The organism is Borrelia coriaceae (assembly GCF_023035295.1).
GTDB lineage: Bacteria > Spirochaetota > Spirochaetia > Borreliales > Borreliaceae > Borrelia > Borrelia coriaceae.
Genome location: NZ_CP075076.1, coordinates 115344 through 920509, shown reverse-complemented (window position 1 = coordinate 920509; position 805166 = coordinate 115344). Strand labels below are relative to the sequence as shown.

General features: G+C 29.4%; 701 protein-coding genes, 31 tRNA genes, 3 rRNA genes, 2 other RNA genes and 10 pseudogenes. 348 read left to right on the top strand and 399 right to left on the bottom strand.

What is annotated here, in order from left to right; all coding sequences use genetic code 11:
* Nucleotides 1–284 precede the first annotated feature (284 nt).
* The 7 genes from bcCo53_RS04300 to arcA all read right to left on the bottom strand — a co-directional run bounded on the left by bcCo53_RS04300 (nt 285) and on the right by arcA (nt 10172).
* Nucleotides 285–1583: a coiled-coil domain-containing protein gene (locus bcCo53_RS04300; RefSeq protein WP_025408833.1), complete on the bottom strand. Its 1299-nt coding sequence runs from the start codon at nt 1581–1583 to the stop codon at nt 285–287.
* A gap of 180 nt (nt 1584–1763) precedes the next feature.
* Complete coding sequence (locus tag bcCo53_RS04295; protein ID WP_281507452.1) at nt 1764–2873, bottom strand: type ISP restriction/modification enzyme; 1110 nt, start codon at nt 2871–2873, stop codon at nt 1764–1766.
* A gap of 251 nt (nt 2874–3124) precedes the next feature.
* Complete coding sequence (locus bcCo53_RS04290) at nt 3125–3922, bottom strand: P12 family lipoprotein (RefSeq protein ID WP_155806841.1); 798 nt, start codon at nt 3920–3922, stop codon at nt 3125–3127.
* A 1559-nt stretch (nt 3923–5481) separates the two neighbouring features.
* Entirely contained in the window at nt 5482–6423 is a 942-nt protein-coding gene (gene arcC / locus bcCo53_RS04285) for a carbamate kinase (RefSeq protein WP_025408408.1), read from the bottom strand.
* Nucleotides 6424–6458: 35 nt separating this feature from the next.
* Nucleotides 6459–7874: a YfcC family protein gene (locus tag bcCo53_RS04280; RefSeq protein ID WP_025408407.1), complete on the bottom strand. Its 1416-nt coding sequence runs from the start codon at nt 7872–7874 to the stop codon at nt 6459–6461.
* A gap of 53 nt (nt 7875–7927) precedes the next feature.
* Entirely contained in the window at nt 7928–8923 is a 996-nt protein-coding gene (argF, locus tag bcCo53_RS04275) for an ornithine carbamoyltransferase (RefSeq protein ID WP_025408406.1), read from the bottom strand.
* A 19-nt stretch (nt 8924–8942) separates the two neighbouring features.
* Nucleotides 8943–10172, bottom strand: coding sequence for an arginine deiminase (gene arcA, locus bcCo53_RS04270; RefSeq protein WP_025408405.1), 1230 nt, complete (start codon nt 10170–10172; stop codon nt 8943–8945).
* Between the two features lie 154 nt (nt 10173–10326).
* Between arcA and bcCo53_RS04265 the strand changes: the two genes are divergently transcribed.
* Both bcCo53_RS04265 and bcCo53_RS04260 read left to right on the top strand, forming a co-directional pair.
* Entirely contained in the window at nt 10327–11913 is a 1587-nt protein-coding gene (locus bcCo53_RS04265; protein ID WP_025408404.1) for a transcriptional regulator, read from the top strand.
* 6 nt (nt 11914–11919) lie between these two features.
* Entirely contained in the window at nt 11920–12507 is a 588-nt protein-coding gene (locus bcCo53_RS04260; protein ID WP_025408403.1) for a ribonuclease H family protein, read from the top strand.
* A gap of 262 nt (nt 12508–12769) precedes the next feature.
* Here the strand turns inward: bcCo53_RS04260 and bcCo53_RS04255 are convergent, their stop codons facing one another.
* The 3 genes from bcCo53_RS04255 to uvrB are packed head-to-tail and all read right to left on the bottom strand — an operon-like array spanning nt 12770 to nt 20994.
* Nucleotides 12770–16207 carry an LPS-assembly protein LptD gene (locus tag bcCo53_RS04255; RefSeq protein ID WP_028328142.1) on the bottom strand — a complete coding sequence of 1146 codons (3438 nt, stop codon included), beginning with the start codon at nt 16205–16207 and terminating at the stop codon, nt 12770–12772.
* Nucleotides 16162–19002 (bottom strand): excinuclease ABC subunit UvrA, encoded by a 2841-nt coding sequence (gene uvrA / locus bcCo53_RS04250; RefSeq protein WP_246938347.1) that lies wholly within the window; start codon nt 19000–19002, stop codon nt 16162–16164. Before uvrA ends, bcCo53_RS04255 begins: the two co-directional genes overlap by 46 nt.
* 33 nt (nt 19003–19035) lie before the next feature.
* Nucleotides 19036–20994 carry an excinuclease ABC subunit UvrB gene (gene uvrB / locus bcCo53_RS04245; RefSeq protein ID WP_025408401.1) on the bottom strand — a complete coding sequence of 653 codons (1959 nt, stop codon included), beginning with the start codon at nt 20992–20994 and terminating at the stop codon, nt 19036–19038.
* A gap of 120 nt (nt 20995–21114) precedes the next feature.
* Between uvrB and bcCo53_RS04240 the strand changes: the two genes are divergently transcribed.
* From bcCo53_RS04240 to bcCo53_RS04225, 4 genes are all read left to right on the top strand, one after another.
* On the top strand, nt 21115–22824 hold the full coding sequence (locus bcCo53_RS04240; protein WP_025408400.1) for a phospho-sugar mutase: 1710 nt from the start codon (nt 21115–21117) through the stop codon (nt 22822–22824).
* 94 nt (nt 22825–22918) lie between these two features.
* On the top strand, nt 22919–25078 hold the full coding sequence (locus tag bcCo53_RS04235) for an AAA family ATPase (protein ID WP_025408399.1): 2160 nt from the start codon (nt 22919–22921) through the stop codon (nt 25076–25078).
* Nucleotides 25063–28197: an isoleucine--tRNA ligase gene (ileS, locus tag bcCo53_RS04230; protein ID WP_025408398.1), complete on the top strand. Its 3135-nt coding sequence runs from the start codon at nt 25063–25065 to the stop codon at nt 28195–28197. The genes bcCo53_RS04235 and ileS overlap by 16 nt, the downstream gene beginning before the upstream one ends.
* Nucleotides 28185–28997: a hypothetical protein gene (locus bcCo53_RS04225; RefSeq protein WP_025408397.1), complete on the top strand. Its 813-nt coding sequence runs from the start codon at nt 28185–28187 to the stop codon at nt 28995–28997. Before ileS ends, bcCo53_RS04225 begins: the two co-directional genes overlap by 13 nt.
* A gap of 260 nt (nt 28998–29257) precedes the next feature.
* On the opposite strand, the gene bcCo53_RS04220 is transcribed toward bcCo53_RS04225, so the two are convergent.
* From bcCo53_RS04220 to sbcD, 4 genes are read right to left on the bottom strand one after another with little or no spacing between them, the layout of a single operon-like run.
* On the bottom strand, nt 29258–29878 hold the full coding sequence (locus tag bcCo53_RS04220; protein ID WP_025408396.1) for a copper homeostasis protein CutC: 621 nt from the start codon (nt 29876–29878) through the stop codon (nt 29258–29260).
* A complete protein-coding gene (locus bcCo53_RS04215; protein ID WP_025408395.1) occupies nt 29879–30817 on the bottom strand; it encodes an ROK family protein in 939 nt (312 codons plus the stop codon).
* A gap of 47 nt (nt 30818–30864) precedes the next feature.
* The gene (locus tag bcCo53_RS04210; protein WP_025408394.1) at nt 30865–33714 is read right to left on the bottom strand and encodes an AAA family ATPase; all 2850 of its coding nucleotides are present in this window, start codon (nt 33712–33714) and stop codon (nt 30865–30867) included.
* On the bottom strand, nt 33701–34933 hold the full coding sequence (gene sbcD, locus bcCo53_RS04205) for an exonuclease subunit SbcD (RefSeq protein WP_025408393.1): 1233 nt from the start codon (nt 34931–34933) through the stop codon (nt 33701–33703). Before sbcD ends, bcCo53_RS04210 begins: the two co-directional genes overlap by 14 nt.
* Nucleotides 34934–35008: 75 nt before the next feature.
* Between sbcD and topA the strand changes: the two genes are divergently transcribed.
* The 5 genes from topA to bcCo53_RS04180 all read left to right on the top strand — a co-directional run bounded on the left by topA (nt 35009) and on the right by bcCo53_RS04180 (nt 43002).
* Entirely contained in the window at nt 35009–37546 is a 2538-nt protein-coding gene (gene topA / locus bcCo53_RS04200) for a type I DNA topoisomerase (RefSeq protein WP_025408392.1), read from the top strand.
* 3 nt (nt 37547–37549) lie between these two features.
* Nucleotides 37550–40036 carry an ATP-dependent RNA helicase gene (locus tag bcCo53_RS04195; protein ID WP_028328139.1) on the top strand — a complete coding sequence of 829 codons (2487 nt, stop codon included), beginning with the start codon at nt 37550–37552 and terminating at the stop codon, nt 40034–40036.
* Between the two features lie 148 nt (nt 40037–40184).
* Nucleotides 40185–41621 carry a PTS transporter subunit EIIC gene (locus bcCo53_RS04190; protein WP_025408391.1) on the top strand — a complete coding sequence of 479 codons (1437 nt, stop codon included), beginning with the start codon at nt 40185–40187 and terminating at the stop codon, nt 41619–41621.
* Between the two features lie 87 nt (nt 41622–41708).
* Nucleotides 41709–42221 carry a hypothetical protein gene (locus bcCo53_RS04185; protein WP_025408390.1) on the top strand — a complete coding sequence of 171 codons (513 nt, stop codon included), beginning with the start codon at nt 41709–41711 and terminating at the stop codon, nt 42219–42221.
* A complete protein-coding gene (locus bcCo53_RS04180; protein ID WP_025408389.1) occupies nt 42214–43002 on the top strand; it encodes a phosphodiester glycosidase family protein in 789 nt (262 codons plus the stop codon). Before bcCo53_RS04185 ends, bcCo53_RS04180 begins: the two co-directional genes overlap by 8 nt.
* Here the strand turns inward: bcCo53_RS04180 and bcCo53_RS04175 are convergent.
* Nucleotides 42995–43546 (bottom strand): hypothetical protein, encoded by a 552-nt coding sequence (locus bcCo53_RS04175; RefSeq protein WP_025408388.1) that lies wholly within the window; start codon nt 43544–43546, stop codon nt 42995–42997. The two genes, bcCo53_RS04180 and bcCo53_RS04175, sit on opposite strands and share 8 nt — an antisense overlap.
* Before the next feature lie 78 nt (nt 43547–43624).
* Between bcCo53_RS04175 and bcCo53_RS04170 the strand changes: the two genes are divergently transcribed.
* Complete coding sequence (locus bcCo53_RS04170; RefSeq protein WP_025408387.1) at nt 43625–43984, top strand: hypothetical protein; 360 nt, start codon at nt 43625–43627, stop codon at nt 43982–43984.
* 166 nt (nt 43985–44150) lie between these two features.
* Here bcCo53_RS04170 and miaA read toward each other — a convergent pair whose 3' ends face one another.
* From miaA to panF, 8 genes are read right to left on the bottom strand one after another with little or no spacing between them, the layout of a single operon-like run.
* A complete protein-coding gene (gene miaA / locus bcCo53_RS04165) occupies nt 44151–45053 on the bottom strand; it encodes a tRNA (adenosine(37)-N6)-dimethylallyltransferase MiaA (protein WP_025408386.1) in 903 nt (300 codons plus the stop codon).
* Nucleotides 45040–45237, bottom strand: coding sequence for a DNA-directed RNA polymerase subunit omega (locus bcCo53_RS04160; protein WP_025408385.1), 198 nt, complete (start codon nt 45235–45237; stop codon nt 45040–45042). The genes miaA and bcCo53_RS04160 overlap by 14 nt, the downstream gene beginning before the upstream one ends.
* A 31-nt stretch (nt 45238–45268) precedes the next feature.
* Nucleotides 45269–45802, bottom strand: coding sequence for a (d)CMP kinase (gene cmk / locus bcCo53_RS04155; protein ID WP_025408384.1), 534 nt, complete (start codon nt 45800–45802; stop codon nt 45269–45271).
* On the bottom strand, nt 45799–46665 hold the full coding sequence (locus tag bcCo53_RS04150; RefSeq protein WP_025408383.1) for a YicC/YloC family endoribonuclease: 867 nt from the start codon (nt 46663–46665) through the stop codon (nt 45799–45801). Before bcCo53_RS04150 ends, cmk (bcCo53_RS04155) begins: the two co-directional genes overlap by 4 nt.
* An 11-nt stretch (nt 46666–46676) precedes the next feature.
* Nucleotides 46677–48083, bottom strand: a complete 1407-nt coding sequence (gene murC / locus bcCo53_RS04145; RefSeq protein ID WP_025408382.1) for a UDP-N-acetylmuramate--L-alanine ligase — start codon at nt 48081–48083, stop codon at nt 46677–46679.
* On the bottom strand, nt 48073–49017 hold the full coding sequence (locus tag bcCo53_RS04140) for a hypothetical protein (protein ID WP_028328138.1): 945 nt from the start codon (nt 49015–49017) through the stop codon (nt 48073–48075). Before bcCo53_RS04140 ends, murC begins: the two co-directional genes overlap by 11 nt.
* Nucleotides 48995–49957: an RluA family pseudouridine synthase gene (locus bcCo53_RS04135; RefSeq protein WP_025408380.1), complete on the bottom strand. Its 963-nt coding sequence runs from the start codon at nt 49955–49957 to the stop codon at nt 48995–48997. The genes bcCo53_RS04140 and bcCo53_RS04135 overlap by 23 nt, the downstream gene beginning before the upstream one ends.
* Nucleotides 49958–49961: 4 nt before the next feature.
* Nucleotides 49962–51383, bottom strand: coding sequence for a sodium/pantothenate symporter (panF, locus tag bcCo53_RS04130; RefSeq protein WP_028328137.1), 1422 nt, complete (start codon nt 51381–51383; stop codon nt 49962–49964).
* Nucleotides 51384–51625: 242 nt separating this feature from the next.
* On the opposite strand from panF, the gene coaBC reads away from it, so the two are divergent.
* The gene (gene coaBC, locus bcCo53_RS04120) at nt 51626–52801 is read left to right on the top strand and encodes a bifunctional phosphopantothenoylcysteine decarboxylase/phosphopantothenate--cysteine ligase CoaBC (RefSeq protein WP_028328136.1); all 1176 of its coding nucleotides are present in this window, start codon (nt 51626–51628) and stop codon (nt 52799–52801) included.
* Here the strand turns inward: coaBC and bcCo53_RS04115 are convergent.
* The 15 genes from bcCo53_RS04115 to mutS all read right to left on the bottom strand — a co-directional run bounded on the left by bcCo53_RS04115 (nt 52795) and on the right by mutS (nt 72435).
* Complete coding sequence (locus tag bcCo53_RS04115; RefSeq protein WP_425387112.1) at nt 52795–54150, bottom strand: HEAT repeat domain-containing protein; 1356 nt, start codon at nt 54148–54150, stop codon at nt 52795–52797. The two genes, coaBC and bcCo53_RS04115, sit on opposite strands and share 7 nt — an antisense overlap.
* A 62-nt stretch (nt 54151–54212) precedes the next feature.
* A complete protein-coding gene (gene murJ, locus bcCo53_RS04110) occupies nt 54213–55736 on the bottom strand; it encodes a murein biosynthesis integral membrane protein MurJ (RefSeq protein ID WP_025408377.1) in 1524 nt (507 codons plus the stop codon).
* On the bottom strand, nt 55729–56856 hold the full coding sequence (gene tgt, locus bcCo53_RS04105; protein WP_025408376.1) for a tRNA guanosine(34) transglycosylase Tgt: 1128 nt from the start codon (nt 56854–56856) through the stop codon (nt 55729–55731). Before tgt ends, murJ begins: the two co-directional genes overlap by 8 nt.
* An 18-nt stretch (nt 56857–56874) precedes the next feature.
* Nucleotides 56875–57945: an LptF/LptG family permease gene (locus tag bcCo53_RS04100; RefSeq protein ID WP_025408375.1), complete on the bottom strand. Its 1071-nt coding sequence runs from the start codon at nt 57943–57945 to the stop codon at nt 56875–56877.
* On the bottom strand, nt 57942–59231 hold the full coding sequence (locus bcCo53_RS04095) for an LptF/LptG family permease (RefSeq protein WP_028328134.1): 1290 nt from the start codon (nt 59229–59231) through the stop codon (nt 57942–57944). The genes bcCo53_RS04100 and bcCo53_RS04095 overlap by 4 nt, the downstream gene beginning before the upstream one ends.
* A complete protein-coding gene (locus tag bcCo53_RS04090; RefSeq protein WP_025408373.1) occupies nt 59206–60714 on the bottom strand; it encodes a hypothetical protein in 1509 nt (502 codons plus the stop codon). Before bcCo53_RS04090 ends, bcCo53_RS04095 begins: the two co-directional genes overlap by 26 nt.
* A gap of 9 nt (nt 60715–60723) precedes the next feature.
* Nucleotides 60724–62877 (bottom strand): polyribonucleotide nucleotidyltransferase, encoded by a 2154-nt coding sequence (pnp, locus tag bcCo53_RS04085; RefSeq protein ID WP_025408372.1) that lies wholly within the window; start codon nt 62875–62877, stop codon nt 60724–60726.
* A 13-nt stretch (nt 62878–62890) separates the two neighbouring features.
* The gene (gene rpsO / locus bcCo53_RS04080) at nt 62891–63157 is read right to left on the bottom strand and encodes a 30S ribosomal protein S15 (protein ID WP_025408371.1); all 267 of its coding nucleotides are present in this window, start codon (nt 63155–63157) and stop codon (nt 62891–62893) included.
* A gap of 268 nt (nt 63158–63425) precedes the next feature.
* The gene (gene truB / locus bcCo53_RS04075) at nt 63426–64274 is read right to left on the bottom strand and encodes a tRNA pseudouridine(55) synthase TruB (RefSeq protein WP_025408370.1); all 849 of its coding nucleotides are present in this window, start codon (nt 64272–64274) and stop codon (nt 63426–63428) included.
* 6 nt (nt 64275–64280) lie between these two features.
* Entirely contained in the window at nt 64281–64643 is a 363-nt protein-coding gene (gene rbfA / locus bcCo53_RS04070) for a 30S ribosome-binding factor RbfA (RefSeq protein ID WP_025408369.1), read from the bottom strand.
* A gap of 23 nt (nt 64644–64666) precedes the next feature.
* Complete coding sequence (gene infB, locus bcCo53_RS04065) at nt 64667–67231, bottom strand: translation initiation factor IF-2 (RefSeq protein ID WP_025408368.1); 2565 nt, start codon at nt 67229–67231, stop codon at nt 64667–64669.
* Nucleotides 67232–67235: 4 nt separating this feature from the next.
* Complete coding sequence (nusA, locus tag bcCo53_RS04060) at nt 67236–68681, bottom strand: transcription termination factor NusA (RefSeq protein WP_025408367.1); 1446 nt, start codon at nt 68679–68681, stop codon at nt 67236–67238.
* Between the two features lie 13 nt (nt 68682–68694).
* The gene (rimP, locus tag bcCo53_RS04055; protein WP_025408366.1) at nt 68695–69126 is read right to left on the bottom strand and encodes a ribosome maturation factor RimP; all 432 of its coding nucleotides are present in this window, start codon (nt 69124–69126) and stop codon (nt 68695–68697) included.
* Nucleotides 69127–69238: 112 nt separating this feature from the next.
* Nucleotides 69239–69844, bottom strand: coding sequence for a type I phosphoribosyltransferase (locus tag bcCo53_RS04050; RefSeq protein WP_025408365.1), 606 nt, complete (start codon nt 69842–69844; stop codon nt 69239–69241).
* Nucleotides 69845–69852: 8 nt separating this feature from the next.
* A complete protein-coding gene (gene mutS / locus bcCo53_RS04045) occupies nt 69853–72435 on the bottom strand; it encodes a DNA mismatch repair protein MutS (protein ID WP_025408364.1) in 2583 nt (860 codons plus the stop codon).
* A 76-nt stretch (nt 72436–72511) separates the two neighbouring features.
* Between mutS and bcCo53_RS04040 the strand changes: the two genes are divergently transcribed.
* The gene (locus bcCo53_RS04040) at nt 72512–73021 is read left to right on the top strand and encodes an STAS domain-containing protein (RefSeq protein WP_025408363.1); all 510 of its coding nucleotides are present in this window, start codon (nt 72512–72514) and stop codon (nt 73019–73021) included.
* A gap of 20 nt (nt 73022–73041) precedes the next feature.
* Here the strand turns inward: bcCo53_RS04040 and bcCo53_RS04035 are convergent, their stop codons facing one another.
* From bcCo53_RS04035 to bcCo53_RS04025, 3 genes are read right to left on the bottom strand one after another with little or no spacing between them, the layout of a single operon-like run.
* Nucleotides 73042–73560 carry an OmpH/Skp family outer membrane protein gene (locus tag bcCo53_RS04035; RefSeq protein WP_025408362.1) on the bottom strand — a complete coding sequence of 173 codons (519 nt, stop codon included), beginning with the start codon at nt 73558–73560 and terminating at the stop codon, nt 73042–73044.
* Between the two features lie 35 nt (nt 73561–73595).
* Nucleotides 73596–76034, bottom strand: a complete 2439-nt coding sequence (gene bamA / locus bcCo53_RS04030) for an outer membrane protein assembly factor BamA (RefSeq protein ID WP_425387111.1) — start codon at nt 76032–76034, stop codon at nt 73596–73598.
* A gap of 40 nt (nt 76035–76074) precedes the next feature.
* Entirely contained in the window at nt 76075–80463 is a 4389-nt protein-coding gene (locus bcCo53_RS04025; protein ID WP_028328133.1) for a translocation/assembly module TamB domain-containing protein, read from the bottom strand.
* A gap of 75 nt (nt 80464–80538) precedes the next feature.
* Here bcCo53_RS04025 and tmk point away from each other — a divergent pair, with 75 nt between their 5' ends.
* Entirely contained in the window at nt 80539–81147 is a 609-nt protein-coding gene (tmk, locus tag bcCo53_RS04020; protein WP_025408360.1) for a dTMP kinase, read from the top strand.
* 31 nt (nt 81148–81178) lie between these two features.
* Entirely contained in the window at nt 81179–81796 is a 618-nt protein-coding gene (locus tag bcCo53_RS04015) for a hypothetical protein (RefSeq protein ID WP_028328132.1), read from the top strand.
* Nucleotides 81797–81802: 6 nt separating this feature from the next.
* Here the strand turns inward: bcCo53_RS04015 and bcCo53_RS04010 are convergent, their stop codons facing one another.
* The 18 genes from bcCo53_RS04010 to bcCo53_RS03925 form a co-directional block, all read right to left on the bottom strand.
* Nucleotides 81803–82909, bottom strand: a complete 1107-nt coding sequence (locus bcCo53_RS04010; RefSeq protein ID WP_025408358.1) for a thymidine kinase — start codon at nt 82907–82909, stop codon at nt 81803–81805.
* 33 nt (nt 82910–82942) lie between these two features.
* A complete protein-coding gene (locus tag bcCo53_RS04005) occupies nt 82943–84553 on the bottom strand; it encodes a S1C family serine protease (protein WP_241766554.1) in 1611 nt (536 codons plus the stop codon).
* Nucleotides 84554–84596: 43 nt separating this feature from the next.
* Nucleotides 84597–86087, bottom strand: a complete 1491-nt coding sequence (locus bcCo53_RS04000) for a hypothetical protein (RefSeq protein ID WP_028328131.1) — start codon at nt 86085–86087, stop codon at nt 84597–84599.
* Between the two features lie 30 nt (nt 86088–86117).
* Nucleotides 86118–88025, bottom strand: a complete 1908-nt coding sequence (ftsH, locus tag bcCo53_RS03995) for an ATP-dependent zinc metalloprotease FtsH (RefSeq protein ID WP_025408356.1) — start codon at nt 88023–88025, stop codon at nt 86118–86120.
* The gene (tilS, locus tag bcCo53_RS03990) at nt 88022–89338 is read right to left on the bottom strand and encodes a tRNA lysidine(34) synthetase TilS (RefSeq protein ID WP_038364685.1); all 1317 of its coding nucleotides are present in this window, start codon (nt 89336–89338) and stop codon (nt 88022–88024) included. The genes ftsH and tilS overlap by 4 nt, the downstream gene beginning before the upstream one ends.
* Entirely contained in the window at nt 89338–89904 is a 567-nt protein-coding gene (pth, locus tag bcCo53_RS03985) for an aminoacyl-tRNA hydrolase (protein WP_025408355.1), read from the bottom strand. The genes tilS and pth overlap by 1 nt, the downstream gene beginning before the upstream one ends.
* A gap of 6 nt (nt 89905–89910) precedes the next feature.
* Entirely contained in the window at nt 89911–90459 is a 549-nt protein-coding gene (locus tag bcCo53_RS03980; protein WP_025408354.1) for a 50S ribosomal protein L25/general stress protein Ctc, read from the bottom strand.
* A 23-nt stretch (nt 90460–90482) separates the two neighbouring features.
* Nucleotides 90483–90554, bottom strand: a tRNA-Gln gene (locus tag bcCo53_RS03975).
* 63 nt (nt 90555–90617) lie between these two features.
* A complete protein-coding gene (gene spoVG, locus bcCo53_RS03970; RefSeq protein ID WP_025408353.1) occupies nt 90618–90908 on the bottom strand; it encodes a septation regulator SpoVG in 291 nt (96 codons plus the stop codon).
* Nucleotides 90909–91007: 99 nt separating this feature from the next.
* The gene (rsfS, locus tag bcCo53_RS03965; RefSeq protein ID WP_025408352.1) at nt 91008–91358 is read right to left on the bottom strand and encodes a ribosome silencing factor; all 351 of its coding nucleotides are present in this window, start codon (nt 91356–91358) and stop codon (nt 91008–91010) included.
* Nucleotides 91333–92517, bottom strand: a complete 1185-nt coding sequence (locus bcCo53_RS03960; protein WP_025408351.1) for an LCP family protein — start codon at nt 92515–92517, stop codon at nt 91333–91335. The genes rsfS and bcCo53_RS03960 overlap by 26 nt, the downstream gene beginning before the upstream one ends.
* Complete coding sequence (gene nadD / locus bcCo53_RS03955; RefSeq protein ID WP_025408350.1) at nt 92518–93090, bottom strand: nicotinate (nicotinamide) nucleotide adenylyltransferase; 573 nt, start codon at nt 93088–93090, stop codon at nt 92518–92520.
* An 86-nt stretch (nt 93091–93176) separates the two neighbouring features.
* Nucleotides 93177–94160, bottom strand: coding sequence for a GTPase ObgE (obgE, locus tag bcCo53_RS03950; RefSeq protein ID WP_025408349.1), 984 nt, complete (start codon nt 94158–94160; stop codon nt 93177–93179).
* A gap of 22 nt (nt 94161–94182) precedes the next feature.
* On the bottom strand, nt 94183–94428 hold the full coding sequence (gene rpmA, locus bcCo53_RS03945) for a 50S ribosomal protein L27 (protein ID WP_025408348.1): 246 nt from the start codon (nt 94426–94428) through the stop codon (nt 94183–94185).
* A complete protein-coding gene (locus bcCo53_RS03940) occupies nt 94415–94747 on the bottom strand; it encodes a ribosomal-processing cysteine protease Prp (RefSeq protein WP_025408347.1) in 333 nt (110 codons plus the stop codon). Before bcCo53_RS03940 ends, rpmA begins: the two co-directional genes overlap by 14 nt.
* Nucleotides 94747–95061 carry a 50S ribosomal protein L21 gene (gene rplU, locus bcCo53_RS03935; protein WP_025408346.1) on the bottom strand — a complete coding sequence of 105 codons (315 nt, stop codon included), beginning with the start codon at nt 95059–95061 and terminating at the stop codon, nt 94747–94749. The genes bcCo53_RS03940 and rplU overlap by 1 nt, the downstream gene beginning before the upstream one ends.
* Nucleotides 95062–95185: 124 nt before the next feature.
* Nucleotides 95186–95716 (bottom strand): adenine phosphoribosyltransferase, encoded by a 531-nt coding sequence (locus bcCo53_RS03930; RefSeq protein WP_025408345.1) that lies wholly within the window; start codon nt 95714–95716, stop codon nt 95186–95188.
* Between the two features lie 37 nt (nt 95717–95753).
* On the bottom strand, nt 95754–96290 hold the full coding sequence (locus tag bcCo53_RS03925; protein WP_025408344.1) for a DUF2147 domain-containing protein: 537 nt from the start codon (nt 96288–96290) through the stop codon (nt 95754–95756).
* A gap of 250 nt (nt 96291–96540) precedes the next feature.
* On the opposite strand from bcCo53_RS03925, the gene flgF reads away from it, so the two are divergent.
* From flgF to bcCo53_RS03855, 14 genes and pseudogenes are all read left to right on the top strand, one after another.
* Nucleotides 96541–97389, top strand: a complete 849-nt coding sequence (gene flgF, locus bcCo53_RS03920; protein WP_025408343.1) for a flagellar basal-body rod protein FlgF — start codon at nt 96541–96543, stop codon at nt 97387–97389.
* Between the two features lie 12 nt (nt 97390–97401).
* Nucleotides 97402–98196 carry a flagellar basal-body rod protein FlgG gene (flgG, locus tag bcCo53_RS03915; protein WP_025408342.1) on the top strand — a complete coding sequence of 265 codons (795 nt, stop codon included), beginning with the start codon at nt 97402–97404 and terminating at the stop codon, nt 98194–98196.
* 200 nt (nt 98197–98396) lie between these two features.
* Nucleotides 98397–98834 (top strand): hypothetical protein, encoded by a 438-nt coding sequence (locus tag bcCo53_RS03910; protein ID WP_025408341.1) that lies wholly within the window; start codon nt 98397–98399, stop codon nt 98832–98834.
* A 207-nt stretch (nt 98835–99041) separates the two neighbouring features.
* Nucleotides 99042–99953, top strand: coding sequence for a flagellar basal body P-ring protein FlgI (locus bcCo53_RS03905; protein WP_241766552.1), 912 nt, complete (start codon nt 99042–99044; stop codon nt 99951–99953).
* 16 nt (nt 99954–99969) lie between these two features.
* Nucleotides 99970–100302 carry a rod-binding protein gene (locus bcCo53_RS03900; protein WP_028328129.1) on the top strand — a complete coding sequence of 111 codons (333 nt, stop codon included), beginning with the start codon at nt 99970–99972 and terminating at the stop codon, nt 100300–100302.
* Between the two features lie 102 nt (nt 100303–100404).
* On the top strand, nt 100405–101208 hold the full coding sequence (locus tag bcCo53_RS03895; RefSeq protein WP_025408340.1) for a sigma-70 family RNA polymerase sigma factor: 804 nt from the start codon (nt 100405–100407) through the stop codon (nt 101206–101208).
* A 45-nt stretch (nt 101209–101253) separates the two neighbouring features.
* On the top strand, nt 101254–102180 hold the full coding sequence (locus bcCo53_RS03890; RefSeq protein WP_025408339.1) for a divergent polysaccharide deacetylase family protein: 927 nt from the start codon (nt 101254–101256) through the stop codon (nt 102178–102180).
* Nucleotides 102146–103184, top strand: a pseudogene (tsaD, locus tag bcCo53_RS03885) (tRNA (adenosine(37)-N6)-threonylcarbamoyltransferase complex transferase subunit TsaD). The gene bcCo53_RS03890 and the pseudogene tsaD overlap by 35 nt, the downstream one beginning before the upstream one ends.
* Nucleotides 103159–103953 carry a PfkB family carbohydrate kinase gene (locus tag bcCo53_RS03880; RefSeq protein WP_028328128.1) on the top strand — a complete coding sequence of 265 codons (795 nt, stop codon included), beginning with the start codon at nt 103159–103161 and terminating at the stop codon, nt 103951–103953. The pseudogene tsaD and the gene bcCo53_RS03880 overlap by 26 nt, the downstream one beginning before the upstream one ends.
* Nucleotides 103954–104189: 236 nt before the next feature.
* Complete coding sequence (murG, locus tag bcCo53_RS03875) at nt 104190–105278, top strand: undecaprenyldiphospho-muramoylpentapeptide beta-N-acetylglucosaminyltransferase (RefSeq protein WP_025408337.1); 1089 nt, start codon at nt 104190–104192, stop codon at nt 105276–105278.
* Nucleotides 105268–105756, top strand: a complete 489-nt coding sequence (locus bcCo53_RS03870; protein ID WP_025408336.1) for a CvpA family protein — start codon at nt 105268–105270, stop codon at nt 105754–105756. The genes murG and bcCo53_RS03870 overlap by 11 nt, the downstream gene beginning before the upstream one ends.
* A 10-nt stretch (nt 105757–105766) precedes the next feature.
* Complete coding sequence (locus bcCo53_RS03865) at nt 105767–106810, top strand: DNA polymerase III subunit gamma/tau (RefSeq protein ID WP_028328127.1); 1044 nt, start codon at nt 105767–105769, stop codon at nt 106808–106810.
* On the top strand, nt 106810–107970 hold the full coding sequence (locus bcCo53_RS03860; protein ID WP_025408335.1) for a two-component system sensor histidine kinase NtrB: 1161 nt from the start codon (nt 106810–106812) through the stop codon (nt 107968–107970). Before bcCo53_RS03865 ends, bcCo53_RS03860 begins: the two co-directional genes overlap by 1 nt.
* On the top strand, nt 107963–109318 hold the full coding sequence (locus bcCo53_RS03855; RefSeq protein WP_025408334.1) for a sigma-54-dependent transcriptional regulator: 1356 nt from the start codon (nt 107963–107965) through the stop codon (nt 109316–109318). The genes bcCo53_RS03860 and bcCo53_RS03855 overlap by 8 nt, the downstream gene beginning before the upstream one ends.
* Before the next feature lie 101 nt (nt 109319–109419).
* On the opposite strand, the gene bcCo53_RS03850 is transcribed toward bcCo53_RS03855, so the two are convergent.
* The gene (locus bcCo53_RS03850; protein WP_025408333.1) at nt 109420–110307 is read right to left on the bottom strand and encodes a M23 family metallopeptidase; all 888 of its coding nucleotides are present in this window, start codon (nt 110305–110307) and stop codon (nt 109420–109422) included.
* 108 nt (nt 110308–110415) lie between these two features.
* On the opposite strand from bcCo53_RS03850, the gene bcCo53_RS03845 reads away from it, so the two are divergent.
* On the top strand, nt 110416–110745 hold the full coding sequence (locus bcCo53_RS03845) for a nucleoside triphosphate pyrophosphohydrolase family protein (protein ID WP_028328126.1): 330 nt from the start codon (nt 110416–110418) through the stop codon (nt 110743–110745).
* A 42-nt stretch (nt 110746–110787) separates the two neighbouring features.
* Entirely contained in the window at nt 110788–111645 is an 858-nt protein-coding gene (locus tag bcCo53_RS03840; protein ID WP_028328125.1) for an undecaprenyl phosphate translocase family protein, read from the top strand.
* A 19-nt stretch (nt 111646–111664) separates the two neighbouring features.
* Here the strand turns inward: bcCo53_RS03840 and bcCo53_RS03835 are convergent.
* From bcCo53_RS03835 to bcCo53_RS03825, 3 genes are all read right to left on the bottom strand, one after another.
* Nucleotides 111665–111748, bottom strand: a tRNA-Leu gene (locus tag bcCo53_RS03835).
* A gap of 59 nt (nt 111749–111807) precedes the next feature.
* A complete protein-coding gene (locus tag bcCo53_RS03830) occupies nt 111808–112539 on the bottom strand; it encodes a hypothetical protein (RefSeq protein WP_246938345.1) in 732 nt (243 codons plus the stop codon).
* Complete coding sequence (locus bcCo53_RS03825; protein WP_025408331.1) at nt 112514–113104, bottom strand: ATP-dependent Clp protease proteolytic subunit; 591 nt, start codon at nt 113102–113104, stop codon at nt 112514–112516. The genes bcCo53_RS03830 and bcCo53_RS03825 overlap by 26 nt, the downstream gene beginning before the upstream one ends.
* A 241-nt stretch (nt 113105–113345) precedes the next feature.
* Here bcCo53_RS03825 and bcCo53_RS03820 point away from each other — a divergent pair, with 241 nt between their 5' ends.
* The 6 genes from bcCo53_RS03820 to bcCo53_RS03795 all read left to right on the top strand — a co-directional run bounded on the left by bcCo53_RS03820 (nt 113346) and on the right by bcCo53_RS03795 (nt 119897).
* Entirely contained in the window at nt 113346–114407 is a 1062-nt protein-coding gene (locus tag bcCo53_RS03820) for an NAD(P)/FAD-dependent oxidoreductase (protein WP_028328123.1), read from the top strand.
* Nucleotides 114408–114727: 320 nt separating this feature from the next.
* Complete coding sequence (locus tag bcCo53_RS03815; RefSeq protein WP_025408330.1) at nt 114728–115687, top strand: ribonuclease Z; 960 nt, start codon at nt 114728–114730, stop codon at nt 115685–115687.
* A 21-nt stretch (nt 115688–115708) separates the two neighbouring features.
* Nucleotides 115709–116635 carry an ABC transporter ATP-binding protein gene (locus bcCo53_RS03810; RefSeq protein WP_025408329.1) on the top strand — a complete coding sequence of 309 codons (927 nt, stop codon included), beginning with the start codon at nt 115709–115711 and terminating at the stop codon, nt 116633–116635.
* Entirely contained in the window at nt 116632–117366 is a 735-nt protein-coding gene (locus tag bcCo53_RS03805) for an ABC transporter permease (RefSeq protein WP_025408328.1), read from the top strand. Before bcCo53_RS03810 ends, bcCo53_RS03805 begins: the two co-directional genes overlap by 4 nt.
* A 7-nt stretch (nt 117367–117373) precedes the next feature.
* Entirely contained in the window at nt 117374–118876 is a 1503-nt protein-coding gene (locus bcCo53_RS03800) for a GldG family protein (RefSeq protein ID WP_025408327.1), read from the top strand.
* 13 nt (nt 118877–118889) lie between these two features.
* Entirely contained in the window at nt 118890–119897 is a 1008-nt protein-coding gene (locus bcCo53_RS03795; protein ID WP_025408326.1) for a DUF4340 domain-containing protein, read from the top strand.
* Here the strand turns inward: bcCo53_RS03795 and bcCo53_RS03790 are convergent.
* Both bcCo53_RS03790 and bcCo53_RS03785 read right to left on the bottom strand, forming a co-directional pair.
* Nucleotides 119848–120345, bottom strand: a complete 498-nt coding sequence (locus tag bcCo53_RS03790) for a hypothetical protein (protein ID WP_028328122.1) — start codon at nt 120343–120345, stop codon at nt 119848–119850. The two genes, bcCo53_RS03795 and bcCo53_RS03790, sit on opposite strands and share 50 nt — an antisense overlap.
* A gap of 61 nt (nt 120346–120406) precedes the next feature.
* Nucleotides 120407–122005, bottom strand: a complete 1599-nt coding sequence (locus bcCo53_RS03785) for a hypothetical protein (RefSeq protein WP_025408324.1) — start codon at nt 122003–122005, stop codon at nt 120407–120409.
* A gap of 107 nt (nt 122006–122112) precedes the next feature.
* On the opposite strand from bcCo53_RS03785, the gene bcCo53_RS03780 reads away from it, so the two are divergent.
* The 3 genes from bcCo53_RS03780 to bcCo53_RS03770 all read left to right on the top strand — a co-directional run bounded on the left by bcCo53_RS03780 (nt 122113) and on the right by bcCo53_RS03770 (nt 124399).
* Nucleotides 122113–122565: a septum formation initiator family protein gene (locus bcCo53_RS03780; RefSeq protein WP_025408323.1), complete on the top strand. Its 453-nt coding sequence runs from the start codon at nt 122113–122115 to the stop codon at nt 122563–122565.
* A gap of 83 nt (nt 122566–122648) precedes the next feature.
* Entirely contained in the window at nt 122649–123545 is an 897-nt protein-coding gene (locus bcCo53_RS03775) for an ABC transporter permease subunit (protein WP_081725065.1), read from the top strand.
* Nucleotides 123545–124399 carry an ABC transporter permease subunit gene (locus bcCo53_RS03770; protein WP_025408321.1) on the top strand — a complete coding sequence of 285 codons (855 nt, stop codon included), beginning with the start codon at nt 123545–123547 and terminating at the stop codon, nt 124397–124399. Before bcCo53_RS03775 ends, bcCo53_RS03770 begins: the two co-directional genes overlap by 1 nt.
* 8 nt (nt 124400–124407) lie before the next feature.
* Here bcCo53_RS03770 and bcCo53_RS03765 read toward each other — a convergent pair whose 3' ends face one another.
* Nucleotides 124408–125043: an endonuclease III domain-containing protein gene (locus bcCo53_RS03765; RefSeq protein ID WP_025408320.1), complete on the bottom strand. Its 636-nt coding sequence runs from the start codon at nt 125041–125043 to the stop codon at nt 124408–124410.
* Between the two features lie 84 nt (nt 125044–125127).
* On the opposite strand from bcCo53_RS03765, the gene bcCo53_RS03760 reads away from it, so the two are divergent.
* Nucleotides 125128–125201 (top strand) — tRNA-Arg (locus bcCo53_RS03760).
* A 9-nt stretch (nt 125202–125210) separates the two neighbouring features.
* Nucleotides 125211–125283 (top strand) — tRNA-Pro (locus tag bcCo53_RS03755).
* Between the two features lie 78 nt (nt 125284–125361).
* Here the strand turns inward: bcCo53_RS03755 and bcCo53_RS03750 are convergent.
* From bcCo53_RS03750 to bcCo53_RS03740, 3 genes are all read right to left on the bottom strand, one after another.
* Nucleotides 125362–127470, bottom strand: coding sequence for a P83/100 family protein (locus bcCo53_RS03750; protein WP_028328120.1), 2109 nt, complete (start codon nt 127468–127470; stop codon nt 125362–125364).
* A 136-nt stretch (nt 127471–127606) separates the two neighbouring features.
* Nucleotides 127607–129280: a PQQ-binding-like beta-propeller repeat protein gene (locus bcCo53_RS03745; RefSeq protein ID WP_025408318.1), complete on the bottom strand. Its 1674-nt coding sequence runs from the start codon at nt 129278–129280 to the stop codon at nt 127607–127609.
* A 34-nt stretch (nt 129281–129314) separates the two neighbouring features.
* A complete protein-coding gene (locus bcCo53_RS03740; protein ID WP_025408317.1) occupies nt 129315–130946 on the bottom strand; it encodes an ABC-F family ATP-binding cassette domain-containing protein in 1632 nt (543 codons plus the stop codon).
* Between the two features lie 143 nt (nt 130947–131089).
* On the opposite strand from bcCo53_RS03740, the gene groES reads away from it, so the two are divergent.
* Both groES and mnmC2 read left to right on the top strand, forming a co-directional pair.
* Complete coding sequence (groES, locus tag bcCo53_RS03735; RefSeq protein WP_025408316.1) at nt 131090–131362, top strand: co-chaperone GroES; 273 nt, start codon at nt 131090–131092, stop codon at nt 131360–131362.
* Nucleotides 131363–131513: 151 nt separating this feature from the next.
* Nucleotides 131514–132188, top strand: a complete 675-nt coding sequence (mnmC2, locus tag bcCo53_RS03730) for a tRNA (5-methylaminomethyl-2-thiouridine)(34)-methyltransferase MnmC2 (protein WP_038364676.1) — start codon at nt 131514–131516, stop codon at nt 132186–132188.
* 157 nt (nt 132189–132345) lie between these two features.
* On the opposite strand, the gene valS is transcribed toward mnmC2, so the two are convergent.
* The 3 genes from valS to bcCo53_RS03715 form a co-directional block, all read right to left on the bottom strand.
* Nucleotides 132346–134970 (bottom strand): valine--tRNA ligase, encoded by a 2625-nt coding sequence (valS, locus tag bcCo53_RS03725; protein WP_025408314.1) that lies wholly within the window; start codon nt 134968–134970, stop codon nt 132346–132348.
* Nucleotides 134970–135965 carry a tRNA dihydrouridine synthase gene (locus bcCo53_RS03720; RefSeq protein WP_025408313.1) on the bottom strand — a complete coding sequence of 332 codons (996 nt, stop codon included), beginning with the start codon at nt 135963–135965 and terminating at the stop codon, nt 134970–134972. The genes valS and bcCo53_RS03720 overlap by 1 nt, the downstream gene beginning before the upstream one ends.
* A 1176-nt stretch (nt 135966–137141) precedes the next feature.
* A complete protein-coding gene (locus bcCo53_RS03715; protein ID WP_051428587.1) occupies nt 137142–137927 on the bottom strand; it encodes a septal ring lytic transglycosylase RlpA family protein in 786 nt (261 codons plus the stop codon).
* Nucleotides 137928–138064: 137 nt separating this feature from the next.
* On the opposite strand from bcCo53_RS03715, the gene bcCo53_RS03710 reads away from it, so the two are divergent.
* Nucleotides 138065–139087 (top strand): L-threonylcarbamoyladenylate synthase, encoded by a 1023-nt coding sequence (locus bcCo53_RS03710; protein WP_025408311.1) that lies wholly within the window; start codon nt 138065–138067, stop codon nt 139085–139087.
* A 2-nt stretch (nt 139088–139089) separates the two neighbouring features.
* Here the strand turns inward: bcCo53_RS03710 and bcCo53_RS03705 are convergent, their stop codons facing one another.
* Nucleotides 139090–140178, bottom strand: coding sequence for a tetratricopeptide repeat protein (locus tag bcCo53_RS03705; RefSeq protein ID WP_241766549.1), 1089 nt, complete (start codon nt 140176–140178; stop codon nt 139090–139092).
* A gap of 7 nt (nt 140179–140185) precedes the next feature.
* Nucleotides 140186–140971 (bottom strand): c-di-GMP-binding receptor PlzA, encoded by a 786-nt coding sequence (gene plzA / locus bcCo53_RS03700; RefSeq protein WP_025408309.1) that lies wholly within the window; start codon nt 140969–140971, stop codon nt 140186–140188.
* 397 nt (nt 140972–141368) lie between these two features.
* On the opposite strand from plzA, the gene bcCo53_RS03695 reads away from it, so the two are divergent.
* From bcCo53_RS03695 to bcCo53_RS03675, 5 genes are all read left to right on the top strand, one after another.
* The gene (locus bcCo53_RS03695; protein WP_025408308.1) at nt 141369–144191 is read left to right on the top strand and encodes a penicillin-binding protein 1A; all 2823 of its coding nucleotides are present in this window, start codon (nt 141369–141371) and stop codon (nt 144189–144191) included.
* A 5-nt stretch (nt 144192–144196) separates the two neighbouring features.
* Complete coding sequence (locus bcCo53_RS03690) at nt 144197–144595, top strand: ParB N-terminal domain-containing protein (protein WP_025408307.1); 399 nt, start codon at nt 144197–144199, stop codon at nt 144593–144595.
* A 35-nt stretch (nt 144596–144630) separates the two neighbouring features.
* Nucleotides 144631–146208, top strand: coding sequence for a glucose-6-phosphate isomerase (locus bcCo53_RS03685; RefSeq protein ID WP_025408306.1), 1578 nt, complete (start codon nt 144631–144633; stop codon nt 146206–146208).
* A gap of 88 nt (nt 146209–146296) precedes the next feature.
* Entirely contained in the window at nt 146297–147685 is a 1389-nt protein-coding gene (locus bcCo53_RS03680) for an L-cystine transporter (protein ID WP_025408305.1), read from the top strand.
* A 9-nt stretch (nt 147686–147694) separates the two neighbouring features.
* Nucleotides 147695–149026, top strand: a complete 1332-nt coding sequence (locus tag bcCo53_RS03675) for a CoA-disulfide reductase (RefSeq protein ID WP_025408304.1) — start codon at nt 147695–147697, stop codon at nt 149024–149026.
* Between the two features lie 28 nt (nt 149027–149054).
* On the opposite strand, the gene bcCo53_RS03670 is transcribed toward bcCo53_RS03675, so the two are convergent.
* The 4 genes from bcCo53_RS03670 to bcCo53_RS03655 are packed head-to-tail and all read right to left on the bottom strand — an operon-like array spanning nt 149055 to nt 153529.
* Nucleotides 149055–150398, bottom strand: a complete 1344-nt coding sequence (locus bcCo53_RS03670) for an ATP-dependent 6-phosphofructokinase (RefSeq protein WP_025408303.1) — start codon at nt 150396–150398, stop codon at nt 149055–149057.
* A 38-nt stretch (nt 150399–150436) separates the two neighbouring features.
* Nucleotides 150437–151408 (bottom strand): nucleotide-binding protein, encoded by a 972-nt coding sequence (locus bcCo53_RS03665; RefSeq protein WP_025408302.1) that lies wholly within the window; start codon nt 151406–151408, stop codon nt 150437–150439.
* Between the two features lie 12 nt (nt 151409–151420).
* Nucleotides 151421–152203, bottom strand: coding sequence for a potassium channel family protein (locus bcCo53_RS03660; RefSeq protein WP_025408301.1), 783 nt, complete (start codon nt 152201–152203; stop codon nt 151421–151423).
* A gap of 6 nt (nt 152204–152209) precedes the next feature.
* Nucleotides 152210–153529 (bottom strand): TrkH family potassium uptake protein, encoded by a 1320-nt coding sequence (locus bcCo53_RS03655; RefSeq protein WP_025408300.1) that lies wholly within the window; start codon nt 153527–153529, stop codon nt 152210–152212.
* A gap of 81 nt (nt 153530–153610) precedes the next feature.
* Here bcCo53_RS03655 and cyaB point away from each other — a divergent pair, with 81 nt between their 5' ends.
* Complete coding sequence (gene cyaB / locus bcCo53_RS03650) at nt 153611–154135, top strand: class IV adenylate cyclase (RefSeq protein ID WP_025408299.1); 525 nt, start codon at nt 153611–153613, stop codon at nt 154133–154135.
* On the opposite strand, the gene bcCo53_RS03645 is transcribed toward cyaB, so the two are convergent.
* The 18 genes from bcCo53_RS03645 to bcCo53_RS03560 all read right to left on the bottom strand — a co-directional run bounded on the left by bcCo53_RS03645 (nt 154112) and on the right by bcCo53_RS03560 (nt 172971).
* Entirely contained in the window at nt 154112–155551 is a 1440-nt protein-coding gene (locus bcCo53_RS03645) for a hypothetical protein (protein ID WP_028328117.1), read from the bottom strand. The genes cyaB and bcCo53_RS03645 overlap by 24 nt on opposite strands.
* Nucleotides 155541–156146: a CDP-diacylglycerol--glycerol-3-phosphate 3-phosphatidyltransferase gene (gene pgsA, locus bcCo53_RS03640; RefSeq protein WP_038364696.1), complete on the bottom strand. Its 606-nt coding sequence runs from the start codon at nt 156144–156146 to the stop codon at nt 155541–155543. The genes bcCo53_RS03645 and pgsA overlap by 11 nt, the downstream gene beginning before the upstream one ends.
* Before the next feature lie 19 nt (nt 156147–156165).
* Nucleotides 156166–157917 carry a threonine--tRNA ligase gene (gene thrS, locus bcCo53_RS03635; protein WP_025408297.1) on the bottom strand — a complete coding sequence of 584 codons (1752 nt, stop codon included), beginning with the start codon at nt 157915–157917 and terminating at the stop codon, nt 156166–156168.
* A gap of 155 nt (nt 157918–158072) precedes the next feature.
* On the bottom strand, nt 158073–159392 hold the full coding sequence (gene rodA / locus bcCo53_RS03630; RefSeq protein ID WP_025408296.1) for a rod shape-determining protein RodA: 1320 nt from the start codon (nt 159390–159392) through the stop codon (nt 158073–158075).
* A 5-nt stretch (nt 159393–159397) separates the two neighbouring features.
* Complete coding sequence (gene mrdA, locus bcCo53_RS03625; RefSeq protein ID WP_028328116.1) at nt 159398–161200, bottom strand: penicillin-binding protein 2; 1803 nt, start codon at nt 161198–161200, stop codon at nt 159398–159400.
* Between the two features lies 1 nt (nt 161201).
* Nucleotides 161202–161684 (bottom strand): hypothetical protein, encoded by a 483-nt coding sequence (locus bcCo53_RS03620; RefSeq protein ID WP_025408295.1) that lies wholly within the window; start codon nt 161682–161684, stop codon nt 161202–161204.
* Nucleotides 161681–162526: a rod shape-determining protein MreC gene (mreC, locus tag bcCo53_RS03615; RefSeq protein WP_025408294.1), complete on the bottom strand. Its 846-nt coding sequence runs from the start codon at nt 162524–162526 to the stop codon at nt 161681–161683. Before mreC ends, bcCo53_RS03620 begins: the two co-directional genes overlap by 4 nt.
* A gap of 2 nt (nt 162527–162528) precedes the next feature.
* On the bottom strand, nt 162529–163578 hold the full coding sequence (locus bcCo53_RS03610) for a rod shape-determining protein (RefSeq protein ID WP_025408293.1): 1050 nt from the start codon (nt 163576–163578) through the stop codon (nt 162529–162531).
* 12 nt (nt 163579–163590) lie between these two features.
* The gene (locus tag bcCo53_RS03605; RefSeq protein ID WP_025408292.1) at nt 163591–164544 is read right to left on the bottom strand and encodes a tetratricopeptide repeat protein; all 954 of its coding nucleotides are present in this window, start codon (nt 164542–164544) and stop codon (nt 163591–163593) included.
* Between the two features lie 19 nt (nt 164545–164563).
* Nucleotides 164564–164911, bottom strand: an RNA gene (gene rnpB / locus bcCo53_RS03600) — RNase P RNA component class A.
* A 39-nt stretch (nt 164912–164950) separates the two neighbouring features.
* Nucleotides 164951–165706 (bottom strand): zinc ribbon domain-containing protein, encoded by a 756-nt coding sequence (locus tag bcCo53_RS03595; RefSeq protein WP_025408291.1) that lies wholly within the window; start codon nt 165704–165706, stop codon nt 164951–164953.
* Between the two features lie 12 nt (nt 165707–165718).
* The gene (rpoD, locus tag bcCo53_RS03590; RefSeq protein ID WP_038364671.1) at nt 165719–167611 is read right to left on the bottom strand and encodes an RNA polymerase sigma factor RpoD; all 1893 of its coding nucleotides are present in this window, start codon (nt 167609–167611) and stop codon (nt 165719–165721) included.
* Nucleotides 167604–169379 (bottom strand): DNA primase, encoded by a 1776-nt coding sequence (gene dnaG / locus bcCo53_RS03585; protein WP_028328114.1) that lies wholly within the window; start codon nt 169377–169379, stop codon nt 167604–167606. The genes rpoD and dnaG overlap by 8 nt, the downstream gene beginning before the upstream one ends.
* Nucleotides 169380–169385: 6 nt before the next feature.
* Entirely contained in the window at nt 169386–170420 is a 1035-nt protein-coding gene (mltG, locus tag bcCo53_RS03580) for an endolytic transglycosylase MltG (protein WP_025408290.1), read from the bottom strand.
* A gap of 229 nt (nt 170421–170649) precedes the next feature.
* Nucleotides 170650–170731: transfer RNA gene (locus tag bcCo53_RS03575), tRNA-Tyr, on the bottom strand.
* Between the two features lie 4 nt (nt 170732–170735).
* A tRNA-Thr gene (locus bcCo53_RS03570) sits at nt 170736–170809 on the bottom strand.
* Between the two features lie 65 nt (nt 170810–170874).
* The gene (locus tag bcCo53_RS03565; RefSeq protein ID WP_028328113.1) at nt 170875–171198 is read right to left on the bottom strand and encodes a hypothetical protein; all 324 of its coding nucleotides are present in this window, start codon (nt 171196–171198) and stop codon (nt 170875–170877) included.
* 6 nt (nt 171199–171204) lie between these two features.
* Complete coding sequence (locus bcCo53_RS03560) at nt 171205–172971, bottom strand: hypothetical protein (protein WP_025408289.1); 1767 nt, start codon at nt 172969–172971, stop codon at nt 171205–171207.
* Nucleotides 172972–173100: 129 nt separating this feature from the next.
* Between bcCo53_RS03560 and bcCo53_RS03555 the strand changes: the two genes are divergently transcribed.
* The gene (locus bcCo53_RS03555; RefSeq protein ID WP_025408288.1) at nt 173101–174324 is read left to right on the top strand and encodes a CCA tRNA nucleotidyltransferase; all 1224 of its coding nucleotides are present in this window, start codon (nt 173101–173103) and stop codon (nt 174322–174324) included.
* On the opposite strand, the gene rnc is transcribed toward bcCo53_RS03555, so the two are convergent.
* The 16 genes from rnc to bcCo53_RS03475 all read right to left on the bottom strand — a co-directional run bounded on the left by rnc (nt 174296) and on the right by bcCo53_RS03475 (nt 185537).
* Nucleotides 174296–175027 (bottom strand): ribonuclease III, encoded by a 732-nt coding sequence (gene rnc / locus bcCo53_RS03550; RefSeq protein WP_025408287.1) that lies wholly within the window; start codon nt 175025–175027, stop codon nt 174296–174298. The two genes, bcCo53_RS03555 and rnc, sit on opposite strands and share 29 nt — an antisense overlap.
* A 5-nt stretch (nt 175028–175032) precedes the next feature.
* Nucleotides 175033–175275 (bottom strand): acyl carrier protein, encoded by a 243-nt coding sequence (gene acpP / locus bcCo53_RS03545; protein WP_025408286.1) that lies wholly within the window; start codon nt 175273–175275, stop codon nt 175033–175035.
* A 22-nt stretch (nt 175276–175297) separates the two neighbouring features.
* Nucleotides 175298–175480, bottom strand: coding sequence for a 50S ribosomal protein L32 (gene rpmF, locus bcCo53_RS03540; RefSeq protein WP_025408285.1), 183 nt, complete (start codon nt 175478–175480; stop codon nt 175298–175300).
* Between the two features lie 51 nt (nt 175481–175531).
* Nucleotides 175532–176029, bottom strand: coding sequence for a pantetheine-phosphate adenylyltransferase (gene coaD, locus bcCo53_RS03535; RefSeq protein ID WP_028328112.1), 498 nt, complete (start codon nt 176027–176029; stop codon nt 175532–175534).
* Between the two features lie 2 nt (nt 176030–176031).
* Complete coding sequence (locus tag bcCo53_RS03530) at nt 176032–176583, bottom strand: hypothetical protein (protein ID WP_025408284.1); 552 nt, start codon at nt 176581–176583, stop codon at nt 176032–176034.
* A 226-nt stretch (nt 176584–176809) separates the two neighbouring features.
* Entirely contained in the window at nt 176810–177070 is a 261-nt protein-coding gene (locus tag bcCo53_RS03525) for an EscU/YscU/HrcU family type III secretion system export apparatus switch protein (protein ID WP_025408283.1), read from the bottom strand.
* The gene (locus bcCo53_RS03520) at nt 177067–177897 is read right to left on the bottom strand and encodes a hypothetical protein (RefSeq protein ID WP_025408282.1); all 831 of its coding nucleotides are present in this window, start codon (nt 177895–177897) and stop codon (nt 177067–177069) included. Before bcCo53_RS03520 ends, bcCo53_RS03525 begins: the two co-directional genes overlap by 4 nt.
* Complete coding sequence (gene rplS, locus bcCo53_RS03515; protein WP_025408281.1) at nt 177875–178237, bottom strand: 50S ribosomal protein L19; 363 nt, start codon at nt 178235–178237, stop codon at nt 177875–177877. Before rplS ends, bcCo53_RS03520 begins: the two co-directional genes overlap by 23 nt.
* Entirely contained in the window at nt 178215–178934 is a 720-nt protein-coding gene (trmD, locus tag bcCo53_RS03510; protein ID WP_025408280.1) for a tRNA (guanosine(37)-N1)-methyltransferase TrmD, read from the bottom strand. The genes rplS and trmD overlap by 23 nt, the downstream gene beginning before the upstream one ends.
* Nucleotides 178931–179431 carry a ribosome maturation factor RimM gene (gene rimM / locus bcCo53_RS03505; protein ID WP_025408279.1) on the bottom strand — a complete coding sequence of 167 codons (501 nt, stop codon included), beginning with the start codon at nt 179429–179431 and terminating at the stop codon, nt 178931–178933. Before rimM ends, trmD begins: the two co-directional genes overlap by 4 nt.
* Nucleotides 179432–179434: 3 nt before the next feature.
* A complete protein-coding gene (locus tag bcCo53_RS03500; RefSeq protein WP_011772630.1) occupies nt 179435–179683 on the bottom strand; it encodes a KH domain-containing protein in 249 nt (82 codons plus the stop codon).
* A gap of 9 nt (nt 179684–179692) precedes the next feature.
* The gene (gene rpsP / locus bcCo53_RS03495) at nt 179693–179944 is read right to left on the bottom strand and encodes a 30S ribosomal protein S16 (protein WP_025408278.1); all 252 of its coding nucleotides are present in this window, start codon (nt 179942–179944) and stop codon (nt 179693–179695) included.
* Nucleotides 179941–181290: a signal recognition particle protein gene (gene ffh / locus bcCo53_RS03490; RefSeq protein ID WP_025408277.1), complete on the bottom strand. Its 1350-nt coding sequence runs from the start codon at nt 181288–181290 to the stop codon at nt 179941–179943. Before ffh ends, rpsP begins: the two co-directional genes overlap by 4 nt.
* 60 nt (nt 181291–181350) lie before the next feature.
* The gene (badR, locus tag bcCo53_RS03485) at nt 181351–182559 is read right to left on the bottom strand and encodes a host adaptation transcriptional regulator BadR (protein WP_246938344.1); all 1209 of its coding nucleotides are present in this window, start codon (nt 182557–182559) and stop codon (nt 181351–181353) included.
* 316 nt (nt 182560–182875) lie between these two features.
* Nucleotides 182876–184885, bottom strand: a complete 2010-nt coding sequence (gene fusA / locus bcCo53_RS03480; RefSeq protein ID WP_025408275.1) for an elongation factor G — start codon at nt 184883–184885, stop codon at nt 182876–182878.
* Between the two features lie 127 nt (nt 184886–185012).
* Complete coding sequence (locus bcCo53_RS03475) at nt 185013–185537, bottom strand: Dps family protein (RefSeq protein WP_025408274.1); 525 nt, start codon at nt 185535–185537, stop codon at nt 185013–185015.
* Between the two features lie 70 nt (nt 185538–185607).
* On the opposite strand from bcCo53_RS03475, the gene bcCo53_RS03470 reads away from it, so the two are divergent.
* Both bcCo53_RS03470 and bcCo53_RS03465 read left to right on the top strand, forming a co-directional pair.
* Nucleotides 185608–186051, top strand: coding sequence for a CAP domain-containing protein (locus tag bcCo53_RS03470; protein ID WP_025408273.1), 444 nt, complete (start codon nt 185608–185610; stop codon nt 186049–186051).
* Between the two features lie 52 nt (nt 186052–186103).
* Nucleotides 186104–186177, top strand: a tRNA-Val gene (locus bcCo53_RS03465).
* A gap of 197 nt (nt 186178–186374) precedes the next feature.
* Here the strand turns inward: bcCo53_RS03465 and mvk are convergent.
* The 6 genes from mvk to bcCo53_RS03435 are packed head-to-tail and all read right to left on the bottom strand — an operon-like array spanning nt 186375 to nt 192649.
* Nucleotides 186375–187268, bottom strand: coding sequence for a mevalonate kinase (gene mvk, locus bcCo53_RS03460; RefSeq protein ID WP_025408272.1), 894 nt, complete (start codon nt 187266–187268; stop codon nt 186375–186377).
* Nucleotides 187269–188207 (bottom strand): GHMP family kinase ATP-binding protein, encoded by a 939-nt coding sequence (locus bcCo53_RS03455; RefSeq protein ID WP_025408271.1) that lies wholly within the window; start codon nt 188205–188207, stop codon nt 187269–187271.
* Nucleotides 188198–189136, bottom strand: coding sequence for a diphosphomevalonate decarboxylase (gene mvaD / locus bcCo53_RS03450; protein ID WP_025408270.1), 939 nt, complete (start codon nt 189134–189136; stop codon nt 188198–188200). The genes bcCo53_RS03455 and mvaD overlap by 10 nt, the downstream gene beginning before the upstream one ends.
* A gap of 1 nt (nt 189137) precedes the next feature.
* Nucleotides 189138–190388, bottom strand: a complete 1251-nt coding sequence (locus bcCo53_RS03445) for a hydroxymethylglutaryl-CoA reductase, degradative (protein ID WP_025408269.1) — start codon at nt 190386–190388, stop codon at nt 189138–189140.
* Complete coding sequence (gene fni, locus bcCo53_RS03440; protein ID WP_025408268.1) at nt 190378–191442, bottom strand: type 2 isopentenyl-diphosphate Delta-isomerase; 1065 nt, start codon at nt 191440–191442, stop codon at nt 190378–190380. Before fni ends, bcCo53_RS03445 begins: the two co-directional genes overlap by 11 nt.
* The gene (locus bcCo53_RS03435; RefSeq protein WP_025408267.1) at nt 191426–192649 is read right to left on the bottom strand and encodes a hydroxymethylglutaryl-CoA synthase; all 1224 of its coding nucleotides are present in this window, start codon (nt 192647–192649) and stop codon (nt 191426–191428) included. The genes fni and bcCo53_RS03435 overlap by 17 nt, the downstream gene beginning before the upstream one ends.
* Before the next feature lie 98 nt (nt 192650–192747).
* On the opposite strand from bcCo53_RS03435, the gene mnmA reads away from it, so the two are divergent.
* Entirely contained in the window at nt 192748–193812 is a 1065-nt protein-coding gene (mnmA, locus tag bcCo53_RS03430) for a tRNA 2-thiouridine(34) synthase MnmA (RefSeq protein WP_025408266.1), read from the top strand.
* Between the two features lie 56 nt (nt 193813–193868).
* On the opposite strand, the gene bcCo53_RS03425 is transcribed toward mnmA, so the two are convergent.
* From bcCo53_RS03425 to bcCo53_RS03405, 5 genes are all read right to left on the bottom strand, one after another.
* Nucleotides 193869–195770 (bottom strand): methyl-accepting chemotaxis protein, encoded by a 1902-nt coding sequence (locus bcCo53_RS03425; protein WP_025408265.1) that lies wholly within the window; start codon nt 195768–195770, stop codon nt 193869–193871.
* Between the two features lie 35 nt (nt 195771–195805).
* Nucleotides 195806–198043: a methyl-accepting chemotaxis protein gene (locus bcCo53_RS03420; RefSeq protein ID WP_025408264.1), complete on the bottom strand. Its 2238-nt coding sequence runs from the start codon at nt 198041–198043 to the stop codon at nt 195806–195808.
* 152 nt (nt 198044–198195) lie between these two features.
* Nucleotides 198196–199122, bottom strand: coding sequence for an ABC transporter permease (locus bcCo53_RS03415; RefSeq protein WP_025408263.1), 927 nt, complete (start codon nt 199120–199122; stop codon nt 198196–198198).
* Nucleotides 199094–200245: an ABC transporter permease gene (locus bcCo53_RS03410; protein WP_025408262.1), complete on the bottom strand. Its 1152-nt coding sequence runs from the start codon at nt 200243–200245 to the stop codon at nt 199094–199096. The genes bcCo53_RS03415 and bcCo53_RS03410 overlap by 29 nt, the downstream gene beginning before the upstream one ends.
* On the bottom strand, nt 200246–201823 hold the full coding sequence (locus bcCo53_RS03405) for an ABC transporter ATP-binding protein (protein WP_025408261.1): 1578 nt from the start codon (nt 201821–201823) through the stop codon (nt 200246–200248).
* A gap of 198 nt (nt 201824–202021) precedes the next feature.
* Between bcCo53_RS03405 and bcCo53_RS03400 the strand changes: the two genes are divergently transcribed.
* From bcCo53_RS03400 to bcCo53_RS03385, 4 genes are read left to right on the top strand one after another with little or no spacing between them, the layout of a single operon-like run.
* Complete coding sequence (locus bcCo53_RS03400; protein ID WP_025408260.1) at nt 202022–202684, top strand: HAD family hydrolase; 663 nt, start codon at nt 202022–202024, stop codon at nt 202682–202684.
* The gene (locus bcCo53_RS03395; protein WP_025408259.1) at nt 202681–203544 is read left to right on the top strand and encodes a hypothetical protein; all 864 of its coding nucleotides are present in this window, start codon (nt 202681–202683) and stop codon (nt 203542–203544) included. Before bcCo53_RS03400 ends, bcCo53_RS03395 begins: the two co-directional genes overlap by 4 nt.
* A complete protein-coding gene (locus bcCo53_RS03390) occupies nt 203538–204584 on the top strand; it encodes a hypothetical protein (protein ID WP_025408258.1) in 1047 nt (348 codons plus the stop codon). The genes bcCo53_RS03395 and bcCo53_RS03390 overlap by 7 nt, the downstream gene beginning before the upstream one ends.
* Nucleotides 204581–205090, top strand: a complete 510-nt coding sequence (locus tag bcCo53_RS03385) for a hypothetical protein (protein ID WP_025408257.1) — start codon at nt 204581–204583, stop codon at nt 205088–205090. The genes bcCo53_RS03390 and bcCo53_RS03385 overlap by 4 nt, the downstream gene beginning before the upstream one ends.
* A 23-nt stretch (nt 205091–205113) precedes the next feature.
* Here the strand turns inward: bcCo53_RS03385 and bcCo53_RS03380 are convergent, their stop codons facing one another.
* The 8 genes from bcCo53_RS03380 to bcCo53_RS03345 all read right to left on the bottom strand — a co-directional run bounded on the left by bcCo53_RS03380 (nt 205114) and on the right by bcCo53_RS03345 (nt 213708).
* Nucleotides 205114–205554 (bottom strand): response regulator, encoded by a 441-nt coding sequence (locus tag bcCo53_RS03380; protein ID WP_025408256.1) that lies wholly within the window; start codon nt 205552–205554, stop codon nt 205114–205116.
* A gap of 48 nt (nt 205555–205602) precedes the next feature.
* Nucleotides 205603–206088, bottom strand: a complete 486-nt coding sequence (locus tag bcCo53_RS03375; protein WP_025408255.1) for a chemotaxis protein CheX — start codon at nt 206086–206088, stop codon at nt 205603–205605.
* 11 nt (nt 206089–206099) lie between these two features.
* Entirely contained in the window at nt 206100–207476 is a 1377-nt protein-coding gene (locus bcCo53_RS03370) for a CheR family methyltransferase (RefSeq protein WP_025408254.1), read from the bottom strand.
* A gap of 7 nt (nt 207477–207483) precedes the next feature.
* Nucleotides 207484–210057: a chemotaxis protein CheA gene (locus bcCo53_RS03365; RefSeq protein WP_025408253.1), complete on the bottom strand. Its 2574-nt coding sequence runs from the start codon at nt 210055–210057 to the stop codon at nt 207484–207486.
* Between the two features lie 75 nt (nt 210058–210132).
* Nucleotides 210133–211170: a flagellar filament outer layer protein FlaA gene (locus bcCo53_RS03360; RefSeq protein WP_025408252.1), complete on the bottom strand. Its 1038-nt coding sequence runs from the start codon at nt 211168–211170 to the stop codon at nt 210133–210135.
* Between the two features lie 88 nt (nt 211171–211258).
* Nucleotides 211259–211771, bottom strand: a complete 513-nt coding sequence (locus bcCo53_RS03355; RefSeq protein WP_038364660.1) for a flagellar filament outsheath protein — start codon at nt 211769–211771, stop codon at nt 211259–211261.
* Nucleotides 211761–212756: an N-acetylmuramoyl-L-alanine amidase gene (locus bcCo53_RS03350; RefSeq protein WP_025408250.1), complete on the bottom strand. Its 996-nt coding sequence runs from the start codon at nt 212754–212756 to the stop codon at nt 211761–211763. The genes bcCo53_RS03355 and bcCo53_RS03350 overlap by 11 nt, the downstream gene beginning before the upstream one ends.
* Nucleotides 212749–213708: a hypothetical protein gene (locus tag bcCo53_RS03345; protein WP_025408249.1), complete on the bottom strand. Its 960-nt coding sequence runs from the start codon at nt 213706–213708 to the stop codon at nt 212749–212751. Before bcCo53_RS03345 ends, bcCo53_RS03350 begins: the two co-directional genes overlap by 8 nt.
* Nucleotides 213709–213751: 43 nt before the next feature.
* Between bcCo53_RS03345 and bcCo53_RS03340 the strand changes: the two genes are divergently transcribed.
* Nucleotides 213752–214399 (top strand): hypothetical protein, encoded by a 648-nt coding sequence (locus bcCo53_RS03340; RefSeq protein WP_038364656.1) that lies wholly within the window; start codon nt 213752–213754, stop codon nt 214397–214399.
* On the opposite strand, the gene bcCo53_RS03335 is transcribed toward bcCo53_RS03340, so the two are convergent.
* From bcCo53_RS03335 to bcCo53_RS03325, 3 genes are read right to left on the bottom strand one after another with little or no spacing between them, the layout of a single operon-like run.
* Nucleotides 214400–214834 carry a DUF192 domain-containing protein gene (locus tag bcCo53_RS03335; protein WP_025408247.1) on the bottom strand — a complete coding sequence of 145 codons (435 nt, stop codon included), beginning with the start codon at nt 214832–214834 and terminating at the stop codon, nt 214400–214402. It lies immediately after the preceding gene.
* Complete coding sequence (locus bcCo53_RS03330; RefSeq protein WP_025408246.1) at nt 214831–215238, bottom strand: hypothetical protein; 408 nt, start codon at nt 215236–215238, stop codon at nt 214831–214833. Before bcCo53_RS03330 ends, bcCo53_RS03335 begins: the two co-directional genes overlap by 4 nt.
* 12 nt (nt 215239–215250) lie before the next feature.
* Nucleotides 215251–215607 carry a zinc ribbon domain-containing protein gene (locus bcCo53_RS03325; protein ID WP_025408245.1) on the bottom strand — a complete coding sequence of 119 codons (357 nt, stop codon included), beginning with the start codon at nt 215605–215607 and terminating at the stop codon, nt 215251–215253.
* Nucleotides 215608–215695: 88 nt separating this feature from the next.
* On the opposite strand from bcCo53_RS03325, the gene era reads away from it, so the two are divergent.
* Both era and lysS read left to right on the top strand, forming a co-directional pair.
* Complete coding sequence (era, locus tag bcCo53_RS03320) at nt 215696–216568, top strand: GTPase Era (protein ID WP_025408244.1); 873 nt, start codon at nt 215696–215698, stop codon at nt 216566–216568.
* 87 nt (nt 216569–216655) lie between these two features.
* A complete protein-coding gene (gene lysS / locus bcCo53_RS03315) occupies nt 216656–218221 on the top strand; it encodes a lysine--tRNA ligase (RefSeq protein WP_025408243.1) in 1566 nt (521 codons plus the stop codon).
* A gap of 79 nt (nt 218222–218300) precedes the next feature.
* Here lysS and gpmA read toward each other — a convergent pair whose 3' ends face one another.
* On the bottom strand, nt 218301–219047 hold the full coding sequence (gene gpmA / locus bcCo53_RS03310; protein ID WP_025408242.1) for a 2,3-diphosphoglycerate-dependent phosphoglycerate mutase: 747 nt from the start codon (nt 219045–219047) through the stop codon (nt 218301–218303).
* Nucleotides 219048–219277: 230 nt separating this feature from the next.
* Between gpmA and rpiA the strand changes: the two genes are divergently transcribed.
* Complete coding sequence (gene rpiA, locus bcCo53_RS03305; protein WP_025408241.1) at nt 219278–219964, top strand: ribose 5-phosphate isomerase A; 687 nt, start codon at nt 219278–219280, stop codon at nt 219962–219964.
* On the opposite strand, the gene psgB is transcribed toward rpiA, so the two are convergent.
* Nucleotides 219951–221036 carry a HemN-related non-iron pseudo-SAM protein PsgB gene (gene psgB / locus bcCo53_RS03300; RefSeq protein ID WP_246938343.1) on the bottom strand — a complete coding sequence of 362 codons (1086 nt, stop codon included), beginning with the start codon at nt 221034–221036 and terminating at the stop codon, nt 219951–219953. The two genes, rpiA and psgB, sit on opposite strands and share 14 nt — an antisense overlap.
* Before the next feature lie 173 nt (nt 221037–221209).
* Here psgB and bcCo53_RS03295 point away from each other — a divergent pair, with 173 nt between their 5' ends.
* The gene (locus bcCo53_RS03295) at nt 221210–222052 is read left to right on the top strand and encodes a DnaJ C-terminal domain-containing protein (protein ID WP_025408239.1); all 843 of its coding nucleotides are present in this window, start codon (nt 221210–221212) and stop codon (nt 222050–222052) included.
* Here bcCo53_RS03295 and bcCo53_RS03290 read toward each other — a convergent pair.
* The 6 genes from bcCo53_RS03290 to groL form a co-directional block, all read right to left on the bottom strand.
* The gene (locus bcCo53_RS03290) at nt 222049–223212 is read right to left on the bottom strand and encodes a hypothetical protein (RefSeq protein WP_028328109.1); all 1164 of its coding nucleotides are present in this window, start codon (nt 223210–223212) and stop codon (nt 222049–222051) included. The two genes, bcCo53_RS03295 and bcCo53_RS03290, sit on opposite strands and share 4 nt — an antisense overlap.
* 23 nt (nt 223213–223235) lie before the next feature.
* The gene (secF, locus tag bcCo53_RS03285) at nt 223236–224135 is read right to left on the bottom strand and encodes a protein translocase subunit SecF (RefSeq protein WP_028328108.1); all 900 of its coding nucleotides are present in this window, start codon (nt 224133–224135) and stop codon (nt 223236–223238) included.
* Nucleotides 224119–225882 carry a protein translocase subunit SecD gene (secD, locus tag bcCo53_RS03280; protein WP_025408238.1) on the bottom strand — a complete coding sequence of 588 codons (1764 nt, stop codon included), beginning with the start codon at nt 225880–225882 and terminating at the stop codon, nt 224119–224121. The genes secF and secD overlap by 17 nt, the downstream gene beginning before the upstream one ends.
* A 90-nt stretch (nt 225883–225972) precedes the next feature.
* Entirely contained in the window at nt 225973–226281 is a 309-nt protein-coding gene (gene yajC / locus bcCo53_RS03275; protein WP_025408237.1) for a preprotein translocase subunit YajC, read from the bottom strand.
* A 15-nt stretch (nt 226282–226296) separates the two neighbouring features.
* On the bottom strand, nt 226297–226593 hold the full coding sequence (locus bcCo53_RS03270) for a hypothetical protein (RefSeq protein ID WP_025408236.1): 297 nt from the start codon (nt 226591–226593) through the stop codon (nt 226297–226299).
* A gap of 58 nt (nt 226594–226651) precedes the next feature.
* The gene (groL, locus tag bcCo53_RS03265; protein WP_025408235.1) at nt 226652–228286 is read right to left on the bottom strand and encodes a chaperonin GroEL; all 1635 of its coding nucleotides are present in this window, start codon (nt 228284–228286) and stop codon (nt 226652–226654) included.
* 224 nt (nt 228287–228510) lie between these two features.
* Between groL and bcCo53_RS03260 the strand changes: the two genes are divergently transcribed.
* The 3 genes from bcCo53_RS03260 to bcCo53_RS03250 all read left to right on the top strand — a co-directional run bounded on the left by bcCo53_RS03260 (nt 228511) and on the right by bcCo53_RS03250 (nt 231805).
* Complete coding sequence (locus bcCo53_RS03260) at nt 228511–230199, top strand: hypothetical protein (protein WP_028328107.1); 1689 nt, start codon at nt 228511–228513, stop codon at nt 230197–230199.
* Between the two features lie 91 nt (nt 230200–230290).
* Complete coding sequence (locus tag bcCo53_RS03255) at nt 230291–230809, top strand: ferric uptake regulation protein (RefSeq protein ID WP_025408234.1); 519 nt, start codon at nt 230291–230293, stop codon at nt 230807–230809.
* A gap of 12 nt (nt 230810–230821) precedes the next feature.
* Nucleotides 230822–231805 (top strand): alpha/beta hydrolase, encoded by a 984-nt coding sequence (locus bcCo53_RS03250; RefSeq protein ID WP_025408233.1) that lies wholly within the window; start codon nt 230822–230824, stop codon nt 231803–231805.
* A gap of 41 nt (nt 231806–231846) precedes the next feature.
* On the opposite strand, the gene bcCo53_RS03245 is transcribed toward bcCo53_RS03250, so the two are convergent.
* The gene (locus bcCo53_RS03245) at nt 231847–233391 is read right to left on the bottom strand and encodes a PTS transporter subunit EIIC (protein ID WP_025408232.1); all 1545 of its coding nucleotides are present in this window, start codon (nt 233389–233391) and stop codon (nt 231847–231849) included.
* A gap of 51 nt (nt 233392–233442) precedes the next feature.
* Nucleotides 233443–234126 carry an N-acetylmannosamine-6-phosphate 2-epimerase gene (locus bcCo53_RS03240; RefSeq protein WP_025408231.1) on the bottom strand — a complete coding sequence of 228 codons (684 nt, stop codon included), beginning with the start codon at nt 234124–234126 and terminating at the stop codon, nt 233443–233445.
* Between the two features lie 156 nt (nt 234127–234282).
* Here bcCo53_RS03240 and ylqF point away from each other — a divergent pair, with 156 nt between their 5' ends.
* The 5 genes from ylqF to bcCo53_RS03215 all read left to right on the top strand — a co-directional run bounded on the left by ylqF (nt 234283) and on the right by bcCo53_RS03215 (nt 238997).
* Entirely contained in the window at nt 234283–235134 is an 852-nt protein-coding gene (gene ylqF / locus bcCo53_RS03235; RefSeq protein WP_025408230.1) for a ribosome biogenesis GTPase YlqF, read from the top strand.
* A gap of 83 nt (nt 235135–235217) precedes the next feature.
* Nucleotides 235218–236264 carry an ABC transporter ATP-binding protein gene (locus bcCo53_RS03230; protein ID WP_028328105.1) on the top strand — a complete coding sequence of 349 codons (1047 nt, stop codon included), beginning with the start codon at nt 235218–235220 and terminating at the stop codon, nt 236262–236264.
* A 2-nt stretch (nt 236265–236266) separates the two neighbouring features.
* Nucleotides 236267–237070, top strand: a complete 804-nt coding sequence (locus bcCo53_RS03225; protein ID WP_025408229.1) for an ABC transporter permease — start codon at nt 236267–236269, stop codon at nt 237068–237070.
* A 10-nt stretch (nt 237071–237080) separates the two neighbouring features.
* On the top strand, nt 237081–237872 hold the full coding sequence (locus bcCo53_RS03220; protein WP_028328104.1) for an ABC transporter permease: 792 nt from the start codon (nt 237081–237083) through the stop codon (nt 237870–237872).
* Nucleotides 237873–237947: 75 nt separating this feature from the next.
* A complete protein-coding gene (locus bcCo53_RS03215) occupies nt 237948–238997 on the top strand; it encodes an ABC transporter substrate-binding protein (protein WP_025408228.1) in 1050 nt (349 codons plus the stop codon).
* A 38-nt stretch (nt 238998–239035) separates the two neighbouring features.
* Here the strand turns inward: bcCo53_RS03215 and bcCo53_RS03210 are convergent, their stop codons facing one another.
* Nucleotides 239036–240379 carry a Na+/H+ antiporter NhaC family protein gene (locus bcCo53_RS03210; RefSeq protein WP_246938342.1) on the bottom strand — a complete coding sequence of 448 codons (1344 nt, stop codon included), beginning with the start codon at nt 240377–240379 and terminating at the stop codon, nt 239036–239038.
* 1094 nt (nt 240380–241473) lie between these two features.
* Nucleotides 241474–242907: a glucose-6-phosphate dehydrogenase gene (zwf, locus tag bcCo53_RS03205; RefSeq protein WP_025408226.1), complete on the bottom strand. Its 1434-nt coding sequence runs from the start codon at nt 242905–242907 to the stop codon at nt 241474–241476.
* 192 nt (nt 242908–243099) lie between these two features.
* Here zwf and bcCo53_RS03200 point away from each other — a divergent pair, with 192 nt between their 5' ends.
* From bcCo53_RS03200 to bcCo53_RS03180, 5 genes are all read left to right on the top strand, one after another.
* Nucleotides 243100–244545, top strand: coding sequence for a nicotinate phosphoribosyltransferase (locus tag bcCo53_RS03200; RefSeq protein ID WP_028328103.1), 1446 nt, complete (start codon nt 243100–243102; stop codon nt 244543–244545).
* Nucleotides 244546–244549: 4 nt separating this feature from the next.
* Nucleotides 244550–247771, top strand: coding sequence for an exodeoxyribonuclease V subunit gamma (locus bcCo53_RS03195; protein ID WP_028328102.1), 3222 nt, complete (start codon nt 244550–244552; stop codon nt 247769–247771).
* 4 nt (nt 247772–247775) lie between these two features.
* Nucleotides 247776–251216 carry an exodeoxyribonuclease V subunit beta gene (recB, locus tag bcCo53_RS03190; protein WP_028328101.1) on the top strand — a complete coding sequence of 1147 codons (3441 nt, stop codon included), beginning with the start codon at nt 247776–247778 and terminating at the stop codon, nt 251214–251216.
* A gap of 9 nt (nt 251217–251225) precedes the next feature.
* Nucleotides 251226–253052 (top strand): exodeoxyribonuclease V subunit alpha, encoded by a 1827-nt coding sequence (recD, locus tag bcCo53_RS03185; RefSeq protein WP_025408225.1) that lies wholly within the window; start codon nt 251226–251228, stop codon nt 253050–253052.
* Between the two features lie 47 nt (nt 253053–253099).
* Nucleotides 253100–253173: transfer RNA gene (locus bcCo53_RS03180), tRNA-Asp, on the top strand.
* Between the two features lie 204 nt (nt 253174–253377).
* On the opposite strand, the gene pfkB is transcribed toward bcCo53_RS03180, so the two are convergent.
* Complete coding sequence (gene pfkB, locus bcCo53_RS03175; protein ID WP_025408224.1) at nt 253378–254295, bottom strand: 1-phosphofructokinase; 918 nt, start codon at nt 254293–254295, stop codon at nt 253378–253380.
* Between the two features lie 192 nt (nt 254296–254487).
* Here pfkB and bcCo53_RS03170 point away from each other — a divergent pair, with 192 nt between their 5' ends.
* On the top strand, nt 254488–256335 hold the full coding sequence (locus bcCo53_RS03170) for a fructose-specific PTS transporter subunit EIIC (RefSeq protein WP_028328100.1): 1848 nt from the start codon (nt 254488–254490) through the stop codon (nt 256333–256335).
* Nucleotides 256336–256373: 38 nt separating this feature from the next.
* Here bcCo53_RS03170 and bcCo53_RS03165 read toward each other — a convergent pair whose 3' ends face one another.
* On the bottom strand, nt 256374–257099 hold the full coding sequence (locus tag bcCo53_RS03165; RefSeq protein WP_025408223.1) for a hypothetical protein: 726 nt from the start codon (nt 257097–257099) through the stop codon (nt 256374–256376).
* 100 nt (nt 257100–257199) lie between these two features.
* Here bcCo53_RS03165 and bcCo53_RS03160 point away from each other — a divergent pair, with 100 nt between their 5' ends.
* Together bcCo53_RS03160 and rnmV are read left to right on the top strand one after the other, a co-directional pair.
* Nucleotides 257200–258468 carry a M18 family aminopeptidase gene (locus bcCo53_RS03160; RefSeq protein ID WP_025408222.1) on the top strand — a complete coding sequence of 423 codons (1269 nt, stop codon included), beginning with the start codon at nt 257200–257202 and terminating at the stop codon, nt 258466–258468.
* A 3-nt stretch (nt 258469–258471) separates the two neighbouring features.
* Entirely contained in the window at nt 258472–259050 is a 579-nt protein-coding gene (rnmV, locus tag bcCo53_RS03155; RefSeq protein ID WP_081725069.1) for a ribonuclease M5, read from the top strand.
* Here the strand turns inward: rnmV and bcCo53_RS03150 are convergent.
* The 3 genes from bcCo53_RS03150 to bcCo53_RS03140 form a co-directional block, all read right to left on the bottom strand.
* A tRNA-Asn gene (locus bcCo53_RS03150) sits at nt 259012–259083 on the bottom strand. The two genes, rnmV and bcCo53_RS03150, sit on opposite strands and share 39 nt — an antisense overlap.
* A 76-nt stretch (nt 259084–259159) precedes the next feature.
* Nucleotides 259160–261220 (bottom strand): LysM peptidoglycan-binding domain-containing protein, encoded by a 2061-nt coding sequence (locus tag bcCo53_RS03145; RefSeq protein ID WP_028328099.1) that lies wholly within the window; start codon nt 261218–261220, stop codon nt 259160–259162.
* Nucleotides 261177–262142, bottom strand: a complete 966-nt coding sequence (locus tag bcCo53_RS03140; RefSeq protein ID WP_025408220.1) for a hypothetical protein — start codon at nt 262140–262142, stop codon at nt 261177–261179. Before bcCo53_RS03140 ends, bcCo53_RS03145 begins: the two co-directional genes overlap by 44 nt.
* A gap of 97 nt (nt 262143–262239) precedes the next feature.
* Between bcCo53_RS03140 and mfd the strand changes: the two genes are divergently transcribed.
* Both mfd and bcCo53_RS03130 read left to right on the top strand, forming a co-directional pair.
* On the top strand, nt 262240–265608 hold the full coding sequence (mfd, locus tag bcCo53_RS03135; protein WP_028328098.1) for a transcription-repair coupling factor: 3369 nt from the start codon (nt 262240–262242) through the stop codon (nt 265606–265608).
* A gap of 13 nt (nt 265609–265621) precedes the next feature.
* Complete coding sequence (locus bcCo53_RS03130) at nt 265622–266836, top strand: acetate kinase (RefSeq protein ID WP_025408219.1); 1215 nt, start codon at nt 265622–265624, stop codon at nt 266834–266836.
* A 151-nt stretch (nt 266837–266987) separates the two neighbouring features.
* On the opposite strand, the gene bcCo53_RS03125 is transcribed toward bcCo53_RS03130, so the two are convergent.
* Nucleotides 266988–267533 carry a DJ-1 family glyoxalase III gene (locus tag bcCo53_RS03125; protein ID WP_025408218.1) on the bottom strand — a complete coding sequence of 182 codons (546 nt, stop codon included), beginning with the start codon at nt 267531–267533 and terminating at the stop codon, nt 266988–266990.
* A 16-nt stretch (nt 267534–267549) separates the two neighbouring features.
* Nucleotides 267550–267623, bottom strand: a tRNA-Met gene (locus tag bcCo53_RS03120).
* 449 nt (nt 267624–268072) lie between these two features.
* On the opposite strand from bcCo53_RS03120, the gene bcCo53_RS03115 reads away from it, so the two are divergent.
* Nucleotides 268073–269617 carry a glycoside hydrolase family 3 N-terminal domain-containing protein gene (locus bcCo53_RS03115; RefSeq protein WP_051428591.1) on the top strand — a complete coding sequence of 515 codons (1545 nt, stop codon included), beginning with the start codon at nt 268073–268075 and terminating at the stop codon, nt 269615–269617.
* Here the strand turns inward: bcCo53_RS03115 and bcCo53_RS03110 are convergent.
* Entirely contained in the window at nt 269607–270566 is a 960-nt protein-coding gene (locus bcCo53_RS03110) for a DHH family phosphoesterase (RefSeq protein WP_025408216.1), read from the bottom strand. The two genes, bcCo53_RS03115 and bcCo53_RS03110, sit on opposite strands and share 11 nt — an antisense overlap.
* A gap of 127 nt (nt 270567–270693) precedes the next feature.
* On the opposite strand from bcCo53_RS03110, the gene cdd reads away from it, so the two are divergent.
* Complete coding sequence (gene cdd / locus bcCo53_RS03105) at nt 270694–271149, top strand: cytidine deaminase (protein WP_025408215.1); 456 nt, start codon at nt 270694–270696, stop codon at nt 271147–271149.
* 32 nt (nt 271150–271181) lie between these two features.
* Here the strand turns inward: cdd and bcCo53_RS03100 are convergent, their stop codons facing one another.
* Nucleotides 271182–271550: a hypothetical protein gene (locus bcCo53_RS03100; protein ID WP_025408214.1), complete on the bottom strand. Its 369-nt coding sequence runs from the start codon at nt 271548–271550 to the stop codon at nt 271182–271184.
* A 114-nt stretch (nt 271551–271664) separates the two neighbouring features.
* On the opposite strand from bcCo53_RS03100, the gene bcCo53_RS03095 reads away from it, so the two are divergent.
* The 3 genes from bcCo53_RS03095 (at nt 271665) to rpsD (ending at nt 273714) form a co-directional block, all read left to right on the top strand.
* Nucleotides 271665–272942: a cation diffusion facilitator family transporter gene (locus tag bcCo53_RS03095; RefSeq protein ID WP_028328096.1), complete on the top strand. Its 1278-nt coding sequence runs from the start codon at nt 271665–271667 to the stop codon at nt 272940–272942.
* A 51-nt stretch (nt 272943–272993) separates the two neighbouring features.
* Nucleotides 272994–273067: transfer RNA gene (locus tag bcCo53_RS03090), tRNA-Met, on the top strand.
* Between the two features lie 20 nt (nt 273068–273087).
* Nucleotides 273088–273714: a 30S ribosomal protein S4 gene (rpsD, locus tag bcCo53_RS03085; RefSeq protein WP_025408212.1), complete on the top strand. Its 627-nt coding sequence runs from the start codon at nt 273088–273090 to the stop codon at nt 273712–273714.
* A gap of 33 nt (nt 273715–273747) precedes the next feature.
* Here the strand turns inward: rpsD and bcCo53_RS03080 are convergent, their stop codons facing one another.
* From bcCo53_RS03080 to bcCo53_RS03025, 12 genes and pseudogenes are all read right to left on the bottom strand, one after another.
* Nucleotides 273748–273897, bottom strand: a complete 150-nt coding sequence (locus tag bcCo53_RS03080; RefSeq protein ID WP_169728185.1) for a hypothetical protein — start codon at nt 273895–273897, stop codon at nt 273748–273750.
* 34 nt (nt 273898–273931) lie between these two features.
* A complete protein-coding gene (lon, locus tag bcCo53_RS03075) occupies nt 273932–276337 on the bottom strand; it encodes an endopeptidase La (RefSeq protein ID WP_025408211.1) in 2406 nt (801 codons plus the stop codon).
* Nucleotides 276312–277601: an ATP-dependent protease ATP-binding subunit ClpX gene (gene clpX, locus bcCo53_RS03070; protein ID WP_028328095.1), complete on the bottom strand. Its 1290-nt coding sequence runs from the start codon at nt 277599–277601 to the stop codon at nt 276312–276314. The genes lon (bcCo53_RS03075) and clpX overlap by 26 nt, the downstream gene beginning before the upstream one ends.
* Nucleotides 277602–277624: 23 nt before the next feature.
* Complete coding sequence (gene clpP, locus bcCo53_RS03065; RefSeq protein WP_025408210.1) at nt 277625–278209, bottom strand: ATP-dependent Clp endopeptidase proteolytic subunit ClpP; 585 nt, start codon at nt 278207–278209, stop codon at nt 277625–277627.
* 14 nt (nt 278210–278223) lie between these two features.
* On the bottom strand, nt 278224–279570 hold the full coding sequence (gene tig, locus bcCo53_RS03060) for a trigger factor (RefSeq protein WP_025408209.1): 1347 nt from the start codon (nt 279568–279570) through the stop codon (nt 278224–278226).
* A gap of 48 nt (nt 279571–279618) precedes the next feature.
* Nucleotides 279619–279690 (bottom strand) — tRNA-Gly (locus bcCo53_RS03055).
* Between the two features lie 6 nt (nt 279691–279696).
* Nucleotides 279697–279777 (bottom strand) — tRNA-Leu (locus bcCo53_RS03050).
* A 57-nt stretch (nt 279778–279834) separates the two neighbouring features.
* Nucleotides 279835–279908: transfer RNA gene (locus bcCo53_RS03045), tRNA-Arg, on the bottom strand.
* Nucleotides 279909–279925: 17 nt separating this feature from the next.
* Nucleotides 279926–279999 (bottom strand) — tRNA-His (locus bcCo53_RS03040).
* A gap of 101 nt (nt 280000–280100) precedes the next feature.
* The gene (gene pepD, locus bcCo53_RS03035; RefSeq protein ID WP_025408208.1) at nt 280101–281522 is read right to left on the bottom strand and encodes a beta-Ala-His dipeptidase; all 1422 of its coding nucleotides are present in this window, start codon (nt 281520–281522) and stop codon (nt 280101–280103) included.
* Nucleotides 281523–281779: 257 nt separating this feature from the next.
* Nucleotides 281780–282271 (bottom strand): chemotaxis protein CheD, encoded by a 492-nt coding sequence (locus bcCo53_RS03030; RefSeq protein ID WP_028328094.1) that lies wholly within the window; start codon nt 282269–282271, stop codon nt 281780–281782.
* A 275-nt stretch (nt 282272–282546) separates the two neighbouring features.
* Nucleotides 282547–283476: pseudogene (locus bcCo53_RS03025) on the bottom strand (D-alanyl-D-alanine carboxypeptidase family protein); the annotation flags it as partial.
* Nucleotides 283477–283560: 84 nt separating this feature from the next.
* Here bcCo53_RS03025 and bcCo53_RS03020 point away from each other — a divergent pair.
* Both bcCo53_RS03020 and bcCo53_RS03015 read left to right on the top strand, forming a co-directional pair.
* Complete coding sequence (locus bcCo53_RS03020) at nt 283561–285063, top strand: lactate permease LctP family transporter (RefSeq protein WP_025408207.1); 1503 nt, start codon at nt 283561–283563, stop codon at nt 285061–285063.
* Nucleotides 285064–285307: 244 nt separating this feature from the next.
* Nucleotides 285308–287050 carry an integrin-binding adhesin P66 family protein gene (locus bcCo53_RS03015; RefSeq protein ID WP_038364694.1) on the top strand — a complete coding sequence of 581 codons (1743 nt, stop codon included), beginning with the start codon at nt 285308–285310 and terminating at the stop codon, nt 287048–287050.
* Nucleotides 287051–287167: 117 nt separating this feature from the next.
* Here the strand turns inward: bcCo53_RS03015 and bcCo53_RS03010 are convergent, their stop codons facing one another.
* From bcCo53_RS03010 to bcCo53_RS02995, 4 genes are read right to left on the bottom strand one after another with little or no spacing between them, the layout of a single operon-like run.
* On the bottom strand, nt 287168–287917 hold the full coding sequence (locus bcCo53_RS03010; RefSeq protein WP_028328092.1) for a J domain-containing protein: 750 nt from the start codon (nt 287915–287917) through the stop codon (nt 287168–287170).
* A 25-nt stretch (nt 287918–287942) separates the two neighbouring features.
* A complete protein-coding gene (gene glyA, locus bcCo53_RS03005) occupies nt 287943–289196 on the bottom strand; it encodes a serine hydroxymethyltransferase (protein ID WP_025408205.1) in 1254 nt (417 codons plus the stop codon).
* Entirely contained in the window at nt 289186–290736 is a 1551-nt protein-coding gene (locus bcCo53_RS03000) for an IPT/TIG domain-containing protein (RefSeq protein ID WP_025408204.1), read from the bottom strand. Before bcCo53_RS03000 ends, glyA begins: the two co-directional genes overlap by 11 nt.
* Before the next feature lie 3 nt (nt 290737–290739).
* Nucleotides 290740–292185 (bottom strand): cysteine--tRNA ligase, encoded by a 1446-nt coding sequence (locus tag bcCo53_RS02995; protein ID WP_025408203.1) that lies wholly within the window; start codon nt 292183–292185, stop codon nt 290740–290742.
* A 203-nt stretch (nt 292186–292388) separates the two neighbouring features.
* On the opposite strand from bcCo53_RS02995, the gene murB reads away from it, so the two are divergent.
* Entirely contained in the window at nt 292389–293306 is a 918-nt protein-coding gene (gene murB / locus bcCo53_RS02990) for a UDP-N-acetylmuramate dehydrogenase (protein WP_025408202.1), read from the top strand.
* Nucleotide 293307: 1 nt separating this feature from the next.
* Here murB and bcCo53_RS02985 read toward each other — a convergent pair whose 3' ends face one another.
* A complete protein-coding gene (locus bcCo53_RS02985; protein WP_028328091.1) occupies nt 293308–295506 on the bottom strand; it encodes a methyl-accepting chemotaxis protein in 2199 nt (732 codons plus the stop codon).
* 195 nt (nt 295507–295701) lie between these two features.
* Between bcCo53_RS02985 and bcCo53_RS02980 the strand changes: the two genes are divergently transcribed.
* From bcCo53_RS02980 to argS, 3 genes are read left to right on the top strand one after another with little or no spacing between them, the layout of a single operon-like run.
* The gene (locus tag bcCo53_RS02980; RefSeq protein WP_025408201.1) at nt 295702–297918 is read left to right on the top strand and encodes a methyl-accepting chemotaxis protein; all 2217 of its coding nucleotides are present in this window, start codon (nt 295702–295704) and stop codon (nt 297916–297918) included.
* A gap of 15 nt (nt 297919–297933) precedes the next feature.
* Nucleotides 297934–298518 carry a hypothetical protein gene (locus bcCo53_RS02975; RefSeq protein WP_025408200.1) on the top strand — a complete coding sequence of 195 codons (585 nt, stop codon included), beginning with the start codon at nt 297934–297936 and terminating at the stop codon, nt 298516–298518.
* The gene (gene argS / locus bcCo53_RS02970; protein ID WP_025408199.1) at nt 298508–300262 is read left to right on the top strand and encodes an arginine--tRNA ligase; all 1755 of its coding nucleotides are present in this window, start codon (nt 298508–298510) and stop codon (nt 300260–300262) included. The genes bcCo53_RS02975 and argS overlap by 11 nt, the downstream gene beginning before the upstream one ends.
* A 30-nt stretch (nt 300263–300292) precedes the next feature.
* On the opposite strand, the gene bcCo53_RS02965 is transcribed toward argS, so the two are convergent.
* Both bcCo53_RS02965 and bcCo53_RS02960 read right to left on the bottom strand, forming a co-directional pair.
* Nucleotides 300293–302224 carry an AMP-binding protein gene (locus tag bcCo53_RS02965; protein ID WP_025408198.1) on the bottom strand — a complete coding sequence of 644 codons (1932 nt, stop codon included), beginning with the start codon at nt 302222–302224 and terminating at the stop codon, nt 300293–300295.
* A 13-nt stretch (nt 302225–302237) separates the two neighbouring features.
* Complete coding sequence (locus bcCo53_RS02960; protein WP_025408197.1) at nt 302238–302945, bottom strand: CPBP family intramembrane glutamic endopeptidase; 708 nt, start codon at nt 302943–302945, stop codon at nt 302238–302240.
* A gap of 114 nt (nt 302946–303059) precedes the next feature.
* On the opposite strand from bcCo53_RS02960, the gene bcCo53_RS02955 reads away from it, so the two are divergent.
* Complete coding sequence (locus bcCo53_RS02955; RefSeq protein WP_025408196.1) at nt 303060–304325, top strand: ComEC/Rec2 family competence protein; 1266 nt, start codon at nt 303060–303062, stop codon at nt 304323–304325.
* Nucleotides 304326–304343: 18 nt separating this feature from the next.
* Nucleotides 304344–305204 carry a 16S rRNA (adenine(1518)-N(6)/adenine(1519)-N(6))-dimethyltransferase RsmA gene (gene rsmA / locus bcCo53_RS02950; RefSeq protein ID WP_025408195.1) on the top strand — a complete coding sequence of 287 codons (861 nt, stop codon included), beginning with the start codon at nt 304344–304346 and terminating at the stop codon, nt 305202–305204.
* Here rsmA and pta read toward each other — a convergent pair.
* Nucleotides 305172–306221: a phosphate acetyltransferase gene (pta, locus tag bcCo53_RS02945; RefSeq protein WP_081725055.1), complete on the bottom strand. Its 1050-nt coding sequence runs from the start codon at nt 306219–306221 to the stop codon at nt 305172–305174. The genes rsmA and pta overlap by 33 nt on opposite strands.
* A gap of 130 nt (nt 306222–306351) precedes the next feature.
* On the opposite strand from pta, the gene metG reads away from it, so the two are divergent.
* Together metG and bcCo53_RS02935 are read left to right on the top strand one after the other, a co-directional pair.
* Entirely contained in the window at nt 306352–308532 is a 2181-nt protein-coding gene (gene metG, locus bcCo53_RS02940; protein ID WP_028328090.1) for a methionine--tRNA ligase, read from the top strand.
* Between the two features lie 21 nt (nt 308533–308553).
* The gene (locus bcCo53_RS02935; protein ID WP_025408193.1) at nt 308554–309603 is read left to right on the top strand and encodes a lipid II:glycine glycyltransferase FemX; all 1050 of its coding nucleotides are present in this window, start codon (nt 308554–308556) and stop codon (nt 309601–309603) included.
* On the opposite strand, the gene murD is transcribed toward bcCo53_RS02935, so the two are convergent.
* Together murD and bcCo53_RS02925 are read right to left on the bottom strand one after the other, a co-directional pair.
* Nucleotides 309600–310955 carry a UDP-N-acetylmuramoyl-L-alanine--D-glutamate ligase gene (murD, locus tag bcCo53_RS02930; protein ID WP_025408192.1) on the bottom strand — a complete coding sequence of 452 codons (1356 nt, stop codon included), beginning with the start codon at nt 310953–310955 and terminating at the stop codon, nt 309600–309602. The genes bcCo53_RS02935 and murD overlap by 4 nt on opposite strands.
* A 24-nt stretch (nt 310956–310979) precedes the next feature.
* Nucleotides 310980–312323, bottom strand: coding sequence for an MATE family efflux transporter (locus bcCo53_RS02925; protein ID WP_028328089.1), 1344 nt, complete (start codon nt 312321–312323; stop codon nt 310980–310982).
* 1048 nt (nt 312324–313371) lie between these two features.
* Between bcCo53_RS02925 and bcCo53_RS02920 the strand changes: the two genes are divergently transcribed.
* Entirely contained in the window at nt 313372–314166 is a 795-nt protein-coding gene (locus tag bcCo53_RS02920; protein ID WP_025408190.1) for a M15 family metallopeptidase, read from the top strand.
* Between the two features lie 12 nt (nt 314167–314178).
* On the opposite strand, the gene recG is transcribed toward bcCo53_RS02920, so the two are convergent.
* The 7 genes from recG to bcCo53_RS02885 form a co-directional block, all read right to left on the bottom strand.
* Nucleotides 314179–316236, bottom strand: a complete 2058-nt coding sequence (gene recG / locus bcCo53_RS02915; RefSeq protein WP_025408189.1) for an ATP-dependent DNA helicase RecG — start codon at nt 316234–316236, stop codon at nt 314179–314181.
* Nucleotides 316237–316244: 8 nt separating this feature from the next.
* Nucleotides 316245–316817 (bottom strand): YggT family protein, encoded by a 573-nt coding sequence (locus bcCo53_RS02910; protein WP_025408188.1) that lies wholly within the window; start codon nt 316815–316817, stop codon nt 316245–316247.
* Between the two features lie 11 nt (nt 316818–316828).
* The gene (gene dnaE, locus bcCo53_RS02905; RefSeq protein WP_025408187.1) at nt 316829–320263 is read right to left on the bottom strand and encodes a DNA polymerase III subunit alpha; all 3435 of its coding nucleotides are present in this window, start codon (nt 320261–320263) and stop codon (nt 316829–316831) included.
* A gap of 136 nt (nt 320264–320399) precedes the next feature.
* A complete protein-coding gene (locus tag bcCo53_RS02900) occupies nt 320400–321578 on the bottom strand; it encodes a methyl-accepting chemotaxis protein (protein ID WP_025408186.1) in 1179 nt (392 codons plus the stop codon).
* 202 nt (nt 321579–321780) lie between these two features.
* On the bottom strand, nt 321781–322368 hold the full coding sequence (locus bcCo53_RS02895) for a hypothetical protein (protein ID WP_025408185.1): 588 nt from the start codon (nt 322366–322368) through the stop codon (nt 321781–321783).
* A gap of 89 nt (nt 322369–322457) precedes the next feature.
* Complete coding sequence (gene pyrG, locus bcCo53_RS02890; RefSeq protein ID WP_025408184.1) at nt 322458–324068, bottom strand: glutamine hydrolyzing CTP synthase; 1611 nt, start codon at nt 324066–324068, stop codon at nt 322458–322460.
* A gap of 1753 nt (nt 324069–325821) precedes the next feature.
* Nucleotides 325822–326886 carry a glycosyltransferase family 2 protein gene (locus tag bcCo53_RS02885; RefSeq protein ID WP_038364640.1) on the bottom strand — a complete coding sequence of 355 codons (1065 nt, stop codon included), beginning with the start codon at nt 326884–326886 and terminating at the stop codon, nt 325822–325824.
* Nucleotides 326887–327096: 210 nt separating this feature from the next.
* On the opposite strand from bcCo53_RS02885, the gene pyrH reads away from it, so the two are divergent.
* Both pyrH and bcCo53_RS02875 read left to right on the top strand, forming a co-directional pair.
* Nucleotides 327097–327786 carry a UMP kinase gene (gene pyrH, locus bcCo53_RS02880; protein WP_025408182.1) on the top strand — a complete coding sequence of 230 codons (690 nt, stop codon included), beginning with the start codon at nt 327097–327099 and terminating at the stop codon, nt 327784–327786.
* A gap of 8 nt (nt 327787–327794) precedes the next feature.
* Nucleotides 327795–327878 (top strand) — tRNA-Leu (locus tag bcCo53_RS02875).
* Between the two features lie 128 nt (nt 327879–328006).
* Here the strand turns inward: bcCo53_RS02875 and bcCo53_RS02870 are convergent.
* The 8 genes and pseudogenes from bcCo53_RS02870 to bcCo53_RS02840 all read right to left on the bottom strand — a co-directional run bounded on the left by bcCo53_RS02870 (nt 328007) and on the right by bcCo53_RS02840 (nt 335827).
* Entirely contained in the window at nt 328007–329350 is a 1344-nt protein-coding gene (locus bcCo53_RS02870) for a Sapep family Mn(2+)-dependent dipeptidase (RefSeq protein ID WP_025408181.1), read from the bottom strand.
* Between the two features lie 45 nt (nt 329351–329395).
* Nucleotides 329396–329770 (bottom strand): response regulator, encoded by a 375-nt coding sequence (locus tag bcCo53_RS02865; protein ID WP_025408180.1) that lies wholly within the window; start codon nt 329768–329770, stop codon nt 329396–329398.
* A gap of 37 nt (nt 329771–329807) precedes the next feature.
* On the bottom strand, nt 329808–331580 hold the full coding sequence (locus tag bcCo53_RS02860) for a BB0569 family chemotaxis protein (protein ID WP_025408179.1): 1773 nt from the start codon (nt 331578–331580) through the stop codon (nt 329808–329810).
* A complete protein-coding gene (locus bcCo53_RS02855; protein WP_025408178.1) occupies nt 331580–332731 on the bottom strand; it encodes a chemotaxis protein CheB in 1152 nt (383 codons plus the stop codon). Before bcCo53_RS02855 ends, bcCo53_RS02860 begins: the two co-directional genes overlap by 1 nt.
* Nucleotides 332732–332790: 59 nt before the next feature.
* Nucleotides 332791–333978 (bottom strand): annotated as a pseudogene (locus bcCo53_RS08890) (chemotaxis protein CheA); the annotation flags it as partial.
* A 176-nt stretch (nt 333979–334154) separates the two neighbouring features.
* Nucleotides 334155–334941 (bottom strand): annotated as a pseudogene (locus bcCo53_RS08885) (Hpt domain-containing protein); the annotation flags it as partial.
* Nucleotides 334942–334964: 23 nt separating this feature from the next.
* On the bottom strand, nt 334965–335276 hold the full coding sequence (locus bcCo53_RS02845) for an STAS domain-containing protein (protein ID WP_025408176.1): 312 nt from the start codon (nt 335274–335276) through the stop codon (nt 334965–334967).
* A gap of 14 nt (nt 335277–335290) precedes the next feature.
* The gene (locus tag bcCo53_RS02840; protein ID WP_025408175.1) at nt 335291–335827 is read right to left on the bottom strand and encodes a chemotaxis protein CheW; all 537 of its coding nucleotides are present in this window, start codon (nt 335825–335827) and stop codon (nt 335291–335293) included.
* Between the two features lie 493 nt (nt 335828–336320).
* Here bcCo53_RS02840 and bcCo53_RS02835 point away from each other — a divergent pair, with 493 nt between their 5' ends.
* The 3 genes from bcCo53_RS02835 to bcCo53_RS02825 all read left to right on the top strand — a co-directional run bounded on the left by bcCo53_RS02835 (nt 336321) and on the right by bcCo53_RS02825 (nt 338408).
* Entirely contained in the window at nt 336321–336836 is a 516-nt protein-coding gene (locus tag bcCo53_RS02835) for a BAPKO_0422 family outer member beta-barrel protein (protein WP_025408174.1), read from the top strand.
* 390 nt (nt 336837–337226) lie between these two features.
* Nucleotides 337227–337742 carry a BAPKO_0422 family outer member beta-barrel protein gene (locus bcCo53_RS02830; RefSeq protein WP_025408173.1) on the top strand — a complete coding sequence of 172 codons (516 nt, stop codon included), beginning with the start codon at nt 337227–337229 and terminating at the stop codon, nt 337740–337742.
* Between the two features lie 126 nt (nt 337743–337868).
* Entirely contained in the window at nt 337869–338408 is a 540-nt protein-coding gene (locus tag bcCo53_RS02825) for a BAPKO_0422 family outer member beta-barrel protein (RefSeq protein WP_025408172.1), read from the top strand.
* Nucleotides 338409–338422: 14 nt separating this feature from the next.
* On the opposite strand, the gene gnd is transcribed toward bcCo53_RS02825, so the two are convergent.
* Complete coding sequence (gene gnd, locus bcCo53_RS02820) at nt 338423–339817, bottom strand: decarboxylating NADP(+)-dependent phosphogluconate dehydrogenase (RefSeq protein ID WP_025408171.1); 1395 nt, start codon at nt 339815–339817, stop codon at nt 338423–338425.
* Nucleotides 339818–339936: 119 nt separating this feature from the next.
* On the opposite strand from gnd, the gene htpG reads away from it, so the two are divergent.
* Complete coding sequence (gene htpG / locus bcCo53_RS02815) at nt 339937–341784, top strand: molecular chaperone HtpG (RefSeq protein ID WP_025408170.1); 1848 nt, start codon at nt 339937–339939, stop codon at nt 341782–341784.
* 31 nt (nt 341785–341815) lie between these two features.
* Here htpG and crr read toward each other — a convergent pair whose 3' ends face one another.
* From crr to bcCo53_RS02785, 6 genes are all read right to left on the bottom strand, one after another.
* Nucleotides 341816–342385, bottom strand: a complete 570-nt coding sequence (gene crr / locus bcCo53_RS02810) for a PTS glucose transporter subunit IIA (RefSeq protein WP_025408169.1) — start codon at nt 342383–342385, stop codon at nt 341816–341818.
* Nucleotides 342386–342388: 3 nt separating this feature from the next.
* Nucleotides 342389–344110, bottom strand: a complete 1722-nt coding sequence (ptsP, locus tag bcCo53_RS02805; protein ID WP_025408168.1) for a phosphoenolpyruvate--protein phosphotransferase — start codon at nt 344108–344110, stop codon at nt 342389–342391.
* Nucleotides 344111–344125: 15 nt separating this feature from the next.
* Nucleotides 344126–344386, bottom strand: coding sequence for an HPr family phosphocarrier protein (locus bcCo53_RS02800; RefSeq protein WP_028328086.1), 261 nt, complete (start codon nt 344384–344386; stop codon nt 344126–344128).
* 158 nt (nt 344387–344544) lie between these two features.
* Nucleotides 344545–345414: a consevred protein gene (locus bcCo53_RS02795; protein WP_025408167.1), complete on the bottom strand. Its 870-nt coding sequence runs from the start codon at nt 345412–345414 to the stop codon at nt 344545–344547.
* On the bottom strand, nt 345411–345872 hold the full coding sequence (locus bcCo53_RS02790) for a hypothetical protein (protein WP_025408166.1): 462 nt from the start codon (nt 345870–345872) through the stop codon (nt 345411–345413). The genes bcCo53_RS02795 and bcCo53_RS02790 overlap by 4 nt, the downstream gene beginning before the upstream one ends.
* A complete protein-coding gene (locus bcCo53_RS02785; protein WP_025408165.1) occupies nt 345859–347724 on the bottom strand; it encodes a hypothetical protein in 1866 nt (621 codons plus the stop codon). Before bcCo53_RS02785 ends, bcCo53_RS02790 begins: the two co-directional genes overlap by 14 nt.
* 327 nt (nt 347725–348051) lie before the next feature.
* Here bcCo53_RS02785 and bcCo53_RS02780 point away from each other — a divergent pair, with 327 nt between their 5' ends.
* Entirely contained in the window at nt 348052–350529 is a 2478-nt protein-coding gene (locus bcCo53_RS02780) for a coiled-coil domain-containing protein (RefSeq protein ID WP_246938341.1), read from the top strand.
* Between the two features lie 2 nt (nt 350530–350531).
* Here the strand turns inward: bcCo53_RS02780 and ligA are convergent, their stop codons facing one another.
* On the bottom strand, nt 350532–352541 hold the full coding sequence (ligA, locus tag bcCo53_RS02775; protein ID WP_025408163.1) for an NAD-dependent DNA ligase LigA: 2010 nt from the start codon (nt 352539–352541) through the stop codon (nt 350532–350534).
* Nucleotides 352542–352768: 227 nt separating this feature from the next.
* Here ligA and bcCo53_RS02770 point away from each other — a divergent pair, with 227 nt between their 5' ends.
* Genes bcCo53_RS02770 through bcCo53_RS02745 form a run of 6 tightly spaced genes read left to right on the top strand, consistent with a single transcriptional unit; the run spans nt 352769 to nt 357985 of the window.
* On the top strand, nt 352769–353149 hold the full coding sequence (locus bcCo53_RS02770; RefSeq protein WP_025408162.1) for a response regulator: 381 nt from the start codon (nt 352769–352771) through the stop codon (nt 353147–353149).
* A gap of 10 nt (nt 353150–353159) precedes the next feature.
* Nucleotides 353160–353579, top strand: coding sequence for a flagellar export chaperone FliS (gene fliS, locus bcCo53_RS02765; RefSeq protein WP_025408161.1), 420 nt, complete (start codon nt 353160–353162; stop codon nt 353577–353579).
* On the top strand, nt 353569–353967 hold the full coding sequence (locus bcCo53_RS02760; RefSeq protein ID WP_025408160.1) for a hypothetical protein: 399 nt from the start codon (nt 353569–353571) through the stop codon (nt 353965–353967). Before fliS ends, bcCo53_RS02760 begins: the two co-directional genes overlap by 11 nt.
* Nucleotides 353964–356729, top strand: a complete 2766-nt coding sequence (polA, locus tag bcCo53_RS02755; RefSeq protein ID WP_025408159.1) for a DNA polymerase I — start codon at nt 353964–353966, stop codon at nt 356727–356729. Before bcCo53_RS02760 ends, polA begins: the two co-directional genes overlap by 4 nt.
* A complete protein-coding gene (coaE, locus tag bcCo53_RS02750) occupies nt 356708–357304 on the top strand; it encodes a dephospho-CoA kinase (protein WP_025408158.1) in 597 nt (198 codons plus the stop codon). Before polA ends, coaE begins: the two co-directional genes overlap by 22 nt.
* The gene (locus bcCo53_RS02745) at nt 357305–357985 is read left to right on the top strand and encodes an SPOR domain-containing protein (protein ID WP_025408157.1); all 681 of its coding nucleotides are present in this window, start codon (nt 357305–357307) and stop codon (nt 357983–357985) included.
* Here bcCo53_RS02745 and bcCo53_RS02740 read toward each other — a convergent pair.
* From bcCo53_RS02740 to bcCo53_RS02715, 6 genes are all read right to left on the bottom strand, one after another.
* Nucleotides 357968–359332 (bottom strand): FGGY-family carbohydrate kinase, encoded by a 1365-nt coding sequence (locus tag bcCo53_RS02740; protein WP_025408156.1) that lies wholly within the window; start codon nt 359330–359332, stop codon nt 357968–357970. The genes bcCo53_RS02745 and bcCo53_RS02740 overlap by 18 nt on opposite strands.
* A gap of 4 nt (nt 359333–359336) precedes the next feature.
* On the bottom strand, nt 359337–360557 hold the full coding sequence (locus bcCo53_RS02735; protein WP_028328321.1) for a ribose-phosphate pyrophosphokinase: 1221 nt from the start codon (nt 360555–360557) through the stop codon (nt 359337–359339).
* 181 nt (nt 360558–360738) lie between these two features.
* Entirely contained in the window at nt 360739–361371 is a 633-nt protein-coding gene (locus bcCo53_RS02730) for a hypothetical protein (RefSeq protein ID WP_025408155.1), read from the bottom strand.
* Nucleotides 361372–361464: 93 nt separating this feature from the next.
* On the bottom strand, nt 361465–361995 hold the full coding sequence (locus bcCo53_RS02725) for a tetratricopeptide repeat protein (RefSeq protein ID WP_025408154.1): 531 nt from the start codon (nt 361993–361995) through the stop codon (nt 361465–361467).
* An 88-nt stretch (nt 361996–362083) separates the two neighbouring features.
* Nucleotides 362084–363166 carry a hypothetical protein gene (locus bcCo53_RS02720; RefSeq protein ID WP_025408153.1) on the bottom strand — a complete coding sequence of 361 codons (1083 nt, stop codon included), beginning with the start codon at nt 363164–363166 and terminating at the stop codon, nt 362084–362086.
* A 181-nt stretch (nt 363167–363347) separates the two neighbouring features.
* Complete coding sequence (locus bcCo53_RS02715) at nt 363348–363575, bottom strand: KTSC domain-containing protein (RefSeq protein WP_025408152.1); 228 nt, start codon at nt 363573–363575, stop codon at nt 363348–363350.
* A 418-nt stretch (nt 363576–363993) separates the two neighbouring features.
* Here bcCo53_RS02715 and fusA (bcCo53_RS02710) point away from each other — a divergent pair, with 418 nt between their 5' ends.
* From fusA (bcCo53_RS02710) to bcCo53_RS02675, 8 genes are all read left to right on the top strand, one after another.
* A complete protein-coding gene (gene fusA / locus bcCo53_RS02710) occupies nt 363994–366069 on the top strand; it encodes an elongation factor G (RefSeq protein WP_025408151.1) in 2076 nt (691 codons plus the stop codon).
* A 12-nt stretch (nt 366070–366081) separates the two neighbouring features.
* Nucleotides 366082–366777: a Bax inhibitor-1/YccA family protein gene (locus bcCo53_RS02705; protein WP_025408150.1), complete on the top strand. Its 696-nt coding sequence runs from the start codon at nt 366082–366084 to the stop codon at nt 366775–366777.
* A gap of 73 nt (nt 366778–366850) precedes the next feature.
* Nucleotides 366851–367201 carry a bactofilin family protein gene (locus bcCo53_RS02700; protein ID WP_025408149.1) on the top strand — a complete coding sequence of 117 codons (351 nt, stop codon included), beginning with the start codon at nt 366851–366853 and terminating at the stop codon, nt 367199–367201.
* Nucleotides 367198–367821: a tetratricopeptide repeat protein gene (locus bcCo53_RS02695; protein WP_025408148.1), complete on the top strand. Its 624-nt coding sequence runs from the start codon at nt 367198–367200 to the stop codon at nt 367819–367821. The genes bcCo53_RS02700 and bcCo53_RS02695 overlap by 4 nt, the downstream gene beginning before the upstream one ends.
* 66 nt (nt 367822–367887) lie before the next feature.
* A tRNA-Lys gene (locus bcCo53_RS02690) sits at nt 367888–367961 on the top strand.
* A gap of 99 nt (nt 367962–368060) precedes the next feature.
* Nucleotides 368061–368133: transfer RNA gene (locus bcCo53_RS02685), tRNA-Lys, on the top strand.
* A 7-nt stretch (nt 368134–368140) separates the two neighbouring features.
* Nucleotides 368141–368213, top strand: a tRNA-Glu gene (locus bcCo53_RS02680).
* A 60-nt stretch (nt 368214–368273) separates the two neighbouring features.
* On the top strand, nt 368274–369731 hold the full coding sequence (locus bcCo53_RS02675) for a hypothetical protein (RefSeq protein ID WP_028328322.1): 1458 nt from the start codon (nt 368274–368276) through the stop codon (nt 369729–369731).
* Between the two features lie 12 nt (nt 369732–369743).
* Here the strand turns inward: bcCo53_RS02675 and bcCo53_RS02670 are convergent, their stop codons facing one another.
* The 4 genes from bcCo53_RS02670 to bcCo53_RS02655 are packed head-to-tail and all read right to left on the bottom strand — an operon-like array spanning nt 369744 to nt 374875.
* Nucleotides 369744–372566 carry a M16 family metallopeptidase gene (locus bcCo53_RS02670; protein WP_025408147.1) on the bottom strand — a complete coding sequence of 941 codons (2823 nt, stop codon included), beginning with the start codon at nt 372564–372566 and terminating at the stop codon, nt 369744–369746.
* Nucleotides 372563–373312: a hypothetical protein gene (locus bcCo53_RS02665; protein ID WP_025408146.1), complete on the bottom strand. Its 750-nt coding sequence runs from the start codon at nt 373310–373312 to the stop codon at nt 372563–372565. The genes bcCo53_RS02670 and bcCo53_RS02665 overlap by 4 nt, the downstream gene beginning before the upstream one ends.
* 23 nt (nt 373313–373335) lie before the next feature.
* Nucleotides 373336–374097, bottom strand: coding sequence for an exodeoxyribonuclease III (gene xth, locus bcCo53_RS02660; RefSeq protein WP_025408145.1), 762 nt, complete (start codon nt 374095–374097; stop codon nt 373336–373338).
* A gap of 19 nt (nt 374098–374116) precedes the next feature.
* Nucleotides 374117–374875: an MBL fold metallo-hydrolase gene (locus tag bcCo53_RS02655; RefSeq protein ID WP_025408144.1), complete on the bottom strand. Its 759-nt coding sequence runs from the start codon at nt 374873–374875 to the stop codon at nt 374117–374119.
* A 404-nt stretch (nt 374876–375279) separates the two neighbouring features.
* On the opposite strand from bcCo53_RS02655, the gene bcCo53_RS02650 reads away from it, so the two are divergent.
* Genes bcCo53_RS02650 through bcCo53_RS02640 form a run of 3 tightly spaced genes read left to right on the top strand, consistent with a single transcriptional unit; the run spans nt 375280 to nt 377973 of the window.
* Complete coding sequence (locus tag bcCo53_RS02650) at nt 375280–376566, top strand: hypothetical protein (protein WP_028328323.1); 1287 nt, start codon at nt 375280–375282, stop codon at nt 376564–376566.
* Nucleotides 376567–376568: 2 nt separating this feature from the next.
* A complete protein-coding gene (locus bcCo53_RS02645) occupies nt 376569–377180 on the top strand; it encodes a glucosaminidase domain-containing protein (protein WP_025408143.1) in 612 nt (203 codons plus the stop codon).
* The gene (locus tag bcCo53_RS02640) at nt 377167–377973 is read left to right on the top strand and encodes a TIGR02757 family protein (protein WP_025408142.1); all 807 of its coding nucleotides are present in this window, start codon (nt 377167–377169) and stop codon (nt 377971–377973) included. The genes bcCo53_RS02645 and bcCo53_RS02640 overlap by 14 nt, the downstream gene beginning before the upstream one ends.
* Before the next feature lie 131 nt (nt 377974–378104).
* Here bcCo53_RS02640 and bcCo53_RS02635 read toward each other — a convergent pair whose 3' ends face one another.
* Both bcCo53_RS02635 and bcCo53_RS02630 read right to left on the bottom strand, forming a co-directional pair.
* Entirely contained in the window at nt 378105–378893 is a 789-nt protein-coding gene (locus bcCo53_RS02635; protein WP_025408141.1) for a type III pantothenate kinase, read from the bottom strand.
* Nucleotides 378883–380703, bottom strand: coding sequence for a hypothetical protein (locus tag bcCo53_RS02630; RefSeq protein ID WP_028328324.1), 1821 nt, complete (start codon nt 380701–380703; stop codon nt 378883–378885). The genes bcCo53_RS02635 and bcCo53_RS02630 overlap by 11 nt, the downstream gene beginning before the upstream one ends.
* Nucleotides 380704–380811: 108 nt before the next feature.
* Between bcCo53_RS02630 and bcCo53_RS02625 the strand changes: the two genes are divergently transcribed.
* Complete coding sequence (locus tag bcCo53_RS02625) at nt 380812–381240, top strand: hypothetical protein (RefSeq protein ID WP_028328325.1); 429 nt, start codon at nt 380812–380814, stop codon at nt 381238–381240.
* Nucleotides 381241–381356: 116 nt separating this feature from the next.
* Here the strand turns inward: bcCo53_RS02625 and bcCo53_RS02620 are convergent, their stop codons facing one another.
* The 5 genes from bcCo53_RS02620 to bcCo53_RS08880 form a co-directional block, all read right to left on the bottom strand.
* Nucleotides 381357–382019, bottom strand: a complete 663-nt coding sequence (locus tag bcCo53_RS02620; protein ID WP_245580763.1) for a PP2C family protein-serine/threonine phosphatase — start codon at nt 382017–382019, stop codon at nt 381357–381359.
* Between the two features lie 104 nt (nt 382020–382123).
* Entirely contained in the window at nt 382124–382711 is a 588-nt protein-coding gene (locus bcCo53_RS02615; protein WP_241766542.1) for a hypothetical protein, read from the bottom strand.
* 75 nt (nt 382712–382786) lie between these two features.
* Nucleotides 382787–382942, bottom strand: a complete 156-nt coding sequence (locus bcCo53_RS02610) for a hypothetical protein (protein WP_241766541.1) — start codon at nt 382940–382942, stop codon at nt 382787–382789.
* A 2-nt stretch (nt 382943–382944) separates the two neighbouring features.
* The gene (gene nadE, locus bcCo53_RS02605) at nt 382945–384486 is read right to left on the bottom strand and encodes an NAD(+) synthase (RefSeq protein ID WP_025408139.1); all 1542 of its coding nucleotides are present in this window, start codon (nt 384484–384486) and stop codon (nt 382945–382947) included.
* A 146-nt stretch (nt 384487–384632) separates the two neighbouring features.
* Entirely contained in the window at nt 384633–384821 is a 189-nt protein-coding gene (locus tag bcCo53_RS08880) for a thioredoxin domain-containing protein (RefSeq protein ID WP_051428650.1), read from the bottom strand.
* A gap of 506 nt (nt 384822–385327) precedes the next feature.
* Here bcCo53_RS08880 and bcCo53_RS02600 point away from each other — a divergent pair.
* The 4 genes from bcCo53_RS02600 to rlmB are packed head-to-tail and all read left to right on the top strand — an operon-like array spanning nt 385328 to nt 389614.
* A complete protein-coding gene (locus bcCo53_RS02600) occupies nt 385328–385840 on the top strand; it encodes a nucleotide exchange factor GrpE (RefSeq protein ID WP_241766562.1) in 513 nt (170 codons plus the stop codon).
* 31 nt (nt 385841–385871) lie between these two features.
* On the top strand, nt 385872–387770 hold the full coding sequence (dnaK, locus tag bcCo53_RS02595) for a molecular chaperone DnaK (RefSeq protein WP_025408137.1): 1899 nt from the start codon (nt 385872–385874) through the stop codon (nt 387768–387770).
* On the top strand, nt 387770–388873 hold the full coding sequence (dnaJ, locus tag bcCo53_RS02590) for a molecular chaperone DnaJ (RefSeq protein WP_025408136.1): 1104 nt from the start codon (nt 387770–387772) through the stop codon (nt 388871–388873). The genes dnaK and dnaJ overlap by 1 nt, the downstream gene beginning before the upstream one ends.
* Nucleotides 388874–388879: 6 nt before the next feature.
* Entirely contained in the window at nt 388880–389614 is a 735-nt protein-coding gene (gene rlmB / locus bcCo53_RS02585; protein WP_025408135.1) for a 23S rRNA (guanosine(2251)-2'-O)-methyltransferase RlmB, read from the top strand.
* Between the two features lie 35 nt (nt 389615–389649).
* Here the strand turns inward: rlmB and trxB are convergent, their stop codons facing one another.
* The 7 genes from trxB to der form a co-directional block, all read right to left on the bottom strand.
* Entirely contained in the window at nt 389650–390627 is a 978-nt protein-coding gene (gene trxB / locus bcCo53_RS02580) for a thioredoxin-disulfide reductase (protein WP_028328326.1), read from the bottom strand.
* Nucleotides 390628–390722: 95 nt separating this feature from the next.
* Nucleotides 390723–392417, bottom strand: a complete 1695-nt coding sequence (pheT, locus tag bcCo53_RS02575) for a phenylalanine--tRNA ligase subunit beta (protein WP_025408134.1) — start codon at nt 392415–392417, stop codon at nt 390723–390725.
* On the bottom strand, nt 392410–393957 hold the full coding sequence (gene pheS / locus bcCo53_RS02570) for a phenylalanine--tRNA ligase subunit alpha (RefSeq protein ID WP_025408133.1): 1548 nt from the start codon (nt 393955–393957) through the stop codon (nt 392410–392412). Before pheS ends, pheT begins: the two co-directional genes overlap by 8 nt.
* Nucleotides 393958–393969: 12 nt before the next feature.
* Nucleotides 393970–400758, bottom strand: a complete 6789-nt coding sequence (locus tag bcCo53_RS02565; RefSeq protein WP_025408132.1) for a SpiroCoCo family coiled-coil protein — start codon at nt 400756–400758, stop codon at nt 393970–393972.
* Nucleotides 400759–400776: 18 nt separating this feature from the next.
* Complete coding sequence (locus tag bcCo53_RS02560) at nt 400777–401463, bottom strand: HAD family hydrolase (RefSeq protein WP_025408131.1); 687 nt, start codon at nt 401461–401463, stop codon at nt 400777–400779.
* A gap of 5 nt (nt 401464–401468) precedes the next feature.
* Nucleotides 401469–402719 (bottom strand): hypothetical protein, encoded by a 1251-nt coding sequence (locus bcCo53_RS02555; RefSeq protein WP_025408130.1) that lies wholly within the window; start codon nt 402717–402719, stop codon nt 401469–401471.
* Nucleotides 402716–404020: a ribosome biogenesis GTPase Der gene (der, locus tag bcCo53_RS02550; protein WP_051428654.1), complete on the bottom strand. Its 1305-nt coding sequence runs from the start codon at nt 404018–404020 to the stop codon at nt 402716–402718. Before der ends, bcCo53_RS02555 begins: the two co-directional genes overlap by 4 nt.
* 101 nt (nt 404021–404121) lie before the next feature.
* Here der and bcCo53_RS02545 point away from each other — a divergent pair, with 101 nt between their 5' ends.
* A complete protein-coding gene (locus bcCo53_RS02545; RefSeq protein WP_025408128.1) occupies nt 404122–404880 on the top strand; it encodes a GerMN domain-containing protein in 759 nt (252 codons plus the stop codon).
* Here bcCo53_RS02545 and bcCo53_RS02540 read toward each other — a convergent pair.
* The 31 genes from bcCo53_RS02540 to tuf all read right to left on the bottom strand — a co-directional run bounded on the left by bcCo53_RS02540 (nt 404877) and on the right by tuf (nt 422187).
* Complete coding sequence (locus tag bcCo53_RS02540; RefSeq protein WP_025408127.1) at nt 404877–405668, bottom strand: TlyA family RNA methyltransferase; 792 nt, start codon at nt 405666–405668, stop codon at nt 404877–404879. The genes bcCo53_RS02545 and bcCo53_RS02540 overlap by 4 nt on opposite strands.
* On the bottom strand, nt 405649–406440 hold the full coding sequence (locus bcCo53_RS02535; protein WP_025408126.1) for a TIGR00282 family metallophosphoesterase: 792 nt from the start codon (nt 406438–406440) through the stop codon (nt 405649–405651). The genes bcCo53_RS02540 and bcCo53_RS02535 overlap by 20 nt, the downstream gene beginning before the upstream one ends.
* Nucleotides 406430–407971: a ribonuclease Y gene (gene rny, locus bcCo53_RS02530; protein ID WP_025408125.1), complete on the bottom strand. Its 1542-nt coding sequence runs from the start codon at nt 407969–407971 to the stop codon at nt 406430–406432. Before rny ends, bcCo53_RS02535 begins: the two co-directional genes overlap by 11 nt.
* 71 nt (nt 407972–408042) lie before the next feature.
* Complete coding sequence (gene rplQ, locus bcCo53_RS02525; protein WP_025408124.1) at nt 408043–408414, bottom strand: 50S ribosomal protein L17; 372 nt, start codon at nt 408412–408414, stop codon at nt 408043–408045.
* Between the two features lie 18 nt (nt 408415–408432).
* Nucleotides 408433–409464, bottom strand: a complete 1032-nt coding sequence (locus bcCo53_RS02520; protein WP_025408123.1) for a DNA-directed RNA polymerase subunit alpha — start codon at nt 409462–409464, stop codon at nt 408433–408435.
* A gap of 15 nt (nt 409465–409479) precedes the next feature.
* Complete coding sequence (gene rpsK / locus bcCo53_RS02515; protein WP_025408122.1) at nt 409480–409869, bottom strand: 30S ribosomal protein S11; 390 nt, start codon at nt 409867–409869, stop codon at nt 409480–409482.
* 30 nt (nt 409870–409899) lie between these two features.
* Nucleotides 409900–410277 carry a 30S ribosomal protein S13 gene (gene rpsM, locus bcCo53_RS02510; protein WP_025408121.1) on the bottom strand — a complete coding sequence of 126 codons (378 nt, stop codon included), beginning with the start codon at nt 410275–410277 and terminating at the stop codon, nt 409900–409902.
* A gap of 9 nt (nt 410278–410286) precedes the next feature.
* Nucleotides 410287–410400, bottom strand: a complete 114-nt coding sequence (gene rpmJ, locus bcCo53_RS02505) for a 50S ribosomal protein L36 (protein ID WP_002557090.1) — start codon at nt 410398–410400, stop codon at nt 410287–410289.
* A 9-nt stretch (nt 410401–410409) separates the two neighbouring features.
* Nucleotides 410410–411714, bottom strand: coding sequence for a preprotein translocase subunit SecY (secY, locus tag bcCo53_RS02500; protein WP_025408120.1), 1305 nt, complete (start codon nt 411712–411714; stop codon nt 410410–410412).
* Between the two features lie 12 nt (nt 411715–411726).
* Complete coding sequence (rplO, locus tag bcCo53_RS02495) at nt 411727–412164, bottom strand: 50S ribosomal protein L15 (protein WP_025408119.1); 438 nt, start codon at nt 412162–412164, stop codon at nt 411727–411729.
* The gene (rpmD, locus tag bcCo53_RS02490; RefSeq protein ID WP_025408118.1) at nt 412157–412468 is read right to left on the bottom strand and encodes a 50S ribosomal protein L30; all 312 of its coding nucleotides are present in this window, start codon (nt 412466–412468) and stop codon (nt 412157–412159) included. The genes rplO and rpmD overlap by 8 nt, the downstream gene beginning before the upstream one ends.
* Before the next feature lie 3 nt (nt 412469–412471).
* Entirely contained in the window at nt 412472–412966 is a 495-nt protein-coding gene (gene rpsE / locus bcCo53_RS02485) for a 30S ribosomal protein S5 (protein ID WP_155806464.1), read from the bottom strand.
* 11 nt (nt 412967–412977) lie between these two features.
* Nucleotides 412978–413337: a 50S ribosomal protein L18 gene (gene rplR, locus bcCo53_RS02480; RefSeq protein ID WP_025408116.1), complete on the bottom strand. Its 360-nt coding sequence runs from the start codon at nt 413335–413337 to the stop codon at nt 412978–412980.
* Between the two features lie 17 nt (nt 413338–413354).
* Nucleotides 413355–413897, bottom strand: a complete 543-nt coding sequence (rplF, locus tag bcCo53_RS02475; RefSeq protein ID WP_025408115.1) for a 50S ribosomal protein L6 — start codon at nt 413895–413897, stop codon at nt 413355–413357.
* A gap of 19 nt (nt 413898–413916) precedes the next feature.
* Nucleotides 413917–414315 carry a 30S ribosomal protein S8 gene (gene rpsH / locus bcCo53_RS02470; protein ID WP_025408114.1) on the bottom strand — a complete coding sequence of 133 codons (399 nt, stop codon included), beginning with the start codon at nt 414313–414315 and terminating at the stop codon, nt 413917–413919.
* 9 nt (nt 414316–414324) lie between these two features.
* Nucleotides 414325–414510: a type Z 30S ribosomal protein S14 gene (locus bcCo53_RS02465; RefSeq protein ID WP_025408113.1), complete on the bottom strand. Its 186-nt coding sequence runs from the start codon at nt 414508–414510 to the stop codon at nt 414325–414327.
* Between the two features lie 14 nt (nt 414511–414524).
* A complete protein-coding gene (gene rplE, locus bcCo53_RS02460; protein ID WP_025408112.1) occupies nt 414525–415073 on the bottom strand; it encodes a 50S ribosomal protein L5 in 549 nt (182 codons plus the stop codon).
* A gap of 3 nt (nt 415074–415076) precedes the next feature.
* Nucleotides 415077–415382, bottom strand: a complete 306-nt coding sequence (gene rplX / locus bcCo53_RS02455; RefSeq protein WP_025408111.1) for a 50S ribosomal protein L24 — start codon at nt 415380–415382, stop codon at nt 415077–415079.
* A 10-nt stretch (nt 415383–415392) separates the two neighbouring features.
* Nucleotides 415393–415761, bottom strand: coding sequence for a 50S ribosomal protein L14 (gene rplN / locus bcCo53_RS02450; RefSeq protein ID WP_025408110.1), 369 nt, complete (start codon nt 415759–415761; stop codon nt 415393–415395).
* 30 nt (nt 415762–415791) lie between these two features.
* Nucleotides 415792–416046: a 30S ribosomal protein S17 gene (rpsQ, locus tag bcCo53_RS02445; protein WP_025408109.1), complete on the bottom strand. Its 255-nt coding sequence runs from the start codon at nt 416044–416046 to the stop codon at nt 415792–415794.
* Nucleotides 416047–416051: 5 nt separating this feature from the next.
* Nucleotides 416052–416252, bottom strand: a complete 201-nt coding sequence (gene rpmC / locus bcCo53_RS02440) for a 50S ribosomal protein L29 (protein ID WP_025408108.1) — start codon at nt 416250–416252, stop codon at nt 416052–416054.
* A gap of 4 nt (nt 416253–416256) precedes the next feature.
* Nucleotides 416257–416673, bottom strand: coding sequence for a 50S ribosomal protein L16 (rplP, locus tag bcCo53_RS02435; RefSeq protein WP_025408107.1), 417 nt, complete (start codon nt 416671–416673; stop codon nt 416257–416259).
* A gap of 19 nt (nt 416674–416692) precedes the next feature.
* On the bottom strand, nt 416693–417523 hold the full coding sequence (gene rpsC / locus bcCo53_RS02430) for a 30S ribosomal protein S3 (protein WP_025408106.1): 831 nt from the start codon (nt 417521–417523) through the stop codon (nt 416693–416695).
* Between the two features lie 3 nt (nt 417524–417526).
* Entirely contained in the window at nt 417527–417889 is a 363-nt protein-coding gene (rplV, locus tag bcCo53_RS02425) for a 50S ribosomal protein L22 (RefSeq protein ID WP_025408105.1), read from the bottom strand.
* Nucleotides 417890–417894: 5 nt separating this feature from the next.
* Nucleotides 417895–418173, bottom strand: coding sequence for a 30S ribosomal protein S19 (rpsS, locus tag bcCo53_RS02420; protein ID WP_025408104.1), 279 nt, complete (start codon nt 418171–418173; stop codon nt 417895–417897).
* Between the two features lie 9 nt (nt 418174–418182).
* Nucleotides 418183–419016 (bottom strand): 50S ribosomal protein L2, encoded by an 834-nt coding sequence (gene rplB / locus bcCo53_RS02415; RefSeq protein WP_025408103.1) that lies wholly within the window; start codon nt 419014–419016, stop codon nt 418183–418185.
* An 18-nt stretch (nt 419017–419034) separates the two neighbouring features.
* Entirely contained in the window at nt 419035–419331 is a 297-nt protein-coding gene (rplW, locus tag bcCo53_RS02410) for a 50S ribosomal protein L23 (protein ID WP_025408102.1), read from the bottom strand.
* Between the two features lie 17 nt (nt 419332–419348).
* Nucleotides 419349–419978 (bottom strand): 50S ribosomal protein L4, encoded by a 630-nt coding sequence (gene rplD / locus bcCo53_RS02405; RefSeq protein WP_025408101.1) that lies wholly within the window; start codon nt 419976–419978, stop codon nt 419349–419351.
* Nucleotide 419979: 1 nt separating this feature from the next.
* Nucleotides 419980–420609 carry a 50S ribosomal protein L3 gene (gene rplC, locus bcCo53_RS02400; protein WP_025408100.1) on the bottom strand — a complete coding sequence of 210 codons (630 nt, stop codon included), beginning with the start codon at nt 420607–420609 and terminating at the stop codon, nt 419980–419982.
* Between the two features lie 35 nt (nt 420610–420644).
* Nucleotides 420645–420956 (bottom strand): 30S ribosomal protein S10, encoded by a 312-nt coding sequence (rpsJ, locus tag bcCo53_RS02395; protein ID WP_011772424.1) that lies wholly within the window; start codon nt 420954–420956, stop codon nt 420645–420647.
* 46 nt (nt 420957–421002) lie between these two features.
* The gene (gene tuf, locus bcCo53_RS02390; protein ID WP_025408099.1) at nt 421003–422187 is read right to left on the bottom strand and encodes an elongation factor Tu; all 1185 of its coding nucleotides are present in this window, start codon (nt 422185–422187) and stop codon (nt 421003–421005) included.
* 496 nt (nt 422188–422683) lie between these two features.
* On the opposite strand from tuf, the gene bcCo53_RS02385 reads away from it, so the two are divergent.
* Nucleotides 422684–422944, top strand: a complete 261-nt coding sequence (locus bcCo53_RS02385) for a hypothetical protein (RefSeq protein ID WP_425387130.1) — start codon at nt 422684–422686, stop codon at nt 422942–422944.
* Between the two features lie 67 nt (nt 422945–423011).
* Here bcCo53_RS02385 and bcCo53_RS02380 read toward each other — a convergent pair whose 3' ends face one another.
* The 17 genes from bcCo53_RS02380 to bcCo53_RS02295 form a co-directional block, all read right to left on the bottom strand.
* Nucleotides 423012–424358, bottom strand: a complete 1347-nt coding sequence (locus tag bcCo53_RS02380) for an MATE family efflux transporter (protein ID WP_025408097.1) — start codon at nt 424356–424358, stop codon at nt 423012–423014.
* Nucleotides 424359–424639: 281 nt separating this feature from the next.
* The gene (murA, locus tag bcCo53_RS02375; protein ID WP_025408096.1) at nt 424640–425920 is read right to left on the bottom strand and encodes a UDP-N-acetylglucosamine 1-carboxyvinyltransferase; all 1281 of its coding nucleotides are present in this window, start codon (nt 425918–425920) and stop codon (nt 424640–424642) included.
* Between the two features lie 68 nt (nt 425921–425988).
* Nucleotides 425989–426807: a TIGR00282 family metallophosphoesterase gene (locus tag bcCo53_RS02370; RefSeq protein ID WP_025408095.1), complete on the bottom strand. Its 819-nt coding sequence runs from the start codon at nt 426805–426807 to the stop codon at nt 425989–425991.
* Between the two features lie 238 nt (nt 426808–427045).
* A complete protein-coding gene (gene lspA, locus bcCo53_RS02360) occupies nt 427046–427558 on the bottom strand; it encodes a signal peptidase II (RefSeq protein ID WP_025408094.1) in 513 nt (170 codons plus the stop codon).
* Nucleotides 427559–427567: 9 nt separating this feature from the next.
* Nucleotides 427568–428314, bottom strand: a complete 747-nt coding sequence (locus bcCo53_RS02355; RefSeq protein ID WP_025408093.1) for a Nif3-like dinuclear metal center hexameric protein — start codon at nt 428312–428314, stop codon at nt 427568–427570.
* 1 nt (nt 428315) lies between these two features.
* The gene (gene pgeF / locus bcCo53_RS02350) at nt 428316–429005 is read right to left on the bottom strand and encodes a peptidoglycan editing factor PgeF (RefSeq protein ID WP_028328328.1); all 690 of its coding nucleotides are present in this window, start codon (nt 429003–429005) and stop codon (nt 428316–428318) included.
* The gene (gene lptB / locus bcCo53_RS02345) at nt 429002–429793 is read right to left on the bottom strand and encodes an LPS export ABC transporter ATP-binding protein (RefSeq protein ID WP_025408092.1); all 792 of its coding nucleotides are present in this window, start codon (nt 429791–429793) and stop codon (nt 429002–429004) included. Before lptB ends, pgeF begins: the two co-directional genes overlap by 4 nt.
* Entirely contained in the window at nt 429771–430469 is a 699-nt protein-coding gene (locus bcCo53_RS02340; protein WP_028328329.1) for an LptA/OstA family protein, read from the bottom strand. Before bcCo53_RS02340 ends, lptB begins: the two co-directional genes overlap by 23 nt.
* Nucleotides 430466–431002, bottom strand: coding sequence for a hypothetical protein (locus bcCo53_RS02335; protein WP_038365347.1), 537 nt, complete (start codon nt 431000–431002; stop codon nt 430466–430468). The genes bcCo53_RS02340 and bcCo53_RS02335 overlap by 4 nt, the downstream gene beginning before the upstream one ends.
* Before the next feature lie 235 nt (nt 431003–431237).
* The gene (locus bcCo53_RS02330; RefSeq protein ID WP_241766538.1) at nt 431238–432089 is read right to left on the bottom strand and encodes a DNA adenine methylase; all 852 of its coding nucleotides are present in this window, start codon (nt 432087–432089) and stop codon (nt 431238–431240) included.
* Complete coding sequence (locus bcCo53_RS02325; protein ID WP_025408090.1) at nt 432064–432573, bottom strand: nucleoside-diphosphate kinase; 510 nt, start codon at nt 432571–432573, stop codon at nt 432064–432066. Before bcCo53_RS02325 ends, bcCo53_RS02330 begins: the two co-directional genes overlap by 26 nt.
* A 250-nt stretch (nt 432574–432823) precedes the next feature.
* Nucleotides 432824–433408 carry a recombination mediator RecR gene (recR, locus tag bcCo53_RS02320; protein ID WP_025408089.1) on the bottom strand — a complete coding sequence of 195 codons (585 nt, stop codon included), beginning with the start codon at nt 433406–433408 and terminating at the stop codon, nt 432824–432826.
* 3 nt (nt 433409–433411) lie between these two features.
* Nucleotides 433412–433711, bottom strand: coding sequence for a YbaB/EbfC family nucleoid-associated protein (locus bcCo53_RS02315; RefSeq protein ID WP_025408088.1), 300 nt, complete (start codon nt 433709–433711; stop codon nt 433412–433414).
* Between the two features lie 3 nt (nt 433712–433714).
* A complete protein-coding gene (gene dnaX, locus bcCo53_RS02310) occupies nt 433715–435364 on the bottom strand; it encodes a DNA polymerase III subunit gamma/tau (RefSeq protein WP_025408087.1) in 1650 nt (549 codons plus the stop codon).
* Nucleotides 435365–435427: 63 nt separating this feature from the next.
* Nucleotides 435428–435523: signal recognition particle sRNA small type (gene ffs, locus bcCo53_RS02305), an RNA gene on the bottom strand.
* Nucleotides 435524–435526: 3 nt separating this feature from the next.
* A tRNA-Ser gene (locus bcCo53_RS02300) sits at nt 435527–435613 on the bottom strand.
* A 15-nt stretch (nt 435614–435628) separates the two neighbouring features.
* A tRNA-Arg gene (locus tag bcCo53_RS02295) sits at nt 435629–435702 on the bottom strand.
* A 127-nt stretch (nt 435703–435829) separates the two neighbouring features.
* On the opposite strand from bcCo53_RS02295, the gene bcCo53_RS02290 reads away from it, so the two are divergent.
* A complete protein-coding gene (locus bcCo53_RS02290) occupies nt 435830–436537 on the top strand; it encodes a DUF3298 domain-containing protein (protein WP_025408086.1) in 708 nt (235 codons plus the stop codon).
* 8 nt (nt 436538–436545) lie between these two features.
* On the opposite strand, the gene bcCo53_RS02285 is transcribed toward bcCo53_RS02290, so the two are convergent.
* The 4 genes from bcCo53_RS02285 to bcCo53_RS02270 all read right to left on the bottom strand — a co-directional run bounded on the left by bcCo53_RS02285 (nt 436546) and on the right by bcCo53_RS02270 (nt 439675).
* Nucleotides 436546–436631: transfer RNA gene (locus tag bcCo53_RS02285), tRNA-Ser, on the bottom strand.
* Nucleotides 436632–436698: 67 nt separating this feature from the next.
* Nucleotides 436699–436788: transfer RNA gene (locus tag bcCo53_RS02280), tRNA-Ser, on the bottom strand.
* 66 nt (nt 436789–436854) lie between these two features.
* The gene (locus bcCo53_RS02275) at nt 436855–438162 is read right to left on the bottom strand and encodes a tetratricopeptide repeat protein (RefSeq protein ID WP_025408085.1); all 1308 of its coding nucleotides are present in this window, start codon (nt 438160–438162) and stop codon (nt 436855–436857) included.
* Nucleotides 438155–439675: a fibronectin type III domain-containing protein gene (locus bcCo53_RS02270; protein WP_025408084.1), complete on the bottom strand. Its 1521-nt coding sequence runs from the start codon at nt 439673–439675 to the stop codon at nt 438155–438157. Before bcCo53_RS02270 ends, bcCo53_RS02275 begins: the two co-directional genes overlap by 8 nt.
* A gap of 118 nt (nt 439676–439793) precedes the next feature.
* Here bcCo53_RS02270 and uvrC point away from each other — a divergent pair, with 118 nt between their 5' ends.
* Nucleotides 439794–441602, top strand: a complete 1809-nt coding sequence (gene uvrC, locus bcCo53_RS02265) for an excinuclease ABC subunit UvrC (RefSeq protein ID WP_025408083.1) — start codon at nt 439794–439796, stop codon at nt 441600–441602.
* Between the two features lie 193 nt (nt 441603–441795).
* Here uvrC and holA read toward each other — a convergent pair whose 3' ends face one another.
* Nucleotides 441796–442779: a DNA polymerase III subunit delta gene (holA, locus tag bcCo53_RS02260; RefSeq protein WP_028328331.1), complete on the bottom strand. Its 984-nt coding sequence runs from the start codon at nt 442777–442779 to the stop codon at nt 441796–441798.
* A gap of 59 nt (nt 442780–442838) precedes the next feature.
* On the opposite strand from holA, the gene bcCo53_RS02255 reads away from it, so the two are divergent.
* Complete coding sequence (locus tag bcCo53_RS02255) at nt 442839–443990, top strand: glycosyltransferase (RefSeq protein ID WP_028328332.1); 1152 nt, start codon at nt 442839–442841, stop codon at nt 443988–443990.
* On the opposite strand, the gene bcCo53_RS02250 is transcribed toward bcCo53_RS02255, so the two are convergent.
* Nucleotides 443987–444844 (bottom strand): mechanosensitive ion channel family protein, encoded by an 858-nt coding sequence (locus bcCo53_RS02250; protein WP_025408082.1) that lies wholly within the window; start codon nt 444842–444844, stop codon nt 443987–443989. The two genes, bcCo53_RS02255 and bcCo53_RS02250, sit on opposite strands and share 4 nt — an antisense overlap.
* Before the next feature lie 171 nt (nt 444845–445015).
* On the opposite strand from bcCo53_RS02250, the gene bcCo53_RS02245 reads away from it, so the two are divergent.
* The 7 genes from bcCo53_RS02245 to aspS are packed head-to-tail and all read left to right on the top strand — an operon-like array spanning nt 445016 to nt 451852.
* Complete coding sequence (locus bcCo53_RS02245; RefSeq protein WP_028328333.1) at nt 445016–445600, top strand: chromate transporter; 585 nt, start codon at nt 445016–445018, stop codon at nt 445598–445600.
* Complete coding sequence (locus tag bcCo53_RS02240; RefSeq protein ID WP_025408081.1) at nt 445597–446127, top strand: chromate transporter; 531 nt, start codon at nt 445597–445599, stop codon at nt 446125–446127. The genes bcCo53_RS02245 and bcCo53_RS02240 overlap by 4 nt, the downstream gene beginning before the upstream one ends.
* 2 nt (nt 446128–446129) lie before the next feature.
* Nucleotides 446130–447386 (top strand): RNA polymerase factor sigma-54, encoded by a 1257-nt coding sequence (rpoN, locus tag bcCo53_RS02235; protein WP_025408080.1) that lies wholly within the window; start codon nt 446130–446132, stop codon nt 447384–447386.
* Entirely contained in the window at nt 447376–447672 is a 297-nt protein-coding gene (locus bcCo53_RS02230) for an HPF/RaiA family ribosome-associated protein (protein ID WP_025408079.1), read from the top strand. Before rpoN ends, bcCo53_RS02230 begins: the two co-directional genes overlap by 11 nt.
* Nucleotides 447673–447686: 14 nt before the next feature.
* Nucleotides 447687–447968 (top strand): HPr family phosphocarrier protein, encoded by a 282-nt coding sequence (locus bcCo53_RS02225; protein WP_025408078.1) that lies wholly within the window; start codon nt 447687–447689, stop codon nt 447966–447968.
* 41 nt (nt 447969–448009) lie between these two features.
* A complete protein-coding gene (locus tag bcCo53_RS02220; RefSeq protein WP_241766560.1) occupies nt 448010–450085 on the top strand; it encodes a cation:proton antiporter domain-containing protein in 2076 nt (691 codons plus the stop codon).
* Between the two features lie 3 nt (nt 450086–450088).
* Nucleotides 450089–451852: an aspartate--tRNA ligase gene (gene aspS / locus bcCo53_RS02215; protein ID WP_025408076.1), complete on the top strand. Its 1764-nt coding sequence runs from the start codon at nt 450089–450091 to the stop codon at nt 451850–451852.
* Between the two features lie 36 nt (nt 451853–451888).
* Here the strand turns inward: aspS and bcCo53_RS02210 are convergent, their stop codons facing one another.
* From bcCo53_RS02210 to dnaA, 11 genes are all read right to left on the bottom strand, one after another.
* Nucleotides 451889–452299 carry an Hsp20/alpha crystallin family protein gene (locus bcCo53_RS02210; RefSeq protein WP_025408075.1) on the bottom strand — a complete coding sequence of 137 codons (411 nt, stop codon included), beginning with the start codon at nt 452297–452299 and terminating at the stop codon, nt 451889–451891.
* Between the two features lie 229 nt (nt 452300–452528).
* Nucleotides 452529–453608, bottom strand: coding sequence for a class II fructose-bisphosphate aldolase (gene fbaA, locus bcCo53_RS02205; RefSeq protein WP_025408074.1), 1080 nt, complete (start codon nt 453606–453608; stop codon nt 452529–452531).
* 140 nt (nt 453609–453748) lie between these two features.
* Nucleotides 453749–454807, bottom strand: coding sequence for an NAD-dependent epimerase/dehydratase family protein (locus bcCo53_RS02200; protein ID WP_025408073.1), 1059 nt, complete (start codon nt 454805–454807; stop codon nt 453749–453751).
* A 164-nt stretch (nt 454808–454971) separates the two neighbouring features.
* Entirely contained in the window at nt 454972–455682 is a 711-nt protein-coding gene (gene jag, locus bcCo53_RS02195) for an RNA-binding cell elongation regulator Jag/EloR (RefSeq protein ID WP_025408072.1), read from the bottom strand.
* Nucleotides 455679–457316 carry a membrane protein insertase YidC gene (gene yidC, locus bcCo53_RS02190; protein ID WP_028328334.1) on the bottom strand — a complete coding sequence of 546 codons (1638 nt, stop codon included), beginning with the start codon at nt 457314–457316 and terminating at the stop codon, nt 455679–455681. Before yidC ends, jag begins: the two co-directional genes overlap by 4 nt.
* The gene (gene rnpA, locus bcCo53_RS02185; RefSeq protein ID WP_025408071.1) at nt 457313–457657 is read right to left on the bottom strand and encodes a ribonuclease P protein component; all 345 of its coding nucleotides are present in this window, start codon (nt 457655–457657) and stop codon (nt 457313–457315) included. The genes yidC and rnpA overlap by 4 nt, the downstream gene beginning before the upstream one ends.
* Nucleotides 457638–457793 (bottom strand): 50S ribosomal protein L34, encoded by a 156-nt coding sequence (rpmH, locus tag bcCo53_RS02180; protein ID WP_025408070.1) that lies wholly within the window; start codon nt 457791–457793, stop codon nt 457638–457640. The genes rnpA and rpmH overlap by 20 nt, the downstream gene beginning before the upstream one ends.
* A 90-nt stretch (nt 457794–457883) precedes the next feature.
* Nucleotides 457884–458183, bottom strand: a complete 300-nt coding sequence (locus bcCo53_RS02175; RefSeq protein ID WP_025408069.1) for a DciA family protein — start codon at nt 458181–458183, stop codon at nt 457884–457886.
* Nucleotides 458164–459231 (bottom strand): DNA replication/repair protein RecF, encoded by a 1068-nt coding sequence (gene recF, locus bcCo53_RS02170; RefSeq protein ID WP_025408068.1) that lies wholly within the window; start codon nt 459229–459231, stop codon nt 458164–458166. The genes bcCo53_RS02175 and recF overlap by 20 nt, the downstream gene beginning before the upstream one ends.
* Before the next feature lie 19 nt (nt 459232–459250).
* A complete protein-coding gene (gene dnaN / locus bcCo53_RS02165) occupies nt 459251–460405 on the bottom strand; it encodes a DNA polymerase III subunit beta (protein ID WP_025408067.1) in 1155 nt (384 codons plus the stop codon).
* Between the two features lie 238 nt (nt 460406–460643).
* On the bottom strand, nt 460644–462098 hold the full coding sequence (dnaA, locus tag bcCo53_RS02160; RefSeq protein WP_028328335.1) for a chromosomal replication initiator protein DnaA: 1455 nt from the start codon (nt 462096–462098) through the stop codon (nt 460644–460646).
* Nucleotides 462099–462343: 245 nt separating this feature from the next.
* Here dnaA and gyrB point away from each other — a divergent pair, with 245 nt between their 5' ends.
* The 3 genes from gyrB to bcCo53_RS02145 all read left to right on the top strand — a co-directional run bounded on the left by gyrB (nt 462344) and on the right by bcCo53_RS02145 (nt 467608).
* Entirely contained in the window at nt 462344–464248 is a 1905-nt protein-coding gene (gene gyrB / locus bcCo53_RS02155) for a DNA topoisomerase (ATP-hydrolyzing) subunit B (protein ID WP_025408066.1), read from the top strand.
* Nucleotides 464249–464259: 11 nt separating this feature from the next.
* A complete protein-coding gene (gene gyrA / locus bcCo53_RS02150; RefSeq protein ID WP_025408065.1) occupies nt 464260–466692 on the top strand; it encodes a DNA topoisomerase (ATP-hydrolyzing) subunit A in 2433 nt (810 codons plus the stop codon).
* 133 nt (nt 466693–466825) lie between these two features.
* A complete protein-coding gene (locus tag bcCo53_RS02145; protein ID WP_025408064.1) occupies nt 466826–467608 on the top strand; it encodes a ParB/RepB/Spo0J family partition protein in 783 nt (260 codons plus the stop codon).
* Here bcCo53_RS02145 and bcCo53_RS02140 read toward each other — a convergent pair.
* The 3 genes from bcCo53_RS02140 to bcCo53_RS02130 all read right to left on the bottom strand — a co-directional run bounded on the left by bcCo53_RS02140 (nt 467601) and on the right by bcCo53_RS02130 (nt 469831).
* A complete protein-coding gene (locus bcCo53_RS02140) occupies nt 467601–468305 on the bottom strand; it encodes a hypothetical protein (protein WP_028328336.1) in 705 nt (234 codons plus the stop codon). The genes bcCo53_RS02145 and bcCo53_RS02140 overlap by 8 nt on opposite strands.
* Before the next feature lie 2 nt (nt 468306–468307).
* Nucleotides 468308–469060, bottom strand: a complete 753-nt coding sequence (locus tag bcCo53_RS02135; RefSeq protein ID WP_028328337.1) for a ParA family protein — start codon at nt 469058–469060, stop codon at nt 468308–468310.
* 192 nt (nt 469061–469252) lie between these two features.
* Nucleotides 469253–469831 carry a YigZ family protein gene (locus tag bcCo53_RS02130; protein WP_025408063.1) on the bottom strand — a complete coding sequence of 193 codons (579 nt, stop codon included), beginning with the start codon at nt 469829–469831 and terminating at the stop codon, nt 469253–469255.
* Between the two features lie 115 nt (nt 469832–469946).
* Between bcCo53_RS02130 and bcCo53_RS02125 the strand changes: the two genes are divergently transcribed.
* Complete coding sequence (locus bcCo53_RS02125; RefSeq protein WP_025408062.1) at nt 469947–470336, top strand: DUF1893 domain-containing protein; 390 nt, start codon at nt 469947–469949, stop codon at nt 470334–470336.
* A gap of 9 nt (nt 470337–470345) precedes the next feature.
* On the opposite strand, the gene bcCo53_RS02120 is transcribed toward bcCo53_RS02125, so the two are convergent.
* Complete coding sequence (locus bcCo53_RS02120) at nt 470346–470666, bottom strand: hypothetical protein (RefSeq protein ID WP_025408061.1); 321 nt, start codon at nt 470664–470666, stop codon at nt 470346–470348.
* A 267-nt stretch (nt 470667–470933) separates the two neighbouring features.
* On the opposite strand from bcCo53_RS02120, the gene rsmI reads away from it, so the two are divergent.
* The 4 genes from rsmI to bcCo53_RS02100 all read left to right on the top strand — a co-directional run bounded on the left by rsmI (nt 470934) and on the right by bcCo53_RS02100 (nt 475213).
* A complete protein-coding gene (gene rsmI, locus bcCo53_RS02115) occupies nt 470934–471608 on the top strand; it encodes a 16S rRNA (cytidine(1402)-2'-O)-methyltransferase (protein WP_025408060.1) in 675 nt (224 codons plus the stop codon).
* 366 nt (nt 471609–471974) lie between these two features.
* Nucleotides 471975–473342: a DNA repair protein RadA gene (radA, locus tag bcCo53_RS02110; protein ID WP_028328338.1), complete on the top strand. Its 1368-nt coding sequence runs from the start codon at nt 471975–471977 to the stop codon at nt 473340–473342.
* A gap of 181 nt (nt 473343–473523) precedes the next feature.
* Nucleotides 473524–475060, top strand: a 16S ribosomal RNA gene (locus bcCo53_RS02105).
* 78 nt (nt 475061–475138) lie between these two features.
* Nucleotides 475139–475213: transfer RNA gene (locus bcCo53_RS02100), tRNA-Ala, on the top strand.
* 484 nt (nt 475214–475697) lie between these two features.
* Here bcCo53_RS02100 and bcCo53_RS02095 read toward each other — a convergent pair.
* A tRNA-Ile gene (locus bcCo53_RS02095) sits at nt 475698–475771 on the bottom strand.
* Nucleotides 475772–475938: 167 nt separating this feature from the next.
* Here bcCo53_RS02095 and bcCo53_RS02090 point away from each other — a divergent pair.
* Nucleotides 475939–476490 (top strand): DNA-3-methyladenine glycosylase, encoded by a 552-nt coding sequence (locus bcCo53_RS02090; RefSeq protein WP_025408059.1) that lies wholly within the window; start codon nt 475939–475941, stop codon nt 476488–476490.
* 7 nt (nt 476491–476497) lie between these two features.
* Here bcCo53_RS02090 and purB read toward each other — a convergent pair whose 3' ends face one another.
* The 3 genes from purB to hpt are packed head-to-tail and all read right to left on the bottom strand — an operon-like array spanning nt 476498 to nt 479694.
* Nucleotides 476498–477892: an adenylosuccinate lyase gene (gene purB, locus bcCo53_RS02085; protein WP_025408058.1), complete on the bottom strand. Its 1395-nt coding sequence runs from the start codon at nt 477890–477892 to the stop codon at nt 476498–476500.
* The gene (locus tag bcCo53_RS02080) at nt 477877–479160 is read right to left on the bottom strand and encodes an adenylosuccinate synthase (RefSeq protein ID WP_028328339.1); all 1284 of its coding nucleotides are present in this window, start codon (nt 479158–479160) and stop codon (nt 477877–477879) included. The genes purB and bcCo53_RS02080 overlap by 16 nt, the downstream gene beginning before the upstream one ends.
* A gap of 9 nt (nt 479161–479169) precedes the next feature.
* The gene (hpt, locus tag bcCo53_RS02075; RefSeq protein WP_028328340.1) at nt 479170–479694 is read right to left on the bottom strand and encodes a hypoxanthine phosphoribosyltransferase; all 525 of its coding nucleotides are present in this window, start codon (nt 479692–479694) and stop codon (nt 479170–479172) included.
* A gap of 131 nt (nt 479695–479825) precedes the next feature.
* On the opposite strand from hpt, the gene bcCo53_RS02070 reads away from it, so the two are divergent.
* The 5 genes from bcCo53_RS02070 to bcCo53_RS02050 all read left to right on the top strand — a co-directional run bounded on the left by bcCo53_RS02070 (nt 479826) and on the right by bcCo53_RS02050 (nt 489494).
* Nucleotides 479826–480665, top strand: a complete 840-nt coding sequence (locus bcCo53_RS02070) for a Cof-type HAD-IIB family hydrolase (protein ID WP_025408057.1) — start codon at nt 479826–479828, stop codon at nt 480663–480665.
* A 309-nt stretch (nt 480666–480974) separates the two neighbouring features.
* Nucleotides 480975–483909, top strand: a 23S ribosomal RNA gene (locus bcCo53_RS02065).
* 22 nt (nt 483910–483931) lie between these two features.
* Nucleotides 483932–484042: ribosomal RNA gene (gene rrf, locus bcCo53_RS02060) — 5S ribosomal RNA — on the top strand.
* 66 nt (nt 484043–484108) lie between these two features.
* On the top strand, nt 484109–488545 hold the full coding sequence (locus bcCo53_RS02055; protein ID WP_025408056.1) for an ATP-binding protein: 4437 nt from the start codon (nt 484109–484111) through the stop codon (nt 488543–488545).
* Between the two features lie 16 nt (nt 488546–488561).
* Nucleotides 488562–489494 (top strand): GGDEF domain-containing response regulator, encoded by a 933-nt coding sequence (locus bcCo53_RS02050; protein WP_025408055.1) that lies wholly within the window; start codon nt 488562–488564, stop codon nt 489492–489494.
* Between the two features lie 2 nt (nt 489495–489496).
* Here bcCo53_RS02050 and bcCo53_RS02045 read toward each other — a convergent pair whose 3' ends face one another.
* The 5 genes from bcCo53_RS02045 to bcCo53_RS02025 form a co-directional block, all read right to left on the bottom strand.
* A complete protein-coding gene (locus bcCo53_RS02045) occupies nt 489497–490513 on the bottom strand; it encodes a hypothetical protein (protein ID WP_025408054.1) in 1017 nt (338 codons plus the stop codon).
* Nucleotides 490514–490603: 90 nt separating this feature from the next.
* Nucleotides 490604–491236 (bottom strand): adenylate kinase, encoded by a 633-nt coding sequence (locus bcCo53_RS02040; RefSeq protein ID WP_025408053.1) that lies wholly within the window; start codon nt 491234–491236, stop codon nt 490604–490606.
* A gap of 34 nt (nt 491237–491270) precedes the next feature.
* Nucleotides 491271–492479 (bottom strand): TraB/GumN family protein, encoded by a 1209-nt coding sequence (locus bcCo53_RS02035; protein WP_025408052.1) that lies wholly within the window; start codon nt 492477–492479, stop codon nt 491271–491273.
* A 21-nt stretch (nt 492480–492500) separates the two neighbouring features.
* Nucleotides 492501–493637, bottom strand: coding sequence for a chemotaxis-specific protein-glutamate methyltransferase CheB (cheB, locus tag bcCo53_RS02030; protein ID WP_025408051.1), 1137 nt, complete (start codon nt 493635–493637; stop codon nt 492501–492503).
* A gap of 35 nt (nt 493638–493672) precedes the next feature.
* Nucleotides 493673–494533: a CheR family methyltransferase gene (locus tag bcCo53_RS02025; RefSeq protein ID WP_025408050.1), complete on the bottom strand. Its 861-nt coding sequence runs from the start codon at nt 494531–494533 to the stop codon at nt 493673–493675.
* 214 nt (nt 494534–494747) lie between these two features.
* Here bcCo53_RS02025 and bcCo53_RS02020 point away from each other — a divergent pair, with 214 nt between their 5' ends.
* Nucleotides 494748–495695 carry a peptidylprolyl isomerase gene (locus bcCo53_RS02020; RefSeq protein WP_241766533.1) on the top strand — a complete coding sequence of 316 codons (948 nt, stop codon included), beginning with the start codon at nt 494748–494750 and terminating at the stop codon, nt 495693–495695.
* Nucleotides 495695–496308, top strand: a pseudogene (locus tag bcCo53_RS02015) (diacylglycerol/polyprenol kinase family protein). The gene bcCo53_RS02020 and the pseudogene bcCo53_RS02015 overlap by 1 nt, the downstream one beginning before the upstream one ends.
* Here bcCo53_RS02015 and bcCo53_RS08845 read toward each other — a convergent pair.
* The 3 genes from bcCo53_RS08845 to bcCo53_RS02005 are packed head-to-tail and all read right to left on the bottom strand — an operon-like array spanning nt 496296 to nt 498582.
* Nucleotides 496296–497060, bottom strand: coding sequence for a hypothetical protein (locus tag bcCo53_RS08845; RefSeq protein WP_081725112.1), 765 nt, complete (start codon nt 497058–497060; stop codon nt 496296–496298). The pseudogene bcCo53_RS02015 and the gene bcCo53_RS08845 sit on opposite strands and share 13 nt — an antisense overlap.
* Entirely contained in the window at nt 497057–497938 is an 882-nt protein-coding gene (locus bcCo53_RS02010; RefSeq protein WP_028328342.1) for a DNA/RNA non-specific endonuclease, read from the bottom strand. Before bcCo53_RS02010 ends, bcCo53_RS08845 begins: the two co-directional genes overlap by 4 nt.
* The gene (locus tag bcCo53_RS02005) at nt 497935–498582 is read right to left on the bottom strand and encodes a hypothetical protein (RefSeq protein WP_025408047.1); all 648 of its coding nucleotides are present in this window, start codon (nt 498580–498582) and stop codon (nt 497935–497937) included. Before bcCo53_RS02005 ends, bcCo53_RS02010 begins: the two co-directional genes overlap by 4 nt.
* A gap of 114 nt (nt 498583–498696) precedes the next feature.
* Between bcCo53_RS02005 and bcCo53_RS02000 the strand changes: the two genes are divergently transcribed.
* The gene (locus bcCo53_RS02000) at nt 498697–500577 is read left to right on the top strand and encodes a fructose-specific PTS transporter subunit EIIC (RefSeq protein WP_025408046.1); all 1881 of its coding nucleotides are present in this window, start codon (nt 498697–498699) and stop codon (nt 500575–500577) included.
* Complete coding sequence (gene manA / locus bcCo53_RS01995; protein ID WP_025408045.1) at nt 500567–501682, top strand: mannose-6-phosphate isomerase, class I; 1116 nt, start codon at nt 500567–500569, stop codon at nt 501680–501682. Before bcCo53_RS02000 ends, manA begins: the two co-directional genes overlap by 11 nt.
* 39 nt (nt 501683–501721) lie before the next feature.
* Here manA and bcCo53_RS01990 read toward each other — a convergent pair whose 3' ends face one another.
* Nucleotides 501722–502465 (bottom strand): DUF3996 domain-containing protein, encoded by a 744-nt coding sequence (locus bcCo53_RS01990; RefSeq protein WP_025408044.1) that lies wholly within the window; start codon nt 502463–502465, stop codon nt 501722–501724.
* A gap of 10 nt (nt 502466–502475) precedes the next feature.
* Complete coding sequence (locus bcCo53_RS01985; RefSeq protein ID WP_025408043.1) at nt 502476–503075, bottom strand: DUF3996 domain-containing protein; 600 nt, start codon at nt 503073–503075, stop codon at nt 502476–502478.
* A 701-nt stretch (nt 503076–503776) separates the two neighbouring features.
* Between bcCo53_RS01985 and proS the strand changes: the two genes are divergently transcribed.
* Nucleotides 503777–505243: a proline--tRNA ligase gene (gene proS / locus bcCo53_RS01980; RefSeq protein ID WP_025408042.1), complete on the top strand. Its 1467-nt coding sequence runs from the start codon at nt 503777–503779 to the stop codon at nt 505241–505243.
* Nucleotides 505244–505264: 21 nt separating this feature from the next.
* Here the strand turns inward: proS and bcCo53_RS01975 are convergent, their stop codons facing one another.
* The 3 genes from bcCo53_RS01975 to bcCo53_RS01965 form a co-directional block, all read right to left on the bottom strand.
* The gene (locus bcCo53_RS01975; protein WP_025408041.1) at nt 505265–506455 is read right to left on the bottom strand and encodes a cation:dicarboxylate symporter family transporter; all 1191 of its coding nucleotides are present in this window, start codon (nt 506453–506455) and stop codon (nt 505265–505267) included.
* 304 nt (nt 506456–506759) lie between these two features.
* A complete protein-coding gene (locus tag bcCo53_RS01970) occupies nt 506760–507413 on the bottom strand; it encodes an ankyrin repeat domain-containing protein (RefSeq protein WP_028328344.1) in 654 nt (217 codons plus the stop codon).
* Between the two features lie 12 nt (nt 507414–507425).
* A complete protein-coding gene (locus bcCo53_RS01965) occupies nt 507426–508733 on the bottom strand; it encodes an SH3 domain-containing protein (protein ID WP_241766532.1) in 1308 nt (435 codons plus the stop codon).
* Nucleotides 508734–508808: 75 nt separating this feature from the next.
* On the opposite strand from bcCo53_RS01965, the gene bcCo53_RS01960 reads away from it, so the two are divergent.
* The 22 genes from bcCo53_RS01960 (at nt 508809) to bcCo53_RS01855 (ending at nt 530644) form a co-directional block, all read left to right on the top strand.
* The gene (locus bcCo53_RS01960) at nt 508809–509831 is read left to right on the top strand and encodes a tetratricopeptide repeat protein (protein WP_025408039.1); all 1023 of its coding nucleotides are present in this window, start codon (nt 508809–508811) and stop codon (nt 509829–509831) included.
* Nucleotides 509832–509842: 11 nt separating this feature from the next.
* On the top strand, nt 509843–510694 hold the full coding sequence (locus bcCo53_RS01955) for a hypothetical protein (protein WP_025408038.1): 852 nt from the start codon (nt 509843–509845) through the stop codon (nt 510692–510694).
* An 86-nt stretch (nt 510695–510780) separates the two neighbouring features.
* A tRNA-Thr gene (locus tag bcCo53_RS01950) sits at nt 510781–510853 on the top strand.
* A gap of 21 nt (nt 510854–510874) precedes the next feature.
* Nucleotides 510875–511054 carry a 50S ribosomal protein L33 gene (gene rpmG / locus bcCo53_RS01945; protein WP_025408037.1) on the top strand — a complete coding sequence of 60 codons (180 nt, stop codon included), beginning with the start codon at nt 510875–510877 and terminating at the stop codon, nt 511052–511054.
* A gap of 10 nt (nt 511055–511064) precedes the next feature.
* Nucleotides 511065–511136: transfer RNA gene (locus bcCo53_RS01940), tRNA-Trp, on the top strand.
* Nucleotides 511137–511165: 29 nt separating this feature from the next.
* Nucleotides 511166–511336 (top strand): preprotein translocase subunit SecE, encoded by a 171-nt coding sequence (secE, locus tag bcCo53_RS01935; RefSeq protein WP_025408036.1) that lies wholly within the window; start codon nt 511166–511168, stop codon nt 511334–511336.
* 9 nt (nt 511337–511345) lie between these two features.
* Nucleotides 511346–511900, top strand: a complete 555-nt coding sequence (nusG, locus tag bcCo53_RS01930; RefSeq protein WP_025408035.1) for a transcription termination/antitermination protein NusG — start codon at nt 511346–511348, stop codon at nt 511898–511900.
* A gap of 53 nt (nt 511901–511953) precedes the next feature.
* Complete coding sequence (rplK, locus tag bcCo53_RS01925; RefSeq protein WP_025408034.1) at nt 511954–512388, top strand: 50S ribosomal protein L11; 435 nt, start codon at nt 511954–511956, stop codon at nt 512386–512388.
* The gene (rplA, locus tag bcCo53_RS01920; RefSeq protein ID WP_025408033.1) at nt 512388–513062 is read left to right on the top strand and encodes a 50S ribosomal protein L1; all 675 of its coding nucleotides are present in this window, start codon (nt 512388–512390) and stop codon (nt 513060–513062) included. The genes rplK and rplA overlap by 1 nt, the downstream gene beginning before the upstream one ends.
* A 10-nt stretch (nt 513063–513072) precedes the next feature.
* Nucleotides 513073–513561, top strand: coding sequence for a 50S ribosomal protein L10 (rplJ, locus tag bcCo53_RS01915; RefSeq protein WP_025408032.1), 489 nt, complete (start codon nt 513073–513075; stop codon nt 513559–513561).
* A 73-nt stretch (nt 513562–513634) separates the two neighbouring features.
* A complete protein-coding gene (gene rplL, locus bcCo53_RS01910) occupies nt 513635–514006 on the top strand; it encodes a 50S ribosomal protein L7/L12 (RefSeq protein WP_025408031.1) in 372 nt (123 codons plus the stop codon).
* An 85-nt stretch (nt 514007–514091) separates the two neighbouring features.
* Nucleotides 514092–517559, top strand: a complete 3468-nt coding sequence (rpoB, locus tag bcCo53_RS01905) for a DNA-directed RNA polymerase subunit beta (protein ID WP_025408030.1) — start codon at nt 514092–514094, stop codon at nt 517557–517559.
* Between the two features lie 14 nt (nt 517560–517573).
* Nucleotides 517574–521707 carry a DNA-directed RNA polymerase subunit beta' gene (gene rpoC / locus bcCo53_RS01900; RefSeq protein WP_025408029.1) on the top strand — a complete coding sequence of 1378 codons (4134 nt, stop codon included), beginning with the start codon at nt 517574–517576 and terminating at the stop codon, nt 521705–521707.
* Between the two features lie 62 nt (nt 521708–521769).
* Entirely contained in the window at nt 521770–522144 is a 375-nt protein-coding gene (rpsL, locus tag bcCo53_RS01895; protein ID WP_025408028.1) for a 30S ribosomal protein S12, read from the top strand.
* A 14-nt stretch (nt 522145–522158) separates the two neighbouring features.
* Nucleotides 522159–522632 (top strand): 30S ribosomal protein S7, encoded by a 474-nt coding sequence (gene rpsG / locus bcCo53_RS01890; protein ID WP_025408027.1) that lies wholly within the window; start codon nt 522159–522161, stop codon nt 522630–522632.
* A gap of 75 nt (nt 522633–522707) precedes the next feature.
* Nucleotides 522708–523730, top strand: coding sequence for a BMP family lipoprotein (locus bcCo53_RS01885; RefSeq protein WP_028328345.1), 1023 nt, complete (start codon nt 522708–522710; stop codon nt 523728–523730).
* Nucleotides 523731–523756: 26 nt separating this feature from the next.
* Nucleotides 523757–524779: a BMP family ABC transporter substrate-binding protein gene (locus bcCo53_RS01880; protein WP_025408025.1), complete on the top strand. Its 1023-nt coding sequence runs from the start codon at nt 523757–523759 to the stop codon at nt 524777–524779.
* Between the two features lie 167 nt (nt 524780–524946).
* Nucleotides 524947–526014 carry a BMP family ABC transporter substrate-binding protein gene (locus tag bcCo53_RS01875; protein WP_025408024.1) on the top strand — a complete coding sequence of 356 codons (1068 nt, stop codon included), beginning with the start codon at nt 524947–524949 and terminating at the stop codon, nt 526012–526014.
* Between the two features lie 35 nt (nt 526015–526049).
* Nucleotides 526050–527060 (top strand): BMP family ABC transporter substrate-binding protein, encoded by a 1011-nt coding sequence (locus bcCo53_RS01870; protein ID WP_025408023.1) that lies wholly within the window; start codon nt 526050–526052, stop codon nt 527058–527060.
* Between the two features lie 271 nt (nt 527061–527331).
* Nucleotides 527332–528756 carry an MGH1-like glycoside hydrolase domain-containing protein gene (locus bcCo53_RS01865; protein WP_025408022.1) on the top strand — a complete coding sequence of 475 codons (1425 nt, stop codon included), beginning with the start codon at nt 527332–527334 and terminating at the stop codon, nt 528754–528756.
* A 56-nt stretch (nt 528757–528812) separates the two neighbouring features.
* Nucleotides 528813–530174: a magnesium transporter gene (mgtE, locus tag bcCo53_RS01860; RefSeq protein WP_025408021.1), complete on the top strand. Its 1362-nt coding sequence runs from the start codon at nt 528813–528815 to the stop codon at nt 530172–530174.
* Between the two features lie 50 nt (nt 530175–530224).
* Nucleotides 530225–530644, top strand: coding sequence for an HIT family protein (locus bcCo53_RS01855; RefSeq protein ID WP_025408020.1), 420 nt, complete (start codon nt 530225–530227; stop codon nt 530642–530644).
* A gap of 152 nt (nt 530645–530796) precedes the next feature.
* On the opposite strand, the gene bcCo53_RS01850 is transcribed toward bcCo53_RS01855, so the two are convergent.
* The 4 genes from bcCo53_RS01850 to bcCo53_RS01835 are packed head-to-tail and all read right to left on the bottom strand — an operon-like array spanning nt 530797 to nt 534323.
* Nucleotides 530797–531270, bottom strand: a complete 474-nt coding sequence (locus tag bcCo53_RS01850; protein WP_025408019.1) for an S-ribosylhomocysteine lyase — start codon at nt 531268–531270, stop codon at nt 530797–530799.
* Entirely contained in the window at nt 531267–532436 is a 1170-nt protein-coding gene (gene metK, locus bcCo53_RS01845) for a methionine adenosyltransferase (RefSeq protein ID WP_025408018.1), read from the bottom strand. The genes bcCo53_RS01850 and metK overlap by 4 nt, the downstream gene beginning before the upstream one ends.
* A gap of 18 nt (nt 532437–532454) precedes the next feature.
* Nucleotides 532455–533171: a 5'-methylthioadenosine/adenosylhomocysteine nucleosidase gene (locus bcCo53_RS01840; RefSeq protein ID WP_025408017.1), complete on the bottom strand. Its 717-nt coding sequence runs from the start codon at nt 533169–533171 to the stop codon at nt 532455–532457.
* 12 nt (nt 533172–533183) lie between these two features.
* Nucleotides 533184–534323, bottom strand: a complete 1140-nt coding sequence (locus bcCo53_RS01835; protein WP_025408016.1) for an HD-GYP domain-containing protein — start codon at nt 534321–534323, stop codon at nt 533184–533186.
* Between the two features lie 130 nt (nt 534324–534453).
* On the opposite strand from bcCo53_RS01835, the gene bcCo53_RS01830 reads away from it, so the two are divergent.
* The 6 genes from bcCo53_RS01830 to bcCo53_RS01805 are packed head-to-tail and all read left to right on the top strand — an operon-like array spanning nt 534454 to nt 542679.
* The gene (locus tag bcCo53_RS01830) at nt 534454–535233 is read left to right on the top strand and encodes a hypothetical protein (protein ID WP_028328346.1); all 780 of its coding nucleotides are present in this window, start codon (nt 534454–534456) and stop codon (nt 535231–535233) included.
* 14 nt (nt 535234–535247) lie between these two features.
* Entirely contained in the window at nt 535248–536729 is a 1482-nt protein-coding gene (gltX, locus tag bcCo53_RS01825; protein ID WP_025408015.1) for a glutamate--tRNA ligase, read from the top strand.
* Between the two features lie 19 nt (nt 536730–536748).
* Nucleotides 536749–538086 carry a glycine--tRNA ligase gene (locus bcCo53_RS01820; protein ID WP_025408014.1) on the top strand — a complete coding sequence of 446 codons (1338 nt, stop codon included), beginning with the start codon at nt 536749–536751 and terminating at the stop codon, nt 538084–538086.
* Nucleotides 538083–539303: a tyrosine--tRNA ligase gene (tyrS, locus tag bcCo53_RS01815; protein WP_025408013.1), complete on the top strand. Its 1221-nt coding sequence runs from the start codon at nt 538083–538085 to the stop codon at nt 539301–539303. The genes bcCo53_RS01820 and tyrS overlap by 4 nt, the downstream gene beginning before the upstream one ends.
* Nucleotides 539304–539313: 10 nt before the next feature.
* Nucleotides 539314–541602 carry an AAA family ATPase gene (locus bcCo53_RS01810; RefSeq protein WP_028328347.1) on the top strand — a complete coding sequence of 763 codons (2289 nt, stop codon included), beginning with the start codon at nt 539314–539316 and terminating at the stop codon, nt 541600–541602.
* Nucleotides 541603–541626: 24 nt separating this feature from the next.
* Nucleotides 541627–542679, top strand: coding sequence for an NAD(P)H-dependent glycerol-3-phosphate dehydrogenase (locus bcCo53_RS01805; protein WP_025408012.1), 1053 nt, complete (start codon nt 541627–541629; stop codon nt 542677–542679).
* 17 nt (nt 542680–542696) lie between these two features.
* Here bcCo53_RS01805 and bcCo53_RS01800 read toward each other — a convergent pair whose 3' ends face one another.
* The 5 genes from bcCo53_RS01800 to bcCo53_RS01780 all read right to left on the bottom strand — a co-directional run bounded on the left by bcCo53_RS01800 (nt 542697) and on the right by bcCo53_RS01780 (nt 548711).
* Nucleotides 542697–542969, bottom strand: a complete 273-nt coding sequence (locus bcCo53_RS01800) for a PTS sugar transporter subunit IIB (protein ID WP_025408011.1) — start codon at nt 542967–542969, stop codon at nt 542697–542699.
* Nucleotides 542966–544342, bottom strand: a complete 1377-nt coding sequence (locus bcCo53_RS01795; RefSeq protein ID WP_025408010.1) for an aminopeptidase — start codon at nt 544340–544342, stop codon at nt 542966–542968. Before bcCo53_RS01795 ends, bcCo53_RS01800 begins: the two co-directional genes overlap by 4 nt.
* A gap of 222 nt (nt 544343–544564) precedes the next feature.
* Nucleotides 544565–546556 carry an EAL domain-containing protein gene (locus bcCo53_RS01790; RefSeq protein ID WP_025408009.1) on the bottom strand — a complete coding sequence of 664 codons (1992 nt, stop codon included), beginning with the start codon at nt 546554–546556 and terminating at the stop codon, nt 544565–544567.
* Between the two features lie 52 nt (nt 546557–546608).
* Complete coding sequence (gene lgt, locus bcCo53_RS01785; RefSeq protein WP_025408008.1) at nt 546609–547568, bottom strand: prolipoprotein diacylglyceryl transferase; 960 nt, start codon at nt 547566–547568, stop codon at nt 546609–546611.
* Between the two features lie 9 nt (nt 547569–547577).
* The gene (locus bcCo53_RS01780; RefSeq protein ID WP_025408007.1) at nt 547578–548711 is read right to left on the bottom strand and encodes a MinD/ParA family protein; all 1134 of its coding nucleotides are present in this window, start codon (nt 548709–548711) and stop codon (nt 547578–547580) included.
* A gap of 499 nt (nt 548712–549210) precedes the next feature.
* Here bcCo53_RS01780 and bcCo53_RS01775 point away from each other — a divergent pair, with 499 nt between their 5' ends.
* From bcCo53_RS01775 to bcCo53_RS01750, 6 genes are read left to right on the top strand one after another with little or no spacing between them, the layout of a single operon-like run.
* Entirely contained in the window at nt 549211–550635 is a 1425-nt protein-coding gene (locus bcCo53_RS01775) for a S41 family peptidase (RefSeq protein ID WP_025408005.1), read from the top strand.
* Nucleotides 550636–550645: 10 nt separating this feature from the next.
* Nucleotides 550646–551374 (top strand): 16S rRNA (uracil(1498)-N(3))-methyltransferase, encoded by a 729-nt coding sequence (locus tag bcCo53_RS01770; RefSeq protein WP_025408004.1) that lies wholly within the window; start codon nt 550646–550648, stop codon nt 551372–551374.
* Complete coding sequence (locus tag bcCo53_RS01765) at nt 551367–551960, top strand: hypothetical protein (RefSeq protein WP_025408003.1); 594 nt, start codon at nt 551367–551369, stop codon at nt 551958–551960. The genes bcCo53_RS01770 and bcCo53_RS01765 overlap by 8 nt, the downstream gene beginning before the upstream one ends.
* 47 nt (nt 551961–552007) lie before the next feature.
* Nucleotides 552008–552493, top strand: coding sequence for a CarD family transcriptional regulator (locus bcCo53_RS01760; protein WP_025408002.1), 486 nt, complete (start codon nt 552008–552010; stop codon nt 552491–552493).
* A gap of 27 nt (nt 552494–552520) precedes the next feature.
* Nucleotides 552521–553462 carry a hypothetical protein gene (locus bcCo53_RS01755; protein ID WP_028328348.1) on the top strand — a complete coding sequence of 314 codons (942 nt, stop codon included), beginning with the start codon at nt 552521–552523 and terminating at the stop codon, nt 553460–553462.
* A gap of 15 nt (nt 553463–553477) precedes the next feature.
* Nucleotides 553478–555265 (top strand): hypothetical protein, encoded by a 1788-nt coding sequence (locus bcCo53_RS01750; protein ID WP_028328349.1) that lies wholly within the window; start codon nt 553478–553480, stop codon nt 555263–555265.
* Here the strand turns inward: bcCo53_RS01750 and bcCo53_RS01745 are convergent.
* Nucleotides 555253–556389: a hypothetical protein gene (locus bcCo53_RS01745; protein ID WP_028328350.1), complete on the bottom strand. Its 1137-nt coding sequence runs from the start codon at nt 556387–556389 to the stop codon at nt 555253–555255. The two genes, bcCo53_RS01750 and bcCo53_RS01745, sit on opposite strands and share 13 nt — an antisense overlap.
* Nucleotides 556390–556513: 124 nt before the next feature.
* Between bcCo53_RS01745 and bcCo53_RS01740 the strand changes: the two genes are divergently transcribed.
* Together bcCo53_RS01740 and rpmB are read left to right on the top strand one after the other, a co-directional pair.
* Nucleotides 556514–558067 carry a hypothetical protein gene (locus bcCo53_RS01740; RefSeq protein ID WP_028328351.1) on the top strand — a complete coding sequence of 518 codons (1554 nt, stop codon included), beginning with the start codon at nt 556514–556516 and terminating at the stop codon, nt 558065–558067.
* Between the two features lie 17 nt (nt 558068–558084).
* A complete protein-coding gene (rpmB, locus tag bcCo53_RS01735; protein WP_025407998.1) occupies nt 558085–558363 on the top strand; it encodes a 50S ribosomal protein L28 in 279 nt (92 codons plus the stop codon).
* A 20-nt stretch (nt 558364–558383) separates the two neighbouring features.
* Here rpmB and amrB read toward each other — a convergent pair whose 3' ends face one another.
* The 3 genes from amrB to bcCo53_RS01720 all read right to left on the bottom strand — a co-directional run bounded on the left by amrB (nt 558384) and on the right by bcCo53_RS01720 (nt 562090).
* Nucleotides 558384–559136 (bottom strand): AmmeMemoRadiSam system protein B, encoded by a 753-nt coding sequence (amrB, locus tag bcCo53_RS01730; protein WP_038365368.1) that lies wholly within the window; start codon nt 559134–559136, stop codon nt 558384–558386.
* A gap of 5 nt (nt 559137–559141) precedes the next feature.
* Entirely contained in the window at nt 559142–560575 is a 1434-nt protein-coding gene (gene pyk, locus bcCo53_RS01725) for a pyruvate kinase (protein WP_025407996.1), read from the bottom strand.
* 93 nt (nt 560576–560668) lie between these two features.
* Entirely contained in the window at nt 560669–562090 is a 1422-nt protein-coding gene (locus bcCo53_RS01720; RefSeq protein WP_025407995.1) for an NFACT RNA binding domain-containing protein, read from the bottom strand.
* 166 nt (nt 562091–562256) lie between these two features.
* On the opposite strand from bcCo53_RS01720, the gene bcCo53_RS01715 reads away from it, so the two are divergent.
* From bcCo53_RS01715 to rpsI, 9 genes are all read left to right on the top strand, one after another.
* Nucleotides 562257–562913, top strand: coding sequence for a LolA family protein (locus tag bcCo53_RS01715; protein WP_025407994.1), 657 nt, complete (start codon nt 562257–562259; stop codon nt 562911–562913).
* Between the two features lie 11 nt (nt 562914–562924).
* Entirely contained in the window at nt 562925–564109 is a 1185-nt protein-coding gene (locus bcCo53_RS01710) for a helix-turn-helix domain-containing protein (RefSeq protein WP_025407993.1), read from the top strand.
* A complete protein-coding gene (locus bcCo53_RS01705; protein WP_025407992.1) occupies nt 564109–566202 on the top strand; it encodes an ATP-dependent helicase in 2094 nt (697 codons plus the stop codon). The genes bcCo53_RS01710 and bcCo53_RS01705 overlap by 1 nt, the downstream gene beginning before the upstream one ends.
* Before the next feature lie 9 nt (nt 566203–566211).
* On the top strand, nt 566212–566487 hold the full coding sequence (gene gatC, locus bcCo53_RS01700) for an Asp-tRNA(Asn)/Glu-tRNA(Gln) amidotransferase subunit GatC (protein WP_025407991.1): 276 nt from the start codon (nt 566212–566214) through the stop codon (nt 566485–566487).
* Nucleotides 566488–566498: 11 nt separating this feature from the next.
* Nucleotides 566499–567944 (top strand): Asp-tRNA(Asn)/Glu-tRNA(Gln) amidotransferase subunit GatA, encoded by a 1446-nt coding sequence (gene gatA, locus bcCo53_RS01695; protein WP_025407990.1) that lies wholly within the window; start codon nt 566499–566501, stop codon nt 567942–567944.
* A complete protein-coding gene (gene gatB, locus bcCo53_RS01690) occupies nt 567934–569391 on the top strand; it encodes an Asp-tRNA(Asn)/Glu-tRNA(Gln) amidotransferase subunit GatB (RefSeq protein ID WP_025407989.1) in 1458 nt (485 codons plus the stop codon). The genes gatA and gatB overlap by 11 nt, the downstream gene beginning before the upstream one ends.
* Nucleotides 569384–570169, top strand: a complete 786-nt coding sequence (locus bcCo53_RS01685) for a hypothetical protein (protein WP_028328353.1) — start codon at nt 569384–569386, stop codon at nt 570167–570169. Before gatB ends, bcCo53_RS01685 begins: the two co-directional genes overlap by 8 nt.
* 79 nt (nt 570170–570248) lie before the next feature.
* The gene (gene rplM / locus bcCo53_RS01680) at nt 570249–570698 is read left to right on the top strand and encodes a 50S ribosomal protein L13 (RefSeq protein WP_025407988.1); all 450 of its coding nucleotides are present in this window, start codon (nt 570249–570251) and stop codon (nt 570696–570698) included.
* Nucleotides 570699–570708: 10 nt separating this feature from the next.
* Nucleotides 570709–571119, top strand: coding sequence for a 30S ribosomal protein S9 (rpsI, locus tag bcCo53_RS01675; RefSeq protein ID WP_025407987.1), 411 nt, complete (start codon nt 570709–570711; stop codon nt 571117–571119).
* Nucleotides 571120–571196: 77 nt separating this feature from the next.
* On the opposite strand, the gene eno is transcribed toward rpsI, so the two are convergent.
* Nucleotides 571197–572495, bottom strand: coding sequence for a phosphopyruvate hydratase (gene eno, locus bcCo53_RS01670; RefSeq protein ID WP_025407986.1), 1299 nt, complete (start codon nt 572493–572495; stop codon nt 571197–571199).
* Nucleotides 572496–572619: 124 nt separating this feature from the next.
* Between eno and bcCo53_RS01665 the strand changes: the two genes are divergently transcribed.
* Entirely contained in the window at nt 572620–573375 is a 756-nt protein-coding gene (locus bcCo53_RS01665) for an early set domain-containing protein (RefSeq protein ID WP_025407985.1), read from the top strand.
* A 170-nt stretch (nt 573376–573545) separates the two neighbouring features.
* Here bcCo53_RS01665 and bcCo53_RS01660 read toward each other — a convergent pair whose 3' ends face one another.
* The 6 genes and pseudogenes from bcCo53_RS01660 to bcCo53_RS01635 all read right to left on the bottom strand — a co-directional run bounded on the left by bcCo53_RS01660 (nt 573546) and on the right by bcCo53_RS01635 (nt 581565).
* A complete protein-coding gene (locus bcCo53_RS01660; RefSeq protein ID WP_025407984.1) occupies nt 573546–574526 on the bottom strand; it encodes an ABC transporter ATP-binding protein in 981 nt (326 codons plus the stop codon).
* A complete protein-coding gene (locus bcCo53_RS01655; protein WP_025407983.1) occupies nt 574527–575399 on the bottom strand; it encodes an ABC transporter ATP-binding protein in 873 nt (290 codons plus the stop codon). It abuts the gene before it with no gap.
* 10 nt (nt 575400–575409) lie between these two features.
* On the bottom strand, nt 575410–576465 hold the full coding sequence (locus bcCo53_RS01650; protein WP_025407982.1) for an ABC transporter permease: 1056 nt from the start codon (nt 576463–576465) through the stop codon (nt 575410–575412).
* A gap of 9 nt (nt 576466–576474) precedes the next feature.
* Complete coding sequence (locus tag bcCo53_RS01645; RefSeq protein WP_025407981.1) at nt 576475–577395, bottom strand: ABC transporter permease; 921 nt, start codon at nt 577393–577395, stop codon at nt 576475–576477.
* A gap of 568 nt (nt 577396–577963) precedes the next feature.
* On the bottom strand, nt 577964–579544 hold the full coding sequence (locus tag bcCo53_RS01640; protein WP_025407980.1) for a peptide ABC transporter substrate-binding protein: 1581 nt from the start codon (nt 579542–579544) through the stop codon (nt 577964–577966).
* 419 nt (nt 579545–579963) lie between these two features.
* A pseudogene (locus bcCo53_RS01635) lies at nt 579964–581565 on the bottom strand (peptide ABC transporter substrate-binding protein).
* Between the two features lie 198 nt (nt 581566–581763).
* On the opposite strand from bcCo53_RS01635, the gene bcCo53_RS01630 reads away from it, so the two are divergent.
* From bcCo53_RS01630 to bcCo53_RS01620, 3 genes are all read left to right on the top strand, one after another.
* Entirely contained in the window at nt 581764–582657 is an 894-nt protein-coding gene (locus tag bcCo53_RS01630) for a 1-acyl-sn-glycerol-3-phosphate acyltransferase (protein WP_025407979.1), read from the top strand.
* A gap of 15 nt (nt 582658–582672) precedes the next feature.
* Complete coding sequence (gene flcA / locus bcCo53_RS01625; protein ID WP_025407978.1) at nt 582673–585522, top strand: periplasmic flagellar collar protein FlcA; 2850 nt, start codon at nt 582673–582675, stop codon at nt 585520–585522.
* 62 nt (nt 585523–585584) lie between these two features.
* Nucleotides 585585–586700, top strand: a complete 1116-nt coding sequence (locus bcCo53_RS01620; protein WP_025407977.1) for a VWA domain-containing protein — start codon at nt 585585–585587, stop codon at nt 586698–586700.
* A 20-nt stretch (nt 586701–586720) separates the two neighbouring features.
* On the opposite strand, the gene bcCo53_RS01615 is transcribed toward bcCo53_RS01620, so the two are convergent.
* Nucleotides 586721–587095, bottom strand: a complete 375-nt coding sequence (locus bcCo53_RS01615) for a tetratricopeptide repeat protein (RefSeq protein WP_025407976.1) — start codon at nt 587093–587095, stop codon at nt 586721–586723.
* 95 nt (nt 587096–587190) lie between these two features.
* Nucleotides 587191–588321 carry a LysM peptidoglycan-binding domain-containing protein gene (locus bcCo53_RS01610; RefSeq protein WP_025407975.1) on the bottom strand — a complete coding sequence of 377 codons (1131 nt, stop codon included), beginning with the start codon at nt 588319–588321 and terminating at the stop codon, nt 587191–587193.
* A 487-nt stretch (nt 588322–588808) separates the two neighbouring features.
* Here bcCo53_RS01610 and bcCo53_RS01605 point away from each other — a divergent pair, with 487 nt between their 5' ends.
* From bcCo53_RS01605 to bcCo53_RS01585, 5 genes are all read left to right on the top strand, one after another.
* Complete coding sequence (locus bcCo53_RS01605; protein WP_028328357.1) at nt 588809–589879, top strand: hypothetical protein; 1071 nt, start codon at nt 588809–588811, stop codon at nt 589877–589879.
* A gap of 312 nt (nt 589880–590191) precedes the next feature.
* Entirely contained in the window at nt 590192–591232 is a 1041-nt protein-coding gene (locus bcCo53_RS01600) for a BMP family ABC transporter substrate-binding protein (protein WP_025407973.1), read from the top strand.
* Between the two features lie 3 nt (nt 591233–591235).
* Nucleotides 591236–592693, top strand: coding sequence for an ATP-binding cassette domain-containing protein (locus bcCo53_RS01595; RefSeq protein ID WP_025407972.1), 1458 nt, complete (start codon nt 591236–591238; stop codon nt 592691–592693).
* Nucleotides 592690–593622, top strand: a complete 933-nt coding sequence (locus tag bcCo53_RS01590) for an ABC transporter permease (protein ID WP_028328358.1) — start codon at nt 592690–592692, stop codon at nt 593620–593622. Before bcCo53_RS01595 ends, bcCo53_RS01590 begins: the two co-directional genes overlap by 4 nt.
* Nucleotides 593623–594429 carry a membrane protein gene (locus bcCo53_RS01585; protein WP_025407971.1) on the top strand — a complete coding sequence of 269 codons (807 nt, stop codon included), beginning with the start codon at nt 593623–593625 and terminating at the stop codon, nt 594427–594429.
* On the opposite strand, the gene bcCo53_RS01580 is transcribed toward bcCo53_RS01585, so the two are convergent.
* Together bcCo53_RS01580 and bcCo53_RS01575 are read right to left on the bottom strand one after the other, a co-directional pair.
* Nucleotides 594416–595096 carry a tetratricopeptide repeat protein gene (locus bcCo53_RS01580; RefSeq protein ID WP_028328359.1) on the bottom strand — a complete coding sequence of 227 codons (681 nt, stop codon included), beginning with the start codon at nt 595094–595096 and terminating at the stop codon, nt 594416–594418. The genes bcCo53_RS01585 and bcCo53_RS01580 overlap by 14 nt on opposite strands.
* Nucleotides 595093–596139: a polyprenyl synthetase family protein gene (locus bcCo53_RS01575; RefSeq protein ID WP_025407970.1), complete on the bottom strand. Its 1047-nt coding sequence runs from the start codon at nt 596137–596139 to the stop codon at nt 595093–595095. The genes bcCo53_RS01580 and bcCo53_RS01575 overlap by 4 nt, the downstream gene beginning before the upstream one ends.
* A gap of 53 nt (nt 596140–596192) precedes the next feature.
* On the opposite strand from bcCo53_RS01575, the gene bcCo53_RS01570 reads away from it, so the two are divergent.
* The 50 genes and pseudogenes from bcCo53_RS01570 to bcCo53_RS01325 all read left to right on the top strand — a co-directional run bounded on the left by bcCo53_RS01570 (nt 596193) and on the right by bcCo53_RS01325 (nt 640646).
* Entirely contained in the window at nt 596193–596786 is a 594-nt protein-coding gene (locus tag bcCo53_RS01570) for an SAM-dependent methyltransferase (protein ID WP_025407969.1), read from the top strand.
* Nucleotides 596787–596807: 21 nt separating this feature from the next.
* Nucleotides 596808–597338, top strand: a complete 531-nt coding sequence (locus bcCo53_RS01565) for a chemotaxis protein CheW (RefSeq protein ID WP_025407968.1) — start codon at nt 596808–596810, stop codon at nt 597336–597338.
* Nucleotides 597328–598164: an NAD(+)/NADH kinase gene (locus bcCo53_RS01560; protein WP_025407967.1), complete on the top strand. Its 837-nt coding sequence runs from the start codon at nt 597328–597330 to the stop codon at nt 598162–598164. Before bcCo53_RS01565 ends, bcCo53_RS01560 begins: the two co-directional genes overlap by 11 nt.
* Before the next feature lie 158 nt (nt 598165–598322).
* Nucleotides 598323–599342: a DNA repair protein RecN gene (locus bcCo53_RS01555; RefSeq protein ID WP_071193240.1), complete on the top strand. Its 1020-nt coding sequence runs from the start codon at nt 598323–598325 to the stop codon at nt 599340–599342.
* Nucleotides 599343–599788: 446 nt separating this feature from the next.
* Nucleotides 599789–600547, top strand: a complete 759-nt coding sequence (locus bcCo53_RS01550; protein WP_025407966.1) for a hypothetical protein — start codon at nt 599789–599791, stop codon at nt 600545–600547.
* Nucleotides 600548–600667: 120 nt separating this feature from the next.
* Nucleotides 600668–601636, top strand: coding sequence for a hypothetical protein (locus tag bcCo53_RS01545; RefSeq protein WP_241766530.1), 969 nt, complete (start codon nt 600668–600670; stop codon nt 601634–601636).
* A 5-nt stretch (nt 601637–601641) separates the two neighbouring features.
* Nucleotides 601642–602475, top strand: coding sequence for a hypothetical protein (locus tag bcCo53_RS01540; RefSeq protein ID WP_081725118.1), 834 nt, complete (start codon nt 601642–601644; stop codon nt 602473–602475).
* Nucleotides 602468–603376 carry a 16S rRNA (cytosine(1402)-N(4))-methyltransferase RsmH gene (gene rsmH / locus bcCo53_RS01535; RefSeq protein ID WP_025407963.1) on the top strand — a complete coding sequence of 303 codons (909 nt, stop codon included), beginning with the start codon at nt 602468–602470 and terminating at the stop codon, nt 603374–603376. The genes bcCo53_RS01540 and rsmH overlap by 8 nt, the downstream gene beginning before the upstream one ends.
* Nucleotides 603354–603632 carry a hypothetical protein gene (locus bcCo53_RS01530; protein WP_025407962.1) on the top strand — a complete coding sequence of 93 codons (279 nt, stop codon included), beginning with the start codon at nt 603354–603356 and terminating at the stop codon, nt 603630–603632. The genes rsmH and bcCo53_RS01530 overlap by 23 nt, the downstream gene beginning before the upstream one ends.
* A 21-nt stretch (nt 603633–603653) precedes the next feature.
* Entirely contained in the window at nt 603654–605045 is a 1392-nt protein-coding gene (murF, locus tag bcCo53_RS01525) for a UDP-N-acetylmuramoyl-tripeptide--D-alanyl-D-alanine ligase (protein ID WP_025407961.1), read from the top strand.
* Between the two features lie 35 nt (nt 605046–605080).
* Complete coding sequence (gene mraY / locus bcCo53_RS01520) at nt 605081–606136, top strand: phospho-N-acetylmuramoyl-pentapeptide-transferase (protein ID WP_028328360.1); 1056 nt, start codon at nt 605081–605083, stop codon at nt 606134–606136.
* A gap of 17 nt (nt 606137–606153) precedes the next feature.
* Entirely contained in the window at nt 606154–607248 is a 1095-nt protein-coding gene (gene ftsW, locus bcCo53_RS01515; protein ID WP_038365371.1) for a putative lipid II flippase FtsW, read from the top strand.
* Between the two features lie 39 nt (nt 607249–607287).
* The gene (locus bcCo53_RS01510; RefSeq protein WP_025407959.1) at nt 607288–608031 is read left to right on the top strand and encodes a cell division protein FtsQ/DivIB; all 744 of its coding nucleotides are present in this window, start codon (nt 607288–607290) and stop codon (nt 608029–608031) included.
* Nucleotides 608031–609272: a cell division protein FtsA gene (ftsA, locus tag bcCo53_RS01505; protein ID WP_025407958.1), complete on the top strand. Its 1242-nt coding sequence runs from the start codon at nt 608031–608033 to the stop codon at nt 609270–609272. The genes bcCo53_RS01510 and ftsA overlap by 1 nt, the downstream gene beginning before the upstream one ends.
* 20 nt (nt 609273–609292) lie before the next feature.
* The gene (gene ftsZ / locus bcCo53_RS01500; RefSeq protein ID WP_025407957.1) at nt 609293–610489 is read left to right on the top strand and encodes a cell division protein FtsZ; all 1197 of its coding nucleotides are present in this window, start codon (nt 609293–609295) and stop codon (nt 610487–610489) included.
* On the top strand, nt 610490–611179 hold the full coding sequence (locus tag bcCo53_RS01495; protein ID WP_025407956.1) for a tetratricopeptide repeat protein: 690 nt from the start codon (nt 610490–610492) through the stop codon (nt 611177–611179). It begins immediately after the preceding gene.
* A 5-nt stretch (nt 611180–611184) separates the two neighbouring features.
* Nucleotides 611185–612129: a DNA-processing protein DprA gene (gene dprA / locus bcCo53_RS01490; protein WP_025407955.1), complete on the top strand. Its 945-nt coding sequence runs from the start codon at nt 611185–611187 to the stop codon at nt 612127–612129.
* Between the two features lie 10 nt (nt 612130–612139).
* Nucleotides 612140–612682, top strand: a complete 543-nt coding sequence (hslV, locus tag bcCo53_RS01485; protein WP_025407954.1) for an ATP-dependent protease subunit HslV — start codon at nt 612140–612142, stop codon at nt 612680–612682.
* Complete coding sequence (gene hslU, locus bcCo53_RS01480) at nt 612682–614034, top strand: ATP-dependent protease ATPase subunit HslU (protein ID WP_025407953.1); 1353 nt, start codon at nt 612682–612684, stop codon at nt 614032–614034. The genes hslV and hslU overlap by 1 nt, the downstream gene beginning before the upstream one ends.
* A gap of 34 nt (nt 614035–614068) precedes the next feature.
* Entirely contained in the window at nt 614069–614476 is a 408-nt protein-coding gene (gene flgB / locus bcCo53_RS01475) for a flagellar basal body rod protein FlgB (RefSeq protein WP_025407952.1), read from the top strand.
* A gap of 25 nt (nt 614477–614501) precedes the next feature.
* The gene (flgC, locus tag bcCo53_RS01470) at nt 614502–614960 is read left to right on the top strand and encodes a flagellar basal body rod protein FlgC (protein WP_025407951.1); all 459 of its coding nucleotides are present in this window, start codon (nt 614502–614504) and stop codon (nt 614958–614960) included.
* Nucleotides 614961–614976: 16 nt separating this feature from the next.
* A complete protein-coding gene (fliE, locus tag bcCo53_RS01465; protein WP_025407950.1) occupies nt 614977–615306 on the top strand; it encodes a flagellar hook-basal body complex protein FliE in 330 nt (109 codons plus the stop codon).
* A gap of 13 nt (nt 615307–615319) precedes the next feature.
* The gene (fliF, locus tag bcCo53_RS01460) at nt 615320–617026 is read left to right on the top strand and encodes a flagellar basal-body MS-ring/collar protein FliF (protein WP_025407949.1); all 1707 of its coding nucleotides are present in this window, start codon (nt 615320–615322) and stop codon (nt 617024–617026) included.
* A 15-nt stretch (nt 617027–617041) separates the two neighbouring features.
* Nucleotides 617042–618076 (top strand): flagellar motor switch protein FliG, encoded by a 1035-nt coding sequence (fliG, locus tag bcCo53_RS01455; RefSeq protein WP_025407948.1) that lies wholly within the window; start codon nt 617042–617044, stop codon nt 618074–618076.
* Between the two features lie 14 nt (nt 618077–618090).
* Complete coding sequence (gene fliH, locus bcCo53_RS01450) at nt 618091–619011, top strand: flagellar assembly protein FliH (protein ID WP_025407947.1); 921 nt, start codon at nt 618091–618093, stop codon at nt 619009–619011.
* Nucleotides 619012–619027: 16 nt separating this feature from the next.
* The gene (locus bcCo53_RS01445) at nt 619028–620335 is read left to right on the top strand and encodes a FliI/YscN family ATPase (protein ID WP_025407946.1); all 1308 of its coding nucleotides are present in this window, start codon (nt 619028–619030) and stop codon (nt 620333–620335) included.
* Nucleotides 620332–620760, top strand: coding sequence for a hypothetical protein (locus bcCo53_RS01440; protein WP_028328362.1), 429 nt, complete (start codon nt 620332–620334; stop codon nt 620758–620760). Before bcCo53_RS01445 ends, bcCo53_RS01440 begins: the two co-directional genes overlap by 4 nt.
* On the top strand, nt 620757–621371 hold the full coding sequence (locus tag bcCo53_RS01435; protein WP_025407944.1) for a periplasmic-type flagellar collar protein FlbB: 615 nt from the start codon (nt 620757–620759) through the stop codon (nt 621369–621371). The genes bcCo53_RS01440 and bcCo53_RS01435 overlap by 4 nt, the downstream gene beginning before the upstream one ends.
* Nucleotides 621372–621374: 3 nt before the next feature.
* Nucleotides 621375–622544 carry a flagellar hook-length control protein FliK gene (locus tag bcCo53_RS01430; protein ID WP_028328363.1) on the top strand — a complete coding sequence of 390 codons (1170 nt, stop codon included), beginning with the start codon at nt 621375–621377 and terminating at the stop codon, nt 622542–622544.
* A 12-nt stretch (nt 622545–622556) separates the two neighbouring features.
* Nucleotides 622557–622991, top strand: a complete 435-nt coding sequence (flgD, locus tag bcCo53_RS01425) for a flagellar hook assembly protein FlgD (protein WP_025407943.1) — start codon at nt 622557–622559, stop codon at nt 622989–622991.
* Between the two features lie 4 nt (nt 622992–622995).
* Nucleotides 622996–624324, top strand: coding sequence for a flagellar hook protein FlgE (flgE, locus tag bcCo53_RS01420; protein ID WP_025407942.1), 1329 nt, complete (start codon nt 622996–622998; stop codon nt 624322–624324).
* Between the two features lie 15 nt (nt 624325–624339).
* Nucleotides 624340–624561, top strand: a complete 222-nt coding sequence (locus bcCo53_RS01415) for a flagellar FlbD family protein (RefSeq protein ID WP_025407941.1) — start codon at nt 624340–624342, stop codon at nt 624559–624561.
* A complete protein-coding gene (locus bcCo53_RS01410) occupies nt 624558–625343 on the top strand; it encodes a motility protein A (RefSeq protein ID WP_025407940.1) in 786 nt (261 codons plus the stop codon). Before bcCo53_RS01415 ends, bcCo53_RS01410 begins: the two co-directional genes overlap by 4 nt.
* Nucleotides 625343–626128 (top strand): flagellar motor protein MotB, encoded by a 786-nt coding sequence (gene motB, locus bcCo53_RS01405; protein ID WP_025407939.1) that lies wholly within the window; start codon nt 625343–625345, stop codon nt 626126–626128. The genes bcCo53_RS01410 and motB overlap by 1 nt, the downstream gene beginning before the upstream one ends.
* A gap of 41 nt (nt 626129–626169) precedes the next feature.
* Nucleotides 626170–626703, top strand: a complete 534-nt coding sequence (fliL, locus tag bcCo53_RS01400) for a flagellar basal body-associated protein FliL (protein WP_025407938.1) — start codon at nt 626170–626172, stop codon at nt 626701–626703.
* A 19-nt stretch (nt 626704–626722) separates the two neighbouring features.
* Nucleotides 626723–627781 carry a flagellar motor switch protein FliM gene (fliM, locus tag bcCo53_RS01395; RefSeq protein ID WP_025407937.1) on the top strand — a complete coding sequence of 353 codons (1059 nt, stop codon included), beginning with the start codon at nt 626723–626725 and terminating at the stop codon, nt 627779–627781.
* Between the two features lie 47 nt (nt 627782–627828).
* Entirely contained in the window at nt 627829–628173 is a 345-nt protein-coding gene (gene fliN / locus bcCo53_RS01390; protein ID WP_025407936.1) for a flagellar motor switch protein FliN, read from the top strand.
* Nucleotides 628166–628810, top strand: coding sequence for a flagellar biosynthesis protein FliZ (locus bcCo53_RS01385; RefSeq protein ID WP_025407935.1), 645 nt, complete (start codon nt 628166–628168; stop codon nt 628808–628810). The genes fliN and bcCo53_RS01385 overlap by 8 nt, the downstream gene beginning before the upstream one ends.
* A gap of 9 nt (nt 628811–628819) precedes the next feature.
* Complete coding sequence (gene fliP, locus bcCo53_RS01380) at nt 628820–629584, top strand: flagellar type III secretion system pore protein FliP (protein ID WP_025407934.1); 765 nt, start codon at nt 628820–628822, stop codon at nt 629582–629584.
* An 8-nt stretch (nt 629585–629592) separates the two neighbouring features.
* Nucleotides 629593–629856 carry a flagellar biosynthesis protein FliQ gene (gene fliQ, locus bcCo53_RS01375; RefSeq protein ID WP_025407933.1) on the top strand — a complete coding sequence of 88 codons (264 nt, stop codon included), beginning with the start codon at nt 629593–629595 and terminating at the stop codon, nt 629854–629856.
* A 16-nt stretch (nt 629857–629872) separates the two neighbouring features.
* Nucleotides 629873–630661, top strand: a complete 789-nt coding sequence (fliR, locus tag bcCo53_RS01370) for a flagellar biosynthetic protein FliR (protein WP_025407932.1) — start codon at nt 629873–629875, stop codon at nt 630659–630661.
* Entirely contained in the window at nt 630658–631779 is a 1122-nt protein-coding gene (gene flhB, locus bcCo53_RS01365; protein WP_025407931.1) for a flagellar biosynthesis protein FlhB, read from the top strand. Before fliR ends, flhB begins: the two co-directional genes overlap by 4 nt.
* Nucleotides 631780–631787: 8 nt before the next feature.
* Nucleotides 631788–633878, top strand: a complete 2091-nt coding sequence (flhA, locus tag bcCo53_RS01360) for a flagellar biosynthesis protein FlhA (protein WP_155806470.1) — start codon at nt 631788–631790, stop codon at nt 633876–633878.
* A 4-nt stretch (nt 633879–633882) separates the two neighbouring features.
* On the top strand, nt 633883–635049 hold the full coding sequence (gene flhF / locus bcCo53_RS01355; protein ID WP_025407929.1) for a flagellar biosynthesis GTPase FlhF: 1167 nt from the start codon (nt 633883–633885) through the stop codon (nt 635047–635049).
* Between the two features lie 12 nt (nt 635050–635061).
* Nucleotides 635062–635949, top strand: coding sequence for a MinD/ParA family protein (locus bcCo53_RS01350; RefSeq protein WP_025407928.1), 888 nt, complete (start codon nt 635062–635064; stop codon nt 635947–635949).
* Between the two features lie 5 nt (nt 635950–635954).
* Nucleotides 635955–636416 (top strand): hypothetical protein, encoded by a 462-nt coding sequence (locus bcCo53_RS01345; protein WP_025407927.1) that lies wholly within the window; start codon nt 635955–635957, stop codon nt 636414–636416.
* A gap of 2 nt (nt 636417–636418) precedes the next feature.
* Nucleotides 636419–638305, top strand: a complete 1887-nt coding sequence (locus bcCo53_RS01340; RefSeq protein WP_025407926.1) for a FapA family protein — start codon at nt 636419–636421, stop codon at nt 638303–638305.
* Between the two features lie 21 nt (nt 638306–638326).
* Complete coding sequence (locus tag bcCo53_RS01335; RefSeq protein ID WP_025407925.1) at nt 638327–638638, top strand: hypothetical protein; 312 nt, start codon at nt 638327–638329, stop codon at nt 638636–638638.
* A gap of 23 nt (nt 638639–638661) precedes the next feature.
* Nucleotides 638662–639217, top strand: a pseudogene (locus bcCo53_RS01330) (hypothetical protein).
* Nucleotides 639159–640646, top strand: coding sequence for an Hsp70 family protein (locus bcCo53_RS01325; protein ID WP_025407924.1), 1488 nt, complete (start codon nt 639159–639161; stop codon nt 640644–640646). The pseudogene bcCo53_RS01330 and the gene bcCo53_RS01325 overlap by 59 nt, the downstream one beginning before the upstream one ends.
* 69 nt (nt 640647–640715) lie before the next feature.
* On the opposite strand, the gene lepB is transcribed toward bcCo53_RS01325, so the two are convergent.
* Entirely contained in the window at nt 640716–641219 is a 504-nt protein-coding gene (lepB, locus tag bcCo53_RS01320) for a signal peptidase I (RefSeq protein ID WP_028328365.1), read from the bottom strand.
* A gap of 74 nt (nt 641220–641293) precedes the next feature.
* Between lepB and bcCo53_RS01315 the strand changes: the two genes are divergently transcribed.
* Complete coding sequence (locus bcCo53_RS01315) at nt 641294–642550, top strand: peptidoglycan DD-metalloendopeptidase family protein (RefSeq protein ID WP_025407922.1); 1257 nt, start codon at nt 641294–641296, stop codon at nt 642548–642550.
* 3 nt (nt 642551–642553) lie between these two features.
* Here the strand turns inward: bcCo53_RS01315 and bcCo53_RS01310 are convergent, their stop codons facing one another.
* On the bottom strand, nt 642554–643936 hold the full coding sequence (locus tag bcCo53_RS01310) for a tetratricopeptide repeat protein (protein WP_028328366.1): 1383 nt from the start codon (nt 643934–643936) through the stop codon (nt 642554–642556).
* Between the two features lie 186 nt (nt 643937–644122).
* Here bcCo53_RS01310 and bcCo53_RS01305 point away from each other — a divergent pair, with 186 nt between their 5' ends.
* The 4 genes from bcCo53_RS01305 to bcCo53_RS01290 are packed head-to-tail and all read left to right on the top strand — an operon-like array spanning nt 644123 to nt 650555.
* On the top strand, nt 644123–645271 hold the full coding sequence (locus tag bcCo53_RS01305; protein WP_025407921.1) for a hypothetical protein: 1149 nt from the start codon (nt 644123–644125) through the stop codon (nt 645269–645271).
* Complete coding sequence (locus bcCo53_RS01300; protein WP_038365376.1) at nt 645225–647393, top strand: flagellar assembly lytic transglycosylase; 2169 nt, start codon at nt 645225–645227, stop codon at nt 647391–647393. Before bcCo53_RS01305 ends, bcCo53_RS01300 begins: the two co-directional genes overlap by 47 nt.
* Before the next feature lie 15 nt (nt 647394–647408).
* Nucleotides 647409–648203: an undecaprenyl-diphosphate phosphatase gene (locus bcCo53_RS01295; protein ID WP_025407919.1), complete on the top strand. Its 795-nt coding sequence runs from the start codon at nt 647409–647411 to the stop codon at nt 648201–648203.
* A gap of 12 nt (nt 648204–648215) precedes the next feature.
* On the top strand, nt 648216–650555 hold the full coding sequence (locus bcCo53_RS01290) for a DNA translocase FtsK (RefSeq protein WP_025407918.1): 2340 nt from the start codon (nt 648216–648218) through the stop codon (nt 650553–650555).
* A 39-nt stretch (nt 650556–650594) separates the two neighbouring features.
* On the opposite strand, the gene rpsU is transcribed toward bcCo53_RS01290, so the two are convergent.
* From rpsU to bcCo53_RS01270, 4 genes are read right to left on the bottom strand one after another with little or no spacing between them, the layout of a single operon-like run.
* Nucleotides 650595–650804, bottom strand: coding sequence for a 30S ribosomal protein S21 (gene rpsU, locus bcCo53_RS01285; protein ID WP_012422030.1), 210 nt, complete (start codon nt 650802–650804; stop codon nt 650595–650597).
* Nucleotides 650805–650822: 18 nt separating this feature from the next.
* Nucleotides 650823–651752, bottom strand: coding sequence for a M23 family metallopeptidase (locus bcCo53_RS01280; protein WP_425387133.1), 930 nt, complete (start codon nt 651750–651752; stop codon nt 650823–650825).
* A gap of 21 nt (nt 651753–651773) precedes the next feature.
* Nucleotides 651774–653882: a single-stranded-DNA-specific exonuclease RecJ gene (recJ, locus tag bcCo53_RS01275; RefSeq protein ID WP_028328367.1), complete on the bottom strand. Its 2109-nt coding sequence runs from the start codon at nt 653880–653882 to the stop codon at nt 651774–651776.
* A gap of 22 nt (nt 653883–653904) precedes the next feature.
* The gene (locus bcCo53_RS01270; protein ID WP_025407915.1) at nt 653905–654591 is read right to left on the bottom strand and encodes a hypothetical protein; all 687 of its coding nucleotides are present in this window, start codon (nt 654589–654591) and stop codon (nt 653905–653907) included.
* 95 nt (nt 654592–654686) lie between these two features.
* Between bcCo53_RS01270 and lon (bcCo53_RS01265) the strand changes: the two genes are divergently transcribed.
* Nucleotides 654687–657101 (top strand): endopeptidase La, encoded by a 2415-nt coding sequence (lon, locus tag bcCo53_RS01265; protein WP_028328368.1) that lies wholly within the window; start codon nt 654687–654689, stop codon nt 657099–657101.
* 62 nt (nt 657102–657163) lie between these two features.
* On the opposite strand, the gene bcCo53_RS01260 is transcribed toward lon (bcCo53_RS01265), so the two are convergent.
* The 7 genes from bcCo53_RS01260 to rdgB form a co-directional block, all read right to left on the bottom strand.
* Nucleotides 657164–659440, bottom strand: a complete 2277-nt coding sequence (locus bcCo53_RS01260; RefSeq protein ID WP_028328369.1) for an efflux RND transporter permease subunit — start codon at nt 659438–659440, stop codon at nt 657164–657166.
* A gap of 10 nt (nt 659441–659450) precedes the next feature.
* Nucleotides 659451–661979, bottom strand: a complete 2529-nt coding sequence (gene leuS / locus bcCo53_RS01255) for a leucine--tRNA ligase (RefSeq protein WP_028328370.1) — start codon at nt 661977–661979, stop codon at nt 659451–659453.
* A 140-nt stretch (nt 661980–662119) separates the two neighbouring features.
* Nucleotides 662120–662203, bottom strand: a tRNA-Leu gene (locus bcCo53_RS01250).
* Nucleotides 662204–662221: 18 nt separating this feature from the next.
* Entirely contained in the window at nt 662222–662830 is a 609-nt protein-coding gene (locus bcCo53_RS01245; RefSeq protein ID WP_025407913.1) for a DedA family protein, read from the bottom strand.
* 13 nt (nt 662831–662843) lie between these two features.
* Entirely contained in the window at nt 662844–663548 is a 705-nt protein-coding gene (gene pcsA, locus bcCo53_RS01240; protein WP_025407912.1) for a phosphatidylcholine synthase, read from the bottom strand.
* Nucleotides 663549–663562: 14 nt separating this feature from the next.
* Entirely contained in the window at nt 663563–665332 is a 1770-nt protein-coding gene (pepF, locus tag bcCo53_RS01235; RefSeq protein WP_025407911.1) for an oligoendopeptidase F, read from the bottom strand.
* Between the two features lie 137 nt (nt 665333–665469).
* The gene (gene rdgB / locus bcCo53_RS01230) at nt 665470–666069 is read right to left on the bottom strand and encodes an RdgB/HAM1 family non-canonical purine NTP pyrophosphatase (protein ID WP_025407910.1); all 600 of its coding nucleotides are present in this window, start codon (nt 666067–666069) and stop codon (nt 665470–665472) included.
* Between the two features lie 210 nt (nt 666070–666279).
* Between rdgB and bcCo53_RS01225 the strand changes: the two genes are divergently transcribed.
* Genes bcCo53_RS01225 through bcCo53_RS01215 form a run of 3 tightly spaced genes read left to right on the top strand, consistent with a single transcriptional unit; the run spans nt 666280 to nt 668341 of the window.
* A complete protein-coding gene (locus tag bcCo53_RS01225; RefSeq protein WP_028328371.1) occupies nt 666280–667305 on the top strand; it encodes a M23 family metallopeptidase in 1026 nt (341 codons plus the stop codon).
* Nucleotides 667306–667857 (top strand): bactofilin family protein, encoded by a 552-nt coding sequence (locus bcCo53_RS01220; RefSeq protein ID WP_025407909.1) that lies wholly within the window; start codon nt 667306–667308, stop codon nt 667855–667857.
* The gene (locus bcCo53_RS01215) at nt 667847–668341 is read left to right on the top strand and encodes a YaaR family protein (protein ID WP_025407908.1); all 495 of its coding nucleotides are present in this window, start codon (nt 667847–667849) and stop codon (nt 668339–668341) included. The genes bcCo53_RS01220 and bcCo53_RS01215 overlap by 11 nt, the downstream gene beginning before the upstream one ends.
* 202 nt (nt 668342–668543) lie before the next feature.
* On the opposite strand, the gene bcCo53_RS01210 is transcribed toward bcCo53_RS01215, so the two are convergent.
* The 6 genes from bcCo53_RS01210 to bcCo53_RS01185 all read right to left on the bottom strand — a co-directional run bounded on the left by bcCo53_RS01210 (nt 668544) and on the right by bcCo53_RS01185 (nt 675637).
* Entirely contained in the window at nt 668544–670106 is a 1563-nt protein-coding gene (locus tag bcCo53_RS01210; RefSeq protein WP_028328372.1) for a glycerol-3-phosphate dehydrogenase/oxidase, read from the bottom strand.
* A gap of 35 nt (nt 670107–670141) precedes the next feature.
* Nucleotides 670142–671155, bottom strand: a complete 1014-nt coding sequence (glpQ, locus tag bcCo53_RS01205; RefSeq protein ID WP_241766524.1) for a glycerophosphodiester phosphodiesterase — start codon at nt 671153–671155, stop codon at nt 670142–670144.
* Between the two features lie 79 nt (nt 671156–671234).
* The gene (glpT, locus tag bcCo53_RS01200; RefSeq protein ID WP_025407905.1) at nt 671235–672599 is read right to left on the bottom strand and encodes a glycerol-3-phosphate transporter; all 1365 of its coding nucleotides are present in this window, start codon (nt 672597–672599) and stop codon (nt 671235–671237) included.
* 112 nt (nt 672600–672711) lie between these two features.
* On the bottom strand, nt 672712–674199 hold the full coding sequence (gene glpK / locus bcCo53_RS01195; RefSeq protein ID WP_025407904.1) for a glycerol kinase GlpK: 1488 nt from the start codon (nt 674197–674199) through the stop codon (nt 672712–672714).
* A 34-nt stretch (nt 674200–674233) separates the two neighbouring features.
* Nucleotides 674234–675028, bottom strand: coding sequence for an MIP/aquaporin family protein (locus tag bcCo53_RS01190; RefSeq protein WP_025407903.1), 795 nt, complete (start codon nt 675026–675028; stop codon nt 674234–674236).
* Nucleotides 675029–675253: 225 nt separating this feature from the next.
* Nucleotides 675254–675637: a hypothetical protein gene (locus bcCo53_RS01185; RefSeq protein ID WP_025407902.1), complete on the bottom strand. Its 384-nt coding sequence runs from the start codon at nt 675635–675637 to the stop codon at nt 675254–675256.
* 238 nt (nt 675638–675875) lie between these two features.
* Between bcCo53_RS01185 and bcCo53_RS01180 the strand changes: the two are divergent.
* Both bcCo53_RS01180 and bcCo53_RS01175 read left to right on the top strand, forming a co-directional pair.
* Nucleotides 675876–676479: pseudogene (locus bcCo53_RS01180) on the top strand (deoxynucleoside kinase).
* Nucleotides 676480–676548: 69 nt separating this feature from the next.
* A complete protein-coding gene (locus bcCo53_RS01175) occupies nt 676549–677313 on the top strand; it encodes a hypothetical protein (RefSeq protein ID WP_025407901.1) in 765 nt (254 codons plus the stop codon).
* Here bcCo53_RS01175 and lnt read toward each other — a convergent pair.
* Complete coding sequence (lnt, locus tag bcCo53_RS01170; protein ID WP_025407900.1) at nt 677277–678827, bottom strand: apolipoprotein N-acyltransferase; 1551 nt, start codon at nt 678825–678827, stop codon at nt 677277–677279. The genes bcCo53_RS01175 and lnt overlap by 37 nt on opposite strands.
* A 147-nt stretch (nt 678828–678974) precedes the next feature.
* On the opposite strand from lnt, the gene bcCo53_RS01165 reads away from it, so the two are divergent.
* The 8 genes from bcCo53_RS01165 (at nt 678975) to bcCo53_RS01130 (ending at nt 685984) form a co-directional block, all read left to right on the top strand.
* Nucleotides 678975–680978: a hypothetical protein gene (locus bcCo53_RS01165; protein WP_425387132.1), complete on the top strand. Its 2004-nt coding sequence runs from the start codon at nt 678975–678977 to the stop codon at nt 680976–680978.
* A 24-nt stretch (nt 680979–681002) separates the two neighbouring features.
* The gene (gene ychF, locus bcCo53_RS01160; RefSeq protein WP_025407898.1) at nt 681003–682109 is read left to right on the top strand and encodes a redox-regulated ATPase YchF; all 1107 of its coding nucleotides are present in this window, start codon (nt 681003–681005) and stop codon (nt 682107–682109) included.
* Between the two features lie 294 nt (nt 682110–682403).
* The gene (locus bcCo53_RS01155; protein ID WP_241766523.1) at nt 682404–682952 is read left to right on the top strand and encodes a hypothetical protein; all 549 of its coding nucleotides are present in this window, start codon (nt 682404–682406) and stop codon (nt 682950–682952) included.
* A gap of 73 nt (nt 682953–683025) precedes the next feature.
* A complete protein-coding gene (gene rpsT / locus bcCo53_RS01150) occupies nt 683026–683283 on the top strand; it encodes a 30S ribosomal protein S20 (protein WP_025407896.1) in 258 nt (85 codons plus the stop codon).
* An 11-nt stretch (nt 683284–683294) separates the two neighbouring features.
* Nucleotides 683295–683627 (top strand): HU family DNA-binding protein, encoded by a 333-nt coding sequence (locus bcCo53_RS01145; RefSeq protein WP_025407895.1) that lies wholly within the window; start codon nt 683295–683297, stop codon nt 683625–683627.
* Nucleotides 683627–684034 carry a bactofilin family protein gene (locus bcCo53_RS01140; protein WP_025407894.1) on the top strand — a complete coding sequence of 136 codons (408 nt, stop codon included), beginning with the start codon at nt 683627–683629 and terminating at the stop codon, nt 684032–684034. The genes bcCo53_RS01145 and bcCo53_RS01140 overlap by 1 nt, the downstream gene beginning before the upstream one ends.
* Before the next feature lie 93 nt (nt 684035–684127).
* Nucleotides 684128–685675 (top strand): transcription termination factor Rho, encoded by a 1548-nt coding sequence (gene rho / locus bcCo53_RS01135; RefSeq protein ID WP_025407893.1) that lies wholly within the window; start codon nt 684128–684130, stop codon nt 685673–685675.
* 60 nt (nt 685676–685735) lie between these two features.
* Entirely contained in the window at nt 685736–685984 is a 249-nt protein-coding gene (locus tag bcCo53_RS01130) for a type B 50S ribosomal protein L31 (RefSeq protein WP_025407892.1), read from the top strand.
* Nucleotides 685985–686003: 19 nt separating this feature from the next.
* On the opposite strand, the gene bcCo53_RS01125 is transcribed toward bcCo53_RS01130, so the two are convergent.
* Both bcCo53_RS01125 and bcCo53_RS01120 read right to left on the bottom strand, forming a co-directional pair.
* Complete coding sequence (locus bcCo53_RS01125; protein ID WP_025407891.1) at nt 686004–688922, bottom strand: insulinase family protein; 2919 nt, start codon at nt 688920–688922, stop codon at nt 686004–686006.
* 7 nt (nt 688923–688929) lie between these two features.
* Nucleotides 688930–689649, bottom strand: coding sequence for a hypothetical protein (locus tag bcCo53_RS01120; protein ID WP_025407890.1), 720 nt, complete (start codon nt 689647–689649; stop codon nt 688930–688932).
* 144 nt (nt 689650–689793) lie between these two features.
* Between bcCo53_RS01120 and serS the strand changes: the two genes are divergently transcribed.
* The gene (gene serS / locus bcCo53_RS01115; protein WP_025407889.1) at nt 689794–691068 is read left to right on the top strand and encodes a serine--tRNA ligase; all 1275 of its coding nucleotides are present in this window, start codon (nt 689794–689796) and stop codon (nt 691066–691068) included.
* On the opposite strand, the gene dusA is transcribed toward serS, so the two are convergent.
* Nucleotides 691058–692065 (bottom strand): tRNA dihydrouridine(20/20a) synthase DusA, encoded by a 1008-nt coding sequence (dusA, locus tag bcCo53_RS01110; RefSeq protein WP_025407888.1) that lies wholly within the window; start codon nt 692063–692065, stop codon nt 691058–691060. The two genes, serS and dusA, sit on opposite strands and share 11 nt — an antisense overlap.
* An 86-nt stretch (nt 692066–692151) precedes the next feature.
* Here dusA and bcCo53_RS01105 point away from each other — a divergent pair, with 86 nt between their 5' ends.
* From bcCo53_RS01105 to bcCo53_RS01080, 6 genes are all read left to right on the top strand, one after another.
* A complete protein-coding gene (locus bcCo53_RS01105) occupies nt 692152–692307 on the top strand; it encodes a hypothetical protein (protein ID WP_241766522.1) in 156 nt (51 codons plus the stop codon).
* Nucleotides 692308–692420: 113 nt separating this feature from the next.
* Nucleotides 692421–692708, top strand: a complete 288-nt coding sequence (locus tag bcCo53_RS01100) for a hypothetical protein (protein WP_051428653.1) — start codon at nt 692421–692423, stop codon at nt 692706–692708.
* Nucleotides 692709–692728: 20 nt separating this feature from the next.
* Entirely contained in the window at nt 692729–693430 is a 702-nt protein-coding gene (locus tag bcCo53_RS01095; protein ID WP_028328373.1) for a 6-phosphogluconolactonase, read from the top strand.
* A complete protein-coding gene (locus bcCo53_RS01090; protein ID WP_025407887.1) occupies nt 693417–694634 on the top strand; it encodes a flagellar motor switch protein FliG in 1218 nt (405 codons plus the stop codon). The genes bcCo53_RS01095 and bcCo53_RS01090 overlap by 14 nt, the downstream gene beginning before the upstream one ends.
* Nucleotides 694634–696415 carry an alanine--tRNA ligase gene (locus tag bcCo53_RS01085; RefSeq protein WP_025407886.1) on the top strand — a complete coding sequence of 594 codons (1782 nt, stop codon included), beginning with the start codon at nt 694634–694636 and terminating at the stop codon, nt 696413–696415. The genes bcCo53_RS01090 and bcCo53_RS01085 overlap by 1 nt, the downstream gene beginning before the upstream one ends.
* Before the next feature lie 17 nt (nt 696416–696432).
* Nucleotides 696433–697254, top strand: a complete 822-nt coding sequence (locus bcCo53_RS01080; protein ID WP_025407885.1) for a ZIP family metal transporter — start codon at nt 696433–696435, stop codon at nt 697252–697254.
* A gap of 1 nt (nt 697255) precedes the next feature.
* On the opposite strand, the gene pstB is transcribed toward bcCo53_RS01080, so the two are convergent.
* From pstB to bcCo53_RS01060, 4 genes are all read right to left on the bottom strand, one after another.
* Nucleotides 697256–698020, bottom strand: a complete 765-nt coding sequence (gene pstB, locus bcCo53_RS01075) for a phosphate ABC transporter ATP-binding protein PstB (RefSeq protein WP_028328374.1) — start codon at nt 698018–698020, stop codon at nt 697256–697258.
* Nucleotides 698021–698024: 4 nt separating this feature from the next.
* The gene (pstA, locus tag bcCo53_RS01070; RefSeq protein WP_038365387.1) at nt 698025–699563 is read right to left on the bottom strand and encodes a phosphate ABC transporter permease PstA; all 1539 of its coding nucleotides are present in this window, start codon (nt 699561–699563) and stop codon (nt 698025–698027) included.
* Complete coding sequence (gene pstC, locus bcCo53_RS01065; protein ID WP_025407883.1) at nt 699560–700468, bottom strand: phosphate ABC transporter permease subunit PstC; 909 nt, start codon at nt 700466–700468, stop codon at nt 699560–699562. The genes pstA and pstC overlap by 4 nt, the downstream gene beginning before the upstream one ends.
* A gap of 82 nt (nt 700469–700550) precedes the next feature.
* A complete protein-coding gene (locus bcCo53_RS01060; protein ID WP_025407882.1) occupies nt 700551–701402 on the bottom strand; it encodes a substrate-binding domain-containing protein in 852 nt (283 codons plus the stop codon).
* Nucleotides 701403–701521: 119 nt separating this feature from the next.
* Here bcCo53_RS01060 and efp point away from each other — a divergent pair, with 119 nt between their 5' ends.
* A complete protein-coding gene (gene efp / locus bcCo53_RS01055; RefSeq protein ID WP_025407881.1) occupies nt 701522–702100 on the top strand; it encodes an elongation factor P in 579 nt (192 codons plus the stop codon).
* Complete coding sequence (locus bcCo53_RS01050; protein WP_028328375.1) at nt 702078–702734, top strand: hypothetical protein; 657 nt, start codon at nt 702078–702080, stop codon at nt 702732–702734. The genes efp and bcCo53_RS01050 overlap by 23 nt, the downstream gene beginning before the upstream one ends.
* 12 nt (nt 702735–702746) lie before the next feature.
* Here bcCo53_RS01050 and bcCo53_RS01045 read toward each other — a convergent pair.
* The 9 genes and pseudogenes from bcCo53_RS01045 to bcCo53_RS01010 form a co-directional block, all read right to left on the bottom strand.
* Nucleotides 702747–702820 (bottom strand) — tRNA-Ile (locus tag bcCo53_RS01045).
* Nucleotides 702821–702917: 97 nt separating this feature from the next.
* Complete coding sequence (locus tag bcCo53_RS01040) at nt 702918–703958, bottom strand: coiled-coil domain-containing protein (protein WP_025407879.1); 1041 nt, start codon at nt 703956–703958, stop codon at nt 702918–702920.
* Nucleotides 703959–703978: 20 nt separating this feature from the next.
* Entirely contained in the window at nt 703979–705805 is a 1827-nt protein-coding gene (gene mutL / locus bcCo53_RS01035; protein WP_025407878.1) for a DNA mismatch repair endonuclease MutL, read from the bottom strand.
* Nucleotides 705802–708159, bottom strand: a complete 2358-nt coding sequence (locus bcCo53_RS01030) for a tetratricopeptide repeat protein (RefSeq protein WP_025407877.1) — start codon at nt 708157–708159, stop codon at nt 705802–705804. The genes mutL and bcCo53_RS01030 overlap by 4 nt, the downstream gene beginning before the upstream one ends.
* Nucleotides 708152–708259: pseudogene (locus bcCo53_RS08875) on the bottom strand (tetratricopeptide repeat protein); the annotation flags it as partial. The gene bcCo53_RS01030 and the pseudogene bcCo53_RS08875, both read right to left, overlap by 8 nt.
* Nucleotides 708217–709935 carry a DUF3106 domain-containing protein gene (locus bcCo53_RS01025; protein WP_246938350.1) on the bottom strand — a complete coding sequence of 573 codons (1719 nt, stop codon included), beginning with the start codon at nt 709933–709935 and terminating at the stop codon, nt 708217–708219. The pseudogene bcCo53_RS08875 and the gene bcCo53_RS01025, both read right to left, overlap by 43 nt.
* Nucleotides 709871–710560 (bottom strand): annotated as a pseudogene (locus tag bcCo53_RS08840) (tetratricopeptide repeat protein); the annotation flags it as partial. The pseudogene bcCo53_RS08840 and the gene bcCo53_RS01025, both read right to left, overlap by 65 nt.
* A gap of 62 nt (nt 710561–710622) precedes the next feature.
* Nucleotides 710623–712335 carry a BB_0208 family protein gene (locus bcCo53_RS01015; protein WP_028328168.1) on the bottom strand — a complete coding sequence of 571 codons (1713 nt, stop codon included), beginning with the start codon at nt 712333–712335 and terminating at the stop codon, nt 710623–710625.
* Entirely contained in the window at nt 712336–713166 is an 831-nt protein-coding gene (locus tag bcCo53_RS01010; RefSeq protein ID WP_025407875.1) for a sugar phosphate nucleotidyltransferase, read from the bottom strand.
* A gap of 86 nt (nt 713167–713252) precedes the next feature.
* Here bcCo53_RS01010 and rsmD point away from each other — a divergent pair, with 86 nt between their 5' ends.
* Entirely contained in the window at nt 713253–713807 is a 555-nt protein-coding gene (gene rsmD / locus bcCo53_RS01005; RefSeq protein WP_025407874.1) for a 16S rRNA (guanine(966)-N(2))-methyltransferase RsmD, read from the top strand.
* Here the strand turns inward: rsmD and bcCo53_RS01000 are convergent.
* The 6 genes from bcCo53_RS01000 to bcCo53_RS00975 form a co-directional block, all read right to left on the bottom strand.
* Complete coding sequence (locus tag bcCo53_RS01000) at nt 713804–715348, bottom strand: HD-GYP domain-containing protein (RefSeq protein ID WP_025407873.1); 1545 nt, start codon at nt 715346–715348, stop codon at nt 713804–713806. The two genes, rsmD and bcCo53_RS01000, sit on opposite strands and share 4 nt — an antisense overlap.
* 203 nt (nt 715349–715551) lie before the next feature.
* Nucleotides 715552–715624 (bottom strand) — tRNA-Phe (locus bcCo53_RS00995).
* 496 nt (nt 715625–716120) lie between these two features.
* On the bottom strand, nt 716121–717095 hold the full coding sequence (gene hflC / locus bcCo53_RS00990; protein ID WP_025407872.1) for a protease modulator HflC: 975 nt from the start codon (nt 717093–717095) through the stop codon (nt 716121–716123).
* A gap of 1 nt (nt 717096) precedes the next feature.
* Nucleotides 717097–718029: an FtsH protease activity modulator HflK gene (gene hflK / locus bcCo53_RS00985; protein ID WP_025407871.1), complete on the bottom strand. Its 933-nt coding sequence runs from the start codon at nt 718027–718029 to the stop codon at nt 717097–717099.
* A 145-nt stretch (nt 718030–718174) separates the two neighbouring features.
* Entirely contained in the window at nt 718175–719416 is a 1242-nt protein-coding gene (locus bcCo53_RS00980; protein ID WP_028328167.1) for a hemolysin family protein, read from the bottom strand.
* 89 nt (nt 719417–719505) lie between these two features.
* Nucleotides 719506–719578: transfer RNA gene (locus bcCo53_RS00975), tRNA-Cys, on the bottom strand.
* A 146-nt stretch (nt 719579–719724) separates the two neighbouring features.
* On the opposite strand from bcCo53_RS00975, the gene bcCo53_RS00970 reads away from it, so the two are divergent.
* Entirely contained in the window at nt 719725–721245 is a 1521-nt protein-coding gene (locus tag bcCo53_RS00970; RefSeq protein WP_028328166.1) for a UDP-N-acetylmuramoyl-L-alanyl-D-glutamate--2,6-diaminopimelate ligase, read from the top strand.
* A gap of 4 nt (nt 721246–721249) precedes the next feature.
* The gene (locus bcCo53_RS00965; protein ID WP_025407869.1) at nt 721250–722344 is read left to right on the top strand and encodes a D-alanine--D-alanine ligase; all 1095 of its coding nucleotides are present in this window, start codon (nt 721250–721252) and stop codon (nt 722342–722344) included.
* Here bcCo53_RS00965 and bcCo53_RS00960 read toward each other — a convergent pair.
* Genes bcCo53_RS00960 through prfA form a run of 4 tightly spaced genes read right to left on the bottom strand, consistent with a single transcriptional unit; the run spans nt 722341 to nt 728475 of the window.
* On the bottom strand, nt 722341–724581 hold the full coding sequence (locus bcCo53_RS00960; RefSeq protein ID WP_028328165.1) for a hypothetical protein: 2241 nt from the start codon (nt 724579–724581) through the stop codon (nt 722341–722343). The genes bcCo53_RS00965 and bcCo53_RS00960 overlap by 4 nt on opposite strands.
* Nucleotides 724571–726574: a RelA/SpoT family protein gene (locus tag bcCo53_RS00955; RefSeq protein ID WP_025407868.1), complete on the bottom strand. Its 2004-nt coding sequence runs from the start codon at nt 726572–726574 to the stop codon at nt 724571–724573. Before bcCo53_RS00955 ends, bcCo53_RS00960 begins: the two co-directional genes overlap by 11 nt.
* Entirely contained in the window at nt 726558–727391 is an 834-nt protein-coding gene (gene prmC / locus bcCo53_RS00950) for a peptide chain release factor N(5)-glutamine methyltransferase (RefSeq protein ID WP_025407867.1), read from the bottom strand. Before prmC ends, bcCo53_RS00955 begins: the two co-directional genes overlap by 17 nt.
* A 10-nt stretch (nt 727392–727401) precedes the next feature.
* Nucleotides 727402–728475 (bottom strand): peptide chain release factor 1, encoded by a 1074-nt coding sequence (gene prfA / locus bcCo53_RS00945; RefSeq protein WP_028328164.1) that lies wholly within the window; start codon nt 728473–728475, stop codon nt 727402–727404.
* A 294-nt stretch (nt 728476–728769) separates the two neighbouring features.
* On the opposite strand from prfA, the gene bcCo53_RS00940 reads away from it, so the two are divergent.
* Both bcCo53_RS00940 and bcCo53_RS00935 read left to right on the top strand, forming a co-directional pair.
* Nucleotides 728770–729912 (top strand): tetratricopeptide repeat protein, encoded by a 1143-nt coding sequence (locus tag bcCo53_RS00940; RefSeq protein WP_028328163.1) that lies wholly within the window; start codon nt 728770–728772, stop codon nt 729910–729912.
* Nucleotides 729909–730706, top strand: a complete 798-nt coding sequence (locus bcCo53_RS00935; protein WP_025407866.1) for a TatD family hydrolase — start codon at nt 729909–729911, stop codon at nt 730704–730706. Before bcCo53_RS00940 ends, bcCo53_RS00935 begins: the two co-directional genes overlap by 4 nt.
* Before the next feature lie 52 nt (nt 730707–730758).
* Here bcCo53_RS00935 and bcCo53_RS00930 read toward each other — a convergent pair whose 3' ends face one another.
* Nucleotides 730759–731508 carry a hypothetical protein gene (locus bcCo53_RS00930; protein ID WP_028328162.1) on the bottom strand — a complete coding sequence of 250 codons (750 nt, stop codon included), beginning with the start codon at nt 731506–731508 and terminating at the stop codon, nt 730759–730761.
* Nucleotides 731508–732170 (bottom strand): hypothetical protein, encoded by a 663-nt coding sequence (locus bcCo53_RS00925; protein ID WP_025407865.1) that lies wholly within the window; start codon nt 732168–732170, stop codon nt 731508–731510. Before bcCo53_RS00925 ends, bcCo53_RS00930 begins: the two co-directional genes overlap by 1 nt.
* A gap of 177 nt (nt 732171–732347) precedes the next feature.
* Between bcCo53_RS00925 and infC the strand changes: the two genes are divergently transcribed.
* The 6 genes from infC (at nt 732348) to tsaB (ending at nt 735024) form a co-directional block, all read left to right on the top strand.
* The gene (infC, locus tag bcCo53_RS00920; RefSeq protein ID WP_025407864.1) at nt 732348–732908 is read left to right on the top strand and encodes a translation initiation factor IF-3; all 561 of its coding nucleotides are present in this window, start codon (nt 732348–732350) and stop codon (nt 732906–732908) included.
* Nucleotides 732909–732925: 17 nt separating this feature from the next.
* On the top strand, nt 732926–733123 hold the full coding sequence (rpmI, locus tag bcCo53_RS00915) for a 50S ribosomal protein L35 (protein WP_025407863.1): 198 nt from the start codon (nt 732926–732928) through the stop codon (nt 733121–733123).
* A gap of 22 nt (nt 733124–733145) precedes the next feature.
* Entirely contained in the window at nt 733146–733493 is a 348-nt protein-coding gene (gene rplT / locus bcCo53_RS00910) for a 50S ribosomal protein L20 (protein WP_025407862.1), read from the top strand.
* A gap of 202 nt (nt 733494–733695) precedes the next feature.
* Nucleotides 733696–733956, top strand: a complete 261-nt coding sequence (locus tag bcCo53_RS00905; protein ID WP_025407861.1) for a hypothetical protein — start codon at nt 733696–733698, stop codon at nt 733954–733956.
* Nucleotides 733953–734381, top strand: a complete 429-nt coding sequence (gene tsaE / locus bcCo53_RS00900) for a tRNA (adenosine(37)-N6)-threonylcarbamoyltransferase complex ATPase subunit type 1 TsaE (protein ID WP_025407860.1) — start codon at nt 733953–733955, stop codon at nt 734379–734381. Before bcCo53_RS00905 ends, tsaE begins: the two co-directional genes overlap by 4 nt.
* On the top strand, nt 734362–735024 hold the full coding sequence (tsaB, locus tag bcCo53_RS00895) for a tRNA (adenosine(37)-N6)-threonylcarbamoyltransferase complex dimerization subunit type 1 TsaB (RefSeq protein ID WP_025407859.1): 663 nt from the start codon (nt 734362–734364) through the stop codon (nt 735022–735024). Before tsaE ends, tsaB begins: the two co-directional genes overlap by 20 nt.
* Here the strand turns inward: tsaB and csrA are convergent.
* From csrA to bcCo53_RS00870, 5 genes are read right to left on the bottom strand one after another with little or no spacing between them, the layout of a single operon-like run.
* A complete protein-coding gene (gene csrA / locus bcCo53_RS00890) occupies nt 735009–735245 on the bottom strand; it encodes a carbon storage regulator CsrA (protein ID WP_025407858.1) in 237 nt (78 codons plus the stop codon). The two genes, tsaB and csrA, sit on opposite strands and share 16 nt — an antisense overlap.
* A gap of 2 nt (nt 735246–735247) precedes the next feature.
* On the bottom strand, nt 735248–735640 hold the full coding sequence (fliW, locus tag bcCo53_RS00885) for a flagellar assembly protein FliW (protein ID WP_028328161.1): 393 nt from the start codon (nt 735638–735640) through the stop codon (nt 735248–735250).
* Between the two features lies 1 nt (nt 735641).
* A complete protein-coding gene (locus bcCo53_RS00880; RefSeq protein WP_025407857.1) occupies nt 735642–736916 on the bottom strand; it encodes a flagellar hook-associated protein 3 in 1275 nt (424 codons plus the stop codon).
* A 3-nt stretch (nt 736917–736919) separates the two neighbouring features.
* Entirely contained in the window at nt 736920–738803 is a 1884-nt protein-coding gene (gene flgK, locus bcCo53_RS00875; protein WP_025407856.1) for a flagellar hook-associated protein FlgK, read from the bottom strand.
* A gap of 18 nt (nt 738804–738821) precedes the next feature.
* Nucleotides 738822–739316 (bottom strand): hypothetical protein, encoded by a 495-nt coding sequence (locus bcCo53_RS00870; protein WP_025407855.1) that lies wholly within the window; start codon nt 739314–739316, stop codon nt 738822–738824.
* A 135-nt stretch (nt 739317–739451) separates the two neighbouring features.
* Here bcCo53_RS00870 and mnmE point away from each other — a divergent pair, with 135 nt between their 5' ends.
* The 10 genes from mnmE to bcCo53_RS00820 are packed head-to-tail and all read left to right on the top strand — an operon-like array spanning nt 739452 to nt 750699.
* Nucleotides 739452–740846, top strand: coding sequence for a tRNA uridine-5-carboxymethylaminomethyl(34) synthesis GTPase MnmE (gene mnmE, locus bcCo53_RS00865; protein WP_025407854.1), 1395 nt, complete (start codon nt 739452–739454; stop codon nt 740844–740846).
* 2 nt (nt 740847–740848) lie between these two features.
* On the top strand, nt 740849–742711 hold the full coding sequence (gene mnmG, locus bcCo53_RS00860; protein ID WP_025407853.1) for a tRNA uridine-5-carboxymethylaminomethyl(34) synthesis enzyme MnmG: 1863 nt from the start codon (nt 740849–740851) through the stop codon (nt 742709–742711).
* Nucleotides 742708–743331, top strand: a complete 624-nt coding sequence (gene rsmG, locus bcCo53_RS00855; protein WP_025407852.1) for a 16S rRNA (guanine(527)-N(7))-methyltransferase RsmG — start codon at nt 742708–742710, stop codon at nt 743329–743331. The genes mnmG and rsmG overlap by 4 nt, the downstream gene beginning before the upstream one ends.
* Before the next feature lie 43 nt (nt 743332–743374).
* Nucleotides 743375–744367 (top strand): AAA family ATPase, encoded by a 993-nt coding sequence (locus bcCo53_RS00850; protein WP_025407851.1) that lies wholly within the window; start codon nt 743375–743377, stop codon nt 744365–744367.
* Between the two features lie 14 nt (nt 744368–744381).
* Nucleotides 744382–745266, top strand: coding sequence for a DUF58 domain-containing protein (locus tag bcCo53_RS00845; protein WP_025407850.1), 885 nt, complete (start codon nt 744382–744384; stop codon nt 745264–745266).
* Nucleotides 745263–746165 (top strand): hypothetical protein, encoded by a 903-nt coding sequence (locus tag bcCo53_RS00840; RefSeq protein ID WP_025407849.1) that lies wholly within the window; start codon nt 745263–745265, stop codon nt 746163–746165. The genes bcCo53_RS00845 and bcCo53_RS00840 overlap by 4 nt, the downstream gene beginning before the upstream one ends.
* Complete coding sequence (locus bcCo53_RS00835) at nt 746149–747150, top strand: vWA domain-containing protein (RefSeq protein ID WP_025407848.1); 1002 nt, start codon at nt 746149–746151, stop codon at nt 747148–747150. The genes bcCo53_RS00840 and bcCo53_RS00835 overlap by 17 nt, the downstream gene beginning before the upstream one ends.
* A complete protein-coding gene (locus tag bcCo53_RS00830; protein WP_025407847.1) occupies nt 747147–748136 on the top strand; it encodes a VWA domain-containing protein in 990 nt (329 codons plus the stop codon). Before bcCo53_RS00835 ends, bcCo53_RS00830 begins: the two co-directional genes overlap by 4 nt.
* Nucleotides 748118–748705, top strand: coding sequence for a tetratricopeptide repeat protein (locus bcCo53_RS00825; protein ID WP_025407846.1), 588 nt, complete (start codon nt 748118–748120; stop codon nt 748703–748705). Before bcCo53_RS00830 ends, bcCo53_RS00825 begins: the two co-directional genes overlap by 19 nt.
* Entirely contained in the window at nt 748654–750699 is a 2046-nt protein-coding gene (locus bcCo53_RS00820; RefSeq protein WP_081725078.1) for an SH3 domain-containing protein, read from the top strand. The genes bcCo53_RS00825 and bcCo53_RS00820 overlap by 52 nt, the downstream gene beginning before the upstream one ends.
* A gap of 30 nt (nt 750700–750729) precedes the next feature.
* Here bcCo53_RS00820 and infA read toward each other — a convergent pair whose 3' ends face one another.
* Nucleotides 750730–750951, bottom strand: coding sequence for a translation initiation factor IF-1 (gene infA / locus bcCo53_RS00815; RefSeq protein ID WP_025407844.1), 222 nt, complete (start codon nt 750949–750951; stop codon nt 750730–750732).
* A gap of 167 nt (nt 750952–751118) precedes the next feature.
* On the opposite strand from infA, the gene bcCo53_RS00810 reads away from it, so the two are divergent.
* Complete coding sequence (locus bcCo53_RS00810; protein ID WP_025407843.1) at nt 751119–751502, top strand: TraR/DksA family transcriptional regulator; 384 nt, start codon at nt 751119–751121, stop codon at nt 751500–751502.
* Nucleotides 751503–751505: 3 nt separating this feature from the next.
* Here bcCo53_RS00810 and bcCo53_RS00805 read toward each other — a convergent pair whose 3' ends face one another.
* Complete coding sequence (locus bcCo53_RS00805) at nt 751506–752663, bottom strand: OmpA family protein (protein WP_025407842.1); 1158 nt, start codon at nt 752661–752663, stop codon at nt 751506–751508.
* 163 nt (nt 752664–752826) lie between these two features.
* On the opposite strand from bcCo53_RS00805, the gene malQ reads away from it, so the two are divergent.
* From malQ to bcCo53_RS00785, 4 genes are all read left to right on the top strand, one after another.
* Nucleotides 752827–754308 (top strand): 4-alpha-glucanotransferase, encoded by a 1482-nt coding sequence (gene malQ, locus bcCo53_RS00800; RefSeq protein ID WP_025407841.1) that lies wholly within the window; start codon nt 752827–752829, stop codon nt 754306–754308.
* A 76-nt stretch (nt 754309–754384) separates the two neighbouring features.
* Nucleotides 754385–756235 carry a putative glycoside hydrolase gene (locus tag bcCo53_RS00795; protein ID WP_028328160.1) on the top strand — a complete coding sequence of 617 codons (1851 nt, stop codon included), beginning with the start codon at nt 754385–754387 and terminating at the stop codon, nt 756233–756235.
* 22 nt (nt 756236–756257) lie between these two features.
* Entirely contained in the window at nt 756258–757235 is a 978-nt protein-coding gene (locus tag bcCo53_RS00790) for a calcium/sodium antiporter (RefSeq protein WP_025407839.1), read from the top strand.
* 75 nt (nt 757236–757310) lie between these two features.
* Complete coding sequence (locus bcCo53_RS00785; RefSeq protein WP_025407838.1) at nt 757311–759065, top strand: hypothetical protein; 1755 nt, start codon at nt 757311–757313, stop codon at nt 759063–759065.
* A 3-nt stretch (nt 759066–759068) separates the two neighbouring features.
* Here bcCo53_RS00785 and bcCo53_RS00780 read toward each other — a convergent pair whose 3' ends face one another.
* On the bottom strand, nt 759069–759236 hold the full coding sequence (locus bcCo53_RS00780; protein ID WP_155806396.1) for a hypothetical protein: 168 nt from the start codon (nt 759234–759236) through the stop codon (nt 759069–759071).
* Between the two features lie 75 nt (nt 759237–759311).
* On the opposite strand from bcCo53_RS00780, the gene bcCo53_RS00775 reads away from it, so the two are divergent.
* Nucleotides 759312–760907 carry a hypothetical protein gene (locus bcCo53_RS00775; RefSeq protein WP_025407836.1) on the top strand — a complete coding sequence of 532 codons (1596 nt, stop codon included), beginning with the start codon at nt 759312–759314 and terminating at the stop codon, nt 760905–760907.
* Here the strand turns inward: bcCo53_RS00775 and alr are convergent.
* The 4 genes from alr to bcCo53_RS00755 form a co-directional block, all read right to left on the bottom strand.
* The gene (alr, locus tag bcCo53_RS00770) at nt 760899–761999 is read right to left on the bottom strand and encodes an alanine racemase (protein WP_028328159.1); all 1101 of its coding nucleotides are present in this window, start codon (nt 761997–761999) and stop codon (nt 760899–760901) included. The genes bcCo53_RS00775 and alr overlap by 9 nt on opposite strands.
* Nucleotides 762000–762228: 229 nt before the next feature.
* A complete protein-coding gene (locus tag bcCo53_RS00765) occupies nt 762229–762645 on the bottom strand; it encodes a hypothetical protein (protein ID WP_025407835.1) in 417 nt (138 codons plus the stop codon).
* 3 nt (nt 762646–762648) lie between these two features.
* Nucleotides 762649–763074: a hypothetical protein gene (locus bcCo53_RS00760; RefSeq protein WP_025407834.1), complete on the bottom strand. Its 426-nt coding sequence runs from the start codon at nt 763072–763074 to the stop codon at nt 762649–762651.
* Between the two features lie 20 nt (nt 763075–763094).
* Nucleotides 763095–764228, bottom strand: a complete 1134-nt coding sequence (locus bcCo53_RS00755; protein ID WP_025407833.1) for an LIC_12708 family protein — start codon at nt 764226–764228, stop codon at nt 763095–763097.
* Nucleotides 764229–764291: 63 nt separating this feature from the next.
* Between bcCo53_RS00755 and secA the strand changes: the two genes are divergently transcribed.
* Together secA and bcCo53_RS00745 are read left to right on the top strand one after the other, a co-directional pair.
* Nucleotides 764292–766991 carry a preprotein translocase subunit SecA gene (gene secA, locus bcCo53_RS00750; protein WP_025407832.1) on the top strand — a complete coding sequence of 900 codons (2700 nt, stop codon included), beginning with the start codon at nt 764292–764294 and terminating at the stop codon, nt 766989–766991.
* A gap of 13 nt (nt 766992–767004) precedes the next feature.
* Complete coding sequence (locus bcCo53_RS00745; RefSeq protein WP_025407831.1) at nt 767005–767616, top strand: superoxide dismutase; 612 nt, start codon at nt 767005–767007, stop codon at nt 767614–767616.
* A gap of 104 nt (nt 767617–767720) precedes the next feature.
* Here the strand turns inward: bcCo53_RS00745 and nagB are convergent, their stop codons facing one another.
* Nucleotides 767721–768524 carry a glucosamine-6-phosphate deaminase gene (nagB, locus tag bcCo53_RS00740; RefSeq protein WP_025407830.1) on the bottom strand — a complete coding sequence of 268 codons (804 nt, stop codon included), beginning with the start codon at nt 768522–768524 and terminating at the stop codon, nt 767721–767723.
* 32 nt (nt 768525–768556) lie between these two features.
* Nucleotides 768557–769762 carry an N-acetylglucosamine-6-phosphate deacetylase gene (gene nagA, locus bcCo53_RS00735; RefSeq protein ID WP_025407829.1) on the bottom strand — a complete coding sequence of 402 codons (1206 nt, stop codon included), beginning with the start codon at nt 769760–769762 and terminating at the stop codon, nt 768557–768559.
* 174 nt (nt 769763–769936) lie between these two features.
* On the opposite strand from nagA, the gene fliD reads away from it, so the two are divergent.
* The 5 genes from fliD to bcCo53_RS00710 all read left to right on the top strand — a co-directional run bounded on the left by fliD (nt 769937) and on the right by bcCo53_RS00710 (nt 776146).
* Complete coding sequence (gene fliD / locus bcCo53_RS00730; RefSeq protein ID WP_025407828.1) at nt 769937–771934, top strand: flagellar filament capping protein FliD; 1998 nt, start codon at nt 769937–769939, stop codon at nt 771932–771934.
* 122 nt (nt 771935–772056) lie between these two features.
* Nucleotides 772057–773058, top strand: a complete 1002-nt coding sequence (locus tag bcCo53_RS00725; protein WP_025407827.1) for a flagellin N-terminal helical domain-containing protein — start codon at nt 772057–772059, stop codon at nt 773056–773058.
* 130 nt (nt 773059–773188) lie between these two features.
* Complete coding sequence (locus tag bcCo53_RS00720; protein ID WP_025407826.1) at nt 773189–774307, top strand: ATP-binding cassette domain-containing protein; 1119 nt, start codon at nt 773189–773191, stop codon at nt 774305–774307.
* A gap of 6 nt (nt 774308–774313) precedes the next feature.
* Nucleotides 774314–775213, top strand: coding sequence for an ABC transporter permease (locus tag bcCo53_RS00715; RefSeq protein ID WP_028328158.1), 900 nt, complete (start codon nt 774314–774316; stop codon nt 775211–775213).
* Nucleotides 775214–775249: 36 nt separating this feature from the next.
* Nucleotides 775250–776146 carry a glycine betaine ABC transporter substrate-binding protein gene (locus bcCo53_RS00710; RefSeq protein ID WP_025407825.1) on the top strand — a complete coding sequence of 299 codons (897 nt, stop codon included), beginning with the start codon at nt 775250–775252 and terminating at the stop codon, nt 776144–776146.
* Here the strand turns inward: bcCo53_RS00710 and yidD are convergent.
* Entirely contained in the window at nt 776135–776428 is a 294-nt protein-coding gene (gene yidD / locus bcCo53_RS00705; protein ID WP_155806395.1) for a membrane protein insertion efficiency factor YidD, read from the bottom strand. The genes bcCo53_RS00710 and yidD overlap by 12 nt on opposite strands.
* Nucleotides 776429–776602: 174 nt before the next feature.
* On the opposite strand from yidD, the gene bcCo53_RS00700 reads away from it, so the two are divergent.
* From bcCo53_RS00700 to bcCo53_RS00680, 5 genes are all read left to right on the top strand, one after another.
* Nucleotides 776603–777787, top strand: coding sequence for a TolC family protein (locus bcCo53_RS00700; RefSeq protein ID WP_081725080.1), 1185 nt, complete (start codon nt 776603–776605; stop codon nt 777785–777787).
* Nucleotides 777788–777799: 12 nt separating this feature from the next.
* A complete protein-coding gene (locus bcCo53_RS00695; protein WP_025407823.1) occupies nt 777800–778762 on the top strand; it encodes an efflux RND transporter periplasmic adaptor subunit in 963 nt (320 codons plus the stop codon).
* Nucleotides 778763–778778: 16 nt separating this feature from the next.
* Complete coding sequence (locus tag bcCo53_RS00690; RefSeq protein WP_025407822.1) at nt 778779–782051, top strand: efflux RND transporter permease subunit; 3273 nt, start codon at nt 778779–778781, stop codon at nt 782049–782051.
* A 17-nt stretch (nt 782052–782068) separates the two neighbouring features.
* Complete coding sequence (locus tag bcCo53_RS00685; RefSeq protein ID WP_025407821.1) at nt 782069–782362, top strand: PG0541 family transporter-associated protein; 294 nt, start codon at nt 782069–782071, stop codon at nt 782360–782362.
* 152 nt (nt 782363–782514) lie between these two features.
* A complete protein-coding gene (locus tag bcCo53_RS00680) occupies nt 782515–784407 on the top strand; it encodes an AMP-binding protein (RefSeq protein ID WP_025407820.1) in 1893 nt (630 codons plus the stop codon).
* Nucleotide 784408: 1 nt separating this feature from the next.
* Here the strand turns inward: bcCo53_RS00680 and bcCo53_RS00675 are convergent, their stop codons facing one another.
* The gene (locus bcCo53_RS00675; protein WP_025407819.1) at nt 784409–786286 is read right to left on the bottom strand and encodes a penicillin-binding protein; all 1878 of its coding nucleotides are present in this window, start codon (nt 786284–786286) and stop codon (nt 784409–784411) included.
* A 142-nt stretch (nt 786287–786428) separates the two neighbouring features.
* Here bcCo53_RS00675 and hisS point away from each other — a divergent pair, with 142 nt between their 5' ends.
* Complete coding sequence (gene hisS / locus bcCo53_RS00670) at nt 786429–787799, top strand: histidine--tRNA ligase (RefSeq protein WP_025407818.1); 1371 nt, start codon at nt 786429–786431, stop codon at nt 787797–787799.
* Between the two features lie 46 nt (nt 787800–787845).
* Here the strand turns inward: hisS and bcCo53_RS00665 are convergent, their stop codons facing one another.
* Nucleotides 787846–788985: a tetratricopeptide repeat protein gene (locus tag bcCo53_RS00665; RefSeq protein ID WP_025407817.1), complete on the bottom strand. Its 1140-nt coding sequence runs from the start codon at nt 788983–788985 to the stop codon at nt 787846–787848.
* A 184-nt stretch (nt 788986–789169) separates the two neighbouring features.
* On the opposite strand from bcCo53_RS00665, the gene bcCo53_RS00660 reads away from it, so the two are divergent.
* From bcCo53_RS00660 to rseP, 17 genes are read left to right on the top strand one after another with little or no spacing between them, the layout of a single operon-like run.
* Nucleotides 789170–790114 (top strand): tetratricopeptide repeat protein, encoded by a 945-nt coding sequence (locus bcCo53_RS00660; RefSeq protein WP_025407816.1) that lies wholly within the window; start codon nt 789170–789172, stop codon nt 790112–790114.
* Between the two features lie 35 nt (nt 790115–790149).
* Nucleotides 790150–792852 carry a transcription elongation factor GreA gene (gene greA, locus bcCo53_RS00655; protein WP_025407815.1) on the top strand — a complete coding sequence of 901 codons (2703 nt, stop codon included), beginning with the start codon at nt 790150–790152 and terminating at the stop codon, nt 792850–792852.
* An 8-nt stretch (nt 792853–792860) separates the two neighbouring features.
* A complete protein-coding gene (recA, locus tag bcCo53_RS00650) occupies nt 792861–793955 on the top strand; it encodes a recombinase RecA (protein ID WP_025407814.1) in 1095 nt (364 codons plus the stop codon).
* A 1-nt stretch (nt 793956) separates the two neighbouring features.
* A complete protein-coding gene (locus bcCo53_RS00645) occupies nt 793957–794730 on the top strand; it encodes a hypothetical protein (protein WP_038364793.1) in 774 nt (257 codons plus the stop codon).
* Nucleotides 794702–795445 (top strand): pseudouridine synthase, encoded by a 744-nt coding sequence (locus bcCo53_RS00640; protein WP_025407813.1) that lies wholly within the window; start codon nt 794702–794704, stop codon nt 795443–795445. The genes bcCo53_RS00645 and bcCo53_RS00640 overlap by 29 nt, the downstream gene beginning before the upstream one ends.
* On the top strand, nt 795445–796101 hold the full coding sequence (gene cmk, locus bcCo53_RS00635) for a (d)CMP kinase (RefSeq protein WP_025407812.1): 657 nt from the start codon (nt 795445–795447) through the stop codon (nt 796099–796101). The genes bcCo53_RS00640 and cmk (bcCo53_RS00635) overlap by 1 nt, the downstream gene beginning before the upstream one ends.
* 13 nt (nt 796102–796114) lie before the next feature.
* Complete coding sequence (locus bcCo53_RS00630; protein ID WP_025407811.1) at nt 796115–797776, top strand: 30S ribosomal protein S1; 1662 nt, start codon at nt 796115–796117, stop codon at nt 797774–797776.
* Nucleotides 797769–798371 (top strand): tetratricopeptide repeat protein, encoded by a 603-nt coding sequence (locus bcCo53_RS00625; protein ID WP_025407810.1) that lies wholly within the window; start codon nt 797769–797771, stop codon nt 798369–798371. The genes bcCo53_RS00630 and bcCo53_RS00625 overlap by 8 nt, the downstream gene beginning before the upstream one ends.
* A 20-nt stretch (nt 798372–798391) precedes the next feature.
* The gene (locus bcCo53_RS00620; protein WP_051428594.1) at nt 798392–799156 is read left to right on the top strand and encodes a hypothetical protein; all 765 of its coding nucleotides are present in this window, start codon (nt 798392–798394) and stop codon (nt 799154–799156) included.
* 13 nt (nt 799157–799169) lie between these two features.
* Nucleotides 799170–799448 (top strand): hypothetical protein, encoded by a 279-nt coding sequence (locus bcCo53_RS00615; protein WP_025407808.1) that lies wholly within the window; start codon nt 799170–799172, stop codon nt 799446–799448.
* Nucleotides 799438–800037: a Maf family protein gene (locus bcCo53_RS00610; RefSeq protein WP_025407807.1), complete on the top strand. Its 600-nt coding sequence runs from the start codon at nt 799438–799440 to the stop codon at nt 800035–800037. Before bcCo53_RS00615 ends, bcCo53_RS00610 begins: the two co-directional genes overlap by 11 nt.
* Before the next feature lie 35 nt (nt 800038–800072).
* Complete coding sequence (gene rpsB / locus bcCo53_RS00605; protein ID WP_028328154.1) at nt 800073–800846, top strand: 30S ribosomal protein S2; 774 nt, start codon at nt 800073–800075, stop codon at nt 800844–800846.
* Between the two features lie 10 nt (nt 800847–800856).
* Nucleotides 800857–801693 (top strand): translation elongation factor Ts, encoded by an 837-nt coding sequence (gene tsf / locus bcCo53_RS00600; protein ID WP_025407805.1) that lies wholly within the window; start codon nt 800857–800859, stop codon nt 801691–801693.
* Nucleotides 801694–801730: 37 nt separating this feature from the next.
* Nucleotides 801731–802285 (top strand): ribosome recycling factor, encoded by a 555-nt coding sequence (frr, locus tag bcCo53_RS00595; RefSeq protein WP_025407804.1) that lies wholly within the window; start codon nt 801731–801733, stop codon nt 802283–802285.
* Nucleotides 802286–802289: 4 nt separating this feature from the next.
* Nucleotides 802290–802982, top strand: a complete 693-nt coding sequence (gene uppS / locus bcCo53_RS00590; RefSeq protein ID WP_025407803.1) for a polyprenyl diphosphate synthase — start codon at nt 802290–802292, stop codon at nt 802980–802982.
* Complete coding sequence (locus bcCo53_RS00585; protein WP_241766556.1) at nt 802930–803835, top strand: phosphatidate cytidylyltransferase; 906 nt, start codon at nt 802930–802932, stop codon at nt 803833–803835. The genes uppS and bcCo53_RS00585 overlap by 53 nt, the downstream gene beginning before the upstream one ends.
* Nucleotides 803836–803851: 16 nt before the next feature.
* The gene (gene rseP, locus bcCo53_RS00580) at nt 803852–805132 is read left to right on the top strand and encodes an RIP metalloprotease RseP (RefSeq protein ID WP_025407801.1); all 1281 of its coding nucleotides are present in this window, start codon (nt 803852–803854) and stop codon (nt 805130–805132) included.
* Nucleotides 805133–805166: the final 34 nt, after the last annotated feature.

Sequence of the window (805166 nt, the reverse complement as noted above, 5' to 3'; positions counted from 1 at the left end):
TATATAATTTGTTTTTAGTACATAAGTGTTTGGCTAATAATATTGAACAAAGTTTCCTCAAATAAAATTCCCTCATATATACCAAGCAAAATCATATTTCCCTCAACTAACTAACAGAAATAAAATTAAAACAAAACTGATTTTCCTAATATAAATAATCCCGATATTTGTAACTTACAAATTACATAACCTAATTTAAATAAAACTTAAAAGAGACATTCTTAATAGAATGTCTCCCCCCTTCATCAATAATATAGAATAAATACTTACATAAACATCTTTCTTTAATTACCTAGAAAATAGTCAAAATTGTTATCTACAAATCTCTCCATCTCTCGCTCAGTATCTTCCTTTAGCTTATCATAAGTAATACCTTTCTGAGCAAATTTCTCCAAGTATAGAGCACCATATTTCCATTGAGTAGCTAGATTAGTATATGAACCAGCTCTAACAATACTATCAATTTTTTTTACACGCCAAATGAACTCTTCGAAAACACCATACGCTTTCACTACCTTTTGACGAGCAGACCTTGCACTCGCACTTTTGTTGCCAGATATTATTTCTTCAATCGCACTGTCCAATCTATCTTTTGCCTTTGACATAATATCAGAAGAAGAATCAATGGAATTTTGCTTTGCACTCTCAGCTTCCGACTTTGCCTTTACTAATCTATCAAGTTGTTCCTTATATAAAGCACTTGCAACACTTATATTCTTCATAATATTCTCACTTAATCGCTCTACAAATTGCTCTAAATTCACTATCCCATCCTTCTTAAATCTTTGAACCACAATTTCATCTAAAACTGTCTTTGCTTCCTGATGATGATTCAAAGTTTTCACCCTAGACTTTGCATCAGAAATCTTAGATTTATACCCCTCAAGTTCTGACAACTTTTTGTTAAAACTATCACTAAATGAACCAATCTGTGTTAAAGCAGAATCTATTTCATTCTTAATTTTTTCTGACTCAGTCTCTTTAGCAGAATATTCCACCTCTTGCACCAATTCAACAGATTGAGGCTCAGCAACTTGTTGAGGTTGATCAGACTGTGGTGCTCCATCTATCACTCTTTTATCAGATCGCTTCTCTTCTTCACCTTTATTGAAAATATTTTTACTACTATCTTCAGTTTGTTGCGCCAAAAGTTGCTTCTCCAAAGATGACTGACTAACCGTTGTTGTAGAAATATTATTTTCAGATAAATTTTTTACACTTTCCAAAGCAGCCTCTGCTGGATTTGAAATATCAGATCCCATAACCTTAGTCACAACAGATTCTACCTTTTGTTGTTTTTGATTTAATGCTTCACCAACTTGAGATACAGACTGTAATGGCTGTGTCATACCTTTTTTGGGAATACCTACAACACCTAGTACTTTAAACTTTTTTCCAGCATTTATAATAACATCCGATTGATCTTCTTCGCCCTCTTTACTTTCTTTTAATAAACCTAAATAATATTCTTCTTCTGAAAATCTTTCACTTACTACTCCGATCAATCTATCAAGTAAAGCCATATGACATGATAGAAAACATAATAGTGTCAAAACACATACTGCCAAAACATTTTTATTCATGATCCCCTCAACTAGAACATCAAAAAAAATTATTTCATTATTAAGTATCTATATTGAAATACAAGAATTACTGATAAGTATACACCTCTTTTTTAAATTTCAAATAAATTCATTCAATTAATATAAAATTTCACTATGACATCATAATATTTTTACTTTAGCCTGTCCTTAGATAAGTTTCTAACTTACCAATGACAAACTTGATAAGTCATCATTACTACTAAATTCTTGTAAATTACAAATTATCAAGTCAATCTGTTCTTGAATATCAAACGTATAATTAATTACCCTAATCACATTCTCAAGGTGTGCAATTTCATCATTACTTAATTCTCTTCCCTTTCTAAATCTAAGATAATTTTTAAGCACTCTATAAGTACCAATACTAAATTCATATACCTTAAAAGGCACATTTATAAATTTACAATTATCACTATAAATAAGTTCTTTTTTGTCTTTCAAGTATTCAACTTTTTCTACAATACGTTTTTCATTGACTTTTGATATATGAACACCAACACTCTTATCTAAATCAATTAAATTTCTAAATAATTGTGCATTAATTAGATTCATTCCTAATTTACTAAGTTTTTCAAATAGTTTCACTGAATCTACAAAAATGATTTTTGCAAAGTCAATTCTTAAAAACTCATTGAATTTTGTTCTATAGATATTTGAACTTAATATTGCACAAATATATCCCAATATCTCTTGTGGTTGAAATTGTTTATGGTACTTTTCATTAATAAAACTTATAAAACTTTCTTTAAAATTTGATTTCATTGAACTTTCTAATAAAGACTTTTGTTCCTCTATAATAAATAATGGGAATATATAACAAGTCTCTCCACTTACTTGATTCTCCTTCAAACATCGTCCCGTTGCAGTAAAACCACCTGAAATAACAAAATTATGTTTAAATACTTCTGTTGCTAGACATCTTGTTGATAACAATGCTACATTATCATCAATGCTTAACATATGTTTATTAATTGAATAACCCGACCTTTCTACAATACCTTTTTTTCTATCAGTATAGTAAGTATATCTAACATCAAACGGCTTATAAACTATGCTTTTAACATACTTTGCATTGATATTTACAGATTTTAAAAATTGTTGAACAATTGGTAACTTCCAATTTCTAGAATCTTGAGTTAGCTTATACTTATCTCTAGCAGTTTGTTCATCAAGATAAGCAAAGTCATGCAGTTTAGCTAAAAGCGCATCTTTAGTAAAATCAAGTGTCACATTTTCTCTTACAAGTTTCAATCCGCTGTTATAAGTGATAAAAATATCTTCAAGTGAAATCCCCTTATTATAAATATCTTTATTCTCTACATTTCTTTTTACAAAAAAATAATAAGGAGGTGTAGTCTTAAGCTGTTCAAAATCAATACTAAAAATATCATTTGTGTTTAAGAATTCATATTTTTGAAGTCTATTTTTTATAGATAAATAACCTATTTACTTTAAATAACAAATAGGAATATAGGTCATATAATATAACCTATATTCCTATATTTTAATACAATTTAAAATTACCTAATTTTATCTATTAAAGATAAAATCTTATCAGACACTCCTTTCATTCCTGGTATCTTAACTGTAATAAGATTTTTATATCCTTCACTAATATGATTTATCAATTTTTCACTGTCAGAATCAATACTTTCTTTCTTTGCTTTATAAGCTGCTATAATAGCATCTACACTTTTTCTCCAAGTTAATCTTTGTAATTGAATCTCTTCAAGTTTTGATTTAATTTCTCTTAAATCATCAAGACTTAATTTCTCTAGGTTGCCCTGATTCTCTTCCAACTTATTAATTACTTTCTCAAAGTTAAATTGAAGAGGTCCTATTACAGCATTCATTATATCTATAATCCATGTTCCCTTATTTTTAATATCCGATTCTATTTTCTTTAGAATTTCTACAAAATCTTTTATTTTTTCTTTATTATAGAACAAAGATGAATAGAATAATCTTCTTAACTCCCTATTAGAATCATCATATAATGGCTTCTGATTAGATTCATTTATTACTTCTTTAAACACTTCATCATTCATACCATACTGACTTTCATCCTCAACTTCTGCCTTATCTGCACTTACTATTGCACCAGTTAGCTTTAAAACAGCAGATTCTAATTGATTTAAAGCACTTCCCCCTTCAAGTTGTGAATACCTAGCTAATAAATCACTATCTACTTTTTTTGCCCAATAACTTCTATGTTTATTCCTTAATCTTTCAGTCATAGATTCTTTTAAAGTCTTTTGTAACTTCTCAAACAATGATTTTGCTGCTCCTAACCCGCTAAGTCCTACCTCAACTTCAATTCATAAGCCTTCCAAGATTAGACCTTTCTACATTTAACTCATTGCGCAACTTAACTAACCGATTGGGGAACAACTGAATTCCTTAGAATAAAACTAGACCCTAATTACAAATAATTTAAATGCACCATCATTTCCAGAAGAACTACGTTCAGGAGTAGTATCCTCTACCTTTTTAGGATCTACTGGTAATAAAGTTAATGAACTAGTAGAAGGAATAAAGAGTATAGTAAGAAGCGTGGTACTTGGGAAATTTGGGTGTAAACTTGATGCTGGGGATATCCCACCAATATTAGAACCTTTAATAGCAACATTACCAATTAGATCTTTAGCATGTTTATCTCTCTATTCCTTTCTTTTAACAATTTAGGGGAGAAAGTAGAAGAACTTGAGAAAAAAAATTCTTATTCTCAATGGCTAATTTAGGTAATGGCTTTTTAGGTGTTTTTACTTCTTTTCCTGATATGCTTACTGGATTTTAGGTCATTAAATTTTGTACTAAGAAATAATATTATAGGAGATTGTTGAATTGCTAAAGCTTTTTCTACCTTAGAGATAAGTGATTTTTAAGATTAACTTTAATTAGTAAGTGAGTAACTAGGTATAGTTTTGAGCATTTATTTAATATTAAAGTAAATGGTATATATTTGATATTGAAACTCAATATTTAATTAATGCAGGTAATCTAAGAGAGGAAACATATAATTCAATAACCAAATTTAAAGGTGTTTTTAAACTGTAAGGATATATTCTTTTTAATTGCGGATGAGTGTTTGGAAAAAACTTTTTATAACATAGGGTTTATATTCTATACGTTCTTATTATAAGCTCTTATGTTTAAAAGTAATGTATAATAAGCATTTAGTTGTCTAATTGGAAAGTCATAATTCTTAGTGTACCAATAATAGGAATAAGAGCTGCAATATTAACTTCTTTATTTAAAGTTTTAGCAGCGGTAGCAAAATTGTAAGCAGCAGAGATAAAAGTATTAGAATCAAATTTAGATACGATGTTAACAAAATCATCAGTATAAACTGTTAATGAACTATTTATAGCAATAATGAAAACATCAGCTGCATGTTTAACGGTTTTAAATGGTCTTACTCCATAAAGTATCTTAGTAAATGCCTTTTAAACTTTAAGTCAAAATTAATCTTAATTTGTAATAGTAATCTCAACAACTGCTTGTTGATGACAATGAATAACTCATGCTGCCCCCATTGAAGCATGAATATAATCACCATCAGGCACACGGACCTGCAAATCTTTTTTAAAAGATTTCGGAAATCATTGGCACAAACATTACTTCAGGCTTGTTCTTATGGACGAACTTTTAAAAGGCTATATATAGTAAATAACTTCAGTGTTTAAAGATCTTGAACATCCAATTCTTTATGAGCCAAATCCTGAAATTTACCTTAACCTCATAATCACTCATAGAAACATGCATCAAACCCTTAATTGAAATTCTATGCACTGTAACCTGAAACAAAATTAAAAATAAATGTAAGCACGGTCCCACACTATCATCAAAAAGCTTATCAACGATATAATAATAGCTCCTACATTCCCTCACTAGTTATTATTGTGCCTCCTACACCATGTATTCCTTCAATAACTTTATTCAGTGATGTAATAATTGCTGCCCTATTTTCTCTGGACTTTACAAATGCAGCACTTGCCTCTACTTTAGGCAACATGGACCCTGATGCAAAATGTCCTTCTCCCATATATCTCTCTAAATCAACAATACTTACCTTATGAAGTAAAATTTCATCTACCTTTCTAAAATTTAATGCGACCTGATCAACAGCAGTAATGATCAATAACTTATCTGCTCCTATATCCTGTCCTAATTTAGATGATGCAAAATCTTTATCAATTACTCCACTTACTCCCTTAATGATTCCTTCCTCATCTCTTATAACAGGTATACCACCCCCTCCACATGCAATAACTATACAGCCTTTGTCTATCAACTCACCTATCTCTTCAATTTCTATAATCTCAATTGGTCTGGGTGATGCCACAACTCGCCTATACCCTCTTCCACTATCTTCTATTAAAACATATCCCTTACTCTCAAGCTCCTCCGCTCTAATCTTACTATAAAATGGTCCAATAGGTTTGCTAGGACTTTTAAAACCTTCATCTTCCTTATCTACCAAGACTTGAGTAAGTACTACTACTACTCTGCGTCTAATCCCTCGTTTACACATCTCATTCCTAAGTGACTGTTCAATATAATACCCTATCATCCCTTGACTCATACCAACACACACATCAAGCGGTGCCAATGGTGTTTCCTTACACATCTCATTCTCTAATAAAATCCTTCCTACTTGCGGACCATTACCATGGCTGATCACTACTTCATATCCATATTCTATCAAATCTACTATTCCACAGACACTACTCTCTATTTTTGCTAATTGCTCACAAAATGTTCCACCTCCATCTTCTAATGCATTACCTCCAAGACTTACCACAATTCTTTTACTCATAAATATTCCCCTAATTTATATCTAATTTATATATATTATAAATACACATTTGCCATTATCACTAAAATACATATTACAAATTCAATCAAAAATATTGGCATCACAAATTTAAACCAACTACCATAACTGATCCTTGCAATACCCAATACCGCCATTATAACCCCACTTGTTGGAGTTAATAAATTAACTAGACCTGATGCTGTTTGCATACTCAAAACAACTGATGATCTTGGCATATCTAAAAAATCGGCTAATGGAGCCATCATTGACATCGTTAGACTTGCATGACCTGATGATGAAGGAACAATAAAACCTATACACATCTGTACAAGCTCATTTAATATTATAAACATACCTTTAGGTACCCCATACAAAAATTCTGATGCTGCATTTAATATCGTTCCCGTAATCATTCCCTCGTCAGCTATTATCATCACTCCTCGAGCCATACCTATAATAAGCGCGGCTGTCATCATATCTTTAGCTCCCTCTACAAATGTTTCCCACATCTGTAATTCGCTCATCTTACATATAAACGCTGATAAAATTGCTGTACCAAGATATAACATTGTCATCTCTTGCATCCACCAACTAAGCTCTAAAATACTATATATTAAAAATACAATCATCACTCCATATAAAACCAATACAATCTTTCGTCTATTTGTAAACTCCGGCATACTATTACCCTTATCTCCCATCTTACTTTTAACAAACACATTATAATGGTCCTCTCTTTGTTCATACACTATAGATCTCTTAGGATCCTCCTTTACCCTAATCGCATATATCAATACATAAACTATAGCTGTAAACACAGAAACTATATATAAAATAATACGGAAATAAAAACCATCCTTTATTTCAATACCAGCTATTGCTGCTGCTATTCCTGTAGCAAATGGATTAATAGTAGATGCCATAGTTCCAACACCAGCACCCAATCCAATAATTGCAACAGCTACAATACTATCATAGCCTAAGGCTATTACTAATGGGATCATAATAAGATAAAATGGAAGAGTCTCCTCATACATACCTGTTATGGTCCCTCCTATGGAGAAAACAAACATCATTAATGGTATCAAAAGTTTATCCTTATTTCCCATTTTCTTAATTGCTGCAGCTATTCCCGCATCAACAGCACCAGTTCCTAAAATAACTCCATAAGCCCCACCAACAATCAAAACAAATACAATAACTTCAACAGCATGCTCCATACCTTTAGCCATTGCTGTTAAAATAGTAAAAATACCATCTAAAAATCCTCTAGAAGCCCTTTCTACTGTACGATAAGTTCCAGCCACAACAACTTCTTGTAAATTTCCATTAACTTCTTTCATTTCCTTAGAAAATTCACCAGCAGGAACCACATAAGTCAATATAGTCATAAATACTATTAAAGCAAATATTATTGTAAAACTACTTGGCATTTTACTCTTCTTAACCATCTTATCTCTCCTAATAAACTTTAAATTAGCATAATCTAAAATTTATACACTAATTATCCCAAAGTTCCAACCATTACAGCCTTAATAGTATGTAATCTATTCTCAGCCTCATCAAAAACAACAGATTGGCCGCTTTCAAAGACATCATGAGTAACTTCAATACCTTCAAGACCATACTTATCAAATATTTCATTACCAAGCACCGTATTTAAATCATGAAAAGCAGGCAAACAATGCATAAATACCGCATCCTCCTTTGCCAATTTCATAAGTTTACTATTCACTTGATATGGTTTTAACAATTTAATTCTCTCATTCCAATTAGTTTCACCCATAGACACCCAAACATCAGTATAAACAATATCAGCATCCCCAACTGTTTCTTCCATACAACTAGAAATAGTAATATTGCCACCACTCTTATCAGTTATCAATCTTACCTTAGCTACCAATTCTGGATCTGGGTAAAGTTCTCTTGGTGCAAATATCCTAAAATCCATTCCCATAATAGCACATCCCTCCATTAAAGAACTAGCAACATTATTTCTACCATCGCCACAAAATACCATCTTCAAATTTTTCAAACATCCTTTATGCTCTTCAATAGTCATAAAATCAGCAAGTACTTGGGTTGGGTGGGCAACATCTGTTAAGCCATTATAAACTGGAACATTAGAATACTTAGCTAAATCTTCAACAGATTTTTGATCAAACCCTCTAAATTCAATAGCATCATACATTCTCCCCAATACTCTTGCAGTATCTGCTATCGACTCCTTTTTACCTATCTGACTACCTGATGGCCCTAAATAAGTAACATGGGCGCCCTGATCATAAGCAGCAACTTCAAATGCACACCTTGTCCTTGTTGAATCTTTCTCAAAAATTATAGCTATATTTTTTCTCTTAAGCTTTTGTTCTTCAAGTCCTGAATACTTAGCTTTCTTTAAACTATGAGATAAATCAAGTAAATATCTAATATCTTCTTGAGTAAAGTCCAAAAGCCTTAAAAAACTTTTGTTTCGTAAATTGTCTTGTAAATTATACATAAATATATCCCCCATTAAACTAAATATCTTCCCTTATCAAAGGCATAGACATACATCTAGGTCCTCCCCTTCCTCGTGAAAGCTCACTAGAGGGAATTATATAAACCTTAATCCCAAATTCTTCTAGCAACCTATTAGTTACATGATTTCTAGAATAAACTACTACTTCCCCAGGTGCTATTGCCAAAGTGTTAGCACCATCATTCCACTGTTCCCTTGCCCCATGAATCAAATCTCCTCCAGCACACTTTATTATATTAGCCTTACATCCAAGATAGAATCCTAAAATATCTTCCAATTTAGCCTTTTCACTTTTAACCTTAATACTGCCAGAACCAAAATCATAAGTCAAAGCATAAATTGTAAATTTCATATCATCACTAGTAAAACTTGTAAAAGTATTATGATCTATTTGGGTAAAAACCGTATCTAAATGCATATAAGCCCTACTTTGAGGAATTTGAAAAGCTAAAATAGTATTAAAAGATGTTTTTTGTTCAAAAAGGTTGCGGGCTACTTTTTCAACAGATTCAGATTCTGTTCTCTCAGAAACACCAATGGCTAAAACTTCCCGACTTAAAACTAACTCATCCCCCCCCTCCAGCGCAGTATCTTCATCCCTAGTATACCATATAGGAACATTGTCTCTATAAATAGGATGATATTTAAAAATATATTCTGCAAATATTGTTTCCCTACGTCTAGTCCTAGTTTGCATCCTATTTATTGTTATACCATGACCAACACTCGCAAAAGGATCTCTTGTAAAAAGCATATTGGGCATAGGATCAACAATTAAAGGATATTCACTGTTTACTAAAGAATTCAGAGAATTAGATTTATAATGCGTAAGATCATCCCTTGTAATCCCAGCTATCATCTTTAAAATCATATCTTCAACAGACATATTATAAAAATAATCTTTCAAAGCTTTAGTCTTATTTTCAGTCCTAATCCCTGCTTCAAGAATAAATTGAGATATAAACTGTTCTTTAATACCATCACACTTAGAAATAGTCTCACTCATTAAATCCTCAATATAAACAACCTCAACTCCATTATTCCTTAAAATATCCGCAAAAGCATCATGTTCTTGCCTCGCCACTTCAAGATAAGGAATATCATCAAACAATAACCGCTTCATTATTGAAGGAGTTAGGTTTTCTAATTCCCCCCCTGGCCTATGTAGCAAAACCCTCTTTAAACGACCTATTTCTGAAAATACATTTATTGGTTTTGAATATTGCATAACAAAAACCTCTGTTTTAAAAAATTTTAAAAATTTTTAATTTAATTAAAATTAATTAATATATTAAAACTTAAAGAATAAAAAATCAACATAATTAAAACCTATAAAAAAAACAAAGGGTATAATAATTAATTCAATATGATAAAATATTGACATGCAATATGTTACATATATATTTATCAATTTAATAAACCTATACCTAATAAGCTCATGTTCTTTATTTAGCAACAGTGCACAGCAAAATAAAAGTTCAAATAATATACTATTAACACACCACTATCCACCTAACCATGCCCTCGTAACTAATATGACATACACTACCTATCACATACCAACACATCTAATAGACACAATACTAGAACACACAGAATCTCCCAATTTATTAAAAACACTAGCAGTAGATTTAAAAATAAGCCCCCAAAAAATAGAAGAAATAAAAAATTACCTACTAGCTTACCAAAGACACCTAAATAATTCACAAGAATGGAAAAAATTTCTTGAACAAAGTAATGTAAATGGATATTTAATCATTAAAGTTGATACAAGTTTTAGAAAAAAATTTGATGAAATCCAACCAAACTCACTTGATAAAAACTTTACAGAGTTAACAGAATCACAAATACATTTAGAAAGAGAAATTCTAGCATCACTAGAAGAAATATTCTATGAAAAAAATATGGGATATATACCCATTGAAAATATTAATTCTTTTTTCCCTAAAGCAATCAAAAATAATTATACTGTCAACAAAGATATAATCAATGGAATAGAATACATATCGCCCCACATAATAGCAAATCAATTATTAAAAATTAAAGACAAACAATACTTTACAAAATTTATGCTTCACTTACAAATTGAAAACAATAAAATAAAAGAAATATTACAAAAACAAAAAATTGCTGACGAATATAATAACTCATATTATCCAAAAGAATCACAACACTCAAATAACAATCACAGCTTAATCCCTAATATCATAGATCCAGAAACAGGAATGGAAATAACACCTCAAAAACTAAGATCCATACTATCAAATGGAGACATACTGCTAATAAAACCAAAAATAGATTGGACTGACTTCTTCTATTTTTGGCAACACACAGGAATATTCGATGCTGATAAGTATGATAATACAAAAAAAATTGCCTTTAAAGGAGAAAACAGCTTTGACATAAAATCAGTAATCACAAGCAATCAAATCAAATTCGACACAGCATCTGTTCAGGGTTCAGGTTATGAAAAACTTACAACTTATGTACAATCAAGGATATTAAAAATATTTTCACCCATAACAGATAAAAGAACTATTCAAAAAGCAATAAATTTTGCCAGAAACAGATATGTTGACAATAATTTTGGGTATATGGTACCCCTGCTATCTTCTAACATGTGGACTGACTCAATGAATCTTGAAGAGATTCACCATAAAACTTATTGTTCACTAGTAGTTGACACAACATACAGAATGGCTGGTCTTAATGTCTCAAGAAATTATGAAGTATCTGGGGTAGTGACTCCTGGAGAAATAAACGCGGCTGCTTACGATTTTTATATGTCATATACAATATCAGGAATATTTCCCAGTATGCTACCAAAAAGAATCATTAAACCAACTCTTAGAGAAAAATTTATTGGGTATAATAAAGAAATCAAAGATTCAATAGAAATGAAAAGTGCAAATTCAAAAAGATTTGGCAGCCCTTGCAATATAATTAATGCTTGGTGTCTAGGAAGTTAATTCAACATGAAAAAATATTATGCATGCATATTAAACGACAAGGAAAAAATGATCTTTACATCTTGGGAAGAATGCAAAAAAACAATTACAGGACAAAAAAATAAAATAAAAAGCTTCAAAACAAAAGAAGAGGCAAAAAATTGGCTCTCAAGAGATGGAAAAAGAGACGTTTACCCAACAGGAATATACTTTGACTCTGGCACTGGAAGAGGCAAAGGAGTCGAAATTAAAGTTGTTAATGAAAAAGGAATATCCATAATAAATAAGGTAATCGATCAAAATCTAATTAATGAGCATAACAATTATTATGTCAAAAATTTTGATGGGATTAGCAACAATTATGGCGAACTCTTAGGATTATATATAGCGCTCAAGATAGCACTACAAGAAGAGCAAAAAAAAATATTTGGAGACAGTAAACTTGTAATTGACTATTGGTCTAAAGGATTTTTCAACAAAAACTTAAACACAAATACTATCAAATTAATTCAAAATGTGACTAAATTAAGACATATTTTCGAGGAAAAAGGGGGAGAAGTATTATTGATATCAGGAGATAACAATATCGCAGATCTTGGTTTTCACAAAAAGTAAAACAATACTTATATAAAACTAAACACATACTGAAAAAAATACTTTTCAACATGCACAAAAATGCTGCTCCATAAGTTCCTATAAATAAATTAACTGATAAAATAAAAATTTAAATTCTAAGAACATCGCATAATAGAAATTAATATTAACCCACACCATTGACATCCTAATATCAAAAATTATGCAAATATAACAAAGTCCAAATTTATAAAAAAACACTTACAATAGACATTATCAGGTATTATTCGCTAAAAACTTCCTATTATTTCTTAGACTTACGGTTAACTAAAAGTTCATAATTAGTACTTGAATTATTTTCAAATGACGACTTAATAGGCTCAAAGAAATTCCAAGAAATATAAATTGAAAAATTATTTCTCCAAATAGCAGAATACCTACCGCTATTATCCTTTAAAATATCTGGACTTAAACTATACTCTCCAACAAATTTCCAATCATAAAAATTAAATTTAAAGCTCGTACTAATTTTCTTAATTTTAAATAATGAATCCTTTCTATCCTGAACATTAAAGAAATTAAATGACTTAAACAGATCTGCAAAAAGATTAACAGATTCAAGATCAAGCTGTCTCATGTAGCCCCCAAAGTATCTAAAAGTTTTTGTATTAATAGAACGAGTGGAAAAATTCAACTCAAAAAATTTAGTATACTTAAACTTCAAAGTAAATTCAGCCCAAAGTTCATTATCGACAAATTTTTGCAAATTCATCTTCCACCCAATATCTGTTCCTAGTCCAATTTTAAATTTCTCATCAAAAAATTTAAAATCATATAAATCTTTTTTGTACTGCAACATCAAAGAATACGGAATAATCTTAGTTGTAGAACTCACCTTCTCAAAATCTCCAAGCAGTTTATCATATATATACTCAAAATCATTTTTCATCTCAAATTCAAATCTAAAATCATAAGCATTAATCTTAAATAAAAGTTCAGATATTCCATTGATTAAAGGATCATAAGCAGCCAGAAAAACAAGTTTTAAATAATCTAAATATCTTGGCTCTATCCTATAATATAAAGCAGGATTCATCTTCAAATCTTTATAAGGAGACAAGGGACTTAAAGATCTTTGAACAGATGTCTTTTTAAGAGAAGACTTATTATTGTCATCATTAAATTTTTTATCATATTTAATGCCAACACCTACTTCTTGTAATAAATAAGGAAATTCCAATGTAAACTTAAGCTTAGAAGCAGCATGCATATGTTCAAAAGTATTTTTCAGTACACTTGAAAGACTAGTAGTAAAAAATCTATAGTCATAAATTAAACCAATATTAAATTCTTGATGAAAAGTTTCAGGACTTTTCCAAAAAACGGTATTACTTTTACCACTCAATATTTTAGAATCTCTATCATACTTTTTGTCAAATGAATAAATAGTAACTTTGTTTTCAAGCTTAACACTACTTCGAGAAAAAGCAGGATACATCATGAAAGGAAATAAATTTAAATTTATTTTATTAATAACTGAATGCTCGCTCTTTTTATCCTTATCAACTAAATTATAATCTTTGCCTAAGGGATTATACTCAATAGTATTAAGATACAAAACATCTTCAAAAGTAATAAAGCGATTATAAAAATCAGCATAAAATTTTAAATCTATTTTATTTTTAACATCAAACAAATAGGTCTTAACATCATATTTAAACTCCTGGGGAGACTTAATATTAGAAGCATCAAAAAATATATTATTTTTCAAATAAGGATTAATGCCAAGTCTTATATAAAAAGAATCTTGCTTATTAAGCTCATTCAAGACAATTGGCTTAGGAGACAAATATAAATCTTTGGTCAAATCTTTCTTTCCCTCAGATTTTTTGGCACCATCATCCTTCCCATCCTCAACATCATCCCCAATATCTTTGACTTTGGGCAACATAATTATTTCCTTATCCTTAGAAACAGAAGACAAAGCCCAATTCCTATTATAAAGATCTCTCTGAAAATTTAACTCAATATAAGGTAGGTAAATTCTCTCTAAATAAAACCATTTTCTAGTTGGATCCCGAATATCTTTAGGTTCCCTACCATTTTTTCCGTAGATATTATCATAATCTGCTAGTTTAAAAGTAAATCCAAGATTATTTAATCTATAATCAATAAGAGAATTATTATCAAAAGTTCGATTATAAAAAGAAGACAATTTCCAATCAAATGTCCTTATTATATTTGAAGTTTCTGATGAATCTTTTAGAGGACTCAAAATGGAAAAAAATGTTGCACTCTCTAATCTATCCTTAAAGTCAAGCATCACATAAGGATCTGAATAATGCTCAAAAATCACTGAAAAAAGTGCATCACTGATTAAAAATTCGGATTTAGATTTAAACAAATACCTAAATGGAACCTCAAACCCAAATATGTCACCCCTATTTATATTATCAAAACTAAAAAGTGAATAATTGATACTATCCCTTGCAAAAGGACGATAGACACCTGAGAAATTATGCTTATGTATAGTCCTTGTCAAACCTATGCCAAAACTACCCTCAAAAGTTTTAAAAAAATCTAAAGTACTACTTAAATTAAAATCAACACCTGAATAAAATCCCAAATTAGAATAAATATCAAAAAGCAATTTAACATAGTCTTTATTAACTTTAAAAACAACATCCTCTGCAAAGAAATAAGTTAAATAACCATTTCTAATATAAGCTTTTTTATCTGAATTTTGTGCGAAATGAAAATCAAAATCTAAAAAAGAAGACTTGTCAGGATCAACAGATTTTTGACCAAGTAAATATACAGTATTAAAAAGCGCAAGACCTTTCCTTGCAAAGTATCCTAAAGACGGATTAAAAAACAAACTATCACCTGGTTTAAAAAAAAATGGAAGATAAAATATAGGCACTCTCCCTATATAAAACAAAGCATTTAGAATACCAAAATCCCCAGATGGCAAAATCCATATCTTAGAAGCCCTAATAGAATAATAAGGTTCTGGAATCTTACTAGTTGTAATAAAAGCATTCTCTAATATATTTGTATCATTATCTAATTTCCTTAAAACTTTTCCTCCAAATGAAACAATATGATCAACTAAATTTTTATGAATTTTTTTTTGAATAACTCCATTCTTGAGTAAAAAATTCTGAGAATCAAAATCAATAAATAATTCACTACCATAAAAATATAAATTCTCACCAGTACTTAAATCAAACTTATACTTAACATTCCCAGTAGAGAAAAGCTTCTTGGTATTTTTATTAAAAATAATTTTATCACCCTTAATGTTATGTTTTTTATTATTTTTAATATCTTCAATAATAAGATTAACTTTGCCTTTAAAGACGATATTTTCATCTTCAGTCATCTCATAAGTAAAATTTTCAAGGTTATCAGTACTCTCGATGACTATTTTATATCTGCCCCCATCTTTACCGTCTTTTGAAAAAAGATCAGGAGATATACCAAATTTTTCCAAGAGTAATGACTTTATCTTAGATACATCTTTTTCCTCAATACCTTCTTTTAATGCCCATTTCCTCAACTCTTCATCACTAGACAGTTCAAGTTCTTTCAAATTAGCTTTTTGCATTAAAGTGAGATTTTTCAAACTTTTCTTATCATTAACATCTTGAGAAAATAAAATAAAACAATCAAAAATACTTAATAAAAACAGAATTACAAAAGATTTTTTAAAAACATTCCCGTATAGGAACTCTTGCATTTTGAAACCTCTTCAGGAGTTCCAGACACAACAATACTTCCTCCAGATACTCCACCCTCAGGACCTAAGTCTATTATATAATCTGCCTGTTTAATCACATCTAAATTATGTTCTATCAGAACTACAGTGTTCCCATTTTGAACAAGCAATTGTAATACCTCTAACAATTTCCTTATATCATCAAAATGCAAACCTGTTGTTGGTTCATCAATAATATAAAAAGTCTTTCCTGTACTTTTTTTGCCAAGCTCAAAAGCTAATTTAATCCGCTGAGCCTCTCCTCCTGAAAGGGTTGTTGACGCTTGACCCAATTTAATATATTCAAGACCTACTTCCTTCAAGATATTTAAATAATGATTAATTTTTGGAATATTTTCAAAAAAATTTTTAGCTTCAAGAACACTCATTTCTAAAATATCGTAAATATTTTTTCCCTTATACCTAATCTCTAAAGTCTCTTCATTAAATTTCTTACCCTTGCACAGATCACAAGGAACAAAAACATCAGGCAAAAAATGCATCTGAATATTTAAATACCCATCACCCTGACATTTTTCACACCGTCCACCCTTAACATTAAAAGAAAAGCGACCGGCCTTAAACCCCCTCGCCTTAGAATCTGGAAGTTTTGCAAAAAGTTCCCTAATCTCTGTAAAAAACCCAACATAAGTCGCAGGATTTGATCTTGGAGTCTTACCTATTGGTTTTTGATTTATCTGAATCACCTTATCAATTTGTTCATACCCAATGATATCTTCAAAACCATCAAAATAAATTGTATTCGATTTTAACCTACTCTCAAGAGCAGGATATAATACTTCATTAAGAAGGGTACTCTTTCCACTACCAGAAACCCCTGTTATTACAGTAAAAACTCCCAAAGGAATATGCACATTAATATTTTTTAAATTGTTTTTATTAGCATTCAATAGTACAATTTCAGCTTTTCCTGCCTTACGTCTTGTTTTTGGAACTTCTATTTTAAGTTGACCGCTTAAATACTTACCAGTAAGACTACGCTCATTATTTAAAACATCAGATAAAGTGCCCTTAGCAACTATTTCCCCACCATAAATCCCAGCTCCAGGACCAACATCAATAATATAGTCAGCAGTACGCAAGGTCTGCTCATCATGCTCTACAACAATCACCGTATTTCCAAGTTCTTTCAAATTAACAAGAGTACCTATTAACTTTTCATTATCTCTCTGATGCAACCCAATACTAGGCTCATCAAGTACATAAATAACTCCAGCAAGAGCTGAACCTATTTGAGTGGCAAGTCGAATGCGTTGAGCCTCACCCCCTGATAAAGTTCCAGACATCCTATCTAAATACAAATACGAAAGTCCAACATCAATTAAAAACTTAAGTCTATTCTTAATTTCTTTTAAAATTTCTTTAGAGATTTTAACATCAAGTTCATCAAGCTCAATCTTTTCAAAAAATGAATAAGAATCTATAACAGAAAGATTACTAAGTTCCTGAATATTCTTTTCACACAACTTAACAGACAAAGCTCCAAGACTTAATCGCTTACCTTTGCAAAAATTGCAAATTTTGCGAGACATTAAACCTTCATAAAATAACCTAGCGCTCTCAGATTCAGTTGCAAGATACCGTCTCTTTAAAAGAGGAATAAGACCTTCAAATTCCTTAGAATAATGAAAACCACCTTTTATTTCCTTACTCTCCATCTCTCTAGACTTATATACAAAATCTATCTTTTCATTGGAACCATACAAAATCTTTCTAAGAATATCTTCAGGAATACCTTTTACAGGAGTATCTAAACTAAAACCATAATACTTAGCAAGTCCCTTAAAAATCGATAAAGCCCAAGAAGAACTAGGCTTAAAGGTAATAAATGCATCATCATTAAAAGAAAGGTTAACATTAGGACAAATTTTTTCAAAATCAAAATCAAATGTAATGCCAAGACCAGAACACTCTCTACAAGCTCCAAATGGACTATTAAACGAAAAAAGCCTTGGCTCTATTATAGGAAGCGAAAACCCGCATAAAGGACAACTATTATGTTCTGTAAAAATTTTATCTATTTTTTCTAAATCATTTTCAATTTCCACACGTAAATATCCATTAGAAACCGATAAAGCAGTCTCAATAGATTCTGCAAGCCTAATTCTTGCATCACTGCTCAACTTTATCCTGTCTACTATAATTTCAATATTATGCTTTTTATTTTTATTTAAACTTAAATTAATAGCATCTTCTATTAAATAATCCTGAGAATTTACTCTTACCCTACTAAACCCTTGATTTAATATTTTTTCAAGCTCTTTTTTATGAGTACCCTTTGCACCCATAACAACAGGAGCAAACAATACAACCTTAGATCCCTCAGCATAACTTAAAACAGTATTAATCATATTATCTAAAGATTGTTCCTCAATTAAACTCCCATCATTTGGACAATATGGCTTACCAATTTTTGCAAATAACAATCTATAATAATCATAAATTTCAGTAATTGTACCAACAGTTGACCTTGGATTATTGCTTATCGTTCTCTGCTCAATTGAAATCGCAGGTGACAATCCTCCTATATACTCAACTTTGGGCTTTTTCATTACCCCTAAAAATTGTCTTGCATAAGATGAAACAGACTCCATATATCTTCTCTGACCTTCTGCAAAGATTGTATCAAAAGCCAAGGATGATTTACCAGAACCACTTTTTCCTGATATAACTACTAAACTATTCCTCGGAATATCAACATTAATATTCTTTAAATTATGCTCCCTTGCACCCCTGACAGTAATTTTTTCCCTCAAAATACAAACTCCTCATTTTCAAAATCTCACCCCTTAAACAAGTTCTTTTATTTTATCCCGCAAAAAGATAGCATCCTCAAATCTTTCATCACTAACTGCTTTTTCAAGTTTCAACCTAAGCTTAATGATAAGATTCTTTTTAGATAATTTGTCATCGGAAATAAGCTTTTCAATATTATAATTAACAGATTCATTTTTTAATTCTTTTTCTAAAATATTCTGAACTTTCTTAATAATAGTTTTTGGAACAATATTATTTTTTTTATTATATTCAATTTGAATATTCCGTCTTCTAGTAGTTTCCTCAATGGCCTTTTGCATTGCACAACTTACTTGATCATAATACATTATAACACAACCATTTGAGTTCCTAGCAGCCCTACCAATTATTTGAATCAGAGAAGTAGTAGATCTTAAAAATCCTACTTTATCAGCATCCAATATGATAACAAGAGAAACTTCAGGAATATCTAAACCTTCTCTTAACAAATTAATTCCCACGATAACATCAATTTCTGATTTTCTAAGAGATATAATAATATCTACTCTCTCAATAGCATTAAACTCTGAATGCAAATATCTAGCTTTTACATCAAGACTCAATAAATAATCTGTTAAATCCTCAGCCATTTTCTTAGTCAAAGTTGTAATTAAAACCTTCTCATTTAAAGCCACCCTTTTTTGAATTTCATTATAAATATCTTCCATCTGTCCGTCTGCAACTCTAAGAATAATTTCTGGATCAACAAGACCTGTAGGACGTATTATTTGTTCGACAATAACACTACTCTTTTTACACTCTTCAATACCAGGAGTTGCCGAAACAAAAACAGCCTGATTAATCAAAGATTCAAATTCATGATATTTAAGAGGTCTATTTGCAAGTGCTGATGGAAGTCTAAATCCAAAATTTACAAGATTTAGTTTTCTTGAATAATCCCCATTATACATTCCCCTAAACTGAGGCAAAGTAACATGAGATTCATCAATAAAAAGTAAATAATCTTTTGGAAAAAAATCAAAAAGACAATAAGGTCTATCCATTTCACTCTCACCAAAGTATTTAGAGTAATTTTCTATACCCTGACAAGATCCAGTTTCCCTTAACATTTCAATATCATATTCCACTCTCTGTTTAAGTCTTTCAGCTTCAACAAGCTTACCATTTTTCTTAAAATAATTATATTGCATTTCTAAATCAACTTGTATCTTAGGAAGAGCTTCAATTATATTATCATAAGGAATAACAAAATAAGACTTAGCAAAAAGAGTAAATTCATCAGTAGTGCCCAAAATCTTTTTTGTAAGTGGACTAATCCTGTTTATTCTAACAATTTCATCAAAATCCAAATAAATCTTATATGCAAAATCACCATGTTCATTACTAGGCCATACCTCAATGATATCACCTTTAATAGAAAACTTATCATGTTCAAGATTCATAAGAGTTCTTTCATACTGAAGCTTAACAAAAATATCCGCTATTTTCTTAATAGAAATCTTTTGCCCTACAAAAAAAGCATGGGCAGCACTCTTAAAAAATTCTGGGGACCCTAACGCATAAATTGAAGAAACTGTAGCAACAACAATAACATCCCGCCTTCTAGAAAGAGATGTTACTGTTCTTATCCTCTTTATTTCAATATCTTCATTAATGGTAGCTTCCTTTTCTATATACAAATCTTTTGATGGAACATAAGATTCAGGCTGATAATAATCATAATAAGAAACAAAATACTCAACTGCATTATCTGGAAAAAAACCCTTAAATTCTCTATAAAGTTGGGCAGCTAAAGTCTTATTATGACTAATTATCAAAGACGGTCTCTCTAAATCCTTAATAATATTAGCTATTGTAAAAGTTTTACCACTACCTGTAACACCCTTTAAAGTCTGATATTTATTACCAAGTAGAATAGACTCCTCAATTTCTTTCATTGCTTTTGGTTGATCACCAGCAGGAAAATAATCAGACTTTAAACAAAATCGCATTAAGACCTCAAGTAAAAAGATTATAAATCAAAATATAATAAATAACTAATTCTATACTTATATTTTATTATTTTATAATCTAATCATAAATTCTCAAATAATAATATAAAGGAACATAGTATGAAAAATAACAAGCTTAAAAACAAATTAGAAAAATATATTCAACTTGAACAAAACAAATATTTTAAAAATGAAGCAATAAACTTACTCAATGCAAATAATGAAACAGAACTTTACAATAGATTTTATAAAGAACTAGAATTTGGCACTGCTGGAATGAGGGGCATAATCGGAGCTGGAACATGCTATATCAACACATACAATATTACAAAAGCAAGTCAAGGAATTGCTAATTATATCCTTAAAATCACACAAAATCCTAAAGTTGTAATAAGTTATGATTCAAGATACTTTTCCAAAGAATTCGCAGAAGTATCTGCAGAAATTTTTGCATCAAATGGCCTTAAGGTTTACATATATAAATATCCAAGGTCAACACCCCAGTTATCTTATACAGTTAGAAAATTAGATTGTCACCTTGGAATAATGATAACAGCAAGTCATAATACAAAAGAATATAATGGATATAAAGTATATTGGAAAGGAGGTGCACAAGTAATACCTCCTCACGATACACAAATAATATCGGAAATTCAAAAAGTATCTAATATTAAAAATACACTTAAAAAGGAAGAAGGCATAAATAGAAAAGCAATAATTGAACTTAATGATGAAATTGATATAGCATACATAGAAAAGATAAATGAAGAATTTCCCGATTTCAATAAAAAAAGTAAAAACACAAATTTAAAAATAGCATATACCCCTTTGCATGGAACAGGTGGAACAATAATAAAAGAATTATTCAAAGGTAGTAAAGTTGAACTTTTCACTGAACCAAGTCAAATAAACCCCGATCCAGAATTTCCTACAGTTAATTATCCTAATCCGGAAGAACATACTGCCATGTATAGAGTAATAGAACTTGCAAAGAAAGAAAACTGTGATATTGCATTTGCAACTGACCCAGATGCCGATAGAGTGGGAATAGCTTTTAATGAAGACAAAGAATGGACTATTTTAAACGGTAATCAAATTGCATGTATTTTAATGAATCACTTATTATCTAAAGAAAAGGATCCCAAAAACGTATTTACAATAGCGTCTTTCGTCACAACGCCAATGTTAGATAAGATAGCTCAAAAATATAAATCAACACTATTTAGAACATATACAGGATTTAAATGGATAGGACACTTAATAGATGAAATAACAATAAAAGAACCAAACAAAAAATTTATTTTTGGATGTGAAGAAAGCCATGGTTACTTAATAGGAACTGGCACTAGAGACAAAGACGCATTTTCAGCCATAAAAGGATTTTGTGACTTAATGTTTACACTCAAAAAGAATCAAATAACAATAGGAAAATATCTGCAAAAGATATATAAAGAACTTGGATATTATGAAGATTTTATAATTAACAAAAGTTTACAAGGAAGTAATGAAAACTTTCTAAGAGAAAAATTAATATCAAAATTTAGAAACGAAGTTAAAAAAGAATTTGCAGGGATTAAGATAATCAAAAAGTTAGACTACAAAACATTAAAAGAAACCGATATCAATGGCAATGTATACGAAATAACAGAATACAAACACACTACAAATGCAATCAAATTTTTACTAGAAAACGCAATAGAAATAACAATCCGACCGTCTGGAACAGAGGCAAAAATTAAATTTTATGTATCCATATATTCAAAATATGAAGACAAAAACAATATTTTTGATATAATAAATAACATAAAGATGGAGATAGAAAAATATTAATATAGCAGAAAATTTAATAAATTTAGTCGAAGTATCCGCAAAAGAAGTTGCTAGAAAAAATAAGAATATAGAAGTCTCAATCTGGCATTTGTTAATGTCTATATTAATTTGTCCTAAAAAATCTGAAATAAGGAATATAGACACTAAAACTTTAAAAAATATCAGACAAGACACATTATGTGAAATAGAAAAATTAGAAAAAGTTTTAATCGGTACTAATGAAATTATAATTCCAAAAATAAACAGAGAAATTTTTATTCTTATTGAACAAACTAAAAAAGAATTTAAATCCAAAACTTCAATAGGCATAAAAGAGATTTTTTATCAAATCTTAAAAACGAAAAAGCTTCTAAAGAAATATAAACTTAATAAATCAAGCTTCAACTTTAATGAAGAAAATATGATAACAAGCATAGATAAAATAAGATTAATCGAAACATATAAAGAATTTGAAGATGAAATAAGACTTACAAATGATTATTTTGAAATTGATAAATATGTTAAAAACCTAACAACACTTGCAAAAGAAAAAAAACTCAATCCTTTAATCGGTCGTGAAAAAGAAATTCAATCACTAATAAACGTACTCGAACGACGAAATAAAAATAGCACAATGTTAATAGGAGAACCTGGTGTTGGTAAAACGGCAATTGTTGAAGGACTTGCAATTAAAATTGCAAATAAAGAGATAAAAAGCCAATTACAAAACAAAGTAATACTACAAATTGACACTTCTGATTTAGTCTCAGGAACAAAATATAGAGGCGAATTCGAAGAAAGATTAAATAATATAATTAAATCTATCAAAAACGATAAAAACATAATAATATTTATTGATGAAATACACACTCTAATAGGAGCTGGAAATTCTGAAGGATCTATCGATGCAGCAAATATTTTAAAACCTGTTTTGTCTCGTTCGGCAATACAAATTATAGGTGCAACGACTTATGATGAATATAGAAAGCATATTGCTAAAGACAAAGCATTTACTAGAAGATTTCAAACATTATCAATCAAAGAACCTGATGCAAAAGAAACACTCAATATAATCAATAGCATAATAAAAAACTTTGAGGATTATCACGGTGTCACTTATGAAAAAGAAGCCATAGAAAATGTTATAAAACTATCATCACAATATTTAATTAACAAAAGATTTCCCGACAAAGCAATTGATCTAATTGACCTTGCTGGAGCTCAAAAAAAACAAAAAGAAATAAATCAAAAAATAATCAATGTAGAAGATATTAAAAGCGCAACAGATGAACTATTAGATATTAATATTAAGTCTAATATCAAAGAAGAAATTGATACACTTAAAAAAGAAGCAATACATATCAAAGAAAAAATCATTGGACAAGATTATGCTATAAATGAAATCATTATAGAGATAGTCAAAACAAAACTTGAAATCAACAGCAATACGCAACCTCTAGCATCAATATTACTAATAGGTGCAAACGGAACTGGAAAAACGATGATAGCAAACACAATATCAAACATCATTATTGAAGACCAAAACTCAATAATAAAGCTAGACATGTCAGACTACAGAGAAGAAAATTCCATATCAAAACTAATAGGAACAAATCCAGGATATATAGGCTATAATGACGGTGGTATTTTAACAAACAAATTAAAACATAACCCTCGAGCATTTATTATACTTGAAAACATTGAACATGCTCATAACTCTGTACTTACCACAATAGAACAAATACTTGAATACGGTGAACTTATCAATAATAAAGAAGATAGAATATCATTTAAAAATGCTATTATTGTTTTAAGTACATCCATAGGTACCAAAACACTACTTGGGAAAGGAAATATTGGATTTAATAACAATATGAACAATAATATAAACATCAAAAGCGAAATTAACAATGAGCTTAAAACAAGATTTAAATCATCATTACTAGACAAAATACAAAAAAAGATAATTCTAAACACCTTAAAAGAAGAAGATCTAAGTCTAATTTACAATAACTATTGCAAAGAACTTACTAAAAAATTTAGTCTCAAAAACATTAAAATAGAAATTGATGAAACTCTTAAAAATCATATAATAAAAAAATATTACGATAAAGATTCTGGTGCAAGAAGTATTTTAAATGCCATAAAAGAACAAATAGAAGATAAAATTATCAATCAAATATTTAAAAATCCCAATATTGATCGAATAAAAATATCTTTAAACCAAGATAACATAAAAATCAAGCAAAAGGAAATCTTATGTTCAAACAAGTAGAAAACAAAGCAAATTTTCCTAAAATAGAAGAAAAAATACTAAAATTTTGGAATGATAATAAAATTTTCGAAAAATCAATACAACAAAGAGAAGGTTGTGAAGAATTTACATTTTATGATGGTCCACCATTTGCAACAGGACTTCCTCATTTTGGACATTTTGTACCAAATACAATTAAAGACATAATCCCAAGATATCAAACAATGAAAGGTAAATATGTTAAAAGATATTTTGGATGGGATACTCATGGTTTACCTGTAGAATACGAAGTAGAAAAATCTTTAAAAATCTCTGGAAGATACGAAATAGAAAAATATGGCATTGATAAATTTAATGAAGAATGCAAGAAAATAGTTCTTAGATACACAAAAGAATGGCAAAAAACAATTTCAAGATTAGGAAGATGGGTCGATTTTGAGAATAATTACAAAACAATGGACATAACCTTTATGGAATCCGTATGGTGGATATTTAAAACGCTTTATAACAAGGGATTAATCTATGAAAGTTACTATGTGCTACCATATTCTCCGAAACTTGCAACTCCACTCTCAAATTTTGAGGTTAATCTTGGCGAATATAAAGAAGTTAATGACCCATCACTAACTATAAAATTTAAAATCAAAGATAAAAATGAATACTTACTCGCATGGACAACAACGCCTTGGACTTTACCTACAAACCTTGGAATTGCCGTTGGAAAAGACATAGATTACTCTAAAATATTTGATAAAGAAAAAAATGCAACATTCATCATTGGCACAAAAAGGTTAAATCACTATTACAAAGATGAAACAAAATATAAAGTAATAGAACAATTTAAAGGTGAACATATTAAAGGAATAGAATATGAACCTATATTTAACTATTTTTTAAACCAAAAGGATAAAGGAGCTTTCAAGGTTCATACAGCAGAATATGTCACAACTGATGATGGAACAGGAATAGTACATATAGCACCCTTTGGAGAAGAAGACTATAACATACTTAAAAACAATACAAAAACCGACATGATAACACCCATAGATGCCGAATGCAGATTTACAAACGAAGTAAAAGATTTTGAAGGACTATTTGTCAAAGATGCAGATAATAAAATAATAGAAAAATTAAAATCAACAAACCTTTTATTCAAACGAGAAAATTTCTTACACAGATATCCATTTTGTTACAGAACAAACTCCCCTCTAATTTATAGACCCATAAGCTCATGGTTTGTAAATATTGAAGCAATAAAGGAAAAACTCATAAAATCAAATGAAAAAATAAACTGGATGCCTTCACACTTAAAAAAAGGACGATTTGGCAAATGGTTAGAGAATGCAAGAGATTGGGCAATAAGTAGAAACCGATTTTGGGGAAACCCGATACCAGTTTGGATATGTTCAAAAACAGGAAACAAAATATGTATAGGGTCCAAAGAAGAACTTGAAAGACTTTCAGGACAAAAAATCAATGACTTACATAAAGATAAAGTTGATCAAATTACTTGGCCGAGTGAATACGGCGGTGTATATGTTAGAACAAGTGAAGTCTTAGACTGCTGGTTTGAATCTGGTTCTATGCCTTACGCAAGTAAGCATTATCCATTTAAAGATAAAGATAATTTCCATAATATTTTCCCTGCCGACTTTATTGCAGAAGGTCTAGATCAAACAAGAGGATGGTTCTACACATTAACAATACTAGGAACTGCTCTCTTTGAAAATACAGCATTTAAAAATGTAATAGTTAATGGGCTAGTATTATCTAGTGATGGAAAAAAAATGTCAAAATCACTTAGAAATTATACAGATCCAATGGAGGTAATCAATACATTTGGAGCCGATGCTTTAAGGCTTTATCTCATAATGAGTCCAGTAATAAAAGCAGATGACTTAAAATACAGCGATGACGGAGTTAAAGATGTTTTAAAAAACATAATAATCCCAATCTGGAATGCTTACTCATTTTTTATAACTTATGCAATAATTGATAAGTTTAGCCCTCAAAATAACATAAGTTTATATAAAACTAACATGCTTGATAAATGGATAATCAGTGAAATCGAAAGTCTAAAAAAGACATTAAATGAAGAGATAGATAAATATAATTTAACAAAATCAATAGAAGCACTTCTGACATTTATCGACAAGCTAAATAATTGGTATATCAGAAGATCAAGAAGAAGGTTCTGGAAATCTGAAAATGATAATGATAAAATCGATGCTCACGAAACGCTATACTACATACTCAAAAACTTAATGTTGATGCTTGCACCAATTACCCCATTCTTAACAGAGGAAATTTACCAAAATCTAAAGTTCAAAGATGAGAAAGAATCAATCCATCTAAACGAATATCCACAAGCAATTGAAAAACTTATAAACATAGAACTTGAAGAAAAAATGAATTTTATAAGAAAAGTAGTTTCAATTGCAAGAGCTCTCAGAGCATCACATAACATTAAAATACGACAACCTATCAAAACAATTTATGTTATAACCAAGAATCAAAAAGAACAACAAATACTAGGTGAACTGCAAGCCATAATACTCGAAGAGATTAATGCAAAAGAAATACAGATAAAATCTAATGAAGAAGATCTTGTAACTTACAAAGCAAAAGCAAACTTTAGAGAACTTGGAAGTAAACTTGGCATACATATGAAAACAGGAGCATTAGAAATCACAAACCTAAACAATGAAGATCTATTAAAAATAATCAATGGTAATAAACATACAATTAAAATCAAAGAAAATGCATATGACATTACAATAAAAGATATAATCTTAGAAAGACAGGAACGAGAAAATTTAAAAGTCATAAATGAAGATTCTGTTACAATTGGATTAGATTCTCTAATAACAGAAGAACTATATTTAGAAGGACTCTTAAGAGAATTTATAAGAAAAGTACAAAATTTAAGAAAAGAGAATAACTTTAATGTCAGTGACAGGATAATACTATACATAGATAACAGTGATATATTAAAGAAAATAATAAATCAATTTGAAAGCTACATCCAAACTGAAACCTTAACACTAAAAATAGAGATTAATAAAGACAAGGCAATAGAAACAATAAAACTTGATGATGAAACACTAATCAAGATAGGTATCGAAAAATGGTCAAACTAATTATCACAATTTTCATGGCTATTTTTTTTATAGGATGTGAAACTTTAACTTATTGCCCACCTAAAAAGCATATATCTTCAATTATGTTGTTAGACTCATCATCAGACGTATACGCTTACATCAATCTATCTAAAAACAGATTCATCTACAATGAACTTAACACAAAATACAAAATCGGACTTAGTACCATTGGTAACTTATACTTAAGTTACACAAAAAATACAGAAGCTTTTTCGTCAATAATAACAGGGAATTTTCCCAAAAATATCTTTTGGGCAATACAAAACAACCCAAATTTTGAATCCCACGGCAACATATTCACAAATCCAAAATGGAAAATAAAAAATTCAGATATATACGTCACCCCTATTAAAGGCAAAAAAGGAATTCTAATCAATCAAAAAAAAACAACTCATAAAAACGAAAATGTACTAACAACAAAATATATTAATATCCTTGATCAAAATGAAATATTCATTTGGATCAAGGATATTAATATACTACTGCCAGATAGAATAAATAAAACAAATCTTATTCCCTTTGACAAGGGAATATTCATTGCAAACAGTGAAAACGAAGATGATTATCATTTAAAAGCCTACTTAAACACTGATAACCCAACAATACTATCCATTTTATCAAAAAAATTAATACCAACCCTCCTAGCTAACATTACAAAAATAATAATCTCAAGTCCTATAAAATCTAAAATACAAGATCAAGATACTGTAGAACTCCAATTTAATGTTAACAAAATAAGCATTAAAGAATTTATAACAAGTCTAATGTCTGAGATTTAATTTATATCAAAGACAATTCCAAATTTTTATTAATAATACAATTATCTTATTCAACTAATTAAAATCTCTCATTTTTGGTTTAATGTCATTAATATTTACATAATCAACTGCTTTTCTCTAATCACATACAACCTCATATTTGTATATGTAACATCATAATGTACAAATAGTTATGAATAAAATATTTTAAAATTCCCTTATAATAAAAATAAATATTTACCTTAATCTAATTCAACTAAAATAATAACGCACACTTGAGATCAATTTAAATTACCAACAATAAGCCTCCCATGATAAGCTTTAGCACCCAAAATAGCATCAATACTATCAATATTGTCCTGATTAACCTTACCTGCAACAACAATTTCTAATTTTTCTCCAGCCATTAATATTAAATCTTGAAGTATCATAAGAGAATCCTGAGCCCTAAGTCCTCCTCCTGAAGTCAATATTCTATGAATACCAATATCTAAAAGATCAGCCACAGACGCTCTAATATCACAAGTCTCATCAACTGCTTTATGAAAAGTAACTTTTAAAGGGCAAGATAAACTTAACAAATCTTTAGTTCTCTCTATATCAATTTCATGATTATCCCTTAAAATTCCAAAAACCACACCTTCCACCCCAAGACTCTTACAAAGCTCAATATCTGCTTTCATAGCTTGAAATTCTAAATTAGAATACACAAAATTCCCACACCTTGGTCTAATCATTACAACCATAGGAACACCCAAAACTTCCCTCAAAACTTTTATGGTCCCATAAGAAGGCGTGGTGCCTCCACAGGTCATATTTTCACAAAGCTCAATTCTATTAGCTCCAAGATCAACAGCATTTAAAGCCTCCAATATATTAAAAACACATGCTTCTCTTATCATCTAAACACCTAAATTACATAACAACTTATTCTGAATAAAATAATGATATAATGCTCCAAGTTTACCAGAATCGTTATTAAATTTAGTTGTCTCAAGTTTAACAAGTTTCTTGATGTCATTAGTATAAATATGTGCTAATTCTAAGGACCACAAATTCTCTAATTTATCATATATCCTATTTATTAAATCCGGTCTCGAACTTATTCCACCACCAATCAAAATCTTTTCAGGATTTAAAATGAAAGTTAAATTAAAAATACCAAATGATAAAGTTTCAAAAAAATGCTCGACTTCATTCTTAGCGTGGATATTACCACTATCAGCAAGCTCAAAAACATATTCTCCAGACACTTCATCAAATTCCATATCCAAACGCTTAGCAACCCTTTTCCTTAAAGCAGCAACAGAAGCTATAGATTCCCATCTACAATTAAAAGGAATATTATTGCCAAGTCCCCTAGTAATCATAAATCCAATCTCACCAGACATAAAAGAATATCCCCTTACAAGTCTCCCATTCATAAATATTCCAGCACCAATGCCTGTTCCAAGAGTCAAAGCAACAAAATCATTAGCATCAATAGCATGACCCTTAAATTTTTCTGCTAAAGCCACACAATTAGCATCATTTTCAATCTCAACGTTTATCCCTGTTAAAGTCTCAAGCTTTTCCTTTAAAGGAAAATTCACAAATCCTTTAATAGCATTCACTCTAATTACAATTCCCTTAGGATCAACAAATCCAGGCATTGAAATTGCAACACCTTTGATATCGCCTTCTTTTTTATAAGAATCAATTATATCTACTAAAATACTAACTTGCTCATCAACAGTAACCCCTGATTTAACTTCATGTTTATCAAGCAAATTCCCACCACTATCTGCAAAAGAATATTTAGTATTAGTACCTCCAACATCAATTGAAACATAATGCCCCACACAAATCTCCATATTATAAAATATCCAGCTAATTATACAACAAAAAATTAAAAACTCTCTATAGTAATATTAGAAATTGATGAAATTTTACTTACAACTATCTGAGTCTTAATCTCTTCCTTTAAATAAGAAACATGCGATATTATACCAATTTGACGTCCATCAACACGCTGCAAATCAGAAATTTTTGGAATAACCATCTTTAAAGTCTCTTCATCAAGATTACCAAATCCCTCATCAAGAAAAAACGCTTCCATTTTAAGCTCACTATCTCTTATCATGTCCGAGAGAGCTAGAGAGAGTGACAACGATACAAGAAATTTCTCACCACCAGATAAAGTCTTAACACTACGAGTCATATTGCCATCTTTTTTGCTTCTAATTAAAAAATTAAAATCCTTACTATCTGTATTAAGTTCAAGCTCAAAATCAGGAAGAATAATGTTTAAATACTTTTTATTTGATATGATTAAAATCTCATCAATCAAAAAACTCTGAACATAATACTTTAAACTAGGAGAAACAGTAACAACTTTCTTTAAAATGTCCAATTTATCATTACGTTCACTTACATTGCTTAACTCATGCTTAATATTTTCTAAATTAAGCTCCTGTACATCAAGTTCCGCTTTAAGAGCCTGTAAACTTGAAAAAGTTGCCTCATACCTACTAATACTCTTAGACAAAATCTCAATTTGAGACATAAAATCCGATTTCAAATCTACAAAATGTTTTAAGCTATTTTTACTAGGGTTTAAAAAATTAACTAAAAAAATAGAATCTTTAATACAATGATCATTTATCATTAAACTTTTAAAATCTAAAAAACTAGAATTAAAATTAGCTAGCTCATCTTTAAGTTCAATCTCAAAACCTAAAATAGTTTGCCTCATAATCTCAATTTGACTTTCAAGTTTCAGTTTTGCATTACTTATACTATCAAGAGACAACTTCAATTTAACATGGTCATTTTCTATATCCCTTTTAGAACTTAAAATTTTTTTAAACTCACTCTCAAGTAAATCAGGATCACTTAGACTTATTTTTAAATTAGTACTAGATAATAAATTTTTTATCTTATCTAAATTTTCTTTAATTTCTGTTTTCTTTAAAGAAATTTTGGAATTTAAATCATTAAGCATCAATCTTAAATTTGCAACTTCCTTAAGTTTACTTTCAAAAATCAGAACACTATCTTTATCAGAATAATCTATATACTTATGAAATAAATTTTTACCAATTCTCTTCAAAATCTCTGCATTATTTTTCTTAAAATTTAAGATGCAACCTTCCCATCTGATTTTATTTTCTTTATTATGCAATATATCTAGCTTAAGCGCATCTAACTTAGATTGCAAAATTTGAATCTTTGAGTTTATCTCTAAGAGAGCATTTAAATTATTAATTTTTAATTTTTCTTTGCCTTGGTATACTTTATATGCACTCTGATGATGTTTAAGATTCTCTATATCTCTTTGAACAGACTGCTTATTACTATTAAGATATTCTAAAAACTCTTCATACAAACCAATTTTAATATTTATGTCTGTAACTTTAGATGAAGAACTATCATTTGACTTTAATAACAACTCTAATCTATTTTTATATCTTAATATTAATTCTTCATAAAACCCCTTTAGTAGCTTTAATGCCTCATAATAAATATACTTATCAAAGTCAAATTTCGTTTTTTCTGTAGTAATACTTTTAATCTCGACGTTTTTTTTTCTCTGTTCTACTAATAATTTATTTTTCTGCTCTTCCAATTGCTTCTCTTTTACAAGCAATCTATCATAAGCCTCCTCATCAAAATCCATCTCATATAAAACAACATTCTCATAATACAATTTCTTTACATAATCAAAATTAAAACTATCTAAGTCCAGATATTTCAATTCCTCTAAATTCCTTTGAATACTTAAAAACTCTAACAAAAACCGATTTTTATCATTTAAAAGTTCACTTTGCTTTTTAACGAAATGTTTTAAATCCAAAAAATTATCAGAATTATAAAATTCCATTTTTTTATCTAATTCTGATTGAAGCTCTTTTTGCAAAGTATATTCATGATCTAATCTCTTCTTACCTCCAATCTTCAAAGATAATTCCAACTCTAAATTATCTATTCTATGTCGAATATCCAAATAGTTTTGATTAGACTTAATGATTTTTTCACAAATAATTATTAACTTATAAACATTGTCAAGATTCTCTCTCACATCTTCTACATCAATTGAGCTTAAAAAATCAGTCAACTCATTTAATCTTTTTTTATTAATACTAAACCTGTTTTTTTCCTCTGTATCTAAAAATTTTAATTTTTCTATATTGAATTTTGTAAGTTCTAGCTCCTTTTTCAAAAAAATTTCTATATCATCATACTTTTTTAAATTAAAAATATTGTCAATTATTGCTGTCTTATTTTTAGGCTTTGAAGTCAAAAATTCCTGAAAATTACCCTGGGGTAAAATAACCGTTTGACAAAACTGCTCAAAATCTAACCTACAAAGACTCTTAATATAAGCCAAAACATTCTCTTTAGTTTCAATTAAATTCCCATCACTAATACAACTCAGTACCATACTTTTTGGCGTTTCCTTTTGTCTTATAGTAAGTTCAATAAATGACTCATAAACCTTCTCAGAAACAGTAAAAGTCAGTTTAACATAAGCACTATCAAAACCCTTAGAAATTGAATCTGCAATATTTTTATCAAGTCTATAAACTCTGGCATAAAGAGCAAGAGTAATACAGTCTAATATCGTACTCTTTCCAGCTCCAGTACTTCCAGAAATCAAAAAAATGCCAGACCTCTTTAAAACAGAAATATCAAAGTTTATCTCATATTCACCTTTATAGGAAGCAATATTTTTAAATACTAATTTATTTATCCTCATATTTTCCTGCTCTTCCCTTCAGCAATACTTCTTCAAAAAGAGCAATTAGTTCTTCTTCGCTAAATTTATTCCCCTTCCTAAAACCATTTATAATATCTCGTCTTAATTTTTCCTGGAAAAAATACTTTTCATCTCTACTTAGTACTTCATCCCTACTAAGCAATTTTCGTTCTCTTTTTAAGGACGCTTTTTCTGAATCTAATAAATAATAATAAATATCAAATATATGGATTAAACTTGACTTTGCCAAATCATAAATCTGCTCTTCAAATCCCACATTCAATTTCTCATTAAGTTCAATTTTTAAATAACAAAGATAAGAAATCTCTCGCTTAAGCTTATGCAAATCATTTATAATTTCAATAAAAGAACCTTGTAAAAAATGCAATTTACCAAATATAGGAAGTAAAACTTTATTTTGCTCAACCAATTTACCTTCACTGAAAAACAAAACATTCACATATTTTTTAAGATCTTCATCAAATGAATATTGAATTGGTGAACCTGAATAAACTATATTATCTTTCAACTTTTTAAAATTATGAATATGTCCAAGCGCAACATAAGAAAAATTATTCCCAAAAACACTAACAGGCAAAATAGGACTACTTCCAATACTACTAACCACACTACTAGCAGAAAAAAAAGAATGTGCAATCAATATTCTAGGAATACTAAGGTACTGCTCATCAAGATTTCCAATAACACTTGATATTTGCTCTCTATAAGCCTTTTCCAAATTTTTAAGAAAGACATCATCATTAAGTTCAATACTTTTACAATATTGATCTACAATAAGTCTTTCATTAATATAAGGCATACAAACAATGATAAATTTAACATCACCACTATCTTCCAAAAACACTACTTGATTGTTAAGTTCATCCCCAGTAACCAAAAAAAAATTAAACTTTGAGAGTATCTTTTTATTAATATTAAAATAATCTCTCTTATCATGATTTCCAGTAATGACCACACACCATTTGCAAGCAGTAAAAGATAATTCATAAAAAAAATCATTTATTAACTTTTGCTCTTCAAGGCTAGGTTTCTTTGAATCATAAACATCACCAGCAATAAGCAAAAGATCAATTTTCTCACTTTTAATAAATTCCAATAAAAAACTTACAAACCTTTGTTGTTCACCAATTCTAGAAAAATGGCCAATTTTTTTACCAATATGCCAATCAGATGTATGCAAAACTCTATAAATACTCAATTAATACCGCACTATTTTTATTAAAAATTACAATAATTTACACATTATGTTATATTATATATATATAAGGGTTTTATGCAACAAAGAAAATTAATAATAGTAGAATCACCAACAAAAGCAACAACAATAAAGAAATATCTTGATAATTCATTTTCAGTAGAAGCTTGCATAGGACATATAAGAGATTTGCCAAACAGTGCTAAAGAAATACCTGAAGAGTATAAAAAATTTGAATGGTCACACATCTCTATAGATCATCAAAATGACTTTAAACCACTTTATATTATCCCAAATAATAAAAAAAAAGTAATTGAAAAACTCAAAAATATCATAAAAGATAAAGATGAAATCTACCTTGCAACTGACCAAGATAGGGAAGGAGAGACAATAGCATTTCACCTAAAAGAAGTATTGCAAATTAAAAACTATAAAAGAATGGTATTTCATGAAATTACAAAAAGCGCAATAATCGATTCACTCAATAATACAAGAGAAATCAACATGCATCTAGTTAATGCCGGGGAGACAAGAAGAATACTAGACAGACTTTACGGATACACTATCTCCCCTTTACTGTGGAAAAAAATTGCCTACGGACTCTCTGCTGGCAGAGTACAATCCGTTGGCCTACAATTAATCATAGAAAAAGAAATGACAAGAATAAACTTTAAAAAAGCCAATTATTATTCCATTACACTTGAATGCAAACACAACAAAAACGACATAGAAATTAAAACAATACTAGAAAAAATCGACAATAAAAATGTAGCTGAGAGCAAAGATTTTATAAACGATACAGGAAATCTACACGATCCTGACAAAACAATTGTAATAGATAAAAAATTAATGGATATTCTTACAAAAGAGCTAAATAGGATAAAAGAAATCGAAATAATTTCCATTGAAACAAAAAAAATTAAACAATCTCCTCCTAAACCATTCATTACATCTTCTCTTCAACAAGAAGTAAACAGAAAATTGAAAATAGGCACTAAACAAATTATGAATTACGCACAAAAACTATATGAAAATGGCTACATAACTTATATAAGGACAGATTCTTATGACATTGCCGAAACCGCAAAAGAAAAAATCAAAACTATTATAAAACAAAAATATGGCGAAGAATACATAGAAACAGATGAAAGAGTATACACTAAAGCAAAAATGGCTCAGGATGCACATGAAGCGATAAGACCTTCTGAACTATTTACACCTCCTGAACAAATACAAATAGAAAGCGAAACTGCTAAAGAAATATATAAAATGATATGGGATAGAACTATTGAATCTGGAATGAAAAATGCAATTAAAAAAGTTATTAAAATAACATTGAAACATGAAAATTTAACTTTTAAAACGAATTTCACAAAAATCGTTTTTGATGGCTTTATGAAAAATAGTAAAGAGTTTGATGAAAACAGTACCATAGATTTTTCCCTCATAAAAGAAGGTGATAAGTTTGCAATATTGAATATCAAGCCAGAAGAGCATGAAACGAAACCCCCACTTAGATATACAGAAGCATCACTTGTACAAAAACTTGAAAAAGAAGGCATAGGACGACCCTCAACTTATGCGACCATTATCTCCACTCTCTTTGAGAGAGAATATATATTTAAACAAAATAACACACTAATACCAACAATAAAAGGAGCAGCAGTAATAAATCTATTAAAAAAATATTTTCCAGTACTAATTGAACTAAAATTTACATCCAATATGGAAGAAAATTTAGACAAGATTGCAATAGGAGCACTAGACAAAATAAAATATTTAAATAAATTTTATAATGGGGAAGCAGGTCTAAGGAATACAATAAATAAAATAGAACCTATTATTAGCCCTGAAGAATTTAGAATAGTCTATGAATACAATAATAACAAAAAATTTAGTTATAAAATCAACATTGGTAAATTTGGGCCTTACTTAATCTCTAACGGAAATAACTACGCTATTAATGTAACAACACCATTAGAAAACTTATACAAAGAAGATGAAATAAAAAAGATAATATCAGAAAAAGAAATACAACCTCATATATTAGGAATTGATCCTGAAACAGGGCTTAATGTAATATACAAAAATTCAAAATATGGGGGCATCGTCCAACTTGGAGAGGATGTTTATGCTCCACAAGAATTCACAAAAACAGGTAAACCCAAAAAACCTAAAATAATAAAAGCCAAAAAAGTTTCAACAAAAAATATTGAACATGAAAATATAACCCTAGAACTTGCACTCAAATTACTTTCACTTCCAAAAATTATTGGAGAGTATCCAAAAACCAATGAAAAAATAATTGCTACAACAGGGATTTTTGGAGACTATATTAAAACTGAAAATAACAGCATCACATGCCCACTAAAAAAAGACATAAAAGCATATGAAATCACACTAGAAAAATCAATTAAACTGCTAGATGCTAAATTAGAAAAAAATGGCATTGTTATAAAAATAATCTCACTATCAAAAAACAAAGTCGGAAATAAAATTTACATTTACAAGCAAAATGATAAATTTTATGCTAAAATTAAGAGGAAAAAGGTAAATTTGCCTACTAATATTGATATTAATCAAATAGATGCAACTTATGTTTTTGGACTAATGTAGGATATGAATGATTTTGAACTGCCCATTTACAAATATAAAGATGAATTAATTAAAAATTTAAAATCAAACAATGTTTTAATAGTCGAAAGTCCAACAGGTAGTGGAAAAACTACACAAATACCAAGGATAATATATGAATCAGGATTAACAAAATTTGGTAAAATTGGTGTTACACAACCAAGAAGAATAGCCACAATATCAATAGCAGAATACATAGCAAAACACATTGGAGTAAAACTCGGAGAAGAAGTTGGTTATAAAATAAGATTTCAAGAAATTACAAGCTCTAAGACCAAAATCAAATTAATGACCGATGGGGTTCTACTACAAGAACTCAAAAAAGATACGCTACTGTATGAATATGACGTAATAATAATAGATGAAGCACATGAGAGAAGTCTAAATATAGATTTTATATTAGGACTTATTAAAGATATACTAACAAAAAGAAATGATTTTAAAGTTATCATCTCATCTGCAACAATAAATACACAAGTATTTTCAAAATACTTTAACAACGCTCCAATACTTAGCATAGAAACAATTACTTATCCCGTACAAATAATTTACAATCCACCCCCACTTAATACATCAAAATCAATGATATTAAAAATAAAAGAAATAATTAGTGGCATAATCAAAGAAAAAAAAGAAGGTGATGTCCTTATATTCTTATCTGGAGAGAAGGAAATAAAAGAAACAATAAAAGAACTCTATGAATTAAATTCCAAACAAGAATTAATAATATTACCTTTATATGGTCGGATGGCAAAAGAAGCACAAGAACAAATATTTATGCCTACACCAAAGAATAAAAGGAAAATTATAGTATCAACAAATATTGCAGAAACTTCAATCACAATTGAAAATATAAAGATAGTAATTGATAGCGGAAAAGTCAAAACAAATAGGTTCCAAATGAAAACACACACTTATTCACTTCAAGAAGTACCAATTTCAAAATCAGCTGCAACACAAAGAGCAGGAAGAGCAGGAAGACTTGCAAAAGGCACATGTTACAGATTATATAAAAGAGATGAATATCAATTAAGAGATGAATATCAAAAGGAAGAAATATATAGAACTGATCTCTCTGAAGTAATCCTAAGAATGGCAGATATAGGAATTAAAAATTTTACAAAATTTGACTTTATTTCAAAACCATCAATGAAATCCATTAAAACAGCAAGTGACATATTAAAATCCTTAGATGCAATCAATGAAAAAAATGAACTTACAGAAATCGGAAAATATATGATCATATTTCCGCTAATACCAATTCACTCAAGGGCCTTAGTCGAAGCAATGATAAACTATCAAGAAGCAATATACCCAACTACAATTGGATTATCATTTCTATCTACAAGCGGAATTTTTTTACTACCTCAAAACGAAGAAATAGAAGCAAGACAAGCTCATCTAAAATATAAAAATCCACTAGGAGATTTAATAGGATTTATTAACATATTTGAAGATTATAAAAAAGCTATAGATAAAGAAACCTTTGCTAAAGAAAATTATTTAGATTTACAAGGTCTTGAAGAAATTACTAATGTACAAAGACAACTTGAAAACATTGTAAGTAGCTTCAATATACCAATAGTACACAAACATGAAATTGATCACGAAGGCTACTTAAAATCCATAATGAAAGGTATGAAAGATTATATTTGCTTTAAAACCTCAAAAAATAAATATAAAACAATCAAAGCCCAAAATATAGTAACACATCCTGGCTCACTTATTAACACAGACTCTGTCCAATATTTCGTAGCAGGAGAAATTATAGAGACAAGTAAAAGATATGCAAGATCAATTGGAGTACTCAGAAAAGAATGGATCAAAGATATTCAATTTGAGGATGATGAGCAAAAAAACACTCCAAAAGAAGCTCCAAAATTAACCAAAGATTACAAATCTACAGCCAAAAAACAGCAAAAACCTCTATTAAACAATGAAATAAGTATTGGGGGTAAAAAATTTAATACTCACAATGAACATAAAAATCAATTAACACTAAGCTTAAAGGAAGTTAAGGAGTTAGTATCAAAAAAATTAAAACACTCAGAAAAAAAAGCAATAAAAAATATCCTTGCAAAATTAACACATGAAAATTTAATCATATTTAAAAATAAAAAATTAATAGAAATAATGCGCATAGTAAATGGCATGGAATCAGACTGGAAGCTTATTAAAACATATGAAAATACAAACATCAATATTAATGAAATTGATAAAATGAAAAATATTTTAGAATGCACTATGCATTTCATTAAAAATCCCAATAAACAATCAGTCCTTTTCCTATCACTTAGAAGTGACTACTCTGACAATTTTTGGCTAAAACCTCAAAAAAGCTTTATTGTAGCAATCGAAGAATCAATGGATACCATCAAAAGCCTGATCGACAATCAAGACAATATTAAAAAACTTACCCCTATTAAAAATACAGTAAATAAAATTTACAAAAAATTAAACTTCTTCTTTTAAAAATCCAAAATCTATAAGTCATACTTAAGATTATAAAAATAAATATTAATAAATAAAAAAATTAAATAAATGAATATTATTTAAACTAGAATCATATTAAAAGTTAATATACACTGTAACTAACAAAAATATAATTAATGGAGGCAATATGAATAATTTAATGAAAAATATACAAAACCTCGGCAAAGCCTTACAAACTCCTGCAGCAGTCTTACCAATTGCTGGGCTTTTACTTGGCTTTGGATATCTAATAATAGAACTTACAGAACCTTCTAACATGATTAGACACGTTGGTAAACTAATGGAACAATCAGGAAGCGCCATTCTTGGAAACTTACCCATACTATTTGCAATAGGAACTGGAATGGGACTAGCTAAAAACCATAAAGCAGCTGCAGCACTTGGGGGAGCAGTAGGATACCTAATTTTAAATGCAGGGTTATCTACATTTACAATAATAATTAACGGAAGAGCAGAACCTGTTAACATGTCTGTCTTGGGGGGCATTATTACAGGCATAAATTCAGCTATGCTTAGCGACAAAGTAGTAAACTATAAAATACCACAATTTTTAGGGTTTTTTTCAGGACAAAGACTAGTACCAATAACAAATGGTATACTCTCTGCAATACTTGCCACAATATTAGGATTTTTATGGGCCCCACTACAAATCACTATTAATCAAATCGGAATTTGGATGATAGAAGCTGGTAATCTAGGTGTATTTATATTTGGATTCCTAAACAGACTACTCATAATAACAGGCCTACATCAACTTCTAAACACTTTAGTATATTTTGTATTCGGAGAATATACTACAAACGAAGGAAACATAATTCAAGGAGAAATCACAAGATATTTAAATGGAGACCCAACCGCTGGAGCATTTACATCGGGCATGTATCCAATGATGCTATTTGGATTACCAGGTGCAGCTCTTGCAATGTACTTAACATCTAGAAAAGAAAGAAGAAAAGAAGTAGGAGGTATCTTACTCTCAGCGGCACTAACCTCATTCCTAACAGGAATTACAGAACCAATAGAATATACATTCATGTTAATAGCACCTCTGCTCTATCTCATACATGCTATCTTAACTGGAATATCATTAGTCATTACTAATATATTTGGAATACGTATAGCATTTTCACTCTCAGCAGGAGTCATAGATTACTTCTTAATGTTTCCAAAATCAACAAACGCACTGCTAATAATCCCAATAGGACTTGCAACCGGAATTATCTACTTCACAATTTTCATAACACTAATTAAAACATTTAACATTAAAACACCTGGTCGTGAAGATGACACTAAACAGCAAACACTTAATAATACTTCCAAAGCATCCCAAAACGAAGTTTTTGAGGCCATCATTCAAGCACTTGGAGGAATTGATAACATAACAAATATTGATTCATGTTTTACGAGACTCAGAGTAGACGTAAAATCTTCCTCATTAGTAAATAAAGATGCAATGACCCAACTTGGAGCTTCTGGAACAATAATTACATCAGGCAATCAAGTTCAAATAATATTTGGAGCAAAATCCGAACAAATTTCAAATTACATCAAATCTAAAACTTAAATAATAACAAAGAATAAGAAGAAAAAAATCTTATTCATTTCTTCTTATTCTAACTAAAAAAGTGTAAAATATTTTATATAAAATTACATGAATCTAATATTACCTAAAATATTATTATTTTTATTATTAATAACACCTCTTACTCTAACATACGGTACATACAAAGAAAATTTTGAAAAATTAAATAAACTATACATGCTATATGACCTAAACAACAACTTACCAAAAGAACTTGAAACAATAAATGCAATCAAAAACATAAATTTAGAATACCATTATTTACTCATGGCCAGATATCTACTTAAAATAAAGAAATATGAAGAAGCTAATAATTTTTTAAAAAAAATGCAAACACCTAAAGATAAAAAAACAAAAAATGAAATTTTATCACTACAACTTAGAATCAATGAAGATAACATAAGCGAAGAGGAAATCAATGACATCTTACAAAAGGATAAAGAGTTAGATATAAAAATAATCTACCAGTTATATAATATTGCAAAAATCAAAAATAAAAAAATATCTTTAAAGATAAAAAACATAATCTTAACCAACTATCCTAAAAGTATTTATTCTTATAAAATCAAGAGAAATGAATAAACAAATTTATTGCGCAATGATATTAATTTTGACATTAAGTACATCATCAGCACAAAAATTACTCGGTCCAAAAGATGTAGTAATGAAATATGAAATCATTAAAGGTTCTTTTAAAGAAAGCAATTACATTATCGTCAAAATTAAAAACAAAAATTTAAAGTTCATAATATCAAAACCTATTTATAACAAAGAAACGAACAATTATTACTTTAAAGGCCAAACAACAAGTCAATTTCTACTTTCCAACACAGTGGACATTGCCATTAACACAAGTCCATACAAAATTAAAGAAAATATATTCTACCCTAATGGTTTATACATATATGATAAAAAAATCATTTCCAATGCAAAAAAAGATCAAGGAATAATCATAATCAAAAACAATCAAATAATATTAAATCCTAGACAAGACGAGATCAATAATTCTGATTATGGTTTTAGTGGCTTCTTTCCCTTAATTAAAAATGGACAATACACTAAAAACTTTAAAGACAATAAACATCCAAGAACAATCATAGGTACTGATAACGAAAACAAACACCTATATCTAATAACTGTGGAAGGAAGAGGTGCTAATAATAGCAAAGGAATTTCATTAAATGAAGCAATAGATCTATCACTAAGCTATAGTATTACCAACTCCATTAATCTAGATGGAGGTGGCTCAAGTACACTTGTAACAAAATACAACAACGCCCCTTATAAACTTAATGCTACATCTAATCTTTTTGGACAAGAGAGAATAGTCCCTTTTCACTTAGGAATAAAACTACCTAACTGAAAAAATCCCAACCAATATTAACTCCAAAAGTAATTTCGGTTGTTAAAGAAGAAGAAAAACTATTTACAGAAAGAGAAGTAGGCGAAATTGATAGGATAAATAAAGGTCTAATATAAAGCCCCTTAACTTCAGGAATGAAAAAATCTGTAGCAAATCCTAAACATAAAAACACTAGATTTCGGCTATTAGTACTTAAGTCAAATGTATATTTAAGCCCCAAAAGGGGAAATAATGTTCTAACATACTCTCTAAAAACAATAGGATAAATTCCATAAAGCCCAAAAGCAAAATATCTGCTATGATGACTAGATGAAAAAGCATCCTTATAAGCAATATCCAAAATAACATAATTAACATCAAAGAACAAATTTAAATTTATTCCATTATCTACTCTACTGTAATTTTTTACAGACCTCTTTACATCGCTTTTGTTAGTATAATTAGTAAACTGATAAGAAAATCCCCCTCCAAAAGATAATGGATACGCAAATATCAAAGCACTCGAAGGAAAAAATAAAAATAATAACAAAACATATTTTTTCATTGATAATCCTTACACTTTCTAAAAAAACATTATATTATTATATGTAACTGTATAGCAAGTAACATATATAATAAAATTATGAAAATAAAAGCACTATTCTTAGTCTCTATAATGTTTTCAACATGTAACAAGAAATCAGAAATTCCCTTAACACACAAATTCAAATTACCCAAAAGTAGTATCTTAGGATTCTCAAAAAAAGTAGGAATTGTAACAAAAAATTATGCGATTTTAAATAATGCAACTAAAACGGACAATACTAATTACAATTATTTAACAATAATTAGAAAAGACGAAGTAATAAAAATTGAAAAAATAATGCAAAATACAGAAAGATATGGTATCAAAGGAAAATGGATACTAGCAACCTATAAAGGAAAAAAAGGATACATCTTTAGCAAAGACATAAACATAATAGATAATATCATTATTGAATAAATTAATTATAATATTATGAATGTTAGTTAGTAAACGAACCAACTAACATTCTAATTACTTGTTTTTCTTCTTATGTCTATTTTTCCTTCTCTTTTTCTTTCGCTTATGTGTAGATATTTTTTTTAATTTCCTCTTTCTTCCACAAGGCACCTTTTATATCTCCTTATCAAACAAAAATTAAATCCAAAATGTTCTCCAAATCATCATCCGGGTGAAACCACAAAACACCAGGAATTTTATCAAAAAAAGTCATTTGTCTTTTTACATACAAAAAAGAATTCTTTATTATTAGACTTATTATATCATTTAACATATGATAAGGTCTACTTTTCCACAACAAAAATTCACGATACCCTATTCCCTTAAAAGCCGGTGTTGTCTCATCATATCCCTTTCTTAATAACCTCCTAATCTCTTCAAGCAATCCACAATCAATCATATTCTTCACCCTAAATATTATCCTAGATCGCATCTCTTCCATAGGTCTTCTCAAACCAATAGCCAAAACATTTTCAAGCATATGCCCTTTTTTTAAAAATTGACTAATTGGAATACCTGTTTGATAATAAACTTCAAGCGACCTTTTAAGCCTATAAATATCATTTTTATTGATTGACTTATATCTTTCAAAGTCTACCCTCTTAAGTTCATCCAAGAGATAATCTTTCCCCTTTGTATCAAAAAGACTATTTACATAAAGTCTTATTTCAGAAGAAACAGCAGGTGTGTTAGGTAATCCATATTGTAAATGCTTAAAATAAAAAGCCGAACCACCTACAAATATAGGAAGTTTCTTTTTTTCTCTTAACTTTTCTATTATTTTGCATGCTTCCTTATAAAATATCCCAAGATTATATTCTTCAATCGGTTCTAAAAAATCCACCAAATGATGTCTTATATGAGACCTTAATTCAACACCAGGCTTACAAGAAGCAATATCAAACTCTTTATAAACTTGAATAGAATCAACATTAATAATTTCAGCTATACCTTTTGGCAAACTGAATAAAAGCTCACTCTTACCTACAGCTGTAGGACCAAATAAAAAAATTACTCTATCGCTCTTCAATTGAATACGTAAATCGACCTGTCATAATATCATTAAAAGCCCGGGTTACTACTCTCTCATCAGAAATAGTATGCTCTGCTAAAGAAATTTGATCAATAATTTGATTTGTACGCACTATAACTGCCATAACAAGTTCATAATAATTGCCATCAAAATCTTGTATCTCTTTCAAAGGTATCTTCATTTTTCTAAAACCTCCTTAATATATTTACTTATTATATAAGTTCTTTCTTTTCTATCTCATCCTTTATCAACTCAAAAACTTTATTTGCAGATTTATCAGTTGTATCAACTATAAAATCAGCTACATCTAAGTAATTATCAACATCTATATTATATACAGATAAATACCTTTTTGAATCATTAGAATCCCTATTAAAAGTGTTCTTCAAGACATTAGAATACATACCACCTTCCCTACTTATTATTCTTTCTGTCCGAATTTCTATCTTAGCATAAAGATATATCTTTAAATCAGCATTCTTTGAAAGCCAAATTGCAAGACGCGATGCAAGAACAGTATTATCCTCTTTTGAAAGCTCCAATAATTTGCTATCAAGATACTCATCCCAATAATAATCATTTCTACCAATAATTTCTTTCTCATAAAACGTATCAAAAGGCATATTCTTCTCCTTAGCAATATCATGAAAAGTGTAATTAATAAGCTTTAGACCATAGTGTTTTGCAAGCATTCCACTAATAGTTGTATTACCACAACCACTCTTGCTAGAAATAGCTATTCTCATTCAATATTCCTCAAATGTTCTTTTATTTTTTCTAAATTTAATTTCATGTTTAAAACTAAATTCCTAATATCCAAATCGATTGCTTTATTACTCATTGTTGTAACCTCTCTATGCATTTCCTGAGCAATAAACTCTAAAATTTTACCACATACCTCATTTTCAAGATTTTTATAAAAATTATCTATATGTGAATACAATCTTACTATTTCCTCATTAATATCTAACCGAATTGACATCTTAGCTGCCTCTTCTGCAATATTAATACCACTAAAATCATCCATTAACTTTAATAAATTTTCCTTAAGACTTAAGAAAAGTTTATCATTTATATCGCTCTGAGATTCCTTTAATAATCCTAAATCCTTCTTTATTGACACAAGAATCGAAATTATATCTTGCTTAATATTTTCACCCTCAAAGATTCTACTCTTATTATAATTTAATAAGGTTTCTTCCAAAACTTCTTTAAAAGCATGATAAATCATTTCTTGATTAATATCATCCTCATCTACAATTAAAGCCCCTCTTAAAGACAAAAAATCACCAAGACTCAATTCATCCTTAATATTTAAATTACTATGCAATAGACTATCCCTAATACGAGTAATAGCTTCAATATAGTGGGGATTTAAATTAAAATTAACACTTGGAATCATTTCCTTATACCCTACGTTCAAGAAAACATTTCCCCTTTTAACATAATTTGCAATCAAATTTCTTATCTCAAGCTCATAAGCATATAAAACTTCGGGCAATTTAAATTTAAATTCTAAAAATCTACCATTATAAGACTTTAAGTTAACACTAAACATATAATTTGAAATAACTTTTTCTAAGTGAAAAAATCCAGTCATACTTTTCATTCAAAATACCTTTACAAAAAATCATGTAAAATAAAATTATTACCAGCTCCCATTGTAACAAATAAATCATTTCCTTTTAATAAAGCCTTTATAAAATCAATAGAATCAACTACTTCCTTAAAAAAATAAACATTCTGATTTAAATCCTTAAGCGCTAAAAACAGTTCTCTAGAAAGTATATTAGAATCAAAATTTTCTCTAACTGAAAGATATATATCATGTAAAATCAACACATCAACATTGCTCAAAGCTTTAACAAAATCCCCAAAAAGAACTTTTGTCCTCGTAAATGTATGCGGCATAAAATCTAAAATAATACGCCTACCCTTATAAAAACTCTTTAATCCCAAGAGGGTACTTTCAATTTCCTTAGGATGATGGGCATAATCATCAAAATATATAACCCCATCTTTTTCCATGATAAATTCCATCCTTCTTTTTATGCCCATATACTCTCTAGCTACCCTTTTTATTCTCTCATCAAAATTCCAAACTAATTTTTTATATTTCTCTAAAAATAGCTTTAAAGCCAAAATTGATAATGCAAAATTTAAAACATTATGCAGCAAAGGGCTCCTTAATCTAATATCAATACTGCCCAAAAAATCAAACTTTAAAAACTCTTCTACTATCTCAAAATGTTCAATTTTAAAATCAGCCAGAGAATTAAATCCAACACTAAATACTTTAATATCTTTTCTTAAAATTTTATTTTTAATTTTAAGAAAATTAACTTCATCAGCATTGATTATTAATATCCCATTTCTTTTTAAATTATTAATATACTTCAAGAAAACATTCTCAACCTCTTCATAATTTTTAAAAAAATCAACATGCTCATAATCAATATTAGTTAAAACAATCATATCAGGCATAAAATGCAAAAAATGATTCCTATACTCACAAGTCTCTGCAATAAATACATCACCTTGACCTACAAGGCTAGATTTATCGCCAAAATCCTTAACACCAGCACCTAATATTACATTAGGCTGCAATCCTAACTTACTAAACAAAATCCCCAAAAACGCTGTTGTGGTAGTTTTCCCATGGGAACCTGCAACTCCAATACTATAATACTTTTTAGAAATCTCTCCAAGAATCTCAGGATAAGACAAAATAGGAATACCAAGTTCACGAGCTTCCAACAAAACAGATAAATTATTCTTATCATAAGCTGGTGAATATATTAAAATATCATAAGATCTACTATGAGACTTTAATGAAAATTCATAAATATTTTCATAATAAGTTATATTATTGCTATCTAACATAGATTCCGTATGAAATTTTAAAGGAACATCGACCCCCGATACAAAATAACCCTTAGAATTAAAAAAACAAGCAAGTGAACAAAGTCCAGAACCCTTAATGCCTACTAAAAAGATATTGCTTAAACTATCCAAATCAATATTCATCTTTCCTTTCCAGCTCAGCCTTTTGATCATAAAATTTATGTATGATAATATCAATAACAGATATATTGATGACTGTATATTTTAATACGTTGTCGATAATATAATTTCTAAGCATTTCCGCGTCATCAAGCAAATTATTCTCAAGTGGGATATCTAAAAAGAGCTTAAAAGAATAACTATCCTGATTTTTTTTAATCTTCAAATTATAGACTATATAATTTGCATTATATTCAGAAACACAATGTTCAATAATTTGTCTTACAGCATTCTTGGATATAGACAAAATACCTCCCTCTTCATGAAAATGGGGTTTTACAATAGAACGAATATAGTTTCTTTTTTTTGATAAAAATCCTTTACTTTTAAAAAAAACTCGTATTGAATCTAACAATAAATTAGGCTTAATAGCTGTTATCTCAAAGGCTGCTGCTGGAACAACATGTTCTCCCATTTGTCTTGAAATTTTTGCTTTTTCTATTTCCCTTTTGGTAGAAATATCTGTTATATAAATAATTTTAGAAGCACATGGCAAAAAAAGCCTAGACGTTATTTTATCTATCATGCGAATACTTGTTCCCAAAATTAAAATTTTATTGAAATTTTCTCTGCTCAGAGCTTCAACAATTTCATTTCTATGAGCATCATCTTCAAAAATAGAACGCCTTATTGCATCAAACATATTATTCTCAAATTTAGCAGAACTCCCCGCAATAATTTTCATATTTCTTATTAAAACACCATCATCAATGATCAAAGGAATAGAATATTTATCTGCTATTAAATGAGATCTAAAACTTTTTCCAGTGCCAGCAACACCCACTAAAGCATAAACCTTAATCTTTATAAGCTTATGCTTAATAGCAACTGAAATACTCTTAACTGTACCTAAGACATTTTTAAATGTGCACTTATTAAATAAATTCTTTAAAGTCATATACACCAAAAATATTATTTATCTGTTTTAAAAAATCTGAACCAGGTTCAACAAAAAATTCATTTCTTAAAAATAACGACTGGTTAAATTTTATCAAAAAAGAATGCAAAAAGTAATTGGTTTTTCTAAATTTAGAATCATATTTCCTATCATTAATCAAAGCATGTTTATTAAAAGCACACTGAGCTCTTATCTGATGTGTAAAGCCTGTCTTAATAGACACCTCTGCAAGTGTTGAAGATTTAGAAACTAAAATTGGTTTAACATCAGTTATAGCATTATATTTATCTACATCGTTAATAATAAAAGTTTTTTTTCCAATTTTATCACGATATAAAAAGTTCTTATAAGTTAAAGGTTTTTTAATCACACCATCAAGTAAAGCTAAATATTTTTTAGTAACAATACCAATGCTAAATGCTTTACTTAAAATCCTCGCAGAATTTACATTTTTTGCAAAGATAACAAGTCCTGAAGTATTTCTATCTAACCTATGAACAGCTGAGGGTTTAAAACTAAGAGAACCAAGATGTTCATCTAAAAGATAAGCATTAATCAAAGTATCAAGGGAATATTGATCACCATAAACCAAAATTCCCTTGCGCTTATTAATTACAAGCAAATCTGAATCCTCATATACTATCCTTCTCTCCACATCTCTTAATATAGCCGACTCATTTTTAACGGTTACCTTGTTTAAACTTAAACCTTGCAACAAAGGTTTATACAAATAAATTTTATCATCCTGAAAAATTCTATGAGAAAAAGAAACTTTCAAATTATTTAAAAGGATATCTCCATTCCTAATATGTCTGATTATTTTAGATTTAGGAAATTTTAAAAACTTTATCAACACTGAATCAAGTCTTTTACCATCGTCATTTTGCAAAACATTAATAACAATATATTTACCATCATCACTAGCATTCAAAAATAACATACGACTAAATTTTACTACATTTTCTACAAACAAAATTAACTATTAAAAATGAACATACAGCAACAAAAAGTGAAGGAACAACAGGATGAAAATAATAATTACCCAATGCACCATAAGAAATCATGATCAAATAACTTAAAAGTCCCAAAACCTGAGAAACAAAAGCTGAGATCTTGCTGACAAAAGAAAAATAAAGTCCAAAAACAATAATAGAAAAAAATGAGACTTCCAAAGCCCCAATTGCAAAAATATTTAAGAAAAGCAAAAAGTCAGGTGGTTTTAAAGATAAAAAAACTATCAGCAACATAAAAAAAACATTGGAAATAATAGTAATTTTATTAATTCCAATCTTAACACCAATATTCTTATTTAATAACAATATTGCCTTTACCCAAATGGAAGACAATAAAAGAAAACTTGAATCTATTGTAGACATTATCGCTGACAAAAGTCCTACAAAAAATAATATAAATATATTAGGACTTAATACCTTTAATGCTACATTTAAAATAACTTTATCATTTGGTTCAAATTCAGGAAAAATAACAAGAGATAAAAACCCTATAAAATGCATAATAACAACTAAAAATCCTATTACAAAAGTAACAACGGGAAGAGACAATCTAATAGCTTTTATATCTTTAAATGCTATAAAATTATTAACAAATTGTGGAAGTCCCAATATTCCAATTCCTATTAATATCCAAAAAGAAATTATATATTCAATTTTCAAATCCAAGTTTGATGGCAAAAATAAATCATCTTTAAGATTCAGCTGAGCCATTTTAAAAAGATTACTAATTCCATCTCCCAAATCAACTAATCTTAAAAATAACAATATAGATGATATGAGCATCAAAATTCCTTGTACTAAATCCATATATGCTATCATCTTAAATCCCCCCAAACACACATATAAAAAAATAAATAAAGAGAAAAAAATAAGAGCATCTGTATAATCAATTTGAAAAAAAACCTCTAAAAGCTTAGCACCCCCCATAAGTTGAGCTGAAATTAAAAATAAAGAGAAAAAAATTAATATAACACTACTAACTAAAACTAAAGAACGACTCAGATATCTATATCCAATATAATCAATAACATTGATTGCATTGATTTTTTTAGCTTCTAAGTTCAATTTTTCACCAATAATGACAAATGAAATTAAACTTGTAGGAATTTGAATAACTGCCAAAAATATAAAAGATAATCCATATCTATAAACAGCCGAAGGACCTGAAATAAAACTACTAGCACTAACATAGCTAGAAGCAACAACCAATGCCATCACCAAAAAATTCAAACCATTATTTGCAAGAAAATAATTACGTAAAAATAATGTACCTTCTTTTTTCCTTCTAGAAAAGACTCCAAAAGCACAATACAAAATCAAAAAGACAAAAAATAAAAAAAATCCTTTAGTCACTCTTAAAAAAGATTACAAAAATAAAAACCAATAAAAAACTAAAAATAGGAAAAAAAATACACGCTGAAAAAAACCAAAGAGGAATATTAAATATGAAAATAGAAAAATAAGATAAATAAACTGAAAAAAGCCACCAAATAAAAAGAAATAAATACATTATACTTGCAAAAAAAATCTTATTTCTCAATTAAAAATCCTTTTAAAATATTTTATACAATATTATATAATTGTATAAAATAAATATGAAAAAACACAAAAATATATTGATCGGGGTATGCGGAGGAATTGCAGCCTATAAGTCAGCCTATATCATCTCAAGTTTAATAAAGATGGGATACAATATAAAAGTTATAATGACAGAAAATGCAACTAAATTTATTACTCCCTTAACCTTAGAGATTATCTCTAAGAACAAAGTGATCACAAACATGTGGGATACAACCCATGAAGAAGTAAAACACATAAATTTAGCAAGATGGGCAAATTTAATATTAATTATTCCAGCAACATACAATATCATTTCTAAAATTGCATCAGGCATTGCTGATGATACTCTAACTACAGTTATATCTGCAAGTACCGTTCCAACTTATTTTGCAATAGCAATGAACAATATAATGTACCAAAACCCTATCCTAAAAGAAAATATCAGAAAATTAAAAAAATATAATTATAAATTCATTGAACCTGATGAAGGATTTTTAGCATGTTCTTTACATGCTATTGGACGTCTTAAAAATGAAAACAATATTTTAAACATAATATTAAAATCATTAGAGCCAAAATTACCTTTAAAAAATAAAAAAATACTAATAACCGCTTCCCGTACTGAAGAAGCATTAGATCCAGTTCGTTACTTCTCCAATAAATCAACAGGACAAATGGGTTTCAATTTAGGCATTGAAGCACAAAACCTTGGAGCAGACGTAACAATAATTACAGGCCCCAGCAATGAAAAAATACCTTATGGAATAAACGTTATTAAAATAAAAACAGCATTAGAGATGTATAAAGAAACAATAAACATATACGAAAAATTCGATATAATAATTGGCACTGCCGCTGTTGCAGACTTTAGGCCCGCCAAAACTTACAAGACTAAAATCAACAAAAATAATATACAAAACCTCCTTATTAAATTCATCAAAAATCCAGACATAATGAAACATATAGGCCAAAATAAAAATAAAAACCAAGTCGTTATTGGATTTTGTGCTCAAAAAAATGCGATCCTAATAGAACAAGCTAAAAAAAAATTGGAGACAAAAAATCTAGACTACATTATTGCAAATGACCTAAAATACTTTGGCTCAAACTTAAACAAAATTTATATAATAAACAAAAATAGTGTTAAAGAACTTCCTGAAATGTCTAAAAAAGAAACAGCAACTGAAATTTTAAAAATTTTATATCAATAATTTGTTAAAAGTTTCTTTAAATAACCTGAATGAGTTGTCCTCTTTATCTCTTTAAGTCTATCTGAGAGTAATGAGGATTTATTATAAACAGCCCCCTTAATTGCAAGATTCATCAAAGCAATATTTGTACTCTCAATGAGCTTAGAATAAAAATTATCAAAATTACCCTTCCTAACTGCAAGCAACATAGCAATATTTGTAAGCAACTTTGAAGGCTTATTAATATTTTCCTTTTCTAAAAGATTTAAAGCAATTAAATGTGCCGAATTTAAATCTTTATCTAAAATATAACTAAACATAATAAGTTTAAAGTTATGCTCAACACTAGAATCAAGCATGATAGTTTGTAAATCTTCATAATCAATCCCCATATCTACTAAAGCTTTACCGGATGCTTCTCTGACTTTTAAAGAAGGGTCACTTTTTGTCTTATAAATTAATACCTCTTTTGAAGCAGTATCACCATGACCTTTAATAGCTTCAACAGCACTCTTCCTAATGTTAGGATCAGAATCTCTTAAAAAATCATATAGAATCTCTTTTGATTTCAAAGAAACATCCCTTGAGAGTGCCTCCACAATGGCAATCTTAATATTATGATTGTTATTATTAGTTTGAAGATATAAATCGGCACTCGCTGCTATTTTTGAAGGCATAAGATATGATAATGCCTTAATTGCCGAAGCCTTAATTGCTGGATTTTCATAACTATCAACAGAAATTTCATAAAGTCTATCCGCATAATCAAAAGCATTAGATTTTCCAATAGCAATTAATATTGCCGATTTAACTCCATCATTACTAGAATATTTATCATAAACATCCATCATATTTTTTGAATATTCAGGAGAAGAAAGCTCACCAAGATAATAAGCAGCAGTAGCTACAATATTCCCTTCTTTATTCTCAATAATATCAATAAGAGTTTTTTTTAAGGCATCCTTATTACCAAATTCCTTAAGATATAAAATTGCCAAATTAATCAAACTATGAGGATATCGATTGATCTCATAATTATCAAGAATATAATTAGCACTATCAACACTACCCGAATATTTAAGTGATAAAAACAAATCAATAATTGCTAATTTAAGATCAACATTAAAAGTTTTCTGCAATCTCTTTTCAAGCAAAGCATTATACTCACTATCACCTGATTTCTTAAGACTATTAATAATTTCAATAACTTGAGTATCAATCCCATAAGAGATAATATCTTTTACCCGCTTCACATCCAAGTTAATATTATTAAGATCAGGATTTTTAATAGTATCCCTATCAAGATAACTTTCCTTTATACCTTCACTACTCCTAGGTTCCTGAGATGCCAAAGATTTAATTGGTGATATTTGTTCTCTAACAGCAAAAACATCAAGGACAATACAAACTAAAAGAATAATCTCTAAAGTTTTCACGCAACTTCCTTACTAATAAATTTAAAAAACTTACTAACACCAAGTAAATAATAACATAGTATTAAAATAATAATACTAAGTGCACCCGCAACACTTAATAAGTAAAAATTATAAAAACTAAATCCTACATCCCACTTAAAATTCTTAAAAAGAGTATAAAACAAATATAAAGGAATAATAGAAATAAATGCCTTTATAAGAGCTATTGAAGAGCTAATAAATTCAAGTTTTATCCCACTCTTAAGTCCAAAGAAATAAAAAATAATAACACATAAAATGAAAGAAATTGATTGCGCAAGAGGCAAAATATCTACTACTTTATAAAAGTAAACACCAAAAACTGAGATCGCAATATCAATGACAGCAAAAAAAAGATTAAAATAAAGTGGAATTCTTGAATCACGTACAGAAAAATAATATTTCTGAAACAATCCAAAAACTGAAGAGAATGGCAATCCAATTAAAAAATATTGAAGTACCTTAACTGTTCTTTGAGTGTCATATACAGAAAATTTACCCCCTGTAAGCAACAAATTTAAAATAGGATCAGCCCAAATATACATTAAAAACGATATTGGAACTAAAAGAAAAATCAGAATATCAATTCCCCGATTTAAAATCAAATTTAACTCTTTAGTATTACCTAAAGAAGCATATTCAACCATCTTAGGAAAAATAACTGTAGAAATAGAGACATAAAAAAGTCCAACAGGAAGCTGATAATAAACAATTGCATTACTTAAAACAGAAACGCTTCCAATATCCAAAGTTGATGCTAAACCAAATGAAACCTGCTGAGTAACAATTGCCAAAAAAGCTGATAAAATTATATGTGCCCATCTATTTAAAAACCTCAAAAATGAAGGATCATTAAAATTCAATGTTGGCTTATATGTAATACCAATATAGATACAATTTATCATCTGAACTAAAAACTGCAAAATCCCACCAACAATAACCCCAATAACAGCACTATATATGCCATATTGCCTGTAAAACAAAGATATACTTAATATAATGCTAAAAGAGAGCATAACAGACGAAAAAGATGGAATAAAAAAAAACTTATAAGAATTTAAAACTGCTGCAAATACTGATGCCAAACTTATAAGTAACACATAAAGTATTAAGTAATTAAATATATAACTGGCTAATTCCAAATTACTATCTCTATAAGAAGATACAAAATAAATAATTTGTCGAGAAAAAAAAATCATAATACAGACAATAAAACTAATACTTATAATATTAAACGTGATAACTCGTCTGAAAAAATCAATAGCATGATTATTAGATTTATTTCTCTCATGAGCAAATTCAGGCATAAAAGCTGAAGTCATTGCACCTTCTGAAATAAGTTTTCTTAAATTATTCGGAATATTAAAAACATAATTAAAAATATCTGCTTCAAGATTTGCACCAAAATAATATGAAAATACTTTTATCTTAACAAAACCCATTATACGTGAAAAAAAAATTGAAATCATAACAATCACTGTTGAAAGAATATCTCTATTCATAAAAATTACCTTCATCATATTTGCGCAAATAAAGCTTCCTAAATTTTATAAAATCATCATTCATAATTGCATCTCGAGACTTTTGAATAAGTCTAAACATATAATGAATATTATGCTCACTGGCCAACATAACTCCAAGAGTCTCTCCTGATTTAATTAAATGTCTTAAATACCCCCTTGTATACCTTGTACATAAGGTACAAGAACAATTTCTCTCAACAGGACAAGTATCAACATTAAATTCAGCTCTCTTAATACGCAATACTCCATTATCGGTCAATAACGAACCATGCCTAGCAATTCTCATAGGATTAACACAATCAAAAATATCAATACCATAATATATTGCATCCAATATATAGTGAGGTGTACCAATTCCCATTACATATTTTGGTTTAGACTTAGGTATTAACGAAGAATTATATTCAAGAATTTCTAAGTATTTATCTTTTGGTTCTCCAACAGAAATTCCGCCAATTGCAATACCAGGACTATTGAATTCTAAAATCGCTTCAGTACTTCTTTTTCTCAAATCCTTAAAAAAATTCCCTTGCGTTATTAAAAATAAAAGACCATCATATCCTTCTTTCCTATTTTCATAAGCACGTAATGTCCTACGAGCCCAAGAAGTCGTAATATTTGTATACAAACTTGCTTCACTGTAATCAATCCCATAAGAACTACATATATCAAGAGCCATAATAATATCACTCTCAAAAATTTCTTGCAGCTTGAATACACTCTCAGGTGTAAAATAGTGTCTAGAACCATCAATATGCGATTTAAAATCTACTCCCTCAGTTTCAATCTTTCTAAAATTAGATAAAGAAAATACTTGAAATCCCCCAGAATCTGTCAAAAAATTTTTATTCCAAGTTGTAAAATTATGCAAACCTCCATACTTTTTTATAACATCAATACCAGGTCTTAAATAAAGATGGTAAGTATTCGCAAGCATTAAATTACATCCCAACTTCTCAAGTACATCATGATTTAAAGCCTTCATTGCACCCAAAGTACCAACTGGCATAAAACACGGGGTTTCCACCTTCCCATGAGGAAGTTCAAGAATACCAAGTCTTGCATTCGAATCTTTATCATCTTTAATAATACTAAACATAAAACTTTTAATAACCTATTACTTACATACAAAATTATAAACAATAAAATTAATAATAATAAAAAAAATCGTGGGCAATGCACTTGCAACTGCTATAGGCAAATAGTCAAGATCTGCTAAAAAACTAAAAACCATAATCGACATAACATATACAACGGCAAATGCAATGCTATTTAACAAACTCCATATAAAAATATTTTTTTTCAAAGCAAGACTTACAAAACCCACAGTAAAACTAAGAAGTATCAATCTAAATGAAAAAAATATTCTGCTTAAAAAATCAAATAAAGCTTCAGAATAATCCAAATTTTCTCTCTTAAGAGCACCAATCCAACTAATAAGCCTTGAAAAATTCAAAGTTTTCGATGAAAGCATAACTATTTTAATATATTCAGGCTCTAAATTAACAATCCCTCTACCATCAAGAACTTCATGAAATGTCTCTAATACATCTCGTTCTACTCTAGAAAATTCTCTTACACCATAAAGACGCCAACCAGAGTCAATCCATTCAGCCTTACTTATATCATACCTCTTTTTAAAATTATCATTCTGATCTTTTAAAATAATCATCAAATTAGCAATGATATCATTCTCAATATCATAATGCTTAATATTGTAAATTTCTCTTGCAAAATCTCTAATGATTACATTTCTATCACCTACACCTTGCTGCTTGCCAATACTATTTTTAAGAAAAGCATCCCTTTTAGCAACAGTATCGATAACCAAATAATTATCAAAAAAAAAGAGCATTACAGAAATAACAATACTAAGCATAATTATTGACCTTAATATTCTAGCAATAGAAATACCACAACTAAAAAGTCCTATTATTTCATTCCTCATAGAAAGATTGCCAATAAGATTAGAAACAGCAAAAAGAAAAGACAAAGCCAAACCATCTGAAAAACACTTTGGCAAATAAAGATAATAGATATAAACAATATCATTAATACTAAGATTATGATCAAGATAATTAAAAAGATTTGTAAATAAATCGAAAAGCACAATTAAAATCACAAAAAGAAAATTCATAAATAGAAAAGTCAACGATATATTATTTACAAAAAGTTTATCTACTTTCACTTTTTCAACACTCTCACAAAAAGTATTAAACCTGCAAAAATTAACATCATGTTTGGTAAAATAGTAATAAGAAAAGGATTTGGAGAATATTGCACAGTATAAACTTTTCCACCAATGAACATGACCCAATAGAAAACACAAATAAGAATTGAAAGTACAAGCTCCAAAACAATAGAATATTTTTTATTTGAATACATACCCATACCAAAAGCTAAGAAGATAAAAAATAGAACAGATAATGGCAAACTAATTTTTTGATAAAATTCCAAACAAAAAAGAGCATAACTTCTCTTAACAATCAGATCTTCATAAGGAGCATAATTTAAACTTAAGTTATACATATAATTTATGTTTTCAAGAACATATTCTTCATCTAAAATATTATTCTCAGAATATAAGTAATTCAAATAAGCATTTGAAAAATTCAAATACAAAAGATCTTCTTCTAAATTATTTTTCATATTTAACTCTTTAACTAACTTACTTTGCTTCACAACAAGTTTCATAACATCTCTAATACTCATTTGAGATGGTGCTACATAACTTAACAACCAACTATCACTGAACGTAACTTGATCAATTGAATATTTCATCCGATCAGCATAAAAATAGTCATAAAACCCACTCTCGTCCTCTGTTAAGGCAATAGATAAAACATCATTTAAAATAAAATATACCTGATGGTTTTCTTTTTGAATGTTAAGTTCCCTTGCCATCAATATCCTGTCATGACCTTTAAGTTTAGTATTATCGAAAAAAGTAACATTTCTATACCCCCGCTCAGATTTTTCTCCTGATACAAATATTAAATCTCCATACTGTTTGCTTGAATAAGGTTTCAATATCAAATGAGGTATTTCTTCCTTAATTTCATTAAAAATTTTTAACCTACCAATAGAACCAAGGGGCAACAAAAAATCATTTGCAATAAAAGAAATTAATGCAATAATTACTCCCAATTTAAAAAATGGAACTAACAAATCAAAAATAGAAATTCCAATTGATCTAAAAGCCAATATTTCATTATTAAGTTTGAATCTATAAATGGTAAGTATTACTGATAGCAAAGCCGCAAATGGGGGCGAAAGAGCAATTATCATAGGAAGTGAATATACAACAAAAATAAAAGCCTTTAAAAACGGAACATAGTTTTGAAGGAGTATTCTCATAAAAAAAAGTATTTGGTTTATGAAAAATACAAAGAAAAAAAATAAAAAAGTAATTAAAAAATACTTAACAAATTCAATAATTATGTAAGATTCATAATTGTCTTTTAATACTCTCATTTACAAAAACCAAACCATTATTTAAAGTCCCAAGCACAATATAATCATCAAAATTTAAAACTTTTACTAAATTCAAACTAATAAGTCCATCACCAGGGCCTAAATAATCCCAATTATCACTCACTGTATCGTAAATTAATAAACCATGTTCAAAAGTTGCAAATAATAATTTATCATCTCTAATCTCCATATCAAGAAAATATCCAATACTAGAATCATTATTAACATTATATTTTACATATGTAAGACTATCTAAATTGAACCTAAAAAGACCTCCTCCATAAGTTCCAACGTAATAATCACCTTCATGCTTCTTTATAAAATTAATATTTTTTTCACTATCTACCTTTCCCCAATTTAAATGTTTAACGTTACTTAAATTGGATAAGTCAATAGTATAAACAGACTTATCCATTGTTCCTACCAATAATAAATCTTTATCCTCATCTAAATACAATGATGAGATCCTATTAGAACCAAGCTTGATATAAGTCCACTCACCTAAATCGGAGTAAAACCATAACCCAGAATTTAGAGTACCAACAAAAACTCCATCTTTAGCGCCCAGCAAAACTTGTATACTATTTAAGTTAACATTTAAAGGTATTTTCACTTGCTTAATAGGAGTTTCTAAATCATCAATATAATAAAGAGCATTATTCCCACCAACGTATACAACTCCTTTATGTTCTGCAAATCCTTTAAGTCCATTTAAAACAATACTCTTTTTATCTTTAATATAAACCTGATATTCATTATTTCTAATATCATATCTTAAAAGACCACCAAATATGTTTGAAACAAAAACATTACTTCCTACAATAAACATGTCAAAAATACTATTATCTAAAAACCCTAAAGATTCTAAATTTAAATAATTTATTCTAAATTTATTATTCAGAAAATTATAAATTCCTTGATCATAGCCTGACTTAATAGAAATTTTATCAATATCTCTTAATGCAGAGATTGCACCCATTCTATCCTTAACAAAATACTTAAGTTCAGCAACTCTAAGACTAGCATGAGAATATTGATAATCTTTTAAAAAATTATCAAAATGATATTCTGAAAGATCATAAACTCCCATATCATAATTTAAATAACCAAAAAATAAATTGGATTTAGCAATTAATTCTTTACCATAATTTTTTTCATCAGTTACTATTTTATTCAAATAGTAAATTGCCATGCCAAAATTCTTTTGTGCATAACTCTCTCTAGCACTTTTAAAATAAAAATTATCTTCTTTTAAAAAAGCATCACTTAAAAAAAAAGGTTCATCATCTTTAAGACCAAACAAATGACCTCTTGTACCAAGACCTGACTCATCAATATCCAATGCATCAACATTTGGCTCTTGAATATTATCTGCAACATAAAAAGATAAATTAGCATCTTCACTAGTAAGACATGACAAAAATAAGCTCAAAAAGATAAGCTTATTTTTTAAAATACTATTTATATGATCTATAAAGCACATAACTATTTACTAATCTCTAACTAACTCAAGCTCAATCTTACCAAACTTATCGATATCAGATATTCTCACCTTAACCATTTGCCCTTCCTCTAATCTTACAGGCCGCATAGCAAATGTATTTCTACTATCTTTACCATACCTAGAATATCTACTACTACCATATCTAGAATGTCTAATATCACCATATCTATCGTCCCTTGATCTTGCTCGGTTACTTAAAAATCCTTCCTTGGTAGGAGTAAGTTCAATGAAAGCTCCAAAACTATTAACCTTTTTAACAATCCCTTCATAAACCTCACCAATTTTAGGTTCTCTGACAATACTCTCTATCCTTGCTTTAGCTTTTTGCATCTTTAAGTCATCAGTTCCAAAAAGAGTAATCCTACCATCTTGCTCAATTTGCACCCTAACCTCAAACTCATCTGTAATTGCTTTAACTGTCTTACCAGTAGATCCAATAACAAGAGAAATTTTATCAATATCAATTTGAAGCTGCACAATCTTAGGCGCATTAACAGATATATCATCTCTTGATCTTGAAATTACAGAATCCATAATAGATAAAATATGCATTCTTCCAATTCGTGCCTGCTCAAGAGCATCCTTCATCAATTGCTTTGTAACATTTGAAATCTTAATGTCCATCTGAAAGCCAGTAATTCCATTCTTAGTTCCTGCCACCTTAAAGTCCATATCACCCAAATGATCTTCTTCTCCAAGAATATCACTCAAAATAACATACTTATCACCCTCACTAACAAGTCCCATAGCTATCCCTGCAACTTGCTCTTTAACAGGAACTCCCGCAGCCATTAAAGACATACTTCCAGAACATACTGTAGCCATTGATGATGATCCATTTGATTCTAATACCTCAGATACTACTCTAATAGTATAAGGAAAATCATCCTTTTTAGGTAACATTGCCTCTAAAGACCTTTGAGCTAAATGTCCATGCCCAATCTCACGCCTACCAGTCATAAGCCTGCCAGTCTCACCAACAGAAAATGGAGGAAAATTATAATGAAGCATAAAATTAAGACGCTTATCACCATCAATATCATCCATTATTTGCTCATCAATACTTGTACCTAAAGTCGTTACTGCCAAGGCCTGGGTCTCACCTCTTGTAAAAAGAGCAGAACCATGGGTTCTCTTTAAAAGATCAACCTCAACAATAATATCTCTTATTTGTGTAGGAGTACGTCCATCAGTTCTAAGATTATCTTCTAGAATTGACCTTCTAACAATTTCTTGTTCAAAATCATCACAAGCTTTATAAAAAAGACTCTCATTCTCTTCAGTTATCTGACCTATAGAAGAAAAATGTTCATAGGCTTTCTCCTTAACTAATTTTATAGCCTTATCTCTATTAAGCTTGCCTCTCACAAAACAAGCAACTTGAAGTTCAGAATAAATTAAATCTTTAAGCTCACCTTTAAATTCAAATGCCCTCTCTTCATAAGCAAGTGGCAACTTTTCTCTCTCACCTACTATTAACACAAGTTCTTTTTGAAGATTACAAATTTGTTTAATGTACTCATAAGCTTCATCTATTGCAGAAAGCAAAATTTCCTCGCTAACCTCATTAGCACCACCTTCAACCATTGTAATACCATCCAAACTCCCCGCAACAACAATGTCTAAAATAGAATCTTGTACCTCATCAAAAGAAGGATTTATTATAAACTCATTATTTAAGTAAGCTATCCGAACAGCTGCAATTGGACCATTAAATGGAATATTTGACAAAAAAACTGCCGCAAAAGCAGCATTCATCCCAACAATATCAGGAGGATTCATCTGATCTGTAGACAAAGTCGTTGGAATAACCTGAATTTCTCTACCAAACCTCTTATCAAAAAGCGGCCTCATAGGTCTATCTATTAATCTTGAAACAAGTACTTCCTTATCTTTTGGCTTACCTTCTCTTTTAATAAATCCTCCAGGAATCTTACCAGCAGCATAATATTTTTCATTATATTCAACAGATAAAGGAACAAAATCCAAATTTTCACGGGCTGAATCTGAACAACAGACCGTAGCAAGAACAGTAGAACCACCATAAGTAGCAAGAACTGCACCATTTGCTTGCTTAGCTAATAATCCTGTTTCCAAAATTAAGTCTTCTCTTCCTACTTTTAACTTCAAAATTTTTCTCAAAATTAACCCCTTATTACTTTCTAAGTCCAAGTTTAGCTATTAAGGTTCTGTAAGCTTCCAAATTCTTTTTCTGATAATATCTTAATAAATTCCTTCTATGCCCAACTAACTTTAATAAACCTCTCTTAGAGCTATGATCTTTTTTATTGATCTTCAAATGCTCTGTCAAATATCTTATTCTATCCGTAATTAACGCTATTTGCACTTCAACTGAGCCTGTATCACTTGCATTCTTACCAAACTCTGCAATTATTTTTTGCTTTTGTTCTTTACTAATCATAAAAATGACTCCTATACCATCATAGCAAAGGCTAAAATAGACCCACCCTTGCTATAATTAAAATCTTCAAAGTAAATTATAATATTTTTTTATTCAAATAACAAAAATAAAACCAAGACTTTTTAGCAAGTTATACAAAATACCAATCAATTCAATTAAGCTGATTATCAAACATGATCGTAGAATACCCTTAGCTATCTCTTAAAAATTTTTATTTTGCCTAATATTAAAACATGTATATTACTAATTATGTTCCAGAAATCCATTATCAAAAAATGATCACATATTTATATTTATTCAAACCAATTCCACGAATTAGTGCTAATATCTCTTCCGTTTCAGATTGCAAAACCTTAAACTCACCAACATTAATAACAACACTAATATAAATACCATTTTGAATAAACTTAATCATACTATTAGCAACATAAATTTTTTCAAAAAGCCCTAAAGACTCTAAACTCATCAAAGAACTACTAGTAGTAATATCTTCAGAAAAACAAGCACTGTCTAATCTAAAATCTCCAATCTTAATTCTCTCAAGACTCTTAACGTAAGCAAATGACCCTAAAGACAATGCCAAATCCCTTGCTATACTTCTAACATAAGTACCCTTAGAACATTTTATTTGTAGCTTCAAAATACGAGAATCAACATTATAACTTAAGACTCGAATGTCATATATATTGACTTTTCTAGACTGAAGACTAAAAGAATCCCCATTAAGAGCTAACTTATAGGCTCTTTTACCTTTAACATGTATTGAAGAAAACTTAGGTGGAATTTGATAAATCTCACCTATAAAAGATCTAATACCACAATTTAATTCCTTAAGACTTGGAATACAATCCGTAGTATTTACTACTCTACCGTTAGGATCAAGAGTATCAGTTTCAATTCCAAACTCAAACTCTGATATATACTCTTTATCTAAAGATGTAATATAACCTGAAAGCTTAGTGTACTTGCCAACTAAAACAACCAAAAGACCACTTGCAAATTTATCAAGAGTACCCGTGTGCCCAACTCTACTTGTAGAAAAGTACTTTTTTAAAGGAAAAAGGGCATCACAAGAAGTTATGCCAATTCTCTTATTTAATAAAATAATTCCATTCATTAAATTTTATTGCTCTTGACCAATATCCAAATTTTCAATTATTTTATTCACATAAAAAGCCTTAGAAATAGTATCATCTCTTAAAAAATTTAATTTCGGAGTATTTCTAACTCTAATACGTTTAACAATCTCGCTTTGAATAAAACCCTTAGCATTATTTAATGCCTTAACAGCATTGTCAAGAGATGCGCCTTCTTTGATAGACCCAATAAATACTTTGGCATTTATTAAATCATTTGAAATTTCAACTCTAACAACAGTCAAGAACTCATGCACTCTAGGATCTTTAACAACCCTAGTTACTATCAAATTACCAATCTCTTGAACTAATAAACTCTCAAGTTTTGATTTTCTTATCTCTTTTTCCATATAAAAAATAATAAAGCAAATGTTTAAGACTCGAATCGTCTCTTTACCTTCTTAATTTCAAATGCCTCAATAATATCTCCTTCCCTAACATCAAAATAATTATCAATAATAATCCCACATTCATATTGCGCATTAACTTCCTTAACATCCTCTTTAGCTCGTTTTAATGAAGAAATCTTACCAGAATGCACCTGAAATCCTTCTCGCATAATATTAGTTACTGCATCCCGTTTTATACAACCTTGAGACACATAACATCCAGCTACTATCCCAACCTTAGAAATATTAAAAACAGCACGAACTTCTGCAAATCCAATAAATTTCTGTTCAATATCTGGCTCTAACATACCCTCAAGAACTGATTTAATATCATTGATTGCATCATAAATTATATTATATTTTCTGATTTCAACTTTTTCTTGATCAGCTAATAATTGCGCTTTTGTTGTAGGTCTTACATGAAAACCAATAATAATGGCTTCACTAGCTGAGGCAAAACTAATATCCGTTTCTGTTATTGCCCCTACTGATGAATGAATAACTTTTACTCTAATCTCATTATTAGTTAACCTTTCAAGAGAATGTCTCAAAGCTTCAACAGAGCCCTGAACATCAGCTTTTAAAATTATCTTAAGTTCTCTTAAAGCCCCATCTTTAATTGAATCATAAAGATTTGACACAGTAACTTTTTTTACATTCTTAGCATCCTCATACCTCTTAAGATCTTGTCTTTTAGAACTAATTAACTTGGCTTCTTTTTCTGTTTTTGTAACCTGGAATGGATCACCGGCCTGAGGAATTGATGAAAAACCCAAAACACTAATAGCTTTTGCAGGACCAACACTATTAACAGATACTCCACGCTCATTAATTAACGCCCTTACCTTACCATGATAAACTCCCCCAACAAAAGAATCTCCTATAGAAAGAGTCCCATCCTCAACTATAACAGAACAAACTATCCCCCTACCTAAGTCAATTTTAGCATCAAGAACTCTACCAATAGCCCTTTTAGTTGGGTTTGCCTTTAATGACATTACTTCAGCTTGAAGAATAATCATATCAAGAAGTTCCGTAATACCAATATTTTTAAGAGCCGAAATTGCAACAAAAATAGTATTCCCACCCCAATCTTCAGGAACTAAATCATACTCTGAAAGCTGATGTTTAACTCTATCCTGATTTGAATCTGGCAAATCAATCTTATTAATTGCAACAATAATAGGTACATCTGCATCTTTTGCATGATTAATAGCCTCAACAGTCTGTGGCATTACCCCATCCACAGCAGAAACAACAAGCACTACAATGTCTGTAACTTGCGCTCCTCGACTCCGCATCATAGTAAAAGCTTCATGTCCTGGAGTATCTAAAAACGTTATCTCATGATCATTATAATTAATAGTATAAGCACCAATATGTTGTGTAATCCCTCCAAACTCTTTTTGATTTATATCAATATTTTGCAACACTGATAAAAGTTTAGTTTTTCCATGATCAACATGTCCCATTATTGTAATAATAGGAGGTTTTGCAACCCTCTTACTCTCATCATCTTCCTCTGACTCTATAACTGTTTCATCATAGATTGAAACAACATTGACTCTAGAACCATATTCTTCAACCAAAATCGTAGCAGTATCAGAATCAATTTTCTCATTAATAGTTGCCATTACACCCAAAGTCATTAATTTAGCAATTAAATCTGAGGATTTTAAATTCATTTTTCTTGCAAGTTCTGCAACAGTAATAGTTCCCATAATATCAATTGACTTAGGAATTGGATTTGCTAGATTTTCTTTCTTCTTTTTTTGAAGTTGGTCAAACACTTTCTGTTCTATTGTTTGGCTCTCAAGTTCCTCCTTCTTCCTCTTGTAACCTTTTTGATTCTCTTGTTGCTGCTTCTTCTTCTCACCAAGTTTCCTATTAAGACCCTTGCTATCAGAATCAGAAGGTGAGATTGCAACAGTAGAGATAACCTTAGTTCTTATTACTCGTCTAAATGTCTGAGAACCACTACTATTAGAATTATTTCTATTAAAATATCCCCTATTACCTTGTTGTTGAACACCAGTATTATCCTTCTCACCACTTAAAGAAGAAGGCCTTAACCCCCTATCTTTATTTCCATAAGAATATCCCCTATTATCTCTATTATAAGCATAATTCCTATTAAAATGCCCCCCCCTATTACTTTGTTGCTGGGAACCAGTATTATTCTTCTCACCGCTTAAAGAAAAAGGTCTAACGCTCCTATCTTTATTTCCATAAGAATATCCACCTCCCCTATTATCTCTATTATGAACATAATTCCTATTAAAATACCCTCTATTACCTTGTTGTTGACTAGTATTATCTCTCTCACTACTTAAAGAAGAAGGTCTAGCTCCCCTATCTTTATTTCCATAAGAATATCCCCTATTAACATCTTGATTAGCCAATGAATTTGGAGACTCAACAAAATTATCCTTAGATTTATTTAAATTTTTATCAGTATGAGCTACAACCTTTACTACTTTCTTTCGTAATTTAACAACTTTAATTTTTTTTTCATCTTCACTGCAATCATCATCAATATTTTCTGACAAATTATTACTCCTCTTCAAATTCAAAGCTAAGACCTATCTTACAACCTGGACAAAAAGCCATATTTTCATTAATGACAGCCCCACATTCAGGACAAAGCAATTCTTCCTCATCTTTAATCCCTTCAATAGAACCATCATCATTAGAAATTATTACCATCCCTTCCTTCAATATTTTATTTATTTCATCTTGCTTTTCATAACTTATTCCTAACTCAAAAAGTGTTTCCTCGCTAGCATCTAAAAAATTATCAATATCATCAAGACCTGATGCAACCAATTTATCAATGATATTATCATCAAGGATTTTAAGCTCACTAATTTTGTTTACTTCTTCAAATTCATCTTCCTGAACATTATCCTGAATAATTTTCTCAAACATTTCAAAAGTATCTTGTTTAAACTCTCCACTTGCTTTCATCTCTGCAAACTGACTACTGGTCTTAACATCAATTGCCCAATCAAGCAACCTATTCGCAAGTCTAACATTCTGACCCATTTTACCTATTGCAAGTGAAAGCTGTTCATCACTAACAACTACCAAAGCTTTATGCAAATCTTCATCAATAATATATACATTATCTATTTTAGCAGGAGTTAAGGCATCTTTAATAAATTCTTTAATATCCTTAGAATAAGGAATAATATCTATTTTCTCACCTTCAAGTTCCTTAATTATTGATTGAATCCTAACACCCTTTTGCCCAATACAAGGCCCTATAGGATCAATCTCTTCTTTCTCAGAATAAACAGCGACTTTAGTCCTATAACCCGGATCTCTTACTATTTTATGAATTTTAATAATTCCTTCCTCAATTTCAGGAATCTCAAGCGTAAGCAATTCTTCAATAAACTTAGGATGAGTTCTTGATAAGACCACCTCTATCCCATTCTTCCCCTTCTTTACATTGTAAACAAGAATTCTAACTTTATCATTAAGCCCATAAACTTCTCTTGGAGATTGATATTTTTTAGGAATAACACCATCTGTAGTCCCAAGATTGACATAAAGATCTCCATTCCTATTCTGTTGAACATAACCAATAACAATTTTATGCAATTTATGTTTAAATTCCAAATAAAGTTCATTATCCTCAATACCCTGCAAGTCGCTCTTGGTTCTCTGTTTAGCAACTTGAATCGAAAGTCTATCAAAAATTTTGGGATCAATCTCAATATACGCATACCCATCTTCCAAGAGCTCAAATTCTTTAGCATCTTCTTTTAATATCTCAAGTATATCATCTTGCACTTCCTCGACGATCCTTTTTTTAGAATAAACTATTAAATCCCCAGTATCCTCATCGAATTTAACTAAAGCATTCTCATTTGTTCCAAAATACTTCTTATAAGCTATCATCACTGATTCCCTAACCGTTTTACGAATAGCATCTATGCTCATTCCTCGCTCACCAGCAATATTGGCAATCATTTGACCAGTACCCTTTATCATATCCAAGACTCCTTCATGATAATTTAGCCTTCTTAACATCACTATAAAGAATTTTTACCTCTTTATTATTCGTTTTAAAAATAAAACTATCTGTCTCTGCTTTTAAGATAAGCCCTTCTTCAAAATCATTATCTAACATCAATTTAATTTTTTTACCTTCAAAAATTTTAAACTCTCTATCACTCTTAATTTTCCTATTGATCCCAGGAGTAGAAAGTTCTAAACTAAAATTATATTTAAGAACCGACTCCAAGCTCAATAAAATCATTCTGTGTAAATCACAAAGCGCATCCACTCCAAAACCATCATCTTTATAAACAACTACTTGAATCCGACCCTCATTTCTTTTCCTGAAGATATTAGTCTCTATAATTTTAATTCCCAATCGATCTGTTAAATTCTTTATTAAATTATAAACTTCGCTATTATCAATAATTTTAACCAATCATATTCCTAAAAAGAACAAGGCTCTTTTTAAAAGAACCTTTTAAATAAAAAACTCAATCCAAAATTAAGATAACATCAATCAAAATAAATGTCAAGGAAACAATAATCGACTAAGCTCTCGCAATTGATAGCTTTATCACACTCCAAGCTCCATGTCTTACAAGGATATCTTTACAAACAGTCATAGATGCTCCTGTTGTTACAATATCATCAATAAGCACAACCCTATTAAACTTAAAATTCCTATACTTCAACTTTAATTTGACCTTATTACGCAAATTACTATGCCTTAAATCCCCTCGCAATAATTTTTGACTTTTACCCAATCCCCGTCTAAAAATATTGACATAATTGATCCCATTATTACTTAATAAATCCCCAATATACTCCATGTGATCAAAACCATAAAAAACTTTTCTTTTAAAACTACAAGGAATACTAACAACCAAATCAAAATCAATGCTCATCAAAAATTGTAAAATCCCATTTGCAAAAAATTGACCAAGTAATCTTTGCCCCTCTCTCTTATAAGAAAGAACCAATTTCTTATATTCATTTTCATAGTCAAAAAAATACCAAATATCATCTCTAAATTTAACATCAAAATGAAAAAGCCCAATGCAATCCTTGCAAAGAGCATTCAAGTAAATATAATTCTTATTACAACAAGAACAAAAGGGAAGCAATATTCTTTTTAAAATACTCCAATTCCACATTTATATGCCTATGTATTAATTTTTACAATTATTTCACTTAGTAAATTCATTGCTTGAAAAGGGGTAATATTGTTGATATCTATTTTAGAAACAAAATCTTTAAGCTCTAAATAAGTATTAAGCTCTAATTCACAACTCCAACCTTCTTCCATTATATCTTCATCGCCATTAACAGGAGAAGCAACCGAAGTAAAAAATTCTGACGTATACAAGTGCTCTCGACTAGTTAAGCTTTTAAGAATAACATTTGCCCTTTTAATAACCTGTAAAGGTATTCCTGCTATACTTGCAACATAAATCCCATAAGAATTAAGAGAAGGTTTTTCCTCAACCTCTCTTAAAAAAAGAAGTTCATTACCTTGTTTTTCAATTTTCATTGAAAGATTAACAAAAGAATCATGACTAATAGCTGAAAGTTCATGAAAATGAGTTGCAAATAAACTTCTAGCTTTGATATATTCTAAAATATATTCAACAATTGAATATGCAATAGCAAGTCCATCATTAGTACTAGTACCTCTTCCAACTTCGTCCATAATTATTAAGCTATTCTGCGTTGCGTTCCTTAAAATATTAGCCGTCTCATTCATCTCTACTAAAAACGTAGACTCACCTTTGGAAATATTATCACTTGCCCCAATCCTACAAAAAATCTTATCTGTAATTCCTATTATGGCCTTATCGGCGGGAACAAAAGAACCAATATGTCCCATTAAAACAACTAAAGCGGTCTGACGCAAATAAGTTGATTTACCTGCCATATTAGGACCAGTAATCAAACAAAAATATTTCCCGCTATCAATTTTTACAGAATTTTTAGTAAAAGTTTCCCCACTTTTCATATAATGTTCAACAACAGGATGTCTGGCACACTCAAGAACAATTTCTTTATTATTAGTCAAAATAGGTCTTACATATTCATTTTTTTTGGCCACATATGCAAAATTAGAAATCACATCAACATATGCAAAAAACTTAGCAATTTTCTTAATCACGACACTGTGCTTAACAAGCTTTAAAGCTACTTCATTAAATATTTCTTGTTCAAGAGCTGATAAATTATCCTCAGAATCATTGATATCCCTTTCAAGTTCGATAAGTTTGTTAGTTTTATATCTTTTAACAGAATTTAAAGTCTGACTTTCTATAAAATGAGAAGGAATTTGTCCATAATAACTCTTTGTAACCTCAAAAAACAAACCTCTAACATTAATTCTCTTAATTTTAAGGCTATTAATTTTACTAAAATTTTTCTCAAAATCTAGATAATCATCAACATACTTACTAGCATTATTTTTAATCTCTCTTAAACGATCAATCTTAGAATTATAACCATGTTTAATAAATTCATCCTGCTCTTTTGAAATAGAACAATCAATTAAAGAATAAATTTCTTTTATATTATTTTCTTCATTAATATCGAATATCCAATAATTAAAAGAATGCTCATTAAGCAGATTCTTTGCTAAAAAAAATGATGCTAAAGTCTCATTAATCAATAAAAAATCTTTTTTAACATATCTTCTCATTTGAAGTCTTGAAATTATTCTTTCAATATCCCAAACATTACTAAGAATATCTCTTAATCTAATGCTTAAATTAACATTATTGTTTAAAAATTCTACATGATCTAATCTATTGTTAATATCAGCAATATCTAAAAGCGGATTTAATATATATTCCCTTAAAAGTCTCTTTCCCATTGGTGTTTTACAATCATTTAAAACTGAATAAAGAGAATAACAAACTGTAAGATCATTATTGTTTTTAACAAGCTCAAGATTTATCTGAGTAACATCATCAAGAAACATACATTCAGAATCATTATTAATGCAAATCGTGTCAATATTAACCAACAAATTCTTCAAGTTATTCTTTATATAATTTATTATTAAAAAAGACGAAATATAATAAGGTTCGTCCTCTTTAAATCCAAGAGAACTTAAACTAATAACATTGAAATGCTCTTTCAGTAATTTGATAGCAATTTCTTTATCTAAATGCCAATAAGGAATTTTATTGACTAAAAATCGATCAAGGATAAGTTTGTCTGAATATTCGTAATAAAAATTATCTGACACTATTATTTCTTTTGGAGAATACTTTTCAATATCCCGTCTCAATTTTTCTAAAAAACTTCCCTCATAAAAAATTATTCCAAGTCTAGATGTCGACAAGTCTATATAAGAAAATGAATAATAGTCCTTATAATCACTAATAGCTACCAAATAATTATTAACATCATCTTGCAAAAAATCTTCATCAATTACAACCCCAGGACTTATAACCTCAACAACTTCTCTTTCTAAAGGTCCTTTAGGATCCGTTTGTAATCCTTGCTCACAAATTGCAACCTTTTTATCAAGCAAAATTAACTTTTTTATATACTCTTTACTTGTATGACAAGGCACTCCACACATAGGAACATCTTCTCTTTTGGTCAAAGTTAATCCCAAAAGCTTACTTCCCTCAAGAGCATCATCAAAAAACATTTCATAAAAACTACCTACTCTAAAAAATAGAATAGCGTCCTCATATTTACTTTTAATACTTAAATATTGCCTCATCATCGGCGTAAAATCTTTTTTCATATGTATAATACTAAAATTATAATTGATATTATTAAAACTTTACAATATACTTAAAAGTATCAAAAAAGAATATACAATGGAAAAAGATACTCTTAAAAGCAATATCTTTTATATATGTAAAGACGATTCTGTTTTCATAAAATTGATAAATAGACTTACTGCATTATATTCTGTAAGTTTCAAAATATTTATTAAAAATATATTCATAAATAACAACAATAAAATCAATAAATTATACATAGATTTATCGGAAACAAAATATTTAGATTCAACTTTTATGGGAGTGCTCATATACATTGATAATAAAAGCAACGAATACAACAAAAGCTTTAAAATAATAAATTCAAGCAAGGAAGCACTTCAAAATTTACAATCTCTTGGCCTTGAAAAAATATTAAAAATAGAATACAGAGAAGAAAAATTACAAAAAAGTGACATGAAAGAATACTTTTGCTTAAATGCACACAAAAATACAATATTTAACTCAATACTAAAATCACATATCTTACTCTCAAGTCTTAATAGAAATAACAAAAAAGAATTTTGCACTCTAATTAAAAGAATTAAGAAAGAAAATAACAATTAAAGAGCAATTTTAATCATATATTAATGTTCATTTAAATACTTAATGATATCATCTGTTATATCAACTGTACTATTATAATAAAGAATATATGGATTATCCTTCTTCATAACTAAAGAAATACCATTTATCTCCGCAATATATTGAATACCATTAAGTATTTTGCCCCAAAGTACTCCATCACTATTTAGGCTGTTTATATTAATCTGCTTTTGTTGTTCAAGATTACTTTTAGCCAAGCTTTTAAGCTTTTTAAGCTCATCAATCTTTAAATTATATTGATTACCAAATAATTTAGCACTCTCTAAATCATTTGTACCAACAGCTTCATCGTACATTTTTCTCAAATCTTTAATCTCAGAATTCAAGGCATCTACTCTTTCTTGATAATGACTTTTTAACTGTTCAAGACTAGACTTTAATTGTGGACTTAAAAATCCAATCACAATTTTTTCAAAATCTACAATACCCACTTTTGTAACATTAACTGAAAAAAGATTTAATGGAAAGAAACATGCAAATAAAAACACTATGAAAGACATAAGAATCCTCCTTACAAAAAGCTAACTCAATTATATCAGTATCTCATATCAATAGCTAAGAAAAATTTAAACCCTCCAAAGTAATTATAATACCTATTAACACCTTCATTATTAAAATGAAATGGATAAGCTATTACAAAAGACAAAGGCATTTGAGGTAATATACTTCTAATGCCAAAACCCCAACTAAAAATAAAATTACTAAAAGGAACGAACAAAGAATTTTCCTGCCCTTCTAGAGAATATGAAGCCATATCTAAAAACAAAATATCCCAAACCAAAATATTTTTAATTAAAGGCATTGATAACTGAACAGTATTTATAAACGAACTATAAATATTACTCAAAGTCCCCCATCCTCTTGCAATCATAAAGTTTTCACTAATAACTATCAAGTGATGTGGTTGCACTTCTATCTCAAAACCATTTCCAAGTGGTGGCAAAATATTTGAATAAACACTTCTTAAAGTTAAGATTAAATCAAAAAACGGGGTAAAAACATCCTGATAACCTAAAAGAGAAAAATATCGCTCAAAAGTAGTTGTAGATTTGGAGAAATGACTTTGTCCAAGTAAAAATCCACCAAAAATATCAAATTGTTGCTTAAGTAAAAAACCATCATTAGGTAATGACTGAGAATTTCTTGTATCCCATGCAACACTAACACCAAAAGAATTTTCAAATCTAATAGTATTATAATTATCCCTTAAATAATAATTTGAAGGTCTATTAACATTATCATCATAATACACATATTTCAAAGCAGTTTGCACACTCCCAACAAATGATTGCTTGCCGAGATAATTAGAGAAAGTATAGCCAGTAAACCCACTAATACTAAACTTAGCTAAAGAATAGTTCATAGTATTAAAATCTGAAAAATTCTTAGCATTATTATATGCTTCCCAACTTACAAAAGGATCTGGAACTTCCTTTTTGCCTACAAATATAGGCCCATTAATATCCTGATACGCTGTATTTATAGAATGTGAGAAATCAAAAAACCCTCCAATAGTCCATCTGGTCTGCATAAACCAATTATCTTCAAACATTAGCCTAAAACTTTGTTCTGAAAAGGCAAGATTAAGTCTTGCAGAAAGAGAATATCCTTCACCTAAAAAATTAGATTGCTCCCACTGTCCAAAAACTGAAAATGGAAGCCAAGAATTACTCACCCCACCAAAATTCATACCAAATCTAAAACTTGCCGTTTCTCGCTCTTCAACAGTAAAATTTATTTTCATTAAACCTTCAACATTACTTGGCATAACATCAGGTATAACATTGCCAAAATAACCAAGTCTTTGCAAATTAAGCATTCCCATCCTAAGCTTTTCCAAACTAAAAATATCACCTTCAATTAGAGGAATTTCTCTAAGTATTACATGAGAAGCTGTTTTTTTATTACCTGAAACAGTAATAGATTCAATATGTGCTTTTTCTTTTTCTAATATCTCAATAGAATAATCTACAAATTCATCTCTTATAGTTTGAGAAGGTACAATTTCTGTAAAGATATAACCATCGGAATAATATTTATCCCTAATCTTTGCAAAATCTTGTTCAAATCTTGAATTATCGAAAATATCTCCCTCTTTAAAAGTAATTAAAGATTGTAATTCTTCTAATTTAAAAACCAAATTACCAGTAATTTCAAATTTACCAAATTTAAAAACACTACCCTCTGAAATAAAATATTTTAAGTAAACTTCTCGCTCCAATTTTTTATCATCACTTGGAATGCGTATATCTACAGTACTATTTACCACTTTTGCATTAATATACCCATTATTCTTATAATAAGCCTCAAGTTGCATCTTATCTTTATCAATATTTGATTTTAAATACCTACCATCAAAAAATAAAGATGCTGATTTTGATACTAAATATTTTCTAAGAATACGACTCTTAAAATTTAAATTTCCCTCAAAAGAAACCTCTTTAACAATATACTTGGGACCAGCATTAATTTTAAACACAATATCTACTAAACTATTCGCTTCTTTAATATCAAATTCAACAACAACATCACGATATCCAGCATCTCTATACATCTCTTCAAATTTAACAACACTTTTTTTAACTTTTGCAAGATTTAAAGCCTCTTTTGCCTTAACACTTGCTCTGTCACGCAGTTCACTATTCCAAAAAACTCCACTATCATCAATGAAAGTAACAGTCTTTACTAAAGATTTTTCTTTTACAAAAAATGTAATTACAAGTTTATTATCTTCTAATCTAAACTCAGGGCGAATAAGTCCTTCAAAATAATCAAGAGCATAAAGATCAATTTGTAACTTATCAAAGAGTTCATCAGAATAAGCTTGTCCTAAATAAGCATTTAAAGTAGAAGCAAGATCATTTTCTTTGATATTTTTAAGACCATTAAAATCAATACCTTTTATTATCTTACCCTTATAATTCTCTTGAGAATAGACTAAGTTAAATACAAATAAGAAACAAATCGTAAAAATGAAGGCTCTAAATAACTGCAATAAAAACCCCTTACATAACTCAGTATTTAAACTTCCAAAAAATAGATATTTGATTTCCTATTCCATGACCATGTTTCATAAAATTATAATCAAAAATATAATCAACAAAGAAAAACGGTGAATCAAGTTCAAGACCAAAATTAATACTAAAGTTTAAATTCTGAGAAAATGGTGTTAAATCTTCTTTTAAAAACCCAAATCCTGCCTTAGCAAAAACACCATCAATAATATATTTCCCCACTTTAACACTCGTTTTATCAAGAACACCTGCAAAAGTTGTTGGACTTCCCAAAATACCAATAGCATTCCTTAATATATCCGTTTTGATACTCAATAGGTCTAATTTTAATACAGAACGTATATAATCTTCAATAGGTTGTATTATCAGATCAACTAGGATATCACTAGCTAATCCAAGTGCCATTTCAGCTGTATTTGTACCTGCCGATTGTAATCCATGATCACCTCCAATTATTGAACTTGTTAAGAGATATTTGATTTCTTGCTCTGTTCGCACAGGATAAGATGAAAAACTAAGATTCCACAAACTCAAAGGCCCATCTATGCTCATTGTTACCAACAAATTTTCATTACCATCTTTAATCACATTTGTAGCTTCAGCCTTTACCCATGGATCAAATTTACTCTTATTTTCATTAAAAGATATATATGAAACACCCCTGAAGACAAATTGCTTGTTATGATAATTGAAAGAACCACCTGCAATATTTAAATCTCCTTTAAGAATAAAATCATCCGTTTTAGTATCAGACTTAACCTCAAGTTCATTCCCTCTTGCAATAATAGCATTCAAAAAAGAAATTTTATTATCCGGCCAATGAAAAGCAACATTACTATCAAAATTAATTTTAATATCTGTAACAATATCTAAACTCTTAGAACTAGCATCAGATGTTCCAACTCCTTTGCTTCTCCTATAAGGATCTATTAAAAAATCAACAATCGAATTTTCAAGTAAATAAACCCAAGCATTTGAAACATTTAAGTCTCCTCTAAACATAATCTCTTCAGCATTACCTTCAACAAAAAAATCACCTGAAACATGTCCAACAAAATTTATAGTTACTTTATCAAATTTAATAGGTACTCCGGAACTCCCAGACACACCAATATCTATCTTATAATAATCAACAATACTATCACTTAAAAAGTTTAAATTAAGACGTGCAGCAACATTGACATCAGAATAATAGTCTAAGTTAAATTTGTTCTCAATAATCACGCTATTATTTTTAATAATTACCGGCACATCAATTAACTCTAAAATTCTACTCTTTCCATACTGTCTGGATAATTTTAAATATTCAGTGCTTATTAAACCGTGTACTATTCTAAACGTCCCATTAAGATCTGGATTATATAAATCACCATCAATATCCAATACACCAATCATATTAAGCTCATAGAGAACAAAATGTTCTTTAATATTAAAAAAAGTTTTTGAACCTAATAGATCTTCTGAAATTAATTTTGAATCAAATTTAATGTCTTGAATATTACTTGTAATTTTATTCTTAGAAATTTTACCTGATGCAACAAAACTAAGAGACAAATAATCATTTAACCTGATATTAAAATCACCATCATTATACTCATACAAACAATGAATAAGGTCATATTCAACTGATGACATGATAAACCTTTCAAAATTATTTTTAAATTCAATTGTAAGAACAGACAGATCCTTGTCTTTATATTTTAAATCTCTTAAAACAATTTCACCATCAGTTTCACTCTTTAAAATACCAAATTCTTCCTTAGTCTTATCGTCAAATTTTTGAAAACTTGCATTAATCCTTGAAGAGAAAAGCTTACTATTAACATTCAGATTAGAAATTCCAATAGCATTTTTAATATCATATCTGAAATTACCTGTTAAAATTTCTTCCTTATTCTGAGTTGCCTTTATATTATAGATATTAAGACTATTATCGACCAATCCTAAATTTAAAGAACAATATGTAGGAATACCTACCAAAGACAGATTATCTGTTTCAAGAAAAGCATTAAGAGAATAATTAAATAAATCACTATCTTTAAAATTTAGTATAAAATTACCATTAATCGTACCATTTAAGAAGGGAAAAAATTTTAAATTATTAAAACTAAATCCCTGAAATTTACCAACAAAATAACTGCCATCCTCATTAGAATCAACTCCTAAAAAATAACGCTCCGAATTTACATGCGAAAACAAGTTTAAATTACCACTAAGTTTACCATTTAAATCAAAATGTCCTTGACCTTGTAAATTTGAAATCTCATTTATAAGTTTAATATTTGAAAGACTAACCTTTTTATCCTTATACAAACCTTCAAGGCTAAAATTAAAATTATAAGCAGGAACAGAAGAAATCTTGTCTAATTTAAACTTAGTAATTGTTACATTCAAATCATCATTAATTCTTTGATAATCTCCAAAAGCATTAAAATTAAGCAAAACTTCAGAACTTTCATTATAAAAATGAAAATCATTAATATCGAAAAAATAAACTATAGATGAATCAGAATAGGTTAAACTAATTTGTGCCTTAGGTGAAAATGTCAAATTAGCATATCTATCTTTAAAATTTAACTCAAAATATGAAGGATAATTCCTACCCAAATAATTAAACTCAGTATTGATCTTAAAACTATCATCAAACAACTGTATCAAAAAATTAGAATTTACATTATAATCACCATCAATGTAATTAAAATGTTTTACCCTATAAATATTTCCTTCTCCACTTGCATCAAACATTAAATTAAAATTATCTAATTTAGATAAGACAACAAATTTGAGACTATTTAACTTGCTCTTAGTATAATCAACTATATTCAAATCAAAATCCGAAGTCAAAGTTAAATACTTTCCCGACAAAAAATATTCAGGAATAACTTTAGTCATAAAAGTTTCTGGAAGAATATCCTTCAAAAAAAGCATAGGAAACTCTTTAATTCCCAGATTAACGTTAAAATTTTTCTTATTAAAATCACCCTTTAATGAAACTTTAGAATTATTATTAGCAAAATTTAATAAATAATTAACATGGATATTATCCTTGTCAAAATTTGTCTTCATATTCAAATCTCGAATTTTAAGCCTACCAACTTTAAAATTATCGGATTTTACACAAAAAAATTGATTTTCCTTACTAAAATCTAAATGTCCATTAATATCCTTAAAATTAAAAATTTTGGCAGAGCTAAAATCAAGTCTTCCTATTGGCACTAAATCTTCTAAAGAATAATAACCCTTATAACCAATAAACCCTCTTTTAAGTTTTACAAAAGCATTTTGTACATCGGCAACTACTTCATTACCTTTAATCTGTACCCTTATTCCCTGAATCTCTTTATCTAGCATATTAGCCTTTGAAGACGAATTTAATAAAAATGCATACCGCAAATCTTTATCTTTTAAATCATAAGAAAATGCCAATTGACCATCTAAACTTGTATCAAGGTAATTTTTATAATCACTTAATTTCTCATTAAGACTTATCCAATTTAAAGGATTAACATCAAAGAACAGAACATCCAATCTTAAAAAATTTTTATTAAAATCATATCTTAAATTAAAATCTAAATTTTCTCTGATAATATTAAAAACTTCAATATTGCCTTTAGAATAATTTATTTGAAATCCTTGCTCAAGCAAATCAAAATAACCAGTACGCAACTCTAAAAAACTAAAATTGATATACCCATCTTCAAGATCTTTTTTAAACTTACCTTCAAAATAAAAAATTGAATCAAGAATTTTTTCATGACTAACATCAAAATTTAAAGCTGAAAGAGTACTAAAATCAACAATAAAACTAAACAAAAAATCATCATCAATAGTCTTTAATGCAAAACTATTAATCTGACATTTTAAAACTTTACTATCATTTAGTCTAAAATTCACATTAATGTCTTCTAAATGAATATGAAGACTATCAAAATGGCTAAGTATTCTACCAAGCATTGCACGATTAGTACTATCATCATTTAACTGCAATGTATGAGAATGTGTATTTTGAGATTTAAGGAACTTGAAATCATTGAAATCAAAATTTAAAGTACTACCTCTTATAAAAACATCTAAAATAATGTTTTTATCTCCAAATAGCAGTCTAAATAAATCGAAATTAACTTTAACAGTGTTCATCAATATTGTATTTTTATCATTTAAGCTCAACTCCAGATTATCTATTTTTATTGAAGACAAAAAATAAGGATCAATCTTATCGTATTTAATTTTAAAGCCCGATTTAGATTCAAGATAACTCATAATAAAAAATCTAGCGGCATGAACTTCGGCTTGAATAGATAAAATAAAGACAGTAAGAATTGATATAAAAACTACAACTGCAAAGATAAAAGATGGGACAATCTTATTTTTTATAAAAAACAAATTCATATATCTATGTATATCTATTATATAATACTTAAAGTAAGTATCTAATTAATCAAAATACTTAAGGAAACAATTTTTATGAATAAAATCTTAAAAAATTTTTATTGCATAGAAGGAATCGATGGAAGTGGAAAAACAAGTATAATCCAAAGACTACAAAAACTTTGTAATAACAAACTGAAATACTATTTTACAAAAGAACCATCACAAGGAATAATTGGAGAATTCATAAGAAAACAACTGACTAATTTTAAAAATCCCTTAAGACAGAACTCACTAGCATATCTATATGTAGCAGATAGATATGAACATTTATATAATACAAGAAATGGGATAATAAAAATATTAAACGAAGGTAAAGCAAAAGTAATAACCGACAGATATCTATTCTCATCTATAGCATATCAAGGAGAATTGGGATACAGACTAAATAAAGATTTTCCACTTCCTGAAAAACTTTTCTTCATTAAAACAGATCCCAACATTGCATATAAACGGATTAAAGAAAACAGAACACAAACCGATCTCTTTGAATTTGAAGCAGCAAAATTCAACGAAATTAACTCTAAATATATAGAAATGCTCAAAATTTTTGAAGGTTTAATTGACATTGTACACATTGAAAACTCAAATGAAGAAGACCTAGAAATAAATACAAAAAAAATTTTTGATTTAATAAAATTTTAATATAATTAAAATAAAGAAAAGGATAAAGAATATGTTCCATAAAAATTTTTTTGTATTGTGTCTAATAATACCTTCTATATTCTTAACAATCAATATCCATGCATCATCAAAATTTTTTTATGCTGAACAATGGTATGTCATTTTCAATGAACAAATGAAAAAAACTCCCAATCATTACAAGAAAAACATATTTTTCCTACAAAATGCATTAAAATTCCCATTTGGAAATCCAAACTATTCTTTATCAAAGATAGAAACAAGAGAAGAATGGGACAAATACAAACTTCTTTTCAAAATGCATGTAAATTTACTTTTAGTCAAACAACATCTATATCTGGGCGATTTATTTGACACAAGACACATATATTTTTATAAAACTCCAAAAAAGAAGGGGATTCTTGAAAACTTAAACCAAGCTACAAATTTTTACAAAATAGCTACTAATTACTATAAAGAAGCTTTAAAGTATCACAAACAATTACAAAAGTATAAATTTAACAAAATGCAAAGCGATGGAATAACAAATTGGGAAGATGAATATCATAGAATTGAAATGAAAGAACTTAATTACTACAACATAATCGAAAAAGAATTAATACGTATTGAAAAAACAAAGCAATTCTTTCAAAAAATGCCAAATTACTATTAATACCTGCTAAAAAATCCATTGGTGCTCTTTTGACACAATTACCTTTTGAACATAGTCCTTACTGAGAGAAAACTTCTCAATAAGATCTCTAAAATCTCCCTTACTAAGAATATTACATTCTAATGAAAGTGTAATTAAAGCTCTCTCTGCTAAAAAAGGCAATCCCAACAAATTTTCCAAAACCACAATATCACATTTTCCTCTAGATTCAATCAAAAGAGAATTTTCAAAATTTGAACCCCTTACACCCCTGCTCAAATCCAAGATCTCTTGTTCTAGCAACCCCTTATCCCCTTTTGCATAAAGCAACGCAAAAGGCTTAAGAATGGTAAAAAAATACTCCCTACCCACAAGATAATGGTGCTTAGAACACCTTGTGGCATAATTTGGATAAATCGCAGACTCAACAATCTCATCACCACCAACAATTAACAAAGGATCAAAATAGGGGGCAGCGATTTCTTTTCCTTCGTAAAAATAATATCTATATGTCAAAAAAGATTCATCCATACAATTAACATGCTCACAATAAGCACCAAGACTACAAATTTTATCTGAATATTCTACTAAGAGCTGAGCAGTATTATTAAATATTTCTTTTCTAAAATTATAAAGTAAAGTAGGAAGTATAAATAACGCATTAGAATCTAATGCAAATTTATTTAACATAAAAACTAAACGTTCATCATAAAAACAAGTTTCATCAATAATAAAAGTTCCATACTCAGGATTATCATCTATTAACTGACCCACATCACAAGAATTACTGGCAAAATCAACTCCATCAATTCTATCGCTTCCACCACCTCTATAAGGAATAACATTTTCAGGATAATCTTTAAACCTTTTCTTATCAAGAATATTTCTAATAAAAAATACATCAGCTCTATTTCTGCAACCCTTGGTAATGGAATTTAAAACTTTAGAAGATTTATTCTTAATAATAAGAGAATCTTTATAAATCTTAGCAGCATATTCTGTCTTACCACTACCCATAGGGCCAATTATAAGCATCAAATTTAAATTATCTTTAAAATTAAAATGACTAATAGAAACAATATTATCAAGTTTGGATTTAGTATCTCCACTAAATAAATTCAAATAAAAGCTCATAAAACTCAACTCCAAACATACTAATAAAATTTTTCATACAAACACAAGAGAATCAAAAGGAATCACAAGCTGCAAAGGAGCACCTAAATACCCTGAAAACAGTCTTTTAACATAAAGCAATAAGACAAATACTCTTTTATCCTTAATATAATTAAAAGAATAAACAAAAATTTCATCATTATCCCTAAAATTAAGTTCATCACCAAGACCATTTGAAAACACCTTGGCAACTCTATATTCTTTACCAGAAAGAGCACTCAAATGTAACCCTAAAAAAGCTCCCATCAAATTTCTCAAAGAATCACTCTCTACAATATTCTCAATAATATCCTCTGGTCGGTCTTGAGGGTACAAATAACTCTCATACTCTTTATCATCCCTTCTATACCTAATTTTAACCATAGACTTTCTTTGCAAAATATAATATTGCAGCTCTCTTAAGCTATCAAACCTCAAAGAATTAACACTAATAATAGCATCCCCACTTCTAAGTCCACCAATATCTGCAGGAGAATTAGGAGCTACATATGATATTTTCAAACTTTTCAAACTTTCAGAAAAAGTCAAACCCAACCACTTATTCCTTAAAGATCCACCTCCATACATAAATGGCAATACCTTTAAAACCCATTTGGACGGTATAACAAAATTAAGACCTTGAGAATGTAAAATTCCAGCAAATGTAAGGCCAACTAACTCGCCAATTTCATTGACAACAGGTCCACCGGAATTACCCTGATTAATGGCAGCATCAATCTGATAAGAATCACCCACAGACAATAAATTTCTATTTTGTCCTGAAATTATTCCTGAAGTAATAGTCTTCTCAAATCCCATAGGAGAACCCATAGCATAAATTCTATCTCCAATACTAATATTCGAAGAACAATTGAAATTAAATTGATGCTCTAATTTGAAAGAGACCTTAATTAAAGCAAGATCCATTTCCTTTGAATAAGAAATGACTTCTGCAGGCAATTTTTCACCTTTACCCCTTGGAAGTCTAACATAAAGATTCGAAATTCCATGATAATCATTATCAACTTGGGAACTAATTACATGATAATTGGTTAAAGCATACCCCTTAAGATTATCAATAACAAAAGCAGAGCCTAAGGCAATATTTGGCAACCTACGCCCGTTTAAAATTTTAGTACCCATATCAACCCAAACTGTTAAAACAGCCGTATCAAGCAAAACATTCCTTGAAGGGGATTTCTCACTTGTAACAAAAGTTTTCAAAAAATCAAAAGTATTATCAAATAAATAATATTTTGCAAAAAAATTCGCAAGCATTGGGTCCGTGCGTTTTATACTCTCAAGATGCTTTAAAATTAACTGTTCTTTGCTCTCATTAAGCATGATACCAAACAAATTTAAAGTTTCAAGCTTAAAGAGTGCTTTTTCATAATCTTTTTCATTACAAAACTTAAGGTATTCATCTTTAATTCCGGACAAAGCTCTATCTCTTAAATTTAGAAAACCTTGTTCCATTTCAAAACCACTATTCTTCAGATTGTAATAACTTGAAAGCGCAATCTCAAAATCATTATCTTCAATATGCTTATTTATACTTTCAGATGGAATATAATAAATTTGCTTGTCATCTATGTCTTTTATAGTGCTGCATGAAAAAATCAACATAAAAATAATAAAAATTTTTCTATGCATCAATAATTCTCAAAAGCTAATTAATGTTACGATAGATATCAAAACTATCATCTAGATTAACTCTCTTAACTTTCAAAACTCCTTTATCATAAACTTCAATATAATTGAACTTTCTAGATCCATTAATTTTTCTATAAACTGAAACCAAATCCCCAAAAGAATAATTCTGAACTTCAATAACATCAAAATTATTAAAAGTTTTTTTCTCTATTAAATTTTTTTGAATATTTAAAACAGAAACCTGTTTTGGCTTTAAACTTAACATATTAGGAAGCAAAATTGCGGGAATATTAGCCATTAAAAATTCATTAATACCTACATAATCAAAACTGTAATTAAAATTATCAAAAATCTCATACCGAAAAGCATCTAAAGCAAAAGTATATATATCTTTTTTCTCTGGATAACGAACCTCAATCATACTTACATAAGGATAAACAGAATAATTAACCTTATAATTAAGTAATGCATTCTCATAAAGGACAGGTACTTTATTTTTGAAATAAACCTTATTAAAATATTTTTTATCTAAATCCAAATCTGTATCCAAATTTATAGAATAATCCACTATTTGTGAAAAAAAACTTACCAAAACTCCATCCTCAAATACCACTACATTATTTTTATCACTCACAAAATAAATACCAGACAAATTTTTATAATGATTCAAAAAATCATCCTGTATATCAGGATCGCTTAACAAATCATAAAATATTTTATATGTACTTATTGTTTTAGGAGGATCGTTTTTAAACGACATATAAGCTTCATCAAGTGTTAAGAGCTTATATTTAAGTAAATACATACTCTGAAGACCGTTTAGTTTTTTACTCTTATTTTTTAAAAAAGTAAATAAAGCAATGGAATTAGACTCATTTAATTCTGTACCTTTAAAAATAAAATCAATATTATCACTACTAAAAAAAGAATCTTCTTTTAACTTAAGTTTGTTAAAAATACTTGAAAAAAACTTATCTTCCCTCAAAAACCATTTCAAGAATCTAAGATCATCACTATACCTAGAAAAAGAATTGGCTAAAACTTTACTAAAACTTCCATTAAAATCCCCAAGTTTACCAGAAGCCTCAAGTCTCATGTAAATCAAATCTTTATCATTTTGTAAATCTCCATCCAATTTATCATAAATAGCAATAATCTCCCTGTTTGCATCAACATTTTCATTCTGAGCTAAAATCAACGAAAAATATTTATAATACAAATCTCTAGGATTTACAAACGTAAAATTATTAATATCTATTGCAGCTCTCAACAAATAAATTTTATCTAACAATGAAATATCATCTCTCAATGAAAGTTCATAAAGAGAATCTGAGTTTCTTAAATTAAACTCAAGCGAGCCATAAAGCATATCAAGCCCTCTTTGAGTACCATCAAAATTTTTAGCATTAACAAGAAGAATTTCTGATATATCTTTGTGTATTCCTTTTAAACTAGCATTTAAATTTACTAAAAATAAAAAAAGAAATATAATTTTCAAGACAACCATAAAACCCCTTAAATCTCTCTTAAATTTTACCTACCCAGTAACGGTCTCTGGTTTAGACTCTCTTAAACTGCTCTCATAATCACTCTCAATGATTTCAAATCCCAAAAGCTCTCTTACTTCATTATCTGTCAACGTTTCCCTTGCAACTAAAGCTTCTGCAAGTTTCACTAACTGATCTTTATGTTTCATCAAAATATCAGAGGCTTCCCTTAAACATCCTTCAAGGATCCTCTTAACTTCCCTATCTACTCTATCAGCAGTATTCTCAGAATATGCTTTTGATTTAGAAAATTCTTTTGGAAGGAAAATCGGTGCTTCATCATCCACTAAAAATATTGGACCTACATCTTCCCCCATACCCCATTCTGTAACCATTTTCTTTGCCAAATTAGTAGCCTGCATTAAATCATTCTGCACACCGGCTGTAGTAAAGCCTAAATTAATCTGTTCACTAGCATATCCACCATAACATATCTTAATCTTATCAAGAATCTGATTTTTATTTATTGAAAGCCTATCTTCCTTAGGAAGAGAAAAAGCAACTCCAAGAGCCCTACCTCTAGGAATAATAGTAACCTTATGTAAAGGATCAGCATATTCAAGATAATAATGAAGCAATGCATGTCCGGCCTCATGATAAGCTGTTTCAAGTTTTTGCTTATCAGTAATAGTCATAGATTTCTTAGCAACCCCCATCAATATTTTATCTCTAGCTTCTTCCAAATCATGCATAAGGATCTCAGACTGATCATTCCTTGCAGCAATTAAAGCGCCCTCATTAATCAAATTCGCAAGATCAGCACCACTAACACCAGGAGTAGCTCGTGCTATTACCCGCAAATCAATTTCTTTTGAAAGTTTAGTCTTCCTGGCATGTATATTAAGTATTGCTTCTCTCTCTTTAATATCAGGAAGAGTCACTGTTACTTGCCTGTCAAACCTTCCGGGCCTAAGTAAAGCGGAATCAAGAACATCAGGTCTATTTGTTGCTGCCATCACAATTACATTAGTATATGTCCCAAAACCATCCATTTCAACTAACAACTGATTAAGAGTTTGCTCCCTCTCATCATGACCGCCACCAAGACCAGCTCCACGACTTCTTCCAACAGCATCAAGCTCATCAATAAAAATTATGCAAGGAGCATTTTTTCTGGCATTATCAAATAAATCTCTAACACGACTTGCTCCAACCCCTACAAACATCTCAACAAAATCAGAACCTGACATATGAAAAAAATTTACACCTGCTTCTCCAGCAACAGCTTTAGCAAGCAAAGTTTTTCCAGTCCCAGGAGATCCAACTAAGAGCACACCTTTTGGAATTCTTGCACCTATCTTTTCGAATTTTTTAGGATGTTTAAGAAACTCAACTACTTCACTAAGTTCTTGCTTAGCTTCTTCTTGCCCAGCAACATCTTTAAAAGTAACCTTATTTTTTCCTGCCTCATACTTCTGAGCATTGCTTTTTCCAAATGAAAAAACCTTGCCTCCCCCACCCTGAGTCTGACGAAATATAAAAAAGAAGAAAATAAAAAATAAGATCCATGGCAAAGTTTGGATAACAACACCTATTAAAGAAGCTTGACTCTTACCAGAACTTACCTCAACTCTCTTGGCTTTAAGCTCAGAGAGTAAATTAATATCAAAATAAGGAATATTAGTAAAGAAATAAGATTTTCCTAAATTTGAATTTTTGACAATAAACTGAATTTGACTCTTATCAATTATTACAGCCGATTCAACTAAACCACTATCTAAATAAGTTTGAAATGTACTATAAGGCACGTTCTTATAACTCTCTCCGCCCCGCATAAAATAAGACATGAATATTGCTAAAACCAAGAAAACTATAACAAGTACCAAAATCCAATTCTTATTTTTCTTTTTGTTACTAGATTTACCATTATTATTCAAATTATTATTGTTAATATTCATTCCTTTAAAAATCCTCCGAACAAAGATATATTAATTTTTTTAAGAATGCTCTTATCACTCCACATTAAGTTTAAAGTATTTAAATCAATAATTCCAATGATCTTACCATTTAACACTAACAACATCAAATAAAGTGGATTATATCTTACAAACTTAGAAAAGAACTTCTTTGATTGTAACTTATTTTTAAAAAATTTATGCCTAAACTCATAAGAACAACATCTCAATGTTAGTATAGAATTATCATTGCACTCCAAACATTTTAACAAAATCTTACCTAAAGATAAACTATGATATTCATTAACTCTCAAAAAAAAATCAAAAGGTTCACGCATCTCTTCAGCCTGTCTCAATATAAGGTTAACCTTATATTGACGTTTTTCTAAAACAAAATCATTAGTTCTAAGCAAAATTTTACTCTTTTTATTATCAAGATTTACCCTAAAAATCTCACCTAAAGCACCATACGATAAATTTGACACAATGCCTTCCAAATTTAAAAGCTTAAAAATACTCCTAAAAACCAAATATTTTGGCAAAATAAAAAAAGTTATAGCATCAAAGGAATAATAATAATTACCCTTACTGAAGGGAAGTAAATCCTTTTCATCAAAATAATTTACAAGCTCACTTGAAAAATCAGCTATTCTCCTCAAGCCCTTCTCATACCCCTTAAAAATTTTTCCAATAACGGGCATAAGATTATTTCTAATTCTATTTCTTAAATACAAATCTTCATTGTTAGTACTATCAACAGAACAAACAATATTATTTAAAGAAAGAAATTTTTCAATATCTGCTCTTGATACCTCAAGTAAAGGTCGGATAATCTTGCCATTGATAATTGGAATACCAGAAAATCCATCCAAAAATGAACCTTGAAAGAATCTCATCACCAAAGTTTCAAATTGATCATTTTGATTATGAGCAAGGGCAATATAACTAGCCCCATTTTCTTTAAGAGATTTTAATAAAGCATCATAGCGATATTTCCTAGCTAATTCCTCAATTGACATACCAAACTGCCTGGATACTCTCTTTATATCAATGCTACACCTCTTTATTTGAAAATTAATATTATGAAAACCACAAAACTTTTTTATATGTTCTATTTCCAGGTTTTGTTCGAACTCTGGTCTTAGACAATGTGCAAAATAAAATGCAACAATATTATTATTTAAATATTCTTTTAACCCCAATAATAAGGCAGTAGAATCTGCACCTCCAGAAAAAGCAACAATTACCTTTTCTTTGGTCAAAGAATTTTGAAAATAAAAATTTTCTATTTTTGTTAATATATTATTCCAAAACATCAAAAACTACTAGAATTAATAGTTGCAACTTTATGATCAAAATTAAACTCATCAATACTTATTATCTCTTCACTTAAAAAGTTAAACACATTTTCAATACGCTCAAGCTCACTACCCTCAAATTTTGAAAGAACAAAATCTTTAAGACTAAATTCATAATTATTTCCAACCCCGATATAAAGTCTACTATACTTAGTGCTTCCAAGATTCCCAGAAATAGAGCGAAGCCCATTATGAGTAGAAGTACCCCCTACCTTTCTAAGTTTACACTTTCCCAAAGGTAAATCAATATTATCAACCACAACCAATAAATTAGCTATTTTCATATAAAACTTAGCAAAAACAGAAGGCAAAATATTGCCACTCAAGTTCATATAAGTTAAAGGCTTAATTAAAACTATCCGCTTGTTTTCAAAATTAAAATCAGCGTATTCATAATTTTTGGTCTTTTGCAAAGAAAGAGCATTTTTTAAAACCAATTTATCTATAAACCCAAAACCAACATTATGTCTAGTATGCAAAAAATTAGACCCGGGATTGCCCAGGCCAACTATTAACAAATTCATAATTGTCTATTTTACAAATAAAATTGCCAAATTTTCATCCTCTTCAGAAAGTCTCACACCATCAGGAAGCACAATATCCTTAAAAATTACTTGATCTCCTTGCTTAACAGGAGTTAAGTCAACTTCAACAGATTCTGGCAAATCCAAAGGCAAAGACTTAACTTTAATTTTATTCCGAAGCACACTTAAAGTACCACCTTCCTTAACACCAACAGAAGCGCCTACAAATTTAATTGCAATATCTCTTTCAATATCCTTAGTCCTATCAACCTCATAAAAATCAACATGATAAATAAATCCTTTAGTAAGATTTTCACTCACATCTTTAATAAAAACACATTTTTCAACTGTTCCGTTACTTAAAATTAAAACAGTATTATCTGTAAATTTCGCAAACTTTTTATTAAACTCACCACTTTTAATTTTTATATGTAGAACATCACTTTCTTTGCCATATACAACAGCTGGTATCTCAGATTGTGAGCGTATTCTACGAGCACACAACGAACCAAAATCTAATCGATCTTCATATCTTAAAATCTTACTACTATCCACAATGAAACTCCTAATATAAAATACTGGGACGGAAGGATTCGAACCCTCGAATGCCTGGACCAAAACCAGGTGACTTACCACTTGTCCACGTCCCAAATACTTAATTATCCATAAGTCAAAAGAATACAAAATACAATACACTTTGTCAACAATATTTTTTAACCTAATTCGAGTTCAAGACTTGAAGGATTTTCTTTCACATATTCTTTAAAAATAGCACTCTGCAAAATTTCCCTAAAATTTTGATTAATAGGATGCACAATGTCCTTATACTCTCCGACCTTAGTTCTTCTATTAGGCATAACAATAAAAACACCTTTTTGCCCCCTAATAACCCTGATATTATGCAAAACTAAACAATCATCAAAAGTAACTGTCACATATGCTAATAACTTCGAACTGGGATTTTTATTATCAACTCTCCTAATTCTTACATCTGTAATATTCACTCCTAGGCCTCCATAAAATACATGTTTTAAATCTAGAATATTTTTAATTTTTTGTAAATAATTCTTGCGATATTTTTATTTTTTTTAATTAAATAACTCTCAAGGATAAATAACTTTTCCATTATCCCATATTTTTTCAAGTTCATAGTATTCTCTGGCCTTTTCACTCATTAAATGTATAATTAAATCTTCGCATAAAATAATAGTCCAATCATGAACAAAACCTTTATTTTCAGTATAATAATTAAAATCCTCTTCTTTAAAAAAAGTAACTAATTTGTCATAATATAAAGCCTCCATTTGTTTCAATGACGAACATGACACAATAACAAAAAAATCAGCCCAATTACAAACAGAACTAACATTAACACCTAAAACATTAATTCCACCAAAATCAGATATAATCTTGCATAACTTCTTAATATCACCTATTTTTAACATATCTCCCATCAAAATCATCTCCCAAAATGATTACTACATCAGGACTCATATCAGGCAAATCAAGTCCTAAAGCATCTATACGAAACTCAGAAATTGGTTTAATATTTCTTGTTTTAATTACATCCCCAACCTTAATAGCTATCTCTAAATTATCCGAATTATTAATTATCAAAGTACTAGAATAATCATGCCTATCTGCATTACCAAATCTTATAACCTTAAATTTGAAAGATTTAAAAATATCTGCTGCATTTTTTGCAAGTCCAGGAGTTTTAGTCCCATTTAAAACAACAACTTTGATTACTTCTTCATTTTTAGCTTTATCCATTAAATCTCTATTTAAATTTTCTATAGATTCCTTAAGCACTGCTCCCCCATAATAAGGAAAAACAACTTTGATTAAATTATCATCATTATCCTTAAATGTCTCTTCTTGCCCCTTAATATTAATGAAAATAAATTTTTCATTATTTATTTTATAATTAGCAAGAATATACTTAAATACGGTTTCAGAAAGATCAGTATTTAACATAAAATACATTTTAGCAAAATAATCATAATCCTCTTTAAAATCAGAAAATTGTGTCAAAATCTTTTTGAAAAATTCCTTAAAAAATTCAAATCTCTCATCGTAAGAAGCAACATCTCTGAAATAACTTAAATAATCATAAGACTTATCTCCATCAAAAACAGAATTTCCAGAGGGTATTAAGACAGGGCGCAGCAAGTTATATACTTTAACAGGATTTTTAACAAGAAGTCTCACCCCACCAATATAGTCAACAAATTTCACAAAATTACTCTTTTTAAAACGAATATAATAATCAGGTTCATGGTTTAACTGCCTAGATACTTTAGATAAAAATTCATTAAAGCTATTTTTTCTATACAAATCTTCAAACCAAGACACATTTCCCTTTAAATCCTCATAACCTGTATAAACAGGAATATCCACAAATCCAACATTCCCTGTTTTTATATTAATAAAAATTTCTTGCATACTTAAAAGATTTTTATTATCATCTTCTATAATAAACAAAAAACTAATATTACTTTTAGTATTCAATTCAAAATATATTTGTTCTCTTTTAGAACTATCTACAAAAAAAATTACAATACCAAGAACTATTAAAATAATTAAAACTAAAAAAAATAACTCTTTCCTCAATTATTTACCTTTAACATATAAATTATTACTTTTAATATATTTCAAAACATCAAGAGGAAGCAAATAATCAACAGGCAATCCCTGTTCAATCCTACTTCTAATCTCTGAAGAAGAAATAGGAAATATTCTATTATCAATGTAAACATGTTTAAACCTACTAACTAATCTTTCAGTATACATCCTATGAACCACTACAAGATTCACTGATTTTACTATTTTCTCTGGATTTTTCCATGAATCAAAACTTTGAAAAAGATCATCCCCAATTACCAAATAGATATCATCATAAACATACTTCTTCTTAATACAATCAATAGTATCAACGGTATAAGTTATACCGCCATTTACCACATCGCATTCATCAATAAAGATATTATTCTCAGATTGTACTGCCAATTCAAGCATTGCAATTCTATCTTTAACACTAATATTCTCAACACTCTTATGAACAGGTTTATGCGTGGGAATTAATAATACTTTATCAACATTTAAAAAATACTCTATCTCTTTTGCTAAAAACATATGACCAATATGAACAGGATTATAAGTACCACCTAATATTGCTATTCTCATAAATCTTCCATACTCATATTTAATTTAATATACTAATTCAAGCCTGAATAATATTTTAAGTTTCTAAAAAAGAAAAAGCAATGCCTTTAAGCTCCCGATAAAGCAAAAAGCTGACTAACAAGCTCATCTATTCCTCGATTATCATAAATAGAAATTCCTAAAACTATCTCATTATCTAAAGCTCTTTTTAACTGATTAAAATTTTCAATAGCACCCTCTAAATCAAGTTTATTAGCAACAATTATTCGCTTCTTACTTGCAAGTCTAACATTATATGCACTAAGCTCATTAACAAGAATGTTATAAGCATCCATAAAGTCACTAGTAGCAACATCTATTAAGAAAACCAAAATCTTGGTCTTTGAAATGTGTTTTAAAAAATCAAAGCCAAGTCCGATTCCTAGACTTGCACCCTTAATGATCCCAGGCACATCAGCAATCACTAAATCATTACAATAAGCTCTAAGAACACCAAGATGCGGAATTTTAGTAGTAAAAGGATAATCTGAGACTTTTGATCTTGAAGCAGTTATAGTAGAAATAAGAGAAGATTTACCCGAATTAGGAAGACCAACAAGTCCAATATCCGCTATTAATGCTAATTCAAGACGCAAATTCAAAATAGCGCCAGATTCACCAGGCTGTGCAAACCTTGGCGTCCGTTTTATAGAACTTTTAAAATTTACATTTCCAAGTCCACCTCTCCCGCCTTTTAAAGCAACAACTTCATCATCAAAGCCCTGAAGCTCAAACAACAAAGAATTGGTAACAGTATCATAAACACAAGTATTTGGAGGAACAAATATAACTAAATCTTTACCAGAAGCTCCGTTCCTTCTAGAACCCATTCCAGGCTTGCCATTATTAGCAAAAAGCTTCTGACCATTTTTATAAAGAGATAAGGTTCTAAGGTTTGCATTCACCTTAAAGATTACACTTCCACCTCTTCCGCCATCACCACCATCAGGACCTCCCTTGGCCTTAAATCTTTCACGCAAAAAAGAAACACATCCTGGACCCCCAGCACCTGAAGAGACAGTTATGTTTAAAGAATCCTTGAATGTATGCAAATCAACCTCAACTATAACAATATCAAATAATATTTATATATTTTCGACCCTTAGAAGTTTTAAACTCTACTATACCATCCTTTAATGCAAATATTGTATAATCCCTACCAAGCCCAGAATTTTTACCTTTATGAAATTTTGTACCTCTCTGGCGTACAATTATTTCTCCAGCTCTCACAAATTGCCCACCACTTCTCTTAACACCAAGCCTCTTAGATATAGAATCTCTTCCATTCTTAGAACTACCACCACTTTTACTTGTTGCCACTAGTCTCCTCCAAAATCAATTTAATATCACAAGGATACTCAAAGCATAAATCCTTTATACCTTGTATTAAAAATCTACTATAATAAAAAAGATTTTGCCTATCCAAATCTCCAAAAGAAGCCTCAAATTGTAAATAACCTCTTAGAGAATTATTTACAATAAAATTTTCCTTATCACAATCAAGAATACTTAAAAAAGTCCTCAAAATAAAGGAAAAAGAAGCACAAACTACATTAACATAATTATTTCCTCTAGCATGTCCATTAGCCAAAATATAAACAATTATATCATTCTGCGTCTTTATTAAAACATTAATCACTAACTAATAACTATATCATCAACCAAAACATAAGAATAAGACTGACGATGTCCAACCTTTCTCTCACTTGATTTTCGTCTCCTATACCTATAAGAAATAACTTTTTTATCTCTCTTATCTTCTATATAAGTACATTTTATACGAGAACCTAAAACATAAGGTTTCCCTATCTTTACATCTCCATCCTTCTCTACAAGCATTACACTACTAAATTCTAATTTATCACCTTCACTAGCTTTAATCTTATCTATCTTTAACATCTCCCCCATAACAGCTTTGTATTGCTTTCCCTTTATTTCCAATAACGCATACATAACAAACACCTCTCAATTCCAGATAAACATTATAAATTTAATAAAATTTAAAGTCAATTATTGAACCTCAATTAACTTATTTCATGTCACCCAATAGTAAATCGAAATATTTTATAAATAAATATTACAAATACTTAACAAGAGAACTTAAACTGTATTCCTGCAAAACATCCCTACCATTCATATTCACAAGTTCAATAAAACAAAATATATCTGATACTATCCCACCCGTCTTTTTAAGCAACATAGCAGCTGCCTTTAAAGTACCTCCGGTAGCTAAAATATCATCAACTAACAAAATATTTGAACGTTGCTTAACATCATCTTTATGTATCTCAAGACTGCTCACCCCATATTCAAGTTCGTATTCCTCTCTTAAGACTTGCCTTGGCAGTTTACCTTCTTTACGAATGAGCAAAAGAGGTAAGCCCATTTTTAAAGCCAAAGGCGCACCAATAAGATATCCTCTTGACTCAATAGCAGCAATGCAATCAATGTTTTTTGATAAATAAAAAGCATGTGTATCCTCAATTAAAGACTTATATGCTTCTGCTTCAAGTAAAACATTAGTAATATCATAAAAAAGTATACCTTCCTTTGGAAAGTTAGGAACTTTCATAATAAACTTATCATAATATCCCGTTTTATCTTTCATTAAGACTTCTCACAAAATTAAATATTTTTTATTTGATTTATTCTTCTGGAACAGGAGGATTTGGAACTATGCCTTCTAAATCTAATTTTGGAATCTCATCTTCTCTAGCTCTTATCCAAACTTTGCTCCTACCAAAAATCCATACCTTACCCTTAGTAATAAGATTACCTGTTTTTGGATCCACCCTCATTTCAGAGTTATAAATCTTGCCATTCTTAGGATCAATAATTTTACCCTTATCCCATTTGCCAGAAGCCTTAACATATTTAAGTCCCCACATAAAATCAAGACCTTCGGTACTTAAATGCTCAAAACCTACAACCTTATTACCAGAAGGATTATTAATATCATGCACCTTCCCATCCTTTATTACATTCAAAATTCTGCCATAAACTTTATCATTATACTTATAAACGTAAATTACAGAATTTTTAACATTCGTCGTCCCATCATATCCAACCCAATATCCCAAAACCTCACTACCGTCATTTTTATTATCTGTTTTGTCAGATTCTGCAAATGCAAAAAATGAGCAATAAAATAAAAGAATAATTTTAAACACATTCCTACTCATACAAACTCCTAAACTAGTCTCTAAGGCAATAATTTAAATAGATCGTGACAAAAAGTAATTATACATTTATTTTATAATTTTTGCAAAAAGCAGAATTTACTTAATTTACTTTCATAATTTAAATTATGAAATATAAGCTGATGTTTGGATCTCATTAAAACAAAATACACAGAACAATAAAGAAATTAGAATTGATATATAATAACTTTAGTGATAAAATTGTTGATATCAATAAATAATGGAGCTTTATGTGGTAAGAGGCATTTATACTGCTGCAAGTGGAATGATGGCACAAAGACACAAGCTAGATGTTATCGCAAATAATTTAGCAAATATTGACCTTACAGGATACAAAAAAGACTTATCTGTACATAAAGCCTTCCCTGAAATGTTAATAAGACGTATAAATGACGATGGTCTTTACAAATTTCCTAAAGGATACCTCGAAACAGCACCCGTGATTGGAAAACTTGGTACAGGCATTGAAGAGAATGAAATATATACCTCATTTGAACAAGGTCCATTAAAAATAACTGGAAATCCTCTTGACTTAGCATTAACTGGTGAAGGTTTTTTTGTTGTCCAAACACCAGAAGGTGAGAGATATACAAGAAACGGTTCTTTTACACTAGGACCAGAAGGAATGCTTGTTACAAAAGATGGATATCCTGTAATTGGAGAGAAGGGGTATATATATTTAAAAGATAATAATTTTAAAATAACAGATCAAGGACAAATATTTCACAACTCAACATTTGAAGGAAATTCCAAAAGGCTTGTAAGTGAATATGAAAATTCATGGGAAAACTATGAACTCCTTGATAACTTAAAGATTGTCAGTTTTGAAAAAACAAGATTTTTAAAAAAACAAGGAAGTTCACTTTGGAACAATACAGAAATATCTGGACAAGCTCAAAATATTGCAATAAATTCAAGGCCAAAAATTGAAACCGGTGCTTTAGAGGGAGCAAATGTAAACGCTATTAACGAAATGGTATCAATGATTACAGTTAACAGAGCCTATGAAGCAAATCAAAAAACAATACAAACCGAGGACTCACTTCTTGGTAAATTAATTAACGAAATTGGAAAATTTTAAGAGGGTTAGTTTATGATGAGAGCACTATGGACATCAGCCAGTGGAATGAAAGCGCAACAATATAATGTAGATACAATTGCTAATAATCTTTCAAATGTAAACACTACAGGATTTAAAAAGATAAGGGCCGAATTTGAAGATCTAATATACCAAACACAAAAAAGAGCAGGCACTCCCGCAACTGAAAACACAGTACGCCCTCTTGGCAATCAAGTTGGGCACGGAACAAAAATATCAGCAACACACAGAATTTTTGAACAAGGTAAATTGCAAGCCACCAATTTGAAAACCGATGTTGCAATTGAAGGTGACGGATTTTACAAAATTCTCCTACCAGATGGCACTTATGGATATACCAGAGATGGTTCATTCAAAATCGATGCAAATGGAGCACTTGTAACAAATCAAGGGTACAAATTATTACCGGAAATATCCTTTCCTGAAGAATACATACAAGATTCTATTAAAATATCTCAAGAAGGAATAATATCTGTAAGAGTTGATGGAACCCCTGATCCAATTGAACTTGGTCAGATGGAAATTGCACGATTTGTAAACCCAGCAGGTTTAAATGCGCTTGGAAACAATATATTCAAAGAAACCATTGGTTCTGGAGAAGAAATATCAGGAACTCCAGGAATTGATGGAATGGGCAGGCTAAGACAAGGTATCCTTGAAATGTCTAATGTATCAATCGCAGAAGAAATGGTAACGATGATCATTGCACAAAGGGCTTACGAGATAAATTCAAAAACAATTCAAACTTCAGATAATATGCTAGGAATTGCCAATAACTTAAAAAGATAGTGCACAAACTCACAAATAAGCTTATATTTTATCTATTTACAATAAATTTATCACAAATAATGCCTTATGACACCTGTTTTACAATGCCTGCTAACAAGATATACTTTTTCTCCAAAGAATACTCAAAAATGTGTAATGACAATAACTTATCACAAGTTTACATAAGCCCAGATTTTAAGCAAAAACAAATAATATTTGAAATGATTAGTTATATTACAAAACATCTAACAAATAAAAATATTTATATACTACAATTCAGTTTTGATGAATCAGAAATCAAGATAGAAGAGAAATTCTCCACCAATATAAAATTCAAAACAATAAAAAACATATCTTACAAAAATATACCAATACAAAAAACTCTGATATATTATGCAAAAAACTTTGAAGACTACAAAAAACATCACAAAATAAACATGTATATTGACATAATAGAACCAATTGTATTCGCAAAAACAAATCTAAAAACAGGTCAAAGCTTAAACGAATATAACGTTTATTTTAAATATCAAATAAATACAACTAGAAACAATGAAGTTTTAAACTTAAATGAATTAAACCAAAGCAACTACACAGTACTACAAGATATAATGAAAGATGACGAAATCAAACTAAATAAAATACAAAAACAACAATAATTGATTATTAAAAATACAATTTTTAACTTCATTACTAATCTTATTTATCCACTATAATATCACAAAATTATAAAAATTCTATTTTAATTTTATAATTAAACTTTAAATTGACGAACAAATCCAAAGAAAACAACGAACAAACTAAAAGCAATTGCAATAATATTAAAATAAAGGTAAACTATATTGCCATACAAAAGGAATAAAATCATGCAAATACTGATAACTCTAGCCATATTAAACTTAACGATAGCCTTAAGCTCATTAGCACAAAAAAATCAATCTGAAAAAAGCTTTTTTAATAAAAATAATATTACTAATCAAACAAATGCATGGATCAAGTTAAACAATAACAAAGAAATGAGATCTACAGACTCATATATCTTAACAAAAATTAGAATAATAGCAGAACTTGCCAATAAAAAAAATTATACTAAGGGAAAAGAAATATCAAATAAGGATTTAAACAAGCTTTACATAAATGAAATAGTTTTAACAAACATAAAAAACAATAACATTTCACTAGTAAGCGCAACAAGCAAAATAAATGAAAATATAATTAAAAGTTCAAAGCAAAATGCTTACATAGAATCCATGTTCGATTCAAAAAACTTAAAAAATGGTATACCTCTAAGGACCAAATTACAAAACAAAACAAACAAAGTATTAGCAATCAAATCAAGCCCAAAAGTAACTAACAGAAAATCGAAAGATAAAAAATATATACTAAACGAAACAACAACCCATAAAAATAAGAATAATAAAAATTACAATACAATTCCTAATAAAAAAGACTATTTTTCATCAGATTCAATAATGAAAAAACCAAAAATCAATAATGAAAAAAATAATATAAAATCAAAAAAGACCATAGAAATTAAAATCAATGGAATTGACTTGTTAAGCGAAATTGAAACAATAAAACTAAATCCACTCATACTCTCAATTAGAAGAAAGGAAAAAAACTTACTGAACAATAAAAACGATGAAAAGACAAAAATAGAGACACAAAATATGAAACTAAATAAATTTATATCAAAAAATCCAGATACGTTTAGCAATAAAAAATTAATACAAATAACTCAGGCAGCTAAAAAATTAATAAACTATATGGAAAATTAATTTTGGAGGAATAGATATGATAAACAAAATTAATTTACAAAATCTAGAAACAAAAAATCAAATAAAACAAGGAAAAATCCTAACAAACAAAACAGAAAAAATAAGTCAACATAAAAAAGACAATAAACTCTATGAAGCTACACTAGAATTTGAAGCAATATTTGTAAATCAAATGCTTAAAAGCATGAAAAATTCTCTAAAAAAAGAAAATAATTTAATTCATGGGGGTCAAACGGAAGAAATTTTTGAAGATATGCTTTATTTAGAAAGAGCAAAACAAGTAGCTAAGTCTCAAAGTTTTAGACTTGCTGATTTAATCTACAATCAAATAACTGTAAAAAATAATTAAATAAAAATATTAATTATTTTTTACAGTTGACATAATTGTTGTAATAACATCAACAAGGAATGAGGATGTTGATATGCAAATTTAAAAGATGGGAGAAGTATTGTGAATATATTTAGCAATGAAGACTTAAACATATACTTAAAATCCGTAAGAGAACATAGATTAATAACTCACGAAGAAGAAATTGAACTTGCAAAACAAATTAAACTTGGAGACCTGAAAGCCAAAAATAAAATGATAAATGCCAATTTACGGCTCGTCTTAAAAATCATTAAAAGATATGCTGGGAAGGGATTAAAAGTTGAAGACTTAATACAAGAAGGAAATTTAGGTTTAATTAGAGCTGCTGAAAAATATGACCCAAGTAAGAACACCAAATTTTCAACTTATGCTTCATTTTGGATCAAACAATCGCTTCAAAGAGCATTAAATACAAAAACAAGACTTGTAAAAGTCCCATATAGAAAAGAAAATCTTATACTCCAAATAAACAAATATCTTATGGAAGAAGAAAAATCACCCAAAAAAGAAGACATAATGGAAAGATTTAACCTAACAACTTCTCAATATATAAAAATCATACCCTATCTTGAAAAAGAATATTCCCTTGATAAAAAAATCGAAGGCTCAGAAAATTCCACACTACTAAATCTTTATGAAGACAATTCTTTCAATCCCGAGAGCACTCTTGAACAAAATTCAACATTAAAACATCTTAACTATATATTAGAGACTAAATTAAATGACAAAGAAAGGTACATTATAAGGAAAAGATATAATTTAGACAATAGTGATAAAAAAAGTACCTTAAAAGACATCTCTAATGAACTTGGGATCTCCTCAGAAACTGTAAGACAAATTGAAAAAAGAGTACTTAAAAAACTCAGAGAAGAACTCTATCAATAGCAATTGACTTAATGCCCGATTTTGATATAATGATAAGCTGATGGCATGAATATTCAGAATGCTTCTAATTTTTTAAAGAAATACAAATTAAAAATCACAATATCATTTATTGTTATCACTTCTCTTGTCTCAATAATTGTCCTATGCTCCAGCTTTGTATATATAAAATCAAATATAAAAAAAATTAATCTAAACTTCAAGGACAAATTAGCCAACATAAAAAAAGAAAATTTAACTAAAGTACAAAAAAAATTACAATTTAATAACTCAAAACCAAAATTTTATCTTATCATTGATGATGTTGGCTATGATGAATTCATGTTAGATGAATTCATAAAAATTGATTTAAACATCAATTTTTCAATCATCCCCTTTTTACCAAAATCAATGGATTTTTATAATAAATTAGCAAGCAAAAATAAAATTATAATGATTCATTTTCCAATGCAATCAAAATATAAAACTTCAATAGAAAAATTTAACATAAATATCAACGACAACGTCTTTTCAATACGAACAAAAATTGAAAAGACGTTTAAAACATATCCCAACGCAAAGATAATGAATAATCATATGGGAAGTCTTATTACTGCAAATGAAAACATAATGCAAATTATTTTAATAAAACTTAAAGAAGAAAACAGATATTTTTTTGATAGCTTAACTACCAAAGAAAGTATATCCGAACAGACTGGTAAAAAATTTGGAATTATAGTAGAAAAAAGAGATATCTTCCTCGATAACAAAGATAATGAAAAAGCAGTTGCTAAAGCACTAGAACAAGCAAAACAAGTAGCTAGAACAAAAGGAATTGTCAAAGTAATAGGACATATTTGGTCAAAAAATACTCTTAAAATACTCAAAAAAGAATCTGAAAACTTAAACAAAGAATTTGAGTTTCAAAATTTAATAAACCTATATCAAAAAGAGGGCAAAAATGAAAGTGCTTGGAATAGAAAGTTCATGCGATGATTGCTGTGCAGCCATAGTAGAAGATGGAATTAAAATTTTAAGTAATATCAAACTCAGTCAAGAAGAACACAAAAAATATTATGGTGTAGTTCCAGAGATCGCATCAAGACTACACACAGAATTCATCATGTATGTATGTCAACAAGCAATAACAAAGGCTCAAATACATGTATCAGAAATTGATTTAATAGCAGTCACATCTAAACCAGGTCTTATTGGATCCTTAATCGTTGGGGTAAATTTTGCCAAAGGTTTATCAATTGCCCTTAAAAAGCCCTTAATTTGCACTGACCATATCTTGGGACATCTTTATGCACCCCTAATGACAAAAAAAATAGAATATCCATTTCTATCTCTAATATTAAGTGGAGGACACACAATACTTGCAAAACAGAATAACTTCGACGACATTGAAATACTTGGAAGAACACTTGACGATGCTTGCGGAGAAGCATTTGACAAGGTAGCAAAACACTACAAAATGGGATTTCCAGGCGGGCCAAACATAGAAAAATTGGCCAAAAGTGGTAATCAATATGCATTTAACTTCCCCACTACGATTTTTGACAAAAAAGAAAATAAGTATGATTTTTCATATTCAGGCCTTAAAACAGCATGCATACATCAGCTTGAAAAATTTAAAGACAAAAATGTAAGCATTACAAACAATAATATTGCTGCAAGCTTCCAAAGAGTAGCTTTTGAAAATTTAATTATTCCAATTAAAAGAGCAATAAAAGACACTAATATAAAAAAATTAATAATATCTGGAGGAGTTGCAAGCAATCTTTATTTAAGAGAAAAGATCAAAACCCTTCAAATAGAAACATACTATCCACCAATTGACCTTTGTACAGACAATGGTGTCATGATTGCAGGAATTGGCTATCTTATGTATTTAAAATACGGAGCAAGTCCAATTGAAACTGATGCAAATTCAAGAATATACAATTATAAATATACAAAAGGCAAAAAAACATGAAACGAATATTAACGATGCATGACATTTCAACTATAGGTCGAGCATCACTTACAATATGCATACCGGTAATATCATCATTTAATATGCAAGTTTGTCCATTTGTAACTGCTGTTCTATCAGCAACAACAGATTACAAAGGATTTGAAATAATAGATTTAACAAATAAATTAGAAAAATTTATTTTATCTTGGAAAAATCAAAATGAATACTTTGATATATTCTATAGTGGATTTCTTGGAAGCAACATCCAACAAAAAATAATAGAAAAGATGTTTAAGCTATTCAAATTTGATAAAATAATAATTGATCCTGTATTTGCAGATAATGACATGCTCTACCCTACTTTTGATGACAAAATAGTAAATGGATTTAGAAGTCTAATCAAATATGCAGATATTATAACACCTAACATCACAGAACTGAAAATGCTAGCTAAAACTAAAAAAATAAAAAATAAAGATGAAATAATAAAAGCAATATTAAGTCTTGAAATAAATGGAATAATTGTAGTCACAAGTGTAGAAAAAAACAATCTTATAGGAAACATTGCTTATAATACAAAAACAAAAGAATATTCAGAAATCTTTTTAGAAAAATTAGAACAAAACTTTGGAGGAACAGGAGATTTATTTACAAGTCTACTAATAGGATATCTGGAAAAATTTGAAATAGAATATGCACTAGAAAAGGCAACCAAAGTAATTCATTCAATCATAAAATATTCTATCGAAAACAATACTTCCAAAAAAGAAGGCATTCAAATTGAACAATTTTTAACAAATATTTTTTAATCATCTAATCTATTTACAGATAAATATCTTATCCTTTAAAGGTTAAAATAATTGATTTAAAGAAAATATAATTTTACACATAAATAAATTTCGACATTTTTACAAGTCCAATAAAGCTTAAAAAAGCTACATTAAAAAGTAAAAATATATAACATTTGCATTAGAATGCATTGTTAAATTACAATATAACAATAGATCAATTAATAATAAATATAAGAAATGTATGCAAGAGATATATGAACACTAAAAGAAGACTATTTTTTACAGGAGGGGGAACGGGAGGACATGTCTTTCCAGGAATAGCAATAATTTCAAAATTAAGAGAACTCGATACAAATATTGAATTTTTCTGGTTAGGACAAAAAAACTCAATGGAGGACAGAATTATAAAAGAATATCCATACATCAAATTTATTGCAATTCCATCAGGAAAACTTAGAAGATATTTTTCCCTAAAAAACTTCACTGACTTTTTTAAGGTCATATTTGGAATAATCAAAAGCTTCCTCATAATAAAAAAGTATAAACCCCAAATCATATACGCAACTGGCGGTTTTGTATCAAGTCCACCAATTATTGCAGCAAGTCTACTTAAAATAAAAAGTGTAACCCACGAAATGGATCTTGATCCTGGACTTGCAACAAAAATCAATTCAAAATTCGCAAACAAAATACATATAAGCTTTAAAGAAAGCACAAAATACTTTAAAAACAAAAATGTTTTATATACAGGCTCACCAATAAGAAAAGAATTCTCAAGTCCAAATCCCAATATTATAAAAAACTTAACTCAAGACACAAAAAAGCCTATAATTAGCATACTTGGGGGTTCTCTTGGAGCAGAAGTTTTAAATAAATTAATACTTAATATCAAAAATGAAATTGATGCATATTTTATACATCAATGCGGCAGAAATCTAGATGCAATTAGAGAGAATAATTATCTAAGAAGTCAATTTTTTAATGCAGAACAAATGGCAAGTATAATACAATTTTCAAATATAATAATAAGCAGGGCAGGCGCAGGAGCTATTAAGGAATTTGCCAATGCTGGCGCATGTGTAATATTTATTCCATTTACAAAAGGCTCAAGGGGAGATCAAATCAGAAACGCAAAATTATTAGAAGAACAAAATGCATGCCTCAAAATAGACGAAGAAAACTTAAGTGAAACTAAAATTATAAATATGATAAAAGAAATTATAGGAAATAAAGAAAAGTCTAATATATTAAGAAATAATATAAAAAAATTTCATAATAAAAATTCATCAAATCTAATAGCCAATCTATTATTAAAAGAATTTGAGGAAATAAATGCTCGTTAATGATCCTTTTAAAATAACTGGTATAGTAGACATACTAATAATAATAATTTTTATATCGCTAGGACTTAGAGGATTTTTAAGAGGATTTATTAAAGAAATTGCCGGATTTGTTGAGATTTTTACCTTAATATTTTTGCTTTACAACAAAACCAATGATTTTAAAATATTAATATCACCTATTCTTGAACTATCATATGTGCAAGCAATATTAGTATTTTTCCTCATAATACACATAGGATTCTTAATCTTACAATCACTAATCGAATCAATAATAAGTCATCTTAAATTACTCTTCTTCAACAGAATGCTTGGACTCATACTTGGTTTATTTGAAGCCTTTGGCATAATTGCAATTTCAGTGTATATAATTTACTCTCAACAAATCTTTAATCCCAACTATTTTTTAGAAGGAAGCAAATTTCTCAAATATCTAAATCCTGGCATAAACTATTTTTTTAAAATAGCAAAAACACAATAAAGAAAATTATATGGAAAGATTACCCGAAATAGCTTACGAAATAATAAAAGAATATGAAAAAGGAAGCCTACCAAATGCAATACTTTTTTGGGGAGACAGATTTTCTTCTAAAAAAACAACTGCAATTGCACTTGCAAAAAAAATTCTAAATACAAAAACTTTAACAAATCCAAACCTAATAATTTTCTCAAGCCTTAACATAATAGAGGCAAAGGCATATCTTAATGCAAACTCAAATGAAGTTATAAATAAATATCTAGAATATGTTAAGAATATTATGTTTACCAAATACAATTTCAGCAGTGACAAAAACCTAAAAAAAGTAGAAATAAATATCAATTTCATCAATGATGTCTATTACAAAAATAAATATAATGAAACGCTCATAAAAGAATTAATCAAAAGAATTGAAGAAATAATTAAAGAAATAAAATTTAATATTACCATTAATGATATTAGGAACATTAAATCTTGGGCACTATCAGAAAAACACAAGATGAAGGTAATTTATATCAATGAAATCGAAAACCTAAATTTTAATGTCTATAATGCACTACTGAAAATGCTTGAAGAACCACCTCTAAACATTCACTTTATTCTAGCTACAAGAAATAAAAATAAGATTCCAAAAACAATACTTTCAAGACTAAGAGTATACAGATTCAGACAAGAAAATAGAAATCTCGAGATCACAAAATTCAAAGCGATTTTTAACACAAATGAAGAATTAACAACAGAAGAATATTTCAACTCATTTTATAGTGAAGAATACACAAAATTAAAAGAAGAAATCAAAAAAATTCTCAATATAATAAAAGAAAAACAAGGAATATTTAATCTTGATACATTTAATTTTCTAAAAGATGACAATATATTTAAATTATTCTTACAAGAGCTCATAAGTCAACTTAGAGATGAATTTTTAAGCAAAAATTTAGACACTAATACATATATGAAAAGATTAGAACACATAAAACACATCTTGAAATACAGTTCATACAACCAAAATAGAAAATTAATAATCGAAAATTTAATGCTAAATTATGAGGATTAATGATCAAATTCTTAAAGAAAACTCTAACCAAATTAAATAAATTATCAAGCGAGCAAAAACTCAAATTTATCCAAGATATCTATAAAAAAATAGAAATATATGATGGTATTTTTGCATCCATTAATGAAGGAATCCTTGTACTTGATAAATTAAATAACATAATTTACCTAAACAAAATGTTATTTCAAATTCTAGTTATAAGCCCTAAATACAAACTAGAAACCCTTAAAGATATTCAAATTCCAACCCTAACACACTTAATAGAAGAATTAGCTAAAAATGAAGATAAAATAATAGGCTTTGAGGTGCAAGTCTCAACAAATATATATATAAAAATATCATTTATGCCATATGTAAGGGATCAAAAGCTTGAAGGAAATATCATTTTAATTGAAGATATTAAAGACAAAAAACATAAAGAAGAACTTTTCAGAAGAGCTGAAGCTTTAGCTGCTTTTACAAGACATGCAAGAAATATCGCTCATGAGATTAAAAATCCACTAGGAGCAATTGATATAAACTTACAACTACTCAAAAAAGAAATAGATAGACAAAAAATTGAAAGTACGAAAGCAAATCATTACTTCAAAATAATAAAAGAAGAAATAAATAGAATGGATAAAACTATAACAGATTTTTTATTAACAGTTAGACCAATAAAAATAATACCAGAAAAGAAAAATATTACTGACGTTATAAAAAGTGTTTATAACCTGTTAAATCCAGAACTGAAAAATAAAGATATTAAACTCCTACTCAATCTAAAAAAAGTAAGCCTTGCATTAATCGATGAAAAACTAATAAGGCAAGTAATAATTAACATAGTAAAAAATGCAGAAGAAGCACTTCTTGAATCAAATAAAAAAATAAAAAAAATAGAAATTTCTACCCATGAAAGCGAAGAGAAAATACATATTAGTATTAAAGATAATGGAAATGGAATAAAGAATGAAACCAAAGATGATATATTCAAGCCTCAATTTAGCACAAAAGAAAATGGAAGTGGCATAGGGCTCACCATTTCTTATAAAATAATTAAAGAACATGGGGGTGAAATTTTTGTAGAAAGTAAAGAGACTAAAGAAACATCTTTTACAATCACACTTCCAAAATTCAACACAGGCAAAATTTTAATTGAAGGATGTTTAGAAAATGAGTAAACTACTTGTAGCAGATGATGAAAAAAATATACGAGAAGGAATAGCAACTTATCTTGAAGAAGAAGGTTATTTTGTATTTACTGCTAGTGATGGAGAAGAGGCTCTTGAAACAATTGAAAATGAAAAAATTGATGCTATAGTATCTGATCTTAGAATGCCTCAAATATCAGGCGAAGAACTACTCAAAATTGTAAAAGACAAAAACCCAAATATACCCTTTATTATTCTAACAGCTCATGGAACTGTCGATTCAGCAGTTGATGCTATGAGAGAAGGTGCTTATGATTTTCTAACAAAACCCGTTGATCTTGAAAGACTGTTACTAATAATCAAACGAGCTTTAAATAGCAAAAATGACAAAAGACATGAGAATATATCCCAAAATAATGTCATAATCCGAAAAGATTTAAACTATTATGAAAGCACACTTGGAAAATCTCTTATAATGCAAAAAGTTCTAGAACTTGTAAAAAAAATTGCAAAATCAAAAGCATCTGTACTAATAACTGGAGAGAGCGGAGTCGGCAAAGAAGTAATAGCAGATGCTATATTTGACTTATCCAATAGAAATGACAAACCCTTCATTAAAGTCAATTGTGCTGCGCTCTCTGAAAGCATACTTGAGAGCGAACTATTTGGACATGAAAAAGGAGCATTTACAGGTGCAATATCTCAAAAAAAAGGTAGATTTGAATTAGCAGACAAAGGAACAATATTCTTAGACGAAATAGTAGAAATATCACCTGAGGTTCAAGTAAAATTACTAAGAGTGCTTCAAAATAAAACATTTGAACGAGTAGGTGGAGAGACTACTATTCAAGTTGATATTAGACTATTAACAGCAACAAATAAAAATATTGAAGAAGAAATTAAAAAAGGAAGATTTAGAGAGGACTTATTTTACAGGCTTAACATAATAAACATCAATATTCCACCTTTAAGGGAAAGAAAAGATGACATACCAAATTTAATAAAAATACTAATTAAAAGTGTAGCAAATGAAAATAATAAAGAAGAGAAAAGTCTTTCCAATGATGCACTAAAAGCCCTCTATGCATATGATTGGCCAGGAAATATTAGAGAACTAAAAAATGTCCTCGAGAGTGCCTTGATATTATCTAAAGGAAAACAAATTGTAAAAGACGATCTACCTCCTAAAATCAGAAATAACACAAATCAAATAGTTAAAATAACATTACCAATAGGTATAAGCTTAAAAGAAGCGGAAAAAGAAATTATTAAGCAAACACTACTACATTCTAAGAATAATAAAAGTAAATGTGCCCAAATACTTAAGATAGGAAGAAAAACCTTGCACAACAAAATAACAGAATATGATATAGAATAAAGGAAGTCTTTAAGATAGGTCAAAATCAAATAATCTCAAGCAATACCCTCAAGTAAAGTGAGAAAAAATTTGATTGCTATATCTAAATTATTTCAATTGACCTACTTTAAAATCTTAACAGGATTAACAGGTGAACCTTTTCTCAATATTTCAAAATGCAGATGCGGACCTGTTGAACGACCAGTTTGACCTACCCTACCAACAATATCACCTGTTCTTAGAACATCCCCCTTCTTGACAATATAAGAACTAAGATGACCATAAAGAGATTTAACATTGTTCTTATGTTCAACCACAACAAAATTGCCATAAATATCATTATAATCAACTACAACTACAACACCATAAGATGAGCAAAAAACTAAAGAATTCATTGGCGCTGCAAGATCTATGCCTGTATGAAAATTTTTCATACCAGTAAAAGGATCTGGCCTAAATCCAAAATCAGAGCTAATAATAAATTTTTTTAAAGGAAAAATAAAATCAGAATTTAAAAAGAAAAGCATTTCTGTATCTGAAAAAAAACTTAACTCTGGCTGCTTTAACGAATCAAAAAAATAAAACTCACTAATCTTATTATTCTTTCTAATTTTTATCTTTTCTGACTTTGTTAAATCTCTTGTAGCTACAAGTAAACTATTAAATCTATGTTCCTTGCTATTAATAAGGAAAAGACCCTTTTTACTAGGAATTAAGATCTCTTGTCCCACCCTTAAAAAAGGCGAATCTAATAAATTAATTGTGGCAATACTACCTTGCCAACCATTTACCTTATTTGCAATCTTAAAAAAAGTATCACCTTCTTTAACTTTATATGCATAAATAAACAAAGGGACATTGACTCTTTTATTATATTTAATAATTTTCGCCCTAAGATCATAAAAAATAGGATCTTTATTTGAAAAATTTTTTATAAAAGGATAAGAATAAACACAATAAAACTGTAAAAACAAAAAAATAAATAGTAATAAAAAAGCAAACTTACTCACATACAAACTCTAATTATTATATAGAGTTAATATAATAAAAATAAAAAAAAAAAGAAATAATAAATAAACTTGTAAATAAACAAAAACTATATTAAACTAGTCTTAATTATGGAACTAAATGAATACCAAATAAAGGCTAAACAAACTGCTAAATATAAGAATAAGAAGGAAGAGCTAATTTTAACCACTCTTGGACTTGCTGGGGAGACAGGTGAAGTTGTAGAGAAAATAAAAAAATTAGGTCGCGACAAGGAATATGTTCTTGACAATGAATATCTATTGGGCATTAAAAAAGAACTTGGTGATGTATTATGGTACATTTCAAATTTAAGTAATAATCTTGGAATAACACTTGAAGACGTTGCTATTACAAATCTAGAAAAATTAAAAAAAAGACATGAAAACGGTACAATTAATGGAGAGGGTGATGAACGATAAAAGAAAGATACAATAGACTATGCGTTAAACATATGAAAAACCATGATTAGCATCTATATAAAGGGTTTATTAATTGGTATTGCAAGCATAATACCAGGAATCTCAGGGGGCACACTAGCCTTAATATTAGGCATTTACTACAATATAATAGATGCAGCTGCAAATCTAATAAAATTAAAAAAAATAAGAGAAAACACAATTTTTCTTGGAATGTTATCACTGGGCATATTAACTTCAGCAGTTATGCTTGCAAAAATATTCAAAAACTATATTTTAGATGGAGCAATTAAAGAGACATATTTGCATGTGTTTTTTATAGGATTAATCACAGGTAGCATAATTACATTAAAAAAAGAAATAAACAAAAACATACAAATTAATAAGCATAAAGACATCACAAACTATTTATTATCATTAATGGGATTCTTAATTATGCTATTTTTACTAATATTAAGAAATTACAATATTTCACTAGACATATCAAAATATTCAGATAAAAGCTCATTTAAATATTACCTACTCATTACTAGTTCAGGAATAATAAGCGGTGGCTCAATGATTCTACCAGGCATCTCAGGTTCACTCATATTATTAAGCCTTGGGATCTATAAAGAAATTATTAACATCGTTTCACAACTTAATATACCAGTATGCACAATATTTGGCATATCCACAGTAATAGGCATAGGAATTACAATAATAATAATCAAAAAAATAATAAACAAATATCTTGTCAAATTTCTTTATTTATCTATAGGTTTAATCTTGGGATCAATTCTACAAATGCTATTTGTTATAACACAACTAAACATACAATCTACGCTAATGATTAATCTATCCTTAAGCAGCTTATTCATTACAGGAATTTACATAAATAAACTATTTAAGGATAGATGTTAAGTAAATTTAAAACTTCAAATACCGAAAACCGGACTTGAACCGGTACGGAGCTTCCTCCTCAGGATTTTAAGTCCTGTGTGTCTACCATTTCCACCATTTCGGCATTGCTAGTAATAATATAATAATGAAATAATGATGTCAAGAACTCAATATTTGCAAAACTTATTCAATTAAAATACTTTTTGGAAAGTTATTTATATAAAGATTATCATATAAATAACTTAGAACAACATAAATCAATGAATGAAGAGATACTTGAGCTGAAAAATTAGAATAAACCCTATCATCAATGGCATTAATTATATGCATAGGATTAATTGCATTATAAATCAAACTAAAATAACCATTTTTAATAACCATATCTAAAATAGATAGCTCACTCTTATCTAAAATAAAAAGCAAATTTTTATATCTAAAACTTAAATACGTTATCTGTTCACCTACAATAGCAATATCTAAATTATCAACTATTTCTTCATCAAAATTAAAAACAACAATCCCATAATGAAAATTATTAAATACAAAATCAACAACCATCCCTAGCCTATACTCATAAAGTCCTTTGATAAAATCTAAAATTTTAATTTCAATCTTTTCTTTAGCAAGAATACTAATAGAAGAATTATTATTTTGCCTAATAAAATAGGCATTTTCAAAACTCCCAAATGCAACTTTGTTATTAACTAGATCTAATTCCTCTTTATTCCTTAAATTTTTAATAATAACTAAATCAAAATCTGACAAAAAAATATTATAAGCAACATCTACTAATGTATTTAAAGAAGTAGAATTTTTAGATAAACTGGTAACACCAAACTCCAAAATACTAAAATTTCTCTTAGGAATACTACAAGACAATGCCAAAAGACTAAGAAATAAATTCTTCAAGTTCAAGTCTAGTTGCAATAATTTTAAAGACAAGACCATATCTCATTGCAGATTCACTATCTAACCAAAAATCCCTATCAGTGTCCTTTTCAACCTTATCAAGTTTTTGCCCCGTTTCTTTTGCAATAATACCATTAAGTTCACTCTTAACTTTATTAAGCTCATTCGTGTAAATTTCAATATCCGTAGCAACTCCTTTAAAACCACTCAAAGGCTGGTGCAACAAATATCTAGCATGAGGCAAAGAAAATCTACTTTTTGAATCTGCGGCCAAAAAAATTAAAGCACCAGCACTTGCCACAAGCCCAACTCCAATTGTAAAAACCTTAGGTTTTACAAAGCGTATCATGTTAAAAATAGCAAAACCAGCATCAATATCACCTCCCTCTGAATCAATATAAACAAATATCGGTTTATCGCAATCTGATGCTTCTAAAAATAATATCTTCTCCTGAAATAACTTAGAAATATCCTTATTAATTTCACCTGTAATAACTATTGCCCTACTCTTTAGTGCAAATTCCAATGACTGCTGTACTTCTGTTTGTATCTTAATATCTTTAAAATCCATAAACTTACCTTTTCAACAAATATAATGTAATATATATTATAATTAAAAATAAAAGGTTTTTAAATCTCCAAATGAACACAATAGGAACATACCAATAAAATTAACCAAACTTAAAAAACAAACCAAAATTGTAACAATTAAAATACCTCAAATAAGTTACAAATAAATTGCTTCCCAAAAGATAATCCCCTAAAATTACAAAGAAAACAAATATCAAAAACATAAAAAAAGGAATGTATAAATGGAATATGAATTTGCAGTTATTGGTGGTGGCATTGCCGGAAGTACTTTAACTTACGAAATAATTCAAAGACAAAAAAGTGTAATTCTCTTTGACAATGGATCTGAAAATGCAACAACCGTAGCAGGAGGGCTTATTAATCCTATTATGGGAAGAAAAATGAACATTGCTTGGAGAGAGCCTGAAATTTTCACATTTGCAATTCAATATTACAAAGAAATGGAAAAAAATATTGACTGCAATTTCTTAAAAGAAAATTCTATTTTTAGACCATTTACCACAAAAACACAAAGAGACGAACTGATTTCAAAAATCAAAAATGATGAACATATAAAAGATTTCATCTTATCAATAAAAAATGGAAAAGTACACGATTTTTCCAATGACAATGGTGGAGGGATACTAATAAAAGGAGCAACAATTAACACAAATTTATATATACAAGCCCTTAAAAAGCACTTTATAAAGTATAATGCATATATAGAATCAGAAATCAATGAAAATAAAATTAAAATAAATGAAAAATTCTTTACAATCAATGAATTAAAATTCAAAAAATTAATACTGGCAAGAGGATACAAAGAAAAAATTGCAAAACTCTTTTCATACCTTCCATTTAAACTAGCAAAAGGAGAAGCATTAACAGTAGAAATTCCAAAATTACACCTTAAAGAAATTTATAATAGACATGTGTCTTTAATACCTTTACAAGATAACAAGTTTTACCTTGGTGGAACTTATGAATGGAAAACCTTAGATACAAGCACAAATGAATGGGCAAAAAAAGAATTACTAAATAAACTTAAAAAAATCACAAACTTAAATTGCACAATCATACAACACCAAGCACACATTAGACCTTCTACACTCGACCGAGAACCATTTCTGGGTGAACATCCAAAATATAAAAATATATTCATACTAAATGGATTTGGAACAAGAGGAATATCAATGGCCGCATATTTATCTAAAATCATTCTAGACTATATCGAAAATAAATCTCATATTCCAACCTATTATGATATCAAAAGATACGAAAATTTATATAATCCTTTAAAATAAACAAAATATCTTATATATTTAATCTTACTTAAAGATTTATTTCAAAAAATAATTTTGACTTGAAATATTTCTAAATTTATAAAAAAATAATATAATGTCTAAATGCACGAAAAATTAAAATCTAGTAATCAAAATAATATTTATTTAACCCTTATCAAGAACAGCTTTCGACATAAAATATCAAGGAGCACTTACTATCCAGTTTAAAAACTATTTCCCAACAATACAAGATAGAAATGTAAATTTTATGATAGCTCTCAAAACCAATTTTGAAATGCATTGTCACATATTTATAAAAATGAAAAATTGGGGGATAATTTTTGAACTTTAATATTAATATTCTCGGTACGGGAGGAACAAGACCACTGCACAATAGATATTTAACCTCTGTTTTAATAGAATACCATGGAGAAAGTTTTCTCTTTGATTGTGGTGAAGCTACCCAAATGTCTCTTAGAAAACAAAAAATATCATGGCAAAAAATTAAAATAATTTGTATTACGCATTTACACGCTGATCACATTACAGGCCTCCTTGGAATAGTAATGCTGATGTCACAAAGCGGTGATACAAGAAGAGAACCTTTAACCATAATTGGACCTGTAGGCATCAAAAAATACTTAGAAACAAACATAGAACTTTTACGAGTACATAAAAATTATGAAATAATATACAAGGAAATAATAATCAATAAAACAGAAACAATCTTATACGAAGATAAGAAAAAAAAAATAGAGTACATAAAACTCAAACATTCAATAGACTGTATCGGATATCTCTTTATAGAAAAAAATAAACCTGGTAAATTTAATATCCAAAAGGCAGAAAGTTTAAATATACCAAAAGGGCCTATTAGAAAAAGATTACAGGAAGGGCATGAAGTAATACTTAATGGAAAAAAAATATTACCTTCGGAAATACTAGGTGATCCTCAAAAAGGACTAAAAGTTGCATATATAACAGACACAGCTTACTTTGAAGAACTAAGCACACATATCAAAGATTTTAATCTAGTAATTATTGAGACTACATTCAAAAATGACTTAAAAGAAGAAGCTAAAAAAAAATTACACTTAACAGCAAAATTAGCAGCAAAAATTACAAAAAAAGCCAAAGTACATCAAACAGGACTAATTCATTTTAGTGAAAGATATACGTTAAATAAAGATTTATGTGAATTACTAGAGGAAGCACAACAAGAATATCCAAATGGAAAAATATTTTTAACAAAAGATGGAATGAGACTTAATGCAAATCAAGATAAATTTATTATAAAATAATAGTATCTAAGGAGATAGCATATGATCAATGTAAATAATATCACTAAAACATATGGCTCATTTACAGCTCTTTTTAATGTTAGCTTCAAAGTTAATGAAGGAGAAGTGCTTGGAATACTTGGACCAAATGGAGCAGGAAAATCAACACTAATCAAAATTTTAACATCATTCCACTACCCAAATAAGGGCAATGTAAAAATCTTTGGAAAAGATATCACAGAAAGTCCAAAAGAAATATTACAAAATATAGGATATGTTCCTGAGAAACTAGCTCTTTATCCTGAACTATCTGTCAAAGAATATTTAAATTTTATATCAGAAATTAAAAGTGTTAAAAATCCAAACAAAGAAATAGATAAGGCAATCAGTATTTTTAAGCTTAAAGATGTAAAAAACAAACTAATATCTGAACTATCAAAAGGATTTAAACAAAGAGTAGGAATAGCTGGCGCATTAATCAATAATCCAAAACTTGTAATACTTGATGAACCTACAAACGGACTTGATCCAAATCAAATTATAGAATTCAAAGAATTCTTAAAAGAACTTGCAAAAACTAGTACAATACTATTTTCTTCTCATATTCTAAGTGAAGTTGAATCAATTTGCAAAAGAATAATCATTATTAATAATGGCAAGATTATTGCTGATGATACCAAAGAAAATATAGCCAAAAACAGACTCAAAGAAACTGAACTAGACCTTATTATTTACAAAGATCCTGGAACAACGAAAGAATATTTTAATAAAAATGACATATTTACCCCAACTAAAATAGAAGAACAAGAGAGAGAAATCAATGTTTCATTAAAGCTTGAACATGATAAAACTGAAAAAGAACTTTTCAACTATATTGTAAGTAAAGGCATGATACTAAAAGCAATGATTCCAAAACATGAGAGTTTAGAAAAAATATTTAGCAAATTAACAAAGGAGAGAAAACAATGAAAATAGATCTAAGACAATCCTTAGCCTTGTCAAAAAAAGAATTAAAAGTTTTATTTGGTACATTAACTGCATATGTTGTAATGTTATTTTTCCTAATATTTGTAAATTTTTCTTTTATCTTCTTATCAGGATTTTTTATCAAAGATAATGCCTCATTAATGTCTTATTTTTCATCAATGCCTATCATTTTAATGTTAGTACTTCCAGCTCTTAGTATGGGAGTATTCTCAGAAGAACACAAAACAGGAAGTATTGAATTACTCTATGCACTACCAATAAGTCCACAAGAAATAGTACTGGGAAAATTCATTACACTTATAATATTTACATTAATACTTTTTGCTCTAACACTACCACTTACAATAATGACAATTTTCATGGGTGAATTTGACCTTGGTATAATATTCCTTCAATATTTAGGAATAGTCCTTTATTCTTACTCCGTACTTAGCATGGGAGTATTTATATCATCTATTACCAGAAGTCAAATAGTATCTTACATACTAAGTGTGTTTATCTTAATTATAATAGTATTTTCTGGAAAATTAGTAATGATATTTGGAAAAGACAATATATTTGGTCAAATACTCAACTTTATATCAATTACTAATCATTTTAGTTACTTTAATATGGGAATATTAAATATATCTGATCTTATCTACTTCATTACATTTGCAGTTACATTTTTAATGTTAAGTTCATATAGCATAAGATTAAAAAAATGGAGATAATGATTTTATGAAAAACAAACATAAAGAGATTCTAAATTTAACTTTAAATATTGCAATAATATTTCTGATCTTTTGTAACATATCTATTCTAATTTTTAAAATAGACTTTACTAAAAATAAAGCTTTTACAATTTCTAAGGTTACAAAAGACTTATTTTCAAATGCAAATGAAAAGATATATATCACCTATTACAATTCTGCAAGTCTTGGCAATTATTTTGCATTCCCAGAACAAATAAAAAACTTTTTAACAAGTTTTGCCGATTCGTCAAGTGGAAAAGTAATTTACAGAGACATAGATGCTGACAAATTAACCACTCCTTTAGAACAAATTGGAATTCCAGCTCAACAAATCGATCTAAGAGAGATCAATCAACTTTCAATACTCAAAATATACTCAGGCATTGAAATAAATTACGAAGGCAAACGTGAAGTACTTCCAATAGTAACAGAAATTAGCAACTTAGAATATGATCTTGCAAGCACACTCGATAAATTAATAAATAATACAAAAAAAGTATTAGGACTTGTGTTTGGAGATACAAAATTAAAAGCAACACATAAAAACTTCACAGAGATAATGCAGAAAGCTTTCAAAACAGAAATCAAAGAAATCAACATTAGCAATGAACAATTAAAAGATATAAATGGATTATTTATCATTGGATCTAAAGAAATAAATGAAGGGGTCTTAAAAAAAATTGATGAATTTATTGTTAATAATGGACGAGTTCTGATTGCTACAAGCAAAATTGATTATAATCCTCAAAACCCATACAACACGAACCCAATTAAATCTGAAATTTTCAATTTAATTGAAAGCTACGGTATTAAATATAATGACAATATTATACTTGATAAAAGAGCACCAAGCCTTTTCTTAGGAGGCAATTTTCAAACTTATTACCCATGGATTTTAATTGACAAGAGTAATATTATAGATCCCAATAATCCCTTACTTAAAAATTTTTACGATGCCATCATTCCTTGGAGTAATTCAATAGAGCTAATAGAAACTAAAAACAATGGTGAAATAAAATATTTACCCCTATTTGCAAGCTCTAAAGAATCTTGGCAAGTTAGCGACGAAGAAGTTGCAAGCATAGCTATGCATTCATTTAGCGTTCCAAAAACCTTTAACAAAGAAGATAAACAAAATATTCTTGGATATTCAATTGAAGGACAAATGAAAAGTTTATATAAAGATAAAAAATCTGAAAACTCAAAAATAATTTTATTAGGATCAAGCATGATATTTAGTGATTATATGTATAATGGTTCGCCTTCTAATTTTGAACTTGCAGGAAGAATCTCAGATTATTTAATGCAAAAAGAAGCATTCTTTAGCATTAAATCAAGAGAATTACGTTCAAAACTAAAATTTATAAATTCATCAAAAGAAATGTTAAATGCAAAATTCTCATTAATAATCATAAATTTAATCATATTGCCTATAGCAATAATAATATTTGGACTTATCAGATTTACCAAAAAAAGAAAAATTAACTAACTAAGGAGGGTTTATGGACAATAAAAAAATGTTGCTAGGAATGAGAGAAAATATCAAAATCATAATCATTGTAATACTAACATCTACGTTTCTGTTAGGAATAATATTTTCTTATCAAAATAGAGTTGCAAAACTTTTAGAAGAAAAACTGTTTGCAATAGATTTCAATCAAACTGCAAAAATTGAAACAGAACTTGAAGGGATCATTACAAAATCAGGAAAAGGATGGGAACTTCAATATAACGACATAAAGCTTCCAATTGACAACAAAAAAGTCAATGCCATGATTCAAGATCTAGAAAAACTTCAAAAAAATCAACTCGTAAGTAAAGACCCAAAAAAACATAAAGAACTAGGGATAAAAGAAAAGCCAGATTTCAAATTCTTTGACTATAAAAACCAATTGCTAACAGAAATATTTATTGGCAACTCAGGAGAAGGGGATTCAAGACTATCTTATATAAAAAGCAACGATGAAAATGTCTATTTAACAAATAACATTTTCCTATCCTACAAAGGCAACTCTTACAATACATTCGCAAATACTAAACTATTTGATGAACAAAACACAAAAGTAGAAACTTTATCTCTCAAAGTAATAAATAAACCAAAAAAAAATGAAGAAAATACAATACAAAATGATTATAATATATCTATCAAAGATGGTCTTTACTTCTTCAATCAAGAAGTATTACGCAAGGAAAGACTTTTACAAATGATTCAAGAGTTCACAACAGATGGACTTGAAACAGATAAAACTAAAATCAACGACTATGACCTCCAATATAATATCGAAATACAATGGAATAATAAAAGTGTTAACAATATTGATGTTTATTTCAACAAAGATGAAAAAAACAAAAACATACTAATTAAAAGAGATAATGACTTATATTACTATACTACTAGCAAGTGGGCTTTTTTTGATGTATTCAACATAGAAAGCAAACTAAAAACAAAAGATAATGCTCCTAATGAAGATCATCTAAAAGAAAATAATCATCACGATCACGACAAATGATATCTCGATATATGCGATATAAAATAAAGATAGAAAAACAAAAGTAGGCAAGAGATATTAAAAAAAGATAAGAATGTATAATGTACAATATCCTGCTCTTTGGCAGGATATTGTAATATATAACTAAACTAACAAAATCATTTCTTAATTCAAAATTAACTTTAACCATTTTTATAAAAATACTGTTTGCCAAAGAAGCCGGTTCCAATTTATCAGTCAACTTATAAATTGAATCATCTCTTGATTTATAAACTAATATTCCATTAACTGATGAGAGTAAATAATAAGAATTAACCAAATCATTATCAAATAAAGTCTTACTGAAATAATTTTCCAAATCTAAATCATTAAAAAAATTTATATTATACGATTTTACATCATTTATTAAATCTTCAAGATCAAAATCAATCTTATTTAAAAATGCATTAATGAAATAAAAAAAAGTCAAAAATAAAAATAAAATTGAAGTAATAAAAAATATAAAATAATATCTAATTAAATCAATAGCCTTACTCTCTTCCTAGTAAACGCTTAATTTTTTGCAAAATCTCATACTCTCTTTTAATTTTAAAACTACCACATTTAGGATTAGAATCAAGATCACTTTCTAATTGACTAATAAATTTAACTAATACATCACGTTCTTCATCACTTAACTGAATCTCACTTAAATAATCATTGTCATTAAATTTATTTATTATAGTTTCAACCCCAGCAAAACTAAAATCAGAAGCCTTATTATAATCTTGAATCCCCTGCTCCTTCAAAGGATATGAACCCACCTCTTTATCTTGCTCTAATTTTTCATCCAAATCACTTACCTCAGAATCATAAAGATTTTCCTCTTCTAAATCCTTAATACAACCTTGCAAATCTACACAATTCAAATCTGCCTTCAACACATCTTCAAAATTATCAAGCCTTTTTAAACCAGAAGTAATATTATCAATTTCCTGACTTTCTTTAAAATCACTATCATTAACAACATTACTGCTCCCGAGTAAAGACTCAGAATCACTCAAATTTACATCTACACTATCAATTTTATGAATATTAGTATCATGAAGCTCTCTTAATTCTTCATTTCCTTCCTTAAACTTTTCGATATTTAAATTTTCTAAGTTTTGACCTGAATATTCAATTTGCTCTAACCCATTATCTAAAGTAGAATTATGATCGCTTAAATTATCTTGTTCATGAGATAAAACATTTTTTGAATCTATACTTTTTGAATTGGAGATACCCTCATTGAGAACCAAATTATCTAAATTAATATCATTGGGTCCGCCTGAATCACTATTAACAGCCGAATTCTCATCAATGTTAGAAGCTCTTAAAAATTTATCATCATATAAGCTTGTCATCAATTCCTGAGCCTTACTACTATCACAATTACCAACATTATTAACTACACTAAGAGAAGAAGGCTCAATTAATGGATTATTACACTCTGATGTAGCAAAATTAACACCTAAAGGCGCCTCATCCCCTTTGCTAGGTAACAAACCAGGAATATCATAAGTATTACTCTCTGAAGTTGCAGATAAATCATGATTGATATCCACACCACTAGATTCATTACCAGAAACCTTTTCAAAAGATCTATTACCTACATCATTCACCAAATTATTGCTACTACTAAGACTCTTTTTGTTATCCCTAGAAATTTCATTAAGCCCTTCAAGCAAAGCATCTAACTCTTCTTGATCAAGTGAAATATTTGGCAAATTAGCTACTTCTTTTCTTATTGAATCACCAGACTCATCATCTCTAACATTAGTTTGACTCTTAATACCTAGAAGATTCATTGATTTCGAACCAAAATTGCCAATCTCCTCAAGAGAATTTACGCCATGCCCAAGTATTTCATCTTCAACCCTTGAAATACGACCCTCTACTTTTCTTAAATAATCAACTAACTCAACATGTCTTTGTTTCAAAGAATAATCAAGCTTCAATAATTTTTCATCTAAAAGATCTTTAATCTCCTCAGAACGTAGAGAAATAACTTGACCATTACCTGAATTATGCAAAAATACTTTATCTATATCGAATTCAACTTCTCTAGGCCCCTCCTTGATAAAAAAAGAATTTGTATGATTTTTCATGTTAAAAGCTCTTCTCCAAATCTATTTAAACAAAGATTATAAATACCCATAGTCAATACCTATACACTTGTAAATATAATATATTAAAGATATAATTACAAGGTAATATGTTGCTAACAAAAAAAATTATGTTATCTATTTATACAGGAGTGATAAGTTATTTCATAATTACACCTCTATTTGGAGAAACAGGCATTGTTAACTACAAAAAATTAAACAGTAATCTAAATTTAATGAAAAATTATATTGAAAAATTAAAAAAAATACAAAAAACATTAACAACAAAGTATATTAACTTACAAATATCTAAACCAGCAATTTTAAAAGAAGCAAGTAAACTAGGATATTATCCTAAAAACTCCATAATAATCAAAAGTCTTGATGAAGATGAAAACCACTATCAGGGCAATGTATTAAATATAAAACACACATCTGAAAATAAAAACATAGATCAAAATTTTTACTTAATATCAATAGTTATGTCACTAATCTTCTATTTTTTAATAAGTTATTTTGACAAAATAAAATCCGTACAAAAAAAGCTAAAGGAGAGAGAGTAACAACCGCATTTATTATAAAAAATATATCATATACATTACTTAATGCTATCATATCAACATTCTTTTGCATATCATTACTCAATATGTTTGCAGATAACAAACCAAATATCCCACTTATAAAAAAAAATATATTAAGAGAGTATTTGGAATATGTTGGAATACTTAAAAGTATTAAAAGCTATAAATTAATATATGATCTTGACACAAATATACCCTTAAGCAAAGACCATTTTGCTAAACATATTGCAGGTAGCATATACATAGTCTACAAAACAGAGTATAGAGGATTAATATGGGGAACATCTTACAATTCCCCACTTACAAAAGGAAAATACTCAATAAAAGTAATTTTTAACAAAATGAAAAACACATTAAAAATCTCAATTCCAGGCATTGTGCTATCTTATATAATGGCTATTTTACTTATTATCATCTGGACTTTATTTGTCAGAAATACAACTTTAAATAATATTTTAGACTACATAATGTTATTTCTGCATTCAATACCAAGAAATTTAACTGTAATATTAATGGTTGCTCTACTTTCCTACCTAAAAATAAATCCAAAAAATTTAATCATAGGTGGATTTGCATGGTTCTTTGCATTTTTCGTATTCAATGCTGTCATTTTTAAACAATCACTAGATCAAAATTTGTCCGAGTTTTACATAATAACTGCAAAATCAAGAGGAATAAAAAATTTCAAAATAATCACACTTCATGCACTAATTCCCTCTCTCTCTCCATTAATTACGAATCTCAGACCTGTTCTTATAACAGCTTTATTTGGCTCGTCTTTTATTGAGACAATGTTTGGAATTGACGGAGTTGGCGCTCTAACAATTAACGCCATCAAAAATAATGATTATATTATATATAGAGACCTGCTCTTTGTTGGTGTATTTGTTATGCTCATACCCAATTTAATAACAGACATTCTCACATATAAAATTAACCCTTATAAAGGAATATTAGAGTAATGCTTAAATTACAAAAATTATACATTATGTCATTGTTAGGAATAGCCATTTTATTTTTAATAATAATTCCTAAACTAATTAATGAAAATTCAAAATTCACAATATACAAAAAAGATCCAAATAAAATATACATCCAAACAACAAACAAACTACCTCAAGCACCAACAAGAACAAATCCACTAGGAACGGATAAAATAGGCAGAGATATACTGGCAAGACTAATACTTGCCACCAGAAATTCTCTTTTACTTGCATTTAGTTACTCAACAATTTCTGCAATACTTGGAATCTTTATAGGCATAACAATAGGAAACTTAAAATTTAAGACTTGCTTGATAATATCAAAATCAATAGAATCAATACAGACCATACCATTTTCTTATATATTAATGCTAATTTTTTATTACTCTTCAAAACAAAAAAACTATAACATATTGGAAGTTGCCATTACCTTAGCATTAATACACGGTTGGATCAAACTTTCATTCATAACAAGAAATATCACATTATTAACTAAAAACCTTGATTATGTTAATGCAAGCAAGACTATGGGTGCAAGTAAATTTAGAATAATCATATATCATATATTTCCAGAAGTTTTCTCATCAATATCATCAATAATTCCTCTACAAATCTCAAAAAGTTTAACTACTTTCGAAGTAGTAAATTTCTTACAAAGAACAGAAAGAAGTTCATATCCAAGCCTTGGAGAACTTTTAGGGTACATTGAAATGGGACAAGAATACTTTTGGATATGGGCAAATCCACTCATTATATTACTAATCATTAATATTATATTAGCAACAATAAGTCTCAAACTTAAAAAAAATATGAAAGCTTATATTTCATCATGAAATTACAATCAAATCAGTCTCGGTGCAAATTTTTCCAAAAAACAATTTGCACAATTCTTACTACGTGACGTACAAATATCTCTTCCATGTTTATTAATAGACATGGAAAATTTATATTGCTTAGCATCAGGTATTTTACTCTTTAAATCTAATTCAATTTTCAAAGGCGTTCTCTCAAGGGTAATCCCATGTCTAATAACAACTCTACTAAAATGAGTATCTACAATTATAGCAGGCTTATCATAAACAACTCCAAGAATAACATTGGCAGTTTTTCTACCTACTCCTGGCAAAGATACAAGATCGAAAATATTATTTGGAATAGTACCTTTAAATTTTTCTAAAATCATTCGCGCACAATTTATAATATTCTTAGATTTATTTGAATAAAATCCTAGTTTATAAATCAAATTCTCAACATCTATCAAATCAGCATACGCCAAACTTTCAAAATCCTTATATTTCTTAAAAAGTTCAGGTGCAATTTTATTGACCATATTATCAGTTGTCCTCGCACTCAAAATTACCATTATCAAAAGCTCATAATTATTTCTAAAATTTAAAAAAGGTTTAACATCTGGATACCTAGACAAAGCTTCATCTACAATTAAATTAATGTTAAGCATAGAATCATTATAAAACATCCATAATTCTAATAAAACATAAGTAATAAATATTTTGATTGACAAGGGTTTTTCAACATGATATACTCAATTTTAAGCTCAAAAGCGCTAATAGCTCAACTGGATAGAGCAACAGACTTCTAATCTGTAGGTTTTAGGTTCGAGTCCTAATTGGCGCGTAATTTTTTCGGGACATGGCCTAGTGGCTAAGGCACCTGCTTTGGGAGCAGGGGATCGTGAGTTCGAATCTCACTGTCCCGATTTTCTTTATAATAAAAGGAAGAACAAAATCTTGTTCTTCCTTTTCCAATTACTCAAACACTTTATAATAAAAATAATTTAAGGTATCTTTTTCAAGGTGTTTAAATCTAAAGTAATAATCTTTTTAGAAGCATCTTGCAAATAAATATGTCCTTTATTAACAGTAAAACTTGTAAATGGTAAAACTTCATCTTCTGATAAAATAAACTTACTCAAGTCTCTTGAAGAAAATTTTGCTAATTTCCAAATATTATTATCCTTAACAACAACCAAAATCATTTCTGAATCAACAAAAAGAGAAGAATCTCTACTTAACTCAAAGCTTGCCTCAGATTTAACTTTTAAATTCTCTGATTTACTAAGCAACTGAAGCTTTGCAATACCTGAACAAAATTTTATAGCTACAAAATCATCTTTTCTCTCATAAATCCCATACCTTCTAATACCATGCTGATAACCCTTATCCAATTGCTTTTCATCCGAACCAATAACCCTAAGAACGCCTAAATTCGTCTTGGGATTTAAAATCTCTAAAAATACAGGCTTATGACTTTCCTTTTCAAGAGATAATTTACCTGTACTTTCAGGTTGACCCGATTTTTCTTTGGCCTTTAAGGGCTTATTGGATAAACGATTAAATTTCTTGTTTGCAACACTAGAAATGTTATTAGAAGCATTAGCAGTAGCTTTTTTAAGCTCTTTTTTCAACTTCTCAGCTGATTTAAATTTTTCATTTTTCTTTACTGGACTTACTGCTACAGGCTTGGGCAAATTTTTATCTTTACTTTTTTTATCAAGGCTTTCCTGTACCTTAACCTTACCTTGAAGTTTATTCCTTTTACCTCGTGTTACCGGATTTATTGCTACAGGTTTAGATAAATTTTTATCTTTATTTTTCTTATCAAGGCTTTCCTGTCTCCTATCCTTAACTGCATCTCTTTTGTCTAATTTTTTCTGGGAATTATCTAATTCGTTCTTCGACTCTTTAAGCCCACCTATTTTATCCTTTAAAGAATCTCTTTTGAGCATCTTATCATCAATTTGCTTCTTAATCGCTTCCCTTTCAGAATCATCAGTAGACCTCTCAAGTTGCTCTTCCAAATCCTCAATAGCTTCATTTAATTTCAATTTTTCATCTACTTTCGGTGAACTTATGTCCCCAGGTTTTGGTAAATTTTTACCTTGATTCTCCTTATCAATACCTTCTTGTATCTTATCTCTAACAACATCCCTTTGCCTATCTAATCTCTCTTGAGAACTGTCTAATTTTTTCTGTGACTTCTTAAGCACATCTGTCTTATCATTTAAAATATCCCTCTCGGTTATCTTATCGTCAATTTGCTTATTAATATCTTCCTTTTCAGAATCATCAGTAGCCTTCTCAAGCTGTTTTCTTAAGTTATCAATAGTCTCTGTTAATTCATCATCAATGTTTTTCAAAGTAACAGATTCAATATCAATTTTTTCCTGATCAACATCACGTATCTCATCCTGAATATCGGTTAAGTCTCTTGCAAAGTCTGTACCAACTCCTTCATTTTCACTTAAAAGCGATATAACTACCTTTTCTGTAACTATTTTGTCAAGATCAACATCAGATTCGATGTTGCCAGATAAAATATTTCTCTTAAGAGGAATAAAAATATGAGTTTTCCCAGCCCACTGACTATAGACTCTTGAAAGTCCTACATTATTTTTACTTAAGTCTTTAAGAGCAGGTTGAATATAAGCATCATTATAATAATCCAAATCACCTCGATAAGTAGCATTATATATTGTAATAGCTTTAGCAAGTAATTCAGCACTCTCTTTACTGTAATCAAAACCTGCCATTAAATACCCTGTAAGTATTTTTCTAAGATTTAAAATGCTATCAAGAGAAGACTTATCAGCAATAACAAAAACATCTGCACTACTCTTTTCATCCTTACCATCAATATACCTATTAACGTAATATTTATTATAATAATTAGATTTATTATTGATTAAATTCTTAGCTAAAAATTCACCAATACCTACTATTTGCTGGTATGTATCTTGAGAATCATAAGGACCTTGATAATTAACAAATTCAAGATCCATATTAACAAAATCTTTTAACTTCTTCTTATCAACTTCTCTAGCATGAAAAGTAAAAACATTGAAAAAGATGCATAAAAAAATAAAAAGTACCCGTATTCTTTCCATAATAAAATTCTCCCATAGTTAATCATAAATGCTATTATTAATTAACTAAATCGGTATAAATTTAACCATTAACTCTAACACATTTTAATAATTATGTATTTAGTAAATGATAACATAAAATTAGCAACAAAATGAATCAAAGAGACATAATAATTTCATTAACACACTGATTAATTCTGTCGGAAAAATTTTGTCTTTTTATAAATTTCAAAAGAGTTAAATATTTACTTTTATATCTTTTAAGATTATCTTCTGTAGAATTTAAAATTATCTTACGCAAGCTTAAAACAACAGCATAAGCTATATCTAAATTACCCTGATAATTCAATATTATGTACTGAATATAATTATATACAAGTTCATCTTGTTCATAATAATAATCGAACTTAGCAATACCTTTAACTAATTGAATCACATTGCTAATATCCTTTTCTTCAATTGCCATATTAATAAAACTCTTAACCGAAGCTGAATCATCAACATACATAAAATACTTATAAAGCTGCCCTCTTTGAACAATTCTATCAACTCCATTTTTTGGAGCAAGCCAATTATTAATAACTTTTTCATATAAATTTAAATATTTTTTAGGAAAACTACCATATTTCATCACCAGAGAATCTAGAGTACTTAAAAAATTATTATAAGTCTTCATGCTATATGTAGAATCCAACATTTCATCAAGAGCTAAATAAACATCCTCATGATCTACTAAAGATCTTTCTCTAAAATCTATCCTATTTTGATGATATCTATTACCTAATGTATGATTCCAAACAATAACATCAAGCTCATCTTTATATTCATAATAATAAGCAGTCAGTATCCAATTAAGTCCTCCAGTAATAATTATTCCAACATTAGCTACAAGTCCCGATATTTCTTTCATATCATCATACATATCAACCGGCTGAAAATATTCATCAATAGCTAAAACACCATTTGACTTTACGACAACAAAAAGACTCTTGTTATTATAAAGCATAGCTTCCTTAAGCTTTAAAGGTAAATCTTTAGAAAACATAAGTTCAAGGTTTCTACTTAAATTAAAAAAAATCCCATCATTAGAAACGGCTATATATTCTCCATTAAACTTTTCAAATAAAAAATTAATAGGATAATTTAAACTAATGGAACTTAATATATCACCAAAATCACTATCATAAACAACAACATCTCCGGATTGATAACCAACAATTATTTCATGATTAGTACTGAGCATTAATACATTGGGCAAAGACATAAGACTAGTAATCCATATTTGTTCTCCTTGAGAATTAAAAGCAAACATTTTACAATTGTCATTTGCAATATAAAAATTACCATTTTCAAGTACAACAGAAGAAGTAACTGCTTGACCTTCAATGTTGACCTCAAAAACCTTTTGACCATCACCAAGTCTTAAAGCAACAACTCTCCCATCAACCTGCGGGATTAAAATATAACCATTCCCAATTGAAGGAGCTTTTATAGGAGCAACATCTAATCTATATCTCCATATAAGCTTTCCTCTCCTAATCTTTTGAACTTCATTACGCCCCGTAATAACATAATATCCACTACCAAAATCCTTTAAAAGAAAAGGATAAGGAATGCGATCTAACCTATAAGAATATTTTTTATCTAAAGACATGGTATAAGTTATCAACCACCTATCTTTTGTCAATACCGTAATAGTATCACGTCTCTCATCAAGAATAGGACTTCCTAAAACTTGACCTGTTAAAGCTTTCTGAAAATAAAGATTAACATCTGCTGAAAGATAAACATAAGAACCTAAAAATACAAAAATGAAAATATTAAACTTCAAAAACACAAATATCCTGTAATGGTTAAATATCTAGCTATAGTTTCAAGCTCGCATGGCCTTCATAAAGCTTATCTCTTAGCTCCTTAACTTTAGGATCATCAATATACTCTGAAAAAGTCATAAAACGATCAATTATTCCATTAGGTGTAAATTCAATAATTCTATTAGCAATGGTATCAATAAATTGATGATCATGAGAAGTGAATAAAACAACTCCTTTAAAATCTTGAAGACCAGTATTTAAAGACGTAATTGCCTCAAGATCTAAATGATTAGTTGGTTGATCCAACAATAATACATTAGCACCGCTAAGCATTATTTTTGAAAGCAGACATCTTACCTTTTCACCCCCTGAAAGAACATTAACTCTTTTTAAAGCCTCGTCTTGACTAAAAAGCATTCGCCCCAAAAATCCCCGAATGTAAGTTTCATCCTGCTCTTTTGAATATTGTCTTAGCCAATCTACTAAGCTCAAATCTACAGTAAAATACTGTTCATTATCTTTCTTAAAGTATGCAAAATTAACGGTGGCCCCCCATTCATAATGCCCTTTATAATCTCTATCTTCATTGGTCACTATATCAAAAAGAGAACTTGCTGAGATTGGACTGCCCAAAAAAACAATTTTTTGCCCAGGTTCTACAACAATGCTAAACTTGTTTAAAATATGTTGCCCTTCAAATTCTTTAGTCAAATTTTTAATTGTAATAACATTTTTCCCAAGATCTCTCTCACTCTTAAAATTAACATAAGGAAACTTTCGCAAAGAAGGTTTTAGATCTTCAACCTTAATCTTATCAATTAATTTCTTTCTTGATGTTGCTTGTCTAGACTTAGATGCATTACTTGAAAATCTTTGAATAAAAGTCTTAAGTTCTGCTATTTTTTCTTCAGATCTTTTTTTAGCATCTTTTAGTTGCTTATTAAGAATTTGACTAGTTTCATACCAAAAATCATAGTTACCAATATAAACTTGAATTTTTCCATAATCAATATCAACAATATGAGTACAAACTTGATTTAAAAAATGCCTATCATGTGACACAACAATAACTGTATTTTCAAAATTAATCAAAAATTCTTCCAGCCACTTAATCGATTGAATATCAAGATTATTAGTAGGTTCATCAAGAAGTAATATATCAGGCTCTCCAAAAAGAGCCTGTGCTAAGAGCACTCTTACTCTTAAAGCCGCTTCAATATCTCTCATTAAGCTAGAATGAACAGACTCATCTATGCCCAACCCTTTAAGAAGTACTGCTGCATTAGACTCAGCCTCATAACCTCCAAGCTCGGCAAATTCCGCCTCAAGTTCTCCCGCTCTAATTCCATCTTCATCACTAAAATCAAGCTTTTCATAAATTTCATCTTTTTCCCTTTGCACAGCATAAAGGTTCTTGTGCCCCATAATCACAGTATCAATAACCCTGAAATCATCATAAGCAAATTGATTTTGCTCAAGTACAGCCATTCTTTGATTCTTAGCAATCAACACTTCACCCTTGCTAGGCTCAATTGTTCCACCTAAAACTTTCAAAAACGTACTTTTACCTGCACCATTAGCTCCAATTATACCATAACAATTTCCAGAAGAAAATTTAATATTAACATCTTTAAATAAAATTCTCTCTCCAAATGCAACTTCTAAATTATTTACTGCTATCAAACTATTTTTCCACCTAAAATTGATATTTTATTAAAAGAATTATCTTTAAAATTAAATGAAGTTTCAAGTATTATCTAAATATATTGACTTAATACTCAACTTTTTCGTATATTTATATTATCAAATTAAGGAGATGTTTGAAAATGAAAAATATTAAACCTTTAGCTGATAGAGTTTTAATAAGAATAAAAGAAGCCGAAAGTAAAACAACTTCAGGACTATATATACCAGAGAATGCAAAAGAAAAAACAAACATTGGGACAGTCATAGCTATTGGCTCTAACAAAGAAGATATTACTGTTAAAGTTGGCGACACAGTACTTTATGAAAAGTATGCTGGAGCTGCTGTAAAGATTGAAGATAAAGAACACTTAATTTTAAAAGCAAAAGAGATAATAGCTATTATAGAAGAATAAAAAACACAGAGAAACTAAACTTAAACTTTAGTTTCTCTTAAAAGGGCAAAAACCTTTAAATCAAGAGGTCATACCCTATTATCCTAATCAAACAAATTAAAATTCAGGCTTAACATATGATAATAGCAATATTATTTTTAGGAACAGTGCTCTGTTATTCATTTTCAAAGATAAAACCATATATTCAAGTAAATTTAAGGATGTTTATTATAACCCACAATATGGACTAGAAGAGAGTACCTATACATTCATCGAAGGTTGTGACTTGGATAAGGATCTTGTGCATCTACAAAGTGCAACAATTGCAGAACTAGGATTTGGAACGGGTCTTAATTTTATAGCACTTTTAAAACATTTACGAAAATTTAACCTCAGTACAAAAATTAATTATTACTCAATTGAAAAATTTCCACTAAAAAAAGAGCAAATCAAAAAAATATCACAATTCTTCATCAAAGATATACACTATTTTAAGATATTGCTTAAAAAATACCCTAAAACGCCAACAAAAAACATAAAGTACAAAATAACAAACAACATTAATTTAAAAATCTTAATTGGAGACGCTAAGGTAAAACTTAAAGAACTACCAAAATACATAGATTACTGGTTTTTAGATGGATTTAATCCAAGAACAAACCCCCAAATGTGGAATAAGGAAGTATTTACCACAATTTCACAAAAGAGCAAAATTGGAACAAAACTTTCAACATTCTCTGCAGCAAGAACTGTAAAAGATGGACTAAAACTCGCCCATTTTAATTACTCTAAAATAAAAGGATTTAACAACAAAAGACATATGATAAAAGCAAAAAAAGAACAATAAATTCATTTAAAAATTGAGCAAAAGGCAAAAACATAAATTTTCAAAACAGATCTTAATTTATTATAAAAAAAAGGCGTTTCAATAAAATCAACACCAAAAATATTGAATGTAAACACAATATAACTACAAATAATATCATAACTTAAGGATATTAACACTATCTCTTTAAACTATGAATATAACTGTTAATTTTTAAAATGAAAAAATCAAATTCTTTTAACTTTGACTTCTCAAGCTCAATAATCTCGCCAGGAGCATTCGATAGAAAATCTTGATTTTGAAGTTTTGCCAAAACTGAATGTTTAAGTCGCTCATATTTCTCTAGTTGTTTACCAAGTTTTGCAAGTTCCTTATCAGGATCTATTAGACTTTTAATATCTGCAAAACTCTCAAAATAAACATTAGGAACACCTATCATATCGTCATAATTTTCATTGTAAAAGATGGAATCAAAATTAATAAGCCTCTTAGCAATATATTCATACTTCTTAAAATATTTTTCGTATTTAAAAGTATCACCAAATCTCAAAGCAATATTAATTTTAATATTAGGAACTATATTAAATTCACTTCTAAGAGTCCTAATAGATATAATAAACTCTTTAAATAAATTAAATCTTTGATACTCTTCATTAAAATCTCTTTGACTAATACACTCAGGATACTTCTCTAAAGCTAATACATCATTCCAAGACATAATCTTAGAATAAATCTCTTCGGTAATAAAAGGTATAAAAGGATGCATAATAAGCAAAGATTCTTTCAAGAAAAAAATTAGCTTAGAAATAGTAATATTCTGAAGACTAATATCATCGCTATTTAAGTTAATTTTACTAATTTCAATATACCAATCACAAAAATCATTCCAAAAAAATTCATATACTGCTTTAGTAGCCTCATTATACTTATAATTTTTAAAAGCCCAATCTATAACAGAAACAGTTAAATTTAAACTCGTAAGTAACCATTTATCGACATCATCTAATTCAAAACTCTCTAATACTACCCTACCCGCTAAATTTGACAAAATGAATTTAGAGGCATTAAACACTTTGTTTAAAAACTTAGCTCCAAACATAAAATCTTTAATGTCAATATTCAAATCCTGACCTTGAACAGATAAAAACACAAGAGTAAAACGCAATGCATCACCTCCATATTGATCAATAATATCAAGGGGATCGATGCCATTACCTAAAGATTTTGACATTTTTCTACCCTTTTTGTCTCTTAAAAGAGGTGTTATATATATATCTTTAAAAGGAACTTGCCCTGTAAATTCAAGCCCCGCCATTACCATTCTTGCTACCCAGAAAAATATTATGTCATAAGCGGTAATTAAAGTATTTGTAGGATAATGATTCTTAAAATCAATAGTAACTTCTGGCCAACCAAGAGATGAAAATGGCCATAACCAAGAAGAAAACCAAGTATCAAGCACATCTGGATCTCTAACAAAACTCCTACCCTTATTCTCTTCACTTAATGAGGGATCAGATTCACTAACAATCATCTCTCCTGTAATAACATCATACCAGGCAGGTATTCTATGCCCCCAAACTAACTGCCTAGATATACACCAATCCCTAATATTTAACAACCAATGCTTATATGTATTTTCCCATTTTTTAGGATAAAACCTAATCTTATCGTCCATCAAAGCTTGTAAAGCAGCAGCTGCTAATGGTTTCATTCTCACAAACCACTGATTTGACAAATAAGGTTCAATAATCTCTCCAGATCTATGACAATGTCCAACCTGATGTTTATGAGCTTTAACATCTACTAAAAGCCCTTTATCTTTTAAATCTCTCTCTATCTTACTCCTTGCAGCAATAACACTTAAACCTTGATACTCAATTGGAACACTTTCATTCAATTTTGCATCCTTAGTTAAAATATTTATCTTAGCAAGATCATGTCTTTTCGCAATCTCAAAGTCATTAGGATCATGAGCAGGTGTTATCTTTAAAGCACCACTACCAAATTTCATATCAACATAACTATCTGCTATTACCTTAACCTTTCTATTTGCAATAGGAATTATAACCTCTCTACCAATCAAAGATTTATACCGAATATCATTAGGATTAACAGCAACAGCCACATCTCCAAACATTGTCTCAGGCCTAGTGGTTGCAACTTCAATAAAATTATCATCATCCAATAAATATTTAATAAAATAAATTTTTCCAACAACCTCCCTGTACTCAACCTCTTCATCACTAACAACACTTCCAGAACCCGGATCAAGGTTTACAAGATACTCTCCCTTATAAATTAATCCCTTATTATATAAATCAATAAAAACCTTATTAACAGCTTTACAAAGCCCAGCATCAAGAGTAAATCTTTCCTTAGAATGATCATAAGAAGCTCCCAGTTTCTCTATTTGTTTAACAATTATTTCTCTATGTTTATCCTTTAATTTAAAAAGTTTTTCAACAAATTCTTCACGACTAAAATCATCCTTACTTTTTCCAAGCTCTTTAAGCTGCTTTTCAAAAACCGCTTGAGTTGCAATTCCAGCATGATCTGTCCCAAAAAGCCAAAGAGTATTAGAACCTTTCATTCTCTTATAACGAACAAGAATATCTTGCAAAGTAAAATTAAGAGCATGTCCCATATGAAGAATTCCTGTCACATTTGGAGGAGGTGCTACCATGCTAAATTTAGGCTCAATCCTATTATCAGAACTAAACACACCATTATCTAGCCATTTTTTATAAACTTTATCTTCAAAAACTTTAGGATTATAATTTTTTGAAAGTTCATTATTCATTACTTAAGATTATCTCCTATAATATCAATTCGATTTAAATTTTTAAAAAGCTCATCGTAATTATTTGAATTCATAATATTATGAAAATATTCGCTACACCTCTCTTCTTCATTAAAATAAATTTTAAAGTACTTCTTAAGTCTATCAAAATCTTTAGTAAGACTCCACGTAGAATAAAAATCTATCACATGCAATTTTAGTATATTTAATCTAAAATTTAAATTATTACTCAAAAAGTTAGGTAAACCTTTTCTAAATAAGTTTAAATTCCTAAAAATCCCACGACCAAACATTACCCCATCAATAGAATGATTCATTATAATTTGATGAGCTTGTTCCAAATTTAAGATATCTCCATTACCAATAATTAAAGCAGAAGGATTGATTTGATTCCTGAGATCAACAAGTTTATCAAAAACAGTGACATCTATAGGCCCTTCACTTTGATGAATAGCAAGCCTGGGATGCACAGTCAACATATCAATACCTAATTTCAACAAAAATCCCAACCAATCCTCAACCTCAGGATAAAAAAATCCGTGTCTTGTTTTAACACTAAGAGGCAATTCAAATTTCAAACACGCCTCTTTACTTGCAATAATGATCTCACAAGCCAAGGATTTATTATTAATCAAAGCAGAACAAACACCTTTCTTGACTATCTTTTTCTTAGGACAGCCCATATTAAGATCAATACCCCAAAATCCTAAATCAGCCAAGATCTTTATTGCCTTAAAAAATTCATCAGGATCACTACCCCAAATTTGAGCAATCAAGGGCCGATTAAGTTCATCATTTTTTGTCAAAATATGTTGAATTGACTGTCTTGATTTATTTAAAAGTCCTTTTACAGAAATAAATTCGGTAAAATAAATATCGGGTTCACCCCTTCCATTCCCTATCAAATGAACCAAATTTCTAAAAACAGTATCTGTAACATCTTCCATTGGAGCCAAAATCATAATCGGACGACTAATATTGCTTAAAAAATTCATAAAATAAATAATATAATAAGACAACAGTATGGTAAAGAAACATACAAAATGAATATGCAATCAATAAACATACCTTTACAGGAGATAAAAATTTTAGTATTAACTTCAGATGACATTAAAATATTATTAAAAAGCAATAAACTATAATAACTTTCTCCAAAAACTTTCATTATCATGCAAACACCCATATTGCAATAAACAATCATATAAATTTAATATAGAAAAATTTCTCAACCAAAAATAATACTCAAACAATGAACTCAATTCACAACAATTCAAAATTACAAAAATTCAGAAAAAATATCTATAAAAATAATTTTAAAAAAGCATCAAAAATCACTACTTAAATTTTCCTTTATAAGGCAAAATATGGCAATTTCTCCATTTCGATGTCTTGAATACTCAAGTTACATCCCGTTTGATTAAAAAACCATAAGAATGATTGATTTATCATGCGAATATCTGAGACCAAAATTATTCTTTTTGTTTGTACATAATTTTGTTTAGTCCAGAACATAAATAAATCTCTGATGTTTTCAATATAAGCATATTTGCTTTGTTTTATATCTAAAAAGCAAAATTTAATATTGATTTTCGGAACTACAATTTAATTGATGATTTTCTATAGTCTATGTTTTTCATCAGTCTGTTTATTTTAATTTTTTTGTTTCATTTTCCATGTTTCGTATTATTGATTTTATAGTTATTTTACAATTTTATAGATCTATACATGATATCTCGTGAATGTGTTTTGATTTGCACATAAAGATTTGTTTTGTATGTATTATTAGTAATAATATAAATTGATTGCAAATTAAAAATCTTCTTGTCTTTTATTATATATATTCAATCTTTTTAAAGATTGATACATTTTTGAGGAGGAGCTTCTAAATAGAATTATTGCTTATTCTTTTCAACAATGGAGCCCATCGATTATTATGTTTTTTATGTCAGGCAAGATTAAATTGCTCTATTCTTAATTTTATTTTTTTGTTAATATCATGCTTTTTATGTGAAGATCATTTATAAACAAATGAAATTAACTATGTACTTATAGAAATAAAAAATTTTTGAGAAAACTCATGACAAAGTATAACAACAAAATTTATCAATCGAACTTTAAACATACCAAATAAATGACAAGTAAATTCTTTAAAAAAAAGAAAAATCAAAACGCTAATCTACAGCAATACTATCTCCTGGAATCTTAGTCTTTCGTACCAAAATATCTTTATATCCTGTGGATTTAATAAGTTCAACATTTTTATGAACATCATCAGCATAAGTAGGAATAAACACCGTAAAAAAAGGACCATGAGCATTTACTAAAACATTAAGTCCAACTTTTTGAAGTATTCTATAAGCTCTCTGAGCATAATCTTTAGTCTTATAAGAACCAACTTGTATATAAAAATCTGGTTCTTTAATCGAACTATCCAAAACCTTTTCTGCAACCTCAGAATGATCTTTACCTAAATCAGCATCTCTGTTTAATTTTGAAGTAGCAACAACAAGATCACCCCTAGAAGGAGCCTCCGTATTAACAGATTCCTTGAATTCTTGTGTTATAACATTCTTTTCATCTAATCCTTCCAATACTTCAATTTTTACAGGCGCTACACCTATCCCTAAAAAATCCAGCTTCTCAGCAGCAAATTTCGATAAATCAATTATCCTATCCTTTCTAAAAGGACCCCTATCATTAATTCTTACAACAACTGTCCTATTATTAAGTAAATTAGTAACTCTTACAACAGTATTAAATGGAAGTTCTTTGTGGGCAGCTGTAAGAGCTGTCATATCAAATTTTTCACCATTAGCAGTAAGTTTACCATGAAAAGCCTCTCCATACCATGAAGCAAGCCCCACAGTAGCACTATTTAATTGAGTAACAGCAAAAAACAAAAATAAAAATCCAAATCGAATATCCATAAGATTAAATAAATTTATCATAAAATACATTGTACCATATAGCATATTATAATATAAAGCTTAAGACTTATAACACAAAACCAATCGAACAAGTTAAACTAAATTGTTTATTTTCAATTTTTTTGCTTTAATAAATAAATAAGTAAAATCAATAGGAAATGATATTAATGAAAACAGAAATTATAGAACAATCTGAGATAAAAAAAGCAGCAAAATTTATAAAGGCAGGAGAATTAGTAGTATTTCCTACAGAAACAGTATATGGCATTGGGGCTGATGCATATAATGACGACGCCATACGAATGATTTTTTTAGTCAAGAAACGTCCTATCACAAATCCCTTAATAGTACATGTTGACTCAATAAAAAAAATAAATGAAATTGTAGAATATATACCAAAAAGTGCAATGATCTTAATGCGAAAATTCACCCCAGGGCCTTTAACATTTATACTAAAAAATTCAGGTAAAATATCTAATTTCATAAGCGGGGGACTTGACAGCATAGCAGTAAGAATACCATCAGAACCTGTAGCCCTAAAATTAATAAAGATGAGCGGAGTCCCAATTGCAGCACCATCAGCAAATCTATCAAGACGTCCCAGCGCCACTAATTTTGCAATGGCCATAGGTGAACTTGATGGTCTAGTTAAAGGAATCATCAAAAAAAATGGGGAAACAAAAATTGGAATAGAATCAACAGTTATAGGATTTGATCCTAAGGGCAATATATCAATACTAAGACCAGGTGCAATTACAAAAGAAATGATAGAAAAAGAGCTTAAGGGAAAATTTAGAGTCGAATATTCAATAGGCAAAAACGTGCTATCTCAATCACCTGGAAACCTATTAGAACATTACAGACCAAGCATACCCGTTTATCTATTTAAGCAAACAGATAATATAAGGTGGTATGTAGCAAGAAAAGATACAAAAGTGCTTATCACAAGAGATACTCTTAAGTCATATTGGTTTAATAAACTTTGGAATATGAATAATATATGTGTATTTAACACATTAGAAGAATATGCACAAAATATTTACAAAGTCTTTGTAGAAGCTGAGACAGTATACAAACAAATACTTGCCGAATTTGTAGATAACAATAAGCTTGGATATTCAATTAACAATAGACTTGAAAAAGCCAGTCTAAATAAATTTATTTTTTCAAAGCAAGATAATATAAATTAAAATTAACTACCCAATAATTTCAAATATTTAAGGGCAATAGGATCGCTTGAATCATATTCAAGAACTATTTTAAAATATTCCTCGGCCTCTTTTTTGTATCCCATCTTTAGATAAAGAATCCCAAGATTTGAAATAATTTTGATATTATCGGGTTCAATATTTAAAGCATTATGTAAAAATTTAAGACTATCATCAAACTCAAGAAGTTCCATCAAACAGATTGCAAGCTCATTCATAGCATCTACATTTTTAGCATCAAGAGATAATACTTTAAGAAAAGCATCTTTTGCCTCAGAATAAAAACCCTTTCTTCTATATCCCCACCCAAGCAAAAACCAAGCATTCCAAGAATCTTCATGACATTCTAAAAGTTTAACAAGTTCAGAAATCGCTTTATCTTCCTTTGATAAAATTATCAGCTCATATATTCTCTCAAGCTTTAAAGACAAACTTTTATGAACTCCTATAACATTCAAAATCTCACTCACCTTCTTTTTCAATCTTAAATTATTAGAAATTTTTAAATAATGCGCAAACAACTCCTGAGCTCTGTCTAATTTACGCTGCTTAACAAAAAAAAATCCAGCATTTGCAAATACATTTTCATTTGGACTTTTAAATTTTAAAAGTTTCTCATAAATCTCTAAAGCATTTTGATTACTAGTAAAGGCATTCATACTTTGATCAACCCTTAAAAAATTTTCAGCCATCCTTTCATATAATAATGCCAAATTAAAAAGCAAAATCTCATTATCATTATCAATGCCTTTTAATGCTAAAAAAATCTCAAGAGCCAAATTATAATCTCCTTCATCAATCTTAGTAAGTCCAACATGAATGAGCATATTTACAACATTAGGGTTTAAAGCTAAGAGAAGCTTTTTATAATAAGGTAAATTAACATTACCTTGATCATACGCCGAAATCTTAAGAATCGCAGACATAACAGCCTCAAAATTAAGCTCATCTTGAGAAAAATACTGAACATCACCAACCTCAACAGGTAAAAGTATCTTAGGATCAAATGTAAAATCTCGAATTTGATTTGTAAAATCCTCTGGAAGAGAAATATAAACAATATTCTTAAGCATAAATATCCTAATTAAAATAATCATGAATTAACATAGTATAATCAAGAGGGATTTTTTCTTCACAAAATGCCATACCTAAAGCTAAAACCTTACCATTAGGAGTCTGAATAACACTCAAATTTCTTGCCTTACCAACAATAGATACTTTCTTGCCTGCAATATCAAAACTTAAAGTTAACCCAGTATTATTTTCATCTATTCCCTCATAATCAAAATAAGATATTAAAAGAGCACCGCCATAAGACATGTCTTTAATTAAGCATTTATGCTTAACACCATTAACTTCAATAAAAGCTCTATCAGAACTAAGATTAAGTTTTCTAAGCGAATCCTTATCAATAATAATACGCTCATGAATTCTTTGATTCTGCCCAAGCTTTAGATCAAGTAACTTGCCAATCTTAACTGCAACCTCTCCTGGAAGAGGAGATAAAAAATCTAGAGTTAACAAATTATACTCCTTATCTTGAACAGAACAAGAAGATGCATTTAACAACTTCACAACCAAAGAAGGAATAAAAAAAGACTCATCTCCAACATTATCAAAGCTCTTAAAATGAATAGTACCTGAATTGCCATTTTGTGCCAAAATAGGCAAGACTTTATCTTCTTGTAAAATAAGCTTGATAGCATTCATAGAAATAGAATAAATTACACCATATGCCACGTAATTACCAACTCTAACTTCAACAGAATTTTTAATATTAAGAAAACTGTTAATCTCTGTACTCATCTTAATTTCCTTACCCCTATATTTAGCTTCATAAGACTTTATTTTCCTAGACAAAAACATAAACCTCTCCTTGAAATCTAACAAACATGCTGAAATTGACATTCAGGAACTTCAAATCAATAAAATTCAAAAATTTTAAGTTATGCATACGCTTAAAAATAATTCTATCCCAAAATATTAGATACAACCAATAGTCAATAACTTATTCGACCATATATCAGAAAATCTGATTTATACCCCAAATAAAACCAAAGTCATTAGTTATTCGTAATTCTAACTTATCAACAAAAAAAACAATAGTTTAAAGTATAGACTTACTCTAAACTATACTTTCATCCTTTGCCAATGTAAATGCATATTTAAAATCCAAATAGCATACATAAGAAGGGATTATAACAATAATTCAACATTAACCACAACTCATAAAAAATTTCAATTCCAACATTTTTATAGTATAATGATATTGAAAGGACATAACTTGCAAAATCTTAACTTTAGTACAAAAGCTAAAACACTAATTTACCTAACATATCTTACTATTAGTTTTTCTATTATTTTATTATCAATTGCGATAGTGGAGACTATAAACATTCAAAAAGACAAGAAATTTGGGGATGTAAACCCTGCTATACCTTCAAAACTCTTTGACACCAATGGCAAGATAATAACACAATTTATATCGGATGAGAATAGAGAACTACTATCTTTAAGAGAAATGCCCAACAACTTAATAAGAACACTTTTAATACGAGAAGATCTCAGTTTTTTCTTTCACAGAGGTTTTTCAATAATGGGAATTCTCAGAGCTGCTTTTAATATTGCGATTGGAAGATATTTTTCAGGAGGCAGTACTTTAACACAACAATTATCAAAACTTCTATATACTAATCAAGCAAGACGATCAATCTTAAGGAAACTCAATGAAATTTGGTGGGCTATACAACTTGAAAAAAAACTATCAAAATATGAAATACTTGAAAAATATTTAAATAAAGTCTACTTTGGAAACGGAAATTACGGAGTAGTAGCAGCATCGAAATTTTTCTTCAACAAAAACGTAAAAGATATTAACACAGCAGAAGCAGTTTTAATGATTATACAACTACCAAACGCAAAACTTTATTCACCATTTTATAACCCAGAATTCGCTAAAAAAATACAAAAAGCAGTATTAAATCAAGTCATATCTAATGGTATCATTAGTCCTGAACTAGCTGAAAATGAATTTAATGAGTATTGGAAAAATTACGATTGGACTCGCACGGCAGACATATCGGCTGTCTCTGATAAAGAGGATCATGCCCCTTACTTCTCAGAATACATACGACAGAGAATAATGAAACATCTTCCAGCAGGAGCAAATATATATAAAGATGGATATTCAATATACACAACGCTTGACCTTGACGCACAGAAATATGCAGATGAAGTTACACAAGAAATGATTACAAAAACAAGAAAAATGTATAATTCTACAAAATTATCTGAAACACTGATCATTAACTCAGAAATAGTACCTGTCATTGACACAATATCTGATTTGTTTGGAATAAGAAGCACTAGAATAAATGGAAGACAATACAAAAAATTAAAAATGAGAAAATTTTATGAAGACAACATTGACTTAATTGCAAGCTTTGCAGCAATATTAGGAATTGATAAAATAGACAAAGCAACAAAAGAATATACAATAAACAATAAAACAAAGCCAAACTTAATTGTACAACCAGAAGGTGCATTAATAGCTCTAGATACCACAACAGGTGCAATAAAAGCAATGGTTGGAGGAAGCGGATATAGAAAGGGAAGCGAATTTAATAGAGCAACCCAAGCAAAAATACAACCTGGAAGTGCATTTAAAGTCCTATACTTCTCAGCTGCTATTGAACTGAAAAAGATCACAGCTGCAACAATGTTTTCAGACTCGCCAGTTGCATTTTTCAACCAAGAAGGCGAGCTTTATGCCCCTGAAAATTACGGAGGAAAATGGAGAGGCAACGTATTAACACGCACAGTACTAGCTTTATCCTTAAATATTCCCGCCCTTAGAATACTAGATACATTAGGATTTGAAAATGCCATTAAATATTCAGCCAAATTACTAGGCATCAAAGATCAAAATGAAATAAAAAAAACTTTTCCTAGGGTATATCCCCTTGCACTCGGTGTCATCTCAACCTCTCCAATACAAATGGCAAGAGCATTCGCAATTTTAGGCAACAATGGCAAAGAAGTAGAACCATATGGCATCAGATATATTGAAGATAGAAATGGAAAACTAATAGCAAATGTAGAATCTGAAACACTAACAACAATTAAAAATAAAGGAACTAATGCACAAATAGTATCTCCTCAAACTGCCTATATTATGACAGACATGTTGAAATCAACAATTCAATATGGAACCTTATCGAATCAAAGATATACAAACCTTAAAGATTTCAAATCTGACATTGCAGGAAAATCAGGAACCACGCAAAACTGGTCTGATGGCTGGACAATAGGATATTCGCCTTACATAACCACAGCTCTATGGGTTGGATTTGATAAAAAGGGATATTCATTAGGAATTGCTGGAACAGGAACAGGACTTGCTGGTCCTAGTTGGGGCAAATTTATGGCAAAATACCATAAAAACTTGCCTAAAAAGGTTTTCATAAGACCTAAAGGAATCGTTAATGTGCAAGTACAATCAGCAACAGGATTATTACCAGAAGGAATACCTAATGAAACAACAATAAATGAAATATTTATTGCAGGGACTCAACCATTTGAAAAGTCAAAATATTATGAAAATAAATCTGAATTTTTAAACAAAATGGAATTTAATGTTTATGGAATAGATAAGATAGATGACAATGATGAATTAGACATTAATACCAACGAATTTGAATATCTTATGAATGATTTTAACCAATTAAATGCAATAGAAAACAAAACAGAAACTAACAACGATATCAATCAAACTAATAATAGTCATTTGAATAGTGATTTAGAACATGAATACAATCAAGAAAATATAAATCATGATATGCCAGATATAAAAACAGAAAATAATATTAATAACACAAGAAGAGATGATAATATTAATGTAGACGATACTAATATAGATAATAATACTCACACAGATAAGATAGACACAGAAAAAAATGTAGAAATTAAAGCAAATGAGACTGAGGATAATACAAAAATTAAGTCAAATTCTCTTCAAGATGAAAATAAACAAATTGATGAAAATATACATAAAGATGTAAATGGAGAAAATATTCAATTGGATTAATAAAAATGTTAATAGATTTAGAGCAAATAAAAATTAAAAGAAGGGTCAGACAAAATATAGGGGATACCACAACCCTTAAAGAAAGTATCAAAAAACATGGTTTGATTTACCCAATCATAATAGATAAAAACAAAAACCTAGTAGCAGGTTTTAGAAGATACCAGGTATTAAAAGAACTTGGATATAAAGAAGTCAATGTCAAGGTAATTCCCATAGAAGATAAAAAAACTTTACTTGAAATCGAACTTGATGAAAATAATATAAGAAAATCATTTACAAAAAGCGAAGCAGAGGTAGGAGAAGAGCAATTAAAATATTATTCAGAAAAAAACATAATAATAAGATTTTTTAAACTTATTATACTTAAAATTAAAAAAATATTTAAAATTAAAAAAATAAAATAAAACTCAAATATACAAAAACCATTGGAGGATGCTTTATGCTTAAATATATCAACCTTAATAAACTTAAAAGTTTCCAAGAATTAAGACAAACCAATCCTGAAGCAATAAAAAAGAATCTAAATGAAGACAGAATAAAAAAGTACGACATCAAAATAGAAGGATATCAAGTACATTATAACTACGCTACAAAACAAATTAACGAAAATCACCTAAAAATATTTCAAAATTTAAGCGACGAAGTAAATCTCATAGAAAAATATAAAGAAATTATTGACGGAAAACACATCAATATCAGCGAAAACAGAAAGGTTCTGCACCATTTGACAAGGGGACAACTTGGCATAGACGTCATAGAAAATAATGAAAATATGAGAGAATTTTTTGAAAGCGAGCTTAAAAAAATTTTTAAATTTGCAAAACAAATTCAAAACGGAGCAATTAAGAGCATTCATGGAAAAATCTTTAAAAATATAGTCCAAATCGGAATTGGGGGCTCAAGTCTTGGTCCAAAAGCACTATACACTGCAATCAAAAATTATGCCAAACAAAAAAATTTACATCTAATGAAAGCCTATTTTATTTCAAATGTTGACCCAGATGAAGCAGCAGAAGTCTTAAATGAAATAGATCTGCAAGAAACACTATTTATCATAGTATCAAAAAGCGGAACCACACTAGAAACAGCATCTAATATGCAATTTTTAATTAAAAAGTTAGAAGATAATGGAATCAAAGAATACCAAAAACAAATTATAATCATTACATCAAAGGGAAGTATGTTAGCGCTTGAACAAGGATATCTTGAATATTTCTTTATGCACGATTCAATCGGTGGAAGATTTTCACCAACATCAGCTGTTGGGCTCACCCTAATTACTCTTTGCTTCACAGAAAACATTACAAAAGAAATATTGAAAGGAGCTTTTGAAGCTGATAAACAAGCATTAAACAAAAATGTAAGAGAAAATGCGCCTCTCCTAGCAGCATTAATTAGTATATACGAAAGTAATATTCTAAACTATAGCAGTAACTGTATTATTGCATATTCAAAAGCAATGGAAAACTTTTATCTTCATCTGCAGCAACTTGAAATGGAAAGTAATGGAAAAAGTGTAAACAGATTTGGAGACAAAATTGATTATAAAACAGTAAGAATAATTTGGGGGGGAATTGGAACAGACGCTCAACATTCATTTTTCCAAATGCTTCATCAAGGAACAGAAATAGTGCCAATGGATTTAATAGGTTTCAGTGAATCTCAACTAAAACAAGACATCATTGTAGAGGAAACATCAAACAATAATAAACTAAAAGCAAATTTAATAGCTCAAATAATTGCATTCTCCTACGGAAAAGAAGATAAAAACAAAAATAAAAACTTTGAAGGTGAAAGACCTTCTGCATTAATATATGCAAAAGAGCTTACACCTTATACATTAGGTGCAATACTATCTCACTATGAGAACAAGGTAATGTTTGAAGGATTCTTACTAAATATAAACTCATTCGACCAAGAAGGAGTTCAACTTGGCAAAGTCATTGCCACTAAAATTTTAAAAAATGATGACTTAAAAGATGAAATAATCAAATCTTATGATAATCTACTCCAATAACAAAAAATAATACAATTAAATTATAAGGACTTAATATGATTAAAACCACGTATATTATATCAAAATTCACCAATAAGAGGTAAAAACGATGAATGCAATAATAATATATACACTACTCAACATCACAATCATGCTTATATTAATAGGATTTTTATATTTTTTACACAAAAAACACATATCATTTACAAAAAGAATACTGATAGCCTTAGGATTAGGAATAGTATCTGGCATAACTATGAAATATTGCTATGAAGCAGAATCAGCAATATTAAAAGAAAGTATTAAGTGGATTAACGTCTTAGGCATAGGATATATAAGACTAATTAAAATGATGGTAATACCACTCATAATTGTTTCAATAATATCTGCAATAGTAAAATTAACCAATAGCACAGACATTTGGAAAATGAGCCTATCTGTAATATTCATACTTATATTTACAGCAGGACTTGCTGCAATAATTGGAGTTTGTACATCTTTGTTCTTTCAGTTAACAGCAGAAGGACTCCAATCTGGAGTAAATGAAATTACACAAGGCCAAAAACTAAATCAAGGTCTTGAACGACTAAAAGAAACTCCAATTACACAAAAACTATCAGAACTTATCCCTGAAAATATATTTGCAGATATGGCAGGAACAAGGCCAAACTCAACAATTGGAATAGTAATATTTGCTGGCTTGGTAGGCATTGTTGCTCTTAGAGTTGCAAAAAAAAAACCAGAATCAATAGAATTCTTCAAACAAATAATGTCTACAGCACAAGATTTGACCTCAGGAATGATAGTTCTAATTTTAAAGTCAACACCCTATGCTATATTAGCGATGATTACAAAAATAATGGCAACAAGTGATATTTCAAGCATCATAAAACTTGGAAAATTCGCACTCGCGTCTTATATTGCTATTGGAATTATACTTTTAATGCACATGACATTAATTGGAATTAACAGACTAAATCCTATTATTTTCCTTAAAAAAGCATGGCCAGTTCTAACATTTGCATTTATATCTCGTTCTAGCGCAGCAACAATACCTGTTAATGTAGAAGTACAAACTAAACAATTAGGAGTCAGCGAAGGTATTGCAAATCTTGCAAGTGCATTTGGAACATCTATTGGACAAAATGGTTGTGCAGCACTACACCCTGCCATGCTGGCAATAATGATTGCCCCTACCCAAGGAATAAACCCAACAGATCCCTTATTCTTACTACAACTAATAGGAATAATAATAATAACTTCATTCGGAGTAGCTGGAGCTGGAGGGGGGGCAACAATAGCTTCCTTAATGGTTCTCTCAGCAATGAATTTACCCGTTGGACTTGTTGGACTCATAATATCCATTGAACCTCTAATTGATATGGGTAGAACATCTATTAATGTAAGCGGTTCAATGGTAGCAGGAATAATAACAGCCAAAAACCTTAATCAATTAGACAGTGATACTTATAATAATCAAAATGAAATAAAACAATAAGGAATTTGTATGAAAATAATAATTATTGGGGGAACTGCCGCAGGAACTAGCGCTGCTGCAAAAGCTAAACGAACAAATCAAGAATTAAAAATCACCATATACGAAAAAACAAATACTACATCTTTTGGTGCTTGCGGACTACCATACTTCATTGGAGGCTTTTTTGATGAACCAAACAAAATGATAGCCAGAACACCTGATGAATTTGAACAAAATGGAATATCAGTATTCACTGAACATGAGGTTATAAAAGTAGACATAAAAAATAATACCATTAAAGTAAAAAACCTTAAAACAAACCAAATATTTAATGATACTTATGATAAATTAATGATTGCAACAGGAGGCAACCCTATAATACCCCCAATCAGCAATATCCAAATAAATAACTTTTATACTCTAAGAAACATCAAAAATGGACAGGAAATAAAAGAACGTTTCAAGAGGAAAGAAATAAAAGACATAGTAATAATCGGAGCTGGATATATTGGAATTGAAATGGTAGAAGCTGCTAAAGCTTTAAACAAAAATGTAAGAATAATTCAACTAGATAAAAGAATATTAACTGAATCGTTTGATAAAGAAATCACCAATATAATGGAAGAAGAACTAATCAAAAACAATATTCTACTCCACACAGATGAATTTGCAAAAAGTTTAATAGGAAAAGAAAAAGTTGAAGGCATTATTACAAATAAATCAGAATATAAGGCAGATCTTGTAATTCTTTCGACCGGCATCAAACCTGCTACTGAATTTTTAGAAGGTCAACTTGAAACATTACCAAATGGTGCAATAATTGTCAACGAATATGGCGAAACTAGTTCAAAAAATATTTTCTCTGCAGGAGATTGCGCCACAATTTATAATATTGTAAGTAAGAAAAATGATTATATTCCCCTTGCAACAACAGCCAACAAATTAGGCAAGGTCATTGGTGAAAATTTAGCAGGCAAGCATGTTCCTTTTAAAGGCACACTAGGGTCTGCATCCATTAAAGTCCTATCTCTTGAAGCAGCCAGAGCTGGTCTTACAGAAGAAAATGCCTTAAGACTCGGCATTAAATATAAAACAGTATTTATCAAAGATAAAAATCACACAAATTATTATCCAAATCAAGAAGATTTGTATATTAAACTAATATATAATGAACCAACAAAAGAAATCATTGGCGCACAAATAATTGGCAAAAATGGAGCCGCACTAAGAATGCATGCTCTATCCTTAGCGATTTACTCAAAGCTTACAACAAATGAAATTGGAATGATGGATTTTGCATACTCACCACCATTCTCAAAAACTTGGGACGCACTAAATGTTGTAGGCAATGCAGCAAAATAAATAAAATAAACTTTCAATTATTCTCATTTTAGTTTTTCATACTAAATGGTTGGCCAGTACTTGTAAGAACATCACGCCAGAAAGAACCATTTATATTGACTTTATTTCTGGCAATTACTGCCATTTTTATTGGAATATGTACAAATTTTGTACTCCACAAGCTAATTAATAATTTTGTCTTACCTGCCATAGCAGCATGAACAGCATTTGAACCAAGACGAGCGCAATAAAGAGAATCACTAGCATTAGCTGGTGAGCTTCTAATAATATAACTAGGATCAATATACTTAAGATTAACTGGAATATTTTTGGACTTAAAATACGTATTAATCTTATCTTTAATATAAAGTCCAATATCTTCATGAAGTAAATTACCAGAGTCGTCTTTTTTACGATTACTAAGATCAAAATACTTTTGACCTGCTCCCTCTGCTATTAATATCACTGCATGAGGCATTTCATCCAAATTTTCTTTTGCCGAAAGTCGTCTTTCAAGATGTGCAAGAAGTCCATTAGGACCCTCAATATCAAAGTCTAATTCTGGAATTAGACAAAAATTAACATCATTAGAAGATAAAGCAGTATAAGCAGCAATAAATCCAGAATCCCTACCCATAACCTTAACAAGACCAATACCATTATAAGCACTGTTTGCCTCAAAGTGTGCACCAGCAACAGCAGCAACTGATTGCTCTACAGCTGTTTCAAATCCAAAAGATTTTTGAACAAACATAAAATCATTATCTATTGTCTTTGGAATACCTACAACGGCTATCTTCAAATTTCTCCTCTCTATTTCCTCAGCAATTAAAACAGAACCCTTCTGGGTTCCATCTCCACCGATATTAAAGAGCATATTAATTCCCATTCTCTCCAAAGTATCAACTATTTCAACAGGTTTAATTCCCCCCCTTGATGAACCAAGTATTGTACCACCAAGCTGATTAATATCATCTACTACATCAGGATTTAACTCAATAAAACCTAAATTAGAATCTGATAAAAGACCTTGATATCCAAATTTAACTCCATAAATATTATAAACCCCATATACTTTCCATAAAGTTCTAACAATTGAACGAATAACATCATTAAAACCTGGACAAAGGCCTCCACAAGTAGTAATTGCCGCCTTAACATGCTTTGGAACAAAATAAATCTTATATCTAGGCCCAGCTTTTTCTAAAACAATATCCTCATACCGATCCCAACTATTGTCATTTGTATAAACATTAAATCTAATCTTATTAGTCTCATCAGTAAAATGAATATGACTCTCATTGGCATAAAAATTAATTAAAGGATTATCCTGTTTACATTCTCCTAAATTTTCTATCTTAAAATCTAAATTCTTATTCTTAAGTGTATGCATTAAGTAGCTCCTCCATGACAAGTATCATTATAATTCAATTAGTTCCTAATAAATTGACTTTGGTCCTTAATCATATCGTATATATCATCATAAATATAAGGCGAACCCTCCACAGGAGACTTAATTAAATTACCTGCTATAAACTCAAAATACTTATTTAGCTTTGAATTTTTATCAAAATCAATAAATGGTATTCTACTATTAACAGCTTCTCTAAAACTCTTTGCAAATGGAACAAAACCAATAAATTCTACCGGTATATTAATATTATTTTTAACAACATTTATCAAATTTTCACACATAGCTATTTCTTCACTAGATTCTATCCTATTTAATACAACTCTAGGATAAAAACTATTCATCATCTTCCTTATCTTAAGTGATGCACTTAACGATATAACCTCAATTCCCACAATTAAATCTTTAAACTTAACGTTTGTACCTTCTATTTTATTTTTAAAAAAATTACTAATATATTCACGCTCAGCACTCTTTGGAGGGAAACCCAGATATAAAAGCCGATACAATGCATTTTTTAAAAAAGAATAAGCATTAAGTATTGAAGGAGTTTCAGGAACAGTAACGATTATACCACTATAAGCTGACAAATAAAAATCCACTGTATTATAGGATGTACCTGAACCTAAATCTATAAAAACAAAATCAGCAACAAGATCTCTTTGAATCGCGTCTATTATCCTCTTTTTAATAGAAAAAGGAATATTAGCTGTCCCTGTATAAAGTGCATCTCCTGGAACCAGATAAAGTTTTTGATAAGGCGTTTTAACAACTAAACTTGCAAAATCCTTACCACGCTTATTAATAAAAGAACCTATGCCAACACCAGTATTCTTAACCCCTAAACATGTATGCAGGTTAGAACCACCAAGGTCAAGATCAACAAGTATTACAGTTTTACCTAAACAAGCAAGTTTATAACCAATATTAGCAACAAAAGAAGTTTTTCCAACACCGCCCTTTCCACTTGCAACAGGAATAATCTTAGTCATCCTTAAATCCTATCAATCATTTTTATTATCTTTATTAAACATTTTCATAAAATCAAAAATTCTAAAAAATCTTAATTTCTTAGAATTTTCCTTGTAAGAAGTATCCTCTGCTTTAGAAACTGATATTAAATCTTTAATCAAATCCTTATTATTAGTAAAATCCTCAATTTTATCAGGTTTACCACAAATTACAATTTTATCATCCTTTAAGAAAAAATAATCTCCATCTACAAATTCATACTTAGAATTACTCAAATTTCTAACAGCAATAACAGTAATGCCCTTTTGTCTTCTCAAGTCAGCTTCAAGAAGCGTTTTGCCTACATACTCTTTAGGAATCACAGTTTCAGCAACAATGATGTCATGACCAACAATGCTGTATGTTGAAAGATTAGGCGATACTAATAGTGGGGTTAACCTTCTTGCAGCATCCTTACTTGGAAATATAATTTTTGTAGCACCAAGAGTTTTTAATATCTCAGCATCATCCCTATCTTCAGTTTTAACACATATCTCTTTAAAACCTAAAAGATTACAATAATGAGTAACAAGAGCACTCTTTCCAAGATCATTATCAAAATCAATAATAACAGCATCAGTATCTACAGGAATAACTTTTTTTAAAGCATTTTTAGTAAATTGGTCTAAAATAAAGCTTTCTGTTGCAATAACATCATATTCCTCAACCAATTCCTTTGAAGTATCAACAATAATAATTTGACAATCAAGTTTACTTAAACTCTCAAGGACATGAATCCCTAAATTACTAAGACCAATAATAACAAACGTTTTCATTTTTTACTAACCCACCAAAATATCCTGTCTTGGCCTTGTGAATTCTTCAAAACGAGACCTTCGTGAAACAAAAATTGCCATAGAAAAGAGTCCTATGCGTCCTGCAAACATAGTAAAAATTATAATTACTTTACCTAGAAATGACAAATCTGGTGTAACACCAACCGATAAACCAACAGTCCCAAAAGCAGAAAAAACCTCATATCCCAAATCAATAACCCTCCACTTCCCACCACTCTCAGCAGCAAGAAGAACAAAAAATGAAAAACACAAAATAAGAACAGCCCTTACAAAAAATAAAAGTGCAAATCTTATGCTATCAATCGAAACTTTATAAGAACCAATAATATAACCATTACCATCTTGAGATTTTATTACCGCAAGAATAATTAAAAAAAAGGTAGTAATCTTAATTCCTCCAGCAGTTGAACCTGGAGCACCACCAATGAACATAAATGGCAATGAAAGCATTTGGGTTCTACTCGTAATAAGAGAATTATCAAGATAATTAAAACCAGCAGTTCTTGTACTTATTGAATAAAATATCGCATTAAATATGAGTGTTCCAAGTGAATAACCTTCCTTAAGTTTATGCATTTCTGAGAAAAAAAATACAATTGTACCAAAAATAACCAAAAAGAAACTCAATAAAAAAACAATTTTAACATGAAGAGATAACTTCTTACGATATCTAATAGTATTAGTAACATCACGATACACCATAAATCCAAGCCCTCCACAAATGACTAAAACAGCGATAATCACTATTGCTTCAGGAACATCACGCCACGCATAAATACTCTCAGAATGCATAGAAAATCCTGCATTACAAAATGCTGAAATCGTCGTAAATAAAACCTCGAGTAACGAAATATTAATACCTCTAAGTTTAAAACATACCGATATTAATATCAGTCCAATCAATTCAATTAAAAAAGTTACAAAAAGTATACTTTTCAAAATCTTAAAAGGATTATATTCAATATTTGAAAGAGAATATTGCTTGATTATTCGAGCATCAACTAATTTCAACTTACGCTTAGGAATAAGTAAATAAAAGGTAGTAATAGTTATAAAGCCAAGACCCCCAAACTGAATCAACAACATTATAATAATAAACCCAAAAGTAGAAAAACTCTCTATATTAACGGTAATAAGCCCTGTAATACTAACAGCAGATACAGATGTAAACAAAACATCTATATACTCTAATTTTTTATCACCATTCCAAGCAATAGGCAATGACAATAATAGAGATCCTAGGAACATAATCAAGATAAAATAACTGAAAAGAAAAAACCTATCACTAAATTCAAATTTCAACATAAAAACATAAAATATATACAAGACATCATATCAAAATTACAGGTCATTGAAATATTACCATAATTTTATTATTTTTAATACATGTTCGAAATTGAATTGAAAGCTTTTATTCCTAAAAATAAACTCAAAGAAATTTTAGAATTGGCTAATCAAAAATTCAAATTTATAAAAGAAGAAACCAAAAATGATACTTACTATTGCAACAAAGAAAAAATAATTAGAATAAGAAAATTTAATACTTCAAAAGAGATTGTAACATTTAAAATCAAATCTTTAGAAGATAATATAGAAATAAACAAAGAAATCGAATTTCAAGTAGACCGAATAGATAATTTTATATCTTTTCTAGAAGAAATGGATTTCAAAATCTTATGCAAAAAAATCAAAAAAAGTATGATTTATAAAAAAAACACTTTAAATATAGAAATTAATGAAATTGAAAATTTAGGCTTTTTTCTAGAAATCGAAAAAATAATCTATGATCAAAATGAATTAAATCTCGCTAAGAAAGAAATTCACGAAACAATAAAAGAATTTAACCTGCAAAATAATATTGAAAAAAAATCCTATTTTGAACTAATACTAGCTAATCAATCTAAAGTATAAAATTTTACAATCTAAACTCAAATATGACAATATAAATCCTTCAGATTGATATCTTGCAAATTGGGGCTTACAAACAGATTCCTGAAAAACCTCAAATCTATTAAAAAAATACCAAGTATTATCATTATCATCAAAATAAATAAATCTGATATTATCACCATCTTCAAAAGTTAAAAATAACCTACTCCCATAACCAAAAATATCACTAGTTAGTCCCTTAATCTTAATATTTGGACTTATATTTCGCCATTTATCATATTGAAATATACTTACAACAGGTCTATTCTTTGTTATATAACTTAAAATAACCTGATCAGACTTGAAATCAGAAATAATATTTACAGAATTTGCTGTATTTGCAGACTGAGTATTTGTATTTGCCCAAGTTTTACCTCTATAAACAATAAATTCAGAATTAACATAACCATTTAATTTATAATTATAAAAAATCCCTAAAAAAGGCCTAGAAATAATACCAACATTTGAAACATCAACATCAGCATTGCCCCTAGAGACGTAAGAATCAATAATACCATCCCAAATAGAACCGTACCCTCTATTTGCAATAAAATTGACTTTATATTCGCTGCCAATTTTCCTCAAGTAAGCTACATACAAATTATCTCTCTTATCAATACTAATATTTACCAAAGACCCAACATTATCCCTAAATTTAGGACTAATATCAATCCACTTACGACTATTAAATTTCTTAACTACAAGTTCTCTAGGAAAATTATCGGTATTATTAGTAGTAAATACAACATATAATTCTCCTTTAGCATTAATTGCAAAATCAAAATATGCAATATTAGTAATGTTATCATTAACAGCAGTACTTATATCAAACCAACCAATATTCTCCATAAATGAAGACACTTTAATACTATCACTATCTTCCATCTGATAAGCAAGATAAATATTGCGGTCATAAGTTTTTAAAATATATCTCTTAAGCTTTGAATCTAGTTGAAAGTTTGGTAAATTTCTTAATAAAAAAGTATTATCTTGTTTTTTTATATTAGCTATCTTAGCTCTTAAAACAGAGCCACTTATTATTGACATATCTAAATCAGTAAGAACAAAATTAATGTTTACATTCCCAGATGTGACATAAATTACAGCATAAAGAACATCTTTATTCAATTTAAGCTTAACATCTTTTTGTCTTATCTTATCTGTTATATATTGCTTATTAAAGACATCATATACCATATAGACAAAATCCGAACTTAGAGAAATATCAAAAGTCAAAATATAGTCAGAAGACTTATTAACTTTCAGATAAACACTCCCCTTTCCACTTTCACTGAAAATACTTAAAGACTTAACTTCCGTTAATATTTGATTTAACTGAGCATGAGAAGAAAAACCAACTAATAGCCAAATCAATATTAATAATACATTACTTCTCATATTTGCTAAGATACAAAAATATCATAACATAATCAACTAATGATATAACACTTAAAAAGGCAGACACAGCATATATTATTCCAACAATAAAAGAAAAACTAAAATCTAACTTTAAAATTAAACTAACAAAATTTTCAATAAATATAGTAACATTTAACTTATCTAAAGTATAAATAAAAAGACTTGAAAATGTGGCAATAGCATAAAATAACGATTTTATCTTGCCCAAAAATCTGGCTTGCTGCACTATATCAAACTGAATAATTAAATTCCTAACAACACCAACGGAAAGCTCACGATATATAAATATCACAAAAAAATAATAGGGGGTAATACCCTTATAAAAGAAAAAGACAAAATATGTTAAATGTTGCAAAACATCTGCATAAGGATCTAAAATTATGCCTATATCACTAACTAAATTATATTTCCTAGCAACATATCCATCAATCACATCTGTTAATTCATTAAAAATGATTAAAACCCAAATCAAGATTAAAAATAAATAAATATTCCAAAAGTATTCAAGCAACAATAGCAATAAGATAACAAAAGATAATATAATTCTAAAAAAAGTTATTTTATTTGGACTCATTATATTTTTGCTATCCAAGCTATAAAATCTCCTTGTTATTTATCTTTAATTTCACAAATTCAAGTGCCTCTTTAAGTTCAAGTCCATTAATTTGATCATTTGTCCTGGTCCTAATTGAAATCTTTTCTTCTACTACCTCTCTCTCTCCTATAATAAACATATAAGGAACTTTTTTAAATTGATATTGTCTAATCTTCGCATTCATCCTCATATTACCGTTATTATCAAGTTTTATTCTAATCCCTTCATTTTTAAAACGAGACAAGACCTCTAATGCATATCCTTCCACAATACTATTTACAGGAATAATTACAACTTGAAGAGGTGCCAACCATACAGGAAAAGCTCCACCATAATGTTCTATTAAAATTCCAAAAAATCTTTCAATCGAACCAAGAAGAGCTCTATGAATCATAAAAGGCCGCTTTTCCTTACCATCTTCTGCTGTATAAGTCATCTTAAACCTTTCAGGAAGATTAAAATCAAACTGAACAGTGCTCATCTGCCATTCTCTCCCAAGAGAATCAATTATTTTAAGATCAATCTTAGGGCCATAAAAAGCCCCCCCACCCTCATCAATATCATAATCAATATTAAAATCAATCAAAGCTTGCTCTAAAACTCTTTCAGACATCTTCCAAGCATCATCATCCCCCACAGCTTTAACAGGCTTTGTCGAAAGATATGCTTTTAAAGAGGTAAATCCAAATTTATTCCACATATAAAGAGCAAACCTTAAAACCTCAGCAACTTCAAATTTAACTTGATCATAAGTACATATGATGTGTGCATCATCCTGAGTAAATCCTCTAACGCGCATAGTCCCATGAAGAGCACCAATCTTTTCATAACGATATACCGTGCCAAGTTCAGCCCACCTAAAAGGCAAATCTCTATAAGAATGCTTACCCGTATTATAAATAGCAATATGAAATGGACAATTCATAGGCTTAACATAATAATCACTCTTATCCATCTCAATTTTCTCAAACATGCTCTCTTTATAAAAATCTAAATGTCCAGAAGTGTCCCAAAGATAAGATTTACCAACATGAGGAGTAAAAAGTATATCATAACCATTTTTAAAATGCTCGTCTCTCCAAAAATCTTCTATTAAAGCTCTTATCCTAGCACCAGCTGGATGAAAAAATATAAGACCGGGTCCTATTTCTTCATGAACAGAAAATAAATCAAGTTCTCGTCCAAGTTTCCTATGATCTCGTTTTTTTATCTCTTCTCTCAATTTAAGATATGATTTCAAATCTTTTTCATTGTTCCATAAAGTTCCATAAATACGAGTAAGCATCCTATTTTTTTCATCACCACGCCAATAAGCACCGGCAATACTAATTAACTTAAATGCCTTGGGATCAATTTTTCCCATATTATCAACATGGGGCCCTTTACAAAGGTCAGTAAAATTATGACTTCTATATATTGAAATCTCATCTGTAACATCAAGTTCCTGAATTAAATCAACCTTATAAGGCTCATTTTTGAAAAGCATTAAAGCTTGTTCTTTCGTTATCACTTCCTTTACAAAAGAACTCCCTGTCTTTAGAATCTCTCTCATCTTTTGTTCTATTAACTCAAGATCATTTTCTGTAATATGTTTTTCAAAATCAAAATCGTAATAAAACCCGTCTTTAATCGGGGGACCTATAGCAATCTTAGTATTTGGAAATAACTCAAGAACAGCTTCTGCCATAACATGCGCAATCGAATGTCTTTTTTTATAAAGAATACTCTCTTTATCTAATTTTTCACTCATAATAACACCTTGCAAACTCTAAGATTTATATAAATCTTATAACAAATTTAAGCCCTAACCACAGTCATAAATACAAAACAAATCTTATAAATACAATATACAAAAAAATTTAGTAAAAAAATAGACGAAACAAAAGATACAACAAATAAAATTTTCTAATCCATAGTCACTATAGACTCAATATTAAAATAAAAAGCCATAGCTAAAAAGAAAGTAATAGTAGAAGAACCACCATAAGACAAAAAAGGCAAAGGTATACCCGTAATTGGCAAAAGCCCTAAAGACATACCAATATTAAAAGAGGTATGAAAAAACAAAAGACCAAATATACCAGCAAGTACCAAAGACATATACCTATCTTTGCTTTTATTCATTATAATTAAAATCTTGAAAAAGATCAGGAAAAATAATATTAAAACCATACTAACTCCCAAAAAGCCAAATTCTTCAGCAAGAATTGAAAAAATGAAATCTGTACTCTGAGATGGAACATAATTTGCATGAGTATAAGGACCTTTTAAAAATCCCTTACCAAACATCCCCCCAGAACCAATAGCAATCTTTACTTGATTTAAATTCCATCCAGCCCCTTTAAGATCAATATTTGGATCCAAGAAAACCAAAAATCTCTTAATCTGATAAGGTTTCATGAACTTTGATAGAAATTTAGAAAAAAATGCTGCAATGAGTAAAATTGAACTTACAAATAATATATAAAAGTAAATAAGTCTAATACTGAAATTATATTTGGAAATAAAAAAACCTACAGCAGCAGACAAAAACACTAAAATTAAAACCAAACAAGATAATTGAAAATAAAAATTATTAGAAAAAATTAAATAAAAAATATTTCCCATATCCGCCTTATATTCATACCAAACTGGCAACACTACAAAAAGAAAAGACAAAAATCCTATTAAAGTAAAATACAAAATATAGTGTATATCTATACCTGCAAAAAATGAAATAAATATAAACATATTTAAATAAACTATAGCGGTACCAAAATCAGGCTGCAACAATACAAACAAAATAATAGGAAAAACTAAAATAAAAGCAAAAACAAAAACAAGAAAATTATGATAATCCTTCTTACTACTGTAAAATTTAGCAAGAGTCAAAATAGTAACAATCTTACCAAACTCTGAAGGCTGCCCACCTAATTTCCAAATTCCAATCCAAGATCTAGCACCATTAACAGTAACACCAAAAAGCGCAGTAAAAACCAAAGATATAATCAACAAAAAATATAAGGGGTAAATCATACCATGTATAATCTTAAGATCATATCTTCCTATTACAAAAATTACAAAAAACCCACCAAGAACCCACACAACTTGTTTAATATATTCAATTTTCATCAAAGAACCATTAGAAGTATAATCACTAGAATATATAAGCAATATACCAATAAAAGATATCATTACCAAGCTAAATAATGTCAAGCTATCGTAACTTTTTCTAAAAACAGCCATTTACCTTACCTAATATACCATGGTCTATACTCTTTAAGAATATCTTCATAACTTTGATTAGCAAAAATACCTTGCATCATTAAATCTACGGATTTAGCAGACCACATATTATCTATATTGCTACTTCCTTCAACAAGACTAAAAATAACAATCTGTTCATTAGGTGAAGCATTATAAGGAGCAAGACCAACAAAAGAACTATTCTCAAGTCCAATAACACCAGTTTGCCCTGTCCCCGTTTTTCCTAAAACCATAACAGCTTTTGTAAGAACTGAATTTCTAGCAGTACCATAAGTTATGACATTCCTCATATATTTTTTCAAAAACTTAAAAGTATTACGACTAATAATATCTGTCTTCCTAAGAACTTCAGGAACATTTTCAATGATAATTTCATTAGTATTCCCGTTTAAAATCCTATTAACAATTCTTGGTTTATAAATAACACCTTCATTTGCAATCATAGCTACCATATTGGCAATCTGGATAGGCGTAGCACTTAAAAATCCTTGGCCTATTGAAAAATTAACAGTATCCCCACCTACCCAAGGTTGATTAAAAGTTTTTTCCTTCCATTCAGGGCTTGGAAGCAACCCTGAGACCTCATTTGGCAAATCAATGCCAGTTTTCTCACCAAATCCATACTCTTTAGCATACTTAAAAATTTTTTCAACACCAAGGTACTTAAGTCCCATTATATAAAAATAAACATTACATGAATAAGCAACAGCCTGTTCCAAATTTACATAACCATGGCCACCACGTTGCCAACAATGAAATACTCTATTGCCTACTCTAAAATATCCCGGACAATGAATTTTTTTACCCTTATCAAGGACTTTTTCTTCTAATAACGCTGTAGTCATCACTAATTTAAAAATAGACGCTGGGGGATAAACTGATTGTATCGCCCTATTTAGAAACGAATAATCCTCTATAGAATACTTGTTATACACATCATTCATTGAATAGTAGGGATAATTATGAAGTGCTAATACACCCCCAGTTGCAGGTTTTAAAACTATTACAGTTCCATACCTCTTACCCAAAGCATTCTTAGCAAGCAATTGAATATCTTTATTAATATTTAAAACAATATTATTACCAGGAATCATATGCTCTATAATAGAACCACTATCTATTTTTCTCTCTCTAGAATCTACCTTATATTGAATTAAACCTTCCTTACCTCTAATATAACTATCATAAATTTGTTCAATTCCTAATTTTCCTATTGTAGAATTATTATCATACCCTTTAACATTATAAAAAGCACGAAGCTCTCTTTGACTAATCCTACCAACATAACCAATAGGATGCGAACAAGAATCATCTACCAAATAATTTCTCTTAAAAGAATATGTCCATAAAAATGCAGGATAATAAATTCTCTTCTCAGCAATTCTAAACAACATTTCTGGACTAAGTTCAACTATTTCTACATCCTTTAAATAACCTCTAGTAGCCTCAATTTTAGATATAATAAGTTCTCTCTCAATGCCCAAAATTCTTGATAAAAATTTTAACATATCCTCTCTATCCTCAAGAGACATGCTATAGTATTGTTCTAAACTAATCTTCAAAACAAATGCTGTAAGATTATTTGCAAGAACATTCAAATTTGAATCTAGAATTTCACCTCTTGAAGCCTTGATTTTTTCAACTCTAGATAAAAGAACTGTTGCTTCCCTATCATAAAATAAATGTCCTCCAATCTGCATTTTAAATAAAGTAAAAAGATAAGAAAAAAAAACAAAAAATAAAAGTAACAGCCCAAATCTATATCTACCCTTTAAAATAACTTTCATTCTAATATTCCTCTTTAATAGTGTCAAAACCTTTAGTAAAATAATTTAAAATTGGGTATAGAAAATTTAAAAACACTATGTTTATAACAATATTAAAATCAAAAATAGCATAATTGAATCCTTTAAGATCAATAAAATCCGCACAACTCATCGCCACAAACCAAATAATAAATTTTGCAAAGAGAAAAAATAATGTTATACTAAACATACTCTTTGGAATAACCATCTTAATCTTTTCAAGAAGATAAAATATTAAAACATAACTAAAGACAAAAAAACCAAGTGGCAAACCATTGAAATACTCCATAATAAAACCATGTAAAATACTTGAAAGCAAACCTACATTAAAAACGAAATTTAGAGAATTAAAAATTAAAATAATTAAAAATATATCGATTGAAAAAGAAAAATTAATATCACAATAGTATTGAAAAATTTGCCCAAAAAATATACTAACGATATAATAGAATATAAAAGATATCACTTTTCCATCCTCTGATTACTCTTAATGAGAAAAACATATTCTAACTTATCTAAAACTATTATGGGTTCTATCTTAATACTTAAAAGCGAATTATATTCAAGAACATCAAAATGAACAATTTTTCCTATGTAAATTCCACTAGGATAATCACTAAATCCAGCAGTAACAACGGAATCTCCAATCTTTAAAGAATTCTCAGCTAACTTATTAACATAATTCATCTCAAGAACTTCGCCATATCCCTTGCCTTCAACTAGACCAATGAATTTGCTATTTTGAATTCTTGCAGAGACGAAATTCTCATAACTAGTTAAAGGCAAAACTCTTGCAGTATCTGCATAAACTTTAACTACTTTGCCAACAAGACCACTAAATCCATCCTGATAAGCAACAGCTATCATATCTTTCTGAACGCCATCATTATAACCTTTATTAATTGCCATCAGAGATGAAACATTTGCATAATTTAAGTAAATTATTTCAGCTGAGATAAAATCATTAGGGTGTGCCGAATAAAATCCAAGCTGTTCTTTAAGCCTGGCATTCTCTTGTCTTAACACTTGCACATTCTGAATTACTATCTCAAGCTGTTGTATTCTCTTCTTATAAGCTTCTATTGTCTCCCCATAATCCTTATACTCATTTATTGCCTTAAAAATACTAGAAATAAAACTAAAAAATTCGTACATATTACGTTGAACATATGAATTGAAAGTAAATACAAAAAAATCATCTCTCTTATTTATCCTAGAACCACTCGAATCATAGATCATAAGAATGATAGCAAATATTAATACGCTCAATACCTTAATAAAATTCTTGAAATTCACAAGAAACTTCATATTTATTCATTAATAAAGCTATAAATATTTTTACTAATATCTATTCTATTAGCATAATCATAAAATAAACCAGCTCCAACAGCTACAGATAATAGAGGATTATCTGCAACATAAACTGGAACTCCCGTCTCTTTAGACAAAAGCCTACTAAGTCCTCTAAGAAGAGCTCCACCTCCTGTTAATATAATCCCACGCTCAACAATATCTGTTGCAAGCTCTGGGGGAGTTGCTCCAAGTGTGCGCTTAACCTCATCAACAACAACACTAATAGGTTCCTGCAAAGACTCTCGTACTTCCATAGAATCAATAATTTGCTTCCTAGGAAGACCCGTAACAGCATCTGTGCCCTTAATATCTATTGTCTCTACTTTTAAATTATGAGTTTCTGGATAGACATTACCTATCTTAATTTTCAATTTTTCTGCTGTTTGCTGTCCAATAATAATGTTATGCGCATTTCTCATATACTTGATGATGCTCTCATCAAACTCATCTCCACCTGTTCTAATAGCTCTACTTACTACCATACCACCAAGAGAAATAACTGATATTTCAGTAGTTCCACCCCCAATATCACACACCATATGACCTGTTGGTTCAAAGATGGGAATATCAGATCCAATAGCAGCTGCAAGAGATTCTTCAATAACCTTAACTTCACGAGCACCAGCATTCATTGCGCTCTCTTTTACAGCTCTCCTCTCAACTTCCGTAATGCAAGTTGGTACTCCTATTACCATTCTAGGTTTAAAAAACAATTTTTTTCGAGAAAAAATTTGGCTTATAAAATATTTAATCATTTTTTCTGTATTTTCAATGTCAGCAATAACTCCATCACGAAGCGGTCTTACTGCCTTAATATTCTCAGGTGTTTTCCAAAGCATCTTCTTTGCATTGCGCCCAACAGCTACTACTCTATTACCCTTATTAACATCAATAGCAACAACCGAAGGTTCACTCATCACTACACCATAATCCTTAATGTAAACTAAAGTGTTGCATGTACCAAGATCAATACCAATATCTATCAAAAAAGATTTAAAAAAATTCAAGTCAAATTCCCCCTAAAAATCCTCTAGGCTAATTTTAAGCCTCTCCCTTGCTTCTTCTAAATAAGGATTAATGCTTAACGCTTCTCTCCAATATTTTCTTGCCTTAGGATAATCTTTATCTCTTCTTCTATATATGTCTCCTATTTTAACATAAACATTAGGATTTAAACTATTAATTTTCAAGACTTTATCATAACAATTAAAAGCATCCTCATAAGCATTCTTTTCCAAATAAATGTCTCCGTACAATAAATACACCTTTTGCATTAAATTATCATCTCTTAATGATTCATTCTGTTCATGTAAAAATTTATTTATATACTCAACACTCCTATCAATATTGCCCGTCTTATAATTAACATACGCCAAACTCCAAAGCACAAGATCAGATTTATTCTCTTTATAAGCCTTCTCAAAAAACTTTAAGCTAAGATTATAATCTCTTAAAAGTTGATAAGAATATCCTAGATACTCAAAAATATCATCCTTTACACTTATAAAGTCAAAGCTACCTGCATATAAAGCTTTACTTAAATATCTAACAGAAAGATCACTATAATACTCACCCTTATGCGCATAAGCCTTGCCCAAAATATAATAAAGAGAACTCATAGGAACATCATCATTAATTGACATTAAAAACCGTAATCTTTCTATTGCATTGTCCAAAAATTGATTTTTCAAGTAACTATCATTTAACATTAAGGAATAATAAAAATATGAAAATCCAAGAAGCAAATGAAGATTAAAATCAAACTTGTTTTCTTTAAGGCCATTCTCAGCATAATCTATTATTTCTTTATATTCTCTATTATCCCAAAGAACAAGTAAATTTACCTCAGTCGGACCTGCTTTTAAATAAGAGTTGGAAAAAGTCTTAAAATAAGATAAAAAATAAAAAATAAAAAATAAAAGTGATAAACTTATAATCAAATAAAAAGTACATTTTAGATAATTGATTCTCATCAAGCTTCACCATAAAAAAATAAGTTGATATCCATAAGCCGAGTTCTGTATTATGTCATCATCTATCTTGTTTTTTCATCACTGAAAAAATCATGCAATCCACCCACAAGCATACCCTCAAGAGCTAAGGAAGCTTGCTTACTTGATTTTGCTCCTAATGAGGTTTATCTTGACCTTATTTATCACTAAATAAGCGGTAAGCTCTTACCCCACCTTTTCACCCTTACCCTAAGGCGGTAATTTTCTGTGACACTCTCTTAAGTCTTAAACTCCTAGGAGTTACCTAGCATTATGCTCTTATTGGAGCTCGGACTTTCCTCTTAACATACTTCAATCTAGCATAATTAAGCGATGACTGGAAATCAACTTAAATAAAATACAAAAAAATATAAAACTAAAAACATTATTATATAAGATCTGCCAAACCACCAGGAACCATTTCTAAACCAACTTCAAATTTATCTTGATAATAAAGTATTCTACTGCAATAAGGACAAAACTTAATATCATCCGGTTCACGCCTTACCTTATTAGCAAACTCAACAGGAAGTATCATATGACAACCTTTGCAAACATTTTCAACCAAAGGCACAACCCCATTGGATTTATTCCTAATAATCCTTTGAAATTTAAACAAAAAGTCCTCATCCATTCGAGAAGCATATTTTTCCTCTTCATATCTTATAGAATCAAGCTTTCTTACAATCTCTAAAAGCTCATTCTCAAGTTCATTGCTCTCGGCAGAATAAATATCTTGCTCAACTTCAAGCTTATTTTTAACATCTGCTATTTCCCTATCCAATTTCGTCTTAAGCCCAGTAATATGTGTCATTTTCTTCCTAATAGCAACTTCATCATCAATAATAGTCTGCAACTCTTTCTCAAGAGCTTCATATTCCCTTTGAGTTTTAATGCTATCAATTTTCTCTTCTGCTTTACCTTTTCTCACATTAATATCTTGAATATCTAATTTTAAAAATGCATCTTCTTTTTGATATTCTTTAAATTTGAATTGTAATTCAGCAAGAGCTTCAATAAGTCCATCAATTTGGGCCTTCTTGGTTTGCAAATATTTAGGAATATTTTTTTGCCTTTCCTCAAGCTCGAACTTATCTTTATATATACCTTCAAGATTTTTCAATACATCAATATTACTTTCCATGCAGCCTCCTATTCAATTTAAATCTTCTAAATAATCTTTAAGTTTTTGAGTTTTTTTAGGATTTTTAAGTCGCCTTAAAGCCTTAGACTCAATCTGCCTAATTCTTTCTCTTGTAACGTTAAAATGCAATCCAACTTCTTCAAGAGTTAAAGAATATCCATCTTCAAGACCAAATCTCATCTTCACAACTTCCTGTTCTCTTTCTGGAAGAGTCCCAAGAACTGATCTTATTTGATCTTGTAAGACCACAAAAGATGTATGTTTTGCCGGATTTTTTATAGCCTTATCTTCAATAAAATCACTAAGCACAGAATCTTCTTCTTCCCCAATCGGAGTTTCAAGCGAAACGGGTTCTCTTGAAACATTTTTTACAGTTTTTACCTTTTTAAGATCCCACCCAAGTCTAGCTGATAATTCTTCATCTGTTGGATCTTTACCTAATACTTGAACCAAATATCTTGTCTCTCTATTCAATCTATTTATCTGTTCAATCATGTGAACAGGCACACGAATGGTACGAGCCTGATCTGAAATTGACCTCGTTATTGCTTGACGAATCCACCATGTAGCATAAGTAGAAAACTTAAAGCCTCGCTTATACTCAAATTTTTCAACCGCCTTAATTAAACCAATATTACCCTCTTGAACAAGATCAAAAAAATGCAATCCTCTATTAGCATACTTTTTAGCAATACTTACCACAAGTCTCAAGTTAGCCTTAATTAACTGATCTTTTGCATGTTGCATCATCTGCTTACCCTTAAGGATTTCTTCGGACATACTTATTATCTTATCCATTGGATATTCATAATACATCTCAATCCTCTCAAGCTCCTTTTGAGCAAGTTGAGCTTCTGTAATTTGTTCTTTAATAAGATCTTCTCGCATATTTAAAGCTTTCTCTATTCTCTCCCGTCTCTCAGGAATAGCTAAATCTCTCCCCAAAATTCTAAGATTACGTACTTTATCTATCTTTAATCTGTCCAATATAGACTTTTGCTGCCTTTTTAAATCTCTTATTTTGCTAGCAGAATCAATGTAATCATCTGCAAAAATTCGTAACTCTTCTTGATATAAAGGAACAGACTTAAGCATTTCTTTTATACAAAGCCTCTCATTATTAATACTCTCCTCGAAAATATCTTCTCCAAGTTCATACAATCTACGTTTATTTTCAATATACTTTATCAAACGATCCTGAAATGGTTTTAATGAAGCTTTATAAAAAGAAGTGATCCTTTTTTTTTTGTTATAATAATCAAAACTATTATCTTTTTCCCTTTCCTTATCTTTCTTAAAAAATTCTTCTTTGTCTACCCTTGAATAAATAGCATCAACCAAATTATAATAATTTTCTATAACCAGTCCTTCATTTTTAAGAATATTCTCAATTATGCTCTCACCAGAATCCATTTGCTTTGCAAGCTCAACTTCTTGATTTCCAGTTAACAAAAATTCTTTTCCTATTTCCTTTAAATAAAGTCTTATCGGATCTTCAGAATTACTATCTTTTAATAAACCACTCTTAATATACCCTGAACTAAAATCTTCCTTATCTAAAATCTCATCATCAAATTCATCTAATTTATCATCAACATCATCATCACTGTGAACAGAATCATCTATCATCATACACTGACTATCAAGTTTACTTGCTTCATCAAATTCATCAATATCACATATATCAGTCTCCATTTTTTCATTAATCAAACTTATCCCCTCATGTTCAAGAACTCCATAAATATAATCAATATTTTCAGATTCCAACATATCACCTGATAAAAAGATGGACAAATCCTCAAAAGTAATTGCCTTTTTGTCTCCCAAATGACTTAAAATGTCCTTTATTATTTTTGAATTCTTTTTCTTAAAAGCCTGTAAATCTTTATTTTCTACACTATTCATTAAAATATATCCTCAAATTTTCTCTTTGCATATTTAAAAACATCAATTCTCTTATTTGGTCCTTAGCATTTATTAAAACATCATTTCTACTCATCTCTTTAAATTCTAGGATTCTATTTTCTACCTTTCTCTTTTTTATTGCAAACAAAATTTGCTTAACCATCTCATAATCCACTTCAAACTCTACTCGTAGCATATTTTCAAAAAAAACTTCACTAACACTATATTTACTATTTTTTAATGATTCTTTTAAATTAAGCAATGAAAAATCTTCATTATTTTCAAATAGGTACTCAAAACACATAAAAATTTTTTTTACATCAATGTCATACAAGTCACTATCATTAATATTACGCCTTATTATAGTAAAATAATTAAAGTCTTTCAATAAGGCAACTAATAAATATCTCTCATAGGTATTGATCTCATAAGAATATGCGTTTCTCTTATAACTTTCAACTGCACTCCTTTCTCTCATATTATAATAATCTTCTCTTAAGGTTTCTAACCTAATACCTACCCTACTCTCAAGTTTTGCTAAAAGAAGATCTCTTTGTGTATTAGTGCTTGACAAACTTATCAAAGTTATAAACATTCTAATCATACTATTTAAATCTGTTGTTTTACTAAAATCATATTTACCTGAATATTTCTCCAAAAGATATTCAAAAGCCTCACAACTATCATTAATCATATCTTTTAAGACACAAACACCTTTATTCTTCAAAACATCTGCAGGATCAACTCCGTGCTTCATCTTAATAACACTTACATCAATTTCAAACGGCAAACAAATACGATAAGCATTAAAAGTAGCCAAAAGTCCAGCATCATCATCATCAAAACATATCACTATTTTATCCGCATATCTCTTAATTAAAGCAAAATGTTCCCTTGAAAAAGAAGTACCAAGTGTAGAAACTGCAATCTTTACACCAGCTGTAAAAAAAGAGAGCACATCTATATATCCTTCTGTTAAAATTACAGATTTACTCTCCTTAATTACAGAAAAACCTTCATAAAATCCATAAAGCAACTCTCTCTTTTTAAAAACCTCTGTCGCACTTAAATTAATATACTTAGGCCCCTTATTATCAGCTAAACCTCTACCTCCAAATCCTACCACATTGCCTTTAAAATCTCTGATTGGGAAAATTAATCTTCCAGATAAAATTGAAAATCTCTGTTTTTTTTTTGAAAACAAACCACTTTTATTCAAAATTTCATCAGAATATCCTTTAGAAACTAAAAAATCATAAAAATTAAACTTACCTGGGACATCGCAGTGCAAATATCCAATATTAAATAAATCGATAACCCCTTTAGATATACCCCTACCTTGCAAAATATAATCCAAAACCTCTGGACTATGATTTAAAAAAAATGAAAAAGTCTTAATCAATTTAAAGTTCAAATTATATATCTTTGAAACTATTGTTTTAGCATGAATCTCCTTCTTAGAACCAATGGTTTTCTTCAACCCATCATATATAATACCTATCCTACTACACAAAGACTTAACAGCAGCATTATAATCAAGCTTTTCAATATCCATCAAAAATTTGATGACATCTCCTCCCTTCTTACATCCAAAACAATAAAAAAGTCCCTGAGCAGGGGTTATAGAAAAAGAAGGTGTTTTTTCTGCATGAAAAGGACAAAGTCCCTTATAAGACGATCCTGATTTAACTAATATAACACGCTCGCCTATTAAATCTACAATATCCACCCTTTGTTTAATCAAATCTATAACCTTAGCATACTCCATACTTATTTAATCCTTGGTAATAAAATTACGAATATAACTCTTTACAGCCAAGAGATGGTCATTATAAACTGAAGAGAATTTATGAGTTCCAATCTTAGGATCCTCTACGACAAAAAATAAATAATTTGTGTTATCTGGGAAAAAGGCTGCCTTTAGAGATACAATCCCAGCGTTAGAAATTGGACCGGGAGGATAACCTTTATTAATATAAGTATTATATGCAGAATTAATCTCTAAATCAGAAAAATAAATTCTTGTAGGATGAGTTTTCCTTAGTTCTTCGGTAATAATATACTCAATTGTAGCACAAGACTGTAATGCCATATTAGACTTTATCCTATTGTAAAAAACGGATGCCATTATTGGTGCTTCACTCTTAACTCGATATTCACGCTCAACAATAGAAGCAACAATCACTTTATTGTAAAGTTCTTCACTAGAATAAGATTTATGTTCTATGCCAATAGAATCAAGTTTACTAAAAAAATTATTAACAAAAATTCGAATTATTTCCTTAATATCCATACCCTTATAAAATTTATAAGTATCTGGAAATAAAAACCCTTCAAGAGAATCATAACTAAGTCCAAGTTCACTAATAAATCTGACATCACTTATTAAATCAAGAAAACTCTGTACATCACTAATAATGCCTAATTCATTAAGCTTTAAAGCTATTCTTCTGCCAGTATATCCCTCGGGTATGGTAATATTAATAGAAAGTATAGGCCTACCTTTCAAAAATTCTCTATACACATCAAAAGTAGAACAACCACCATTGATTAAATATTTGCCTTCTTTAAAATTTTTATCACTACCAAAAAAATAGGCAATGGCAATTAACAATTTGTCAGACCTAATTAATCCCCTTTTCTTAAGTTCCCCAGCAATTTTTTTTACTCCCCACCCCTTTTGAACTTCAAACTCATATATCAAATCAGATTTAAAAGGAGAAGAATTTAAAAAATATAAAAAAAATACTAAAAGAAATGAAATAATAAATAATATAAAAAGGGAAATGAGAATTCTTTTTATTGCCATAAAAACTTAAAATCTCTTTTAAAAAAAAGAAAATCACACTTTTATGTTCTCAATCAAACAAGAAACAACAAAACACATTGCCCCTGAAAAACATAAATACAAAGATTAATTAAAATCCTATTATAAAGGATATGAAAAATACTCAAAATTCTAACAAGCTCAACACCAAGACCATACTCCAAAAAACCAAACCTCACAAAAGATATCTAGCTAAATCCTAACTTCAAACTGGGGAGGGTGGGATTCGAACCCACGTAGGCAACGCCAACAGATTTACAGTCTGCCCCGGTTAACCACTTCGGTACCGCCCCTTAAAGCCGACTGTCGGATTCGAACCGACGACCTGCGGTTTACAAGACCGCTGCTCTAGCCAGCTGAGCTAAGTCGGCATAATAAAGCTAAGGGTTAGTTTATAAAAATAAAATATATTAGTCAAGAGTAAGATCAAAATAAATTATATTTCCAAAAAAAGAAAAATTTTGATAAAAAAAGCACAAAAACAAACAATAAAACTAAAAAACAAAATGATATAATGCTTAACCTTCTTTTTTCTAAACAAATAAAAAAATATTAACCTAGTAGCCTCAAGTCCAAATGAAACAGCACTCAATACAATTGTAAACTCAAGTGAAAATCTTTGAAAAGAATACATAAAAACATTATAAGCACCTGCTAAAAACATAAACAAACTAAATACAGAATTAAGAAATAAAATTATTACTAAAACTCTAATAAAAACTGACAATAATTTCAAATCATTTACATTAAAATTTTTCATAATAGCTTACAAATTCTCAAGTATAAAAAGAGCTTGTTTAATTATAAACAACACATTATCAATAACACAACTTAAACTGAGCTTTGAATTAGTCTCCGTAGACAATTTATGGGAAATATTAAGAGCACTTTGTATAAAAGCATTATTATTCTCTAAAAGAGCAATGTACTTTTCCTTAAGATCAACAAAATAATTCATAAAATCAAAAACTAACTCTTTAACAGCATCGGCCTCTTTCAAACACCATTCTAAAATTTTATCTCTATAAGAATCATCACTACTATAATCTTTGCTATATTTCTCATATTCCTCATTTTTATAATTAAGCTCAAAATATAAATCGTAAACTTTTTTTCTAAGTATACCAATATTTTTCTCAAGCTTAATATACAAACTTCTCAAATCAGTACTATTTACAAGTACTACATTGTTTACAGTTTTTAATATTTCTGCAATTTTCACATCATAAATATCTTTAAAGAATTCATTTAAAAAGTAAAGTTTCTTTAAATTTGAATATTCAAGTTCCATTCCTTTGAAAAGGACATTATCTAAATTCATAATAACATCATAATTTTCAATTAAGTCTTTAAGTTCTCTATTCATAAGTCCTTTTAAAGATTTCTCATGATTCTTGACAATCTGAGCAGTAACATTTAGAAATAAAACATTTTCATGAAAACTTTTTATATCAAAACAAGGAATATGCTTCTTTGGCTCTAAAACTGGATTTTCATAATAAATTTTAAAAACATCCAAATAAGGCAAAGTCTTTGATAAACCAATGATTTTTATCATAATACCCAAAATGTCTTTAAACATAGCATCAACCCCTAAAAGACTTTCTTCACTTAAAAGGCCATCTTCATTTGATCTTATTATTAAAAAATAATTTTTAACAATAATTTTTAAAACTTCTTCATTTATTTCAACCTTTCTTAAGGTATGCAAAAGCTCAAAGAAGCACTTAAAATATTTATTAACGCTCTCAAAACTAGCACTCGCTGTCCTATCCAGATCGGCAACATCGAAATTGTCCACATCATCTAAAAGCTCAATATTAAAGAAAGAAAAAAAAGACTTGTAAGGAAAAAATGCAATCCCATCTAGAACATAAAAAAATTCAAACATTTCCTCTACAACTGCATAAGTTTGTAAAGGAATTGACCCAATATAATCACTAATTTTTATTTTAATAGCATCTTCTATCCCATTTTGACTTTTCTCTTTTTTTAAAAATCGTTCATACTCTCCAAACTCTAAAAAATCTTCCATCTCACACTTAGCATTGGGAATCTTACTCTGAATAATTTCAAACATTGCTTGTTCAACAATATTCCCTGTATCTAACATCTTAAAATATCTTTTAAGCTTAACAAAATAACAATAAAGTTCAAAAAACATTTCTACAAAACCTACGCGCAGATACCCTTTTTTAAAGTCCACGACAGGGTTTTTATATATATTATTAACACGATCTTCTAATTTTTTTAGAAGATGCAACTTATAAATATCCTCCTTGGTCTTATCTCTTTGAAAAAAGCTTAAGATATATACCCATATCTTTATCCAAAAAGACTCCTCCATAAATTTTTTAGACAAAAAATCATCAATCTGAATATCCGAATCCGAATCTAAGTAATTAGAATTATTTACAGACAATACTGAAGAATTTAGACTTAGATTTTTTTTAATCTCTCTTATTAATTTAGCCCTTGCATCCTTTGAAAGCTTCTCAATAGAATCATATATACTAACACTACTCTTGTTCATAAAACCCCATTTATATATAAATGTTTAAAAATATGTTAAACAAATATTATTTTATGATATTTTAAGAATAAACTAAAATTATATTTTAACCTTAGAAAAAATAGTATTTCAACTATAATATATTTCTATATGAATTTAGGCACTAATACCAAAGAGATAATGAAAATTAGTAAAATCTTTAATAATAATAATTATGAATTTTTCCTAGTTGGAGGTGCTTTAAGAGACTTGCTTCTTAAAAAAATACCTGATGATTTTGACTTCACAACAAATGCAACTCCAGAAGAAATAATGCGACTATTTCCAAATAATATACAAACAGGAATAAAACATGGAACAATAAGCATTATTTTTAATAAAAAAATTTTTGAAGTTACAACTTATAGAATAGACATAGACTACGAAAATAAAAGAGCTCCTAAAACAATAAAATTCACAAACAACTTAAATGAAGATCTTAAAAGAAGAGATTTTACAATAAACTCAATTGCAATGGATATACTGAACTGTAAAATAATAGATTGCTATAATGGCAAACAAGACCTTAATAAAAAAATAATAAAATGTATAGGAGAACCAAACAAAAGATTCGAAGAAGACGCTCTTAGAATACTTAGAGCCGCAAGGTTCGCATCCACACTTGATTTCACAATTGATCAAAATACACTAATCTCTATGCAATATAAGAAAGCAAATATCCTATTTCTATCAAAAGAAAGAATAAATAATGAATTTATTAAACTTCTAGAAGGAAAAAATCCAATAAAGGGAATCAATTATTTACAAAAAATACATTTTTTCAAAAATTTTTTCAATATAGAAATAAATAAAAAATTAAAAAAGAAAATCACTAGTTTAAACAAAAACAAATTTTATTTAAAAGCAATAGTTATTTTTACAATCAAAAAAGATATACCTTCTTTAAGAGAAAATTTAAAATTGCTCAGATTTTCAAATAAAGACATCAAATTAATATTATTCTATAAGACAGTTATTAATGAAATTAAAGATTTAAGAGTTAAGAAATTACATGATATCAGGATCCTATTAAACAAAGCCACTAAAGAAAACTATAAAGAAATACTTGACATATATAAAGCTCTTAAAGGAAAAGATAATAAACTTAGGTTTATACTTAATAAAATAAAAAGAAAAAAATTGCTAAAAGATCCCTTATCTTTAAAAGACCTAAAAATAAATGGCAATGATATCAAAGACCTTCAATTAACAGACAATAAAAATATCGGAGAAATACTCAAACATCTATTAAGAGAAGTACTAACTAATCCCAAATTAAACAAAAAAAAGACTCTAATTAAAAAAATTAAAGAGCAATATTTGAAATATTCTTAAGCGCCATTTCAGCTGCTATCATTTCAGCTTCTTTTTTAGATTTTCCTTTCCCATTAGATATAAATTTATCATTAACATAAAGTTCAACACAAAAAACTTTATTATGATCAGGCCCTAACTCTTTAGCTAATTTATAACTTGGGGAAACTTTATATTTTTTTTGTACATATTCTTGCAAAAGACTTTTATAGTCTTTAAAATCGCCACGATTAAACATTAACCTTATATGAACTTCAAATAGCTCTATTACAAAATCTAAGACTTTTAAAAACCCACCATCAAGATATAATGCTCCAACAAAAGCCTCAATAGTATCTGCAAGAATACCCTTCTTATTGCGTCCATCATTATTTTCCTCACCCCTACCAAGTAAAATATAATTACCAAGGTTAAGTTCACGAGCAATACTAGAGAGAGATTCTTCACTAACAATATAAGATCTAGCCTTACTAAGTTCACCTTCACTCTTTTCAGGATAAAATCTATACAAATAATCTGTAATAATAAGATTAAGAACAGAATCTCCTAAAAATTCTAATCTCTCATTATTAGCATATTTTTGATCAAATTCATTTGCATATGATGAATGACTTAAAGACATATTTAGCAAATCAATATCATTAAAATCAATATGCAAACCCATTAAGAACTCATCTAATTTCCTTCTTCGAGCTACATCCAACTTCACTACAGCAGAACCCATGAGCTCTAACCCTTTTTTTTCTCAATAAAAGCAACAACATCACCTATAGTTTCAAATTCACTAGCCTCATTTTCTGGGATCTTATCATCAAATGCTTCTTCAAGTAAGTATAAAAGCTCATAAATATCAAGACTATCTGCACCAAGATCCTCAACAAACCTTGATTCCATGGTAATTTCGTCTTCCTTTTTATCAAGCTGCTCGGATATAATAGCCCTAACTTTTTTAAAAATCTCACTTTGATCCATAAACAAATATTCCTCGTTCAAACTATAATCCTAATTCTAAATATTGATTATTTCTATAATAACCACACTTTACACATACTCTGTGCCTTACTGTAAGATTACCACAATTTGAACACTCTTGAAGTTGAGGGATTTTTTTCCTCATATTTACACTGCGCCTCGTCCTACTTCTAGACTTTGAAGGCTTAAATTTTGGAACAGCCATCTATTTGCCTCCTTAAACATAAACAAACGTATCTTAATAATATATATATTATTAAGATAATTTGTCAATAAATTTAGATTTCAACTTTTTTTGCACTAACTCCGGAATAAAATTTGAAAGATCAAAATTTTTATTCTTTATCAATTCTTTAACAAGATCTGACCTTACAAATAGATATTTATCACGACTTGGTAGAAATACTATGTCTATTGAAGGACTAAGCTTGTTATTAACAACATACCTTTCAAATTCAAATTCAAAATCATGAAAAGCTCTAACACCTCTAACAATAAAACCAATATCATTCTTTAAAGCATAATCCAAAATAATTCCATCATACCTATCTACAAAAACTCTTGACCACCCTAAAGATGCAATAACCTCACAAGCAAGTTCATATCTCTCAACATCACTAAACAAATAATTCTTAGAACTATTATTAGCAACAAGAACAATAACTTTATCAAAAATTGATGATGCTCTCTTAACTAAATCAATATGCCCCCACGTAATAGGATCAAATGAACCAGGAAATAATGCTACTCTCATAATTAGTAAAATTTAAATCCCTTATTCATATCTTGAAGAATTTTCTTTCGCCAACTAGGACAATTCTCTAAATTTTCAAACTCAATCTCTCTAACTATCTTAAAAGCCAAGTTATCTCCTCTAACAGACTTATCAACAATAAAAAATTTACCAACACCTCTATATACCAAACTCTCATTCTTAAAAAGCTCATTCTCAGACCTTAATTTATCAATAGCACAATCAAAATGTATAGGCTTATCTTCACCATCAAACTTCATAGACATACAAGAAATAATATCTCTAATAGGCTTCTCACAAATAGGACATACTTCTTTACACCCTCCTATACGCAATCTTCGGTCTTTACTAGAACTTTTTTGTTTATTACCCTTACAATTATTTTTACCATTAAAATTAGTACTTACAGATTTATTACCATTTGAATTCAAAACCGTAGCATTTTGAGCATTTTGTTTTTTAAAATCAGATTTTATCCTCTTCATTTTCCAATAAGGCACTCTATTACTCTTACACAAATCATTGCCACGAGTTTTAATTTGATCAGACTTCAATAACATCCCCCTCAATTATATCAGGTAAATAAGTAATTCCCTAAAATCAAATACAAGATCAAAAGATACTACAAATGATTCAAAACCTTAGACATAATAATATATTTTAATGCTATATTAACCTTTATTGGTGAAGAATAATAATTACTATTTATCACCCTATAATCAGGTTAAAACAAATATTCCAAAGAAAAATACAAGTCCTAACTTCCAATTTGCCTACTATTCATAACTTATTACTCTTCAATTTATACACAGCAGATAAAATATGCGCAACTACTTTAAAATATTTAGAATCAATAAAATCACCCTCATTAATCAAAAATAAGCTTTCGGATAAATACTTATCTTCCACAACAGGAATATTCTCCCTCTTAGCAAGCTCCTTTATAAGTAAAGCTTTCTCCCCTCTAGCCTTAGCTAAAATAAAAGGAGCTGGAAATTTAGTATCATATTTAATCAATAAAGCTAATTTTTCTTCACTCATATCTTATAATTAACACTCTTAACCACTATCACTTCATAATCAAAATCTTTAAAATCTTGCATTGAATCTAATATCTTTATATCAGTTATATTATAACAAACAAGAAAGCTTCTCAGCTCACTAACAATACCATCTAAATTAAAATCTGCATATATTCTTAATTTAAGATTTGATCCCGACCTAGTAATCTCACAAATAATTTTTTCTTGTTTAGTAAAAAAATAAACAAAACTCCACTTATAAACCCTTTTTAAATCTTTATAAGAAAATAAAAATAATAAACCTGTCCCTTCCATAAATCTGAAAGGAATGGAAATCACAAAGTCATCCTTGTTTTCAATAAAAATTGGTAGTTTACTACCCTGTTCTCTTACCCTTATTCTACTGCCAAAATAATCATAAATTTGCAAAAAATCATGTTCTGTTATATTTTGATCATTTAACGCCAAAAGAAATTTTAAAATAAACTCATCTTTTATATTCTCACAAATACTCTTAAATAATTTTTTAGTGTTTTGCTCTAAAGAATTGCCTCTCCGTTTAAGTATCAACTTATCATTAGTTTCAAACAAATCTAAATCTCTAAATATAGACCTATAATTAACATAGATCAAAAAATTACCCGAAGTATGAACAATCTTAGCAAAATATTTAAACCCAACTTTTAAAGGTAAACCACTCTTTATTTCAAAATAAGCACCCACAAAGGATACAAGCCATTTATTAACACCAAGAGATTTAACAACTTCCAAATGACCATTTAAAGGAAAAGTCTTATTTAAAGAAATTTTAGATACTTGAACATTATTTAAGTTTCTTAATATCAAGACGCTCTTTCACCTTCATAGCAGCCTTACCAATTCTATCTCTCATATAGTAAAGTTTAGCTCGTCTTACCTTTCCTCGCCTTAAAACCTGTACCTTCTCGATAATAGGCGAATGCATTGGAAAAATTTTCTCAACTCCAATACCTGAAGAAATTTTTCTAACTAAAAAAGTTTGTCCAATACCTTTATTTTGAATAGATATAACAAGACCTTCAAAATTTTGAATTCTCTCATTAGTGCCTTCAATTATCTTATAACTAACACGTATAGTATCGCCCACTCTAAAGTTAAAACTTTCTGCTCTCTTTCCTTTAGCCTCAATTTTTCTTATCAAATCCATCATTTTCTCCTTTCATATCTAAATATTTAAGGTACAAATCATATCTATTTTTCTTTGTTTTTTCAACAGACCTCATAAATCGCCATTTTCTTATTTGCTCGTGATGACCTGAGAGAAGTATATCAGGAACCTCTATCCCCTTAAATTCATAAGGTCTAGTATAATGAGGATACTCAAGCAAGCCACACTCACAGCTAAAAGATTCCTCACGCAAGGAACATGGATTTATTACTCCATCTAACAACCTATATACGCTATCTATTATAACAAGGGCAGCAACTTCACCTGAAGACAATACATAATCTCCAACCGAAATCTCAAAATCAACATATAAATCAACTATACGTTGATCGATCCCTTCATATCTTCCACAGATTATAACAAGTTCATTCTTTTTTGACAAGTCATAAGCCAACTTTTGAGTATATTTTAAACCAGATGGACTTACAAATATCGTGGTTTTTGACTTTGCATTTACATAATCAAGAGCAGCAGAAATGGGCTGGGCTTTTAAAACCATACCTGCACCCCCACCATAAGGAATATCATCACATCTTTTGTGTTTATCATCAGAAAAGTCACGAATAGATATAACTTCATAACTTATGATGCCTTTATCTATAACTTTTTTCATTATTGAATTTTCAAAAAAGGGAGTAATGATTGTAGGAAATAAAGAGAGAATAGTAATTTTCATTTTAAAAGATCTAATACCTTAAGCTCAATGGTTTTCAATTCCCTATCAATATACCCAAGATAAATATCTAAAAAAGGGATAAAAAATAACTTACTTCCAACTTTAACTTCAAGAAGAATTGATTTCACACTTTCAAAAAAAGATACAACAACTCCTAACTCTATTCCATTATTAATAAGCTTATAACCAATAAGTTCTCCAAAATAATACTCATCTGATTCCAACTTAGATGCAAATTCATCATCTACCCATAACTCAAAGCCTATTAAATCCTTAATAGTTTCAGGGGAATTGAATTCTTCAAACTTCAATAACAATGAATTATTTACTAAAGATATATCTTCAACTTTAACTTCAATTGAAGAGCAAGATTCCTTTTTTAAAACTAATTTATTACCCTTTAAATCAAAAAAATCACTAGAACTATTGGATATGCTCTTAACTTTAGCATATCCATTAACTCCATAAGATGACAATATTATGCCCTTTACAAACATAAATTAGTCCAAGATTTCTAGTTGAACTCTCCTATTTGTTTTTGCAGCACAAGCACTAAGAAGCGTCCTAATAGCCCTTGCAATGCGTCCTCTTCTTCCAATTATTTTTCCAACATCATTTGCAGAAACTCTTAATTCTAAAATAGTAGATTTCTCACCTTCAACTACATTCAACTTAACCTCATCTCTTTTATCTACAAGAGATTTAACTACAAATTCTATAAGCTCAATTTCATTACCGTACTCTTTCATTAAGTCCTCCTAACTCTCAACTTTAAAATTATTTTTATTTAAAATTTTCTTAACCGTATCACTTGGAATAGCTCCTTTGCTTATCCAATCTCTAAACTTATCCCCATTGATTTTGACTTGATTTTGCCTCTCAACAGGATGGTAATATCCAAGCTCTTCAATAGCTCGTCCATCCCTAGACGAAGCAGAATCCATTACTACGATTCGATAATAAGGCCTCTTTTTTGCGCCCATCCTTTTTAATCTTATTCTAACACTCAATCTACAATTCCTCCTTTACCTCCCAAAAGAGATGCTATCTTATTTTGAAAGCTCTTATTTTTCATTTTTTTCATCATTAAAACCATCTGACTAAATTTCTTAATAAGCTTATTTACCTCAAAAATCGTCGTTCCACTTCCCAAAGCCACTCTTTTCTTCCTTGAAGGGCTATTTAAAATGACAGGATTTAGCCTCTCTCTCTTAGTCATAGAAAGAATGATTGCCTCCTCTCTTTTAAGCTCTTTCTCATTAAGACCACGTCCTAACATCTCTGATGATATGCCTGGAAGCATCCCCATCAAACTAGAAATCCCACCCATATTACGCATATACTTAAATTGATTTAAATAATCTTCAAAATTAAAGTTAGCTTTTCTAAATTTTTCCTCAAATCTTAAAGCCTCTTCTTTATCTATAACACTTTGGGCTTTTTCAACAAGACTAACAACATCTCCCATACCAAGAATTCGTGAAGCAACTCTATCTGGATAAAAAACATCAAGATCCTCAGGCTTCTCTCCAACGCCAACAAATTTAATAGGCGCACCGCAAATAGTCTTAAGTGATAGTACAGCACCACTCCTAGCATCAGAATCAAATTTTGTAAAAATTACACCCGTAATTCCAACACTATCATTAAATTCTTTAGCAATATTTACAGCAACTTGGCCCGTCATTGCATCGGCAACTAATATTGTTTCTGTAGGAGTTATAATATCTTTAATCTTTACTATTTCTCTTAGCAACAAATCTTCAATCTCAAGGCGTCCTCTAGTATCTACTATTACAGTATCAAAAAGATCTGCTTTAGCATATTCGATAGACTTTTTCACAACTTTAATAGGATCACTCTCACCTTCAAGAGAAAAAACAGAAACACCTATTTGCAGCCCCAAAACCTTTATCTGCTCAATCGCTGCTGCTCTAAAAGTATCCGCAGCAACAAGAAGAACTTTTCGATTTTCTGATTTAAGTCGCATAGCAAGCTTTGCACATGTTGTAGTTTTTCCAGAACCCTGAAGTCCAAGCATTAAAATACATGACAATTTATTAATAGGGTTTAAAATAAGCTCAGAATGCTTATCACCTAAAAAATTTATAAGTTTATCATTAACAATCTTAATAAATTGAGACTTAGGATCAATACCCCTTAAAACTTTAATCCCTTTTGCCTCTTCGACAACAGAGTTTACAAAACGTCTTACTACCCTTAAATTAACATCAGCTTCAATTAAGGCATTTTTAATGGTGTCAACAGCTGCTTCAATATTTTTCTCATTTATCACAGATTTCCCAGAGATATACTTTACAAAATCTCTAAAACCTGCACCTAAATTCTCAAACACTAAAAATCACCTTCATTTGTCAAAAATCCTATAAAGTATACAATACAAAAAAAGAAAATATTAATCAATATCTCCACCAGTCAAATAAAATTTATTAAATATAACACTAGAAGCAGGCCCAACAACAGATACTTCAGTATCTAGAGAACTAAGCTTTAATATTATGCTCTCCTTATTCAATCTTTTTATTTCTTTTTTTAATAGATCAAAAAAACTCTTAAGTTTAAAACTTTGCCCATAAAGGACTAAATAATTAAAATCAAGAACCCTTTGAATATTAATAATAACTATCGCTAAATATTTTACTGTATCTTCCATTATTTTATGTATAAAATCATACTTATCATGAAGAGCAAAAATATCATATATAGTAACTTTTTTAAGTCTACTCTCATATTTGTCATAAAGTTCAGGAATCTCTCCATTCATAAATTCCTTTGAAATCAAACGCTGAAGTGCAAAATTAGATATCAACATATTAACACAACCTTTATTCCCACATGTAGGGCAATTTTTCTCTCCCCCATAATCAATTACCATATGACTAACCATACCAGATTTATTATTAAATCCAGCATAAACATTACCACCAGCCCAAATAGAAAGTTCTGCTGTATCTGTATAATCGAAAAACATAATGTTATCCACATTTTTACCCATGAATTCAGCAAGAGACAAGTTCTTAACATAACTCTCAAGATACACTGTAAGTGAAAAATACTCCTCTAATATAGCCTTCACAGGAACATCTTTTTCAACCCACGCACCATGACTATCATTAACAATACCAGATTCCTTATCCTTAATAACACCAGTAATACTAAATCCTAAACCAATAAATTTATCCCTTGAAAAATTATGTTTCCAAATAATCTCAATCATATGATCTTTAATTTTTTCCAAAATCTCATAAGCACTAACTGGTGGTTCAAAAGAATAAGTCTCACTTATTAAAACCTCACATTTAAGGTTTGCAATTCCTATTTGAAAATAATTACTTGAAATAATTACTCCCATTGAATATGCAAAATCTTTATTAATATCAAGAAGTATTTCTTTTCGCCCATGCTTTTTAATGCCTGATTCCTTTGAACCAACTTCAACTAAAATATTCTCCTTGATCATATGATTAGTAAGAATAGTCATAGCCGCATTTGTCAATGATAATTTACGAGCTAAATCTGTCCTTGAATATTGCATATTCTTTAAGCTAAGGAGTATCTTTTTTCTATTACCACCTCTAATTGAAACCATGTTCTCACCCTGCATAACATAACCTCCTTTATTTTTAAAATAAAAAAATATTAATATTAAGACATAATATCAAAAAATCACCTTAATATTCTAGTAGCACTTATAAGACAAAAAAAATCTTTTTTAATAACAAAAAAAATCTTATATTTATTAACTACGGAAATCATCCAACAAATCATTAAAATATAAACTTCAATAGCTAACAATTAAAGAAAATCATTAGCAAAACTTTAAAACAATAAGAAGAAATAAAACGTCAAACAAATATAAATCATATAGCTTAAATGCATGGAATTACGCACAAATTAATTTACAAACATTTTAAAAATGATCACTCACACTTTTCTTTAAAATATGAAAATTCCATAGTAACCACCCCCCGCCCCTTAGTAGCGCTTCTTAAAATAGAAGTATATCCGAAAAGTTTTTCAAAAGCCGCTTCAGCTCTTATTATTTCATAGTCCTCAATATTACTAATGGAATGAACAATGCCACCAACAAAATTCAATGTAGAAATAACCTCCCCTGTATACTCAATAGGCGTTCTAATTTCTAACATCATTATTGGCTCGAGCTTAATAGGATTTGCCTTTTTAAAAAATTCATTAAAAGCAAAACCTGTTATTGATTCAATAATAGACTCATTAACCTTAGCTCTATCATAATCTAATGAAATAATCTTAACTCCCGTATCAATAATAGGATACCCAATAATGCCACTCGAAAAGGAAGAAGTAATACCCTTTAATATTGCAGATTTAAACAAAGGCTCAACATTGCACTCAAACTCAATCTTATTGCCCTCACCTCTTACTAAAGGACTAACAATCATACCAATTTTTAAACTAAGTTCCTTACCCGCAAACACATTAACAAATTCAAATACATCATTAACTGTCAAACTCAAACTTTCTCTATAGCTCACTTGGGGCTTACCTGTATAAACATTAAGCTTAAAATCATCTCTAATTCTCATAATAATAATTTCAAGATGTAGTTCGCCCATTCCAGACACCAATAATTGCCCCGTCTCTTTACTTTCCTTATAACTAAACGTAGGATCCTCTTTAGCAATGATTTCAAGAACTTCTTTAAGTCTAGCATCATCAGATGCTCTCTCTGGCTCAATAGATATTAAGACAACTGGCTCTGGAAATACTAAAGACTCAAGCATAATCTCATTGCCCTCTTCAACAAGAGTATCTCCCGTTATAGAATGTTTAAGTCCGATAACTGCTCCAATATCACCTGCTTTAAGTTCATCAATTGGCTCATTTTTATTTGAAAAAATACGAAAAATCCTTGTGAATTTTTCACGCTTATTCTTTGCAATACTCACAACTTTTTTAGATGAATTAAGTGTTCCTGAATATACTCTAATAAAATAAAGATGCGCTGCAATTGCACTACAATATTGAACCTTAAACACAAGCGCGGATAACTTTTGTTCATTTGCAAGATCAATTGAAACACTTCTATCTGTTTTTAAAGAATAAGCATTGATTTTTTTCTCAAAAGGATCTGGAAGATAATCCACAATCGCATCTATTAAAGGTTCTATACCAATATTTTTAAGACTAGTGCCCATTAAAACAGGTATAACAAAACCACCAATAGTACATCGCCTAATCTCTGAAATTATAAAAAAATCATCGATAACAGAATTTTCAAGAAAAAGCTTAGTAAGCTGTTCACTAAAATTACTAAGAGAATCTATTAAATTTTCACTAAAAATTTTAACATTTTCAACAAATTCATCACGAACCACATCTTCAATCACAATAGGCTTGCCATCCCTAAATTCAAAATGCAACTCTTTATTGCGAATAATATCTATAACGCCTTCAAAGCTATTTTCACTTCCAATTGGAATTTGTAAAATTATTGGAACTATACCAAATTTATTTTTTATATCCTCAACGACCTTAAAAAAATTGGCTCCTACACGGTCCATTTTATTAACATAAGCAAGTCGTGGAATACCATACTTTGATGCCTGTCTCCAAACCGTCTCAGTTTGCGCCTGAATTCCATCAACAGCACTAAAAACCACAATACCTCCATCAAGAACACGAAGAGACCTCTCAACTTCAGCTGTAAAATCTACATGTCCAGGAGTATCAATAATATTTATTTGATGATTTTTCCAATAGCAAGTAATAGCAGCGGAACTAATTGTAATACCCCTATCTTGTTCTTGTACCATCCAATCAGTAATAGTATTTCCAGAATCAACATCTCCTATCTTATGAGTTCTACCAGTATAATATATAATTCTCTCTGTAGTTGTAGTTTTTCCAGCATCAATATGTGCCATAATTCCAATATTTCTAATTTCCATAAAAGCCCTCAAATATCATAAAAGCTATAGATTATGCTATAGCCTTCTTCAATTAAATCATAATTATATGATTAATTAAGATATATAAAATAAATATTCAAAAATATCATTATATCATATCACAAGATCAATGCTTTTCAGTACAACATTCTCTCTTATGACATGAACACACAGAATTACTTAACAAAGATCTATACATCCATAAATATTTTTCAAAAGAAACAATCATATCATCTAAAACATTGGCTGTACCATAATCAGAAGTACTATCAATAAAACATCTTGCTTCAGACATATGTTTAAGAATCTCATTAAGATTATCAACAACACTGCTAATTGAAGGCACAAAACTTGAAGTGATATCTAAACTAATCTCATCAATAAATGATTTCTTAATAAATTCAGAACATCTAAACTCAGAATCATATCCCAGTGCTCTAGATCTCTCAGCCAAAATATCGATAACTTCTGCAACATAATCATAAAGTTTTTCAATTTTTTTATGAATCACAAAAAAATTAACATCCTTTATATTCCAATGAATACCTCTCAGATTAGCATAAAACACATGAAGGCCTGCTAACAATTCTTGAAGCTTCAAATTTATTTTATCTAAATCATCCAATTTCAAATAACTTAAATAAGTTGACATATCATTCTCCTAATAAAAATAATTAAATATATGCTATAATGATATTATTTTAATATAAGCAGGGCTTATTATGCAAAAGAAATTTATTCCTATTATTTTAATTTTTATAAGTCAAATTACACTCTTAGGTATAAATGAAGACCTAGAATTTCTTTATTCATCAATTCATAAATTAAGAAATGAACTAAACTTAAAAAAGCTAGAAATAGACAAAACCCTTGAAAGAGTGGCAAAAGAATATGCAATCAATCTTAACGAAAACAAAGTATTAACCCACACACTTTTTGGCACAACTCCTATGCAAAGAGTAAAAAAATATGATCAACATTTTTGTAGGATAAGAGAAATTTTAGCATCAGGATTCGAGGTTAAAGACGTAACGGGAGCCTGGCTTAAAAGTAAAACACACAAAGCAGCTCTCTTAAATAAAGACACAAGTAAAATGGGAGGGTATGTACTACCCACACAGGACAAAAAAAACATATTTGTAGTAATTTTTGGAGAAAAATTCTAAATAAATTGACATAAATTAAACTTATTTTATATAATGTTCCTCAGTATTAAAAGGGTTCATAGTTCAGACGGTCAGAGCGCTTGCCTTACAAGCAAGATGTCGGGGGTTCGAATCCCTCTGAACCCAACATTGTTTTATCCAGTCTAATCTAAGGCACAGTTTTAGCCTTTTTTACTGGTAGGGAAACGATAATTAAAGCTAAACCTTAAAATCAACTTAAGAAGTTTATATCAACTTCTCTTTAAATGACTATAAAGGTACTACGTAATTGCAATTCCTTAACTTTAAGCAAACGTATTTAACTAGTATATCCTCAACATAAGTTAACAATTACATATTCTAAGGGGAACAACCAAGTTAATATTACTTTTATCTAAATCTTTACTTAATTCTTCTAGGCATAAACTAGCCTCATTTTTATCCTGAAAAAGCAAAATAAAAGCACCACCCCTACCAGCACCACTCAATTTGCCAGCAAGAGCATTAAATTCTCTACCTTTATTTATTATATAATCAAGGATCTTTGAAGATAAACCTAAAAAATTTAAATAATCATTTGCAATACTCATATTATTAGCCAGTAAAACAATATCTTGTTTATCAAAAGCAAAATAAGAATCTTTAACAATACAACCAAGCTCCTTAATAATTTCAAATCGATTATTATCACGAGAAATCATGTAATTCAAATCAGATATGATCTTATCTGTTGTACACTCCCTTTTGACTGCTCCAATCAAAAAGTAAAAATTACAAAAGGCTATTTTTTGATAACTTAAAGCACCATTTTTATTCTCTAAATAAAAAGTTCCATCTAATTCAACAAGCAAAATATCCATACCGGAAGACTTGCCATGAAAAATATTTTCAATTTCCCTTGCCAACAAAATTTTATCATAAGTACAATATTCATCATGCCCTACAATATATTCGGCAAAACATAAACTAAGACTAGCAGAAGAACCAAATCCCAATCCAACTGGAATCTGAGAAAATATTAAAAATTCAATGGGTCTAACTTTATTAAAATTCTTATCAATAAAACGTATTACTTCATCTATTTTTAAAGAAGGCGCCCCCAAGTATCTCCAAGAATCAGAAAAGGCATAAACCAAGTACATATAAAGAGGTAGCGTAGCACCAATCACTGGAAAACCATATACAGCACTATGTTCGCCCAAGAATAGTATTTTAGCAGGCTTTTTTATTATAAACATTTACTGAAATTTAACACCATCTAAATCTAGACTTATTGGTTCAATATTAAATTGCTCAAAAATTTCAAGATTTGGCTCATAGACTAAAAAAGTTTCATTCCCAGCACCTAAAGCCTTAATTAAGGTACATTCATCCTCAAGATAAGAAAGATTTAAAGGCAAACTAGCAGAAATACCTATCCGCTTCCCAATGTCCAAACCTATATTTTTTGCCAACTTCAAACCAGAGAGTAAAGAACCAGAAGAATTACTAATATCAAGAATAATATCTTTAATTATCATATTAACGTCTTTGATAAAACTCATTAAAGAAGCCCTACATTCATTATACTTAATAATAGCACTAGTAGTCTTAACTGGATTGGAACCTCTCATTAAATAAAAATTATTAAAGCATATCTTCTCTAAAATCTCATATGCAGGAGAATTGCCCCCTTTAAAGCGAACAACACCACCAAAAAGACTAGTAGCAATATCATATCCACTACCCATACCTCCTTGGGCATATCTGTAAGCTTCTAAACAATACACAAAAACTTTATCTTTATCAAAATAATTATTATTCAAAATCAACAAAATTCCACATACAATCCCAACAGCAACAACAGCACTTGAACCAAATCCTTTTTTTATCCCATTATTTAAAAAAAAATTACTTGTATCAACATAAACATCAAAAAATAAAGTTTCCAAATTAGCAAAATATTTTTGACTCAAATATCTAAACATCTTAAAAATAAAATCATCATTATTTTCTATTAAAGTAAAATCATCAATTTTAGTTTTTTTAGAAAAGAAACGCCAAGTATCACTTTTCCTAAAAGAAAAATAAGCTCTCTCCTTGATTGCAATTGCAAGCCCAAAACCATCTTCTTCCAAAATAGAATATTCACCCATTAAAAGCAAATTGCCAGGCACTGAAAAATTAACTACATCCATTCCAAACCACTTCCAATCCTTGAAACAACAAAATTAACATCTTTAAAATTACTAGTAAGTTCAGTCAAAACCAACTCCAAATCTTTCTTTAAACACAATACCTTAACTTGTGGCCCAGCATCCATCGTTTCAAAAACAGAAATACCTCTACGCCTAAGAGTGGCTATATAATTTATTAATTTTATAGTATTACTTTTAAAGTAAATAATGGAAGATGATAGCATTAAAGCAAACATACACTGATAACTTTTTACAATTTTAAGACCAAATCCGTTAAAATCTCCTTTTAAAAAAAAATATAAAGCTTCCTTCAATATATTACGACTAGATTTAATCCAAGCATCCCAATAAAACTTCTCTTGCTTGCAAATTTCCATGGCAACCCTTGAAGAAATCTCTTTTGCTCTGCTATCAACTATAGCAAATATTATACACAGATCACTAAAATGATCGAAACTATTTAGCCGAAATGCATTCATAGCCCCTTCTTTTAACAATGTAAATCCACCGTAAATAGCTCTTGATGCTGAAGCTGAACCTATTCTTGCAAGCTGTGAAGCTTTTTGATGAGAATATTGATTAAAATATTTTAAAATACAAGCAGCAATAGATGCAAAACCAGAACTTGAACTTGCAAGACCTGCAGCTGTTGGAAAATTATTTTCACTAATCACCCTAAACCCAACATTTGGTTCATTGATAATTTTCCTTGCATAATTAAAAAAATTGATTTCTCTCTCTTTCAATACAACAGTCCTTGAATTTAAAATTATTTCATCCTTACATGACAATTCAAGTTCGCTTATTGAATAAAACTCATCAATACTTACAGCAATACTTGAAGTAGCTGGAATATTTAAAAATTTATCTTTCTTTCCCCAATACTTAATTAAAGCTAAACTAGGGTTTACCTTACATCTAATCTTCATACTAAGCTCTCAGGTCCTTTAAAAGTTTAAAAGCAAAATCAAAAGAATAAATCCCACTCTCATTCATTTTTAATAATATTTCTGCTCTCTCTGAACTTGAAACATCATAATCCCTATTAAGAAGATATAAAACTTTATTAACATGCAGTTTCATATGTCCTCTTTGAATTCCATCAAGAGCCAGTGCTCTTAAAGCTGCAAAATTACTTGCAAGACCAACACAAGAAAGAATCCCCATAAATTCTTCTTTGCAATCAATCCCCATAATTTTAAAACTTAATATAGCTGCTTCATGAGAACCAGCTGAACCGCCTTTAAATCCAACCTGCAATGGTAGTTCAATTTCTCCAACCAAGTTTTTATCAGAAATATAAAATTTACTAAGAGGTAAATACCTGCCACTTCTTGAGGCAAATTTATGTATGCATGCTTCAAGTGCCCTTGTATCATTAAGTGTAGCAACACATAAACCCGTTATACCATTCATAATGCCTTTATTATTAGTAATAGCGCGCTCTTCTTCAAAAAATCCTATTTTAGAAATAAGTGAAATATTTTGAGCCAAAGCCCAAGATCCCTCATTATCCTTAAGCAAATTATTAATATCCAATTCAAAAGTAGCTCTTACAACAAAATCATTAGAATCATTACTTAAAATTTTTAAGACACACTCATACCCAAGCTCTAAAGTAATATGATGGGCCACTCTTTCAGCTACTGAATTTAACAAATTTGAACCCATAGCATCACAAACATCTATATAAATATTTAATTTTTGAATACCAATTTCATTAATAAACTTCGTTGACAATCTTCTAAATCCCCCACCCCTAAGCTCCATATTATGCAAAAGAGGCTTCGACCAAAGATCAACTTTTTCAAAAAGCCCAAGTAGAATATCACTTAAGTCTTTATCTGTTTTTACATAAACTTGAGCAATGCCCAGCACTTCACCCACAGAATAACTTAAATTAGCATTCTCAAGAATTTTAGCTGCAAAATTTAATGCCGCAATAACTGACGGTTCTTCAGTAGCAATAGGAACAACATAATATTTTCCATTTATCTTTAAATTTTTTACAATGCCAACAGGTAAGGCTAAATAACCAACATAATTCTCTATCATATGAGCAAGAAAATCTTCATCAACAGAATTATAAAAAAAATCACAAGGACTTAATTCCAAAAGGCTTTTGATCTCTTGTCTTTTATCTAAAATACTTTTGTTTCTAAAATTTTCACTAAGTTTCATAACAATCTTTAAAGCTCTTAACATTAAACAGTAAAGGATAACTTAAAAAATATTTATTTAACCTAAACTGTGCCAAATCTTTACTATTAGTCAATAACATCGACATCTTTAAAACATATTCATAATCTTTTAAAAGCTTATATATAGCATCTTCACCCCCTGAATAGAAAACCCTAAGAATGACTGCTGCAAGACCTACCAACTTAGCTCCAAGAGCAATGCCTTTAGCAATATCCATCCCAGTCTCATATCCCCCTGATGCAAAAACTTTATTTTTCAAAGAATCTTTAATACTAAGTAATGTCAACACTGAAGATATGCCCCAATTAGCAAAACAAGATGCAACATCCAAGTTTTCTTCTTTAATTCCCTCAACCAAAATCCAGTTAGTGCCACCACTACCAGCAAGATCAACATAAGAAACACCAAGCTCTAATAAGCTCATTACAGAATCGGGAGCAATTCCAAAACCCGTTTCCTTAACAATAACTGGAATACCAGAAACAGAACAAAGTCTAGCAATTGAGTCCTTAATTCCTTTAAAGTCTCTCTCACCACTTGAATTCATTAATTCTTGACCCGAATTTAAATGTACAATTACGGCATCAACTTCAAGCATCTTATTCATTTCAATTATTTCAAAAATACCAAATTCTCTTAACTGAACAGCACCAATATTGGAAAATAAAGGAATATTATGTGCATAATTTCTTAAAGAAAAATCTTTAATACATTCAGGATACTTAAATACAAGCTTAAAGGATCCAAGACTCATTGGAATTCTTAAATCATTTGCAATCTTGGCAAGAGACTTATTTAGTTTATTTCCCTCTTTAACACCACCTGTCATCGATGAGATAAAAATAGGCATAGCAATATCATAACCAAATATGCTATCTTTAGTATCTATATCACAAAAATTAAGCTCACTAAGTGCATCATGCTTTAAATTAACAAAATTTAAAAGATTATCACTCTTACTCACATCCCCTTTATTTAAACAAATTTCAATTTGTCGTTTCTTATTATTTAATATATTAGGCTCGATACCCATAAACCCGGTATCCATCCTCTCTAATTTCTTTTAAATAAAAGCCAAAAGATTCACCTGGAATTATCTTATTTTCAAAAAAATCTCTATACTCATCAAAATTTGCATCATGCCTTACTGAAAGTATCCTATCAATATCCCAAGTCTTAACAACACAATGAGCATTATCTTCAACTGTAAGCTCATAAATAACCATAATATTACCAGATCCATAAGAACAAAAAAGTATTTTCTCACCAGTAATATCCTTTTTGGCAAATACTCTCTTTAAATAAGACATTAAAGATAAAAATATTGATCCTGTATATAAATTTCCCACTTCCTTAGAAGCCTCAATAGAATCATAAAAATCTATTGATTCTAAATAAGCATTTCGCTCAGATTCATCCTCACTATAATATTTCTTTAAAACATAATGCATTGAATCTATAGGCATTTGTGCAAAAGGTACATGCAAAATAAATCTATATTTAGAAAATAAATCCTTAATACTCATATTCTTTTTATATGCAAAATTTGCTAAAGCCTCTTCATTTGCCTTATTATAACATTCAATAGAATAACGCCCCTTTACCTTAGCCTCAAGACTTCCAAATGGCCTAAAGAAATCATCAACATCATCAGTATAAACCCCAAATTCAGACAAATTAATAGACAAAACCTTTGGATCCTGTTCAATAAGCACTGCTGTTGCTCCAGCCCCTTGAGTAATCTCTGCTGTAGTAAGGTTACTATAATGTGCAATATCACTAGAAAATACTATGCCATATTCAGATTTATCTGAATGACTTAAAATACTTGCAGTACTGTGCAAAGAAAGTGCAGAACCTGCACACGCATGTTGCACTTGAAAAGTTAAAAAATTATTTGTCAAATCAATGCCAGCCAATTTCAAAGCCCCATAGACATAAGAAGAAATCGACTTTGAATAATCCACCCCTGTCTCAGTTCCACCTAAAAATACTCTCATCTTAGAGAGCTCAAGATTATTATTATCAAAAATAAGTTTAACAGCAGAACTAGCCATTGTAACACTATCTTCATTAGGCCTTGTAAACCTAAACGCTTTTTGAAGAGTTGCATCAATTGCTCTAGTAAATTTCTTAAAAAAAAGTTCATCAGAATTATATAAAGGATTGTCCAACAGCACCTGTAAACTTAGACAATTTAAAGGCAAAAAAACTCTAATATCACTAATACCTACTTTCACCAAATTTCCCCCAATTAAAAAAATAATTACCAATTATTATAATATAGATCATAAAAACACCAAAATTCAATATGATAGAACGAAAGGAGAAACAAATAATGAAAATAGCAGTACTTCTATCTGGTGGAGTAGACAGCTCTGTAGCCCTTTACACAATGATACAAAAGGGATATAAAAACATAAAATGTTATTATCTAAAAATTTGGCTTGAAGATGAACTTTCCTACATCGGGGATTGTCCTTGGAAAGAAGATATTAATTATGTTGAGACTGTATGTAAAAAATTCAATATACCATATGAAATCATCAGCTTACAAGACGAATATTATGACAGAGTAGTAACCTATGCTATTGAAGAATTAAAAATCGGAAATACTCCAAGTCCAGATATATTTTGCAATCAAAGAATAAAATTTGGAGCATTCTTCGACAAAATCAACGAAAATTATGATTTAATTGTCACAGGACACTATGCCAAAATAGAAAACATAAATAACTATCACAGACTTAAACAAGCCAAAGATAAGATAAAAGATCAAAGTTATTTCTTATCCCATCTCTCTAGAGAACAAATATCAAAATTGCATTTTCCATTAGGCGACCTATTAAAAACTGCAATAAGACAAATAGCACATAAAATAGATCTACCTAATAAAAATAGAAAAGACAGTCAGGGGATTTGTTTTCTTGGAAAAATTAAATATGATGAATTTATAAAATACCACTTAGGAGAACTTAAAGGTAATATAATTGAACAAGAAACGGGTAAAATACTTGGAACACATAATGGATATTGGTTTTTTACAATTGGACAAAGAAAAGGTATCAAACTCAGCCATGGCCCGTGGTTTGTTATAGAAAAAGATATTCAAAATAATGTCATTTATGTCTCAAACAGCACAAATTATTTAAAACAAGGGAAGAAACAATTTTTAGTGCATCAAACAAACTGGATAAACAAACCATTAAATAATCACGACTTAAGTGCCAAAATAAGACATGGAGAGAAAAAAATAAAATGCAAAATAGAAATGTTAAACAACGATATCATAAAAGTTGATCTAGAAGAAGAAGATTATGGAATCTCACCAGGACAATTTTGCATATTTTATCAAGAAGACGAATGCCTAGGAGGAGCTAAAATCCTTAAAACACTAATATAACAAGATAAATTACTAAAATCACAATTTATAGGGAATAATTTTAATATCCCTATAAATTATTTATCAATCTTAAAGTAATCTACTGATTCCTTTAAATGTTTAACACTCTCCAACATTCTCTCAGACATTGCTGAGAGCTCCTCACTACTGGATGCTGTTGTTTGAACTAACTGACTAACTTGTTCTATTGCATTCTTAAATTGTCCAATTTGATTACTCTGATTATAACTCTCACGGGTAATATTTTTAACAAGCCCAGCTGTTTTCTCCATTCCAGGAACAATTTGCTCAAAACTATTACCTGCTTTACTTGCAACAGTAAAACTTTTATGTGCAATATCAATAATTTCCCTAGCAGACTCCTTGCTTTGATCAGCAAGCTTTCTAACCTCAGCAGCAACAACTTCAAATCCTTTACCCTTATCCCCTACTCTAGCAGCTTCAATAGAAGCATTTAAAGCAAGCAAATTAGTTTGCCTTGTTATCTCATCAATAATTCCTATTTTATCTGTAATAACCTCCATAGCCTCGATAGCTTTAGCAACAGACTGATGTCCCTCTTTAGTTTTTTCATTAGTATTAACAGCAATACTCTCAGTAGTAGAAGCATTATCAGTATTCTCAGTAACCCCTTGAGATATTTGTTCAATGTTTGCTGTCATCTCTTCTAATGTAGATGCTTGTTCAACTGCTCCAGAACTTAAATTTTGACTAGCATTTGCTATATGAATTGCATTCTCATAAAGATAATCAAGATTTTCAATAATCCCTCTGGCAACAGATGAAAAATTAGACCTTAAAAGCTCCAAATTTTCATGTAAACCATAAAGCTCTAAGGTTTCCCAATCTAAAGAATAATTTGAAACAGTAAAATCACCAGAAGCAAGTCTTTCAGAATAACTTAAAATTCCATTTATAACAGAACTAAGTTTACCTACAAGATACATAGTCACTAAACCAAGAATCACCAAAGTCACAAAAAAACTTATTACTAAAATTAAAGTAGTAAGTCTAGTCATATAATGAAAGTCATTAGCATTAGCTCTAAGATATACTATAAACGACAAATTAGACAACTTACATTTTACCTTCTGAGCAAGAGAAACAAATTCTTGTCCATTAGCATCAAAATAACGTCTAAAGCTAAGTTCTTTATTTTTCTGAATTAAATCTTCAACGGAATTCTTAACTACATTAGTATAATAAGGTCTAACATTAACTAAATTATCACCAGGAAACCAAGTATGATGGATAAGAAATGAACCCTTTTCGTCAAATACTATAGCCCTACCAGTATCTAACGCTCCAAAACTAATATCCTTAAATGAATTATAAAGATAATCGACAGCATAAAATATCATAAAATATCCAAAAACATCATTAGTATCATGATCTCTTAAAGGCATTCCCATTAATAAATAAGGAATTTGACCTGCTTTATTCCTAATCTTAGAAACATCTTTCATTAAGACCTCTTCAACAGATCCAGAATCTGCTAAAAGAACAGAAGAGTTATAAATAGAACTAGTTCTCATTAAATTAAGAAAATATTCTTTATTTGCTACAGAAATACCATAATCACTATTATCTTTAACAGCAGTAGTAAATACTATTTCACCTTTCTTATTAGTTATCATCAAATTATTACCTCTGCCTGTTTTAACCAAAATCTCAATTTGATCTAAGATAGCTTCTATTCTCTTAGGCTTACTGTTAGCAATGGATTCAAATCTCTCTGAAGAATCTAAATACATGGAATTAATTTTTACCCTTTCTTCCATTGAAGAAAGATAAATGTTTAAAGAACTTGTAACATTTTTAATAAGATTTTGCATAAGATCTAACTGTTCAGATACTAAATTAGAGCTAATTGCCATCCCAAACACAAAAAACAACACAGAAATAAAGATTGATATAAGAATACTAACAAGAAGTAATATCCTAACCTTAAGCTTCAGTCTCATACGCTAATCACCTCTTACAAAAATAAATTCTAAAAATCTGAAAAATCTTCATCAAACTCTATATCTTTATCAACAACATCAATAGCTTTCTTAGGATCGACCCTCTTATTAATAGAGTTATAACTTACATTTGAATTAACTGAATTAACATGTATATTACTTTGCCCATCTCCTAACAATGCATTACCCTCTACATCTAAAGAAGTAGTATTTTCATTCCCAAAAAGATCATCACCAGCATTAAATTGATTAAAATCATCATTTCCAATATTTTTAACTTTGAAAAAAGATATCACTTGTCTAAGCTCTTTAGCCTTCTCAAGCATTCTATCAGCCATACTTGAGAGCTCTTCACTGCTTGATGCTGAAGCTTGAACAACTTCCCCAACCTGATCAAGAGCAACTTTAAACTGTGCGATTTGATCATTTTGTTTGTAACTTCCCTCAGAAATTTTCTTTACAAGTGTTGTGGTCTTTTCTATATCAGGCAACATGTCCTTAAATATTAATCCAGCTTCTGTTGCCAATCTAGAATTTTCTTCGACCAATTCACCAATTTCAAGAGCAGACTCCTTGCTAAGATCAGCAAGCTTTCTAATTTCACTTGCTACAACAGCAAATCCCTTTCCTTCTTCTCCAGCCCTTGCAGCTTCAATAGCTGCATTTAAAGCAAGCAAATTAGTCTTTCTAGCTATCTCTTCAATAACACTAACTTTCTCAACAATTGCATGCATAGCCACAACAGATTCCTCAACAGCCGTACCTCCTATGTGAGCATTCTCATCAGTAATCAAGGCAATTTGTTCTGTTTCTCGGGAATTATTCGCACTCATATTAACCCCAGATGATATCTGTTCAATATTAGCTAACATTTCTTCAAGTGTTGACGCTTGTTGCAATGCGCTAGAACTTAAACTTTGACTTGAATTAGCAACCTCAACACTTGCCTTATTAACATAACTAATATTTTGCAAAACACTTGTAATAGCATCCGCAATAGCATCTCTCATTTTAATAATTTGTAAGCTCAATGAACTCAATTCATCAGAATATTTGTCATTACCAATAGCATAATCTTTATCTAAATTTCCTTGAACTATTTCTTTTACTAAATTTCTAACCACATTCAATCTAGAGCTAATAACAATCTCTATCCTCATTGCAAGAATAACAACCAATATAATAATACCTAAAATAGAACATACCACAAATTTAAAAGCTAAACTATTAATAACCCCATAAATATCTTCATAAGGAATTCTAGCTGCAAGAAGACCACTATTATCCCCAAGCTCACTTTTAATAGGCAACACAGCATAATAATTATATAATTTCAGCTCTGGGAAATACGCTCTCTCAATTTGATAAACTGGAACCTCAGTTAACACAGTAGGCTTTTTAGGAGGCTTAGACAATGCATCGTTTAAAAGCCCAATAAATCCAGCACTAACTTTAGAAGTTTCACCATACTCCTCTAAAGGATTAACAAGATTATTATATGGATCTAAATACAATAAATTCCCTCTATCATAAAAACCAAATCTAGTTCTATCTAATTTATCTCTTATAACATCATCAAGTAAATAACCTACCAAATAACCAAGGAATACTTTATCTTCTGCTGAATATACAGGAAGGACTATGGCAGAAGCTTTTTTATCCTTATATAGAGATCTAACAGCAACTTCTCCTGCTATCCCTTCAGTCAGATTAGGATACCACCCAACAAAATCTAACCCTTTCTCTTTATACCCTTCTACAGAATCTTTAAAATATCCAGTATTTGACTCAGAATGACCAAAATCTATATTATTAGCATGTCTTGTCGTCACAATTACTTTACCGTCAAAATCAAAAAACGCAAATTCTTCATAAAAAGTATCAAGCTTTAAATTCCACAATATCTCATATACCCGATTTCGATACTTTTTATTTTTTTTCACCGTATCAAGAATAACTTTAGAATTCTCTCTAAATCTTTCCAATTCTAACTCTGAAAAAATATGTCCGGACTTTTTAATAATCGAATATTCATCCATAGTCTCAAGGGCTAAATTAGTACTTGCACCATCAATTACAATATAAAATGTATCTAATAAACTCTGTATAGCAAAAGCAGCTCGCCTTACTTGAGATCTTGTAAGTTGTTTATAGTAATTTTCTAAATAACTACCCAAAATAAATTTAAAAATCAAAGAAAAAAACAATATAGTTATCAACAAATATAAGAATAAAAACCCAACAAACCTGTGCTTAATTTTCAACATAAAAATACCTCGTCAATTAATCACCCACCTAATTAATTTAAAAAACATAAGAATTAAATAAGATATCTCTTACAACTGTATATCAAAAAATATAATTCCCAAATAAACCCTAAAGAATTCCACCTGTATCTTAAAAGAAATAAACATAAAAATCAATCTTTTTTATAAGGTAAACCTAAAGCTCTAGGAGCATAATTCTTTTTTGCAAAAAACATAAGGCTTACAATCACAACAACATAAGGCAAAATTATTAATACCTTAAGAGGAATTATGAAAGACAAAAAAGAAACTTGAGACATCGTCACAACTAAAGTTCTTATAAAGGAAAATAAAACGCTACCCATCAAAATCCCAAAAGGTTGCCAATTTCCAAAAATTACCATAACGATGGCAATAAAACCTTGACCACCAACAATTCCTTGCATATAACTTGAAGCAATTACAGTAGAGAGCACTGCCCCAGCAATTCCTGCAAATAAACCACTTAGAAGAACACAAAAAAACCTAATCATAATCACATTAACACCGAGAGACTCTAACACTTCTGGATCTTCACCACTAGCTTTAATCCTAAGTCCAATTTTAGTATATTTAAATATAATATGAAAAAGAACAACACATATTATTGCAATATAGAGTGAATATCTCTTACCAAAAATCTGAAATATAAGGGACTTCTTATCCAAAATTCCATCAAAAAATATGGGCAACTTAATATTTATTGGAGGAGTTGAAGCAGAACCGAAAATAAAAGTTCCAAACAACATCGCAATAGATGGTCCTAAAAAATTAATAGCTATTCCCGTTATTATATGATCTGATTTAAGAAAAACAGTAAAAATGGCATGAAGCACTGATAGAATCAGTCCTGAGAGTCCTCCAACAAAAATTGCAAATAATGGACTACCATAATAATATGCAACTGTAGCTCCAACAAATGCCCCAAGCGCCATCATACCTTCAATACCAATATTAATAATTCCACTTCTCTCACTTATAAGTCCCCCAAGACCAGCTAAAATTAAGATCTGAGAATTTACAAGCGTTTCACTAATCAGGAATATTAATGTGTTTAACACTCTTGATACCTCTCAAAAATACCCTATTAAAAAAATGACCGGCGGAAATCACAATCACTACTATCCCTATCATCAAAGACACAATTGCAGAAGAGAGTCCCATTAAACTTTGCACTCTACTACTACCATAAATCAAAACTGAGAATAAAATACTTGAAAATATTATTCCTATTGGAGAACTATTGCCTATTAATGCAACAGCTACACCATTAAAACCTGTCCCTTCCATATAAGCAAGCTTAAATATTGCCTTATTAACACCCATAACCTGTATGGCACCTGCAATTCCCGCAAGTGCACCTGAAAGAAACATAGTAAACATCAAAATTTTTTTAATATTAATTCCCACACGATAGGAAGCAACAATATTATGTCCAACAGAACTGATTTTAAACCCAAGCATCGTCTTATTCAATAAAACCCATATCAAAATAGCAATAATAATCCCAATAACTATCCCAAAATTAAGAGGAGCTTTTAACAAATCATTAATAAATGGATGCTCAGCTCTATAAGCAAGTCCCTCAGATGAAAGTTTCCAAGAACCAAAAAAATCAATAAAAGCACTTTCTCGAATAGCCTTAGACAAATCACTATTATCTTTTTTAATAGCAGGCAAATCTATTATTAGATTATTTACGTGAAATAAAATCCAATTAAACATTATTCCTGAAATTATTTCATTTATATTAAATCTAATTTTTAAATATCCAATTAAAATACCTAAAATCCCTGATGCTAGAAAAACAGACAAAAAAATACAAATTACATGTAATAAAGGTGGAAAATCCAAAAAAATTCCAGTCATTAAAGCTACAATTGAACCAAGCATAAATTGACTCTCAACCCCAATATTAAAAAGTCCCACTTTTAAAGCAATGCCAATTGAAAGGCCCGTAAAAATCAATGGAGTAGCATAGCTTATAATATAGCCAAAATGCTTAGGTGAAGAAAATATAACTTCTACCATTAAATAATACATCTTAAAAGGAGAATACCCAAGCAACAATACTATTAAACCAAGAATTAAAACACCTAAAAAAAATGCAAAAAAGTTAATAAATATTGACGAATTTAAAAATGTCTCAATTATCTTTTTACATTTACAATTATTAATTGTCATTTAAATTACACCCATCATCATTTTGCCAATAACACCAGCATCAAAATTGTTCTCTAAAACACCAACAATTCCACCATCATACATGACAGCTATCCTATCACAAACACTCATAAGTTCATCAATATCAAGAGATACAAGAAGAACTGTCATGCCCGCATCCCTTTGCGCTATCATTTTTTTATAAATATTCTCAATAGCACCCACATCCAGCCCCCTTGTAGGCTGAACTGCTAAAAGAACCTCAGGCCTCAAATTAATCTCACGTGCAACAACGACCTTTTGCTGATTACCCCCAGATAGATTCTTAACTTTGCTTAAAATATCTCTTGGTCTAACATCAAATGATACTGCAAGTTGTTCACTTATTTCCTTAAGAACAGTTAAATTAAAATCAACAAACTGTTTCTTAACAGTACTTAAAAAGTTAAGTTTACCACCATTCATATCACTATTCTTCATTTTTAAATAACTTACATCATCAAAACTTTTAATTCCAATGTTTTGAAAAATGTTAAAGTCCAAAATAAGACCGTGTTTTTGTCTATCAGACGGAATATGGCCAATTTTTTTATCTATTATTTGTTTAACACTAAGCCCCTTGATTGACTCAAATTTGCCATCAACTCTCTTAATTATATCCCCGCTAAAGATAGCTCTAATTCCAAGAATTGCTTCTACTAATTCTTCTTGACCACTTCCTTCAATGCCAGCTATTCCAAAAATCTCACCTTCTCTAAGATTAAAACTAATATCTTTAACTTTTAAAACACCCCTCTCATCTCTAACTTTTAAATCTCTAACCTCAAGAACATTTATGCCATCAACAATATGTTTCTTAGACATATCAAGAGAAGTTTCTTTGCCTATCATCAATTTAGTAAGCATCTTTTCATCAGTTTCATTAATATTAAAAGTTCCAACCACTTTGCCAAGGCGCATAATTGTACACCTTTGTGCTACAGCTTGTATCTCTTTTATTTTATGTGTAATAAGTATCACAGTATGTCCCTCTACAGCCAATGCTTTTAAAACATTCATGAATTCATCAATCTCATTAGGTGTAAGCACCGCTGTAGGTTCATCAAAAATAATAACATCTGCATTTCTATAAAGAACCTTAAGTATTTCTACCTTTTGCACCATCCCAACACTTAAATTCTCAATCGGAATATCAGTATCTATTTTTAAACCATATTTTTCAGAAAGCTTAATTATTTTCTTCTTTGCACAATTATAATTAATAAAGCCAAATTTTGAATCTTCATACCCCAAAATAATATTTTGCACAGCCGTAAATTTTGAAATTAACATAAAATGCTGAAAAACCATTCCAACACCACTGCGAACAGATTCGCTTGAATATTTAAATTTTATTTCACTTCCTCTTAAAAAAATTTGCCCGCTATCGGGCTTGTGAATTCCATAAATAGTTTTCATTAAAGTGGTTTTGCCAGCACCATTTTCACCAATAATTGCATGTATCTCTCCTTTTTTAAATCTTATACAAATATTATCATTAGCAACAAAGTCACCATACCGTTTAGTAACTTTATCTAAAATTAATATATCTTCTTGCATCAAAGATAGCCTGAAATGTAACAAAAATAAATAACATTTACTTATACCCTAATCATACATGCTAAAACTAAACATAAATATTTGCAAGAGATCTTAAGAAAAAGATTAAAAATCATGCAATAAAATTAATAAAAAACAAAAAATAATGATAAAATGAATGCACACTAAAAGAATGATTACTTTCAAGAGGATTAAAACATGAAAATTAAAGCTTGCATTTTCGACATGGATGGCACTCTAATAAACAGCATCATGGATATTGCATGCTCAATGAACTTTGCCCTAAAAAAATTTGGATACAGAGAAATTAAACCAGATGAATTTAAAACTCTTGTTGGAAGAGGGTATTCTAAATTAGTAGAAAACACTCTAGACTATCTCAGCATAAACTTAAATGACAAGTATCTTAAAGATAATCTTTATCAAGAATTCGTAAAAGCATATAATCACAATCTTGCCTCACAAACAATAGCATATGATGGAATACCAGAACTTTTAAAAAATCTAAACACACTTAATATTCCAATAGGAATATTAAGCAACAAAAACCATGAAGAACTATTAATAATAGCAAAAGATATATTTAAAGACATAAATTTTTTTGAAGTGAGAGGCTACTCATCAAAATTTGAGGCTAAACCAGATCCTGAAAATGCACTTGACATGATAATAGAATTAAATCTCATGCCAAAAGAAATAGCATATATCGGAGACAGTGATATTGACATGTTCACTGCTCAGAATGCCGGATTCCTACCTATAGGAGTTTCATGGGGCTTTAGAACAGTAGAAGAACTAAAAAAAAGCGGAGCAAAATATATCTTAAATAGTCCATCGGAACTTTTGGACATAATCAAATGAATTTAAAAGTATATTTTCCACATTTATATCATTATTTATTTAATCATGAAAGCATAAAGGGATTATCAGTTTTTGAAAAAGAAATTGAAATAATCAAATATCTAGAAGAAAATAAAAAAACTATTTCAACATTCATAAACGAAAACTTTAAATCTGATACTGATCTACTTATTCAATACGTTAAAGAAAAAACAGACATAATAATTACCCCTATTATCTCGTCAAACCTTGAATCCATTGATCTAAATATTGTAAAAGACATCTTTAACAAAGAACTTAATAAAAATAATCTAGAATTAATATTTCATTCCATTAAATCAAATCCTTACCTAAGGAAAGAATTTTTATATGATTTTAATGCTATAAGTAATGGATATATGACATTCTACATAAATAAACTCTTTGAAGACAAAAATTCTTACACAACATATTTAATCAAAAAAGAAAATGATATGCTCGATTCCTCAAAAATTGTAAAAAATTATATAAAAATTTTACTATTATTAAGAGTTTTAATAATCAAGTTTTATTTAGAAAAAGGGATAAAATTAATTCCAAAGAATATTGAAAACACAGCAAAATTAGTTAACGGAGAAATTAAATTTTTAGATGACAATACAGTTAATCTAATAACTCAAAGTCTCTTTAAATATGAAACCCTAAATAACATGTCACCAATTGCGACATTAATATCCATTTTTTCAAATAGAACCAAAATGCCAAACATTAAAAATAACAAAACAAAAGGATTTATAGGATATGATGAAAGTTGGTTTTCAATAAAACAATCAAGCTCCAAGGACTATGATCCTAGAATAGTTAAAGAACTTCTAGAAATAGCTAGGAAAAATAAATGGTAAAAATACTTTCAAATTTTTTTAAAGCCACTTTAATAGCCTCTATACTTGCATTCTTAATAGAAGAACTATCAATAATACTCTTCTTGCCATACAAGATTCGATTTGCACTAATATTCATTGGATTTTTATTCGATTTAGTCTTGATCATAATCTTTTTATATAAAATTTTAAAAGCCTATATATCACGAACATTACAAATATATATAAGAAATAATCTATTTTTCGATTTAATTCATTGCCTAATACCCTTAATATTTTATAGTGCTCATCAAATTCAAAATATAATTAATCCTCACGAAACAATTTTAAGCCCTATCATACTTTCGCTTTTCAAATTAAGATTCTTAAGACTACTTAGATTTAACGACTTAATGATTGAAATTTATTATAACCCAAAAGAAAAAAATCTAATCTTAGTCGCATTTGCTAGAACATTTTCAATAAGTTTACTAATTCCATTCATATTTTTCATAATATTTTCAAGTTCAAGTTTTGCAAATACAATTCCAGAAAAACAAGAATTTAATATTATAAAAAATATTTCAATAACAACTGAAAAAAATTATATTAAAGAAAAATACCCCTTTATACTAATAATTAAAGATATAGATGAAACAATATATTCTAAATCTGATGATATATTTTTCTACTACAGTCCTAGCGAATACAAAATCATTGAAATAGATCAAACAAAATTTTATATAGATAAATATCTGCAGAGAAAAAATGATTCTGTAATTGGAATATTTTTCTTTACACTTTTCATATCATTTACACTGTTTTTAACAAACTTTTATAAATTCTTCAAAGCAAGTTTTCTAAATCCAATTATACTAATGCAAGAAGTATTACAAAATCCAATTGAATATAGAAAAATTCAAATTCCATTTCATTTCAGCGAAGAAAAAGTATATGAAATGGCAAAAACATTTAACAATGTCTTATTAAAAGATAAACTTAATGCAAAACGAAGAAGCAAAATTCCCTTAGAAATTGAAAAAGTGAAACGAATAATAAACAACAATAAGGAACATATATGACAAAAAAAATATTTCTAATTTTCGTTATTACCACATCGATCTATTCAAGATTAATAACAACTTCAATCGAAAAACGATCAGCAGAAGCAACAAAAAAATATTCTGCTTTTAATTTAATAATAGAGGAAGAATATTATACCAAATATCCAAAAAGCACACATGAAATAGAGATATATAAATTAACAGAAAATTTTATAAAAAGCATTCTAAAAGATAAGATTGATTACAGCACAATCACTCCAGCCTACAAAGAAGCAAATCAATATCTAATCCAAAGTGAAATTATCGACAAAGATTTTTCTAAGTATAAAATATTCAAAATAAAAACTATAGACTCAATTTTTAAAAGTTTAGCATTAATATACACCAAAAAAGGATTCTACAAATTAGAACTATATATAGGAAACAACAGTAAAAACAAATTAGAAATTTTCAATCTTAACATGTCATATTTTACAAAGAACTTAAACGAAATAAGTAATTCAATGCTTTTTTACAAAGAATAATAATCAATTAAGCATATACTACTTTATTTAATAAATACAGACATAACTCTTTGAAGGACCTTAGCTCTATCAAGAGGCTTTACAATAAATGTCTTTGCACCTTTAATCAAGCAATCCTTCACCAACTGCTCTTTACCTAAAGCAGAAATCATTATTACTTTAGCATTTTGATCAAACTCCATAATATTAGAAAGACAAGTTATTCCATCCATCTTGGGCATAGTAATATCAAGAGTAACAACATCAACATTAGGATAATGATTCTTATATTTGATTACAGCCTCTTCACCATCAGCAGCAGTATCAATAATATTAAAGCCCTCAGACGTAAAAATTTGTGTAAGCTGCTTTACAGTAAAAACCGAATCATCCACAATCAAAACATTAAAAGGAACACCTGTTTCATAATTAATACCCTTTGGTTTATTTGAAGAATCCATAGCAATCGTAGTTTTCTGGATCATATCAAACCCTCTTTTTCCATAATAAGTACTTTCAACTTCATAATCATATCAAACCCTCTCTCTTATTGCAATATTAACTTCTATAATTTTACCATCTGGCAAAGTAAAAGGTACTATTAATGCTTCAGAACCCTTATTACTTATTTTCATATTTTCTCCATAAATAAAAGCCGGTGGAGTTATATCAAACACAAAACCTTTAGCATGCAAAGTAGTAACAAAATTACCAGCAATAATATTGCCAACTTCTGTAAGAGTTGCTGCTACCATCTCCTTAGTCTCTTCATCATCAAAATCAACATATTCCTCAAAATTCAACTTGGAAGCAACAAAAAGCGCAGTATCAATATCCATATCAATAATAATGCTACCTTCAACAGAACCTGCAAGTCCTACAATTACAGAAACACCCTTTATTTTTTGATTTATCGATTTAAGTCCAGGGCTGCCCATATGAATATCTTCAACAAGTAACATATCTCTTAAAACTGAAGACGCAGCATCTAAAAATGGTTCTATATAATCTATTCTCATTAATTTCTCCTTTAGATCCTTTTATATAAGTTAAAATGTTCAACAGAAATATCTTTTACAAAAAGATTACTGTTCTTAAGTTCTTCATTATCTCCCAAAATTAAAAGAGCTCCTCTAACAGACTTTTCTGCAATAGCATCCAGAATTAAAATTTGCTTATCATCATTTAAGAAACATAAAATATCCCTTAAAAAAATAACTGCCAAATTGTCTGGGAATTCTGATAAAATAGCATCTGAATATTCAAATAAAATATTATTCATAATCTCTGGCTTAAATTTATAAACCCCCGGACTTTGCTCAAAGGAATTTTTTACATAAATTTCGCTCAAATTAATCTCAGCCTCTGAGAAAACTAAATTAGAAGTGCTAATTGCTTTAACTAAATTATTATCAATAGCTTTTACCTTAAAGGGATTTTTATAAGTATCATATAAAACATTCACAAACGAGACTGTTTCCTTTCCATCGCCACATCCAATCTCAAAAACATTCAAAATTGTGCCAACATCATTCATATCATTAATATATCGCCTAACAATCTCTTCCTGAAATTCTTTTAAATACTTATCATCCCACAAGCATCCTGATGATTTTGAATAAAACTCACCTAGAAAATTATCATAAGACAAATCATTAATATTTGCAATATCTAATTTCATACCAACTTTCTTTAAAAACTCGTCACTCACTAAAGATGCATTGAAAGAATATTTAAAAAGATTTTCCTTAATAATCTTTAAATCATCATCCTTAGAAGACGTTGAAAACTCAGTAATAGATGCTTCTGACAATTCTACAGCATTATTGTTATAAGGAAATGATTTGTCTTCATTTTCAGAGACATTTACCTCACCATCATTCCTGCCATCTTCCAATAAAATTTCTTCTTCTCCATCATAATTAAAAATTTTATCAACATCAAGCAGAATATATAATTTGTCACCATACTCTACTACTCCCTTTATGTAATGCATAAGGGATTCCTGAGATAAAACAGGATGGGGCGTTTGAATCAAAGAAGAATCAATTGAAAAAACATTATTAACCTTATCAACAATAACCCCTATTAATAAATCACCATTCTTAAGAACCATAATGTCTTCAAGCTCTCTCTTCATTACTTCCAAATTAAACATTATCCTCAAATCAATAATAGAAATAATCTCACCTCTTAAATTATCAAGACCAATCACGTATTTCTTAGCATTTGGAACATATGTAAAATTACTAGATTTCCTAATCTCCTTAACTTGCATAATATCTACCAGATAATTATCATTCCCAATATTAAAAGATACCACTTTAAAATCTAAGTTAACAGAATTATAGCCTCCACCCTGATTCCTTAAACTATCCTCACCAAAACATATCTCTTTTATTTTAATCATAAGACTATCCTTTCATATCCTTTAGGTCAAAAAGCCTAAACACATCAATAATTAAGACAACCTTACCATTACCAAGTGTAGTAGCTCCCACTATTCCAGGACTTGAAGCATACTTATCTTTAATAGGCTTTACAACAAAATCCTCTTCTCCAAGAATAGAATCCACAACTATCCCTGCCTTCTTATCATTAATGCTAATGACTATCAAAAATTTTTCACATAGGGTTTGAGTGTCCTTTATATTAAAAAGCTCATCAAGCCTAAGCACAGATATAACTTCTTCTCTTAAATTATAAACTTCATGGTCATTTTCAAGAAGCTTTATATTCTCTTCACTAATTCTATGTGTTTCAAGAACGCTATTTAAAGGAACAACATAAACCTCAGCACCTGACTTTACAAGAAGGCCCTGCACAATAACCAACGTCAAAGGAAGCTTTATTTTAAAAGTAGTACCAACATCAACTTTCGAATCTATGATAATATTTCCATTTAATTTTTTAATATTATTTTTAACGACATCAAGTCCTACGCCTCTACCAGAAACATCTGTAATTTGACTAGCTGTTGAAAACCCAGGTTCAAAAATTAGATTAAAAATCTCACTCTCAGATAGCACCGCATCTTCTTTTATTAAGCCTTTCTCAATTGATTTTTGCCTAATAATATTTGGATCTATACCTTTCCCATCATCTTCAATCTCAATTGATATCACATTACCTTCATTTTTAGCGCGCAAAACTATATGACCAACCTTATCTTTGCCCTTTTTAAGTCTCTCATCAGCAGTTTCAAGGCCATGATCCATAGAATTCCTAACACAATGCATTAAAGGATCTACAAGATCATCTATAACAGATTTATCAATCTCCGTATCTTCACCCTCGGTAGAAAGCTCTACAACTTTTCCTAACTTCTTTGAAAGGTCTCTTACCACTCTTGTAAATCTTGAAAAAATACTAGACACTGGAAGCATTCTTGTCTTTAAAACACTTTCATGCAAATCAGTAATTATCCTAGAAAACCTATTAGAAGCAAATTTAGAATCTTGAAGAATTTTTAATAGTAAATCTCTTAAACCTGCCATGTCACGTAAAGTTTTATCAAGCTTATGTTCCACCAAATTGGCTATTTGGTTTTCAAGAGAACTTTCCAATTCTAAACCCACATCCTTACAAACCACCTTTAAATCCACCAAGAAACTATTTCTCAAATTTTCTTGATAATCATAAAAATAATTAAAACCATAAAGGAAAGACGTCATATCAGCATTGATTTGATTATAAGTTGACTTACTGATAACAGCCTCACTTACAAGGTTTAATATGGAATCTATTCTTTTACTATCAATTCTAATTAAATTGACACTTACAGCTGCCTTCTTAGGTTCCTTAACAGAAGGATAACTCCCAACTTCACTACTTAAATCTATATCCTTAATATTTTTTAAATCAATTTCGTTAATATCAAAATTAATAACAACATCTGACAAATCTACCTTTTTAGAAATACTATCTACTGAGGCATCTGATATTAAATAATATACAATAAACTCAAAAAATTTATCGGATAATAAATCTTCACTATCAGGAATAGTTTTATAAATTTCTCCCAAACTTTTTAACGCCTGCAACATCTGAAATCCAGAAATTGTTGACATAGGATTATCTTTATTGAAATTTAACTTTACCTCAAACAATTTAGAATCACCAATACGCTCTCTTAAACTTATAAGCTCATCATTAGAAAGCTGTAATTTTACCTTAAAGAGAGTGTCATGAACAACTGTTCCCTTCTCTCTTAACTCTGCCTTGGCTAACTCACTATCAACATCAAGTTCATCAATTACACAACTCAAAGCAACATCAGACAAATTGATCTTTTCTTCAACATTAGAACTATTTAAATATAGCAAATAATAATCTACTCTTCTTAAAAATTTATCTGCAATAAGTTGTTCATAATTAGGAACAGTATAAAGAATTGGACCTAAGTCTTTTAAAGCTTGAAATATCTGTATACCAGAAATTGTAGCCATAGGATTATCTTTATCAAAATAAATACTCACTCTTAAAACTTTTTGCCCAACTCCCACAACTTCTCTCATATCACCAAGTTCATGGGAAGAAAGTAAAAATTCATCATCATTTGCATCATCCAAAGATACAACAGGAGCAACTGTCTGATGCTCATCTTTTAAAAACCCTCTTAATTTATTTTTAAGCTCGCTTACATCTTGTAAATAAACATCCCCATTAAGACGCGCTTCTAGCATACCTTTTATTACATCAAGCGCACTTAAAAGTAAATCAACAAGGTCATTACATATCTTTAATTTATTATCTCTAATAGCATCAAATACATCCTCAACGACATGAGTGAAACCTGAAAGTTCCATCATATCAACAGAAGCTGAACCACCCTTAAGAGTATGAGCCGCTCTAAATATCTCATCAATAGTATCTGCATTATGAGGGTCATCCTCTAATGACATAATGTTCTCTTCAAGAGTATCTACAAGGTTCTGAGCTTCCTCAAAAAAAATCTCTAAAAGTTCTTCGTTTTCTGGATCTATCATCAGCTTATTTTTCCTACTTTAAGCTATAATAGGGCTAAATCTCAAAGATTTTCCCTATTAATACAATTAAATTTATTATTCTAGAGATCGTGTTCCAGGACCATTCTTATTGCCTTTCTCTAGGAAATTTTGAAAGGACTCATCTGGCATTGACACATTCTCCCTAATCTTTAAAACTCTCTTAAGCGCTTCCCGTGTTTTTAATCTTTGAAGTGATTTAGCACCACGTGTCTCATAAATCTTAAATACAGCTTCATTATCAATGTCAGAATCTAAAGAAACACTTAATTTATCATAAATAACTCTGACATCTTTGACATAAAAAATCAAATTCTGATCCTTGGAACTATGCGATTTTGAAACTCTAAATGCCTTAAATCTCATCTTACTTGAAGGAACAGGGTAATTAGGAACATTATCTTTAACTATTTTAGCACTTATGCTTGGAAGATAATTAGGATTTGACCACACTAAATCTGCCCAACCCTTAAATTTTAAACTACCTAAAGGATAAACATATTCCATACCACTCATATCTTCAAATAAAACTTCAAGATCAATCTCATGACCCAAGCTGTAAACGGTCACCTTAACTTCTCTCATAGTCTTAACATTGTCAATCAGACCTTTACCTAAAAACTGATTACCATCTTCTCCAGCATAAAAAGGAATCTTAAATGGAGGCAAAACCATTGCAGAAGATTGAGAATGACTTGGAAATAACACTCTCACTCCTAATACTGTATCACCTGCATATCTTTTAGATTCACTCTTAACAACAGCTGGAGCAATAACAGAATTTTTAACATAAGTCTGCATCCTAGCTGAAGGAGTTAAAAGGACAGTCCAATTACTTATTCCAAGATCTAAAACCATATCTTCTGCCTTCACAATACCTGAAGCTCCAGAATATACACGCTCAACATAATCTGTAAGATCAAGCTTTGTTGGACTTGGATCCCTTGCAAGTTCTGCAAAATCAAGAACTAATTCTCCAGGTTCGTTTTGCACAAAATTATCACCTGATGATTCACTAGATACCCTTTGTCCAAAAATAGGACTTAAGATAATAAGAAAAAATAAAACAAAAACAATGTCTTTTACTTTAGCCATAAAAATCAACTCCTTTTACAAAGTAATTTAAGATTTTCATTTTTAACTTTTAACTTTTACAGTACATTTAAAGATGTTTAAAAATGCCTTACACATTTAAAACATACCCTTCAATAAAAATAACAACTTTTCTAACATGTCTAGGATAGTTAAAATTAATTGTTTCTTTTAAAGATTTAACAAATGAACTTACTCTCAATTTATCAGAATCACTATAACCCCCACTTGCAAAAGAATTATAAAACTCCTTTGAGAGATTTATAAAATATACATCATCAATCATAAAAGAATACAAAAATCTAACGTCTCTTGTATCAAATTGCAAAGAAAAACCATTACTATTACCCAATAGAAAATCTTTAACTAAAAAATCCAAATTATCTTTAAGAGTCTTTTTCTCTTTCAAATATCTTAAATCAGAAATCAATTCATTATCACAATAAAAATAGAATACTTTCCTAAAGAAAATATTCTCACAATTTATAAAAACCATATATGAAGAAAATAGGAAACTTAAAAATAAAAGTGCAACTAATATCTCAAGAGAATATTTTGTTCCATTACGAATAAAAAAATTACAATAGATAAAATTATTTTTCATAAAATTCAATAAACTTAATTAAAGCTTTAAGTACTAATACATTTATCTTGCTCATATAATTGTAATCCAAAATCAACATCGCATCATCAATGTTAGATAAAAATCCAATTTCAATTAACACAGCAGGCATACTACTATTTTTAATTACAAACCACTGCTCTTCCCTAATTGATCGAATTTTGGTCTCACATAAAACATTAATAAAAGTCTCATATAAAATTTCAGCTAATTTCTTTGATTCATATTTATACTTAATATCTAGTATATCATTAAGCTCCCTTAAGTATCTATTACCTCTAATATCATACCCTTTAAAATTTCTCACAACTTCTCTTTTTGAATCCTGGGGAAGATACCAAAATTCAATTCCCCTAGCTTCAGGATTTAGCGCATTATTCACATGTATGGATAAAAATATGACATTATGTGGAAAATCTGGTTTAATTGCATTTGCAAGCTCAGATCTATCTTGTAACGACACAAAAACATCATCTACACGAGTTAATAGAATATTCCTGTCTAGAAAATAATTACTCAAGATTTTATATAAATGCATAGAATAAGTTAGAGCAAAATCTTTCTCTACGAGAGTAATATCATGTTCATTGATCTTATGAGTCACAATAGCCCCTCCATCATGTCCACCATGACCAGGATCAATTACTATCGATGTTATTCGAGGTTTACTATAACTCTGCAAAGCTCTAAAATGATTTTCAATCCGCATCACAGCCTTCTCGGTTATCAAGATCTCTCCATCCTTTAAAATAATAGGATCAACGTAAATATAATAACCAATAGATGAAAGACCATACTCAAAGCCAACTTTAAGCTTAAGATGTCCTTTCTCATGTTCAATTGTAAGAATATCACTTTCAATATTAAAGTTGAACTTAAAAACGTTACTATCAAATGAATCCAGAATATTAACATAATCAACTTCCTGGGCATTTAAAAATAGAGAAACAAAAATTAAATTAATCAATAATATTATTTTCCCAAAGTTCAATCGCACTCTTTAAGTCACCTTTAAACCTTAAGCTATTTTTAGTAATTTCATTTTTGATCTCTCCAAATTCTCTGCCAAATTTAAAAGGGCTAATACCATATTTTAAGCATAGTTTTAAAAATCTAAAGAACGAAAATTTTATTCCATTCCCAACAAAAATAGGAACATAATTTTTAAGCAAAAATATTAAAAAACTTTTATTTCTCGTCAAGTCTTCTGGAACATTTAAAGCAGTATATTGTATTCTAAGCTTCCTATAGATATGAATACTCTCTCCAAAATAGATAGCCCTAAGCCCAAAATCCAGTCTTTGAAAATATTCATTTTTAATCCTTCTATCAAAACCTCCTAACTGAATAAACTTCTCTTTAGAGTAAAGCCCACAATAATCCATAGTAATTAAAGTTTTCTCATAATCTTTCTCAGAATTTATTAAAATTACATTCAATTTTTGATGCTTATCAATAGTGGGAATAAAAACTGATGGAACAACTTCCTCTTCTTTGTCAAAAAATTCTCCACCAACAAGAAGTATATTCTTCTTAACTATTTCATCAAATATATTAGGAATCCAAAAAGGATTTAACAAGTACATATCACTTTGCAACACAAACACAAAACTACAAATGGATTCTTTCATAGCTAAGTTAACCTTCTCACCAGAATTCAAGTCATCAGACAGCAAAATGAATTTTAATTTATCATAGCTCTCTGAAATAAACTGAAGAGAAGTTCTATTACTTTGCCTTTCAATAGAAATAATTTCCCTGATAAAATCAAAATTAGAAAGGAACTCAAATAAATCTTCTCTAAAAATTTTTGTACCTCTATTTAAAATTACAAAAGAGATGCCAAAAGTTGATCTTTGGACATAATTATTTTTAGACTGAACAACTGTATAAGAATAGTCATTACTCTTAAAATACATAAGTTACTTCAAAAATCCTCATAATTAAACTATAATAACAACTATGGTAAGCACTAAAATGCCAAAAATAAGTATTTTACACATTAATCAATTAAAATATAACATAGTTATTGCTATTTTAATACTCATAACCTTGATAAGTTGCAAAGATAAAAATATAACCTACGACAAGAGAATAAAAAAAATACTAGATAATAACAATATTGAATATAAAATAGACAAAGAAAATGACTTTATTGTATCAAAAATCATAAATGACACAAAAATGGAAATAATAATTAGATCAAAGCTAAATTCGTATCAAAATTCAAAAATAAGAGAAATATTTGGAATCGTAGAGATATTCGACGCCAATTCAGAGAAAATTCAAGAAATATCAGAATCCCTAATGAGTGATAGCTACAATAATCGTGTTTTAGGATCATGGGAAATCATTCATGATCCTGAAAGAGGTAATAATTCTTTAGTATACATCATCAAAGCTGAAGAGAATGCAAAAGCACCTTTTGTACTCGATGCCCTTGAAGAAGTTGCAGCAACAATATCCATCTTCAAAAAGGTACTCAAGGGCAATGATACAGAAGTCAATATTAAATACACACCCACTGAAGCTGATGATGAAACTTTACAAAATGAAGATAAAATAAAAGACCATGCGGAAGAAGAACTCCAAAAAATAAAAGCTGAGTAACTATTCTACATTCAAAGAATCAATATCAAAGTTAAATTTTACTCTATCACCTACTTTAATTTTAAATTTAGCAAAAGAACCTTTTAGAACCTCAAGAGCATACTTAACCTTATACCTAGAATTCACAACCTTTTCTGAGAAAGGAACCAAACTATAAATTTCCTTAATAATACCTACAGAATTAATATAAGCAATTTCAAGCGGCACTGGAGTATCTTTCATCCAAAAAGATAAATTTTTCTCCGATCTAAAAACAAAAAGCATACCATTATTCTCATTTATCCTCTTAGTACCCATATAGCCCTTAGCTCTAGTAGGTTCATCAATTGCAAGCTTAACAAAAAATTTAGTATTATTGATAATAATTTCTTTATCATATATATGATTAACACACGATATGCAAAAGACTAATGTAAAAAAAATTCTCAGGATCAACTCTCCTTATTAATATAAGACTTTAATGTCATCCTTAAAATATTATTGTTTAAAGCAATAATAGAATCACCAACATCCCAAACATAATTAAAAGGAGTCACAACAGTAGCATCACCAAATTTTTCTTTAACACTAAGAACAATAGAGTATTGAGTAATCAATTTCTTATCAAACACAAAAGTATACGAATAAAGCTTATCCTTATCAAAATTAAAATAAGCATACCTTACAGAAGGCCTACCTTCAAACCTTAAAATCTCTGTTTTAGCATGGGGAAACTCAACTTCTTCAATATCATAATATAGAACAGAGGTTTTACGAACAGTATCCTCAACAGACTTAACACTATCTCCAATCTTAAAAGATAAAAAAACAGATAATAAATAAAAAACAGTAATTCCCATATGACCTTATCCTTAGAAGAAAAGAATATAAACAAAAAGCAAAACTATCAAAAAACTAGCAAATAAATAAAGCATTACACTAACATTAAATCCAAAATAAAACCTCGATTTTAAAAAATTACTATTCCAGGTTCTTCTAAATTCTACTCTTCGTCTTCTTTTAAAAGAGCGTTCTTTAACCTGTTCTTCAAAAGGACTATAACCACATTTTGGACAACCATTCTCAAATGCAGAAACAGTACCTACATATCCACAATTTGGACACTCAAGATCCCCTAGCCTAGAGTGACAATTTGAACACATAGCTTTATCAAGCTCAACTGCCGCCCCACATTGCTCACAAAAAACTTCAAAATTAACTTTTTTCAAAAAAAAATCCTTTAAATACAATTCCTAAACACAATATACATTAACTATCATATAAAATATACTAATATATTTAAATAGGAAAATTAAAATGAAATCAGGATTTGTATCAATAATAGGTAGACCTTCAACGGGGAAATCTACACTCTTAAATGCAATATGTGAACGTCAAATATCAATCATTTCATCTACACCACAAACAACTAGAAATAAAATAAAAGGAATATTCACAGATAAAAGGGGTCAAATTATTTTTATAGACACACCTGGATTTCATATAAGTAAGAAAAAATTCAACATAGCATTAATGAATAACGTGCATTCGGCAATTACAGAAGCAGAATTGATTCTCTACGTAATTGACATTCAAGACGAACCTGGAATTGAAGAAAATGAAATATTAACAATCATTAGTAACTCCAAGATTAATTTTTTAGTAGTCATCAACAAAATTGATATCCAAGAAACAAAAGAAAAAGAAATAATGATATTTTTAGAAAAAAAAGGAATAAAAAAAAACAATATTATCAAAATTTCTGCTTCTAAAAAAACCAATATCGAAGAAATTAAAGATAAAATTTATGAAAACCTACAAGAAGGACCTCTTTACTATCCAGAAAAATATTATACAGATCAAGAAATGAACTTAAGAACTAGTGAAATAATTAGAGGCGTAGCAATTAAAAAACTAAAAGAAGAACTACCATATTCTTTATATACAGAAATAGAGATTTTAGAAAACAGGCAAAACAAACTATTTATTAAAGCAAATATTATTGTAGCTGGAGAGAGTCAAAAAGGCATCATAGTAGGTAAAGGGGGCAAAGGAATAAAAGCAATTGGAAAAGAAGCAAGAGAGATAATATCAGAAATATTTGAAAAAAAATGTGATTTATTTCTACAAGTAAAATTAAAAAAAAATTGGAACAAAAACCCTAAATTAATCAAAAAGTTAATCAATTAGCACAATAACACATTAAAATATCTCTTTCAAGCCTTGAAATAAAAAACATCAAATGTTAGAATTAAGGTTTAAACAGGAGTAATACTTATGAAAACAGCACACTGGGCGGATTTTTATGCGAAAAAAATAATAGAAGAAAAAGGTGATAAGAGGCAATATACAGTTGCATCAGGCATTACTCCATCAGGAACCGTACACATTGGAAACTTCAGAGAAGTAATTTCAGTTGACCTTGTAGCAAGATCACTAAAAGATGCAGGAAAAAATGTAAGATTTATATACTCATGGGATAACTATGACGTATTTAGAAAAGTACCTAAGAACATGCCTGACCAAGAATTACTGACAGCCCATTTAAGACAAGCAATCACAAGGGTTCCTGATACCAAAACCAATAAATCAAGCTATGCAAGAGCAAACGAAGTGGAATTCGAACAATATCTACCCATTGTAGGTATTGAGCCAGAATTTATAAATCAAAGTCTAAAATACATGTCAAGTGACTATTCAAATCAAATTAAGTTTGCACTAGATCATAAGGATAAAATAGCAGAAGTCCTCAATCAATACAGAACGACAAAACTTGCTGATAACTGGTATCCTATTAGCATTTTCTGCACCAAATGCAACAAAGATACTACAACAGTAAAAAATTATAATCATTGCTATTCCGTTGAATACTGTTGCGAATGTGGTAATAAGGAATCACTCGATTTAAGAAAAACTTGGGCTGTAAAACTCCCATGGAGAATCGATTGGCCAATGAGATGGAAATACGAAAACGTTGATTTCGAACCTGCTGGAAAAGATCATCATAGTAGTGGAGGGAGCTTTGATACCTCAATAGAAATTGTAAAAATTTTTGGAGGAACTCCTCCCGTAACATTCCAGTATGATTTCATATCAATCAAGGGACATGGCGGAAAAATATCTTCATCATCTGGAGATGTCGTATCACTCAAAGATGTCCTTGAAATATATACTCCTGAAGTTACAAGATTCCTATTCGCATCAACAAAACCCAATACGGAGTTTTCAATATCATTCGATCTTGACGTAATAAAAATTTACGAGGATTATGATAAATTTGAAAGAGTATACTATGGAATTGATGACATCAAAGAAAACAAAAAAGAAGCTTTTAAAAGAATTTACGAACTATCTCAACCAAAAGCACCAGACAAAGAAATTCCCTATCAAATTGGGTTTAGACATTTAAGTGTGATTTGTCAAATCGTTGAAGGTGACAAAGATAAAATTTTTAAGCTTTTAAATGATGTAAAAGAAAGTCAAAAAGCAAAACTTATAAATAAAATTGAGTGTGCAATTAACTGGATCAAAAAATTTGCACCTGAAGACTTTAAATTTTCACTAAGGTCTACATTTGATAAAATTGAAACCTTAAAGGATAACAATAAACAAGGTGTGACACAATTACTAAACTTTTTGAAAAAAAATTTCAACAATGTCACTGAAAAAGAAATACAGGATGAAATTTATAATATTGCAAGAAACAATAACATCGAACCCCCATTATTCTTTAAACAATTATATAATATACTAATTAACAAAGACAAAGGACCAAAATTAGCAGGATTTATTAAAACAATTGGTATTAAAAAATTTGAAGAAATTATAACGCACTACATTTAAACATAGCCAATTATTCAATACAATAAAAGGAAATCATTAACTTAATGCTCTCCTTTTATTAGCAATATTCATAATCCCTTTATTTTTTCTTTCCTTGATTAGCAACAGATTCCATAGCTGCCTTAATCTTATCTTCGTCACCCAAATAGTAGTGTTTAATAGGCCTTAAATCCTTATCAAGTTCATACACTAAAGGAATACCAGTGGGAATATTAAGCTTCAAAATATCCTCATCACTCATATTATCAAGATATTTAACTAGAGCTCTTAAAGAATTACCATGAGCAGCAATAATCACTCTTTTACCTTCAATAATAGCTCTAGCAATTTTATCTGTCCAATACGGTATAACTCTTGCAACAGTATCTTTTAAACACTCTGTTGAAGGAAGCTCACTTTTAGGAATGCTTTTATATCTTAAGTCATGAATTGGATGACGTTTATCGGACTCTTCTAAAGGCATAGGAGGAACATCATAGCTACGTCTCCACATTAAAACCTTATCTTCTCCATACTTCTCAGCTGTTTCAGCCTTATTTAACCCTTGCAAAGCTCCATAATGCCTCTCATTAAGCCTCCAAGATTTCTCCACATCAATATAAGACTGACCCAATTCACGCAAAATAATATTCAAAGTATCATTAGCCCTTACCAAAACTGAGCTAAAGGCAATATCAAAAGAATAGCCTTCCTGTTTCAGAACCCTACCACCCTCTAAAGCTTCAGAAATACCCTTATCAGAAAGCTTAACATCAGTCCAGCCTGTAAAAAGATTTTCTTTATTCCATTCACTCTCACCATGACGCACTAAAACTAATTTATACATAAAATCTCCTAATGAAATGTTTTTATTACTTTAATAATACTTTATCAAGTATAAATTAACACAAAATATAATCAATGTTAATACTCAAAAATTCTATAATAATCATAAATACAATTAAGTTATTAAACAATTTGAGCTCAAAATTTAATACTATTGATCATCTCATCCTTAATGATATAATTTACCCTGAAAATTTATAAATAAACCTAAATGATTAAGGACAATATATAATGGAAGAACAAAAAAAGTTAGTTGCAAAATATGCAATTGATCATTATGTAAAAAGCGACATGCGTCTTGGTATTGGAACAGGAACAACCGTTTTTCATGCAATTAAGTATTTAAGCAAAAAAATAAAATCTGAAGATTTAAAAAACCTAAAACTTTATCCAACAAGTAGTGACACAAAATATCTCCTTGCAAGAGAAGATATTATATATGAATCTAAATTTACAAAACTTAGCAAAAATATAGACATCACAATCGATGGAGCTGATGAAATTTTATTAGATACAAAAGCACTAATAAAAGGTGGTGGAGCAGCTCACTTAATGGAAAAGATAGTAGCATACAATTCTCATCAATTATTGATTATTGCAGATGAAACAAAAATTGTACAAGCTTTAGGCTCAAAAGTATCTGTACCAATCGAAATTGTTCCAGAGGCTCTTGCATTCATCACAGCCAATCTAAAAAACATGGGCTTTAACCCTATTTTAAGAACCTGTAAATCTAAAGCAGGACCAATCATAACCGATAATAATAACTATATCTTAGATGTAAAAATGAATATTGAAAATACTAAAGGAATTGAAAAATACTTTAAATTAATGCCAGGAATACTTGAAATTGGTATCTTCAACCATCAAAACACTAAAATCATATACTATCAAGATGGACAAATTAAAGAAACTTAAAATTTACTTTAAAAGAATTGTCAACTAAGTATTTCTTAATTAAACGAAGATAAAAATCCACTTTAAATCTCTCATGTCCATCTAAATAAAGAATATCATTTCTAAAAATAATTGATTTACTTAAACTCAAAAGATAATTAATAAATTTACAAAAATCTTCCTTATTATACATAAATCTACACCTTAAAATAGAGACATCAAGACCATTCTTAGTGCCAAGACTTGTAATAAAATGAAAAATAAAAAAATCTAAATCGCTTAAACTCTCAAAAGTTGCAGAAGGCCCACTACTACCTAAAAAATTGTCATCCCGCCTAATTACAGCCTTAAGCCCATCACTTTCAGAAGTAATAAGCAAACTAACAGCATTAACTCCAAGACCTAAATATGGTTTAAGGTTCCAATATCGCAAATTATGTTTACTCTCATGCCCCTTTAATGCAAAATTTGAAATCTCATAATTTATGTAGCCATGAGATTCTAAAAAATCAAAAGCATAAAACCAACAATCCTCAGCCTGCTCTTCATTATAATTAAAAGAACTATCTCTTAAAAGATCAGTCTTATAATTATCCTCATCAATTAGAACTTCTGAAAGACAAATATGTCTAGGATAACATTCAACTACCTTTAATAAATCATTCCTAAGATGCATTTTTTCTTGAGAAGGAATATTAATATTCAAATCAATATTTAACTCAAAACCAAATTTATGAATATTATCAATTGCACAGTTTATTTTACCCAAAAAAACCTCAGAAATACCCATAATCTTTAACAATTTTAAAGAAAAACTTTTTACATTAAGACTAATTCTAGTAATAGAAAAACTATTTAAAATTGTTAAAAGCGAAGGTGTAATCTCTTCGGGATGCAACTCAAAAGTAACTTCATCCAATATCGCAAAATCAAACTTTTCAGATAAAGAAGTTAAAAAAATTTCTAAATAAGAACTATTATTAAGGCCCAAAGCTTCATACTTAATATAAAGAGTTTTGACTTTTGGAAATCCCAAAGCAGCTAAATAATAAGACAATTCTTGCAATATTTTATCAAAAAAAACGATACTCAAACACTTGGTAAGATCAATATAAATACTTAAATCCGTTAAATGCAAAAAATTCACTTCTCTATAAACAGCCTTTAAAAAATTTAAGTTTAATTATAATATATATAATGATAGCATCAATTATATTGAATCTAGATAAGTCAATATAAAATAGTAAATAAAAACAAGGGGTTTGAATGTCTAAAGACTATTACAACATACTTGGAATACACAAAAATGCTACGACAGAAGAAATCAAAAAAGCCTATAAAAAATTAGCCATAAAATATCACCCTGACAAAAATAAAGACAATAAACTTGCTGAAGAAAAATTTAAAGAAATCAATGAGGCTTATGAAATTCTCTCATCTCCTCAAAAAAAAGCCAACTATGATAATTTTGGAAATACAAATTTTAATAATAATTTTAACACAGAAACCTTTAGTAAAGGCTTTAAGAGCACCGGGTTTAATCATTTTGAAAGCTTCGATTTATTCTCTGAAATTTTTGGAGGCTCAACAAAAAGTACACTTCAAGATCAAGAAATAACTATTAAAATTTCATTATATGAAGCTTATATGGGGAGTAAAAAATTTATATTAATAAACAATGAAAAAATCGAAATTAATATTCCAAAGGGAACAATTGAAACTACAAAATTAAAGTTTAACGGCAAGGGAAATATAAACCCAATTTCGGGGAAAAGAAGTAACTTAATTATTAGATTTGAAATCTCAAGTTACAAGAATTTTACTTTAAAGGAAAAAAATTTAGAAACAAAAATCAATGTATATCCATGGGACATAGCTTTGGGTAGTGAAAAAATATTTGAAACTATTGAAGGTAAAAAAATAAAGATAAAAATTCCAAAAGATACAAAAAATGGAGAAATACTCATTTTAAAGGGTCTTGGAATGCCTGCACTCGGAAATGCCATCAAAGGGGATCTTAGCGTCAAAATAATAGTACACGTACCCAAAATTATTAATGATGAAGTCAAAAAAATATATGAACGATTAAAAGAAATATATAAAAATTAAATAAATAAATGTTCAAAATTTTTCAAGCCTTTCTCCCAATCAAACCTGAGATCATTAAGCTTATTTATTTTAAGTGCATATTCCTTAATTCCATCCTCGATAGAATTAAAACTTTTATTCATATCTATTGCAAATTGAATAATTTCACCTTGACGGGGTGAAAGACTAAAAAAAGTAAACTTCCAACCCCCAGAATTTATGGTAGATATTATTCTTTTCTGAAAAACATAATCTGATACTAAAACAAGTTTCTGAAACTCTTTCCTACGCAAATAAACAAATTCATTCCACTCATTAAAAATAGCATCGGGCAATTCATCTAAACCAATCTCAATAATATTACTTATTGATAAAAGAATATTAAGAGTCTCTAATAAATTCAAATAATAACTTTCAAAACATTGAATAGTAATATCTAATAAAGAAATTTTAATAATCAACTTAGACACATCAAGACTATGTTCTTTCATAATTTTTGATATTCTTTCTTTTGCATATTCTATAACAAATTTTTTATGTGTATCTTTAATAGATTCGCTTACCTTAACTTGCTCCACCTTTTCACAATACTCATCAATTTCTTTATTAATCAAATCCAGACTATTATTATTAGCTTCATTAGAAAAAAAATTAATTGTATTCACCAGTCTTTCCAAAAATTCTTCTTTAATAAAAAAAGTGGCAACTTTTATGCAATCGTAAGGGGTTTTATTTTTTCTGTCAAATTCTTCAATCTTTTTCTTAAGATCGACCCTAAAATTCAAATACCTAAGTTGCTCTAAAAATTTATTAAAAACTTCTTCACCATTTAAAAGCACATCACATTCTAAATTTAAAAATTCTAATTCTGAACGATCTGGATAATATTTTTTTATCAAATTTTTAACAGTGCTCAAGGCCTCACAAAAGATTTTCTTATTGATATTCTCCAAACTATCATCTGATTTCGAAGAAGTACTAACAATATCAATAAGGTCCTTATGGGTTTTATCTAAAAAGACAATCTTACTTTTAAGAAAATTGGCATCATTAATAAGATTTGACTGTTCCTTATAAGAATAATAATTGATTAAACTATATCTAAAAATACTAAAATTTAAATGTTTTTGAAAATCAAAAAACCTATAAAACCCTAATGATCCAAAATCAAAAAACTTCATATCATAATATCATAACAAAATATCTATTTAATTTTTTTATAACAACCTAAAAGAATAGGAGAAGCTACAAAAATTGAAGAATAGGTACCAACAACAACACCTACCATAAAGATTAAAGAGAAATCTTTAATGGCTCCTTCAGTAAACAAATAAATAGAAAACACAGTAAAAAATGTCGTAATAGAGGTTAAAATAGTCCTTGATAAAGTTTGATTAATACTTACATTTAAAACATTTAAAAATAAAGTATCTGTCATATTCTTAGAATTTTCTCTAATTCTATCAAAAATAATTATAGTGTCATTTAATGAATATCCAATAATTGTTAATATAGAAACAACTATTGAACTATTGATTTCTATTCTAAATACCCCTAAAAAAGCAACTACAAAAAGTATATCATGTACTGTTGCACATATTGATGAAACAGCATAACTTAACCTAAATCTTAACGCAACATAAATTAAAATAAGGACAAATGTTAGACAAACCAATAATATTGATTTTGTCCTCAAAATAGAGGAAAAATTTGAATCAATAAAATAAGAATCAAGAATTTCAACATCAGCACCAAATGCGGTATTTAACTTATCGCTCAATGTACTGTGAATCTCTTTTTTTAAAGCATAATCAGTAACATCCGATTTAACTATAATAGAAAAATGACTCTTAGAAGCATCACTTGAAATAATTTCTTTAACATCAAATGTATTATAAACTGAAGAGAGTACCCTTTTTACATCATAATCTTTAATGCCTGTTTTATCTATTATAAAATTAATACTAACCCCTGAAGAAAAATCTATGCCCCAATTATAACCACCATGATACATAAAAGTATAAATAAAGCCTAAAAAAATCACACAAATACTAAACATAATAACTTTAGTTCCATATTTTAGAAAATTAAACACCTTTTGCATAATTTGAACTCCAAGAGATACTTACACATTTACTTTTACTAAAAGACATAATTAACTCCAAAATAAATCTTGAAAAGACTAAGCTACTAAAGAGTGACGCTACAATTCCTATAGACAAAGTCCACGCAAAACCTTGAATAGTCCCTGTTCCAAGAAGAGTTAAAAAAAGAACAGCAATAAATGTTGTTACATTTGAATCCATTATTGCCCAAAAAGCTTTTTTAAATCCATCATCAAATGCTCTCTCAAATTTTCGACCACTCATAATCTCCTCTTTAATACGCTCATAAATAACTATATTAATATCAACAGCCATACCCATAGTTAATACAAGACCTGCAATACTTGTAAGAGTTAAAGTAAAATTAAACGCCGAAAGCATTGCCAATATTAAAAATAGATTATAAATCACCAATGAAAACCCTGCTACAAAACCACTAATTCTGTAATATACCAACATAAATAAAAACACCAAAACAAGTGCAAGAAGAGCTGCTTTGATGCCAAGTTTAACTGTCTTCTCTCCAATAGTAGGACCAATAACTCTTAAGTCATCTATCTTGATTTCAACTGGGAAAGCTGCTGTTTTAAAAATAAATGCAAGCTCATTAGCTTCTCTTTTATCAAAAGAATCACCCTGAATTGATACATTGCCACCAGCAATAGCATGACTAATATTAGCCACTGACTTAATTTTGCCTTCCATAACTACAGCTAAAGCCTTGCCAATATTCTTTTGAGTAAATCCAAAAAACTTTTCACTACCTTCATTATCTAGATTAAATGTAACCATACCCCTACCTGTTTTGTGATCGTCTAAAACCCCAGCATCTTTAATATAGGAACCATCAAAAGAATTTTCAATACTAGAATCAACAACATAGTAACGAACAGCACTCTCATCATCAATACCATAAGCATCTTTAACATACCACGGAAAAATTTTTTTATTATCTCCAAGTCCCATGCTAGTCTTAATATCAGAAATCGAATAAAGAGGTCCTGATTCTAATATTTTAGCATTAAGCACAGAGGTAGCCTCATTATCAACCACATAAAAGGTCAAATTTCCTCTACCACTTAAAAGAGAATCAACACGCTTCTCATCTTTTTCCCCTGGCACATCTAAGAAAATCTTATTCCCACCCGCTTCCCTTGTAATCTTAGGCTCTGTAAGTCCAAAAGTATCTACTCTCTCTTTAAGTATCTGCATTGTACGCTCAAAGGCCTCTTCTTTTTCTAGAGAACTTAAAGCCCTACCTAACTTTTCCTCAAGCCTTGAGTAATCAAGAGAAATAGTAACACTCATTCCTCCAGACAAATCAAGCCCAAGTTGTATTATCCTATTTTTATTCTTCTTGATCTCTTCATAATACTTATAAATCTCAAGACTAAGCTCTTCAATATCAACATCTCTTAAAAAACCATTTCTTAAAACTTTGACATTATCAAAAGATTTGGGAAGCTCTTTTCCATAAATCTTATAATTATTTTTAGCAATTGGAATTAAATACTTCAAATTATCTGGAATTTGAGCATTGGGATCGCTTTGATACAACTTCTTAAGTTCAACAAGAGAACTTAAGGCCTTATTTTTAGAATAATCCCTTAAAGCCTCTTTTGAATATGCACTAATTTTCTTATCCTCATCATTAATAAAAAAATACCACTTAAGAGTAGGAAATATTAAAAGATAAGCAAATAACGTCACACATAGTATTAATATAAAATTAGAGACTCTGTTCATAAATAGCACCCTTATTATGTTAATTTAATCTAAATATCATGATCAATCAACATTTAAATTAATATAGTATCTTAAATTGCTTCTAATTCATTAATTTTTATCTTTAATTTCGTCAAGAATAATTCTTTCAACTGAATTTTTCACAAATTTTACATCTGAAGTTGGACTAAGCTCAAGCACAACTTCAGAATCACTAACTTTCTTAACAATCCCAAAAATTCCACCTATAGTTAAAACCTTATCACCCTTTTTAAGATTCTTGATCATATCCTTTTTTTTCTTCTCTTCTTTACGCTGAGGAGATATTACTAAAAACCAAAATATAGCAATTACGGGAATAAAAACTAACAAACTCCTAAAAAAACTACTGCTATGGTTAAACTCTTGCAATAAAAACATAAAATTTCCTAATTTTTAAACATAAATAACTTTTATACCAGCAATATCATTTGGATAAACTACCCCAAAGAGGAGCTCAAGCTCCTCTTTTTTACTATAACTAGACTTGCTAAGCTTATTATAACTATCAATTAAATACCCAATAAGAGTATCATCCTTCCTATAAAGAGCTTTACTAAAAGCACTTCTATAAAAGCCAAGCTCAAAAAGTTCTTCCACACTCTTATCTTTATGTTGCCTTAAAAGCTCTTTATCTACTATTGCCCTAGAGCCATCATAACCTATACAAAAGACAAATTCATTTTCACTCAAACTTAGCTCCTTACCGCAATATAAATCTTAATAAAGGAATAATATGTGCAAGACTAACTTACATCATTCCCATTCCAGGATCCATAGGGTAACCTCCAGCAGCATTACTCTTTTCTTCCTTAACTTCAGTAATAGCACATTCTGTTGTTAATAGCAATCCTGCAATTGAAGCTGCATTTTGAAGAGCACTTCTTGTAACCTTTGCAGGGTCAATTATACCACTCTCGATCATATTTACCCACTTAAAACTAGCTGCATCAAAACCAAGTCCTTTCTTATCAGTTTTAATCTGATGAATATAAATAGAACTCTCAAATCCAGCATTAGCAATTATTTGTCTCATTGGCTCTTCAAGACTTCTCTTCACAATCTCAAAACCTTGTTTCTCCTCGTAGCTAAGTTTACTTGTATCAACAGTATCAAGATACATGGCCACTTCAATAAGAGTCGAGCCACCACCAGGAACAACACCTTCCTCAACAGCAGCTCGAGTTGCAGACAAAGCATCCTCAACTCTATGTTTTTTCTCTTTCAGTTCTAACTCAGTAACAGCACCAACATTAATAACAGCAACTCCGCCAACAAGTTTTGCAAGACGTTCTTGAAGTTTTTCTTTATCATATTCAGAACTTGTCTCTTCAATTTGTTTTTTAATAAGCTCTGCACGCTCTTTTATTTGTTCTTTATTTCCAGTATTAATAATAGTAGTATTATCTTTATCAACTTTTACTGATTTAGCCTGACCAAGCTGCTCAAGCTCAACATTCTCAAGAGTAAGTCCCAATTCTTCACTAACAAACACTCCTCCAGTAAGTATCGCTATGTCCTCAAGCATCGCCTTACGTCTATCGCCAAATCCAGGAGCTTTAATTGCACAAACCTTTAAAGCTCCACGAACACTATTTAGAACAAGTGCCGCAAGAGCATCTCCTTCAATATCTTCAGCAATAATTAACAAAGGTTTATTTGTATTTAAAACTTTTTCAAGCACTGGCAAAAGTTCTTTAATTGTGCTAATCTTTTTTTCACATATCAATATATAAGCATCATCAAAACTTACACTCATATTTTCTTTATTTGTAGAAAAATAAGGAGATAAATATCCTCTATCAAACTGCATTCCCTCAACATAAGAGATTGTAGTATCAAAAGTTTTTGACTCTTCAACAGTAATAACCCCATCTTTTCCAACTCTATCCATTGCCTCAGCAATTTTTTCACCTATTGAAGTATCATTATTTGCAGAAATAGATGCTACCTGTGCAATTTCTTCTTTAGTAGTAATTTTCTTAGCAGATTTACGAATTTTTTCAGCAGCTAAAGCCACAGCATGCTCTATCCCTTTTTTTATTCCAATTGGATTAATCCCAGAAGAAACATTTTTAAGACCCTCTCTTGCAATCGCATAAGCAAGTACAGTAGCAGTAGTGGTTCCATCCCCAGCTAGATCATTTGTTTTAATTGCAACCTCTTTTAAAAGTTGTGCGCCCATATTTTCAAACGCATTTTCAAGCTCAATTTCACGAGCAACACTCACTCCATCTTTCGTAACAGTAGGAGAACCAAATTTTTTATCAATTAAAACATTTCTCCCCTTAGGACCAAGGGTTACCTTTACAGCACTTGATAATTTTTCAATACCACTGAGCAGACTCTTTCTAGCATCTTCATTAAAATATATGTCCTTAGCCATAAATTTGACTCCTTTTAAGTATAAAATTTAAAGTTAAACATAAATGCCACATTATAAAATTAGTATGAACTTCATACATATCACTATAAAAATATAGTTTTTTTTTATTCATTAATCAAGCCAAAATAATATAAAAATCAAGAAACCTCTTTGTGCAGCAATTTACTGTAAAATCAATACCAGTTACACTGATTTAATATATAATTATATAAAGATTTTTTATGATGTTTAGAAAATTTAGAAATTCAAAAACTTATATTGTCATTATTTCGATAACTGCATTTGCTGAGAGCAAACTATATTCAATTTTATCAAATACTAAATATTTAATTGAAAACAAAAATCTAAGCTATAAAATACATTGGACATTCCCAACATACTTTTTTGAAATTTTAAAATTAAATATAGAATTAAATGAATGGTTTCTTAAAAGACTTAAAAATAATGAAGATATTTATATTCCAAGCACATATAGCGGAAGTCCCCATGAATACATGCTACATGATGAAATACATGTAGATTTATACTGGGCTTTAAAAAATCCATTTCAAAGTGGATATAAAGACTTATTTAAAGATAATCCAGAAACATTTTACATATACAACATGGAAAAACTAAGGAAGAGAGTACTTGAACTATATAGAAAGCTTAACTTTAATTACATAGAAGGAATAAGAATTGCAAAAAATAATAAAAAATATTTGGTTTTCTATAAAAATAATTGTCAATTTTTATCAGAAATCCAAGAACCTGAAACAAAAAAACAAAAAATAGAAACGCTTCTTTACTTTCACGAAATTAAAGACGTCTATAACAATCAAGAATTAAAAAACTTTTTACTGCCTTTAAAAGAACTAGATGCAAACTTTTACAGTATTAAAATACAAAATTTAGAAGGTAAAAAAATAAACACAGAGCTTCTAGAAATCCCAGAGTTTAATTCATTAAAAGAACAAGCATTAATACTACAATTTCAAAATAAAAGACTAAAAGAATATCAAATCAACGAAAATTCTTTAAAAGAATTTTTAGTGAATAAAAACTCTCAAGAGCTCCCGTCCAATTTAGAACCTATCACAAGCAAAAATCTAGAATACAATATGGAAGGCAATTTTACGCTATCTCATGAAAAATACCATGTAAAATTTAAAGAAGGAAAGCTAAATAAAATCAAGTATAAAGATAGAAAAGTTGAATTTTTAGATTCTTGCAAAACTTATATTAAGATTCTATCAAAAAAAAACATAATCATAGAACCCACTATTGAAAGTTCATTTTCATTCTCAAGTGAAAAAATTGTAGGAATTAGACAATACTTAAATTTCAACACGAAAGAAAAATCAATAATTGATTTTTTTCTAGACGAAAACCTTGCAAGCTTTTTTATATCCATTAAAATAGTATGGCCTTCGAATATAATTTGCAATAATAAAAATCTAAAGACAAATAACAGAAATTATTTACTTGAATATTCAAGCCTAGAGATACCAATTTTCGAAGTAGAAAAAGGAGTAAATTTAAAAATTACTGCCAAATATAATGACTTTGACACTTATGAAAAAATTATTGAGACAAAAAAAGACATAAAAGGATATATTAATGGCACAGAATTCCTAATATCTAAAGGAAACGATCAAAACAATAATTTCTTCATAAGTTTTTTAAATATCGAAAAACATATTATATATACAGTTAATTATAAAATTGAAAAAAGGGGTTTTAAGAAATGGTTTATTTTAAATATAGGAGGATCTTACAATATAGTAAAAGCTGATGATTTAAAAAATTATTCTTTGAGTTTAAATTTACTATTGCTCCCAATTAATAATAATTTCGATAATAAAATAAAGCTAAACTCAAAAATAAAAAGCCTACTTTTTTATCCAAATATAAAAAAAAATGAAAATAAATAGCTATCAGTAGCAAAATATTAACAAACCGTTATAAAATTATTTCTATAAGGACATTAAAGTACTTAATCTTAAATAATAAAGGGTATTATATATGAACAACAATACAATAGAGGTACATTCTACTTTAGAAAAAGTCGGAATTACTAATGACCCTATCTTGCTAAAATCATTAACAACAGAGTTGGGCATGAAAGCCTCACATTCAAGAAATAGAATAATTCTACATATTGCCTCAAATCCAAAAGAATATTTTACAGCAAAAGAAATTTACAATAAATTAATAAAAGAAATACCAAGTTTATCAAAAGCTACAGTGTACAATACATTAAACATCTTAAAAGAACGTAATATTCTTAAAGATATAAAAACAACTGACCAAAAAGAAACAAGATTTTATCTAAGTTTGACTTCTACAATAGCTCACTTTAAATGCAACAAATGCAATCAAGTATATCCAATCCAACTTGATGACATTAAAGATATTCTGAAAGACAAACTTGGAGAAGAATGGAAAACTAAATCTATTGAAATTATTTACTCAGGCTCATGTAATAATTGCTATCAAGAATCTAAAAACGAAAAATCTAATATTGATTATGAAAATAATTAAAGGAAAAAATATATGAACATAAAAAACACCATTTTTATATTTATATTCTTACTTCTCTTAGCAGTAGTAGGACCAAGAATGAAATTTAGAAATGAATTTGAACAAAATACAATTCCCAATAATCTTGAAGACCTTGATCAATACTTACTCATTGCAGAATCCAAATTCAATCTAGAAGCAAATACACAAAAAGAAATCATATGGAACGACACTCCAAAAAGAACAGAATATTCAGTAGTATATATTCATGGATTTGGTGCATCTAAAAATGAGATTTATCCCACTCCAAATAATATAGCCAAAGCATTAAATGCAAACATCTTCTTTACAAGACTCAAAGGACACGGTATTGATAACAAAGATGCATTTAAAGACGTCAATACCAAAGATTGGTTAAAAGATATCGATGAAGCAATTCAAATCGGGCAATCAATAGGAGAAAAACTAATACTCATTGGAACCTCAAATGGTGGGGCTTGTGCTATTTGGGCATTAAAAAATTACCCTGATAAAATACACTCTGCTGTTTTAGTATCACCCAATATCTATCCTAAAGATAAAAGAACGAGTTTAGTTTACTATCCTTGGGGGCGTCAAATTGCTTACTTAATAACAGGTGGATATAATAAACTCGAAATTAGACAAAATAAAAGAATAGAACACGAAGAGGTCACACCATTCTATTCACAAATACAACAAATCGATTCAATAATTGCAATGATGGGCCTTGTTAAATTAATTAATGATAATGGCTTTAACGAAATAAAAACCCCGTTAACAATCGCTTACTCCCCAAATGATCCTACAGTAGACTCCATGCAAATAAGCAAATTCATAAACGAATATGGGGGTCATAAAAAAACAATACCAATAACTCTTATCGAAAGCTTACACTCTCATCTTCCTGTAGGAAATCACAGCTACAGAAGTGCCCAAAATACATCTTATTTAACAAAATATGCAGTTGATTTTATTAAAAACATAAAAAGCAAGTGATAGACACAAGCATACACTTGCCAAAAAAATCTACACTGGTATTAATTACCAAGGATCTCTTCAATTTCATTTTTAAGAACACTAACACCAGGTCCGTAAACCACCTGCACTCCATTATTCTTAATAATGACACCTTTTGCTCCAGTACTCTCCAAAATATTTTTTAAAACCTTAAGAGAATCTTTTACAGTAACTCTAAGCCTTGTGGCACAACAATCAAGTTCAATAATATTATCAAGCCCTCCAAGACCCGTAATTACTTGAGAAGCAACACTATCTCCCTTTGCATTTAAATCAGAAATAGATAAACTATTAGAATCTACAACATCTTCTCTACCAGGGGTTTTATAGTTAAATTTAGATATTAAAAAAGCAAAGCTAAAGTAATATAAAACAAACCAAAAAACACCTACTATTGGAACTAAAACCCAATTTGTCCTTGCATTTCCCTGCAAAATCCCAAAAAGAATAAAATCAATAAATCCTCCAGAAAAAGTCTGTCCTATTGTAATTTCTAAAATATGAGCAAGCATAAATGCAAAACCATCAAACACCGCATGCATCACATAAAGAACTGGTGCAACAAAGAGAAAAGAAAATTCAAGGGGTTCTGTAATCCCCGTTAAAAAGGAAGTTAAAGCTGCTGAGAATAAAAGACCTACAACCTTTGCCTTTTGACTAGGTTTTGCAAGGTGATAAAGCGCAAGAGCTGCACCTGGCAATCCAAACATCATAGTAATAAATCTTCCACTCATAAAACGACTAGTCCCAATAAAAAATCTATCAGTACTATGAGATGCAAGTTCAGCAAAAAAAATGTTCTGAGTGCCTTCAACCAACCTACCATCAATAATCTCAGAACCACCAAGACCAGTTGTCCAAAAAGGCAAATAAAATATATGATGTAATCCAAAAGGCCCAAGCATTCGTAAAAAGATACCATAAATAAGAGTACCAACATATCCTGTTGCCTCCACTAATACACCTACTTTGCTAATTCCAAATTGAATGAATGGCCAAAATATAAACATAAACACAGCAAGAATAATACTTGAAAAAGAAACTATTATTGGTATAAACCTAGACCCTGAAAAAAATCCAAGAACTCTTGGAAAATCAATTTTATTAAACTTATCGTGAAGATAATAAGTTAAAATTCCAATAATAATCCCTCCAAAAACACCAGTCTCCAAAGTTTTAATTCCAAGCATAAATCCAACAGCTCCACTTGAAAGATTATCAGCTGTTCCAAACATATCAACTAAAATGCCAATAGTAGAATTTAAAACAAGGTATCCAATAAAAGCAGCAAGTCCTGCTGTTCCCTTATCTGATTTTGCAAGCCCAACAGCAACTCCTATTGCAAATATCGGAGGTAGATTAACAAAAACAATAGCACCTGCAGTACGCATTATATTAAATACTGATTGAAGAAAAAAGACGTTCAAAAAAGGATACACATTCATAGTTGCCGGATTAGAAAAAGCTCCTCCAATACCTAAAAATAATCCTGCCGCAGGAAGAATAGCAATAGGCAACATAAAAGAACGTCCAAATTTTTGCGCACTCTCAAAAAATTTCCCCATAAAACCCTCCTATGTGATTATGAAAAAACACATTAGATATCATCTATACTCTCAAATTTCCTTAACCTCATTTATTTTATCAACAAAACTTTTTGTAATTTCCATAGGACGTGTAATAGCTCCACCTACAACAACCAAAGAAATTCCCAATTCAAAGCTTCTCTTAGCCTTAAGAGGGGTATCAATTTTGCCCTCAACTATTAACTTTGATTTAAAATTACATCTAAGCAACCTTTTTAAAAAGGCAAAATCATTATCTGCAATATTACACCCCTCAGTATCCCTTGTATATCCATGTAAAGTAGTACCAATAAAATCAAATCCAAGCTCGTCCGCATTCACAGCTTCTTCTAAAGACGCAATATCCGCCATTAAAAGCTGATTGGGATATTTTTCCTTAATCTTATTAAAAAACTCAGCTAACAAAAGACCATCGGGACGCCTTCTAAATGTAGCATCAAGAGCAATAACATCAACACCTTCTCTACAAAGTTCATCGACTTCCTTAATAGTAGGTGTAATAAAAACAGGAGAATCATTATAAACCCTCTTAATAATACCTATTATGGGCAAATTAACTTCTGATTTTATTTGATGAATATCACTAACGCTATTGGCTCTAATTCCAACCGCCCCGCCCATCTTTGCTGCTAAGGCCATCTTGGACATAATAAAACTACTATGTAGTGGCTCTCCTTCAAGTGCTTGGCAAGATACAATTAGACCTCTTTTCATCTTTCCATTAATATCAAAACCCTCCTATAACTTAATCATTAATAAAAATCTAAAACTTACAAAATATACCATTTTTGCAAAAGATACAATTTAACATTAATTTAACCATACAAAATACAAATTTCATATCTGATTAAATTAAAGTATAATTTAATAATGCTAAGTAAAATCAACTGGTTCCCTGGCCATATGAAAAGAGCCTTGGAACTCATTCAGGCAAATCTTAAGAGAACAAATATTGTATTAGAAATACTTGACGCTAGAGCTCCACTTAGCAGCAAAAATCCACTAACTGAAAAACTAATTAAAAACTCAAATAGGAACAAAATAATACTTTTAAACAAATCCGATCTTGTACAAAAAGGAGAAATTCTAAAATGGAGAGAACATTTTGAAACACTTGGAAATAACGTACTAATCACAAACATATACAAAAAAGGAATGAGGAAACAAATAATAGACAACATAAAAAAAATAGCTAACGTTAAAAAAGTTAGAACTTACAAAGAAAAAATAAAAGTATTAGTAATTGGGGTGCCAAATGTTGGAAAATCTTCAATAATTAACTTACTGGTAGGAAAAAAAAGCACAAGTGTTGCAAACAAACCTGGACATACAAAAAATATACAAATATTAAAAATAAATGAAGAAATTAATATCTTCGACATGCCGGGAATTTTATGGCACAATTTAGAAGATCAAAGTATTGCAAAAAAACTTGCAATACTAGACATGATAAAAAATGAAATAATAGATAACACAGAACTTGCACTTTACCTACTTAAAGAAATGCACATAAATAATAAAAACAAATTACTAGGTAAATATGATATAATATCAGCAAGTCCACTTGAAATTTTAGAAGAATTTGCAAGAAAAAGGGGATTTATAAATAGAAAACATACACTAAACATTGAACGGGCATCAAAAATACTAATAAAAGAATATAGAGAAGGAAAATTTGGTAAAATTATACTTGATGTAAAACTTTCTAATAACAATAAATAAAATCATTTACATAAGCATTAATATAAAGTATAATCTAGTTTCATGTGATTCAATCGACACATGCAAAAGGAGGGTCCCATTAGTTGAATAATTACATCCTAGAGCTTAAAGACTTAAGTCATTATTACACTGATTGTAATAATAAAACTCTAGATACAATTAATTTAAAAATTAAAAAAAATGAATTTATTACCCTACTTGGCCCATCAGGATGCGGCAAAACAACACTCATAAAAATAATAGGAGGTTTTTTAAATCAAAATGAAGGAAAAATTTATTTCCTCTCAAAAGAGATTTCAAAAACTACCCCTAATAAAAGAGAAATTAATACTGTATTTCAAAACTATGCACTCTTTCCGCACATGAATGTTTTTGACAATATCTCATTCGGACTTAGGATAAAAAAAATAAACAAAAGTTTAATTAAAGAAAAAGTAAAATCCGTACTTTCCTTAATTGACATGCAAAAATACGCTTACAGAAATATTAATGAACTATCAGGTGGACAAAAACAAAGAGTAGCAATTGCAAGAGCAATAATTATGGAACCCAAACTCTTACTACTAGATGAACCACTCTCAGCTCTTGATTTAAAGATGAGACAAGAAATGCAAAAAGAACTTAAAAAAATACAAAGAAAGCTTGGAATAACATTCATCTATGTCACACACGATCAAGAAGAAGCATTAACAATGAGCGACAGAATAGTAGTAATGAATAAAGGAATAATTCTTCAAATTGGAACACCTGAAGAAATCTACAATGAACCCAAAACCAAATTTGTAGCCAGTTTCATCGGAGAAAGCAATATTTTTGAAGGAACTTATGAAGAAGAATTTGTAGTTAACATGTTTGGTAAAGATTTTAAGTGTCTTGACAAGGGATTTAAGCACAAAGAACTCGTTGACCTAGTAATACGACCAGAAGATGTAAAAATACTGCCAAAAGGCCAGGGACATTTAAGTGGAATAATTACTTCAGCAGTATTCCAAGGTGTACATTACGAAATGACATTAGAAATTCAAAAATCTAATTGGTTAGTTCAAAGTACAAAACTAACAAAAGTAGGTGAAGAAGTTGATATCTCATTGGGTCCTGATGATATTCATGTAATGTGCAAGGAACAATAAAGATGAATAGAATAATTTTAACACTATATACCTTATTTTTATTAATCTTTACTATCTTTCCACTACTGATAATAATAACTCTAGGATTTATCAATGAGCAAAATGAATTCTCATTTGCAAATTTTGCAAGACTGTTAGAACCAAATTATCTAAAAATTTTTTCAAGAAGCATAAATTTTGCCTTAATTACAACCATTGTTTGTATACTAATTGGATATCCTACCGCATGGTTCATATCCATGTCAAAAAAAAGTGTTCAAAATATGCTCATAATAATGATAATACTTCCTATGTGGATCAATACTCTACTTAGAACTTATGCTTGGATTAGAATATTAGGAAAAAATGGAATTATTAACAACTTGCTTAAGGCAATGGGATTTGAGACTATAGAACTGCTCTACAATGAAAAAGCTGTAATAATAGGTATGGTATATAATTTTTTACCATTTATGGTCTTACCAATATATACAGGACTATCAAAAATAAAATATGAATATATTGAAGCCGCAAAAGATCTTGGCGCAAGAATATGGCAAATATTATTATATATAAAGTTTCCATTAACATTATCATATCTTGCAACAGGAATAATAATGGTATTCATTCCCTCAATCACAGTGTTTATTATCTCAGATCTGCTAGGTGGTGCCAAACAAATTTTAATCGGAAATTTAATTGAAAAACAATTCTTATTTGTAGAGGACTGGAACACTGGAGCTGCAATTTCATTTATTGTAATGATAGTAATATTAATATTTAATCTAACAATACTTAAACTAATGAATAAACACAACGCAAAATAAGGATATCAACATGCTTAAAACACTAAAAAATACTTTTTTATGTCTGACATTTGGATTTGTTTATGCTCCTATATTAATTTTAGTAGTTTATTCTTTTAATGCAGGAGATAATGGATTTTTTTTTCAAGGATTCAGCCTAAAATGGTACAAAGAAGTCTTTGAATCACAACAAATAAAACAAGTTATATATAATACTCTACTAGTAGCAATAATATCATCCTTAATTTCTGTTATTATTGGTATTTTAGGAGCCTATAGTATTTATAAAACAAAAAACGAAAAAATAAAAACCATACTGTTATCAATCAATAAAATACCAATAATTAATCCTGATATTGTAACAGGTATTAGTCTAATGACATTTTATTCTTTGATAAAGATACAGTTAGGTTTTTCTACAATGCTAATGTCACATATAATTTTCTCAACACCTTACATCACGATAATAATTTTGCCTAAATTATATTCTCTCTCAGAAAACACCATTGACGCGGCTCGTGACCTTGGAGCATCAGAGATACAAATTTTTAAAAACATCATATATCCAGAAATAATAGGAACTGTTGCAACAGGAGGTCTTATTGCATTTACATTATCAGTTGATGACTTTTTAATATCATTTTTCACAACAGGACAAGGGTTTAATAATTTATCAATACTCATAACTTCCCTAGCTAGAAGAGGAATAAAACCAATAATCAATGCCATTTCTTCTATACTGTTTTTTGTAATACTTAGTCTATTATTTATTATCAATAAATGTGTAGGAATAAAAAAACTAACAGCAGATACAGAAATTTAATAACAAGGAGTTAAATGTGTAGAAATTAAAAAAATTAACAATAGATACAGAAATTTAATAACAAGGAGTTAAATTTTGAAAAAAATTTTAGTAGCAATGATAATTTTAATAATCAGCTCTTGTTCTTCCCAAAAGACACAAAATACTCTTAGCATCCTTAACTGGGCAGAATATATTGATGAGAAATTACTAGAGCAATTTGAAAGAGAAAATAATGTAAAAATAAATTATGAATGTTTCAACAACAATGAAGAAATGATGGCAAAATTTAATAATACAAAAGGTTATTATGACATTATAGTTCCATCTGAATACTTGGTTGGTGAATTAGCAAGTGAAAACAAAATTGAAATGTTAGATTACTCAAAACTGCCAAATGTAAAAAACAATATATTAGACGAGCTTAAAAATCCAGAACACGATCTTGGGAATCTTTATTCTGTACCTCTATTTTGGGGAGTTATGGGTATACTTTATAACAAAACCAAAGTCGATATAGAAGACATGAATGAATTTGACATACTATTTAACGAAAAATATAAAAAAGAAATTGCCATGTTAGATTCTCCAAAAGAAAATATTGGAGTTGCACTTAAAAAACTTGGCTATTCTTTCAACGAACACAGTATACCTATAATAAGAGAAGCTGAAGAAGTATTAAAAAAACAAGCTCCCTTGGTACTAGGTTATTTTTCAGATATTGCTGCAAAATCACTAATACTCAATGGAGAAGCATCTATCCAACTAACATGGAGCGGAGAAGCTATAAATGCAATGCTCAAAGACCCAAATTTAGACTTTTATGTACCTAAAAGCACAAATCTTTGGATTGATGTTATAGTAATTCCATCAGATGCACCTAACAAAGAACTTGCCCATAAATTCATAAACTTCCTTTATGAAAATGAAGCATCTTATGCAAACTTTCAAGAGACAAAATATAATTCACCAAATAAAAATGTAATTAGTCGATTAAAAGAAGAGGCAAAGAATAATCCCAAACTCAATATGTATTTAGAAGAAAAATTCTTTCCAACAAACTTTTCACAACACGAAATATTCAAAAAAGTACCACAAAAAGTGAAAGAAGAACAAATGAGAATATATATCGAACTATCATCCTAACAAAATTAAGGCACCTTTCATTTCAAAGGTGCCTTATCTTAATCAAGTTTAGCAGAATTTAAAAACTGATTTTTCAATCCCAAAAAAGCTATAGATACAATAATAATGATACTTAAGAACACTTGATAAAATAAAAACGGAAAAATATCAAGTGGAGATATAACCCCTTTTGAAATATTTATCACACTGATCATATGCATACCATATGGTAAAGCACCAATTAATGCACAAGAAGAAATTGAAAGCAATGCTGCACAACGCTTAGGACATACAGAATTAGCCTCAGATATACCCCTAGTCACAGTCCCATTCACTAAAATTGCAAGACCACTATTTGAAAGAAAACCTGTTACCATAACTATTAAAAAAGTAATTGTAAACTCGGCACTCTTTCTACACTTAGCCCAGTACTTCAACTTAGTTAAAATCCACTCAAACCCCCCATGCCTAATAGTCATATAAGAGACTCCTCCTGTAAAAATAACAAGAATAAGCATCTCACTTAAATCCACAAGCCCCGCATTAATCTTTTTAAACATCAAAATTAAAGTTAAATCACCACTAATAATACCAATGCCACCAGCAATCAATATTCCAAAAAACAAAACTAAAAATACATCTACGCCTAAAAATGCAAAAATTATAACAAAGAGGTAAGGTAACACTTTCAAATAATTTATATCACCAAGCTCAACATTAACTCCAATACCACCAATATAAGAACCTAAAATAGCAAATGCTATAGTTGATAAAATAGATGCAGGAAACGTAAAAAAAGCAACATTCCTAAAAACATCTATAATTTTAACTCCTTGAGTACGACTTGCAATAATAGTTGTATCTGATATTAAAGACATACTGTCACCAAAAGCACCACCTCCAAGCACAGCTCCTGCAACCATTGGCAATGGAATACCACTTTTATTTGCTATCTCAAACCCAATTGGAGTAACAGCCACAACAGTTCCAAGAAAACTGCCAGTTGCAGTGGACAAAAAAAGACATATTAAAAATATTCCTGCTACCAATAAATTAGCTGGTATATACTTAAGTCCAATATTGGCTACGGTCTCAATGCTACCTATTTCCTTACAAACAGCGGAAAAAGCACCTGAAATTAGAAAAATGAAAGATATAAATATAATATCAGTCTGTGAACATCCTTCAATAAACTCATTAAGCTTATCTATAAATGAACCCTTAAATATAAGGAATGCCGTAACAACAGCTAATAGCATAGCAATTATTGGTGGCATCTGATAAAAAGCCATTTCTACACCTTGAATCTCTAAAGCAACCCCTGTGCCTACGTAAACAATGATAAAAACAAGGAAAGGAACAAGACCTAAAAAACTTGGCTTTACGTGACTATCTTTATTCATTTTAAACCCCCTTATAATCCATGCACTTATGAATTATTACTTAGATCCCTTACTCAAAACTAAGAAATCTACAAAAAATTTAATTTTTAGCAAAAACCTAAAAAATCCCTCTATACCAAGGCCAATCACAGACAAATTACACACACAATAAAAAAACTATATGGCAAATTAAAACTATAACTACCTATGAAAGTAACAATACTCTTATACCCCACAGGTTCCATATGAAATCTTCCGCTCTGAAAAAACACAAATAAACATATCTAAAAAAGAAATGTCATCATGGACAGATATTTCTTTGACACTCTTATCACAAATAAGCATAGTTGTTGTATCATTAGTAAAAAATACCACCAACCATAATAAGAAGAGATATAACTATAAAACCTATAGAACTCCCACTTAACATTATATTTTTAATCTTAACAAACAATCCTAACCATTCGTTTTCATTACATTTTTCATGATAAATACATTTCAACCAAAAAATTTGTGCCATCTCAGTATCAAAAACCCTTACCTATCTTACTACTAAATCTTTCACATAACACATAAATAATTACAAATTTGCATAAAACTCCAATAAGTCTACATTACCTTTGATAGAAAACTTTTTTGAGAAAAAAACTCACAATACTTATAAAAATAATCCATGCAAAATAACATATCTTAAGAATAATACTTGAAATGGTTTCAAGACGATATATCTTCTTACAAATCACAGAAAACACTCTTACCAATAAAAAAATAATAAGGAATAAAAGTCCAAAAAAAATCGGACCTACTCTCACTATCCCTCACCTCAAACTCCAAAGACAAAAACAACAGGATAAATTGCCCTAATCAATTACAAGTATAAACACAAATATATTTTAATATTATACCACAGAATATAATATTAAAAGACTTTATTAACAAAATAAATTCATACTGAATAACAATTGAACACAAAAAGAAAATTATAAATTCAGTCGATACCAAGATTATTCTTTGTAAAAGAATTACAAAATTTCCATACAATAGTTATTTTGTAATCAAAATTTAAAACGACACATCCTACTTAACCCAGGCAAGAGATAAAAATCATTTCAAATCTACATCTTACGCCAAAAATGATCCTTTTCTAAAATCATATTTGCTTCAACTGGACCTTCTGATCCATAAAAATAACTCCAATTCTTAATGTCTTCCCACTTATCAAGAATATCTGATACAAACTCCCAAGAACTATCGATCTCATCATTACGAGCATACAAAGTTTTATCACCCAAAAAAGCATCAAAAAGTAATCGCTCATAAGATTCACCAAAAAACTTGTTAAATGAAGCATGATAAGAAAATTCCATATTGGCTTCCTGAATATCATAATTATAACCCGGACGTTTAGTATTAAACCTAATTTCAATACCATCCCTTGGTTGAATTCTAAAAATCAAAGCATTTGAAAGATTACTCAATCCAACATTAAAAATAGTGAAATTAGGCTTTTTAAACTGAATATATATTTCTGAAAATTTTCTAACAAGTGCTTTCCCTGTCCTAATATAAAAAGGGACCCCAGCCCAACGCCAATTATCAATAAACAATTTCATAGCCAAATAAGTCTCAGTATTTGAAGTACTTAAAAACTCAGCTTCCTCTCTATATCCTTTCTTGAAAACCCCTTGTACCTTAGAACACATATATTGTCCTTTAACAATATGATCTTGCATAGTCTGTTTATTTAATTTTCTCAAACTTCTTAAAAGTTTAACTTTCTCATCATGAATAAAGTCAGCATTAAATCCAATAGGAGATTCCATTGCAATCAAACTTAAAAGCTGCAAAATATGATTCTGCACCATATCCCTCAAGGCACCAACAGAATCATAATACTCAGCCCTACCATCAATGCCCATCTCCTCTGCTACAGTAATCTGAACAAAATCCACATAACGATTGTTCCAAATATTTTCAAAAATAAAATTCCCAAACCTAAATGTAAGAATATTCTGAACGGTTTCTTTACCCAAATAATGATCTATCCTGTAGATTTGTTCTTCTTTAAACACAGAGTAAAGAAGAGAGTTTAAACACCTAGCTGTCTCAAGACTACTCCCAAAAGGCTTTTCTAGAATAATTTTAGATAAATAAGAAGTATTATCAAACGAATATGGCTTTAAATTTTCAATTATTGCCTCATAAAATTCAGGAGATGTTGAGAGATAATATATTCTATCTTTATGCGCTAAAAGAAAGGACAATTTTAAATAAGCATCCTTTTCTCTGAAATCTCCTGATAAATAAACAAAAAATTTCAAAAAATCATCAACTAAAGCATTAGACCTTTCTTGCCATAAAGAATCTTTAATATAAATTTTCAGTTCCTCATCAGTAAAATTTCTTCTTGAAAATCCAATAATCCTAAAATTACTAATATGACCATCTTTATACAGATTAAAAAGAGAAGGAATGAGTTTTCTTCTAGACAAATTGCCAGTAACACCAAATATTACAACATCAAAATCAGATACATTCTTTTCTCTCATACAAGATCTCCAAAAGATAATTATACTATTATTATTGCACCAAAAACTATGACATAATCCCCGTTTCTAAAGAATAGTTACACTTACCTTAAACTCAATCAAAACAAACCTTATTTAAGACAAATGCTACAAAATTTTAAAAATTAAATACCAATATAGCGTTATAATCGGTATAGTATATAATGTAAAGAAATGAAAAATTTATCACTCTTTACAGACTTTTATGAACTTTCAATGATGAATGCTTACTTCATAAAAAGTATGAATCCCAAAGCTAAATTTGAAATGTTTTTCAGAAAAACACCATTTAAAAATGGATATATAATTTTAGCAGGAATACACACATTAATTAACATTTTACAAAAATTACATTTCAGAGATGAAGAGATTAAATATCTAGACAGTTTACAATACTTTGACAAAAAATTTCTAGAATATTTAAAAACATTTAAACTAAACATAAAAATAAGCTCAATAGAAGAAGGCAGAATTGTTTTCCCCTATGAACCTATATTAATCATTGAAGGCAATTTAATTGAACTCTTACTCATAGAAGGACTGACATTAAATATAATAAATTTTGAAAGCCTAATTGCAACTAAAACATCAAGAATTAAAAAAGCGGGGGCTAACAACTTAGCAGAATTTGGGCTTAGAAGGGCCCAAGGAATTAATGGTGCACTCTCAGCAAGTAAAGCAGCTTATATAGGAGGTGCTAATTTTACAAGCAATGTGCTTGCAGGATATAAGTACAATATTCCTGTAATTGGTACAATGGCTCATAGCTGGGTAATGAGTTTCACAAGCGAAGAAGAAGCCTTTTGGGAATATGCCAAAATATATCCAGACAACGTAAGTTTATTAATTGATACTTATGATACTCTTAACAGTGGCATTAAGAATGCAATAAAAGTTTTTAAAGCACTAAAAAACAAAGGAAGCAAAAATTTTTCTGTTAGAATTGACAGTGGAGATCTTGAATACCTAAGCAAAGAAGTTAGAAGAATACTTAATGAGAATGGACTATTTGAGGTAAAAATTATAATATCAAATGAACTTGATGAAGAGATAATTATGTATTTAAACTCAATTAATGCTCCCATCGACTTCTGGGGCGTAGGAACTAATCTAGTTACTGCCAAAGGAGATTCCAATCTCTCAGGAGTGTACAAAATGATATCAATTCAACAAAACGACAAATTTATTCCTAAAATGAAAATAACAAATAACATTGAAAAAGCAACACTTCCTTCTCAAAAAGGGATCGTAAGAATATACTCAAATTCACAAATGATTTTTGATTTGATTTTTTTAAAAGAAGAAGAAGAAGAAATAAAGGAAATGCTAAGCTTAAAAAAGAAATTTAAAATTTTTCATCCCTTACAAGACAATATATTCAAAGAAATAAAAACATATGAAAGCTTCGAATTTCTAATAAAAACAGTTTTTGAAAACACTAAAACTTGTCAAAACTATGATTCAAGCCTAGAAAATATAAAAAAAAGAGTTCAAAACGATCTTAATAAAATTGATCATACATATAAAAGACTCATAAATCCACATATATATAAAGTAAGCATTACGGAAAAATTAAAAAACTTAAGAAATAATCTCTCCCAAAAAAACAAAGTATTCTAACATTATGTATAAAACATATAAAACAAACAAAATAAACAAGATTTATAATAAAATTAATGAACTGATTAGAAATGATGATATCTTTAAAAAAGAAACTATCATAATATTAAAAAGTCACACTCTAGGTGAAGAAATTAAAAAACATTTAGCAACCCTCAACAAAGTCTCATATAACCTCAATATCAAACAAAATATAATGAAAATAATATATAACCTTGCAATGGAAAACCATAATATAAAAAATTTCTTAGAAAAGAATAATTTAATTCTTTACTCAGAAACAGAAAAATTTATTCTGTATCACATATTAAAAGACAATAAAATAAAAAATATCAAACAATTTAAATCAACACAAAACAGATATATCTTTGCATCAAAGATAATCAATTTATTTCATAAATACTACTCTGAATTTTCAAATTTGATTGATCATTGGAGGCAAAATAAACTTTTATTTGAAGATAACAATAAAATTCAGTATGAATCCATGCAAAAAGAAATGTTTGAAAAATTATTTGAAAATCAAATCAACATTTTTGACTTGCAAGAAAAAATTAAACAAGAAATCACAAATACCAAGCAAAGCATTGAAACAAAAAGAATAATAATAATTGGAAAAATTAGAGAAATTGACAGAACACTTTTATACCATTTGCAAAAAGTTTTTGACATTACAATACATGAATTAACACTTGAAGATACAACTCAAATCAAATCTATACTAATAGACAAATTAGTACCAATAAAAATTAAAAAATACAATTCAAGCATACAAATAGAACAAGAAAGTGATATCCAACTATTTGAAGAAAAAAATTTTTTAGCAAGTCTCAAAAACAATATCATAAAAAATACTCCTCTATTAAACTTAGATAATAGTTTCAAAATAATAGAGGCAAAAACAAAAAAACGAGAGGTAGAAATTTTAGTAAATAATATTTTACATTCAACTCAAAACAATCATCTAAGAATAAATGATATTGTAATAACTTACCTACCAAAAGATACGGATATATACTTACCATACATAGAAAAATTTTTAAACAAATACGAACTTGAATTTAATGTTTTAGATTCTAAAGACATCTCAAAAAGTAAAAGCGTAATAGCACTAAAGCAATTAATGAAACTCTTCATTTCACACAAAGGAACGATTAACAATTTTAATAGAAAAGAAATAATCGAATTTTTAAGTAACATAAAAGTAATGGACAAATTCGAAATCTCAACCAATGAACTAGAATATCTAATAAAATTTAGCGACACAGTGAATATCAATTTTGGAATGAACGATATTCACAAAGAAAGCTTATCTTATGATACGAACTTCTTAAATTCATGGGAAGATGGTTTTAACAGGTTTCTCATATCTACAATTTTTAATGAAAAATATGAATGCAAAAATTGTCAAGAAAGTATAAGCTTTCAAGACTCAAGTTCAATAATAAAATTGATTAGCATAATAAAAAGTCTTTATGAAGATATAATGTACTTTAAAGAAAAAGAACACACCATATGCGAATGGGCAGAAATAATAGGTATCTTCATAGACAAATATATAAAACTTGAAGATAACAATAAAATTGATGAATATATAAGAACAATAATACAATACCTTAAAAATTTTTCGCAGGATTTCAATGCAAACTTTCACAAAGATTATATGACTAAAGTTAAAGACATAAAAGTTGATTTTACTCTTTTCAAAACAATGCTTGAGGAAAGCATAGAACAAAAAACATATCAGTCAAACAATCAAAATGCAGGCATACTTGTTGCAAGCTTTGATAAAATCGAATATTTAAAAAAATCTGAAATCCACTTTTTAGGAAGCCATAAATTAAATTCAAGCATCCATTTTGATAACATGAACCTATTAAATGAATATTATGACTATGTCAATCTGGAACAAGATAACATTTCAAACTTAATTAATATAATCTTTGCAGCATCTAACAAATTTTATCTATATTACTCCCTAAGTGAATCTTTAAACCCAGATATCAACAAACCCAAAATAATAAATAAGATAGTAAATTACATAAACGACATGGGTCAAGAACTAAAAATTGAAATACACCCAAGTGAAAATTACGACTTTCAATATTTCAAACAAGAAAAAGCCAATTACTTAATCAACTATGACATAGAAGCTTTTAATATTGCAAAATCACTACAAATAGGTAAATATCCAACCTTTAAACAGCAAAGACTCAAATTAAAAAAGCAAATAACACTAGAAATAGCAGATATCAATAAAGCAATAACTAACCCATACAAATACTTTTACAAGGAAATACTAAATGTACACATTAAAGACATAAGCCAAATTAATGACATTAAGGCAAAACAAGAAGAGCAAATAATTGATATTGACAATATCAATTATAAAATAATGAATAATCTCATACCAATATATGAATGCACAAAAAATGAAACTAATGAACAAATATTAAAAAAAATAGATAAAATCATTGAAAATCAGATTCAAACAGGAATAATGCCCACTAACATCAAAAAAGAAATTATAAAAGAATCATTCATAGGAAAGTTAAATGAAATTAAAAATAATATTACTATCAATTTTCAAAATTTTTTCAAGATGCAAGAGACTAACATTATATTAAATAAAAATATACCAATTAACTTTAAAGGAGAAAAATTAGAATTTAAGTTGAATGGAAAACTTAAAAACATATATAAAATAGACAATAAATATTATTACCTCAATTTAGAAAAAAAAGATTACAATCAAGATAAAATTAGCAACAAAATAAATCTATATATAATAGGACTAATGTTAAAAAGTACAATTCAAAATATAGACTCAATTCAAGAAATCAGAATAACTTATGAGACTTCTAAATTATCACTTGAAAATCAATATACAAACGAGGAAATACACTCTCTAGACCTTACAAACTTACTAAAACAAATAGCCTATATTTCAAGCTACCCCACCCCCATTTATAAGGATTTAATACAAAAAAGCCTAACCAAAATAAAAGACATAAACGAATTTCCAAAGGCATTAAAAACACAAATACAATACCCAACAAAAAGCATTAATCTTAACAAAGCAATGGAATTTATGCTTCAACAAAAAGATATAACATGGTGTCCATATTACAATAGATTTAAAGACACTCACGATTTAAACATAGATAACAACTTAGAAAAATTACTTCAAAATTTTTACGCCAAATTCATTAAGGTACAAAGTTAATCACGTGAGAAAAATAATAAATAAAATCAAATACAACGAAAAAATACTAATTGAAGCTTCAGCAGGCACTGGAAAGACTCATACACTTAAACATATCATTATAAACTTACTCATAAGTAACATATATTCTCCAAGTGAGATCTTAGTACTAACATTCACAAAAAAAGCAACAGAAGAGATGCATATTAGAATATTGAAAGCAATTGAAAATGCATATCAAAATTCAAAAACAGATAAATCCTTAAAAGCTATTTATGAACAATCAAATAAAATTTTTATCTCAACTATAAATAAATTTGCACTACATTCTCTTAACAATTTTCAAATAGAAACAGAAAATTTCGCCAGATACAGTGTAAAAGAAAATTTAACATCAGAAATAAACGAAATAGTTTATGAATTTTTGAGAAAATCAGAATTATTAAAAAAAGAATTTGCAATCAAAGACGATGAATTTGAAATCTTTAAGTCTAAATTTAAAAATACAAAAGATATGGTCCAACATATAATACAAGGCTATAAAAGAGACAAGACACAAGAACTTGAAAATTGGATAGAAAAGCAAACGACTTTTAAAAAAATACTTACAAATCAAGATAGATTAATTCATGAATACAACTCAATAGTCGACTTATTAAATGAAATGACTATTGAGGAAAAACGAAATTTTCTCAATAAACATAACCAAGGCACTAAAATATCAGAAATAAAATATAGTCATGAAGATGACATAGTCAAAATAACAGACACACTTACAAACAACAAATTTTTTTATAAAATAATAGAATCTAACCTTAAAAAAAATACCACCCTATTACCTAAAGAGATAAAAATACAAAACGCTTTAAAAAAACTTAGCCATGAAACAAATACAGACAAAGAAGATAAAAACACACTTAGAAGATTTATTCAACTAAAAGTCGAATACAAAATACTTAAATATATAGAAAGAGAACTTACCAATACCATTAACACAACAAACAAAATAGACCAAAAACATATAATATTAAACTTTAAAAGACATCTAAAATCCCATGATAACAAACTATTAAATTCAATAAAAAATAGATATAAAATAATATTAATAGACGAAGCACAAGATTTAGATCTAACACAAATAGAAATATTTGCACTGCTCAATTCCTGTGGCATAAAGCTAGTATTTATAGCCGATCCTAAGCAAATAATCTATACATTTAGAAATGCTGACATATCATTTTACAACCAAGGGATAAAAGACAAAATCAAGGACGAGGCAAAAATAACATTAACAACAAATTACAGATCAAATAAAAAATTAATTGAACCTTTAAATACTATGTTTGATAATATCTATAATAAAACATTAACGTCTGAAATTGAACACATAGAATTTACGAAAGCAAAAACGGACCCTAAAAATGATGAAAATAAAATTTTTATAAATGATCAAGAGATAGAAGTAATCAATATAATAGAAACTGAGGGGGATTCAAATATCTTCCAAAAGACAGCACTAACAATAAAATATCTGCTAACAAACGGCAAAATTTATGATCATAATACACTTAGACAAATTAAAGAATCAGATATAAAAGTGCTCTGCAGAACAAGCAAAGAAATAAATTTAATAGATAAGGAACTTAAAAATCACAACATAAAAACGAATAAGATCGAAGAATCATTCTTTAAGACTAAAGAATTTAGCGAAATATTTTACCTCATAAAATGTCTAGACAGAAAACAAAACTTTCAAACTCTAAACTATATCTTAACCAGCAAAATAATAAACCTTCCATGGACGTTACATCTAAGTTTGATTGAACAAAATGAAATAAAACACATAGAAGAAGCTATCAGTAATATAATATATTTACTTGAAAATCAAGAAATAACATTAATAAAGGCAATAGATGAAATCATATCAAATAAAAATTTATGGCTCAAGCTAGCAAAAGATTTGCAAAATACTACCTTTACTGAATTTGCACAATCAAAAAAAAGCTACAAGGAAACCCTAATCAATGAGAAAAAATTTGAAGAACTTAAAAACCACGAAACAAGCCTGGATTTCATTTCTAAAATTTACTATGAAGAGAAAAACATAGAATCATTAATAGGCACTCTAGAAGATCTAATACTAAATCAGGATATTGAACAATATGAAGGTAAAACCACTACTCAAGATTGTCAATCAATAGAAATACTGACAATTCACAAATCAAAAGGACTCAGTTTTAATATAGTATTCCTAATAAGTGATGCTCAACAAAATGATAGCCTAGTTAAAAAATCAGACACATTTTATAAATTTTACCTAAACAATAAGATAGAATATGATTTTTTAAAATTAAAAGAAAATCAACAATTTGCTAAAAATAAAATTTTCAATGAAGAAAAAAACATTTTTTACGTAGGAACAACACGATCTAGGTTTGCACTATTTATTATCAATAAAGGCATAATAATAAATAAAATGTTAGAATTAGCAAAAATAAAAACAATTGACAAAATAAATTTAAACTTTAATGTGTACAATTTGATTAAAGCTAACCCATTCAATAAACTCTACATCAATGATAACAAAAAAATAAAATTAATATCTCCACCACCAATTAATAAACATTTATTTAGAAAAGAATACACCCATAGCTATACAAGTCTTGCATCAAGCTATAACCCCAATTACCATACAAATCAAGAAACAAGAGATGATGAGATTTATGATAATAACGCTATTTGCACTGAAGGAGTACTACCAAGAGGCAAAGATATTGGTAATATTTTACATGACATAATGAAAGACATTAATTTTAGTGATGCAAAAAATAATTTTAACAATTTCCAAAAAATTAATATTACTCTCATACAGCAAAAAATCGAACATTTTAATTCAAAACTAAATACAACCAAAATACAAGAAATGCTAACAACAATGATTTACAACATATTAAATACAAAAATTAAATTCATTGACGCAAGATTATGTGATATTCAAAAATTACAAAAAGAAATGGAATTCTTAATTAAAATAAATACAAAAACTTATGAACGAAAATCTCTTTTTAAAGTTCATAATAAACTGGATTTAACATTACACGGTGGATACATAAAGGGAATTATTGATCTTATTTTTAAGATAAATCATAAAGTATACATTTTAGACTATAAAACAAATTATCTTGGAGAAAATTTAGAAGATTATAATTTAACAAATTTAACAAATAAGATGCAACAAGAAAAATATGATTTACAATACAAAATCTACACGCTAGGAATAAAAGAAATACTCTTTAAAAATGAAGAAGAATATAAAAAACACTTTGGAGGCGTAATATACCTCTTTACAAGAGCATTTCAAAAAAATATCAAAGAACAATCTAAAACACAAAATGGAATCTACTCAACTATACCAAACTTTAAAGAATTAGATTTAGAACAAATATATTTGCAATCAAAATATTAAAAGGAAAATATGAGAAATTATCTAGTATTAAGAGAATTTTTAAAAGATCATGAAAGAAACTACTTAAACCCAGAACTCAAAATTTATGAAATAATTGAAATTTTGGACATAAACATAGAAAATTACTACAAATCACACCTACTCACAAAAAATATCAAAAATGAAAATAATAAAGAACTTACTATTTTTTTAATATTTTTATTTAATTATCTCTCCAAAGGACATTTAAGAGCTAATATTAATTTGTTAATAAAAGATATTCAAAACACAATTGCCTGTTCTATCCTAGAACTAGAAGAAGAAAATCAATTCTATCAAAAATCAAGAAACATATTAGAAGAACTTACAAAACTCACAAAAGTAACAAAAATACAAGAAATTATCTTTCACTTAAAAGCAAATAATATAATAAAGAATTATAATCAAAATGAAAAAATTACAACACCTTTAATATTAGAAAATAATATTCACATATACACTCAAAAAAACTTCAGAGAAGAAGAAGAACTCATAAAAAAAATAAATCAAAGACTTAAAGATCACAAAAATGAAATAAGCTATCAAAAAATACAAAATATTATGACAAACCTAAACACCAAGGATCTAAGTAAAGAACAAATCAATTCAATCAAAAAATCGCTTCAAAGTAACTTCTTTATACTAAGCGGTGGTCCAGGCACAGGCAAAACAACAACTATCAATTATATTTTAAAGGCAATTGACCTTAACTTAAAAATCAAGCAAAAGGTAGCTCTTATAGCACCAACTGGAAAAGCAAGTCAAAAACTAAAATCAAGTCTAAAAGAATCATTTAACAATCTTGAAATAGAATATAGCACAATACAAAAACTATTAAAAATATCATTCATCAATAAAAACAACAAATATAATGAAACTAATCCTCTAGAATTTGAAATAATAATAATTGATGAAGCATCTATGATAGATGCAAGTACTTTTTTAAAATTGTTAAAGGCAATCAAAACAAGCACAAAACTCATAATAACAGGAGACAAAAACCAACTCCCATCAATAGATGGAGGCAACGTATATTCAAGTCTTATGAAAATCAAAGAAACAAACAATGAAAATGTAGAAATACTTAAAAAAAATTTCAGAAGCAATAATGAGATCAATTTATTAGCCGAAGCAATATATAAAGAAGAGATAAATCTAATCGATACTCAACTTAATGCCAACAAAAATATAATTTTAAAGGACATAAATAAAATCAATATTGAAAATGAATTATTAAATCACACAAAAAATTTATACAATAAAATCTCTAACTTCAATCTCAATTCACTAAATGACGAAGAAATTGAATCAATAATTAACACTCTGCTTAACAACGTCATTTTATGTTCAAGAAATCTTGGAAAATTCGGAACAAAAAAAATAAATGAAATAATAAAATTGTATTTGAACAAAATATATGGCAATTTAATTGGACAAATAATCCTAATCACTCAAAACGATTATAAAAATGATCTATTTAACGGAGAAAGAGGAATTCTCTTTAGAGAAAATTCTAAAATTTACGCTCTATTTAAAAGGGAAGATAAGAAATACAAAAGAATAAATTTTAATTTAATCAACAAATATGAACTCAGTTTCGCAACAACAATACATAAAAGCCAAGGCTCTGAATATCAACATGTACAAATAATTATAGAGGATCACCCATTTTTAACCAAAGAACTACTCTACACTGCAATAACAAGAGCCAAAGAAAGCATAAAAATAATATCAAATAAAAATATTATTAAAAATGTTAGTCTAAAAACAATAAAAAGAGATTCAAAAATCTTAGAGCATATAGATACATTAAAATAAATTGACAAACAAAAAGAAAAACAATATAATTTTAAGGTGTTGCATTTGGGGGCGTAGTTCAGCTGGTTAGAACGCCTGCCTGTCACGCAGGAGGTCGCGGGTTCGAGTCCCGTTGCTCCCGATTATATTTTTTCAAACCAAAAATTCTTATCTACATTTTCTTCATCTTAATTTATTTCAATATTAGTTATTAAAGTATAAATTAACCTGTAGCAAAAAATATTAACTGCAAAACTATTATTGAAGTTAGTTAGAAAATTTTAAAAAAATTCTATTAAAACAGAAAACTCATTTTCACATTTATAAATATATAAACAATTCAAAATTACCCTAAATAAAGTTGCTCAAGTTCTATTTTATCAAGAATATATTTAACATCATCAAGACTACAAAGCTGTCCCCTAAGGGCTGTTGCAGTACCTGATGCAACTCCAAACTTAAAAGCATCAAGCAAAGAATTCCCAATTTGATATGCATACACAAATCCAGCAACAACAGAATCTCCTGCACCAATAGTACTTAAAGAATCAATTTGAGGAACGCTAGCTAAAAAAACATCTTTACTATTTATAAACACAGCCCCACTCCTTCCCATTGAAATTATAATATTTTGCACTCCCCTTCCTATAATCTCACATCCAGCACTCACTAAATCCTTATTAGAATTTAACTCTATACCCAAAAGCTCCTTAAGTTCATTAATATTTGGCTTTATTAAAAAAGGTCTAAGTCCTATAATCTCTTGCAAAGCAGGACCACTAGTATCAATAATGAACTTAACATTGCTAGAAAGATTTTTAGCTATTTCATTATAAGCCCGACACCCAAGCGAGCTTGGAATGCTTCCAGACATGATTAATATATCATTATCTAATTTTTTTAATTTTAAAATCAAAGACTGAAAATCACCCTCAAGAATTACTGGTGCATGCCCATTAATTTCTGTTTCTTTTCCATCTGACATCATTTTAATATTAATTCTAGTATTGTCATTGATACTTATAAAATTATGCTTTATTCCAATTAAATCAAGATGTGTCTTTATATAATCACCTGTAAATCCACCCAAAAATCCAAGAACAACACTTTCCATTCCAAAATTTTTAAGTACATTACTCACATTTACTCCCTTCCCTCCAACAAAAAAACCATTCTTAATAACATGATTAAGACATCCTGTCTGAAAATCATCTACAACTATCTTATAATCAATAGCAGGATTAAGAGTAAGAGTGTATATCAAACCAATCTCCTTTATAATTAAGTAAAATCTTTAAATAATAATAAAACACAATAATTATATGTTATAATGATTAATTATATATATATATATATATATATATATATATATATATATATATATATATATATATATATATATATATATATATAACATATTATAATACGGTTATTAAAGTATAGCAAGGAGCTTCCTATGCAAGATTTATTTTCTAAAAAATTAATATTATTGAATTATGAGGCCAAAAGTAAAGACGATGTAATCGAAAAGATGGCTGACATGCTCAATGAAAATGGATATCTAAACAACAAAGAAGATTTCATAAAAGAAATTAAAACCCGAGAAGAAATAAACGGCACTGGTCTTGAAGAATACATTGCAATGCCACATGCAAAAGGCAATTTTGTTGAAAAACACGGTATAGCTATATTGCGAGTTAAAGGGGAAGGTTTCAATTTTGATGCTTCCGACTCTAAACCCTCAAAATTATTTTTCATGATAGCTGTTCCTGAAAAAACCACAGGCAATACTCATATTAAAACAATATCTTATCTTAATAATATATTTAATAATGAAATTATAAGACAAGAAATTATGAGTACAAATGATACAAACAGATTTTTAGAAATTCTTTTAAATAGCAACACAGACTCAGTAATTAATAAAAGTAGCTCTAAGGATTTCATTCTCGCAGTAACTGCCTGCCCTACAGGAATTGCCCACACATATATGGCAGCTGACAGTCTAAAACGAGCAGCAGCTGAACTAAACATAGAGATCAAAGTAGAAACTAATGGCTCTAGTGGCGTTGATAATCTAATAGAAGAAGAAGAAATAAAAAGGGCAAAAGGAATAATTATTGCAGCCGGCAGAAACGTTGATAAAGCAAGGTTTAATGGTAAACCACTAATCGAAACTGGCGTAAAAGAAGGCATATACAAAGCAAAAGAACTCATTCAAAATATTCTTGATAACAAGGCAAAAATTTATACAAGCAACACAGTACAAGGTGAAAGTAAAACAACCCGTAAAACAAGTGGTGCATATAAGCACTTAATGAACGGTGTATCCTTTATGCTTCCGTTCGTAGTATCTGGGGGAATAATCATTGCAATATCATTCATGTTTGGCATTAAAGCTTTTGATCCAAACGATCCAAGCTATAATCAAATAGCAGATATTTTAATGCAAATCGGAGGTGGTAATGCTTTTTTCCTAATGCTCCCAATACTTGCTGGGTACATTTCATTCAGCATAGCAGAACGTCCCGGACTTGCACCTGGAATGATTACAGGATTAATGATGAGTAAGGGTAATGCAGGATTTTTAGGGGGAATCTTAGCAGGATTTATTGCAGGACATGTAACCTTAGCAATAAAATCAATAAGTAAAAAAATAATACCACCCAAGATAAGTGGTATTAATCCTGTCCTAACCTATCCACTCTTCTCAGTTTTAATATCAGGATTCTTAACATACTTATCACTAACACCAATTGCACATATTAATACGTCCATAACAAATATGTTAAACTCACTAAGCGGAACAAATATGGCACTACTGGGTGCACTGCTTGGTGGAATGATGTCAATAGACATGGGTGGTCCCGTAAACAAAGCGGCTTATGCATTTGGAATTGCAATGATAACTGCTGGAAATTATATTCCTCATGCAAGCGTAATGGCAGGAGGAATGATTCCTCCACTCGGAGTTGCACTTGCAACGAGCATCTTCAATAAGAAGTTCTCACAAGAAGAACACGAAGCTGGTAAAGTTTGTTACTTTTTAGGTGCATGTTTCATAACAGAAGGAGTGATTCCTTTAGTAGCTGCCGACCCTCTAAAAATAATACCTGCTTGCATAATAGGATCATCCATTGGAGGCTTTCTGTCTGCATTCTTCCAAGTAAAACTTATGGCTCCACACGGCGGGATCTTCATTCTTCCAATAGTAACTAATCCATTAATGTGGATACTGTCTATTTTAATAGGAACTTTGATAACAGGCCTATTAATAGGACTTATGAAAAGAGATAGGAAGTAACTCTTATCTCTTAAATAACTTGAATAAGATTATAAAAATTAATAAACCAATTTCAATTTTATTGGTTTTTCAAGACTTAAAGTTCTAATCATACCTAATTTAAGTTCTAAAGTATTCGAGTTGAGCTGATTAAATCCAAACTGCTCTTGAATTTTTCTTGATGTCTTAACTTTAACTGTAACATTAGAATTATCAATAAGCTCATTTGCATGCGAAGTAAAGTCTGATAAAAAATAAACTAACACATCCTTATATTCTTGCTCAGAAATTGGCATTTCTTCTGAAGGCAAGAGTGCCGCAAGAGCATCATTAACATATTCTTTATTTTCATTAATGACCTTAGTAACACTTTTTAAATTAAAATCAATTTCAAGAACATTTTTCCCATTTTTCTTTTCTATTTTAAATATAGGCATTTTCTCTTTTGCAAAATAATCTTTTACAACCTTAAACAAATTATCAAATTTAACAATCAAATTAAGGGAATCACCATTAGCCTTAATACTTAAGAGTTTTAGGCCTAATTTTTTCCCTTCATCACCAAAATATTGCTCTATCTTATCGATGGGGAAAAGAGGCATTCGAGCAGCCTCTTTCCCTACAAGAGTTGCTACAAGTTCTTTTCTGATCTTTTCAAATTCTTTATTAACATTAAATATTAATGAAACTGTTCCGCTTGCATCATCCTGTAAATTAACCTCTGAAACTGTCGTACAAGCAATAAATATTAAAGATACGAACATTAACTTATAAAATTTATACATTTAATAATCTCCTTAGTATATACACAAACATATATACATGCACTAGCTATTATAATAAAATATTAAGTATCAAAACAATAAAACTACAGGGGAAAAAAGAATGTATGACCGAACATTCGATATATCACATTTTCAAAACCTATTAGACAAAAGTTTAACACCATACCATTTAGTAAACTACATTGAACAAAAACTAGTATATTATCTTAATGCAAAAGAATTAAAACTTGATGATAAATGGTTATTAGAAACAGGATATTATTACGTAAAAAAAGAAGGGACAAGTCTTATTGCATTCAACATTAACACCAACAAAACACATGAACCATTCCTAATAGCAGCAGCACACTCTGATAGTCCTGGCTTAAAGCTCAAAATAGAATCTATAAAACACAAAGGCAATGTATTTTCTAATCACATTGAGGTTTACGGTAGTCCAATAATCTCAACTTGGACTGACAGAGATTTAAGCTTGGCAGGAATTGTATACTTCAATAAAGATGGAATAATTAAATCAGAATTAATAACAATTGAAAATATCGGCATCATACCAAATGTTGCCATTCACTTAAACCACAAGGTAAATGAAGGATTTACATATGACACCCATGAAAATATTGTAATTATCACAAGTCTTACAAAAAGCATTAAAGAAAAAATTCTAGCAGAAATGCAAATATCCGAAAAAGATTTTTTATCATGCGATTTAATATTTACAGCATCTGAACCTTCCAAAATTGTAGGTAGCGAAGGTGAATTTTTAACATCCAAGAACCTAGATAACAAATCGGGATGTCATGCCATAATGAATGCATTTGTTCATACAAATAATAATAACAATAAAGTAGCTGTATTTTTTGACAATGAAGAAATTGGATCTTCAACTTCAAGAGGGGCTGACTCAACACTATTAACAGAAATCTTAGAAAGAATAGATCTTGTTTTAAACCTAAAGAAAGAAGAACACCTAATCAAACTAAACAAATCATTTAACATCTCAATGGATGGCGCACATGGAACTCATCCAGGCTACATATACAAACATGACCCAAACTATCAAATAAGTTTAGGAAAAGGAGTAACTATTAAAAGCAATGCCAATTTTAAATATGCAACAACAGCAAATGGATGCGCAAAAATTAAAGCTTTGGCTATGAAAAATAATATTAAAATTCAAGAAATACTAATGAAAGCAAATACCCGCTCTGGCTCTACAATTGGCCCAATCTCAAATTGCCAAACAGGAATTGAAACTATAGACATTGGGGTCCCAATGTGGGGAATGCACTCTTTAAGAGAAACTATTGCAATATCAGATCATATAGAATCAATAAAGCTGCTTAGAACATTTTTTGAAAATTGGAATTAACATCTGGAACAAATAAAAGAAATAATTGTAGTTGAGGGCAAAGACGATGCTAAGAGAATAAAAGAACTATTTAAATGTACTATAGTTGAGACTGGTGGGCTATACCTTAAGTACGAAACCATTAATGTTTTAAAAAAAGCAATAGAAACAAATGGCATCATTATTTTTACTGATAGCGACAAAGCAGGAAATATTATTAGGAAACAAATACTTCAAAGAGTAGGCAACTTAAACCAAAATAAAATTAAGCATGCCCACCTTAAAAATAAGAATCAAGAAGTAGAAATAGCTTCTAAACTTGAAATAAAAACAATTTTAAAAAAAATAGGTACTTTTTATAAAGAAAAACAAAAACAGAGTTTAAATTTAAATGACTTATTAGAGCTTGGTATCACAGGAGCCCAATCTAAGAAGAAAAGAGAACAAATACAAAAACACTTCAATCTAGGCAATGGAAATAACAAAAAACTACTTGAAAGACTCAATTACTTTAAAATAGCACGAAAAGACATAGAAGCAATACTTTTAATAAAAGAAGAAAAGCTCCCCCAGAAGGAATCGAACCTCCGACCAAGTGGTTAACAGCCACCTGCTCTACCGCTGAGCTATAGGGGAATGAACACCTAGATATTATGCTAAATTGAAAATCTTTTGTCAAGCTATACAAATAGATAAATAAGAATTTATTCATTTATAAGACTCTCAAAATAGCATCAGCAAGTATCTTCGCATCCCGATCCCTAAGCTTAGATGATCGAATTGCCCAGGCTTCTTCATCAAATGCCAAATTCCTAATTTCAACTAATAACTTAGTCTTAACGACGTTATTTTTTAACACATAAAGGTTTTGTCCTTTAACATAAGGAGTTCTCTTAAAATCTTTTGTCATTTTTTCAATTATACTCTTAGAATGAGCATCAAATCCCTTCCCTTCCTCGGACTGATAATAAAAGCCCATACACCGAGGTGCCCCAACACTATTATCAGAATGTAAACTAATATAAAGAATATCGTCTTCCTTAACATTTTTATACTTTTTTATAAACTTATTAACAACAGTCAATCTTTTCCTTAAACCTTCCTGAGCACCATTTATCCAAGAGTCAACCGTATCAGTTTTATTTAAATCATAATCATTATAAACCTCATTCTTAACATTAACAAACGTATTATTAGCAGATAAACTATCTCTAATTAAATGCTCAGGAGATAAAATAGTAAGTTCAACATTGCCCCCATATTCTTTAAGATACACATAAAGTCTTAAAGCAATATCATAAACATATTCATCCTCGACAACAAAAATTTCATTATTAAGTCCATCTCTAGCTTTAACAATAGCACCAGGATCAAGTCCCCCATGACCAGGATCAATAATTATTAATTTATTCTTTAAATTATTATTTTTAACCGGGCGAGATTTTACAAGCTTTTCAAAGCTTTTAAAAAGTTGACTTGCTTTCTTATAGGCATTAAGAGGCGAATACCAATCTTCTGAATAAAACTCACTTGGCTGACTTACTTTCTTAGGCTTATACCAATAATAAAAAACCCCATTAGATTCAAATATAGGTATTTTAGGTTCCAATACAACTAAAGCACTAATATCAAAAACAACTCTATTATCCAAAACATTAGAAAAATTTAAATTTAACTTCTTATTCTTAGCAGAAACAATATTTGCAATAGCTTTAATTTTGGTCTTAGAATTACTAGCTTTATCTACAAATTCATTTAGATCGCTATTTGCAACAACTTGTTCTTTATTTTTATCATAAATTTTAAGCTCCTGATTATGAAAAATACTATTTCCAGTTAAATTATTCCAACCCTTAAGATCTTCAAGCAAAACCCCGTATTTACGAGCAATACTATATAATGTCTCACCAACAGATACCCTATGGGATATAAATGTCTCACTACTTCGTTTTCCTGTCTTTAATTGTAAAGACTTAGCAATGGACAAATCTTCTTCAATAATTTTTGAAACATTTAAAATTGAATCTGCTTTCAAATTTATTGCCTTATCTCCATTAAGACGGACAAGATGCTTTGCAGTAACACCATAAATATATGCAATTTTCCCAAGGGTTTCACCTCGCTTTACATAATGAAAATTAACATCTCCAGAAGTCTTTTTCAAATATAATTTTTGACCAATTATCAATTCCTTATTTTCTAAGGAATTAAATCTCATAATATCTCCAATACTAATATCAAAATCCACAGAAAGCTTTGAGAGAGAATCACCCTTTTTAACTACATATGGCTTTAAAAAATCAGGTTCATCCAAATTCAACTTAGAACCAACCTTAATAATTTTCGAACTCAAATTATTCCAAGCAATTAACTCTTTTTCCTTAATTCCATATCTTTTAGATATATCTTCAATAGTATCGCCGACATTAACAACATGTACTCTAGGCTCAGTACTAAGTTTGCTTAACTTAGGCTTTATCTCTCTTTTTTTAGTAGGCAATCTGTTGACCTTAGAAACACTTGGAATAATTAAGACACTTCCAACTTTAATACTCTCAGAGTGCAGATTATTTACTCTCTTAAGTTTTTTTATCGAAATTTTATACTTACGAGAGAGCGAATATAAAGTATCACCTTTAACAACTTTATGTTTAAAATCGGCATATAAACTAAAAGAGCTTATTATCCATAAAGTAATACTAATGCCCTTAATCTTAAAAATAAAAGACCTAATACTTCTCCTTAATCCCAGTATTTTGGACAGTATAATCATAAATGATCCAATAATAATCATACTTTTTTAAAAAAAAGGTATATCGTTTGGCTATATAAAAATGACCATCCTCAAAATACACATCAGACACAACTTTCCCTATAGAATCTGTATAAGTTGTTTCAACAATAGAAAATTTGCTTGGAATTCTTGTAATATTAGAATTATTATTATTCCATAAATAATCCTTATATTCTTCAAGCATACTATTAGAACCTGATTTAAGTTCTTGCTTATAAAGATATGATTTATTTTGATCATTTAAAATAAGACTCTCAATATCAATATACAAAAAGAATTTTTCTCTCTCCCCAAGACGCAATGCTGAAAATAAATATTCAACAACTTTATCAGGAGATAAACCCTCTCTTTTCAAAACACTTTGAATCTCACGATTGGAAGCTAAATTAGAAAAGTCAAATTTCTCTGCAGCAACATCATCCATTTTAGGTTTTAAAAATAATGTAATAACATTAGATTCTACATACTTTTGTGGATCTGAAATATTTGGAAAAAATAAACCCTTAACAAAATAAACCCCATCTTTATCAAACTGTACAAATTGTTTTAAGCTCATCACTACAGAAAATTTTTCATTAGGTCTCAAACTCAAAGTCCTTACAGGAATTGCAACATTTTTTGCTCTATCCTTAACATATTCAAGGGAACGTTTAACTTTTATATTAGTAGTATCTGTAACATCAAAATCAAAGCCGAAAGTATTAACATCGCCTATTTCAAGAGTAAGTAAATCATCAGATAAATTGCTAAGTGAAACTTCAATAGAAACATTACTATTGACACGATAGATTGATTGATTAAAGCACTTTATTTTAAAATCAAGACCCTTATAATCTTTAGAAAAAAGCATACAAGGAATAAGCATAAGAGATACAACAAACAATAACTTACTAAATTCCATAAACTCCTCAACATTTAATTATATTATACATAACGAAACAGAACATATCCATTAATATATAATATTATACTAAACTACATAAACAAAAAGGTAAAAAATGAATATAGAAAAAGAATTAACTACTAGGTTAAACAACAATAAAAATTTAAAAAAGATACAAGAACTTATTGCAAAAAATTTATCCTTTTCAATAGTAGGACAAGAAGGATTTTTTAAAGCTTTTTTAATCAACAAAATAAAAGAATACAGTAGTAATAATAAAATTATATTAATAGTTAAAAATGAAAATATTTCAGATATACTCAAAAATGATTTAATGCAAATTACAGACAAAATATATGAGCTTAACTACTTCAGCCCCCTTATATATAAAGACATAAGCTCAAAAGGTAAAATATTTATTGAAAGAGTAAAATTCTTAATCAATTTTTATAAAAATAATCCTGGAATATACATTGCTTCGCTAAAATCTCTACTTAGTAAAATCCCCTCAAAAGAAAATTTATTTAAAAACATATATAAAATTCAAACAAAAACAGAAATAAAAATAAAAAATTTTGAAAGCAAACTCATAAGACTAGGATATGAACAAACAACTAGAGTCACATTACCTGGGGAATTCACAATAAAGAGTGACATAATAGACATATATTCATTTAACAAACCAGAACCAATAAGAATTTCACTGTATGGTGATACAATAAAAGAAATCAAATATTTCAATCCTCTAACTCAATTAAATAAAGGCAATTCCATTGAAGAATTTAACATAATTCCCAAAAAGGAAATCATTTGGAATAACGAAAACATAAACAAATTAAAAAATCACATCAAAGAAAATGAATATAAAAAATTATTTGAACAAATTGAAACAAAATATCATGCAAGAGCAGAAGAGATATTTTATCCATTAATAGGAGACACATACCTAAGTCAACAGATACATGAAGATACACCTACTATCAATTTCGAAATACCAAATTTACAAGAAGAGATAAAAAAAATATATAAAGAGTATGAAAAACTTTATAACCAAGCAATAGAGTCTGGGAAAAAAACAATTGCACCAAAAGAAATTTTCATAAACTCTAATGATCTAAAACTCAAAACTAATGTTTTCATGGTTAAAAATCCTGAAAACATAAACACAGAAAAAGTTGTAGAATTCAAAATTGAAAGTGAACGTAATTTTTTTTCAAATATTACACTTGCAAAGGAAGAAATACAAAACTGGTTAAATAATGGATTTAAAGTAATCATTGCAGCAGAATCTAATTCACAAAAAGAAAAATTAAAATATATTTTTAAAGATCTTACAAAAATTAAAATTGAAATTTTAAAAATATCAAGCTCACTTATAATAACAAAAGAAAAAATAGCCATTATCCTTGAATCAGATATCTTTAATAGAAGACAAAAAACAAATAAAAATTTTGAATCATCAAAAACAAAAACTATTGATTCATTTATTGAAGTTGAAAAAAATAGTCATGTCGTTCACATAAACCATGGAATTGGAATATTCCGAGAGATCAAAAGAATTAAAACAAGTCTTCTTGAAAAAGACTATATTGAAATTGAATACGCAAATAACGAGAGATTATTTATACCAATTGAACAAACACACCTTATTCAAAGATATATCGGAAATGGAACTCAAAACATAAAATTAGATAAAATCAGCTCAAAGACCTGGGAAAAGAAAAAAGCTTATGCAAAGAAAAAAATTGATGCAATTGCCGATAAACTTGTTGCACTTTATTCAGAAAGAGAAAACACTAAAGGATTTCAATATCCTCAAGATAATGAATGGCAATTAGTATTTGAATCAGAATTTCCATACGATGAAACCCCTGATCAATTAACAGCAATATCAGAAATTAAACAAGACATGATGAGTCTAAAAGTAATGGATAGACTTTTATGTGGAGATGTTGGATTTGGTAAGACTGAAGTTGCAATGAGGGTAGCATTCAAAGCTGTCATGGGCAAAAAACAAGTAGCAATACTCTCTCCAACAACAATCCTTACAGAACAACACTTCAATACATTTAAACAAAGATTTAAAAACTTTCCAATCAACATTGAAATGATAAGCAGGTTTATACAAAAATCAAAAGAAAAAGAAATTATTCAAAAATTAGAAACAGGTGAAATCGATATAATCATTGGCACACACAAAATACTCTCAAAAAAAATCATATATAAAAACTTAGGACTAATTATAATCGATGAAGAACAAAGATTTGGAGTAAGAGAAAAAGAGAAACTAAAGGAAATAAAAATCTCTGTTGACTGCCTTGCCTTATCAGCAACCCCAATTCCTAGATCCCTTCATATGTCATTGATCAAATTAAGAGACATTTCTGTACTAAAAACGCCTCCTAAAAATAGAATCAAAATAGAAACTTATGTAGAAGAATTTAGCGAAATAATAATTAAACATGCAATAGAAAATGAGCTTTCACGAGATGGGCAAGTATTCTTTGTACATCATAATATTCAAGAATTAGATTCAATAAAAGTAATGATAGAAAAAGTAATCCCTTATGCAAGAATTGCAACAATCCATGCAAAGCTTAAAGATGACCAAATTGAAAACATTATGCATGATTTTATAAATAAATCATATCAAGTATTGCTATCAACAACAATAATTGAAAATGGAATAGATATTGAAAATGCAAATACAATAATCATTAACAATGCAAACAGATTTGGACTTGCACAACTATACCAACTAAGAGGCAGAGTTGGCAGAGGCTCTCAGAAAGCCTTCGCTTATTTCTTATATAAAGAAAACTCAAGCTTAAAAGAAAATGCCATTGAAAGATTAAAGGCAATATCTGAATTTTCAGAGCTTGGAGCAGGATTTCAAATTGCAATGAAAGACATGGAAATAAGAGGCGTTGGAAACTTACTTGGAAGAGAACAACATGGGGAGATTGAATCTATTGGACTAGATTATTACTTAACAATGTTAAACAACGCAATTGAAAAACGCATGGGAAAGAATTTTAAGGAAGATGAAATCAATATTGAAATTAACTACAATGGATTCATCCCAGATAGCTATATAAACAATGAACAAGACAAAATATCAATTTATAAAAAAATATCAGTAATCCAAAGTGAGGAAGAAAATAACAAAATAAGAGCAGAAATTCATGATCGATTTGGAACAATTCCAAAAGAGCTTAACACTTTACTTATATTATCAGAATTAAAAATACTTGCAAAAAAACTAAATATTGCCAGCCTTAAAGAAAAAAATGACTTACTTGAAATCGAATATTTCAATATAAAGAGTATTCCTGTGAAAAAAATAATGCAAATTATAAAAGACAATCCTACTATACTAAAAATAAATCCAGAACACAAAAATTCAGTTTTTTTAAACCTAAAACACATTGAAGAATCAGAAAAAATAAACTACATATATAGAAATCTAAATCTATTATTATAATAATATAAAAGATATGAAAATATTAACACTTAATACAGGAAGTTCTTCATTAAAATTTACACTCTATGATCACAAAGACACACAAATAATAATATCTGGAACAATTGAAAAAATAAAAACAAAAAAATCAATCATCCAAATTAAAACCAAAAATGGCTTACTAGAAATAACAGATAAACACATTAAATCACATAAGGAAGCACTCAAACAACTAATTAAAATACTAACAGATAAGAAATCAAAAATTATAGACAATTTAGATGAAATTCAAGGCATAGGACACAGAATTGTACATGGGGGTTCAAATTTCAAAAATTCAACAATACTGAACGAAAATATTTTAAGTGAACTAAAAAAAATATCCGAACTTGCCCCTCTTCATAATCCAACTGCAATAAAAGTTATAGAAGCAACACTTAAAGTATTTCCAAATGCAAAACAAGTTTTATGTTTTGACACATCGTGGCACCAAACCATGAATGAGCATGCATTTTTATATGCCATACCATATTCTTGGTATAAAGATTATAATATCAGAAAATATGGATTCCATGGTTTATCATATTCATATATAACAAAAAGAGCTGCAAAAATACTTAACAAACACAAAAAAGATCTAAACTTAATAATACTACACCTAGGTAATGGTTCAAGCATAAATGCAGTCAAAAAAGGAATATCTTACGATACAAGCATGGGTCTTACCCCTCTTGAAGGACTTGTAATGGGTACAAGAAGTGGAGATATAGATCCTGCAATCATTCCTTTAATGAGCAAACTACTAAAGAAAACCCCAAAAAAGATTGAAGAAATCCTTAACAAAGAAAGTGGTATGCTTGGGATATCCCTTAAGTCAAACGATCTAAGAGATATTTGGAAAGGAGTAGAAAATAATGAGTATAATTCTAAGCTTGCAGTTGAAATAATGGCTTACAGAATAAGAAAATATATTGGCTCTTACCTTGCAGTACTTGACTTCAATATTGATGCAATAATTTTCACAGCTGGAATTGGTGTTACCAATTATGGAATAAGAGAATTATCACTAAAAGGATTTGAAAAACTTGGAATAGAAATCGATCTTCAAAAGAATAACTTGGCAAGAGACAAAAATACAGAATCTGAAATCTCAAGTGAAAAAAGTAAAACAAAAATACTGGTAATACCAACAAACGAAGAATTAACCATACTTGAAGACACCTACAATTTAATTACAGGTCATTCATAATGCATGCTTAAAACAGAAACACAATATACAACTCTCAAAACACTTAGCAAATAAATCATAAAACAAGGTCAAAAACTAATCATAAGGGATCTTCTCTTGAAAAACTAACTTAATAAATCAACAAAATCATTCTTATATGGGATAAATCACATTAAAGTAAAACTTGCCTTTTAACATCCTCAAGGACTCTCTCTCCCTTAACAATATTAAGCAAAGTAAAAGCAAATTCAAAAGCCGTGCCAACACCCTTAGAAGTAATAAAATTATTACTAATAACAACATCCTCATCCACAAATTCACCATCAATAATATCATTTTCAAAGCCGGGATAGCAAGTAAACTTATTTACACCTAAGAGTCTCTTTGCAGAAAGAACAACTGCTGGTGATGCACAAATGGCTGCAATCAATTTGCCTTGTAAGTTCATATCTCTTAAAATTATATCTAAATCTTTTGACTCAAAAAGATTTGTAGCACCAGGCATTCCTCCAGGAAGTATTATTAAATCCAAATGCTCCGCACTACAATCCGATATTTTATTATCAGCCAAAACAGTAACTCCCTTAGAACTTGCAACAATCTTATCGTCATTTAAACTAACAACCTGTAGATCAACACCACCACGTCTTAAAATATCCATAGGAATTATAGCCTCAATCTCTTCAAAGCCATTTGCAAGAACAATTGCCACTCTCATAATAAAAACCCCTTAATGCTGATGGAGGGACTTGAACCCACGACCCCCCGGATATGAGCCGAGTGCTCTAACCAACTGAGCTACACCAGCTTGTAGCCATTAAAGTGTATAAATTCAAAGATATTTTGTCAATATAAAACACCATACTCTTAAGACAAAAATCCATTTTATTAAAAAGACTACAATCAATATACTAAGAAAAGTAACTTACAAAATAAATACTTGTCATTTTTTTTAAAAGAATAATAAAATTATTATTAATAATAAATTAAATCTCTTAATATAAATTGGGAGTCAGAAAAAAATTTATAACTTTAAGTATGCTTATAGATTGCAATAGTTTTTTTTTTTAAACAGAGCTACTAAAATGAGTAAATTTATAACGATATGATATACTTATGAATCAAAAAAAGATTGGTATGGCTTAAATGAAAAAAATTGTTTATATAGTTATCTTTTTTATTCATAATCATTGTTTCCCATACAATTTTTGGACTACAAAAAACAAAGAAAAATTAATAGACAATATAGTAAATCAAATGGAAGACAAAGAGTTACTGGGCCAAATGTTTATGATAAGTTATCCAGGAGAACAGATCACAAAATTCACACTAAACTTTATAAAAGAAAAAAACTTAGGGGGAATCAAAATTTTTGGATGGAATGCAAAAAATTTGCAAATGCTAATAGAAAGCATAAATAAAGCACAATCAATGTCTCAAAAAAATAAATTTAAAATACCCTTATTTATAGCAACAGATCAAGAAGGAGGATGGACACAACATATAAAACTCACAACATCAAAGACAATAGGAAACCTTGGAATTACAGCGACCCTATCACCAAACGATTCTTACCTTACAGGATATCACATAGCAAATGAATTAAAACAACTCGGAATTAACTTGAATTTTGCACCCATAACAGACATTTACAGTAATGAACAAAATTTTACAATAGGACCAAGGACGTACTCAAACAATCCACAAATCGTTTCTCTTTTTGCTCTGGCTTTTTATAAAGGACAAAAACAAGCAGGCATAATTTCAACAGCAAAACACTTCCCCGGACATGGCAACACTGTTGTTGATTCCCATATCAAAATGCCAATAATAGACTTAAGTTTAAAAGAAATGTTATCAAATGAACTAATACCATACAAAATATTAATACAAGAAAATATTCCAATTATTATGAGCGGGCACTTAGCATACCCAATGCTTACAAATGGCAAAGAAATACCTGCATCATCATCAATAAAAATCATCAAGGAACTACTTAGAAAAGATCTGAAATACGATAATTTAATCATAACAGATGACTTATTAATGAATGCAGTAAAATATAATAATGAAAGCATCTATGACACAATTGAAAGAATTATTAGAACTGAAACTGATATTCTATTAATATCACTAAACGAAAACATACAAAACAATGCTTATAATAAGCTATTCACTCTCATGCAAAAAGATAAGGAGATAAGAGAAAATATTATTAAATCCAATAAGAGAATACTTAGAATAAAGTTAGAATACTTAAAAGAAAGAAAAAATGAAACGGAAATTTATCCAAACCATAAAAAAGCTCAATCAATACCCACTAAAGAAGCTAAAAAATTTTTTGAACAAAGCACATTAAGAGGAATAACTAAAATAAAGTTATTTAAAACAATATCAAAGCATAAAAAAACACTATTAATATCACCTTACAGCACAATGATTACAGAAGGGAAAAAAATATTTCAAAAAAATTTTGGCTATTACTATGACTATTACCCCTTAAACAGCATGAATTCCACAACACTCCAAGAGATAAAAAAACTCATCGAAGAACATGAACAAGTGATTTTTAATCTTTCAACACCCGCCAGCCTAAAATATGTAGAAAACTTAAAAGAATATAAAGATAAATTAAGTATAATTGTCTCGCTTACACCTCAACACATTAAACAATTAGACTGGATACAAAATATAGTAATAGTATACGGAACAACATCACTGTCATTTAAATCTGGCTTCTTAACTTTGACACAAGATTTTAATCCAAAAGGACAAATTCCCTTAATAAACTTTAAGCCCTAATAGAGTCCCTAATGTATGAAATTATTTGACTCTCTAAAAGATTTAAAGAACTATTTTTAACTTTAAACCCACTGGCATGCTTATGTCCCCCACCCCCAAAATATTTTGCAAGCTCACCCACATCGAAATATTCTCTAGAACGAAGCCCCACCAGAATAGAACCATCTTCCATCTCTTTTAAAATAATTAATATTTCATTATTCTCAACATTATTAAGAAATGCATAAAACAGTTCATTAACGCCACTAACATTAGTATCCTTCTTAGAATGAAAAGGCAAAACAGTCAGCAATACTTTCCCATCAAAATAAGTTTTAAGGTTATTTAACATCACACTAAGTATACTTATTGACGCTAAGCTCTTAACAGATTCAACATAATTATAAATATCTTTAAGACTTAAACCTTTAGATACAAGTCTGGCTACCATTTCAAAAGGTTCAGGATCACTGCTTGAAATAAATCTAAAAAAGCCTGTGTCTGTGCAAAATCCGACCAAAATATACCATGCTTCTTCCTTAGTAACTTCATACCCAAATTTTCTAATTAATTTCTCAATCAAAAAAGTCGTTGAAGGAGCAAAGGGATCAATATATCCAGGAACATCCAATTTATCACCTGATGCATGATGATCAATAACAAGAATAGGCATATCTTTTACATAAAAAACAAATTCATCTCCAATTCGATCAAATATGGAACAATCCAAAATAATAACAACGTAATCTGCAGAGTCAATATCTGGCCATCTAGATAAAAATTTATCTTTAAAAGGAATTATTTCCTTGCGCACAAAAGGACCTTCATTTAACATGACAACCCTCTTGCCTATTCTAGACAAAAAAGAAGCTAAAGCCAAAGATGAACCAATACAATCAAAATCAGGATCTTTGTGCCCAATAACAATAAAATTATTGTATTTCTTAATAAATTCAATAACATCTACCATAAAATATCAAAAAACCTTTCACATAAATTAACAACTACATCTTATAATTAAACATTTTACAATACTTTAATAAAAAATTATAAGCATTGTGCTATAATTAACAACGTCACAGACTAAGAGGTGTTAAGTGGGAAATAAGGATCAAGATGCAATTGCAAAAGCATTTCAATTGGCTGAAGCTGCAAGAAATAATTCATATTCACCCTATTCAAAATTCAAAGTGGGAGCTTGTATTAAAACTAAAAATAATGCATTTTTTCAAGGTTCAAATGTTGAAAATGCAAGTTTTGGAGCAACTCGTTGTGCAGAACAAACTGCAATAATGAATATGATATCATCTGTTGGCACACAAAAAATAGATTTTATATTGATAACAACAACTCCAGCAAGTGTTCCATGTGCAATATGTCGCCAAGTGATGTCAGAATTTTTTGAAGAAGATACTAAAATATTAATGACAGATCCCAATCAATTTAATGCCACTAACACAGTCTCACAAATTTACACCCTTAAAGATTTACTTCAAATTCCATTCAACAAACAAGAACTATCAAGAATATTTAAGGAAAATCAAGAAACATAAATTCAAAATTTGGGTCAAACAAAATCTTGATATTAATTTAAAATATCAAGAGACACAATAGCCTTAGCAAGCTCATTCAATGTATCAGCCTTAAGGATACATGCTGAGGAATCAAAAATTTCTAATATGAATTTTTTTTCATCAATGCTAAACTCATAATCCAAAATCTCTAATGACAGAAAGTTAATAATTGGAATAAATTTATCAATAAAAGCGTATATTCCCTCATCAAAGTCAAAATTTTTATAATAATAATTAAATACAGACTTTAAAGCATGCTCATCAAAAGTCTTTAAAAAATCATAAAAAATATGCTCAATATTTTTTACAGTATTTATCAAAACTTCATCTTTAGAAATGCATTTTTTACATTTTTTAACAAAAAATTGAGACTGTAACATAAATCCCCCTCCTATCTCATTTAACATATTAACAAAATTAATTGAACATCAAAAAAAATAATGTTATCTTTAAAATAATAGGATTATGCAATAAAAAAAAGGAAGAGTGCAAATATGGTTAAAATAATCAACAATAAAAATATTAATAAGTGCACTCACCTAGAACTTGCAAGCTTAAAAAAAGATGAAATTTACATAGTTTACATAGAAAATAATGTTGAAATAGTTTCATACCTGAAAGCTAAAATACAAAATAAAGAGATTAAAATTAATAACTTTTATATTAATCCAAATTTTAAAGCAGAAGGAATAGAGAGAATTCTTATTCATAACTTAATTCATTATGGCAAAAAAAATAAAATGCAAAAAATATTATGTCAAATTAACGATATCGAGGAAGAACTTAAAAATCTCGGATTTGGAAATAACAATAATATATATGAAAAAGAATTAACTTATGAAATAAAAAAAAACACACTTATAATGAGAATAGGATTGATCTCAGTATTAGCAGAAGTAGCATCAATAGCATCCAAACTTACTGTGGGAATTCTTTTTAATTCATTCGCACTCATCGCAGATGCACTTCACGTTACATCAGATTTCATCCTATCTACAATTACTTATTTTAGTTTAAAAATTACGAATCGACCTGAAACAATTTATTATCCTTATGGATATAAAAGAATGGAAAACCTAATAGCACTTATTATAGGATTAGTCATCATAATATCAGGATTTACAATATTTTTAAGCACAACAGGATTAAATAAATTGGTAGATCTTAGCAGTAAATTTGAATTGCATAGTCACCACCACGACCATAGTCACGATGATAAAAAAAATATATTAGAAATATTTTCAAATAATTCATTTAAAAAAAGCATTTGGATACCATTAATACCCTTTATATTTTTCTTAGTCAAGATAATCGAACATTTGGTAAAATTCCAAATTGGCAATAGATATAACAATCATTTACTATTAGCATTATCATCATTTGACAAAAACTGCATATTTTCTCATGGAGGAACCACACTAAGCTTATTACTTGCAAATTATGTATGGACAGGATTTGATAAAATCATATCTATATGCATTAGCTTTATAATGATCAAAGAAGGACTACACGTAATAATCAATAATGCTAATAATCTCCTCTCAAAACAAGACCTAAACTTAAAGAGAGAAATAAAAAACACATTAAAAAATATAAATGTAAATTTCAAAGAACTTAACTTTTCCTATCAAGGAAATGAACTAAATCTATATATCAAATTAGATCTAAGCCATGAAAATGACTTAAAAAGTTTAATACAAAAAACAGAAACAATAAAAGACACAATAAAAAAATATCATAAAGAAATATGTAAAATATACATTTTAATGTAACAAATAATTAATTGACAATAAAAAAAAATTATGTTAGACTATGTTACAAGGCGCAGGGTAGAGCAGTTTGGTAGCTCGTCGGGCTCATAACCCGAAGGTCGTAGGTTCAAGTCCTACCTCTGCTATTTCAAGATGTGAGGAATTAATGAACAGGAAAAATATAGCTAAAGGTAAGTTAGTAAGACGATTTAGTGTAAATATTTTCGAACAACCTAAATACGATAAATTGCTCAAAAAAAAGCCTAATCCACCTGGAATGCATGGGCGTTCTAGAAGAGCTAAAATTACAGAATATGGAAAACAATTAATAGAAAAGCAAAAAGTAAAATTTACCTATGGTGTCAACGAAAGGCAGCTTACTAATATTTTTAAAGAAGCTAGGAAACATCATGGTGTTACAGGAGATAATCTCTTAGCACTACTTGAGAGAAGAATCGATAATGTTGTATATAGGGCTGGATTTGCCATTTCAAGAGCACACGCAAGGCAAATAGTTGCACATGGCATTATAATGCTTAATGGTAGAAGGGTTACAATTCCATCTATTACCCTAAGAGCAAACGATATAATACAAGTAAAAGAAAAAGATAGCTTAAAAAAACTAGTCAGGTCAAATATAGAAAAAACATCAACACTTAGAAAATTACCAACTTGGATAGAAGTAAATGCTGATGATTTAAATGCAAAAGTAACCCGACCCCCAGCAAGAGATGAAATACCTACTCTTGCAAATGAACAAATGATTGTTGAGTACTATTCTAAGAGAGCGTAAAAATCAGTAAAGCTAGCATGTTAATGGATCATGCTACTTACTTTTCTTTTTTTTCTTAGTAAAATTTTTTCCAAAATCACTATTTATAAAAGGCCAAAAATTATTATTGGTTTTATTTTTAGTATAACTTGGCAAATTAAATGCTACCCTATTACCTGAAGGTTTTCTAACTCCATCTTTCATATTTCCTCCTTAATAAATTTTAACATATAAAACCCTAAATAATATTCAAATAGTCAAACACTTCGCCTAAATGAGACACATACTTAACATAAATATTATCTCTAATATCTTCGGGAAGCTTAACATAATCTTTTTCATTATCCTTTGGGATAATAATTTTATTTATACCATTTCTATAAGCTGCAAGCACCTTTTCTTTAATACCTCCCACAGGAAGAATTGAACCTTTAAGAGTAACCTCTCCCGTCATAGCAAGGTCTAAAGGAACTCTCTTGCCAGATAACACAGAGGCTATGGCTGTTGCAATAGTAATTCCAGCAGAAGGCCCATCTTTTGGTGTAGCTCCCGCTGGAAAGTGAAGATGAATTTCGGGAATTTCATTTATATCAAAATTAAGCTCCAAAGAATAAGTTTTCACAACAGAATAAGCAAGTTGTGCACTTTCTTTCATAACAGTCCCAAGACTACCCGTTAAAATAATATCGCCTTTCTTATTAAACTTAACAGCCTCAACAGGAAGCACAGCACCACCATAACTTGTCCAGGCAAGACCATAAACAAATCCAGAAGACTCAATCCTAATCAAATTAAATTTATACTCACAATGCACATAAAAACGAAAATTATTCATGTTAATTATTTTATAAATACCAGGAATATCAGGATCATGAGTAAAGAGCAAGTTATTGCCATGCATTAAGGAACTTGGAAAATAAAAATTTCCTCTAATTATATCTTCCTTTGAGTAAACATAAAGCAACTCTCTTACAACCATTCTAAACAAATTTGTCAAAAGTCTCTTTAAATTCCTAACTCCAGACTCCATAGTATAATTTCTAATTATATGCAAGACAACATCATCTTCTATTTTTATATAGACATTGTTTAAAAAACTCTCTTTAATAATACTTGGTATTAAAAATTTTTTAGCAATCTCTAATTTTTCAATACAAGAATACCCTTCTATTTTAATGATCTCCATTCTATCAAGAAGCGGTCTAGAAACCTCATGCAAAGAATTAGCGGTTGCTACAAATAAAACATTAGAAAGGTCATAAGGAATTTCTAAATAATGATCAACAAATCTGGAATTTTGCTCAGAATCTAAAACTTCTAAAAGAGCTGCTTCCGGATTTCCCTTATAAGTACTGTTAATCTTATCTATTTCATCAAGAAGAATAACAGGATTAGATTTTCCGGTCACTTTAATTGCATTAATAAAAACTCCTGGAAGAGCTCCGACATAAGATCTCCTATGTCCTCTAATTTCTGTTTCATCTCTTAATCCACCAAGAGAAATTTTTGAAAATTTCCTAGAAAGAGACTTAGCAATAGATAAAGCAACAGATGTCTTCCCAGTACCTGGTGGTCCCACAAGACACAAGATAGGTGCCTGAACTTTAGAATTAATATGATAAACGGCTAAAAAATTCATTATTTTTTCTTTAGTTTCATCCATACCATAATGAGAATTCTTTAAAATAAGTTCAACCTCTCTTAAAGAATTTTCCATCACAGTATTTTCATTCCAAGGCAACTCAAGTAATAACTCAATATAATTCCTAACAACATTGGCATCTGGTGAATTTGTACTCATACGAGTCAATCTAGATATTTCCTTTTCAATTCTAGATTTAATATCCTCAGGAATATCTTTCAAGTTTAATCTCTCAAGATAATCGGTCTCATCTCTACCTAATCTTTTCTGAATCTCTTTAATTTGCTCATTCAAGAAATATTCTTTTTGTCCTTTATCAAGCTTGGTCTTAACCTTAGTCTTAATATCTTTTTTAATCATTAAAAGTTCAGTCTCAATACTTAAATTGATGATCAATTTTTCTATTCTAACCTTAACATCTAACTCTTGTAAAAGTTCTATCTTGGCTTTATATCCCAAATCAACATTAGAAGCTACAAAATCAACAAACTTAGCCGGACTATCCAAAAATTTGCTACTCTCATCATCTTCTAATGTCTTAACTGGTAAATAAGCTCTATATACATCATAAGATTCTTTTAAAAATTTAGAATAAGTAAAAAGTTCGTTATTAAATTCAAATTTATCAGAGATAAAGTCAACCTTTGCTCTAAAATAATTCTTTTTCTTCAAAAGACTTTTAATAATAACCCTATCCTGAAAGTCGACTAAAATTTTTATCAAAGTTTCAGTAACCTTTACAACCTGAATAATCTTTGCATAAGTACCAATAGAATATAAATTTTTTAAACTAATTTTGTTACCATTATCAGAGTTAAGCTCCTTAATGCAAAAAAACACAACCAATCTGCCCTCTAACATAGACTGATATATTGCATTAATAGAAAAAGTATCTTCAAAATTGATCCACAAAGTTACATTAGGAAAAAAAACATTTTGCCTTAAAAAAATAACTGGAAGATCGTCACTCTTAGAACTAAGTAGATTGAGAATTGATTTCATAAAGCTCTTTTGACCAAGGCTTATTAGCATGTCTCCCTGTCAAAATCAAAGGTTCAACATCACTATTTAAAACAGATTCTTTAGTAACAATAACTTTTTTAACTTGCTTAGTTGAAGGTATTTCAAACATAACATCTTTAAGCAATTCTTCCAAAATAGAACGCAAACCTCTAGCACCTGTATCCTTAAGCATAGCTTCTTCTGCAATTGCATCAAGTGCATCTCTTTCAAATAAAAGATCAACATTATCCATCTTAAACATATGACAATATTGTTTAACGATAGAATTATCAGGTTCAACTAATATTCTAATTAAATCTTCCTTTTCTAATTTATCAAGATAAGAATGTACAGGAAGCCTACCTACAAATTCTGGAATAAGTCCAAATTTAACTAAATCTTCCATCTCTAAACATTTTAAAGAATTATCCTTTCTTAAATCTTGTTTACCAGCAGATGAAAATCCAATAAAACTTTTATTAATTCTTTTTCTAATAATATTTTCAAGTCCTACAAAAGCTCCGCCACATATAAATAATATATCTTGCGTATTAATTTCAATAGTCTCTTCATAAGGATGCTTCCTCCCACCCTTTGGTGGTATATTTGCAATAGTTCCTTCAATTATTTTTAATAAAGATTGTTGAACCCCTTCTCCAGACACATCTCTTGTAATTGAAATATTTTCACCCTTTTTTGCAATCTTATCTATTTCATCTATGTAAATGATACCCCTTTCTGCAAAACTTACATCACCATCAGCAGCATGAATCAGCTTAAGCAATATATTTTCAACATCTTCTCCCACATAACCGGCTTCAGTAAGTGTCGTAGCATCCGCAATTGCAAATGGAACATTCATCTCAGCTGCCAACTTTTTTGCAAGCAAAGTTTTACCACTCCCAGTAGGACCTACAAGCAATACATTAGATTTTTCAAGTTCAATTCCGCTTTCTCTTTTATTGCCTTTAAATATCCTCTTATAGTGATTATAAACTGCAACAGATAAGACTTTCTTTGCATCTTCTTGACCAATAATATATCTATCTAAATGACTTTTAAGTTGTTTAGGAGTTGGAAGCTTCTTTGAAGATCTGCCTCCCTCAGGCTTTTCTGATTCTTCTTTAAAAAGATTATGACATATTTTAGAACACTCAAAACAAATAGCAACAGACTTAGCAGCGATAATTTTCCCTTCAGCCTCAGCTTTAGTACGCCCACAAAAAGAACACCCTTCAATTTTCTGACTTTTGCTTCTTGCCATATAAAATCTCACCCACAATAAAACTAATTTCTTACCAAGATACCATCAATAACGCCATAATCAAGAGCATCATTTGGTGTCATAAAATAATCTCGCTCAATATCAAGAGACAATTTTTCCCTAGACACCCCTATTTTGTCAGACATAATATCTATTATTAATTTCTTAAGCCTCAAAATTTCATTCGCTTGTATGCTAATGTCACTGGCTTGACCACCTATTCCACCCCAAGGCTGATGAAGCATTATTCTTGAATATGATAATGATTCTCGTTTGCCTATAGCACCTCCTGCAAGCAAGAATGCAGCCATTGAGGCTGCCTGACCAATACAAATCGTTCTTACATCCGGTTTAATATACTGCATAGTATCATAGATTGCAAGTCCTGAGGTAATACTCCCCCCAGGAGAATTTATATAAAGATATATATCTTTCTTAGAATCTTCAGACTCTAAAAAAAGCAATTGAGCAATAACTGTGTCTGCTCTTATATCATTAATCTCTCCACTTAAAAAAATTATCCTATCCCTTAGCAATCTTGAATATATATCAAACACACGTTCATAATTGCCAGTATGCTCCACAACAGTAGGAACTAAATTATGCATATATTCCCTTATCATTATTCACCTATTTTATAATCAATAAACTCTCTAAAGGCAACTTTTTTAAGTTTAATTTCCTTCACATTTTTTAAAATTTTATCTTTAACTTTCTGTCTTTTAATTTCATCTTTTAAAACTCCAATCAAATTCTTCTCTTGATAAAATTTCTTAATCTCTGCAAGTTCCATCCTTGCATGCTCAGCCTGCCTAACAAACTCATTATCTAAATCAATATCTGTAACTTCTGTCAAATCACTATCCACCATCTTTTGAAAAATTAATTTAGACTTTAATTTTTTAAGTACATTTTCCTTAAAAATATCATTCATACCTTCTAAACCTGAAGAAGGATTATTTAATTGTTCAAGACTAACGTTATTTTGATGTGAAGATTCTCTTAAAACATTTTTAAATTCAGCTTCAAACATAGAAGATGGAATATCTATACTTAGATTCTCCGCAATATCAGACAACAGTTTTGAAAGTTTAAGAGACCTACTCTTTTCCTCAATAAGCCTCAACATATTATCTTTTATATGCTCTTTAAGCTCCTTTAATGTATTAAAGCTATCCTTAATATCCTTTGCAAACTCATCATCAAGCTTAGGAATATCACGTCTTTTTATATCCTTAACAGCAACCTTTAATCTCTTAAAAGAATTAGCAAGTTCACTAAATTTATAATCCATACCATACTTTTTCTCGAATATCCTCTCTTCATCCTTCTTCATTCCAAGAATATCATCATCAAACCCATAATAATTATTAGACTCACCAACAGTAAAAACAAAATCTTGCCTTTTAGTCGCTAAAATTTCACTTAACGAATCATCAAGTTCCACAAAATCTACTCTAACAATACTGCCTACTTTAACATCACCACTATCTTCAACAACCATTGCATTTTCAAGTTGCAATAACTTAAGTTCATCTTCTACATCAGCATCAGAAATAGTAACTTCTGGTATTCCTACCTCAATATCAGATATATCAGGTACTTCAAATTCAGGATAAGCCTCATAAAGCACAGTAAATTCAAAATCATTATTAAAATCTATTTCTAACTTATCATCTAATATTTTAGGAACAGCATAATTTAATGGCTTATAAGTTGCACTTTTAAAAAATTCTTCTAAAGATTTATGAACAATTTTTTCTATAGTAAGAGCTCTTATATTATCAGAATATTTGCCTTCAATAATGCTCAAAGGTACTTTCCCTGTCCGAAAACCTTTAACTTTAAGACGAGAAGAATAATCCTGTAAAATTTCGTCATATTTACCCTTAATAAATTCCTTTGAAATTCTAATAACAACTTCAACCTTAGACCCGGAAACTAACTTTACATCACTACTTAATATCACATTATTCCTCTAATTTAAATGCATTAATGTTTAATAATTGTAAATTCAAGCGAAAGACGGGATTTGAACCCGCGACTTTCACCTTGGCAAGGTGACACTCTACCCCTGAGTTACTTTCGCATTTCTTGCAGAAGGTGGGACTCGAACCCACATGCCTAAGGCACTAGATCCTAAGTCTAGCGTGTCTGCCAGTTCCACCACTCCTGCATACCTTAGGTAGTATACAAAACTTACAAAGCTTTTTCAAGTATAAAACTAACGTTTCACACCCAGCAGGGCTCGAACCTGCAACCTTCGGATTCGAAGTCCAACGCTCTATCCAATTGAGCTATAGGTGCAATCTAACAAAAATAAAGGTGGTTGACGGGACTTGAACCCGCGCTACCCGGAACCACAATCCGGTGCTCTAACCAACTGAGCTACAACCACCACTTATACTCAATTGTATGTAAACCTATTTTATATATATTCAAATAGTAAGTCAACTGAAATATATATATTCAAAAATAAGTAAAATACAATATAAAATTTTATAAAGTTTCTAAACTCTTCTTCAAAAAATTATAAACTCTAATAGTTGACGCAATATCAACCTTCTCTCTTGGTGTATGAGGAGCATTGATCCAAGGGCCGATTGTAACTGAATCTATCCCTCCAAATTTTTCTGATATTATTCCAGTCTCAAGGCCAGCATGAATCACTGAAGTCTTAGCCTCTTTACAACACATATCTTTATATACATTTTTAAGATGATTTAAAAGTTTACTATTCTCAGCAGGCCTCCATGAAGAATAATCATAAACTATTTCAAAATTAGCACCTGCAAGATTACTAATAGCCTTTAAATGATTAAAAACATATTCCTTTTCAATATCTAATAAAGACCTTATTGTAAATACAAACTGATACGCCTTACCAACCTTTAAAAGACTAGCAAAATTTAAAGACGTCCTAATAAGTTTTTCACTATAGTTCTCAACCTTTTGAATACCATTTAAAAATGCCATGCCCATATTTAAAAGTTTATCTTGATCGATATTATCTAAAACATTACCAGAAAAATCCATTCGTCTCAAAATAATTTCAAAATCAGCATCAAGAGTATACATTTCTTGCACACTACGCTTAAATGATTCTAATTCTTGCTCTAAGCAAATATAACGATTAGAATCAATTAATATTAATGCTTTTGCCTCTCTAGGAATTGCATTACTCTTATCACCACCAGATATATACCCAACCTCAAATTCCATACTTGCCCTAAGTTGACTTAAAGCAAAAAACATCAACTTCAAAGAATTTGCCAAGTCAAAATGAATATCTGCACCAGAATGCCCTCCCTTAAGACCTGTAAATAAAATTTCAACACCTACACTTTTTCTGCTTTGTCTATATTGGGGCTCAAAATTAATATTAACAAGTCTAGAACCAGCACAACCAACTAAAAAATAACCCTCCTCTTCTCCATCAAGGTTAATTAACATTTTCCCACTACATAAATTAGGATCAAGTCCAATAGCACCTATTAGTCCTATTTCTTCATCAACAGTAAAGAGAAGTTCCAAATCAGGATGTTTAAAAAACGAAGCCTCACTCATGATGGCAAGCATCATAGCAACCCCAATACCATCATCAGCACCAAGAGTAGTCCCTGATGCAACAAAATATCCATTATCTTCAATGATATTAATAGGATCTTTCTCAAAGTCATGCACAACAGATTCATTTTTTTCACATACCATGTCTGTATGAGCTTGTAAGATAACAGGCAACACATTGTTACATCCATTAGCCTTAATCCCAACTACAATATTGCCGATACTATCTTCCTTAAAAGAATACCCAAATTTTTTAGCTTCTTCCTTAATAAAATTACTAATACCTCTTAAATTTTTTGAACATCTAGGAATTTGAGATATTTTCCTAAAATAATGAATTACAATATTTTCCATCTTTATCCCCTAATAAAACCAAACTTAAAATTGAATATATTAACTATATGCTATCATAGAATATTTAAAAAAGTAATCTCTAATAAACTAAGAATTAATTTAAAAACACACACTTATTTGAAATTCTAATTTGTATAGAAACACTACTTAAAAGCTCTGGTTTTCCTACAGTCAATACTTAAAAACAATTAAAATTGTAATAACACTCTTAAACTAAAGCTTACAAAATATATCCTAAAGACTAATCTAAGGTAAGATTAAAAAACTTTAGCACCATCTGGATATTCCACAATAACCTTAAAATCCTCAGGAAAAGCAAAAATCTTTCTGGATTTAGACTGATCAAAATCTTTAGCTACAACTGGAATACCATATTTGGATAAAGACTTGATAGCAAACTCTGCATTCTCAACACCTACCCTTATTGTACTTTTACCCATAAAATTAGCCCCTCCAAAAAGTTTGGCCTTAAGATTACCCTTTGATGAACCATTCTCTATCATAGCATCAATTAACATAGGAATAGCATAAACTCCATATCTACCTTTCTGTGCAAGCTCCACTAATGAATCAGATCTCACTAACACATAATGATTAACTCCTATAAGCTTACATACTTCATCATAAAGTACAACAGAAACACAAGAACCAAGTATTGTAGAAATAACCCTATTATTTGACACAAAAGCCTCACCTGGCACTATTATCGTAACATCTCTTTTTAATTTGAAATTAAAATGATTTAACATAAAACTAATTACTCTCTTAAAAGATTTTTATAAAATACCTACAAATACCATTAAAACTTTTAATTTTTTAACATAACTAAGCAAGTTCAGCGACTTTAACTTAAAACTATACAAACCCAACCTTCCCACTACATAATCATTCTTAAAGTAGAGCACTTAATGCTTTTTATACTAAATTTATATTGCCTAGGCTGTACTTCCTTCAAAAAACCTTCTTTCAAAAGACATATTCAAAAGCCCTTTAGAAAAACATTAAATTTACCACATTATAACTCTTTTCCCTTAATTTTTCCAACAAAAGAACATTGATAATAATTACTAAATCCATATTCAAACAACTTTTGTGCAATCAAAGCACGCTTCTTCTCTCCCACATTATCCACTCCCTTATTAACTCCCAAGACAACCGCTATTAATCTTATAGCATCTTTTTTAGCTGTAGCAACTATATTTAAACCAGATTTTTTAATATAACCAGTTTTTAATCCATCAGCATAAGGATAATTAAATATCAAAATATTTTTATTCTTCTGTTTTAAATTTAACATTTTTAATGAATAATTATTACCCAAATTTTCAGACCTTGGATAAACAAACTCTTTAAGAGAATGTATATAAAGCATAAATTCAAATTCTTTTATATATGTTCTTGCAAATAATGCCATTTCTAATGCAGTGATCTTATTATCACTACTATAACCCGATGTATCAACAAAATTCATATTTGCAAGTCCTAAGTTTAAAACGTTAATATTCATTAAATTAACAAAACTGCTTAAATTTTTCCCAACTATAAATTCAGCAATTGCAATAGCAGCATCATTACCTGAAGAAATTACAAGACCTTTAAGCAATTCCTCAAGATTGACCTTGTGCCCTTCTTCTAAAAACATTAATGAAGAATCTAAAGGCAAATTATAATACGACGCAGCACTGCTAATAGGAACAATAGTCTTCAAACCTATATTTTTTTTCCTTGCCTCAATTAAAGCAGTATAAATAGTAACAAGCTTAGTAAGTGATGCTGGTGGAAACACTAAATTTGGCTCTTTTGCATAAAGAATGCATTTAGTATCATAATCAAGTAAAACAACTGACTTAGCATCTTCAGTTATCTCTTCAATCTGCAATAAATCAATTGCAAAAAGCTCACCAAATACACCAGATAAAATTAAAATGCTTAGAATAGTAAAGATAATTTTCATCAAGTAACATTATATTATATATAATTGAATAAAAATTTGTTATAAAATTAAATGGTAAATCTAAAAAGGAGCACACATCTTATTATGAATTTTTACGATTTCATTAAAGCCTTAGTACCAATCATACTAATAATCATTGGACTTGGAATAATAAAAAAACCAGCATATTATGTGATACCAATATGCCTAATAGCCACCATCGCATTAGCCCTATTTCATAAGAATCTAGGAATAGTCAATACAAGTCTTGCAATATTTGAAGGAACAGTAATGGGAATATGGCCAATAGTTATTGTTATTATAGCTGCTATTTTCACATATAAAATGGCTGAAAGTCAAAATGACATGAACATTATAAAAGCCATGCTATCAAATGTATCTTCTGATAAACGCATTATAGTTTTGCTTGTAGTATGGGGTTTTGGTAATTTCTTAGAAGGAGTTGCAGGATACGGTACTGCTGTTGCAATTCCTGTATCAATACTAATAGCAATGGGGTTTGACCCATTCTTTGCCTGTCTTATATGTTTAATCATGGATACATCCTCAACTGCCTATGGTTCAGTAGGAATCCCTATAATATCTCTAGCCCAAGCAACAGAATTAGATGTTAAAATGTTATCATATGATATCTCTTTACAACTAATCCTGCCAACTCTTATTATACCATTCATACTAGTTATGCTTGTAGGAGGTGGAATTAAAGCTCTTAAAGGGGGAATGTTTTTTCTTACACTTCTCTCAGGAGCATCAATAGCCATATCTCAAGTTTACATTTCAAAAACCTTAGGTCCAGAACTTCCAGCAATACTTGGAAGTATTCCTGCAATGGCAATAACAATAATATACGCAAAACTGTATAAAAAAGAAAATTTAACGAACAACAATATAAAAATATCAGCAATGCAATGCTTCCTTGCCTGTTTGCCCTATATCTTAATAGTCTCACTTATAATAAGTGTTTCACCACTTTTTCATGGAATAAACAAATATCTATCAAACTTTAAAACTACTCTTTCAATTTATCCAGGGGCAAATCCAATACAATTTAAATGGCTAACTTCACCAGGACCTTTAATTATTCTTGCAACAGTCATATCTTATTCAATCAGAAGGGTTTCTATAGCTACACAACTAAAAATATTCATACTTACAATACAAAAAATGGCACTATCATCTTTCGTAATTATTTGCATAGTATCAATATCAAGATTGATGGCACATAGTGGCATGATAAGAGACCTTGCAGATGGCATATCAATACTGACAAGCACATTATACCCATTATTTAGCCCATTAATCGGAGCTTTAGGAACTTTTTTAACAGGAAGCGATACCGTTTCAAATGTTCTATTTGGCCCCTTGCAAACACAAATTGCAGCAAATATTGATGCTAATCCCTACTGGCTTGCAGCTGCAAATACAACAGGAGCAACAGGGGGAAAAATGATCTCGCCTCAAAATATTACAATAGCAACAACAACTGCAGGTCTAATTGGCCAAGAAGGAAAATTACTATCAAAAACCATTGTATACGCTCTTGGCTATATTTTTATATCAGGAATCCTAGTTTACTTCTTATCATAAGTTTTTTATCATAAGTAAACAACAAATCCAAATTACTCAATAAATAAGGCTAACATAATTACTTTGCTAGTCTTATTTATCGTTAATATAAACAATCAAAATACTTGAATTTTTACCTAAGAATTAATATCATTGATATCCAAGGACAAAAAGATCCATTTTATTTAAAAAATATCTAACAAAAAACCAAATCTATAACAAAGGAGAAATATAAGTGAATAAATCAAAATTATTATATATCTTTATGTTATTATTAACCACTACTACAGTCTTTAGTGATGATTTAAGCACAAACTTACCCAAAACAAACTCATGGAGCCCTAAATTAACATTTTCAAATAGCAGTGAATTTAGATTTGACATGGACGAGCTCGTTCCTGGTTTGGAAAATAAAAGCGAAATAGAAATTAAATTTACACCATATGAAACAAAAAAAGAAATAGGAACAAATGATCCTTTCTCAGCTCAAATTACAATAGAAAATTTATCTTTAAAAGCTAACAACAAAGAAGATACCATGCTCAAATTCAATGTAGAAAACATTATAGCAAAAATAAACATGTACGACTTTTATCTTAAAATGGAATCAATGACCAATTTTGATTTTAACGAAGAATCATTATTTAGTTTCGCACCAATGACTAGCATTGAAAGCGAATATTATGGTTTCCCAAGCAATAACAGTGTTACAAGCAGAACAATTCTTGCAAGAAGTACAGCAAAAAAAATAGGCACACTTCAGCTTGGATACACTCTTCCACAACTAGAACTTATACTTTCAATTGGAGCAACAGGAACAGGCAATAGAAACCATGCTGCAAACGAAGATACTGAAAATACTCCTTACAACAATACCTACACAGGTATACTTTACGGAACTCAAGTGAAATGGACGCCAATAAAAAATGAAATTGAACAATACAATCCAAATGTCATTGTAGAAACTCCATTTGAATTAAACTTTGGACTCTCAGGGGCAATCGGAAACTCAACATTTAACCACTCATCAATAACATATGGGCTTAACGACAAATCTGTTGTTGATTCTGCTCTTGTAAGTCCAACTTTATCAAATGCATCTATTATGACATCTATAGGATTTACTTATAAAATTGGACTTACAAAAATAAATAACAGAAATACTTATCTCTTACTACAAGCAGGTTCTGATTTGGGAATAGATCCATTTGCCAGCGATTTTTCTATACTTGGACACATTTCCAAAAAGGCAAACACAAATAAAGATAATAAATTCAGTCCAACAGATAACAGACTTAAATTTGACACAAAAAGAAATTTTAATTTTGCATTTTCAATAGGCACTGGTATTGGCTTAGCTTGGAACACAGATGAAGGAGAAAAAGAATCATGGTCAATTAATGGAGATGATTCTTACAGTACAAAAATATTTGGAACAACAAGCAAAAAATCTGGCATTGGATTTGGCATTAACTATGGACAAAACTTATACAAGCCTACATCTTCAAACGAACTAATACAGCAAATCGCAGCAAAATCATTTAAAACCTTAAATGCAGAGATTTCAACTTATGAAGATAACAAAAAAGGCATTATTCCTGGCCTTGGATGGATAGCCTCAATTGGAGTTTATGAACTATTAAAAGAACGCCCTCAATCAGATAATATAATAACTGCTCTCACACCAAGTACTAACAGTAATGGTAATAATACACAAACAGTTTCTTTTGCTCAGGCTGCTAAGATTGGAGGTGCTTTATACATAGATTATGCAATACCTTTAGAATCCATATCAGAAGACACACATATAATCCCATATGTAGGTACTCATATTTTAGGTTCACTTAAAGGTTCAGATAAAAGTGTATACATAAAGACTGGATTAGAACTAGACAACTTAATTAAATTGACAAAAATATCACTTGGATGGGACTCAAACAACATTCTTGCAAACAAAGACAAAACAGGAAGTGTCTTCTTACAATTTCAAATTAATCTTGAAGAATAATTAAAAAATGTATTGTTTAAAGAGTAGATTCCTTTTCTTTAAACAATACACTCTAATTTATAGAGATTGATTTCAAATAATAAATTTTATAAACTAAATGAAATCAGCAACCTTAAATTATTTTAAATTTCGCTCTTTACAAATTTTTTCATAAGCATCTTGAATCTTAATAAATTTTTCATTTGCTTCTCTTTGTTTAATAGGTTCATTTGCAAATCTATCCGGATGATATTGTATAACCAATCTTTTATAGGCCTTCTTTACATCATCATCACTAGCATTATACTTTAGGCCCAATACTTCATAAGGATTAATAATTTCTATATTAACATTTTTGTAAGTATCATAATTTTCAAAATCAAGCTCAAGAAACGAACTAACATAATGAATAAATTTATCCCCTTCTAAGTTTTTATATCTAGCTAAATTATTAATCTCTTTAAGAGTAGAAACAAGCCATACAAAAAGATCTTTATGCTGAAAATACCCAAGCTTCAATGTATACAATATTTTGTCTGCATTTCTATTTTGAGTAACAGAAAAATGAAATATATTATAAAGTTCTGTCTTATCTCTCTCGGACAAATTCAAAGAATTAATTATAAAATTAATATAACTTAACTGTTCTCCAGTCATTGCTCCCAAAATAGAAATCAACTTGGCCATTAACAAACAAGATAACTTATAAAATTCAAATTCCCTTGACTTAGAATAAAAATAATCTCTTGTTGTGTATATTTTAAATCCACCTAAAATGCTGGAAATTATAAAAAAAATAAAAAATATAAACAACATACTTAAAAGAAAGGGACTAAAAATCAAAATGAATGGTAATAACAAAAAGAAAATTTGAAACAAATTAGACACCCAAATAAAAAAATTGTAATCAAAATTAAGGCATATCAAAACTACTAATAAATTCTACGACTTCTCGTTTTATTATTTTAAGCTCATCGGCAGATTTAGTCTTTAAAGTTCTAATAATAAAATCAGCAACTTTAATAGAATTATCTTTATTTAAACCTCTTGAAGTAATAGCCGCAGCACCAATTCGAATACCAGAAGCTACAGAAGCACTTTTCGATTCAAAAGGAATTGTATTTTTATTAAGAGTAATGTTTACACCTTCAAGAATCCTCTCAGCATCAGCTCCTGTAATACCCAAAACACTAAGATCAACTAAAAACAAATGATTATCTGTTCCACCACTAACTATTCTAAAGCCTTCTGCAATAAAATATTCAGCCATAGCTTTAGTATTTTCTATAACTTTAGAAATATAATCCTTAAAATTTTCCTTTAAAGCTTCTCCAAAAGCTACTGCTTTACCTGCAATAACATGCATTAAAGGCCCACCCTGAGTTCCTGGAAAGACACAAGAATTAACAGCATCCTGCAATACTCTCTCTTTATTATTATAATTAACAATCATGCTAGATTCTCTACCTCCAAGAATTAATCCTCCCCTAGGGCCCCTTAAGGTCTTATGAGTAGTACTTGTGGTTAAATGTGCAACATCAACAGGAGAGTTATGAAAACCTGTAGCAATAAGACCTGCCGTATGAGCAATATCGCACAAAAGATAAGCCGAAACTTCATCCGCTATCTCACGAAATTTTTTAAAATCAATTTCTCGTGAATAAGAAGAAGCACCAGCAATTATCAAATTAGGTCTACATTCTTTAGCTATTCTCATCACATCATCATAATCAATCATCTCAGATTCCCTTGAAACTCCATAAGAATATGCATCAAAGAGCATTCCAGAAAAACTGACTTTACTACCATGAGTTAAATGGCCACCATGAGACAATTCCATCCCAAGGATTCTATCCCCAGGCTTAATAAGCGCCATTATAGCCGCCATGTTAGCTTGAGAACCACTATGTGGTTGAACATTGGCATAACTTGCGCCAAAAAGCTCTATTGCTCGTGATATAGCTAAATTTTCAATATCATCAACAACAAAACATCCTCCATAATATCTCTTTGAAGGATAACCTTCGGCATATTTATTAGTTAAAATACTCCCAACAGCCTGTCTTACAGCCAATGAGACAAAATTTTCTGACGCAATTAATTCAATATGTTCTCTCTCTCTTTTAGTCTCCATTTCAATCAAATCAAATAGAATTTTATCTTCCATTAATATGGTCCTCCAAAATAATCTTAAAATTCAAAGCATAATTACTATTAGTTAAACTTTTATACCTAAACAATACTAAATCACAATATTCATCAAACGGTAAAACATCATAATCTTCCTTATACCCATAATGAATATAATTCTCTGACATATTCAAAAAATAATTAGAACTATCTCTAGATAATACTGCATTTACTATATCAAAATAAATAAACCCAATATGTTCTAAAAAAAATTCACACCAAGTATGTTCTTTAAGACTAGAAGATTTAGCATCAAAATAAAGTCCAACCGCATTTCTTAACGGTATATTGTTTCTTAAAAACAACAAATTTGTAAGTAAGATTAAATTATCAGCCGAAATCTCTCTTTTTTTAATAGACTCATCCAAATTTAAATCATTATCTATAACTGTAAAATGAAAAACTAAAGCATCAATAATAGATTTTGCCAATTCATAAGCTGAATCTTTGTTGTCTATATTCAAATTAATTGAACTTAAATCAAGGGAATTATAAGATAAATAACGCTCTCTCTTATTTAAAACATAAGTTTTAAACTCATGTATATCACTATCTATATTAACCTTAATACGTTCCAAAACTTTTTTATCAAAAATATCCAAATCTAATTTATAAGTTTCAACTTCAAACATTAAATGACAAGTATTTGATTTTAAACTCTTAAAAAACAAATTATCTAAATCCATTAAAGTGCCATTATTATCTGAAAACCTAATTTTTTGTCTCTCATTTTCAATTGGAGTTAAATAAAAAATATTAAAATTAATGTTATCTTTTACCGAGCCAGGATCCTTACTATAAGACTTAACAAAATAAACCTCATGAGATATTTTAAAATTCCTAGATCCCTTTAAATTCCACATAAAAAATCCTGTATTAAAATTAAAAGGAATTTTATTGCTTTCAACTCCGTCAACCATTAAAAAAATCTCACCATCAACATTCAAAGTCCTTGGTGGAATAAATTTTATTTCCTCTTCACTCAAACTCAATACATCTCTAGCAATAACTTTATAAAGATCTTGTTTTGTTTTAATAAAGATGTCAACAACGTCCAACCCTGATGCTAAGTTTCTACCCTTTAATACAACAGGAACATTTGTCATTAAAACCAAATTCTGAACATCAAAAAGAAAAGGCCCACTATCTTCCCTAAGTTTAATTGGAACTTGTTTACCAATTACAAGAAAGAGTTCATTACTAATTCCTTTCTCTCCCTTTACAAAAACAAGACCCGAATGGATTTCATCTGTAATCTTAAAAACTATCTTCTCATTGTTCCAACTAATAATACTACTTTTCATTAAATAATGATCGTTAACATTAATCTCTCCAATATTATCACCCAAATTACGCCCCTTAATAACAATTACATTTTCATGTGAAGCAGGCATTGGAGATATTTCATAAATTACAGGTTTTAAATAAAATAAAAATCCAGAAAAAATAAATAAAATTAATAAAACAAAAAAAATTAAGCTTAAAACAAAATATTGACGCTTAAAAAACACTGCCAAAAATTACCCTCTTTTAACCTTAGTCCCATTTTCAGTATCAATTAACACAAAACCTTTAGAACGAAAATAGTCTCTAATCTCATCGGCACGCTTAAAATCTTTGCTCAACTTGGCAAACCGTCTCTCTTCCAGTAAAAAATTCATAGAATCATCAATATCTACCCTATCTTTTTCAATCTCTCTAAGGACACCTTCTTTTAAGCCAAGAGATAAAACCTCATCAAACTTAAATGCAAGTTTAAGTTTTGAGAGAGCATGCAAATTATCATCTTTAATGATATCCCATAGCAAGGCTAATACCTGAGGAATATTTAAATCAAAAGCTATTTTTTCCAAAAAATTATCATAATATCTATTCTCTAAAACAGATTCAATGTTATCAGAATTTTCACTGAGTAATGCAAGATCAAGTTGAGTTAATGAAGAATAGATAAACGTCAATTTATTAAGCATGTTTTCCCTAGCCACCTTGCAAGCTTTCAGATTATTAAACGTAAACTTAAGTTGAGTTCTATAATGTGCAGTTAAACAAAAATATCTAAAATCTAAAGGCAAAAATCCAGCAGTTTCTAAGTCTTTAATGGTAATAAAATTATTATTTGATTTTGACATTTTCTCATCTTCCATAATTAAAAACTCACCATGAACAAACATATCACACCACATTTTACCTAAGTAACATTCTACTATGGCTATTTCATTTATGTGATGCACCCCAATATGATCAACTCCTCCTAAATGAATATCAAGAGTATGTTTAAAATAATCTAAATTCATTGCTGCACATTCTAAATGCCAACTTGGATAACCAAATCCCCAAGGTGAATCCCATTTCATTTCCTGATCTTTAAATTTTGAATTTGTAAACCACAAAACAAAATCCGACTTATTCTTCTTTGACGGATCTACATCAACTCTAGATACAGAAGAATCCCCAAAATTATTTAGACTAATGCCAGCCATCTGACCATAACATTTAAAACGAGAAATATCAAAATAAACATTACCATTAACAAAATAAGTAAACCCATTTTGCTCAAGGACTTTGACCACCTCTATCATGATCGCAATATATTCACTTGCAATAAGTACTTTATCAGGACGGACTATATTCAATTTTGCACAGTCACAAAAAAAAGCCTCTGTAAAAAACCTGCTAATTTCATAAACCGTAAGTCCTCTCTCTTTTGCAGCCTTAACTACTTTATCTTCTCCCTCATCAAAGTCACCCGTTAAATGACCAATATCGGTAATATTCATTGCATAGTTAACATTATATTTTAACAACCTTAAAGACTTAATAAGCAGATCTTCAAAAATATACGTTCTAAGATTGCCTATATGGGCATAATTATAAACAGTAGGCCCACAGGCATAGACTTTAGTATCACTAAAATTCTTTACTTCAGATAAACTCTTTGTTTTCGTATTATATAACCTAAGAAGCATACATCCCATGAAAAAACATAATTCTAGAAATTAAAAATATCCAAATAAATTACAATTAACATAATCTCTTATACAGCTTATTATAAAAGTTTATTATATTTCAAACAATTTGACAAATTTCATAATAATTAAATCTATGTAATACTTAAAAAAGTTAATTCAAATTTGAAAAAAATACTAATCCAATATAAAATGGAGAAAATATGTCTAAAAACATAAATAATTTCCTTAAAAAGATTAATATTAAACCTAAAACAGAAGATCTTACAAACTACACAACCTATAAAATAGGAGGAATTTCCAAATTATTCTTAGCACCTAAGACAATCAAAGATACAGAATATATCTTTAAAGCAGCAATAGAAGAAAAAACTAAAATATTTATTTTGGGCGGAGGCTCCAATCTGCTAATAAACGATGAAGAAGAAATTGATTTTCCCATAATATACACTGGTCACTTAAACAAAATTGAACTTCAAGACAACCAAATTATTGCTGAATGTGGAACCAATTTTGAAGACTTATGTAATTTTGCAATGCAAAATGAATTAAGTGGCTTAGAATTTATATACGGACTTCCTGGAACACTTGGAGGCGCAATTTGGATGAATGCCAGATGTTTTGGAAACGAAATCTCTGAAATATTAGATCAGATAATGTTTATAAATGAAGATGGCAAAACTATCTGCAAAAAATTCGAAAAAAGTGAATTTGCATACAAAACTTCCCCATTCCAAAACAAAAATACTTTAATATTAAAGGCAACCCTAAACTTAACAAAAAGCAATAAAAAACATATTGAAGAGGTCATGAAAAAAAATAAACAAAATAGAATAGACAAAGGGCACTATCTCTTTCCAAGTAGCGGGAGCACATTTAAAAATAATAAAAAATTCTTAAAACCTACCGGCAAAATAATTGAAGAATGTAACTTAAAAGGACTAAAAATTGGAGGAGCGTTGGTCTCAAACTATCACGGAAATTTCATTATAAATAGTAACAATGCCAGCTCAAAAGATATTAAAGCCCTTATTGCAAGAGTAAAGACTGAAGTCAAAAGAAAAACGGGATTTTTACTTGAAGAAGAAGTGCTATACATTGGATTTGACGACAAAAATTAGGTTATATACCCCAAAATTCATTATTAATATCTTCAACAATACCCTTCATTTTAGCAACTTTTTCTTTATATTCGTTAACCAATGACACATGCTCCCGCAAAGGTTCTAATGCATCTAAACTCATCTTAGACACCTCAAATTCATTTAAATCATTACTTAAATTATTAAACTTCCCACTAATAATAAAGTAACTATTAAATATCTCCTTACACATATTCTTAGCATCTTTAATCTTAATATCATGAGACAAATATTTACCTTTAAATTCTTCAATTTCTTTTACATGCTTAGTAAGAGTAACATTAATTCTCTCATGTTGCACTGAGTTATTATCAATATTTTCTTGAATATCAATAAAATCCTTGTAAATAGAATCAATGCCCGAACTTATAACTGAAATAATATTATTAACCATTTTAAGCTCATCCTTAATAGTTGTCGAATACTTTCCAGAATTAATAGCAAGTTTTCTAATCTCTTCGGCAACAACAGCAAAGCTCTTACCAGCATCTCCAGCTTTGGCAGCCTCAATAGCTGCATTCATTGCAAGCATATTAGTTTGTGCCGATATTAATACTAAAAGCTTATTTGCACTCTGAAGATTATTAGTTTGAGATAAGAGCTCAGAAAAATTCTTGTTCATATTTTCAAAAATAGAATTCAATTCAAAAACCTTATTCTTTACACTATCAATACTTGTAGAATTTGATGCAACAACTTTACTAAAAACCTCTAAGTTCTTATCTATCCCATAAAAAGCATTGGCATTTTCTTCAAATTTAGTAGCAATATCCAATATATTCTTATTATGCTCACTAATTGGGTTAGCTATTGATTCAAAATCTTTTAAGATATTGATAACTGATTTCTCAAATTTAGAGAAAGCATCCCCTATCCTATCATAAGTAGCAAGACTATTATGAACCTTATTTATATTCTCTTCAGGTATTTCTATTTCAGTCAAACATTTTCTCAAATTCTGCACATAACCCTTAATGTTATCGACAATATTAAAGGTTTTCGCAAAAAAAATGTCAAATTCATCACTAATGTAAGCAAAAATAAAAGACCTATATTGAACCTCTAAAGTAGGCTCAATATTTAAAATATCTTCTCTTTCCTTTTTATAACTAATAAGAGTTTTAAAATCCCCAATAAAGGAAAAAATAAATTTATTATAAAGATAAAATATAGTGAGATACGCAAAAAATACAAACCCTAAAAAAAATATCGCATTTGATTGAAATCCAAGAGGAAGATAATCCATATTAAAAATCATACCTTGAATACCGCTTCCATCAATCTGAGCAGTACTTAAAACATAAAAAGAAGCCTTATGTTTTAAAATATCCCTAGAAATATTAGGATTACCCTTAATATGCCCTATAACACTGTGTAACACACTATCAGCATAATTTTCTGTAAAATTTTTAGTATTTAAATCATTAAGACTTAACAATAAAGGCTTAAACTCCCTATCAACTACAAAAAATTCATAATTTTTATTACTAAACTTAAGATAAGAATCAAATTGATTTGAAATATCAATAAATAAATTGTCAAAACAAACTAAAAAACAGATTACACCTAGCATGATAGAACTATCACTCATAACTGGAATACTTACAACAGAATAGAGACGATTTTTTATTTTCTTATAACTTGAATAATATGCAACATGCTTCTTTGCAGGAATCAAATAAATTGGATTGTCAATAATATTATCTATCTCTAAGAACGAAAAATTTTTATTTGAAATCAAAACATTTTGCCCAACAGGAACATAGAAAATTCCTTCCAAAGAATTTTCCTCAAGAGGTATATGTTGAAACACTTTACTTACTTCATTAAATCCTTTAGAACTTAAAAACAGGGCAATACTTGTATTTAAATCTATGACACTTAAATCAACACTTGCAACAAAACTATTTGAGACATTACTTAAAACATTCAAAACTTCCTCATTTTTAATAAGATTTCTTAAAACACCAACAGCAGCATCATATTTATTTTTAATCTGAAAAGACACATTTTTTGAAAAAAGTTTAAAATCAGACTCAACACGCTCTAAATATCTATTTTTATAGTTTAAATAAGCTTGACCTAAAAACAATAAACCAAAACAAATAAAAATAACAAATATGAGATAGAGAAGAAACCTCATATTTTTTAATTTAACATTTATCAAATCTTCATGCATAAAAAAATGTCTCCAAAATTAAACCCACAAAAACAAAGTTTCAAGCTATGTTATAATATTACGTAAATAAACAAATTAAATACACATTTTTATTTTAAAATTATGTATATTTAATGTATGTATATTATTATATAATAAAACATATATAATACTCATTAATGACGATATTTTATAAAAAGTTTTGTGAGGCCCCAAGTGAAAAAAAGTCATTCTAGTTCCACTCTTTTTTATAAGTTTAATATTCTTATTGTAATTTATACAATAATTATTGCCATGACCATTTTCCTACTATTAGATCAAGGATATAGAAGAATACTAACAAAAGAACTGCAAAACTTTACAAAATTTGTCAATAATATAATGATAAGAAGCTTTTCTAGAGATACACGAAACATGTTAATAGCTATTGATAATTTCGTTAAAAATTATAACCAGCAATTAAACACACACAAAAGTGAACACTTAAACAATATAATATCTATCGACCATTTAAGCTTATTTCCAACCTATATTAAAATAATAGAATATACAAACAAAAATGGAAAAATTTTGTATTCAAGTGACGAGAGAAGACTAAATACATACATGGACTTACAAAAGATGAAAACAGATAACGATACACATAATTATCATACTCTTACACCAAACCAAGAATTAACAATAATAAATAATAAATCATATATACCAATGCTTTATAAGATTCCGCAACAAGATCAACACAACTTATATAATTCTGAGCATGAAAACATAAAGTCCAAAAAAAACATGATCATAAATCACGAGGGGTATATCGTTTTATATGCAGACATACTAGAACAGATAAAACAAATGAGAAAAAATATATTTATACTCTTAGAAAGATCGTTATTAGAAAAAGAAAACCGACAAAAAAGCTCCCATTACTTCAAAATATATGCAATCAATAGTCAAGGAGATATTTTTGGTGAACAAGACGAAGAAACACTTAAGCCTATAAAGTTATCCATAAATAGCTTATTTGAAAATAATACAAAAATAACAACTCCATTACTCGATGCAATATCTCAAAGAAAAAGTAACTATAGCACTAGCTACAACAATAATATAATCTCTATAACAAGACTTACATCTTCACCTTGGTATTTAGCAATACAAATGAACCATAACAATATATTTTCAAATGAACTCAACAATATCAAATTGATGTCAATATCAACAATAATATTACTAGTAATAATATTTATATTAATCATGATAATAACAATCAGAAAATTAATCATATCAAAAATAGACAAGCTTAATAAAATTATTCCAAAAGTCAAAGAGGGAGATCTCACGATTAAGATTGAATCAAAAGGAAAAGATTCAATAAGTGCCACAATAAATCATTTCGGATATTTCATTGAAAATTTAAAAAACGTCATAAACTCACTACAAGGCAGAGTAAAATCATTAAAAGACAATGGTGATTTACTCTTTAATGAAATTAATAAAGCTTATGATACAATAACGAACTCAAATACGTATATAGAAAGAACACAAGGAGAAATAGAAAAACAAGTTGAGTTTATTTCAATTACAACAAACACAATAGAAAATTTATCTAAAAATATAGCATCACTGGATAATTCAATTGAAACTCAAGCTGCAAGCGTTGAAGAATCATCCTCAGCTATTGAAGAGATGATAGGAAGCATACAATCAGTCACAGAAATAACACAAAAAGCTGCAAAAAGCACAGAAGAACTTAAAATATTTTCCGATGATGGTAGAAAAAAGCAAGAAGAAATTATAATGCAAATTAAAGATATTTACAAAAATTCTACAAGACTGCAAGAAGCTAATGCATTAATATCATCTATTGCTAGCCAAACCAATTTATTATCAATGAATGCCGCTATCGAAGCGTCTCATGCTGGAGAAGCTGGAAAAGGTTTTGCAATCGTTGCAGAAGAGATTAAAGACTTAGCAGAACAAGTTACTTCACAATCAGAATCCGTTGCAACATCAATAAATGAAATAATGGACTCAATCAATCAAACAGTAAAAACATCAGAATTAACAAATAAAGCTTTCAACCAAATATTTAATTCAATAAACCTAGTAGTTCAAGTCATAGAAGAAATAAACCACACCATGCAAGAACAATCAATTGGCAGCCAAGAAATTTTAAAGGCTTTAAACACAATGCGAGAAATAACATATGAAGTAAAAATTGGTTCGAATGAAATGTTTAGAGGAAATAAAGAGATAATCAACACAGTTTCCCTTTTAGAAGAGATTAACCTCACAGTTTCAAATTCAATGAAAGGACTAAAAGAAGAAATTAAAAAACTAATAGAAGCAGTTGAGAGCATTAAAACTTTTGGAACAACAAACTCAAATCATATAGCAGAAATTAACACAGATACGAATCAATTTAAAACAAAATAGCTAAGGGTAAATTTCATGAATAACAAGACATTTTATATCACAGATCAATATTTAAAAACACCCCTAATGCTATTTCCAATTTTTGCCTATACAAAAAATTTCTTAGAAGGAATCTTAATATCAATTTGGATTTCATTTTGTATTTTAATTCCAGCGATAATTATTAAACAAATAAAATTAAAAAATCAAATATTAGGAATCTATCTATTAATAATAGGAATTGTTGTAAGTTTAACTTACCTATTTATGTACTATATAACCCCTATTCTTTATGAAAATTTAAGATTTTCAATCCCTATTTTAACAGTTATCATAATCTCATTTCACAAAAATGAACCTTTTAAAGACTCATTAAGCATATGGCAATACTCTAAATTACCAATAATAATATTCATATCACTAAGCTCAACAATTTCACTCTGTAGAGAAATACTAAATACCGGCAGCTTAAAGTTTGTCAATATTAAATTATCGATAATTAAAGAGAGTAACATAACCCAAACACCAGCTTATAGTTCAAATGTTTTTTTAATAGCATCATTAATCTTCCTCTTGATTAACATATTAATAAACATTAAAGGCAAAAAACATGATCAGTAAAATCAAAAAAGACTTAGAAGATAAGATTAGCGCAATAATAAAAGAACTTGCATTAAAACAAAACATCACATTAGACAAAATAAATATAATCATGCAAAAACCTCCAAAAAGCGAACTGGGAGATTTATCAATATTAATATTCGAATTTAGCAAAATCTTAAAACTCAGTATATCAATGATTACTGAAGAGATAATCAAAAAAATTGGAAATAAATATGAAACTAAATCAATGGGACCTTATTTAAACATAAAATTCAAAAGAAAAGAATACATTAAAGATACAATTGAAAAAATCAATGAACAAAAAGAAAAATATGGAAGCAATAATATACTCAAAAATAAAAGGATAATAATAGAATTTTCATCACCAAATACAAATAAACCATTGCATGTAGGACATCTTAGAAATGATATTATTGGGGAAAGTTTATCAAGAATACTAAAAGCTTCTGGTGCTCAGGTAACAAAAATAAACCTAATAAATGATAGGGGAACACATATCTGCAAATCAATGCTTGCTTACAAAAAATTTGGAAATAATACAACACCTGAACTTTCTCTAAAAAAAGGAGATCACTTAATCGGTGACTTTTACGTAAAATACAACGAATATGCTAAAGATAATGAAATGGCCGAAGACGAAATACAACAATTGTTATGTAAATGGGAGGAAGGAGATAAAGAGACTGTACAACTTTGGAAAAAATTAAATAAATGGGCAATTGAAGGCATCAAAGAAACTTACAAACTTACAAACATTACATTTGATAAAATTTATCTTGAAAGTGAAGTATTTAAAATCGGAAGAGAAATTGTACTTAAAGGATTAAAAAAGGGATTATGCTATAAAAGAGAAGACGGGGCAACATGTATCGATATACCTACAGACAAAAATGAAACGTCTGAGCAAAAATTTAAGCAGAAAGTACTCTTAAGAGCTAATGGAACATCTATCTATTTAACACAAGATCTAGGAAATATAGTAACTAGAAAAAATGAATTTGATTTTGATGAAATGATATATGTAGTTGGAAGTGAACAAATTCACCATTTTAAAACTTTATTTTACATTGCAGACAAATTAGGAATTACAAAAGAAAATAATTTAGTACATTTATCATATGGCATGGTAAACCTACCTGAGGGTAAAATGAAATCAAGAGAAGGCAATGTAATTGACGCTGACAATTTAATTCACGCTCTAAGCAAATCAACAATGCTAGAATTAAAAAAAAGAAAATCAGATGCAAAAGACCTCAAAACAATTGCATTAAATATATCATTAGGAGCTATTCACTACTACTTACTAAAAACAGCCATACACAAAGATATACTATTCAATAAAGAAGAAAGTTTATCATTTACTGGCAACTCAGGTCCATATATTCAATATGTAGGTGCACGAATCAATAGCATACTTGAAAAATATGATGAACTAAACTTATATAATACAAACATTAATTTTGACCTTCTAGTAAATGAAAACGAATGGGAAATAATCAAGATTATCTCTGAATTTGAAGAATATATAATTAAAGCCTCAAAAGATCGCAATCCCTCAATAATATCTAACTATTCTTATTTACTTGCAAAAAGCTTCAGCACATACTACCAAGACACAAAAATAATAGACAAAGCTAACCTTGAACTTACAAATGCAAGAATTAATCTATCAAAAGCAGTCCTACAAACTATAAAAAACTGCATGCATTTACTCAATATTCCATATATGAAAAAAATGTGAATCTGAAAAATTTAAATTTCAAATCCTACATCATAATAATTCACAGTCATCTCTATTAAAGATTGACATTATTTTTTTATGATATTTCTCAAATATGTAATATCTCTTAAGCTTAAGAGTATTAGTAAGTTCCTCACCCACAACAAAAGGCTCTCTTAATAAAATGAATCCAACTATTCTCTCAAAGCTTTTAAACCCAGATTTAGTATTCACTATGTCTGCAATGCATTTAGAATAAAGCTTGTTAACAGATTCATTAGACAATAAATCATCATTAGAAGAAAATATTATATTATTAGAATCAGCCCACTTTTTAAGAATTTCAAAATTAGGTACAATAACAGCTCCTAAAAATTTTTGATCTTGACCGACAACCACAACATTCTCAATAAACAAAGACTTTAACAAAGCTCTCTCTATAGGTTCAGGTTCAATATTCTCTCCTCCCCTTAATACAATCGTATCTTTACTTCTGCCAACAATTGAAATTTCATTATTAATTGTTGCACAAACTAAATCGCCTGTCTTAAACCAACCATCCCGTGTTAAAACCTCTCTTGTTGTCGTATCATCTTTAAAATAACCACTCATAACCTGAGGAGATTTTACCCAAAGCTCACCCTTCTCCCCGGAGGGTAGTAAATTACCATCATGATCAACTACTCTATATTCAACATCTGGCAACAAAGGTCCAACAGTATTTGCAACAGGAGACTTAAGACGTCTCACACTTAAAACGGGACCTGTTTCTGTAAGGCCATAACCTTCAAGCACTACAATACCTACAGCTTTGAAAAAATAATCAACATAATCTACCAAAGCTCCCCCACCAGAAACACCAAATTCAAATCTTTTCCCAAGTGCCCTCTTTATTTTCCTAAAAACTAGAACATGCCCTAAAAATTTAAAAGGCCAAACTAAAATTAATCCAGTAAGACAAATTATCTTCATAAAAAATGAAACTAAGAAATTTGATTTTTTATAAACAGGAACAAGGCCCAAAAATTTTTCCTTAAGCTTTACATAAATAATTCCTACTTTTAAAAAGACATTAAATAAAACCCTCTTAAAAAATGACTCCGATACTCTTTTCATAATACCAATCCTTATTCCTTCCCAAATTCTTGGAACAGAAATAATTGCATGGGGATTTAAAGACGCAAAATCTTTAAGTAAAATGGGCCCAATGGGCTTTGAATAAGCAATTGCCATACCACTAAGAGCAACTATATATTCACAAGTTCTCTCAAATGAATGCCAAAGAGGAAGAATAGATATCATAATTTTTCCAGGTGCAAGCATTGGCAAGTAATCATAAATCCTATCTAATTGAAAAATAAAAGATTCATGACGAAGTACAACACCCTTTGGCAAGCCTGTTGTTCCTGAAGTATATATTATAGTAGCAATATCCTTTCCAAAAACCTTTTCAAGCTCAGAATCAAACATCTTAGGATTATCTTTCAAATAATCATGACCCAAACTCAATAATTTTTTATAAGAGATTATTGTAATATTTCCCAATTTATCTTCATAAATTTTATCATCATCAATAACAATAACATGTTTAACAAATTTAAGTTCGTGTTTTTTAGCAATGATTTTTTGAAGTTGTTTAGCATTCTCTACAAAAATAAAACTAGACTCAGAATGATTAATAATATAAACTAACTCATCCTCAGACGAATCATTACCCCGTGGAACATCAATACATCCCAAACTCATAACAGCAATATCAATAATTATCCACTCTCTCCTTGAATCAGAAACAAGAGCTACTCTCTCACCCTTCTTAATGCCACAATGCAAAAGACCAGAACCAATACTCTTAACTTCATTCCAAAAATCAGAGTATACCTGTCTTTTAAAATCTTTTGACTCATTCTCCTTATAAATAAAAATATCAAGATCACCATAAAACCCCACAACTTCCTTGAAACGCTTAGGTATAGTATCCAGCATAAATCCTCCTTAACTAATTTAACAAAAAGAGCAAAACACTAACAAAAATATTATAAAAACTATGAACAAAAATCGAATAATATATATTCTTATGTATTAAATATATATAAGACAAAATTACCCCAAAAATTAATGCAACGAAAAAACCAACAAATCCATAATAAAAATGCCCATAAGCAAAAATAAGACTACTAATCAAGACTGTAATCAACGAAGCAATTCCAACCTGTTTAAGTTTGGTAATAATAAAAGCCCTATAAAACAATTCTTCAATTCCACCTGTAAAAAGAGAAGTAATCACCATTAAAAAAAGCGATTGCTTACTGCCTATATTCCAAACAAAATCAGAACCACCAACTTCAACCCACAATCGCACTGATTCTGGAAGACAATACAAAATACACAAATACAAAATAATCAAAGTAAAAAAAAGACAAATAAGCAACTTAACAAAAATTAAAAATGCCCGCCAAATAAAAATGGGCTTAAAGCTGGGTATAGAGAATTCCTCTCTAAAATCATAAGAACTTGTTAATTTAGAAAAATACACAATAAAAAGAATTAAAAAAGCACTATATATCCAATAATAATAATGATTTTTATCAAAATTCCAAAGATTAACATCAATATTGTCAAAAGGAGAAATACGAGTAACTATAAAATAGGATAACAAAATCTCCAAAAAAACATACCGTAAAGGGTACTTATTTAACAATGTCATAGTAAATTATAAATATATAAATATAAGATTGTCAAACTTTATAATAATTACTCTAAAAATGATCTGGTATATTTTTGATATATTTAAAATATACCTCTTAAAAAGAGACTTTCAATGATTTTATTGTTTATAATAAGCGCATTAAATTTATTAACACGATATTACTTAAGACTAAACCCAATATATTTAAATTTAATCTTAATGTTAATTTTACTAATTATAAGAAATGCTCCTTTATCACTCACCTTCATGATTAGTACAAGCTTGCTAATCATTTTTGAAATTAGCTTAAATTTTAAAAGACTTGAAAATAATTTTTATCAAATAACAAATATTGTCTATCTCGGAAAAAATTCGGATACCCAAATTGAATCAACAGATGGAGTTGGTAAAAAACATAAATTTATATTCAAAAACATTAAAAATAAATATAAAATCGGAGATATCGTCAAAATACAAAATAATAAAATGCAATTTATTAAAAAACCCTTACTAGTAAAGCTTAGAGAAACATATAACAAACCAATAAATCGATTTTTAAACTCAATAAGTACGAAATATGCTCATTTTTCAAAAACAGTCTTAACAAACAATAAATCAGACATAACAAAATATGAGACTAATTTATTTCAAAAAGCAGGTATAGCGCATACTTTAGTAGTATCTGGACTACATTTCTACCTAATTTATATTATTTTTTATTATTTACTTTATATAATTAAAAATGAAACACTAAGATATTTAATTCTAAGCACAATATTAGTCAATTATCTAATCTTAACAGGTTGCTCACCACCCACACTAAGGGCATTCATAATGCTAGAAACTCTTATAATCTATAAGTTGACATATGGAAAAATAAACTTGCTTAGTACCTTATCAATTAGTTTTATAATACATGCCATCATCTTACCACACACACTAAATTCAATAGGATTCAAGTTATCTTATCTTGCAGTACTTGGAATATCAATCTCCCTTGATCTTAAACAAAGATATAAGTTAAATAACCTCATATATCCAATTTTTACAACTTTTCTGATTCAAGTCTCAACAGCTCCTATTCTTTATATTAATAATCTCAATCTTCAGCCAATCTCAATATTATCAAACCTAATAGTCATACCCTTAATGCTAGCATTTTTAATAATAACAATACTAAGTTTAGTAACATACACACTCAACAAGCACCTATTCTTATTTTTTGATCTAATAAATACTTATATCTTCAAGGCAATAAAACACACAGCAATTATATTTAGCAAATTTCCAATAGTACAAAATCATAATATAAAAATATTTTTAGTTTTAAGTATTTTAATGATATTTTATATAATCTATAAATTAGAACAAAAAAAAGCTACCGCAACAAAAACTTAAAATACTAACAATAGTAATATGTTATATTGTTTACTATCTATGAAAATAAATTATAACAGCATAAATAGTATAAGATGTGCACTTAAAAGCAAAAATATATCTCCACGCAAAATATGGGGACAAAATTATTTAATTAATGAACACATAAGAGAAAAAATAGCAGATGCGCTTGAAATCAAAGAAAATGAAAGAGTTTGGGAAATAGGGCCAGGACTTGGAGCAATGACAACGATCTTACTTAAGAAAACAAATTTTCTTACAGTTTTTGAAATCGATCCTAAGTATTCAGAAATTTTAAATGAACAATTTGGACAATTCACAAACTTGAAGATAATAAAAGGTGACTTTGTAAAGACATACAAACAAGAAAGACAAAATATTAATAAAATATTTTCAAATTTACCTTACAACATTGCATCGAAAATAATATCAACACTTATCGAAGATGAAATCTTAACTCATATGGTATTGACAGTACAAAAAGAACTAGCAGACAGAATGCTTGCAAAAAAGGGAAATAAAAATTATTCATCATTCACCGTGTTAGTTCAATCACACTTTAATGTAATTAAAATAATGGATATTGATAAAAAAAATTTTTATCCAATTCCTAAAGTAACATCAACAACACTCAAACTCATTCCTTGTAAAAGAACAATTAAGAACTTTAAAGCATTCAACAAATTGGTTAGAACAGTATTTACAAGTCGAAGGAAAAAACTTAAAAATACAATTGTTAATTTCATCAAAGATGCAAGCATTCTAGAAGAAGACTTCTTAAAAAGATTTTTAGATAAAAGACCTGAAGAAATTTCTGTTGAAGAATTTATTACGATTTCAAACACACTAACAACTACCGATCATCAAGGCACTTGCTAAGACTATATCATCTACAGAACAACCTCTTGAGAGATCACTAACAGGATGTTTAAGTCCCTGCAAAAAAGGCCCATAGGCTTTAGCAAAAGCCAACCTTTCAACAAGCTTATATCCAATATTACCAGAATCCAAATTAGGAAAAATAAGTACATTTGCAGCACCGGCAACCAGTGAACCACTACACTTTTTTTCTGCAACATCTTTAACTAAAGCTGCATCAATCTGCAATTCTCCATCAATAAGTAAGTTAGAACATTTTTCCTTAACAATTTCTAAGGCACTCCTAACCTTTGTAACTTCAACAGAATGAGCAGACCCTTTTGTAGAAAAGCTTAAAAGAGCTATTTTGGGCTCTACACTAAAAATATTCTTAAATGAATTTGCACTTTGTATTGCAATTTCTGCAAGTTGCATAGAATCAGGATTAACTATTACAGCACAATCAGCAAACATTAAAATTCCCTCATATCCAAAACAAGTTTCAAATCTCCTAAACGTAACACCAGTATCCATAATCATAAAAGAAGATATAAACTTAGTTTCTTGAAGCCTAGGAAGTATTCCAAAGACACTCCTTAAAACTTTAGCAGACGAAGCTAAGGCACCACAAACACAGGTCTTAACCTCACCAAGTCTCACCATCATCATAGAAAAGACAATTTCATCTAAAAGCTCTTCTCTAGCTTGATTTAAAGTTAATCCCCTATTGTGTTGTAAACTACAATATTCATCTAAATATCTATTAAAATCATTAAAGGAGCCTGGATCTATAACCGTTACCATCTCCAAGATATCATCTCTAAAGCCTACAAGTCTTTTTAATTTTTCACAAATCTCATCTTGACATCCAATAAGAACTACACACCCTGCAAGCTTTTCTTTTAAAACATCAACAGTCGCTTTCAAAATCCTAATATCAGTACTTTCAGGAAAAACTATACTAGCCTTATCTCCTCTCTCCCTTACAATTTTTTTTGCTCTATCATACACATAGGTTTTAAAATTAAAATCTCCCATATATCTCAAACACATACCAAATTCATAATTAATGAAATTATAAATTATTTAACAAATAAAATGCAGAAAATAACCTATATTAGTATTAAAATATGAATATAATGCATCAAAGAAGGACAAAATAAATCAAGTGAAAAAAAAGAACTTAATCACAGCTGCATTACCATATGTAAACAACATACCTCACCTTGGAAACTTAGTACAAATACTCTCAGCAGATGCTTTTGCAAGATATTCAAGACTAATGAACATAGACACACTTTACGTTTGCGGAACAGATGAATATGGTACAGCCACAGAAACTAAAGCCTTAATTGAAAAAACTACCCCTGAAGAACTTTGCAACAGATACTATGAAATACACAAATCAATCTATGAATGGTTCAATATTAAATTTGACATTTTTGGACGCACAACCAACAAACACCACAAAGAAACTGTACAAGATTTATTCTTAAAACTAGAAAAAAATGGTTATATCACAGATAAAGAGAGTGAACAATTTTTTTGCCAACACGATCAAATGTTTTTAGCAGACAGATATGTAACAGGAGAATGCCCAAATTGTGAAAATAATGCAAAAGGAGATCAATGTGAGCATTGCTCTAAGTTATTAAATCCAACCGACTTAATCAACCCAAAATGTATAATTTGTAAAAATACTCCCATTATAAAAACAACTAAACATCTCTACATTGACCTACCAAAAATAAAAAACGAACTTACGAATTGGATGCAAACAATTGAACAAAAAACAAACTGGAATACCAATGCCATTAAAATAACAAATGCATTCTTAAGAGATGGTCTTAAAGAAAGAGCTATAACAAGAGATTTAAAATGGGGCATACCAGTACCAAAAAAGGAATATGAAAACAAAGTGTTTTATGTGTGGTTTGATGCACCAATAGGATATATCTCCATTACAAAAGAAATTTTAAAAGATTGGGAATCTTGGTGGAAAAATGATGAAGAAACGAATTTAGTGCAATTTATTGGAAAAGACAACATCCTATTTCACACAATCATATTTCCCGCTATAAAGCTTGGGAGCAAGGAAAACTGGACAATGTTAAACAAAATGGCTTCAAGTGAATATTTAAACTATGAAAACCTAAAATTCTCAAAATCTGCAGGCATAGGAATATTTGGAAATGATATCATTACCACTGATATACCTTCTGACATTTGGCGATTTTACATATATTACAACAGGCCTGAAAAATCTGATTTTCAATTTATGTGGGACGACTTCATGGAACGGATAAATAGTGAACTTATTGGAAATTTTTCAAACCTTGTTAACAGAGTATTAACATTTTATAAAAAATTTTTTGGAGATAAAATAGATAAAATAGAAATAAAAGAGGATTTTTGGCAAAAAATTAGTATCAGATATGATAAAACTCTAAACTTTTTTAAACAAATAGAACTAAAATCAGCTCTAAAAGAGATCCTCGATATCTCAAGGACAGGTAATAAAATATTTCAAGACAATGAACCATGGAAAACAAAAGACAACATGCCTCAAAAAACAAAAGAACTCTTATTAAACTTAATATACCTAATAAGAGACTTATCTATCTTAATTTCACCATTTATACCTCATACAAGTGAAAAAATAAGGAAATTTTTTGGAGAGAGTTATGAAATTTCCAACAAATTTTTAGGAACAAATTTGGGTCTCAGTACAATTCAATTTACAGAAGTACTATTTACAAAGCTAGAAAAGAAACTAATTGATGATTTAAAATCAAAATATTCAGGGAGCAAAAACATGCAAGATGCACAAACAAACAATCCAATAAATTTATTTAGCGAACAAGTATTCTTAAAAGTTGTAAAAATAAAAACAATAGAAAGAAATCCAGAAGCAGAAAAGTTGTTCATTTTAAAACTTGATGACGGAACTTCTGATGGTAAACAGATTGTAAGCAGTCTTGCAGATTATTACAAGGAAGAAGAACTCATTGGAAAACATATCATAATAGTTGATAACTTAAAGCCTGCCAAATTTAGAGGAATAAGATCTGAAGGAATGCTTATTGCAACTGAAGATGAGAATAAAAATTTTAAAGTAATCATTATCGAAGATTTCAAAGACAATCCCACCCCTGGAGAACGAATAATACTTGAAAGTGATAGTGGTAAAAAATTAAAATCACCATCAAAAATTAGCATAGACAAATTTTTCAAAACTCAAATTGTAGCAGAAAATGGAGAACTTAAAATCAACGGTATTAACCTAATACTAGAACATTCTAAAGAAAAAATACTATCTAAAGAAATTCCAAATGGAAAAATATACTAAAGTTTAAACAAATAAAAATTAATGAATGTTAAAAAAATAGAAATAGAAAATTTAAATGAAAATTACCTTCAAAGCAAGCTATGGACAATTGTAAAAAAAGTCTCAAGTGAAACAAGTCCATGGAAAGCCATTCCATTAAGTAGTAATCATCTCAATAAAGTTCTTGTGATGCAAAGAAAGATCTTTGGCAATCTTTACTTAAGCTACATCGCTCACCCAGAATTTTCAAATAAAAAAATTGAAAATATTAATGCAGACGAAATCAATACCCAAATCAAAAAATTCAGCGAAAGCATAAAGCAATATTTACATAAAAACACCTTATTTGTACGATACGACTTAATGTTTTATACCTCAAGAAGCTTAAAAGAAGACTATGTTCCAATAAAATTGGAATTTAAAAATCTCCAAAAATCATTCGATGACATACAGCCATCAAATACAACAATACTAAATTTGAATGATTCATTAGATAATATTAAAGCCAAGATGAAAAAAAAAACAAGATATAACATAAATCTTAGCATAAAAAAAAACATTAAAGTCATAATAGATGATGACTTTAAATATTTTGAAGAATTTTACAACCTTCACAAAGAAACAGCTCAAAGAGACAAATTTACTATTCATTCAAAAGACTATATAAAAAATCTAATAAAAGCATTCAGAGAAGACAAGAATGCTAAAATAAAACTCATAATCGCATTATATAATGAACAACTAATATCTGGCATCATTATTGGTATATACAAAGATAAGGCTACATACCTCTACGGAGCTTCAAGTAAAAAAAATAGGCACCTAATGCCAAATTATGCTGTACAATTTAAAGCGATACAAATGCTTCAAGCTCTCTCAATAAAAGAATACGATCTCCTAGGAATTCCTCCAAACGCTGATGCAAGACACCCTTTATTTGGTCTTTTCCAATTCAAAACTGGATTTGGAGGCAGCATTATCCACAGAATTGGATGTTATGACTTTGTATACAAAAAATTTTTATATAAAATTTATAGAATCCTTGAAATATTAAGATATATCTACTATAAAATCATAAAAAAAAGACTTTAAGCCATACTATTCACTAAATTCTTAAATTGAATACCTCTATCAAACTCATTCTTAAAAAGCTCAAAAGAAGCACTAGCGGGAGAAAATAAAACTATATCATTTTGAACAGAAATTTTTCTAGCACAAAAAATACATTCTTCTAAAGAAGAAAATATAAAATAATTAACATTATTGTCTTCTAAAAATTTAACAATCTTTAAAGTGGCATTTCCTCTTAACAAAATCCAAGTCTTAACCATACCTAAAATTTCACCAAAAATTGCAAAATTAAGCTCTTTATCAGTCCCACCAGTAATAAGATGAATTACTTCTCCGTCAACCCTTAAACTTTTAACAGACAAAACCGTAGAATCAGGAATTGTTGACGTCGTATCATTATAATATTTAACACCCTCAAATTCCCTTACAAATTCTAACCGATGCTCAATCCCATCAAAACCAGTAATAATCTCAGATACAACACTTAAATCCAAGTTTAAATAACTTGCAACAAAAAAGGCGATCATTTTAGAGATCAATAGCATAAGTCTTGATTCATTAAACCTACTCAACACATCATTATTTAAATATACTTTTCCGCCTTTAAAATAAAAAATATCATTTTCAAAGTTTAAAGGCATAGTTTCTGAGAATAAAACAATCTTTAAGTTAGATTTAAAGCTGGAAAAATAATTATAATAAGCTTGATCTTGAGCAATCAAAATGCCAGAATTCTGATTTACAAAAATCTTTGACTTATCTTCTATATAACTATCAAAATTTGGATAATAATTTTGATGATCACAATAAACATTTGTAATAATGCTAATTATAGGATATAAACTCTTAAGATCATGCAATTGCCAAGAAGAAAGCTCTAAAACAATAGGCGATATCCCGTCAAGCTTATCTAAAAAACTTAAAGGAGATACGCCAATATTACCCCCAAGCTTAGCATTCGGATATTTAGAAACCAAAACTTTATGCAAAAGAGATGCAAGTGTCGATTTGCCCTTAGTTCCTGTAATAGCAATTATTGGGTTTTGATTAAACATCAAAAACAAACTAATATCAGTTTCAATTCTCTTTGCAATCTTTAAATACTTATTTTCAAAGCTTACACCAGGATTTTTAATAACAATATCTGCGCTCTTAAAATCATCCTCATCATGATATCCCAAAACATATCGAATCCTATTTCCAAATTGTTGCAAGGACTTAATGCTTGGTGCTAATTCCAACTCATTCCTTAAATCTGTAATTACCAAATTACCACCATGCTTTAACAAAAACTTTGCAACAGCCAAACCTCCCCCATGAAGTCCCAAGCCCATAAGCAAAAAATTTTTACCCTTAATATCATTTAAACACACAGCACCAGTATTATAACAAAATAACTAACCTGTTTTAATAGATTTAATCCACTTAGTACTATAAAAATAAGGCAGAGAAATACCAAACTTAATTACATCTTCAAGAGTCGGAATAAAAACAATAAGTTCAAATGGAGTTTGAGTATAATTTGCTAAAAAATATGCAATAGGAATTGTATAAATAAAAGTTACCAAACCCTCCATAATTGCCCCAAAATTGGGAGCTGCACCTGCACGGAAAAACCCAAATAAATACTGAAATGCAAGTGATGTAAAAAAAGCTGAAATAGCATAATATCTAAGCATAACTCCCATAAGATCTGCATATTCCAATTTATAAAAAACATAGGGAGCTATAAATGACAAGGAAAAAATCATAAAAGAGGTTATAACAGCCAAAAAAAAGCCTATCTTACCCAAATATATTGCAACAGCCATTATCTCTCTCTTATCATTATTCATTTCATGCCCCATCACAATATTGACAGCAAAGCAAAAAGCATAAATTATATTAAATCCTATAAAATAGGTAGAAAAAGTTATACTATAAGCTGCATACTTAGCCGTATCAATTCTTGAAAAGATTGCTATTAAGCCAAAATATCCTAAACACCAAATAAAATCATTTAAGAAAATCGGAATAAAAACTTTAATCAACTCAGAAAATATCACAGGATTGACTTTTAAATTTTGAAGCTTAAGACAAAAATATGAATGTGTATTAAAAACAGTATAAAGCAGATAAAAAATAAGCTCAATTAAGCGAACCAAGGTAGTTGCAATAGCAGCACCAATGACTCCCATATTAAACACAAAAATAAATAAATAATTAAAAACCACATTCACAATAACTGCAATAATAGAAGTAACAATTTGAATTTTAGTTATTTTAACGACTTTTAATGAATTAGCAATAATTCCCTTAACAACCGCAAATAGAAAAGAATAAACAGCAATATTAAGATAAGATACTCCATAAGAAACAGATACCGGATCATCAGACAATAGTCCAAGAAAATAATATGAATAAAATAATGAAACTACTATAAATAAAAAGGAAAAAAATAGAAGAATTAAAATACTAATAAAAAACGTATTTTTAAAATTATCAATATCACCTTGAGCATATTGCCTTGTTGCCAATATATTGTAAGCTCCCATTACCGCAAAGGCAATAGTACTAAAAAGCTCAAACAATTTATTTGCAAGAGAAACTCCAACAACAGGATAATCACCAAGATAAGACACCATAATATTATCTGTAAATGCAACAATATTAAATAAAAAAAATTCAATAGCCGTTGGAATTGCAATATTTAAAATATCTCGATATACACTGCTTTTCTTGGATTTGCTTAATGAATACACAACCTGCTCCTAAACATAAAAACAGCAAATTTCCAAATTATCAAAAAAACGTACTATAGAAAAGTAGTGGGACTTCTTTTATGAAATAAAATTAAAATGGGCTTAAAATTCACTTTACTCATACAACATCCTAACTTAATTGTAACATATTTTAAAAATTAAGCCAGTCCTTCATAATAAACTTCCCTTACATAATTATCTTTAAAAAAATCTATTACAATAGATACATTTTTAAAGATCTCTTAAAATTGACAATAAAGACTAGTAACAATAATTAAATTTATAAAAAACCAAAAATCAAGCACATGGCAATGTATAAAAAAATAATTACTTCTACCATAATATACAAAACAAATACTATGAACTCTAATATCCCTAAAGACCAACAAATGTCTAAGCTTTAAAACACTTAAAAACAACAATACTTGCAAAAACAAAGACAATAGTTCTAATAAATTCAGGGAAATCCAAATTAATAAAGATAATAGAAATAATCTTAGATACTAAACAAAGAACAAACATTAGAAACAATCCTAAAATAGCTCCAATAACTGATAAACCCAAGGGCCCTATAATATGTTCCTTATCATTTATCATCAAATACTCAATAATAATACCAGTCGAAATTCTTATCCTATGGATTTATAACAAAAAATCAATCTTAAAGATTAGATGATCTTATATGTCACTTCAAAAAAATAATTCCAATGATTGAAAAAAAATTTGATCAAAACATATAAATTCATAAATTAACAATCAAGCAAATAAAAATTATGATGGTGTCAATCAACACCCCTGTAATTTGTAAAGATCATAAATAAACAATTATACAACTGCCCAAAATACTACCAATTGAAATAAAAAAGACTAAAAAGCTTTAGTAATGACTGATATCAATAGCTATCTTAAAATTGAATAATAATGATCAAATTTTTTTAGTATATCTTATTTAAATAATTGCCTTGATCAATTAAACTTAAATTAATATCAAAAAAAGCTTAAAAATTACTACCACAAACAAAACAAACTATAATATAATTGCATTTCCATGAGATCACTAAATATTTTTTCACTAATACTATTATTTAATAACTTAGCTTTACAAGAAAACCCAATATCAAAAGAAGACTTAAAAATCTTATTTACAATAATAAAGACTTTAGATAAATCTCATCAAAAACAAATAAAAGACAAACCTATTCAATTTATCAAAGATCTCAAACCACTACTTGAAGCAGAAAAAAATGATCTCTTAATCCTTGTAAATAAAAACATTCCAATTCCTAAAAAATACAGTCCAATTGACTTAGTTTATTTAGAAGATTTCAAAGAGTTAAAGCATATTGGAAAAAAAGGTTTAAGATTAAGAAAAATATTAATAGATGACTTAATTAATCTTGTAAAAGAAGGACAAAAGAATGACTTACATATAAAAATAGTATCAGCATACAGAACAAGACAATACCAAAAATTTTTATTCGAACATAATGTAAAAAACTATGGACTTAAGATAGCAAAAATACAATCAGCACTTCCTGATCATTCACAACACCAATTAGGAATAACCATAGATTTTATAAAAATAGATGATAATTTACTAAATACAAAAATGGGTAAATGGCTTTATGAAAACTCATTAAAACATGGATTCTCATTATCGTATCCAAAAAATCATGAAGACAAAACTGGTTATAAAGCAGAACCTTGGCATTACATGTATATTGGTAAGCAAGCATGCATTTTGCAAAAAAAATATTTCAACAATTTGCAGTATAAACTTCTCGAATTTTGGTATGAACACAAAAAAGAACTTTCAAAGTTAATTCAAAAATATACAAACTAATGTTAATTCTCTTTACCAAAAAAAAGATCTTAAATATGAGACTAAAAGACTATCGAGTAATTCAATATCTGATTTATCATATAAATTTTTATTAGAGAAAAACATATTAAGTTCTTCTCTAATCACACTTATGATTTTCCTATCTTCAACAAAATCAGCTATCTTAAGTTTTAAATAACCACTTTGTGCAAGACCAAATAGATTGCCAGGACCTCTTAATTTAAGATCCTCTTCTGCTATTTTAAATCCATCTATATTTTCTTTTATAGTCTTAAGTCTAAATTTTCCCGCGTTTGTTAAAGGTTCTTTATAAAGCAAAAATAAAAAAGACTTTAAACTACCTCTACCAACACGCCCTCTAATTTGATGCAAAGTAGAAAGTCCAAAACGCTCAGCATGCTCTACTACCATGCAAGTTGCATTTGGACAATCAATGCCAACTTCAATAACACTTGTTGCAACTAAAATATCTATCTTTTTCAAGTAAAAATCACGCATAATTTTTTCTTTAATATGAGATCCAAGTTTAGAATGGACCATTTCAACAGAATATTCAACAAAAATATTCTTAAGATTTAAACACATACTAGTAACATCTTTTAAATTAAACTTCTCCGATGACGATATTAAAGGATAAACAAAATAAACTTGATGCCCTTTTACAAGCTCATTCCTCAAAAAATCATATACCTTATCTTCATTGCCATGTTTTGCTAAATATGTAGTAACAGGCATTCGACCCTCAGGACCCTTTTTAATTAAAGATACCTCAAGATCACCAAAGAGAGTCAATGCTAAGCTTCTAGGAATAGGAGTAGCTGACATTAAAAGCATATCAATTTCTTCTCCCTTATTTTTAAGCTCCTCTCTTTGCTCAACACCAAATTTATGTTGTTCATCAACAATGACATAAGCTAATTTTTTAAATTTTGTTCCTTGAGAAAAAATGGAATGAGTTCCAATTATTAATCTATAAGCACCACTTTGAATTTTTTCCAAAACATCACTTCTATCCCTCTTCTTTAAACTACCAGTCAAAATAGCTATAGCAATATTAAAATCCTTTAACATATTCGCTAAATTATTATAATGTTGCTGTGCCAAAAGATCAGTAGGAGCCATTAACGCAACTTGATAGCCAGCTTCAATTAGAGGAAGGCTAGAAAGAAAAGCAACAAGAGTCTTTCCACTGCCAACGTCACCTTGCAATAATCTATTCATTGGCTTATTGCTTTGAAGATCATTAATTATTTCATTAAGTGCCAATTCTTGATCTTTTGTAAGTTTAAATGGCAGCTTCAAAATAATTTGATCAAGCAAATTCTTAGGCAAACACCTTTCTTGCCTTAATAAAACTAAAGAATTTCTCCCTCTTGAAAAAAACTGAAGCAAAAAAATTTCCCTATAAATTAAAGTTTTTCTTGCTCTCTTAAGCATTTCAAAGGAACTTGGAAAATGAATCTCATTTAAAGCTTCATGAAGACCTAACAATGAATACTTATCTATCAAAAATTTAGGAATATCTGATGTCCCAAACTTAAAGAAATAAAGAAGAGCTTCTTTTATATAAGAAGACATCTTTTTAGAAGTAATTCTTTCACCAAGAGAATAAACTGGCACAATTTTTTTAAATTTTTCAGGATTATAACTAAATACTTCACTATCAAAATTAGAACAGCTCCACATCTGAGTATAATCGTTGTAATTGAATTTAGAATAAATATAGAATTTTTGACCTATCTTAAAAACCCCTTCTAAAAATCCTCTATTAAAAAGCAAAATTTCAAATATCTCGTCATTTTCACTCTGAGCTATAAGTTTTAAATTTCTCTTAACAGTACTCCCAAAATTTCTATGTTCTAAAATAGTACAAACTGTCATAAGCTCACAATATCTTACCTCCAGCGGATCTGGAAAAGCTTTTATATTTTGACGATCTTCATATTTTTTAGGAAAAAATTCTATAAGTTCCTTGATATTTGTAACATGCAGGCTATTTAACTTATCAATTCCCTTCTTACCAAGACCACTTATACCTTGTAAATCATATTGAAATTCATGCAAAAACATGAAAATCCCTAAAAGGGTAAATAAAAACCTAGAATACTAATAGCCCATATAGCTTGCTCACAAATGATTATAAATGCCAATAACAATGCGCCTGCAACAATTAAATTAATAACATAAGACATATTTTTATCAGTAACTATACTTTTTATCTTAAAAGACAAGGGCATTAAAAATAAATCAACACTTCTCATAAAATCAGTATCATCAAATAGATGTAAAAACAAAAATACTAATCTCAAAACAAAGAAAAAAATAAGAGCAAAAAACACACTTCTCAATATCCCCCAAATCTCAATAATAAACAATATAACAAAGGTAGAGAGCTTATAATCACCATAAGATAACATTTTCTCAATTATTGTAAGAGTAATTAATGCTGCAATTGGTGAAAAATCATATATGCCAAGTCTAAAAAATCGGACCTTTCTAAAAATAGATAAAAATGGCTCTGTTGAATTATATATAAATCTAAAAAATGCACTAGTATTAATTCCTGAAGATACAAGCCAGCTAAGAAAAATTCTAATCAAAATTAAAATTCTATAAATGTTTAACAGTACAATTAAAGTCTCTATTATCACAATTAATCCTCCTAATCAAACCAAATATCCTCTACTATTTTATGAGATCTCAATGCATTAAGTTTAACCTCATCAGGCTTAAAATTTAAGGGAAAATCCATCTTAAGTTTTAAACTTTTATCAGCATTTTTCAAATAAAAATAAACATGTGAAAAACCAGTATTATCTTCAAGAGTAAAAATTTTATCCTTTAAGGAATAAAGAAGCTGAGGATCAGTTAATCCTTCATTAGAAAACTTAATATGAAGATTATTAAAAGAAATGTCTTCAATATTTAAAACTTTTTCAACCATTATTGCAAACTTATCTTTATTTAATGTAAGCTTACCTATCACACCAATAACATAACCAGCAAACAATAAATGCTTATATTTTTCATAACTTGCAGTAAAAACTACAATGTCCATAGCACCTTTAAAATCTTCAATTACTCCAAAGGCCATCTTAGCATTATTTTTCTTAGTATTAATAACTCTTATTGAAGTTAAACTACCAGCAAATTTAACAATAGTATTCTTCTTAACAGCAAGATCCTCTAAAATATTAAAGTTTGTAAAGCGTTCCAATTTGGTTTTATAAGGATCAAGAGGATGCCCAGATACATAAAAACCTAAAAGGTCCTTCTCAAATTTTAAAAGTTCAGAATAAGAATATTCCTCAAATATATGATAACTAAAACTTTGATGAACAGTATCTTGAGACTCAAGATAACCAAACAAACTATTCTGACCAAGTTTTTTATCATTCTTATCTTTGATTACAAAATCTATTAACTTATCAAGATTTTCAAAAAGTGTTTTTCTATTTTGACCAAGGCTGTCAAAAAGTCCAGACTTAATTGCAGCCTCCAAAAATTTTTTGTTAACAACTTTGTCATCTACTCTTCTAATAAAGTCTTCAAAGGATCTATATTTTCCATTTTTCTGTCTCTCATTAATTATAAGATCAACTATTAAACCTCCAATATTCTTAATACCATTAAGACCATAAGAAATATTAAAGCCCACTACACTAAACTCTTTAAAAGATTGATTTATATCAGGTTTTAAAATACTGATTCCCATCGATTTTGCTTCTTCAATATAATAAGATAACTTTTCCGTATTACTAATCTCATTCGTTAAATTGGCGGCCATAAAATTCTCAGGATAATTGGCCTTAAGATACGCTGTTTGATAAGCTATTAAAGAATACGCAGCTGCATGCGATTTATTAAATCCATAACCAGCAAAGGGCTTTAAAAGCTCAAATATATCATTTGCAAGCGCTTCACCATAACCTTTACTAATAGCACCTTTTATAAAGTCGACTTTCATTTTATTCATTTCGTCTTCTTTTTTCTTACCCATAGCACGTCTTAATATATCTGCTTTCCCAAGAGAAAAACCACCAATAATCCTTGCAACTTCCATCACCTGTTCTTGATAAACAATAACGCCATAAGTTGGCTTTAAAACTTCTTTTAAATCTGGATGAGGATATCTAATACGCTTAGTTCCTGTCTTAGCTGCAATAAATTGGGGTATAAATTGCATAGGACCTGGACGATAGAGTGCATTTAAAGCAATCAAATCTTCAATACTGTCAGGTTTTGCCTCCCTTAAAACTTGTTGCATACCTTCAGATTCAAATTGAAAAACAGAAGCACTACGTCCTTCAGAAAGCATCTTAAAAGTCTTAGCATCACTATCAGAAATATTAGAAATACTAAAATCAGGATTTGTACTTCTAATCAAATTTTCTGCATTCTTTATTAAAGTCAATGTCTTAAGACCAAGGAAATCCATTTTTACAAGACCACAATCTTCCAATAAGTCCATGGTATACTGTGTAGAAACCGTGTTTTGCTTATAATCCTTATAAAGTGGAACATAATCTGTCAAAGCAGTTCTAGCAATCACAATACCTGCCGCATGAGTTGAGACATGTCTATTCATGCCTTCAAGAACAAGAGCCGCTTCCATCAATTCATTATAAATAGGTCCCTTATTTAAATAAGCCTTTAAAGACTTATCCTTAAAAACTTCTTTTAAAGAAACCTTTGGACCATCGGGAATAAGCTTAGTCAGTTCATTAGATTCTGAAAAAGGAATATCTAAAACTCTACCCACATCTTTAAAGACAGCCTTGGGCTTTAAAGTCCCAAAAGTAATTATCTGTGCAACCTTATCCTCACCATATTTCTTTGTAACATACTTGATAACTTCATCTCTACCCTCAAAACAAAAATCAATGTCAAAATCAGGCATAGACACACGCTCAGGATTTAAAAATCTCTCAAAAAGCAAATTATATTTCAAAGGATCAATATCAGTAATTCTAAGAGCATATGCAACAATAGAACCAGCGCCAGAACCACGCCCAGGACCAACGGGAATACCGTTATCATGTGCAAATTTAATAAAATCCCAAACAATTAAAAAATACGCCTCAAATCCCATCTTAATGATTGTTGAGAGCTCATAAAAAGCACGCTCCTTAATACGATCAGTTAAATCCGAATACCTAAACTTTAAACCCTCAAGAGTTAAATGCTCTAAATATTGACCAAGAGTAATAAACTCACTAGGCGCCTGATATTCAGGGAAAATAGGACCTGGAAATTTAATTTCAAATTCATCACATTTCTCAGCAATTTTTAGAGTATTTGCTAAAGCCTCTGGCAAATCCTTAAAAAGTTCATACATTTCCTCTTGAGATTTAAGATAAAACTCATCTGTCTCCATTTTAAGTCTATTAGGATCGCTTCTCTTAGCACCCGTTCCAATGCAAACAATAATATCTTGAGCCATTGCATCTCCTTTATTCACATAGTGAGAATCATTAGATACAGTCAGTGGAACATTAAACTCTCTAGAATAAGCTATTAACTTCTCATTAACTATGTCTTGTTGTTTAATCCCATGACGTTGAAGTTCAAGATAAAAATCATCACCAAAAACACTCTTAAACCAAAGAATCTCATTCTTTGCTTCATCAAATCTACTTGCAAGAATTAACTGAGCAATAATCCCACCAATACATGCCGAAGTACAAATAAGCCCCTCAGAATATCTTTCAAGATCCTCCTTATCTATTCTTGGACGATAATAAAATCCCTCAAGATAAGAAACACTTGTTAGTTTCAATAAATTCTTATAGCCTAATTCATTCTTTGCAAGAAGAATCAAATGATAATAAGGTTTTCCAAAGGCATCATTTTTCTTTATATGCTTTGAAGTACTTGACATATAAGCTTCAATACCAATTATGGGTTTTATCCCTGCCCCTTTTGCTTCCCTATAAAATTTAATAGCACCAAAAAGATTACCATGATCTGTTAATGCAATATGAGACATATTGCATCTTTTTGCCTTTGCCACAATATCTGTAATCTTAGCAGCTCCATCTAAAAGAGAATAATCTGAATGTACATGCAAATGAACAAACTTAACTTTTAAATCCATACTTACACTTATCTTACCAAAATAAAGCTTGACTCTTAATAGATATCCCTTAACCTAAACCAAATATATTAAATAATAAACCTTTTAAGCACTAAATTAGTTAAAATTATATTAAGAAAACTAAAAAATTATAGAATTACGCAAAAACATTAATACCCTGATTTTCACATTCAACTACCATTTTTTTTACCGATTCAAGTTTGCTGATAACTTCATCCGACAAACCCTCAGCTTGTACAAACAAATTCTTTGCTTCTCTTAAACCGACATCACCAGAACCATCTTTGGCAATGCCTTTTATTATCTCAACAACAAGTTTATGAACATTTAAATAACACGAATAAACGTCTTCCCAAACTTCTCTAACCTCAGACACCTTTGGAGTAAATCCCTTATAAAACAATCCAAACCCATGTTTCATAGGATCAACTTGAATTGCCATGCTCTTTTGATTTTCAACAATTGATCTTACAATACTCATCCAAGACATCTGTTCTGAAATGCTAAATTCCAATTCTTTTAAAAATTCATCATTAGAATACATAAAAGCTTCACCATTAGACAAAGCATCACAATTCCGTGCTAAATAAGAAAAGTTAGCTTCAACATTTTCAAGTTCACCAATTAATGTTGAAAATTCATTTTGCTGCCCAACAAAATGTTTGAACAAATTTTCAAGAGAAGTAAGCTCTTCAACCAAGTTTGAAAAAAATTTATCAATATCCAATTGAAGTTCTTTAATATTTTTAGAAACTAAATCCTGAGAAACCTTTTCAATTTCCTTAACAGAAATCATACTCATAACACTTTTGGCCTGATCTGAGAGTCGCTTAATCTCATCAGCAACAACAGAAAACCCTTTTCCATACTCTTTTGCTCTTGCTGCTTCAAGCTTAGCATTAAGAGAAATCATATTGGTTGCACCTAGAAAACTATTGATAGTCTCTAAACTTCCTTGAACACTAACAATAACAGTGCTAACCCTTTTCAATTTTTCTTCATTACTTTTCTCAATATCTTCAAAAATAACATTAACTTGACTACGTGCATCATTTGCTCCCTCAAGAAGCGACCCAAAAAGCTTGTCCATATTCTCAAAACTAGCAAATAAATTGTTATATAAAAATTCAATACGAACCAACACATTACTAATAGAAGACTTAGCGTGATAAAATCCCTTTATCACTTCTTTAACAGGATTTAAATATTCACAAATATTTAAATCTTTATTATTTTCAATCTTGTTACAAGACTCATCCTTAGAAGAGTCAGACACATCGGATTTTTTCTTACCAAAAAATGAAAATTTATACATGAAAAAATTTTACCATAAAAAATAATTTTCTAACAATATCAAAATAACTGAATCTAATGACTCTCTAAAATGCAATAGAGTAATAAAAAACTCTTCAAAACGATATTTTAACAAGAACTTATAAAACTAAACTTAATATAAAATATCTAAATTAAATTCCAAATATCCCTAATAAAATTAAATATATTAAAATAACAATTTTTTACCTATCTTTTACTAATAAATATTTACCTTGTACTTTATTATACTCAAATAAAATATCTTCATAAGAGAAAAATTTCATAAAAATATTAATAAAATCCTCTAATTTCTCTTTAATCTCTGGCAAATAAAAATCATTATCAAGTTTAAAAATATCATCTGCATCTAATATCGTTAAGTTTTCATCTTGCTTTAAAATAGCTCTCTTAGGCTGCCAAAAAAGAACATTAACCTTACCACTTCGAATCAAAAACCTCTTAAGTTCATACTCAAGATCAATATGATCTGATTTTGCCTCAACAATACCAGTAACAACACATTTCTCATAATCTAACCTCTTAATAAGCACTGCATCTGTAAGCATGCCTTTTCCTGAAACGTCAAGAGGAAATTGTTCTTCAATTTCATATTGTTGGTTAAACGGAAGATTAGCTATTTTTCTTAAAAGATTAAGAAGTATATACTTTTTACTCATATGCCTATTATTTGGTCTAAGACAAGGTATTTTCATTCTATATTTAAGCTCATCAAAAAAATATTTAACCAATCTCTTCATCGCAATTGTCTTTTTAACATCACTCTCCTGCATCTTACCCCCTAACAAATATCTTCAAAAATGCATATACTAACTATATTAAATCTATTAAACACATTAAATAAATATATAAAACTTAATAATCAAAGACATGCTTTTATCAATCCTAAAAAAAGCTTAGAAGGGCTTTCTAATCTTGTAATAAGCTCAGGATGAAATTGACACGCCACAAAAAATTTATTCTTTGGTATCTCTATTATCTTGACTATTTGAAAATCTTCAGAAAATCCAGACATAACAAGCCCATGCTTACTGAATAAATCAAGATAATCATTATTAACTTCATATCTATGTCTAAATCTCTCAACTATTATCTCACTCCCATAAAGTTTAAAAGCAAGCGTATCCTTCTTTAAGAGCACAGGATAACCTCCAAGTCGCATTGTAGCACCTTTATCTTTAAGTTCCTTTTGCTCAGGCAATAAATGAATAACAGGACTTATAGAACTGCATGCAGGATCCCCTTCAGACAAAATTTCTTCAGTATCAGCATTAAGTATCCCACAAACATTACGCGCAAACTCAACTACTGCAAGTTGCATACCAAGACAAATACCAAGAAAAGGAATATCCTTCTCACGAGCATATTTAATCGCACGTATTTTACCTGCATATCCATTACCCCCAAATCCACCAGGTACTATTATACCATCTATACCCTTTAACATCCTTTCATCAAAATTAAGGCTATCAATTACAGTTACCTTAACTAAAATATCTAAATTAGCAGAAACATGAGTTAAAGACTCAAAGATTGAGGCATAAGAATCACCAAGCTCAGTATATTTACCACAAATAGCAATATTAATAATCTTCTGAGGAGAGATAAGATTTTTCTTTATTATACCTACTAATCGCTCAAGCCCATCCACCTTAGGCTTAACATTAATTTTTAATTTTGAACCCAAAATTTCGTGTAAGCCTTGTTTATAGAAAGATATGGGTATTTCATAAATAGTTGCAACATCAGTATTATCAATAATAGAAGAAGCATCAACATTACAAAACATCGCTATTTTTTGTCTTATCTGCTTTGTTAAGAGTTGAGAACTTCGCGCAATAATTAAATCTGGAAAAATCCCAGCTTCATTTAAAGTCTTTACACTTTGTTGAGTAGGCTTAGATTTTTGCTCATTTATCCCAGCAGGATTTGGAATATAAGTCAAGTGCACAAAAGCAATATTATCGTTCCCAATCACATATCTAATCTGTCTCATTGTTTCAATAAACAAAATATTTTCCATATCCCCTACAGTACCACCAATCTCAATTACTAAAAGTTCACTGCACTCTTCTTTGGCAATATTAAAAATTGTCTCCCTAATCTCATCAGTAACATGAGGAATAAGTTGCACAGTTCTCCCCAAATATTTACCATGTCTCTCATTCTCAAGAATATTTTTATATATTTTACCCATCGTAATGTTCCAATTAGACTTAGAATTTAGATTTAAAAATCTCTCATAATGACCAAAATCCATGTCAACTTCTCCACCATCTTCAAGAACAAAAACTTCTCCATGCTCAACAGGATTAATCGTCCCAGGATCAGTATTTAAATATCCATCACATTTAATTGGCGTGATCCTTAAATTATCCTTAAATAAACGCGCGATACTTGCAGATGTAACTCCTTTACCTATTCCCGAAATCACACCACCTGTTACTACTAAAATTTTTAAATTATTCATCATTAACATCCTCCCAAATATAAGTTCACACAACCAATAACAATGTGTATAAATTTATTAAATCAAAACCTTTGACACTACAATTTTTTAAAATAACATATCATTATAAAAAGATTTATAAATTTAAAAATAATATTCTACTTATCCTAATAAAAATAAATTATCTATAAAACACAATTATATATATAAACAAAAACTGCTTTTAAAGAATCATTTTAATAAAAAAATACTAACTATGAAAATCAACATTTAATTCATACAAATAAACAATAGCTATTAAATTTTAAGAATGAAATACATATACAAAAACAAATAACCCCTGCAAAAAATGCACAAATAAACTTAATGAAACATATCCCCCAACAACCAAAGTCATACACAAATTTAAACAAATAGCTATTAACAAAGAATATAACAAAATAAAAAAAGATAACCAATAATATAAAAGATAAACTCCCAATGAAAACAGCTTTTAAAACAGTATAATTCTTAAAAAAAATCCTAGATAACAAAAAAATTGGAAATACTACCAAATAAATAACACAAGTATCTTTAAAAAACAAAAGAAAACAATATAAAGAAAGCTCACTTATTTTTATTTCCCGTAAAAAGATTTCTATCTAATAATACAGTTAAACTCAAACTTGAATAACAACAAACACATAACAAGAAAGGAAAAATAAATAAAAATTCAACTAAAACGAACAAATATCTCTCCAAAGCAAAAACAGGCAAAGATAAATAAAACACAGATCTAAGTGAATCATGAATCGACTTATAATGATTAAACATATTATATATTGACACAATATACAATAAAACGAAAAAAAAATAATCTATTATTAGAATTAAAGCAAAAGTAAATTAAATCAGCAAACCAATAAACTTTTAAAAAGACATGAATTAAAGGAAAGATTAAAAAAATTGAAATAACAAAATACAAATATAATTTTTTATTATAGGCAAAATTAAATAGCAAAAAAAATCTTTTTAAATCAAACATTCTCTACATCCTTTCATTTATTGCTACTAATATATAAAAAGAAGAATTCAGGCTAAAAACTATAATCGCAAAACCCACGATCAAAATAAAGGAACTATTATTACCAATTCTAGTTAAATGAACTACAACATCTACTAAATCTTTAATATTATGACCTGTAACAAAAATTATTTTATTTTCGAAACCATTTATAATATCTATAAAAACATTCTTGAAACCAACATCAAGACTATTTGTTGATTCATCAAATATTAAAATAGCAACATCTATAGTAAAAGCACTAATGCTCTTTTTTATCTGGCCGTAAAAATAAGAATCGAACTTTAAACTAATATCTATTTCGAATCTTAATAAATACTCTCTAAAACCTTTTTCTCCTAAAATTTGGATAGAACTTATATAAAGACTTATAATAATCCCTTAAAGAAACATTGGACAAGTTAAAATCTCCAGGCAAAAAAACCAATTCACTAAATTCAAAGGATTCCACAGAAAAACTTTTAAAGAATAAAATAAAACCTCTCTTGTTAATGAACTTAAAAGCCCACTAACAAGCTCAAGTAAAGTGGTTTTTCTTACTTCATCATTAACAAGAATCAAATAAATCTATGACCTTAAACAACTTAAATTGAAGTTTGAATAAACTTTAGCTCTACGATAAAAAAATGAGACATCTATAAATTCTATCTTCAATCAAAATTCTCCTCTATGTTAATTCTAAAAAGAGCCTATAATAAATACAAGAATAAAATACTAATTTTTTAAAAAAGCCCTATAAATAAATATAGAAAAATTCACATAAAGGCTCGCACTAAAATTCCAAACTTTAAGCATAACTCTTGGCAAAATTTGAAGCTGACTAAACCTGGAGCCTTTAAGACTTGCATAATAATTTTGAAACTCCTTGGAATTTTTAACTTCATTAAGAACAGAAATAAGTTTAGCTTTATGAGCCTTATAAATAAGCCGATCCTTAATGTGCCAACTTATAATATAAATCTGTTTAAAAGAAACATAATAATAAAGTTGCAAATAAAACTTTTTATAATATTCAAAATATTTTTCAAAAACTCCTTCTTCTTTTAAAAAATTCTCTAAAGTCTTAAGGGATAAATTAAGCCTACTAATTACACTAATTGATGAACTGGCGCTTCCTACCCATTGGAAATTAGTATAAAAATAATTATTTACAAAAGAAACTTTATCTGCTTTCAAAAAGACATTAAGCATGAAGATTATATCTTCTAATATCACATTAGCTACTCTAATATTATTTTTTACAATTAAATCTCTCCGAATTAGCTTATCCCATAATGTACCCACAACAAAATTTTTTTTGCAAAAGCTAGCAAAAACAGTTAATAATAAATTCTTAAAAGCCTCTTCTCCAGTTATTGGAGTATTTGGAAAAGGAAGCGCGGATTTTCTTTTAACATTTCTTGCAAGAAAGTAAACATAAAATTGAGAACAAACAACATCTGAATTATCAGCTTTTGCCCTATTATATAACACCTCAAGCATAGTACTCTCAACAGAATCATCACTATCCCAATAAATTATATATTCTCCTTCAGACTCTTCAAGTCCATTATTTCTAGAAGCAGCTATTCCTAGATTTTTTTGATTAATAATTTTCACAAAATCATATTGATCAGCATATTTTTGCACTATCTTTAGACTATTATCGTAAGAACCATCATTCACAAATATGATTTCTTTGTCTCTTAATGTCTGATTAAGAGCACTTTTTATCATAACTTCAAGGGTACTATCAGAATTAAAAAAACAAATAATCACAGAGACCTTGTACTTATACATAAAACCCTCCACATAAATACCAACCTAACAAAAAGCATATATTAACAATTAAATATTCGTAACTATAAGACATAAGGAAATATTACACAGTATAGTTAATAAGCTTACATGATTTTAAATATATTTTCCAACAAATTAAATACAAATACTATATAATACAAAATACAAATTAAAGAAACAGATAACTTACTCAAAGAATAAGGGGTTCAAATGCTAAAAATAATTAGCCTTGGAGGCGGAATAATAAATCCTGATAAAATCAACATAGAATACATAAAAAATTTCAAAAATCTTATTTTCAAATGGATACAAGAAGATGATAGAAGAAAAATTATCTTAATTACAGGAGGAGGAAAAATAGCACGGGAATATCAAGATGCTTATAAACAAATTAATCCTAGGTTTAAAAACTATGAACTTGATGAAATTGGAATAATGGCAACCAAACTAAATGCCAAACTCATAAGCAAAACAATGCAACCACTCTGCATTGACAATATTGTAAGCAATCCAACTGAAGATTTCCATTTTAAAGGACAAATATTAGTTGCATCAGGATGGAAATCAGGATTTTCAACAGATTATATCACTATAAAATTTGCCGAAAAGTTTAAATCAGATGAAATAATTAATTTAACCAATGTAAATCAAATTTACAATAAAGATCCAAAAAAATTTGACGATGCAAAAGGATTCAAGCACATTACTTGGCATGAATTACAAGATATTGTTGGAAAAAACTGGGAACCTGGTTCAAATTTGCCGTTTGACCCAATAGCAACAAAACTAGCACTAAAGCTTGGTCTTAAGGCTTACGTATTAAATGGAAATGATCTTCAAAATTTAAAGAAAGTTTTTGATAAAAATGATGACTTTTTAGGAACTATTATAGTAAAATAAAACCCATTGCCGGTATGGCGGAATTGGTAGACGCGTCAGACTCAAAATCTGGTGAGGGCAACCTCATGTCGGTTCGACTCCGACTACCGGTATTCATTTACTCAAATCGAAAAAAATACTTATGCTAATAAAAAATCTTAAATAAACATCGCGTGCTAAAAACATTAATAAATATAGAATGAATTAAAATTATCGATATGAAATTTTTAAAGATGAAATTTTAAGTATTAAGTTTCTTAATAGCATCCTTATAAATTAAAACAAGCTTCTTAAGTTCAACCTCATCAATATATTCATCGGTTTTATGAGCTGTATTATCCGACCCTTTAAATAATGGCCCAAAAGCAACACAATTTTTTAAAGCTCTTGAATAAGTTGCACCGCCAATGGCAATAGGACGAACATCAATCTCACCTGTAAAATTTTTATAAACTTCAAGCAAAGATTGAATAAACTTTGAATCAGAATCGACATAAAGAGGCTCAAGAAAAGAAACTTCATGATAATTTAAAGAATATACATTTAAAGTTTGCTTTATCAAATCCACTAATTCTTCTCGTCTATAACTTACAGGATACCTCATATCAAAAGATAAGATTTGATTAGAAGTCTTAGATAACTTAACTTTTGTTAAGCAAAGAGTAAGCTGTCCAGACTTTGCATCCTCTAAGATTTTACCAAATAATTTCTCGCCATTAATAGTAAAACCAATTTTGTCTTCAAAAAAGTTAATAAAATCAGCTTTTACACCTAAAGACTTAATAATACTTAGTGCATAAGGAGCAACATTAATACCAAGTTCAGGTAATGAAGCATGAGCAGAAGTTCCATGAATTAAGACATTGTTATCAAAAAACTTATACCTAACCTTACCATCAAAACTATCAAGCAGAATTCTAAAATCATCTTTATTAAAATCTCCAAGCTGAAAAGAACATTCGCCAGGAATCACATTATATCCAGTACCAAGCTCAAAATTCATAAAAAATCTCTCATCACTAATAACATCAAATTGTAATAACCCTTTCTCAGCATTAACAATAGGAAAATCACCATCAGGTGTAAAAGCAAAATCAGGAATCTCTTCCCTAATCTTATAGTGTTCAATACAACGCCATGCCACCTCTTCATCTGTTCCAAAAATTACTCTAAATCTTTTCTTAAAAAAAATTTCCTCTAAAATTAATAATTTAAAGGCATAAAGAACGGCCATCAAAGGGCCCTTATCATCTAGAACACCTCTTGCATATACTTTACCATCTCTAAAACTAAGCTCAAAAGGATTTGAATGCCAATTAGACACATTCCCAGCGTCAACAATATCAATGTGGGTCAAAATACCTATAAGTTCATCACCCTGTCCTATATCAGAAAAACCATAATATCCATCCCGATCTCTATAAACTTTAAAACCAATATCTTTAGCTATTTCTAAAACCTTATCTAAACATAAATCAATCTGTTCTCCAAAAGGTCTATTTTTTGAAGCAGAAGCGTTAACGCTATTAAACTTTATTAATTCTCCTAAATGACAATAAAATTGCCTTTCTAACTTAAAATCCATAAAACTAAACCTTGGGATAATATTAAGATAAGGTAAAAATAAAGATTAAAATATTTTTGATATTGTTTGCATAAGAGTATCGGGATTGAAAGGTTTAACAAGCCAACCAGTAGCCCCTGCTTTACGTCCCTCATCAACTTTTGATTGTTCAGACTCAGTAGTTAAAACAAGTATTGGAACAAAACTTCCAAACTCCCTTATCTGTTTAATAACCCCTATTCCATCTAAATTAGGCATATTGATATCTGTAATAATTAGATCAAAATCTTTATCACTCTGTCCAACAGCTTCTTTAAACTTAGATACACCCTCTAGTCCATCCTGAGCTTCAGCCACCCCAAAACCATTCTGCTCTAAAATGTAAGCAACACTCTGCCTAATAGCTCTATTGTCATCTATAACCAAAATCCTCTTTTGCATGTAACGCTCCTAAACTCACATAAAAAGTATACAAAAGTTAGAATAAAATTACACTACCCTCATCAAATGAATGAACATCCTTTTCATCTTCGATAAGAGACAATAAATATTTCTTATGAACAAATAAAGTAAATCTATTAGCAATTCTACGAATAAATTCCTTATCTTCAATTTCAACACATTCAAGACCATTTTTCAATAACTCTAAATTAAGGGAAGCATTAATATCCTTTTCCATTGTAATTAAAGTCTTTTCAAGATTTACAAGCTCCTTTTTTAAGTTCTTAATATTATGAATATCTAACTTTGCCTCTTCAAATATCTCTAAGAAATCAACTGGAAATATTTCATAAGATAATATATGATCAAGAGTAATCTTTTTTATCTCAAAAATGTTATTTTTTATCTCCATAAATAATTTTTTAAACTTGTTAAAATAATTTTTTTCAAGGTAAAATCTATTATCACAATTTTTAACAACTTTTTCAAAGAAAAATATTATTTGAGATAAAAATTCTCGTCCTTTAGTAATATTGAAATCAATATCACTAATAATTTTTGACATCTCAGAAATATTACCTTCCATATCCTCAAGTTCAACTCTCTTTACAACCTCTATTTTAGAAGCTATATTGATATTTTGGAATCTAGAAGATATAGCAGAAATATTTGAAAACATTAATTCTAAAGACTTAACAAGTTTAATCTGTTCATAATAAAGATTTAAAAAATTAGAATTATTTTTTTCAACATCATCAATCCTTTTAAGCAAATTCGATAAAATAACGGAAAAAGATTCCACTGAGTTTGAAATATCAATATATGAAGAATTATCTGACTTTAAATCATTAATATCCTGAATAGAAGAAATAGAGGTATCAATAAATTCTTCAAAAACCATTAAATTTTCATCCAATTTAGTCATAACATCCTCAACTATCATCTTGGATGAACTTGTAAAAACAGATAAAACTTTTAACTTCTGAATTTCACTTGTATCTCTAAACTTAAAAACATCAACACTTGAATACATAATATTTAAATGATACAAAGATTGAGTGAGTCTATCTTGAAATTGCAGATAAGACATAGCATTCACGAACTTAAATTTAAACTCACTAAGTATACCTAATATATTGTCATAAAAGGCAATAACTTCTCCAATACCTCCTGAAAAATCATCTATATTTTTCATTAAATTATCTTTAAATTCTTCAAGAATCTTATTCTCAGCAGTATTATTTTCAAGTACCTGCTCCTTAGCACGATCGAGTCCAATTTTAATATCTCTGCCCCTATTAGTAAGCTGATCTGCTTGCTTAATCATAGATTGAGTCAAAGTTTTAATCTCATTTGTAATATAAGAAAAAGCACTTCCTGCTCTTCCAGCTCTCATAGCAACAGTCAATGTATTAATTGACATTATTTCCATATCAATAGAACTTTTTTTCATCTTTTCAATCACATCTTCAAGTATTTCTATATCCTTGACCTTATCCCTTATCACGCTAAACTGAGATTCCAGCATTTCAGTTGAAGAATTAAAATAAGATACAAAATCATTCAATACGCTTATTACTTTAGAGATAAAATTATTTAAAGAATAATCATTATCAATATCAAGATCGGAAATAAACCCAATATTAAAAGATAAATCTTTAATATCTTTAGAAAGTTTTTCTATTAATTTAGGAATTGATTTACTTAAATTGGCATAAACTTGTCTTGAACGACTATCAAAAGACTCAAGTTCAGTAAATAATGTATTAATATGAGGCTCAATATCCAAAAAATTACCATCATCTCCCATTAAGATCTCCTTAGAATATATTCCGATATTTCATTTAAAGGAAGAACTTTATCTACAGCACCTACTTTAATTGCCTCCATAGGCATACCAAATACCACAGACGTTGCCTGATCTTGTGCAATATTATATGCACCACTTCTCTTCATCTCAAGCATACAACATGCACCATCATCCCCCATACCTGTAAGCATTACTCCAATAGCATTTTCTCCAGCATACATAGCCGCAGAACGAAATAAAACATTAACAGAAGGCTTATGTCTACTAACTAAAGGACCATCTAACAAATTAACAAAATAATTCCCATTAGCATACTTCACAATTAAATGATAATTACCATTGGCAATTATTACAAGACCAGGTCTTAAAATATCTCCATCTTCAGCCTCTTTTACATCAACTGCAAGTTCATTATTCAAACTCTTCGCAAAAGAGGTTGTAAATCCTCCTGGCATATGTTGAACAATAACAATTGGAGGAGAGTCTCTCTTAAAAAATTTTAAAAAAACTCTTAAAGCCTCAGTACCACCGGTTGAAGAACCAACAAAAATAACCTTTCCGGTTTTATTTTTATTAATAACACCTTGATACTTAAGGACAACGTCTGGATCATTTTTTGGAGCAACATTAATAACATCTGCAACCTTATAACTCTTCGTTATACCAGCCACATTACTCTCAAATTTTTTGACCTCAGATTTAACAAACACATCAGGAGCTTTTATTCTTTTAGTCTCAAAAGAAGCAACAAATTTATTACAAGCCAGTTTTTTGATCTCAGACTTTATTAACTCCAAATAATTACTTCTAAATAAATTAACTGTAAGCTTAAAATTAAGCTTATTTATTATTAATTTAATCTTATCTCTCTTAGATTCAAGAAACCCATACTTTGGATAAATTTCATCTTCTGCTATAAAGATAACAGGAAGTGAAATATTATTAAGAACATTATTAAGAGCAGTTCCAAAATGAGACTTAGCCGTATTTTCATCAATAATAACCAAATCAGGAAATTTTTGCAAAAAAACATTAATAAGGTTTAAAGAATTAGAACCTGTACTTAATATCTCAACACTTGCATCCTTAGAAAAAGCCCTAACAAAAACCTGCCTTACAAGACCTTGAATGTCAATTATCAATATCTTCATTATTATTTTTAATATAAACCTACCTTATAAAAGACCAAAATATTTTATCTTAAAGTATACTACCTTATAAGCTTAGTTATTGTATCGATATCAATTACTAACGCTAAACTACCATCTCCAAGTATTGTAGCGCCAGAAACTCCTTCTACTTTAGAATAAATCTTACCCAAAGTCTTTATAACGGTCTGATGTTGTCCTAATACCTCATCTACCACAAGCCCCATTTTACCACTATTTGTATTGACAACAACAACATGTTCACTATCACTTTTCTCATCAGATAATTCAAAAAACTCGCGCAAACGTACAAAGCTAATCATGCTCCCTCTATAATTCATAACATTACTATTATTTTCAAATCCATATACTTTAGACATTAATTTATCAGCTTCAAGACAAGACTCCACACTGGAGAGCGGAACAATAAAGTGCTCATTTTTTACTTTAACAAGCCACCCCTCAATAATTGCCAAGGTCAAAGGGAATATCAACTTTATGCAAGTATATTTACCAAATTCACTCTCAAGAATCACACTTCCTCTAAGAGACTCTACTTGTTTTCTAACAACATCCATCCCAACACCACGCCCAGATACATTTGTAACAACATCAGCTGTTGAAAATCCTGGCTCAAAAATTAAATTATAAATCTCCACATCTGGTAAAGCTTTTGAAACAGCCTCAGATATTATATTTCTCTCTACAGCCCTCTTAATTATCTTGTCCTTATTAAGTCCTCTACCATCATCTTCAATCATAACAACCACAGAATTACCTGATTGATGAGCAGAAAGCTTAATAATACCCTGTGAAGGCTTCCCTACCTTTACTCTCTCTTCGACCGATTCAATCCCATGATCAATTGAATTTCTGATTAAATGCACCAAAGGTTCATTTAACTTTTCAATAATACTCTTATCTAAAACAGTATCCCCACCTTGTGAATAATAACGAATTGATTTGCCAAGCTGAGCAGATAAATCCTTAACTATTCTTTGAAATTTTACAAATAAAATTTCAATAGGAACTGTCCTAAGTCCTGTAGTATAATCTCTAAGCTCATTAATCAGCAAAGAAAATTCAGCTGAAATTGAATTTAAAACATTATTATTGTTATTCTCAGCTTCCTTTGCAAGCTTAGATTGAATAGTAACAAGCTCACCAACAAGATTTACTAAATGATCTAATTTTTTTGAATCAACCTTAATACTTGCAATATTTACTTTACTCTTAGCAGTATCATCATTAAAACTAATATTAGCCCCACCCTTAAAATTAGTCTTATTATGTATCTCTTTGGAATTTGATGAACTCTGATTTTCTTTAGAAAAGACTTCATCAACAACACCTTTATCTAAATGATCTATTAAGGAATCAAGCTCAAAAGCATCGGGTATGTCATAAGATAAATCAACTTCTTCAACAATAACTTTTGACTGACCATCTAAAAACATAAAAATATCTTCTAGGGAACTTTTACTCTCTTCTGTCTCCAGTTTAACTTCCCACTCAACATAAACATTATCAGGAGATATTAATTCTAAATCAGGGATATTTCTTACCCTAGCCTTAACTTGTCCATTGCCTAAATTTAATAATTTTCTTAAAAAATTGATTGGTTTATGCCCATGGAATAAAATTCCCCTTGAAGGAGAAAAAAGAATTCGATAAATTTTAGTCTCATTATTTAAAGCCTCATCCTCAAACCTATCTTGATGTGAAGATGAATTTAACATAGATTCTTGAGAACCTAAATCATTAGATAAACTTATCTGCTCTTCCTTAGCAATATGAATATCATCACTAGAACCAACACTAAGTTGAAAACCTTTCTTGATGGTATCTATTAAGACTTTTTCACGATTCTTATACGCACTCTCATCAATAGCCTCATCCCCTTCAATTAGTTCACGGATGAAATCAACTGCCATTAAAGTAGCATCAACAGTATCCTGATTAAACTTATCAAAACCTTCCTTTATAGGATCAAGAACCGTTTCTATTTCATGCACAAGAGAAGCTGTTAGATTAAAACCAAACATCCCAGCACTACCCTTTATTGTATGAAAATTTCTAAAAATAGCATTAATAACCTCTTGCCCCGATTCAACCTCAATATTAAGAAGTGCGTGCTCAATATCCGAAATATTCTCTATAGATTCTTCTTTAAAAGAATCTTTAAATTTATCGATCATATCACTACTATTCATAAATTGCCCTTAAATACATAAAATTAAAATTCAATTAAACTAAGGCCTAAATCCAAGTGATCAATATCTTCAATATCATTTAAAAATCCACCATATATCAATGAACTTAAAACCTCATCAGATGGATATTCTATCTTTATAAATAAGTTCTTATCTTTAGCATATTTGTTAGAAGCATATAAAATTTGTATAAAAGTAACATCTATTTTCTCTACATTTGAAAGATTAATGACCAATGTTTCTTTTTTTCTCATATCTCTTAGAATACTTAAAAGATCTTCTTTAACCTTGAAAATGTTGTTTACTACAAGTTCTCCTTCTGGATTATAAATCATAACACATAAAACTCCTATTGCTCACAATCAGGATCATCTATTGTAGTATTCTTAAAACTAGAGAGTTCTTTAATATCAAACAGATTTTCTACATTAAGAATAATAATAAATTTGTCATCAAATTTACCAATGCCAGATATAAATCTAGCATTAAATCCCGTACCAATCCTTGGAGCATCATCAATATCAGAAGAACTGAGCTCAAGAACCTCATTAACATGATCTACTAAAATGCCAATATTTAATTCATCACCTTCATATATCAAAGTCAATATGATAATATTTGAAATATTATCATCCTTTTTCTTGATCCCATCGTCACTAACTTTACGCTCTTTCATACCAAATTGCTTTCTAATATCAATTATTGGAACTATTTTTCCTCTATTATTTATTATCCCTGCCATATAATCAGGAGTTCTAGGTATTTTTGAAATTTTAGTATACTCTAACACTTCAACAACATATTTAATTTCAATAGCATAAAGCTCATCCAAACTGAACAAAAGATACTGGTTTAATGTATCCTGTAAATCGGTCTCTAATTCCATAACTGCCTCTTAATATATTATTAATAGTAAATATAAACAAAACATCCAACAATATTTTATGTAAATTGAACATATCTCACATAATGTCATACATCAATTATAAATCAAAAATTTTAATACTAAAAAAATATAAAGCAATGTTCAAATATCATAACATAATACAAAATGAAATTTGAGATAATTGTCTTGCCTAACAAGATCAAAAGATAAATATTTAAAACTTAAGTTATTATAAATAATAATACCTATTAACTTAAATAATTAACACAAATAATATTACAAACTAGTATTTAAAACAATACAAGCAAAAATATAATCAAATTTACATAAAATATAGACGCTCACTATAGGCACAAAATTGGACAAACAACAAATGCTAAGAAACACTACCTCTATTATCAACCTATTGCATTATGCAAATCCAAAATTAAATTTTTATATTACATTCAATAATTAAACTATATAATACTATATAAATAAAGGAAAGAAGCTTATGAAAAAAAAGAGAATGTTTGTTTTAATTTTTATACTATTATCAATATCTGCTTTTGCAAATTCAACATCACCTGCAAGAAACAAATTCGGCATGGGCATCTTACTGCCACTTCCAATTGCATTAGAATTCAATATCGAAAACTTTGATATAGACTTGGGTGTCTACAATGGAACAAATAACTTATTTAAGGATTGGCAAACTTTATTCCTTGCAATAGATTATATCTTCTACACACACACTTTTGCAAAGATAAATAATATTCTAGACTTTGCTGTTGGAGGCGGAGGCTATGGAACAATATGGTTCTCAAGATGGGGTAACGGTCAAACAAATAGTGGACCAATGAGCTTGGGAGCAAGATTATCAATGATTTTAAACCTTGCAATAGCTAGAAAAAAATTTGACATATTTTTAAAAGTAGCACCTGGTCTTGGGTTAAATATTTGGAGTAGCGGAGCTGGATTTAGATGGGAAATATTTGCTGGACTTGGTATGAGACTTTGGTTTACATAAGTATAAGTGCCAACCATACCACAAGAGAAGTATTCAATGCTTCTCTTTATAAATCGATTAAAACTAGCAAAACAAAATTTGCACATATCCACAAGATATCAAAGTGACTTATCTACTTCAAAAAACTGATATTATCCCAAAACTATGCAAGACAAAATGGCATGCATAGTGAAAGTCATTAACAAGAAATTACATTACACACCCTAAAAACAAGTCAATATTATAAAAATAATTGATATTACTATAATATGATGTAAAAAAGCCTCAAAAACATAAAAATTTAAATTACTAAAATATTAAACATAAATTATATTTACAACATATCGATGATAGTACTTCACTTTAAAAGCAATCAAGTATATACTTAAACACGAGAGGATTTATCAATAAATGAAAAAAATAATCTTAACCTTATTACTAATAAATTATTTTAATATTTGGGCAAAAGATTTACCCACCAATAAAAGCTATTTCGGCATTGGAATTCTAGGACCATTGTCAAACTCATTACAATTAGTATTAGGCAAAAACATCGAAATGGAAATTGGAATTTACAATGGATTAAGAAATCTATTTACAAATTTTAATACATTGTTTGCTTCTCTAGAGTTTATCGCACTATCATCAAATTCGCTAGAAAAACCTAGCATAATAAATGCTTCACTGGGAGTTGGAATTTATGGATTATGGTGGATATCCAAATGGCAAAATACCCAAGAAGCGTATAATTCAACAAATATAGGACTTAGAATATCTCTCACTCTAAATGTACCAATTATCACAAATAATTTTGACATATTTTTAAAAACAGGACCTGGTATCAACATTTGGGGAATCGGAAGTGACGATCCACAACAAAAATGGGAAGTATTTGCGGGATTTGGCATGAGACTTTGGCTTGCTTAAAAATAAATAGCATTATAAACATTCCAAATTTTAAAGAACACTGAAATTAGCCAGATTTTTCTTATAAAATTTATTAATCATCAAAAATAAAATATAATAATAAAAATATTAACTACTGGAGATTTAATGCAACAATTAGTGCTAAGAGTAATACTAATACTAAGTATATGGATTAGTGCATTTAGCAAAAGTTCATACTTAGATAGAAAAATAGGATTTGGGGGAAGTATTGGAAATCCGATATTGAATTACATTATGTCATTCCCATTAATTGATCTTGAAATAGGCTATGGGGGAACTAATGGTATTAATTTGTCTGGGAACACACTCAAATCCAAACAATATGACTTTAATATACTCGTACTCTCAGCTTTAGATCTAATATTTACAACACCCTTAATGGAAAATTTATCTATAGGCACAGGAATTGGGGGCAATATACACATATCATCTCACAAATCAAACTTAATAAATATGGAGATAGGATTTGGACTTAGAATCCCAATAGCTATTTTGTATGATTTAACAAAACAAGTGGAAATAGGAATTAAAATAGCACCTTCAATAGAATTTGTATCAAATGTAAAATCCACTGCATATCACTACTTCTATGCAGGAGTTAAAACAAATATAATGGGTGGAATATTCGTGAAATACTATGTTTAAACACTCAACTTAAATTATTCCCAAATATTATGAAAAAATTCACCTCTTTTTGAATCAATTCTCTCAAAACTATGTGCACCAAAAAAATCTCTTTGAGCCTGAATTAAGTTGGCTGGCAAATAACTAGTAGAATAAGAATCTAGAAAAGAAAGACTTGCATAAAATGCTGGCAAAGGTATCCCAATCTCACTTGCCTTTGATACTATGCGCCTTAAAGACTTATGATGATTTTTTATTATATCCAAAAAGTAATCATCAAAAAGCAAATTAATAAGATGTGGATTTTTATCATAGGCTAATTTAATCTTAGCTAAAAAAACACTTTTAATTATACAGCCCTCTCTCCAAATCAAAGCAATTTTTCCCAAATTCAAATCCCAAGCATAATTAACAGACGCACTCTTAAGCATCATAAAACCCTGAGTATAAGCTAGTATTTTAGCAACCAAAAGGGCATAATAAAGATCTAAAATCCAATCACTCAGATCAAATTTAACAGCATCCATGTCCATTCTTAAAATGTCACTAGCAATTACACGCTCATGCTTTAATCCTGACAAAAATCTTGCAAATAAAGATTCAAAAATCAAATTTGCTGGCACATTTAACTGTAAAGCCTCAATTGCAACCCACTTTCCAGTACCTTTTTGATTTGCAACATCTAAAATCTTATCAAGCAAATATTCATTATTTTCTTTATATTTTAAAATTTTAGATGTTATCTCTATTAAATAACTAGAAAGATCACTTTCTCCCCATTTGTCAAATACTTCAGAAATTTTTAAATTATCTAAATTAAAAGCTCTCTTCATAAAAAAATATGCTTCAACAATAAGTTGCATATCCGCATACTCAATTCCATTGTGAATCATCTTTACATAATGCCCAGCTCCATTCTCACCAATATAAGCAGAACAAATATCTCCCTCATTTGTCTTGGCAGCTATCTTATTCAAAATAGGTTCAATTAATCCATAAACCTTTTTGCTTCCACCATACATCAAAGAAGGTCCAAATCTCGCACCCTTCTCACCACCTGAAATTCCAAGTCCAACAAAATAGATATCCTTAGAAGATAATTTTTGCTCTCTTCTTATCGTATCCTTATAATGAGAATTTCCACCATCAATAACAATATCGAATTTCTCAACTAAAGGTAAAATTTCTTCAATTACTTCATCCACAGCTGAGCTTAATATCATTAAAATAATTTTTCTAGGTTTCTTTAAGCTTCCAATAAAAGTCTCAATATCTTTAAACCCACTAATTTTCTTATGCGTATTGTTTACAAGGAAAGCCTCTGTCCTATCATTATCTCTATTATAAACAGAAACATTTAAACCACTATCAGCAATATTTAATGCTAAATTACTGCCCATAATTCCTAATCCATAAATACCGACATCCATTGTATTATCCTCTATCCTAATTTTTTATTATAGACAAATTTGATTTATTCATTATTTTTAGATTATGTTATATTATAAAAAAAGTAAAGATTAAAGCGAATGCAAGATAGGAGAATTCTATGAAAAAACAATTTGATACAGAAGTTAATGATTTACTTTATTTAATCATACATTCTCTTTATTCTCATAAAGAAATATTTTTACGAGAATTAATATCAAATGCTTCTGATGCCATTGACAAACTTAAATTTTTAAACCTAACAAACGAAAAATTTAAGGATATCAAACTAGATCCAAAAATAGAAATAAGCTTTGATGAGAAAGTGATTAAAATAAAAGACAATGGAATTGGAATGAACAAAGAAGACCTGATTAATCATCTTGGTACAATTGCAAAATCAGGGACTAAAGAATTTATAAACAACTTAAAAAAAGATGAAAAGAATGCTGCAAGCTTAATTGGACAATTTGGAGTTGGATTTTATAGTGCTTTTATTGTATCAGACAAAGTTGAACTTATAACGAAAAAAGCTTTAGAAGATGTTGCCTATGTCTGGTCTAGTGACGGCAAAACAGGCTATGAAATAGACAAAGCAAAAAAAGATGAACATGGAACTGAAATAACCCTTTACCTTAATGAAGAAGGAATTGAATACACTAACAAATGGAAAATCCAAGAGATTATCAAAAAATATTCAAATCACATAAGTTACCCTATCTTCATTAAATATAAAGAACCCCTAATAAAGGATGGCAAGCAAGAAGGATTTGAGGAAAAAGAAGAAAAACTGAATGACACAACAGCAATTTGGATAAAAAATAAAAATGAAATAACAGATGAAGAATACAATGAATTTTATAAAAATTTAACCTTTGATTATGAGAACCCATTAATTCATATACATACAAAAGCCGAGGGAAGTATCGAGTATACAAACCTTTTCTACATCCCAAGCAAAGCTCCCTATGATCTCTATTATCCAAATACTAAACCTGGTGTAAAATTATTCATAAATAGAATCTTCATAACAGATTCTTCAGACAGTTTACTTCCAAATTATTTAAGATTCATAAAAGGAATCATAGATTGCCAAGATTTACCACTAAATGTAAGTAGAGAAATTTTACAGCAAAACAAAATATTGGCCAAAATAAAGGCATCTTCTGTAAAGAAAATCCTCAGTGAACTTGAAAAGTTAAGTACAGCCGATCATTCCAAGTTCAATGAATTTTCCAAAGAATTTGGAAGATGTTTAAAAGAAGGAGTTTATTCTGACTTTGATAATAGAAACAAGCTCATATCCTTAATTAGATTTAAATCCTCTCACGTAGATGGACTTGTATCCTTAAAAGAATACAAAGAAAGAATGCCTGAAGGACAAAAAAGCATATACTATATAACCGGAGGAAAAGAAAATATACTAAAAATCAATCCAATAGTAAATGCTTACAAGGAAAGAGGATATGAAACTCTTATCATGGATGATGAACTTGATGAAGCTATTTTAAACTTCATTACAGAATATGATGGGATAAAGTTAAAAGCAATAAACAAAAATGAAACAAGTGATGAACTAAAAGATGAAAATTTCAAGCACATGGAAGAAGAATTCAAAGACATCTTGCTAAAAGTAAAAGAAATACTTAAAAATGATGTCAAAGATGTATTACTATCAGCAACCCTAACACAAGAACCATCAGCAATAATAATTGACAGTGCTGATCCTACTTATCAAATGCAAAGAATTATGATATCAATGGGACAAGAAATTAAAGAAATCAAGCCTATTCTTGAACTCAATCCAAACAATAAAATAATTCAAAATTTAAAAAATCTAGATGATGTAAATTTGGAAAAAATAAGTATTATTCTTCTTGAAGAAGCAATGATAACTTCAGGCCTACAAAGTAAAAATCCAAGTCAATTTATAAACATCATAAATGAAATGTTAGAAAAAAACATATAATTAGAGTAAGTTCGCAGCTTATGTTGCGAACTTACTTCTTAACTCTAAGAATCAAATCTTTGCCTGCCTCAACAGGTTTAGTTTGAGATATCTTAGCTTTAACATCTTCAGTTAAAGTAGTAGTAGAAGATAAAACATACTCAGAACCATCATCAAACTTTCCAAACACATAATCAATACTTGAAACTTCATCAGAATTTGCAATAACAACAGGTGTAACTACTGATTCTGCATGGGACTTTAAATATTCAAGATCAAGTCTAATAATAACATCCCCCTGTTTTACGCTCATGCCCTCCTCAGCAACCCTTGTAAATCCCTTACCATTCAAATTAAGAGTATTAATACCAAAATGCACAAAAATTTCCACACCTTCTTTAGTTTCAAGACTAAAGGCATGGTTAGTTTTGAAAATTTTGCCAATATTTCCATCACAAGGCGCAACCAACTCACTCCCAGTAGGCATAATTGCAACTCCATCACCAACTATTTTCTCAGCAAAAGCTTCATCTGGCACCTTATCAATTGAAATAACCTTTCCACTAACAGGTGCTATCAAATCCAAAGTAGCGGACTTCTTAAAAAATCCCAAAAACCCCATAAACTAATCTCCTATATATTTATCTAAAAATTCTAAAGTCTCTGACTCTGATTTACTATTTAAAACTTTAATTGCTAATTCACTTAAGTCAGATATTGTATATTTGCTTAACAAATACTTAATTCGAAGTGAGGCACTAGGCACCATACTCAAAGATCTAAATCCAAGCCCAATCAAAATCAAAGCCCCAGCCTCATCTCCCCCAAGCTCACCACAAACAGAAACATCAATTCCAGAACCATTACCAGCATCAAGAACATTCTTAATAAGTCTTAACACAGCAGGATTATATTTATCATATAAATTTGATATTTTATGATTACCCCGATCTACAGCCAAAGTATATTGGGTTAAATCGTTAGTACCAATACTAAAGAAATCCAATTTGCTAGCAAATTCAGAAGCCATTAAAGCTGCTGAAGGGACTTCTATCATGCATCCAATTTCCAAATTTTCATCAAAAGGTAAATTTCTAGACTTCAAATTTGTCTTAGCTTTATCTACAAAATAATTAATTATGTCAATTTCTTCATACCTAGTAAGCATAGGAACCATGATTCTTATCTTCCCATAATGACTAGCCCTAAAAATTGCATTAAATTGACTTTGTATTAAATCCTCATGATCCATATACATTCTAAGAGCACGATACCCTAGGAAAGGATTATCTTCTTTTGGAAAATTAAAATATGGAATCTCCTTATCTCCTCCAATATCAAGAGTACGAATAGTAACAACACCTTTTTTCTCTATAGAGTTTACAACTTTTTTATAAGCTTCAAACTGTTCATCCTCTGTGGGTGGCTTTAAAGACTCCATATATAAAAACTCTGTCCTAAAAAGACCTATACTATCAATCCCATACTTATTAACATATACAATATCCGTAGTAGTTCCAATATTAGCCTTAAGAGATATTTGAATACCATCTTTCGTCTTGGCATCCTGATTTCTTAATGCAAAAAGCTCTCTCTCATGCTCATGATACTCTAATATCTTATGCTCATATTTATTTAGCTCATTAGACGAAGGATTACTAATAACTATTGAAGACAATCCATCAATTATTAATTGCTCACCTTCTTTAATTTTAGCAATATCTAAAGATGTCATAACAAGCGCAGGAAGTCCCATTGTCCTTGCTAAAATAGCAGCATGAGAAGTCTCACCACCAACTGTAGTAATAAATCCCTTAACATAACTTAAATCAACCTGCATTGTATCAGACGGTGTCAATTCTTCAGTAATTAAAACAACATCTTTTTTAATCTCAGAAAGATCAGTAACTTGATCTAAAATATTTGAAATAAGCCTATTCCTAATATCTTTAAAATCAGAAGCTCTCTCCTTTAAATAAGCATCTGTATATTCTTCTACACTTTCAATCAATTCTTTAAAAGATAGATAAACAGCATAAGCAGCACCATAATTTTCATTCTTAATAAAGCCCATAACAGACTCAGAAAGTTCGTTATCCTCAATAACTAATATCTGCCCTTCAAAAATACCTTCCTTATCAGAACCAAATTGGGATACAGCTTTCTTTGTAAGCTCTTTAAGTGCAGATATAGATTTTGACTTAGCATCATTAAATTTTTTTATCTCACCATCAATTTGTGAAGCAGTAATTTTTGATTTATCAATTAACTTATCAAAATCCTTCTTAATAAAAATCGCCTCTCCTATACCTATCCCTTTAGATATTCTTTTCCCCGATAAAGTCATATCAACCTTCCACACCTATTCTTTAAAAGATTCAATGAGCTCAACAAGTTCATTAACAGCCTTCTCCTCATCATCACCCTCAGCACACACCACAAGCTTCTTTCCAGAAGATAATTCCAGAGTTTGTAAGCGAAATAAACTTTTGCCACTCACAGATTTCCCATCAGCCTCAATTGTTATATCACTAACATACTCCTTAGCTTTTTTGACAAACGTTGATGCCGGTCTAACATGCAAACCATTAATGGCTTTAATTGTAGCCTCTTTTTTTACCATAAGCTTAAGCCCCTTATTTGAATAATTATTTTTTGATTAACTTATTAACAAATATATTATAATGCATAAAAACAAATTGATAAATTAATTCTATTGCTTTTATATTAAAACCATGCCTAAAAACCAGCAATTATTTAATAATACTAACTTTTATAATACTATAAATTACACAATACATTGAAATAAAAGTTTTTAATAAGTCTTAAACTCATCTCCCCTAAACTAAAGTTTTTAACATCACAGATATTCTTATCTAGCACCCTAATAGAATCTTCAATTTCAACTAAAGATAAAGGCAAAGATTTATTAAGAAGTAAAACTTGAAAATCTCTTAAAGTAATAACTTTGTCATTATAAAATATCTTCATCAAAAAATCACTTATAATATTTCTCCTAACATTTAAAAGAACGCAAATAAAAATAATGTTTGTCTCTTCTAAGATATTAAATGAAAAAGTATCAACAAATATCCTACTGCAAAAACTTTTATTCCACAAATTTGTAATTGGAAATTTTAATTTACTTAAAAATAAAATATGTCGACTTTCTATATAATCATCTCTGTTAATACTGTAAGCATTACAAGTATAAGTTCTCTTATTTAAAATATTCTTAAACTCAAGCTGAGCATCGAGACTTAACAACAAAGGATATAAGTCAAACACTGTGTTCTTATAATAAAATCCATTAGCAATATTAATACTATTTAGATATATCCTATCATTTAGTCTTGAAATAAATTCATAAAACAACCTTGGGATATTTTTCTCTCCAAATTGTAATATCGTATCATAAGTCACACAGGGTCCCATTTCCAAAAAATTACTCTTAAGAGAAACCTTATTGAATCTTTCAAAATTATTAATTATAAAAAAATTGTCAGAATCTTCCTTGTTCTTGTTCATAAAAATTTCAGCATTTTTATGAAAATCAATCTCATTATAAATTATATAATTGTTTGCATCCTCATTAAACAAACTAACAAGCGCATTAAAATTTTCTGGATAATATACCTTAACACCACTCATTTTCTCTCTAACTCTTCCAATTGCAAATAAAGCTCTAAGAACGTATTAACATCAAGACAATGACATTTTAATGTATTATAATATCCTAAAATATCAGTCCTAATTATAACTTTACGTTTTAAAAGATAGTAAAATAATAATACATTAGATGAAAAACAATTTGTACAAAAACCAAAGTCATTTTCTAACAAAACCTTAATTAAAGTTTCATAAAAGGTTGTATTTTTTAAACCTTCAACAGTAATGATATTACGCCCATTTAACATAAAGGCTGGAACTAACGATGAATATATAGGTTTTAAATCTAAGAGCACCAACGAAAACTTTTTGTTCATGTTTTCAATAAAATTTTGCTCACCCGAATAAAAAATATCTATCAAAAGGTCTCTAGTACTTAAAGAGAGATCAATACTTTTTGAAAGACGCTCTTCATTCAAATTAAAGCTAATTAGTATCAATACGTACGCTCCAACTATTTAGAATCTCCTTAACATCAATAGGGGTTTTACATATATTGAGGTCAAAAGCCTGAATTAAAGCTGTCTTAATTGCAGAAACAGAGACAATAAACAATATTCTAAAGGAAAAAACAAATTCTCCATCTTCAATAAACTCAAGTTCTACAGAATTAACAATATCATAAGTAATATTCCCAAGAATATAGTCAACTGCTAAGCTAAAAATTGAAAATACACGTTTATTATTTATCCTAAGTTTATCAAACTTACCATTTTCAACAAAAAAATTCACATTACTAAATGTAACATCAAAAGAATTTATTTCTATATCAATCTCAAGAGAACAAGCAACATTAAATTTCTTATCTATATCAACAACAAAGTCTTGACCAATTACAACAGGATATTCTCCATTAAAATCTTCACCAAGCATCATTAAAAGACCATCCTTAATAGCTAAAACTTCTCTTTCAATAACATAAGATTCTTTAACTAACGTACTATGCAATTCAACATTATCTCTAAAGGCATCACTAACAATAAAATTGACATTATCATAAGATAAGCTAAAAGTCCTAGCCAAACTATTCCTTAAATAGTTTTTTAAATTAACATCTATTAATTTATAAGGAACAAATATGTCTAATTTATCCTTATGCAAACTCATAGAAACAGTTTGATTGCGGCTTAAGGAAACAAAATCCAGATTAGGGTCTAAATTTAAAAAGGCAAATCCTACACCCTTTCTTCTCACGTCAAAAACATTATATTTATTATTTAAGCTTATAGAAGATGACTTGCGCATAATAAAATTTTTCAAATCTATTTCCTTAAAAAGCCTTAAAAAAACATTACATTCACTCTTAACATAGCTTAGTAAATAACTAAGAGGTTCAATTGACAAATTAACTGCAAGATTATAAAAGTTTGAATAAACAACATTATAAATGGCCATCTCAAATAAAAAATGATTGTCGAAAAAAAATATAGCATTACTTTTAGCCGATATAAAATTAATATGTATATACACATCAAAAAACAAATTACTAAAAACATTCCTGAGATAGTCAAAATAAAACTTATACAAAAAGTTTAATGGCCTGTTGATTTCAATTTCTAAAATAATCTTATCAATTCTATTTGCTTCTGATAAGTAATTAGCAACTGAAAACTTTAAGCTTAAAGACTCTGCCATTAAAAAATGTCTTTTATAATAAATAATATTAACCTTGCGACCAAGCTTTTTAGCAATTATTATTCCTTGTAAGACAGCATTAAAACACACTGGAAATAAAAAATTAACACAATCATTATTAATAGGATTGATAATGATCCTATCTTTAGCAATGCAAAAATTATCACTAATAATTTGCTTTATAAATGGAATATTATCAAGATCCGCATCGATGATTAAACTATCATCTTTAAAGTAAACTCTAACTAAAAGAACATCACTGGAATAATTTAAATAGCTTGAAAACTCATAATAAGACTTATAACTTTTACACTCCCCTAATTCTTTAAATCTCGAATCAAAATAAACATCACTTTGCTCAATGGCTTTTAATTCAAAAACAATGCTTGATTCTGCTTCCAACAAAAAGTCTAAGTTATCAGAATATAAAACTAAAGGAATTTGTCCTTCAAAATCTATTTTATTATCAAAAAGCTTTAAATTAAATTCATTAGAATCAACAATATCACTGAACTTTAAGGTAATATCATCTTTATAACTTATATTAAAAATTCTGTCTTTATACTTATCTGAAAGCTTAAAACTTTCAATGATAGAATTTTTGATATTACAACAAACTGGCAAAGCCCAAACTTCATCTATATCTTCTTGATTCATAAACAATTAAGTAAAATTAAGCAGTCAAAATTCATAAATTTATCTTGCTAGCTTATATTTGTATCATTATGGCACAATACAAATAAAATTACTATTACAAATAAAAAATATGATGAACAACTAAATCCTCTAAACCAATAATACTTAAAAGATCAAAGTATAGGGATTTTCAATAATGAAATTATTCTCATAATTATTATGAATTTTATTTTGATAAATTCCAAAAAGTATGCTAATATCAAAATTAAAATGGGTATCAAATAATATCAAGTAGGTATATGTATGGATAAAGGTAAAAAGATACTTTCAATGCTCTTTAAAACTTTTATGTTCCTCTTATATACATCGCTTTTTGGAGAGCCAAAAAAAAATACAAACGATTATATAATAAATTACTCAAATGTTTATATTCCCAGAGAAGATTTAAACGAAGATTTTAACAATGAAGAAGGAATAATTTACCATAAAAAAAATGAAATTTTAAAAGCAAACAACTCAAATGCATCAAACAAAAACACAAATAAACTTAAATTCAAAATTCCTAAACAATCTCCAATATCAGATAACAAACAAGTAAAAAATACAATCTTAACAAACGAAGAATTACAATATCTAAAAAGTTTAAACACAAAAAATTTTGATTCAGAACAAGAAAATATAGATGACTGGTTCATAAAAAATATAAATAACTTAAAGCTTAGAATTGAAAACTATGAGAGAAAAATAGAAAACCTAGAAAACCTTTTAAGTCAATCCAATATAAACTCAATGCAAAAAAGAAATGAAGAATATGAAATATTAACAAAAAGTCTAAAAGAAGTAATTGAAAAGATTAAAATTTTAATTAATACAAAAGAAAATTTATTTAATCACATTTGGCAAACAAAAAACAATAATTATAAAGCATATGAAGAAAACCCAAACGAATATATATCAAATGAAGAGTACAATTATCCATCTGAAGAGAACACATATGATATGCATTCCCAAGAACAAGAATATTTTAATTTACCAGACCAAATACTAAGTGAGCTTGATGATAAAATCAATAATAACAAAGACGCTCTTAACAATAATTCTCATAGATTAAGTGAGCTTAATAATAAAATTAATAATAACAAAGACGCTCTTAACAATAATTCTCATAGATTAAGTGAGCTTGATGATAAAATTAATAATAACAAAGACGCTCTTAACAATAATTCTCATAGATTAAGTGAGCTTGATGATAAAATTAATAATAACAAAGACGATCTTAACAATAATTCTCATAGATTAAGTGAGCTTGATGATAAAATCAATAATAACAAAGACGCTCTTAACAATAATTCTCATAGATTAAGTGAGCTTGATGATAAAATTAATAATAACAAAGACGCTCTTAACAATAACTCTCATAGATTAAGTGAGCTTAATAATAAAATTAATAATAACAAAGACGCTCTTAACAATAATTCTCATAGATTAAGTGAGCTTGATGATAAAATTAATAATAACAAAGACGATCTTAACAATAATTCTCATAGATTAAGTGAGCTTGATGATAAAATTAATAATAACAAAGACGATCTTAACAATAATTCTCATAGATTAAGTGAGCTTGATGATAAAATCAATAATAACAAAGACGCTCTTAACAATAATTCTCATAGATTAAGTGAGCTTGATGATAAAATTAATAATAACAAAGACGCTCTTAACAATAACTCTCATAGATTAAGTGAGCTTGATGATAAAATCAATAATAACAAAGACGCTCTTAACAATAACTCTCATAGATTAAGTGAGCTTGATGATAAAATTAATAATAACAAAGACGCTCTTAACAATAACTCTCATAGATTAAGTGAGCTTGATGATAAAATTAATAATAACAAAGACGCTCTTAACAATAACTCTCATAGATTAAGTGAGCTTGATGATAAAATTAATAATAACAAAGACGATCTTAACAATAACTCTCATAGATTAAGTGAGCTTGATGATAAAATCAATAATAATAAAGACACTCTTAACAATAATTCTCATAAATTAAGTGAGCTTGATGATAAAATCAATAATAATAAAGACGCTCTTAACAATAACTCTCATAGATTAAGTGAGCTTGATGATAAAATTAATAATAACAAAGACACCTTACTAGCATTTCAAAAAGAATTAACAGATTTAAAGAATGATCATGACACTAGCTTAAAAAATATCGCAAACAACTTATCTTCAATAGAGGAAGTAATAAATGGCCTAAAAGAAAAGATTGAAAAAAATGAAGAAGTATACAAAAAGAATCAAGATATAATTCAACAAAAGCAAGACAAAATAAATAATATATTAGATAAAAAACTAACAGATAATGAAAATACTATTTTAAAAATTAAAGAAGAATTTGACAAATATAAAAACCTCTTAGCAGGTCAAAACAAAGAATCACAATACACACAAAAGAAATTTTATCCTAACAATGGAAAAAAAATGCATAACAATCCTCTAATAAAACCCGCTGAATTCAAAATATATCCAGATACACATTCAAACAACTACAATTTTAAAGATCAAAGTAGTGAATTTGATTTTAAAAAATCTAACGGATATTATATTGAAATAGAACCAACAAAAAACTTATATAGAGCAAAAGCAATTTACAAATCAATACCAAAATATAATGTTAAAACTCATTTCATCAACCCATCATTAAAACATAAAGAAAAATTTTTCAGAAACCTAATAAAGGTGGAAAACACAAATGAGATAGGTACTCTATATAAAAATTTAGCCTCAGAATTTAAAAAAATAAGAATAATAAAATAAACTTAATCACCTAAATCCAAAAAACCTTTAATATCAACAATACTAAGTATTTTGATGCCCAAATCATTGGCTTTTTCAACTTTTGAGCCAGGATTTGCTCCAACAAGCAAAAAATCTAAATGTTTAGTAACTGCCCCTCTGTAAATAGCACCTTTATTAGTAATTTTTTCAATAAGAACATTTCTAGAATATTTTTCAAAAGAACCTGTAATACAAAATTTTTTGCCAAATAAAAAGGAATCATCTACAGTATAATCAATATTATCTTCCTTCATCTTAAACCCTAATTTTTTAAAAAAATTGAATTTATCAAGAACAGTTTTATCATTAAATGCTTCAACAATAATTAAAGCTATCTTTTCACCTATTCCTTTAATCTTTAAAAGTTTGTCAAAAGCAGCCTCTTTATCTTTGCAGAGGTTGCTAATTATGTCAAACGAGTTTAAATTGTTATTAATTAGCACTAATATTGTATTCATTCCAAGCTCCCTAATTCCCATACTAATAAACAATTTTCTAAACGGTTTACTCTTACTATCTTCTATTGAACGCTTTAAATTATTTATCCTTTTAAGATCAAAACCCCGTAGGTTAATAAGCCTATCAAAATTAAAAGTATAAAGATCGAGCTCTGAAAATATAAACTTCTTTTCAAAAAGAAACTCTATTGTTTTCCCCGAAAGCCCTACAATATTCATGCATCTTTTACTACAAAAATATTTGATCTGCTCAATTATTCGGCAAGGGCAATGTTCATTGAAACAAAAAAGATGTGCACCTTCTTTAACTAAAATCATCTTACATGAAGGACAATTAATAGGAATTTTAAAACTACCAAACGAAAGTTTTTCTACCACCAACTCAACAGCAGGAATTACATCCCCACGTCTTGAAATTGAAATCACATCCCCAATATTCAAACCAATAGAGTCTATATAATCTTGATTATGCAAACTCGCATTAGTAATAAAAGACCCAGCAACCAACACTTTTTCTACGTGTGCAACAGGAGTAATTTTGCCACTACGACCAACTTGAACAACTATGTCAACCACTTTGCTAATACCCGTACAAGATTCAAATTTATAAGCTATTGACCACTTCGGATGGTGGGAAGTATATCCTAAAATTTCCCTTAAAACAAAACTATCGGCCTTTAGCACAACGCCATCAATTTCATATTCCAAAAGAGCCCTTTGCGCCTCTATCTCTTTAAGATGATTAATAATATCGTCTTCCAAATTTTTACCATCAAAAAATTTACAAAAAGGATTAAGCTTAAATCCAAATTGCTTAAGTTGCTTAAAAGCATCACGACTACTATTCAAATTCAAACTAGAATATAGAACATCATAAACAAAAATATCTAAAGGGAAATTAGCAACCTCTCGACTATTTATTCTCCTCAGTATACCTGAAGCTAAATTTCTAGAACTAAGATAAGGATTTTCTAATGTATGATTTATTTTCACAAAATTTTTCTTAGTAATATAAATCTCACCTCTCAAAATTAACTCAACTTTTTCATCAATACATAAAGGCACACTTTTAATCGTTCTTACATTGCCAGTAACATCATTGCCAACTTTTCCATCTCCCCTGGTCAAAGCTCTCTGAAGTATCCCATCTTTATAATAAAGAACAATTGAACATCCATCAATTTTTGGTTCAACTGAGATGCCGGTATGATATCCTAAAGTAGAACTCTCTGCCACAATTCTTTCAATCCATAACAATAATCCCTTAATATCATAAGCCTTATCCAAGCTCAATATAGGAACAGAATGTTCAACTTCTTCAAAATCATTTAAAAGATCACTACCAAATTTAAGAGTCGGAGAATCCAAAGTTTTATATTCAGGATACTTAGTTTCTAAATCTTGAAGCCTTAAAAGGGCTTTATCATAAATTAAATCACTCACACTGGGCGAAGAATCAACATAGTACTCTTTATCCCATCTTTTGATACTATCTCTTAAAGATAAAATTTCATCTTCTATACTTTTAATCATAAATGCGAAATCAATCCTACCCAAAAGTTCACAATATATTCTAACAAAATAATTCAAATAAAAATATAAATTTTTTAGGGATAAGTTCTTGAGTAATAAACTCATTCATCTTAAAATTTAAAGTAAAAGACAGAGTAAGTAATGATATATGATTATACATGATGTCTTAATGATGTTTAAATGATTTTTAATAAGTTATCATGTTAAAATTAAGTAAGGAGCGAAATTTGGAAGAAAATAGAAAGGCCTTGATAGTTGATGATTCTATTTTTATGAGAAAAAATTTAATCAAGATATTGAAAAAATTGGGATTTAACGAATTTTATGAAGCAGAAGATGGAATCCAAGCCGTTAAAGAATTTGAAAAACATGCAAAAATTGACCTAATAACTCTTGACATAACAATGATAGGAATGGATGGCATCACCGCCCTTGAGAAAATAAATGAAGTCAACAAAAACCTTGCACGAAAAATAAATGTATTAATGGTTACAGCACTGGGAAAACACGATCTCATTGCAAAAGCTTTAGAACTTGGAGCAAAAGGGTATATTACAAAACCTTTCAGTGAAGAACAAATAGCAGAACAAATAAAAAGATTACATTAGGAGAAAATCCTTGATAAAAAAAGAAGACATTTATAAAAACATACAAGTCAATACATCCAGTCCTATATCAATATTAGTAATGCTTTACGAGAAAGCAATACAAGATTTAGAAATTGCCAAAGAATTTTATAAGAGTCAAGATCCAATAAGTACAGTCAAAGCCGATGAAAAAGTTTACCATGCACAAGATATCATTATTGAATTAATGTCTACACTAAATTTTGAAGATGGTGGAGACATTTCAAAGAACTTATTCTCAATATATTCTTTTTTAAACAAAGCCCTAGAAAACGTCACATTAGCAAAAAACAGAGATAATATTCAAGAAGTTTTAAAACATCTTAAAAATCTGCACACAGCTTGGAAAGCTTTACTTAAAAAAGATAATAATCTTACTAACAAAAGACTAGGAATCAACATTGTCAACTAATAAAATATTAAAAACATACTTAAAAGATCTAATACTTGAACTTAAAAAGCTAAAAGCTATTCTAGAATTTGAAAATAAAGAAATCAATAAAGGAATGCTAAATATATTAAACACCACAAATCCTGCAAAGGACTTAATCTTAAATTCAATTAACAATTATTATGTAACCATAAATTCATGGCTAGAAGGAGAACAGAAGATACAAGAAGAAATTAAAAAATTAATAAATGATACTCGCATATTAAACGAACAAGTATGCATTCAATATAACAATATATGTAAAACTTTAAAAGGACTATTGGATAAAAAATCAACAATACCAAAGGTACAATTCTCTAAAAGTTTCTTTAATTACAACAATCCAATTTTAATAGATGTAAAGATATGAGAGAAATTTACCTAATCGATGCTTTAAATATAATATTTAGAAGCTATCATGTAATGAAAAACAATCCTTTAACCAACAATAAAGGAGAAAATGTTAATGCATTTATCGGTTTTTTTAAAACTCTTTTTTTTATAATAAAAGAGAAAAATCCAAAAAATCTAATTGTCACTTTTGATTCAGAGACAGAAACATTCAGAAAACAAAAATATCCAAGTTACAAAGCAACAAGAGAGGCCCCTCCGGATAATTTAATCCCACAAATTCATTGGATAAAAGAAGGTCTAATAAAAGCAAATATTCCAATATTTGAAATACAAGGATACGAAGCTGATGATCTGATAGCAAGCTTTTCAAAACAAGCAGAAAGCAATAATTATTTAACTTATATCATTTCTCCTGACAAAGATTTATTGCAGCTGATGTCAGATCAAACCAAAATACTTAAAATAGAAAACAGTAACTTTGTGGAAATGGATAATAATTACGTGATGAAAAAATTTGGAGTAAATAAATCTCAAATTAAAGATTATTTATCCATTGTTGGAGACAAATCAGATAATATACCAGGTATCAAAGGCATTGGAGAAAAAGGAGCTGTCAAGCTACTAAGGGAATTTCAAACATTAAATGGAATATACGAAAATTTAGATTCTATCAATAATAAATATAAAGAAATTTTACTAAAAGAAAAAGAAAATGCTTTTTTAAGTTACGAACTTGTAAGTCTTGTAGAAGATCTAGAACTACCAACACTTGAAAAATTTAAACTAGAAAACTTAAAAGAAGATTTACTTACATTATTTGAAGAATACTCTGCAACTACGCTAATTAAATCTTATAAGGCTATATTGGAAAAAGGCTCCATTACAAATCAAACCCAAAAATCAATCTTTGAAATAAATACAACAAACATAACTCACACATACACAAGGATTTCACAAACACAACCACATTCAAATGCTCTTAAAACAATACAAGAAGAAAATATTAAATATGCAACAATATTACAAAAAGAACAACTTGACTCATTAATAGACAAACTAAAACAAGCAAGTTATGTAGCAATAGATACAGAAACGACTTCTCTTAATGTCTACGAAGCGCAAATAATCGGAATTTCAGTTTCATTTAAAGAATTTGAAAGTTACTATATTCCCATCAAAACTAAAGACAAAAGCTTTATTGAAAAAGAATACATAACACAAAAATTTAATGAATTTTTTCAAACAAAACCCAAATTAATTGGTCAAAACTATAAATTTGATTATAAAATACTTAAAAAACATGGATTTAATGCAATTCCTCCCTACTTTGATACAATGATAGCAGCATATATAGTCGACCCAAATACAAAAATATCTCTTGACTTTTTAGCAGAAAAATATTTAATGCATAAAAATATCAAATATGAAGAAATAACTACACAAAATGATACCCTGCAAGATATACCACTTAAGATAGTCTCTGATTACGCTGCTGAGGATGCTGATATTACTTTTAGGTTATTTAAAGTATTTACAAAAAAACTCAAACAAGACAATCTTGCAAATCTAATGACAGACATAGAAATGCCATTTAGCAATGTCATTACAGAAATGGAAGAAAATGGAATTTACCTTGATAAAGACTACCTAAAACAATATAGTCAAGAACTTGATAAAGAATTAAAATCAATTGAAAATGAAATAACAAAAAGCATAGGAATCAAATTTAATCTAAATTCAACCAAACAATTACATGCAATCTTATTTGAAAAACTTAATCTCGTACTACCCCCAAATGTCAAGCAAGATTCAACAGATATTAAAACACTAGAAACAATAAAAGATCAACATGAATCTATAACAAAACTTATACAATATAGACAACTAGCAAAGTTAAAAAATACATACACAGACAATTTAATAGAATTTGTCAATGAAAAAACAAATAAAATACATACAAACTTTATACAAACAAGAACAGCAACAGGACGAATTTCAAGTACTGCACCTAACTTACAAAGTATACCAATTAAAGATGAAAAAGGACGTAAAATAAGAGCAGCATTTAAACCCGAAAAAGGCAATGTTTTTATCTCTGCTGACTACTCTCAAATTGAACTTGTAATATTAGCTCACCTCTCAGAAGACGAATCACTAATTGAGGCATTCAAAAATAAAAAAGACATTCACACAAAAACAGCATCTCAACTTTTTAAAGTAGATGAGAGCAAAGTAACATCTTCTATGAGAAGAATAGCAAAATCAATTAATTTTGGAATAATTTATAGAATGTCAGCCTTTAGGCTTTCAAAAGAACTATCTATTAAAAAAAACGAAGCAGAAAAATTCATCAATTCATACTTTAACCTCTATTCAAAAATAAAAAATTTCATACAAAACCAAATAAATTTTGTTAGAAAAAATGGATACAGTGAAACTCTTCTTAAAAGAAGGCGATATATAAAAGAGATTAATAGCCAAAATTACTCGGAACGCTCAGCAGCTGAACGAATCGCAATAAATAGTACAATCCAAGGAAGTGCATCTGATATAATGAAAATCGCCATGATCAAAGTATATAATGAATTCAAAAATAAAAACTTCAAGTCCAAAATACTATTGCAAGTACATGATGAAATGCTAATCGAATCACCCGAGCACGAATGTGAAGAAGCAAACAAAATAATCAAAGAAATGATGGAAAATGCTTATCCTTTAAAGATTCCTTTGAAAGTAAATATTGAGACTGGAAAATCATGGGGAGAGTTTCATCTATAATTGGCATCACTGGTAGAATATCAACTGGCAAAGATACCGTTTCAAAAATCATTAGCAATGAATATGGTTTTCATGAAATAAATGTAGATAAAATTGGACACACAATCTTAAAAACAAAACAAGATACAATAGTGAAGATATTTGGCAAAAGAATATTAAATAATCAAAATGAAATAGAAAGAATAAAACTCCGCAATATTGTATTTAATGACAAAACAGAACTAAAAAAACTAGAGACAATAACACATCCCCTGATATATAAAGAAGTAAAACAAATAATATTAAAGAAAAAATTTGATAAAATTATAATTAATGCCGCGCTACTTTTTAAATTAAATCTCGCAAAGTTTTGCAAATATATATTCATAACAAAAGCCAATGATAACATCATAAAAAAACGACTAAGATCAAACCGTAACTTTGATGAGAACTTAATTCTCAATATCCTTAAGTGGCAAGAAAATATTTTTTTTAAAAAAAGTGTCCTAAATTCAAAAATAATAAATATAATTAACAATGGAAGCTATGAGTATCTAGAAAAAAAGATTAGAACAAAGATGAAAGAGGTAACATAGATGAAAGATTTTAACGAAAATAATAATAACAAAGGATTTTTAGTAGCATTAGCTTCAATTGTAACCGTTTGCACAATGATATTTCTTGGGATAATTATTTTTTTCCCAAACAAAAACTTAGCTTCTGACATTGCAAGTAAAAATATTATTTTGCAAGAAACAAAAGATGAAAAAGTGATAGAAAACGAAAATCATGAAGAAACTTTAGCAATAACTGACAAGCCAAATGAGATCATAATCGACCTAACCCAAGATAAAAGTTTCAACGATAACATCAATCAAAATAACAAAAAACAACCACAAATCATAAATCAACAAAAATCTACAACAATACATAAAAAAGAAAAGACATCTCATAAAATACAAACCATTGCACAGAAAAAACTTAATACCCCAAAAGAACAAAACTATAATAAATCTGAAAACAAATATGATCCTCGAAAAGAATACTACATACAATTTGCATCACTCTCAGACCCAATCTCCGCTGATAACAATATTCAAGAATTAATGAAATACAAAATAAATGCAAAAATCTATTCAGCAACAATAAATAATAAAGACACCTACAGAGTCAGATCTGGACCTTACAAAACCATATCAGAAGCAAAACTTGAACTTAAAAAAATATCAGGCTCAAATGAATTCAAGGATGCTTATATATTAACTATTAACAAATAAATTAAAATTAGAAACATATTTGTGATATTTCTCTAAATAAAGATCATGCATTCTAGCACTAAAAGATATAACCTGTTTCAATTTAACAAGCCTCTTAAATGCCTTTTCCAAACTGTCAAATTCCCCTACACAATAAAAAGCCAAGATTGCATTACCTATAATTTCAGCATGTTTAAATTCAAAAACCTTCAAATCTCTACCAATAATATTGGCCTTTAGTTTATTTAAAAACAAATTATCAGAATTAGAACCACTTACAAAAATATCTAAGACATCCCTTTTAAGAGATTGAATCTTAAGTATTTTATTGTAAAATGAAAAATAAGCAGCTTCAAGAACTGCAAATCCTATTTGTAAAGGATTATCTAATTTGCCAAAAATACCTTTACTCAAATTATCTCTTACTTGCAAATCTATTAGAATATGATCAGAAAAAAGCTCTTTTTTGTTTAGATAAAAATAAACATTACCTAAATCATATACTTTAGCAATCTCTTCAATAAATTCTTCAAACGACTTTTCCTTGCCAAAGGCTCTATCCTTAAGTAATTGCAACAAATATCCAGAAGGAAATACTCTTCCAACAATAAATAAATTATCTAAAAAATAAGGATATACCAAAGAAAAATCTGACAAATAAGTATCTGAAACGAAATTAAAACCCTCACTTGTACCTGTTCTATTCGATACAATTCCTGAAAAGAATGCACCACTTCCAATAAGCACACTTAAATAATCCATTCCAGCATTAACTACCTTTATCCCAATATCAATACCAAATTCAATACTAGCACCACTAGTAACCTGACCAACAACCTCTCCCATTCGTAAAAAAGGAGGAAACTTATTTGGATCAAGATTATACTCTCTTATTTCAATATCATTCCAAATAAAAGGGATATAAGATAAGCTTGGATAACTTGTAACCAGGTTACCTGTAAGCAAATAAATAAAATATTCAAAACAAGACACAAAATATCTAATTTTACCATAAATTCCTCTCTCAAGCGTGCTAAGCACAAGGGGTAAAAAAGATGATTTTCCTTTAAAATTACTAACCACCTTAGAAGAATTCCAATGTAAAACTTCCAAAGGAACCAAATTTGAATCAAGAGCTATTAGACATGGTGAGAGCCCACTAATAGAAATACAATCTATTTTTTTATACCTAAAATTAGAAATTACTTTCTTTAAAGAAAAAAACCATATTTTATAATCAAAATTCTCAAAATCAACATTAAAATAATTAAAATAACCTACATCAAAACTCTCTAAAATCCCATGATGAGAATTAATCAAAGCAGATTTTAAAGTACTAGTACCAATATCAATACTGAGTACATTCATAAAACTAACTCTTAGAAATTAAATTTTGAATATCATGACTTCTATCAAGAATTTTTTGCAAACTAATTCTATTATAAATTGCAAAAATTGCACCTGCAAAAAGATGAGCAACATTAGCCTCATAATACCAAGGTTTACTTATAAGTTTATCATCATGATAGACAGCATTTGTTCCAATGATTTTATAAAAATAACCTTCCTCATAAGCTTTATCAAAATATTTAATTGCATCCCCATTAAAAAATGGAAGACTTACTGCACATATAATCTTTTTAGCACCCATACTCTTTAGCAGTTTCACAGCCTTAATAAAGGTTCCACCAGTAGCCAAAATATCATCACTCATAAAAACATTCTTACCCTCAACATCCCCTAAAAGCTTAGTAACAGAAATATTAGAATCATTAACATTATGCGTCACCTTTGAATAATCTCTCTCCTTATAAAGCAAAGCTAAGGGTCTTTTAAGATTGGATGCAAAAAACTTATTCCTATTAACAGCTCCTGTATCAGGCGAAACAACTACTAAATTTGAATCCCTAATATCTATTAACTCCGCCAAAGCATCAAAAATTTCATAAGATGCATTTAAATTTTCAAAATAAGTCTTTCTAAAAACATTTTCAATCGCTTTTGAATGAATGTCCAGTGTTAAAATATGTTTAACTCTTAATTCCTCCAAAAATCTCCCAAAAAGGCTTGCTGTTAAACCTTCTCTTGAATGTTTTTTATCTTGCCTTGAATAAGGATAAGACGGAACAATAACACTCACAGAATTAGCCTTAGCCTGCATGCATGCATCTATTGTAGTCATCAAATTCATTAAATGATCATTAATTGTCATTAATACTTTTTCATTATTATTCACATTAACTGGATAAGTATTAGAAACATCTTGCACGATAAAAATATCTTTATCTCTTATGGTCCTTAAAATTTCTGCTTTAAACTCACCATTAGCAAACTTAACAAAGTTCACAGGAATATCCATAGTCTCATCAAATTTTAAATTAGAAAACCCAAGCACTTCTAACAAAGGCAACAGGCTTCCTTCAAGCTTCAAAATATCTTCTTTTAAAGAATTAGAAGTTTGTGAAATTTTTTCAATAATTTGACGTTCAGTATCTACAAATATTTTCTTAAGGTCCTCCATTATTTTATCTGCAAATACCCTCCCACCAGGACAGGCAATAATTCCTATTGATTTCTTAATAAGCACACTCAATTTTAAACTCCCTACTTCTTTACAGAAACCTTTTATTTCATTGTAACTCAACACAAATAAATTCACACAAAGATTAAAAGATAACACTCAAGTTCAAACAATAATCCTTACCATAAGCAAATTAAAAACTAGATAATGCAATAATCTTAAAAACGCAAAAATTTACTTGTCCTCTACACACTTAAACAACTCCAAATTCAAAACCTATACCAAGTTTAAAATCTGAAAATTTATTATTTTGAATATTCCAACAATAACATCCCTCAAGTGCCAAAAAAGCAAATGTTGCTCTTGCACCAAGATCCCAACCCCAAATACCATATTCAGCTAAGACAGAATCCTTAACAGCTGTAGCTATATTAGCTCTAGGCCCAGTAAATAATGCAACAGCACCAATAAAAAAATCTAACCTCGTATAAAATCTAGATTCAATAGCCAAGATGAATGACAGGATATCATTCAATCGTCCCTTACGATTAACAGATCTAAAAATATTAAAATCAAGCCCAAATTCAAAACCAAGTGAAACAAAATCATCAAATTTTGCTCCCATCTGAGCATCTCCCCCATAAGTCAAACCGGTCTTAGCAATAGTAATCATATCTGCAAAATCCTTAACAATTTTTTCTCTCTCCAAATCAGACACACCACTCTCAAGTCTTTCACCAATATCTAAAGCCGTATTATAAAAATTTGAAATAGTACTAACCGGAAAATCCAGGCCAAAACCCAAATTAAGCTCAAAAGTTACATCCGCGAAAACATTGCTTACAAGCAATACAAAAAAACTTACAAATAAAATCTTTATTCGCATAACACTTAAGTCCCCCAAAATGTTTAAATAAATTTACACATTAAGATCGTGGAACAAAAAAATACTAAAATTTGTACAAAATAATCTTCAACCTTAACCCTCTAAAACAGATGAAACTATCTCACTTGCATTAGAAGGAACAGAATATTTTAATTCCTTATATTTTAAGATATACTTCTTAGCACTTTCCATGTCCTTCTTTAAATAATAAATATAAAAAATATTAAATAATGCTTCTTGATTAGCAGGGGCTAATTCTAAAGTTCTTAAATAAAATTTCAACGCCTCTTCTAAATTATCCTTTCTAAAATATAAATAAGCTTTTAAATTAATTAATAAAATATTGTCTGGATCATTTTTCAATAAAGACTCAAGCTTTGACTCAGCATCATCATATTTCTTCAAATTGATATAAGCCAAAACAAAATTATAAGTAGACGCATCACTCACATCAGAATTAAATTTAATAGCTTGCTCATAAAGTGCAACAGATGCCTTATTATTGCCAAGTTCTTCATTTAACTTGGCAAGCTTATAATATTCATTTGAAATAGCTGAATAATCCTTAGCAAGAGTTTTACAAGATAACACAAAATAAAAAAGAAATAACAATCCTTTATACATCAAAATAAAACCCAAATATTAGCTTAAGATAAAAATTATAAAATCAAATTAGACATCAATTCAATATTGATGTCTACATAATTAATGTCTAAATAATTATTGGAATCTCAAATCCAAGTCCAGCCCTTAAGTCTCTATATTTGAAATCATTAATAGAAAATAATACTGATGATTCCAAATTAAGGAATGCTAATCTCAATCTAAGACCTGTTTCAATCACACGAAACGGATTAGTTACTACGCCATTACCAATTAAATTCCCTACATAAATAGGATCTACAACTAAAGACCTATCACCAAAACCTGAGAATATAGTAGCTGCCAAATAATAAATATCATATTTAACGAATAATCTTGGCATTATTCCCAAACCTAACTTAACAGGATAGTAAGCCCTTAAAAGGTTTAAATTAGGCATAATCATCCTTCCAAGGTTTACACCAAATCCAAGTTCGAATCCATAATAAAAATTACTGGTCGCAATAGGAAGACCAAGTTGAAAATAACCTTGAAAACCGGTGCTAAACAAAGGTGACAGTTTTTGCCTTAAAGCATCATTTAAAACAGTCCCCGGTGTAATAATTTCATCACGTAATGTAAAAAAATCATCTTGACTACTAATGCCAAATTCACCTAATTGCTCAAATAACGCCCCTTTTAGCTCAAGACCACGTTTAGCTGTCTCCCCTAAATGAGCCAAAAGTTTCTTAACATTCATTCCCGCCTCATCTAAATTCTCAAGAGATAAATTTTGATTTAACTTACCCAATTCCAACAAAAATTGTTTTAAATCATGAGTACTATTCAAAAGTGGGCCTAAACCATCTAAAACAGATTTAGCCTGACTACCTTCTGGTGAAGTTGACTCGTTTCGCCCATTATAAAGCTTAACAAGAAGATTTAAATTCTTTTGAAAAGACTCATACAAATTAGCTGCACTATCTTCAAACGCACTCAAGCGAGTAAGAAAATTATTTTGAAAATTTCTTAAAATAGGAAATACTTCAAAACTTAACAATTTATCCAAAACTGTACCTGTCATTTTCTTAAATAAAGAAAATGACTCAAGACTCATTTGTGTACTAAAACCTGCTGAAAAATATAAAACTTTAGCATAAGAAGTGTTAAAAAACAATAACAATAACAAAATAATAAATAAAAACCTTTTCATATCCTAAGCCTTCATCAAATTAATATATGAACTATAATCCTTTTTTCTTTGTACATTAATTATAATTCTAACTATCAAATAATACAACGCAATTTTATAATTTCAAGCATAAATCAAACAAATTAAGAAGAATCCCTATACACTAAGAATCCTTCTTAAATAACTAAGTTAACAACTAAAATTAAAGCTTCTCTTGGTCATACTTGTTAAATATATGCTCAGTTAAATACTTGCCAACTGACCTTTTCTCTTGCACAAGCTTAGATATTATATTAAAATGCCTTGGCTCGATCTTGAAATATTTATAGGCTCTTCCGTCTTTAAAAAATACAGAAAGTTCAGACATAGCAGAATCATAATCAACCTGACATATTTTACTCAATTCATGAGATATTGTTAAAGTATTCAAACTTATACCCTCCAATGATTATTCTTAGGAGTATAAAATATAAAGTAAAGAAAGAGTAAATTCATTAAATGTTAAAATTTTTTAATCAATAAAATCAAAATTTACTAAATGATATATTCCTTATAACTAATTGTACATGCTTAATAAAATTTAGTCAAGCAAGTCTATAAATAACTGAATCTTCTAATATAATTTAATTAAAAAATATAAAAAAAGTTTATGTTAAAATACAAATTCTCATACCAATAAAAGGCAATGATAATACATTACTTAACCTCTTAAACAATAAAACTCTCTTAAGTCAAATTAAAGTCAAAATCTACTAAAACAGTTTAAAATAGACTTTTTTTAAAAAATCATGTAAAATATCAAAGGAATTAGTGGTTGAAGTATACATGCTCAGGAGGGAAAATATTCCATGGACTATAAAAAATTACGCAACATAGGCATTAGTGCCCACATTGATTCAGGGAAAACAACTCTCACAGAACGTATTCTTTTCTATTGTAACAAAATTCATGCAATTCATGAAGTTAAGGGAAAAGATGGGGTCGGTGCAACAATGGATTCAATGGAACTTGAAAGAGAACGAGGCATTACAATTGCATCGGCTGCAACTCACGTTGAATGGAAAAATCATCCAATCAATATTATTGATACTCCGGGTCACGTTGATTTCACAATTGAGGTTGAACGTTCACTGAGAGTTTTAGACGGAGCAATACTTGTTCTTGACTCTGTTGCAGGAGTTCAATCTCAATCAATTACAGTTGATAGACAACTAAAGAGATATAATGTACCACGACTTGCTTTCGTAAATAAATGTGACAAAACAGGAGCAAATCCTAATAACGTAAGAGAGCAGCTTAGAGATAAGCTTGGTTTAAACTCAGTTCTAATGCAAATCCCAATAGGACTTGAAGATAAACATGTAGGAATTGTAGATCTTGTTTTGATGAAAGCCTATTACTTTGAAGGTAAAGATGGAACAGAAATTATAGAAAAGGAAATTCCTGATGAGCTAATCAATGAAGCTGAAGAAAAGCGAAAAATAATGCTTGATGCCTTGTCTGATTTTAATGATGAACTTATGGAACTTCATATGGAAGGGCAAGATGTAGCTGTAAAGACAATATACGATGCCATCAGAACAGGCACTTTAGCTTTAAAACTTTGTCCCGTATTCATGGGTTCTGCTTACAAAAATAAAGGTGTTCAACTCTTACTTGATGCTGTAACTAGATTCTTGCCTTCTCCCCATGACATCAAAAATGTGGCACTTGATTTAAACGACAAAGAAAAAGAAATTGAACTCAAAACCGATGACACTTTACCAACTGTAGCACTGGCTTTTAAACTAGAAGATGGACAATACGGGCAATTAACTTATGTCAGAATATATCAAGGAATTTTAAAAAAAGGACAAGAACTAATAAATTCAAGAAATTCTAAAAAGTTCAAAGTCGGTAGACTTATTAGAATGCATGCAAATAACACCGAAGACATTGAATCTGGAGGCAGTGGAGATATTGTCGCACTATTTGGAATAGAATGCGCATCAGGCGATACATTTTGTGATCCTTCGATTAACTATTCAATGACATCAATGTACATTCCAGAACCAGTAATATCTTTATCAATAAAACCTAAAGATAAAAAATCAGCTGACAATATGGCAAAAGCTCTTGGAAGGTTTACTAAAGAAGATCCTACATTTAAAACTTACATAGATACCGAATCGAAAGAAACAATCATACAAGGAATGGGTGAGCTACACTTAGAAGTTTACATTGAAAGAATGAAAAGAGAATTTAAAGCAGAAGTTGAAACAGGAATGCCTCAAGTAGCATACAGAGAAACCATTACAAGCAAAGCAGAATTTAATTATACTCATAAAAAGCAATCAGGGGGTGCAGGTCAATTTGGAAGAGTTGCAGGATTTATAGAACCACTTGATACAGAAGAACAAACTTATGAATTTGTAAATCTCATCAAAGGTGGAGTCATTCCAACAGAATACATTCCATCATGTGACAAAGGGTTCCAAAAGGCCATGGAAAAAGGCACTTTGATCGGTTTCCCAATTGTCGGAATTAAGGTTACAATCAATGACGGTCAATATCATATTGTTGATTCATCAGACATTGCATTCCAACTTGCAGCAATTGGAGCATTTAGAGAAGCTTATAATAAGGCTAACCCCACAATACTCGAACCAATAATGAAAGTAACTCTCGAAGGCCCAACTGAATTCCAAGGCAATATGTTTGGTCTTTTAAATCAAAGAAGAGGAATCATTCTGGGCTCCGTTGAAGAGGGCACTTTCTCAAAAGTTGAAGCTGAAGTACCTTTAAGCGAAATGTTTGGTTTTTCAACCGTTTTACGATCTGCCACCCAAGGAAAAGCTGAATTTTCAATGGAATTCTTAAGATATGGTAAAGTGCCAAGCGTAACATTTAATGAATTATGTAAAAAATTTAACGAACAAAAATAAGGAGGAATCATTATGTTTGAATTAACGCAAGATAAACAAGAAATAAAGATAAAAAATAAATTTTTGGCTCAAGTGTTTGGATTAATGGCAATTGGCCTTTTAATATCTGCAATATTTGCATACACAACATCTGAAAATCCGATAATGCGAGCCATGGTATTCTCAAATCCAATGTCATACATAGCAATGCTACTTGTACAGTTTGGACTTGTTTATGCAATAAGTGGAGCAATCGAGAAAATATCAAGCGGTACAGCAACAGCACTTTTTTTAGGATACTCAGCCTTAACAGGAATAACATTATCTTCCATATTTATGATATATACCCAAGGTTCAATATTCTATACGTTTGGAATCACCTCTCTAACTTTTCTTGCAATGTCCTTTTACGGATACACAACAAGCACAGATCTTACAAAAATGGGAAGCTACTTTATCATGGGATTATGGGGAATCATCATTGCATCTATTTTTAATATATTTTTTAGAAGTTCAGGGCTCAATTTCTTAATCTCAATTTTAGGCGTCATATTATTTACAGGTTTAACAGCTTATGACGTTCAAAATATTTCTAAAATGAATAGAATACTAGAAGATAGTACTGAAATTAAAAGTAGAATAGCCGTTGTAGCATCTTTAAAGCTTTACCTAGATTTCATAAATTTATTCCTGTATTTACTAAGGTTTTTAGGAGAAAGAAGAGATTAGAATCCAAAATACTTAAGCTAACATTAAAATAAAAATGAATGCTTAAATTAAGCATTCATTTTTAGGAGTCAAATTGAGTATAGATACCCTAGAACTTGAAGAAAGCAACACACATAATGTTATAAAAGATAATTTTGAATTTGAAGGATACATAGAAAGTAGTAAGCCCATAATTATTGAAGGAGCGCTTAAAGGAATCATAAATTCCACAAGTTCAATATACCTAAGAGAAAAGGCTAATGTAGAAGCAGAAATTAAATGTAACAATTTCCTAAATTACGGAACAATAAAAGGCAATATAGAAGCTCTAGAGACAATAAAAATTTACAAAACCGGAAAATTAATCGGTAATATCAAAACAAAAGAACTCTTCATAGACTCAGGAGCACTATTTAAAGGAAATTGTGAAATGGAAGAAAAATGATAAATAAAAGATTTTGTTTGAAAATAATCTTCATATTACTTTCATCATCAAGTCTACTAAAAGCACAGGAAAAAGAAGACTCACTATTACTTTACAAACAAGGCAAATTCCAAGAAGCTATTATCAATACCAAAAATGAAATAAAACATAACCCAAAAAATTTAGATGCAAGAGCAATACTTATATGGAGTCTAATAGCAACAGGCGAGTACAAAAGAGCCGAACTTGAATCTATTAAAGGACTTGAGATAAAAAAGCATGACGCAAGAATAATTCAAGCATTAGGGGAATCTTATTTTTTTCAAGGACAATATAAAAACGCTATTAAACATTTTCAAAAATATATTAATCTTGAGCCTAATGGCGCAAGAATACCTAAGGTATACATTTTAATTGCAGACTCTTTTTACAAACTTGAAAGATATAATGAAGCCGACTTTGCATATGAAAACGCTTTGAGATTTTTACCAAATAGTCAAAACATATTATTAAAACTTGCAAAAGCAAGACTTAATGCACAAAATAAAACATTAGCAAAAGAAACCTTAACAAAATTGCTAACCTTAAATCCCAATCATTTAGAAGCAAAAAATCTATTAAAAAAGATAGAAAAAAAATAATAATAATTCTTGACATTATATTTGTAAGCATTTATCCTATTTATTAGTTTATTAATAAACAATAGAGGGCTGCTAGCTCAGGTGGTCAGAGCATCGGATTCTTAACCCGCAGGTCACAGGTTCGAGTCCTGTGCAGCTCACTTACATGATTTAAGCTAGCAATTATGATTGTTTCAAGGTATTGCAATATTCCGAAACAAATGATATAATTAACTTTGGTAGATTTTACTACTATTCACGGGCTCATAGCTCAGCTGGTAGAGCATCGCCCTTTTAAGGCGAGGGTCGTAGGTTCGAGCCCTACTGAGCTCAATCTTTTGTCCTCTTCGTCTAGTGGCCTAGGACTCCAGGTTTTCATCCTGGCAACAGGGGTTCAATTCCCCTAGAGGATGTGTATAGAGAATCCAATAGGGTTCTCTATTTTTCATTGTCATATATGATAATATATAATAATGAAAAATATCCTAGCGGTATTCATTCTCTTAATAAGTTTCTATGCGATACACGTAAGTAAAAAAGAAAAAAAATCTCTAAGGAATAATAACACTCAACAAAAAATATACTATGATGAAGACAAAATCAATCACATTATATTAAGCCTCAAGATCAATAATAATGCAAGCATAGAAATAAACACGCAAGACAAAAATTATGCATATGATATTCCAAAAATAATTAATCAAGATAACAAATTAACACTAGAAATCAAAATGAATAATATTAAATCCATCAATCTCAATAACATTGAAATAGCAAACTCGGGAACTAAACCAGCAAGATCGAATCTCCATCAATTCAAAATCTTAATTAGTCAAAATGAATACTATATCAAATTTAATCTTAACAATAACATGTTTCCTATAATAGGCTTTAAAGCAAAAGAAATAATACCCGGACCTATAATCACAAACTTATATTCAGAAAAAGAATCTCAAAAAATAGTATTGTCTAATCTCATAAAATACACATCACTCGAACATAAAGATGATGAAATAAAGTCCACTCAAAACAATAATATGATTCAAATAAATGAAATTGGATATATTGATATGAATGCTTATGATAATATAAACAATCCCATAAATTCTGATTTAAAATTTATCCTCAACTATAAAAAAGAAAATTACAGAAGAGATTCATTTGAGTTTTTCAATCTGATAGCAAAACCTAACATATATGTACTAAAATTCAAAAACTTAAACGATCAGTCTTTAATGTTAAAAAGATTAGCATTTTTCATTGAAAAAAAAGGATTTAGAAAAATGTTACTATCAAACAACGAACTAAAAAATAAAGTGGGATGGAAAGGTCACAATTACAGACTTAAAGACATAATTAAATTTTTCAATGCAGTACAAAAATCACACATCAAATTAAATCAAGAAGAAAAAACTTTAAAAAACTTAATTATAATTAACAAACTAGCATACATTGAAAACAACATAATGAAAATCAAAGACAAATCAAGCAATGTTGCGTTTGCGACTTATTCAGAAGATGAGATCATATCCAAGATAACTCAAATGACGATATTTATGCATGAAATATTACACATGCATTTCTTTATAAACGAAAATTTCAATAAAGCAATCACTAATTTTTGGAATAAAAATATCTTATCAAAAGATAAAAAATCCTGGTTAAAATTTTTAGACAATAAAGGTTATGATATCAAGTTCAAATATTTAGTAATAAACGAATTTTATACCTACACTACTCAAATTCCAAAAGAAGATATTGCAAGTTATTTAACCAATACCAAATATTTCTCCGAACTTGGACTAAAGAGATATGAAAAATGGGCCATAAAATTAGAAGAATTATTATGGAAAACAACAGGATTAATAGCTGGAGAACTATTAATCCTATTTAAAGACAAAATAATAAAAAGTCAAAACAACATATATTAACAGAATTACAAATTAATTACCCTTTTCTGGGATTAATACAATCTCTACCCCATGTTTAAAATCAATTTTCTTAGACAATCTATTTATTACATCCTTACTTAAACTAGCTTCAATAAATTTATCACTGAAAGTATCTCTTAAGTCCCCATACCAAAGCACCGAATATAATATATTTGAAAGCCAATACCCATTAGATTCCGCAAGAATATTATTATTTTTAATAATATTCTTCTTAACATAATCAAAATCTTTATCTAGAAAATCTGACTTTTGCTTTTCTAGAATATATTTATTAACAGCCTTCAATACATCATCTAACACCTTAGGTTCAACAGTAAAATAAATATTCATCAAACCATCTGAATTAGAATATTTTCTAAATAAAGAATCAAAAGATGCTCCTATTGAATAAACACTAGACATCTCTCTTCTAACAGTTTTAATAAGATCGTCAGTCAATAATGATGCTAAAGCCTCATAATTCAAAACATCCTCAGGTGTATAACTAAACTTAAAAGGATACAAAATAGACACAGTACTACTTGAAGCTTCCCCTTTTCTTATAACTACTCTATCTGTACTCTTGCTATAAGAATAATCCAAATCTCTAAACTCATCTAATCTTTTGGACTTTAAATTACCTAAATACTTACTTGAAAGATTTTTTATAGTCTCTAAATCAACATCTCCTACAAATACAAATTTGAAGTTATCTGCATAAGTAAATCTCTTTTTATAAAAATCCAAAAGAACATCTTTTGAAATATTTTTCAAATCAGATTCTTCGATTTCTCTTAAACGATAATCATCATTATTACAAAATCGATCAATAGCACTATAAAAAAGATGTTTAGCATTATTTTCTCTACTCTTAATTCCTGCTTTTACATCATCAATAATATTTTGTAAAACAACATCATCTACTTTTGGATCATTGAATGTAAAATATATAAGCTTAAAAAGAGTTTCAAGATCCTTAGTCTCAGAACTACCATTAATACTGGACATTTGATCTCCAACTGTTGGGATTAAACTTACAACCTTGTCTGACAAATATTTTTCAACTTGAAGCTTAGAATAAGCTCCATACCCTGAATTAGAAATTATTCTTGGTGCCAAAGATAAAACGGGTATAAGTTCAGCATTCTCACTTAACAAACCACCCCAAGAAGATGCACTAAAACTGACTAAATTTTGCTTATGTTCATTATGCTTAAAGTAAACTTCAACCCCATTCTCTAACATAAAGCATGAAATTCCATTAAATAATTCTTTCTCATCAATAATAGCTTTACTTTCCAAAGACTCTTTAAAAAACTCATCTTGAATTAATACACCTTCATAAGGTTTCATTTCTCTCTTTAAAGCAAGATCACGTAATTCTATCATCTTTTCAAAAGTTAAATTCGGATGAGACTTTTCAGAATAAAGATAAATAACAGACATATCATCTATGGATGCTTCTTTTTTGGAAAGCTCTGATATTTTGTTTAAACTAATTTTATTTATATGATCAAGAATAATATCAAAATACTCATTCATATCGAACATCCAAGCACCCTTAGATACAACATCTACTAAATTATCTACAATACTAGATGAAGATCGCTTACCAATATTATCCTTACCTATCTTAGCAGAACTTATAATCTTAGACTTGACTTTATCGATTTCCCCCTTTGTAAAACCAAATCTCTTTATTCTCTCAATTTCATAAAAAAAACCTTCAATAGTTTCTCTGAAATGTTCTGGATTAATCTTGAAAGAAATCTCATTCATCAAAACATAACTATCATCTGATTTAAATTGTGCATCAAATTTATTAAATGATATAAAATCATTTGTCCCAGCGGTCTTTAACTCATAAAATCTATTTACAAAAAGCTCATCTAATAAGGTTTGCTCAACTAATCTTTTAATATCATCAACAGTGCCAAATACAGTCTCAAGCTTCTTTTTAACAACAAAATTCATACTAGGCAATGGTGTCTCAATATCTTCTATACTTACAAATTTTTCATCAATGGTGGTATCTAAATTTATTTTGACCTTTTCAGGCCCAGTTACCGGTTTCTCTAAAGACGAAAACCGTTCTCTTACTTTTTTCTCAACTTCATCAGGAGCAATATCTCCCACAATAATGATGCTAATCAGATCCGGTCTATACCATTTCTTGTAAAATTTTTTAAAGTCTTCTGACTTAAAGGACATAATTCTTTCTTCAAGTCCAATAGGAAATCTAACTGCATATTTACTATTTTTAAAAAGAACCCCAAACATTTTTTCATTTAATCTACCAGCATAATTCTCTCTACGCTTTTTCTCTTCAAGAATAACATTACGCTCTTTATTTATTTCTACTTCGTCAAATTCAATTTGAAAAGCCCAGTTCCTTAAGACATTCAAGGCTTCATCAATCTCTGATTCATTACCACCATCCGTCAAATCAAGATGATAATAAGTTTGATCAAAACTAGTATAAGCATTAATATCAGCTCCAAATTTTATCCCAAATTTTTTAAAAACTTCTATAATACTCTCACTACCAGGATAATCCTTAGTACCCTTAAAAGCCATATGTTCGAGATAATGTGCTAAACCTCTCTCATTTTCATCTTCGTTTAAAGATCCAACATTAAACAAAATTCCCATATGAACAGCTTTACTTGGAATTTGATTACCATAAATATAATATTTAAGTCCATTTTCAAGATGACCACTTACCAAATTTTTATCAACTTTTAACTTAGAAGATGAACAAGATAAAAAAAGAAAGACTAAAGATAAAAAAACAAACTTTAATACAACAATATTATCAACACATTTATATTTCACTTTATTTTCCTTGAATTAATTTTCATGTTATAAATTTTTTTAATTTCTCTAAGAATAGATGAAAATCCAAAATCATACCAATCCTTTATGCCCTTTAACCTAGCAATGGGAAACAATTCATAAAATACGAATAAAAGTTCTCCTTTAGATAACTTTGAGATATCATCAAGGTAAACTCTCTTATTCAATTCTTCAATATAAATAAAAGGTTTTTGCAATTTATCTAAAATAAACTTGCTAAAATCAGGATTTAAAACACTCGCCTCATAAACTTCGATAGTAGAATGCTCACGTGACACATTATCATAACCTTTAAAAGATAGTGACTCTAAAATTACAAAATTACCATCTTGAATACCTACATTGCGCCCATCTAAAGTCTTTAAGAACCCATCATTAACATCAAAATAAACAAAAATATTTAAAGCTTGCGAGGCCTTTAAGACAAACTTTGCTCCATTATAATTCTTTGGACGTTGTGGACTATTACCATGTTGTATATCACCCGATCCATCACTACCATTTAAAACTTGAACATGTTTCTCAATTAAAACCTCCTTGATCAAATCGATATATGTCAAAAGTTCATCATTTTGGGTTAAATACCTTTCTCGCTCCAATAAGTGGAGCATAAATAATAACTCTTTTTTCTCAAGACTGCGATAAAAATTAATACTCTCTAAATTAATTCCAAAAACAAAACTATGAATAAAAAAAATCAGAATAGTTACAAAATACCTGATCATATACATCTCTCACACATAATAATTTATTGCTTTAACTCTAAAAAAACAGGACAATGATCACTGCCCATTACCTCTTTTAAAATTAAAGCATTTTTCACACTAGATTTAAAACGTTCATTTACAACAAAATAATCAATTCTCCAACCTATATTACGCTCTCTTGCTCTTGTTTTATAATCCCACCAAGTATAGTGCCCCGGCTCCTTATTAAACATCCTAAAAGTATCCACATAACCTTCATTTAAAAAGTTATCCATCCAAGTAGTCTCTTCAATATAAAAACCAGCAGATTCTCTGCTAGTCTTAGGATTAGCTAAATCAATTTCAGTATGAGCAATATTAAAATCACCACAAATGATAAGATTTTTACCAGAAGTTACAAATGAATTCACAATAGACTCAAAACTCTTTAAAAATTCAAGCTTATAGGCAAGTCTTTTTCTTAAAGCTTGAGAATTAGGAAAATACGCATTAATGAGAATAAAATCATTATAATGAACAATAAGGCATCTCCCCTCCCTATCAAATATTTCAATATTCATATTCTCTAATTTAATAGGTTCAACCTTTGAATAAAGACCAACTCCACTATAACCCTTTATTATGGATTTTGAAAAATACGAATAATATCCTTTAATATTAATCAGACCTTTTGGTAACTGTTCTTGGTAAGCCTTAGTTTCCTGAAGGGATAAGATATCCGGACTATATTTCTCAATAAATTCAAGCAAACCTTTATCAAAAATAGCTCTTATTCCATTAACATTCCAGGAAATTAAATTCATAAATCTCTACCAATTTAAGTTAAACATGTATCTGCAGGCCATCATAAGCCAAATAAATATTATCTCTCTTTAAATAATCAAATTCTTCATGCATTATATCATGTGAAATATGTGTAAAGTATGTAATCTTAGGATTTATTTTCTTAACCTCAATAATAGCATCTTCAAAATTTAGATGCCCAGGATGAGGTTTAATTCTTAAGGCATCTATTACTAATACATCCAATCCCTTCAAATAATTGTAAGAAATCTCAGGAATAGACTTAACATCAGTAAGATATGCTAGATTATTTATTCTATATCCTAAACTAATTATATCTCCATGTAATAAAGGAATTGGCATAATTTCTATTCCTCTAAAAAAAATTTGTTGTAAATCAACTACTAAACTAGGCTTAATATTTGCCTTCCCGCTTACAGATAACTTTGATGAAAAGTTATGTGGAAAAGCATTTTTAATATGTTGCATTGTAGTCTCTCGTGCATAAATAGATAAAGGAGCAGCCCTTGTATAAAATTTAAGATCATCAAGACCCATTATATGATCATAATGCTCATGCGTATATAATACCAAATCTAATGTAACAACATTTTCCCTCAAAAGCTGTGCTCTGATATCAGGCCCTGTATCAATTAATACATTAAGCCCATATACATTAAGTAAAAATGCACTTCTAAGTCTTTTATTCTTTCCAAAGTTTAAAATGCATACTCTACAATCACAACCCAACATAGGAACACCACTTGATGAACCAGTTCCTAAAAAGATTCCCAACATCTATTACCATCGCCTCTTAAGGAGAATCCAATTATACCATAATAAAACTAAACGATAAAAGAATAAAAATAAATAAGATATTAAATAATAAAGAAGTAAACTAAAGAGCTATAAACTCAAATGAATTTAGTTCAAATCCAAAATATCATACCACAATCCATTCAGAAAAAGAAATCATAAACCATATCAATTATAATTAATTATAACTCTATTTTTAGATTTTCAAACAAAAACTTAAAAAGTTATAACTAATACTTAAAATAAAAATAAATACCAACTTTATTGAATTATCAATTACACACTATCACTTATAGTATATCATTATAATCAACTTTACAAATCAATAAACTATTTTGTAAATAGCATTTTTATGCTTATAATTATTTAAGGAAAAGTTATTTTTTATGCATGAACAAGCTTATGAAACAATATTTTTACTAAGTTTTAGTATATTTTTAGTAATAAATTTCTTCAATTTTAAAAGAGAATTTTCTTATGAAGATTATTTCATAGTCTTTCCAGGAATCTTTTTTATAATTACTCTATATCTCATAGAACCCCGACCATTAATGTTATATACCGGTGCAATATTTTTATTCTTTTTAATAACAACTACCATCAAAACATTAAAAACAATAATTCTTAGAAGGCAAAAGAAAAGTAAAGATAATAAACTTAAAAGAATTATTTTTACTATACCATTTAAAATAATGATCGTACTACCATCAATAATAATAGTACTAATTGCAACGATATTTTCATATCTTAGCTTCTTTACAAATTATCCAAAAGATATAAATCCTAACTACAAAGTAGGGTTTACAAAAATCAAAGATCACAAAAATAATTTAAATTTATCAGTCTGGTATCCAATCAGTTTCACCTTAGGATTTAAACATCAAAATCCTTTTTTTTATTACGATTTTAATCCATTCTTCATAAATGAAATGAATTATCTGCCCAAATATGCAAATGTATATAAAGATGCGCCAATTAGCAACAACCAAAAAATATATGATAGTATATTAATTATACTGCCATTTTATTCTCATGATTCAATGTTTAAATCATTTGTGAACAGATTAGTTAAAAAAGGAAATATTGTGTATCTATACACTCCACAATACAAACATATAAATACTCATAATTTCATTAAAAATAAAAATATAGGATTATTAACTTATATTGCAAACACAATTATTAAGTATCTAATAGAACCTATCAAAATTTTCAGCGACAGAAAAGACAAAACTTCTGATATTGCAGAAATTCAAAATGTTATTGAATTCATTAAATCAACTCAAAAATTAAAATTCTTAGACCTAAGAACAGATCTAGATCAATTAATTCTAATTACAATGGGTAATCAAACAAATATTGCAAATGAAATCATTAGCCAAAATAAACAAATAAAAAAATACATAAACATCGGTGGAAAACCTCAAAGCTTCAAAATAAAAACATTGCAACTATTAATAAAACAAGATGAAAATGAATGGCAAAAAAAGAACACAGACTCATCTTCTATAAAAGTAACAAATATGAACAACATTGGTGAAATTTCTGATTTCATATTCAGTAGAAGATATTTAACAAGCTTTAATCTCTTTAACGACAAGGAATCAATGTTACCAAGATTTGATTTGATAATCAACGAAATCAATAAATTTATTGAAAACAAAGGACCTTAAAAATGCAAAAAAAATTTATACTGTTAACAATATTTTTAATATTACTGACAGTAAAGAGTTACTGCATTGAAGAAATAATCGAAATAAACACTGAGATACAAACAGAAAAATATATTCCCTTTTTACTAAGTAAAGGAATAAGTCAAGTAGAAGATCTTGTAAAATATACATTAAAAATGAATCCCTACCTTGAAGCTGAATATGTTAAAACAATTGCACAAACCTATATAGATGAAGCAATAATTGAAGGAATAAATTACGACATTGCCTATGCTCAAATGCTACTTGAAACGGGTATTCTAAAATTTAATGGTATTGTCTCTAAAGAACAACATAATTTCTCAGGCATTGGTGCTACTGACAATTTTACAAAGGGAAATTCCTTCTCTAACATTAAAGAAGGAATAAGAGCACATATTCAACATTTGAAAGCTTATGCTTCAAGACAAAAAATAAACTCCAATATGGTCGATCCCAGATTTTACCTCGTGCAAAGAGGATCTGCTCCAACAATATATGATCTAACTGGCAAATGGGCAAAAGATCAGTTCTATGATAAAAAGCTAAAGAAAATATTACTTGGATTATTAGAATTTGACAATGCAAAACAATAAGGATACTATATTAAATATATTAGAATCGATATACAATAAATACAATAAACGCAAATTTGTTCATCCAGATCCACTAGAATTTTTATACAAATACATAGAAAAAGAAGACATTGAACTTGTAGGACTTATTAGCTCTTCACTTGCACTAGGAAGAGTTGAGATAATATTAACCGCAATTGAACGTGTTTTAGCCCCACTTGGAAGCAAGCCTTCAGAAATGCTTAAAATGCTTAAAAAGGAAGACTTAGATACAATATACAAAGACTTTACCTATAGATTTTTCAAAACAAAAGATATTGTAAAACTATTAATGTCTTTTAAGAAAATACAAGAAAAATACTTAACAATTGAGAACTTACTCTATAAAATTTACAAAAGAAATAAAAACTTCATATCGAGTCTAGACGAATTAATAACACAAATGGAAAATATCAATGGACAATCATTTGGCATACTACTTCCAAAACCTTCAAAGGGAAGCGCATGCAAGAGACTATTTCTATTCTTAAGATGGATGATCAGAAAAGATGAGGTTGACTTAGGAATTTGGGATAAATTCAGCCCATCAAATTTAATAGTTCCAATGGATACTCATATGAAAGGTATCTCATCCAAACTATTTAACCTCCAAAACAAAAACAATGTAAGTCTTAAAAGAGCAATAGAAGTCACAAAACATTTTGCAAAAAAGAATAAAGATGATCCTGTAAAATATGATTTTTCTTTAACACGGTTTGGAATAAACAAAAAATTTAATAAAGCAGAATTATTTACAAACATTTTCACACTTTAAATACTAAACATTCAAATACACAAAAAAATTCTCAAATCTGTTCAAATATATTTTTAAAAAACTTAAACTTATCTCACAGTATATAAAATAACGTCATAAAAACCTTTATCAATAAAAAAATATACAAAATACTAATAATCTCCTTTAAAAGCATTTCCTAAAATCCTAATGCCTTCAAGAGTCAAGTGAATATTAGATACAAAATCCACACTTATTAAAGGTAAAACCAAATAAGAATTTCCACCTGTAATTACCAATTTAAATTCCTTATCATAATTACCTATAAGTTCACGATACACGCCTTCTATTAAATACTTATACTGATAAATCACACCACTATTTACACTATCAATAGTTGATAAACCTAGCAATTTTTTTGGTACTAAAAGATCAAAATCCTTTAAAAGATAGGCATTCTGAACCAACGAATTCAAAATTGTGAAAGGTCCCCCATTAATAAGGCCACCAAGTATACCTTCTTTCCTGCCAATCGCAAAAATGGTACAAGCTGTTCCAAGATCCGCTACTAAAGCATTATCAATATTATAATACTCAATAGCGCCAACAAGATTTGCAAAAACATCTGACCCTAATACAAATCGATCACTATTATAAAGATTAAAACTTAAGTTATAACTTAAATCAAATCTAATAAACAAAGGCTTGACCTTGTAAAAGAAAGCAATCACATTCACAATTACTTCATCAATAACGGGAACAACACTACTTATAAACACCTGTTCAACCTTGTAGTCAAATTTAGCTTTAAGAAACTCATAAAGTTCTTTAAAACTCAAATCATGTCTTGTCCTAAGCTTGCAAAATACCTGAATTTTATCCAACCTATACAATGCAAAAGATAGACTTGTGTTCCCGATATCAATAATTAACTGAACTTCACTAACAAGTTTACTCACCAACATTCCTAAGTACCTTTACACCATCAAATCTTAAGAGAATATTTGTATCATCAGGTTTCTTAGGTGTGATTTTTAAAACCAACATCTTACTATCAGAATAATATCTCCATCCATCAGAATAGATGTAAAATTGAGGATCTGTAAACCAATCAATATTCCTAAACTTCACCAAGGTAGGATTTGAAACACCTTTAAAAAAGAAATACCCAGGAAAATTGAAATTAAGATTAAAATCAATAGAATAAAAAGAATTAGAAACATTAGAACTTACAATTTTGGAAGCAGCATACATCCAATGTCCAATTCCAAGTTTTGGTAACAAACTAAATTTTGGAATATAATCATTATCAACAATATCAGCATAATAGTTTTCATAAGGAATCTTTGCGATCTCAGCCCTAAGTAAAGAATAATAAATAGCATTAAAAGCAAATTCCAAAATTAAATCATCACCTAATCGAGAAGCAAGTCTTTTAAGCAAGCCAGCAATCTTAAGTGTATATTCATAATCACCAGATAAGTCACTCTTATTACTAAGAACATACGCTTCTCCATTACTAGTTACAGAAAATAAAGTAGATACAAATTTAGTTAACTCTTCTTTCAGATTCCCAAGTACAAAATTATCGTTATCAAATTGCAAGAATATGATATAATTAGAAAGCACATTATAAGCTTGGGTTAAATTAAATCCAGAAGTCAATATTAACTCTGGTTTCCTTAAAATTTCTAATGCACCATTTAAAATAGAAGCATTTTCAGATAAAAAAATTTTCTCCAAAAGGTATGCATCTTCTTTTAAATATCTTAAAAGTTTATCTGACTCAAGCGAACTAATAAAAGTTTGATTTACAGATAAATACTTAAAAAACTTATCGAGTTTGTCTGCATCAACATAATAACTTGCACTTAAATATGTTAAACGATCTTCATTAAGCTTTATTAAAGATTTAAGCTTTGACAAAGTGGCCTCATAATTAGGCCTTGTCAAAGACTCTGCTAAAAGATAAATAAAAATATCTTCATAAAAAAAATATACATTATCTCTAAGCCATCCACCCTTCTCAACACTAAAGCTTGACTTGCTACTCCATGCATCATAGGCTTTATCTCTAAATTTAGCCAATTCTGAGTTAAAAGTCTTTTTATCTATCTTCTTAATTAATGAATACACAACCTGAGAATCTATATTTAAAGAAATATCCTCAGATAGATCTTTATAGGATTCATGAGAAATCAATTCATCTGAAATTTTAGGTTCTTCAATCAAACTTCCAATCTGGAAAACTTCTTGGGGACTAACTAAAATTTCTCTCTCATTCATCTGACTATGGTTTCCTAAAACGACCTCAAAACGACCACCCACACCCTTAATAACAATATTTTCATCAAACAAAACTTTATAATCACTCTCAACTTCATAATTCATCAGCAGTTTTTTAGAAAGATTCGAACTAACATTAAAATTATTATTTGAATCAAATGAAAATAACAAGAAAATATTATTTTCAAAATAAACATGCACTTCATTGCCCTGAACTTTATAAGAAATGGGATAAAGATGTAGTCCATTCGAAGGGATAATAAGAGGTTTGAGTTTAGATAAATTTATCTTAATGCCTCTTATACTAAGGATAAGACTATCTAAAACATATTGACTATCTTCAACCTTATTGTTAACTAATAATTTTAAATCCTTTAATAAAAGGACATTTACACTTAAATCTCTAAACTGAATAAAAACAATCAAAAATAAAAACAGAATACCAATTAATAAGTAAAAAAAACTTAAACTGAAATATTTTTTCATATCTTTCAATATTAATAATAAAGAATTAAAATATCAACATCGGTTGTATAAAAGCAAAAAACTTAATAAAATTAATAAAATGAACACAAATAGGAGTGAAAAAAATAAATGAAGATTCCAAAAAATTACATCCCAGGAACAAATCCATATAAGTCTCTTCCTAAAAAACCTATTATGGAATCAAAAAAACAAGAAAAAATAAATGCAGAAATCATGAATTCACAAGAAAAAATACTGAAATTATACATGAGAAGATTACAAAAAAAAGATCAAATAATACTTCAAAACTTCATCATGGAAGGACACAAAGTAGGTTCTAAAATCTTTAACAACTTGTCAAGAAATTTAAAAGAAATAATAACTATAATGAATATAGAATCTCTAAAAGTGCTGCTTAAAAATACAAGAAATCCCATTAAAAAACTTTATATCAAATTTTCAGCTTGGACACTAAATAAATTATTAAAATCTATTAACACACAAAACATCACACAAGAAAAAAGACATCTAAAAAAATTTAAAGAAAAAAGAAAATAAATAATTCTCACTCCCCAAATAACTAAAAAGAATATTTCAAGCCCATCTTTTAACCTACAAAAAATTTAACTGTTAAATTCAAAAGTTACAAAACATGTATAGCCTAACCATTAATATTAATTAAGAATAAATTCCAAAATAGAAAAATCATCTCTAAACACATTATATCTTGACAAATTTAACATCTTTTCATAAAGACGCACTAAAACGAAATCATCTAAATCACATGAACTTTCTTTCAAAATATTATAAAAATCATCAATAGACATTATTATATTTTGCTTATTTTCAATTTCATACACACCATCACTAAAGAGTAGAAGATGTGAAAACTTACTCAATAAACATTCATTCTCCTCACAAGAATATATCTCTTCAATCCCAAGAACCGATCCTCTTGTTTTAAGATAAATATTCCCTTGAGAACTTAAAACAACAGCAGGTGGTGCCCCTGCTGTTGCAAACTTTAAACGTCTTGTCTTTACATTTAAGACAACATACCACAATGTAATAAACAGATCTCTTTTAAACTTAAAAAAATAACTATTAACATATCTTAACACTTCAGAAGGACTTATATTATTATTACAAATAACATAAGAATTAATAACATTTGAAACACTAAGAGATAAAAGTGCAGAAGTTACTCCATGCCCTGCAACATCTATTAAATAGATTATTAGATTATCATCATTAACAAAATGATAACTAAAAAAATCGCCCCCAAACCTTTTTGATGGGATAAAAATCCAATTAGATTTAAAAAATTCGTTCTCCATCTTCTTGGGCAATAAATTTTCAATGTAATTCCCAGCTTCAATTAACTCCCTTTCAAAATACTCTTTAGAACGAAGTACAAGATCTAAATATTTTTGTCCCTGTCCTACAACCTTTTTTTTTCAAGAAAATCACTTATTTTAATATCTAGTAATAATAAATCTAAATTTCTTAAAAAATAATCATCAACTTGCTCTTCAATAAAAGTTTGAATAATCTCTCTCTTATTGATATTAGAAATAACAATAACAGGAACAAGCTCATAAATACTATTATTTTTAATACTTTTAAGTAAATTTAAAATCAACTGTAGATCGTTATCCGAACTTAAATCAAGAATAATTAAATTATAAAAATTATTACAGAACAATATATTAAATAAGCTAACAGTATCTGCAGATACAACAATATAATCTCTTAAAATCAAATGATCTGTAAGTTTTTTACTATAAACACTATCACATGAAAAAATCAATATCTTATGTCTATCTTTATTTAAATCTTGTTTAAGCTTACAAACAGAAGAGAGATCAACATTTTCAAGCCCAATCTCTACATAAGATATTATAGATGAGATCTTACAAGCAAGTGCCTTAAAAAAGACAATACTAGAATCTTTAAGATCACTACAATGCATAGAATTGTCTATTAATTCCAAAGATAAATATAAATAAGAAATCAAATCACATTTCATACTTTTAATTAGAAATTTGCCTAAAGTTAAGTCTTTAGAACCTTCGAACTCTCTTTGAAACTTACTAGCAATCTCTCAAGTTAATTCAAAACAACTTGTAATATCATCATAAAAATATATAGGAATTTCTTTGTAAAGCTCATAAGAAAGAGTATTATTGATAAGTAAAAAAACTTCCTCTAATTTTAAACTCAATTCATCTAATATGCCAACAACATTATTACTATTCATCCTCAGTTAACACAACTTTTGCAATAGGGAAGTAAAATATCATTACCAAAAGCTTTTCTAGAAACTTTAACTACCATAGCTCCTTGTCTTCTTTTATACTCACTACTAGAATAGAGATTTAGTACCTTCATGACCACTTCTCTTCCAAAATATTCATAAAGTAACTCCAAAGGTTCATTTTCAAACAAATATTGACTTAATATCTCATCCAGAACTTCATACCTAGGCAGAAAATCACTGTCTTTTTGATCAGGTCTCAACTCAGCAGAAGGCTCTTTTGTAAGAATATTAACAGGGATAACTGCTCTACCTTCTTTTAAGTTAATATATTTTGCAAGATTATAAATATCTCGTTTAAATAAATCGCCAATCAAAGCAATTCCACCACAAGAATCACCATAAAGAGTACAATAACCAACAGCAATTTCACTTTTATTGCCTGTATTTAAAAGCAAAGACTTATTTGCATTACTATAAGACATTAAACAAAGTCCCCTAAGTCTGGCTTGAAGATTCTCTTCAGTAACTCCCTTTGTGTTAAAATACCCATCAAAAAATTTCAAAGCAAATTGAAAGAATGTTTCAATGGGCATATCAATTAACTTAAATCCCAATTGCTTAGCAAGTTCCCTTGCATCAAAAACAGATTCTTTTGATGAAAACCTACTAGGCATAGAAATACCAACAACCCTATGAGCCCCTAAAGCAATACATGCAATATACGCAACAAGCGCAGAATCAATTCCTCCAGAAACACCTAAATGAACTTTATCAAACCCAGAAAGATCAACATACTCTCTTAAACCACTCACCAATGCCCCAATAAGTCTATCAAAAATCCTAGATTCAGAGTCAAATTCTAAATCATGAAATCCTTCATTACATAAAATATCCTCTTCAAATCCCTTGGCCTGTTTTATCTGTCCATACTTATTAATAAAAAAGCTCAGACCATCAAATACAGTTGAATCACAAACACCACATAAATTGGCATAAGCAACTTGCACATTATGCGTTAAAGTCACTTCTTTAAAAAATTCAAGCCTTAAATTATTCTTATCACCAGTAAAATAAGACTTTGATGGCACTAAAAGATAATCGACTTTATTGCAAAACTCATCAAATTTTTCCTCAAGTCCCTGAAATAAAAGATCATCGTTCAAATTTAAGACAGCAATACTTTGACCCTTATAATCAAATAAAACTGGCACGTTGATTGATCTAGTTGTCAAGACAAATCGATGATCACTTACAACAGATATGCAATCTAATAATTTACCCTCATAAAAACCATAATGCCCAAATACAACACAAAGTCTATCATCAACTTGATCTTTTATAAAATCAAGGCAATCAAGAATTTTTTGCAAATATTCTGGTCTATGAAACAAATTTTCGTATTCAACACCCCCAACAAAAACAAAAGGAAAAACTAAAATATCAACTTTATTTCGAAGAGCATACTCACAATTTTTCTCAAACTCGCCCAAAATATGTTTAAAATTAAAAAGCTTACATTTCATCTGTACTATACATATTTTCACAAAATAAATAATAAGCAATAACATAAAAAATTACAAGAAAACACTAAGCCACACTTAACAATTTCTCAATCTCATACTTAATGTACATTGGAACCATCTTAGGTCTAATACCTACTTAACACCCTACCTGATCCGTCTATTAAATATTAAAATTTAGTAAACTTCCAATCAATATCTCCCTTAAACTTCTCTGGGGAATATCTTTTTAGATACTTATATAGAGGGTGAGCATACTCACCATTGACATTAACTCTAGCAAAAATAAGAAATGAAATATCATAAGCTGTATGACAAAACTTTAATATATCATTATTTGTCCCAGTCTCCTCCTGCAAGCCAAACTGATTACAAAGAAATCCTAATATTAAAACCCTCTCCTCTACGCTTATATATCCTGTAAAGCAATTCTAAATCACGATATTGCTCTGTATAACTTACAGTTACTTGCCACATAACTATAAGCAATACATTGAAAAGGTAGTCTAAAAAGAAATCTCAAGACCTGATGCAAAACTTACTCTAAAACCATACACAAACATCAAAACCCCTTAAACACACTTAGGCAAATCTCTAAAGAAAATAATTAAAGAAGAAAACATGCATTTTTTTTATTTTGACAAAAAAATACACATAAGAATTTATCAAGTTTGAAATATGTGTCAATATTATACTATTATTTATCAATAGTCAAAATATAATCTTTTAAAAATAATTAAAATGAATCAAATTCAAAAAAAATACCTTAAAGAAAAAATTTGTAAAATATTTTTTTAAAAGATAAAATGCTTTATAAGAGGAGGCTAACGTGGAAGAAAAGGAAAAATGTGAGGAACCTGAAAAAATTAAAGAACAAAGACATGATACACTACCAAATCAAGACAGTCCCAACATGGAAAAAAAAGTTGCTGAACTAGAAAATGAAATCTCAAATCTAAAAGATTTATATCTAAGAAAACAAGCAGAATTTGAAAACTTTAGAAAAAGACTTGAAAAAGATAAAGAAAATTTTGTTAAATTTGCAAATGAAAACATAATGAAAGACATAATTAATTTTCTAGACAATTTAGAAAGAGCAATAGATTCATCAAAACAATCAAAAGACTTTGACACCTTATTATCAGGAATCAGCATAATTGAAAATGAAATACTCTCAAGTTTTGATAAAAAATATAATCTAAAAAAGTTTGGCAAGCCGGGAGAAGACTTTGATCCAAGTCAACATGAGGCAATAAGCATAGAAGAAAAAAAAGGGGTTAAGACCCCTGAAATCGTAGAAGTATACCAAAAAGGATACTGCTACAATAATCGAGTATTAAGAACTGCAAAAGTTAAAGTTGCACAAAGTAAAAATTAATATTAGCAATCAAAAATAAAGGAGGCTTTATATGGGAAAGATAATAGGAATTGATCTGGGAACAACAAATTCATGTGTAGCCATAATGGAACATGGAAAACCTGTTGTAATACAAAACTCAGAAGGAGGCAGAACTACCCCGTCAATTGTAGCTTATACAAACAAGGGTGAACGACTTGTAGGACAAGTAGCAAAAAACCAAATGGTTACAAATCCTGAGAACACCATATATTCAATTAAAAGATTCATGGGTAGAAGATTTGAGGAAGTTGCAAGTGAAATTAAAATGGTTCCTTATAAAGTAGAGAAAGGACAAAACGGAGATGCTCGTGTAAACATTTCCAATATAAAAAAACAAATGTCACCACCTGAAATATCAGCTGCAACTCTTACCAAAATGAAAGAAACAGCTGAGGCCTATTTAGGAGAAAGGGTTACCGAAGCCGTAATTACTGTTCCAGCATATTTCAATGACGCACAAAGACAAGCAACAAAAGATGCTGGAAAGATTGCAGGTCTTGACGTTAAAAGAATTGTTAACGAACCAACAGCTGCAGCTCTTGCTTATGGAATTGAGAAAAAAAATGAAGAAATAGTTGCTGTTTACGATTTAGGTGGTGGAACATTCGATATCTCAATACTCGAACTTGGAGATGGTGTTTTTGAAGTTAAATCAACAAATGGAGACACCCATCTTGGAGGGGATAATTTTGATGATGAAATCATCAAATACTTAATCACTGAATTTAAAAAAGATAATGCTATTGATTTATCAAACGATAAAATGGCACTCCAAAGACTTAAAGAAGCAGCAGAAAAAGCAAAGATAGAACTATCAGGTGCTCAAGAAGCATCAATTAATCTTCCATTCATCACAGCCGATGCAAATGGACCTAAGCATCTACAGTACACTCTCACAAGGGCAAAATTTGAACAAATGGTAGATCATCTAGTGCAAAAAACAAAAGAACCATGCCTCAAAGCTATTAAAGACGCTGGACTTAAAGATTCTGATATCAACGAAGTAATACTTGTTGGAGGCTCCACAAGAATACCAGCAATTCAAAAAATTGTAAAAGAAATATTTGGACAAGAACCAAATAAGGGTGTAAACCCTGATGAAGCTGTTGCAATAGGAGCCGCAATTCAAGGTGGAATCTTGACAGGAGAAACTAAAGACATGGTACTCCTTGATGTTACACCTCTCTCCCTAGGTATTGAAACACTTGGTGGAGTTATGACAAAACTAATTGAAAGAAACACCACAATTCCTACCAAAAAGAGTCAAGTATTCTCAACAGCAGCAGATAACCAAACTTCTGTAGACATTAAAGTCTTACAAGGTGAACGCGAAATGGCATCACAAAATAGAGTACTGGGTAATTTCATTCTTGATGGAATACCAGCAGCACCAAGAGGAGTTCCACAAATAGAAGTGAGCTTTGATATTGATGCTAATGGAATAGTTCACGTCTCTGCTAAAGATATGGGAACTGGAAAAGAACAAAAAATTCGAATTGAATCATCATCAGGACTATCTGAAGAAGAAATTGAAAGAATGGTGAAAGACGCTGAAGCTCATGCTGAGGAAGATAAAAAACTAAAAGAAAATATAGAAGCAAAAAACATAGCTAATTCCTTAATATACCAAACAGAAAAATCTCTAAAAGAACATGGAGATAAAATAACAAATGAAGATAAGGAAAACATTGAAAATAAAATAAAGGAACTTAAAAATGCACTAGAAGGGGCAGATGTGTCTTCAATTAAATCCAAAACAGAAGAACTTCAACAAGCTTCTTATAAAATATCCGAAATGCTGTATAAAGACTCTCAAGCCAGTTCATCATCTCAAGGCAATGCTCAAAACAATCCAGGTAATGAAAGCAAAGAAGCTGATTACGAAGTTGTTGATGAGGATAAGAAATAGTGAAAAGAGATTACTATGAGGTTTTGGGGCTCTCAAAAGGAGCCTCAAAAGAGGAAATAAAAAAAGCATATAGAAAAATAGCTATCAAATATCATCCTGACAAAAATAAAGATAACAAAAATGCTGAATCTATCTTCAAAGAAGCAACAGAAGCTTATGAGGTCTTAGGAGATGACAACAAGCGTGCTCAATACGATCGATTTGGGCACACAGCTTTTGAAGGCGGAGGAACCTCAGGATTTAGTGGATTTTCTAGCGGATTTAGTGGGTTCTCAGACATTTTTGAAGATTTTGGAGATATCTTTGATTCATTTTTTACTGGAAAACGAGGACAAGACAGAAGTCAACATCATGAAAAAGGTCAAGATATAACATACCAAATAGAAATATCACTTGAAGAAGCTTATTTAGGTTATAAAAATAACATTAATATTACAAGAAATATACTATGTGAATCTTGTTTTGGAAAAAGATCTGAAAAAGGAACCAGTCCTTCAATATGCAACATGTGCAATGGGGGTGGTCGAGTAATACAAGGAGGAGGTTTTTTTAGAGTAACAACTACATGTCCAAAATGCTATGGAAATGGAAAAATAATATCAAATCCTTGCAGATCATGCAAAGGCACTGGAAGTCTAAAATATAAAGAAACGACCGAACTAAAAATCCCAGCAGGCATTGATGACTCTCAGCAAATAAAAATTAGAGGCAAAGGTAGCGTCAACCCCGACAACCAACAATACGGTGATCTCTATATAAGAGTATCAATAAAACCACATAAAATTTTCAAACGAAATGGAAAAGACCTATACGCAACTCTCCCAATAAGCTTCACTCAAGCAGCACTTGGAAAAGAGATAAAAATAAAAACAATAGCAGAAAAAAAGATTGCAATAAAAATTCCAAAGGGTATAGAAAATGACGAACAAATTATCATCAAGAACGAAGGTATGCCAATACTACACACAGAAAAATTTGGAAATCTCATTTTAATTATCAAAACCAAAATTCCTAAAAATTTAAGTTACCATGCCATTCGTTTATTGGAAGATTTAAGCAAGGAAATTAATGATATTGATGAAGTCACCTTAAACAAGGTTTAGTTAAATATGTATATTACACACGCCAATTCAATAATTGAAAGCATAAAAAATAAAAAAGGATTTGAATTATACATTGCAAAGGCAAGTCCAAAAAGTACAAACATTGAAAAACTCGCCAAAGAATATAATATTCAAATAACCAAGGTGGATGATCTTGCTAAAATAATTGGCAACAACAATCATAGGGGTTTTGCATTAAAATTAAAAATTTCTAAATCTAATAACACAAACAAACAAGACAAAAACTTAAAAGAATTCTTAGAAGAATTCCAATATAAAAATCATGTATTTATCTTAATACTTGATGGAATAGAAGATCCGCAAAATTTTGGCGCAATTCTTAGAACATCAGAACAGTTCAACATTGATCTTGTAATTACTAGCCAGAGACGAAGTGCAAAAGATAACATAACTATCTTACGCACGAGCTCTGGAGCAAGTCAATATGTCAATAAATTGACAGTTCCAAATATAAATAATGTAATAAAATACTTAAAAAAAAATGGATTTTGGATATATGCTAGCGACATCAAAGGAAAATCAATAAACACGTTGCAAATACAGGATAACAAAATCGCACTTATTATGGGAAACGAGGGAAAAGGAATACACAAATTAATAAAAGACAATTCTGACTTCTTAGTCAAAATTCCAACTAAAGGCAAAATAGACTCATTAAATGTATCGGTTTCAACAGGAATCTTAATATTTGAAATCAAAAGACAACTTAATTTGCTTTAGCACATTGTTTGTAAAAACAATAAACTAAAAACTAATTACCCCAAAAAATTTCTCAGCTCAACAGAAGCTAAAAATCCTTCAGCAGCAGCTGTGATAGCCTGTGCATAAAGTTTATTACTAACATCACCACACGAAAATACCCCTTCAACACTAGTCTTAACAAGATCTGTAGTAGAAATATACCCATCTCCATCTAATTCTAAAAACCCTTTTAAAAACTCTGTATTTGGCTTATAACCAATAGCTACAAATATCCCATCTACACTTAACTTAAAAGTAGAATTATCTTTATTGTTCATAATTATAACGCTAGATACAACATTATCTCCATTAACCTCTATAACATCACAATTATATAAGATCTCAACATTAGATAACTTTTCAATATCCCGTCTTAACATATCAATAGCTTTCAAATAATCCTTTCTCACAATAACATACACCTTTGCTGATAACTTACTTAAATAAATAGCTTCTGAGATTGCTGTATTACCCCCACCAATTACTAAAACAGTTTTACCCTTAAAAAGATGTCCATCACAAATTGCACACACAGAAATACCTTTATTCCAAAACAAATCTGAATTTTTAAGAGTATCTAATTTTTTAGGTGCTGAGCCTGATGCAATAATCACAGCTTTGCTCTTATAAATATAATTACCAGTAAAGAGATAAAAAATATCACCCCTCTTTTCTATAGAGCTTACAGTCTCAAGATAAGTAGTAGCACCCAAATTGATAACCTGCTCTTTCATATTTGACATCAATTCTCGTCCATCTATACCATTTTTAAATCCCGGATAATTATACACTTCTGTAGTAGTTGTAAGCTGCCCTCCAGGCTCAGGTCCTTCTAAAATAACTGTCTTATACCCACTCATAACGGTATAAATTCCAGCTGTAAGCCCAGCAGGACCTGAACCAACAATGATCACATCCTCAAGGGAATCCATCTCAGTCCTTAAAATCTTTTTATTACCCGTTTTTATAACCAGTGTCTCAAACTTTAACATAAATATTCCTTCACTATCATGCTACACTAAATACACTATATAAAATATACAAACATAACTTAATCCAAATGTTATATCAATCAAAAATATTTGTATTAATGTAAAAGCTTATTAAGATTAATCTCTAAAACGCAACATGGAACCATAATGCCAAAGTTGCTCAATATGTAAGGTGATACCTCACCAAAGCTACCTAAGACAGTGCCATTGACTATAATATCAGCACTTCTACCATCTATATAAAGAGTTCTATTTGATTCCATTAACTTAAATTCAATATTTAAATAATAAAAAAGAGATGCAACTAAAGAATTAATTTCATTAAATGAAAATTCCTTATCAGCCATCAGAAAAGCCAAATTATCATAAGTAATAGTGCCATCAACACTATTTAAATCCTTTAAAGCCACTTTGCCAATCTCAAAAATTTTATGGGGATAAGAAAAATTTGAACTAACGCTCTCAGATTTAAGCAAATCAGGTACTATTGAGCCTCTAACATACTCATAACCCTCTGTAATTGGATTAGCAATAATTAAGAGCTCATCACCCTCAATATTCATTTTCTCAATAAAATCCGTACTGGAACCTAAATAATTATAAATCATCTCCTGAAATCCCATCCCAACCATTAAATTTTTAATCTTTCTTGAAAACTCTTCTATCTGAGTCAGTTTTCCCAGAGTAAAATCTTTGGGAAGTTCTGGCTTAAAACTATCTAATCCTCTGCCTATCATTATTTCTTCAATAACATCCACTTCATGAAGAAAATCGTTCCTATAAACAGGAGGAATAATGTAAAATTTGCTTAAATCCTTCATGTAAGATGATATCCCTAATTTTTTTAACTCAACACACATATCATTTGCCGTCAAATCGCTACCAAGTATTCTATTAACACTCTCAATATCAACCTCTAAAGTATCTTGAAAATAATAAGGACAAACTATTTCCTTTCCAAATAAAGTCTCCTTAGGAAAAACGGTCTTGACTGGTAAAATTTCAAACCCCATATCATGCAAATCACAAGCAACAACTGATAAAGATAACAAAGTAGCCTCTAAATTAATTCCCGTAACCTCAATAAATAAATCGGCATCGCCTACTCTTAAAGCTCCAATATCATTAGAATTGATTACCGGAGGATAAGAGAGAACATTATCCTTAAAATCCAACAATAAAGGATATTTATTAAAACTTGCAAGAATCGAGGCATATTCTATTCCTTTAGGATGATACTTATTGATCTCTTCAATAGACATTTCAGTATCCATACCTAAAGGAATAAATCGATAATCAGAATCACATGCAACATAACTTATTGGAAACTCAATCAAAGCGGATGAATACATTCCCATTGCTACCCTTTTACGCCTTTGCCCATAATTATGACAAAGCTTCTCCTGCAACTGAACTAAAGTTTCAAGCATTCGCTCATTGCAAATCATTCCTTTTGCCAAAAATCCAAAAATAAAAGGCCTAATACTAAATACTTCAGGGCTAACTAAAATTTCACCATAAAACTTTTGCAAATTATCAGGCATTGAAAAAAACTTAAACGAAGGTAAATGACCAAAAAGATACGTCCTAATTTGACGCACAAGTCCCGTATAAGACCACAAATCGGGTCTATTTGTATCATTAAATTCAATTTTGATCTTATCGTAAACCGTATCAAACTCACAAATTTCAGCCTTGGCCATTTCAAGAACGGACACAAGCTCATCTTTCGTCAAATTTTTACCTATCTTTTCTAATAAAAGACTCTTATAAAATTCTACCTTAGGCATTTATTTTTCCTCGCCTCAATACAACAGCACCAATATCATGAGTAAAAAGCTCTCTTAAATCACTTAAACCTAAATGCATCAAAGCCATTCTATCAATGCCAATACCCCAAGCAATAACGGGCACATCAATTCCAAAAGGTTTTGTAACCTCTGGCCTAAAAATGCCACTTCCTCCTAACTCAAACCAACCAAGCACAGGATGTTTCACATGAACTTCTATTGAAGGTTCTGTAAATGGAAAATAGGCAGGAACATATTTCACTTCAGTAGCACCTGCCAATTCTTTAGCAAAAATTTCAAGAAGACCCAATAAAGTTTTAATATTAGCATCTCCAATAACAATTCCTTCTGTTTGATAAAAATCAGCTCCATGAGTAGCATCAACTTGATCATATCGAAAACATCTAACAATGCCAAAATATTTACCAGGGTTTTTCGCATCAATTAATTGCCTTGCTGAAAGCACCGTACCTTGAGTTCTAAGTACCAATCTTTTTGAAATATTTTCGTTAAAATCATACCTCCAGCCTCTTGAACCTGTAGTATAACCATTTTCATGAACAGCCTTAACATTAGAAAAATAAGGCTCGGGTAAAAATGACAATGAACTTGGATTTTTGATATAATAAACATCTCGTACATCACGTGCAGGATGAAATTGAGGCATAAAAAGAGCGTCATTATTGAAAAATTCACTTTCAACTAAAGGACCATCAAATTCTTCAAAACCCAAACTTACAAGCTTATCCTTAACTTTAACAATATATTCTGAATAAGGATTAGCACGTCCAATGAAAGTTTTATGCGATGGAACATTAATATTATAAGCCCTAAAATTCTTACCTTCATAAGCTTTACTTCTTAAAATCTCAGGGGTCAACTTTACAATCTCATCACCTGTTAGATTATTAGCTTTAAGTTTAGATTTTACTTCTAACCCAAACTTGGAAAATTCAAATCTTAAGTCCAATTTTTCTATTATTTTAAATAACACATCACTAGCACCTTTTTTCCTAGAATAATTAGAAATAAGTAATAATTCATTTTGGGATAAATCATCTTCTAAAAGATCGTGGGATTGAGCTTTTAGAAGTAAGTCTTTAACGACTTTGTAACTAGCACGCTTTAAATCTTTAACAATAACTTTCTTGCCCAATCCTAAAGATAAAACTCCCTCTTTAGATAAATTACCAAATGCCCTACCAACATCTCTAGGATCAGTTTCTAACTCTAACGCCAGATTGGGCATTAAAACTGTTTTCTTAGACACAAGATTGATTATTCTCTCTTCAATTAAACCATTATTTAAAGCATCAATACCTTTTTCAGTTATACGATAAAACACATTAAACTTTCTAAAAGTTTCTCTCAAAATACCCTTAGAAACAAGCCATTCAATTGTTTTATTTGATTGCCCTTCATTATAAAGTAAGTCTTCAGCAAGTCTTAAGGCATAAATTTTATCTCCCTCTTTATAATTTAAAATTACTTTTATCTCAAGAGGGTGTAATGTCTTTACTACCTCAAATCTATTCTCCACAAAATCATCCTTTTAATCGTCATTTTTACTAATAATTCCAAGTTCCAAAATAAGCTCAACCTCTCCAAGAGATAACTTGGTAGCTCTTGAAATTTCCAAAGCACTCCAACCTTGTTTCATAAGCTTAATGACAGAATCTCTAACTGTCTCATTAGCAAGACCAATATTATCTTTATACTTAGATTCTGTTTTTACAAGAATTCCAAGGGTTTTTATTCTCTCTTCAGCAGCAATATTTAAGTTTTCTAGACGAGTCTCAGATTTTGCAACCTTTTCTCTTATACTTCTAGTATGTTCCAATTTACTCTCAATCTCTACTAGCATATCCTTAAGAGTTTGAGCATTATTTAGGACTTCTTGTGATAAATCTTTACTTACCAGTAGTTCTGACATAATCCCTTTTAACTCACCAAGACTCTGTTCAAAACCAGAGCTTTCTTTAAATAAGACATGCATTCTACTTTCTATTTCATTTATCAAATCAAAATTTCTATCAACAGATTCTAATGTAGACTTTAATATGCTATCTTTATTACTAATCCTATCATAACTATCAAGGATATCATTCTGAGTTTCCCTTATTTCCTTAAGTTTAGTCTTATAAACCTGTATTTCATCATAAGATTCTATAAATTTCTTATATCTCTCTTTAAAGGAAGCATAAAAATCAAGAAATTGAGCAAGATCCTTTTTAATCCCCTCAATATCTATTTGATGCTTCTTTAAATCATTAAATACCTCAATAACGTCTGATGCTCTAATTTTAATATCTCCAATTTCTCTAGCGATACTTTCAAAATCACCTTTATACCCTTTAACAAGATTTATTTCATTTGCTAAAGTTTCCCTCAACTCCTCTAATTTATCTTTAAAATAATAAACTTCTTTAAGAAGCTCACTATTTTTATCTAGCTCAACTTCAAGTCTCTTAAAATTTTCAAGCTTAGAGCTCATGACAGTATAGCTACTATCAAACTCTTCTCTCAAATCAGCCTTATATACAATGAAATCATTCTTAATCTCATCTATAAAATTATTAAGTTCACCATCATAGCTTAATACTTTCATCTTAAGTTGTGATACATTATCATCAATACCTTTAATCATGAGTTCATATTTATCCCTAAATTCAGATTCTATACCACTAACTTGGAGCTCTAAGTTATCTCTTAAAATTTTTATCCCTTCTTCTGAATAATTCAAATTATTCTTAATCTCATTTTCAAACGCAACATATTCTTCTCTCATGGAACTAGAAAAAGAATCATAATTTTCTCTAATTGTTTTCTCAATATCAATTCTATATGTATTCACCTTCTCAGAAAGATTTAAAATATCATCTTGAATCAATTTTACTTGGGCATCAAAACCACCCTTATCATTTGCAAATTTATTTACAATATCTTGCTTTTCTTTTTCAAGTCTAGAAAACACTAAATTGAATTCATACTCCAATTTTTCATTAGCTTCAATGATCTTATCTTCAATATCCTTTTGTTGACTTAAAAACTTAATTTCCACTTGTGTCGCAAGATCTTCAACATGAGAACTTATTTTTTCATTGATAGATTTAATCTTAAAGTCCATGAAATTTTCAACATCTAAAACTTTACCCTGAACATCATCTGAAATATTTTTCAAATTAAGATAAGATCTATTTTCAAATTCCTTAATATCCGCATTCAAATGATCAGAAATTTCTTTTGCTCTCTGATTAACACTATCTTTAATGCCTTCAAAATTACTCTCAATAGCAGAAACATCCCTTTTAATTTCATGTAAACTTCTTTTTGTAATACTAGCTTGTTCTTCAAGCTCTTTGTAAGCACTTTTTTGCCAATTTGTAATATCATCTTTAACTTTTAAAAACCAAGAATTAACATTATTTGTACGATCATCTACAAGTTTAATAAACTCATCTATCCGGCCGGTAAGATTAGTTTCCAGAAAAACTATCTTACTCTCCACATCTCTTCTTTTAATCTCAAACTCTTTATCAAACTCTGAATATAAACTTTCTTTATTAAGTACAAGTTCCCTCTCAATTTCAACCTTAAAATTCTTCATAATGCTTGCCTTATCTTCTAAGTTCTTAATTAACTCTCTCTCTAAATTTTCAATTCTCTGATCTGAATATGCCACAAAACTTTCCAAAGAACCTTTTAAACTATCACTTCTTTCCTTTAAATCTTTAAAAAAATCTTCCTCAAGAAGTTTAAGATGAGATGATACATTGTAGTAAGAATCCTCTTTAAGTTTTAATACACCCCCTTCAATATTTTCCAAACTTAACTTAAGTTCACTAAGATTTTTCCATTGTTCTTTAATCTCCCCATCCATCTTTTCACTTGAACGGGAAAGTTGGCTACCTAACGCAGAAATACATGTATTTAATCTATTTTCCATCTCAAGATGCATATTAGAATACTTGTTATCAAGTTCAGCATACTTACTTGCAATAAGCCCATCAACCAAATTAGCTTGATCATCTATTCTCTTCTCTATAATCAACTGCCTCTCATCATATTTACCTTCAAGTTCAGCATATTTATCTGCAATAAGCCCATCAACCAAATTAGCTTGATCATCTATTCTCTTCTCTATAATCAACTGCCTCTCATCATATTTACCTTCAAGCTCCGCATATTTATCTGCAATAAGCCCATCAACTAAATTAGTCTTATCATCTATCTTCTTCTCTATAAGCAAATATCTCTCATCATATTTACCTTCAAGTTCAGCATATTTATCTGCAATAAGCCCATCAACTAAATTAGTCTTATCATCTATCTTCTTCTCTATAAGTAAATGCCGCTCATCATATTTACTTTCAAGCTCCATATATCTTACATCAAGGACTTTGTCTATTTCATTATGATACTCGCCAATTTTATACTTTAAATCTCTCTCTATTATCTCAAAATTATCTTCAATTAACTTAATAGCAGATATTTTCTCATTAATACCATTTTCATATTTTTCCATCTCTTCATTAATTGCAGCAGTAGCTTTTTTCATATAAAGATCAAATTGCTCTTTCATTTCCTTCTCAACATCAGATTTAATGACACCAAATTGATGATATATGGTATCACTATCCTCTTCGATTCTCTTTCTTAAATCTTCTTCAAATTTTGAAATTTCTTTTGACATTCCCTCAATTATTTCAAAATTATGATCCATTTCAGAAATTTTTGCCCTTAAATGTTCATCATTATCTGTAAGTATCTTATATATTTCATCTCTAATCTTTGAAATAGCCCCTTCACTCTCAATAAAAAACGTTGAATATCTCTCTTCAAAATTATTCTCAATAATCTTAAATCTTTCTTTATAAAGATCATTTAAAAACTCGGATTTATCCTCAATATTATTCTTAAGTTCATTAATTACGCTTCTAAACTGTTCTTTTAGCTGAATAATATCATTATTTATGCTTCTCTTATAATCAATTGCTTCTTCTCGTCTAACTCTATACTGTTGTTCAATTTCTTTAAGAACTTCGCTAAATCTTAGCTCTTCTTTTTCTATTATGTCCTTAATTTTAATTTCAAAATTTTCAACTTGATACTTTGAAATCTCAAAAGATGATTTAAATTGATCTAAATTATCATCCATATTCTTACTAAGAATATCCATTTTATCTGTTAGTCTTCTATTTACATTTTCAATCTCATATCCTATTTCATTCTCCAATTTATTTGCAAGGGTTTCTGAATACTCTCTAGAATCAGATATTACTTTACTATATTTTTCATTAATTTCCCTATTCACATCATTGAATCTTGAATTAAGAGAATCAATGATAATATCAATACTTGCCTGAAACGAAGCAATATCTGTTCTTTTATCCTTAAGTAAACTATCAACTTCCTTAACAAACTCTTCTGACCGTTCTAAAACCGTAGCAAATTTTTTAGATAAACTTTCCTCAAGCTCCTTAGTATCTGAATCAAAATGACTCATAAGGTTCTTTAAAAGCTCATCGGCATATACATTACCTTGATTTCTAAACTCATCTATCTTTTCAAGATAATAACTCTCAAGCCCTTCAAAAGTACTCTTAAGATCTTTAATCTTTAAATTCATATCAGAATCAATCAAATCTATATCAATCTTTCCTGAAGATAATACGTTCTCAATATTAACCGATATTTCACTTAACTTACCTTGCCAATCATTAAGCTTACTATCTACCTCATTATTAAGCATATCTCTTTTACTTAAGATATCTTCTGATATTTTATTTAAAAAAGCATCTATCTGTTTCTGATTATCTATCTTAATCTCAGAAACCTTGTTCATCCTAGATTCAATAAACCCATCAAGTTCTGATCTAAGCTTATTTAAAAGCTCTTCACACTCAAGCTTAAAATCTTTAAGTCTATAATCAAGTTCACTTATATTGTCTTTAATTAAATTTTCTTTATTCGAAAAGTCTTCATTAAGCCCATTAAGCATCATAATAATTTTATCATGAATTATTTCAGCTTGATTATCAATAAATTCTTTAATCCCTGATAAGGTTTCTTCACTCTTATCATAAGATATATCTCTTAATTCTTTATACTTATCTAATATTGAACTCTCAAAGTCTTCTGTCTTTGATGTAACATATTCAAGTCTCACATTAAAATCTTTTTCAAGAGAATCGATCTTTGAAGAAGCTGATAAGAGTAAGTCTTCACTTGAAATCTTAATATCAAGTAAAGACTTGTTTAAAACAACAATCTCATTTTTCCAATTAGTATGCATATCCATTGCTTTTTTTTGAATATGTTCTGAGAGTTCATTGAAAATATTTTCACTAAGTTCTTTGCCCTTAATCCTTTGCGTTTCAACCAAATTCAAAAATTCTTCATTGGTATTATTTAACTGGGATTTAATGTCTTCTAAATTTAAACTCGCTTCCTTTTGCCAACTTTCACGCTGTAATTTGTCAGCTTCCATCTGCTTAACAAATTTACCTATATCCTCTCCATAATGACTCTTCAAATTAAACACTTCTGCATTAATATCAGCACTTATACTACTCAACTTGGATTCGAAATCCCTCCTTAAACTCTCAAAGTCTTGAACTAATAAATCATTTAAAGAATTTATTTCTTCATTTAGTTTGTTACTAGTAATTTCAAAATTTTGGTAATCATAATCTGATTTTTCAGCAATTTTAGTAAATCTTTCATTATATCTAATAGTAAAATCATCAATATCACGCTCAAACTTATCTGCAATATTTTTATACTTGCCCTCTATTTGAACTTCTAATTCACTACTCTTTAAATTCAGAGTTTCTAAGAGAGTCTGATACTTTAAATTAATACTATTATCTAAAGATGAATAATCATTAACAAATCTTTCATTCATTTCTTTAAGCTCTGAACTTAAGTTACTATCCAACTTGGAAAACCTATCTTGAATATCTATACTGATATTTGAAAGTTTAAATTCGAATTCGTTTCCAATATCATTCATTCTTGAGAATATATCATTGCTAAAACTACCAATATCCTCTTTAACTTTTTCCTTAAATTCAACATATATTCTATTAGAATCATCTTCAAGATCATCAAGCAACATCCTAACACCACCTTGAACACTCTCTATCCTAGAATTAGCATCCTTCAAACTACCATCTATCCTATCTCTTATTTCCTTATCAAATTGATTAATCTTACTATCATACTCTCTATAAATATCACCAACATTAGATTCAAGTTGCACTCTAAACTGCTCTAAAATATCTGAAAATTGCTCTTCATATTGCCGCATCTCTTGTCTTATAGTCTCTTCAAGAGAATTCAATCTAGAATAGACACTGTCCTTAAAAACAGAACTTAGAGAAGAAATCTCATTGTCTACTAACACCAACTTGCCTTCAAGTGTGTCTTTTATTTGCTTAGAACGATCATCAACATACATAAAGACTTCATCAAATTTTATCTGTAGTTCCTCATTCAATTTAGCAAAAATAAAGTCTTCTTTATCATGAATTTTAGTCTTAGCTTGTTCTACAATAAGATCAAGAGAATTTTCTATTGATTTATATTTAGTTTCATATATATTAAAAGAATCTTCCATTGACTTATTATAATTATCTATGCTGGTTTCAATTTTAAATAAAAACTCCTTAAAGTCATTCTCAAGCTTTTCATTCCCTTTATCCAAAATCTCTCTCTTTTTCTCTTCAATCATTACCAAAGATTCTTGATAAGACATAAGCTCTCTGTCCAACTTATCCATTCTTACACTAAAATCTTTAATAGTGTTATCAAACTTATCCCAACTCTCAATCTTGATACTCTCAAGACTCTCCCTATTCGTCTTATCAAATTTATCAAACACTGTACCTAATCTAGAATCAATAGAATCAATCTGAGAATTAAAATTCTTTAAGGTTTTTGAAAGTTTATCTACTATTTTCCCATCCACTTGAAGTCGTTGTATATTATCTTGCACCTTAAGGGCCATGTCATCCAAATCTTTAAGCATAGAATCATGATAAGCAATCTTTTTTTCAACTTCTGCAAAATCATTGCTCTTATTTTTAATTTTATGCTGGACTTCATCTATCCTTTTTATAATCTCTATACTAGAACGTTGATACGCTTCCATATCAACAGCAAGATTATTAATCTCTTTTGTCTTCTCATCAATAAAATCCTCAAGGTTATCCTTAGCAATATCAATAAATTTCTTAATCTTATCTAAAGCCCTTGAACGTCTATCATAATGCCTATAAATTAATAAAATCACAAAAACCAATACAAGATTAACCAAAACGGTTACAAAATCTATCATAAATATTTTATCCACACTCTATATATTTAAAAGTATATATCTTTGCAAGTCTTTATAATTACTAAAGATAAAATCACACTTAATATCTTTAAACAACTTTTTTTTAGCAAGATAAGCTGTTCTCATAAATACACCACTAGCACCCAAAATATCATATTCATAAGAATTGCCAACATATAAAATATGATTACTACCTATACCTAATTCATCTATAATCCTTAAGAAAGCCATCTTATTCGGTTTTAAGTAACCGGTATCTTCTGATGAATAAAGAATATCCCAAAAATCATCTTTAATGCCTAACAAATTACTCATACGATTTGCAATAGGAAAATCTGACATTACTCCTAATTTTATTCCCTTAGATTTAAGAGAATAAATCAAATCATGCACACCAACATACGGCTTAAACTTTTTAAACTTATTACTAAAAGATTTACCGTAATATATTTTATCTAATAAAAATTCACACCTAGTCTTATCAACACCTAGATAATTAGAAAGCATTTCAAGCTGCATAGACATCAACTCATCTCTATTAGAAGGAGCACTTTTCCCACTTTGTAAAACCCTGATTTCCTTTCTTACCTTTTTGAAAGCTAAAAAAAATTTAATATTCTTTAAAAACTCAGGTAACATCGCTAAATTCATACTAATTTCAGGATAAAGAGTTCCATCAAGATCAAACACTACAGCCTTTATCATAATATTTAATTACTTATCCTTTTTAGTAGTGGCACTATAGATACATTCTTTGGAACCTTGGCCCTAACTAAATGAATATATGAATTTGGATACCGACTCTTAAGTGATTTAATTGAAGTTTCATCGTTAACTTCCATTACAGATACCCTAAAAATAGATTCCTTATCAATAAATGGAAACAACACGACAATATGTTTATGAAAAACCTTACCTGGAAACCCATCAATTGTTGTATTAATAGAGCCAAAATACATATGACCAGGCTCCTTTAAGGCTAAATAATATAAAATAAACTCTAAATTATCAATCGAATATCCACGACTTTCAATATATTTAAGAAAACCAATATTATTGACATCCAACTCCTTAACCTTAGATAAATCCAGATCAGCATTAATATTTTTAAGCTTATAGGCAATATTACGAGTCCAATCAAGTCCAAAAAATGGATCCCTACTAAATTCATAGTACTTAGTAAAACTATTACCTCTAATACCAATATGCTTAACCTTAAGATCCCTTATTTTCAAAAGCTTTCCTGTCATTGCCTTATAAATTGAATCTGCTACCCATTTACCAAATCCAGAACAATTAAATCCTAAAGGTTGCCTTTGAGGCTCGCCCGTCCTAATATACACCATTTCACCCAATTCATTCATTGCCCCATCATTAACCTCAGATAATGAAAAGAACTTCAAAAATGATCTCAAACTGTCAACAATATTAGAAATATTATCATAAGCCTCAAGATACCTGGGTCTAAAAAGCTCAAAATCAACAAAATTACTAATATATCTAGCTACTTCTAGAAAAGAACCAGTAGCAATATCAATGATTTTAAAGGGCAATTTAATATCTTTATAAATGAAAGTATTGATTAAATAAAAATCAGCACTGGAATAAACATCGCCTGCTTTAATCCTAATAAAAGTATCTGCTCTATTTAAGAAAAATATCTTTACCTGTTCAATACCATATTTCCCAACCTTAATTACATAAGAGCCTGGAAAAATGTAAGACACACCATCTTTGCGATTAAAAAAGGAATAGTAAGCATAATCTCCCAATATTGAATTTGATACTTCAACATAATAATCATCTGAAATATAATATTTTTGAGGTTCTATCTTAAAAGCAGTATTCCTTGAATTAAAATATTGTGCATAGTTTGCCCTTACACTAAAATCATAAAAAAAATTCTCAAAGGCAAAGAGATTTAGATTGGCAATTATAAAAAATAAAAATATATATCTCACTTTAAGTCTCTTGTTTTTTTTCTCAGTTCTATTAAAACTGGAATGTTATAATAACCAATTTTACGAATATTATTTACTAAATAATTATAATAAGAATTTGGAAAATTAGTTATTCTATTCGCAAATAAAATAAACTTAACAGGATTAATACCAATCTGAGTTATATATCTAACTTTATGTGAAGCATTCAAATGATAATCCTTAATCCATAAACTTAACATCTTATTCAAATCAGATGTACTTATTTTAAGTTCAAGCTGTTTTTTTAATTTAATTGCTTCTTTAAAAAGATTATCTAATCCCTCTTTGTTATGAACAGATATCTTTAATATGGGAGAAAAACTCAAAATTGGAAAAGAAAACCTAACACGCTCCTTTAAAGCCTCAAAACAACCGCTCTTTGACTTTACAAGATCCCACTTAGTAAAAACAATAATAATCCCTTTTCCTCGTTTAGTTGCATAATGAGCAATTTTTTTATCTTGCATCGTCAAATCTTCTTTAACATCAACTAATAAAAAGACAATATCCACCATATCAATTACTCTTAAAGCTCTACTCACAGAATAATGTTCAATAAGTTCACTTACTCTTGATCTCCGCCTTATTCCAGCCGTATCAATAAGTTCAAATGTCTTACCATTCCTTTTAAATCTTGATTTAATAAAATCCCTTGTAGTACCCGCCATAGAAGACACAATTGAAACTTCACATCCTGCTAAAGAATTAATAAGAGTAGACTTTCCTGAATTTGGCTTGCCGATAATCCCAATTTTAATATCAATAAAATCATCATCACTTTCCAATGTGCCTACTGAGTTTTTCAAAAAAATTCTTAAACTATTAATTCCTTTTCCATGAGTCGCACTAATTAAAAAGATCTTCTTAAAACCCAATTTGTGAAATTCATAACCCAAGACTTCCCTGTGATGACTATCGATTTTATTTAAAACCAAAATTATCTTATCACTATATTCTCTTAACCGATCAATAAGCTCATAATCCTCTGATAACATTTCATTTACATCCAAAACAAGTAATATTAAATCAACACTATCAAGTAAACTTATAAACTTATTAACCACAAGCTTGCTAAGTTCATCCTTTGCAAGGGTAAATCCACCAACATCAATCAAATAAAACTTATAAAAATCTACTGTGCAAATCTCCTTTATCACATCCCTAGTAACTCCATAAATTTCATCAGTAATACTTCTATTTGAACCTAAAAGCTTATTAAACAAAGTAGATTTTCCAACATTTGGCCTGCCAGCAATAAGAACACTTTTATAATCTTTCAATTTAGAATCAATCAAAGCTAACCTGCCTCTTTTTTTATGTAGGTATTTTTATTATAATATCAAATATTACAGCTTTATGCCAATTATAACTGGATATCCAATTGAAAAGGAAAAAAAAGAATAGTAGAAGAAAAAAAAGTAACTTTAATCATATAGATACATTTTTAATATTATTTGCAGTATCCTTAACAGGATTGTGCTTGTTACTGATCGTCAAAAATTCACTCATTAAAAATATATTCAATGAAAAAGTTGGAAATAATGACAATTTTGAATTTAGTCAATCAAAACCAAATAAGATAGAAGCAATGCTCGATAATGCAAAAAGCGAAACTATTCAAATACTTAACAATGAAAAATTTTTAATCAAACCACCCGAAATACAAAAAATAGAAGAAGAATTTAAATATCAAGAACAAAAACACTTAAAAAATAAAAAGGAAATTAAGCTATATTTTATAAAAGTTACAGCTGAGGGACATTTCCTAAAACAAGGGATTAAAAGAACTATTCAATACGATAAAAATATTCTAAACGAAACATTAAAATCTCTAATTAACGGGCCTAATGAATATGAACTCAAAAATAATTTCTTAAGTCTAATTCCTATCAATACCAAAATATTAAACTTAAGTATAAATGATGGAATTGCTCATATCAATTTATCTAAAGAGTTTTATGAAAATAGTTTTGGAGTAGAAGGAACAATCAATCAGATCAAGCAAATTGTTTTAACATGTCTTGAAATTCAAGGCATAAATGGAATAACGTTAAAAATTGAAAACAATCCAATAATACTTGAGGATTTAAATTTAGATTTTTCAGGGACCTTAGATAACCACAAACTCGCAAAATATTAAAACTTAATATCGCCAAGAAGTCCAAGAGATTTCTCAAGATTTATTGAACTATCTTTAACAACCAGAAACATAAATTCTTGATTGCCCTTCCGTCCTTTAGTTGTAAGCTTTAATATATTTTTAATTTGTAAGTTATTATAATAAAACTTTTTAATTACCTTATCTAATATCTTACTTAAATACCTATTTTCAACTATACCATTAAAATTTTTTATATATAAATCTAATCCTTTAAGCTCAAATTGAGGTTTAACAAGAACAACAATAAGATTATCAGAAAGTCTATCAATTAAATTTGCACATATACTTATTACAGAACGAAAAGAAACATCGATAACAGCTAAATTAGGTTGTACATCAAATTGTTTAATATCAAAAATATTAGTCTTTTCACAAACTCTAACCCTAGGATCAGTTCTTAGTTTATAAGAAAGTTGATTAAATCCAACATCAACTGCATAGACTAACTTTGCACCACCTTGTAAAAGACAATCTGTAAAACCACCCGTCGAAGCACCAACATCAATACAAATTTTATCTTTAACTGTAATATTAAATGATTCTAAAGATTCAAAAAGTTTATTTCCTCCTCTTGAAACAAATTGCCTAGATTTACCCTCTACTAAGTCTATTTTACTATTTTTAAACAATAAAACCTTAGGATTTCTTTCTTTGTGAGAATTGACATAAACCCTACCAGTTAAAATTAAAATCCTCAATTCTTCTCTTGTTAAACTTGGATAATTTTTACAAAGAATATTTAACAAACTATTTCTGTATTCTTTCAATTTTCAGAGCACGTCCTGTCTTTAAATGAGAAGTAATAACAACCCCCTGTATAATAACATCCTCTTCAACAGTTTCTGTTCTTAAAACTACATATTCAAGCAATCCTTTAAGAGAAATCTCAGGATTAAATCCTATCACAGAGTTCAAACTACCAGTCATCCCAAGATCGCTAATATAAGCAGTACCTTTATCTAGGATTCGCTCATCTTGTGTCATTATATGAGTATGCGTACCAACAACCCCCGTTACCAACCCATTTAAAAAATATCCAAAGCTCTCTTTCTCATAATTACTCTCAGCATGAAAATCAACAAAAATAGTTTTAACTTTACTTCTAATCATATTCACAATTTTTTTTATATTTTCAAAAGGGTTTTTAACAATAAAAGTCATTCCTAAAAATCCCTGAATGTTTATAACAGCAACCTTTTCTTTTTTAATATTTAAAATACAATAACCATGCCCCTCAAGTAAATCGGAAAAATTATTTGGTCTTAAAATATATTCCTGCTTATCTAAATATTCCCTTATACTATGATCTGCATAAACATGATTACCAGTCGTAATAACATTTACACCTGCTTTAAAAAGATTCTCTGCTATCTCAGGAGAAATTCCAAAACCACCTGAAGAATTTTCTCCATTAACGATTGTCAAATCTATATTATACTTCTCCTTAAGATTTTTAAGATTAAAAAAAACCTTTTTAAGTCCCCCATTACCTATAATATCTCCAATGATCAAGGCTCTAATCACATCATTATCTTGCATACTCAATAACTCTAGTTTCACGAATAATAGTAACTTTGATTTTACCAGGATATCTCATTTCAATTTCTATTTTTTTGGCAATGTCTCTTGCAAGAATAGTAGCTTTTTCATCATTAACTAATAAATTATCAACAATGATTCTAACCTCACGACCCGCTTGAATTGCATAACATTTCTGAACACCCTCAAATCCATATGCAATCTCTTCAAGTCTCTTAAGTCTACTTATATAATTGTTCAAACTCTCACGTCTTGCACCAGGACGAGATGCAGAAATAGCATCAGCTATTTGCACAACGATAGCCTCAAAACTCTCAGGCTTTATTTCATTATGGTGAGCAGCAATAGCATTGACCACAATATCGCTTTCTCCACAACTTTGAGCAAGCTCAGCACCAGTAATAGCATGCCCTTCACTATTCTCAGAAATACTCTCCATCCCCTTTCCAATATCATGCAAAAGACATGCTCTTTTAACAACAACAGGATCTAATTTCATCTCCTTAGCTAAAATTTCTCCAATTATTGCTGTTTCTTTTGAATGGCTTAAAACATTCTGACCATAACTGCTTCTAAAGTAAAGCCTTCCAAGACCTCTAATAAGCCTTTTATCAAATCCATGTATATTTAAATCAAATACTGCCTTCTCGCCTTCTTCAAGAATAATATTGTTGACCTCATTAGTAACACTATAGACAATTTCTTCAATTCTTGCAGGATGAATCCTCCCGTCTGAAACGAGTCTCTCAAGAGTTCTTTTAGCTATTTCTTTTCTTACTGGATCAAAACAAGATATAACAACAGCCTCAGGAGTATCATCAATAATAATATCTGCACCTATTAATGTTTCAAGAACCCTAATATTACGGCCCTCTTTACCGATGATTCTACCTTTCATCTCATCATTAGGCAGCTCAACGGAAGTAACTGTAAACTCAGAACTGACCTCTGTTACTATGCGTTGCATAGTAGAGACCAATATATCTTTAGCTACCTTATCCGCTAAAAGTTGAGCTTCTTGTTCACTCTTATTAATAATGATTTGAGCATCTCTTTTAGATTCATTTTCAATCTTTTCAATTACAATTTTTTTTGCTTCTTCTTTTGTAAGGCCAGCAATATCTTCTAACTTTTTAACAAGAGATAATTCCTTATCTCGTATTATTTTTTCCTTTTGCTCAAATTCCTTAAGCTTAAAATCAATCCTACTTTGCTGCTTATCAAGAGCTGATATTCTCTTATCTAAAGTCTCTTCTCTTTGTAATAATCTTCTCTCCAAATTAAAAACTTCATTTTTTCGTTCTCTTATCTCCCTATCCTGCTGGTTCTTCTCTTTAAGCATTTGAGCTTTTGCATGTGAAATAACTCGTTTTTTTTCATTTTCTATCTCTAAGATTGCCTCTTCTTGTACTTTTCTTAGCTTTTTCTCTAAATTTAATAAAGAAAATTTACCTAAAATAATTCTTATTATAAAACCTAATACAATACCTAAAATACCAGCAAGAATAGAAGAAAAAGTAATATATGACATACAACTTACCCCCTATTCCACCAAACCAATTAAACATAAATCCTTTGGATATAATTTAATATGTAAGACTATTACTTTTCTTCTAAGGTTTTATCAACTAGTTCAAGAATTGCCATCTCAGCTGCATCCCCATACCTTTGTCCTAGCTTAATAACCCTAGTATAACCACCCTTTCTCTCTTTAAAGATAGGGGAAATTTTTGTAAATAATTTATTAAGAATATATTTATCATGTATAAATTTTGACACCTCTCTTCTATTATGCACGCTGTCACTCTTAGCCCTAGTAATTAATTTTTCAGCAAATCTCTTAACTTCATCCAATTTTGCCTTAGTAGAAGTTATTTTTTCATGCCTAAAAAGAGAAATTACCATATTTCTTAAAAGTGCCTTCCTATGACTTGATTTCCTATCTAACCTATTAAATCCTACCTTAGTCTTCATATAAAAATGGTCTCCCTTCTAATGAGATATTTTATCGTTTTTATTCAATATTTTGAGAGCTTCTGATTTAGACATCCCCAAAAATAATCCATAAGCACTAAGTTTTTCAACTATTTCTTCTAAACTTTTTTTCCCAAAATTCCTTGCTTTTGAAAGTTCTTCTGCACTTTTACTAATCAGTTCTCCTAAAGTTTTAACATTTTCCTTAGTTAAACAATTAAGGGACCTTACAGACAAATTTAATTTTTCAATATTTATACTAAGTACATCAGAATCCTTAAACTCAGAACCCTCAACAGAACACACAACCTTATCTTCAAAATTAACCAATGGAAGTAAAAAGTCCCTCACTATAGAAGCCGCCTTTTTAATTGCATCCTTAGCACTAATTACACCTGTTGTCCAAATTTCCATAACAAGCTTATCATAATCGGATCTCTGTCCAACCCGAGTATCCTCAACAGAATATGTTACCTTTTCTATTGGGGAAAATATAGAATCAAGTGCAATGGTATTAACTTCTTCTAAATACCTAGCATTCTGTTCAGAAGAAACATACCCTCTTCCATAATTAATTTGAAATTCAAAATCCAAATCTGCCTCACTTGAAAGTGTAGCAATGACTAAATCTTTATTAAAAACCTCAATACCCTCTCTTTCAAAATGCGATGCTTTTAAAACACTAGTATCTTTCCCATTAACAGAAAGACTTATTGTTGTACTATCAACTCCCTCATCTAACTTTAAATGAATATTCTTAATATTAGCAATTACCTCAAGAGTATCCTCTACAACACCAGGTATTAAATCAAATTCACTTGAAACGATCTTTAAAGATCCACCTTGATTAGACTGAATTCTCATAGCAGAAACAGCATACCCTTCAATAGAAGACAGTAAAACCCGCCTTAAAGTGTTTCCAATAGTAACACCAAAACCTTTTTCAAAAGGATACATGACAAATTTTCCATAAGAGCTATCATCCTCTTCTCTTAAAAATTCAATCCTATCAGGTATAGTAAAATCTTTCAAAAGCTTTCCTAAAGACATCAATAGCTCCTCTGACTAAACTCGTCTAGTTTTTTTAGGCCTACACCCATTATGTGGTATTGGGGTAACATCTGAAATTGACTTAACAACTATGCCGGTTGCTCCAACAGTTCGTATAGCAGACTCTCTACCAATCCCTGGACCTTTAACAAAAACATTAATATAATTAATGCCAAAATCTTTAACTTTACCTAAAGCCGCTTCTGCAGTCATCTGAGCAGCATAAGGAGTTGATTTTTTAGCACCTTTAAATCCCATTCCACCTGCACTTGCCCAAGCTAAAGTATTCCCTCGCATGTCTGATACAGTTACGATTGTATTATTAAAAGTAGCCTGTATATAAACATTACCTTCACCAATACTTCTTTTGACCTTTTTTTTATTAGTTGATACTTTTGCACTCAAACCTTTCTCTCCTATTAAGCAATAACACCTTTATTTAGTAGCCATCTTCTTATTAGCCACAGTTTTTCTTTTTCCCTTCCTAGTTCTTGCATTAGTTTTGGTCCTCTGCCCTCTTAAAGGCAAACCTTTCCTATGTCTAAGTCCTCTATAACATGCAATATCCATAAGCCTTTTAATAGACATAGCTAACTCACTTCTAAGCTTCCCCTCAACAATATAATCACTCTCAATTACTTTTCTAAGTTTATTAACCTCATCATTATCTAAATCTTTAGCCCTTTTATCTGGCAAAATACCTGTTTTTTTACAAATTTCTAAAGCACTAGCTCTTCCTATGCCATAAATAGACGTAAGAGCGATCTGAAGTTGTTTGTTATTTGGCAAATCTATTCCTGCTATTCTAGCCATTTTTTCCCCTTATTTTTGTCTTTGCTTATGTTTAAGATTATCACAAATAATTCTTAAAACACCTTTTCTCTTTATAACTTTACATTTTTCACAAATTGGCTTCACACTTACTCTAACTTTCATAAATTACTCCTAAATTTTCTGTAAAAAAGCATACTTTTTGCTAGTTCCACGAGACAATCCTTGAGTCTTTAAATATGCATCAATCTGAATTAATGTATCAAGAGCCACTCCTACCATGATAAGCAATGAAGAACTACCCATAATCTTTGAGACATCATAAGGAAATCTAAAAATATTCTGCACTAAAAACGGAATAATTGCAATAATGGATAAAAAAATGGAACCTGAAAATAATGTTCTATTCATAATTTTATCTAAATAACCTTCCATTTCATCCGCCTTAATACCTGGAATAGTCCCCCCATGTTTTCTAATATTATTACTTATATCTTTAGGACTCAATTGTATTTTTGAATAAAAATATGTAAATCCTATTATTAAGACTACATTCAATAATGTATAATAAATCCCATTCGGTCTTAAATAAGATAAAATTTGTCTTGAGAGAACAGAAGTTCCGGCAAATCCACTCAAAATTTGCAAAGGCAAAGTAATAAGAACAGACGCAAAAATAACAGGCAAAACACCTGATGGATTAAGTTTAATTGGTAAATATGAACTAACTGTATTCTTTGAATTGGATCTAGCATAATGAATAGCAATCCGTCTTTGAGCCTTATACTCATATATGATTGATATCACAACCACAATAAAAATACTTAAAACTAATATCACAAAGACAGGATTAATACTTTGAGATGGATCTCTCATACTTTGAAAAAGATCAAATAACGCCGCCTGAAGTCTAACAACTATCCCTGAAAAGATTATTAAAGATACACCATTACCAATGCCTCTCTGATTAACTTGTTCACCAAGCCACAAAAGAACAAAAGTACCCGTTGTAACTGTTAAAATAGCAATAAAAATGTACCTATAAAAAGGCATATTAACTGCACCTGGAATACTTTTGGCATAAAGACTAGTAGCATATCCTTGGGCTACTGCCGCAACAATTGTTAGATATTTTGTATATTTTTTTATTTTTTTCCTTCCATTATCTCCTTCTTGCATCTTTTTAAAAGAAGGAAAAGAATAAACAAGCAGCTGAATAATAATTGATGCTGAAATATAAGGACCTATGCTAAGCATAAATATGGAAAAATTACTAAAAGCACCACCTGAAAAAAAATCAAAATAATTAGTAATTGAAAAATCTGACTGGGACTTAAAATAACTTCTAAGAGCTACAGGATCTATTCCTGGTATTGGCAAATAAGAGCCAACTCTAAAAATAAAAAGAATAAACAGAGTAAATAAAAATTTGCTCCTTAAATCCTTAATTGTAAATAAATTAAAAAACAAACCCTTCATTTCACTACCATTTTAAACCAATTTAATACCGCAACCAATTTTTGTTGCCAATTCTTCAGCAGACTTTGAAATACGCGAAACTTCAAAATTCACCCTTTTAGTAAGCTCGCCATTAGCCAAAATCTTGATATTTTTTTTATTTTTACCTATAAGACCCTTTTGAAATAGGGTACTATAATTTACTAAATCTCCGGCTTCAAATTTTTTATCTATATCTCCAAGTCCAACAATTTCATACTTCACTTTATAATCATGATTGGAAAAACCCCTCACTGGAAGTCTTCTATAAAGAGGAGTTTGCCCCCCTTCAAAACCAATTCTTGGCGAAGTATTTCTAGCTTTTTGACCCTTTTGACCTCTACCAGAGGTTTTCCCAAGCCCAGAACCTGGACCCCTACCAACAATTTTGTGAGACTTATTAGCTCCTAAAGGCCTCTTTAGCTTAATCATTCTTTACCTCACTTAATAAAACCATGTTAATCACACTATTAAGCATCCCTCGAATAGACTTATTTAAAACATGAATCCTTTTATCCCCTATTCTCTTAAGACCTAAAGCTTTCAATGTTTTAACCTTCTTTTCTAATTTTCCAATAAGACTTCTCTTAAGTTCAACTTCTATCTTGATGTCGCTCTTAATAAGAATTTCTCTATTCTTCTCCATCTTGTGAATAAAAGCCCTATTCTTAAATCTAGATCTTGATGCTTTAAATCTAATTTTTTTAAGCTGAAGTCGTAATTTTCTCTTAATCATACACTAACTCCACAAAGTCCTTAAAGTTTTGCCTCTTATTTGTGCTACTTTTCTAGCATCCAAAACCAAGTCAAATGCTCTAAAAGTTGCCTTTACCACATTCATAGAATTATTTGAACCAAGAGATTTACTTAAAATATCATGGACTCCTAATGCTTCCATTACAGCACGAACAGGCCCACCTGCAATAATGCCAGTACCTTGGGTTGCCGGCTTAATTAAAACTTTAGCTTTTTTAAAATCTCCAATGACCATATGAGGAAGAGTACCCTTTCTAATAGGGACAAACCTTAAATTCTTCCTAGCATTCGTTAAACTCTTCTTTATTGCATCACTAGCATCATTGGCTTTACCAAAGCCCCAACCAACTTGACCTTCACCATCACCAACAACCATAAAAGCAGAAAAAGAAAACCTTCTCCCACCTTTTACAACTTTAGTTACCCTATTTAATGATATCAATTTCTCTATTTGCTTCTTATGAACTTGAGCTTCCACTATAATTCCCCCTAAACATCAATACCGGATTCACGCAAAGAAGTTGCAAAACTTGCAATAAGACCGTGATATTTATAACCATTTCTATCAAAAATAAGTTTACTTATATTTTTATCTCTAAGTCTTTTAGCAAGAATTTCACCAAGTTTCTTTGCATCATCAATATTTTTGTTCAATTTAAGATCCTTTTCAATAGTAGAAACACTTGCAAGTGTATGACCTGCCACATCATCAATAACTTGAACATAAAAATATTTATTAGACTTAAAAACTGTAACCCTAGGCCTATCTGCAACACCAAATCCAATTTTATTCCTTATTCTCTTTTTACGCTTTATATTCCTTTTTTCAGCTTCTTTTACTTTTTTCATAACTACTCACCTAAAACCTATTTTTTTACCCCTGATTTTCCTACTTTTCGTCTGATTATTTCACTATCATATTTAATTCCTTTACCCTTATATGGTTCTGGAACCCTTAAACTCCTAATCTCAGCAGCAACTTGGCCAACTCTACACTTATCTATTCCCTCAACAGCAATCTTGGTATTACCATCAAGACGAATATTAATTCCTTCAGGGATTACATACTCAAATTGAGTTGAATATCCCAAGTTAAAAAAAAGACTTGTTCCTTGTTGCTCAACCCTATACCCTATACCACTAATAGTCAGAGATTTAGAAAACCCATCAGATACTCCCTTAACCATATTAAAAATTAAACTTCTATAAAGCCCATGAAAAGACCTTGTTTGTTTATCATTAAAAGAACGCTCAACAACAATATTGTTATCCTCAATTTTAACCTTAATGTTATTCTTTATCTCTTGGCTTAATTTGCCTCTCTTTCCCTCAACTGTTACTATGTTGTCTTTAATATCAACTTTCACAGAGTCAACTATATTTATAGGAAGTTTACCAATACGTGACATATTTACCTACCTCTTAGCCTTACCAAACTGAGCAAATTAGCTCACCACCCACTTTATTATCTTTGGCTTGCTTGCCAGTAATAACACCTCTTGAAGAAGACACTATTAATATGCCATACCCATTTTTTATTCTTGGCATATTTTTGTATGAAGAATAAACTTTTCTACCAGGAGTTGAAATAGCATCTATTCTATTTATAGCCGGATTTCTATTATTATCATAATTTAACATTGCCTTAATAAAAGGAATACCCTTTTTATCAAAAATATTATAATTTTTAATATAACCCTCTTCCTTTAGAATGTCTAAGATAGACTTATTTATTTTAGACATCTTTAAGTCTACATATTCATGCTTAACCCTACTTGCATTTCTTATCTTAGTTAACATATCTCCTACTGAATGCGTAACAGCCATAAATTCTCCTTACCAGCTTGATTTTGAAACACCAGGAATTAATCCTGCAGATGCATGATTCCTAAAGCATATACGACACATACCAAAATCTCTCATATACCCCTTTGGACGCCCACATAATTTACATCTGTTTTTCTGCCTCGTTTTATATTTTGGATTTCGTAAGGCCTTAACTATCATTGACTTTTTAGCCATAAATAAAAACTCCTTTAATTACTAAATGGCATACCAAACTTAGAAAGCAAAGCTTTACCCTCTTTATCGTTTAAAGCTGTAGTTACTATTGTAACATTCAAGCCAGAGATCCTCTCTATTTTATCATAATCTATTTCAGAAAATATTATTTGCTCAGCTATTCCAAAAGAGTAATTACCATTACCATCAAAAGCATTGCCATTTAAACCTCTAAAATCCTTAACACGAGGCAATGCCAAGTTAATAAGTTTATATAAAAATTCATACATAATATTACCACGAAGGGTAACCTTAGCACCTATCTCTTGACCTTGCCTAATCTTAAATCCAGCAATGGCTTTCTTCGCCTTTGTCTTAACAGAACGCTGTCCAGTAATTTGTCCAAGCTCAAAAATAGCTGAATCTAAAAGCTTTTTATTTTTAACAGCATCACCCACTCCCATAGAAACAACAATTTTCTCTATTTTTGGAGCCTGCATAATAGATTTATATTGGAACTCACTAACAAGCTCTTTTATAATATTATCTTTATAATGCCTCTTTAACTCAGGAACATAACTCATAAGCTAAACATTCTCCCCATTCTTTTTAAGGTATCTCTTTTTCTCATTATTTTCAAATTTAAACCCTATTCTTGAAGCTATACCATTTGAAAATAACATCACATTTGAAATATCTATAGGTGCTTCCTTATCAATTATTTTGCTTTTCTCTTGAGGAGTTCTTGCCTTGATAACTTTTTTAACCATATTACAAGATTTAACAATAACTTTAAGATTCTTTCTATCAATACTAACAACCTCGCCCGTCTTACCTCTATCCTTACCACAAAGGATCTTTACATTGTCTCCCACTTTCAATTTTGTTTTCATAAATAGCCCCTTATATCACCTCTGAAGCCAATGAGACAACTTTCATAAAATTAGCATCTCTTAGCTCCCTTGCAACAGGTCCAAAAACTCTCTTACCTCTCGGATTCAAATTAGCATCAAGTATAACACATGCATTATCATCAAATCTAACATAAGTCCCATTCTTACGTCTTATCTCTTTTGATGTCCTAACAATTACTGCTTTATGCACCTCTCCTTTCTTAATAGGTGAATTAGGAATTGCTTGCTTTACAGCAACAACTATTATATCTCCAACCTTAGCAAATCGTTTTTTACTTCCACCAAGAACTTTTATGCATTGTGCTATCTTACCGCCAGTATTGTCAGCAACCGTTAAATATGTCTGCATCTGTACCATAATTAATCTCCTCTATAAAAATGACTGAAATTACTTTGATCTCTCCAAAATTTCAACAAGCATCCATCTTTTCTCTTTACTAATAGGTCTAGACTCAATAATTTTTACCTTATCTCCAAGTTTTGATTCTTCTCGCTCATCATGAGCCTTAACTCTCCTACTAACTTTTAAATATTTATGATAAATAGGATGCATCTTCCTTTGCACAATCTCAACAATTATTGTTTTACTCATTTTATCACTAACAACCTTGCCAATTAGCTCTTTCTTATTTTCCCTTGCCATAACACCTAAACCTTTCTAATACCTATTTCATACTCACGAACTATTGTATTAAGCCTTGCAATGTCTCGCCTTAACTCTCTTTTTTTTAAAGGATTTTCAACATGACCAACTACAGCCTTAAATCTTAATTCCATATATTCTTTTTTCAAAGCCAATCTCTTAGTCTTAGCATCTTCAATAGTAAGATCCCTAAACTTTTTCAACATAATTTCACCTCAAATCTCGTCTTACTACAAATGTAGTTTTAACCGGTAGCTTAGAACTAGCAAGCATCATAGCGTCCTCAGCAAGTTCTCTAGAAACTCCAGACATTTCAAACATAACAGTCCCGAGCTTAACAGGGGCATTCCAATGATCAACTCCTCCCTTACCCTTACCCATTCTCGTTTCAGCTGGCTTCCTAGTATAAGGAATGTCTGGAAATATTCTAATCCAAACCTTACCACCCCTTTTAACTCTACGAGTCATAGCAACACGAGCTGCCTCAATTTGCCTTGAAGTAATAAAATATGTCTCAAGAGAGACAAGTCCATATTCCCCAAAAGATATTTTGTTACCCTTCTGAGCCTCTCCAGAAAGTCTCCCTCTTTGCTTCTTTCTATATTTAACCTTTTTAGGACTTAACATTTAACGCTCCTTAAAGATTCTAGACATCAGAACCATTTTTCTTCTTAAAACTATTATTGGATTTAGCTCCAAACTCTAATTTTTTCCTAGAAAATTTATCGTCATTTAAAATTTTCCTACTCTTATCATCTACCCTACTCTTTTCAAAATACTCACTATTTTCCCTTGAGGATTTCTTGTTAATCACTTGACCAGCATCTGAATTAATCTGTTTTCCTAAAACTTCTCCCTTAAACAACCAAACTTTAACACCAATAACACCATAAGTTGTCTGCGCCTCAGCAAAACCATAGTCTATATCAGCTCTAAGAGTATGTAAAGGTACTCGCCCTTCTTTAACTTCAAAACTTCTGGCAATCTCAGCTCCACCAAGTCTGCCTGAGACTTTAATTTTCACACCTTGAACACCTTTAGAAATAGAAGATAAAAGAGAAGACTTCAAAAGTTTTCTATAAGAAGCTCTATTTTCTAACTGCTTTGCTATTCCATTAGCAACAATTTGCGCATCAAACTCTGGCTTCTTAATCTCCTTAATTTTAATATTAATTTTTTTAGATATTTTCCTAGTTAATAATTGTCCAATTTTTTCAAGATTGGCACCCTTAACTCCAATAACAGAACCAGGTCTTGGAGTTGAAATTACTACTGTTACTCTTTGAAGATTATTCCTAATAATCTCTATATCAGAAATATCAAACTTAATGCCTTTAAGAAACTTCATAGTTTCATGTCTTATTAAGAAATCTTCGTGAAGAATTTCAGAATATAATTTTTTATCAAAATACCATTTTGATTTCCAATCTCTATTTATCTTAATTCTTAAACTGTAAGGATGTACTTTTTGACCCATATCTTATTCTCCACCATACATCTTTTCATAAACTTCAACAAAAATATGACAACTTCTATTAATAAGCCTATCTGCTCTGCCTCTAGCTCTAGGCCAAATGCTTTTACGCCTTCGTCCATCATCCACCATGACTGTTTTTATAAATATCATATCTTCAGAAAGATTCCTATTATGATACATAGCATTCGATGCTGCTGATTTAACCACTTTACCTAAAAGTTTAGCACATTTATTGGGCATAGAATAAAGTATTGCAACAGCTTCATTATAAGGTTTTCCCCGTATGTTATCAGCTATAGGCCTTACTTTTTTTGGAGAAGATGGCAAATTCTTGCCTCTTGCAGTATATCTTCTATTTACAAACATAAACTCTACTTCCTTCCCTTCTTATCTGATTTAGCATGCCCCCTAAAAATTCTTGTAGGAGAAAATTCCCCAAGCTTATGCCCAACAAGGTCTTCAGTAATATACACAGGAATAAAAGACTTCCCATTGTAAACAGATATAGTAAGACTTACCATTTCAGGAATTATTGTTGAGGACCTAGAATAGGTTTTAATAACCACTCTTTTTTCTCTGCCAGAAGAGGCTAAAACTTTTTGATAAAGACTTTTTTCTATAAAAGGTCCTTTTTTAATAGATCTTGCCACTACACGCTCCTAATTATTTCTTCTTTTAATGATAAATTTATCTGAATACTTATTTTTCTTCCGTGTCTTATATCCCTTAGCTGGTTGTCCCCAAGGAGATACAGGATGACGACCACCAGAAGTCTTACCTTCACCACCCCCATGTGGGTGATCGATAGGATTCATCGCAACACCTCTTACCTTAGGTCTTTTACCAAGCCACCTACTCTTACCAGCCTTACCAATAGAAATATTCACATAATCTTCATTACCAACTTCTCCAAGAGTTGCCATGCATTTCTTAAAAATCATGCGCATCTCACCTGATGGGAGCTTAACAGTTACATAATTCCCTTCAGAAGCAAGCACCATCGCATAGCCCCCAGCACCTCTTACAAGCTGCCCACCTTTTCCAACATTAAGTTCAATGTTATGCACTGTCCTACCAATAGGAATATTTTCAAGTGGCAAAGAATTGCCAATCCTTATTGGAGAATTTGGACCACTCTCCAATATATCACCAACTTTAATTCCTTTAGGAGCAATAATATATCTTTTTTCTCCATCTTTGTAAACAAGCAAAGCTATATTAGAACTTCTATTTGGATCATATTCAATAGACACAACTCGAGCAGGTATACCAAACTTATCCCTTCTTCCAAAGTCAATCTCTCTATACCGTCTTTTATGTCCCCCACCTCTTCTTCTAACACTAATTCTTCCAGAAGAATCTCTTCCAGCCCTAGATATCTTCCCCTTAGTTAAAGACTTCAAAGGATTATTACCCTTACTTAACTCATCAAAAGATAAAGTTGTCTTATAACGTAAAGATGAAGTTTTTGGCCTATAAGTCTTAATACCCATATACTTTCTCCAAAACCACTAAAAAATATCTATCTTATCTTCTTTTTTAAGATAAACATACGCCTTTTTCCATGAAGAAGTTCTCCCTTTACCAATAGGATAACCTTTTCTTGATACAACCCTTTTAACCTTGCTCTTAACATTAAGCAAATTACATGATATTGGAGTAACATTAAAAAGCTCTTTAATCGCAGCGCCAATCTCTTTTTTATTTGCTTGCTTCCTAACCTTAAAAGCATAAACATTCATATTCTCTCTTTGAACATTAGTTTTCTCAGTAAGCATAGGCGAAATTATTATATCATAAGCTTTCATAACTAATCCTTAACATCTTATTTCATATAAAGCCCATTAAGCCCATTAACAGCAGACTCAAGGGCTATTAAATTTTTAGCATAAAATAAATCAACAACTCTAAGTCTATTAAAAGATAAAATCTTTAAATCTCTTATATTTCTTCCTGCTCTCTTTATCATCTGATCATCATCACCTAATAAAATTACTGTTTTACCATTAACCTTTATAAAATTTTTAATTATCAAAGCAAGTTCTCTTGTCTTTCCTGACTCAATAGTAAAATTCTCAACAACTTTCAATCTATCTTCTACAGATGCACATAGACTTAAAACCGATCTAAAAGCAAGTCGTTTAACTTTTTTTGGAAGCTTATAACCATAGTCTCTTGGTTTTGGACCTAAAGCTATACCCCCACCAACCCAAACTGGATTTCTCTTAGTACCAACTCTTGCACGTCCTGTGCCCTTTTGTTTCCAAGGCTTCTTAGAACTACCTCTAACCTCAGACCTAGTCTTAGTTGAAGCTGTTCCAACTCTAAGATTGGCTAATTCATTATTAATAGCATTATATATAGAACCATAACTAATATCTATATTAAAAACTCCATCCTCTAAATTTATCGTTCGAAGTTCTTGTCCATCCTTAGAAAAAACTTTTCTTTCCATATTAAACACCCACTTTTTTTGCCTTTTTAACAATAACAAAAGAACCCTTTACTCCTGGCACAGCTCCTTTTACCAAAATGGCTCTTTTCTCTTCATCAATAAAAACAACTTCAAGATTTTGAATAGTCTGTCGCTCTCCACCCATTCTGCCAGCCATTTTAGTCCCCTTAAAGGTTCTAGCAGGTGTAGTAGCTTGACCCGTACCACCAAGATGTCTATGAAATTTAGAACCATGTGAAGAGGGACCACCTCTAAAATTATGCCTCTTCATAGCTCCTTGAAAACCTTTACCCTTAGTAGTACCAGTAATATCTACATACTTAATCTCTCTAAAAGCATCAAGCCCCACTTCATCTCCAGCATCGTAACCCTTAAGTCCCTTAAATTCTGTAACATATTTCTTAGGCTCAACATTCTCCAAGTTTTTATACTGACCTTTGATAGGTTTTGAAATTTTAGAACTCTTGAGATCAACAGAACCCATTATAAGAGCATCATATCCATCTCTTTCTACTGTTTTTTTTCCTATAACATAATTGGGTTCAAATTCTATCACCGTCACAGGCACCACAACCCCATTGCCTTGAAAGACCTGCGTCATGCCAACTTTTTTTCCAATCAATCCCAACATTAAAACACCTCAAATTCATAACTTAAAAAATCTATTTACTGCTTAATATCAACTTCCACTCCCGCAGGAAGCTCTAACTTCATTAAAGAGTCCATTAAAGCAGAAGTAGGCTCTAAAATATCAATAAGCCTCTTATGAGTTCTCATTTCAAATTGTTCTCTTGATTTTTTATTAACATGAGGAGAACGCAAAACAGTATATTTTTTTATCTTTGTCGGCAAAGGAATAGGACCTTTAATTTGTGCCTTAGATTTCTGAACAGCTCTAACAATAGATTCAGCACTTTGATCTAATATTTTAACATCAAAACTAAAAAGTCTTACCCGTATCTTATCTTTAGTAATCAATTTATTCTCCTAAAGTTTAGAGATATAAATCTCTCTAAACCCTACACTATTCTAATATTTCAAGAATCCTTCCTGAAGCAACCGTTCTACCGCCTTCTCTAACAGCAAACTCAACATTCTTATCCATAGCTATTGAAGATATAAGTTCAACAATAATATCAACATTATCTCCAGGCATAACCATTTCTTTACCCTCTAAGCTAACCATACCTGTAACATCTGTTGTTCTAAAGAAAAACTGTGGTCTATATCCTGAAAAGAATGGCTTATGTCTTCCACCTTCTTCTTTAGTTAAACAATATATAGAGGCTTTGAACTTTTTATGAGGAGTAATTGTCCCAACAGCAGCGATAACTTGACCTCTCTCAATATCTTTTTTATCAACACCTCTTAACAAAAGACCAACATTATCTCCTGCCTCACCCTGTTCAAGAATTTTTTGAAACATTTCAACACCAGTAACAGTTGTTTTTCTGGTTTCTTTAATTCCAACGATTTCAACTTCTTGTCCAACTTTAATAATACCTCTTTCAATACGCCCAGTAGCAACAGTACCACGTCCAGAAATAGAAAACACATCTTCAACAGCAAGCAAAAATGGCTTATCAATATCTCTCTCAGGAAGATCAAAATAATTATCCATAGTTTCAAGAAGTTCCTTTATGCATTTTGTAGCTTCAGGATCATCAGGATTTGACATAGCCCCAAAAGCTGAACCCTTTACTATTGGTGTATCACCAGGAAAACCATATTTTTCAACAAGTTCTAAAACCTCAACTTCAACAAGTTCAACAAGTTCAGGATCTGCTAAATCTAGCTTATTTAAAAATACTATTATTTTCTTTATCCCCATTCGCTGAGCAAGAAGTAAATGTTCCTTTGTTTGAGGCTCTGCTCCACTATCAGCAGCAACCAATAATATTGCCGCATCCATTTGAGCTGCACCTGTAATCATATTTTTAATATAATCAGCGTGTCCAGGACAATCGACGTGAGCATAATGCCTACCTTCAGTTTCATACTCAATATGTCTGGCATTAATTGTTATTCCTCTTGCTTTCTCTTCAGGCGCATTATCAATATCTTCATACTTAAGCGCCTTAGCATCTTTATTTACTTTTGAACAATAAATACTAATAGCTGCGGTTAATGTTGTTTTACCGTGGTCAACATGCCCTATTGTACCCACATTCATATGTGGCTTTGTTCTCTGAAAAACTTCCTTAGCCATGAATCACCTCCCAAAATTTGTACTCTAAATCTTTACCTATCTTTCAAAACTCTTATTTTTTAAGAATTCTAATTTGCTCTCTTATCAAGATACATCAATTATACAATAAATAAAGCTACTATATTAAAAATATAATTTCTTAGAAATTGACCCGATTTTTCGTGTTTTTCTAAAAGAATTCTTAACAACTACATTAGTTTACATGCTATTTAGGATATAGTCAATACATTTAATATAAAAACATATTTAAAACAAGCAATATCTCATAAATACACAATGAACAATTATAAAAATAATTTAAAAAAATTAATGATACTAAATTTACTGATTATTTTAAGCTTACCACTAAAAAGATTACAATAAACTTATGTCACAGTATAATTTAAAATATAAATTATTAAACATGATTACAATATTCATTATATCCATAACTATATCATGCATAAAAAATAACTCTATAAAGTCCAAAGAAATCAGCAGGGAAATTACTCATATTGTGAGTATAAAACACACTACAAAAAAAATTGAAATTGTAAGATTTTATATCAACAATAAAAATAAATTAATTATCACTCTTAAAAACAATAAAAAAAGAGATATCAAGAAAAATTCATTAGCTATTTTTAAAAAAGGAAATAAAATAGGTCATATGATTAAAGAAGGCCTGCAAGCAGGCGAAGAAAAAACTTTTAAAGTAAATATCAATATCAATAAAAAACACAAAAACATATTCTATATATTTCTAAAGCAAGATTAATTTATTTATTAATAATTTTTAATTAAACCTAACGGCAAATGAACTAGCCCAAATCTAAACATTGCTCCTATTGTGCCTTCAACCAATATTTAGTAAGAGTCACACCCAACAAAATAATCAAAGCTATATAATTTGCAATCATCAAAGCATATCCCAACGAATCTTCTATAATTCCAAAATACTGAAATATGAAAACAGATGGTAAGCGAATAACCCAAAGACGCATAAAGATAACAATCATAGCAAGCCTAGTAAAACCCGACCCTATTAATCCTCCAAAAAAAACTTGTTGCAAACCAAAGCCAATCGATCCAATGGATGCCAATAACAAATAATTATTAGCATAACTCAAAACTTCTAAATCATCTGTAAAAGCACCTATTATAACCTCCCTTAAAGAGATTATAAATATTGCTACTGTGAGCATTACTACAAAAGTAATAAAAAATCCTTTTTTTAAAGTATCGCCTACTCTATTAACATTTTTTGCACCAAGATTTTGTCCAACAATTGAAACAATCCCAGTACCAATGCTAATTCCAGGAAGAATCAGAAGAGAAACGATACTATTAGCCATCCCATAAGCAGCTAAAAATTTCGCACTGATCTGAATTACAACATAATTAAAAATCAAAAACGACAGAGAAGCCATCACTTGGCCAAAAATTGCTGGAAGTCCCAATCTAATAATATCTTGTATTAAAACAATATCTGGCTTAAGGCCCTTTAAGGTCACTCTAAGTCCACAATTTAGTCTATAAGTAAAAAAAAGATAAGACACAACTATAATTAATTTTGAGAAAAGAGTAGACCAAGCGGCACCAGCAATACCTAAATCAAAGGTAAAAATTAAGATTGGATCAAGAATAAAATTCATAATATTTGCAATTAAAATGAGCATCATCGCAATCAAAGTCTCTCCCTGAGAATTTAATATATATATAATAGAAATACTCATAAACATTACAGGTATCGCATAAGTCACAACATAAAAATAAGATTTTGTAAGTTCTCTAAGTTCACCACTTACATCCATAACATTCAAAACAAGATCCATAAATATTAGAACTAAAACTGTAATAATCAAGGACATTACAACATTTAAAAATATTAATTGTCCTGCATATTTTGAAAACTTAGTAAAAACCTCCTCTCCTATACATCTGGACATTAATGATACACTACCTATGGACATTCCCATAGCAAAGCCCATAATAAGAAAATTAATAGGGCCAATAAAAGATAATGCAGCAAGTGGCATAGATCCAAGCTTCCCAACATAAAAAATATCTGCAAGTTCATAAAGAGACTGCAAAACATTAGTTATTACAATAGGCAGACTGATCACTAAAATTACTCGATATAAATTACCTTTCAAAATTAATTCTCTAGTTTTAGTTCTACTTACGAACATAAAAAACACACCTTAAAGTCTATTATACTAATAAAACTGTCAACTTTTATAAAAAACACGCTTTTATTTAATTATCTAAAATAAATAAAGTAGCTCATGAAGCTTATAAAAAATCATTTACTTGAATAATAACTAAAAATAAATTAATTAAACACAATGTCGATATGTTTTATACAAAACATATCGACTGAACCATCACTATAGACAATACTAATAATAATTTTTCTTACATTGTTCTGTTTTAAAAAGACAAACGTACTTTTAATAACACAAAAAAGTTTCTACTTATCTTCTACCCTCTTAATTTTTGCTCCTAAAAAACTTAACTTGGCAACAACGTCCTCATATCCCCTCTCAATCTGATAAACATTTTGAATACAACTCTCACCCTCAGCACAAAGAGCTGCAATAAGCAAAGACATACCAGCCCTAACATCAGGAGAAGAAACATTACTTCCTTTAAGAACAGCCTTACCTGTAACTACCACACGATGGGGATCACAAAGAACAATCTGAGCACCCATTTTTATAAGCTTATCTACAAAAAACATTCTTGATTCAAACATTTTCTCAAAGATAAGAACAGTTCCATTAACCTGAGTAGCAGTTACTATCATTATACTCATAAGATCCGTTGGGAAAGCCGGCCATGGTCCATCATCAATCTTGGGAATATGTCCTCCAAAATCTAATTTTACCTTTAAAGTCTGTTTTTCCTTAACATATATATTCTCGTTATCATACTCAAAATTAATGCCAAGCCTTGAATATACATGCCTTATTAAAACAAAATTTTGGGGATCAGCCTGGCTAATCTCAAGCTCACCACCTGTTAATGCAGCAAGACTAATCAAAGAACCTATTTGCATAAAATCAGCGCCGATACGAAATCTAGTTCCACTCAATCTTTTCACACCTCTTATTCTAAGCATATTAGAACCAATACCAGAAATATCAGCACCCATAGAATTTAACATCTTACACAAATCTTGAACATGCGGTTCACATGCAGCATTCATTACCACAGTTTCACCAAAAGCAAGAACAGACGCCATAATAATGTTTTCAGTAGCGGTAACTGAGGCCTCATCTAAAAACATCTCAGCACCAATTAACTTATCTACTTCTAAAACAATTCGTTCACTCTCTATTAATTTAGCACCAAGCTTACCAAGTCCATAAAAATGAGTATCAAGACGCCTTTTACCAATAACATCTCCACCAGGTGGGGCAATATCGATTTTACCACACCTAGCAAGCATAGGCCCCACAAATAAAATTGAAGCTCTAATTAAATCCGTCAAAGACGAATCCATATCAGTTTTTACAACATTTAAAGCTTTAATTTTAAGAGTATTACCTTGAATTAAAATGTCAACCCCTAGATCCTTTAAAATGCTCAAAATAACTTCTACATCTTTAATATCTGGAATATTTTCTAAAATAACTTCTTCATCTGTAAGTAATGCTGCTGTAATGCAAGGCAAAGCTGCATTCTTATTTCCACTAGCTGTTATTTTCCCACCTATTTTAAAACCACCCTCTACAAGATAGCTATACATTATTACCTCCAAACCAAACAAAGGAGTTGCATAAACAAAACACATTTTGTCAAAAAAAAGGTATCTTTTTAAATTGTACTATTATTCTCAACACCACCATCAAAATCAATATATTCTCTTACAACCTCAACCGCTACAGCCTTGCCATCATCAATTTCAACTATAACACCATTAAAGCCAAGTCCATCCCAAGATTCAGTAAACCTATTATTCAAAAAACCTCTTAAAAACTTATCTATTTCAAATTTAGGAGAATACCCAATAACACTATCCAAACTGCCAACTCTACCAAGATCAGTAATAACTGCAGTATCATCAAAAATCCTAAGATCTGCTGTTAATATTCTCTTACCAATACCCAAACAAGCACTGGCTCTAGATTTTAGATAAAAAAACATAGCATTAACCTCAGCAGTGGTACTTGAATCAAAAAGAACAATTATATTATTAGTATATAACTTAATTTTTTCGTAAACATAATCGAAAGCAAAAAAAGGATTATTAAAATTATATTTAGTAATTCCTGTTTGACCAACAAGTCTAATTACAGCAACCTTACAGCCATTAACATTGTAAACAAAATAAGAGTGACCTCTTAATCTGGTAGGATAATTTAAAGGTTTTAAAATAAAACTATATTTATCAAGTTCATCACTCAATTCAGCTCTTACAAACGCATTCTCTCCTAAAGTTAAAACATCAATACCATATTTTTTGAGCAAAAATGCATGTCTCTTACAAAGACCTCGAAAACCTGTAGTAAAATTATTACCAGATACCACAAAATCAATTCTCTTTCGTTGTCTAAAAGAAGACACAAAATTCTTTACAACAACAATGCCAGGCTTACCTACAACTTCTCCAGCAATCAAAATCCGCAAACTCACCAAGCCCTCTCTCTTTACCTATCCAGATTAAAAAACTTAGAAATAACATTTTTTAAAATAAAATTTGATACAAAAAAGCTCACCACAATTGAAATAACAATCATAAAAAAAACTAAAATAAACTGAAAAATAGAAGCAACGATAATATTTAATTTAGCAACAAAAATAAATTCAAGAAAAAATACAAAGAACATCAAAGATAAATTAATCAATGAACATAAAATAAAGTATAAAATTTTCATAATTTGGTAATTTGATTTTTGGCAAATAAATCGTAAATTATAAATAGAGTTATCCCTATAACAACATAAGTGTCTGCAAAATTAAAGGTTGGCCATCTTTGAAGCCCAAAAATGCCAAAGAATTTTACATCCAAGAAATCTACAACTCCTAAAGGTCTAAAGAGTCTATCAATAATATTTCCAATGCCACCAGATAAAATCAATACAAGAGCAATCTTAGGCATGGTATTAGTTTCTTTTAAAGCAAAATAAAAAACAAAAATCAAAATAATAATAGGAATTATAAGGAAAAACAAGTTTTTCAAGCTAGAATCAATATTAGAACCTATTGAAAATAAAACACCAGTATTTCTAACATGTATTATTTTAAAAAAATCTCCAAAAAAAGATACAAATTCAGTCCCAATCTTAATATACTTAACAACTAAATACTTAGACCATTGATCAAAAAAAACCAAAATGGAGATAAATATAAAATTGGTAATTAATCTGTTTTTGTTTACATTCATATAAAATCCTTATAAATTAGTATCTTTTAAAATAAAATCAACCTCTAATTTTTTTTGACTCTTAAAATATTCCATTAATTTTTTTAAACCAAATGTCTCGGTAAAATAATGACCAGCGAATATCAAATTCACACCATATTCTTCAGCTAAAGGATATATCTGATGAGAAGTATCTCCTGTAATGAATAAATCAACACTATTTTCTAATGCTTCTTCAAAAAAAGAATATCCAGCGCCACTAACAATAGCCACCTTCTCAACATATTCCTTAAATTTTTTGTAATAAAGAAGATGTTTATTATGAGTTTCAATTCTTTTTAAAATTTCAGAAAAATTTAAACCAGCAACAGAAATAACACCTAAATTGCTCCCCTCATAATTTGCAAAGGGAATAGGACTATGGAAGCCAAAAAAATCAGACAACACTTTACTATGTGAATAAATAGGATGAGCATCCATCGGCAAATGAACACAGTAAAGCGACAAATCATTCTCAATAAGCCATTTAATTTTTTCATATATTCCAGAAACAATTCTTTCTGATTTTGACCAAAAAATACCATGATGAGTTATTAAAAAATCATAATCTTTTGCTTCTCTTAAAGTCGCCATACTTGCATCAACAGCAAAAGCAACTCTCTTAACCTCACAGTCCAAATTACCTACTTGAAGTCCATTAATACTCTTATCAATGTTCTCATAGTCTTTTACCTTAAATATTTCATCCAAATTAAATGATAATTCTTTAACAGTCAAATTAAGTTCTCCAAATTAAAGCATAACTTCTTTTATATCTATACCTTCTATGAGAATAAAGATTGCTATTACAATAAGTACACAAACCTGAATCCTCAACGTCTAAATTAAAATTAGAAATCAACCCCAAATTAAAATTAGCATTGTCAAAATATATTTTATCATTCTTTTTATAAAAAGACATATCTAATAACTTCTTACTAAACTTTAAATTCACTTCTGACAAAAACTCTGATGCAACCTCATAACAACATGCCCTGTTATAAGGCCCAAATACAACTTTCAAGTCTTCAAAATTTGAACCCATATCCTCAAACATAAATAACATTTTCAAAATGATGAGCTTAAAACTACCCTTATATCCACTATGAGCAAGACCAATATACTTCTTTGATTTGTCAAACATATATATCGGAAGACAATCTGCATAGTAAGCAAGAAGAGCAACATTGCTAAGAGAAGACACAAGCCCATCTCCTTCTTGAAAATTAACAAAATCATCAGAAACTTCATAAACAATATTTGTATGTAATTGCTTTAAATACTTTATTTTTTTAGTTTTAGGAATAAAACTAAAATTATCACTACTAATATCTCTTACATCTAAATCAAAAGGTTTTTTAGTATAGATCAATTTAACACTAGGATCTAATTCAAACTCATAATAAAGTTCTCTCTCCACTATTCTCATAATCTGAACTCTTCACCAAGATAAAGCTTTTTGGCTTTCTCGCTATTTATAATATAATCAACATTTCCCTCATCAAGAACTTGCCCTTGATAGATAATATACGCTCTATCTATTATATCAAAAGCATCCCTTACATTATGATCAGTAATTAAAACTCCAATATTTTTACTCTTCAAAATTTTTATTATATCTTTTATATCCCCAATAGCAATGGGATCAATACCTGCAAAAGGCTCATCAAGTAATAAAAAATATGGACTTACAGCCAAAGCCCTGGCTATTTCAGTTCGCCTTCTCTCTCCACCAGAAAGAGTATAAGCCTTTTGATGTTGTATTCTCTTGATTTCAAAGTCTTTAAGTAAATTGACAAGTTCCATCTTACGCTCACTTTTAGACAAATCTTCCCGCCTCTCTAGAGCAATCAAAATATTATCTTCAACTGTAAGTTCTCTAAAAATAGATGGTTCTTGTGGCAGATACACAATCCCTAGCCGCGCTCGCTCATACATGTTAAGACCAGAAATATCATGACTATTTATCAAGACTCGCCCACTATTAGCTTTAATAAAACCTACTATGGTATAAAATGTCGTGGTTTTCCCAGCACCATTAGGACCAAGCAGTCCTACAACTTCACCTCGATGAACATCAATGGTCACACCATTAACGGCTAATTTTTTTCCATATTTCTTAACAATATTATCTGCTTTCAGGACAATATCAGTAACAGTATCAGGACTAAGCCTCTCTTTAATTGACCTTATATTATTCTTCCTGTTGAGGAATATCTTCCTCCACTTGAGTAAATTTACCTTCAACATCACCCTCAAGATTATATTTTTTTGTTTCTGTATTAAAAATTATCCTTGAAGCAGAATAATAATTATCATCTTGATAAATTACAGGAATCCCCTCAAGAACAATCTCCTTATCTTCTTTATTATAAATTCCATTTTCAGCTCGTGCAAAAATATCACCTTTATATATCTTAACAGAATACTGCATAATATAAACACTTGTCTTACGACTACCTTCAATTCTTTCAGCCTTAACAACAAGTTCATTTTCCAAATCTTCAAGCTCAACACCTTTTTGAAGATAAAAATTATCTGATTTTCTATTAACAAATAAAAATTGTGACTTAACATTCATTTTATTCACATGATCTTCATAATAAACATTGCCACGAGCCTCAATGTAAGAACTTCCTTCTCCATAAATTTCAATTTCATCAGCTCTAAGCTTAAAATCAGAAGAAATTACCTCAGGATTTCCCTTCAAAATAATTCTCCTATAAACAGAAGAAAAAATACCATGTGAAAAATCCGCTTTAAAAGTAAATTCCTTCTTTTTCTGTGTATCATCTTCGCTTTTCAACTGCGCAGATTTATCAAAACTCTTTTTATCTTGTGCATAACTATTGAAAAAAAAAACAAAAACTAAACAGATAATCAAATTTTTCATTTTACAAATCCTTCAATACCAGAATAAAAATAAAAATTATTATTTTTAAAAAAATATGCAAATCCCTTTCCAGTTATATTACTCTCATTAAATCTAATAAATACTAACTCATTTGCAGGAGATAATAACTTTTTTTCACTATCTTTCCATAAAAGCTTATTGGTATTAATCAGATAATAGTTATTCTCATCTTCTATTTTTAACTCCACAGAATCTTTCATATCTAAATCTTTATCAACATGCGAACCTTCCAAACTATTAAATTTACCCGAAATCCGATTTTCTAAAGCATGAGACAAAAATCTTCCATTAGCCACTTTATAAATCTTATAATGATTAAAATAACTAAAGCTTAAAGCTTCCAATATGGTCTGCTTCTTTCCAGCAACAACATTATGATAACTAATTCCCAATATTTGTATTGAAGGGGTTTCCTTGGCAACTCCTTTCCTATTAGAATACTCATCATAATCGAAAGTACAACTTAAGAAAAACAAAAGAGGCACAAAATAAAACAAAGCAAATCTTATCATACAAGTCCTTACACAAGCTTATAAAAAAATACCTTGAAACTTTCCAATTGCAAAATAAATACCAAAATACCTCAATACAGCTCCCATCAATCAGATCCAAAGAATTATTACGCACACCTGCCAAATCTCAAACTTTTAAAATATAAGTTACTTATAACATATAAAAGCCCTGATTTTATTAAAAAAACTCATCTTTACGGGTCTCCACACAAAGTATAACAATTATGCAATACTACTAAAAATTTTTCACTAAAATTTCTTTTATACTACTACGCTTCATTGGATTTGAGTTAATAAATCTTTTAGAATCAACAAAAATAACATGATAATTTTTATATAGCTCAAGACTAGAATCGGTATTAGAATTTGAAAGCAAAAACTTAGCTCCTTTTGTATCTATTTTATTGCAAAAATGTAGTAATTTTTTATGCATTTCAAAATCAAATCCATATTTACTATAATTTGTAAAATTACTTGTTTTTGAACGAGGTATATAAGGCGGATCAAGATATACAAAATCATCTTTCTTTATAAAATCAAGTAAACAAAAAAAATCTAGATTTAAAACCTTAACCTCCCTTAAAAGCTTAGACGCCAATTGTAAATTCTTCACTTCGTAAAGACTAATCTTTTTATATTTACCAAAAGGAGTATTAAATATCCCATTACTATTTTCCCTATAAAGACCGTTATAACAAGTTTTATTCAAATAAAGAAAAATACATGCCTTTTGTAAATTAGTCAAATCCTCGTTATTAAAACTATTCCTAATATAAACATAATACTCCTTAGTTAAAGGAGTATTATTATATTTTTCAATTTCTAATAAAAAATTATCTAAATTATGAGCAATTTCCCTATAAAAATTAATCAAATGAAAATTTATATCATTAATAATGGAATTTCTTAAGTTCAAAGCAAAAAATAATGCTCCTCCTCCTACAAAAGGCTCGATATAATTATTAAAAGCATGAGGAATATTACTTAAAATAGACTTCAATAAATTTTTCTTACCACCAGCCCATTTCAAAATAGGACGTATTGCAATGTTCATACTAATATTAAGCATAATAATGTTCAAACTCATCGTCCCTTTTATAAGTTAAAATTTCATCTTCTTTAAACCAAAGGGGTATTTCACGAAGAGCATCAACAACACTAGCAGAGGCATGAATTACATTATAAACTGGAAACTCCTTCTCATTTGCATATTTAAAACTATGATAAGCAAAATCACCTCTTATTGTCCCAGGCAAAGCCATCTTTGGTTCTGTAGAACCACAAAATTTTCTAACAACCTCAACAACTTCAACACCTTCAACAACAAAAACAAAAATTGGAGAACTTATTATAAAATTAATCAAAGATTTCCAAACACACTCACTATGCCTTACAGCAATATCATCATATAAATAATGTGCCTCGGCCATTTCTCTATTAATTAACATCATCTTAGCAGCTACAATTTTTAATCCCGTTCTCTCAAATCTAGAAATTACATTGCCAATCAAACCCCTTCTAACCCCATCAGGTTTAATAATACATAACGTTCTTTGTATTAAAGTAGACATAAAAAACCTCCCAATGTTTTCAATACAATTCAAGTTAATTATAAGACATAACTTATTGACTTTATAAACATCAATTTCAAAAAACAAAGAATTTTAAAAAAACATAGCAATAAATACATTAAATATCTTAATATGTAATTAATTAAGCTTTAAATCCACCAAAACTAAAAATTAAAACTAATAATTGAATAATAAAAAAATCACTTGAAACAATTTTTTTAAAAAATAAAAAAATAAATACTTCTACAGCTCACATCTTAAGTCTTAAACGCAAAGCTCTAAGAGTAGTAATTTTATCTGCATTACTAATGCTACTTCCAGCAGGAAGTCCAGAGGCTATTCTTGTAACATTAATATCTAAGTTCTTTAAAATATCACTAATATAATTTGCAGTCACATCGCCTTCAATGCTAAATTCTGTAGCGATAATCACTTCCTGAGCCCCAAGCGACCTAACAAAACCTTCTAATTTATCAAGATTTAACCTATCTGGACCAATGTTTTTTAAAGGATCAAGATGGCCATGCAGCATAAAATAAAATCCATCATACTCTCCAGTAGACTCAATAACCTCTAAATCTTGAGGCATTTCAACAACACAAATTATATCTTTATTTCTATTTAAATCTATACAAATATCACAAAATTCTCCCTCAGAAAGGCTATAACAATTTTTACATTTTCTTACACTAGAATGGAGAATGCTTAAAATTCGCCCCAAATTTCTTGCATAAGCCTCACCATTATATAGAATATCATAAACCATCCTTGTTGCTGTCTTTTTCCCTATACCTGGCAATTTAGAAACTAAAACAATTAAATCTTGTATAATCAAATCTCAAATCCCAAATGGAAGAGAACCCATTGTTTTTGATTTTATTTCTTCTTTAACCTTAGAAATAGCATCATTAAAAGCTGCTTTTAACATGTGCTCAAGAGCATCATTATCTAAATCACTAAAAAATTCTTCCTTAATTGTAACGCTCTTAACAATAAACTCCCCATTCATCTCAACAACAACAACATCACTTCCAACTTTGCCACAAACAACAATTTGCGATACTTCTTTTTTAATATTATCAATATTATCTTTAAAACCTGACATATTTTTTAAAAAATCTAATGGATTTACTGCCATATCTTATTCCTTCACCTCACTTGCTCCAAAAATGTTTTTGACATTTAGTACCTCTCTATTAAACTCATCATCATTATCCTTAAACTGTTTCTGAAATATAACATTTAAATTGGGAAATTCCTTACAAAATTCAGCCCTTATTTCATTCTGATAAGCTTGTAACTGATTATACTCAAACCCACTAAAAATTTTATAATAAAGAACACCATTCTCAATTAAAACTTCTCCTGAATAAACTAAAGTCTGAACATACTTAGATACTAAATAAATAAAACTTTCTTTAATTTTATCATTATCATCGAGCTTATCAAAATTATCTTTTGTCTCTATAAAAATCTCATCAATATCCCCGCCACCATCAAAGCCAAGATGTGTAGAGTCAGCCCTACTATTTAATGCAGTCTCAATTTTATTTACACCTAGTTGTACTGGTTCTGCTGAAGAAATACTGTCTGATCCTGGTTTTAAATCAATACCTAAATCAACTTCATGCACATTAAAACTAATCTCATCAAATATCTTAGTCTCAATATCTTGAATCTGCTTAACTAAAATATTATTAGGTACGTAATCTTTAAGTCTAAGTATCTTAATAAAATTAATCTCAAGTTCATATTTAGGATTCACTGAAAACTGCAAATCTCTATAAGCTTCAAGTAGTATACTAATACTTCTCTCAACATGCTTTAAGTCAAAACTTAATAATTTTTCTCGTAGAGCATCGGATTTAATACCAATAAACATAGGATTCTTAATATCTAATTTTAGAAATAATATCTCTCTAAAAAATTCAATTGCATCAAGAATAAATTGCTCACATGAGATCCCGGTTAAAAAAACAGCTTCTAAAACACAAAGTAATTCCTTTAAATCATCATTAAGAATGTTTAGTGCCAATTTTTCTAAAAATTCATCACTAGTCAATCCCATCTTAGATCTGATTTGATCAAATTGTATATTAGAATTACTTAATGACACAACTTGATCAAAAAGAGTATAAGCATCCCTTACACTCCCACCACTCTTATAGGCAATCCATTTTAAAGCCTCATCCTCATATTTAATATCGTCTTCAAGACAAACATGCTTTAACATCGCATAAATTTTATCCAAAGGTAAAAGTCTAAAATTAAAATGTTGGCATCTGCTTTTTATTGTATCTGGAAGCTTATGTACCTCTGTTGTAGCAAAAATAAAAACAATATAACTGGGAGGTTCTTCAATAGTTTTTAAAAGAGCATTGAAAGCAGAATTTGAAAGCATATGTACTTCATCAACAATATAAATCCTGTACCTAGAACTGGCGGGAGGAAACATTATCTCTTCTTTAATTTGTCTAATATCTTGAACAGAGGTATTTGAAGCACCATCAATTTCAATAATATCAAGTTTATTATCATTATCAATAGATTTACAACTGAAACATATACCACAAGGCATAATTGTTGGCCCTATCTTACAGTTTAAACAGCGTGCAAAAGCCCTTGCGGAAGAAGTTTTTCCAACTCCTCGTGGTCCTGAAAATATATAAGCATTTGCTATCTTATTACTTTCTATTGAATGTTTTAAGGTTTCAACAACAAAATCTTGTCCCTCAAGAGAATTAAAATCTCTAGGACGCCTCTTAATGGCAGTACCTCTTACAGATATCATCCCATCTCCCCATGCACCAACAAAAATATCAATTAAACCTTAAATTGTTATAAAATCAAAAATTATCCTAAGACGTACGCACTCACTGAGTAATCACTTACCGCTGCTACTTTCCAGTCCTGGCGGGATTAGGCAACACCCAATAGTGCGGGTCCTAGGAATCGGAGAAAATGGGATTCGAACCCATGATACACTTTCATGTATACACGCTTTCCAAGCGTGCGCCTTAAGCCACTCGGCCATCTCTCCAAGACCAACGACTTCCGTGCCCAAGAGGATTTGAACCTCTGACCTTCAGAACCGCAATCTAATGCTCTATCCAGCTGAGCTATGGGCACAAACAAACATGTACCTTTTATTGTAATAAAAATTATTATTTATTACAATAAAATCAGATTTATAATAAATAATCAAAAATACTTTTACAAATTAAAGCACTAATTCATATCTAAAAAGGAGCAATAAATGAAGATTAAACTTACAATCATGATAACAATATTATTTTTAATAATATCATGTACAAAAAATTCAAATAAAACAGAAAGTCCTGAAATTAATATTGAAACAAAAATTATCAAAGAAACAACCACTAATAAAGATAATGATATTTTCCATATAGATGCCAAAATTCCTACCATAGAAGGCCTAGAGCTTGACTTTGAAAAGCTTATACAATACTGGAAAACTGATAAAATTGAATTACCGAAAACAAAACAATCAAAACAAGACAATTATGAATTCTTTTATTATTCTGACTTTGAAGTATTCAAAAGCCCAGAACTTAAAATAACATCAATTCTATACAGTCAATACACAACAGACAAACATGATGCAAATGGACTGACAATATACTACCCAATCAATCTAAGAGGGAAAGAAAAAATCAAAATCTCAGACATAATTTCAAAAGATCAATTGGAATCTTTAACGCAAGTATTAAGATCACAAGTAGAGACAGAATTTAGGAAATTCAGTATTTATGCCGACGATAAATCTAAATTTGAAAAAGAATTTGAAGAAGCTTTCAAGCAATATAAATACTACTTTAAAAACAATAACGTGGTAATCTTTTATGACCCACTAGTAATACGTGAACGAGCCAGTGGAAAAGTTGAATTTACATTCCCAATTGATAATAACACTGAAACCGATTGCCCAAGTTGCTCTCAATAAACAGGGTACGGAGAGGGTGAGATTCGAACTCACGGTAGGATACACCTACGACGGTTTTCAAGACCGTAGCATTAAACCACTCTGCCACCTCTCCCAAACTATTATTATACTAATAAACTAAAGAAATCTTTGTCAAGACAACCTCTTAACAAAAACTCTTACGGAGAGAATGGGATTCGAACCCATGGTCCCCTTTTTAAAAGGACAACTTCTTAGCAGGAAGCCCCATTCGGCCACTCTGGCATCTCTCCTTGCAGTCATACTAATAAATAGTATATTAGAGTCACTACATTGTCAACAAAAAATAACCTTCAATCCTAATAATTGATCCTAAAATCCCTATAAGCTTCAATTAACTCCTTGATTTCTTTAATTGCAACATCTAGTTTAATTTGCGTAAGCTCATCTGAAAAAATTTTTTTAGTAATTTCCACCTCATTGTTGCTAGCTCTAAGTTCAATATGCTCATCTTTAATTTTCCAAATATATGGGCAAAGTCTAGTATCATAATCAAATACAAAAACAGGCTCTTTTAAATCCAAGGAATTGTCAATAAAGAAAAAATATTCCAATACCCACTTACCCTTTAACACAACTGCAAACTCGTCTAACAACTCTTCAATCAAAATATCTTCCCTGGATTCAAGCAGCATTAAAAACTCAGAATAAGTATCTGGTCTAATTTCACAAAGTTTTTTCATATAAAAATGAGCATTTTCAAGCTCACGATTCCTTAAAAAAAATAAAAACGCATAAAAATAAACTAAATCCATATTAGGATAATCTAGCAACATTCTATCAATAGAGCCTTTAGGAGAAAAATTTAAAAGCTCTATTGTAGCAATATGCATATTATATATTGTATAAATATTAGGAAAACTTAAAATAGCTTTTACATAAGATTTAGTAGCTTGCGTCATATTACCTATTTTATGCAAAATAGTTGCTCTATTATGCCAAATATATTTAGAATAATTCGAATCTGTTAAAAAATTTTCAGACAGTTTAATTGCATTACTTATCTCTCCAATAGAATAAAGGTAATATATTAAATAATTAACAACAAGAGAAAGATTGGCCTCTGAAAAGCTATCATCTAATTTCAATAGTTTCGCACTCTTAAATACACAATTATTTTCTAAAAACCAAGCATTCAATTTAACAAGGGCATTATTTTTATCTATCTCAATAGCTTTATTAATCATTTGGCTAGCTTCATCTCTTCTATCCAATATCTCAAGCAAAATAGCAGAATTATTAATAGCTTGAATCAGGCTGGGCCGTTGTCTGCTAGACTCTAAAAAATAACTCAAAGATTTTTCATAATTCTTAAGTCCAAAAGCAAAAACACCAAGATTATAGTTTTGAAAATAACTCAACTCACCTTCCTGATTCTCAAACTTACCATAATGCAAAAGTTTAATTAAAAAACTATACTCACTTAAAATCGGATAAGTATCTAATACATATAGAAGGGCCTTATAATCTTTTAGTTTAAAATAAATTAAAGACTTAAGAGATAGAGCATCAAAACTATCATCAAAAACATCTAAATTTAAAAGCGCATTATTATAATCACCCTTCTTATAAAGATCTAAAGCTTTTTCAAAATTAATATCATTCATATTGCTTAAAAAACTCCATAGGTCTTACAGAAATCTCTTTTGAAAAAGATGCTTCATTCACACTCTTGTCTAAATTATAAGAGGCAACACTAATATAATAAAGTCTTCCATTCTCAAGCCCTGTAATTCTAAAAAAAGTTTGATTACCAACATCAATAGGAGAGATCAAATTATCGCCAGACCTACCATGATAATTACCAGGACTAACACCAATATAAATATAATAACCACCAACATTACTACTAATAACTGGAAACCATTCAAGCAATATCTCACCAGAACCTGGCATGGCTTTTGTCACTAGAGGGGGAAAAGGGGCAGCCTCAGGTATGTAAGTAATAGTCATACCATAAAGAGTTGGCGCGTCTAAAGGATCACCGCTTGGATAAAATTCAACTTTAATTTGAATATATTTTGATACATCAAATTTAGGAAATGCATTTTTAGGATCAAAATGAATCCACTCTCCTTTTAAATTCCTCTTTATCTCTCCATTTTTATCTGCTCCATAAAACACTTTATTATCCAATCTATAATAATAAAAAATATCTGTATCTTTTGGTTTCAGAGCATCAAATTCAATAGACAAAATTTGAGAATAATCTTTAGATAGTTTAACCGGCTCTGTAATAATATATCCATTATCTCTTGAAAAAAAAGCATTGTGCACTTCTTCAAAACTTTTATGAATTTCAAAATTTTCAATAGCCCCTGTAAAATACTGTCCCAATGTAAAATCAATAAAATTGCCAATATTTAACAAATAGCCAGCACCTTCTCTCTTATCAAAAGTAACATACTCTATAGCTTGGGGTTTAGAATCTATTAAATATTCCAGTAATCCATCTCTTTGCCTATACCTCACAGTATGTAAATGCCACTCTTTTGGAATAAAATCATCATCACTCTTAAGCTTAACCTTAACAGGTTTGCCATCACCATTTAAAAACACATTATTGAAATTCCAAACGAAATTTCCACCCTCACTTTCCAACTTAATGGCCTGATCTAGCCACGCACCCTTAATATTCTTATAGCCCTTCCAACTTACAATAACTTCCCCTGTAATAGAAGTAGAACGATACGCCCAAAACTGAATAGTAAAATCAGAAATTACATTTCCTGAATAAAAGAAAGCCTTTTTTGTTAATGGTTTAAGCTTAATAGTATTTCTACCTGAATAAAAAATTAAAGAATTACCCGCAATATTATGAAAAGAATTTGCAATCTTTGCATTATTTGAATCAACAAAATAATTTAAAGCAGCATCCTTAACAACATTGTCTTTTTCTTCTATTTCTAATCTAAAATCAATATTATTAGAATCCAAAACGCCTTTATATCTATCCAAACAAATCCCAAGAATACCTCTATCACCTCTTTTAAAACGAATATTATGAGATTCCTGAATAAATTTAAACCCATCTTTAGCATCAAGAATCAACTTAAGTTCCTGAGAACAAATATTAGAAATACATAAACAAACTAGAGCAAATATAAAAACCAATCTCATCACAGACCTTTATCTTTTTCAACATACAAAGAATCAAAAATATACAACGATTTAAATATGATATAATATTATATCATAAAAATAAAAATGATTACTTAAAAACTATAATAGACGCAACATGAGAGAATATTTAAACAGCCTATACCAAAAAGCACAAGAATTCCCAACAACAAGTGGTTGTTACAAGATGTACTCACAAGACGACAAGATACTATACATTGGAAAAGCAAAAAATTTAAGAGCAAGGGTAAAAAACTACTTCCTAGAAAGAAATAGTCGCAAAACAAAAATATTAATGAAAAATGTAGCAAATATAGAAGTAATTACCACAAATAGTGAATATGAAGCTTTACTCTTAGAATGCAACCTAATTAAAGAACACAAACCGGACTATAATATCAAGTTAAAAGATGATAAAGGGTATCCTATGATAAGAATAACTTGTGAAAAATACCCAAGAATCTTTAAAACTAGGAAAATAATAAATGACGGAAGTGAATATTTCGGTCCATATGTTAACGCAAAAAACTTAGATTTAGTACTAGAACTTATTAACAGAACATTTAAAAATAGAAAATGCAAAAAAAAATCCAAAACCCCCTGTCTTTATTTTCACATGGGTCAATGTCTTGGAGTATGTTATAGAGACGATCTAGAAAGACAATACAAAAAAGAAGTAAACAAAATAAGACATATATTAAATGGCAATATATCTAACCTTTTAAATGACATTGAAATAAAAATGAAAGAAGCAATTAAAAAGGAAAATTTTGAAGCAGCAATAAAGTTAAAAGAAACTAGAAAATCATTAATTGAGATAAGTCAAACACAAATAATTACAAAAATAAATAAACTTAGTACAGACTATGTATACATTCATAAAACCGACAGCATCAATGTAATTGTAATACTTAAATACAAAGACGGGAAATTAGTAGAAAAAGACATAAATTTTGATGAAAGCATATATGAAGAGGATGAACTAATATCAGAATTTATAACACAATACTATACATCTCTGAATATGATAGTACCTGATAAAATATATACTTTTAAAAAAATTGAAACTGAAAATATCACGAAACTAATAAATGAACTTAAGAATACAAAAACCGAAATAATCTGCGAAACAACTAAAGATACTATAAAGATAATAGAAATGGCGATTTCTAATGCAAAAATCGCATTAATGACATATGATAACGAAAAAAAGAGAGCGATAGAAGACTTAAAAACCATTCTTGAAATGACAGAACTACCAAAAATAATTGAGGGATTTGACATTGCCCATCTTAATGGATATAAAACAGTAGCATCGCTCGTTACTTTTAAAATGGGCAAACCTTTTAAAGATGGATATAGAGTTTATAAAATTAACTCATTAAGTAATGGTGAGATTGATGACTTTAAGGCAATAAAAGAAGTTATATCAAGGCGATATACATCGCTCATTAATGAACAATTAGAATTGCCCAATTTAATCTTAATAGATGGGGGAAAAGGTCAGTTAAGTAGTGCTTATTCCATTTTAAAAGGATTGAAACTGGAAGATAAAATTACTATTTGTGCATTGGCAAAAAAAGAAGAAATAATATTTTTGCCAAATAAAACTCAAGGCATTAAACTTGCAAAAGGCAATTCTGCTCTCAAGGTATTACAAAATGTTCGAGATGAAGCTCACAGACGAGCCAATAGCTTTAATAGAAAATTACGAGAAAAGATAGAATTGAATTACAGCAAAATAGAAGGAATTGGAAAACAAAGGGCCAAAAATATTTTAAAAACCCTTGGAACATACAAAGACACATTGCCCTTAAACGAAAATGAAATCGCTACAAAGATGAAAACAAATATTAAAATGGCTAGAAAAATAAAAAAGTTCTCAGAAGAACAGAATTTAAAAAATGTACATTCTATAGAGCATTGATCCAGCATTACATATACACTACGTACAACGAAAAACAAATTATAAAATTAAGCAATCTTTATTCCAAATCCAAAAATTTTGTAAAAAAATGATTTAACACATAAATCATCATAACACATTAATAATGTTGCATTTAAATGCATTTCATATAAAACTATTATTACATTCTTTAACTTAAAAGAATGTAAATATTCTAAAAACTACACTTAAATTTAAAAGAAAAACTATTAAGAATCGTATCATCCTGAGTGAATAAACTGAATATCATAAAATATGATAAATTCAAATACATACTCTTACCATAAAGTCTTGCATATAAATCAAACTTATGTAAAATCATTAAAATAAATCTGATATCAAAAATCGAGTAATTTTTAAGTCCTATCTTATAAGTATTTTCAAGTGAAACAAATATTTTATGCTTTTTAAAGACAGATGAAATGTCGTGTGAATTTTCACAATCCATTTTTACCTTTAAAAATTTTTTGAATTGCCAAATAAGACTCATTAAAATATTAATCAAATCTTCTCCTTGTTCCAGAATGGATTTGGCTTTAACTAAAGCACACTCCATATTTTTTTTTAAAATTGAATCAAACAAGGAAAAAGAATTCTCAAGACGCATAAAACTAATCCAAGAATTTACATCATGCTCATTAATGGCTTTATTTTTGCTCACCAGAGCAAAAGAGTTTATATAAAACTGCAAAATTTTAGTATCTGAACCCAACATAAAAAGCATTAAATTTATGGCTTTATCTGTAATTTTAATACCAAGTTTGAAAAAGTTTTTTTTTACAAACAAAAACTTATCAGCATCAGATAGCTCATAAAAAGTTTTCTTAACTAAATTCACAGAACCTTTAGGATCAAAACTAATCGAGTTTTCATTAGAAATAAAAATAATAATTTTATTTAAAGACTTTAATAGTGTACTGTAAATTAACTCTAAATCCTTTTTGTTTTTTAAATTTTCAGCCTCATAAATAATAAAAACTTCCCCTTTAGCAAAAAAAGAATTGGTCAAAAGCCTCTCAGAAAGCTCTATTGATGATAATTCTGACATAAAAAACTTAGTAACACATATACCATCAACATTTAACTTGCTAAGAATATCATTTAAATATGACTCTTTTAATCCCTGTTCCTTGCCTAGGAGTAAATAAATTTCTTGCATTTAAATAATATTATAATTCAAATAACAAATATGTTATACTTCAATCATTAGGATAAAATATGAAAATTGCAATATTTACAGATACATACCTTCCAGACAAAAATGGAGTAGCGACATCCATAAAACAAATCAAAGAAGAATTTATAAGAAAAGGTCATAACGTTTATATCTTCTGCCCACAATCTCAAAGATCAGATCCAAAAGAAGACAATATCTACAGATGCTTCTCAATACAATTGAACCACAGATTAGATGCAAAAATAGCATTCCCAAATAAGGCCAAAATAAAAAAGATAATACAAGAATATAAACCTGAAATAATTCATACGCATTCAGAATTTACTATGGGAAAAATCGGTAAAAAGTTAGCCCTACAATACAACATTCCAATTGTTCATACAAACCATACAATGTGGGATTATTACCTGCATTACTTAGGAATTCTTAAATACTTCACTAACCCAGATAAAATAATGAAAAAATTTTATGACCAAATCCATCATTTCATTTATCCATCAGTTAAGTCACGTGACAAATATTTTCATCTTGCAAACAACGCTGACTACAAAATAATCCCAAATGGAGTGGATAGAAAACTTTTCATAAAAGAACTAAGTCAAGAAAAAAGACAAGAAATTTTAAACAAACATGGAATAAGCAAAAATGATAAAATCATAATATTTGTTGGAAGAATAAATAAAGAAAAAAATATATGCTTACTAATAGAACATTTAAAACAACTCCTCATTGAAAACAAAAATTATAAACTCATTCTCATAGGAAAGGGCAAAGAAGAAGCTAAGGTCAAACACTTTAGAAAGAAACATGGACTTGAAAAACAAATAATACTCATTGGAACAATCCCATGGGAAGAGATGTATTACTATTATAAAATATCTGATGTATTTACAAGTCTATCAAAAAGCGAAGTATATCCAATGACAACAATTGAAGCATTAACTGCCGGAATACCTGCTGTACTTACTAACGACATAATATATAAAGATGTAATCCAGCAAGGAAAAAATGGATTCTTAATAGACAATTATGAGAGTATATACAAATACATGATAGAAACAATAAAAAACGATGAAAAATTACAAACTTTAAAAAAAAATACAGAAAAGATATCTAAGATATTTTCAAGCTCATTTTTTGTAGAAAAAATTGAACAGTATTATTCTGAAATCATTAAAAACCAAAAATATTAATGCAATTTACTAAAACTCATAATATGAATGGGAAATTTTATTCCCATATCATTTAAAATGTCTTTAATATTTTCTGATATGAAATATTGAAAATCCCAAAAAAACTCAGTCTTTACAAAACATCTCACCTGCATTACTACATAATAAGGAGTATATTCCTTTACAATAACATTAGGTTCATTAACACCATACCTTTCCTTATTAAATGAAAATGCCAAATTTTCTATCTTACTCTTAAGAAGACTAATGTCTGTCTCATAAGGAACTTGAAAACTAAATTCAATTCTTCTCTCAGGATTTGCAGAAAAATTAGTAACCGATACATTTGTAAACTTACTATTTGGAATCTTAATGATCTTACCATCTACAGTCTTAAGAGTAGTAAAAAATATATGAATATCAATTACTCCTCCCTCAACATCATCACAACTAATGTAATCACCAATTTTAAAAAAATTGGAATTTAACACAACAAACCCACTCACAAAGTTAGATAAAATCCCTTGAGCAGCAAGACCAACTGCAAGACCTAAAGATCCAAATACAGCAAAGATAGAAGCTGTAGGCACACCAAGATAAGGCAATACCATCAGGATTAATACCATATCTGTCATCACCTTAAAAAATGATTTAAAAAAATTAAGCACAGTAGAATCTAATTTGGTTTCCAATCTAGATTTTTCAAAAGCTTTAAAGAAAAGATTACCCGCTTTTTTTACAAAAAACCTTAAAATGGACCATACTGCCAACGCTACTAAAAGTTTTAATCCATAAGCCACTATCGTTTCAAAAATCTTATTAAGATAATTCTGAAAAACAAATATTTCTTTAAATACATTTAATTGGTCATTCATAGAGCACCACGGTTATAGTATAAAAAATAATAGAAAAATACAATCTTTACAAGACCCATCAATAAAGCAAAAAATTAATATACAAAAAACCTATACTAATAAACATTACACAATCACTATGATACAATGTAACTCAAACCTTACACTATTTAAAATTAGGATAAGGAATGCATGAATAAAACAAAAGAAACATCATATGAATTATTAAAATTATTCTATCTTATGTTAAAGACAACCACAATTACAATTGGTGGGGGATTATTAATAATATCTGAACTTAGAAAAACAATAGTCAATAAAAAAAAGTTAATATCTGATAAAGATTTCAATGAGATCTTTGCAAAATCAAATGTGGTTCCCGGCGTAACAGCAATCAACTTTGCATTTTTAATGGGCAAAGAACTTAAAGGATTTAAAGGTGCAATTATATTAACTATAGCTGGAATCTTACCATCCATAGTGGTAATCACAATAATAGCCCTTTATGCAAACCTAAATCCAAATAACATTTATGCTCAAAAATTTTTTGAAGGTGCAAAAATATCATCAACAATAATAATGTCAACGATCATATTTGAATTCTCAAAAAAAATGTTAAAAAAATCAATAACAAAATGGACAATATGCTTACTAACAACATACACACTATATAAATTTCATATAGACATATCATATATATTACTAACATTTTTACCAATATGTTTTGTAACATATAAAGTAAAGAAAAATTTTTTAAAAAAAAAGGTACAGATTTGAATTTAATAAATTTATTCATTACATTTTTCAAAATAGGAATTCTAAATTTCGGTGGAGGAAACGGAATTACAACGATAATCAATAAAGAAATTATCGCTAATAAGGGATGGTTAACAAAAGAAGAATTTGTTAATGTTATTACAATATCTAGAATTACTCCTGGACCTATTGCTACCAATATAGCAACATATGTTGGAACCAAAGTAGCTGGAATTAGCGGCGCAATAATTGCCACAATAGCTTTAATAACTGCACCAATATTAATTATTACCCTTATAACAACACTACATAAAATAAACTTCTTAAATTACTACCTTCAAAACCTAAGACCCATAATTATAGCACTATGGATAATGACTACAGTGGTTCTATTTGAAAGCATATTCTTAAAAATAAGCTATAACAATATAGAACTTTCAAAAAGTTTAGCGCTTGCAGGATTAAACTTAATTGTTCTATTACTCTATAAAAACATCACTCCTGCAATACTAATCATATCTAGCGGAATACTATATATTGTTGTGTAAAAATGCTTAAACAAAACTTAAAACTAACACAAAAATTACAAATAATGCAAATTAATGCAATCAAAATGCTAAGTCTTGATAAACAAGAATTAACAAAAATTATATTAGATGAAATTGAAAATAATGAATACCTGCAAATAGACTCAAATAAAATATTTTTTGAAACAATAAAAACTTATAAATTTAGAAAATTTTTTTACAACGAAAATGATAGTAATACAACCCAATACGAGATTGCACTATCTGAAACATCACCCAAACTTTCTCTTAAAGAACATCTATTACTACAGCTACGAATTCAAAGACTTAGCAACGCTGAGATCAACATAGGAGAAATCATAATCAATAATCTAAATAGCAAAGGATTTTATATACTCAACCCTTATGACTTCTTCAAAAAAGAAGATTGGCCTCAGGTAACTAAAATGATCAAACTAATTCAACAATTTGATCCAATAGGAATTTGTACACCTAACATCATAGAATCATTAATACTACAAGCAAAATATTATAAATTAGATACCAATATAATTAAAATCCTTGAAAGAGCAGACTTGCTTGAAAAAACTCAAGACAAACTAAAAAAAGAACTTAACCTAAGCACCCAAGAATTAAATGACGCTCTTGACACAATTAAACTAAGGCTTAACCCTAATCCCACATCTGAATTTAAAGACAAAGATAATATAAATGACTATATTGAACCAGACATCATTGTTATAAGTAAAGATAACAAACTAAAGTTAAAAATCAAAGAAGTCAATATTTTCAAAAAAGAAGTTAAAAAACAAAAGGTTAAAGACACAAAAAAATATAAACAAGCAAAATGGCTAATTGAATCTTTAAGATACAGAGACGAAACACTAGCTAAAATAGGAATCGCAATATATACATTGCAAAAAGAATTTTTACGAAGAGGCTTTAAGAGCTTAAGACCAATGAAATTAGCTGATATAGCTGAAAGAATTAATCTATCAAAATCAAGTATATCAAGAACAATAAAAAATAAATATTTAAAATTCAACTGGGGCATAATCTCAATTAGAAAACTATTTAATTCAGTTGGTGGTGCTAAGACAAATGAATTTTCAAAATTAAGCATTAAGTTAGTAATAAAGGGAATACTAGAACAAAATAAAAATATAGTAGATAACCAAATTTCTGCTATACTAAAATCTAAAGGAATCACTATTTCAAGAAGAACGGTAAATAAATATAGAAATGAATTAAAATCTAAAGGAGAAATTTATGGACCCTAAAATACAAGCCATTAACTATCATTTAAGCAATAGTACAAAGGATTTTATTGCAAAAAAATTAGAAAAACTTGGGACACATATTACACAAAATTCAGAAAGTCTCAAAATTACGATAAAGAAAGAAAATGATATTTTCGATATAGATGCTCATCTTCACTTTAACTGGGGAAAAATAATACACATCACAGAAAAGGGCAAAGAATTATATGCTTTAATAGAACGTTTAATAGAAAGACTGCAAAATACAGCAAACAAGGAAAAAAATAAAAAAGATACAATAAAATAAACAAGTACAATTAAATGCAAACAATAACAATTGAGATCAATAACAAAGAAGGATTCCATTCAAGACCCTCCATCATGATTGCAGACATTGCAAGCAAATATCCTACTTGTAATGTAAAATTAATGACAGAAGATGGAAAAGAAGCTGATGCTAAATATACAGTTGAAATTATGATACTTGGGATTATATACAAAGAAAAAATAAAAATTATCACACAGGGCAAAAAAGAAACTGAAATAATTGATAAACTATCAAAACTATTAAAGTCAAACTTTAAAAAAGAGATTAGAGAATGAACAACAAAATTGTATACACAATATTATTTATTATAAACCCTATGCTTTCATTCGGAACGGTAGACTATATGAAAGACACAGGTCATAATATCGATGCCAAAATTTCTTCATTCATAATGAGTCTAGCAATTATTGTAATATCAGCCAATCTACTTGGTAACTTAGCAGGCAAATTCGGAATCCCAAAAGTAATAGGACAAATAACAGCGGGCATACTACTAAGTCCAACATTTCTTGGTAAGATCAAAATGCCTTTATTATTTCCATCAGGAATCATTAGTGCTGGTGAGAATTACCTAATCAATGAAGAAATATTTGCAATATCAACAATAGCCTCCATAATCCTACTTTTTATGGCAGGACTTGAAACAGATTTAAAATTATTCCTTAAATTTTTACCACGTGGAGGATTAATAGGGATAACAGAAGTCATTGGTACTTTCACAAGTTTCGCACTAATATCTACCATTCTGTTTGATGTACAATTCATTAGTCCTACAGCTCTTTTTATAGGAATTATTGCAACACCTTCTTCTGCAGGAATTGCCGCAAGCATACTCTCAGCTAAGAAAAAAATGAGTACATCAGAAGGGGTGACAATAATATCAACTTCAATAATTGATGATGTCCTCTCAATGATTATGCTTACAAGTGTCATAACTATATCAAGATCACTCTCAGATCTTGATATTACAATCTCAATTACTGAAACACTTAAGAACATATTAATTTGGTTTTTCCTAACATTTATATTAATCTTATTATCAGAACCAATTTCAAAATTACTAAAAAGCTTTAATAGTGTCACATTAGCAACCGTCATAACCATTACTCTCACCTTTATTGTTGCAAGTTTTTTCCAAAACCTAGGAATGTCCTTTGTAATTGGAGCTTATATATTTGGACTTGCCATGTCAAAAACAGATATTGTATGTGTAATTCAAGACAAACTAACAATATTTGAAAGGTTTTTTATACCAATATTTTTTACATCAATAGGACTTATGGCAGACATTAATGTAATACTATCAAAAGAAGTCTTAACACTTGGAACTATGCTTAGCTTCATAGCCATAGCAACAAAACTCGTATATTGTTTCATTCCATCATGTTTTTTAGGCTTTAATAAACTAGGTGCACTAAGAATAGCTTTTGGAATGATTCCAAGAGGCGAGATATCATTAATTATTGCAAATGTAGCACTATCTTCTGACTTTATAAGTCAAAAAATATTTGGAATAACAATAATTATAGTTTTCCTGCCAACAATTATTGCAACACCCATAATAAATATGTTATTTCAAATAAATAAAAATGGCTTAAAAAAAGAAATTAAAACAGAACAAAACACTCAAATTACAGCATCATTTAAATATGACAACTTAACAAAAATACTTGTATGGGATTTAAAAAATGAACTAAGAAACGAGGGATTTTTCACTCAACAAATAAAAAATGACTTTTCACAATACATAAACGCAAGATGCAATGATATTTCATTATCAATAAAACGAGAAGGAAGCAAAATTACATTTGAATGTCCAAACAAACATCTAATCGTCATACAAGATTTGTTTAGAGAAACTATTTTAAACTTAGAGAAAATAACTGAAGAAGTGAAACATGTCTCTGTAAAAGCACAAAAATTAGACTATTCAATAAATTATGATAAAATACGCAGCAACATCGCCTTAAATAAGAGGATTAAAAAGGAAAATATTATTTTTGAATTGAAAGCAAAAAATAAAATTGAAGTCTTAAGAGAATTACTAAGTGTAATAAAAGTTGAAATCAATAAAGAGGTAATATTACAAGACTTAATGGAAAGAGAAAAACTCATAACTACAGCCCTTAAAGAAGGATTTGCAATCCCTCATTTAAAGACCAATTTAATTCAGAAAATGCACATTGCCATTGGCATCAGTCATAACGGAATTGACTTTAATGCTATTGATAAAAACTTAAGTCATATATTTATATTAATACTATACCCAGCAAAAGAGTATGTTAATTATCCACGTATTTTAGCATCTATTGTGGGGAAAGTTGATTCTAATAAAAAGGCAATGCTTAAAGCTAAAACTGATAAAGAAATTTATAATATAATAGTAGGATAAACTATGTTTAAAACCATCAGATGCAATCAAATAAACGATAAACTTGTAAACCAAAGGATAGAAATAAATGCCTGGGTCAAAAAAATAAGACATCATGGAAAAATGACCTTTATTAATCTTAGAGACAGATACGATGAAACACAGGTGCTTATAAGTGATGATAAACTTTTAAAGATAACTTCTCAAATAAAGATGGAATACTGCATTAAAGTCCAAGGAACATTAGAACGAAGACCTTCAAAGCTTGAAAACAAAGAAATGAGAACAGGAGCATTTGAAATAGTTGCAGAGAATATAGATATAATCTCAAAATGCAATGAATTGCCCTTTATGATTGAAGATAATAATAATGCAAATGAAAATGCAAAACTTGAATATAGATATTTAGATTTAAGACGTGAAGAACAAAAACAAAAAATAATACTAAGAAGCAAGGTAATACACATAATTAGAAATTATTTAATAAAAAAAGATTTCTTAGAATTAGAAACCCCAACATTTGTCAAATCAACTCCAGAAGGTGCAAGAGATTTTCTTGTTCCATCAAGAATACATAAAGGACACTTTTACGCACTACCACAATCACCACAAATATATAAGCAACTTACAATGATAGCTGGACTTGATAAATACTTTCAAATAGCTAGATGCTACAGAGATGAAGACTCAAGAGGTGACAGACAACCGGAATTCACACAACTTGACCTTGAAATGAGCTTCATAAAGAAAGAAAACATATTTAAATTAATAGAAAATCTCATTTACACCATTTTCAAAAATGCACTAAATATTAGTTTACCAAAAAAATTCAAAAGAATGACTTATCACTATGCAATGAATACATATGGAAGCGATAAACCAGATACTAGATATGAATTATTAATACAAGATATGAGCAAACATCTCAAGCAATCCTCATTTAATGCGTTTAAAGATACATTACAAAATAAAGGAACAATAAAAGCACTTATCATAAAAAATCAAGCTCATAACTTTTCAAGAAGCAAGATTAACAATATAGAAGAACATGCCAAAATTTACAAGAAGTGTAATCTTTATTTTTCAAAATTAGAAAATAATGAATTTTCAGGAGGCATTGCTAAATTTTTAAATGAAATAAAACAAACTTTAATTAACACTTACTCACTTACAAACAACGATATAATATTTTTTATAGCTGATTCATGGGAAAATGCTTGCAAAATCATGGGACAAGTTAGAATTAAGATTGCAACTGAACTTAATCTAATAAACAAGAATATATTTGAATTCTTATGGATCTATGATTTTCCTTTGTTTGAGTACGATGAAGATACAAAAAACTATAAAGCAGCACATCATATGTTTTCACTTCCCAAACAAATATATATCGATACTTTAGAGAGCAATCCAAATAAAGTTCTAGGCGAAGTTTATGATCTTGTATTAAATGGCATGGAACTTGGTTCAGGCTCAATCAGAGTACACACAAAAGAACTTCAACAAAGAATTTTTAATATAGTAGGATTTAAAGACACAATAGTAGAAGAGAGATTTGGTTTCTTTTTAAAAGCATTAGAATATGGAGCCCCTATTCACGGTGGAATAGCCATTGGCATTGATAGGCTCTTAATGCTAATGACACACTCAAATTCAATAAAAGATGTAATACTTTTCCCCAAAAACTCATTCGCAGCAAGCCCACTTGACAAATCTCCTTCTAAAATTTCAAATGAACAACTAAGAGAACTAAATTTAAAAATCGAAGATGAAGATTATAAAAATTAAGGATGCCATGGCATCCTTAATGATAAATTATAAAAATTATTCAATTGCAATCTTTTTCTCTTGAGTTTTTTCAATAACTTCCGGTTTTTTAGGAAGTTTAACAAACAAAACACCATCTTTAAGTTCTGACTTGATTTTACTTTGATCAATATTCCCAGATAATCTAAAACTTCTTGAAAAAGAGATATCTTTTCTCTCTACCCTTAAATACTTATCATTTTGCTCTTCCGTTTCATCCTTACTCTCATAACTTATTGTCAAATAATCATTTTTAACTGAAATTGATATATCTTCCTTTTTTATGCCTGGCAAATAAGCTTCAAGAGTGAATGACTTGCCCTCATCTTTAATATTCACAGGAACATCTTGAATACCTCTAGGGGTCATAAGGTCAAAGTCATCATTTAAAAAATCTAGAAAACTTCTCTTATAGTTGGTTAACAACATATAAACCTCCTTTTTTTTACTTCATATAAAGTATCATGCAAAAACTATACCAAACTTGCAATTTCAATAAATTTAAGTCTTAAGACAAACAAATCGAAAAAATCATTATAATGAGAAGAAATGGAACATTGGACTTAATAAGTAATATATTTATGTATAATAAATACACAAAAATAAAAAAAAGTCGTCTTTATAGACGACAAAATCAAATTTACAATCTACACTTATCTCAATTTCTATTAATATTATTAAGGTTTTTGCAAGCAAGTTTTACACGTTCCTTCATGCTAATCTCAGATTCTCTAAGCCACACCCTTGGATCATAAAACTTTTTATTTGGAACATCAGCATCACTACCATCTCCAAGCTGCCCTTGTAATCTATTCTCATTTTTTTTATAATAATTCAATATACCTTCCCAAGCAGCCCACTGAGTATCTGTATCAATGTTCATCTTAACAACACCATAAGAGAGCGCTTCATGAATTTCTTCTAGAGTAGATCCAGAACCTCCATGAAACACATATGAAACTGGCTTTGGATTACTTGAATTAGTCTTTGAAACAATATAACTCTGCCCATCTCTTAACACTTTAGGAGTAAGTTGCACATTACCTGGTTTATAGACCCCATGAACATTTCCAAAAGCTGCTGCAATTTGGAAATTAGGACTAACTTTCATAAGTTCAGAATAACCATAGTAAATATCTTCAGGAGTTGAAAATAACTCATGATGTGCCCTATCTGAATTATCAACACCGTCTTCCTCTCCACCAGTAATTCCAAGTTCAATTTCTAAAAACATTTCAATCTTGGACATTCTCTCTAAGAATTTTTTTGATATCTCAATATTCTCTTTAATTGGTTCTTCAGATAAATCTAACATATGTGAGGAAAACAAAGGTCGTTTATGCTCCTGATAATACTTCTCCCCATACTCTAAAAGTCCCTCAACCCAAGGAATTAATTTTTTTGCACAGTGGTCTGTATGAAGGACAACAGGCACTCCATAATATTCTGCTAGTAAATGAACATGCATAGCACCAGAAATGGCCCCAAGTATAGAAGTTCCTTGAGGTTTTTCAACCTTAAGCCCCTTACCACAAACAAAAGCAGAACCACTATTTGAAAACTGTATCATAATAGGAGAATTGATTTCTTTTGCTGCTTCCAAAACAGCATTAATTGAATTTGTACCCACACAATTAATCGCAGGAATTGCAAATCCTTCACTCTTACATATTTCATATAAAGTATGTAGTTCCTTACCATAAACCACTCCAGGCTTAATCTTATCTAACACACCCACCTATAATACCTCCTTCCTCATAAATTGACATATATTTCATTATATACCTTAAACCTTTAAACTTACGCTAATTTTAAGAAACAAAATCTCAAAAAACAAATAATTACAATAACCCCATGCCGATGGGCATACACTATTAATCATTTAACTATCTTAGACTTATACCAATTTGAAAATTTTTTAATCCCATCCTTAATAGATGTTAAAGCCTCATAAGCAAAATCATTTTTAATCTTTGAAATATCACAACAACTCTGTACAACATCTGCTTTTTGCATAGGTAAAAAATTCTTACAAGCTTTATTTCCCAAATTTATTTCAAGCTCATTAATAAAATCCATAAGTTTAATAGCACGCCCTGTACCTATATTATATATTTTATAAGGAGCAAGAGAACTTGAAGAATTAGGATTGTTCACATCAAAATTACTATCGCCCTTAGCTGGTTTTCCAAGCACACTATAAATACCATCTGCAACATCGTCCACATACGTAAAGTCTCTAGCCATATTCCCATCATTAAAAACATTAATGGAGGTTTGTTTTGTAATCCCATCAGCAAATAAATATAATGCCATATCAGGTCGTCCATAAGGTCCATAAACTGTAAAAAATCTTAACCCTGTTGTTGGAATATTAAAAGACGAACTGTAAGCATGTGCTATTACCTCATTAGACTTTTTGCTAGCCGCATATAAATTTAAAGGATGATCTGTAATACTATCCTCACCTGAGGGCATCTTTTCATTTATTCCATACACTGCGGACGTTGAGGCATAAACAAAATGCTTAATATAATTTTTATATATTCTGCATGAATCTAAAACATTAAAGAACCCAACAATATTAACTGAAATATAACTATCGGGATTTTCAATACTATCTCTAATCCCGGCCTGCGCAGCCAAATGACAAACATGTGTAAATTTATAATTAGCAAAAATAGATAAGATTTTATCTTTATCTAAAATATCAAGATACATAAAACTTAAATTACTATATTTATTACTCTGAATGACTTCTCTACTAACTATATCTTCACAGTTAAATCCTAAAACTTTTAATCTCTCATATTTAAGATCAGGAGAATAGTAATCATTTAAAACATCAACACCTAAAACCTCATGTCCATTATCAACGAGCTTCTTAGCAACATGAAATCCAATAAATCCAGCAATACCTGTTAAAAACACTCTCATATAATAATCCCCATAAATTAATATATAAATAAAAATTTACTATCCTCATACCCACAACCACAAAGCATAAACCAACCAAATACCAACCGACTAAACAGAACCTAAATATTAAGTATTTATCATCGAGTTATAAATCTTGGAAGTAAAAAATTTACTTCCTGACATTAGCCATCCCTTTTTTGATAACCACGAAAATTATTATTATATTTACTATTCCTAACATAAGAAATTCTAACTCTCTTTAAATTTCCATCACCCTCGCTCTCTGTCTTAATATCACTATAACGATTCAAAGTAGTATGAATAATTCTCCTCTCAAAAGGATTCATTGTTGGCAAAAGAATAGAACGTCTACTCCTTTTAACCTTATTTAAAGAATTTATTGCCAAATTAATAAACCTCGATTTAAATCTTTCTCTATAATCCTCAATATCTAATATTATCTTATTAAAATTGCCATTATCTCCAATAAGTCTAGATACATAAACATTTGCTAAAAGCTGAAGAGCATCTAAATTTCTCCCCTCTCTTCCAATTAAAATATTTGGATTTTCCGTATCAATAGAAATTTTGATATAATCACCTTCTCTAGATTCAATTTTTAAATCAACACTATAACCCATTTTATTTATCATTTCTTTAATAAAATCCAAAACTTTATCACACACATCTTCATTAACCGGAATCTCAGATCTTGGTGCATCCTCTTTTACATGAGGAGACACTTTTATTTTAATCATCTCTTTTTTAAATAAAAATCCAACTTTCTCTTTATCCAAAATCTCTACATCAAACTCGCCTTCTTTTAAATCAAGATCTCTCATTGCTTTTTTAATTGCTTCTTGTTCTGTTTTCCCATAAAATTCATAACTCATCTGTTCCTCCTTTCAGATACATTCATCTTTATATAGTATTGTTGTAAAATAGTAAAAATATTGGTTGTAATCCAATAGATCAAAAGTCCTGATGGCATATCATAAAGTATGAAAAAAAACATAATAGGCATACCAAAATATAAAAATTTTTGTTGTGATCCAAGATTCTTAAAACTAATATTAGAACTAATTATTGTAGATAATAACTGAGTAATCATCATAATAAAAGGTAAAATCCTAATATCAGTCCATACAAAAACTTTATACCCAAAATAATATATGCTATCACCAATTGACAAATCATCAATCCAGCCTGGAATAAAACTAGCCCCCCTTAGTAAAAAGAAATTATTTACAAGCCCATAAAGAGCAAAAAACACAGGTAGTTGTAAAAGAATAGGAAAACACCCTCCAAGGGGATTAACACCTTCTTCCCTATAAAGTTTCCCCATCTCTTCATTTAATTTTTTGGGATCATTTTTAAATTTTACTTGTATCTCTTTCATTTTTGGCTGTAACTTAGAAAGTTCTGCTGTAGCCCTAAAACTCTTAAAAGTCAAAGGAAATATAAGTATTCTTACAACAATTGTCAAAAACATTATTGAAAGTCCCCAATTAGGAATAACATCATAAAAAATTTGCATTATCAACTGCATAGGAACCTGAATAAAATACAACAAACTTCTCTCTACAGACATTCCAAATTCAACATTAGACAAACCAAAACTATTAAGACTTTCTTTATTAAAAATATCTAAATATCCATTATCTCTAGGTCCTGCATAAACATAAAAGGTATCACTAATATTAGTACCACCTACTTTATTTACAATAAAAGCCTTTAAAATTCCATTTTCCTCTCTAAATTCAACATTCATACTTTCTTTTGAAACTAAAACTTCAAAATATTTAGTACCTGAGCCAATCCACTTAGGATTAATAACACTTAAACCATTCTTTCCATATCTAAGCTTAGTATCATAATAAATAGCCTGGGATAAATAATTGTTATATTGCAAATTACCTCTAGCACTTAAGTTTTCAATATCAGAACTTAATACAAACTTATAAAAATCAATATCAAAATTATCATTAGCATCAATAGTATCTAAAAAAATTTCTAACTTGATCAAATATTCATTTTCACTAGAAAATGTGTATCTCTTTGTGTATTTATAATACTTGCCATTATACTCAAAAGTAGTATTAAAATCATGCGTATAATCATCTATTTTATTGTATACAAATAAACTTTTAGTTAAGTTATCAAAGGAAATATAAAATAAACTCTCCCTATTCATACTAAACTTAACTAACTCTGTCGGCTCTTTCTCTAAATTTAAATGGTTTTTAAGCTTTAGAGAAACTAAATTTCCCCCAAATGTCGAAAAGGTAGAATAATATATATCAGTCTCAACATTAATGTCTTTAGAATTAGCATTTAAGCTTAAAACATAATCTACATCAATTAAAGAATCATCAACATCAAAATTCCTATCTAAATTAAAACCAATCTCATTATCCGCAACAGAAGGAGATTTTTGAGAGAAAAAAATATCATCAATAATCATAAAAATACCAATAAAAAATAAAGACAAATAAACAGCCCTTAAAATTCTTTTATTCTGACTCACACTTTCCTCTTCATGACATATGCACTTACATTGTCTAAAATCATCTCAACTTCACAATAATTAACATCTACTTTTTGAGGATAAACTACGAAAATAAGGTCAACATACATACCTTTAAGTAAAGAAAACTGTTTTCTAAAACATTCCTTAAAAATTCTCCGCACACGATTCCGCTTAACAGCACCTTTAAAAATTTTAGGAAAGGTAACAATCATCCTAGAAATTGCTAAACTTGTAAACTTATAAAATATATTAATTCCTTCTAGTCTAATAAATTTACCTTTTTTAAAAAGCTCTTGAATTTCTCGCTTCGATTTTATACTAATATTTCTTTTTCTCATCAGAAACAGTTAATTTTGATCTTCCCTTAGCTCTTCTTCTGGCAAGAACAAGTCTTCCACCCCTAGTCTTCATCCTAGCTCTAAATCCAAATTTTCTGTTCCTCTTAACCCGACTTGGCTGATAAGTCCTCTTCAAAAAAGCCCTCCAATTAAAAACATTCTTTACTAATAAGACATAAGTTAAACACTACAATAGTATATTATACAATTACAATTGTCAATAAAATTATCTTATCAAAACCTTTATATCCAATATTTCAAGGCCCGTAAACTCCTTTATTAATTTTATTATTTTTGATTTATTAAGAGAAATATTATATAAAACACTTGAATTTTTAACGGCAACAAATAATATTTTATTATCTTTCAAATTCAATAACCTAACTTTATCTGACAAATCTTTAAATATAATTTGCCAATTTTTAGAAAGTATGAAACTGGCATTTAATTTGTTATCAACACATATATCCGAATCTAAATATTCTTTAAGTACATCAGCAACTTTTTTAAAGCTCAAATCTTCCATTCTTAACCCTATACACTATAAAATCACTCTTTCCTTTAATATCACAATAGTCATCCAAAAACGTAAAGAAACACTGAGAATCCTTTGGCAAGATATCAAACACTCTCTTTCTTTTAATACTATCCAATTCCAAAAACACATCATCAAAAAGCAAAATAGGTGATATACCAAATCGCTTATTAAAGATAATAACCTGCACAAGTCTATAAATCAAAGCAAGGACCCTTGTTTGTCCTGTTGAAGCATGATGAGTAAACACCCTCTCACCAATTAATATCTCATATAAATCTCTATGAGGACCTATTAAAGTACTCTCATTGCTAAGTTCATCTTGTTCTCTTAAAATTAAAGTTTGCAAAAATTCATTTCTTTCAAAACATTTAACAGAATGCAAATATTTAATCTCTAAACTACAAGAAACATCAAAAATAAACGAATAATAATATTTAAAAAACTCATGAAAATGCTTAACAAAAGTTTGCCTCATCTTTGTTATCTCAAGAGCACAATCAACAAAAGTTTCATTATAAACTTTAAGCAAATCCCTATTACCTTGCCTTAAAATCAAATTTCTTTGTTGCAAAATTTTTCGGTATTTCCTAAGAGAATCCAAATAATTTAAAGAAACAAAACTTATTGCCTGATCAAAAAACCATCTCTTCTTAACGGGAGCCCCAATTATAAAGTCAGTATCATAATTTGAAAAAATAATTACCGGAATATTCAATATCAAATCTTTTCTATCCTTTACAAGACTATTATTAACCCTTAACTCTTTCCTTCCATCCTTAAATGATAGACTAATCTCCCCCTCCTTTTCTTTAGTCTTATAGAGGCACTTTAAATAAAATTCCGTTTTGCCATATGTAATCAGTTCTTTATCAGTACCAACTAAAAAAGAAGACGCAAAAGCAAGACAGTAAATAGCATCAAGAGCATTAGTCTTACCTGAACCATTCTCTCCATAAAAATAGATATTATTAAAATCAAAATTAATAACCTGATTTTCTATATTCTTAAAATTAAAGAACTCAATTTTCTTTATCATTTTGCCACAAAAAAGAATCTTAGTTGAGTATCATGGGCATTATTAAATGAATGAAATCAAAATTTTCAGGTTCATTTAATTTCAATATACCTCCGCCACTGAATTTTATCTCTAATTTCGAAGTATCAAAAACACTTATTGCCTCAATAAGATAAGCACTATTAACAGCTAAGACTTCTTCGCTTCCCTCATAATCATAATTAGGCTCTTGTACAAAAAATTCTCCTCTTCTTCCTGTAATTGGATCTTCTGCCATAAGTCTTAATTGCTTATTAGAAAAATTCAAAATAACCTTTTTAGATCGCTTGTCTATATAAGAATTAACCCTTGCAATCCTATCTTTTAAAATGCTAATCTCAATTAATGCTCTGTTTTGTTGCTCATTTGGTATGATACTCTCATAATCAGGATAATTTCCGTTTATCAAACTACAAGCTATTTTATAATTATTGAACTCAACATAAAATTTTTTATCAGAGACTTTAATCTTTACAATACCCTCTCCTACCATCATTTGCTTTAGGAGATTAAACATTTTAACAGGAACAATAAAATTAATATCTTCTTCTAATATTAACTCTGTCTTATATAAAGATAGTCTATGTGAATTGCTAGATACAAGAGTTAATGCAGAATTTTTATCTTTTGTGAAATAAATTCCATTAAGAACATTTTTGGACTCATCGTGTGATGCCGAAAATGCAACTTTGTTTATAATTTTTTTAAACTCTTTTTGTTTTAATTCAAGTGTTAAATTGTAAGCTTCTCCATTTATATCATAATTGTAAACTTCAATTTCTTCATTAGAAAAAGTTGGCTCGCTTAAGTGATCATTTATACAATTTTCATTTTCTGATTCCCCAATAATGCTTAGCTTGTTTTCATCTTCTATAAACTTTATTTTTAATTCATTATACAAATTTAGTGCTTTTACAGCATCTGATAAATTTGAAGCATTAATTAATACCCTAAAATTTTCCGTTGAAACGATTGGGATCGTGCTTTCAAAAAAGATATTTCTATCTGTTGATTTTATCGTAAGGTTAGAATTTTTTACTTCAAGTAATGTTGCACTCCAAATGTCATTTATGTTCCTATTTAGGATTATGCTTTTAGCTTTGTCAATCTCATTCGAAATTTGTTCTGTATCACACAGTATAAATTTTTCGTTCAATGTTTTACCTCCTTTTATTATATTATCATTTCTTGGCTTTTATGAATGCAGGTTTTGTTTTGATTATTGTATGTTTTCTTATTATATTTTAATAGTTGTATTAGTAAGGGTCTGTCTAATTGTTTAATTTTGTTTATCTGATTATATTGTAAGGAATAATGTATGTCTAATTATGTGTATTTTTTGATGAATTATTTGTTTAATTTGTTCAAGGATATTTTAAATTTTATGAATTTTGTTAATTTTTGTTAATCTTGTTCATAAGTTCTATGATTAAATTGTTAATTTCTAAGTCATTGTTTCTCTCTTTATCTATTTTATTTATCGAATAAAGGACTGTTGAATGGGTTTTCCCTCCAATGATTTTGCCTATTTCAATTGTTGAAAGCTCTGTAAAATTCCTCAAAAGATAAGCATAAATGTGTCTTGCTTTGGTGATTTCAGGTTTTTTGCTGTTGCCTTCGATATCCTTGTTTGTAAGTTTTAATTCTCTTAAGATGACTTTTTTTATGCTTTCAATATTTATTGTATTATTTATGTTTGTATTATCGTTTTCATAAGCTATTATCTCTGTAATTATTTTGTCTACTATGCTAGTATCAATTTCTATATCTTCAAGGTCTATATGTGCTTTTAATTTTGTTACAGCCGCTTCAAGATCTCTTATGTTCGTTGTAACTTTTTTAGCAACTAAGTTGAGAATACTTTTTGGAACTTTAATTCCATCTTCCTCTGCTTTTTTTTCTATAATTGCCACTCTTAATTCAAAGTTTGGTTTTGATATGTCGACATTTAATCCCCTTGTAAATCTGCTTTTTAATCTATCTGTAAAATTTATAAGTTCTGAAGGTTGTCTATCACATGTAAATACCATTTGTTTATTATCTTCATAAAGAGCATTGAAAGTGTGAAAAAGCTCTTCTTGTATACCTTCTTTTTTTTGTAAATCATGAATATCATCTAGTAATAACATGTCTAGATATCGGTATTTTTTCTTAAATCTTTTTGTTTCGTTTGTTTTTATGCTTTCTACAAATTCATTTAGAAAATTTTCAGCGGTTACGTAAAGTATTTTAAATTCTTTATGTAATTCTCCTGTTTTATTTCCTATACTTTGGAGTAGATGTGTTTTGCCAAGACCAACTCCACCGTAAATTAGGCACGGATTATATTTTTTACCAGGATTTTTTGCAATTGATAAACTTGCATTATATGCAAGTTTATTATTTGGCCCTGTAATGAAATTTTCAAATGTGTATTTTTTTTTAAGAAAAGGATTTCTATATTTTGTGTGTATTTCTTCTTTTATAGTGTATTGTTTTGTACTCTTCATTATGTTATTGGTGTGAGTTTGAATTTCCATTCTTTTGTCCATTGAATCTTGTTGTATCGAAATGTCTTTTAAAGAGGTGTTTGTTAAGTTCATGTTATGAGTTTTAGATTCATTTTGTGAATTTATAAATTCAACATTAATCGCATCATGACCTTTTTCAATTAGAATTTCTTTTATTCTTTTTGAAAATCTTTTTTCCACTTGATTTTTATGAAAAGAATTTGGAGTAGCTATTTTTATGATCTCACTATTTGCGTCTATGAAGTATAAATTTTCAAACCATATGTAAAATTCTTCTTCAGAAAGCTCTTTTCTTATTGCTGCTAAAATTAAACTCCATATATTTTTTCCCTCTTGCATATCTTATCCTTATTGATTTTGGATCTTTATTACTATATCTTTTTGATTATTAGTATATGTACGTATAAGTATATAGTATAATAATGAACTGAAACATTATCTTAACTATTTATGAGTCTTGAAATTTTATTGGTTTTAATTCAAATTGAATATGTCTTGTAATTTATGTTATTTAATGGATCTTATATTATTTTTAATGTAGAATTTGCTTATATCTATATTATGATTAATTGTGTGGAAGGTTTATGAGTTATGTTGCTAATAATATCCAGGTTTTAAAGGGCCTTGAAGCTGTTAGAAAAAGGCCTGGTATGTATATTGGATCCGTTTCAATTAATGGATTGCATCACTTGGTTTATGAAGTGGTTGATAATAGTGTTGACGAGGCTTTAGCAGGGTTTTGTGATAAAATAGAGGTAGTTATAAATCCAGATAATTCGATAACAGTAAATGATAATGGTAGAGGAATTCCTACAGATATTCATGAAGAAGAAGGAATTAGCGCTCTTGAACTTGTTTTAACTAAGTTACATTCTGGAGGCAAATTTAATAAAGGTACTTATAAGGTTTCTGGTGGACTTCATGGGGTTGGAATTTCGGTTGTTAATGCTTTATCATCCTTTTTAGAGGTAATTATTAGCAGGGATGGAAATCTTTTTAAGCAAACTTATTCAAGGGGTATTCCAACATCTGAGGTTGAGGTTGTTGGAGTAAGTGCTGCCAGAGGTACTAAAGTTACTTTTTTAGCTGATTCTGAGATTTTTGAAACCTTGGAATATGATTTTGAAACTTTATCAAAGAGATTAAGAGAGCTTGCATTTTTAAATGATAAGATACGGATTTCAATTGAAGATAGGAGATTAGGCAAGGAAAAGTTTTTAGAGTTTTATTTTGAAGGTGGAATAAAAGCTTTTGTAGATTATATAACAAATAATAGCACAAATATTCAAAGTGAGCCTTATTTTATTGAAGGAACTTGTGATGATGTTATTGTTAGTGTTGGACTTAAATGGACTGAAGGGTATTCTGAGAATATTTTATCGTTTGTAAACAATATTAATACCAGAGAGGGCGGCACCCATGTTGCTGGTTTTAAGAGTGGTTTTTTAAAGGCAATGAGTGAAGCTTTTAAAGAGTCAAAGATAAGTAAGAAAGATGTTCCAAATCTTACATTAGATGATTTTAAGGAAGGTTTAACAGCGGTAATTTCTATTAAGGTTCCAGAACCTCAATTTGAGGGTCAAACTAAGGGAAAATTAGGAAATTCTTATGTAAAAAAAATTGTTGAAGCTATTGTGCATGATGAGCTTTTGAAAGTTATTGATGCTAATCCTTTAGAAATAGATATTATTCTTAATAAAGCGATAAAAGCTGCTCGTGCTCGTGAAGCTGCAAGAAAAGCAAGAGAGTCTGAGAGAAAAAAAAGTGCCTTTGAAAGCTTAGCATTGCCTGGCAAATTGGCAGATTGTGCATCTAAAAACCCGCTTGAGAGAGAGATTTATATTGTGGAAGGTGATTCTGCAGGAGGAAGTGCTAAAATGGGAAGAGATAGATTTTATCAAGCTATCTTGCCATTGTGGGGGAAAATGCTGAATGTTGAAAAAACACGAGAAGATAAGGTTATTACAAACGACAAGCTTATTCCGATAATTGCCTCTCTTGGTGCTGGTGTTGGGAAGACTTTTTATATTGAAAAACTTCGTTATCATAAAATTATTATTATGGCCGATGCTGATGTTGATGGTTCTCATATTCGAACATTACTTCTGACATTTTTCTTTCGTTACATGAGACAGTTAATTGATAATGGGCATGTATATATAGCTATGCCACCTCTTTATAAAGTTAAATATGAGAATAGGGCGCATTACTTTTATGATGATTTGGAAAAGGAAGCTTTTTTAAGCTCGATTGAGACTGGCAGGAGAGATAAAGTTAGTCTTCAAAGGTATAAGGGGCTTGGGGAGATGAATCCTACACAACTTTGGGAAACTACTATGAATCCTGCTACTAGAAAAATGAAATTAGTGAAAATAGATGATGCTATACAGGCTGAGAAAATTTTTATTACTCTTATGGGAGACGATGTTGAACCTAGAAGAGAATTTATTGAGCAAAATGCGCTTGATGTCGTAAATCTTGATGTGTGATTGGAGCATTAATGGCAATTGAAGAAGATAAAGAGAAAATATTAAATATAAAAATAGAAGATGAAGTTAGAACATCTTATTTAAATTATGCAATGTCTGTTATTGTTTCAAGAGCTCTTCCTGATGTGAGGGATGGTCTTAAACCTGTTCACAGAAGGATCCTATATTCAATGCATGAAATGGGACTTAGGGCTGATAAATCATTTAAAAAAGCTGGAAGAATTGTTGGAGATGTTCTTGGTAAATATCATCCTCATGGTGATCAGTCAATTTATGAAGCACTTGTAAGGCTTGCACAGGATTTTTCATTAAGATATCCGATAGTAACTGGACAGGGCAATTTTGGTTCTATTGATGGCGATCCTCCTGCTGCTATGAGATATACTGAAGCTCGAATGGCCAAAATAGCTGAGGAGCTTGTTAGGGATATAGATAGACAAACTGTTGATTTTAGAGCCAATTATGATGATTCTTTATTTGAGCCTGAAGTTTTGCCAGCTGCTTTTCCATTTCTTTTAGTTAATGGTTCTAGTGGAATTGCTGTTGGAATGGCAACAAATATGGCTCCACATAATTTAAGGGAAATTTGTGAAGCCATAGTGTATATGCTGGATCACGATGATGCTTCTGTTGATGATTTAATTAAAATAGTTAAAGGCCCAGATTTTCCTACTTATGCTGAAATCATATATAATGATAGCTTAGTTAAGGCTTATACGACTGGAAAGGGTAGTGTTGTTATTAGAGCTCGATATCATATTGAGGAAAAGACGGAAGATCATGTTGCTGTTATAATTACACAAATACCTTATGCTGTGAACAAATCTTCTTTGCTTATAAAAATTGCATTTTTAATAAAGGAAGAAAAGCTTGAAGGTATATCTGATATAAGGGATGAATCGGATCGTGAGGGTATTAGAATTGTCCTTGAAATTAAAAAAGGTTTTGACCCTTATGTCGTTATGAATTTACTTTATGAATATACTGAGTTGAGGAAAAATTTTAGCATAAATAATTTGGCTCTTGTTGATGGAATTCCAAAACAATTAAATTTAAAAGAGCTTGTTTTTGAATTTATTAAACATAGAAAGGAAATTGTTAGAAGGCGGGTGGAGTTTGACTTAAAAAAAGCAAGAGAAAAGGCTCATATTCTTGAAGGATTAAATATTGCTTTAAGTAATATTGGTAGAGTTATCGAAATAATACGATCTTCTAGGCTCATAAAAGATGCTAAGGAAGATCTTATTAAAGAATTTAATTTGTCAGAGATTCAATCTAATTCTATACTGGATATGAAGTTACAGAGGTTAACATCTCTTGAAATAGAGAAACTTGAAGAAGAGTTGAAAATTCTCCTAGCTTTAATAAAAGATTATGAAGACATTCTTATTCGTCCAGAAAGAATTGTTAATATTGTAAGGGAAGAGATTATTAATTTAAGTGTAAAATTTGGCGATGAGCGCCGAACAAAAATAATTTATGATGAGGAGGTTTTAAAAACTAGTATGTCAGATTTAATGCAGAGGGAAAATGTTATTGTTATTCTTACAAAGCAGGGTTTCATTAAAAGAATCTTACAAGATGAGTATAAACTTCAAGGTATAGGTGGTAAGGGCCTTGGTTCTTTTGAGTTACAAGACAAAGATCAAGTTAATATTGCTTTGTGTGTCAATACTCATGACTTTTTACTTATGATTTCAAATGAAGGGAAGCTTTATGTAATTAATGCTTATGGGATTAAGGATACTTCTAGGACTTCAAGAGGACAAAATATACGTGAGCTTATTAATTTGGGAGAAAAAGAAGAAATATTAGCTGTTAAAAATTGCAATGAATTATCGTCAGACAATTATTTATTAATAACAACTGCAAATGGAAAAATAGCTCGTATTGAAACAGAAGGATTTAAGACGCTTAAATCAAGGGGCGTTATTGTCATTAAGCTCGATGATAAAGATTTTGTTACAAGTGCTGAGATTGTTTCTAAGAATGAAAAAATTATTTGTATTTCTAAGAAGGGTAATGCTTTTGCATTTAATTCAAATGATATTAGGCTTACACATAGAGGAACTCAGGGTGTTTCTGGTATGAGAGTAAGAGAAGGTGATATGCTTATTAAGGCATTAGCAGTAAGACAAGGATCCCATATTTTAATTGTGTCTGAGAATGGCTATGGCAAGAGATTAGAAATATCTAAGGTGACTGAGCTTAAAAGAGGAGCTACTGGTTATACTTGCTATAAAAAATCCGATGAAAAGGCCGGTACCGTTGTTGATGCTGTTTCAGTTGCGCAAGATGATGAAATATTACTTGTAAGTAAGACTTCAAAGGTCTTGAGAACATTAGTTGACAAAATATCTGAGCAAGGTAAGGATGCTAGGGGAATGCAAGTATTATCTCTTGATGAGGATAAGTTGATATCTGTTTCAAAATTTGTCAAATAATAAATTAATGTTAGTTGTATTGTTGGAATGTTCCACGTGGAACATTCTTTTTTTTTGTGTTATTTCTTTATTTGGAATTGACATAGAACAACTTTATAAAATTTTGTATTATTACAAGGAGGAATTTGATAAAATGAACGAGACTTTTAAAATGGTAGATATTAATCTTTTAGATATCGATAAATCACAACCTAGAAAGTCTATTAATCTTGCTGAGCTTGAGGAATTAAGTATTTCTATAAAAGAAAATGGAATATTGCAACCTATTATTGTTTTTAATAATAATGGTAGGTATAACATAGTAATAGGTGAGAGAAGATTTAGAGCTGCTAAATTAGCTGGTATGAGTCAAATTCCTATTATAGAGATAGAAACAACTAGAAAAGATAAAGATTTTATGTCTTTAGTTGAGAACATTCAGAGGGAAAACTTAACTCCTGTTGAAGAGGCATATGCTTATAAAAATCTTATGGATAAACATTCTTTGACTCAAAAAGCCTTATCTGAAAAAATAGGTAAAAATAGGTCACATGTTGCTAATTTAGTTCGAATTTTAGAGCTTGAACAGGAGATATTAAATTCGTTACATAAAAAGGAAATATCACTGGGGCATGCTAAGGTTTTATTGTCGTTAAAGGATAATCAGGATAGATATGGGCTTTATCTTTTAATAATTAAAAAAAAATTGTCAGTTAGAGATGCAGAAAATTATGTGAAAAATTTTTATAAACCTATCAATGATAAATCAGAAATTTTAAGAGATCCTTTTTTAAATAGTATTAAAGAATTTTTAATAAGTAGAATACAAACTAAAATAAGTATTAAGGGAAGCAAGGAAAAAGGAAAGATCGAAATAAGTTATTTTACATCTTCTGATTTAAAGAGAATTATTTCTATCTTTGAGAGTATTAAGTAATATTTTTTATATGATTTATTCTGTATTGTATTTCTTTTAAAATAATCAAAAGTTCTTTTTTATTTTTTATCTTGTCTAATTTAATATTTTTAATTTCTTCTAATTCTTGTAAGAGTAATTCTATTATTTTGATAATGTTTCCTCTTTTTAATTGCATTTTATTAAAACGGATTTCTAGTTTTTTTTTGTTATGTTCATATTTTTGGTACTGTGATTTAAATTCTTTTAAGGATTTTATTTTTCCATTAAGGACTTCTGTTTTTAAATGACTGGGGCAAGATCTTTTAGAAATTTCATATGATAGTGATAGTGGCAAATTTTTTATTATGAGTTGCTTGTCGGAATTTTCGATGAGCAACTCATACCTTGAGATTAATGAGTAAACTTTATCCTTTTTAAATCCCATACTAGTAAACCATTTATAAAAAAGACCATCATATTGGTTATTTCCACGTAGTTTATCTTGTGCTTCTTTTAGTATTCTTCCAATTTCTGTGTATGCGTTATTGAATATGTTAAAAATCTCGTATTGTTTGGTTTTTAAAAAATCTGCTATCTCTTTGTCCACTTTTTCATATTTAAAGCTTTTGTTTTCAATTGTAATTAATTCTTGTTTGGCCAAAAGCTTTTCATCTTTTTCATTTTTGTTTAACTTTTTGCCCATTAAAGCCATAAGAGTTTCTAGATTGTCTGACATTTTTATCCTTTAGTTTTTTCTATTATTTCTTTTGTAAGCTCTAAAAAGTCCTTTGCTGCATTACTTTCTTTGTTATATATATAGACTGGTATGTTTTCTTCTTGAGATTTTGAAATGCTTATATTTTTTCTTATTTTGGTATTTAGGAATTTTTCTTTAAATACTTTTCTTAAATAATCAATGTATTTTTCTTTGCTTTTGTTTCTAATATCATATTTATTGATAAATACACCAATAATCTCTAAATCTTTATTTATCTGTTTAACAGCAGTTATTGTATCTAATAGTTGATTGATTCCTTCAAATGCAAAAAATTCTGTTTCTATTGGTATTAAAATATATTTGCTTGCAACAAGGGCATTTATTGTAAGTATTGAGAGAGTCGGAGGGCAGTCAAGGATGATAAAATCGTAATCATCTTGTTTATATTGTTCTAGAGCATTTTTTAAAAAATTTTCTCTTGAAAGTTCATGTATTAATTCTTTCTCTAGTAGTGTTAGCTTAATACTTGACGGGATTATATCTATGTTAAAATTTTTAATAGGTGTAATTTTTTGTTTTTTATAGATAAGTTCATAACTTGAATTTGTATCTTCTTTTTTTGAAACATTAATCCCGATACTGGTATTACCTTGTGAGTCAATGTCTATGAGGAGCGCTTTTTTGTTCAGCAGTGTAATTGAATATGCAATATTTATAGCACTAGTTGTTTTACCAACACCACCTTTTTGATTAATAATGGATATTATTTTCATACAAGTTTTCTCTTAATCAGTGTATATAATAATATTCTATTGTAGAACATAAATAGAAAAATAGTAATATTTTATATGAAATTATTGTCTAAATTGGTGAGGTAATATGCACATATAGACATCTAATTAAATCAAATGTCTATATGTGCATACAATTTAATTAATCTATAGAAATACTTTTGTTCTATCAAATTAGATTAGAGAATTTTCTTGTAAAAACTTTATGATATGTTTTTTATCTTTTATGTTAAATTGTATTGTGGTATTTATTTTATCTAGAAAATTTGCATCTGTAATTTTAATGCCCATCTTGTTTTTAGTTCGTGTAAGTAAATTGTATTGATTGTAGTTGAGATTAAGGCATAATATTTCCATTTCTTCTTTTTCTGTTAGATTTGATTTATTGATTACTTCTTGTGCTGATTTGGAATATGCTTTGATTAAGCCCTGTTTTCCAAGCAAAGTTCCTCCGAAATAACGTACTGTAATAATTAGGGTATCTGTTAAATTTTTGTTTAATATAGCATCTAGCGTAGGTTTTCCAGCTGTTGAACGTGGTTCTTTGTCATCGTTCATTCCATTTATAAATGAAGTTGAATTGCCAATTCTAAATCCATAAACGACATGAGTTGCATTTTTAAATTTTAATTTATATTCTTTTAATATTTTATTTATTTCCTCTTTTTGCTCTACATGAAAAATATATGATAAGAAGATGGATTTTTTTACTTCAATTTTTGAATACGTATTTTCTTTAGGAGTTAACATCATTCAATTTAATAATATATCATCTTTTTTGTGTTGAAGTATTTTTAATTTATGTATATTATTAATAATAATTATTTTTTTATAAATTATGAGTGCAAGTGTTTAAGAGGGGTTAGAAATGATATCAGGATTAAATCCTACATTAAAATTGTTTAAGGAGCATAGGATACTTTACTCCAATATGGAAAGAGGTTTAAAACCCCTCTTAGAAGTTGATAATTTTATTAATAAATACATTCAAAATAAAGAAGGTTTAGAAATTTATGATAAGGTTGTAGGCAAAGCTTCTGCTATTATCATTTATAATATTGGGCTTCAAAATGTCCAGGCAGGTGTTATTTCTCAGCCCGCAAAGGACTTCTTGGAAAGTAGAGGAATAAGGGTTAGTTTTAGAAAGCTAGTAGAAAAGATAAATGATAAGACTGAAAACTTGATTGAAAGTTTAGAAAATCCAGAGGAAGTTTATAAATATATGATTAAAAGAGGAATTATTGTAAGTAATTTCTAGGATTTAAATTTATTTGTTTTTTGCTTTGGAATATATAGAAAGGATTAGTCCTATGTTATACACTAATATTATTAGACTGCCCCAGGTTAAGTAGAAATTGTCTTTTCCATAATCAAAAAGCCATATTCCTGAATAAGTTCCTAAAAATCCTCCAATTGCAGAGGTAAACATAATTAAATTTGGATCAATTGTATGTTTTATGATTTGACTTTGACCGTTTTGGGTGGTTTGTTTTTCTGAAAATTTACTGTTAATGAAAACCATAGCAAATCCAGTAAGTGTGATGCATAGAAAATAAATTGTAAATATTTTTTTAATAAGTTTAAACATAAAATTTACCGCCTTTTAATTTGCAGTTGCTAAAGCTAAAATTAAATAACAATATAAATATATCATAAAAATAAATATTTTTTATATGGATATATAAAAACTCATTACTTTTATTAAGGTATAAGATATTTTGAGGCTAATTAATTTATGTGAATTTTTTTTAATTGAATTCACGTAAATTAGATTATTAAATATTATTTATTATTTTTATGCAGTAGTAAGTTAATGCAGTTCCAATAGGCTGTATCTTAAATTTAAGGAGATTATGTGTTATACATTGTAGGAACACCCATAGGTAATTTAGGTGATATTACATATCGCGCAATTGATACTTTGAGATTTGTTGATGTTGTATTTGCAGAAGATACAAGAGTTGCCAAGGGGCTTTTATCTCATTATGGTATTGTTAAAAAATTAATTTCTTGTAATGCAGTAATAGAGCATAAAAGAATTGATTTGTTATTAGAATACTTATCTAGTGGAAAAAACGTAGCTTTTGTTAGTGATGCAGGCACTCCTTGTCTTAGTGATCCTGGTGCTTTACTTGTTGATGCGGCATTTAAACATGGGTATGAAGTTTCTCCTATTCCAGGTGTTAGTTCTTTTAATTCAGTTATCAGTGTAAATCCTTTTAGGGATAAAGTTGTAGTTTTTGAAGGATTTTTGCCAAATAAAGGAGTTAAAAGGGTCAAAAGGATTGAAGAACTGTATAATAGAGGCGATGCATTTATTCTTCTTGAATCCAGTCACAGGATTTTGAAATTATTATTAGAAATTTCTTTAGTAAATTTGAATGCTAATGTTCTTGTTGGGCGTGAGATGACAAAATTATATGAGGAATATAAAATTGGTAAGCCTTTAGAACTGAAAAAATATTTTGAAGAAAATAACAAAGATAAAGGAGAATTTACAATTTTGGTTAGCAGAAAGTCTAAAAATTAAAATTTTTAAAATGTTATTGGAAAATTATTTATATATTATTGATTGTTTGTAAATTGAATGTCCTTTGAGTAATTTATAATCTAGATTATGGTTGTGAAAAGAGAAAAACATTTCAAGAATCGATTTTAAAGACAAACAAAATTTTGACTTGTATAATTTTTGATTTTATGTATTTGCAAATTATGATGAATTTAGAGAAAATATTTTAACTTTTAAAGAATTTAGGTTTAGGATTTTATATTGAATTTAAGGAGCATAATGAAAGGTTTTAAAGATTTTGAATGCTGAAGGTTCAAGTTGATAAATAAGTTTTAAAGAAAAATTATTGCTTGTCCAAGTTAAGAGAAGTCTACCTATTAATGTTTTATGAAAAAAAATAAAGATAAAGAAATTTATAAATGTTTAAATTGTGGATATAAAACTTTAAAGTGGTTAGGAAAATGTCCTGAATGTTTTAGTTGGGAAAGTTTAGAACATTTTTCCGAAATTGAATCCGGTTATGCGGAAGATTTAAGCAAGTTAAAAAATGAGATTTTTTCTTTAAACGATTTTAAGCAAGTTGATAATATTAGATATTTAACAGGTATTGAAGAGTTTGATAGAGTTCTTGGTGCTGGTATTGTAGTTGGTAGTGCAATTGTGATATCAGGAGAGCCTGGTATTGGGAAATCGACTTTTTTACTTCAAATTTCCAGTATTCTTTCACTTGCTGGCAAGAATGTGCTTTATCTTGCAGGTGAAGAATCAATTCCACAAATTAAATTGAGGGCAAATAGACTTAAGATTTTTTCGGATATATTGATAACTAATGAGATAGATATTGAGTCTTTAATCAAAATGCTTGCAAATATTGAACCTGACTTTATTGTTGTTGATTCTATTCAGACTTTGCATTCAAACGAGGTTCAAGGCAGTCTTGGAGGAGTTGCCCAATTAAAGCATTGTGTTTACAAGCTTGTGGAATGGGCAAGGGGGAAGAATATAACTTTATGTTTAGTGGGGCATATTACAAAAGATGGTATTTTAGCAGGTCCAAAGATAATAGAGCATATGGTAGATGCTGTTTTTTATTTTGAGGAGGCAGAAAAATCTTTGCGTATGCTTAGAGCTACTAAAAATAGGTTTGGCTCTATTAATGAAGTAGGTATTTTTGAAATGACAAGTTTGGGGCTTATTGATGTTAAAGATCCCTCTTCTATTTTTTTAGAGAAAAAGGAGGAAGTATCCTCAGGAATTGCTATTGGAATTATTAATGAAGGCAGTAGAGTTTTATTTATTGAAATACAAGCTTTAATTACAAGGACTGGTATGAATATTCCTAGAATTTTCTCTGAAAAAATAGATTCTAAGAAAATATCAAGAATCTTAGCCGTTATTAGTAAGTATTTGAATCTTAATTTTAATAATGATGATGTGTATGTTAATGTTGCTGGGGGACTTAGAATTGATGATATAGAAATTGAGCTTGCTATTTTGGTTGCATTATTTTCTGCCAAAACTAATGTCGTTGTGGATCAAGAATTGATCTTTACAGGTGAAATTTCTCTTTCGGGGAAAATTAAATCATCCTCTAATATTGAGGGTAAAGTTATTGCAGCTAGAAAATCTGGATTTCAAAGCGTCTTGGGTGCTAAGCTAAGGGGTAATCATTATAAGGGATATGAAGGCATAGATAATGTTTTGGGTGTTGTTAGGCGATTGGTTAAAGATAAAAAAATAAGAGAGCATGCATAGATTTTAAAAAATGGATACTATAAAAAAATGCATCTTAACTATTGACAAAGCGTAGTGTATGTTATAAAGTAATAAGAGTTGATATTAATAATTGGAAGAAAAGAGAAGGGAAGAGTTAAGTAAGGTTTAATAAGCCAAATAAAATAAATAACCTGTTAATTTTAAAATTGAGAAAATAAAAATAACGAAGAGTTTGATCCTGGCTTAGAACTAACGCTGGCAGTGCGTCTTAAGCATGCAAGTCAGACGGGATGTAGCAATACATTCAGTGGCGAACGGGTGAGTAACGCGTGGATAATCTACCTACGAGATGGGGATAACTATTAGAAATAGTAGCTAATACCGAATAAAGTCAATTGAGATGTCAATTGATGAAAGGAAGCCTTTAAAGCTTCGCTTGTAGATGAGTCTGCGTCTTATTAGCTAGTTGGTAGGGTAAGAGCCTACCAAGGCTATGATAAGTAACCGGCCTGAGAGGGTGATCGGTCACACTGGAACTGAGATACGGTCCAGACTCCTACGGGAGGCAGCAGCTAAGAATCTTCCGCAATGGGCGAAAGCCTGACGGAGCGACACTGCGTGAACGAAGAAGGTCGAAAGATTGTAAAGTTCTTTTATAAATGAGGAATAAGCTTTGTAGGAAATGACAAGGTGATGACGTTAGTTTATGAATAAGCCCCGGCTAATTACGTGCCAGCAGCCGCGGTAATACGTAAGGGGCGAGCGTTGTTCGGGATTATTGGGCGTAAAGGGTGAGTAGGCGGATATGCAAGTCTATGCGTAAAATACCACAGCTCAACTGTGGAACTATGCTGGAAACTGCATGACTAGAGTCTGATGGGGGAAGTTAGAATTCCTGGTGTAAGGGTGGAATCTGTTGATATCAGGAAGAATACCAGAGGCGAAAGCGAACTTCTAGGTCAAGACTGACGCTGAGTCACGAAAGCGTAGGGAGCAAACAGGATTAGATACCCTGGTAGTCTACGCTGTAAACGATGCACACTTGGTGTTAATCGAAAGGTTAGTACCGAAGCTAACGTGTTAAGTGTGCCGCCTGGGGAGTATGCTCGCAAGAGTGAAACTCAAAGGAATTGACGGGGGCCCGCACAAGCGGTGGAGCATGTGGTTTAATTCGATGATACGCGAGAAACCTTACCAGGGCTTGACATATACAGGATGTAGTTAGAGATAACTATTCCCCGTTTGGGGTCTGTATACAGGTGCTGCATGGTTGTCGTCAGCTCGTGCTGTGAGGTGTTGGGTTAAGTCCCGCAACGAGCGCAACCCTTATTGTCTGTTACCAGCATGTAAAGATGGGGACTCAGATGAGACTGCCGGTGATAAGCCGGAGGAAGGTGAGGATGACGTCAAATCATCATGGCCCTTATGTCCTGGGCTACACACGTGCTACAATGGCCTGTACAAAGCGACGCGAAACAGTGATGTGAAGCAAAACGCATAAAGCAGGTCTCAGTCCAGATTGAAGTCTGAAACTCGACTTCATGAAGTTGGAATCGCTAGTAATCGTATATCAGAATGATACGGTGAATACGTTCTCGGGCCTTGTACACACCGCCCGTCACACCACCCGAGTTGAGGATACCCGAAGTTATTATTCTAACCCGCAAGGGAGGAAGGTACCTAAGGTATGTTTAGTGAGGGGGGTGAAGTCGTAACAAGGTAGCCGTACTGGAAAGTGTGGCTGGATCACCTCCTTTCTAAGAGAAAGAATTATTTAAGGTAAAATGTTATTTTAACTCTTCCTTTGTCTTTTCAAAGATTTAGAGACTTTTTTTGGGGGTTTAGCTCAGTTGGTTTAGAGCATCGGCTTTGCAAGCCGGGGGTCAAGGGTTCGAGTCCCTTAACCTCCATTTGTTTATTGTAAAAATGAATGGAGGTTATAATTTTTAAAATTAGTTTATGTCCTATCAATTGAAATTTAATGTTTTAATTTAGAAAAGTCCAAAATTTAGGTTCCTAGATAAGATAATTTTTTAGTCATGAATATCTTATTTATGAGTTAGCTAGTATATCAAGTAAAGGTGTTATTCATTTTAACTGATTTATTTTTGAATTATTTTAAGTTCTCGTTACTTTATAAAAGATAATTTTTACTTCATATAAATTTAAGATGTTTGATATTCTTATCTGTTTTGACTGACTGAATATAATTTATAGTTTAATATTTCAGGCTATAGTTTTATATTATTTATTTTTTAATGGCCTGAGTAGTATTTATCATCAATTTAAATAAATCTTATATTGTATACGTGAGTTTGACTCATTATAGAAGACTTGATTTTTATTTTTTTGATTAAGATTATTAGATACTTAAGAGTATTAAGTTTTATCAATTGGGACCAGGAGGAGTTGAACCTCCGACCTCAGGTTTATCAGACCTGCGCTCTAACCACCTGAGCTATGATCCCTAAAATATTCTTACCCTTTAAGATTCTATTTAACTTTATTATATTTGTCAATATACAATTTGTTTTTATATAGATAGTTGTTTGTTATTTTCAGTTGTTATTTAAGGGCCTCTTTTAGTTATAATAAATTTTGAATTTGGTTTTTATTTTAGTTTAAAATTATATTGATGGATAGAGAATTTTTTATGCAAGATGCTGTTATTGTAGCTAAATCTTTGCTTGGACACCTACTTGTTAGAAAAATAGATGGTAAAGAGATTATTGCAAAAATTGTTGAAACCGAAGCTTATATGGGTGTAATGGACAAAGCTTGTCATGCTTATGGAGGGAGGAAAACAAATCGTACAATTGCAATGTATAATATCGGGGGATATGCCTATGTTTATATGATTTATGGTATGTATTATATGTTAAATGTTGTTGCATCTGATAAAAATAATCCCCATGCTGTTTTAATAAGAGGCGTTGAGCCTATTTATCCAAAAGTTGACGGAATATTGACTAATGGACCTGGAAAACTTACTAAGTTTTTAAATATAGATTTAAGGTTTAACAAAGTAGATCTTATTAATAATTGTAAACTTTTTTTGAGAAGAGGTCTATCTTTTGACTTTGAAGTGTCATGTTCAAAGAGAATAAACGTTGATTATGCAGCAGAGTATGCAAATAAACTTTGGAGGTTCTACATAAGGGGTAATAAATTTGTTTCTAAATGTTAAATATTCCTTATTTATTTTCAAGCATAGGGTCGACTATTGCTTTAATAAAATCTTCAACTTGGCATGATGCAAAACCTATGTTTTCATTTGGATTTAGGATTTCATCTATGTCTTTGGATGTTAATTTGAAACTTGCATCATTAAGGATGAGTTTAATTAAGTCATTTTCAGTTGTTCCTGAATAAAGGTTTTCCTTTACTTGCATTGAATAAACTCTTATTTTTTCATGTAATATTTGTCTATCTCCGCCATTTTTTGTTGCTTTCATCAATATATCTTCTGTTAAGATAAATGGCATTTCTGTTTTAACATGTTTTTCAATTATTTTTTTATTCACTCTGATATTATCAAATAGTTTATTTAGTAGTATCAAAATAGCATCAGTAGCCAAAAATGCTTGGGGAATATTTAACCTTTTGCAAGCTGAATCATCTAGTGTTCTCTCAAGCCATTGAGTTGCTGCTATAAATCCACTACTTGATTGTAAGCTCATTGTAAACTTAGCAAGTGAAGCTATTCGTTCACTATAAATAGGGTTTCTTTTATAAGGCATTGCCGATGAACCTATTTGGTGTTTTTCAAAATTTTCTTCAATTTCTTTAAGGTGTTGCATGAATCTGATGTCATTAGTAATTTTATGTGCACTTTGAGCTAAATTACTTAAAAAATTTAGTATTGATGAATCGAATTTGCGATCGTAAGTTTGGCTAGTGATTTTATAAACCTTGTCAAATCCCATTTTTTTTGCTAGATTGCTGTCTAGATTTTTTACTTTTTCAAAGTTAGATGAAAACAATTCTTTAAAGCTACTTTGATTGCCAACAGTTCCCTTGACTCCTCTAAAGCACATATTAGACGTAATGAACTTAAGTTCTTTAAAATCAAAAACTAGACTTTGAAGCCATAAGCTACTTCGTTTTCCAAGAGTCGTTAATTGTGCTTCTTGTAAGTGTGTATATGCAAGTATTGCCAGTTCTTTATATGTGATTGAGAATTTTTTTAATGTTTTAATAAGTTTTATCATTTTATTTTCAATTAGCAATAGAGCTTCTTTGATTTGGATTAAGTCTGTATTATCCATTAAATATGCACTTGTAGCGCCCATGTGTAAAATTTTTTTAGCATTATTACCAGCTAAGTCGGCATATGCATAAAGATGTGCCATGACTTCGTGTTGGAATTTAGATTCATATTTTTCTACAACTTTGAAATCAATGTCTTCAATATATTTGGATAGTTTATTTAGTTGTTTATTGCTAATATCTATTCCTAATTCTTTTTGCATTAAGGCTAAGTTGTACCACAACTTTCTCCATGTGGTGTATTTAAATTTTGGTGAAAAAATGTAGAGCATTTCTTTGCTTGCGTATCTTGATTTTAATGGGTTTACATATTTATCCATTTTTGATTCCTAAAAATGGTTTTTTCTCTTTCTGCTCCAAGAGATAAAATTGAAATTTGAATTCCTATTTCTCTTTCTATAAATTCAATATATTCTTTAGCCTCAACCGGCAAATCATCGTAATTGCTAATATTTTGAATATTTTGTTTAAAGCCTTTAAAGACTTTGTATACAGGTTTGGCTTTTTCAAGTATTTCACAAGACGTGGGGATATAGTCATATATTTTACCTTGAAATTCATAAGCTGTACAAATTTTAAGCTCTTCAATGTCATTTAGTATGTCTAATTTGGTCAAGGCTAAATGGTTTAATTCGTTAAGCTTTATTGATTTTTTTATTGTTAAGAGATCAAGCCAACCAATTCTCCTAGGTCTTTTTGTTGTTGATCCATATTCTTGTCCTTTTTCCCTAATCTTATCTCCGATAGGATTTAAAATTTCAGTTACAAAAGGTCCTGAACCAACTCTTGATGAGAATGCTTTTACTATACCAATTTTTTGCGTGATTTTTGAAATGGGAATACCACATCCCGTTGCAGCTGTAATTAATGTATTGCTTGATGTTACGAATGGAAATGTTCCATGTTCGATATCAAGCATTGTGCCTTGGGCCCCTTCTATTAAGATAGTTTGTCCTGCATTTATGGCATGATTTAATATTTCTTCTGTATTTGTGATTGTAGATTGCAGTGTTGATATATATTTTTTGTATTTACTTAAAATATCATCGTAATTGAAAGGTTTATCATTGTATATCTTTTCTATAATTTCATTTTTTTCATCTAAATTTATTTTTAGTTTTTTTTCAAAAGTTTTTATGTCAAGTAAGTCAGTAGCTCTTATGCCCATTCTGTTAATTTTATCAGCATAACAGGGTCCAATTCCTCTTTTTGTAGTTCCGATTTTATAATTTTGTTTTTTTTGTTCGCTAAGTTCATCAATTTTAATATGATAAGGCATTATTATGTGTGCTTTATCACTTATGAATATTTCTGCTTTTATATTATTGTGGTTAAGCGTTTCAATTTCTTTAATTAAAATTGAGGGATCAATTACTACACCAGGTCCAAGTATACATTTTGCCCCCTGCAAAACACCTGATGGAAGTAAATTAAAAATGAATTTTTTATTATTGGCAACTATTGTATGTCCGGCGTTATTGCCTCCATTGAACCTTACAACATAATCTACCTTTGATGAGATAAAATCTATAATTTTTCCCTTACCCTCATCACCCCATTGAGTTCCAATAACAGCATAAATTGACATTCATCTCTCCTATTTATTTATTTTTGCTACATCTTTTAAAGTTCTGTGGTTTTCATTAAAATCAATGCCGTATCCAACTATGAAATCATTTTCAATGTCAAATCCCTTATAGTCTATCTTTAATTCTGTTAATCTTCTAGATGGTTTGTTAAAAAGAGTACAAATTTTAATTTCTTTAGGATTCTTTGTTTTTAAATGTGAAATGATTTTTTTGTATGTCAATCCAGTATCTATGATGTCATCAAAGATTATTACGTAACTATTTTGTATATTAATATCAATATCTTTTTTGATTAGCACATTTAATGAAGAATGAGTTTTATCTCCATAACTTGAAGCTTGCAAAAAATCTATTTTTACGTTTAATCCAATTTCTCTTGTAATATCTGCAAAAAACATAAAAGAGCCTTTAAGAAGTGATATGAAAACCACATTATTTTTATCTTTATAATAGTTTCTAATTTTTTGTGCTAATTCTTTAATTTTGCTTTTTATTTTTTTTTCTGTGAATAAAGTTGAAATTTTATCATTCATTCAGCTTTACATTTAACTCTTTCTCTCTTTATCCTTTATCAATATTATATTTTTTTTATGGATTTAATTCAAGTCAGAATTAGGACTCATAAATCCAATATGATATCATTTATTTAAAAGAGGGTATTATAATGAATGCCAATTATAAAAAATATAAGATGTTAGTGTTTGATCTTGATGGAACCTTGCTTAATAACAATCATGAAATTTCATCATTGACTCTTAAAGTTCTTTTAAGATTAAAAGAAGATTTTCATATGATTATTGCTACTGGTAGAAGGTTATATGAGATTAAGGATGTTTTAGTGCAACTTAAAGAGTTACAACTTGATGAGGGTTATGTTGTGACTGCCAATGGGGCTGAGGTGTTTTTTAAAAATAATCTTATTCTGAGATATAAGATTAATTATGATGTAGTAAGAGAGATTCTTAAATTAAAGAGAGGGGATATTGATATTAATCTTTATATACTTAATGATTGGTATTCTGATAGAGAGATTAGAAGTCCAATTATGAATTATTTTGTTGCAAATTTAGGAGTAAAACCCATTATTACTGATTTATCTGAGCTTGAGATAGATTCTTGTTCTAAGATAGTTTATTATTCTAACGATTGTTCTAAGCTTGCAGAGTTTGCAAATGAAATTAGAGAGAAAAATTTTAAAGATATAAGTGTGTTTTATTCTGCCAATGATCTTTTAGAAATTACAAGTATTGATGCTAGTAAGTATAATGCTATTAAAAGCATTGCTTTATTTGAGTGTATTTCTATTGATGATGTTTTAGCCTTTGGAGATAATGGAAATGATTATGAAATGTTGAAAAATGTTGGAAAGGGCATTCTCATGAAAAATGCAAATGAGTGTGTTAAGAATAATTTACCAAACAACGAGTTTACAAAATTCAGTAATGAGGAAGATGGAGTTGCAAAATTTTTGATTGAATTTTTTGATCTTGATATTCAATTTTAATCAATCTTTTCTTTACATTTTATTTGAACCATTTGGATTGTAAATACTTACTTGATTGTATTTAAGGTAAATATTTTATTTATTATTCTATGTATTTTATGCATTATGTGTTTGTTTTTCATAAATTATTTTGTTTTTAATTTTGTAGAAATATTTTTATAGCAATAGTTACGATACTGTATTTTTGAATTATTAAAGAAATTATTTAATAAAAAGTATGATAATGGTATTGACATAGTAAAGTGAAAAGTATATATTATTTTATGTTGTATAAACGATTGGCAAAATAGAGATGGAAGATAAAAATATGGTCAAAGTAATAAAGAGTCTATGGTGGATGCCTAGGAGCTTTAAGGCGAAGAAGGTCGTGGTAAGCTGCGAAAATCTTGGGGGAGAAGCAAACATTTTATGATCCCAAGGTCACCGAATGGAGTAATCCAATTAGCTAGATGCTAATTATCTGCTATGTATGTAGTAGAGGCTATACCAGGGGAAGTGAACCATCTAAGTACCCTGAGGAAAAGAAATCGAAGAGATTCCCTAAGTAGTGGCGAACGAAAAGGGATTAGCCTAAACTTTAAATGTGTCAAGCTGCAGAGCGTTGCATTTAGAGGGTTGTAGGACGCTTGAAGCTTAGTCTGCAATAAGCTGAGAAGTTACAAAATATTTATATAGAAGAATAACTTGGAAAGGTTAGCCAAAGAAGGTGATAGCCCTGTAATTTAAATGTAAATATCTTCTTAAAGATGTTCCTAAGTAGGACGGGACACGAGAAACCTTGTCTGAATCTGGGGAGACCACTCTCCAAGGCTAAATACTATAAAGCTACCGATAGTGAAGAGTACCGTGAGGGAAAGGTGAAAAGAACCCCGGGAGGGGAGTGAAATAGAACTGAAACCGTAGACTTACAAGCAGTCAAAGCCATGATTATTCATGGTGATGGCGTGCCTTTTGCATAATGAACCTGCGAGTTATCATGTCTAGCAAGGTTAAGGCATAGTAGTGCTGGAGCCCTAGCGAAAGCGAGTCTTAAACGGGCGATTTAGTTAGATGTGGTAGACCCGAAGCCGAGTGATCTATTTATGGCCAGGCTGAAGCTTGGGTAAGACCAAGTGGAGGGCCGAACTCTAGTCTGTTTAAAAAGGCAGGGATGAGCTGTGAATAGGAGTGAAAGGCTAAACAAACTCGGATATAGCTGGTTCTCCTCGAAATGGATTTAAGTTCAGCCTTATTTTAGTGCAATAGAGGTAGAGCACTAATTGAGCTAGGGCCTGTCAAAGGGTACCAAACTCAGCTAAACTCCGAATGCTATTGCATGATGAATAGGAGTGAGACTATGGGCGCTAAGGTCCATGGTCGAGAGGGAAACAACCCAGACCAACAGCTAAGGTCTCCAAAATGTATTAAGTGGAAAAGGAAGTTTAGGTACGTAAACAGCCAGGAGGTTGGCTTAGAAGCAGCCATACCTTTAAAGAGTGCGTAATAGCTCACTGGTCGAGTACTTAAGCGCCGACAATGTAACGGGGCTAAATACATTACCGAAGCTTTGGATTCTAATTTAGGTTAGAATGGTAGAGGAGCGTTCTGTAAGCCTGAGAAGTCAAACTGGAAAGTTTGATGGAGGTATCAGAAGTGAGAATGCAGGTATGAGTAACGAAAAAATGGGTGAGATCCCCATTCGCCGAAAACCTAAGGTTTCCTGGGTGAAGGTCGTCTTCCCAGGGTTAGTCGGCCCCTAAGGCAAAACTGAAAAGTGAAGTCGATGGGAAACGGGTTAATATTCCCGTACCTCTTATAGTTTCGATTGGAGTGACGCATGAGGTTAACTACTGCTAGGCGATGGTAGTCCTAGTTTAAGCATTAAGGTGTTGATCTTAGTAGGAAAATCCGCTAAGAGAGCTGAGATGTGATGATGAGTGTTGTCTCGGCAACATGAAATGTAGGTAGTCAAGGTGCCAAGAAATAACTTCTAAGGTTAGGCTATAAGAGACCGTACCGCAAACCGACACAGGTAGGTGGGATGAAAATTCTAAGGCGCGCGAGAGAATCCACGTTAAGGAACTCTGCAAAATACATACGTAACTTCGGGATAAGTATGACCTAAGCGATTAGGTAGCATAAAAATGGTCCAAACGACTGTTTACCAAAAACACAGGTCTCTGCAAATCTGTAAAGAGAGGTATAGGGACTGACACCTGCCCGGTGCTGGAAGGTTAAGAGGAGATGTTAGTGTCAAAACGAAGCATTGAATTTAAGCCCCAGTAAACGGCGGCCGTAACTATAACGGTCCTAAGGTAGCGAAATTCCTTGTCGGGTAAGTTCCGACCCGCACGAATGGTGTAACGATTTGGACGCTGTCTCAACGTGGAGCTCGGTGAAATTGAAGTATCGGTGAAGATGCCGATTACTTGTGGTTAGACGGAAAGACCCCGTGAACCTTTACTATAGCTTGGTATTGAGATTTGGTTAAATATGTGTAGGATAGGTGGGAGACTTTGAAGCTATCTCGTTAGGGATAGTGGAGTCGCACTTGAAATACCACCCTTGTTTAATTAAGTTTCTAACTCATATTAATATGAGGAAAGTGCCAGGTGGGTAGTTTGACTGGGGCGGTCGCCTCCTAAAGAGTAACGGAGGTGCGCAAAGGTTACCTTAGAGTGGTTGGAAATCACTCTGTAAGTGTAAAGGCATAAGGTAGCTTAACTGTGAGACTGACAAGTCGAGCAGATACGAAAGTAGGTCTTAGTGATCTGGCGGTAGCGAGTGGAAGCGCCGTCACTTAACGAATAAAAGGTACTCCGGGGATAACAGGCTTATCCTTCCCAAGAGTTCACATCGACGGAAGGGTTTGGCACCTCGATGTCGGCTCATCGCATCCTAGGGCTGGAGCAGGTCCTAAGGGTATGGCTGTTCGCCATTTAAAGCGGTACGCGAGCTGGGTTCAGAACGTCGTGAGACAGTTTGGTCCCTATCTGCCACAAGCGTTGGATATTTGAGAGGAGCTATCTCTAGTACGAGAGGACCGAGATGGACGAACCTCTAGTGTGCCAGTTATCCTGCCAAGGGTAAGTGCTGGGTAGCTACGTTCGGAAGGGATAACCGCTGAAAGCATCTAAGTGGGAAGCCTTCCTCAAGATGAGATATCCTATTAGGGTCCTGGAAGAATACCAGGTTGATAGGTTAGAAGTGTAAGTATAGTAATGTATTAAGCTGACTAATACTAATTACCCGAATCTTTGACCATATTTTTGTCTTCCTTAAAACACCCTGGTGATTCAAGAAAAGAGGAAACACCTGTCATCATTCCGAACACAGAAGTTAAGCTCTTTTTCGCTGATGGTACTGCGAGTTCGCGGGAGAGTAGGTCATTGCCAGGGTTTTTTATTTTCATTTTGGTTATTCATTGAATATTTATAAGCATCTTGAAACATATAGTATGAATTATGCGCGGGTTGAGTATTTTTTTATTTGTATTTTTTTTCTCTAATATCAGTTTACCCGCTAAACAAACTCTTAAATTTAAACTTGTCGATCAATATTATCCACTTTATTATAAAAATCAAGAGAATAAGATAGTTGGAATAATTTTTGATCTCCTCCATAAGTGGGCACAAGATCATGATTATGACATTGGTATCGAAACTGTTGATTATCTTGATAAAAATGGCATTGAAGATGATGTGATTTATTTAGGCTTAACTTATAGTTCAAGTTTAAATGAATACCTTTATTTTAAGAATGAGATTGGCAAATGTGTAACCGCATTGGTTTATGATTCAAGAACAGGAGATAAACCTTTCAATTTATTTCTTTCAAATGAATTACGCATAGGCGTTGTAAAGAATACTATATATGAAGATATTTTAAAATTTCATGGTCATATTGATAATGTTTTCTTTTTTACAGATACCGAAAAATTACTCTTGGCATTAAGAGATAATAAGGTTGATTTGGTATATGGGAGTTATAAATCATTGTCTCGTATATGGCATAGTTCTTTTGAGTCATCTTTTATCAAAGTTTTTGATTTTGAGTATTTTTATAGTTTTGGTATAAGAACTGCTATTAGTAAAAATGCCGTCAGTCAATTAAGGGCTTTAGATGTTGATCTTTTAAGTTATATGCAGTCTTTGTCTTTAGGGGAGCATGCTTCTTTTAAAGAATTAAAATCTTTATTTACACTTGATGTTGGCATATATGATGATTATCCCCCTTTGAGTTTTATTAATTCTAATGGTCAATTTTCAGGAATTTTAGTTGACTTATGGAATAGCCTTGCTAGAGAATATGGGTTTTTAGTTAAATTTATAGGATTTCCAAAGGAGAGCATTAAAAAAAGCATAGATGATAAGGATGTGTCTGTTTGGGGTGGAATTATTGAAGATGAGAATGTTTTAACTTCTAAAAAGTATAAATCAACTGCTCCAATATGCTCACTTAATTTTAATTTATATTTTACAAATGCTAAAAATAGCAATAAGATCATAAATTCACAAATTATTGATTTCAATTTAAATAATATTCAAATAGATAAGAATACAGACATAGTAAGTAATTTTACAGATATAGTTAAGCATTCATATGGATTTGTAGAGAACTCGATCACTACAAGATATTTAGTAAATTTGTATGGATATAATAATATATTGAAATTCCAAGATATGAGTTTAACTAAAAGGAAATTTTTGGTATTAGCTGTTAATAGTAAAAGATTGCAGTTGTTTGCATATATGCTTAATGCTTTAACCACAAACATTTTGTTTGATACTTTGTTACACATAGATAAAAATTGGCTTGAGCAAGATGAGATTGAAGATTATCATAAAAATTTTTATGGTGACGTAAATAGCTGCAACTTTAATATTGAGGAAAAAATTTGGTTAGAAAGCAATAAAAGACTAAATCTTGCTGTTAAAGATTGGTATCCTATTGATTATTCTGATTCTGGTCGTTATAAAGGGGTAAATGAGTGGTTAATTAATAAGATAAAAAGATTAACAAATTTAGATTTTAATGTTGTAAGTGTATATGAGAAAGATATTAGGGAATTAATTAAATTAGGTAAAATAGATGTATTATCTGTTAATTTAGATGATTCAAATTCAGGTTATGTTTTTAACATTAAAACAGTTTCAGGAATTCCATTATATCTTTTTTCAAATAAGCCCAGACTATTTACTTCTAAATCATCTGATCGCATTGCAGTACTTAAGTTTTTATATACAAAAAAATTAGATACTCAAATAGGAGCGCAACTTGTCCAAGTAGATAGTTTTAAAGAAGCTTTGGACCTTATTTACAGGGGTAAGGTTAGTGGAATTATTAGTGATGAGTATACTGCTACCATTAATTTTGAAGACTTAAATATTAGGGATATTAAAAAAGTTTTTACTGCTCCGGATTTAACCTTTGATTTAAATATTGCAGTCCATAACCAAGATTATATTCTAAGAAGAATTATACAAAAGACTTTATTTCGTGAGAAAGTTAATAATAACTTGTATTTTGATGACTGGGTTTTTAATGTTCATGAAAGTTTTAAAGATATAAGAATTAAAAAGTCTGGCATAGCAGTATTAAGCATTAGCGTGTTTGTTTTTACTATTTTTATATTTGTCCTATTTAATTTGCTTAAGGAGATAGGATTTAGGAAAAAAATGTATTCTTCTGCACTCAGTGAGAAAAAGGTTATTGAAGATGCTATTGCTGCTAAAACTGTTTTTCTGGCAAGTATGAGCCATGATATTCGTACTCCTATTAATGGCATAATAGCAGCTACTGAGCTTTTGGAAAATACTGATCTTTTAGGGGTGCAAAAAGAGTATGTTCAAATGATCAATTATTCATCTGTCTCATTACTGTCTTTGATTGATGAGATATTATATATCTCTAAAATAGATATGAATGAGGTATATATTGAAAATAATGAAATAGATTTGCTGCGTGAAATTGAAGGTGTTTTGAAAGGTTTTCAGTCTCAGAGTGCGAAACAAAATCTTGATTTAATTTTTTATTCAAAGTCGGATTTAGAAAATTATTTAATAGGTGATAGGTCTAGACTTAAGAGAATACTTATTAATTTAATAGGAAATTCTTTTAAATTTACTACAGATGGAATCATAGTGTTAAACTATGAAATGGTATGTATTAAAGAAGATAATGATAGTAATAAAATAGTTACGATTGAGTTTAAAGTGACTGATACTGGTAAAGGGATTAAAAAGAGTGATATACCTATAATATTTGAATTATTTAAACAAGGAGATGATTCTGAGTCAAAGAAGTATGAGGGAACTGGTCTTGGCCTTGCAATATCTAGAAAGCTTGTTAGTTTAATGGGAGGGCCTGGTATTACAGTTGAGAGTGAAGTAGGCAAGAGAACAACTTTTTCATTTATGTTGCCTTTTGTTTTAGGTAACAAGATTAAAGATCAAGAATTAAATAAATTGGAATTGGTAAATGATAAAAAGATTTTGAGCTTATTTTTAAATAAAAAGACTGTTGAAGTATTAAGGGAAATAACTGAAATATTTGATTATAAGGATAATATACATTATTTTTGTTCCTACGAAGATGCTTATAAGGCATTTTATAGGAATCCTTATTATGATTTTGTTTTTATAAATGTTGACGATTTTAGTTTACAGGAAGGTCTTAAGTTTGCTTTTAGAGTTGAAAGTTTAAATGCTAATGTAAGAATAGTATTTGTATTCTATTATTTAAAGAGTGATGAGCTTGTCGATTTTAAATATGAATACATGCAAAAACCTTTTAAAAGGTGGGATTTTTATTCTGATTGGATTAGAAACGGTTCAAATTTAGATGTTTCAATAATAAGTGAACCTAGTACTCTTAAGCTTAAAAATAATCTTAACATCTTAATAGCTGAGGATAATGAAATTAATCAGAAAATTTTAAAAAATATTTTGCTTGTTATAGGTGTTAGAGAAAGTTCTATTGATATTGTGGATGATGGTATAAAGGCTATTGAGTTTTTGAAAACCAATAGATATGATATGGCTTTTATTGATATAAGAATGCCAAGTTGTGACGGATTTAGAGTGTCTAAAGAAATACGCAAGTTTGAAAGTCAGAATCACTTAACTCCATGTGTTTTAGTAGCTGTTACCGCACATGCATTAAAAGAATATAAAGATAGGTGTTTAGCAAATGGAATGAATGATTATCTTGCAAAACCAATACATATTAGTTCAATTAGGTATATATTAAAAAAATATTTGCATGTTGAGATTGAAGATAATAAGCTTATGGAAGATAAGGAGTTAAGTAAGTTTTCAGATTTGCCTAATTTAAATATTAATAATGCTTTAATAGATTTGAATATATCATATTATATGTATGTTGATTTGTGTAGAGGATTTGTTGATATGAGTAATGAGCTGATACGTAATTTGGATGAGGCTTTTAATTTGAATGATTTAGAATTAGTAAAAAGATTGGCGCATTCAATTGCTGGAGCACTTGGTAATATGCGTAGTAATTTATTTAAAAATTTTAGACAGATTGAGAGCAATACAGGTTCAATACGTGAATTAAAAATTTTATATTTTGAGGCACGTAAGGATTTGATTATACTCATTAAGAACATAAAGGAACAGATCTTGGATGTTGTTGAGGCTGGCTATCAGAAAAAATTAGAATTTAAAAATAATGATGAATTTTTGGGTCTTCTGAAAGAGCTTTTAAATGGTATAGAGGATAGAAATCCAAAAAAATATAAGGAAGTGCTTAAAGTCATTAAAGGGTATAGTTTAGATGATAATAATGCTATATTATTTGATTCTCTTGAGAAATATTTAAGGGTATATAATTTCGAGGAGAGTGTTAATATTGTTAAACGTATGATGAATGTTAGGTAATAATATAGAAAAAGTCATGACTAAAGGTGTGATTTTGGATAATGTTGAGGGAATTTCAGTTGAACCTCAAAAATTGCTACTTGTAGATGATACGCCTACAAATTTAGATGTCTTGATAGACATATTGCAAGATAACTATGAGATTAGAGTGGCAGTGAATGGGTTTGATGCTTTAAAACAGGTTGAGATCAATAATCCTGATTTGATCCTTCTTGACGTTTTACTTCCAGATGTTGATGGTTATGAAGTTTGCAAAAGGCTTAAGATTGATCCTGAGACAAGAGATATTCCTGTCATCTTTATTAGTGCAAGTGATTCGACCGATGCTCAACTTGAAGGATTTAATGTTGGTGGAGTTGATTATATTCTTAAACCTTTTAATGGTAAAATCATTGATGCAAGAGTTAAAACTCATCTTGAACTTAAGAGGCTTAGGGATTATTTTAAAAATCTTTCAAGAATTGATGGTTTAACTCAAATTCCTAATAGAAGATTTTTTACAGATAAGTTTGCTAAGTCTTGGCTGCAGGCCTTGGAACATAAAATGAACGTCATTGTGGGAATGTTAGATATTGATTATTTTAAGAAATATAATGATAATTATGGGCATATCAATGGTGATGAATGTCTTAGGTTGATTGCAAAGACTTTAAATAAGATTACCATTAAATATAAGATAGATATTGCTCGTTATGGTGGTGAAGAGTTTATTTTATTTTCTGTGAACAAGAGCTTGGATGAAATGATTAAGATTGTTAGCATTTTAATTGAAGATATTAGGAATTTGGGAATAGTGCATGAGTATAGCGACATTTCTAATTTTGTGACAGCCTCAATTGGTCTTGCTGAACAAATTCCCAATGATTCCAATTTCACCAATATTATCAAACTTGCTGATGATAAATTGTATGAAGCCAAGGTTTCTGGTCGTAATCAGTTTAAGTATTAAAGTTAAATCTTATAAGTTAGAGAAAATCCAATAGAATCGTAGTAAATATATGAATTGTTTGTGCTTATTCTTTTTGTAATATCTGCCATACCCATTGTGTTTTCTGTGTAAATAGGTGCTGTTGAGAATTTGAATTGGATATCTAATGTGAGATTTTCTATGATTTCAACTTTTGAAATAAGGGAGAGATTGTGGGAAAAGAAGTCACTTCCCCATCCTTTATTTTGTGTTGTACTTACATTCCTTGCATGTCCAATGTATGTTTGTCCTTCATATAAAAGCCCAATTATGCTAAGATGTAATGGCATTTTGTAAGCTAGGAGTGCATAAGGTCTTATTGTAAATCCATTTATATTTTTACCTTCATCAGCTTTGTACTTCCAAAGTTGATTATTATCAGCATGTGGATTATTTATATGTAAAATATTATTTCCAACTACTGCAATAACATGTGTCCAATCTCCATCGATCACAGCATTCATGTCGAATTGTAGTCTACCTCCCATTGTTATCTCAGAATAAAATTCGGTGTTGCTTGAATATTGTCCATTTCCTATATGTACTCCAATACCCTTAAATCCAAATCCTTGCCAACCTATTCCAAGTTCAATTCCTGTGTATAGATTGATAAATGCAATGGGAGTGACGCTGATTTGTCCTTTCAATAGTGCAACAACAGGTGAGAGTCCAATGTTAAGATCAACATCCATTCCATTATTTTGAAGTAGAGGTGAATCAGGATTGTTTAATAATTTAAAAAATTTATAGTAACCCAAATATGATATTAGTTTGACACTTCCCCAAGAACTAGGAGAAATTTGCTCGTTTGGTGCTACTGATTTGAACTGAGGGGTTATGAAACTTGGAGAAAACTTGCTTTCTGAAGATCCAAGTGCATGTGGTGGGTAATAAGCCATTTGAAAATTAGTATAAAAATATTCTCCCTTATCTTGATTTTCGTTTGAAAAGATTGAAATAGTCTGTAAAAATATAAGTACCGTGAATAACTTTTTCATCATATAAATTCTTGCTTTCATAAAATTGTTTAACACTTATTATATTATATCTTTTTTTTAAAGAAAGTAAATTATTATCATTCTTATTTTAAATTAATATTTTGATATTGTTTCTATCAGGCTTTTTGCAACCCCATCAATATCTTTTTCTGCATTTATGTTATTAAGTCTGTTGCTTTTTGAATAAAAATCTATTAGAGGTTCTGTTTGTAAATGATATTCTTGAAGTCTGACTTTTAAAGACTCTTCTAGGTCATCTTTTCGTTGATAAAGGGTTCCTTTACAAATATCACAGATATTTTTTTCTTTTGTAGGGAGCGTGTATATGTTAAATATACCGCCACAGAAGTGACATATTCTTCTTCCAGATAGTCTTTTTATTAGTGTCTCTTCATCAAGTAAAAAATTTATTATTTGAATATTTTGTAAAAAATTATCTAGAGCTTTTGCTTGGTTAATGTTCCTAGGAAAGCCATCAAGAATAAAATTGTCCTTATTGTCAAGGGTATTGATTTTATCTTCAACAATTTTGATTGTAATTGAGTCGGGTACTAATTGTCCTTTTTCGACTATTTGTTTTATTTTTTTACCAAGGGGTGTAGCATTTGATATATTTGCTCTGAATAAATCCCCTGTTGAAATGTGATAGTAATTTAATTTATTTGATAGAATCTTGGCAATTGTACCTTTTCCAGAGCCTGGGGGCCCTAAAAAAACAAGCTTCATAATATAACTCCTGTATATTGTATTTTTTTGGTATTTAGCTAAAGATATTTAGCAAAAATTTAAATCCAACAATTGTACCAATTGCAGATCCGATATTTACAAAAAATACTATTAATAAAATTTTTGTGACTTTATTCTTAAAATATCCTTTTATATTATTTAAATCTTCTTGTAGATTTTCAAAATCTTTTATTTTTGGTTTATTTATGTAAGCTTCAACGAGTCCTGCAACCATACCTGTTCCAATAAATGGAATTAAGGAGAATATTGGAGCACCGATTGCTGCTGTTATTATCGTTATAATATGGGCTTTGAGTAAGAGCGCTGCAATACCTGCAAATAAGGAGTTAGATATGATCCAAAACTCTAAATTTTTGTAAGCGAAATCAAAACCTTTAAAGTAGAATGAACTTGCTATTAGTATGATAATTAAGATTGCTATGAAGTAGGATATTAATTTGCTCATCGAGAAAGTATTTTTTGGTATGTTATTGAGCTCATCAATGTTGACAACTTTTTTATTTTCTTTAAATTCTTTTAAATTTTTTATTATTCCCTTGACATGACCAGCTCCAACAACTGCAAGAATTGTTCCTGAGCCTTCAAGTATTTTACTTGCTATAAATTCATCTCTCTCATCAATTAAAACTTTTTTTAAATTAGGGATTTCTTTTGCAATTTCTTCCATCATATTTGATAGAACATCCTGTTCTTTGAGTTTTTCAATTTCTTCTTGTGTGACTTTTGTATCTGAGAATGAAAATAGGTTTGATATTATTTTGAATTTTTCAAACATTGGAACACAATTCCATGCTCTTTTTAGAGTTGTCTCAACTTTTCTGTCTGCAAGTATTAGCTGTATGTTATGTTCTTGAGCTTTTAAAATAGCTGTTTTCATTTCTTCACCAGGCTTAATTCCTTGTTCTTTAGCCAGCCTTTTTTGGAAATTACTTAAAATAATTTGTGCTATTAATAAAAATGCTTTTCCTTGTTTTATTACTTTATATATGTCTAAATTACGCCATTTTTCATTTTCATCTGTTTCTAGGATTGCATGGTAACGAGCCTCATCAAGTTCAACAGCAATAAAGTCTGGCTTTAATGTTTCGATTAAAATAGCTGTATCTTGTGAACTTTTTTTTGATACATGAGCTGTTCCTAGTACATATATTTTATAGTTGTCTATGTTAAAGGTGCTAACATGCGAAAAGTGAGCCTCAGTATTCTCTTTTTTGATATCCAAAACTGATCCTTATTTTAAAATTTAGCCATCAAGAAGGATGGCTTTTAATAATTTTACCACATGACTTATTGAAACTATATAGTCTATATTATTTTCTTCTATTGCTATTTTTGGCATTCCAAAAACCACTGAACTCTCCTCATCTTGTGCAATAGTCAGTCCACCAGCTTTTTTAATTTCTCCAATTTCTCTAGAGCCGTCACTTCCCATTCCGGTCATTATTAAAGCTATTGCTTTGTCTTTCACATTTTCTGATATTGACTTAAAGAGTACGCCTATAGAAGGTTTGTGTCCGTTTACATTCTCAGCATCAAAGACTTCTGCTTGGTATTTTTCGTTTATTTTATTAATTCTTGTATGGTAGCCTCCAGAGCTTATGTATATAAATCCTTTTTGAAGTATTTCTTTATTACTTGTTTCTTTGACATCTAGGTTACAAATATTGTTAAGATTTTTTGCAAATTCTGTAGTAAAGCCTTTTGGCATATGTTGAACGATTATTATTGGCACAGGAAAATTTTTAGGAATTTCTGGTAGTATTGTTTTTAATGCTGCAGGGCCCCCTGTAGATATTCCAATAACAACTATTTCAAATTTTCTGTTTTTAAGTTTTTTTAAGTCTTTTTCATCTATTATTTTTTCTTGATCAAGATTTGTGATTTCATTTTTATCTATTGCTTCTGTTATATTTAAACTGTCTTTTGTAATGTTATTAGCTGTAAAGGGTTGATTTGTTTTGAATTTTGAGTTAATAGTGGTAATAATTTTATTTGTTACAGTTTTTTTACCGTAAACTGAGAGTAAATTAATAATTTTATCTTTTATATCCGATAATTTGTTGTCAGTCTTTATTATAAAGTCATCAGCACCTTTTAATAGAGCATTTTTTACTATTTCTTTTTTTGATGAAAGGATAATAACAGGGATTTTATTGTTGATATTTTCCTTTTTCTTTATGAAAGCAATTTCTTTGATTGTTTCTGTTTCTACACTTAATAATATTACATCTGGTTGTTTTTTAAGTTTTTTTAATGCAAAATCTGAGTTGGCAGCAGTTGCAATAACTTCAAGCTTTGGGGATGAGTTTATGATGTCTGATATAGTTTTTCTATTAGTAGAAGAAGCTTCAATAACGAGCACATAAATTTTTATTTGCATTTTTGTTTTGCTCCTATGGATCTGGTTTTATCAGATTATAATTTGTATTTATTTTCGAATCGAAGCTTTCTTTTTGAAACACTGTTATCATCTTTTTCATATATTATTGCCCAAGGTGTTCTTAAGAATTTAAAAGGAAGATTGAGACCAAAAAGTGATTCTGAATGACCGATAAATAAGTAACTTTTTATGGCCATGGAAGAATAAAATTTTCTTAAGACCCTTATTTTAGACTTTTCGTCAAAATATATGAGTACATTGCGGCAAAAAATAACGTCCATATTTGAAAAGCCACTTTCAAAGTTTAAGTTATGATAGTCAAATCGTATGTGTTTTTTAATGTCATCTATTACCCTGTAACCGTACATGTGAGGTTTGATATAATGTTTATATTGTATTGGAATATGTTCACATTTTTGTGCGGAATAATATCCTTCTTTTGCTATCATTAAAGATTTTAAACTTAAATCGGAGGCAATAATAATAAAGTCGAAATATTTTGGAAGATGATGTTTAAGAACAAATGCCAATGAATATGGTTCTTCTCCTGTTGAGCATCCAGCAGACCACATAACAATTTTATTTTTGCCTTCTTGAGTTTTAATTTTAATTAAGTTTGGGATTATAAATTTTTCAAAGGTTGCAAAATGAGCTTCATTTCTAAAGAATCGTGTTAGATTAGTAGTAACTAAATCTAAAAAGTATTCTTTTTTAAGTTTATTTGAATTTATTAAGTCATATAATTGTTCTGGAGTATTAATATTTTCAAGTTCATGCATTGCATCATTAATGCGGCCTTTTAGTACGACTTTATTTTTTTCATCAAATCGAATTCCGCTATTTTCATATATAAAATTGCAGAATTTCAAAAGAAGTTCATTGTTAATATTTAACATTTATAAGATCCAACTTTTTGTAAATTTCCTTATTTAATAGTATTACTTAATAATTATAAATTACTAAGTAGTTGCATAATTTTTGAAAAAAAATTGTACAATTAAAGTTAACAATTTAAATATTGATTTAAGGAATGCACTTGTGAAAAGATATTTATTATATTTTTTATTGAGCTTAATGTTATTAGCTTGTGATAGCAAAAGGAAAGGTTTAGTGGAAAGAGATGGACTATTTGCATTAATTGATACAAATAAAGGAACTATAGAGGTTGAACTTTACTATAAAATTGCGCCTTTAACAGTTATGAATTTTGTTGGTCTTAGTGAAGGTACTATTAAAAATTCTGTTACAGATAGACCTTATTTTGAAAATATTATTTTTCATAGGGTAGTTGATGGATTTGTTATTCAAACAGGAGATCCTACTGGAACGGGTACAGGAGGGCCTGGTTATGTTTTTCCCGATGAGTTAAGCAAAGATTTGAGTCACAATGAGCCAGGAGTTGTTTCTATGGCTAATGCAGGTCCTGATACCAATGGGAGTCAATTTTTTATTACTCTTGCAGATAATTTGACTTATCTTGATCGTAAGCATTCAATTTTTGGTAAGGTAGTTTCTGGAATGGATACGGTTCGTAGTATCAGTCAAGGAGATAAAATAGAGAGAGTAAAGATTATTCGTGTTGGTGAAGATGCAAATGCTTTTAAAGTTGACAATGAAGAATTTTTAAAATTAAAAAAGGATTATGAGACAAAAAAAGTTGAAGAGGCTGAAAAATATATGACGTCTCAACTTGAAATAATTGACCAAGATTACAAAGATTTTCAGAAAGATAAAAGTGGTATCTTGTACAAGATAACTAAAAAAGGAAAAGGAAAAAATGTTAAAAAAGGCAATGTTGTAAAAGTCGACTATGAGGGATTTTTACTAAATGGAGTTAAGTTTGACAGTTCAATTGATAGGGGTGAACCAATAGAGTTTGTTGTTGGTAGTGGTCAGGTGATTGAAGGTTGGGACTTAATGTTGTTAGATATGTGTGAAGGGGAGGAGCGGATGCTAGTAATTCCGCCAAGTTTAGCTTATGGAAAGAGAAGCGTTGGTGATGTTATAAAGGCAAATTCCTTTTTAAAGTTTAATGTCATTTTAAATAAAGTTAATTAATGTTTAATCAAGTTTTTTGTAACGAAAAAATTAAATATGAAGTTTATAGAAAATTCTTTCATATTTCTACTTTAATATTTTTATTGTTTTATAAAGTAAGTTTTTGGATAGGTTTTGCATCGAGTTTATTTTTTGTGTTTGCATACTTACTTTTGGAAATATTTAGGATTATGGAAATAAAATTGTTCCTTCTTCAAAATATATCAGAAATAATAATAAGATCTAGAGAGGTATCTTCATGCAAAATATCTCTCTCTCCAATATTTTTGGTATTGGGCATGTTTTGTACTTATTTTCTTTTAGCTGAACCTTTTAGCTATATTGGAATCTTTTCTTCATGTCTTGGGGATGGCTTAGCAAGTCTTTTTGGAAAACTAATACCATCTTTTAGACTTGTAAATAATAAAACTTTTGCAGGCAGTGTTGTTGTTTTTTTGGTTTCTTTTATTGTTTTTTATTACTTTTTTCCAAACTTCATACTAGCATCGGTTGTTGGCATGGGAGCTGTGCTTGTAGAGCTTTTTGATTTTGAAAAATACGATAATTTATTTTTGCCTTTAGGTGTATCGACTTTATCTTTCATATTGATTGCTTAATGTTTTATAGCCAATAGAAGAAAACTTTTCCTGCTTCTTTTAAGTACATTGGTATTCCTATTAATATTGGTATGAATGTGTAGGGTATTTCTATAGAATTGAGATATATTCCTAATATAATTAGCAATATTGATACAAAGAGTAAAAAGTAGCTTAGGTTTTTCTTTCTCAAACATGCTACTAAAAAGTTTATGGGTATTAATAGTAAGAATAAATGAACATAAAACCTATTATTTCCTGTTGACGAGAGTAAGTATTGAGTGTATTCATAAGCATTAATAGGGACTAGGGAATTATAGATCATTGAAAAGGTGAAGATTAAGTAAATAGTGTAGGTTATTGATTTTATTTGAAAATCACATATGTATAAGCTTAAAAAGAATAAATTTAATAATGAAAATGCTGTTATTAAGTAATAAAATTTCATGAAATAATAAAATTCTAGACTTAATATATTACTTAGAAAATAATATTTGAAAATAGAAATGGGTTCAATTATATATGAACAGACAAAGCAATAAAAAAATACGAATTGTATGTTGTTTGTTCTTTTGTAGTTGATGTATGACCAAATAGATCCTATGATGCCAATGCTGAAAATAAAAAATTTATTGACCAAAATCAATAAGTTTTTGTTATATATTTTGGTAATATAGGTATAGAATTTTATGTTAAAGTTGATATGGTACATGAATATTGATATAACAATTATTCCTAAGATCAAGGTTGTTAACAGGAAAATATTTAATCTTACAAAGAGTGTTTTCATCTAAATACCCAAGAATGTGTTTCTTTTTTCATTTTAATTATTTTTTTAATTCCAGCATCGAGTTTTGCAAAGAAATCTATTTTGGTTTTTTTTTCAATTGAATTGACATTCACAACATAATTTCTTAATTCTACGTCTTTGGCCTTTTCATTTGGAATAATGAAAGCTAATACATCATAAGAATTGTTATTATTGAGTGATAGCACTATTTTATAAAAGTTTTTTGGCACTAAAATTTTATTTTTTCCAATAAATCCTTTGTTTTCTGTTAAAATTCCTGCACTAACAATATAAATCTTGTCTTTTAAGATAGCCCATTTTCTAACTAGTTGTTCAAGTTTAAGCCAAATTCCTGAGTTGAATTCTTTTTGTTGAGGTGATATGTTTGAGAGAAAATAGGTGTCAAGCATTGCCTCTTTAGAAAAAGACATATCAGCAGAACTGACAATATGCCCTCTATCATATCCACTTTTTAGGTAATCGCTTAGTTTGGGAGCAATTCCTTTAATATCTTTATCTTCAAAGAATTTCTTACTTCTAGTGATCTTTTTTTCTTTAAGTAAAGTTAAAGCTAGTTCAACCATTTCTCTTTTTAATTTATAAGCTACCCATTCTGATTGTCTTGCACTCTCTGCATATCCTAAAGAGTAGTATTTTTTATGTAACACTTGGGTAGTAAGATATCCCTTTGGTAAGAGATATTCGTCCTTTAGTTCGGTTGGGATTTCAGGTCCATAAATTTTATCTTTGAGTTTTTCTAAATAATTAGAGGTTATTTCTTTTATGTTATCTAAGACTTTAGGATTTTTATATAAAAATAAAAATATCAATAAGATTGATATGTACAAACAGAATAAAATTTTGAATCTTTTCTTCATGAGTTTACCTCTTTGCTATTTTTAAGATTATATCTGATTCCAAAATCAAAGGAAATATTAAATGTATCAAGAATTAAACATTCAATTTTTGAATATATGTTGAAATAAGGTGTGGCTTTTTTTGTAGAGAATTCAAAGAATATATATGGTTCTATTACATAAGGTAATTTGCCATAAAATTTGAAATCTCCTATTAAATTAGTTGAAAGGTAAAATCTTCCCCCAATGCCCATGGTAGAAGATAAATATTTTGTTTTTTTAGACAAATTTATGATATGCCAATTGATTCCTATGCCAATATGAGAGCTTGAATATTTAATTTTTTTGGATATGTTGTAGTCTTTAGTCATTAATATCATACAAACAGCCAGAAGATCAAAATTATTAATGGCAAATATATAGTAAGGCCTAAATATTATATGATTGATTTTTGAATTTAAAAAAAATCCTGTTCCCATTCCCATTCCTGTTGAACAGATAAACCCCCTATTTACTGAGACAAGCTCATTTTCATTATTAATTATTTTTTTTTTAGATGTCATACTTGCTTTGTTATTTTTTTCGTTTTCTTTTTGTCCTTTATTATTTGCTGGATATAAGCTTGGACATAGTAATAAAAAACAGAATAGGATTATTTTTTTCATAATTAAATTAGTTTAATGATATACAGTAATTTGCAAATAAAGAAGAGGGCAGAGTCGATATTTAATGTTTGTACTATGATAGAATTAATTTAGGTATTTAGGAGGTTAAAGGTTATGTTTTTAGAGTTTTTTAAAAAAGAACTTATTTTTATATCTACTAAAATAAATTCCAAAGAAGAGGCAATTAATTTTTTAGTTGATCAAGTAACTAAAAGAGGTTATACGGATGATAAATCAGGATTGCTTCAGGGGTTACTTGCTCGCGAAAACATTGGTGATACATCTTGGGAGAATGGGGTTGCTATCCCACATTTTATAGGAGATGAGGTTAAGTCAGGTTTTGTTTCATTGCTTTACATAAAGGGTGATGGAATAAAATGGTCTGATGAGCATCCTCCTGTTAATTTAATATTTTTAATTTGTATGTCAAAAACACAACAAGGTGATAATCATATTAAGTCAATAGCTTTTATAGCAAAATTATTTGAGAGTGATAATTTCAAAAATGTGTTAAGAGTTATGAATAGCCCTGATGAAATTTATTCTTATGTAGAGAGTGTTGAGGGAAATTCTAGAGAAGATACTGTAAATATTTCTAAATCAGAAAAAATAGTAGCTGTGTGTGCTTGTCCTGTGGGAATTGCTCATACATATATTGCAGCTAAGAAGCTTGAAGCTGAGGCTAAAAAACAAGGGTATAGCATTAAAGTTGAGACCCAGGGTTCTATTGGTATTGATAATCCTTTAACAGAGGCAGATATTAAATCTGCTGATGTTGTAATACTTGCTGTGGATAAGGATGTTGATGAAAAGAAGTTTGATGGAAAGAGAGTTTATAAAGTTTCAACTGTAAAAACTATTAATAATGCACAAAATGTTATTAAGGACGCATTTAGTGCTCCAATATTGAATTATAAAAATGTTCATGCTATTAAAGGTAAGTTTGGTCATCATAAGTCTGGATTTTATAAGTATTTAATGAGTGGTGTATCGCCTATGATTCCCATTGTTGCAAGTGGTGGTATTTTAATAGCCCTTGGAATATCCTTTGCAGGCATTGGTTCTGATGGTCCAAATTTTGATGAGTACCCTTTTTATAAGACAATTACAGATATTGGTGTTGTATCTTTTAGTATGATGTTACCAATCCTTTCAGGATTTATTGCTATGGCAATTGCTGATAAGCCAGGTCTTGCACCAGGTCTTGTAGGAGGCGTGCTTGCCAGAGATGTTAAGGCAGGATTTTTAGGGGCAATACTTGTGGGGTTTATGGCAGGTTTTGTTGCTAAATGGATAGCAAAGAGAAAAATTCCTGAATGGCTTAGGCCTGTGATGCCCATATTTGTGATTCCTTTAATAAGTACTGTTATTGTTGGACTTTTTATGATGTATGGGGGTGTTTATATCGGCCAATTTATGGAATTGCTTGAAAATGGTCTTAAATCGCTTCAGAATAATTCAGAAACTTATGGTATTTTAGGAAAATTATTACTTGGATTGGTACTTGGCTCTATGGTATCAATTGATATGGGAGGGCCTTTTAATAAGGTTGCATTCCTTTTTGGTGTTGGTATGATTCCTCAAGTTCCACAAATAATGGGTATGGTTGCATCAGCTATTCCTGTGGCTCCTATGGCTATGGGACTTGCTACTTTACTTATGCCTAAATTGTTTGAAAATGAAGAGAGAGAGTCTGGAAAAATATCTTTCTTGATGTCGTTTATTGGCATTAGTGAGGGTGCTATTCCTTTTGCTGCTAGTGATCCTGCCAGGGTGTTGCCTTCAATAGTGCTTGGAGGTGCTGTTGCAAGTATAATTGCAGCATTTTTTGGTGTTACAGATCATGCACCTCATGGAGGGCCAATAGTGCTTCCTGTGGTTGATAACAAATTGGGATTTGTTATTGCAATAGCTGTGGGTGTTGCTGTGGCAACAAGTTTGGTTATTTTTTTGAAATCTCTAAAATTTAAGGAATCTAAAGAAAATGAGAACTGATAATATATTTTTGATGAAAAATGAAATTAAGGAATATGATTGGGGTGGGACTAGTTTCATCCCTTTTCTTTTAGGACAAAGAGCTGATGGCTTGCCTAAAGCTGAGATGTGGCTTGGAGCACATAAGACATTTTCTAGTAAGATATTAGTTGATGGTCAGTATGTTCCTCTTTGTGATTTTTTAGAAAATCATCAAGATCTGTTGGGATGTGAGGGTGAATTACCGTTTTTATTTAAGGTTCTTTCAGCCCAAAGACCTTTATCAATTCAAATACATCCTTCAAAAGATATTGCTTTAAAAGGTTTTGAGCTTGAGAATGATAAGGGAGTAGATATTAATGATCCTAAGCGAATTTACAAGGATTTAAATCCAAAGATAGAACTTGTTTATGCATTAAGTGATTTTTATGCTCTTAAAGGATTTCTTCCTCTTTCTGAAATCAAGAGCATATATAAAAAATTGAAATTAGATTTTCGTTTTACAACTCATAAAGAGTTGATGGAAATTATACTTAGTTTGCAGGAGTTTGAAATTGAAAATGTTATTGATCAAGTTCAAATAAACTTGGTTTCCATAGATGTTCTTAGAGCTTATTGGTTTAATGAAATTTATAAGATTTATGGAACAGATATTGGGCTTTTGGTCTTTTTAGGGATGCATATTTTTAAATTAAATCCAGGTGAAGTGATCTATACAGAGGCTCAAGAAGTTCATGCTTATCTTAAGGGTGAGTGTCTTGAACTTATGACTAATTCTGACAATGTAATTAGGGCAGGTCTTACTACTAAATATATTAACAAAGACGAGATGCTTAAGGTTGGTAATTTTAAAGAGGGAGTATTTGAATTATTATTGGGCGAGGATATTGATGGTTTTAATGTATTTAAGCTTCCAGGCACTAACTTAAGTTTATTGCAAAGAAATATAAATGAAAAAATTTGCTTTAAAAGAGATGGTGTAATAATATTATTAGTCATGAATGGAGAAATTCAAATTAATAATAAGTTTGATCTTAAAATGGGCGAAAGCGTATTTATAGGAAACAGTGGTGAAGAATTATTAATTTGTGGAAATGGAGAAATTTTTGTTGCACTATCCCTGTAGTAGGATATTGGTCTTTTGACTTTAGTATAAATTTATTATTTATGTGGAAACTTTAATAAACCCAACTGCGAAGAACCTAAATCTCATTCCTTCAAACACTATTTTTGGTTCTGTTAAAAATATTGTTGGACCAAGTGTGGGGTAAATTTTAAAGCCTAATGAGAGGTTTTTTATGATTTTATATTCTATTGATATAGGTAGTCTGGTTACTATTGCTATCCTGTCATAAGGAGAAGGTTTTGTATTGCTATAAGAAGTTAGATTTGCTTGAGACCAATCTGCCCCAATGCCAACTCCTCCTCCAATGATTAAAAATTTTCCTACTTGTTGTCTAAAAATTAGATCGATTGCAATCAAATTATAAGGTTTAAAATTTGTGTGATTGAAGTATAAAAAACTACCATGTCCAAGATCTATGTCTACGTATGGGACTGAGATTAAAAGATTGATAAGAGGATTTCCAGTTCCTATGCCCGCTGCGAATGAGTAAGGATGTTTGTCCTTTTTCTTTATGTTAGGATTTGTATTGATATGTGGCTTGGCTTCTTTGGGAGTGGGTTTGGGCTCTTTGGGAATGGGCTTGGGCTCTTTGGGAATGGGCTTGGGCTCTTTGGGAATGGGCTTGGGCTCTTTAATAATAGGTTTATCGTTTGTGATACAAATGGTTCCATCATTTTCTTGTTGACATTGGATGAAATAAGCATTATTGGATTGAGAAAATGCAAAATGGTTTGAATTAGATATTAAGAGTAATATAAATACTGACAGAGCATTTTTTTTCATTGATTTTTCCTTATATGTATATTTTTATGAATCCAAAAGCAAAAAATCCAAATCTAATTCCTTCCATTGATGTGGGATTGAATATCATTGTTCCACCAATTGTAGTCACAGCTTTGAATCCTATTACAACATTTGTCAAAAAACTATATTCTAAGATAATAGGAAACCTAAGAACAATTCCCAACCTATTGTTAGGCGAAGTGAGTGAAAATTCTTCTTGTTTGTTTGTACTATCATCTGTTTGTATGCTTGATGCATCTTTTTCGTTTGGTTTTATTGGAGATAAATCTAAGCCTATGCCAAGCCCGCTAGTGATCATTGTATTCTGATAAATTTCTTTTTGTAATAAGATATCAGTTCCAAAAACAATATAAGGTACGAAATTGTTAGGGTGTAGTCCGTTGAACCCCCCATATCCAATATCTATATCTACGTATGGGAAATTAATTATGATATTAGTTATAGGGTTTCCAATTCCAAACCCTATTCCAAATGATTTATGTTGGATTTCTTGCTCATTTAATATTTTATTAAGAGCAGATGTATCAATTTTTGTAGCAAAAGATAGACTTGCTACAAAAATCATAATCAGTTGCAATAATATTTTCATAAATTCTCCTTCACCTTATGTTTGATTAGGTGTATATAATTTTTAAAATTATATTTCATAAAATATAAGATATTAAGGGATTTTTTATGAGCAAATTTTTCTGTGTTTTTTTTTGTTTTGTATATTTTTGATATTAAGTTTTTTTTCATATCAACATAGCTTTAACAGTTTTAAGCTGTAGAAATGAGGTTTATTTTTTTTGATTTTATTGGAGAAAAAGTTATTAATGGTATTCTTTAAGCTATTTTTTAGTTTAATTTTTTGACATGATATTCTAGTTAAACCTATAAGTTTTTTTGTGTGTATTTTTTTGAGAAATTTATTGTGAAATACGAACATATTTTTTCAACTTATAAAAATAAATATTAGAGCAAAGATTTATATTAAAAATATGTTTGACATATTTTTAATATAAATATAAATTTAATTATGAATTTGAGTTACAGGTTGGTAAGTTTGTTTTTATTCTTTTTTATGTTTTTTAAATATATATTTTAATGTATGATTTTTATTTGACGTTTTTACTGTTTTTCTATTGGTAAAGATTAGGGTGTGCAGATTGAAGATTTAAATAACATTTAGTTGAATAATTATTATAAATAGAATGTCATTGATTATAAACCAAAAGAAATTTTTTGCTTTTTAAGGTAAGTTGCATCATTGTTTTTGATGCCTAAAATTTTTTAAAAAGGGTGAGGTTTATGGGTAATTTTATTTCTTCAAAGGAAGAGGAATTTTCTAAGTGGTATTTAGACATAGTACAAAAGGCAAAACTTGTTGATTACAGTCCTGTTAAAGGTTGTATGGTTATTATGCCTTATGGGTATGCTATTTGGGAGAGAATTAAGAGTATACTTGATTATAAGCTTAAAGAGACAGGACATGAGAATGCATATTTTCCTTTACTGATTCCTTATGAATTTTTAGAGAGAGAAAAAGAACATGTTAACGGATTTTCACCAGAACTTGCCGTTATTACAACTGCTGGTGGTGAAGCATTAGTCGAGCCTTTAGTTTTAAGACCTACTTCTGAGACCATTATTTGGAATATGTATAGCAAATGGATAAAGTCTTATAGAGATTTGCCTGTTAAAATAAATCAATGGGCAAATATTATTCGTTGGGAAAAAAGGACAAGACCATTTATTCGTACCACTGAGTTTTTGTGGCAAGAAGGTCATACTGCTCATGAGACTGCTGAGGAAGCTTTAGAAGAGACTTTATTTATTTTAAACCTTTATAAAAGGTTTGTTGAAGATTACTTAGCTATTCCTGTATTTTGTGGCAAAAAAACAGAGAGGGAAAAATTTGCAGGTGCTATATCTACTTACACGCTTGAAGCATTAATGCAAGATAAGAAAGCTTTGCAAGCAGGAACATCTCATTATTTGGGATTGAATTTTGCTAAGGCTTTTGATGTTAAGTTCCAAAATAAGAAAGGTGAGATGGATTATGTTTTTGCTACTAGTTGGGGAGTTTCAACCAGGTTAATTGGGGCATTGATTATGGTTCATTCTGATAACAAAGGTTTGATATTACCACCCAAAATAGCACCAATTGAGGTTATTATTGTTCCTATTTTTAAAAGAGATGATGAAGCTAATAAAAAGATTCTTGAATATTCTACTGCTATTTTTAATATTTTAAAAGAAGCAAAGTTGAGAGTGGAGATTGATAGAGATACCAAGAATTCACCAGGATTTAGATTTGCTGCTGCTGAACTTAAAGGAATTCCAATACGAATTGAGATAGGTTTTAATGATATTTTGATGGATTGTGTTACTGTTGCAAGAAGGGATAAAGATAAAAATTCTAAGTATCAAGTATTAGTTAAAGAATTATTATCTAAAATAAGACATGAGCTTGAAACTATGCAGTGTGAATTATTTAATAGAGCATTGGAGTTTAGAAATTTGCATACCAAGGAAATTATTGGGTTTAAAGAAAATGATTATGCTACTTTTAAAACTTATATTAATGAAGATTTAGGATTTGTTCTCTCTTCTTGGTGTGGAAATGAAGTCTGTGAAGAGAGTATTAAAAACGATACAAAGGCTACAATACGATGCATTCCTGAAGAGTTTAAAAATAGATCTTTAAATGACTTGACCTGTATTTATTGCAGTACAGCAGCCAAGTATCTTGTTTTATTTGCAAGAGCATATTAATATTTATTTAAAGATTAAACATTATGTATCTTGTAATTCATTGAAATCGATTATTTGTATTATTGCAATATTGGATGTGAAATCGATCATTAAAGCTAGAGATGCTAAAATTGGAAGTATTGGCATTATGTTAGAGTAGCTAAGTTCAATTCCTTTTGTGTAAGTTGAACATAGCATTGTAATTATGTAAATTAAACTGTTTGGTATGTGTGGAAATGCGAAAATAAAGAGAAATGCCAATATGCTCATGTAGCTTATTTCATAAATTGATATGGGTAAGCTTGAATAAGATTTTAAAATAATAAAAAATGAAATTGTAGAAATGAAAATTGTTCCGGTTTTAGAAATAAAGTTGATTATAGGTATGTTTGTAATTATCGATTTTTTTATGTTTATTTTTTCATTTTTTATGTCTTCTATTAAAAATGCATAGGGCGTATAAGCATCCATTGTCAAACCTGCAAATATTATATTTTGGATAGATATTAATATGTTCTTATATGATAATTTAAAATTTTTAGTTAATCGATAACTAATCATTGGAATTATTATTAGGATAATAATAATTGTCCATGAGGATAAAAGCATTATGCTATCTATGTAGTATTGATAATTTTTAAAATTTTTTAAGTTTGTAGTATATGCTGCTGTGATAAAAATAATGCCGAAATTTAATATTTTAACAACTATTCCGTTAGCATTATAAAAAAGGTTTGAAAGGCTTAAGATAAGCTCTCTAGCAATTCGCCCCTTTTGCTTTGCGTAGTAAAAACTAGTGCCAATAATGATTGAGATAATATAAATACTTAAAAGATTTGGATTATTGTTTGTAAGTATTGTAAAGATATTTTTTGGAAAAAATGTTTCAAGAAATGCTGTTTGATCAAACATATATATATTTTGAATATTTTTATCTAGTATTGGAATTCTTTGTGGTAGATATATGATTGCAACTGTAATTGAGATAATTATTCCTATAATGTTAATTAAAATGCCATAATAAATTGTTTTTCCAAACAATTTGCTGAATTTTTTATTTTCAATAATGTTTTCTATGCCAAGTGGAATTGAAAATATTAAAAATGGAATTAAGGATATATAGGTTAATCTTATAAAGATATGTGAAAGCGTGTTGTAAGCTTCAGAGGGAAAAAATAATCCAAGCAATATTCCAATAGGTATGTTTAGGGAGAACTTTACTTTTGTATTCATAAATTTTTCCTTTGCGAGTTTGAAAAATATTATCTATATCATAATAAATCTTACTAGATTTTTTATTAAATATAAACTTTGGTAATAATATTTATTATTAGTACAAAAAAGTAAGTCTGGTTTTGGAGAGAGGATTGATTGTATGAATATTCTAAATTAATCAATACAGATTGAAGTTTGAAATTGCTTGAAATTAATGCATTAGAAGAACATGACAAAAATTTTTTGCCGATGATTATCATGAAAATCTTATTTCGAGTGATAAAAATATTGAAATGTCTTGTGAGTACTGAGTTGTTTAATGTTAGATTATATTATATCTTTTTAGAATATTTATGATGTTTTTATTTTTTAAGTTTTGAATTTCTTTTTTGTATTCATCTTTAATATAAGCATTTTTTTTAAGTAATATCTCAATTAAGCTAGTATTTTCTACCTCTATTGTAGCTTGTATAGGTGTTTTCCCATTTGTAAGCGTAAGGCTTAAATCAGCTCCTTTTTCTTTTAAAAGATTAAATATTTTTTCATTGTTTAAGTATATTGCCCAAAATATTGATGGATATTTTGTTTCATCTATTCTATTAATTTGGATACCATAGTCTATTAGTGCTTTTGTGGTTTTAAAATCATTATTTATTATAGAGATTGATAGTGGTGATATTTTGTATTGAAAATTTATTTCTGCTGAGAGAGTTAGGGCTATTAAAGTACCCTTTGTATTTTGAAAGTACACAGATGTCATTAAAAAATCATTTTTTATTTTTTGTAATTCTTTTACGATTTTGATGTTATTTAGGTCTATTGATTCTATAAATCTATCTAACTTTTCTTTGTTTATTTCATACTCTTTATTGCTAAAATTATAAATTGTTTTTGATAATTCTTTTATTATTTTTGTATCTTCATTTGCATGTAATAAGGTAATAAATTGTGTTAGTAATATGAGTATTATTTTCATTAATTCTAACCTTTAAAGTCTTCCTTGAGATTGTTTTGTAAGTGTATCTTGATGAGCCTGAGCATTATTAAACAGTATAACTGCGATTTTATCTTTGTCATCAATGATTATTAAATCATCTTTTACATTTTTAGGGGATATGAATATAAGTTGTAAAGCATTTTCTGTATAGTCTAATAGACAGAAATATTTTTTCCCCTCTTTATTTATTAATTTAATAGCTTGTTTATATGATATTTGTAAATTTGGGCTTAGTCCTATTATTTCGAATGTTCCGGCATTTGGGAAATTATAAATTTCTTTGTCTATTTTCCAAATGAAAGTTTTATCGCTTTTAAATTCAATATTTCCGTATTGTTTGTTAATTAAGGTTCCGTACGATGTTAGTCTATTTATGAGATTTTGATTTTGTTTTTCTGCTTCAAGGATAATTTTTGTAATATTTTGTTCAATGATGGCTAGTCTTGATTCGAGGTTATTCTCTTTAACTTTTATGATTAATTTATAGTAATTTTGATCTTCTTTTGATAAAAAGATAAAATCTTTCTCTGCAGTTTTAGATCTAAATAAAAATCCATTAGGTTTAACCTCTTCAACAATGTCAAACTTGAAATTTACACTTAGTTCAGGTATATTAATTTTTATTTCATTTTTTGGAGTAAAGAATAATCCATGATCTTCTCTTAGTAGGTTAGTGTCATAAGTATTGTTGGCGATCATTGTTTCATAGTAAAGTGGTCTTAGGTATTTAATGTTTTTAAATTTGTTAATTATGTCAGTTTGTAATGCTTGATCTAGTGGATTAGTGAGCATTATACCTGTAATATTATCGAAAACTTCGAGTGCGTAGTCAAAGACGTAACCTTTATACCCGTCTTTTGTTAAAACATGTAGCCATCTTCCTTTAAGCGAACCTGCTTCTGTTTCTTCTCCGATATGTATTATTTTTAATATAGCATCTTTTGGGATCCTATAGATTATATTTTCTTGATAGCTGTCTGGAGACCTTCTTAAGGGCAATAAATCTCTTTTGCTTGTAGCATATTTGCTTAAGTATGGTTGAATACTTAATTGAAAGTTTTTTGCTTCTTCTTTTGTTTGAAATTCTTCTATTGTAAACTTGTGTACAATAAACTTTATCCCATTGTAGTTTATTATTATTGTTTTTTTCTCTTGATTTATATTTTCTATTTTGACAAGTGATCCGTTTGGTAATTTTTCTCTATCCTTTGAATCTAGAACGATACCGTATTTATTGTTGTTATCAAAACAAGATAGCAGTAATATGAGTAGTAAAATATAAATTAATTTTATATTCATGTTAAAATCCTGATAGTTTGTATTGGCTTTAAGATGTGTTTTGTTATGCATGACCTTTATTATATAATAAAAACAATGAAGTTATTAATTCAAGTATTTGGGTTAGTGCTGGTTTTTAGCTGTTATAAGATTAAGCAAAGCGAAATTCAAAGTCTTGTAGATCTTTTAGAAGAGTCAAATAAAAAGGGTTTAGATAAATTTCTTATTGTTGATAGAATAGTGGATATTCATATGCGCAATAAAGATTATAATGAGGCTTTAAAGTCTGTAAATCAAGGAATTGCTAATGATGAGAATAGAGAATATTATCCTTTGTATTTTTATTTGATGGGTAATATATATTCTGCAATTAAAGAAGACTCAGTGGCTTTTACTTGTTATAGATATGTTGTTGATAATTTTGATGATTACATTTATGAAAGTAGTTCTGTAAAATTAGATATTGCCAAAAGGATTATCAATTTAAATATTGAAGCTGGGCATAAAATACGTTATTACAAATTTTTGCTTAATAATAATGCTGAGAATCTTACCAATTCAGATAGAGGCAATTATTATTATAATCTTGCTTTGAGCTTAGAGAGCATTCAAAGTTATGATGAAGCATATTTTTATTATAAACAATTGCTTTCAATACCAAGGTCAGATTTAAGAATAGATTCAATAGACTATTCTGGAGTTATTACTAAAATTAATTATTATAATAATCCAGATTTTGTAATTTATAGAAATTTAAATGATTTAATTCAAGATATTAAGAGATATATTTTTGCTGGAAATACTGCAAAATTGTTGAGTATAAGGGATAAACATAATTTTTTTATTCAGAGTTGGGATCAAAGAGGGGGTAGAAGCAATGCAATTAATACGGATAGTTTTTTGACAACGATGATTAAGCTTGGAAGTAGACGAAAAAATGGAATACAGTTTGCAAGTAGTTTTGAGGCTGATTCTAGTGATGATACATCTTATCTTGGTTCAAGTGGGTGGGAGCACATTTGGGAATGGTATTTTGTTTTTAAGAAAATTTCTTATCCAAAAGATCCAGAAATTAATAATGGTTGGGCTTGGATAGGTGTTTATTTGGGGAAAAAATAGGGAGATTTAATATGAACTTATTAAATAATCTTTTAAATTTTTTATTTTTATTTTATTCTAATGTCTCTATTATAAATGATTCTTTATCTAAGTCTAGCATAAAGAGAACAATTGATTGGGATACAAAGGTTATTTATTTTGATATTATTAAACCAGTAGATGAAGACAAATTTGGTAGAGTTGGATTTGATTCTACATCTAGATTAGTATTTAGTGTTCATGATTTAAAAGATACTTTAATAAGACAGTCTCTTTTTGAAATGATCATTGATTCTGATAATACTTTTAAAGATTATTTTGATTATGATCCTCACTTAATACTTTATTTTTCAGGCCTTGATAGTATTTTAAAAAGAGGATATACTAAGTATTCAGAGGACTTGAGAAGCATAACTGTTAGATATGAGCTTTCTTTTTTTCCTGATTTTATGAATTTATTTTTATCTCACAATAAGCCTTATAAAGCTTTTTATCCATTGATTAGTACAAATGTTGATGGGTTCGTTTATACTGGCATTATTATTTATGCGGGTGATGATTACAAATCATCTTTAGGTAGTTTTGTAAAATTAACAGATGCTTTTTTTATTAAGATTTATGATGAGAATTTGAGGCTTTATTTTGATATGAAAATGGTTGAGCCGGATGCTCTTAGAGAATGGGGAATGCTTGAATATACTAATGACATTGCTTATAAAAATAAGGATAGAGTTGGAGATTATCCTTTAAGGTTGATTGTTAAAGGCGTTTATGGTAAAAATCATTCAGATATCATACTTGATGAGTATTCTATTAATAGGATATTTTCAAATAAGAATAATATTGATCTTTTAAGAAAAGGTAGGCTTGTTATTATTAAATAAAGAGTTTATAAATATAATTTAGGGGCTTGTCTTTTTTCAGATAATAAATTAACATGATATAAGAGTTTATTATAAAGGGAAGTAATGCCCTTATAGCTCAGGTGGTAGAGCATCACCATGGTAAGGTGGCGGTCGTCGGTTCAAATCCGATTGAGGGCTTTTTGTAGGCAGGAGTGTTTTATGGGCAAAAAAAAAGGTAAAGGTGCTGTTGAACTTATAGCTTTAGTATGTGAGGAAACAGGAATTAGAAATTATACGACTACTAAAAATAGGCGTAATAAACAAGAGAAGTTAGAATTGAGGAAGTATTGTCCAAGTCTCAGGAAGCATACTCTTCATAAAGAAGGCAAAATAAAATAATTAAAGTGATAGGTCAGTAGTTCAAAGGTAGAATGGCGGTCTCCAAAACCGCATGTTGGGGGTTCGAGTCCCTCCTGACCTGTTGTCTGTATTGTTAAGAGGGGCTTTTTAATGTTTAAATTTGTTAAAGATAGTATTTTAGAACTTAAGAAAATAACATGGCCTAAATATAGTGAAGTAATAGGTAGTGGAAAACAAGTTTTTTGGTTGGTTGTTTTTATTTCTGTTTTTTTAGGTATAGTAGATTATATTATGTATCTTGCTATAACTTATATATTTTAAGGAAAGATTATGTCCAGGGCCTGGTATGTATTGCAAACTTTCTCTCAGTATGAGAAAAAGATAGAACAAGAGGTAAAGCTTTTGATCAGCGAGGGTGTTTTTGGTGGTAATGTTTTAGATGTTAAGGCTCCTATTGAAAGGGTAGAAGAGATAAAAAATGGGAAAAAGCGTATACGAGAGAGAAAAATTTGGCCGGGTTATATTCTAATTGAGTTGGATCTTCCTGAACAGGAATGGAAAAGCACTGTAGCTAATATTATTAAGATACCAGGTGTTGTGAATTTTGTTGGCACAGGTAAGGAGCAAAAACCACTTCCAATTAGTGATGAAGAAGTTAAGAGTGTTTTTATGCTTGCTGGAGAGATTAAGGCAGATAAATCTATTTTTATGCTTTATGATTTTGAAGAGGGTGAGAGAGTTAAAATTAAAGGGGGTCCTTTTGATTCTTTTGAAGGAGTTATTGGGTCTATCGATTATGAAAAAAAGAAATTGAAAGTTGCAGTTCAAATTTTTGGAAGATCAACTCCTGTTGAAGTTGATTTTCAGCATATAGAAAAAATTTAATAATTCATGTATTAATGGGAGCTTAAAGGCGTTATTACCATAAGGAGTTATTTATGTCTAAGAAAAAGAAAGAAGTTGCTTGGATTAAGCTTCAAGTTCCAGCTGCTCAAGCTGCTCCGGGAGCTAAGATAGGTCAAGCTCTTGGACCTCATGGTGTTAGTGGTCCTCAGTTTGTTAAAGAATTTAATGAAAAAACAGCTAAAATGGAGCCAGGTATTATTGTTCCTGTCATTATTACTGTGTACAGTGATAAGAGTTTTTCATTTATTGTAAAAACTCCACCGGCTTCAGTTTTAATTAAGAAGGCTGTTGGAATAGAGGCAGGTTCTAAGAGATCGAATACAGATAAGGTTGGAACTATATCGAAAGAGAAATTAATGGAGATTGCAAGGATTAAAATGCCTGATTTAAATGCAAAAACTGAGTCGGCTGCATTTAAGATAATTGCAGGTAGTGCCCGTTCTATAGGTGTTGAGGTGGAGAAATAATGGCTAAGAGTGGAAAAAAATATATACAAGCTCTATCTAAAGTAGATAAGCTTAAATCTTACAGTATAGATGATGCAATATCCTTATTAAAAGCAATCAAATTTGTTAAATTTGATGAGACTATCGATGTATCTGTTAATCTTAATTTAAAGAAAAATCATACAGTTAGAGATACAGTTGTTTTGCCAAATCAGTTTATGAAAGAGAAACGCATACTTGTTTTTGCAAAGGGTGATAAAGCTGAAGAGGCAAAAGAAGCTGGTGCTGCTTATGTTGGAGATGAGGATCTTATTAATAAGGTTAAGGGTGGATTTAGTGATTTTGATATTGTTGTTGCAACACCTGATATGATGAAGGATGTGGGGAGGCTTGGTCCCATTTTAGGTAAGAGGGGCTTGATGCCAAATCCTAAGACACAAACTATTACGAATGATTTAAAAGGTACAATAGCTAGTCTTAAGAAGGGTCGTACAGAGTTTAGGGCAAATAAGAATGGTGTTATCAATTTTTCTGTTGGTAAGTCTTCTATGGATAATGAAAAAGTAAAGGAAAATTATAATGAATTTATTAAGGCATTACTTAAAAGACGACCAAGTGATTTAAAGGGTATTTTTGTGGATAGTGTTTATATTTCATCTACCATGGGACCTTCTGTGAAGATTGATTTTGTTTAGGAGTTAAGTTATGCGTACAAAGATAAATCCTAAAAAGGTTGAAATGTTTAATTCATTTAAAGAATTTTTAGAGGATAAGGATAATATTTTTTTTCTAGATTATAGAGGATTAACGGTAACAAAGCTTACTGAGTTGAGAAATAGAGTTGAAAGTGAGCAAGGGGAATTAAGGGTTGTAAAAAATAGTATAATGAAGCGAGTTTTAAAAGACAAGCAAATAGAAGGCCTTGATCCTTATCTTTTAGGTCCAACAGCTGTTGTTACTGCTGTTGATGAGGCTAATGTGATTGCAAAAATTTTTTATGAGTTTGTTAAAACTAGCACTTTAAAAGTTAAGGGAGGTTTTGTTTTAGGAGAAGTTTATGATGAGGCTAAGCTTAATGCGTATAGTAAACTTCCTACTAAGAAAGAGGCTATTTCTTTATTTATGAGTGTGCTTAAAGCCCCAATTTCAAAACTTGCGAGAACTCTAAAAGCTTTGTCTGATATTAAAGTGTAATCAAAATAGTGTTAGTCTTAATATAGTGCATGCTATCACTATTGAAAATAATATGGAAAGGAGTTAAGTTAATATGGCACTAAGTAAAGAAGATATTTTAACGTGGCTTGAGGGAGCTAAAACATCTGAAGTTGTTGAGCTTATAACAGCTATTGAGGAAAAATTTGGAGTTACTGCTGCTGCAGTTGCTGTTGCTGCTGCACCTGGTGCTGATGTTGGTGGTGCTGAGGAGCAAACAGAATTTGATGTAATGCTTATGTCTTTTGGAGATAGTAAGATAAACGTTATTAAAGAGGTAAGAGCTGTTACTGGGCTTGGACTTGGAGAGGCTAAAGCTTTAGTTGAAGCTGCTCCTAAGGCAGTTAAGGAAGGTGTTTCAAAAGCAGATGCTGAGGATATAAAGAAGAAACTGGAAGCAGTTGGTGCAAAAGTTGAAATTAAATAAAACATTAAGAATGTGTCAAATTTGTTATCCCACATGTCGTTTTAGTGACATGTGGTTTATTGTGTCTTAAAAAAGGAGTCTTTTAATGATAAAAAGGGTTCATCTAGGACAAGGAAAAGCCAAAGAAATCTTAGACTTACCTAACCTAATAGAAATACAATTGAATTCTTATGAAAAATTTTTGCAGCTTGATAGATTAAAAAATAATAAACCTTTGCTTAATGAAGGCCTTGAATCTGTTTTTAGGGACACTTTTCCTATGAAAAGTAGCAATGGTGAAGTTTCGCTTGAATATGAAAAATATTATATTGAATATGATTCTCTTAGTTTTACTGAAAAAGAATGCAAAAGGAAGGGGCAGAGTTATGAGGCTGTTTTAAAGATAAGATTAAATTTGCAGTTTCTAACAACAGGAGAGATAAGGCAAAAAGATGTCTATATGGGGACTATTCCTTTGATGACTGATAGAGGAACTTTTATTGTTAATGGTGCTGAAAGAGTAATTGTATCGCAAATTCACAGATCCCCTGGAGTTGTTTTTTACAAGGAAAAAGACTTATATTATGCTCGTATTATTCCTTATCGGGGTTCTTGGTTAGAATTTGAGATCGATTCAAAGAAAGATTACCTTTATGTTAAGATAGACAGAAAAAAAAGAATACTTGTTACTCTTTTCTTAAGAGCTTTGGGTCTTGATACTAGAGAAAAAATAATTGAAACGTTTTATAAGATTAGAAAAATTGAGGTAAATGAAGGGACTAAGAGAGAAATTACAGGGCAATATTTAGCGGTAAACATTGTTATAAAAGAAAATATGACTTATCGGGCAGGTGACAAGATAACTTTGCAAGATATTGAAGATTTCTTGCAGAATGGGGTAAAGGAGATAGACCTTATTGATTTTGATGGTTATGATAGTGTTCCTGGGAAATATTTTATCAGTTCTGATGTTATTTTGAATTGTTTCGAAAAAGAAGATGCTTATTTCTCTTTAAAGGATGGCTTTAAAGAGCTTTCAAGGGAATCTGTAATGCTTGCGGTTTATAGTGTGCTTTTACCTGGAGAGCCCATATCCATTGATAATGCTGAGAATGATTTAAGAACAGTATTTTTTTCAGAGAAGAGATATGATCTTGGTCATGTAGGACGATACAAACTTTCTAAAAAGTTTGGTCTTGATGATTTGACGACCTCAGTTCTTACTATGACAGATATAGTAAATACGATATCTCATCTTTTAAGAATATATGATGGGCATGATGTTCTTGACGATATTGATCATCTTGGAAATAGAAGAGTTCGTTCTGTTGGTGAGTTGCTTACAAATATATATAAAGGTGCAATGTCAAGGGTAGAGAAAATTGCAAAGGATAGAATGTCTAATAAAGAGGTGTTTAACCTTAAGCCGCAAGAATTGATAAGTGTTAAGCCTATTGTTTCTGCTGTTAAAGAATTTTTTGCAACTAGTCAGCTTTCACAATTTATGGATCAGGTTAATCCTTTAGCTGAATTGACCCATAAAAGGCGTCTTAATGCTTTAGGTCCTGGAGGACTATCAAGAGATCGTGCAGGTTTTGAAGTAAGAGATGTTCATTATACTCATTATGGTAGGATGTGTCCTATTGAAACTCCTGAGGGACCAAATATTGGTCTTATTGTGTCTTTAGCTACTTATGCAAAGGTCAATGATTATGGTTTTTTAGAGACTCCTTATAGAAAAGTGATTGATGGCAAGGTTACTGATGAGATTGAGTATTTGTCTGCAATTGATGAAGAGAAAAAATGTATTGCTCAAGCAAATGCTGCTGTTAATGATGCGAATAACTATATTGATGATTTAATTTCTGTTAGGGTTTCTGGTGATTATACCACAATGATTCCTAAAAATATCGATTTTATGGATGTTTCACCTAGACAGTTAATTTCTGTTTCGTCAGCATTAATACCTTTTCTTGAACATAATGATGCAAACCGTGCTCTTATGGGTTCAAATATGCAACGACAGGCAGTTCCTTTATTATTTCCACAACCTCCTATTGTTGGCACTGGTATGGAAAGAATAGTAGCAAAGGATTCTGGTGTTGTAATTAAGGCCAAGAGAGCAGGCACAGTTGTATTAGCAACGAGTCAAAAGGTGATTATCAAGCCTGAGGATGCTACTGATGAAAATGATTTAGATGAATATGAACTTGCTAAATATGAAAGGACAAATCAGGATACTTCTTTTAATCATTCAGTTTTAGTTAGGGAGGGCCTGGTAGTTCAAAAGGGTGAGATCATAGCTGATGGTCCTGCTACTAGGTATGGCGAGTTGGCACTTGGAAATAATTTGTTGGTTGGTTTTATTCCTTGGAATGGATTTAATTATGAAGATGCTATATTAATTTCTGAGCGGATTGTAAAAGAAGATCTTTACACATCAATTCATATTAAAGAATTTAGTATTGAGGTGAGGGAAACTAAGCTTGGTCCTGAGAAAGTTACAGCAGACATTCCTAATGTTAGTGGAAAAATATTAAATAAGCTTGATGAGAATGGAATTGTACGAATAGGAACTTATGTAAAGCCAGGTGATATTTTGGTCGGTAAAGTTACACCAAAATCAGAAGGGGATATTAGCCCTGAATTTAAGCTTTTGACATCTATTTTTGGGGAGAAAGCTAAAGATGTTAAGAATAATTCACTCAAAGTTCCACATGGTACTGAAGGGACCGTAATTGATGTTCAGAGGATCACTAAGGATGATGTTGGCAATCTTCCACCTGGTGTTGATGAAATATTAAAAGTTTATGTTGCCAAGAAAAGGAGACTTAAAGAGGGTGATAAGATGGCAGGAAGACATGGAAATAAGGGTGTAGTTGCCAAGATTCTTCCTGTTGAAGATATGCCATATCTTGCAGATGGGACTCCTCTTGATATATGTTTAAATCCCTTAGGAGTGCCTTCTCGTATGAATATTGGACAATTAATGGAGTCTCAGCTCGGTCTTGCTGGTAAATATCTTAATGAATATTATGATGTTCCTGTGTTTGAATCTGCTACAAATGAGTGCATTCAAGAAAAGTTAAAAAAAGCCAGATTTAATGAAACATCAAAAGCAATTTTATATGATGGATATACAGGGGAACCATTCGAAAATGAGGTAATGGTTGGAATTATATATATGCTTAAGTTACATCACCTTGTTGATGATAAGATGCATGCAAGATCTACAGGTCCTTATTCACTTGTATCGCAACAACCTCTTGGAGGAAAGGCGCAGTTTGGTGGTCAAAGGCTTGGAGAGATGGAAGTTTGGGCACTTGAAGCTTATGGAGCTGCTCATACTTTGCAAGAGCTTTTAACAGTAAAATCAGATGATATGTCAGGTAGAGTTAAAATATATGAAAATATTGTTAAAGGTATTCCTACCAATGTGTCTGGCATTCCTGAATCTTTTAATGTTTTGATGCAGGAGCTAAGAGGGCTTGGGTTTGATTTATCAATTTATGATGATAAGGGCAATCAAATTCCTTTAACAGAAAAGGAAGAGGAATTAATTAATAAGACTTAGGTTTTGAGGGTTTTATGAAAGAGATAAAAGATTTTGAAAAGATAAGAATAAAGATAGCATCTCCTGATCAGATTAGGAGTTGGTCTTATGGAGAAGTTAAAAAATCTGAAACTATTAATTATAGAACTTTGCGGCCTGAGAAGGATGGTCTTTTCTGTGAGAGAATTTTTGGGACTACTAAAGAATGGGAATGTTATTGTGGAAAATTCAAGTCAATAAGGTACAAAGGTATTATTTGTGATCGTTGTAATGTTGAAGTGACTCATTTTAAAGTTAGGCGTGAGAGAATGGGGCATATTGAGCTTTCAGCTCCTGTTGCTCATATCTGGTATTATAAATATATTCCATCCAGAATTGGACTTTTACTTGACATTACTGCTTCTAATTTAAACTCTATTCTTTATTATGAGAAATATATCGTAATTGAACCAGGTGATACTGATCTTAAGAAGATGCAACTTTTAAATGAGGATGAATACTCTGAAGCAAAAGAGAGATATGGAATGTCTTTTAGTGCCTCAATGGGTGCTGAGGCAATTAAAACTTTACTTGAGAATCTTGATCTTGATGAATTGTCATCTAAGCTTAGACTTCAAATGATTGATAAAGATGATAAGACTGATAAAAAGCTTTTAAGACGTCTTGAAATTATTGAGAATTTTAAAATTTCCGGGAATAAGCCAGAATGGATGATCATGGATGTTCTTCCTGTTATTCCGCCAGAGATTAGACCTATGGTTCAGCTTGATGGTGGCAGATTTGCAACCTCTGATCTTAATGATCTTTATAGAAGAGTAATAAATAGAAATAATAGGTTAAGAAAACTTTTGCTTCTTAATGCACCTGAAATTATTGTTAGAAATGAAAAAAGAATGTTACAAGAGTCGGTTGATTCTCTTTTTGATAATTCACATAAGAGAAAAGTTGTTAAAGGTACATCCAATAGACCACTTAAATCTCTCTCTGATGCATTAAAAGGTAAGCAAGGTAGATTTAGGCAAAACCTTCTTGGTAAGAGAGTTGATTATTCAGGACGTTCTGTAATTGTTGTTGGGCCTGAACTTAAGTTGCATCAGTGTGGTATTCCTGCTAAGATGGCGCTTGAGCTTTTTAAACCGTTTGTAATTAGAAAATTGATTGAGAGTGAATCCGTATTTAATATAAAGAGGGCAAAGAGTTTAATTGAACAAGAAGTAGATGAGGTTTGGCAGATTTTAGACAATGTTATTAAAGAACATCCTGTGCTTTTAAACCGAGCTCCAACACTGCATAGATTGGGAATACAAGCTTTTGAACCAGTTTTAGTTGAAGGAAAGGCAATTAAATTACATCCTCTTGTTTGTCATGCATATAATGCTGATTTTGATGGCGATCAGATGGCTGTACATGTTCCTTTAACGCCTGCAGCACAGGCTGAAAGTTGGGCTTTGATGTTGTCAACTAATAATTTGTTAAATCCTGCAAATGGACATCCGATTGTATTCCCATCTCAAGATATTGTATTAGGTCTTTATTATTTAACTATGGAGAGAAAAAATGTAGAGGGAGAAGGACGTAAATTTTCCAATTTTAATCATGTTCTTCTTGCAATAAATAATAAAAGTTTAGACTATAATGCACGGATTTATGTAAAGGTTAATGGTGAGTATATAGAGACTACTGCAGGCTGTGTTGTATTTAACGAGGCTTTACCAGGGGAGATTGCATTTGTAAATAAAACTCTTAGTGATTATGAGTTGCAAAATTTGATTTCTGAGGTTTATGTTGTGTATGGTTCTTCTGTTGTAATTGAGATGCTAGATATTATTAAAGAGCTTGGATTTAAATATGCTACCAAATTTGGATGTACAATAAGTATGAGTGATATTATTGTACCTGCAGAGAAAAAAGTATATGTAGATAAAGCTAATAGAGAGATTGCAAAAATTCAGAATGATTATACCAAAGGCGTTATTACTGGAGAAGAGAGATATAATAACGTTATTTCTGTTTGGTCAAAAACAAATGAAGAACTTACCAATAAGATGATGGAAATTCTTAAGAGAGATAAAGATGGATTTAATGTAATCTATATGATGGCTGACTCTGGTGCTCGTGGAAGTAGAAATCAGATAAGACAGCTTGCAGGGATGAGAGGATTAATGGCTAAGACCTCTGGCGATATTATTGAGCTTCCGATTATTTCTAATTTTAAAGAAGGTCTTTCTGTTATAGAGTTTTTCATTTCTACAAATGGCGCAAGGAAAGGACTTGCAGATACAGCTCTTAAGACTGCAGATGCTGGGTATTTAACACGAAGATTAGTAGATATTGCTCAAGATGTTGTTGTTCGAATAGAAGATTGTGGGACTATTAATGGCATAAAAGTTGGAGCTTTAAAAAATGGTGAAGAAATAGTTGAGCCTTTAAGAGAAAAAGCGGTTGGTAGTTATTCAATTGAGAGAATAAAAAGTCCTATTACAGGTGAGATTATTTTAGATGTAAATGAAGAGATTACAGAAGACAAGATAAAGTTATTGGAAACTGTTGGTATTGACAATCTTGTTATTAGATCTGTTTTGACTTGTGAAGCTGAGCATGGTGTTTGTCAAAAATGTTATGGTAGGGATTTCTCAAATAATAAGCCTGTTAATATTGGAGAGGCTGTTGGAATAATAGCTGCTCAGTCAATAGGTCAGCCAGGAACACAGCTTACCATGAGAACTTTTCATATTGGGGGTGTTGCACAAGCTGGTAGTGAAGATGATAAGATTACAAGTAAAAATCCTTTCATTCTTAATGGCTTAGAGGGATTTAATGTAGAAGTTGCTGGTGGCTTGCTTTTTACAAGAAAGGGCACTTTAAGAGTAATCAATGTTATTTATGAGGAAGATATTAAGGAAGTTAAAGATCTTAAGGTATTAGATTCTCAGAAAGTAATTAAAGGAATGCCTTTATTTACGGGTAAGGACGGTATTGATGTATTATCATCTCATATTGGTTATGTTAGAATTAAAGATGATAAATTAATGATTGTCTCTGAAGAGCAGGAAATATCTTTAAAGACTGGTACGAAACTTGAAATAAATGTTGGTGATTATGTTGAGGCTGGACGTGTAATTGGAACATTTGATCCATTTGCAGAGCCAATTATTGCTGAGGTTAAGGGGAAAGTTAGATTTAAAGATATTATTTTAGGAACAACTCTTAAAGAGGAGATAAATCTTGAAACGGGAAATATTGAAAAAAGAATTACAGATCAGGTTTTTGAGTCTCTTGATCCTAGGATTTTAATTATTGATGACAGAGGAATTGAGATTTCTTCTTATGTTCTTCCTGGAGATGCTTATCTTCAAGTTGAAGATGGGCAAGGTATTAACATAGGTGACATTATTGCTAAGCTTTCTAAAGGTTCTGAGAAAACACAAGATATTACTGGTGGTCTTCCTAGGGTTAATGATTTATTTGAGACAAGAATTCCAAAAAATTTAACCGAAATGGCTAAGGTAAGTGGCATTGTTCAGTTTAGAGCAATTCAGAAAGGAAAAAGACTTATTAATGTTTTAGATGAGTATGGGGTTGAACATAAACATTATATTCCTGCTGGAAAACATCTTCTAGTTAGAGATGGAGATGTTGTTAAAGCTGGAGATATGCTTTGTGATGGAAGAATTAATCCCCATGATGTTCTTGAAATTCTTGGTGGAATTAGTTTGCAGGAGTTTTTGTTGGCGGAAATTCAAGATGTTTATCGAAAGCAAGGTGTAAGTATTAATGACAAACATATTGGTGTAATCATTAAACAGATGATGAAAAAAGTTAAGATTGTGTCTGTAGGTGATACTAATTTTGTTTATAATCAAAAGGTAGACAAACATGCTTTTTATGAGCAAAATAGAAGGGTAATTGAACAAGGTGGTGAGCCTGCAGTAGCTAGTCCAATTCTTATTGGTATAACAAAGGCATCCCTTAATATCGATTCATTTATTTCAGCCGCTTCTTTCCAAGAAACAACTAAAGTTTTAACAGATGCTTCAATTGCAGGTAGTATTAATGATCTTAAAGGTCTTAAAGAGAATGTTGTTATTGGACATTTAATTCCTACAGGAACAGGTATGAGTTTATATAAAAGAGTTAAGGTGAGGGAAAATACAAGTTCTGAAGTGTAACTTGAAAATAAAACATATATTTGTTACCATTTATTGGTAAAATTAGGAAAAGGAGAGCATAGATGCCTACAATTAATCAACTAATTAGGAAGCCAAGAAAGAGTCAAAGAGAAAAGACAGCATCTCCTGCGCTTCAAAATTGTCCTCAAAGGAGAGGAATTTGTACTCGTGTAATGACGGTTACACCTAAGAAACCTAATTCAGCTTTAAGGAAGGTAGCTCGTGTTAGGCTTTCAAATGGCTTTGAAGTGACAGCTTATATTCCAGGCATTGGTCATAATCTACAAGAACACTCTGTTGTTCTAATTAGAGGTGGACGTGTTAAAGACTTGCCAGGTGTTAGGTACCACATAATCAGAGGTGCTAAAGATACTCTTGGTGTTAATAATCGGAAGCAGGGTCGTTCTAAGTATGGAACTAAGAAGCCAAAAACTTAAGAGGTATAAATTATATGTCAAGAAAGAGTAGAAAAATTAAGAAAAAGGTCTTTAAAGATTTTAAATATGATTCTCAAGTTATTGCTAAATTTGTGAATAGGTTGATGTATGATGGAAAAAAATCTATCAGTGAATCTATAGTTTATAATTCAATTGATATGCTTGCAGAAAAAATTGAGGAAGTTGATAAGGTTGCTGCTTTTAATAAGGCATTAGATAATGTGAAACCATTAGTAGAGGTTAGAAGTAGACGGGTTGGTGGTGCTACTTATCAAGTTCCAGTTGAAGTTAGAGAAGAAAGGCGAGAAGCTTTGGCGATGAAGTGGGTTATTGCAGCTGCCAGAAAAGCTAGTGGAAAGTCCATGCAAGATAAGTTGGCAAATGAACTTGTTAATTCTTACAATTCAACAGGTGCTGCTTTTAAAAAGAAAGAGGATACTCACAGAATGGCAGAGGCAAATAGGGCTTTTACACATTACAGGTGGTAAAGATAAAACAGCTTTTGATATTTATGTGTTGTAGTGTTAGTTGGTCTTAGATATAATTGATAAGGGGTAATATTTATGTTAAGAAAAGTTGTTTTGTTTTTTTTTATTCTAGGGTGTTCAGGGCCACAAGATAAAGCTTCATTATCTGGTACTGTTTCTGTAATTGTTGATGGGACTTTTGATGATAGAGGTTTTAATGAGCTTTCTTCCAAGGCAATGACTCAAATTAAAGAAGAGTTAAAAGTTAATGTGATTCAGAAAGAATCCAAGGTTGCTGATTATTTAGCAGATATTGGGGGATTGGAAGAAGGTGGTTCTGGTTTAATTTGGGGAGTTGGTTTTAAGTTTACAGATACATTTTTGCAAAAAGCCCTTGAAAATCCTAATGTACATTATGGCATTATTGAAGGTGCTTACGCAGAAAGTGTTGAGTTACCCAAAAATTTAGTGAATGTAAATTTTAGATCTGAAGAAGGGGCGTTTTTAGTTGGATATTTAGCAGCTAAGACATCTAAGACCGGTAAGATTGGATTTTTAGGTGGTATGGAAGGTATTGTCTTTGATGCATTTAGATATGGATATGAAGCTGGTGCTAAATATGCAAATAAAGATATTGAATTGAATTCTCAGTATGTCGGGACATTTTCTGATTTATCACTTGGGTATTTAATGGCAAGTAAGATGTATGCTTCTGGGGTTGATATTATATTTGCAGCAGCAGGTCTTTCAGGTCTTGGTGCTATTGAGATTGCAAAAGAGCTTGGGGCTGGATATTATATTATTGGGGTTGATCAGGATCAGTCGTATCTTGCGCCTGATAACATGCTTTTATCGTATATTAAGAGGGTTGATCTAGTTATGTTGGATTTGACCAGATCTTATTTAAGCCTTGGCAAGTGGAATGCGCATAATTTAGAATTTGGACTTAAAGATGGAGCGCTTGATTTGATTTTTAATAGATCAATAAATTTAGATTTAATCAAGGGTTATGATTTTATTTCAGAAATTAAAAACAAAATAATCGGTAATGAAATTAAAGTTCCTAAAGATGAAAAGTCTTATAATGATTTTGTTGTTAACCTATCAGGTAAGAGCTAATATAAGGACTATTAGAGGGGTTTTATATGAACAATAGGTTCATAGTATTTATTTGTGTTGTGTTAGCTTTTTTAGGGTGTGATAAAAAGTCATTGACTTCTAAATCTTTGCAAAGACCCATAATTTCTCTAATATTTGATGGGACATTTGGTAATGATGCTTCTAATGGTACTAAAATGTTAGAAGAAGATTTTGAAGTTGAAATTGTTGAAAAATTATCAACAAGTGTTGCTTATGCTAGTGATTTAGAAGCTCTTAAGGATAAGGGTTCTAGCATTGTTTGGGGAATTGGTTTTAGCCTTCAAGAGGCTATTGAGCAAGCCGCTACACTTAATAAGGATATTAATTATGGGGCTATTGATATTGCTTATAAAGATCATGTAAATTTTCCTGATAATTTGCTTGGTATCTCATTTAAAGTTGAAGAGGCTGCATTTCTAGCTGGATATTTAGCAGCTAAGACATCTAAGACCGGTAAGATTGGATTTTTAGGTGGTATAGAAGGTATTGTCTTTGATGCATTCAGATATGGGTATGAAGCTGGTGCTAAATATGCAAATAAAGATATTGAATTGAATTCTCAGTATGTCGGCACATTTTCTGATTTATCTTTAGCTAGGACTGTTGCTTTGAGGATGTACAAAGATGGTAGCGATGTCATATTTGTAGCAGCGGGGCTGGCATGTCTTGGTGCTATTGAGGTTGCAAAAGAGCTTGGGGCGGGACATTATATTATTGGAGTTGATCAAGATCAGTCATATCTTGCACCTGATAATGTTTTAACCTCAGTTATTAATAGTGTTGGGAATTCTATTTATGAGATAACGAAGCATTATTTAAAGACAAATTCTTTTGATGGTGGGAAAGTATTAAAGTTAGGAATTAAAGATGGTTCTGTAAGCATTATTAAGCATGACTCTAAAATAAAGGATGACATTAGAGTTGAGCTTGAAGATATAGAAGATAAAATAAGGGGTGGCGTTATTACCGTTCCAAGAAATCTTGACGAATATAATAGGTTTTTAGATATTTATAGTCTGTTGAATTAATACCCTTCTGTTTATATAGATAATTCCATTAATATTTTTTAGTTTACCCTTTACTACAAGGTAAATTTTAATAATTATAATTTAGTGTTATTTTTATTGATAGTTTGTTTATATTTTTGATTTTAAAATTGGAAAATTTTAAATTTGTTTTTAGGAGAGGATTGATTGTGTCAAAAAATTTATGTTTTATGCTTTTATTTTCTTTATTTTTTATGTCTTGTTTTTCTGCAAAAAAATCTTCGACTGTTATTAATAATCAATTTGTTATGGGAATGCTGTTTCCAAGTAGTTTTGATGATAATGGCTATCTCCAAAATGCCTTTGAGGGTGCACTTAATATAAGTAATGAGTTTGAAGTTAAACTTATTCCAAAGGTTTTAACAGCTTATTCTGTTGAAGGTAAAAGATTGATGACATCTGATGAAGTATTAGCACAAGATGTTTTTGCATTACAGAAGTATGGTTCCAATTTTATTTGGTTTATTAGTGCTTATTTTTCAGATCCTGCTATAAGATTTGCTTATGAGAATCCAGATATTTTATATGGCATTATAGATGATTTTGGTCATGAGAAGGCTATATTGCCTAAAAATTTGATATCTATTGTTTTTAGGTCAGAAGAAGGGGCGTTTTTAGCTGGTTATCTTGCCTCTAAGATAAGTAAAAGTAATAGGATTGGATTTGTTACTAGTATTTATGTTGAGTATGTTGAGAGATTTTTAGTTGGTTTTAGAGCAGGTGCTTTTTATGCAAATCCTAAGACAAGAGTAATTTTAAAGAGAGTTTTAAACCATAATGATGGAGCTACTGGTAAGGCTGTTGCCAAGTATATGTATATTGAAAATGGTGTTGATATTATTTTCCCTGTAATGGGTCCTGCTTCGCTTGGCATATTTCATGCTGCAAGAGAGCTTGGACCTGGGCATTACGTCATTGGGGTAAATAAAGATCAGTCACACCTTGCACCAGGTTATGTTATTGCTTCTGTGATTAAGGATGTTGGAAGGGCAATATACGAGTTTTCATCAAATGTTATAAAAAGTCACGATTTTAATGCCGGTAGGATTATTGAAAAAGGAATGAAGGAAGGAATTATAGATTTTATTAAAGATCCTAATATTATTGGTAAAGATTTATTTGATGACCTTACAAAGATTCAAGCTGAGATAGTAAATGGGAAACTAGTTATACCGTCTACTGATTATGAATTTGATTTATTTAAAGCAAAATTATAAACTCTTTAATTAGATTGGTTTAAAGGGGGATGTATGTGAAAAGTTTATTTTTGATTTTATGTGTTTTTTGTTATTCATGTTCTGATTCTAATGTTAATGGTGGTCTTGCCAAAATATCTGTTTTAGTTGATGGAGTTTTTGATGATGAGTCTTTTAATGAGGGTGCTTGGAAAGCTGTTAAAAAAATAGAGAAAGAATTCGGATTAGAAATAAGTATGAAAGAGTCTAATGCAAATTCTTATTTATCTGATCTTAAGTTATTAAAGGATAATGGGTCAAATCTTATCTGTTTGATTGGATATAAGCTTAGTGATTCTGCTATTACTGTTGCTTTAGAAAATCCAGGGATCAAATATGTAATTGTTGATCCTGTTTATGATAGTGATTTGGTCATTCCTGAGAATTTGTCAGCCATAACTTTTAGATCCGAAGAAGGAGCATTTTTAGTAGGATATATTGCAGCTAAAATATCTAAGACTGGGAAAATTGGGTTTTTAGGGGGAGTCGATGATGTCATTATTAATACGTTTAGGTATGGATATGAAGCTGGTGCTATGTATGCAAACAGTGATATTAATATTGATAATAAATATATTGGCAGTTTTGTTAATACTGATGCTGGAGAGAGTATGGCAAATGAGATGTATTTAGATGGAGTAGATATTATTTATCATGTTGCAGGTTTATCTGGGGTTGGGGTTATCGAGGCTGCCCGAAATCTTGGGGATAAGTATTATGTTATTGGAGTTGATCAGGATCAGTCATACCTTGCACCTGATAATGTGATTACATCTTCAATCAAAGATATTGGACAAATTTTGAATATTGTGATTTCTGATTACTTAAAAGCGAATACTTTTGAAGGAGGTGAGGTCTTGAATTATGGATTAAGAGAGGGATTTTTAGGTTTTGTTAAAAATCCTAAGAAAATTTCTTTCGCGCTTGAAAAGGAATTAGATGATATTTCTGAAAAGATAATTAATGGAAAGATTGTTGTTCCAAATAATTGGAGCTCTTATAATAAATTCCTTAGTACGATTCGTTAATTTGAATTTTAAGTAGTTATTAAATAAATATATTTACATGTTTTTGTTCATGTTAGTTAGGCTTGGGCATTGATGTCTAGGCTTTTTTATGTTTTGAATTTGTTAATTTGTTTTTGCAATTTATAGTTTTAATTCACTTATTTTTTAGATATTGCTTAACTGTAACATTGTGTTTAATATTAAAATTTTTGGTTTTCAGTCTCGTTTTGTTATTATAATAATGTATAATAAATAGCAGTCGATTGATATTTGTTTTTCAGAGGTTCGAGCGTTGAATAAGAATGTGTTTCCCAAAATTTACTATTACGATCAGGATTTTATTGATATTTATAATAAGAGTCTTTCTTGGATTAGAGATAAAATTGTTTTTCCTCAATCTTTAGAGAAAGGTAAGAAGGATAAAAACTATTATTCTGAAAATCTTGAGTTTATAGATCAACTTCAAGCTTGTCTTTCAAGCTTTTTTCTTGTGTATAGTAATGGTGAATATTCTCCCACATCTACTATTGATAAATTTTATGAACTTCAAGAGGCATCTGGTGCAATTAGGGCTCGTTATGACCAAAATAATAATATTGTTCACATAGAGGGCAATGATGATGGTATTAGTTTTCCAATTTTTGCTTGGGTTGAATATAATCTATATCATAAAACAGGCAATAAAAGGCGTATTTGTGATGTTTTGCCAGTTATTGATAAGTATTATAAGTGGATAGAAAAAAATTTTTTAAAAGAAAATGGACTTTATTCAATTGATATGAATAAAATTTTTTATAAAAATTCTCCTAGGAAGGATGCTTATTATCCTATAGATTTTAATTCATTCCAAGTACATAGTGCATATTGTATTGCAAAATTGGCAGACATATTGAATGATAAAAGTTTATCTCTTGAATATAAGAAAAGATTTTTTTCTCTTAAAGCTAAAATTAATTCATTAATGTGGGATGAAAAAGATGGTTTTTATTATGATCTTGATATTAACGAAAAGATTGTTAGGCGTAAGACAATAGTAGGATTTTTGCCACTTCTCTCTGAAATTCCAAGTGAGGATAGAATAGATAGGATGATTTTTTATTTGAAAAGTCATGAACATTTTGGAACCCCAAATCCTTTTCCTACCCTTGCAGTTAATGATCCTAGCTTTAATTCAGATGGAAATGGGTATTATGGTTCTGTTTATACTTATATGAATTTTTTTGTTATTAAAGGACTTGAATATTGTAGACGTGCAAATATTGCAAGGGAATTTACTATAAGGCATTTGTATTATATATTAGATACTCTCTTGCCAGATAGTAAAGTTAAGGGGCATGTTTGGGAGGCTTATAAGCCTATGAAAGAGGGACCTGCATATTTGGATGCTGAGAGAAAAATTCTTCCAGAAAAGGATATTATTTGTTACCTTGCGCTTTTTAGTATTAGCCTTATGATAGAAAATATTATTGGGCTTACAATTAGTTTGCCTGATAAAACGGTCTATTGGAATATTCCTGCTCTTGAAGTTATGGGAATAGAGAGTTTATCACTTAAGAAAAATCAAACTACAATTATATGCAATAAGGGAAAAAGGGGCTGGGAGATCAAAATGGAGTCAGAAAAACTTTACTATTTTACAATAAATATACTTAATAAGAAGGAAAAAACTTTACCTATACCTTCAGGTAGATGTTCAATGCTTTTAGATAAGCTTTAATTAATAGTTTGGCTATAAAACATTTATTTAAAATTAAAACTCTTGGAGATATTGATATGATAGATGTTGCATTTTTAAGAACCTTGCTTGAAGAGAAAAAATATTCTGATATAAAGGAAGAGCTTTTAAAATACGATGCTTTTGATATTAGTGAAGCTTTAAAAAAACTGAGTGGTTCTGATTTGATTTTGCTTTATAGATTTCTTCCCAAGAAGGTTGCTGTTGAAGCTTTTTCTAATTTTGATCAAGGCACAAAAAATAAGTTGGCTAATTCTTTTACAAATAAAGAAATAAGAGAGATGATAGATGAATTAAATCTTGATGATGTTATTGATCTCTTAGAAGAAGTCCCAGCAAATGTTGTACAGAGATTTTTAGCAAGTTCTACTGAAGAGAATAGAGAAATTATTAATAAATTCTTATCTTATAGCGATGATTCTGCTGGTTCAATTGTGACAATAGAATATATCGAACTTAAAGATTATTTTCGTGTTGGGGAGGCTCTTGATTATATTAGAAAGGTTGCAAAGACAAAGGAAGACATTTATACCTACTATATTACAGATGAAGAGAAACGTTTAAAGGGTGTTGTTAAGATTGAGGATTTGATGTTATCGAGTGATAATGTTATTATTTCTGAAATAATGAAGGATAGCGGATTTTATATTGTAAAGGTTAGTGATGGGAAGGAGGATGTTGCTCTTCTTTTTCAGAATCATGATATCTCAAGTGTTCCTGTTGTTGATAATGAAGGTCGAATGATAGGGGTTATTATTATCGATGATATTCTTGAAGTTATCCAAAGTTTAAATACCGAAGATTTCCAGATAATGGCGGCTGTTACTCCTTTAGGTAAGTCTTATCTTGATACTTCTATTTTTGACATGACAAAAAATAGGATAGTTTGGCTTTTGATACTTATGATATCTTCTACTTTAACTGCCACCATAATTACTAATTATCAGAATTTAGTTTTGTCTTTGGTGATTTTAACTAGTTTTATTCCACTTTTAATGGATACTTCGGGCAATGCTGGTTCTCAGGCATCTGCCTTGATAATTCGTGAACTTGCTCTTGGGACTCTTAAAGTAAGTGATTTTTTTAAAGTGTTACTTAAGGAAGTAAGTGTTAGTATTTTAGTTGGTTCGATTCTCGCTAGTATTAACTTTATAAGAGTTGTATTTTTTGTAATTCCTGCGCATGATGAGAGATTTAAAATAGCTTTTGTTGTGTCTGCATGTTTAATGATAGGTTTGATGGTCGCAAAAATATTAGGGGGTCTTTTGCCTATTTTAGCTAAGTTTATGAAAATAGATCCAGCTTTAATGGCTGGGCCTTTAATCACTACTATTGCCGATGTTGTTACCCTAATTGCTTATTTTAATATAGCAAAATTAGTTTTAACCAATTATTTTTAAGTGTGCTTTGTTTCTAGTAGGATTAAAATAGAATTAGATTGGAGGAAATTTTGAGTGATTGTATTTTCTGCAAAATAGTAAGAAATGAAATATCTTGTTATAAGGTTTATGATGATGAGTTGGTGCTTGCTTTTCTTGATATTAATCCTTTAAATGTTGGACATACTCTTGTTATTCCAAGGCAACATAGTAGTGATGTTTTGGATATGAGCGATGAACTTAATGGGCGAATATTGAAGGTTTGTAAAAAAGTAGCTATTTCTTTAAAGAAGTTAGGTTCAAATATTTGTAGTGGAGTTAATATTTATAGTGCAATTGGAGCTGATGCAGGACAAGTTATTTTTCATACGCACTTTCATGTGGTGCCAAGATTTAAGGGAGATGATTTTGGTTTTAAAAGAGGCAGTAATATTGAACCTTTAGGAGATGAGCTTTTAGATTTATCTGAGAAAATAAGTCAAAATATTTAAAATTCTTAAAAGAAGATTTTGGTTTTATAAAAATTTATTGCATCATTTTAATTAGTATGTCTGTTAAGTTTAAATTTCATGTTATGTAGATCTAACTTTAATTTTTACATTGTGTATATGGTGTTTTGGGCTTATAAATTAATTTTGATCTCTTAGGGGTATATTAAATTTTCTTCTTTTATGTTAGCTAGTGTTTCTAAATATCGATTAGATTCATGTTTTGCCATGTTGAGATTGTGATCTTGGTAATTGCCGCATTCCTTTTCAGTTGCTCCTGTAACATTACCTTGAAAATTTACAATCTCATGAAAAAGCCAAGATATTAGGTCAACTAGATCTTTACTTTCATAGTTGCCCAAAAGAATTAGGTAAAATCCAGTTCTGCAGCCCATTGGTCCAAAGTATAATATTTTGTCTCCCCAGACTTTATTGTTTCTTAGCAATGTTGCTCCTATATGCTCAATTGTGTGCATTTCCGCGTTGTTAATTACAGGTTCTCTGTTAGGGGCTTTCATCCTGATGTCTACAGTAGTGAATGTTAAATTTTGAAACATATCTTTTCTTGAAATATATACGCCAGGTTTTAGTTTTGTATGATCAATTGTAAAACTCGTTATTGTATTCATATTTTGAACTCCTTTTTTATTGTATCTACGAAATCTAGCTTTTCCCATTCTAGTTCATTTTTTCCAAAATGTCCGTATGTGCATGTCTTAGAGTAAACAGGCTCTCTTAATTTTAATTTTTTAATTATGCCGTTGGGAGTTAGATCAAAGTTATTGATGATAAAATTTAGTATTTTTTTTTCATATTCGTTGTCATTTATGCCTGTAGTTATTTTAATAGATACTGGGTTGGGGATTCCAATAGCATAAGCAAGTTGCATTTCAAATTCTTTAGAAATTTCTGCTGCCACCATATTTTTAGCAATGTATCTTGCCATGTAAGCGGCTGATCTATCAACTTTAGTAGCATCTTTACCGCTATAAGCACCACCACCATGTCTTGCAAATCCACCATAACTGTCAGCGATAATTTTTCTTCCTGTAAGACCTGTGTCTCCAGTAGGACCCCCTATTACGAAATTGCCTGAAGGATTAATATAATATTTGATATTCTCATCAAGCATTGATTTATTTTTAAGAGTGGGTTTTATAATTTTTTCAATAATTGTTTGTCTTAAGAGTTCTTGGGAAATATCAGGATCGTGTTGATGAGATACAACAATATTACTGATTCTGATAGGCTTTTTATTAGAATCATATTCAATAGTAACTTGGGATTTTGCATCAGGACGTAGCCATTTAATTTGGCCTGATTTTCTAAGTTTGCTGGCTTTCTGTAAGATTAAGTTAGATAATTCGTATGCTATAGGTAGGAAATTTTCAGTCTCATTGCATGCATAACCAAAGATTATACCTTGATCCCCAGCTCCTATATCTTTTGTATTTTTCTTTTCAACTGCATTTGTAATGTCAATTGATTGAGAGCCAATAGCGTCGATGATTGTAGCAGATTTGTAGTCAAGTCCATATTCTATATTTGTGTATCCAATGTTTTTTATTGTTTGTTTTGCAATTTCTTTTATGTCTATATCTTTTTTTGCTTTACTGTTGATCTCTCCTGCTATGATTACCAAATTCTGTGAAACTAAAGTTTCACATGCGACTTTTGCCATTTTGTCTCTTTTAAGCATCTCATCAAGTATAGCGTCAGAAATTTGATCTGCAATTTTATCGGGATGTCCTTCAGATACAGCTTCGGATGTTGCTGTTAAATTGTTATTGAGCATGTTTTCACCTTATGTAAGTTATATTAATTTAACTAGTTCCTTTACCATCTGAGCTGCATTCATTGATGCCTCTTTTAGAAACTTATTGAAGTTTATGTGATTATCTTTTATATTTGGTAAATCAGATACAGCACGAGTGATAATAAAAGGAATTTTAAATGTATATGCTATTTGGGCAATTGCGGCGCCTTCCATTTCTACAGCCAAAGCGTCTACAAAGTTATTTTTAATTTCTTCTAATTGTTTTTCATCTCCAATAAATTGATCACCTGTAAGTATGAGACCAATATGAACATTAGTGTTTTTAAATTTGTCTTTAATAATATTAACAACTTTGCTTAATAAATTTTCATCTGCTTTAAATTTTTGTGGAAATCCTGGTACTTGTCCTATCTTATGTCCAAACTTAGTTAAATCAAAGTCATGAAATGCTGTCTCTGATGATACGATGATATCTTTTATTTTAAGATTTGCAGATTCTCTAAGCCCACCAGCAGTCCCTGAGTTGATTATGTGAGTAATTTTGTACTTTGATATAATGTAGCTATTCCACATAGTGGTGTTTACTTTTCCAATGCCAGTAGTTAAGGAGAGCACTTTGTGCCCTGCAATTTCTCCCTTATAAACTTTTTTCTCACCTGCATAATAGTCATCTAATATAATTTCTTCTTTGTTCTCGATAATTTTATTTATTTCTGCCGATTCTTCATCCATTGCAGATGTTATTAAAATCATATTTTGCTCCTTTTAGATTTCCTTTAACCCATATTTTTTTGAAATAAATTCTATTTCATCTTGTCTTAGTATTTTTTTTATACCAGTTTCTGTCTTAGGTATGGATTTGACATAATTTTGATTTTCGCTAGGGGGTATGATTTTATTATCCTTTATTATGTATTTTATATATGGGACGTTTATATTAGCATCGTTAATTTTTATTATTTTGGCAATTGAGTTGTCATTGAGTTCAACAATAAAGTCTAAAGGACATTGAGAGAGGACCTTAATTATTAGTTTTAAAACCCTTTTGTCAAATTTTTTGTCAGCATCTTGTATAAGTTCGATAAGAGATGCACCAGAATTTAATGCCCCTTTATATGTTCTATCTAAAAGAATTGCACTATATGCACTAGCAGCACCTATCATATTAGACTCAATATTTATTTTTATGCTTTTAAGTTTGTTAGGGTATCCTGAACCATCTAAGTTTTCTTTATGATTTAGTATTGCTAAACAAATAGAATGTGAAAAATTAGTGCTTGAGAGTATTTTATGTCCAAGTACGGGATATTTTTTTATTATTTCAAATTCTTCATCATTTAATTTTTCTTTTTTTTCACTTATATGTAAAGGGATAAATAGGAAACCTATTTTATGCAGAAGAGCTATTGTGCAGAGTTCAACCATTTTATGATTGTTTAAATTCATCTCTTTTCCAAGTGCCACGGTTAGTATTGCAGTGTTTATTGAGTGAACAATATGATAGTCAGATAAGAGCTTAGGTACTTTCATATATTTGATGAATGTGTCTTGATTTTTTTTATAAAATTCCATTACCTTTTTGACGGTTGGAAGAACGTCTTGATAGTAAATTTTTTTGTTCCTCTTGCAGGTTTCATATATTTCTTCTAAATTGCTTACTAGTATGTGATAGTTGGCAATAGATTCTTCATCATATTCTACATTAATAAGCTTTCTTGTTTCTGTTATTAATGATTCGTTAAAGAATGCTCTTTGTAATTTAATTTCGCTCTTTAAGTCCCATTTTTCAATAAGTTCGGTATTTATAGGTTTTAGAAGCGAGTTTTGAGGCCATACTAGAAAATTTTTGTCTATTACGTACGAAAAATTTTTTATATCTTTTGCTAGGTTATCAAAATTTTGCATTTTCCCCCTTAAGCTGCAAACTTAGTAATAAGCATATATTGCATATTATTTATTAATTATCTATCTATTTAGTATAATACTACATGTGTACATTAATTTTAACATGGAACTTTATTATAAGAGATTTTTAATGGTTGACAGAATACTTTTTGTTTTTAATATCATTTTCTTTTGTACTTTTCTATGTTTTGTTTATTTATTAGGAATTTTAAGATTTTCGAATTTTGTAGACTTTATTTTATTGAATTTGCATGTTATTTTAACTTTTATTTTATTTGTATTTGTCTTTAATGTTATTTATTCTAAATTTCTATATTCAAGATTGTATTTTATATTAAATGGTGTAGATCACGCGTATACTTTTTTAAAGCTTAAGGTAATGCGCAAAACACTTAAGAGTGTATTTGATATTTCTCTTCTTTTAAAAATAATATTAATTAAGCAAGATAAAAAAAGTCTTGATGAGATTTATTTTTATTTAAAAGACACTAAGATGAGTGATAAAACAATAGTAGAACTTTATTCTATATGTATTAGTTTTAGGGAGAAAGAGAAGGCCTCTAGCTTAATTGTAAATTATACAGGAAGTAAAAATAAATGGATCAGGTATTGTGTAGTACTTAATATTATTGCTGATGAAGATTATGAGAAATTGAACAATGAAATAAACTTTTTAAAAACCTTCTTTTTAAGAAGGGATCCTATTTTTACCATTTACTTTTATTATATTTTAAAAAGATCAAATTTAGAATATCAGTTGATTGAAAAAAATAGACTTGGGATTAGGAATAAATATTTGAGGTATAAAGATAGATTGAATTTTAAGCATACAAGATTACTGAATTCAAATTTATTTTTTGTGGTGTTCTATTATATTTATGATATTTCAAAAAAAGATATCTTTTATTAAAAGAGGTTATAATTGTGGATATAAGAGTTAGATATGCACCTTCTCCAACTGGTTTGCAACATATTGGGGGAATTAGAACAGCTTTATTTAACTATTTTTTTGCTAAATCTTGTGGTGGAAAATTTTTGCTTCGAATAGAGGATACAGATCAAACTAGGTATTTTAAAGAAGCAGAGGAGGATCTGTATCAGAGTTTAGAGTGGCTTGGCATTGATTTTGATGAGGGACCTACTTGTGGTGGTCCTTATGAACCTTATGTTCAGTCAAAGAGAACAGAAATATATCAAAAGTATGCTAAACAATTGGTTGAGATGGGAAATGCTTATTATTGTTATTGTACATCTGAGAGATTAGAGAGAATCAGAAAAATTCAGACTGTTAATAAGATGGCACCAGGATATGATAGACATTGTAGGAATTTAAGTGAAAATGAAATTCAAGATGCTGTAAATTTAGGCATAACTCCTGTTATTAGATTTAAAATCCCCCTTGAGGGAGAGACTTATTTTGATGACATCTTACTTGGTAAAGTTACATGGGCAAATAGGGATATTAGTCCTGATCCTGTGATTCTTAAGTCAGATGGACTACCAACTTATCATCTTGCCAATGTTGTTGATGATCATTTGATGAAAATTTCTCATGTCTTAAGAGCTCAGGAATGGGTTTCTTCAGGATCTTTGCATGTGCTTCTTTATAGTGCTTTTGGATGGAAGCCGCCTATTTATTGCCATCTTCCAATGGTCATGGGAAGTGATGGGCAAAAATTAAGTAAGAGACATGGTGCTACATCTTTAAAACAATTTATTGATGATGGGTATCTTCCGGAAGCTATTATTAATTACATTACTTTACTTGGTTGGTCTTATGATGATAAGAGTGAGTTTTTTACAAAAGATGAGCTTCAAAAATTATTTTCTATTGAGCGAGTCAATAAATCTCCTGCTATTTTTGACTATAATAAATTAGATTTTTTTAATAGCTATTATATTAGGGGAAAAGAGGGTGATGAGTTAGTCGATCTTTTAATTCCATTCTTGCAAAAAGCAGGCTACATTAAGGAAGAGATTAGTTCTTTTGATAAGCAAAACTTGATGCTTTTAGTCCCTTTAATAAAGCCAAGAATTAGAAAACTTAGTGAGTCTATTGCTATGCTTAAATTTTTTTATGAAGATATTGAAACTTGGAATTTAGATGAATTTTTAGGTAAGAAAAAAACGGCAGGTGATATTTATTTACTCTTAGAAAAGATTAAGCCATTATTAGAGGGATTTGAAACTAGAATACTTTCTGAGAATGAAAAAATTTTTTATGATTTTGCTAAAGAAAATAATTTAAAAATAGGAGACGTGCTCTTACCAATTAGAATTGCGGTTCTTGGAAGTAAGGTATCCCCTCCTCTTTTTGATTCTTTGCAATTACTTGGTAAAGTTAAGGTTTTTGATAGAATAAATCAAGCGCAGCAATTTCTGAAAAGACACATGAATTATAAATAAGTTTGTTAGGATGTTTAATATGATAAAAATAGAAGATATTATTTCGCTTGCTAAGAGAAAAGGTTTTGTATTTCAATCCTCAGAAGTTTATGGGGGTCTTGCAGGTGTATGGGATTATGGTCCTTTGGGTATTGAACTTAAGAAAAACATACAAGAAGAATGGTGGAAGACTATGGTTTACTCACATGAAAATGTAGTAGGATTAGATAGTTCGATTTTAATGAGATCTGAAATTTGGAAAGCTTCAGGACATGTTGATAGTTTTTTAGATTTACTAGTAGACTGTAAAAATTGTAAGAACAGATTTAAAATAGATGCTATTGATCTATCCAAGGGTTGTTCTAATTGTAATTCTATAGGTACTTTTACAGTTCCTAGAAGTTTTAACTTAATGTTTAAAACTGATATTGGTGCTGTTGAAGATAGTTCTAGTGAAATTTATTTAAGACCAGAAACTGCTCAAGGTATTTTTGTGAATTTTCGCAATGTTTTAGATTCTACAAGACTCAAGGTTCCTTTTGGAATAGCTCAAGTTGGTAAGGCATTTAGGAATGAGATAGTAGCTAAGAATTTTATATTTAGAACTTGTGAATTTGAACAGATGGAAATGCAATTTTTTGTACATCCTAATCAGATGGATGAGTGGTATTATTATTGGCAGCAAAAGAGGATGAATTTTTTTATTGAAACTCTTGGAATAAAAACAGACAATCTTAGGTTTAAAGAACATACAAGGAATGAGCTTGCTCATTATGCTAAAGCTGCAGTTGATATTGAATATAAATTTCCATTTGGTTTTCAGGAAATTGAGGGTATTCATAATAGAGGTAATTATGATTTGTCTCAGCACGCAAAATTTTGTGGTAAGGCTAACTTGTTTGAATATCATGACTTAGAAAGCGGTAATAAATATATTCCTTATGTTATTGAGACATCTCTTGGACTTACAAGAAGTGTTTTAATGACCCTTTGTGATGCTTATGCTCATGAAGAACTTGATGAAGGGGGTAAGCGTGTAGTACTACGTTTGCATCCTAAACTTGCTCCTTATAAGGTTGCAATACTTCCTCTTGTAAAGAAAGATGGACTGCCTGAGCTTGCTAGAAAAGTGTTTATGCAGTTTAGCGATGATTTTTACATGTTTTATGATGAGAATGGTACAATAGGCAAGCGTTATAGACGTCAAGATGAAATAGGCACACCTTATTGTGTAACAATAGATTATGATACTATTGATACTAAAACGGTTACTTTAAGAGATAGGGATAGTATGTCTCAAATAAGGATTGCTATTGATGACTTATATTCATATATTAGAACTGAAATTCTAAATTATAAGGGAGTTCCAAATAAATGAATCTTGCCTTAGGGATTTTAGAGAGGAGAGGATTCTTAAAGCAGTGTACTAATTTGGAAGCTTTAAGTACATTAATGAATGATGAAAAAATAGTATTTTATGTTGGTGTTGATGCTACTTCTACTTCTTTGCACATTGGACATCTAATTCCTTTTATGGCAATGGCGCACCTTCAAAGACAAGGTCATATTCCAATTGCTTTGGTTGGTGGTGGGACTACAAAAATAGGGGATCCTTCAGGTAAGGATGCAATGCGAAAGATTTTATCAGAAGAAGATATAAAAGATAATGTTGAGGCAATAAAATCACAATTGCTTAGAATAATAGATTTCAGTCACGGCTATATTCTCGATAATTCAGAATGGCTTAATAATATTAATTATATTGAGTTTTTAAGAGATATTGGGGTTTATTTTTCTGTTAATCGTATGCTTGGGTTTGAGACTTATAAAAGAAGATTGAAAGATGGTCTTTCTTTTATTGAGTTTAATTATCAGCTTCTGCAATCGTATGATTTTTATATGTTAAATAGGATTAGGAATTGTAAACTCCAAATTGGAGGCGATGATCAATGGGGGAATATTGTCTCAGGCGTTGATTTGGTTAGGAAAAAGTCTGGAGTAGAAGTATTTGGACTCACTTTACCACTTATTACAAGAAGTGATGGGAAAAAGATGGGCAAGTCAGAAAAGGGGGCAGTTTATCTTGATTCAAATCTTTATAGTGTTTATGATTTTTATCAATATTTTAGAAATGTCCCAGACTTGGATGTTAAGAAATTTTTATATTTATTTACTTTTTTGGAAAATGATGATATCGAGTGTATTTCAAATGTTGAAGGCCATTTGTTCAATAAGGCAAAAGAAACTTTGGCGTTTGAGATAACAAAAATTGTGCATGGAGAAAATGCGGCTTTAAAGGCATGCTCAGCAGCTCAAGCAGCTTTTAAGGGAGATAAAGGTGATAGAGAAGATATTCCTTTCTTTAAATTAGTGTTAACTAATTTAGAAGGAGGCATTTCATTAATTGATCTAATGGTTCTGTCAAAAGTTGTATCCAGTAAGTCAGAGGCAAGACGACTTATTAATTCTGGTGGGGTTTATATAGATAAAGTAAGGATAGGGGATCAAGATTATTGCCTTAATAAGGATAATTTTACCAATGGTGAGATTGAACTTAAGATTGGCAAGAAAAAGATTTTAAGAATTATTTTATAGTTGGTGTTTCATGTATAACAGAAGAGCTTTAAATAATTTATTTTTTAAGTCATTTCTGTTTTTTATGAAGCGTAAGCATCTTGTTTTTACTGAGGAACATGTTTTTTACAGTTTAATTAATGATGAAAAAATTAAAGAGTTGCTTAGTTTATGTACACTTGATTTTTATAGTTTTAATAAAATTTTAGAAAAATTTTTCAACCAGCTTCCTTTAAGAGATTCTGATATTTCAAATTATCTGTTTGAGATGAATGATTTATATCAAGAAATAATAGATACAATTTTCTATTATAAAAAGCCTTATAGATTACAAGAGAAAGATTTATTGTGGGTATTAATTAGGAAGAGAAAAAATACAATTTTAGATGCTTTATTAAAGTCGGGATTTAGTTTAACTATCTTTGACAAGATAATTGAAGTTTATGATTATTTAGGTTCAGACTTAGATTTAAGCTCTATTGAAAATGAGAGATTGATAGTAGATGATCTTTTTAGTCAAGAGATTAATAGAGGTAGAGGTTTGAGTATTTTTGAAGAAGATGATTTGAAGTTAGAGCAAAGTAATGATTTACCTGATGATGACAATTTGGTCGGGGATTTCTTATTGAATGTTATTGATAATTTAGATCCAGATTTGGAAACAAACCCTTTGGTTGGTCGAAAAAAAGAGTTATGTAAGTTGATACAAGTAATGCTTCGCAAACATAAAAGTAATCCAATTATATTTGGAGAGCCTGGGGTTGGCAAGACAATATTATTTCAAGGACTTGCTTATATGATAAAGGCAGGTCAAGTTCCTCAGGATTTGGTAGGTTATGAGGTTTATTCCCTTGATATTGGAAGACTTATATCTGGGACTCGGTATAGGGGAGATCTGGAAGATAGAGTAAATAAACTTTTAGATTTTTTATATTTTAAAAAAAAAGTAATTCTTTTTATTGATGAAATTCATATGATAGTTGGAGCTGGTGCAACATCTTTTAGTAATATAGATGTTTCAAATTTGTTAAAGCCTGTATTGACTTTGGGACAAGTAAAATTAATCGGTGCTACTACTAAATGTGAATACCAAAAATTTTTTTTGAAAGATAAAGCTTTAATAAGAAGATTTCATACCATAGAACTTGAAGAACCAAGTTTTGAAGATGCTTATCTTATTTTAAAAGGGGCTAAGGAACAATATGAGAAGTATCATAATGTGGAGTATACAGATGGGGCTATATGGGCTTCAATTACTATGTCTAAGTATATTAAGGACAGATTTCTTCCCGATAAAGCTTTTGATTTATTAGATGGACTTGGGGCTAAATTTAAACTTGAGGGTAACAGGAAAGTTATAACGGGCGATGATGTAAAAAATTTTGTTAAATCTATGATCGGAACTAATATTTTTAATTTTGATGGTTATGATCAAGATTTGGTAATTAATCTCGAGCGTAAAATAAGAGAAAATATGATAATTGATGAGGATATCTTATCTGATTTGATATTAAACATCAAACTTTTAAGGATTAAAGTTTGCTTAAACAATAACACTCTTGGCATCTTCATTTTTATGGGTTCTTCTGATTCAGATAAAAATAAGCTTGCATGTATTTTGTCAGAACAGCTTAAGATACCTAAGTTGACTTTGAGGATGAGCGAGTATGGTGATTTTGATGGGATTAATCGATTAATAGGACCTGTATATGGAGCTGAATCTTATGATGAACCTACTAAATTTTTTAAATTTTTAAGTGAATCTTCAAGTTCAATTATTTTTTTATCCGATTTTGATAAATCTTCCAAGAGGGTAGTGGATTTTTTTTTTGAAGGGTTTAATACTGGTAAACTTTTTGATAGTATTGGTAGAAGTGTAAGTTTATCAGATAGTATAATAATCATAGATATTGATATAGAATATAGAGAACTTGATAGTATTGGATTTAAAAATGAAACAGTCAATAGCAAGAGTTTGCTAGGGAAACGTTTTTCTTCTCAGTTTTTAGACCTTGTAGATCATATTTTTTTCTTCAGATCTGTAAGTGAGTGTGATTTTAAAAAAGTTATTATCGAAGAGATTAATAATTTTGTTAAGATATTCAAAAATGATAAAATTGATGTTTTTTTTGAAGAGAGTATTGTTGATTATTTTCAAAATAAGACTTATAAGAGTGGGCTTAGCATTAGGAGTGTGCGCAAGATTGTGCTTAATGAGATTGGTAGTTTATTAATAAATGACATAATTTCAAATAAATTCAGAAAAAATGATAAGATTAGGGTTTACCTAGATAAGACGATTAAATATGATTTGTTATAAATTCATGGTTATAAGGAGGTATATATGCAAATATCTGTAGTGGGAGCAGGAGCTTGGGGAACAGCTATTGCTAAGGTTTTGGCGGATAAATTTAAAAATAATATTTTAATATGGTCTTTTGAAGAAGGTGTTAAAGATAGCATTAATAATGCTCATGAAAATATTAAATATTTAAAGGACATTAAGTTGCCAGATAATTTGGTTGCGAGTTCTGATTTGCTTGATGTTGTGAGTCAGTCGGATTATGTTTTTGTTGTGACGCCTTCTCTTTATACTTTGGATATTTTAAATAAATTGAAAAGTGTGTGTGATACTAAAAAGTTCAATTTGGCAATACTTACAAAAGGTTTTATAACAGTTGATGGGAAGCCTCGTACAATTGTAGAAGTTGCAGAGAGTATTTTAACTGAATATAAGGATGAAATTACTTATATTGCAGGGCCAAGTCATGCTGAAGAAGTTGGACTTGGAATTATTACAGGACTTGTGGCTGCTAGTAAAAATAGGGGCAATGCTTTTGAATTTATTAATTTATTTAGTGAGACTTCTATTTCTATGTTTTATAGTGATGATGTTCTTGGTGTTCAGATAGCATCAGCTTTGAAAAATATATTTGCGATTGCATTTGGGATTTTAGATGAGTATAAAATTGAAAATCCAAATTTAATAGGAAATAATACAGAGTCTTTTTTATTTTCAGTTGCTTTAAGTGATATGAGAAATATTGCCTTTAAACTTGGTTCTTGCAATGCGGAGACATTCTTATTTTTAGCTGGTTCTGGGGATTTAGATGTTACTTGTAGAAGTATTTTTGGGAGGAATAGAAGATTTGGTCGTGAAATTGTTAGTAAAAATGTTTTAGAGGGTTTTAATGGTATAAATGATTTGATAAATAGCATTCATAAAATTGGTTATTTGCCAGAAGGAATAGTTGCTGCAAATGAAGTTTTTTTGCTTTTTAAATCTTTAGGTCATAATTCAGATTATCATAATCTAGCTAATATAGTGTATAGAATCTTAAATAAAGAATTAAAACCAGAAGCTGTTATTGATTATATAAAAAATTTTAAAGTTTAGGACCCAAATGGGTCCTATTATGTTTGTTTATTCATCATATACATGATATTGCTGTAAACATCATCAATTATTTCAAAATTCATTACAATTTCTATGCATTCATTTGATTTAATTGTTCCTATAATATTGTGATCCTCTATTAATTGTTCTCTCTTGACTAAAGAATTGCTGTCAACTAATATTTTTATTCTAGTTAGATCTTTTTCTACTTGTTTGATATTTGCAATGCCCCCAAAGCATTTTAAGATGTGTTCTGATGTTTCTGTTGTTTCTTTATTCATATTCATCATTCCTTAAAAAATGCTTTATAAGCCCTGTAAGAAGTATATACATCAAATTTAGAGGTTATTTCAAATGGTGAGTGCATACTAATTACACCAGGTCCCATGTCTATTGTTCTTATCCCATAATGTGCTAAGAATTTTGCAACAGTTCCCCCACCACCTTCGTCTACTTTTCCAAGTGTGGCTATTTGCCAAGCTATGTTATTTTGATTTAGTAAATTTCTAATATAAGAGACAAGTTCGGCATCAGCATCACTAGCCATGATTTTACCTCCATGACCGGTGTATTTCGTTATAGGTATTCCATATCCCAATTTGGGTGCATTTTGTTCATCATGAACCGATTTAAATAAGGGATTTATTGCGCCACAAACATCAGCAGATATGCTTTTTGAGTTCCATAACACTTTTTGAACAAATAGATGATTGTATTTATTTCGTTCAAGTTTAAATATTATATCTGATACAAAGTATTCAAGGTATCTTGAATTAAGACCAGTTGATCCAGTTGAGCCAATCTCTTCTTTGTCAACTAAAAAGCATATGGCGGTTTTGTTTGGAGTTTCTTCTAAGTTTAGGATAGCTTCTAGCGATGTGTAAACACATACCCTGTCATCTTGACCGTAAGCCCCAATAAGTGCTCTATCAAATCCTACATCTTTTGCTTCTCCTGCTGGCACTATTTCTATTTCTGCTGAAACAAAGTCTTCTTCTTCTATGTTATATTTTTCTTTTATTAACTTAAGAGTAGCAAATTTCACTTTTTCTTTTTCTTTGGTTTCAATAGGTAAACTTCCAATTATAATTTTTAAATTTTCACCTTCAATGACGTCATCAGTTTTTTTGTCTCTTTGTACTTTTCTGTTAAGATGTGGCAAGATGTCAGGGATTACAAATACGGGATCATTATTATCATCTCCAATGTTAATTTCTACTTTTTCTCCGTTTTGCAAAAACACTACTCCCCTTATTGAGAGAGGAAGGGATAACCATTGATATTTTTTAATGCCACCGTAATAATTTGTTTTCATCATTGTAAATTCATTCTCTTCAGTCATTGGTGATGGTTTTGCATCAAGTCTTGGAGAATCTGTGTGCGATACAATAAAATTTATTCCATTTTCAATAGATTCTTTCCCTATAAATATAAGAGCAATGTTTTTATTGCGACATGTGTAAAAGATTTTATCTCCAGCTTTGAGTTCTTGTTTTTCACAGGAGTTAATGAAACCTTTTTCCTTTGCCTTTTGTGTAGCATAGTTGGTAACTTCTCGTTCAGTTTTAACTGTGCTTAAAAATTTTTTGTATTTTTGAGCAAAGTTTAAAATATTATTTCTATCTTCTTCATTTAAAGAAGTCCAAGGATTTTGTTTTGTCATTAAATTTTATCCTCCTTATTATTTATTATAACATTCTGTTTTTTGAAAATTTAGTTTAACAATAATGAAAAACAGGTGTAATGAATTCATGCATTTGAGTTTGTAATTATATTTAGGCAAAAGTAAGTTTTAATGTTGTTAAAATAATTGTCTTAGTAATTTTGTAGTTTTCTTTGGTATGACTCAGTTTATATTGGTCTTAGGAAATACTTTTTTGTATTTTTAGATTGGTTCTGGACTATGCCATAGGAATCCTTGTCCATAATCTATTCCTATTTCATTTATTTTTTTAAGTATTTCTTCATTCGATACAAATTCAGCTATAATTTTTATTCTTTTTGTATCGGCAATGTCTTTGATTGATTTTATTATTACAAGATCTGTTTGACTTGAATTTATTACTTGAATAAATGAACCATCTATTTTGATTATATCTATTGGTAAAGTTTTAATATATGAAAGTGATGTATGTCCACTACCAAAATCGTCAAGTGCAAGTTGAATTCCTAATGTCTTAAGTTCGTTGAAATATGTGTTTATTAATTCAAAATTTTCTAGAATTCCAGTTTCTGTTATTTCTAAGCATATGTTTTGAAGTGGAACATTACTTTTAAGAAGTGTTTCTTTTAGGAATGTCCTAAAGTTTTTAGACTTAAGTGAGTATGGTGAAATATTTATTGAAAAGACGTGAACACCATTTTTTGCTACAAAATTTGTATATTCTCTTAAGGCTTTGGTAACTACCAATGTATCCACTTCAACAGTTAAATTATACTTATCTATTAAGCTAAATACATTGTCGTTTGGAATAGGAGTTCCTGTATAGTCAAACAGTCTTGTTAGTATTTCAATTTTGGGTTTTAGAGCTTTTTTAAGGGGAGTAATTTTTTGATAATAGAGGCTGAAAAAGTCATTCTTTATTGCTTTTACTATATATTCAAATATTTTGTTTTGATTTTTAATAAGTATTGTTTCTGGCAATTCATCTTTGTATAAAATAGGTGTGGAGTCTTTATATTCATCAGATATTTTTGTTGCTATTTTTAATTTTGAAATTTTGGTCCCTATATCTTCTTTTGAATTTACTTCTATTATTCCTATGTTAAATTTCAATATTATAAAACCTTCTTTTTTAAGTTCTCTAGATATTGTTTGTTTGATTTCTTCTGCAATTGAAATTAGTCTTTGTTCTCCCCCACTTGTGGATATAATGACTATTAAATTATTGTCTTTAAGTCTAAATATGTATTCTGAGTAGAATGACATTATTCTAGAAGTAATTTTTTTAAGTATCTTTAATTCTGCGTTATCTCTATTGCCTTTATATTCATATTCTGTATTTATATGTAAATCTAGATCAAATAAGTATATTTTTTTATAAGAAAATTCAATTTGATTTATCAGTAACTTTTCAAGTCCTTTAATGTTATAGAGATCTGTTTGTTGATCGATAATTGCTAGATCCTGAGTATCGTGCGTAGACTTTAATTCGGATATATCCTTTATTGTAATTAATTTATCAATATTGTTGTGACCAATTGTACTGATAAATAAGTCTACGATTAATTTTTTGTTATTTTTAGCCGTTAAAAGGCAGTCAGTTATTAATATGTTTCTGAATTCAGGGATATCATTTGAGTTGTAGCCTAAGTCTATTTTGGTTGCTTTTTCTAAACTTATTATATTTATATCACTTATTTTATTTGTTTTCCCCCCAATTTTTATTGGGAGTTCAATTGCTTTGCTGCCTTTTTCATTAATGTAGATAATATCGTTGTCGGTATTTGTAATGATTACGATTTCTTGAATAAGTTCAGATAGATTTAGGAAAAAATCAAGATTAGCATTATTATCATCATAATAAAGTTTTTTTTGTTGTATTAGTTTATATTTATTGCTTAATTCATTGATATTTTTTAATATTTCTATGTAGTTTGGTCTATATATTGTATCGTTTATGAACTTGTTATTTATAATAATAGAATGAATGTTATTGATGCTTTTTAAATCATTTGCCACATTAATCGAAAAATCTATTGGTTTTTTATTATTGTAGATAATAGCAAACTTGATATTACTTTGTTTGATATATTCACTAGAGATGTTTTTTCTAGATTTTGCTATCTGTGATATTTTAAAGATAGATTTGATTTTTGTAATATCATTATCACTGATAATATCTTCAGATATTACAATTACATTTGAATTTTTCATCTTACTTAAATAAATTTATATTAATTTTGATGTAAATCTATATTTCTATGATTTATTGCTTTAGTTTTTTTGATAACCTTTTAGTCCATAAGATCCAAATTATTCCTGATAGTATCAAAATTAATGAAAATATTTGACCTATTGATATGTTTAAAAATGAGAAATCTAATATGTGCTCAGGTGTTTTGTAAGTTATAACAAATCCTATTTCTTTATCAGGTTCTCTTAAGTATTCAATCAAGAATCTGAATAATCCATAAAGAATTATGTATATGCCAAATATGAAACCATCATATTTTTTGATTTTCCTGAAAATAAACCATAGTAATAGAAATGTTACAGTGCCTTCAAAGAACCCTTCAATGAGTTGTGATGGAATCCTTGGTAAATTAATAAATGAGTCGTGAGGTAATATTTCAAGTCCAACGGATTCTGCAAATTCTTTTACTCCTTTCTGGCTTACTGCAAAAGGTTCTGCATTAGGAAATATTATGCCGCCTTTCATTGGTCTTCCATAAAGTTCTGCATTTGCAAAGTTAGCGAATCTTCCAAGTATGTATCCTGAAGAGAACGCCATTGATCCGTAATCAGTTATCTTGATAAAGTATTTTTTGATGTTTGTATTTTTCAGTTTGGTATTTATCATTATTACTGGTGCAATGATTACTCCGAAAAATCCTCCATGTATTGCCATTCCTCTAAATCCTGTGAAGCGCCAATTTTGGTCAAATGGTAAAAAAATGAGCCATGGGTGTGTGTAATAAATTCCACTCCTATCGTAAATCAACGTAGATGCCAGTCTTGCACCAAGTATTGCTCCCATAACAATTGAAAACATTAATTTTTCATAATCACTTTTTTCTATGTCAAGTTTATCAGTTTGTATTTGATACCAAATGAATTTATAGGAAATTATTATTATTATTATGTAAGATAGGCTATACCATGTAATTGGAATACCTTTAATTATTTCAGGATGTAACCAACTGGGATAATTGATATAGTTTGGCATTTTTTCTCCTTAGTCTTTTTTTAATTGTGCAAATAACTTTTTCTTAAACATTATATTTTGTTTTCTTAATGTTTCAATTTCTTTTTGTTGAGATTTAATTATATCAATAATTGCATTATTGTCTATTGTTTTGTTCATTAGTAATGCTTCAAGATATGCATGTTTTTCTAGGTATTCATCTTGTGCTTCTTGGATTACAAAATTATAGCTTTCATTTAGATCGTCTTCACTTAAGAGTTCTACATTATTTATCATGATTTCAAGTTCAATTAATTTTTTTGCTATTCTTTTTAGACTTTTAGAAGTTAAGCTTGTTGGTTTATAAATAGTTATTGGTATTTTATGATTTAATGCTTTATCAATGAGCTCGTCTTTGTAAATTGAGCCTATGCTTTGTAAATTTATATTTAAATAGTCTTTTGCGGATTTTAATATTCTTTCAATTGTTTTAATGTCTTCAGGTTTATTTAGCATGTTAAATATTATGCAAGGACTAAATTGTGAGAATATCTTCATAAATTTTTCATGATTTTCAGGATCATAAGTTTCTATTTTAAGTAGTAGATTAGGTATGTATATTTTTTGTAAATCGCTAGAGTCTTTTTTAATATCAGATATTAGCTTGTGTGCTTTTGTTTCTTTTGTAAAGACTTTTGATATAAGCCTAAAAATTGCATTTTTGAGGAATAAATAGGCATTCATTGTTGCTGTTACTGTTGGGATTGTTATGATTACTCCTCGATTTGACATTAAAAAGAAATCTATTGTATTAAATGTTGTACCGGCGCCAAGGTCAATTATTAGGTAATCATAATTTAGGTTTTTTAAGTTATTTATTATTTTTTTCTTTTGAAATATGGGTATGTTTGCAAGTTCTGGAATATCTGAATCTCCTGCAATAAAGCTTAAATTTTTTATTCCAGATTCGATTATCACATCTTGAAAGGGAATTTTTGTTTTAATGAAAGTACCAATACTTTTCTTAGGTGTGATATTTAGCATAGAATGTAAATTTGAACCACCAAGGTCAAGATCTACAAGTAATACTTTTTTTCCTTCATTTGCAAGACAAATTGCAATATTTGTTGAAAAAAGAGATTTTCCAACACCTCCCTTTCCACTAGCTATAGGAATGATAATCAAACCCTTACCTCGTTATTTTATCCTTCATTTTAATTAAAATTAGGATTACTGTGTTAAATATAGTATAAGTTGTGATTATTATTCCTATAAAAATAAGTAGCCATGGTTGATATACATGTAATAAGTTAAGGCTTAATCCCAATGTAATAAGCAACAAACCCATTACTATTTGAAAGATTTTTGTTAAGGTTATTAAGTTATGAAGAATTTTGAATTGTTCATAAAGCACATAATACGTTGTTAATATTGATAAACACAATTCTGGCGAGAATATAATAAATGCTATCATGAACTTAATGGAAGAATTATTTATAAAGATTGATCTTTCAGTTAATCCATATAATGCTAACAGTATTAACATGCTTGCGATTGTTTGTAAAATAATAACCAGAAGAGCTGTAATGATCCTTTTTATTTTTGAGTTGGTTGTCTTTAACATAATCTTAAAATATTATATTATGAAGATAAAATCAAGTTTTATTTATGTAGGAAGCATTCAATGAAAAAAAATTTTTTAGTGTTTATATACTTTGTATTAGCTTTGAGTATTAGTTCTTCAGTTATTGTAGAATCTATCTTTGCACAATCGGATTCTTCTAAGGGTAAAATGTCTGCATCAAATTATGGTCAGATGATGATGGAAGCTTTTAATTTTATTAAGAGGAATTATGTTGAACCTGTTGATGATGAAGCTATTTTTGAGGGGGCTTTAAAAGGTATGTTTAATGCATTAAATGACCCTTATTCGCAATACTTGACAAAAGAAGATTTATTAGACATCTCAAAGACTACTGAAGGGAATTATGTTGGGATTGGTGTCCTTATAGTAAAGAAAAATGATTCTGTAAAATCTGAAAATCCTACCACTGATGCTTCTTATGTAATGGTTATGACTGCTTATGAAGAGGGACCTGCTTATAAGGCTGGGGTTAGGTCTGGTGATTATATTACATCTATTGATGGTAAGAGTACTGCTTTAATGACAATAGATCAAGTTGCTAACCTTTTAAGGGGAGCGATTGGTACAAAAGTTAAAATTTCTGTTTTAAGAGACAAGGATTCAAATTTTGAATTTGAACTTGTTAGAGAGAAACTAGATATTAAGACTGTTAAACATGACGTTATTAATCAAGATGTTGGGTATATTAGAATAATAAGTTTTAATCCGCATACTAATGTTTATTTTAAAAAAGCTTTTGAAAAACTGCAATCGCAAAACATCAAATCTTTGATCTTAGATTTAAGATTTAATACAGGGGGCTATCTTCAAGATGCAATAGAGATAGCTGATGATATTTTAGCCGAAGGGCTTATTGTGTCAACAAGGGCAAGAGATTCTAAGAACCCTTTGGAATACAGGGCTAGTTCTTCACATATAGTACCTTTAGACATGCCAATTGTTGTGTTGATTAATAAACAATCAGCCTCAGCATCAGAAGTTTTAGTTGGAGCTTTAAAGGATAATCAGAGAGTTTATGTTATAGGGGAAAAATCTTATGGTAAGGGAATAATTCAACGTATATTACCTTTTTATACCGGAGGATTTAAGATTACCAATTCAAAATACTATACTCCTTCTGGTCAGAGTATTCATAATATTGGTATTAAGCCTGACTTGGAGATTGTGGAGAGAGAAATGTCTGAGGCTGAGCTTTTGGCATACAAACAAATTTTGGATAAAAAATTAATAGAAGACTTTTTCAATAGAAGGAAAAATAAAAAATCAATTACTGAGGAAGAAATAGATGCTTTTGTGGATAAGGTTATTAAAGAACATCCAATGATGAATATAGATAGAGAATTTTTAGGGCATTATGTGTTTTTACAATTTTATCAAAATACACGTAATGAAATGCCAATTTATAATTTACGTTATGATAAACCTTTAAGAGCTGCTTATGAATATCTTGTAAAGGAGACTTAAAAATTAATCAGTGAAGCAAGTAGTCTTAGATGATAGCTGTCTATTTGATGATGATATTATTATTGCTGATATTAAAATCTATCACTATCTTCTTAATGTAAGGAGATTGAGGGTAGGAGATAGATTAAATGTTCTCTTAAGAGGCCGAGAGGTAAGGTTTGCTGAAGTTGCTAGTATAGGTAATAATTTGATTAAGCTTTCTACTCTTAGGGTAGAGGCGTTTAAGAAACAGGATTTTGAAATAAGTATGTTTATATCTAATATTAAGGGTAAAAGATTAGATATAAGTTTAAGACAAATTGTTGAAATTGGTGTGGATCATATAAATATTGTTAATGCTGATAATTCTGTTGCTAGAATAAACATGAATGATTTGGAATCTAAAAGTTCAAGGTTTTTGAAATTAATTGATGAAGCTTTAAAGCAAAGTGGCAATACTCGAGTGCCTAGTATTAATTTTTACGGGGATTTTTTTAGTATTCCTTATTCCACTTCTGTGAATTATTATGTTGCTCATAAGGAAGGTGTTTTGCTAGGTTGTGGTGATTCTATTAGTAGTTTTGGTAAAATTGGAATTTTGATAGGTCCTGAAGGTTGTTTTTCAAAATCCGAGATGGATTTCTTTAAAAAACAAAATTTTAAATTTGTAAGATTTAATACTCCTATTTTAAGAGCAGATACGGCTATTGTTTATTCACTTGCGCATTTTAAATTATTATTAGAGGGTCATAATGGCTAATTTAAAAGATATATATTCAAAACCAGATAGGATTTATCTCTTTGGAATGCCAATAGATGTATTTAAGAGTAATGATAAATTGATTAGCCGATTTGAATATCTTGTTTCTCACCCATATCATTCAATGGTTATTTTTATTGATTGTAAGTCTTTGCTAAAATTTTTGATTTTTAAAAGATTTAGAAATCTTGTTAAGAGTGCTTCACTTGTTTTCTCACATTCTAAGTTATTAAGGTCTTTTTGTAAGTTATTTAGAAGAATTGATATTGGTTGCTATGATGCGAATTCGATTTTGCTTGTTTTAATGAGTGTATTGGAAAATACATATAAAACGTGTTATATTATTGATAAAGATAAAATAATTTCTAAGAAAAATTTTTTAAGGTTAAAAGAGTCACATAAAGAGATTAATTTTATTGGTTATTATGATTTGAAAGCTGTTAAGAGAAATAAAGAAATGTTTTTTGCCAATATTAATAAACTTACTCCCAGTATGATAATAAGTTTTTGTAGCGATAATTATCTTGAGAATTTGTTTTATGTAAATAAATTTGGCATTAGAACTAATTTGAGTGTTTTTTTGTGAGCTCTTTTGATTTTAGATATTAGTAAAAATTTATATGAGGTAAGGCAATGGCATTCGTATTAGATCAAGCTGTGGTGTATCCAATGCAAGGGGTAGGAAAAATAAAAAATATTCAAAATAAGGAATTTAATGGTGAGTTCATTGATTATTATGAAATATATTTCCCATTTAATGAAATGACTTTCATGGTTCCAGTCTCTAGAGCAAATGATCTTGGAATTAGGGCTTTGGTTAGCAAAGAAAAGGTAGAAGAAGTTTTTGATATCATTAAAGACTTTGAGGATCAAATAGATCAAAAAAAAATAAAAGATGGTAGTCATGATTTTTATAAACAAAGTGACATATTAAGTACTGCTAAATTGTATAAATTTTTATATACAAAATCTATGCAAAAAGAATTACCCTTCTATGAGAAAAGAATTTTAAATGATTTTGAATTAATTTTGCAACATGAAATTAGTTTGGCCTTGCAAATTAGCTTTGAAGAAGCTAAGCAAAAGATTAAGGAAGTTGTGTCTATGGGAAAGTCCTAGATTGTTTATAACTTGTAGGAAGTTATTATGTTTAATATTTTTAGGTTTATTTTTTTAATAACTTGTAGATTTATTGCTATATTTTTTATCTTTTCCTTGATTTTTGTTTGTACTGCTTACTTAAAGTATAAATTCTTACATGCAAATCTTTCTATTGTGAGTTTTGAGCTTTATTATGATGCTTATCTTTATGCTTTTCCTTTGTCTTTAGTTGCTACTTTTATGAGGATTGCTTATCCTTTTAATGTGAATACGTTACGCATTTCTGTTTCTCTTTATGGCGTCGTTTTTATTTTTATATTATTCTTATCTTATTTTGGGTTCTTAGCATCTGCTAATTTTAATTCTGTTTTTTTGGATTTTCATAGTAGAGGTAAAAGAACTATTAAAGATGGGGTAGTGCATTTTATTGATGATAAGGTATTATTTTATAGTGACGATATTGAATTGTTTGGATTTAAAGGCGTTTTAAAAGTCGATGATAATCAGTTTAACGATGGGGATTTGAAATCCTTTTCATATAATGCGGATTTTTCTGAAACTGATATGATTAATTTTAATGCGAATGCATTTTTAACGCAGAAATTATATAACGATCTAATTAATTATGTTTTTGATGAGTTGGATACTTTAAATAATTTTTTTCTTTCTTTAAGTTTTTTTAGTTTGATTTTTAATATATTTGGATTTGCTTTACTTTTATTTTCATTTTCGTATGTTTTTAATCGTATATTTTCAGGTGCTCTGTCTTTATTTCTCTATCCTATTTTTGTTATTCTATTTTTTAAAGTCTATAATCTTTATGCGATTGAATTTCCTGGAAGTTTGAATTTGATTGTGGGAGAAAACGTAATTTCTAATTATCTTCCCTTTATTTTTTGTGTACTTACCTTTTTTTCTACTTATTTGATTAGCTTTATTTTTAGGTATATTGAGATAGGTGAAGGATTTGATAATAGTTTGCATTAAGCTGGCTTTTTAGATATGAAAAAAGAATTATATACGTTTGTAAGTAATTTTGTTATTTTTTTACTTTTATTTATTGGTTTTGTTTTTTGTTATACGTATTTTTTTGGATTAGATTATTTAGAAAAACATAAGCTAATAGCCACATTTTTTGATACTGTTTTAAGTGTTTATCATCATTTTAATGGATTTTTTATTTTCTTTATTTTAGTTTATTTTATCTTTTTAGCTAAACATGAAACACGAATTTTTCTAAGCGAGTATAAAGGATATTTGTTTAAAAGATTTTATCCATTCGTGTTTTTGTTTTTTATAATAGGCATTATTTTTATGTTTATTTTTAATTCAATTATGTCTTTTGTTTTTGCTCAAAGAAGTGAATATAAGTATAACTATGAGAGGTATAATTTTCTTGCAGGTCAGGCAAGTGAGATAGTTAATGAGATTAACAATATAGATATAAATTTGTCTTCTAATAAGACATTAGACATAAATGAATTAATAGAGGTGTTGAAGCAGAAGAGGAAATATCTTGAAGAGTTGCTTAAAATATATGAAAAGATAAGACTGATTGCTGATAACGATGAACTTTCAATTAATTATTACTTGGCACGTTCTGAATATGATAGAATGCCTATCTATGATGTTGATTTAGAGAAGGTTAGAAAGACTGTTAAAACATATCCGATTAAAAACTTGACTAAGAGGGATTTTCAGGCTATTGTTAATAGCTTCATTTCTAAAGGTGATTATTCTACAGCTAATTATTTTGCTTATATGGGATTTGCTTCCACTAAAGATGATGAATTTATTGCACTTTTAGATTTGACTTTTAAAGCTATTAATGAATATAAAAATATAGAAATGGAAAAGAAGTCTTCTATTTTTGAAGAGAAACAAAAAAATTTTTTATATCTCAATACAGAAAAATTTAAGCCTGCGTATTATGGTTTTTTAAAGCTTCATGATTTGTTTCCAAATGATCATGAGATTTTAAGTTATAAGAATAAATCTTTAGAAAAGCTTAAGAATGAGTATTTCTTTTTTGATGAGATTGAAAAATATTATGAGAATTATGGCATTAATGATATATTTTTGTTTCAGCCTGATTCTGAGAATGGAATATATGATTATATTTATATGCAAAAAGTTGTAGATACTGTGTCTCCTTATTTAAAGATGATTAAAAATTTTGAACTTATTAGATTTAATAGTTTAGGTAATATTATATTACATATTAAAGTACCATTTGCTACTCTTAAGGGAAATGGAGTTTATCAAAACGTTTTAGATAAGAAAGATGAAAATAGTGACGTTACTTCCACTAGGATGATTGTATCACTTACAGACTTTGATTTAAGTGATACAAATATCATTAGGATTAATAATGATGTTAATAATTTGCATTTATTTGCAAATTCTGGTCAAGATGGCATTTTTTTACCTATTCAACTTCTTCTAGGTGCTTTTAATCGAGTTAAAACGTTTAACTTAATGCTAATAAGTGTTTTTTCTTCTAGCCTGTTTTTAATGATGAGTCCTATTTTGTTAGTTTTTTTTGGTATTCTATTTATTGCTGTAGCTTCTAAGGTGAATTTTGAGTTTAAGTCAAAATTTATGGTATTTCTTTTATCTGCAATAATAGCTGTTTTTTCAGGTATCATTGCACTTTTTATAAATTATTTGTTGTTGGTTTTAATTTCACTTTTTCTTCAAGTATTTGCTGACATATATATGTCTTTTATTCTGATTTGTTTTATCTTATTTTTAATTGGATTAAATGTAATGCGAGTTCATTGTAAATGAACGTGATCTTTGTTTTGACTTGTATTGTTGATATTAGATAAAAAGAATTCATTAATCATTGTATTTTCTTTTGCTATTTGTTCTTTATTAAGAATATATGAATTTTGATTTATGTAATTTTCATCTATAATAAATGAGGGTATTTTTTTTATTGTGTTTCTTAATTTTAAATTTAACCCTTTATAGGGTGTAAATCCATTGATAAATCCAAAATGTTCATTGAATTTTGCCTTTTCTTTAAGTTGTATTAATGATTTTTGTATCTCTTGGCTTAGTATCCATTGAATGAATTTTTCTATAGGTTTGGATATTTCTTTAACTCCTATAAAGCTTATGTTGCATATCGATGATTTTTTTTCTTTATTTGTGAGATATGAAAAATTGAGTTTGTCTTTAGTATTTTTATTTAAGCTATTATAGTATGTTAGGTGAGTTAATCCTGCAATTAAAATGCTTTTCTTTTGAAGTAATATTTTCTCTAAATTTAAATATTTATATTTTTCTGAGAAGTTTTTGTGTAATACAAGTTCATTTGTATCCATAAAAGATTTAAAGTAGTTTATCATCTCTGACATTTTTTTTTCATCATATTCTGGCTTGTTGTTTCTAAAGTAAAAGTTTACACCATTGATTTCGGATATTGTGTAAAATAGATTTTCAGAAATATATGGAGAGATAAAAAACTTTTTTTCCTTTTTGAAGTTTTCGTGTATATTTTTGATATTTTGTATATCAATATATTTTTGTATATTATGTTCATTTTTATATATTAAAATTGGAATATCAAAACTTAAGGGCATAATTCTGTATGCAAATTTTTCAGATATATGATTTAATATTGGATAGTCTGAATAATAGTATTTTTGGATATTCTTAAAATTTTTAGTTATGTTTATGTTATCTATATTTTTTGAGATAATTATTTGAGCATTCTCTTCATTAATCGTTTGTACATTGATATGTTCTTTATATTTAATGATAAAGCTTATTTTATTTTGTATATTGAATTGATTTATATAAAAAGGAATGATTTTGTTGTCAGTTAGTATCGTTATAGTATTATCCTTTGAGCAACTAAAAATTAAAGTAAAAGCTATGATTAAAATTAATTTCTTTATGTACATAAAAAATTATTTGTTTTATTTTGTTCCATTTTACAATAAATTATGTATAATTTTTATAGTTATTTTATAATTTTTAGATGTCTTTGAGAAGTCTATATTTTATGCTGAAAGGAGAGTAGCTAAGTTGGGTTTAGTTGATTTTTTAGTTTCTATCTTTAGTAGAGAGCTTACTCCTGAACAAGTAAAGCAAAGAAGGCTTAAAGAGGTAAGGAATAATTTAAATAAAGTAGGGAATTTTTTTAATGCTTCAAAAATTCAGGCTTTACCCCAATTTGCTAAGTTTATTTATAATCTTTATAAGGCTTTTGTTCCTTTTAAGTTTTTTGTACAAAGATATCGAACTTCAAATAAGATAGTTCACTTTGTTGTTGAGAAGTATTTAAATGATGCTCAAAAGCAAGCTTTGGATTCTATTTATTCTTTTTCGTCTAATGAAATAATTAATTTTACACCGGATATACCTAAAAATCTAGATAATAATTTGAATTATTTATTAAAAAACATAACTCAGGAACAAATTAGGTTAATAGATGATACTTGTGGGGCTTTAGATATTTTTTTTGATTTAGCTTCGTATAATTATTATTCAATTATTAAGCATTTTGATAATTTATTTCCAGAAAATGATTTCATATATAAACCAAGGTTCAATTCAGTTAGTTGTGGAGTAATTCTTGATCATATTAAAGATTTTTTGGAATGTATATATTCTATTAGAGATGTTTATATTTGGAGAAATCTTTATGATATTCTTTTAACAATATATGGAGATAGGGATAATTTTCCTATTAAACCAAATATTTGGCTTAAGATGGTAACCTCTATAATTGAGATAAATAGAAATAAAGAAATTTTGTACCTTATAAGATATGTAAGTGGTGATCCGGATTATTTGCCTATGTCTGGTATCAAACAGTCAAAAGTAAAGGCAAAAATATTTTTTCAGGATCTTTCTAAACATGTTGCAAATGAAATATCAAAAATTGATATTTTGCAAAAAAATAGCAAATCTAAGATTTTGGCAGAAAAATTGTTTTCTGGCATTAATCTTGCAAGTTTAGAAAATTATAACGAACATATGCATGATAAAATTACATCTAAAATTATGAATACTACTGGATATGTTTACCGTGATCTTTTATGTTATTTAAAAACCCATGCAATTAATCTTGTGAAAAAAGATTTAAGTGATATTGTCAATATCCTTATTATTAAGGGCCAATGGAAGGATATGGAGATTTCTAGAGACATTTCCAATGATATTCATTCCTTAGTTAATATTTATTCTAATCTTATTGAGTTTGATAATAATCTTGGTGAACAAGGTACTTATGGTAATAGGATAAATGCGCTTTTGCACAGAGCTTTTTCTGGCGATAAAGCATCTGAAAAATTACTTTTAAACATAATAGCAGATGTTAATAAAAAGGCTTTAACTTTATTAAATGAGTATTATGCAAAAATTAGTTCTTTAAGGCTACGTTTGAATGGTTGTTTAGAAGATTATGTTAAACCTGCTGCAGAAAAGGAGCTTATTTATAATTGGAAAGAGCTTGATATTGAGCTTGTAAAAAATTATGGTAATAATGTAAACTTTAGTACTATAATTAACAATATAGTTAATAGTTTAAATTTGTTTTTGAAGTTGATGGATTTATATTTGCAAGAGAAAAAATAGAGTTTAGGAGATTTTAGATGGGAAGAGAATGTGAAATAACAGGGAAAAAGACAATGTTTGGAAACAATGTTCCAAGAAAGGGACTTGCCAGAAGAAAGGGTGGAGGAGGCCAACACATTGGTGTAAAGACTAAGAGGACTTTTAAGGTAAATTTAATAAATAAAAAATTTTTTGTTCCCGAGCTTAAAAAAAATGTTAATATAAAAGTTTCTGCAAGTTCTCTTAGAAGTATTTCAAAAGTAGGTCTTAGCGTTTTTTTGAAGCAAAATGGCAAAAAGATAGAGGATTTTACTTAAAAAGTAAGTTTTTGTCGATTTTAATTTATTAATATATTTTCTATTATTAAATATTCATTACCATGATTGACGAGTTCATGTTTTGTAAACTCAAATTTTTGAAAAAGTTTATGCATGATGATGATTGCATTTATGTTTTCAGGCAATATTTTGTGTGTATTATAATATTCTAATAAAGTTAATGAATTTACATTAGGTCTGTTTAAGAGTTCCTTTAGTGTGTTTGTTGACTTTATGGTTTTGTTTAGGTTTGTAGAATGAGAGATAAAGTGAGAGAGAAATATGAAAGAATTTTGTTCTTTTTTTGTAAATGGGTCTAACAATGTACAAAATTCTTTTATAGTTTGATTTTTAAGCTTACCCAAAAGAATAGGGATGATTTTTATATCTTGTATTATGTCTTTGATAAAATTTAATGTGATTTCAATTTTATGGTCGTTTTCTATTATCTTATTTTCTGTATTTGTAAATTCAAAGTTTTTTATTAAATTTATTATATCTAGATTAACATTAATTGTTTTATTAAAAAATTTCCAAGCCTGATGATCTGAAATATTAATGTGTGAATTTTCTTTTGTTTGTGAGAATATAAAAATATTTTTTGTATTGTTTGCTATTATTTTTTTGAATAGATCAATCTTATCTAAGAAAAACTCATAAGTCCCATAACTTGTCAGGAGCGCTTTATGAGTTTTTCTTTTATTTAAGTTAAATAATTCTAGGTTTTGAGTATTAGTTGGATAAAATATATTATCTACTAAACTGTTTCTTATTTTATTTATTTGTTATGTCCCTTGATTGCATCTTCTACTGTGTTTATTTCCATAAATTCTGTACCTTTGTTGGTATCTCTATTTGGATTTCCAGAGATAATTACTACAATATCTGAATCTTTAACTATTTCTTGTGTTTTAAGCATTTCAAGAGAAGTTAATACAAATTCAGTTGTTTCTTTGAAATTATGGTTAACAAAATTAGAATAAACACCGTAAGAGAGTGATAATTCTCTTGCTATTCTTTCATTATTTGTTGTAATAAATAGAGGTACACTTGCTCTGTATGTTGCCATTATTCTTGCAGTTCTTCCCTTGAGTGAATCAACAATGATAGCTTTAACAGGCATTATTTTTGTTGCATCAATTGCACATTTAATAATATAGTTTCTTATAAGCCTTTTACTATGGAAAATTTCATCTTGGAATAATGTTTTTTCTCTATATTTTTCAACTTCTATAGCAATTTTGGTCATCATCTTAACAGCTTCAATTGGATATTTTCCATAAGCTGTCTCTCCAGATAACATTATAGCATCTGTACCATTTAGAATTGCATTGGCAACATCAGAAACCTCTGCTCTTGTAGGTCTTGGATTTTCAATCATTGTGTGCAGCATTTGTGTTGCGGTAATTACTGGTACCCCATATTTAATGCAGGTTTTTGTTATTTTAATTTGTGCCAAAGGAACATCTTCAGCAGGTATTTCAACTCCCATATCGCCTCTTGCAACCATAATTCCATAAGATGCCTTTGCTATTTCTTCAATGTTATCGATTCCTTCTTGATTCTCCACTTTGGCAATAATTTTAACGTCTGGGTTTCCAGCAGTATTTAATATATCTTTAACGTCTTGAATATCTTTTGCATGTCTTACAAATGAATGGGCAATGAAATCAATATTTTGTTTTGCTGCAAGTTCAATAAATCCTTTATCTTTTTCAGTTACAGATTGTAATTTAAGTGAAATTCCTGGTGTATTGATTGATTTTTTATTTTTGATTTGTCCATCGTTTTTAACTTCACAGATAAGTCTGTCTGCTAGTTTTTCGATAACAATCATTTCAAGTTCTCCATCGTCAATAAGGATTTTTGATCCATTTGGAACCTCATTTACAAATCCATCATAGTTAGTTTGCAATGAATTTGACTCATTGATAGGTGAAGTTGAGATTATTATTTTATCTCCTATCTTAACGGTAATAGGATTTTCTATATTGGCTGTTCTAACTTCTGGTCCTTTTGTATCAATCATTAAAGCTATTTTATTTGAAACTTGTCTAACGTTGTTTATCACTTTTATTGCATCTTCATGAGATTGATGTGCGGTATTAAGTCTTATTACGTTTACTCCTGCTTCATATAACTCTTTTATGTGTTCTGGATCACATCTGAGGTCAGATATTGTTGCTACTATTTTTGTTAATTTTTGTATCATTTATTTTTTCTCCTACAGTATTTAAATTTTATGCTTTTTAAAGTCTAATAACAATATTTTTTTAAGAACTTGTTATTTTATTTTAAGATTAACTTAGCATGTGTTATAAGGTTGGTTTTTTAGTTTGTTTAATATTTTGGTGTCTAGTTTGATATTTAAGTTTTTTTCCCTGTTAGGTATTACAAGTCCCTTTTTTCCGCCTTTCACTCTTCTTAAATATTTAACATTAGTATAGTAAAGATCGCCTTTGCCCGCTTGTCTTGCAGGTTTTGTGTAAAACACACATAAATTTCCAGCATCTATTAAGACCTCAAGAGGAGGTGTTTTGTCTTTTTTGTTTCTAATAAACACATAGGCTCCAGGATAGTCTCTTGTGTGTAGCCAGTAATCATTTCCCTTTGCCCAACTTCTTAAAAGTTCATCGTTTTCTTTTGCATTTCTGCCTACAACAATTTCAAAATCGTAAGATATGAAATGAAGACCAATAGATTGGCTTTTCATAATTTTATGTTTTTTAGGTTTGTCATTTGCCAGTATGATACAGTCATTTTTTTCTATGCAATTTATCTTTGATATTAATGTGTCGTATTGTGTTCTTGCATATTCTAATTGTTCTTGTATGATTTTTAGAGAATTTTTATTTTTTTTGTATTCTTTAAAGTATTTTAAGGCATTATCTTTAGGTAATAATGCTTTATTCAGCATTATTCTAATTTGTTCTCCATTGATATTTGTTAAAATGATTTCATCCATGCCTTTTTTTATTTTGTTGATGTTTGTTAAGATCATTTCACCTTTTTCTCTTTGAGTCTCGATTGTTCCAATTGATTTTATTTGTTTCTCTAGAGAGCTTATTTTTTTCTCTAAATTTATTTTTTCTTTTTCATATTTCTTTCTAAGTTGTTTTACATTATGTTCTTGGGTTTCTGTTGTTTCTAAATCTTCATAGTAATTTTCAATAAACTCAGAATAAGATATTTCATTTTTGTATCCATCTTTGAGTTTGGCTTCTTTTTTATCAGTTATATCATCATTTTCAATAATTTCTTTGGCTTTTATGAATCTTTCACCTGTAATTTCTTTTGAGTTTGGTCTTCTATAATATGCATCAAAGATTTTAAAATTTGTATCTGTCGCAATTATGTTAGGAGATGATGGCCATAATTTTATGAATATAAAGATTATGATTTTATCTTTGAGTACTTTAATTAAAATTATTCTTTCATTTTTTATTTGATATGCTTCAGATATTTTGCCATTTTGAATTTTTGATTTTAGGAATTCAAAAAATCTTAAATGGGGTTTAACATTTTCAAATTTTTTATTTGTTTTGTGAATTCTTGTTTTTTGGGAGTCTAATCCAATTAATACATTGAAATTTTTTTCATTTGTTTCTTTATTATGAAGTTCTAGGACCAAAGTTTTATGGTTTGGTTGTTTTATTTTTCTTAAAAATGAATTTTTTAACGGTAATTCTTTAAGTAGAATGTTGATTTCACTGTAGTTTAATGACATTGTCACCTCTTTGATCTTTTGTTAGAGTATATTTATTATTAATTTATAAAATGATATATTATAAATAATAGCTTATTATTATAACAAGTTGTGCTATCTATATTGGGTATAGGGTGTGCAATGAGTTTATTTTTAAATTGAGCTTAGTAATATACGAGTTTTTATAATGAAAAAAATAATATTAATTTTATTTCCTTGTTTAGTTTTTGCTCAAGTATCTGCCACTCAGTATTTTGAGAATATATATTTAAATTATCAAAATGTAGAAGATATGCAGGCTAAAATTAGTCTTAATGTAAAGGGATTGAAACAAACAGGAACTTTATTATATAAATTTCCCGATAAATTTATTATTAATTTGGATTCAAATAATCAGGTTTTTGTAAGTGATGGCCAAGTTTTAACCGTTTATGTTCCATCTCTTGGGACTTCTTTTAGCCAGCAGTTGACTATGGGCAAATCGGGGAGTGGCTTTATGAATATTTTAAGCACTGAGTATAGTGTGTCTTATACTAATTCTCCTAACTTAGAACCTCTTGACGAATCTGCAGGTGGAGGGAGTACAGAAAATTTTATAAAATTGACTTTTTCAAGACGACTTTATAAGGGTGCTGCTACAATTGATTCATTTATGATTGCTTTTACTAAAAATGGTGCAATTAGGAGAGTTATTGCTTATCCTACAGGTGGTGGTAGAGAAATAATTATTGATCTTTTATCTGTGAAATTTAATGTTGGTATTCCTGATAGTAGATTTAAGTATGATCTGCCGAAAACTTCAAATAAGGTGGATAATTTTTTGTACGATGTTAAAAAAACTTGAGGTATGGAAAAATGGAAAGAGATAATTTCATTAGATTTGGAGATTTTTTAAAAAAGGCTCGGATTGATAAAGGTTTGACTCTTGAAATGATATCTGATGATATTAGAATTGCTGTTCAATATCTTAAGGCACTTGAAGATTGTAATATTGAATCGTTTCCAAATGAAGTTTTAGCTTTAGGGTTTTTAAGGACTTACAGTGAGTATTTGGGAATTGATGTTTGGTATGTTTCATCCCTTTTTAAGGAATATAAAAGAAGGCTTAATAGTAGTTATATTGGCATTAGGACTGAGGAGCAAAATAGCAATTCAAATTTTGAAAGTGAAGTTAGGCTTGGGGATAAGTATTTAGAGCTTTCTAAGATAATTCGAATATTGGTAGTAATAATTAGTGTTGTAGTGTTAATATTTTTAGTTTCACATTTCAGTGAAATTAGACAGTTTGTAGGAAAAATGTTTAATACAAATCATTCTGTAAAGCGGAGTCCAGGAGTTCATGAAGTCCTTTTTGATAAAGAGAGTTTTTGGAACGTTGCGCTTGAAGAAGGTGATTTCTTATCTTTAGTTTATGGCAATTCTATTGCCAATTATAGAGTCTCTTTTATGAATGATGATTTGGTTGTTACAAATGATTTGAAAAATAAGAGGTATATTTTTCAATTAGGCAAATTTCAGGAAATAGATTTAGGTGAGAATGTCAAAGTTAAGATTGTTTATGATAATTGTTCTCAAGGTAAGGTGCGAAAGGCTCATGTAAGCTTAGAATTTTTTATGCTCAATGCTGAATATGTACTTGAAACCAGTCTTCCTAGTAGATTTAATATTTTAAATTGGGGCTTTGAAGTTAATGGTCCTAAGAGTAGAGTGATTAGCGACTATCCTACTCTGTATTCTTCTCAAAATATTTCTAGTATTGATCTAGTGATTAATTTTTTAAACGATTCATTTTTAAGATATGTTGATGAGAGTAATATTTATGGAAAGTCTTTGCTTGTATCTAAAGGTGCTCCTCTGAGTTTAAATTTCAAAAAATCTCTAATCCTGTTTTTATCAAGACTCTCTGATGTTAATCTTGTTCTTCAAGGCAAGGATATTACTTCTATTTTAAAGGGTTATGGAAGGGAAATAATGGCAGTCCAATTTTTTTGGTTAAAAACCCCTGGGGGTTTTGATCTTAAGGTTTCTGAAGTTTACTAATGGACAAAATAGAAGAATTTCTCTTTAATTTAAATTCTTATCAAAAGCAAATTGTTTTGGATGATACTAAAAATCCCATTCTTGTTTTGGCAGGTCCAGGCAGTGGTAAGACTAGAGTTATAACAGCTAAAATAGCGCATTTAATAAAGGAAGTGAAATTAAGACCAGAAGAAATTCTTGCTTTAACATTTACAAACAAAGCTGCCAATGAGATGAAGTTAAGATTAAATTATCTTTTTAATTTCAACAAGGATTTGCATATTCAAACTTTTCATTCTTTTGGTGCTTGGCTTTTAAGACTTTACTTTAAAGAGTTTGATACAAACTATGATTCAAATTTCACGATTTGGGATACTAATGATGTTATTAAATTTGTTAAACAAATTGGACTTGCTTCAACCATTGAACTTGCAAAGCATTTGGCTGCTTTTATACTTAAGTATAAGGAAAATTCTTTTTTAGATGGTTATTGTGGTCTTGATGAGAAGAGTTGCGAAGATATTAAGTTTTATGAACAAGAAAAATCTAGAAATAATGCTTTTGATTTTGCTGATCTTATTCTTAAAGCTGTTTTGATGTTAAGAGATTGTGAAGATATAAAGATGAAAGTTCAAAAGAGATTTAAGGCTATTTTTGTAGATGAGTATCAAGATACTAATTATACACAATTTTTATTTATAAAAGAGCTTTATTGTAAGGGTATGCATTTTATGGTGGTAGGGGATGAGGATCAGTCTATCTATTCTTTTAGAGGGGCTAGAATTGAGAATATTCTTGAATTTGAAAAAGTATTTAACAATGTGTCCAAATATTATTTGGTGCAAAATTATCGTTCCAGTTTAAGTATTGTGAATGTTGCTAATGATGTTATTTCGAAAAATAGAAATCGATATGAAAAAGTAATAGTTACAGAAAATAAGATGGGCAAAAAGATAAAACTTTTTGTCTTTCGGAATCCTTCAGAAGAAGCTGAATATTTTTCTAATTTCCTTCTTGAAAACGAATTTGAGACGGCAGTGCTTTATAGGTTTAATCACCAATCTTTGCAATTTGAGAAAGCTTTTTTAAAACATAATATTCCACATAAAGTATTAGGCTCAATTAGGTTTTATGAAAGGGAAGAGATTAAAGATATAATTTCTTTATTAAGACTTTTTATAAATAAAAGAGATAAAGTTTCTTTCTTAAGGGTAATAAATAAGCCTGCTAGGGGGCTTGGAAAAACTACTACTGATAAAATAGTTGCAATGCTAAATGATCGTAATGTCAATTCTGATTTAATTCTTGCAAGTAGAAAAGTTGTTGAAAATCTTAGGGGCAAAGCAAGGGATTCGCTTATTGCTTTTCTAAATTTATATGATGATCTAGCAGAAAATATACAAAGCAATATTTATGTAAATTTATCTGAATTTATTAAAGATGTTGTAATGAGATCTGGATTTTGGGATTATTATCAAAAATTTGATAAAGATGAGAAGGTTAGAAATATTGATGAACTTATTAGTAGTGGAGTTGAATATTCAGGTAGTTTTGAGGGGCTTGTAATATTCTTAGAAAATTCATCACTTTCTCCTTTAATTCATGGAGATTTTAAGTCTAGTGTTCTACTCTCTTCAATTCATGGAGTTAAAGGACTTGAATTTGATAGAGTAATAATATCTGGTCTTGAGAAGGGGTTGTTGCCTGCTGAGATTGAAGAGTTGACTCAAGATAGGCTGGAAGAGGAGAGAAGACTTTTTTATGTTGCTATTACTAGAGCTAAATTTGAACTTATCGTTACAATTAATTTGCAGAGATTTTTTGGGGGCATGCTAAGGAATACAGCGATGTCAGTCTTTTTTCAAGATATTAACAAAGATAATTATGATATTGTTTTTGTTCCAGAATATTTAAAAGACAATTTTAAATATTTTTTTTCAAAAATTTGTAATAAAAACTTTAATATTGGAGATTATATCACTTATAATGGTGAGAATGGAATAGTTGTTGATAAGTGGTATCAGGATGGTGAGTCGTTTGTTAAAATTAGTCTGAAAAATGGGAAAAAGGCTATTTTAAGCTCAAACTATATTAAAGGGCTTACTAAAATTTAGAGGTATAATTTGAGAGATATTCATTTAGAAGATAGTTTGAAATTAAGTTTATTGAGATTAAGCAAGAGTGAAGAAGTGAAGTTTGCCATGAAATTTGAACAAATTATTGGCATGTTGAATAAAATTTCTGAATTTGAGATAAAAGATGGCATTCAAAAAAAAACATGTACTATTTCTGATTTAAGGAATGATGAAATTTTACCCTCTTTGACAATTGAAACTATTAAAGAATTTAGCAATGTGTTTGTGGATGGTTATTTTGCATCACCTAAAGTGCTTGAATAGGGAGTATTAGTTTGGATTTCAAGGATTTAAGTTTAATAAAAATTAGAGAATTAATATTAACTCGTAGGTGTAAAATTTATGATATTGTTCTCTTTTATAAAGAGCGTTATGAAGCAAATAAGGATATTAATGGATATATTGAGTTTTTTGATGATGCATTAGAATTGGCAAAAAAATATGATGAGCTTTTAAATAGAGGCGAGGGCCAAGACTTGCCTTTGATTGGTATGCCCATTGCTGTTAAGGATAATATTTCAATTAAAAATAGGGGCTTAACTTGTTCATCTGAAATATTGCAAGGGTATGTTTCTCCTTATGATGCAACTGTTATTGAGAGATTAAAAGATCATGGTGCGATTATGATTGGTAGAACTAATATGGATGAATTTGCAATGGGATCTTCTTGTGAATTTTCTTATTATGGTGTTACGCTTAATCCTTTAAATAAAGAATATGTTGTGGGTGGTAGTTCAGGTGGTTCTGGAGCCGTTGTTGCTGCTAGCCAAGCTCCTTTTGCACTTGGTAGCGATACCGGGGGTTCTGTTAGACTTCCTGCTTCTTTTTCTGGTTTAATTGGTTTTAAGCCTTCTTATGGGGGTTTATCTCGTTATGGGCTTGCAGCATATGCATCATCTCTTGATCAAATAGGGTTTTTTGCTAATTCTATTGATGATGTGGCTTTAATATTAAAATATACTTGTGGAATTGATAAGATGGATGCTACTAGCATAGATCTTATTCAAGAGCCTTATCCATTGTCAAGTAAGTCTTTATCAGGTGCCAAATTAGCTGTGATTAAAGAATTTAGTGAAGATTTGATGGAGCCAGAGGTTGCTTGTGAGTTTTCTAAATTTAAATCTGAACTTTTAAAAAGGGGCGTTGAAATACATGAGGTTTCAATAGAGACAATTAACTTTGTGCTTTCTCTTTACTATTCAGTATCTCCAGTTGAGGCTGCGTCTAATCTTGCTCGTTATACTTGTATTCATTATGGCAAAAGATTAAACGATGAGTTAAGCCTTAATGATTTTTACTATAAACATAGGAGTTTATTTTTAAGAGAAGAAGTGAAAAGGCGTATTGTTCTTGGTAATTATTTGTTATCAGAGGGTTATGATTTGCAATATTATGCAAAGGCCTGTAAGATTATTGAAAATGTATTGATTCCCAAATTCAATGAAATTTTGAATGATTATTCATATATTATTACGCCTACAAGCCTTGTGAAGCCTTTTAAAATTGGTGAGAATTTTGATAATCCTATAAAAATGTATTATTCTGATTTGTGTACTGTATTTGCCAATCTTATTGGAGTGCCTGCACTTTCTATTCCCTTTATTCAAACTGATAAGGGATTACCTATTGGTATGCAAATAGTTGGCCGATTTAAGAGAGATTTTGAGCTTTTAAATTTTGCAAAAAATATAATAGAGGAATTGGGATTAAATGGAATATAAATTGATTGTTGGTTTAGAAGTGCATGTACAATTAGGATTAAAGACTAAAGCTTTTTGCGGGTGTAAGAATGATTTTGGTGGAATTCCAAATTCTCGGACTTGTCCGTCATGTCTTGGACTTCCTGGTGCATTGCCTAGTGTGAATAGAGAACTTATTAATAGTGCAATTTTAGCTGGACATGCTACTAATTCTAAAATTAGAAATGTTATTAAGTTTGACAGAAAGCATTATGCTTATCCTGATTTACCTAAGGGATATCAAATATCGCAAAATGATACACCAATTTGTGAGGATGGATTTATCTTTATTGAAACTATTTCAGGTTTAAAAAAAATTAATATTGTTAGGATACATATGGAAGAAGATTCTGGTAAAAGCTTGCATTTGCTTGAAAATGAAAATAGAAGTTATATTGATTTTAACCGTTCTGGTGCACCGTTGCTAGAAATTGTTTCAAAACCAGATATTAATAGTGGGGAGGAAGCTGTAGCTTATTTGAGCTCTTTAAGAGAAATTTTGAGGTATCTTGATTTGTCTGATTGTAACATGGAAAATGGATCATTTCGTTGTGATGTCAATATTAATTTACTTATTAATGAGAATAATGTCGAGTATAAAACCCCTATTTCTGAGATAAAGAATTTAAATTCTTTTAAATCAGTAAAGTTGGCAATTGCTTATGAGGAGTTTAGGCAAAAAGAGGAATGGATTTTACATAGGAGGACTTTTGATGGTGTGGGTAAGCATACAATGGGTTTTGATGATAAAAAGGGTATTACAATACTTCAAAGGAGCAAAGAGACGATAGCCGATTATCGTTATATAAAGGATCCCGATTTACCTTTGATTAAACTTGATGATGCTTATATTGAAAGTATAAAGTCTAATAGAATGATGGAATTGCCTTTTGAAGCAAGGATTAGATTAAAAGAGCAATATGGTCTTAGTGATTTTGATGTTATGACTTTAACTGCTGATAAAAATTTGGTTAAGTATTTTGAAGAGGCAGTAATGACTTCCAGTGATCCTAAGAGAGTGGCAAATTGGATATTATCTGAGGTATTAAGTATACTAAATGATAAAGAGATAAGTATACTTGATTTTAATTTGCCCCCATCATGTATTAGTGAACTTGTGGAATTCATTGTTAGTGACAAGGTAAGTGGTAAGATTGCAAAGGAAATATTTTTAGAAATGCTTGAGAGGAATGTTCCCCCTTCTATCATTATTAATGAAAAAAATTTGGAACAGATAAGTGATAGTGCTTTTATTGAATCAGTTGTGTTGGAAGTTTTAAATGCAAATCCTAAGTCAATTGAGCTTTACAAGAAAGGTAAGAGTCATGCAATTAAGTTTATGATGGGTCAGATTATGCAAAAAACCTCTGGTAGGGTTAATCCTGTTCTTGCAAATGAAATTTTAATGAGCAAGTTAAGGGATGTGTAATAGATCTTTGATTGATTGTTTTCCAATAATTAAAAGGGCAAGGTTTTTTTATCTTTATGATATTAATGGTAATCGATATTTAGATTTATACTTAAATGGTGGACTAAACTTTTTAGGACATAGGGTTAGAGGATTAAATCTTATTCTTAAGCAAACTTTTTCAAGAGGTCTTACTGCTTCTTATCCTTCTGTATTTAGGAAGCAGTTTGAAAATGTTTTTTTTTCTTTTTTTAAAGAAGCAGGATTTGTGCGTATTTTTAAGTTTGAAAGAGACGCTAGAGATTTTTTGTTATCTTTAACGGGTCAATGTTGTTTTAGTAATCCTTGGGAGGATGAACAGGGCATATATGAATTTAAGGCTGGATTTAGTAATTTTAGATATCCTATGCTTGTAAATATTCCAATGCCTGGATGCATGTCTATTAGCATTGCTATAGTAGATAATTTGTCTAGAAGAATGGAATTTAGTGATCCTTTTGATGCTTTAACTTTAGGCATTGCTAGGCATATGCTTGCTCAGATTTTGTCTTATGAAAAAAATATAAAAATTAATTTTGGTATTTTTGCTACGCCTCTATTTAAACTGATTAATAGATATATGTTTCCTATTTATAAATCTGAATATCATAATGAAGTTTTTAATGAGTATTTAAAAAATGGGTATTTAATTAGCCCTATTTTTGATGTTCCGTCGCTTGTTCCTTTAAAATTTTCTAAAGGAGATGTAGATAACTTTTTAAAAGTTTCTCTTAAACTACAGGATAAATTTGGATCTTAGTATTGACAGGTGAACTTACAAATAATACAATTAAAAGGCATAACTTTGTAGAATATCTAAGTGAGGACTGTGTGCTATTATGAAGAGGATAACTAATAATAAGACAATATGGGTTAAGCCTAAATGTGTAGAGAAGAAATGGTGTGTGATTGATGCTAAAGATAGGGTTCTTGGTAGAGTTGCTACAGAAGCTGTTAAAATTTTGAGAGGTAAGCATAATCCTTTTTATACACCTCACCAAGATTTAGGTGATAATGTTATAATTATTAATGCTTCAAAGATTAAACTTACTGGTAAAAAATATTTTCAGAAAATTTATTATAGGCATTCAAGGTATCCTGGAGGACTTCATTCTGATACTTTTAGAACATTGTCTGCGAGGAAGCCAACAGCTCCCCTTGAGATAGCTATTAAGGGTATGTTACCAAAAGGGCCTTTGGGGCGTGAGCTTTTTAGAAATCTTAAAGTTCTTGCTGATTCTAATCATATGCTTAAGTCTCAGAATTTTTATAAATTAGACGCAAATTAAGAGAGGAAAAATGGCAAAGTCAGACGTTAAAGGTATTAATTTAGGAATAGGTATGGGAAGGAGAAAGTCTTCTGTTGCTAGGGTTTATATTAGGGAAGGTAAGGGTAATATTAAGATCAATAGTAAGGACTTAGATTCTTATATGCAACTTGAAAAGTTAAAGACAATTGCTCTCGCTCCATTGGTTTTAACAAATACTCTTGGAAGGTATGACCTTTGCATTAATATTTATGGAGGTGGTATTTCAGGTCAGGCTGGTGCTATTAGGCATGGTATTGCAAGAGCTCTTTTTGATCTTGATAAAGAGTATAAAATGATTCTTAAATCCAATGGGTTTTTAACAAGAGATTCTAGAAAAGTTGAACGTAAGAAGTTTGGTAGAAAGAAAGCTAGAAAAAGTTTTCAATTTTCAAAAAGATAAATATTTATTGTTATATTTTATTTCTATATTCTGTTTGTATGAAAAAAGCCCTCAGAAGAGGGCTTTAGTTGTTATTATTATTTTTTAATAGAATAAAAAACATCTTTTCCATGGTATTCGGCAATACTGCCTAATTCTTCTTCTATTCTTAAGAGTTGATTATATTTAGCTATTCTGTCTGTTCTTGATAAGGATCCTGTTTTGATTTGTCCTGTTCCAAGAGCAACAACAAGATCGGCTATTGTTGTGTCTTCTGTTTCTCCTGAGCGATGTGAAACTATTGCAGTATATCCTGCTTTTTTTGCCATCTCTACAGCTTCAAAAGTTTCAGTTAGTGTTCCAATTTGATTTACTTTAATGAGAATTGCATTTGCAACTTTCATTTCAATTCCTTTTTTAAGGAATGATGTGTTTGTTACAAATAAATCGTCTCCAACAAGTTGGACTTTATCTCCAATCTTATCTGTAAGTTTTTTCCACCCATCCCAGTCTTCTTCAGCCATGCCGTCTTCAATTGAGATAATAGGATATTTTTCTACCCATTTTGCCCAATATTCGACCATTTCTTCAGATGTGAGTTCTTCTTTTGTTGACCATTTAAGTACATATTTTTTTGTTTTTGGATCATATAATTCAGATGTTGCTGGATCAAGAGCAATTGCGATATCTGTTCCAGGTGTGTAGCCTACGGTTTTAATAGCTTCCATAATAACTTCACAAGCTTCTTCATTGGACTTTAAATTTGGTGCAAATCCTCCTTCATCTCCTACAGATGTTGCATATCCCTTTTTGCTTAAAATACCTTTTAGTGTGTGAAAAACTTCAGCAGACATTCTTATTGCATCACTGAAAGTTTTTGCTCCAATTGGCATTATCATAAATTCTTGAAAATCGACACAGTTATTAGAGTGAGCACCACCATTTATAATGTTACACATGGGTGTAGGTAAAATGTTGGCTTTGTAGGTGCCAAGATATTGATAAACTTTAAGTCCAAGATGTTCAGCTGCTGCTCTAGCTGTAGCCATTGAAACTGCAAGTATAGCATTGGCTCCAAGTTTTGATTTGTTAGGAGTTCCATCAAGTTCAAGCATTTTTCTGTCGATTTCTACTTGGTTTAAAGCACTCATTCCTTCAAGTTCTGGAGAGATAATATTTATTATATTTTCAACTGCTTTGAGTACTCCTTTACCCATGTAAACAGATTTGTTGCCGTCTCGTAATTCAACAGCTTCATGTATTCCTGTTGAGGCTCCTGATGGAACAGCTGCTCTACCTAGAGAACCATCTTCAAGTATGACATCTGCTTCAACAGTTGGATTGCCTCTAGAATCAATTATTTGCCTAGCTTTTATTTCATAAATATGAAAGCCCATTTTCCGCTCCTTATTGGTAATATTTGTATATTTACTTTAGTATATGTTTTCAGTATAATAATAAACAAAATAAATGTGTAGTATTTTATCAAAAGAATTGCTTAATGGATGTTGCAATTAAGTCATGGAAAGAATTTTGGGATGGTTATTTTATTTTGTATTCTTTTCCTTTAATATTGTTAATATTTTTTCACAAAGTCATATAATTGAAAATTTTGAGTTATCTTTAAATGAGTTTTTAGAAGTTTCAACAAGAAGTGATAATTTATCACCAATAATTGACTCTAAGAGAGTCATTATATTTTATCCTTCTAATAAGAGTATTAGAAAAATTTTTGCTGCTTTTGATTTTGATGATTATGCAAAGAAGTACTTATTTAAGAAAAATAAATATGGACTTTTTTTTGTAAAGATCAATCTTCCTCATGGAGTTGGTAGAATTAAGTATAGGCTTGTTGTGGATGGTATTTGGACAAATGATGCATATAATAAAAATGTAGTCTTTAATAAAGACTTAATACCATTCTCTATAATTGATATAGATGTGGATCATAGTTATGTGTCTTTAAGAAATCCGATTGATTCTTCTGATGGAAGAGAAGTTGAGATTTTTTATATAGGTCGTCCTGGTCAGATTGTCACAATAGCTGGCAATTTCAATAACTTTAATCCATTTTTAAACAGGTTAATTGAACAAGAACCTCAAAAAGGTGTATATACTATTAAGCTTAAAGATCTTCCTAAGGGTAGGATTTATTATTATTTTGTTGATTCTGGAAATAAAGTTCTAGATAAGAATAATGTTAATAGAATTAATCTATATTCAGTTGAAGGTATTGATAATAAGATAGACTTTGAGGTTTCCTATTTTGATAATTAATTATTAACAAAACTATCAAATAAATAAAAATGTTGATATTTTTATTAAGAATACTTAATACAAGTGATCTATAAGAAATATTAAAATTTAAGCTAAGTTTAATTAAATAACTTATATGTTTTTATAATACTCGAATATCAAAATTTAATTTGCACTTGTCTTCGGTGTAATTATTTATTTAGCAAACTATTCATCTCATCAAAAAGGTATTTAGATACAAAATGATCCTTTTCTACTTCTTCAAGGGGTGCAATTTTTGTTATTAAAGATGTGTTTTGTATATTCGTTAGAGATGGTTCATCAAGTTTGATAGTCTTGTTTTTTATTTTTTCAGGATCAATTTCAGGGATAGATGCTATTAATGTTTTTGTATATGGATGTTTAGGGTTTGAAAATAGAATTTCTCTAGGTGCAATTTCTAGAATGGCTCCCATATACATTACTGCAATTTTATCGCTCATGTATTTTACTACTGCTAAGTCGTGTGAGATAAATAAGTAAGATAAATTCAATTCTTTTTGTAGATCTTTGAGCAAATTTAAAATTTGTGCTCTTATTGATACATCTAGTGCAGATACAGCTTCGTCTAATAGTAATAGTTTTGGATTTAGAGCTAGTGCTCTTGCTATACCTATTCTTTGTCTTTGTCCTCCTGAAAATTCATGTGGATATCTAGATAACATGCTTTTTTCAAGTCCAGTAATATCCATTAATTCATTTACTCGTTTTTCTATTTCTTCTTTTGTTCTTGGAAAAATCTTGTTTTCGTTGTATATCACTAATGGTTCTGAAATTATTTCTTTTATTGTCATTCTTGGGTTGAGGGATGTATGTGGATCTTGGAATACCATTTGCATATCTTTTTTTGTCTTTAATAGTTCTTTTCTTGATAGTTTAGTAATGTCTTTGCCATTGAAATATATGCTACCAGATGTTGGTTTGTAGAGTTGCATTATTGTTCTTAAGGTCGTTGATTTCCCGCATCCAGACTCCCCAACGAGTCCTAATGTTTTGTTGCGTTCAACTTCAAAGCTGATTCCATTAACAGCATTTACTTTGCGTTTGTTTTTCCAGAATAGGAAGTCTTCTCCAATTGTGAAAGTTTGTACTAAATTTTCTACTTTTAAAATTATGTCTTTTTCATTTTTCATTTAAAACCCCTCAATTTTATTTTCAGTAGTTTCAATAGCATTGTCTTTAATTGAATAGAGTTTTTCATTTGGATCCTTATCAAGAGTAAGTATTGATTTTAGAAGTCCAATTGTGTATGGGTGTTTAGGATTTTTGAATATTTCTTGTACTGTGCCTTCTTCTACGAATTTGCCTTGATACATGACCGAGACTGTATCGCATATTTCTGCAACTATTCCTAAATCGTGTGTTATTAATATTGTGGAGGTATTGAATTTTTTAGATAAGCTTTTAATAAGTAATAGTATTTGTCTTTGAATTGTAACATCAAGAGCTGTAGTAGGTTCATCTGCAATTAATAATGATGGGTGACAACTTAGGGCCATTGCAATCATAACTCTTTGTCTCATTCCTCCTGAGAATTGGTGTGGGTAATGTTCTATTCTCTCTTCTGCATTTATAACTCCGACTATTTTTAACATTTCTATTGCTTTCTGTTTTGCTGTCTTTTTATCTAATTTTTGATGTAGTATTATTGTTTCTTCAATTTGTGTAGATATTCTTAAGTATGGGTTTAGAGAAGTCATTGGATCTTGGAATATCATTGCTATTTTATTGCCTCTGATACTTTGAAGGTCTTTTTCATTAATTTTTAGTAAGTCTTGTCCTTCAAATAGTATCTCTCCACTCTTGTATACTGTTGTGGCTTCGGGTAGTAGTTTTAGTATAGCCATACTTGTTACGGATTTTCCACTACCGGATTCCCCAACAATAGCCCTAATTTCTCCTTTTTTCATTTTTAAGTTTATGTTGTTTACAGGATATATTGTTGTATGCTTTAATTTAAACTCAATTGCTAAATCTTTTATATTCAGTATATAGTCTTCTTGCACCTAAACCCTCCTAAAGGTTGTCTTTTGGATCAAATGCATCTCTTAATCCATCGCCTAGAAAGTTCATAAATAGTAGGAATATTGTCATGATTGTAGCTGGGATAAAAATTTTCCATGGGTATTCAATAAAAGTAGGGATTCCATTTTTGATTAATTCTCCCCAGCTGGTCATTGGTGCTGATATTCCAAGACCCAAAAATGATAAAAATGATTCAAGCATAATGAATGATGGAACATTCATTGTTGTTATGATTATTATCATTCCAAAACTATTAGGAATTAAATGTTTGAATATCATTCTTGTATTTGTTGCTCCTAGTGTTCTGGCTGCCTGTATAAACTCAGATTTTGCAAGTGATTTTACTTGTCCTCTTACAATCCTAGAAATTGTTAGCCATGAAATCATGCTAATTGCAATAAATAATCCTATGACATTTCTTTCCATAACAGTCATTAAGGTTATTATGACGAGTAAAGTGGGTAAAGCATAAAGGATTTCTGTTATTTTAGTGATTATCCTATCGATAATACCACCAAAGAATCCTGCTGTTGCCCCTATGATTGTACCTATAATCATAGATATAAATGCGCCAATAAAGCCTACAGATATTGATATTTGGCTTCCTTGTATTATTCTTGCAAGCAAGTCTCTTCCAAGACTGTCTGTTCCTAGTAGATATATTCTTTTGTGTATTTTGATTTCTTGTCCATCAATTGTTTGGACTTCTGTTTCTATTTTTCTTTTTATCTCTTCTAGTTTTTTTATTTCTTCTTCATTTATTGTACGTTTTTCTTTTGCTGCCAATCTTTTTATAAAATTATATTCCTTTTCATACCAGAGCTCTCCTGCATACTGAAGAGATGGGGGCAAATCAGCATGTTCTACTACTTGAGCATAGTATTTGTATATTGGTAATATTGGTTGGAGTATTGCAATTAGTATGTAAAAACCAATAATAAATATACTAATAAATGCAAGTTTATTTTCCTTAAATCTTAACCAGGCTCTTTTATTTGCTGTTTGGGTATTGACACAGGTATCTTCTTGTTTTTCATATTTGCTCATTTTGTTCTCCTATGTTCTTGGATCAAGCCTTTTATAAGCAATATCAGATGCTAAGATTGAGATAAGTAATATTGTTGAATATACTAATAATAAACCCATGAGTAATGGATAGTCTCTGTTTAGAGATGATTCTATTGTGAACGTGCCCATTCCAGCAATTCTGAATATTTGTTCAATAACCATACTACCAGAAATTATACCGGCAAATGCAGGACCTATGTAACTTATTAGAGGAAGCATAGAGCCTACTAACACATGTTTTCTTATTATTACATTGAAGCTTAGTCCTTTAGCTTTTGCTGTTCTTACGAAATCGCTTTTTAATATTTCTAACATAGAACCTCTGATAATGCGTGTAAAAATAGCTATCCATGGCAAACTCATTGTTAGTATTGGCATAACTAAATTTGTAAGACCTCCGCGTTCTGAAATCCATCCAGAAGTATAAAATAATCTTAACTTTACAGACAAAAAATATTGTAAAATAGGACCAACTACAAATGTTGGTACGGAAATTCCAAATATTACTATTAATCTTATTATGTAGTCGGTGCGGGTATTTTTTTTAATTGCCGCTAATGATCCTAGTAAAATTCCAAATGTGAGAGATATTATTAGGCTTATTATTCCAATTGTAAATGATTTAGGAAATCCTAATTTTATGTATTGACTTACATTTAAATCTTTCTTTGCCAATGATGGTCCAAAGTCCCCTTTTAAAAGGTTTGTGATATAATAGTAAGCTTGCATGTAAAAAGGTTTGTCAAGATGGTATCTTTGCATTAGTTTTTCTTTGATTTTAGGGTCAATGGGCTTTTCAGAATCAAATGGATTTCCAGGAGCAAGTCTCATTATTAAAAAACACAAAAAAGTTATTACTATCAAAGTTGGTATTGTTTCGAGTAACTTTTGGATGGTAAACTTTAGCATAACTGCTCCTCCTTGTTATAACAGAAAGATGTTTGCGTTATATAATTAATTATTCTAACACATGAGGTTGAATATTATTCAAAAAATCTTGAATTTATTCTAATTGCTTTGTAAATTAATATTTATATAATAAGTATTAATTACTTACATTGCAAATATTTGTCAAATCAAATCAATTTTTTATTTGAACAGATAAGATTAGTTTTTAGTTTGTTCTTTATACTGATATTTTGAGTAAATTTAATGGTTTTATGATTTGTATTTATACGCTTAAATCATTTTTTTTACTTTTGTTGTTAATATTTTTATATCAGTAGTCAAAGTTTTTGTAATTTTTGCGCCATAAGAGATGTTATTGTGGTTTAATAATCAAAATAAGCAATGTTGTTTTCATATCAAGATGAGATTAAAAAAATTAATTTTATCTAAATTATCATGTAAATACTATTAAGTATTTTTTCAATTCCGTTGTGTTTATAATATGTTATGTAAAAATTATGTAATTTTAGGTGCATTGTTAATGAACAGACATCCATTGAGATATTTTGAATAGATGCCTGTTGTTTAGTTATTCGATTCTTTTAAGTTCAAAGAAATTAAATCTTTCTGCAATGTTGGGTTTCCAACCAGTCCATTTATCATTTCTAAATAGATAATTTCCTGCATGTATGTATATTGGAGCTACGGGGAAATCTTTCTCTACAATTATTGCCTCGGCTTGCCTTAAAATTTCTTGTCTTTTAATTGGATCTTGTTCGAGATCGGATTGGTTTATTAGATTTTCATATTTTTCATTGAAGTACTTATATGAGGCAAATTGTGAAAATTCTTTTTGGAATAGACTTAAGAATGTTAATGGATCTGAGTAATCACCTAGCCACCCGGATCTTGCAATTTCATAATCTCCTTTGTGCTTAGTTTCTATAAATGATGTCCATTCTTCATTTTCAAGTTCGACTTTGATGTTTAAGATATTTGCCCATTGATTTTGAATAAATTCAGCAATTTTTTTATGACTTTCATTTGTATTATATTTAATTTTTAACTGAGGAAAATTTGCACCATCAGGATAACCAGCTTCAGCCATTAGTTGTTTTGCTTTTTGTGGGTCAAACAATTTTAATTGTTTTCCGTAAGAATAATTATGAAAGTTTGGACTAATATTTCTTGTAGGAATAGCCCCGTTAGCCAAAACTTTTGTTGTTAATGCTTCTCTATCAATAGCCAGAGTTAAAGCTTCTCTAATCTTTACATTATCAATAGGTTTGATTTGTGTGTTAAATGAGAAGTAGTAAATACCATTGATAGGGGATGAGTAGTAATCGTTTCTTAGTTTTATTTCTTTCATTAAGTCAGCTGGAATGGTTAAGAGTGCATCAATTTCATTATTTTCATACATTCTATAAGCAGTTGATATATCATTTATTGTATAGAATATAATTTCTTGTAATTCAACGTCTTGAGCATTAAAGTATTTGTCGTTTTTTATAAGTGCTATTTTTTCGTTGGGTGTTCTTTCCTTTAGTTTATATGCACCACTTACTACCATATTTTCAGGCTTTGTCCAATCTTTTCCATATTTTTCAATGGTATGAATTGGTACTGGAATGAAAGATTGGTGTACCAGCATGTCAAGAAAATAAGGTTTGGGGTTAATAATAGATATTTCTAGTGTTAATTCGTCTATAGCTTTAATACCAAGCTCAGATTCCGAAATTTTGCCCTCAAAGTAATCTTCTGCGTTTTTTATTGTTGACTTGAGCATACCCACATAATTTGACGCTGTTTCTTTGTTTAATATTCTAAGATAAGATTTTTTAATACTCTCAGCAGTAATAGGAACCCCGTCACTCCAAACAAGATCTTTTCGTAAATAGAATGTATATACAGTGCCATCATCAGATATGTCCCAAGATTGAGCTAGCCCTGGTTTATACCCACCAGTTTGTGAATCTCCGATTACTATGCCACTAAACATTTGTGAGGTTATAGTTGCACCTATTTTATCTTCAGTTAGCTGAGGATCTATTGATTTAGGTTCTCCTTCTATGTTAATTTTGAATGATGAATTTTCTTTGCTATCGTCCTTACCACAGGATAATATGGTTATGAAAAGCAATATCATGAACATATGTTTTTGTATTTTCATTCTTTTAACTCCTATTTTCTTAAAATTAGTTCTGATTCAACTAAAATAGCTAAAAGTTTTCAAGGATTTTTTCTGTAAAATTTTTTTGTTGAACCTTTTAATTCATTTAGTGAAGATGTTAATTGTACCATAAATTATTTGTAAGTATAAAGGAATAATAGAGGCATATGGATGTTAGTCTGTTGTTGAATAGTTAAAGCAGGCATTTATTTTGTTTAAATTCTAAATAATTGCATGATGTTTGAGGTAACAATTTTAAGTTGGGAATGATGAACTTTTAGAAGATAGATAAAGGTGCAAAAATTTTTGGTAATTTTAAAATTGACGGTTAGGAGATAAAAACCACTTCTATAGTTTGTAGAGAAGTGGTTTTTCTTTTATGAGTATTGAAGTGTTAGTTTATTAACTTTAGATGGTTTTCACATTTTATGATTAACGTTTTCTCTTTTATATTTTATGTCTTCATAAAGATAAGCTTCTGAAACATTAGGAGTCCAGCCAGTCCATTTGTCATGCCTGAATAGATAGTATGATTTTAGTATTGAGAGAGGAGCTACGGGAAAGTCTTCTTCTACAATTATTGCTTCAGCTTGTCTTAAGATCTCTTGTCTTTGTATTGGGTCTTTTATAAAATTAGATTGTTCTATTAGATTGTCATATTTTTTATTTGAATACCCATATGCTCCAAATCCTTGATTTTCTGTTGTAAATAGACTTTCAAGGAATGTTAGTGGATCTGGATAATCTCCTGTCCATCCCATGAATGACATTTGATAATTACCTGTGGATCGGCTACTTAAGAAAGTATTCCATTCTTAGATTTCAATCTCAATATTAATGTTTAGTATTTTTTTTAGTTGTTCTTGTAAGAACTCTGCGGTTATTGCCATTCCATTACGTTGTGAGGTTTTATATTTAAGAGTGGGAAAGCCTGCGCCATTAGGATAACCAGCTTCAGCTAGTAGTTGTTGTGCTCTTTGTGGGTCAAATAATTTTAATTGTTTTCCGTAAGAATAATGATCAAATTGTGGAGTTAAGTTTCTTGTTGGTTTTGATTGACCTTTTAGATGAATCTTATTTAGTGCTTCTCTGTCAATAGCCAAAGTTAAAGCTTCTCTAACTTTTACATTATCAAGTGGCTTAATTGTGGTGTTAAATGCCATATAGAGTACTCTATTTATAGGATGAGAATAGTAATCATTTCGTATTCTAGCTTCATCTAAGTATTCTGATGCTACTTTAGTTAAAAAATCAACCTCATCGTTTATGTACATGTTATAAGCGGTGTTTCCTTGTACATGATAAAATATCACTTCATCTATTTCGACATTTGATGCATTATAATATTTATCATTTTTTTCAAGCACTATTTTTTCATTTGGGATTCTTGTCTTTAATTTGTATGCGCCACTTACTACTATATTTTCAGGATTTGTCCAGGCTTTTCCATATTGTTCAATCGCATGCACTGGTACTGGTATAAATGTTTGGTGTGCTAGCATATCAAGGAAATAAGGTTTTGGAGCAACTAAAGTTATCTCTAGTGTTGAATCATCTATGGTTTTAATACCAAGTTCAGATTCTGGTATTTTACCCTCGAAATAATCTTTTGCATTTTTTATTGTTGATTTTACAATATCAACATATTGTGAGCCAGTTTCTTTATTTAAAACTCTAAGGTAAGACCTTCGAATTCCTTCAGCAGTAATAGGAACCCCATCACTCCAAATTATCCCTTCTCTTAAGTGAAATGTGTATACAAGTCCATTATCGGATATGTCCCAAGATTGGGCTAGTCCTGGTTTATATCCCCCAGTCTGTGTATTTCTTGTTGTTAACCCCGAAAATGTGTTTATAATTACATTAAGTGATTGGATAGAAGTAGCAAGTTGAGGGTCAATTGAGTCAGGCTCAGCTTCGTTTGTTACTCTAAATGTAATCTTATCTTTTTGTTCATCTCCGGAACAGGAAGTTAGCCATATGATCAAAAAAGATAAAAAAATTATTGTCTTGTATTTCATAACTGATTTATTCTCCTTATAAATATTTTTTATTTTTCTTTTGAATTATTCTTGTTAACATACTTGAATGGATTTTACTTTAATTTGCTAAATAAATAAAGTATAATTATACAAAATGTTTACGTGTGCGTATATTCAATGCAGTATTTTTGATTTTCTAGTATATTCTTTTTCAAGAACTTTAAAGGATGAAGTTTGATGTTTATATTTAATGAGAGTTTTAACAAATATTTTAAAGGTATTGAGAATGAATTATTTAGTAGGTTTAAAGACATTGAAAAGATAAATTTTTTAAATAATTCTTATCATGAAGCAGATTCTGTTAGTAGAAGCTTGGTTGATACAATGATTAAAAGACTTCTTAAGACTAATTCTACCATTGTTGGTATTCAGAATATTGTAAGTCTTTATGAAAAGTGTAAATCTGGTAAGTCTTCAATTATATTAATGGAACATTATAGTAATTTTGATTTTCCTTGTTTTCAGTTTTTGCTTAATAAGATGGATTGTAAGGAAGTTTCAGAACATATTATTCCTATAGCTGGTGTTAAACTTTTTAAAGATAATTTGTTGATTAAAAGCCTTTCTTTGGGTTATAGCGTAATATTTATTTATCCTCCACATGCATTTATTGGCGTTGATCATGAGACTGTTAGGGAGAGACGGATTTTTAATGCTAATTCTATGAGATGTATTGCAGATAAAAAAAATAGTGGATATATAATTCTTATTTTTCCAACAGCTACACGATATAGGAAGAATAGACCTGAGACTAAAAAAATAATTTCAGAAATGGCAAATTATTTTAAGCTTTTTGATTATTTTATAATGGTTGGTATTAATGGAAATATTCTTGAAATTTCCTCAGATGAGGATATGTCTTGTGATGTTTTTAAAGAAGACATTCTTGTGTATAATGCAACTGAAATATTAGATGTAATTGAATATAAAAATTCAATTTTAGAGCAGTTAAATCGTGAAGGTTTAGAACCTACAAAAGAAATTTTAGGTGCTAAAATTGCTGATGATTTAGAGAAACGTTTCGAGGGGCTTCATAAAGATGGGGCTAAGATATATAATGACTTAATTTAGGGTTCTGATTTTAATATGCCTGATATAGAGAAAATAAATAAGTTTAAAAAAGAAATGCTAGATAATATTGCCGATGAGAGGGCTAGTAAAGAACTTTCTGGCATTAAAATGGATATTGAGCCTCCAAAAGATGGCGAGCTTATTGTTCCTTGGGAAAATAAGGAAGAAGTTTTTGATTCAGAAGGAGATTCTGATGATGAGCTTGATTTAGATGCTATTCTTGGTGAGCTTGATAATGAAGAAAAAGAGAAAGGCGTTTCTAATGAAAACGATATTGCAATTTTGAAGGATTCTAAAATAGATATTGATCCTGAGTTTAATACATTAAATAATGATTTTGATGTTTCAGATTCTAATTTTGAAGCAAACCTTGCAAAGGTTCTTGATGATAATTCTATTAGTTTAGATGATGCTATTAGTTTAGATTTAGATGTAAAGAATGATTTGTCTTCAGGTTTATTAGACTCGGATGAGTCTTTTGATAATGAAGTTAATGCTAATAATTTGAGTCATGAATCTTCAAATAATAGTAATGATGAGTTTGATCTTGAAAATATGATTGGTAGTCTGAATGGATCAAGTAATATTCCTGATGGATCAGATGAAGCAGGTGAGCAGTTGGGTATGTCTGATCACGACGAATCTGTTTTGAATGAGGGTTCTGATAATTTTAGTTCTGGTGAAGAGAACAATTGGTCTGATCTTGCAGATGATTTGAAATTTTTAGAAGATGATACAAAAAAATCCTCAAGTAACTATAATTTTAAAATTAATTATCCTTTGTTTTTTAAACATTTGGATTCCTATCCTAGAAATTTAAGGATTGCTATTGCTGAGGCTTTAATGCTAGATAATGTCTCTAGGTATAAGATTGAAGCATTAATTGAACTTGTTGAGCAAAATAATAAAGGTCTTAAGTTTATTGCTAAATTTGTCGGAGATATTGTTGGACGTTCTGTCAAATTGCCTGTTATGTATTATAAAGCAGAGGAATTTAGCAAGCTTGAAAAGAAATTTAGCTATAGACTTTCTAAAGCTTTAATTCCAATATTCAAAATAGCGTCCTTTTTTATTATTGTGACCTTTTTTTCTTTTTATTTTTTAGTTGATGTTATGTTTTTTTATATTGCATCTGATAGAAAATATAAAGAGGGTCTCTCTTACATATATGAAAATAAGAGAGAGCTTGCTAAAGCTATTTTTAGGGATGCGTATTATATGAGACCTAACAAAAAGTGGTTTCTAATTTATGCTAAGGCTTTTGAAGATGTAAGAGATTTTGATAGTGCTGAGGAAAAATATGAAGAGTTATTAACTATTGCTCCATTTTCTGTGGATGCTTCTAAAAGAAAACGCAAAAATTTTGATAGGGATGGGTATTTAGCTTATGCTTCTATGAAGACGATGCTTGGTGAGTATGCTGATGCAAATGCGATTTTAGATGAGGTTATATCTTATGATATTTATGATTATGAAGGATTAATGGCTAAGGGCGATAATTATTTTCAGTGGGCGCAAACGGATCCTTTGTATTATAGAGATAGCATTAATAATTACACTATTTTGCTTTCTAAGTATGGAAGTAAGAATGAAGTTTTGTTTAAGCTTTTTAATGCTTATATTGAGGCTGGTGCTGAGAGAGAAGCTGAAGATGTAAATTCTTTTATTAAGTTAAATGAGGGATTAGATATTGATGAAGTAGTTTATACTAAATATGCTAAAAAATTGATAGATAAATATGTTGAGTTTACAATCTATAATAAGAGAGTAAATATTCTATCTAGGAATTTGAAATATTTTAGTTCTCAAATGAATTTGCTTAATAAAGAATTTTCTAGTTTTAAGGCCGGTGATGGGAAAAATGTTTCTAATGTTTTAAATGATATTAACCTTAACTCAGAAATTGAATATATTCTTAGAAGAGTTTTATTTAAAAATCCTGGTTACAATAAGGCTCTCTTTGAGAGTGGTAGATATTTTTATTATATGGGTGACCTTAAAAAATCAGAAGGATATTTATTGACAGCTTTAAGTAGTTTTAGAGAAGAAGATTTAGTTGACAATTTTGCTGACAAGATTATTGCTTATAGAATTTTGTCAGACATTTATGAGAGAGGAAATGATGCGCTTAAGGCAAGTAATATTGTTAATCTGGCTTTAAATGATTATGATTTTTTTAAAAAAAATGGCCTTGTTAAAGTCTCTAAGGAGCTTGCATTAATTTATGAAAAGCAAGGGGATATTCTTAGAACTTTAAATGGTTTTAAATCAGCTATATCTTCTTATAAAATGGCAATAGATGAGGGAGTTAATTCACCAGATATCCATTATAAATTAGCATTGCTTAATTATAAGGAGAATAATTATAAAGACGCATTGACTTGTTTATTCAGAGTACAAAACATGTCTGGTTTTGCAAATTGCAATAAAGTTTTAAACTCAATTGCATCTGTTCTTTATAAAATGGGTGATTTTGAGGCTGCTAGGAGTTATTACTTAAGGATATTGCAAAATTTAGAATCAGAAAAGTCTAGCATTTTAAATTTTAAACCTAAGGGGAATGAGCATCATAGAGATTTATTGATAAAAGAAATTGAGATTTACAATAATCTCGGTGTTGTTGAGATAAGATCATCTCTTGGCGATAAGGTTGGCGCTAGTATTGTTAGAGATCATGATCTTTTTGACTCTGGGATTGCAAATTTGACTGAATCTTCTAGAATATTTGATCTTTTAAATCGTGATGATGATATGGTAAAGAGTGTTAAAAAAGATCTTGCTAGTTTAAATCTTAGAAGCATTTTTAAGAATAATTTTATTAGTTCTAAGATTTTGTTTTATGATAATTTGGCCGATAATCTTTAAATTTTTAGTATTTTGTTAATTTGAGGCATATAAGGTTGCCTAATTGACGTTTAAGGGTTTATATGAAAAAAGCTTACTTTATTATTTCCTTATTCATTGTATTTAATTTGTTTCCTTCAACAGATGAGCACTTAAGTATTAATATTGATGATGTGTATGTTGAAGCTCATGATGATGGCTTTCATCTTTTTATTAGGAAAAAGCCAAATATTAAATCAGTTATTTTAACTGAATCTTTTGAAATACCAGATAAGAGTAAAGATATTTCTACTTATTCATTTAGAACATTAGAGTATAATAGGATTAATGGGGATGAGATTAGAATTTTAAATGGTAGAGTCATTCAAAATAGACAGCTCTTATCATTAACATCTTCTACACCTATTCAAAATAGAAAATTTGGAGAGGCTTTTCATATCTTAATACCTAAGAAATTGAGATATGGTTTTCCTAATTTTTCAACAAGAAGCGGTGATATTGATTTAGAAGTTCTAAAGAAAAGGAAAGATCCTTTTTGGTTTTCAATTAGAACTTTTGAGAGAAAATATAATGATTATTTAGGGCGATATAAGGATAATGCTTATGAGTTATTCTTTGGAGACATTCAACGAGAAAGTGCAATTGAGAATGATGATTTGAAAAAAGAATTTTTTAGGTTTGCTGATGATGTTGTAGTTGCACAAAAGGGTCTTGATATTGTTGATAAAATAAAAGATGTTTTAGGGAAATTAGAGGATTCGTTTTCTGATTTAGATCTTGTTTTTGTTATTGATGTTACTGATAGTATGAAAAATCATATTGAAATTTTAAGAGAACACCTTTTTGATATGGTAGAACCTCAACTAAGTCGGTTTAGATCTTATAGAGTGGGTTTTGTATTTTATAAGGATTATCTTGAGGATTTTTTAACAAGATCTTTTGATTTTAATAGTAAGGAATATTTAAGTAATGTGCTTGAGGGTATTAGTGTGGGTGGTGGTGGAGATTATCCTGAAGCAGTATTTGAGGGAGTTAATGCTGCTGTTACTCAGTTTGATTGGAAAGCAGATAATAGATTTATTCTTGTGTTGGGTAATGCCCCCCCTCATGAATATCCTAGAGGACCTATAGTTTATGAGGAGGTTATTAGAGCGGCCAAGGAAAAAGATATTACAATTTATGGAATATTAATTAAATAGTGGTTTGCATTAATTGTGTATTATGGTTTTTTTTGTTGATTTTGTATTTTATTTATTATCTTTTTAGATAAGGGGATGATCCATTTGGGTGTTTGTATATTAGATTGTATTAATTCTTCAAAAAGATTTTTTGCTTTGTCTTTTTTATTTATCACATAGTATATGAATGCGATTTCATACTTGCCTGTGGCAACGATGCTTTCATTTTCTTTGTAATTTTCAATCATTTTTTCATATACTTTTAGAGCAGATTTATAATCATTTATACTTGTTGCTTTTTGAGCTTCCCTTAAGTAAATGCTGTGAGGAGTTTCTTTTGTAAGTTGTTTGTCCAAGTGGGCTGCTGTGTAGCATGAGATAAGTAGGCTATTTGTTAATAATATTAATTTTTTCATTTTTGGTTCTCTTCTTTTGTAAGACAGATTTATTTAGATTAATTTTATTAAATATAGAAAAAGAAAACAAGCTTATGCTTATTTTCTTTTTTGTCTTATTTAGAAGGGATTATTATTTTCCAATTTTCATGTATTAAGTCTGGATTTTGTATTTTTTGTCTGTTTGCAAACCAAATTTTTGGCCATAGATAGGGGTCGTTGTACAATTTCTTAGAAATGCCCCATAAGGTGTTTCCAATTTTAATTATATATAGTTCCTTGCTGGCATGACTTTGGTAGGCTTTTAGATATCTTGCAGAATCTAAGAATAGTTCATTTGCGAGTCTAAGGTTATTAAGCTCTTTAGCTTCAACTCCTTGTTCCCATAGTTGTCTGGCTTTCTCAATGAGTTGGAGTGTTTTGAATTTATTTGAATCTGATGAATCTGATTCTTTCATTTCCTTAGATTCTTCTTCATAAGCCAGTATTAGTGCATCTATTTGTCCAAGTAAATAAGTTTCACCTTGTGAGTCTAGGAGATTTATACGTTCATCTTTATCTTTAATTAGTGCTCTTCCATTCCATGGGGATGGTTTAATAAGTTTATTGTCGCTGTAAATAGGGAGATTAGAAGCAGCTTCCAGTGCTTTTAGTTGTTTATACATTCTCTCTTCCGTTTCCTTAAAAGCCCTTGCTTCTTTTGCCTTTTTAGCAGTTTGTTGTGCCTTGTTAAATGCTTTACTGTACATTCCAAGGGCACTTTCGATATCGTACATCTTGTATTTTCTTGTTGCTTCGAAATATAAGTTATTTACCTCATCGATTTCTAATGGAATCCATATGTATGCTTCATTAGCTTCAGCATCATTTAAATATTTTTCAATGTTTTCTTTCAAGTATTTTATTTTTTCTTTTTTTTCTATTGTATCTTTTGCAATATTTCTATACCTTTCTAATGCTTTTAGGGCAATTTCGTTGCCTTTTTGAATCATATCCTGTTCAAATTGTTTGTGCATCTCTTTTTCAAGATTTTCAGCTTCATTAAATTCCTTGGAATAAAAAAGATTGCCCCTTTCTTTTATTACATCATTTTTTATGTTGTCAATGTTTCTTTTTATATCTTCAGCATTTGTAGTTGAAATTTTGGAGTCTGAATTTTTTTTATCTTCTGGAGGGGTTTTACATGAAATTAGGAGAAGAGCAAATACAAATAGTATTGAAAATAGTAACTTGCTTTTTTTTATCATAAATACATCCTTCTTATGTGATATTGATTATACAAATCAAGAACTTTGTTTTTTAGACATCAATTTTTTTATCTTTGCATAAAGCCTCTCATTAGTATATTATTACACAATACGACATTATACAATTTTTTACTGCATATGTTATGTTCTATTTTTATTGTATCAATGTTCTAACTCTTATTTTTAATATGCCTTTGAAATATTGGCATTTCCACATGTGCCTTCTTCTGGCATGGTTTCACATGAAATTAGTGAAAGAGCTAGTATCAATATTATTAAAAATGCTAATTTGTTTTTTTTCATAATAAGTACATCCTTTTGACATAAAATTGATCATAATAAATTGTAACTTTATTAAGCTTTAAATTTTTTTAAATTATAACGTATTTTTCATTTTTGTTAAAGTTAGTAAATATTTTTAAAAAAGATATAATTAAGCTTATAAAATTGTAGAAAAGAGGAGAATTTGATTTTGAAATCATATATTATGATCCTTTTATTTTTATTCTTGCAAGTGTCGTTATTTTCTCAAGTAGCATCTATTAAAGAAATTGAAGGGCAGGTGAGTATTATAAGAAATGCTGTTCCTGTCAAATTAGTTTTGGGTGATGAAATTTTTGAATATGATTTTATTGAAGTGGGAGATAATTCTAAAATTAAAATAGGTTTATATGGAATAAATGGTGTTTCATCAGATTTAATCTTGTATTCTAATACGTATAGTCTTATTTGTTATTCTTCTCTTAAAGATGTTCAGGATGCAAAAATATATTTATTTAAGGGGAGTTTAGATGTGATTATCTATGAGGTTGTGCAAGGTTCTTCGTTTTCTGTAAATTTAAATAATTATTTTTTTATAACTGATTCTCCTACAAAATTTTATGTAAATTGTGAATATTTTAATAATTATTTTGTTAGTGTTTTTGAAGGCGTTATTAAACATTATAATAAGGAAGAATATTGGATTTCAGCAGGAACTAGTATGTTACTTTGGGATGATAATTCTTTTTTATATAAAACCAGTGATTTTGGATCGCAAAATATAATTCAAAATTTAAAAGAGATGTCTCGTAAAAATTTTATTTCTCTAAGTAATAGTCGTTTAACTTATATATTTGCAAAATATATTGAAGATAGCTTTAGGTTTGATTTTGTATATGATTCTCTGGTAAGAGATCCTAAATTTAATACCATATATTCAAAGTGGAGTTTAGAGGATAAAAATTATACCTTAGGAAATAGGATTGACATGATGAATGATATCAATTATTTAAGAGGTCGTATAGGTATTCTTTTTAATAATTTTATTTATTTAGCCAATGTGTTCTTTTTTATAGAAGATATTGTTAAGCATTCTTCTGTTGTGTTTGATAAAATGAGCATTCATGGAGCTGTTTTAAAATTTTTCGAAAATTATGAAAAGAATCGATTGTCTTTAACAAATAAGTTTTTCAAAACAATTCATTCTTTAAAAATGTATTTAGTTCGTACTAATGGTGATATTCCTAGTAATTTAAGTGTTAATGAATTTTATTTATTAAAGCCCAGAGAATTTTGATAAGTATTTCAAATGTTTAATATTCATCTCTTGAAAATTAGTAATTTTAATTTTTATTTGGATTATTGCTTGTATTGGGTTTTTGTTGGTAAACTTTTTATGATATTGTCTCAAAGCTAGTTGTTTAGGGTCAAATTAAGCAGGATTGAATGATAGAATTGGACGTGATGTATGCTTTTATGATATCTTCTTTACAAATAAACTTTTTTGAAAAAAATTGGTGTGTTGTGAATTTTAGGTTTTTAATTTTATATCATTTTATTTTTTTAGTAATATTGATTTCATTTCATAAGAAAAAGGTGTTTTGTTTCTGTGAGTAGAGATCTTTTTTTAAGAATTTTTTGTATTTTCATTTCATTAGTTTGTTTATTTCTATTTGTTTATATTACTTTTTTTAAAGTTAGAGAATATAAGTCTTCATATAGTAAGAAAATTGCATTGTTTATTCCTGGTATCATTAGTGGTTCTCCTTCTTATAAAGCAATGTATGACTTTTTAATTGAATTTAGAAAGAATAGGATTGATATTGAGGTTAAATTATTTGAAGCTGGTTTTAATCGACATGAATGGATAGAATTACTTGAAAAGTTATTAAATTCTAAAAATTATGATTTTTTGATAACGACAAATAACGTAATGCAAGGAATTATTGATAAAATTTCTCCAAATTATCCTTATACTAAATTTTTGCTTTTTGATTCTTTGGTTAAAAATACTAATCCCCAAGTATATTCGCTCTCTTATAATGTTGCAGAAGAAGCTTATATTTTGGGATATTATGTGGGTTTATTTTTAAAAAGTTCTGATTTTTCCAATAAGAATGTTGCCTTGATTGCTGGACAAGAATATCCTGTTATGAATAATTATATTTTTCCTTATTTTAAGAGTGGGATTAGTGAGGTGATAGATTCAGAAGTGTTCTTTAGAACTTTAGGAAATTGGCATGATAGCAATAGGGGAAAAGTTTTATCTGACTCTTTAATTTTAGATTCAGGGGTTTCTGTAATTCTTCCAATTGTGGGTATAGCGATTGAAGGAGTTCTTTCATCGGTTCGTGAACATGGTGTTTTTGCTGTTCTTTTTGATGGTGAAGATTATTTAGATAATAAGGAGAATATTATTGGTTCAGGTATTACAAATCAAAGGTTTTATTTAGAAAAAGTCTTAGATAAGGCTCTTAAAGGAGAGATTAAATATGGCACTTATAAGATTCTTGGTTTTAGAGATGGGGGAGTTTCATTTAATTTATTAAATAAGTTTTATGTAGAGAAGACTGATTTGAATCTTAAAAAAAGGCTTGAAGAAAAGATAAGAGAGATTAATAATACTGAGATCAAAATCAATTTAGAATGATTTATGGTAGAGTTTAGAAATGTAGTAAAATCTTTCCCAGATATTGAGGAACCTATTCTAGATAGTGTCAATTTAAGAATTGAAGAAGCTAAAGTTTTGACTATAGTTGGGAGGAATGGGGAAGGCAAGAGTACTTTATCAAAAATTATATCTGGGTTTATGCATTTTGATAGTGGTGATGTATTTGTAAACAATATTAGACAGAAAAATTGGAATGTGGATGTAGCAAAGAGTAATGGCATTTATATTGTCTCTCAGGTTCCAAAGTTTTCTATGAACTTGAAGGCTTGGGAATATCTTAGTATTTATTGGTTTGATTCTCGATTTTTTATGCCAATGAGTAAATCTAAGACCTATAGATACTATAAATGGCTTAGGCAATTTTATAATATTGCTTTTGATCTAGAAACCAAGATACAAGATTTGAATATTAAAGAGATATATTTTTTGCTTATTATCTCTTCCCTTAAACCAAATGCGAAGATCATTATTTTTGATGAAAGTATTGCTTATTTTTCTCAAAAAGAGGCTAGAGAATTTATTAAATTGCTTCAAGGCCTTAAAAAGGCAGGTATTACTTCTCTTTTTATTACGCATAGGGAGATTGGAGATGCTATAAAGTTTAGTGACGAATTTATTATTTTAAAAGATGGAAAATGTTTTAAAACAATAAATAAAGAACTAATACTTAGCAAGCTTGAAATTACTGCCGGTAATTTTATTACTACAAGTGTTAGGCGTGGTGGGCCAAACGAAGATTTTATAAAATTTAGTTTGTTTTTTGAGGATTTCTGGAAATATGATATTAGTTTTTCGTTAAAAAAAAGAGGGGTTTTAGGAATTATTGCAGAAGAGGCTGTAATAAAAACATGGGAAAAATTATTTTTAGGTGAAATTTCATTTGTGGGATGCATAAAAATTAATGGGTATAGATATGAACATATTAATTTTTATGAGATAAAGGCGGGTTTTTTGCCTTTGGGAATTGGTAATTTATTTGCTGATAATATGACTATATTGGATAATTTTTTATCCAAAATAATGAGTTTTGAAAATGAAGTGTTGATTAAGCAGTCTACTATTAATAAACTTAAGAGATTTTTAAAAAACGGTATGGGATATTGTGATAGCAAAATACTAAAGACTTTTTATTCTAAGCCTTTGGAGTTTTCATGTGGCACTTTAAAAAAACTTGCTCTTTGTAGAGAAAAATATATTACAAAGAGTTTTTTAATTTGTTTTTCGCCTCTTAGTAATTTAGACTATAGGGCATATAGAGAGACATCTAATTTTATTCGTAATTTTTCTAATGAGAAGCCTGTACTTTTGATTACTCCTAATTTGGATGAACTATTTCTTTTATCTGATGATGTTTTAGCAATCAAGGCTGGTGAGATTGTATTGAGAGAGAGCAGGGAATGTATTGACAAGACTATTTTAAAGGAAATGTTGTTTATATGAGAGCATTTAAAAAAGAATATATTTTGTTAATATTTTCACTGAGTATTTTAATTATTGGTTATTTTTTTAATGGTTTTTTTTGTTTTTCTTATATGAAAGTAATGTTGTGGAATTTTATGTTGCTCTTATTAGTTGCAACAGGAATTTCAACTTGTGCTAGAAGTAATAGCTTGACTCTTGGTGATGAGGGTCAAGTTTATTTCGGGGCATTTTTATCATATGTATTGTGTGAATTTTTTGGGCTTACGTACTTTAATTTTGTATTAATACTTATTTTAAGTTCATTTTTAGTTGGTATTATAGGCATTATTCCTTTTTTGTTAACATTCTTTTGTGGTGTAAATGGAATGCTTACAGGTCTTTTAATGTCTTATGGAAATCAGAGATTAGTTGATGGATTTATATCAAAGCTTTTGGGCTCAAATGGACTTTTAAATCAGACAAGAAGTATTGATAAGATATTCTATCTTGATGCTGCTTTGCCATATTTGATTTTATTTAGTATTTTAGTTTGGGGATGTTATGTATTTATGCATAAGAGAACTATTGTAGGATTAAAACTTGAGATATTGAGTGATAGGAAACCTTTGAGCAAGTTTTTTAGTATTAATGAGTTTAAGTATAAGTTTTGTACAGTTTTTGCCAGTGCTTTTTTAAATGGACTTGTGGGTTCAATATTTTTAATTTTTTTTAAAAATTATTTGTTTTTAGGATTGACTTTTGGACTTGGTTGGAATGGGTTTGTTGTTGCTGTAGTGTCGGGATTTAATTATGTATGTGTATTGTGTTTTAGTTTATTTTTTGCGATGCTGAATGAATTTAATAATTATCTTAAAATCAATTATTCGTTTAAATTTGAGTTTATTGGTTTATATCAGGCTGTATCAATTTTTATTTCATTGTTTTTAATTAATTCAGGTAAAAGGTAAATGTTTGGTATTTTTTTGCATTCCATAGTATTTGCGTATTTGGCTCTTGGAATTCTTTATACCGAAAGAATAGGACTTCTAAATATATCTGTTGAGGGCATTTCTTTTTTATCTGTTTTTCTGACATCGCTTTTTATTTATTTGGGGTATGGAATAGTTGCTTCAGTGATTATTACAATTTTTATTAGTCTGATCTTCGGATTTTTTTTATCTTTTCTTGTAAAAAATGGTTATAACATTTTTATAACGGGTATAGGGATTAACATGTTTTGTTATTTTTTAGTTAGGGTGTTGATGAAGGCTAATTTCAATTTTATTCTAGGATTTAGTTTAAATATTGCCAATAATCTTGCTATTATTTTTTTTGTTTTATTTTTTTTCGTTTTTTTGACTTTCAGTATTTATATAATGAATTATTCAAAAGTTAGGGTAGTTTTTGAATTTATTCGTTTGAATGATTGTGAGAATATGTTAGGTGAACAAACTAGTAATTATTTTAAATCTTTTGCTATTTTTGTGTCCTTAATTTCAGCAAGTATTTCAGGTTCATTTCTTGCTATAAATTTTGATGTTTATTCTTATGATTTGGGGTTAAATAATGGTTGGTTTGCTATTTGTATACTATATATTGCATTTACAAATGCTTGGCTTATTTTACCAAGTGCATTCATGATGATATTTATTGAATATAAGTTTTTTAATTTTCAGGATTATGTAAATTCTTATTTTGCCCTTTCATTGCCCTTTTATGCGGCTATATTAATTAATGTATTCCTTTCGTTTTTTAGGAAAACTAAGTTGTTTTAGCAATATTATTTATCGAATTTTTGATATTTTTTAAAGCTCTAATTTGTAATTCTAAATCTTTAATTTTAATTTTGTTAAATTCATAGAAGGGCGCTTGTTTTATTATGGCTAAATTATTTAGAAAAATTGTAAATATGATGTCATCATATGTTTCTATTTGGAAAATAGTATTCATTATTATATTGAATATTAAATCTTCATCTTGTATAAAATGATATAATCCTTTTTTTACAATAGTGTCAATTAATATGTATATGTTGGTATTTAGTAGTTCTTTATTATTTTGAATAAATTGCATTATATAGTCCATTGAGTTTTTTGACTCTCCAATTAAAAAATATGCCCATGAGATGTCAAGATAATTTTTTGTATCTTTAAGATCAATTATCTGTAGATAAGTTTTTGCTTGTTCTATTGCTTGTAACCAGTTGTTCATCAAGTATTCTAATTCTGCGATTAGTAAATATGCATCAACTTGTTTTGGATCTTGATTTATAATTTGCATTAATAATGTTTTGGATTCATCATATTTTTTTAACTCTTTTAATAGCATTGATTTTGTATAAAGTTTGTCTATTTGATTTATATTGATATCTTTTGTAGAAATTGTTGCATAAATAGGAGTAGTGATATTTAGCCAAAATAGCATTATTGCATATCTTTTCATGAATTTTCCTCTTTTATTGTCTTGATAATGTTCATTATCATATCTTTATACTCGTTGATCAATGCGTATGAATCTAATTCTTCTATAAATTTGTTAAGGTATGATGTTGCAAGAGTTGAAGAATCTTTGATGGCACTTGATGAGTTAATCATATGGCTAAATTTTAATATTGCTTCTTTTGATTCATCTATAGGTTTATTTTTAATTTTGTCTAATTCTTGAATGATTTTTTTATCAAATAATTTTTCTTTTAAGAAGTATATTATGGGTAGACTTTTTTTCCCTTCAATTAAATCATCTCCAAACTCTTTGCCATTAATTCCGTCTTTAATGTTTTTGATATCATCCATTATTTGAAAACATGTTCCAAGGTTTAGAAATGTGTTATAAAGGTTTTTTGCTTTATTTACATTGTTTGTCAGTATTCCAGCTAGAAATCCAATCATTCCGAAAAGGCAACTTGTTTTAAGTTCAACTAAAGATATGTATTCGTTAATGTTTGGAATGTATGTTCCATTGTGCAATGCGATATCAATTCCTTGCCCTAGATGAAGATTTGAGAGAGTTGTAAAAAAATTTTCATATATTAATATTTTTTGACTTGATTTTAGGTTTGAGGTTTGTATTAATTTTGCAGGTAGAAAGTAAATTAAATTTGCTGTATTAATGCTATTATCTAGGCCGTAAGTTAGGTGAATGGCAGTTTTGCCTCGTCTTTTAATAGCTCCATCTTCTATATCATCAATAATTAGACTTCCAGAATGAGGTAATTCAAGTAGCATGCTTAGATTATATAAATTTTCAGTATTTTTATTGTTATATCCTAATGCATGTGCTAATAAAATCATTAACATTGGTCTTATTCTTTTTCCTCCTCTATTTATTATTTCAATCGCTGGAGCTTTAATTGTTTTGATTACGTTTTCTTGTATATTAAGTTTTAATTTTAACTCCTTGTCTTTAAATAGATTGAGAAAATGATCCTTTGAGAATATATTGTTAATGTTTTTTTCGATCTTATCTAAAAATGATTTATTTTGCATAATTATAATTATAATAAAAAGTATAATGATTGAATGTATTAAAGAGAATAGATATGTATGATATTGTTGATGAGTATTCACGAAAAGCTAAAAAAGAAGGATATCTTGCTAGGTCTGTTTATAAGTTAATAGAAATTGATAAAAGATTTTCTTTGTTTTCTTCTGGCAATGTATTGGATATTGGGGCAGCTCCTGGCAGTTTTTCGCAATATGCTTATGGTAAGCTTAAAGATGGAGTTCTTGTTGCAGTTGACCTTAATGATATAAACCTTGATTTTATTAGTAATTTTTATTTTATTAAAGGTAGTATATACATTAATGAGGTTTGTCAGAAAATTGAAGCTTTTGGCCCTTATAGTTTGATTATAAGTGATGCTGCACCTAAGACTACTGGTAATAGATTAGTTGATACAAGCAATTCTTTTGATTTGAATATGAAAATAGTCGAATTGGCTTCTAAAATTTTGGTAAGAGGCGGGAATTTATTGCTTAAAGTTTTTCAAGGGGGCGAAGAAGAACAGCTTTTTTGTAAGCTTAAGAATTGTTTCAAGCTTGTAAAGAAAATTAGACCTAAAGCTGTTCGGAAAAATTCCTTTGAAATTTATTTTTTATCTAAGGATTTTATTAAATTGGATACAAATGTTTAATTTGTTTAAGGGTGTTAGGATATGTCTTTAAAAGAAAAAGTTGTTGAGAAAAAGTCTTGCTTACAAGTTGCATGTTTTAAAATAGGTAAGGAGAGTTATGGTGTTGCAATAGAGCATATTAGGGAGGTAATTAAAGTTCCTTTAGAAAGCATATATGCAATACCTAATGTTCCTGATTATATTACAGGTATTTATAATCTTAGAGGGAGTGTTATTCCCTTAATAAATTTAAATATTAGATTTAAAATCCCTTCTGTTTATGTAACCGAAGAAGATAGGCTTTTAACAGGTTATTTAATAGTAAATATAAAAGATAAGCTTTTAGGAATATTTGTAGATAAAGTTTTGAAGGTAATTAGCTTTGATATATCAAAGGTGCAAGAACCTCCTGCGACTTTGCAAACTTTGGATAGAAAATACATATCCGGTGTTGTTAGGATTGAGAATGAAGAAAATTTTGATAGTGAATATTTAATTTTAATTGACATTGAACGGATATTCGACAAAAGTGAATTTGAAAAAATTCCATATAAGGAAAATAATGAAGAGTAAAGTTTTAATTTACGTCAATTACTCAAATTCAGATGCTGAGGTTCTTGCTTGTGAAGTACAAAAATATCTTGAATATAAATATGGTGTTTTAAGTTTATTTGCGGGGGGTGATAAATTCTCAGAGATATTGCCTGATGATAATTTGATTTTTGCAATAACTTTGGGTGGCGATGGTACGGTTTTATTAGCTAGTAGCTTGCTTTTGAAAAATGATATTGATATTCCAATTATTTCAATAAATTTGGGCAAAGTAGGCTTTTTAGCAGATATAAAACCCAAAGATTTTAAAGAAGTAATAGATAAGTTTTTTGATAACTCTTTAGTGATACATAGAAAGTATTTGCTTAGTATTAGTGCTTATGATAATGGAAATAATATGTTTACCAAGTATGCTTTAAATGATGTAATTATTCGTTCTAGCATTCTTAATAAATTGATTTATGTAAATCTTAAGGTTAATTCGGAAGATTTTCTCTCATATAGGAGTGATGGGATAATATTTGCAACTCCTACAGGTTCCACCGGATATTCTTTCTCAGCAGGTGGATCTATTTTAGAATCGGATTTGCAGGCTTTTATCTTAACCCCTATTTCTCCGCATTCTGTTTATAATCGTTCTTTTGTTTTTTCAATTGGGAGCAAACTTTCCCTTTCATTTCAGAAAGGGTATTCATTAAATTCAGCATCAATTTTCGTTGATGGCATTAATATTGGTAAATTTGGTGTTGATATTATTTTTGAGCTAAAACTTGATAATAAGAGTTTGCGCTTTGCATCATTTTGTACAGATACTTTTGTTAGAAGACTTAAAAATAAGTTATTATAATATGTGGCATTTGAATATGGATGTGGCTTATTTTGAAGTTTTTATATGTTAGTCGAACTTTTTATAAAAAATTTTGTTTTAATTAAAGATGTGTCTATTAAACTAAGTAATGGGTTAATAGCATTTACGGATGAATCTGGAGGGTATAAAATTTATTATTGTCATCAGTTTATTATTTGTTTGGTGGCAGAGCTAAAAGTAATATAATGATTGATAAAAAGCATGATTATGTTTTACTTGCTAAGTTTAGGATAAATGCTGAGGTTGGATATTCTCTATCTCCTAAGGGTATGTTAGTTTCAGAGTTTATTATACAAAGGGTAGTTATATTTGCATTTTCAGACAATCTTTTTAGTAATCATTATATTAATAATAAATCACTTTTTAGTATTATATTAAAGTCTATTTTTAATGTAGTAATTGAAATGCATTCTCGGAATCAGCGGTATTTAGTTTTGAAAAATCTTTCAAGTAATCTGACAATTTTGTGTAATTATGCTAGTTTAATTGTTCAATTTGAAAAATATAGGTTGGCTTATGAAGCATATGTTCAATATTTAAATGATTATGATGATTTTCTTTTAAAAGAAAAATTGCATAAGGATAGTATGGAAGAGAGTGAGAGGATAGTTGATGAGATAGACTTTTTTTTTCCTGCAATAGGTGAGGAAGAAATTTTAAAGATTAGGCCAGGGGAGCTTAATTGGTATGAATTTTTATGTAATGCACTCTTAAGATTAAGGGATATTTTAATCTTGAATGCTGGTGCTTATATTTTAAGTGATATAAAAGAGTTAATTTGTAATGCTGAGTATCTTTTAAGGATAAACAATAGTTATTTTGAACTTGTAAGTTGTCTTAAAAGTTCTTACTATGAGCCTAAAGATATTATCCAGGCTTATAGTAAGTATCTTTGTGGTGTTATTTGTGCTGATAAGAAAATTGAGTTTGTAGAGAATCGATTATATGATCTTTATGGTCTTAAGAAAAGAGATGGGTCAAGGATTGGGGATGTCATAACATTGAGGAAAACTTATCATGACATTGTTGATTTGTCATTTAATTTTGAGACTGAAAAAATGGGTATAAGACAGAAGTTAAATGGTTTGTTTGAAAGCGTAAAAAAATTGGTATCTGATATTTCAGGTATTAGACAATTTACTGCCTTGGGTTTTTGATTTGCAATAACTGGTATTTTGCATAAACTTAGTATGGTTGATGTAGAATTTTGTGTCATTCTCTAAACGGAAAATTAGATTAACAGGCATAGATGAGGTAAAATTTTAATCTCTAATAATATTGGTTTAGAAGCTTAACTAATTTATGAAGTTACATCTGTATGTGTGAGCTTGGGTAAGTATTTAAAGGAATTGTCAGAGAATATGCACATATTTGTGGTTACTTATCTTGCTAATATTGTATAAGTCTTGCAGAGGAGCATATTTTGATAAAAAAGTAATGTATTTGGAAACCAAGCTTTATGTTAAAGTTTTCTTTATTATTGGATAATGGTCATGTCTTAGAAGTTGTTTGAGTGGTTAGTGGCAATGTTAATAATATTAGCTTTAAACATGAGAAAAGCTTTTGAAAAGTAATAATTGATTATAAGTGGGTGGGGGTATTTATGGATTTAGTGCATAGTGAAAATTATCAAAAAATATTGTTTATTGATAATCTTATTTTGCAATCTTTAAAAGATATAAAACATATAAAAGAATCCGGCAAACTAGCACTGGATTCAGGTGTAACAGTTAATTTTATTAATTTGAACTTAAGTGTTTTAAGTTATATTGCATCATTAAATTATTTTTACACAAGGCCTCGATTGAAAGTTAATCATGATTTTCGCACAAATCTTTTTAGTTTTATTTCTGATTTTTCATTATTTGTAAGTCCTATCGTACTTATCTCTGTTAGCGAACTTATGAATAATAAATTTGTGCTTGATTTGAATCCTGAAGAGCGATTTTTGATTATTAAAAAATTGGGATATCTTATTGATTTGGGAATGTATTTTAGCAAGGGTGATTCTAAATCGATTCTGTTTTTAGAGGATGTATATCTTAAATTTATTGTTTTGGCTAAAAATTTTATTGATTTTAAAAATTTGTCAAAAAATTTAGTTATTGAGAGTCCTTTTTATAAGGTTCAGTTAGCCCACCTTGTTAAATCTTTGAGTCTCTTAGAAGAAGGGGCCTTTTTATTAAGGTCAAGATATGAATTAAATGGGGCTTATGGACTTTCAGATCAGATCTTAAGTTATATTAAGGCTGGGAAAATTTTGGCTACTGTTACTTCTCAAAAAGAAATAGCTGAGAAGTTTGCAAAATTTTATGAAGTTTGGTCTGTTAAATTTCAGGCAGATTTAGACAAAAGTAAGTGAGTTTGGGGGATTTTAATAAACGTGAATTTTTATAAGGAAAATTTAACTAAATTTAGGAAAATCAAATTTTTTTTGTTATTAATTTTTTTGTTGGTGATCATAGTAATAATTAATTCCATCTTGAAATCAACAATTGATATTTCAACCTTTTACAAGTTTAATCACTTTAAAAAGGCTGATAATTTGGTTGATGTTGTTCTGAAGAATAATATCTTTATTAAAGATATTATTTTAAATTTAGATCTAAGTAAATATTATTATCATATTGTAAGTGATCGTTTAGTAAGTTTTTCAGATTATTATTATGTGCTTAGAAGGTTTAAAAATAATTATTCTGTTTTTTCTAGACAGACAGATAAATTTTTGTTTTCTTTGTCAAATAAGGATTTTGTTTTTACAAAAGGTAATGTTGTTTTTGCTTTAAATAATCTATATAAAGCTTTAGAAGTTTATGGAGCAGATGGGAGGAATATATTATCTCTCAAGTTTATAGCTTCGATCTTAAGTATTGATTGTAATGATGATGTTTTGGCTTTAGGGCTCTCTGACGGTAAGACTTATGTATATAAACATGGAAAGATAGTTTATAGCAGTGATTTGTTAGGCGTTGGTTTGCCAGTTATATGTGTTAGGTTAAGTTTAGATAATAAGTATTTATGTATTCTAGTAGAGAATGAGGAATATTCTTTGAGGGTTATTAACTTAGAGAATGGACATAACCAAGTTTTATATTTAAAAAATTTAAAAATTAAAGATTTTAATCCTTTTTTTAGGATTGATCAATTTTATAATTTGTTTGTTGAGCTTCTAGACTCATTTTTAATACTTAATATTGAGAGTGGTAAAATTTTTAGAATTGATAATAAAAATTCTGTTCTAAAGGCCTCTTATGATCCTTTTTCTAGAGTCTATAGGATATATTTTTATGATTTAAATGATAATATAATCAATATAAGGGCTTATTCTGTAGATTTTTATAAGTTATCTGATAATATCTTTTTTAAAGATAAGGTAAATTCATATATTGAATTTAATGAAGGAATTTTATATTTTAATGATAATAATGATTTGAAATATTTAGGACTGTAGTTATAATGGTAATTGCTTTTCTCTTTTTTTGTACTTTTTCTAATTTATATGCATTCTTGGAATTTGGAAAAGGAGAGAAGTTTGATTTAGTTAGTGATTTTGGTGAATCCAAAGATGATACTTTAAGTATTGGGATAAAATTAAGAGCTTTAGATATACATTTTTCTATTTTTTCGAATAATTATAAGATTTTGTATTACAGGAATAAGATGAGTGAAAATGATAGAAGCGTTTTGATCATTTTTGATAAGGATTTGGGTTTTAATTTGGAATTTTTTGGTGATTTTTTATACAAGAATGATAAAGTGTTTTTAAAAAATAATAATAAAGTTTTTGATGTGGTAGTTATTGATCAGTATAGCGGGCAGGTAATTAATCCTTTATTTGTGATAAAGAATAAAAATAATTTGAATATTAATTCTTCCTTTTTATTGGGTAATATCTTTTTAAAGGGTAAGGATGATGCAAGTTTTGAGTTAAAAAGAGGTGTTGATCTAGGTTTGGAGTTGGGTAGTTATGGTCTTGTTTTGAATTTTTTGAAAAAGGATATTTCTGTTTTAAAAGATCTGCATGGTATTTATTATTTTGAAGTGTTTTTAAATAATAAGAGTATTTTTCGTGCTGATTTTCAAAGCATGGCTTTAAATGGTAATTCATATGTTGTTTTTAGAGATAAGGGTTATAATAATTTAGATGTTTTTAACATAAAAAAAGATAATGGAAATATTGAGATAAATAATCTTGAGTTTATTAGCGGTTACAATGAAATTAAGATCAAATATGGAGATGTTTATAATACTGAGAATAGTTTAATTTATAGGCTTACACTCAATGAGTGATATTTTGCATACTCCTGTACTTCTTGATGAGATTTTTAATCTTTTGGAGTCTTTAAATATAAGTGATGACTTTATTTTTGTTGATTGTACTCTTGGGGAAGGTGGGCATTCAAGTGCGGTTCTTAGGAAGTATCACAATATAAATGTGATTGGCATTGAAAGAGATGAGATTGTTTTAAATAGAGCAAAAGAGTGTCTTATAAAATTTAAGGAAAAGGTTTCATATTTTAATGTTTGGTTTGATGATTTCTTTAATGAGTATCCTTTAAATAGTAAAGTCAATTTTATTTTAGCTGATCTTGGGATTTCTATGTTCCATTACAAAATGAGTGGTAGAGGATTTTCCTTTTTTGAAGATGAAAGATTGGATATGAGACTTAATCCTAGTGATGGGAGTCTTAGTGCTTATGATATTGTCAATACGTTTGACAAAAAACGACTTGAAAATTTAATTTATGAGTTGAGTGGTGAACGTTATTCTAAGAGGATTGTTAAGTCTATATTAGATTATAGAAAGATTAAGAAAATAGAAACTTCAAGAGAGATAAGTGATATAGTTAGCAAAGCGTATCCTAGGATAAATCTTAAAATAAATCCAGCAACTAAGACGTTTCAAGCGTTAAGAATTTATGTCAATGATGAGCTTTTCCGTTTAAAGAGAAGTTTGCCTTTATGGGTAGAGAGTCTAGCAAGTAATGGGATCTTAGCTATTATTACATTTCATTCATTGGAAGATAAAATTGTAAAAGAGTTTTTTAAGGGTTTAAGTAAAGAACAATATTGTGTACTTACTAAAAAGCCCATAGTGTCAAGCTTTGAAGAGAAGAAATGCAATAATGCTTCAAGAAGTGCTAAGCTTAGAGCCATAAAAAAATTGTGTGAGTCAAATGAGCAAGATTGAAGTTAGATTATACTCTTTGTTGATTTTGATATTAACAATTATAATATGTCTAAATATTTATCTTAATTTTAGATATGCTGTAAAATTACGTGAGTTTGATGATTTGAATAATGAACAAAGTAATATTATTGATGAAAATCTTAGGTTGTTAACCATAATATATGAACTTCAAAGTATTGATAGGATAGAGGAACTTAGCCAAGATTATTTAAATTTAGAAAAAAAAGCTAATGAAGATATTAATGTTATTAAATAATAGGATTTATGAGGGTGTTTGGTGCATATAAAAATTGAAGATATTTTAAATTCTCTAAAGGATATTAAATTTGTTGGTTGTTCAAGTAGTATGCAAAGAGTCGTATCATTTTATTCTCTTGACAGTCGCGAGCTAAATGCAGAAAATAGTGGTGCTAGTCTTTATTTTGCATACAAGGGTGATAGGTTAGATGGATTTTCTTTTGTTGAATATTTAATTGATATTGGAGTTAAATGTTTTGTATGTTCTAAAGATTATGAGCATTTGTGTGTTGAGTATTTCAAAAGAGATGAGAATTTAATTTTTTTGCTTACTAGCAATGTGGTTGTTTTCCTTCAAGAATTAGCAAGGCATTTTATTAAAAGAACAAGTTTTAAAAGGATAGCTGTTACTGGCAGTAATGGGAAGACTACAACAAAAGAGATGCTTTACAGTATATTGTCAGAGCGATATAAAACTTGCAAGACTTGGGGAAATTTAAATTCGGATATTGGATTGCCTCTTAGTATTTTGAGAACTGAGGGAGATGAAAAGTATGCTGTTTTTGAAGTTGGAATAAGCTATGTGGGAGAAATGGAACTTCTTTCTAGTATATTAAATCCTGAAATTGTTATTGTAACAAATATAAGTTATGCTCATATGCAAGCTTTTGAAAGTCTAGAGATTGTTGCTTCTGAGAAGGGTAAAGTAATGACTAGTCATACTCAAATGGTTATTTTAAATGAAAGCTGTCCTTATCATTTGAATTTGAGAGAGATAGCTAAGTCTATAAATCCAGAGGTAAATATTTTTTATTTTGATTTTCATAGTCTTCAAATTAAGTCATTTGCATTTTTAAATGATAAATTTTTCTATGATTTTACTTATAAGGGATTTGATTATTCTGTTTTATTACCCGGACAGCATAATATTTTTAATGCAATATCTTGTATTAATTTAGCTTTATTGCTTGGACTTAGCGAGAATGAAATTCGTAATGGTTTGCTGCATACTGAGTTTCAAAAGGGTAGAGCAGAGCTTTTAAGAATAAATGACTATTTGGTTTTAAATGATTCTTATAATGGTAATTTAAGTTCATTTATGGCTTTAAAGGATATGATTTTGGCTCTTGAGATTAAGAGTAAAAAATTTATTGTTCTTGGTTCGTTTAAGGAACTTGGGAGATTTTCGTATGAAGCACACAAAACAGTGATACAAGAAATTGTTTTAATGAATTTTGATAAAGCTTTTTTAATTGGTGAAGAATTTCAAGAAGTAAAGAAAATTGAAAGCTTAGCCTTCAACAATTTATGTTATTTTAGTAATTTTGAAGGTTTTGTTGATTATTTTGTGAAAGATTTGGAGTCTGGATGTTTTGTTGCTATTAAAGGCTCAAGAGCACATAGGCTTGAAAGGGTACTTGATTGTTTTTAAGAGTTAATTGGGAATTTTAATGGAGAGGAGGATGTATGTTTTGTTTATTAGGGCTTAGATTATTAAGGTATATTACTTTTAGAACTGCTTATGCTACTATTTTTGCATTTTTGCTTGCTTTAATTTTTGGTCCATTTATTATTTCGAGACTAAAAAAATTAAAGTTAGATCAAATTTTGAGAAAAGATGGACCAAAGCGCCATTTGAGTGAGAAAATAGGAATTCCTACTATGGGAGGTATTCTTATTTTTTTTTGTGTTTTAATCTCTTTGTTTTTCTGGATTAATCTTTGGAATATTTATTTTTTAATCATACTTTTTGTTATGATTAGTTTTTCATGCTTAGGATTTATGGATGATTTGTTAAAGATAAAGAGAAAAAATTCAGAGGGTCTCAATCCTAGTTTTAAAATTTATGGACAAATATTATTTTCTTGTATTTCAGTTAGTATGCTTTATTATTTTGGGAGTGAACATGTCAGTATAATTTATTTCCCCTTTTTTAAGTCTCTTAAATTAAATTTGGGAGTTTTATATATTCCGTTTGGAATGTTTATTTTAATATCGGCATCTAATTCTTTTAATTTGACAGATGGACTTGATGGACTTGCTATTGGACTTAGTATTGTTGTAACAGGTGCGTTAGTCATAATTGCATATCTTACAAGTAGAGTGGATTTTGCATCTTATTTGAATATTCCCAATATTAAGGGTTCTGAAGAACTTGTAGTATTCCTTGGAGCTTTACTTGGGGGTAGTTTTGGATTTTTGTGGTTTAATGCTTATCCTGCTAAAATAATGATGGGTGATACCGGTAGTCTTTCAATTGGAGCAGTTCTTGGAATGGCAGCTTTAATTTTGAAAAGTGAGATTCTTTTTGCAATTCTTGCAGGAGTTTTTGTGGTTGAGACTTTATCTGTAATTATTCAAGTTATAGTGTATAAGCAGACTAAGAAACGAGTGTTTAAAATGGCACCACTCCATCATCATTTTGAGGAGCTTGGTTGGTCTGAAATGCAGGTTGTTATTAGGTTTTGGATAATAGGCTTGATATTTGCTATACTTGCCTTAAGTACTCTTAAGATTAGATGAGTTTAGATTGATCTTTTATGTTTGTAGAGCAAGCCTCTCTTAGAAAATATTATTTACTTATTTTGTGGTCGCTTGTTGCTTATGGTCTTATTATATTTTATACATCTTCATTTTTTTTAAGTCTAGAACTTACAGGAGATCCTAATTTTTTATTTTTAATGCGTCTTAAATATCTTTTTTTAAGCTTTATGGTATTTTTTTTCTTTGAGAGAATTTCTTTAGACATTTTAAAAAAAATTGTTTCTATTATATTGCTTGTAACTTTTATATTGGTTTTAGCAACTTTTTTCTCGCCTAGTATTTCAGGTGCGCAAAGGTGGATATTTGTAAAAGGAGTTAGTATTCAGCCTTCAGAGATTTTTAAGGTATCTTTTACAATTTATCTTTCAAGTTATTTGAGTAAGTTTAGATTAAAGTTAGATAATAATGTTGCTTACTGGCTCAAACCCATGTTAATTTTTGGTATTTTTTGGCTATGCATAATTTTGCAAAATGATTATTCAACAGCTATTTATTTTGCCATTCTTTTTTTTATTATTTTATTTGTTTCTGGAATGTCATTGGGGTACATTTTTGCTATTTTACTTACTTTTGTTCCAATTTCTATGCTTTTTTTAATATTTGAACCTTACAGAGTTGCTAGAATTTTCGCATTTTTAAATCCTTATGATGATCCTTTAGGAAAGGGATATCAAATAATTGCATCACTTAATGCTTTAAAGAATGGTGGACTTGGGGGAAAAGGTCTTGGAATGGGAGAGATAAAGCTTGGCAGACTTCCAGAGGCTAATTCTGATTTTATTTTTTCTGTTCTTGGAGAGGAATTAGGATTTTTTGGGATTTGTTTTGCTATTATTTTATTTTTTTTATTTTTTTATTTTGGCTTTTTTGTTGCCATTTGTGCTAAAACTAGATTTAGGTTTTTTATTGCATTTATTTCAAGTCTTACAATTTTTCTTCAAAGTATCATGAATATTTTAATTGCAATTGGTCTTTTACCCCCTACAGGTATAAATTTACCATTTTTTTCATCAGGAGGTTCTTCCATTGTTGTTACAATGGCGCTTTCGGGATTGATAGCAAATGTTTCTAGGGATGTTGAAAGTGAATAGTTTAAAATTTTATTAATATTATAATTTAACCTTAAGTTTATGTTGATTTATAGAAAATTTTTGATCATATACATTTATATAGTAATTTCTCTTATACTACTTGAGATTGTTTTTATTATTTTTATTTCTCCATACTTTCTAATTAGATACATTAGTTTTAATGATGATATCCATATATCTAAGGAAGATATATTAAGTATTTCAGGCATTAAACCTGATACTTATTATTATGATGCTGATGTTAGTATTTATGAGAAAAATATTATGAGGGATCTAAGAGTAAAAAATGTGAAGGTAGAGCTTAAATTCCCTAATACGATCAAAATTAATATTGAAAGAAGATTGCCTGTAGTTACTGCTTATGAAAATGTTAATGGCAGTTTTATTTATTATTTTATTGCTTCAGATGGTGTAATTTTAGAAAAATGTCAAGATTTAATTTATGATTTGCCTATAATTAGTGGATTAAATTTAAAAGACAATAAAGTTGGTGATTTTTTAGAAGATAGGATGCTTGCTATTATAAAAAATCTTAATTATGTTAAAATAAATCAAAGTACTTTGTATAATTTAATATCAGAAATTAATTTTTTGAAGTTAAATTTTTATGATTACAAGATTATTTTGTATATAAAAAATATATATAATAAGATAGTAATAACAGCGGATATGGATTTAATAAATGTAATGCATAAAGTGTTCATGATATCTGATTTGCTTAAGGGAAGAGCCGATACTGTTGATTTAAGAAGCGGTGATATCATTTTATTAGGAGAAAATTAGTGTCTAGGGAGTTGATAGTAGGATTAGATGTTGGAACTTCAAAGATTTGTACTGTTGTGGCTGAGGTAAATTTGAATAATCAGTTAGAGATAGTAGGCATAGGCACTAGTGTATCAAGAGGTGTTAGAAAAGGAGTTCTTATAAATATTGAAGCTGCTCTTGATTCAATTTCTAGTTCTATTGAAGCCGCTGAGCTTATTTCAGGGTGCGATATTGTAACTCTTTCTGTTTCCATGTCCGGTAGTAGCATTGAGGGTACTAATTCCCGTGGGGTTGTTGCAATAAATTCAAAAACCAGGGAGATTGATAATGAAGATGTTGAGCGTGTTATTGAAGCTGCTAAAGCAATTGTGATTCCTATGGATAGAGAAATTTTACATGTGATTCCTCAAGAATTTATTGTAGATGGAATTCCTCATATAAAGAATCCAATAGATATGATGGGAATTCGCCTTGAAGGTGAGGTGCATATCATTACGGGCTCTAGTTCTTCAAGTCAGAATTTAGTTAGATGCGTAAATCGTGCCGGATTTTCTGTTGATGAGATTGTACTTGGAAGTTTGGCCTCATCTTATGCTACCTTATCTAAAGAAGAGAGAGAAATGGGAGTTTTGTTTGTTGACATGGGTAAGGGTACAACTGACATAATTCTTTATGTTGATGGTTCTCCTTATTATACAGGAGTAATTCCTATAGGTGCAAATAGAGTCACTCTTGATATTGCGCAAGTGTGGAAGGTGCCTGAAGATGTTGCTGAGAATATTAAAATAACAGCTGGTGTTGCTCATGTTTCTGCTCTTGAGAGTCAAATGGAAAGTGTTATCATTCCTAATCTTGGCACCAGACCTCCTCAAGAGAAAAGTCGAAGAGAATTGGCTATAATCATTCATTCAAGATTAAGTGAGATCTTTGAGATGATAAAAGCTGAAATAATGAAGAGAGGGCTTTATAATAAGATTAATGGAGGAATTGTGTTAACTGGAGGAGGTGCCTTGTTTCCTGGTATTTCTAATTTGACAGAGGAAATATTCAGATATCCCTCAAGAATAGGATTTCCAATGAATATTAATGGAGTTGGAGAGGAGTATATTGGTCCTAAATTTTCCTCAGCTCTTGGTCTTGTTCTTTATAAACATGAGCAGCAAAAATTCAATAAATTAAAGAAAGGAAATAGTAAGTCTAAGAGACAAAGTAAAATAGCTTCAAAATTGAAAGGTTGGTTTTTGAAGGAATGGTTTTGACCAGTCATGGAGGAAATTTAATGAAAGATTATAATATTATTGATAGTCATTCAAAAAGATTTGATTCTGCTACAAATCCTACGGTTCTTAAAGTAATTGGTGCAGGCGGTGGCGGTAGCAATGCTGTTAATCGTATGATTGAATATGGAGTAAGAGATGTTGAGTTTATTGTAGCGAATACGGACCTTCAAGCTCTTCAAACTTCTATTGCTCCAATAAAGATTGCTCTTGGTGCCAAAGTTACTGCAGGTCTTGGAGCCGGTGGGAGACCTGAGATTGGGCAAGCTGCTGCAGAAGAAGATATTGATATTATTAAGAATCATTTAGCAGGTGCTGATATGGTATTTATCACTGCTGGAATGGGTGGGGGGACTGGAACAGGAGCTGCACCTGTTATTGCTCAGGTTGCTAAAGAACTTGGAATTTTAACTGTTGGAGTTGTTACTAAGCCTTTTAAATTTGAAGGTCCTAAAAAAATGCGACTTGCTGAACAGGGAATAAATAATTTAAGAAAATCTGTTGATACTTTAATCATTATTCCAAATCAAAAACTTTTAACTGTTGTTGATAAGCGAACCACAATTAAAGATGCCTTCAAGAGGGCTGATGATGTTTTAAGAATGGGTGTGCAGGGGATTGCAGGTCTTATTATTGAGCATGGAGAAGTTAATATTGATTTTGCTGATGTTAAGAGCATTATGCAAGGACAAGGTGATGCTTTGATGGGTATTGGTTATGGTAAGGGTGAGAATAGAGCAGTTGATGCTGCTACTTCTGCTATTAGTAATCCTTTACTTGAAGATGTTAGAATAGAGGGGTCTAAGGGACTTCTTGTTAACATAACTGGTGGTGAAGATTTCTCATTGCTTGAGCTTGAAGAGATTATGGGAATCATTACTGCTAGTGTTGATGATGAGGCTACCGTAATATATGGACATGCAATTAACTCAAATCTTGATGATGAGATTTATGTTACAGTTGTTGCTACCGGATTTTCTTCTAAAAAACAGAAAGATTTATCTGGTGTTGTTGAGAATAATACTTTAAGTTCAAAAGAATTTGATAGTTTGATGTCAGGCACTCAAGCTGTTTCAGAGAATGATTATGTGGCGAATGATAATTTTATAGCAAAGTCAAAAAATGTTAATTATTTTGAGGATGATATTGATGTTCCTACATTCCTTAGAAATTTGAATAAAAAAAGTAGTGATAATTGAATGAAAAAATGGTTTTCAATATTTTTGTTTTTAGTTATTTCTTGTGGTGATGAATCTAAAGAAAAGGTTAATCTTGGACTTAGAATAAGAGAGATAGAGATAGCAGGTGGTGGTTCATTAGAAAAAATTGAAGTTTATAAGGAATTTATTGATAAAGAAGAGAAAAATATATTAAAAATAATAAATTCTATTGATAAAAAGGCTAGATTTTTTAGTTTAATTGGGCTTGAACTTATTAAGCTTAGTCAATATGGTCCTGCTATTGAATATTTTAATAAGAATCTGGAGTATGGGCCTGATAATTATTTATCTCATTTTTATATAGGAGTTTCTGCTTATAATTTGGCTAAAGGGATGCAGAGCAGAGAAAAAATTAAGGAATATTTTATTCTTGCTGAAAATTCTTTTTTGAAATCAATTTCTATTAAAGATGATTTTAAGGAATCTATTTTTGCTCTCTCTAATATGTATGTTTATGACCTTGATAAACAGTTAGAAGCTAAGGGATATTTAAGCAAACTTGAGTCTATGGGAGAGAATTATTTTGAATTTTTTATGTTAAGGGGTGCGAATTATTATTCTCTTGGTGATTTTGATAATGCTTTGTTATTTTATAAAAAGGCCAAAGATAAAGCCTCAACTCAAGATCAGGTAGAGGGAGTTGATAAAATAATGAGTAATTTTAAGTAGCTTTTATGTTTAAATTACTTTATGTTGATAATTTAAGGTTTTTAAAGGGTGAAGAAAAACTTAGTATTTTTAATAATTTTGATTTAAGTGATCTTTGTAAGTTAAGCTTAAGAGATATTTCTAATTATTTATCTAAAGATTTTAGGAAGGTTCATAAGCTTCCAGATTTAAAATTAATAGAGCTGCAACAGAAAATTCTTGATAGAACAGGTGCAAAGGTTGTAACTCTTGAATCTAATGATTATCCCTTGAAGCTTAAAAGGCTTTATGATCCCCCATTTGCTATTTATTATAGAGGTAATCTTCCAGATTCTGATTCTTTGTCTTGGGCTGTTGTTGGTTCAAGACAAATCAGTAGAGCTTTGGCAAATAGAGTTAAGGAGTTATCATCGCATCTTGCTAAAAATCATGTAGAAGTGATCTCTGGATTTGCAATAGGAGCTGATATTGCAGCACATCTTGGTGCAATTAATGAAAAAAAAAGAACATATGCAGTTATTCCAACAGATATTGATAATATTTATCCAAGGCAAAATAGGCGATATGTCACTCGTCTCTTAGAAAATGGTGGCGGTGTTATTACTGAGACTTTGCCTTATTTGAAGATACAAAATTATTTTTTTGCAAAGAGGAATAGAATAGTCGCGGGTCTTTCAGATGTTGTTTTTATCACTTGTGCACCAAGAAAATCAGGTGCTTTAATTACTGCTGAGCTTGGACTTGATTTGGGTCTTGATGTTTATGTTTATAATATTGATTATTCTGGTGATGGTTCTAAAAATTTGTATGATTCTGGAGCTCAAGAGATAAAATCAGTTTCAGATCTTTATAAGATACTAAATGTTCAGTATAATGAGCCTGAAATTAGGGATGACTTAGATAGCTGTTGTGTAGGGCAAGATGCATCTAGTATGCTTATTAATGAGTTATTGAATGAAATATCTAAATAGGGGGGACATCATGAGTTTTAAAGGAACTACAGTTATTGCAATAAGAAGGGGAGGGAAGACTGTAGTAGCAGCAGATGGACAAGTAACTTTTGGACATACTGTTTTAAAATCCAATGCTGTCAAAATAAGAAAATTAGTTAACGGAAAAATTTTAGCAGGGTTTGCAGGTTCAACTTCTGATGCTATTACTCTTTTTGAGAAATTTGAAGAAAAGGTTAAAGCTAGAGAAGATGGCATTATTGATATTAAAAGAGCTGCTGTTGAGCTTGCAAAGGATTGGAGATCTGACAAAATACTTCATAAACTTGAAGCAATGATGCTTGTCGCTGATTCTGAGAATATTTTATTAATTTCAGGTACTGGAGATGTTGTTGAGCCTGAAGAAGATGTGATTTCAATTGGTAGTGGAGGAAATTATGCATATTCAGCGGCGCTTGCTTATATGGAAAATAAAAAATTAAGTGCTGCTGATATCGCTTTTAAGTCTTTAAAGGTAGCATCAAGGGTTTGTATATATACAAATTCAAATATTGTGCTTGAGGAGATTAGTTGATGGATAAGGCTGAAAATCAAAATATAGTACCTAAAGAGATTGTTGCAGAATTAGATAAGTATATAATAGGACAGGTTGAGGCTAAAAAATTGGTTTCAATTGCTCTTGTTAATAGATATATAAGATCTAAACTTCCCAAGGAAATCAGAGATGATGTTATGCCTAAGAATATTATTATGGTAGGTTCAACTGGCATTGGTAAAACTGAGATTGCAAGAAGGCTTTCAAAGTTTATTAAGGCTCCTTTTATTAAAGTTGAAGCTACTAAATATACCGAGGTAGGTTATGTGGGTCGTGATGTTGAATCTATGATTCGTGATTTAATGAGTATTGCGGTGAATATGGTCAAAGAAGAGATGTATGATTCTGTGCGCGAAGAAGCAATCAAACGTGCAGAGGAGAGAATAATTGACAAACTTTTGAAAGTTTCTGAGAATTCTGGGAATGATAATGTAAGTGATGAGGAAATAAAAGTCCGTGAAAAATTGAGAGATAAGTTTAGAAAACAATTAAGAAGTGGTTCTCTTGATGATAATCTTATTGATGTTTATGTTTCAGGTAAGGTACCCATTTCTACGATTGAGATATTTTCTGGTAGTAATCTCGAAGAGATTGATATGAGTATTGGAGGTTTGATTAGTAATATATTTGATAGGAAGAAGAGAAGGGAAGTAAAAATTAAAAAAGCGAGGGAGATAATTATATCTGAAGAGCTTGAAAAGTTAGTTGATCATGAGAATATTGTAGAGATTGCCAAATCAAGAGTTGAAAATATGGGAATTGTTTTTATTGATGAGATTGATAAAATAGTTACTAAAAATAGAACTGGAAATGATGTTTCTAGAGAAGGTGTGCAGAGAGATATTTTGCCAATTGTTGAAGGCTCCAAGGTTAATACAAGATATGGAATAGTAGACACTTCTCATATCTTGTTCATTGCTGCAGGTGCTTTTAATTTATCAAAGCCATCTGATTTGATACCAGAGCTTCAGGGTAGGTTTCCAATTAAGGTTGAGCTTAAAAGTTTAAGTGTGAATGATTTCAAAAATATTTTAAAACATACTCAAAATTCTTTGTTAAAACAGTACATTGCGATGTTTAAGGTTTATAATTTGACTTTAACATTTAGTGAAGAGGCAATTGATAGAATTGCTGAGCTTGCCTTTAATATGAATTATGAGGGAGAAAACCTTGGAGCAAGAAGGTTGCACGGAGTTATGGAAAAAATTCTTGCCGATCTTTTTTTTGAAGCGCCCGGTAGTAAGTTAAAAAAAATTGAAATAAATTTAGGCTATGTTAATGAAAAAATAAAAATTAACGAACAAAAAGACTTAAATTATTATATAATATAGTAAAAATCAGCTTGTGGTAAGAGAGGGTATTAGCTTGAATATTTTTGAGAGATCAATCGATTTAGCACATAGATATTTAGATGTTCTTAGTTTGAGACAAAGTGTGATAGCTGATAATATTGCAAATGTGGATACTCCAAATTTTAAGAGAAGTAATGTTACTTTTGAGGCTGAGCTTGAACGAGCAATTGTAAATGAAAGTACAAGTAATTTATCTTTGATAAAGGGGAATATTAAACATTTGGATGGCCTTAAGGAGTTAGGGTATTTGGATGTTAAACCCCGTAAGATGCTTGATTATCTCTCAACTTTTAATAATAATGGTAATAATGTTGATATTGATTCTGAGATGAAAAATCTTGTTCAGAATCAAATGATGTATAATTTGTTTACAAATGTTCAAGCTCATCATTTTAAAAGTGTAAATATTGTAATAAAATAAGTTATAACCTCAAGGAATATTATATATGGGATTATTTTCAAGTATTAATACTGCTTCAACGGGTTTGACAGCTCAAAGATTGAGGCTGGATGTTATTGCAAATAATATTGCAAATGTTGAGACTACTAGAACTACTGAAGGGGGCTCTTATAGAAGGCAGAGAGTAATTTTTTCCCCAAGGGTTATAGGTCCATATTGGAAAGGTCCTTTTGTGCCTGATTATCTTGATAATGGAATTGGTCAAGGTGTAAGGGTTGCTGGTATTGAGAAAGACAAGTCTCCTTTGAAATTAAAGTATGATCCAACTCATCCTGATGCAATAAAGTTTGGTGATCGAGAGGGTTATGTAGAATTGCCTAATGTGAATGTAGTTGAAGAGATGGTAGATATGATTTCTGCTTCTCGTGCTTATGAAGCAAATTCTACTGTTATTAATAGTAGTAAGGCCATGTTTAGGAGTGCATTATCGATATTGCAGAATTAAGGAGGATTTTGGATAAATGAGAGTAAATTCTTTTTTTACAGGTGATGACGTTGATTTAATTCGTACAAATCCTTTGCATTTTGGTATGAGTTTTGCTAGCGTTGATTTTAAGCATGAGGCAAAAGCTGAAACTTTTAAAGATTTATTCTTGAATTTAATATCTGATGTGAATAAGAGTCAATTGAATGTGTATAAAATGTCACAGCAAGCTATTCTACATCCAAATAGTATCGATGTTCATGATATTACAATAGCAATGGCTAAAGCTAATATGAATTTAAATATTACAAAAGCTATTGTTGAGAGAGGCATAAGGGCTTATCAAGATATAATTAATATTCGTTAAGGAGCTATGCAGTTTGAACAATTTTATTACTAAATTTTTTGCATCAGTAAGTAAGAGTTTTAAAAAGGCCAGTATGACTCAAAAAGTGGCTCTCGGTGTTATTGCTTTATTTATAGTTTTAGCATTTATTTTTTTGGTGGGATTTTCAACTAGAAAACAAGGTATTGCTCTTTTTGGTGTTGGAATTAAGGATCAGTACTTATTAGATCGAATAGTACAGAGATTGGATAGAGAAAATGTTGAATATGTTATTACTGCTGATGGTAAAATTTATTTAAGTGATGAAAATATGTCGAGAAAAATGAGAGCAATTCTTGTGAGAGAAGAGCTTGTTCCTGTGCATATGGATCCTTGGTCTCTTTTTGATATTGATAGGTGGACCATTACAGATTTTGAGAGGAATGTCAATCTTAGAAGATCAATTACCCGAGCTGTTGAACAACATATTCTTGCTCTTGATGATGTTGATGCTGTTAGTATTAATCTTGTTATACCTGAGAAGGCTCTTTTTAAAGAGTCACAAGAGGCAGTTAAAGCCTCTGTTAGAATTACTCCTAAGCCCGGTTCTGATATCGTAACTAATCGTAAAAAAGTGGAAGGGGTGGTTAAGTTGATTCAATATGCTATTGAAGGCCTTGAATCGGATAATATTGCCATTGTCGATAATAAAGGGACTATTTTAAATGATTTTTCTAATTTAGATGGCATTGATAGAATTGATTTGGCTGAAAAGGAAAGAAAACTTAAATTAAAATATGAGTCTATGCTGCGAACCGAAATAGATTCTGCTTTAAGTAAGGTTTTGTCTGTTGATAGATTTATGATTGCAAGAGTTAATGTGACACTGGATACGTCTCGTCAAACCACAGAATCTAAAGAATATGCTCCTATTGAGATGGAGCCTCAAGATCCAAAAGTGCCTTATAAAACAAGAAAAGTTAGTGATTCTACATTAATTTCTTCCCAAGTGCATAAAAGAGAGTATGAAGGTCAGGGTTATAGTCCATGGGGACCACCCGGTCAGGAGGGTAATACTCCGCCTGAATATCGGGATTTGAGTGATATTATTGGTAAGTCAAATGAGTTTCAGGAAATCAAAAATGTTGCTCTTAATGAAAAAAAATCCTTAAGCGAAAAAGAGCCTGCTAAAATTGCAGGAATTTCTCTTGGTATTTTTATAGATGGTGTTTGGGATTTTGTTTATGATGAAGCGGGCAATTTTATTATAGAGAATGGCATGCGCAAGAGGGAATATAAGCCTATTTCTGATGAGGCCTTAAAAAATATTACAGATGTTTTACAAAGTTCTTTTGAGTATAAGCCTGAAAGGGGTGATTCGATTGCCGTTAGAAATGTTGCCTTTGATCGAGTAAATGAATTTAGAAAGATAGATGAAGATTATTTTTCAAATGAAAATTTGAAGTTCTTAATTTTTGCAGTAACTATAATAGTTGCATTGTTAATATTAATATTTACAGTATTTTTCATTGTCTCTAGAGATCTTGAGAGGAGAAGACGTCTTAGAGAAGAAGAGTTTTCAAGACAAGCACATTTAAGACGCCAGCAAGCCTTAATGGATAATGATGATATTGGTGTTGAAGATGTTGTTGGTGGAATTAGAGAAGAGGATGAGCTTCAAACTAATGCTGAACTTTTGGCTAGAGATAAACCTGAGGATGTTGCTAAACTTATTAGAACATGGATTGTGAAGAATGTATAAAGGGTAATAATTTATATGGAAGAGCAAAAGGAAAAAGAGATATTTGGTGTTTCTACTTTAACGGGGAAACAGAAAGCTGCTATTTTGTTAGTTTCAATAGGTTCTGAAATTTCATCTAAAATATTTAAATATTTGTCTCAAGAAGAGATAGAGGCTTTGACCTTTGAGATAGCCAGGCTTGATGTTGTTACCTCTGAGCTTAAAGATAGTGTGCTCTTAGAGTTTAAAGAGTTAATGATGGCTCAGGAGTTTATTCAAAAGGGTGGCATAGATTATGCTAGAGAGCTTCTTGAAAAATCTCTTGGTACTCAAAAAGCGGTAGATATTATCAATAATTTGGGTTCTGCTTTGCAATCAAGGCCTTTTGAATTTGTTAGAAGAGCAGATCCTGCTAATATTTTAAACTTTATTCAACAAGAACATCCACAAACAATAGCTTTGATACTCTCATATCTTGATCCTCAAAAGGCTTCGTTTATTCTCTCAAGTCTTCCTACTGAAATTCAGACTAATGTTGCAAGAAGAATTGCATTGATGGATAGGACTTCTCCTGAAGTGGTAAGAGAAGTTGAAAGAGTGCTTGAAAAAAAATTAGCTTCTTTATCTTCAGAGGATTATACTTCAGCTGGTGGCGTTGATAATGTTGTTGAAATAATTAATATGGCTGATCGAAAAACAGAAAAGTTTATTATTGAATCTCTTGAAGAAGAGGATCCTGAGCTTGCAGAGGAAATAAAGAAGAAGATGTTTGTATTTGAAGATATCGTTCTTCTCGATGATAGATCAATACAGAGAATTTTAAGAGAAATAGATGGTCAGGAATTAGCAAAAGCTTTAAAGTCAGTTGATGCGCCTGTTCAAGATAAGATTTTCAAAAATATGTCTAAGAGAGCTGCTGGAATGCTTAAGGAAGATATGGAATTTTTGGGGCCTACTAGGCGTAAGGATGTTGAAGAGGCTCAGCAAAAAATTGTTTCTCTTATTAGAAAGTTAGAAGAGCAAGGTGAAATAGTAATCTCAAGAGGTGGTGAGGAAGATGTTCTTGTTTAATAAAGGAGTTGTATTTGCCTAAGGTTTTATATAAATCAAAAGAAGTTGTAAATGCAGTAAAGTTAGAGTTTGTTGAGATTACAAATCCTATTTTTAAATCTTTGGAAATTAAGAGAAAAGAAAATGAAATTTGTGATATAAATACTCGTAGTATTAAGCTTCGCAATGAACTTGCAGAGTTAATGAATCAAAGGGCAAAACTTCAAGATGAGATTGAACATGAACATGAACTTGCTAAGAAAGAAATAGATGTTGAATGTTCTAAGCTTCTTGAAGAAGCTAAAGAACAAGCTAATAAGATAGTAAGTTTGGCTAATGAGAGAGCCGAAGCTTTGCAAAAAGAAGCTGAGGAGAAAAAAGGGGCAATTGAGCTAGAATCTAATTTAAAAATTGAACAAATAGTTAAGGAACATGGAGAGAGATTAAAAAAAGAACTTGAGATAGAAACTGAAAGGGGAAGGAATGAAGGATATGATGCAGGATTTAAGAAGGGATGTGAAGATTATGATAAAGTATTAAGAAAGTTAAATAACATGATATCTTCTTTAGTTGCAAAGAGAAAAGAGATTCTTGAGTCTTCAGGAGAACACATAATGAATCTTGTAATGCAGATTGCAGTGAAGGTAGTTAAGAGGATTATAGATTCTCAAAAAGATGTTGTCATAGAAAATGTAAATGAAGCCTTAAAGAAAATTAAAAGCAAAACAAATATTGTTATTCGCGTTAATCTTGATGATATAGATATTGTGAATCATCAAAAGCATGAATTCATTTCTAAATTTGATTTTATAGAAAATCTGGAAGTTATTGAAGATGTTAATATAGGAAAAGGTGGGTGTGTTATTGAGACTGATTTTGGTGAAATAGATGCAAGAATTTCGTCCCAACTTGATAAAATAGAGGAAAAATTTAAGAATTTTTCTTCTATTTTCTAGTGATTAAGGAATATTGATGAACAACTTCTTTGAAGGTTATTCAAAAATATTGGATGAGCTTGAGCCTGTATCGCTTATTGGTACGGTAAAAAAAATCAAAGGACTTTTAATAGAGAGTTTTGGTCCAAGGTGTGGTATTGGTGATTTATGTTTAATTGAACAGAGAAGTGGTAAGATAATACATGCTGAAGTTTTGGGCTTTAATGGATCTTTTGTTAGCCTTATGGCTTATGAAGGTTTTGATGGAATTGAGGTTGGTGATAAGGTTTATTCCTTGAATAAAAAACCCCAAATTAATATTAGCGATGAGTTACTTGGCAGGGTGATTGATTCTCTTGGTAGGCCTATTGATAGTAAGAGTCAGTTTCTTAACAATCATTATAAGGAATTAAGTTTTAGTAGTATTAATCCTCTAAGTAGAGGTATTTTTTCTGAACAAATAGTTACTGGAGTTAGAGTTCTTGATGGGTTTTTGCCAGTTGCAAAGGGGCAACGTGTAGGAATTTTCTCAGGTGCTGGTGTTGGAAAATCTACTTTGCTAGGTATGATTGCTAAAAATTCTAAGGCAGATATTAATGTTATTGCATTTATTGGGGAGAGAGGTCGTGAGCTTAATGAGTTTATTAAGTATGAGCTTGGAGAAGAGTGCTTTAAGAGGAGTGTTTTAATTGTTTCAACTTCTGATGAATCTCCTATTTCAAGATATAAAGGGGCTTATACCGCAACATTAATAGCAGAATATTTTAGAGATCGTGGAATGGACGTTATGTTGCTCTTTGATTCAATTACAAGATTTGCAAATGCTAAAAGGGAAATTAGTCTTTCTATGGGAGAGCCGCCTGCCACTAAAGGATATCCTCCTTCTGTTTTTGTAGAAATTCCTATTTTGCTTGAACGTTCAGGATTAAATGATAAGGGTAGTATTACAGGGTTTTATACTGTTCTTGTTGAGGGTGATGATTTTACAGAACCGATATCTGATAATATGAAAGCTGTTTTAGATGGGCACATTATTTTAGATAGAGATTTATCTGATAGAGGTATTTATCCCTCAGTTAATATTTTGAGTTCGACTTCAAGATCTCTTCATAGAATAGTGAGTTTTGAGCGACAAAAATTAATATCTAAAATTAGGAATTTGTTATCACTTTATAAAAATTATGAAGATTTAGTTAAGACAGGGATTTATATAAAAGGTTCTAATCAGGAAGTTGACTTGGCAATTGCAAAGTATCCAAAGATTATTGATTTTTTGTCTCAAGGTATACAAGAGGAATTCGATTTTGAAAGTTTGGATAGTGAATTGAGAGAAATATTAGCTTGAATGATTTAATTTTTAAGAAAAAAAAATTTGAAAAAATATTTAATATTAGAACTTATGATAGAAAGTCTAGTGAAAACGATTTAATAAATGTCAATAATGAAATTTCAAAAATAGAAGAATTTTTAGAAGGAATTTCTAAAAATTCATTTAAATTAAACAATATTGATGTCTTTTTGCAAAAAAATTACTTAGATTATTTGATTTGTAGAAAGAGTGAAGAGTTGAAAAAGCTTGAGAAGCTTAAGTGTGAGTATGATAAATATTATGATGTTTATTTCAAGAAATATAGAGAAGAAAAAAAGGTTGAAATATTAATAAAAACTTTAAATAATACTATAATTAAAGAAAAAGTAAAAAGCGAAAACTTGTGTTTAGATGAATATATTAATTATAAAGTTTGTAAAAAATTAAGGAATAGTCAATGAATAGTTGCTTGTCATTCTTACTTAGATTTTTTGTATGGTTATTTTTCGTTATTTTTTTCTTAGTGTTTGCATTTTTTTTGGTTGATTTATTTGGTATATATCAAACTAGAGGTTATTTGCCTGTATATATTAGGAGTTTACTTTTTAAGGAAGATGTCCAGTCGTTTGAGTATACAAATGTTAGTCTTGATGAGATTAGAATGATGAAGGAAAAAGAGGCTATTTATATTAAAAGTCAGCAAGTTGAAAAATTGAGAGAAGAGTTAAAAAAAAGAGAAGATAGTTTAAATAAATTGGAAGCCGAACTTAATCAGAAGCAAAAAGATTTAGATTTTAAACAAAAAATAATTGATGATATTGTCAATAAATATAGAGATGAAGACGCAAATTTTGCACAAGCTGCCTTATATTTAATTAATATGCCACCAGAGGATGCTGTTAAGAGGCTTGAAGAGCTTAATGATGAGATTGCAATATCTTATATGCGTAAGGTGGAAGATATTGCTAAAAAAGAGGGTCGGGCATCTATTGTTCCTTATTGGTTATCTCTTATGGATTCTAAGAAAGCTGCTGTATTGATTAGAAAAATGTCTGTTAGTTCACTGGAGTGATTTATGAGTAATTTAAGTAAAATTATTGCTAATTTACCAAATTTAAATAAGGATTTCAATTTGGTAAATACAGGTGGTGTTTTTAGTAAAGCTAAAAAGGGTGTGTTTTCAAGTCTTATTTCTTCAGAGATTCAAAATCTGTCTGATTTTAAAAATTCAATATTGGAATTTATAAAGTTTTTAAAAAGTAATGATCTTATAAATAAAAATTTTAAGAATATTTATTTAAATCAGACCTTTGTTTTTGATAAATTGAGTGATAATGGCTTCGTATCTGATTTAAAATCTTTGCTAAAAAAAATGGATAATTTATTTGGGTTTGAGAGTTTGAAGGTTTTAAGTGAAAATTTGTCTTTTAACTCTAAACCGATTGACAAAAAAGAAATATTAAAAAATGTTGAAAAATTTTTATTTGATCTTCAAATTTTATTTAGCAATTTAAATTCTCTTGTTAATGTTGATATTGTAGACATTGGTATTGATTCTAGTCATAGAGATTTAAATGTTGTAAATAGAGATAGAGAAAAAAATGTTATTAATATTGATGTTAATAATTTTAAAAGAGATAGTAGTGTAAAGGAGTTCCTGAATTTAGGTTCTAGATTTAGATTAATTGATGGTGAAAATTATGTTGGCAGATATGATCTTAAGGAGACCTTTGATAGGCTTGCGGGATTTATAGAAGAACTTTCTGCTTCTAATATAAAACATGTTAAGGAATCTTTTGTCAGTCAAATTTCTGATAATTTGATTCCCGAATGGAATTTAAAAATTAATCATAATATTGTGAATAAAGCCAAAATTGTGTTAAAATCGAATGATACAGGAGAAATTAGACTAATTTTAAAGCCTAAAAGACTTGGTAGTATAAGGATTAATTTAAATCTTGATTCTAATAATAATTTATTAGGTAAGATAATAGTTGATAATCATAATGTTAAAACTCTTTTTGAGCAAAATATGTATTCAATTAGTAAAATGTTAGATGCTAATGGTTTTAATACGAGTTTAAATCTTTCTCTTGCAGGTAGTGGTACTGGATTTTTTTCTGGTAGTTTTGGTGATGATGTTAATAAGCGAGAATCTGATTTTAATCAAAATAATGTCTTTAAGATAGAAGATGAAGTTGAGATTTCTGGTGATTTGGAAAAAAGTATTAATTTTATTGTTTAGAGTGGAGGATAGATGAGTAGAGTTGATAGTATTGACAATTTAGTTAGTGTAGGTAAATCTAAGGAAGTATCTAATTCTAGGGTACAAAGAAGTATTAAAGGGAGCAATCTTGGTAGGGATGATTTTTTAAAATTACTTATTACTCAACTTAAATATCAAGATCCTACAGATCCAATGAAAGATAAAGAATTTATTGCTCAAATGGCGCAATTTTCATCACTTGAGCAAATGACAAATATGAGTAAATCTTTTGAGAGTCTTGCATCCGTTCTTGGCATAAGTAAAGAATTGGATTTATTGGGAAAAATAGTTGAATTTGAGCATGGTGATGGCGAGATTGTTAAAGGTAGAGTTACAAATGTTAAAACTGGAATAATTCCACAAATTATGATTGATGGCAAGTATTATGTTTATGATAATATTTTATCAGTAGGATTGGAGGAGTAATTATATGATGAGATCTTTATATTCTGGTGTTTCTGGTCTTCAGAATCATCAAACAAGGATGGATGTTGTTGGTAATAACATTGCAAATGTTAATACTATTGGGTTTAAGAAAGGAAGAGTTAATTTTCAGGACATGATATCTCAGAGTATTTCAGGAGCGTCTCGTCCTACTGATGGGCGTGGAGGTGTTAATCCAAAGCAGATTGGTCTTGGAATGAGTGTTGCTACTATTGATACTATTCATACTCAAGGGTCGTTTCAAAGCACTCAAAAAGTTTCTGATCTTGGGATTAGTGGTAATGGTTTTTTTATCTTAAGAGATGGCAATAATTCTTTTTATACAAGAGCCGGTGCATTTGATGTTGATTCTGATCGACGTCTTGTGAATCCTGCAAATGGTATGAGAATTCAAGGTTGGATGGCAAAATCTATTGGGGGAGAACAGGTTATTAATATATCTTCTGATGTTGAAGATTTAATTATTCCTATTGGAGATAAAGAGGGTGCTAAGGCTACTGAGCATGTTACTTTTGCCTGCAATCTTGATAAAAGATTACCTCTAATTGAAGAAGGTGCAAGTGAAGTGGATGTTGCTCGTGGCACTTGGGTTGTCAATAAAACTATTTATGATAACTTTGGAAATACTAGTATTCTTGAGCTTAGAGTTGTAAAAGATACAGATACTCCTAATACATGGAATGCTACAGTTTTAGTTAATGGTGAAGAAAATTCCAATTTTACAATAGGCTTTAATAATGAAGGTGCGTTGCTTTCTTTAAATGGTCAGGCGGGTCAACCTGGTGATTTACTTGAGTTTCCTATAACTTTTGGAGTTGTAAATGCTAATGTTGGGGAAGTTGGTGAACAGCAAACTATTAATCTTAGACTTGGAAATGTTGGTAGTTATACTGATTCGATTACCCAATTTGCTGATGCAAGTACTACAAAGGCTATTGTGCAGGATGGTTATGGTATGGGATATATGGAAAGTTATGAGATCGATCAAAATGGTATAATAACAGGGGTTTATTCAAATGGTATTAGGCGAGATATTGGTAAAATTGCGCTTGCTTCATTTGTTAATCCTGGAGGACTTGCAAAAGTAGGTGATACTAATTTTAGTGAGACAAGTAATTCAGGTCAGGCTCGGATAGGTGAAACTGGTTTAGCAGGTCTTGGTACTATTAGAGCAGGAGTTTTAGAAATGGCTAATGTTGATCTTGCTGAACAATTTACAGATATGATAGTAACTCAAAGAGGTTTTCAGGCTAATGCTAAGACTATAACCACTTCAGATCAGTTATTGCAAGAGCTTGTGAGGCTTAAGAATTAATTTTTGATTTAGTTTATGATTTATGTAACTAAACTTAATGGCGATGGGTATTATTTAAATCCTTGTCATATTGAGAGTATTGAAGCTAATCCTGATACTACAATTCTTCTGATGAATGGTAAAAAATTGGTTGTTAAAGAAGATATAGTAGAGGTTGTGGATAAAATCAAGATGTATAGGAGAGAGGTTATTTTGTTAGACAGAGTTACACAAGAGAATAAGGGAGTTGGGTTATGAATTTGGCTAGTATAATTGGATGGGGAGTTGGATTTGGTGCTATTTTAATTTCTATGGCATTTACTCCTACAGGATTAGGCGTTTTTTGGGATTTGAGTTCTGTGTTTATTACGGTTATTGGTTCTTTTTCTGCACTTGTGGCTTCATCAGAGATTTCCACTGTTAAAAAAATTCCTACATACTTAGGATTTTTCTTTAAAAAAAATTCTTTTGGTAAGGTTCCCATTATAAAAAATTTAGTGGAACTTTCAGAAAAAGCTAGAAAGGAAGGGCTCTTATCTCTTGATGATGAACTTGATCAAATTAATGATCCCTTTTTTAAATCTGGAATGCGACTTGTTGTTGATGGTACTGATCCTGAAATAATTAGAACAATGCTTTATCTTGAACTTGATCAAATGCAAGAGAGACATAAAATTGGTGCTGGTCTTTTTGGAACTTGGTCAAAGCTTGCTCCTGCTTTTGGAATGATCGGTACGCTTATTGGGCTTATAGCTCTTCTTGGAAATTTAGAGGACAGATCAGCTCTTGGTTCTTCTATGGCTGTTGCTCTTATTACAACTCTTTATGGTACAATAATGGCAAATTTAATGTTGATTCCTATTCAAATTAAATTAGAGGCTATAGATCTTGAGGAAGCGTCAGTTAGGACAATGATAGTTGAGGGTATTTTATCAATTCAGGCAGGGGACAATCCTAGGATTTTAGAACAAAAATTGGTAACATTTTTAACTCCTAAGGATAGGAGTAACCTTGGAAGCGGTATGTTTGGGGGAGAATGATGGCATTGAAACTTAGGAAAAAGCGTTCAAAATGTGCAGAAGGTGCTCCTGATTATATGTTGACTTATGGAGATATGGTGACCTTGTTGCTTGTTTTTTTTGTTACTATGTTTTCATTGAATGATGTTATTGTCAAGGAGAATGTATTAAAAATAATGTCAGCTTCATTTACAGGTTCTGGATTTTTTAAAGGTGGGAAGACTCTAGATATTAATAAGCTTTCTTATTTGAGCAATAGTTTTATGTCTCTACCCTCTACTGAGAAGAATAAGCAGGCTACTCAGGCTTCTAAGAATAAGTCTATTATTGAATTTATTGAAAAGATTCAGTCTAATAGGGTTATTGTTAGGCAGCATGAACGGGGTATTGTTGTATCTCTTTTAGCCGATGCTTTTTTTGATTCAGCTAGTGCTGAAGTTAAGCTTAATGAGAATAGGGAAACTATACAAAAGATAGCTTCTTTTATTGGGTTTTTAGATAGTCAAGGGTATAATTTTAAAATTGAAGGACATACAGACAATATTGATGTTAATATAAATGGGGCTTGGAAAAGCAATTGGGAGCTTTCTTCAGCAAGAGCAGTAAATATGTTAGAGCAGATTTTAAATTATACTGATCAGTCTAAGATACAAAGTATTGAGAGTAAATTTGAGGTATCCGGATTTGCGGGTAGTAGACCGATTGCAACAGATGATACCCCTGAAGGTAGGGCTTATAATAGAAGAATAGATATTTTAATTACTAGTGATGCTTCTTTGAGTTCTACTAAAGGTATTAATCAATAATGATGTTTTATCAGTGAAAGAAGAAATTTAGAGGAGGTAATATGCCTGACAGAGATGATGGTAGTATGGATGTAGGTGGTTCTAATAATAAAAGAATTGGGCTACTACCTGATGTTATAATAAAAATTTTGCAAATATTAGCTATAGGACTATTTACTGTTGTTATCATGATAATAGTTTCTTATTTCGTTTCTAAGATGGTAGTAAGTCAAAGTGGGGCACCTAATAATTTTCCAATTTTTTCTAATGAATATTTGGGGAAACCTCCTATGCTTATATGGTATGAGAGCATAGATGAAATTAGAGGAACTACTCAAGATACCCCCCCAAAGACTTTCGTTATAAAACTTGCCTTGGGTTATGCTGAGAATAATGTAAATATTTTAAATGAGCTTGGAAGACAGAAAGTACGGTTAAAAGATATTATTAGAGAATATTTTAGTCAAAGAACAGGGCAAGAGATCAAGAATGAAAGTCAGATTAAGGCAGAACTTAAGGCTAGAATTAATAGTATTCTTAGAAATGGTGAAATCAAAGAAATAGCATTAACGCAGATTGATATTTTTGATATGTGATTTTTAAAAGGAATTTTGAATGGCAGGTAATCCGGGAGCATTATCACAAGATGATATAGACAGTCTTTTAGAATCTATTAATTCATCTGATACTTTATCATCAGATGATTCACTTTCTAATATTATATCTAGTCCTATGGGCAAAAAACAAAAGGTTAAAGTGTATGATTTTAAAAGACCAGATAAATTTTCAAAAGAACAAGTAAGGACGGTATCAAGTTTTCATGAAGCATTTGCAAGGTATACTACAACTTCACTTTCGGCACTTTTGAGAAAGATGGTTCATGTGCATGTAGCTTCAGTTGATCAGTTGACTTATGAAGAGTTTATTAGATCTATTCCAAATCCTACCACTTTGGCAATAATTAACATGGATCCTCTTAAGGGTTCTGCTATATTTGAGGTTGATCCAACCATTGCGTTTGCAATAGTTGATAGGCTTTTTGGAGGCGATGGAGATACTATTAAGGATAGGAGTAGAGATTTAACAGAAATAGAACAGTCTGTAATGGAAAGTGTTATTATCCGTATACTTGCTAATATGCGAGAAGCTTGGTCTCAGGTAGTCGATCTGAGACCTCGTTTTGGCCATATAGAAGTTAATCCTCAATTTGCCCAAATAGTTCCCCCAACAGAAATGGTTATTTTAGTAACTCTTGAAGTTAAAATAGGTAAAGTTGAGGGGCTTATGAATTTTTGTTTGCCTTATATTACAATAGAGCCTATTGTATCTAAGCTTTCAACAAGGTATTGGCATTCTTTAATTGGTGTGGGCACTACTAGTGAAAATCTTGATGTAATTAGAGAAAAGCTTGAAAATACAGATATGCTTTTAGTAGCTGAAATTGGAGAGGTTAAGTTAAAGGTAAGAGAGATATTGTCGTTAGAAGAAGGAGATGTGATTAATCTTGAAAATTCTCCAATAAATAAGGATTTGATCTTAAAGGTAGGAACTAAAGAGAAATTTAAATGTAGAATGGGTCTTGTTGGAAATAAGATTGCAGTTCAGATTACAGAGAAAGTTGGTGAAGTAGAGGATTTTGACTTGTTAAAGGAGCTTACAGAAGAAGTTGAATAGTTTAAAAAGTTTAAATGTGTTAATAAGTTTAATTGAGAGGTGAATTAATGGCTGTAGATGATAATAATGATATTGGTGAAGAAAAACCTGAGATAAAAGGTGTTAAGCTTCCTGATCTAATTGATACTTTGCCTGAGGGTGTTGATCCTAGTAATTTTGGTCTTTTGATGGATGTTTCTATGCAAGTTACTGTTGAACTTGGTAGGACTGAGCGTAAAATAAAAGATATACTTGGTATGTCTGAGGGAACGATTATTACACTTGATAAACTTGCAGGTGAGCCTGTAGATATTTTAGTAAATGGTAAAGTGGTAGCTAAGGGAGAGGTTGTTGTAATTGATGAGAATTTTGGTGTTAGAATTACCGAAATAATTAAAATTAAAAATGAGTAATTTAGCTTTATTAAAATTTTTGTTTTTAATTGTTTTTATATTTTTTTTCAAAAATTTATTTGCACAAGAAAAGGAAATTAATTTAGATATTACCCCTTCTAGTTTAGAGAGTGAAGTTAATTTACCCATATTTGAAGATGATAAGTCTAGTTTTAATAATAAGGATATACAAAATGTGTCTATTGTTAATCTTTCCGATTTAGTTACTATATTTTTGTTCTTGCTTTTTTTTCTTATTTGTATTTTTTTATTTAAAAAAATGATTTTCAATCATAGTAAAATCAGCAATGAGGACAAATCAGCTATTATAAGAGAGCTTGCTTTTTATGAGATAGACAATAAAAATTCTTTAAGAATTATTAATATATTAGGCGATGTTTATGTATTTTTGATATCAAGTAATTCTTCTATTTTGCTAAGAGAGATTAAACGGGGGGAAGAATTAGATAGTTTAAAATTTGAGCTTGATAAGGCTAAGAATCGTAGTAATTTAAGTTCATTCAAATCAATTTTTAATAAAGTGTTATATAAGAATAAAAAATATGATTCATTGCTTGATGAGACTGAGCGTGAAGAGCTAGAGCATGATATTGAAACTTCTTTAAAGAACAAGCAGGATAGATTGAAAAAGTTTTAGAGGTTAAATTTGAGTAAGAAATTAAGTCTTGTTTTATTTCTTGGAGTTATAAATTTTTCATTTGCTCAAACTAAGTCTTTACAGCCCACTACTGGTTTGAATTTTCCGTTTGTTGATCTTGTAAATTCTACTGGCGGGGGAATAGTTTTTCCTTTGCAGCTTTTATTTATATTAACTATAATAACTCTCTCTCCAGCTTTTTTGGTTTTAATGACTTCTTTTTTAAGGATAGCAATAGTATTAGATTTTATTAGAAGGGCATTGTCACTTCAACAATCGCCGCCCAATCAGTTAATAATGGGATTGGCTTTATTTTTAACTCTTTTTACTATGTGGCCAACTTTTAACATAATATATAAAGATGCATATGTTCCTCTTAAGGATTCAAAAATAGGGTTTAATGAGTTTTATGATAGGGGAATTGCTCCACTTAGAAACTTTATGTATAAGCAGATGTCTAATAGTAAGCATGAGGAGATTAGATTATTTATGAGTATTAGTAATTATTCTAGACCTAAAAATTTTAGTGAAGTGCCTACTCATGTTCTTATTGCATCTTTTGTATTGCACGAACTTAAAGTTGCTTTTAAAATGGGCATTTTAATATTTTTGCCGTTCATAGTGATAGACATTATTGTAGCTGCAGTTTTAATGGCTATGGGAATGATAATGTTGCCACCTGTAATGATATCGTTACCATTCAAATTAATGCTTTTTGTAATGGTAGATGGTTGGACTTTAATTACTAGTGGGCTTGTAAAAAGCTTCATGTGAGGATTGAAATGACGACAGGACAAATTATTTATCTTATTAGGCTTTCGATTGAGAATATTATTATCCTTTCAGCACCAATGTTAATTACAGCTCTTATAGTTGGCCTTTTAGTTTCAATTTTTCAAGCTGTTACATCGATTCAAGATCAAACGCTTAGTTTTATTCCCAAGATTATCATAATACTTTTAACTCTTGTTATATTTGGTCCTTGGATTTTAAAAAAGCTTATGCAATTTGCTATTGTGATTTTTAGTCAAATCCAAAACATATAATGTATGGATTAAACATATGAATATGAATTTTTTGATTTTAAAATCTTTTGTGGTCTTGCCTGTATTTGTTAGGATTTTTCTCTTTCTAAAATTTTCTCCTTTTTTTAGAACTATAAGAATGGGGTATTTAAATTTTTTCTTTTCTTTAATTCTATCTATTATTGTTGTAGACAAAATCAATGTTTCCTATCCTTTAGATAATTTGATTGCTTTTACATTAATATTGGCAGGAGAAGCTATTTTAGGCCTTATCCAAGCTTTTTTTGTAAGCATAATTTTTAATGTGTTTCATTTGCTTGGATTTTTTTTCTCAAATCAGATGGGGCTTGCTTATGCAAATATTTTTGATGTTTTTGCAGAAGAGGATAATTTGGTAATATCCCAAATATTTACTTATCTTTTTTTGCTTTTATTTTTATCAAATGGTATTTTGTTGAGTTTCTTTATGATTGGAGTGCATGATTCTGTTTTGAATGTTAGAGTTGAAAATATGGTCAATATAAAAAATTATGAATTTATTAAGTTAATTTTTTATTCTTTTGCTATTCTTTTTGAAAAAGCTTTAGTCATTTCTCTTCCAATATTGGGAGTACTTTTACTTTTATATTTGATTTTGGGTATACTTTCAAAGACTTCTCCTCAGATTAATTTATTAATGATTAGTTTTGCAGTTTCGTTGGGGTTAGGATTAATTATTTTGTATATCTGTTTTCCAAGTTTGGTTATGGCTGTTAGGAGGGTAATTGAACTTGCTTTAGAATCTATGAGTAGTGCTTTAAATTTATTTTCTGAGACCTTAGAATGAATGCTAGCAATGAGTTTTTAAGTAAAAGTTGGTATATACCTCTTAATTTTTTTGCTTCAGAAGATGATGGTAAAACTGAGCTTCCTACTGAGAAGAAGAAACAGCAAGCAAGAGAAGAGGGGCAGGTATTAAAATCAATTGAAATTAATTCAGCAGTTACTCTGTTCATATTATTTGCTGTATTTTTTTTTATGTTATCTTATTTTGCTTACGAATTAATGGGTATTTTTAGGTTGCAAGCTTCTAAGCTTCCAGAAATAATGTTAATTAGTATCCATTCATTGGCTTTTGCGTATATTAGATCGATATTTGGATATATAGTTGTATTTTTTTTGATATCATTTATAGTAAGTTTTTTAGTTAATGTTGTGCAAGTTGGCTTTTTGATAACCTTTAAACCTATAGTTCCTAAGTGGTATAAAGTAAATCCAAATTTTTCAAGATGGATTAAAAATTCGTTTGGTTCATTGGACGCTTTTTTTAATTTATTTAAAAGTTTGTCAAAAGTTGCTATAATATCTTTTATATATTATATAATGCTAAAAAGCAATATAGGTAAAATCTCAAGAATGTCTGAATATAGTCTTGAAGATGGCATTTCTGTTATATTAAGTCTTGCTTACAGGATATGTTTTTTCTCAATACTAGTATTGCTGGTTATTAGTATAGTGGATTATCTTTTTCAAAGGACTCGTTATATTGAAAATTTGAAAATGACGAAAGAAGAAGTAAAGCAAGAGAGAAAAGAAATGGAAGGGGATCCTCTGCTTCGTTCTAGAATGAGAGAGCGAATGAGAGAGATTTTAAATTCTAATTTAAAAGTAACGGTTCCTCAAGCGGATGTGGTAATTACGAATCCAGAACATTTTGCTGTTGCTATTAAATGGGATAGTAATATTATGTTAGCACCAATGGTGCTTGCTAAAGGTCAAGATGAAATTGCATTTGTAATTAAACAAATTGCAAGGGAAAATAATATCCCTGTGATGGAAAATAAGCCACTTGCAAGAGATCTTTATGCTAATGTTGATGTTAATGAAGAAATCCCAAGAGAATATTGGGAGATTGTCTCTAAAATTCTTGTGAGGGTATATTCTATTGCTAAAAAATTTAATTAGGGGTTAAGTTGTTGGATGCAAGAAAAAATTCTGTGTTAGGATATTTTGGACTTAATAACAAAGCAGACTTAATAGTTTCGGTCGGCTTAATACTTATTGTTGCTAGTTTTATTTTGCCGCTTCCTGCATTTATTTTGGATGCTTTGATTGCAGTTAATTTGGTGGTTAGTCTTTTAATTATTCTTATTGTTTTGTATTCTAAGCGCTCACTGGATTTTTCAGTTTTTCCAACACTTTTACTTGTTATGACTATTTTTGGTCTTGTTTTAAATATTTCTTCTACTAGATTAATTTTGACAAAAGGAATAAATTTCGATGGTCAAATGATAAGAGCCTTTGGAACATTTGTTGTTGGGAGTTCTGGGACGGAGGGTCTCTTTGTTGGGTTTATAATATTTCTTATTATAATTGCAGTTCAGTTTATTGTTATCACTAAGGGTGCTACAAGAGTTGCTGAGGTGGCTGCTCGTTTTGCTCTTGATGCGCTTCCTGGAAAACAAATGGCTATTGATTCTGCATATAGTTCTGGAAATTTAACTGAAGAGGAAGCTACAAAGCAGAAAAATGACTTGCAGTCTGAGGTAAATTTTTATGGTGCTATGGATGGTGCTTCTAAATTTGTTTCGGGAAATGTAAAGGTTGGATTTTTAATAACGATTATAAATATTCTTGGAGGACTTATCGTAGGGATTACTCTTCAAGGGCTTAATGTTAACGATGCGATTAATAATTATGTTTCTTTGACTGTTGGGGATGGACTTGTTTCTCAGCTCCCAGCGTTATTAATTTCAACAGCAACAGGACTTATTGTGACTAGATCAATATCAAAAAATAGTTTTGGAGGAGAGATTATTGAACAATTTACTTCCTATTCAGGAGTTTATTGGATTGTATCTGGGTTTTTGTTATTTTTGGCCTTTCTTCCAGGATTTCCTACATTTATACTCATTCTTTTAAGTGTGTTGATAGCATTCTTGGCTTATGCACTCTCTAACTTAGCTAGAAATAGAGAATTTCATGAGAAGCAAAAAGCAGAAGAGCAAATATTAAGTTATGCTGATAAAGAAATTGCCCCTGTAGTTCCGCTAGATCCATTGTCTTTAGAGATTGGATATAATCTTGTTCCGATAGTTGATGATTCAAAAACTTCAGAACTTCTTGATCGTATTGTAAAGATACGTCGTGAGGTTGCTCTTGAATTTGGGATAGTTGTACCTAAAATTAGAATAGTGGATAACATGAGACTTGCACCAAATGAGTATTCATTTAAGCTTAGGGGAGTGGAGATTGGGCATGGGGAAATTAAGTTAGGTAAGTTTTTAGTTATAAACGTAGGTTCTGATTCTGGTATTAAAGGTGAGCTTACAAAAGATCCTTCATTTGGACTTCCGTCTCTTTGGGTAAATGATAATGAGAGGGAAGTTGCTGAAAAATTAGGTTATACCGTAGTTGATCCCCCTTCAATTATTGCTACTCATATGACTGAACTTATTAAGAGGCATGCTTATGAGATTTTGACGCGTCAAGATGTTCAAAATATTCTTGATATTTTTAAAAAGGATTATGGTGCTATTGTTGAAGAAGTTTTAAAGGACTTTTCAGTGGGAGAAATTCAAAGAGTATTACAAGGTCTTTTAAGAGAGCAAGTTTCAATACGTAATTTGGTTACAATTTTTGAAACAATAGCAGACTTTACAAGTGTTACTAAAGATATATTCTTTTTAATTGAAAAGTGTAGACAAGCAATTGGAAGGCAAATAGTTAGTGGGTATTTAGATTCTAATTTAGAACTTAATGTAATAACCATAAAGCCAGAATTTGAGCAAAAAATAATTGATTCACGATTTGAGGCCAATAACGATCTTGTAAGTTCCCTTGAACCAAATTTAAAAACTAAATTTATTTATGAACTTTTTAGACTTGTAAATGAAGTTCAATCACAAGGATATTATCCTGTTATATTGTCAAGTGAATCTGCACGACCTGTAATAAGGGTCTTAATCAGTAGAGAACTTTCAGATATTGTTGTCATATCCGTTTTAGAGGTCCCTAAAAATGTTAAAGTTAATGTGCTTAAAACAGTAGAGGTTGAAGAGTAGTATTATGGTACAGTATTTTACAGAAAGAGGTCCTACCTATAATGAGGTCATAGAAAGCGTTAAGAGAAAGTATGGAAAAAATGCTAGGGTTATGACTTATAAGACAATAGCTCATGGGGGAATATTTGGTTTATTTAGTAGAGATTGGATTGAAGTTTCAGGTTATGTTAGATATGATATTGGGCAACAGCAAATAAATGTTGAAGAGGAAAAGCGCAAGATTCTTCAAAGCATTAAAAAAGAAGAGAGTTCTTCAATTGAAGATGTAATTAAGGAAGTTAAATCCCTTAAAAACGAACTTGCACATAAAAAGGAAGAAATTAATCATCCAACTATTTTAAAAATAGAAGATATTTTACGTAGTAATGATTTTTCTGAAAGTTATATTAGAGATATTAATAATTTTATTAAGAGAGAATTTAGTTTATCAGATCTTGATGATTATGAGAAAGTTAAGGATAGTGTTATAGTCTATATTGCTAAGACTATTAAATGTTCAGGATCTCTTATCGATAATCTTAAAAAAAGAATCTTTATTTTAGTTGGGCCAACGGGTGTTGGGAAAACTACCACTATTGCAAAACTTGCAGCAATTTATGGAATTAATAGTGATGATAAGAGCTTAAATATTAAGATTATTACCATTGATAACTATCGTATAGGAGCTAAAAAACAAATTCAAACATATGGTGATATTATGGGCATTCCTGTTAAGGCAATTGAATCTTTTAAAGATTTAAAAGAAGAAATTACGCAATCAAAAGATTTTGATCTTGTCCTTATTGATACGATTGGTAAAAGTCCTAAAGATTTTATGAAACTTGCTGAGATGAAGGAACTTCTTAATGCCTGTGGTCGTGATGCTGAATTTCATTTAGCTGTGAGCTCTACTACAAAGACAGCAGACATTAAAGAAATATTTCATCAATTTTCTCCCTTTAGCTATAAGACCGTAATTTTTACAAAATTAGATGAGACAACATGTGTTGGCAATTTAATAAGTTTAATTCATGAAATGAGAAAGGAAGTTTCTTATGTTACTGATGGGCAAATTGTCCCTCATAATATTAGCATTGCAGAACCTCTTACTTTTATTAAAAAGATAAATGGATATAGAATAAATGATGATGTTGAATTTATTCGAAAGCTCAAAAGTAAATCTTATTATTAAGGATAATGTATGATGGAAGATCAGGCCCAAAGTTTACGTGATATTATGAGATTGAATAATAGAGCTAGTTTCGTTATTGATGATAAAATCCAAAATAATAGAACAAGATTTATCGCTGTTACTAGTGGTAAGGGTGGAGTTGGAAAGAGTAATATTGCTGTGGGTCTTGCTATTAAATATGCAAATCTTGGTAAGAAAGTTTTAGTTTTTGATGCAGATATTGGTATGGCTAACATCAATATTTTGCTTGGAGTCATTCCTAAGTACAGTATTTATCATATGATTATGCAAGGACGAGGTATTAAGGAGGTAATAACAAAGACAGAATATAATATTGACCTTCTAGCTGGTGCTTCTGGGACAACGGAGCTTTTAGATTTATCAGAGTCTGAAATGAATCAGTTTATAAAGGAGTTATTGAAAGTTTATGAATATGATATAGTTATAATAGATACCAGCGCTGGAATTTCAAGGCAAGTTATTTCGTTTTTATTTTCTAGTGATGACGTAGTTATTGTTACAACTCCAGAACCTACCTCTATAACTGATGCTTATGGTATCATTAAGGTTTTATCTCATAAAATGGAAAATTTAAAAAATTTAAGGCTAGTTGTCAATAGGGTGGCTAATATAAGTGAAGGTAAGGTCGTGGCTAAAAAAGTTGTTGATATTTCAAGTCAGTTTTTAAATTTAAATATTGATTATTTGGGGTATATTTATGAAGATCAAAATATTAGAAATTCTGTTTTTAAACAAAGACCTTTTATTTTATTAAATCCTAATAGCAAGGCTAGCTATTGTCTTGATTTTATTGTGGCTGCTCTTGAAGAAATTACTCTTGACAATAGAAAAAGAAGAGGTGTGATAGGTTTTATATCTAAATTTTTTGGCATGGAATAGATAATATGTTGTTTAATAAGAAAAGCAATTATGTTTTGTTGTTTAGTTCATTTGCATTTATTATTGCGTTTATTCTTGGAATTTTTGCTCGTGTGCCTTTTATTACAGTATTGTTTAGAGCGTTATTTCAGTTTATATTTTTTTTCTGTATTGGGCTTTTGCTTGAATTTATATATAAGAAATATTTGTATGATCTTTTTAAAGATGATAGCTTGAACGATAATACAAGCAAGGGTATTGATGAAGATTTTAAGCCTGAATCCGATAATATGAACTTTTATTCTGAAAATATTGATATGAATGATAATGACAATTATAGCCTTGCAAAAGAATTGAATAAATATGATGCAACTATTAAAGAGAATAAGTTTAATGGTAAATTATCAGAGCAAATTTCGCATGTTGGGAATACTGATCCTAAGATTGTTGCTGAGGCTATTAAGACTTTGATTAATAAAAAGGAATAATTATGGCTAATATCAGCGATTTTTCCGAATTGAGGAATAAAATTAAAAATTATCTAGATCGAGAAAATAATGTTAGTTTAATAGAGGTGGAAGCAGATACGCTTGAGGAAGCTTTACATGATGCGTCTTTAGAATTAGCAATGTCCTATAAAGACTTAAATTATGAGGTTTTAGTGCGTGGAAATAATGGGTTTTTTGGATATGGTAAGAGAAAATGGAAGATTGTTGCTTATAGGCATTCTTATTTCAAGTTTGGCGATACTGATATTTTAAGTTCACAAAGTGGTGCTGAAGAAATTGAGTCTTTAGATGGAAAATTTTTTATCAGGAAGACTGCCAAGGGAGTATTTTTAAAGGTTACCCCTGCTCAGGGAGATGGGAATGTTGTTAAGCTTAGAGATGTAATGGATAAATTTGCCTCATATAGTAACATCAAAGATTTGGATGAAAATTTTGTTATATCAGTCATTGAGAATGCTAATGGTAAGTATGAACAAGTGTCTGCTTTTGAGGCGGATCTTGCCGAGAGTGTAACTATGATGGTTCATATATCAGAAGATTCAATGTCAGTGACTATTGAGTTTACTGTTCCTGGTCCTAATGGTGCTGAGGTTTTAGAAAAAGATATTTATAGTATTCTTAAAAAATATGGAATATCAGAGCGAGCATTCCTTAAGGATAGGATAAAAGAATTTGTGGATTCTCCACTTTATGGTGAACCAATTGAGATGGCAAGAGGAGCAAATCCTGTTAAGGGCAAAGATGCTTATATTGATTTTATTGCTAAGAGTAAGTATGGTGTTGTAGATAATGAGCTTAGAAATGTCAATAGAGGAGATGAATTGGCAGAAATTATTCCCTTATCAGAGGGTATTGATGGGTATACTGTTTTTGGAAAAATATTAAAAGCAGAGCGAGGTCGAGAATTGGATTTGGTTTTGGGAGATAATACTTTTAGAGAAGGAAATAAGATTTTTGCAAGATGTGATGGATATATATCTATTGTAAATGGTATTATTTCTGTACATGATGTTTATATTGTTGAGGGTGATGTTGGACCTGCTACTGGAAATATAATAAATAATGGTATGGTTCTTGTGAAGGGCAGTATTTTAGATGGATATAATGTTATGGCTAAGAGTGGGATAGAGGTAAATGGGCTTGTTGGTAGATGTAATTTACAAACGGATGGTTCTATTGTTCTTCGTAGTGGAGCTAATGGAAAGGGTGGTTCAGAGATTTGTGCAAAGAAGTTTATTAAATCCAAGTTTTTAGAAAATGTTAATGTACGATGTGAAGGTGATGTTGAAGTTGTAAGAGGAATTGTCAATTCTTTTGTTTCTTGTACGAAGAAAGTTCTCTGTATTGGAAAAAAATCTAAGATAGTTGGTTCTGATGTTCGTGCAAGAGAAGCGGTTAGAGCATATTCTATTGGATCTGAGGGTAATGCTGAGACTTTTATTTGTGTTGGATATGATCCTGAAATAAAAGTTTTACTATCTAAATTTACAGAGTATCTTGTGAAGATTGAAAAACGGTTGGAAGTTGTAATAAAGGATATTTCTGCCTTAAATAAGAACATTCAACTTACTGTTGATAAAGCTGAGAAATCTTTAAAAATTGATAGTTGTAATGAGCTTATGAATGAGAGAGATATTTTAATTTTGGAAATAAAGATGGTAAAAGATAAGCAAGAAAGCTTACAAGATTTGCTTGAAGATAGTAAGACTGATGGCAAAATTTTTGTTGAGTATATGGCTTATGCTGGGGTGAAGTTAAATATTAAAGATGCTTATTATGAGCTTCCAAGAGATTATCATAATATAACCTTTGTAGAGGATGACAACATTATTAAAATGTTAGCTTATGTTCCTTTTGAATCTAAATAGGTTATTTTTAGGAGAATCCTTATGGATATTAATAGTTTATCTGAGGTCGTAAAGATAGTTACACAGGGTGCTTTTAAGGCTAGTGAAATTTCAAATGAAGATTTGAGGAAGAAAAAGATAAGGGAAAATAAGAGTCGGAGTTTAAATCAAAACAAGGGTTATCATGTTGATTCTGAGATAAATAGCATATATCCGACTGATGATATCATGCATGAGAATCTTAATTTTATTACAATGTCAAAGGTTAAGGCGTCTCAGAGAGATGTATCTGGAATATATGATATTAATTTTCATGATCCAAAACTTGGGAAAAATGTTGATATTGAGCGATAGTTTAGGTATATAGGACATTCGGTATGTTTGTTGTTTTTTGTTTTATTTTGATTATATTTGTTTTTATATATTTTCATATCTATATTAGTTTGAAGATAAAATCTAATAGTATACTTAAGAAATTTAGGAGTGAGGTAGATAAAACTATTATTGAAATTAATCAAGCTACTGATAGAAATATAAATATCATTGAAATAAAAATTGAGAGCTTAAATAGGATTATTAAGGAAGTTGATGAGAGGATAGAGATACTTGATCAAAGATTATTAGGGTTTAATGCTCATTCAATTTCAATGGGGAATAATAATTTTGGCGCGAGAGGTGATAGTGGTACTTATAGGGGTAATTTAGAGTATTCGATACCTACTATTGAAAAAAATATAATTAAGGAAGGGTATAATATTCGCCAGCAAGTTATTTCGCTTTATGAGCAAGGCATGTCTTTAGAAGTTATTGCTAAAAAATTAAAATTGGATTTGGGTGAGATCGAATTGATTGTTTCAATTCATAGGGGTAGTTGATGAAAAAATGGATAGGCATAGATCTTGGAACCACAAATACTGTAGCATCTTGTTTTGATGCTAGTTCTAGAGTGCTCTTAAATGATAGGGGCGAGAGAATTACCCCATCTGTTGTGTCTTTTACAGATTCTGGTGTTATTGTTGGTAGTGCTGCTAGACATCAGATATTGGTAAATCCAGATAGAACTTTTTATAATTTTAAAGTTAATATAGGTACAAATGTCTATTATGAAGTAGATAATAATAAATATAGAGCTGAGGATATTGCTTCTTATTTACTTTCAAATGTGAAGATGAATGCTGAAAAATTTTTAGGTACTGAGGTTTATGATGTTGTAATAACTGTTCCTGCTTATTTTTCTGAGATTCAAAGAAGAGGTGTTGTAGAGGTTGCAAATCTTGCAGGATTGAAATGTAGGGCAATACTTAATGAACCAACAGCTGCTGCTTTGTCTTATGCTTTTGAAAGACAGATAGATGGATTATTTCTGGTTTATGATCTTGGTGGTGGAACTTTTGATGTTACTCTTTTAGAAAAACAAAATGATACTTATACTGTTCTTGCAAGTAAAGGCGAAAATAAACTTGGCGGTAATGATTTTAATGAAATTATAGAAAAGCATGTTTTGAACAGTTTTAAAGAAGAATATCCTGAGATTAATTTAGACGATATTGTTATTATTGAACAAATAAGAGATAGGATTGAAGAAGCTAAAAAAAATTTATCTATTATGGATGAGGTTAATATTGTATTACCTTTTCTTGATGGTAAGCATTTGAATTATAAACTTACAAGAGATGATTTTAATTCTATGATTAAGGAATTTATAGATAAAACTATTAGTCTTACAAATGAATGTATTGCGGATTCAGGTGTTGAGCTTGAACGTATTTCAAAAATAATACTTTCAGGAGGTTCAACAAGAATTCCTTTAGTTAAAGATAGATTGAAGGAAACTTTTCCTAAAATTGAAGTGTTGGATTTTTTAAATCAAGATGAGGTTGTTGCAAATGGTGCGGGCATTCATGCTTTTAGTCTTTCAAATAATAGTTCTCTTATTGACTTTAAAGATGTAACACCTTATTCTCTTGGGATTGAAACTTGTAATGATGGATTTTTTACATTAATTAAGAGAAATACTTTATTGCCAGTTTGTGAACGCAAAATATTTACAACAACTAATGATTATCAGGAAGAGATTGAAATACATGTGCTTCAAGGTGAATACAAGAAGGCATCTTTAAATTATTCTATAGGTAGGTTCTTTTTTAGTAATATACAAAGAGCTTTAAAAGGAGTTCCAAAGATAGAGATACTGTTTAATTTGGATGAGAGTGGTCTTTTAAGTATTGCTGCAAAAGATTTAGATACTAATACTTCTAAATCAATTCAAATGAGAATGACTAGTGCTTCTTTTGATAGTAGTGTTCGAAATGAAGGTGCCCTTTATTCATTAGAAGAAATTAGTCCAGGTGATGTGTTATAAGACACAGGATTGAATTGACTTAAACATTTATTTAAATTGAGGTATTAATTTTTATTGTTTTAAAGCTTTTTATAAGCAGTATATTATTTTTCCAAGGATATCGTTGATATTTATAAATCCATATTCTCTTGAATCAAGGGATACTTGTCTATTTTCTCCTATTACTAGATAATGATTCTTTGGGATGTATATATTGTTTAATTTTTTTAGATGTTCTTTATCTATATTAAATTTTAAATCATGTATGGATATTACGTTTTGTGGTAATTTTGTAAATTTTTCTCCTGGGATGGCAAAAATTTTTTTAACGGATGTTTTTCTTGTGATGGGGTCTTTAATAAGTACCATTTCATTTTTTTTTGGTGCTCCCCATAACACAATATATGTGTCTTTACTGTTTAGTCTTATCCCATAAGCTAATTTATTATTAATCAACCAATGTTTTTCTAAAATTATTGGTAGCATTGAAGAACCTTTGACTAAATGGAAAGACAGAGATACTTTGATTATTGTTAACATTAGTAGTAAGGCCAGTATCATGGGTATTAATATTTGCTTATGAGTATTGATCATTTTGCGAGTTTCCACTTGAGAATTTTTAGCAAATTGCAATTTCTTTGAATGTATAGTGTATAATAGGTCATATTATGATTATACCAAAAAAGGATCAGAATGTATTAAAGAGAAACAGAAATTTTTTGTTTGGTAGAGCAATTAAAAGTGATTTTCAATTGAGAGATTTTGGTAAGGTTCGTAACTTTTGTAAGAGAAAACGGAAGAATGCTTTTCGTTTTATAAATATTGCAAAAAGTTTTTTTGATATAGTTAAATTATTGTTTTTGATTATCTTTGGTAGGGTGGTCGGTATTAATGATTATAAATATCGATATTCTTATGATAAGGTGCGACTTAAAATTATTAATACTTTCGATTTTAATCCAACTTATAGCTTTATTTTTAGGTTTAATGCAATAATTTTTGTTTTAGTATTAGTTTTCTATTTAAATATTTTTTCGTATTATGGTTCTTACATATTTCTAAGTAAGTTGAGTTTTCCTAAAGATTATTTTATTGATACTTTTTTATATTATAGTGATCAAGATTTAAGTCAGATTAATAATCATCTATTTGGGGTAGATACAAACAATTATGAGGCGACAACTGTAAGGAAGCCTTTTGTTTTAAAGGTAGTTCAACATAAAATTAATCCTGGTGAAACATTGTCTCATATTGCGGCCAGATATAATATAACTAGTGAAACTTTAATTTCTTATAATGGTATTCAAGATGTAAGGAGCATTAGGCCTAATCTTGTTATTAATGTGCCTAACATGAAAGGAGTGCTTTATACCGTTGAGAAGAATGATTCTCTCTCATCAATTGCCAAGAAATATAAAATTCCCAAAGTAGATATTCTTGATGCTAATAATCTTGATAATGAAGTTTTATATTTAGGTCAAAAGTTGTTTATTCCAGGTGGAAGAATGGCTAAAGAATTACTTAGAAATGCTTTAGGAGAGACTTTTTTATTTCCAACTCAAGGGGTTATTACTTCAGGTTATGGTTATCGTCCTGATCCTTTTACAAAGATTATTAGTTTTCACAATGGGATTGACATTGCAAATGCGGCTAATACACCCATTGTTGCAACAAAGGAGGGTGTTGTGGTAACGGTTGGATTTAGTGTTGGAGGGTATGGAAAATATATTGTCATTTCTCATAATAATGGTTTTCAAACTCTTTATGCTCATTTAGGTTCTTTTGCGGTTAAGGTTGGACAAAGGGTTTCAAGAGGGCAAATAATAGGGCGTATGGGAAGTACGGGATATAGCACTGGTAATCATTTACATTTTACCATTTTTAAAAATGGTAAAACGGGAAATCCTATGAAATATCTCAAGTAATGCCTATATATACTTTGATACATCTAATGTTTTTAATATTTGCATTAGTTTTTTTCCTTCTATTAGATCAATTAACCTACCTTCGATGATTTGTTTTGCTTTATCAGAGAATGTGGCTGGCGCAATACAGAGTCCTTTTAATTTGCTTTCTTTGGTTTTTGCAATAAAGTCTTTTAGGAATAATTCTCCAAAGTTCTTTTGGTCTGTTCTTACAAATCGGACTATTAAATTTTCTTCCCATTGATTGTTTGATAGTTGAAAGTTCATGTCTATAAATTGTAAATTTATTTCATTTATCTTTTTGTCTCTTACTTGAAATTTATTTTTATATATTTGAAGGATAATTGCGCTAGCTAAGCTATCAAATTTTTCTTTTGGACTTTTAAGATATATTCTTAATGCTAAATTTTCATTCAGTCTCTTGCTGAATTCTAGTTTTTCAGCGATTTTTTGATAGTGTGGATCAATTCTTTCAACTTGAGTAAACGCTTCTGTTGCTTTTTTGTAATTCTCATGTTCTATATATAACTCTCCTAGTTTGTAAAAGAGTTTAAGTAACGTTTTTTTAGGTAAGTCCGGTTTGATTTTCATCATTTCTCTAATGTTATCTTCTAATTTTGCTAAATTGTGATTTTTTGAATTTATCTCAGATTCAATTAAAAGAGCTTCGTATATCATGCCATTTTTGTTTCTTATTTTGTTTGCAATTTCAAATGCAGGTCGGTCCTGGTTTAATTGAGATAAGGATTGGGCATATGCTAATAAAGCATCTATATCATTTTGTATATATTTCCTTATGTTATTAAATATTCCGACAGCTTTAGTATAGTTTCCTGTATGAAATAGTGCTATTCCTATGTATTTTAAAGCCTCTTCATTATCCTTATCAATTTTATATATTTTTGTGAGATAGTGGAGCGCTTCTTTGTAATGTCCATTTCTTAAGAAGGCTATTCCAAGATAGTAATTCACGTCTATATCGTTTTTTTTCATGATGTATGCTTTTTTAAGAAATCCTAATGCTTCTACATTAAAATTTCTCTCAAGATTATAAAAACCGTAACTTAAGAAAGCCTTAAAAGAATCTATTTTTTGATTTGTGGGATTTTCTTCCACAAGTTGGCATAATTTTCTGGCATATTTAATTCCATTTTCAAAGTCTTTATTGGAATAATAATAATTGTTTAAAGTTTGTAAAGCATTTATTTCATTTGGATTTGTTTTTAGTATATTCTCAGCTTTTTCTGTGAATTTTTTTGTTTTACTTAATGTTTTTTTTTGTTTTTGTTTGTTTTTTATTTTTGTGTTTGATATTGCAATTTTGGAGAACAAGAATATCAAAGCAGATATTAAGATTGAGGAAAGTATGATGAATAATGGTAACATTCTAATTTCTCCTAAAGATCATATTTAGTAATATTATATAAAATAATAGCTCATAGTCTTTAAATATTTTTATGTTAAATAAAAGATTACTTATAAGTTGAATATAATATTAATTATATTATATTATTGTTATAGTTTAGTAATATGTAAATTTGTTTTTAAAAGAGAACAAAAAGGTTGGAATTTTTGAAAGGGTTTTTAGCTATAAGGCTTTCTAAGAATGAATATTTTTCGATTTTAAGTTTAAATGACACTGCTGTAAAGAGAGTGGTATTGGGTAAGCTTCCAGATGAGACTAATGTAAAATTGGATTTTTATATTAGTGAGTATGAAGACTTTTCTAATCCTATTATTATTGGATCTTTTTTCTTAGATAATCTTAGCAAAGAGAGTGCTAGTATAAATGTTTATTTCAAAATAGATTCTATGATGCTTTATGTTTACGGTGAGTGTGATGGTATTACAAGTAAATCTAAGTTTGATTTAAGTTTAATGAGCCTTTCTGTAGCTTCAGATAAAATTAGTGATTCTCTAGAGGATGCCAGTTCGAATAATTTGTCTGTTGGTTTTAGTGGTCTAGAACATAAAGAGGATTTTGTTAAGGAATTTGGCGGTGGTGTTGGGCACAATAGTTTTTCAGATGTTGGTTTAGATAATGTTAATAGTTCATTTGAGAATCAAAATTTATTTGCAAATGAAAAATCCTCCAACAACGAAGATGATTTGAGTTTATTAACCGAGTCTTTAAATTCAGATAATAATGTATCGGTAAATGAAAATTTAAATTCTGAATCTGATCTTAATTTAGAAAATTTTGATTTTGGGCTTCAAGAAGATAGATTTAATAATAACCTTGATGAGGGCAATCAAAGTGAACATGTTCTTAGTGATAAGGATATTATCAGTCAAGAGAGTTTAGATTTAGATGATATTTCTGTTGATATTGGTTATGCAAGTGAGGCTTATGATAATTTTGATAGTATTAATGTTAATACTTCGAAAAGTTCTTATCTTGATGATTGGAGTATTGATGATATCATTACGGATATTGATGAAGGATTGGGGGAAAGTGAATTTGATGATGTTGCTTTGGATTTGAGTGAGGAAGGTTTTACTGTAGATATTGATAATAGTCAATTGGATTTAGATTCAGGAGAAGGTCTCATTCAAACTTCTATGCTTTATTTAAGTCTTATTTCTTTGTTTCTTTTAATATTTTTTTCATTATTTTTGATTTTTTCTAAAGTCTTGAATCCTAAAAATTTTGCAGTTTCTTATTGCCTCCTTTATGAGGAAGAAAGAATTATTAAATGTAAAAAAAACAGTTATGTTTAAGCAAATTGTTTGTTTATTCTTTTTGAGTTTTTTTTCTTGTTCTTTTGGAAAAGGGTATTTAAGTAGCAGTATAGTTAAAAGGAATGTGGATGATTTTGATTTAAATCGTCTAAATTGGTTATGGAATTTTGACTATGTGGGAAAAAATTTCGATCAATATTTTGGCATAGATTCAGATTCTTATGTGTATATTGCCTATCTTTTTAAAAAAATAGGATATGATGAAAAGTTTACGGAATACATGTATAAGGCAATAGAGAGTAACAATGATATTGCATCTCAATTTGCTGGTATTAAACTTCTTGAATATTATAATTCTAGAAGAGAGTATCCTGAGGCTGAACTTATTGGACGCAAGCTTTACAGAAGATATGATAATAATAAATTTATTGCATTAGGATATTTTAAAAGTCTTTATTGGCAAAAAAAGAATGATGAGGCGCTTTTAGTTTTAAATAAACTTGAAAAAATGGATTTTATGCAGTTTCAAGAGAATGAAAACCTTTTATTTAAGGCAGTGCTTTGTTTTAATATTTCTGATATCAATTCATCATTGATTTATTTCAGTAAATTGTTTGAGGATTTGCCGGCAGATTATTTACATGTAAGAGCTCATGATTATCTCTTTCTTGAAGAGCGATTTAATATTTTAAGTTCAAGTTTTTTAAATCTTGTTAAGTTTAAGGCCTTGATAGCTAATGGAGATTTGAAAGGTGCAATCAATATACTAAGTGATGATTTTAAACGATATTATAATAATTTTGTATTTTTAAATGATGTTTATAAGGCTTTTTTAGGGTCAGGATATATTAGTAGGGCATTATCTTTTTTTAGTGCTTTAAATAGTGTCTATAAGGATTATTATTTAGGGCTTATTAATTTAAGGTTAAAAAAGGACATAGGTTTTCTTACTATAACTAAATATTTAGAAAATGCTTCTCTTGAAAATGAACCTTATAGATTAGATATGCTTAATGAAATTTTTAACAATTTCATATTTTTGCAAAATACAAGAACTTATTTTGCAAAAAACATAGCTAAATTTTATACAGGTAAAGATAAGAGTAATCCTGGATTTGTTAAGGTATTGGATGAGTATATTTTAGAAGCTGTGCAACTTGGAGATTATGATAATTTGTATGCACTTTATCATAATGGTCAAAATGTTATTGCTGATGCTGTTTTGTCTAGACTTGCCTTTATTAATGCAAGGCTTATACATCATAAATTTATTGAGCCTAGATCAAGAAATGAGTATAGTGAATTTCTGCATTCTTCTATTAAGTATAATCAGACGTCTTATGCCTCATTTATGAGCAGATATTTATTGGATCAAAATATTAATGATCTTTTGGAAAATGATTTAGATATTCATTATGAGCAGTCTGATTATGAAAGCTTTTTAGATGGATTTTTTAAATTTAATCTTCATTCTTATGTTAGTGCTTTTGTTGCTAATGATTTTAAGAATGGTTATAGGTTCTCTCCTAATTTTTATCGTAATCTTTGTGATGAACTTGTGAAACATGAATATTATTATGAATCTACACTTGCTATTAATTATCTTGTCAGACAAGACAGATCGATTTTAAATAGAAGTGATTATAAGCGCCTATATCCATGTTTGTATAGTGTTTTAATTAGGTATTGGTCAAAAAGGAGAGGACTTGAGCCTAGTCTTGTGTTTTCTTTAATAAAGGCAGAGAGTAGTTTTAAAAGAGATGCTATATCCAAGCCTGGTGCTATTGGACTTATGCAGGTTATGCCTTTAACATCAGTTGATGTTTCTAAAGAGATTAAATATTATGAATATGATTTGAATCAACCCCAAGATAATGTAATTATAGGAACTTATTATTTGAGTAAAAGGATAGGAATGGTAGAAGAGGTATATAAAGCTCTTGCATCCTATAATGGTGGCATTGGAAATGTTCGTAAATGGGAAAGAGATTATGGGCATTTACCTAAAGAGCTTTTCATTGAATCAATTCCTTTTGGGCAAACTAGAAATTATATTAAAAAAATATTGGTTTACTGTGTGTTTTATGATGCTTTATATGAAAATAAGGGAATAAATTTTATTATAGAGTATATTATGGGTAAATTTCCCAGAAATTTTTAGGTTGTTGAGAACCAGATGGAAAATATTTTAAGAGTTTTGATTTTAGGCTTTATTCAAGGAATTTCTGAATTTTTGCCTATATCTAGTTCAGGACATTTATTTCTTTTAAAAAAGTTGATGCATATTGATCTTCCGATGGTATTTGATATTTATTTGCATTTTGCAACTGTGTTGGTTGTAATGATTTATTATCGTAGACGAATATTAGAGCTTATGATAGTCTTGATTAAAAGTTTTTTAAGAAAAACTACTGAGTTGGATTTTTCAAAATTAAGATTGATATTACTTATATTAATAATCACTATTGTTACAGCATTTGTTGGAATTTTCGTAGACGGATTTAAGGGATTATTTACTCTTGACTTGGTTTTAGTTAATTTTATTTTGACAAGTATTTTTTTGTTTTTGCTTGAATCTAAGATTGTGGTTTTTAATTTGAGAGATAATCTTTTTCTTGCAGGGTGTTTTATTGGGACTATGCAAGGTATTGGAGCTATGCCGGGTATTTCTCGTTCAGGAATTACGATTTTTGCTTCAGTTTTATTTGGGTTTAGCAGATCAGAAGCATTTGAAATTTCGTTCTTATCTTTAATTCCTATTGTTTTTGGAAGTTTACTTTTAAAGTATAAGGAGTTATTTGCATCAGATATACTTTTTAGTATTTTTGAGATAAATTTAGGGGCAATTATGGCTTTTATGGTTGGATTTTGTTCAATTAATCTGTTTGTTAGGATGTTTAAGGATAGTAAACTTTATTATTTTTCGGTTTATTTAATTATCGTTGTAAGTTTAGTTTATTTATTTTTTTGATTTTAATGTAATATGAAAAATTTTTATCATTATTTTCAGTTTTTGTTTTTTTTTATGTTGACCGTTATATCACTTTCTCTTTTTGTTGCGTTAACTTCTCTAGGAGATATATTCATATTTTTTGTTTTTAATCTTATAGGTCAAATGCTTTTAAATACTTTTTCTTTTTTATCATTTTATTTGATACTTTATCCGCTTGTAAATTGGTATGCTTATCGAAACAATATGCTTAGCAAAAAATTTATATTTAATTGGAATTATACGGTTATTTTATTTTTTACTTTAACATTTTTGTTAAGAGTAAATTCTGATCTTGAGGGTTCTAATTTTATTAATTGGTTTTTGAGTAATTTTGGGATTATGCTTGGCAATTTTTTTGTTTTGCTTATCTTAATTTTGGAATTTATTATTTGGATTTATTTAAACTATGTCTTTTTTAAGGATACTGGTTTTATTTTGAATACTTTCCATTTTATAGTATTTAAATTTAAAATCTTGTTTGAAAGTATATTTGCTTGTTTGCCGTTTTTAAGTACTCTAAAAATTAAAAAAAATATTAAGGTTTATAAGGATAGTGGTGATAATTTGGATTTAGATAAGACTGCTGATTTGGAAGATAATATTATTAATGATGAAGAGTATCAAGCTTTATGGTCTTTTAAAGCCTTTTTGAGGAAGTCTAATAAACCTTTAGATGTTAACTTAGAGGAGACTATTTTTTGTCGGTCAAAGAGAAGCGATGACAAATTATCAGAAGAGCAATCTTCGAAAGATCCTCAGTGTGCTTTAAAGATTGAAGATGATTCTAAGTATAAGGTATTAACAGAATTTGAGGATAATAGATTAGTGTCTGGTGGAAAAATTAAGGCTAGTGATATAAGGCATAAGAGAATAATAAATAATATCAAGGATAATGATAGGGATTTGTTAATAGCTAAGGATAGTGGTAATTATTTAATAGATATTTCTGTTTTTGAGCAAAGAGAACCTAAAAGTGAAGATGAAGATATTGAATATGAGAGAGAGATTCAAAAACAATCGATGATTTTACAAGAAACTTTTAGAGAGTTTAATATTAATGCTAAGCTTATTGATATTATTAAAGGACCTGTTGTTACAATGTATGCTGTTCGTCCTGATAAGGGTATTAAGCTTTCAAAAATAACTTCTATATCTGATAATATAGCCTTAAGACTTGCCGCAGTTCGGGTTAGGATTATTGCACCAATACCTGGTAAAGAAGCTGTTGGGATTGAAATTCCCAATAAAAGACGGGAATTTATTTTGTTTTCAGAAATAATCAATAGTAAAGAGTTTCAAAGTGATTTTAAAGTGCCTTTTGCTCTTGGTAAAGAAATTAATGGAAGTAATATTGTTTTTGATCTTGTTACTGCTCCCCATCTTTTAATAGCAGGTGCTACTGGGGCTGGGAAGTCGGTTTGTGTGAATTCTTTAATTGCTTCGATTATTTTTTCAAAATCTCCAAATGATGTTAAGCTTGTACTAATAGATCCTAAAGTGGTTGAGCTTAAGCTTTTTAATTCTATTCCACATTTGTTAACTCCGGTTATTGTTGATGTAAATAGAGCTTTGGAAGCCCTTCGTTGGTGTCTTGATGAGATGGAGAGAAGATATGTTCTTCTTGATAATTTTCTTGTTAGAGATATTAATTCTTATAATAAAAAAATAAAGGAAGAGGGACTGGATGAAGTACCATTACCGTATTTGGTAATCATTATTGATGAGTTTGCAGATTTGATCCTTTCTTGCAGAAAGGATTTAGAGAATTTGATTTCTAGGCTTGCAGCTATGGCTAGAGCCGTTGGAATGCATTTAGTTCTTGCTACTCAAAGACCTTCTGTTGATGTTATTACAGGAGTGATAAAGGCTAATTTCCCTTCAAGAATTTCTTTTATGGTTGCTAGTGCTATGGACTCAAGAATAATTCTTGGAGCATCAGGTGCTGAGAAACTTTTAGGCAAAGGTGATATGCTTTATGTTAGTCCTAGTACACCTTTTCCTCAAAGAATTCAAGGTGGATTTTTAAACGAAAAGGAAGTTTGTAGATTAGTTGAGGAAGTAAGGAAATTTGGCCCTCCAAATTATATTGATGATGAAATATTTATTGATAATGTTATGAGGAATGATACTGTTGCTATGAATTCTTCAGATGAGCCTATGTTTGAGGAAGCCCTTGAGATTGTTCGTTCTACTAAAAAAGCATCTGCATCTTATCTACAAAGGCGATTAAAGATAGGATATAATAGAGCTGCACGAATTATTGAACTTATGGAAGACATGGGATATATAGGTCCTGTAAATGGTTCAAAACCTCGGGATGTTTTTATTTAAATATTAAAAAGGACATTCAATGTGAATATCCCTATTTTATTATTTTCCTATTTTTTGTTTTAACTTTCTGACTTTTTTTGCTTGTTTTCTTTTGAATGCTTTTTCTTTTTTGACGCGAATAGTAGATGGTTTTTCATAATATTCTCTTCTTTTCCATTCTCTAATTATTGCTTCTTTTTCAATCATTCTTTTGAAACGTTTCAATGCTTTTTCTAGTCCTTCATTTTTGTCGACATTGACAGTTACCAAAAAATCACCTCCTTGTTTTTACTCTATCCTTTTAGTGTTATTGATTATTTGATTTTTGTCAATAAGCATTTGTTCTAAGAAAAAATCTGGGTTTACTGCAATGCCGTTTATTCTAACTTCAAAATGTAGATGTGGTCCTGTTGAAATTCCTGTGTTTCCAACATGACCGATGTATTCTCCTGTATGAACTATTTGATTTTCTTTAACTCCGAATTTCGAGAGATGTAAATAAATTGTAAATACTCCTGGTAGATGTTGAATTATTACGGTCTTGCCAGTAATTTTTCTATCTCTTGCAAATACTACTTTTCCTCTACCAGCTGAAAAAATAGGTGTTTTTTCTCTTTTAAGTGGAGCATAGTCTTTACCATTATGCATTTTATGGCTTGATATTTTTTTATTATCTTGCATGTAAACCCTTTGGTCTCCGTAATGACTGGTTATTTTATATTGGTCTTTGATTGGATATGCCAATGTATCGTAGTGATATATTGTTGTGTCACCTATGTTTCCAATTATATTCCATAATGTGATGGCTTGTTCTTTTGCTTTAGGTGATTGTTGACTTTTAATGAGCTTGGATTTAGCTTTATTAAGCTTGACTATTGTTTTTTTAAATTGTAATTTTTTTATCTCTATTTCTTTTATGTATGTTTTATTTTCAAATTCTATTTTGATTTTCCTTTTTCCTTCTTTGATCATTGGTGTGATTCCTATTAGGGCTATATGGTATTCTATGTTTCCTACTTTGAATTTGAAAGGAGATGCACTTAAAATAGGTTTTTGATTTGTTCCTAAGAGGGATAGTTTTTTGAAATTTTTGTTGCTTGCAAAGTAAATATTTCCTCCTTGGAAAGTTTCTTTTTTATAGTAACTTTTTATGATATCATTTGCTACTGCATTGATAGTCAGTAATCCTATAATAAGTGTAAATACAAAGCTTTTGATATTAAGCACTGGCACTAGTGGTTATCTCTTTTTGATATCAATAATTTTTAAAATTTTATCGTTTTGATTATAAAGGTCTTCACCAATTGTGAATATTATGTCTATATTTTGACCATCTTTGATTTCAAGTTCTTGAATATTTTTAGTACCGTTGAAGTAAATAGCTTTATAATAGTCTTTATTGTTTTTAATTTTCATGCTTATATGTTTTGAATTTCCATTTTTATCAATTGTTCTGAGATCCTGAATATATACGTTTTCCATCATTAAAGTAAATTCTCTAAATCTGTGCCCGTAGGGCTCAAATAATTCTTGTATTTTTAAAAGTTCTTTCTTATTAAAATCTTTAGGTATGATCGCATCAATTAGTATTGAATCTTCATATATTTCTTTGTATTCTATCTTGTCAAGAGCTTTTTCAAGTTCTTTTATGAATTCATTTAATACATCCTCATAAAGTGTAAATCCTGCAGCGGCTTTATGTCCTCCAGAATTTATTATTAAATGATTTGGTATCATTGAAATTAGTTCTTTTGAATTCACTTTATCGTTTGATCTTATAGAGCCTTTAATTATATTTTCTTGTTTTGTTAGGAAAACGGCAACTTTTTGATAATAAGCAGAAAGTCTTGTTGCTATTCGAGAACTGATCCCTTTTGGAGTATTTTTGTCATAACATACTATGAATTTATCATTTTTGAAAATGGTATTCTCATTATGTGTGTTCCAAGATATGTCTTCTTTATGTTTTCTTAAAGTATTTATGTTTTTAATTTCTTTAAACTTATTTTCTATTTTATTAGTTTCTTCATTTAGTAAGAATTGAATTGTAATGTCTGCTTTTTCTAGTCTTCCTGTTGAATTTAATATTGGAGCAATTTTAAATGCGATATCTGTTGAGGTGATGGTTGGCTTTGTTAGTATATTGACTTCTTTTAGCAGGTAGTTGATGGATATATTTTCTCTTAGTGCAATTTCTTTAAGTCCTTCTTTTACAACTATTCGATTTTCATTAATAATTGGCATATTATCAGCTATAGTTCCTATTGCAACAAATTTAAGTCTTTTAAGGCAGTTTTTTAATAGATCTTTATTTATTTCAAAGATTATGTTATAAAATATGTAATATAATTTTTCTTTGATATCAGTTTCTTTATATTTGAAATATTTGGTAACTTGCATTAGTTCTTTTAGTGTTTTATTTGTAAATTTAGGATATTTTTTTGCAAAATTTGTGCTGATATCAATTGTTTCGATGTTTATTTTTTGATTAGAAAATTCACTTAAGAGCTGATTTTGTTCATCTTTATTAAATACAATTATGTATTTATTTTTTAAGAATTCCTCTAGCGTATTAATATTTGTTTGCAAGTCATTGTTGCTGTCTAAATTTATATACATTTTTAAAATGTAGTTGTTTATTTCTATTGCATGAAGCGTAATGTTATTATTTAGTCTTTCTAGGAATAGGAATACTATGTTTTCATTGTAAAGATTGGTAGTGGATAGGTAGAGTGCAAGACATGCTTTAAAACTGACATAACATCCAGCTATCTCTTTAAATGGAGAGAAGTCTCCTTTTAAATGAGGATCAATGATGATATTTTCTATGTCAATTTCTTTATTTGGGAGATGGTGGTCTGTAATTATTACTTCTATGTTTTTTGATCTTGCATAATTTGCTTCTTCAATATTAGAGATTCCACAATCAACGGTAATTATTACTGATATTTTATCTTCAAATGCCTTGTCAATCACCTTTTTTGTAAGACCGTAAAATTCTCCATTGGAAGGTATCTTATATGTTACATTGACTCCAAAATCTTTGAGAGTTTCATACATTATGATTGTAGCTGTAATTCCATCAGCGTCTTTATCTCCAAATATTAATACATTTTCCTTGTTCGTAATAGCTTCATTTATTCTATAAATGAACTTGTCTATGTTTTTTAAGAAAAATGGATTGTGCATCAAATTTACACTACTTTCAATAAAAAATAAAAAATCTTCTTCTTTAATTTCTCTTCTAAGTAGCAGTGTTGCTTCAAGCAGACTAATATTGTATTTTTTTGCAATATTAACTATACTGTCTTTTTTAATATCAATTTCTTTTTTTTTCCAAATTTTCATGCCTTATTCCAGTTTGCTTTATTTAGAGTAGTTTTTGGCTAAATTCTGTGTTTAGCTTATTTTTAATCATGATTTTTATAAATTCTTTTGATTTATTTGTTATGTTTACATTTAAAGTTTCATTTATATTCTTTTGAGTTGTATATTCTAAGTATTTAAAACCTCCTTCAGTAATGTAGTGATTTTTATTATGGGTGCAGTTTATGCAATTAAATCCGTTACTATAGATGTCATAGTAATAATTCTTATCTATTTTTTTATGGCATTGAAAACATAACTTTGATAAGTATAAAATCCCTTTTATTATCATAAATCTTATCTTATATTGTATGTCAATTAATTGTGCTTTTTCCATTCTTGAGGTATTGAGTATTTCTGTAGCTTCGTTAAATAGCTTAAAGCACTCCCCATTATCAAAGCTTAAATTAATAAGCTTAGTCCAGAGATGAATGATTATTAGTTTTTCATAGATTAAGTCTTGAATAATAAATTCTTCGTCATTGACTTCTATTATTTTGTATAAATTATTTTCTTTTACTATTTCGAAATTAGCTTTTACTAAGTTATTAATGTTTGATTTAAATTTTCTTATAATGGAACTATAAATTGTTGTTTGAAGAATTCCTTTTGAATGGAATAGGTTTAACAGAAAATAACTTTTTTTATGATATAGATTTGTTATTATGGCATTAATTTTATTAAACCGCATTATATGTTATTTTATAATAAAAGAATTCATTATTGAATGAATTCTTTTAAAAATTTTCTTTTGTTATAATGAATCTTAAGGAGATTTAATATTCTATGGAAGAAGATACTGTTGCTAAGGGAAAGAAACGTTCAAAAAAATCTGGGGGTATTTTGCCACATTTTGATAAACCTGTGAGAGTGCCTTTAATTGCAGTACCATCACATCCTATATTTCCAGGTATGTTTATCCCAATTGTTATAGTTTCTGATATTGATATGAAGGCTGTTGATTACGTAATTAAAGGTAATGGAATTGTCTCCTTATTTGTATTGCGTGATAAATTTTTAGAAAAAACGAGAAACAAAAATGATAAATTTATTATCAATTATAAAAAGGATATTTATTCTGTTGGTGTTACTGCTAAGATAGTGAAAAAGATTAATCTTCCTGATGGTGGATATAATATTTTTGTTTCAACTATTGATAGGGTTAGGTTTGTCAAAGTTGTTCTTGATGATGATTTTCCAATAATTGAGGTTGATTATTTAAAACAGGTTCCGATTAAAAAAGATGATGTGCAGTCAAAAGCAATTTATAGCAGTATTTTGCTTAGAACTAAAGAAATATTCCTTCATAGAAAGATGCCTGAATTTCAGTTAAACATGGTGAATATTGAAGATAGGGGTAAGTTGTGTGATGTTGTTGCGGGAATGATCGCATCTTCAAAAGATGCTCATCAAGAAGTGCTTGAGACTTTAAGTGTTAGAGATAGGCTTAAAAAGATTTTGGAGTTGATTTATGAAGAATTAAACTTAATTGAGATTCAAAATAAAATTGCTAAGGGCATTCAAGAAAAATTAGAGAAACAGCAAAAAGAATTCTTTTTAAAGGAGCAACTTAAAGCTATTAAGGCTGAACTTGGTGTAGGGGATGAAAAGAGCAATGAGTTTTTAAAACTTAAATCCAAGATTGATACTTTAGAGTTAAAAGGAGAAGCTTTAGAAACAGTTGAAAGAGAACTTGAAAAATTTTCATTGCTTGAAAAACATTCATCTGAGTATATTGTCATTAGAAATTATCTTGAACTTATTATTAACCTTCCTTGGAGAGAATCTAAAATTAATTTTGATAAGTTTAATTTGCAAAGAGCAGAAAGAATTTTAGATAAAACCCATTATGGCATGAAAGAGGTTAAAGATAGAATTATTGAATATATTTCTGTTCTTAAATTAAGGAAATCTCAAAAAGGAGCTATTATGTTGTTAGTTGGACCCCCTGGGGTTGGTAAAACCTCAATAGGAACAGCTATTGCTGATGTGCTTAAAACAAAATTTTTTAGGTTTTCTGTAGGTGGTATGAGAGATGAATCAGAAATTAAAGGACATAGAAGGACTTATGTCGGAGCATTACCTGGAAAAATCATTCAAGGATTAAGAATTGCAAAGACTAATTCTCCTGTTTTTTTGATTGATGAGATTGATAAGGTTTCATCATCTAATTATGGAGATCCGTTTTCAGCCCTTCTTGAGGTTTTAGATCCTGAGCAGAATATTAACTTTAGAGATCATTACCTTGATTTGCCTTTTGATATTTCTAATGTATTTTTCATTTTAACGGCTAATTCTCTTGAGACAATTCCTACTCCTTTACTAAATAGAATGGAAGTAATTCAGCTTTCAGGATATGTTGATGATGAAAAAATAGAGATAGCAAGAAAATATTTAATACCTAAGGTATTAAAAGAAAATGGTGTTGATAAAGATTCTTTAAAATTTCAAGGTTCAGCTCTTGTTCAAGTCGCTAGAGAATATGCTAGAGACAATGGACTTAGGAATTTTGAGAAGTATTTAAAAAAAATTGTTCGCAAAGTTGCAAGAAAGCTTATTGAAGATAAGTCTGTTAAGGCATACCAGATTTCTAAAGAAAATTTGGAAGAGTATATTGGTATTCCTGTATTTAGAAAAGAAGAATTTTTGCATAAAGTCATGTCCCCAGGCATGGTAATGGGTCTTGCATGGACTAATTATGGTGGATCAACTTTAGTAATTGAAACTGTGAAAACTGAGTCTAAAGCACCTGGTATTAAGTTGACGGGTAGGCTTGGGGATGTAATGAAGGAATCTGCAAATATTGCGTTTACTTATGTAAACAGTATCAGGAATGAGCTTAAGTTAAACAAGTCTTTTTTTGAAAAATATATGATTCATTTGCATATTCCAGAAGGTGCTATTCCAAAGGATGGGCCTTCTGCTGGGATTACTATTGCCAGTGCTTTTATATCTTTAGCTCTGAATAAAACTGTAAGGCCTAATTTGGCTATGACTGGAGAGTTATCATTAACAGGTAATGTAATGGCTATTGGGGGGTTGAGGGCTAAAATAATTGCTGCTAAACGTAGTGGACTTGAACATATTATTATTCCTAAATCAAATAAGGTAGATCTTGATGATATTCCTATTAACATCAAAAATGGCATAAATTTTCATTTGGTAGATAATATGAGAGAAGTTATTAAATTATTATTTTAAAATTTTAAGGGACTTTGAGTTTTATTTTTGTGTTTACTATTGTTTGATCATAATTATTTATTTTAGTTTATTATTTTTGCATTTGTTATCTTTAATGTTCTAACTGTAGGTTTAAATAGGTAAATTAGCAATGGAAGTAGTGTTAACGATGCTAGCGATGTGGTTAACATTGTGAACGCTATGATTGCGCCAAGTGTTGCTATAATTTTGTAAGTAGAAAATATTAATGTCAAGAATCCTATTCCTACTGATATTGAGTTTGCAAATATTCCGTTAAATACATTAGGAATTGATTCAATTAAAGCTTTTTTATAATTCTTAGCTGTTTGATAATTTAATATGAATGCATTAAAGAAATGAATGGAATAATCTACTCCTATACCCATACTAACGGATGCAATTGTGGCTGTTGCAGGATTGAGTGTTATACCGAAAAGTTTCATTACGGCGAAATTTAAAAATACTGACCATGCCACTGGAATCACAATTATTATTCCAGTTTTAATAGATTTAAAGACTAACATTAACAATATTGTTATTGCGCTTAGTGTTGTGATAATGTTTGTAATTTGTTCTATCACCATGGTTTTAGATATTAATATTTTGTCATATGCTCCTGAAAACTGATGTTCATGTCCTGGCATATGTTTTTCAATCAAGTTGCTTGCATAGTTGGCAAAATTTTTGATTTCTTCAGTTGAATTTTGGTCAGTTCTTATAATAATTGATATCTTGGACCAATCATCATTAATATACATCTTGGTCATATTTTTGATAGAATTGCTTCTACTGATTAATAGTATGAGTTTATTTAAGACAACTTGATTTTCAGGAAGTCTATATTCTTCTGGATTTTCTTTTTTGAATTTAAAATTCATAAGTCTTATAATTCCGTTGATCGAACTTGATTGTGTCTTTTCAGTAAATTTGTCGAGTTTGTCTGTAATTAAATCCAACTTTTTCATATTTTTTTCATTTTTGAATTCACCAGGAGTCCCATTGATTTCAATTTTTATAATGGATGTTCCTCCTATTTCTTTTTGCATTAAATTGAGTGTTTGTTTGACACTTGTATTTTCTTTAAAATAATCTTTCTCATCAAAGTTAATTTCTATTTTGAAAAGACCTACAATTGAGCTTAATAAAATAATTAGAGTTATTATTGATGATAAATATTTGTTATTTAATATCCATTTTGTAATTGTTTGGTTTATTATTGCAAGTTTTTCAAGAGAAATATTTTTTGTGTTTTTATTTTTTTTATTTGTGTATTTAAATGGTATTTGGGTTAGTATTCCGGGCAATACTAATAATGACATGAGCATTGCAATAATGACACCTGTTGACATAAAAATTCCCATTGTTCTGTATGCTTGAATTGATGAGGTTATTAATGATAGAAACCCGAAAGCTGTTGTAAGAGAAGTTAAAATTATTGGTGCTCTGAGGGTTTTAATAGTCGTTATTATTGTTTTTTCAGTAAAAGGTTCGGTTTTTATCCTCTTTAATATTCCATTTATGATGTGTACAGCGTTAGCGCATCCAATTGAAATAAGAAGTACGATCATTGTGGTTTCTGGAACAGTAATGGGAGACATGACAAGACTTTTAATTCCAAAGGTCCAAGCTAGTGCAAATGTTGCAATGAGTACAGGGATTATTGCTCCCAATATATTTTTTACAATAAGATATAGTGATAAAATTACTACGATAGTTGCAAATGGACCTAACAATTTAAAATCGTCGGCCATGTAGTTTAATATTTTTTCCCTTACTACAAGATCTCCTGTTAAGTAAAGTTTAAGATCATCAGTTTCATATCCTTTAATTGTAGCTTCCATTTCTTCAAGTTCATTTTTTAAACTTCGGCTAAAATTTGTTTTATCATCTTTTGTTGATATGACTATAAAATATATTAAAGTTTCATCGTCATTTAAAAATATATTTTTTACAAATGATGTTGAATTAATTTTATTTTTTATTTCAATTATGTCTTCATCTGTATATGTATCTTTTTTAAATTGTGGGAAGTAAGTGAATATACTTGTAACAGAGTTTGGTGTTACTTTAAGTATTTTGGTTATGTCATTTGCCAATTTATTCATTTTTTCAAAGGTTTCTTTATTAAAAATACTCTTTTTATCTTTAAACATAACTATTGTTGATAGGAGAGAAATACTTTTGTCTATGTCCATGGTTTTTTCATTTTTTGGGATAAGTTTTAAGATATTGGAATCGAATTTTATGTCTTTTAAGAAAAATCCAAGGAAAATGGTTATTAACGTGAATATTATTAATATAAAGACTTTATATTTAATGCTTAGGGTTTCCAAATCCATTTCTGCCTCGTTATTTTGTTACTATGTTTATAAGCTTATCTTTGACCGTAATGACCTTTATTATTTGCTTATTTTGTATATTTTGCATGATTTTTTGATTTTTAAATGCAAGATCTTTAATAGTCTCCTCATCTGTGCCTTTATTTAATATAATTTTATCTTTGATTTTGCCATTAACTTGTAGTACAATCTCTCTTGTATTGTCAATAATGAGATTTGGATCGTATTTTGGCCACTTTGCATTTTTAAATATGCTGGGCTTTTCTCCAATATGCTCCCATAATTCTTCTCCTAGATGAGGTGCGAATGGTGCTAGGATAATAGTTAGGGGTTTAAAGATTTCTAAATAATTTTTTTCATGGCTTAAAAGTTCATTTGTAAATATCATCAATGATGCAATTGCGGTATTAAAATTTAAATTTTCTATGTCTTCTGTTACTTTTTTTATTGTTTTGTGAAGTCCAGATATTATTTCTTTTGATGCTGATTCTTTTGTTAATTCTTTATTTTTAATAGTCCATATTTTGTTTAAGAATCTAAAGATTCCAATTAGTCCTTGTGTATTCCAAGGTTTTGAATCAGTTAAAGGTCCCATGAACATTTCATACATTCTCATTGAATCTGCACCGTATTCTTTAATAATATCATCTGGATTTATTACATTTTTAAGTGATTTTGACATTTTTGCAATTATTTGTTTTAGTTCTGTATTACTTTTTTTGGAAAAGAATTTGTTGTCTCTTGTTTCAACCTCATCATTGGGAATTAAAATGCCATTTTCGTCTTGATATGCAAATGATGTTATCATTCCTTGGTTTATGAGTTTTTTAAAGGGTTCTTTTGTATTGACATATCCTAAGTCATAAAGAACTTTATGCCAAAATCTTGCATATAACAAGTGTAATACTGAGTGTTCGGCGCCTCCAATATAAAGATCAACAGGCATCCAGTAATTAATTTTTTCTTTACTTGCAAATTCTTTGTCGTTATTTGGATCAAGGTAACGTATGTAATACCAACAGGAACCTGCCCATTGAGGCATTGTGTTTGTTTCTCTTTTATATATTTTGCCATTACGTTCAACATTGACCCAATCTTGGATTCTTGCAAGAGGAGATTCACCTGTACCTGATGGTCTATAATTTTCTATTTTTGGAAGTCTTAAAGGTAATTCATTTTCTTCAAGTGGTATTTCATTTAAATCATCATCAAGCAAAATAGGAATGGGTTCACCCCAGTATCTTTGTCTTGAAAAAATCCAGTCTCTAAGTTTATAGTTAACCTTTTCTTGACCCTTTTTATTTTTAGTAAGCCATTTTATTACTCTTGTTTTTACTTCATTAGTTTTTAGATTGTTAAATTCTTCAGGTGTGTTAATTGAAATTCCATTTTGGGTAAATGGTTTTGTTAGTATTTCATTGTGTCCTGTTTGAGAGACTACTTGTTTTATTGGTAGATTGTATTTTTGTGCGAATTCAAAATCTTTCTCGTTGTGTGCTGGAACACTCATTACAGCTCCAGTGCCGTAACTTCCAAGTACATAACTACCTACCCAGATTGGGATTTCCTCCTTAGTGATTGGGTTGATAGCATAGGCTCCTGTAAATACTCCTGTTTTGTCTTTTGCAAGAGAAGTTCTCTCAAGATCGCTTTTAAGGATTTCTTTGTCTTTATATTCTGTGATTATGGATTTAAGTTCATCTTTTGTTATTTTATCTACTATGTTGTTTTCTGGTGCAAGTACTAGATATGTTACACCAAAAATTGTGTCTGGTCTTGTTGTAAATACTTTTATATTTTCTTCACTTTCCTTTACTGAAAATTCGATTTCGATTCCTATTGATTTTCCAATCCAATTTCTTTGCATTTCTTTAACAGATTCAGGCCAATCTACTTCGTCGAGGTCTTTAATTAGCCTCTCTGCATATTCTGTGATTTTAAGTATCCATTGTCTTAAAAGTTTTCTTTTTACTTTGTGAAGTCCTCGTTCAGATCTAGGGCCATCAGGTGTTTGAATCACTTCTTCGTTTGATAGTACTGTTCCAAGTTCAGGGCAGTACCATACGGGCATTTCTTTTGTGTAAGCTAGTCCTTTTTTGTATAGTTTGAGGAAAATCCATTGAGTCCATTTGTAGTAATTTTCATCATGAGTTTTGATTTCTCTGTCCCAATCGTAAGCAAATCCTAATGCTTTAATTTGTTCTCTAAATTTTTCAATATTTTTTTCTGTTATTTTTTTGGGATGCTCTCCTGTTTGTATTGCGTAATTTTCTGCGGGTAATCCGAAACTGTCAAATCCCATTGGATGAAGTACATTAAAACCATTTAAAAGTTTATATCGTGTTAATATGTCAGTTGCTGTATAGCCTTCAGGATGGCCCACATGGAGTCCATTAGCTGAAGGGTAGGGAAACATGTCAAGAATATAAATTCTTTTCTCTTTAGGAATGCTTAAATCTTCATTGACTTTATATGTTTTATGTTTGTCCCAATAACTTTGCCATTTTTTTTCTATCTTTGTAAAATTGTATTCCGACATCAGCCCCTCAGTAAATAGTAATATCCTGTTTATGATTTATATAGTATTTTATATTCATAGTTTACTTTATTGAAAAGTAAATGAGCTTTAGCTCTGTTATTAGCTTAACAGTTTACAACGTTGAATTTTCTCTTAAAATATGCTGTGGACTGGACTTGAACCAGCATGGGCTTACGCCCACTAGCCCCTCAAGCTAGCGTGTATACCACTTCCACCACCACAGCGCATACATATTATATTTGCTATTCAAAAAGTTTGTCAACTTTTTGGATTCTTTTCTTTTTTATAATGTAACTTATTAACATTATTATTGTTATTGTAATAAGTGTTATGAATAATATAATTCTTATCTTAGGAAATATTAGTTTAAACGATTCACCTATCTTAAAGCTTAATACAAAGTAAGTTGTAATTGATATTATGGCTGCAAAAAAGTCAATTATAAGAAAATTACTAGTGCGCATATTTCCCATTCCTGCTGATATAAATATTGCATTTCTAAATCCAAATGGAATAAATCTTCCAATTAGTAAAGTTAAACTTCCATAGCGTTTGTAGTAATAATTCATTTTATCTATCAGTTTATTTGTTTGTTTTTTTTGTTTCAATAATTTGTTAGCTAAAAATTTGCCTATATGAAATGAAATTATATCGCCAATGTAGGCCCCCCAAAAAATTCCTAGGAATATTAAAAATGTATATTCGTTTTTACGACTAGAAAGTATGCCTCCCATTATAACTATTGCATCTTCAGAAATTGGAATGTTAATTCCTGCAAGAATAAGTAGCCCAAAAAATACAATTGGCGAATAAGCTATATTGAGATCTATAAATTCTAGTATTATATGCATAATTCCTCTGTATCTATTGTTTCCTTGTCTTGTAAGTTAAATATATGCTCATTAAGATTAAGTATAGGGAGTAAGAGATTATTAGTGTTTTGCCTATTTTTAAATAAGTATCTGGTAGCTTTGTTAATGTTATAAGTATTACTGCTATGGAAGTTATCATTGTTATAGGGAGTGTGATATATCTAAGTTCTTTTGTTTTTGAAGGATAGATGAATTTAATTGGAGCAAAGCTGAACGCTATACATAGTAATATGATGCTAAGATTCATGGTTTGGTTTATTTTAAAGATTATGTTAAAGATTATTAAAAAATTCCATAAGGATGGGAAACCTCTAAAGTAATCGTCGCTCGTTTTTGCATCTAGTCTTGAAAATTGGTATGCTGATGCTAATAAAATTCCAATGCAAGTTATTATTTTGTATTCATCTTTTATGAAGCTACTATAATAGAAAAATATTGTGGGAATAAATGTATAATTTATATAGTCTACGATGTTGTCAAGAAGTTCTCCATTTATTGTTGGTATAACTTTTTTTATATTTAATTTTCTTGCCAGGGTGCCATCAATTCCATCAATTAAGAGTCCAAGAATTGTAAGTTTTAATAAAAGATTATAATCCATATTTATTATGGAAATTATTGAATAAAGACTGACTATTAGTCCGGAAGCTGTTAAAATGTGCACCGACCAGGCTAAAATAAGATTTAATGTCTTCAAAGCTTGCTCCTTTATTAAAATAATTTTTTTGTTTCCTCAAGACGTTCTTTGAATATGTTGATTGTATTTTTTATTGTTGATTTTAAGCTTAAATCAACATCAGTAACCTTTAAAGATTCTAAGGGATATTTTGAACCTCCTGTTTTTAAGAATTCTATGTAATTTTTAGTAGCATCTTTTTTGTTATTTTGAATGTTTGTATATATCAAAAGAGCAGCTGTAATGCCTGTTGCATATTGGTATACGTAAAACGGCGAGTAGAAGTGAGGGATTCTTAGACATTCAAGTGAACTGTTTTCATCAAACTTAAGATTTGGACCAAAGTATTTTTTAAGTAAGTTTAAGTAAGTTGTTTTGATTGTTTCTTTTACTACTGGTTGGTCTTTATTGGCCATTTCATGAATGATATACTCAAATTCTGCAAACATTGTTTGTCTGAAAAATGTTGCAAGTAAATCATCGATTTGGTTTAGTTTGATGTATTTTATTTTTTCGATATCATTTTCATTTTTTATTAGATATTCTGCTAGTATTTGTTCATTCACTGTGGATGCTATTTCTGCTTCAAAAATAGAATATTGATATTGAGGAAATGGATTATTTTTGATACTGAAATAGGAATGCATGGAATGCCCTGCCTCATGAGCCAGTGTAAACATATCTCTTATTGATTCATCTTTATAATTCATTAATATGTAAGGTTTGCCGTTGTATGATCCTGCGCTAAATGCTCCTGCTCTTTTCCCTTGATTTTCATATTTGTCAACCCAACGTTCTTCTAATAGTCCTTTTCTTAGTACTTCAGTATACTCAGTTCCTAGTATTTCTAGAGATTTTAATATTTTATTACAGGCTTCTTCAAAAGAATTTTTGAATTTAATGTTTTTAGTTAGAGGAACATAAACATCATAATGATTAAGATATTCTTGATTAAGTATATTTTTTCTAAATTCATAATATTCATGAAGTACATATAAATTTTCGTTAACCGTTTCAATTAGATTTGTGTAAACTTTTTTATCAATATTATTTTGAAAAAGTTTCATTGAGAGAGTATCTTCAAATTTTCTTGTTTTTGACAAAAATTTGTTTTTGTTGATGTCAGCGATTAAGAGGTTAGCTAATGTATTTTCGTGTTTTTTATATTCTTGAGCAAATTTCAGAAAAGCTTCTTTTCGTATCTTTTGATTTTCATTTTGAAGGAATAAACTGTAAGTGGAGTTGCTTAATGTTTTGCCATCAATGTCTCCAAATTTCATGTCAGCATTTGTTAATGCAGAAAATATATCATTATAAGATGAATAAAGCGATGTATAGTTTGCTAGTATTTTTTCTTCGTTTTCGCTTAAGATGTGTTCTTTTTCTCTTAAAATTTTTTCAATAGCTATTTTTTTATCTTTAAGTTCTATGTCTTTAAGCCATTCTCTTACTTGTTTTGTATCTATTTTTAAGATTTTTGGAATGAAAAATGAGGTTGTATTTAATGCTTCTGTTTCTAAGTTGACATTAATTGCACGAAGCTCATTTGAGGTGTGATTGCTTACATCTGCTTCTAGTTGAATATGTGTATAATATATTGTTCTTTCTAGCTCTTCTTCAATTTTATAGTAAGCATTTAATGCTTCTTTAAATATATTTAGGTCAAATTCTAGTTTTTCATATTTTTTGAAGTTTTGAAGTTTTATTTTTATTTTTTTTACCGTTTCCTTGTATTCTTCGTTATTCTTAAATAAAGAGGATAAGTCCCATTTGTCGTTTTCATTAATTTTATTTCTCTCTATCACCAAACTTTCTCCTTGAATTTAATATGACACTAATTATGACTTGCAAATTATAATTATTTTAAATCTTTACGTACAATTTTACAATTGTATTAAAGTTTTGATTTGTGTAGTGTCTTTTAAACTTTGGTTTTTTTGTATTAATCTGAGTGTTGCATTAGAAATTTTTTAAATTTAGCAAATGCAATACCTCTATGGGATATTTTGTTTTTTTCTTCAATCGTTAATTCACTGAGTCTTCTATTATTTGTAGTTAAAAATATTGGGTCGTATCCAAATCCATTTTTTTTGCAACAATCAATATCCAAAGCAATTGTTCCATTGAGCTTGCCTTCAAAATTAGTTATTATACCTTTTGTTGAAATATGACTGACTATACATATGAAATATGCCTCTCTTTTTTTTTTATCTTGCATTAAGTCTATAATAAGGTGGTTTTTTTCGTTTGTGTCTAGTTTTTTGCCTAATTTGTATTGGTCATATCTTTTAGAATAGATTCCAGGTTCTAGATTTAAAGCTTTTATGCATAGTCCAGAATCCTCACTAAAAACAGGTTGTTTTTCATCTAAAGATTCAAATAAGGCTTTTGCTTTTAGTAGGGAATTTTCTTTAAAAGTTTTACCTGTTTCTTTGACATCAAAATTTTTAGGAATTTTGATTTTTATGTTAGGAATATCTAAAATTTGTTTTACTTCGTTTATTTTATTTATATTAGTAGTTGCAAAGAATAATGTTTTCATTGTATATAATAATAAATCATTTATTTGTGATTTTGTTATTTCTATTTATCTTAATAGAGATAATTTATGACTTAATGGAGATATGGAATGTAAATTTTAGAATTTGGTAGTGTTATTTGATGTTAAAGGTTAAAAGCATTAATCAGAATTTGCAGCTTTTAAATATTTAAGATCTCTGTTGGTTAGTGAATGTATGGTGAGGGGTTTGTGATGAGAGACAGAAAAGGGTTTAAAATTTTATTTTTTTTAAAAAAATTGGATAAAATTTTTTTAGCGATTTTTAGTTCCTTACTTAAAAGTTTAAGTAAGGTTGACTCTTTTTTCAGGCAAAATATTAGTTTTATGATTATTCCTCATGTTAAGGGGGATGTTAAAAATATAAAGATTTCTGTCTTAACTTTGTTTTTATTTTTTTTATTTTTTCTTTTGATTTTTATAGGGTTTGTTTTTCTTTCTGTCAATTATGTTACTCTTAAAGCCATTGTTAAGTCTACTGAGAAAAGTTATGCACTTGCAGAGTCTGAGATTGAGGATTTTAGAAATACGGTTGTAGAGATTAATTCTGTTGCTAGTAACTTCTCTAAAGTTTTAGATGAACTTAGCTCGTCTTTGAAAATAAAAGAGAGTAATATTGATTTAAATCGAGATAAATTAGATGGAGACCTTGCGGATTTTCTTGATTTGCAGGTATTGGAAGCCAATGCACTTAAGGAATTAAATGATCTTAAAAATGTTAAAAATACAATAGAAGACTCAATCTTGCCTCTTAAGAGCATAGTTAAATTACTTCATTCTCAAAATAAATTATTAAATGATATTCCTTCGCTTTGGCCAATTGTTAAAGGAGAGGGTGTTGTTTCCCTTCATTTTGGTCCGGCTATTGAGCCTTTTACCAGACAATGGTATATTCATAAGGGTATAGATCTTGCAGGAGTGAGAATTGGAACAGCTGTTGTGGCAGCTGCTGATGGTGAAGTTATTAGAGCTAGTTATCAGGTAACAGGGTATGGTAATTTTGTTCAAATTAAGCATAAGTACGGACTTTCTACTCTTTATGCGCATATGTCTCGTTTAAATATTTCTAAAGGTTCTTATGTTAGAAAGGGCCAAGTAATTGGTTTTCTTGGTCAGACAGGATATTCAACAGGGCCACATCTTCATTATGAGGTTCGCATAGGATCTCAAGTTGTAAATCCTGATATGTATTTAAATTTAGCAACGGGGGCTTCAAGATAAATGTTGAATCTATTGAGTATTAAAAAAGATAAGAGGAATGCATCATCTTTCTTTTTTGCAGAAGTAAAGACAGTTGTTGGGGAAGGTGATTTTTTTAAAGGAGAATTAATTTCAACTAATTTTATTCGGATTGATGGTGATTTTTTAGGTAATATTAATTCTAGCAAAAGAGTTATAGTTGGAGAGACAGGCCGAATTAAGTCAAATATTCATGCAAATGAGGTTGTTGTTTCTGGAATAGTTCTTGGGAATGTTCATGCTAGCAATAAAGTTAAGGTCTTTCAGTCAGGATGCATTATTGGCAATATTTCATGTAGATCAATTGAGGTTGAAGAAGGAGCAATTATTGATGGGTATATGAATATTGGCATTGGAAGTCTTAGTTTTTCTGAAAAGGATGTGTTAATTTATACAGGTTCTTATAAGGTTGATGAAGATATTTTAATTGAAGTGAATAAGGGAATGAAACATGAGGAAGAATCCAAGGAACTTTGCATAGATGAGCGTGACAAATATTTATTGAATGATATGAGTAAGGTAGATGAAGATTAATAATTTGGTCGCAGGAGCTTTAAATCTTGATTCAAAGGATTATAAGACTTCTAAGAAAAAGGTTAATGCTAATAGATCAAATATTTTTTCTGCGATATTTAAGTCTGAACTTGTAAGAGAAGAGAAGCATTTTATTGTTTTTGAAAATGGTGAATTTAATATTGAATTAATTAAGGATATGTTAGATAAAATTAATGATATTGGTGAAAGACTGCTAAGCGAGCCTTCTCGTCAAAATGTAATTGTTTATAAGAAAACTATAGGGGAATTTTTATCTATTGTCTTATCATTTTCTATTTCTCTTAAAGAGCAAAAAGGGGGTAATAATGGAGAGCTTAAGAGACCCAAATATCGCATTATTAAGATTATTAATGAAAAGCTTGATAGACTTGCTTATTCTGTTTTGCAAAATCAGATTTCGCAAATTAAACTTTTAAGCAGTCTTGAGGAAATACAAGGATTGCTTGTGAATTTGCTTAGGTAAATTTGAGTTTTCCTATTTACAGATAATATTTAGGATATGGTCTTATAAAATTACATCTAGTTTAGAATAAAATATATAATACGAAATATTTATTTAAGTTTTATTTTAAGAGGTGGTTATTATTTGGAAGTTTTTCATTTTAAAGATGTTGTGTAAAGATTTAAAAATAAGGAGAATTTATTAACTCCCCTTATTTCTTTAATTAAATTAAATATTTTTTTGCTACCTTTTTAAAGCTTTTTACTTGTTCGTTTTTCCATTCTTCAGATTTGCCAAGCTTGTGCATCATAATTTGAGCAACTTTTGGTGTAGCTTCAATTGTTGCTTTTGCATTGAGAAGTAGAGATCTTGTTCTTCTTGATAAAATGTCTTCGACAGTTTTTGCTTGTTCAAATTCAATAGCAAAGGTTATTTGGGCTTCATTTAATGGTAGGTCTGGGTGAATTTTGTTGTTAAAATCTTTCATTTGACTTAAATATTCGAAATCGCTTCCATAAGATCTAAAGTATTCAGGGATTTTAAGTGCTTCTTGCCTTTCTATATATCCGTGAAGCTTTAAATTTTCTGTCTTAGATGTTGACTCGAATAATAATTTTTCTTTTAATGCTCTTTGTAAAGCTTTTTCAGCCATCTTTCTGTAAGTAGTATATTTCCCCCCAGCAATTGTAATAAGATTTGAATTTGATACAAATATTTTATCATTCCTTGATATTTTTGAGGTGTTGTGCTTTTTCTTGGGATCTACTATTAAGGGTCTAATTCCTGTGTAAACACTTAGAATATCACTTTTAGTGATTTTAATATCTAAATAATTATTCATATTTTTTATTATGAATTCAATTTCACTGTCTAGCCTTTTAGGCTCTTCCGCAATTTTATCTATTGGAATATCTGTACATCCGCAAATAATGCCATTATACCAAGGTATAGAGAATAAGATTCTCTTGTCATTTGTCTTGGGCATAAGCATCGCGTATTTGGTATTTAGTTTGTCTTGTTTAATTATTAAATGTGTCCCTTGGGAAGGTTTTATAATATTATCTGCATTAATATTATCTAATTTCCTGATCTCATCTGCAAAGATTCCCGTTGCATTTATTATGCATTTACTATGAATGCTAGCTTGTTCACCGGTTATTCTATCTTTAATAATAGCACCAGATATTTTATCATTCTTTTTGGTGAAACTTGTAAGTTCTGTATAATTTAGCGCAATTCCCCCTTTTTCAGTAAAAGTTCTAAGCATGCTTATTGCCATTCTGGCATCATCGAAGGAATTATCATAGTATAAAACAGAGCATTTAAGACCTTTGGTTTTGATATTTGGTATTTTTTCTATTGTTTTGGATTTTGATAATAACTTTGTTCTATACTTAGATTTTTTATGTTTTCCAAGAAGGTTATGATACCAACTTAGCCCAAAATAGTAGTAGGGGATACTTAAGGTGTTGTATATGGGCGTAACGAAGGCACGCTTATTCATTAAATGAGGTGCATTCATTTCAAGTATGGCTTTTTCATGTAGAGCTTCTTTTACTAAAGGTAAATTAAGTTGAGCTAAATACCTTACGCCTCCGTGTATTAGTTTTGTTGATCTAGAGGAGGTGCCTTTTGCATAATCAAATTTTTCAATAAGTAAAGTTTTGTATCCTCTTGTAATTGAGTCTATTGCGATGCCAAGGCCAGTTGCTCCTCCACCAACTATTATTAAATCAAAATTTTTATGATCAAGATCTCTTAATTCTTTTTTTTTATTTTTACCCATAAAAGTCAAATATTCTCCTTATTGAGATTATGGTTTTATTTTTTTACAAATTCCATTGCTTTATCAACGAAATCTGTAAATATGCCATCTACTTGGGCTTTGTTGAATAATAAGTCTAGTAGTTCATTTGCATCTTTTACATATGAAGGCAATGCATCAATTCTAAACGTATAGGGATGAACTTCCATGTTATGTTTGTGGGCTAAGCTTATAAGATCTGTGACTTGCCCATCAATTATAATTTGGGATATCCAGGGACCAATTCCATCAGCATATTTTGCAACTTCCGTCATACCTTCTTGTGATTTGATATATTCATAGTCTGTTGGTGCTTCATTCCAGTCATTTTCGCCAACAAGCATTATTAGTTTTCCTTGATATCCAAGTTCTTCCCTTATTCTTTTTAATTCGTCAAAGTCGAATGTTTGCAGGTAAATTTTATCTTCTTTTGATTTATATCCATATTGATTTAAAATTTCTATTACAATTTTAGATATATCTTTACCTTGTTGTTTATGCCAAAAGGGCTTTTTAATTTCAGGGTAAATTCCAACGTTTTTGCCTGTACTTTTATTTAATCCTTGTATGAATTGTATTTCTTCTTCTAAAGTTGGAATTTTAAAATTGTATTCATTTAAAGGGAAACGGTTGGGGTATATTGGTTCTCTGGTTTCGGGATCAAATCTTTCGCTTATGCTTAGTGATTTAATTTCATCTAGTGTAAAATCAACAGCATAATATTTTCCGTTTTCTCTAGCTCTTTCAGGAAATAGTTTGGCAACATTTGTTGTTGTGTCAAGTTCTGAATCATGCATTATAATAGGAACATTATCTTTTGTCAAGACGATGTCTTGTTCTAGGTAATCAGCGCCTAAAGCATAAGCATATGCTTTAGCTTCTAAGGTATGTTCTGGTAAATAGCCGCTAGCACCTCTGTGAGCTATAATTAATGGTGATTTTTCATTCATGCTTACTTTTTCGTTCTGACAGGAAATGATTAGAAAAATATTTATTATAAGCATTAATAATTTTGGTTTCATTGATTTCATTATCTACCCTCTTATTTATATTGTTTATAAGTAAATTATAATATATTTACTTATTAAGCTTTCTATTTTTATAAAGTTATTATTGTTTATTGGTGCCATTGATTTTTTTCTCTTGCCTGTATGTTAGGCTTATGAATATTATTGAAAATATGCAAGCAGCTATTAATAGATAGAAATAAACGTCCCAATTTAAGTGTTGCAAGACAAGACCTGTAATGGCACTAGCAGTGACAGATCCTCCTATGTATCCAAATAATCCTGTAAACCCTGCAGCAGTTCCTGCAGCTTTTTTTGGTGCAAGATCAAGAGCATGAAGTCCAATAAGCATAACTGGGCCATAGATTAAAAATCCTATTATTGCTAAGAGAAGAGTTGTAAGTGTTGGGCTATTTTCTGGCAATTGCCAATATATGGCTATTGAAATAAGAGTGGCAGTCATAAAGATTATTCCAGTCTCAGATCTTCTTCCTTTAAAAATTTTATCAGACATCCATCCGCAAATTATTGTTCCAGGAATAGCTGAAAATTCATAAAGAGCATATGCCCACCCTGATTTTTCGATAGTAAAGTGTTTTACTTGTTTAAGGTATGTTGGTGCCCAATCTAGGACTCCATATCTTATAAAATATACGAATGCGTTAGCAGTGGCTATATACCATAGTAGTTTGTTTGTAAGGACATATTTTATAAATATATCTTTTGCATCAAGTTCGTTTTCTGCTTCTTTTGTATAGTTGTCAGGATAGTCGTTTTTATACTCTTCAATTGGGGGCAATCCTACAGATTGAGGAGTATCCCGTAGTGTAATTAGGACAAATATTGCAATTCCTAATACTAATACTGCTGGTACATAAAATATGGCATGCCATTCTTGGAAGTAAAGCAAAGCCCAAGCGGATATTATTCCACTTGCTCCTCCCCCTATATTGTGGCCTAAATTCCAAGTAGCTACAGTTATTCCTCTTTCTTTTTTTGCCCACCAGTGAACCATAGTACGCCCACAAGCAGGCCATCCCATGCCTTGAACCCACCCATTTGTAAACATCAAAATGAACATTAATATTACAGCGGTTGTAGTATTAATTGATTTCCATGGAAAGAATCCAAATAATATGGTAATTATTGCTGTAAGCGTTAGTCCTAGTGTTAGAAAATATCTAGGATTGCTTCGATCTGATATGTTTCCCATAATAAATTTAGATAGTCCATATGAAATTGAGACCCCAGATAAAATTATGCCTAGTTGACCTTTATTAAATCCTAATTTTTCAAGCTCTGGCATAGCAAATGAAAAAATTTTTCTTGTCAAATAAAAACCAGCATATCCAATAAATATTGAAATAAATATTTGCAATCTTAACTTTTTATATAATGGATCTTCTAATTCTTTATGCACTCTTTTTATGTGAGGAGCTGGTTTTAGAAAATTAAATAATTTCTTCATAATTTAATATCTCCTATTTATTAAATATTGATTACGTAATTAATTTTACATCTTAAGTGTATAAACTTAGGCGATACTAGCTTTTGGATTTTAACAAGTTGGCAATATAAGTTCAAATCCAAACTTTTGCCCTCCTAATAGCTTTATGCCAGTTATAAAGTAAATCTTCTCTTTTGCTATTTTCCATTGAAGGTTCAAATATTTTATCTGCTTTCCAAAGGTTTGTAATCTCTTCAGTGCTATCCCAGTATCCTACAGCAAGTCCTGCTAAATAAGCAGAGCCAAGAGCAGTTGTTTCTGTAATTTTTGGTCTAACCACATTGCATTGTAAAATATCAGCTTGAAATTGCATAAGAAGGTTATTTTGGCTAGCTTTTCCATCAACTCTTAGTTCTTTTATTTCAAGACCTTGAATAGAGTTTCGCATTTCAGTTAGTACGTCGAAGCTTTGTAATGCAATACTCTCAAGAGCGGCTCTTGTAATATGTGCTTTTGTTGAGTTCCTTGTAAGTCCAATAATTGTTCCTCTGGCATAGGGATCCCAATGAGGAGCTCCAAGTCCTACAAAGGCAGGCACAAAATATACACCCCCATTATTATTTACTGAAGCGGCCAGTGCCTCAGCATCACTGCTTTTTTTAAATAGTTCTAAACCATCTCTTAACCATTGAATTACAGCTCCTCCAATGAAAACACTTCCCTCGAGAACGTAAGTTATTGAATTTTTTCTGCTCCATGCAATTGAAGTTAAAATTTTTTGTTCATTAATAATAGGAGTTTTTCCTATGTTAACAGTAACAAAACAGCCAGTCCCATAGGTGTTCTTGGCCATTCCTTTTTGAAGACATGCTTGTCCGAACGTTGCTGCAAACTGATCTCCTGCAATTCCTGAAATAGTGATCTCTGTTCCCAATATTGATAGATCGGTTTTTCCGTACACTTCAGAACTTTGTTTAAGTTCAGGTAAAATTGCTTTTGGGATGTCTAATATTTGTAATAGATCATCGTCCCATTCAAGTGATGTAATGTTTAAGAGTAAGGTTCTTGATGCATTAGAATAGTCTGTAATATGTAGTTTTCCTTTAGTAAGGTTCCAGACTATCCAAGTGTCTATTGTTCCAAAATATAGCTCACCTTTTTCTGCTCGTTTTCTTGCTCCTGCAACATTGTCTAATATCCATTTTATTTTTGTACCGCTAAAGTAAGCATCTAATACAAGGCCCGTTTTTTGCAAAAAAATTTTATCTTTTCCTTTTGCTTTTAATTCATCGCATAGTTGTGCTGTTCGTCTATCTTGCCAGACTATTGCGTTATAAATTGGTTGTCCTGTGTGTTTATCCCAAATAATTGTTGTTTCCCTTTGATTTGTGATTCCAATTGTTTCAATATTATTGGGAAAAGTTCTTGCGTTTGCTAAAGCTTCTGACATAACTTCTAATATAGAACTCCATATTTCGTTTGGATTATGTTCAACCCAACTTGGATATGGGTAAATTTGTTTAAATTCCTTTTGTGCAAATCCTTTTATATTTGCATTTCTATCAAATATAATTGCTCTTGAACTTGTTGTGCCTTGGTCGATAGATAAAATGTATTTCATAATAATTCTCCTTCATTAAAATTGTTGTGAACACTTAAGAATTAGTGTCGTTTGAATTACATTGGAGATTATTTTTTTCTTCTAATGTAAATTCATAAACTATAGCGCCTAAGCTAGCACCAATTATTGGACCTAATATAGGAATAATAAATATAGTTATTTCGTTAAACCCGTGATTTTTAAAACCAGCCAATAGTAGCAATATTCTTGGCCCCAAGTCCCTTGCTGGGTTAATAGCATAACCGTTCATACCCCCAAAGCTTATTCCAATGGCCAAAACTATTGCTCCAATAATGAAAGGAAAAAATGGATTTTGAGTATCTTCCTTTATAAATTTTCCAATAACTAGTACTAAAAACATCAATAAAAATGTTCCAAATATTTGATCAATAAATCCAGGCCAAAAACCAGGGACAGCGGGAAAAGTGGACATAATTCCTTGGGTAATTTCGAATGTAGGATCTATTTCTATCCATTTGGGGTAGAATACAATTAATGTCATTAGAGCTCCAAAAAATGCTCCAAGTATTTGTGCTATAATGTAGTGCAAAAGTTTTGACATTGGAAATCTTCCAATAGTAGCTAATCCGATGCTGATGGCAGGATTTAAGTGTGCGCCACTAATTCTTGCAGCTGTATAAACCCCAAATGTTACACCTAAGCCCCAGCCGAGTACTATATTTGTATAACCTCCCTTTATTATTTCTCCAACTACAGCAGGGTTTGATGGAAATAAGGTTGTCATTGCTATGGAACCTGTTCCAAGTGTTAGTAAAATAAATGTACCTAAAAATTCTGCAATAAATTCTTTAGATCGTATATAAACCATATTTTAACCTCCTTATGTTACGCAAGATCTAATTTGCAATTAATTTTTAAATATTTGTCATACTTAAAAAATATTGTTCCTGTAATAAGCTATGTGTTTATGACGGCAACAGTATTTTCAACTTATGTATAATTTTTATTTTTTTCATAGTATCTTTTTTAATATATTAATATTTAATTAATTAAATTATTTCCAAATATATAAGCTATAATTATATTTTTTATATCAATTAATTGATAAATTTTTATTTAATGTTTTAATATCCATTATTTTGGAATTTATGAAATTTGCCATTATATCATTAATAAACTTTTTTTTATATTTATTTTTGTAACATAATTCCTTCTCAATTAATAAGTCTTTTGCTATCAAGGGAATAAAATTATGACTTATAAATTTTTTCCACTTGTAGTTATTTTTTATTTGACTTTTTAAGATTATATGATTTTTATTTTGTAAATTAAAACTTTTTATTAATTCTTGAATTTTATTTGCGGATCTTTTTGATATTAAAAATTTTTTATATCTTTCCTTTATATATTTTTTAATTATTCTGTTAAATAAGCTTATTTTTCTATTTGAATCGATTAATCTACATTTGTTGTCCATTTAATATTCTCCTAAATTGAACATTAAAGTATATGAGAATTATTTCTTATATTAAAAATATTATTTTTTATTTTCATTAATGTCAATAATTTAAAAAATCAAAATTTGATAAATTGATTCCATTTTTTTAAACTATTTATTAATAAATAGTTTTTTGATAATTGATGTTCTTATGTGTTGAAATGATATTATTTTTAAATATTATTAGGACTAGTTGGCAATTTTGGAGTCAGGTTTGGTGATTGTAATTGAAGGGTTGATTGGGGCAGGAAAAACTACGCTTGGGCATGTTTTGTCTAAGGAGTTTAATCTTCCTTTTTATAGTGAATTAAATAATGAATTTACATTGTCTATGTTAGATAAATTTTATAAGGATAAGTCTAGATGGGCTTTTTCAGTTCAGGTTAATTTTTTAAATGAAAGATTTAAACTTATAAAGGGTATATTTAAGACTAAAGGGGGAATATTTGATAGGTCTATTTATGGTGATCGTGTCTTTGCATCTCTTTTAAATGAGATTGGGTATATTTCTGATGATGAATATAAGATATATCTTGATTTGCTTGATAATATGTTGGAACATTCTCAAAAACCTGTTTTGATGGTTTATCTTGATTGTAGCGTTGATGAAGCTGAGTGTCGCATTAGGAATAGAAATAGAAGTTTTGAGACAGGAATTTCTAGAGGGTATCTTGAAGCTCTTAATAAAAAATATTTAAGGTGGTATGATGATTATGATTTATCTCCTAAATTGAGCTTTGCTTATGATAGCATAAATATTTTTGGATGCTGAACACAAAAGCAAGCTTATTGCTTTAATTAAAAATGAACTTGTAATATAATTGTTTGTACACGATTTATAGTTTGATTTTTGGTTTTTTGAAGATGGCTAGATTTTATTGGAGGTTAGCATGAAAAAATTGGTATTATTGTTTTTTTCTTTTGCTTTTATAAATTTATTTGCAAAAACAGGTTCTTTAGTTGATGAACATCAAAAAGAACTTGCTATTTTTTATTATGAGGTTGGACAGCGATATATTGATGTTGGAAAAGTTAAGAAGGGTAGAATTTTTCAAAAAAAGGCTTTGGAAATTTATCCAAGACTTAAAGAAGAAGTTAATATTAAGGCAGCTGTAGAGGAGATCGATTCTAAGATTAAATTTGAAGGGGAGACTAACTTCCTTGCATTTGATGATATTAAACTAGATGATATTCCAGGAATAATGCACGATGAGATTGAAATTAGTGAGATAACAAGCGCTCCTAAGATAGAATATATTGCAAATAGAGAGAGAGAAACGCACAAAGAGCAGGCAGTTAAATTTCATTTTATTAAGTTTGTAAGAGCTCTTCTTTTGCAAGATTTGGATTTACTTGATTCTGTTATGGCTAATGAAATTAAAGTTTTTGGGAGAATTGAACCTAAGGCTGATTTTATCTCAAATTTTGAACGTATTTCAAATGATGTTGATAAGGACGATGTGAGTTATCTTGCAGTTGATGATTTTTATGACCTTAAATCTTTAAATATGGTGAAAGATACAGATGTTTCTTATAGCATTAAAGTTAAGGCTAAAAAAAATGATGTTACTAGAAATATTCCATTTTGGAGAGATGTTCAGACTTTATCTTTTGCAAATCAGGATAATAAGTGGGTACTCTTTTCAATAAAATAGAATTTTAGGGCCATAATTACAATGGCTATTGCTAGGGCGTATATAAATAGATCTCCAATGTATTCATAGATTGTTGTGAATCTTGGAGTCAATTTTATTTTTGATGTTAGATATCCTTCTTTAAATGTTTCTAAATTTTTGACATTTTCTCCATATTCATTTATTACAGAAGTTATTCCGGAGTTTGTAGATCTGACGGTTTTAATTCCATTTTCTATGCTTCTAAATTTTGCTACTACAAAGTGTTGCCATTCTGATGAATTTGTATGTGACCATGAGTCATTTGAAAAATTTAATAATAAATTTACATTTTGTTTTTTGTAATTTCTTGCAAGATCTGGAAATGCATCGTCATAGCATATTAAAAATCCCAGATTAAATTTTTTTAGCTTTAATATCTCGAGTTTATTTCCATTCATTTGTCCTATAACGTTAAAGTTTTGACGGAAAAATTTTCTTACAAATTTATATTCATAAAATGGTATTTTTTCTGAAAATGGAACCAAAAATATTTTAGAGTATATGTTTTCTATATTAAGGTTGGGTTTTATTGCGTAAACTGAGTTTTGATGTGAGAATGAACTTTTATCTGTCTTTGATGGGGAACCAATAACAAAGTGGGCTTTGCTGTTGATTATTAGGGCCTTGATTGAATCATATAATTTAATTAATTCTTCATTGTTAGTGTAATCTTTATAAGAATTAAATGGTAAGGCTAATGCCCCTTCACTCCAGAGTACAAGTTCTGTATCTGGATGTTTGCTTAAGGCTTGTTTTGTGAGCTTGATAGATGTTTTAATGCCTTCTTTGTGCTTGCCAGGTAGCCAAGGATCAATGTTAGTTTGGATTGCTGCAATATTTAGAGTGTCTGTTTCTTTGTTTAATATTGGATTTAATTCTATTTTTTTTATAATTCCATAAGCAAAAGATGTACTTATCAATAAAATTGAGAATAATACGCTTAGCGTATTTATTTTGCTTTGTTTTATGAAAAAATTTGCAATTCCTGCGTTAAAAAAGTAAACAACGAAGCATACAAAAAAGACACCAAAAATATCAGCTACTTGTATAAGATCATTGAAGTTGTGTACCATGAAGGCTGAAAATCCCCAAGGATATGCTGCAAATCCAATTGATTTTGAATAATCATAAAATGTAAAAAGTATAGCTAAGGTTAATGTTTTGTTTTTAAAAGTTTTTAATGAATAATATAGTAAATATCCTAAAACTAAAGCGTAGGGAATATAACCTGATACGGCCCCTAAGAACGTGATGAGTCCAAATGAATGAAAGTATGCAAGCCAAAAATTTTGTAGACTATTAGCTATTAAAAAGTAAAAAATTGTTAAATTAATGAGAGTTTTTTTATCTTTTATTTTGATTAGTGCAGTGAAAAGTGGTATGTATGCAATTAAACCAATACTTGAATATCCCATGTTTTTTATTTCATTTGGAATTGCCAGAGTTGTAAGCATTCCAGAAAATGCAGCTAGGAAGAAATATCTTGTTTTCATTTTTTCCTCTTTTTTTTATCTATCTATAAAAATATATTGCATATTAACTCGTGTAGATATTAATATACGATATTGCATAGTATAATATATAATATGTTTTGTATAACAGTACCAGATTTACATAGTATTTGCTTAAATATAAAAAGAATGATTTTGATATTTAAGGTATTTTTTATAAGTGTATTTGCTTTAAATTCTCAAGGCATAGTTACCAATAAAGATGCTCAAGATGAATTTAAATGGGCACTTAATTCTTATAATAACGGTCTTTATGATGATGCTTTATTATCTTTTAATAAAGTTTTAAGTTTTGATCCAAGTAATCTTGATTATCGTTTTTGGATAGGTAATGTTTATTATAGATTGGGATATGTTGAGGAAGCTTTGATGGAATGGCGAAATTTGCAGTCACAAGGATATAAGGTCGCTTATCTTAGGCAGTTAATCTCTATAATTGAACAGAGAAGAGGTATATCATTGAGTAATGAACTTGATGTTGAAAGATTTGTACAAGTTGCGTCTCTTACTAATTCTATTTACAGACGACCAAATGGATATCAGATTACATCTTTAAGATCTGATCAATATGGTGGGTATTATGCTGTAAATTTTGTAGGAAATGAAATATTACATTTTGATGCTAACAATAATATTCATGTTGTGGTTAAGGATGGGATTACTTCTTTAAAGTCGCCTTATGACGTAATTGAACTTGGCGAACTATTGTATGTGACACTTTGTTCAAATGATGAAATTGGTATATATGATAAAGTTTTTGGTATTAAAAAGGGTTCGATTGGTAAAAAAGGTACTGAGGCTGGTGAATTACTTGCTCCTCAATACATGACGGTTGATGAGCGAGATTATATTTATGTTAGTGAGTGGGGAAATAAGCGAATAAGTAAATTCGATCCTAAGGGCAATTTTATTTTGCATTTTGGTTTTAAAACGGTTGGGTATACAGGGCTTTTAGGTCCTACAGGTGTGACGTATTTAAATGGAAATATTTATGTTGCTGATGCTGTTAAAAATTCCATTGAGGTTTTTGATACTAGTGGAAATCATTTATATTCTATTGAAACTTCTTTTGAAGGAATAGAGGGTCTTAGTAGTGATGTTACAGGTAATAATATTATTATATCTTCAAAGTATGGGGTTTATAGGTATAGTGTTTTAAGAAAAACATTTGTTAAGCTTTTAAAAGCAGGTAATATTGATTCTAAAATTTCATCTTCAATTATTGATGTTAATAAGCAAATTATTGTTTCAGACTTTGATAATGCTCAGATTTCGATTTATAAAAGTGATGTTAGTGTTTATGATAGTCTAAATGTTGATGTACGTCGAGTGATTAGAGTTGGAGGTGGTCCTAAAATTTATGTTGAACTTAATGTTAGCAATAGGAATGGCTTACCAGTTGTAGGCTTGAAGCGTGAAAATTTTGCGATTGCTAATGAAAAATACTATATTGTTAATCCTAAAATTGCTTATGATATTAATACTTCTAATGATATGAATATTGCAATTGTTTTTGATAAATCTTTTGCTATGAAAAATTATGAGTCAGAGCAGATTATGAGTGTAAATACCCTTATAAAGTCTAGGACAAACAAAAAGTTTAGTTTTGTCAATGCAACAAGTGTGCCTTTAGTAGATAATATTGAAAGTTTGGTAAGCACTATTCATAAGACTAATTCTCTTGGCTCTTATGATTCAAATTATGTAAAGACTGATGTTAGTCTTAAACTTGCAGGTTCTGAGCTTATGTCAAAGAGTGTAAAAAGGGCTGTGATTTATTTTAGTAATGGGGAGCTGAATCGTTCTGCCTTTAATAGGTATTCTATAGATACTATTTTAAATTATTACAAGAATAATGACATTAGATTTTATTTGATATTATTTGGTAATAATGTTATTGATCCTAAATTACAGTATTTAGTCAATGAAACTGGTGGTGCAATTATTCCTTTTTCATCTTATGAGGGGGTGTCTAGGGTTTATGATTTAATGATGAAGCAAAAGACAGGAACTTATTTGCTTGAGTATGATTATCCAGGTCTTCAAGAACATAATGGATATTACAATCTATCTGTTGAGGTGAATTTTAATCAACAGATAGGTAGAGGCGAATTTGCATATTTAGTTAATTAAATTTGAATTTATGGAGTTTTATTTATGGCGCTTAATGTGGGAATAGTTGGGTTGCCCAATGTTGGTAAATCAACTTTATTTTCATCCTTGACAGCATCAAAATCAGAGATTGCTAATTATCCTTTTTGTACTATTGATCCAAATATAGGTATGGTGGAAATTCCTGATGAGAGACTTTCAAAAATTTCTAGTTTGGTTGTATCAAAAAAAACTATTCCTGCTGTAATGGAATTCGTTGATATTGCAGGTCTTGTGAAGGGAGCTTCTAGAGGTGAGGGGCTTGGTAATAAGTTTTTGGCAAATATTCGTGAGGTTTCTATCATTGTGCATGTTGTTAGATGTTTTGAAGATAGAGAAGTTGTTCATGTAGATGGAGATGTAAATCCGCAAAGAGATATAAGTACAATTAATACAGAACTATGTCTTGCAGATCTTGATACTGTACAGAAAAGTATCTTAAAGAATGAAAAAAATGTAAAGAGCGTTGATAAAAAGGTTAGTGAACATGCAAAGATGATTGTTTCAGTGCTTAAGAATCTTGAGAAGCATTTAATGGGTGTTAGGCCTGCAATTGAATTTGAGTTCGATGAATTTGGTTATGATTTTATCAAATCTTTAAATCTTTTGACTATTAAAAAGGTTATATATGTTTGTAATGTTGATGAAAACTCTCTTTGTGGCAATAGATATACAGATATTGTAAAAAATATAGCGCTAAGTGAGGGTAATAATTATTTAATTTTATGTGCTAAAATTGAGGCAGAACTTGCAGAGATTAAGGACTTGAGTGAGCGAAGGGAAATGCTTGAATCTATGGGAATAAAGGATAGTTGTCTTAGTAATTTAATAAGAACGGCTTATTATGCTTTAGGTTTAAGAACCTATTTTACAGCCGGAGAGCAGGAAGTGAGAGCTTGGACTTTTATAGATGGAATGAAAGCTCCAGAAGCTGCAGGTATCATTCACAGTGATTTTCAGAGAGGTTTTATTAAAGCGGAAGTGTATTCATTTGACGATTTAGTGGAATTTCAGGGTGTTCAGGGCCTTAAGGAAAAAGGGCGTCTTAGGCTTGAGGGAAAAGATTACTTGGTAAGAGATGGTGATATAATTTTCTTTAAATTTAATGTTTAAATATAACATTAACATTGATTTAATATGAATGAGGTTCTTTATAAAATTAGGTTAATTTTTATTTTTCTTCTTAATGTGAGCTTTTTTATATTTTATATGTCGTTGTATAAAAATATTTTTGGAAACTTTATTCTTTTTTTAATGTTGATAAATATTTTTGTAATAATTTATTGTTTAAGGTATTTTTACAAAATTGAGTGCAGAGAAAATAAAATTTTTTATAAAAAATGTTTTTTCAGGGTTAATTTTGATTTTGGTGATATTATGTGGCTTGAAAGGCGATTATTGAATAATATGTTAATCTTGGGTTTAAATAATGGACTTAAAATAAAAATTTGTTTGTTACGAAAAGAATATTTAAGAAATTTTTTAAGGAAACTGAAAATTATGAGAAGTGATTTGTTCATTGTAAAGCCTCATGATTTGCCAATAAGGTATTATATTTCAGGTGTTTATTTATTGATGTTTTTGTGCCAATTTGTAATTAACATTCTTGTTTGTTATATTGCATTCGGTAATATAATAATATTTTTAGTTATTTTACTTATCAGTATTAAAGTTATAGTAGACGATATTTTATTTATTAAGGATTTAGTTATTTTTTATGAATTTAGAAATGATTCTGTTTATGAGAGGAAGATCTTTTCTCATAAGGAATATTTTTATAAATTTTTTGATAATGTCTTTGTTAGTGTTTATGAATTTAGTGGAGATGGTTATTTGTCTTTTGTTTATAATCCAAAAGGGCTTGTTAAGAAAATATATATCAATAATGAGGGAATGGTTTATTCTATGCATAAAATGTTTTCTTATATTGATAAATATTGCAATAGGTATGCTTAATGCATGATTGACTATATTGTAATTAGTTGGTATATTTATTTATTATCATGTTTGCTGCATTAAGGAGTTTAATTTGGGCAATAATCCATCAGCATTAAAGCGAGCTCGGCAGAATTTGAAACGAAATTTGAGAAATGTGAGTGTTAAAAGTGAGTTAAAAACAATAGAAAAACGTTGTGTTCGTCTTATAAGGGAAGGAAAAAAGGAAGAAGCTTTGGAATTTTTTAAATTTGTTTCAAAAAAATTAGATACTGCTGCTAGAAAAAGAATTATTCATAGGAACAAAGCTGCACGTAAAAAGTCAAATTTGAGTATTTTATTATTACGATAAGGAACCAGCTTATGTCTTTTTCAAGAAGACCCAAAGTTACTAAATCAGATATTGTAGACAAAATATCTTTAAATATTAAAAATAACAATGCTAGGTTAGAGAAAAAGTATATAAGGCTTGTGGTTGATGCTTTTTTTGAAGAACTTAAGGATAGTCTTTCTCATAATAATGTCATAGAATTTAGATCTTTTGGTACATTTGAGCTTAGGAAAAGAAAAGGTCGTCAGAATGCTCGTAATCCTCAAACAGGTGAATATGTTAATGTTGAAGATCATCATGTTGCTTATTTCCGTCCAGGAAAAGATTTAAAAGAACGAGTATGGGGCATTAAGAGTGATAGTTAATGCATGTTAATGTTAAAGATTCTTACAAATGGGATTGTAAGCTTGATGCAAGCTTAATTTTCAGAGGAAAGTTAAAGTTTGAAGGTGCTTTATATCTTGATTCGTCTTTTGAAGGTGAGATATTTTCAAAAAGAGGAATACTTTTTATAGGTAAAAATAGTAAGGTTATTACAGACGTAGTAATTTGCGATACATTAATAATTGAGGGAATTTTAAAGGGAAATGTTAATGCTAGCAATAAGGTTTATTTAAATAGTGGTTGTAAGATATATGGTGATGTTAGGACAAAAAAGATATTTATTAATGATAATATAGTCTTTGATGGTAAGTGTGAAATGATTAAGTCTAATGAGAGTATAGATTTATTTTCTTTTACAGTTTCACAATTAAAAGATACTTTTCAATGAATTAGTGTTATGTTTATTTATTATTTAATGGTTAAGTATTATTTGTAATAAATACCCTTACCCTTCTTAAAAATTTATCTCATAGAGGAGATTATGGATAAAAAATATGCTGAATTTAATTTAGAGGATGAAATGAAGCGTTTAAATTCTTCTAAAGAATCCAAGATTGAGGATAATTCTAAGAAAAAGATAGTTAAGGTTGTAACTAAAAAAGAGTCTGTTTTTAATGGACTTAAAAACTCTGATATTGATAAATTAAGAGAATCTAATGGGGGGGGGCCATCAGATTTTGATTATGATATATCTGATCCAGCTTTGGAAAGTAGTATTAAGACTCTTGAACAAAGCAACATTATCAATTTTTTAGGTGGTAAGGATTTTATAGTTATTGACAGTCTTTATGATAAACCAATTACTGAAGTCAGAAAAGTTGTTGAGGGTCTTGGTACTAATCATACTATTGCTGTAACAATGAAGAAGACTGAATTAATATTTTTGCTTGTTAAGATATTAACTGAACATAATATTAATGTTTTATTTACTGGTGTTCTTGATGTATTGAGTGATGGGTATGGTTTTTTGCGTACAGCATCTAATTCTTATCTTTCAGGAGGTAATGATGTTTATGTTTCGCCGTCTCAGATTAGACTTTTTAATTTAAGGACAGGAGATATTTTATATGGGCAGATTAGGTCTCCAAGAGATGGTGAGAGATTTTTTGCGATGATTAAGATTAAAAGCATTAATGACCAAGATCCTACGTTTGCACAAAATAGAATACCTTTTGATAATCTAACACCTTTATATCCTAGTTCTAAGTTAGATCTTGAATATGAAAATTGTAATATTTCCACTAGACTTATTAATCTTTTTGCACCTATTGGAAAAGGGCAAAGAGCATTAATAGTGTCACCCCCAAAGGCTGGTAAGACTACTTTGCTTCAAAAAATAGCCAATGCAATTACTACTAATTATCCAGATATTATTTTAATGATTTTGCTCATTGATGAGAGACCTGAAGAGGTTACTGACATGATTCGGGGTGTTAAGGGTGAGGTCATTGCATCTAATTTTGATGAACAAGCTAGTAGGCACGTACAAGTGGCAGAAATGGTTATTGAGAAGGCAAAAAGACTTGTTGAGAATAAAAAAGATGTTGTTATTCTTTTAGATTCTATTACGAGACTTGCAAGAGCTTATAATCAGACTATGCCAACTTCTGGTAAGATACTCTCAGGGGGAGTTGATTCTAATGCTTTACATAAACCAAAAAGGTTTTTTGGTTCGGCTAGAAATATTGAGGAAGGGGGAAGTCTTACTATTATAGCTACAGCCTTGGTTGATACTGGAAGTAAGATGGATGAAGTCATATTTGAGGAATTTAAAAGTACTGGTAACATGGAGTTAATTCTTGATAGAAGTTTGGCAGATCGAAGGCTTTTCCCTGCTATTAATATCAAAAAATCAGGGACAAGAAAAGAAGAATTGCTATTAAGTGAAGAGGAGCGTTCTAAAATCTTACTTATGAGGAAAATTTTAAGTGGTCTTGATGATTATGAGGGTGTTGAAGCTTTGGTTGAAAAGATGAAAAAGAGTAAAAACAATGAAATTTTCCTAAAAACTATGAGTAATGGGGATTAGTAAAAATTGACTTTATTTGAAATTTAGACTAAACTTTGATCCAATTAAGAGAGGCGCTTTATGAAAAAAGATATACATCCTGTTAGTAATTTAGTAATATTTAAAGATGGTGCTAATGGTACAATGTTTTTAACTAGATCTACTTTAACTTCAAAAGAGATGGTTAAATATAGTGATGGTAAGGAGTATCCATTAATTACTGTTGAAATTACAAGTAAATCACATCCCTTTTATACAGGCCAACAAACGTTTGTGGATGCAGCAGGTAGAATTGACAAATTTAACAAGAAATATAAGAAGCTTAAGTAATTTTGTTAATTTTATTATATTAATATATTTTTTTTATCTTGTATTTTTTTCCAATGAATGCTTCTAGTTTTTCTTTGTCATTTTCGTAAGTTACATCATTGACAAGAGATGTGATGCTATTCTTTCGTGTTAATTGTTGCAATACTTGTTCAGATATATTTTTAATATCTGTGCTTGTGATTTTAAAGTATGCATTTCGTATATCTTGTCTTAGCTGATCACTAATATTTAGTATTTTTCTTTTATAGCTTTCTAATATTTCTGTGGATTTTGTTTTTACATTTGTACTTAAACCAATTACTCCTATTAAATATGTATAAAGCTCTTCATTTTTGATTGCGTTGTTAGCCAATTCTTCTAATGATGTTTCAAAAGCTTGATATGTCTTCACAAAGTTCGGATCTCTATATGATGTAAAAGAAAATATTCCGTTTGTAATGGATGCAAAGGCGCCATATGCTCCTCCTAGAATCCTTACTTTTTCCCATAAGATTCCGCTTTTTAATATATGTGTTAAGAAATTAATTTTGGGATAATTTTCATCCTTTATTTTATAGCTTACAAAGCTCATGGAGTTAAAAGATATTTTTGATGGAATAATAATTATTTCTTTTAAGTTGTTATTTGATAAGTATATTGTGTTCGGATTGGTTGGGTAGGTTTTTCCACTTAAATTTTCTCTTAATGTAGACAATTCGCTTTCTAATCTTTTAATGACATCGCTAGTATTGCCTATCAGCAGGGATGATAGGTTATCTTTACAAATTATTTTATTTCTTAGATTTTCTAGATTACAGGCAATTTCTTTTAAAGATTCTATATCTGTCTTGACTTTGTGCCAGTATTCTCTTCCTGTAATTCCAAGTTGAAGTTCTAGTAGATATTTGCTTTGACTTAATTTTGATTCTGATCTTGTTGTTGCAAAGATGTGACCTTTGGGGATTAGGATTGATTTAAAATCATTTTTTAGGCTTAAAACTATTTCTTTTAATCTATCGTAATTATGAAAATTTATATTGATTAAAATTTCTTTAATTAATATAAATGATTCTTGAATTTTATTGTTGAAAGATTTAAAACTAATGTTAAATAAATTTATCATATTGCCTTGAACATCTTCTTCATAACTTTCATATATATTTAGTTGTCCCAAGGTATTTTGAATTTTATTATTTAAATCCACATAGGAATAATTTTTTGTAGATAGATCTTGGATGGCTATTTTGAATAAAGATAGGGTTATAAAATCTTCTTTTTGTAGGGAATTTAATTTAAAGAATAAGTGTACATTGAAGATATTATTATTTTGTTTGAACTCAAATGTATGTGCCTTAAGTTCAGGGGTTTCATTAAGAGGTAAACTTTTTTCAACTTCTTTTGGTAAATCATCTATTTTTAACATAGGAAGCTTAGAAATGTCAGATTTAAGATCTTCCTTTTTTTGATATTCTTTGAATTGGTTATAATCTTTAGTAAACTCTGCAAATTTTTTTGGGTTTTTTTTAATATTAATTTCTATGTTCATTAATTTTTTTGCTATTTCTTCTTCCATTTCTTTAAGGGTTTTATCTGATGGATTAAAATGGATTAAGGTGTAATGATTATTATTAAGTAAGTATTTTTCTATTAGATTTTCAAAGTAAGGTTCTCCTCTTTCTAGCTTATTTTTAATCTCATCCAAGTGATAATTGATTTTTAAAGTTTCAGTTGGGTGCATTCCATGTATCCAACCTTTAAAACTTCTAATCATTAAAGAAATAGGCCAGCCTTGTCCTTTTTCTTCTTTTAATGAAAATTCATAACCAAAGAGAATACCTTGTATTAGTTCTTCTGGAATTTTTACTTTAACAAGATCTTTAAGTTCTTTAAAAACCATATTTTTAAATTCTTCTATTTTTCCTGGAAGTACATTTTGTAATCCGAATGAAAATACACATTCTTTTATATCTGTGTTGATACCACTAACATCAGCTATTACATCGCCAATTTCGCTTTTTAGCATGTTTATGGTGAATTGGCAGGAGCTGTCTAAGAGGATTTCTGATAAAATTTCTAGTCCGATATTGTCTTTGATATTTTTAATGTCGGTACATAACCAGTTTATTGCGTATACCCCAAGTGTATTTTCAGTTTCTTTTGGGATATTAAAACTTAATGTCTTGCCCTGCTTCCATCTTGTTGTTGTGTCTATATTATAATTAATATTTGATTTTGTTTTTGTGTAAGGTCTAAGAATATATTTTTCAATAAAATTAAGATTCTTATTAGTATCAATATTTCCAAATAAGAATATTTTGCAATTTTCTAGTGTATAGTGTTTTTTGTAAAATTCAATAAATTCTTCGTATGTGAGGTCAATTATATTGATAGGGTTGCCTCCAGAGTCATATTGATAGGTGCCTTCAGAAAAAAGAGAATTGGTGGCAATTTCGTTAATTAGAGAATTTTTATTAGAATAATTACCTTTCATTTCATTTAAAACAATACCGGATAGTTGAAAGTTAGTTGGATTTATATTATAACCTTCCTGCATGAACGCTTCTTTTTTAAGTAATGGGTTGAAAACAGCATCAGCATATATTTTAAACAAGTTAAAATAATCTTTTTGTATTGTAGATGCTGCTGGGTAGAGAGTCTTGTCTGGAAATGTCATTGCATTTAAAAAAGTGCTTAGACTTCCTTTCATTAAATAAAGAAAGGGATCTTTTATTCTATATTTGTTTGAACCGCAGAAGATTGTGTGCTCTAGGATGTGAGCAACTCCAGTATTATTTAAGGGAATAGTTTTAAATGCTATTCCAAAGGCATTTTCTTTGAATTTGCTATTTTTTAATTCAAAGATTTCTAGTCCGCTTTCATGTTTAAAATAGCATCCTTCAGTATCATATTCTTCTAGATAAGTTTTTGAAATTAAGCTAAAAAATTTTTTTTTCTTCATCTATGATTTATTTAATCCTTTTTATGTATTTTATTGCTTCTTCTTCACTAAATTCGAATATGTTTTGTGTATTCTCTGTGTCGTCTAAATTAAATACATAAAGTGGGAATTTGACTATAATTTTTTTGTTTTCAAAATAAACTACCGCTTGCTGTAAGTCAAAAAGTAAGTTGTTTGGATACATTTTGTCAATTTCTTCTTTAATTCTTTGAGTAAAGTAGGGGAATGCTTCTTCTACTTTAAGAATTTCATCTATATTATAAATGTAATCCCCATTATCTTTAATATAGTAACTTCTATGGTTTATGATAGATGTATTATTTATTACTTGAGTGGCACTTACTATTATTGTATAAATACCATATCCATGGTAGATTTCATAGTCTATTTTTAAGCTTGGTTTTTTAGACTCTTGTTTAATATTTTGAGCAGCACTCTCTAGATTATTGATTATTTCATTTGTATAACTTTCAACTTCGTCATTGAATGTTTTTATATTATTATTTTTTGTTCTTGAATCTATTATTTTGGGTATTCTAATGTGATATTCAAAGGATTCGTTTCCTTCTTCTGCTAAAATTGATTGAATCACTATTTCATCTTTTGCGTTATAGAGTGTTTCGGTATCGTTAAAGCTGATTTTTTTTGGTTTTTTTGTACATCCCATGAAAATTACCAGTAACGATGCTAAAATGAAAATTTTTTGAGCAGGTGACGATTTGACCATAAAGACATTTATCTCCATATATAAGTTTGTTTCTACTATTATATCAATTATTATATAATATTTTTTATGCTAATTGATATAATTTATTTTTCATTTTGTTTGACTTTAATTGTTTTTAGTTAAATCTATTGTAGGAGTTCTTTAATGCTTGACTTGAAGTTTATAAGGGATAATTTAGATCTTATTCAAAAAAATATTAAAGATAGGGGTTTGAAAGTAGATATTGATCTGTTGATTTCTCTTGATGATGAACGCAGAAAACTTGTTACTAAGATAGGTGAATTGAATGCAGCAAGGAATGAAAATGCTAATGCTATGAAGGGCAAGATAGATGATTCCCGTAGGCATTTTTTAATAGAGGTTGGTAAATCTTTAAAGTCTGAAATTGCAGGTTTAGAAGATAAATTGAATCATATAACATCTAGGCTTTTGACTCAACACAAGCAGATTCCCAATATTTCTGCTCCTGATGTTCCTGTTGGTGAGGGTGAGGATTCAAATGTTGTGTTAAGGATATCGGGAAGTATTCCGAAGTTTAATTTTAAACCAAAAGATCATTTAAAAATTGGAATTGATTTAGATCTTTTTGATTTTGAAAGAGCACGTGAGGTTAGTGGTAATAAGTTTTATTATCTTAGAAATGAGGCTGTTTTTTTAGAGCTTGCACTTATTAATTTTGCTTTAAATAAACTTAAACTCAAAGGCTTTGATTTATTTATCACACCTGATATTGCAAAAGAATTTGTAGTTGAAGGTATTGGATTTAATCCTCGGGGTAGTGAGAGTAATATTTATAAAATTGAAGATACAGATAAATATCTTATTGGTACATCTGAGATTACTCTTGGTGGGTATTATTATAATACTATATTAGATCTTAAGTCTCCATTAAGAATGGCAGGACTTTCTCATTGTTTTCGTAAAGAGGCCGGAGCTGCTGGGCAATTTTCCAAGGGACTTTATAGGGTTCACCAATTTAGTAAGGTTGAAATGTTTTGTCTTTGTAAGAGTGAGGATTCTGATCGTATTCACAATGAGTTTTTAGCATTAGAAGAAGAAATTTTTACTGAACTTGAGATCCCGTATAGAGTTTTAAATATTTGTTCTTTTGATCTTGGTGCACCAGCTTATAAAAAGTACGATATTGAAGCTTGGATGCCAGGTAGAGGAGATAGGGGTGAATATGGAGAAGTTACCTCAACTTCAAACTGTACAGATTATCAGTCAAGGCGTCTTAAGATTAGATATAAGGATGATGGGAAGAGCAAGTTTGTGCACATGATAAATGGGACAGCAATAGCTTCAACAAGGGCTATTATTGCTATACTTGAAAACTTTCAGGATGAAAGAGGTGGTGTTCGAATACCTAAAAATTTGGTCAAATATACAGGTTTTGATTATATAGCTCCTAAAAATTAGATTTTAGAGTATCTTCTTTTAATTGTCCAATTGCATTTAAGAGTATTTCATGATTTTTAAGATTTTTAGGAAAAGGCGCACTTAAGGCTTGTCTAAATTTGCGAACATTGTCTTTGGCAAATACTATTCTCATTATATGTTTCATTACGATGTTAATTGGAAGATGTTCGTCATGTTCTTTGATATATTCTACCATTTTTAATAATATCTCTTCTCGTGTTGGGATTTTTTCTTTTTCTTGTAAGATTTCTCTTGAAATTTTTGCAATGAAATAAGGATCCTTTGCCGCAGCTCTTCCAATCATGACAGAATCTACGTAAGATAGGTGTGTTTTTATGTGATTGCTATTGGTAATTCCTCCATTTATTTCAATAAATATATTTTTGTGCTCTTGCTTCAATCTGTGTACAAAGTCATGTCTAAGTTTTGGAATATTTTGATTGTTTTTAGTGGAATATCCATTTAATATGGCTATGCGTGCATGAACAGTAAAATTTTTGATTTCATATTCTATAATTTTTTCTATGAATTGTTTAAGTTCTGTGTAGTTTTCTTCTTGATATTCTTTTTTATTATATCTTATGCCTATTCTATGTTTAATGGATACAGGTTTATTTGTATTTTTTTTCATGGCTTGTAAGATTTTGCCTACTTGAGCTGGAGTTTGCATGAGGCAAGCCCCATAGTTTGCATTTTGGATACGAGATGATGGGCAACCAACATTGAGATTGTATTCATCAAATCTGAATTTGTTTTCAAGAATTTCTATGGCTTTTGCAGCGTCATTTTCACAGTTTGTTGCTATTTGAATTGCAATTGGAGAATCAGTAGGAGTTTGTTTTACAATTGTATCTAAATTTCCCATGATGATTGATTTTGCAGAAATCATTGGGGTATATAAAGTGACTTTTTTTGATAGTAATCTTATTATATATCTGAAATGTTCATCGGTGATTGCTACCATTGGTGCTATTGAGATTTTTCGGTTTATTAACATGGCATAATATGTTAAAATAAATTATTAAATTTGACAATATTGTGTTTATAAGTTTATAAAGAGATTATGAAGAAGAATTTATATTGGTGAATAGAGTATTAGTTTTATTTTCATTCCTAATTTTTGTGGTAGCATCAGTTATAATATCTAGTATTATAAGGGACACTGGGATTGAGAATGTAAATTATATTACTGTTAAGAGATTAAGTGAGAAAGAAGTGCTCTTAAGTTGGAATTTGTAGTATAAGTTGGGTGTACTGTTGCTTAGAATAGGAAATTAAATAATACATATTGTGTGGGGAGAAAGTATTTGTTTATTAACTGTTGATAAAATAGAGTAAGCAATCAAAATATTATGAAACTTTATAATAAAGGGATGTTTTTTACTCGTAATAGTGGGCGAAATTATTATTTTAATAAGATTAGTGATGTGAAACCTGAAATGCTAGCATATTTTGTTAAAAATGGCTTGTGGATAGTTTTAAAGTTTGTATGTAATTCTGATGTTATTTTGGTAAAAATTAAGACTGCACATCAAGGATGCTTTGAGTTTCTTTCAGTTGATAGAAGTTTTGACAATTATGAAAGTTATTCAAAGAATGTATTAATCGTGGTTACTACATTTTCTTATTATTTAGGTTAATTTTATTAAAAGGAATAGAGATGGAATTTTGGTGTTCTAATAAAGAGAGTGATTTAAAGAAAAAGTTTTTTGATTTTTTTTTAACAAATATTAGTCAAGATGATTTTACTAGTATTGGGGTTTGTGGTGGTCGAAGTATTATTTCTTTCCTCAATGTCTTTGATGAGCAAAATTATTCTCTTAAAAAGTCTCATTTTTTTTTAGTGGATGAGCGTTGTGTTGATTTAAATAGTAATGATAGTAATTTTATGCTTTTAAGTGAAGGATTTTTTTCTCAAATGATAAAGAAAAATTTAATTTGTGGTTCTAATTTACATCCATTTATTTACAGTGAGTTTGATGAAACATCGTCTATTTATAATTATAATGTTGAATTCAATTCTAGATTTACAAGATTAGATTTGAGTATTTTGTCTGTTGGTGAGGATGGGCATATTGCTTCTCTTTTCCCTTCAAGAAAACTTTTATTTTCTGAAATGGAAGGATATCAATATGAGTATGATTCACCAAAGCTTCCAAGTAAGCGAATTAGCTTAACTCCCAAATCTTTACTATCTTCTAAGGCTTCTGTATTACTTTTTATGGGTCATGATAAAAAAGGTGCTTTGGAAAATTTTTTTAATTCAGAAATTTCTTTGAGGAAATGTCCAGCTAAGATCTTAAAGGATCACTTGCGTTTATTAGTCCTTACAAATATTGAGGGAGTCTATGCAGGATCCTAGACTTTCTAAATATCGGAGTGTAAAAAATTTGAGTGTAAAGCCCTTTGCAAATGTTGAGAAAGGAAAATTACGTAATGATTTGTCTGGTGCTGAAATACAGGGTTCATTGCTTAAGTCTTGGGTTAATCTGATTAAGGGAGGAAAGAGAGGTGTTCCTAGCAAGTTAAATACTCTTAAGCAAGAGGTCGAAAAACCAGGATTTATTCGTAGAGAGGATAAAGTATCAAAAATAGCAAAGTATTTTTTAGCTATTGGTCTTGAAAAATCAGCAGAGATTATGGCTGAGCTTGATGATTCTTATATAATTGCAATTACTAGAGAAATTACTAAAATTAAATACATTACTCCTGATGAAAAAAAACGAGTTATTCAAGAATTTGAAGAATTAGTAAGAAGTGAGAAAAAACATTTAAAAATTGATGATAAATTTACTTATGAGTTATTGCATAAATCTTTAAATAAAGCAAAAGCGAAAGAGATTTATAAAAAAGTTACAGGAATTGATGCATTTATTCCGTTTGATTACTTGTCTGGTATTGAAAATGAACAACTTTGGATGTTAATTAAAAATGAAAGCGTGCAAACACTTTTGGTAATATATAATTATTTAACCAAAGAACAAAAAAAATATGTTTTTTCTATGTTGGAAGATGATGTTAAGAAACAGTTTATTAAGGGGGTTGCTAAGTTGAGGCAGTTAAATATGGATATGGTTGAGGTTATTTCCGATAGACTTAAAAGTAGATTTGAAATGCAGGGTAAATTTAAAACAGAAAAACTTGATGGTTCTAAAATTCTTGTTGATATTTTGAGTTATATGGATTCTGAAGATGAAAAAAATCTTTTAAGTAATATTGATATGAAAACTTTGGATCCTGTTAAAGATAGTGAGATTAAAGAAAAGATATTTGATATTGATGTAATACTTAGAATTACAGATGACGACATGCATAATATTTTAAGAGAATTTACAGATAATGATATTGCGATTATTATTAAAGATAAAAGTGATGAAATTAGAGATAAAATTCTTTTTAATGTTTCAAGGAGACGTAAAGATCTTATTTTAGAAGAGGAATCTTTCTTGAAAAAAGTTAGAAAGAGAGACATAAAAGCAATGACTATAGCCTTTGTTAATTATATTAAGCAGTTAACTTTAAAGGGTGAGTTAATGATATACAGAAAAAATGAGGAGTTTATTTAGTGCGACTTAATGAACTACGTAAAAAATATATAGACTTTTTTAAAAGTAAAGGACACTGTGAAATTGCAGGTAAATCTTTGATTCCTGATAATGATTCTACTGTTCTTTTTAATACGGCGGGTATGCAACCGCTTGTACCTTATCTTTTGGGAGAAATGCATCCATCTGGAGATATGCTTGTTGATGTTCAGAAATGTTTAAGAACAGGAGATATTGATGAGGTGGGAGATTTAAGTCATTTGACTTTTTTTGAGATGCTTGGAAATTGGTCTCTTGGTGCTTATTTTAAAGAGCTTGCTGTAAAATATAGTTTTGAGTTTTTAACTTCACCTAATTATTTAAATATTTCTAAAGATAAACTTTATGTTAGTGTGTTTGAAGGTGATGAGAGGGTTTCCCGGGATATAGAGACAGCTAATGTTTGGGAAAGTCTTGGTATTCCTAAAGATAGAATATTTTATCTGTCAGGAGAGCATAATTTTTGGGGACCTGTTGGGAATGTAGGACCTTGTGGCCCAGATACTGAAATCTTTGTGGATACAGGTAAAGAGAAGTGTTCTAGTAATTGTGATATTACATGTCCTTGTGGTAAGTATTTTGAAATTTGGAATAATGTTTTTATGCAATATAAAAGGAATGAGAATGGGAGTTATGAAGAATTAAAGCGTAAATGTGTGGATACAGGCATGGGTATTGAGAGAACAATTACTTTTTTGCAAGGAAAATCTTCAGTTTATGACACGGATGCGTTTAGACCTATAATTGATAGAATAGAGGAAGTTTCTGGGAAGATTTATGGACAAAATTTAGAAGATGATAGAGCTATTAGGGTAATTGCTGATCATATTAAGGCCAGTTGTTTTATTTTAGCTGATAATCTTGCAGTTCTTCCTTCTAATGTAGGACAGGGTTATGTTTTGAGGAGAATAATTAGGAGAGCTATTAGATATGCAAAGAAACTTGGCATGGAATTTCATTTTTTAGCAGATCTTGTTGATTCTGTTGAAGAAATTTATAAATCTTTTTATAAAGAATTAACAGAGAAGAAAGATTTTATTAAGGCTGAGTTGAGCATAGAAGAAGAAAAATTTTTTAAAACTTTGCGTCATGGTGAGCAAGAGTTTATTAAATTAATGCAGCAATTGCCATCAAAATCTATTCCTGGTGAAATTTCTTTTAAACTTTATGATACTTATGGTTTTCCTTATGAAATAACGGAAGAGCTTGCTGCTGAACATGGATTTAGTATAGACAAAGTAGACTTTGAAAAACATTTTAAAAATCATCAAGAGATTTCTAAGAAGGGAAGTGATAAGGTTTTTAAAGGAGGGCTTGCGGATTGTACATATGATACTACTAAGTTACATACAGCTACTCATTTGCTTCATAAGTCACTGCAATTAGTCTTAGGTGATCATGTAAGGCAAAAAGGAAGTAATATTACCTCTGAGAGGCTAAGATTTGATTTTAGTCATCCTTATAAAATGACAGATGATGAGATAAGGAAAGTTGAAGATATTGTTAATTTACAGATAAAAAATAAATTGTCCGTAACAAGGTCTGTAATGAATTTGGATGATGCCTTGGCTAAGGGTGCTATGGCTTTATTTGGTGAAAAATATGAAGATATTGTAAGTGTGTATGAAATAGATGGTTTTTCAATTGAAGTTTGTGGAGGCCCTCATGTTAAGAATACTAGTGAGCTTGGTGTTTTTAAGATACAAAAGGAACAGTCTTCATCTTCAGGTATAAGGAGAATAAGGGCAATTTTGATCGATTAATATTGGAGGATACTTTTATGTTTAAGAATTTATGCGATTATTTATTAACTTTGCATCCCATTTTTTTAGGATTTTTAGGTTCTACTTTTACTTGGTTTACTACTGCTTTTGGAGCAGCAGCTGTTTTTTGTTTTAGAAAAGTGAACAATAAAATAATGGATGCCATGCTTGGGTTTTCAGCAGGAATTATGATTGCTGCTAGTTTTTTTTCACTTATTAAGCCAGCAATAGAAATGGCAGAAGAACTTGGTTATGTTGCATGGGTACCAGCAGTTTTTGGTTTTCTTTTAGGTGCGTTTTTTATATATATTGTAGATGTATTTGTGCCAGATCTTGATAAACTAGCATTTATTGATGAAGATTTAACAAGGCATGGTAAAAAGGATTTTTTGCTTTTTACAGCTGTTACGTTACATAATTTTCCAGAAGGGCTTGCTGTGGGTGTTGCTTTTGGTGCTTTGGCTTCTTCTCCTGATCTTCATACTTTAGTAGGTGCTATGATCCTTACGTTAGGAATTGGTATTCAAAATATTCCAGAAGGTGCAGCGATTTCTCTGCCTTTAAGACGAGGTAATGTTCCTTTATGGAAGTGTTTTAATTATGGTCAGATGTCAGGTTGGGTAGAAATTATTGGAGGGTTGTTAGGATCCTATGCGGTTTATACTTTTACTAGAATTTTACCCTTTGCTTTATCTTTTTCTGCAGGTGCAATGATTTATGTTTCAATTGAACAATTAATACCTGAAGCTAAGAGAAAAGATATTGACAATAAGGTTCCAACCATATTTGGGGTTATTGGATTTTCTTTAATGATGTTCCTTGATGTATCTTTGGGTTAATTTAGCCAAATTTACCAGTGATATATTCTTCTGTCTTAATATTTTTAGGATTGAAGAATAGTTCATCTGTTTTGCTTTCTTCTTCAATATAGCCGTTTAGGAAAAAGGCAGTTCTATCAGATATTCGTCCGGCTTGTTGCATATTGTGAGTTACTATGATGATCGTGTAGCTTTCTTTTAAGTTTATTATTAGCTCTTCAATTTTACCTGTTGAGATTGGATCAAGAGCAGAAGTAGGTTCATCCATTAATATTACATTTGGTTCAATTGCAAGGGTTCTTGCAATACAGAGTCTTTGTTGTTGTCCCCCTGAGAGACTTAATGCATTTCTATTAAGTTTATCTTTCACTTCATTCCATAGTGCAGATTTTATTAGGGATTTTTCAACTATTTCATCAAGTTTTTTTTTGTCTTTAATTCCATGGATTTTTGGTCCATAACTTATGTTGTCATAAACTGACATTAAAAATGGATTAGGAGTTTGAAAGACCATTCCAATTTTTCTTCTAAGTTCCAGTACATCAAAGTTATTTGAGTAAATACTTTTACCCTCATACATAACTTTTCCTTCTATTTTAACGCCCTCTACAAGATCGTTCATTCTGTTAAGTGTTCTAAGAAATGTTGATTTTCCACAACCTGATGGGCCTATTAAAGCTGTGATGCTATTCCTTAGTATTGATATGTTTATGTTATTTAGTGCTTTAAAATCTGTATAAAATAAGTTTAGATTTTCTGTTTTAATGATTGCTTTTTCTTGGTTCATTTATTTAAATCCTATATAATTTGCTTATTAAAAATTTTGATGTTAAATTTATTAAAAGTATCATTATTATAAGTATTGATGCTGTTGCAAATCCTTTGTCTAAATATCCTTCTTGAAATAATAATAGTAGATGTACAGTTAAACTTCTTGAAGGTTCATTTAAAGCACTTGCAATGCCTAAGTTGGTTCCCATCGTAAAAAGAAGTACAGCAGTTTCTCCAAGGGCCCGTCCTATTGCAAGCACTATTCCTGTCAATATACCTGGACTGGATGCAGGTAGTAAAATTTTAATTATAGTTTCTGTTTTATTGGCACCTAGAGCAAATGAGGCGTATTTGTATGATTTAGGAATTGAATTTAGTGCTTCTTCAGTTGTTTTAATAATCATTGGTAGTATCATTAAAGAACTTGTTATTGCACCTGAGAGTATTCCCATTCCAAAAATTGGAACAAAAAATATAAGTCCAAAGAGTCCAAAAATAATGGCGGGTATGGATGATAGGATATCAACGCTCATAGATACTGTTTTATAAAATATTTTATTTGAAGTATATTCTGCAAGCATGATTCCCGTACCGATTCCTATTGAAATTGAGATTATTGCTGTTAATAATATGACATAAAATGTATTAAAGATTAAATATGAAATACCTCCATATTTTCCAGAATTTCTTGGGGTAGATGATATGAAATTTAGGTTTAAAGGTATGCTTTTTTTGATATAATGCAATTTAAGAAAAGGAGCATCATTCTTGTAGAAAGAATGCCAAGGCACGACTGCAATTGTTCCTTCATTTTCTTCTACTTCTTGTATTGCATTTTGATCATAATCTTTGTATTTTATGATTTTCAACTTGATATTTTTGGATATTAATTCATTCCAATTTGTTTTTGATATAAGTAAGTTTTTAACCTGATTAAGGCTTATTGTGTCAACAATTTCATTTTCACTTTTTTGTAATGTTTTTTTGCCTACTAAGATGGACATGGATCTGATTTCGAGGGATTTAATTTCTGGATATTTTTTAAAATTTAATTGTTCAAGTTCTTCTTTTGTTATGTAACCAATAGCTCCTGCTGTCTTATTGACAATTTCTGTCATCTTTTCATTTGATTCTACAATCTTTATATATCTGTTATTAAATTTATTGTCTTTAGTAAAAGTTTGTAATATAACTGTATTTGAAATATTTGGTTGTGAACTTGCAATAGGGACTGTGTCAATACTTTGATCTGATATGCTTCCCCAGTGTGAAATTTTATTATTGTATATATTGTAGATATCTTGAGTAGTAATTTCTTTTGCTTTTATGCTCTTGTTGATAATAAAGGCAATTTTTATAGTTTGGTTCTCTAATGTAAATGGTAAAAAATGTTTTTTTTCATCTAGAAATAGTGTTTGTTTTTTACTGTTAAAGAATAGTGAATTGTATATTATATAAGATATTAAGAAAATTAATAGTGTTATTAAAAAGTAAGCAATAAACTTGATTATGCAAAATGAAATTCTATTGCATAATTTATTTGTTTGAATTTGATTCACTTGTTTTTTAGCCTTTTAGATGACGATAAAATCAAATGTTTAATTGAATTTATTATTATTACTAATAATAGCAAGACCAAAGCTGTAGAGAATAGAGCTTCTTTGTGAGTTCCAGATGCATATCCCATGTCTATTGCAATGTTTACAGTTAGTGTTCTGATAGGTGAAAATATATTTTTTATAAATAGAGGTGAACCTCCGCCAACCATTAAAACTGCTATTGTCTCACCAATAGCTCTTCCAATTGCTAGTATTACCCCTGCTAAAATGCCTTGTTTAGCTGAAGGAATCATCACTTTATATATTGTTTGCCATTCTGTTGCAGCTAGTGCAAGGGATGCTAGTTTATATGATTTTGGAACAGCTTTAAGTGATGTGTATGAGACACTAATTATTGTTGGAAGTATCATTATGCTTAAAACTATTACTGAGGTTATTAAATTATACCCTAAGTTATCTTCTCTTTTGAAAGTATTCTTTACAAGAGTAGCTATAAATGTACTTCCAAAAAATCCATATACTACGCTTGGAATTCCTGCTAAAAGTTCTATTATGGTTTGCAATGTTTTTTGATAAATTCCTTTGGTTTTTTCAGATAGGTAAATCGCAAAACCAAGTCCAATTGGTAGTGCAATTAGGACAGAGAAGAATGTTGTTAAAGCTGAATTTATAATGAAAGATAAAATACCATAAGATTTTTGTAATTTGCTAGTAGGATCCCAGTTGGTACTAAATAAGAAATTAAAAAGTTGAATTTTATTCTTAAGAAAAGGTGCTAGTCCATTTTTAATGATAAATAAAACTAGTAATAATATTGTCAGAGCACTAATCGTTGCAGATGTAAAAATAAAACAGTTGAAAGCCAATCTAACAATATTTCTTTTTATATTTAAAGTTAATTTCATGCTTTAAAAGAGTTCCCCTATAGAAATCGAACTTTGCTAAATTTGTATTTAACTTAAATTTTAAGACAAGTTTATCATGATTTTAGTTATTTTCAGTTGTGTTAACCTTTATGAATCCTTGCTCTTCAATAATATCTTGTCCACTTGGACTTAGCATAAAGTTAATAAAATCAAGTGTGTTTTGATCTTCAGAAATATTGCTTGTGATTGCTATTAGACTTCTCTTTATATTATATTTATCTTTTGTTATTGTTTCTTTAGTAGGATATATGCTATTTATTGAGAGTGTATGTAGTCCTTTTTCTATTGCCCCTCTTGCATATCCAAAACTAATATAACCAATTGAGTGAGGTGTTAGACTTACCTTTTCAATTACTTCGCCATTTGACTTGACCATAATACTATCTTGTCTAAATTGAGCTTCTGCAAGATTTTTTAATATCTTATCAAGAACTAGTTCTTTAATAGATGAATAAGAACCTGATGATGAATCTCGGTTGATGAAGTTAATTGTAGAATCAAGTCCGCCTACTTGTTTCCAATTCCTAATATTTCCGTTAAGTATTTTCACTAAGTCTTCTTCTGCAATATTTGTGATCTTTACATCAGGACTTGTAATGAATATTAAAGCGTCATAAGCAATTGTCGTGATTTTTGCCCCTTGAGCTATTTCTTCTTCAGTGACGTTTCTTGAAGAAATTGCCATTTTATAAATACCGTCAAATAATCCTTTGATGCCAACACTACTTCCTTGAGCATCATAAGTGACTTTAAGTTGATTATTTATTTTCTGATATTGTAGGATCATTTCATCCATAATAGATGTTGTTGAAGTCGATCCGCCAATTGCGATGACATTTTCTTTGTTTGTATTTGTACAGTTACTAAATAAAAAAGTTAGTACAATAGTGAAGAATACTTTGATAGCTCGCATTAAATTAACTCCTTTTACAACTATATATAATATCATTAATCCTGGATAAGTCAATGAATAGTAAATATTTTGATTTTTTGATATAAGTTATTATACACATTGAAAATTTGAGGTGTTACATGGTTACAATTAAATCTGGAGATATTGAAAAAGGCTCTTTTTTACTTTTGAAAGGCATGCCACATATTGTTCTTGAACGGGAATTTTCAAAAATGGGTAGGGGAGGTTCCATTGTAAGATTGAAGCTTAAAAATCTTAAAAATAAGTCTATCATTAAGGAAACTTTAAAGGGGTCTGATACAGTAGAAGAAATTGAGGTCTTAGAAGTCAGTTCTCAATATCTTTATAAAGATAATGAAAATCTTGTTTTTATGGATTTAGAAACTTATGATCAATTTAGTGTGAACTTGAGAGAGGTTGCAAACATTGAGGATAAAGTTTTATTCTTGCAAGAAGCTGAAGTCTATGCTCTTATTAAATGGGGTAAGGAAGTTATCGACCTTAAATTGCCTTCAAAAGTTGCATTTGAAGTTGTAGATGCTGAGGTTGCTGTAAAAGGGGATACTGTAACTAATGCTATGAAGAACGTTACCCTTCATACAGGGTTGGTAGTAAAGGTGCCTCTTTTTGTTAATGTTGGAGATAAAATTTTAGTTAATTCTGAAACCAAAGAATATGCTGAGAGAGTTAAAGAGTAAGATATTTTTATTATTTTTTATTTTTTTTTGTTCTTGTGAGATGAACTATCCTGATATAAGGGAAGTTGATTATGTAGTTAATTATTATTTTGCTAAAGATAAATTTGATTATTTTATGACCTTTGATTTTGCAATTAAAGTTTTAAATTCTAATGATGTGAACAAATTTATTATTGAAAGTATGGACAGTAAAGAGGTTATAGAAGTAGTTAAAGATAAATACACTTCTTATTTCATGGAGTCTGTTATTGGAAAAAATATTCTTTATTGTAAGGATTTAAGATTTAATGTTGCTGATAAGACATTTGAAGATTTTGCGGCACAAGTACATATTGTTGATTCTGGAATGAGGGTATATAGTAAGGATATTATCATAAATTTAGGCTTGTCAAAAGATGAATTGATTTTAATTCATGATTATGTGTATAAGTCGAAAGATACGTCTAAGTTAAATGAAATTAGTAGTAATAATTTGTATTTAATTAAAACTTCTAAAGATGAAATTAGTCTTTTGCATTCAATTGTTAAAATTGGAGATTTAAACAATATTCAGCTGGATGATGACAACTTGGATGCTTACATAGGATTTTATTATATAGGCAAGAATTCTAATCTATTTTTTAAATTAAACTAGCGTAAACTAGTTTGGGCCCACCAGGACTTGAACCTGGGACCACCCGATTATGAGTCGGGTGCTCTGACCAGCTGAGCTATGGGCCCTACGAGTAAATACAAGCTTAGAAGGGTTTTAAATTTGATAAAAAAGTCTTGTGCCACTTAAAAGCTTAGAAATACCTTAAATCATTATATTGATTTTTTATTGATTGTCAAGTTCGTCGATTTTGTTTTGTATGCTTTCTATTTTTGAAGTTAGTTCCTTTAATTGGTTCTCAATTGATTCTTTGTTTTTTATAAGTTGTTGCATTTTTGTTTGGACTTTTAAAATCTCGTCTATTTGTATTGCTTTTATTAAATCTTCGTTCAATTTTGATATTTGTTGATTTAGATCGTTTATTGTTTTTAACAATGAATTAATTGTTCCGGTTTTATTTAATCTTTTTTCTGTTTTTGATATTTCAACAAATTCTTCAGCAATCTTTTTGAAAATTAATTCTTTATTTGTTTGAGCAACATTAATAGCGCATTTTATTTTATTTTTGTTGTTAGTGTTTTCTTTTATATTTTTATATTTGATTTCGTTGTTTATTTTTGTAATTTCCGTTTGAATTTCGTCTATTAACTTATATTTTTCAATAACTTCTTTGCTTAAATCTTTGTTGTCTATAAATTCATCAATTAAATTTTCTAAATTTTCAGAAGATGAATGTTCTTTTAATATTTTTTTCTCAAATTCTTTAGACATTTTTTTTATGTTTATTTTATTTATTATTGCTTTTAATATTAGTTTGATATTTATAATAAGTCTTTTGAAGAAATTGTTTTTCTTATTGAATTTTATTATTTCTGTCGTTTTGTCTTTGTGTTTTTCAAGAATCGATTTGGTAAAATTCATTTTGTATTCTAAAATTGCTGAGAGATTATTTGGGTATTTATTTATGATTATTTCAGTAATTTTTTTTAGTTTTTTTTCATATGCTTTGAGGATATGTTTTTTACTCTCTTTATAGCCTTTTACCTTTTTGTATAGTTCTTTTAATTTATTCTCATTATCTTCTGCTTTGTTTAAGCTTGCTTTAAGCTGAGATATCTCTTTTTCAATTAACTTTAAAGATGTATAGGCTTTTAATTTTTTAAGTTCTATTACGTTGCTGTCTTTGAGTGTCTTACCAAGTTCAACTAATTTCTTATCTCTTTCTGTTATTAGTTTTTGAATTTTGGATTTCAGATCTTTTATCATAAAATGCTTCCATGCTTATTTTATTTTCTGTTAACGTTTTTTTCAAGTTCAAATTTAGAGATTGTATGATAAATTTTTCTTCCGTGTGGGCAATGCTTTAGTTTGAGATTGAAAAATTCATTTATTAAAAATTGACTAAATTCAAAACTTATTGTGTCGTTACATTTAATAGCTTGTCTACATGCGATAGTTGCATATAAATCGGCTTTCAGCGAATCAATTGTTTTGCTTTGTCTTGTCTTTAAAAATTGAATGATAACATTTTCGTATTTGTTGCATATATTGGGAATTGATTCGAGTTGATAAGTTTGTTCCTTGATTTTGGTTACTATAATATCTAGTTTTTTATATTCTTCTAACTCACTTGTTAGTATTTTGTCTGTATCTTCACAATCTATTTGAAATGTAATTGGTACTAGAAGTTTTTGGATAATTTTTTCTGAATTTATGAGAGTTTGATATATTATTTTTTCATGAAGCGCATGCTGATCTATGAAATACACCGTATTATCTTTTTCTACTATTAAGAATTCTGAAAATAGTTGTCCCATATAGTTAAATTTATGTTTTTCTATTGGTTTTTGATAATCATTTATCATCGTAGAATCTTTAAGGAGAACATTTTGAATATAATTTTTGAATGATGGTTTATCTTTTTGGCTTTCAAATTTTACCTTGTCTTCTATTATGTTTGTTATTTTATTGTTTTGTGGTTTATCTAGAATCAATGCTTCATTTTGTGTTATTTCATAAGCTTGGAAATCTGAATTTTTTAAATCATCTTCAATATTTGCTAGATTAGCATCATTCGTTATTTGTCTTTTTATTATTATGTTATTGTAATCTTGTAAAATTTCTTTTTGTTCTCTGTCAAAGAATTCGTTAATATTGTTTGAAATTTGCTTAGGAAGAAATGGTAGGTTAAAAAATCGTACTTCTTTTTTTTGAGGATGTATATTAAAATCTACATGTTTGGGATCTATTTCTAAAAATAAGTAGCATATTGGAAAATTTTTATTGGTTAATATCCTCTTATGTCCATTGATGATTGCTTCGGCTAAGTTTTTTTCCTCAATAAGTCTTCTGTTGATGAAAATTTTTATATTTCGTCTGTCTTTGCGTGAGAAGTTGGGTGGGGCGAAGAATATTTTCATTTGTACATTTTCGTATTCTGTTTCTATTTTGCCGAATTTATTGTTTTCTATTATTTCTCCATATACACTTTGAACCCTATCTGTTAAGCTTTCTTTAAAGTAAACTTTTCTTAATGTATTGTTAATACTTAATTTGAAGTCAATACCAGGATGAGTAACCGCCTTTTCTTCAAAAACTTTTAGACACATTTTTGTCTCTATAGAGTCTTTCTTTAGGAATCTTTTCCTTGCTGGAAAATTGTGAAATAGATTTGTAACATCTACTATTGTTCCATTTATTGCGGATTGTTTTTTAAAATATTTTTCAATTCCATTTTCAATTTCAATTTGATAACTGTTTTCTCCTGTGGTTGAACTTGTTATTGTGAGATTTGAACAAATGGCGATACTTGAAAGGGCTTCTCCTCTAAATCCTAATGTTTGTATTTTTTCAAGGTCTTGTTCTTCATTTATTTTTGATGTGGTATGGGGTAAGTAACATATCTTTAAGTCTTCTTTGCTTAGTCCGCTACCATTATCTGTTATTAGTATCCTTCGAATACCACCTTCTTCAAGAAAAACTTCAATTTTATCTGCTTCCGCATCTATTGCGTTATCAAGTAGTTCTCTTAGAACAGAGCAAGGCCTATCTATGGCTTCTCCTGCTGCTATTTTTTGAACTAGATTTTTATCTAAAAATTTTATTTTATTCATTTGCCTATTATTTTTATTATTGTTTGATTTTGTTTGTAAGTGGGAAATTTTTTGATAACTTCTTTAAGTATCTTGTCATTTCCATTATCATTATATTCTATTATGCCTAATGCATGTAGAGCTTCTGGGTTGTTTGGATTTAGTTTGATATATTCTTTTAGTTTTTCCATGGCTCTTTTATTATCTTTGATAGCAATCAAAGCAGTTGCAAGATTGTATTTTGCTTCAACACTTGATAGAGATTCTGCTTTCTGAAAAGTTTTTATTGCTTTTTGGTATTCTCCTTGGTTTTTATAAAGTATGCCAAGATTGTTTAATGCTAGTAAATGATTTTTATTGCTAATTTTTTCAAGAATTGCAATTGCTTTTTGTTCATTTCCGAGCTTTTCATATGCTCTTGCTAAATTGATATAAGCTGTAATATTTTCAGGGTTTTTTAAAATTACAGTATTGTAAAGTGGTATTGCTTCATTATAATTTTCTTTGGTCAAGTAAATGGATGCTTTTAAATATAGATATTCTGGTTTTTCTGGGTTTATTTCAAGAGCATTGTTAATGCTTTGTAGTGATTCATTAAGATTATTATTTTCAAATTTTGCTATTGCTAGGTTATAAAACATAATATCGTTTTTTTCTTTTATAGAAGTACTTGCTTTGTCTAGGTATTTTTCACTGTTTTTGAAGTCACCAATATGATTTGCAGTAATGCCTGCTTTTAAAGCATAATGAGGATTTTTTGTAATCTCATAAGCTTTTTTGAAACTTAAGAAAGCATTTTGTTTGTCATCATTTTGTTCTTCTGCTATTCCTTTTTTGTAGTATGCCGTATCATAATTTGGGTCGATTGTAGTTGCCTTTTTGAAAGCCTCGATGGCTTGTTTTGGTTTGTTTGATAATATTAAGCTTGTCCCTTTATTTGTATGTGCTTTTTTGTGTTTTGGATTTATTGATATTGTTTTGTCAAATGCTTTTATTGATTCTTCATATTTTTTAAGTTTAAATTTAATTATTCCAACTTTGTAATAGTCTTCTGCTTTATTTGTAAGATTTGCAATTTTTTCATAAATTTCTTCGGCTTTTTTGAAGTTTTTTTGTTCTTCATTTACTGATGCTAGCATTTTAAGAGATTGTAAATCTGTTGAGGTTTGTCTAGGATTGTTTTCATGTATTTTAGATTTTTCTTGTATTTTTGTTTGCTTATTGATTGACTGGTTTTTTGTATGATAAATTTCTTCTTTGGGGTTTTTTTGTTTTAAAAGCTCCTTTTCTAAAGGAGCTTTTTCTATGCTAATTGAATTTGGCTCAATATCTTGTTTGATTAGTTTAATTAAGAGATTGGCTGCTTCTTGGTTTTTTTGTTTATCAATTAAGTCATTGACGTTATTGAACTTATCACTCAATCCTTTTTTGATGAGTTCATTAAGTCTTTCTTTAGCAAGTGAGGGGTTTCCAGTATTAATATTATCTAGTATTTCATAGAGTACTTTTTTTATTACATAACTATAGGGTCTTTCTATTTTTTCTATTATTTGATTTTTAGGATCATTTTTTTTATTTGTGTTTTCTATTTTAGTGTCTGGTTTGAGAATAGGAGCGATTTTGTTAATTTTATCAATTTTTTTTGTGTTGTTTTCGCTAAAATCATTTATATTCTTTTTTGTAAGTTTGTCTTCGTTTTGTTTTTGTGTTTCTATGACTTGTTTTGGAGTGTTTAAATGAGTGGTTTTAGGTTGATTTAATTCTTTGTTAAGATTTTCTTTTAATTTTTTTAAGTTAAATAGATTTTTTTTGCTTTCAATAGATTTATTGTCATTTAGATTTGTTTCTTGTGGTTTTGAGGTTTGACCTATATTGTTGTTTAATTTTTTAGGTACTGTTTTTTGAGTGAATTTTAGAATGTCTTCGTTTTCAATGCCAGTATCATTTTTTCTATCAGCATAATTTTCTATTTTTGTGGTGTCTTTGATATATTTATTATTAAAAGCAATTTCAGAATTTTCATTGTTAATAGGTATGGATTGCTCTTTTCCTTGTATTTTATCTAATATTTGATTAGCAGTGTCTCTTTTTAAATCTTTTGATTCAAAAGGACTTGTGTTTGCAAGTTCTGATAAAGTATTTTCAAGCATTGCAATATCTGTATTTTGTGGGTATTTGTCTTTTAGAATTTTTGTTATTGAGTATGCTTTTTTATAATTTCTATCCATAACACTGTTTTTGATTTCATTTAGCATTATTGCTTGATTGTTCTTATTTAGACGTTCTTTGTATATGTAATAACCAAGGCCTCCAAATGAAGCAATAAGCAATATTATTAGAATTATTAGTGTGGATAAGTTTTTTCTTTTATTCATCTATATTCAACTCCTCTTGCCAATTAATTTTGTCTAGTTCAATTAAAGAATTTGTTTTTAAATTATCTTTAAATTTTTCTTTAAGTATTGTTTGCTTATTTCCAGGTTTAGACTTTGAGTCAGGTTTGTTTTTGGTGTCAGGTTGCTCTTTTGAGTCGGGTTTAGACTTTGAGTCAGATTTGTCTTTAGTGTCAGGTTGCTCTTTTGAGTCGGGTTTAGACTTTGAGTCAGGTTTGTCTTTGGTGTCAGGTTGCTCTTTTGAGTCGGGTTTAGACTTTGAGTCAGATTTGTCTTTGGTGTCAGGTTGCTTTTTTGAGTCGGGTTTAGACTTTGAGTCAGATTTGTATTTAGTGTCAGGTTGCTCTTTTGAGTCGGGTTTAGACTTTGAGTCAGGTTTGTCTTTGGTGTCAGGTTGCTCTTTTGAGTCGGGTTTAGACTTTGAGTCAGATTTGTTTTTGGTGTCAGGTTGCTCTTTTGAGTCGGGTTTAGACTTTGAGTCAGATTTGTTTTTGGTGTCAGGTTGCTCTTTTGAGTCGGGTTTAGACTTTGAGTCAGATTTGTCTTTGGTGTCAGGTTGCTCTTTTGAGTCGGGTTTAGACTTTGAGTCAGATTTGTCTTTGGTGTCAGGTTGCTTTTTTGAGTCGGGTTTAGACTTTGAGTCAGATTTGTCTTTGGTGTCAGGTTGCTTTTTTGAGTCGGGTTTAGACTTTGAGTCAGATTTGTATTTAGTGTCAGGTTGCTCTTTTGAGTCGGGTTTAGACTTTGAGTCAGGTTTGTCTTTGGTGTCAGGTTGCTCTTTTGAGTCGGGTTTAGACTTTGAGTCAGATTTGTCTTTGGTGTCAGGTTGCTCTTTTGAGTCGGGTTTAGACTTTGAGTCAGATTTGTCTTTGGTGTCAGGTTGCTTTTTTGAGTCGGGTTTAGACTTTGAGTCAGATTTGTCTTTGGTGTCAGGTTGCTTTTTTGAGTCGGGTTTAGACTTTGAGTCAGATTTGTATTTAGTGTCAGGTTGCTCTTTTGAGTCGGGTTTAGACTTTGAGTCAGGTTTGTCTTTGGTGTCAGGTTGCTCTTTTGAGTCGGGTTTAGACTTTGAGTCAGATTTGTTTTTGGTGTCAGGTTGCTCTTTTGAGTCGGGTTTAGACTTTGAGTCAGATTTGTTTTTGGTGTCAGGTTGCTCTTTTGAGTCGGGTTTAGACTTTGAGTCAGATTTGTCTTTGGTGTCAGGTTGCTCTTTTGAGTCGGGTTTAGACTTTGAGTCAGATTTGTCTTTGGTGTCAGGTTGCTTTTTTGAGTCGGGTTTAGACTTTGAGTCAGATTTGTCTTTGGTGTCAGGTTGCTCTTTTGAGTCGGGTTTAGACTTTGAGTCAGGTTTGTTTTTGGTGTCAGGTTGCTTTTTTGAGTCGGGTTTAGACTTTGAGTCAGATTTGTCTTTGGTGTCAGGTTGCTCTTTTGAGTCGGGTTTAGACTTTGAGTCAGATTTGTCTTTGGTGTCAGGTTGCTTTTTTGAGTCGGGTTTAGACTTTGAGTCAGATTTGTATTTAGTGTCAGGTTGCTCTTTTGAGTCGGGTTTAGACTTTGAGTTAGATTTGTCTTTGGTGTCAGGTTGCTTTTTTGAGTCGGGTTTAGACTTTGAGTCAGATTTGTCTTTGGTGTCAGGTTGCTCTTTTGAGTCGGGTTTAGACTTTGAGTTAGATTTGTCTTTGGTGTCAGGTTGCTCTTTTGAGTCGGATTTAGATTTTGAGTCAAGATCTTTTTGCTGTTCTTTAGCAATGTATTCACTTCTATTTTTGAGACTTTTGTCAAGTTCTTCAAGAGCAGCTTTCTTATTTCTTAAGAGAGTTATCATGTGGAGAATATCATTTTTTTTTTCACTTTCATATTTTAGTGTAATAAATTGCGAGTAATCATGGATTGCCATTGTGTATGAATCCCATGCATTTTTGTAATCTTTTTCTTTAAAATTAATTTTTCCTTGTTCAACATAAGAATTTGCTCTATTAAGAAGTGCTTTCTCGTAATTGGGCATGTTTTTAACTGAATTGGAGTAATATTTAATTGCTAGATTATAATAACCTTTGCCTCGTTTAAACATTATGTTGCCCAATTCAAAATATAACTTGTAATCAATTTCCCCTCCTATTGCAATTCCATCAAGCAAAGCCCCTTCTGCTTCTGTTAATTGATTGTTTTCTCTATAGGCTATTGCTAAAAGATAGTATCCGTTTTGTACTTTTGGATATTTCTGAATGGCTTCACTGAGAATTTTTATTGCTTGTACATAATTTTTATTTTTTATCTCTTCTTGTCCAATTTTAATGAGTCTTTGAGAGTATGCCAGGTTTGAATTAAGTAATAAAATAAACAAGGTGATCAGATTTTTAAGCAATAGTAAATATTTCTTCATATCTTTTATGAGTATTATTTTATTACTTTAAATCAAATATTTCTATATTTCATTTCTATATTTCATAGTGTCTTGAGATCAAATTTATTTTTTTCTTTAGTTAAAAGTGTAATGAATCTTATTATTTCTTCTTTTTGTTCGGGTGACATGTTCTGGTCTTCTTTTAATGCATCTGATTTTGAATAATAAGTAATATAGCATATGGCTGGTAGTAATGTTTCGGTTTTAACTGCTTCTAGCTTAAATAAAAGTTCTGGTTTGATATTTTTATGTAATATTTTAAATACTCTTGTTCTTGAAGTTAATGATTTGATAAAAATATATGATTTACAATAATTTAATTTGTGGGTACTTGTTTTTTGAATTTTTATTATTTCTTGAGGTACTGTGATTTTATCTTCATCAAGATGTAACATTATTTCTGATATGAATTCGAAATGTTTTTTATCAATATTTGGATAAAAGGATAGAAAATATACAAATATTTGATTTTGAATTTCAAAATTTTTTCTTTCAAAAAAGTTTTTTATTTCTTTTGAAAATTTTGCCTTATCATCTTTATCTGCATAGATGTAAAATGCAATCCATCCATATGTGTCGATTTTTGTTGTATTGTCTTTGATGTAATTTATTACATTTTGTAGGAATATTTTTTTTATATGTTTATTTTGAAATATTTTTGAACTTGTATATGGGTTAAAGTTCATCTTTTCAAAAGATACAAAAAATTCTTCTGCTTTAAATTTTGATGTGATGATATTTTTGATATTTGAATTTAGATTGAGTAGTTTATGCGTTTCAATATATTCAATTGCAAGGATAAAATCTTTCCATTCATTTGGCACTTTGTCTTTAAAAAACCATTCTAGGTATTGTTTTATGGCAGTTTTTTCAAGTGAAAATAAATAAGTTTTTAAAGTATTTTGAAAATTTTTTGGGGTATAATTTACAAATTCACTTAGAAAGTAGTTGAAACTAGAGTTTTTATTTGATCCTTTATAAAAAATTTCATTAAGACTCAAAGTTTTGATTGTTTTTAAATATTTTAAAATTTCATCGTACTTTAAAGTTAAAACTTCGTCTATTATGTATCTGTAATTTTTTGTTAAAATTTTATTGAAAAGTGATTTTGATAGACATCCTACTGGCCAGTAAGTTAAAATGAGTAATTTTTTTAGTTTAATGACTCTACTTTGTTTATTTTTTAAGCTTGATTTAAATAATCTTTGGAATGATTGATTATATTTTAGTATGTGTTTAATTTTTTCCTTATTTCTATGTTTTACAGCTATTAATATATCTATTGTTGGTTCTAGATTATCTGTTTTTAAGTTGCTAGAGAAATTTAATATTAATTGTTTATATAATGTTTTTTTCTCTTGCGTGTGTGTATTATTATTTTGTATTTCAATTATTTTTAGAAAATTGGTGGAGTTTAATTTATATGTTATCCCAGGCCTTTTGCTAATAAGATTTGTTTCTTTTTTTATTTGTAGTAGATTTTTTTCTTTAATTATGTCTAATATCCAATTCTTTATTCTTTTGTCTTGTATTTTCTCATAATAATATTCTTCAAGTGTGATATTTATTTTATTTTTTTTAGGTTCGTAATCTTGACTTATTTTAATAAGGTTCTTGATTTCTTCTTCGTTAAGTTTATAAAGTTTTGATAAGATACTATATCTTAAAATTTTTTCTTCTATATTTATATTTATGTATTTTTTTAGTGTGTTAAGAGCATCATAGAATTTATGATATTTAGTTACTATCTTCATTTAAGTCCTTAGTGAATTTTTGATGATTTGTAATAATTTATCATCTCGTTTTGCTATTTTGATTATTGATTCTAAATATCCTTCGATATTGCCTATATCAAGTCTTTCACCTTCTATTTTTTTGTATAGTACTTTGTTTTCAGACATTAGTTTTTTTAAAGCATAAATGTGGTGATATTCTCCTTGTTGGTGGATCTTAAACCCTTCTTCTAAAAATTCGAAGAATTCATGGGTATATAAAAATCTTCCAATAGATGCTTTGTTGCTTGGTTCTTTTCCAATTTCTGGTTTCTCTACTATGTCTTTTACATGGATATTATCTTTGTTTAATGCTATTACTCCGTATCTGTTAATGTCTTTAAGATTTTCGATGACAGACAATATGTTTTTTCCAGTTTTTTTGTGTAATTCTATTAGTTGTGCTGTTAGGGGTGGGGATCCTATATGTAAGTCGTCGGGGTATGCAACTATTACACTTTTAATTCCTATCCAAGGTTTTGCCTGTAGTAAAGCATGACCTGTGCCCATCATTTCATTTTGTCTTACAAAACTAATATTAATATTTTTGAGTTTTATTTTTTCTAGCAAATCGTTTTTACATTCTTTTGTAAATACAGTTTCAAGTTCAATTTCTCTATCAAAATAATTATCCAAGACCCCTTTTCTTCTTGAGGTTATTATTAGTATTTCTTTGATTCCAGAACTAATAAATTCGTCAATAATATAGTCGATGGACGGTTTATTTAAAATTGGCAACATTTCCTTTGGAATAGTTTTTGTTATGGGTAAAAACCTTGTTCCATATCCTGCTGCTAAAATAATGCCTTTCATATTTTGTCTCTTTTAAATAAAATTATATCAAATATTTAGATTATAAATATTTGATTTTTTTTTAAAATGATTTAGAATTTGTCCTTATGCATGTTAGTGCAGGTAAGTATAAGGGGTGGAAGGTTGTTTTTCCTAAAACAGGTGTTGTACGTCCTGTGATGGCTGTTGTTAGAGAAGCATTTTTTTCTATTCTTTTTAATCAGATTGTAAGGTCAAATTTTCTTGATGTATTTGCAGGTACGGGGATAATGTCTCTTGAGGCTTTAAGTAGGGGCGCTAGTCTTGCTCATCTTGTTGATTGTAATAGGTTTTCTAAAGATATTTTAATTAAGAATTTTGAGGTTGTGAATGAACCTTACAGGTTTTTTTTCAGGAAGGCTGAGTTGTTTCTTAGTAAGAATGATCTTTTTTATGACCTTATTTATCTTGATCCTCCTTTTAGCTATTCTTTTAAAGAAAATCTACTTAAAATCATATCGGAAAATGAAAATTTAAATAAAGATGCAAAAATTATTATTCATTATCCGTCAAGGGAAAATTTGGACAACAATATTTTGAGACTTTCTAGATATGATTGTAGAAAATATGGAGGCTCAAGGCTTGATTTTTTTAAAGTCGAATCTTGTATTAGAATCTATTAATCTTGCACAGAAGTCAAGAGTTGAAATTCATCATTTTTAAGTTCTTCAATATTGTGTCTTAATTCAAATTGATCAGAATTTTTGAATGGACTTGTCTTAGTTCCTCCATCTTGTCCCTTTATAATGATTTCTTTAGATTCAAGATTTAATAGTATTTCTCCAATTTTATAAGATTTATCCTTTTGTTTTATGATAGATAAAATAGGTAAAATGCCCGTTGTGTATTGAAAAACAACTGCTTTAAATAAAGGTTCATTGCAATTCTTTATGTATACATCTACTATTGTTCCATAGTCGAATGGTGCAAGTATTTTTAAAAAATTTTTTAACATTTCTATGTCAAATTTTTTGTTTTTTAAATATTCTTCTGGTTTATCTTTTGTCCAATGATATTTTTCACTGTTTTTAGTTAAAAATTCAATAGCTTCTAAAGGATTAACCGGTTCTTTGATTATTATAGGATTCACCATTTCGTCGTAGACATCTATTATGCAAAAAATTCTGATGAGTTCATGGATAAATTTTTTTGTTGGTGTTTCTGTATAATGTTTGATGTTGAGATAGTTTTTTTGTCCATTTATTATCATTTTTGTAATGGCAGAAATATCTTCTCTCATTCTGAATAGATTTTTAGCAATATTAATACCTTTCTCCATAAGTTCTATTTTGGACATTTCTTTTTCTGTTATATCTTTATTCTTAAGACTAATTTTGTCTCTTAGTTTTTGTAATATTGTGGTATGCATGAGCCCAATTGGGTGTAATAACACCCCAAGTGCAGCTTGCAGTATAATATCATTATCGTAAAAAAATTCTGTGAATTCTGTATAGTGTGATTTGTCAATAAAAAATTTTGAAGTTGATCTTGGTGCGTCTTTTGCAGCCCTTTCTTTATTTAGCTGTGCAATAGTTATTAAAAAGTAGATTGTAGTATCAATTGCATGTGTTAATATGGAGTCGCCTTCTGTTTTTATTTGTTCTCCGTAAAATTCATAATCCCTTCTTACTGAGTGTAGATATAATTTTTTTATTGTTTTTGTATTATTAGGATTGTCTTTGTCTGTTAATTTTTGAAAATTAAAATAATCATAGATTTTTAGTAATATCTTTTGAATAGAGAGTATTTTGTGTTTTGGTAAAATCTTGAAACTTCCCTCAATTATTTCCTTAAAGTAGATAGGATCGGGTTCTCTTTCCATTAGTGTATTTAAATTAATTAATGTTTTTTTCCCAGAAATTGTAAACATTTTGTCTTTTTCTGAGAATGGTTTATATATATCACCTAATGCTTCTTTTAGCTCTTCTTTTAAAGAATTTATTTCATTGTTTAGGAGTTCTTCATTAATTATATTTATTAATGTTTCATGTGGAATGTTTTCATAATTGTTTATTACTGATATGTGTGGAACATTACCCTTGTGTAAAAATGTGATTATTTTTTCATTTACTCTTGTGCTTAATTTGGCCCAATTCCCAATATTTGAAAAAATAATATCCTTTTCTGTTAAATTTTCTACTTTTTTTATTTCTTTGAGAATCATTAGAGGCCCTCTTGTAAGTATTGTTGTTTAAAGTAATTGAATTTATAATGCAGGGATTTTATCTTATGCTTTAGCATTTAAGATACAAACATGCCTCCTTATTGTATCAGTTTGTATAGTCTTTAACAATTTAGACTTAAGGTTTACTCTTATTTCTTTTATAGTTGGCCTACATCATAATAGAAAAATTCTTTTATTTATATTGCCACCGAGGAGAATCGAACTCCTGACACAAGGATTTTCAGTCCTATGCTCTACCAACTGAGCTACAGTGGCTAAATCTGATTTTTGACATCATTAATTTTTATTAACAAAGATTATTTTTTCATAAACAAAGTTTTTTGTCAATGAACAATAATTTGATAAAAATTATCCTTGTTTGACTTTTTTTAAGAGTATATTTATTGTCAAACATATTAAATAGCTATTTCAAGGTTTTAACTTTGAGATATAAAAAAGAAGTAAAATTTTTTTATATCTCAAAATTAAAAGTTTTTTTATTTATCTTTTCCTAATTATGGTTATGTTAAGTATATAATAATGGATATTTTATATTTTCATAGTAATAATTTGGCTTAACTTTTATAAATTTTTCATTAAAGCTTAGTATGTTTGACATTATCGTTATCTTTTAGATATTTTTTGAAATGGCCCACAATACACAATTTAAGTATTTGCCCATTTTGTATAATTTATTTTTTTGCTTGTTTTAATGTGTGTTTTTTTAATTTTTATTCATTTGATGTTCTGTTTTTAAATAAAATAGTTCATATTAAATTTTTTTATTATGTAAGTATTTAAAGAAATCCATATCTGTTGAGAATATTTTTCGTTTATCTTTAAGTGTTGTTTTGTAACTTTCTAGTGCTTGCCAGAATTTATAAAATTCAACATTTTTGCCATAAGCCTTTGCATAAATTTTTGCAGCTTCATGATCCCCTTCCGCTTTGATTTTAGCTGCTTCAGCTTTTGCTTCACTTAATAATTTGAGCTTTTCTTTTTCAATGCTACCAAGGATTTCCGTTTGCTCAGCAATTCCTGTACTTCTTTGTTCTTCTGCAATTTGTTGTCTTTCTGAAATCATTCTATTATGTACGGAGTCAATTAAGCTTGGATCATAACCAATTTTTCTAATAAGAACATCAACAATTTCTATTCCAATGTCTTTTGTATTTTTATTGGAAACTTCAATTATTTCATTTTCAATTATTTTGCGACCCTTTGTGATTTTGTAGGTTGTATTGTTTGTAGTATTTTGTGGTTTTAAAATTCCATCAGATAGACGTTGAATTGGATCGTTTGAGCTTCTAATGATTTCGAGTAAAGGATATTTGGCAATAACACCTCTGACGGCAGGCTCAATAGCTGCATTGATTATTGTGGAAGCTCTGTTCATTGTTTTGATTGCTGTATAGAATTGATTAATGTCTACAATTTTCCATCTAGCAGTTGTATCTATCCATATTAATTGTTTTTCATCTCCCCCTGTTGGAATTCTTTGAGGTTCTCCATCCCATCTAAGTATATTTTTGGGAAATATTTGTACACTTTCAATAAATGGGATTTTATATTTAAGTCCTGCTGTGTTTTCAGTTCTTTCAATTTTACCAAGCCTTGTGGTAATTGAAATTTCATTTTCTTTTAAAATATAGAGTGGTTGCATTATGGCTAATAATATTAAGCTAAATACTAATATAAAAGATAAAATCTTAACAATAGAAAGTAAAAATATTAGTATATTTTTCATTTTACTTAACCTCCTTAAATGGAAGAAAATTATTTAAGTTTTTGTCGATTATTTCAATATTGTCTTTACTTTCAAGAATTTCTCTCATTGCTTCGTTATAGATTCTCTCTCTTGTAATTTCTGGATCTTGTATGTATGCATTGAGGATAGCGTTAAAGATAGCAGTTTCTGCAAGTGCGCTATTGATTCGGTTCTCTTTATATCCTTTAGCTTCTTCTATCATTTTAAGCGCTTCTCCTTTGATTTTTGGAATGATTTGATTAAATTTTTTCCTCCCCTCATTGATAAATTTATTTTTATCTTGGATTGCAATATTAACATCTTCAAATGCTTCATAAACTTTTCCTTTTGGTGGCATAGCATTTCTGATTTGTACTTGCACAATATCAATGCCTAAATTATATTTTTTTATAATTTCATTCATGGATGCTCTTACTCCTTCTGTGACACCAACTCTATTATCGTTAATTATTTCAAAAATAGTATTGTCCCCAATTAATCTGTTCATTGATGATTTTGCAATGTCTGTTATAGTTCTTGCTGGATCTTCTACTTTAAACATGAAAGAATATGGATCACTGATTTTATATTGTACTAACCATTCAACCTTAATTATATTTAAGTCACCAGTGATAATGATTCCGTCATCTTCGTTTAAGTTAGTTCCTGTGTGATTATTTGTATTAAAACCAAATTTGACTTCTTGTACAATTTTTACTGGTACAATTAATTTTTCTTCAATTAACGGAATTTTTATATGTATTCCTGATTCAAGTGTTCTATTGAGTTTACCAAGGCGCAGTACGATGGCTTCATCAGATGGGCCTACCACAAAAACGTTTGCAATGGTTATTAGTAATATTATTACTAATACAATTAGAATTATCATATATTCATATGTTTTATTAAAAGCTTTTAGAATATTATTTAACATGTTCCCTCCTTTTTGTTATATCTTTTTAAGATAAATATGTATTTTTTGGTTTCTTTATATTCTAATTTTTCTTGTAAGGTATATTTTTTGTTGAGATTTGACTTTAAACAGTAAAAAAGCATTTTCCAAGTATGTTGATTCATTTTTATTCCTTTTCGAGTTTTTTAAATGTTATTTGTTTTATTTTGTGATTTTGGATTTCTTCTATTAAATATTCTCCATGTTCTGTCTTAACCTGTTCCCCGCTTGTGGGTATTTTATCAAGTAAATCCATGATGTATCCTCCAATTGTGTTTATATACTCTTTGTGTTGAATTTTTATTCCAACTGTTTCTTCAATCTCGTCAAATGTGGTTTCACCTGATATTATGTACGTGTTTTCGTCTTGTTTTGTGATAAGTTGTTTTTTTTCTTCGAAATCATATTCATCAAATATTGCACCAAAAATTTTCTCTACTATATCTTCTATTGTAAGTATGCCTGAAAATCCTCCGTATTCGTCTATAACGATAGCCATTATTTTTTGCTTTTGTCGCATGATATCTAGTATATCTTTTATTCTTTTATTTTGTTGTACGAAAACAGCGGGTTTGACAAATTTAATAATATTTTTTTCAAAATTTTTTTTACTTATTTCAATTAGGTCTTTAGTTATTAAAATGCCTATTATTTGTTCTCTGTTTTGACCTTTATATACAGGGATTCTGGAATATCCTTCTTTTTTAATTAATTTGATTTTATCTTTTAATTTTGATGTGCTTGAGAGTGAGAATACTTCTGTTCGATGTGTCATAACCTCAGAAGCTCTAACTTCTCCTATATTTAACATCTTTTGCATGAATATCCTGTCATCATTGTCTAAAATTCCTAATTTTTCGGCCAAAAATAACATATTTTTGATGCTATCTTTAGTCATTTTTTGACTCGCTTTTATTTTACATAGGCTTAGTAAAATTTTTACTATTCCATTAATTGCATATATTATTGGTGTTAATATGATTGTTAATATTTTGAGTAAGATTGAGGTTGATAAAACTATGCTCTCATTATTTAAAATTGCAATTTGTTTAGGAAAGATTTCTGAACAGATAAGGACTATGACTGTTATTATTCCAGTTGATAATGCAAGTGCATTGTTTCCATATTTGTCAAGGACAAATTTTGTTGTAAGGGCGCTTGCTGTTATATTGGCAATATTATTCCCAATTAGAATTGTTGTTACAAGCTTTGATGGATTTTGTGCTAAGTTGTATACTATTGTTCCTAGTTTGCCTTTTTTCTTTATGTCTTGGAGTTGAATAAGGCTTAATGATGTGTAAGCTGTTTCTGATGCCGAAAAAATGGCTGATAGTATTATAAATATTAATATAATTATTAATTCCAACATAATTATTATTTTAATTTATCTTTAAATCATTTGCTTTAATTTTGTTTTTATTTGAAAAAAATGCATTGACTTTTGCTTTAAGGTTTATAAGGCGCCGACCGGAATCGAACCGGCAAATCAAAGTTTTGCAGACTTTTCCCTTAGCCATTTGGGTACAGCGCCACTTTAAACATTAGTTAGTTTATTAAAAAATATTTAAATTGTAAACAGTATCTTTGCATCTTTTGTGGTTGTAATTTAACTTTTTAAGTATTCTCTTTATATATTTTTCTATAAAAATAGGTTTTATTTTTGTAGAATTGATGAATATGAATAAAATAATTCTTAATGATGTTTTATCTAAGTTAGATAAGAGCCTTGTAAAGGAAATTATAGGGTCTTGTGAAGTAGAAATATTGGGGCTTGCATATGATTCAAGATGTGTTTTATCTCGTTTTGTATTTTTTGCTCTTCCAGGATTTCATTTTGATGGTCACAAATTCATTGAGTCAGCAATTAAACGGGGTAGCAATGTTATTGTTCATACTCATGATATTGATTTTTATGATGCCGATGTGACATATATTAGAATTGATTCTTGTAATATAAAAAGGTTTATGTCAAATTTTGCTCATATTTTTTATGATGAGCCTTCAAAAAAACTTAAAATTATTGGTGTTACAGGAACTGATGGTAAGAGTTCTGTTTGTTTTTATATTTATACTCTATTAAAATCTATAGGTGTTAAGGTTGGGTTTATTTCAACTGTATTTTTTGAAGATGGCAGTGGAATTTTAGTTAAAAATCCTTATAGACAGTCAACTCCAGAGTCAACAGAAATTCATTTAGTTCTTAGTAAAATGGTAGAGAATAGTGTTGAATATGCTATTATTGAGTCAACTTCTCATGGTCTTGATATTAGGACATCAAGACTCATTGATATTGCTTATTCGGTTGCTGTTTTAACTAATGTTAGCCATGAACATCTTGAATTTCATGGTACTATGCAGCATTATTTGAATGCTAAACTTAATCTTTTTTCTTCTGCTAATGCTAGTGGTGGTTTTGGTGTTATCAATATGGATGATAATAATTGTTCTATCTTTTTAAATGCGATTAATAAGGCTTATACGTATAGTTTAACAAATAAAGGTGCTGATTTTTTTGTAAGTAAAGTTAGGGAACAAATGGGTTTTATTGAGTTTGAGTTTTATCATAAGAATGTTAAATATGATGCTAGAGTTAATTTAATTGGTAGTTTCAACGTTGAGAATGTAGTTTCTGCTTTGATTGTTGTTAGTAAAGTTATGAATGTTGATATGTCAGAACTTATTGATAAGCTTGTCAATATTAAAGGTCTTTGTGGCCGAATGCAAGGTGTTGATTTTGGACAAGATTTTTCTTTAATTGTTGATTATGCACATACACCCGGGGCTTTTCTTAAAGTTTTTCCTATATTTAAAAAACTTACAAAAAATAGATTGATCTCTGTTTTTGGTTCTGCTGGCGAGAGAGATATTCTTAAGAGAAAATTGCAGGGCGAAATTGCTGATAGATATTCAGATATAATAATACTTTGTGATGAAGATCCAAGAGGTGAGGATAGTATGCAAATAATTAGTGACATTGCGGAAGGAATTTTAGAAAAGACCTTAACTAGAGATTTATTTTTCATTCCTGATCGAAAAAGTGCAATTGAAAAGGCAATAAACATTGCTCATGCTGGTGATTTGGTGGTTATTCTTGGAAAAGGTCATGAAAATTCAATAATATATAGGGATCGCAGTGTTTTTTGGGATGAGCAAGCCGTAATTGAGGATATTATTTTTGGTTTGAAAAACAGGAGTTGATTTTATGAAAAAAAATCTTATGTTGATATTTGGAGGGGTTTCTTTTGAACATGAAATTTCTCTTAGATCTGCTTATGGAATTTATTCAGCGTTTATGAAGCTTGGTAAATATAATGTATTTCCAAGTTTTATTGACAAGATTACTGGGGTTTGGTATTTATTAGATTGTGTTCCTGATGAGCCTAAATTAATTAAACGAGATAGCTCTTTTATTGTTAGTTTAATTCCTGGTTGTGGGATATTTGTAAATAATAAAGATCTTAAAATTGATGTTGTATTTCCCATTGTTCATGGAAGAACAGGGGAAGATGGTGCTATCCAGGGATTTTTAAAAATAATGGATATTCCTTGTGTTGGTGCTGGTATTTTGGGGAGTGCTATTTCTATTAATAAGTACTTTTGTAAACTTTTGCTTAAAAGTTTTGATATTCCTTTAGTGCCCTTTATTGGGTTGAAAAAATATGATTATCTTTTAGATAAAGAGGAAATCAAGAAAAACATAAGTCAACATTTAAGTTATCCTGTGATCGTCAAGCCCGCTATGTTAGGTTCTTCAATTGGGATAAGTATTGCATATGATGATACTCAGATTGAAAAATGTATTGAAGAGGCTTTTAAGTATGATTTAACAATTGTTGTAGAGAAGTTTATTCAAGCAAGAGAGATTGAATGTGCTGTCATGGGAAATGATCAGATTAAGATATTTACTCCTGGTGAAATTGTTATACAGAATTTTGTATTTTATGACTATACTGCTAAGTATGCTACTATTCCTGGGAATTCAGTGATTTTTAATATCCCTGCTCATCTTGACACAAAACATTTATTAGATATTAAAGAATATGCGTTTTGTGTTTATAAGTGTTTGGAACTTAGGGGTATGGCGAGGATTGATTTTTTGATCGAAAAAGATAATGGCTTGATTTATATTAATGAAATAAATACAATTCCAGGGTTTACAGATATGTCTATGTTTTCTAAGATGTGTGATCATGATGGTCTTGATTATGAGTCTTTGGTTGATGCATTGGTAGATTTGGCTTTCCAAAGTTATGCAAAGAGAAAAGAAAGAATTGATTTTAATCGGTTGGAGAGCTAATTTGGTTTCCAATTTTTTAAATTTTCAATTTCCTTATCATTTTGGAGTTTGAAAAAGGGATCTTGGTTGTATTGTTCAGATTTTGGAAGTATTCCTGAGGATTTTATTGTATATGAATAATCTATGTTAATATTTTTAACTTCTTTTTTTGTTTCTTGATCGTATATTTTTACTTGGTTCTCATTGATATCAAGGTAAGCAAAAACATCATATTTAATTGCTATTTGACATTTAACAGTAAAAGTTATGTTTATTGTATTTGATTTGATATTATTTACTGTGAATATTATATTATTAGATGCTATTTTATATGGTGTATTGCTTTGATATATGATAAGTTCGGATGCATTTTTTAAGCATAGATTAATTTGTTTTGTAGTCTTATTCGTTTTAATTTTAATTTCGTAGATAGTTCTCTCGGCAACATTTGTTTTGTCAAAGGTTAACTTTATTAAGTCTTCTTTTATTTTAATTTCCTTTTGTGCGTATTTTTTATTCTTATCTAAGTTAAGATTAAAATCTTTGGTTGAGATTTGAATTGTATTTCTGTTATCTTGTAGGTATTCTATTTGAATTTTATTAATTTTTTCTGGAAATTTTATTATTTGATTTATTTTTATTGTTGAAATTTTTTCTATATCATATGATATTATGGTAATGGCAATTATTAAAAAGAGAATTATAAATTCAATTTTTTCAGATTTTATGAATTCTTGTTTTAGTTTATCAGTTTTATGTTTTAAATGTTCTACAATGTTGGTAAGTATTATTGAAAAGAGTGAGATTGATATGAAGTAGCTTAGTGCAATCGGTTTTGCTATCATTAAAGTTGTTTGTATTGATGTTATTAGTATAAGGTTTATTATCCAAATAAGCATTATCATTATCTTTTTTAAAGATTTTGTTTTATTAGGAATAATTAAAATTAGTATGTTTTTTAAGAGTATGGTTAAAATAAATTCTATTTTGATGTATAGTATCATAATAAGTTCGGCTACAGAGATTAATATTGCTAGATATTTGAGGTCTTTGGGGGGTAAATGTATTTTAAGGTTGTATGTGAAATAAGATATGAGGTTGAAGTTAAATAATATGAGAAAAAAATTTACTAGGTATATTGGATTTATCATGTTATAGTCTATGAAATTTTCATATACTTTTAGTATTTTGCTTGTAAGCAGAGTAGAAGTATATGTACTTAGGAATAATATAAGAAATAGTTTTATAATTTTATGGTAATTTTCTTTTGTTTTTCTAAATATGATACTAGTTTTTCTAAATTTTGTGATGAACATTAAGATGGTAAAATTGAAGACAGCATATATTATTATGATAAGTGTATTTTCATTTATTATCCACTTTTTAAAAGGAGTATTAATAATTATATAGTGCAGTTCATTTTCTTTTTGTATATTTTTTGGGAATTTGATTGCTTCTTCAATTGATTTATAAATATTACAAAAATTGTTATTTTTAGAATGCTTTAAGAATGATTGCTCTTTGTTATTGCTTATTATTAAAATTGGAATTTCTTCTTTTAAGTACAAATTGTATATTTCATTAATGTGTTTATCATTTATTTTTGATACGTTGAAGTTTACTTTATTATTTTCAAATGTTCTTATAAAATTTTCTAAAAAGCTTAAACTTGTTTTTGAGTTCATTATGTTTGATTGATTTTTAAGTTCTATTAAGTTATTTGTTTTGTCTTCATTTAAAATTAAGTATATTGTGTTTATATTTTTTTCAAGTGCATTGTGATTTAATAATAATCTACTACTTATTGTTGATATGTCTTTGTTTAAGTCGTCTTCTATAAAATAAATATTTAGATTGTTTTTAATTTTTTTGTTTTTAAAGTTATTTATTAGTGTAATTGCAATGGCAATTGCTAGGTTATTTTTTAGATCATGTTTGATCTCGATTGGAACAATTATATTATAATTAGTTGTCTCTGTTCCTTTTATTTTGACATGAATTGTTTTTTCTGAATATCCGGTAAATCCAATTTCTTGAAGTGAGTGTTTTTTGTATTCAATTCCATTTTTTAGAAAGTATTTTTTTATGTAATTATAAATGTTTCCTATTCGTTTTATTTTTTCTGATGAGTCTTGTAGTGTATTAATTTCTGTGATATGTTGTCTTATTTGTTTGTTACATTGTTCTATTTCATCTGCTTTTATTATCTTGTGTGAAATTAGCGTGTGTATTATTAAGAATAATATCTTAGTTATCATAATTTTTTATGTCTTCTTCTACTTGCATTATTTGGAGTACGTTTGGATTTTCTTTAAGTGAGGTAAAGATCATGGATGTGTTTTTTGCATTTGATGAGATAATAATATTAATTATCCCATGTCCATTGCCACAATCTTCTATTTTTTCACTAATAAGTCTTATGTCAAAAGTTGTAAAAAGCGTATCTAAGTAATTAAAAAGACCTTTGAAGTTTTTTAAGAATATTATAATGTGATATACTTTTCTTGTTGGTGTTGCTTCCCATTCTACTTCTATAAGGTGGCTTTTTCTTTGATTTATGATTTCTTTACAATGTTCTTTGTGAACTACTATTGTATCTTTTTGTATTATTCCAATGATATTTTCACCAGTGAGTGGATTACAGTCATAACCTATTGTAATGCTTTTTATTTTAGATTTTGTTAAAGATTTAAATAGACTGAAAAGTCTTTTTTGTTCTTTATTTTCTCCAATAAGATATGCAATTATGTTATTATCTACAACTATTGTATTGTCATTTTTATTAAGCCAAGATCGAATTTTTGATCTTGCTTTTTTTGTTCTAACACTATGAAGCCAAATTACATTAGGTTTGGCTTCTGGAGAGGTAAATATTTCAACAATTTGCTCATTTTTTAGTGGTTTGGTTAGTGAGCTAATTTTGCCATTAATTTTTGCATAAAGCGCTTGATCTCCAATATCTGTATGTATTGTGTATGCGAAGTCGATTGAATTTGAACCAAATGGAAGCTCTACTATTTCTCCTTCTGGTGTATAGACATATATGAATGTGTTTAATAGTTCTTTGTGTATATCATGCATTGAGTATTGATTTTTGTTAACTGATTCTTGTTGCCATTTTTTGATTCGGTTGATGAATGATATATCATCAGCTTTGAATTCGACTTGTTCTTTGTAAAGCCAGTGAGCAGCAACACCATATTTAGCAATCTTATCCATTTCTTCTGTTCTGATTTGGATTTCAATCAATTGGTTATCTTCAGGTATTCTGACAGTGGTATGTAAGGATTGATATTTATTTTCTTTAGGTATTGCTATGTAATCTTTTAGTCTTCCAGGTATTGGTTTCCAGACTTTATGTACAATTTCTAGTATTTCATAGCATTCTTTTTGTTTTTTACAAATTATTCTTATTCCCAGAGTATCGAAGATTTGAGAAATATTGTTATTTCTTGTTTTCATTTTTCTAAATATTGAATAAAAATGTTTTGAACGTACTGTGATTGTGACATCAATACCAATTTTTTTAAGTTCTTTTTCTATGATCAATTTTCCCTTATATAATTTTTTTTCTCTCTCTATTTTAGTTGTGGACAAAAAGTTTTTGATTTCTTTATATTCTTTTGGGTAGAGATATTTTAATGATAAATCTTCAAGATATATTTTAAGAGATGAAATTCCAAGTCTTTCTGCAATTGGTATATAAGTTGCAAGACAGTCCCTTGCAATTCTTTCCCTTCTGTTTTTAGGCAAGTGAGAAAGGGTTGCCATATTATGTAATTTGTCTGCAAGTTTTATGATTATTATTCTGATATCATGAGTCATTGCAAAAAACATTTTAGAGATGGTATTTGCTTCTTTGATTGCTCTTGTTTTATTGTGTAAGTCATGAATTTTGGTTACACCATCAATTAAACTTAAAACTTCTTGGTCAAATTCTTTAATTATTTCTTCTTTCTTTACACTTGTGTCTTCAAGCACATCGTGTAGTAGGCCAGCTATTATTGTTTTAAAGTCTAGTTGAAATTTTATAAGAAATAGTGCAACCATTATTGGATGGATTATATATGGCTCTTTACTTTCTCTATATTGTCCATAGTGCAATTGTTCTGATATTTCGAGAGCTTTAAATATTAATTTTTTTTGAATCTCATCTTGATAAGTATTGTCGACAGTTTTTCTAAAAATGTTTTTTAGTTTATCAATATCGTTGATTTTAAGTAGGTATGCAATTTCATATACTTGTATCATGCTTTATCCTTAGGACTAGCGCCCTTGCTCTGTTTTCGATATCATATATAGTTTTTAAATATTCAAAACCTTCCTGAATTGCAAACTGTCTTAAAGATTGCATTTGCCAGGGGGCCATTTCTATTATTAAGAGTCCATTTTTGGTGAGCTTGTGTTTTGCCTGTTTAATTATTTTTTTTGAAATCCCAAGTCCATCTTTTCCAAATCCTAAAAGAGCCACTCTTGGTTCTTGTGTTAATTTTTCTTTTATTCTTAGTTCATTTTTAGTTAAATAAGGCGGATTAGTGATTATTAGCTCAAACTCTTTGTTTATGTATTTTAACAGATCTGAGGGCTGTATTTCTATATAATTTTCTAATTTTAATTTTTGTACGTTTTTTAGTGATACTTTTAATGCTTCGTTTGAAATGTCTGATAGCATTACTTTACACTTGAGATAGTGTGCAATTGTTAAACCAATGCACCCACTACCGCAACATAAATCTAAAATTTTATTGAAATTGTGCTTTTTAATTTGTATTAAGGCTTCTTCTACTAAGCATTCTGTATCTGATCTAGGAATTAGTACGTGTTTGTTTATGTAAAACTCAATGCTCATGAATTCTTTTTTTTCAAGTATATAATGTATGGGTGTGCCTGATTTTATATTGTTTATTTGATGCAATAGTGTATTTTCTTCGTGTTTTGTTAAATTTTTATTTGTGTTTACAAGAATTAATTCTTTTTGCTTCTTTAAGATTTTTTCAAGTAATAATAAAATCTCAAGAGTATTTAAATTATGTTGTTTTGAACTCTTTATTGCTTCGTTTATTGTCATTAAATAAAACTTATGTTGGGTTATCTTTTAGTGCTTGTTCTTGAAACTTTAGAGCTAGTGTGTCTAAAAGAGAATCAAGTTCTCCTTGCATAATTTCTTCTAGTTTATAAAGACTAATATTTGCTCTATGATCTGTTACTCTGTTTTGTGGAAAATTGTATGTTCTAATGCGTTCAGACCTATCACCTGAACCTACTTGTTGCTTTCTATCATTTGAGCGTTGTTCTTGTTTTTTGAGGTTTTCAAATTCATAAAGTCTCGCTCTTAATATTTTCATAGCCTGATCTTTGTTTTTGTGCTGACTTCTTTCATTTTGACATTGTACCACAATTCCTGTAGGCAAATGTGTAATTCTTACAGCAGAGTCTGTTGTGTTTACATGTTGGCCTCCAGCACCAGAAGCCCTATAAACATCTATTCTTAAATCTTTTTCGTTGATTTCAATTTCGGTATCTTCAACTTCAGGTAGTACAGCAACGGTTGCTGCTGATGTTTGAAGTCTACCATTGGATTCTGTTATAGGAACTCTTTGAACTCTATGTACTCCACTTTCGTGTTTTAATTTTTTAAATACATCTTTGCCCTTCACCTCAAAACTTACTTCTTTAAATCCACCAAGTTCCGTTTCATTAAAGTGAATAAGCTCTGTTTTCCATTTTTTTTTCTCAGAATATTTTACGTACATGCCGTAAAGATTATGGGCAAAAAGAGCAGCTTCTTCTCCACCTGTTCCAGCTCTAATTTCAATAATGATATTTTTACTGTCATTTTCATCTTGGTGCAAGAGTAATATTTTGATTGTATGTTCAATTTCATCTTTTTTGAGGTTTAGATGGGCTAATTCTTGTTTTATTAATTCTTTCATTTCTAAGTTTTCTTCTTCGGACAAAATTTTTTGATTCTCATCGATTTGAAATAATATGTTTTCATATGCATCTTTTTTTTCTTTAATTTTTTCTAAATAGTTATATTCTTTTATTATTTTGGCATATTCTTTTTGATTTTTGATCAGATTTGGGTCTTGTAATTGCTCTTCAAGTATTTTTATTTTACTTTCGATGGGACTTAATCTTTCTAAAAACATCTTAATTTTCTCCTAATAAAGTAGTAATATTTTATCTTATTTTTGAATTTTTTTGTTATAATTGGCCATGAATTTATCTTATAGGCTTTATATACAATTTAAATAAATAAGTTTAAGTATGCAAAATTAAGTATATTTTTTTAATTTTTTATATAATATGTTTATTGAGATTGGTTGTTAAAGATTTAATAATGTTTTTATATTTTTATATAAATATGGATTATATGTTTTTTTAAAATAACATATATGATGTGGATGTTGTGTCTTTAATGAACCAGTTAAGAAGGGGTATTTATGTTAGACAAGAAACTTTTAGGTGATTTTGGAGATATCTCGCAAATTTCTAATGATGAGCTTCTTGATGTTACTGAAAAATCAAAAAGGGGATATCAGTTGATAAAGGAAGAGAGACTTACTGAAGCAGAGGCATTGTTCAATGATATCTTACAAAAGGATGATAATAATAATTATGCTCTTGTTGGACTTGGAGATATTGAGAGGAAGAAGCGAAGCTTTGATAAAGCTATAATTTATTATCAGAAATGCCTTGCTAAACATTCAAATAATAATTATGCACTTTTTGGTTTGGGAGATTGTTATAGAAGTTTAGGTGATTATAAAAAAGCTACAGATGTATGGGAAGAATATTTGAAATATGATCCTGAAAATATTACGGTTCTTACGAGAGTTGCTTCTTCTTATAGGAAATTAAAAAATTTTCAAAAATCTAGGCAAGCATATTTAAGAGTATTAGAACTCGTACCTGATAATGATTATGCTCTTGTAGGTATTGGACATTTATATTATGACTTTAAGGAGTATAAGGAAGCATTAAAGTATTGGCTTAAGATGTATGAAATAAATCAAGTTAAGATTGATGTTCGTGTTTTGACTTCAATTGGGAATTGTTATAGAAAATTAAAGGAATTTAGCAAGGGAATTTATTTTTTTAAAAAAGCTTTGGATATTTCCCCAAATAATTTTTATGCTATTTTTGGACTTGCTGATTGCTATAGAGGCAGTAAAGAGTATAATGAGGCTTTAAAGTATTGGCTTACTATAATAGATAGAGAACCTAAGAATAATTTAGTTTTAACAAGAGTGGGGGATACATATCGATACTTGAAAGATTATGATAATGCACAAATTTTTTATAAAAAAGCCCTTGATGTTGATTTTGATATGTTTGCTATACTTGGTCTTGCGCTACTTCAAAAAGAACAAGGTCAGTATGAGGAGGCATTAGCAGCTATAAAAAACTTGATAAAAACTAATCCTAAAAATTCCATATTATATGTTAATGCTGCTGAATGTTATGAGACATTAGGGCAAATTGAAAATGCTGTAGGTATTTTGTCAAGTTTCTTGCAACTTGGAATGAAGAATGTTACTATTATTGACTATATCAATAATCTTAAAAAGAAGATGGATGCATGAAGCTTGATTTTGACAGATCTATTTTTTTAGAAAAATTAATAGACACTCATGTTCATTTTAATGAGCTTAAAAAAAATTCTATAGATGTTCATTGTCTTATTAATGAATGTTTGAAAAATGGATTTTCTTATTTTCTTGACATTGGATTACATCCTAGTGATTTTTATGAGAGAAAGCAACTTTTAAATACTTATTCTAATATTTCATTAACGGTTGGGATTCATCCTTTAAATAAAGCTTTGAGAGATGATTTCGAATTGCTTGAAAAAATTTTAGCAAAGGAAGACGTTGTTGCTGTTGGTGAAATTGGGCTTGATTACCTTAAAGGAGTTAATAAGCATGAGCAGATTGAAGCTTTGAATGTTCAGTTAGATTTGGCTTGTAAATATAAAAAACCTATCATTTTGCATATCAGAGAGGCTTATGATGATGTTTACAATATTATTAAATCTTCCAATTTCATGGGCAGAGGGATATTACATTGTTATTCTGGTAATTATGAGTATGCTAAAAAATTTATTGATTTTGGATTTAAAATATCTTTTTCAGGAAATTTAACATTTAAAAATGCAGAACCTTTAAGATCGGTTTTAAAAAAATTAAATATTAAAGATATTTTAATTGAAACAGATAGTCCATTTTTAGCACCAGTTCCTTTAAGGGGCAAGATTAATGCTCCACTTTTTTTAGGATATACATGTCTTGAGATTGCAAAAGTTAAAAATTGTGATGTAGAGAATGTTGTAACTGTGTTGCATGATAACTTTAAGGATTTATTTAAAAATTTGATTTGACAATTGTTGTTTATTAATCCAACTTAAATATATGTTCAGTTTTAATGAAAGCTTATGTTGTTTGTTCGTAAATGTTAAATTCGTATTGAAAATTTGTATTAATTGCCTTTGTTATTTCAATTAAATTGAGTTCATTAATGCTGATTATGTATTTGGTATTAACTTCTTTAAAATCTTTTCTATTATTTCCAATAAATATGAATTTTATTTTTTGAAAGAAGGGTGATTCTGATAATTTCTTTAAAAAGACATGATTATTTCTCATTGAGAGTAAGATTATTTTTGTTATCTTGGGGGTAATTAAATTTTTCAGGTACAAAATGTTTTTATCATCTATTGTTACAATGTTTATATTTTGTTCTTTTGTACTTTCTTCCAAGTGTTTTAAGTCTTCTTGATTTAGTGTATTATCTTTTATGATTAATGAACTTGTTAAGTCTATTGAGGGGTCATTAAAGATAAAATCCATTGCTTTTTTTAATGAAAATTTTACTTTAGAGAGGTAAAAGGTTTTTTTTTTAATTTCATTGATATTAAATATTTCATTATTTGATTTATGCGTTAAGAGTATTTTTTTTACATTATTTAATTTGTTTTGAATGTTTTCAATATCTTTTTCATTGATAAAGAGTGTTTCATCTTGTATGAATGGGGCATTTTTAATGTTAAAAAAATACTCTGTGGCATCTGAAAAGATTATGACATAACTAAAATTTTTATCTGTGATTATTTTGTTGTTTTTACAATTAAAACATAGAATTAAAATCATTGCAATAATAAAAGTCTTTATTTTGTGTAGCATTATTTTAGAATTCCAATGGATTTTTTTTTGATGATTGTGATACTTAAAAGTATTATTGATATTATTAGGGCATACATTTGTTCATTAGTTAAAATTAGTACTTTTAAAAGTGTGATGATTGCCTCTAAGATTAATATGGGAATAAATATTAATTGATATCCATTTATGTTTTGTGTTACATAAAGATGTATTCCTTTTTCGCATATAATTGCTGTGAAAATTAGTTCTATTATATGTAAAAGTGGTAATTTGATATATTCATACGTTCCAAGAACTTTACTGTTTGTTATAATAAGTGCTAAATTTTTGGAAAATATTAATCCAAATGCAAAGTATATTAAAAATATTGGATTTTTCTTAAGAAATGAGTTTGGATTGAAGGTAAAAAGAAATGTGAATATGAATAATGGGAAAATGTAGTAATATACTTGTTCTTTGATGAATATTGAATGTGCTAATTTGAATTTTGTTTGATAGTTTATAAGTAGGTTCTTATATAATATGAATTCTTCTGTCAGGTATAATAAAGCAAAAAAAGTCATTGCAAATAATACTGATATTGCATTGATATAGTTTTGTTTTATTAGTTTTAGTTCGGCATGCTTTATTAGCATATATATTTTAAGGACTAAAGGTAGGCTCGTTAGTAAAAATATATTCATAATAATTAAATTTTACTTTTAAATTACTCATTAATCAATTAAATTTTTATTTTTTGGAGTCTTGCAAAATTCTTTTTATTATTGTATTCAAGAGATATGTGTTCGAATTTACTTTTTAAAGAAGGTATATTAAAATTAACTATTGATTAATGCTGTTTGAGGAGTGCGTATTTTTAAATGATAAATAGAAGTGCTGGTAAGGATAGGGATAGGTCGAGGTCAGGTGATAAGGAATTGAGAATTAATCATAAAATTAAAGCTCATGAGGTGAGGGTTATTTTTGATGATGGAACTCAATCTGTTTTGCCAATTGAAGATGCTATTAGATGTGCTAAGGATGAGGAGCTTGATTTGGTTGAGATTTCGCCAAATGCATTGCCCCCTGTTTGCAAAATAATAGATTATGGAAAATATAAATTTCATCAGGAAAAGCGTCAAAAAGAACAAAAAAGAAATCAAAAAATAATTAAGCTTAAAGAAGTTAGAATGCAACCAAAAATAGATACTCATGATCTTGATTTTAAATATAGGAATATTTTAGGATTCCTCAAAGAGGGTAATAAGGTAAAGGTTACTATAAGATTCAGGGGACGTGAGCTTGCTCATACTCATTTGGGCTATGAAATTTTAGAAAGTATTCTTGAGAGAGTAGGTGATTCTAATTATGTTTTAGAGTCGCCAGCTAAGATGGAGGGCAAAACAATGTTTTTAATTATTGCTCCTAAATCTAGGAAGTAAGTGATAAGGAGATGTGAATGTCAAAAATGAAAACATGTAAAAGTGCAAAAAAAAGATATGCTTTTACTTCAAAAGGTAAAGTTAAATACAAGAAGCAAAATTTAAGACATATTTTGACAAAAAAGTCTTCAAAGAGAAGAAGGAAGTTGGGTAAGTCAGGTTTAGTTTCAAGTGTTGAGATTAAGAGAATCAAAACCTTATTGCCTTATGCTTAGATATCGATTTTAAGGAGATTATATGGCTAGAGTTAAGAATGGGGTAGTGCACGTTGCAAGACGAAAGAGGATCTTAAAGAAGACTAAGGGTTTTTGGGGTACTAAGAAAAGTAATTATAAAAAAGCTAAAGATACTCTTCGTAAAGGCATGATGTATGCTACAAGGGATAGAAAGGCCCGTAAGAGAGATTTTAGAAGGTTATGGATTGTAAGGATTTCTGCTGCTTTAACTGGTATGGGAATTAATTATGCAAAATTTTTCGAAAGTCTTAAAAAGTCTAATATTAGACTTAATAGAAAGATTTTATCTAATTTAGCAATTGAGGATATTGAAACTTTTAAAAAAGTTGTTTATGAAATAAAGAATTAAAAGCTTCCTGGGAAGTTTAATTATAGGGATTAGAGTTATTTTTTGCGACATCTCACTAAATTTGGGGATTTAAGTATTTTTTTAATGGATAGTAATATAATATGCACTAAAAGTTAGAAATGAAAGTCCCATCTTTGAAAATAGCGCTAAATAAAAATGTTCCTGTGTTGGCTTCCTGGGATTTATTTAAAGGAATATTGTTGTGGAATTTATTTCTCTTGATAACGTTAAAAAGCAAGATAGTCCTATATATTATAGGAGGGTGTATTTTGCTGATACTTTATATGAATATAAAGGCTCTAGAGAGATTAAAAAAGTAAAGTTTATAATTGAAGTAACTCCTTTAGGAGAAAGACATATCACTATTGACTTTGTAGATCCTTTAAATTATCCTGTGCTTAGTTTGATGATGGCAATCAAGAGACATGTTATTGATCTTGATATAAAAGGTGAGCTTCCTTGATATTATCTTTTAAAACAGAAAAGGAAATGATAAACTTTTCTAAATCTTTTTTTAATCCTTTGCCTATTGGTAAGATATTTGGTCTTTGTGGTGATATGGGTGCTGGGAAGACAACTTTTTTAAAAGGTTTGGCTTTAAATCTTGGGATTTCTTGTCTTACAAGTCCAACTTATAATATTGTTAATATTTATGAGTTTGTGGATTTTAAGCTTTATCATATTGATTTGTATCGTTTAAATATTTTGGATGAGTTTGAACTTATTGGTGGAATGGAGCTTCTTTTAGATATGTCATCTATAATAGCTATTGAGTGGCCAGAGATGATTATTGATATTTTGCCAAAGAATAGATTGATATTGTTGAAATTTACAATAAAAGATATTAGTAGACTTTTAGAAATTGGCGATGAATGTCCTTGCAATTGAATATTCATATAAAACTCTGTTAATTTATTTTGAAATTAATGATAAAGTGTCCTCTATTATTAAGGGTAAAGATGAGATCAACTATGCTCTTAATATTCCAAAGTTATTTAATGATTTTGTATTAGAGAATGGTATTAATTTAAATAATCTTGACTTACTTATTAATTCTTCTGGCCCTGGTTCTTTTACAGGTTTGAGAATTAGTTTAAGTTTTATTAAGGGACTTTCCTTAGGTCTTTCAATTCCTTTTGTTAATGTTCCCACCTTTGATGTTTTTGCTAGATTAGTTAATACGAGCTCAGATACGTTGACTTTAAGTTTTACAGCAGGTAAATATTTCCTTGGGTGTTATAGGGATTTTAAATTATGTGGCGAAATTTTTTGTTTTTCTGAATCAGAATTATTTGAATATCTAGATAATCTTGACTTTAAATTTGTTATTGTGGGTAATGGTCTTGAATTGATTTGTGAGAGACTTAAAAATAAGTTTGAGGTTGTGAGTGATATGGATTCTTTTGGTGTAGTTTTGACAGAACTTGGTAAGTTTAAGTATTTATCGAGCGGTCAAGGCGATGATATTTTGTCAGGGCCTTTTTATGTAAGACTTAGTGATGCAGAAATTAATTCTTATTTACTAAAATAATTAGATAAATTTTTGATCTTATGTATATTATTCTTATCTTTTAGAATTGATTTTTTGTTTTCTTCTTTAATGATATTATAAATTTCAGATCTAAGTATTTTAATATTTTCAGGAGCTTTTATAGCTATTTTAACGCTATCTTTTTTGATTTCTAATATTGAAATTTCAATGTTAGAGTCTATTTTTATGCTTTCATTTGCTTTTCTTGACAATACTAGCATATTTATTCCTTAAAGACTCTATATCTAAGATAATGTTCTTCATTTGTAGATATGGCTTGTTTACCAATTAGTTTTTTTTTGTTTAATATGATTGGAGCTTTTAAGTTTGCTGTTATTTCCTTGTAGGTTTTTACATGCATGTTGATTATACATAGTATTACTTTTTCATTTTCATTTTCTGCTTGAATATCTAACCAATCTTTTTCTTCTATATTTGGAAAATATGTTTCTAAAAAATTAAAGGGCGATGTTACTAAAAAATTTATTTCTCCGTTTATCGATTGCATGATAGAGAAAGGTTTGTGAGCAGAATCCTTAATTATGAATTCTTTTATCTCTTCAAATCCCAGTATACCTTCAGGAAAGTCAAATTTTATACTAAGTTCGTTTTGCATTCTATTTTAGAAAATCTAATAGTGTTGTTTGCATTATCCGTGCAGAAACTCCTAGAGATACTTGGTAAGCTAGACTTGTCATGTTAAGATCTGTTATTGCTTTTGTAACATCAAGATCAGTATATCTAACCATATCTTCTTTCATATCCATTATTTCTTTACTGATCCTTTCGGAACTTAGATCAAGTCTGTTTTCTTTAGTTCCAAGATCGGCTAATGTTGCAAAAATTTTATTTAAGCTTGCATCAATTTCTGCTAAGCTTCTACTTCCAATAATGTCTTCTCTATTGTCCTCTAAATTATCTCTAAGCTCAATTAGGCTATCAAAAATTGTTCTATTTCTAATCTCAGTATTATTTGCAATGTTATAAGGAGGTTTTTTGGTATCATTATTTTGAGTAAGGATCCCTAGGTCTTGTAGTACTGTTGAACCCTCTTCTTCTGTTATCCATAATTGATGAGGCGTTGTTGTTTGTATGGTTATTGAGTTTGAAATACGGTCAAGAGTGGCTTCCACAGGAGCAGATGACTCATTGATTTTAGTAATAATGTCGGCAGCAGTATCTCCTGCTGTTAATGCTATTTCAGTGTTATCAATGTAAATTTTTGTATTTTCTTTAACAATAAATCCATTAGCATTTTTTGATGATGTTATGTAGTGATTATGTGAGAAAAATATTTCGCTTCCAGTATAGTTGGTTGGGATATAAATTCCATTATATATTTCAGTTGTTTGTTCTGCTTGATTTCCATTATAATCGATCCTTACTATTTGGGTTTCTCCTCTGTCTTGAGTTAATATGTTTATTCGATTTTCTCTAATTACTTTGAATGCTTCAGAGTCAGTTTTAGTTCCTGAAAATATACTGTGGCCATCTGCTCCTTTGACATTTGCTATTGCAAGGATATCTTCAAGTATTGCATTGATTTCTTTTGCTATTATTTTTTTATCATTGGCGCCATATGTACCGTTTGCTCCTTGGACAGTTATTTCTTTTGCACGAGTTAAAATATTAGCCAAGGATTGTAAATATCCTTCCATATATCTTAGTTTTCCTTTGGCGTGGTTGATGTTTTTAACATAGGTATTGAGTTTAAATATATCACTGTCTAGTCTTATTGCATGAGTGATGCCTGTTGGGTCATCTCGCAAGTTTGTAATTCTTTTTCCACCTTTATATAGATTTTCTAAAAGTTTTGTTATTTTTACTTCTTTATCTGTTGAAGATGCTTTTAAGTTATCATATGTCAAAGGATGACTTACTCTGTTTATCATATATTATACCCCCATTTTATTGATGATTGTGTCTATTAATTCTGCAGAAACGGTGATGAATTTACTTGCGGCAATAAATGCTTGTTGAAATTCTATCATGTTTGTTAATTCTTCATCTTTATTTACACCAGATATTGATAGTCTTAAATCAGTTAAACTTTTAAGTATTTGTTCTTGGCTATTTTTTGTGACTTCTGCTATTTGACCTTTTATTGCGATATTGGAAGCTGTGTTTGCAAAGTAGTCATTTAGTGTTGCGTTTTTTCCAAGCATTATGTGTGAACTTGCAAAAGATGCAATGCGTAGTGCTGCCTTGTTATCTCCAATAGTAATATTGTTTGTTGGGGTTTTAATTCCCGATGCAATCTTTGATGGATCTTCTGTAATTTCTCTGGATACTTTAAGCCATGCAGCTGGATTTTTTAGGGGAGATATTGAATATTTCGTTTCATTTATTAATTGGTTGGTAGTATTAATGTCTTGATAGTTATAAGCACCCTCAGTTCCTGAGGCATTTAAAATACCTGTGTAATTTGTTAAAAATAGTCCAGAATCTTCAATATATCTAATTCTAAAGATAGCATTATCTTTCTCTTCTTCTTGAATTGCCTTAATTTCAAGTTTTCCTTCTGAATTAATTCTTGCTGCAACTTGTGCGTTGGAATTATTTATTTTATTTATTACTTCTTGAACAGTGTCTGTTGTATGATAGGGTATTTCTATAAGATCGTTTTTGTTGATTGCTTGGAATTTGAGTATTCCTGAAAATCCTAAATTTTCTTCTGGAAAAATTTCATTTGTACCACTTATTTTAAATATATGAACAGAATCAAATTGACCATCTCCATTGCTGTCATATCGTCCAGATTCGTCGGTTAGCTTGTATTCTTGCTCAAAGAACATTCTTCCATTTTGTTGATTAAGACCGTATCCTGACATATGAGCTTCATTTACAAGTTCTGCGATATTAATTGCCATGTTATCTATCTCATTAAGCTCGTTTTTAATTTCGTTATCTCTTACATTAATAAGAGCCCCTAATTTTCCTGTATTAATATTAGCTATTTCTCCATTATTCAATAAAACATTCCATTTTGTTTCTGTAGGACCATTAGCTGCTTCCAGTATGAATTCATTTGCAATTGCACCTTGAATGAGATGTTTTCCTTCTACATGAATTAAAAATTCATTAGGATCCCTTTTATTTTCTATGGAGATACTAATTAAATTGCTTAATTTATCTATTATTAAGTCTCGTTCATCCATTAGATCATTTGGCTGATCTTTCATGGCGATTGCTTTTGCAATTTGTTTGTTAAGCTCACTTATATTTCTAAGGTAGTTATTGATCTCTTCAGTAGTAATTTTGACCTCATCATTTGCCATTGTATATATTCGATTAAGAGAGTGGAACCTGCTTTTTACCATTTCTGCAAAAGATTGTCCGCGTTCTAAGATAATTTTCCTTTCAGCTAATCCTTGAGGCTGTCTTGATAAATCTTGCCAGCTGTCCCAAAAATCATTTAGTCTTTTTCTTATTGATTGTTCTTCTGGTTCATTGTACACATTTTCAATTAATGAGATAAATTTATCTTTTGAATTCCAATAGCCAAGACGATGTGATTCTTCAGCTATTCTTATGTCAAGCAACTCGTCTCTTACTCGTTCGATGGATTGAACCATTATTCCTTGACCTAATTGACCGGCTTTATTTGCTCGATTGAATTGCGGAGCGTAGATTGGCATTTCAGTTTTCATTATAACTCTCTGTCTTGAATATCCGGGTTTTGACGTGTTGGTTAAGTTATGCCCAATTGTGTTCATGGCATCTTTATGTGCAAATAAACTTTTCTTTCCGATTTCTATTCCTGAAAATGTTGAATCCATTTGAAACTCCTTAGGTGATTAAAGTTTTTTGTTTATTAAAATAGATGCTTCATTTAAGTTCCCACTTTTTGGTCCATATGGATTTTTATAGGTTATGTTATCTACACTTTCTTGAGCATCTTTAAATATTAAATCTAAAATATCAAGAGATGTTTCTGCATAGCTTGATATTAGGTAATTTAAGCTTTGAATATTTAGTACCCCTATTTTTAATCGATGACAATAACTATATATCTCTTTTTTGTAAGCTGAACACAATTTTTCTATAGTCATGTAGGTTGACTCAAATTTTTCATGAGCTGTAAACTCTCTCCAAATTTCATTTCTCCTTTGCTCTGTGTCTTTAAATTTGTTAAGATAAATATTTGTTTTATTTATTTCTTCCTTAAGCATTGTTTCATTTTTTTCATCAAGATATTTTTTTATATTTAGATACATCTCATATATATCTTCTACTAATAGAACTTCTTCTTCTAGAGTATTTTTCAGTTCGGTTTCTAATTTGATTTTCATCTTTATATATAAAAAATTATAAGTTAAATTTATAATTTTTACAAATTTAAGTCATTTGTCTTATAGTGTGTTTTTGAATTTTTACTTTTATTTTTAATTTTTACAGTTTAGGCTATGCTATAATTTACGTAATTTATGAGCAAACTTTTTCAAAAAGAAGATGATATTGTTGCACTTGCTACACCTTTTTTTAGTAGTGCTTTATGTGTTATTCGTAGTAGTGGGGTTTCTTCAATTGAAAAATTTGCTAAAATATTCTCAGAGCCTGAGCGATTACTTGAAGCCTCTGGTTATACTATTCATTATGGCTATATAATAGATAAAGATACTTGTGAAAAGTTAGATGAAGTTATTGTTTGTCTTTATAGAGCTCCAAAAAGTTTTACAGGTCAAAATTCAATAGAGGTTATGGCCCATGGGTCTCTTATTGGTATAAGGAGAATTATAGATTCTTTTTTGAAAGTTGGATTTAGAATGGCTGAACCTGGTGAATTTACTATTCGTTCTTTTCTTGCTGGGAAACTTGATCTTACTAAGGCAGAGGCAATCAATGAATTAATTGCTGCTAAGACTAATAAGACACATGCTCTTGCTGTTAATAATCTTTCAGGTTCTTTGTTTTCTAAAATAGATTTGATCAAAAAAGATATTTTAAATTTTCTCTCAGCACTTAGTGTTCATCTTGATTATGAAGTTGACGAGTGTGAAGTTGTTATTCCTTTTGAATTTATTTTAAAAAGCAGAGATGAACTTAAGCGATTGGTTGATTCTTATGAAACTTCAAGGAAACTTGATCATGGAGTTACATTGGTTTTGGCAGGTTCTGTTAATGTTGGCAAATCTTCTCTTTTTAATTTGTTACTAAAAGAAGATAGGGCTATAGTTTCCGCTTATGCTGGTACTACTAGAGATTATATTCAAGCGAGCTTTGAACTTGATGGTATTTTATTTAATGTTTTTGATACAGCAGGACTTAGGGAGACTAGTGATTTTGTTGAGCAATTGGGTATAGTTAGAAGTAATGCTTTAATTAAAGAAGCATCTTTGGTGCTTTATGTTATTGATTTAAGTGTGAGCTTGACTGATGATGATTTAAAATTTATTAATTCTTATAAGGGAGATCCTAAAGTTCTTTTTGTTTTAAATAAGATGGATTTAGAACAAAATAATCAGACAGTTGAGTTTTTTAATTCAGGACATGTAAATTCGTCAAGTTTAGTAAAGATTAGTGCGAAGACTTTATCTGGCATAAATTCTCTTTATAATAAGATAAAGTCGTTGGTATGTTTTGATTATATTGATATTAATGGTTATGATGTTGTCGTATCATCAAGTCGACAGGCAGAACTTTTAAATAAAGCTTATACTTTAATTATTGAGTTGTTAAATAAAATAGAACAAAATATAAGCTATGATATGTTGGCGTTTGATGTTTATGAGGTGCTTAATATTTTAGGTGAGATAACAGGTGAAGTTACTAGTGAGGATGTACTTAACAATATGTTTAAGAATTTTTGTTTAGGAAAATAGATATGGATTTTGATGCTATTGTGATTGGAGGAGGACATGCTGGTATTGAGGCATCCTTAGCTCTCTCAAGATTAAATTTTAAGACTCTTTTGATTACTCAGAATTTAGATACTATTGGTAAACTTTCTTGCAATCCGGCTATTGGTGGACTTGCTAAGGGCAATATGGTACGCGAAATTGATGCTCTTGGCGGAGAAATGGGCTGCCTTATTGACTGTAGTATGATTCAGTTTAGAATTTTAAATAAGAGTCGGGGGCCTGCTGTTCAGGCACCACGTGCACAGGCTGATAAATTGGTATATCAGGTTAAGGCAAAGGAAACATTGGAGAGACAAAATAGTCTTGATCTTTTTCAAGATACTGTTAGTGATTTTTTGCTTAATTCTATGAGGAATAAAATTGAAGGTGTTGTTACAGAGAGAGGCAATCAATTTACATCTAGTGTTGTAGTTCTTACAACAGGAACTTTTCTTAGAGGTAAAATATTTATTGGTGAGTATAGGGCTTGTATGGGGCGAATTTCTGAGCCTGCTGCTTGTGGTCTTGAGAAAATTTTGATGGAACTTGGATTTGAGATGGGCAGGCTTAAGACAGGTACTCCTGCTAGAGTTCACAAAAAAAGTATAGATTTTGCAAAAACAGAGATCCAATTTGGAGATTCTGATATCATTCCTTTTTCTTTTTCAAATACTAAGATAGATAAAACCCAACTCTCTTGTTACATTACTTATACTAATAAAAAAACCCATCAGATAATCAGTGACAATATGCATCTCTCTCCTCTTTACTCTGGTGAGATTATTGGGAATGGTCCAAGATATTGTCCTTCAATCGAAGATAAGATAGTAAAATTTCAAGATAAAGATAAACATCAAATATTTATTGAACCTGAAGGACTAAGTACTGAAGAGATGTATCTTAATGGGTTAAGTTCATCTTTGCCTGAGGATGTTCAAAAAAGATTAATTAATAGTATTGATGGACTTGAAAATGCAGTTATTACAAGACCTGGATATGCGGTTGAATATGATTATATCAATCCTATTGAATTATATGCAACCCTTGAGACTAAAAGGGTTGGCGGGCTTTTTGTGGCAGGACAAACTAATGGATCTTCAGGATATGAGGAGGCTGCGGCTCAAGGATTGATGGCTGGAATTAATGCAGCACTTAAACTGCAGGGTAGGGAGCCACTGATACTGCCAAGAACAAGTTCTTATATTGGGGTGCTCATTGACGATCTTATTACTAAGGGGACTAAAGAGCCTTATAGAATGTTTACTTCAAGGGCTGAACATAGGCTTAATTTACGACACGATACTAGTGATAAGAGGTTAATTAAATGGGGATATGCAGTTGGACTTGTTAGCGAAGAAAAATATTCCAGATATTTTTTTAAGGAAAAACAAATAGAAGAAATTAAAGAGCTTTTGCGGCAGAGGCGTCTTAAGGAAAAGGAAGCTCATACCTTACAGTTAAAGAAACATGTTAGTAAAGACTTTTATCATATTATAAAGGATCCGTATATTAATTTAAGTGATCTTATTAAGATAGATCCTAAATTGAATTCTTCAAAAGTGATTCTTGAACAAGTTGAGTTAGATATTAAGTATGAAGGTTACATTAATAGACAGAGAGATTTGATTAGGAAAATGAATAACCTTGAACTTATTAAATTGCCTCTTGATTTCCATTATGAGATTGATGGTTTGTCTAGAGAAGCTAAGGAAAAGTTTGTTAGAATTCAGCCAGCTAATCTTGCTCAGGCAAGTAGAATTTCTGGTGTTAGGAATACAGATATTCAGGTTTTACTTATATATTTTTCAAATCCTAAGAATAAAGTAGTTCTTGATTTGGCTTTATGATAAATTATTTTGAATTTTCTTTGAAAAATTTGGGAGTGCATTTTACTGCAGAGAGTATTGATAAATTAAAATTTTATATAGAAAGAGTTTTATTGTTTGGTAGTAGGTTTAACTTGGTGTCAAGTAATGATCGAAATTTTGATGCAGTGCTTTTACATGCTCTAGATTCTATTGCTGGGTTGCCTATTATTAAAAAGAATAATCCACATCAAGTCCTTGATGTGGGTAGTGGGGCTGGATTTCCAGGAGTTATTTTGGCTCTTTTTGATAATTCTAGGAAATATGTTCTTCTTGAACGTAGCAATAAAAGAGCTAGCTTCTTAAGGATAATTAGTTTAGAACTTGGTTTATGCAATGTTGAGGTTTTAGAACGTGATGTTGAGAGAGAGCAGAATAAGTATGAATGTATTACAATTAGGGCTTTTAGAGATATAAGGGAATATGCAAGTATTTTAAGATTGATTTTAAAGGATGGGGGCTTGATTATAGCTTATAAAGGAAAATTTGAGAAGGTTAAGTTTGAAGTTAGTCATGTTGAAAGTTTGTTTGACAAAATAGAAGTAAAATCATCAACAATGAGTGATGGTAAGGAGAGGAATTTTCTTTTGCTTTATAAATAGTGATTTTATCTTTTATAAAAAATTTTAGTATGATAGGAGTGGTATGAAAAGTAGTTTTCAAATAGATTCTGAGGTAGAGAATGCATTAAGTTTAATAAATAAGTTTAGAAGAGAAGTTGCGATTCGGATTCTTGGTCAAAGAGAAATGATAGATTCTATTTTGATGGGCATCTTAACTGAAGGGCATGTCTTGCTTGAAGGTGTACCAGGACTTGCCAAAACATTGACGATTCAGACAGTTGCAGATGTTCTTGATCTTGGATTTAAGAGAGTTCAATTTACCCCAGACCTTTTGCCTTCTGACCTTACGGGTAATATGGTATATAAGAGTACGACAGGAACTTTTAAGGTTAGAAAAGGTCCAGTATTTTCCAATATTATTTTAGCAGATGAAGTTAATAGAGCGCCTGCAAAGGTGCAATCAGCACTGCTTGAGGCAATGAGTGAGCGTCAAGTAACTCTTGGTGATGAGACACATAAGCTTCCCGATCCATTCTTTGTCCTTGCAACACAAAATCCTATTGAGCAAGAGGGAACTTATAATTTGCCAGAGGCCCAACTTGATAGGTTTTTGTTGAAAGTGAATGTGAAATATCCTTCTATTCAAGATGAGATTAAGCTGCTTAAGATATTTTCAGTAGATGGGGGGCTTGAGAATATTAAAGTTGCAAAGATAATGAATACTTATTCTTTAACAGATCTCAAACGTATAGTTGGAAAGGTTAAGGTAGATGATAAAATAATGCTTTACATTGTTACTTTAATAGCGGCTTCTCGTGAAACTGATAAAAAAACTTATCCATTTACTAAGTATATTGAATTTGGAGCATCTCCTAGGGCATCACTTAGTTTGCTTAAATGTGCTCGTGTTAATGCCCTTTATGAGGGGCGATTGTTTGTGTTACCTGAAGATGTTAAGGCTGTGGCTTATAATGTGTTAAGACATAGAATTACTCCATCTTATGAAGCAGAGGTTGAAGAGATGAGTACTGATGACATTATTAAGATACTTCTCTCAGCTGTAGCACTGCCTTGAGAGTTTAATTTAATATGCAGCAATATAATAATGAATCAAATGCTAGCACTAAAACCAAGATAAAAGCTTTAAAATTTTTTTCCAGAAAAATGCTCTTGGAGCTTAATTTTGGCGGATATCGTTCTATTTTTAAGGGTCTTGGTCTTGAATTTCATGAGTTTAGACCTTATGAGGATACCGATGATGCTAGACTTATTGATTGGAATGTTAGTTCGAAGACAGATAGCATATTCTCAAAGGTTTTCAGGGAAGATAAGGGGATGAATCTTCATCTTCTCGTTGATAATTCTCTTTCAATGAGTCTTGGAAGCTTGATTAGTAAAAAGGAAATTCAGGATTTATTAGTGTCTATTTTTGCTCATATGGCATTTTTTAATAATGATAAGCTAGGTATAACTTTTTTTTCAAGTGGGACTGATCAGTTTATTTCATCTAGAAAGGGACATTCACATTTAGGACGCATTTTAAATGAGACAATAAATAGGCGGCTTAAGAGGGGGAGTAATTTAACTTATGTATTTAAAAATACAGCTGAATATTATAAAAAAAGATCTTTAATTATTATTATTTCAGATTTTAAGGCTAGTGATTATTTTAAGTCTTTGACTGTTCTTAGTAAGCGTCATAATATTATTGCAATAAGACTTACAGATTTTTTTGATGAAAATCTTCCTCAATATGGGGTTTTAACCTATGAGGATATTGAAACTCGTGAAGACTTTTTGGCTTCAGGATTTAGTAAAACAATATTGAACAGTTATAAAAATTATTGGACACTGGATAAAATTAAGTGGAGAAAAGAATGCATAAAAAGAGGTATTAATTTTATAGAAATTAGTACAAAAGATGATGTTTTTAAGAAGCTTAAAGCTCTTTTAAAAAAGGAGACTGGTGTTTGAAGAATGCAATTGTCTTTGTTATGTCTTTTTTGTCTTTTAATTTGTTATCTTATGAGATAAAGAATGAAATATTTATTCCAATTCGTTATTATGTGGGAGATACTGTTGAGTTTAAATTTTCGTTAATTCTTGATGAGAATGAAAAATTTGTTCCTACCAAATTTGAGGAAATTAGGAATGAGTTTGTGGAGGTTAATTCACTGCTTTACAGACCTGAGAGGGGGGAGGTAATAATATCTTTTGTTTCATTTTATGTAGGAAGCAATACTCTTCCACGCATTTATGTTGGAGATATTATCAGAAATGATAGATCTTTTAAATTAATTCTTAATAATATTAAAATAAATACTAATAAATTAATTTCAGATGATGATTCTCTTAAGATCCAAAATATAGAAGGAGTGCTTTTCCTTCCAGGAACAAATACTTATCTTGTTATTTTTATTTTAGCTCTTGTATTAGTACCTTATTTTTTTATTAAATTTTTGAAGATTATAAGGCGGTTATTAGTATTTTTAATAATAAGTCATAATTTAAGAAAACCTTATAAAGTTCTTCAGAAACAATTGATTATTTTGTCTGGTTATATTAATAGTGGCGAGGAGCATGTTGTCTTTTATAATTTATTAAATTCATCTTTAAGGGTTTACTTATCAAAAAAAACGGGTTTAGATTTTAATGCAATTACTACGACAGAAATTTCTGAGATTTTGCAAAATTTTAACGTTCCTTATGAAATTCGTTCAACTTTTGTTAATATGTTGAGACTTTCTGATTTTAGTAAATTTAGTGGAATTAATTTATCAGGTGGGAATTTGTCGTTTGTTTTAGATGATTTAAAGAAAGCAGCTTGTAATTTTGAAGAGTTTAGTAGGGGTGATAATGTTAACATTCAATGAGCCTTTATATTTATTTTTTCTTATAATTCTTCCATTTATAATTTATTTTAGTCATTTTTTTAAACGTAGGGGAGGAAAAGTTAAATTTCCAATATCGGTTTATGGAAACTTTGGGTCTATAAAATTGAATGATTATGGATTGAATTTGTTATATTTTATAACTTACACTTTTTTTTATTTAGCAATAACAGTTATGATCTTAACTTTAGCAGGTCCTTCTATTTCGAAAAAAAAGACGACTTATCTTAGTAGTGGAGCTGATATTGTTATTGTTTTAGATATATCTCCTAGCATGGGTGCTATTGAATTTTCATCTAAAAATAGACTTGAATTTGCGAAAGAATTGATTAAATATTTTGTTTATCAAAGAGAAAATGACAATATTGGATTAGTAGCTTTTGCAAAAGATGCATCATTAGTAGTTCCACTTACAATTGATAGAGATTTTTTTTCTAAAAAGTTAGAAGATATCTATATTATGGATCTTGGAAATGGTTCTGCTTTGGGGCTTGGGATTTCCATTGCTCTTTCTCATTTGAGGCATTCTGAAGCGCCTAAGAAATCAGTAATTGTTTTAACAGATGGTGTAGTTAATTCAGATGAGGTTTATAAGGATCAGGTAATAAATCTTGCACAAGGATTAAATGTTAAAATTTACTCTATTGGAATTGGTAGCAGTGAAGAGCTTAGTGTTGGTTTTAAATTGAGATCTGGTAAGTTTTATCAAGGTACTTTAAGAGAGGTCTATGATCCTAGTATGCTTTTTGAGATTTCAAGTAAAACAGGGGGGCTTTTTTATTCTGTAGGTGATGATTTTTCATTTAAACTTGCAATTCAAGATTTTTCGAAAAAGGAAAATGTGGAGCGAAAGGTTAAAATTACGGTTGAGAATTATGAGGTTTATAGTGAATTTTTATTGGCAATATTTTTCTTATTGATCTCTTATTTTATTTTATCTAGGGTCTTTTTAAAAGAGGTGTTATGAGTATAGGCAATTATTATGCTTTTTACTTGTTTATAATTTTATTTTTCGTTCTTTTTATATATGTTTATAATTTTAGAAAAGCTCTCCCATTTTTTAAGACTTTAAGTCTTATGTATGTTAGTAATGCTTACATTAAAAATTATTATATAAAAAAAATTCTTATGATGTTATTTTTTATATTGAGTTTAACCTTTTTGATTGTTTCTATCTTGGATATTTCTTGGGGGCAGAAGGCTGTTGAGGATAAGAGATCAAATTTAAGGCTATCTTTTGTTGTTGATATTTCTCGTAGTATGTTAACTTTTGATGAGGGAAAATCGATTAACAGACTTGAGAGTGCTAAAAATTTGATCAGTTTGATTTTAAATAATTTTGAGAATGCTGAGTATTCACTTACTATTTTTAAAGGTAAGTCCTTGTTAGTATTGCCATTTTCTAAGGATAGAGTTAGCTTGCATAAGATATTAAATTATATTGAACCTAACTTAATAAGTTCTCCTGGCAGCTTTTTAGGTGAAGGAGTTTTTAGTGCTATAAAGGGAGTAAAAGATAATTCTTATTATAATTTTTTGATAGTTTTAGCAGATGGAGATGAATGGGGTGAGAACAATTATTATACTTTTTCTAAGTTTGTTGATGCATTTAATGTTAAAAGCTTTGTAGTTGGTATTGGAAGTGATAAACCATCTCCTTTGATTGATAATGATTTAAATGTTAAGGATAGATATGGTAATATGGTAAAGACCATGCTTAATGAAGATAATTTGCGTCTTCTAACCTCTGCTCTTAAGGGTTCTTATTATCATTTATATTTGCAAGGTACCAATTATGTTATTAATGAAATAAGGAATGATATAATGAAGACAAGTGCAAGTGATATACTGCTTATTGGTATTCTAAGATATAAGCTTTTTTTAGCTATTTCTTTTTTATTCATAGTATTATATGTGTTTGTTAAGGTCGCTAAATGGGACGAAACTTTTTAATTTATTTGTTAATGAGTTTTATATTTTCATTTTTTTTATCTTGTTCTAATATTCGAGCTATGTCTCTTATGGCTATTGGTAATTATGAATATATTAGAGGCGATTATCAGAGTGCTATTTCTACTTATTATAACCTTGTAGATGATAAGCGAAGTGCTGCATGGGGTTATTATAATCTTGGGATTGTGTATTATTCTTTAGGTGAGTATGAAAGCTCTCTTCGGATGTTTGCATATGCAAAAAGAGATAATGATTTTTTTTTGAATTTTAATATAAACTATAACGAGGGAGTAATATATTATAATCAAGGACTTTATCGGAAAGCAGAAGTGGCATTTAAAGAAGCTTTAAAAATTAATCCTGCAAGTTATAATGCTAAATATAATCTTGAACTTGCAATAATTAAGAAAAGAACGGTTCCAGATAATTTAGATAATGTAAATATTAAAAAAAATCAAAATTTTATTGATAACAATGAAAATTTTTTGAGATATATTGAAAGTCTTGAGAGGGTTTTATGGGTAGTGAGGGCAGAAGAACAGGCTGGATCTTTGCAAGAAGATTGGTAATATTTTTAGTTTTATATTTTGTGACTTTTGAAGTTTACTCTTTGTCTGGCATCGATTATTTGGTTTCAACTAAAGTACTTAAAGGCTCTAAGGTTATCCATGTTATTAAATTAAATCTATCTCAAGATATTGATGAAGATTTATTAAGATTTGAAATAAATGAAGATATAAATGAGAATACTAAGCTTGCTTCAGTATCTAAGGTTCCAGATGGAGATAATGTTTTTGTAGAGGTAAAGATTGAATATAAGTTTGATAAATTGGGATTTGTTAAAATTCCTCCATTAAAAGTGGCTTATCGTGATGAGGTTTATTTAAGTTCAGAGTTTGAAGTAGTCATTTTAAAAGAAGATGAGTTGCAGTTCTTTGGCTTACCAGTTAAATTGTATTGGGATTTTGATAAAGCAGAAATTTATGAGTATCAGAGCATTGGTTTTGTTTTGCGTGCAAATTGGCTTGTAAATAATAGTTTGAGGTCAATTGCCAGTTCTTTTAATGCTGTTAAAGATGCAATGATTGATAGAACCCCTATATTTGAAAATATTAAATATAGAACTTTTAATAGTAAAGAAATTTTGGATGTTCCTCTTTATAACTTTATCTTGACTCCTCTTAGAGGTTCAAAGAGTATTATTATTCCCAGTGTTTCTTTTAATATAGCTGAAAATATTGCCCGTATGAGTCCTGAAATTTCTTTGAAAATTAAACCAATACCTGATGAGGTTAAGTCTTTAGCCGTTGGAACTTTTAAAGTTGACTATGAATTTCCTAATTTGACTTTAATTAATCAAGATACTTTTACTGTTTTGATAAAAATTACAGGGCAAGGAAATCTTCCGCATATTCGTTTTCCAGAAATTGAAACTTATAATTCTAAAGTTATTTATAAGAAGAAAAATTATAATTTTGAGCCTTCAAAAGATGGTTATAAGGGCAGTATATCTGAGATATATACTTTTAAGCCAGATAATAAGGGTAATTTATTCTTAAATATTGATGATTTTACTTATTTAGATCCTGCTGATGGAAAGGTTTACAAACTTAATGGTAAACGATTGAAATATGAATATTATGGAGAATTTAGGAGTAGTAATGATTCTGGTCAAGAGTTATGGTCGAATTTCAGTTTGCTTTCATATAATGATATTTTAAAGCATAAAAATAAAACTTTTTTATTCTTTGTTCCCATTTATTATTTACTTTTGATACCGGGAATTTTATTTTCTTTAGTTATATTTATTAAGTATAAAAAATTCTTTGTTGCATCAGGTTGTGGATTAGTTATTCTCATATTAACCCTCGCTGTTAGTCTTAATGCTATAAACGATGGTTTTCTCTCAGAGGATAATATAAATGATTTAATTGGAGATTATAAATTAGGCAATTATGGTAATGCTCTTAATAAAGTTGATAGTATTATTACAAAAAATCCAAGTTATTCAGGATTGTGGTTAAATAGAGCTCTCATTTTGAGTAAAATGAATAGGTATTTTGATGCAATTTATTCGGCTTATAAAGCATTTTTCATCTCACCTAGTAATGATACCTTTTACAAGGTAATTGATTTTATTGAGGCTAAAAATGTAGTTAATGAAAATATTAGGAACAGTAGTTTTGTTTTGTCTAATATTTTTTTTGTTATTAGTTTAATTCTAGTAAATATTTTGGTAGTGATTATTTCTTGTAAATTTTATGCAAAAAATTTAAAGAAAATTATGTTATTTTTGCTTTTATCTGTAAAGTGTTTTACTTTATTTCAAACTTATTACTTTTATGTTGATCAGCAATCTGAGATTGGAATTATTAGAGGTGATCTAGTTTCTCTTTATAAAGTTCCTGATAATTTTTCAAGAAGCTGGAGATTTTTAAAAGGGAATATAAGTGTTTATATACTTGATAGAAAAGATGACTTTATCTTGATTCAAACAAATCATGGACTTCAAGGATGGATTTATAAAAATTTTATCGTATCTATTAAAGATACTTTAATATAAAGTATCTTTATATTAAAGTATATAAGTTGTTTATTTTTCTCTATATACTATTCTTCCCTTTGTAAGATCATAAGGTGATAACTCGACTTTCACTTTATCTCCAGGAACTATCTTTATAAAATGTTTTCTCATCTTACCAGATAGGTGGGCTAGAACTAGATGACCGTTTTTAAGTTCCACTCTAAACATTGTATTAGGGAGAGATTCTTTAACAATACCTTCAGTTTCAATAGCTTCTTCTTTAGTGTCCAAAATGCCTCCTTGTTATTTCTGTGACAGAATAAATTGTACACAATTAGTAATATCATTGCAATTATTTTTTATTAAAAATTAATGTACTAGTTTACATTATATGGGATTGTTTATATAATTACACGGAGTTTTTTAAAAATTGTAATTTATTATAGGGAGGTAATATCATGCAGAAAAGTAATTTTGAGCATGAATTTGTTGAAAAGATGCACAATTCTCTTTTAGAATCAAAAAAAGAAATATTAAATTCTATAAGATCTGTTGAGGATAGCAAGAGAGAGATCATTAATAATGATTTGCATCTAAAGGACATCATTGATATTGCATTTGACAATATGGATGGCAATAATCTTGAAGCTTTAAGTTCAGTTGAAAAAAAGAAGCTGCATTTAATAAATCAGGCGCTTTATCGAATTTCCCAAAATACTTATGGTAATTGTTTGGCCTGTGATAGAGGTATTTCAAAAGAAAGATTAGAGGCTATTCCTTATGCATTTTTATGTATAAGTTGTCAAACTAAAAAGGAGAAAAAGAGCAGACGATCGGTTTAGTATTTAATTGTTTAGAATTGTAATTTCTACTCTTCGATTTTTGGATGCTAAAGGAGATGAGCTTGCATACTTAGGTTTTTTAGCACCCCATCCTTTAAAAAATATTTGATTTTTGTTTTTTGCTTTCATTTTTAATAAGTAGTTTCCAATTTTATGAGCTCTTTTTTCAGACAATTCTTGCATTTCCTGTTCTGTTCCAAACTTTGCTGTATGTCCTTCTATTAGAATATTATTGTCTTTAAATTTTTCTAATAAATTGGCTATATGTTTTAGTTTCTTATATTCATTTTTAATGATTTGAAAAGAATCAGGGTAAAATTCAATATCTAGGCTTAGTTTGATGCCATTTTCGTTTTTCTCTATGTTAATAGAGTCTATGTGTTTTTTACTGATATATTCTCTAATCTCATTCTCTATTGTATTGTCATTTGGTAATTCAATAGAGATTGTTTCCCCAGATGAGGTTCCAATCATTTTGATATTATTTTTGCCATTTTTCATTTTAAATTCATATGTATCTTTATATTTATATATGCTGCCTAATTTTGAATCAAAATAAATGATTTGATTAACCTTTTGAGAGAATGATATATTTTTTACATTATACTTAGATTCGTAATTTGAGTAAATTATGTCGTAATATTTGTTGTCTATTTTTTCTTTTCCTTTATACACGTAATTTACATCAAATTTTGTAATAAAGTCTTTTATTCCTTTTGCGATCTGGGATGCTTGAATATATTCTTCCGCTGGATATGTCCAAGTGTCATTTAATTTTATTGGTGTCCCTGGGAATCTTGGAATGCCTCTAACAGAAGGTCTTTTTTGATTGTTATTAATTTTGTATTCACCTTGTTTGTTTATGCTAAAATTTCCTTCAAATTCTTCTTTAAGTAAGTAAACGTCACTCTCATCATCTCTTTGTAATACTCTAAAGTAAGATTTGATATCTGTGAAATTATTTTTTATATCTTTTACTTCGCTTGAAACTTGTATATTAGTTTTGGTTTTTGAATTCAATATTCCATTTAGGTAGATTTCTTGATTGTCAGTAGTTTCTATTCTGAATTTAGATCCCTTGGTGTATTTAAATTCGAGTACTTGAAATGCAAATGTTAGAGTATGTGCTGAAAATAGTAATATAACAGTTTTAATATTCATTTAACGAATTATATCATAATTGAGATGATATTTTTTGGGGAAGGACTTCATTAAATCTTTTTAATAATACTTTGTGAGTCTTATATTTTAGTTATAATGATTGTATGTAGACATTTGTTTTATTTTTTTAATTAAATAGTTAATTATTTTTGAGGTATAAAAAATGAAAAGAAAAAGTGGAATTTTGCTCAATATTAGTGCTTTACCATCTAAGTACGGTATTGGTGATTTAGGGAGAGGGGCTTATAAATTTATAGATTTTCTTGCTGCTTCATCACAGGGTTATTGGCAGATATTGCCTTATTCGCCTCCTAATTTTGTGGAGTTTCCTTATTCAAGTTGTTCTGCATTTGCTGGTAATGTTAATTATATTGATTTAAACGCTATTGATAGGTTTATTGATATGGATTTAAGCACTCTTGAGTGTCCAGAAGATAGATGTGTTGATTATGGCACTTTAAAAGCTAAGAAAATTGTTTTAAGAAATGCTGCTTTGAATTTTTTGAATAGGGCAACAATTGATGAGCTTAATTCATTTGAAAAATTTAAGAAATCGGCTGCTTACTGGCTTTTAGATTTTGCAAGTTTTGTTGTTTTTAAAGAGTACTATTCTAAGTTTCAATCTCCACAAACTTTTAATCTTTTATTTAGTAGAGAAATTTTAAAGAGAGACACTAAGGTGTTAACAAAATTTAGAGAAACCCTTGATGTTGAGATTAAGATTCAACAAGTTTTACAATATTTCTTTTTTTCACAATTTAAAGATTTAAAAAAATATGCTAATAATGCTGGAATTAAAATAGTAGGTGATATTCCTATTTTTGTATCTTATGATTCTGCTGATGTTTGGGCTCATCAAAAATATTTTAAATTAAGGTTTGATGCAAGTAAAGATAAAGTGACGGGTGTTCCCCCTGGTTGTTTATTTAAGAAAGAATATCTTTGGGGTAATGCAGCTTATAATTGGAAAGCTTTAAGAAAAGATGATTATGTGTGGTGGGTTAATCGTATTGATTTTTTGTGTAAATATGTGGATATTGTTAGAATTGATTATTTTAGAGGATTTGTATCAACATGGGAAGTTGCTGCAGGAGAATCTTTGGTATTGGATGGACAATGGGTGAAATGTCCTGGTAAAGATTTTTTTAAACGAGTGCTAAATGAAATTAATGATTTAGAAATTTGGGTTGAAGATCTTGTACAAGAGCATGGAGATACATTTAGGTTAAGAGATTATTTTGGTTTTCCTGGAACGAGAATGATGCAATTTGCCTTTGATTTTGATTCTAAAAATTTATATCTTCCTCATAATTATATAAGAAATTGTGTTGTTTATACAGGTACTCATGAGAGTGATACTATTCGTAGATTTATTAGTTCTATTGATGATGATCATAAAAAATATATTTTTGATTATTTAAATACTAGTGAAGATGCTGTTGTTTTGGACATGATAAGGGGTGCTATGGCTAGTGTTGCAAATAGTGTAATAATTCCAATGAAAGATTATCTTGATTTGGTATCTGATTTTAGTATGAATATGTCTGATGCAATGCTTAACAATTTTAGGATACTCAGTAGTGATTTGAACTCTGATTTAAGCAACAAGATAAGGAATATTACAAAACTTTATGGGAGAATTTGATAGTAACTTTCAATAATTTGTTAAAATGATATTTATTTTTTAATATTTATTGTAAAAAAGGCTGGCTGTTGTTTATATGAGACTTAATACATGTATAATGTTTTTGTATATAATTTGCTTGTTATTTTCTTATTTTTTTTTGTGTTTTCATTTGTATTCATTAAATGAAGCTAAATATTTTAAGAAGGGTGATTTATTTTTTATTCATAAAGGTTCTTTATATAAGAAGCATAATGATACAATATTTAAGGTTGAACCTAAGGGATTAGATACTAGGTGGATATATCCGTTTAAAAGACCTGTGCCTAAGAGAATAACTTCTATTTATGAAGATTTTTATTCTTCAAATGCTCTTTTGACGACTAGTGACTCTGTTTATATTTCTCATAATTATTTTAAAGATTTTATGAAATTAGTTGATAATGACAAATTTAATAAAAATTCTTATATTACATCAAGTGCATTGTCTCGAGGAGAGTATAAGCGTATTGCTATTGGGACTTCTAATAGTGGAATTTATTTAAGCGTTAACGATAATTTGGATTTTAAAAGCTTAAATTCTTTAATTTCTAAGACATATCTTGGTGCTGGTTATTATGATGTGATTAGTGCAATAGAGTTTTCAAAAAACAATGCAAGTGAGCTTTATTGTTCTTATGGAATTTATGGAGATATTATTTTAATTAATACGGTTCAAGGGGTTATTAAAAAGTTAGAGTTTCCTTTTAAGAAACAGATAGTGTGCATTATTGATTTGTCAGATGCAAATATGGAAAAACTTTTAGTTAGAACTTATGATAATCATTTTTATTCTTACATTAATGACAAGTGGACTTTTGATGGCCAATTTTCTGTTTATGGAGAAGATTCTCTTAAAAAGTTAGAAAGGAGTAGTCTTGCTTCTAATAAGGGAGCAATTTATTTGACGGCTTACACTCTTCATAATAAGAGAGATGTTGATGAGAGATTTGAGTTTATAAAAAGATTAGGAATGAATGCTGTTGTTATTGATTTTAAAAATGATAGTGGTGTTATTACTTATGCAAGTAAATTGTCTTTGCCAAACAAGATAAAGGCTGTTAAAAATTTGATAGATGTTCCTTATATTTTAAATAAAGCAAAGGAGCTTGGAATATATGTTATTGCTAGAGTTGTTGTCTTTAAAGATGAGAAACTTTATTTTTATAATAATTGTGAGTATGCCCTTTGGAATAAAAAGACCAATCAGCCTTGGGCAAATATTGTAAAAGTTGATGTTGGTGGTTCTCTGAGATCTGTTCAAAAGGAGCATTGGGTAGATCTCTTTTTGCAAGATACATGGGATTATAATTTATCTATTGCAAAGGAAATACAGTCTTTTGGCGTTGACGAGATTCAATTTGATTATATTAGATTTCCAACAGATGGGCCTGTATCTCTTATAACTTCAAGATTCAATAAATATAAGATGAGAGCAATTGATGCTCTTGAGTCTTTTTTAATTATGGCTAGGAAAAATATTGATATTCCTATTTCTATTGATGTTTACGGGAATAATGGATGGTTTATTACAAATAGTATTGGTCAAAACATTTCTATGATGGCAGATTATGTTGATGTTATTTCACCAATGTTTTATCCTTCGCATTATACTAACGATTTTTTGAAAGATGAGTTATACTATACTACCAGGGCTTATAAGATTTATAAGGAAGGGAGTAATAGGGCTTCTGTATTCTCTTCAGGTAGGGTTATAATTAGGCCTTATGTTCAAGCTTTTTTGCTTGGTTCAGAACGCTTTGTGGGTAAAGAAGTTTATTTAGAATATTTTTCTCATCAATTAAGAGGGGTTAAAGAGTCTTTAGGTAATGGTTTTAGTTTATGGAATGCATCTAATATCTATTATATGGTTAAAAATGATTTAAGAGAGTTTTTAGGTTTGTCTTAAATGTTTGCGGAAGGAGATTTTTTTGGAATCCATTCATTTTTTTTATGTAATACTTGGTATATTTTTGTTGTATCTTGGTGGAAATTATCTTTTAAAGAGTTCTGTCAATATTGCTACTTATTTGCAAGTTCCTAATCTTTTAATAGGTGTCGTAATAGTATCTTTATCAACAAGTGCTCCAGAGCTTTTTACAAGTTTAATAGCATCTTTTAAGGGTAAAAATGAAATTATTGTTTCTAATATCATTGGTAGTAATATTATTAATATGTTGCTTGCACTTCCTTTAACAGGGCTTTTTTTAAAGATTAAAACTGATTTTAATAGACTTAAGTTCTCTTTTATAATTTTATTTTTATTGATGTTTCTTCTTTTATTACTTTCTTTTGATTTTGGCACTTTGTCTTTTTTTAAGGTACCTTATTATAGAACTAGTTCATTGATAATTTTATTTTTATTTTTATTTTACTTGTTTTTATTTTATAGAGAGGAAAAAAAATATGATTCTGTTACAATAGATTTAGAGAGTGGTAACTGTGATTATGGGTTTAAGTTTTTATTTTTAAATATCTTGCTTTTATTATTAAGTGTATATTTTTTATATTTGGGTTCAAAGTTGTTAATAGATAGTTCAATATACATTGCACATAATGTTTTGAATATTAGTGAGAAAGTTATTGGAATTATTTTTGTAGCTTTTGGGACCAGCATACCAGAGATTGTCGTTTCTCTTTTTGCAGTAATTAAAAAAGAGTCAGATATTGCCCTTGGAAATATCATTGGAAGTAATATATTTAATATTGGGTTTATTTTGTCTAGTAGTAGTTTTGTAAATCCAGTACTCATGAGTGATATTTATTTGTCTGACTTTAGTATCATGCTTGCTGTATCTTTAATGTTATTGTTAATCGTAAAGTTTAAAGGAACTTTTGGTAGAGGTTCTGCTATTCTTTTTTTATCTTTGTATATTTTATATAATTCATTTTTATTTGGTATTTTTTAATTCCATTAATTTGTCAATATGTTATTATATATTATGTTGTTATTGTTTTGCACATGAGGAGATTGGAAGTATAAGATGAAAAAGTTACCCGAGATTTTCTATCTAAATGATAAAGAACTGGATATTTTGATTTCTCAAATAGGGATTTCTTCAGATGTTCAAAAAATGATTTTAAGAACTATTGTGGAGCATAAACAGGATATTATCGATTATGCTAATTTTATAGAAGATTATTCTGTTAAAATACGTGCTCTTAGAGGAGAATTAGATTTTTTATTTCGGAAACTTTATGAGGTTAAGAGAGGCATTATTGTTAATCAGGTAACATCAGATGGAGAATTGGTTCCTTATAAGATCATAATAACCGATGAGAATAGTTATAATTTTTATTATTATGCTATCGAGGATTTATTTTTAAAACATTATGTGGGGATAGAGCTTTTTAGTGCCTTACTTACGATTAAGAATATAGATAAGCATTTGTTATTCTTTGAAAAAGATTTCATCACTCTTGCAAAGTCAGACGTTAATCTGCAATTTTTTAAAGAAAATACTTCGTTAAAGAAGATATTTGTGTTGGATTCTTTGATAATTCCTTCGGGTAAAGCTTTATATTTTATTGAATTTATGAAAAAAATTTTATTCGGAGTTGCTTCTAACAGAATAGTTAAAGATGTGTTTATGAGGGCTAGAAATTTAAAGCTTAGTGAATATGATCGAATGTTGGATGAGGGCATCAATGGTGTTGGAGTTGCTTATAATCTTCTTTTAGGAATTTTAGAAAATAAGGATGAGATTTTAAATAAGAAAGGTGTTAATATTTCTAAAAATTATTTTACTTTTTTAAGAATATTAAATATTTATATTGTTAATGAGAAAAACTTAGAGGAACGTAAAAATTTAGAGAGTATTAAGATTGATGAGACTTTGAAATCAATTGAAAAAACAATAGAGTTTAAATCAACATTTATTAATTTAGAAGAATTTAAAAACGTCCTTCAAGAGCATGCTGCGGGATTATCTGAGCCTGAAAATTTTTTAAAGGCGGCTAATGAATACTTTTTTGAGTCCAATATTAAAGGTTCATTGCCTAAAATATTTAGTATTAAAAGAGGCGTATATTTATATAAGCCATGTGCTTATTCTATGTTTCTAAAAGAATTTGATCAAATTTTAATTAATGTTAGGGAGAAGTTGAGAAATGAATTTACAAAGGTGTTGGGTAACGGTAAAACTTCTTCTACCATTATTACAGAAGAGGGTCTTGAGAAAACATTGATGGAATTTATTTCTAATTATGATATAAATGCTTATTGTTTAAAAAATAAAGTTGCATTTCTTGATTTTATTGTTTCTCATTATAGACGAGTTTCTAGAACGCAAAATATTCAGGCTCATATTAAAGATATAATCAAAACTGAAGCTGCAAAATATTTTAAAAATAGTAATACATTTTTACCACTTTATAAGATTTATAAAGTTGATTTGTCTAATCTTTTAGATGCTGCTTATAGGGATTTGCCTTTATTAAAGAGACTTTTGTTATTCTTAACTGGGAAGCATCAAAGTTATAAAGAGGCTTTGTCTAGATTAAATTCTAAGACTGTGTCTAAAAATTATATTGGTGAGCTTTTTGATCCAAATGAGCGAGTAAAAAGACAGTTAGATAAAAGACGAAAACAAAGAGAAGAACTAAGAGAACACATTAGGAATTCCTATGTTAAAAAAAGTAAGGGAACTCCTAAAAAGGAGGCCTTAAGTCGAACTTATACTAAAAGTGAACAAGATGAGGCTTGGATGAAGTTTGAAGATAAATTGAACAAAAAATAAATTTTAGAATAAATCTTTAGGTCTTCTTGCTGTATTTTTTGAAGTCTGACATTCAGCATAATGCTTGATTTTACCATTTTCAAGTTTAGACTTCATTATAATTTTCCCCCCCCACCTGCTTAGCAATTCTTTAGAACCACTTCTTTGGGCATTTTTAGAAATTTTTGCCATTTTAAACTCCTCATTGTGCTAGTTTAATTGTATAATAAATTTATCAAAAGAAGATTGATTGATCAAGGAATGGCCATGTTTTTGATTATGTTTTTTATAGCTTATGCTCTTTTTTCAGAAGAAATTTATTATAGATCTGTTGGTTATGATCTTAATTATAAAATAGTCGGTAGATATGAGATCAGTAAGGAAGATGCAGAAGAAGAATGTGGATATAGATTTACTTATGATAATAGTAAGCTTGTATGTATTGATTATATTGGCAAACTTAGTATTTTAATTCCTTCTTTTTTTGGTGCACATAAGATCAAAATAGAACATTCTGAGGGTATGGAAAGGAGGTCATTTTTAAATGGGGATTTTGCTTTTAAGAATTTAGAAGATGTTTATATTGAACAGATAGAGTACTTTTCAAATGGCAGACCGAAAAGTATTTTTAATTATAATAAATCTAATGAGATTATAAAGGATAAACATGGGGTTGCTTATTATCATTTTATTTATAATGATGATAGTAGTTTTTGTGTTTATAGATTTAATGAGGTTGGTTTTCAGATTAAAGATTTAAATAATGTGTATTATACTAAAATTACTTATAATGATTCTGATCGTACAAAAACGGTTTTATACTATGATGATAAAAACTATAATATAAAGGCTAAAAATGGAATATATGGTTTTAGATTAACTTATGATAGTGCCCATAATCTTGTAAAAGAAGAGTATTTAGATTCGGTATTTTCTTTATATGCAAATCCTTTTTCCGTTGCAATCAAGACATATCGTTATGATTTGGACGGTAAGCTTATTGAAGTTCTAAATTATGATATTCAAAATAACTTAACTCCTGATGAGAATAATGTAGCAATATATAGATATGAGTATAATTTAAAAGAAAGAGACTCTTTTTATAAAGAATATAATTATGATGCTAATAATAATTTAACTGTTAGTCAAGATGGTTATGCTATGAGAAAAACCATCTTGTACATACAAAATAATGAAAAAAGGATAATAAACTATAGTAACAGAATAAATAAAAATTATAATAGTGATATTCCTGCTAGTTATGAAGAGAAATATGAGATAATGGATGATTTTAAGGGTATTGCCGTTTATAGTTATAAATATGATAATAAATTTTATTTAATTGAAAATCTTTTCTTTGATAGAAATTTTAATTTAATCAGTGATTCCAATGGGGTGATGATTTATAAATATTTTTATAATAAGGATGGTCTTCTTAAATCTCAAGAGCATTATGGAGATTTTGATAATCCTATAGATGATTTTGCAGGTGTTTTTAGATATGAATTTGCATATGATACTAGTGGCAATTTGATTTTAAAGAGTAACTATTCTAATAGCGGTGTTTTGGTAGCAGATCGGAGTGCTATTTTTGAGTATGCTTATGAATATGATAAACAAAATAGACTTATTAGTCAGAAAAATTTTGGTAATCTGGGCCAATTACAAGATGATATTCACGGTGTTAGTATGTATAGATATGAGTACAATAAATTTGGCAAGCTTTCAAAGAAAACAAATTATGGTCCAGATTTAAGGTTAAGAGATGATATTGGAGGTGTTTCGGTTTATAAGTGGATTTATGATAGTAAAGGAAATTTAGTTGATTTTCAGAAATTTGATTCTTTGGGTAATTTAATATAGATATTTTTTTTTCTCATATTTGCCAATCGAGCAAAGTATTTCGTATTTACTCATACCAGATTCTTGACTGAGTAAATCTAAGCTTAATCTTTCAGAAGTTATTTCTACTTTTTCTCCTATTTTGATTTTTAGATCTTTAGGTATTTCTACGATTGAGATGTTCATGCATATTTTTCCTCTAATGAAGCATTTTTGATCTTTTATTATGCAGTAAAAATTGTTAGATGTATTTTGTGGGATTCCATCGAAATATCCAATTGGCAAAAGTCCTATTTGCATATCTTCTTTTGCAGTGAATAAACCAGAGTATGATATTTGCTCTCCCTTTTTTACGTTTTTAATAAATATGATTTTTGAATATAGATTTAGTACTGGTTTGAGTTGCAAGTTGTTGTTTAAGCTATTTGAGTTTGGATAATATCCATATAAGATAAGTCCTGGTCTTACCATATTAAATTGTTCATTTATTGTATAGTTTACTATGTGTTCTGAGTTGGAAGCATGGATAAATTTTGGATTTATATTTTTTATCTTAAGTTCATTTATAAAATGAATAAATTTTTCAATTTGTGCTTGAGTAATCTTTGTGTTTTCTGTTGTTGGTAAATGTGTGCAAATTCCTTCAAATTCTACTAATTTTGAATTTTGAATTTGAATTGCTAGATTAAGTGCGTTTTCTATTTTAGTTCCATATCTATTCATTCCAACGTCAACTTTCAAATGAATTTTTATTTTTTTATTTTGTTTTCTACATTCTTGTTCTATTAGTGATAAATATTGAGAGTCAGCAACAAAGGGTGTAATGTTGAATTTAACTAAGTTTTTTATTGCACTCTTGTCTGTGTTAATGTAGAGTAGTATATTTGCGTCTTTTTCAATTTTTTTAAGCTTTAAAGCCTCATCTATCCAAAAAAGGCCAAAATAATTTACCCCTTTTGCTTTTAAGAATTTGAATGTCTGAATAAGTCCATGCCCATAAGCATCTGATTTAAGTGTGGCTATTAATTCTCTTTGTTGAATATAATTTTTAATTGAGATTAGATTATGTTCTAGATTTTTGAGGTTTATTATGATTTCTTTGTTTTTAGTCATTCTGTATATTATACTACACCTGTATATAGGTGAAATTGACAATAAAGTTTTAGTTTCGTTAAATTTACGTATACTTGCTTACTCTTTTGATTTTACAAGTATTGAGACATATTGTATATTTTGCTGTTTGTTTATAAATCAATCTAGTTTTTTTACATTTATCTAAATTATTCTTTTTATTTTATTATCTTATTTTTTAGAATTGTAATTGCATTGCGTAAATTATCTTTTAAAGGAAAGGAACTTTTGGGGCAAAAAAATGAATTGCTCCAATAATTAATGCTAAAATTCCTATTAATTTTTTATTGCTTTCGATTAAAGATTTGAATTTTTCATATTCTTTATTATTTTGGAGGTTTATAGGCATTTTTTGGCTTAAGAAAAGGATAAAACCAATGAAAAATAGGCTGATAGCAGGTAATAAATTTCCAATTATTGGCAAGTCATAGGGTATGATTATTTCAAATATGCTGGCTATTAAAAATATTGTGCCAAAAATGCTTCTTACATTTTTGTTATTGTTGATTAAATGTATAAATGCTTCAAAGATGACTAAGCCCTTAAATCGTTCTACTAAAAGTGGGAATGCTAGTACTATTCCTCCCAAAATATTAAGTAAAACAGATATAAAATATATTTGTAACATTTCTTATCCTCCAAGCTTTAATCTTTTACTATAATATGCCTCATCGCCTCTGTGATTTATTAGTATTATATTTAATAAACTCTCATTTCTGTATGCAACATTAGTATATAATGTATAATGAATCTTGTCTATGTAAATCATATTATTTTCAATGAGTTTATTGTCTAAATATACTTCTATATTGGATTTGCCTAGGTCTTTTATGTTATTATTTTGAATATTAATTTTGATATATAGGTTTTTATTTTTTATTTTGTGTTCTATTGTGAGAGTAGGTTTGTATTTATGCTCCAATTTTTGTAATTTGGGAATTAATACAACTTTGATAATAATTAGCATTATGACAAGAATTATTCCAAGAGTTAGATGTTTTTTTATCCTTTGTTTATGATTGTTGTGTATTTGATATTTGTAATTCTTGTTTTTCATAGATGTTGATTTTAATTATTTTATAGTTTAAGTAAAGTATTTAAGTTCCACCAGTAGACGCTGACCCCACTTTTTGCGCCATAAAGTATGCTAAGTATGCCGTCTTTAGATAGGCTTTCAGCAAGAAATTTAAGGTTTGTTGGTTCAATTAAGACCATTTGTTCTTTTATTTTTCCTTTACTGTCCAATTTCCATATTAAGGTGTTAGATAGATTTTTCATGTTGGTCGATGCTATGATTTTATCTTTTAGAATTCCAATGATATTGATGAAACTTTCTTGTTGATCATTTAATAAATTTTGGGGTAATGTGATTTTATTTTTTATTTCAAATTCTTTATGTTTATTTAAACTTATTGTATAAAAATATTGATTTTTGATCTTCACTCCAAGATCGTTAATGTTTTCATTGGTTCTAATATTTTCATAGTAAGTTGTCTTTACGTAAATGATTTTTTTATTTACTTCAAAAAATACTTTGTCTATTGATATATTATATTTTTTTCTCTCTTCTTCTGGTATTTGTAATATGTTTGTATTTACATAAATCTTATAAAGTGGGGAGAGAGCCCTATCGTAGGAGTATATTATATATCCTTCATGATATATAGTTATTATTGCTATGTTGTTTCCGTCGTCAATATTGATATCATAGACTTGTGGAAATGGCGTTCCATTTCGTCCTTCTTGTCCTAAGATTTCTACAGATGAATCTTTATTTAAAATAAATATTCGTGTAGAATATGCTATGTTTTCTTTCTCATCGAATTTAGATTTATGATCATCTAGTCTATCTGATACTACGATAAAGTCTTTTGATGGGTATATTGTCTGAATATTTTCAAAATCTACTTTTTTGATTTTAAGGTTGGAATTTGTTTGAAATATGCCATTTTGATAAGTTTGAATTAATTTTCCATAAGAATTAAAAATCATGAGTTTATTTGCTTTAACTTCTACAATATATACAAGTCCGTTGTATGTTTTAATGTCAAAGCTTGAATTAGTAAATTTGTTTGCAAGTGGTGTTATTTCGCCAGGTAATGTTCCAAATGGTATTTTGAATTGCTCTTCTCCAAGTTCGTTTAAAGTTTTGATATTACATGATATAATAATAACCAATAGACTTAAATGAATTTTATAAAACTTTTTCATATTTTAGATGTTATTATTTTAAATGGTTGAAAGTCAATTATTTTAGGAGAATTGATACCTGATATGTTAAGAGCAATATTTGAAGCAACTATTGGTTCAAAAAGTAAAAGGGATCTGAAGAATTATCTGCCTGTTTTGAGGAATATTAATAAGCTTGAGTCTTGGGCATTGTCTTTGTTAGATAAAGATTTTGCTATGGAAACAGAAAAATTGAGAGGTGAACTTAAGGAGGGTAAAACCTTAGATGATATTTTAGAGAGAGCGTTTGCGCTTTCAAGGGAAGCTGCCAGAAGGCGCCTTAAGGAGAGACCTTATGATGTGCAACTTATTGCTGGGCTTGCGCTTCATCAGGGCAAAATAATAGAGATGAAGACGGGGGAAGGTAAAACTTTATCTTCAGTACAAGCCGCTTACCTTAATAGTTTAACAGGTGATGGTGTTATTATTGTTACGGTTAATGATTATCTTGCAGAGCGTGATTCAAATTGGATGAAGCCGGTTTTTGATCTTTTAGGAGTTAGTGTTGGGGTTGTACTATCAAATATGGATTCTGCTAGAAGGCGGGCGGAATACGATAAGGATATTACTTATGTTACCAATAATGAGCTTGGATTTGATTATTTGAGAGATAACATGTGCTTTGATTTATCTCAAAAGTCTCTAAGGGATTTTAGTTATTGTATTATCGATGAGATTGATTCTATTTTAATTGATGAGGCTAGAACTCCTTTAATTATTTCAGGTTCTACTGAAGGAGATACTAGCGCTTATCTTGAGGTCAATTCCCTTGTCCCGCTCTTAAAGGAGTGTTCTAAAGATCCCAAAACAGGAGATTATCCTTTAGAGATTGATGAACTTGATGGTGATTATACTGTTGATGAGAAGGGTAAGAGAGTATCTTTTACGGCGAATGGTTTAAATAATTTAGAACAAATTTTGGTGTCAAAAGGTATAATTAAGGGTTCTATGTATGTTGATTCTAATTTTAATTATGTTCATTACATGACTCAAGCATTAAAGGCCCATTTACTTTTTTTAAAAGACAGGGAATATATTGTTAGGGATTCTAGAGTCGAGATTGTTGATGAGTTTACAGGTCGTATTTTGCAAGGACGTAGATATTCTGATGGGTTACATCAGGCTATTGAGGCTAAGGAAGGTGTTAAGGTTGCAAGTGAGAATAGAACTATGGCAACAATTACATTCCAAAATTTATTTAGGATGTTTAAGAAAATTTCTGGAATGACTGGTACGGCTGATACAGAGGCAAAAGAATTTCATAAAATATATAATCTTGATGTTGTAGTTGTTCCTACTAATAAATTGGTAGCAAGAATAGATGAGGATGATATTATTTATTACACTGAAGAATTTAAGTTTGAGGCAATTACTAATGAGGTTTATGAAGCTTATAAGAGAGGGCAACCTGTGCTTGTTGGGACTGTTTCTATTGAAAAATCTGAGATTTTGTCAAATATGTTTAAAAATAAAGGTATTAAACATGAAGTTTTAAACGCAAAAAATCATTTTCGTGAGGCTTTAATTATTGCTGAAGCAGGAGCAAAACATTCCATTACAATTGCTACTAATATGGCTGGACGTGGTACTGATATTAAGCTTGGTGGGAATCTTGAACATCGGGTTCGTAAGAAGTTTGGAACCGGTATGAGTCTTGAAGAGTTTCAAAAAGCTATTCAGAATGAGCGAGAAGAGTATCTTAAGGATTATGAGGAAGTGAAAGCTCTTGGTGGTCTTTATGTTATTGGTAGTGAGCGTCATGAATCAAGAAGAATAGACAATCAGCTGAGGGGGCGAGGAGGAAGACAGGGAGATCCTGGTCGATCAAGATTTTATGTGTCCCTTGACGATGATTTGATGCGGCTTTTTGCAGGTGATAATTTGAGAGCTTTGATGGGCAGGCTTGGAATGGCAACAGGTGAGCCTCTTGCACATTCTTTGTTAACAAAATCTTTAATTAATGCACAAAAGCGAGTAGAAGATAGGAATTTTGAGATTAGAAAGCATCTTTTAGAGTATGATGATGTTATAACAAAACATAGAGAGTTTATTTATTCTCAAAGAAATTCAATTCTTGTTGATAGTAATCTTAAGGAACGTATTCTGCTCTCTTTAAGAGAATATCTTGATTTCTTATTTGATCAAGTTAAAGGAGAAATAGTTGTAAGTTCTGTACTAAATGAGATAAATTCTGTTTTTGCTTATATGATGGAGAGTGTTGGCGCTGTTGAATCCATGAGTATTTTAGAATTGAAAGATAAGTTAATGGAAATTGCAAAGTCTAATTTAGATGAAAAAGAAGAGTTAATTGGACATGAACTTTTGAATGAATTTTTAAAACATGAGTATTTAAGAAATATTGATTCTAAGTTTCAAGATCATCTTGCAAATCTTGATTCTTTAAGAGAGTCAGTTTATTTGAGATCTTATGCTAATAAAAATCCAATTACTGAGTATAAGGAAGAAGGTTTTGCAATTTTTAATGAGCTTGTTAAGGATATTAAGATTGAAACTTTGAAGCGAACTTTGCAGATAAAAGTTGATATTGATTCTAGTAGTCATGAAAATAAGAAAATTAAGAATATTCGTGCTACTCATAAGGAGTTTTCTGGTATTGCGTCTTCAGAGAGGGCTACTAATGTGTCAGGAGTGCAAATAGTTAGAAATACTCCTAAAATTGGAAGGAATGATCCCTGTTCTTGTGGCAGTGAAAAAAAATATAAAAATTGTCATGGAAGAAAATGACAAGGAGGATTTTATGTTTAAATTACCAGAACTTAGTTATGCTTATGATGCTTTAGAACCGTATATTGATGCTCAAACAATGGAAATTCATCATAGTAAACATCATAATGCTTATACAGTAAATTTAAATTCTGTTCTTGAAAAGACAGAATTAAATTGTTCTAAGGATATTGAAAGTATATTAAAAAATATTCATCGATTTCCTAAAGAATTCCAAGCAACTATCAGAAATAATGCTGGTGGATATTCTAATCATAATTTATATTTTAGAACTTTGAAACCTGGCAGTAAAGATAATATTTTAGAGAGTTTTGAAGAACATGTTAATATGACTTTTGGCAGTCTTGATAATCTTAAGGTAGCTTTAAAAGAGTCAGCTATGAGTATTTTTGGGAGTGGTTGGGCTTGGCTAGTTCTGCATGCAAATAGAGAATTACAAGTAATATCAAGGTCAAATCAGGACAGCCCTTTAATGGAGGACTATAAGCCTATTTTAGGTATTGATGTTTGGGAACATGCTTATTACCTTAAATATCAAAATAGAAGAGTTGAATATATCGATGCTTTCTTTAAGGCTTTAAATTGGGAAGAAGTTTCAAGAGTTTATAATGAAATCATAGAATAATTTCATTATAAAATGTTTTATAAGCTGAGCTTAAAGGCAATTTCTTCCTTGTACTTAGGTTATGTGTTTGTATTTATTTGCCTTAAGAAATCATGATGACACTTTTATATATCGTTGTTGAAATTATTTTTTTCAATGTCATTGAAGTATTTTACTGTTCCGACTTTTAATTCATATGTTGCAGATTCATCTGATACTATAATTGCACTTTTATGTAATTGCAGAGCACTGATTGTCCACATGTGATTAATTCCTTTTTCAATAGCGTGTTTTAATGCTCTTGCTTTGTTGTATCCATTTACTATAATCATCACTTCTTTTGAATCCATAATTGTTCCCACTCCTACTGTTAATGAACTTTTAGGAACTTTATTAATATCATTTTCAAAGAACCTTGAGTTTGCAATAATTGTGTCTTGAGTTAGAGTTTTAATTCTTGTTCTTGATTTTAATGACGATCCAGGTTCATTAAAGGCAATATGGCCATCAGGTCCAATACCTCCTACAAAAAGTCTAATACCACCGTAAGATTTAATTTTGTTCTCGTATTCCTCACATTCATTTATAAGATTGATAGCATTACCATTTAATATATGTACATTTTCTTTTTTTATATCTATGTGTGAGAAGAAATTGTTCCACATAAATGAATGATAGCTTTCAGGATGATTTTTATCTAACCCTATGTATTCGTCCATGTTAAACGTGACTACATTTTCAAATGAAATTTTTCCAAGTTTATTCATTTCAATTAAATTTTTATACATTCCCATTGGTGAGCTACCCGTTGGGAGCCCTAAAATAAATGGTTTTTCTTTTGTTGGTGAAAATTCTTTTATTCTTATGGCTACATGATTAGCAGCCCATTTTGAAATGTCATTATAGTTAGGTCTAATGATTAATCTCATTTATTTCTCCTTGTATTGATAAATGAATAAAATCAAAGTTTATTGAAAATTATTTTTGATTCTATCATGGTTAATTTTAAATCTAAGTCTTTGTCAAGGACATTTATATTTGCATCATAACCATGGCATATTAATCCTTTTTTTTCAAGATTAATTATCCTTGTTGGATTGTATGAGCTTGCTTGAATAGCGTCGCTTAAACTGTATCCAAACTCTACTAGATTTTTAATGCCTTGTATCATTGTGAGTGCGGAGCCTGCTATTGTATCATTTTCTACGATGTGAAATAATCCGTCTTTTTTAAGGTACACTTCTTCTCCATTAGCTATTAGTTTTCCAGATGGTTGTAGTGTTGGTGTAAGTCCATCAGTTACAAGGACCAATTTGCTTATGTCTTTAAGTTTTCTCAGCATTAGAACGAGTTTTGGATGAATATGATGTCCGTCAGCTATAATTTCACAAGATACATCTCCATGAATTAAGGTAGCGCCTATTGCATTTGGATTTCTGTGATCAAGTTTTGACATTGCGTTGAAAAAGTGTGTTGTATGTAGTATGCCTACTTGGAACCCTTCAATCATATTTTCATATTTTGCATTGGTATGCCCTGCTTGGAGTGTGATGTTGTTTTCCATGCAAAACATTGCAAGTTCTCTCATGCCCTTAAGTTCGGGTGCGACTGTCATTGTTGCAATATTTGTTTTTTTCCTCCCAAAAGAATCTGTAAAGGTTCCCCCTGCGGCTTCTATGAATTTTTTCATGATTTCAATGCTTGGTTTTTGAAGATAAGAGGTCCGATGTGCGCCTTTTTTTTCAGGAGAGAAGAATGGTCCTTCAAGATGAAGTCCTAAAATTTTTGCACCCTTTTCTTTGCCTATTGCTTCGGTACATGCTTTGATTGTTGCAATCATTTCTTCAGTTGGACGTGGGTAAAGTGTCGGTAGAAATCCTACTACTCCATACTCTGCTAAATATTTTGACATTTGAAGTATTGAGTTTGTTGAACATTGGTCTGTTCCGTAGCCATAAAATCCATGTATGTGATTATCATAAAGGCCAGGTGTTATGTAGTTACCCTTAACATCAATCATTTCATAGTCTTGTAGGTCAATTTTTTCAAGTCTATCAGCTGTTACTATGTCAAAGATTGTATTATCCTTAACAAGGACCGCTGAATTGTCTATTTTATCATTTCCGGTTAGTACGGATTTTGAATTGAATAAACAAAAATTTGGCATATTGATTCTCCTATAAACCTAAATTTTACTATAAGCAAATATCTTTTTTAAAGATGCTTAGTTTTTTGTTTGTCTTATAATGAGATATTTTTCGTTAATTTTAGAATAGTACATGATTTTGTGTGTAATAATTTATATTTTTTATGTTAAACTTTTTAATTAAGAGGTGTTGTAATGTCTTCTGGATTTTTTGTTCCAGGTTTAGATAGTAAATATAATATTAAAGAAATCCGTGAGTCTATACTTAAGCCTGATAAGGCTAAAGTAGATGAATCTGTAAAAAAGCTTGAGCATTTAGAGCAAGAGAAACGTGCTTGGCAAATAATTAATAAGAAGGTTTCTACTTTAAATTCAATTGCCAAGCAAATTACCTCTATTAATAGTCCTTTTAATTATATGTCAGGTAATTCTGGTAATGATGATGTTCTTTCTTTATCTGCTCGCTATGGAGCTAAAAATGAAACTTATAAAATTGATGTTAATCAGGTAGCAAGTTCTGATATTTTTTTATCTTCTAATTTTAAACAAAAGGAAATTAATATTCCTGTAGGAGATTATGTATTTTTAGTTGGCGATAAAGAGATTAAAATTAGAAATAATGGAGATATTGAATCCCTTGTTAAGGATATTAATAATCGAGGTAAGGGGTTTTTGTCTGCTAAACTTGTGAAGAGTGATAGTGCTGGAAATAATAGGCTGATTTTAAGGTCTTTAAAGGAAGGTGAGAATAATAGACTTATTATGAAAGATGCAGCTTTAAAACTTGCTAAGCAGATAGGTATTTTAAGTGAACTTACAACAAATTTTAGTCCAAGTTTATCAGAAATTGTGAGTACTCAACAAAATAGTATGAATAGAATTTCTTTTGATGATGGTGACGTTGTATTAGAGCCTCTCTCAGAGATTGCAATAGATATCCCAGAGAATATTGAAATTAGCAGTAGAAGTAAAATTAGATTTGAGATTAAATATTATGATACAGATAATAAGGGTATTTTAAGCGAAATTGTTTTTAATCCTGGAGAAGCTACATTTGAGGGTGCCAAGGTTGAAGGTGAGGATAGCATCATTGATCTTGAATTTGATAGTAAGCCTCTTTTGAGAGAAAAGCAGTATATTCAGATGAATATGATTAAAATTCATAATGGTAAGGATTCTTTGGAATTACCTCCAATAAATGTTGCAAGTGATTTTGAAAAAGTTGAGGTTGACATTGGTGCACTGTCAGATCTACAAGAGATCAATATCGAAAATAAAGTTAATAATAAAGTTTTTGTTGTTCGTAATATTGAAATTTTTGATCCAAAAAATAGAGATGGTTACTTGCCAATAAATGCCAAGAGTTTTGCAGAAAATGCAAAAATTAAGTTTGATGGAGTTGATGTTGAGCGTGATTCAAATGTTATTAATGATTTAATTCCGAATGTTACATTGAATTTAAAACAAGCATCAGATGATACTATTGTTGTTCGAGTTGAGCCTGATTACGAGGGGATAAAAAAACTTTTGTTAGATTTTTTGATAGCTTATAATGCGGTTTTAGCTGAAATTAATATTGTAGGTTTAAATGAGGCTAATTTGGATGGTCAAAAATCAGATTTACTTGAGGAATGGACTTATTTAACAGAAGATGAAAGGGAAGAGGCTTATAAAAATTTAGGAATACTTAGAGCTGAGCTTACATTAAGAAATATTAAATCAAGATTAGAATCAATAATGTTTAATGCTTACAGGACCAATGATCCTAATTTTTCAATTATTAATCAAATAGGGGTATTTACTAAGTCTATGTCTTCTTCAGGAGGTCTTTCACGTTATTTAGACCTTGATGATAAAAAATTTAATGAGATACTACAAAACAATATGAGTTCAGTTAAGGAACTCTTTGCAGTTGATTTTAATGATGACCGCATTTATGATGATGGGCTTGCTAAGATGCTTGGTGATTATTTATCTCCTTTAATAAGTGCTGGAGGATTTATTTATAATAAGATAAGAAATTATGATATTAAAATTCCCAATGAGAAAAATGTGGTTGAAGATTATAAAAAAAAGTATGAAGAGAAAGAAAAGAAAGTTGAAGGGGAACTTAATACTTTAGATTTCACTGTAAAGCGGATGAAGGAACAAGAGGAAATTCTTAAATCTTTAAATTTGAATAGGGGAAGGTAATAAATTTAAATTAATATTGTATTTATTTTTTTCTTGTTTTTGTGATATCCTTTTAAAGAGACAAATGGATTTGTCAAAAATGTTAAAAAAACTATATTAATTTGTCACGGAGGAAATGATATATGATCATAAATCATAATACGTCAGCTATAAATGCTTCAAGAAATAATAGCATTAATGCTGCTAATCTTAGCAAAACTCAAGAAAAACTTTCTAGTGGGTATAGAATTAATCGTGCATCTGATGATGCTGCTGGTATGGGTGTTGCTGGAAAGATTAATGCTCAAATTAGAGGATTATCTCAGGCTTCTAGAAATACTTCAAAGGCTATAAATTTTATTCAAACAACAGAAGGAAATTTGGATGAAGTAGAGAAAGTATTAGTAAGAATGAAAGAACTTGCTGTTCAGTCTGGTAATGGTACATATTCAGATGCAGACAGAGGTTCTATTCAAATTGAGATTGAGCAACTTACAGATGAAATTAACAGAATTTCTGATCAAGCTCAATACAATCAAATGCATATGTTGTCTAATAAATCAGCTGCTGAGAATGTAAAAACAGCTGAAGAGCTTGGAATGCAACCTGCAAAAATTAACACACCAGCATCATTAGCTGGCTCACAAGCTTCATGGACATTGAGAGTACAAGTGGGAGCAAATCAGGACGAAGCAATTGCTGTTAATATTTTTGCATCTAATATTGCAAATCTTTTTGCAGGTGAAGGTGCTCAGCCTGCTGTAGCTGAAGGTGCACAAGAAGAAGGAGTTCAAGCTGGACAAGGTGCAGTAGCAGCTCCAGCTCAAGGTGGAGTTAATTCTCCAATTAATGTTACAACTGCTGTTGATGCTAATATATCACTTGCAAAGATAGAGGATGCTATCAGAATGGTAACTGATCAAAGAGCAAATCTCGGTGCTTTCCAAAACAGGCTTGAGTCTATTAAGGATAGCACAGAATATGCTATTGAAAATTTAAAAGCATCTTATGCTCAAATTAAAGATGCAACAATGACAGATGAAGTTGTGGCATCTACAACTAGCAGCATTTTGACACAATCTGCGATGGCTATGATTGCACAAGCTAATCAAGTGCCTCAATATGTATTATCATTACTTAGATAAATTTTATTTTTTGGATAAGGGTCTTTTAGCAGACCCTTATTTTTATTTGTGTCAATCAAAATTCTGATATTTTAGTATAATTAATATTGATTTATGTATAGTTATAATGTTTTCATGTTAGGAGTTTTTTTTGTCTAAGGCTAGTGTTAAAGTCAGAAACCTTTATAAAACATTTTCTTATAATCAAAATAAAAAACAAATAGTTAAAGCTATAAAGAGTTATGAGAGTGGTAAAAATAGAGCTGACATTTACAAAGAATCCTCTGTGTTTATTGCAAATGCAAATATCAGTCTTGATGTGTATGAGAATGAAATTTTAGTTATTATGGGTATGTCAGGTTGTGGCAAATCTACTTTTGTTAGATGTTTGAATGGTATACATAAAATAGATTCTGGTTCGATTTTGGTTGATAATATTGAAATGAATGATATTAATCAAAAAGATCTCTCTGCTTTAAGAAAAGATAAATTTGCCATGGTTTTTCAGAATTTTGGACTTTTTCCACATATGAATGTTTTAAGGAATGTGACTTATGGACTTGAAGTTAAGAATGTTCCTAAAAAAGTTAGGATTCAACGAGCACTTGATATTTTAACTCTTGTGGGTCTTGAAGATTCTAAATATAAATATATAAATGAGCTTTCAGGTGGGATGAAGCAGAGAGTAGGCATAGCGCGAGCTTTAGTAGTTAATCCGGATATCCTTTTAATGGATGAAGCTTTTTCAGCTCTTGATCCTTTAATTAGGGGTGAAATGCAAAGTGAGCTTTTAAAGTTGGTAGACAAATTAAAAAAGACGGTAGTATTTATTACTCATGATTTAATTGAAGCTTTTAAATTGGGCAATAGAATTGCTTTTATGAAAGATGGTGAGATTGTTCAGGTAGGTAGACCCTTGGAAATATTAAGAGATCCTAGAACAGATTTTATAGCTAATTTTATTAAAAATCTTCCCGTTTTAAATATTTTAAAAATTAAAGATATTATTAAAATGGATTTTTCTCTTAGCGGTGATGTTGGTAAATTTAATGTGATTCTTGAAAAAGAAAGTGATAATTTCAGTTTGTATGATGTGTCTATTAATAAAAAATCTAGTAATCTTGTTTCTTTAAATTTAGGTTTAGGTGATGAGATTAAAAGTGTGGTTAAATATTTAAATAAACTGGATTATTTAATTGTAAAAGGTCAACAAGATGATATTATTGGATATATTGATTTAGGGGAGATTGCTAACTTATTGGCAAGATAGTTATTTATGAGTAGAGATTTTATAGTTGCTAATATAGATAAGGCTTTTAATTTTTTAGTTGACAATTTTTCAAATTCTAGTGGTATAGGGTTTGTAAATGTTGTAATTTTTTTTTACGACAGCTTGAAAAAATTGTTTCTTTTGATTAATCCTGTTTTTTTTATTATTATAATTTGTGTTTTGAGCTTTTTATTTTTAAAGAAAAGATTAGCGCTTTTGATTATGTTAGGATTTTGTTTTATTTTGTATTTTAATCTTTGGGAAGTGTCAATGGATACAATATCGATTATTTTTGTGTCTGTATTTTTTTCGGTAATTTGGGGAATTTCAATAGGTATTTTAGGTGGGTATTATTCAAAGTTTTATGTATTTTTAAAGCCATTGCTTGATTTGATGCAGGCGATGCCTCCGTTTATTTATTTAATACCGGCTATACCTTTTTTTGGTATGGGTACATCTTCAGCTATTTTTGCTACAATAATTTTTGCAATGCCTCCAGTTATTAGGTATACAAGATTAGGGATTGTTCAAGTTCCAGGTGAAGTTATTGAGGCTGCAAAATCTTTTGGAAGTAGTAATATTCGTATTCTTTTTCAGATTCAGTTACCATTAGCTCTTCAAAGCATAATAGAGGGAATTAATCAGTCAATAATGATGGCTATATCTATGATAGTAATTGCGGCAATGGTTGGTTCATCAGGGCTTGGCAGAACTGTGATATATTCTGTTGAGAGGTTGCATTTTGGTGAAGGCTTAATATCTGGATTAGCTGTTGTGGTAATAGCTATTATTTTAGATAGGATCATGCAGGCTATTTTTATTAAATTTAGTTACTTAAACACTGATAATTATGGAGGAAAAAAAGAAAATAAGTTCAAGAGATTTTTAGAAATGTATAATAAATAATATTTTATTTTTGTGTCGTAATAGGAGAATTAATTTATGAAAGGTTTATTGATGTCTGTTTGTATAAGTTTGATGTTGGCTTTATTCTCTTGTGATAAAAATGATAATTCTAAGGATAATAGCTTTCAAAGTTCAAGGTCCATTAAAATAGCATATGTTAATTGGATAGGAGAAACGGTTGCTACTAATATTATGAAGGTTATTTTTGAGAAGATAGGATATAGTGTAGAGATATTTCCTGTTACAGCATCTATAATGTATCAATATTTAGCATCGGGACAGGTAGATGGTATGGTATCTGCATGGGTTCCTACTGCTGATAAATTTTATTATGAAAAATTTAAGGATAAATTTGTTGATCTTGGTGCTAATTATGAGGGAACATTGCAGGGATTTGTGGTGCCAAGTTATGTTACAATTTCAAGTATTGTTGAGCTTAAGGGTAGAGGCTCTGAATTTAAAAATAAAATGGTAGGAATAGATGCGGGGGCGGGTACTCAACTTTCTGTAGAAGAAACTCTCAAGCGTTATGGGTTAGATAAGGAGTATGAGCTCATTTCCTCAAGTGAGAGCGTAATGCTTGCAAGTTTAGAATCTGCCATTAAGAAAAATGAGTGGATTTTAGTTCCTTTATGGAAGCCCCATTGGGCATTTGCCAAATATAATATTAAGTTTTTAGATGATCCCTTGTTGTCAATGGGGGGGCCTGAGAATATTCATTCTCTAGTTAGACTTGGGCTTAAAGAAGATGATCCTGATGCTTATTATGTGTTTGATAATTTTTATTGGGGGGAGGATTTGTTGTTGCCTTTAATAAAAAAGAATTATAAGGAGCCTGGACAGGAGTATAAAAATGCTGTTGAATTTGTTGATACTCATAAAGAGTATGTCAAAAATTGGGTTCCAGATAAATACAAAAATTTATTTAATTAATCTTGTTTTAAATTCTTGAAGCGATTTGAATATCGGTTTTTCAATTGGTAATGACTCAAATCCTCCTTTAAATAGTGCATTGCATCTAAGCAATCTTAATGCAATTAAGGTCAAAGCAGTTATAATGTTATGTCTTTTGAGACATTGTATTGCGTAATTTGAGCAGCTAGGTTCATATATGCAACAAAAACCAAAGATTTTAGAAAAAGTTTTTTGATATATTTTGATTAATAAGATAAATATTAAATTGAGCGGTACTGAAAGCTTTGTTAGGATGTACATATGTATAATAATATTATAATCTTATTATACTATATGTTAATATATTAAGTATTAGAAAATAAATGTTTTACTGTATTTATAGGAGAGAATATTAAGCATTTAATATTGATTTTTATTTTATCGTTTCCTTCTTATGCAGAGGTTATTACAATATCGGCTAAAGATGCTGTTCGTATGGCTTTAGAGAATAGTCTGGATTCTAAGAATGCTGAGTATAAAGAAAAGATAAAAAAATTGTATAAAGATAATTCGTGGAATGTTTTGATGCCAGATTTAGGGTTTACATCAAATCTTTCTAGGCAAAATCATTTTATGCCTAGTCTAGAATCAAGAGGGTATTGGAATTTAGACTTTGGTGTTTCTGCTTCTCTTTTGGTATCTCCATCTATTGCTCATAAACTTAGACTTGCTGTTTTGAATTATGAGGATGCTATCATAGACAGAGAAAAAGCTATTAAGCTTATTAAGTTGAATGTTTTAAAGATGTATAATGAGCTTTTAGCTCTTAAGAGTATTTCAGAAGTGTTGAAGAGTCAGTTTCAAAATAGCAAACTTAAGTTTGAGCAAGTAAAAATTGCTTATCATAATGGAATTGTTTCTGAGATAGATTATCTTGATGCTAAGCTTAAGCATAGTAACTTTCAGCGTAGTCTAGATGAGCAAATCATTCAGTTTGAAGGGACTAAGGAAAGGTTTAAGTTATTATTAGGACTGGGTGTCTTGCAAGATTTTGAAACTGTAGGGGAGTTGTCAGATGAGAGCTTAGACATTTCATTGTTTGATAAAGTCATAGATATTAATGAACATGTAGAGGTGAAAGAGTTAAATAATTTGACTAAAATTATGAAGACTACTCTTGATAGTCTTTGGTTAGATGCTTTCTTGCCAAGACTTTCGGTTTCATTTTCTTATAATCCTGGGAGCATTTCTTTTAGTGATGGTTTTGGTGGTTCATTGAATCAAGGGTTGCAGTTTTCTTTGGGGTTAACTTATGGTTTAACTGAGATTTTGCCATTTTCAAAAAGTTTTGTAGGAATATGGGAACAAGATTATCAATTAAAGTCGTTAAAAAATCAAGTTGAAAGTAAGATTCGTGAATTTAAATCCGATATTATTCAAAAACGTAAAGGTGTAAGATTACATAAGTCTATTTTGGATAATTCTAAGATAAATGTCGAAATATCTAAGAAAAATTATCAGGTAGCTTTTGATGCTTTTAATGCGGGTACCATAGATCTTGTAAAATTAAATGACATTGAAGCTTCCTATAAGCAAAATGATTTACAATTTATAAGAGATAAGCTCAATTATGCTAATGCAATACTTGAATATAAAAGTTTAATAAATGATTTGGATTAGTAAGGGTATTGAGTGCATGTGGGTTTTAATGTGAGAGGTAATTTTAAGTATTATTTATTTGTTTTAGTTTTATTATTTGGTTTTTCATGTAGTGACGAGATTGAGAGTGAAATTCAAGGGGATATTGCCACCAATGATACTGCTAATGAACCTTATAGATTTCCAGTTGTTGCTATTAAAGCTTGCAAGGGAGCTTTGAGTAATTATATTCCTTTAAATGGTGATATAGATACCAAAGTTAAGGCTGAGGTATTTCCCGATATTGCAGGTGAAGTAATGTCTCTTAATATAAGGCTTGGAAGTTATGTAAAAGAAGGGCAAATTATTGCAACGGTCGATCCTTCAAGGCCAGGTTTTTTTTATTTAAAAAGTCCAGTAAGAGCACCGATGTCTGGGTATGTTTTGGCTATTAATTGCAGAGTTGGGGAGAGAGTTGATCCTCAAAAAAGTATTGCTTTAATAGGTCGAATGGATGTAATGCAGATTAAAACTTATGTTTCTGAGAAATATGTCTTGGACATTAAAGTTGGCAATAATGCAATTATTGAGCTTGAATCTTATCCTAATGAAAAATTTAAAGCTAAGATTTCAGAAGTATCTCCTGTTTTAGATTTTAAAAGTCGTACTGCTGTAGTGTATCTTGAACCTATAGGGAATAATACAGGAATGGTTATTGGTATGTTTGCCAAGATCAAACTTGTTACTAAACATCTAGACAATGTAGTTAAAATTCCAAGCCGTGCTTTTATTGAAAGAGAAGGTAAACTTTGCGTATTTAGACTAAATACCGATACAAAAACAGTAGAAAGAGTTTTTCCTTCAATAGATTTTGAGGTGGATAATATTATGTCTATTAGAGAAGGTATTAATGAGGGTGATTTAATTGTTATTGAGGGTATATCTTCTCTTTCTGATGGAGCTTATGTAGATATAGTTGATATTCAAGATGGTCTTGATATTGAAGACAATGTTTAATTTTTGAGGTTTCAGTATGTTGATAAAGAAGATTGTTGATAAGCCAATAACGATGTTAATATTGTTTTCATTATTGATAATGCTTAGTCTTTATACTTTTTCAAGATTAAAGATAGATTTGCTGCCCAACATTGAAGAGAATAATATAACTGTTTCTACACAGTATGCGGGCAGTTCTGCAAAGGAAGTGGAGGAAAAGGTTACAAGCCTTCTAGAAGGTAATTTATCTTTAGTAAAAAATATAAAAACAATAACTAGTAATTCATTTAAGGAATATAGTCTTATTAATCTTCAATTTTATCATGGAACTGATTTAGATTTAGCTTTAAATGAAATAAGAGATGCGCTTGAACTTTCAAGAAATATGTTGCCACAAAGTGCAGACTTTCCTAAAGTTGATAGAGGAAATTTTGGCTCTTCCTCGTTATTATCTTTTGTTATGTATGCTGATAGACCAGTTTTAGAACTTAAGGGATATGCAAATAATATTCTTAGGCCCAAGTTGGAAAGACTTAATGGGGTTGGACGTGTTCAGGTTACTGGAGATGGGGGTAAGCATATTTTAATTGAAGTGTCTCAAAATAGGTTAGAGGCATATGGACTTACTTTATCAGAAATAGTACCATTTATTTCTTCTCAAAATATTGAATTTTCAGTTGGTAATGTATTAGACAATAATTTGAAATACCAAGCACAAGTGTCTGGAAAGTTTAACTCAATTAAGGATTTGGAAGATGTGGTTATTGCTTATAAGGAGCCAAGCACTTATTCTTTAGGTAATAATTCAATTGTTCAGGTCAGGCTAAGAGATATTGCAAGTATTAAGAATACTGCTCAAGCTCCAGAAAATTATGCATATTATAATGGTAAACCCTCCATTGTGCTGTCCGTACAAAAACAGAGTGATGCAAATTCTGTTGCTGTTGCAGATGCGGTAAATGCAGAGGTTGAAAAAATTAAGCTTGCACTTCCAAAAGATATATCTTTAGATATTTTTTATAATAGTGCTGAACATATTAAAAAGGTTATTTTTTCTGTTGTTGATTCAGCTTATTCAGGGGCAGTGCTTGCATTATGTATTATTCTCTTATTTTTAAGAAATTTTAGAGCCACAATTATTATTGGTATTACAATACCAATAGCAATTATTCTTACCTTTTGTTTGATGTATTTTGCAAATATTTCTCTAAATGTTATGAGTCTCTCAGGTCTTGCTTTGAGTGTTGGTATGCTTGTAGATTGTTCTATTGTTGTAATAGAGAATATATATAGATATAGGCAAAAGGGTGCGAAACTTATCTCATCTGCCATTCTTGGCACACAAGAAATGATGTTGCCAATTATGGCTGCAACTTTGACATCAATTTGTGTATTTGCTCCTATGCTTATTTTTAAAGCTGAGTTAGGCATTATTGGTGATTTTGTTAGAGATTTTGCTTTTACTATTGTAATATCTTTAGTAGCTTCTTTTTTTGTTGCAGTTTTTTTAGTACCTGTGCTTTCAAGTTATTATGTTGGGCTTTACACTACTTTTCAAAAACCTATCAAAAATGAATTGATTAAGAAGATTGATGGGGTTTTATATGGAATTTATTCTATTTTAGAGAGATCTTATGTTAATTTGCTAAATTATGTTTTGAGTCGCAAACTAGTTTTTTCGTTCGTTGTTCTTATTTGTTTTATTTTAAGTTTCATCTTGTTGCCTTTTTTAAATGTATCTCTTATGCCTTATGAATCCTCTTCCTTAATTGATTTTAATTTTAATTTTCCTCATAAGACAAGTTTGGATATTTCAAAATTTTATTCGGATAAAATTTTAGAAATTTTAAAAAGTGAAATTAAGGTATATAAGAGTATCGTTTCTGAAATAAATTCGAGTGGGTTTGTTTTTAAAGTTAAATTGCCTTTAAAGGAGGAAGTTAATGAAGAACTGCTTGAAAATGAAGAGGATATTCAATATAGGGTTTATAAGCGTGTTGAGAGTATTTATCCTGACTTTAGTTCTAATGCTTTTTCACAAGGGGGTGGTGGTCCTTTTGGTTCTCCTCCTATTGAGATCAAAATTACCGCTTCTAATTTTGAGTATGCAAAAGAATATGGGGAGTTATTAGTTGGTCTTTTAAAGAAAAAATTTCCTAGTCTTGTTAATCCTAGACTTAATGTGCGAGAAGAGGTTCAAATTGATATAGAAATAGATAGAGAAAAGGCCTATTTTTATGGGGTTAATCTTGAAACTATCTCAAGAGAAATTAGGGCTAATATTGATGGAATTTTGGCAGGAAAATATATTGAAGATGGAATAAGCTATGATATTTTGCTTAGGCTTAATAGAGGCAATATTGTTAGTTTGAGGGATTTAGACAAAATATTTATTATAAATGCATCTGGTATTAAAGTTCCTTTATCTTCAATGTCCAAAATTAGAAAGGTTAAAGGAATTACTGAGATTCCCAGAGAAGATCAATCCTTAGTGGTGAAGCTTACAGCAGGTATTGCTCCTGGTGAAAATTTAGCTTTAATGACAGCAAAGGTAGTGGATTTTGTAACTAATAAGGTTCCTCGCAAGGATGGTATCTTGGTTAAATTTGAAGGAGAATACAATGAGTTTGCAAGTAATATGAAGCAATTTAGGGTGATAATTTTGATGGCTATTTTACTTGTATTTGGAGTAATGGCAGCTCAATTTGAATCTTTATTAAAGCCATTCATTATTCTCTTTACAATACCATTAACCTTGATAGGTGTTGTGTTGTTTTATTTTATATCGGGAGAAAAAGTTTCTGTTTTTACTGCTATTGGTATGCTTATGCTTGTTGGTGTTGTTGTTAATACAGGAATTGTGTTGATAGATTATATTAACTTATTGCTTAAAAGGGGCTTTGATCTTAAAGAGGCATTACTTGAAGCAGGTCGTTCTAGGTTTAGGCCAATTTTAATGTCTGCTTTAACGTCAATAATTGGACTTTTCCCTATTGCGTTCTCAGGTTCTAGTGATAATAGTCTTGTAAAACCAATTGCTTTTACCTTTATTGGCGGAATGGTTGCTAGTACGTTTTTGACTTTGTTTTTTATTCCTATGATTTTTGAAATTTTTTACAAAATTTCTATGAAAAAATTTATTTTTTTTAAATCATGGATTCTTGTTGGCAAAACTGATCTTAAGGGAGCAAATGAGAGGTTTTCAAATAAAAATAAAAATGTAAATAGTATAGATATTTCTAAGAGTAGTACTAAAGGGGATACTAAGGCTGATGATAATTCGAATGATTTTTTTATTGATGAAGATTGAGGTTGACAGGAGGGTGTGTGTATAGGGCAGAGGTAATTTCTAATCTGTCTTTAGAGCTTGATTTGCATGAACATATAAGTAGGATAGAGAAAGATTTGGGTGAATATATATATTATTCTAAGATATATAATGTTAAAGGAAAAGGACGCAAGGGTGAAAAGCAGGGTAATGCAATTTGGCCTGAAGAAAATTTTATTCTTATAATTTATACCAATAATTTGGTTGTTATAGAAAGATTAAGAAGTGCTATTGAGAGTTTAGAGCAAGAATATCCTACTGAAGGAATTAGATTTTTTGTTATAGGTAACTAGATCTTTATTAGTTTTGGTATGTATATCTACTTTATATAAATTTATCTGTTGACTAGTTTGTAGGTCCTGAAAATTGAATTATGATTTTATCTATTTAAGGTGTTATAATTTATTTAAAATATTAGTTATTATAAGTGTGTAGTAGGGGTTATATGTCAATAGTAAAGACCTTTTTTAAAATTGCTGACAAGCATAGCAATATAATTGCACAAATATATAGAAGCAATAAAGAATATTTCAGTGTTACTTATGAGGAGTTAAAAAGTAATGTTTTAAAATTTGCAGCATTTTTAAAAAAGATGGGTTTGGGATATCAGGATAAGGTGTTTATTTGTTCTGAGAATAGAATTGAGTGGAGTGTTATAGATTTTGCGATTTTAGCTTTAGGTGCTGTAGATGTTCCAAAGGGAGCTGATGTTACTCTTTTTGAATCTGAAATTATTATTAATAATATTCTTCCTAATATAGTCATAGTTGAAAATTTAAATCTTCTTGATTTAGTGGTTCAAGTTAACTTTAAAGTTAACCCTATAATTGTTATTATTGATGATTTAGATGAAAGTGAAAAGCTACGTTTCAGTGGTTTTAAAATCTATACTTATAAAGAGTGCATTTCAATTGGAGATAAATCAAGATGCGATGAGGAAATTATTGAAATTTTAAATGATATTAATTCTGATGATATGGCAACGGTAATATATACTTCTGGTACTACAGGGAATCCTAAAGGGGTAATGCTTTCTCATGCTAATTTTCTTTATCAAGTGTCTAGTTTTAGTAGAATGATTAGTACTCATGAGGGACAAATATTTATGTGTATCTTGCCAATTTGGCATTCATTTCAGCGATCGTTTTCTTATAATATTTTTCTTAAAGGTATGACTTGCTTATTTTCAAGTATTATTCCAAGAAATATGCTTGATGATATTAAAAATATTAATCCACATTATATCGCGGCTGTTCCTAGGCTTTGGATTGCAATAAGGCAAAATATTTTTAAAGAGATTGCGAAAAAACGCATCCTATCAAGATTATTATTTAAAATTTTTGTTAAATCAGCATGCTTGAATGATATTTGCTATAGGATAGTTTTAGGGTTGTATCCTGATAATGGATTTGATTTTTTAATTTCTATCAAAAAAACGTTAGGAGTTTTAGGTTTAGTTGTTTTGTTTCCTCTTAAAGTTTTGGGAAGCTTAATTATTTTTAAAAAAATACGAAAAGTTTTTGGCAGTAATTTTGTTGTCGGGATCACGGGTGGTGGTAGCATGTCTTTATCTGTTGTCAGGTTTTTTAATTCAATAGGTATTGAGCTTGCTAATGCTTATGGATTAACAGAGGCGTCTCCTGGTATTGCGTCTAATGAACATAAGAAAATAATACTTGGTACTTGTGGTAAGATATTATCTGGAACTGTTGCTGAAATTAGGGATGAGAATGGTAATAGGCTTAAAAAACCAGGAAAGGGGGTCTTGTTTATTAAAGGTCCTCAGGTTATGATTGGGTATTATCAAGATGAAGATGCTACAAGACAAATTATTGGATCTGATGGATTTTTAAATACGGGCGATATTGTTAAGTTATCAAGGGATAATGTTGTTCAGATTATAGGTAGAGAAAAAGATACTATTGTTTTAAATAATGGAGAAAATATTGAGCCTGCTCCAATTGAGATTAAACTTGAGGAATCTTTATTGATTGAAAAAGCTGTTGTTGTGGGCCAAGATCAGAAGTTTTTGGGTGCATTGATTCTTCCTAATTTTGAAGAGATTAATAAATATTTAGAAAGCATGGGTCAAAAAATTCTTGATGCTCATAATAGGCAGCAGATTGTTGCAAATAATATTGTTCTTAAAGCTATTGGTGATGAGATCAAAAAGCTTATTAATAGAGCCAATGGATTTAAGCCTTTTGAGCAAATATTGAAATTCGTTCTTTTAGAAAAACCATTTGAAGTGGGGAAAGAGATGTCTATTAAGATGGATGTTAAGCGTAATTATATTTTAGATTTTTATAAAAATGAGATAAAAAATTTATTTTCTTAAATTATTTTAGATATATTTCAAGTTCGTCTATGTCTTTTAATTTTGTATTAGGTGGTTGAGATTGCCTATACACAAAACCGTTTCCTTTGATTTTGATTTTTATGTTTTTGTAGTTTTTTAAGATTTTTATTAAGTCTCTTTTTGAGAGTCCTGTAAGTTTTGGGAGGCTTTCTGTTGTTCCATATTTTATTGTAGGTTTTGGTATAATAACTTTTGAAGAAGCTTTAATTTTATTATATCCATTTTTTTTGTTTTGATTTTCAATCAATTCTATTATGTCTTTAGCTATTGGAGCAGCAATTCTTGTTCCATATATTATCTTTTTAGGATATCTATAAACAATATATATGATGTATTTAGGAGCTTCTGTAGGATATATTACTAGTATTGATGATGTGTAATCTTCGTCTGAATATTTGCCTGTGTTTTTATCGATTACTTGGGAAGTTCCACTTTTTGCTGAAATATTTAAGTTTTTCATTTTCAGTTTTGGTATTCCTCCTTTATTTACAACTTCCCGCATCATTTTTAAAACTTCTTTTGCTGTACGACTAGATATTACTTTTTTAATTTCTTCTTTTTGAAATTTTTGAATTGTATTTTCCATGTCGTTGCTTATTTTTTTTATGATTTTGGGTTTTATCATAGTTCCATCATTACTTAATACGCTAGCGGCTTGTAATATTTGAATGGCAGAGACTCCTATTTCTTGTCCAAATCCTATTGTGGCTTTGCTTCGTCCTGACCATTTTGAATGGTGAGTTAAGAGACCTTTTGTTTCTCCAGGAAAAGGAAATCCGATTCTTTCTCCAAACCCAAAGTCTATTAGTCTGTTATAGAAATATTCGTTACTTACTTTGTCTGTAATGTGTGCTATTCCTACATTTGATGAATAAATTAAAATTCCACTAGGATCGATATAGTCATAAGGAGGATTTAAGGTTTTAATTGTGACTATTTCTCCTGATTTGAATTTTTTTTGGTATATACCGTTGTCTAAAAATTTTTCATTTAATTTTAATAATCCACTGTCTAATAGAATTGCTACTGTAAAAATTTTATTAATACTTCCAGGTTCATAGGTTAGGGAAGTAGCAAAATTGTTCCATATTTCTTTAGGATATTTTGAATAATCATTTGCATCATACTGTGGGAATTGAAGCATTGATAAAATGTCTCCATTTTTAGCGTCCATTACTATGGCAATCATATTTTCAGGTTTATTTTCTTTAAAGTATTTTTTTGCTATTTGATTTATACCTTTTTGAAGTTCTATATCTATTGTCAAGTATATGTTGTTTATACTTAATTTTTCATTTATGGATTGTTGTTTTGTAAAATCTTCATTTAATATATTGTTTAGAGAGAGCTCAATACCTGTAAGTCCAGTGTTATCGGTTCCAACGAATCCTGTAATATTGCTTGTAAGTTCTCTAAATGGATAAATTCTTGTGTAATCTGGATAAAGTATGATATCTTTTAATCTTCCTTCTGATTGAATTCTTTTAATTAGTTCAGATTCTTCTCTTGTTATTTTTCTTTTTATATAAGTGAATCCTTTTTTTGAAGATAATTTTTGTTTAATTATTTGAGGTTCAATTTTTAGTATTGCGCCAAGAGTTTCTGATGTATTTACAATATTTTTTATTTTATTTGGATTTGTTCCGACTGAATGTGATTTTGAAGAGAAGGCTATTATTTTGCCATTTCTATCATAAATATTTCCTCTTCTTGAAATATAGTTTATGTTTTGAGAAAAATATTGTATATCTTTTGATGACATTAGAATAAAATATTTATAGATGGTTAACAGTGTTATTATGAGGAAAATTATTAGGACGATATTTAATCTTAAACTGCTAGCAAAATTTTTGTGCATTAAATATTTATATGCTCCTTATATTATAGTAAACATTTGACAGTTAAGGATTTGGTATTAATTTTTTCTCATATTTATAATATTATATTATGAAAAGATTAAATTTGAAATTAATAAATTAATAAGTAGAGGTTTAAATATAGTGGATATTAGAACTTTAAAAGGTTTTAGAGATTACTTGCCAAAAGAAGCGTTAATTCGTACTCATGTTATAAAACAAATATATAGTGTTCTTGTTTCGTATAATTTTGATTTAATAGATACTCCTATTCTTGAGTATTCTGAATTTCTTTTAAAAAAAGGCGGGGATGAAGCTGAAAGACAAACTTATCGATTTAAGGATAACGGTGATAGAGATATTTCTATGCGTTTTGATTTAACGGTTCCTTTTGCAAGATTTATGGCTACTAATAGGTCTAAGATTAAATTTCCTTTTAGGAAATCTCAGTTGGGAAAGGTATTTAGGGGTGAAAATACGCAAAGAGGTAGATATAGGGAATTTATGCAATTTGATTTTGATATAGTAGGTGAAGATACTTTTCGTAGTGATGCTGAAATTTTATCTGTTGTTTATTGTGGTCTTGAAGAGATTTTTTTAAATTTTATACAAGGTATTAATAGGAAGTTTGTTATTCATTTCTCTCATATTGGAATATTGAATGCTTATATTGATAAGTTGGGATTAAAGGAGCAAGCTACCTTTATTTTAAGGAATATAGATAAATTAGGTAAAATTGGGATTGATAGTGTGAGAGAAAATTTGCTTTCACAGCTAAGTGAAGAATGTGTTAATTTCATATTAAACTTTATAAGTTTAGAGGGAACTTTTTGGGATAAACTTGAGACCTTAAGAGGTGTTTTAGGAGATAATGATTCTCTTAAAAGAATTGAAGATATTTTTTTGCATCTTAGTGAATTAGGGATTCAAGATGCTTTTAATTTTAATCTTAAGGTAGTTCGTGGGCTTGATTATTATACCGGACTTGTATTTGAGGCTGAAATGATGGGCATTAATATGGGGAGTATTTGTAGTGGTGGGAGATATGATAATTTATTGTCTTTATTTTCTAGTTCTTTGCAAAAGGTTTCAGGCGTTGGGGGATCTTTTGGTATAGATAGGATTCAAGATATAATTGAACTTGAGAAATTTAATTATATTAAGTTGTTTGTAGTTAAAGCGAGTTCAAGAGTATTGATTGTTAATATAGACGATAGTTTACAGGATTATTATTATAAACTTGCAGATAAATTTAGAAGACATGATTATTCCAAGATCAATAATATTGCTTGTGAGGTATATCCGAAGAGTAAAGATGGTAAAAATATTAAGGTTCAAATAGAATATGCTCTTGATAAGTCTATAAGGTTTTTAATTTTTGTAGGCCAAGACGAATATAGAGAAAATAAATTAAAAGTTAGAGATTTGACTAAAAAGGAAGAGTTGTTATTATCTTTTGATGAGGCTATTAAATTTATTAAAGGCAATGACAAATTTTTATGTACACCTTTTTAATTTAAATAAATTTAAGTTTTATTGACTTTGCTTGTTTAGGCAAGCATTAGGTCTTTTGTTTTTCTATTTTGCGTATTGTAATTGCGTTGAGAGTTAATGTGTTTGTATTATAATCATATTCTATTTGTCCTAGTATTTCAACGCAATCTTTAAAATTAATGTCAATATCGAAAGTTGTTTTTGTTGGTATTATGCCTTCAAGAACATTTTTGTTATATCCTACATAAAAGTCAAAGTAAGTTATATTCTCTTTTTTTTCAATGTTGTTTGCAATTCCTTCCCATTTGACATATACATTTGAGTAAATTAATGGGTTTTTTTTAATTTCTTTTAAAATTAAAAAATCGTTGAATGTAATGAAGTCGGGCCTTGAGATGAAGCTTGCAAGGTTTTTAGCTTTAAGTTTAATTGATTCTGATGCATTGGAATTTAATATTTTATTTATTTCTATTCTTGCGAAATTGTCTTTGCCTTTTTTTAAGTGAGTTTTGATTTTTTGGAATGAGTTTTTAATTTCAGTTTCAGTAAGTATGAATACAAATTGTCCTTCTTGGTTTTCAATTTTTTCTTTGTCATTTATTTTAATATCATCAATGTATGCTGCAATGTTGTTAATATTTTTTTTCGTATTTATATTAGGAACACTTAATGGTAATTTAATTGTTTCGTTGGAATGTATGATTAAAAATATTGCTATCAATAAAAATGCAAGTCCTGCTATTATTATCAATATCCTTATTAGTTTGGATAGATTTTGCCCTGTTTTTACTTTGAGTTTTGGGAATAGTCTAGCATATATTTTGTTTCTATTGAGAAATAATGCTCCTTGGATTGGATTTTTTCGAATGGTTTCTAAAGAGAGTTCTGAGCGTTCTATTTCTTGATTTTCTTCTATCATTTTAAGCCATATCTGTATGGCTTTGTCTTCTTTGCCTTGAGCTGCTAATAGTATTGCGATTGATTGTTTGACATCTGGTTCTGTTGGATTTAAAGTATAAGCTTTCTTTAGATATGTCTGAGCATTTCCTAAATTTCCCATTCTAAGATAAGACATTCCTAAAATGTAATGATAAAAGTAATAATTTTTATAAAAGAAAATTTCTTTTTCTAAAAGTTTTATTGCATCTGAGTATTTTTGAGAGTTATAATAACTAATAGATTTATTAATAAGTTTATTAACTTCCATTTGCATAAAGTTGAATTTACCCTCATGATATTATTTTATGTTTTATGTACAAATTTTATCTTAAAAAAATAATAAATAGAATATTGTTTTTTGTTTTAAAGAGGCCAGTTTGACTAAAAATTTATTAATGTTATAATTATATAAGCTCATTTGGGATTTATACATATTTTAAAGTGGTAGGAATGTGTCATCAGAAAAAATCGCGGAATTAATCAAGGATATTTATTTAAGCTTCAGGAAAGGTGATTTTAAGACAGCTTTAATGAAATCAGAAGAAGCACATTCTTTTGATTTTGATAATATTGAAATTTTAACAGCTTTAAAAAGTTCTGTATATTGGAATGGTCAGATCGAAAGTCTTGATCGCATAGATAAAGACTATGAGAAGGCTGAGTTTTTAATAAGGGAATGGAATAATTTTGCTAGAAGATATTTAAAAAAGATGAATTTTGATTTTATTCAAGGTCGCAACGCAATTAAGTATTTTGTATTTCAGCTATGTTTAGAGATATATAAAAATATATATAAATCACAACCAGAAAACTTAGACATTTTAATAAAAATTGCTAAGTCTTACAAGGGAATGGGTAATTATGAGAGAGCCATAGCTGTTTTTTTGCAGATATTAGGGGATACAAAAGATAATGCAGATGTAGTTGCTGAACTTGCTGATTCTTATGCGCTTATTGATGAAATTAAGGAAGCTAAGGTATTATTTAGAGAGGCTTTTTTTATTAATCCCCAAAAGATAGATATAGATGCGCTTGAATCTGAGATGATACTTAAGTTAATAGAAGCTATTAAAAGTGATAGAAATATTTCTGACACTCTTATTAAGGAGTGGATACCTGTTTATGGGGCACTAAATGGTGTTTTTAATATAAAAAGAGAATTAAGGCCTATTGAGCTTGGTCATTTAAAGCAATCTGTTTATAGTTTGCGTAATGAACTTAAAGAAAAGTCTTATAGATCAATAAATGAGAGCATATTGCTTCCAAGGCTTATTAATAAATATTTTTGGCTTATTGATCATTATGTAAGGATAAAAGAAGATCGTGTTAGAATTGATGAAATTTTATCTTATATTAAGGAAATAGATATAGGAATATATCAGCAATATGTTAATTAGGTTGGTTTTAATAAAATTGATATTAGGAGAGTTGAATGTCTAATATTACTATAGAAAGATTAGATAATATCTTGCAGGAGGATAAATGGACAAGGATAGTTGTTAATAATTATTCTCTTGCCAAGATAAAGGAGTTGGATGAGTTAATAGATAGTATAATTTCTGAAAATTTAACAGAAGAAGCTTTGGATATTTGTGGAAAACATTTAAAGGATGTAAAAAAAAGTATTGCTGGTCTTTATATATCAGGTATGCTTATATATAGTAGAAGGCCGCTTAATGATATGAGTTTACTTACGGTTGTAGATTTATTTTCACAAAATTTAAAGTGGTCTCTTGTTGAACATATATGTCATAAGATGCTTTTGACTTCTGAAAATAAGCATGCACTTTATACACTTGCAAAGATATATGCACAGAATAATGAAAATGATAAACTTCCAAATATTTGGATGCGAATTGTTGAAGCTGATATTGATGATACTGTATGTGTAAGGCAACTTGCTACTCATTATGAGAATATTGATTTGCAAAAATCAATATATTTTTTTAGAAAGGCCATTTACCGTTTTATTGATAAAAAACAAATGTCAGGCATTCGAGAAATATGGTCTAAGTTAATCAAACATGTTTCTGATGATTTTGATTCTTTTCTTCTTATACTTCAGAAAGTTGAGAAAGAACTCGGATTTAAAAAGGTTGTTGTTCTTTATGAGGATTTATATGAGCATTATTCTGTAAGTGAAAATATTGATGAAACAATAGAAATTTTGAAGGGGATTTTGAAGCTTGACAATAAAAATCAGAAAGCGAGAGAAAAATTAGTTATTTTTTTGAGAGAAAAATATAAAGAAGTTAAAAATATTGAAGAATATCTTGAAAAGTCTGATATTGAAAATTTGGATAAAAATTTTGTTGATGTTTATTCCGATTTTGAGAAATATCTATTTTTTGCTAAGGGTAATTTTGTATATCATCAAACCTGGTTTGTAGGAATAGTTAAAGATGTAAATGAACAAGGTATTATAGTCGATTTTGTTTCTAAACGAGGACATTTTATTAGTTTTGATATGGCTATTTCTGCTCTGTCTCCTCTTACAAAAGAAGATATTCGAGTGTTAAAGGCTATCAAGCCCAAAGAAGAGCTTGTAGAGAATCTAAAAAGAGATGTTGAATGGGCTTTAAAGATAATTATTAAAAGCTATAAGTCAATTGATCTTAAGGGGATAAAAAGAGAACTTGTTCCGAGTTTAATGACTCAGGGTGCGTGGAATGCGTGGAGCGTAAAAGCCAAGCAAATTTTAAGGGATAATCCTCATTTTGTTATGGCATCCGGCAAAGCTGATTGTTATATATATAATGAGAAAGCTTCTAATTTTAATGACAAGATTTATGATAAATTTAAATTAGAAAAAGATTTTTATAAGAGATATGAAATTTTTACGCATTATTGTACTGCTGGTGGTGTTGTAAAAGATTTACATGTTGCAGAAGAAATGCTTAATTATTTTTTGATTTATGTTAATAATTTTGCAAAAGTTGATCATTATGTTATAAGTTCTTATGTAATACTTAAGTCTTTGAAGAATCCTGAGAGTGGGGTTTCCTTTAAGGTTAATATTGAAAAAGATATTAATTTAGAAGTTCTCTTAAGTGAATATTCCAAAGATATAGTTGATCTTTTTGATTCAGTCGTAAATGCAGAAATTAAAAAGGAGTTAGTTTTCTTAATCAAGGAAGAATTAGTTAATTGGGTTGCTTATTATAAACAGCTTTTTCCTTGTTATGTTAATAAAAAATTGATAGATTCGCTTTACAAGGAAGATATAAAAGAAACCGAGCAGCTTTTTAATTATGTGATAAAGAATTATAAAATTTATAAAGACGCTTATATTTGGATTTTAAAGCATTACACTTCGTATTCACTCAATTTAGATTATTCTGATTCAGAGTTATTGATAAGTTTGATCAAGATTTTAACAGACAGTGTTATTAAGATTAATAATAAGAATAATTCTGTTGCTAACAAGAGAATTTATAAGATGGTAATTAATCTTTTAATTAAGGATAAATATCTCAGTTTTGTTTTAAGTAATGTTATGGATGAGGAGCTTGCCAAGAGGATATATATGACTTGTTTTTATATAAGAGATTTTCCAGCAAAGGATCTCTTACATATTAAAACTGCAATAAGATCTGTTTTTGTTGATCTTGAATTTGAAGATGAAAAAATGCAATTTTCAGGAGATAAAGTTGAAGTAGGATTCTTGACGATTTTAAGTTCTCTTAGTAAAAAGCAGAAGGAATTACAGTACTTAAAGGATGTAGAGATTCCAGAAAATTCTAAAGAAATTGGTAAGGCCCGTGAACTTGGTGATTTAAAAGAAAATGCGGAATATCATTCTGCAAAGGAGAGACAGCAATTTTTAACAAAGAGATTGAATTCTCTTATGTTAGAGATAGATATTGCAAAAGTTGTTGATACTAAAGAACTTCAAAGCTCTGTTGTTGGATTTGGGACAAAGGTTACTATGGTGAATAAGGATACAAAAAAGGAAGAGTCTTATTTGATTTTTGGACCTTGGGAATCAAATCCTGATGAGGGTATTATATCTTATAAATCTCCTTTTGGAGAAAATTTGTTAGATGCAAAAGAAGGTGATAATCTTGATTTTGTAATAAATGATACTCATTTCCAATATTATGTTAAAAAGATAGAACCTGCCAAAATTAATTAAGGGGTAAGATGTCTAAGTCAAAAGATAAAATAGATGATTCTTCTTTAAATGACAGATTAAATAAAGAAAAGGCTATTGAGCTTGTTAGAATTCAAATAGAGAAGGATTTTGGTAAAGGAAGTCTGATTAAGATGGGGGAGTCTCCTGTGGGGAAAGGAATAGAGAGCATATCTAGTGGCTCCATTTTACTTGATGAAGCAATTGGTGTTGGGGGATATCCAAGGGGAAGGATAATAGAAATTTTTGGTCCTGAATCTTCTGGTAAGACTACTTTAACTCTTCAAGCTATTGCAGAGGTTCAAAAAAATGGTGGTATAGCAGCTTTTATTGATGCTGAGCATGCTCTTGAACCTGTTTATGCGAGAGCTTTGGGTGTGAATATTGATGAACTTTGGCTTAGTCAACCTGATACAGGAGAACAAGCTCTTGAGATTGCTGAATATTTAATTAGAAGTGGTGGGGTTGATTTAATTGTTGTTGATTCTGTTGCAGCTTTAACACCACAGGTAGAGATTGATGGAGAGATGGGTGATTTTCAGATTGGGCTTCAAGCTAGATTAATGAGCAAAGCTTTAAGGAAGATTACGGGTATACTCTCAAAATCTAAAACTTGTATTATGTTTATTAATCAATTAAGAATGAAAATTGGTATAATGTTTGGTAATCCAGAGACTACTACTGGAGGAAATGCTTTAAAATTTTATTCTTCTCTTCGTCTTGAAGTTAGGAAAATTGAACAGGTAACGGGCCATTCTGCAGATGATATTGTTGGTAATAAGGTAAGAGTGAAGGTTGTAAAAAATAAAGTAGCACCTCCTTTTCGTAAAATAGAGCTTGTTATTTATTTTGGTAAAGGTATTTTGCGTGAGGCTAGTATATTAGATGCTGCAATTAAGTATAATTTAGTACAAAAAGCAGGTGCATGGTATGCTATTGGAGATGATAAGTTAGGGCAAGGTAGAGAGAGTGCAATTAATTATCTCGTTAAAGAAAAAGAACTTGCCGATGCACTTGAAATTAAGCTTAGAAAGATAATTTTTGAAGGCTTTAATTCTGAGCCTCTTGAAATTGGTACACTTAATTTTAAAAAAGATAAAGAATAAAATGGTAAGTTTAGATGATTATTTGATTGTTTGTAATGATTTTAAAGGAGGGATAGAAATTTTCTTTGATTATGTAAGAAATAGAAGGGAAGTTTTAAAAACTTTTAATTTAAATAAAATCATAGAAGATTTTTTGACATTTTCTGAGAGTATTGATATAGATGTGAAAGAGTTAATTAAGTTTTATTCTTTTTCAACCAGTTTGCTTTATTTAAAAACGCAGATTCTCTCTCCAGTAAAATTGAAAGATAAGAGATTGGTTGAAAAGGAAATAGTGAAAAAGTTAATAAATTTCAGTGAAAAATATGCAAAATCTAAGTCTATATCTCAGAGTTTAAAGAATGATATGTGTTTAAATGTGTCTAAATCTGCATTTAGAGAAGATAATATTTTTTTTGGAAATATTGATAATGTTCAAGGTTGTATGATTGAAATTGGTAAGGTTAAGAGGAAGGTTAGGTCAATAAGTTCAAGTAAAAATCATGATGATATTCTGTGTAATGAATTTAGGCCTAATATTATCTTAGGTACATATGATGCTGAGATTTTAGCTAAACAAAAAAGAATTATTGCTCTTTTAAGTAAGGAAGATAGTTTTCTTTTTGAATTTTTACTAAATTTTGATGATAATTTTTATTTTTTTGAGAGATTTTGTTATTTTTTAATTGTTCTTGAATATAAAATGTCAAATATTATAGATTTAGTTTATATAAATAATAAGTTGGTTTTAAGAAAAGGGAAAGGTATTGACAAATCTAAACAGCAAGGGTCTTAGGGTTCATGTTTTTTTGGCAGAAAAAGGTATAGGATCTAGGAGGTTTTGTGAGAATCTTATAAGAAAAAATCTTGTCAAAATAAATGGTAGTCTTGCAAAGCTTGGAGATAAAGTGTCTTTAGGTGATAGAGTAGAGTGTAGAGGGCAGATATTTGTTTTTAGGGACTTTAAAGTTGAAAGTAAAATTTATGTAGCTCTTCATAAACCTAAGAATTATTTGTGTTCCAATTTTGATCCAGAAGGGAGGAAGTTGGCAATATCTTTGGTACAGCCTTTGTTTAAAGAACGTTTGTTTTCAATTGGTAGACTTGATTTTAAAACCTCTGGACTTTTACTTTTTACTAATGATGGTCAGTTTGCAAATAGTATTGTTCATCCAAAAAGTGAGGTTGAGAAGGAATATATTGTTGAATCAAAAAAGGCTTTTAATGAAGATTTGCTTATTAATTTTAAACATGGAATAGAAATAGAAAGGGAGCTTTTTAAGTTAAAATCTTACGTCATGCTTGGTAATCATTCTGTTAAGTTAGTTTTAACGGAAGGTAAAAATAGGGAGATTCGAAAAGTTTTTTTAAGTAAAAATATTTTTTTAAAAAAAGTTCATAGAATTAGAATAGGTAATATTAAATTAGATAATTTAAAAGAAGGACAAATTAAAGTTTTGTCTCTATCTAAAATTAATAGATTCAAGACACGGCTTTTGGGGGCATATTAGTGATAATAGCGATTGACGGTCCTTCAGCTTCGGGAAAAAGCTCGGTTGCAAAATCGTTAGGGATTCGATTAGGTTTTAAGGTTATTAGTTCTGGTTATTTTTATAGAATAATAACCTTAATTGCTCAAAGATTTACTTTAAATGAATATGATTTACTTAGTGAGAGCAAGGTTTTGGAACTTGTATCACAAAATGATATTAAATTTAATGGTGTTGATTTTTTGCTTAATGGTACAAATGTTATAAGTTATATTTTTAATGAAAAAATAGATTTTCAAGTTTCTCTTTATTCTTCTTATATGGGTATTAGGAATATTGTTAATAAAAAATTAAGAGAAATAGTTAAATTAAAGGATGATAATTATATAATAGAGGGTAGAGATATTACTACTGTAGTATTTCCGGAAGCTAAAGTTAAGATATATCTTGATGCTTCTGTTAAAGTGCGTGCTTTAAGACGATATACTCAAAGAAGTAAGGGTATAACTTTAAATGAGTTAGAGCAAGCACTAGAGAGACGAGATGAGATTGATCAAAATAGAGAGTATGGTAAATTGAAATTGGTTAAGGAAGTGTTTTATATTGATACAAGTTATAAATGCTTAGATAATGTATGTGATATTATCATAAAGACGTTTAATTTGAAAAAAAAGTGATAGAGAGGTGAGGATGGAAAATCAAGAAGATTTGCAAGAAAATTATCTAAAGGTTCTTGAAAAAGTAGAGCTTGGTAGTAGTGTTTCTGGTGTTGTTGTAAATATCATGAAAGATTATGTGCTTGTAGATATTGGTTATAAATCTGAAGGTTTTATTAAAGGCGATGAATTTGAAACCATTCCAAATATTGGAGATAAAATTGATGCAATAGTTACAAAAGTAGGCGGAGAATTGGGATTAGTTCTTAGTGTTGCAAAGCTTGATTCTCTTAATCTGCAAGATAAAATTGATGAATATATTGCAAATAAAAAGGTGCTTAAAGGCAAGGTTTTAGTTGAACTTTCAAGTGGCTATAAAGTCCAAATTAATGAAAATGTTACCGGGTTCATGCCGTTTTATTTGAGCTCTAAATTTAGGGATGAGAAATTGAAAAGAGGCTCAATAGTTGAGTTTTATATTGTTCAGGCAGATAAAACCGATGGTCTTAGACTTATTCTTGATAGAAAAACTTTAGAGCGTGAGAGAGAGTTTTTAAAGAAAAAAGAACTTGTTAGTTCTTATAGCGAGGGAGATATAGTTGATGGTGTTGTTGAGAGAATTACAGATTATAGTGCTATTATAAAGATTAAAAATCTTGTTGTAGGTATATTGCATAAAAGGAATATTGCATTTAATCGTGTTGAGAGTATTGAAGATTTTATTCGTGTTGGTGATAAGTTAAGATTGAAAGTCATAAAGTTAAATGTAGATGCGGTAAAAATGGAGTTATCTCTTAAAGCTTTAAAGGCAAATCCTTGGGATTCTGTTGAGTCGAGGTATAAAGTTGACAGTATTGTAAAGGGCAAAATTGTTAAAATATTACCCTTTGGTGCTGTGGTTGAGCTTGATAGTGAGATATCAGGGTTTCTTCATATAAGTAATTTTTCTTGGGTAAGGGTTATAAAAAGTCCTCAAGAATTAGTTAAGGTTGGTCAAATCGTAGAAGTTAAGATTTTGGAGATAGACAAAGAAAGTCAAAAAATATCTTTAGGTATTAAGCAAGTTAATGGGAATCCATGGACCAATTTGGCTCAAAGATGTTCTGTAGGTACGGTTGTGCAAGGTGTTGTTAAAAATATTACAAGAACTGGTGCTTTTGTGAGCATTGAAGAAGGCATAGATGCATATATTAGTAAATTTGATATTTCTTGGGTTGATGAAGTTAATCCTGAGGAATACTTTGAATTAGGAAGTTCAATTAGTGGGAAAGTGATTGAGTTTGATGCAAAGAGGCAAAATATTAGGTTAGGAATTAAACAGTTAGAAGAAAATCCTTGGGATGATTTTTCTAAGAGTTATAAAAAAGGTGATACTCTTGAAGTTGAAATTGTAGAGAAAAAATCAAAAGGACTTCAGGTGAGAGTTTATGGTAGGATAATGGGATTTATTAGTAAAATTCAACTTGGAGATACAAAAGAGTCCAGTTTGGAAACTTTTGAGAATTTGAACGTTGGAGACAAGCTTAAGGTTATAATTACCAATATTGACTTTAAAAATAAGTTGGTTTTGCTTTCTTACAGGGCATATAAGGATCAAAAATCAAGCGAAGAGATTTCTTCTTATTTGTTTAAAGAAGATGATGAAGAATCTTATAAGCCGTTTGCAAGTCTGTTAAAGAGGAATTCCGATGTTTAAAAATAAATTTTTTGTGGGTATTCTTGCAATTATCGTTTTTGTGGGAATTGTCATTTATTGTTATGGTTCTATGGATGTAGATTATGTTAAAGAAGGGGGGGAAGTAGTAGAAAATTTTGAGAGGGATTTAAGTCTCTATTTAAGAGCACAAAATGTTGAAGAAAAACATCAATTAGAGCTTAAAATAGAAGAGTTTGTCAAGAAGAGAGATGATGTTGCTTATGAATTTCTTCCACGGTTTTATCTTGCAAGATCTACTTATTTTCAGAGTAAAGGTTTATACAAGGAAGCTCTTGAGGATTTAGATATTGTGATTGATTCAAAATGGATTGAAAGGGAACTTGCTTATCTGAATAAAGCTGTGGTTTATGAGAAAATGGGGCAGGTGGAGGATGCTTTATTAATATATGACAATTTGCTTAAACAAACTAAATTAGATTTTATTAAAATTAGGGCCTTGCTTAGTAAGGCAGTATTAGTTGAGTCACGAGATAAAAAATTGGCTATTGATATATACTCAGAAATTGTGAATTTTCCTTATGAAAATAACTTATATGTTAATGTTGCCAAGAATAAGCTTTTGCAGCTTAAGTGATTTGGTTTTTTTGTTTTGGTATGAAAAGATTTTATGACAATATATTTTTGATTATTGTTTTATTAATATTTGGTTGTGGTATTGAAGATATTATTATAGTAGACTCTCCTGTGCCAGTTGATAAAAGAGCGTCTAGGGATACTCTTGCTTTTTTGTTACCTGATTGGTATTTTAATAAGCACAATAATTCTAAAGTTAGAGGTTTTGATATATATTATAAATTTTATCCAGAGGGTGCACATTATCATTCTGGTGGTTTTACAAAGAGTGTTGAGAGAGATTTTAATGCTTTAAGGGGTGTTTTTAATAATGTTAATGAGTTTAGTAGAAGAGGATTTTATAAAATTAATTTAGATAGTAATCGTTTTTCAGGGAAGCCCACTTTGAAATTGGAAAAAAATTGGATTCAAGGAAAATTTCCTTTATATTTTGAACTTAATTTTGAAAATTTGAGGAAGAGTATTCCTGGTAAGGTTTTTATTAATATAAGAAAGGGAAATAATTCATCATCACCTCTTCTTAAAAGTTTTAATGTGTATAGATCTTATGTTTTTGATGGTTTGTATAGGGAATTTTCTGAAGCTTTGAGAAAAGCTAGAGTTACAGATAGTGAGAAGAGACCATTTGATCTGAAGCATATTAACAATAGCTTTTTTACAACAGATGTTTCTCCTAAATATAATTTAGTAATTTTTGTTATGGCAGTAGGTAATGCTATTGAAGATGATTTGTATAGTGTTATTGTTAATATAGGAAACTTACAGCGTTTTGAGTTATCGAATTAGTTAAGGGAGAGGTATGATAACATTTTTTTTCCATTTAATTTTAACTAATATTATTGTCTCCTTTGTTGTAAGTTTTTTTGTTGTTTTGTTTGGTATATTGAACTTTGGTTTTTTACTGGTTTATTTGATTAGTTTTTTAGGGAGTGTTTTATTTTTATTTTTTATACCTCTTTTTTATTCCGATTATTATGATAGACAGATAGATCTTTTATTTTATTTGTTCCCAATTATTGGTTCAATAGTTCTGATATCTTTATTAAAATTTTCTGAGAGGCGTAAGAATGATTTATAAGGAAAATTTTGAAATTGCACTTGTATCAGGTTCTCTTGCTAGGGCTGAGTTTTTGGAGGCTTTAAAAATTAATTTTCTTTCTTTTAGTGTTGATGTTGATGAAGATTTGTTAATGAAATCAGGTGAGGCTGGTATTACAAAGAAAATAGCTACGCTTAAGCTTACTAATGCTATTGAGAAATATGGTAAGGATAAATGTTTAATTACTGTTGATACTCTTTTAAAGAATGATTCGGTGTATGTTGGTAAAATAAGTGATGAAACGGAAGCTTTTGGTAAGATAATGGGGTATAGTAATAAGCTTGTAGAGGTTGAGACTAGTTTTTGTATATTTATTCCCAAAAAAGAAAAAATAATTAAGGCCTGTGAGGTTTCGTTTATTAAATTTAGGGAACTAACACCAAATATTGTTTATCATTATATTGAACTTGGGCATTGGAAAGATAAAGCTGGGGGTATAAGTCTTAAGAATGGTGTTGCAGATATTTTGATTGAATATATTAATGGTAGTTATTCAAACATAATAGGCTTACCAATTGGTTTGTTTTATGATATTCTTATTAGAGAAAACGTAATTTCCACTATGTAAGTAGTGAGTAAAAGAGAGGGATTTAGGAGGTTATTTTGGCAGTTATTACTATGAAAAGTCTTTTAGAGGCTGGGGTTCATTTTGGACATCAGGTAAAAAGACTTGATCCAAGGATGAAAAGGTTTATCTTTTCAGAGAGAAATGAAATACATATATTAGACTTGCAAAAAACTTTGCAAGGTATTAAAGATTCTTACGAACTTGTTCAAAGTGTTATAAAGAGTGGTAAAAAGGTCTTATTTGTTGGTACTAAAAAGCAAGCAAGCGAAATAATTGAACAAGAAGCCCGAAGAAGTGATATGCCTTATGTTAACAATAGATGGCTTGGTGGAATGCTTTCAAATTTTGATACTATTAAAAAATCAGTTCAGAAATTAAAAAAATTAGAAAAAATGGAAGTTGATGGAACTTTTGAGATGATTAGTAAAAAGGAAGTTTCTCAGCTTAATCGTGAAAAGTTGAAATTAGCTAAAAATTTGACGGGAGTTAAAGATATGGAGGAGCTTCCTGGTGCTGTTTTCATTATTGATCCTAAAAGAGAGCAAATAGTGATTAATGAGGCTAGAAAGCTTGGTATTCCTATTATTTCAGTTGTTGATACAAATTGTAATCCAGATGTAATTGATTGTCCAATTCCTGGAAATGATGATGCAATTCGTTCTGTTGCTTTATTTACTAAGATAATATCTGATGCTATCTTGGAGAGTGATAAAGAGGTTGGAATTCAAATTGTTGAAAATTTGAATGAAGAAGACTTAATGAGTGAAATTGAAGTAAAGAATGAAAAAAAGAATTATAAGGATGTATAAGGAGAGTGATATGAGTATTAGTCCTCAAGAAGTTAAAAAGCTCAGAGATGCCACTGGAGCTGGATTTGGTGATTGTAAGAAGGCATTAGATGCTGTTGGTGGTGATTTTGAATTAGCTAAAAAAAAACTTAGGGAAATGGGTATTGCATCTGCTGATAAGAGAAGTGGTAGGGATGCTAAGGAAGGGCGAGTATTCTCTTATGTAAATAAAGAGAGAGTAGGTCTTTTGCTTATTTCATGTGAAACAGATTTTGTTGCTATGAATAGTGATTTTGTAACTTTTGGTAATTGTTTGGTAAAACAATTGGTTGAAGGTGGCAAAGATTCTTTAGATGAGCAACAAGAACTTGAGATTAAAAATTTAGCAGCTACAATCAAAGAAAATATTCATGTAAATAAGATTTATATTTCAAATGTTGCATCTAATGAAATTGTAAAAACTTATCTTCATGGAGAGCAATCCAAGATAGGTGTATTTATTAAGTTAAGGGTAGATGATGTTTCAAAGATAGAAGATGAGAGCTTAAATAATTTTGCAATGGATTTGGCTTTACATGTAGCAGCTTTTGCTCCGATTTATTTAAGTGTTGGTGATGTTTGTCCTAATTATCTTAAAGAGCAAGAAGAAGTGTTTATAAAGCAGCTGGAAGCTAGTGGAAAGCCTGAAAATGTAATTAAAGGAATAGTATCTGGAAAACTTAAAAAGCATTTAGGAGAGATTGCTCTTTTGGAGCAAGGATTTGTAAAGGATGATAAATTTACTGTTAAAGAAAAGATTGAGGCAGTGTCCCAATCAATTTTAACCAAAATCGAAATAATAGATTTTAGATATTTAAGTGTTGGTTGATAAATTTATGATCCTTTTAATTTTTAAGGAGGCTTGAATGGAGGAATATAAGACTTTATTGGATGAAAAGATGAATAAAGTTCTTTTATCTCTTGAGAGTGAATATAAAACTTTAAGAACGGGTAGAATAAGTAGCTCTCTTTTTGATAAAGTATTAGTTGATTATTATGGGGAAAAAACTCCCTTAACTAGAGTTGCCAATATTAGTATCCCTGAGGCAAGGCTTATTGTAATTCAACCTTGGGATAAAAGTTTGTTATCTAAAATAGAGCAAGCTATACTTAATTCAGATCTTTCTATGAATCCTTCAAGCGATGGGGCAGTTCTTAGGATTAAGGTTCCTGTATTAACTATGGAGCGACGTAAAGAAATAGTAAAACAGGCAAAAAAGATAGCTGAGGAACATAAAGTTGCGGCTAGAAATGTAAGACAGGAATTAAATAGTAAGGCTAAAAAGCAAGAGAAAGATTCTCAGATTACTGAAGATGATTTGAGAAGTATTTTAGATGATATTCAAAGAGATACTAATTCTTATATTAAGAAAATAGATGAGATTTTAGATTTAAAAACAAAAGAAATAATGGAAATTTAAATTTATGAGTAGTAATTCCTTTCCAATGCATGTTGGAATCATCATGGATGGAAATAGAAGGTGGGCTTTAAAAAGAGGTCTATCATTTTTTGAAGGGCACAAAGAGGGTTTAAAGAGAGCCAAGGAAATAGTTAAGCATTCTCTTAAATTAGGTATAAAATATTTGTCTCTTTATGTTTTTTCTACAGAAAATTGGAATAGGACAGAGTCTGAGATAGAATATTTGATGTTTTTGATTTCCGATTATTTGAGTTCTGAGTTTAAGTTTTATAGTACAAATAATATAAAAATATTAGTATCAGGAGATATTGAATCTTTAAGTGAGAAAGTCAAAGGTTCAATTATTGAGGCTATTAATTTCACAAAAAATTTTGATGGACTTGTGTTGAATTTAGCCATTAATTATGGTGGTCGAGATGAAATAGTTAGGGCTACTAAAAAAATTTTGGAAAGTAGTTTACGATTTGAAGATTTAGACGAGATTGTATTTTCTAAATTTTTAGATAATGCGGAACTTTGTGATCTTGATCTTTTAATTCGTACTGGTGGAGATATGAGAGTAAGTAATTTTCTTTTATGGAGGATTGCTTATTGTGAATTTGTTTTTTCAAGTGTCTTATGGCCAGAGTATTCTGTTGCTCATTATGGTAGGGACTTGGAGTGTTTTAAGAATAGGAAGAGAAATTTTGGGAGATAAAAGTTTATTTAATCTTAGGTCTAAAAAATTAGCATTTCTTGCAAGACTTGGTACATTTTTATTTTTTGTTCCTTTGGTATTATTTTTAATTTTTTTAGAATTTAATAATTATTTATTAATTAATATTTTGATTTTTATGTTTAGTGGACTTGCTGCAAAGGAAGTTAATGATTTGCTTAAGGTTAAGTCTTCTTCCGTATCTAGTACTTTATCTTTCTTTTTAGGAATGGCTCCTCCAATTTTGACATATGTACATTTTAATATTTTTTATTTGGGTATAAATATAGTATTTTATTTGGTTATAACTTTGGTTTTTAGTAACTGGATTGTTAATTTGTTTTTTATTAAAGAGAATGAGATTGTTAATTTCTTGTCACAGGCAACTTCCATAATTTTCATACTTATATATCCGGGTGTTTTGATGTCATTTGTTGTTGTTATTACTACTTTGCCAAGAGCACCTATTCTTTTGTTAATACTTTTTTCTATGGTTAGTGGTAATGATACGTTTGCTTATCTTTTTGGATATTTCTTTGGGAAGAATAGTTATAGACCTACAATTGTTAGTCCCAATAAGACGATAATGGGATTTTTAGGCGGTATATTATTTTCTGTTATTGTTTCAATGGTTGTGGTATGTTTAGGGTTAATAAATTTGACTTATGGAGAAGCTATGGTTTTAGGTATTTTAATAGGATTTTTTACTATTATTGGTGATTTATTTGAATCTGGACTTAAGCGTAGTGCAGGAGTTAAAGATTCTGGAAATATTATTCCTGGTAGAGGTGGTGCTCTTGATTCAATTGATTCATATCTTTTGACAGGTCCTATATTTTATTTATATTTGTCATAATTTTTGGGAGTAGTTAATGTATATTGTTCTTAGTATTTTAGCTTTTACCTTTATAATATTCATTCATGAGTTAGGTCATTTACTTTTTGCAAAACTTTTTAAAGTCAAGGTTGAAATTTTTTCTATAGGGATAGGGCCTAGTATTTTTAAAATTAAAATAAAAGACACCGAATATAGATTTTCTCCTATTTTTTTAGGTGGATATTGTAAGCTTAAAGGAGCTGAACATTTAGAAAATGAACTTAGATTAAATAAAGAGCTTGAAGCGGATGTAGATTCTATTTTTGGTATTTCTCATTTTAAGAGAATATTAATATATTTTGCAGGTCCTCTTTTTAATTTAATTTTGGGCTTTATTATTTTTATCGCAATAGAAATGATAGGTATTGTTTATTCTGACTATTCTAGTAAAATAACCCTTATTAATAATAGTGCTTCGAGTAAATTTAGAGATGGGGATATTATTTTAAGCGTTAATAATAGTGATATAAAATATTTTTCTGATTTAAAGAGATTCGTTCCTCTAGAAGATTCTAAAATAATTTTCACAGTTTTAAGAGACAATAAGAGTATTAGTTTTGAAGAACATACAAACTTAGATAAACTTTTAAGAGAAGTTGGTCCTTGGATAAATCTTATTGTTGCAAAAGTGAAAGCAAATTCTTCAGCTGAAGTTGCAGGTCTTAAGCCTAATGATAAGATAATCAGCATTAATGATGTAGTTTTAAATAATGGTAAGGAGTTAGACAATTTTATTGCTAAACTTGATACTAATATAGTGGATATGAAGTATGAGAGGAATGGGGAAATTTTAACTTCCAAATTGGTATTTCAAGATATTAATAAGGTTTTAGGAATTTATTTATTGCCTGGTTTAGAGAAAGTGGTTAAATCAGATAATTTAGGAATTGCTTTAAAAAATTCTCTTAATAAAGTCTTAGATATTTTAGGTAAGATTCTTTATTCCATTGTTGCGTTATTTACTAATTTTATGAATAATTCTAAACATATCACAGGACCGGTTGGTATGATTAATATTTTTGTTGATTCTTTTTCTTTTGGAATATTATATTGGTTTAATACTATTGCTGTTTTTAATTTACTTATTGCTGGTATGAATTTATTTTTTGTTATAATTCCAATGCTTGATGGAGGTCAAATCCTTATTAGTTTAATTGAGATGTTGCGTGGAAAGAGATTTAAAGCAATAATTATTTATTATTTTTATCTTTTTGGTATTTTATTGATGTTAATTCTTTTTATCTTGGGATTTGTAAACGATTTACAAAATTTTTAGATTATTTATGTTGCTTGTTTAAGCAGTGGAGTGA

Bases quoted from the DNA above. Each gene is read 5' to 3' on its own strand.
- bcCo53_RS03225 (WP_025408229.1), top strand. From the start codon at position 236,267: ATGAATAGAATAATTTTAACACTATATACCTTATTTTTATTAATCTTT.
- gyrB (WP_025408066.1), top strand. From the start codon at position 462,344: ATGAGTTATGTTGCTAATAATATCCAGGTTTTAAAGGGCCTTGAAGCT.
- bcCo53_RS02130 (WP_025408063.1), bottom strand. From the start codon at position 469,831: ATGATGTTAACTCCTAAAGAAAATACGTATTCAAAAATTGAAGTAAAA.
- polA (WP_025408159.1), top strand. From the start codon at position 353,964: ATGAGAGAAATTTACCTAATCGATGCTTTAAATATAATATTTAGAAGC.
- bcCo53_RS03720 (WP_025408313.1), bottom strand. From the start codon at position 135,965: ATGAATTTTTTAAGCAATATTAGTCGTCCGATTATGATTTTGGCTCCA.
- bcCo53_RS04210 (WP_025408394.1), bottom strand. From the start codon at position 33,714: ATGAGGATAAATAAATTAGTATTTAAAAATATTGCTTCCTATAAAGGT.
- lon (WP_025408211.1), bottom strand. From the start codon at position 276,337: ATGAAATCAATTCTCAATCTACTTAGTTCTAAGAGTGACGATCTTCCA.
- bcCo53_RS03360 (WP_025408252.1), bottom strand. From the start codon at position 211,170: ATGGCTAAAGTAAAAGACATTGTTTTTGTTTTATTTTTTCTTATTATC.
- bcCo53_RS04190 (WP_025408391.1), top strand. From the start codon at position 40,185: ATGAATAATTTAATGAAAAATATACAAAACCTCGGCAAAGCCTTACAA.
- bcCo53_RS03765 (WP_025408320.1), bottom strand. From the start codon at position 125,043: ATGTTTTATAATGATTCTATGCTTAACATTAATTTAATTGTAGATGAA.
- bcCo53_RS03880 (WP_028328128.1), top strand. From the start codon at position 103,159: ATGAAACGAATATTAACGATGCATGACATTTCAACTATAGGTCGAGCA.
- bcCo53_RS03645 (WP_028328117.1), bottom strand. From the start codon at position 155,551: ATGAGAAGTAATGTATTATTAATATTGATTTGGCTATTAGTTGGTTTT.
- tuf (WP_025408099.1), bottom strand. From the start codon at position 422,187: ATGGCTAAGGAAGTTTTTCAGAGAACAAAGCCACATATGAATGTGGGT.
- prfA (WP_028328164.1), bottom strand. From the start codon at position 728,475: ATGTTTTTAGAAAGATTAAGTCCCATCGAAAGTAAAATAAAAATACTT.
- bcCo53_RS01840 (WP_025408017.1), bottom strand. From the start codon at position 533,171: ATGATTTTAATAACATCTGCAATGGATGAAGAATCGGCAGAAATAAAT.
- bcCo53_RS00765 (WP_025407835.1), bottom strand. From the start codon at position 762,645: ATGTTACAAATATATTTTATATCTGTTTTACTTAATATTTTGGGAGGA.
- ligA (WP_025408163.1), bottom strand. From the start codon at position 352,541: ATGATTAAAAGTATAGAAGATGAAATTTTATCTTTAAGAGATAGTATC.
- flgG (WP_025408342.1), top strand. From the start codon at position 97,402: ATGATGAGAGCACTATGGACATCAGCCAGTGGAATGAAAGCGCAACAA.
- bcCo53_RS04040 (WP_025408363.1), top strand. From the start codon at position 72,512: ATGGAAAAAGATACTCTTAAAAGCAATATCTTTTATATATGTAAAGAC.
- bcCo53_RS04220 (WP_025408396.1), bottom strand. From the start codon at position 29,878: ATGATAAGAGAAGCATGTGTTTTTAATATATTGGAGGCTTTAAATGCT.
- bcCo53_RS02145 (WP_025408064.1), top strand. From the start codon at position 466,826: ATGAACGAGACTTTTAAAATGGTAGATATTAATCTTTTAGATATCGAT.
- bcCo53_RS01800 (WP_025408011.1), bottom strand. From the start codon at position 542,969: ATGATGAATATGAATAAAGAAACAACAGAAACATCAGAACACATCTTA.
- nusG (WP_025408035.1), top strand. From the start codon at position 511,346: ATGTCCAGGGCCTGGTATGTATTGCAAACTTTCTCTCAGTATGAGAAA.
- mvaD (WP_025408270.1), bottom strand. From the start codon at position 189,136: ATGAAGATTAGATGTAAGGTAAACCCTAGTTTAGCTTTAATTAAGTAT.
- badR (WP_246938344.1), bottom strand. From the start codon at position 182,559: ATGCAGGGTGAGAACATGGTTTCAATTAGAGGTGGTAATAGAAAAAAG.
- secY (WP_025408120.1), bottom strand. From the start codon at position 411,714: ATGAAGGGTTTGTTTTTTAATTTATTTACAATTAAGGATTTAAGGAGC.
- fliN (WP_025407936.1), top strand. From the start codon at position 627,829: ATGGCTGTAGATGATAATAATGATATTGGTGAAGAAAAACCTGAGATA.
- ylqF (WP_025408230.1), top strand. From the start codon at position 234,283: ATGCTAAGTAAAATCAACTGGTTCCCTGGCCATATGAAAAGAGCCTTG.
- rpsM (WP_025408121.1), bottom strand. From the start codon at position 410,277: ATGGCTAGAATAGCAGGAATAGATTTGCCAAATAACAAACAACTTCAG.
- bcCo53_RS01310 (WP_028328366.1), bottom strand. From the start codon at position 643,936: ATGTTACCATTATTCATCATACTTTCCTCAATCTTAATATCTGCTTTG.
- radA (WP_028328338.1), top strand. From the start codon at position 471,975: ATGAAAAAAAATAAAGATAAAGAAATTTATAAATGTTTAAATTGTGGA.
- bcCo53_RS02705 (WP_025408150.1), top strand. From the start codon at position 366,082: ATGTTTGAATTAACGCAAGATAAACAAGAAATAAAGATAAAAAATAAA.
- pta (WP_081725055.1), bottom strand. From the start codon at position 306,221: ATGGGAGATTTTAATTTTAAAACCTATGTGTATGATAGAGCAAAAAAA.
- rsmG (WP_025407852.1), top strand. From the start codon at position 742,708: ATGATAAATTATTTTGAATTTTCTTTGAAAAATTTGGGAGTGCATTTT.
- bcCo53_RS01630 (WP_025407979.1), top strand. From the start codon at position 581,764: ATGTTTATATTTAATGAGAGTTTTAACAAATATTTTAAAGGTATTGAG.
- bcCo53_RS04000 (WP_028328131.1), bottom strand. From the start codon at position 86,087: ATGGTTGTCTTGAAAATTATATTTCTTTTTTTATTTTTAGTAAATTTA.
- bcCo53_RS01315 (WP_025407922.1), top strand. From the start codon at position 641,294: ATGATTATACCAAAAAAGGATCAGAATGTATTAAAGAGAAACAGAAAT.
- bcCo53_RS00625 (WP_025407810.1), top strand. From the start codon at position 797,769: ATGTTTAAAAATAAATTTTTTGTGGGTATTCTTGCAATTATCGTTTTT.
- bcCo53_RS01140 (WP_025407894.1), top strand. From the start codon at position 683,627: ATGCATGTTAATGTTAAAGATTCTTACAAATGGGATTGTAAGCTTGAT.
- bcCo53_RS03795 (WP_025408326.1), top strand. From the start codon at position 118,890: ATGGACAATAAAAAAATGTTGCTAGGAATGAGAGAAAATATCAAAATC.
- tmk (WP_025408360.1), top strand. From the start codon at position 80,539: ATGAATAAAATCTTAAAAAATTTTTATTGCATAGAAGGAATCGATGGA.
- bcCo53_RS01295 (WP_025407919.1), top strand. From the start codon at position 647,409: ATGGAAAATATTTTAAGAGTTTTGATTTTAGGCTTTATTCAAGGAATT.
- tilS (WP_038364685.1), bottom strand. From the start codon at position 89,338: ATGTTTTGGAATAATATATTAACAAAAATAGAAAATTTTTATTTTCAA.
- era (WP_025408244.1), top strand. From the start codon at position 215,696: ATGAAATCAGGATTTGTATCAATAATAGGTAGACCTTCAACGGGGAAA.
- bcCo53_RS01000 (WP_025407873.1), bottom strand. From the start codon at position 715,348: ATGATTCTCAAAGAAATAAAAAAAGTAGAAAATTTAACAGAAAAGGAT.
- bcCo53_RS02200 (WP_025408073.1), bottom strand. From the start codon at position 454,807: ATGAGAGTGTTTTTAACAGGTATTGCTGGATTTATTGGATTTCATGTT.
- lon (WP_028328368.1), top strand. From the start codon at position 654,687: ATGGAAGAAGATACTGTTGCTAAGGGAAAGAAACGTTCAAAAAAATCT.
- rpmB (WP_025407998.1), top strand. From the start codon at position 558,085: ATGGGAAGAGAATGTGAAATAACAGGGAAAAAGACAATGTTTGGAAAC.
- bcCo53_RS03345 (WP_025408249.1), bottom strand. From the start codon at position 213,708: ATGTATTTTAAGAGTAATGACTATTCTTATACAGTTGTTCAGTCTAAA.
- truB (WP_025408370.1), bottom strand. From the start codon at position 64,274: ATGAATGGAATTATTTTATTAAATAAGAGAATTGGCATAACTTCTTGT.
- aspS (WP_025408076.1), top strand. From the start codon at position 450,089: ATGTTTAAAACCATCAGATGCAATCAAATAAACGATAAACTTGTAAAC.
- valS (WP_025408314.1), bottom strand. From the start codon at position 134,970: ATGAATAATGAACTTTCAAAAAATTATAATCCTAAAGTTTTTGAAGAT.
- rpmJ (WP_002557090.1), bottom strand. From the start codon at position 410,400: ATGAAAGTTAGAGTAAGTGTGAAGCCAATTTGTGAAAAATGTAAAGTT.
- bcCo53_RS01710 (WP_025407993.1), top strand. From the start codon at position 562,925: ATGGAAAGAGATAATTTCATTAGATTTGGAGATTTTTTAAAAAAGGCT.
- bcCo53_RS01445 (WP_025407946.1), top strand. From the start codon at position 619,028: ATGAACAACTTCTTTGAAGGTTATTCAAAAATATTGGATGAGCTTGAG.
- bcCo53_RS00870 (WP_025407855.1), bottom strand. From the start codon at position 739,316: ATGAAAATCAAATTAGAAACCGAACTGAAAAATACTCTAGAAGAAGAA.
- arcA (WP_025408405.1), bottom strand. From the start codon at position 10,172: ATGCAATATTCAAAACCAATAAATGTATTTTCAGAAATAGGTCGTTTA.
- recG (WP_025408189.1), bottom strand. From the start codon at position 316,236: ATGTTTTTGCATGAATTTCAATATGATTTACAAGGTATAAGTGGTCTT.
- uppS (WP_025407803.1), top strand. From the start codon at position 802,290: ATGAGTAGTAATTCCTTTCCAATGCATGTTGGAATCATCATGGATGGA.
- glpK (WP_025407904.1), bottom strand. From the start codon at position 674,199: ATGAAATACATTTTATCTATCGACCAAGGCACAACAAGTTCAAGAGCA.
- dusA (WP_025407888.1), bottom strand. From the start codon at position 692,065: ATGTTAATAAACCGAAAAATCTCAATAGCACCAATGGTAGCAATCACC.
- rnc (WP_025408287.1), bottom strand. From the start codon at position 175,027: ATGGGTTCTGCTGTAGTGAAGTTGGATGTAGCTCGAAGAAGGAAATTA.
- bcCo53_RS01350 (WP_025407928.1), top strand. From the start codon at position 635,062: ATGGAAGATCAGGCCCAAAGTTTACGTGATATTATGAGATTGAATAAT.
- bcCo53_RS01415 (WP_025407941.1), top strand. From the start codon at position 624,340: ATGATTTATGTAACTAAACTTAATGGCGATGGGTATTATTTAAATCCT.
- secA (WP_025407832.1), top strand. From the start codon at position 764,292: ATGTTAAGAGCAATATTTGAAGCAACTATTGGTTCAAAAAGTAAAAGG.
- rplJ (WP_025408032.1), top strand. From the start codon at position 513,073: ATGCGTACAAAGATAAATCCTAAAAAGGTTGAAATGTTTAATTCATTT.
- recD (WP_025408225.1), top strand. From the start codon at position 251,226: ATGAGAAATTATCTAGTATTAAGAGAATTTTTAAAAGATCATGAAAGA.
- mvk (WP_025408272.1), bottom strand. From the start codon at position 187,268: ATGTTTATAATAAAAAAGCCTGCTAAAATACTATTCTTGGGCGAACAT.
- secE (WP_025408036.1), top strand. From the start codon at position 511,166: ATGTTTAAATTTGTTAAAGATAGTATTTTAGAACTTAAGAAAATAACA.
- bcCo53_RS02025 (WP_025408050.1), bottom strand. From the start codon at position 494,533: ATGTTAAATATTAACAATGAACTTCTTTTGAAATTCTGCAATTTTATA.
- bcCo53_RS03685 (WP_025408306.1), top strand. From the start codon at position 144,631: ATGCTTAAATATATCAACCTTAATAAACTTAAAAGTTTCCAAGAATTA.
- bcCo53_RS01245 (WP_025407913.1), bottom strand. From the start codon at position 662,830: ATGCATATAATACTAGAATTTATAGATCTCAATATAGCTTATTCGCCA.
- mgtE (WP_025408021.1), top strand. From the start codon at position 528,813: ATGATAGATGTTGCATTTTTAAGAACCTTGCTTGAAGAGAAAAAATAT.
- lepB (WP_028328365.1), bottom strand. From the start codon at position 641,219: ATGATCAATACTCATAAGCAAATATTAATACCCATGATACTGGCCTTA.
- bcCo53_RS02885 (WP_038364640.1), bottom strand. From the start codon at position 326,886: ATGTATAAGTACAAGGTCTCTGTGATTATTTGTTTTTTTAATTCTGAT.
- bcCo53_RS03390 (WP_025408258.1), top strand. From the start codon at position 203,538: ATGGTAAAAATACTTTCAAATTTTTTTAAAGCCACTTTAATAGCCTCT.
- fliR (WP_025407932.1), top strand. From the start codon at position 629,873: ATGAATATGAATTTTTTGATTTTAAAATCTTTTGTGGTCTTGCCTGTA.
- bcCo53_RS04300 (WP_025408833.1), bottom strand. From the start codon at position 1,583: ATGAATAAAAATGTTTTGGCAGTATGTGTTTTGACACTATTATGTTTT.
- bcCo53_RS02175 (WP_025408069.1), bottom strand. From the start codon at position 458,183: ATGGAAGATTTGAGCTTTAAAAAAGTTGCTGATGTACTTAAAGAATAT.
- pstC (WP_025407883.1), bottom strand. From the start codon at position 700,468: ATGAAATTAACTTTAAATATAAAAAGAAATATTGTTAGATTGGCTTTC.
- bcCo53_RS01155 (WP_241766523.1), top strand. From the start codon at position 682,404: ATGTTAATCTTGGGTTTAAATAATGGACTTAAAATAAAAATTTGTTTG.
- bcCo53_RS02070 (WP_025408057.1), top strand. From the start codon at position 479,826: ATGAATGCCAATTATAAAAAATATAAGATGTTAGTGTTTGATCTTGAT.
- mnmE (WP_025407854.1), top strand. From the start codon at position 739,452: ATGAGCAAACTTTTTCAAAAAGAAGATGATATTGTTGCACTTGCTACA.
- flgD (WP_025407943.1), top strand. From the start codon at position 622,557: ATGAGTAGAGTTGATAGTATTGACAATTTAGTTAGTGTAGGTAAATCT.
- bcCo53_RS00630 (WP_025407811.1), top strand. From the start codon at position 796,115: ATGGAAAATCAAGAAGATTTGCAAGAAAATTATCTAAAGGTTCTTGAA.
- trxB (WP_028328326.1), bottom strand. From the start codon at position 390,627: ATGTTAAAGTTTGAGACACTGGTTATAAAAACGGGTAATAAAAAGATT.
- bcCo53_RS03220 (WP_028328104.1), top strand. From the start codon at position 237,081: ATGCTTAAAACACTAAAAAATACTTTTTTATGTCTGACATTTGGATTT.
- rpsI (WP_025407987.1), top strand. From the start codon at position 570,709: ATGGCAAAGTCAGACGTTAAAGGTATTAATTTAGGAATAGGTATGGGA.
- murB (WP_025408202.1), top strand. From the start codon at position 292,389: ATGTCTAAAAACATAAATAATTTCCTTAAAAAGATTAATATTAAACCT.
- bcCo53_RS01090 (WP_025407887.1), top strand. From the start codon at position 693,417: ATGCAGGATCCTAGACTTTCTAAATATCGGAGTGTAAAAAATTTGAGT.
- bcCo53_RS03445 (WP_025408269.1), bottom strand. From the start codon at position 190,388: ATGAAACTTAGTGAAAATTTTAGAAACAAAAGTATTTTAGATAAAAGA.
- bcCo53_RS03750 (WP_028328120.1), bottom strand. From the start codon at position 127,470: ATGGAAAGAATACGGGTACTTTTTATTTTTTTATGCATCTTTTTCAAT.
- bcCo53_RS03785 (WP_025408324.1), bottom strand. From the start codon at position 122,005: ATGAAAAATCATACAAATTCTTTTTTTATCAAGGAGGGGCCTAGAGAA.
- bcCo53_RS01755 (WP_028328348.1), top strand. From the start codon at position 552,521: ATGTTTAATATTTTTAGGTTTATTTTTTTAATAACTTGTAGATTTATT.
- bcCo53_RS01130 (WP_025407892.1), top strand. From the start codon at position 685,736: ATGAAAAAAGATATACATCCTGTTAGTAATTTAGTAATATTTAAAGAT.
- bcCo53_RS04175 (WP_025408388.1), bottom strand. From the start codon at position 43,546: ATGAAAAAATATGTTTTGTTATTATTTTTATTTTTTCCTTCGAGTGCT.
- bcCo53_RS02000 (WP_025408046.1), top strand. From the start codon at position 498,697: ATGTTTTTAGAGTTTTTTAAAAAAGAACTTATTTTTATATCTACTAAA.
- mnmG (WP_025407853.1), top strand. From the start codon at position 740,849: ATGGATTTTGATGCTATTGTGATTGGAGGAGGACATGCTGGTATTGAG.
- rplC (WP_025408100.1), bottom strand. From the start codon at position 420,609: ATGTTGGGATTGATTGGAAAAAAAGTTGGCATGACGCAGGTCTTTCAA.
- bcCo53_RS01435 (WP_025407944.1), top strand. From the start codon at position 620,757: ATGAATAGTTGCTTGTCATTCTTACTTAGATTTTTTGTATGGTTATTT.
- rplM (WP_025407988.1), top strand. From the start codon at position 570,249: ATGAAGAGGATAACTAATAATAAGACAATATGGGTTAAGCCTAAATGT.
- bcCo53_RS04025 (WP_028328133.1), bottom strand. From the start codon at position 80,463: ATGAATTTGTTTTTTATAAAAAATAAGATTGTCCCATCTTTTATCTTT.
- bcCo53_RS00710 (WP_025407825.1), top strand. From the start codon at position 775,250: ATGAAAGGTTTATTGATGTCTGTTTGTATAAGTTTGATGTTGGCTTTA.
- bcCo53_RS04010 (WP_025408358.1), bottom strand. From the start codon at position 82,909: ATGAGCTTTTATTTGAATTTATTTAGTGGAGATACTAAATCCAAACTT.
- bcCo53_RS02960 (WP_025408197.1), bottom strand. From the start codon at position 302,945: ATGACATTGTTAAATAAGTACCCTTTACGGTATGTTTTTTTGGAGATT.
- bcCo53_RS03865 (WP_028328127.1), top strand. From the start codon at position 105,767: ATGGAAAGATTACCCGAAATAGCTTACGAAATAATAAAAGAATATGAA.
- dnaX (WP_025408087.1), bottom strand. From the start codon at position 435,364: ATGATATCTGTAAGAGGTACTGCCATTAAGAGGCGTCCTAGAGATTTT.
- bcCo53_RS02675 (WP_028328322.1), top strand. From the start codon at position 368,274: ATGAAAAATATCCTAGCGGTATTCATTCTCTTAATAAGTTTCTATGCG.
- leuS (WP_028328370.1), bottom strand. From the start codon at position 661,979: ATGTCGGAATACAATTTTACAAAGATAGAAAAAAAATGGCAAAGTTAT.
- rodA (WP_025408296.1), bottom strand. From the start codon at position 159,392: ATGGCTGTTTTTAGAAAAAGTTACGATAGCTTGACATTATTTAGCTTG.
- mrdA (WP_028328116.1), bottom strand. From the start codon at position 161,200: ATGAAAGTTATTTTAAAGGGTAGATATAGATTTGGGCTGTTACTTTTA.
- fliW (WP_028328161.1), bottom strand. From the start codon at position 735,640: ATGCAAAACGAACTTAGTATAAAATTTGACTTTCCTGAAGGTATACTG.
- bcCo53_RS03395 (WP_025408259.1), top strand. From the start codon at position 202,681: ATGAATTTAAAAGTATATTTTCCACATTTATATCATTATTTATTTAAT.
- bcCo53_RS02080 (WP_028328339.1), bottom strand. From the start codon at position 479,160: ATGTCAATTTATGCTGTTATTGGAACTCAATGGGGTGATGAGGGTAAG.
- bcCo53_RS03560 (WP_025408289.1), bottom strand. From the start codon at position 172,971: ATGAACAAGAGTAGTGTTAGTATATATGATTCTATTGAGAAGCTTTCA.
- bcCo53_RS03020 (WP_025408207.1), top strand. From the start codon at position 283,561: ATGAATTTTTACGATTTCATTAAAGCCTTAGTACCAATCATACTAATA.
- bcCo53_RS03250 (WP_025408233.1), top strand. From the start codon at position 230,822: ATGAACATAAAAAACACCATTTTTATATTTATATTCTTACTTCTCTTA.
- rdgB (WP_025407910.1), bottom strand. From the start codon at position 666,069: ATGAAAACATTATTCTTTGCAACTACTAATATAAATAAAATAAACGAA.
- lspA (WP_025408094.1), bottom strand. From the start codon at position 427,558: ATGAATGTAAACAAAAACAGATTAATTACCAATTTTATATTTATCTCC.
- rplX (WP_025408111.1), bottom strand. From the start codon at position 415,382: ATGAAAACAAAATTGAAAGTGGGAGACAATGTAAAGATCCTTTGTGGT.
- lysS (WP_025408243.1), top strand. From the start codon at position 216,656: ATGAAAACAGCACACTGGGCGGATTTTTATGCGAAAAAAATAATAGAA.
- cyaB (WP_025408299.1), top strand. From the start codon at position 153,611: ATGTTCGAAATTGAATTGAAAGCTTTTATTCCTAAAAATAAACTCAAA.
- bcCo53_RS02835 (WP_025408174.1), top strand. From the start codon at position 336,321: ATGAAAAAAAAGAGAATGTTTGTTTTAATTTTTATACTATTATCAATA.
- fliM (WP_025407937.1), top strand. From the start codon at position 626,723: ATGGCAGGTAATCCGGGAGCATTATCACAAGATGATATAGACAGTCTT.
- bcCo53_RS02380 (WP_025408097.1), bottom strand. From the start codon at position 424,358: ATGTTCGTAAGTAGAACTAAAACTAGAGAATTAATTTTGAAAGGTAAT.
- rplL (WP_025408031.1), top strand. From the start codon at position 513,635: ATGGCACTAAGTAAAGAAGATATTTTAACGTGGCTTGAGGGAGCTAAA.
- bcCo53_RS02245 (WP_028328333.1), top strand. From the start codon at position 445,016: ATGAATAAAACAAAAGAAACATCATATGAATTATTAAAATTATTCTAT.
- bcCo53_RS00715 (WP_028328158.1), top strand. From the start codon at position 774,314: ATGAGTAGAGATTTTATAGTTGCTAATATAGATAAGGCTTTTAATTTT.
- bcCo53_RS01345 (WP_025407927.1), top strand. From the start codon at position 635,955: ATGTTGTTTAATAAGAAAAGCAATTATGTTTTGTTGTTTAGTTCATTT.
- argF (WP_025408406.1), bottom strand. From the start codon at position 8,923: ATGTATAATTTACAAGACAATTTACGAAACAAAAGTTTTTTAAGGCTT.
- bcCo53_RS04225 (WP_025408397.1), top strand. From the start codon at position 28,185: ATGGTCAAACTAATTATCACAATTTTCATGGCTATTTTTTTTATAGGA.
- bcCo53_RS03100 (WP_025408214.1), bottom strand. From the start codon at position 271,550: ATGTTACAGTCTCAATTTTTTGTTAAAAAATGTAAAAAATGCATTTCT.
- bcCo53_RS04090 (WP_025408373.1), bottom strand. From the start codon at position 60,714: ATGTGCTTTATAGATCATATAAATAGTATTTTAAAAAATAAGCTTATC.
- bcCo53_RS02335 (WP_038365347.1), bottom strand. From the start codon at position 431,002: ATGATAAGATTTGCTTTGTTTTATTTTGTGCCTCTTTTGTTTTTCTTA.
- bcCo53_RS04280 (WP_025408407.1), bottom strand. From the start codon at position 7,874: ATGGTTAAGAAGAGTAAAATGCCAAGTAGTTTTACAATAATATTTGCT.
- bcCo53_RS03525 (WP_025408283.1), bottom strand. From the start codon at position 177,070: ATGAGTGAAGAAAAATTAGCTTTATTGATTAAATATGATACTAAATTT.
- bcCo53_RS02140 (WP_028328336.1), bottom strand. From the start codon at position 468,305: ATGTCAGACAATCTAGAAACTCTTATGGCTTTAATGGGCAAAAAGTTA.
- bcCo53_RS00805 (WP_025407842.1), bottom strand. From the start codon at position 752,663: ATGAATATTAAAACTGTTATATTACTATTTTCAGCACATACTCTAACA.
- bcCo53_RS02825 (WP_025408172.1), top strand. From the start codon at position 337,869: ATGCAACAATTAGTGCTAAGAGTAATACTAATACTAAGTATATGGATT.
- bcCo53_RS00960 (WP_028328165.1), bottom strand. From the start codon at position 724,581: ATGATAACTAAGATATTATTCTTAATAATACACACGCTAATTTCACAC.
- rpmI (WP_025407863.1), top strand. From the start codon at position 732,926: ATGTCAAAAATGAAAACATGTAAAAGTGCAAAAAAAAGATATGCTTTT.
- bcCo53_RS03770 (WP_025408321.1), top strand. From the start codon at position 123,545: ATGCTTAAATTACAAAAATTATACATTATGTCATTGTTAGGAATAGCC.
- bcCo53_RS03130 (WP_025408219.1), top strand. From the start codon at position 265,622: ATGAAAATATTAACACTTAATACAGGAAGTTCTTCATTAAAATTTACA.
- bcCo53_RS03675 (WP_025408304.1), top strand. From the start codon at position 147,695: ATGAAAATAATAATTATTGGGGGAACTGCCGCAGGAACTAGCGCTGCT.
- rplN (WP_025408110.1), bottom strand. From the start codon at position 415,761: ATGGTACAGATGCAGACATATTTAACGGTTGCTGACAATACTGGCGGT.
- bcCo53_RS01830 (WP_028328346.1), top strand. From the start codon at position 534,454: ATGGTTGACAGAATACTTTTTGTTTTTAATATCATTTTCTTTTGTACT.
- bcCo53_RS03925 (WP_025408344.1), bottom strand. From the start codon at position 96,290: ATGAGTAGGAATGTGTTTAAAATTATTCTTTTATTTTATTGCTCATTT.
- bcCo53_RS03475 (WP_025408274.1), bottom strand. From the start codon at position 185,537: ATGTCAACTTATTTAAGTTATTTGAAATTGGATGATTTAGATAAAATA.
- bcCo53_RS01585 (WP_025407971.1), top strand. From the start codon at position 593,623: ATGTTTGGTATTTTTTTGCATTCCATAGTATTTGCGTATTTGGCTCTT.
- bcCo53_RS03845 (WP_028328126.1), top strand. From the start codon at position 110,416: ATGGAACTAAATGAATACCAAATAAAGGCTAAACAAACTGCTAAATAT.
- uvrB (WP_025408401.1), bottom strand. From the start codon at position 20,994: ATGCGATTTTGTTTAAAGTCTGATTATTTTCCTGCTGGTGATCAACCA.
- bcCo53_RS04160 (WP_025408385.1), bottom strand. From the start codon at position 45,237: ATGAAGATACCTTTGAAAGAGATACAAGATTTTGATGGCAATTATTAT.
- bcCo53_RS01125 (WP_025407891.1), bottom strand. From the start codon at position 688,922: ATGAAGAAAAAAAAATTTTTTAGCTTAATTTCAAAAACTTATCTAGAA.
- csrA (WP_025407858.1), bottom strand. From the start codon at position 735,245: ATGCTAGTATTGTCAAGAAAAGCAAATGAAAGCATAAAAATAGACTCT.
- rpmC (WP_025408108.1), bottom strand. From the start codon at position 416,252: ATGTTGAAAAAGTTTAGGGATCTTACTATTGAAGATGCTAAGACTAAG.
- rpsC (WP_025408106.1), bottom strand. From the start codon at position 417,523: ATGGGTCAAAAAGTACATCCTTACAGTTTAAGAATTAAGATAAATAGA.
- lnt (WP_025407900.1), bottom strand. From the start codon at position 678,827: ATGAAAACAAGATATTTCTTCCTAGCTGCATTTTCTGGAATGCTTACA.
- bcCo53_RS00880 (WP_025407857.1), bottom strand. From the start codon at position 736,916: ATGATAAACAGAGTAAGTCATCCTTTGACATATGATAACTTAAAAGCA.
- ftsH (WP_025408356.1), bottom strand. From the start codon at position 88,025: ATGAATATTAACAATAATAATTTGAATAATAATGGTAAATCTAGTAAC.
- bcCo53_RS04240 (WP_025408400.1), top strand. From the start codon at position 21,115: ATGAAAAATAACAAGCTTAAAAACAAATTAGAAAAATATATTCAACTT.
- bcCo53_RS04260 (WP_025408403.1), top strand. From the start codon at position 11,920: ATGAAAAAATATTATGCATGCATATTAAACGACAAGGAAAAAATGATC.
- flhB (WP_025407931.1), top strand. From the start codon at position 630,658: ATGAATGCTAGCAATGAGTTTTTAAGTAAAAGTTGGTATATACCTCTT.
- bcCo53_RS03410 (WP_025408262.1), bottom strand. From the start codon at position 200,245: ATGACAATTAATAATTGTAAATGTAAAAAGATAATTGAGACATTTTTA.
- bcCo53_RS01645 (WP_025407981.1), bottom strand. From the start codon at position 577,395: ATGCTAAAGTTTACCATCCAAAAGTTACTCGAAACAATACCAACTTTG.
- bcCo53_RS01820 (WP_025408014.1), top strand. From the start codon at position 536,749: ATGATAAAAATAGAAGATATTATTTCGCTTGCTAAGAGAAAAGGTTTT.
- pyrG (WP_025408184.1), bottom strand. From the start codon at position 324,068: ATGATGAATAATTTAAAAATTTTAGTAGTAACAGGTGGTGTGATTTCG.
- bcCo53_RS04135 (WP_025408380.1), bottom strand. From the start codon at position 49,957: ATGTTATTTTTGAATGCTAGTGATGATGGTAAATATATTGTTATTAAT.
- bcCo53_RS03565 (WP_028328113.1), bottom strand. From the start codon at position 171,198: ATGAAAAATTTTAATGTAAATGATTTGAAATTATTGTCAGTTTTTATT.
- bcCo53_RS00845 (WP_025407850.1), top strand. From the start codon at position 744,382: ATGCAGCAATATAATAATGAATCAAATGCTAGCACTAAAACCAAGATA.
- bcCo53_RS01290 (WP_025407918.1), top strand. From the start codon at position 648,216: ATGAAAAATTTTTATCATTATTTTCAGTTTTTGTTTTTTTTTATGTTG.
- bcCo53_RS02955 (WP_025408196.1), top strand. From the start codon at position 303,060: ATGATTTTATTGTTTATAATAAGCGCATTAAATTTATTAACACGATAT.
- fusA (WP_025408275.1), bottom strand. From the start codon at position 184,885: ATGGAAATTAGAAATATTGGAATTATGGCACATATTGATGCTGGAAAA.
- bcCo53_RS01300 (WP_038365376.1), top strand. From the start codon at position 645,225: ATGAGGAAGAAAGAATTATTAAATGTAAAAAAAACAGTTATGTTTAAG.
- rplK (WP_025408034.1), top strand. From the start codon at position 511,954: ATGTCTAAGAAAAAGAAAGAAGTTGCTTGGATTAAGCTTCAAGTTCCA.
- dnaG (WP_028328114.1), bottom strand. From the start codon at position 169,379: ATGGAGTATGCTAAGGTTATAGATTTGATTAAACAAAGGGTGGATATT.
- mutL (WP_025407878.1), bottom strand. From the start codon at position 705,805: ATGAATAAAATAAAATTTTTAGATAAAAATCTAGTTCAAAAAATAGCA.
- bcCo53_RS03680 (WP_025408305.1), top strand. From the start codon at position 146,297: ATGAATGCAATAATAATATATACACTACTCAACATCACAATCATGCTT.
- bcCo53_RS03340 (WP_038364656.1), top strand. From the start codon at position 213,752: ATGGTAAGCACTAAAATGCCAAAAATAAGTATTTTACACATTAATCAA.
- htpG (WP_025408170.1), top strand. From the start codon at position 339,937: ATGAAAAAACAATTTGATACAGAAGTTAATGATTTACTTTATTTAATC.
- metK (WP_025408018.1), bottom strand. From the start codon at position 532,436: ATGCTCAATAACAATTTAACAGCAACATCCGAAGCTGTATCTGAAGGA.
- bcCo53_RS01810 (WP_028328347.1), top strand. From the start codon at position 539,314: ATGTATAACAGAAGAGCTTTAAATAATTTATTTTTTAAGTCATTTCTG.
- crr (WP_025408169.1), bottom strand. From the start codon at position 342,385: ATGGGGTTTTTGGGATTTTTTAAGAAGTCCGCTACTTTGGATTTGATA.
- bcCo53_RS02120 (WP_025408061.1), bottom strand. From the start codon at position 470,666: ATGTTTAAACTTATTAAAAAAATATTTACAATTTATTTTCTATGCATC.
- rplF (WP_025408115.1), bottom strand. From the start codon at position 413,897: ATGTCACGTATTGGTAAACTTCCTATAAATATAGTTGACTCTGTGAAA.
- rpmD (WP_025408118.1), bottom strand. From the start codon at position 412,468: ATGATTAAGAGAAAATTACGACTTCAGCTTAAAAAAATTAGATTTAAA.
- bcCo53_RS03200 (WP_028328103.1), top strand. From the start codon at position 243,100: ATGAAAAATTTATCACTCTTTACAGACTTTTATGAACTTTCAATGATG.
- bcCo53_RS04265 (WP_025408404.1), top strand. From the start codon at position 10,327: ATGCAATATGTTACATATATATTTATCAATTTAATAAACCTATACCTA.
- bcCo53_RS03140 (WP_025408220.1), bottom strand. From the start codon at position 262,142: ATGGAATTTAGTAAGTTATTGTTTGTTGTATCTCTTATGCTTATTCCT.
- bcCo53_RS00965 (WP_025407869.1), top strand. From the start codon at position 721,250: ATGAAAAAAAATCTTATGTTGATATTTGGAGGGGTTTCTTTTGAACAT.
- bcCo53_RS01270 (WP_025407915.1), bottom strand. From the start codon at position 654,591: ATGCGGTTTAATAAAATTAATGCCATAATAACAAATCTATATCATAAA.
- rplE (WP_025408112.1), bottom strand. From the start codon at position 415,073: ATGAGTTATGTTCCTGAGTTAAAGAGGCATTATAAAGATAATATTATA.
- bcCo53_RS01795 (WP_025408010.1), bottom strand. From the start codon at position 544,342: ATGACAAAACAAAATCCTTGGACTTCTTTAAATGAAGAAGATAGAAAT.
- bcCo53_RS02325 (WP_025408090.1), bottom strand. From the start codon at position 432,573: ATGTCTACTTTAATACAAAGAACGTTATGTATTATTAAACCTGATGGG.
- bcCo53_RS00980 (WP_028328167.1), bottom strand. From the start codon at position 719,416: ATGTTGGAATTAATAATTATATTAATATTTATAATACTATCAGCCATT.
- infC (WP_025407864.1), top strand. From the start codon at position 732,348: ATGATAAATAGAAGTGCTGGTAAGGATAGGGATAGGTCGAGGTCAGGT.
- bcCo53_RS02935 (WP_025408193.1), top strand. From the start codon at position 308,554: ATGAATGTTAAAAAAATAGAAATAGAAAATTTAAATGAAAATTACCTT.
- pgeF (WP_028328328.1), bottom strand. From the start codon at position 429,005: ATGAGAATAGTGGAGAGAGAACTTTATTATGAGTTTGAATTAGATCCT.
- bcCo53_RS01750 (WP_028328349.1), top strand. From the start codon at position 553,478: ATGAAAAAAGAATTATATACGTTTGTAAGTAATTTTGTTATTTTTTTA.
- rplD (WP_025408101.1), bottom strand. From the start codon at position 419,978: ATGGAAAGAAAAGTTTTTTCTAAGGATGGACAAGAACTTCGAACGATA.
- bcCo53_RS00620 (WP_051428594.1), top strand. From the start codon at position 798,392: ATGAAAAGATTTTATGACAATATATTTTTGATTATTGTTTTATTAATA.
- bcCo53_RS08845 (WP_081725112.1), bottom strand. From the start codon at position 497,060: ATGAAAACACTCTTTGTAAGATTAAATATTTTCCTGTTAACAACCTTG.
- bcCo53_RS03670 (WP_025408303.1), bottom strand. From the start codon at position 150,398: ATGCATACACTTAAGAATAAGAATTTAGATTTTAAGATAGAAAATTTA.
- rpmG (WP_025408037.1), top strand. From the start codon at position 510,875: ATGGGCAAAAAAAAAGGTAAAGGTGCTGTTGAACTTATAGCTTTAGTA.
- bcCo53_RS02290 (WP_025408086.1), top strand. From the start codon at position 435,830: ATGAAGATTAAACTTACAATCATGATAACAATATTATTTTTAATAATA.
- bcCo53_RS02135 (WP_028328337.1), bottom strand. From the start codon at position 469,060: ATGAAAATAATATCCATTATTAATCAAAAAGGTGGTGTTGGTAAAACA.
- rplQ (WP_025408124.1), bottom strand. From the start codon at position 408,414: ATGAAGACTAAGGTAGGATTTAATAGGTTAGATAGGAAATCAAGTCAT.
- bcCo53_RS04170 (WP_025408387.1), top strand. From the start codon at position 43,625: ATGAAAATAAAAGCACTATTCTTAGTCTCTATAATGTTTTCAACATGT.
- rpsQ (WP_025408109.1), bottom strand. From the start codon at position 416,046: ATGGCAAGGGAAAATAAGAAAGAGCTAATTGGCAAGGTTGTTAGTGAT.
- rnpA (WP_025408071.1), bottom strand. From the start codon at position 457,657: ATGAGAAAAAGAAATATTAGTATAAAATCGAAGCGAGAAATTCAAGAG.
- rny (WP_025408125.1), bottom strand. From the start codon at position 407,971: ATGTCATATATTACTTTTTCTTCTATTCTTGCTGGTATTTTAGGTATT.
- bcCo53_RS02845 (WP_025408176.1), bottom strand. From the start codon at position 335,276: ATGATTTATAATCCAGAAGGAGAACTTGTAGTAAACAACATTTTCAAG.
- plzA (WP_025408309.1), bottom strand. From the start codon at position 140,971: ATGTTTTTGTCTAGGAAAATAAAGTCTTATGAAGCTAAATATAGGGGT.
- bcCo53_RS02860 (WP_025408179.1), bottom strand. From the start codon at position 331,580: ATGGGAGATGATGGTAATTTTTTGGATATTGAGCCTCATATTAATACA.
- bcCo53_RS01650 (WP_025407982.1), bottom strand. From the start codon at position 576,465: ATGAGCAAATATGAAAAACAAGAAGATACCTGTGTCAATACCCAAACA.
- bcCo53_RS01385 (WP_025407935.1), top strand. From the start codon at position 628,166: ATGAGTAATTTAGCTTTATTAAAATTTTTGTTTTTAATTGTTTTTATA.
- bcCo53_RS01965 (WP_241766532.1), bottom strand. From the start codon at position 508,733: ATGAATATAAAATTAATTTATATTTTACTACTCATATTACTGCTATCT.
- bcCo53_RS03840 (WP_028328125.1), top strand. From the start codon at position 110,788: ATGATTAGCATCTATATAAAGGGTTTATTAATTGGTATTGCAAGCATA.
- bcCo53_RS02005 (WP_025408047.1), bottom strand. From the start codon at position 498,582: ATGAAAAAAATAATCCTATTCTGTTTTTTATTACTATGTCCAAGCTTA.
- coaBC (WP_028328136.1), top strand. From the start codon at position 51,626: ATGAAAAAACACAAAAATATATTGATCGGGGTATGCGGAGGAATTGCA.
- bcCo53_RS03375 (WP_025408255.1), bottom strand. From the start codon at position 206,088: ATGAGAATAGATTATATAGAACCATTTTTAGATGCTGCGTCTTCAGTT.
- groL (WP_025408235.1), bottom strand. From the start codon at position 228,286: ATGGCTAAGGACATATATTTTAATGAAGATGCTAGAAAGAGTCTGCTC.
- zwf (WP_025408226.1), bottom strand. From the start codon at position 242,907: ATGAGAGAAAAGAATGTATCTGATTTTGATGTTGTAATATTTGGTGTT.
- rlmB (WP_025408135.1), top strand. From the start codon at position 388,880: ATGTATATTACACACGCCAATTCAATAATTGAAAGCATAAAAAATAAA.
- bcCo53_RS01540 (WP_081725118.1), top strand. From the start codon at position 601,642: ATGGTAATTGCTTTTCTCTTTTTTTGTACTTTTTCTAATTTATATGCA.
- bcCo53_RS03355 (WP_038364660.1), bottom strand. From the start codon at position 211,771: ATGAAAAATAATTTTATCTATTGTAATTTTTTTATTCGTAATGGAACA.
- bcCo53_RS02055 (WP_025408056.1), top strand. From the start codon at position 484,109: ATGCGCGGGTTGAGTATTTTTTTATTTGTATTTTTTTTCTCTAATATC.
- rsmH (WP_025407963.1), top strand. From the start codon at position 602,468: ATGAGTGATATTTTGCATACTCCTGTACTTCTTGATGAGATTTTTAAT.
- yidD (WP_155806395.1), bottom strand. From the start codon at position 776,428: ATGTACATCCTAACAAAGCTTTCAGTACCGCTCAATTTAATATTTATC.
- rplR (WP_025408116.1), bottom strand. From the start codon at position 413,337: ATGAAAAAAGTAAAAGAAGCTGAAAAAAGGAATATAAAGCGTAAAAAG.
- bcCo53_RS01190 (WP_025407903.1), bottom strand. From the start codon at position 675,028: ATGGTTTATATACGATCTAAAGAATTTATTGCAGAATTTTTAGGTACA.
- bcCo53_RS02895 (WP_025408185.1), bottom strand. From the start codon at position 322,368: ATGCAGGAGAGTGATGTTAAAAAGACAATTGCGATGAAGAGATTGGTT.
- bcCo53_RS01975 (WP_025408041.1), bottom strand. From the start codon at position 506,455: ATGAATACAAAAGTAAAGTTCTCCCTAAACATACCTATTGGAATATTG.
- gatB (WP_025407989.1), top strand. From the start codon at position 567,934: ATGGAATATAAATTGATTGTTGGTTTAGAAGTGCATGTACAATTAGGA.
- bcCo53_RS01760 (WP_025408002.1), top strand. From the start codon at position 552,008: ATGGCATTCGTATTAGATCAAGCTGTGGTGTATCCAATGCAAGGGGTA.
- bcCo53_RS02565 (WP_025408132.1), bottom strand. From the start codon at position 400,758: ATGATAGATTTTGTAACCGTTTTGGTTAATCTTGTATTGGTTTTTGTG.
- rho (WP_025407893.1), top strand. From the start codon at position 684,128: ATGGATAAAAAATATGCTGAATTTAATTTAGAGGATGAAATGAAGCGT.
- bcCo53_RS03780 (WP_025408323.1), top strand. From the start codon at position 122,113: ATGTTGCTAACAAAAAAAATTATGTTATCTATTTATACAGGAGTGATA.
- bcCo53_RS01790 (WP_025408009.1), bottom strand. From the start codon at position 546,556: ATGAAAAATTCAAATGTAATTGTAATATCTGAAGATATTATCAGTGAT.
- fliE (WP_025407950.1), top strand. From the start codon at position 614,977: ATGAGAGTAAATTCTTTTTTTACAGGTGATGACGTTGATTTAATTCGT.
- bcCo53_RS01095 (WP_028328373.1), top strand. From the start codon at position 692,729: ATGGAATTTTGGTGTTCTAATAAAGAGAGTGATTTAAAGAAAAAGTTT.
- bcCo53_RS02995 (WP_025408203.1), bottom strand. From the start codon at position 292,185: ATGCTTCTTAGGTTATATAATACGAAAACAAAGAGTTTATCTGAAGTA.
- bcCo53_RS00690 (WP_025407822.1), top strand. From the start codon at position 778,779: ATGTTGATAAAGAAGATTGTTGATAAGCCAATAACGATGTTAATATTG.
- bcCo53_RS00830 (WP_025407847.1), top strand. From the start codon at position 747,147: ATGAGTATAGGCAATTATTATGCTTTTTACTTGTTTATAATTTTATTT.
- hflC (WP_025407872.1), bottom strand. From the start codon at position 717,095: ATGAAAAATATACTAATATTTTTACTTTCTATTGTTAAGATTTTATCT.
- flcA (WP_025407978.1), top strand. From the start codon at position 582,673: ATGCCTGATATAGAGAAAATAAATAAGTTTAAAAAAGAAATGCTAGAT.
- bcCo53_RS03455 (WP_025408271.1), bottom strand. From the start codon at position 188,207: ATGGATGTAGTTAATTTTTCAGTGCCTGGCAATTTGCTTTTAATGGGT.
- bcCo53_RS02720 (WP_025408153.1), bottom strand. From the start codon at position 363,166: ATGAAAAGGTTTTTATTTATTATTTTGTTATTGTTATTGTTTTTTAAC.
- bcCo53_RS02855 (WP_025408178.1), bottom strand. From the start codon at position 332,731: ATGAAGATATTGATAATTGACATTCAAGGTCTTGTAAGGCAGGTTTTT.
- bcCo53_RS04035 (WP_025408362.1), bottom strand. From the start codon at position 73,560: ATGTCTTTCATAGTGTTTTTATTTGCATGTTTCTTTCCATTAAATCTT.
- bcCo53_RS02250 (WP_025408082.1), bottom strand. From the start codon at position 444,844: ATGAATGACCAATTAAATGTATTTAAAGAAATATTTGTTTTTCAGAAT.
- bcCo53_RS03170 (WP_028328100.1), top strand. From the start codon at position 254,488: ATGCAAGATTTATTTTCTAAAAAATTAATATTATTGAATTATGAGGCC.
- bcCo53_RS03400 (WP_025408260.1), top strand. From the start codon at position 202,022: ATGAAAATTAAAGCTTGCATTTTCGACATGGATGGCACTCTAATAAAC.
- rsfS (WP_025408352.1), bottom strand. From the start codon at position 91,358: ATGGGAGATATGTTAAAAATAGGTGATATTAAGAAGTTATGCAAGATT.
- dnaE (WP_025408187.1), bottom strand. From the start codon at position 320,263: ATGGATTTAAAAGTTAAGTTTGTTCATTTGCATGTACATTCAGATTAT.
- bcCo53_RS02730 (WP_025408155.1), bottom strand. From the start codon at position 361,371: ATGCGAATAAAGATTTTATTTGTAAGTTTTTTTGTATTGCTTGTAAGC.
- bcCo53_RS03890 (WP_025408339.1), top strand. From the start codon at position 101,254: ATGAATATTCAGAATGCTTCTAATTTTTTAAAGAAATACAAATTAAAA.
- lgt (WP_025408008.1), bottom strand. From the start codon at position 547,568: ATGCCAAACTATATCAATTATCCCAGTTGGTTACATCCTGAAATAATT.
- ychF (WP_025407898.1), top strand. From the start codon at position 681,003: ATGGCGCTTAATGTGGGAATAGTTGGGTTGCCCAATGTTGGTAAATCA.
- bcCo53_RS01185 (WP_025407902.1), bottom strand. From the start codon at position 675,637: ATGGACAACAAATGTAGATTAATCGATTCAAATAGAAAAATAAGCTTA.
- bcCo53_RS02275 (WP_025408085.1), bottom strand. From the start codon at position 438,162: ATGAATGATATTAATTTTGAAAAAGCTTTAGATCTTTATAAGAAGGGT.
- rsmD (WP_025407874.1), top strand. From the start codon at position 713,253: ATGCATGTTAGTGCAGGTAAGTATAAGGGGTGGAAGGTTGTTTTTCCT.
- gnd (WP_025408171.1), bottom strand. From the start codon at position 339,817: ATGGATGTCGGTATTTATGGATTAGGAATTATGGGCAGTAATTTAGCA.
- bcCo53_RS03710 (WP_025408311.1), top strand. From the start codon at position 138,065: ATGAAAACAGAAATTATAGAACAATCTGAGATAAAAAAAGCAGCAAAA.
- bcCo53_RS03110 (WP_025408216.1), bottom strand. From the start codon at position 270,566: ATGGTAGATGTTATTGAATTTATTAAGAAATACAATAATTTTATTGTT.
- alr (WP_028328159.1), bottom strand. From the start codon at position 761,999: ATGACTAAAAACAAAGAAATCATAATAAACCTCAAAAATCTAGAACAT.
- bcCo53_RS00780 (WP_155806396.1), bottom strand. From the start codon at position 759,236: ATGGCAAAAATTTCTAAAAATGCCCAAAGAAGTGGTTCTAAAGAATTG.
- bcCo53_RS03365 (WP_025408253.1), bottom strand. From the start codon at position 210,057: ATGATAGATCCAGAAAACGAAGAACTTTTAGAGATTTTTTTTGAGGAA.
- bcCo53_RS01850 (WP_025408019.1), bottom strand. From the start codon at position 531,270: ATGAATACAATAACGAGTTTTACAATTGATCATACAAAACTAAAACCT.
- rpoN (WP_025408080.1), top strand. From the start codon at position 446,130: ATGCTTAAACAAAACTTAAAACTAACACAAAAATTACAAATAATGCAA.
- tgt (WP_025408376.1), bottom strand. From the start codon at position 56,856: ATGTTTAGTATTATTAAAGATGATAAAGATTCGAATGCAAGACTTGGT.
- glpT (WP_025407905.1), bottom strand. From the start codon at position 672,599: ATGAAGAAATTATTTAATTTTCTAAAACCAGCTCCTCACATAAAAAGA.
- bcCo53_RS01335 (WP_025407925.1), top strand. From the start codon at position 638,327: ATGGATATTAATAGTTTATCTGAGGTCGTAAAGATAGTTACACAGGGT.
- arcC (WP_025408408.1), bottom strand. From the start codon at position 6,423: ATGAGTAAAAGAATTGTGGTAAGTCTTGGAGGTAATGCATTAGAAGAT.
- pheT (WP_025408134.1), bottom strand. From the start codon at position 392,417: ATGCCTAAGGTAGAATTTTATAAGAGTCTTTTATTAGAAAAGATAGGT.
- rpsD (WP_025408212.1), top strand. From the start codon at position 273,088: ATGAACAGGAAAAATATAGCTAAAGGTAAGTTAGTAAGACGATTTAGT.
- bcCo53_RS03900 (WP_028328129.1), top strand. From the start codon at position 99,970: ATGATAAACAAAATTAATTTACAAAATCTAGAAACAAAAAATCAAATA.
- bcCo53_RS02045 (WP_025408054.1), bottom strand. From the start codon at position 490,513: ATGATGAAAAAGTTATTCACGGTACTTATATTTTTACAGACTATTTCA.
- mutS (WP_025408364.1), bottom strand. From the start codon at position 72,435: ATGAAAAAAGATTTTACGCCGATGATGAGGCAATATTTAAGTATTAAA.
- bcCo53_RS02865 (WP_025408180.1), bottom strand. From the start codon at position 329,770: ATGCAAAAGAGGATTTTGGTTATAGATGACAATAGAGCTATTAGGCAG.
- bcCo53_RS02870 (WP_025408181.1), bottom strand. From the start codon at position 329,350: ATGGATTTTAAGTTAGAAAGGCAATTTTATTGTCATTTAGGAGAATTA.
- bcCo53_RS01225 (WP_028328371.1), top strand. From the start codon at position 666,280: ATGAGAGACAGAAAAGGGTTTAAAATTTTATTTTTTTTAAAAAAATTG.
- gyrA (WP_025408065.1), top strand. From the start codon at position 464,260: ATGGCAATTGAAGAAGATAAAGAGAAAATATTAAATATAAAAATAGAA.
- rseP (WP_025407801.1), top strand. From the start codon at position 803,852: ATGTATATTGTTCTTAGTATTTTAGCTTTTACCTTTATAATATTCATT.
- glyA (WP_025408205.1), bottom strand. From the start codon at position 289,196: ATGGAAGATAAAATTCTATTTGATTTGATTGAAATGGAGACTAAAAGA.
- bcCo53_RS03930 (WP_025408345.1), bottom strand. From the start codon at position 95,716: ATGAAAGATAAAACGGGATATTATGATAAGTTTATTATGAAAGTTCCT.
- bcCo53_RS01590 (WP_028328358.1), top strand. From the start codon at position 592,690: ATGAGAGCATTTAAAAAAGAATATATTTTGTTAATATTTTCACTGAGT.
- bcCo53_RS03015 (WP_038364694.1), top strand. From the start codon at position 285,308: ATGTTATTATTAACCACTACTACAGTCTTTAGTGATGATTTAAGCACA.
- flhF (WP_025407929.1), top strand. From the start codon at position 633,883: ATGGTACAGTATTTTACAGAAAGAGGTCCTACCTATAATGAGGTCATA.
- bcCo53_RS03470 (WP_025408273.1), top strand. From the start codon at position 185,608: ATGCAAAAGAAATTTATTCCTATTATTTTAATTTTTATAAGTCAAATT.
- bcCo53_RS02610 (WP_241766541.1), bottom strand. From the start codon at position 382,942: ATGAATAGTAATAATGTTGTTGGCATATTAGATGAATTGAGTTTAAAA.
- bcCo53_RS01560 (WP_025407967.1), top strand. From the start codon at position 597,328: ATGAAGAGTAAAGTTTTAATTTACGTCAATTACTCAAATTCAGATGCT.
- bcCo53_RS03240 (WP_025408231.1), bottom strand. From the start codon at position 234,126: ATGAAAAGAGGTCTAATTGTATCTTGCCAAGCACTTGAAGGAGAGCCA.
- bcCo53_RS03030 (WP_028328094.1), bottom strand. From the start codon at position 282,271: ATGTTAAATCATTTTAATTTCAAATTAAAAAGAGATGTTACGATAATA.
- bcCo53_RS03655 (WP_025408300.1), bottom strand. From the start codon at position 153,529: ATGTTGAAATTTGAATTTAGTGATAGGTTTTTTCTTTTCAGTTATTTT.
- bcCo53_RS04050 (WP_025408365.1), bottom strand. From the start codon at position 69,844: ATGTGGAATTGGAGTATTTTAAAAAGAATATTGCTTCCCTTTTGTTCT.
- bcCo53_RS00935 (WP_025407866.1), top strand. From the start codon at position 729,909: ATGAAGCTTGATTTTGACAGATCTATTTTTTTAGAAAAATTAATAGAC.
- bcCo53_RS01100 (WP_051428653.1), top strand. From the start codon at position 692,421: ATGAAACTTTATAATAAAGGGATGTTTTTTACTCGTAATAGTGGGCGA.
- bcCo53_RS04005 (WP_241766554.1), bottom strand. From the start codon at position 84,553: ATGTTGATTTTTTCATGCAGCACTATAAAAGACATAGATGACAAGCAA.
- bcCo53_RS01510 (WP_025407959.1), top strand. From the start codon at position 607,288: ATGTTGATTTATAGAAAATTTTTGATCATATACATTTATATAGTAATT.
- bcCo53_RS03805 (WP_025408328.1), top strand. From the start codon at position 116,632: ATGAAAATAGATCTAAGACAATCCTTAGCCTTGTCAAAAAAAGAATTA.
- bcCo53_RS00760 (WP_025407834.1), bottom strand. From the start codon at position 763,074: ATGAAAAACAAGAATTACAAATATCAAATACACAACAATCATAAACAA.
- rpsH (WP_025408114.1), bottom strand. From the start codon at position 414,315: ATGGCTGTTACGCATTCAGTAGGAGATATGTTAACTAAGATAAGAAAT.
- bcCo53_RS00940 (WP_028328163.1), top strand. From the start codon at position 728,770: ATGTTAGACAAGAAACTTTTAGGTGATTTTGGAGATATCTCGCAAATT.
- bcCo53_RS01720 (WP_025407995.1), bottom strand. From the start codon at position 562,090: ATGTCATTAAACTACAGTGAAATCAACATTCTACTTAAAGAATTACCG.
- rplV (WP_025408105.1), bottom strand. From the start codon at position 417,889: ATGTTTGTAAATAGAAGATATACTGCAAGAGGCAAGAATTTGCCATCT.
- bcCo53_RS00680 (WP_025407820.1), top strand. From the start codon at position 782,515: ATGTCAATAGTAAAGACCTTTTTTAAAATTGCTGACAAGCATAGCAAT.
- rplB (WP_025408103.1), bottom strand. From the start codon at position 419,016: ATGGGTATTAAGACTTATAGGCCAAAAACTTCATCTTTACGTTATAAG.
- bcCo53_RS02785 (WP_025408165.1), bottom strand. From the start codon at position 347,724: ATGAATCAAGAAGATATAGATGAAGTTTGGGCTTTGCCAGTTTGTTGT.
- eno (WP_025407986.1), bottom strand. From the start codon at position 572,495: ATGGGCTTTCATATTTATGAAATAAAAGCTAGGCAAATAATTGATTCT.
- bcCo53_RS02560 (WP_025408131.1), bottom strand. From the start codon at position 401,463: ATGATAAAGGCTGTAGTGTTTGATCTTGATGGAACTCTTTATCCTGAA.
- bcCo53_RS01745 (WP_028328350.1), bottom strand. From the start codon at position 556,389: ATGTACATAAAGAAATTAATTTTAATCATAGCTTTTACTTTAATTTTT.
- bcCo53_RS02975 (WP_025408200.1), top strand. From the start codon at position 297,934: ATGAATAACAAGACATTTTATATCACAGATCAATATTTAAAAACACCC.
- bcCo53_RS00755 (WP_025407833.1), bottom strand. From the start codon at position 764,228: ATGAAAAAGTTTTATAAAATTCATTTAAGTCTATTGGTTATTATTATA.
- bcCo53_RS02795 (WP_025408167.1), bottom strand. From the start codon at position 345,414: ATGAGTGGTGTTAAGGTATATTATCCAGAAAATTTTAATGCGCTTGTT.
- bcCo53_RS02050 (WP_025408055.1), top strand. From the start codon at position 488,562: ATGACTAAAGGTGTGATTTTGGATAATGTTGAGGGAATTTCAGTTGAA.
- bcCo53_RS03380 (WP_025408256.1), bottom strand. From the start codon at position 205,554: ATGATCCAGAAAACTACGATTGCTATGGATTCTTCAAATAAACCAAAG.
- bcCo53_RS00645 (WP_038364793.1), top strand. From the start codon at position 793,957: ATGGTAAGTTTAGATGATTATTTGATTGTTTGTAATGATTTTAAAGGA.
- bcCo53_RS02630 (WP_028328324.1), bottom strand. From the start codon at position 380,703: ATGAAAAAATATTTCAGTTTAAGTTTTTTTTACTTATTAATTGGTATT.
- bcCo53_RS01165 (WP_425387132.1), top strand. From the start codon at position 678,975: ATGATTTTGATATTTAAGGTATTTTTTATAAGTGTATTTGCTTTAAAT.
- bcCo53_RS02665 (WP_025408146.1), bottom strand. From the start codon at position 373,312: ATGATCAGGTATTTTGTAACTATTCTGATTTTTTTTATTCATAGTTTT.
- bcCo53_RS03820 (WP_028328123.1), top strand. From the start codon at position 113,346: ATGGAATATGAATTTGCAGTTATTGGTGGTGGCATTGCCGGAAGTACT.
- bcCo53_RS02840 (WP_025408175.1), bottom strand. From the start codon at position 335,827: ATGGAATTAGAGACCGATTTACAGGATACATTAAACCAGTATCTTTTG.
- bcCo53_RS03775 (WP_081725065.1), top strand. From the start codon at position 122,649: ATGTTTGCAGATAACAAACCAAATATCCCACTTATAAAAAAAAATATA.
- bcCo53_RS02745 (WP_025408157.1), top strand. From the start codon at position 357,305: ATGAAAGATTTTAACGAAAATAATAATAACAAAGGATTTTTAGTAGCA.
- bcCo53_RS01210 (WP_028328372.1), bottom strand. From the start codon at position 670,106: ATGGGTAAAAATAAAAAAAAAGAATTAAGAGATCTTGATCATAAAAAT.
- groES (WP_025408316.1), top strand. From the start codon at position 131,090: ATGAAAAATATTAAACCTTTAGCTGATAGAGTTTTAATAAGAATAAAA.
- bcCo53_RS04015 (WP_028328132.1), top strand. From the start codon at position 81,179: ATGTTCCATAAAAATTTTTTTGTATTGTGTCTAATAATACCTTCTATA.
- bcCo53_RS00785 (WP_025407838.1), top strand. From the start codon at position 757,311: ATGAAAAAGTTACCCGAGATTTTCTATCTAAATGATAAAGAACTGGAT.
- bcCo53_RS02920 (WP_025408190.1), top strand. From the start codon at position 313,372: ATGAGATCACTAAATATTTTTTCACTAATACTATTATTTAATAACTTA.
- bcCo53_RS02535 (WP_025408126.1), bottom strand. From the start codon at position 406,440: ATGCAAGATAATGATGTGATTAGAGCCTTGATCATTGGAGATATTATA.
- bcCo53_RS01575 (WP_025407970.1), bottom strand. From the start codon at position 596,139: ATGCAAAATAAATCATTTTTAGATAAGATCGAAAAAAACATTAACAAT.
- coaE (WP_025408158.1), top strand. From the start codon at position 356,708: ATGGGGAGAGTTTCATCTATAATTGGCATCACTGGTAGAATATCAACT.
- bcCo53_RS02125 (WP_025408062.1), top strand. From the start codon at position 469,947: ATGATATCAGGATTAAATCCTACATTAAAATTGTTTAAGGAGCATAGG.
- pgsA (WP_038364696.1), bottom strand. From the start codon at position 156,146: ATGAGTCCAAATAAAATAACTTTTTTTAGAATTATATTATCTTTTGTT.
- pyrH (WP_025408182.1), top strand. From the start codon at position 327,097: ATGCTAAAAATAATTAGCCTTGGAGGCGGAATAATAAATCCTGATAAA.
- bcCo53_RS01885 (WP_028328345.1), top strand. From the start codon at position 522,708: ATGTTAAGAAAAGTTGTTTTGTTTTTTTTTATTCTAGGGTGTTCAGGG.
- topA (WP_025408392.1), top strand. From the start codon at position 35,009: ATGCAACAAAGAAAATTAATAATAGTAGAATCACCAACAAAAGCAACA.
- frr (WP_025407804.1), top strand. From the start codon at position 801,731: ATGGAGGAATATAAGACTTTATTGGATGAAAAGATGAATAAAGTTCTT.
- bcCo53_RS01015 (WP_028328168.1), bottom strand. From the start codon at position 712,335: ATGAAGATAGTAACTAAATATCATAAATTCTATGATGCTCTTAACACA.
- ileS (WP_025408398.1), top strand. From the start codon at position 25,063: ATGTTCAAACAAGTAGAAAACAAAGCAAATTTTCCTAAAATAGAAGAA.
- bcCo53_RS01640 (WP_025407980.1), bottom strand. From the start codon at position 579,544: ATGAAAATACAAAAACATATGTTCATGATATTGCTTTTCATAACCATA.
- bcCo53_RS01215 (WP_025407908.1), top strand. From the start codon at position 667,847: ATGAAGATTAATAATTTGGTCGCAGGAGCTTTAAATCTTGATTCAAAG.
- bcCo53_RS01495 (WP_025407956.1), top strand. From the start codon at position 610,490: ATGAAAAAATGGTTTTCAATATTTTTGTTTTTAGTTATTTCTTGTGGT.
- malQ (WP_025407841.1), top strand. From the start codon at position 752,827: ATGAAAAGAAAAAGTGGAATTTTGCTCAATATTAGTGCTTTACCATCT.
- bcCo53_RS01665 (WP_025407985.1), top strand. From the start codon at position 572,620: ATGGAAAGAATTTTGGGATGGTTATTTTATTTTGTATTCTTTTCCTTT.
- bcCo53_RS04255 (WP_028328142.1), bottom strand. From the start codon at position 16,207: ATGCAAGAGTTCCTATACGGGAATGTTTTTAAAAAATCTTTTGTAATT.
- bcCo53_RS03825 (WP_025408331.1), bottom strand. From the start codon at position 113,104: ATGGATTTTAAAGATATTAAGATACAAACAGAAGTACAGCAGTCATTG.
- bcCo53_RS02645 (WP_025408143.1), top strand. From the start codon at position 376,569: ATGCAAAAAAAATTTATACTGTTAACAATATTTTTAATATTACTGACA.
- efp (WP_025407881.1), top strand. From the start codon at position 701,522: ATGGTTACAATTAAATCTGGAGATATTGAAAAAGGCTCTTTTTTACTT.
- xth (WP_025408145.1), bottom strand. From the start codon at position 374,097: ATGAATTTAATTTCCTGGAATGTTAATGGAATAAGAGCTATTTTTGAT.
- pepD (WP_025408208.1), bottom strand. From the start codon at position 281,522: ATGGAAAATATTGTAATTCATTATTTTAGGAAAATATCTCAAATTCCT.
- bcCo53_RS03290 (WP_028328109.1), bottom strand. From the start codon at position 223,212: ATGAAGTTTTTTGATTTTGGATCATTAGGGTTTTATAGGTTTTTTGAT.
- bcCo53_RS04235 (WP_025408399.1), top strand. From the start codon at position 22,919: ATGTCTATATTAATTTGTCCTAAAAAATCTGAAATAAGGAATATAGAC.
- bcCo53_RS01660 (WP_025407984.1), bottom strand. From the start codon at position 574,526: ATGAAAAATGAAAAAGACATAATTTTAAAAGTAGAAAATTTAGTACAA.
- bcCo53_RS03405 (WP_025408261.1), bottom strand. From the start codon at position 201,823: ATGCAAGAAGATATATTAATTTTAGATAAAGTTACTAAACGGTATGGT.
- dprA (WP_025407955.1), top strand. From the start codon at position 611,185: ATGTTTAAATTACTTTATGTTGATAATTTAAGGTTTTTAAAGGGTGAA.
- bcCo53_RS01705 (WP_025407992.1), top strand. From the start codon at position 564,109: ATGGACAAAATAGAAGAATTTCTCTTTAATTTAAATTCTTATCAAAAG.
- bcCo53_RS03260 (WP_028328107.1), top strand. From the start codon at position 228,511: ATGTTTAGAAAATTTAGAAATTCAAAAACTTATATTGTCATTATTTCG.
- clpP (WP_025408210.1), bottom strand. From the start codon at position 278,209: ATGCATAATTTAGTTCCTACTGTTGTGGAGCATACTGGCAATTATGAA.
- bcCo53_RS02520 (WP_025408123.1), bottom strand. From the start codon at position 409,464: ATGTCTTTAGGAAAGCTTTTGAAAGATTTTACTATACCTGATAGGATT.
- motB (WP_025407939.1), top strand. From the start codon at position 625,343: ATGGCATTGAAACTTAGGAAAAAGCGTTCAAAATGTGCAGAAGGTGCT.
- bcCo53_RS01430 (WP_028328363.1), top strand. From the start codon at position 621,375: ATGAGTAATTTAAGTAAAATTATTGCTAATTTACCAAATTTAAATAAG.
- bcCo53_RS03660 (WP_025408301.1), bottom strand. From the start codon at position 152,203: ATGAAAACGTTTGTTATTATTGGTCTTAGTAATTTAGGGATTCATGTC.
- bcCo53_RS00955 (WP_025407868.1), bottom strand. From the start codon at position 726,574: ATGATACAAGTATATGAAATTGCATACCTACTTAAAATCAACGATATT.
- bcCo53_RS01605 (WP_028328357.1), top strand. From the start codon at position 588,809: ATGATCCTTTTATTTTTATTCTTGCAAGTGTCGTTATTTTCTCAAGTA.
- bcCo53_RS02010 (WP_028328342.1), bottom strand. From the start codon at position 497,938: ATGAAGAAAAGATTCAAAATTTTATTCTGTTTGTACATATCAATCTTA.
- purB (WP_025408058.1), bottom strand. From the start codon at position 477,892: ATGGATAAATATGTAAACCCATTAAAATCAAGATACGCAAGCAAAGAA.
- uvrC (WP_025408083.1), top strand. From the start codon at position 439,794: ATGAGAGAATATTTAAACAGCCTATACCAAAAAGCACAAGAATTCCCA.
- rplP (WP_025408107.1), bottom strand. From the start codon at position 416,673: ATGTTAAGTCCTAAAAAGGTTAAATATAGAAAGAAGCAAAGAGGGAGA.
- bcCo53_RS03255 (WP_025408234.1), top strand. From the start codon at position 230,291: ATGAACAACAATACAATAGAGGTACATTCTACTTTAGAAAAAGTCGGA.
- ptsP (WP_025408168.1), bottom strand. From the start codon at position 344,110: ATGACTTTATCGGGGAAAAGAATATCTAAAGGGATAGGTATAGGAGAG.
- thrS (WP_025408297.1), bottom strand. From the start codon at position 157,917: ATGAGTGAAAAATTAGATAAAGAGAGTATTCTTTATAAAAAAAGACAT.
- bcCo53_RS02465 (WP_025408113.1), bottom strand. From the start codon at position 414,510: ATGGCTAAAAAGTCAATGATAGTTAAGGCCTTACGAAATCCAAAATAT.
- bcCo53_RS02640 (WP_025408142.1), top strand. From the start codon at position 377,167: ATGCAAAACAATAAGGATACTATATTAAATATATTAGAATCGATATAC.
- bcCo53_RS03245 (WP_025408232.1), bottom strand. From the start codon at position 233,391: ATGGGGAAATTTTTTGAGAGTGCGCAAAAATTTGGACGTTCTTTTATG.
- bcCo53_RS03080 (WP_169728185.1), bottom strand. From the start codon at position 273,897: ATGAAAGATGGAGTTAGAAAACCTTCAGGTAATAGGGTAGCATTTAAT.
- bcCo53_RS02230 (WP_025408079.1), top strand. From the start codon at position 447,376: ATGGACCCTAAAATACAAGCCATTAACTATCATTTAAGCAATAGTACA.
- bcCo53_RS01960 (WP_025408039.1), top strand. From the start codon at position 508,809: ATGAAGTTATTAATTCAAGTATTTGGGTTAGTGCTGGTTTTTAGCTGT.
- rpsG (WP_025408027.1), top strand. From the start codon at position 522,159: ATGTCAAGAAAGAGTAGAAAAATTAAGAAAAAGGTCTTTAAAGATTTT.
- fusA (WP_025408151.1), top strand. From the start codon at position 363,994: ATGGACTATAAAAAATTACGCAACATAGGCATTAGTGCCCACATTGAT.
- bcCo53_RS03855 (WP_025408334.1), top strand. From the start codon at position 107,963: ATGAGTAAACTACTTGTAGCAGATGATGAAAAAAATATACGAGAAGGA.
- bcCo53_RS02220 (WP_241766560.1), top strand. From the start codon at position 448,010: ATGCTTTCATTCGGAACGGTAGACTATATGAAAGACACAGGTCATAAT.
- bcCo53_RS02965 (WP_025408198.1), bottom strand. From the start codon at position 302,224: ATGCTGGATACTATACCTAAGCGTTTCAAGGAAGTTGTGGGGTTTTAT.
- nusA (WP_025408367.1), bottom strand. From the start codon at position 68,681: ATGATAAAGGGTACTGGTCAAATGATTGCCAATATTGCTGGTGAGCGA.
- murG (WP_025408337.1), top strand. From the start codon at position 104,190: ATGAACACTAAAAGAAGACTATTTTTTACAGGAGGGGGAACGGGAGGA.
- bcCo53_RS03195 (WP_028328102.1), top strand. From the start codon at position 244,550: ATGTATAAAACATATAAAACAAACAAAATAAACAAGATTTATAATAAA.
- rimM (WP_025408279.1), bottom strand. From the start codon at position 179,431: ATGTTTGTAAAGGGCATAATATTGTCATCTTATGGAGTTAATGGATAT.
- bcCo53_RS02040 (WP_025408053.1), bottom strand. From the start codon at position 491,236: ATGAAGCTTGTTTTTTTAGGGCCCCCAGGCTCTGGAAAAGGTACAATT.
- bcCo53_RS02340 (WP_028328329.1), bottom strand. From the start codon at position 430,469: ATGAAAAATTTGATTATCTGTTTAGTTTTTGTTTTTTTTTTCAATAGT.
- bcCo53_RS00970 (WP_028328166.1), top strand. From the start codon at position 719,725: ATGAATAAAATAATTCTTAATGATGTTTTATCTAAGTTAGATAAGAGC.
- bcCo53_RS01990 (WP_025408044.1), bottom strand. From the start codon at position 502,465: ATGAAAAAAAATGCTCTGTCAGTATTTATATTACTCTTAATATCTAAT.
- bcCo53_RS01030 (WP_025407877.1), bottom strand. From the start codon at position 708,159: ATGAATAAAAGAAAAAACTTATCCACACTAATAATTCTAATAATATTG.
- manA (WP_025408045.1), top strand. From the start codon at position 500,567: ATGAGAACTGATAATATATTTTTGATGAAAAATGAAATTAAGGAATAT.
- greA (WP_025407815.1), top strand. From the start codon at position 790,150: ATGTCTAATATTACTATAGAAAGATTAGATAATATCTTGCAGGAGGAT.
- murC (WP_025408382.1), bottom strand. From the start codon at position 48,083: ATGAATATTGATTTGGATAGTTTAAGCAATATCTTTTTAGTAGGCATT.
- bcCo53_RS00610 (WP_025407807.1), top strand. From the start codon at position 799,438: ATGATTTATAAGGAAAATTTTGAAATTGCACTTGTATCAGGTTCTCTT.
- bcCo53_RS03910 (WP_025408341.1), top strand. From the start codon at position 98,397: ATGATTAGTTATATTACAAAACATCTAACAAATAAAAATATTTATATA.
- bcCo53_RS01880 (WP_025408025.1), top strand. From the start codon at position 523,757: ATGAACAATAGGTTCATAGTATTTATTTGTGTTGTGTTAGCTTTTTTA.
- fliD (WP_025407828.1), top strand. From the start codon at position 769,937: ATGTCTTCTGGATTTTTTGTTCCAGGTTTAGATAGTAAATATAATATT.
- jag (WP_025408072.1), bottom strand. From the start codon at position 455,682: ATGAGTTATGAATTTTATGGGAAAACAGAACAAGAAGCAATTAAAAAA.
- bcCo53_RS01715 (WP_025407994.1), top strand. From the start codon at position 562,257: ATGAAAAAAATAATATTAATTTTATTTCCTTGTTTAGTTTTTGCTCAA.
- rplO (WP_025408119.1), bottom strand. From the start codon at position 412,164: ATGATTAAGCTAAAGAGGCCTTTAGGAGCTAATAAGTCTCACAAAATT.
- bcCo53_RS01410 (WP_025407940.1), top strand. From the start codon at position 624,558: ATGAATTTGGCTAGTATAATTGGATGGGGAGTTGGATTTGGTGCTATT.
- ftsW (WP_038365371.1), top strand. From the start codon at position 606,154: ATGTTTGTAGAGCAAGCCTCTCTTAGAAAATATTATTTACTTATTTTG.
- fliG (WP_025407948.1), top strand. From the start codon at position 617,042: ATGGAAGAGCAAAAGGAAAAAGAGATATTTGGTGTTTCTACTTTAACG.
- rpoC (WP_025408029.1), top strand. From the start codon at position 517,574: ATGAAAGAGATAAAAGATTTTGAAAAGATAAGAATAAAGATAGCATCT.
- flgE (WP_025407942.1), top strand. From the start codon at position 622,996: ATGATGAGATCTTTATATTCTGGTGTTTCTGGTCTTCAGAATCATCAA.
- secF (WP_028328108.1), bottom strand. From the start codon at position 224,135: ATGCAAAAGGTGTTTAATTTTCTAAAATATGGAACTAAAGTTATTATG.
- bcCo53_RS00795 (WP_028328160.1), top strand. From the start codon at position 754,385: ATGAGACTTAATACATGTATAATGTTTTTGTATATAATTTGCTTGTTA.
- bcCo53_RS01570 (WP_025407969.1), top strand. From the start codon at position 596,193: ATGTATGATATTGTTGATGAGTATTCACGAAAAGCTAAAAAAGAAGGA.
- nagA (WP_025407829.1), bottom strand. From the start codon at position 769,762: ATGCCAAATTTTTGTTTATTCAATTCAAAATCCGTACTAACCGGAAAT.
- bcCo53_RS03115 (WP_051428591.1), top strand. From the start codon at position 268,073: ATGGAAGACAAAGAGTTACTGGGCCAAATGTTTATGATAAGTTATCCA.
- mraY (WP_028328360.1), top strand. From the start codon at position 605,081: ATGTTTTGTTTATTAGGGCTTAGATTATTAAGGTATATTACTTTTAGA.
- bcCo53_RS03295 (WP_025408239.1), top strand. From the start codon at position 221,210: ATGTCTAAAGACTATTACAACATACTTGGAATACACAAAAATGCTACG.
- bcCo53_RS00615 (WP_025407808.1), top strand. From the start codon at position 799,170: ATGATAACATTTTTTTTCCATTTAATTTTAACTAATATTATTGTCTCC.
- cmk (WP_025408384.1), bottom strand. From the start codon at position 45,802: ATGAGAATAGCTATTTCTAGCAAGAGTGGTTGTGGTAATACAACTATT.
- bcCo53_RS01080 (WP_025407885.1), top strand. From the start codon at position 696,433: ATGTTTAAGAATTTATGCGATTATTTATTAACTTTGCATCCCATTTTT.
- mnmA (WP_025408266.1), top strand. From the start codon at position 192,748: ATGAAAATAGCAGTACTTCTATCTGGTGGAGTAGACAGCTCTGTAGCC.
- argS (WP_025408199.1), top strand. From the start codon at position 298,508: ATGATCAGTAAAATCAAAAAAGACTTAGAAGATAAGATTAGCGCAATA.
- bcCo53_RS02210 (WP_025408075.1), bottom strand. From the start codon at position 452,299: ATGTTGTTAACCAACTATAAGAGAAGTTTTCTAGATTTTTTAAATGAT.
- bcCo53_RS00820 (WP_081725078.1), top strand. From the start codon at position 748,654: ATGGGTAGTGAGGGCAGAAGAACAGGCTGGATCTTTGCAAGAAGATTG.
- bcCo53_RS01060 (WP_025407882.1), bottom strand. From the start codon at position 701,402: ATGCGAGCTATCAAAGTATTCTTCACTATTGTACTAACTTTTTTATTT.
- bcCo53_RS03145 (WP_028328099.1), bottom strand. From the start codon at position 261,220: ATGATTATACTGTCCAAAATACTGGGATTAAGGAGAAGTATTAGGTCT.
- rplS (WP_025408281.1), bottom strand. From the start codon at position 178,237: ATGGATTTGATAAGAAAAATTGAGGCTAAAGGAAAGAGAGCAGAAAGT.
- trmD (WP_025408280.1), bottom strand. From the start codon at position 178,934: ATGAAAATTACTATTCTCTCTTTATTTCCTACAATCATTACTCCCTTT.
- acpP (WP_025408286.1), bottom strand. From the start codon at position 175,275: ATGGATCAAAGTGAGATTTTTAAAAAAGTTAGGGCTATTATATCCGAG.
- bcCo53_RS01145 (WP_025407895.1), top strand. From the start codon at position 683,295: ATGTCTTTTTCAAGAAGACCCAAAGTTACTAAATCAGATATTGTAGAC.
- mfd (WP_028328098.1), top strand. From the start codon at position 262,240: ATGAATATAGAAAAAGAATTAACTACTAGGTTAAACAACAATAAAAAT.
- rpsO (WP_025408371.1), bottom strand. From the start codon at position 63,157: ATGATTAGTAAAGAACAAAAGCAAAAAATAATTGCAGAGTTTGGTAAG.
- bcCo53_RS01595 (WP_025407972.1), top strand. From the start codon at position 591,236: ATGGTAGAGTTTAGAAATGTAGTAAAATCTTTCCCAGATATTGAGGAA.
- bcCo53_RS01010 (WP_025407875.1), bottom strand. From the start codon at position 713,166: ATGAAAGGCATTATTTTAGCAGCAGGATATGGAACAAGGTTTTTACCC.
- serS (WP_025407889.1), top strand. From the start codon at position 689,794: ATGCTTGACTTGAAGTTTATAAGGGATAATTTAGATCTTATTCAAAAA.
- hflK (WP_025407871.1), bottom strand. From the start codon at position 718,029: ATGTTAAATAATATTCTAAAAGCTTTTAATAAAACATATGAATATATG.
- bcCo53_RS00665 (WP_025407817.1), bottom strand. From the start codon at position 788,985: ATGGAAGTTAATAAACTTATTAATAAATCTATTAGTTATTATAACTCT.
- secD (WP_025408238.1), bottom strand. From the start codon at position 225,882: ATGAACAGAGTCTCTAATTTTATATTAATACTATGTGTGACGTTATTT.
- prmC (WP_025407867.1), bottom strand. From the start codon at position 727,391: ATGACAATAAACGAAGCAATAAAGAGTTCAAAACAACATAATTTAAAT.
- recJ (WP_028328367.1), bottom strand. From the start codon at position 653,882: ATGAAAATTTGGAAAAAAAAAGAAATTGATATTAAAAAAGACAGTATA.
- pth (WP_025408355.1), bottom strand. From the start codon at position 89,904: ATGAATTTGTTAATAGTTGGCCTGGGCAATCCCGGGTCTAATTTTTTG.
- rbfA (WP_025408369.1), bottom strand. From the start codon at position 64,643: ATGGAAAAAGAGATAAGAAAATCAAAACTTGAGAGTTTATTAGTTCAA.
- bcCo53_RS03810 (WP_025408329.1), top strand. From the start codon at position 115,709: ATGATCAATGTAAATAATATCACTAAAACATATGGCTCATTTACAGCT.
- bcCo53_RS00835 (WP_025407848.1), top strand. From the start codon at position 746,149: ATGTTAACATTCAATGAGCCTTTATATTTATTTTTTCTTATAATTCTT.
- rplW (WP_025408102.1), bottom strand. From the start codon at position 419,331: ATGAAAGCTTATGATATAATAATTTCGCCTATGCTTACTGAGAAAACT.
- bcCo53_RS01615 (WP_025407976.1), bottom strand. From the start codon at position 587,095: ATGAAAAAATTAATATTATTAACAAATAGCCTACTTATCTCATGCTAC.
- bcCo53_RS02725 (WP_025408154.1), bottom strand. From the start codon at position 361,995: ATGTATAAAGGATTGTTATTTCTTTTTTATTTTGTGTTATCTTGTAAA.
- bcCo53_RS00930 (WP_028328162.1), bottom strand. From the start codon at position 731,508: ATGCTACACAAAATAAAGACTTTTATTATTGCAATGATTTTAATTCTA.
- bcCo53_RS03165 (WP_025408223.1), bottom strand. From the start codon at position 257,099: ATGTATAAATTTTATAAGTTAATGTTCGTATCTTTAATATTTATTGCT.
- bcCo53_RS00810 (WP_025407843.1), top strand. From the start codon at position 751,119: ATGCAGAAAAGTAATTTTGAGCATGAATTTGTTGAAAAGATGCACAAT.
- bcCo53_RS01050 (WP_028328375.1), top strand. From the start codon at position 702,078: ATGCTGAGAGAGTTAAAGAGTAAGATATTTTTATTATTTTTTATTTTT.
- bcCo53_RS03330 (WP_025408246.1), bottom strand. From the start codon at position 215,238: ATGGGAATTACTGTTTTTTATTTATTATCTGTTTTTTTATCTTTTAAG.
- bcCo53_RS01175 (WP_025407901.1), top strand. From the start codon at position 676,549: ATGAAAAAATTGGTATTATTGTTTTTTTCTTTTGCTTTTATAAATTTA.
- murJ (WP_025408377.1), bottom strand. From the start codon at position 55,736: ATGAATAGAGATATTCTTTCAACAGTGATTGTTATGATTTCAATTTTT.
- mreC (WP_025408294.1), bottom strand. From the start codon at position 162,526: ATGAAGTTTCTTGTGAATTTCAAGAATTTTATTAAGGTATTGAGCGTA.
- bcCo53_RS04185 (WP_025408390.1), top strand. From the start codon at position 41,709: ATGAATCTAATATTACCTAAAATATTATTATTTTTATTATTAATAACA.
- bcCo53_RS02625 (WP_028328325.1), top strand. From the start codon at position 380,812: ATGAAGATTCCAAAAAATTACATCCCAGGAACAAATCCATATAAGTCT.
- bcCo53_RS03860 (WP_025408335.1), top strand. From the start codon at position 106,810: ATGATCAAATTCTTAAAGAAAACTCTAACCAAATTAAATAAATTATCA.
- murA (WP_025408096.1), bottom strand. From the start codon at position 425,920: ATGTATAGCTATCTTGTAGAGGGTGGTTTTAAAATAGGTGGGAAAATA.
- bcCo53_RS03160 (WP_025408222.1), top strand. From the start codon at position 257,200: ATGTATGACCGAACATTCGATATATCACATTTTCAAAACCTATTAGAC.
- bcCo53_RS01805 (WP_025408012.1), top strand. From the start codon at position 541,627: ATGCAAATATCTGTAGTGGGAGCAGGAGCTTGGGGAACAGCTATTGCT.
- bcCo53_RS00925 (WP_025407865.1), bottom strand. From the start codon at position 732,170: ATGAATATATTTTTACTAACGAGCCTACCTTTAGTCCTTAAAATATAT.
- bcCo53_RS01580 (WP_028328359.1), bottom strand. From the start codon at position 595,096: ATGAAAAGATATGCAATAATGCTATTTTGGCTAAATATCACTACTCCT.
- bcCo53_RS02270 (WP_025408084.1), bottom strand. From the start codon at position 439,675: ATGAGATTGGTTTTTATATTTGCTCTAGTTTGTTTATGTATTTCTAAT.
- bcCo53_RS02800 (WP_028328086.1), bottom strand. From the start codon at position 344,386: ATGGTAAAAAAAGAGGCTACAATTAAAGCCATTAATGGTTTGCATGTT.
- recA (WP_025407814.1), top strand. From the start codon at position 792,861: ATGTCTAAGTCAAAAGATAAAATAGATGATTCTTCTTTAAATGACAGA.
- bcCo53_RS02695 (WP_025408148.1), top strand. From the start codon at position 367,198: ATGATAAATAAAAGATTTTGTTTGAAAATAATCTTCATATTACTTTCA.
- nagB (WP_025407830.1), bottom strand. From the start codon at position 768,524: ATGAGATTAATCATTAGACCTAACTATAATGACATTTCAAAATGGGCT.
- bcCo53_RS01325 (WP_025407924.1), top strand. From the start codon at position 639,159: ATGAAAAAATGGATAGGCATAGATCTTGGAACCACAAATACTGTAGCA.
- bcCo53_RS01970 (WP_028328344.1), bottom strand. From the start codon at position 507,413: ATGAAAATAATACTCATATTACTAACACAATTTATTACCTTATTACAT.
- bcCo53_RS00745 (WP_025407831.1), top strand. From the start codon at position 767,005: ATGTTTAAATTACCAGAACTTAGTTATGCTTATGATGCTTTAGAACCG.
- bcCo53_RS03595 (WP_025408291.1), bottom strand. From the start codon at position 165,706: ATGGAAAGTAATATTGATGTATTGAAAAATCTTGAAGGTATATATAAA.
- bcCo53_RS02255 (WP_028328332.1), top strand. From the start codon at position 442,839: ATGAAAATTGCAATATTTACAGATACATACCTTCCAGACAAAAATGGA.
- bcCo53_RS02655 (WP_025408144.1), bottom strand. From the start codon at position 374,875: ATGTTGGGAATCTTTTTAGGAACTGGTTCATCAAGTGGTGTTCCTATG.
- bcCo53_RS02225 (WP_025408078.1), top strand. From the start codon at position 447,687: ATGCAAACAATAACAATTGAGATCAATAACAAAGAAGGATTCCATTCA.
- fliL (WP_025407938.1), top strand. From the start codon at position 626,170: ATGCCTGACAGAGATGATGGTAGTATGGATGTAGGTGGTTCTAATAAT.
- bcCo53_RS01120 (WP_025407890.1), bottom strand. From the start codon at position 689,649: ATGGTCAAATCGTCACCTGCTCAAAAAATTTTCATTTTAGCATCGTTA.
- rpiA (WP_025408241.1), top strand. From the start codon at position 219,278: ATGGAAGAACAAAAAAAGTTAGTTGCAAAATATGCAATTGATCATTAT.
- hslV (WP_025407954.1), top strand. From the start codon at position 612,140: ATGAGTTTTAAAGGAACTACAGTTATTGCAATAAGAAGGGGAGGGAAG.
- tsf (WP_025407805.1), top strand. From the start codon at position 800,857: ATGAGTATTAGTCCTCAAGAAGTTAAAAAGCTCAGAGATGCCACTGGA.
- bcCo53_RS01985 (WP_025408043.1), bottom strand. From the start codon at position 503,075: ATGAAAATATTATTGCAACTGATTATGATTTTTGTAGCAAGTCTATCT.
- bcCo53_RS02650 (WP_028328323.1), top strand. From the start codon at position 375,280: ATGCATGAACAAGCTTATGAAACAATATTTTTACTAAGTTTTAGTATA.
- tsaB (WP_025407859.1), top strand. From the start codon at position 734,362: ATGAATGTCCTTGCAATTGAATATTCATATAAAACTCTGTTAATTTAT.
- bcCo53_RS00775 (WP_025407836.1), top strand. From the start codon at position 759,312: ATGTTTTTGATTATGTTTTTTATAGCTTATGCTCTTTTTTCAGAAGAA.
- bcCo53_RS01765 (WP_025408003.1), top strand. From the start codon at position 551,367: ATGGCTAATTTAAAAGATATATATTCAAAACCAGATAGGATTTATCTC.
- rsmA (WP_025408195.1), top strand. From the start codon at position 304,344: ATGTTATATTGTTTACTATCTATGAAAATAAATTATAACAGCATAAAT.
- bcCo53_RS03715 (WP_051428587.1), bottom strand. From the start codon at position 137,927: ATGTATTTTATGATAAATTTATTTAATCTTATGGATATTCGATTTGGA.
- glpQ (WP_241766524.1), bottom strand. From the start codon at position 671,155: ATGAAATCAATGAAACCAAAATTATTAATGCTTATAATAAATATTTTT.
- pyk (WP_025407996.1), bottom strand. From the start codon at position 560,575: ATGATACAAAAATTAACAAAAATAGTAGCAACAATATCTGACCTCAGA.
- bcCo53_RS03800 (WP_025408327.1), top strand. From the start codon at position 117,374: ATGAAAAACAAACATAAAGAGATTCTAAATTTAACTTTAAATATTGCA.
- bcCo53_RS00675 (WP_025407819.1), bottom strand. From the start codon at position 786,286: ATGCACAAAAATTTTGCTAGCAGTTTAAGATTAAATATCGTCCTAATA.
- bcCo53_RS04150 (WP_025408383.1), bottom strand. From the start codon at position 46,665: ATGAAAAGTATGACTGGATTTTTTCACTTAGAAAAAGTTATTTCAAAT.
- bcCo53_RS02090 (WP_025408059.1), top strand. From the start codon at position 475,939: ATGGATAGAGAATTTTTTATGCAAGATGCTGTTATTGTAGCTAAATCT.
- rpoB (WP_025408030.1), top strand. From the start codon at position 514,092: ATGATAAAAAGGGTTCATCTAGGACAAGGAAAAGCCAAAGAAATCTTA.
- bcCo53_RS03555 (WP_025408288.1), top strand. From the start codon at position 173,101: ATGAATTTAGGCACTAATACCAAAGAGATAATGAAAATTAGTAAAATC.
- ftsZ (WP_025407957.1), top strand. From the start codon at position 609,293: ATGAAAGATTATAATATTATTGATAGTCATTCAAAAAGATTTGATTCT.
- rplA (WP_025408033.1), top strand. From the start codon at position 512,388: ATGGCTAAGAGTGGAAAAAAATATATACAAGCTCTATCTAAAGTAGAT.
- bcCo53_RS03095 (WP_028328096.1), top strand. From the start codon at position 271,665: ATGGTTAAAATAATCAACAATAAAAATATTAATAAGTGCACTCACCTA.
- bcCo53_RS01550 (WP_025407966.1), top strand. From the start codon at position 599,789: ATGGATTTAGTGCATAGTGAAAATTATCAAAAAATATTGTTTATTGAT.
- bcCo53_RS01260 (WP_028328369.1), bottom strand. From the start codon at position 659,440: ATGGATTTGGAAACCCTAAGCATTAAATATAAAGTCTTTATATTAATA.
- fliQ (WP_025407933.1), top strand. From the start codon at position 629,593: ATGACGACAGGACAAATTATTTATCTTATTAGGCTTTCGATTGAGAAT.
- hslU (WP_025407953.1), top strand. From the start codon at position 612,682: ATGGATAAGGCTGAAAATCAAAATATAGTACCTAAAGAGATTGTTGCA.
- bcCo53_RS03125 (WP_025408218.1), bottom strand. From the start codon at position 267,533: ATGAGAGTGGCAATTGTTCTTGCAAATGGCTTTGAAGAGATTGAGGCT.
- bcCo53_RS04140 (WP_028328138.1), bottom strand. From the start codon at position 49,017: ATGACTTTAAAGAATTTATTTAATAAGTGCACATTTAAAAATGTCTTA.
- yajC (WP_025408237.1), bottom strand. From the start codon at position 226,281: ATGTTTTTATTGCAAGAGTTTAACCATAGCAGTAGTTTTTTTAGGAGT.
- flgC (WP_025407951.1), top strand. From the start codon at position 614,502: ATGGGATTATTTTCAAGTATTAATACTGCTTCAACGGGTTTGACAGCT.
- cheB (WP_025408051.1), bottom strand. From the start codon at position 493,637: ATGCAAATAAAAATTTATGTGCTCGTTATTGAAGCTTCTTCTACTAAT.
- bcCo53_RS01040 (WP_025407879.1), bottom strand. From the start codon at position 703,958: ATGATAAAAGATCTGAAATCCAAAATTCAAAAACTAATAACAGAAAGA.
- holA (WP_028328331.1), bottom strand. From the start codon at position 442,779: ATGCAAGAAATTTATTTACTCCTAGGCAAGGAACAGGGATTAAAAGAG.
- bcCo53_RS03500 (WP_011772630.1), bottom strand. From the start codon at position 179,683: ATGAAAGAGTACGGTAATGAAATTGAGCTTATAGAATTTGTAGTTAAA.
- bcCo53_RS03695 (WP_025408308.1), top strand. From the start codon at position 141,369: ATGATATTGAAAGGACATAACTTGCAAAATCTTAACTTTAGTACAAAA.
- bcCo53_RS02780 (WP_246938341.1), top strand. From the start codon at position 348,052: ATGTTCCTCTTATATACATCGCTTTTTGGAGAGCCAAAAAAAAATACA.
- tyrS (WP_025408013.1), top strand. From the start codon at position 538,083: ATGAATCTTGCCTTAGGGATTTTAGAGAGGAGAGGATTCTTAAAGCAG.
- bcCo53_RS02740 (WP_025408156.1), bottom strand. From the start codon at position 359,332: ATGAATGTACTCAGTATTGATATTGGTACTAGTACTTTAAAATCTGCT.
- dnaK (WP_025408137.1), top strand. From the start codon at position 385,872: ATGGGAAAGATAATAGGAATTGATCTGGGAACAACAAATTCATGTGTA.
- bcCo53_RS00850 (WP_025407851.1), top strand. From the start codon at position 743,375: ATGAAAAGTAGTTTTCAAATAGATTCTGAGGTAGAGAATGCATTAAGT.
- bcCo53_RS02330 (WP_241766538.1), bottom strand. From the start codon at position 432,089: ATGAGTTTGAACATTATTATGCTTAATATTAGTATGAACATTGCAATA.
- recF (WP_025408068.1), bottom strand. From the start codon at position 459,231: ATGATAAAGAAAATTGAGTTCTTTAATTTTAAGAATATAGAAAATCAG.
- bcCo53_RS02985 (WP_028328091.1), bottom strand. From the start codon at position 295,506: ATGCATGAAGATTTGATAAATGTTAAATTAAAAAATATGAGGTTTCTT.
- bcCo53_RS01955 (WP_025408038.1), top strand. From the start codon at position 509,843: ATGAACTTATTAAATAATCTTTTAAATTTTTTATTTTTATTTTATTCT.
- bcCo53_RS04180 (WP_025408389.1), top strand. From the start codon at position 42,214: ATGAATAAACAAATTTATTGCGCAATGATATTAATTTTGACATTAAGT.
- rplU (WP_025408346.1), bottom strand. From the start codon at position 95,061: ATGTATGCGTTATTGGAAATAAAGGGAAAGCAATACAAAGCTGTTATG.
- rpoD (WP_038364671.1), bottom strand. From the start codon at position 167,611: ATGAATAGTGTAGAAAATAAAGATTTACAGGCTTTTAAGAAAAAGAAT.
- rplT (WP_025407862.1), top strand. From the start codon at position 733,146: ATGGCTAGAGTTAAGAATGGGGTAGTGCACGTTGCAAGACGAAAGAGG.
- bcCo53_RS01565 (WP_025407968.1), top strand. From the start codon at position 596,808: ATGTCTTTAAAAGAAAAAGTTGTTGAGAAAAAGTCTTGCTTACAAGTT.
- bcCo53_RS03705 (WP_241766549.1), bottom strand. From the start codon at position 140,178: ATGCTTAAGAATATTGTTTATATTTCTCTTCCAGAGGATTTTACAAAT.
- proS (WP_025408042.1), top strand. From the start codon at position 503,777: ATGGGTAATTTTATTTCTTCAAAGGAAGAGGAATTTTCTAAGTGGTAT.
- bcCo53_RS01220 (WP_025407909.1), top strand. From the start codon at position 667,306: ATGTTGAATCTATTGAGTATTAAAAAAGATAAGAGGAATGCATCATCT.
- mltG (WP_025408290.1), bottom strand. From the start codon at position 170,420: ATGGCAATAAAAAGAATTCTCATTTCCCTTTTTATATTATTTATTATT.
- bcCo53_RS03905 (WP_241766552.1), top strand. From the start codon at position 99,042: ATGCAAATACTGATAACTCTAGCCATATTAAACTTAACGATAGCCTTA.
- bcCo53_RS02830 (WP_025408173.1), top strand. From the start codon at position 337,227: ATGAAAAAAATAATCTTAACCTTATTACTAATAAATTATTTTAATATT.
- bcCo53_RS03690 (WP_025408307.1), top strand. From the start codon at position 144,197: ATGTTAATAGATTTAGAGCAAATAAAAATTAAAAGAAGGGTCAGACAA.
- nadD (WP_025408350.1), bottom strand. From the start codon at position 93,090: ATGAGAATAGCAATATTAGGTGGTACTTATAATCCTGTTCATATTGGT.
- coaD (WP_028328112.1), bottom strand. From the start codon at position 176,029: ATGAGAGTAGCATTATTTCCTGGTTCATTTGATCCTATTACGTGGGGG.
- bcCo53_RS02620 (WP_245580763.1), bottom strand. From the start codon at position 382,019: ATGGAGAACGAATTTTTTAAATCTAATTGGATTTTTATCCCATCAAAA.
- fni (WP_025408268.1), bottom strand. From the start codon at position 191,442: ATGGGTATCGAGCCTAATATATTAAATAATAAGAAACGACAAATTGAA.
- bcCo53_RS00585 (WP_241766556.1), top strand. From the start codon at position 802,930: ATGGTAGGGACTTGGAGTGTTTTAAGAATAGGAAGAGAAATTTTGGGA.
- bcCo53_RS01775 (WP_025408005.1), top strand. From the start codon at position 549,211: ATGAAAAAAAATTTTTTAGTGTTTATATACTTTGTATTAGCTTTGAGT.
- bcCo53_RS03210 (WP_246938342.1), bottom strand. From the start codon at position 240,379: ATGAATAAAGATAGTCACGTAAAGCCAAGTTTTTTAGGTCTTGTTCCT.
- pstB (WP_028328374.1), bottom strand. From the start codon at position 698,020: ATGAACCAAGAAAAAGCAATCATTAAAACAGAAAATCTAAACTTATTT.
- dnaA (WP_028328335.1), bottom strand. From the start codon at position 462,098: ATGCAAGAGGGAAAAAATATATGGAGTTTAATTTTAGCAGCAATAAGA.
- bcCo53_RS03665 (WP_025408302.1), bottom strand. From the start codon at position 151,408: ATGACTAAGATTATTCCTGTTGCAAGTGGAAAGGGCGGTGTTGGAAAA.
- bcCo53_RS03870 (WP_025408336.1), top strand. From the start codon at position 105,268: ATGCTCGTTAATGATCCTTTTAAAATAACTGGTATAGTAGACATACTA.
- hpt (WP_028328340.1), bottom strand. From the start codon at position 479,694: ATGAATGATAAAATTTCAACTTTATTCACAGAAAAAAAAATAAAAAGC.
- bcCo53_RS01340 (WP_025407926.1), top strand. From the start codon at position 636,419: ATGGCTAATATCAGCGATTTTTCCGAATTGAGGAATAAAATTAAAAAT.
- bcCo53_RS04195 (WP_028328139.1), top strand. From the start codon at position 37,550: ATGAATGATTTTGAACTGCCCATTTACAAATATAAAGATGAATTAATT.
- rpsL (WP_025408028.1), top strand. From the start codon at position 521,770: ATGCCTACAATTAATCAACTAATTAGGAAGCCAAGAAAGAGTCAAAGA.
- flgK (WP_025407856.1), bottom strand. From the start codon at position 738,803: ATGGATTCAACATTTTCAGGAATAGAAATCGGAAAGAAAAGTTTATTT.
- gpmA (WP_025408242.1), bottom strand. From the start codon at position 219,047: ATGTATAAATTAGTTTTAGTGCGTCATGGTGAGAGTGAATGGAATAAA.
- bcCo53_RS02315 (WP_025408088.1), bottom strand. From the start codon at position 433,711: ATGGCAGTAAATCCATTAGATTTTTTAAAAAATATGTCAGGTTTTAAA.
- bcCo53_RS00700 (WP_081725080.1), top strand. From the start codon at position 776,603: ATGGCTTTAGAGAATAGTCTGGATTCTAAGAATGCTGAGTATAAAGAA.
- bcCo53_RS02900 (WP_025408186.1), bottom strand. From the start codon at position 321,578: ATGTATAAATTTTCATTTTTTGGTAAGAAAAAATCCGATGTGTCTGAC.
- bcCo53_RS01835 (WP_025408016.1), bottom strand. From the start codon at position 534,323: ATGCAAAATTTTGATAACCTAGCAAAAGATATAAAAAATTTTTCGTAC.
- bcCo53_RS02615 (WP_241766542.1), bottom strand. From the start codon at position 382,711: ATGAAATGTGATTTGATTTCTTATTTATATTTATCTTTGGAATTAATA.
- bcCo53_RS00725 (WP_025407827.1), top strand. From the start codon at position 772,057: ATGATCATAAATCATAATACGTCAGCTATAAATGCTTCAAGAAATAAT.
- bcCo53_RS04095 (WP_028328134.1), bottom strand. From the start codon at position 59,231: ATGAGAGTATTAAAAGACAATTATGAATCTTACATAATTATTGAATTT.
- bcCo53_RS01610 (WP_025407975.1), bottom strand. From the start codon at position 588,321: ATGATAAAAAAAAGCAAGTTACTATTTTCAATACTATTTGTATTTGCT.
- bcCo53_RS00825 (WP_025407846.1), top strand. From the start codon at position 748,118: ATGGGACGAAACTTTTTAATTTATTTGTTAATGAGTTTTATATTTTCA.
- rpmF (WP_025408285.1), bottom strand. From the start codon at position 175,480: ATGGCTGTTCCAAAATTTAAGCCTTCAAAGTCTAGAAGTAGGACGAGG.
- bcCo53_RS03385 (WP_025408257.1), top strand. From the start codon at position 204,581: ATGACAAAAAAAATATTTCTAATTTTCGTTATTACCACATCGATCTAT.
- clpX (WP_028328095.1), bottom strand. From the start codon at position 277,601: ATGGCAAGAAGCAAAAGTCAGAAAATTGAAGGGTGTTCTTTTTGTGGG.
- bcCo53_RS01620 (WP_025407977.1), top strand. From the start codon at position 585,585: ATGAAAAAAGCTTACTTTATTATTTCCTTATTCATTGTATTTAATTTG.
- bcCo53_RS03420 (WP_025408264.1), bottom strand. From the start codon at position 198,043: ATGTTGAAAATTAAGCACAGGTTTGTTGGGTTTTTATTCTTATATTTG.
- bcCo53_RS01685 (WP_028328353.1), top strand. From the start codon at position 569,384: ATGTGTAATAGATCTTTGATTGATTGTTTTCCAATAATTAAAAGGGCA.
- bcCo53_RS03605 (WP_025408292.1), bottom strand. From the start codon at position 164,544: ATGAGAATCAATTATCTAAAATGTACTTTTTATTTGATTATAAGTTTA.